Annotated in this window: 770 protein-coding genes, 17 tRNA genes, 3 rRNA genes, 2 other RNA genes, 11 pseudogenes and 3 riboswitches (1 of these 806 only partly in view); of the genes and pseudogenes, 436 read left to right on the top strand and 367 right to left on the bottom strand. The window is 72.4% G+C overall.

From position 1 onward, the window contains the following. The 8 genes from FGW37_RS12995 to FGW37_RS12960 all read left to right on the top strand — a co-directional run. Positions 1–199, top strand: partial view of an ABC transporter permease gene (locus tag FGW37_RS12995; protein ID WP_179084672.1) — the end only. The gene continues 2,330 nt to the left of window position 1, outside the view; the window shows 199 of its 2,529 coding nt (coding positions 2,331–2,529); its start codon lies off the left edge, out of view; its stop codon occupies positions 197–199. Between the two features lie 62 nt (positions 200–261). Then, on the top strand, positions 262–2,073 hold the full coding sequence (locus FGW37_RS12990; protein ID WP_179081215.1) for an ABC-F family ATP-binding cassette domain-containing protein: 1,812 nt from the start codon (positions 262–264) through the stop codon (positions 2,071–2,073). A 213-nt stretch (positions 2,074–2,286) separates the two neighbouring features. Next, positions 2,287–4,104: a PQQ-binding-like beta-propeller repeat protein gene (locus tag FGW37_RS12985; RefSeq protein WP_179081214.1), complete on the top strand. Its 1,818-nt coding sequence runs from the start codon at positions 2,287–2,289 to the stop codon at positions 4,102–4,104. 297 nt (positions 4,105–4,401) lie between these two features. Next, a complete protein-coding gene (locus FGW37_RS12980) occupies positions 4,402–5,109 on the top strand; it encodes a response regulator transcription factor (RefSeq protein ID WP_168093825.1) in 708 nt (235 codons plus the stop codon). An 83-nt stretch (positions 5,110–5,192) separates the two neighbouring features. Further along, on the top strand, positions 5,193–6,269 hold the full coding sequence (gene galT, locus FGW37_RS12975) for a galactose-1-phosphate uridylyltransferase (protein ID WP_179081213.1): 1,077 nt from the start codon (positions 5,193–5,195) through the stop codon (positions 6,267–6,269). After that, the gene (gene galE / locus FGW37_RS12970; protein ID WP_179081212.1) at positions 6,266–7,240 is read left to right on the top strand and encodes a UDP-glucose 4-epimerase GalE; all 975 of its coding nucleotides are present in this window, start codon (positions 6,266–6,268) and stop codon (positions 7,238–7,240) included. Before galT ends, galE begins: the two co-directional genes overlap by 4 nt. Further along, complete coding sequence (galK, locus tag FGW37_RS12965; RefSeq protein WP_179081211.1) at positions 7,237–8,427, top strand: galactokinase; 1,191 nt, start codon at positions 7,237–7,239, stop codon at positions 8,425–8,427. The genes galE and galK overlap by 4 nt, the downstream gene beginning before the upstream one ends. A 306-nt stretch (positions 8,428–8,733) precedes the next feature. Further along, positions 8,734–9,531, top strand: coding sequence for a response regulator transcription factor (locus FGW37_RS12960; protein WP_218650580.1), 798 nt, complete (start codon positions 8,734–8,736; stop codon positions 9,529–9,531). Here FGW37_RS12960 and FGW37_RS12955 read toward each other — a convergent pair. Next, the gene (locus FGW37_RS12955) at positions 9,490–9,987 is read right to left on the bottom strand and encodes a MarR family winged helix-turn-helix transcriptional regulator (RefSeq protein ID WP_179081209.1); all 498 of its coding nucleotides are present in this window, start codon (positions 9,985–9,987) and stop codon (positions 9,490–9,492) included. The genes FGW37_RS12960 and FGW37_RS12955 overlap by 42 nt on opposite strands. 73 nt (positions 9,988–10,060) lie before the next feature. Here FGW37_RS12955 and FGW37_RS12950 point away from each other — a divergent pair, with 73 nt between their 5' ends. Continuing rightward, complete coding sequence (locus FGW37_RS12950; RefSeq protein WP_179081208.1) at positions 10,061–10,861, top strand: trans-aconitate 2-methyltransferase; 801 nt, start codon at positions 10,061–10,063, stop codon at positions 10,859–10,861. A 445-nt stretch (positions 10,862–11,306) separates the two neighbouring features. On the opposite strand, the gene FGW37_RS12945 is transcribed toward FGW37_RS12950, so the two are convergent. Together FGW37_RS12945 and FGW37_RS12940 are read right to left on the bottom strand one after the other, a co-directional pair. After that, the gene (locus FGW37_RS12945) at positions 11,307–11,999 is read right to left on the bottom strand and encodes a TetR/AcrR family transcriptional regulator (protein ID WP_058046643.1); all 693 of its coding nucleotides are present in this window, start codon (positions 11,997–11,999) and stop codon (positions 11,307–11,309) included. Then, positions 11,996–12,976 carry an acyl-CoA desaturase gene (locus tag FGW37_RS12940; RefSeq protein WP_179081207.1) on the bottom strand — a complete coding sequence of 327 codons (981 nt, stop codon included), beginning with the start codon at positions 12,974–12,976 and terminating at the stop codon, positions 11,996–11,998. The genes FGW37_RS12945 and FGW37_RS12940 overlap by 4 nt, the downstream gene beginning before the upstream one ends. Before the next feature lie 194 nt (positions 12,977–13,170). On the opposite strand from FGW37_RS12940, the gene ppc reads away from it, so the two are divergent. Then, positions 13,171–15,906, top strand: coding sequence for a phosphoenolpyruvate carboxylase (ppc, locus tag FGW37_RS12935; protein WP_179081206.1), 2,736 nt, complete (start codon positions 13,171–13,173; stop codon positions 15,904–15,906). 113 nt (positions 15,907–16,019) lie between these two features. Here the strand turns inward: ppc and FGW37_RS12930 are convergent, their stop codons facing one another. The 9 genes from FGW37_RS12930 to FGW37_RS12890 all read right to left on the bottom strand — a co-directional run bounded on the left by FGW37_RS12930 (position 16,020) and on the right by FGW37_RS12890 (position 24,747). Continuing rightward, positions 16,020–16,730 carry a class I SAM-dependent DNA methyltransferase gene (locus tag FGW37_RS12930; RefSeq protein ID WP_246430375.1) on the bottom strand — a complete coding sequence of 237 codons (711 nt, stop codon included), beginning with the start codon at positions 16,728–16,730 and terminating at the stop codon, positions 16,020–16,022. A gap of 101 nt (positions 16,731–16,831) precedes the next feature. Continuing rightward, the gene (locus FGW37_RS12925; RefSeq protein WP_179081205.1) at positions 16,832–18,505 is read right to left on the bottom strand and encodes an MDR family MFS transporter; all 1,674 of its coding nucleotides are present in this window, start codon (positions 18,503–18,505) and stop codon (positions 16,832–16,834) included. 83 nt (positions 18,506–18,588) lie between these two features. After that, positions 18,589–19,752 carry a glycosyltransferase gene (locus tag FGW37_RS12920; protein ID WP_179081204.1) on the bottom strand — a complete coding sequence of 388 codons (1,164 nt, stop codon included), beginning with the start codon at positions 19,750–19,752 and terminating at the stop codon, positions 18,589–18,591. Positions 19,753–19,847: 95 nt separating this feature from the next. Next, positions 19,848–20,336 carry a hypothetical protein gene (locus FGW37_RS12915; RefSeq protein WP_179081203.1) on the bottom strand — a complete coding sequence of 163 codons (489 nt, stop codon included), beginning with the start codon at positions 20,334–20,336 and terminating at the stop codon, positions 19,848–19,850. Between the two features lie 257 nt (positions 20,337–20,593). Further along, complete coding sequence (gene pth / locus FGW37_RS12910; RefSeq protein WP_179081202.1) at positions 20,594–21,184, bottom strand: aminoacyl-tRNA hydrolase; 591 nt, start codon at positions 21,182–21,184, stop codon at positions 20,594–20,596. Between the two features lie 99 nt (positions 21,185–21,283). Beyond that, positions 21,284–21,859, bottom strand: coding sequence for a 50S ribosomal protein L25/general stress protein Ctc (locus tag FGW37_RS12905; protein WP_179081201.1), 576 nt, complete (start codon positions 21,857–21,859; stop codon positions 21,284–21,286). Between the two features lie 207 nt (positions 21,860–22,066). Next, complete coding sequence (locus FGW37_RS12900) at positions 22,067–23,041, bottom strand: ribose-phosphate diphosphokinase (RefSeq protein WP_030365148.1); 975 nt, start codon at positions 23,039–23,041, stop codon at positions 22,067–22,069. 73 nt (positions 23,042–23,114) lie between these two features. Then, complete coding sequence (glmU, locus tag FGW37_RS12895) at positions 23,115–24,569, bottom strand: bifunctional UDP-N-acetylglucosamine diphosphorylase/glucosamine-1-phosphate N-acetyltransferase GlmU (RefSeq protein WP_179081200.1); 1,455 nt, start codon at positions 24,567–24,569, stop codon at positions 23,115–23,117. Between the two features lie 107 nt (positions 24,570–24,676). Beyond that, a tRNA-Gln gene (locus tag FGW37_RS12890) sits at positions 24,677–24,747 on the bottom strand. A gap of 161 nt (positions 24,748–24,908) precedes the next feature. On the opposite strand from FGW37_RS12890, the gene FGW37_RS12885 reads away from it, so the two are divergent. Further along, on the top strand, positions 24,909–26,321 hold the full coding sequence (locus tag FGW37_RS12885) for a sensor histidine kinase (RefSeq protein ID WP_179081199.1): 1,413 nt from the start codon (positions 24,909–24,911) through the stop codon (positions 26,319–26,321). Positions 26,322–26,442: 121 nt separating this feature from the next. Here FGW37_RS12885 and FGW37_RS12880 read toward each other — a convergent pair whose 3' ends face one another. Then, positions 26,443–26,952: an SUKH-3 domain-containing protein gene (locus tag FGW37_RS12880; RefSeq protein ID WP_179081198.1), complete on the bottom strand. Its 510-nt coding sequence runs from the start codon at positions 26,950–26,952 to the stop codon at positions 26,443–26,445. Between the two features lie 5 nt (positions 26,953–26,957). Beyond that, positions 26,958–27,557 (bottom strand): YwqJ-related putative deaminase, encoded by a 600-nt coding sequence (locus tag FGW37_RS12875; RefSeq protein WP_179081197.1) that lies wholly within the window; start codon positions 27,555–27,557, stop codon positions 26,958–26,960. 392 nt (positions 27,558–27,949) lie between these two features. Between FGW37_RS12875 and FGW37_RS12870 the strand changes: the two genes are divergently transcribed. From FGW37_RS12870 to FGW37_RS12860, 3 genes are all read left to right on the top strand, one after another. Continuing rightward, a complete protein-coding gene (locus FGW37_RS12870; protein WP_179081196.1) occupies positions 27,950–28,927 on the top strand; it encodes an HNH endonuclease in 978 nt (325 codons plus the stop codon). A gap of 7 nt (positions 28,928–28,934) precedes the next feature. Then, positions 28,935–31,664, top strand: coding sequence for an SUKH-4 family immunity protein (locus FGW37_RS12865; protein ID WP_179081195.1), 2,730 nt, complete (start codon positions 28,935–28,937; stop codon positions 31,662–31,664). Between the two features lie 195 nt (positions 31,665–31,859). After that, on the top strand, positions 31,860–32,765 hold the full coding sequence (locus FGW37_RS12860; RefSeq protein ID WP_179081194.1) for a coiled-coil domain-containing protein: 906 nt from the start codon (positions 31,860–31,862) through the stop codon (positions 32,763–32,765). 392 nt (positions 32,766–33,157) lie between these two features. On the opposite strand, the gene FGW37_RS12855 is transcribed toward FGW37_RS12860, so the two are convergent. Both FGW37_RS12855 and FGW37_RS12850 read right to left on the bottom strand, forming a co-directional pair. Next, the gene (locus tag FGW37_RS12855; protein WP_179081193.1) at positions 33,158–34,966 is read right to left on the bottom strand and encodes a lytic transglycosylase domain-containing protein; all 1,809 of its coding nucleotides are present in this window, start codon (positions 34,964–34,966) and stop codon (positions 33,158–33,160) included. 119 nt (positions 34,967–35,085) lie between these two features. Then, on the bottom strand, positions 35,086–36,762 hold the full coding sequence (locus FGW37_RS12850) for an MFS transporter (RefSeq protein WP_179081192.1): 1,677 nt from the start codon (positions 36,760–36,762) through the stop codon (positions 35,086–35,088). A 358-nt stretch (positions 36,763–37,120) separates the two neighbouring features. Between FGW37_RS12850 and FGW37_RS12845 the strand changes: the two genes are divergently transcribed. Then, positions 37,121–37,909 carry an ABC transporter ATP-binding protein gene (locus FGW37_RS12845; RefSeq protein WP_179081191.1) on the top strand — a complete coding sequence of 263 codons (789 nt, stop codon included), beginning with the start codon at positions 37,121–37,123 and terminating at the stop codon, positions 37,907–37,909. After that, positions 37,906–40,479: an ABC transporter permease gene (locus tag FGW37_RS12840; protein ID WP_179081190.1), complete on the top strand. Its 2,574-nt coding sequence runs from the start codon at positions 37,906–37,908 to the stop codon at positions 40,477–40,479. The genes FGW37_RS12845 and FGW37_RS12840 overlap by 4 nt, the downstream gene beginning before the upstream one ends. A gap of 124 nt (positions 40,480–40,603) precedes the next feature. Here the strand turns inward: FGW37_RS12840 and FGW37_RS12835 are convergent, their stop codons facing one another. Genes FGW37_RS12835 through FGW37_RS12825 form a run of 3 tightly spaced genes read right to left on the bottom strand, consistent with a single transcriptional unit; the run spans position 40,604 to position 42,858 of the window. Then, complete coding sequence (locus FGW37_RS12835) at positions 40,604–41,311, bottom strand: enhanced serine sensitivity protein SseB C-terminal domain-containing protein (RefSeq protein ID WP_179081189.1); 708 nt, start codon at positions 41,309–41,311, stop codon at positions 40,604–40,606. Between the two features lie 60 nt (positions 41,312–41,371). Then, positions 41,372–41,692 (bottom strand): hypothetical protein, encoded by a 321-nt coding sequence (locus FGW37_RS12830; RefSeq protein ID WP_179081188.1) that lies wholly within the window; start codon positions 41,690–41,692, stop codon positions 41,372–41,374. Next, positions 41,689–42,858 carry a prolipoprotein diacylglyceryl transferase gene (locus FGW37_RS12825; protein WP_179081187.1) on the bottom strand — a complete coding sequence of 390 codons (1,170 nt, stop codon included), beginning with the start codon at positions 42,856–42,858 and terminating at the stop codon, positions 41,689–41,691. The genes FGW37_RS12830 and FGW37_RS12825 overlap by 4 nt, the downstream gene beginning before the upstream one ends. A 189-nt stretch (positions 42,859–43,047) precedes the next feature. Here FGW37_RS12825 and mfd point away from each other — a divergent pair, with 189 nt between their 5' ends. Then, entirely contained in the window at positions 43,048–46,581 is a 3,534-nt protein-coding gene (gene mfd, locus FGW37_RS12820; protein ID WP_179081186.1) for a transcription-repair coupling factor, read from the top strand. Positions 46,582–46,602: 21 nt separating this feature from the next. Here mfd and FGW37_RS12815 read toward each other — a convergent pair whose 3' ends face one another. Next, positions 46,603–48,081, bottom strand: coding sequence for a DUF2079 domain-containing protein (locus tag FGW37_RS12815; protein ID WP_179081185.1), 1,479 nt, complete (start codon positions 48,079–48,081; stop codon positions 46,603–46,605). A gap of 162 nt (positions 48,082–48,243) precedes the next feature. Beyond that, positions 48,244–48,963: an Rv1352/Rv1906c domain-containing protein gene (locus FGW37_RS12810; protein ID WP_179081184.1), complete on the bottom strand. Its 720-nt coding sequence runs from the start codon at positions 48,961–48,963 to the stop codon at positions 48,244–48,246. 210 nt (positions 48,964–49,173) lie between these two features. Here FGW37_RS12810 and FGW37_RS12805 point away from each other — a divergent pair, with 210 nt between their 5' ends. The 15 genes from FGW37_RS12805 (at position 49,174) to FGW37_RS12735 (ending at position 66,898) form a co-directional block, all read left to right on the top strand. After that, positions 49,174–51,255: an N-6 DNA methylase gene (locus tag FGW37_RS12805; RefSeq protein WP_246430374.1), complete on the top strand. Its 2,082-nt coding sequence runs from the start codon at positions 49,174–49,176 to the stop codon at positions 51,253–51,255. 124 nt (positions 51,256–51,379) lie between these two features. Beyond that, positions 51,380–52,141: a hypothetical protein gene (locus FGW37_RS12800; protein ID WP_179081182.1), complete on the top strand. Its 762-nt coding sequence runs from the start codon at positions 51,380–51,382 to the stop codon at positions 52,139–52,141. Next, the gene (locus FGW37_RS12795) at positions 52,138–53,676 is read left to right on the top strand and encodes a serine/threonine-protein kinase (RefSeq protein ID WP_179081181.1); all 1,539 of its coding nucleotides are present in this window, start codon (positions 52,138–52,140) and stop codon (positions 53,674–53,676) included. The genes FGW37_RS12800 and FGW37_RS12795 overlap by 4 nt, the downstream gene beginning before the upstream one ends. A 133-nt stretch (positions 53,677–53,809) precedes the next feature. After that, positions 53,810–54,430, top strand: a complete 621-nt coding sequence (locus tag FGW37_RS12790) for a SurA N-terminal domain-containing protein (RefSeq protein ID WP_179081180.1) — start codon at positions 53,810–53,812, stop codon at positions 54,428–54,430. A 34-nt stretch (positions 54,431–54,464) separates the two neighbouring features. Continuing rightward, the gene (locus FGW37_RS12785) at positions 54,465–55,436 is read left to right on the top strand and encodes a nucleoside triphosphate pyrophosphohydrolase (protein ID WP_179081179.1); all 972 of its coding nucleotides are present in this window, start codon (positions 54,465–54,467) and stop codon (positions 55,434–55,436) included. 155 nt (positions 55,437–55,591) lie between these two features. Next, positions 55,592–56,035, top strand: a complete 444-nt coding sequence (locus tag FGW37_RS12780) for a DUF6479 family protein (protein WP_179081178.1) — start codon at positions 55,592–55,594, stop codon at positions 56,033–56,035. 33 nt (positions 56,036–56,068) lie between these two features. Then, the gene (locus tag FGW37_RS12775) at positions 56,069–57,361 is read left to right on the top strand and encodes a cytochrome P450 family protein (RefSeq protein ID WP_179081177.1); all 1,293 of its coding nucleotides are present in this window, start codon (positions 56,069–56,071) and stop codon (positions 57,359–57,361) included. Between the two features lie 113 nt (positions 57,362–57,474). After that, positions 57,475–58,599 (top strand): LysM peptidoglycan-binding domain-containing protein, encoded by a 1,125-nt coding sequence (locus FGW37_RS12770; RefSeq protein ID WP_179081176.1) that lies wholly within the window; start codon positions 57,475–57,477, stop codon positions 58,597–58,599. Between the two features lie 260 nt (positions 58,600–58,859). Beyond that, a riboswitch (cyclic di-AMP (ydaO/yuaA leader) is annotated at positions 58,860–59,041 on the top strand. A 3-nt stretch (positions 59,042–59,044) separates the two neighbouring features. Beyond that, positions 59,045–59,794, top strand: coding sequence for a LysM peptidoglycan-binding domain-containing protein (locus tag FGW37_RS12765; RefSeq protein WP_179081175.1), 750 nt, complete (start codon positions 59,045–59,047; stop codon positions 59,792–59,794). Between the two features lie 263 nt (positions 59,795–60,057). Then, positions 60,058–61,347 carry a phosphopyruvate hydratase gene (gene eno / locus FGW37_RS12760; protein WP_179081174.1) on the top strand — a complete coding sequence of 430 codons (1,290 nt, stop codon included), beginning with the start codon at positions 60,058–60,060 and terminating at the stop codon, positions 61,345–61,347. A 167-nt stretch (positions 61,348–61,514) separates the two neighbouring features. Continuing rightward, the gene (locus tag FGW37_RS12755) at positions 61,515–61,979 is read left to right on the top strand and encodes an FtsB family cell division protein (protein WP_058046614.1); all 465 of its coding nucleotides are present in this window, start codon (positions 61,515–61,517) and stop codon (positions 61,977–61,979) included. Positions 61,980–62,069: 90 nt separating this feature from the next. Beyond that, positions 62,070–62,600, top strand: coding sequence for a DUF501 domain-containing protein (locus FGW37_RS12750; protein ID WP_179081173.1), 531 nt, complete (start codon positions 62,070–62,072; stop codon positions 62,598–62,600). Then, entirely contained in the window at positions 62,597–63,589 is a 993-nt protein-coding gene (locus tag FGW37_RS12745; protein ID WP_179081172.1) for a Ppx/GppA phosphatase family protein, read from the top strand. The genes FGW37_RS12750 and FGW37_RS12745 overlap by 4 nt, the downstream gene beginning before the upstream one ends. A 380-nt stretch (positions 63,590–63,969) precedes the next feature. Then, on the top strand, positions 63,970–65,361 hold the full coding sequence (locus tag FGW37_RS12740) for an NAD(P)/FAD-dependent oxidoreductase (protein WP_058046611.1): 1,392 nt from the start codon (positions 63,970–63,972) through the stop codon (positions 65,359–65,361). 211 nt (positions 65,362–65,572) lie between these two features. Further along, entirely contained in the window at positions 65,573–66,898 is a 1,326-nt protein-coding gene (locus FGW37_RS12735; RefSeq protein WP_179081171.1) for an SAM-dependent methyltransferase, read from the top strand. A 57-nt stretch (positions 66,899–66,955) separates the two neighbouring features. Here the strand turns inward: FGW37_RS12735 and FGW37_RS12730 are convergent, their stop codons facing one another. Together FGW37_RS12730 and FGW37_RS12725 are read right to left on the bottom strand one after the other, a co-directional pair. Then, positions 66,956–69,472, bottom strand: a complete 2,517-nt coding sequence (locus tag FGW37_RS12730; protein ID WP_179081170.1) for an ABC transporter permease — start codon at positions 69,470–69,472, stop codon at positions 66,956–66,958. Positions 69,473–69,545: 73 nt separating this feature from the next. Continuing rightward, on the bottom strand, positions 69,546–70,328 hold the full coding sequence (locus FGW37_RS12725) for an ABC transporter ATP-binding protein (RefSeq protein WP_179081169.1): 783 nt from the start codon (positions 70,326–70,328) through the stop codon (positions 69,546–69,548). 428 nt (positions 70,329–70,756) lie between these two features. Between FGW37_RS12725 and FGW37_RS12720 the strand changes: the two genes are divergently transcribed. Beyond that, a tRNA-Leu gene (locus tag FGW37_RS12720) sits at positions 70,757–70,839 on the top strand. A gap of 179 nt (positions 70,840–71,018) precedes the next feature. Next, positions 71,019–71,891, top strand: a complete 873-nt coding sequence (locus FGW37_RS12715; protein WP_179081168.1) for a Bax inhibitor-1/YccA family protein — start codon at positions 71,019–71,021, stop codon at positions 71,889–71,891. A gap of 139 nt (positions 71,892–72,030) precedes the next feature. Here the strand turns inward: FGW37_RS12715 and FGW37_RS12710 are convergent, their stop codons facing one another. Then, positions 72,031–72,261, bottom strand: a complete 231-nt coding sequence (locus FGW37_RS12710) for a DUF4287 domain-containing protein (RefSeq protein ID WP_030365184.1) — start codon at positions 72,259–72,261, stop codon at positions 72,031–72,033. A gap of 98 nt (positions 72,262–72,359) precedes the next feature. Here FGW37_RS12710 and FGW37_RS12705 point away from each other — a divergent pair, with 98 nt between their 5' ends. After that, positions 72,360–72,698: a hypothetical protein gene (locus FGW37_RS12705; RefSeq protein ID WP_425506524.1), complete on the top strand. Its 339-nt coding sequence runs from the start codon at positions 72,360–72,362 to the stop codon at positions 72,696–72,698. A 312-nt stretch (positions 72,699–73,010) separates the two neighbouring features. Here FGW37_RS12705 and FGW37_RS12700 read toward each other — a convergent pair whose 3' ends face one another. The 3 genes from FGW37_RS12700 to FGW37_RS12690 all read right to left on the bottom strand — a co-directional run bounded on the left by FGW37_RS12700 (position 73,011) and on the right by FGW37_RS12690 (position 76,634). Continuing rightward, positions 73,011–73,868, bottom strand: a complete 858-nt coding sequence (locus FGW37_RS12700) for a hypothetical protein (protein ID WP_179084669.1) — start codon at positions 73,866–73,868, stop codon at positions 73,011–73,013. 275 nt (positions 73,869–74,143) lie between these two features. After that, entirely contained in the window at positions 74,144–75,364 is a 1,221-nt protein-coding gene (locus FGW37_RS12695) for an acetyl-CoA C-acetyltransferase (RefSeq protein WP_179081167.1), read from the bottom strand. A 229-nt stretch (positions 75,365–75,593) separates the two neighbouring features. Beyond that, on the bottom strand, positions 75,594–76,634 hold the full coding sequence (locus FGW37_RS12690; protein ID WP_179081166.1) for an SGNH/GDSL hydrolase family protein: 1,041 nt from the start codon (positions 76,632–76,634) through the stop codon (positions 75,594–75,596). Positions 76,635–76,854: 220 nt separating this feature from the next. Here FGW37_RS12690 and FGW37_RS12685 point away from each other — a divergent pair, with 220 nt between their 5' ends. After that, positions 76,855–78,258: a cystathionine beta-synthase gene (locus FGW37_RS12685; RefSeq protein ID WP_179081165.1), complete on the top strand. Its 1,404-nt coding sequence runs from the start codon at positions 76,855–76,857 to the stop codon at positions 78,256–78,258. Between the two features lie 412 nt (positions 78,259–78,670). On the opposite strand, the gene FGW37_RS12680 is transcribed toward FGW37_RS12685, so the two are convergent. Then, a complete protein-coding gene (locus tag FGW37_RS12680; protein ID WP_179081164.1) occupies positions 78,671–79,096 on the bottom strand; it encodes a hypothetical protein in 426 nt (141 codons plus the stop codon). 108 nt (positions 79,097–79,204) lie between these two features. Here FGW37_RS12680 and FGW37_RS12675 point away from each other — a divergent pair, with 108 nt between their 5' ends. After that, a complete protein-coding gene (locus tag FGW37_RS12675) occupies positions 79,205–80,584 on the top strand; it encodes an acyl-CoA synthetase (protein WP_425506523.1) in 1,380 nt (459 codons plus the stop codon). A gap of 128 nt (positions 80,585–80,712) precedes the next feature. Then, positions 80,713–81,570, top strand: coding sequence for a MurR/RpiR family transcriptional regulator (locus FGW37_RS12670; protein ID WP_179081163.1), 858 nt, complete (start codon positions 80,713–80,715; stop codon positions 81,568–81,570). Positions 81,571–81,577: 7 nt separating this feature from the next. Here FGW37_RS12670 and FGW37_RS12665 read toward each other — a convergent pair whose 3' ends face one another. Then, a complete protein-coding gene (locus tag FGW37_RS12665) occupies positions 81,578–82,969 on the bottom strand; it encodes an alpha/beta hydrolase family protein (RefSeq protein WP_179081162.1) in 1,392 nt (463 codons plus the stop codon). 218 nt (positions 82,970–83,187) lie between these two features. Here FGW37_RS12665 and FGW37_RS12660 point away from each other — a divergent pair, with 218 nt between their 5' ends. Beyond that, positions 83,188–83,790 (top strand): hypothetical protein, encoded by a 603-nt coding sequence (locus FGW37_RS12660; protein ID WP_179081161.1) that lies wholly within the window; start codon positions 83,188–83,190, stop codon positions 83,788–83,790. A gap of 30 nt (positions 83,791–83,820) precedes the next feature. Here the strand turns inward: FGW37_RS12660 and FGW37_RS12655 are convergent, their stop codons facing one another. Further along, positions 83,821–85,167: a type III PLP-dependent enzyme domain-containing protein gene (locus tag FGW37_RS12655; protein WP_179081160.1), complete on the bottom strand. Its 1,347-nt coding sequence runs from the start codon at positions 85,165–85,167 to the stop codon at positions 83,821–83,823. 230 nt (positions 85,168–85,397) lie between these two features. Then, positions 85,398–85,769, bottom strand: coding sequence for a MerR family transcriptional regulator (locus tag FGW37_RS12650; protein ID WP_179081159.1), 372 nt, complete (start codon positions 85,767–85,769; stop codon positions 85,398–85,400). 59 nt (positions 85,770–85,828) lie between these two features. On the opposite strand from FGW37_RS12650, the gene FGW37_RS12645 reads away from it, so the two are divergent. After that, on the top strand, positions 85,829–86,734 hold the full coding sequence (locus tag FGW37_RS12645) for an aldo/keto reductase (RefSeq protein ID WP_179081158.1): 906 nt from the start codon (positions 85,829–85,831) through the stop codon (positions 86,732–86,734). Between the two features lie 53 nt (positions 86,735–86,787). Here FGW37_RS12645 and hutI read toward each other — a convergent pair whose 3' ends face one another. The 5 genes from hutI to FGW37_RS12620 form a co-directional block, all read right to left on the bottom strand. Further along, entirely contained in the window at positions 86,788–87,957 is a 1,170-nt protein-coding gene (gene hutI, locus FGW37_RS12640; RefSeq protein ID WP_179081157.1) for an imidazolonepropionase, read from the bottom strand. A gap of 34 nt (positions 87,958–87,991) precedes the next feature. Beyond that, complete coding sequence (locus FGW37_RS12635; protein ID WP_179084667.1) at positions 87,992–89,332, bottom strand: formimidoylglutamate deiminase; 1,341 nt, start codon at positions 89,330–89,332, stop codon at positions 87,992–87,994. Further along, on the bottom strand, positions 89,329–90,519 hold the full coding sequence (locus tag FGW37_RS12630) for an allantoate amidohydrolase (protein ID WP_179084666.1): 1,191 nt from the start codon (positions 90,517–90,519) through the stop codon (positions 89,329–89,331). The genes FGW37_RS12635 and FGW37_RS12630 overlap by 4 nt, the downstream gene beginning before the upstream one ends. An 89-nt stretch (positions 90,520–90,608) precedes the next feature. Beyond that, on the bottom strand, positions 90,609–92,288 hold the full coding sequence (gene hutU / locus FGW37_RS12625) for a urocanate hydratase (RefSeq protein ID WP_179081156.1): 1,680 nt from the start codon (positions 92,286–92,288) through the stop codon (positions 90,609–90,611). Between the two features lie 199 nt (positions 92,289–92,487). Further along, the gene (locus FGW37_RS12620; RefSeq protein ID WP_425506522.1) at positions 92,488–93,384 is read right to left on the bottom strand and encodes an RNA polymerase sigma factor SigF; all 897 of its coding nucleotides are present in this window, start codon (positions 93,382–93,384) and stop codon (positions 92,488–92,490) included. Between the two features lie 241 nt (positions 93,385–93,625). Here FGW37_RS12620 and FGW37_RS12615 point away from each other — a divergent pair, with 241 nt between their 5' ends. The 5 genes from FGW37_RS12615 to FGW37_RS12595 all read left to right on the top strand — a co-directional run bounded on the left by FGW37_RS12615 (position 93,626) and on the right by FGW37_RS12595 (position 97,650). Next, complete coding sequence (locus tag FGW37_RS12615; RefSeq protein ID WP_179081155.1) at positions 93,626–93,994, top strand: STAS domain-containing protein; 369 nt, start codon at positions 93,626–93,628, stop codon at positions 93,992–93,994. A gap of 256 nt (positions 93,995–94,250) precedes the next feature. Further along, positions 94,251–94,769: an ATP-binding protein gene (locus FGW37_RS12610; RefSeq protein WP_179081154.1), complete on the top strand. Its 519-nt coding sequence runs from the start codon at positions 94,251–94,253 to the stop codon at positions 94,767–94,769. Positions 94,770–94,956: 187 nt separating this feature from the next. Beyond that, positions 94,957–95,742, top strand: a complete 786-nt coding sequence (locus FGW37_RS12605) for an LPXTG cell wall anchor domain-containing protein (RefSeq protein ID WP_179081153.1) — start codon at positions 94,957–94,959, stop codon at positions 95,740–95,742. 1 nt (position 95,743) lies between these two features. After that, on the top strand, positions 95,744–96,601 hold the full coding sequence (locus tag FGW37_RS12600) for a COG1470 family protein (RefSeq protein ID WP_179081152.1): 858 nt from the start codon (positions 95,744–95,746) through the stop codon (positions 96,599–96,601). A 176-nt stretch (positions 96,602–96,777) separates the two neighbouring features. Further along, positions 96,778–97,650 (top strand): hypothetical protein, encoded by an 873-nt coding sequence (locus FGW37_RS12595; protein ID WP_246430373.1) that lies wholly within the window; start codon positions 96,778–96,780, stop codon positions 97,648–97,650. Positions 97,651–97,715: 65 nt separating this feature from the next. On the opposite strand, the gene FGW37_RS12590 is transcribed toward FGW37_RS12595, so the two are convergent. Continuing rightward, positions 97,716–99,251, bottom strand: a complete 1,536-nt coding sequence (locus FGW37_RS12590; protein ID WP_179081151.1) for a peptide MFS transporter — start codon at positions 99,249–99,251, stop codon at positions 97,716–97,718. A gap of 468 nt (positions 99,252–99,719) precedes the next feature. Here FGW37_RS12590 and FGW37_RS12585 point away from each other — a divergent pair, with 468 nt between their 5' ends. Both FGW37_RS12585 and FGW37_RS12580 read left to right on the top strand, forming a co-directional pair. Then, positions 99,720–100,400, top strand: a complete 681-nt coding sequence (locus FGW37_RS12585) for a response regulator transcription factor (RefSeq protein ID WP_058046585.1) — start codon at positions 99,720–99,722, stop codon at positions 100,398–100,400. A gap of 102 nt (positions 100,401–100,502) precedes the next feature. Continuing rightward, the gene (locus FGW37_RS12580; protein ID WP_179081150.1) at positions 100,503–101,756 is read left to right on the top strand and encodes a HAMP domain-containing histidine kinase; all 1,254 of its coding nucleotides are present in this window, start codon (positions 100,503–100,505) and stop codon (positions 101,754–101,756) included. Between the two features lie 62 nt (positions 101,757–101,818). Here the strand turns inward: FGW37_RS12580 and FGW37_RS12575 are convergent, their stop codons facing one another. Next, the gene (locus FGW37_RS12575) at positions 101,819–102,313 is read right to left on the bottom strand and encodes a GtrA family protein (RefSeq protein WP_179081149.1); all 495 of its coding nucleotides are present in this window, start codon (positions 102,311–102,313) and stop codon (positions 101,819–101,821) included. Positions 102,314–102,461: 148 nt separating this feature from the next. On the opposite strand from FGW37_RS12575, the gene FGW37_RS12570 reads away from it, so the two are divergent. The 3 genes from FGW37_RS12570 to FGW37_RS12560 are packed head-to-tail and all read left to right on the top strand — an operon-like array spanning position 102,462 to position 105,417. Further along, a complete protein-coding gene (locus FGW37_RS12570; RefSeq protein WP_246430372.1) occupies positions 102,462–103,655 on the top strand; it encodes a 5-(carboxyamino)imidazole ribonucleotide synthase in 1,194 nt (397 codons plus the stop codon). Continuing rightward, a complete protein-coding gene (gene purE / locus FGW37_RS12565) occupies positions 103,652–104,197 on the top strand; it encodes a 5-(carboxyamino)imidazole ribonucleotide mutase (RefSeq protein ID WP_179081148.1) in 546 nt (181 codons plus the stop codon). Before FGW37_RS12570 ends, purE begins: the two co-directional genes overlap by 4 nt. A 14-nt stretch (positions 104,198–104,211) precedes the next feature. After that, positions 104,212–105,417: a dipeptidase gene (locus FGW37_RS12560; protein WP_179081147.1), complete on the top strand. Its 1,206-nt coding sequence runs from the start codon at positions 104,212–104,214 to the stop codon at positions 105,415–105,417. A gap of 352 nt (positions 105,418–105,769) precedes the next feature. On the opposite strand, the gene FGW37_RS12555 is transcribed toward FGW37_RS12560, so the two are convergent. After that, positions 105,770–107,110, bottom strand: coding sequence for a UDP-glucose dehydrogenase family protein (locus FGW37_RS12555; protein ID WP_179081146.1), 1,341 nt, complete (start codon positions 107,108–107,110; stop codon positions 105,770–105,772). 195 nt (positions 107,111–107,305) lie between these two features. Between FGW37_RS12555 and FGW37_RS12550 the strand changes: the two genes are divergently transcribed. Next, positions 107,306–108,466 carry an acyl-CoA dehydrogenase family protein gene (locus tag FGW37_RS12550; RefSeq protein ID WP_179081145.1) on the top strand — a complete coding sequence of 387 codons (1,161 nt, stop codon included), beginning with the start codon at positions 107,306–107,308 and terminating at the stop codon, positions 108,464–108,466. 122 nt (positions 108,467–108,588) lie between these two features. Further along, positions 108,589–109,398, top strand: a complete 810-nt coding sequence (locus FGW37_RS12545; protein WP_179081144.1) for a VOC family protein — start codon at positions 108,589–108,591, stop codon at positions 109,396–109,398. Positions 109,399–109,437: 39 nt separating this feature from the next. On the opposite strand, the gene FGW37_RS12540 is transcribed toward FGW37_RS12545, so the two are convergent. Then, positions 109,438–110,754 carry an LCP family protein gene (locus FGW37_RS12540; RefSeq protein ID WP_179081143.1) on the bottom strand — a complete coding sequence of 439 codons (1,317 nt, stop codon included), beginning with the start codon at positions 110,752–110,754 and terminating at the stop codon, positions 109,438–109,440. A 118-nt stretch (positions 110,755–110,872) separates the two neighbouring features. Between FGW37_RS12540 and FGW37_RS12535 the strand changes: the two genes are divergently transcribed. Next, positions 110,873–111,418 (top strand): acyl-CoA thioesterase, encoded by a 546-nt coding sequence (locus FGW37_RS12535; protein WP_058047192.1) that lies wholly within the window; start codon positions 110,873–110,875, stop codon positions 111,416–111,418. A 19-nt stretch (positions 111,419–111,437) separates the two neighbouring features. Here FGW37_RS12535 and FGW37_RS12530 read toward each other — a convergent pair whose 3' ends face one another. Continuing rightward, on the bottom strand, positions 111,438–112,985 hold the full coding sequence (locus FGW37_RS12530; RefSeq protein WP_179081142.1) for an LCP family protein: 1,548 nt from the start codon (positions 112,983–112,985) through the stop codon (positions 111,438–111,440). 205 nt (positions 112,986–113,190) lie between these two features. Between FGW37_RS12530 and FGW37_RS12525 the strand changes: the two genes are divergently transcribed. Next, positions 113,191–114,222 carry a glycosyltransferase family 2 protein gene (locus FGW37_RS12525; RefSeq protein ID WP_179081141.1) on the top strand — a complete coding sequence of 344 codons (1,032 nt, stop codon included), beginning with the start codon at positions 113,191–113,193 and terminating at the stop codon, positions 114,220–114,222. A gap of 57 nt (positions 114,223–114,279) precedes the next feature. Here FGW37_RS12525 and FGW37_RS12520 read toward each other — a convergent pair whose 3' ends face one another. The 4 genes from FGW37_RS12520 to FGW37_RS12505 all read right to left on the bottom strand — a co-directional run bounded on the left by FGW37_RS12520 (position 114,280) and on the right by FGW37_RS12505 (position 120,491). Then, entirely contained in the window at positions 114,280–115,992 is a 1,713-nt protein-coding gene (locus FGW37_RS12520) for an LCP family protein (protein WP_179081140.1), read from the bottom strand. 152 nt (positions 115,993–116,144) lie between these two features. Further along, positions 116,145–117,947 carry an LCP family protein gene (locus tag FGW37_RS12515; RefSeq protein ID WP_179081139.1) on the bottom strand — a complete coding sequence of 601 codons (1,803 nt, stop codon included), beginning with the start codon at positions 117,945–117,947 and terminating at the stop codon, positions 116,145–116,147. A 229-nt stretch (positions 117,948–118,176) separates the two neighbouring features. Next, positions 118,177–119,658, bottom strand: coding sequence for an LCP family protein (locus tag FGW37_RS12510; protein WP_246430371.1), 1,482 nt, complete (start codon positions 119,656–119,658; stop codon positions 118,177–118,179). Positions 119,659–119,738: 80 nt separating this feature from the next. After that, a complete protein-coding gene (locus tag FGW37_RS12505) occupies positions 119,739–120,491 on the bottom strand; it encodes a TIGR03089 family protein (protein WP_179081137.1) in 753 nt (250 codons plus the stop codon). A gap of 128 nt (positions 120,492–120,619) precedes the next feature. Between FGW37_RS12505 and FGW37_RS12500 the strand changes: the two genes are divergently transcribed. From FGW37_RS12500 to FGW37_RS12490, 3 genes are all read left to right on the top strand, one after another. Beyond that, positions 120,620–122,056, top strand: coding sequence for a peptidoglycan recognition protein family protein (locus tag FGW37_RS12500; RefSeq protein ID WP_246430370.1), 1,437 nt, complete (start codon positions 120,620–120,622; stop codon positions 122,054–122,056). Positions 122,057–122,137: 81 nt separating this feature from the next. Further along, on the top strand, positions 122,138–123,220 hold the full coding sequence (manB, locus tag FGW37_RS12495; RefSeq protein WP_179081135.1) for a mannose-1-phosphate guanylyltransferase: 1,083 nt from the start codon (positions 122,138–122,140) through the stop codon (positions 123,218–123,220). Positions 123,221–123,271: 51 nt separating this feature from the next. Next, positions 123,272–124,174, top strand: coding sequence for a DNA-3-methyladenine glycosylase family protein (locus tag FGW37_RS12490; RefSeq protein ID WP_179081134.1), 903 nt, complete (start codon positions 123,272–123,274; stop codon positions 124,172–124,174). A 263-nt stretch (positions 124,175–124,437) separates the two neighbouring features. Here FGW37_RS12490 and FGW37_RS12485 read toward each other — a convergent pair whose 3' ends face one another. Genes FGW37_RS12485 through FGW37_RS12475 form a run of 3 tightly spaced genes read right to left on the bottom strand, consistent with a single transcriptional unit; the run spans position 124,438 to position 127,302 of the window. Continuing rightward, positions 124,438–125,805: a coenzyme F420-0:L-glutamate ligase gene (locus tag FGW37_RS12485; RefSeq protein ID WP_179081133.1), complete on the bottom strand. Its 1,368-nt coding sequence runs from the start codon at positions 125,803–125,805 to the stop codon at positions 124,438–124,440. Next, complete coding sequence (gene cofD, locus FGW37_RS12480) at positions 125,802–126,773, bottom strand: 2-phospho-L-lactate transferase (RefSeq protein ID WP_179081132.1); 972 nt, start codon at positions 126,771–126,773, stop codon at positions 125,802–125,804. Before cofD ends, FGW37_RS12485 begins: the two co-directional genes overlap by 4 nt. 4 nt (positions 126,774–126,777) lie before the next feature. Continuing rightward, on the bottom strand, positions 126,778–127,302 hold the full coding sequence (locus FGW37_RS12475) for a cysteine dioxygenase (protein ID WP_179081131.1): 525 nt from the start codon (positions 127,300–127,302) through the stop codon (positions 126,778–126,780). Between the two features lie 691 nt (positions 127,303–127,993). Here FGW37_RS12475 and FGW37_RS12470 point away from each other — a divergent pair. The 3 genes from FGW37_RS12470 to FGW37_RS12460 all read left to right on the top strand — a co-directional run bounded on the left by FGW37_RS12470 (position 127,994) and on the right by FGW37_RS12460 (position 134,138). Beyond that, on the top strand, positions 127,994–128,257 hold the full coding sequence (locus FGW37_RS12470; RefSeq protein WP_004952403.1) for a WhiB family transcriptional regulator: 264 nt from the start codon (positions 127,994–127,996) through the stop codon (positions 128,255–128,257). Positions 128,258–128,709: 452 nt separating this feature from the next. Continuing rightward, positions 128,710–132,561, top strand: coding sequence for a glycosyltransferase (locus FGW37_RS12465; RefSeq protein ID WP_179081130.1), 3,852 nt, complete (start codon positions 128,710–128,712; stop codon positions 132,559–132,561). Further along, positions 132,558–134,138 (top strand): DUF5719 family protein, encoded by a 1,581-nt coding sequence (locus tag FGW37_RS12460; RefSeq protein ID WP_179081129.1) that lies wholly within the window; start codon positions 132,558–132,560, stop codon positions 134,136–134,138. Before FGW37_RS12465 ends, FGW37_RS12460 begins: the two co-directional genes overlap by 4 nt. A gap of 45 nt (positions 134,139–134,183) precedes the next feature. Here FGW37_RS12460 and FGW37_RS12455 read toward each other — a convergent pair whose 3' ends face one another. Beyond that, the gene (locus FGW37_RS12455; protein WP_425506521.1) at positions 134,184–134,600 is read right to left on the bottom strand and encodes a metallopeptidase family protein; all 417 of its coding nucleotides are present in this window, start codon (positions 134,598–134,600) and stop codon (positions 134,184–134,186) included. 365 nt (positions 134,601–134,965) lie between these two features. Between FGW37_RS12455 and FGW37_RS12450 the strand changes: the two genes are divergently transcribed. The 6 genes from FGW37_RS12450 to FGW37_RS12425 all read left to right on the top strand — a co-directional run bounded on the left by FGW37_RS12450 (position 134,966) and on the right by FGW37_RS12425 (position 140,872). Beyond that, positions 134,966–135,406, top strand: a complete 441-nt coding sequence (locus FGW37_RS12450; protein WP_179081127.1) for a DUF3499 domain-containing protein — start codon at positions 134,966–134,968, stop codon at positions 135,404–135,406. Positions 135,407–135,514: 108 nt separating this feature from the next. Continuing rightward, on the top strand, positions 135,515–136,873 hold the full coding sequence (locus FGW37_RS12445) for a phosphomannomutase/phosphoglucomutase (protein WP_179081126.1): 1,359 nt from the start codon (positions 135,515–135,517) through the stop codon (positions 136,871–136,873). A 205-nt stretch (positions 136,874–137,078) separates the two neighbouring features. Beyond that, entirely contained in the window at positions 137,079–137,264 is a 186-nt protein-coding gene (locus FGW37_RS12440) for a Trm112 family protein (protein ID WP_058046560.1), read from the top strand. 102 nt (positions 137,265–137,366) lie between these two features. Then, a complete protein-coding gene (locus tag FGW37_RS12435; RefSeq protein ID WP_179081125.1) occupies positions 137,367–138,548 on the top strand; it encodes an SIS domain-containing protein in 1,182 nt (393 codons plus the stop codon). Positions 138,549–138,590: 42 nt separating this feature from the next. Continuing rightward, the gene (gene manA / locus FGW37_RS12430; protein ID WP_179081124.1) at positions 138,591–139,802 is read left to right on the top strand and encodes a mannose-6-phosphate isomerase, class I; all 1,212 of its coding nucleotides are present in this window, start codon (positions 138,591–138,593) and stop codon (positions 139,800–139,802) included. 101 nt (positions 139,803–139,903) lie between these two features. Next, positions 139,904–140,872: a cation diffusion facilitator family transporter gene (locus FGW37_RS12425; RefSeq protein ID WP_179081123.1), complete on the top strand. Its 969-nt coding sequence runs from the start codon at positions 139,904–139,906 to the stop codon at positions 140,870–140,872. An 89-nt stretch (positions 140,873–140,961) separates the two neighbouring features. On the opposite strand, the gene FGW37_RS12420 is transcribed toward FGW37_RS12425, so the two are convergent. Then, positions 140,962–142,968, bottom strand: coding sequence for a fructose-specific PTS transporter subunit EIIC (locus FGW37_RS12420; protein WP_179081122.1), 2,007 nt, complete (start codon positions 142,966–142,968; stop codon positions 140,962–140,964). A gap of 386 nt (positions 142,969–143,354) precedes the next feature. Here FGW37_RS12420 and ahcY point away from each other — a divergent pair, with 386 nt between their 5' ends. The 5 genes from ahcY to rrf all read left to right on the top strand — a co-directional run bounded on the left by ahcY (position 143,355) and on the right by rrf (position 151,294). After that, positions 143,355–144,812, top strand: coding sequence for an adenosylhomocysteinase (gene ahcY, locus FGW37_RS12415; RefSeq protein ID WP_179081121.1), 1,458 nt, complete (start codon positions 143,355–143,357; stop codon positions 144,810–144,812). Positions 144,813–144,945: 133 nt separating this feature from the next. Next, positions 144,946–145,563, top strand: a complete 618-nt coding sequence (locus FGW37_RS12410) for a hypothetical protein (RefSeq protein ID WP_179081120.1) — start codon at positions 144,946–144,948, stop codon at positions 145,561–145,563. 615 nt (positions 145,564–146,178) lie between these two features. Then, positions 146,179–147,702: ribosomal RNA gene (locus FGW37_RS12405) — 16S ribosomal RNA — on the top strand. A 277-nt stretch (positions 147,703–147,979) separates the two neighbouring features. Further along, positions 147,980–151,103: ribosomal RNA gene (locus tag FGW37_RS12400) — 23S ribosomal RNA — on the top strand. Between the two features lie 74 nt (positions 151,104–151,177). Beyond that, positions 151,178–151,294, top strand: a 5S ribosomal RNA gene (gene rrf, locus FGW37_RS12395). Together the 16S, 23S and 5S rRNA genes form the textbook arrangement of a ribosomal RNA operon. Before the next feature lie 161 nt (positions 151,295–151,455). Here rrf and FGW37_RS12390 read toward each other — a convergent pair. Further along, entirely contained in the window at positions 151,456–152,382 is a 927-nt protein-coding gene (locus FGW37_RS12390; RefSeq protein ID WP_179081119.1) for a DUF7847 domain-containing protein, read from the bottom strand. Between the two features lie 544 nt (positions 152,383–152,926). On the opposite strand from FGW37_RS12390, the gene mtnA reads away from it, so the two are divergent. The 7 genes from mtnA to FGW37_RS12355 all read left to right on the top strand — a co-directional run bounded on the left by mtnA (position 152,927) and on the right by FGW37_RS12355 (position 161,596). Beyond that, the gene (gene mtnA, locus FGW37_RS12385) at positions 152,927–154,081 is read left to right on the top strand and encodes an S-methyl-5-thioribose-1-phosphate isomerase (protein WP_179081118.1); all 1,155 of its coding nucleotides are present in this window, start codon (positions 152,927–152,929) and stop codon (positions 154,079–154,081) included. A 142-nt stretch (positions 154,082–154,223) separates the two neighbouring features. After that, positions 154,224–154,901, top strand: a complete 678-nt coding sequence (gene mtrA / locus FGW37_RS12380; protein WP_055539974.1) for a two-component system response regulator MtrA — start codon at positions 154,224–154,226, stop codon at positions 154,899–154,901. A gap of 1 nt (position 154,902) precedes the next feature. Then, positions 154,903–156,930 (top strand): MtrAB system histidine kinase MtrB, encoded by a 2,028-nt coding sequence (gene mtrB, locus FGW37_RS12375; protein WP_179081117.1) that lies wholly within the window; start codon positions 154,903–154,905, stop codon positions 156,928–156,930. After that, on the top strand, positions 156,920–158,758 hold the full coding sequence (locus tag FGW37_RS12370) for an LpqB family beta-propeller domain-containing protein (protein WP_246430369.1): 1,839 nt from the start codon (positions 156,920–156,922) through the stop codon (positions 158,756–158,758). The genes mtrB and FGW37_RS12370 overlap by 11 nt, the downstream gene beginning before the upstream one ends. Positions 158,759–158,835: 77 nt before the next feature. Beyond that, positions 158,836–159,606, top strand: a complete 771-nt coding sequence (locus FGW37_RS12365) for a ComF family protein (protein WP_179081115.1) — start codon at positions 158,836–158,838, stop codon at positions 159,604–159,606. 316 nt (positions 159,607–159,922) lie between these two features. Further along, a complete protein-coding gene (gene hpf / locus FGW37_RS12360) occupies positions 159,923–160,612 on the top strand; it encodes a ribosome hibernation-promoting factor, HPF/YfiA family (RefSeq protein ID WP_425506520.1) in 690 nt (229 codons plus the stop codon). Positions 160,613–160,855: 243 nt separating this feature from the next. Then, positions 160,856–161,596 (top strand): response regulator, encoded by a 741-nt coding sequence (locus FGW37_RS12355; protein ID WP_058044204.1) that lies wholly within the window; start codon positions 160,856–160,858, stop codon positions 161,594–161,596. On the opposite strand, the gene FGW37_RS12350 is transcribed toward FGW37_RS12355, so the two are convergent. Both FGW37_RS12350 and FGW37_RS12345 read right to left on the bottom strand, forming a co-directional pair. Then, complete coding sequence (locus FGW37_RS12350; RefSeq protein ID WP_179081113.1) at positions 161,597–162,781, bottom strand: winged helix-turn-helix domain-containing protein; 1,185 nt, start codon at positions 162,779–162,781, stop codon at positions 161,597–161,599. Between the two features lie 45 nt (positions 162,782–162,826). After that, positions 162,827–163,420, bottom strand: coding sequence for a GNAT family N-acetyltransferase (locus tag FGW37_RS12345; protein WP_179081112.1), 594 nt, complete (start codon positions 163,418–163,420; stop codon positions 162,827–162,829). 235 nt (positions 163,421–163,655) lie between these two features. Between FGW37_RS12345 and secA the strand changes: the two genes are divergently transcribed. After that, complete coding sequence (gene secA / locus FGW37_RS12340; protein ID WP_179081111.1) at positions 163,656–166,472, top strand: preprotein translocase subunit SecA; 2,817 nt, start codon at positions 163,656–163,658, stop codon at positions 166,470–166,472. Between the two features lie 80 nt (positions 166,473–166,552). Here the strand turns inward: secA and FGW37_RS12335 are convergent, their stop codons facing one another. Continuing rightward, a complete protein-coding gene (locus tag FGW37_RS12335) occupies positions 166,553–167,035 on the bottom strand; it encodes an Rv3235 family protein (protein WP_179081110.1) in 483 nt (160 codons plus the stop codon). A 302-nt stretch (positions 167,036–167,337) separates the two neighbouring features. Here FGW37_RS12335 and FGW37_RS12330 point away from each other — a divergent pair, with 302 nt between their 5' ends. The 4 genes from FGW37_RS12330 (at position 167,338) to FGW37_RS12315 (ending at position 175,264) form a co-directional block, all read left to right on the top strand. Then, a complete protein-coding gene (locus tag FGW37_RS12330; protein ID WP_179081109.1) occupies positions 167,338–167,841 on the top strand; it encodes a DUF6912 family protein in 504 nt (167 codons plus the stop codon). Between the two features lie 63 nt (positions 167,842–167,904). After that, entirely contained in the window at positions 167,905–168,573 is a 669-nt protein-coding gene (locus FGW37_RS12325) for an HAD family hydrolase (RefSeq protein WP_179081108.1), read from the top strand. Positions 168,574–168,899: 326 nt separating this feature from the next. After that, a complete protein-coding gene (locus FGW37_RS12320) occupies positions 168,900–173,891 on the top strand; it encodes an NAD-glutamate dehydrogenase (RefSeq protein ID WP_179081107.1) in 4,992 nt (1,663 codons plus the stop codon). 158 nt (positions 173,892–174,049) lie between these two features. Further along, positions 174,050–175,264 carry a hypothetical protein gene (locus tag FGW37_RS12315; RefSeq protein WP_179081106.1) on the top strand — a complete coding sequence of 405 codons (1,215 nt, stop codon included), beginning with the start codon at positions 174,050–174,052 and terminating at the stop codon, positions 175,262–175,264. Here the strand turns inward: FGW37_RS12315 and FGW37_RS12310 are convergent. Continuing rightward, on the bottom strand, positions 175,192–175,710 hold the full coding sequence (locus FGW37_RS12310; protein ID WP_246430368.1) for a GtrA family protein: 519 nt from the start codon (positions 175,708–175,710) through the stop codon (positions 175,192–175,194). The two genes, FGW37_RS12315 and FGW37_RS12310, sit on opposite strands and share 73 nt — an antisense overlap. A 129-nt stretch (positions 175,711–175,839) precedes the next feature. Between FGW37_RS12310 and manB (FGW37_RS12305) the strand changes: the two genes are divergently transcribed. The 6 genes from manB (FGW37_RS12305) (at position 175,840) to FGW37_RS12280 (ending at position 184,610) form a co-directional block, all read left to right on the top strand. Then, a complete protein-coding gene (gene manB / locus FGW37_RS12305) occupies positions 175,840–176,919 on the top strand; it encodes a mannose-1-phosphate guanylyltransferase (protein ID WP_179081105.1) in 1,080 nt (359 codons plus the stop codon). A gap of 112 nt (positions 176,920–177,031) precedes the next feature. Then, positions 177,032–177,841 carry a polyprenol monophosphomannose synthase gene (locus FGW37_RS12300; protein ID WP_179081104.1) on the top strand — a complete coding sequence of 270 codons (810 nt, stop codon included), beginning with the start codon at positions 177,032–177,034 and terminating at the stop codon, positions 177,839–177,841. Positions 177,842–177,941: 100 nt separating this feature from the next. Further along, positions 177,942–179,351: a hypothetical protein gene (locus tag FGW37_RS12295; protein WP_179084661.1), complete on the top strand. Its 1,410-nt coding sequence runs from the start codon at positions 177,942–177,944 to the stop codon at positions 179,349–179,351. After that, a complete protein-coding gene (locus tag FGW37_RS12290; protein ID WP_246430366.1) occupies positions 179,348–180,631 on the top strand; it encodes a glycosyltransferase 87 family protein in 1,284 nt (427 codons plus the stop codon). The genes FGW37_RS12295 and FGW37_RS12290 overlap by 4 nt, the downstream gene beginning before the upstream one ends. A gap of 2 nt (positions 180,632–180,633) precedes the next feature. Continuing rightward, a complete protein-coding gene (locus FGW37_RS12285; RefSeq protein ID WP_179081103.1) occupies positions 180,634–183,471 on the top strand; it encodes a bifunctional glycosyltransferase/CDP-glycerol:glycerophosphate glycerophosphotransferase in 2,838 nt (945 codons plus the stop codon). Further along, the gene (locus FGW37_RS12280; RefSeq protein ID WP_246430365.1) at positions 183,468–184,610 is read left to right on the top strand and encodes a glycosyltransferase; all 1,143 of its coding nucleotides are present in this window, start codon (positions 183,468–183,470) and stop codon (positions 184,608–184,610) included. The genes FGW37_RS12285 and FGW37_RS12280 overlap by 4 nt, the downstream gene beginning before the upstream one ends. 99 nt (positions 184,611–184,709) lie before the next feature. Here the strand turns inward: FGW37_RS12280 and FGW37_RS12275 are convergent, their stop codons facing one another. Then, positions 184,710–186,323, bottom strand: coding sequence for a glycosyltransferase family 2 protein (locus FGW37_RS12275; RefSeq protein WP_246430364.1), 1,614 nt, complete (start codon positions 186,321–186,323; stop codon positions 184,710–184,712). Between the two features lie 461 nt (positions 186,324–186,784). Between FGW37_RS12275 and FGW37_RS12270 the strand changes: the two genes are divergently transcribed. Continuing rightward, entirely contained in the window at positions 186,785–188,308 is a 1,524-nt protein-coding gene (locus tag FGW37_RS12270; protein ID WP_179081102.1) for a glycosyltransferase family 39 protein, read from the top strand. 30 nt (positions 188,309–188,338) lie between these two features. On the opposite strand, the gene FGW37_RS12265 is transcribed toward FGW37_RS12270, so the two are convergent. From FGW37_RS12265 to FGW37_RS12250, 4 genes are all read right to left on the bottom strand, one after another. Beyond that, positions 188,339–189,220, bottom strand: coding sequence for a carbohydrate ABC transporter permease (locus tag FGW37_RS12265; RefSeq protein ID WP_179081101.1), 882 nt, complete (start codon positions 189,218–189,220; stop codon positions 188,339–188,341). A 37-nt stretch (positions 189,221–189,257) separates the two neighbouring features. Continuing rightward, complete coding sequence (locus tag FGW37_RS12260) at positions 189,258–190,643, bottom strand: carbohydrate ABC transporter permease (RefSeq protein WP_179081100.1); 1,386 nt, start codon at positions 190,641–190,643, stop codon at positions 189,258–189,260. 15 nt (positions 190,644–190,658) lie between these two features. Continuing rightward, positions 190,659–192,029, bottom strand: a complete 1,371-nt coding sequence (locus tag FGW37_RS12255) for an ABC transporter substrate-binding protein (protein WP_179081099.1) — start codon at positions 192,027–192,029, stop codon at positions 190,659–190,661. A 180-nt stretch (positions 192,030–192,209) separates the two neighbouring features. Beyond that, entirely contained in the window at positions 192,210–196,571 is a 4,362-nt protein-coding gene (locus FGW37_RS12250; protein WP_246430363.1) for an FtsK/SpoIIIE domain-containing protein, read from the bottom strand. A gap of 574 nt (positions 196,572–197,145) precedes the next feature. Between FGW37_RS12250 and FGW37_RS12240 the strand changes: the two genes are divergently transcribed. The 4 genes from FGW37_RS12240 to FGW37_RS12225 all read left to right on the top strand — a co-directional run bounded on the left by FGW37_RS12240 (position 197,146) and on the right by FGW37_RS12225 (position 203,616). Continuing rightward, positions 197,146–199,011 carry a serine/threonine-protein kinase gene (locus FGW37_RS12240; protein WP_179081098.1) on the top strand — a complete coding sequence of 622 codons (1,866 nt, stop codon included), beginning with the start codon at positions 197,146–197,148 and terminating at the stop codon, positions 199,009–199,011. A gap of 142 nt (positions 199,012–199,153) precedes the next feature. Next, the gene (locus FGW37_RS12235; protein ID WP_179081097.1) at positions 199,154–200,422 is read left to right on the top strand and encodes a serine/threonine-protein kinase; all 1,269 of its coding nucleotides are present in this window, start codon (positions 199,154–199,156) and stop codon (positions 200,420–200,422) included. 750 nt (positions 200,423–201,172) lie between these two features. Beyond that, positions 201,173–202,279, top strand: a complete 1,107-nt coding sequence (gene prfB, locus FGW37_RS12230) for a peptide chain release factor 2 (protein ID WP_179081096.1) — start codon at positions 201,173–201,175, stop codon at positions 202,277–202,279. A gap of 242 nt (positions 202,280–202,521) precedes the next feature. Next, positions 202,522–203,616 (top strand): hypothetical protein, encoded by a 1,095-nt coding sequence (locus tag FGW37_RS12225; RefSeq protein ID WP_179081095.1) that lies wholly within the window; start codon positions 202,522–202,524, stop codon positions 203,614–203,616. Between the two features lie 121 nt (positions 203,617–203,737). On the opposite strand, the gene FGW37_RS12220 is transcribed toward FGW37_RS12225, so the two are convergent. Further along, positions 203,738–203,932: a hypothetical protein gene (locus tag FGW37_RS12220; RefSeq protein WP_058044226.1), complete on the bottom strand. Its 195-nt coding sequence runs from the start codon at positions 203,930–203,932 to the stop codon at positions 203,738–203,740. A 256-nt stretch (positions 203,933–204,188) separates the two neighbouring features. Between FGW37_RS12220 and ftsE the strand changes: the two genes are divergently transcribed. The 6 genes from ftsE to FGW37_RS12190 all read left to right on the top strand — a co-directional run bounded on the left by ftsE (position 204,189) and on the right by FGW37_RS12190 (position 209,448). Beyond that, positions 204,189–204,878 carry a cell division ATP-binding protein FtsE gene (gene ftsE / locus FGW37_RS12215; RefSeq protein ID WP_058044227.1) on the top strand — a complete coding sequence of 230 codons (690 nt, stop codon included), beginning with the start codon at positions 204,189–204,191 and terminating at the stop codon, positions 204,876–204,878. Positions 204,879–204,887: 9 nt separating this feature from the next. Beyond that, complete coding sequence (gene ftsX, locus FGW37_RS12210; RefSeq protein WP_058044228.1) at positions 204,888–205,802, top strand: permease-like cell division protein FtsX; 915 nt, start codon at positions 204,888–204,890, stop codon at positions 205,800–205,802. 67 nt (positions 205,803–205,869) lie between these two features. Beyond that, the gene (locus tag FGW37_RS12205; protein WP_179081094.1) at positions 205,870–207,111 is read left to right on the top strand and encodes a S41 family peptidase; all 1,242 of its coding nucleotides are present in this window, start codon (positions 205,870–205,872) and stop codon (positions 207,109–207,111) included. An 18-nt stretch (positions 207,112–207,129) separates the two neighbouring features. Next, a complete protein-coding gene (gene smpB, locus FGW37_RS12200; RefSeq protein WP_179081093.1) occupies positions 207,130–207,636 on the top strand; it encodes an SsrA-binding protein SmpB in 507 nt (168 codons plus the stop codon). Between the two features lie 112 nt (positions 207,637–207,748). Next, positions 207,749–208,118: a transfer-messenger RNA gene (gene ssrA, locus FGW37_RS12195) on the top strand. 139 nt (positions 208,119–208,257) lie between these two features. Next, positions 208,258–209,448, top strand: coding sequence for a hypothetical protein (locus FGW37_RS12190; RefSeq protein ID WP_425506644.1), 1,191 nt, complete (start codon positions 208,258–208,260; stop codon positions 209,446–209,448). On the opposite strand, the gene FGW37_RS12185 is transcribed toward FGW37_RS12190, so the two are convergent. Beyond that, positions 209,426–210,667, bottom strand: coding sequence for an MFS transporter (locus tag FGW37_RS12185; protein ID WP_179081091.1), 1,242 nt, complete (start codon positions 210,665–210,667; stop codon positions 209,426–209,428). The genes FGW37_RS12190 and FGW37_RS12185 overlap by 23 nt on opposite strands. Positions 210,668–210,752: 85 nt before the next feature. Here FGW37_RS12185 and FGW37_RS12180 point away from each other — a divergent pair, with 85 nt between their 5' ends. Together FGW37_RS12180 and FGW37_RS12175 are read left to right on the top strand one after the other, a co-directional pair. Next, entirely contained in the window at positions 210,753–211,712 is a 960-nt protein-coding gene (locus tag FGW37_RS12180; protein WP_179081090.1) for a LysR family transcriptional regulator, read from the top strand. A 541-nt stretch (positions 211,713–212,253) separates the two neighbouring features. Further along, positions 212,254–212,841 (top strand): CGNR zinc finger domain-containing protein, encoded by a 588-nt coding sequence (locus FGW37_RS12175; protein WP_425506519.1) that lies wholly within the window; start codon positions 212,254–212,256, stop codon positions 212,839–212,841. Here the strand turns inward: FGW37_RS12175 and FGW37_RS12170 are convergent. Together FGW37_RS12170 and FGW37_RS33290 are read right to left on the bottom strand one after the other, a co-directional pair. Continuing rightward, positions 212,828–213,439, bottom strand: a complete 612-nt coding sequence (locus FGW37_RS12170; protein ID WP_246430773.1) for a DUF3455 domain-containing protein — start codon at positions 213,437–213,439, stop codon at positions 212,828–212,830. The genes FGW37_RS12175 and FGW37_RS12170 overlap by 14 nt on opposite strands. Next, on the bottom strand, positions 213,403–213,645 hold the full coding sequence (locus tag FGW37_RS33290) for a hypothetical protein (RefSeq protein WP_246430894.1): 243 nt from the start codon (positions 213,643–213,645) through the stop codon (positions 213,403–213,405). Before FGW37_RS33290 ends, FGW37_RS12170 begins: the two co-directional genes overlap by 37 nt. A gap of 318 nt (positions 213,646–213,963) precedes the next feature. On the opposite strand from FGW37_RS33290, the gene FGW37_RS12165 reads away from it, so the two are divergent. From FGW37_RS12165 to FGW37_RS12145, 5 genes are all read left to right on the top strand, one after another. Further along, positions 213,964–214,452 (top strand): sigma-70 family RNA polymerase sigma factor, encoded by a 489-nt coding sequence (locus FGW37_RS12165; RefSeq protein WP_246430772.1) that lies wholly within the window; start codon positions 213,964–213,966, stop codon positions 214,450–214,452. Next, the gene (locus FGW37_RS12160) at positions 214,449–215,264 is read left to right on the top strand and encodes an anti-sigma factor family protein (protein WP_179081086.1); all 816 of its coding nucleotides are present in this window, start codon (positions 214,449–214,451) and stop codon (positions 215,262–215,264) included. The genes FGW37_RS12165 and FGW37_RS12160 overlap by 4 nt, the downstream gene beginning before the upstream one ends. A 110-nt stretch (positions 215,265–215,374) precedes the next feature. Then, positions 215,375–217,900, top strand: coding sequence for a HelD family protein (locus FGW37_RS12155; RefSeq protein ID WP_425506518.1), 2,526 nt, complete (start codon positions 215,375–215,377; stop codon positions 217,898–217,900). A 464-nt stretch (positions 217,901–218,364) separates the two neighbouring features. Further along, positions 218,365–219,798 carry an NAD-dependent malic enzyme gene (locus tag FGW37_RS12150; RefSeq protein ID WP_179081085.1) on the top strand — a complete coding sequence of 478 codons (1,434 nt, stop codon included), beginning with the start codon at positions 218,365–218,367 and terminating at the stop codon, positions 219,796–219,798. Between the two features lie 273 nt (positions 219,799–220,071). Beyond that, positions 220,072–220,353 (top strand): HU family DNA-binding protein, encoded by a 282-nt coding sequence (locus FGW37_RS12145; RefSeq protein ID WP_004951951.1) that lies wholly within the window; start codon positions 220,072–220,074, stop codon positions 220,351–220,353. A gap of 232 nt (positions 220,354–220,585) precedes the next feature. Here the strand turns inward: FGW37_RS12145 and murA are convergent, their stop codons facing one another. Continuing rightward, on the bottom strand, positions 220,586–221,929 hold the full coding sequence (murA, locus tag FGW37_RS12140) for a UDP-N-acetylglucosamine 1-carboxyvinyltransferase (RefSeq protein WP_179081084.1): 1,344 nt from the start codon (positions 221,927–221,929) through the stop codon (positions 220,586–220,588). A 229-nt stretch (positions 221,930–222,158) separates the two neighbouring features. On the opposite strand from murA, the gene FGW37_RS12135 reads away from it, so the two are divergent. Beyond that, the gene (locus FGW37_RS12135; protein WP_179081083.1) at positions 222,159–222,755 is read left to right on the top strand and encodes a YqgE/AlgH family protein; all 597 of its coding nucleotides are present in this window, start codon (positions 222,159–222,161) and stop codon (positions 222,753–222,755) included. Positions 222,756–222,786: 31 nt separating this feature from the next. On the opposite strand, the gene FGW37_RS12130 is transcribed toward FGW37_RS12135, so the two are convergent. Beyond that, on the bottom strand, positions 222,787–223,656 hold the full coding sequence (locus tag FGW37_RS12130; RefSeq protein WP_179081082.1) for a LysR family transcriptional regulator: 870 nt from the start codon (positions 223,654–223,656) through the stop codon (positions 222,787–222,789). Between the two features lie 104 nt (positions 223,657–223,760). On the opposite strand from FGW37_RS12130, the gene FGW37_RS12125 reads away from it, so the two are divergent. The 16 genes from FGW37_RS12125 (at position 223,761) to FGW37_RS12050 (ending at position 245,876) form a co-directional block, all read left to right on the top strand. Continuing rightward, on the top strand, positions 223,761–224,966 hold the full coding sequence (locus tag FGW37_RS12125) for an MFS transporter (RefSeq protein ID WP_179081081.1): 1,206 nt from the start codon (positions 223,761–223,763) through the stop codon (positions 224,964–224,966). Continuing rightward, positions 224,953–225,255, top strand: coding sequence for a DUF3039 domain-containing protein (locus FGW37_RS12120; RefSeq protein ID WP_087927915.1), 303 nt, complete (start codon positions 224,953–224,955; stop codon positions 225,253–225,255). The genes FGW37_RS12125 and FGW37_RS12120 overlap by 14 nt, the downstream gene beginning before the upstream one ends. A 241-nt stretch (positions 225,256–225,496) precedes the next feature. Then, positions 225,497–226,861, top strand: a complete 1,365-nt coding sequence (locus tag FGW37_RS12115) for an extracellular solute-binding protein (RefSeq protein ID WP_179081080.1) — start codon at positions 225,497–225,499, stop codon at positions 226,859–226,861. 3 nt (positions 226,862–226,864) lie between these two features. After that, on the top strand, positions 226,865–227,788 hold the full coding sequence (locus FGW37_RS12110) for a carbohydrate ABC transporter permease (RefSeq protein ID WP_179081079.1): 924 nt from the start codon (positions 226,865–226,867) through the stop codon (positions 227,786–227,788). Further along, complete coding sequence (locus FGW37_RS12105; protein WP_179081078.1) at positions 227,785–228,684, top strand: carbohydrate ABC transporter permease; 900 nt, start codon at positions 227,785–227,787, stop codon at positions 228,682–228,684. Before FGW37_RS12110 ends, FGW37_RS12105 begins: the two co-directional genes overlap by 4 nt. Before the next feature lie 5 nt (positions 228,685–228,689). After that, the gene (locus FGW37_RS12100) at positions 228,690–230,432 is read left to right on the top strand and encodes a beta-N-acetylhexosaminidase (protein ID WP_179081077.1); all 1,743 of its coding nucleotides are present in this window, start codon (positions 228,690–228,692) and stop codon (positions 230,430–230,432) included. 297 nt (positions 230,433–230,729) lie between these two features. Then, complete coding sequence (locus tag FGW37_RS12095; RefSeq protein WP_179081076.1) at positions 230,730–231,626, top strand: FAD binding domain-containing protein; 897 nt, start codon at positions 230,730–230,732, stop codon at positions 231,624–231,626. Beyond that, on the top strand, positions 231,623–233,926 hold the full coding sequence (locus FGW37_RS12090; protein WP_179081075.1) for a 2Fe-2S iron-sulfur cluster-binding protein: 2,304 nt from the start codon (positions 231,623–231,625) through the stop codon (positions 233,924–233,926). The genes FGW37_RS12095 and FGW37_RS12090 overlap by 4 nt, the downstream gene beginning before the upstream one ends. A gap of 41 nt (positions 233,927–233,967) precedes the next feature. Beyond that, positions 233,968–236,292 carry a xanthine dehydrogenase family protein molybdopterin-binding subunit gene (locus FGW37_RS12085; RefSeq protein WP_179081074.1) on the top strand — a complete coding sequence of 775 codons (2,325 nt, stop codon included), beginning with the start codon at positions 233,968–233,970 and terminating at the stop codon, positions 236,290–236,292. A 110-nt stretch (positions 236,293–236,402) separates the two neighbouring features. Continuing rightward, positions 236,403–236,921: a hypothetical protein gene (locus FGW37_RS12080; RefSeq protein ID WP_179081073.1), complete on the top strand. Its 519-nt coding sequence runs from the start codon at positions 236,403–236,405 to the stop codon at positions 236,919–236,921. A 1,640-nt stretch (positions 236,922–238,561) separates the two neighbouring features. Further along, entirely contained in the window at positions 238,562–239,773 is a 1,212-nt protein-coding gene (mycP, locus tag FGW37_RS12075; RefSeq protein ID WP_179081072.1) for a type VII secretion-associated serine protease mycosin, read from the top strand. 223 nt (positions 239,774–239,996) lie between these two features. After that, the gene (locus FGW37_RS12070) at positions 239,997–240,251 is read left to right on the top strand and encodes a hypothetical protein (protein WP_179081071.1); all 255 of its coding nucleotides are present in this window, start codon (positions 239,997–239,999) and stop codon (positions 240,249–240,251) included. 204 nt (positions 240,252–240,455) lie between these two features. Beyond that, complete coding sequence (locus tag FGW37_RS12065; RefSeq protein WP_179081070.1) at positions 240,456–240,818, top strand: WXG100 family type VII secretion target; 363 nt, start codon at positions 240,456–240,458, stop codon at positions 240,816–240,818. A gap of 38 nt (positions 240,819–240,856) precedes the next feature. Then, positions 240,857–245,152, top strand: a complete 4,296-nt coding sequence (locus FGW37_RS12060; RefSeq protein ID WP_179084655.1) for a DUF6531 domain-containing protein — start codon at positions 240,857–240,859, stop codon at positions 245,150–245,152. Continuing rightward, positions 245,149–245,418 carry a hypothetical protein gene (locus FGW37_RS12055; RefSeq protein ID WP_179081069.1) on the top strand — a complete coding sequence of 90 codons (270 nt, stop codon included), beginning with the start codon at positions 245,149–245,151 and terminating at the stop codon, positions 245,416–245,418. Before FGW37_RS12060 ends, FGW37_RS12055 begins: the two co-directional genes overlap by 4 nt. Further along, on the top strand, positions 245,418–245,876 hold the full coding sequence (locus tag FGW37_RS12050; protein ID WP_179081068.1) for a macro domain-containing protein: 459 nt from the start codon (positions 245,418–245,420) through the stop codon (positions 245,874–245,876). The genes FGW37_RS12055 and FGW37_RS12050 overlap by 1 nt, the downstream gene beginning before the upstream one ends. A 286-nt stretch (positions 245,877–246,162) precedes the next feature. On the opposite strand, the gene FGW37_RS12045 is transcribed toward FGW37_RS12050, so the two are convergent. Together FGW37_RS12045 and FGW37_RS12040 are read right to left on the bottom strand one after the other, a co-directional pair. Continuing rightward, complete coding sequence (locus FGW37_RS12045; RefSeq protein WP_343067091.1) at positions 246,163–246,378, bottom strand: DUF397 domain-containing protein; 216 nt, start codon at positions 246,376–246,378, stop codon at positions 246,163–246,165. After that, the gene (locus tag FGW37_RS12040; RefSeq protein ID WP_179081067.1) at positions 246,375–247,196 is read right to left on the bottom strand and encodes a helix-turn-helix domain-containing protein; all 822 of its coding nucleotides are present in this window, start codon (positions 247,194–247,196) and stop codon (positions 246,375–246,377) included. Before FGW37_RS12040 ends, FGW37_RS12045 begins: the two co-directional genes overlap by 4 nt. An 886-nt stretch (positions 247,197–248,082) precedes the next feature. Between FGW37_RS12040 and FGW37_RS12035 the strand changes: the two genes are divergently transcribed. Then, complete coding sequence (locus FGW37_RS12035; protein ID WP_179081066.1) at positions 248,083–248,838, top strand: GntR family transcriptional regulator; 756 nt, start codon at positions 248,083–248,085, stop codon at positions 248,836–248,838. 18 nt (positions 248,839–248,856) lie between these two features. Here the strand turns inward: FGW37_RS12035 and FGW37_RS12030 are convergent, their stop codons facing one another. Continuing rightward, a complete protein-coding gene (locus FGW37_RS12030) occupies positions 248,857–249,264 on the bottom strand; it encodes a hypothetical protein (RefSeq protein ID WP_179081065.1) in 408 nt (135 codons plus the stop codon). A 337-nt stretch (positions 249,265–249,601) separates the two neighbouring features. Further along, positions 249,602–250,528, bottom strand: a complete 927-nt coding sequence (locus tag FGW37_RS12025) for a LysR family transcriptional regulator (protein ID WP_179081064.1) — start codon at positions 250,526–250,528, stop codon at positions 249,602–249,604. Positions 250,529–250,599: 71 nt separating this feature from the next. Here FGW37_RS12025 and FGW37_RS12020 point away from each other — a divergent pair, with 71 nt between their 5' ends. Then, positions 250,600–251,340 carry an SDR family oxidoreductase gene (locus FGW37_RS12020; RefSeq protein WP_246430362.1) on the top strand — a complete coding sequence of 247 codons (741 nt, stop codon included), beginning with the start codon at positions 250,600–250,602 and terminating at the stop codon, positions 251,338–251,340. A gap of 21 nt (positions 251,341–251,361) precedes the next feature. Here the strand turns inward: FGW37_RS12020 and FGW37_RS12015 are convergent. From FGW37_RS12015 to FGW37_RS12005, 3 genes and pseudogenes are all read right to left on the bottom strand, one after another. After that, positions 251,362–251,932: pseudogene (locus FGW37_RS12015) on the bottom strand (NF041680 family putative transposase); the annotation flags it as partial. A gap of 89 nt (positions 251,933–252,021) precedes the next feature. After that, a tRNA-Cys gene (locus FGW37_RS12010) sits at positions 252,022–252,096 on the bottom strand. 92 nt (positions 252,097–252,188) lie between these two features. Beyond that, on the bottom strand, positions 252,189–253,085 hold the full coding sequence (locus FGW37_RS12005) for an alpha/beta fold hydrolase (RefSeq protein ID WP_179081063.1): 897 nt from the start codon (positions 253,083–253,085) through the stop codon (positions 252,189–252,191). Between the two features lie 124 nt (positions 253,086–253,209). On the opposite strand from FGW37_RS12005, the gene FGW37_RS12000 reads away from it, so the two are divergent. The 7 genes from FGW37_RS12000 to FGW37_RS11970 all read left to right on the top strand — a co-directional run bounded on the left by FGW37_RS12000 (position 253,210) and on the right by FGW37_RS11970 (position 261,291). Beyond that, positions 253,210–254,115: a LysR family transcriptional regulator gene (locus FGW37_RS12000; RefSeq protein WP_179081062.1), complete on the top strand. Its 906-nt coding sequence runs from the start codon at positions 253,210–253,212 to the stop codon at positions 254,113–254,115. A 103-nt stretch (positions 254,116–254,218) separates the two neighbouring features. Beyond that, complete coding sequence (locus tag FGW37_RS11995; RefSeq protein ID WP_179081061.1) at positions 254,219–254,773, top strand: cysteine dioxygenase family protein; 555 nt, start codon at positions 254,219–254,221, stop codon at positions 254,771–254,773. After that, entirely contained in the window at positions 254,773–255,894 is a 1,122-nt protein-coding gene (locus FGW37_RS11990; RefSeq protein ID WP_179081060.1) for a YeiH family protein, read from the top strand. Before FGW37_RS11995 ends, FGW37_RS11990 begins: the two co-directional genes overlap by 1 nt. A gap of 139 nt (positions 255,895–256,033) precedes the next feature. After that, entirely contained in the window at positions 256,034–257,512 is a 1,479-nt protein-coding gene (locus tag FGW37_RS11985) for an MFS transporter (RefSeq protein ID WP_179081059.1), read from the top strand. Between the two features lie 69 nt (positions 257,513–257,581). Continuing rightward, positions 257,582–259,369: a DEAD/DEAH box helicase gene (locus tag FGW37_RS11980; protein ID WP_179081058.1), complete on the top strand. Its 1,788-nt coding sequence runs from the start codon at positions 257,582–257,584 to the stop codon at positions 259,367–259,369. A 378-nt stretch (positions 259,370–259,747) separates the two neighbouring features. Continuing rightward, entirely contained in the window at positions 259,748–260,389 is a 642-nt protein-coding gene (locus FGW37_RS11975; RefSeq protein ID WP_179081057.1) for an IclR family transcriptional regulator, read from the top strand. A 92-nt stretch (positions 260,390–260,481) separates the two neighbouring features. Beyond that, entirely contained in the window at positions 260,482–261,291 is an 810-nt protein-coding gene (locus tag FGW37_RS11970; RefSeq protein ID WP_179081056.1) for a hypothetical protein, read from the top strand. A 31-nt stretch (positions 261,292–261,322) separates the two neighbouring features. Here FGW37_RS11970 and FGW37_RS11965 read toward each other — a convergent pair whose 3' ends face one another. Genes FGW37_RS11965 through FGW37_RS11945 form a run of 5 tightly spaced genes read right to left on the bottom strand, consistent with a single transcriptional unit; the run spans position 261,323 to position 265,639 of the window. Continuing rightward, the gene (locus tag FGW37_RS11965; protein WP_179081055.1) at positions 261,323–262,357 is read right to left on the bottom strand and encodes a glycine betaine ABC transporter substrate-binding protein; all 1,035 of its coding nucleotides are present in this window, start codon (positions 262,355–262,357) and stop codon (positions 261,323–261,325) included. Position 262,358: 1 nt separating this feature from the next. Then, on the bottom strand, positions 262,359–263,246 hold the full coding sequence (locus FGW37_RS11960; RefSeq protein WP_179081054.1) for an ABC transporter permease: 888 nt from the start codon (positions 263,244–263,246) through the stop codon (positions 262,359–262,361). Beyond that, positions 263,243–264,481 carry a betaine/proline/choline family ABC transporter ATP-binding protein gene (locus tag FGW37_RS11955; protein WP_179081053.1) on the bottom strand — a complete coding sequence of 413 codons (1,239 nt, stop codon included), beginning with the start codon at positions 264,479–264,481 and terminating at the stop codon, positions 263,243–263,245. Before FGW37_RS11955 ends, FGW37_RS11960 begins: the two co-directional genes overlap by 4 nt. Then, entirely contained in the window at positions 264,474–265,121 is a 648-nt protein-coding gene (locus FGW37_RS11950; protein WP_179081052.1) for an ABC transporter permease, read from the bottom strand. Before FGW37_RS11950 ends, FGW37_RS11955 begins: the two co-directional genes overlap by 8 nt. Positions 265,122–265,159: 38 nt before the next feature. After that, the gene (locus FGW37_RS11945) at positions 265,160–265,639 is read right to left on the bottom strand and encodes an Lrp/AsnC family transcriptional regulator (protein ID WP_179081051.1); all 480 of its coding nucleotides are present in this window, start codon (positions 265,637–265,639) and stop codon (positions 265,160–265,162) included. A 121-nt stretch (positions 265,640–265,760) separates the two neighbouring features. Here FGW37_RS11945 and hppD point away from each other — a divergent pair, with 121 nt between their 5' ends. Together hppD and FGW37_RS11935 are read left to right on the top strand one after the other, a co-directional pair. Beyond that, positions 265,761–266,903 carry a 4-hydroxyphenylpyruvate dioxygenase gene (gene hppD, locus FGW37_RS11940; RefSeq protein ID WP_179081050.1) on the top strand — a complete coding sequence of 381 codons (1,143 nt, stop codon included), beginning with the start codon at positions 265,761–265,763 and terminating at the stop codon, positions 266,901–266,903. A 58-nt stretch (positions 266,904–266,961) separates the two neighbouring features. Next, on the top strand, positions 266,962–268,335 hold the full coding sequence (locus FGW37_RS11935; RefSeq protein ID WP_179081049.1) for an FAD-binding oxidoreductase: 1,374 nt from the start codon (positions 266,962–266,964) through the stop codon (positions 268,333–268,335). A gap of 59 nt (positions 268,336–268,394) precedes the next feature. On the opposite strand, the gene FGW37_RS11930 is transcribed toward FGW37_RS11935, so the two are convergent. Then, a complete protein-coding gene (locus FGW37_RS11930) occupies positions 268,395–268,805 on the bottom strand; it encodes an SsgA family sporulation/cell division regulator (RefSeq protein WP_058044271.1) in 411 nt (136 codons plus the stop codon). Positions 268,806–269,145: 340 nt separating this feature from the next. Here FGW37_RS11930 and FGW37_RS11925 point away from each other — a divergent pair, with 340 nt between their 5' ends. Both FGW37_RS11925 and FGW37_RS11920 read left to right on the top strand, forming a co-directional pair. Next, positions 269,146–270,702 (top strand): RDD family protein, encoded by a 1,557-nt coding sequence (locus FGW37_RS11925; protein WP_179081048.1) that lies wholly within the window; start codon positions 269,146–269,148, stop codon positions 270,700–270,702. An 88-nt stretch (positions 270,703–270,790) separates the two neighbouring features. Beyond that, positions 270,791–271,471 carry an RDD family protein gene (locus FGW37_RS11920; RefSeq protein WP_179081047.1) on the top strand — a complete coding sequence of 227 codons (681 nt, stop codon included), beginning with the start codon at positions 270,791–270,793 and terminating at the stop codon, positions 271,469–271,471. On the opposite strand, the gene FGW37_RS11915 is transcribed toward FGW37_RS11920, so the two are convergent. Beyond that, positions 271,460–271,717 carry a hypothetical protein gene (locus FGW37_RS11915; protein WP_179081046.1) on the bottom strand — a complete coding sequence of 86 codons (258 nt, stop codon included), beginning with the start codon at positions 271,715–271,717 and terminating at the stop codon, positions 271,460–271,462. The two genes, FGW37_RS11920 and FGW37_RS11915, sit on opposite strands and share 12 nt — an antisense overlap. A gap of 338 nt (positions 271,718–272,055) precedes the next feature. Between FGW37_RS11915 and FGW37_RS11910 the strand changes: the two genes are divergently transcribed. Both FGW37_RS11910 and FGW37_RS11905 read left to right on the top strand, forming a co-directional pair. Beyond that, positions 272,056–274,467: an immune inhibitor A domain-containing protein gene (locus FGW37_RS11910; protein WP_179081045.1), complete on the top strand. Its 2,412-nt coding sequence runs from the start codon at positions 272,056–272,058 to the stop codon at positions 274,465–274,467. Positions 274,468–274,602: 135 nt separating this feature from the next. After that, complete coding sequence (locus FGW37_RS11905; RefSeq protein ID WP_179081044.1) at positions 274,603–274,929, top strand: hypothetical protein; 327 nt, start codon at positions 274,603–274,605, stop codon at positions 274,927–274,929. A gap of 162 nt (positions 274,930–275,091) precedes the next feature. Here the strand turns inward: FGW37_RS11905 and FGW37_RS11900 are convergent, their stop codons facing one another. Further along, positions 275,092–275,685: an isochorismatase family protein gene (locus FGW37_RS11900; protein WP_179081043.1), complete on the bottom strand. Its 594-nt coding sequence runs from the start codon at positions 275,683–275,685 to the stop codon at positions 275,092–275,094. Between the two features lie 133 nt (positions 275,686–275,818). Beyond that, on the bottom strand, positions 275,819–277,147 hold the full coding sequence (locus FGW37_RS11895) for a nicotinate phosphoribosyltransferase (protein ID WP_179081042.1): 1,329 nt from the start codon (positions 277,145–277,147) through the stop codon (positions 275,819–275,821). Positions 277,148–277,270: 123 nt separating this feature from the next. Here FGW37_RS11895 and clpS point away from each other — a divergent pair, with 123 nt between their 5' ends. The 7 genes from clpS (at position 277,271) to FGW37_RS11860 (ending at position 282,813) form a co-directional block, all read left to right on the top strand. Beyond that, the gene (clpS, locus tag FGW37_RS11890; RefSeq protein WP_058044279.1) at positions 277,271–277,582 is read left to right on the top strand and encodes an ATP-dependent Clp protease adapter ClpS; all 312 of its coding nucleotides are present in this window, start codon (positions 277,271–277,273) and stop codon (positions 277,580–277,582) included. Then, a complete protein-coding gene (locus FGW37_RS11885; RefSeq protein WP_179081041.1) occupies positions 277,582–278,178 on the top strand; it encodes a DUF2017 domain-containing protein in 597 nt (198 codons plus the stop codon). The genes clpS and FGW37_RS11885 overlap by 1 nt, the downstream gene beginning before the upstream one ends. Positions 278,179–278,496: 318 nt before the next feature. Further along, positions 278,497–279,987 (top strand): amino acid permease, encoded by a 1,491-nt coding sequence (locus FGW37_RS11880; protein ID WP_179081040.1) that lies wholly within the window; start codon positions 278,497–278,499, stop codon positions 279,985–279,987. Between the two features lie 99 nt (positions 279,988–280,086). After that, positions 280,087–280,509 (top strand): M67 family metallopeptidase, encoded by a 423-nt coding sequence (locus tag FGW37_RS11875; protein ID WP_179081039.1) that lies wholly within the window; start codon positions 280,087–280,089, stop codon positions 280,507–280,509. A gap of 119 nt (positions 280,510–280,628) precedes the next feature. Beyond that, positions 280,629–280,916 (top strand): MoaD/ThiS family protein, encoded by a 288-nt coding sequence (locus FGW37_RS11870; RefSeq protein ID WP_179081038.1) that lies wholly within the window; start codon positions 280,629–280,631, stop codon positions 280,914–280,916. A gap of 14 nt (positions 280,917–280,930) precedes the next feature. Continuing rightward, positions 280,931–281,881, top strand: a complete 951-nt coding sequence (locus FGW37_RS11865; RefSeq protein ID WP_179081037.1) for a PLP-dependent cysteine synthase family protein — start codon at positions 280,931–280,933, stop codon at positions 281,879–281,881. Positions 281,882–282,060: 179 nt separating this feature from the next. Continuing rightward, entirely contained in the window at positions 282,061–282,813 is a 753-nt protein-coding gene (locus FGW37_RS11860; protein WP_058044285.1) for an MBL fold metallo-hydrolase, read from the top strand. Between the two features lie 79 nt (positions 282,814–282,892). On the opposite strand, the gene FGW37_RS11855 is transcribed toward FGW37_RS11860, so the two are convergent. Both FGW37_RS11855 and FGW37_RS11850 read right to left on the bottom strand, forming a co-directional pair. Further along, positions 282,893–284,185 (bottom strand): PTS transporter subunit EIIC, encoded by a 1,293-nt coding sequence (locus tag FGW37_RS11855; RefSeq protein ID WP_179081036.1) that lies wholly within the window; start codon positions 284,183–284,185, stop codon positions 282,893–282,895. Positions 284,186–284,448: 263 nt separating this feature from the next. Continuing rightward, complete coding sequence (locus tag FGW37_RS11850) at positions 284,449–285,780, bottom strand: PTS transporter subunit EIIC (RefSeq protein ID WP_179081035.1); 1,332 nt, start codon at positions 285,778–285,780, stop codon at positions 284,449–284,451. Positions 285,781–285,983: 203 nt separating this feature from the next. Here FGW37_RS11850 and FGW37_RS11845 point away from each other — a divergent pair, with 203 nt between their 5' ends. The 4 genes from FGW37_RS11845 (at position 285,984) to rdgB (ending at position 288,216) form a co-directional block, all read left to right on the top strand. Next, complete coding sequence (locus tag FGW37_RS11845; protein WP_030369451.1) at positions 285,984–286,217, top strand: PTS sugar transporter subunit IIB; 234 nt, start codon at positions 285,984–285,986, stop codon at positions 286,215–286,217. 133 nt (positions 286,218–286,350) lie between these two features. Continuing rightward, positions 286,351–287,082: a ribonuclease PH gene (gene rph, locus FGW37_RS11840; RefSeq protein ID WP_179081034.1), complete on the top strand. Its 732-nt coding sequence runs from the start codon at positions 286,351–286,353 to the stop codon at positions 287,080–287,082. A gap of 109 nt (positions 287,083–287,191) precedes the next feature. Further along, entirely contained in the window at positions 287,192–287,575 is a 384-nt protein-coding gene (locus tag FGW37_RS11835; protein ID WP_179081033.1) for a hypothetical protein, read from the top strand. A gap of 38 nt (positions 287,576–287,613) precedes the next feature. Further along, positions 287,614–288,216, top strand: a complete 603-nt coding sequence (gene rdgB / locus FGW37_RS11830) for an RdgB/HAM1 family non-canonical purine NTP pyrophosphatase (protein ID WP_179081032.1) — start codon at positions 287,614–287,616, stop codon at positions 288,214–288,216. Between the two features lie 68 nt (positions 288,217–288,284). Here rdgB and FGW37_RS11825 read toward each other — a convergent pair. Continuing rightward, positions 288,285–288,368: transfer RNA gene (locus tag FGW37_RS11825), tRNA-Leu, on the bottom strand. A 116-nt stretch (positions 288,369–288,484) separates the two neighbouring features. Next, on the bottom strand, positions 288,485–289,960 hold the full coding sequence (locus FGW37_RS11820) for an MFS transporter (protein ID WP_179081031.1): 1,476 nt from the start codon (positions 289,958–289,960) through the stop codon (positions 288,485–288,487). A gap of 231 nt (positions 289,961–290,191) precedes the next feature. Between FGW37_RS11820 and FGW37_RS11815 the strand changes: the two genes are divergently transcribed. Both FGW37_RS11815 and FGW37_RS11810 read left to right on the top strand, forming a co-directional pair. Continuing rightward, the gene (locus FGW37_RS11815; RefSeq protein WP_179081030.1) at positions 290,192–290,722 is read left to right on the top strand and encodes a hypothetical protein; all 531 of its coding nucleotides are present in this window, start codon (positions 290,192–290,194) and stop codon (positions 290,720–290,722) included. Continuing rightward, positions 290,722–291,963, top strand: coding sequence for a sensor histidine kinase (locus tag FGW37_RS11810; RefSeq protein ID WP_179081029.1), 1,242 nt, complete (start codon positions 290,722–290,724; stop codon positions 291,961–291,963). The genes FGW37_RS11815 and FGW37_RS11810 overlap by 1 nt, the downstream gene beginning before the upstream one ends. A 64-nt stretch (positions 291,964–292,027) precedes the next feature. Here the strand turns inward: FGW37_RS11810 and bcp are convergent, their stop codons facing one another. After that, on the bottom strand, positions 292,028–292,495 hold the full coding sequence (gene bcp, locus FGW37_RS11805; protein ID WP_179081028.1) for a thioredoxin-dependent thiol peroxidase: 468 nt from the start codon (positions 292,493–292,495) through the stop codon (positions 292,028–292,030). 175 nt (positions 292,496–292,670) lie between these two features. Between bcp and FGW37_RS11800 the strand changes: the two genes are divergently transcribed. The 3 genes from FGW37_RS11800 to FGW37_RS11790 all read left to right on the top strand — a co-directional run bounded on the left by FGW37_RS11800 (position 292,671) and on the right by FGW37_RS11790 (position 293,820). Then, on the top strand, positions 292,671–292,991 hold the full coding sequence (locus FGW37_RS11800) for a DUF3618 domain-containing protein (RefSeq protein ID WP_179081027.1): 321 nt from the start codon (positions 292,671–292,673) through the stop codon (positions 292,989–292,991). 103 nt (positions 292,992–293,094) lie between these two features. After that, positions 293,095–293,397 (top strand): GroES family chaperonin, encoded by a 303-nt coding sequence (locus FGW37_RS11795; protein WP_052393151.1) that lies wholly within the window; start codon positions 293,095–293,097, stop codon positions 293,395–293,397. Between the two features lie 11 nt (positions 293,398–293,408). After that, a riboswitch (guanidine-III (ykkC-III) riboswitch) is annotated at positions 293,409–293,469 on the top strand. A gap of 30 nt (positions 293,470–293,499) precedes the next feature. Continuing rightward, positions 293,500–293,820 (top strand): DMT family transporter, encoded by a 321-nt coding sequence (locus FGW37_RS11790; protein ID WP_179081026.1) that lies wholly within the window; start codon positions 293,500–293,502, stop codon positions 293,818–293,820. A 63-nt stretch (positions 293,821–293,883) separates the two neighbouring features. Here FGW37_RS11790 and FGW37_RS11785 read toward each other — a convergent pair whose 3' ends face one another. Next, positions 293,884–296,247 carry a transglycosylase domain-containing protein gene (locus tag FGW37_RS11785; RefSeq protein ID WP_179081025.1) on the bottom strand — a complete coding sequence of 788 codons (2,364 nt, stop codon included), beginning with the start codon at positions 296,245–296,247 and terminating at the stop codon, positions 293,884–293,886. A gap of 344 nt (positions 296,248–296,591) precedes the next feature. On the opposite strand from FGW37_RS11785, the gene FGW37_RS11780 reads away from it, so the two are divergent. Further along, complete coding sequence (locus FGW37_RS11780; protein WP_179081024.1) at positions 296,592–297,260, top strand: DUF1707 SHOCT-like domain-containing protein; 669 nt, start codon at positions 296,592–296,594, stop codon at positions 297,258–297,260. 63 nt (positions 297,261–297,323) lie between these two features. Here the strand turns inward: FGW37_RS11780 and FGW37_RS11775 are convergent, their stop codons facing one another. Further along, entirely contained in the window at positions 297,324–298,649 is a 1,326-nt protein-coding gene (locus FGW37_RS11775) for an SGNH/GDSL hydrolase family protein (RefSeq protein WP_179081023.1), read from the bottom strand. Between the two features lie 313 nt (positions 298,650–298,962). Between FGW37_RS11775 and FGW37_RS11770 the strand changes: the two genes are divergently transcribed. The 6 genes from FGW37_RS11770 (at position 298,963) to FGW37_RS11745 (ending at position 304,850) form a co-directional block, all read left to right on the top strand. Further along, positions 298,963–300,243 carry a DUF445 domain-containing protein gene (locus FGW37_RS11770; RefSeq protein ID WP_246430770.1) on the top strand — a complete coding sequence of 427 codons (1,281 nt, stop codon included), beginning with the start codon at positions 298,963–298,965 and terminating at the stop codon, positions 300,241–300,243. A gap of 264 nt (positions 300,244–300,507) precedes the next feature. Then, positions 300,508–300,705, top strand: coding sequence for a DUF3311 domain-containing protein (locus tag FGW37_RS11765; protein ID WP_246430361.1), 198 nt, complete (start codon positions 300,508–300,510; stop codon positions 300,703–300,705). A gap of 41 nt (positions 300,706–300,746) precedes the next feature. Beyond that, positions 300,747–302,207, top strand: a complete 1,461-nt coding sequence (locus tag FGW37_RS11760) for a sodium:solute symporter family protein (RefSeq protein WP_179084651.1) — start codon at positions 300,747–300,749, stop codon at positions 302,205–302,207. Positions 302,208–302,449: 242 nt separating this feature from the next. After that, complete coding sequence (locus FGW37_RS11755; protein WP_246430360.1) at positions 302,450–303,556, top strand: amidase domain-containing protein; 1,107 nt, start codon at positions 302,450–302,452, stop codon at positions 303,554–303,556. 119 nt (positions 303,557–303,675) lie between these two features. Next, on the top strand, positions 303,676–304,533 hold the full coding sequence (locus FGW37_RS11750) for a fumarylacetoacetate hydrolase family protein (protein ID WP_179081020.1): 858 nt from the start codon (positions 303,676–303,678) through the stop codon (positions 304,531–304,533). Positions 304,534–304,586: 53 nt separating this feature from the next. Beyond that, positions 304,587–304,850, top strand: a complete 264-nt coding sequence (locus FGW37_RS11745; protein WP_179081019.1) for a hypothetical protein — start codon at positions 304,587–304,589, stop codon at positions 304,848–304,850. Here FGW37_RS11745 and FGW37_RS11740 read toward each other — a convergent pair. Further along, positions 304,835–305,059 (bottom strand): DUF397 domain-containing protein, encoded by a 225-nt coding sequence (locus tag FGW37_RS11740; protein ID WP_179081018.1) that lies wholly within the window; start codon positions 305,057–305,059, stop codon positions 304,835–304,837. The genes FGW37_RS11745 and FGW37_RS11740 overlap by 16 nt on opposite strands. Beyond that, positions 305,056–305,934, bottom strand: a complete 879-nt coding sequence (locus tag FGW37_RS11735) for a helix-turn-helix domain-containing protein (protein WP_179081017.1) — start codon at positions 305,932–305,934, stop codon at positions 305,056–305,058. The genes FGW37_RS11740 and FGW37_RS11735 overlap by 4 nt, the downstream gene beginning before the upstream one ends. A gap of 471 nt (positions 305,935–306,405) precedes the next feature. Here FGW37_RS11735 and FGW37_RS34135 point away from each other — a divergent pair, with 471 nt between their 5' ends. Then, a complete protein-coding gene (locus FGW37_RS34135) occupies positions 306,406–306,648 on the top strand; it encodes a DUF6255 family natural product biosynthesis protein (protein ID WP_425506514.1) in 243 nt (80 codons plus the stop codon). Positions 306,649–307,016: 368 nt separating this feature from the next. On the opposite strand, the gene FGW37_RS11730 is transcribed toward FGW37_RS34135, so the two are convergent. The 4 genes from FGW37_RS11730 to FGW37_RS11715 form a co-directional block, all read right to left on the bottom strand. Next, a complete protein-coding gene (locus FGW37_RS11730; protein ID WP_179081016.1) occupies positions 307,017–307,739 on the bottom strand; it encodes an SDR family NAD(P)-dependent oxidoreductase in 723 nt (240 codons plus the stop codon). Between the two features lie 443 nt (positions 307,740–308,182). Next, entirely contained in the window at positions 308,183–309,145 is a 963-nt protein-coding gene (locus FGW37_RS11725; protein ID WP_179081015.1) for an aminoglycoside phosphotransferase family protein, read from the bottom strand. After that, on the bottom strand, positions 309,132–309,278 hold the full coding sequence (locus FGW37_RS11720; RefSeq protein ID WP_179081014.1) for a hypothetical protein: 147 nt from the start codon (positions 309,276–309,278) through the stop codon (positions 309,132–309,134). The genes FGW37_RS11725 and FGW37_RS11720 overlap by 14 nt, the downstream gene beginning before the upstream one ends. Beyond that, the gene (locus FGW37_RS11715) at positions 309,275–310,393 is read right to left on the bottom strand and encodes a Gfo/Idh/MocA family protein (RefSeq protein ID WP_179084650.1); all 1,119 of its coding nucleotides are present in this window, start codon (positions 310,391–310,393) and stop codon (positions 309,275–309,277) included. The genes FGW37_RS11720 and FGW37_RS11715 overlap by 4 nt, the downstream gene beginning before the upstream one ends. 101 nt (positions 310,394–310,494) lie before the next feature. On the opposite strand from FGW37_RS11715, the gene FGW37_RS11710 reads away from it, so the two are divergent. Continuing rightward, the gene (locus FGW37_RS11710) at positions 310,495–311,658 is read left to right on the top strand and encodes an ROK family transcriptional regulator (RefSeq protein WP_179081013.1); all 1,164 of its coding nucleotides are present in this window, start codon (positions 310,495–310,497) and stop codon (positions 311,656–311,658) included. Here the strand turns inward: FGW37_RS11710 and FGW37_RS11705 are convergent. Further along, positions 311,624–312,064 carry a hypothetical protein gene (locus tag FGW37_RS11705; RefSeq protein ID WP_179081012.1) on the bottom strand — a complete coding sequence of 147 codons (441 nt, stop codon included), beginning with the start codon at positions 312,062–312,064 and terminating at the stop codon, positions 311,624–311,626. The genes FGW37_RS11710 and FGW37_RS11705 overlap by 35 nt on opposite strands. Before the next feature lie 2 nt (positions 312,065–312,066). Then, entirely contained in the window at positions 312,067–312,273 is a 207-nt protein-coding gene (locus FGW37_RS11700) for a DUF5988 family protein (protein ID WP_179081011.1), read from the bottom strand. A gap of 249 nt (positions 312,274–312,522) precedes the next feature. On the opposite strand from FGW37_RS11700, the gene FGW37_RS11695 reads away from it, so the two are divergent. The 5 genes from FGW37_RS11695 (at position 312,523) to FGW37_RS11675 (ending at position 316,964) form a co-directional block, all read left to right on the top strand. Further along, complete coding sequence (locus FGW37_RS11695; RefSeq protein ID WP_179081010.1) at positions 312,523–313,356, top strand: hypothetical protein; 834 nt, start codon at positions 312,523–312,525, stop codon at positions 313,354–313,356. A gap of 144 nt (positions 313,357–313,500) precedes the next feature. Beyond that, complete coding sequence (locus FGW37_RS11690; RefSeq protein WP_179081009.1) at positions 313,501–314,280, top strand: HAD-IIA family hydrolase; 780 nt, start codon at positions 313,501–313,503, stop codon at positions 314,278–314,280. 165 nt (positions 314,281–314,445) lie between these two features. Then, positions 314,446–315,093, top strand: coding sequence for a hypothetical protein (locus FGW37_RS11685; RefSeq protein WP_179081008.1), 648 nt, complete (start codon positions 314,446–314,448; stop codon positions 315,091–315,093). 19 nt (positions 315,094–315,112) lie between these two features. After that, the gene (locus FGW37_RS11680; protein WP_179081007.1) at positions 315,113–315,778 is read left to right on the top strand and encodes a class F sortase; all 666 of its coding nucleotides are present in this window, start codon (positions 315,113–315,115) and stop codon (positions 315,776–315,778) included. 151 nt (positions 315,779–315,929) lie between these two features. Beyond that, positions 315,930–316,964, top strand: coding sequence for a glycoside hydrolase family 6 protein (locus FGW37_RS11675; protein WP_179081006.1), 1,035 nt, complete (start codon positions 315,930–315,932; stop codon positions 316,962–316,964). Positions 316,965–316,983: 19 nt separating this feature from the next. Here FGW37_RS11675 and glxA read toward each other — a convergent pair whose 3' ends face one another. From glxA to FGW37_RS11660, 3 genes are all read right to left on the bottom strand, one after another. Then, entirely contained in the window at positions 316,984–318,939 is a 1,956-nt protein-coding gene (glxA, locus tag FGW37_RS11670) for a radical copper oxidase GlxA (protein WP_179081005.1), read from the bottom strand. Continuing rightward, a complete protein-coding gene (locus FGW37_RS11665; protein WP_179081004.1) occupies positions 318,936–320,771 on the bottom strand; it encodes a glycosyltransferase family 2 protein in 1,836 nt (611 codons plus the stop codon). Before FGW37_RS11665 ends, glxA begins: the two co-directional genes overlap by 4 nt. 305 nt (positions 320,772–321,076) lie before the next feature. Next, positions 321,077–321,150: transfer RNA gene (locus FGW37_RS11660), tRNA-Lys, on the bottom strand. A gap of 141 nt (positions 321,151–321,291) precedes the next feature. On the opposite strand from FGW37_RS11660, the gene FGW37_RS11655 reads away from it, so the two are divergent. The 3 genes from FGW37_RS11655 to FGW37_RS11645 all read left to right on the top strand — a co-directional run bounded on the left by FGW37_RS11655 (position 321,292) and on the right by FGW37_RS11645 (position 323,187). Next, positions 321,292–321,801, top strand: coding sequence for a C40 family peptidase (locus FGW37_RS11655; RefSeq protein WP_179081003.1), 510 nt, complete (start codon positions 321,292–321,294; stop codon positions 321,799–321,801). Between the two features lie 68 nt (positions 321,802–321,869). Then, a complete protein-coding gene (locus FGW37_RS11650) occupies positions 321,870–322,526 on the top strand; it encodes a nucleoside/nucleotide kinase family protein (protein WP_179081002.1) in 657 nt (218 codons plus the stop codon). Positions 322,527–322,596: 70 nt separating this feature from the next. Further along, positions 322,597–323,187 carry a lytic polysaccharide monooxygenase auxiliary activity family 9 protein gene (locus tag FGW37_RS11645; protein WP_179081001.1) on the top strand — a complete coding sequence of 197 codons (591 nt, stop codon included), beginning with the start codon at positions 322,597–322,599 and terminating at the stop codon, positions 323,185–323,187. Positions 323,188–323,308: 121 nt separating this feature from the next. Here the strand turns inward: FGW37_RS11645 and FGW37_RS11640 are convergent, their stop codons facing one another. The 5 genes from FGW37_RS11640 to FGW37_RS11620 all read right to left on the bottom strand — a co-directional run bounded on the left by FGW37_RS11640 (position 323,309) and on the right by FGW37_RS11620 (position 326,487). Next, on the bottom strand, positions 323,309–324,145 hold the full coding sequence (locus tag FGW37_RS11640) for a cytochrome c biogenesis CcdA family protein (RefSeq protein ID WP_179081000.1): 837 nt from the start codon (positions 324,143–324,145) through the stop codon (positions 323,309–323,311). Positions 324,146–324,154: 9 nt separating this feature from the next. Further along, positions 324,155–324,964, bottom strand: coding sequence for a DsbA family protein (locus tag FGW37_RS11635; protein WP_179080999.1), 810 nt, complete (start codon positions 324,962–324,964; stop codon positions 324,155–324,157). A 77-nt stretch (positions 324,965–325,041) separates the two neighbouring features. Then, complete coding sequence (locus FGW37_RS11630; RefSeq protein WP_179080998.1) at positions 325,042–325,464, bottom strand: hypothetical protein; 423 nt, start codon at positions 325,462–325,464, stop codon at positions 325,042–325,044. 126 nt (positions 325,465–325,590) lie between these two features. Beyond that, positions 325,591–325,664: transfer RNA gene (locus tag FGW37_RS11625), tRNA-Lys, on the bottom strand. A 64-nt stretch (positions 325,665–325,728) separates the two neighbouring features. Beyond that, positions 325,729–326,487, bottom strand: a complete 759-nt coding sequence (locus FGW37_RS11620) for an IclR family transcriptional regulator (RefSeq protein WP_179080997.1) — start codon at positions 326,485–326,487, stop codon at positions 325,729–325,731. 272 nt (positions 326,488–326,759) lie between these two features. On the opposite strand from FGW37_RS11620, the gene FGW37_RS11615 reads away from it, so the two are divergent. Then, positions 326,760–327,848, top strand: a complete 1,089-nt coding sequence (locus FGW37_RS11615) for an LLM class flavin-dependent oxidoreductase (RefSeq protein ID WP_179080996.1) — start codon at positions 326,760–326,762, stop codon at positions 327,846–327,848. Positions 327,849–327,878: 30 nt separating this feature from the next. Here FGW37_RS11615 and FGW37_RS11610 read toward each other — a convergent pair whose 3' ends face one another. Next, positions 327,879–329,687 (bottom strand): putative bifunctional diguanylate cyclase/phosphodiesterase, encoded by a 1,809-nt coding sequence (locus FGW37_RS11610; protein ID WP_179080995.1) that lies wholly within the window; start codon positions 329,685–329,687, stop codon positions 327,879–327,881. Positions 329,688–330,022: 335 nt separating this feature from the next. Here FGW37_RS11610 and FGW37_RS11605 point away from each other — a divergent pair, with 335 nt between their 5' ends. After that, a complete protein-coding gene (locus tag FGW37_RS11605) occupies positions 330,023–331,267 on the top strand; it encodes a M6 family metalloprotease domain-containing protein (RefSeq protein ID WP_246430358.1) in 1,245 nt (414 codons plus the stop codon). Between the two features lie 77 nt (positions 331,268–331,344). Here the strand turns inward: FGW37_RS11605 and FGW37_RS11600 are convergent. The 8 genes from FGW37_RS11600 to FGW37_RS11565 all read right to left on the bottom strand — a co-directional run bounded on the left by FGW37_RS11600 (position 331,345) and on the right by FGW37_RS11565 (position 338,544). After that, positions 331,345–331,418, bottom strand: a tRNA-Lys gene (locus tag FGW37_RS11600). A 103-nt stretch (positions 331,419–331,521) separates the two neighbouring features. Beyond that, entirely contained in the window at positions 331,522–332,142 is a 621-nt protein-coding gene (locus FGW37_RS11595; RefSeq protein ID WP_246430357.1) for a bifunctional DNA primase/polymerase, read from the bottom strand. 252 nt (positions 332,143–332,394) lie between these two features. Beyond that, positions 332,395–332,763, bottom strand: coding sequence for a hypothetical protein (locus tag FGW37_RS11590; RefSeq protein ID WP_179080994.1), 369 nt, complete (start codon positions 332,761–332,763; stop codon positions 332,395–332,397). Between the two features lie 114 nt (positions 332,764–332,877). Next, a complete protein-coding gene (locus tag FGW37_RS11585) occupies positions 332,878–334,266 on the bottom strand; it encodes a GH1 family beta-glucosidase (protein WP_179080993.1) in 1,389 nt (462 codons plus the stop codon). A gap of 54 nt (positions 334,267–334,320) precedes the next feature. Further along, positions 334,321–335,283 (bottom strand): carbohydrate ABC transporter permease, encoded by a 963-nt coding sequence (locus FGW37_RS11580; RefSeq protein ID WP_179080992.1) that lies wholly within the window; start codon positions 335,281–335,283, stop codon positions 334,321–334,323. 9 nt (positions 335,284–335,292) lie between these two features. Continuing rightward, entirely contained in the window at positions 335,293–336,282 is a 990-nt protein-coding gene (locus tag FGW37_RS11575) for a carbohydrate ABC transporter permease (protein WP_179080991.1), read from the bottom strand. Beyond that, on the bottom strand, positions 336,279–337,601 hold the full coding sequence (locus tag FGW37_RS11570) for an ABC transporter substrate-binding protein (RefSeq protein ID WP_246430356.1): 1,323 nt from the start codon (positions 337,599–337,601) through the stop codon (positions 336,279–336,281). Before FGW37_RS11570 ends, FGW37_RS11575 begins: the two co-directional genes overlap by 4 nt. A 349-nt stretch (positions 337,602–337,950) precedes the next feature. Beyond that, positions 337,951–338,544: a histidine phosphatase family protein gene (locus FGW37_RS11565; protein WP_179080990.1), complete on the bottom strand. Its 594-nt coding sequence runs from the start codon at positions 338,542–338,544 to the stop codon at positions 337,951–337,953. A 332-nt stretch (positions 338,545–338,876) separates the two neighbouring features. Between FGW37_RS11565 and FGW37_RS11560 the strand changes: the two genes are divergently transcribed. From FGW37_RS11560 to FGW37_RS11545, 4 genes are read left to right on the top strand one after another with little or no spacing between them, the layout of a single operon-like run. Beyond that, a complete protein-coding gene (locus tag FGW37_RS11560; RefSeq protein ID WP_179080989.1) occupies positions 338,877–339,881 on the top strand; it encodes a phosphatase PAP2 family protein in 1,005 nt (334 codons plus the stop codon). Next, complete coding sequence (locus FGW37_RS11555) at positions 339,805–341,103, top strand: hypothetical protein (RefSeq protein ID WP_179080988.1); 1,299 nt, start codon at positions 339,805–339,807, stop codon at positions 341,101–341,103. The genes FGW37_RS11560 and FGW37_RS11555 overlap by 77 nt, the downstream gene beginning before the upstream one ends. Further along, positions 341,094–342,635 carry a hypothetical protein gene (locus FGW37_RS11550; protein ID WP_179080987.1) on the top strand — a complete coding sequence of 514 codons (1,542 nt, stop codon included), beginning with the start codon at positions 341,094–341,096 and terminating at the stop codon, positions 342,633–342,635. Before FGW37_RS11555 ends, FGW37_RS11550 begins: the two co-directional genes overlap by 10 nt. Then, a complete protein-coding gene (locus tag FGW37_RS11545) occupies positions 342,632–344,020 on the top strand; it encodes an AAA domain-containing protein (protein WP_425506513.1) in 1,389 nt (462 codons plus the stop codon). Before FGW37_RS11550 ends, FGW37_RS11545 begins: the two co-directional genes overlap by 4 nt. 52 nt (positions 344,021–344,072) lie before the next feature. Here FGW37_RS11545 and FGW37_RS11540 read toward each other — a convergent pair whose 3' ends face one another. Further along, positions 344,073–344,942 (bottom strand): spermidine synthase, encoded by an 870-nt coding sequence (locus FGW37_RS11540; RefSeq protein WP_179080986.1) that lies wholly within the window; start codon positions 344,940–344,942, stop codon positions 344,073–344,075. A 31-nt stretch (positions 344,943–344,973) separates the two neighbouring features. Beyond that, the gene (locus FGW37_RS11535; protein ID WP_229898863.1) at positions 344,974–345,420 is read right to left on the bottom strand and encodes a hypothetical protein; all 447 of its coding nucleotides are present in this window, start codon (positions 345,418–345,420) and stop codon (positions 344,974–344,976) included. Between the two features lie 277 nt (positions 345,421–345,697). Between FGW37_RS11535 and FGW37_RS11530 the strand changes: the two genes are divergently transcribed. Further along, positions 345,698–347,107: an NsdA family TPR-like regulatory protein gene (locus FGW37_RS11530; RefSeq protein ID WP_246430355.1), complete on the top strand. Its 1,410-nt coding sequence runs from the start codon at positions 345,698–345,700 to the stop codon at positions 347,105–347,107. Between the two features lie 101 nt (positions 347,108–347,208). Here FGW37_RS11530 and FGW37_RS11525 read toward each other — a convergent pair. The 4 genes from FGW37_RS11525 to FGW37_RS11510 all read right to left on the bottom strand — a co-directional run bounded on the left by FGW37_RS11525 (position 347,209) and on the right by FGW37_RS11510 (position 350,056). Then, positions 347,209–347,281 (bottom strand) — tRNA-His (locus FGW37_RS11525). A gap of 98 nt (positions 347,282–347,379) precedes the next feature. After that, complete coding sequence (gene orn / locus FGW37_RS11520) at positions 347,380–347,988, bottom strand: oligoribonuclease (protein ID WP_179080985.1); 609 nt, start codon at positions 347,986–347,988, stop codon at positions 347,380–347,382. A 5-nt stretch (positions 347,989–347,993) separates the two neighbouring features. Beyond that, a complete protein-coding gene (locus tag FGW37_RS11515) occupies positions 347,994–349,355 on the bottom strand; it encodes a helix-turn-helix domain-containing protein (protein ID WP_179080984.1) in 1,362 nt (453 codons plus the stop codon). A gap of 368 nt (positions 349,356–349,723) precedes the next feature. Further along, the gene (locus FGW37_RS11510; protein WP_179080983.1) at positions 349,724–350,056 is read right to left on the bottom strand and encodes a hypothetical protein; all 333 of its coding nucleotides are present in this window, start codon (positions 350,054–350,056) and stop codon (positions 349,724–349,726) included. Between the two features lie 379 nt (positions 350,057–350,435). Between FGW37_RS11510 and FGW37_RS11505 the strand changes: the two genes are divergently transcribed. Next, a complete protein-coding gene (locus tag FGW37_RS11505) occupies positions 350,436–350,957 on the top strand; it encodes a universal stress protein (RefSeq protein ID WP_058044349.1) in 522 nt (173 codons plus the stop codon). 321 nt (positions 350,958–351,278) lie between these two features. On the opposite strand, the gene glmS is transcribed toward FGW37_RS11505, so the two are convergent. The 3 genes from glmS to FGW37_RS11490 form a co-directional block, all read right to left on the bottom strand. Next, on the bottom strand, positions 351,279–353,093 hold the full coding sequence (gene glmS, locus FGW37_RS11500; protein ID WP_179080982.1) for a glutamine--fructose-6-phosphate transaminase (isomerizing): 1,815 nt from the start codon (positions 353,091–353,093) through the stop codon (positions 351,279–351,281). Positions 353,094–353,170: 77 nt separating this feature from the next. Beyond that, complete coding sequence (locus FGW37_RS11495) at positions 353,171–353,446, bottom strand: hypothetical protein (RefSeq protein ID WP_179080981.1); 276 nt, start codon at positions 353,444–353,446, stop codon at positions 353,171–353,173. A gap of 86 nt (positions 353,447–353,532) precedes the next feature. Continuing rightward, positions 353,533–354,459, bottom strand: coding sequence for a DUF4429 domain-containing protein (locus tag FGW37_RS11490; protein WP_179080980.1), 927 nt, complete (start codon positions 354,457–354,459; stop codon positions 353,533–353,535). A gap of 160 nt (positions 354,460–354,619) precedes the next feature. Between FGW37_RS11490 and FGW37_RS11485 the strand changes: the two genes are divergently transcribed. After that, positions 354,620–356,284, top strand: coding sequence for a family 20 glycosylhydrolase (locus FGW37_RS11485; RefSeq protein ID WP_179084644.1), 1,665 nt, complete (start codon positions 354,620–354,622; stop codon positions 356,282–356,284). A 120-nt stretch (positions 356,285–356,404) separates the two neighbouring features. Here FGW37_RS11485 and FGW37_RS11480 read toward each other — a convergent pair whose 3' ends face one another. The 4 genes from FGW37_RS11480 to FGW37_RS11465 are packed head-to-tail and all read right to left on the bottom strand — an operon-like array spanning position 356,405 to position 362,297. Beyond that, the gene (locus FGW37_RS11480; RefSeq protein WP_179084643.1) at positions 356,405–357,565 is read right to left on the bottom strand and encodes an acyl-CoA dehydrogenase family protein; all 1,161 of its coding nucleotides are present in this window, start codon (positions 357,563–357,565) and stop codon (positions 356,405–356,407) included. 9 nt (positions 357,566–357,574) lie between these two features. Beyond that, positions 357,575–358,513 carry a hydroxymethylglutaryl-CoA lyase gene (locus FGW37_RS11475; protein ID WP_179080979.1) on the bottom strand — a complete coding sequence of 313 codons (939 nt, stop codon included), beginning with the start codon at positions 358,511–358,513 and terminating at the stop codon, positions 357,575–357,577. Then, positions 358,510–360,657 carry an acetyl/propionyl/methylcrotonyl-CoA carboxylase subunit alpha gene (locus FGW37_RS11470; RefSeq protein WP_179080978.1) on the bottom strand — a complete coding sequence of 716 codons (2,148 nt, stop codon included), beginning with the start codon at positions 360,655–360,657 and terminating at the stop codon, positions 358,510–358,512. The genes FGW37_RS11475 and FGW37_RS11470 overlap by 4 nt, the downstream gene beginning before the upstream one ends. Before the next feature lie 8 nt (positions 360,658–360,665). Continuing rightward, a complete protein-coding gene (locus FGW37_RS11465; protein WP_179080977.1) occupies positions 360,666–362,297 on the bottom strand; it encodes a carboxyl transferase domain-containing protein in 1,632 nt (543 codons plus the stop codon). Between the two features lie 104 nt (positions 362,298–362,401). Here FGW37_RS11465 and FGW37_RS11460 point away from each other — a divergent pair, with 104 nt between their 5' ends. The 4 genes from FGW37_RS11460 (at position 362,402) to FGW37_RS11445 (ending at position 365,630) form a co-directional block, all read left to right on the top strand. Further along, positions 362,402–363,106 carry an SACE_7040 family transcriptional regulator gene (locus FGW37_RS11460; protein ID WP_179080976.1) on the top strand — a complete coding sequence of 235 codons (705 nt, stop codon included), beginning with the start codon at positions 362,402–362,404 and terminating at the stop codon, positions 363,104–363,106. Positions 363,107–363,240: 134 nt separating this feature from the next. Next, positions 363,241–364,398 (top strand): acyl-CoA dehydrogenase family protein, encoded by a 1,158-nt coding sequence (locus FGW37_RS11455; protein WP_179080975.1) that lies wholly within the window; start codon positions 363,241–363,243, stop codon positions 364,396–364,398. 20 nt (positions 364,399–364,418) lie between these two features. After that, entirely contained in the window at positions 364,419–365,318 is a 900-nt protein-coding gene (gene tesB, locus FGW37_RS11450) for an acyl-CoA thioesterase II (protein WP_179080974.1), read from the top strand. Between the two features lie 66 nt (positions 365,319–365,384). Next, a complete protein-coding gene (locus FGW37_RS11445) occupies positions 365,385–365,630 on the top strand; it encodes a hypothetical protein (protein WP_179080973.1) in 246 nt (81 codons plus the stop codon). A gap of 50 nt (positions 365,631–365,680) precedes the next feature. Here FGW37_RS11445 and FGW37_RS11440 read toward each other — a convergent pair whose 3' ends face one another. Further along, a complete protein-coding gene (locus tag FGW37_RS11440) occupies positions 365,681–366,469 on the bottom strand; it encodes a phosphatase (RefSeq protein ID WP_179080972.1) in 789 nt (262 codons plus the stop codon). A 181-nt stretch (positions 366,470–366,650) separates the two neighbouring features. On the opposite strand from FGW37_RS11440, the gene speB reads away from it, so the two are divergent. From speB to FGW37_RS11410, 6 genes are all read left to right on the top strand, one after another. Beyond that, positions 366,651–367,622 carry an agmatinase gene (gene speB, locus FGW37_RS11435; protein WP_106679822.1) on the top strand — a complete coding sequence of 324 codons (972 nt, stop codon included), beginning with the start codon at positions 366,651–366,653 and terminating at the stop codon, positions 367,620–367,622. A gap of 368 nt (positions 367,623–367,990) precedes the next feature. Continuing rightward, positions 367,991–369,973 carry a potassium-transporting ATPase subunit KdpB gene (kdpB, locus tag FGW37_RS11430; RefSeq protein ID WP_246430766.1) on the top strand — a complete coding sequence of 661 codons (1,983 nt, stop codon included), beginning with the start codon at positions 367,991–367,993 and terminating at the stop codon, positions 369,971–369,973. Between the two features lie 116 nt (positions 369,974–370,089). Continuing rightward, a complete protein-coding gene (locus FGW37_RS11425) occupies positions 370,090–371,187 on the top strand; it encodes an esterase-like activity of phytase family protein (RefSeq protein ID WP_179080971.1) in 1,098 nt (365 codons plus the stop codon). 116 nt (positions 371,188–371,303) lie between these two features. Beyond that, positions 371,304–375,134, top strand: coding sequence for an ABC transporter ATP-binding protein (locus FGW37_RS11420; protein ID WP_179080970.1), 3,831 nt, complete (start codon positions 371,304–371,306; stop codon positions 375,132–375,134). 74 nt (positions 375,135–375,208) lie between these two features. Further along, positions 375,209–375,790, top strand: a complete 582-nt coding sequence (locus tag FGW37_RS11415; RefSeq protein ID WP_179080969.1) for a dihydrofolate reductase family protein — start codon at positions 375,209–375,211, stop codon at positions 375,788–375,790. A 118-nt stretch (positions 375,791–375,908) separates the two neighbouring features. Then, complete coding sequence (locus FGW37_RS11410) at positions 375,909–377,339, top strand: S28 family serine protease (RefSeq protein WP_179080968.1); 1,431 nt, start codon at positions 375,909–375,911, stop codon at positions 377,337–377,339. Positions 377,340–377,363: 24 nt separating this feature from the next. Here the strand turns inward: FGW37_RS11410 and FGW37_RS11405 are convergent, their stop codons facing one another. The 3 genes from FGW37_RS11405 to FGW37_RS11395 form a co-directional block, all read right to left on the bottom strand. Continuing rightward, complete coding sequence (locus FGW37_RS11405; RefSeq protein WP_246430354.1) at positions 377,364–377,987, bottom strand: hypothetical protein; 624 nt, start codon at positions 377,985–377,987, stop codon at positions 377,364–377,366. A 380-nt stretch (positions 377,988–378,367) separates the two neighbouring features. Next, entirely contained in the window at positions 378,368–378,988 is a 621-nt protein-coding gene (locus tag FGW37_RS11400) for a TetR/AcrR family transcriptional regulator (protein ID WP_179080967.1), read from the bottom strand. Positions 378,989–379,092: 104 nt separating this feature from the next. Beyond that, positions 379,093–379,998, bottom strand: a complete 906-nt coding sequence (locus FGW37_RS11395) for a LysR family transcriptional regulator (protein WP_179084640.1) — start codon at positions 379,996–379,998, stop codon at positions 379,093–379,095. Positions 379,999–380,090: 92 nt separating this feature from the next. On the opposite strand from FGW37_RS11395, the gene FGW37_RS11390 reads away from it, so the two are divergent. Continuing rightward, positions 380,091–381,065 carry an EamA family transporter gene (locus FGW37_RS11390; protein WP_179080966.1) on the top strand — a complete coding sequence of 325 codons (975 nt, stop codon included), beginning with the start codon at positions 380,091–380,093 and terminating at the stop codon, positions 381,063–381,065. Here FGW37_RS11390 and FGW37_RS33285 read toward each other — a convergent pair. Next, positions 381,016–381,729, bottom strand: a pseudogene (locus FGW37_RS33285) (sugar phosphate isomerase/epimerase family protein); the annotation flags it as partial. The gene FGW37_RS11390 and the pseudogene FGW37_RS33285 overlap by 50 nt on opposite strands. A 370-nt stretch (positions 381,730–382,099) precedes the next feature. Here FGW37_RS33285 and recD2 point away from each other — a divergent pair. Together recD2 and FGW37_RS11380 are read left to right on the top strand one after the other, a co-directional pair. Continuing rightward, positions 382,100–384,316, top strand: a complete 2,217-nt coding sequence (recD2, locus tag FGW37_RS11385; protein ID WP_179080965.1) for an SF1B family DNA helicase RecD2 — start codon at positions 382,100–382,102, stop codon at positions 384,314–384,316. Between the two features lie 264 nt (positions 384,317–384,580). Continuing rightward, a complete protein-coding gene (locus FGW37_RS11380) occupies positions 384,581–385,867 on the top strand; it encodes a citrate synthase (RefSeq protein ID WP_179080964.1) in 1,287 nt (428 codons plus the stop codon). 486 nt (positions 385,868–386,353) lie between these two features. Here the strand turns inward: FGW37_RS11380 and FGW37_RS11375 are convergent, their stop codons facing one another. The 5 genes from FGW37_RS11375 to FGW37_RS11355 all read right to left on the bottom strand — a co-directional run bounded on the left by FGW37_RS11375 (position 386,354) and on the right by FGW37_RS11355 (position 390,621). Beyond that, entirely contained in the window at positions 386,354–386,596 is a 243-nt protein-coding gene (locus tag FGW37_RS11375; RefSeq protein WP_179080963.1) for a heavy-metal-associated domain-containing protein, read from the bottom strand. Between the two features lie 180 nt (positions 386,597–386,776). Further along, entirely contained in the window at positions 386,777–386,983 is a 207-nt protein-coding gene (locus FGW37_RS11370; protein ID WP_179080962.1) for a helix-turn-helix transcriptional regulator, read from the bottom strand. A gap of 188 nt (positions 386,984–387,171) precedes the next feature. After that, entirely contained in the window at positions 387,172–388,194 is a 1,023-nt protein-coding gene (locus FGW37_RS11365) for a Gfo/Idh/MocA family protein (RefSeq protein WP_179080961.1), read from the bottom strand. Positions 388,195–388,617: 423 nt separating this feature from the next. Then, on the bottom strand, positions 388,618–389,646 hold the full coding sequence (locus tag FGW37_RS11360; protein ID WP_425506510.1) for a Gfo/Idh/MocA family protein: 1,029 nt from the start codon (positions 389,644–389,646) through the stop codon (positions 388,618–388,620). 48 nt (positions 389,647–389,694) lie between these two features. Continuing rightward, positions 389,695–390,621: a sugar phosphate isomerase/epimerase family protein gene (locus FGW37_RS11355; RefSeq protein ID WP_179080959.1), complete on the bottom strand. Its 927-nt coding sequence runs from the start codon at positions 390,619–390,621 to the stop codon at positions 389,695–389,697. 196 nt (positions 390,622–390,817) lie between these two features. On the opposite strand from FGW37_RS11355, the gene iolC reads away from it, so the two are divergent. The 6 genes from iolC (at position 390,818) to FGW37_RS11325 (ending at position 399,466) form a co-directional block, all read left to right on the top strand. Continuing rightward, positions 390,818–391,942 carry a 5-dehydro-2-deoxygluconokinase gene (gene iolC, locus FGW37_RS11350; protein ID WP_179080958.1) on the top strand — a complete coding sequence of 375 codons (1,125 nt, stop codon included), beginning with the start codon at positions 390,818–390,820 and terminating at the stop codon, positions 391,940–391,942. Beyond that, positions 391,939–392,817, top strand: coding sequence for a Cgl0159 family (beta/alpha)8-fold protein (locus FGW37_RS11345; protein WP_179080957.1), 879 nt, complete (start codon positions 391,939–391,941; stop codon positions 392,815–392,817). The genes iolC and FGW37_RS11345 overlap by 4 nt, the downstream gene beginning before the upstream one ends. Before the next feature lie 237 nt (positions 392,818–393,054). Beyond that, positions 393,055–393,921 carry a 5-deoxy-glucuronate isomerase gene (iolB, locus tag FGW37_RS11340; RefSeq protein WP_179080956.1) on the top strand — a complete coding sequence of 289 codons (867 nt, stop codon included), beginning with the start codon at positions 393,055–393,057 and terminating at the stop codon, positions 393,919–393,921. Continuing rightward, a complete protein-coding gene (iolD, locus tag FGW37_RS11335; protein WP_179080955.1) occupies positions 393,918–395,807 on the top strand; it encodes a 3D-(3,5/4)-trihydroxycyclohexane-1,2-dione acylhydrolase (decyclizing) in 1,890 nt (629 codons plus the stop codon). The genes iolB and iolD overlap by 4 nt, the downstream gene beginning before the upstream one ends. A gap of 19 nt (positions 395,808–395,826) precedes the next feature. After that, positions 395,827–397,320 (top strand): CoA-acylating methylmalonate-semialdehyde dehydrogenase, encoded by a 1,494-nt coding sequence (locus tag FGW37_RS11330; RefSeq protein ID WP_179080954.1) that lies wholly within the window; start codon positions 395,827–395,829, stop codon positions 397,318–397,320. Between the two features lie 49 nt (positions 397,321–397,369). Continuing rightward, a complete protein-coding gene (locus FGW37_RS11325; RefSeq protein WP_179080953.1) occupies positions 397,370–399,466 on the top strand; it encodes an FUSC family protein in 2,097 nt (698 codons plus the stop codon). Between the two features lie 326 nt (positions 399,467–399,792). Here FGW37_RS11325 and FGW37_RS11320 read toward each other — a convergent pair whose 3' ends face one another. Continuing rightward, positions 399,793–400,392 carry a TetR/AcrR family transcriptional regulator gene (locus tag FGW37_RS11320; protein ID WP_179080952.1) on the bottom strand — a complete coding sequence of 200 codons (600 nt, stop codon included), beginning with the start codon at positions 400,390–400,392 and terminating at the stop codon, positions 399,793–399,795. A gap of 85 nt (positions 400,393–400,477) precedes the next feature. Between FGW37_RS11320 and FGW37_RS11315 the strand changes: the two genes are divergently transcribed. From FGW37_RS11315 to FGW37_RS11305, 3 genes are all read left to right on the top strand, one after another. Further along, a complete protein-coding gene (locus FGW37_RS11315; RefSeq protein WP_246430353.1) occupies positions 400,478–401,023 on the top strand; it encodes a PH domain-containing protein in 546 nt (181 codons plus the stop codon). After that, the gene (locus tag FGW37_RS11310) at positions 401,020–402,540 is read left to right on the top strand and encodes a PH domain-containing protein (protein WP_179080951.1); all 1,521 of its coding nucleotides are present in this window, start codon (positions 401,020–401,022) and stop codon (positions 402,538–402,540) included. Before FGW37_RS11315 ends, FGW37_RS11310 begins: the two co-directional genes overlap by 4 nt. 130 nt (positions 402,541–402,670) lie before the next feature. Then, positions 402,671–404,374 carry a sigma-70 family RNA polymerase sigma factor gene (locus tag FGW37_RS11305; RefSeq protein ID WP_179080950.1) on the top strand — a complete coding sequence of 568 codons (1,704 nt, stop codon included), beginning with the start codon at positions 402,671–402,673 and terminating at the stop codon, positions 404,372–404,374. 59 nt (positions 404,375–404,433) lie between these two features. Here the strand turns inward: FGW37_RS11305 and FGW37_RS11300 are convergent, their stop codons facing one another. Genes FGW37_RS11300 through FGW37_RS11290 form a run of 3 tightly spaced genes read right to left on the bottom strand, consistent with a single transcriptional unit; the run spans position 404,434 to position 407,893 of the window. After that, positions 404,434–405,186 carry a succinate dehydrogenase/fumarate reductase iron-sulfur subunit gene (locus FGW37_RS11300; protein ID WP_179080949.1) on the bottom strand — a complete coding sequence of 251 codons (753 nt, stop codon included), beginning with the start codon at positions 405,184–405,186 and terminating at the stop codon, positions 404,434–404,436. After that, positions 405,186–407,186, bottom strand: coding sequence for a fumarate reductase/succinate dehydrogenase flavoprotein subunit (locus FGW37_RS11295; protein WP_179080948.1), 2,001 nt, complete (start codon positions 407,184–407,186; stop codon positions 405,186–405,188). The genes FGW37_RS11300 and FGW37_RS11295 overlap by 1 nt, the downstream gene beginning before the upstream one ends. Before the next feature lie 2 nt (positions 407,187–407,188). Further along, positions 407,189–407,893, bottom strand: coding sequence for a succinate dehydrogenase cytochrome b subunit (locus tag FGW37_RS11290; RefSeq protein ID WP_179080947.1), 705 nt, complete (start codon positions 407,891–407,893; stop codon positions 407,189–407,191). Positions 407,894–407,982: 89 nt separating this feature from the next. Here FGW37_RS11290 and FGW37_RS11285 point away from each other — a divergent pair, with 89 nt between their 5' ends. Then, the gene (locus tag FGW37_RS11285) at positions 407,983–408,876 is read left to right on the top strand and encodes a LysR family transcriptional regulator (RefSeq protein ID WP_179080946.1); all 894 of its coding nucleotides are present in this window, start codon (positions 407,983–407,985) and stop codon (positions 408,874–408,876) included. 6 nt (positions 408,877–408,882) lie between these two features. Here the strand turns inward: FGW37_RS11285 and crcB (FGW37_RS11280) are convergent, their stop codons facing one another. From crcB (FGW37_RS11280) to FGW37_RS11265, 4 genes are read right to left on the bottom strand one after another with little or no spacing between them, the layout of a single operon-like run. Then, positions 408,883–409,242: a fluoride efflux transporter CrcB gene (gene crcB / locus FGW37_RS11280; protein ID WP_179080945.1), complete on the bottom strand. Its 360-nt coding sequence runs from the start codon at positions 409,240–409,242 to the stop codon at positions 408,883–408,885. Further along, positions 409,239–409,604 (bottom strand): DUF190 domain-containing protein, encoded by a 366-nt coding sequence (locus tag FGW37_RS11275; protein WP_179080944.1) that lies wholly within the window; start codon positions 409,602–409,604, stop codon positions 409,239–409,241. Before FGW37_RS11275 ends, crcB (FGW37_RS11280) begins: the two co-directional genes overlap by 4 nt. Continuing rightward, the gene (gene crcB / locus FGW37_RS11270; RefSeq protein ID WP_179080943.1) at positions 409,601–410,080 is read right to left on the bottom strand and encodes a fluoride efflux transporter CrcB; all 480 of its coding nucleotides are present in this window, start codon (positions 410,078–410,080) and stop codon (positions 409,601–409,603) included. Before crcB (FGW37_RS11270) ends, FGW37_RS11275 begins: the two co-directional genes overlap by 4 nt. 57 nt (positions 410,081–410,137) lie before the next feature. Then, entirely contained in the window at positions 410,138–411,418 is a 1,281-nt protein-coding gene (locus FGW37_RS11265; protein WP_179080942.1) for a styrene monooxygenase/indole monooxygenase family protein, read from the bottom strand. A gap of 602 nt (positions 411,419–412,020) precedes the next feature. On the opposite strand from FGW37_RS11265, the gene FGW37_RS11260 reads away from it, so the two are divergent. The 4 genes from FGW37_RS11260 to FGW37_RS11245 all read left to right on the top strand — a co-directional run bounded on the left by FGW37_RS11260 (position 412,021) and on the right by FGW37_RS11245 (position 416,437). Next, positions 412,021–412,989: a polyprenyl synthetase family protein gene (locus tag FGW37_RS11260; RefSeq protein WP_246430352.1), complete on the top strand. Its 969-nt coding sequence runs from the start codon at positions 412,021–412,023 to the stop codon at positions 412,987–412,989. A 295-nt stretch (positions 412,990–413,284) separates the two neighbouring features. Beyond that, the gene (locus tag FGW37_RS11255; protein ID WP_179080941.1) at positions 413,285–413,572 is read left to right on the top strand and encodes a chaplin; all 288 of its coding nucleotides are present in this window, start codon (positions 413,285–413,287) and stop codon (positions 413,570–413,572) included. A 205-nt stretch (positions 413,573–413,777) separates the two neighbouring features. Then, positions 413,778–415,253, top strand: a complete 1,476-nt coding sequence (locus FGW37_RS11250) for an AlkA N-terminal domain-containing protein (RefSeq protein WP_179080940.1) — start codon at positions 413,778–413,780, stop codon at positions 415,251–415,253. A gap of 71 nt (positions 415,254–415,324) precedes the next feature. After that, on the top strand, positions 415,325–416,437 hold the full coding sequence (locus FGW37_RS11245; protein WP_179084637.1) for a DUF5937 family protein: 1,113 nt from the start codon (positions 415,325–415,327) through the stop codon (positions 416,435–416,437). An 18-nt stretch (positions 416,438–416,455) separates the two neighbouring features. On the opposite strand, the gene FGW37_RS11240 is transcribed toward FGW37_RS11245, so the two are convergent. Then, on the bottom strand, positions 416,456–423,865 hold the full coding sequence (locus FGW37_RS11240; protein ID WP_179080939.1) for a LamG-like jellyroll fold domain-containing protein: 7,410 nt from the start codon (positions 423,863–423,865) through the stop codon (positions 416,456–416,458). A 765-nt stretch (positions 423,866–424,630) separates the two neighbouring features. Here FGW37_RS11240 and FGW37_RS11235 point away from each other — a divergent pair. Then, the gene (locus FGW37_RS11235) at positions 424,631–425,494 is read left to right on the top strand and encodes a ParA family protein (protein ID WP_179080938.1); all 864 of its coding nucleotides are present in this window, start codon (positions 424,631–424,633) and stop codon (positions 425,492–425,494) included. Continuing rightward, a complete protein-coding gene (locus tag FGW37_RS11230; protein ID WP_218650577.1) occupies positions 425,491–426,045 on the top strand; it encodes a hypothetical protein in 555 nt (184 codons plus the stop codon). Before FGW37_RS11235 ends, FGW37_RS11230 begins: the two co-directional genes overlap by 4 nt. Positions 426,046–426,657: 612 nt before the next feature. On the opposite strand, the gene FGW37_RS11225 is transcribed toward FGW37_RS11230, so the two are convergent. From FGW37_RS11225 to FGW37_RS11205, 5 genes are all read right to left on the bottom strand, one after another. Then, a complete protein-coding gene (locus FGW37_RS11225) occupies positions 426,658–426,906 on the bottom strand; it encodes a hypothetical protein (RefSeq protein WP_179080937.1) in 249 nt (82 codons plus the stop codon). Between the two features lie 228 nt (positions 426,907–427,134). Continuing rightward, entirely contained in the window at positions 427,135–427,425 is a 291-nt protein-coding gene (locus FGW37_RS11220) for a hypothetical protein (protein ID WP_179080936.1), read from the bottom strand. A gap of 2 nt (positions 427,426–427,427) precedes the next feature. Further along, positions 427,428–427,688, bottom strand: a complete 261-nt coding sequence (locus tag FGW37_RS11215) for a hypothetical protein (RefSeq protein ID WP_179080935.1) — start codon at positions 427,686–427,688, stop codon at positions 427,428–427,430. Between the two features lie 5 nt (positions 427,689–427,693). Beyond that, positions 427,694–428,266, bottom strand: a complete 573-nt coding sequence (locus FGW37_RS11210) for a DUF5994 family protein (protein ID WP_179080934.1) — start codon at positions 428,264–428,266, stop codon at positions 427,694–427,696. Between the two features lie 306 nt (positions 428,267–428,572). Further along, on the bottom strand, positions 428,573–428,995 hold the full coding sequence (locus FGW37_RS11205) for a YjbQ family protein (RefSeq protein WP_179080933.1): 423 nt from the start codon (positions 428,993–428,995) through the stop codon (positions 428,573–428,575). Between the two features lie 329 nt (positions 428,996–429,324). Here FGW37_RS11205 and FGW37_RS11200 point away from each other — a divergent pair, with 329 nt between their 5' ends. Further along, on the top strand, positions 429,325–429,630 hold the full coding sequence (locus FGW37_RS11200; protein WP_179080932.1) for an STAS domain-containing protein: 306 nt from the start codon (positions 429,325–429,327) through the stop codon (positions 429,628–429,630). 82 nt (positions 429,631–429,712) lie between these two features. Here FGW37_RS11200 and FGW37_RS11195 read toward each other — a convergent pair. Next, a tRNA-Arg gene (locus FGW37_RS11195) sits at positions 429,713–429,785 on the bottom strand. Between the two features lie 305 nt (positions 429,786–430,090). Between FGW37_RS11195 and FGW37_RS33280 the strand changes: the two genes are divergently transcribed. From FGW37_RS33280 to FGW37_RS11165, 7 genes are all read left to right on the top strand, one after another. After that, complete coding sequence (locus FGW37_RS33280; protein WP_246430764.1) at positions 430,091–431,710, top strand: dynamin family protein; 1,620 nt, start codon at positions 430,091–430,093, stop codon at positions 431,708–431,710. Then, positions 431,707–433,950 (top strand): GTPase, encoded by a 2,244-nt coding sequence (locus FGW37_RS11190; RefSeq protein ID WP_246430351.1) that lies wholly within the window; start codon positions 431,707–431,709, stop codon positions 433,948–433,950. Before FGW37_RS33280 ends, FGW37_RS11190 begins: the two co-directional genes overlap by 4 nt. Before the next feature lie 187 nt (positions 433,951–434,137). Continuing rightward, on the top strand, positions 434,138–434,578 hold the full coding sequence (locus FGW37_RS11185) for a single-stranded DNA-binding protein (protein ID WP_179080930.1): 441 nt from the start codon (positions 434,138–434,140) through the stop codon (positions 434,576–434,578). Between the two features lie 288 nt (positions 434,579–434,866). After that, positions 434,867–436,387: a Cys-Gln thioester bond-forming surface protein gene (locus tag FGW37_RS11180; protein ID WP_179080929.1), complete on the top strand. Its 1,521-nt coding sequence runs from the start codon at positions 434,867–434,869 to the stop codon at positions 436,385–436,387. A gap of 169 nt (positions 436,388–436,556) precedes the next feature. Beyond that, positions 436,557–438,221, top strand: coding sequence for an energy-dependent translational throttle protein EttA (gene ettA / locus FGW37_RS11175; protein ID WP_179080928.1), 1,665 nt, complete (start codon positions 436,557–436,559; stop codon positions 438,219–438,221). A 2-nt stretch (positions 438,222–438,223) separates the two neighbouring features. After that, positions 438,224–438,685, top strand: a complete 462-nt coding sequence (locus FGW37_RS11170) for an acyl-CoA thioesterase (RefSeq protein WP_179080927.1) — start codon at positions 438,224–438,226, stop codon at positions 438,683–438,685. Further along, a complete protein-coding gene (locus FGW37_RS11165) occupies positions 438,682–439,446 on the top strand; it encodes a DUF8010 domain-containing protein (RefSeq protein WP_179080926.1) in 765 nt (254 codons plus the stop codon). The genes FGW37_RS11170 and FGW37_RS11165 overlap by 4 nt, the downstream gene beginning before the upstream one ends. 28 nt (positions 439,447–439,474) lie before the next feature. Here the strand turns inward: FGW37_RS11165 and FGW37_RS11160 are convergent, their stop codons facing one another. Then, positions 439,475–439,879 carry a globin gene (locus tag FGW37_RS11160; protein ID WP_058044403.1) on the bottom strand — a complete coding sequence of 135 codons (405 nt, stop codon included), beginning with the start codon at positions 439,877–439,879 and terminating at the stop codon, positions 439,475–439,477. Positions 439,880–439,963: 84 nt separating this feature from the next. Between FGW37_RS11160 and FGW37_RS11155 the strand changes: the two genes are divergently transcribed. After that, positions 439,964–440,947 carry a methyltransferase domain-containing protein gene (locus FGW37_RS11155; RefSeq protein WP_246430350.1) on the top strand — a complete coding sequence of 328 codons (984 nt, stop codon included), beginning with the start codon at positions 439,964–439,966 and terminating at the stop codon, positions 440,945–440,947. Positions 440,948–440,977: 30 nt separating this feature from the next. On the opposite strand, the gene FGW37_RS11150 is transcribed toward FGW37_RS11155, so the two are convergent. From FGW37_RS11150 to FGW37_RS11095, 12 genes are all read right to left on the bottom strand, one after another. Then, positions 440,978–442,027 carry an FHA domain-containing protein gene (locus tag FGW37_RS11150; RefSeq protein ID WP_179080925.1) on the bottom strand — a complete coding sequence of 350 codons (1,050 nt, stop codon included), beginning with the start codon at positions 442,025–442,027 and terminating at the stop codon, positions 440,978–440,980. A gap of 135 nt (positions 442,028–442,162) precedes the next feature. Beyond that, positions 442,163–443,542: a vWA domain-containing protein gene (locus tag FGW37_RS11145; RefSeq protein ID WP_179080924.1), complete on the bottom strand. Its 1,380-nt coding sequence runs from the start codon at positions 443,540–443,542 to the stop codon at positions 442,163–442,165. A gap of 128 nt (positions 443,543–443,670) precedes the next feature. Next, the gene (locus FGW37_RS11140; RefSeq protein ID WP_179080923.1) at positions 443,671–444,987 is read right to left on the bottom strand and encodes a PP2C family protein-serine/threonine phosphatase; all 1,317 of its coding nucleotides are present in this window, start codon (positions 444,985–444,987) and stop codon (positions 443,671–443,673) included. A gap of 3 nt (positions 444,988–444,990) precedes the next feature. Continuing rightward, positions 444,991–447,612, bottom strand: coding sequence for a serine/threonine-protein kinase (locus FGW37_RS11135; protein WP_179080922.1), 2,622 nt, complete (start codon positions 447,610–447,612; stop codon positions 444,991–444,993). Then, positions 447,609–448,967 (bottom strand): hypothetical protein, encoded by a 1,359-nt coding sequence (locus FGW37_RS11130; RefSeq protein ID WP_179080921.1) that lies wholly within the window; start codon positions 448,965–448,967, stop codon positions 447,609–447,611. The genes FGW37_RS11135 and FGW37_RS11130 overlap by 4 nt, the downstream gene beginning before the upstream one ends. Before the next feature lie 71 nt (positions 448,968–449,038). Then, positions 449,039–450,037, bottom strand: coding sequence for a glutamate ABC transporter substrate-binding protein (locus FGW37_RS11125; RefSeq protein WP_246430349.1), 999 nt, complete (start codon positions 450,035–450,037; stop codon positions 449,039–449,041). Positions 450,038–450,072: 35 nt separating this feature from the next. After that, on the bottom strand, positions 450,073–451,464 hold the full coding sequence (locus FGW37_RS11120; protein WP_425506508.1) for a hypothetical protein: 1,392 nt from the start codon (positions 451,462–451,464) through the stop codon (positions 450,073–450,075). 254 nt (positions 451,465–451,718) lie between these two features. Beyond that, positions 451,719–452,540: a tyrosinase MelC2 gene (gene melC2 / locus FGW37_RS11115; RefSeq protein WP_179080920.1), complete on the bottom strand. Its 822-nt coding sequence runs from the start codon at positions 452,538–452,540 to the stop codon at positions 451,719–451,721. Between the two features lie 61 nt (positions 452,541–452,601). Beyond that, positions 452,602–453,000, bottom strand: a complete 399-nt coding sequence (melC1, locus tag FGW37_RS11110) for an apotyrosinase chaperone MelC1 (RefSeq protein ID WP_179080919.1) — start codon at positions 452,998–453,000, stop codon at positions 452,602–452,604. A 453-nt stretch (positions 453,001–453,453) separates the two neighbouring features. Beyond that, positions 453,454–454,446 carry an N-acetylglucosamine kinase gene (locus FGW37_RS11105; protein WP_179080918.1) on the bottom strand — a complete coding sequence of 331 codons (993 nt, stop codon included), beginning with the start codon at positions 454,444–454,446 and terminating at the stop codon, positions 453,454–453,456. After that, entirely contained in the window at positions 454,437–455,690 is a 1,254-nt protein-coding gene (locus FGW37_RS11100; protein WP_484600424.1) for a 6-phospho-beta-glucosidase, read from the bottom strand. The genes FGW37_RS11105 and FGW37_RS11100 overlap by 10 nt, the downstream gene beginning before the upstream one ends. A 43-nt stretch (positions 455,691–455,733) precedes the next feature. Then, positions 455,734–456,915 carry an ROK family transcriptional regulator gene (locus FGW37_RS11095; RefSeq protein ID WP_246430348.1) on the bottom strand — a complete coding sequence of 394 codons (1,182 nt, stop codon included), beginning with the start codon at positions 456,913–456,915 and terminating at the stop codon, positions 455,734–455,736. A 132-nt stretch (positions 456,916–457,047) separates the two neighbouring features. Between FGW37_RS11095 and FGW37_RS11090 the strand changes: the two genes are divergently transcribed. After that, on the top strand, positions 457,048–457,548 hold the full coding sequence (locus FGW37_RS11090) for an FBP domain-containing protein (RefSeq protein ID WP_179080917.1): 501 nt from the start codon (positions 457,048–457,050) through the stop codon (positions 457,546–457,548). A gap of 80 nt (positions 457,549–457,628) precedes the next feature. Here the strand turns inward: FGW37_RS11090 and FGW37_RS11085 are convergent, their stop codons facing one another. Next, positions 457,629–458,714 carry a mechanosensitive ion channel family protein gene (locus FGW37_RS11085; RefSeq protein WP_179080916.1) on the bottom strand — a complete coding sequence of 362 codons (1,086 nt, stop codon included), beginning with the start codon at positions 458,712–458,714 and terminating at the stop codon, positions 457,629–457,631. 254 nt (positions 458,715–458,968) lie between these two features. Here FGW37_RS11085 and FGW37_RS11080 point away from each other — a divergent pair, with 254 nt between their 5' ends. Then, entirely contained in the window at positions 458,969–459,505 is a 537-nt protein-coding gene (locus tag FGW37_RS11080) for an HNH endonuclease (protein ID WP_030366446.1), read from the top strand. Positions 459,506–459,592: 87 nt separating this feature from the next. On the opposite strand, the gene FGW37_RS11075 is transcribed toward FGW37_RS11080, so the two are convergent. Then, the gene (locus FGW37_RS11075) at positions 459,593–462,529 is read right to left on the bottom strand and encodes a glycoside hydrolase family 84 protein (RefSeq protein WP_246430347.1); all 2,937 of its coding nucleotides are present in this window, start codon (positions 462,527–462,529) and stop codon (positions 459,593–459,595) included. 219 nt (positions 462,530–462,748) lie between these two features. On the opposite strand from FGW37_RS11075, the gene malQ reads away from it, so the two are divergent. The 5 genes and pseudogenes from malQ (at position 462,749) to FGW37_RS11050 (ending at position 467,607) form a co-directional block, all read left to right on the top strand. Beyond that, positions 462,749–464,911, top strand: coding sequence for a 4-alpha-glucanotransferase (gene malQ, locus FGW37_RS11070; RefSeq protein ID WP_179084629.1), 2,163 nt, complete (start codon positions 462,749–462,751; stop codon positions 464,909–464,911). Positions 464,912–465,020: 109 nt separating this feature from the next. Continuing rightward, positions 465,021–465,227 (top strand): hypothetical protein, encoded by a 207-nt coding sequence (locus FGW37_RS11065; RefSeq protein WP_078660181.1) that lies wholly within the window; start codon positions 465,021–465,023, stop codon positions 465,225–465,227. Positions 465,228–465,414: 187 nt separating this feature from the next. Then, complete coding sequence (locus FGW37_RS11060; protein WP_179080914.1) at positions 465,415–466,389, top strand: acyl-ACP desaturase; 975 nt, start codon at positions 465,415–465,417, stop codon at positions 466,387–466,389. Further along, positions 466,386–466,892, top strand: a pseudogene (locus tag FGW37_RS34130) (transposase domain-containing protein); the annotation flags it as partial. The gene FGW37_RS11060 and the pseudogene FGW37_RS34130, both read left to right, overlap by 4 nt. A gap of 334 nt (positions 466,893–467,226) precedes the next feature. Continuing rightward, positions 467,227–467,607, top strand: a complete 381-nt coding sequence (locus FGW37_RS11050) for a hypothetical protein (protein ID WP_179079113.1) — start codon at positions 467,227–467,229, stop codon at positions 467,605–467,607. A gap of 203 nt (positions 467,608–467,810) precedes the next feature. Here the strand turns inward: FGW37_RS11050 and pepN (FGW37_RS11045) are convergent, their stop codons facing one another. The 5 genes from pepN (FGW37_RS11045) to FGW37_RS11025 form a co-directional block, all read right to left on the bottom strand. Beyond that, positions 467,811–470,384 (bottom strand): aminopeptidase N, encoded by a 2,574-nt coding sequence (gene pepN / locus FGW37_RS11045; RefSeq protein WP_179080913.1) that lies wholly within the window; start codon positions 470,382–470,384, stop codon positions 467,811–467,813. A 156-nt stretch (positions 470,385–470,540) separates the two neighbouring features. After that, complete coding sequence (locus FGW37_RS11040) at positions 470,541–471,569, bottom strand: aspartate-semialdehyde dehydrogenase (RefSeq protein WP_179080912.1); 1,029 nt, start codon at positions 471,567–471,569, stop codon at positions 470,541–470,543. A gap of 161 nt (positions 471,570–471,730) precedes the next feature. After that, a complete protein-coding gene (locus FGW37_RS11035; protein ID WP_179080911.1) occupies positions 471,731–472,018 on the bottom strand; it encodes a carboxypeptidase-like regulatory domain-containing protein in 288 nt (95 codons plus the stop codon). Between the two features lie 51 nt (positions 472,019–472,069). Next, positions 472,070–472,987, bottom strand: coding sequence for a trypsin-like serine peptidase (locus tag FGW37_RS11030; protein ID WP_179080910.1), 918 nt, complete (start codon positions 472,985–472,987; stop codon positions 472,070–472,072). 230 nt (positions 472,988–473,217) lie between these two features. Further along, positions 473,218–476,523 (bottom strand): S8 family serine peptidase, encoded by a 3,306-nt coding sequence (locus FGW37_RS11025; RefSeq protein WP_179080909.1) that lies wholly within the window; start codon positions 476,521–476,523, stop codon positions 473,218–473,220. A 494-nt stretch (positions 476,524–477,017) separates the two neighbouring features. Between FGW37_RS11025 and FGW37_RS11020 the strand changes: the two genes are divergently transcribed. Further along, a complete protein-coding gene (locus tag FGW37_RS11020; RefSeq protein ID WP_179080908.1) occupies positions 477,018–478,766 on the top strand; it encodes a TIGR03767 family metallophosphoesterase in 1,749 nt (582 codons plus the stop codon). Between the two features lie 7 nt (positions 478,767–478,773). On the opposite strand, the gene FGW37_RS11015 is transcribed toward FGW37_RS11020, so the two are convergent. Both FGW37_RS11015 and pepN (FGW37_RS11010) read right to left on the bottom strand, forming a co-directional pair. Further along, positions 478,774–479,829: a hypothetical protein gene (locus tag FGW37_RS11015; RefSeq protein WP_179080907.1), complete on the bottom strand. Its 1,056-nt coding sequence runs from the start codon at positions 479,827–479,829 to the stop codon at positions 478,774–478,776. Between the two features lie 263 nt (positions 479,830–480,092). After that, the gene (pepN, locus tag FGW37_RS11010) at positions 480,093–482,684 is read right to left on the bottom strand and encodes an aminopeptidase N (protein ID WP_179080906.1); all 2,592 of its coding nucleotides are present in this window, start codon (positions 482,682–482,684) and stop codon (positions 480,093–480,095) included. Positions 482,685–482,791: 107 nt separating this feature from the next. On the opposite strand from pepN (FGW37_RS11010), the gene FGW37_RS11005 reads away from it, so the two are divergent. Both FGW37_RS11005 and FGW37_RS11000 read left to right on the top strand, forming a co-directional pair. After that, positions 482,792–483,436, top strand: a complete 645-nt coding sequence (locus FGW37_RS11005) for a DsbA family oxidoreductase (protein ID WP_281394817.1) — start codon at positions 482,792–482,794, stop codon at positions 483,434–483,436. A 112-nt stretch (positions 483,437–483,548) separates the two neighbouring features. Next, positions 483,549–484,142, top strand: a complete 594-nt coding sequence (locus tag FGW37_RS11000; protein ID WP_179080905.1) for a hypothetical protein — start codon at positions 483,549–483,551, stop codon at positions 484,140–484,142. Between the two features lie 99 nt (positions 484,143–484,241). Here FGW37_RS11000 and FGW37_RS10995 read toward each other — a convergent pair whose 3' ends face one another. From FGW37_RS10995 to FGW37_RS10985, 3 genes are all read right to left on the bottom strand, one after another. Continuing rightward, positions 484,242–484,880 carry a superoxide dismutase gene (locus FGW37_RS10995; protein WP_058044431.1) on the bottom strand — a complete coding sequence of 213 codons (639 nt, stop codon included), beginning with the start codon at positions 484,878–484,880 and terminating at the stop codon, positions 484,242–484,244. 189 nt (positions 484,881–485,069) lie between these two features. Then, the gene (locus tag FGW37_RS10990) at positions 485,070–486,482 is read right to left on the bottom strand and encodes an amino acid permease (RefSeq protein ID WP_179080904.1); all 1,413 of its coding nucleotides are present in this window, start codon (positions 486,480–486,482) and stop codon (positions 485,070–485,072) included. 182 nt (positions 486,483–486,664) lie between these two features. After that, complete coding sequence (locus FGW37_RS10985) at positions 486,665–488,059, bottom strand: amino acid permease (RefSeq protein ID WP_179080903.1); 1,395 nt, start codon at positions 488,057–488,059, stop codon at positions 486,665–486,667. Positions 488,060–488,341: 282 nt separating this feature from the next. Here FGW37_RS10985 and FGW37_RS10980 point away from each other — a divergent pair, with 282 nt between their 5' ends. After that, positions 488,342–488,944, top strand: coding sequence for a biotin transporter BioY (locus FGW37_RS10980; protein ID WP_179080902.1), 603 nt, complete (start codon positions 488,342–488,344; stop codon positions 488,942–488,944). Between the two features lie 67 nt (positions 488,945–489,011). On the opposite strand, the gene FGW37_RS10975 is transcribed toward FGW37_RS10980, so the two are convergent. Then, complete coding sequence (locus FGW37_RS10975) at positions 489,012–490,454, bottom strand: amino acid permease (protein ID WP_179080901.1); 1,443 nt, start codon at positions 490,452–490,454, stop codon at positions 489,012–489,014. Positions 490,455–490,621: 167 nt separating this feature from the next. On the opposite strand from FGW37_RS10975, the gene FGW37_RS10970 reads away from it, so the two are divergent. Together FGW37_RS10970 and FGW37_RS10965 are read left to right on the top strand one after the other, a co-directional pair. Further along, the gene (locus FGW37_RS10970; RefSeq protein ID WP_179080900.1) at positions 490,622–491,110 is read left to right on the top strand and encodes a ribose-5-phosphate isomerase; all 489 of its coding nucleotides are present in this window, start codon (positions 490,622–490,624) and stop codon (positions 491,108–491,110) included. Positions 491,111–491,276: 166 nt separating this feature from the next. Next, on the top strand, positions 491,277–492,110 hold the full coding sequence (locus tag FGW37_RS10965) for an Fpg/Nei family DNA glycosylase (RefSeq protein WP_179080899.1): 834 nt from the start codon (positions 491,277–491,279) through the stop codon (positions 492,108–492,110). A gap of 63 nt (positions 492,111–492,173) precedes the next feature. Here FGW37_RS10965 and FGW37_RS10960 read toward each other — a convergent pair whose 3' ends face one another. Next, a complete protein-coding gene (locus tag FGW37_RS10960) occupies positions 492,174–493,403 on the bottom strand; it encodes a GNAT family N-acetyltransferase (RefSeq protein ID WP_179080898.1) in 1,230 nt (409 codons plus the stop codon). A 147-nt stretch (positions 493,404–493,550) separates the two neighbouring features. On the opposite strand from FGW37_RS10960, the gene FGW37_RS10955 reads away from it, so the two are divergent. After that, positions 493,551–494,690: a PP2C family protein-serine/threonine phosphatase gene (locus FGW37_RS10955; protein WP_179080897.1), complete on the top strand. Its 1,140-nt coding sequence runs from the start codon at positions 493,551–493,553 to the stop codon at positions 494,688–494,690. A 24-nt stretch (positions 494,691–494,714) separates the two neighbouring features. Beyond that, positions 494,715–495,161, top strand: a complete 447-nt coding sequence (locus tag FGW37_RS10950) for an HD domain-containing protein (RefSeq protein WP_179080896.1) — start codon at positions 494,715–494,717, stop codon at positions 495,159–495,161. A gap of 17 nt (positions 495,162–495,178) precedes the next feature. On the opposite strand, the gene FGW37_RS10945 is transcribed toward FGW37_RS10950, so the two are convergent. After that, positions 495,179–496,261 carry an acyltransferase family protein gene (locus FGW37_RS10945; protein WP_179080895.1) on the bottom strand — a complete coding sequence of 361 codons (1,083 nt, stop codon included), beginning with the start codon at positions 496,259–496,261 and terminating at the stop codon, positions 495,179–495,181. A gap of 227 nt (positions 496,262–496,488) precedes the next feature. Here FGW37_RS10945 and FGW37_RS10940 point away from each other — a divergent pair, with 227 nt between their 5' ends. Next, on the top strand, positions 496,489–496,683 hold the full coding sequence (locus FGW37_RS10940; protein WP_058044441.1) for a hypothetical protein: 195 nt from the start codon (positions 496,489–496,491) through the stop codon (positions 496,681–496,683). A gap of 62 nt (positions 496,684–496,745) precedes the next feature. Here FGW37_RS10940 and FGW37_RS10935 read toward each other — a convergent pair. Further along, a tRNA-Gly gene (locus FGW37_RS10935) sits at positions 496,746–496,819 on the bottom strand. A gap of 187 nt (positions 496,820–497,006) precedes the next feature. On the opposite strand from FGW37_RS10935, the gene FGW37_RS10930 reads away from it, so the two are divergent. The 8 genes from FGW37_RS10930 to FGW37_RS10895 all read left to right on the top strand — a co-directional run bounded on the left by FGW37_RS10930 (position 497,007) and on the right by FGW37_RS10895 (position 503,867). Next, positions 497,007–497,083 (top strand) — tRNA-Pro (locus FGW37_RS10930). A 168-nt stretch (positions 497,084–497,251) separates the two neighbouring features. Then, positions 497,252–498,616 (top strand): trigger factor, encoded by a 1,365-nt coding sequence (tig, locus tag FGW37_RS10925; protein ID WP_179080894.1) that lies wholly within the window; start codon positions 497,252–497,254, stop codon positions 498,614–498,616. Between the two features lie 373 nt (positions 498,617–498,989). Then, the gene (locus FGW37_RS10920) at positions 498,990–499,595 is read left to right on the top strand and encodes an ATP-dependent Clp protease proteolytic subunit (RefSeq protein WP_179084627.1); all 606 of its coding nucleotides are present in this window, start codon (positions 498,990–498,992) and stop codon (positions 499,593–499,595) included. Between the two features lie 94 nt (positions 499,596–499,689). Continuing rightward, positions 499,690–500,343 carry an ATP-dependent Clp protease proteolytic subunit gene (locus tag FGW37_RS10915; protein ID WP_030366475.1) on the top strand — a complete coding sequence of 218 codons (654 nt, stop codon included), beginning with the start codon at positions 499,690–499,692 and terminating at the stop codon, positions 500,341–500,343. A gap of 142 nt (positions 500,344–500,485) precedes the next feature. Further along, positions 500,486–501,775: an ATP-dependent Clp protease ATP-binding subunit ClpX gene (clpX, locus tag FGW37_RS10910; RefSeq protein WP_179080893.1), complete on the top strand. Its 1,290-nt coding sequence runs from the start codon at positions 500,486–500,488 to the stop codon at positions 501,773–501,775. Between the two features lie 163 nt (positions 501,776–501,938). Next, complete coding sequence (locus FGW37_RS10905) at positions 501,939–502,835, top strand: hypothetical protein (protein ID WP_179080892.1); 897 nt, start codon at positions 501,939–501,941, stop codon at positions 502,833–502,835. 73 nt (positions 502,836–502,908) lie between these two features. Then, positions 502,909–503,328: an ACT domain-containing protein gene (locus tag FGW37_RS10900; protein ID WP_179080891.1), complete on the top strand. Its 420-nt coding sequence runs from the start codon at positions 502,909–502,911 to the stop codon at positions 503,326–503,328. A gap of 119 nt (positions 503,329–503,447) precedes the next feature. Next, entirely contained in the window at positions 503,448–503,867 is a 420-nt protein-coding gene (locus FGW37_RS10895; protein ID WP_179080890.1) for a hypothetical protein, read from the top strand. On the opposite strand, the gene FGW37_RS10890 is transcribed toward FGW37_RS10895, so the two are convergent. Both FGW37_RS10890 and FGW37_RS10885 read right to left on the bottom strand, forming a co-directional pair. Then, on the bottom strand, positions 503,864–504,187 hold the full coding sequence (locus FGW37_RS10890) for a hypothetical protein (protein ID WP_179080889.1): 324 nt from the start codon (positions 504,185–504,187) through the stop codon (positions 503,864–503,866). The two genes, FGW37_RS10895 and FGW37_RS10890, sit on opposite strands and share 4 nt — an antisense overlap. An 811-nt stretch (positions 504,188–504,998) precedes the next feature. Further along, the gene (locus FGW37_RS10885) at positions 504,999–505,232 is read right to left on the bottom strand and encodes a GntR family transcriptional regulator (protein WP_179080888.1); all 234 of its coding nucleotides are present in this window, start codon (positions 505,230–505,232) and stop codon (positions 504,999–505,001) included. Positions 505,233–505,402: 170 nt separating this feature from the next. Here FGW37_RS10885 and FGW37_RS33975 point away from each other — a divergent pair, with 170 nt between their 5' ends. Next, positions 505,403–505,831: a hypothetical protein gene (locus tag FGW37_RS33975; protein ID WP_343067084.1), complete on the top strand. Its 429-nt coding sequence runs from the start codon at positions 505,403–505,405 to the stop codon at positions 505,829–505,831. Positions 505,832–506,483: 652 nt separating this feature from the next. Here FGW37_RS33975 and FGW37_RS10875 read toward each other — a convergent pair. The 3 genes from FGW37_RS10875 to FGW37_RS10865 form a co-directional block, all read right to left on the bottom strand. After that, positions 506,484–507,410, bottom strand: coding sequence for a hypothetical protein (locus tag FGW37_RS10875; protein ID WP_179080887.1), 927 nt, complete (start codon positions 507,408–507,410; stop codon positions 506,484–506,486). 116 nt (positions 507,411–507,526) lie between these two features. Next, the gene (locus tag FGW37_RS10870; protein WP_179080886.1) at positions 507,527–508,216 is read right to left on the bottom strand and encodes a hypothetical protein; all 690 of its coding nucleotides are present in this window, start codon (positions 508,214–508,216) and stop codon (positions 507,527–507,529) included. Between the two features lie 80 nt (positions 508,217–508,296). Next, positions 508,297–509,079, bottom strand: a complete 783-nt coding sequence (locus tag FGW37_RS10865) for a hypothetical protein (protein WP_179080885.1) — start codon at positions 509,077–509,079, stop codon at positions 508,297–508,299. A 99-nt stretch (positions 509,080–509,178) separates the two neighbouring features. Here FGW37_RS10865 and FGW37_RS10860 point away from each other — a divergent pair, with 99 nt between their 5' ends. Beyond that, positions 509,179–511,812 carry a valine--tRNA ligase gene (locus FGW37_RS10860; RefSeq protein ID WP_179080884.1) on the top strand — a complete coding sequence of 878 codons (2,634 nt, stop codon included), beginning with the start codon at positions 509,179–509,181 and terminating at the stop codon, positions 511,810–511,812. A 139-nt stretch (positions 511,813–511,951) separates the two neighbouring features. Here FGW37_RS10860 and FGW37_RS10855 read toward each other — a convergent pair whose 3' ends face one another. The 5 genes from FGW37_RS10855 to FGW37_RS10835 form a co-directional block, all read right to left on the bottom strand. After that, the gene (locus tag FGW37_RS10855) at positions 511,952–513,127 is read right to left on the bottom strand and encodes a hypothetical protein (protein ID WP_179080883.1); all 1,176 of its coding nucleotides are present in this window, start codon (positions 513,125–513,127) and stop codon (positions 511,952–511,954) included. A 202-nt stretch (positions 513,128–513,329) separates the two neighbouring features. After that, complete coding sequence (locus FGW37_RS10850) at positions 513,330–514,694, bottom strand: XrtP-associated glycosyltransferase (RefSeq protein WP_179080882.1); 1,365 nt, start codon at positions 514,692–514,694, stop codon at positions 513,330–513,332. Positions 514,695–514,887: 193 nt separating this feature from the next. Continuing rightward, the gene (gene wecB / locus FGW37_RS10845; RefSeq protein ID WP_179080881.1) at positions 514,888–516,018 is read right to left on the bottom strand and encodes a non-hydrolyzing UDP-N-acetylglucosamine 2-epimerase; all 1,131 of its coding nucleotides are present in this window, start codon (positions 516,016–516,018) and stop codon (positions 514,888–514,890) included. 121 nt (positions 516,019–516,139) lie between these two features. Continuing rightward, a complete protein-coding gene (locus FGW37_RS10840) occupies positions 516,140–516,868 on the bottom strand; it encodes a response regulator transcription factor (protein WP_179080880.1) in 729 nt (242 codons plus the stop codon). Beyond that, the gene (locus FGW37_RS10835) at positions 516,865–518,040 is read right to left on the bottom strand and encodes a sensor histidine kinase (protein ID WP_179080879.1); all 1,176 of its coding nucleotides are present in this window, start codon (positions 518,038–518,040) and stop codon (positions 516,865–516,867) included. Before FGW37_RS10835 ends, FGW37_RS10840 begins: the two co-directional genes overlap by 4 nt. A gap of 168 nt (positions 518,041–518,208) precedes the next feature. Here FGW37_RS10835 and folC point away from each other — a divergent pair, with 168 nt between their 5' ends. The 15 genes from folC to obgE all read left to right on the top strand — a co-directional run bounded on the left by folC (position 518,209) and on the right by obgE (position 538,618). Then, entirely contained in the window at positions 518,209–519,735 is a 1,527-nt protein-coding gene (gene folC, locus FGW37_RS10830; protein ID WP_179080878.1) for a bifunctional tetrahydrofolate synthase/dihydrofolate synthase, read from the top strand. A gap of 2 nt (positions 519,736–519,737) precedes the next feature. After that, positions 519,738–520,079 carry a DUF4233 domain-containing protein gene (locus FGW37_RS10825; protein ID WP_179080877.1) on the top strand — a complete coding sequence of 114 codons (342 nt, stop codon included), beginning with the start codon at positions 519,738–519,740 and terminating at the stop codon, positions 520,077–520,079. 193 nt (positions 520,080–520,272) lie between these two features. Further along, the gene (gene ndk, locus FGW37_RS10820) at positions 520,273–520,686 is read left to right on the top strand and encodes a nucleoside-diphosphate kinase (protein ID WP_179080876.1); all 414 of its coding nucleotides are present in this window, start codon (positions 520,273–520,275) and stop codon (positions 520,684–520,686) included. Positions 520,687–520,986: 300 nt separating this feature from the next. Then, on the top strand, positions 520,987–522,006 hold the full coding sequence (locus FGW37_RS10815) for a rod shape-determining protein (RefSeq protein WP_058046895.1): 1,020 nt from the start codon (positions 520,987–520,989) through the stop codon (positions 522,004–522,006). A gap of 215 nt (positions 522,007–522,221) precedes the next feature. After that, positions 522,222–523,154 (top strand): rod shape-determining protein MreC, encoded by a 933-nt coding sequence (mreC, locus tag FGW37_RS10810; RefSeq protein ID WP_179080875.1) that lies wholly within the window; start codon positions 522,222–522,224, stop codon positions 523,152–523,154. 2 nt (positions 523,155–523,156) lie between these two features. Beyond that, positions 523,157–523,786 carry a rod shape-determining protein MreD gene (gene mreD, locus FGW37_RS10805; protein WP_179080874.1) on the top strand — a complete coding sequence of 210 codons (630 nt, stop codon included), beginning with the start codon at positions 523,157–523,159 and terminating at the stop codon, positions 523,784–523,786. After that, positions 523,783–525,924: a penicillin-binding protein 2 gene (gene mrdA / locus FGW37_RS10800; protein WP_179080873.1), complete on the top strand. Its 2,142-nt coding sequence runs from the start codon at positions 523,783–523,785 to the stop codon at positions 525,922–525,924. The genes mreD and mrdA overlap by 4 nt, the downstream gene beginning before the upstream one ends. Further along, positions 525,921–527,120 (top strand): rod shape-determining protein RodA, encoded by a 1,200-nt coding sequence (gene rodA / locus FGW37_RS10795; protein WP_179080872.1) that lies wholly within the window; start codon positions 525,921–525,923, stop codon positions 527,118–527,120. Before mrdA ends, rodA begins: the two co-directional genes overlap by 4 nt. Positions 527,121–527,163: 43 nt before the next feature. Further along, positions 527,164–528,738: a CYTH and CHAD domain-containing protein gene (locus FGW37_RS10790; protein WP_179080871.1), complete on the top strand. Its 1,575-nt coding sequence runs from the start codon at positions 527,164–527,166 to the stop codon at positions 528,736–528,738. A gap of 66 nt (positions 528,739–528,804) precedes the next feature. Further along, positions 528,805–530,730: a TIGR03960 family B12-binding radical SAM protein gene (locus tag FGW37_RS10785; protein ID WP_179084626.1), complete on the top strand. Its 1,926-nt coding sequence runs from the start codon at positions 528,805–528,807 to the stop codon at positions 530,728–530,730. 140 nt (positions 530,731–530,870) lie between these two features. Further along, positions 530,871–531,656, top strand: a complete 786-nt coding sequence (locus FGW37_RS10780) for a TIGR03936 family radical SAM-associated protein (RefSeq protein WP_179080870.1) — start codon at positions 530,871–530,873, stop codon at positions 531,654–531,656. Positions 531,657–531,877: 221 nt separating this feature from the next. Beyond that, on the top strand, positions 531,878–536,170 hold the full coding sequence (locus tag FGW37_RS10775; protein ID WP_179080869.1) for an Rne/Rng family ribonuclease: 4,293 nt from the start codon (positions 531,878–531,880) through the stop codon (positions 536,168–536,170). Between the two features lie 271 nt (positions 536,171–536,441). Next, positions 536,442–536,762 carry a 50S ribosomal protein L21 gene (gene rplU, locus FGW37_RS10770; RefSeq protein WP_058044468.1) on the top strand — a complete coding sequence of 107 codons (321 nt, stop codon included), beginning with the start codon at positions 536,442–536,444 and terminating at the stop codon, positions 536,760–536,762. Between the two features lie 14 nt (positions 536,763–536,776). Beyond that, entirely contained in the window at positions 536,777–537,031 is a 255-nt protein-coding gene (rpmA, locus tag FGW37_RS10765) for a 50S ribosomal protein L27 (protein WP_058044469.1), read from the top strand. Positions 537,032–537,181: 150 nt separating this feature from the next. After that, the gene (gene obgE, locus FGW37_RS10760; protein ID WP_179080868.1) at positions 537,182–538,618 is read left to right on the top strand and encodes a GTPase ObgE; all 1,437 of its coding nucleotides are present in this window, start codon (positions 537,182–537,184) and stop codon (positions 538,616–538,618) included. 265 nt (positions 538,619–538,883) lie between these two features. Here obgE and FGW37_RS10755 read toward each other — a convergent pair whose 3' ends face one another. After that, positions 538,884–540,920 carry a hypothetical protein gene (locus FGW37_RS10755; protein WP_179080867.1) on the bottom strand — a complete coding sequence of 679 codons (2,037 nt, stop codon included), beginning with the start codon at positions 540,918–540,920 and terminating at the stop codon, positions 538,884–538,886. Between the two features lie 271 nt (positions 540,921–541,191). On the opposite strand from FGW37_RS10755, the gene proB reads away from it, so the two are divergent. From proB to FGW37_RS10730, 5 genes are all read left to right on the top strand, one after another. Next, a complete protein-coding gene (gene proB, locus FGW37_RS10750; protein ID WP_179084625.1) occupies positions 541,192–542,292 on the top strand; it encodes a glutamate 5-kinase in 1,101 nt (366 codons plus the stop codon). A 271-nt stretch (positions 542,293–542,563) separates the two neighbouring features. After that, the gene (locus FGW37_RS10745) at positions 542,564–542,995 is read left to right on the top strand and encodes a hypothetical protein (protein ID WP_179080866.1); all 432 of its coding nucleotides are present in this window, start codon (positions 542,564–542,566) and stop codon (positions 542,993–542,995) included. Positions 542,996–543,100: 105 nt separating this feature from the next. After that, on the top strand, positions 543,101–544,420 hold the full coding sequence (locus tag FGW37_RS10740; RefSeq protein WP_179080865.1) for a glutamate-5-semialdehyde dehydrogenase: 1,320 nt from the start codon (positions 543,101–543,103) through the stop codon (positions 544,418–544,420). A 50-nt stretch (positions 544,421–544,470) separates the two neighbouring features. Continuing rightward, complete coding sequence (locus FGW37_RS10735; RefSeq protein ID WP_179080864.1) at positions 544,471–545,100, top strand: SCO2584 family spore wall biosynthesis protein; 630 nt, start codon at positions 544,471–544,473, stop codon at positions 545,098–545,100. A 155-nt stretch (positions 545,101–545,255) separates the two neighbouring features. Then, entirely contained in the window at positions 545,256–546,350 is a 1,095-nt protein-coding gene (locus tag FGW37_RS10730) for an SCO2583 family membrane protein (protein WP_179080863.1), read from the top strand. Here FGW37_RS10730 and FGW37_RS10725 read toward each other — a convergent pair. Beyond that, positions 546,347–547,510 carry a M48 family metallopeptidase gene (locus FGW37_RS10725; RefSeq protein ID WP_179080862.1) on the bottom strand — a complete coding sequence of 388 codons (1,164 nt, stop codon included), beginning with the start codon at positions 547,508–547,510 and terminating at the stop codon, positions 546,347–546,349. The two genes, FGW37_RS10730 and FGW37_RS10725, sit on opposite strands and share 4 nt — an antisense overlap. Before the next feature lie 76 nt (positions 547,511–547,586). On the opposite strand from FGW37_RS10725, the gene FGW37_RS10720 reads away from it, so the two are divergent. The 9 genes and pseudogenes from FGW37_RS10720 to phsA all read left to right on the top strand — a co-directional run. Beyond that, complete coding sequence (locus tag FGW37_RS10720; RefSeq protein ID WP_179080861.1) at positions 547,587–547,754, top strand: hypothetical protein; 168 nt, start codon at positions 547,587–547,589, stop codon at positions 547,752–547,754. A 128-nt stretch (positions 547,755–547,882) separates the two neighbouring features. After that, a complete protein-coding gene (locus FGW37_RS10715) occupies positions 547,883–548,047 on the top strand; it encodes a hypothetical protein (protein ID WP_179080860.1) in 165 nt (54 codons plus the stop codon). Positions 548,048–548,102: 55 nt separating this feature from the next. Beyond that, a complete protein-coding gene (gene nadD / locus FGW37_RS10710) occupies positions 548,103–548,708 on the top strand; it encodes a nicotinate-nucleotide adenylyltransferase (protein WP_179080859.1) in 606 nt (201 codons plus the stop codon). 34 nt (positions 548,709–548,742) lie between these two features. Further along, complete coding sequence (locus FGW37_RS10705; protein ID WP_179080858.1) at positions 548,743–550,371, top strand: LCP family protein; 1,629 nt, start codon at positions 548,743–548,745, stop codon at positions 550,369–550,371. Between the two features lie 98 nt (positions 550,372–550,469). Further along, a complete protein-coding gene (gene rsfS / locus FGW37_RS10700) occupies positions 550,470–550,919 on the top strand; it encodes a ribosome silencing factor (RefSeq protein WP_179080857.1) in 450 nt (149 codons plus the stop codon). Further along, on the top strand, positions 550,916–551,572 hold the full coding sequence (locus FGW37_RS10695) for a histidine phosphatase family protein (protein WP_179084624.1): 657 nt from the start codon (positions 550,916–550,918) through the stop codon (positions 551,570–551,572). The genes rsfS and FGW37_RS10695 overlap by 4 nt, the downstream gene beginning before the upstream one ends. Positions 551,573–551,684: 112 nt before the next feature. Beyond that, a tRNA-Ala gene (locus FGW37_RS10690) sits at positions 551,685–551,757 on the top strand. Between the two features lie 124 nt (positions 551,758–551,881). Next, positions 551,882–552,115, top strand: coding sequence for a hypothetical protein (locus tag FGW37_RS10685; RefSeq protein WP_058044482.1), 234 nt, complete (start codon positions 551,882–551,884; stop codon positions 552,113–552,115). A gap of 147 nt (positions 552,116–552,262) precedes the next feature. Then, positions 552,263–554,023 (top strand): annotated as a pseudogene (gene phsA, locus FGW37_RS10680) (O-aminophenol oxidase PhsA); the annotation flags it as partial. Here phsA and FGW37_RS10675 read toward each other — a convergent pair. After that, complete coding sequence (locus FGW37_RS10675; protein ID WP_246430346.1) at positions 553,989–555,413, bottom strand: glycosyltransferase 87 family protein; 1,425 nt, start codon at positions 555,411–555,413, stop codon at positions 553,989–553,991. The pseudogene phsA and the gene FGW37_RS10675 overlap by 35 nt on opposite strands. A gap of 190 nt (positions 555,414–555,603) precedes the next feature. On the opposite strand from FGW37_RS10675, the gene FGW37_RS10670 reads away from it, so the two are divergent. Next, positions 555,604–555,676 (top strand) — tRNA-Ala (locus FGW37_RS10670). A gap of 72 nt (positions 555,677–555,748) precedes the next feature. On the opposite strand, the gene FGW37_RS10665 is transcribed toward FGW37_RS10670, so the two are convergent. Next, entirely contained in the window at positions 555,749–557,284 is a 1,536-nt protein-coding gene (locus FGW37_RS10665; protein ID WP_179080855.1) for an NADH-quinone oxidoreductase subunit NuoF family protein, read from the bottom strand. Next, on the bottom strand, positions 557,281–557,409 hold the full coding sequence (locus FGW37_RS33850; RefSeq protein ID WP_281394815.1) for a hypothetical protein: 129 nt from the start codon (positions 557,407–557,409) through the stop codon (positions 557,281–557,283). Before FGW37_RS33850 ends, FGW37_RS10665 begins: the two co-directional genes overlap by 4 nt. A gap of 319 nt (positions 557,410–557,728) precedes the next feature. On the opposite strand from FGW37_RS33850, the gene FGW37_RS10660 reads away from it, so the two are divergent. The 6 genes from FGW37_RS10660 to FGW37_RS10635 all read left to right on the top strand — a co-directional run bounded on the left by FGW37_RS10660 (position 557,729) and on the right by FGW37_RS10635 (position 567,172). Next, on the top strand, positions 557,729–560,617 hold the full coding sequence (locus FGW37_RS10660; protein WP_179080854.1) for a leucine--tRNA ligase: 2,889 nt from the start codon (positions 557,729–557,731) through the stop codon (positions 560,615–560,617). A gap of 155 nt (positions 560,618–560,772) precedes the next feature. Next, positions 560,773–561,468 carry a hypothetical protein gene (locus FGW37_RS10655; RefSeq protein ID WP_179080853.1) on the top strand — a complete coding sequence of 232 codons (696 nt, stop codon included), beginning with the start codon at positions 560,773–560,775 and terminating at the stop codon, positions 561,466–561,468. Positions 561,469–561,655: 187 nt separating this feature from the next. Beyond that, complete coding sequence (locus FGW37_RS10650; protein ID WP_179080852.1) at positions 561,656–562,501, top strand: DegV family protein; 846 nt, start codon at positions 561,656–561,658, stop codon at positions 562,499–562,501. Positions 562,502–562,618: 117 nt separating this feature from the next. Beyond that, positions 562,619–563,470: a ComEA family DNA-binding protein gene (locus FGW37_RS10645; protein ID WP_179080851.1), complete on the top strand. Its 852-nt coding sequence runs from the start codon at positions 562,619–562,621 to the stop codon at positions 563,468–563,470. Continuing rightward, positions 563,467–566,370, top strand: coding sequence for a ComEC/Rec2 family competence protein (locus tag FGW37_RS10640; protein ID WP_246430345.1), 2,904 nt, complete (start codon positions 563,467–563,469; stop codon positions 566,368–566,370). Before FGW37_RS10645 ends, FGW37_RS10640 begins: the two co-directional genes overlap by 4 nt. A 7-nt stretch (positions 566,371–566,377) precedes the next feature. After that, complete coding sequence (locus FGW37_RS10635; protein ID WP_179080850.1) at positions 566,378–567,172, top strand: arylamine N-acetyltransferase family protein; 795 nt, start codon at positions 566,378–566,380, stop codon at positions 567,170–567,172. A 1-nt stretch (position 567,173) separates the two neighbouring features. Here the strand turns inward: FGW37_RS10635 and FGW37_RS10630 are convergent, their stop codons facing one another. Further along, positions 567,174–567,446, bottom strand: coding sequence for a hypothetical protein (locus FGW37_RS10630; protein ID WP_179080849.1), 273 nt, complete (start codon positions 567,444–567,446; stop codon positions 567,174–567,176). 72 nt (positions 567,447–567,518) lie between these two features. Here FGW37_RS10630 and holA point away from each other — a divergent pair, with 72 nt between their 5' ends. Then, positions 567,519–568,505 carry a DNA polymerase III subunit delta gene (gene holA / locus FGW37_RS10625; protein ID WP_179080848.1) on the top strand — a complete coding sequence of 329 codons (987 nt, stop codon included), beginning with the start codon at positions 567,519–567,521 and terminating at the stop codon, positions 568,503–568,505. A 232-nt stretch (positions 568,506–568,737) separates the two neighbouring features. Here the strand turns inward: holA and rpsT are convergent, their stop codons facing one another. After that, complete coding sequence (gene rpsT, locus FGW37_RS10620; protein ID WP_168097138.1) at positions 568,738–569,004, bottom strand: 30S ribosomal protein S20; 267 nt, start codon at positions 569,002–569,004, stop codon at positions 568,738–568,740. Positions 569,005–569,217: 213 nt separating this feature from the next. Here rpsT and lepA point away from each other — a divergent pair, with 213 nt between their 5' ends. The 3 genes from lepA to hemW all read left to right on the top strand — a co-directional run bounded on the left by lepA (position 569,218) and on the right by hemW (position 574,547). Further along, positions 569,218–571,080 (top strand): translation elongation factor 4, encoded by a 1,863-nt coding sequence (lepA, locus tag FGW37_RS10615; protein WP_179080847.1) that lies wholly within the window; start codon positions 569,218–569,220, stop codon positions 571,078–571,080. A gap of 243 nt (positions 571,081–571,323) precedes the next feature. Continuing rightward, positions 571,324–573,213: an AMP-dependent synthetase/ligase gene (locus FGW37_RS10610; RefSeq protein WP_179080846.1), complete on the top strand. Its 1,890-nt coding sequence runs from the start codon at positions 571,324–571,326 to the stop codon at positions 573,211–573,213. A 101-nt stretch (positions 573,214–573,314) separates the two neighbouring features. Continuing rightward, positions 573,315–574,547 carry a radical SAM family heme chaperone HemW gene (gene hemW, locus FGW37_RS10605; protein WP_179080845.1) on the top strand — a complete coding sequence of 411 codons (1,233 nt, stop codon included), beginning with the start codon at positions 573,315–573,317 and terminating at the stop codon, positions 574,545–574,547. A gap of 166 nt (positions 574,548–574,713) precedes the next feature. Here the strand turns inward: hemW and FGW37_RS10600 are convergent, their stop codons facing one another. Then, positions 574,714–575,547 carry a DUF3097 domain-containing protein gene (locus FGW37_RS10600; protein ID WP_179080844.1) on the bottom strand — a complete coding sequence of 278 codons (834 nt, stop codon included), beginning with the start codon at positions 575,545–575,547 and terminating at the stop codon, positions 574,714–574,716. Positions 575,548–575,552: 5 nt separating this feature from the next. Beyond that, positions 575,553–576,305: an MBL fold metallo-hydrolase gene (locus FGW37_RS10595; RefSeq protein ID WP_179080843.1), complete on the bottom strand. Its 753-nt coding sequence runs from the start codon at positions 576,303–576,305 to the stop codon at positions 575,553–575,555. A 197-nt stretch (positions 576,306–576,502) separates the two neighbouring features. Between FGW37_RS10595 and hrcA the strand changes: the two genes are divergently transcribed. The 5 genes from hrcA (at position 576,503) to FGW37_RS10570 (ending at position 581,636) form a co-directional block, all read left to right on the top strand. After that, complete coding sequence (gene hrcA / locus FGW37_RS10590; RefSeq protein WP_179080842.1) at positions 576,503–577,519, top strand: heat-inducible transcriptional repressor HrcA; 1,017 nt, start codon at positions 576,503–576,505, stop codon at positions 577,517–577,519. Beyond that, positions 577,520–578,656, top strand: coding sequence for a molecular chaperone DnaJ (dnaJ, locus tag FGW37_RS10585; RefSeq protein ID WP_058044495.1), 1,137 nt, complete (start codon positions 577,520–577,522; stop codon positions 578,654–578,656). Positions 578,657–578,893: 237 nt separating this feature from the next. Then, on the top strand, positions 578,894–580,057 hold the full coding sequence (locus FGW37_RS10580; protein ID WP_179080841.1) for a nitronate monooxygenase: 1,164 nt from the start codon (positions 578,894–578,896) through the stop codon (positions 580,055–580,057). Next, positions 580,054–580,806 carry a 16S rRNA (uracil(1498)-N(3))-methyltransferase gene (locus tag FGW37_RS10575; protein WP_179080840.1) on the top strand — a complete coding sequence of 251 codons (753 nt, stop codon included), beginning with the start codon at positions 580,054–580,056 and terminating at the stop codon, positions 580,804–580,806. The genes FGW37_RS10580 and FGW37_RS10575 overlap by 4 nt, the downstream gene beginning before the upstream one ends. An 83-nt stretch (positions 580,807–580,889) precedes the next feature. Next, on the top strand, positions 580,890–581,636 hold the full coding sequence (locus tag FGW37_RS10570; RefSeq protein ID WP_179080839.1) for a helix-turn-helix transcriptional regulator: 747 nt from the start codon (positions 580,890–580,892) through the stop codon (positions 581,634–581,636). A 312-nt stretch (positions 581,637–581,948) separates the two neighbouring features. On the opposite strand, the gene FGW37_RS10565 is transcribed toward FGW37_RS10570, so the two are convergent. Beyond that, positions 581,949–582,161, bottom strand: coding sequence for a DUF397 domain-containing protein (locus FGW37_RS10565; protein ID WP_179080838.1), 213 nt, complete (start codon positions 582,159–582,161; stop codon positions 581,949–581,951). 11 nt (positions 582,162–582,172) lie between these two features. Further along, entirely contained in the window at positions 582,173–583,024 is an 852-nt protein-coding gene (locus FGW37_RS10560) for a helix-turn-helix domain-containing protein (protein ID WP_425506505.1), read from the bottom strand. A gap of 161 nt (positions 583,025–583,185) precedes the next feature. Here FGW37_RS10560 and FGW37_RS10555 point away from each other — a divergent pair, with 161 nt between their 5' ends. The 6 genes and pseudogenes from FGW37_RS10555 to FGW37_RS10535 all read left to right on the top strand — a co-directional run bounded on the left by FGW37_RS10555 (position 583,186) and on the right by FGW37_RS10535 (position 587,761). Then, on the top strand, positions 583,186–583,629 hold the full coding sequence (locus tag FGW37_RS10555) for a hypothetical protein (RefSeq protein ID WP_179080837.1): 444 nt from the start codon (positions 583,186–583,188) through the stop codon (positions 583,627–583,629). Further along, positions 583,626–583,712: pseudogene (locus FGW37_RS34125) on the top strand (hypothetical protein); the annotation flags it as partial. The gene FGW37_RS10555 and the pseudogene FGW37_RS34125, both read left to right, overlap by 4 nt. A 1,137-nt stretch (positions 583,713–584,849) precedes the next feature. Next, positions 584,850–585,254, top strand: coding sequence for a hypothetical protein (locus FGW37_RS10550; protein WP_179080836.1), 405 nt, complete (start codon positions 584,850–584,852; stop codon positions 585,252–585,254). 19 nt (positions 585,255–585,273) lie between these two features. Beyond that, a complete protein-coding gene (locus FGW37_RS10545; RefSeq protein WP_179080835.1) occupies positions 585,274–585,816 on the top strand; it encodes a GNAT family N-acetyltransferase in 543 nt (180 codons plus the stop codon). A gap of 620 nt (positions 585,817–586,436) precedes the next feature. Then, complete coding sequence (locus FGW37_RS10540; protein WP_179080834.1) at positions 586,437–587,423, top strand: GlxA family transcriptional regulator; 987 nt, start codon at positions 586,437–586,439, stop codon at positions 587,421–587,423. Then, positions 587,423–587,761, top strand: coding sequence for a hypothetical protein (locus FGW37_RS10535; protein ID WP_179080833.1), 339 nt, complete (start codon positions 587,423–587,425; stop codon positions 587,759–587,761). Before FGW37_RS10540 ends, FGW37_RS10535 begins: the two co-directional genes overlap by 1 nt. A 23-nt stretch (positions 587,762–587,784) precedes the next feature. Here FGW37_RS10535 and FGW37_RS10530 read toward each other — a convergent pair whose 3' ends face one another. The 4 genes from FGW37_RS10530 to FGW37_RS10515 all read right to left on the bottom strand — a co-directional run bounded on the left by FGW37_RS10530 (position 587,785) and on the right by FGW37_RS10515 (position 594,561). Continuing rightward, the gene (locus tag FGW37_RS10530) at positions 587,785–590,157 is read right to left on the bottom strand and encodes a galactose oxidase early set domain-containing protein (protein ID WP_179084621.1); all 2,373 of its coding nucleotides are present in this window, start codon (positions 590,155–590,157) and stop codon (positions 587,785–587,787) included. An 83-nt stretch (positions 590,158–590,240) separates the two neighbouring features. Then, positions 590,241–591,530 (bottom strand): glycosyltransferase, encoded by a 1,290-nt coding sequence (locus tag FGW37_RS10525; protein ID WP_179080832.1) that lies wholly within the window; start codon positions 591,528–591,530, stop codon positions 590,241–590,243. After that, complete coding sequence (locus tag FGW37_RS10520; RefSeq protein WP_179080831.1) at positions 591,527–593,308, bottom strand: ArnT family glycosyltransferase; 1,782 nt, start codon at positions 593,306–593,308, stop codon at positions 591,527–591,529. Before FGW37_RS10520 ends, FGW37_RS10525 begins: the two co-directional genes overlap by 4 nt. Further along, complete coding sequence (locus FGW37_RS10515; RefSeq protein ID WP_246430343.1) at positions 593,305–594,561, bottom strand: glycosyltransferase; 1,257 nt, start codon at positions 594,559–594,561, stop codon at positions 593,305–593,307. Before FGW37_RS10515 ends, FGW37_RS10520 begins: the two co-directional genes overlap by 4 nt. A gap of 329 nt (positions 594,562–594,890) precedes the next feature. On the opposite strand from FGW37_RS10515, the gene FGW37_RS10510 reads away from it, so the two are divergent. Genes FGW37_RS10510 through FGW37_RS10490 form a run of 5 tightly spaced genes read left to right on the top strand, consistent with a single transcriptional unit; the run spans position 594,891 to position 599,317 of the window. Next, positions 594,891–595,433 carry a hypothetical protein gene (locus tag FGW37_RS10510; protein ID WP_179080830.1) on the top strand — a complete coding sequence of 181 codons (543 nt, stop codon included), beginning with the start codon at positions 594,891–594,893 and terminating at the stop codon, positions 595,431–595,433. Positions 595,434–595,488: 55 nt separating this feature from the next. Beyond that, on the top strand, positions 595,489–596,847 hold the full coding sequence (locus FGW37_RS10505; protein ID WP_179080829.1) for an ATP-binding protein: 1,359 nt from the start codon (positions 595,489–595,491) through the stop codon (positions 596,845–596,847). Next, complete coding sequence (locus FGW37_RS10500; RefSeq protein ID WP_179080828.1) at positions 596,844–597,998, top strand: tetratricopeptide repeat protein; 1,155 nt, start codon at positions 596,844–596,846, stop codon at positions 597,996–597,998. The genes FGW37_RS10505 and FGW37_RS10500 overlap by 4 nt, the downstream gene beginning before the upstream one ends. A gap of 42 nt (positions 597,999–598,040) precedes the next feature. Further along, the gene (locus FGW37_RS10495; RefSeq protein WP_179080827.1) at positions 598,041–598,397 is read left to right on the top strand and encodes a histidine triad nucleotide-binding protein; all 357 of its coding nucleotides are present in this window, start codon (positions 598,041–598,043) and stop codon (positions 598,395–598,397) included. 11 nt (positions 598,398–598,408) lie between these two features. After that, positions 598,409–599,317, top strand: a complete 909-nt coding sequence (locus FGW37_RS10490) for a ribonuclease Z (protein ID WP_179080826.1) — start codon at positions 598,409–598,411, stop codon at positions 599,315–599,317. A gap of 35 nt (positions 599,318–599,352) precedes the next feature. On the opposite strand, the gene FGW37_RS10485 is transcribed toward FGW37_RS10490, so the two are convergent. Then, entirely contained in the window at positions 599,353–600,720 is a 1,368-nt protein-coding gene (locus FGW37_RS10485; RefSeq protein ID WP_179080825.1) for a 6-phospho-beta-glucosidase, read from the bottom strand. A gap of 71 nt (positions 600,721–600,791) precedes the next feature. Between FGW37_RS10485 and FGW37_RS10480 the strand changes: the two genes are divergently transcribed. From FGW37_RS10480 to FGW37_RS10465, 4 genes are all read left to right on the top strand, one after another. Next, complete coding sequence (locus FGW37_RS10480) at positions 600,792–601,973, top strand: carbohydrate kinase family protein (protein ID WP_179080824.1); 1,182 nt, start codon at positions 600,792–600,794, stop codon at positions 601,971–601,973. 152 nt (positions 601,974–602,125) lie between these two features. Next, complete coding sequence (locus FGW37_RS10475; protein WP_179080823.1) at positions 602,126–603,127, top strand: PhoH family protein; 1,002 nt, start codon at positions 602,126–602,128, stop codon at positions 603,125–603,127. A gap of 7 nt (positions 603,128–603,134) precedes the next feature. Then, on the top strand, positions 603,135–603,632 hold the full coding sequence (gene ybeY / locus FGW37_RS10470) for an rRNA maturation RNase YbeY (protein ID WP_030368892.1): 498 nt from the start codon (positions 603,135–603,137) through the stop codon (positions 603,630–603,632). Then, complete coding sequence (locus FGW37_RS10465; protein ID WP_179080822.1) at positions 603,629–604,924, top strand: hemolysin family protein; 1,296 nt, start codon at positions 603,629–603,631, stop codon at positions 604,922–604,924. Before ybeY ends, FGW37_RS10465 begins: the two co-directional genes overlap by 4 nt. Before the next feature lie 440 nt (positions 604,925–605,364). On the opposite strand, the gene FGW37_RS10460 is transcribed toward FGW37_RS10465, so the two are convergent. Continuing rightward, a complete protein-coding gene (locus tag FGW37_RS10460) occupies positions 605,365–606,822 on the bottom strand; it encodes an MFS transporter (RefSeq protein ID WP_179080821.1) in 1,458 nt (485 codons plus the stop codon). Between the two features lie 81 nt (positions 606,823–606,903). Between FGW37_RS10460 and FGW37_RS10455 the strand changes: the two genes are divergently transcribed. From FGW37_RS10455 to era, 5 genes are all read left to right on the top strand, one after another. After that, a complete protein-coding gene (locus FGW37_RS10455) occupies positions 606,904–607,770 on the top strand; it encodes a helix-turn-helix transcriptional regulator (RefSeq protein ID WP_179080820.1) in 867 nt (288 codons plus the stop codon). 91 nt (positions 607,771–607,861) lie between these two features. Beyond that, the gene (locus FGW37_RS10450; RefSeq protein ID WP_179080819.1) at positions 607,862–608,653 is read left to right on the top strand and encodes a hypothetical protein; all 792 of its coding nucleotides are present in this window, start codon (positions 607,862–607,864) and stop codon (positions 608,651–608,653) included. Positions 608,654–608,697: 44 nt separating this feature from the next. Further along, complete coding sequence (locus FGW37_RS10445; protein WP_179080818.1) at positions 608,698–609,048, top strand: cytidine/deoxycytidylate deaminase family protein; 351 nt, start codon at positions 608,698–608,700, stop codon at positions 609,046–609,048. Positions 609,049–609,051: 3 nt separating this feature from the next. Further along, a complete protein-coding gene (locus tag FGW37_RS10440) occupies positions 609,052–609,435 on the top strand; it encodes a hypothetical protein (protein WP_179080817.1) in 384 nt (127 codons plus the stop codon). A 95-nt stretch (positions 609,436–609,530) separates the two neighbouring features. Beyond that, complete coding sequence (gene era, locus FGW37_RS10435; RefSeq protein WP_179080816.1) at positions 609,531–610,472, top strand: GTPase Era; 942 nt, start codon at positions 609,531–609,533, stop codon at positions 610,470–610,472. Between the two features lie 13 nt (positions 610,473–610,485). Here era and FGW37_RS10430 read toward each other — a convergent pair whose 3' ends face one another. Then, on the bottom strand, positions 610,486–610,758 hold the full coding sequence (locus tag FGW37_RS10430; protein WP_179080815.1) for a protealysin inhibitor emfourin: 273 nt from the start codon (positions 610,756–610,758) through the stop codon (positions 610,486–610,488). Between the two features lie 29 nt (positions 610,759–610,787). Next, on the bottom strand, positions 610,788–611,846 hold the full coding sequence (locus FGW37_RS10425; RefSeq protein ID WP_179080814.1) for a M4 family metallopeptidase: 1,059 nt from the start codon (positions 611,844–611,846) through the stop codon (positions 610,788–610,790). A gap of 338 nt (positions 611,847–612,184) precedes the next feature. Between FGW37_RS10425 and leuA the strand changes: the two genes are divergently transcribed. Then, positions 612,185–613,954, top strand: coding sequence for a 2-isopropylmalate synthase (gene leuA, locus FGW37_RS10420; RefSeq protein ID WP_179080813.1), 1,770 nt, complete (start codon positions 612,185–612,187; stop codon positions 613,952–613,954). Positions 613,955–614,212: 258 nt separating this feature from the next. Further along, positions 614,213–614,950, top strand: coding sequence for a tellurite resistance TerB family protein (locus FGW37_RS10415; protein ID WP_058046905.1), 738 nt, complete (start codon positions 614,213–614,215; stop codon positions 614,948–614,950). A gap of 12 nt (positions 614,951–614,962) precedes the next feature. Here the strand turns inward: FGW37_RS10415 and FGW37_RS10410 are convergent, their stop codons facing one another. After that, positions 614,963–616,087, bottom strand: coding sequence for a hypothetical protein (locus FGW37_RS10410; protein WP_179080812.1), 1,125 nt, complete (start codon positions 616,085–616,087; stop codon positions 614,963–614,965). Positions 616,088–616,184: 97 nt separating this feature from the next. Between FGW37_RS10410 and FGW37_RS34120 the strand changes: the two genes are divergently transcribed. The 3 genes from FGW37_RS34120 to FGW37_RS10395 are packed head-to-tail and all read left to right on the top strand — an operon-like array spanning position 616,185 to position 617,923. Then, a complete protein-coding gene (locus tag FGW37_RS34120; RefSeq protein ID WP_425506504.1) occupies positions 616,185–616,316 on the top strand; it encodes a hypothetical protein in 132 nt (43 codons plus the stop codon). After that, positions 616,313–617,059: a DNA repair protein RecO gene (gene recO, locus FGW37_RS10400; protein WP_179080811.1), complete on the top strand. Its 747-nt coding sequence runs from the start codon at positions 616,313–616,315 to the stop codon at positions 617,057–617,059. Before FGW37_RS34120 ends, recO begins: the two co-directional genes overlap by 4 nt. 30 nt (positions 617,060–617,089) lie before the next feature. After that, positions 617,090–617,923 (top strand): isoprenyl transferase, encoded by an 834-nt coding sequence (locus tag FGW37_RS10395; protein ID WP_179080810.1) that lies wholly within the window; start codon positions 617,090–617,092, stop codon positions 617,921–617,923. Positions 617,924–617,995: 72 nt separating this feature from the next. Here the strand turns inward: FGW37_RS10395 and FGW37_RS10390 are convergent, their stop codons facing one another. From FGW37_RS10390 to FGW37_RS10375, 4 genes are all read right to left on the bottom strand, one after another. Continuing rightward, positions 617,996–618,406, bottom strand: coding sequence for a Fur family transcriptional regulator (locus FGW37_RS10390; RefSeq protein ID WP_179080809.1), 411 nt, complete (start codon positions 618,404–618,406; stop codon positions 617,996–617,998). Between the two features lie 95 nt (positions 618,407–618,501). Continuing rightward, positions 618,502–619,392, bottom strand: coding sequence for a metal ABC transporter permease (locus FGW37_RS10385; RefSeq protein ID WP_179080808.1), 891 nt, complete (start codon positions 619,390–619,392; stop codon positions 618,502–618,504). Continuing rightward, complete coding sequence (locus FGW37_RS10380) at positions 619,392–620,159, bottom strand: metal ABC transporter ATP-binding protein (RefSeq protein WP_179080807.1); 768 nt, start codon at positions 620,157–620,159, stop codon at positions 619,392–619,394. Before FGW37_RS10380 ends, FGW37_RS10385 begins: the two co-directional genes overlap by 1 nt. Before the next feature lie 20 nt (positions 620,160–620,179). Then, entirely contained in the window at positions 620,180–621,253 is a 1,074-nt protein-coding gene (locus FGW37_RS10375) for a metal ABC transporter substrate-binding protein (protein ID WP_179080806.1), read from the bottom strand. Between the two features lie 164 nt (positions 621,254–621,417). Here FGW37_RS10375 and FGW37_RS10370 point away from each other — a divergent pair, with 164 nt between their 5' ends. Beyond that, positions 621,418–622,800 (top strand): glycine--tRNA ligase, encoded by a 1,383-nt coding sequence (locus FGW37_RS10370; protein WP_179080805.1) that lies wholly within the window; start codon positions 621,418–621,420, stop codon positions 622,798–622,800. 60 nt (positions 622,801–622,860) lie between these two features. Here FGW37_RS10370 and FGW37_RS10365 read toward each other — a convergent pair whose 3' ends face one another. Then, a complete protein-coding gene (locus tag FGW37_RS10365; protein WP_179080804.1) occupies positions 622,861–623,469 on the bottom strand; it encodes a Uma2 family endonuclease in 609 nt (202 codons plus the stop codon). Positions 623,470–623,636: 167 nt separating this feature from the next. On the opposite strand from FGW37_RS10365, the gene FGW37_RS10360 reads away from it, so the two are divergent. Both FGW37_RS10360 and FGW37_RS10355 read left to right on the top strand, forming a co-directional pair. Beyond that, positions 623,637–624,839: a sensor histidine kinase gene (locus FGW37_RS10360; RefSeq protein ID WP_179080803.1), complete on the top strand. Its 1,203-nt coding sequence runs from the start codon at positions 623,637–623,639 to the stop codon at positions 624,837–624,839. Next, positions 624,827–625,471: a response regulator transcription factor gene (locus tag FGW37_RS10355; RefSeq protein WP_179080802.1), complete on the top strand. Its 645-nt coding sequence runs from the start codon at positions 624,827–624,829 to the stop codon at positions 625,469–625,471. The genes FGW37_RS10360 and FGW37_RS10355 overlap by 13 nt, the downstream gene beginning before the upstream one ends. A 28-nt stretch (positions 625,472–625,499) precedes the next feature. Here the strand turns inward: FGW37_RS10355 and FGW37_RS10350 are convergent, their stop codons facing one another. The 3 genes from FGW37_RS10350 to FGW37_RS10340 all read right to left on the bottom strand — a co-directional run bounded on the left by FGW37_RS10350 (position 625,500) and on the right by FGW37_RS10340 (position 629,202). Then, positions 625,500–626,084 carry a TetR/AcrR family transcriptional regulator gene (locus FGW37_RS10350; RefSeq protein WP_179080801.1) on the bottom strand — a complete coding sequence of 195 codons (585 nt, stop codon included), beginning with the start codon at positions 626,082–626,084 and terminating at the stop codon, positions 625,500–625,502. Positions 626,085–626,609: 525 nt separating this feature from the next. Next, positions 626,610–627,614 (bottom strand): aldo/keto reductase, encoded by a 1,005-nt coding sequence (locus FGW37_RS10345; RefSeq protein WP_179080800.1) that lies wholly within the window; start codon positions 627,612–627,614, stop codon positions 626,610–626,612. Between the two features lie 115 nt (positions 627,615–627,729). Further along, positions 627,730–629,202, bottom strand: coding sequence for an MFS transporter (locus tag FGW37_RS10340; RefSeq protein WP_179080799.1), 1,473 nt, complete (start codon positions 629,200–629,202; stop codon positions 627,730–627,732). A gap of 101 nt (positions 629,203–629,303) precedes the next feature. Here FGW37_RS10340 and FGW37_RS10335 point away from each other — a divergent pair, with 101 nt between their 5' ends. Beyond that, entirely contained in the window at positions 629,304–630,224 is a 921-nt protein-coding gene (locus tag FGW37_RS10335; RefSeq protein WP_179080798.1) for a helix-turn-helix transcriptional regulator, read from the top strand. A gap of 546 nt (positions 630,225–630,770) precedes the next feature. On the opposite strand, the gene FGW37_RS10330 is transcribed toward FGW37_RS10335, so the two are convergent. Both FGW37_RS10330 and FGW37_RS10325 read right to left on the bottom strand, forming a co-directional pair. Continuing rightward, a complete protein-coding gene (locus FGW37_RS10330; RefSeq protein WP_179080797.1) occupies positions 630,771–631,220 on the bottom strand; it encodes a MarR family winged helix-turn-helix transcriptional regulator in 450 nt (149 codons plus the stop codon). Beyond that, positions 631,217–632,635, bottom strand: coding sequence for an MFS transporter (locus FGW37_RS10325; RefSeq protein ID WP_179080796.1), 1,419 nt, complete (start codon positions 632,633–632,635; stop codon positions 631,217–631,219). Before FGW37_RS10325 ends, FGW37_RS10330 begins: the two co-directional genes overlap by 4 nt. Before the next feature lie 106 nt (positions 632,636–632,741). On the opposite strand from FGW37_RS10325, the gene dusB reads away from it, so the two are divergent. The 3 genes from dusB to FGW37_RS10310 all read left to right on the top strand — a co-directional run bounded on the left by dusB (position 632,742) and on the right by FGW37_RS10310 (position 638,812). Further along, positions 632,742–633,884, top strand: coding sequence for a tRNA dihydrouridine synthase DusB (gene dusB / locus FGW37_RS10320; RefSeq protein WP_179080795.1), 1,143 nt, complete (start codon positions 632,742–632,744; stop codon positions 633,882–633,884). A gap of 401 nt (positions 633,885–634,285) precedes the next feature. Then, positions 634,286–637,030 carry a pyruvate, phosphate dikinase gene (gene ppdK, locus FGW37_RS10315; protein ID WP_179080794.1) on the top strand — a complete coding sequence of 915 codons (2,745 nt, stop codon included), beginning with the start codon at positions 634,286–634,288 and terminating at the stop codon, positions 637,028–637,030. A 747-nt stretch (positions 637,031–637,777) separates the two neighbouring features. Then, positions 637,778–638,812 carry an ArsR/SmtB family transcription factor gene (locus tag FGW37_RS10310; RefSeq protein WP_179080793.1) on the top strand — a complete coding sequence of 345 codons (1,035 nt, stop codon included), beginning with the start codon at positions 637,778–637,780 and terminating at the stop codon, positions 638,810–638,812. On the opposite strand, the gene FGW37_RS10305 is transcribed toward FGW37_RS10310, so the two are convergent. The 4 genes from FGW37_RS10305 to FGW37_RS10290 form a co-directional block, all read right to left on the bottom strand. After that, a complete protein-coding gene (locus FGW37_RS10305) occupies positions 638,770–639,615 on the bottom strand; it encodes a carbohydrate ABC transporter permease (protein WP_179080792.1) in 846 nt (281 codons plus the stop codon). The genes FGW37_RS10310 and FGW37_RS10305 overlap by 43 nt on opposite strands. Next, entirely contained in the window at positions 639,612–640,535 is a 924-nt protein-coding gene (locus FGW37_RS10300; protein WP_179080791.1) for a carbohydrate ABC transporter permease, read from the bottom strand. Before FGW37_RS10300 ends, FGW37_RS10305 begins: the two co-directional genes overlap by 4 nt. Before the next feature lies 1 nt (position 640,536). Beyond that, positions 640,537–641,784 carry an ABC transporter substrate-binding protein gene (locus tag FGW37_RS10295; RefSeq protein ID WP_179080790.1) on the bottom strand — a complete coding sequence of 416 codons (1,248 nt, stop codon included), beginning with the start codon at positions 641,782–641,784 and terminating at the stop codon, positions 640,537–640,539. Between the two features lie 93 nt (positions 641,785–641,877). Continuing rightward, a complete protein-coding gene (locus tag FGW37_RS10290; protein ID WP_179080789.1) occupies positions 641,878–643,767 on the bottom strand; it encodes an APC family permease in 1,890 nt (629 codons plus the stop codon). Between the two features lie 220 nt (positions 643,768–643,987). Here FGW37_RS10290 and FGW37_RS10285 point away from each other — a divergent pair, with 220 nt between their 5' ends. Continuing rightward, positions 643,988–644,587: a hypothetical protein gene (locus FGW37_RS10285; protein WP_343067081.1), complete on the top strand. Its 600-nt coding sequence runs from the start codon at positions 643,988–643,990 to the stop codon at positions 644,585–644,587. Between the two features lie 29 nt (positions 644,588–644,616). Here FGW37_RS10285 and FGW37_RS10280 read toward each other — a convergent pair whose 3' ends face one another. Both FGW37_RS10280 and FGW37_RS10275 read right to left on the bottom strand, forming a co-directional pair. Then, complete coding sequence (locus tag FGW37_RS10280) at positions 644,617–645,546, bottom strand: oxidoreductase (protein ID WP_179080788.1); 930 nt, start codon at positions 645,544–645,546, stop codon at positions 644,617–644,619. A gap of 137 nt (positions 645,547–645,683) precedes the next feature. Beyond that, on the bottom strand, positions 645,684–646,055 hold the full coding sequence (locus tag FGW37_RS10275) for a nitrite reductase small subunit NirD (protein ID WP_058044549.1): 372 nt from the start codon (positions 646,053–646,055) through the stop codon (positions 645,684–645,686). 203 nt (positions 646,056–646,258) lie between these two features. Here FGW37_RS10275 and FGW37_RS10270 point away from each other — a divergent pair, with 203 nt between their 5' ends. After that, positions 646,259–647,044 carry a sulfite exporter TauE/SafE family protein gene (locus FGW37_RS10270; RefSeq protein WP_179080787.1) on the top strand — a complete coding sequence of 262 codons (786 nt, stop codon included), beginning with the start codon at positions 646,259–646,261 and terminating at the stop codon, positions 647,042–647,044. A gap of 288 nt (positions 647,045–647,332) precedes the next feature. After that, positions 647,333–648,097, top strand: a complete 765-nt coding sequence (locus FGW37_RS10265) for a trypsin-like serine peptidase (protein ID WP_246430342.1) — start codon at positions 647,333–647,335, stop codon at positions 648,095–648,097. Positions 648,098–648,169: 72 nt separating this feature from the next. Here the strand turns inward: FGW37_RS10265 and FGW37_RS10260 are convergent, their stop codons facing one another. The 3 genes from FGW37_RS10260 to FGW37_RS10250 form a co-directional block, all read right to left on the bottom strand. Then, the gene (locus tag FGW37_RS10260) at positions 648,170–648,535 is read right to left on the bottom strand and encodes a hypothetical protein (RefSeq protein WP_179079112.1); all 366 of its coding nucleotides are present in this window, start codon (positions 648,533–648,535) and stop codon (positions 648,170–648,172) included. Then, positions 648,532–649,395: an isocitrate lyase/PEP mutase family protein gene (locus tag FGW37_RS10255; protein ID WP_179080786.1), complete on the bottom strand. Its 864-nt coding sequence runs from the start codon at positions 649,393–649,395 to the stop codon at positions 648,532–648,534. The genes FGW37_RS10260 and FGW37_RS10255 overlap by 4 nt, the downstream gene beginning before the upstream one ends. Positions 649,396–649,739: 344 nt before the next feature. Next, positions 649,740–650,459, bottom strand: coding sequence for a SanA/YdcF family protein (locus tag FGW37_RS10250; protein WP_246430341.1), 720 nt, complete (start codon positions 650,457–650,459; stop codon positions 649,740–649,742). Between the two features lie 103 nt (positions 650,460–650,562). On the opposite strand from FGW37_RS10250, the gene FGW37_RS10245 reads away from it, so the two are divergent. From FGW37_RS10245 to FGW37_RS10230, 4 genes are all read left to right on the top strand, one after another. Next, positions 650,563–651,888: a deoxyguanosinetriphosphate triphosphohydrolase gene (locus FGW37_RS10245; RefSeq protein WP_179080785.1), complete on the top strand. Its 1,326-nt coding sequence runs from the start codon at positions 650,563–650,565 to the stop codon at positions 651,886–651,888. 167 nt (positions 651,889–652,055) lie between these two features. Then, positions 652,056–653,351, top strand: coding sequence for an NAD(P)/FAD-dependent oxidoreductase (locus FGW37_RS10240; protein WP_179080784.1), 1,296 nt, complete (start codon positions 652,056–652,058; stop codon positions 653,349–653,351). Positions 653,352–653,390: 39 nt separating this feature from the next. Then, positions 653,391–655,292, top strand: coding sequence for a DNA primase (gene dnaG / locus FGW37_RS10235; protein WP_179080783.1), 1,902 nt, complete (start codon positions 653,391–653,393; stop codon positions 655,290–655,292). Positions 655,293–655,855: 563 nt separating this feature from the next. Continuing rightward, entirely contained in the window at positions 655,856–657,109 is a 1,254-nt protein-coding gene (locus FGW37_RS10230; RefSeq protein ID WP_179084616.1) for an RNA polymerase sigma factor, read from the top strand. A gap of 17 nt (positions 657,110–657,126) precedes the next feature. Here the strand turns inward: FGW37_RS10230 and FGW37_RS10225 are convergent, their stop codons facing one another. Together FGW37_RS10225 and FGW37_RS10220 are read right to left on the bottom strand one after the other, a co-directional pair. Further along, a complete protein-coding gene (locus FGW37_RS10225; RefSeq protein WP_179080782.1) occupies positions 657,127–658,557 on the bottom strand; it encodes an FGGY family carbohydrate kinase in 1,431 nt (476 codons plus the stop codon). A gap of 93 nt (positions 658,558–658,650) precedes the next feature. Continuing rightward, on the bottom strand, positions 658,651–658,938 hold the full coding sequence (locus FGW37_RS10220) for a YtxH domain-containing protein (protein WP_179080781.1): 288 nt from the start codon (positions 658,936–658,938) through the stop codon (positions 658,651–658,653). 174 nt (positions 658,939–659,112) lie between these two features. On the opposite strand from FGW37_RS10220, the gene FGW37_RS10215 reads away from it, so the two are divergent. From FGW37_RS10215 to FGW37_RS10190, 6 genes are all read left to right on the top strand, one after another. Further along, a tRNA-Asn gene (locus FGW37_RS10215) sits at positions 659,113–659,185 on the top strand. A 5-nt stretch (positions 659,186–659,190) separates the two neighbouring features. Further along, a tRNA-Asn gene (locus FGW37_RS10210) sits at positions 659,191–659,263 on the top strand. Between the two features lie 190 nt (positions 659,264–659,453). Further along, a tRNA-Ile gene (locus FGW37_RS10205) sits at positions 659,454–659,527 on the top strand. Between the two features lie 246 nt (positions 659,528–659,773). Then, a complete protein-coding gene (gene trxA, locus FGW37_RS10200; protein ID WP_179080780.1) occupies positions 659,774–660,187 on the top strand; it encodes a thioredoxin in 414 nt (137 codons plus the stop codon). Beyond that, positions 660,180–660,785: a histidine phosphatase family protein gene (locus FGW37_RS10195; protein WP_179080779.1), complete on the top strand. Its 606-nt coding sequence runs from the start codon at positions 660,180–660,182 to the stop codon at positions 660,783–660,785. Before trxA ends, FGW37_RS10195 begins: the two co-directional genes overlap by 8 nt. 143 nt (positions 660,786–660,928) lie before the next feature. Further along, complete coding sequence (locus tag FGW37_RS10190) at positions 660,929–661,354, top strand: OsmC family protein (RefSeq protein ID WP_179080778.1); 426 nt, start codon at positions 660,929–660,931, stop codon at positions 661,352–661,354. 60 nt (positions 661,355–661,414) lie between these two features. Here FGW37_RS10190 and FGW37_RS10185 read toward each other — a convergent pair whose 3' ends face one another. Both FGW37_RS10185 and FGW37_RS10180 read right to left on the bottom strand, forming a co-directional pair. Next, positions 661,415–662,008: a class F sortase gene (locus FGW37_RS10185; protein WP_246430340.1), complete on the bottom strand. Its 594-nt coding sequence runs from the start codon at positions 662,006–662,008 to the stop codon at positions 661,415–661,417. A 227-nt stretch (positions 662,009–662,235) separates the two neighbouring features. Next, a complete protein-coding gene (locus FGW37_RS10180) occupies positions 662,236–662,919 on the bottom strand; it encodes a hypothetical protein (RefSeq protein WP_246430339.1) in 684 nt (227 codons plus the stop codon). A gap of 114 nt (positions 662,920–663,033) precedes the next feature. Here FGW37_RS10180 and FGW37_RS10175 point away from each other — a divergent pair, with 114 nt between their 5' ends. Together FGW37_RS10175 and FGW37_RS10170 are read left to right on the top strand one after the other, a co-directional pair. After that, positions 663,034–663,753: an ABC transporter ATP-binding protein gene (locus tag FGW37_RS10175; protein WP_179080776.1), complete on the top strand. Its 720-nt coding sequence runs from the start codon at positions 663,034–663,036 to the stop codon at positions 663,751–663,753. After that, positions 663,750–665,510, top strand: a complete 1,761-nt coding sequence (locus FGW37_RS10170) for a DUF6297 family protein (RefSeq protein WP_179080775.1) — start codon at positions 663,750–663,752, stop codon at positions 665,508–665,510. The genes FGW37_RS10175 and FGW37_RS10170 overlap by 4 nt, the downstream gene beginning before the upstream one ends. 117 nt (positions 665,511–665,627) lie before the next feature. Here the strand turns inward: FGW37_RS10170 and FGW37_RS10165 are convergent, their stop codons facing one another. The 3 genes from FGW37_RS10165 to FGW37_RS10155 all read right to left on the bottom strand — a co-directional run bounded on the left by FGW37_RS10165 (position 665,628) and on the right by FGW37_RS10155 (position 667,959). Further along, positions 665,628–666,143 (bottom strand): DinB family protein, encoded by a 516-nt coding sequence (locus FGW37_RS10165; RefSeq protein ID WP_179080774.1) that lies wholly within the window; start codon positions 666,141–666,143, stop codon positions 665,628–665,630. Positions 666,144–666,234: 91 nt separating this feature from the next. After that, complete coding sequence (locus FGW37_RS10160) at positions 666,235–667,056, bottom strand: VOC family protein (RefSeq protein WP_179080773.1); 822 nt, start codon at positions 667,054–667,056, stop codon at positions 666,235–666,237. Between the two features lie 144 nt (positions 667,057–667,200). Then, positions 667,201–667,959: an MgtC/SapB family protein gene (locus tag FGW37_RS10155; protein ID WP_179080772.1), complete on the bottom strand. Its 759-nt coding sequence runs from the start codon at positions 667,957–667,959 to the stop codon at positions 667,201–667,203. 88 nt (positions 667,960–668,047) lie between these two features. Between FGW37_RS10155 and FGW37_RS10150 the strand changes: the two genes are divergently transcribed. Beyond that, the gene (locus FGW37_RS10150) at positions 668,048–669,361 is read left to right on the top strand and encodes a pyroglutamyl peptidase (RefSeq protein ID WP_179080771.1); all 1,314 of its coding nucleotides are present in this window, start codon (positions 668,048–668,050) and stop codon (positions 669,359–669,361) included. A 7-nt stretch (positions 669,362–669,368) separates the two neighbouring features. Further along, complete coding sequence (locus FGW37_RS10145) at positions 669,369–670,097, top strand: carbon-nitrogen hydrolase family protein (RefSeq protein WP_179080770.1); 729 nt, start codon at positions 669,369–669,371, stop codon at positions 670,095–670,097. Positions 670,098–670,135: 38 nt separating this feature from the next. On the opposite strand, the gene FGW37_RS10140 is transcribed toward FGW37_RS10145, so the two are convergent. Then, positions 670,136–670,942, bottom strand: a complete 807-nt coding sequence (locus FGW37_RS10140; RefSeq protein WP_179080769.1) for an EI24 domain-containing protein — start codon at positions 670,940–670,942, stop codon at positions 670,136–670,138. Between the two features lie 19 nt (positions 670,943–670,961). Beyond that, a complete protein-coding gene (locus FGW37_RS10135) occupies positions 670,962–671,975 on the bottom strand; it encodes an NADP-dependent oxidoreductase (RefSeq protein ID WP_179080768.1) in 1,014 nt (337 codons plus the stop codon). 100 nt (positions 671,976–672,075) lie between these two features. Between FGW37_RS10135 and FGW37_RS10130 the strand changes: the two genes are divergently transcribed. Next, on the top strand, positions 672,076–672,504 hold the full coding sequence (locus FGW37_RS10130) for a MarR family winged helix-turn-helix transcriptional regulator (protein ID WP_179080767.1): 429 nt from the start codon (positions 672,076–672,078) through the stop codon (positions 672,502–672,504). An 18-nt stretch (positions 672,505–672,522) separates the two neighbouring features. Here FGW37_RS10130 and FGW37_RS10125 read toward each other — a convergent pair whose 3' ends face one another. After that, positions 672,523–673,038, bottom strand: a complete 516-nt coding sequence (locus FGW37_RS10125) for an isochorismatase family protein (RefSeq protein WP_179080766.1) — start codon at positions 673,036–673,038, stop codon at positions 672,523–672,525. Positions 673,039–673,402: 364 nt separating this feature from the next. Further along, complete coding sequence (locus FGW37_RS10120) at positions 673,403–674,293, bottom strand: SGNH/GDSL hydrolase family protein (protein ID WP_179080765.1); 891 nt, start codon at positions 674,291–674,293, stop codon at positions 673,403–673,405. A gap of 322 nt (positions 674,294–674,615) precedes the next feature. Here FGW37_RS10120 and FGW37_RS10115 point away from each other — a divergent pair, with 322 nt between their 5' ends. Beyond that, positions 674,616–675,110: a DUF3145 domain-containing protein gene (locus FGW37_RS10115; RefSeq protein ID WP_179080764.1), complete on the top strand. Its 495-nt coding sequence runs from the start codon at positions 674,616–674,618 to the stop codon at positions 675,108–675,110. Positions 675,111–675,189: 79 nt separating this feature from the next. Beyond that, the gene (locus tag FGW37_RS10110; protein ID WP_179080763.1) at positions 675,190–676,068 is read left to right on the top strand and encodes a DUF4190 domain-containing protein; all 879 of its coding nucleotides are present in this window, start codon (positions 675,190–675,192) and stop codon (positions 676,066–676,068) included. Between the two features lie 11 nt (positions 676,069–676,079). On the opposite strand, the gene fabF is transcribed toward FGW37_RS10110, so the two are convergent. The 5 genes from fabF to FGW37_RS10085 form a co-directional block, all read right to left on the bottom strand. Continuing rightward, on the bottom strand, positions 676,080–677,345 hold the full coding sequence (gene fabF / locus FGW37_RS10105) for a beta-ketoacyl-ACP synthase II (protein ID WP_179080762.1): 1,266 nt from the start codon (positions 677,343–677,345) through the stop codon (positions 676,080–676,082). 70 nt (positions 677,346–677,415) lie between these two features. Continuing rightward, on the bottom strand, positions 677,416–677,664 hold the full coding sequence (locus FGW37_RS10100; protein WP_179080761.1) for an acyl carrier protein: 249 nt from the start codon (positions 677,662–677,664) through the stop codon (positions 677,416–677,418). Positions 677,665–677,766: 102 nt separating this feature from the next. Beyond that, on the bottom strand, positions 677,767–678,813 hold the full coding sequence (locus FGW37_RS10095) for a ketoacyl-ACP synthase III (protein ID WP_179080760.1): 1,047 nt from the start codon (positions 678,811–678,813) through the stop codon (positions 677,767–677,769). A gap of 13 nt (positions 678,814–678,826) precedes the next feature. Beyond that, positions 678,827–679,780 (bottom strand): ACP S-malonyltransferase, encoded by a 954-nt coding sequence (locus tag FGW37_RS10090; RefSeq protein ID WP_179080759.1) that lies wholly within the window; start codon positions 679,778–679,780, stop codon positions 678,827–678,829. Positions 679,781–679,869: 89 nt separating this feature from the next. Continuing rightward, positions 679,870–681,054: a PucR family transcriptional regulator gene (locus FGW37_RS10085; RefSeq protein WP_058044581.1), complete on the bottom strand. Its 1,185-nt coding sequence runs from the start codon at positions 681,052–681,054 to the stop codon at positions 679,870–679,872. A gap of 57 nt (positions 681,055–681,111) precedes the next feature. Between FGW37_RS10085 and FGW37_RS10080 the strand changes: the two genes are divergently transcribed. Next, a complete protein-coding gene (locus FGW37_RS10080) occupies positions 681,112–681,798 on the top strand; it encodes a pirin family protein (protein ID WP_179080758.1) in 687 nt (228 codons plus the stop codon). Between the two features lie 18 nt (positions 681,799–681,816). On the opposite strand, the gene FGW37_RS10075 is transcribed toward FGW37_RS10080, so the two are convergent. Continuing rightward, entirely contained in the window at positions 681,817–682,629 is an 813-nt protein-coding gene (locus tag FGW37_RS10075) for a serine hydrolase domain-containing protein (protein WP_179080757.1), read from the bottom strand. Between the two features lie 149 nt (positions 682,630–682,778). On the opposite strand from FGW37_RS10075, the gene FGW37_RS10070 reads away from it, so the two are divergent. Together FGW37_RS10070 and FGW37_RS10065 are read left to right on the top strand one after the other, a co-directional pair. Next, entirely contained in the window at positions 682,779–683,264 is a 486-nt protein-coding gene (locus FGW37_RS10070; RefSeq protein WP_179080756.1) for a MerR family transcriptional regulator, read from the top strand. A 7-nt stretch (positions 683,265–683,271) separates the two neighbouring features. After that, positions 683,272–684,297, top strand: a complete 1,026-nt coding sequence (locus FGW37_RS10065; protein ID WP_179080755.1) for an aldo/keto reductase — start codon at positions 683,272–683,274, stop codon at positions 684,295–684,297. Positions 684,298–684,347: 50 nt separating this feature from the next. On the opposite strand, the gene FGW37_RS10060 is transcribed toward FGW37_RS10065, so the two are convergent. The 5 genes from FGW37_RS10060 to FGW37_RS10040 all read right to left on the bottom strand — a co-directional run bounded on the left by FGW37_RS10060 (position 684,348) and on the right by FGW37_RS10040 (position 689,469). Continuing rightward, positions 684,348–685,025, bottom strand: a complete 678-nt coding sequence (locus tag FGW37_RS10060) for a response regulator (protein ID WP_179080754.1) — start codon at positions 685,023–685,025, stop codon at positions 684,348–684,350. Then, the gene (locus FGW37_RS10055; protein ID WP_179080753.1) at positions 685,022–686,392 is read right to left on the bottom strand and encodes a sensor histidine kinase; all 1,371 of its coding nucleotides are present in this window, start codon (positions 686,390–686,392) and stop codon (positions 685,022–685,024) included. Before FGW37_RS10055 ends, FGW37_RS10060 begins: the two co-directional genes overlap by 4 nt. 120 nt (positions 686,393–686,512) lie before the next feature. Further along, positions 686,513–687,373 carry a DUF4429 domain-containing protein gene (locus FGW37_RS10050; RefSeq protein ID WP_179080752.1) on the bottom strand — a complete coding sequence of 287 codons (861 nt, stop codon included), beginning with the start codon at positions 687,371–687,373 and terminating at the stop codon, positions 686,513–686,515. 114 nt (positions 687,374–687,487) lie between these two features. Then, positions 687,488–688,708: an alpha/beta hydrolase gene (locus FGW37_RS10045; protein ID WP_179080751.1), complete on the bottom strand. Its 1,221-nt coding sequence runs from the start codon at positions 688,706–688,708 to the stop codon at positions 687,488–687,490. A gap of 98 nt (positions 688,709–688,806) precedes the next feature. Further along, positions 688,807–689,469 (bottom strand): TetR/AcrR family transcriptional regulator, encoded by a 663-nt coding sequence (locus FGW37_RS10040; RefSeq protein ID WP_179080750.1) that lies wholly within the window; start codon positions 689,467–689,469, stop codon positions 688,807–688,809. Between the two features lie 114 nt (positions 689,470–689,583). Here FGW37_RS10040 and FGW37_RS10035 point away from each other — a divergent pair, with 114 nt between their 5' ends. Continuing rightward, a complete protein-coding gene (locus FGW37_RS10035) occupies positions 689,584–691,176 on the top strand; it encodes an MFS transporter (RefSeq protein WP_179080749.1) in 1,593 nt (530 codons plus the stop codon). A 115-nt stretch (positions 691,177–691,291) separates the two neighbouring features. Beyond that, entirely contained in the window at positions 691,292–691,675 is a 384-nt protein-coding gene (locus FGW37_RS10030; RefSeq protein ID WP_179080748.1) for a peptidase inhibitor family I36 protein, read from the top strand. 76 nt (positions 691,676–691,751) lie between these two features. Here the strand turns inward: FGW37_RS10030 and aceE are convergent, their stop codons facing one another. Beyond that, positions 691,752–694,484 carry a pyruvate dehydrogenase (acetyl-transferring), homodimeric type gene (gene aceE, locus FGW37_RS10025; protein WP_179080747.1) on the bottom strand — a complete coding sequence of 911 codons (2,733 nt, stop codon included), beginning with the start codon at positions 694,482–694,484 and terminating at the stop codon, positions 691,752–691,754. Positions 694,485–694,962: 478 nt separating this feature from the next. On the opposite strand from aceE, the gene FGW37_RS10020 reads away from it, so the two are divergent. The 6 genes from FGW37_RS10020 (at position 694,963) to FGW37_RS09995 (ending at position 699,534) form a co-directional block, all read left to right on the top strand. Further along, the gene (locus tag FGW37_RS10020; RefSeq protein ID WP_058044591.1) at positions 694,963–695,385 is read left to right on the top strand and encodes a DUF3052 domain-containing protein; all 423 of its coding nucleotides are present in this window, start codon (positions 694,963–694,965) and stop codon (positions 695,383–695,385) included. A gap of 183 nt (positions 695,386–695,568) precedes the next feature. Beyond that, positions 695,569–696,027 carry a peroxiredoxin gene (locus FGW37_RS10015; protein ID WP_058044592.1) on the top strand — a complete coding sequence of 153 codons (459 nt, stop codon included), beginning with the start codon at positions 695,569–695,571 and terminating at the stop codon, positions 696,025–696,027. A gap of 120 nt (positions 696,028–696,147) precedes the next feature. Next, positions 696,148–696,723: a TerD family protein gene (locus tag FGW37_RS10010; protein ID WP_058044593.1), complete on the top strand. Its 576-nt coding sequence runs from the start codon at positions 696,148–696,150 to the stop codon at positions 696,721–696,723. A 117-nt stretch (positions 696,724–696,840) separates the two neighbouring features. Then, positions 696,841–697,416: a TerD family protein gene (locus FGW37_RS10005; RefSeq protein ID WP_058044594.1), complete on the top strand. Its 576-nt coding sequence runs from the start codon at positions 696,841–696,843 to the stop codon at positions 697,414–697,416. Between the two features lie 49 nt (positions 697,417–697,465). After that, on the top strand, positions 697,466–698,626 hold the full coding sequence (locus FGW37_RS10000; RefSeq protein WP_179080746.1) for a DUF475 domain-containing protein: 1,161 nt from the start codon (positions 697,466–697,468) through the stop codon (positions 698,624–698,626). Positions 698,627–698,790: 164 nt separating this feature from the next. After that, a complete protein-coding gene (locus FGW37_RS09995) occupies positions 698,791–699,534 on the top strand; it encodes a TerD family protein (protein WP_179080745.1) in 744 nt (247 codons plus the stop codon). 188 nt (positions 699,535–699,722) lie between these two features. Here the strand turns inward: FGW37_RS09995 and FGW37_RS09990 are convergent, their stop codons facing one another. Then, positions 699,723–700,685, bottom strand: a complete 963-nt coding sequence (locus tag FGW37_RS09990; RefSeq protein ID WP_179080744.1) for a TerD family protein — start codon at positions 700,683–700,685, stop codon at positions 699,723–699,725. Positions 700,686–700,926: 241 nt separating this feature from the next. Between FGW37_RS09990 and FGW37_RS09985 the strand changes: the two genes are divergently transcribed. From FGW37_RS09985 to FGW37_RS09970, 4 genes are read left to right on the top strand one after another with little or no spacing between them, the layout of a single operon-like run. After that, entirely contained in the window at positions 700,927–702,093 is a 1,167-nt protein-coding gene (locus FGW37_RS09985; RefSeq protein ID WP_179080743.1) for an HpcH/HpaI aldolase/citrate lyase family protein, read from the top strand. Next, positions 702,090–704,726 carry a phosphoribosyltransferase gene (locus FGW37_RS09980; RefSeq protein ID WP_179080742.1) on the top strand — a complete coding sequence of 879 codons (2,637 nt, stop codon included), beginning with the start codon at positions 702,090–702,092 and terminating at the stop codon, positions 704,724–704,726. The genes FGW37_RS09985 and FGW37_RS09980 overlap by 4 nt, the downstream gene beginning before the upstream one ends. Next, the gene (locus FGW37_RS09975) at positions 704,723–705,526 is read left to right on the top strand and encodes an HAD family hydrolase (protein ID WP_179080741.1); all 804 of its coding nucleotides are present in this window, start codon (positions 704,723–704,725) and stop codon (positions 705,524–705,526) included. The genes FGW37_RS09980 and FGW37_RS09975 overlap by 4 nt, the downstream gene beginning before the upstream one ends. A gap of 50 nt (positions 705,527–705,576) precedes the next feature. Continuing rightward, on the top strand, positions 705,577–706,242 hold the full coding sequence (locus FGW37_RS09970; RefSeq protein WP_179080740.1) for an O-methyltransferase: 666 nt from the start codon (positions 705,577–705,579) through the stop codon (positions 706,240–706,242). 12 nt (positions 706,243–706,254) lie between these two features. Here FGW37_RS09970 and FGW37_RS09965 read toward each other — a convergent pair whose 3' ends face one another. From FGW37_RS09965 to FGW37_RS09955, 3 genes are all read right to left on the bottom strand, one after another. Next, a complete protein-coding gene (locus FGW37_RS09965; protein WP_179080739.1) occupies positions 706,255–706,470 on the bottom strand; it encodes an FmdB family zinc ribbon protein in 216 nt (71 codons plus the stop codon). A 15-nt stretch (positions 706,471–706,485) separates the two neighbouring features. Further along, complete coding sequence (locus tag FGW37_RS09960) at positions 706,486–707,895, bottom strand: coiled-coil domain-containing protein (RefSeq protein ID WP_179080738.1); 1,410 nt, start codon at positions 707,893–707,895, stop codon at positions 706,486–706,488. Positions 707,896–707,979: 84 nt separating this feature from the next. After that, a complete protein-coding gene (locus FGW37_RS09955; protein WP_246430338.1) occupies positions 707,980–708,798 on the bottom strand; it encodes a DUF4097 family beta strand repeat-containing protein in 819 nt (272 codons plus the stop codon). A gap of 159 nt (positions 708,799–708,957) precedes the next feature. Here FGW37_RS09955 and FGW37_RS09950 point away from each other — a divergent pair. Beyond that, positions 708,958–709,029: transfer RNA gene (locus FGW37_RS09950), tRNA-Val, on the top strand. 4 nt (positions 709,030–709,033) lie between these two features. On the opposite strand, the gene FGW37_RS09945 is transcribed toward FGW37_RS09950, so the two are convergent. From FGW37_RS09945 to FGW37_RS09935, 3 genes are all read right to left on the bottom strand, one after another. Next, entirely contained in the window at positions 709,034–709,249 is a 216-nt protein-coding gene (locus FGW37_RS09945; RefSeq protein ID WP_179080737.1) for a hypothetical protein, read from the bottom strand. Between the two features lie 42 nt (positions 709,250–709,291). Then, positions 709,292–709,684, bottom strand: coding sequence for a carboxymuconolactone decarboxylase family protein (locus tag FGW37_RS09940; RefSeq protein WP_179080736.1), 393 nt, complete (start codon positions 709,682–709,684; stop codon positions 709,292–709,294). Between the two features lie 98 nt (positions 709,685–709,782). After that, positions 709,783–710,685, bottom strand: coding sequence for a LysR family transcriptional regulator (locus FGW37_RS09935; RefSeq protein WP_246430337.1), 903 nt, complete (start codon positions 710,683–710,685; stop codon positions 709,783–709,785). Positions 710,686–710,949: 264 nt separating this feature from the next. On the opposite strand from FGW37_RS09935, the gene snpA reads away from it, so the two are divergent. Both snpA and FGW37_RS09925 read left to right on the top strand, forming a co-directional pair. After that, positions 710,950–711,627 (top strand): snapalysin, encoded by a 678-nt coding sequence (gene snpA / locus FGW37_RS09930; RefSeq protein WP_179080734.1) that lies wholly within the window; start codon positions 710,950–710,952, stop codon positions 711,625–711,627. A gap of 104 nt (positions 711,628–711,731) precedes the next feature. Further along, the gene (locus FGW37_RS09925; protein ID WP_179080733.1) at positions 711,732–712,259 is read left to right on the top strand and encodes a DUF1990 domain-containing protein; all 528 of its coding nucleotides are present in this window, start codon (positions 711,732–711,734) and stop codon (positions 712,257–712,259) included. Positions 712,260–712,376: 117 nt separating this feature from the next. On the opposite strand, the gene FGW37_RS09920 is transcribed toward FGW37_RS09925, so the two are convergent. The 3 genes from FGW37_RS09920 to FGW37_RS09910 form a co-directional block, all read right to left on the bottom strand. Further along, entirely contained in the window at positions 712,377–713,015 is a 639-nt protein-coding gene (locus FGW37_RS09920) for a DedA family protein (protein ID WP_179080732.1), read from the bottom strand. Positions 713,016–713,233: 218 nt separating this feature from the next. Further along, positions 713,234–713,728, bottom strand: a complete 495-nt coding sequence (locus FGW37_RS09915; RefSeq protein WP_425506503.1) for a DoxX family protein — start codon at positions 713,726–713,728, stop codon at positions 713,234–713,236. 214 nt (positions 713,729–713,942) lie between these two features. Beyond that, positions 713,943–714,611 (bottom strand): HNH endonuclease family protein, encoded by a 669-nt coding sequence (locus FGW37_RS09910; protein WP_179080731.1) that lies wholly within the window; start codon positions 714,609–714,611, stop codon positions 713,943–713,945. Positions 714,612–714,907: 296 nt separating this feature from the next. Here FGW37_RS09910 and FGW37_RS09905 point away from each other — a divergent pair, with 296 nt between their 5' ends. Next, positions 714,908–715,690: an ABC transporter permease gene (locus tag FGW37_RS09905; protein ID WP_179084612.1), complete on the top strand. Its 783-nt coding sequence runs from the start codon at positions 714,908–714,910 to the stop codon at positions 715,688–715,690. Positions 715,691–715,872: 182 nt separating this feature from the next. Continuing rightward, a complete protein-coding gene (locus FGW37_RS09900) occupies positions 715,873–716,454 on the top strand; it encodes a TMEM165/GDT1 family protein (protein ID WP_179080730.1) in 582 nt (193 codons plus the stop codon). Between the two features lie 18 nt (positions 716,455–716,472). On the opposite strand, the gene FGW37_RS09895 is transcribed toward FGW37_RS09900, so the two are convergent. Then, positions 716,473–717,120: a hypothetical protein gene (locus FGW37_RS09895; protein WP_179080729.1), complete on the bottom strand. Its 648-nt coding sequence runs from the start codon at positions 717,118–717,120 to the stop codon at positions 716,473–716,475. Between the two features lie 190 nt (positions 717,121–717,310). Continuing rightward, the gene (locus FGW37_RS09890) at positions 717,311–717,991 is read right to left on the bottom strand and encodes an HAD-IA family hydrolase (protein WP_179084611.1); all 681 of its coding nucleotides are present in this window, start codon (positions 717,989–717,991) and stop codon (positions 717,311–717,313) included. Between the two features lie 270 nt (positions 717,992–718,261). Here FGW37_RS09890 and FGW37_RS09885 point away from each other — a divergent pair, with 270 nt between their 5' ends. From FGW37_RS09885 to FGW37_RS09870, 4 genes are all read left to right on the top strand, one after another. Then, entirely contained in the window at positions 718,262–720,358 is a 2,097-nt protein-coding gene (locus FGW37_RS09885; protein ID WP_179080728.1) for an MDR family MFS transporter, read from the top strand. A 147-nt stretch (positions 720,359–720,505) separates the two neighbouring features. Beyond that, a complete protein-coding gene (locus FGW37_RS09880) occupies positions 720,506–720,856 on the top strand; it encodes a PH domain-containing protein (protein WP_179080727.1) in 351 nt (116 codons plus the stop codon). 35 nt (positions 720,857–720,891) lie between these two features. Beyond that, positions 720,892–721,104 (top strand): hypothetical protein, encoded by a 213-nt coding sequence (locus FGW37_RS09875; protein ID WP_246430336.1) that lies wholly within the window; start codon positions 720,892–720,894, stop codon positions 721,102–721,104. 147 nt (positions 721,105–721,251) lie between these two features. Continuing rightward, on the top strand, positions 721,252–723,282 hold the full coding sequence (locus FGW37_RS09870) for a bifunctional glycosyltransferase 87/phosphatase PAP2 family protein (protein WP_425506502.1): 2,031 nt from the start codon (positions 721,252–721,254) through the stop codon (positions 723,280–723,282). Here FGW37_RS09870 and FGW37_RS09865 read toward each other — a convergent pair. The 4 genes from FGW37_RS09865 to FGW37_RS09850 form a co-directional block, all read right to left on the bottom strand. Next, positions 723,272–723,997, bottom strand: a complete 726-nt coding sequence (locus FGW37_RS09865) for a hypothetical protein (RefSeq protein WP_179080725.1) — start codon at positions 723,995–723,997, stop codon at positions 723,272–723,274. The genes FGW37_RS09870 and FGW37_RS09865 overlap by 11 nt on opposite strands. Then, complete coding sequence (locus tag FGW37_RS33845) at positions 723,994–724,653, bottom strand: DUF6114 domain-containing protein (RefSeq protein WP_281394799.1); 660 nt, start codon at positions 724,651–724,653, stop codon at positions 723,994–723,996. The genes FGW37_RS09865 and FGW37_RS33845 overlap by 4 nt, the downstream gene beginning before the upstream one ends. A gap of 1 nt (position 724,654) precedes the next feature. Next, positions 724,655–725,275, bottom strand: coding sequence for a DUF6230 family protein (locus FGW37_RS09855; protein ID WP_179080724.1), 621 nt, complete (start codon positions 725,273–725,275; stop codon positions 724,655–724,657). A 244-nt stretch (positions 725,276–725,519) separates the two neighbouring features. Next, positions 725,520–726,752 carry a cytochrome P450 gene (locus FGW37_RS09850; protein ID WP_179080723.1) on the bottom strand — a complete coding sequence of 411 codons (1,233 nt, stop codon included), beginning with the start codon at positions 726,750–726,752 and terminating at the stop codon, positions 725,520–725,522. A 237-nt stretch (positions 726,753–726,989) separates the two neighbouring features. Between FGW37_RS09850 and FGW37_RS09845 the strand changes: the two genes are divergently transcribed. Next, positions 726,990–728,159 (top strand): steroid 3-ketoacyl-CoA thiolase, encoded by a 1,170-nt coding sequence (locus FGW37_RS09845; protein WP_179080722.1) that lies wholly within the window; start codon positions 726,990–726,992, stop codon positions 728,157–728,159. A gap of 88 nt (positions 728,160–728,247) precedes the next feature. On the opposite strand, the gene FGW37_RS09840 is transcribed toward FGW37_RS09845, so the two are convergent. The 4 genes and pseudogenes from FGW37_RS09840 to FGW37_RS09825 form a co-directional block, all read right to left on the bottom strand. Beyond that, positions 728,248–729,534: a phosphatidylserine decarboxylase family protein gene (locus FGW37_RS09840; protein WP_179080721.1), complete on the bottom strand. Its 1,287-nt coding sequence runs from the start codon at positions 729,532–729,534 to the stop codon at positions 728,248–728,250. Between the two features lie 169 nt (positions 729,535–729,703). Then, positions 729,704–730,264 (bottom strand): annotated as a pseudogene (locus FGW37_RS09835) (GntR family transcriptional regulator); the annotation flags it as partial. Further along, positions 730,246–730,560 (bottom strand): putative quinol monooxygenase, encoded by a 315-nt coding sequence (locus FGW37_RS09830; RefSeq protein WP_179080719.1) that lies wholly within the window; start codon positions 730,558–730,560, stop codon positions 730,246–730,248. The pseudogene FGW37_RS09835 and the gene FGW37_RS09830, both read right to left, overlap by 19 nt. A 34-nt stretch (positions 730,561–730,594) precedes the next feature. Then, positions 730,595–731,935, bottom strand: coding sequence for an NsdA family TPR-like regulatory protein (locus FGW37_RS09825; protein ID WP_179080718.1), 1,341 nt, complete (start codon positions 731,933–731,935; stop codon positions 730,595–730,597). 134 nt (positions 731,936–732,069) lie between these two features. Here FGW37_RS09825 and FGW37_RS09820 point away from each other — a divergent pair, with 134 nt between their 5' ends. From FGW37_RS09820 to FGW37_RS09800, 5 genes are all read left to right on the top strand, one after another. Then, the gene (locus FGW37_RS09820; RefSeq protein ID WP_179080717.1) at positions 732,070–732,297 is read left to right on the top strand and encodes a hypothetical protein; all 228 of its coding nucleotides are present in this window, start codon (positions 732,070–732,072) and stop codon (positions 732,295–732,297) included. Beyond that, complete coding sequence (locus tag FGW37_RS09815) at positions 732,290–732,433, top strand: hypothetical protein (RefSeq protein ID WP_179080716.1); 144 nt, start codon at positions 732,290–732,292, stop codon at positions 732,431–732,433. The genes FGW37_RS09820 and FGW37_RS09815 overlap by 8 nt, the downstream gene beginning before the upstream one ends. Further along, a complete protein-coding gene (locus FGW37_RS09810; RefSeq protein WP_179080715.1) occupies positions 732,433–732,618 on the top strand; it encodes a hypothetical protein in 186 nt (61 codons plus the stop codon). Before FGW37_RS09815 ends, FGW37_RS09810 begins: the two co-directional genes overlap by 1 nt. Positions 732,619–732,680: 62 nt before the next feature. After that, complete coding sequence (locus FGW37_RS09805; RefSeq protein ID WP_179080714.1) at positions 732,681–733,220, top strand: GNAT family N-acetyltransferase; 540 nt, start codon at positions 732,681–732,683, stop codon at positions 733,218–733,220. A gap of 66 nt (positions 733,221–733,286) precedes the next feature. Further along, complete coding sequence (locus FGW37_RS09800; RefSeq protein ID WP_179080713.1) at positions 733,287–734,375, top strand: amidinotransferase; 1,089 nt, start codon at positions 733,287–733,289, stop codon at positions 734,373–734,375. 83 nt (positions 734,376–734,458) lie between these two features. On the opposite strand, the gene FGW37_RS09795 is transcribed toward FGW37_RS09800, so the two are convergent. The 5 genes and pseudogenes from FGW37_RS09795 to FGW37_RS09775 form a co-directional block, all read right to left on the bottom strand. After that, positions 734,459–735,310 carry an ECF transporter S component gene (locus FGW37_RS09795; protein ID WP_246430758.1) on the bottom strand — a complete coding sequence of 284 codons (852 nt, stop codon included), beginning with the start codon at positions 735,308–735,310 and terminating at the stop codon, positions 734,459–734,461. Between the two features lie 41 nt (positions 735,311–735,351). Beyond that, entirely contained in the window at positions 735,352–737,049 is a 1,698-nt protein-coding gene (locus FGW37_RS09790) for an ABC transporter ATP-binding protein (protein WP_179080711.1), read from the bottom strand. A gap of 878 nt (positions 737,050–737,927) precedes the next feature. Beyond that, a pseudogene (locus tag FGW37_RS09785) lies at positions 737,928–739,103 on the bottom strand (energy-coupling factor transporter transmembrane component T family protein); the annotation flags it as partial. Continuing rightward, a complete protein-coding gene (locus tag FGW37_RS09780) occupies positions 739,100–739,828 on the bottom strand; it encodes an SCO2322 family protein (protein ID WP_246430335.1) in 729 nt (242 codons plus the stop codon). The gene FGW37_RS09780 and the pseudogene FGW37_RS09785, both read right to left, overlap by 4 nt. Then, positions 739,825–741,102 carry an SCO2321 family membrane protein gene (locus FGW37_RS09775; protein WP_179080710.1) on the bottom strand — a complete coding sequence of 426 codons (1,278 nt, stop codon included), beginning with the start codon at positions 741,100–741,102 and terminating at the stop codon, positions 739,825–739,827. The genes FGW37_RS09780 and FGW37_RS09775 overlap by 4 nt, the downstream gene beginning before the upstream one ends. A 212-nt stretch (positions 741,103–741,314) precedes the next feature. Further along, positions 741,315–741,442, bottom strand: a riboswitch (cobalamin riboswitch). Between the two features lie 346 nt (positions 741,443–741,788). Here FGW37_RS09775 and FGW37_RS09770 point away from each other — a divergent pair. From FGW37_RS09770 to FGW37_RS34115, 6 genes and pseudogenes are all read left to right on the top strand, one after another. Then, entirely contained in the window at positions 741,789–743,219 is a 1,431-nt protein-coding gene (locus FGW37_RS09770; RefSeq protein ID WP_246430757.1) for an aldehyde dehydrogenase, read from the top strand. 3 nt (positions 743,220–743,222) lie between these two features. Next, positions 743,223–743,495, top strand: a complete 273-nt coding sequence (locus FGW37_RS09765) for a ferredoxin (RefSeq protein WP_179080708.1) — start codon at positions 743,223–743,225, stop codon at positions 743,493–743,495. A gap of 143 nt (positions 743,496–743,638) precedes the next feature. Then, positions 743,639–746,506 carry a class III lanthionine synthetase LanKC gene (gene lanKC / locus FGW37_RS09760; protein ID WP_179080707.1) on the top strand — a complete coding sequence of 956 codons (2,868 nt, stop codon included), beginning with the start codon at positions 743,639–743,641 and terminating at the stop codon, positions 746,504–746,506. 101 nt (positions 746,507–746,607) lie between these two features. Further along, entirely contained in the window at positions 746,608–746,733 is a 126-nt protein-coding gene (locus tag FGW37_RS09755; RefSeq protein WP_058044643.1) for a SapB/AmfS family lanthipeptide, read from the top strand. Between the two features lie 114 nt (positions 746,734–746,847). Then, positions 746,848–748,563 carry an ABC transporter transmembrane domain-containing protein gene (locus FGW37_RS09750; protein ID WP_179080706.1) on the top strand — a complete coding sequence of 572 codons (1,716 nt, stop codon included), beginning with the start codon at positions 746,848–746,850 and terminating at the stop codon, positions 748,561–748,563. A 1,010-nt stretch (positions 748,564–749,573) separates the two neighbouring features. Continuing rightward, positions 749,574–750,614, top strand: a pseudogene (locus FGW37_RS34115) (ATP-binding cassette domain-containing protein); the annotation flags it as partial. A gap of 342 nt (positions 750,615–750,956) precedes the next feature. Here FGW37_RS34115 and FGW37_RS33260 read toward each other — a convergent pair. Next, positions 750,957–751,568 (bottom strand): response regulator transcription factor, encoded by a 612-nt coding sequence (locus FGW37_RS33260; protein ID WP_179080705.1) that lies wholly within the window; start codon positions 751,566–751,568, stop codon positions 750,957–750,959. Between the two features lie 193 nt (positions 751,569–751,761). Next, positions 751,762–752,418, bottom strand: coding sequence for a TetR family transcriptional regulator (locus tag FGW37_RS09735; RefSeq protein ID WP_179080704.1), 657 nt, complete (start codon positions 752,416–752,418; stop codon positions 751,762–751,764). Positions 752,419–752,639: 221 nt separating this feature from the next. On the opposite strand from FGW37_RS09735, the gene FGW37_RS09730 reads away from it, so the two are divergent. From FGW37_RS09730 to FGW37_RS09705, 6 genes are all read left to right on the top strand, one after another. Then, on the top strand, positions 752,640–754,016 hold the full coding sequence (locus FGW37_RS09730; protein ID WP_425506501.1) for a glycosyltransferase family 4 protein: 1,377 nt from the start codon (positions 752,640–752,642) through the stop codon (positions 754,014–754,016). A gap of 637 nt (positions 754,017–754,653) precedes the next feature. Continuing rightward, complete coding sequence (locus FGW37_RS09725; protein WP_179080703.1) at positions 754,654–755,385, top strand: class I SAM-dependent methyltransferase; 732 nt, start codon at positions 754,654–754,656, stop codon at positions 755,383–755,385. Further along, on the top strand, positions 755,382–756,464 hold the full coding sequence (locus FGW37_RS09720; RefSeq protein ID WP_179080702.1) for a prenyltransferase/squalene oxidase repeat-containing protein: 1,083 nt from the start codon (positions 755,382–755,384) through the stop codon (positions 756,462–756,464). The genes FGW37_RS09725 and FGW37_RS09720 overlap by 4 nt, the downstream gene beginning before the upstream one ends. Before the next feature lie 130 nt (positions 756,465–756,594). After that, positions 756,595–757,167 carry a hypothetical protein gene (locus tag FGW37_RS09715; protein WP_425506499.1) on the top strand — a complete coding sequence of 191 codons (573 nt, stop codon included), beginning with the start codon at positions 756,595–756,597 and terminating at the stop codon, positions 757,165–757,167. A 63-nt stretch (positions 757,168–757,230) separates the two neighbouring features. Next, positions 757,231–758,043, top strand: coding sequence for a maleylpyruvate isomerase family mycothiol-dependent enzyme (locus FGW37_RS09710; protein ID WP_179080701.1), 813 nt, complete (start codon positions 757,231–757,233; stop codon positions 758,041–758,043). A 67-nt stretch (positions 758,044–758,110) separates the two neighbouring features. Further along, on the top strand, positions 758,111–759,526 hold the full coding sequence (locus tag FGW37_RS09705; RefSeq protein WP_179080700.1) for a M1 family metallopeptidase: 1,416 nt from the start codon (positions 758,111–758,113) through the stop codon (positions 759,524–759,526). Positions 759,527–759,594: 68 nt separating this feature from the next. Here FGW37_RS09705 and FGW37_RS09700 read toward each other — a convergent pair whose 3' ends face one another. From FGW37_RS09700 to FGW37_RS09680, 5 genes are all read right to left on the bottom strand, one after another. Then, the gene (locus tag FGW37_RS09700; protein WP_425506643.1) at positions 759,595–760,737 is read right to left on the bottom strand and encodes a DUF6183 family protein; all 1,143 of its coding nucleotides are present in this window, start codon (positions 760,735–760,737) and stop codon (positions 759,595–759,597) included. Between the two features lie 59 nt (positions 760,738–760,796). Then, positions 760,797–761,804, bottom strand: a complete 1,008-nt coding sequence (locus tag FGW37_RS09695) for an LLM class F420-dependent oxidoreductase (RefSeq protein ID WP_179080698.1) — start codon at positions 761,802–761,804, stop codon at positions 760,797–760,799. 179 nt (positions 761,805–761,983) lie between these two features. Beyond that, positions 761,984–762,832, bottom strand: a complete 849-nt coding sequence (locus FGW37_RS09690; RefSeq protein WP_179080697.1) for a hypothetical protein — start codon at positions 762,830–762,832, stop codon at positions 761,984–761,986. A gap of 191 nt (positions 762,833–763,023) precedes the next feature. Further along, positions 763,024–764,013, bottom strand: coding sequence for an N-acetylmuramoyl-L-alanine amidase (locus tag FGW37_RS09685; protein ID WP_246430333.1), 990 nt, complete (start codon positions 764,011–764,013; stop codon positions 763,024–763,026). A 38-nt stretch (positions 764,014–764,051) separates the two neighbouring features. Next, on the bottom strand, positions 764,052–764,690 hold the full coding sequence (locus FGW37_RS09680; protein ID WP_058044654.1) for a class I SAM-dependent methyltransferase: 639 nt from the start codon (positions 764,688–764,690) through the stop codon (positions 764,052–764,054). Between the two features lie 227 nt (positions 764,691–764,917). Between FGW37_RS09680 and FGW37_RS09675 the strand changes: the two genes are divergently transcribed. Both FGW37_RS09675 and FGW37_RS33255 read left to right on the top strand, forming a co-directional pair. Continuing rightward, positions 764,918–765,424 (top strand): superoxide dismutase family protein, encoded by a 507-nt coding sequence (locus tag FGW37_RS09675; RefSeq protein WP_425506498.1) that lies wholly within the window; start codon positions 764,918–764,920, stop codon positions 765,422–765,424. A gap of 55 nt (positions 765,425–765,479) precedes the next feature. Continuing rightward, positions 765,480–765,920 (top strand): hypothetical protein, encoded by a 441-nt coding sequence (locus FGW37_RS33255; RefSeq protein ID WP_246430332.1) that lies wholly within the window; start codon positions 765,480–765,482, stop codon positions 765,918–765,920. 161 nt (positions 765,921–766,081) lie between these two features. Here the strand turns inward: FGW37_RS33255 and FGW37_RS09665 are convergent, their stop codons facing one another. From FGW37_RS09665 to FGW37_RS09650, 4 genes are all read right to left on the bottom strand, one after another. Continuing rightward, positions 766,082–767,263, bottom strand: coding sequence for a bifunctional RNase H/acid phosphatase (locus FGW37_RS09665; RefSeq protein WP_179080696.1), 1,182 nt, complete (start codon positions 767,261–767,263; stop codon positions 766,082–766,084). A 5-nt stretch (positions 767,264–767,268) separates the two neighbouring features. Further along, positions 767,269–768,012 carry a zinc ribbon domain-containing protein gene (locus tag FGW37_RS33970; protein WP_179084604.1) on the bottom strand — a complete coding sequence of 248 codons (744 nt, stop codon included), beginning with the start codon at positions 768,010–768,012 and terminating at the stop codon, positions 767,269–767,271. A 13-nt stretch (positions 768,013–768,025) separates the two neighbouring features. Then, positions 768,026–768,865: a Nif3-like dinuclear metal center hexameric protein gene (locus FGW37_RS09655; RefSeq protein ID WP_179080695.1), complete on the bottom strand. Its 840-nt coding sequence runs from the start codon at positions 768,863–768,865 to the stop codon at positions 768,026–768,028. Between the two features lie 98 nt (positions 768,866–768,963). Further along, the gene (locus FGW37_RS09650) at positions 768,964–769,998 is read right to left on the bottom strand and encodes an ABC transporter substrate-binding protein (RefSeq protein ID WP_179080694.1); all 1,035 of its coding nucleotides are present in this window, start codon (positions 769,996–769,998) and stop codon (positions 768,964–768,966) included. Positions 769,999–770,308: 310 nt separating this feature from the next. Here FGW37_RS09650 and FGW37_RS33965 point away from each other — a divergent pair, with 310 nt between their 5' ends. Both FGW37_RS33965 and FGW37_RS09640 read left to right on the top strand, forming a co-directional pair. Next, entirely contained in the window at positions 770,309–772,837 is a 2,529-nt protein-coding gene (locus FGW37_RS33965) for a hypothetical protein (protein ID WP_343067078.1), read from the top strand. 222 nt (positions 772,838–773,059) lie between these two features. After that, positions 773,060–773,215: a hypothetical protein gene (locus FGW37_RS09640; protein ID WP_168094376.1), complete on the top strand. Its 156-nt coding sequence runs from the start codon at positions 773,060–773,062 to the stop codon at positions 773,213–773,215. A gap of 94 nt (positions 773,216–773,309) precedes the next feature. On the opposite strand, the gene FGW37_RS09635 is transcribed toward FGW37_RS09640, so the two are convergent. From FGW37_RS09635 to FGW37_RS09625, 3 genes are all read right to left on the bottom strand, one after another. After that, a complete protein-coding gene (locus tag FGW37_RS09635; protein ID WP_425506497.1) occupies positions 773,310–774,251 on the bottom strand; it encodes a 3-oxoacyl-ACP reductase in 942 nt (313 codons plus the stop codon). 13 nt (positions 774,252–774,264) lie between these two features. Further along, positions 774,265–775,341 (bottom strand): alcohol dehydrogenase catalytic domain-containing protein, encoded by a 1,077-nt coding sequence (locus FGW37_RS09630; protein ID WP_179080692.1) that lies wholly within the window; start codon positions 775,339–775,341, stop codon positions 774,265–774,267. 140 nt (positions 775,342–775,481) lie between these two features. After that, positions 775,482–776,345 carry a MaoC/PaaZ C-terminal domain-containing protein gene (locus tag FGW37_RS09625; protein ID WP_179080691.1) on the bottom strand — a complete coding sequence of 288 codons (864 nt, stop codon included), beginning with the start codon at positions 776,343–776,345 and terminating at the stop codon, positions 775,482–775,484. Positions 776,346–776,480: 135 nt separating this feature from the next. Here FGW37_RS09625 and FGW37_RS09620 point away from each other — a divergent pair, with 135 nt between their 5' ends. Next, complete coding sequence (locus tag FGW37_RS09620) at positions 776,481–777,635, top strand: sensor histidine kinase (protein ID WP_179080690.1); 1,155 nt, start codon at positions 776,481–776,483, stop codon at positions 777,633–777,635. Beyond that, positions 777,632–778,237 (top strand): response regulator transcription factor, encoded by a 606-nt coding sequence (locus FGW37_RS09615; RefSeq protein ID WP_179080689.1) that lies wholly within the window; start codon positions 777,632–777,634, stop codon positions 778,235–778,237. The genes FGW37_RS09620 and FGW37_RS09615 overlap by 4 nt, the downstream gene beginning before the upstream one ends. Positions 778,238–778,306: 69 nt before the next feature. Here FGW37_RS09615 and rnpB read toward each other — a convergent pair. Both rnpB and FGW37_RS09605 read right to left on the bottom strand, forming a co-directional pair. Further along, positions 778,307–778,709: RNase P RNA component class A (gene rnpB / locus FGW37_RS09610), an RNA gene on the bottom strand. Between the two features lie 83 nt (positions 778,710–778,792). Beyond that, positions 778,793–780,256, bottom strand: a complete 1,464-nt coding sequence (locus FGW37_RS09605) for an RNB domain-containing ribonuclease (protein ID WP_179080688.1) — start codon at positions 780,254–780,256, stop codon at positions 778,793–778,795. A 125-nt stretch (positions 780,257–780,381) separates the two neighbouring features. Here FGW37_RS09605 and yaaA point away from each other — a divergent pair, with 125 nt between their 5' ends. Beyond that, the gene (gene yaaA, locus FGW37_RS09600; RefSeq protein ID WP_179084603.1) at positions 780,382–781,188 is read left to right on the top strand and encodes a peroxide stress protein YaaA; all 807 of its coding nucleotides are present in this window, start codon (positions 780,382–780,384) and stop codon (positions 781,186–781,188) included. A 66-nt stretch (positions 781,189–781,254) separates the two neighbouring features. After that, positions 781,255–781,896, top strand: a complete 642-nt coding sequence (gene eda, locus FGW37_RS09595; RefSeq protein ID WP_179080687.1) for a bifunctional 4-hydroxy-2-oxoglutarate aldolase/2-dehydro-3-deoxy-phosphogluconate aldolase — start codon at positions 781,255–781,257, stop codon at positions 781,894–781,896. Between the two features lie 174 nt (positions 781,897–782,070). On the opposite strand, the gene FGW37_RS09590 is transcribed toward eda, so the two are convergent. Continuing rightward, positions 782,071–782,256, bottom strand: coding sequence for a hypothetical protein (locus FGW37_RS09590; RefSeq protein WP_246430330.1), 186 nt, complete (start codon positions 782,254–782,256; stop codon positions 782,071–782,073). Between the two features lie 57 nt (positions 782,257–782,313). Continuing rightward, the gene (locus FGW37_RS09585) at positions 782,314–782,925 is read right to left on the bottom strand and encodes a hypothetical protein (protein WP_179080686.1); all 612 of its coding nucleotides are present in this window, start codon (positions 782,923–782,925) and stop codon (positions 782,314–782,316) included. A 156-nt stretch (positions 782,926–783,081) separates the two neighbouring features. Between FGW37_RS09585 and FGW37_RS09580 the strand changes: the two genes are divergently transcribed. The 3 genes from FGW37_RS09580 to FGW37_RS09570 all read left to right on the top strand — a co-directional run bounded on the left by FGW37_RS09580 (position 783,082) and on the right by FGW37_RS09570 (position 787,725). Continuing rightward, positions 783,082–784,560, top strand: a complete 1,479-nt coding sequence (locus tag FGW37_RS09580) for an alkaline phosphatase D family protein (RefSeq protein WP_179080685.1) — start codon at positions 783,082–783,084, stop codon at positions 784,558–784,560. 142 nt (positions 784,561–784,702) lie between these two features. Further along, on the top strand, positions 784,703–786,001 hold the full coding sequence (locus tag FGW37_RS09575; protein WP_179080684.1) for a multidrug effflux MFS transporter: 1,299 nt from the start codon (positions 784,703–784,705) through the stop codon (positions 785,999–786,001). Between the two features lie 710 nt (positions 786,002–786,711). After that, positions 786,712–787,725 carry a small ribosomal subunit Rsm22 family protein gene (locus FGW37_RS09570; protein WP_179080683.1) on the top strand — a complete coding sequence of 338 codons (1,014 nt, stop codon included), beginning with the start codon at positions 786,712–786,714 and terminating at the stop codon, positions 787,723–787,725. Between the two features lie 28 nt (positions 787,726–787,753). Here FGW37_RS09570 and ddaH read toward each other — a convergent pair whose 3' ends face one another. Next, the gene (gene ddaH, locus FGW37_RS09565) at positions 787,754–788,608 is read right to left on the bottom strand and encodes a dimethylargininase (RefSeq protein ID WP_343067077.1); all 855 of its coding nucleotides are present in this window, start codon (positions 788,606–788,608) and stop codon (positions 787,754–787,756) included. Between the two features lie 115 nt (positions 788,609–788,723). Continuing rightward, a complete protein-coding gene (locus FGW37_RS09560; protein ID WP_179080682.1) occupies positions 788,724–788,906 on the bottom strand; it encodes a DUF6243 family protein in 183 nt (60 codons plus the stop codon). 117 nt (positions 788,907–789,023) lie between these two features. On the opposite strand from FGW37_RS09560, the gene FGW37_RS09555 reads away from it, so the two are divergent. Together FGW37_RS09555 and FGW37_RS09550 are read left to right on the top strand one after the other, a co-directional pair. Beyond that, the gene (locus tag FGW37_RS09555) at positions 789,024–789,656 is read left to right on the top strand and encodes a TetR/AcrR family transcriptional regulator (protein WP_179080681.1); all 633 of its coding nucleotides are present in this window, start codon (positions 789,024–789,026) and stop codon (positions 789,654–789,656) included. Between the two features lie 163 nt (positions 789,657–789,819). After that, the gene (locus FGW37_RS09550; RefSeq protein ID WP_179080680.1) at positions 789,820–790,542 is read left to right on the top strand and encodes a bifunctional DNA primase/polymerase; all 723 of its coding nucleotides are present in this window, start codon (positions 789,820–789,822) and stop codon (positions 790,540–790,542) included. Positions 790,543–790,684: 142 nt separating this feature from the next. Here FGW37_RS09550 and FGW37_RS09545 read toward each other — a convergent pair whose 3' ends face one another. The 7 genes and pseudogenes from FGW37_RS09545 to FGW37_RS09515 form a co-directional block, all read right to left on the bottom strand. Further along, positions 790,685–791,635: an SCO2278 family lipoprotein gene (locus tag FGW37_RS09545; RefSeq protein ID WP_484600432.1), complete on the bottom strand. Its 951-nt coding sequence runs from the start codon at positions 791,633–791,635 to the stop codon at positions 790,685–790,687. Further along, a complete protein-coding gene (gene efeU, locus FGW37_RS09540; protein ID WP_179080679.1) occupies positions 791,547–792,515 on the bottom strand; it encodes an iron uptake transporter permease EfeU in 969 nt (322 codons plus the stop codon). The genes FGW37_RS09545 and efeU overlap by 89 nt, the downstream gene beginning before the upstream one ends. Before the next feature lie 46 nt (positions 792,516–792,561). After that, a complete protein-coding gene (gene efeB / locus FGW37_RS09535) occupies positions 792,562–793,920 on the bottom strand; it encodes an iron uptake transporter deferrochelatase/peroxidase subunit (protein WP_179080678.1) in 1,359 nt (452 codons plus the stop codon). Positions 793,921–793,933: 13 nt separating this feature from the next. After that, positions 793,934–795,072, bottom strand: a pseudogene (gene efeO, locus FGW37_RS09530) (iron uptake system protein EfeO). A 160-nt stretch (positions 795,073–795,232) separates the two neighbouring features. Further along, positions 795,233–796,099, bottom strand: a complete 867-nt coding sequence (locus FGW37_RS09525; RefSeq protein WP_179080677.1) for a heme ABC transporter ATP-binding protein — start codon at positions 796,097–796,099, stop codon at positions 795,233–795,235. Continuing rightward, on the bottom strand, positions 796,096–797,172 hold the full coding sequence (locus tag FGW37_RS09520; protein ID WP_246430754.1) for a FecCD family ABC transporter permease: 1,077 nt from the start codon (positions 797,170–797,172) through the stop codon (positions 796,096–796,098). Before FGW37_RS09520 ends, FGW37_RS09525 begins: the two co-directional genes overlap by 4 nt. 39 nt (positions 797,173–797,211) lie before the next feature. Further along, positions 797,212–798,300, bottom strand: coding sequence for a heme/hemin ABC transporter substrate-binding protein (locus tag FGW37_RS09515; protein ID WP_179080676.1), 1,089 nt, complete (start codon positions 798,298–798,300; stop codon positions 797,212–797,214). Between the two features lie 134 nt (positions 798,301–798,434). Between FGW37_RS09515 and FGW37_RS09510 the strand changes: the two genes are divergently transcribed. The 4 genes from FGW37_RS09510 to FGW37_RS09495 all read left to right on the top strand — a co-directional run bounded on the left by FGW37_RS09510 (position 798,435) and on the right by FGW37_RS09495 (position 806,799). Beyond that, positions 798,435–799,934, top strand: coding sequence for an HtaA domain-containing protein (locus tag FGW37_RS09510; protein ID WP_425506642.1), 1,500 nt, complete (start codon positions 798,435–798,437; stop codon positions 799,932–799,934). A 91-nt stretch (positions 799,935–800,025) separates the two neighbouring features. After that, positions 800,026–801,684, top strand: coding sequence for an HtaA domain-containing protein (locus FGW37_RS09505; protein ID WP_179080674.1), 1,659 nt, complete (start codon positions 800,026–800,028; stop codon positions 801,682–801,684). 166 nt (positions 801,685–801,850) lie between these two features. Then, positions 801,851–802,282, top strand: coding sequence for an effector-associated constant component EACC1 (locus tag FGW37_RS09500; protein ID WP_179080673.1), 432 nt, complete (start codon positions 801,851–801,853; stop codon positions 802,280–802,282). Between the two features lie 5 nt (positions 802,283–802,287). After that, the gene (locus tag FGW37_RS09495; RefSeq protein WP_179080672.1) at positions 802,288–806,799 is read left to right on the top strand and encodes a caspase, EACC1-associated type; all 4,512 of its coding nucleotides are present in this window, start codon (positions 802,288–802,290) and stop codon (positions 806,797–806,799) included. A 49-nt stretch (positions 806,800–806,848) separates the two neighbouring features. Here FGW37_RS09495 and FGW37_RS09490 read toward each other — a convergent pair whose 3' ends face one another. Together FGW37_RS09490 and map are read right to left on the bottom strand one after the other, a co-directional pair. After that, positions 806,849–807,511: a biliverdin-producing heme oxygenase gene (locus FGW37_RS09490; RefSeq protein ID WP_179080671.1), complete on the bottom strand. Its 663-nt coding sequence runs from the start codon at positions 807,509–807,511 to the stop codon at positions 806,849–806,851. 153 nt (positions 807,512–807,664) lie between these two features. Continuing rightward, the gene (gene map, locus FGW37_RS09485; RefSeq protein WP_179080670.1) at positions 807,665–808,522 is read right to left on the bottom strand and encodes a type I methionyl aminopeptidase; all 858 of its coding nucleotides are present in this window, start codon (positions 808,520–808,522) and stop codon (positions 807,665–807,667) included. Positions 808,523–808,590: 68 nt separating this feature from the next. On the opposite strand from map, the gene FGW37_RS09480 reads away from it, so the two are divergent. Then, entirely contained in the window at positions 808,591–808,842 is a 252-nt protein-coding gene (locus FGW37_RS09480; RefSeq protein ID WP_179080669.1) for a hypothetical protein, read from the top strand. 51 nt (positions 808,843–808,893) lie between these two features. On the opposite strand, the gene FGW37_RS09475 is transcribed toward FGW37_RS09480, so the two are convergent. Both FGW37_RS09475 and FGW37_RS09470 read right to left on the bottom strand, forming a co-directional pair. Beyond that, positions 808,894–810,231 (bottom strand): MFS transporter, encoded by a 1,338-nt coding sequence (locus tag FGW37_RS09475; RefSeq protein WP_179080668.1) that lies wholly within the window; start codon positions 810,229–810,231, stop codon positions 808,894–808,896. Between the two features lie 81 nt (positions 810,232–810,312). Next, positions 810,313–810,963, bottom strand: a complete 651-nt coding sequence (locus tag FGW37_RS09470) for a hypothetical protein (protein ID WP_179080667.1) — start codon at positions 810,961–810,963, stop codon at positions 810,313–810,315. 199 nt (positions 810,964–811,162) lie between these two features. Between FGW37_RS09470 and FGW37_RS09465 the strand changes: the two genes are divergently transcribed. The 3 genes from FGW37_RS09465 (at position 811,163) to FGW37_RS09455 (ending at position 813,549) form a co-directional block, all read left to right on the top strand. Next, the gene (locus FGW37_RS09465) at positions 811,163–811,975 is read left to right on the top strand and encodes a helix-turn-helix domain-containing protein (protein ID WP_343067076.1); all 813 of its coding nucleotides are present in this window, start codon (positions 811,163–811,165) and stop codon (positions 811,973–811,975) included. Next, positions 811,915–812,166 carry a DUF397 domain-containing protein gene (locus FGW37_RS09460; RefSeq protein ID WP_179080666.1) on the top strand — a complete coding sequence of 84 codons (252 nt, stop codon included), beginning with the start codon at positions 811,915–811,917 and terminating at the stop codon, positions 812,164–812,166. Before FGW37_RS09465 ends, FGW37_RS09460 begins: the two co-directional genes overlap by 61 nt. 999 nt (positions 812,167–813,165) lie before the next feature. Further along, positions 813,166–813,549, top strand: coding sequence for a helix-turn-helix domain-containing protein (locus FGW37_RS09455; RefSeq protein ID WP_246430752.1), 384 nt, complete (start codon positions 813,166–813,168; stop codon positions 813,547–813,549). Between the two features lie 77 nt (positions 813,550–813,626). Here FGW37_RS09455 and FGW37_RS09450 read toward each other — a convergent pair whose 3' ends face one another. The 6 genes from FGW37_RS09450 to FGW37_RS09425 form a co-directional block, all read right to left on the bottom strand. Next, positions 813,627–814,235: a ClpP family protease gene (locus FGW37_RS09450; RefSeq protein WP_179080665.1), complete on the bottom strand. Its 609-nt coding sequence runs from the start codon at positions 814,233–814,235 to the stop codon at positions 813,627–813,629. Between the two features lie 4 nt (positions 814,236–814,239). Beyond that, positions 814,240–814,881, bottom strand: a complete 642-nt coding sequence (locus tag FGW37_RS09445) for a ClpP family protease (protein WP_179080664.1) — start codon at positions 814,879–814,881, stop codon at positions 814,240–814,242. 177 nt (positions 814,882–815,058) lie between these two features. After that, on the bottom strand, positions 815,059–816,288 hold the full coding sequence (locus tag FGW37_RS09440) for an MFS transporter (RefSeq protein ID WP_179080663.1): 1,230 nt from the start codon (positions 816,286–816,288) through the stop codon (positions 815,059–815,061). 162 nt (positions 816,289–816,450) lie between these two features. Further along, entirely contained in the window at positions 816,451–817,386 is a 936-nt protein-coding gene (locus FGW37_RS09435; protein ID WP_425506641.1) for an endonuclease/exonuclease/phosphatase family protein, read from the bottom strand. Between the two features lie 387 nt (positions 817,387–817,773). After that, entirely contained in the window at positions 817,774–818,382 is a 609-nt protein-coding gene (locus FGW37_RS09430) for a TetR/AcrR family transcriptional regulator (RefSeq protein WP_179080661.1), read from the bottom strand. Beyond that, positions 818,379–820,010, bottom strand: a complete 1,632-nt coding sequence (locus FGW37_RS09425; RefSeq protein ID WP_179080660.1) for an MFS transporter — start codon at positions 820,008–820,010, stop codon at positions 818,379–818,381. The genes FGW37_RS09430 and FGW37_RS09425 overlap by 4 nt, the downstream gene beginning before the upstream one ends. Positions 820,011–820,193: 183 nt before the next feature. Here FGW37_RS09425 and panB point away from each other — a divergent pair, with 183 nt between their 5' ends. From panB to FGW37_RS09410, 3 genes are all read left to right on the top strand, one after another. Continuing rightward, positions 820,194–821,066 carry a 3-methyl-2-oxobutanoate hydroxymethyltransferase gene (gene panB, locus FGW37_RS09420; RefSeq protein ID WP_179080659.1) on the top strand — a complete coding sequence of 291 codons (873 nt, stop codon included), beginning with the start codon at positions 820,194–820,196 and terminating at the stop codon, positions 821,064–821,066. Between the two features lie 152 nt (positions 821,067–821,218). After that, complete coding sequence (locus FGW37_RS09415; protein WP_179080658.1) at positions 821,219–822,253, top strand: ATP-binding cassette domain-containing protein; 1,035 nt, start codon at positions 821,219–821,221, stop codon at positions 822,251–822,253. Then, complete coding sequence (locus tag FGW37_RS09410; protein WP_179080657.1) at positions 822,250–823,074, top strand: ABC transporter permease; 825 nt, start codon at positions 822,250–822,252, stop codon at positions 823,072–823,074. Before FGW37_RS09415 ends, FGW37_RS09410 begins: the two co-directional genes overlap by 4 nt. Positions 823,075–823,092: 18 nt before the next feature. Here the strand turns inward: FGW37_RS09410 and FGW37_RS09405 are convergent, their stop codons facing one another. Then, positions 823,093–826,842 (bottom strand): AfsR/SARP family transcriptional regulator, encoded by a 3,750-nt coding sequence (locus tag FGW37_RS09405; RefSeq protein WP_179080656.1) that lies wholly within the window; start codon positions 826,840–826,842, stop codon positions 823,093–823,095. 138 nt (positions 826,843–826,980) lie between these two features. Between FGW37_RS09405 and FGW37_RS09400 the strand changes: the two genes are divergently transcribed. Next, positions 826,981–827,784 (top strand): site-2 protease family protein, encoded by an 804-nt coding sequence (locus FGW37_RS09400; RefSeq protein WP_179080655.1) that lies wholly within the window; start codon positions 826,981–826,983, stop codon positions 827,782–827,784. A 73-nt stretch (positions 827,785–827,857) separates the two neighbouring features. Here the strand turns inward: FGW37_RS09400 and FGW37_RS09395 are convergent, their stop codons facing one another. Together FGW37_RS09395 and FGW37_RS09390 are read right to left on the bottom strand one after the other, a co-directional pair. Beyond that, positions 827,858–829,078 (bottom strand): cytochrome P450, encoded by a 1,221-nt coding sequence (locus FGW37_RS09395; protein ID WP_179080654.1) that lies wholly within the window; start codon positions 829,076–829,078, stop codon positions 827,858–827,860. A gap of 218 nt (positions 829,079–829,296) precedes the next feature. Continuing rightward, positions 829,297–830,040: a DUF4232 domain-containing protein gene (locus tag FGW37_RS09390; protein WP_179080653.1), complete on the bottom strand. Its 744-nt coding sequence runs from the start codon at positions 830,038–830,040 to the stop codon at positions 829,297–829,299. Between the two features lie 164 nt (positions 830,041–830,204). Between FGW37_RS09390 and FGW37_RS09385 the strand changes: the two genes are divergently transcribed. Next, positions 830,205–831,656 (top strand): transcriptional regulator, encoded by a 1,452-nt coding sequence (locus FGW37_RS09385; protein ID WP_179080652.1) that lies wholly within the window; start codon positions 830,205–830,207, stop codon positions 831,654–831,656. Positions 831,657–831,696: 40 nt separating this feature from the next. Here the strand turns inward: FGW37_RS09385 and FGW37_RS09380 are convergent, their stop codons facing one another. Beyond that, complete coding sequence (locus FGW37_RS09380) at positions 831,697–831,888, bottom strand: hypothetical protein (protein ID WP_179080651.1); 192 nt, start codon at positions 831,886–831,888, stop codon at positions 831,697–831,699. Positions 831,889–831,984: 96 nt separating this feature from the next. Then, positions 831,985–832,698: an NADPH-dependent F420 reductase gene (gene npdG, locus FGW37_RS09375; protein WP_179080650.1), complete on the bottom strand. Its 714-nt coding sequence runs from the start codon at positions 832,696–832,698 to the stop codon at positions 831,985–831,987. A gap of 36 nt (positions 832,699–832,734) precedes the next feature. Between npdG and FGW37_RS09370 the strand changes: the two genes are divergently transcribed. Further along, a complete protein-coding gene (locus FGW37_RS09370) occupies positions 832,735–832,953 on the top strand; it encodes a DUF2277 domain-containing protein (protein WP_058044700.1) in 219 nt (72 codons plus the stop codon). 128 nt (positions 832,954–833,081) lie between these two features. On the opposite strand, the gene FGW37_RS09365 is transcribed toward FGW37_RS09370, so the two are convergent. The 5 genes from FGW37_RS09365 to FGW37_RS09345 all read right to left on the bottom strand — a co-directional run bounded on the left by FGW37_RS09365 (position 833,082) and on the right by FGW37_RS09345 (position 839,390). Beyond that, entirely contained in the window at positions 833,082–834,674 is a 1,593-nt protein-coding gene (locus tag FGW37_RS09365; protein ID WP_179080649.1) for a S1 family peptidase, read from the bottom strand. Between the two features lie 44 nt (positions 834,675–834,718). Continuing rightward, positions 834,719–835,195: a hypothetical protein gene (locus FGW37_RS09360; RefSeq protein ID WP_246430327.1), complete on the bottom strand. Its 477-nt coding sequence runs from the start codon at positions 835,193–835,195 to the stop codon at positions 834,719–834,721. A gap of 177 nt (positions 835,196–835,372) precedes the next feature. Further along, positions 835,373–837,127, bottom strand: coding sequence for an NAD+ synthase (locus FGW37_RS09355; protein WP_179080648.1), 1,755 nt, complete (start codon positions 837,125–837,127; stop codon positions 835,373–835,375). A gap of 106 nt (positions 837,128–837,233) precedes the next feature. After that, positions 837,234–838,847 carry a multicopper oxidase family protein gene (locus tag FGW37_RS09350; protein ID WP_179080647.1) on the bottom strand — a complete coding sequence of 538 codons (1,614 nt, stop codon included), beginning with the start codon at positions 838,845–838,847 and terminating at the stop codon, positions 837,234–837,236. A gap of 60 nt (positions 838,848–838,907) precedes the next feature. Continuing rightward, complete coding sequence (locus tag FGW37_RS09345) at positions 838,908–839,390, bottom strand: hypothetical protein (protein WP_343067074.1); 483 nt, start codon at positions 839,388–839,390, stop codon at positions 838,908–838,910. Positions 839,391–839,523: 133 nt separating this feature from the next. Between FGW37_RS09345 and gadC the strand changes: the two genes are divergently transcribed. The 4 genes from gadC to FGW37_RS09325 all read left to right on the top strand — a co-directional run bounded on the left by gadC (position 839,524) and on the right by FGW37_RS09325 (position 846,696). Continuing rightward, positions 839,524–840,990, top strand: coding sequence for a glutamate/gamma-aminobutyrate antiporter GadC (gene gadC, locus FGW37_RS09340; RefSeq protein WP_179080646.1), 1,467 nt, complete (start codon positions 839,524–839,526; stop codon positions 840,988–840,990). Positions 840,991–841,105: 115 nt separating this feature from the next. Further along, positions 841,106–841,966, top strand: coding sequence for an alpha/beta fold hydrolase (locus tag FGW37_RS09335; RefSeq protein ID WP_179084594.1), 861 nt, complete (start codon positions 841,106–841,108; stop codon positions 841,964–841,966). Positions 841,967–842,199: 233 nt separating this feature from the next. Further along, entirely contained in the window at positions 842,200–843,561 is a 1,362-nt protein-coding gene (glnA, locus tag FGW37_RS09330; protein WP_168092976.1) for a type I glutamate--ammonia ligase, read from the top strand. 72 nt (positions 843,562–843,633) lie between these two features. Beyond that, a complete protein-coding gene (locus FGW37_RS09325) occupies positions 843,634–846,696 on the top strand; it encodes a bifunctional [glutamine synthetase] adenylyltransferase/[glutamine synthetase]-adenylyl-L-tyrosine phosphorylase (protein ID WP_179080645.1) in 3,063 nt (1,020 codons plus the stop codon). A 52-nt stretch (positions 846,697–846,748) separates the two neighbouring features. On the opposite strand, the gene FGW37_RS09320 is transcribed toward FGW37_RS09325, so the two are convergent. The 6 genes from FGW37_RS09320 to FGW37_RS09295 form a co-directional block, all read right to left on the bottom strand. Further along, positions 846,749–847,597 (bottom strand): phosphatase PAP2 family protein, encoded by an 849-nt coding sequence (locus FGW37_RS09320; RefSeq protein WP_179080644.1) that lies wholly within the window; start codon positions 847,595–847,597, stop codon positions 846,749–846,751. Positions 847,598–847,633: 36 nt separating this feature from the next. After that, on the bottom strand, positions 847,634–848,686 hold the full coding sequence (locus tag FGW37_RS09315; protein WP_179080643.1) for a LacI family DNA-binding transcriptional regulator: 1,053 nt from the start codon (positions 848,684–848,686) through the stop codon (positions 847,634–847,636). A gap of 25 nt (positions 848,687–848,711) precedes the next feature. Next, entirely contained in the window at positions 848,712–850,349 is a 1,638-nt protein-coding gene (locus tag FGW37_RS09310) for a glycoside hydrolase family 13 protein (protein WP_179080642.1), read from the bottom strand. Between the two features lie 126 nt (positions 850,350–850,475). After that, positions 850,476–851,342: a sugar ABC transporter permease gene (locus FGW37_RS09305; RefSeq protein ID WP_179080641.1), complete on the bottom strand. Its 867-nt coding sequence runs from the start codon at positions 851,340–851,342 to the stop codon at positions 850,476–850,478. Continuing rightward, positions 851,339–852,280, bottom strand: coding sequence for a carbohydrate ABC transporter permease (locus tag FGW37_RS09300; RefSeq protein WP_179080640.1), 942 nt, complete (start codon positions 852,278–852,280; stop codon positions 851,339–851,341). Before FGW37_RS09300 ends, FGW37_RS09305 begins: the two co-directional genes overlap by 4 nt. A 6-nt stretch (positions 852,281–852,286) precedes the next feature. Next, complete coding sequence (locus tag FGW37_RS09295) at positions 852,287–853,588, bottom strand: extracellular solute-binding protein (RefSeq protein WP_179080639.1); 1,302 nt, start codon at positions 853,586–853,588, stop codon at positions 852,287–852,289. Between the two features lie 258 nt (positions 853,589–853,846). On the opposite strand from FGW37_RS09295, the pseudogene FGW37_RS09290 reads away from it, so the two are divergent. Together FGW37_RS09290 and pulA are read left to right on the top strand one after the other, a co-directional pair. Beyond that, a pseudogene (locus tag FGW37_RS09290) lies at positions 853,847–855,235 on the top strand (alpha-amylase); the annotation flags it as partial. A gap of 220 nt (positions 855,236–855,455) precedes the next feature. Beyond that, on the top strand, positions 855,456–858,026 hold the full coding sequence (gene pulA / locus FGW37_RS09285; protein WP_246430326.1) for a pullulanase-type alpha-1,6-glucosidase: 2,571 nt from the start codon (positions 855,456–855,458) through the stop codon (positions 858,024–858,026). 4 nt (positions 858,027–858,030) lie between these two features. On the opposite strand, the gene FGW37_RS09280 is transcribed toward pulA, so the two are convergent. The 9 genes from FGW37_RS09280 to sph all read right to left on the bottom strand — a co-directional run bounded on the left by FGW37_RS09280 (position 858,031) and on the right by sph (position 870,378). Beyond that, entirely contained in the window at positions 858,031–858,747 is a 717-nt protein-coding gene (locus FGW37_RS09280) for a TetR/AcrR family transcriptional regulator (RefSeq protein WP_179080637.1), read from the bottom strand. A gap of 84 nt (positions 858,748–858,831) precedes the next feature. Then, the gene (locus tag FGW37_RS09275; RefSeq protein WP_179080636.1) at positions 858,832–860,775 is read right to left on the bottom strand and encodes a hypothetical protein; all 1,944 of its coding nucleotides are present in this window, start codon (positions 860,773–860,775) and stop codon (positions 858,832–858,834) included. 68 nt (positions 860,776–860,843) lie between these two features. Next, positions 860,844–861,647 carry a tyrosine-protein phosphatase gene (locus FGW37_RS09270; RefSeq protein WP_179080635.1) on the bottom strand — a complete coding sequence of 268 codons (804 nt, stop codon included), beginning with the start codon at positions 861,645–861,647 and terminating at the stop codon, positions 860,844–860,846. Positions 861,648–861,823: 176 nt separating this feature from the next. Further along, positions 861,824–864,976, bottom strand: coding sequence for an alpha-N-acetylglucosaminidase (locus FGW37_RS09265; protein WP_179080634.1), 3,153 nt, complete (start codon positions 864,974–864,976; stop codon positions 861,824–861,826). A gap of 93 nt (positions 864,977–865,069) precedes the next feature. Further along, on the bottom strand, positions 865,070–865,762 hold the full coding sequence (locus tag FGW37_RS09260; RefSeq protein ID WP_179080633.1) for a LuxR C-terminal-related transcriptional regulator: 693 nt from the start codon (positions 865,760–865,762) through the stop codon (positions 865,070–865,072). Positions 865,763–865,879: 117 nt separating this feature from the next. Next, entirely contained in the window at positions 865,880–867,175 is a 1,296-nt protein-coding gene (locus FGW37_RS09255) for a sensor histidine kinase (protein WP_179080632.1), read from the bottom strand. Positions 867,176–867,376: 201 nt separating this feature from the next. Beyond that, positions 867,377–867,937 (bottom strand): winged helix-turn-helix domain-containing protein, encoded by a 561-nt coding sequence (locus FGW37_RS09250; protein ID WP_179080631.1) that lies wholly within the window; start codon positions 867,935–867,937, stop codon positions 867,377–867,379. Between the two features lie 380 nt (positions 867,938–868,317). After that, positions 868,318–869,361, bottom strand: a complete 1,044-nt coding sequence (locus FGW37_RS09245; RefSeq protein WP_179080630.1) for a S66 family peptidase — start codon at positions 869,359–869,361, stop codon at positions 868,318–868,320. A 33-nt stretch (positions 869,362–869,394) separates the two neighbouring features. Beyond that, on the bottom strand, positions 869,395–870,378 hold the full coding sequence (gene sph, locus FGW37_RS09240) for a sphingomyelin phosphodiesterase (RefSeq protein ID WP_179080629.1): 984 nt from the start codon (positions 870,376–870,378) through the stop codon (positions 869,395–869,397). A gap of 245 nt (positions 870,379–870,623) precedes the next feature. Here sph and FGW37_RS09235 point away from each other — a divergent pair, with 245 nt between their 5' ends. Both FGW37_RS09235 and FGW37_RS09230 read left to right on the top strand, forming a co-directional pair. Then, positions 870,624–871,250 carry an HAD family hydrolase gene (locus tag FGW37_RS09235; protein ID WP_179080628.1) on the top strand — a complete coding sequence of 209 codons (627 nt, stop codon included), beginning with the start codon at positions 870,624–870,626 and terminating at the stop codon, positions 871,248–871,250. Between the two features lie 82 nt (positions 871,251–871,332). Then, the gene (locus FGW37_RS09230) at positions 871,333–872,085 is read left to right on the top strand and encodes an SDR family NAD(P)-dependent oxidoreductase (protein WP_179080627.1); all 753 of its coding nucleotides are present in this window, start codon (positions 871,333–871,335) and stop codon (positions 872,083–872,085) included. 30 nt (positions 872,086–872,115) lie between these two features. On the opposite strand, the gene FGW37_RS09225 is transcribed toward FGW37_RS09230, so the two are convergent. Beyond that, positions 872,116–873,993, bottom strand: coding sequence for a glycoside hydrolase family 15 protein (locus FGW37_RS09225; RefSeq protein ID WP_246430325.1), 1,878 nt, complete (start codon positions 873,991–873,993; stop codon positions 872,116–872,118). Positions 873,994–874,186: 193 nt separating this feature from the next. On the opposite strand from FGW37_RS09225, the gene FGW37_RS09220 reads away from it, so the two are divergent. From FGW37_RS09220 to FGW37_RS09200, 5 genes are all read left to right on the top strand, one after another. Beyond that, a complete protein-coding gene (locus tag FGW37_RS09220; RefSeq protein ID WP_179080625.1) occupies positions 874,187–874,477 on the top strand; it encodes a hypothetical protein in 291 nt (96 codons plus the stop codon). Between the two features lie 106 nt (positions 874,478–874,583). Continuing rightward, positions 874,584–875,339, top strand: coding sequence for an SDR family oxidoreductase (locus FGW37_RS09215; RefSeq protein WP_179080624.1), 756 nt, complete (start codon positions 874,584–874,586; stop codon positions 875,337–875,339). 633 nt (positions 875,340–875,972) lie between these two features. Next, positions 875,973–876,494, top strand: coding sequence for a hypothetical protein (locus FGW37_RS09210; protein ID WP_179080623.1), 522 nt, complete (start codon positions 875,973–875,975; stop codon positions 876,492–876,494). Positions 876,495–877,246: 752 nt separating this feature from the next. Further along, positions 877,247–879,415, top strand: coding sequence for a hypothetical protein (locus FGW37_RS09205; RefSeq protein ID WP_246430324.1), 2,169 nt, complete (start codon positions 877,247–877,249; stop codon positions 879,413–879,415). After that, on the top strand, positions 879,412–880,269 hold the full coding sequence (locus FGW37_RS09200; protein WP_179080621.1) for a hypothetical protein: 858 nt from the start codon (positions 879,412–879,414) through the stop codon (positions 880,267–880,269). The genes FGW37_RS09205 and FGW37_RS09200 overlap by 4 nt, the downstream gene beginning before the upstream one ends. A 281-nt stretch (positions 880,270–880,550) precedes the next feature. Here the strand turns inward: FGW37_RS09200 and FGW37_RS09195 are convergent, their stop codons facing one another. Both FGW37_RS09195 and FGW37_RS09190 read right to left on the bottom strand, forming a co-directional pair. Further along, positions 880,551–881,828 (bottom strand): tyrosine-type recombinase/integrase, encoded by a 1,278-nt coding sequence (locus FGW37_RS09195; protein ID WP_179080620.1) that lies wholly within the window; start codon positions 881,826–881,828, stop codon positions 880,551–880,553. Then, positions 881,821–882,165, bottom strand: a complete 345-nt coding sequence (locus tag FGW37_RS09190; protein WP_343067073.1) for a helix-turn-helix domain-containing protein — start codon at positions 882,163–882,165, stop codon at positions 881,821–881,823. The genes FGW37_RS09195 and FGW37_RS09190 overlap by 8 nt, the downstream gene beginning before the upstream one ends. A 381-nt stretch (positions 882,166–882,546) precedes the next feature. Between FGW37_RS09190 and FGW37_RS09185 the strand changes: the two genes are divergently transcribed. From FGW37_RS09185 to FGW37_RS09170, 4 genes and pseudogenes are all read left to right on the top strand, one after another. Then, a complete protein-coding gene (locus FGW37_RS09185) occupies positions 882,547–882,771 on the top strand; it encodes a helix-turn-helix transcriptional regulator (protein WP_179080619.1) in 225 nt (74 codons plus the stop codon). Between the two features lie 509 nt (positions 882,772–883,280). Further along, a complete protein-coding gene (locus tag FGW37_RS09180; RefSeq protein WP_246430323.1) occupies positions 883,281–884,483 on the top strand; it encodes a DUF3631 domain-containing protein in 1,203 nt (400 codons plus the stop codon). Positions 884,484–884,671: 188 nt separating this feature from the next. Beyond that, positions 884,672–885,376 (top strand): hypothetical protein, encoded by a 705-nt coding sequence (locus FGW37_RS09175; RefSeq protein WP_246430322.1) that lies wholly within the window; start codon positions 884,672–884,674, stop codon positions 885,374–885,376. Next, positions 885,366–887,058 (top strand): annotated as a pseudogene (locus FGW37_RS09170) (relaxase/mobilization nuclease domain-containing protein). The gene FGW37_RS09175 and the pseudogene FGW37_RS09170 overlap by 11 nt, the downstream one beginning before the upstream one ends. Positions 887,059–887,165: 107 nt before the next feature. Here the strand turns inward: FGW37_RS09170 and FGW37_RS33240 are convergent. Genes FGW37_RS33240 through FGW37_RS09155 form a run of 4 tightly spaced genes read right to left on the bottom strand, consistent with a single transcriptional unit; the run spans position 887,166 to position 890,399 of the window. Next, entirely contained in the window at positions 887,166–888,632 is a 1,467-nt protein-coding gene (locus FGW37_RS33240; protein ID WP_343067072.1) for a hypothetical protein, read from the bottom strand. Beyond that, positions 888,629–889,036 (bottom strand): NAD(P)-binding domain-containing protein, encoded by a 408-nt coding sequence (locus FGW37_RS33235; RefSeq protein ID WP_246430321.1) that lies wholly within the window; start codon positions 889,034–889,036, stop codon positions 888,629–888,631. Before FGW37_RS33235 ends, FGW37_RS33240 begins: the two co-directional genes overlap by 4 nt. After that, positions 889,033–890,193 (bottom strand): hypothetical protein, encoded by a 1,161-nt coding sequence (locus FGW37_RS09160; RefSeq protein WP_179080617.1) that lies wholly within the window; start codon positions 890,191–890,193, stop codon positions 889,033–889,035. Before FGW37_RS09160 ends, FGW37_RS33235 begins: the two co-directional genes overlap by 4 nt. Continuing rightward, complete coding sequence (locus tag FGW37_RS09155; protein ID WP_179080616.1) at positions 890,190–890,399, bottom strand: hypothetical protein; 210 nt, start codon at positions 890,397–890,399, stop codon at positions 890,190–890,192. The genes FGW37_RS09160 and FGW37_RS09155 overlap by 4 nt, the downstream gene beginning before the upstream one ends. Before the next feature lie 207 nt (positions 890,400–890,606). Here FGW37_RS09155 and FGW37_RS09150 point away from each other — a divergent pair, with 207 nt between their 5' ends. The 3 genes from FGW37_RS09150 (at position 890,607) to FGW37_RS09140 (ending at position 893,900) form a co-directional block, all read left to right on the top strand. After that, positions 890,607–891,929, top strand: a complete 1,323-nt coding sequence (locus FGW37_RS09150) for an NsdA family TPR-like regulatory protein (protein ID WP_246430320.1) — start codon at positions 890,607–890,609, stop codon at positions 891,927–891,929. A 333-nt stretch (positions 891,930–892,262) separates the two neighbouring features. Next, positions 892,263–893,093 carry an HNH endonuclease gene (locus tag FGW37_RS09145; protein ID WP_179080615.1) on the top strand — a complete coding sequence of 277 codons (831 nt, stop codon included), beginning with the start codon at positions 892,263–892,265 and terminating at the stop codon, positions 893,091–893,093. Between the two features lie 63 nt (positions 893,094–893,156). Further along, complete coding sequence (locus FGW37_RS09140) at positions 893,157–893,900, top strand: GNAT family N-acetyltransferase (RefSeq protein ID WP_179080614.1); 744 nt, start codon at positions 893,157–893,159, stop codon at positions 893,898–893,900. Positions 893,901–894,273: 373 nt separating this feature from the next. Here the strand turns inward: FGW37_RS09140 and glnA (FGW37_RS09135) are convergent, their stop codons facing one another. Further along, the gene (glnA, locus tag FGW37_RS09135; protein WP_179080613.1) at positions 894,274–895,683 is read right to left on the bottom strand and encodes a type I glutamate--ammonia ligase; all 1,410 of its coding nucleotides are present in this window, start codon (positions 895,681–895,683) and stop codon (positions 894,274–894,276) included. 353 nt (positions 895,684–896,036) lie between these two features. Between glnA (FGW37_RS09135) and FGW37_RS09130 the strand changes: the two genes are divergently transcribed. Further along, positions 896,037–896,504 (top strand): RDD family protein, encoded by a 468-nt coding sequence (locus FGW37_RS09130; protein ID WP_179080612.1) that lies wholly within the window; start codon positions 896,037–896,039, stop codon positions 896,502–896,504. Between the two features lie 108 nt (positions 896,505–896,612). Here FGW37_RS09130 and FGW37_RS09125 read toward each other — a convergent pair whose 3' ends face one another. The 4 genes from FGW37_RS09125 to lipB all read right to left on the bottom strand — a co-directional run bounded on the left by FGW37_RS09125 (position 896,613) and on the right by lipB (position 899,765). Next, positions 896,613–897,296 (bottom strand): DUF4191 domain-containing protein, encoded by a 684-nt coding sequence (locus FGW37_RS09125; RefSeq protein WP_179080611.1) that lies wholly within the window; start codon positions 897,294–897,296, stop codon positions 896,613–896,615. A gap of 10 nt (positions 897,297–897,306) precedes the next feature. Beyond that, complete coding sequence (locus FGW37_RS09120) at positions 897,307–897,567, bottom strand: SCO2195 family GlnR-regulated protein (RefSeq protein WP_058044740.1); 261 nt, start codon at positions 897,565–897,567, stop codon at positions 897,307–897,309. Between the two features lie 269 nt (positions 897,568–897,836). Then, entirely contained in the window at positions 897,837–898,802 is a 966-nt protein-coding gene (gene lipA, locus FGW37_RS09115; RefSeq protein ID WP_179080610.1) for a lipoyl synthase, read from the bottom strand. Positions 898,803–898,967: 165 nt separating this feature from the next. Continuing rightward, complete coding sequence (gene lipB / locus FGW37_RS09110; protein WP_179080609.1) at positions 898,968–899,765, bottom strand: lipoyl(octanoyl) transferase LipB; 798 nt, start codon at positions 899,763–899,765, stop codon at positions 898,968–898,970. Between the two features lie 342 nt (positions 899,766–900,107). Here lipB and FGW37_RS09105 point away from each other — a divergent pair, with 342 nt between their 5' ends. Next, positions 900,108–901,547, top strand: coding sequence for an NsdA family TPR-like regulatory protein (locus tag FGW37_RS09105; protein WP_179084589.1), 1,440 nt, complete (start codon positions 900,108–900,110; stop codon positions 901,545–901,547). Positions 901,548–901,976: 429 nt separating this feature from the next. Here FGW37_RS09105 and FGW37_RS09100 read toward each other — a convergent pair whose 3' ends face one another. Further along, complete coding sequence (locus FGW37_RS09100) at positions 901,977–903,302, bottom strand: NAD(P)/FAD-dependent oxidoreductase (protein WP_179080608.1); 1,326 nt, start codon at positions 903,300–903,302, stop codon at positions 901,977–901,979. A gap of 173 nt (positions 903,303–903,475) precedes the next feature. Continuing rightward, a complete protein-coding gene (locus FGW37_RS09095; RefSeq protein ID WP_179080607.1) occupies positions 903,476–904,384 on the bottom strand; it encodes a TIGR01777 family oxidoreductase in 909 nt (302 codons plus the stop codon). Positions 904,385–904,447: 63 nt separating this feature from the next. Here FGW37_RS09095 and FGW37_RS09090 point away from each other — a divergent pair, with 63 nt between their 5' ends. Then, positions 904,448–904,942 (top strand): GNAT family N-acetyltransferase, encoded by a 495-nt coding sequence (locus tag FGW37_RS09090; RefSeq protein WP_179080606.1) that lies wholly within the window; start codon positions 904,448–904,450, stop codon positions 904,940–904,942. Here the strand turns inward: FGW37_RS09090 and FGW37_RS09085 are convergent. Continuing rightward, on the bottom strand, positions 904,932–905,450 hold the full coding sequence (locus FGW37_RS09085) for a DUF4240 domain-containing protein (RefSeq protein WP_179080605.1): 519 nt from the start codon (positions 905,448–905,450) through the stop codon (positions 904,932–904,934). The genes FGW37_RS09090 and FGW37_RS09085 overlap by 11 nt on opposite strands. Before the next feature lie 170 nt (positions 905,451–905,620). Between FGW37_RS09085 and FGW37_RS09080 the strand changes: the two genes are divergently transcribed. Beyond that, positions 905,621–906,583: an SDR family oxidoreductase gene (locus tag FGW37_RS09080; RefSeq protein WP_179080604.1), complete on the top strand. Its 963-nt coding sequence runs from the start codon at positions 905,621–905,623 to the stop codon at positions 906,581–906,583. Here the strand turns inward: FGW37_RS09080 and FGW37_RS09075 are convergent. From FGW37_RS09075 to FGW37_RS09050, 6 genes are all read right to left on the bottom strand, one after another. Beyond that, positions 906,534–907,562, bottom strand: coding sequence for a helix-turn-helix transcriptional regulator (locus FGW37_RS09075; RefSeq protein ID WP_179080603.1), 1,029 nt, complete (start codon positions 907,560–907,562; stop codon positions 906,534–906,536). The genes FGW37_RS09080 and FGW37_RS09075 overlap by 50 nt on opposite strands. A gap of 250 nt (positions 907,563–907,812) precedes the next feature. Next, complete coding sequence (locus FGW37_RS09070) at positions 907,813–908,436, bottom strand: GntR family transcriptional regulator (RefSeq protein WP_058044749.1); 624 nt, start codon at positions 908,434–908,436, stop codon at positions 907,813–907,815. A 191-nt stretch (positions 908,437–908,627) separates the two neighbouring features. Continuing rightward, entirely contained in the window at positions 908,628–910,409 is a 1,782-nt protein-coding gene (gene sucB, locus FGW37_RS09065; RefSeq protein ID WP_179080602.1) for a 2-oxoglutarate dehydrogenase, E2 component, dihydrolipoamide succinyltransferase, read from the bottom strand. A gap of 49 nt (positions 910,410–910,458) precedes the next feature. Then, a complete protein-coding gene (gene lpdA, locus FGW37_RS09060; RefSeq protein ID WP_179080601.1) occupies positions 910,459–911,847 on the bottom strand; it encodes a dihydrolipoyl dehydrogenase in 1,389 nt (462 codons plus the stop codon). 312 nt (positions 911,848–912,159) lie between these two features. Then, positions 912,160–913,692, bottom strand: a complete 1,533-nt coding sequence (locus tag FGW37_RS09055; RefSeq protein ID WP_179080600.1) for a leucyl aminopeptidase — start codon at positions 913,690–913,692, stop codon at positions 912,160–912,162. Between the two features lie 472 nt (positions 913,693–914,164). Continuing rightward, positions 914,165–914,962, bottom strand: a complete 798-nt coding sequence (locus tag FGW37_RS09050) for an adenosylcobinamide-GDP ribazoletransferase (RefSeq protein ID WP_179080599.1) — start codon at positions 914,960–914,962, stop codon at positions 914,165–914,167. 75 nt (positions 914,963–915,037) lie between these two features. Here FGW37_RS09050 and FGW37_RS09045 point away from each other — a divergent pair, with 75 nt between their 5' ends. Continuing rightward, complete coding sequence (locus tag FGW37_RS09045; RefSeq protein ID WP_179080598.1) at positions 915,038–915,775, top strand: hypothetical protein; 738 nt, start codon at positions 915,038–915,040, stop codon at positions 915,773–915,775. Here FGW37_RS09045 and FGW37_RS09040 read toward each other — a convergent pair. From FGW37_RS09040 to FGW37_RS09015, 6 genes are all read right to left on the bottom strand, one after another. Continuing rightward, positions 915,742–916,464 (bottom strand): hypothetical protein, encoded by a 723-nt coding sequence (locus FGW37_RS09040; RefSeq protein WP_179080597.1) that lies wholly within the window; start codon positions 916,462–916,464, stop codon positions 915,742–915,744. The two genes, FGW37_RS09045 and FGW37_RS09040, sit on opposite strands and share 34 nt — an antisense overlap. Next, entirely contained in the window at positions 916,461–918,227 is a 1,767-nt protein-coding gene (locus tag FGW37_RS09035; protein ID WP_179080596.1) for a phosphatidylglycerol lysyltransferase domain-containing protein, read from the bottom strand. The genes FGW37_RS09040 and FGW37_RS09035 overlap by 4 nt, the downstream gene beginning before the upstream one ends. A 66-nt stretch (positions 918,228–918,293) precedes the next feature. Further along, the gene (locus FGW37_RS09030; RefSeq protein ID WP_179080595.1) at positions 918,294–919,352 is read right to left on the bottom strand and encodes a nicotinate-nucleotide--dimethylbenzimidazole phosphoribosyltransferase; all 1,059 of its coding nucleotides are present in this window, start codon (positions 919,350–919,352) and stop codon (positions 918,294–918,296) included. A gap of 754 nt (positions 919,353–920,106) precedes the next feature. After that, on the bottom strand, positions 920,107–921,327 hold the full coding sequence (locus FGW37_RS09025; RefSeq protein WP_179080594.1) for a sensor histidine kinase: 1,221 nt from the start codon (positions 921,325–921,327) through the stop codon (positions 920,107–920,109). A 101-nt stretch (positions 921,328–921,428) separates the two neighbouring features. Beyond that, positions 921,429–921,707, bottom strand: coding sequence for a PspA-associated protein PspAA (pspAA, locus tag FGW37_RS09020; protein WP_179080593.1), 279 nt, complete (start codon positions 921,705–921,707; stop codon positions 921,429–921,431). A gap of 38 nt (positions 921,708–921,745) precedes the next feature. Continuing rightward, positions 921,746–922,540 (bottom strand): PspA/IM30 family protein, encoded by a 795-nt coding sequence (locus FGW37_RS09015; protein WP_179080592.1) that lies wholly within the window; start codon positions 922,538–922,540, stop codon positions 921,746–921,748. Between the last annotated feature and the right edge of the window lie 206 nt (positions 922,541–922,746).

Here is a 922,746-nt window from a genome sequence, read left to right as displayed (position 1 = left end):
CCTGCTCCTCGGCGCGGCGGCCGCGGCGAGCACGCTGGTGCCGTTCGGCTACGCGCTGGGCAGTGCGGGGACGATCTCGGGGCCGCCGTCGATCGCCCTGACCGTGATCGGCGCGGGGCTCGCCCTGACGCTGGCCGCGACGCTCCTGCCCACGTGGTGGGCCCTGCGGTCCCGCCCGGTGGAGGCGGCCCGGGCCTGACCCCCGGGCGACGTTTCCCGGCATGGGATCCTGGAAGCCAGGAACCCCACACAAGGAGCGGCATGGCAGCCAACCTCGTCAATCTGGAAGCCGTCGACAAGGTGTACGGCACCCGTGCACTGCTCGACGGCATCTCCCTCGGCGTGAACGAGGGTGACCGGATCGGTGTGGTCGGCCGCAACGGTGACGGCAAGACCACCCTGATCCGGATCCTCGCCAAGCTGGAGGAGGCGGACAAGGGCCGCGTCACGCACGCCGGCGGCCTGCGCCTGGGCGTGCTCACGCAGCACGACTCGCTGGACCCGGCCGCCACGATCCGGCACGAGGTCATCGGTGACCTCGCCGATCACGAGTGGGCGGGCAGCGCGAAGATCCGCGACGTGCTGACGGGTCTCTTCGGCGGGCTGGACCTGCCGGGCTTCGCCGACGGCCTGGACACGGTCATCGGCCCGTTGTCGGGTGGCGAGCGCCGCCGCATCGCGCTCGCGAAGCTGCTGATCGCCGACCAGGACATGATCGTCCTGGACGAGCCCACCAACCACCTCGACGTCGAGGGCATCTCCTGGCTCGCGGGCCACCTGCGGGAGCGCCGCTCGGCGCTGGTGTGCGTCACGCACGACCGCTGGTTCCTGGACCAGGTCTGCACGCGCATGTGGGATGTGCAGCGCGGTGTCGTCCACGAGTACGAGGGCGGCTACAGCGACTACGTCTTCGCCCGTGCGGAGCGCGAGCGCATCGCCGCGACGGAGGAGGCCAAGCGGCAGAACCTGATGCGCAAGGAGCTCGCCTGGCTGCGCCGCGGCGCCCCGGCCCGCACGAGCAAGCCGCGCTTCCGGATCGAGGCCGCCAACGAGCTGATCGCGGACGTGCCGCCGCCGCGGGACAGCGCCGAGCTGATGAAGTTCGCGAGCTCGCGGCTGGGCAGGACGGTCTTCGACCTGGAGAACGTGACGATCCAGGCGGGCCCGAAGGTGCTCATCAAGCACCTGACCTGGCAGCTGGGCCCGGGCGACCGGATCGGCCTCGTCGGTGTCAACGGCGCGGGCAAGACCTCGCTGCTGCGGGCGCTGGCGGAGGCCGCGGGCAGCGAGGGCGAGAAGCAGCCGGCGGCGGGCAAGGTCGCGGTCGGCAAGACCGTCAAGCTCGCGTACCTCTCCCAGGAGGTGGCGGAACTCGACCCGTCCAAGCGGGTGCTGGAGGCCGTCCAGCAGGTGCGCGACCGCGTCGACCTCGGCAAGGGCCGGGAGATGACGGCGGGGCAGCTGTGCGAGAAGTTCGGCTTCACGAAGGAGAAGCAGTGGACGCCGGTCGGCGACCTCTCCGGCGGTGAGCGCCGGCGGCTGCAGATCCTGCGCCTGCTGATGGACGAGCCCAACGTCCTGTTCCTGGACGAGCCCACCAACGACCTGGACATCGAGACGCTGACCCAGCTGGAGGACCTCCTCGACGGCTGGCCGGGCTCGATGGTCGTCATCAGCCACGACCGGTACTTCGTGGAGCGCACCACCGACCGCGTCTTCGCGCTCCTCGGGGACCAGGCGCTGCGGATGCTGCCGCGGGGTCTGGACGAGTACCTGGAGCGGCGGCAGCGCGTCATCGAGGCTGCCGTGCCCGCCGTCGCTCCGGCCGCGGCCGCGGCGAGCGCCGCGAAGCAGAAGTCGGCCGGGGACGCGCGCGCCGCGAAGAAGGAGCTGCAGAAGATCGAGCGCCGCCTGGACCGCATCAGCGAGCAGGAGGCGAAGCTGCACGCGCGGATCGCCGAACAGGCGACCGACTTCGAGGCGGTGGCCAAGCTGGACGCGGAGCTGCGGGAGCTGGCGGGCGAGCGCGAGGAACTGGAGCTGCGCTGGCTCGAACTGGCGGAAGACGCGTAGCCCTTGCCGCGCCCCGCAGGACGCGACGGCGCGTCACCACCGCGGTGGTGACCGGCGGTGCCGAGCGAGGGGCCCCTCCACCCGTCGCCGCGGAAGGAGCGTGCGCATCCGGCACGGGCAACAGTCTCGTCACGGCCCGGTCTCAACCCGTGTCCCGTCAGCGCCGGGTGATAAAAAGAACATCCGCCAGCCCCGCCGCAACGAGGAAAGCTGATGTCAACACCGCCCCCGCCCCAGCCGCCCAACCAGCCGCCGCAGGGCTTCGGGGCACCCAGCCCCTCGTACGGCTATCCGCCGCAGCAGCCCGCGCCCCCGCAGGGTGCACCCGCGCCCCAGCCTCCCCAGGGTCCGCCGGCACCCCCGCCGGGTCCGCCCGGTCCGCCGCCGGCGGGTCCGCCCGGATACGGGTACCCGCAGACGCCGCCGCCCGCCGCGCCGCAGACCCCGCCCCCGGGCGGCTACGGCTACCCGGGCCCGGGTCAGCCGCCCGCCGGCCAGCCCGCGCAGGGGTACCCGCAGTACGGCGCGTACCCGCAGCAGCAGCCCGGCCCGTACGGTGCGCCCGGCCAGTACCCCGGCGCGCCCGGTGGCAACGGCGGTGACGCCGCCAAGAAGAAGCGCATGGCGATCATCGCCGGCGCCGTGGCCGCGGTCCTCGTCCTCGCCGGCGGTGGCATCTGGTTCGCCACCAGCGGCGGTGACGACGACAAGCCCAATGTCGCCAGCAACGGCCAGACCGGTGGCACCGGCAACAAGGGTGGCAATGGCGGCAACGGCGGCACGAAGCCGAAGACCGGCGCCGGCAAGCTGCTCTTCAACGTCGAGCAGGAGAAGGTCGACGACCTCGTCGGCATGAAGGGCATGTGGGCCACCGATCAGGCGGTGGCCAAGGCCGACATCTACAAGATCGTCGGCTATGGCCTGTCCGGCGGCAAGAAGTGGGAACTCCCGCTCGACGGCGCCGTCTGCTGGGCCGGCCCGAAGGCCACCGACGACGGCAAGGCCGTCGTCCTGGTCAGCGACGGCAAGCCCAGCAGCGAGAAGAAGTACGGCGGCCCCTGCACCCAGGTCATCGCCTTCGACGTCAACAAGGGCACCAAGCTCTGGCAGAAGTCCGCCAAGGCCGGTGACCGCGACGTGAGCTTCTCCGAGGTCACCATCGGCGCCGGCACCGTCGCCGCGGGCGGCATCAGCGGCGGAGCCGCCTGGTCGCTGGCGGAGGGCAAGGAGCTGTGGGCGCCCAAGACCGACGGCGAGGACTGCCGCGACGGCGGCTACGGCGGCGGCAACAAGCTCGTGGCCGTGCGCCGCTGCGGTGACATCGAGCGCGGCATCGTCAAGATCGAGACGCTGGATCCCAAGTCCGGCAAGGTGAACTCCTCGTACCAGCTGCCGCCCGGCCTCTCCTGGCCGCACATCGCCTCCACCGACCCGCTGGTCGTCGGCGTCAACGCGGGCGGCAGCAAGGGCAACGGCGCGTCCGACTTCTTCGTGATCGACGACAGCGCCAAGGAAGGCAAGCTGCGCAGCAAGATCTCCACGGACAACGGCAAGTACGAGCCGCGCTGCCCGGCGACCGAGGTCGAGGGCTGCACCAAGCTGGTCATTACCAAGGACACGCTCTACATGCCGACCGAGGACCACTCCTCCGGCGACCCGAACCAGTCCGGCCGGGTCAACGAGATCGTCGCCTTCGACCTGTCCAACGGCCAGACCAAGGGCAAGACGGACGGCACGCCCGGCTCCAGCCTGGTGCCCCTCGGCGTCGACCAGGACGGCTACCCGATCGCGTACCAGATCCCGACGTACAACGCGGGCGGCAAGGTCATGCGCATCGACCCCAAGACGTACAAGGGCGAGGTGCTGCTGAAGAACGCCGACGAGACGTCGCGGCCGGAGCGGGAGCTGTCGCCCGACTTCCAGCAGGGCCTGTGGGCCCAGGGCCGGCTCTTCCTCGGTACGAACTACGCGCACCGCACCACGGCCGGTCTCGGCAAGCAGTACACCATGCTGATCTTCGGTGAGAGCTGACGCGCCGAGCTGACGTTTCCGTTGACACCACATGATCACGGCGCCGCCGTGACGGCGGTTTCCGACCGCTTGGCGCCGTGATCAAGCACAATTGTCGTCGTATCCCTGCCCGTCGTGCTGCCGTGCCTGAACGATCCGTTTCAGTCTCGAAGTACACGCGATTGGCAGGGATTTCGGCATTCCGGGGGACTTCTCACCGGTAAGGGGCGCGCAACGTCGAACAAGCGTGTAGCTTCCGGGGTCGAGGGGTCGACAAGGAGACGTAGAGACGTACGCGGGGCGACAGGGGGCAAGCGCATGGGCGTGCGGCTCATGGTGGTCGATGATCACCGACTGCTGGCCGAGGCGCTCGCCTCGGCCCTGAAGCTGCGCGGGCACCGGGTCCTGGCCGCGGCCGCGCCGAGCGCGGGCGCCGCCGACCTGGTGGTGAGCCGCGCTCCGGAAGTGTGCCTGCTGGGCACCGCCACGCCGGCCGAGCCGGGGGTCTTCGATCCGATCGTCCGCATCAAGCGCGACCGGCCGCAGGTGGCCGTCGTGGTGCTCGGCCCCGTGCCGAGCCCGCTCGGCATCGCCGCGGCGTTCGCCGCCGGCGCGTCGGGCTACGTGCGGCACAACGAGCGGATCGAAGGCGTCGAGCGCGCCATGATGAAGGCGCGGGCGGGCGAGGCCGCGGTCGATCCCCAGCTCCTGCAAGGGGCGTTCACGGAGCTCCTCAACCCCGCCGCCCAGCCGGACGACGAGGGCGCGCGGCTCCTGCAGCTCCTCACGCCGCGGGAGGTGGAGGTCCTCGTACGGGTCGCGGAGGGCGAGGATACGCGGCTGATCGCGGCGGGCATGGGCATAGCGCCGAGCACGGCGCGGACACATGTGCAGCGGGTGCTGATGAAGCTGGGGGTGGGGTCGAGGCTTGAGGCGGCTGCGCTTGCCGCGCGCACGGGGCTCCTGGACCGGGCGGCGGCAGGCCCGGGCCCGCTGCCCCCGCAGAGGGGCCCTGCGGCTCCGTAGGCGCGGGGACGGGGTCGGGGGGCTGGGGGCTCGCCCCCAGTTACGGGAAGGGGCGGGGTGGGGAGAAGAAACCCGTGAGCCCCGTGAGGAAGACGGCAACCAAGCTCGCCGACGGCCGTGAGCTGATCTACTACGACGCCGGCGGCGGCGTCTTACGCGACGCCCCCGACCCCCGCCCCCTTCCCCCCGTCACCACCACCGTCACCGAAGTCCGCCACGACCACATCCTCGGCGACGACGTCGTCATCGCCTCCCACCGCCAGACCCGCACCTTCCTCCCACCCACGGAAGCGTGCCCCCTGTGCCCCTCAAGTCCCGGGCGCCCCACGGAAATCCCCGCAGCCGACTACGAAGTCGCTGTCTTCGAGAACCGCTTCCCGTCGCTCGCGGGTACCGCAGGCCGGTGCGAAGTCGTCTGCTTCACCCCCGACCACCACACCTCCTTCGCCGGCCTCACCGACGCCCGCGCGGCCCTCGTCCTCGCCGTCTGGACCGACCGCACCGCCGAGCTGGCCGCGCTCCCCGCCGTGCGGCAGGTGTTCTGCTTCGAGAACCGCGGCGAGGAGATCGGCGTCACCCTCGGCCACCCGCACGGCCAGATCTACGCGTACCCGTTCGTCACGCCGCGCACGGAGCGCATGCTCGTCTCCGCCGCCGCCCACGCGGCCCGCACGGGCGGCGGCAACCTCTTCGACGACGTCGTGGCCGCCGAGCACGAGGAGGGCCGCCGCATCGTCCTCGCCACGGACCACTGGACGGCCTTCGTCCCGTACGCCGCCCACTGGCCCTACGAGGTGCACCTGTACCCCCGCCGCCGCGTGCCCGACCTGCTCGCGCTCGGCGACGCGGCGCGCACCGAGTTCCCACAGGTCTACCTGGAACTGTTGCGCCGGTTCGACCGGATCTTCGACGGGCGGGAAGGCGGGGACGGGCACGGCACGGACGGGCCGCCCACCCCGTACGTCTCCGCCTGGCACCAGGCGCCGTTCCAGGACCCCCGCAGGAGTGAATTCGCGCTCCACCTCGAGCTCTTCACCGTCCGCCGGGCTCCCGGCAAGCTGAAGTTCCTCGCCGGTTCCGAATCCGGCATGAACGTGTTCATCAACGATGTGCCGCCCGAGACCGCGGCGGAGCGACTGCGAGAGGTAGCGAGCCAATGAGCGAGAGCAGCAGGAAGTGCCTGGTCACGGGCGGCGCGGGCTACGTCGGCAGCGTCGTGGCGGCGCATCTGCTGGCCGCCGGGCACACCGTGACCGTCCTCGACGACCTCTCGACCGGGCACCGGGCCGCCGTCCCCGACGGCGCCGCCTTCGTCGAGGGCCGCGTGCAGGACGCGGGCCGGTGGCTCGACAGCTCCTACGACGCCGTGCTGCACTTCGCGGCGTTCTCGCAGGTCGGCCAGTCCGTGGCCGACCCCGAACCGTACTGGCGCAACAACGTCGGCGGCACCGCGGACCTGCTGGCCGCCATGCGCGACGCCGGCGTGCGCACCCTGGTCTTCTCCTCCACCGCCGCCACCTACGGCGAACCGGCCGGCGTCCCCGTCACCGAGGACGCGCCCACCGCCCCCACCAACCCCTACGGCGCCACCAAGCTCGCCGTGGACCACATGATCGGCGGCGAGTGCGCCGCCCACGGCCTGGCCGCCGTCTCCCTGCGCTACTTCAACGTGGCGGGCGCCTACGGGCCCTACGGCGAGCGGCACGCCCCCGAGACGCACCTCATCCCGCTCGTCCTGCAGGTGGCCCGGGGCGAGCGCGAGGCCGTCGCGGTCTACGGCGACGACTACCCGACCCCGGACGGCACCTGCATCCGCGACTACATCCATGTCGCCGACCTCGCCGAGGCCCACCTGCTCGCCCTCGCCGCCGCCCGCGACGGCGAGCACCTCATCTGCAACCTGGGCAACGGCAACGGCTTCTCCGTCCACGAGGTGATCGAGACCGTCCGCAAGGTCACCGGGCACCCCGTCCCGCAGATCGCCGCCCCGCGCCGCGCGGGGGACCCGGCCGTCCTCGTGGCCTCCGCCGAGCGCGCCCGCGAGACCCTCGGCTGGACCCCGAGCCGCCCGGACCTGGCCGCAATCGTCGCCGACGCCTGGGAGTTCGCGCGCCGCGGGCCCGAGCAGTGAACAGCGCGGCCGAAGGCTTCGAACGTGCCTACGGGTACGCCCCCGGGGGCGTCTGGGCCGCGCCCGGCCGGGTCAACCTCATCGGCGAGTACACCGATGTCAACGAGGGCCACGTCCTGCCGATCGCCCTCCCGCAGTGCACCCGCGTCGCCGCGGCGGCCCGTACGGACGGCGTGCTGCGGCTGCGCTCGCGCGAGGCGGCGGGCACGGCCGAGCTGTCCCTCGCGGCGCTCGCCCCCGGCCGCGTGGAGGGCTGGGCCGCCTATCCGGCGGGCGTCGCCTGGGCGCTGCGCGAGGCGGGCCTGCCGGTGGGCGGCGCCGACGTGTACGTCGAGAGCGACGTGCCGGCGGGCGCGGGCCTGTCATCCTCCGCCGCCCTGGAGGTCGCCACGGCCCTGGCGCTCACCGAGCTGCACGGCGCCGCCTGCGACCGCCCCGCCCTCGCCCGGCTCGCGCAGCGCGCCGAGAACGCCTTCGTGGGCGTCCCCTGCGGCCTCATGGACCAGGCGGCGTCCGCCTGCTGCATCGCCGGCCACGCCCTGCACCTGGACACCCGCGACCTGGCGCTGCGCCAGGTGCCCTTCGACCTGGCCGCGCACGGGCTGCGGCTGCTCGTCGTCGACACCCGCGTCCGGCACGCCCTGGCCGACGGTGCGTACGCGGCGCGGCGCGCGGGCTGCGCGGCGGGGGCCCGGGCGCTGGGCGTGCGGGCGCTGCGGGACGTGCCGTACGGGGAGCTGGACGCGGCGCTGGGCGGGCTCGCCGATGCGGGCGTGCGGCGGCTCGTGCGGCACGTGGTGACCGAGGGGGAGCGCGTCCGGCGGGTCGTGGAGCTCCTCAGCGCGGGCGCGCCGCGCGCGGCCGGGCCCCTGCTGACCGCCGGGCACGCCTCCCTGCGCGACGACTTCGCGGTCTCCTGCCCGGAGCTGGATCTGGCCGTCGCGGTCGCGAACGAAGCGGGCGCGCTCGGGGCACGGATGACCGGCGCGGGGTTCGGCGGCTCGGCGCTGGTGCTCGTGGAGGAGACGGCGGCGCAGGCGGTCGGCTTAGCCGTCACGGCCGCCTTCGCAGCGGCCGGGCACCGTCCGCCGAAGGTCTTCGCAGCGGTGGCGGGCGGCGGTGCGCGGCGGGTGTACCGAGGTGGGGAGCGGGCGGGAGCGACGGGAGCGCCGCGGACCCCTCCCTGATCGTGCAGTCGGGCATGGTCAACTTCGCGTCGTTCCATGTCGTTCACTGCCTCAATACTGAACAGAAAGCTCACCATAAACAGGCGGGTCGAGCAGTTTTGCCAATCGGCTTACGTTGTGGGGCCCCCGCCGTACGCTGATGCACAGCGTCGGTGGGGGCCGACGCTGATCAGGGGGCGAGACAGGCAGGTACGACGCCCGGGGCGGGGTGTAAGTCATCAGTGCGGCGGCGGCCGTGCGGCGTGTGGCGGCCCCGGACCGGGCGCCGTACCCGCACTGGCCGCCGCCCGGAATATGGGGGTGGCAGTGGCACGTATTCGGGTACTGGTGGTCGATGACCACCGCATCTTCGCCGAGTCGCTCGCCGCCGCCCTCGCGGCCGAGCAGGACGTGGAGGTCTCCGCGGCCGGCAGCGGGCCGGCGGCGCTGCGCGCGCTGGAGCGGGCGGCAGCGGAGGGGCGCCGCTTCGACGTGCTCCTCATCGACGCCGATCTCGGCACGGTCGCGCAGGACGGCGGCGTGTCCGGGCAGCTCAGGGCCCCGGCCCACGGCTCCGTGCACGAGGGCGGCGGGCCGGGGGAGGGCGCGGTCGACGGCATCTCCCTCGTGGCCGGAGTCCGCAGTGCGCACCCCGCGGTGCGCACGGTGGTGCTCGCCGAGCGCGACGACCCCAGAAGGGCCGCGGCGGCCCTGCAGGCGGGCGCCGGCGGCTGGGTGGCCAAGGACTGCTCGCTGTCGCGGCTGCTGGCCGTCATCCGCGGCGTCCTGCGCGACGAGACGCATCTGCCGCCCGCCCTGCTGACGGGCGTGCTGCGGGAGCTCACGGCCGCCCGTAAACACCGCACGGAGAGCGAGCGGCTGGTGGAGTCCCTCACGCCGCGCGAGCGCGAAGTGCTGCGGTGCATGGTGGCCGGGCTCGGCCGCAAGGCCGTCGCCGAGCGGCTCTATCTCTCCCCGCACACCGTCCGCACTCACATGCAGAACGTCCTGGGCAAGCTCGGCGTGCACTCCACGCTCGCGGCGGTCGCGCTGGCGCGGCGGGCCGGGGTGGGGCCCGTGGACCTAACCGGGAGTGTTGTCGAACGGGGCGGTCAGCTGGCGTAGCAGATCGGCCAGCTCACGGCGCTGGGTGCGGGACAGCTCGGCGAGGATGGCGCGCTCCTGATCCAGGAGCCCGGCCAGCGCCTCGTCGGCGCGGTCCCGGCCCTCGTCGGTGAGGCGCACGAGCACGCCGCGCCGGTCGCTCGGGTCGGGCTCGCGCCGGACCAGGCCCTTCTTCGCGAGCCGGTCGATCCGGTTGGTCATCGTGCCGGAGGTGACCAGCGTCTGGGTGAGCAGCTGGCCGGGCGAGAGCTGGTACGGGGCCCCGGCGCGGCGCAGCGCCGTCAGGACGTCGAACTCCCAGGGCTCGAGCTCGTGCTCGGCGAAGGCCAGGCGGCGGGCCCGGTCGAGGTGACGGGCGAGCCTGCTCACGCGACTGAGCACCTCGAGTGGCTCCACGTCGAGGTCAGGGCGCTCGCGGCGCCATGCTGAAACCAGCCGATCGACCTCGTCCTCCATGCTGATCAGTGTAGAGGGTCTGTCGACATGAAGTCTCTTGACGTCAAGATATCGTGAGCGTGATGCTGGAGGCATGACGACGACCGCTGCCACGCCCGTCTGGGACCCGGAGCAGTACCTGCGTCACTCCGGCCCGCGGACCCGGCCCTTCCACGACCTTCTGGCCCGCGTCCCGCTCCGCGATCCCGCGCGGATCGTGGACCTCGGCTGCGGCCCGGGCAACGTCACGGCCCTGCTCGCCGAGCGGTGGCCGGGGGCGCGGATCACGGGGCTGGACAACTCGGAGGCGATGCTGCGGGCGGCACGGGCCGCGGTGCCGGGTGTGGCCTTCGCCCACGCGGACCTGAGGGAGTGGGCACCGTCGCGGGAAACGTACGACCTGATCGTCTCCAGCGCCACGTTCCAGTGGGTGCGGGGGCACGCGGAGTCCTTCCCGGCCTGGGTGGCGGGGCTCGCCCCCGGCGGGGTCTTCGCCTTCACGGTGCCGGGGAACTTCGACGCCCCGAGTCATGTGCTCCTGCGCGAGCTCTGCGAGAGCGCGGCCTGGCGGGGCCGGCTGGGCGGACTCTGCCGGCCCGGGTACGTGCTCACGCCCGCGGAGTACCTGGAACGGCTCGCCGGGCTGGGGGTGACGGTGGACGCCTGGGAGACGACGTACGTCCACGCGCTCCCCGGAGAGGACGCGGTCCTGGACTGGACGAAGGGCACGACCCTGAGGCCGGTCCTGACGGCCCTGGCGGACGACGCGGAGGCGACGGGACGCTTCCTCTCGGAATACGGCACGCTCCTCGCCGACGCGTACCCGTGCGGCCCCCACGGCACGCTCTTCCCATTCCGACGCGTATTCGCCGTGGCCCGCCGAACCCTGCGCTGAAGGGGCTCGCCCGTTCATTCCCCGCCGCGACGGCGGTCAGCCCCCGCCGGCCTGCTCGGTGAAGGGGCTCGCCCCTTCAAATCCGCCGCGACGGCGATCAGCCACCGCCGACCTGTCCGGCGGTGCCGGGCCCACCTGAGCCCGTACGGCACCGCCGGGCTCCACCGTTGTGGTTGATCGCCGCGGCGGCGGATTCAAGGATGCGTGCGCATCCTTGACCTGCGCGAACCTGCGCGGTGGGCGCGGAGGTGAAGGGGTTCGCCCCTTCAGTCCGCCGCGTCGGTGATCAGCTGCTGCGGACGTGTCCGGCGGTGCCGGGCCCACCTGGGCCCGTATCGGCACCGCCGGGCTCCACCGTTGTGGTTGATCGCCGCGGCGGCGGATTCAAGGGGGCGAGCCCCCTTGAACCTCGGGCCGACGGGGGCGCCGCCCCCGTTTCGCGGTCTCAGGCGCGCCTGTGGCCAACAAGGCGCGGCTTCGGCTCCAGGCCGTCCAACCCGTGCCAGGCCAGATTCACCAGGTGCGCCGCCACCTCCGCCTTCTTCGGCTTGCGGACGTCCAGCCACCACTGGCCCGTGAGGGCGACCATGCCGACGAGGGCCTGGGCGTACAGGGGGGCCAGTTTCGCGTCGAAGCCGCGGGCCTTGAACTCCAGGCCGAGGATGTCCTCGACCTGGGTGGCGATGTCGCTGATCAGGGAGGCGAAGGTGCCGGTGGACTGGGCCACCGGCGAATCGCGGACGAGGATGCGGAAGCCGTCCGTGTACGTCTCGATGTAGTCGAGGAGGGCGAACGCGGCCTGTTCCAGCAGCTCCCGCGGGTGGCCCGCGGTGAGGGCGCCCGTGACCATGTCCAGCAGCTGCCGCATCTCGCGGTCGACGACCACCGCGTACAGCCCCTCCTTGCCGCCGAAGTGCTCGTAGACGACGGGCTTGGAGACCCCGGCCTTGGCCGCGATCTCCTCGACGGACGTGCCCTCGAAGCCCCGCTCGGCGAAGAGTGTGCGACCGATGTCCAGCAGCTGCTCGCGGCGCTCCGCGCCGGTCATCCGCACCCGCCGGGTGCGCCGGGTCCCCGCAGCCTGGGCCCGGTCCTTGTTACTGGTGGTATTGCTGTCGATCGCCACGCTGTCAATCATGCCGCCTGAGCGGCACTCTCCTTTCGCCGGGATTCCAAGCGGTCCGCCTTCGGCCACCGCACGTCGTACGCCCAGCCTGCCTGCTCGAACCAGCGGATGAGGCGGGCGCTGGAATCCAGCTGCCCCTTCAGCACGCCGTGCCGGGCGGAGGTCGGGTCCGCGTGGTGCAGGTTGTGCCAGGACTCACCACAGGAGAGGATCGCCAGCCACCACACGTTGCCCGAGCGGTCGCGGGATTTGAACGGCCGCTTGCCCACGGCGTGGCAGATGGAGTTGATGGACCACGTCACATGGTGCAGCAGGGCCACCCGTACCAGTGAACCCCAGAAGAACGCCGTCACGGCACCCTGCCAGGACCAGGTGGCCAGGCCGCCGACGAGCGGCGGGATCAGCAGGGACACCGACGTCCACAGCACGAACTGGCGGGAGATCGCCCGGATGTCGGGATCCTTGATCAGGTCGGGGGCGTACTTGTGCTGGGGGGTCTGCTCCTCGTCGAACATCCAGCCGACGTGGGCCCACCAGAGCCCCTTCATCAGGGCCGGCACCGTCTCGCCGAAGCGCCAGGGGGAGTGCGGGTCGCCCTCGGCGTCGGAGAAGCGGTGGTGCCTGCGGTGATCGGCGACCCAGCGGACCAGGGGGCCCTCCACGGCCATCGACCCCATGATCGCCAGGGCGATCCGCAGCGGCCGCTTGGCCTTGAACGAGCCGTGCGTGAAATAGCGGTGGAAGCCGATGGTGATGCCGTGGCAGCCGATGAAGTACATCGCCACCATCAGGCCCAGGTCGAGCCAGCTCACTCCCCAGCCCCAGGCCAGCGGGACCGCCGCGACGAGGGCGAGGAACGGCACGGTGATGAACAGCAGCAGGGCCATCTGCTCGACGGAACGCTTGCTGTCGCCACCGAGTGTGGCGGAGGGGAGCTGGGCTTCCTGGGCCTTCGGCGCGTCTTCGATCACGTCGGGGCTTGCAGTCATGGGTTCCCTCATGGGGGTCGGGGCATGGCTACGGTTCCGTAACCTACGGCTTCGTAAGTATGGCAGGGCCGGGGCGCGGAGCAAGAGGGCTGTGGATAACCGCGCGTCGGAGGGCGACCTATGCTGGTGGGCGTCGGACAGCGCGGTCCGCAACCCCTCCAGACGTGCCGGAAACTCTGCAAGGAGCAGCACCTGTGAGCAGTGCCGACAACACCAACGCCGCCCTGCGCGCCGACATCCGCCGCCTCGGCGATCTCCTCGGTGAGACCCTGGTCCGCCAGGAGGGTGAAGAGCTCCTCGACCTGGTGGAGCGGGTCCGCGCCCTGACCCGTACCGACGGGGAGGCCGCCGCCGAGCTGCTCGGCGCCACCGACCTGGAGACCGCGGCCAAGCTCGTCCGGGCCTTCTCGACCTACTTCCACCTGGCGAACGTCACCGAGCAGGTGCACCGCGGGCGCGAGCTGGCCGCCAAGCGGGCCGCCGAGGGCTCGATCCTCGCCCGCACCGCGGACCAGCTGAAGGAAGCCGACCCCGAGCACGTCCGGGAGGCCGTCGATCACCTCGGCGTGCGTCCCGTCTTCACCGCCCACCCCACCGAGGCCGCCCGCCGCAGCGTCCTCAACAAGCTCCGCCGCATCGCCGAGCTCCTCGACACCCTGGACTCCCGCTCCGCGGGCGCCACCGGCGACCGTCGCCGCACCGACCTGCGCCTGGCCGAGAACATCGACCTGCTCTGGCAGACCGACGAGCTGCGCGTGGCCCGCCCCGAGCCCACGGACGAGGCCCGCAACGCGATCTACTACCTGGACGAGCTGCACGCCGACGCCGTCGGCGACGTCCTGGAGGACCTGGCCGCCGAGCTGGACCGGGTGGGCGTCGCGCTGCCCGCCACCACCCGCCCGCTGACCTTCGGCACCTGGATCGGCGGCGACCGCGACGGCAACCCCAACGTCACCCCCCAGGTCACCTGGGACGTGCTGATCCTGCAGCACGAGCACGGCATCACCGACGCCCTGGAGCTCGTCGACCTCCTGCGCGGCGCCCTGTCGAACTCCATCCGCAACAGCGGCGCCACCGAGGAGCTCCTCGCCTCCCTCCAGCGCGACCTCGAACTGCTGCCGGAGATCAGCCCCCGCTACAAGCGCCTCAACGCCGAGGAGCCCTACCGGCTCAAGGCGACGTGCATCCGCCAGAAGCTCGTCAACACCCGCGAGCGCCTGGCCCGCAACATCCCGCACGAGGAGGGCCGCGACTACCTCGGCACCACCGAGCTCCTCGCCGACCTGCAGATCATCCAGGACTCTTTGCGCGCCCACCGCGGCCGCCTGATCGCCGACGGCCGCCTGGAGCGCGCCCTGCGCACCCTGGCCGCCTTCGGCCTGCACCTGGCCACCATGGACGTCCGCGAGCACGCCGACGCCCACCACCACGCCCTCGGCCAGCTCTTCGACCGCCTCGGCGAGGAGTCCTGGCGCTACGCGGACATGCCGCGCGACTACCGCCGCAAGCTCCTCGCCAAGGAGCTGCGCTCGCGCCGCCCGCTGGCCCCCAGCCCCGCGCCCCTCGACGCGGCCGGCGCCAAGACCCTCGGCGTCTTCGGCACCATCAGCGAGGCGCTGGAGAAGTTCGGCCCCGAGGTCGTCGAGTCGTACATCATCTCCATGTGCCAGGGCGCCGACGACGTCTTCGCCGCCGCCGTCCTCGCCCGCGAGGCCGGTCTGATCGACCTGCACGCCGGCTGGGCGAAGATCGGCATCGTGCCGCTCCTGGAGACCACGGACGAGCTCAAGGAAGCCGACCGCATCCTCGACGACATGCTCGCCGACCCCTCCTACCGGCGCCTGGTCGCCCTCCGCGGGGACGTCCAGGAGGTCATGCTCGGCTACTCCGACTCCTCCAAGTTCGGCGGCATCACCACCTCCCAGTGGGAGATCCACCGCGCCCAGCGCCGCCTGCGCGACGTCGCCCACCGCTACGGCGTCCGCCTGCGCCTCTTCCACGGCCGCGGCGGCACCGTCGGCCGCGGCGGCGGCCCCACCCACGACGCGATCCTCGCCCAGCCCTGGGGCACCCTGGAGGGCGAGATCAAGGTGACCGAGCAGGGCGAGGTCATCTCCGACAAGTACCTCCTGCCGGCCCTCGCCCGGGAGAACCTGGAGCTGACGGTCGCCGCGACCCTGCAGGCCTCCGCCCTGCACACCGCGCCCCGCCAGTCCGACGAGGCCCTCGCCCGCTGGGACGCGGCCATGGACACCGTCTCCGACGCCGCCCACGCCGCCTACCGCCGCCTCGTCGAGGACCCGGACCTGCCGGCGTACTTCTTCGCCTCCACCCCCGTCGACCAGCTCGCCGAGCTCCACCTCGGCTCGCGCCCCTCGCGCCGCCCCGACTCCGGCGCGGGCCTGGACGGCCTGCGGGCCATCCCGTGGGTCTTCGGCTGGACCCAGTCCCGGCAGATCGTGCCCGGCTGGTTCGGCGTCGGCTCCGGCCTCAAGGCCGCCCGCGAGGCCGGCCTGGACACCGTCCTGGACGAGATGCACGAGCACTGGCACTTCTTCCAGAACTTCCTGTCCAACGTCGAGATGACGCTCGCCAAGACCGACCTGCGCATCGCGCAGCACTACGTCGACACCCTCGTGCCCGACGAGCTCAAGCACGTCTTCGACGCCATCAAGGCCGAGCACGAGCTCACCGTCCAGGAGGTCCTGCGCATCACCGGCGAGGCCGAGCTGCTCGACGCGAGCCCCGTCCTGCGCCAGACCTTCCACATCCGCGACGCCTACCTGGACCCGATCTCCTACCTCCAGGTCACGCTGCTGCACCGCCAGCGCCGGGCCGCCGAGCGCGGCGAGCCCGCCGATCCGCTGCTGGCGCGTGCGCTCCTGCTCACCGTCAACGGCGTGGCCGCGGGTCTGCGCAACACCGGCTGACCGCGGACGGGAGAGCTGACCGCGGACGGGAGAACAGCGGAGCGGGGCGCCCCTTCATGCCGGAAGGGGCGCCCCGCCGCCGTACGGGCCGGTTGCGCGGGACGGGCGGCGGCTCAGCCGCGCACGCCCACGAAGAAGCCCGGCCCCGTCCCCTCGGACTTCGCGTACTCCGCCTTCACTCCGGCCCGGGAGAAGGCCTCCTCGTACTGCTCGCGGGTGAACAGCGTCAGCATGTCGACTTCGCTGCGGTGCTCCACGCCGCCGGCGTCCGCCAGGACGTAGTGGAGCTCCATGCGCACCATGTCGCCCTGCCGGGTGGAGTGCGAGACGCGGGTGATGGTGCGGCCGTCGCGAGTGAGTGCGTGGCCGGCCACGTACCCCTCCAGGAACGACTCCGGGAACCACCACGGCTCCACCAGGACGACACCGCCGGGTGCCACCGCGGCCGCCAGTGTCGCGACGGCCCGGTCCAGGTCCGCGGCCGAGCGCATGTACGCGATCGAGCTGAACATGCAGACGGCGGCGTCGAAGCTGCGCTCCGGGCGGAACGACCGCATGTCCCCGACGTGCAGCGGAACGCCCGGCAGGCGCCGCGCCGCCATCGCCAGCATCGGCTCCGCCAGGTCCACGCCCTCCACGTGCGCGAACAGCTCCGAGAACGCCTGCAGATGGATGCCCGTGCCGCAGGCCACGTCCAGCAGCGCCGCGGCGTCCGGCCGGTGCGCCCGGATCAGCCGGGCCACCTGGCCGGCCTCCGACCGGTAGTCCTTCTTGTCCTCGTACAGCAGGTCGTACATCTCCGCGGCGCGGTCATTCTCGTACACGAGGTCCTCCCCCCGGCTTCACGACAACGGCGCCCGGCATACTGCCCGCAGCAGCTCGCGGCGGACTCGACTCCCGGTCGCGCCGCCCACCGCCCGCCGCCCTACCGGGCCGCCGCCGCGGCGCCCTCGCCGTCCTTCGCCTGCTTCTCCCGCTTCTCCTTCAGCAGGAAGGCCACGAAGAACGCCACCAGCATCACGCAGCCCGCCGTGATGTAGACCGTGTTCACCGCGCCGGCCAGCCCCTCCAGCACCGGGCGGGCCAGCCGCTCGTCGGCGTTCTCCAGCCAGGACGAGTCGTCCAGGTCGATGCCCCGGCCGCCGTGCTGCGCGGCCTCCAGCACCTGGGCGTTGGCGGGGTCGGCGAGCACCTGCGGATCGCTCTGCGCCGCGCGGAACCCGGCGTCCCCGGCCGCCCGGCGGAAGGCGTCGGAGACCTGGCCGCCCACCACCGAGAACATGATCGACAGGAAGATCGCCACGCCCGCCGTGCCACCGATCTCCCGGAAGAACATGTACGCGGCGCTGGCCACGCCCATCTCCTCCTTGCGGGCGCCGTTCTGCAGCGCGATCAGCGTCACCGGGAAGCAGATGCCGATCCCCAGGCCCATCACCGCCGTCATCAGCACCAGCACCCACACCGGGGTGTCCGGCCCGACGAAGCCGAACATGAACAGCGCCGCCGTCACCAGGAACAGGCCCAGCAGCAGGAACGCCTTGAACCGCCCGCTGCGGTTGATCACCGGCCCGAGGGTGCGGCTCGCGATGATCGTGCCCGCGGTCTGCGGCAGCAGCATCAGCGACGCGGCCGTCGGCGACAGCCCCTTGACCATCTGCAGGTACAGGGGCAGGAAGATCAGCGAACCGAAGACGCCCAGGCCCACGATGATGTTCACCGCATTGATCACCGAGAAGGTCCGGGTGCGGAACAGCCGGACCGGGATGATCGCCGCGTCCCCCATCCGCGACTCCACCCGTACGAACATCACCAGCCCGATCAGCCCCAGCGCGAACATCGCCAGCGACAGCGGCGAGCCCCAGCCCCACGCGCGGCCCTGCTCCGCGACCACCAGCAGCGGCACCAGGCACAGCGCCAGCGCGAACGCGCCCCAGTAGTCGACCTTCTGGACGGTGCGCACCCGCGGCATCGTGAACTTCGTCGTCACGACGATCAGCGCCAGCACGCCGATCGGCAGGTTCACCAGGAACACCCACCGCCAGCCGGCGATGCTCGCTATCTCACCCATGCCGGCGAAGAAGCCGCCCAGCAGCGGGCCCGTCACGCCCGCCAGGCCGAACACCATCGAGAAGTAGCCCTGGTAGCGGCTGCGCCGCTCGGGCGTCATCATGTCGCCCATCATCGCGAACGCCATGGTCATCACGCCGCCCGCGCCGATGCCCTGGATCGCCCGGAACGCGGCCAGCTGCCACATCGACTGCGCCATGCCGCACAGCAGCGACCCCGCCAGGAAGACGACGATCGACATCACGTAGATCCGCTTGCGCCCGTAGATGTCGGAGAACTTCCCGAGCAGCGGCGTCGTGATCGTCGACGTCACCAGATAGGCCGTGGTCGCCCACGCCTGGATCGTCTGGCCGTGCAGCTCGTCGGCGATCGTCCGCATCGCCGAGGCGATGATCATCAGGTCGAGCGCGCCCAGGAACAGCCCCAGCATCAGCCCGACCAGCACGGTCATGATGGCTTTGTGCGTGAGCCCGTCCCCCTCACCCTCCTCGCCCTGGGAGCTCGCGGCGGCCGGCTGCGCGGTATTCGTCATGGCCTCACACCTGCTGTGTAGTCGGTCGATGCTGATGAAGCGTCGGTGTCGCGCTCATCCTGGAACCCCAAGCCGACTTGAGGTCAAGGGCGGGACGGCGGCCCGCCGGGCACGGGGCGCGCCCCGGCCGCGAGCCGTTCCAGCCGCCCGACGACCTCCGGCGGCGCCGGCATCGCCAGCACCTCCTCGCGCAGCCGCCCCGCGGCCCGCCGGTACGCCGGGTCGCCGAGCACCTCGCCGATCGCGGCCGCGATGGTCTCCGCGCCGTCGTCCTCGGCACGGATCAGCTTCGCCGCGCCCAGCTCCTCCAGCCGGGCGGGGTACTCCAGGCCCTTGATGTGGGTGAGCAGGATCTGCGGCACGCCGTGGGCCAGGCCCGTGAGCGTCGTGCTGCCGCCCGCGTGATGCACCATCACGTCGCAGGACGACCCGGCCACGTCGAGGGGGATCCAGCCCGCGTGCGCCCCCGCCGGCAGCGGCCGCAGCTTGCCGGCCACCCCTTCCGGCGCCGCGATCAGCAGGTCGGCGTCCAGCGGGGCGACCTCGCGCACCAGGCCCTGGAGGATGTCGAAGTCCTGCTCGGGCGTCACCCGGCTGCCCGCGCTCACCAGGATGCGCGGCCGGCCGTCGCGCCGGTGCATCCACGGCTCGACGGTGCGCTGGGAGGTGTACGGGACGTGGCGCACCGGCAGCGCCGGCGGGGCGTGCGCGGGGCGTATGGACGGCGGGCAGGAGGAGAGCGTGAGGGCCGGGGCGGGCAGCGCGGTCAGGCCCGCCTGCTCCAGTTCGCCGCCGAGCTCGATCGTCGCGGCCAGCGTCACGAGCAGCGGCTCGCCCATCTCGGTGCGGAAGTGGACGTAAGGCACGCGCGCGTACTGCGCGACGAGCGGCGCCGCGTACGCCAGCGCCCCGCCCACCACCAGGTCCGGGCGCCAGCCGTCCACCAGCTCGCGGAGCCCGCCCAGGCAGTCCGCGGCGAAGCGGCCGAACATCCGGCCGATCGAGATCACGGAGTCCTGGCCCGTCTCGGAGACCGGCTCGGTGTTGCCCAGCGGGGGGATACGGAAGTCGGTCACGGCCTTGGGGGTGACCGCGACGGCGGGCAGCCCGGCGTCCAGGATGAGCGGGACGACGGGCTCGCAGCCGGTCATGAAGACCTCATGACCGGCGTTACGGGCCGCCTGTGCGAGCGGGACGAGGGGAAAGAGCGTCCCCGCCCCGTTGCCGCCCACAAACAGAATCTTCATGGCCCCGACTGTCGCGTGCGGGTGTCGAGCCGCGCTCGACGACGCCTCGACGGGGCCGGTGCGGACGTCATCCGTCGTCCGTCGTCCGTCGTCCGTCAGCCCAGCCGGGCGAGGGCCGCGACGAACGCCTCCGGCGTGTCCGCGCTCAGATCGGGGCGCGGCAGGGCGTACAGGCCCAGCCCCTCCAGCTGCGGCGTCAGCTCGGCGGCGGCCGCGAGGGCGACGGCCAGTGGCTCGCCCGGGCCGGCGGTGAGCTGCACGTAGGGCACCTTCGCGTGCGCTGCGACCAGCGGGCCGGCGAACGCGGAGGGCACTCCGGCCACCGCGTCGGGCCGCCGGCGGTCCGCGAGAGCGGGCAGGCCCGCCAGGCACCACGCCGCGAGCCGCCCCAGGCAGCGGCCGCGCAGCACCAGGCGCTCGTGCGGGTCCTCGGGCACGGGGAAGGGGTTGCCCCCGGTGTCCACGAGCGCCTCGGCCGTCGTCCGCGCCGTCACGGCCTCCGTGGCGATCCCGGCCCCGGCGGCCGCCTCCGCCGCCCCGCCCAGGTCCGCGGCCCCGGCGAGGACGACTTCGTGCCCTGCCACGAGGGCGGCTCGCGCCGCAGCAACGAGCGGAAGAACTGCATCCGGCGTGCCTCCGGCTACGAAAAGAATCCTCATGACGGGCATTCTCACGAGCCGTCATGGAGCGGGACTCGACGCGCCGTCGAGCCGGGGCCGGGGCCCGCGCCCGTAGTCCCGCGCCCGCGCTGCGCCCGCGCCGTGCCCGCGCCGTGCCCGCGCTGCGCCCGCGCCGTGCCCGAGGCCGTAGCCCGCGGCCGAGCCGCGCCCGCGCCTCGGGCTCAGATGTTGTACGTGTTCTGCGCCCGCTCCAGGCCGTCCACGATCAGCGACTCCACGGCGTCCGCGGCCCGGTCCACCTGGTAGTCGAGTTCCTTGCGCTCGGTGGACGAGAAGTCCTTGAGGACGAAGTCCGCCACCTGCATCCGGCCGGGCGGCCGGCCGATGCCGAACCGGACGCGGCAGTAGTCCGGGCCCAGGGCCTTGGTGATCGACTTCAGGCCGTTGTGGCCGTTGTCGCCGCCGCCGAGCTTCAGCCGCAGCGTCCCGTAGTCGATGTCCAGCTCGTCGTGGACGGCGATCACCCGGTCGGCGGGCACCTTGTAGAAGTCGCGCAGCGCGGCCGTCGGCCCGCCGGACAGATTCATGAACGACATGGGCTTCGCGACCACGACCCGGCGGCTGGAGAGCCCGGGCGCGCCGAGCCGGCCCTCGACCACCTGCGCCCGCGCCTTGTGCGCCTTGAACTTCGCGCCCATGCGCTCCGCGAGCAGGTCCGCGACCATGAACCCCACGTTGTGGCGGTTGCCCGCGTACTCCGGCCCGGGGTTGCCCAGGCCCACGATCAGCCAGGGGCTGGAGTCGTCCGTCATCTGCATGTCTCCTTCATAGCCAACCGCTCAAAGCCGACCGCCGCCCCACTCCGGTGGAGCGGGACGGCGGTCGAAAAGAAAAGCCGGGAGGGGCGAGGATCAGGCCTCGGAGCCCTCGGCCTCGGCCGGGGCCTCGGTCGAACCGGCGACGACGTGCAGGACGACGGCGTCGGCGTCGACGGCCAGGGTGACACCGGCCGGCAGGACGACGTCCTTGGCCAGGACGGAGGCGCCGGCCTCCAGGCCCGCGATGGAGACGGTGACGGCCTCGGGGATGTGGGTGGCCTCGGCCTCGACCGGCAGGGCGGTCAGGGTGTGCTCGAGCAGGTTGCCGCCGGGGGCCAGGTCGCCCTCGGTCTGCACCGGGATCTCGACGGTGACGGTCTCGCCGCGCTTGACGACCAGCAGGTCGACGTGCTCGAGGAAGCCCTTGAGGGCGTCACGCTGGACGGCCTTGGGGATGACGAGCTCGTCGCGGCCCTCGATGTCCAGGGAGAGCAGGACGTTCGGGGTCTTCAGAGCCATCATCAGGTCGTGGCCCGGCAGGGTGACGTGGACCGGCTCGCCGCCGTGGCCGTAGATGACGCCGGGAACCTGGTTGGCGCGGCGGATGCGACGGGCGGCGCCCTTGCCGAACTCGGCACGGACCTGGGCGGGAATCTTGATCTCAGCCATGGTGCACTCCTCGTGAGCTGTCGAACGATGGACCGTTACCCGGCCTCATACGGACCTGCTACGAAGAGCGCGTCGATAACGGACCGCCGCACATGAGTGCGGCCTCCCTCGCCGAGCAACTCGTGGAGTGTACCCGGCGGGGGAGGCCGCCAAGAAATCGATCAGAGAGTGATCGTTTTTGCGCCCGGAGGGGCTTACCGCTGAGGCTTACTGCTCCTCGAAGAGGCTCGTGACCGAGCCGTCCTCGAAGACCTCGCGCACGGCGCGCGCGATCGTCGGGGCGATCGACAGCACCGTGATCTTGTCGAGCTCCAGCTCACCCGGGGTCGGCAGGGTGTTGGTGAAGACGAACTCGCTCACCTTGGAGTTCTTCAGGCGGTCCGCGGCGGGACCGGAGAGCACACCGTGCGTGGCCGTCACGATGACGTCCTCGGCACCGTTGGCGAACAGGGCGTCCGCGGCGGCGCAGATCGTGCCACCGGTGTCGATCATGTCGTCGACCAGGACGCAGACGCGGCCCTTCACGTCACCGACGACCTCGTGCACCGTCACCTGGTTGGCGACATCCTTGTCACGGCGCTTGTGGACGATGGCGAGCGGGGCGCCGAGGCGGTCGCACCAGCGGTCGGCGACGCGCACGCGGCCGGCGTCCGGGGAGACGACCGTCAGCTTCTCGCGGTCGACCTTGGCGCCCACGTAGTCGGCGAGGATCGGCAGCGCGAACAGGTGGTCGACCGGGCCGTCGAAGAAGCCCTGGATCTGGTCCGTGTGCAGGTCGACCGTGAGGATCCGGTCCGCACCCGCCGTCTTGAACAGATCGGCGATCAGGCGGGCCGAGATCGGCTCACGGCCGCGGTGCTTCTTGTCCTGGCGGGCGTAGCCGTAGAACGGCACGACCACGGTGATGGAGCGGGCCGACGCGCGCTTCAGCGCGTCGAGCATGATCAGCTGCTCCATGACCCACTTGTTGATGGGGGCCGTGTGGCTCTGCATCAGGAAGCAGTCCGCGCCGCGGGCCGACTCCTGGAAGCGGACGTAGATCTCGCCGTTGGCGAAGTCGAATGCCTTGGTCGGGACCAGGCCGACGCCCAGCTGGTGCGCGACCTCCTCGGCAAGCTCGGGGTGGGCGCGGCCGGAGAAGAGCATCAGCTTCTTCTCGCCGGTCGTCTTGATCCCGGTCACAGCACAGTCTCCTTGGATGTCGCTTTGTGTGCGCTTATCACGGTACGCCCCGCACGGCGCCCCCGTGTCACGGTCACTGCTCGCCGTCGGTCTCCCGGCGAGCGGCGGAAGCGGCCTGTGCGGCAGCGCTTCCCGGGCGCTTACGTGCCACCCAGCCCTCGATATTCCGCTGCTGTCCACGTGCGACGGCCAGCGAACCCGGGGGCACATCCTTGGTGATGACCGAGCCGGCGGCGGTGTACGCGCCGTCCCCGATCGTGACCGGAGCCACAAACATGTTGTCGGATCCGGTGCGGCAGTGCGAGCCGATCGTCGTGTGGTGCTTGTTCACACCGTCGTAGTTCACGAAGACGCTCGCCGCGCCGATGTTGGAGTACTCGCCGATCGTCGCGTCACCGACGTACGACAGGTGCGGCACCTTGGTGCCCTCGCCGATCTCGGCGTTCTTCATCTCGACGTACGCGCCGGCCTTCGACTTCGCCCCGAGCTTCGTCCCCGGGCGCAGGTAGGCGAACGGGCCGACGGTCGCGCCCTCGCCGATCAGCGCCGAGTCCGCGACGGTGTTGTCGACGCGGGCGCCGGCGCCGACGGCGGTGTCCGCCAGGCGCGTGTTCGGCCCGACCTCGCTGCCGGTGGCCAGGCTGGTGGCGCCGGTCAGCTGGGTGCCGGGGTGGACGAGCACGTCGGGCTCGAAGGTGACGGTGACGTCGATCCAGGTCGACGCCGGGTCCACGACCGTCACGCCGCTCATCATCGCCGCGTGCAGCAGCCGCTCGTTGAGCAGTCTGCGGGCCTCGGCGAGCTGGACGCGGTTGTTGATCCCCAGGATCTCCCGGTGATCGCCGGCGACCGCGGCGCCGACGCGGTGCCCGGCCTCGCGCAGGATGCCCAGGACGTCGGTCAGGTACTCCTCGCCCTGGCTGTTGTCCGTGCGCACCTTGCCGAGCGCGTCCGTCAGCAGCTGGGCGTCGAACGCGAACACCCCGGAGTTGATCTCCCGGATCGCGCGCTGCGCCGCCGTGGCGTCCTTGTGCTCGACGATCGCGGTCACGGCGCCGCTGTCGTCACGGACGATCCGCCCGTAGCCCGTCGCGTCGGGGACCTCGGCGGACAGCACGGTGACGGCGTTGCCGTCGGCGGCGTGGGTGTCGCTGAGGGTCTTGAGGGTGGCGCCGGTCAGCAGCGGGGTGTCGCCGCAGACGACGACCACGGTCCCGTCGAGGGCGATCCCGCTGTTCGACAGCTCCTCGAGGCCCATGCGCACGGCGTGGCCGGTGCCGTTCTGCTCGTACTGGACGGCGGTGCGGACCTCGGGGTCGATCTGTGCGAGGTGTGCGGAGACCTGCTCGCGTGCGTGCCCGACGATCACGACGAGGTGCTCGGGGTCCAGCTCGCGGGAGGCGGCGACGACGTGGCCGACGAGGGAACGTCCGCAGATGGCGTGCAGGACCTTGGGGGTCGCCGACTTCATGCGGGTGCCCTCACCCGCTGCGAGAACGACGACGGCTGCCGGGCGGTTGGCGCTCACGGGTGTGCCCTTCGGCTTCGGGTGGTGGACATCCGAAGGATACCGGTGCGTTTTACTGCCGAAACGCGGGCGGGTCCCGACCTGGCGGTCAGGACCCTTGCCTGGAGCTCCCGGGGAAGGAATCGAACCCTCATTCAATGAACCAAAATCATTTGTCCTGCCATTAGACGACCCGGGATGGTTCGCCCGTGATGTCCGATTCACTTGATCGGACGCGCTTGCAGCCAACACTATGCCGTACGGCCGCCCGTCGACGCGACGGTGCCGGGCACGTCGGCCGGGCTGCGAGGGCGGGAACGGACAGGAAATGGGGTGGCGGGCTTCCGTAGTCTGGGTGGTATGACCACAACGGGGGCAAACGCGGAGGCGGGCGTGCGTGGCGCGCCGGACGGGCCTTGGTGGTGGGCGCGGCGGCGCAGCATGGTGCTCGACGTCGTGCTGGCGCTGGTGTCCGCCCTGGAGTGCGCGGCGGAGGGTGCGGGATTCGCGGACGAGCACGGGGGCCCGGTGGTGCTCGGCATCGTGGTGGGGGCGCTCGTCGGCGGCACGCTGCTGTTCCGGCGCCGGTGGCCGGTGGCCGTGGTGCTGCTGGGCATCGCGATCACCCCGGCCGAGCTGGGCTTCCTGCTCGGCATCGTCGGCCTGTACACGCTGGCCGCGTCGGACGCACCGCGCCGGCTGACCGTCTTCCTCGCCGGGGTGTCGGTGGCGGGGACGTTCCTCGTGACGTTCATCAAGTTCCACCGCGACATAGCCGCCGGGGAGGGGTACCAGCCGGGCCCCTGGATGATGTTGTTCTTCGCGGCGCTGGTGGCGCTGGGGCTCACGGCGCCGCCCGTGCTCCTGGGGCTCTACGTGGGGGCGCGGCGGCGGCTCGTGGAGAGCCTGCGGGAACGCGCGGACGGCCTGGAGCGCGAGCTGTCGCTGCTCGCGGAGCGGGCCGAGGAGCGCGCGGTGTGGGCGCGCAACGAGGAGCGCACGCGGATCGCGCGCGAGATGCACGACGTGGTGGCGCACCGGGTGTCGCTGATGGTCGTCCACGCGGCCGCGCTGCAGGCGGTGGCCCTGAAGGACCCCGAGAAGGCGTCGCGCAACGCGGGCCTGGTGGGCGACATGGGCCGGCAGGCGCTGACGGAGCTGCGGGAGATGCTCGGCGTGCTGCGGACCTCCTCCGAGGGCATGGTGCCGGAGGCGTCCTCGGCGGCGGACTCACGGCGGCTGGCGGAGGTCGCGGCGGCGGCTTCGGCGGCGGCCTCGGCGCGGGTGACCGCGGGCGTGGGCGCCGGTGCCGCGGGCGGGACCGCCGCCCCGGTGGGCGAGGGGTCTGCGTCCGGTGACGGTCCGTGTCTGGACGGTCTGGAGGATCTCGTCGGCCAGTCGCGGGCGGCGGGCATGGCCGTCGAGCTGTCCGTGGAGGGCGTGGAGCGTGCGTACGGCGCACGGGTGGAGAGCACGGCGTACCGCGTGGTGCAGGAAGCGCTGACCAACGTCCACAAGCACGCGCCGGGGGCGAAGGCCGTCGTGCGCGTGGCGCACCGGGAGGACGAGGTCGCGCTGCAGGTGGAGAACGGGCCGTCGGACTGCGGCGCCGCTGCGCCGGGCCTGCCGAGCGGCGGCAACGGCCTGGTGGGGATGCGCGAGCGGGTCTCGGCGCTGGGCGGGGTCTTCGTGTCGGGTGCCACGGACGCGGGCGGCTTCCGGGTGTCGGCGGTGATCCCGGCGATCGTGGAGAGCGGGGGCACGCCGGCCTGACCGGGGCCGGTTCCGAACAAGGCCGGTTCTCGCCCGGCTTTTGGCCGGTTCGCGTTGCTCCGGTCAGCTCATTCCCCCGGCTCCGGAGCCTGCGCAGTGACCGTGGAGGGGAAGGCGTACGTCAGCGGCGTCCCATGCCCGCCGACAGCCGCGAGGGCCGGGTGCCGTTGACGAGCGTGGCGATGGCGTGGTCGATGTCCGAGCCGAGGTACCAGTCGCCGGTGTGGTCGAGGCTGTAGACGCGGCCGTGGGCGTCGATGGCGAGCAGCGCCTGCCCGTCCGCCTCCTGCCCGAGCGGGCACACATCGGCCCCCAGCGCGCGCCCCAGGTCGGCGACGGTGCGCGCGAGGTGGAGCCCGTGCAGCGGGTCGATGTGGAAGGGCGTGGGGGCGATGTGCCGCCCGGGCCCGGTCCCGGCGATGTGCAGGCCCCCGAACTCCGCCCAGGCCTCGACGGCGGCCGGGAAGACGGTGTGCCGGTGCCCGGCCGGGGAGGTGTGGGCGCGCAGGGCGTCGGCCCAGTTCTCGGCGGCTTTGATGTCCCAGCGCCCGGGCTGCCACCCGGCCTCGCGCAGGGCGGCGTCCACGGCGGCGGGGAAGCGGGTGGCCGCGGTGCGGTCGAAGGCGCGCATGTCGGTCAGCCTCGGTCCTTGGTGATGGCGGCCTTCGTCATGGCGGCCTTGGAGATGGCGGCCTTGGCGGGGGAGGCCTTCGCGGGGGCGGCGAGGTCGACGCTGCGTACGCCGAAGTGGCTCAGCAGCGCCGTACAGGAGCGGCAGGGCGGGGCGTACGCGCCGTGCCGCGGGTCGCCGTCCTCGCGGATGTGCCGGGCGGTGAGCTTGGCGTGCTTGAGGGCGCGCCGGGCCTCGCCGTGGGTCAGTGGTTTGCGGGCGGCGCGTTTGCTGCGCGCGCTCTCGAAGGCGCCGAGGAAGCGGGTCAGGAGGAGCGCCTCGGGGCAGCGGCCGGTGAAGCGCTCGCGCCGCTCGCTGGTGAGGGTGTCGAGGAAGTCCTGGACCAGCGGGTGCAGCGCGGGAGGCACCTCGGCCTTGCCCGCGGTGCAGGTCAGCGTCTCGCCGCGGACGGAGAGGGCGGCGGCCACGGCGGGCAGTATGCCGTCGCGGCGGTGCAGCAGGGCGGGGGGCCGGTCGGCGTCCTCCGTGCTCCAGGTGAGCCGGGGGTCGCCGGAGGCCGCCGTGCCGTGGTCGTCGGCGGGCGGTCGGTCCTGAGTCGTGTGCATGGTGGTTCTTCCCTCCCTGCAATCCCCCTGTTGCGGAGATCAGCCTGCCAAACGGGACGGCAGGTGCGGAAGTCAGGTCGGGGTTGGCGGGGCGCCGTGTGATGTTCATGCGTCGGATGACCGGACCGGTGGGGCCGGCGGTGCGGCGGCCGGGAGGGGTTCACGGGGCGTGACGGCCGGGCCGGCGGCCGGGCGGGGGCGGTGCGGGCGGACCGGGGCGCGGTCCCCTCCTTGCGGTACCGCATAGGCTGTGCCGCACGGGGTGTTCTCGGCCATGGGGACACCGGCCGGCCGGGCCGCCCCGTGGCCCGGACGGGGGTCCGGTGACTCGCGGCGACCGCCGCGTTCGTCTGGGCCTTTCGGAGACACACAGTCAGCAGGGGGCTTCCGCCATGACGACAGGTCGGCTCGGGCAGCAGGCCGCGCCACCGAATGCGGCCTACGCCGGGCAGGTCGTGCACTTCCCGGACCCGGTCCGTGCCAGCCGCTATCCCAAGGGAGTGCGGATGGACGACGAGGGCCGTCCGGACTTCTCGCCGTACGCACGGGCGGCCGCGGAGATCGCGGAACCGCCCGAGGGCTTCGGCGTGGACGAGCTGCGGCTGACCGACTACGTGTCGGCGAACGCGGCGCTGCACGCCGCGGGCCACGAGCTGTGGGCCAGCCTGCCCTCGGTGGCGACGCCGCACGGCTGGACGTGGCACCACGTCGTGGGCACGCGCCGGCTGGAGCTGGTGCCCGCGGAGGTGAAGGCGCTGCTGCGGCACCACGGCGGGCTGGCGACGGCCGCCGTGGACCAGGACAAGCGGGGCACGCGCCCGCTGCAGGAGACCCGGCCGGTGCACTTCGTGCTGCCGCAGCGGGACCTCGCGGTGACCGAGGAGCAGGTGCAGGGCGTCGAGGAGGACCTCGGCTACCGCCTCCCGGGCGCGTACCGGGCGTTCCTGAAGGCCGCGGGCGGGTGCGCCCCGGTGGGCGCCGCGCTGGACGCGGAGCTGGGTCTGCTGATCGACCAGCCGTTCTTCACCGTGCGCGACGAGGCGGCCGTGAACGACCTCGTCTACGTCAACAAGTGTCTGCGCGACCACTTCACCAAGGACTATCTGGGCGTGGGATTCGTCCAGGGCGGCGTGCTCGCCGTCAAGGTGAAGGGCGAGGCGATCGGTTCGGTGTGGTTCTGCCCCTACGACGACGCGCGCGACCAGGACGGCTGGACGGTGCAGGAGCGGGTGGAGCGGCTGCTGCTGCCCTGTGGTGAGGACTTCGACGTGTTTTTGTCGCGCTTGGCGGGTGGTCCGCCGGAGCTGGAGACGGTCGCCGGCCTGATGGTGGACGGCGGCTTCGCCTACGCCGTCCCGGTGGAGGGGTGAGCGCGCGGTGGTGACGTTCGCGCAGGCGCAGGAGCGCGGTGAGCGCTGGGCCAACGGTGACGTGCCGGCGTATCAGCACCGGGAGGTGCTGGTCCGCGAGTTCGACCTGGGCTTCGTGGTGTGGGCCGAGGACCGCGAGGACGGTCCGACGTCGGACGCCGGCCGGGTCCGGCTGGTGATCGCCCGGGACAGCGGGGAGACGACGCTGTGGCCGGGGCTGCCGGTGGGCGAGGTCATCCGGCGCTACGAAGAGGAGTACGGGGCCGTGCCCGTGGAGGAACCGGAACCGTCCGACGAGCCGCCGAAGCGGCTGGACTTGAACGCGACGTCGTTCCTGCTGAGCCCGCCGCAGTGGCTGCAGGACGCGGCGGACGCGATGGGGATCCCGGACCGCAGGACGGACGGGGGGACTTCGGGCGGTACGTCCGGCGGTGCGTCCGGTACGTCCGACACGTCCGGGGGCTCGGCTGCGGCGGCGCGTTCGGGGGCGTCCTCGGATGCGTCGCAGGGCGGGCCGGCGCCCGTGCCGCCGCCTGCGCCTGCGCCGAGCGCACCGAGCACGCCGAGCGAGCCGGTTGCTTCTGCGGCGTCGGCTGCGTCTGACGGCCCTGCAGCCCCTGTTGCGCCGCCCGCGCCTGTACCCGCTCCCGCTCCTGCAGCGTCCGCTCCTGCTGCGGCGTCCGGGGAGCCGAAGCCCGCCACGCCGTGGGCGGCGGCCGATACGCACACGGCGGATGACGGCGACGACCGTTCGGTGGGCCTGCCCGCCACGGTGCTGGCGCCTGCCCTGTCGGGCACCGACGAGGACGACACGCCGCCGCCGGGCGTCGGCCCGGAGGCGAAGACGGCCCTGATGGCGTCCGGCAGCGCGCTGCCGAAGACGGCGATCGCGCCCGCGATCGACGACCTGCCGGCGGGCGGGGGAGCCAGCAGTGCGCCCGTTCCGCCGCCTCTTGGTCCCGGTGCACCCGGGGCTCCGGTTCCGCCGCCTCCGGGTCCGGGCGCCGGTGCGCCCTACGTGCCCGGGCAGCCCGGCGCTCCGGTGCCGCCCGCTGCGCCCGGTGCCGGTGCTCCGCAGGGGCCCGGGGCTCCCATGCCGCCGGCGCCTCCCGCTGCTCCCGGCGCCCCCGGTGCCGCCGCTGCTTCGGCCGTGCCCGGGATTCCCGGTCAGCAGCAGCCGGGCGCGGGCGTTCCGACGCCGCCCGGTGCGCCTGCCGCGCCCGCTGCTCCGACGCCTCCCGGGGCTCCGGGGCAGCCGGGTGCCGGCGCTCCCACGCCGCCCGGTGCGCCCGCCGCGCCCGGTGGCGGGGTGCACCACGCCGCGACGATGCTCGCCGGTCCCGGCACGCCGGGCATGCCCGGTGCCGCGCCCGCCGCGCCCGGCGCCCCCGTACCGCCTGCCGCGCCCGGTCAGCCCGCGCCGCCCCCCGCCGGCCCCGGCGGGGTGCACCACGCGGCGACCATGCTCGCCAGTGCGCCCGGCGGACCGGCGGCCCCTGGTGCTCCCGGTGCCCCCGGCGCGCCGGGTCAGCCCCCGGCCGCCCCCGGCCGCCCGGGGACCCCGCCGCAGGGCCCGGGCACTCCGCCCGCGGGCCCCGGTGGGGTGCACCACGCCGCCACCATGCTCGCGAGCCCCGGCGGGCCCGGCATGCCCCCGGCGCCGCAGGCACCTGCTGCTCCCCAGGGACCGGCCGCTCCGCAGGCCCCGGGCCCGGCCCCGGCGTACGGCTACCCCCAGGCGCCCAGCGGTCTGCCGACCGTCGGCCCGGGCTACATGGCGGTCCTGCGCTATCGCGCGCACGACGGTTCCGAGCAGCAGCTCATCCGGCGCAGCGCGCCGGGCACGCCGCACCCGGAGTGGCAGATCCTGCACGAGCTGATGGCGCTGAACGTGCCGCGCGAGCAGGTGCTGGAGCTGCACACGGAGTTGGAGTCCTGCGACGGCCCGGGCGGCTACTGCGCCCGCATGGTGCGGGAGAACTGGCCGCAGGCGACGGTCAGTCACACGGCCGCGTACGGCCGCGACCACGCCACGCGCCAGCAGGGCGTCCGGCACCTGATCGAGCATCAGGGCGAGCTGCACCAGGTCGCGGACGGCCCGGCCCGCCCGGCGCCGAACCGGGTCCCGCTGCCGCACCCCGGCCAGGTGCAGCAGGCGCCGCCGGTCGGCCCGGACGTGGTGGCCCGGGAACTGGCCGAGTCCTTCGGCCCGCAGGGCGTGTTCCGGTTCGAGCAGCGCGCGGTGTCGCGCCAGGGCGTACCGGACGTCGTCGCGCAGACGCTGGTGTGGGCCGGCGTGCCCGTGGACTGCGGGCCGTTCTTCTGGGGCCAGGCGCAGCCGGGCCGGCCGGTGCCGACGCTGGCGGAGCTGGCGGCGGAGCGGCGGGTGCAGGCGGCGCCGGACGCGGGCTCGTACCTGGTGATGGGCACGGACTTCGGCAAGCAGCTGTGCGTGCAGTACGGCACGGCGCACATCGTGGCGGTGCCGCTGGAGGCGGGGCCGGGCGGTTCGTCCGTTCCGCCGCAGTTCGTCAACACGAGCCTGCCTCAGTTCGTTCGCTCTTTGGCGCTGCTCGGGAAGATGTGGCGCTGGCGCTACGGGTTGACGCCGGAGCAGGCGGGCCGCTGGACGGTGGATTTCCAGGAACAGCTGATGGCGCTGGACACGGCCGCGTTGGCGTCGCCGGAGAACTGGTGGTCGGTCCTGGTGGAGCAGATGTGGGACGGCCTGTTCTAGCCGCGGCGGCGGGGCGTTGAGGGCGCGGGGCGTCCGATCCGGTATGAGGGTCGGACGCCCCGTGTCGTAGGTTGGCGCATCCTTGACACAAGGAGCGGGCGGAGTGTCGCGTCATCGGCACTTCCCGTGGTCCGGGGATGATGTGCGCCAGACTGCGTCACATACCGGACATCCGGGATATAAGGGGCTTCAAGGATGAGTGCATCGGTGTCTCCCGACGGATTCTCCGTCGTACGGGGCCGGGGTTACCGGCCCGAGCAGGTGGATCGCGCTCTCGCCGAGTTCGCGCGGCAGCGGGACGCGGCCTGGGAGCGGGTGGCGCGGCTGACCGTACTCGCGCGCGAGATGGAGGAGGAGGCCCAGCGCCTCGGACAGGTGGTGGCGCAGCTCCCACCGCAGACGTACGAGTCGCTCGGCCAGCGGGCGCAGGGCCTGCTCCTCACCGCCCAGGCCGAAGCCGCCGGGCTGCGGGAGCGGGCCGAGGCCGCGGCCGCCGAGATGATGGACGCGGCGGAAGCGCACGGGCGGGCCGTCCGGGACGCCGCGCACGAGCAGGCGACCGCCCTGCGCGCCGAGGCGGACGAATGGGCGCGGCAGGCGCTCGTCGCCGCCGAGACCGTCGCCGACGATGTCGTGGCCGTCGCCCGCCGGGACGCCAAGCAGCGGCGCGAGGACGCCGCGGCGGCGCTCGCCGAGATGCGGGAACGTACCGCCGCGGCCCTCGCCGAGCAGGAGAAGGACCACGCCGAGCGCTGGGAGACCGCGGGGCGGGAGATCGCCGAGCGGGAGGCCGCGCTCGACACGCGCATCGCGGCGATGGACGAGTACGCGCGCAACGCCCTGGCCGAAGCGCAGCGGCGCTACGCGGAGGCGGAGGAGGCGGCGCGGCACGGGCAGGAGGACGCCGACGCGCAGGGGGCCGCCCTGATCGCGCAGGCGCGGGTCCGCGAGGAGCGGGTCGTGCGCGACGTGGAACGGATCCTGCGCGAACACGAGGAACGCCGCGAGGAACTGCGCGCACACATGGCCCATGTCCGCCACAGCCTGGCAGCCCTCACGGGCAAGCCGGTGGCGGAGGACTTGGGCGCGGGAGACGCCTGACCGCCTGCGCGGCGGGCCCCGCACGGATGCGGCTGCATCCTTCACCTGGGCTGTGGGCTGTGGGCTGTGGGCCGTGGGTCAAGGGTGCATGCACCCTTGGATCCGCCGCCGCGGCGCGTAACCACGATGGCGGAGTCCGGCGGTGCCCGCCGGGCGGAGGTGGGTCCGGCACCGCCGGGCACTGCCGCTGTGACTGGGCGCCGTCGCGGCGGAATGAAGGCTGCGGCCGCATCCTTCACCTGAGCTGTGAGCCAAGGGTGCGGCGGCATCCTGCGGCTCAGCCGCAGCCGACTCCGTACTGCAGGCAGGCCAACGGTGTCCGCACCCTTGGATCCGCCGCCGCGGCGCGCAACCACGACGGCGGAGTCCGGCGGTGCCGTGCGGCGCAGGGGCTACGCGGTCGGCTTCGGCGCCGGAGCCGTCGGCGTTGCCGGAGGCGTTGACGTCCCCGGCGCCGTCACCATCAGCTGGATGATCAGCACCGCTCCGTCGGCCGTCTCCAAGCGCAGCGCGTACGCGCCCGACTTGTCGTCCGTCAGCAGCTTCGGGAGCGTCAGGACGCCGTCCTTGTCCGTCGTCCCCGCCTTCAGGATGCGTACCGGCTTGCCGTCGGTGCCCTTGAAGTAGGGGCCGCCGTCCGGGACGGTCTTGCCGTCGGGCTTGGTCACCGAGACGGTGACGCCCGCCCCGATCACGTCCTTGCCGCCCTCGCCGAGGACCTTGATCTGGATGCGGTCGGCGAACGCGCCGTTGGGCGCGGCCTTCAGCTCGGGCGTGCCGACGACATCGATCTGCTTCGCCGCCCGCACCTTGACCGTGCCCGCGAACTTGACCGCCGGGACGTCCCGGCCGACGACCGTCGCGGTCACCGTGACCTCGCCGCTCTTGAGCCCGGCCACGACGCCCGGCGCGGTGGCCGTGCCGTCCTTCGCGGTGGAGACGGTGATCGTGGTGGAGCCGTCCGCGAACGCGGCCCCGGTCCCGCCGCCGACCTCGAACCGTACGCGGGCGTCCGCCACCGGCTTGCCGGACTTGTCCTTGGCCAGGACGCGGGCCTTCTCCTTGAACGCCTCGCCGGCGTAGGCCTCCCAGGCGCGGTTGTCGCCGATGCGCTCCAGACGGCTCGCGGGGGCGGGCGGGACGGGCTTGTTGTCGCCGCCACCACCGGGGGGCTTGTGGGTGCCGCCGTCGCCGGGCTTGCCGGTGCCGCCCCCCGGCTTGTCTCCGCCGGGCTTGCCGTTCCCGCCGTTCCCGCCGTTCGACGGCGGTGTCGGCTTCGACGGCGGCGCCGGCTTTGAAGGAGGCGCAGGCTTCGAAGGCTTGGGCGTCCCCGGAGCCGAGGGCGCCGACGGAACCGCCGGAGTCCCGCTCCCCGCAGGCGTGTTGCCCGATGGCTTGCCCGGATGGTCCGGCAGGGAGGGCACGTTGCCCTCCTTGTAGGCGCGCATCCAGGACGTGACGGCGTTCACGTACTCGCGCGAGGGGTTGTAGCTGAGGATCGCCTTGTCGAGATCCTCGGCCCGGTTCATGTCCTTGCCGCCCGCGCACAAGTACTTGGCGGTGCCGAGCGCGGCGTCGTAGATGTTGTTGGGGTCCTTCTTGCCGTCGCCGTTGCCGTCGGCGCCGTAGAGCGCCCAGGTGGACGGCAGGAACTGCGTGGGGCCGACGGCCTTGTCGTAGACCGTGTCGCCGTCGAGCGCGCCCCGGTCGGTGTCCTTGATGTCGGCGAAGCCGTTGCCGTTGAGCTGCGGGCCGAGGATGGGCTTGTCCGTGGTGCCGTCGGACGTCATGCGGGTGCCCTGGTAGGTCCCGTGGTGCGTCTCCACGTTGCCGATGCCGGCTATGAGCTCCCAGGGCATGTGGCAGCCGGGCAGGTCGGCGGCCGCGCGCTGGGCGGCCTTGCGGTAGGCGTCCAGGGCGGTCGCGGGGATGCCCGTGGTGGCGTCCTTGGCGTCGTCCTTGCCGTCGCCGCGCGCGCCGGGCAGGCCGCCGGGGCCCTTGGGTCTGAGGTCGGGCAGCGTGAGGTTGGGGGTGCCGTGCGGCAGGCCCTGCGGGTTCTTGGGGTCCTTGGCGGGGTCGTCCGAGTCCGCGGTGTTGTGCGCGGGGCTGACGCCGACCGCTGCCGTGAGGCTGGCTACGAGCAGGGCCGTGCACAGACCCTGCCGGGAGACGCTGGCAGCGCGCGTAGGGAGAATCTTCACGATGCTGCTTCCTTCGGAGACCTGCGGCCCGTGCGAAGGGGGTGCACGACTTCCCCCCTCGGCCATGACCCCGAACACTAATTCCCTGTGGCCCCAATTGTCTTGCCCGATGGCCGCCTTCACGTATTATTCGCCCTTCGTTCCTCCCCAACTCCCGCCACTTTGCCCGTTTCCTCGCATTTGTCTGTGGCGGATTCTGCAGGGGCGTCCCCCGCGTGCACGGGGAAGTGCCGTGGCGCCAGCGTCAGAAGGGCGAGCAGAGCCAGCCCGGCCGCGCCGGCGGCCCCCAGATAGACATGATCGACCGCCGCGGAGACGGCCTGCCGCAGATATCCGGCCGCTTCCGTCGTGAGGGACGTGCTCGCGTGCTCCAAGGCGCGCGAGACGGAGTCGAGGTCCGCGGGCAGCCCGGGTCGTACGGAGGCCGGGGCGTCCGCGAGGTGCGCGGCGAGCGTGCCGTTGGCGACGGCCCCGAAGAGCGCTGCCCCGACGCTCTGCCCGACCTGCCGGCAGAAGAGCACGGACGCGGTGGCGGTGCCGCGCTCCGCCCAGCCCACCGACGACTGCACGCCCACGATCAGCGGGAGCTGGAACAGGCCGAGGGCCGCACCGAGCGCCAGCATCACCAGCGCCGGCTGCCAGGCGGCGCCCGGGTGCGGGAGGAGCGGGAACGACAGCAGGATCAGCGCGGCGAGGCCGATGCCGAGGGCCGCGCAGCTGCGGAACCCGATGCGGTTGTAGACGTGACTGCTCAGGGCGGCGGAGATCGGCCAGCTCAGCGTCATCACGGACAGCACGAGCCCGGCGGCGATCGGCCCCAGGCCGAGGACGGCCTGGGCGTACGTCGGCAGGAAGACGGTCGGCGCGATGATCAGGAGCCCGAGCGCCCCGAAGGAGAGGTTGACGGCGCAGATGGAGCGGCGGCGCCAGACCCAGCCGGGAATGACCGGCTCGGCGGCGCGCCGTTCGACGGCGGCGGTCACGCCCGCGCACACCGCGCTGCCCGCGAAGAGCGCGAGGGAGGGCGGGGAGAGCCAGGGCCAGGCGACGCCGCCCTGCACGAGCGCGCAGAGCAGCAGGCCGCCGCAGGCGAAGACGCCGAGCGCACCGGGCCAGTCGACACGCGCGCGCGGGCGCGCGTGGGTGCGGGAAGCGGGCTCGTGGAGGTGGCGCTTGACGAGCCAGAGGGCGACCGCGCCGACCGGCAGGTTGATGAGGAAGATCCAGCGCCAGTCGGCGTACCCCGCGAGCAGGCCGCCGAGCGCCGGCCCGGCCACCGCGGCGGTGGCCCAGACCGTCGACAGCCTGGCCTGGATCCTGGGGCGCTCCTTGAGCGGGTAGAGGTCGGCGGCGATCGTCTGCACGGTGCCCTGCAGGGCGCCGCCGCCGAGGCCCTGCAGGACGCGGAAGGCGATGAGCGCGGGCATGCTCCAGGCGGCGGCGCACAGGGCCGAGCCGAGGAGGAAGAGCACGATCCCGGCCAGGAGCACGGGCTTGCGGCCGAAGGTGTCCGAGAGCTTGCCGTAGACGGGGAGGGTGACGGTGACGGCGAGGAGGTAGCCGGAGAAGAGCCAGGAGAAGACGGTGAAGCCGCCGAGGTCCGCGACGATCTGGGGGACGGCCGTGGAGACGACGGTCCCGTCGAGGGCGGCGAGGGCCATGGCGAGCATGAGCGCGGCGACGACGGGGCCACGGCGGGCGACGGCGGGCGGCGCCGCGTCCGGTGCCTTCGTCTCCGACGGTTCCGATGTGTTCTTGTCGCCTGTGCCGCCGCCCGTGCCGCCCGTGCCACCCATGCCGCCCCCGAGGTTCGTTTCCCCTTGCACGCATTCGTCGGTCAGGGTCTCACTTGAGCCTTACGTAGCGGCAGGGTGCATGCTCGGGGTCCGTCAACCCCGAGAAGAACGAGCCCGGCAACGCCGTATCCCCTAGGGGACGTTCCCGGCTTTCTCCTGCTCGTCCGGCCGCCCGGTTCGTACCGCAGGGGGAGGAGCGGGAGTCCTCCGCTGCCTAGCCTTTTCGAGGGCGGCCGGGAGAGCGGTGGTGGGGGTAGCCCCACCACGGATACACGGACGAGCACCATCGCCGCAGGCCCCCGCCTTCCAGCAGGCTGTGGACCGTACCCCCTCAGTGAGCACGTATAGGAGAACCACCGTGACAACGGCTGTATCGATTCCCAGGACCGGGGGCAGTGGAGGACATGCGGCCGTCGCGGCGAGGGCCCGCGAGGTCATCAAGGCGTACGGGTCCGGCGAGACCCGTGTCACCGCCCTCGACCACGTGGACGTGGACATCGCCCGCGGGCAGTTCACGGCCATCATGGGCCCCTCCGGCTCCGGCAAGTCGACCCTGATGCACTGCCTGGCGGGCCTCGACACGGTCACGTCCGGCCAGATCTTCATCGACGAGACCGAGATAACCGGCCTCAAGGACAAGAAGCTCACCCGGCTCCGCCGCGACCGGATCGGCTTTATCTTCCAGGCGTTCAACCTGCTCCCGACGCTCAACGCGATCGAGAACATCACGCTCCCCATGGACATCGCCGGCCGTAAGCCGGACAAGGCGTGGCTGGACCGCGTCGTGGAGACCGTGGGCCTCGCCGGGCGCCTCAAGCACCGCCCCAACCAGCTCTCCGGCGGCCAGCAGCAGCGCGTCGCCGTGGCCCGCGCCCTCGCCGCCCGGCCCGAGATCATCTTCGGTGACGAGCCGACCGGAAACCTCGACTCGCGCGCCGGCGCCGAGGTGCTGGGCTTCCTGCGCCGCTCCGTCGACGAGCTGGGCCAGACCATCGTCATGGTCACCCACGACCCCGTCGCCGCCTCTTACGCCGACCGCGTGCTCTACCTGGCCGACGGCCGGATCGTGGACGAGATGTACAGCCCCACCGCCGACGCGGTGCTGGAGCGCATGAAGAACTTCGACGCGCGTGGACGGGTGTCGTGACCGTCCTCAAGACCTCCCTGCGCAACTTCCTCGCGCACAAGGGCCGCATGGCGCTCTCCGCCGTCGCGGTCCTGCTCTCGGTCGCGTTCGTGTGCGGCACGCTCGTCTTCACCGACACCATGAACGCCACGTTCGACAAGCTCTTCGCCAACACCGCAGCCGACGTCTCCGTCGGCCCGAAGAAGAACGACGACGCGCAGCAGACCGGCAAGCCGGCGACGGTCCCGGCCTCGCTGCGGGCGAAGCTCGCCGAGGTCGAGGGCGTCACCAAGGTCGAGCCGTCGGCCGACAGCCGGCAGCTGACCGTCGTCGACGGCAAGAAGAAGAGCCTCAGCCCCACCTCCGGCGCCCCCACCGTGGGCATCAACTGGGACGAGAGCCAGAAGAAGTCCGTCGAGATCACCAGCGGCCACGAGCCGCACGGCCCGGCCGAGACCGTCGTCGACTCCGACACCGCCGACAAGCACGGCGTGAAGACGGGCGACACCCTCCGGGTGATCGCCGCCCCGGGCGACTTCACCGTCAAGGTCGTCGGCATCGCCACGTACAAGACCACGAACCCCGGCGCGGCGCTCTTCTACTTCGACACCCCGACCGCCCAGGCGAAGCTCCTCGGCAGCACCGACGAGTTCAGCGGCTACGGGCTGACCGCCGCCCCCGGCGTCAGCGACGAGCAGCTCAAGGAGCGGGTCTCCGCCGCCCTCGGCTCCTCCGCCGGCGACTACGCCCTGCGGACCGCCGCCGAGAGCAAGGAGGAGAACAAGAAGGACGTCGGCTCCTTCCTGGACGTCATGAAGTACGCGCTGCTCGGCTTCGCCGGCATCGCCGTCCTCGTGGGCATCTTCCTCATCGTCAACACCTTCTCCATGCTGGTCGCCCAGCGCACCCGGGAGATCGGCCTCATGCGGGCCATCGGCTCCAGCCGGCGGCAGATCCTGCGCTCGGTGCTGGTGGAGGCCGTGCTGCTCGGCGTCGTCGGCTCGGTGCTGGGCATCGGCGGCGGTGTCGCCCTCGCGGTGGGGCTGATGAAGCTCATGGGCTCCATGGGCATGAAGCTCGACATGGGCGAGCTCACGATCAAGGCCGCGACGCCGGTCGTGGGCCTGGCCATCGGTGTGTTCGTCACCGTGCTCGCCGCCTGCGTGCCGGCCTTCAAGGCCACCAAGATCTCCCCGATGGCCGCCCTGCGCGACGCCGGCACCCCGGCCGACGGCAAGGCCGGCAAGGTGCGGGCCGCCATCGGCCTGGTGCTGACCGCCGTGGGCGGGCTGGCGCTGGTCGCCGCCGCCAAGTCCGACGACGCCGCGGCGGGCTCGGGGATGCTCGGCATCGGCGTCTTCCTCACCCTCGTGGGCTTCGTGGTCGTCGGCCCGCTGCTCGCCGGGTTCGTCGTCCGCGTGATCAGCGCGATCGTGCTGCGGGTCTTCGGGCCCGTCGGCCGCCTCGCCGAGCGCAACGCGCTGCGCAACCCGCGCCGCACGGGTGCCACGGCCTCGGCGCTGATGATCGGCCTCGCGCTGGTCGCCGCCCTGTCGGTGGTGGGCTCCTCCATGGTCGCCTCGGCCACGGACCAGCTCGACAAGTCCGTCGGCGCGGACTTCATCGTCCAGTCCGAGAACCAGCAGCCGCTGAACCCGTCCGTCGTCAAGGCGATCAAGTCCGCCGGCCACGTCGAGCACGTCACGGAATACACGATCGTCAACGCGAAGATCACCACCCCGGACGGCAAGAGCGTCACCCAGCGGCTGTCCGCGGTGACCCCCACCTACGCCGACGACGTGCGCGCCGAGACGGTCAAGGGCAACCTCAAGGACGCCTACGCCAAGGACGCCATGTCCGTGCCGGAAGGCTTCGCCAAGGACCACGGCATCAAGCTCGGCGACCGGCTGAAGGTCGCCATGGTCGACGGCCGGACGGCCCAGTTGATGGTCAAGGCCGTCACCTCGGACGACACCAGCATCGACCAGGGGGCGATGTACACCAACATCGCCACCGCGCGCAGCTACCTGCCCGCCGACAAGATGCCGCTGGACTTCATGCTCCTCGCCAAGGCCGCCGACGGGCAGACGAAGGAGGCCGCCGCCGCGCTCAAGGCGTCCGTCGAGGACTACCCGCAGATCAAGGTCCGCGACCAGTCCGACTACAAGAAGCTCATCAAGGACCAGGTCGGCCAGCTGCTCAACATGATCTACGGCCTGCTGGCCCTCGCGATCATCGTCGCGGTCCTGGGCGTCGTGAACACCCTGGCCCTGTCGGTGGTCGAGCGCACCCGGGAGATCGGCCTGCTGCGGGCGATCGGCCTCTCGCGCCGCCAGATGCGCCGCATGATCCGCCTGGAGTCGGTGGTCATCGCCCTCTTCGGTGCCCTGCTCGGCCTCGGCCTCGGCATGGCCTGGGGCACCACGTCCCAGAAGCTGCTGGCCCTCCAGGGCCTCGGCGTCCTGGACATCCCCTGGCCGACGATCACCGCGGTCTTCCTGGGCTCGGCGGTGGTGGGCCTGCTCGCCGCGCTGGTCCCGGCGTTCCGGGCGGGCCGGATGAACGTCCTGAACGCCATCGCGACGGACTAACAGACTGCTGCCCCCGCGAGGGGGCGGCCGGGGCGCGGGCCGAGGACCCGCGCCCCCTGAAAAGGCCCGGCCCGGACACGCCACGGGGGTGTGTGTCCGGGCCGGGCCTTTCGGCTTGCCGCCGTCAGGCGACGTAGAAGGGCTCGACGTTGTCCGTCATCCACACCGACGTCTGGTCGTTCGGATTCCCGAGGAAGACCGTGTCCACGGTGAAGGGCACCGGCTCCTCCGAGACGGCACGCGAAACGGCCGCGAGCACAGCGCCCCGCGACTCCTCGGCCTCCGCCGCATCACGGACCGTCACGCCGATGAGCAGCCCGGGGTGCTGTTCCCCCACCTGCATCAGAGCCCGCCGGGCCGAGGAAACCGTGGGAACCGCGCCGAAGGCACGGCGCAGCGACGTGAGCAACGCCAGGGGCTCTTCCGCAGGCTCCCCGAGCCGGATGCTCTCACCGGCGTGCACCGTCTTCCGGCCGCCGTCGCGTACGGCCTGCACACCGGCAGCGTGAATCGGCAGCCCGACCTCGCCACCGGGGTTGAGCGCGAGCCCGAGCTCCTGCGGCAGTGAGTTGATCAGTTCCCGGGCGCCCATCACCGCGTGCGCCACGTCGCCCGCGGTCAGCTTGAGCTGCTCCGCGGAGGTGTAGACGGCGACGTGCGGCCGGCCGTCGATCGAAACGATCGGCAGCCGCGTTCCCTGGTCACCGCCGGGGGCTTCCGGGAGCGGCATCCACAGGTCGGCTGCGGCGAGCGCCTTCAGAATGTCCTCAGCGGGAATCGAGCCGGCTTTCGCAGCAGCCAGTGTCTCTTCCAGCTTGTTGGCGGGAAACATGTCCGGGAACTCCAGTTCGTTCTTGAATGGTGTCGCGCGCGAATGGCGGCAGGGGGGCGATCAGGAATCGTGAAGCAGGGAGCGAAGATCGTTCACCAGTTTCTTCACCCTCTCATTCGCCGCCACGCGCTGCTCCCAATCGTCGATGTAGACGTAGAATTCGGAGAAGTTCCGCGCCCGGCAAAGCCCATCGAACCTCTGGGCCGCCTCTGCCAGCGCTGTCTCGGCTTCGGCCTCCGGGTCGGCAAGGGTGTCGCGGATGTCCATCAGTGTCAGGTAGGAAAAGGCGTACTTCCGGCCTTCCTCGTACACGATCTCGGCGAGTTGCGCGGCGACGGCGGTGGCCCGCTGGCGGCGAGACTCGGGCGCGCGTGCTGTCATCTCAAAGGCTCCCGTCCCACGACCGTTACCCCTTTTATATTCCAGGGTGCCGGAATATAAATCTGCTCGGCGCCGCCCACGTAAACGCCGCCCTGATTGGCGACAGGTCCCGCATAGGTCTTGGTGTCGGCCGGGATCTCGATTCGGTACACCGTGTCGATCGGTGACTCTCCAGTCATTAGCCCGCTGTTCATGTCAATCCACTGGGGGCGCACCGCGGTGTCGATGCGGACATGGGCGACCGATGAGGGTGCCTCACGGGTGAACCATTGGCCGAGCTCCTCTTGCTTTCCGCCGAGCACGCCGGCGCGGTAGAAGATCGTCGGCTCGGTCAAAGTCACTTCATTGTATCGGCCGCCCGCGAAATTGAGGGCCGGCGGGTAGTCCCCTTCGGCCAGAGGCCCGGGGTTGCGGACCATGTCGAATTCGTATGGCTCATCCGCCGGTTCGTCCTGCGCCTCAGCCTGCTCCGGTGGCACCAAGGCCTCCGCAGGGGCATCAGCCCTTTCCGCCTCTGCGACCCCGGAGTCCTCCGCAGCTGTCGGTTCCGGGGCGTCGGTTTCCTCGGGCGCGCTGTCGGTCTCCTCCGTGGCCTCCGGCTCTGGAGTGTCGTCTGCTTGCTCGGCATCCGCATCGTGCGAGTCCGTGGGGTTCGGGTCCTCGGTGTCGGGCCGCTCGGCCTTCGGCTCCGGGGCGTCGTCCGCTTGCTCGGCACCTGAATCCTGTGAGTCCTCCGGGGCCGCCGGTTCCGTGGCGTCGGTGTCGGGCTGTTGCTCGACCTCCGGCTCCGGGGCGTCGGACTTCTCCGGTGCGCTGTCGGCTTTCTCTGTAGCCGTCGGTTCCGGAGCGTCGTCTGTCTGCTCGGAGTCCGCGTCGCGTGCGCCCGTGGGTTCCGGCGCGTCTGCTGTGCCTGTGTCGGAGTCCGTACCTTTCGCGCTCGTCGGTTCCGGGGCCTCGGTGTCAGGCTGCTCGGCCTCCGGATCCGGAGCGTCGTCGGCCTGCTCGGCGCCCGTATCGCGTGCGCCCGTCGGTTCCGGCGTGTCCGTCGGGCCTGTGCTGGAGTCCGTATCCGCATCCGCCGCCTTCGCTGGTTCCGGGGCGTCGACGGGCTCGGGAGGCGGGGTCTCCTGGGGCGGCGGGGGCTGCTCGGGCCGGCGGTCGCTCATGATCGGAATTCTGGCATTGGCACGTCAAATAGTGGCCGGGGTGGTGACGGGACCGGGCAAAGTGGCCTGTGGTGCCGAAGTGGCGTGCAGGGGCCCGTGTCGGCGGGCCGTCGTAGTCTGGAGACAACCCGGCCCGTTCCTCGTGTCGGGCGGTTCGCGTTGTCCATCTCCGGGACGGGAAATCTCTCCATGAGCCTGCACGGTCTTCTCGACGCCGTCGTCTACGATCCGGCGCTCGCCGAAGCGGTGAAGGCCGCGGCCGACGGCAACCGCCCGCACGTCGACCTCGTCGGCCCGCCCGCCGCCCGGTCCTTCGCCGTCGCCGCGCTCGCCCGTGACACCGGGCGCCCGGTGCTGGCCGTGACGGCCACGGGCCGCGAGGCGGAGGATCTGGCGGCGGCGCTGCGCTCGCTGCTGCCGCCGGACGGCGTCGTGGAGTTCCCGGCCTGGGAGACGTTGCCGCACGAGCGCCTCTCGCCCCGCTCGGACACGGTCGGCCGCCGCCTGGCCGTGCTGCGCCGGCTCGCGCACCCCAGCAAGGACGACCCGGCGGCGGGACCGGTCAGCGTGGTCGTCGCGCCGGTCCGGTCCGTGCTGCAGCCGCAGGTGAAGGGCCTCGGGGAGCTGGAGCCGGTCAGCCTGCGCAGCGGGCGGAGCGCCGATCTCGAAAAGGTCGTGGACGCGCTCGCGGCCGCCGCCTACGCCCGCGTCGAACTGGTGGAGAAGCGCGGCGAGTTCGCCGTCCGCGGCGGCATCCTCGACGTCTTCCCGCCGACCGAGGAGCACCCGCTCCGCGTCGAGTTCTGGGGCGACGAGGTCGAGGAGATCCGCTACTTCAAGGTGGCCGACCAGCGTTCCCTGGAGGTCGCCGAGCACGGCCTGTGGGCGCCGCCGTGCCGCGAGCTGCTGCTGACCGCGGACGTACGGGAACGGGCGGCGGCCCTGGCGGAGGAGCACCCGGAGCTCGGCGAGCTCCTCTCCAAGATCGCCGAGGGTATCGCGGTGGAGGGCATGGAGTCCCTCGCCCCGGTCCTGGTGGACGAGATGGAGCTGCTGCTGGACGTGCTCCCGGCCGGCGCGATGACGGTCGTGTGCGACCCGGAGCGCGTGCGCACCCGCGCCGCGGACCTCGTCGCCACCAGCCAGGAGTTCCTGCAGGCGTCCTGGGCGGCCACGGCCGGCGGCGGGGAGGCCCCCATCGACGTGAACGCCGCCTCCCTGTGGGGCATCGCGGACGTCCGCGACCGCGCCCGCGAGCTCGGCCAGATGTGGTGGTCGGTGAGCCCCTTCGCGGCGGACGAGGAGCCGGACGGCGACACCCTCAAGCTCGGCATGCACGCCCCGGAGACCTACCGCGGCGACACCGCCCGCGCCCTGGCCGACACCAAGGGCTGGCTGGCCGACGGCTGGCGTACCGTCTTCGTGACGGAGGGCCACGGCCCGGCGGCCCGTACGGTCGAGGTGCTGGGCGGCGAGGGCATCCCCGCCCGCCTGGACGCCGATGTCGCCGAGCTGTCCCCGTCGGTGGTCCACGTCTCCTGCGGCAGCATCGACAACGGTTTCGTCGACCCCGGCCTGAAGATCGCCGTCCTCACCGAGACGGACCTGTCCGGGCAGAAGTCCGCGAGCAAGGACATGGGCCGCATGCCGGCCCGCCGCCGCAAGACGATCGACCCGCTGACCCTGCAGGCCGGCGACTACATCGTCCACGAGCAGCACGGCGTCGGCCGCTACATCGAGATGGTGCAGCGCACCGTCCAGGGCGCCACCCGCGAGTACCTCCTCGTGGAGTACGCGCCCGCCAAGCGCGGCCAGCCCGGCGACCGCCTTTACATCCCCACCGACCAGCTGGAGCAGGTCACCAAGTACGTGGGCGGCGAGGCCCCGACCCTGCACCGCCTCGGCGGCGCGGACTGGACGAAGACCAAGGCGCGCGCCAAGAAGGCCGTCAAGGAGATCGCCGCCGACCTGATCAAGCTCTACTCCGCGCGCATGGCCGCCCCCGGCCACTCCTTCGGCACCGACACCCCCTGGCAGCGGGAGCTGGAGGACGCCTTCCCCTACGCGGAGACGCCCGACCAGCTCACCACCATCGCCGAGGTCAAGGAGGACATGGAGAAGTCCGTCCCCATGGACCGCCTGATCTGCGGCGACGTCGGCTACGGCAAGACGGAGATCGCGGTCCGCGCCGCCTTCAAGGCGGTGCAGGACGGCAAGCAGGTGGCGGTGCTCGTGCCGACCACGCTGCTGGTGCAGCAGCACTTCGGCACGTTCTCCGAGCGCTACTCCCAGTTCCCGGTGGTCACCAGGGCCCTGTCCCGCTTCCAGACGGACAGCGAGGCCAAGGCCGTCCTGGAGGGCCTGCGCGACGGCTCGGTCGACATCGTCATCGGCACGCACCGCCTCTTCTCGTCCGAGACGAAGTTCAAGGACCTGGGCCTCGTCATCGTCGACGAGGAGCAGCGCTTCGGCGTCGAGCACAAGGAGCAGCTGAAGAAGCTGCGGGCCAACGTCGACGTCCTGACGATGTCCGCCACGCCCATTCCGCGCACGCTGGAGATGGCGGTCACCGGCATCCGCGAGATGTCGACCATCACCACCCCGCCGGAGGAGCGCCACCCGGTGCTGACCTTCGTCGGGCCGTACGACCAGAAGCAGATCGGTGCCGCGATCCGCCGCGAGCTGCTGCGCGAGGGCCAGGTCTTCTACATCCACAACCGGGTCGAGTCCATCGACCGGGCGGCTGCGCGGCTGCGCGAGATCATCCCCGAGGCGCGGATCCGCACCGCGCACGGGCAGATGGGCGAGAGCCAGCTGGAGCAGGTCGTCGTCGATTTCTGGGAGAAGAAGTTCGACGTGCTGGTCTCCACGACGATCGTGGAATCCGGCATCGACATCTCCAACGCCAACACGCTGATCGTCGAGCGCGGCGACAACTTCGGCCTGTCGCAGCTGCACCAGCTGCGCGGACGCGTCGGCCGCAGCCGCGAGCGCGGCTACGCCTACTTCCTCTACCCGCCGGAGAAGCCCCTGACGGAGACCGCCCACGAGCGGCTCGCCACCATCGCCCAGCACACCGAGATGGGCGCCGGCATGTACGTGGCGATGAAGGACCTGGAGATCCGCGGCGCGGGCAACCTGCTCGGCGGCGAGCAGTCCGGCCACATCGCGGGCGTCGGCTTCGACCTCTACATCCGTATGGTCGGCGAGGCCGTCGCCGACTACCGGGCCTCCCTGGAGGGCGGCGAGGAGCAGCCCGAGGCGCCGCCGGAGGTGAAGGTCGAGCTGCCCGTCGACGCCCACGTCCCGCACGACTACGCACCGGGCGAGCGCCTGCGCCTGCAGGCCTACCGCGCGATCGCCTCCGCGAACAGCGAGGAGGACATCCGCGCCGTCCGCGAGGAGCTCACCGACCGCTACGGCAAGCTGCCCGAGCCCGTGGAGAACCTGCTGCTGGTGGCGGGCCTGCGGATGCTCGCCCGCGCCTGCGGCGTCTCCGACATCACCCTGCAGGGCTCCAACGTGCGCTTCGGCCCCGTGGAGCTGCGCGAGTCCCAGGAGCTGCGCCTGAAGCGCCTCTACCCGCGCACGGTCATGAAGCCGGCCACGAAGCAGATCCTCGTCCCCCGGCCGGCGACGCGCCAGATCGGCGGCAAGCCGCTGGTGGGACGGGAACTGCTGGCGTGGACGGGCGAGTTCCTGACCACGATCCTGGGCTCGTAGGAGGCCGGGGGCCGGGCCGCGCTAGGACGCGGCCGCCCCCGATTTCTTGAGCACCCCGTAGCCCCCCTCGCCCCCGAGGAAGACGTACCGCACGCCGGGGTGCAGCCGCTCGCCGTCCGCCACGAGGTCTTCGGGCGTCTTGCCGTCGGCGAGCCGCAGGGCCAGGTAGTCCGGCGTGATGCCGCGGGTGTCGCCGATCCAGAAGACTCTGCACCGGCCGGCGAGGCGGCTTATCGGGACTATGTCGGCCTCGACGGTCGCGTCGTCCGGGATGCGGTCCAGGAGCCGCTCGGTGGCGCGGACGCTCTGCGGGACGCGGTAGGTGCCGGCTTCGGTCAGGGCGTAGAGGGGCATGGACGAGGTCAGGGCGAGCGAGGCGGCGAGGACCGCGCCGGGCATGTGGTGCGCGTAGGAGCGCAGCCACGGGCGGCGGCTCTCGCGGGCCCGGGCCAGGGCGTCCGTGAGCGCGATGAGGACGACGGGCATCAGCACGGCGTTGTAGTGCCAGTCGGTGCCCCAGTAGTGGTCGTCGTGGGAGGCGAACCGCCACGCCAGGGTGGGCAGGGCGACGATCAGGACGGGGGAGCGCAGGGCCAGCAGCCCGGTGGTCGGCAGCAGGATCCACAGCAGGGTGCGTATCGCGGTGTCGGCGGGGATCGTGGGCGAGGGGCCGGCGCCGCCGTCGAGCTTGTTCCAGTAGTCGTAGGCGCCGCTGGTGTTGAAGGCGGGGATGATCAGCCCGAAGGTGATCGCGGCGGCCGCCAGGCCGAAGGCCACCAGTCCGGCGGCGAGCGGGGTCGCGCTCTGCGGGACGCCCTCGCCGCGGGCCTTCGCGCCGCGCAGCCGGATCAGGAGGACCACGCCGATGGCCGCCGCGGTGATGCCCAGGTCCTCCTTGACCAGGACCAGGGGCACGGCCCACCAGACCGCGGCCCGCCAGCGCCCGCGCACCACCGCTTCGAGGGAGAAGGCGAGCAGCGGCATCGCGAAGGCGATCTCGTGGAAGTCGAAGTCGACCGCGCGCTGCACGCCCCACGACAGCCCGTAGGCGATGCCGACGGCCAGCCCGCGCTTGCGGCCGAGGAGCCCGGCGGCGAGCCGGGCGACCGGTATCGCGGACAGGGCGAAGAGCGCGGCCTGGGCGACGAGGAGGGTGGCCGGGCCGGGGAAGAGCCGGTAGAAGGGGGCGAGGAGTGCGGTGACCGGGCTGAAGTGGTCGCCGAGGATGTTGGTGCCGGGTCCCTTGAGGTCGGCTATGGGCGCCTGGAGGTGGGCGTATCCGCGGATGGCCTGCTCGAAGATGCCGAGGTCCCACGACATGGTGAGCATGCGGCGGTGCCGGCACAGGGACAGCGCGGTGTAGAGGACGAAGAGGATGCCGGCGAGCCGGTAGGGATCCCAACGCTGGGCGCCGAGGGCCGTGGCGCGGGGCCGGCCGCCGGGCGCTGCCTCGGCCGCGGGCCCGCCCGGTGCCGGAACGGTGGCGGCGGCCGAGTCCATGGGGGAGTCCTTTGTTCCGGGGGCTGGGGGGGACGACTACGGGATGACTGTCGGAAAAGATACGCGGAGCCTCACCGGCGCCCGGCCCCCTTTCTGAGAGACGAACGGTCTCCGTGGGCGGTTCGGCTGGAATGTGTCGTTCTTCTCTCGGAACCCGTCCGTTCAGCCGGTCTTCTTCCAGTCCGTGCAGCCGGCCGACTTGAAATAGGCGTCGCCGGGCGTGATGGTCACCACGGCGTTGCCGGTCACGTTCTCGTTGGCGATGATCGAGTCGGCGCTCTCGTGCAGGGCGTCCTTGGTCCGCTCCCAGTAGCAGCTGTCCTGCTTGTTTCCGGTGGACTTGTAGGTGCCGGGCGCTATGTCGGCCCCCACCTTGTACATGCCGTTTCCGGGCATCTCCGTCTTCGGGCTGCCGTCTGCCCGGCCGTCGGCGACCGGCTCCCAGCTCTTGCAGCCCTGCGTCTTGAAGACCTTGTCCTCGGCCTTGACCGTCACATACGAGGCGCCGACGACGTTGTCGTTCGCGAGGATCGCGTCGGCTTCGCCGCTGGAGTCCTTGGCGCGCTCCCAGTAGCACCCGTCCTTGTTGCCGAGGGAGCGGTAGGTGCCGGGCTTGATGTCCGAGCCCACCTCGTAGGTACCGCTCCCTCTGATCGCGCCCTTCGCGGCCTTCTCCCCGGCTCCCTTGCCGTCCTGGCCCGCGCCCTTGTCCTTCTTCTCTGCGGCGCTGCCGGAGGCGGTGGCCTTGCCGTCGCCGCCGTCCCCGTCTCCGCCGGTCAAGGCGCCGCCGATACCGACGATCACGACCAGGGCGCCCGCGGCCGTGAGGACCTTGTGACGCGCGAACCAGTTCCGCTGCTTGGGCTGGGAGTGCTGAGACATGACTGACACCTTTCGGCGGGAAATCTTCTCGAACCGATGCGTCAATGACAGCAGAGCTTGTGAACCGGGTCAACCACGTTCACACGATTCAGTGAGTTCACGACTGTGAAGGGACGTGTTCGATGCCCGTGGGTATGCTCGGCACCACAGCGAAGGACGAGGAGGGTCCGCTCCGCCCCGGCGGAGATGAGCCCCGGAGAGGGGAGTCAGGTGCCGGACAGTGCAGCGGAGGTGACCGCGGCCGGGATCGCACGGCTGGCCGGAGTGGGCCGCGCGGCGGTCAGTAACTGGCGCCGGCGCCACCCCGATTTCCCCCAGCCCATAGGGGGTAGCGAGACCAGCCCCACGTTCGCCCTCGGGGATGTCGAGCAGTGGCTGCGCCACCAGGGCAAGCTCGCCGAGGTCCCGCTGCGGGAGCGGGTCTGGCAGCAGGTCGCGGGCCACCCCGCCGGCGCCGTGACCGCCCTGCGCCACGCCGGCTCCGTCCTCCTCCTCGTCCGCGACCGGCCGGCCACCTGGCTGGAGCTGGCCGCGCTCGGCGACCTCGGGCTCGCCGAGGAGCTGCCCACCGCCCTGGAGGCCGCGCTCGCCGCCCGCCTCGGGCCGCACCACCCGGTCGGCATCCCCACCACCGCCGAGCTGGCCGTCTCCTCCGCCCTGCTGCGCGGCGCCGCCGAGCTCGCCTCCGGGCGCGGCGCCGCCCACGTCTACGGCTTCCTCCTGGGCCGCCACCTCGACGCCAACCCCCGGCAGTACACGCTCACGCCGCCGGGCCCCGCCGAGCTGATGGCCGCCCTGGGCGAGGGCGGCCCCGCCGACCGGCACCGGCCGCGCACCGTCCTCGACCCCGCCTGCGGCACCGGCGGCCTGCTCCACGCGGCCGCGGACGGCGCGGCCGCCCCCGCGCCCACGCTCCTCGCCCAGGAGGCCGATCCCGATCTCGCGGCCCTCACCGCCCTGCGCCTCGCCCTGCACAGCGACGCCCGGGTCCGGGCGCACGCGGGAGACAGCCTCCGCGCCGACGCCTTCCCGGACGCCGCGGCCGACACGGTCCTGTGCCACCCCCCGTTCAACGAGCGCAACTGGGGCCACGACGAGCTCGCCTACGACCCGCGCTGGGAGTACGGCTTCCCCGCCCGCACCGAGTCCGAGCTCGCCTGGGTCCAGCACGCCCTCGCCCGGCTGCGCGACGGCGGCACCGCCGTCCTGCTGATGCCGCCCGCCGCGGCCTCCCGCCGCTCCGGCCGCCGCATCCGCGCCGACCTCCTGCGCCGCGGCGCCCTGCGCGCCGTCATCGCCCTGCCCGCGGGGGCCGCCCCGCCCTACAACATCCCGCTGCACGTGTGGGTGCTGCGCCGGCCCGGCGCCGCCCAGTCCTCACCCACCCCGCACGTCCTGCTCGCCGAGACCGCCGACCTGGCCCCCGCCGGACGGGACAAGCTGCCCTGGCAGGCCGTCCGCACCGAGGTCCTCGACGCCTGGGAGGACTTCGAGCGGCACGGCACCGTCGAGGAGAAGCCGGGCCGCTGCCGCTCGCTCCCCGTCATCGACCTGCTCGACGACGACGTCGACCTCGCCCCCGCCCGCCACCTGCCGCCGCCCGCCGCCGGCAGCGGCGCGGCCGGGCTCGCCGAGGTCCACGACCGGCTCCGGGCCGCCCTGCGGCGGACCAACGAGCTCGCCCCCGCCCCGCCCGCGGAGCCCGGGGATCCGGCCCGCTGGCCTACCACCACCGTCGGTGAGCTCGCCCGTGCCGGAGCCCTCGTGCTGCGCGCCGGCGGCCCGGGCGCCACGCCCGATCCGGCCGCCCCCGCCCCGCCGGTGCTCACCGACTACGACGTCAAGGCCGGCAGCGGCCCCACCGGCACGCTGCCGGAGGGGCAGGCCGAGGAGCCCGTCCTGGTGCAGGCCGGCGATGTCGTCGTCCCCGTCGTCGGCGATGTCACCGTGGCCCGCGTCATCGACGAGGAGACGGCGGGGGCCGCCCTGGGCCGGGGCCTGTTCCTGCTGCGCCCCGACCCGGCCGCCCTCGACCCGTGGTTCCTCGCCGGCTTCCTGCGCGGCAGCGCCAACCAGCGCCAGGCCAGCAGCTACGCCTCCACCGCCACCCGCCTCGACGTCCGCCGGCTCCAGGTGCCCCGGCTGCCCCCGGCCGACCAGCGGCGCTACGGCGGCCGCTTCCGCGAGCTCGCCGCGTTCGAAGAGGCGCTCCGGGGTGCGGAGCGGCTGGGGGAGCGGCTGGTGCAGGGACTGTTCGACGGGCTGACGGATGGGAGCATCCGTCCGGAATAGGGGCTTCCGCGTGGTGCGCGTGGCTTGAGTGACCTGTCACACCGTCTGATGTGGGCAACCCGGGGGGAGTTGCCCTGGTCGGTATATAGGCTCAAGGCACAAACGCGCACTCCAGGAGCGAGGAATGAACGGGCCCGAACCGCACCAGCCCCCACCCGGCAGAGCAAAGATCATCGCCGTGCGGGTGGTCGTGGTGGCGATCACCCTGTGCTCGATCCTCCTGTGCTCCTGGGTGCCGGTCCTGCGTGTGGCCATCATGCGCAGGAGGGGCCGGGACTGGGCCCTGTTCTGGTTCGTCCTCGTGCTGTCCATCGTCATCCTGGTCTGCATCCAGGGCTCCTGGACCGCCACCACTGCGAACAAGCTGGGCACCATCGGGCTGGTGACCACCGGCATCGGGTCCATCTGGTACTACCTCAGGTACGACTCCCGTCACTACCGGGAACTGGAGACCCGTTACGCCGTCGAGCGGGCCCGCGCCGAGGAGCGGCAAGCCGTATTGCACCGGGAAGCCGTCGCACGCAACGAGGCCGCACTCGCCGAAGCCGTCAAGGCGTCCCCCGTCTTCGTTCCCGGGCCCGCCCCTGCGCCTCCGGCCCCCCGGGCGGAAGACCCCTTCGCCGATACCCGCTCCTATGTCCGCATGCCGCAGGCGGGCCCCGGTCGGCAGGCCGGCCCGGCACCGGCGCCGTTCCAGGCACCGCCCCCGCCGCCGCAGCGGGTCGGCCGGCACCGCCGCCCCCCGGCGCCGCCCGCACCGCCTGCGCCCCCACGTACCCCCCACCGCATCGACGAAGTCCGTGCCGAGCTCGACGAGCTCAGTGATCTGCTCCGTAAGGAGCCCAAGGACGGGGCCCGGGGCCGCCGTGAGGAGCAGGAGTGGTGAACGGTCGCATCATCGCCGGGCGCTACGAGCTCGCCACCGTCATCGGCCAGGGCGGCATGGGGCAGGTCTGGACCGCCTACGACCGGCGCCTGGACCGGCGCGTGGCCGTGAAGCTGCTGCGCCCCGACCGGATGACCGGCAACGACAGCGCCGCCGACGAGATGCGCCGCCGCTTCGTGCGCGAGTGCCGGGTGACCGCTCAGGTCGACCACCGCGGTCTGGTCACCGTCCACGACGCCGGCAGCGACGGCGACGACCTCTACCTCGTCATGCAGTACGTGGAGGGCGCCGACCTCGCCGACCACCTCGCCGAGCACGAGCCCTACCCCTGGCCGTGGGCCGTCTCGGTCGCCGCGCAGCTGTGCTCGGTGCTCGCCGCGGTGCACGCCGTGCCGATCGTGCACCGCGACCTCAAGCCGCGGAACGTGATGGTCCGCCCCGACGGCTCCGTCATCGTCCTCGACCTCGGCGTCGCCTCCGTCATGGATGCCGATACCACCCGCCTCACCCGCACCGGCTCACCCATCGGCAGCCCCGCCTATATGGCTCCCGAGCAGGCCATGGGCGGCGCGGTCGGCCCGTACACCGACCTCTACGCCCTCGGCGTGCTGCTGCACGAGCTGCTCAGCGGCAATGTGCCGTTCGCCGGATCCACGGCGCTCGGGGTGCTGCACCGGCATCTCTACGAGCCGCCCGTCCCGCTGCGGCAGCTGCGCCCGCAGGTGCCCCAGGTCCTCGAAGAGCTCGTCCTGCGCCTGCTGGCGAAGGACCCGGGCCACCGGCTCGCCGATGCCCAGGAGGCCTACGAGGCCCTCGCGCCCCTCCTGCCCGCGCCCGGCTCCGCACGCCCCCAGGGCCCCATGAACCCCACGCGCCCCTTTCTGCTGCCGCACGCGCCCTGGCCCGAGCGGTCCGCGAGCGTCCCCGGCGCCCGGCAGGCCGAGGCCTTCGTGCCCGCGCCGCCCGCGCCCAGCGGCCCCGATGTCGCCGAGGCCGTGGAAGAGGTCAAGCGCCTGCTCGACCAGGGAGGCATCACCCAGGCCGTGGACCTCCTCGGCTCGATCCTGCCGGCCGCCGCGGCCGAGCACGGCGAGCACTCCACCGTCGTGCGCACGCTGCGCAAGCAGTACGCGGCCACGCTCATGGACGACGGCCAGTACCGGCGCGCGCTGCCCGAGCTGCGCCGCCTCGCCGACGACTACGCCGCCGAGAACAGCCCGCGCGCGGCCCGCCAGATGCTGCGCTGCCAGTACGACGCCGCGCAGTGCCTGGAGCAGCTCGGCGAGGCCGTGGCAGCGCTCGGCGAGTACCGCGCGCTCCTGCCGCGCTTCGAGAGCCACCCCGACGACCCGGCCACCCCGCTCGACATCCGCCGCCGCATCGGCCACCTGCTGCTCTCCCTCGGCGACCGGCAGGCCGCCCACGACACGCTCGTCGCCCTCCTGCACGACGCCGAGCGGCTGCACGGCCCCCACCACCCGCTCCCCGCGGAGATCCGTCACACGCTGCAGTGGCTCGGACAGGTCAGGGCCTGAGCTGCGCGGCGCCACCCGCACATCCCGGCGCCGCGCGAATCGTTGGTCGAATCGGTGGCCCGGGTCACCCGGACTCCCTACCATCGATCAACGCAGGTCGATCACCGTCGCACGACCGCCGCCGGGAGGCTTCATGATCCGCCGAAGGACCGCGCTCTCCGTCACCGCCGCCGCGCTGCTCGCAGCGGCCCCGCTCCTGACCGCCTGCGGGCACACGGCCCATCCGGGCGCCGCGGCCGTCGTGGGCGACGACCGGATCACCGTCTCGCAGTTGCAGCGCCAGGTGGAGGACGTGCGCGAGGCGCAGCGCTCCTCCCCGCAGGGCGAGCAGCTGACGGCGAACAGCGCCCGGCTCGGCCAGGACACCCTGGTCCGCCTCATCCAGTACCGGATCGTGGAGAAGGCCGGCAAGGACAACGGCGTCGGGGTCACCCGGCGGGAGCTGCAGCGCCAGCGCGCCGACATCGAGGCCGCCAACGGCGGGGCCGCGACGGTGCGCACCCGCTTCCTCGCCCTCGGCATCGCCCCCGACCAGATCGACGAGGCCCTCTCCGTGGACCTCGTCCGCGCCAAGCTGGACGGCAAGTTCGGCGCCGCCCGCACCAACCAGATCCTGATGCGCACCTCCGACGCCCTCCACGTCGACGTCAACCCGCGCTACGGGGTGTGGGACGGCAAGCGCGGCACCGCCCGGTCCGTGCTGGAGCCGTGGCTGCGGTCCGCCACGGAGGCCGGGGCCGCCCGCCCGGCGTGAGCCACGCCCGGCCCGGTCCCCTAGGCTCGAGTGCGTGAACGACTCCGCCGACTCCGCACCTGGCCGCATCGTCCTGCTCACCACCAGCCACCGGGTCGCCCCGGGGCTGCTGTCCTGGCCCGCCTGGCAGGCGCTCCGCGCCGCCGACCGCGTGCTGTGCGCCGATGCAGGCCACCCGCAGCTGCCGTATCTGCGGGAGGCCGGTGTCGAGGTCGAGCACGGCTCGGCCACGGCACGCGAGCTGGTCGACTTCTGTTCGACCGGGCGGCGCAGCGCCGTCGTGCTCACCTCCGCCGAGGGCGAGTCAGCCCTCACCGACGGGCTGGCCCGGCTCGCCGGCTCCGGCCGGGAGACGATGCCCGCGCTGGAGCTGCTGCCCGGTTCGTACGACCTGCCCGGTGCGCGGCTGCTGGATCTGGTGCAGGTCATGGACCGGATCCGCGCGGCCTGCCCGTGGAGCGGGATCCGTACCCACGAGGACCTCGCGAAGTACGCGCTGGAGGAGACGTACGAGCTGCTGGAGGCCATCGAGACCGGTGACCGCGAGGCGCTGCGCGAGGAGCTCGGCGACGTGCTGCTGCAGGTCGTCTTCCACGCCCGGATCGCGCAGGACGACCCGGACGAGCCCTTCTCCGTCGACGACGTCGCCGGCGTGATCGTCGACAAGCTCATCCACCGGCACCCGCACGTCTTCGGCGAGGAGTCCGCGCAGACGCCGGAGGACGTGCGGGCGCACTGGATGCGCACGAAGGACGCGGAGAAGGGACGTGAGTCGGTCACCGAGGGCGTGCCGCTCGGCCAGCCCGCCCTCGCCCTCTCCGCGAAGCTGGCCTCCCGGGTGCGCTCGCAGGGCCTCGACGTCACCCCGCCCGCCGGCGACGGCATCGGCTACGAGCTGCTGGCGCTGGCCGTACGGGCGGAGGCGGCGGGCACGGACCCGGAGACGGCGCTGCGGGCCGCGGCCCGCACGTACCGCGACGCGATCCGCGCCGCGGAGGGTTTGTAGCGGCCGTGCGCTGAGGTTTTGTAGCAGCCATGCGCTGAGGCGGAGCGCCGGGGGTAGCCGGGGGTAGCCGGGGGGTAGGGGCCCGGGGAGAGCCTCCGGAACCCATTCAGCCTATTTACCGACTTGTCCCGGCGGTCGGCGGGTACCCGCATGGCATGCGCATTCAGTACGTACACCTCGCCGACCTCGCCGCCCCGCACTGGGCCGGCGGGATCATCCAGTTCATCGTCGGCCTCTTCGTCGTCGCCCTGCTGATCGTCGCCGTGGCCAAGGGCTTCCGGAAGCGTGACGAGGAACCGCCGCCACCGTCCCAGCCGCAGCGCAGGCAGGGCGCCTGGCAGACGCGGCAGGAGCACGACACCGGGCCCACCTCGCCCGACCACGGGCCGGGCCACAACGACGACGAGGAGAACAGGGTCGGCTACGTCACCGAGCACCGCGAGGCGGACGAGCTGCACCCCGAGGCGAACGGGGAGCGGGTGCTGCCGCACGAGGTGCGCAACCCCGGCAGCCACCCCGAGGAGCTCACCGAAGAGCGTAAGAAGTGGAACCCGGGCGGCAGCGGCGGCTTCGGCAGCGGCGGCCCCGGCCACCACTGAGCCGCTCCGCCGCGCCCCTAGTAGCGTCAAGGGGTGCACGACAAGAACGCCTCGCCCGTCCCGCCCGCCCCGCCGCTCTTCACCTGGGAATTCGCCGCAGACCCGTACCCCGCGTACGCGTGGCTGCGCGAGCACGCCCCGGTGCACCGCACCGCCCTGCCCAGCGGCGTGGAGGCGTGGCTGGTCACCCGGTACGCCGATGCCCGCCAGGCGCTCGCCGACCAGCGCCTGTCGAAGAACCCCGTGCACCACTCCGAGTCCGCCCACGGCAAGGGCAAGGTCGGCATCCCGGGCGAGCGCAGCGCCAATCTGATGACGCACCTGCTCAACATCGACCCGCCGGACCACACCCGGCTGCGCCGCCTCGTCTCGAAGGCGTTCACTCCGCGCCGGGTCGCCGAGTTCGCGCCGCGGGTGCAGGAGCTGACGGACCGGCTCATCGACGGCTTCGCCGGCAGAGGTGAAGCCGACCTCATCCACGAGTTCGCCTTCCCCCTCCCCATCTACGCCATCTGCGACATGCTCGGAGTGCCGCGCGAGGACCAGGACGACTTCCGGGACTGGGCGGGAATGATGATCCGCCACGGCGGCGGGCCGCGCGGCGGAGTGGCGCGCTCAGTGAAGAAGATGCGGGGCTATCTGACCGAACTGATCCACCGTAAGCGGGAGGATCTCGGTGAAGACCTCATTTCGGGTCTGATCAGGGCGAGTGACCACGGTGAGCACCTCACCGAGGACGAGGCCGCGGCCATGGCCTTCATCCTGCTCTTTGCGGGTTTTGAAACAACTGTGAACCTGATCGGTAACGGAACCTACGCCCTGCTGCGCAACCCGGAGCAGCGCGAGCGCCTCCAGCGCGCCCTCGCCGAGGGCGACGAGGGCCTGCTCGCGACCGGGGTCGAGGAGCTGCTGCGCTACGACGGCCCGGTGGAGCTCGCGACCTGGCGGTTCGCCACCCGGGACCTGACGATCGGCGGGCAGCGCATCGCCGAGGGCGACCCCGTCCTCGTCGTCCTCGCGGCCGCCGACCGCGACCCCGAGCGCTTCGCCGACCCCGATGCGCTGGACCTCTCCCGGCGCGACAACCAGCACTTGGGCTACGGCCACGGCATCCACTACTGCCTGGGCGCACCCCTCGCCCGCCTGGAGGGCCAGACGGCTTTGGCGACCCTGTTGCGGCGCCTCCCCGATCTGCGGCTGGGGGCCGATCCGGAGGATCTGCGGTGGCGCGGCGGACTCATCATGCGTGGTCTGCGCACCCTTCCCGTGGCCTTTACGCCGGAGGGCATTCCGGACACAACCACCCAGGAGCGGCCGCCTGCCTGAACCGGCGTCAGCCGACGTGATCTCGGCGTGACCTCCGCTACATCGGCTTGTGACTCCGGTGGGCCGTCGCTATCTTCAACCACCATTCGCCGCCGAACGAGAGGCAACCGCCCATGAGACCCGGAAACGGCCGACATCGCCGCCCCCGTCAGATACCCGCCATCGTGGTCGCCGCGGGGGTGACCGCCTCCGGAATCGCCATGCCGCTGCTGGCGGCCACCGGCGCGACGGCAGCCGACGCCGGCACCTGGGACCGTGTCGCCCAGTGCGAGAGCGGAGGCCTGTGGAGCGCCAACTCCGGCAACGGGACCTACGGGGGACTGCAGCTGACCCAGGACCTCTGGGAGCGCCATGGCGGCAGGGAGTACGCCCCCCGGCCCGACCTCGCCAGCCGGGCGCAGCAGATCACCGTCGCCGAGCAGATCCTCGAGAGCGGCGGCACCAGCCCCTGGTCGAGCTGCGCGGCGAGCGCGGGCCTCACCTCGGGCGGCACCCCGGCGGAGGTCAACCCGGGCGGCACACACGCCCCCGCGAGCGACTCGACGCCTTCACGCGCCCCGGAGCGCACCACTTCGCACTCCACGCCGTCCGAGCCGTCCGAGCCCTCCCAGCACGACAAGCCTTCTGACGCGTCCACGTCTCCTTCGCCGTCCGGAAAGCCGTCGCCGGGTTCCTCGACGAGCCCCTCGGCCGACCCCTCCACGCAGCCTTCGGGGCAGCCGTCGACCGGTCAGCCGTCGCCGGGCCAGTCCTCCGGTCAGCCGTCCGGCCGGCCCTCCGGCAGCCCGTCGTCCGACGCGCCGTCACCGGGCGCCTCGGGCACGCCGGGCGACGGGAAGTCCGGTGAGCCGCAGGAAGGCCGGCACCGCAAGCCCTCGACGCCTCCCACGGACGACCCGACCCAGATCCCGAGCGGCTCCGCCACACCCGCTCCCGGCGATTCCGGTTCGCCCGCGGGACGGGCGCCCGACGAGGGCGGCACGGGCACGGGCAAGCACCGCGGCGACCCGTCGCGTTCGGAGGACGAGAGCCGTACGTCGCGGGGCGGCGGCGACGCTCGCACCGGCAGCCCCACGCCCACCGACTACACCGTGCGTCCCGGTGACAACCTGTCAGCCATCGCCGAGCAGCATGCCGTCAAGGGAGGTTGGCAGTCTCTGTATCAGCGCAATGAGAAAGCGGTCGGAACCGATCCCGACCTGATCCTTCCTGGTCAGAGGCTCGAAGTCGGTAAATAGACCGGCAGTTCGCGGCGAATGTCCGTTCCAGTCGAAAGTGAGACATGGGTCTCTTTGCCTGATGGCGGAATGCGGTCTTCCCGAAACTGGTAAACCGTCTCTCACCTGCGGAAACGCGTTGTTCCCCTGGGTAACCAGGGGCAACTGTGGCTGGAAAGAGGGGTTTGAACCCTTGCCGCGACTGTGTTTACCGTCGTGACCGCTCGCCACCGCGGGCACCACGGTCGCCACGCCGAATCCTGCCGGCGATCGGGGGAGTCGTCGCGCAAGCGCCGTAGGCAGGAGCGGGGGAACCAAGGTAGGCGCCGGAAACGGCTCCTCGGCCGAAGGCCGCGGGTCCGGGACCGGCTAGGGGTGAAGCCGAGTGTGCTCGCACACGAAGCCGGGCGAACTCACAGCCCGAACCCGACAGCTCACCTCGTAGGCGTCGGTGAGGAAACGACTCATGTCCAAGGGCAAGCACCGTCGTCCGTCCAAGGCCGTCCGCATCTTCACGCTCGCCGGTGTCACCGGTGCAGCTGTCGCCGCCCCGCTGATGGTCGCCACCTCCGCCAACGCCGCCTCGGTTTCGACGTGGGACAAGGTCGCCCAGTGCGAGTCCGGTGGCAACTGGTCCATCAACACCGGTAACGGCTACTACGGCGGCCTGCAGTTCTCGCAGTCCTCCTGGAACGCCGCCGGCGGCCAGAAGTACGCCGACCGCGCCGACCACGCCTCCAAGAGCGCCCAGATCGCCGTGGCCGAGAAGCTGCTCGCCATGCAGGGCCCGGGCGCCTGGGGCTGCGCCGGCCCCGGCGGCCTGACGGCCGGCGGCCCGAAGGCGAACGTCGACCCCTCCGGTTCGGGCTCCGCCGGCAAGTCCACCAAGTCCTCCCGCACCGGCGGCACCGTCTCGGGCAAGTCCCACGCGGACCGCAGCGAGCGCCAGGCCACGCCGAAGAAGGCCGCGCCGAAGCACTCCGCCCCGCAGGCCACCGAGCGCGACGAGGCCCCGGCCCCGAAGCGGACCGCCCCGAGCACGCAGTCCTACAAGGTCGGCGACGGCGAGTACGAGGTCAAGGAGGGCGACACCCTCTCCAAGATCGCCGAGGCCCAGCACGTCAAGGGCGGCTGGCAGAAGCTGTACGACCGCAACAAGGACGTCGTCCAGGACGCGGACGTGATCTACGTCGGCCAGAAGCTGCACCTCAGCTGATCCGGCAGGGCGGTCCACCGCGGTGGGCCGCCCTTCTCCGCTGCGCGGGACCGCCCCGCTCCGATGCGCTGCCCCGAGCGCGCACCGGAGCGGGGCTCAGCCGTTTCCGGGCCGGCCGAATCCATCGTTCGTACAACGTTCTGGGCTTTTGTGCTGTTTTTTAGGCTTTTCCGGCCCGAGAACGCGGTCCAACGGCGAGGCGAGCCTCCGGGGCCCGTTAGGCTCGTGCTGCAGAACCACAGACACACACGAAGGAGACCCTCGTGCCGTCCATCGACGTCGTCGTAGCTCGCGAGATCCTCGACTCGCGAGGCAACCCCACGGTCGAGGTCGAGGTCGGCCTCGACGACGGCTCCACGGGCCGTGCCGCCGTGCCGTCCGGCGCCTCCACCGGTGCCTTCGAGGCCATCGAGCTCCGTGACGGTGACAAGAACCGTTACCTGGGCAAGGGTGTCGAGAAGGCCGTCCTCGCCGTCATCGAGCAGATCGGCCCGGAGCTCGTCGGCTACGACGCCACCGAGCAGCGCCTGATCGACCAGGCCATGTTCGACCTGGACGCCACCGACAACAAGGGCTCGCTCGGCGCCAACGCCATCCTGGGCGTGTCCCTCGCCGTCGCGCACGCCGCCTCCGAGGCGTCCGACCTGCCGCTCTTCCGCTACCTGGGCGGCCCGAACGCGCACCTGCTGCCCGTTCCGATGATGAACATCCTGAACGGCGGCTCGCACGCCGACTCCAACGTGGACATCCAGGAGTTCATGATCGCGCCGATCGGTGCGGAGTCCTTCTCCGAGGCCCTGCGCTGGGGCACCGAGGTCTACCACACCCTCAAGTCGGTGCTGAAGACCAAGGGCCTGTCCACCGGCCTGGGCGACGAGGGCGGCTTCGCCCCGAACCTCGGCTCCAACCGCGAGGCCCTCGACCTCATCCTCGAGGCCGTCAAGCAGGCCGGCTACACCCCCGGCCAGGACATCGCGCTCGCGCTCGACGTGGCCGCCTCCGAGTTCTACAAGGACGGCGTCTACAAGTTCGAGGGCCAGGACCGCACCGCCGCCGAGATGACCGAGTACTACGCCGAGCTCGTCGCGGCGTACCCGCTCGTCTCCATCGAGGACCCGCTGTTCGAGGACGACTGGGACGGCTGGAAGACCATCACCGAGAAGCTCGGCGACAAGGTCCAGCTCGTCGGGGACGACCTGTTCGTCACCAACCCCGAGCGCCTCGGCCGCGGCATCGAGGAGAACGCCGCCAATGCCCTGCTGGTCAAGGTCAACCAGATCGGCTCGCTGACCGAGACCCTGGACGCCGTCGAGCTGGCCCAGCGCAACGGCTTCAAGTGCATGATGTCCCACCGCTCCGGCGAGACCGAGGACGTCACCATCGCCGACCTGGCCGTCGCCACCAACTGCGGCCAGATCAAGACCGGCGCCCCGGCCCGCTCCGAGCGCGTCGCCAAGTACAACCAGCTCCTGCGCATCGAGGAGATCCTGGACGACGCCGCGGTCTACGCCGGCCGCAGCGCCTTCCCGCGGTTTCGCTCCGCGAACCAGTAAGCGCAGCAAGGGCTGACCTGACGCGAAGGCCCGGCGGGCCGCACCCGCAGGCCTGACACGGCCTCAGGGGAGCAGCCTCACCACGTCCCCGGCCACGGTCCCGTACCGTGGCCGGGGACGTACGTTCGTAGCGAGGCTGCGGGCGACCAGGACCTCGGGGAGGCGAAGTGGCGGCGGAACGCTCCACCGCGACCAGACTCAGGGCACTCGGCTCGGTGCTCGTCCAGGGCCCCACGGCCCGCGTCTACCGCGCGCGGGGCCCGCGCCGCAGCCGGCTCACCGGCCGTGCGGCGCTGCTGGCGCTCGTCGTGTGCTCGCTGGTCGTCGCCCTCGCCTATCCCATGCGCCAGTGGGTCACCCAGCGCTCCGACATCGCCGACCAGCGCCGCCAGTCCGAGCGCGCCCGCGAGCAGGTGAAGCGGCTGGAGGACGAGAAGGCGCGGCTGGAGGACCCGGCGTACGTCGAGCAGCAGGCGCGCGAGCACCTGCACTACCTGCGCCCCGGGGAGACCGGCTACAGCGTGGTCGACGGCAGCGGCACCGCCCGGCGCCCGCGCGACCAGGGCGCCGCCGACCGCCCCTGGTACAGCAATCTGTGGGACGGTGTGGACGCCGCGGACACCCCGCGCTGACCGTGCCGCCGGCCCCTTCCCCCCTTCTTCACGACCTGCCTTCTTCACGACCTGCCGACACCACCGAGCGAAGACGACACGAGCGAGCACATGGACACCCCTCCGCCCCAGACCGAGTCCACCGAGCCCACCGACGCCGACATCGAGGCGTTCAAGGAGCAGCTGGGCCGCCCGCCGCGCGGACTGCGCGCCATCGCCCACCGCTGCCCCTGCGGCCTGCCGGATGTGGTCGAGACCGCGCCCCGGCTGCCGGACGGCACGCCGTTCCCGACGACGTACTACCTGACCTGCCCGCGCGCCGCCTCCGCGATCGGCACGCTGGAGGGCTCGGGCCTGATGAAGGAGATGCAGGACCGGCTGGCGACCGACCCCGAGCTCGCCGCCGCCTACCGCGCCGCGCACGAGGACTACCTCCGCCGCCGCGACGCGATCGAGGTCCTGGAGGGCTTCCCGAGCGCGGGCGGCATGCCCGACCGCGTCAAGTGCCTGCACGTCCTGGTGGGTCACTCGCTGGTGGCCGGCCCGGGCGTGAACCCCTTCGGCGACGAGGCGCTGGCGCTGCTGCCGGAGTGGTGGGCCAAGGGCCCGTGCGTCACGCCGTGCGGGGGTGACGAGCAGTGACCCGCGTCGCCGCCGTGGACTGCGGCACCAACTCCATCCGCCTCCTCGTCGCCGATCTCGACCCGGCGACCGGTGCGTTCACCGAGCTCGACCGCCGGATGACGATCGTCCGCCTGGGGCAGGGCGTGGACCGCACGGGGCGGCTGGCGGAGGAGGCCCTGGAGCGGACCTTCGCGGCCTGCCGGGAGTTCGCCGAGGTCATCCGCGAGCTGAAGGCCGAGCGCGTGCGCTTCGTCGCCACCTCCGCCTCGCGGGACGCCGAGAACCGCGAGGACTTCGTGCGCGGCGTGGTGGACATCCTGGGCGTGGAGCCCGAGGTGATCAGCGGTGACCAGGAGGCCGAGTTCTCCTTCACCGGCGCCACCAAGGAGCTCTCCGGCCGGGACGACCTGGCCAGGCCCTTCCTCGTCGTGGACATCGGCGGCGGCTCCACGGAGTTCGTCGTCGGCGAGGAGCACGCCCGCCCGTCTCCCGCCACCACCCTTGCCGGAGACGCTTCGCGCCGCCCCTCCCTCTTCGCGCGCAGCGTCGACGTCGGCTGCGTGCGCATGACGGAGCGCCACCTCGTCGCGGACGGCGCCGTGGTGGACCCGCCGACGCCGGAGCGCATCGCGGCGATACGCGAGGACGTCGAGGCCGCGCTGGACCTGGCCGAGGAGACCGTGCCGCTCGCCGAGGCCCGTACGCTCGTGGGCCTCGCGGGCTCGGTGACCACGGTCGCGGCGATCGCGCTGGGTCTGACCGAGTACGACTGGACGCGCATCCACCACGCGCGGATCTCCCTGGAGCAGGTCCGGGAGATCACCGGGAAGCTGCTCGCCGCGACGCACGAACAGCGTGCGGCGATCCCCGTGATCCACCCGGGCCGGGTCGACGTGATCTGCGCCGGGGCGCTCGTCCTGCAGGCCGTCATGGAGCGTGTGGGAGCCCACGAGGTCGTCGTCAGCGAACACGACATTCTGGATGGAATCGCCTGGAGCGTCGCCTGACGGGGCGCCCCGAAGAGGCCCCTTCGGGGGCCTCCGGGAAAAAGTTCGTGAAATCCTTCACATGAAAAAAGGGAGCGTTGGCGGCGCGAAGGGGCCCGTTGGGCCCTTCCGGGGCCCCCGGAGCCCTGTGCGGTGGGATGCCGTCCGGTTTCGGGCGGGTTAAAGGGCCGCTTATATGAACGTCGGCGCGGCAGTGGTCTAGTCAACCTGAGGCCCGCAAGGCCAGTTCAACAGGGGTTCACAACGTGCCCGCCGGTCAACTGGTTCCCTTACGGGCGTATGGCATGGGTCACGGTGGCGGCGGAGTGTAGCAGATACCTTCCGACCCCTTGTGAAGGGGCTCACGAGCATGCCCGTGGAGAGTGCTGGATACTCGAATCATGAGCACCACGGAGCGTCCACGGATCCTCGTAGTAGGCGGTGGGTACGTCGGCCTGTACGCGGCGCGCCGCATCCTCAAGAAGATGCGGTACGGCGAGGCGACCGTCACGGTCGTCGACCCGCGTTCGTACATGACCTACCAGCCCTTCCTGCCCGAAGCAGCTGCCGGCAGCATCTCCCCCCGCCACGTCGTGGTGCCGCTGCGACGCGTGCTCCCCAAGGCGGAGGTCCTCACCGGCCGCGTCACCACCATCGACCAGGACCGCAAGGTCGCCACCGTCGCGCCGCTCGTCGGCGAGGCGTACGAGCTGCCTTTCGACTACCTGATCGTCACGCTCGGCGCCGTCTCCCGCACCTTCCCGATCCCCGGCCTCGCCGAGAACGGCATCGGCATGAAGGGCGTCGAGGAGGCCATCGGCCTGCGCAACCACGTCCTCGAGCAGCTCGACAAGGCCGACTCGACGACCGACGAGGAGATCCGCCGCAAGGCGCTGACCTTCGTCTTCATCGGCGGTGGCTTCGCGGGTGCGGAGACCATCGGCGAGGTCGAGGACATGGCGCGCGACGCCGCCAAGTACTACCCCAACGTCAAGCGCGAGGACATGCGGTTCGTCCTCGTCGACGCCGCCGACAAGATCCTCCCCGAGGTCGGCCCCAAGCTCGGCGCCTACGGCAAGGCGCACCTGGAGAGCCGCGGCATCGAGATCCACCTCTCGACGTCGATGGACTCCTGCGTCGACGGCCACGTCGTGCTGAAGAACGGCCTCGAGGTCGACTCCAACACCATCGTGTGGACCGCGGGCGTCAAGCCCAACCCGGCGCTGGCCCGCTTCGGCCTGCCGCTCGGCCCGCGCGGTCACGTCGACACCCTGCCGACCCTCCAGGTCAACGGCACCGACTACATCTGGGCCGCGGGCGACAACGCCCAGGTGCCGGACCTCGTCGGCCGCGCCGCGGGCAACGAGAACGCCTGGTGCCCGCCGAACGCCCAGCACGCGCTGCGCCAGGCCAAGGTCCTCGGCGACAACGTCATCTCGGCCATGCGGGGCTTCTCGGCCGCGCAGACCGAGTACAAGCACGCCAACAAGGGTGCGGTGGCGGGCCTCGGCCTCCACAAGGGCGTCGCGATGATCGTCATGGGCAAGATGAAGATCAAGCTCAAGGGCCGTCTCGCCTGGTACATGCACCGTGGCTACCACGGTCTGGCCATGCCGACCTGGAACCGGAAGATCCGCGTCTTTGCGGACTGGACCCTCGGCATGTTCCTCAAGCGCGAGGTCGTCTCGCTGCGCGCCATGGAGAACCCCCGCGAGGAGTTCTACGAGGCCGCGAAGCCGGCTCCGCAGCCCAAGGCCGACTCCGTTCCCTCGGAGAAGGCGAAGGCCTCCTAACGGCGGTCGCGGCTCGGCCGCGGTCAACCAGTCGGCAACGGCGTCCACCAATCCGTGGGGTGGGCGCCTTTGTCGTGTGTCCGGTTTGTCGTGTGTCCCGGCCACCCACAGTTGATCTAATCTGACTGAACGGGACTACCGTGCCGACTCTTGGTGTTTAGGTGTCAGTTGAACGTTTCTCCTGACCTTGCATCATGGAGGTGTGTGCGACATGGCCGACGCCGCTCGACGGCTCACCGCGCTCGCGGAAGACGTCCTGGGAGCCCCGCTCCCGGTCCGGATCCGCGCCTGGGACCGCAGCGAGTACGGCCCCCCGGGCACGTCCGGGGCCCCCGTCCTGGTCATCCGCCGCCGCCGCGCCCTGCGCCGGCTGCTGTGGAAGCCGGGCGAGCTGGGCCTCGCCCGGGCCTGGGTCGCGGGCGACATCGACGTCGAAGGCGATCTCTACGAGGCGCTCGACCTCCTGGCCGGCTCCCTCTGGGAGCGCGGCGAGGGCACGCCCCGCTCCGGCCTCGCCGCCCTCCTCTCGGCCGTGCGCGACCCGCGCGTGCGCGCCGCGGGCGGTGAGCTCGTCAAACTGGCCGGCCCCGGACTGCCGCCCCGGCCGCCCCTCGAGGAGGCCCGCAGGACCGGCGGCCCCCTGCACACCCTGCGCCGCGACAAGCAGTCCATCAGCCACCACTACGACGTCGGCAACGCCTTCTACGAGCGCGTCCTCGGCCCCTCCATGGTCTACTCCTGCGCCTACTGGGGGAGCGACGGGGACGGAGCCTCCACCCTTGAGGAGGCCCAGAGCGCCAAGCTCGACCTCGTCTGCCGCAAGCTCGCCCTTCAGCCCGGGCAGCGCCTCCTCGACGTCGGCTGCGGCTGGGGCTCGATGGTGCTGCACGCGGCCCGCGAGTACGGGGTGAGCGCCGTCGGCATCACCCTCTCGGAGGAGCAGGCCGCCTACGCCCGCAAGCGCGTCGCCGAGGCCGGTCTGACGGAGCGCATCGAGATCCGGGTCCAGGACTACCGTGAGATCTCCGACGGCCCCTTCGACGCCATCTCCTCCATCGGCATGGCCGAGCACGTCGGCTCGGCGCGCTACGCCGAGTACGCCGCCGACGTGTACGCGCTGCTGAAGCCGGGCGGCCGGCTGCTCAACCACCAGATCGCCCGCCGCCCCCTGCAGGACGAGGAGGCGTACGAGGTCGACGAGTTCATCGACCGCTACGTCTTCCCCGACGGCGAGCTCGCCCCCGTGGGACGGACCGTCGCCCAGCTGGAGGAGGCCGGGTTCGAGGTGCGCGACGTCGAGTCGCTGCGCGAGCACTACGCCCTGACGCTGCGCCAGTGGGTGGTCAACCTCCAGCAGCACTGGCAGGAGGCCGTACAGCTGACCTCGGCCGGCCGCGCCCGGGTCTGGCGGCTGTACATGGCCGCCTCGGCCCTGTCCTTCGAGCGCAACAGGATCGGCGTCAACCAGGTGCTGGCCGTCCGTACGCCCGGGACGGGTGCGGCGGGGATGCCGCTGCGGGCGCGTAACTGGCGCTGACGCGCGAAGCGGCCCCACGGCTGATGCCGTGGGGCCGCTCTCCTCGTACCGCTGCCGCTACTCCGCCTTGATGGCGGACAGCATGTTCAGCTTCGCCGCCCGGCGGGCCGGCCACAGCGCGGCCAGTACGCCGACCACCGCGGCCAGCAGCAGGAACAGGCCCATCCGGCCCCACGGGAGCACGAGCTCGTAGGTGCTCAGGCCCTTGCGGATGAGGTCGCCTGCGGCCCAGCCGAAGAAGACGCCCAGGCCCACGCCCATCACACCGCCGAAGAGCGAGATGACCAGCGACTCCAGGCGGACCATCCGCTTGATGCCCTTGCGGTCCAGGCCGATGGCGCGCAGCATGCCGATCTCCTGCTGGCGCTCGAAGACGGACATGGCCAGGGTGTTGATGACGCCGAGGACGGCGACGATCACGGCCATGGCCAGCAGGCCGTAGAGCATGTTCAGCAGGAGGTTGATCATCTTGGAGATGCCGTCCGAGATGTCCTGCTTGGTCTGGATCTGAATGGCGGGGTTGTCACCGAGGGCCTTGCGCAGCGAGTCCTTGACGGCCTCGCCGGCGCCGTTCTTGGTCTTGACCATGACCTGGTTGTCGTTGACCTCGCTCAGGTGCGGGGCCAGGGTCCCGTTGTCGACCATGATGCCGCGCATCAGGTCGTTGCCCTTGTAGACGCCGGCGACCGTCAGACGGCCCTTCTTGCCGTCCTCGAAGGTCACGTCGAAGGACGAACCGGTCTTCCAGTGGTTGGTGCGGGACAGGGCGTCGTCGATGACGACCTGGTCGCCGGAGACGGTGAACGAGCCGGAGGCGAAGTCCAGCTTCGTCAGTTGGCCGACGGCCTTGCCGTTGACGCCCCTGAGCAGCTGGTGGTCGCCGTCGATGCGGGCCGGGGACTGGCGCATCGGGCTGGTGGCCGTGACGTCGGGGTGCGCGGCGAGCTTCTTCTCCACGTCCGGGGAGAGGGGGGTCATGCTCGCCATGGAGACGACGTAGTCGGCCTTGAGGGACTCCGTGGCCATCTTGTCGATGGCCTTCTGGACGCTGCCCGCGATCACGGTCAGACCGGTGATCAGGGTGAGGCCGATCATCAGCGCGGAGGCGGTCGCGGCCGTGCGGCGCGGGTTGCGCACGGCGTTCTGCCGGGCGAGCTTGCCGGGCATGCCGAACAGGCGCAGCAGCGGGGCCCCGGCGGCGATCACCGGGCGGGACAGCAGCGGGGTCAGGACGAAGATGCCGATCAGGACGACGGCCGCGCCCAGGCCCAGCACGGTGGAGCTGCTCGCCGTCAGCACGACGGCCGCGCCGAGGGCGGTGAGGGCTCCGCCGATGCTGTTGCGGACGACCAGGGACTTCGTGGTGGCCACGGCGTGGACGCTGTTCATCGCGGCGACCGGCGGGATCTTGGCGGCGCGGCGGCCGGGCAGCCAGGCGGCCAGCATGGTGACGACGATGCCGACGCACAGCGAGACCAGGACCGTGCTCGGGGCGATCACCAGCGGGCCGTCGGGGATGCTGGAGCCCGTGCTGCTGATGAGCGAGCGCAGACCGGCGCCGATGCCGATGCCCGCGACCAGTCCGGCGAGGCCGGCGACCGCGCCGACGACGAACGCCTCGATCAGCACGGAGCGGGTGATCTGGCGGCGGCTCGCGCCGACCGCGCGCATCAGGGCCAGCTCCTTGGTGCGCTGGGCGACCAGCATGGTGAAGGTGTTGGCGATGATGAAGATGCCGACGAAGAGCGCGATGCCGGCGAAGACCAGGAGGCTGGTCCGCATACCGTCCATGCCCTGGGCGATGATCTTCGCCTCGTCGTCGGCCAGCTTCTTGCCCGTGACCGACTCCGCGTCCTTCGGCAGGACCTTGTCGATGGAGGACTTCAGCGCCGCCTGAGAGGTGCCGGCGGCGGCCTTCACGTCGATCTGGCTGAACTCGCCGGGCTTGCCGTAGAGCTTCTGCGCGGTCGGGGTGTCGAAGAGGGCCAGGCTGCCGCCTGCGGAGACGGCGCCGTCGTCGGTGGTGAAGATGCCGGTGATCCGCTGGCTGAGCACGGGGCCGTCGACGGAGATGCGGACGGTGTCGCCGACCTTATAGCCGGCGCGCTCGGCGGTCTTGGCGTCGAGGGCGATCTCGCCGCTGGCCTGCGGCGCGCGGCCGTCCTTCATGGGGTAGCGGGCGTCCTTGCCGCCGGGGCCCGGGTAGTAGTTGGCGCCGGAGGAGGAGAAGCCCTCGCCTATCAGCTTGCCGTGCTTGTCGGCGATCGCCGCGAAGCCGTTGACGGAGCCGGTCGCGGAGGCGGCGCCGGGTACCTCGGCGGCCCGGTCCAGGAGGCCCTGGGTGAGCCGGGGGGTCTCGCCGGGGTTGCGGTCTTCGCCCTCCTTGTGGCGGGGCTGGATGGCGACGTCGACCTTGTCGTAGCCCTTCTGGGAGCTCTTCTGGTAGGCGTCGGAGATGGTCGAGGTGAAGACCAGGGTGCCGGAGACGAAGGCCACGCCGAGCATCACGGCGAGTACGGTCATCAGCAGCCGGGCCTTGTGCGCGAGTACGTTGCGCAAGGCGGTACGGAACATGGTCTGTGTGTCCTGGGGGAGTGGGCCCGTGCCGGGCCGTCGTCGGGAGGCTGGGGAGCGGCGGAGCCGTCTCTCAGCTCGTGCGGCCCTTGGCGTCGAAGCGCTTCATGCGGTCGAGGACCGCGTCGGCGGTGGGCTCGCGCATCTCGTCGACGATGCGGCCGTCGGCGAGGAAGACCACGCGGTCGGCGTAGGACGCGGCCACGGGGTCGTGGGTGACCATGACGACGGTCTGGCCGAGCTCGCGCACCGAGTTGCGCAGGAAGCCCAGGACCTCGGCGCCGGAGCGCGAGTCGAGGTTTCCGGTGGGCTCGTCCGCGAACATGATCTCGGGCTTGCCGGCCAGGGCGCGGGCGACGGCCACGCGCTGCTGCTGGCCGCCGGAGAGCTGGTTCGGGCGGTGCTTCAGGCGCCCGGAGAGGCCGACGGTGTCGACGACCGTGTCCAGCCACTTGCGGTCGGGCTTACGGCCGGCGATGTCCATCGGCAGGGTGATGTTCTCCAGCGCGGACAGCGTCGGGAGCAGGTTGAACGCCTGGAAGATGAAGCCGATCTTGTCGCGCCGCAGCCGCGTGAGCTTCTTGTCGCCCAGTGTGGTCAGCTCGGTGTCGCCGATCGTGGCCGAGCCGCCGGAGACCGAGTCCAGGCCCGCCATGCAGTGCATCAGCGTGGACTTGCCGGAGCCCGAGGGGCCCATGATCGCGGTGAACTCGGCCCGGCGGAATTCGACGGAGACCGCGTCGAGGGCGACCACCTGGGTCTCGCCCTGTCCGTAGACCTTGGTGAGGCCCGTGGCGCGGGCTGCCACTGCCGTGGGGCGGGCGGCGGTCTGGACGCCGTAGGGGGAGGTGGTCACGGGGCGGGCTCCTGTCGGGACGACGGTTTCGGGTACCCCTCCATCGTCCGCGCCGCGCGGCCTCCCGGGATCAGACCCAGCTCCCGTTCCCGGGGCAGACCTCGGTCTGACCCGGGAGGGCGCGTCTCCTCCTTGGGTATGACGCCGGGTGCCGCCCCGGAGGCGGCCTCCGGGGCGCCACCCGAGGCGGCGAGATTGCGACAATTCCGCAGGCCGTCCGGGGTCCCCCGGTGAACGGGCGGTATCGGCCCGTGGCATGTGCCTTTGGCGTCGTTCCTGCACTGATGCACCCTCAGTTGCCAATAAAATAAGACAACCTCGGGTCATCGTTCCGCTGTTTGGGGGGCGCTCCCCGGCTAGGCTCGTCCTGCTCTCCTCTTACCAGGGAGGCTCGCGCGCCTTTCCCTGCCCGTACGCCCGAGAGCGCTGCCCGGATGGTGGAATGCAGACACGGCGAGCTTAAACCTCGCTGGCCCTTCGGGCCGTGCCGGTTCAAGTCCGGCTCCGGGCACTCACCTGCTCCGAGTCCCCCACTCTCCGTAGGGAACCGAGTGCCGCCCGTTTGCGTTCTCCCCGTAGTGGTGGGGCGCGCGTGCCGGAAAAGATCCTTCCCAAGCACGAGCGCATTCTTTTGCCTACCTATTACTCTTGGTCGCAAGGCCGCGCAGGGTGGCCATGGATGGAGTGAGGATGAGGAGCAGCAACCCGGTCTTCTCGCGGCGGTTCCGCGGCAACAACGGCTACGCGGGCTTCAACGCGGCGCCGCAGGCCGGGACCGCGGCCCAGGGCAACCCGTACGCGAACAGTCCGTACGCGCAGCAGCCCGCCAACCCGTACGCCACCAACCCTTACGCCCAGGGCGGCCCGGATCTCCAGCAGGGCTATCCGCAGGCCCCCGCCACCACGGGCCGCATGACGATGGACGACGTCGTCATGCGCACCGGCATGACGCTCGGCACGGTCATCCTGGCCGCTGCCGTCGGCTGGGGGCTGAACGTCCCGGTCGCACTCGGCTACGGCGCAGGCCTTATCGCGATGCTCCTGGGCTTCGCCCAGTCGATCTTCCTGCGCAAGCCGGTCCCCGCGGTGATCCTCGCGTACGCCGCGTTCGAGGGCCTCTTCCTCGGCGTGGTCAGCAAGGCCTTCAACCACTACGCGCAGGGCGCCCCGGTCCAGGCCGTGCTCGGCACGATGCTCGTCTCGGTCGGCGTGCTCATCGCGTACAAGACCCGCCTGATCCGCGTCAACCGGCGCTTCACCCGCTTCGTGACGGCCGCCGTGATCGGCTTCGTCCTGCTGATGATGGTGAACATGCTGTTCGCCGTGATCGGCGGCGGTGACGGCCTCGGCCTGCGCACGGGCTGGCTCGGCATCGTCGTCGGCGTCGTCGGCGTGCTGATCGGCGCGGCCGTCCTCGCGCTGGACTTCAAGCAGGTCGAGGACGGCATCCAGTACGGTGCGCCCCGCGAGGAGTCGTGGTTCTCGGCCTTCGGCCTCACGGTCTCGCTGGTGTGGATCTACATCCAGATGCTGCAGCTGATCGGCATCCTCAACGAGGACTAGCCGGTCGGCAGTGAATGCAGTCGGTGAACGAAGGGCCCGGGAGTTTTCCCGGGCCCTTCGCCGTATGCGCCTTCAGATCTGCATCAGGCGGACGAACGGGGGTGTCGTCCGGCCTGTGCGGAGTGCGGTGTGCGCCGCACTACAGAAGCTTCCGGGCGGCCCGCCGGAGGTCGTACTCGTGGACGATCGCCTTGGCGTGGCCATATGCGAGATCGTGCTCTCCGCGCAGCCAGCTGACCTTCTCCTCGAAGCGGAAGAGAGAAGGGCCTTCCTCGACCGTGCGCAGCCAGTCGGCCACTTCGCGGCCGGTGCAATGGGGGATTCGGGAGAGCAGGTTCCGGTGGGTCTCGTCGGAGAAGACGTGGGACATCGGCGCCTCCGGACGCGTCGAATGATGGTCCTTCATGTCACCGTGCCCGACTGTGCAGACGTTGGCAACACTCCGGCAACGGCGCATAGGCTCGCGCTGTGGATGATGTGACGTCTCTTCTGACCGCCGTGGACGCTTTCGCCGACCGGCTGCGTGCCCTGCCGCAGTCCCGCCTGAGCAGGGGAGCGGCCGCGGAAGCGCTGTCCCTCGCCCGGGAGCTGGCGGTGTGGGCGCAGCGGATCGAGGAACCCGGGACCGTGGTGCCGAGGGAAATGCCCGAAGCGGGGATGTTCGCGGTCGCCGACCAAGTGGCGGTGGCCGGTCACGATTTGGCCGAGGCCCTGGCCGCCGGCGGCGCTCAGCAGGCGCCGGAGGGGGTCGGCGCGGCGGAGGCGGTGGCGCTGATCGAGGCGGCGGCGAAGAGGTGTGGTCTGTAGCGGGTGCTGCGTACGGGCGCGGTGCTGCGTACGTGCGCGGTGCTGTACGTACGCGGTGTCGTACGGGACGGGGCGGCTCGGCGCCGCCGGGTGCCGCCGTCGTGGCTGATCGCCGCCGCGGCGGGAGCAAGGACGCGAGGCGTCCTTGACCGGGCGCGCACCGGCGAAGGGGCCCGCCTTCTGCGCCGGCTCACTCGTCGCTGAGGACGCGCCCCGCGCTTTCCGGCGGTGCCGGACCGGCGTCAGGCCGTCAGGCCGTCACGCACTCATGCCGTCATCCGTCATCCGTCATGCCGTCATGCCGTCACGCCGTCACAAAGACGCGATCACCCGGTCCGCGAGGACGTAGACCTTCTCCTCGCCGCAGCCGAAGGTCAGGGCGTACGCGCCGGAGACCCCGGAGCCGCCCAGCAGGACGGGGGCGTCGCCGGCGTCCAGGGCGTCCGCCAGGCGCTCGGCGGTCTCGCGGTGGCCGGGGGTCATGCAGACGGTGGTGCCGTCGGCGAAGACGTAGACGTCGAGCGTGCCGAGCGGGCCGGGGCGCACGTCGGTCAGCGGGACGCGGGCGTCCGCGAGCTCGCCGAGCCGCTCCACCGTGCTCTCGTGGTCGCCTGTGGCCGCCACGGGCGAGAAGTCGGGGTGGGAGGGGTGGCGGCGGCGGGCGGCGGCCAGCTCGGGGGAGTCCGCGGCCTCGGCCTCGGCGGCCGCGGCCTCCGAGAACTCGGCGAGCTCGGCCAGTTCGGCCAGTTCGGTGAGCTCGGCCAGCGGCTCCAGGCCGACGAGGTCGGCCTGGCGGGGCAGGTAGAGGCCGCCGTAGGGGCCCTCGGCGAGGTCGTCACCGAGGCCGGACAGGCCCGGCAGCGACGGGATGTCACCGGCTCCGCCGAGCTCGCGGGCCTCCTGGGCGGCCCAGAACGCACGGGCCTCGGCGAGCTCCCGCTCGCGCTCCTCGGCGAGGGCGTCGGCGACGGCCGCCCGTATTTCCGCGAGCTCCGCGCCGGGGGCGGGGCGGGCTGCGGGCACGGTGGGGTGCGTGCGGCGCTCGGCCGTGGCGGAGGCGAGGTCGGCGCGCAGGGCGGTGATCTGGCGGCGCAGGCCGCGAGTGGCGTGCAGGGCGGCGGCGCCCGCGGCCGTCGCGGTGGCCGCGGCCAGCAGCAGGGCAAGGGACATGGCGCTCACTGACGTACTCCCGGTTGCTATGGATCCCCCAGATTCCTACCTCAGCTTGAGGCGTGCTCCCAGGAGACCCCAGTGCAAAACGTCATGAAGCGGGCGGGACTTACGTCCCGGACGTTGTCCCTTCAACATCTCTGACCTGCGGAAACGAATCGCCCCCGGGACGTTGGTCACATCCTGGGGGCGATTCGGTCACGGTTGCGCAAGCGGCTCGTGAGGCCGTTCGTCCTCGGCTCGGCCGCTCGTATTCCGCCGCACTCCGCTGCGGCTCAGCTCAGCCGCTCGATGACCATCGCCATGCCCTGGCCGCCGCCCACGCACATGGTCTCCAGGCCGAACTGCTTGTCGTGCCACTGCAGCGAGTTGATGAGCGTGCCGGTGATCCGGGCGCCCGTCATGCCGAAGGGGTGGCCGACGGCGATGGCGCCGCCGTTGACGTTCAGGCGGTCGATGTCGATGCCCAGCTCCTGGTAGGCCGGGATGACCTGGGCCGCGAAGGCCTCGTTGATCTCGACCAGGTCGATGTCGCCGATGCTCATGCCGGCCCGCGCCAGGGCCTGCTTGCTGGCCTCGACCGGGCCGAAGCCCATGATCTCGGGGGAGAGGGCGGAGACGCCGGTGGAGACGATCCGGGCCAGCGGGGTCAGGCCCAGCTCGCGCGCCTTGGTGTCGGACATGATCACCAGGGCGGCGGCGCCGTCGTTGAGCGGGCAGCAGTTGCCCGGGGTGACCAGGCCGTCCGCGCGGAACGAGGGCTTGAGGCCGGCCACGCCCTCCATCGTCACGCCCGCGCGCGGGCCGTCGTCCTTGGCGACGACCGTGCCGTCCGGGGTGGTGACCGGGGTGATCTCGCGCTCCCAGAAGCCGTTCTTGATGGCCTCCTCGGCGAGGTTCTGCGAGCGGACGCCGAACTCGTCCATCTCCTCGCGCGAGATGCCCTTCAGGCGGGCCAGGTTCTCGGCGGTCTGGCCCATCGCGATGTACGCGTCGGGCACGAGGCCGTCCTCGCGCGGGTCGTGCCACTCCTCGCCGCCCTGCTCGGCGCGGGCGGCGGTGCGGGCCTCGGCCTCGGCGAAGAAGGGGTTGTGGCTGCCGGGCATGCCGTCCGAGGAGCCGTTGACGGTCCGGGAGACCGTCTCCACGCCCGCGGAGATGAAGACGTCGCCCTCGCCGGCCTTGATGGCGTGCAGCGCCATGCGGGACGTCTGCAGGGACGAGGAGCAGTAGCGGGTGATCGTGCAGCCGGGCAGGTGGTCCATGCCCATCTGTACGGCCACGATGCGGCCGAGGTTGTGGCCCTGCTCGCCGCCGGGCAGGCCGCAGCCGAGCATCAGGTCGTCGATGTCGCGCGGGTCGAGACCGGGGACCTTGTCGAGCGCGGCCTTGATGATCGTCGCGGTCAGGTCGTCGGCACGCATGCCCTTCAGCGAGCCCTTGAAGGCGCGACCGATGGGCGAACGGGCGGTTGAGACGATCACGGCTTCGGGCATCACGGCTCCAGGGCGTGAGAAAGCAGGACTGGGTGGAAGTTACCCGCCCGTAGGGCCCGGGTCACGGCTTGGTCACTGTGACCCCTCGCACTCTTGCCGCGGCACCCGGGGCCGGGCAGGCGGGGACGGCCTTCCCGCATAGGTCAAGGGTGCCTCGCACGCCCTTGAACCGGGGAGGAAGCGCGACGGTGGGAAGGCGCGTCTCCGGGCGGTCGGGCTGCCCCAGGCATCACGTCCCGCCCCGGGTCGCCCGGGACCAGACATGGTGCGGTGTCGGCTCCGTGTGGGCCGGGAGGCGGCGGCGTTTGCGGTGTTTGAGGAGGGCCCAGCGGCCCCGGGCGGCGGTGACCTCCGTACCGCCCTCGGCCGCCGCCTCCGCCGCCGCACGGGCGACCGGCAGGATGCCCTCGCGGCGGGCCGCGTCCGGCCGCTCTTCGTCCTCCGGCCACAGCCCCAGCGCCGCGCACAGCGTCGGCAGGACGGCCATCGCCGCGGTGGCGTAGCCCTCGGCGGAGGGGTGGAAGTTGTCGGGTCCGAACAGCTCCCGCGGGTTCGCGGCGAACTCCGGGCCCAGGAGGTCGCCCAGCGACACCGTGCGGCCGCCCGCCTCGATCACCCCTATGGTCTGCGCCGCGGCCAGCTGGCGGCTCTGCCGCCGCGCCACCCACCGCAGCGGCTGGTAGACCGGCTCGATCGTGCCGAGGTCGGGGCAGGTGCCCACGACGACCTCGCTGCCCGCCTCCCGCAGCCGCCGCACCGCGTCGGACAGCAGCCGTACGGACCGCGCGGCCGGCATCCCGTGCGTGACGTCGTTCGCCCCGATCATGATCACGCAGACGTCGGGGGCGCGCTCCACGTCGTCGAGCAGCAGGGTGACCTGCCGGTCCAGGTCGTGCGAGCGGGCTCCGGACAGGGCCACGTTGCGCAGCTCCACAGGGCGCTCGGCGACCGCGGCGAGCCCGGAGGCGAGCAGGGCCCCCGGCGTCTGCCGGGGCCGGTGCACGCCCTGCCCGGCGGCCGTGGAGTCGCCGAGCAGGCCGAGCAGCAGCGGCTCGCGCCCGAGCCGGTGGACGAAGGCGGAGCCGTAGCGGCCGTCCGCGTGGGGCGGGGCGTCGTTGGAACCGCCCACCACCCGCCTGGCCAGCCGCGCCTCGGTCAGCAGGATCCCGGCCGCGGTGGCCCCGAGCAGGCCGATGCCGCCGCCTCCGTAGGCCGCCGCGGCGGCGATGCGCCGGGCGACCCTCGCCCGCGACGTGGAGATGGGTGACATGGGCCGGACCTCCTCCGCAGCCGGGTTCCGAGCCGCGTACGCGGTTTTACAAACGCTTCATAAAGCATTCATGAATGCCCCGCACCCTTGGTAGAGCGCGCTATGAGCAGGTTGCCCCGAGCGCCCGCATCTGCAACGCGCCGTTGGAGCGGCCGGATGCGTTCTAGGCTGGCCGTATGGGTACGCGAGACCGCTAGTGCCCCCGACCGCGGAGATCACCGTGCAGTATCACGATTCGATGATTGAGCTCGTTGGCAACACCCCGCTCGTGAAGCTCAACAGCGTGACCGAAGGCATCCAGGCCACCGTTCTTGCCAAGGTCGAGTACTTCAACCCGGGCGGCTCCGTGAAGGACCGGATCGCCCTGCGCATGATCGAGGCCGCGGAGAAGTCCGGTGAGCTCAAGCCGGGCGGCACCATCGTCGAGCCGACCTCCGGCAACACGGGTGTCGGTCTGGCGATCGTGGCCCAGCAGAAGGGTTACAAGTGCATCTTCGTCTGCCCGGACAAGGTCTCCACTGACAAGATCAACGTGCTGCGGGCCTACGGCGCGGAGGTCGTCGTCTGCCCGACCGCGGTCGACCCGGAGCACCCGGACTCGTACTACAACGTCTCCGACAAGCTCGTGCGCGAGACGCCCAACGCCTGGAAGCCCGACCAGTACAGCAACCCGAACAACCCCCTCTCGCACTACTACTCCACCGGCCCCGAGCTGTGGGAGCAGACGGAGGGGAAGATCACCCACTTCGTGGCGGGCGTGGGCACCGGCGGCACCATCAGCGGCACCGGGCGTTACCTGAAGGAGGTCAGCGACGGCCGCGTCAAGGTCATCGGCTCGGACCCGGAGGGCTCGGTCTACAGCGGCGGCTCCGGCCGTCCGTATCTGATCGAGGGCGTCGGCGAGGACTTCTGGCCGAGCGCCTACGACGGCACGGTGACCGACGAGATCATCGCGGTCTCCGACAAGGACGCCTTCCAGATGACGCGCCGCCTCGCCAAGGAGGAGGGCCTGCTCGTCGGCGGCTCCTGCGGCATGGCGGTCGTCTCCGCCCTGCGCGCCGCCGAGAACCTCGGCCCGGACGACGTCGTGGTCGTCCTCCTGCCGGACAGCGGCCGCGGCTACCTGAGCAAGATCTTCAACGACGAGTGGATGGCGGACTACGGCTTCCTGGAGGAGGCCGGCGACGCCGCCCGCGTGGGCGACGTGCTGCGCCGCAAGGACGGCGGCCTGCCCTCCCTGGTGCACATGCACCCGGAGGAGACGGTCGGTGAGGCCATCGAGGTGCTCCGCGAGTACGGCGTCTCGCAGATGCCCATCGTCAAGCCGGGCGCGGGGCACCCCGATGTGATGGCCGCCGAGGTCATCGGCTCGGTCGTGGAGCGCGAGCTGCTGGACGCCCTGTTCACCCAGCGCGCCTCGCTCTCCGACCCGCTGGAGAAGCACATGTGCGCGCCGCTGCCGCAGGTCGGCTCCGGCGAGCCCGTCGCGGACCTGATGGCCGTGCTGGGCGAGGCGGACGCGGCGATCGTCCTGGTCGAGGGCAAGCCCACCGGTGTGGTGAGCCGTCAGGACCTGCTGGCGTTCCTCGCGGAGAGCGCCGGGAAGACCAACGGCGCCAAGTAGCCCCGCCCTTCCGGAGCGGCTTCCGGGCCCGGTCGCGGCCGCCTTTCCGGCCGCCGCGTGAACGGGGTGCGGACGGGGCGCGGACGGACGGCCCGTAAAAGGTACGTATGCGTCACGCGCCCGCAGCACCGGCTTAACAACCGTCCGGCATATTGGGGGTGTCGGCCCGGGCCATCCCCGGCCGGCACCCGAACGGCGGCGGGAAACTCCGGAGCGGCTCCCGGACTCCACAGCCGCCCGGACGCGGTCCACCGGCCCTGACTCCGGCCCGTGTCCCCGTGGGGGACCGCCGTCGTCCCGACTCCGGCTCCGGCCGGGGTGCGGCGGTCCCTCGCGCATCTCCCCGAGTGCGCCTTCCGGGCGCGGTGCGCCTTCACTCCAAGCCCGGAGCCTTTGCGTCAAGCCGGAGTCTTCACTCCCAGTCGGACGCGCCGTCCTGCTTGTTCCGCCGCTGCCACGGGAACAGCCCCGCCACGTTCAGGGCGTTGACGCCCACGATGCCCGCCCAGGCCACCAGGAGCCCCGGCAGCTGCGCGTTGACCACGGCTATCGCGGACAGCGGGATGGCCAGCACCAGCGAGACCGCGGCGAAGCCGAAGCGCTCGCCGAAGCCGCCGGGGCCGTGCCCGTCGAGGTGCGGCCGGGCCCCGCGGGCGACGGCCATCTGCACCTCCGCCGACTGCCGGCGCACCCGCCGGTCGATCGCGGCGTCGAGTTTCCGGTCGACCTTCTCCAGGAAGGCGTCCACCAGCTCCGCCTCGTACTCCGGGCCCAGCTCCTTGCGGGTCTCCAAAGTGGCGGCGAGGTCCTTCTTCAGCTCATGGTCGCGGGCCGTCATGCATACGACGATACGGTCGGCGGTGCCCCGCGTCGGTGGGGCTAGCACCCGTATCCGCCGTAGGGGCAGCCTCGTGACCGCCGGGGCGCCGCTGGAAGGAGCAGTTCCGTGCCCGGACCGACCGAACCCCTGCTGACCTCCCTCACCGCGCTCGCCGCAGGAACGGGCGGGGACCGCCCGGACGCCCTCAGCGTCGCGGGGCGGGCCTTCTCCCGGGAACAACTGCTGGGCGCCGCCGCCGCGGTGGCGCACCGCATCGCGGGCGCCCCGGCCGTCGCCGTGCACGCCGATGCGTCGCCGGAGACCGCGGCGGCCGTGGTGGGCGGGCTGCTCGCCGGGGTGCCGGTCGTGCCGCTGCCGCCGGACGCGGGTCCGGCCGAGCGCGGCCACATCCTGCGTGACTCCGGCGCCGCCCTGGTGCTCGGCGGCGGCGAGGGGCTGCCCGTCGATTTCGGGGAGCAGCGCGACTGGTCCGGTGCCGAGCCCGCCCCGGACAGCACCGCGCTGATCCTCTACACCTCCGGCACCACCGGTGCCCCCAAGGGTGCGCTGATCCCGCGCGGCGCGGTGGCCGCGGGCCTCGACGGGCTCGCCGAGGCGTGGCAGTGGACCGCCGAGGACACCCTCGTGCACGGGCTGCCGCTCTTCCACGTCCACGGCCTCGTCCTGGGCGTCCTGGGGGCGCTGCGGACCGGCTGCCGGCTCGTGCACACCGGTCGGCCGACGCCGGAGGCGTACGCGGCGGCGGGCGGCAGCCTGTACTTCGGGGTGCCGACGGTGTGGTCCCGGGTGGTGCGCGAGCCGTCCGCGGCGCGGGAGCTGGCCGGGGCGCGGCTGCTGGTGTCGGGCAGCGCGGCCCTGCCCGCGCCCGTCTTCCGGGACCTGGAGGCCCTCACCGGGCAGCGGCCCGTCGAGCGCTACGGCATGACCGAGACCCTGATCACCGTCTCCGCCCGGGCCGACGGCGAGCGCCGGCCGGGCGCGGTGGGCACCCCGCTGCCGGGCGTCCGCACGCGCCTCGCGGCCACCGAGGGCGGCATCGGCGAGCTGGAGGTCTGCGGGCCGACGCTCTTCAGCGGCTACCTGGGCCGCCCGGAGGCGACGGCGGCCGCGCACACGGCCGACGGCTGGTTCCGTACGGGCGACATCGCCGCCGTCGAGGAGGACGGCACGCACCGCATCGTGGGCCGCGCCTCCACCGACCTGATCAAGTCCGGCGGCTACCGGGTCGGGGCGGGCGAGGTCGAGAACGCCCTCCTCGACCACCCCGCGGTCCGCGAGGCCGCCGTGGTCGGGGTGGAGCACGAGGACCTCGGGCAGGAGATCGTCGCGTACGTGGTGGCGGACGGCGTGAGCGAGAAGGCGCTGATCGATTTCGTGGCCGGTCACCTGTCCGTGCACAAGCGGCCGCGCCGCGTGCGCTTCCTCGACGCGCTGCCGCGCAACGCCATGGGCAAGCCCCAGAAGAAGCTCCTGCCTCCGCTGTGACCCGGTGACCCGGAGGGGACCCCGTGGATATGGCCACGGAGGCCCGCCCACCCCTGCATAATTTCATGCAGGGGTGGTGGTCGGTGAATGACCGCTGCCGCAGACCGCCGACGACCATGGAGGGCCCGATGAGCGACACCGGGGGCGAACCGGAAGCCACCGCACGGCTGCAGAAGCTCTTCGAAGGGCACCGGCTGACGCCGACTCAGCGCCGCATCGCCCACTGCATGGTGCGCCGCGCGGCCGACGCGCCCTTCCTCTCCAGCGTCGAGCTCGCCGAGCTGGCCGGCGTCAGCCAGCCCTCGGTCACCCGCTTCGCCGTCGCCCTCGGCTTCGACGGCTACCCGGCGCTGCGCCGGCACCTGCGCGACGTCGTCCCCGCGGCGGCCGAGCCGGGCGACGGCGAGACCGCGTACAACGAGTACCAGCAGGCCGTCCACGTCGAGATCGACAACCTCCGCCACCTCGCCTCGGTCCTCGCCGACCCCGCCCCGGTCACCCGCGCCGGCCGGCTGCTCGCGCAGTCCCGGCCGCTGCTCGTGCTCGGCCTGCGCGCCGCCACCGCCCAGGCCGCCGGCTTCGCCTACTTCGCCCGCAAGGTCCACCCCGACGTGCGGCTCCTGGACGAGGGCGGCACGCTCCTGCCGGACCGCATAGACGCGGCCGTACGGGCCGGGGCGAGCACGCTGCTGTGCTTCGCGCTGCCCCGCCACCCGCGCGAGGTGGTCGAGGCGCTGGAGTACGCGCAGGGCCAGGGCCTGACCGTCGTCACCGTCGCCGACTCCACCTTCGCCCCCGTCGCCCGCCACAGCGACCTGCTGCTCCCCGCCGCCGTCGGCACCGGGCTCGCCTTCGACACCGCATGCGCCCCGATGCTGCTGGGGCGCATGCTGCTGGAGGCGATGTGCGACGCCCTGCCGGACGCCCAGGCGCGCCTGGAGGAGTTCGACGCCAAGGCGGTGGCGCGGGGGCTGTTCGTGGAGTAGCCCGGGCTCAGGAGGCCGGGGCGTCCCGGAAGCGCATCTCCGGGAAGCGCGGCGACGGGCCGTCCAGCAGCCGCCCGTCCCGCCCCTTGAGGAAGCGGTCGAAGAACGCCACCACGTACGCGCGCGTGGCCGCCACCGCGCGCTCCGGGCGGACGGTCCCGATGTTCTGGCGGAGCTCCTCCTCCGACAGCGCGCCCTGCCGGGCGAGCGCGGGCAGCAGCGAGACGCCGTCGGTGTACGTGCCGTGCGCCGCGCCCGCCATGGTCAGCTCGGTCTGCCGGCCGCGCGAGTGCTGCCGGAAGGACGCCCACGACGCCCGGTTGTCGGCCGCGCCCGGGCCGTCGGAGCCCAGCAGGAGGAACGGCCGGTCGACGCCCTCGCGCGCCACGGTGCTCAGGTTGCTGCCCGTGCTGTCGGGAAGGGGGAAGTCCATCTGGCCGTCCATGTTGATCCCCGCCTTGAGGCGGCGGTCGTCGTGCAGGGCCTGCGCCGCCGTGAAGCCGCCCGCGGACTGCCCGGCCATGCCCACGTGCCGCAGGTCCATCGCGTCACCCAGGCCGCGCGGCAGGCCCCGCCGCCACTGCGCCGAGCCGAGGGTGTCCAGGACGAACCGCGTGTCGTCCACCCGGGCCTTCACCGCCCTGCGGATCGTGGCGTCGACCTCGGTCACGGGTGCGCCGGCGAGCGAGGGCAGTACGGACTCCGCCAGCTCCCCGCTCGCCAGGCGTACTTCGGAGGAGTCGTAGGGGTGGTCGACGGTGACGACGACGTAGCCCCGGGAGGCCAGCTCCTCGGCCAGGCCGGTGTTCCAGGTGCGCGGGTCGCCCAGCCCGGCGGAGTACAGCACGACCGGCAGAGACCTGCTGCCGCGCGCCACGGGAGCGTCCACGCGCGCGTGCGTACGCGTCGACGCCCAGTCGGCGGCGTCCGGGCGCACGTGGTAGTTGAAGCTGCCCGCGCCCCGGGCGGAGCCGAAGTGGGCGGCGGCGGAGGGGTCCATGTGGGGCGCGGCGGAGGACTCCTCGTGGTCCGCGGGGTAGAAGAGGCTGATCGTGACCTGGCGGTCGCCGCGCTCCGGCTTCCAGGGGTCCTTGCGCGCGGTGTCCACCAGGTGGCGGGTGACCGTGCCGACGGCGTGGGGGCCGGTGGGGGCGGGCAGGGCGCCCGGGGTGCTCTTCGCGGTCGTGGCTGTGGCTGTCGCCGGGGCCGGGGCCTGCGCCGCGGCGGGAACCTGGGCACGGGCCCGGGCCTGGGCCGCATGGGCGTCCGGCGCGGGCACGAGCGCGCTCAGCAGCCCGGTCGCGGCCAGCGCCCCCGCAGCGAGGGCCGCCCTCCGCCGCAGTCCGCTGTCCCGCCGCGCCGGCTCCCGCCGCTCGCCCCCTCGTTCGTGGACAGCCATCCCCGTCTCCTCCCGCTCGTCCCACCCCTGCAGGGACGACCATAGGGACCACACGACTGCGCACACGTCATACGGCGGAGCCAAGTCCGGGGTGATACCGGGGTATGACCCCTGTGAGGTACATGCGGCGGATTCTCAGCTCGCACTCAGATTCGTTGGTTAGCCTGCCGCGTGACGACGGGATCGAGGGGATTTCAGAGGGAAAGGCGGGTTTCGACGTGGGGCGCGGTTCGTATGCGCTGGCGCGGGTGGCGGTGGTGGTCAGGGCCCCGGCCGGCTGGCTGTGGTGGCCGGGCCTGCTGAGCGCGGGCACCGGCGTCCTGGTGCCGGGGATCACCGGGCGGCGGATCGGCGTGCTCGCCGGAGCGGCGCTGTTCCTCATCGTCGCGGGCGCGGTCTTCGCCGTGCGCCGCCCGCGGTACGCGGCCCTGGCGCGCGGGGCCTCACGGGCGGGCCGGTCGGTCTTCCTCCAGGACCGCGCCGTCACCCTGCGCAACTGGCGGCGCGCCCGCCGCTGGTGGCTGCTCCTCGCCTTCCTCGCCGCCGTGGGCTCCACCTTCCTGGTCCCGGCCGCCGCGGGCATGGCCCTCGCCGGTGCGGGCGCGGGCCTGTGGGCGAAGGCCCTGTGGCTGGGCGGCCTGGAGCGCCGCGGCGGCTCCCTGCTGTGGGTGCGTACGGAGTGGGCGCAGGCGTCCCCCGCCGCCAAGCCCGTGCGCGGCTACCTGTCCACCGGGCTCGCCGCGGGCGATGCCGCGCCCGGTGGCGGCCGGCGCCGCGCCGGCCGGGTGCCGGCGGGGGCGGCGGTCGGCGAAGCGCGCTGACGCCTGCTCGGTGCGCCCGCCGAGGCCCGGTCAGCGAAGCGCGCTGAGATCGGCCGCGTAGGCGCCGCCGCTCTCGGTGACGAGCTCGCCGAGGGTCTGCGGGGCTCGTACGGTCGCGAACCGCACGCCGTCACTCTCCTCTTCTGCGGATGCATAGCCGTAAACCCCGGGACGGGGCAGAGAGTTGTACGCGAAGTGGTTCGAGAAGTAGTACGCGCCGGTGTCGAGCAGCGCCACGTGGTCGCCCGCCTCCAGCAGGGGAAGGGGTCTGCCCACCGCGATCAGGTCGCCCGCGAAGCAGCACGGCCCCGCGACGTCCTGGTCGACCGGCGGTCCCGTCTTCGGCCGCCCCTGCGCGTCGAAGACCGCGACCCGCAGCGGCCAGGACGCGGGCGCGAACACCGTGCGCGTGGCCACCTGGGCGCCCGCGTGCGTCACGGCGATCCGCCGGCCGCCCGCGGTCTTGGTGTACTCGACGCGGGCCAGCACCATGCCGCTCTTGGCCAGCAGGGAGCGGCCGAACTCCGTCACCAGCCCGTAGCGCCCGTCGAACAGGCCCGGGGCGGCGTCCGCCAGCAGACGGGCGTACGCGCGGAAGGTCGGGGTCACGTCGTCCGAAGCGAAGTTCACGGGCAGCCCGCCGCCGATGTCCAGCGTGGTGACCTGTCGGCGCCCCACCGTCCGGTTGATCTCCTCCGCCAGGTCGTACGCCGCGCGCACCCCGGCCGCCATCAGCTCCAGTGGGCAGCCCTGGGAGCCCACGTGGGCGTGCAGCCGGGACAGCCAGGGGCGCTCGGCGTAGGCGCGGATGAGCCAGGCGCGCGCCCCTTCGTCGCGCAGCGCCACCCCGAACTTCGACGTGTCCGTCGCGGTGCTCAGCGCGCCGATGCTGCCGCCGCCCACCTGGGGGTTGACGCGGACGCCGAGTGCGGAGCGGGGCGGGCCGGAGGCCTCCCGCAGCAGCCCGTCCAGCCGGGCGAGCTCCTCGCGGCTGTCGGCGTTGACCGCCACACCCAGCGCGAGGGCCTCGCGGAGCTCCGCCGTGGTCTTGGCGGGGGAGTCCAGCACGATCCGCTCCGGGGCGATCCGCGCCGTCCGGGCCAGCGCCAGCTCCCCGGGGCTCGCCACTTCGGCGCCCAGCCCTTCCTCGGCGAGCAGCCGCAGCACGGGCACGAGGGAGGCGGCCTTCACGGCGAACGCGTGCAGGGTCGTGCCGTGCGCCGCCCCGGCAATCGCGAAGGCCTCGCGCAGCTCCGCCGCGGCCGTGAGGATCCCCCGCACGTCCAGCAGGCCGGCGACGGGGGACCAGGCGGGCAGCAGCCCTTGCCGGATCGCGGCGCGCACCACGGTGCCGGGGGAGATGTCGCTGGAGGACATGAAGCCACTCCACCACACCGGGCCGTGAAAATGGCATGCGCTGCGGGCGGTTTCCGCACACGATGAGCCTCAAGTGCGACGGCACGCGCGGGCGTGTGCGGAGCCGCTGCGGGCAGGGACGGGGTGCGAGCCGGACCGGCCCGGAGCCGTGGGACGCCTTCGACCGGCTCATCGGTGCCGGTCGACGGGCGCCGCCCCGGCGGCGGCGCGTTCGGCCCGCAGCCTGCGGCTCACACCGCAACCGCAGCAGGTGCCGCGGCTTCCGTCGCAGTGAGCAGGCCGGCCAGTGCCGCCCGCGTCTCCTGCAGCTCCCCGATGCGCGCGTCGAGCCCCTGCAGCTGTTCGCGCAGGTGCAGGGCCACGCATGGATCGAACTCCGCTTCCCCGGCGCCTCGCACGCACGGCAGGACGTCCCGGATGACGCGCGTCGGCAGGCCCGCCGCCAGCAGCACGCGGATGCGGCGGACCGTCTCCGGCGCGTCCTGCTCGTAGCGCCGGTGACCGCTGGGCAGCCGGTGGGAGCCGAGCAGGCCCTGCTCCTCGTAGTAGCGCAGCAGCCGCACGCTCACTCCGGTCTCGCGCGCCAGGTCACCGATCTTCATATGAGCCGCCTCACACGGGGTTGATTCTCACACGGGTGTGAGAATTTAGCGTTCCGGTCATGACGAACACCACCACGGCTCCCGCTTCTTCCTCCGTCCACAGCATCGGCGGCGACCTGCCGGTCTCCCGCATCGGCTACGGCGCCATGCGGCTGGCCGAGACCCCCGACGGGCTCGCCGACCCCATGCAGGCGCCCATCTGGCGCGCGCCGCAGGACCGCCGCGGCGCGGTCGCGCTGCTGCGGCGCGCGGTCGAGCTCGGCGTCGACCTCATCGACACCGCGGACGCCTACTCCCTCGGCGAGAGCGAGACGCTCATCGCGGAGGCCCTGCACCCGTACGCCGGCCGCGTGACCGTCGCCACCAAGGTCGGCGTCGTACGGCCCAGCCCTGCCGAATGGGTGACGCACGGTCACCCTGCCTACCTCCGTCAGCAGGCCGAGCTCGCCCTGCGGAGGCTGCGCGTGGACCGCCTGGACCTGCTTCAGCTGCACCGCATCGACCCGGAGTACCCCCTCGCGGACCAGCTCGGCGCCCTCCGGCAGCTGCAGGACGAGGGCAAGGTGCGGCACATCGGCCTGTCCGAGGTGACCGTCGCCGAACTGCGCGCGGCGCAGGAGATCGCCCCCATCGCCTCCGTCCAGAACATGTACAACCTCTCGGCGCGCGGCCACGGCGACGTCGTCGACTACGCCGCCGAGCACGGCATCACCTTCTTCGCCTACTTCCCGGTCGCCGTGGGCGCGCACGCGGCCCCGGGCGGGCCCGTCGCAGACGTCGCGCGCGAGGTGGGCGCGACGCCCGCGCAGACGGCGCTCGCCTGGCTGCTGCGCCGTTCGCCGACGCTCGTCCCCCTCCCGGGCACGCGGTCGCTCGCGCACCTGGAGGAGAACACCGGCGCGCTGGACGTCCGGCTGACGGACGTCCAGTACGACCGGCTGAGCGCGATCGGCGGGCAGGCCTGAGGCCCTGCGGGCCCGAGGCGCCCACGACGTGCCGCGCGGCCGCCGGAGAAGGCTCAGACCTCCCGTACGCCCGCGCGCCAGACCGCCGAGACCAGCGGAACGCCCGGCCGGTAGGCGAGGTGGACGTGCGACGGGGCGTCGAGGAGGGCGAGGTCGGCGCGGGTGCCGGGGGCTATGCGGCCCACGTCCGTACGGCGCAGCGCGGCCGCGCCGCCCGCGGTCGCGGACCGGACGGCCTCGTCCGGGGTCATCCCCATGTCCCGCACGGCCAGCGCGATGCAGAACGGCATGGAGCTGGTGAAGGACGAGCCGGGGTTGCAGTCCGTGGACAGGGCGACGGTCGCCCCCGCGTCCAGCAGACGGCGCGCGTCCGGCCACTGGGCGCGCGTCGAGAACTCCGCGCCGGGCAGGAGGGTGGCCACCGTCGTGCCGCTCGCCAGGGCGTCGACGTCCGCGTCGGTCAGGTGGGTGCAGTGGTCGGCCGAGGCGGCGCCGAGCTCGACGGCCAGCTGGACGCCGGGCCCGTAGGAGAGCTGGTTGGCGTGGACGCGCGGGGTCAGCCCGCGGGCGGCGCCGGCCGTCAGGATCGTACGGGCCTGGTCGCCGTCGAACGCGCCCTGCTCGCAGAACACGTCGACCCAGCGCGCGTGCGGCGCACAGGCGTCGAGCATCGGCCCGGTCACCAGGTCCACGTATGCGGCCGGGTCGTCGGCGTAGTCGGGGGAGACGATGTGGGCGCCGAGGTAGGTGACCTCGTCGGTGTGCGCCGCGGCGATGCGCAGGGCGCGGGCCTCGTCCTCGACGGTGAGACCGTAGCCGGACTTGGTTTCCAGGACCGTGGTGCCCTGGTGCAGGGCCTCGTGCACGTAGCGCCGGACGTTGGCGTCCAGCGCCTCGTCGGTCGCGGCGCGCGTGGCGGCCACGGTGGTGCGGATGCCGCCGGCGCTGTAGCTCCGGCCGGACATACGGGCGTTGAACTCGGCGGTGCGGTCGCCCGCGAAGACCAGGTGGGAGTGGGAGTCGACGAAGCCGGGGAGGCCGGCCCGGCCCTCGGCGTCGACCCGGTTGTCAGTGGCCGGTGCTTTGCTGGACGTGCCGACCCAGGCGATGCGGTCGCCGTCGATGACGACCGCCGCGTCCCGGATCGTGCCGAGGGGGCCTTCGCCGAGGGAGGAGTCGTTCGTGACGAGACTGCTGATGTTGGTGATGACCGTCGTCGCCATGGGCGTGCGGCACTCCTTTGGTCGGTTCGGTGGTTCAGCCTCGTACGGCGGCGATGGACTCCGCCAGCGCCGCCGGCACGTGGGCGACGAGCTGGTGCGTCCCGTCGCGCACGATGTGCCGGCCGCCCACCACGGTGTCCCGGACGTCCGCGGCGCTCGCCGCGAAGACGACCGTCTCGGCGGCGAGGACGTACGGCTGGCCCGCGGTGCGCACGGAGTCGAGCGCGACGGCCGTGAAGTCCGCGAGGGCGCCCGCCTCGATGCGGCCCGCCTCGTCCCAGCCGAGGGCCGCGTGGCCGTCGGCCGTGGCCGCGCGCAGCAGCTGGACCGCGGTCCAGTGGCCGCGCGTGCGGCTGTGCAGCCGCTCGTCCAGCTCCATGGCGCGGGCCTCTTCGAGCAGGTCGATGACGGCGTGGCTGTCGCTGCCGAGGGAGAGCGGGGAGCCCGCCTCCTGCAGCGCCCGGGCCGGGCCGATCCCGTCGGCCAGGTCCCGCTCGGTGGTCGGGCACATGCACACGCCCGTGCCCGAATGGCCGAGGAGACGGATGTCGCCGGGGGTGAGGTGCGTGGCGTGGACGGCGGTCGTGCGCGGGCCCAGCACGCCGTGGTGCGAGAGGAGGGCGGCGGGGGTGAAGCCGTGGGCCTCCACGCACGCGTCGTTCTCGGCGGTCTGCTCGGAGAGGTGCAGGTGCAGCGGGGCGTCACGCTCCTGCGCCCACGCGGCCACGGTCGCCAGCTGCTCGGCGGGCACGGCCCGCACCGAGTGGATCGCCGCGCCGATGCGGGTGTTCTCGTCGCCCTTGAGCGTGGAGACGCGCTCGGCCCAGCGCTCGGCGGTGCCGTCGCTGAAGCGCCGCTGGTGCTTGTTCGGCTCGGCACCGAAGCCGGAGGAGAGGTAGCAGGTGTCGAGGAGCGTGATGCGGATGCCCGCCTCGGCGGCGGCCGCGATCAGGGCCTCGCCCATGGCGTTGGGGTTGTCGTAGCGCGCGCCCCCGGCGAGGTGGTGCACGTAGTGGAACTCACCGACGGAGGTGATGCCGGCGAGCGCCATCTCGGCGTAGGCCGCACGGGCGAGCGCGAAGTAGCTGTCGGGGGTGAGGTTGTCGGCGACGCGGTACATGACGTCGCGCCAGGTCCAGAAGGTGCCCTCGCCCGCCTGCGTCGCGCCCCGCAGGGCCCGGTGGAAGGCGTGGCTGTGCGCGTTCGCGAGACCGGGCAGGGTCAGGCCCCGCAGGGTCACCGCACCGGGGGGCGGTGCCTCGGCGCCCCGGCGGACGGTCTTGATGCGGCCGTCCGCCCCGGTCTCGATGACCACGCCCGGCTCGACGCCGGTGTCGAGAAGGGCGTGCTCCGCCCAGTAGGTCTGTGCCGTCAGCGACACGCCAGGCCCTCCAGTACGTCGGCGAGTGCGGTCACCCCGGCCAGGCAGTCGTCCTCGGAGGCCGTTTCGGCGGGTGAGTGCGAGACGCCTGTGGGGTTGCGTACGAACAGCATGGCGGTGGGGACGGCTCCGGAGAGGATTCCGGCGTCGTGTCCCGCGCCCGTACCGAGGACGGGGGCGTCCCCGCCCAGGATGCGGGCCAGCTCGTCGCGCAGGGCGTGCTCGAATTCCACGACGGGCGTGAAGGACTCCCGGGTGACCCGCACGTCGACGCCGTCGCGCTCGCCGCGCTCCACGGCCGCCTTCTCGATCTCCGCGACCACGAGGTCGAGGGTCTCCTGGTCAGCGGCCCGCGAGTCCAGCCAGCCGCGCACGAGCGAGGGGATGGCGTTGACGCCGTTCGGCTCGACGCCGACCTTCCCGAAGGTCGCGAGGGCGCCGGCCAGCCGGGCCTTCTTGCGGGCGGCCAGGACGGTGTTGGCGTAGGTGAGCATCGGGTCGCGGCGGTCCTCGATGCGGGTGGTGCCGGCGTGGTTGGCCTCGCCGTGGAAGTCGAACCGCCAGCGGCCGTGCGGCCAGATGGCGGAGGCGATGCCGACGGCGCGGTCCGACAGGTCCAGGGCGCGCCCCTGCTCGACGTGGAGCTCGACGAAGGCGCCGATCCGGGCGAGGCGCTCGGGGTCCGGGCCGATGGCCTCCGGGTCGTAGCCCGCGCGCTCCATGGCCAGGGGCAGGGAGACGCCCTCGGCGTCCCGGAGCGCGTGCGCCTTGTCCAGGGACAGCTGACCGGCGGTCAGGCGGGAGCCCACGCAGGCCAGGCCGAACCGGGCGCCCTCCTCGTCGCCGAAATTGACGACGGCGAGGGGGCGGGACGGCCGGGCCCCGCGGGCCCGGAGCTCGTCCAGCGCGGCGAAGGAGGAGACCACGCCGAGGGGGCCGTCGAAGGCGCCGCCGTTCGGCACGGAGTCCAGGTGGGAGCCGGTGACGACGGCGTCCCCGGCGGCCGGGTCGCCGAGCCAGGCCCACTGGTTGCCGTTGCGGTCGAGCTCGTAGGCGAGCCCGCGGGACTCCGCCTGGGCGCGGAACCAGGCGCGGCAGTCGGCGTCGGCGGCGCTCCAGGCGAAGCGGTGGTAGCCGCCGGTGTCCTTGTCACGGCCGATGGACGCGAGGTCGCGCCACATCTCGTGGAACGAAGCCCCCGGCTTCACCTCCGAGCCCCCGCCGGGCCACCCGTCCCGCCCTGCGGGACGACCGTCCGCAGCCGGGCTGCTCACTCGCCCTCCCGCATGGGAACACGCACCCCGCGGTCCTCCGCGACCGACTCCGCGATGTCGTACCCGGCGTCGACGTGCCGGATGACGCCCATGCCGGGGTCGTTCGTCAGGACGCGGCGGATCTTCTCGCCGGCCAGCGGCGTGCCGTCGGCGACCGTGACCTGGCCCGCGTGGATGGAGCGGCCCATGCCGACGCCGCCGCCGTGGTGGATGGAGACCCACGAGGCGCCCGAGGCGACGTTGACCATTGCGTTGAGCAGCGGCCAGTCGGCGATCGCGTCGGAGCCGTCGAGCATGGCCTCGGTCTCGCGGTACGGCGAGGCCACCGAGCCGCAGTCGAGGTGGTCGCGGCCGATGACGACGGGCGCGGACAGCTCCCCGCTCGCCACCATGTCGTTGAAGCGCTCGCCCGCGCGGTCGCGCTCGCCGTAGCCCAGCCAGCAGATGCGCGCCGGCAGGCCCTGGAAGTGCACGCGCTCGCCGGCCATCTTGATCCAGCGGGCCAGGGACTCGTTCTCGGGGAAGAGGTCGAGGATGGCGCGGTCGGTGGCCGCGATGTCCTTCGGGTCGCCGGAGAGGGCCGCCCAGCGGAAGGGGCCCTTGCCCTCGCAGAAGAGGGGGCGGATGTAGGCGGGGACGAAGCCGGGGAAGTCGAAGGCGCGGCTGTAGCCCGCGAGCCGGGCCTCGCCGCGGATGGAGTTGCCGTAGTCGAAGACCTCGGCGCCGGCGTCCTGGAAGCCGACCATGGCCTCGACGTGCCGGGCCATGGACTCGCGCGCCCGAGTGGTGAAGTCGGCGGGCTTCTCGGCCGCGTAGGAGGCCATCTCGTCGAAGGAGACGCCGACCGGCAGGTAGGCCAGCGGGTCGTGGGCGCTGGTCTGGTCGGTCACGATGTCGATCGGGGCGTTCATCGCGAGCAGCTGCGGGACGAGCTCCGCGGCGTTGCCGAGCACGCCGATGGACAGCGGGCGGCGGGCGTCGCGTGCCTCGACGGCCAGCTGCAGGGCGTGGTCGAGCGAGTCGGCCTTCACGTCCAGGTAGCGGTGCTCGATGCGGCGCTCGATCGCGCGCGGGTCGCAGTCGATGCAGATGGCGACGCCGTCGTTCATGGTGACGGCGAGCGGCTGGGCGCCGCCCATGCCGCCGAGCCCGGCCGTCAGGGTGATCGTGCCGGCCAGCGTGCCGCCGACCCCGCCCTTGCCCATCGAATGCAGCTTGGCGGCGACGGCGGCGAAGGTCTCGTACGTGCCCTGCAGGATGCCCTGGGTGCCGATGTAGATCCACGAGCCGGCGGTCATCTGGCCGTACATGGTGAGGCCGAGGTGCTCCAGGCGGCGGAACTCCTCCCAGTTGGCCCAGTCGCCGACGAGGTTGGAGTTGGCGAGGAGGACGCGCGGCGCCCACTCGTGGGTCTGCATGACGCCGACCGGGCGGCCGGACTGGACGAGCATGGTCTCGTCCTGCTTGAGGGTCTGCAGCGTGCGGACCATGGCGTCGAACGAGCGCCAGTCGCGGGCCGCCTTGCCCGTGCCGCCGTAGACGACGAGCTTGTCGGGGTGCTCGGCGACCTCGGGGTCGAGGTTGTTCTGCAGCATGCGCAGAGCGGCTTCCTGCTGCCACCCCGGCGTGCTCAGCTGGGTGCCTCGCGGCGCTCGTACGGGTCGCGGTCCGGACATGGGGCCCTGCCTCCCTGGCGGCTCTGAATAGAACACTGCACATATTGGGTGGCTGAATAGCTCTAGTCAATGGCTGGTGGCGTCAAACGCCGCGCGCCGCACGGGGGAACCCGTGCGGCGCGCGGCGGTGCGAAAAGTGGTGCGGTAGGCGGTGCGGTGGGCGGTGCGCGGTAGGTGGTGCGAAAGCCGAGGCCCGGCCTCACTCCTCGCTCAGGAGGCCCCGGCGCAGGCGGACGAGGGTGCGGCTCAGCAGACGCGAGACGTGCATCTGGGAGATGCCCAGTTCCTCGCCGATCTCCGACTGGGTCATGTTCGCCACGAAGCGCAAGGACAGGATCTTCCGGTCCCGCTGCGGGAGTTCGGCGATCATCGGCTTGAGAGCGGCGACGTACTCGACGCCCTCCAGGTCGTGGTCCTCGTAGCCGATGCGGGCCGAGAGGGAGCCCTCCGCCTCGTCGTCCTGCGGCTGGGCGTCCAGGGAGCTCGCCGAATAGGCGTTGCTCGCGGCCATGCCCTCGACGACCTCGTCCTCCGTCAGGCCGAGGTGCCCGGCGAGTTCACCGACGGTGGGGGAGCGGTCCAGGCTCTGGGCGAGCTCGTCGCGGGCCTTGGCCAGGTCGATGCGGAGCTCCTGGAGCCGGCGCGGCACGCGCACGGACCAGCTGGTGTCGCGGAAGAACCGCTTGATCTCGCCGATGATGGTCGGCATCGCGAAGGTCGGGAACTCGACGCCCCGGCTCAGCTCGAAGCGGTCGATGGCCTTGATGAGGCCGATCGTGCCGACCTGGACGATGTCCTCCATCGGCTCGCTGCGGGAGCGGAACCGGGCGGCGGCGAACCTCACGAGGGCGAGGTTCAGTTCGACCAGGGTGTTGCGTACGTATGCGTATTCGTGCGTGCCCTCTTCGAGCGCCTCCAGGCGGGCGAAGAGCGTCTTGGACAGGGCACGTGCGTCGTGCGGCGCCATCACGCCGGGGGGCGTGGGGCCGGTCCCGTCGTACTCGGGATAGCCGGAGTACTCGGGCAGGAACTGGGGCAGGGGTGCCGACGACGCCGTACGCGGTTTCGCACGCGTTTCGTCGAGCCGGGGTGACATGGTCTCCTCCATCATTCTCGGCATATGGCTGCCGATGCCGTCGCGTCGTGCTGCGGTGAGCGGCGCCTCCAAAGCCGTCCGTGGTGGATGTCGTCCTACTAGCCCTACCTGTCTTCACCCGTGCACCGCAAGTGCGTGATGTCCCTATATGTGCATAATGTCTGACCTTCAGCTACCGGACGCCGTAGGGAAGGCGTAGTGTTCTGGGAGCGCCACGCAGGCACACCGAGAAGGGATGCGCATGGATCGCGGGATGGTCGGCAGCGCAAGCAGGGGCCGGCTGAATGTAGCCGTCCGGCGGGATGGGGCGAGCGCGATCGTGACGCCGGTGGGTGAGCTCGATCACCACACGGCGGATGTGCTGCGCGAGCCCCTTGAGGCCGCCATCGCCGACGGCGGCGCACGCGTGGTCCTGGACTGCTCCGGTCTGCAGTTCTGCGACTCGACCGGCCTGAACGTGCTCCTGGGCGCCCGGCTGCAGGCCGAGGCCGCAGGCGGCGGAATCCACCTGGCTGCTATGCAGCCCGTGGTCGCCCGGGTCTTCGAGATCACCGGCGCGGAAGCCGTCTTCACCGTGCACGACACCCTCGACGCGGCCCTCGCCGGCTGACCCCTGGCGCCCCCGCCTTTCCCTGTGCGTTACTCAGTCGTCACCCGGTCGGCCGGGCTCCTTCGGCGTGGGTTCGCAGGCACCAGTTGCATGCATCACAGGATCGGCACCGAAGAAGTGGGTGTTCTCACGATTCGGTCGGGCAGGAGTCTGCTGAATCCGTTCCATGTGCCAGGTAACCGTGATCAAGGTATCCAGGTACCCGTCCGTCCCTTCGTTCCGTTCTGAATCGGTGAATCGGTGAGGTGAAGCGCTGATGAGCACCACCCGGCCGTGCCCTCCGCCGGGCGACCCCGGTCCGGGGGCGAACGGCGCCGCCTCCTCCGGTGCGCTGTCGCCGGACGGGCCTTCGCAGCGGTCCCGGCCCGGCGTGATGCGCCGGCTGCACCTCGTCGGCGTCAGCGGCGCCGTGCCCATGTCGCGTGACTTCACCCGGCAGGCGCTCCACGACTGGGGCTGGCTCCCCGCGGTCGGCGCGGACCACCGCGCGGCCGCCGAGGACGTCCTGCTCGTCGTATCCGAGCTGGTCACCAACGCCTGCCTGCACGCCGACGGCCCCGAGGAGCTCCGCGTGAGCTGCACGGGCAAGGTGCTGCGCCTGGAGGTCGTCGACCTCGGCGCGGGGACGCCCGCGCCGCGCACCCCGCACCGCGCGGGGCGGCCCGGCGGGCACGGGATGTTCATCGTGCAGCGGCTCTGCCTGGACTGGGGCGTCGTGCGGAACGAGAGCGGTGCCGGGAAGACGGTCTGGGCGGAGCTGGCGGCGCCCGGGTAGGGCGCGGCCCTCTCCTTCGGCCTTCCCTTCCTCTTCCTTCTCTTCTCTTTCTCGCGTCCCTTCCTTCCTCCCTTCTCTTCCTTCCTCAAGGTCCCCGGCGTACTGTCTGCGCCCGATCTGATGTGCCGTCAGCTCTGCTCGGCTCAGCTCTGCTCGGCTGCGGCACCGGACGAGAGGGGAACCAGAGGTGTCCCACATCCCACGCCGCGCAGCCGCCCTCGCCGCGTCCCTGGCCGGCGGGGCCGTCCTGCTGGGCGCTCCGGCCGCGCACGCGGTGACGATCGACGTCGACTACGCGTGCAAGACCCCCATCGGCGACAAGAGCGCCGTCTCGCCCATCGACATCAAGGGCGTCGCGGACGGCGGTGCGTACAAGCTGACCATGTCCTTCGAGAAGGGCGTCTCCTCCAGCCCCATCGAGCTCGGCAAGGGCGCGATGAAGCCGAGCGCCGTCATCAAGGTGGGCGGCGCGGACAGCGGGACGGTCGCCGTCTCCGGGCCCGCCAACGCCGAGCCGATACCGGCCAACACCCCGATCAAGATCAGCGACCTGTCGGGGACCTACACCCCGAAGAAGAGCGGCAGCGTGACGTTCACCGCCTCCACGCTGACCATCCAGGCGCTGGGCACGACCACCACCTGCACGCCGACGAACAACCCCAAGCCGTCGCTCACGCTCGACGTCAAGGGGCCCGGTGGGAGCTCCGGTGGGAGTTCCGGCGGGTCTTCCACGGGTGGTTCCTCTACGGGTGGTTCCGCTACGGGCGGGTCGGCATCCGGCGGTGCTTCCGGCGGGGCCGCCTCGGGTGGTTCCTCCACCGGCGGTTCTGCCACCGGCGGCGGTCAGCTCCCCCAGACCGGACCCGCCGACTCCGCGATCGCCCTCGGCACCCTCGGCGGCACCGTCCTCCTCACCGGCGTCGCGGGCACGCTCTGGCTGACCCGGCGGCGCCGGGCGGCGACCACGCGCTGACATGCGCCGTCGTCCCGTCCGCCGTGCGGTGCCGGCCCTCTTGTCGGTGCTGCTTTGTGCCTCCGCCGTCCCGGCCGCCCTCGCCGCCGACGACCGGCCGTGGTCGGCCGCGCCCGCCCCCGCCGGTACGGAGGCGCCCGGCTCGGACGACCGCGCGTCGTTCTACCTGGAGGGCGCCCCCGGCACGGTCTTCACCGACAAGCTGTCCGTGGTCAACCCCGCGGAGCGCGAGCGCTCCTTCACCCTCCGGGGGGCCGGGCCCTGGATCTCGCTCGCCCGGCAGCAGGTACGGGTGCCCGCCCGCACCCGGGCGAACGTGCCCGTGCGCGTGACCGTCCCCGGCGACGCGGAGCCCGGCGACCACTCCGGCGCGGTGGTCGTGAGCGGGGAGGGGCGGGAGGTACGGGTGCGGCTGGCCCTGCGCGTCAGCGGAGGCCCGCCGCTGCCGGCGCTCGCCGTCGAGAACGTACGGGTGAGCGGCGCGGGCACGGACGGCGCGGTCATCCGGTACGCCCTGGTCAACCGCGGCAACAGGACGCTGACCCCGCGGCTCGCCATCCGCGCCGACGGGGTCTTCGGCACGGTCCTGCGCCGCACGGTCGCCGACGCGCCGGCCGAGCTGGCGCCGGGGCGGGTGGTGCAGAGGGTGGAGCGGTGGCCGGACGCGCCGCGGCTGGACTCGGTGACGGTGCGCGTGACCGCCACGGCGGAGGGCGGGGTACGGGCCGGCGGGTCCGGCTCGTACACGCCCGTGCGGTGGGTTCTGCCGGTGGGCGGCGGGGTGGTGCTGGTGCTTGTGGGTGGGGCGGTGGTGCTGGTGCGGCGGTTCGGGCGGCGCGGCGTGGGGGTGGGCGCATGAGCCGCGTCGTGGTCCGGCGCCGGGGCCTCCGGGGCAGGGCCCTGGACCGTATATTTACGGCGCCCTCAGCCCCGCCGCATACGTACCCGGCGCCTGGCGCCGCAAATACACGTCAGCGTCCAGGGCCCTGCCCCTGCGGCCCCGGCGCCTCCGCCGTCGTTCTGCTGCTGCTGGTTATGTTCGTCCTCCTGGTGCCCGTTGCGGGAGCCGCTGCCGACGGGCCCCGTCTCTCCCTGGACCGGTCGGAGGCAGGCAAAGGCAGCACCTTGGTGGTGATGGGGGAAGGGTGGCGGTCTCAGGCCTTGCTCACGCTGTTGGTGTGCGGGCGGAACATGGTGGGTGGGACCAACGATTGTGCTAATGCGGAGGGCCGGACGGTCACTACGGAAAGTGACGGGTCCTTTCGGCGGGAGCTGGTCGTCGTCGAGCCGCCCACGCCCTGCCCTTGCGTGGTGCACGTGGCCACGGTGACGGGGGAGGCCGAGGCGGCGGACGTCCCGCTGGTCGTCGCGGGGCATCCCGTCGCCCCGCTGCCCGAGGCCTCCGGAGCGCGGATCGGCGTGCTGGACGCCCGTCTGGAGGGCTCCGGCGGGCTGCTCACCTGGTTCGGCGCGCCGCCAGTCCGCCGGCTCGTCCTCACGGTCGGCAATCCGGGCTCCGGGGCCGCCAAGGACCCCGTGTTCCGCGTCGGGACCGCGCGGGGCATGCTCGCGCCCTCGTGGGAGGAGCGGAGGTGGCGCGGCACGATCCCGGCGGGGCAGCGCGCCCGGGTCGCCTTCGACGTGGAGCTCGCCGCGGGTGCCCACGGGCCCTATGAGGTGTCGCTCAAGTACGGCGACAAGGTGCTCGTCACCGAGCCCTGGGACGTGGCCCGGCCCTGGGGGGTGACGCTCTTCTGGATCCTGCTGTGCCTCGTCGTCCCTGCCGGGCTCTTCCGGCTCGGGATGGTCGTGGTCGACCGGCTGCGGCCCCGGGCCGCTGCCGCCGCCCCGGAGCCCGGTGCCCTCCCCTGGTTCACGCCCGAGGCCATGCCCCGGTCCCCGGACTGACACCTGCCGGAAACGCACAGTGCCCCGGCGCGCCATTGCGCCGGGGCACTGTCAATCGGGGGTCCTCAGCGGACGTCGCCCATCAGGCCTTCGATCCGCTTGCGGGACATCCACACCGCGACACCGGCCAGGGTGGCGGCCGCCGCCTGCGCGAGGATCACGCCGGTGCCGTTCAGGTCGACACCCGCCTCCGTCAGCAGGGTCATGGTGCAGTCTCCCGCGGTCACCGCGAGGAACCAGACGCCCATCATCTGGCTCGCGTACTTCTGCGGCGCCATCTTCGTGGTGAGCGACAGACCGACCGGGGAGAGGCACAGCTCACCCATGGTCTGGATGCCGTAGATCATCAGCAGCCAGGCCGGGGTGACCTTCGTGCCGTCGGTGGCCATCGCCATCGGGATGGCGAAGACGAAGAACGAGGCGCCGATGATGACCATGGCCATCGAGAACTTCACCGTGGTGCTCGGCTCGCGGTCCTTGCGGGCCAGCCACAGCCACATCGACGCGAAGACCGGGGCGATGGCCATGACCCACAGCGGGTTGACCGACTGGAACCAGGTCGACGGGAAGTCGATGCCGAAGACGTTGTCCGCGGTCTTCTTCTCGGCGAAGGTCGACATCGTCGAGCCGGCCTGGTCGAAGATCATCCAGAACACGGCGGCGGCGACGAAGAACCAGATGTAGCCGCTGACCTTGGTCTGCTCGCTCGCCGTCAGCTCCTTGTCGCGCTTGATGCGCGACAGGACCGTGATCGGGATGGCGACGCCGAGCAGGGCGAGCGGGACGGTGGCCCACTTCTGCGTGAAGTGGCCGGTGCCGCCGACTATGCCGTAGAACGCGGCGGCGACGGCCAGCCAGAGGAGGACCTTCATGAGCGTCGACTTGCGCTCGGCGGCCGTCAGCGGCTTCGGGACGACGCTGCTCGTGGGGCTGAGGTGGCGGGTGCCCAGCAGGAAGATGATCAGGCCGAGGCCCATGCCGACCGCGGCGATCGAGAAGCCCAGGTGCCAGTTGACCTTCTGGCCGACGGTGCCGATGACGAGCGGCGCGGCGAAGGCACCGACGTTCACGCCGATGTAGAAGATCGTGAAGCCGCCGTCGCGGCGCGGGTCCTGCGGGCCGTCGTAGAGATGGCCGACCATCGTGGAGATGTTGGCCTTCAGCAGACCCGAACCGATCGCCACCAGCGCGAGGCCGGCGAAGAAGCTCGGCTTGCCCGGGATGGCCAGGGCCAGGTGACCGGCCATGATGATGCCGGCCGCGATCGCGACCGTCTTGCGCGGGCCCCAGACGCGGTCGCCGAACCAGCCGCCGGGCATGGCGAGCAGGTAGACCATCGCCACGTAGACGGAGTAGATGGCCACCGAGCTGGCCTCGGGCATCGCCAGACCGCCGCCCTGGCTGTCGGGCTTCGCGTCCGGACCGCCGGCGATCAGGTAGACGACGAGGAGGGCGCGCATGCCGTAGTAGCTGAAGCGCTCCCACATCTCCGTCAGGAAGAGGGGGGCCAGGCCGCGGGGGTGGCCGAAGAAGGTCTTGCCGCCGGAGTCCGGAGAGGTCTTCTCCTGCTCGGCCGCACCCTTCGTCAGGCTGGACGCCATGTCGATCCTTGTGTGCTCGGGACGCGCAGGTGCAGCTCCCGCGCGCCCGGGTGGGGGTTGGCCGGCACCGGTCACCGCACCGTCCGCCCCCACGCCCAAGGGGTTCGCCCCCTCCTCCAAGGGGGCGGCAGGACAGCCGTCACCGGGATCCACGCCCCCGCGCACCTTCGCGCGGCGGACCCGGCCGCCAGGTCATTCACTGTGTAACAAGACTGGGGTATCCAGCCCTGCGCACAACAGAGACCTTCGGCGCGCCGAAAACGATCCGAAGGTCCCCCTTGTAGCAACAGACGTGCTGGTCACCATACGTCACACCCCGCCCGCAAACGGAAGCAGTTGAGATATGGATCACAAGGCATCGGGGAACCGTTTAAGCACCTTTAAAGGTCTGTACCGCGCCGTCAAGGGTTGCCGCCGGTAGCTTCCGCCGGACCTCTGACGTGGGCCCGAGCGGACTACCATCACTCCATGACCCGAGTACTGCTCGCCGAGGATGACGCGTCCATCTCGGAGCCGCTCGCACGCGCCCTGCGCCGCGAGGGGTATGAGGTGGAGGTGCGAGAAGACGGTCCCACGGCGCTGGACGCCGGGCTCAAGGGAGGGGTGGACCTGCTCGTCCTCGACCTCGGGCTGCCCGGCATGGACGGACTGGAGGTCTGCCGCCGGCTGCGCACCGAGGGCCACGGCTTCCCGGTGCTGGTGCTCACCGCCCGGGCGGACGAGGTGGACACGGTGGTCGGCCTGGACGCCGGCGCCGACGACTACGTCACCAAGCCCTTCCGGCTCGCCGAGCTGCTGGCCCGCGTACGGGCCCTGCTGCGGCGCGGCACCGTCGAGGCCCACCAGCAGCCCCCCGCCACCCACGGCGTGCGGATCGACGTCGAGTCGCACCGCGCCTGGATGGGCGAGGAGGAACTGCAGCTGACGGCGAAGGAGTTCGACCTGCTGCGGGTGCTCGTGCGGGACGCCGGCCGGGTCGTCACCCGCGACCAGCTGATGCGCGAGGTCTGGGACACCACGTGGTGGTCGTCCACCAAGACCCTCGACATGCACATCTCCTGGCTGCGCAAGAAGCTCGGCGACGACGCCGCCAACCCCCGCTACATCGCCACCGTGCGCGGTGTCGGCTTCCGCTTCGAGAAGAGCTGATCCGAGAAGAGCCGGGCCCGGAGCGCCGGGAGAGGTCGCGCGCGAAGCGCCCCTCCCGGCCTCCGGGGCCGCTTTCGTACCACCCCGCCCGGAGGGCAACCCGTGCGTCGCCGCCTGATCAACTCCACGCTCGCCGTCGTCCTCGTCGTGATCGCCGTCTTCGGGATCTCGCTCGTCATCGTCGAGACCCGCACGATCGAGAGCAGCGCCCAGGAGAGCGTGAAGTCCGAGGCCGTACGGCTGGTGAGCATCGTCGACAGCCGGCTGGTCGGGGGCGAGCGGGTCGAGTCCGAGGTGCTCAGCGAGCAGATCACCGACGACCGGTACGCCCGCATCGAGATCCCCGGCCGGCCGCTGATCGAGATCGGCGAGCGGCCCGAGGGCGGTGTCATCGTCGCGACCGAGCCGGGCGAGCAGGGCGTGCTCGTCCGCGTCGAGGAGTCCCGCTCCACGGTCAGCCGCGAGGTCGGCCGCACCCTGCTGGTGATCCTCGCCGTCGCGCTGCTGGCCGTGATCGCCGCCGTCTTCCTGGCCGTGCGCCAGGCCAACCGGCTCACCGCCCCGCTCACCGACCTCGCCGAGACCGCCGAACGGCTCGGCTCCGGCGACCCCCGCCCCCGTCACCGCCGCTACGGGGTGCCCGAGCTGGACCGGGTGGCCGACGTCCTCGACTCCAGCGCCGAGCGGATCGCGCGGATGCTCACCGCCGAGCGGCGGCTGGCCGCGGACGCCTCGCACCAGCTGCGCACGCCGCTGACGGCGCTCTCCATGCGGCTGGAGGAGATCACGCTCACCGACGAGCCGGAGACGGTCAAGGAGGAGGCGACGATCGCCCTCGCCCAGGTCGAGCGGCTCACCGACGTCGTCCAGCGGCTGCTCACCAACTCCCGCGACCCCAAGTCCAGCTCGGCCGTCACCTTCGACCTCGACGAGGTCATCAAGCAGCAGATCGAGGAGTGGCGCCCGGCCTCGCGCAGCGAGGGCCGCGCCATCGTCCGCTCCGGCAAGCAGGGGCTCCGGGCCGTCGGCACGCCCGGTGCCGTCGCCCAGGTCCTCGCGACCCTCATCGAGAACTCCCTGATGCACGGCGACGGCACGGTCGCCCTGCGTACGCGCGTCACCGGCAACCAGGCGGTCGTGGAGGTCACGGACGAGGGGCCGGGCGTGCCGCCGGACCTGGGCGCGAGGGTCTTCGAGCGCACCGTCAGCGGGCGGAACTCCACGGGCCTGGGGCTGGCCGTCGCACGGGACCTGGCGGAGGCGGACGGCGGCCGCCTGGAGCTGCTCCAGGGGAACCCGCCGGTCTTCGCGCTGTTCCTGAGCCGGGAGGCGGAGGGGTCGGACTCCCACGGGTGAGCCCACCCCCCACCGAGGAGTCGGGCGGCGCCGTACTGGCCGCTGCCCGTATATACGGGCCGTTACTTGCGTGCTTCCGCCCGCTCCGGAGGTGCGGACAGGAACGATTCCGCGGTCTCCACCGCCTGCGCCCGGAAGACCCACGTGCGGTAGGACCAGAAGCGGAAGACCGTCCCTATCCCGAGTCCGATCACGTTCTTCGCGATGTTGTCCGCGAGCGGGGACGTCAGGCCGAAGCCGTAGTGCGAGATCGCCAGGATGCCGTTCTCGATCACCAGCCCGGCGCCGCTGAAGAGCAGGAACAGGCTCATCTCGCGGCTGCGGCGGCTCCTGTCGCAGTCGCGGTAGGTCCAGTAGCGATTGCCGACGTAGTTGGTGGCGATGGCCACGGCCGTGGCGATCACGCCCGAGCGCACCACCGCGAGACCGAAACCGTGGACACAGATGTTGAAGACGATGAAATTGACCACGAACCCGATGGCCCCGACCGCGCCGAACTTGGCGATTTCGCGGGCCACCCGCTCCAGCCGGGAACGCACTGTGCGCCGTTGACTCATGGGATCGTCAGGCTCCGTTGAATGGGCGTCTTGGGGCGTGGGGCAGCTTTCATGCTATCCAGCGGGCTCGGGCGCCGACGGACGGAGTCGGTGAACGTGAGGCGAACGCGAGTCATATCGGCCATTGGTGCACTCACTGTCTTTTCGGATGATCCTCCGAACGCGGTCCGGGGCAGTTCGCCCGTACGGATACCCTGGGGGCGTGACGTTCCCGGTAGTCGGCATGGTCGGCGGCGGCCAGCTCGCCCGTATGACCCACGAGGCGGGCATCCCCCTCGGCATCAAGTTCAAGCTGCTCAGCGATACCCCGCAGGACTCGGCGGCCCAGGTGGTCAGCGACGTCGTCATCGGCGACTACCGCGACCTGGAAACCCTTCGTGCTTTCGCACAAGGGTGTGACGTGATCACCTTCGATCACGAGCACGTTCCGACCGAGCACCTCCGGGCCCTGGAAGCGGACGGCATCCCCGTCCGCCCGGGGCCTGACGCATTGGTGCACGCCCAGGACAAGGGCGTGATGCGGGCGAAGCTCGACGCGATCGGAGCGCCGTGCCCGCGGCACCGCATCGTCGAGGACCCCGACGACGTGGCGCGCTTCGCGGCGGAGGGCGCCGGATTTCCCGTCGTCCTGAAGACGGTGCGCGGCGGATACGACGGAAAGGGGGTTTGGATCGTCCGCAGCGCAGAAGAGGCGAGTGAACCCTTCCGCGCCGGAGTCCCCGTCCTCGCCGAGGAGAAGGTCGCCTTCGTCCGCGAGCTCGCGGCCAATGTCGTCCGCTCCCCGCACGGCCAGGCCGTCTCCTACCCCGTCGTCGAGTCCATCCAGGTCGACGGCGTCTGCGACACCGTGATCGCCCCCGCGCCCGGCCTCTCGCAGGAGCTCTCCGCGCAGGCCCAGCAGCTCGCCCTGAAGGTCGCGGAGGAGCTGGGCGTCGTCGGACACCTCGCCGTGGAGCTGTTCGAGACCGCCGACGGCCGCATCCTGGTCAACGAGCTCGCGATGCGCCCGCACAACTCCGGCCACTGGACCCAGGACGGCGCGATCACCTCGCAGTTCGCCAACCACGTGCGCGCCGTGCTCGACCTGCCGCTCGGTGACCCCCGCCCGCGCGCCAAGTGGACCGTCATGGCCAACGTGCTCGGCGGCGATTATCCCGACATGTATTCCGCGTACCTCCATTGCATGGCACGCGACCCGGGCCTGAAGATCCATATGTACGGAAAGGACGTCAAGCCCGGCCGGAAGGTCGGACACGTCAACACCTACGGCGACGATCTGGCGGATGTGCGCGAGCGCGCGAGCCACGCCGCCGGATATCTGCGAGGAACGATCACGGAATGACTGCTTCCCCCGTCGGCCCCGTCGGCCCCGCCGTCGGCATCGTCATGGGCTCCGACTCCGACTGGCCCGTCATGGAAGCCGCCGCCAAGGCCCTGGACGAGTTCGAGATCCCCTACGAGGTCGACGTCGTCTCCGCGCACCGGATGCCGCGCGAGATGGTCGCGTACGGGGAGCAGGCCGCCGGCCGCGGCCTCAAGGCGATCATCGCGGGCGCGGGCGGCGCCGCCCACCTGCCCGGCATGCTGGCCTCCGTCACCCCGCTGCCGGTGATCGGCGTGCCCGTGCCGCTGAAGTACCTGGACGGCATGGACTCCCTGCTCTCCATCGTCCAGATGCCGGCCGGGGTGCCCGTCGCCACCGTCTCCGTCGCGGGTGCCCGCAACGCCGGCCTGCTCGCCGTCCGCATGCTCGCCGCGCACGACGCCGACCTGCTCGCCCGCATGCAGCACTTCCAGGACGAGCTCAACGAACAGGCCACGGACAAGGGCAGGCGGCTGCGCGCGAAGGTGCAGGGCGCCGGCGGCTTCGGATTCGGCAAGTGACCCCGGGAGCGACGATGACGGACCAGCTGCTGGACCGCGCCCGCGAGCTCCTCGCCTCCCACCCCGTCGTCGACGGGCACAACGACCTGCCCTGGGCGCTGCGCCAGCAGGTCCGCTACGACCTCGACCGGCGCGACATCGCCCGCGACCAGAGCGCCACCGGGCTCCACACCGACCTGCCGCGGCTGCGCGCGGGCGGCGTCGGCGCCCAGTTCTGGTCGGTCTACGTCCGCACGGACCTCGCCGGCGACGAGGCCGTCAGCGCCACGCTCGAACAGATCGACGTCGTCCGGCAGCTCGCCGACCGCCACCCCGATGCGCTCAAGCTCGCCTTCACCGCCGACGACATGGAGGCCGCGCGCGCCGAAGGCCGCATCGCCTCGCTGATGGGCGCCGAGGGCGGGCACAGCATCAACTGCTCCCTGGCCACGCTGCGGGCGCTGCACCGGCTCGGCGTGCGCTACATGACCCTCACGCACAACGACAACATCCCGTGGGCGGACTCCGCCACGGACGTCCCCGCGGCGGGCGGCCTGACCCGCTTCGGCGAGGAAGTCGTGCGGGAGATGAACCGCATCGGCATGCTGGTCGACCTGTCGCACGTCTCCGCGGACACGATGCGGGACGCCCTGCGGGTCACCGAGGCGCCGGTGATCTTCTCGCACTCCTCGGCGCGTGCCGTCTGTGACCACCCGCGCAACGTTCCCGACGACGTCCTCGGCGCGCTCGCCGCGAACGGGGGCGTGGCCATGGCGACGTTCGTCCCCAAGTTCATCCTGCCGGAGGCCGTCGACTGGACGCAGGCCGCCGACGAAAATCTGCGCGCGCACGGCCTGCACCACCTCGACACCTCGCCGCGGGCGATGGAGCTGCACCGCGCCTTCGAGGCGGAGCGTCCGCGGCCGCTCGCGACGGCGTCGACGGTCGCCGACCACCTCGACCACATGCGCGAGGTCGCCGGCGTCGACCACATCGGCATCGGCGGCGACTTCGACGGCACGGCGTTCACCCCCGTCGACCTGGCCGACGTCGCCGGTTACCCCAACCTCATCGCCGAACTCCTCCACCGCGGCTGGTCCGACACGGACCTGGCGAAGCTGACGTGGCGCAATGCGGTGCGGGTGTTGCGGGACGCGGAGGATGTGGCGCGGGGGCTTTCCGCGACGCGGGGTCCTTCGATCGCGACGATCGATGTCCTGGACGGGGCACCCACCGCCTGAGGCGGGGCCTGACACCGCCGGGCGAGCCCGGGGCAGCCCGCCCTCTCTTCCGCCGCGGCGGCGATCAGCCACCAGGGTGCGTTCCGGCGGTGCCTTCCCGGCCTCCGGCCCGGCCCGGCACCGCCGGTCACCGCGGCTTCGGCTGAGCATCGCCGCGGCGGAAGAGAGGCGCCGGCCCCGCCCTTTCACCGTTTCCTGGGGCGGTGCCCCAGCCCCCTGGGGGCAGGTGCTGTGAGGCCCGGCCTCGCACATCCGCCGGCGGCGGAAGGATATTGCCGGGCGGCCCGGATCCGAGGCCGGATGAAAGGTGCCCGGCGCCTTTCCCTCCGCCACAGGAACCGGCGGCAAGCCGCTACGCGCGCGGGCGGCCCATCGCGCGGAACGTCCAGCCCGCATCCCGCCACGCGGCAGCGTCCAGCGCGTTGCGGCCGTCGATGATGTGCTGGTCCGACGCGACGGCGCCGATCTCCTTGGGGTCGAGTTCCCGGAACTCGCCCCACTCGGTCAGGTGCAGCACCACCCGCGCCCCGCGGCACGCCTCGAGCGCGCTCTCCGCGTAGGCGAGGGTCGGGAAGAGGCGCCGCGCGTTCTCCATGCCCTTCGGGTCGTAGACCGTGACCTGGCCGCCCTGGAGGTGGATCTGCCCGGCGACGTTGAGCGCGGGGGAGTCGCGGACGTCGTCCGAGTCCGGCTTGAACGTCGCGCCGAGGACGGCGACCCGCTGCCCGAGGAAGCTGCCGCCGACCGCCTCGCGGGCCAGCTCGACCATGTGCGCGCGGCGGCGCATGTTGATGGAGTCGACCTCGCGGAGGAAGGTGAGCGCCTGGTCCACGCCCAGCTCACCGGCCCGCGCCATGAAGGCGCGGATGTCCTTGGGCAGGCAGCCGCCGCCGAAGCCGACGCCGGCGCGCAGGAACTTCTTGCCGATGCGGTCGTCGTGGCCGATGGCCTCGGCGAGCTTGACGACGTCGCCGTCGGCGGCCTCGCACACCTCGGCCATGGCGTTGATGAAGGAGATCTTCGTGGCGAGGAAGGAGTTGGCGGCGGTCTTGACCAGCTCGGCGGTGGGGTAGTCGGTGACGACGAAGGGCGTGCCCTCGCCGACCGGCCCGGCGTACACCTCGCGCAGCAGCTTCTCGCCGCGCTCGCCGGCGACGCCGACGACGATGCGGTCGGGGTGCAGGGTGTCCTGGACGGCGAAGCCCTCGCGCAGGAACTCGGGGTTCCAGGCCAGCTCGACCTCCTCGCCGGCGGGGGCGAGCTCGGTGAGCAGCCGCGCGAGCCGGGCGGCGCTGCCGACCGGGACGGTGGACTTGCCGACGACGAGCGCGGGCCGGTGCAGGACGGCGGCCAGGGAGGTGAAGGCGGCGTCGACGTAGGACATGTCGCAGGCGTACTCGCCGTGCTTCTGCGGAGTGTTCACGCACACGAAGTGGACGTTGCCGAATTCGCCGACCTCCTCCCAGGAGGTCGTGAAGCGCAGCCGCCCGGTCGAGCCCTCCAGCCCGGCGACGTGCTTGCGCAGCAGCTCCTCGAGCCCCGGCTCGTACATCGGGACCTTGCCGCGCCCGAGCATCTCGATCTTCTCGGGGGCCACGTCGAGGCCCAGTACCTCGAAGCCGAGCTCGGCCATGGCCGCGGCATGGGTGGCGCCGAGGTAGCCGGTGCCGATCACGGTGATCCTGGGGGCCATGCGTGCTCCATGTGCTGACGGGCTGGACTGCGGTGCCCGAGCATAGTCGGGCCCCGAGCTGGGAAGGAGCGGGGTGGACGGCAGTCGCGGGAGGTGCCTGCCGGGTGCTGTCGGCAAGCTCACGTAGTCCCTGTCCGGGAGCCGCCCCTAGAATCGGGGTTACTAAACGGTAGTTAACTCTCAGGGGAGTGCGCCTTGGCGGGAACAAAGGACTTCGACTTCTACCGGCTCTCCGAGGAGCACGACGAGCTGCGCAAGGTCGTGCGGCAGCTCGCCGAGGAGAAGATCGCCCCGCATGCCGCCGAGGTGGACGAGCAGGCCCGCTTCCCGCAGGAGGCCCTCGACGCCCTCGTCGCCACGGATCTGCACGCCGTGCACGTCCCCGAGGAGTACGGCGGCGCCGGTGCCGACGCCCTCGCGACCGTGATCGTCATCGAGGAGGTCGCCCGCGTCTGCGCCTCGTCCTCGCTGATCCCCGCGGTCAACAAGCTCGGCTCGCTCCCGGTGATCCTCTCCGGCTCCGAGGAGCTGAAGAAGACGTACATGGGCCCGCTCGCCAAGGGCGACGCGATGTTCTCGTACTGCCTCAGTGAGCCCGACGCCGGCTCGGACGCGGCCGGCATGAAGACCCGCGCCGTGCGCGACGGCGACTTCTACGTCCTCAACGGTGTCAAGCGCTGGATCACCAACGCCGGTGTCTCCGAGTACTACACGGTCATGGCCGTGACGGACCCGGAGAAGCGCTCCAAGGGCATCTCGGCGTTCGTCGTCGAGAAGGGCGACGAGGGCGTCTCCTTCGGCGCCCCGGAGAAGAAGCTCGGCATCAAGGGCTCCCCGACCCGCGAGGTCTACCTCGACAACGTCCGCATCCCCGCCGACCGCATGATCGGCGCGGAGGGCACGGGCTTCGCCACCGCGATGAAGACCCTGGACCACACCCGCATCACCATCGCCGCCCAGGCCCTCGGCATCGCCCAGGGCGCGCTGGACTACGCCAAGGGCTACGTCCAGGAGCGCAAGCAGTTCGGCAAGCCGATCGGCGACTTCCAGGGCGTGCAGTTCATGCTGGCCGACATGGCGATGAAGCTGGAGGCCGCCCGCCAGCTCACGTACGCGGCCGCCGCGAAGTCGGAGCGCGTCGACGGCGACCTGACGTTCTTCGGCGCCGCCGCCAAGTGCTACGCCTCCGATGCCGCCATGGAGATCACCACGGACGCCGTCCAGCTCCTCGGCGGCTACGGCTACACCCGTGACTACCCCGTCGAGCGCATGATGCGCGACGCGAAGATCACGCAGATATACGAGGGCACGAACCAGGTCCAGCGCATCGTCATGGCGCGCAACCTGCCGAAGTAGCCCGCGGGCGTTGTGGCCGGTGGTGTTCCCCGTACGGGGGAGTGCCACTGGCGCCCGGGTGCGCCGGGACCGATCCTGCTGGGGGGACATCCGTATCCGCCCGCCGCCTGGAGGCGCCCGTCATGCCCGACGTAACCGGCCCCTACGCTCCCGGTACCCCCTGCTGGGTCGACCTCATGGTCCCCGACCAGCAGGCGGCGCTCGACTTCTACCGCGACCTGTTCGGCTGGCAGGGGGAGGTCGGGCCGCCCGAGACCGGCGGTTACGCGGTCTGCTCGATGAACGGCAAGCCCGTCGCCGGGATCATGGCGGCGATGAACCCCGACGGCAGCAAGCCCGACCCGATGCCGCCCTCGGTGTGGACCACGTACCTGGCGACCGCCGACGTGGACGCCACCCAGTCGCGCATCGCCACGAACGGCGGCGAGGTGATGATGCCCGCCATGGACGTCATGACCCTCGGCCGGATGTCCGTGGCCACCGACCCCACGGGCACCGTCTTCGGCCTGTGGCAGGCGCGCGACTTCCCCGGCGCGGGCGTCGTCAACGAGCCGGGCTCCGTGATCTGGAACGAGCTCAACACCAGCGACACCGCCACCGCCTCGGGCTTCTACGCCAAGGCGCTCGGCATCAAGGCCACCCCGATGGAGGGCGCCACGGGCTACTTCTCGCTGGAGGTGGACGGCCGCATGGTCGGCGGGCTCCAGGGGCTGGCGAGCATCGAGGGCCTCCCCGAGGGCGCCCCCTCGCACTGGCTGACGTACTTCGCGGTCGACGACACCGACAGCACGGTCGACGCGCTGGTGCGCGCCGGGGGCAACGTCCTCAAGCCGCCGTTCGACATGATGGCGGGCCGCATGGCCGTCGTGCAGGACCCGCAGGGCGGCGTCTTCGCCGTCATCAACGCGACGCCGCCCGACCAGCCGGCCTGAGCCCGGGCCGGCCGGGCCGGGCCGGGCCCGCGGAGCGTCTCACTTGTCGGAGACGGTGACCTTCTGGTCCTTCTTCAGCTGCCCGAAGAGCTGGTTGGCCTTGGTCATGTCCCACTTCACGGCCACGCCGTCATTGGGCGTGGGCAGGTTCGCGCTGGCGATGGGCACGGTCATCTGCTGCCCGTCGCCGCCCGTGACGCCCTTCATCGCCCAGAACATGTCCATCAGGTCGAACAGCCCCATGTCCTTGTCGACGATGAGCGTGTCGAGCCCCGAGCCGATCACCGGGTAGAGGCGGAAGGGGTTGAGGACGGTCGAGGGCGAGGCCGCCTGCTTCGCGAGCGTGTTCAGGAACTTCTGCTGGTTGCGCATCCGGCCCAGGTCCTGGTCGGCCTCCTGGTGGCGCTGGCGCACGAAGGCCAGCGACTGGGCGCCGTTCAGCTCCTGGCAGCCCGCCTTGAAGTCCGCGCCCGAGTCCCGGTCCTTCAGCGGCTTGTCCAGGCACATCTCGACGCCGCCCAGCGCGTCGACCAGGTTGCGGAAGCCGCCGAAGCCGATCTCCGCGTAGTGGTCGATGCGCAGGCCGGTGTTGAACTCGATGGTCTGCGCGAGCAGCTCCGCGCCACCGTCCGAGTAGGCCTGGTTGAGCTTGTGGGTGGACTTCGGGAACCGCTTGCCGGACTTCTGGCCCGTGAAGGCGGGGATGGTGACCCAGGAGTCGCGCGGCAGGCTCAGCATCGTGGTGCCGTTGTCGCCGGTGTGCAGGATCATCATCGAGTCGGTGCGCTTGCCGTCCGCCGACCCCGTGTGCAGGTCCTTCTTGTCCTCGTCCGACAGGCCCTCGCGGCTGTCCGAACCGACGATCAGGTAGTTGGTGCCCTCGCCCGCCGGCGGCCGCTCCTTGACCTTGCTCAGGTCCACCTCGCGGCGGAGCTTGGAGTCGGCCCAGAAGTAGGTGCTGACCGAGATCGCCAGCAGCAGGACGACGAAGGTCACCAGGCCGATCTTGATGCGCTTGCGCCAGTCCGGGCGGGCGGTGCGCTGCGGGCGGGGGCCGCCCCCGCCGGCACCGCCCGGGCCCCCGGGACCACCGGGACCCGCCCCCGGGCCGTTCGGCGCGCCGCGGCCGTAGACCTGGCCGGTGTTGTATCCGTCACCGGGACCGCCCTGGCCGACGACGCGGTGGCCGCCGGCGACCGGGGCCTCGTCGTAGCCCTGGGGCGGGCTGTACTGCTGAGGGGGCGCCGCACGCCGTACGTGCGGCATGGCGCGCGCACCCTCCGGCTCGGCGCCGGCGCCGCCGCGCCCGTACGCCTGCCGCCGCTCGTCGCTCCGCCCTCCGGACCAATCGCTCATGCACCGAAGTGTGCCTGCCGGCTGCCCGGCACGGAGATCGTCTACGGGTTCCGGGGGCTGCTGTTGCAGACCTGATGCAATCCGCCGGCGTTCACCCACCCGGCATACAGTGGTGGACATGACCATTCAGGACCACCCGGAGCAGGAGACGGCCGGCAAGCCGACGTCCGCCGCCCGTACGACGCTCTCCCACATCATGACCGGCAGTGACACCAATCTGCTGGGCACCGTCCACGGCGGTGTGATCATGAAGCTGGTGGACGACGTCGCCGGCGCCGTGGCCGGCCGGCACTCCGGAGGCCCTGCGGTCACGGCCTCCATGGACGAGATGGCCTTCCTCGAGCCGGTCCGCGTCGGTGACCTCGTCCATGTGAAGGCCCAGGTCAACTGGACCGGGCGGTCCTCCATGGAGGTCGGCGTGCGGGTGCTCGCCGAGCGCTGGAACGAGTCGACGCCCGCGGTCCAGGTCGGCAGCGCGTACCTCGTCTTCGCGGCCGTCGACGAGAACGGCAAGCCGCGGCCCGTGCCGCCGGTGCTCCCGGAGACGGAGCGGGACCGGCGGCGCTACCAGGAGGCGCAGATCCGCCGCACGCACCGCCTCGCGCGGCGGCGAGCGATCAAGGAACTGCGGGACGCCCGGGCCGCGGAGGGCATCGAGGACTGACCCTCCGCGGAGGCCCGGGTCACACCAGGCTCTTCTCCGGGCACAGGACCTTGTCACCCGACACCGCCGGCCCGCCCAGCCCCTGGTCGCCCTGGCCCCGGCCCGTCCCCGGGCCGGGGGATCGCGGCGACTGCGGCTGCGCCGGGCTCACCGGTTTCACCGGGGTCACCGCCCTGAAGTCCGTGCCCACCGTCACCTTCATCAGGGGGCCCTGGCCCGGTACGGGGCGGAGCTCCGCGTCCGGCAGGGCCGACGCCAGCGTCCGGACCGCGTGGTCCCAGCGCGGGTCGTACTGGATCACCGTGCGCCGGACCGGCGCCCCGGGCGCGTCCGCGGGCAGCCCGGTCGTGGCGAAGCCCCCGGCCCGCAGCGCCCGGTCCGTCTCGCGGGCGAGCCCCCGCCGGCCGGAGCCGTTGTAGACCTGGACGCGGACCTGCCCGGGCGCCGCCTCCGCCTCCGCAGGCGACGGCGCGGGCCCCGGAACCGGCGGCTTCGCGTCGTGCGCCTGCCGTTGCGACCGGCCCGTCAGCGGACGGTCCTCGCGCAGCGCCTCGAAGAGGCGGGCGGCCGCCTCGTCGTCCCACTTCACCGTCGAGCCGACCCGCGGCACGGGATAGTCCGCGGCGCCCACCGGCACCGAGGCGAACTCCGCGGAGGCGGGCGAGAGGTTCTTCATCGCCCGGCCGAGCCCGATGAGCGTCTCGCCGTCGAAGCCCCGGTCCGCCCGCACCGAGCCCAGCAGCGTCGCGGCGACCTGCTGGAACTTCACGGGGTTCAGCAGCGCCCCGCCGTCCGTGGCGGTGTGCAGCAGCGAGGCCAGGAAGCGCTGCTGGCGCTGCATCCGGCCCAGGTCGGAGGCCCCGTCGAGGTGCCGTGAGCGCACGTACTGCAGGGCCTGCCCGCCGTTGAGGGTGCTCGTGCCCGGCGGCAGGTCGAGCCCGCTGTACGGATCCCGCAGCGGCCGGGCCGAGCACACCTGCACCCCGCCCACCACGTCCACGGTGCGCATGAAGCTGGTGAAGTCCACCTCCAGGTAGTGATCGACGTGGACCCCGGTGAGCAGCTCCACGGTCCGTACGGTGAGCCCGGGCCCGCCCTCGGCGTAGGCGGCGTTCAGCTTCTGCGCGTGGGCGGGGCGGGGGCGGCCGGCCTCGTCGATGTGCGCCGGGATCTCGGCGTAGGTGTCGCGGGGCAGGCTGACGACGGAGACGCGGTCCCGGGCCGCGGACAGGTGCAGCAGCATCACCGTGTCCGTGCAGTGACAGGCCGTTCCGCCCAGGTGGTAGCGGCGCCGCTCCTCGGGGTCGATCCGGTCGCGGGCGTCGGTGCCCACGAGCAGGATGTTCATGCCCTTGCTGACGGCGACGGGCGGCCGGTTCGACAGGCCGCGGAAGGGGTCCACCCGGCCGATGCGGCTGTCGATGTCGGTGACCACCGCGTGCCCGATGCCGCCCGCGGCCAGCACGGCCACGGCGGCGCACATGGCGAGGCGCAGCCCCCAGCGCTTCCGGCGGGGCGCGCCGTGGCGGGCCCGGCGCGGGCGGGGGCTCGGGGCCGGTGCGGTCATGGGCGGGGGCCTCCACGACGGACGGATGCGGGCGGAACGGGACGGATAACGTAGGTCAATACGATCAGCGGCCCGCGTCCCCACGCCGATCCGGCCATCGCTGCCACCCGGGCGGGAGCGTCCGTTCCGCCATTAGCGGTAACGTGACGGACGACTCCGTAGGCTCCCCCACCCCTCCGGGGGGACCCCGTATCCCCGAGGAACCATGTCCGAACAGCAGCCGCCCGCCGTTTCCGTGATCATGCCGGTGCTCAATGAGGAGCGGCATCTGCGCACGTCAGTGCGGCACATCCTGGAGCAGGAGTACGCCGGCGAGCTGGAGGTGGTGATCGCCCTCGGCCCGTCCACGGACCGTACGGACGAGATCGCCGCCGAGCTCGTACGCGAAACCGCGTCCAATGAGCGCGCGCGGGTCCACACCGTGCCGAACCCCACCGGCCGCACGCCCGCCGCCCTCAACGCCGCGATCAAGGCCTCCCGCCACCCGATCGTGGTGCGCGTGGACGGCCACGGGATGCTGTCGCCGGACTACATCGCGACGGCTGTGCGCCTGCTCGACGAGACCGGCGCGCAGAACGTCGGCGGCATCATGCACGCCGAGGGGGAGAACGCCTGGGAGCAGGCCGTCGCCGCCGCGATGACCTCCAAGATCGGCGTCGGCAACGCCGCCTTCCACACCGGAGGCGCCGCCGCCCCCGCCGAGACCGTGTACCTGGGCGTCTTCCGGCGCGAGGCGCTGGAGCAGCAGGGCGGGTACAACGAGGAGTTCATCCGCGCCCAGGACTGGGAGCTGAACTTCCGCATCCGTGAGGCGGGCGGTCTGATCTGGTTCTCGCCGGAGCTGAAGGTCTCCTACCGGCCGCGCCCGAGCGTGAAGGCGCTGGCCAAGCAGTACAAGGACTACGGCCGCTGGCGCCACGTCGTGGCCCGCTACCACCAGGGCTCGATCAACCTGCGCTACCTGGCCGCGCCGACCGCCGTCGTCGCCATCGCCGCGGGTCTCGTGGCCGGCGCCGCCGTCACCCCGTGGGGCCTGGTCGTGCCGGCCGGGTACCTGGCGGCGATCACCGCCGGTTCGGTGCCGGCGGGCAAGGGCCTGCCGCTGAAGGCGCGGGTGCAGATCCCGGTGGCGCTGGCGACGATGCACATGTCGTGGGGCTTCGGCTTCCTGACCAGCCCGCGGTCGCTGGCGAAGAAGGTCATCGCCAGCCGCCGCGAGCCCGTGCGGGCGGGCTGAGCACGCTGCTCTCCGCGAAAGGCCGGACGACGGGCTCGTCCGGCCTTTCCCCCATGCTCAGAAACGATTCAGCGAGTTCACCTTCATGCACGCGGAGGTGTCGTTGCCGTTGAGGGGGTCCGAGCTCTCGGGGGCCTTGTCCTCGGCCTCCTTCTTGGGCTTGTCGTCACCCTTCGCCTTGTCGTCGCCGGGCTTCCCGGACTTCTCGCCCTTCCCGTCCGCCTTGTCCTTCTCGCCGTTCCCGCTCTTGTCGTCCGCGGCGGCGTCGTCGCCCTTCGGGTACGTCGTCCCCGTGCGCCAGTCCCCGCCGATCACCAGGGTCAGCCCCTCGACCGCGGTGGACATCCGCACCGCCCGCTCCGGCAGCCCAAGGGCCTTGGCCAGCGCCTCGGCGTCGGCCCGCTGGGACGTCTTGGCGTACCTGAGCGTCGTGTCGGCCTGGGCCTTCGGCGTGGAGTCCGACGTGGCCTTGGTGAAGCCCTGCTTGACGAGCGCCGCGGCGATCTCGGCGCCGCGGCCGGTGGCGACGGGCTGGGTGGCGGTGCCGGTGCCGTTGAAGACCGTCACCTCGACGGAGCCCTTGGGGGAGGCCGGTGCGCTCGGCGCGGCACCCTTGCCGTCCTTCTTCTTGTCCTTGCCGTCGAGCGCGATGTCGCGGCGGACGAGCGAGAACAGCTGCTCCGCGTCGCCCGGCTTGGGGACGACGTGGGCGTCCGGGTTCCAGGGGTCCGACACCCACGGCATGGTGGTCATGGTGATCCGGCCGGACGGCACGCGCTTGAGGTCGTCGGCGAGGTCGTAGAGCTTCTTGACCGAACCGAGGTCCTTGTCGACGGTGAGCGCCTTGGTGGCGGCCTCGGCGAGGTCGGTGAGCTTGTCCGGGTCGGTGAGCTTGGTGCCGGACTTCAGCTGGCGGACCATCGCGTTCATGTACATGTGCTGGGCGTGGGTGCGGCCGATGTCGCTGCCGTCCTCGAAGCCGTGGCGCGTGCGCAGCCACTGCAGGGCCTGCTCGCCCTTGACGTTGTGCGTGCCCTTCTCCATGCGCAGACCCGAGTCCTTGTCGTAGACGTTGTTGTCCACGCAGACCGGGACGCCGCCGACGGCGTCGGCCATGCTCACCACGCCCGCGAAGTCGATCATCATGAAGTGGTCGATGGGGATGCCGGTGAGCTCTTCCCAGGCGGCGACGGTGCAGCCGGGCCCGCCGTTCATCAGGCTGGTGTTGATGATCTGCCGGTTCGTCTCCTTGTAGACCGTCCCGTCATCGGGGTCGGTGCACTTGGGGATCGTGACCCGGGTGTCGCGCGGGACGCTGATGACCGACATGTTGCTGCGGTCGGCCGAGACGTGTACGAGCATCTGGACGTCGGCGAGCGGCTTGCGCCCGGCGTCCTCGCGGGCGCCGCCGAGGGCGACGTTCTCCGCCGAGTTCCGGCTGTCGGAGCCGAGGAGGAGGATGTTCAGCGGGCGCTGGCCCGCGGCGTTGGCGGCGCTGCGGTCGAGGCGCTTGTCGCCGAGGTTGAGGGGGTCCTTCTTCAGATTGCCGTTGAGGTGCTGGTAGTAGAAGTAGCCGGCGGCCGAGACGCCGAGGACGAGGACCGCGAGGCAGAGCGCGGTCCAGCGGGCTATTCGGGCCGCGCGGGAGCGCCGGCTGACGGGAGCACCGCCCTTCCCGCCCTCGTCGGCCGGTGCGCCCTTGCCGCTGTCTTCACGTGCTCCCGGAACGCTCTTGCGCGCCCGCGGCCCCCGCACGCTGCTCTGCCGCATCAGGCCTCCCCTAAATGGTGCGTCCGGCCCGATGGGCAGGCGTGTCGTCTCTCATGGATCGGTGCGCGCCCAGCGGGTCGCGCGGCAGGGCCGGCCTGCTGCTCAGCAGACCGGCCGCCCGATAGTGAGATGCATGTGTGCGGTGTCCGGGTTCACTTGGCGCAGATGTTCTTGTCGTCCGCTTCGACCCTTTGGATGTCCGGCGCCTTCGCGGGTGCCTGAACGTGGACCGGGGTGCCCGCGCCCTTGAAGTCCGAGCCCAGGGTGAGGGTCATCTCGGCCGGTGCGGCGCCGCCCGAGGTCTCCTTGAGGGCGTCGGCGGACAGGCCCATCACGTCGGCGATGCGGCGCGCCTGGTCGGCCTGGGCGGGGGAGAACTCCAGGACCGTCTTGTCGGCCTTCTTGCCGCCGGGGGTGTTGCCGCCGTTGCTGCTGCGGAGGATGCCCTTGCTGTTCTGCATCCAGCGGACGGCCTCCTGGGCCGCGCCGATCCTGCCGCTGCCGTTGAGGACCTTGACCCGGACGGCCGCGGGCTCCGCGCGGGGGCCCTGCAGCAGGGCCGCCTGCTTGGCGTCGGCCTGCTCCTGCTCCTTCTTCTCCTTCTCCTTCACCTCGGTGAGGGAGACGTCCTGACGGACCATCGCGAACAGCGGATCGGCCTTCGTCTTGTCGAGGACGACGGTCTTGTGGTTCTTGCCCTCGGCGGGGTTGTCGATCACGGGGACGGTCGCGAAGGTGATGTTCTTGAGGTTGACCCGGCTGAGGTCCTTCGCCAGCTTGGTCAGATCGCTGACGGACCCTATGCCGGAGTCGACGGTCAGTGACTTCGTCGCCGCGTCACCCAGGTTGTAGAGCTTCTTGGGGTTGGTGAAGGTGTCGTCGGACTTCATCTCGCGGATCATCGAGCTCAGGAACTGCTGCTGGAGCTTGATGCGGTCCAGGTCGCTCTCGAAGCCGACGCTGTGCCGGGTCCGGACGAACGCGAGCGCGTCCTCACCTTCGATCTTGTGCCGGCCCTTGCTGAGCTTGAGGTGCGACTTGGGGTCGTCGATGTCCTTGGCCAGGCACACCTCGACGCCGCCGACCGCCGACGACATCCTCTTGACGGCGTTGAAGTCGGCCATCATGAAGTGACTGACCTTCAGCCCGGTGAGGGCCTCGACGGTCCGCCAGGTGCAGCCGGGGTCGCGGTCCTCCTGGCCCAGGCTCTCGTTGAAGCGGACGCCCTTCGAGGCGGGGATGGTCTTGGTCTTCCCGTCCTTCTTGGTGGTGCACTCCGGGATGTCGGTGATCATGTCGCGCGGGATGGAGAGCGCGGTGGCGTTCGACCGGTCCTCGGAGACGTGGAAGAGGAGGGTGGTGTCGGCGTGACCGACGCTGCCCTCGTCGCCGTAGCCCTTGTTGCCCTCGCCGTCACGCTTGTCGGTACCGATGACCAGGATGTTGACGGGGCCCTTGATGACGGCGCCGTTGTTGATGCCGACGTCGACCTTGTTCAGGTTGCTGTTGAAGTGCTCGTAGAGCAGATAGGCGCCCAGCGAGCCGCCGACCAGGACGAAGGCCAGCGTCCCTCCGGTCCACAGCAGGGCCTTCTTCTTGGCGGACTTCTTGGGCTTGGGCTTGCGCCTGCCCGTCGCGGGTTTGACCGACGCCTTGGCTCCCGCCTTGGCTCCGCCGCGCCGGCCGGTGACGCGCTGGCCCGGCACGTCCCGCCGCCCGCCGGACGCCGTCTTGGGGCGCGGCGCCGGGCTCGGGGCGGCCTTCGAGGAGGGCACGAAGGAGCTGGCCGAGCCGGAAGGATCGGTGATGTCCGAGCGGGGAGAGCCCGTGCCCGGGGCCGGGTCCGCCCCGTCGGCATGGTCGAGACGCAGCTCGTAGCTGCCGGTTTTGGGGTCGAAGACCCACTGGTCGGCGGGGTCGATACCGCCTGCCCGCCCACGGCCTTGCGCGTCCACGGTCGCTTGCATCCTCCGTCGGTGCCACGCGGCGCCTACCCCCCCGAGGCGCTCGGTCACGTCGTCTGTGCAGTGCGCGGTCAGCCCGGCCGTGCGCACCGGATCGCTCACACTATCCGCCCAGTTCAGCGTCAAGCGACGCCGGTGACAAATTCCACTCCCCTACAACTGGGCAATCTGCTCAATCCATTCGCCGAGCGTGAAGAATCGTTCGCGTGGTTTGAGTGATTCATCCGCAGATGCCGCGTGCGGCCGTGGTTCCTTCATAGGTGGGGGGAGCGGTGCCCGGCGCGGTGCCGGCGGGGCCCGCCGGGGCGCTCGCGGGCGCGGAGGATGCGCCGCCGGAGGGCGGGGCCGTACCGTTCCGGCCGGTGGCCCCGCGCGGCGTGTGAGGAGCGCCGGGCGCGGCCGGGCCTCCTCCGGTCCCCCCGGTGCCCGGCGTCCACGCCGACCCCCCGGTTCCCGTCGTTCCCCCTGGTCCTGACGGCCCCTCGGGACTGCCGGGCCCCTCCGGGCTCACCTGTCCTCCCGGCCCCTCCGATCCGTCCGGCCCCTCCTCGGCCCCCGGCTTGCCGGCTCCCGGCCTGCCGTCCCCGGGCTTGTTCTCCGCGGCCCGGACGTTTCCGGTCACCGACACCGGCCGGTCCTCGCGCAGTTGCCTGAAGAGCTGGTCGGCGTCCGGCTGCACCAGTTCGTCCCGGTTGGGGTTGTACGGGTACGGGCGGCGCGGCACGGTCAGGAACTGCGCGCGGTCGCTCGGGACGGTCCGCACGGTGCGCACCAGGTCGTACATCTTGCGCAGCGAGTCGAGCCCGGCGTCCGTGGTGAGCGAGGAGGTGGCGGCGTCCAGCACCGGGTAGAGCCGGGCGGGGTTGAGCAGCACCCCGTCGCTCTGCATCTCCTTGAACAGCGCGCCGAGGAACTGCTGCTGTCGCCCCATCCGCTCGGTGTCGCTGCCGCCGCCGAGGCTGTAGCGGGCCCGGACGTACCCGAGCGCCTGCTCGCCGTTGAGGGTCTGGCGGCCGGCCGGCAGCTTCAGCCGCGCCTCCTGGTCGTCGACGGCCTGCTTGAGGCATACCTCGACCCCGTCCACCGCGTCGACCAGGTGCTTGAAGCCGCTGAAGTCCACGATCAGGTGGTGGGTGATGCGGATGCCGCTGAGCTTCTCGACCGTACGGATCGTGCAGGCCGGGCCCGCCTGCTCGAACGCCCAGTTGAACTGCGCGAAGCGCTCGTTCGTCTCGGTGCCGTCGGGCCGCCGGCACCGGGGGATCATCGACATCAGGTCGCGCGGGAGGCTGACGGCGGTCGAGCTTTTCCGGTCGGCGGCCACGTGCAGCAGGATCGTGGTGTCCGAGCGCTGGGTGCCGCTGTCCTCGCCGTACTGGCCGTTGCCCGCGCCGCTGCGGGTGTCCGAGCCGATGATCAGGATGTTCTGGGCGCCCTTGACCAGGGCCGTGGGGCGCTCCTTCTCCCAGCGCCGCAGCTCGTCCGCGGTGGCCGTGTCCGTTTTGATGTTGCCGTTGAGCCGTTCGTACAGGTACCAGCCCATCGCGACCACGGCCAGCACCGCCAGCGCCGTGCCCAGAGCGAGCCAGCGCAGCCAGCGGCGCCGGCGGCGGGGCGCGGGCGGCTGCTCGTCCGGCTCCTCGAAGAAGGCGGAGCAGGACGGCGTGGCCGGGGGGCCGGGCCTTCCTGGGCTCTGGGTCACGGTTGCGCTGCGTCCCTCCTCGGGGGTGCCGTAATTGGTCCGTACGCCGATCATCGCCCGAGTGCGGCGCCGCGGCAGCGTCAGAGGGCCGTCACGGTGACGCGCTCACTCTCCCGGCGCTTGTCGAGGCCGCCGCCGGAGAGCCGGTCGAGGTGGCGGCAGAGCACCACCGAGCCGCCGGAGGCGAGCGGGGCGAACAGCCCGGCGGACAGGCCGTCCCAGGAGTCGTAGGGCAGCCCGGAGAGCATGCGCGAGCCCGCGCCGAGCCCGTGCTGGTGGGCGTCCGTGCGGGAGCGCTCCACGAGCTGGGCGCCGGTCAGCTCCAGTCCGCCCACGGCGAGCGCCGGGGCGCCGGGGTCGACCGGGGCGTACGGGGCGAAGCGGTCGCCCTGCGCGGGCACCTCTACGGCGTAGTCGGTGAAGCCCGCGGGCGGCTGGGGGAACCGGCCGCCCAGGGGGCGCAGGGCCAGTGCCACGCGCTCGCCCGAGCATGCACGCGCCTCCTCCAGCGTGTCGGGCCCGCTGACGACGAGGTCCGCGGCGGCCGGGTCGCCGCCGACGTCGGCCAGCACGCCGACGGACGAGCAGGCCAGCAGCCACACGGCCGTCTGCCAGTGGGCGGGCAGCAGCAGGGCGAGCCGGTCGCCCGGCTCGGCGGCGAGATCGCCCTGGAGGAGATTGGCGGTCTTCGCCACCCAATTGGCGAAGGTGGCCACGGACAATTCCACGCGCTCGCCGGTGGCGTCGTCGTAGAAGGTCACAAGCGGGCGGGACGGATCCGCGGCGAGCGCGGATCGCAGCAGGTCGGCGGGGGTGCGATCGGTGGCGTTCATCGGCGCCAGCGTACGTGGCGGGGTGCGTGCGGGTCAGCCGGAAGGGTGACGCCGAAGGGGTACGGGGAGAACCCGTGGGCCACTTGACGAATGGACAGATTTATATAGGTATGCCCAAGATTTTCGGTATGCGTGGAATCCTTGTCTCGACGACCGTGACCGCCTGCGCCGCCGCCCTCACCCTGCCCTTCCTCGCCGCCCCCTCCTCCGCCTCGCAGTCCACCCACGACCCGGGCCTCACCCCGCGCTCCGTGCCCGGCAGCACCCAGTCGCTGCCGCTGGTCCCGCTGCACGGCAGGAACCGCACGGCGGGCCCCGAGCCCACCTCGGAGCAGGGCCTGCCCCAGCTGGAGGTCAAGCCCTTCTCGCTGGTCGGCATCGTCTGGGACGACGCCGCGGCCGAACTCCGCGGCCACGCCCAGGTGCGCACCCGCCCCGTCGGCAGCCGGGACTGGGCCGGCTGGCAGGAGATCTCGACCCACGACGACGACCGCCCCGACAGGGACTCGGCCGAGGGCCGCGCAGGGCGGCTGCGCGGATCCACCGCGCCCCTGTGGGTCGGCGCCTCCGACGCCATCCAGGTCCGCGTCCGCCCCGAGTCCACGACGACCGGACGCACCCCGGCCGCGGCCCTGCCGGCCGGGCTGCGCCTGGAACTGGTCGACCCCGGCGCCGACCGCACCCGCTCCGCCGCGCCCCCCGTCCCCAGCGAGAACGAACTCGCCGCCTCCGCCGCCAACGTCCCGCTCGCGCCCCTCGGCGCCACCGAGATCCCCGCGCTCGGCAAGCCGGAGTCCGAGGGCGACGTCGAATACACCGGTACGGGTGAGCTGCAGGTGGACGACGAGGAGTCCGGCGATCAAGGCGAGGGCGAGCAGAGCGCCGACGACGCCGACCAGGGCGGCGGCGACGGCTACGACGCCGACGACTACGGTCGCCCCAGCGGCGTCGACGGCCGCTACGTCGGCCCGCGCCCGCGCATCGTCACCCGGGCCGGCTGGGCCGCCGACGAGTCCCTGCGCGAATCCGGCTTCTCCTACACCGGGGCCGTCCGCGCGGCCTTCATCCACCACACGGCCTCCGGCAACCGCTACTCCTGCTCGCAGTCCGCGTCCGTCATCCGCGGTATCTACCGCTACCACGTTGTGAGCAGCGGCTGGCGGGACCTGGGCTACAACTTCCTCATCGACAAGTGCGGCACCATCTACGAGGGCCGCGCGGGAGGCGTGGCCAGACCCGTCAAGGGCGCGCACACCCTCGGTTTCAACAGCAGCAGCATGGGCATCGCCGTTCTCGGAACGTACGGAACCACCAGTCCGTCCACCGCGGCGGTCGACGCGGTGGCGGACCTCACCGCTTGGAAGCTCGGGCTGTTCGGCGCCAACCCGGCCGGCACTGCGAGCCTGGTGTCCGGAGGCGGAAATCGGTTCAAGAAGGGGACCAAAGTCAAACTCAAGGCCATCTCCGGGCACCGCGACGGCTTCGCCACGGAGTGCCCCGGCAAGCGCCTCTACAGCAAGCTCGGCACCGCCCGCTCCGTCGCGGCCCGCCTCCAGGGCCGCTGACCTGGCGCGAGGGCACCCTCCGGTCTGCATACACTGGCCGCCGATCACGGCCCGGCCCCAGCAGGAAGCAGAGACGACAAGGTGACAGAAGCCATCCTCCTGGTCGGCGGCAAGGGAACCCGGCTGCGCCCGCTCACGATGAACACGCCCAAACCCATGGTCCCCGCCGCGGGCGTCCCCTTCCTGACGCACCAGCTGGCGCGGGCCCGCGCGGCGGGCGTGGAGCACATCGTGCTGGCCACGTCCTACCTGGCGGAGGTCTTCGAGCCGTACTTCGGCGACGGATCGGACCTCGGCCTGCACCTGGAGTACGTCACCGAGGAGGAGCCGCTCGGCACCGGCGGCGCCATCCGTAACGTCGCTTCCAAGCTCCACTCGGCCCCGGACGAGCCCGTCCTGATCTTCAACGGCGACATCCTCACCGGCCTGGACATCGAGGCCCTGGTGACGACCCACCGCACCACCGGCGCGGACGTCTCCCTGCACCTGACCCGGGTCGAGGACCCGAGGGCCTTCGGCCTGGTCCCGACCGACGCGACGGGCCGGGTGACGGCCTTCCTGGAGAAGCCGCAGACGCCCGAGGAGATCGTCACCGACCAGATCAACGCGGGCGCGTACGTCTTCAACCGCGCGGTCATCGACACGATCCCCGCAGGGCGGGCGGTCTCGGTGGAGCGGGAGACCTTCCCCGGCCTCCTCGCCTCCGGAGCACACCTGCAGGGCATGGTCGACTCCACGTACTGGCTGGACCTGGGCACGCCGCAGGCCTTCGTCCGGGGCTCGGCCGACCTGGTCCTGGGCCGGGCGCCGTCCCCGGCGGTCCCGGGCCGCTGCGGCGACCGGCTGGTCCTGGACACCGCAGAGGTCGCCCCGGACGCCAAGCTCACCGGCGGCACGGTCATCGGCGCCGGCGCGCGGGTGGAGCCGGGCGCCCGGGTCGACGGCAGCACGGTGCTGGACGGCGCGGTCATCGAGGCGGGCGCACAGGTCCGGGACTCGCTGGTGGGCGCAGGGGCGCGTATCGGGGCGCGCACGGTGCTGGACGGCGCGGTGATCGGGGACATGGCCCGCATCGGGGCGGACAACGAGCTGCGGGCAGGGGCCCGCATCTGGTGCGAGGCGGAGATCCCGGCGTCGACGATCAGGTTCTCGTCGGACCAGTAAGCCGGACGAACCCGGCATAAGCGGACGAAGAGCTGGACGTACCCTGGCAGGATGACCACCCGCACCTGGACCCCACCGGGCCCGTACGACCTGGGCCGCACGCTGGGCGTCCTGGCGCGGGGCCCGGGCGACCCGGCGTTCAGGAGGGGGCCGGACGGCTCGGTGTGGCGGGCGACCCGTACCCCGGAGGGCCCCGGCACGCTCCACGTGAGCGAGGAGGGCGGAAGCATCCGCGCGGAGGCGTGGGGGCCGGGAGCGGACTGGCTCCTGGAAACGCTCCCCGCCCTCCTCGGTGCCGAGGACGACCCGGCGGCGTTCACCCCCCGCCACCGCCTGGTCCACGAGGCGCACCGCCGCAACCCCGGCCTCAGGCTGGCCCGCACGGGTCTGGTCCTGGAATCGCTGATCCCGTCCGTCCTCGAACAGAAGGTCACCAGCGACGAGGCGTACCGGGCCTGGCGCCTCCTCCTGCAGCAGCACGGCGAACCGGCTCCGGGCCCGGCCCCGCGGATGCGGGTCATGCCGAGCGCGCGGGGCTGGGCGATGATCCCGTCCTGGGACTGGCACAAGGCGGGCGTGGACGGCAAGCGCTCGGCGACGATCGTCCGGGCGGCCCGGGTGGCGGCGCGCCTGGAGGAAGCGGCCGCCATGGACGACGCCCAGGCGTCGGGACGCCTGCAGGCGGTCCCGGGCATAGGCCCGTGGACGGCGGCCGAAACGCTCCAGCGCAGCAACGGCTCCCCCGACGCCGTCACGGTCGGCGACCTGCACCTCCCGAAGATCATCGGCTACGCCCTCACGGGCGCGAGGGGCACCGACGACGAGAGGATGCTGGACCTCCTGACCCCGTACGAGGGCCAGCGCCACAGGGCGTGCCGCCTGATCCTCCTGAGCGGAGTAACCCCGCCACGCAGGGCGCCCCGCTTCTCGGTAAACGACATCAGAGCCCTCTGAAGAGCCCTCTGAGGAGGAACCGAGGAGGGTCGGGCGAGGGACGCGAGGCCGGAGCTCTTCAGAAGGCTCTGAGGAGGAACCGAGGAGGGTCGGCCGAGGGACGGCGGGAGGGCGCCGGGGCCGCAGGGGCAGGGTCCCTGGACGCTGACGTGTATTTGCGGCGCCAAGCGCCGGGCAAGATCGCGCCAGGGCTGAGGGCGCCGTAAATATACGGTCCAGGGACCCTGCCCCGGAGGCCCCGGCGCCCGCCCCCCCCGAACGACCTACCGCACCGAGATGAACGTGTCCGCGACCCGCGGAGCCCGCTCCCGCGGCGCCGCCGCCGCATGCCCCACGGCCACGGCCCCCATCGGATCCCACCCCTCAGGCAGCTCCAGCACCTCGCGCACCACGTCCCGGCAGAACATCGTCGACGAGATCCACGCCGACCCCAGCCGCTCCCCGGCCAGCGCCACGAGGAAGTTCTGTACGGCCGCCCCGGCCGCCACGACGAACATCTCCCGCTCGGAGGCGTTCCGCCGCGCGTCCGGATAGGTGTGCGACCCGTCCATCACCAGACACGGAACCACCAGATACGGCGCATTCCGCAGCACGTCACCGCGCCGCACCCGCTTGGCGATGCTCTCCTCGCCGAACCCGTCCCCCCGCAGGTCCGCGATCCACGCCTCCCGCATGGCGTCGAGCAGCCGCACCCGCGCCTCCTCGGACTCCAGCAGGACGAACCGCCAGGGCGTCGTGTGATGCGGGGCAGGAGCAGTGATGGCGGCGGCAACGGCCCGCCGCACGGCAGCACCGTCGACAGGCTCACCCGTAAACTCCCGCACCGTCCGCCGCAGCGTCACGGCTTCCCGCACCGCTTCGGACGTCCCGAGCCGGAACATGTCGTCGGCGGCGGAACGCACCAGGGCCCGCGCCCCGGAGTCGCCGTCCTCACCCTCGCTCTCACCCTCGCCCTCACCCACCACGTGGGGCAGCCCGCGCACCACGGCGACCGGCAGCCCCGCGACCTTGCCCTTGACGAGGTCCCCGGCCGCGGCCAGCTCGTCGGCCGTGGCGACGACGGTCGCGCTCAGCGGATTGCCGTGCGCGTCGGCACCGCCCCGCAGGTCGTCCAGCACCCGCACCCCGGCCGCGCCGATGGCGACGTCGGTCAGACCGCTGCGCCAGGGCCGGCCGAAGGTGTCCGTCACGATCACGCCGACGTTCACGCCGAGCACCTCCCGCAGGCCGGCCCGCAGGGCACGGGCGGAGGCGTCGGGGTCCTCGGGCAGCAGCAGGACCGTCCCGGCGGCGGTGTTGGAGGCGTCGACGCCGGCGGCGGCCATGACCAGCCCCTGCCGGTTCTCGACGATCCGCAGGTTCCCGCGCCGGGCGACGACCCGTACGGTCTCGGCGTCTATGGCCGCCTCGCGGTCGTCGGCACGGACCAGCCGCCCCTCCGCCTTGCTGACGATCTTCGAGGTGACGAGCAGGACGTCGCCGTCGGCGAGCCCGGGCAGGCCCTCGCCCGTGACCGCCCCGGCGAGGAGCTTGACGAGGTCGTCGCCCGCCTGCACCTCGGGGATGCCGGGCACGGCCCAGACCCGGTACCCGGGGACCGGGCCGCCCCCGGAGGGCTCCGGCGCGCTCACGCCCGCACCTCCTCGGCCAGCGCGAGTGCCTGCGCGGCCATGGCGGCCGTGGCCTGCGTGTCCGTCATCATCAGCGGCACGGCCCGGCACGGGATGCCCGCGGCCTCGACCTCGGCCACGGCACCGGCGTCGACGGTGTCGACGAGCCAGCCGTCGAGCAGCCCGGAGCCGTAGTGCCGGGCGACGGCCGCGGCCGTGGACTCGACGCCGACGGCGGCCAGCACCTTGTCGGCCATGCCGCGCACGGGCGAGCCGCCGACGATGGGGGAGAGGCCGACGACGGGCGCGGACGCCCCGGCGACGGCCTCGCGGATGCCGGGCACGGCCAGGACGGTGCCGATGCTGACGACGGGGTTGGAGGGCGGGAAGAGGATGACGTCGGCCGCGGTGAGGGCCTCCAGCACGCCGGGCGCGGGCTTGGCCTGCTCGGCGCCGACGGGGACGATCGCGTGCGCGGGCACGCCGGCCCGCAGGCGCACCCAGTACTCCTGGAAGTGGACGGCCTTGCGGGCGCCGTCCTCGCCGTCGGGGTCGTCGATCATCACGTGCGTCTCGACCCGGTCGTCGCTCATCGGCAGCAGCCGCACCCCGGGCTGCCAGCGCGCGCACAGCGCCTCGGTCACGGCGCTCAGCGGGTAGCCGGCGCCGAGCATCTGCGTGCGGACGATGTGCGTGGCGAAGTCGCGGTCGCCGAGCCCGAACCACTCGGGCCCGACTCCGTACGCCGCCAACTCCTCCTTCACGGCGAAGGATTCACCGGCCCGGCCCCACCCCTGCTCCTCGTGGATGCCGCCGCCGAGGGTGTACATCACGGTGTCGAGGTCGGGGCAGACCTTGAGCCCGAAGAGGTGGATGTCGTCGCCGGTGTTGCCGATGACGGTGATGTCCGCGTCGGGGACTGCTGACTTGAGGCCACGGAGGAAGCGGGCGCCCCCGATCCCGCCGGCCAGAACCACAATGCGCTGCATGCGGTCAGTCTGTCAGGACGGGGGGCCGCTCCCGAGGGGTGGTGGCCGCCGACGCGGGCCGGCGCATGGGCATCTCGGTCAGCCCCGGCGAGTAGACGTGGAGGCTCACGGCCGGTGCGAGGGAGTCGTTGACGATCTCATGAGCGTATCCGGGGGCGAAGACGCGCTGCGCTCCGGCGCGCAGCACCTGCCGTGCGCCGTCGAGCGGCCCGGTGCTTCCGGTGATCTCGGTCAGCTCGCCCTCGAGGACGGTCAGCACGCCGGAGGAGGGGCCGTGGTCGTGGGCACCGCTGCCCTGGCCGGGCACCCAGCTCAGCAGCCAGACCTCGTAGCCGGGGCCGGTGCGGAGGCGGTGGTACCAGCGGCTGGTGGCGTCGTACCGGACCAGGTGGGCCCAGGAGGCGCGGTCGGCGGCGACGGCGCGGGCCAGCCCGGCGAACTCGGCGACGGTGCGCGGGTGGGCGGGGGCGGGCGGCAGCAGGTGGGGGATGGCGAGCGGGTCGCCGGCGATCTGGACGTCGCTGTTCATGTGCGGAGGTTCCTCGGCGAGGTGCGGGGGAGGGCGCGGTGACAGGCGGAGCATGGGGCGCCCGGAGCTACGGGTGGCGCGAGGGCGCGGTGCGCCGCGGACGGCCGGGGTGTCGGCCGCGCGGGCGGGTGGTGCGGGACCCCGGGAAGGAAAGGGGTCAGCCGGAGCTCGGGGGCATCAACAGCTGGAACAGCGACAGCGAGCCTGCACGGCGCAGCGGGACCCGTAGTCACGGGTCAGGCTGAGGGCGGCGTTCACTGGCATGCCCACCACGGTGACGGGACCGGACACGTTGTGTCAACTGAGTGTCCCTTTTGAGGGCAATGTTTCACCTCATCCGGTAACTGTGGGTGCTCCAAGGTTTGCGGGGGTGTGACCATGGACAGGTGGCGCTCCAGTCAGGGCCGCAAACATCGTTCGGCCGGACGGTGCAACGGGATTGCCGCGCGTGACGTCCTCTCCTTACAGAGGGGAGCGGGTCGACCGTGGTCGGCAGAGGGGCTTGTCCGGACTTGTAATCTTTTGGACACTTTCTGCTTGGCTTTGGTTCCGCAGAGTGAATAAGGGGCCCAATAGCAGATCCCGGCTTGACTGGCCCGGATCGGCACACTTGTAATTTCACCCGTGTCGTTCTGCCGTACTTTGATGAAGGCGGAGACACCGGGACGTAAATGACAGACGAGGGGCGCACATGACCGAGCTGTTTCAGCAACTGCTGGTCGAGGAGGCGGACGAGGAGCTCGGCTGGCAAGAGCGCGCGCTGTGCGCTCAGACCGATCCCGAGTCCTTCTTCCCCGAGAAGGGCGGATCCACGCGGGAGGCGAAGAAGGTCTGCCTCGCCTGCGAAGTCCGCTCGGAATGCCTTGAATATGCCCTTGCCAATGACGAACGGTTCGGCATCTGGGGCGGCCTGTCCGAGCGCGAGCGCCGCCGCCTCAAGAAGGCAGCGGTCTGAGCTTCCGATAGGCATACGGATAGGCGCACGGTCCCATGAACCGATGAGGCGGATAAGCGGTCTTATCGAGGAACCGGAGCTCGCGATTCGGTTTCGGTGATTCCGGGGCCAGTGATTCCGTGAGAAATCCCTGAATTCATGGGCCGATAGTCACGGAAAGTTAAAAGCGGAAGCCAGAGGTTAGCGCCCCGTGGCGCCGACCGCCGGGTTCGGAGCAGGACCCGGCCGGGGTTTCCGCCGGTATGGCCCTGCCGCCTGAAGACGTACGGGACGACCTACGGTCCGCCCACCGCGCCCGCGGCGCGAGGCGGACCGCTGTGTGCGCAGCCACTAGTGTGGGGCCGCGTCCGAGACGCACCGCCGCCCCGACGGGCGCACCCGCGGCCGGCGCAGTCCAGCACAGCACCCATCCGGGGCCCGCCCCGGACCCCGGCCGGAGGGCCCGTACCCCGATGTCCGTGCACAGCAATGCGGCGCACTCGAAGACGGCGGCCGCGTCCGCCGCCCCCAGCCGCCTGCCCGCGTTCGACCCGGCCGTCGCACCGGCCTTCCCGCGCCACGTCGTCACCGCCGTGATCGTCAGCCACGACGGCGCCCGCTGGCTCCCCGACGCCGTCGAAGGCCTCCTCGGCCAGGAGCGCCCCGTACAGGCCGCCGTCGGCGCCGACACCGGCAGCGCCGACGACTCCGCCCGGCTGCTCGCCGACGCCCTCGGCCCGGACCGCGTCCTGCACCTCGCCCGCCGCGCCGGCTTCGGCACCGCCGTCGACGAGGCCCTGCGCGCCGTCCCCGCACCGGACCCCGAGGAGCTGCCCTACCTCAAGCGCTCCAGCGGCTGGGACCCCGTCAGCCGCACCTGGCGCGAGGACGCCTACGACCAGCCCGGCGACGGCCGCCGCCACGGCGGCGACACCGACCTCGAACCCGTCCAGTGGATCTGGCTCCTGCACGACGACTGCGCCCCCGAACCCGGCGCCCTCCACGAGCTCCTGCGCGTCGCCGAGTCCGAGCCCGAAGCTGCCGTCCTCGGCCCCAAGCTGCGCGGCTGGTACGACCGCCGCCAGCTGCTGGAGACCGGCGTCTCCATCGCCCGCAGCGGCCGCCGCTGGACCGGCCTCGACCGCCGCGAACAGGACCAGGGCCAGCACGACCAGGTACGCACCGTGCTGTCGGTGTCCAGCGCCGGCATGCTCGTGCGCCGCGACGTCTTCGAAGAGCTCGGCGGCTTCGACCCCCGGCTGCCCCTCATGCGCGACGACGTCGACCTGTGCTGGCGCGCCCACGCCGCCGGACACCGCGTCCTCGTCGCCCCCGACGCCGTCGTCCGGCACGCCGAGGCCGCCGCCCGCGAGCGCCGCCCGGTCGACTGCGCCGGCCGCCGCGCCGTCAACCCGCACCGCGTCGACAAGGCCGGCGCCGTCCACACGCTGCTCGCCAACACCCGCGGCCCGCTCCTGGCCTACGTCGTGCTGCGGCTCGTCCTCGGCACCCTCCTGCACGCCCTCGGCTACCTCCTGGGCAAGGCCCCCGCGCAGGCCCTCGACGAACTCACCGGCCTCTTCGGCGTCCTCCTGCGCCCCGGCCGCATCCGCGCCGCCCGGGCCAAGCGCGGCGCACCCGCCGTCGCACCGGCCGACCTGAGACCCCTCTTCCCGCCACCCGGCGCGACCCTCCGGGCCGCCGCCGAACAGCTGGCGAGCAACTTCGGCGGCCGCTGGGACGATGCGCCCTCCTCCGGCGGGCGCCACGGCGCCGTCGAATCCGGGCCGACCGGGGAGGACGCCGACTTCCTGGAGATCGAGCAGTTCGCCCGCCTCAAGCGCCTCGTCCGCAAGCCCGCACCGGTCCTGTTCGGCCTCCTGCTGATCGTCTCCGTCGTCGCCTGCCGCCAGTTCTTCGGCGGCGGCAGCCTGGCCGGCGGCGCCCTGCTGCCCGCGCCCGACGGAGCCTCCGCCCTGTGGGCGCAGTACACCGACGGCTGGCACCCGGTCGGCGTCGGCAGCGCCGGCGGCGCGCCCCCCTACCTGGCGGTCCTCGCCACCCTCTCGACGCTCTTCCTCGGCTCCACCGGCTTCACCCTCACCCTGCTGCTGGTCTGCTCGGTGCCCCTGGCCGGCCTCACCGCCTACTTCGCCTCCCGGCCGCTGGTCTCCTCCCGCCCCCTGCGGGCCTGGGCCGCCGTCGCCTACGCCTTCCTGCCCGCCGCCACCGGCGCCCTTGCCGCCGGCCGGCTCGGCACCGCCGTCCTGGCGATCCTGCTGCCGCTCATGGCGCGCACCGCCGTCGCGGCCACCGGCCTGCGCGTCCCGGGCGCCCGCCCCACATGGCGCGCGTCCTGGGCGTACGCCCTCCTGCTCACCGTCACCACCGCCTTCACCCCGGTGCTGTGGCCGCTCGCCGTCGTCCTGGGCCTGGGCGCCCTGGGCCTGCACGGCGCCCAGGGCGGGCGCGCACGGCTGGTGCTCCACGCCCCACGCTTCCTGGCCGTCGTCCTCACCCCCGTCACGGTGCTGGCGCCCTGGTCCCTGGGCCTGTTCGCGCACCCCGGCCGCTTCCTGACCGAAGCCGGGCTCGACCCGGCCGTCACAGGCGGCTCCTCCCCGCTCCACCTGCTCACCGCGGACCCCGGAGGCTCGAAGGCCGTCGGCGGACTGCTGCTGGCAGGCGTCGTCCTGGCCGCGCTCGCCGCCCTGCTGCGCGCCGACCGGCAGCTCGCCGTCCGCGGCGCCTGGGTGGCCGCCCTGGCGGCCCTCGCCGTCGCCGTGCTCTCCGCCCGCTCCGCCTGGGCCGGGCCGGCCACCCTCGTCTACGGGCTCGCGCTCATCGCCGCCGCGGTCGTCGGCGCGGAAGGCGCGCGGGCGCGCGTGGCGGCCCTCAGCTTCGGCTGGCGGCAGCCCGTGGCCGCGCTCATCGCCCTCGCCGCGGGCGCCGCCCCGCTGGTCGCAGCCGTGGGCTGGGCCGTCGGCGGCGCCGACGGCCCGCTGAAGCGGCGCGATCCCGCGCAGGTGCCGGCTTTCGTGGCGGAGGAGGCGGCCACCCGCGACCGGGCCCGCACCCTGGTCCTCGACGGCCGCGACGGCCGGGTCGCCTACGCCCTCGTCCGGGGCTCCGGCGCCCGGCTCGGTGACGCAGAGGCCGCCGCGGCCGCCGGGGCGGACCCGAAGCTCGACTCCGTCGTCGCCGGTCTCGTCGCGGGCTCCGGAGCCGACCAGGCGGACCTCCTCGGCGGCTACGCCGTCGGCTACGTCCTCGTCCGCAACAGCGCCCCCGCGGCCATGGGCCGCGTCCTGGACACCACCCCGGGCCTGACCCGCCTCAGCCGCCAGGACGACGCCTCGCTGTGGCGGGTCGACCGCGAGGTCGCACGTATCACCGTCGTCGCCGGAGAGCCGCAAGGAGGCGCACAGGGAGGCGCACAGGGTGGCGGACAGAGCGGGCAGCGGCCCGCGCCCGTCCCGGTCGCCGCAGGGCCCGTGGAGGCCCGTGCCACGCTCCCCGCCGGCCCGGCGGGCCGGGTCCTGCGCATCGCCGACAAGGCGGCCCCCGGCTGGCAGGCCACCCTCGACGGACGCGCCCTCAAGAGCACCACCGTCGACGGCTGGGCCCAGGGCTTCGCCCTGCCCACGAGCGGCGGCAAGCTCGTACTGACCTACAAGGCGCCCGCCGCGCACACCGCCTGGCTGTGGGTCCAGGGCCTCCTCGCGGCCGTCCTCGTGGTGCTCGCCCTGCCCGGGCGCAGGCGCCAGGTCGACGACGACCTTCCGGAAGCGGGGAGCGCACCTGCGGCCGTGTCCGAGCCCGCCTCCGTGCCGGCCCAGGCCGCCGCCGGAGAGGGCCGCCGAGCGCGCAGGCTGCGGGCCGCGGCGGAGGCCGGCCGGACGGACGCCGCTCCGGCACCGGAAGCACCGCCCGCCGAGCCCGTCGCCGACTCCTACGCCGATCCGTACGCGGCTCCGTACGCCGACGTTTACGCCGATCCGTACGGACAACAGCAAGTGGCGGATCCGTACGCCGCAGTGCCGCAGGAACAGCCGCAGGAACAGCAGTACGGGCAGCAGTACGGGCAGGGGGTGCAGGAGACGGCCTACGACCCGTACACCGGACAGCACTACCAGGGAAGCTACGACGGCACGTACGACGCCTCCTACGGCGGCGCGCAGCAGCAGACCCCGTATCAGGACCAGGGCCAGGGCCACTACCCGGCGGAGCCCGGGCAGTACGACCCGTACACCTACGGCGGGGCACACGACACGACGTACGGCGGCGGTGACCGGCACCACCGCGACGGGAGCGAGCAGCAGTGAAGCGCACCACCCTGTCCCTGTTCGCCGCCACCGCAGCCCTTGCGGCCCTGGGCGGCGCGGCCGTCCTCACCGCGCCGTCCGGCACAGAGAGCACCGAAGGCACCGGCAGCGCGGCTCGTACGGCCGCGAAGGCGCCCGCCCGGCTGCCCGTCCAGCGCTCCATGACCCTCTGCCCGGCCCCGACTTCCTCGGACGTGGGGGAGACGGCCTACACCGCCTTCACCCCGGCCGGCGCGGCGAAGGGTGCGAAGAAGGGCGCGGCCGAACTGCTGTCGGCAGACGGTGCAAAGAAGGATGACAGCGCCAAGAAGGATGAAAAGGGCGCGAAGGATGCCAAGGGCGGCAAGGAAGGGAAGGACGGCAAGGGCCCCGCGCCCGCGGGCACTTCGGTGCTGTCCCTGAAGGAGCCCGGCAAGCCCGCCACCGCGACCACCGGCCGCTCCGACGCCCCCGCCCTCATCGGCAGCGCCGACGGGAACCTCGCCCCGGGCTGGACCGTGCAGCAGACCACCGTCGTCGCCGCGGGCAGCGGGCGCGGCCTGCACGGGCTGACCTGCACGGCGCCGGACACCTCGTTCTGGTTCCCCGGCGCGAGCACCGTCAAGGGCCGCCAGGACTACGTCCACCTGACCAACCCCGACAGCACGGCGGCCGTCGTCGACCTGGAGCTCTACGGCAAGGACGGCCGGGTCAAGGCCGGGGCGGGGGAGGGCGTCACGGTCCCTCCGCGCTCCACCGTCCCGGTGCTCCTGTCCTCCCTCGCCGAGACGCCCGAGGAGGACCTCACGGTGCATGTGGCGGCCCGCTCGGGCCGCGTCGGCGCGGGGCTGCAGTCGGCTGACGACAAGAAGGGCGGCGACTGGATCCCGGCATCCGCCGAGCCGGCCGCCGACGCCGTCCTGCCGGGCATCCCGGGCGACGCGACGTCCGTGCGGCTCGTCGTCTTCGCCCCCGGCTCGGACGACGCCGACCTCAAGCTGCGCTTCGCCGGGCCGAACGGTGCGATCACCCCCGCCGGCCACGAGACGCTGCACGTCCGCAGCGGCATGACCGCGGCCGTCGACCTCGGTGACGTCGCCAAGGGCGAGGCGGGCTCGCTGCTGCTCACGGCGGACGGCAGGAGCGCACCGGTCGTCGCCGCGCTGCGCGTCACGCGCGGCAAGGACGACAAGCAGGAGACGGCGTTCGTCCCCGCCGTGGCGCGGCTCGGCGGGCGGGCCACGGTGGCGGACAACCGTCCCAAGGGCAGCACGCTCGCCCTGGTCGCGCCCGGCAAGGAGGCGGCGCAGGTGAAGGTCACCTCGTCCGCGGGCAGCGAGGGCGGCGAGCCGGCGGTCAAGACGTACACGGTGAAGCCGGGCACCACGCTGACCGTGGAGCCGCCGCAGCCGGCGGGCGCCAAGGGGTCGTTCGCGGTGACGGTGGAGAAGGTCTCGGGCGGGCCGGTGCACGCCTCGCGGATGCTGGCGCTGCCCAAGGACGGCGTGCCCATGTTCACGATCCAGCCGCTGCCGGACGACCGTTCGTCGGTGGCCGTGCCGGAGGCGGGGCAGGACCTGTCGATGCTCAACCGCTGAACCGGCGTTCGGCCGCCGACCCGCCGGTCGGCCCGGCCGGCCCGGTCAGTCCTGGCCGTAGCGGGGGTCGACCGACTCCGGGGCGAGCCCGAGGAGTTCGGCGACCTGCTCGACGACGACCTCGTGCACCAGCAGGGCGCGCTCGTCGCGGTTCTTGGTGCGGATCTCCACCGGGCGGCGGTAGATCACGATCCGGTCGGGGGAGTCGCCGCGGGCGGCCACGTAGCGGCCGAGGGGGACGGATTCGCCGTCGAAGTCGAAGGCGTCCAGACCGTCGGGGTCACTCATGACGCCTGCCGCGTCACTCCTGGTGACCGGCACCTCGCGGACCACGAAGTCGACGGAGGCGAGCTGCGGCCAGCGGCGCTCCAGCCGCTCGGCGGAGTCGTGCACCATGTCGACGAACGCCTCGCCGCGGCTGACCGACAGCGGCACTTGGGGCGGTGCGATCGGCCCGCGCATGCCGCGGCCATGTCGGTCGCGGTGGCGCGGGCGCGGCCCGGCGTGGCTCGGGGGACCCCCGGTGGTGGCAGGGGGAGGTACGCGGTTGTCCATCACTCTTGAGGGTATCCGTCGGCCGCCCCGTCGTACGCGGCTGTCGCGTATCCCGGGAATGTCGCCTGATGAACATTCCGGCCAGGCCTGTGATCAATTATGGTCAGGTGCCGGACCGTCCGGTCTGTTCGGGAGGGTCCGGAGCGGGGTCGCCGGTGGCCGGTCCGCGGCCTGGTGAGACCCTGTTCACAGCCCTCCGCGCAGGTCAGCGCGGTGGGGAGAAGCAGGCGTCCACGGGACGAACCAGGACGACACGGAGGGGTGAGCCGGGGGTGAGTCGTCGCGGCCCGCTCAAGAGTGCGGTACCGTCCAACGTCGTGAGCCCTGTACGTCGCTGTTCGCGCACCGCGTGCGGCCGCCCGGCCGTCGCGACGCTGACGTACGTCTATGCCGATTCGACCGCCGTCCTCGGACCGCTCGCCACCTACGCCGAACCCCACTGCTACGACCTGTGCGCCGAGCACTCCGAGCGGCTGACCGCTCCGCGCGGCTGGGATGTCGTCCGCCTCGCCCTGGACAGCGGCCCCGCCCGCCCCAGCGGCGACGACCTCGAAGCACTCGCCAACGCCGTGCGCGAAGCGGCCCGTCCGCAGGAGCGCGCCGTCCAGCCGGGCCCGCCGCCCGGCACCGCCGGCCCCGGCGGGCGCGACGCCGATCCCATGGAGGTCGCCCGCCGAGGCCACCTCAGGGTCCTCCGCTCGCCCGACAACTGACGGCGTCACGGCCTGCCCTTCGACCGGGGTTCGAGCAGCCCGCGTCGGGATCGTCAGTCCGTCCCGGTAGGTTTGTCCCCCCGTACCGGACCCAGGAAGGCGTTGGCTGTGGCTGATCTGTCGCAGATCGTGAAGGCATACGACGTACGCGGTGTGGTCCCGGATCAGTGGGACGAAGCACTGGCGGAGCTCTTCGGCGCCGCCTTCGCCCAAGTGACGGGCGCGGCCGCGGTCGTCGTCGGGCACGACATGCGGCCCTCGTCGCCCGGCCTCTCGCGGGCCTTCGCCCGCGGCGCCGCCGCCCACGGCGTGGACGTGACCGAGACCGGCCTGTGCTCCACCGACCAGCTGTACTTCGCGAGCGGCCACCTCGGCCTGCCGGGCGCGATGTTCACCGCCAGCCACAACCCCGCGCAGTACAACGGCATCAAGATGTGCCGGGCCGGCGCGGCCCCCGTCGGGCAGGACACCGGCCTCGCCGAGATCCGCTCCCTGGTCGAGGGCTGGCTCGAGAACGGCGCCCCCGAGCCCGCGCAGACCTCCGGCACCCTCACCCGGCAGGACGTCCTCGCGGACTACGCCGCCCACCTGCGCTCCCTGGTCGACCTCAGCGGCATCCGCGAGCTGAAGGTCGTCGTCGACGCCGGCAACGGCATGGGCGGGCACACCGTGCCCACCGTCTTCGAGGGCCTGCCCCTGGAGCTCGACGCGATGTACTTCGAGCTCGACGGCACCTTCCCCCACCACGAGGCCAACCCCCTCGACCCGAAGAACATCGTCGACCTGCAGCAGCGCGTGCGCGAGGTCGGCGCCGACATCGGCCTGGCCTTCGACGGCGACGCCGACCGCTGCTTCGTCGTCGACGGCAACGGCGACCCCGTCTCCCCCTCCGCGATCACCGCCCTGGTCGCGGCGCGCGAGCTCGCCAAGCACCCCGGCGGCACCGTCATCCACAACCTGATCACCTCGTGGTCGGTGCCCGAGGTCGTCAAGGAGTGCGGCGGCAAGCCCGTGCGCACCCGCGTGGGGCACTCCTTCATCAAGGAGGAGATGGCCCGCACCGGCGCCATCTTCGGCGGCGAGCACTCCGCGCACTACTACTTCCGCGACTTCTGGAACGCCGACACGGGCATGCTCGCCGCCATGCACGTCCTCGCCGCCCTCGGCGGCCAGAGCGGCCCGCTCTCGGAGCTCGTCGCCGAGTACGACCGCTACGCGGGCTCCGGCGAGATCAACAGCACCGTCGCCGACCAGGCCGGGCGCACGGCGGCCGTCCGCGCCGCGTACGAGAACGTGCCGGGCGTGGAGTTCGACGAGCTCGACGGCCTCACCGTGGCGGCCTCCGACTGGTGGTTCAACCTCCGCGCCTCCAACACCGAGCCCCTCCTGCGCCTGAACGTCGAGGCCCGCGACGCGGAGACGGTGTCCCGCGTCCGGGACGAGGTCCTGGCGATCGTCCGGGCGTAGGGCGCGGCGCGGCCCCGGCCCCCGGCCCTGAATCCGCCGTGACGGCGAGTACGCGAACTCGACCGTCCCGGCGGTGCCGGCCCCGGCCGCACCGGCGAACCCCGCACGGCACAGCGCCGTAGCGAACCCGCATGCCGCGCTTCCCCCGGCGGAGCGCGAAGGTACCCTGGCCGGACAGAGACGTACATCCGAAGGGAACCCCCTCATGCCGCTCGAAGCCGGTCTCCTGGAGATCCTCGCCTGCCCGGCGTGCCACGCGCCCCTCCGCGACGAGTCCGCCTCCGAGGAGTCCCCCGAGCTGGTGTGCGAGGGCACGGGCTGCGGCCTGGCCTACCCCGTCCGGGACGACATCCCCGTCCTGCTCGTGGACGAGGCCCGGCGCCCGGCCTGACGCCGGAGCGCCCCGCCCGACCCCGCCCGGCGGCCCACCGCACCGTAGGCCCGGCCGGACACCCGTACGGCGTACACGACGGCGACCGGAGGCTGATCCACGGTGTTCGACGAGTCACTCCTCGATGATCCCGACGCCCTGTCCCGCGCCGACATCCACGGCCTTCTGCGCGGCGCCGCAGAATCCGGCGCCCGGGTCCGTACGGCCGCCCGCAACGCCGCGGAGGCTGGCGTCACGGGCCTCCGCCCCGACGGCCGCCCCCGCGCCGTCCTGATCGCAGGGCCGGGCCCCGCGGCCGGCTGCACCGCCGACCTGCTCACCGCCCTCGCCGGCGGCAGCGCCCCCGTCACCCTGATCCGTCCCACCGGCGTCGCCCCCGCGCCCGGCGCCCTGCGCTGGACCCTCCCCGGCTGGACCGGCCCGCTCGACCTGCTGCTCGTCGCCAGCCCGGACGGCACGGAGCCCGGCCTCGCCATCCTCCTCGAACAGGCCTACCGCCGCGGCTGCTCCGTGGTCTGCGTCAGCCCGGCCGGTTCGCCCCTCGCCGACGCCACCGCGCAGGCCCACGGCCTCGCGATCCCGCTGACCACCTCGCCGGACGAGGCGCGTACGGGCGGCGATGCGGGCGCTCTCCCCGGCGAGGAGGCACCGGCGGGAGAGCGCCCCGCGCTGCCCCCGGGCCCCGGTCTCCTGTGGTCCCTGCTCACCCCCCTGCTCGTGCTCGCCGACCGCATAGGGCTGCTCGCCGGCGACCCCTCCGAAGTCGAGGCGCTCGCCGACCGCCTGGACCAGGTCGCCGAGCGCTGCGGCCCGGCCATCGCCACCTACAGCAACCCCGCCAAGACCCTGGCGGCCGAGCTGGCCGACACCCTCCCCCTCATCTGGACGGAGGGCGAGCTCGCCGGCGCGGCGGGCCGGCACTTCGCGACGGTCCTCGCCGCCCTCGCCGGGCGCCCGGCCCTCGCCGCCGAACTGCCCGAGGCCCTGACCGCCCACGGCACCCTCCTCGCGGGGGCCTTCGCCGCCGGTGCGGATCCCGAGGACTTCTTCCGCGACCGCGTCGAGGAGCCCGAGGCCCTGCACGCCCGCGTCGTCCTGCTCCGCGAACGGGAGCCCGACGTCACCTCGCCCGCCCCCGCCGCCCGCGAACTCGCCCTGCAGCGCGAGACACCCGTCAGCGAGCTGGAGCCCACCGACGCCGACACTCCCCTGCAGACCGCCGCTGAACTGCTGGCCATCACGGATTTCGCCGCCGTCTACCTGGCCCTCGCCTCGACCCCGTAGACCCGTAGAAACGCCGTACGCACACAGTCAGGAATCGCCCGCATGGACCGCCTCGTCAACACCGTGCGCCCCTACGCCTGGGGCTCCACCACCGCGATCCCCGCGCTGCTGGGCACCGCCCCCACCGGCGAGCCGCAGGCCGAACTGTGGATGGGCGCCCACCCCGGCGCCCCGTCCCGCGTCGACCGGGGCGGCAGCGGAGAGGACCTGCGCCCCCTCTCCGACGTCATCGCCGCCGACCCCGAGGGTGAGCTCGGTGCGCGGGCCGTCCGCCGCTTCGGGCCCCGGCTGCCGTTCCTGTTCAAGGTCCTCGCCGCCGGGTCCCCGCTCTCCCTCCAGGTCCACCCCGACCTCGCCCGGGCCGCGGCCGGCCACGCCGCGGAGGAGGCCCGGGGTGTCCCCCTCGACGCCCCCCACCGCAACTACAAGGACACCGACCACAAGCCCGAACTCCTCTGCGCCCTCACCCCCTTCGAGGGGCTGTGCGGCTTCCGCGCACCCGGCGAGACGGCCGCCCTCCTCGCCGCGCTCGACGTCGACTCCCTCAAGCCGTACGCCGACCTCCTGCACGCCCGGCCCGAGGCGGACGCCCTGCGCGAGGTGCTCACCGCCGTCCTCACCGCGGACCCCGGAGAGATGGCCCGCACCGTCACCGAGGCGGCCGCCGCGGCCGAGCGGCTCTCCGCGCAGGAAGGGCCGTACCGGGACGCCTGCACCGCCTACGTCTCCCTCGCCCGGCACTACCCCGGCGACCCCGGCGTCATCGCCGCCATGCTCCTCAACCACGTGCGCCTCCAGCCCGGCGAAGCCCTCTACCTGGGCGCCGGCGTCCCGCACGCCTACCTCGACGGCCTCGGCGTCGAAATCATGGCCAACTCGGACAACGTGCTGCGCTGCGGGCTGACGCCCAAGCACGTCGACGTCCCCGAACTGCTGCGCGTCGTCCGCTTCGAGAGCACCGCCGCCGCCGTCCTGCGCCCCGAGGCCGACGCCGGCGGCGAGGAGGTCTACGCCACCCCCGTCGAGGAGTTCCGCCTCTCCCGCTTCGACCTCGCCCCCGGCGCCACGACCACGCTGCCCGCCGGAACGCCCCAGATCCTCCTGTGCACCTCGGGCACCGCCGTCCTGCGCACGGCGGACGACGGGCAGGAGCTGCGGCTCCGCCAGGGCGAATCCGCGTTCGTACGGGCGGCCGAGAGCGTGGTGCTCGCCGGTGACGACGCCAGGGTCTTCCGCGCCACGGTCGCCGTCTGACGCCCCTTCCGCCCGGCTGCTGCAACAATGGCCCGCCGTAAAGGAACCGCAAAGCCCGGCGGTCCAGGGGTGGATCAGGGCGGAAGGGATAACCCGCATATATGAGTGCATCAGGCGGAACCAAGGCCATCGTCGCCGCGCTCGGCGCCAACCTGGCCATCGCCGTGGCGAAGTTCGTCGCGTTCGCGTTCAGCGGCTCGTCGTCGATGCTCGCCGAAGGAGTGCACTCGGTCGCCGACTCCGGCAACCAGGCACTGCTCCTCCTCGGCGGCAAGAAGGCCAAGCGCGCGGCCAGCGAGGAACACCCCTTCGGGTACGGCCGCGAGCGCTACATCTACGGCTTCCTCGTCTCGATCGTCCTGTTCACCATCGGTGGCGTCTTCGCGCTCTACGAGGGCTACGAGAAGATCAAGGAACCGCACGAGCTGGAGCACTGGTACTGGCCCGTCGGCGTCCTCGTCTTCGCGATCATCGCGGAGAGCTTCTCCTTCCGCACGGCGATCAAGGAGTCCAACGAGCTGCGCGGCAAGCAGTCCTGGGGCCAGTTCATCCGCACCGCCAAGGCCCCCGAACTGCCCGTCGTCCTCCTCGAGGACCTCGGCGCCCTCGTCGGCCTCGTCCTCGCCCTCGGCGGCGTCTGCCTCTCCATCATCACGGGCGACGGAGTCTGGGACGGCATCGGCACCCTGTGCATCGGCGCCCTGCTCGTGCTGATCGCCCTCGTCCTCGCCTCGGAGACGAAGTCCCTGCTGCTCGGCGAGGCCGCCGGACCGGAGCAGCTCACGAAGATCCGCGCCGCGGCCGTCGACGGCGAGACCGTCACCCGCGTCATCCACATGCGCACCCTCCACCTGGGCCCCGAGGAACTCCTCGTCGCGGCCAAGATCGCGGTGCGGCACGAGGACACCGCCGTGGAGATCGCCCGTGCGATCGACGCGGCGGAGGCGAGGATCCGCGAGGCGGTCCCGATCGCCCGGGTCATCTACCTGGAGCCGGACGTCTACCGCGAGGAAGCGGCAGCGGCCGGCGCCGACCCGGCAGCGACTCCGGGGGGTCCGCCCCGCCACTGAAAAATCCCGCCGCCGCGGCGCCCAGCCGCAGCCGGCACCGCCGGGCGACGACTCCCGGCGGTGCCCTGGCACCGCCGGACCCGGCACCGCTACCGAACCTCCCGCAAGATGCCCACCAGGGCCCCCGCATCCGCCTCCGCCGAGAGCAACCGCTCCCGGAAGGCCGGTTCCATCAGTTTCCGCGACAGCATCGCCAGGATCCGCAGATGCTCGTCGCCCGCGGCGGCGCTCGGCACCGCGATCATGAAGACCAGCCGGGCCTTCGTCCCGTCCATCGACCCCCACTCGATGCCCTCCGAGCGCGCGAACCCGACTACCGGGGCCGACACCGCATCCGTCTTCGCATGCGGGATCGCAATCTCCTCCCCGAGCCCCGTCGTCCCCATCTCCTCCCGCGCGAGCGCCGCCGCGACCAGGCCGTCCACGTCGTCCACGTGCCCGCTCCCGGCCAGCAGCCCGGCCATCTCCCGGATCGCCGCCTCCTTCCCGTGGGCGGCGAGCCGCGGCCGCACGGTCCGTACGGTGAGGTAGCCGGAGAGCGCGGAACCATCGGGCTCGCCCGACGGCAGGCCGGTGGCGGCAGGCGCCTCCACGGCGGGGGCCGGGGGAGCCGGGGAAACCGTTCCCCCGGCGGGAGCCGGCCGCCCGCCCACGGCCATCAAGGTGACCGTCGTCAACGCCGTCACCACCGTGCCGACGGCGATCGCGACGAAGAACATCGGCACCCCGTCCACCGCCCCGAGCACCGCCACGACCGGCCCGCCGTGCGGCACGTTGTCCGCCACCGCCGCGAGCCCCGCGACGGCACCCGCCACCGCACCGCCGCACATGTTCGCCGGAATGACCCGCGCGGGCCGGGCCGCGGCGAAGGGGATCGCCCCTTCGGTGATGCCGAAGAACCCCATGAACAGCGCCGCCAGGCCGGTCTCCTGCTCCTGCTTGCTGAACAACCCCCGCCGCAGCAGCGTCGCGAGCCCCTGCCCGAGCGGCGGCACCGGAATGGCTGCGGCACACATGCCCATGATCTCGGGGTTCTTCGAGACCAGCCCCGCACCGAAGAGGAACGCCGTCTTGTTGACGGGCCCGCCCATGTCGAAGGCGATCATCAGGCCGAGCACGACGCCGAGCAGAGCCGCACTCGTCCCGGTGAGCCCACCGAGCCAGCTCGTGAGGTGCTCGAAGACCCACGCGATCGGCCGGCCGATGACGTAGACGAAGAACAGGCCGAGCGACGTCGTGGCCACGATCGGGATCACGATGACCGGCATGATCGGCCGGACGAACGCCGGCACCCTGACCTTCTTGATCCACACCACCAGGTAGCCGGCCAGGAACCCGGTGGCGATCGCCCCGATGAACCCCGACCCCGCCTTGCTGTCGTACAGCTCCCCGTGGCTCGCGATCCAGCCCCCGACCATGCCCGGCACGAGAGCGGGCCGGTCCCCGACGGCATAGGCGATGTAGCCGGAGAGCACCGGGATCATCAGCGCGAAGCCGATGACACCGATGTCGTTGACCGTCTGCCAGAACGAGCTGTCGAAGACGATCCCCTGAGGGGTGGTCCGCCCGCCCAGGGCGAGTGAGGCGGAGATCAGCAGACCGCCGACGACCACGAACGGGATCATGTACGAGACGCCGTTCATCAGTGCCTTGTAGACGGTGCCGCGCTCCCTCCCGCCACCGCCCGCCCCCGCGAACGCCCCGTCGCCGGCCCCGGTCCCCGCCCCCGCGCCGTCCCCCGGGTGGACCGGCGCGCTCAGCACGTCCCGGATCAGCCGCTCCGGATGACGGATGCCCTCGGCGACCCCGACGGACAGCACCCGCTTCCCCGTGAAGCGACTCAGATCGACGTCCTTGTCGGCGGCGACGATGATGCCGTCGGCCTCCCTGATCTCGGCGTCGGAGAGGACGTTCTCGGCCCCGATCGACCCCTGCGTCTCCACCTTCATCCCGTAGCCGAGCTCCTGCGCGGCCTGGGCCAGCTTCTCCGCCGCCATGTACGTGTGCGCGATCCCGGTCGGGCAGGCGGTCACGGCGAGCAGCCTGCGTCCCTCTGGCGCCGTGTCACGCTCGGGCGGATCGGCCGGACTGGTCACGTGGATCTCCTCACAACGGATCGCCCGCGGGGCGTGCCGCGCCCTCGCGCTCTCCGCATCCTGCAACACCTGACCTGCACAGGAAACGAGGCCGTTCCGGTGTCAGCGCGCGCAGGCTTTCCGGAATATGACGTTCCGGCGGATAGGGCGCCAGTGGGGGTGGGGTTCGGCGGGCCCCCCGGTGTAGATTCGTGGACGAGCCAGACGTCGCTGCTGATGGCGGTCGGGCGGCCCGCGCGACGGGCCGGCCGAGGGAGAGAGGGCCTCCGACGGACTGCGCTGCGGTCGGGGCACCGGTGCGTCCAGTGTGTCCAGCTGCTCAGGCAGCACGACCGCATGCACGGCCGTGTCCACCCTCGCTCGCCCTTCACAGAGGAGCAGCCCGTATGACCACCACTTCCCCCGGCCAGGACTTCAAGGTCGCGGATCTTTCGCTTGCGGCTTTCGGCCGTAAGGAGATCACGTTGGCCGAGCATGAGATGCCCGGTCTGATGGCGATCCGTAAGGAGTACGCCGAGGCGCAGCCGCTGGCGGGTGCGCGTATCACCGGTTCGTTGCACATGACGGTGCAGACGGCCGTTTTGATCGAGACGCTTGTGGCGCTGGGTGCGCAGGTGCGCTGGGCGTCCTGCAATATCTTCTCGACGCAGGACCATGCGGCCGCCGCCATCGCGGTCGGCCCGAACGGCACCCCGGAGAACCCGCAGGGCATTCCGGTGTTCGCCTGGAAGGGCGAGACGCTGGAGGAGTACTGGTGGTGCACGGAGCAGGCCCTGACCTGGCCGAACACCACCACCGGCGGCCCCAACATGATCCTGGACGACGGCGGTGACGCCACCCTCCTCGTTCACAAGGGCGTCGAGTTCGAGAAGGCGGGCAGCGCCCCGGACCCGTCGACGGCGGACAGCGAGGAGTTCGCCCAGATCCTCACCCTGCTGAACCGCACGCTGGGGGAGAACCCCCGGAAGTGGACCCAGCTGGCGTCGGAGATCCGTGGTGTCACGGAGGAGACGACGACGGGTGTGCACCGTCTGTATGAGATGCAGCGGGACGGCACGCTGCTGTTCCCCGCGATCAATGTGAATGACGCGGTGACGAAGTCGAAGTTCGACAACAAGTACGGGTGCCGTCATTCGCTGATCGACGGTATCAACCGGGCCACGGATGTGCTGATCGGTGGCAAGGTCGCGGTGGTGTGCGGTTACGGCGATGTGGGCAAGGGCTGTGCGGAGTCGCTGCGCGGGCAGGGCGCCCGGGTCATCGTCACGGAGATCGACCCGATCAATGCGCTGCAGGCGGCGATGGACGGCTACCAGGTGACGACCCTGGAGGAGGTCGTGGAGAGCGCGGATATTTTCGTGACCACGACGGGTAACAAGGACATCATCATGGCCTCGGACATGGCCCGGATGAAGCACCAGGCCATCGTGGGGAACATCGGCCACTTCGACAACGAGATCGACATGGCGGGTCTGGCGAAGATCCCGGGGGTCGTGAAGGACGAGGTGAAGCCGCAGGTCCACACGTGGACGTTCGAGGACGGCAAGGTCCTGATCGTGCTGTCCGAGGGCCGTCTGCTGAACCTGGGCAACGCGACCGGTCACCCCTCCTTCGTGATGTCGAACTCCTTCGCGGACCAGACGCTGGCGCAGATCGAGCTGTTCACGAAGCCGGAGTCGTACCCCACGGACGTCTACGTCCTGCCGAAGCTGCTGGACGAGAAGGTCGCGCGGCTGCACCTGGACGCGCTGGGTGTGAAGCTGACCGAGCTCCGTCCGGAGCAGGCGTCCTACATTGGTGTCCCGGTCGAGGGTCCGTACAAGCCGGACCACTACCGCTACTGACACCGACGCTGCGCCGGCAGTACCAGCAGTACTAGCCGGCAGCACCAGCAGCACCAGCAGTACCAAAAGCAATCGGTAGCAGGCCCCTGCCGGGAAGGCAGGGGCCTGTCCCTGTTCTGTCGAGGACCCCACCATGCCCCGCGGCCGCTACTCGCTCCACGACCCGCACGACCACACCCCCCTGGGTGAAGAGCACTTCCACTGCGCCACCGGCCCCTCCGGCTGGCGCTACGTCTCGCAGATCACCACCCCCGCCGGCGACCACGCCGGCTCCGTCGACCTCACCCTCGACGCCCTGGGCCGTCCGATCCGCGTGCAGCTCCACGCCGGAAGCTGGCAGGTGCGTGGCGCGGCCCTCGACGGAGTGACCTGGGTCCGCACCGACCCGACCGGGGAGCACGCCACGGAAGGCAACGTCGCAGAGGCCCGGGCGTTCACCGGCGCATCCCCTGCCTTCTATGTCGCCCTGTCCCGGGCCCTGCGGCTGGCCCCCGGCGCGGGCGCGACGCGCATCCGGCTCGTCGGTTTCACCTCTCCTGTCCTCGCCCCGCGGACGCTCGACCAGTCGTGGGCCCTGGTCGGCAGGACGGCACACGCCACTGACGACGGCCCGCTCCAAGTGGACGCGTACCAGGTCACCGACCTGGAGACGGGTGAGCAGCACACGGTGAACCTCGCCGGCGACGTCGTCCTGTCGGCACCCGGCATCGAGCTGGAGGACCTGGAGAGCCCGCCTTCGTCCTTCGCCTGATGTGCAGAGGGGCTGGTCAGCCTGGTAGTGTCCTCTTCGCCCCACAAGACCTGTTGACACAGGGCGAGTGGGGAGGTAGATTCGAACGGTTGCCGGGGGAACTGGACAGGTTCCAACGGAACGGTTAGTCTCTACAGAGCTCTGGCGGTGAACGAGGTTCACCCGGAGCACCTTGATCCCTTATCGGAAGCGAAAAGCCGATTAGCTTCGGCCGGAAAGCATCTGATAAAGTCGGGATCACCGCCGGAAAGCGAAAGCTGAAAGGCGAAACCCCGCTCCAACAGGGGGCCGGAAACGGAATTCGGACCGGAAACGGGCCGGAAAACGGATCTGGTAAGGTTGGAAACAACGAAGGGAAGCGCCCGGAGGAAAGCCCGAGAGGGTGAGTACAAAGGAAGCGTCCGTTCCTTGAGAACTCAACAGCGTGCCAAAAGTCAACGCCAGACTATAAAATACCCCGTCCTCGGTCAGTTTTGACCGGGACGCGGTTCCTTTGAAAGTCCTGCCGGTCCTTCGGGATTGCGCAGGCAACACAGCGAGGACGCTGTGAACGACCGGGATTATTCCTCCTGGTCGTTCCGCTCTCGTGTGTGTGCACCCGATTACGGGTAAACATTCACGGAGAGTTTGATCCTGGCTCAGGACGAACGCTGGCGGCGTGCTTAACACATGCAAGTCGAACGATGAAGCCCTTCGGGGTGGATTAGTGGCGAACGGGTGAGTAACACGTGGGCAATCTGCCCTGCACTCTGGGACAAGCCCTGGAAACGGGGTCTAATACCGGATACGACCGCTGACCGCATGGTTGGTGGTGGAAAGCTCCGGCGGTGCAGGATGAGCCCGCGGCCTATCAGCTTGTTGGTGGGGTAATGGCCTACCAAGGCGACGACGGGTAGCCGGCCTGAGAGGGCGACCGGCCACACTGGGACTGAGACACGGCCCAGACTCCTACGGGAGGCAGCAGTGGGGAATATTGCACAATGGGCGAAAGCCTGATGCAGCGACGCCGCGTGAGGGATGACGGCCTTCGGGTTGTAAACCTCTTTCAGCAGGGAAGAAGCGAAAGTGACGGTACCTGCAGAAGAAGCGCCGGCTAACTACGTGCCAGCAGCCGCGGTAATACGTAGGGCGCAAGCGTTGTCCGGAATTATTGGGCGTAAAGAGCTCGTAGGCGGCTTGTCACGTCGGATGTGAAAGCCCGGGGCTTAACCCCGGGTCTGCATTCGATACGGGCAGGCTAGAGTTCGGTAGGGGAGATCGGAATTCCTGGTGTAGCGGTGAAATGCGCAGATATCAGGAGGAACACCGGTGGCGAAGGCGGATCTCTGGGCCGATACTGACGCTGAGGAGCGAAAGCGTGGGGAGCGAACAGGATTAGATACCCTGGTAGTCCACGCCGTAAACGTTGGGAACTAGGTGTGGGCGACATTCCACGTCGTCCGTGCCGCAGCTAACGCATTAAGTTCCCCGCCTGGGGAGTACGGCCGCAAGGCTAAAACTCAAAGGAATTGACGGGGGCCCGCACAAGCAGCGGAGCATGTGGCTTAATTCGACGCAACGCGAAGAACCTTACCAAGGCTTGACATACACCGGAAACACCTAGAGATAGGTGCCCCCTTGTGGTCGGTGTACAGGTGGTGCATGGCTGTCGTCAGCTCGTGTCGTGAGATGTTGGGTTAAGTCCCGCAACGAGCGCAACCCTTGTCCTGTGTTGCCAGCATGCCCTTCGGGGTGATGGGGACTCACAGGAGACTGCCGGGGTCAACTCGGAGGAAGGTGGGGACGACGTCAAGTCATCATGCCCCTTATGTCTTGGGCTGCACACGTGCTACAATGGCCGGTACAATGAGCTGCGATACCGCGAGGTGGAGCGAATCTCAAAAAGCCGGTCTCAGTTCGGATTGGGGTCTGCAACTCGACCCCATGAAGTTGGAGTTGCTAGTAATCGCAGATCAGCATTGCTGCGGTGAATACGTTCCCGGGCCTTGTACACACCGCCCGTCACGTCACGAAAGTCGGTAACACCCGAAGCCGGTGGCCCAACCCTTGTGGAGGGAGCCGTCGAAGGTGGGACTGGCGATTGGGACGAAGTCGTAACAAGGTAGCCGTACCGGAAGGTGCGGCTGGATCACCTCCTTTCTAAGGAGCATATGGCCGACTGCGAGCGAATGACTCGCACGGTTGCTCATGGGTGGAACGTTGACTATTCGGCACAGTCGTGAGGGATCACTAGTACTGCTTCGGCGTGGAACGTGAATCCTGAGGGGCTGGGCCGGGCACGCTGTTGGGTATCTGAGGGTACGGACTTCGGTCCGACCTTCGCGATGCCGGCCCCAGTGCACTCTGACCGTTTTGGTTGGGGGTGATGGGTGGCTGGTCGTTGCTTGAGAACTGCACAGTGGACGCGAGCATCTGTGGCCAAGTTTTTAAGGGCGCACGGTGGATGCCTTGGCACCAGGAACCGATGAAGGACGTGGGAGGCCACGATAGGCCCCGGGGAGCTGTCAACCAAGCTTTGATCCGGGGGTGTCCGAATGGGGAAACCCGGCAGTCGTCATGGGCTGTCACCCGCTGCTGAACACATAGGCAGTGTGGAGGGAACGCGGGGAAGTGAAACATCTCAGTACCCGCAGGAAGAGAAAACAACCGTGATTCCGGGAGTAGTGGCGAGCGAAACCGGATGAGGCCAAACCGTATGCGTGTGATACCCGGCAGGGGTTGCGTATACGGGGTTGTGGGATCTCTTTTTCATAGTCTGCCGGCTGTGAGACGAGTCAGAAACCGTTGGTGTAGGCGAAGGACATGCGAAAGGTCCGGCGTAGAGGGTAAGACCCCCGTAGCTGAAACATCAACGGCTCGTTTAAGAGACACCCAAGTAGCACGGGGCCCGAGAAATCCCGTGTGAATCTGGCGGGACCACCCGTTAAGCCTAAATATTCCCTGGTGACCGATAGCGGATAGTACCGTGAGGGAATGGTGAAAAGTACCGCGGGAGCGGAGTGAAATAGTACCTGAAACCGTGTGCCTACAAGCCGTGGGAGCGTCGCGCATCGAGCTTGCTCGGTGCGTCGTGACTGCGTGCCTTTTGAAGAATGAGCCTGCGAGTTTGCGGTGTGTTGCGAGGTTAACCCGTGTGGGGAAGCCGTAGCGAAAGCGAGTCCGAATAGGGCGATTGAGTAGCGCGCCCAAGACCCGAAGCGGAGTGATCTAGCCATGGGCAGGTTGAAGCGGAGGTAAGACTTCGTGGAGGACCGAACCCACCAGGGTTGAAAACCTGGGGGATGACCTGTGGTTAGGGGTGAAAGGCCAATCAAACTCCGTGATAGCTGGTTCTCCCCGAAATGCATTTAGGTGCAGCGTCGTGTGTTTCTTGCCGGAGGTAGAGCACTGGATAGGCGATGGGCCCTACCGGGTTACTGACCTTAGCCAAACTCCGAATGCCGGTAAGTGAGAGCGCGGCAGTGAGACTGTGGGGGATAAGCTCCATGGTCGAGAGGGAAACAGCCCAGAGCATCGACTAAGGCCCCTAAGCGTACGCTAAGTGGGAAAGGATGTGGAGTCGCAGAGACAACCAGGAGGTTGGCTTAGAAGCAGCCACCCTTGAAAGAGTGCGTAATAGCTCACTGGTCAAGTGATTCCGCGCCGACAATGTAGCGGGGCTCAAGCGTACCGCCGAAGTCGTGTCATTCCAGCACATACCTCTAACGGGGGCTGGGATGGGTAGGGGAGCGTCGTGTGCCGGGTGAAGCAGCCGCGGAAGCGAGTTGTGGACGGTTCACGAGTGAGAATGCAGGCATGAGTAGCGATACACACGTGGGAAACGTGTGCGCCGATTGACTAAGGGTTCCTGGGTCAAGCTGATCTGCCCAGGGTAAGTCGGGACCTAAGGCGAGGCCGACAGGCGTAGTCGATGGACAACCGGTTGATATTCCGGTACCCGCTTTGAAACGCCCAATATCGAATCCATTAATGCTAAGGCCGTGAAGCCGCCCTGGACCCTTCGGGGAAAGGGGAGTGGTGGAGCCGCTGACCCAAGGTGGTAGTAGGTAAGCGATGGGGTGACGCAGGAAGGTAGTCCAGCCCGGGCGGTGGTTGTCCCGGGGTAAGGGTGTAGGCCGTGTGGTAGGCAAATCCGTCACACGTTAAGGCTGAGACCTGATGCCGAGCCGATTGTGGTGAAGTGGATGATCCTATGCTGTCGAGAAAAGCCTCTAGCGAGTTTCATGGCGGCCCGTACCCTAAACCGACTCAGGTGGTCAGGTAGAGAATACCGAGGCGTTCGGGTGAACTATGGTTAAGGAACTCGGCAAAATGCCCCCGTAACTTCGGGAGAAGGGGGGCCATTTCCGGTGATGGAATTTACTTCCTGAGCTGGGGGTGGCCGCAGAGACCAGCGAGAAGCGACTGTTTACTAAAAACACAGGTCCGTGCGAAGCCGTAAGGCGATGTATACGGACTGACGCCTGCCCGGTGCTGGAACGTTAAGGGGACCGGTTAGCTCCATTTCGGTGGGGCGAAGCTGAGAACTTAAGCGCCAGTAAACGGCGGTGGTAACTATAACCATCCTAAGGTAGCGAAATTCCTTGTCGGGTAAGTTCCGACCTGCACGAATGGCGTAACGACTTCTCGACTGTCTCAACCATAGGCCCGGTGAAATTGCACTACGAGTAAAGATGCTCGTTTCGCGCAGCAGGACGGAAAGACCCCGGGACCTTTACTATAGCTTGATATTGGTGTTCGGTTCGGCTTGTGTAGGATAGGTGGGAGACTGTGAAGCCGTGGCGCCAGCCATGGTGGAGTCGTCGTTGAAATACCACTCTGGTCGTGCTGGATGTCTAACCTCGGTCCGTGATCCGGATCAGGGACAGTGTCTGGTGGGTAGTTTAACTGGGGCGGTTGCCTCCTAAAGAGTAACGGAGGCGCCCAAAGGTTCCCTCAGCCTGGTTGGCAATCAGGTGTTGAGTGTAAGTGCACAAGGGAGCTTGACTGTGAGACCGACGGGTCGAGCAGGGACGAAAGTCGGGACTAGTGATCCGGCGGTGGCTTGTGGAAGCGCCGTCGCTCAACGGATAAAAGGTACCCCGGGGATAACAGGCTGATCTTCCCCAAGAGTCCATATCGACGGGATGGTTTGGCACCTCGATGTCGGCTCGTCGCATCCTGGGGCTGGAGTCGGTCCCAAGGGTTGGGCTGTTCGCCCATTAAAGCGGTACGCGAGCTGGGTTTAGAACGTCGTGAGACAGTTCGGTCCCTATCCGCTGCGCGCGTAGGAGTCTTGAGAAGGGCTGTCCCTAGTACGAGAGGACCGGGACGGACGAACCTCTGGTGTGCCAGTTGTCCTGCCAAGGGCATGGCTGGTTGGCTACGTTCGGGAGGGATAACCGCTGAAAGCATCTAAGCGGGAAGCCTGCTTCGAGATGAGGACTCCCACCCACTTGATGGGGTAAGGCTCCCAGTAGACGACTGGGTTGATAGGCCAGGTGTGGAAGACCGGTAACGGTTGGAGCTGACTGGTACTAATAGGCCGAGGGCTTGTCCTCAGTTGCTCGCGTCCACTGTGTAGGTTCTGAAGTAACGACCTGTGTCATTGCCGGGTTGGTTAACTTCATAGTGTTTCGGTGGTCATAGCGTTAGGGAAACGCCCGGTTACATTCCGAACCCGGAAGCTAAGCCTTTCAGCGCCGATGGTACTGCATGGGGGACCGTGTGGGAGAGTAGGACGCCGCCGAACAATTTTTCAGCCTCAGGCCCTGAGTGTTATCACTCGGGGCCTGAGGCATTTTTGCGTTTAGGGTCCTTTCCCGGAATCTCCTTGCCTGCTCGGCTGCGTTCCCTTCCCTCGGGTCCTTCGAGGCTTCAGGAGGGAACGCGGCCGAGCAGCAGCAATTGCTCTTATTCGCCCGCCGCCCGTGCGAGCTCGATGTCGAGGGACTCGCGGCGAATGCGCTGGTCCATGTACAGCAGCGCCGTCATGCCGGCCGTCACCGGAAGGGTGACCGTGGCGCTGATAACCGCTGCTATACCGATGGAAATCAGAGAGGCCCAGTCGGTCGCATCGGCGGCCGACTGTTCCCCGTAACCATGGATGAGGACGTCGAAGACGATAACGACGGCCTGGGCCATAAGGCCGACCAGCAGCGTGATCATCACGGACATGAGCTGGATTCCGAAGACCCGCCACCAGGCGCCCTGCACCAGCTTCGCCGACCGCCTCATTGCTCCGAGCACGCTCTGCTTCTCCAGCATCAGCGCCGGCGCGGCGAGGCTGTAGCGAATCCAGAGCCACGTCGCGACCACCATGGACGCCAGACCGCCCAGAGCCATGAGCGACATCCCTGCCTGCTCGGCTCCGGCTGCAGCCGCCAGCAAGCCCCAGACGATACCGACGGCGAGCACACCGACCAGGAGCATCGGCACCAGGACCAGCAGCCCCGCCATCCGCGCCAGCTGCGGCCTGGCGCTCCGCCATGCCTCCCGGGCGGTGACCGGGCGGCCCAGCACCGCCCGGCTGACGATCACCGTGAGCAGGGCCGCGGCGGTGATGGAGCCGATCAGGCTGAGCAGCCAGGCCACCCCGAGGCTGCCGAGGCCGTTGCCTATGACGTCGACCAGTTCCTTCGGCGTCTGCGGGGTCTCCCCACTGAGCGCGTCGAGTTCCTTCGTACCGCGTGGCCACAACCGCTCGATCACCGTCGCCACGGTCTGCGTAGCCACGGCCACCGTCAGGGAGATGCCGACGACGGAGCGCCAGTGGAGGCGCATCGTGCGGATCGAACCCTCCACGATCTCGCCGGTCTGCAGCGGGCGCAGCGGGATCACCCCGGGCTGGGGCGCCTGCGGCCGGCCTCCCGTCCACTGGTTCCAGCCCGGCTGCGGTCCCGCACCACCGCGGCTTGCCCGGCCCGGCGCACCTGACGCACCCGGCGCACTCGGCGCGTCCGAGGACGTGTTCGCCCGGGCGCGTGCGCGCTGCCGGGGCGGGCTCGGGGAAGAGGTCGACCAGTCACCCGGTGGCGGCTGTTCTTGTGCCCACTGGGCTCTTTCCTGCGCCTGTGCTTGCGTCTCTGCCTGTGTCTCTGCCTGCGCCTCCGGCTGTGCCTGCTCCGGTGTCTTCTGTTCCTGTGTCGCCTCCTGTGTCGCCGCCGGGTCGCGCTCGTCGGACGGGGAGGATCCGGGCGAGGTCCGGCCCGGAGAGTCAGTCATGTGCGTCTCGCTCCTTCTCAGTGCCCGCCCGTCCGCCGGTTCGGCGGCGAGCGACTTCCGGCAATCGTGTCACGGTGATCCGTGCGTCCCGCGAGCTCGTACGAGGGAGTAATCCCAAGGCGACCTTCAATAGTCGGGGCACGAGCGGCAGACTGGACGGATGGCTGATCAGTTCGCGGCATCCATGGCGTCCGTCGAGCCCGGCTCCGTTCCGGCGCTGAGGTGGGAGGAGCCGCCGGAGGGGCCCGTGCTCGTGGTTCTGGACCAGCGCCGGCTCCCTGCGGAGGAGGTCGGGCTGGTGTGTACGGACGTGCCAGCGCTGGTCGACGCGGTCCGTACGCTCGCCGTCCGGGGTGCGCCGCTGCTGGGGATGGCCGGGGCGTACGGGGTGGCGCTGGCCGCCGTCCGCGGATTCGACGTCGTGGAGGCCGCGGAGCTGCTCGCGCACGCACGCCCCACGGCCGTGAACCTCGCCTACGGGGTGCGGCGTGCCCTGGGGGCGTACGAGAAGGCGCTGCAGGGCGGCGGCGGGCCCCAGCAGGCGGCCGCGGCCACGCTCGCCGAGGCGCGTGCCCTGCACCGTGAGGACGCGGAGGCCAGCGCGCGGATGGCGGCGCACGGGCTGGCTCTGCTGGAGGAGCTGGTTCCGGGCGGCGGGTTCCGGGTGCTCACCCACTGCAACACCGGGGCGCTGGTCTCCGGGGGCGAGGGCACGGCGCTGGCCGTGGCGGGCGCGGCACACCGTGCGGGGCAGCTGAGACGCCTGTGGGTGGACGAGACGCGTCCGCTGCTGCAAGGGGCGCGGCTCACTGCGTACGAGGCGGCCCGGGCCGGGATGGCGTACACGCTGCTCGCCGACAATGCGGCGGGGTCGCTGTTCGCCGCGGGCGAGGTGGATGCGGTGCTGATCGGCGCTGACCGGATAGCCGCGGACGGGTCCGTGGCGAACAAGGTCGGCAGCTATCCGCTGGCGGTGCTGGCCCGCTATCACCACGTGCCGTTCCTCGTGGTGGCCCCGGTGACCACCGTGGACTTCGATACGTCGGCGGGGTCGGAGATCGAGGTGGAGCAGCGCTCCGGGCACGAGATCACGGAGTTTACGTTGGTGCCGCCGGGGGCAGGCGCGGAGCCGGGCACGGGGGTGCCGGTGGCTCCCTTGGGGACGCAGGCGTACAACCCTGCGTTCGACGTCACACCACCGGAACTGGTGACTGCGATCGTCACGGAGAACGGAGTCGTCTCGCCGGTGACCCGGGCGGGGCTGGCGGAGCTCTGCGGCAGGTCACAGCGGGGATCCGGGAGTGAGCCGGTCTGATCCGCACGTGTACTGTCCACCCCTGGCGGCGAACGCTGTCGGCGTCCCGGGTCAACGGGACACACCGAAGTGTGTCAGTCGTGCCAGGTGAGCTCCGTCACCCGGCTCTATGGACCGGATGCGAAAATGGGATGATGTCGATATGAAGGGACGCGTCCTTGTCGTCGACGACGACACCGCACTGGCCGAGATGCTCGGCATTGTGCTGCGTGGTGAGGGTTTCGAGCCGTCGTTTGTAGCGGACGGCGACAAGGCACTTGCTGCTTTTCGTGAGGTAAAGCCCGATCTTGTGCTGCTCGATCTGATGCTGCCCGGCCGGGACGGCATCGAGGTCTGCCGGCTCATCCGCGCCGAGTCCGGCGTGCCGATCGTGATGCTGACGGCGAAGAGCGACACGGTCGACGTCGTCGTCGGCCTGGAATCGGGGGCCGACGACTACATCGTCAAGCCGTTCAAGCCGAAGGAGCTGGTGGCGCGGATCCGCGCCCGTCTGCGCCGCTCCGAGGAGCCCGCGCCGGAGCAGCTGGCGATAGGGGACCTGGTCATCGACGTGGCCGGGCACTCGGTCAAGCGCGACGGGCAGTCGATCGCGCTGACGCCGCTCGAGTTCGACCTGCTGGTCGCTCTCGCCCGCAAGCCGTGGCAGGTCTTCACCCGTGAGGTGCTCCTGGAGCAGGTGTGGGGCTACCGGCACGCGGCCGACACCCGCCTCGTCAACGTGCACGTGCAGCGGCTGCGCTCCAAGGTCGAGAAGGACCCGGAGCGGCCGGAGATCGTGGTGACCGTCCGTGGTGTGGGCTACAAGGCCGGGCCGAGCTGACATGTCGGGCAACGGTGCCGCCCCGGAGCGGGGCGTGGGGCGGCCCGTCGAGACGGCGGGCGGCATATCTTTCTTCCGGCGGCTGTGGCGGGCCGGGCGGATGCTGTCCGACGGCGCCGCCGCGGGGCCGGTCCACCCGGTGCTGAGGCTGTACGTGCGCTGGGTGCGCCGTCCGCTGCTGCCCGCGATGCGCCTGTGGCGGCGCAACATCCAGCTGCGGGTCGTCGCGACGACGCTGCTGATGTCGATGGGCGTCGTGCTGCTGCTCGGCGTCGTGGTCATCGGGCAGGTCCGCAACGGCCTGCTGGAGGCCAAGCGGCATGCGTCGCTGAGCCAGGCCGAGGGCGGTTTCAAGGCGGCGCGGGACGCCGCCGACACCGCGGGGGACACCCGCGGGCAGGATGCGCAGTCGGGCAATCGCGGTGCCACGGACCCCGGGGCCTGGTTGACGGCCCAGGTGCAGCAGCTCTCCAGCGGCGGGCAGGGCGTCTACCACGTGGTGGCGCTCAGCTCCGGCGGCGGCGACCTCGTCTACGGCGACCTGGGGTACAACGACATGACGTCCGCCGGGGCGCGCGGCCCGCGGGCCTCCGGTGACATCGACCCCGAGGCCAGCATCCCCGCCGACCTGCGCAAACAGCTGGATTCCAAGACCGGTGCGCTGTGGAAGTCGGCGTCGGTCAAGCACAACTCCTCCGACGAGGGCGAGCCTGCGCTGGTCGTGGGCAAGCGGATGTACGACCCCAACGGCAAGGCGTACCAGCTGTACTACCTCTTCCCGTACACCCAGGAGGAGAAGTCGCTGAGCCTGGTCAAGGGCACGCTCGCGACGGCCGGGGTGTTCGTGGTCGTGCTGCTCGGGGCCATCGCCTGGCTCGTGGTGCGGCAGATCGTCACGCCCGTGCGGATGGCCGCGAGCATCTCCGAGCGGCTGGCGGCGGGCGTCCTGCAGGAGCGCATGAAGGTCACCGGTGAGGACGACATCGCGCGCCTCGGCGAAGCCTTCAACAAGATGGCGCAGAACCTCCAGGTCAAGATCCAGCAGCTGGAGCAGCTGTCGCGGATGCAGCGCAGGTTCGTCTCGGACGTCTCGCACGAGCTGCGGACGCCGCTGACGACCGTGCGCATGGCCGCCGAGGTCATCCACGAGGCCCGTGAGGACTTCGATCCGGTCACCGCGCGCTCGGCGGAGCTGCTGTACGGGCAGGTCGACCGCTTCGAGTCGCTGCTGGCCGACCTGCTGGAGATCAGCCGGTTCGACGCGGGGGCCGCGGCCCTGGAGGCCGAGCCCGTCGATCTGCGGGACGTCGTCCACCGCGTGATCGAAGGGGCCCTGCCGCTCGCGGAGCGCAAGGGCAGCAAGCTGCTGGTGCAGGGCGCCGAGCAGCCGGTGATCGCGGAAGCGGACTCCCGGCGCGTGGAGCGGGTGCTGCGCAACCTGGTCGTCAACGCGGTGGAGCACGGCGAGGGCCGGGACGTGATCGTGCGGCTGGCGGCGGCGGGTGGCGCGGTCGCGGTGGCCGTCCGCGACTACGGCGTGGGTCTCAAGCCCGGCGAGGCGGTCCGGGTGTTCAACCGGTTCTGGCGGGCCGACCCCGCGCGCGCCCGCACCACGGGCGGTACGGGCCTGGGCCTGTCGATCGCCGTGGAGGACGCGCGGCTGCACGGCGGCTGGCTGCAGGCGTGGGGCGAGCCGGGCGGCGGTTCGCAGTTCCGGCTGACGCTGCCGGGCACGGCCGGCGAGACCCTGCGCGGGTCGCCGATCCCGCTGGAGCCGGAGGACTCGCGGCGCAACCGCGGGCTGAGCGAGGCCGGGGTGCCGGTGGCCGTGGCCGGGCGGTCCGGCGGCGTACCGCCGCAGGGCGCCGGGCTGACGCCCGTACCGCCGCAGAACAAGAACGTGCCCGCCGTGGATCCTGCGGCGCTGCCGGGCAATGGTGCCCGTGTGGTGCGCCCGGGGGACCAGGACGGCGGCAAGCCCACGGCCGGGGCCGCGGGGGAACGTGAGGGGCGGGCGCGTGGGCGCTGAACGCAATCGCCGCAGGCGGGCGGGCAGCCCGCGGCGGCGGACCGCGGGGTTCGGCGCGCTCGCCGTCAGCGTCGCGCTGCTGGCCGGGTGCGCCTCGATGCCCGACAGCGGCGAGGTGACGGCGGTCGACTCGTCGCAGCGCGCCGACGCGGACTCGCAGGTGCGCGTCTACGGTGTGCCGCCGCACAAGGGCGAGCGGCCGCAGGAGCTGGTGACGGGCTTCCTGGAGGCCACCACCAGCGATGATCCGGACTACGGCACGGCCCGTATGTACCTGGCCAAGGGCAAGCAGCGGGAGTGGAACCCCTCGTGGGGCACGGTCGTGCTGAAGGAGCCGCCGCAGGTGCAGGTGGAGCACTCCGGCGATCGCGACCGGGACTACACGATCACCCTGATCGGCAAGCAGGTCGCCAGGATCGACGCCAAGCACGCCTACAAGCCGGAAGAGGGTGCGTACAAGGAGCGGATCCACGTCGCGCGCGAGGGCGGCGAGTGGCGCATCGACAGGCTGCCGGCCGGGCTGGTGCTCGGGCTCGCCGACTTCCAGCGGATCTACCGGTCGGTCAACAAGTACTACTTCGCGGAGCTGGGCACGTCCGGCTCCGGCAAGGGCCGGGACGTGCTCGTCGCCGACCCCGTCTATCTGCGCAAGCGCATAGACCCCGTGACGTCCACGGTCAACGCGCTGCTGGACGGGCCGACCAACTGGCTGGACCCGGTGGCCGCCACGGCGTTCCCGACGGGCACCAAGATCGTGGACCGGCGGCTCTCCGTGGACGACTCCAACGCCCTCAGGATCCGGCTCAACGAGAAGGCCGCGGGCACCAACCAGGCACAGTGCCTGCGCATGGCCGCGCAACTCCTGTACACCGTCCAGGATCAGTCGGCGAAGGTCGGCCAGGTGGTGCTGCAGCGGGACAACGGCTCGCAGTTGTGTTCGCTGGCGCGGGAGGACGCGCGCAGGTACGCGCCCGACCAGGCCGCCGGCCGTGGCGCCGACCAGCAGTACTTCGTGGACGCGCAGCACCGGATGGTGAGCCTGGCCGACGGCGACGAGGAGCCGCGGCGGGTGCCGGGACCCTTCGGGGCCGACGGGGCCGCGCAGCTGAGATCGGTGGGAGTGGACCGCAGCGAGCACCACGCCGCGGGCGTGGCCGCCAACGGGCAGGCGCTGTACGTCACCCGTCTGGAGACCGGATCGGCGCTGGGGGAGCCGCGGGTGACCGCACGCGGCGGGGCGAAGGCCGGGCTGACCGCCCCGAGCTGGGACGGGCTCGGCGACCTCTGGGTGGCCGATCAGGACCCGGAGCGGCCGCGGCTGCTGCGGCTGCCCGGCGGCACGGGCAGCCCGGAGGAGGTCCAGGTGCCCCGGCTCGACGGGCGCATCACCGGGCTGCGGATCGCGGCCGACGGTGTGCGGATCGCGCTGCTGGTGACCAAGGACGACCGTACGAGCCTGAAGCTGGGGCGGGTCGAACGGCACGCGGGCACGGGACGGCTGAGCCTGTCGGTGCAGGAACTGCGCTCGGTGGCGCCGCAGTTGGAGCAGGTCGACGCGGTGTCGTGGGCCGGCGGGAGCCGGCTGCTGGTCGCGGGGAACGAACAGGGCGGGCTGCAGCAGCTGCAGTACATCGACACGGACGGCTCGCTGTCGAACACCTCCGTGCTGCCCGGCATCACGGGAGTACGGGGCGTAGCGGCCTCGGAGAGCACGGCGAAGGCGCCGGCGCTGGTGGCCGAGCGGGACGGCGGGATCGTACGCCTGCTGCCGGACAGCAACTGGAAGCTGGTGACCAAGGAAGGCTCCGCGCCGGTCTATCCGGGGTAGCCGCCGGGCGCCGGTCGCGCAGCGCAGGGTTTTCCACAGGGGTGGCGGGGTGCCGCGGCCGGCGGGACAGTGGATCTGTGCGCGGGTGGTGGCAGGAGATCGCCGGCCTGGTGCTGCCGGGCGAGTGCGCGGGGTGCGGGCGGCCGCGGTCCGTGCTGTGCGAAGCGTGCCGGGCGGCGCTGGGCGGAGGCGCGGTGCCGGGCGCGGGTGCGGCGTGGCGCGTCAGGCCGGATCCCGTGCCGGCCGGGCTGCCGCCGGTCCATGCCGCCGCGCGGTATGAGGGCCCGGTGCGCTCGGCCCTGCTCGCACACAAGGAGCGCGGGGCGCTGGGGCTGGCGGGGCCGCTGGGGGCTGCCCTGGCGGGTGCGGTGCGCGCTGCGGCCAGTAGACCGGGGGGTGGGCGGTGGGGCGGGGGAGGGGCCCTGGAGGCCGGTGAAAGGCCCTTGCTGCTCGTTCCCGTCCCCTCCGCCCGCCGTGCCGTCGCCGCCCGGGGCCACGATGCCGGCCGGCGCCTGGCTCTTGCCGCCGCGCGTGCCCTGCGCGTGGCCGGCCTGCCCGCCCGCGCGGCGCCCGTGCTGCGCCAGTGCAGGGCCGTCGCCGACCAGGCCGGGCTGGGCGCCCGGCAGCGCAGGGCGAATGTGGCCGGTGCCCTGGGGGTACGTGTGGGAGGAGAGGGGCTCTTGATGCGCGAGGGGCCGGTGGTGCTGGTAGACGATCTGATGACCACGGGGGCTTCGCTCGCCGAGGCCGCCCGTGCCGTCTCCCTCGCGGGCGCAAGAGTGCTGGGCGCCGCCGTCGTGGCCGCGTCCGGAGTTCCCCCGCGCGAGGCCGAAAAGAACCGGAACTGAAGGGCAACGTCATTCGTTGCTGATGGTAACGGCAGGGAAACACCTGAATGGAGGTACGTCCCGGTAGGGGCTACCGACAGGCGTCCGAGCGAGATATGTTCGGTTGTGAGGAATGGCAGGGGCTATGCCTCGCATTTCCGAATGGCGCGCTTTGCTCGCTTTCACGGAAGCTTGAAGTCGATGGGGTGCAGACCTTGCCGATGGGGGAGGAGGAGGTGAAAACCGCCAAGTCGGTGGCTCCGGGCATCCCCGGAGTCTGATGCAAGAGGGATGCGCTCCGCACCTTCGGCGGGGCGATCCGGGAACGGAGTTCTGCGTGGACATCGTCGTCAAAGGCCGCAAGACCGAGGTGCCCGAGCGCTTTCGCAAGCACGTGGCCGAGAAGCTGAAGCTGGACAAGATCCAGAAGCTCGACGGCAAGGTGATCAGCCTCGACGTCGAGGTGTCCAAGGAGCCCAACCCCAGGCAGGCCGACCGCTCCGACCGGGTGGAGATCACGGTGCGTTCCCGTGGACCGGTGATCCGGGCGGAGGCCGCAGCAACCGATCCGTATGTCGCACTGGACCTGGCCACCAGCAAGCTCGAAGCACGACTGCGCAAGCAGAACGACAAGCGCCACACCCGGCGGGGCAACGGCCGTATCCCCGCGAGCGATGTCGCGGCGACCGTCATCGGCGCCGCGGAGCTCACCGACAGCGGTGAACTCGCCGCCGAGCAGGCGGCGGACGGGGTGCCGGTCACCCGCATGGGATCCCTGGAGATTCGTGGCGAAGGCCCTCTGGTGGTCCGCGAGAAGACCCACTCCGCAGCGCCCATGACCCTCGACCAGGCGCTCTACGAAATGGAGTTGGTCGGGCACGACTTCTACCTGTTCGTCGACTCCGACACCAAACAACCCAGTGTCGTCTACCGGCGGCACGCCTACGACTACGGCGTCATCCACCTCAATGCCGACCCGCTCTTCGAAGGAGAGCCCGGTGGTGCGGGCGGGGAGCTGGGCGGCTGAGCCGGGAGGCTCCGGCCTCCCGCGCCATTTGCCGTAACCGTCGGTCCGGTGCCCTCGGGGCGCGCCCCCCGCGCCCCCGGGGCGCCGTCGTGCGACGACGGAAGCAGCGCCCGGCCCCCCGGCATGAAATCATGACCCGACGGCCAACCACCGGCACCGGGGAACCGGTTGGGCGGCGCAGCACGCAGCACAGTGCAACCGCGAGGGGCTCTGGGCCTTCAGGGGTCTTCAGGGGGAGGAACAATGGCGGACAGGTTCGGGCCCGTACTCGAGCCCGGCGAGGACGACGACGAGGCCTGCACGGGCAGGGGCGCGGCGCGCGAGGAGCCCATCCGGGTCCTGGTCGTGGATGACCACGCGCTCTTCCGCCGGGGCCTGGAGATCGTCCTGGCGCAGGAGGAGGACATCCAGGTCGTCGGCGAGGCCGGGGACGGCGCGGAGGCCGTGGACAAGGCCGCGGACCTGCTGCCGGACATCGTGCTGATGGACGTCCGCATGCCCAAGCGCGGCGGCATCGAGGCGTGCACCTCCATCAAGGAGGTGGCCCCCAGCGCGAAAATCATCATGCTGACGATCAGCGATGAGGAAGCCGACCTCTACGACGCCATCAAGGCCGGGGCGACCGGCTATCTCCTCAAGGAGATCTCCACCGACGAAGTGGCGACCGCCATCCGGGCCGTGGCCGACGGGCAGTCGCAGATCAGCCCGTCGATGGCCTCCAAGCTGCTCACCGAGTTCAAGTCGATGATCCAGCGCACGGACGAGCGCCGGCTGGTGCCGGCCCCCCGGCTGACCGACCGCGAGCTGGAAGTCCTCAAGCTCGTCGCCACGGGGATGAACAACCGCGATATCGCCAAGGAGTTGTTCATCTCCGAGAACACCGTCAAGAACCACGTGCGCAACATCCTGGAGAAGCTGCAGCTGCACTCCAGGATGGAGGCGGTGGTCTACGCGATGCGCGAGAAGATCCTGGAGATCCGTTAGCTAATCCAGGGCGGTGATCAGCGCTGCGGCCAGCTTCGCGTCGTCGCAGCGCTCGATCCGGACGGCGTCGCAGCCCACCCACTCCGCCGCCTCCCGCAGCGCCGCGGCCATCGGGGCCACGGCCTTGGGCCCGTCGAGGGAGACCTGGCGGGCCACCAGCGTGGATCCGTCGCGCGCGGGGTCGACGCGCCCGAGCAGCCGGCCGCCCGACAGCAAGGGCATCGCGAAATAGCCGTGTATCCGCTTCTCCTTCGGGACGTACGCTTCCAGGCGGTGCGTAAAGCCGAAGATCCGCTCCGTGCGGGGGCGGTCCCAGACCAGCGAGTCGAACGGCGACAGCAGCGTCGTGCGGTGCCGGCCGCGCGGCTGCTCGGCCAGGAGCGCGGGGTCGGCCCACGCCGGCTTCGACCAGCCCGCCACCTCCACCGGCACCAGACCGGTCCCGTCGATGACGGCGTCCACCTGCTCGCCCTTGAGGCGGTGGTAGTCCGCGAGGTCCGCCCGGGTGGCCACGCCCATCGCGGCACCGGCCTGCGCCACCAGGCGCCGGACGCACGCGGCGTCGTCCAGGTCGTCGTGGAAGAGGGCGGTGGGCACGGCGCGCTCCGCCAGGTCGTACACGCGCTTCCAGCCGCGCCGGCGGGTGCACACCACCTCGCCGGTGTCCAGCAGCCACTCCACCGCGATCTTCGTCTCGGACCAGTCGTACCACTCCCCGCCGTTCTTGGCGCCGCCCAGCTCCGTGGCCGTCAGCGGCCCGTCGGCCTTGAGCCGGTCGCGGACCGCCGCGCACGAGCGCTCGGCGTCCTCCATGACGTGCCAGCGGTGGCCACGGGCCTGGAAGGCCCGCCGGCGGAAGGCGAACAGCGGCCACTCCTCGACGGGCAGGATGCACGCGGCGTGCGACCAGTACTCGAAGGCGTGATCCCCCGACCAGTACGCCCCCTCGACCGCGGCCCGGCCGACCGCGCCCAGCCGGGCGTACGGAACCAGCTCGTGCGAGCGGGCCAGCACCGAGATCGTGTCCAGCTGGACGGCCCCCAGCCGCCGCAGCACGCCGCGCGTGCCCGCCCGCCGGTCCGGCGCGCCCAGCAGGCCCTGGGCGCGCAGCGCCAGCCGGCGCGCGTCATCGGCGGACAGGTGGTGCTCGGGCTTACGGGCCTTGGCGGAGGCGGCAGTTGTCATGGCGGCCACCTTAGGCGGGGCCACTGACAACGGCCGGGGAGCCGGTCAGCCGCGCTCGGGAAACGGCAGGTAGGGGGCGGTGGTGGGCAGCCCCAGGTCCGAGGGGAGCAGGGAGCCGGTCCACGCGTCGCGGCGCGTGCCCGCGTACACGATCTTCGACCGCATGACGCCCTCCATCCGGAACCCGACCTTCAGGGCCACTGCACGCGAGCCCTCGTTGCCCGCCTCCGCGTACCACTCCATGCGCTCGACGCCGAGGGTCCCGAAGGCCCAGCGGACCACGGCGCCGGCCGCCTCCGCGGTGTACCCGCGGCCGCGCTGCTCTTTGGCGGTCCAGTAGCCGAGCTCGGCCTGGTGTTCGGGGGAGCGCAGCTGTGCGAGCCGCACCAGGCACATCGAACCGGCGAGCCGGCCGTCCTCCCGGGTGAAGACGGCCCAGGTGTAGAGGGTGTCGTCGCGCCAGCCGGCCGGGCAGGTCTCCTCGATGAAGGTCCGGGCGTCCTCGGGCGTGTACGGAGAGGGCACGCTCGTGTACCGGGGGATGTCCGGGTCCTGGCAGGCCGCGTGCACCGCGTCCGCGTCGGAGGGGGCGAAGGGACGCAGCAGCAGACGCTCGGTCGTGAGCTCTATGGGGTCCATGGGCGGAGTGTAAAGACCCTCAGCCCGGCACCTTCGGGATTATTCGCTCGTTCCATATCCGGGTGACACCGCGGGTGACACCCGGCCCGGGTGATGACGGACCTCCCGGCGCAGCGGGGTCCTCGCTTACGATGGCCGTTGCGGCGGGGACTGTCCCGTCGTGCCCGCGTACCCGCCCCCTGCCCACGGCGGGGGAGAACCGGTGCCAGGCCCGACCGGCAAGGAGCTAGCCTACGTGTCCGTCTTCGGCAAGATCATGCGTGCAGGAGAAGGCAAGATCCTGCGCAAGCTGCACCGCATCGCGGACCAGGTCAATTCCATCGAAGAGGACTTCCTCAACCTCTCCGACGCCGAGCTGCGCGCCCTGACCGACGAGTACAAGCAGCGCTACGCCGACGGGGAGAGCCTGGACGACCTGCTCCCCGAGGCCTTCGCGACCGTCCGCGAGGGTGCCAAGCGCGTCCTCGGTCAGCGCCACTACGACGTCCAGCTCATGGGCGGCGCCGCCCTGCACCTGGGGTATGTGGCGGAGATGAAGACCGGTGAGGGCAAGACCCTGGTCGGCACGCTGCCCGCGTACCTGAACGCCCTGTCGGGCAAGGGCGTCCACCTGATCACGGTCAACGACTACCTGGCCGAGCGCGACTCCGAGCTGATGGGCCGGGTGCACAAGTTCCTGGGCCTGTCGGTCGGCTGCATCCTGGCGAACATGACGCCGGCGCAGCGCCGCGAGCAGTACGGCTGCGACATCACGTACGGCACGAACAACGAGTTCGGCTTCGACTACCTGCGCGACAACATGGCGTGGTCGCAGGAGGAGCTGGTCCAGCGCGGCCACAACTTCGCCGTGGTCGACGAGGTCGACTCCATCCTGGTCGACGAGGCCCGTACGCCGCTGATCATCTCCGGCCCGGCCGACCAGGCCACCAAGTGGTACGGCGACTTCGCCAAGCTGGTCACGCGCCTGAAGAGGGGCGAGCCGGCCAACCCGCAGAAGGGCGTCGAGGAGACCGGCGACTACGAGGTCGACGAGAAGAAGCGCACGGTCGCCATCCACGAGGCCGGCGTCGCCAAGGTCGAGGACTGGCTGGGCATCGACAACCTCTACGAGTCGGTCAACACCCCGCTGGTGGGCTACCTCAACAACGCCATCAAGGCGAAGGAGCTCTTCAAGCGGGACAAGGACTACGTCGTCATGGACGGCGAAGTCATGATCGTCGACGAGCACACCGGCCGTATTCTCGCGGGCCGCCGCTACAACGAGGGCATGCACCAGGCCATCGAGGCGAAGGAAGGGGTGGAGATCAAGGACGAGAACCAGACCCTTGCCACGATCACCCTCCAGAACTTCTTCCGCCTTTACAGCAAGCTGTCCGGTATGACCGGTACGGCCATGACCGAGGCCGCCGAGTTCCACCAGATCTACAAGCTCGGCGTGGTGCCGATCCCGACCAACCGGCCGATGGTCCGCATGGACCAGTCCGACCTCATCTACCGCACCGAGGTCGCCAAGTTCGACGCCGTGGTGAAGGACATCGCCGAGAAGCACGAGAAGGGGCAGCCGATCCTGGTCGGCACCACTTCCGTGGAGAAGTCGGAGTATCTGTCCCAGCAGCTCGCCAAGCGCGGCATCCAGCACGAGGTGCTCAACGCCAAGCACCACGAGCGCGAGGCCTCGATCGTCGCGCAGGCCGGCCGCAAGGGCGCCGTCACCGTCGCCACGAACATGGCCGGCCGCGGCACCGACATCAAGCTCGGCGGCAACCCGGACGACCTCGCCGAGGCGGAGCTGCGCCAGATGGGCCTCGACCCGGTGGAGCACGTCGAGGAGTGGGCGGCCGCGCTGCCCGGCGCCCTGGAGCGGGCCGAGGCCGCGGTCAAGGCCGAGTTCGAAGAGGTCAAGGACCTCGGCGGCCTCTACGTGCTCGGCACGGAGCGCCACGAGTCGCGTCGTATCGACAATCAGCTGCGCGGTCGTTCCGGCCGTCAGGGCGACCCGGGCGAGTCCCGCTTCTACCTCTCCCTGGGCGACGACCTGATGCGCCTGTTCAAGGCCCAGATGGTCGAGCGCGTGATGGCCATGGCCAACGTGCCCGACGACGTGCCGATCGAGAACAAGATGGTCACCCGGGCCATCGCCTCCGCGCAGTCCCAGGTCGAGCAGCAGAACTTCGAGACGCGCAAGAACGTCCTGAAGTACGACGAGGTGCTCAACCGCCAGCGCGAGGTCATCTACGGCGAGCGCCGCCGCGTCCTGGAGGGCGAGGACCTGCAGGAGCAGATCCAGCACTTCATGGACGACACCATCGACGACTACATCCGCCAGGAGACCGTCGAAGGCTTCGCCGAGGAGTGGGACCTGGAGCGGCTGTGGGGCGCCTTCAAGCAGCTCTACCCGGTGAAGGTCACCATCGACGAGCTGGAGGAGGCGGCGGGCGACCGCGCGGGCATCACCGCCGAGTTCATCGCCGAGTCCATCAAGGACGACATCAACGAGCAGTACGCGGCGCGCGAGGAGCAGCTGGGCTCCGACATCATGCGCGAGCTGGAGCGCCGTGTGGTGCTCTCGGTGCTGGACCGCAAGTGGCGTGAGCACCTCTACGAGATGGACTACCTCCAGGAGGGCATCGGCCTGCGGGCCATGGCCCAGAAGGACCCGCTGGTGGAGTACCAGCGCGAGGGCTTCGACATGTTCCAGGCCATGATGGAGGGCATCAAGGAGGAGTCCGTCGGCTACCTGTTCAACCTGGAGGTCCAGGTCGACCAGCAGCTGGAGGAGGTGCCGGTCGAGGAGGCCGCGCCGTCCCTGGACAAGGTCCAGGACACCATCCCCGCCGCCCGTCCCGAGATCCGTGCGAAGGGTCTCGCGCAGCCGCAGCGGCCGGACCGGCTGCACTTCTCGGCCCCGACGGTCGACGGTGCGGGCGGCACGATCGAGACCGACTACGCCAGCGACGACACCGGCGAGTTCCGCTCGGCGGCGGACGGCATGACCCGCGCCGAGCGCCGCAAGGCGCAGAAGAACAGCGGCGGCCGTCGCCGCAAGAAGTGATCCCGGCGGTTCGTCGGGCGTGAGCCTTCGGGCGTGAGGCGGGGCGGGACACCCAGGTGTCCCGCCCCGCCTCACGCGTGTCAGCGCCGGGTGCCGCCGAGCTCCACGGCCGAGCACCGCCAGCGCTGGTCGGTGCAGCGCTCCAGGCGGAAGGCGAGCGCGAGCAGCCGGTCCCCGGAGGTGATGCGGGCGAAGGCCTCGATGACGCCCGGGGAGGGCCGGAACTCGTCGCAGTGCTTGACGGCGGGGCTGCGGCCCGGTGGGGCGGGCAGCAGCGGCGCGTGCGGCGCCAGGGCGGCCAGCTGGTCGTACGCGGCGCCCCGGGTGTGGCCGAGCATCCAGTGGACGGGGCGCTGGCCGCTGAGGGTGAGCAGGAGCCGCTCGGCGAACCAGTAGCGCGGCAGGCGCTCGCGTTCGCGGCGGCGCGCGGCGGGGTCCGGGGCCGGGCGGCGGGAGTCGGTGCGCCGCGCGGGTGCGGTCCGGGCGGCGGGCCTGCCGGTGCGGGCGGTCGTCCTGCCGCCGGTGGTCCTGCCGCCGGTGATCCTGTTGATGCCGGTCCTCATACTGGCCGCCCCCTCGCGGTGCCGGGCCCGGTGGGATTACCGGGCGGTAGCTTCCGTCGGGTGATCTTCTATCGGGGGTGACGGAGGGCGGCAAGGACGGACCCGGGGCCCGCGCCGCCCGCCCGTTCTTCACCTATTCGGGGGACCCGGGGGCGGTGCGGGGCGGCCGGGCGCCCCGCACCGCGACACGGGGTGCCGCGGAGCCGCCCGTAAGCGGCTCACCTGCACTTCGAAGGGGGACCCGCGCCCGTATGCTGACCTCACAACCGAAACGTCCCCAGGATCGAAGGAAAGCGGCGGTCATGCGCGTCTACGTCCCCTTGACCCTCCCCGGCCTCGCCGAGGCGCACAAGGCGGGAGTGCTGGGCCCGGCCCCGCTGGACGCCTTCGCCGTCACCCCGGCCCTGCGCGAGTGGTACCACTCCGACGATGTCGAGGAGCTGGAGTACGCGGCCCTGGGGCGCGCCGCCCAGGGGTCCCTGCGCCTGCTCGCCACCGACCCGGAGGCGCCCCGCCGCCGCGTGGTCGTCGCGGTCGACGTGCCCGAGGGCGCCGTGGCCACCGACCCCGAGCGCGGGCTGGACCAGTCCGCGTACGGCGAGGTGCGGCTCTCGGAGGCGGTGCGGCTGGCGAAGGCCGCGGCCGTGCACGTCGACTCCGGCGACGCCGAGGAGGACGTCGCGGCGGCCGCCGCGGCGCTGGGCGCCGCCGACCGCGGTGACGACGACGCGCAGTTCACGGTCGACGGGGCCGAGGACCACGAGCTGATGTGGTTCGGCGTGCAGGAGATCCCCAACCTGATCTAGGGGCCGACCCGGTCCAGGGGATCCAGGGGCGGCGTTGTCACAGCCGCCCCGTACAGTTTTCGCATGGGGAAGCACGCGGCCCACATCGTGTGGGACTGGAACGGCACGCTCTTTCACGACGTCGACGCGGTGATAACCGCGACGAACGCCGCCTTCGCGGAGATCGGCCTGGAGCCGATCACCCTGGAGCGCTACCGCGCGCTGTACTGCGTCCCCATCCCGCGCTTCTACGAGCGGCTGATGGGCCGCCTCCCCACCGAGGCCGAGTGGGAGCACATGGACGGGGCCTTCCAGCGGCACTACCACGACCACCACCTGCGCTGCGGCCTCGCGGACGGCGCCGAGAAGCTGCTGGAGCACTGGCAGGAGACCGGCGGCACCCAGTCGATCCTGTCGATGTACGGGCACGAGGACCTCCTGCCGCTCGTGCGGACGTTCGGCATCGAGCGGAGATTCGTCCGGGTGGACGGGCGGAGGGGCCCCTCCGGCGGCAGCAAGGCCGAGCACATGACCCGCCACGTCGCCGGCCTGGTGGCCGAGGGCATATCCGCGGCGCGCACGGTCGTCATCGGCGACGCCCTCGACGACGCGGTGGCGGCGGCCCACGTGGGGGCGCACGCGGTGCTGTACACGGGCGGCTCGCACGACCGGGCCGGGCTCGTCGGGGCCGGGGTGCCCGTCGTGGACACGCTGGTGGAGGCCGTTGCGGAGGCGGAGCGGCTGATCCGCTGACCGCGCTGTCCATATCGTCAAAGATGGGCCCCGGGTTTTGTACACAAACCGCTCGTGACGCCTCCCCGGGGAAGAGCGATAGCCTTACGGGGTGATCAGCGCGATATCCAGCGGGGGCGACGGCGCCCCTGTCCTGCGCCCGGAGTGCCACGGCACCCGGGAAGCCGCTGGTCGCCCGGGCGGAGCGCATTCGGCCGAATCGGCCCGGACCGCTCCGGTCATCCCTCATTCCGGCATACCGTCGAAGACGACCGGAGACCCCGCGTCGTGGCGTGATGCCTTCACCACCTATGTCACGCAACGGCGCGCGACAGGAGCCAGAGGACATGCAGACCAAGCTGGACGAAGCCAAGGCAGAGCTGCTCGAGAGGGCGGCCCGCGTCGCTGAGAACAGCCCTGCCGGGGGGCAACAAGCGACCGGGCCGAAGGGCGAGGCGGGACTCGACCAGGAGACCCTGACCGCGTACCTCCAGCGTTACTACCTGCACACGGCGCCGGAGGACCTCACGGGCCGCGACCCGGTCGACGTCTACGGCGCCGCGGTCTCGCACTACCGCCTCGCCGAGAACCGCCCGCAGGGCACGGCCAACGTCCGGGTGCACACCCCGACCGTCGAGGAGAACGGCTGGACGTGCAGCCACTCCGTCGTCGAGGTCGTCACCGACGACATGCCCTTCCTGGTCGACTCGGTCACCAACGAGCTCTCCCGCCAGGGCCGCGGCATCCACGTCGTGATCCACCCGCAGGTCATCGTGCGCCGTGACGTCACCGGCCGCCTGCTCGAGGTCCTCGGCTCCAACTGCGACGCCCACGGCAGGGGCAAGGACGCCGTCCTGCCGCACGACGCGCTCACCGAGTCCTGGATCCACGTCGAGATCGACCGCGAGACCGACCGCGGCGACCTCAAGCAGATCACCGCCGACCTGCTGCGCGTCCTCTCCGACGTCCGCGAGGCCGTCGAGGACTGGTCCAAGATGCGCGACGCCGCCCTGCGCATCGCCGACGACCTCCCCGGGGAGCCCCTCCCCGGCGACGTCGCCCCGTCGGACACCACCGAGGCCGGCGAGCTGCTGCGCTGGCTGGCCGCGGACCACTTCACCTTCCTCGGCTACCGCGAGTACGAGCTGACGAAGGTCGCCACCGAAGGCGGCGAGGAGGACGTGCTCAGCGCCGTCCCCGGCACCGGCCTCGGTATCCTGCGCTCCGACCCCCACCACGACGAGCAGCAGCGCGCGGGCGGCCCGCACTCGCACCTGCCCCGCCCGGCGTCCCCCTCGTTCAACCGGCTGCCCGCCGACGCCCGCGCCAAGGCCCGCGAGCACAAGCTGCTCGTCCTCACCAAGGCCAACAGCCGCGCCACGGTCCACCGCCCCTCCTACCTCGACTACGTCGGGGTGAAGAAGTTCGACGCCGACGGCAACGTGATCGGCGAGCGCCGCTTCCTCGGCCTGTTCTCCTCCGCCGCGTACACCGAGTCCGTGCGCCGCGTGCCCGTCGTCCGCCGCAAGGTCCAGCAGGTCCTCGCCGACGCCGGCTTCACGCCCGACAGCCACGACGGCCGCGACCTCCTCCAGATCCTGGAGACCTACCCGCGCGACGAGCTCTTCCAGATCGCCGCCGAGCAGCTGCGCTCCATCGCCACCAGCGTGCTCTACCTCCAAGAGCGCCGCCGGCTGCGGCTGTACCTGCGCCAGGAGGAGTACGGGCGCTACTACTCGGCGCTGATCTACCTCCCGCGCGACCGCTACACCACCGGAGTGCGGCTGCGCCTGATCGACATCCTCAAGGAGGAGCTCGGCGGCTCCAGCGTCGACTTCACCGCGTGGAACACCGAGTCGGTCCTCTCCCGGCTGCACTTCGTCGTCCGCGTCGAGCCGGGCGCGACCCTGCGCGAGCTCACCGACGCCGACGCCGACCGCATCGAGGCCCGCCTGGTCGAGGCCGCCCGCTCCTGGGCGGACGGCTTCGCCGAGACGCTGACCGCCGAGGTCGGCGAGGAGCGCGCCGCCGAGCTGCTGCGCCGCTACGGCCAGGCCTTCCCCGAGGGCTACAAGGCCGACCACAACCCCCGCAGCGCCGTCTCCGACCTCGGTCACCTGGAGAAGCTCACCGTCGTCGGCGGCGACCGCGACTTCGAGCTGAGCCTGTACGAGCCGGTCGGCGCGGCCCCCGGCGAGCGCCGCTTCAAGATCTACCGGACGGGCGAGCCGGTCTCGCTGTCCGCCGTGCTGCCGGTGCTCCACCGCCTCGGCGTCGAGGTTGTCGACGAGCGCCCGTACGAGCTGCGCTGCTCGGACCGCACCACCGCCTGGATCTACGACTTCGGTCTGCGGATGCCCGAGCGGATCGAGGGCGACGACGCCCGCATCCGCTTCCAGGAGGCCTTCGCGGCCGTGTGGACCGGTGCCGCGGAGAACGACAACTTCAACAACCTGGTGCTGCGCGCCGGCCTGGACTGGCGGCAGGCCATGGTGCTGCGGGCCTACGCCAAGTACCTCCGGCAGGCCGCCTGGCCGTTCAGCCAGGCGTACATGGAGGACACCCTCAGCAACAACGTCCACACCACCCGCCTGCTGGTCAACCTCTTCGAGGCCCGGATGTCGCCCGCGCTCCAGCGCGCCGGCAACGAGCTCATCGACGGCCTGCTGGAGGAGCTGGACGGCGCCCTGGACCAGGTCGCCAGCCTGGACGAGGACCGCATCCTGCGGGCCTTCCTCACGGTCATCAAGGCCACGCTGCGCACCAACCACTTCCAGCGCAACGCGGACGGCACGCCGCGCCCCTACCTCTCCCTCAAGCTCGACCCGCAGGCCATCCCCGAGCTGCCGGCGCCCCGCCCGGCCTTCGAGATCTGGGTGTACTCGCCGCGAGTGGAGGGCGTGCACCTGCGCTTCGGCAAGGTCGCGCGCGGCGGTCTGCGCTGGTCCGACCGGCGCGAGGACTTCCGCACCGAGATCCTCGGCCTGGTCAAGGCCCAGATGGTGAAGAACACCGTCATCGTGCCGGTGGGCGCCAAGGGCGGCTTCGTCGGCAAGCGCCTGCCCGACCCGTCGGTGGACCGCGACGCGTGGCTGGCCGAGGGCATCGCCTCGTACAAGACATTCATCTCCGGCCTCCTCGACATCACCGACAACATGGTCGGCGGCGAGGTCGTGCCCCCGAAGGACGTCGTCCGCCACGACGAGGACGACACCTACCTCGTCGTCGCCGCCGACAAGGGCACCGCGACGTTCTCCGACATCGCCAACGAGGTCGCCCAGTCCTACGGCTTCTGGCTCGGCGACGCCTTCGCCTCCGGCGGCTCGGCCGGCTACGACCACAAGGGCATGGGCATCACCGCCCGCGGCGCCTGGGAGTCGGTCAAGCGCCACTTCCGCGAGCTGGGCCACAACACCCAGACGCAGGACTTCACGGTCGTCGGCGTCGGCGACATGTCCGGTGACGTCTTCGGCAACGGCATGCTGCTCTCCGAGCACATCCGCCTGGTGGCCGCCTTCGACCACCGCCACATCTTCATCGACCCCACCCCGGACGCGGCCGTCTCCTACGCCGAGCGGCGCCGCCTGTTCGAGCTGCCCCGCTCGTCCTGGGCCGACTACAACACCGAGCTGCTCTCCCAGGGCGGCGGCATCCACCCGCGCACCGCCAAGTCGATCCCGGTCAACGCCCACGTGCGGCAGGCCCTCGGCATCGAGCAGGGCGTCACCAAGATGACCCCCGCCGAGCTGATGAAGGCCATCCTGCGCGCCCAGGTCGACCTGCTGTGGAACGGCGGCATCGGCACGTACGTCAAGGCCTCGGCCGAGTCCCACGCGGACGTCGGCGACAAGGCCAACGACGCCATCCGCGTCGACGGCCAGGACCTGCGCGTCAAGGTCGTCGGCGAGGGCGGCAACCTGGGCCTGACCCAGCTCGGCCGGATCGAGTTCGCCGTGGGTGGCGGCCGGATCAACACCGATGCCATCGACAACAGCGCCGGTGTGGACACCTCCGACCACGAGGTGAACATCAAGATCCTGCTCAACGCGCTCGTCATCGACGGCGACATGACCGTCAAGCAGCGCAACAAGCTCCTCGCCGAGATGACCGACGAGGTCGGCGAGCTGGTCCTGCGCAACAACTACGCGCAGAACGTGGCCCTGGCCAACGCCGTGGAACAGGCCCCCAGCCTGCTCCACGCCCACCAGCGGATCATGCGCCGCCTCGGCCGGGACGGCCATCTGGACCGGGCCCTGGAGTTCCTGCCCAGCGACCGGCAGATCCGCGAGCGGCTCTCCGGGGGCCGCGGGCTGACCCAGCCCGAGCTGGCCGTCCTGCTGGCCTACATCAAGATCACCACGGCTGAGGAGCTGCTCGCCACCGGGCTGCCGGACGACCCGTACCTGGAGCGGCTGCTGCGCGCCTACTTCCCGCAGGCGCTGCGCAGCGGCTTCGCCGAGCAGGTCGACACCCACGCCCTGCGCCGGGAGATCATCACCACCGTCCTGGTCAACGACACCGTCAACAGCGGCGGCTCGACCTTCCTGCACCGTCTGCGGGAGGAGACCGGGGCCTCGCTGGAGGAGATCGTCCGGGCGCAGGCCGCGGCCCGCGCCATCTTCGAGCTGGGCTCCGTGTGGGACGCCGTCGAGGGCCTGGACAACGTGGTCGCGGCCGACGTGCAGACCCGCATCCGGCTGCACTCGCGGCGCCTGGTCGAGCGCGGCACCCGCTGGCTGCTCAACAACCGGCCGCAGCCGCTGGAGCTGGCCGGGACGATCGAGTTCTTCCACGACGGCGTCGCCAAGGTCTGGGCCGAGCTGCCCAAGCTGCTCAAGGGCGCCGACATGGAGTGGTGGCAGTCCATCCGCGACGAGCTGGTGGACGCCGGGGTGCCGGACGAGCTGGCCGTGCGCGTGGCGGGCTTCTCCTCCGTCTTCCCGGCCCTGGACGTCGTCGCGGTCGCCGACCGCACCGGCAAGGAGCCGCTGGACGTGGCCGAGGTCTACTACGACCTCGGGGACCGGCTGCACATCACCCAGCTGATGGACCGGATCATCGAGCTGCCGCGCGCGGACCGCTGGCAGTCCATGGCCCGCGCCTCCATCCGCGAGGACCTGTACGCGGCCCACTCCGCGCTGACGGCCGACATCCTCTCGGTGGGCAACGGCTCTTCGACGCCGGAGCAGCGCTTCCGGGCCTGGGAGGAGAAGAACGCGGCGATCCTCAGCCGGGCGCGCACCACGCTCGACGAGATCCACGGGTCGGACGCGTTCGACCTGGCCAACCTGTCGGTGGCCATGCGGACGATGCGCACCCTGCTGCGGACGCACACCTGAGCCGCACACCTGAGTCGCGCGCCGGAGCGTGCGCCCGGGCAGCCCGCCCGGGCCGCGCGCCGCGGCGAATTGACGCACGGCTGACGCCGGAGTGAACAAAGGACGGCCCTGGGGACAAAACCCCTGGGGCCGTCCTTTTGCCGTGCTAAGAGGGACGGATGAAGGCCGTTTCCCGGTTGACGTCCGGGCCCTCCGATGCCCTGTCCGTCGGCGCGCGCCGCGCAGCACCGCCCCCGCCGCCCGCGCTCCCGCGTCACGGGACGGCCCGCGCGGTGGCTCTCTACCTGGCGGTGTCGGCGGTCGGCTTCGCGGTGCTCCTGCTGGTGAGCCGCCATCTCGGGCGGGGCCCGGAGGTGCTGCTGTACCGGTGGGACAGCGGTAATTACCTGCACATCGCCAAGCGCGGCTATCCGGGGGAGATCCCCTACGGTCCGGACGGGGAGCCGAAGTTCAGCAGGCTCGCGTTCTTCCCGCTGGTGCCCGGGCTGATCCGGTCGGTGCGGCTGGTGACGGGGCTGTCCCTGGCGTGGTCCGGGGTGGTGGTGTCGTGGACGGGTGCCGCGGTGGCCTCCGCGGGGGTGTTCCGGCTCGTGCGCGCCGTCGGTGGCCGGCCGGGCGCCGGGTACGCGTGCGTGGCGCTGTGGGCCTGCTCTCCGTACGCGTTCGCGCTGTGGGTGCCGTACTCGGAGGGCGTGTTCAGCGCGGCCCTGATCTGGGCGCTGGTGGCCATACTGGCGCGGCGCTGGCTGACGGCGGCCGCGCTGTGCGTCGTGGCGGGGACGGTGCGGCCGAGCGCGACGGTGCTGGTCGGCACGGTCGTGCTGGCCGCCGGGTGGGAGCTGGTGCAGCGCCGGGGCGGGTGGCGGGCCTGGGTCGCGCTGCTGACGGCGCCCCTGGGGCTGCTGGGGAGCTGGCTGTTCCTGGGGAGCAAGGTGGGCCGGGTGGACGGCTGGTTCGAGGCGGAGCGGGCGTGGGGCCAGTCCTTCGACTTCGGTGCGGGCACCGCGCACGTGCTGAAGGGGATGCTGCTCTACCGGCACGCGGGCCGGATAGGCGACCTGCGGTCGGCCGCGGTGATCGCGGTGGTGGTGCTGGGGGCGATCGGGGTGCTGGCGCTGGCGCGGGACCGGAAGGTGCCGTGGCAACTGGTCGTGGCGGTCGCGGGGGCATGGGTGCTGATGGTGGGAACGCCGGGTTCGCCGCTGTCCAAGCCACGCTTCATGCTGCCGTTCCTGCCGGTTCTGCTGCTGTTGGCGGCCAGGCCGCTCGCCCGTGCTCCGCTTGGGGTGCGGGTGTGTCTCTACGGTGGGGGTGCGGTGGTCTCGGGGTGGTACGCGGCGGGGTTGCTGGTGCTGTTCGAGGGGTCGCCGTGAGCGGCGCCGGGCGCCAGGGCCCGAAACACCCAGGCGCGGTAGGTCCAGAAGCGGAAGAGCGTGGCGGCGCCGATGCCCAGGAACTTGAAGAGGTTGTTCTGGAACGGGGTGTCCCAGCCGAAGGAGTACGTGGCGACGTAGAGCACCCCGTTCTCGATGACCAGCCCGATGGCGCTGAAGGCGGCGAAGAGGGCGACCTGGCGGCTGCGCCGGCTCCGGTCGCGGTCGCGGTAGGCGAAGTGACGCAGGCCCAGGTAGTTGAAGGCGATGGCGACCAGGGTCGCGACCACGCTGCAGCGCACGACCGGGAGGCCGGTGACCGTACGGCAGAGGTTGAAGACCGCGAGGTTGACGACGATGCCGAGGCCGCCGACAGCGCCGAACTTGGCGAATTCCCGGCCGAGGGCCGCGAGCCCCGACGTCGCCGCTGGTCGCAAGGGTCGCAAGGGCCTCTCCCATTACGGTCGTCCCGGTATGGCCGCCACGCAAAGCAGACATTTACCGCAGAGAACTGATTGTAGTGTAAATTGCCGCAAAAACTGACACAGTGCGAAGACGACGGCGAGGACAGTGGCATGACAGAGGCGGTACTGCTCGTCGGCGGCAAGGGGACCCGGCTCCGGCCGCTCACCCTCAACACGCCGAAGCCGATGGTCCCGGCCGCCGGAGTGCCCTTCATCGCCCACCAGCTGGCCCGCGCCCGGGCCGCCGGCGTCGGTCACGTCGTCCTCGCCACCTCCTACCTCGCCGAGGTCTTCGAGCCCTACTTCGGCGACGGGTCCGCCCACGGCCTGCGCCTGACGTACGTCACCGAGAAGGAGCCGCTCGGCACCGGCGGCGCCATCCGCAGCGCGGCGGAGGCCCTCACCACCGGCCCGCGCGGCCCCGTCCTCGTCTTCAACGGCGACATCCTCACCGGACTGGACATCAGGGGCCTGCTGTGCCGCCACGAGCGGGCTCAGGCCGACGTCACCCTGCACCTGACCCGGGTGGCCGACCCCAGGGCCTTCGGGCTCGTCCCCACCGACGCCGACGGGCGCGTCCTGGCCTTCACGGAGAAGCCCGGCCGCCCCGAGGAGATCGTCACCGACCAGATCAACGCCGGGGCCTATGTCTTCCGCCGCGGCGTCATCGACGCCATCCCCGTCGGCCGCCCGGTCTCCGTCGAGCGCGAGACCTTCCCCGGCCTGCTGGCCTCCGGCGCGCTGCTGCACGGCGTGGTCGACGCCTCGTACTGGCTGGACCTCGGCCGCCCCGCCTCCTTCGTGCAGGCGTCGGCCGACCTCGTCCGCGGGGTCGTCCGCTCGCCCGCCGTCCCCGGCGAACCGGGCGAACACCTGGTGCTGCCCGGCGCCCGCGTCGAGGAAGGGGCCCGCCTGTCCGGCGGGACCGTCGTCGGCGCCGGTGCGCACGTCGCGGCCGGTGCGCACGTCGAGGGGTCCGTCGTGCTGGACGGCGCGCGCATCGGGGCGGGCGCCCGGATCCGCGCCAGCATGATCGGCCGGGACGCCCGGGTCGGCCCGCGCACCGCCCTCGACGGCGTGGTCATCGGCGACCGCGCGGAGGTCGGCGCCGACAACGAACTGTGCGACGGCGCCCGCGTCTGGTGCGGCACGGTCATCCCCGACGCGGCCATCCGCTTCTCCGCCGCCTGACGCCGGTCCGGCCCCGGCGCCCTCCGGCTCCCCGATGTCTCTGATGTCTCCGACGCCCTCCGTCCCCTGCAGTCCCCGTCCCCCTGCCGACGAACCCACGAGGACCGAGCCCATGAGCGCACCACACACCCCCGCCGCGGCGCCCCCGCTGCCCGCCGAGTGGAGCGGCACCGCGACGACCGTCGTCATGCCCACGTACAACGAGGCGGCGAACCTGGCCACCATGGCGGAGGCGCTCATGGCCCTGCCGCTGGAGGGTCTGCGGCTGCTGGTCGTCGACGACAACAGCCCCGACGGCACCGGGGCCATCGCCGAACAGCTGGCCGAGAAGTACAACGAGCCCGGCCGGACCCGGGTGGGCGTCCTGCACCGCACCGCCAAGGACGGGCTCGGCCGCGCCTACGCCGCCGGCATGGCCCGGGCCGTCGCCGAAGGCGCCTCCTACGTCCTGCAGATGGACGCCGACGGCAGCCACCCCGCGGAGAAGGTCCCCGAGCTGCTCGGGGTCGCCCTCGCCACCGGCGCGGACGTCGTCGTCGGCAGCCGCTACGTGCCCGGCGGCTCCCTCTCCGACGCGTGGGGCGCCCACAGAAAGGCCCTCTCCCGCTGGGCCAACGCCTACGCCAGCACGATCCTGGGCACCCGCGTGCGGGACATCACCGGCGGTTTCAACCTCTGGTCCGCCGCCGCCCTGGACGCCATCGACCTGGAGACCGTCGACAGCGCCGGCTACAGCTTCCAGGTGGAGATGAAGTACCGCGCGCTCAAGGCCGGGTACACGGTCATGGAGGTGCCCATCCACTTCGAGGACCGCACCGCCGGCGAGTCCAAGATGAACCTGGCCGTCCAGCTCGAATCGGTGGTCATGCCGTGGCGGCTGCGCACGAGGTCGGCCCGTGCTTCCGGTCACCGTTCCCGCTGAGCGGCCGGCCCCGCCCGGGGCCGCACGCCCGGCCCGCGCACCGGCTGCCCGCCGGCCCGCTGCCGCCGCCGTCCTGCTGCTGGCCGTCCTCCTGCTGCTGATGACCGTACGGCTGCCGTGGTCCGGTGACCTCGGCATGCACGCGGCCGTCCTCGAACGGCTGCGCGCAGACCCCCTCCACCCCGGCAACCCCCTGGTCGACGCACCCACTCCGAGCCCCTACTACTCGCCGTGGACCGTCCTGCTCGCCCTCACCGGATCGGCCACCGGCTGGGGCACCTTCACCGTGCTGCGCCTGGGAGCGCTCGCCGGGCTCGTCCTCCTCGGCACCGGTGTCCACGCCTTCGTACGGACGTTCACACGCAGCAGGACGGCGGTACTGCTGGCGGTGCTGTGCCTGCTCCTGCTGTACGGAGTGAGGCTTTTCGCGTGGAGCGGCGTCCTCGGGCTCACCTCGATTTCGCTCACTCTCGCCTATCCGAGCACGTTCGCCTTCGGCATGGCCTTCCATCTGTGGGCGCTGCTGCGGCGCGGCCCGGCCGCCGCTCGGGGGACGGCGGCCTTCCTGGGGCTCGGGCTGCTGCTCGCCGTCATCCTGCTCACCCATCAGTTCACGGGCGCCGTCGCGGTGCTCGGGGCCGCCGCGGTGCTGCTCGGCGCGCGTCCGTGGCCCGGGCGGGCGGTGTGGGTGCGGGTGGCCGCCGCGTGCGCCCTGGCCGCGGCGGTGCTCGCCTGCTGGCCGTACTACGCGTTCTTCTCCCTGCTCGGGACGGGCGGCCTGGACGACATCCACCGGCCGCTCTACGGCCACCTCGCGACGAAGTTCTGCCTGACCGGCCTCGGGGCGGCCGCGCTCGTGCTGCGGGCCCGGCGCGACCGCCGCGACCCGCTGGTGATCTTCTTCCTGCTGGGGCTCGCCGTCTTCGCGGCCAGCGGCCTGAGCGGCCATCAGGCGTGGGGCAGGATCCTGCCCGCCGTCCTCGTCCCCGCACAGCTCGCCCTCGCCCTGGAGGCGGCCACCGGCGGCCGCCGCACACGGGTGGTGCTCGTCCCGCTGACGGCCGTCGCCCTGCTGGCGGGCGCGTGGACGCAAGCGGGGGTGCTCACGTACGTCCTGCGCCCCCAGGCCCTTCCGCCCGTCCTGCGCCACATCCACACCGCCCCGCTCTGGCCGCGGTTCACCTGGGCGGCGCGTGAGGTGCCCGCGCGGCAGACGGTGATGACCGACAACTACTACGCGCTGCGGATGCTGCCCGCCTACGGGCCGTACACCGTCGCCCCCGCCTATCCCGACGTCTTCCTCCCCGACGCGGCACGCCGCCGCGCCGCGACCCGCCGCTACTTCGCCCAGGACGCCTCCCGGGCCGAGCGGCTCGGCATCCTCAAGGAGTACCGCGTGCGCTGGGTCCTGCAGAAGAACGGCGGGCCGGGTCTGGACCGAGGCGATCCGGCCCTGCGCCGGACCGTCCGGGGCCCGGCCGGCTTCCTCCTCGCCGAGGTCGCGCTGTGAGCGCCGTGAGCGCCGCGACCGCTGCGAGCCGCCCCGACGCCCTCGGGAAGTGGCTGCGCGGACGGGCGCCGTGGCCCGTGCTGCTCGCCGCCCTGCTGGTGCTCGCGCTGGACGTCGTGCGCGTGGTGCAGGGGCCGCGGATGCCGGGGATAGACAACGCGGTGGTCGTACGGGCGGCACGGGCGCTGCTCGACGGCGGCTCGCCGTACGCGGACAAACGGTTTCTCTATCTGCCGGGCGCGGTGTTCGCCGCGCTCCCCGAGACCGTGTTCGGCAACGAAGCGCTGGCCAGGGCGGTGCCCGTCGTCACCGCGCTGCTCGTCCTCGCCGGGGTCGTACTGGCCCTGCGGATCTTCGGGGTGCGGGCCGACAGCCGGCTCGCGGCGGGCGTCGTCGCGGCGCTCGGCGTCTTCGAGCCCTTCCACGGCGTCGTCTACCTCGGCAACTGGACGGCCCTGTCGGCCGTCGCCTTCCCCGCCGCCCTGCTGCTCGCCCGCCACGGGCGCTGGTGCGCGGCCGGGGCGGTGGTGGGGGCGGCCATAGCGCTGAAGCCGATGCTCGTGCCGCTGCTGCTGCTGTTCGTGCTCGCCCGGCGGTGGCGGGCGCTGGCCTGGGCCGTGGGCGTTCCTGCGGCCGTGTCGCTGGCGGCGGCCCTGGCCATGCCCCGGCCCGGGCTGTTCTTCACCCGGACGCTGCCGTTCCTGCTGCGCGGGCAGGACGCGTACGCCCGCCCGTTCGACGCCGCGTGGCCGTCCGTGCTGCCCCGGCTCGGCGTGCCGCAGCCGCTGGCCCTCGCGCTCGCGGCCGCCGCGGCGGCCGCGGTCCTGCTGTGTGCCCGCCTGCGGTGGCGGGCCGGCGGCGATCCGGCCCTGCGGCTGGTGGAGTGCGCGTCGCTGCTGATGCTCGCGGCGTTCCTGGTGTCACGGCCGTCCTTCCAGCACTACATGCTGGTGGTGCTGCCCTCGCTCGCCGCGTCGCTGGTGGTGCGCGCCGCCGCGGCACGCTCGGTGTGGCTGTGGCTTCCGCTGCTGCCGGAGGTCGCCGGGGTGTCGTGGCCGCACCTGGAGACGGCCCGCAGGCACGCCTTCCGCGACGTCGTACTGATCACCGGGGTGGCCGCGGCCCTGGCCCTGCACGCTTGGCGCACCCGCTCGGACCCCTCGGGGGAGGTGACTGTCAGTGCTCGCGTCTACGCTTTGAGTAATCGCGAATCCGTCCGCGCGGATGGCGGGCCGCCCGACCGTGCCCGCGATGCGCCGGACCGCACCGAGACGAGGTGACCGTGACCGCCGCACATCCCGCCCCCGGCCCCGATGTCAGCGTCGTCGTGATCGTCCACAACGACGCCGACCGCCTGCCGCGCGCCGTGCGGTCGGTCCTCGCCCAGTCCCTGCGCAACCTCGAAGTGATCATCGTCGACGACTGCTCGACGGACGGCACCTTCGCGGCCGCCGAGCGCTTCACCACCGCCGATCCCCGCGTGCGGCTCATCCGGCTGCCCGTCAACAGCGGCGGCTGCGGCGCCCCGCGCAACGCCGGGATCGACGCCGCCCGCGCCCCCCACCTCATGTTCCTCGACAGCGACGACGAACTGCCGTACCACGCCTGCAAGTCCCTGCTTCTCACCGCCGAGGAGACCGGCGCCGACCTCGTCACCGGCGAGGTCACCCGCCTCTTCGAGGAGTCCGGCACCACCGGCCTGTGGTACCCCGAGCTCTTCGGGGACGTGCGCCTGGTCCACGGCATCCGCTCCGCCCCCGAGTTCTTCCTCGACCACCTCTCCACCAACAAGCTCTACCGCGCGGACTTCCTCGCCCGCCACGGCCTCCGCTTCCCGGAGGACATGCACTACGAGGACCAGCTCTTCACCGCCCGCGCCCTCACCCTCGCCCGCACCTTCGCCGTCGTCCCCTGGCCCGTCTACACCTGGCGGCTCGCCGCCGACCCCGCCACGCTCTCCATCTCCACCAGCCGCCACAAGCTGCGCAACGCCGTCGACCGCATCAAGGCCGCCCGGCTCATCGACGCCTTCCTCGAGGAGTCCGGCAACACCGCCCTGCGGCCCGCGAAGGACGAGAAGTTCCTCCGCCACGACTTCCGCCTCTACCTCGGCGACCTCCCCTTCCGCGACCCCGAGTGGATCGCCGGCTTCGCCGCCGCCGTCACCCCCTACCTCGCGGAGATCGCCCCCGAGGCCCTCGCCGCCATGCCCCGCGAACAGCAGATCTGCCAGTTCCTGCTGTGCGCCGGGCGGTACGAGGAGGCCGCCGAGTGCGCCCGCACCCTCGACCGGCCCCGGCTCGCCCCCCGCCACGTCGTCCGCGAAGCCGGCCGCACGTACTGGGGCCTGTCCCTGCCGCTGAACGCCGAGGAGGCCGCCGGCCTCGACATCACCGACTGGCGCCTGGACGACCAGCCCTTCACCGCCGGCCCCCTGCGTCACGAAGTCGCCGAAGTCGCCCCCGACGGGCCCCTCCTGCGGATCCGGCTGCGCACCTACGACCCCGCCCTGCTGCTCTCCGCACCGAGCCCGGTCGGCACCGAGCTGCGCATCGCCACCACCGGCGAGCCGCTGGCCGTGCCCTTCGCCTACGACCCCGCCGCGCCCGGCGAGGACGGCCGCTTCGCCTACCGCACCGCCGAGGCCGTCCTCGACCTGCGCCGCATCCCCGTCGGCCCCAAGGGCTTCCGCGGCCGCAGACACCCCGTCGTCGTCCTCGAACGCCTCGGCCTCACCCGCACCGACCCGCTGCTGGCCCCCGCGGGACTCACCCCGCTGCGGGCGAGGATCCCCCAGCACGGCCCGCTCGCCGCCCACACCGTGCGCGTGGCCTGCGAGGGGCACGGGGCCGGCCGGCTGGAGCTGTCCTGGGAGCGCGCCGGCGCCCTCGGCCGGGCCGAGGCCGCCGCCGGTCAGCTGGAGCCCGTCCGGCGCAGCGTCCAGCGGCTCACCCGCCGCGTCACGGGCCCCCGCATCAAGGCCCTCACCTACCACGAGCTGCAGAAACTGCCCGTGGAGGAGGGCCTCGTCGTCTTCGAGGCCCTGGAGGGCCGCGGCTACGCCGACAGCCCCCGCGCCATCCACGAGGAGCTGCAGCGGCGCGACCTCCCCCTGCACGCCGTCTGGTCCTACTCCGGCAACCGCTCCTCCTACCCCGAGGGGCTCCCGCTGGTCCGCCGCGGCAGCTGGGAGTACGTCCACGCCCTCGCCCGTGCCCGCTACTGGGTGGACTCCCACGGCTTCCCCACGCTCTACGGCAAGCGCCCCGCCACCCGCTATCTGCAGACCTGGCACGGACAGGCCTTCAAACACATGGGCTTCGACGTGCCCGAGCTGCGGCTGGCCAACGCCGAACGGCGACAGCGCCACCGCGAGACGATCGCCCGCTGGGACGCCCTCATCGCCCCCAGCGAGGAGTTCGAGCGCACGTTCGTCCGCGCCAACGCCTACACGGGCGAGCTCCTGCGCACCGGCCTGCCCCGCAACGACGACCTCGTCCGCTGGGACGACCCCGGCCGCCGCGAGCGCGCCGCCGCCACCCGCGAGCGCCTGCAGATCCCCGACGGCCGCCGCGTCCTGCTCTACGCCCCCACCTTCCGCGACGGCGCGCGCGGCAGCGGTGAGTCCGTCCGGGCCGACCTGGCCGAGCTCGTGCGCTACCTCGGCGAGGAGTGGACGATCGTCGTCCGGCCGCACTATTACGAGCGGTACACCGTCCCCCGCGAGCTCGGCCACGCCGTGCGCGACGGACGCGACTTCGCCGACCTCAACGACCTCCTGCTCGCCTCCGACGCCCTCCTCACGGACTACTCGTCCCTGATGTTCGACTACGCCAACCTGGGCCGCCCCATCCTCTTCTTCACCGACGACTACGAGCACTACCGCGCCACCGCCCGCGGCACCTACTACGACCTGCCCGACATCGCGCCCGGTCCGATGCTCACCACGACCGACCAGCTCATCGCCGCCCTGCGGGACCTGAAAGCGGTGCAGGAGGAGTGGGCCGGGGCCTACGCCCGCTTCCGGGAGCGGTTCAACCCCTACGAGACGGGGAAGTCGAGCGAGACCGTGGTGGACCTGTTCTTCGCAGGGGCCCTCGCAGGGGGCGAGGCCCGGTGAAGCGGCGCAACCTCTTCCTCGTCGGGATCGACGTCGACTCCATGGGCGGCTCGCAGCGCGTCCTGCACACGCTCGCCCAGGGCTTCGCCGAGCGCGGCCACCGCGTCGAGCTGATCGGCATCCGCCCCAGCCCGGAGCCCCACACCTTCCTGGCCGCCCCCGCCTACCGCCGCACCACCCTCTACCGCACCCCGCCCCCGCCCGCATGGCGCGCGGTCTCCTTCGCCGAGCGGCTGAGCCCCGCGCGGCTGCGGGCGGCACGCGCCGAGCGGCAGGAGCGGGAGCGGGCGCGGGAGCGGCTGGCCCGCCGCTTCGCCGCCGTCCGCGACGGCGTGGTCGTCATCGGCTCGCCCTGGGCGGCGGTGTGGCTGCGGGCGGTCGAGTGGTCCCACCTGAAGGGCATCGGGCAGTACCACGAGTCCTTCCAGCAGGCCTGCACCTCCGAGAACCTCCAGCTGATCCTGCGGCACTACCCGGCCCTGGAGAAGGCGGTGTTCCTCAGCGAGCCGGACGCCGCCGAGTTCCGGCGCCGCCGGCTGCCCAACGCCACCGTCCTGCCCAACCCCCTGCCCTTCGCCCCCACCGGCCGGGCCTCCCTGGACACCCGGCGCGTCGGCGCGGTCGGCCGCCTGGAGGCCGTCAAACGCCTGGACCGGCTGCTCGACGCCTTCGCCGCGGCCGCCGCCGCGCAGCCGGAGTGGGAGCTGCACCTCTTCGGCGACGGCCCGCTGGAGCAGGAGCTGCGCGCCCGGGCCGACCGCCTGGGCATCGCCGGGCGCGTCCACTTCCGCGGCAGCGTGCGGGACATGGCGGCCGCCTACCGCGAGCTCTCCGTCGTCGCCCTCACCAGCGAGCGCGAAGGCCGCCCCATGGCGCTCGCCGAGGCCTCCGCGCTCGGCGTCCCCTGCGTGAGCTTCGACCTGTCGGGCGGCGTCCGCGAGCTGGTCCGCCACGGGCGCACGGGCACGCTCGTGCCTCCCGGCGAGGTCGAGGCCTTCGCCGCCGCGCTCGGGGAGCTCATGGGGGACGGCGCCCTCCGCGAGCGCTACGGGTGCGCTGCGCGCGAGCACGTCTCGCCGTTGCAGTTGCCTGCTGTGCTCGACCGGTGGGAAGCGCTGTTCGAGGAGATCGACCGCTAGGCGGTCCTAGGGGGGAGCATGAGCATGAAGCCCGACTGCGGGTCGTCCGTGGCTGGTCGCGCAGTTCCCCGCGCCCCTTTCGGGGCGTGGTGGTGCGCCCTAGCCGCGGCGTGCCACCGCCCACGCGCCGCGCACGCCCGACGCCAGGCGCAGGGCCAGCGAGCCGTTCACCGTGGCGTAGGGCCGGGCCAGCAGGACGCCGTGACGGAGGCTCGGCAGGGCCGCGCGGTGCAGCCCGCCGCCCACGGCCCGGACGGTCGTGCGGAACGCCCCGCCCGCACACTGCACCCGCACCCGCACGTCCCACGTCTGCGGCGGGACCGCGCCGTCGCGGCGGTCGCGGCCCGCGAGCACGGACAGGGGCAGGACGACTCGCGCGGTCCACGCCGTGCCCTCGTCCGCCAGCGGCACGGCGCGCCGCAGCACCGGCCCCCCGTCCCGGCGGCGCAGCTCGACCTCCGCGGCCTCCGGCCGGATGGTGGCCAGCCGCCCGTAGAGGTCGTGGACGCGCAGCCGCAGCCGGGCGCGGGCCCGGGCCGCGAGGCGCAGTTCGGCGTCCACGGTCACCGGCAGGTGGTGCGGCGGCACGGCCTCCGGCCCGAGGACGCCGTCCAGCGCGGCCCCGGGCAGGTCCGCCGACCAGACGGGGACGGCGTCGTCCTGCGCGTACGGCGGCAGCAGCCGTGCGGGCCGGGCGGCGAGCTGGGCCAGCCGCCCCAGGTCCCGCGGGGCCTCCGCGGCCAGCACGACCCGGGCGATCCAGCGGGCCGGCGGCCGGGCGGCGCTCAGCTCGGCCTCGTCGTAGCCGGCGAGGTAGCCACGGGTCACGCGCCACCACGCGTGCCGGTATCCGGCGCTGCGCAGGGGCAGTTCGCGCACGTACATCCGCAGGTCGTGATCGAGGAACTTCACCCGGGCGGCGCGGGCGAGGGGCTTGCTGCCCGCGTCGAGGAAGACGTCGACGCTGCGCCGGTGGGCGGCCACGCGCGCCTGCCAGTTGGCGATGCGCTCGCGGTCCAGGGACATCGAGGGCGCGGCGGCGTCGCGCCGCACGTGCCAGACGTAGACGGTGTCGGTGACGGTCGCCACGCGCGGCGCGGCCGCCATGACCCGGGCCGTGAAGACGAAGTCCTCGTAGAGGAAGCGGCCTTCGGGGAAGGCAATGCCGTGCTCGGCGAGGAAGTCCCGCGCGTAGAGCTTGTTGACGCACAGGGTGTCGCGCAGGAGCGCCGGGCGGGCCTCGGGGCCGCTGTGCACGGCGGCCCGCCGGTAGAGGGCGGGCTGCCAGCCGGTGTCGCGCCGCTGGGGGAGTTCGCGGCGCACGCACAGGCCGGCCGCCACGGGGGCGCGGTGGCGCAGGGCTGCGCCGAGGAGGGCGTCGACGGCGCCCTCGGGCAGGGTGTCGTCGCTGTCGAGGAACATCACGTACGGGGCCGTCGCGGCCCGCATGCCGTCGTTGCGGGGGGTGCCGCAGCCGCCGCTGTTGGCCGCGCGGTGGATGACGCGCAGGCGCGGGTCGCCGTCGGCCAGCTCGTCGAGGATCGCGGCGGTGCCGTCGGTGGAGGCGTCGTCGACGGCGATGACCTCGGCGACGGCCGGCCCCTGGGCGAGTGCGGAGCGGACGGCGTCGCGGATGTGGCCGGCGTCGTTGAACCCGATGACGATGACGCCGACCTGCGCGGTGGGCAGGGTTCCGCTCTCGTTCACTGTCACGAAAGACAGTTTTACCGATGAATATCTATAAAGCGGGGCATTGGGAATTCCGGGTGTGGCCGGGTCTCCGGCGGGAGACCCGGCCGGGGCAGGGAGGGGCAGTGGCTGTGGGAGTGACGGGATCGGCGGGGCCGACGGGACCGGCCGGGTCGGCGGGGCGTGCGGAGCCGGGCGGGCCGACCGGGAGCGGGGCGAGGGCGCCGTCCCCCGGCGATCCGGGCAACGGCCCGCCCGGCGGCCCGTCCGGCGGTTCGCCTTCCGCGCCCGTACGGCTCTCCGCGCCCATGCCGGCTTCCGCGCCCGAGTCGCCTTCCGCGGCCGGCCCGCCTCCCGCGCCTGTGCCGGCTTCCGCGCCCGGGCCGCTCTCCCCGCCCGTTTCGCCCCCCGCGGGCGCCACGGCCCGTCGGCCCGTCGGGCTGCGCGGCCTGTGGCTGATTCCCCGTCAGGTGGAGCCCGGTGCCGTGCTCCGCGCCGCCGCCCGTCCACGCCCCGTCCGGCGCCCCACCCGCGCCGCCGTCCTCGCCGTGTCCCTCCCCGCCGCCGTCATGCTCGTCCTCGGCCTGTGGGGGCTGGACCGCGGGACGATGTGGCGGGACGAGAGCGCCACCTTCCAGGTGGCCCGCCGGTCCCTGCCGGAGCTGTGGCATGTGCTCGGCACGATCGACGCCGTGCACGGCCTGTACTACGCGCTGATGCACGCCGTCCTCGCCGTGCGCCCCGACGAGATCGCGCTGCGGCTGCCGTCCGTCGCCGCGTCCGCCGCCACCGCCGCGCTCGTCGGCGCCCTAGGCTGCCGGCTGGCCCGGCCCCGCGTCGGCCTGTGGGCCGGGCTGCTCTACGCCGTCACCCCGTTCGTCAGCCACTACGCGCAGGAGGGCCGCTCGTACGCCCTCGTCGCCACCGGCGCCGCGCTCGCCACCTGGCTGCTGGTCCGCGCGGCCGAGCACGGCTCGTACGGGCGGTGGGCCGGCTACGGCGCGGTGGTCGCCGGCACGGCGCTCCTGCACGAGTTCGCGGTCCTGCTCCTTCCGGCCCACGCCGTGACCCTGCTGCTCTCCCGGGTGCCCCGGCGGACTTGGCAGCGCTGGGGGTGCGCCGCGGCCGCCGCCTGCCTGCCGCTGATACCGCTGGTGATCGTCTCGCGGGGGCAGAGCGCCCAGGTCTCCTGGATCCGCACCCCGGGCCGTCCTGAGGCCGAAGCGCTCGTGAAGGCGTTCGCCGGCCCCGGGCAGCCCGTCCTGGGTGCCGTGCTCCTCCTGGCCGTGGTGGCACTCCTCGCCTCCGCGCGCGGGTGGCGGCAGGCGCCGCGCCGCGGGGTCCCCGGCCTGACCGCGGTCGCCCTGCCCTGGGCCCTCGTCCCGCCCGTCCTGCTCTACGCCGCCGCGCAGCACCAACCGCTCTTCCTCGACCGCTATCTGCTGTTCTGCCTGGCCGGCATACCCCTGCTCGCCGCGGCCGGCGCCGACCGGCTCCTGGGGCTCGTACCGTGGCGGCGGACCGTGACGGCCGCCGGTGCCGCGGCCGTCCTGGCCGCCTTCGTGGCGCAGCTGCCGCTGCAGGAGCGCGAGCGCCTGCCCACCAGCCGGGGCGACGAGCTGGCCCCGGTCGCCGCGGCGGCCGCGCAGCGGGCGAGGCCGGGGGACGCGGTGCTGTTCCTGCCGCTGTACGAGCGCCGCGTGGCCCTCGCCTATCCGCGTGACTTCACCGGCCTGCGCGACCTCACTCTCAAACGGTCACCGGCCGCCTCCGGCACGCTCTTCGGCGAGGAGGTCACCACCGCCGCGCTGCGCGACCGGCTGGCCCGGCTGCCGTCCGGGAGCCGGGTGTGGGTGGTGGGGGACACCAACACCGTCGGCACGCGCTGGTTCCACGCACAGCGGGCCGAGTCCGCCAAGGTGGCCGCCTTGGCGGCGTTCTGCCGGGAGGAGAGGGAGGAGGCGGTGTTCGTCCGCGGCGGCTCGGTGTCGCTGTATGTACGCCGTTAGAACGGCGGGAAGTGCGTGGTGGTACCGGCGTCACTTCACCGCCCCCGCCATCACCCCGCTCACGAACTGCCGCTGGAAGGCGAAGAAGACCGCGAGCGGTACCGCCATCGAGAGGAAGGCGCCCGAGGCGAGGATGTCGATGTTGTCGCCGAACTGGCGCACCTGCTGCTGCAGGGCGACCGTGACCGGCGGGTTCCCGCTGTCCGCGAAGATCAGCGCGATCAGCATGTCGTTCCACACCCACAGGAACTGGAAGATCCCCAGCGAGGCGATGGCCGGCCCGCCCAGCGGCAGCACCACCCGCAGGAACAGCCGCAGTTCGCCCGCCCCGTCCAGCCGGGCGGCCTCCAGCAGCTCCCGCGGGATCTCCGCGAAGAAGTTCCGCAGCAGGAAGACGGCGAAGGGCAGCCCGAACGCGGTGTGGAAGAGCACCACGCCCGGCGTGCTCTCGAAGATGCCGAGGGTGTTGAAGAGCTTGGCCACGGGGATCAGCGCCACCTGCACCGGCACCACCAGCAGCCCCACCACCGCCATGAACCACCAGTCCCGGCCCGGGAAGTCGAGCCAGGCGAAGGCGTAGCCGGCGAACGCGCCGATGAGGATCACCAGCGCCGTCGCCGGCACGGTGATCAGTGCCGTGGTGCCGAGGGACTCCATCACCGTGTCGTTGCCGAAGAGGTTGCTGTAGCTCTCAGTCGTCAGCTGCGCCGGGTGGGAGAAGACTTTCCACCAGCCCGACGCCGCGATGTCTCTCTTCTCCCGCAGCGAGGACAGGAGCAGCCCCACCGTCGGCGTCAGCCAGAACAGCCCGACCACGACGAGGAAGACCCGCATCACCCCGCCGCCCAGCCGCGCGGCGATCCGCGCGGGAAGCGACTGCCTGGCCCGTACGGCCGTGTCCGGCGTGGTCATCGCTGCCGCCCCCTCGTGGTCATCGGCGCCGCCCCCGTCATCCCCGCCGCTCCCTTCGGATCCGCCGGAGGTTGACGTACATCACCGGCAGGACGAGCACGAGCAGGAAGACCGCGATGGCGCTGCCCACGCCCTGGTTGACGTCCGTGCCGAAGGACGACTGGTACAGCTGCAGAGCCAGCACGTTCGCCTTGTCGAGGCTCGCGCCCGGCGCGATGATGTAGACGAGGTCGAAGATCTTCAGCACGTTGATCATCAGTGTGATCATCACGACCGCGAGCACCGGCGCCAGCAGCGGCACCGTCACCCTCCGGAAGACCTGCCACTCGTTCGCGCCGTCCACGCGTGCCGCCTCCAGCAGTTCCCGCGGCACGCTCGCGAGCCCCGCCGCGATCAGCACCATGGCGAAGCCCGCCCACATCCAGATGTACGCCCCGATGATGGCCGGCGTGACGAGGGAGGGGCCCAGCCAGTCGACGCCGTTGTAGGGCGCGGCGAAGTTCGAGGCGGGCAGGCGCAGCAGGGCGCCGTCGGCCGCGGCGGGCAGGGTGAAGGTGCCGTCGGCGTCCGAGGTGGCCGAGGCGACGGTCCGGCCGTCCTTGACCGCCTCCACCGTCACGCCCTCCAGGGCCTTCTCGCCCTGGTCGATCCTGCCCGGCGTGCCCCCGCCGCCGCGCGTGAAGTCGCGCCACACCGTCCCGGTGACCTTCCCGGCGACGTCCCGCGCCGGAACGGCGTCCTTCGCGCCCTTCATGTCCGCGGGCTTCGCGCCCACCAGCGGAAGCGCGGTCGCACCGCCGGCCTTCACCACCGCCTTGGTCGTGAACGCCCCGCGGCTCTCCGTCAGCAACCCGTCGTCCCTGGGGTGCGCGCCGGGGAAGGGCGCGGGCGGCGAGAAGGTGTCGTGGACGCCCACCCACACCGCGTTCGCGACGCCGCGGTCGGGGTTCTGCTCGTAGACCAGCCGGAAGATGATCCCCGAGGCCAGCATCGAGATCGCCATCGGCATGAAGACGACGAGCTTGAACGCCGTGCCCCAGCGCACCCGTTCGGTGAGCACCGCGAAGATCAGGCCCAGGGCGGTGGCCACCGACGGCGCGACGACCACCCAGATGATGTTGTTCTTCAGGGCGGTACGGATCCGGTCGTCGGTGAAGACCTCGTGGTAGTTGTCCACGCCCACGAAGCCGTCGCCGCTCGCGTCGAAGAGGCTGCGCCAGACGGAGTAGCCGATGGGGTAGACGACGAGCGCGCCGAGCAGGACCAGCGCGGGCAGCAGGAACAGGGCGGCCACCCAGAGCCGGGTGCCCGCCACGCTCCGGGGCTTCTTCGGCGAGGGGCTCGCCGGGGAGCTCGCGGAGGAGCTCGTGGAGGGGCGGGGCGGCCCGGAGGCCGCGTCGCCGCCCGCGTTCGCGGTCGACATGGTGCGGGGCTCCCGTCAGCTCTTGAACGCCTTGGCCGCGTCGGACTCCAGCCGCTGCTGGGTGCCCGCCACGTCGCCGGGGTTCTTCAGGAAATCCTGGAGGTGCTTCCACTCGCCCTGGCCCGGCTTGCCGCCGAAGGAGGCGGGGGCCAGGTCGGACATGTCGAAGCGGAAGTCGTCGCCCGCGGCGACCACGGCCCTGGCGATGGAACGGAGCACGTCGTCGGGATAGGCGTCGAGGGCGAGGTTCCTGTTGGCGGACAGGAAGCCGCCCCGCCCGGCCCACACCTGCGCCGCGTCGGCCGAGGCGAGGAAGGTCAGCAGCGCCTGCGCGGCCGGGCCGTCCTTCAGGGCCACGCCCACGTCGCCGCCGGTCACCACCGGCGCCTTCGCCCCCACCGCGGGGAAGGGGAAGACCTTGGCCTCCTTGCCGATCCGCGCCCCGGCCCCGGTGACGTTGGCCGCCGCGAAGTCGCCCTCGAAGACCATGGCCGCCTTCGGCTCCTCCCCGCCGGTGAACGTCTGGGAGACCGAGGTGGGGAACTGCGTCTGGATCGCCCCCGCGTTGCCGTCCGCCAGCAGGCCCTTCCCGCCGAAGAGCCGGCCGAGCGCCGTCAGGGCGTCCTTCACGGACGGGTCCGTCCACGGAATCCGGTGCTGCGCCAGCTGGTCGTACTTCTCCGGGCCCGCCTGGGAGAGGTAGACGTTCTCGAACCAGTCGGTGAGCGTCCAGCCGTCCGCCCCGCCCACCGAGACCGGCGGGATGCCGTAGTCCGCGATCAGCTGCGCGGTGCGCAGGAACTCCGGCCAGGTCTTCGGCTCCTTCGCCCCGGCCCCGTCGAAGACCTTCGTGTTGTACCAGACCAGGGACTTGTTGCTGACCTTGAAGTAGACGCCGTAGCGCTTGCCCTCGTACGAGCCGAGCTCCTGCCACCCCTTGGTGAAGTTCTTGTCCAGCTCGGCCGCCGCCTCGCCGCCGAGCGGCTTGAGCCAGCCCTTCTGCGCGAACTCGCGCAGTGCCCCGGGCTGTTGCAGCATGGCCACGTCGGGCGGGTCGCCGCCCGCGATCTTCGAGCCGACGAAGGCGGACATGTCGTCGCCGCTGGGCACGTAGGCCACCTGGGCGCCCGTGCGCCGGGAGAACTCCTCCAGGACCTTGGCGAAGCCCTTCTGCTCGGCGCCCGTCCAGACCGCCGTCACCTTGAGCTTCTGCCCGTTCAGCTTGGGCAGTCGCACGGTGTGCCGGATCACGTCCGACGTCGGTCTGCCGCTGTCCGGCGCGCCGCCGCCGTCACCGCAACCCGCGGCCGACAGGGCGAGGGTCCCGGCCGCGAGGAGCGCCAGAGCGCTGCGCGCCCCGCGCACCGAACGAAGCGAAGTCCGCATTGCCGCCCCTCCCGTACGAGCTCCCCGCCGACGCCCCCGCGCCGCACGTCACCGCGGCCCGCGGTCGTCTCCCGTGCGACAGGTCTACGCCCGGTCACCGGCCGCCGCAATACCGTCTTCGCCGTCAACTCGGTGATCGTGACCGGGCTGTGATGGGCCGTCACGGGCGCACGGGAGCACTCAGAGCAGCGGTGGCGCCGCCTCCGCTCCCGCCGACTGCGCGGCGCGCTGCAACGCGCTCGCGAGCAACGCCAGGTCCGTCGGGCCGTTGCCCAGCTCGCGCACGGGGCGGCGGGTGGGCGGGTCGCCCATGCGTTGCCAGTCCACCGTCACGACCGTCGGGCGGAGCGTCGCCGTCCGCGGGATGCGGCCCGTCACCCGGCCCGCCTGGAACGGCGTCGTCACGTCGTCGTCCGGCCGCATCAGCCGGCCGCGGCCCGGAGCGGGCTCGCCCGCGCCGCTCCCGTCGCCCGGCGTGCCGTCCGCCGACGGCGGCGCGATCTCCAGCGTCGCGCGCAGCCCGGCCCGCTCGACCGCAGCCGTGTCGGCCGTACGATCCGGGCGACCCGACGCCGCCACCAGGTGGACGCCCAGCCGCTCGCCGTCCCGGGCCACCGCCTCCAGCGCCCGCACGACCGAACCCGCCGCCGGGCGGCCCGTACTGCCCAGGGCGGGGGCGACCAGGGCGTCGAAGTCGTCCACCAGCACCACCAGGCGCGGCAGGGCCGTCCGGGCCGTGAGCGACGGGCCGTCCTTCTGCGTACGCAGCTTGAGCGTCCCCGTCGGCAGGGAGTCCAGGTCGCCGGAGCCCTCCGCCGGGCGGCGGGGCGCGACCGCCTGCACGGCGGACGCGGCGGCCTGCTGGGTGTGCCACGCGGTGAAGTCCAGCCGCCCCAGCAGCTCCGCGCGGCGCTTGAGCTCCGAGGTCAGCGCCTGGGCGAACTCCCGCATACGCACCGGATCCGCGGCCGCCAGATACGTCGAGACGTGCGGCAGGTCCGTGCACAGCCGCAGGCCCTCGCCCCGCTCCGCGCCCGCGCCGTCCACCAGGACGAGCGAGAGCCGGTCGGGCCGGTCGGCCGCCGCCAGCGACGCGGCGAGCGAGCGCAGCAGCTCGGTCTTGCCGCTGCCCGGACAGCCCTCCACCAGCAGGTGCGGACCGTCCGCCGCCAGGTCCACCGACAGCGGGCCGTGCGGGCCCGCGCCGAGCACGGCCACGGCGCGGCCGCCGGGGCGCATGCCGCGGTCCGTTGCCGCCGCCCAGCGGGCCGTCAGCGAGGCGGGCGTCGCGCGCGCCAGGCCCAACTCGTCCAGCAGGCGCGCGCTCCGCGGGAGCGCCGCCGCCACCCGCGCGGCCGCGCCGTGCAGCGCGCCGTCCGCCATCCGCAGCGGCGCCAGCGCCCGCGCGAACCGCTCGGCCCACGCGCGCGAAACCGCGTCGACGGCCGCGATCACGGCCGGACCGGTCGGCGCCTCGCCCCCGCCCGCGGCCCCGCCCCCGGCCGGCGCCCGGTCGATCACCTGCACCACCGTGGCGACGTCACCGCTCAGCAGCGCCACCGCACCGCAGTACGGGAACGCCGGGGACGCCGTACGGGCCGTGGCCAGCGTCGACGGCACCGGGGACGCCGGCGTCGTCGCCGGGGCGTCCGCCAGGCACACCAGGTGGATGCCCGCCGCGGGACCGCCCACCGCCAGCCGCCCGACCGTCTCCCGCAGCTCCGCCGAACCGGGGTCGCCGTCCACGATCACCACCGTGTACGGGCCCGCGTGGCGCTCGGCCGCGGCCGCCACCGCCGCCGGGGCCGCCGCCGGCCAGTGCGGGCCCAGCGGGCCCTCGTCCAGGCGGCGCACCAGCTCCGCGGTGCGGGCCGCGGCCTGCTCGCGGTCGTAGGCGACCAGCAGCCGGCAGTCCTGCCCCCGCACCGGGCGCAGCTGCGGCAGCCAGCCCAGCCAGGACCACTCCGCCAGCCGCTCCTCGACCGGGCGCGCCCGGTCCGCGCTGATCAGCACGAACTCCAGGGACGCGGGGGCGTGCAGCGCCGCCAGCTGGGCCAGCACGGAGCGGGCCAGCGCGGACAGCCGCCCGCGCGGCCCGGCGAGCCCCAGCGAACCGGCCTCGCGCAGCCCGACCGTCACCGGCACGGAGGGCAGCAGGGCGCCGCTCTCCGGCGCGTGCCGGTCGGCCGTGCCCAGCCGTACGGTCAGCAGGTCCGGGTGGTCCGGGCCACGCTCCCACAGGCGGGGGCCCGGGCCCAGCGCCGTCAGCAGCACCGACGCGGGGTCGGGCCAGCGCTCGCGCAGCGCGGCGGCCTCGGCGCGGGCCCGGTCCGCGGCGCCGGGATCGTCGCGGCCGTCACCCCACTCGTCCTCGCCCGCTCCCCGGCCCCCGCTCCGGCCGCCGGTGAGCCGCCGGGCCCATGCACCTATGCCCCGGCCCCGGGGGCGCTTGCCGGCTTCGCCGGCCTGTCCGGTTTCGGGGCCGCCGGGGTTGCCGTGGCCGGCGTGGCCGTCGTGGACACCCGGGCCGCCCGCGGAACCGCCGGGCCGTCCCGGGGCGTGGCGGCCGGCCTCGCCGGCCCGGTTCGCGTGACCGGAACCATCCGGCTGACCCGGCTGACCGTACGGGGCGTCCGGGCCGGCCTGTCCGGGCAGGCCGGAGCCGCCCGGCCGACCCGGGTACGCACGCTGCCCGGGCAGCCCAGGCTGCTCCGCGGCACCGTCTCCGCCGCCCGCGGGGTACGGCCCGGCCCAGCCCGGCTGTCCCGGCGCGCCGGCCGTGCTTCCCGCGCCGTACGCGTGCGTGCCGAGGTCCTGGCTTGTTCCGCCGGAGTGCCCCGGCTGCTCCGCGGCACCGGCTCCACCGCCCGCGGCGTACGGCCCGGCCCAGCCCGGTTGTCCTGCCGCACCGGCTCCGCTTCCCGCGCCGTACGCGTGCGTGCCGGAGCCCTGGCCCGTTCCGCCGGCCTGACCCGTCCAGTCCGCCCGGCCTGCCGCGTCTCGCGCCCCGTGCGGGCCCGTGTCGCCGTCCCGGGCCGTCCCGCCGGTCCCACCGGCCCAGCCCGGCTGTCCCGCCGCGCCGGCCCCGCTTCCCGTGCCGTACGCGTGCGTGCCGAGGTCCTGGCTTGTTCCGCCGGAGTGCCCCGGCTGCTCCGCGGCACCGGCTCCGCCGCCCGCGGGGTACGGCCCGGCCCAGCCCGGCTGTCCTGCCGCGCCGGTTCCGCTTCCCGTGCCGTACGCGTGCGTGCCGGAGCCTTGGCCCGACCCGCCGGCCCCACCGGCTTGCCCTGTCCAGCCCGCCCGGCCCGCCGCGTCTCGCGCCCCATGCGGGCCCGCCTCGCCGTCGCGGGCCGTCCCGTCGGCCCGGTTCGGCTGACCCGCCGCACCCGCCCCGCCTCTCGCGCCGTACGCGTCCGTGCCGCCGTCGTCGTAGGACGTCCTGCGGGGCTCGCCCGCCCGGCTCGGCCGGTCCGTCGTGGCCGCCGGTTCTCCGGCCGCGTACGGGGCCGCGGCGCCGTCCCGGGCCGTGCCGCCGGTCTCGCCGGGCCGTGCTGACGCGCCTCTCGCTCCGTAGGCGTCCGTCCCGGCGGCCTCTGCCGTCCCGCCCGGCCGGGCGGGACGGCCCGGTACCGGCGCTCCCGACGGCCCCGGCTGGGCCGGGACGCGGACCGACAGGCCGCCCGCGCCCGCGTCCCGCAGCGGGAAACCGCGGCCCCCGTGCGTCACCGGCTCCTCGTGGCCGGGGTTCGCGTCGGCCGCCGGGCTCGCCGGCGCGCCCAGCCAGGCGCCGCGGACCGGCGGGGCGACCGCGCCCGTCGGGGTCGCGGGGCCCGCGACCGGCAGGCCGCCGCCGACGCGCAGGTGGCCCTCGCCGTCGGGGGCGGCCGGAAGGACGCGCGGGGAAGCGTCGTCCGCGGCGTGCAGGCTCAGCACCGACTCGCCCACCCGCAGCAGCTCCCCGGCGGGGAACCGCACCGGCTCCTCGCCGACCGGTTCGCCCGCGAGGGCGGTGCCGTTGGTGGAGCCCAGGTCGCGCAAGGTGACCGTGCCGTCGTCGTGGAGGACGACGGCGCAGTGCAGCCGGGAGACGTCGGGGTCGTCGAGGGGGATGTCGGCCGTGGCGGAGCGCCCCACGTGCACCTCGCCGCCGTGCAGCAGGTGCACGCCGCCCGCGTCGGGCCCGGAGACGACGTGCAGCCGCGCCGCGGCCTCGGGCAGGCCGGACAGCAGCACGCCCGCGTGCTCCTCCGGGTCGGCCGGGGCGCACAGGGACAGCACGGCGCCGTCGATCAGGGGCGGCTCGCCGAGCGCGGTGCGCTGCGGGTCGAGCCGCTCGGCCCCGGCGTAGACCACGACGGCCCCGGTGCCGAGGTCGGAGCCGGCCGCGGCCATGGCGGCGGCCAGCCCGCTGGTCACCCCGGCCAGCGCGGTCCCCGCGGGGGCGGTCACCAGCACGTCGCAGGCGCACTTCGCGGCGGGCGCGGCGGGCGCGGTGGTGTGGTGGCCGCTGAGCGGCCCGAGGACGGTCAGCCTGATCTGCATCGCCGTCAACGGTCCCTTCTGCCCCGTGCGCGGGCGGGGGGCAGGAGGCCTCACGCGGCCTTCCCCCACCGTGCACGGGCGCGTCGGCACGTACAGGTCACCACGTCACGCGGGACGTACCGGAAGCACCGGCCCCGCCCCTCCGCATCGTGCTGCGAGCATCCTCGCACCTGCCGGTGACGACGCGCCCGGCGACAGCCAATTCGTGATCTTGAACGACCGCCGGAGGGTGCGAAGGAAGCGGAAGGTGATCGAATCGTTCCGTGGTCATCTCATGATCGGTTCGTAGGGCGTCCGTTTTCGAACGCCTCGTACAGAGTTTCTTTCGGGCAGGGGGGCCGCCAGGAGGGCCGCAGGACGCGCCGTCCCAGGCCTTCCGCACGCCCCTGAGCAGCCCGCACGCGCCGCCCGTGCGCCGCGTGGCAACCAACCGCCCGCTCCCCGCGTCTTCCCATCAGCCCCTCGGATTCGGCAAACCGGAGGTCCGTACAGCGGCACTACAGTGGGCTGAAGGCCGGGCACGACAGAGGCCATCGCAAAGCATGACGACGATGACGATCAGGGAGCGCATGACGTGCGGCCGGTAGGCAGCAAGTACCTGCTCGAGGAGGTGCTCGGTCGCGGAGCGACCGGCACCGTCTGGCGAGCGCGCCAGCGGGAGGCCGCGGGCGCCGAGGCCGCCGTGGCCGGGCAGCCCGGCGAGACCGTCGCGATCAAGGTGCTCAAGGAGGAGCTCGCCAACGACGCGGACGTCGTGATGCGCTTCCTGCGCGAGCGCTCCGTCCTCCTCCGGCTCACCCACCCCAACATCGTCCGCACCCGCGACCTCGTCGTCGAGGGCGATCTGCTCGCCCTGGTCATGGACCTCGTCGACGGCCCGGACCTGCACCGCTACCTGCGCGACAACGGGCCCTTCACCCCGGTCGCCGCGGCGCTCCTCACCGCCCAGATCGCCGACGCGCTCGCCGTGAGCCACGCCGACGGCATCGTCCACCGGGACCTCAAGCCCGCCAACGTCCTCCTGCGGAGCGACGGCGGCCAGATGCACCCGATGCTCACCGACTTCGGCATCGCGCGCCTCGCGGACTCCCCGGGCCTGACCCGCACCCACGAATTCGTCGGCACGCCCGCCTACGTGGCGCCCGAGTCCGCCGAAGGCCGCCCGCAGACCTCCGCCGTCGACATCTACGGCGCCGGCATCCTGCTCTACGAGCTGGTCACCGGCCGCCCGCCGTTCGCGGGCGCGACCGCGCTCGAAGTGCTCCACCAGCACCTCAGCTCCGAGCCGCGCCGCCCCACCACCGTTCCCGAGCCGCTGTGGACGGTCATCGAGCGCTGCCTGCGCAAGCGTCCCGAGGAGCGCCCGAGCGCGGAGAACCTGGCCCGGGCCCTGCGCGTCGTCGCCGCGGGTGTCGGCGTGCACGCCTCCCCGGCGCAGGCCGAGGCCGCCCTCGGCGTCGCCGCGCTGCTCGCGCCCGACCCGGAGCCGGCGCTCGTGCCCGGCACCGGCACCGGCGTGGGCCCCGGCCAGGGATCCGGCCCCGGCTCGGGTGACGCCGACCCCACCCAGGTGCTGCCGTCGACGGCGGGCTCCCCGGGGGCCCCGGGCTCCTACGACCCGAACGCCGCCACCAGCCTCCTGCCGAGCACCTCCGCCGGCGGCAACGGCCCCGACGCCGACGCCGACGCCACCCGCGTCATGCCCGCCGGTTCCGGCCCCGGCGGCGCCGACCCGACCCGCGCCATGCCGCCCGTCCCGCCGCTGCCCCCGGAGGGCGACGGCGCCCACCCCTGGCAGACCCAGCTGCGGGCCGCCCGCGACCGCAACGACCAGACCCAGGTGCAGTACCTCGACCCGAGCGAGGACCCGCTGCGCCGCCGCCCCCAGCGGCGGCCCGGACAGCCGCAGCCGCAGCAGCCCCCGCAGCCGCCCCGGGGCGGACAGGGCTACGGGCAGCAGGGTTACGGGCAGCAGGGCTACGGCGGGCAGTACGCCCCTCAGCCGCATCAGGGGCACCAGCCCCCGCCCCCGCAGCACTACACCCAGCCGCCGCAGTCGTACGCGCCGCAGCAGCCCCAGCAGCCGCAGCCGCAGCAGCCTGCGCCCCGCAGACGGCAGCGGCAGCAGCCCCAGCCGCGCTACCAGCAGCCCCCGGCGCCTCAGCCTCAGCCGCAGCCGTACGCCCCCGAGCCGCCGGCCCCGCGCCGGGAGCCGCGGCCGCCGCGGCAGCGCAGTGCGAACCCGATGCGGATCCCCGGGCTCGGCTGCCTCAAGGGCTGCCTGTTCCTCATCGTCATCCTGGTGATCGGTTCCTGGTGCATCTGGGAATTCACCCCCTTGAAGGACTGGGTCGCCGACGGCAAGAGCTTCTGGGACGCGACCTGGGACTGGGTCACCGACGTCAAGGACTGGATCTCGGGGCTCGCCTCCAACAAGTGACACCGGTGGCACGGATGTCACCGGTGTCACCGATGTCATCGATTTGTCGACACCCGACGGGCGTTTTACACCTCGGGGGTGAGCGTTGGCAGTAGCTTGGTCGCCAGCGCGCCTGTCGGAGACGAGGAGTCGGGGAACAGTCTTGGCACGGAAGATCGGCAGCCGGTACACCGCCCACCAGGTCCTCGGCCGGGGCAGCGCCGGCACGGTGTGGCTCGGCGAGGGGCCCGAGGGCCCGGTCGCCATCAAGCTCCTGCGGGAGGATCTCGCCTCCGACCAGGAGCTCGTCGGCCGGTTCGTCCAGGAGCGCGCCGCGCTCCTCGGACTCGACCACCCGCACGTGGTCGGCGTTCGCGACCTGGTGGTCGACGGCGCCGACCTCGCGCTCGTCATGGACCTCATCCGGGGCACGGACCTGCGCACCCGGCTCGACCGCGAGCGGCGGCTCGCGCCCGAGGCCGCGGTCGCCATCGTCGCCGACGTCGCCGAGGGCCTCGCCGCCGCCCACGCGGCCGGCATCGTCCACCGCGACGTCAAGCCCGAGAACGTCCTGCTCGACATGCAGGGCCCCCTCGGGCCCGGCGGTGCGCACCCCGCGCTGCTCACCGACTTCGGTATCGCCCGGCTCGTGGACGCACCCCGGCCCGCCCGGGAAGGCCGCGGGCCCGGCCCGCGCAGCGTCATCGGCACGCCCGACTACCTCGCCCCCGAGATCATCGAGGGGCTGCCGCCGCGCGCCTCCGTCGACGTCTACGCCCTGGCCACGGTCCTCTACGAGCTGCTGGCCGGCTTCACGCCCTTCGGCGGCGGACACCCCGGCGCCGTGCTCCGGCGGCACGTCACCGAGACCGTGGCCCCGCTGCCCGGCATCCCCGACGAGCTGTGGCAGCTCGTCGTCCAGTGCCTCGCCAAGGGGCCCGCGTCCCGGCTGCGCGCCTCCGAGCTCGCGGCGCGGCTGCGGGAGCTGCTGCCCGGGCTCGCCGGCATACCGCCCCTCGACATCGACGAACCCGACGACGACGGCGCCGCGGCGACCGCCGAGGGCGCGGACGCGCCGCAGGACGGGGCCGCTGCGCCGGTCGCCGCACGGCGGCGCGGGGTCGTGCCGCTCGTGCCGGGCGCCGTCGCGGACTCCAGCCGGGACACCCACACGAGCATGCGCGTGCCCACGCCGGCCGAGCTCGCGGGCGGCGCCCACGGGACCGCCCGCGCACCCCGCGCGGCCGGCCAGCGCCGCGCCGGCTCGGCCCGCCACCGCTCCGCCGCCGAACAGCGCCGCCGCCGCATCCGCCTCGGGGCGGCAGCGGTGGCCCTGGCAGCGGCCGCGGGCGTCGGCGGCTGGTTCGCCACGGCGGACCACGACGCCCCCGACGCGAAACCGGGCATCCACCACCCGGACTCAAAACGCTGACCCCTCGCAGCGGGGTCGCGCCCCGGAAGGCACCGATCGGCCCTCCGCCCGGGGCCGGGGACTGTTCAATACCGCCGGATTCCGGGGCGGGGCTTGATCGCCGTGGCGGCGGAAGGGGTTGTTGCGCGGGGCCGCGGTCGGCCGCGGGCGCGCGGGTCTGCCAGGGGGTACGCGCCTTGCCTTGCGGCGGCGCCGCATCAAGATCCGCCGCAACGGCGCCCGGCCATCGCGGCGCAGCCCGGCGGTGCCGGTCGGGCCTTCGCCTGTGGCCGGGGACTGTTCAATACCGCCGGATTCCGGGGCGGGGCTTGATCGCCGTGGCGGCGGAAGGGGTTGTTGCGCGGGGCCGCGGTCGGCCGCGGGCGCGCGGGTCTGCCAGGGGGTACGCGCCTTGCGCTTCGGCGATGCCGCATCAAGATCCGCCGCAACGGCGCCCGGCCATCGCGGCCCGGCGGTGCCGGTCGGGCCTTCGCCTGTGGCCGGGGACTGTTCAATACCGCCGGATTCCGGGGCGGGGCTTGATCGCCGTGGCGGCGGAAGGGGTGCTCGGGACTGCCAGGGGCGTACCCGCGGTGCCGTATCAAGATCCGCCGCAGCGGCGCCCGGCCATCGCGGCGCGGCCCGGCGGTGCCGGGCAGGGCTCTGTCCGGGCCCGGGCCGGACCGGTCTTCGGCCCGGTCGGGGCTGGTGATAAGGCCCCATCGGGGCCTTGAGGGCGGGGAAGCGCGGCGCAGCCGTTAGGCTGGGTGCGTGGCAGTCGTTGATGTATCCGAAGAGCTGAAGTCCCTCTCCTCGACCATGGGGTCGATCGAGGCCGTCCTGGACCTCGACAGGATGAGGGCTGACATCGCCGTGCTCGAGGAGCAGGCGGCCGCCCCGTCCCTGTGGGACGACCCGGAGGCGGCGCAGAAGATCACGAGTCAGCTGTCGCACCTCCAGGCGGAGCTGCGCAAGACCGAGACCCTGCGCGGCCGCATCGACGACCTCGGGGTGCTCTTCGAGCTCGCCGAGGCCGAGGACGACGCCGACACGCAGGCCGAGGCCGAGGCCGAGCTCGCCTCGGTCCGCAAGGCGCTGGACGAGATGGAGGTCCGCACCCTCCTCTCCGGCGAGTACGACGCCCGCGAGGCCCTCGTCAACATCCGCGCCGAGGCCGGCGGCGTCGACGCCTCCGACTTCGCGGAGCGCCTGCAGCGCATGTACCTGCGCTGGGCCGAGCGCCACGGCTACTCGAGCGAGATCTACGAGACCTCCTACGCGGAAGAGGCCGGCATCAAGTCGACCACCTTCGTCGTCAAGGCCCCGTACGCCTACGGCACGCTCTCCGTCGAGCAGGGCACCCACCGCCTCGTGCGCATCTCGCCCTTCGACAACCAGGGCCGCCGCCAGACCTCCTTCGCGGGTGTCGAGGTGCTGCCGGTCGTCGAGCAGTCCGACCACGTGGAGATCGACGAGTCCGAGCTGCGCGTCGACGTGTACCGCGCATCGGGCCCCGGCGGCCAGGGCGTCAACACGACCGACTCCGCGGTCCGGATCACGCACATCCCGACCGGCATCGTCGTCTCCTGCCAGAACGAGCGCTCCCAGATCCAGAACAAGGCGAGCGCCATGAACGTCCTCCAGGCCAAGCTCCTCGAGCGCCGCCGCCAGGAGGAGCAGGCCAAGATGGACGCGCTCAAGGGCGACGGCGGCAACTCCTGGGGCAACCAGATGCGTTCGTACGTCCTGCACCCGTACCAGATGGTCAAGGACCTCCGCACCGAGTTCGAGGTCGGCAACCCGACCGCCGTCCTCGACGGCGACATCGACGGGTTCCTCGAGGCCGGTATCCGCTGGCGCAAGCAGCAGGAGAAGTAACCTCAAGCACCCCCATAGCCGGACATCATGCCCGTAACCGGCTTGACGCTGCGTCAAAAACTGGCAAGGCTGGCGCGCGGCACGCGTAGCACTGGGGCGCGTGTGGCGGGGGCAAGCGGACCGGTCGACAGCGCCGCCGATTTCGAGCGGCAGGCCGGCCGGCTGTGCCAGGCCTTTCAGAGCGCCACCGCCCCGTGCAGAGCTGCTCCAATGACGAGTTAGCTACTGGGGGTAGCAGGCATATGACGAAGAAGACGCGACTGCGTGTCGCGCGCATAGCCGCCGGCGCAGTGGTCGCCGCGGGCGCTTCGCTGACTGCCGCCGGCGCGGCATCGGCCGCCGGCGTCAACGTCCAGGTCGCGGGTGTCGGCGTGAAGGCGGGCGTCCACAGCGTCGCCTCGCCCGACGACCCCGACCAGATCCCGCAGCCGCCCACCTCGGGCGGCACCACGGGCACCACCGGCACCACCGGCACGACCGGTTCCACCGGCACCACGGGCTCCACCGGTACCACCGGATCCACTGGTACCACCGGATCCACTGGTACCACCGGATCCACGGGTACCACCGGCTCTACGGGTTCTACGGGCTCCACTGGCAGCGTCGGCGGCGGCTCGGGCGAGACCACCGGCAGCTCGGGCACCACCGGTTCCACCGGCACTACCGGTTCCACCGGCACCACGGGTTCCACCGGCACGACCGGTGAGACCGGCAGCACTGGCTCGACCGGCACCACGGGCTCTACGGGTTCCACGGGCTCGACGGGCAGCACCGGCACCACGGGCAGCACCGGCTCCACCGGCACCACGGGTTCCACGGGCTCGACCGGCTCCACGGGCAGCACGGGTTCGACCGGTTCGACCGGTTCGACCGGCTCCACCGGTGAGACCGGCAGCACCGGCTCGACCGGCACCACGGGCTCTACGGGTTCCACGGGCTCTACGGGTTCCACCGGCTCGACCGGTGCCACGGGCTCTACAGGCAGCACCGGCTCCACCGGCAGCACCGGCTCCACCGGCGGTGGCGAAGGCAGCACGGGCGGCGACCAGAGCGGCACCGCCGCCACGGGCGGCTCCGGCTCCGGCGGTGGCAGTGACTCCGGCGATCAGGGCAAGGTCTGCCCGGTCGACACCAGCAGCAATTGCGGCAACAACGCCGACCCGGACAGCGCGGGCAGCAAGCCCGTGCAGCAGGCCAAGCCGAAGGAGCAGCTGGCCGAGACCGGTGCCTCGCAGACCGGCTTCCTGGTGATCGGTGCCGCGACGATGATCGCGGGCGGTGTCGGCTTCCGGCTGCTGCCCCGCCTCATGACCCGCAGCGCGGGCGCGGCGGCCTGACCTCAGGCGTAAACGCCGGGCACGTAGGTGTGCAGGTGTGCAGGGTGTGCAAAGGGCCCGGAGCGCTCAGCGCTCCGGGCCCTCGTGCATCATTCCGGCGAGTCCGCACGTGACCGTGGGACTACCCGGCGAATCCGTGTGCGAGCACGGCCACCGCCACCAGCGCCACCAGCAGGGCGATCAGCGCTGCAGGGGTCAGGCCGGCGAAGACGCCTTCCTGGTGCTGCAGCCGCTCCCTGCTGGCCCGGCACACCGGGCAGCGGCCCTCACTGACGGGGGCCGCGCAGTTGGCGCACACCAGTCGGTCGCATGTCATGCGATCTCCTCCTCCGGTACGTCCAACGCGCGGGAGAGCCGAGCGGTTCCCCCTACCACTGTGCCAGCTCCCGCGCCGAACGGCGCGTGCGGGCCGATTGTCCTCGTTTTGTCCCCGAACATGTCGGTAATAAACGCGCCGACCCCCTGTGCTGCCTGCGCGTGCACGGCTCGTTCGCGTATGGTCACGCACACCGAACGGAAGCCGCCCCCGCGGCGGTCCGTGCCCCCTATCCAGGTCGACGCGTGGTGCACTCGTGATCCGATTCGACAACGTCTCCAAGTCCTACCCGAAGCAGAACCGTCCGGCGCTCCGTGACGTCTCGCTCGAGATCGAGAAAGGCGAGTTCGTCTTCCTGGTCGGGTCCTCGGGTTCCGGCAAGTCCACCTTCCTGAGGCTGCTGCTCCGCGAGGAGCGCGCGAGCACCGGGCAGGTGCACGTGCTGGGCAAGGACCTGGCCCGGCTGTCCAACTGGAAGGTGCCCCAGATGCGCCGCCAGCTGGGCACGGTCTTCCAGGACTTCCGGCTGCTGCCCAACAAGACCGTCAGCGAGAACGTCGCCTTCGCGCTGGAGGTGATCGGCAAGCCCCGCGGGGAGATCAGGAAGGCCGTCCCGCAGGTGCTGGAGCTGGTGGGGCTGGGCGGCAAGGAGGACCGCAGGCCGGGCGAGCTCTCCGGCGGTGAGCAGCAGCGCGTGGCGATCGCCAGGGCGTTCGTCAACCGCCCGATGCTGCTGATCGCCGACGAGCCGACGGGCAACCTCGACCCGCAGACCTCGGTGGGCATCATGAAGCTGCTCGACCGGATCAACCGGACCGGGACCACGGTCATCATGGCCACCCACGACCAGCAGATCGTGGACCAGATGCGCAAGCGCGTCATCGAATTGGAAAAGGGACGCCTCGTACGCGACCAGTCGCGCGGCGTGTACGGCTACCAGCACTGAAAGGACGCCATGCGCGCCCAGTTCGTCCTCTCGGAGATCGGCGTCGGTCTCCGCCGCAATCTCACGATGACCTTCGCGGTGATCGTCTCCGTAGCCCTCTCCCTGGCCCTCTTCGGCGGGTCCCTGCTCATGCGCGAGCAGGCGAGCACGATGAAGGGCTACTGGTACGACAAGGTCAACGTCTCCATCTATCTCTGCAACAAGACCGACGCGGAGTCCTTCCCCTCCTGTGCCAAGGGAGCGGCCACGGAGGACCAGAAGAAGGAGATCCGCGCCGATCTGGAGAAGATGAGCGTCGTCCAGAAGGTCGAGTTCGAGACGGCCGACGAGGCGTACAAGCACTACAAGGAGCAGTTCGACAAGAAGTCGCCGATCGCGGGCTTCGTCACGCCGGACCAGATGCAGGAGTCCTTCCGCGTCAAGCTCAAGGACCCCACCAAGTTCGAGGTCATCTCGACCGCCTTCTCGCAGCGCCCGGGCGTGCAGATGGTGCAGGACCAGAAGGACGTCCTGTCCAATCTGTTCAACCTGGTCAACGGCATGAACTACGCGGCGCTCGGTGTGATGGCCCTGATGCTGGTCGTGGCGCTGATGCTGATCGTCAACACCGTCCGGGTGTCCGCGTTCAGCCGCCGCCGGGAGACCGGGATCATGCGGCTGGTCGGTGCGTCCAGCTTCTACATCCAGATCCCGTTCATCATGGAGGCGGCCTTCGCCGGGCTGCTGGGCGCGGGCCTCGCGTGCGTGCTGCTGGTCAGCGGCCACTACTTCCTGGTGAACAACTGGCTGGTCGACCAGATCGACCTCATCCAGTTCATCGGCTGGGACGCGGTGCTGGCCAAGCTCCCGCTGGTGCTCGCGATCGGGCTGCTGATGCCCGCACTGGCGGCGTTCGCGGCGCTGCGTAAGTACCTCAAGGTGTGACGTGCGCCAAGGGTGCCGTACGGTCAACTCCCCGTACAGCGCGCCCTGGTGTCCTAGACTCACGCGCATGCCCGGCCCGTCGATGTTCCATCCGCAGCGCCGCGCCCGCCGGGGTGCCGCGCTGACGCTGGTCTTCGCGGGCGTGCTGGCCACCGGCGCCGCGGCCGGCTCCTGGACCCCGCAGGGACAGGACGGCCGGAAGGCGCCGGAGGCCCGCGCGGCCGCGCGCACCGCGGCGAGACCCGCGGACCGCGCCGTCGCCGATCCGGGCGGCGGCTCGGGCGCCCCCGTGGACCACGCGGAGGTCGAGGCCGCCGCGGCACAGGCCGTCGAGAACGGCCGGTCCGGCACCGAAGCCGCCGCCGAGGTCGTCGGCCGCAGCGGCGACCGCTGGAGCGCCGTCTACAGCGCCAGCGAGTACGAGGGCCTCGAGCGCGCCCTGGACGGCGCCTACATCGGGGTGGGCCTCTCCGCGCGGCGCGGCGGCGACGGCCGTACCGAGATCGACAGCGTGCGCCCCGGCAGCCCCGCGGACCGCGCCGGCCTCCGCTCCGGCGACCGGCTGCGCACCGTCGACGGAGCGCCCGCCGACGACCGTCCCGTCACCGACGTCATCGCCCTGCTGCGGGGTGACGGCACGGCCCGCTCCGCCCCCGGCACGCCCGTGCGGATCGAGGTCGAGCGCGCAGGGCGCAGCTGGGCGCGCACGCTGTACCGGGAGCGGCTGGCCACCGAGAGCGTGAGCGCCGAGCACCTCGTCCGCGGCGAGGTCGCGGCCCTGAGGATCAAGGTCGGTTCGTTCACCCGGGGCACCGGCGACCAGGTGCGTGCGGCGGCCGCGGCGGCGCAGCCCGGCGAGGGCATCCTGCTGGACCTGCGGGGGAACCCGGGCGGCCTGGTCGGCGAGGCGGTGCGGGCCGCCTCCGCCTTCCTCGACGGCGGGCTCGTCGCCACCTACGACGTGCACGGCAGCCAGCGCTCCCTGGAGGCGCGGGCCGGTACGGTGACCGCCCTGCCGCTCGTCGTCCTGGTCGACGGCGGCACGATGAGCGCGGCCGAGCTGCTGGCGGGCGCCCTGCAGGACCGCGGCCGAGCCGTCGTCGTCGGCTCGCGGACCTTCGGCAAGGGCTCCGTGCAGATGCCGAGCCGGCTCGCGGACGGCTCGGTCGCCGAGCTCACCGTCGGCCACTACCGCACCCCCGCAGGCCGCGCCGTCGACGGCCGGGGCATCGCCCCGGACCTGCTGGTCCACGGCGACGCCGAGGAGCGGGCCCGCACAGTATTGAGTGGCCTCGGGGGCGGGTCCTAGTGCGAGAATGGCGGCGCTATGGCTAAGACAGAGAAGAAAGAGACGGGGCGCAAGCTCGTCGCGCAGAACAAGAAGGCGCGGCACGACTACCACATCCTGACCACCTACGAGTGCGGCATGGTGCTGACGGGTACGGAGGTCAAGTCGCTGCGGCAGGGCCGGGCCTCGCTGGTCGACGGCTTCGTGCAGATCGACGGTGGTGAGGCGTGGCTGCACAACGTCCACGTTCCCGAGTACTCCCAGGGCACGTGGACCAACCACAGCGCCCGGCGCAAGCGGAAGCTGCTGATGCACCGGGCCGAGATCGACAAGCTCGCGTCCAAGGCGCAGGAGAGCGGTCACACGATCGTGCCGCTCGCCCTGTACTTCAAGGACGGCCGGGCCAAGGTCGAGATCGCCCTCGCCAAGGGCAAGAAGGAGTACGACAAGCGGCAGACCCTGCGGGAGAAGCAGGACGTGCGCGAGTCGAACCGGGCCATCGCGGCGGCGCGCCGCCGGCAGCGGGCGTCCGCCGCGCGGGGCTAGCGGACCGTACGGAGCCGGCGGCAGTAATACGCTGGCACGGTCGTACGTCGGTCACGTACGATGGAGACAGCACACGGGGTGGTACCCGGTGCGCAGATTGAAAAATCAACATGGGGATGATCGGTTTCGACAGCGGATGTCGAAGCAGGGGAAGCGAGCCGAGGAAGCGGCAATGATCTCGTAAACCATATGTCGCAACCAATAATCGCCAACACCAAGCGCGATTCCTTCGCCCTCGCTGCCTAAGTAGCGACTTGCGAAGTGTCAGCCCGGGGCTGTTCCCGACCCGGATCCTGGCATCAGCTAGGGAACTAAACCACTAGGCCCGGTCACGGGGCCGAGTGGGAAATCAAACAGTGACTGAGCCCGTCGGAGACTTGTCCGCGTGATCTCCGGGGCCGAGAAAATCGCAGCGGACTGCGCTCGGAGAAGCCCTGATTCTGCACCGTTGGACGCGGGTTCGATTCCCGCCATCTCCACTCATCCCATGTAGGCGAAAGCCCCTGGTCTCCTGACCAGGGGCTTTCGTCGTGCTTGGTGCCGACGGGCAACCGATCGGCCTTCACCGCCCTCTTTCCTGGTGACGCTCCATGGCGAGGGGGTGGTGGCCCGGTGAACCGGATGCGCACGGCGGTGGCCGCCGTGCTGGCCGCGGGGGCCCTGTGGCTCGCCGGCGGTGCCGGCCCGGCCTCCGCCGACGAGGCTGACGGCGGTGGCGACGGTGACGGCGGGGTGCACCTGCTGCTCAACAGCGCCTACGACAACCGCCCGGGCGAGCTCGTCGACATAGAGGTGCAGGGGATCCGCACGCCGGGTGACGTCACCGTCTTCTCGCCCGTTTTCCCGCGCCCCGTCCGCCTCGCCCTCCGCGACGACGGCCACCACGCCCGCCCGGCCATCGCGATGACCACCGAGCCGGGCACGTACCCGCTGACGGTCCGGGCCGGCGGCCGGGTCGTGGCCGAGGAGCGCGTCGAGGTGAAGCCGTCGGAGCGGCCCAGCTTCTCGGTGACCTCGCCCGGCGAGGTACTGCGGCCGGGGGAGCGGCTGTGGATGTCGTACGACGGTCTGTACCCGGGCGAGACCGGACGCTCCTTCGCCGTCTCCTCGCCCGCCTTCCGCGCGCCGGTGCGGCTCGCGCACGATCCGTCGAGCACGGACTGGAACAACCCGCGGCTGTTCTCCGGTGCGGCCGAGCTGCCGCCGGGCACCCGCGACGGTACGTACAAGGTCACGCTGTACGGGCCGGGCGGCCGCGTCGTCGACGAGAAGCCGCTGGTCGTCCGCGCCGCACGGCCCGGTGACCGCGACTACGTGGGGCGCGCCCGCGGGCCGGCGTTCTTCGGCGCCTCGGGCGGGACCGGCCCGGAGGCCGCCCGCACCCGCGGTCACCGGGTCCCGGCGGGCGGCACCGTCAACGTCCTGTGGCGCGACCGCTCGCCCGACCCGGGGGAGGAGGAGCGGCTGACGGCCACCTCGCCGGCCTTCGAGCGACCGGTGCGGCTGCGGCGCGACGACAGCAAGGCGGCGGACGGGGACGACCCCCGCTACTTCGCGCCCGCGCGGATCCGGCGGGGGCTCGCCCCGGGAAGTTACGCGGTCACCGTGGCCAGCCACCACGGGCGGGTGACGAAGGTCGCGAAGCTGCAGGTCACCGCGGCGGCCGGGGGCACGGCCGGCCGGGGCGCCGAGGGTCCGGGAGGCTCCGGGGTGTCCGGGACGACGGTGGCGTACGTGGCGGGCGGTACGACGGCCGGGGTGCTGGCGGCCGCGGGGCTGGGCGTGCTGCTCAGGCGGCGGGCCGCACGGTGAGGGCGGGCCGCCCCGCGAGCGCCCGCCGGCCCGCCGTCGCCGCGAGCAGCGCGGTCGCCGCAGCCCCCGCCGGCACCGCGTAGCCCGTGGTCCCCAGGTGCTCGACGGCCCAGCCGCCTGCCGCCGATCCCGCCGCTATGCCTGTGAGCAGTCCTGTCACGGCCAGCGTCATGCCTTCGTTCAGGCTGCCCGGCGGGGTCAGGCCCTGGACCAGGTTCATGCCCGTGACCATGGTGGGCGCCGTCGCCATGCCGGCCAGGAGCAGCGCGACCGCGAGGAGCGGCAGCCCGCCGCCCGCCGCCGTCGTCAGGAGCGGCAGCAGCGCCAGGGCGGCCATCGCGGCCAGGCAGCGCGGGAAGCGGGCGGCCGCGGGGGACGACGGGCGCGTCAGTCCGTAGAGCAGGCCCGCCGCGCACGAACCCGCCGCCTGTAGTGCCAGGACGGCCCCCGCGGCCGCGCGGTGGCCCTGAGCGTCGGCGAAACCGATGGTCACCACCTCCAGCGAGCCGAACAGCGCGCCCGTGCAGACGAAGACGACCAGGATCGCGACCAGCCCGCGGTTGCCCCGCAGGGGGGAGGTCCGGCGCAGGGGCACGGCGGATATGGGGGGTTCGGTGCGCTTCTGGGCTGCGAAGAGCACCGCGCCCGTCAGGAACATCAGCGCGGCGGCGAGCGTGCCCGCCTCGGGGAAGAGGGACGTGCACAGGAACGTCGCGAGGACCGGTCCGAGCATGAAGCACGCCTCGTCCGCGGCCTGTTCGAAGGCGTTCGCGGTGTGCAGGGCGGCCGGGTCGGCGCGCAGGAGGTGCGCCCAGCGGGCGCGGGACATCCCGCCCGTGTTGGGGGTGGTCGCGGTTGCCGCGTATGCCGCGAACAGGGTCCAGGCGGGGGCGTCGAAGTGCACGCACAGGACCAGGGACAGCGAGCCCAGGGCGGCGAACGCGGCCGCCGGCACGGTGACGCGGGCCTGCCCGTGACGGTCCACGAGCCTGGCCGTCCACGGGCCGGCCAGCGCCGTCGCGGCGAGGCCCGTCGCGGTGACGGCACCGGCCAGCGCGTACGAACCGCGCTCGGCGGAGATCATCATCACGGCGCCGACGCCGAACATGCCCATGGGCAGCCGGGCGAGCAGGTTCCACGCCGTGAAGGCGCGGGTGCCGGGGAGGGCGAACAGGCGGGCGTAGGGGTTGGAGCGGGGCGAGGGGGTGGGGGTGGGCATGGGCCTCAGCCTCGCGGCGCCCGGGCCATGTGGTCCAACACCCGATCACTCGCCATTCACGCACTTCTGTTGTTGACTGCCGGGCGTGCCCTACGACATAGAACCGCGCCTGCTGCGCACCTTCGTCGCCGTGGCCGAGGAACTGCACTTCACCCGTGCCGCCACCCGGCTGTTCACCGCCCAGCAGGCGCTCAGCCGCGACGTCCGCCGGCTCGAAGCGCGCCTGGGCAGCGAGCTGTTCGCCCGCACGACGCGGCAGGTCACGCTCACCGCGGAGGGGGCGCGGTTGCTGCCGTACGCCCGGCGGGTGCTCGCCGCCCACGACGAACTCGACGCCGCCTGGGCGCGCGAGGAACGGCCGCTGATCGTGGACTGCGCGGCCACGGTCGGCACCGGGTACCGGGTCCTGACCGCCGCGCGGCAGGCCGCGCCCGAACACGAGCTCGTGGCCCGCTTCCACAGCGGGCTCACCGGCGCCGCCGGGGAGATCCTCGCGGGGCGGCTCGACGTCTCCTTCGGGCGGATCGCGGGCCTCGACCCGGCCGTACGGGCGGAGCTGTCGCACTGCCCCGTGCGGTACGAGCCGATGGCCGTGCTCCTGCCCGCCGGGCACCGGCTGGCCGCCCTGCCCGAAGTGCCCCTGGACTCCCTCGCCGGCGAAACGCTCTACGCCGCCGCCGGCAACCCGGCCACCGCCGAGTGGACGGACCTCGCCGAGCGGCTCTTCGCGGGGCGGGGGATCGGCATCGCCGCGCCGTTCCCGGAGATCGAGGGGAAGGGGGAGTTCGTGCGGGTCGTACGGCGGCGGGGGTGGTCGGTGCTGGCGAGCGTGGAGTTCATCGAGGTCCCCGACATGGTGCTCCGCCCCCTCGTGGACCCCGTGCCGCTCTCACCCATCTCCATGGTCTGGCGCCGCGGCCTCCGCCACCCGGCGATGGCCGCGCTGCGGGTGGCGGCCACGACCCTGACGTCCCACCACGGCTGGCTGACCCGCCCACGGGGTTCGTGGCTACCGCGGCTGGATGAGGCCCTGATGACGACGTAACCACCAACCTCTACCTCCGCCGCGGCGGTGATCAGCCCCCACCGGGGTGTTCGGCGGTGCCGTACTGCCGGTGGTTCCGGCACCGCCGGGTGGCGCCGCGGGGGTTGTTCGCCGTTGCGGCGGGGGTTTGGGCCGGTGGCGGTGATGGTGGCGGCCGGGTGCCAGCAACGGTCGTTGCGGCGGGCGGCGGTGGCAGCGAACATATCGGGCTGCCGGCACCTACTTCCGCCGCGGCGGTGATCAGCCCCCACCGGGGTGTTCGGCGGTGCCGTACTGCCGGTGGTTCCGGCACCGCCGGGTGGCGCCGCGGGGGTTGTTCGCCGTTGCGGCGGGGGTTTGGGCCGGTGGCAACGATGCTGACGGCCGGGTGCCGGCGACCGTCGCCGCGGCGGTGGCAGCGAGCGTGGCCGGGCTGCCGGCAGTTTCTTCCGCCGCGGCGGTGATCGGCCCCCACCGGGGTGTCCGGCGGTGCCGTGCCGGCGAACTGCCCCCGGGGTGAGGGGTTTCACGGGCGCTTGCCGCGAGGCACTCTGGTGGGGTGGTGACGGGCTTCGCTGATCTGAGATTCGATGCCGGGCGGCTCTGTCTGGATCTGGTGGCCACGGTCGGCAGCCGGTTCGGTGTCGAGCCGGTCGACCGGCTCGACAACCCCGACCGGCTGCGCGACTGGCTCCTGGCCTCCGGCGCCGTGCCGCCCGGCACCCCCCTGACCGCCGTGGACGCCGCCTGGCTCGCCCGCGTCCGCTCGGTCCGCGGCCTGCTGCACCGGATCGTGCACGCCGAGGTGGACGGCCGCGCCGCCGACCCCGACCTGGAGCGGGTGAACGCCCTCGCCGCGACGGCGCCGCCCGCGCTGCGGGCCGTGCGGGCCGAGGACGGCACCCTGGTCCGTACGGTCGCCGCCGCGCCCGACTGCGGCGCCGTCGTGGGCCGGATCGCCCGTGACGCGGTGGAGCTGCTCACGGATCCGGCGGCGCGCGGGCAGCTGCGCCGGTGCGAGGGCGAGACGTGTTCCCTGGTCTACCTGGACACGTCCCGCGGCCGCCGGCGCCGCTGGTGCTCCAGCGAGGTGTGCGGCAACCGCGAGCGCGTGGCCCGCCACCGCCGCCGCGCGGTCAACGCGCGATGAAGACGTAGTCCGCCCGGTAGGGCACGGCCGCTTTGGGCTGCCGCTGCGGATCGCAGGGCCCGGCGAGGGCCACGCCGCCCCGCGTGTTCAGCCGCAGGATCTCCGTCGTGGAGGCGAGGACGCCGGTCCTCGCGCCCGACGGGGTCGCCCGCAGGCCGAGTTCGGGGATGTTCCCGTCCCCGTTGGGCGTCTTGGTGACGACCTTGCCGGTGACGGCGGAGCGGTCGGGCGCGATCCACTGCGGGTCGCCTCCGGGCCGTACGAAGGAGTGGGCGATGTCCCCGCCGAGCGTGGCGGAGACGCCCTCCTGGGTGAAGGCGAACCCGCCGCCGTCCTGCCGGGTGCACGCGTAGATCTGGCGGCCCTCGACGACGGACGCCTGCACGCTCTTCAGGGTGGCTTTCATGTCGGCTTTCGTGCCGGGTTTCCTGTCGAGCGGCTCGCTCAGCCGGTGTACCTGCCCCCGTACCGCACCGCCCGGGAATTCACCGGTGTGCAGGTTGAAGTAGAAGCCGTCCGGACCGGATTTCAGCGCGTCGAAGAGCTTCCGGTCGGTGACCTTCACCGTGCCGGTGGCGCTGCTCCGCCCGTCGGGCAGCTTCTTCGCGAAGAACGGGATCCGTACGTCGCCGTTCTCGCCGCGCCCGAGACGGCGGTGCCCTGCCGGCCGGACCCGCGGCCCGCCCCGCCGCCGCCCTCCCCGCCGTCCCCCGGCACCACCGCGAAGGCGATGCCGACCCCGGCGGCGACGGCCGCTGCGGTGGCGGTGAAGACGACGGCCCTGCGCTTGCCGAAACGGTTCACGGTGAACCTCCCCGTACGGAGCCGCTACCCCCTGCACCGGCTTCTCGGGCTGTCGTACGGGCCCGGTCCGTTCCCCCGTTCAGCCGGGGGCCGAGACCTGCATCACGCGCCCGCCGCTGAACGCCGCCGCCGTTCCGCCCGTATCCACGGCCGGAGGACGTCACGGGAGGACGTCATCGGAGGACGTCACCGGAAGGCCCCGGCCCGAACGGAGGCCACGCGCACTGACAGTGAACACCGACGCGCGCTATCGACCAGGGGGAAGGCTTGCGCAAGGATGCCGCCGTGGCTGACAGGACGAGTCCCGACGAGGCCCTGATGCGGGCGCTCTACGACGAGCACGCGGGCCCGCTCCTCGCCTTCGTCCTCCGGCTGGTGGACGGGGACCGCCAGCGCGCCGAGGACGTCGTCCAGGAGACGCTGCTGCGCGCGTGGCGCAACGCCGACCGGCTGCGCGGGTCCCCCGGCTCCGTACGGCCCTGGCTGGTGACCGTCGCCCGGCGCATCGTCATCGACAACCACCGCAGCCGGCAGGCGCGGCCGCGCGAGGTCGACCCCGGGCCGCTGGAACTCGTCCCGGCGGCCGACGAGATCGACCGGGCGCTGCGCCTGATGACCATCAACGACGCGCTGGGCGACCTGACGGAGGCGCACCGGGAGGCGCTGATCGAGACCTATTTCAGGGGACGTACGGTGAGCGAGGCGGCCGAGGTGCTGGGCGTGCCGGCGGGGACCGTGCGGTCCCGGGTCTTCTATGCACTGCGCTCGATGAAGCTCTCGCTCGAAGAACGGGGAGTGACGGCATGAACCGGCCGGCACCGGACCATGAGCAGCACACCGAGGTGGGCGCCTACGCCCTCGGCGTCCTCGACGAGGCGGACGCCGCCCGGTTCGAGGAGCACCTCGCCGGGTGCCCGCGGTGCGCCGCCGAGCTCGACGACCTGATGGGCCTGACCCCGCTCCTCGCGGACCTCAAGGAGTCCGCGCCCGGCCCGGAGGCCCTCGCGCCACGCCCGGACCCGGCGCTCCTCGACCGCCTGCTCGCCGGTGTCACGGCCACCCGCCGGGCGCAGCGCACCCGTCGCCTGTGCCTGGTCGCGGCCGCCGCCGCGCTGATCGTCGCGGGCCCGCTGGTGGGCGCCGCGGTCTTCTCCGAGGAGGCCCCGGACCACAGCGGTGTGAGCGCGGCCAAGCAGATGTACGAGGACGGCGAGAAGATCGGCGCGGTCGACCCGGTCACGAAGGTCGATGCGACGGTCTCGCTGCAGCCGAAGGCGTGGGGGACCCACGTGGCCCTCCGGCTCTCCCACGTCAGAGGCCCGCTGACCTGCGATCTCGTCGCCGTGGGCAAGGACGGGGAGCGGCAGACGGTGACGACGTGGGCGGTCCCGCCGGGCGGCTACGGCCTGGACGGGAACGACACGGGCAGCAAGGACGACAAGGGCGGCAAGGACGACAACGGCAGTAAGGATGATCAGGACAGCAAGGGCGACAAGGGTGGCAAATGGAGCAAGGAGCCGCTGTACACCCACGGCGGCGCCGCACTGAACCGGAGCGATATCTCCCGGTTCGAGGTGCGGACACTCGACGGCAAACTGCTCGCGACCGTCAAGGTGTGACCAAAAACCCTTCAACCCCGATGAAAACAGTCATGTACCGACAGGTGCGCTCAGTACCCCTGTTCGCGTACGGTTGACGGCTGCCCTAGGCACAGCAGAAGGGGGCTTGGGTGGCCGCGCAGAACGCCACACACGCGCAAGTGGCGACCGGACCGCAGAGTGAGCCCGACGGGGTCCGCGACCGCGAGATCGGTACCGAACAACAGCATCTGGACCGGGTCTACCGGCGCCTGGAGGAGAAGATCCACGAGGCCGAGTTCCTCATGGACGACGCCGCCAAGCGCGGGCAGGTCGGCACGCCCGGCGCGCTCGCCGAGCGGGACGCCCAGGTCTTCCGCGCCGGGGTGCACCTCAACCGGCTCAACAACGAATTCGAGGACTTCCTCTTCGGCCGCATCGACCTGCTGCTCGGCAAGGACGGCAAGAAGGGCCCCGACGGCGCCTACACCTCCGTCGAGCCCGCCGACGACGCCGTCCGCAACGATCGGGCCGAGATCGCCGAGACCCTGCACATCGGCCGCATCGGCGTCCTCGACGCCGACTACTCCCCGCTGGTCATCGACTGGCGGGCGCCCGCGGCCGCGCCCTTCTACCGCGCCACGCCCGTCGCGCCCGGCCGCGTCGTCCGCCGCCGCGTCATCCGCTCCAAGGGCCGCCGCGTCCTCGGCGTCGAGGACGACCTGCTGCGCCCGGAGCTGACCGCCACCCTCGGCGGGGACACCCTGCCGGTCGTCGGCGACGGCGCGCTGATGGCCGCGCTCGGCCAGGCCCGCAGCCACACGATGCGCGACATCGTCTCCTCCATCCAGGCCGAGCAGGACATGGTCATCCGCGCGCCCGCCGCGTCGGTGACCGAGGTCGAGGGCGGCCCGGGCACCGGCAAGACCGCCGTGGCCCTGCACCGCGCCGCCTACCTGCTCTACCAGGACCGCCGCCGCTACGCGGGCGGCATCCTCGTCGTCTCCCCGACCCCGCTGCTCGTCTCCTACACCGAGGGCGTGCTGCCCTCCCTCGGCGAGGAGGGGCAGGTCGCCATCCGGGCCGTCGGCTCGCTCGTCGACGGCGCCGAGGCCGATACGTACGACGAGCCGGCCGTGGCCCGCATCAAGGGCTCCTCGCGCATGCTCAAGGTGCTGCGCAAGGCGGTCCGCGGCGCGCTGGAGGCCTCCGGCCCGGACGCGGCGGCCGGACGGGCACCCGGCGCCGCACCGGGCGGCCGCGGCGCCGCACCGGAGGGACCCGGCGCCGCGCCGGTGGAGCGGGACGGCCAGTTGTCGCTCGACGGTGGACTGTTCGACGGTGGGCTGTTCGACGACCCCGCCGGCGGTCTCGGCCGGCCCGGCCGCACCGGCGCTCGCGCCGGCCGGCCCGGCGTCCCCGACCGGCTGCGCGTCGTCGCCTTCGGCGCCCGCATCGAGCTCGGCGCCGAGGATCTCAAGCGCATCCGCAACGCCGCCCTCGGCGGCACCGCACCGGTCAACCTGCTGCGCCCGCGCGCCCGCAGGCTGATCCTCGACGCCCTGTGGTCCAGGGCCGGCGGCCCCAAGCGCTACACCGACCCCGAGCTCGCCGCCGAGGCCCGCTCCGCCTTCGACGAGGACATCACCACCGAGGACGACTTCCTCACCTTCCTCGACGCCTGGTGGCCGGAGTTGACGCCGCGTCAGGTGCTGGCGGGCATGGCCGACGAGAAGCGCCTCGCCCGCTCCGCGCGCCGGGTGCTCAACCCGCGCGAGATCCGGCTGCTGGCCCGTTCGCTGCGCCGCCTGGACGCCGCCGGGCGCGGCCCGCTGTCCGTGCACGACGTGGCCCTGCTGGACGAGCTGGAGACGCTCCTCGGCGCCCCGGCCCGCCCGAAGAGGCCGCGCGAGTACGACCCGCTCGACCAGCTCACCGGGCTGGAGGAGCTGATGCCGCAGCGCTCGGAGTCGCGCCGCGAGCGCGCCGAGCGCCTGGCCGAGGAGCGCCGCGACTACGCGCACGTCATCGTGGACGAGGCGCAGGATCTGACGCCCATGCAGTGGCGCATGGTCGGCCGCAGGGGCCGTACCGCCACCTGGACGATCGTCGGCGACCCGGCGCAGTCCTCGTGGTCCGACCCGGACGAGGCCGCCGCCGCCCGCGACGAGGCGCTCGGCGCCCGCCGGCGCACCCGCTTCCGGCTCACCGTGAACTACCGCAACCCCGCGGAGATCGCCGGGCTCGCGGCCAAGGTGCTGGCGCTGGCGATGCCGGGCATGGAGTCCCCGGTGGCCGTCCGCTCCACGGGCGTCGTGCCGCGCTTCGCCGTCGCGGGCAAGGCCCTCGCCCCGGCCGTCCGGGCCGAGGCGGAGCACCTGCTGGCGGACGTCGAGGGCACGGTCGGCGTGGTCGTGCCCATGGCGCGGCGCGCGGAGGCCCGCGGCTGGCTGGCCGGGCTCGGCGACCGGGTCGTGGTGCTGGGCAGCCTGGAGGCCAAGGGCCTGGAGTACGACGCGACGGTCGTCGTCTCGCCGGCCGACATCGCGGACGAGTCCCCGGCGGGCCTGCGGGTGCTGTACGTGGCGCTGACCCGCGCCACCCAGCGGCTGACGGTGCTCTCCGGCGAGCGCGACGACCCGGACGCGGACGGGGTGCCGGACCTGCTGCGGGACTGAGGCCGCGCGGCACAGGGTCGCGCTATGGCGGTGGAATGACGCTCCCCCAGCTGCCGCCGGGGGAGCCCCCGCGGGCGAACTTCCCCGGGTGGAATGACTTTCCAGGGCGGTTTGTTAGCCTGGGTGTGGCACCGGCTCGATCCAAGCCCCCGGGCCCAACCTTAGTCGCTTCGAGCGACCACTTGCCGCGAGGCGAGCATGGCGGGTCGGTGTCATCAGTGTCCCGGCGGGCGCCCTTTCTTCCGAGAGGGGCGCCCGTCGGCGTTTCCGGGCCGGGCGGGCGTGGCCCGGCAGCGTCACCGACGACCTCTTATATTGCGGAACTTTATTTCCGAAATTCATCCCTGGTTACCGCCTACCGGTCGGTAGGTGGGACGATCGTTACTTGCGCTCCCTCGGTCGGCGTCCCGCCGGCCCGGCGGTGCGCGCATCAGCGAAACAAGGGAAAGCAGAGGAAGTCGGCCATGGCAACGGCGCCTAGCGTCTCGTACTCGATGACGGTCCGGCTGGAGGTTCCCGCCGGCGGGACCGCGGTCAGCCAGCTCACCACGGCCGTGGAATCCTCCGGCGGCTCGGTGACCGGCCTGGACGTGACCGCTTCCGGTCACGAGAAGCTGCGGATCGACGTCACGATGGCGACGACCTCGACCGAGCACGCCGACGAGATCGTCGAGAAACTGCGCGGCATCGAGGGCGTCGTCCTGGGCAAGGTCTCCGACCGCACCTTCCTGATGCACCTCGGCGGCAAGATCGAAATGGCCTCCAAGCACCCCATCCGCAACCGCGACGACCTCTCCATGATCTACACCCCCGGCGTCGCCCGCGTATGCATGGCCATCGCCGAGAACCCCGAGGACGCCCGCCGCCTGACCATCAAACGCAACAGCGTCGCCGTGGTCACCGACGGCTCCGCCGTCCTGGGCCTGGGCAACATCGGCCCCATGGCCGCCCTGCCCGTCATGGAAGGCAAAGCGGCCCTCTTCAAGCGGTTCGCCGGTATCGACGCCTGGCCGATCTGCCTGGACACCCAGGACTCCGACGCCATCGTCGAGATCGTCAAAGCCATCGCCCCCGGCTTCGCCGGCATCAACCTCGAAGACATCTCCGCCCCCCGCTGCTTCGAAATCGAAGCCCGCCTGCGCGAAGCCCTGGACATCCCCGTCTTCCACGACGACCAGCACGGCACCGCCATCGTCGTCCTGGCCGCCCTGACCAACGCCTTGCGCGTGGTCGGCAAGCACATCGGCGACGTACGCGTCGTCATGTCCGGCGCCGGCGCCGCCGGAACGGCCATCCTCAAACTCCTGATCGCCGCCGGCGTCAAACACGCCGTCGTCGCCGACATCCACGGCGTCGTCCACGCCGCACGCCCCGACCTCATCGACGCCGGCCCCGAAACCGCCCTGCGCTGGATCGCCGACAACACCAACCCCGAAGGCATCACCGGCACCCTCAAGGAAGCCGTGCACGGCGCCGACGTCTTCATCGGCGTCTCCGCCCCCAACGTCCTCAGCGGCGACGACGTCGCCGCCATGGCCGACAACGCCATCGTCTTCGCCCTCGCCAACCCCGACCCCGAAGTCGAACCCGGCATCGCCCGCCAGACCGCCGCCGTCGTCGCCACCGGCCGCTCCGACTTCCCCAACCAGATCAACAACGTCCTGGTCTTCCCCGGCGTCTTCCGCGGCCTCCTCGACGCACAGTCCCGCACGGTCAACACCGACATGATGCTCGCCGCCGCCACCGCCCTCGCCGACGTCGTCACCGAAGACGAACTCAACGCGAACTACATCGTCCCCAGCGTCTTCAACGACAAGGTCGCCGGGGCGGTCGCGGGGGCGGTCCGCGAGGCCGCGAAGGCCGCCGGTGCGGCTGTGACGGGCACCACGACCGTCTGATGACGGCGCGTCGCGGGCCCACGGGCCCGCGACCTGCCCCTAAGGTGTCGGGCAGAAATCAGGCCGCAGAAATGCGGCTGTATCCGAGGCTGTGCCGCTTTCCGTGTGACTCTCCAGGGTGCCGGATTGGCTTTCCCGCCACTGGTGGGGGCAGGATGCGTAACCGGGCGCGAGGGTCTGGCAACGGACCCGGGTCCGGGGACTGTCCGAGGGCCCTGGCAGCATCGGCTTCGATCTCACGCCTCATTGGCAAGAAGAACACGGGAGTACAACATGAACCGCAGTGAGCTGGTGGCCGCGCTGGCCGACCGCGCCGAGGTGACCCGCAAGGACGCCGACGCCGTTCTGGCCGCGCTCGCCGAGACCGTCGGCGAGGTCGTCGCCAAGGGCGACGAGAAGGTCACCATCCCCGGCTTCCTGACCTTCGAGCGCACCCACCGTGCCGCTCGGACCGCTCGCAACCCGCAGACGGGTGAGCCGATCCAGATCGCTGCCGGTTACAGCGTGAAGGTCTCCGCGGGCTCCAAGCTCAAGGAAGCCGCCAAGGGCAAGTAAGGCCTTCAGCGCTGCGCTCAGCGCTGGAAGGGCGGTCACCCCGGGCCGGGGTGACCGCCCTTCGGGCTTTTCCCGGGCTTCTACGGGCCCTGCAAGGCCCGCGGACGGCCTACGGCCACCTGGATGCACGAAAGCGCCTGTACGGGCCTTGAATGGCTCGTACAGGCGCTTACGGCCCGTCAGAACGGCTGCGCTCAGGCGCCGGTGCGGCGACCCCCGACCGGGGGCCGCGTCAGGCGTTGGTGTCGCCGCCGGGCATTTCCACGTTGGCGCCGAGGTCCTTCAGCTTCTGCATGAAGTTCTCGTAGCCGCGGTTGATCAGGTCGATGCCGTGGACCCGCGAGGTGCCCTCCGCGGCCAGGGCCGCGATCAGGTACGAGAAGCCGCCGCGCAGGTCGGGGACGACCATGTCGGAGCCCTGCAGCTTCGTGGGGCCGGAGACGACCGCCGAGTGCAGGAAGTTGCGCTGGCCGAAGCGGCAGGCGGAACCGCCCAGGCACTCGCGGTACAGCTGGATGTGAGCACCCATCTGGTTCAGCGCCGAGGTGAAACCGAGGCGCGACTCGTACACCGTCTCGTGGACGATCGACAGGCCCGAGGCCTGCGTCAGGGCCACGACCAGCGGCTGCTGCCAGTCCGTCTGGAAGCCGGGGTGGACGTCCGTCTCCAGCGCGATGGCGTTGAGCGAGCCGCCCGGGTGCCAGAAGCGGATGCCCTCGTCGTCGATCTCGAAGGCGCCGCCGACCTTGCGGTAGGTGTTGAGGAAGGTCATCATCGAGCGCTGCTGCGCGCCGCGCACGTAGATGTTGCCCCCGGTGGCCAGCGCCGCGGACGCCCAGGAGGCGGCCTCGAGGCGGTCGGAGAGCGCGCGGTGGTTGTAGCCGCCGAGCTTGTCGACACCGGTGATCCGGATGGTCCGGTCGGTGTCCATGGCGATGATCGCGCCCATCTTCTGCAGTACGCAGATGAGGTCCTCGATCTCCGGCTCCACGGCCGCGTTGGACAGCTCGGTGACGCCCTCCGCCAGGACGGCGGTCAGCAGCACCTGCTCGGTCGCGCCGACCGAGGGGTAGGGCAGGCGGATCTTGCAGCCGCGCAGCCGCTGCGGGGCCTCCAGGTACTGGCCGCCCTCGCGCTTCTCGATGGTCGCGCCGAACTGGCGCAGCACCTCGAAGTGGAAGTCGATCGGCCGGCCGCCGATGTCGCAGCCGCCCAGGCCGGGGATGAAGGCGTGGCCGAGCCGGTGCAGCAGCGGGCCGCACAGCAGGATCGGGATGCGCGAGGAGCCGGCGTGCGCGTCGATGTCCGCGACGTTGGCGCTCTCCACGTACGTGGGGTCGAGGACCAGCTCACCGGGCTCGTCGCCGGGGCGGACGGTCACACCGTGCAGCTGCAGCAGTCCGCGCACGACGCGCACGTCGCGGATGTCGGGGACGTTGCGCAGTCGGCTGGGGCCGTGCCCGAGCAGCGCGGCGACCATGGCCTTCGGCACGAGGTTCTTCGCGCCGCGGACACGGATCTCGCCCTCGAGCGGGGTACCGCCGTGGACAAGCAGGACATCGTCAGGGCCGGTCATGGATCTCGCGTTCCTGGAGTTGGGCAGGGGGCAAGAAGAAAGGGTAATGCGACGAGGGGGCCGTCCTGCATGCCTGAGGGGGCTCCGGGCACGTCATGGCTTTGCAACAACACGCTCCGTTAATGGAATGGTCGCTACCGGTTATCGGCGGGGCGCCGGGGGCCGCCCCTTTCTTGCCTGAGTGGGCGTCCACCCCCCGCACGGGCCCGAAATGCGGGATCATGTGCCCATGTCCGAGGTGTCCTCGCTCACAGGACGACTGCTTGTCGCGACACCGGCGCTCGCTGACCCGAATTTCGACCGCGCGGTGGTGCTGCTGCTCGACCACGACGAGGAGGGTTCCCTCGGAGTGATCCTGAATCGCCCGACCCCCGTCGGGGTGGGCGACATCCTGGAGTCCTGGGCCGCGCTGGCCGGGGAGCCGGGCGTGGTCTTCCAGGGCGGGCCCGTCTCGCTCGACTCGGCGCTGGGCGTGGCCGTGGTGCCGGGGGAGGGGAACGACAAGACGGGCGCCTCCGCAGTCGTCGGCGACGGCCCGCTCGGCTGGCGCCGCGTCCACGGCGCGATCGGCCTCGTCGACCTGGAGGCCCCGCCGGAGCTGCTCGCGGCCGCCCTCGGGTCGCTGCGGATCTTCGCCGGCTATGCCGGCTGGGGCCCCGGCCAGCTGGAGGAGGAGCTGGTGGAGGGCGCGTGGTACGTGGTGGAGTCCGAGCCGGGCGACGTGTCGTCGCCCGACCCCTCGCAGCTGTGGCGTGCGGTGCTGCGGCGCCAGCGGAACGAACTGGCGATGGTCGCCACGTATCCGGACGACCCGAGCCTGAACTGACGCCCCGCTGTGCCTTCGGGGCATCGCCGGATCAGCCCGTCGCGAGCATGCGCAGCAGGCGTTCCGCCAGCGGATGCGCGCCCTTCGCCGGCACCGCGAGCCGCACCGGCACCTGTGGTGCGTTCTTCAGGCGGACGAAGCGCACGCCGGGGTGCGTGTACCGCTCGGCGGCCGAGCGCGGCGTCACGCCCACCCCGTGGCCGGCCGCCACCGACTCCACCCACTCGTCGAAGTTCCCCGCGGTGCACGCCACCGCCGGCCGATCGCCCTCCGGCCACAGCTCCGGGCGTGTCGTCCCGCTGACGGTGTTCACGACCAGCGGCAGCGCGGCCAGCTCCGGCCAGTCCAGGACCCGGCGGCGGGCCAGCGGCGAGGAGCGGGCGACGGCCGCCACCCGGTCCTCGTGGAAGAGGATCCGGCTGCGCACGCCGGCCGGTTCCGCGCCGCGCAGCACGGCCACGTCCGTCTCGCCCGTGTCGAGGCCGGCGAGGGCCGCGTCGCGGCGTACGAGCCGTACGCCCGCGCCCGTAGCCGCCTTGAAGTCCTCCACCAGCCGCGCGCACGCCTCCGGCAGCAGCCAGGTGAACCCCAGCCGCAGCACGGTCTCCCGGCAGGGTGCGCGCAGGGCGTCCTCCAGGCGGGGGAGCAGCGCGCCCAGCTCCTCGTACAGCCGCTGTCCGGCGGGTGTAGGGGCGACGCGGCGCGTGGTCCGTTCCAGCAGCCGGGAGCCGGTCGCCTCCTCCAGGGACTGCACCGCGCGGGTCAGCGCGGGCTGCCCCATGCCGAGCCGGGCCGCGGCGTAGGTGAAGCTGCGCTCCTCCACGACGGCGGTGAAGCAGCGCAGTTGGCGCAGGCCGACGTCGGGGACGCCGCCGGGGACGCCGCCGGGGTGCTCATTCATGCGGCCCCAGCATAAATGGGCCCCGCGAGGCATTTCCCCGCCCCTGTGCCGGCTGCCTAGCGTCCCCGCCGTCATATCGGATGCAAGACGACGGGAGACGCGCCGTGCGCAAGGTCCTGCTGCTGGCCCTGGGGTCCTTCACCCTGGGCCTCGACGCCTACGTCATGGCCGGGCTGCTGCCCGCCATCGCCGACGACACCGGGACGGACGTGGCCCTCGCCGGGCAGCTGGTGACCGCCTTCACCCTCGCCTACGCCGTGTCCGCGCCGCTCTTCGCGAGCCTGCTCTCCGGCCGCCGGCCCCGGGCCGCCCTGATCGCGGCCCTCGCCGTCTTCACCATCGCGAACGGCCTCACCGCGCTCGCGCCGGGCTTCGGGTCCCTGATCGCCGCCCGGGTGGCCGCCGGGGCCGGGGCGGGGCTGTACTCGGCGCTGTCCACGGCGGCCGCCTCCTCGCTGGTGCCGGCGGAGCGCCGCGGCCGGGCGCTCGCCCTGGTCATGGGCGGGATGAGCGCGGGCACGGTGCTGGGCGTGCCGCTCGGCGTCCTGCTCGCCGAGCACACCGGCTGGCGGGCCACGCTGTGGCTGGTCACCGCCCTGGGCGCGGCCGCCCTCGCGGGGCTCGCGGCGCTGCTGCCGCCGCTGCCCGCACCGCCCGTCGCCGTGGCCGCCAGGGAACGGCTCGCGGCCCTCGCGGACCGGGCCGTCGCGCCCGTCGTCGCCGTCTCCTTCCTCGCGGCCGTCGCCAGCCTGGGCCTCTACACCTACCTCGCGCCGGTCATGGAGTCGGCCGGCGGCGTGCACGGCGTCACCCCGTACCTGTGGGCGTGGGGTGTGGGCGGCGTCCTCGGCAGCCTCGCCGCGGGGCCGCTGGTCGACGGGGGCGCCCGGCCGCGGGCGCTGGTCGGGGCGGTGCTGGCGGGGATCGCCGTCGCCCAGGCCGCGCTGCCCCTCCTCGCGCCCGTCCCGCTCGCCGCCGGGCTCGCGCTGGTGCTGTGGGGCGCGGCCGGCTGGGCGCTGCAGGTGCCCCAGCAGCACCGGCTGCTCACGCTGCGGCCCGGCCGCGGCACCGTGGTCCTGGCCCTGAACAACTCCGCCCTCTACCTGGGCAGCGCGGTCGGCTCCGCGCTCGGCGGGCTCGCGCTCTCCGCGGGCCTGCGGCCGTCCGCCCTGCCGTGGGCCGCCGCGGCCGTCGCGGGGGCCGGCCTGCTGCTCCACGCCCTCGCGGCGACCCGGGCGGGAAACGGCCGGACCGGGGATCGGTCCCCGGCGGTGTCCCCCAGTACCCTTGGAGACCATGAGCACTCTTGAGCCCGAGCGCGGGGCAGGGACCGGCACCCTCGTAGAGCCGACGCCGCAGGTGTCGCACGGCGACGGCGACCACGAGCGCTACGCCCATTACGTCCAGAAGGACAAGATCATGGAGAGCGCGCTCTCCGGTTCTCCGGTCGTCGCCCTCTGCGGCAAGGTCTGGGTCCCGGGCCGCGACCCGAAGAAGTACCCGGTCTGTCCGATGTGCAAGGAGATCTTCGACGGCATGGGCGCCGGCGGGGACAAGGACAAGGGCGGCAAGGGCGGCAAGGGCGGCGACAAGAAGTAGGGCCCGGCTCCCCGCCGCCGGAACCACCGGATCTTTCCCGGCCCCCGGGATGCGCTGAGGCGCGTCCCGGGGGCCGCGTGCGTGCGGGCCGGGCGCCGCGTGCGTTGCGCAGGGTGCTTTTGCGGATCACGGAGTGGTGGAGACCTCTTGTCCGGGCCATGGCACGCCTCTACTCTCCTGCCAGTTGTGCTGAGCGAAACGCCCATTGCGTATGTTGCAACGCCACGCGGGAGGGGACCCTATGACGCTGTCCGGACGTCGCTTATCCGGCCGTCGCTTCTCCGGACGTGGCCTGTCCGGACGTGGCCTGTCCGGACGTGGCTTCTCCGCCTGGGCGGCCCTGACAGCGGCCGTCCTCGCCCTGACCGCCTGCGCCCCCTCCACCTCCGTCGGCGGCGCCCGCGGCGACGACAGCACGGGACGGCTGCGCGTCTGGCTCTTCCGAGAGGTCGACAACAAACCCAAGGCCGCCGTCGTCGACAAGGCCGTCGCCGCCTTCACCCGGGAACACCGCGGCGTCTCCGTCGACGTCACCTACATCCCCGTCGAGACGCGCGCCCAGCGGATCAAGGCCGCCTTCAACGACCCCGCGAGCGCCCCCGACGTCATCGAGTACGGCAACACCGACACCGCCGGCTACGTGCGCGACGGCGGACTGGCCGACGTGACCGCCGACTTCGCCGCCTGGCCCGAGGCGAAGGACGCCGACCCCGCCGCCCGCCGCTCGGTGACCGTGGACGGCAAGGTCTACGGCGCCCCGCTCTTCGTCGGCGTGCGCGCCCTCTACTACCGCACCGACGTCTTCCGCGAGCTCGGCCTCCGGCCGCCGCGCAGCCAGGCGGAACTGGCCGGGACCGCGCGCCGCATCCACCGGGAGCGGCCCGGGATGTACGGGCTCGTGGTCGGCGGCGCGTACACGTACGGGGCCCTGCCCTTCCTGTGGGCCAACGGCGGCGCGCTCGCGCAGCAGAAGGGCAGGAAGTACACCGCCGTGATCGACCGCGAGGACGCGAAGAAGGGCATCGCCGCGTACACCGGCCTGTTCGGCGACCACAACTGCCCGCCCGCCAAGTGCGCGCAGATGGGCGGGAACGCCACCGTCGAGGCGTTCGCATCGGGCAAGGCGGCCATGGCCATCGGCGGCGACTTCAGCCACCGGGCCGTCGAGAACGGCAAGGCCCGGGGCAAGTACGCGGTCGTCCCGCTGCCGGGCGCCGAAGAAGGCAGCATCGCCCCCGCCTTCGCGGGCGGGAACAACCTCGGTGTCCTCAAGGGCAGTTCCCACCGCACGCTCGCCGTCGCCCTGATGCGGACCCTCACCGGCAAGCGCACCCAGTCCGAGCTCTTCGACGCCATGGGCTTCCTGCCCACCTACACGGACGTGCGCCGGGAAGCGGCCCGCAGGCAGCCCTTCGCCGAACCCTTCGTGAAGACGCTCGCCGCGGGCGCCGCCTTCGTACCCGTGACCCCCGCCTGGGCCGCCATCGACGCCGGCCAGGTCCTGCCGACGATGCTCCAGGAGATCGTGAGCGGCCGCAGGAGCGTGGACGCGGCCGCCTCGGCCGCCGCGCGGAAGATGAACGCCGCCTTCAGGGCGGCGGGCTGAGCGATGGGTACCCGGAGCAGAGCAGCGGGGCGCGCCCGCAGCAGGTGGACGCCCTGGCTCTACCTCGCCCCTGCCCTCGTCCTCATCGGCGGACTGCTGGCCTACCCCGTATACGAGCTCGGCCTCATCTCCTTCCTGGAGTACACACAGGCCCAGGTCAGCGGCGGCCGGCCCACCTCCTTCCAGGGCTTCGGCAACTACGCGGCACTCTTCGGCGACACCCAGTTCCGCGAGGTGCTCGTCACGACCGTCCTCTTCGCGGCCGCCTGCGTGCTCTCCACCCTCGCCGTCGGCTGCGCGCTCGCCGTGCTCCTCACCCGCGTACGCGCCCTGCCCCGCCTCGTCCTGACGGCGGCCGCGCTCGGCGCGTGGGCCACGCCCGCCGTCACCGGCTCGACGGTCTGGCTCTTCCTCTTCGACCCCGACTTCGGGCCCGTCGACAAGGCGCTCACGTGGCTCGGCCTGTCCGGCTTCGAGGGCTACGCGTGGACGTACGACCGCTACAGCGCCTTCGCGCTCGTGCTCCTCGAAGTCGTCTGGTGCTCGTTCCCCTTCGTCATGGTGACCGTCTACGCGGGCATCCGGGCCATCCCCCGCGAGGTCCTGGAGGCGGCCGCCCTGGACGGGGCCTCGCAGTGGCGTATCTGGCGCGGGGTCATGGCGCCGATGCTCCGGCCGATCCTCGTCGTCGTCACCATCCAGTCGGTCATCTGGGACTTCAAGGTCTTCACCCAGATCTATGTGATGACCAACGGCGGCGGGGTCGCCGGACAGAACCTGACCCTGAACGTCTACGCCTACCAGAAGGCGTTCGCCTCCTCGCAGTACAGCCTCGGCTCGGCCATCGGGGTCGTCATGCTGCTGATCCTGCTCGCCGTCACGCTCGGGTACCTGCGGCTGCTCAGGCGCCAGGGGGAGGAGATATGAGCGTTACCCGTGTCCGCTCCCCTTGGGGATCCCGGTTCCCCCGCTTCCTCCGCGTCCGCCGCCCGTGGCGCCTCGCCGCCGAGGCCGCCGCCCTGCTGACCGCCGCCGTGGTGGCCTTCCCGCTCTACTGGATGGTCCTGTCGGCGGTGAAGCCGGCGGGTGAAGTGCAGTCGGAGCGGCCCCGCCCCTGGACGTCCGCGCCCTCCCTGGATGCCTTCCGCCGCGTCTTCGGCCAGCAGGACTTCGCGCGCTACTTCCTCAACAGCCTGCTCGTCGCGGGCACCGTCGTCGTGGTCTCCGCGGCCGTCGCCTTCCTCGCCGCGACGGCCGTCACCCGCTTCCGCTTCCGGTTCCGGACGACGCTGCTCGTCATGTTCCTCGTCGCCCAGATGGTGCCGGTCGAGGCCCTCACCATCCCGTTGTTCTTCCTCCTGCGTGACGCGGGGCAGACCGTTCCGGGCATCGGCCTGAACACCCTCGGGTCGCTGATCCTGCCCCACATCGCCTTCTCGCTGCCCTTCGCGATCTGGATGCTGCGCGGATTCGTCCGGGCCGTGCCGGAGGCGCTGGAGGAGGCCGCTTACCTCGACGGCGCGAGCCGCGCCCGCTTCCTGTGGCAGATCCTCTTCCCGCTGGTCTTCCCCGGGCTCGTCGCGACGAGCGTCTTCTCCTTCATCTCGACGTGGAACGACTTCCTCTTCGCGAAGTCCTTCATCGTCAGCGCCACGGAGAACTCCACCCTGCCGATGGCGCTCCTCGTCTTCTTCAAGGACGAGGGCAACGACTGGGGCGGCATCATGGCGGCGTCGACCGTCATGACCGTCCCGGTACTCGTCTTCTTCGTACTCGTACAGCGGAGGCTCGTGTCGGGCCTCGGCGGAGCGGTGAAGGACTGAATTCCATGAGGCATTCCGAGTCGTCCCTCGCGGGCCTGATTCCCGCCCCCCTGGAGTCCGCCCGGGTGGTCGGTCCCGGCCCTGGTCCCAGTCCCAGTCCCGGTCCCGATCCGGGTCCCGAATTCGGCCCCGGCCGCGAGGGTTTCTCCGTCGTCGACGAGGCGACGTGCATCGAGGCCCGGCCGGGCACCGAGGGCGTCGCACGCTGGCTCCGCGCCGCCGTCGGCGCCGCCACCGGGCTCCCGCTCCCGGACGGCGCGGGCGACGCGGACGGCGCGGGCGGCGAGGGCCGCGACAACCTCATCAGCCTGCGCATCGACGCCGATCTGGAGCCCGAGCTCGGGCCCGAGGGCTACCAGCTCTTCAACAGCGGATACGGGGTCCACATCCGCGGCAGCAGCGCGGCCGGGGTCTTCTGGGGCGCCCAGACCTTCCGTCAGCTGCTCGGCCCCGAGGCCTTCCGGCGGGCGCCGGTCACGGGGAAGCGCGAGTGGTCCGTGCCCACGTGTTTCGTCAGGGACTCGCCACGGTTCCGCTGGCGCGGCGTCCTCCTGGACGTGGCCCGCCACTTCCTCCCCAAGGACGGCGTGCTCCGCTACCTCGACCTCCTCGCCGCGCACAAGCTCAACGTCCTGCACCTGCACCTGACGGACGACCAGGGCTGGCGCATCGAGATCCTGCGCCGTCCCCGGCTGACGGAGGTGGGCGCCTGGCGCCCGCGCACCAAGGCCGGGCACCGGGCGTCGCCGCTGTGGGACGGGCGGCCGCACGGCGGGTACTACACGCAGGACGACATCCGCGAGATCGTCGCGTACGCCGCCGAGCGGCACATCACCGTCGTGCCCGAGATCGACATCCCGGGACACTCGCAGGCCGCCATCGCCGCGTACCCCGAGCTGGGCAACGCCGACGTCGTCGACACCGCCGCCCTGACGGTGTGGGACACGTGGGGCGTCAGCCCGAACGTCCTCGCCCCCTCCGACGCCACGCTCGCCTTCTACGAGGATGTCCTCACGGAGGTCCTCGGCCTCTTCCCGTCGACGTTCGTGCACATCGGCGGCGACGAGTGCCCCAAGGACCAGTGGAAGGCGTCGCCGGCCGCACAGGCCCGGATCCGGGAGCTGGGCCTGGCGGACGAGGACGAGCTGCAGAGCTGGTTCGTCCGGCACTTCGACCGCTGGCTGGCCGAGCGGGGGCGGCGGCTGGCCGGCTGGGACGAGATCCTCGAAGGGGGCCTGGCGGAGGGGGCGACGGTGTCCTCCTGGCGGGGCTACGCGGGCGGCGTCGCCGCGGCGCGGGCCGGACACGACGTCGTCATGTGCCCCGAACAGCAGGTGTACCTCGACCACCGGCAGGCGCCCGGTACCGACGAGCCCGTACCCATCGGCTACGTCCGCACCCTGGAGGACGTCTACCGCTTCGACCCCGTGCCGCCCGGTCTCACCGGCGCCGAGGCCGCCCGCATCCTGGGCGCCCAGGCCAACCTCTGGAGTGAGGTGACGGAGAACCAGCAGCGCGTCGACTACCAGGCCTTCCCGCGCCTGGCCGCCTTCGCCGAGGCCGTCTGGTCGGACCTGCCCGCGCCCGCCGAGCGCGACTACCCCGCCTTCGAACGCCGTATGACCGCCCATTACGCCCGGCTCGACGCCCTGGGCGTGGACTACCGGCCGCCCGGGGGCCCCCGACCCTGGCAGCGCCGCCCCGGCGTCCTCGGACGCCCGATCGAGGGCGCGCCCCCGATCGTGTGAGCCACGGCCAAGCTGCGCGCCGTTGCGCCGGACGGCTGGCACGGTAGTCCTTCACACACTGCCGTAAGTCGTAAAAAGGCCCCCTAAAATGGCAATCCGTACACAGCGGGGACACTCCCGGAAATCGGACCATTCGCATTGCCGGGGACGGATCGGCGGTTCGTGGACCCTCGCGACGGCGGAGTCCGAAGATGTGCCAGAGTTGCCACGTCCGGGCCGTGAGGACGTACCGTACGGCGGGATCGTACGGCGGGATCAGGCCGGACAGCCGGGACCACCGGGGAAGGGGCAGCTGGGTTGACCACGCACGCACCGCAGGCAGCGCACACGGTGACGCTGCCGGGCTCGCTCGACGAGGCCGTGGCGGCGCTGGCCGCCATGCCCGCGGCCGTGCCCGTCGCGGGTGGCACCGATCTGATGGCCGCCGTCAACTCCGGGCTGCTGCGGCCCGCAGGGCTCGTCGGCCTCGGCCGCATCAGCGAGATCCGCGGCTGGCAGTACCAGGACGGCCACGCCCTGCTCGGCGCCGGCCTCACCCACGCCCGGATGGGCCGCCCCGACTTCGCGGCCCTCATCCCGGCGCTCGCGGCCGCCGCCCGCGCCGCAGGCCCGCCCCAGATCCGCAACGCCGGCACCCTCGGCGGCAACATCGCCTCCGCCGCGCCGACCGGTGACGCCCTGCCCGTCCTCGCCGCCCTCGAAGCCACCCTCGTCATCGCGGGCCCCGGCGGCAGCCGCCGCGAGATCCCCGTAGGCCACCTCCTGACGGGCTACGAGATGCTCGGCCCCGGCGAGCTCATCGGCTACGTCCGCGTGCCCCTGCTGCACGCCCCGCAGACCTTCCTCAAGGCCACCGGACGCACCGGCCCGGGCCGCGCCACGGCGTCCGTCGCCGTCGTTCTCGACCCCGCCCGGCGGGGCGTGCGCTGCGCGGTGGGCGCCGTCGCACCCATGCCGCTGCGCCCGCTCGACGCCGAGCGCTGGGTCGCCTCCCTCATCGACTGGGACGGCGAGCGCACGCTCGCCCCCGAGGCGTGCGCGGCCTTCGGCGACTACGTCGCCGCGGCCTGCATCCCGGACCCCGCGCCCGCTCCCGACGGCGGGGAGCCGGGCACCCTGCCGCCCGCCGCGCTGCATCTGCGTCGTACGGTGGCGACTCTGGCCCGCCGAGCACTGGGGAGGGCACTCGCGTGAGTGACGAACAGCGACAGGCCCACGCCGCCGGCCCGGTCGGCTGGCAGCCGATCCCGCGCGGCGGGGAGTACGACGAGGGCACCACGTTCCTGCAACTGCCCCCGGAGCTCCTCGCGCACCCGGGCGCGGCCATGAACGGCACCGGCGCCTGGGACCCGCTGGCCGCGGCCGGCTCGGGCGGCTACACCCCGCCCTCCGCCGACTCCTGGCAGCAGACGCCGGCGGCGGCCGCCGCCGGGGCGGGTGCGGGTGCGGGTGCGCAGGGGCAGTGGGGGGTGCCCGGGGGTGCTTACGGGCACGACCACGGGCACGACCACGGCCATGGGCATGGGCATGGTCAAGGGCATGAAGGCGCGGGCGCCCATCAGGGCGGCTACCAGCCGGTGTCCGAGACTTCTGAGGCCCATGGCGGGGTGCACGGTGATGTGCACGGTGATGTGCACGGCGGAGCACATGACGCTGCCTACGGTGAGACGTACGGCGAGGGTGTGCACGTCGGTGGTGGCCTTGGTGATGGTCCTCATGACGGCGCTTTCCATGACGGGACCCTTCACGACGGTGGTGCCGACCCGCACGCCACGGCGGAGTGGCCGGCGCCCGGTGCAGGCTCGACGGGCCAGTGGTCCGTGCCGGCCGCGGGCGACGACCCCGTCGACGAGTCCGGTGAGTACCTCGTCCGCGGTGCCGCCCCGGAGGTGCCCGCAGCGCCGGTGGCGCCGTCGGCTCCCTGGTCGGCGCAGCCCGTAGACGACTCCTGGCGCCAATCGCTGGCCGCGGCCACCCCGGCCGCGGGTACGCCCGTCGTGGGCGCCGACACCGGCCAGTGGTCGGTCCCGGTTCTGCCGGAGGACGCGGCGGAGGCGGCGGAGAATTCCGCTTCCGCTCTGCCCGGCGAGCCTCCGGCCGTGGACGCGACGAGCACGTTCACCGTGCCGGCGTACGTCAGCGACGTCACCGGTACGGGCGATAATCCGGGCGCGGCCGGGCCGGAGAACGAGACGCCTGCCGCGGCTGTCTCCGCCGCCGAGGAGCCGTCGTCGGTGGCGGAGCAGGGGTTGGAGCCTGCGGGGCAGCCGGAGGGTCCCGGCGCCGAGCAGGGACAGGCGCAGGCGCAGGAGCCAGGGCACGAGCAGCAGCAGCCCGCGCCGCACCTGCACCCGCACGCGCACCCGCAGCCGACGTTGCCGACGCAGCAGGCGGTGCACGCCGAGTCGTTCGCCCACCCGGGCCCGGCCGAGCAGCACGCCCAGCCGACGCTGCCGGAGCAGTTCGTACCGCCGCAGGGATCGCCGGACGCGGCCGGTGCCGTAGCTGCCGGTGCCGTAGCCGCTGAGGCCGTAGCGGAGGAGGAAGCGACGGCGTCGTCCGCCGCGCCCGCCGACGGCCCCGAGCGCGATCACGACGCGCCCGGTACCGACGCCGATCCGGGTGCCGGTGCCGGTATTCCGGAACATGCCATCCCCGGCCCCGGCATCCCGGCGCACGACACCCTCGGCGGCGGCGATCCCCTCGGTGCTGCCAACCCCCTGGGGGCCACAAGCCACCCCGGCGGGTCCACAGGCCACCCCGGCGGTTCCACAGACCACCCCGTCGGATCCACCGGCCACCCCGTCGGATCCACCGGCCACCCCCTCGGGTCCAGCGGCCACCCCCTCGACCTCTCCGACCCCCTCGGCGTCCCGCACACCGAGCACCCCTGCACGTCGTACGTCCTGCGCGTCAACGGCACCGACCGGCCTGTGACCGACGCCTGGATCGGCGAGTCCCTGCTCTACGTCCTGCGCGAGCGCCTCGGCCTCGCCGGGGCCAAGGACGGCTGCTCGCAGGGCGAGTGCGGGGCCTGCTCGGTCCAGGTCGACGGGCGGCTCGTCGCGTCCTGCCTCGTCCCGGCGGCCACCACGGCCGGTGCGGAGGTCCGTACGGTCGAGGGCCTGGCCGTCGACGGCCGGCCGTCCGACGTGCAGCGGGCGCTCGCGGAGTGCGGCGCCGTGCAGTGCGGCTTCTGCGTGCCCGGCATGGCGATGACCATGCACGACCTCCTCGAGGGCAACCACGCCCCGACCGAGCGGGAGACCCGCCAGGCCATCTGCGGCAACCTCTGCCGCTGCTCGGGCTACCGGGGTGTGCTCGACGCGGTCCGGCAGGTCGTCGGCGAGCGCGAGCGCGAGGCGGTCGCGGCGCAGGAGCTTCAGGAAGCGGAAGCGCAGCAGCACGAGGTGCAGCCGGATGCGGATCAGGCCCGCATCCCGCACCAGGCGGGCCCACACGGCGGGGCCGGCGGAAAGGCGACGACGGCATGACGGGAAGCGGCGGAAGCGGCGGAATGGGCGGAATGACGGGAATGGCAGGCGCGGCTGAAGGTGCCGCCACGGCCACCACCGTCCCTCCGCTCGCCTCGCCCGGCGGCCCCGCCGAACCGCAGCGCGGCATCGGTGCCTCCCTCCCCCCGGCCGACGCGGAGGCCAAGACCCAGGGCATCTACCCGTACGCGGCCGACCTGTGGGCCGAAGGCCTGCTGTGGGCCGCGCTCCTGCGCTCGCCGCACCCGCACGCCCGCATCCTGTCGATCGACACCGCCGAGGCCGCCCGGATGCCGGGCGTCCGCGCCGTCGTGACGCACGCGGACGTGCCCGGCGACGCCGCCCACGGCCGTAAGATCGCCGACCGCCCGGTCTTCGCGTCCGGCATCGTGCGCCACCACGGCGAGCCGATCGCCGCCGTCGCCGCCGACCACCCCGACACCGCGCGGCTCGCCGCGGCGGCCATCGCCGTCGAGTACGAGGTGCTGGAGCCCGTCACCGACCCCGAGCAGGCATTCTCCGCCGAGCCGCTGCACCCCGACGGCAATCTGATCCGCCACATCCCGCTGCGCTTCGGCGACCCCGATGCGGTCGGCGAAGTGATCGTCGAGGGTCTTTACCGGATCGGCCGCCAGGACCCCGCGCCCATCGGCGCCGAGGCCGGCCTCGCCGTGCCCCGCCCCGACGGCGGCGTCGAGATCTACACCGCGTCGACGGACCCGCACGCCGACCGCGACCTGGCCGCCGCCTGCTTCGGCCTGGAGCCCGAGCGCGTGAAGGTCGTCGTCACCGGCGTGCCCGGGGCGATGGGCGACCGCGAGGACCCCGGCATGCAGCTGCCGCTCGGCCTGCTCGCTCTGCGCACCGGCCACCCCGTCAAGCTCGTCGCCACCCGCGAGGAGTCCTTCCTCGGCCACCCGCACCGCCACCCCACGCTGCTGCGCTACCGCCACCACGCGGACGCCGACGGCAAGCTGGTGAAGGTCGAGGCGCAGATCCTGCTGGACGCGGGCGCCTACGCCGACTCGTCCTCGGACGCGCTCGCCGCGGCGGTCGCGTTCGCCTGCGGCCCGTACGTCGTCCCGCACGCCTTCGTCGAAGGCTGGGCCGTCCGCACCAACAACCCGCCGTCCGGCCACATGCGCGGCGAGGGCGCCATGCAGGTGTGCGCCGCGTACGAGGGCCAGATGGACAAGCTCGCAGCACGCCTGGGCCTGGACCCGGCCGAGCTGCGCCTGCGCAACGTACTGGCGACGGGCGACCTGCTGCCCACCGGCCAGACGGTCACCTGCCCCGCCCCCGTCGCCGAACTCCTGCGCGCCGTCCGCGACTACCCGCTGCCCGCCCTCCCCTCGGACGACCCCGAGGAGGACTGGGTGCTGCCCGGCGGCCCCGGCGGCGCGGGCGAGGCCGGAGCGGTGCGGCGCGGCGTCGGCTACGGGCTGGGCATGGTGCACATGCTCGGCGCGGAGGGCGCGGACGAGGTCTCGACGGCCACGGTCAAGGTGACGGGCCCGGTGGCCACGGTCATCTGCGCGGCGGTGGAGACGGGCCAGGGCTTTTCGACCCTCGCCCGCCAGATCGTCCAGGAGGTCCTGGGCCTGGACGAGGTCTATGTCGCCCCCGTCGACACCGACCAGCCCCCGTCCGGCCCCGGCGCGCACAGCCGCCACACGTGGGTGTCGGGCGGCGCGGTCGAGCGGGCGGCGCGGATGGTACGGACGCAGCTGCTGCAGCCGCTCGCCGCGCAGTTCGGCATGTCGGCGGAGCTGCTGACCATCGCCGACGGCAAGATCACGTCGTACGACGGGGTCCTGAGCACGACGGTCGCCGAGGCCCTGGAGGGCAAGGAACTCTGGGCCACGGCCCAGTGCCGCCCCCACCCCACGGAGCCGCTCGACGAATCGGGCCAGGGCGACGCGTTCGTGGGCATGGCCTTCTGCGCGGTGCGCGCGGTGGTGGACGTAGACGTCGAACTGGGCTCGGTCCGCGTCGTCGAAATGGCCGTAGCCCAGGACGTGGGCCGAGTCCTCAACCCGAAGCAGGCCCGCGCCCGCATCGAGGCGGGCGTCACCCAGGGCGTCGGCGCGGCCCTGACGGAGAACCTCCGCACGGCGTCGGGCCTGATCCGCCGCCCGGACTTCACGGGTTACGCGCTGCCGACGTCGCTGGACACCCCCGACGTCCGCATCGTGAAGCTGGTCGAGGAGCGCGACGTCGTTGCTCCTTTCGGGGCCAAGGCGATCAGCGCGGTACCGGTGGTGACGTCGCCGGCGGCGGTGGCCTCGGCGGTACGCGCGGCTACGGGACGCCCGGTCAACCGTCTGCCGATCCGGCCGCAGGCGGCGGTGGCGACGTCCGGCTGAGCGGCGTCCGGCTGAGTACGTGCGTGTCACTGCCCGGCGTTACTGTGTAGCGTGAAGTTACATGTGACAGCGGGTGGTTGGCGGGTGGGGAAGCCAGTGAAGAGGCGTACGTGACGGAACAGTACGGATCTCCGGGGGGAGCGGGCGGCCAGGGCGGCCAGGGTCAGGACCAGGGCCCACAAGGCGGCCTGGCCGCCGAACTGTCCTCCCTGAAAAAATTCAAGGGCAGGGTGGACGACCTGCTGCGGACGCTCGATGAGTCCGACGGGTCGCCGGGAAAGGTCGCCGATACCGCCCTCACCCAGACTCACCTGGGCAAGGGCTTCCATGCAGCGGAGGCCCTCTTCGGCGTCTACCGCGATGTCCACAACGACTTGGTGACGCTGGCTCAACTCCTCAACGACCAGATTCAAGCGTTGAGTTCGGCCGTGCTGGACGCCCATTCGGGCTACGCCAACACGGACGCGGAGGAGCGGGAGAAACTCTGGGCGATCCATGAGCGGATGCAGCGCCAGTACGACCCGAAACTGGACCCGGACGTCGACCCGGCGAAGCCGCACACGTCGCGAATGGGAGCCCGTACGGATCTGCGCGGCAACAGCGGATCAGGCAACCCCACTCACTTCTAAAGGCGGGAAGGACGCACAGCACCCATGACGGACCGAGCCCTGACCAGAAGCGACAAGGACCCCCGCTTCCCGCCGGTATGCACGCCTGCCGAAGACTTCTACGACATGCCGCACGAGAAGCTCCAGGCGATGGTCGAGCACGCGGACCAGCACCGGGTCATCGCCATCGGCCTCCAGCTCAACGGCGCAGCCCAGGCCATCAAGAAGCTCGGAGACGACCTCAAGAAGCACATGGAGGGCGTCGTCTGGTCGGGCGAAGCCGGCGAGGCCTTCCGCAAGTGGGGCCACTCCATGGCCAACGAGACCATCCGGCTCGGCGATTACGTCAAGAAGGTCGACGAGTGGATGGGCTACGCGTCCACGGACCTGGGCAGCGCACGGCGTATGCCGAAGTACTCGCCCGAGGACAAGGCCACGGTCGATGCGTGGCTGAAAAAGCAACTCCTGCCGATAAAGGAGGTCCCCCCACCGTGGATACAGGGCCTCAAACCCGACAGCCCGTTGGACAGCCCCACACATAAGGAGGCGTACGACGCGCAGGAACGGCTCAAGGAGAACCACAAGGCGGCGGCTGCGCTGATGAAGGCACTGGCGGAGTCGTACGACCAGTCGGGGACGCAGATCTTGCGGGCGGTTAGGCCTAATTTTCGGCCTATGCCGGATAAAGTGATGCCAGTCAAGGGGGACTGGCAAGGGGCGAGTGACGAGGGCCTGCCGAGTGGGGCCGGCGATTTGCCGTCGGGCGGTGGGACTTCGGGGGCGATGTCGGCAGGCTATGCGTCAGGGGCTTCGAGCAATATGGGGGTTGAGGTCTCGAGGCCTTCGGGTTCTATCGAACGGCAAGTCAGGCATCCTGATCTGGACCTCTCTGGAGGCGTCGACACGCCACCCCGCGTGGTCCCGCACACGGACCGGCCGCCGGTCGCTCCGCCGGATGCTGGGAAGCCGCAGATCCCCGTGCCACATATCCCCGTTCCAAATTGGCCAGGTCCCGGGAGGCGCCCCGACCCGGGCCACCGTCCGGGTGACTCGGTCCCTGACCGAGGACGGCAGCCAGTACCCAGGGTCCCGGGCCCTGAGTCCAGGGGGACTGGGCCCGGACGTTACCCGGATACCCGGGTGCCTGGCACGCCGCGCGACGGGATTATCGGTGTTCGCCCGACGCCTCGCGGAACTTCCGTGCCGACACAGCTCCCTGGACGGCCCACGGTGTTCGGCACGGAACCGTCCCCACGACAGGGGCAGCCCCGGCCTCCCGTGATTCCCGGCGCAGGCTTCGGCGGCATGCCTGGACCCACAGCCGGTGGCTCCGGAGCCGGAGGAACTGGCCGTTACAGGGCGACTGAACCCGGTGGCGTCGTCGGTGGTGCCAGCTCTGGCCGGGGCCCGATCGGTGGGGGCGCGCATTTCACCCCGGGCGGTACAGGCCTAGTCCGTGGTGGGGCCGCAGGAGAAGGTGGCGCGTCGTCGGCCAGGCATGGCATGGCGGGAGGTTTCCTGCCTGGAGCAGGGGTGGGCGGCACGCCGTTGGAACGACGGTCCGGAGGCAGGCGTCCCGACTACTTGGTCGAAGACGAAGAGACCTGGCAGCAGAGTGACAGGCGCGTCGTGCCGCCGGTCATCGAGTAGAGGACAACGACATGCGAAGCGCCCGTACTGCATGCGGGGCATGGGTGGGAGCGGTCATTGCCACTCTCGCGTCGCTGGTCATGCTGTTGGCCTCCCCTGCCCAAGCCGACACCATCCGCTCCCGCCAGTGGCATCTGGACGCCATGCACGCAGAAGAAATGTGGGATACGAGCACCGGCGCCGGAGTCACTGTGGCGGTTATCGACTCTGGGGTGGATGCGAGCCTTCCCGACTTGCAAGGGCAGGTACTTGAAGGGAAGAACTTTACATCTGCTCCGGGCGACGCCCATACAGATGCCGCGGGCCACGGGAGCAGCATGGCAGCTCTCATCGCGGGGACAGGGAAGAGGGGCAGTGATACCGGGTCCTATGGACTTGCGCCGGGTGCGAAGATTCTCCCTCTCCGAGTGGGGGGAAAAAACTTCGCAGAAGATGCAAGGGCGTCAGCCGAGGCGCTTCGGTATGCGGCAGACTCGGATGCCCGGATCATCAACATTTCCCGGGGGAGCCCTGGACAAAGCGAAGAGGAGGAGAAGGCGATTGCCTATGCTCTATCCAAGGGGAAGATGATCTTCGCTGCAGTCGGCAACCTGGGGGATAAGCGCAACGCGGTTGAATATCCGGCTGCCTACCCGGGTGTCATCGGTGTAGCTGGACTTGACCAGGAAGGAGTCGCCGCGAGTTGGTCGCAGCACGGATCCGAGGTGGATCTGTCCGCGCCTGGTACGGACATGGTCTCGGCTTGCCCGGGCAGCACTGGAGTCTGCCGGGGTAATGGCACCAGCGGCGCCTCCGCCCTCGCCTCCGCCTCCGCAGCGCTTATCTGGTCCGTCCACCCCAACTGGACCGCCAACCAGGTCACCCGTGTCCTCATTAACACCGCCGGCGGCACCGGTACGGCTGAAAAGCGCAACGACTACGTCGGTTACGGCGCTGTCCGACCCCGTATCGCCCTCAAGGACCCAGGCGACCCGGGCCCGGCGGACGTGAACCCCCTCCCGGGCCCGAGCGCACCGCCGGCCTCGGAGGACACGGGCTCCAAGACGTCGGCCGAGAGTCTCCCGAAGCAGAAACCGGCTGAGGCTCCGGACAACGACAGCGGTAGCCCTGCGAAGTGGATCGCCCTCGGCGCCGGCGCGGCAGTAGTCATCGGGGCGGCCGTCGCCACCCCGATCATCCTCGCCCGCCGCCGCAACGCCGCCCGAGGCCGCGCGGCGGTCTGACCCCCGTCGTGTCTCACGGGCCGGCCACAACTGGCCCACCCCGCAACAGGTCCACCCCGAGTGGGGAAGGCCGGCGGAAAGGTCTTCGGTTTCCCGCGGGCGTGCTTGCGACCGGTCTGGACTTCTACTACACGCCCGCCCAGTCCGCCTCCGAGCGCCCCGATGCGAAAATCAGCGCTCCCAAGGATCCCGGGCGAGTGCACTGGAGATGAGGCGCGGAGAGATGAGGCAGGGAGACACGCCGGGGCGCGGCCGTCCGCCGGTCTGGCACGTACTGTTCGGGAACCACCGGACGCTCATCCTGGGGATCATCGCGACGCTCGCCGGGGTCGTGGGCTCCGTCGGAGGCGTATCCGACGGAGCCGGGGTGCTCGACATTCTGGGGTTCGCCGCCATCGGGGCGTTGGGGCTCGGGCTCGCGGTGGGCTATGTCGTGGCCCTCTCGAAGAGACCACGCCCCGCAGCCCGGCGCCGCTGAGTGCCTCATCGCCGACGGGGCGCCGGCGGAACTGGGTCCGACGGGAGTGTCGAAACCGTATCCACTGAACCTGCGTGCGATTATGTGGCTTCGGTGTGATCCAGCGTCAGGCGCCGGGCGACAGACGCAGACGCGGACGCGAAGGCGGAGGAGGACGCGCCAGGAGTGACCGGCGCAGGTACCTCGGTGGGTGGGGAGGCGGCAATGGGCGGCAGCCCGAGTGGCGGCGACGGCAAGATCCTGGACATCAAGACCACGGACCTGAAGTCCGCGGCTCCGACGTTCAGTGAGCAGAGCGGCAAGCTCCGCGAGGCCCTCTCAGAGCTGAGCACGGCGCTCGACGGCCTCGGTGCGCCGTGGGGCGCGGACGATCAGGGCAAGGCCTTCGGCGACTCGTACCGGCCCAAGCGCACCCAGATCGAGAACTCGACAAAGATCCTCATCGCGGGCCTCGCGAGCATTCACGAGGCGATGGTCGACATGTCCGACGGTCACGTCGAGAACGACAAGCTGATCGCTGCGATGTTCTCGAAGAAGGGCGCCAAGGGCGGCGGCAGCGGCAAGTGAGCGTCAAGCACAAGGTCCAGAATTTCCTCGTCGACTACATGGGCCTCTACTGGCCCGACGGCGACGCGGACAAGCTCCGCAAGGCGGCCAAGGCCTGGCGCACCTTCGCCGGCAAAGTCGACGCGATCCGCACACCCGTCAACAACCAGGCCACCTCCCTCATCCACAACAACAAGGGTGAGGCGATCGAGGCCTTCGAGGTCTTCTGGCATCGCTATGCCAAGGGCTCGGGGGACGGCTGGCTGAGCGACCTCTCGAAGTCGTCGGTGAAGATGGCCGAGGGGCTGGAGGCGCTTGCCAAGGCCGTCGACAAGGCGATGGACGACCTCTGGGACAAGATCATCGAGGATCTCGTCGTCCTGGGAGCCGCCGTCACCATCGCCGTGGCGACCGGCGGCGCCCTCGCCGGTCCGGCCGCCACCGCGGCGACCGCGATCGTGGAGGCGGGGGCGGCGCTCGGCATCGTCGTGTCCACGACGGTGGCCGAGGTGGCGGGCGTGACGCTGGCCGCGGCGGCGTTCGGCGGCCTGGAGTCGGTCACGGTCAACCTGGCGGTCGCCCAGCCCATCAAGATCGCGCAGGGTCGGCAGGACGGCATCAACCTGACCGAGGCAGGCGTCGCGGCCAACGACGGCATGCTCTACGGCGGCATGTTCGGCGGCTTCGGCAGTATCGCGAAGAACGCAGGCACCGCGGGCGGCTACCGCAACCTCTTCAACGGCATCCGCCCCATGGATGTCGCACTCGCCCAGGCCGCCCGTCTCCCCGTCAACATCGAGTGCGCCCTGGACCCCATCGACGTCGCCACCGGCGCCATGCTCCTGCCGGCCACGGACGTCACCCTGCCCGGCGCTCTGCCCCTCGTCATCGGGCGCACCCACCTCTCCTCGTACCGCGCGGGCGCCTGGTTCGGCCCGACCTGGGCCTCCACCTTCGACGAACGGGTCCAGATCGACGCCGACGGTGTCGTCTACGCGGCGGCCGACGGTACGCGGCTGGTCTATCCGGTACCTGCGCCGGGGGAGCCCGTACTTCCGGTCAAAGGCCCACGCTGGCCCCTGACCTGGGACGGCATCCCCGGCGGCCTGATGACCATCACCGACCCGCAGGCCGGGACCGCCCGCACCTTCGGGGGCGTGGCCCCCACCGAGGAACCGGCGATCCTCCAGCTGCCGCTGTTGTCCGTGCAGGACCGCAACGGCGCGCGCATCGACATCGAGCGCACGGCCACCGGCACGCCCACCGCGATCCGCCACTCGGGCGGCTACTACGTGGCCGTGGAAACGGCCGTCGTCGGGACGGCGGGCGCCCGTGTCACAGGCCTGCGCCTCCTCGACGAGCCCCCGTCCCCGTACGAGCCGGCCCACGCACCAGGCCGCGGCACCGTCCTCATCCAGTACGGCTACGACGACGCGGGCAACCTGACGGAGGTCACCAACTCCAGCGGGAAGCCATTGCGTTTCACGTACGACGCAGAAGGCCGAATAACCTCCTGGACCGACCGCAACGACACGACGTACAGCTACACGTACGACGCGCAGGGCCGCGTCATCCGCACGGACGGCACCGACGGCTTCCTCTCAGGCTCGTTGTCGTACGACGCCGCGACCCGTACGACGAAGGTCACGGACTCCCTGGGCCACGGGCGCACCTACCGCTACAACGCCGACGCCCTCGTCACGGAAGAGACGGACGCGCTCGGCCACACGACCGTCACCACCTGGGACGCCACGGCCACGAGCCGCCTCTCGATGACGGACCCGCTGGGCCGCACCACCCGCTACGCGTACGACGAGGCGGGCAACCTCGCCCGGGTCACCCTGCCGGACGGCTCGACGGCATCGGCGACCTACGACGCCCTGTGCAGGCCGACGGAGCTCACGGAACCGGGCGGCGCGACGTGGCGCCACGCGTACGACGACCGCGGCAACCTCCTCGCGACCGCGGACCCGACGGGCGCGGAGACGCGCTACGTCTACGACGAACGCGGCCACCTGTCCGCGATGACCGACGCCCTTGGCCACACCTCTCAGGTCGCCTGCGACGCGGCCGGTCTCCCGGTCACCCTCACGGACCCTCTCGGCCACCGCACGACGGTCCGCCGGGATTCCTTCGGGCGCATCGCCGAGGTCACGGACCCGCTGGGGCGCGTCACGCGCACGGCGTGGACTACGGAGGGCAGGCCGAGCCGCCGCGAGTACCCGGACGGCACCGCCGAGACCTGGACCTGGGACGGCGAAGGCAACCTCCTCACCCACACCGACCCCGCAGGCAACACCACTCGTCACACCGCGGGCCGCTTCGACCTCCCCGTGTCCCGCACGGACCCCGACGGCACGACGTACGCCTTCGCGTACGACACGGAGCTGCGCCTGACGGGGGTGACGAATCCACAGGGCCTGACGTGGTCGTACGCCTACGACGCCGCCGGCCGCGTCACGTCCGAGACGGACTTCAACGGCCGCAAGCTGATGTACGCGCACGACGCGGCGGGCGAACTCGCCGCCCGTACGAACGGCGCCGGGGAAACGCTGCACTTCACCCGCGACCTGCTGGGGCGGGCAACAAAGCAGCGTGGTGATGCCGACGATGCGGTGACGACGTTCGCCTACGACGCGGCAGGCCGTCTGATGCGCGCGGTGGGCACGGACGCGGAGGTCGTCTACGAGCGGGACGCGCTGGGTCGTGTGCTGAGGGAGTCGGTGAACGGCCGGACCCTGAGCTACGCGTACGACGCTCTGGGCCGCCGGGTACGGCGTGTCACGCCGTCGGGGCTCACCTCGGAGTGGACTTACGACGCGGCAGGCCGACCGGTGGAACTGCGAGGCGATGCGGGCGGTCTGACATTCGCCTACGACGCGGCCGGCCGCGAGACGAGCCGTCGGCTGGGTGAAGGGGCGACGCTCACCCAGGAATATGACGCGGCGGACCGTCTCACGACCCAGGTGGTGAGAAGTGGCGCGGACCGTCTCCTCCAGCACCGCGAGTACGCCTACCGCGAGGACGGCTACCTCAAGGAAATCCGCGAACTCACCTCCGGAACTCGCCGCTTCGAGCTGAACCCGGTCGGCCGCGTCACCACGGTGAGGGCTCACGGATGGACGGAGCAGTACGCCTACGACACAGCAGGCAACCTCACCCGCGCCACCGCTCCGGCCCTTTCGACGCCGGGAGCCCGCGAGTTCGAGGGCACACTCGTCCGCCGGGCGGGTGATACGCAGTACGAACATGATGCGCAGGGCCGCCTGATAAGCAAGGTGGCGCGGCTGCTCAATGGCCGGACGCGCACCTGGACGTACACGTGGGACGCCGAGGACCGCCTCCGGGAGGCGGTGAACCCGGAGGCGGAACGGTGGCGGTACGCGTACGACCCGCTGGGGCGGCGCATATCGAAGTGCCGCGTGTCAGCCGAGGGCACGGCCACTGAGGAAACGTTCTTTGCGTGGGACGGTACGAGGCTGGCCGAGCAGACGGCCGCCAACGGCAGAGCAACGACTTGGGACTACACCCCCGGAACGCACCGCCCCCTGACGCAGACGGACCATACGCGTCTGGTTCGATCAGCCGGTAAGTCCCTGATCGAGGAGTTCACGGACGAGACCGAACGGGACTTCGGGACGCGTTTCCACGCCGTCATCACGGACGCGGTCGGCACCCCCACGGAACTGATCACGTCGAAGGGAGAAGTGGCCTGGCAGCACCGCACGACACTGTGGGGCACCCGTCTCCCGTCCCCACCGTCCAGCACGGTCGACTGCCCCCTCGGATTTCCGGGTCAGTACGCGGACGCGGAAACGGGCCTGCACTACAACTACTTCCGCTACTACGACCCGGCGGCTGCCCGGTACATAACACCGGATCCGCTAGGGCTCGTGCCTGCCCCGAACCACCATTCCTACGTCTCTAATCCGCTGACGTGGTCCGACTGGTTGGGACTGGCTCCGTGTAACGTCCTCTATCACTACACCAATGAGGAAGGTCGAAAGGGCATCCTTGAGTCCAAGGAGATCTGGCATGCGACAGGCCCTGTGCATGCTCGGTATGGCGACGGCCAGTATTTCACCGATGTCACCCCTGATAGCATAAAGGGGCTCAAGAAAAGCGATTTGACCGCGCGGGATTATGAAGCTGGAGGGATATCGGCGTATCAGTTGGTTGGGCGTCTGTTTGGGCGCCCTACCAGATGGGGCCTTGGTAAAACGACGGATTATGTAGCGGTCGATGTGTCAGGTCTTGAGATCCGCCAAGGGCGGCCTTGGGTGTACCTCCATCCGAACGATGGACCCCTGGATATTACCGGCAGAGTTGTGGACCACGGAAAGACTCCCCGATGACGGCAGAATATTTCAGTCTTGAGATCGAAACGATCGACTTTCGGGATGGTGTCGCGTACTACGAATTCGTGGACACGGCCCCCACGCGTCAGGTCACGCAGGTAGGGGAGGAGTGGCTGACCTCCCGTCGGGATTTTCATCCTGCCGTTGGGCTGCTCCTCACCGACCAGAACCTTCAGCCGGGTGAATTTGATGAGGAAGATAGAATCACTGCCGAAGAGTTTGAAGAGGTGTGGGAGCGGGCTGTGACCCAGGAGGGTGGCTGATGGCGTCCATCGAATACCGGATCGGTGACCTGTTCAGTGCGAGTGATGTCGATGCCCTGGCCCATGGATGCAATTGCGCTGGAGCCATGGGGCGGGGGATCGCAGTGGAGTTCAAGCGCCGTTGGCCGATGATGTACAGAGAGTATCGAGTGCGCTGTCAGAGCGGCGAGTTCGGTATCGGGGACGTGTTCCCGTGGCGCGCCTCTGAGGGGGTTGTGATCTACAACCTCGGCACGCAAGCCCATTGGCGTGTCGGTGCCACGCTGCCCGGCGTGGTGACTGCAGTGAAGGCGATGCTGGACCATGCCGCTGAACACGGCGTCCGCAGGATTGCCATGCCTCGCATTGCCGCAGGTCTGGGCGGGCTGGATTGGCGAGCCGTCGAGGCTGCCATCACGCCAGTTATCGAGAGCGCCCAGTCGGACGTCATCGTTTATGAGCTGAGCCAAGGTACGTAGGCGATGGGGTACGGGGCTGCAAGGTGACGATCGGTCCATTGTCCGGCAGCGCCTTTCCGAGCCCGACTGTGCGCACCTGAGGAGGAGGGAGAAGACGAGGTGCTCAGGGACATGTCCCGGGCGGTGGATCGATCCTGGGAAGCGGCGCTTGGGCGGGATTTTCCGCAGAAGCGGCTGTTCGGGGATGAGTCCATGGGGAGTGGTTCAGGGTGGCCCGTGCCTGATTTCCGGCAGGGGCTGAGCTCCGGCCGGGTGGCCCGGCCGGGCTGTTCAGGGCGGCGCCGGGTCAGTGGGAGGGCGGGAAGTGTCCGGCCTTGAGGCTGGCTACGAACGCTGCCCACGTGGTGGAGGTGAGGGCGACAGCAGGACCGTGAGGGGTTTTGCTGTCGCGGACCGGGACGATCCCGGGAAAACCATCGGCAATCTCAACACAGTCATTTTCCAAGCCGCTATAACTGGACTTTCGCCATCTGGGTGAGCTCGGGCCGGGTATCTCTATCACTGATATTCCTCCATGTATCTGCGGATGAGCTCCAAGGATTCACGCTCCGGTAGGGCGAGGCCGCGCACCGTGTCGAAGCGCTGGGAAAGTTCCACTACGCGTTTGGGAGACTCCACCAACTCCCCGGACCCGAATGACTCGACATAGGCCAGGGTCGAGCCATTGGGTGCGGTGAGGAGTGTCAAGCTGCCTCCGAGCATCCAGTATTCGCCTCGCTCGAAGGGCAGCGCCTGAAGGGTGATATCCGGGTTCTCGGCAGCCTTCAGGATGTGAGCAAGCTGGCGCGCCATGGTCGTGCTTCCACCCACCGGCCGCCTGAGTGACGCTTCGTCGATCACCGCCCAATATGGCGGCCGATCCTCGCGATTGAAGACTTGCTTGCGACTCATGCGGGCGGTAACAGCCGCCTCGAAGTGGTCCTCCGGTGCTTTGGGGCGAGATGTCCGGAGGAGCGCCCGTGCGTAGTCCTCGGTCTGCAGTAGCGCGGGGATGGTGCTGCTCGTGAAGACCTGGATACGTTCGGCCCGGCCCTCCCGTTCAGCAGCCTTCCGGCCGTACTCCTGCGCTGATCCTTCGCGAGCCATCTCCAGAAACTCGACAAGGGTTCCGCCCATGTCGAAACGCTGGTCCAGAGCGGCTGCCAGGCCGTCTGACGGCAACTGACAGCCGTTCTCGGCTCTGTGGATGTAGGTATGGCCGAAGCGCGTTTCATCGGCGAGGTCCCGCAGCGACAGCCCCTCGCGCTTCCTGAGGTGTTGGAGCATCGCCCCGAGCACCTGGCGTGGGGTCAGTCGCTCGTCCCGTTCTCGCTCTGTCATCGAACAACCGTCCGTCGCTATCCGCCAGTTGTGCACACGTCTCCTCTGGCGAGGGTAGCCCCCGGTGCTCAATCGTTGTAACCGCTTGATCACAGGCCGTGGGGAGGCGTCGATGCCCCCTGCCCTCCATCAAGCACAGGACAGGACATGCCACACGAGAGACCCCCGCGACCGTGCGACCGGTCCGGGGGCGTGGCCAACGCCGGATAGGAGCGCTGACATGCATGACCTTATCGTCCGTTGTCTCGAATGGGTGAGGGCGTTGTTCTCGCCTCGGGCGTCCGACAAGGACGCTCGTACCCGTGAGGCCGCGCACGCAGCCACCTCACCTCTCGAGACGATCCCGGCCTCCGCAGCTTCGGAGCCGGTGAGCCCGAATCATCCCGCCTGCGGGGTTTATGTGTGGGCCACCGCGCATGGGATCGACCTGAGGCCTCAGGGGCCACTGCTCGCCTGTACGTGTTCCGGCGATGAAGCGCGGGCCGCCTTGGAGGACGAGCCGGGATCGCGGCCGCGGCGCCGTTCTCCTCTCGGTGGGCCGCAGTGGGAGGTGCACCCGGCTGATGTCCAGCCCGCGTCCGCGCGCGACGCGTTGCACGCGAAGGTGGCCGAGGCCAATTACCGGAGCAGGCGGGAGCACGGGATGGCGTGAGCGACCGGCTCACTGGTGATATTCCCCGCTCGTGTGCCGCTTCCATGGTGCATGGGCGGGGTGCTGAACACCCTGCGGTCCAGGTGTCGGCAGAGGAGGAGTGGTAGCGGTATCGAGACCCGCGGGACGTGTCCGGCGCCGGCAAGGCGCGCAATGCTTACGAGCTAGCTCGAAGCTGGATCGCTAGATAGGCGATAGACGGTGAACATGGAGGTAGAGGGCTAGATTCCCCGTATGCGTGAGCAGTCTTCTACCCTCCGTGTGGCCGACAAGTTCCGGAAGCTCATCGCGGACCGGGAGTGGGCGCCGGGTTACCGCATGCCCTCCCGCGGTGAGCTGGCGCAGGAGTTCGGTGTGACTGACTCCGTCATCCGCCGTGCGCAGGAGAAGCTCATCTCGGAGGGCCTCCTGGAAGGGCGCGTGGGTTCGGGCACCTACGTCGCCGAACCCCGCGAGCGCGTGCGTGTCGTCCGGTCGCCCGAGCGGGAGCGGACCAGTGGCTCTGCGTTCGAGGCGGACATGGCGGCCTTGGGCAAGCGGGCCACGTGGGAGAGCCGGTCCGACGCCATGGTGCCCGCCCCGGCGGACATCGCCGCCCGGCTCGGCATTCCCGAGGGTGACTACTGCGTGCGCACCACGTACGAATACCTGGCCAATGACAAGCCGGTGCAGTTGTCCACCAGTTGGGAGCCGTACAGCATCACCGCGGGCTCTCTCGTCGTGATGCCCGAGGCCGGTCCACTGGCCGGTGAAGGTGTGGTGCGGCGCATGGCCGAGGTCGGGATCAAGGTCACCCGCGCCGCGGAGCGGCCGGAGCCCGGGCACGCCGATGCCGAGGAGGCCAACCTCCTCGGCATTCAGAAGGGTGCGTTGGTGACCCGGATCCAGCGCACGTACTACAGCGATGACGGCCGGGCCGTCGAGACGGCGGACATCGTCGTTCCGACCGCCCTGTGCGAGATCGTCTACGACGTGTCGTTCGGTTCCTGAAGGCTGCTAACTCAAGGCTCAGGTACCGAACGTTCTGCGGTCCAGCGCCCGGCAGGCCAGCAGCGACAGCAAGACGGCGACGGACACCACGACCGCGAGCAGCCAGTCGAATCTGATGGCGCCCGCAACCACCGCGGCTTGTACGGTTCCTGCAGCCGTCAGTCTTCGGGCGGCGGATATCCGGTCCCGGACGGCGCGTGCCATGCCTCGGCAGCTCCATACGTTCGTCGCTACGGCCAAGCCTCCGAGGAGCATCGCGGCCACCGTTCGTACCGTGGCTCCGGTGGAGTTGATGTGTTCCTCCTCCGGGCCTATCCCGTGGAAGAACATGGGCGCGAACAAGAAGCAGTACAGCCCGATCATCAGCGTCTGGCCGGCGACGAGGAATGTCGTCAGACCGAGCAGTCCGCGGTGCCCGCTGGTCATCGGCGGTGCCCGGCCCTTCCCCGTTGTCCGAAGGGCGATCATAGACGGGGTTAGGTCCAGCGCACCCGCTCCCCTAGTAGACCCTCAGGGGGCTCATACGCTGGTCATAGGGGTCGAACGGTTCGATCCGAGGAGCCTTCCCGCCGGGATCAACTGCGACCGGTCGGTTCCGGTCCTGTCAGAGCGTCACCCATCTCAGTGCTGCCGGACTCTGTGGGAGGTTCATGCAGCCTGTGGGCGCCGCCACCATTCGCTGGTTTTAAGACATGCAGTCAGCTTGTCGTTTATCTGACGGGGTCGAAACGTGCCTCGAACTGGGTCGCTCACCTGGGCCGGATCAGCGGCACTCCGCGCAGACGTCCCCCGGACCGCCCTGCCGCCGTACCGTCTCCACCGCCGCCTCGGCGAAGGCCCGGATGCGGCCCGTGTCCGCCGCGGCCCGCCACACCAGGCCGTACTCCAGCGGAGGAGCGTCGTCGAAAGGGATGTACGCGATATTCGGCCGGGAGTAGTACCTGACCTCGTGCGCGGCGGCCGGATGTACCCCCCGCCCCGCCCCGACCAGGGCGAGGAGCTCCTGCCGGGTCGCCGCCCGCTCACCGCGCTCGACGGGACGGCCCGCCGGAGTCGTGCGCGGCAGGAGATGGTCGAGCCAGTAGTCCGGTACGGGCCCCGAGAGGCTGAGCACCTTGTCCCCGGCGAGGTCGTCGACCCGGACGGAGTGCCTCTTCGCGAAGGGGTGCCGGGCGGAGACGGCCAGCACGCGGGTGTCGGAGATCAGTACGGGGCCGGTGGCCAGATCGGGTTCGACGACGGGGAACTGGGCGAGCAGCAGGTCGAGCTCGCCCGAGCGCAGCAGACCGAAGGGGTCGGAGAGCGGGGTCTCGTGCAGCAGGACCTCACCGGCTGCAGGGTGCCGCTCGCGGTACGCGGAGGCGGCGAACAGCACGAGCTCACCGGCGAGCGGACTGCTGAACCCGACGCGCAGCGGCTCGGCCAGACCGCGTCCCGCGGCGACCGCCCGCTCGACGCCCTCTCTGATCAGCTCGTAGCCGGGACGTATGTCGTCCGCGAGGCGGCGCCCGATCGACGTCAACTCCACGCGCCTGCTGGTCCGTTCGAAGAGTGCCGCGCCTATTCGCCGCTCCAGTTGCTTGATGCTCTGGCTGACCCGGGCCTGCGACACGTGCAGGCGCCGCGCGGTGCGGCCGAAGTGCAGCTCCTCGGTGAGGGCCAGGAAGATCTCGACGTCTCGGCGTTCCATAACCGTCAGGTTATCGATCGTTGCGCGACTGGCCGTTGTTCGGGGTCCGCCAGACGATCAAGGTTGAGGACATGAACACCGACATGAACACCGCCGCCAAGCCCCTCGCCGTCATCACCGGAGCCAGCTCGGGCATCGGCGCCGCCACCGCCCGTACCCTTTCCGCACTCGGCCACCCCCTCCTGCTGCTGGCCCGCAGGGTGGAGCGGATCGAGGCGCTCGGCCTCCCCGACACTCTCGCCAGGTCCGTCGATGTCACCGACGCCGAGGAGGTGGCCGGGGCCGTCCGGGAGGCCGAGGCGCTGTACGGCCCCGCCGACTTGATCGTCAACAACGCGGGCGTGATGCTGCTGGGCGAGGTGGCCAGGCAGCCGGCCGACGAGTGGGAGCGGATGTTCGACGTCAATGTGCGGGGTCTGCTCCATGGGGTACGTGCGGTCCTGCCCGGCATGATTGAGCGCGGCCACGGCACGGTGATCAACATCAGCTCGGTCGCGGGACGCAGGACCTACGCCAACCACACGGTCTACAGCGGCAGCAAGTTCGCCGTGCACGGCATGTCCGAGAGCCTGCGCGAGGAGGTCGCGGGCCACGGGGTCCGCGTCGTCACCATCGCCCCGGGAGCCGTTGAGACGGAACTGCTCTCGCACACCACCGACGAGGCGGTGAAGGCCGACTACCAGGCCTTCAAGGACTCCATCGAGGTGCTCGCCCCCGAAGACGTGGCTGCGGCGATCGGCTTCGTGTACCAGCAGCCGCAGCGCGTCACCCTGCGCGAGTTGGTCCTCGCGGCCACCGCCCAAGTGGCCTGAGCTTGTCGGTTATCCGGTTCGGCGGGGCCAGGGCCGGCGCAGGTCGACGGCGAGCGGGCGGGCGAGCCGGAGCCGGGTGTGGGCGGCGATCACCAGCCAGGTCCAGCGGTCGGCTGCCTGCGGGCTCCGCAGTCGTGGCTTCGTCCAGCCAAGGGTCTGCTTGAACAGGCGAAATGTGTGCTCGACGTCGAAGCGTCGGAGGAAGGACTGCCGGCAGCGGTCGACATCGGCCATGGTGGCGCCGGTGCCCGACCACCGCAGCCAGGCCGGCTTGTTCACCCCGCCCGACGGCAGGTGCTCGACGACCAGGCGGATGACGGTGCCCTCGATGATGGGCAGTGGCCCCTCGTAGTCGGTCCAGGCCGCCCGGCGGGTCAGCCGCGGGTGCAGCCGGTGCCATGCCTGTGCGGCGGCCTTTCCGCAGAGGCGGGCGTCGGTGACCGTCACGGCCTGCTCGTCGCCCCAGGTGGCGGGGTCGCCGGAGACGAACTCGCTGCCGTGCTCGGGCGGCCGGCCGCCCTTGGGGTCGTAGACGCGCGGTGGCGTCGGCCGGCGCATCACCCGGTTCCGAGCGCAGGCGGCCGAGAATCCGCCCGACATGTCGGCTCTCGGGCACATGCGACATCTGACCCCCCTAGTGGCGTTGCGCAGGGAGGTCAGACTACGGCGGGGCGCTGACAGTGGAGGCCGTGACCGGAATCGAACCGGCGTAACTCGCTTTGCAGGCGAGTCCCTCAACCACTCGGGCACACGGCCAAGTTGTGCTCAGTGCGTTCAATCAACGTACGGGGCGGTCGCGGGGGTATCAACGGGTTCGGCGGGGCCGCAATGCGACTGCCATGCCGCGTTTACGCGGCGCCCCCGCCCTCGTGCGCCTCCGGGTCGTGGCCCCTCGTCAGGAATGATTCCACCACCGGGCGGAACAGGTCCGGCTCGTCCACCCAGGGGTAGTGGCCTACGCCGTGGAGAGTGCGGACGGACGCCGTGCGGAAGGAGGTGGCGACCAGTTCGCCGGCGCGGAGGCCCGCCAGGGCGTCGCGGTCGCCGGTGATGACGAGGACGGGGCACTTGACCTCGCGGAGGCGGTCGAGGAGGGCGGCGCGGGCCGGTTCGTCGACGCCTTGCCAGAAGCCGGCGCGGGGGGCGGGGCCGAGCTGGTCGGGTTCGGTGGCGGCGTGGGCGCGCTGGGGGGCCTCCCAGCGGCCGTAGCCCATGGGGGCGGCGCGGAGGAGGAGGCTGCGGACTTCCTTCATGTCGGCGGTCGTCGGAAGGGTGTGGACGGCCACGTACGCGTCCGGCCACCAGGACTCCTCCGCGCGGGACTCGAAGATCTCCTCGGCGTCGTCCGGCAGCCGGCCCTGGAGCCGTGATCCGGGGGTGACGAGGACGAGCCGGGTGAGGCGGTGGCCGTACAGGGCCGCGTAGGCCTGGGCCGTTGCGCACGCCGCGTCGTGGGCGAGGAGGGCGAACGCCTCCAGGCCCAGGTGCGCGCGGAGGGATTCGAGGTCCTCGGCGAGGGCCGGGAAGGCGTAGCCGGAGGGGTCGGGGGCGGGCGGCGAGGCGCCCGTGCCGCGGCTGTCGGGGATGACGAGGGTGCGATGGGTGTCCAGCCCGCCGAGGTCGCCGAGGTAGGCGGCGTCCCTGCCGGGGCCGCCCGCCAGGCACAGCAGCGGGGCCCCGGGCTCCGGTCCTTCCAGTACCCGGTAGCTCAGTTCCACCCCGTCGTACGATGCGTAGTGCGGCATAAGTCCACCTTGCCCTATCTATCCGCTCAGCCCGCTCATCCCATTCATCCCGCTCATTCCGCTGATCCAGAAGCCACCCCTCGGTTCTCTCCCCCCTATCCCAAATTCCGCTTATGATTCCGGCGTGTTCGACTCGCGGCACATCAAGACGTTCCACGCGGTGGTCACGGCCGGTTCCTACTCCGCGGCCGCCCGCGTGCTCGGCTACACCCAGCCCGCGATCACCCAGCAGATGAAGGCGCTGGAGCGCTCCGTCGGCACCCCGCTGTTCACCCGCGTCGGCCGCCGGATGCGGCTCACCGAGGCCGGCGAGGCGCTCTCCCGGCACGCCGAGACCATCCTCGACAGCCTCACGGCCGCGCAGCAGCAGATGAGTTCACTGACCCGGCTGCGCGCCGGGCGGGTCAGGGTCTGCGCCTTTCCCAGCGCGAGCGCCACCCTGATACCGGAGGCGCTGGCCCGGCTCGCCGCCGACCACCCGGGTATCCGCGTCGAGCTGCTGGAGGGCGAGCCGCCCGACTCGATCCGCCGCCTCGTGCGCGGCGAGTGCGACATCACGCTCGCCTTCACCTATCCCGGCCTGCACGAACAGGTCCCCGAGGAGCTGGTGGAGATACCGCTCATGGAGGACCAGCTGACGGTCCTGATGCCCGTGGGGCACCACCTCGCCCGCCGCCGCGCCGTCCAGCTCGCCGACCTCTCCGAGGAGCGCTGGATCGCCGGCTGCCTGCGCTGCCGCACCAATTTCCTCCACGAGTGCGCCGAAGTCGGCTTCGCCCCCGACATCGCCTTCACCACCGACGACAACCTCGTCGTGCAGTCCCTGGTCGCCGAGGGGCTCGGCATCGCGATGATGCCGGGTCTGGTGCTGTCCTTCATGCGCCACGACCGGATCACCGGGCGGGCGCTGGACCCGGCCTCGCGCCGCCAGGTCTCGGCGTACGTCCTGCGCGACCATCTACGGATCCCGGCCACCGCACTCGTCCTGGACGAGCTGAAGGCGGTGGCGGCCCGGCGCGTCGGCTGCTGACCGGATCCAGTGCGTCCGGAGCCTCAACTCATAAGCTCCCGTTGGGTTCCGGCCAACAGACTGTCGTTGGACCCGCCGGTCCGCCCGCCTCGACCCTGCACTCATGACCACTCCCACCGCAGCCCCGACGACCGCGCGCCTGGCCCAGCTCGTCGACGACGTCCGGGAAGCCGTAGGCCGTGGCCTGCCGCCCGACACGACGGCCTACATCGTCGGCGAGCGGCTCGCCGCCCACCTCGGCGCCGACGACCTGCTCACCGCCGAACAGCGCGAGGGCGACCCCGACCGCTACCGCCAGCACATCCTGCACGCCGAACACGACGGCAGCTTCTCCGTCGTCGCGCTCGTGTGGATGCCCGGCCAGCAGACCTCCGTCCACGACCACGTCTCCTGGTGCGTCACCGGCGTCCACGAGGGCACCGAGAGCGAGCGGCGCTACCGGCTCGTGCCCGACGGCACGACCGCCCGCCTGGTCGCCACCGAGGACGTCGTCAACCACCAGGGCGACGTGTGCGGCTTCGCGCCGCCCGGTGACATCCACCGCGTCCGCAACGCTTGTACGACCAAGGCGATCTCCCTCCACATCTACGGCGCCGACATCTCCCGCCTGGGCTCCAGCGTGCGGCGCGTCTACGACCTCCCGGCCGACGAAATCTGATGGCACTCACCACCGCACGGACGAACAGCAACAGCACACCCACGAGCGCGCCTCCCCGCCCCGCCCACGGCGCGCTCCCCGGGCTCGCCACGGCCGCCGCGGGCGTGGCCGTCGCCTGGGCCGTGCACCTGCTCGTCCCGGCCGTCCCCATGCTCACCGCCGCCGTCGTCCTCGGCATCGCCGCGGCCCACGCACCGGGCGTACGGGTACGGGCATGGGTGCGCGGCGCCGCCCGGCCCGGCCTCACCCTCGCCGGCAAGCGGCTCATGCGGATCGGCGTCGTCCTGCTAGGGCTCAAGCTCGGCCTCGACGACGTCCTCGGCCTCGGCTGGGCCACCGTCGCCATGGTGATCGCCGTCGTGGCGGCCACCTTCACCGGCACGCTCTGGCTCGGGCGCAGGCTGGGCCTCCGCGGCGACCAGCCCCTGCTCATCGCCACCGGCTACTCGATCTGCGGCGCCTCGGCCATCGGCGCGGTCAGCGAGGTCTCGGGCAGCGACGAGGAGGACGTCGCGACGTCCGTGGCCCTGGTGACCCTCTGCGGCACCCTCGCCATCGCCGTCCTGCCGCTCCTGCACCACCCCCTCGGCCTCGACGACGCGCAGTTCGGCCGCTGGGTCGGCGCGGGCGTCCACGACGTCGGCCAGGTCGTGGCCACGGCGCAGACCGCCGGGCCGGCGGCGCTCACCGACGCCGTGCTGGTCAAGCTGATGCGGGTGGCGCTGCTCGCGCCGCTCGTCGCGGCGGTGGCCGTGTCGGTACGCAGGCGGCGCCGGGCGGCCGCGCAGGCCGCGCAGGCCGTGCCGTCCGGACCCTCCGGATCGTCCGGACCCTCCGGATCGTCCGGGCCGTCCGGGAAGCGGCCCCCGCTCGTCCCCCTGTTCGTGCTCGGGTTCCTCGCCATGGTCGGCGTCCGTACCACCGGCTGGGTGCCGGCCGCCGGACTGGACCTCGCCGCGCACGCCCAGGAACTGCTCCTCGCCGCCGCCCTCTTCGGGCTCGGCAGCGCCGTCCACCTGCCCTCTCTGGTCCGCACCGGCGGGCGCGTCGCGGCGCTGGGGCTGTGCTCGTGGGTCGTGATCGCGGGGGCCTCGTACGGGGGCGTGCTGCTGACGACGTGACGAGGTGACCGGGCCCGGCCCGGTCACGTCGGGCCCTTCGGCCCCTCGGGGCCCGCCGCACTCCTAGGACCCAAGTCCGACCCGATCTCGTCCCCGCGACAGGCGCCGGAAGCGGACTCCGTCCGTACGCTCAATCAATATGACCGCAGCAGAATCCGCAGCCGAATCCGTGGCCCCACGGGCCACCGACGCGACCGACCGGGCCGAGGGCATACTGGGCCGCCGCCACCGTGCGCTGACCCTCGGCATCATCTCCGTCGTCTCGCTCATCGCCTTCGAATCGAGCGCGGTCAACACCGCGATGCCGGTCGCCGCCCGCGCCCTCGACGGCATCGGGCTCTACGCCTTCGCCTTCTCCGCCTTCTTCACCGCGAGCCTGTTCGCGATGACCCTGTCGGGGGAGTGGTGCGACCGCTCCGGCCCCCTCGTCCCCCTCTTCACCGGCATCGCCGCCTTCGGCACCGGCCTGGTGATCGCCGGGTCGGCGCAGCGCATGTGGATGTTCGTCGCCGGGCGCGGGGTGCAGGGCATCGGCGGCGGACTGGTGATCGTCGCCCTGTACGTGGTGGTCGGCCGGGCCTATCCGGAGCGGCTGCGCGCCTCCGTCATGGCCTCGTTCTCGGCCGCCTGGGTGGTGCCGGTGATCGTCGGCCCGCTGGTGGCCGGGACCGTCACCGAGCAGGTCGGCTGGCGCTGGGTGTTCCTGGCGATCCCCGTGCTGATCCTGCTGCCCCTGGCCGTGATGCTCCCGGCGCTGCGCGCCCTGCCGCCCGCCGTCGCGCCGGGGACGCCGGACCGCCGCCGCATCCTGCTGGCGCTCGCGGTCGCGGCCGGCGCGGGGCTGCTGCAGTACGCGGGCCAGGACCTGCGCCCCCTGGCCGCCGTACCGGCCGTGGCCGGGCTCGCCCTGCTGGTGCCCTGCATACGGCGGCTGCTGCCGCGCGGCACCTTCCGCGCGGGCCGCGGGCTGCCGTCGGTCGTGCTGCTGCGCGGCATCGCGCAGGGCTCGTTCCTGGCGGCCGAGACGTTCATCCCGCTGATGCTCGTCACCGAGCGCGGCCTGTCCGCGACCCTCGCCGGGCTCTCCCTCACCGGCGGCGGCCTGACCTGGGCGCTCGGTTCGTACACCCAGAGCCGCCGCCGGGCCGAGCCGTACCGCGAGCGGCTGATGAGCCTCGGCATGGTGCTGGTGGCGCTCGCCGTCGCGCTGATGTCGGCGGTGCTGGTGCACGGCGTGCCGGTGTGGGTGGCGGGCGCGTCCTGGGTGATCGGCGGCTACGGCATGGGGCTGACGATCTCCAGCGGCGCGGTGCTGCTGCTGAAGCTGTCCCGGCGCGGCGAGGAGGGCACCAACGCGGCCTCGCTGCAGACGGCCGACGCGCTCGGCAGCATCGTCCTGGTCGGGCTCGCCGGAGTGCTCTTCGTCTCCTTCGGCGGCGGCTCGGCGAGCGCCGCGAGCGCCGGTGCGGCCGCCCCGGCGCACGCCTTCGCGGCGGTCTTCGCGGCCGCCTCGGCGTTCGCGCTGGTGGGCGCGTACGTCGCCACCCGGCTCGCCCCGCGCGACGCCCCCGGCCGCCGTGTGACCTCGGTCCCACCCTCGGGTGACCCCGGGGCGTAACCCCGGAGCGTGAACCCCGGCACCGGTAGGCTGACGCGGTTGCCGACCGCCGACCAGCCGACGGAGACCGTGACTACCACCACCACCAACCACCATCTCTCCCCTGCTTTCCCCGGCCGGGCCCCTTGGGGTACCGCGAACAAGCTCCGCGCCTGGCAGCAGGGCGCCATGGAGAAGTACGTCCAGGAGCAGCCCCGCGACTTCCTCGCCGTCGCCACCCCCGGCGCCGGCAAGACGACCTTCGCCCTCACCCTGGCCTCCTGGCTGCTGCACCACCACGTCGTGCAGCAGGTGACCGTCGTCGCCCCGACCGAGCACCTGAAGAAGCAGTGGGCGGAAGCGGCGGCCCGGATAGGCATCAAGCTCGACCCGGAGTACAGCGCAGGCCCCCTCGGCCGCGAGTACCACGGCGTCGCCGTGACCTACGCCGGCGTGGGCGTGCGCCCCATGCTCCACCGCAACCGCAGCGAGCAGCGCAAGACCCTCGTCATCCTCGACGAGATCCACCACGCCGGCGACTCCCGCTCGTGGGGCGAGGCCTGCCTGGAGGCCTTCGAGCCGGCGACGCGCCGCCTGTGCCTGACCGGCACGCCCTTCCGCTCCGACACCAACCCCATCCCGTTCGTCACGTACGAGGAGGGCAACGACGGCATCCGCCGCTCCTCCGCCGACTACACGTACGGATACGGCAACGCCCTCGCCGACGGCGTCGTCCGCCCGGTCATCTTCCTCTCCTACAGCGGCAACATGCGCTGGCGCACCAAGGCGGGCGACGAGCTCGAGGCCCGCCTCGGCGAGCCGATGACCAAGGACGCCGTCTCCCAGGCGTGGCGCACGGCGCTCGACCCGCGCGGCGAGTGGATGCCGAACGTGCTGCGGGCCGCCGACCGCCGGCTGACCGAGGTGCGCAAGTCCATCCCGGACGCGGGCGCCCTCGTCATCGCCTCCGACCAGGAGTCCGCCCGCGCCTACGCCAAGCTGATCCGCGAGATCACCGGCGAGGGCGCCACGCTCGTGCTGTCCGACGACAGCGGCGCCTCCCAGCGCATCGACGACTTCTCGGCCTCGGACGCCCGCTGGATGGTCGCCGTCCGCATGGTGTCCGAGGGCGTGGATGTGCCCCGCCTCGCCGTCGGCGTCTACGCCACGACGATCTCCACGCCGCTGTTCTTCGCGCAGGCCGTCGGCCGCTTCGTGCGCTCGCGCCGGCGCGGCGAGACCGCCTCCGTCTTCCTGCCGACCGTCCCCAACCTGCTGACCTTCGCCAACGAGATGGAGGTCGAGCGCGACCACGTCCTCGACAAGCCCAAGAAGGAGGGCGAGGAGGACCCCTACGCCGAGGAGGACAAGCTCCTCGCCGAGGCGGAGCGCCAGCAGGACGAGGACACCGGCAGCGACGACCAACTCTCCTTCGAGGCCCTGGAGTCCGACGCGGTCTTCGACCGGGTCCTCTACAACAACGCCGAGTTCGGCATGCAGGCGCACGCGGGCAGCGAGGAGGAGCAGGACTACCTCGGCATCCCCGGCCTGCTCGAGCCCGAGCAGGTGGAGCTGCTGCTGCAGAAGCGGCAGGCGCGCCAGATCGCCCACAGCCGCAAGCGCCCGGACGCCGAGGCGGACCTCCTCGAACTGCCCGCGGAGCGCCGCCCGGTGGTCACCCACAAGGAGCTCCTCGAACTGCGCAAGCAGCTCAACACCCTCGTGGGCGCCTACGTCCACCAGAGCGGCAAGCCCCACGGCGTCATCCACACCGAACTCCGCCGCGTGTGCGGCGGCCCGCCGAGCGCGGAGGCGACGGCCGGGCAGCTCAACGAGCGCATCAAGAAGGTGCGCGAGTGGGCCACGCGCATGAAGTAGCAGGCAGAAGTAGCAGGCGTGAAGTAGCAGGCGTGAAGTAGAGCGCGCCCTACGGCGTACCGATGACGGGGCCGGTGTCCGCATGATGGGACACCGGCCCCGATATTCGTGATTCGGCCTCCGCCTGACCGGATCGCGGGCAGACTCTTCCGCTGAGCGGACCGGCGGCGCTACGGTTCCGGTCACGCACACGCCCCGTGGCAGCGCCGCCGCGGAGCGCAGCCGGTGCAAGAAGCGCAAGAAGCGCACGTAGTGCAAGAAGCGCTGAAGCGAAGCAAGAAGCGACAAGCCGCCGGCGGCCTCTCCTCGCGCGCTGCCGGACGGGACGGCGGCGCACCCCACCCGACGAGAGCCGCCATACATCGGAGGAGGGGCGTCGTGACCGCGGAGACCTCGCAGACGCTCGACAGAGGACTGCGCGTCCTCAAACTGCTCGCCGACACCGACCACGGCCTGACCGTCACCGAGCTGTCCACCCGGCTCGGGGTCAACCGCACCGTGGTCTACCGCCTGCTCGCCACACTGGAGCAGCACGCACTCGTCCGCCGCGACATCGGCGGGCGGGCCCGCGTGGGCCTCGGGGTACTGCGGCTCGGCCGCCAGGTGCACCCGCTGGTGCGCGAGGCGGCCCTGCCCGCCCTGCGCTCCCTGGCCGAGGACATCGGGGCCACCGCCCACCTCACGCTCGTCGACGGCACCGAGGCGCTCGCGGTGGCCGTCGTCGAGCCGACGTGGACGGACTATCACGTGGCCTACCGCGCGGGCTTCCGCCACCCCCTGGACCGGGGCGCGGCGGGCCGCGCCATACTCGCCGCCCGCCGCGGCGAGAGCGACGGCCCCGGCTACGCCCTCACGCACGGCGAGCTGGAGGCCGGCGCGAGCGGCGCGGCGGCGCCCCTGCTCGGCGTCCTGGGGATCGAGGGCAGCGTGGGGGTGGTGATGCTCACGGACTCGATCCCCGACCGCGTCGGGCCCCGCGTGGTGGAGGCGGCCAAGGAGGTCGCGGACGCCCTGCGCTGACGCCGCCGGCCCGGTCGCTTCCCGCCCTCGCCGCGCCTCGCCCGGCGAGGGCGCATGTCACGGTTGGGACGCACGTGAACTAGATTCGCTGCATGCCCGCTCCGACCACGCCCGCCCGGTCCCGCCGCGCCCGGACCCTCGCCGTCTGTGCCGTGCCCGTCGTCGCCCTGCTCGCCTCGGTCCCCTTCGTGTCGCTGCCGTTCTCGGTCGCACAGCCGGGTTCGACGGTGGACGTGCTCGGCACGCACGAGGGCAGACAGGTCATCGAGATCGAGGGCGCGCAGGCCCGCAGGACCACGGGCCAGCTGCGCATGACGACGATCGTGGTGACGGGCCCGCGCGTCGACGTGGACCTGGGCGACGTGATCAGCGGCTGGACCCGTACGGACCGGGCCGTGATGCCGCACGACGCCGTCTACCCCGTCGGCGACTCCGACGAGGAGGTCGACGCGCACAACAAGGCGGAGATGAAGAAGTCGCAGGACGCCGCCACGGACGCCGCCCTGCGCTACCTGCACCGCTCGCCGGACGAGCTGAAGGTCGGCCTCAGCCTGGCCGACGTGGGCGGCCCGAGCGCGGGGCTCCTCTTCACCCTCGGGATCATCGACAAGGTCGACGGCGACGGCCGCGGCGGCGACCTCACCGGCGGGCGGACCATCGCGGGCACGGGCACGATCGACGCCGACGGGTCGGTCGGCCAGGTCGGTGGCGTGCCGCTGAAGACACAGGCGGCCCGGCGCGACGGCGCGACGGTCTTCCTCGTCCCGAAGGGCGAGTGCTCGGCCGCCGAGGCGAATCTGCCCAAGGGGCTGCGGCTGATCCCCGTGCAGAAGCTGCAGGACGCGGTCACGTCGCTGCGCGCCCTGCGGTCCGGGGACGAGGACGCCGTCCCCACCTGCTGACCCCGCCCCGCCCGTTCCCGGCCGATGAAGTTCACCGGCTGATGAACCCTTCCTTCAGCAGCCACTCCTTCGCGACCTCGTGCGGGTCCTGCCCGTCCACGTCCACCTTCGCGTTGAGCTCCCGCGCCACGACGTCGTCGAGCCGTGCCGTGATGGGGTCCAGCACGTCCTTGATCGCCGGGTGCTTGCGCAGCGTGGCGCTGTTGATCTCCGGCGCGGCGTTGTAGTTGGGGAAGAAGTGCTTGTCGTCGTCCATGACGACGAGGTGCATCGCCGCGATGCGGCCGTCGGTGGTGAACACCTCCCCGAAGGTGCAGGAACCACCCCCGGAGACCTGGGTGTAGATGATGCCGCCGTCCATCTTCTGGACGCGGGAGGCGGGCACGTTCATCCCGTAGGCCTTCGCCATGCCCTGCAGCCCGTCGTCGCGCGCGGCGAACTCGCTCTCCACGCACAGCGTCACCGCCCCCGGGTTCCGCCGCGAGAGCGCCGCCACGTCCGAGAGGGTGCGGGTGCCGTACCTGCGCGCGTCGGCCCGGTTCATCGCCAGCGCGTAGGTGTTGTCCAGGGCCGCGGGGGCGAGCCAGGTGAGGCCGTTGCGCGCGTCGGCGTCGGCGACGGCCCGCCACTGCCGCGCGGGGTCGGGGATGGGCCGGTCGTGGCCGAGGTACGTGATCCAGGCGGTGCCCGTGTACTCGTACATGCCGTCCGCCTCGCCGGACCGGACCGCCTCGCGGGCCCCGACCGAGCCCTGGATGTTGGTGCGGTCCAGCACCTTCGCGCCGGCGGCCTGGAAGGCCAGGCCCATGATCTGGCCGAGCACGATGTTCTCGCTGAAGCTCTTGGACGTGACCGTCAGGTCGGCGCCCTTGAGCGGCAGGCCCCGGCCGACCGAACCGGGGCGGACGCCGTCGGCCATGGGGGAGCCGCTGGTCAGGCCGCAGCCGCCGGTGAGGGAGGCGAGGAGGACGAGGGCGAGCGCCGGCGCCGCGGCCCGGACCGCCGCCCGGACCGCTGCGCGCCGCCCGGCCCTCCGCCCTCCGGCCACCTGCCGCCGCCGGGCCATCTCAGGAGGCCTCCAGGCCGCGCGGCCGCAGCAGCAGCTCGGCCAGGGACGCCAGCCAGTCCACGAGCAGCGCGAGCGCCACGGTCAGCACGGACCCCAGTACGAGCACCGGCATCCGCTGGTTGGTGATGCCCGAGGCGATCAGGTCGCCGAGCCCGCCGCCCCCGCCGAAGTAGGCGAGCGTGGCCGTGCCCACGTTGAGGACGAGCGCGGTGCGCACGCCCGCGAGGATCAGCGGTACGGCCAGCGGCAGTTCGACCCGGCGCAGCACCCCGGTGGCGGACATGCCGATGCCGCGCGCGGCCTCCACCAGGGTCGGGTCGATGGCGCGCAGCCCTGCGACGGTGTTGGCGAGGACGGGCAGCACCGCGTAGATGACGATGCCGACGAGCGCGGCCCGCATGCCGATGCCCAGCCAGATCACCAGCAGCGCGAGCAGACCGATGGCGGGGGTGGCCTGGCCGACGTTGGCGACGGCGATGACGGCGGGCGCGGCGGGGCGCAGCCGGCGCCGGGTGAGCAGGATGCCCAGCGGGATGGCGATGATCAGGACGAAGAAGGTGGAGACCACGGTGAGGACGACGTGCTGGCGCAGGCGCAGCCAGACGTTGCCGTCGGCGATCGAGTTGCGGGCGACGGAGTCCAGGCCGGCGCCGCGGAACCACAGCCAGGTGGCCAGCAGCAGGACGAGCAGGAAGCAGGGCCGCAGGAGCAGCTTCCGCCAGGTGACGCGCCGCGCGGGGCGCGCGGCGGGCGGGCGCGGCCCGGGCGACCCGCCCTCACCGGAAGGAGCACCCGCGCCCGCGAGACCCGGCTGCCCACCGTCCGCGCCCGAGCTCTCCGTCCGCCCGCCGTCCTCGCCCGAGTCCTGCGTCCGCCCGCCGGTCACGCCAGTTCCTCCGGCGCGTCGGTCGTGCCCTCCTGTTCCTCCAGCACCTGCTGGGCGCGCTGTTCCTCCAGCAGGTGCTGGTGTTCGACGGCGTCGAGCCGGTCTTCCTCCAGCAGTTCGTGCACGGAGTTCATGAGGGTCTCCATGTCGACGACCCCCTCGTAGCGGCCGCGCCGCCCGGTGACGGGCACCCGGCCCGCGTTGTCGATGAGGACGGCTTCCAGGGCGTCGCGCAGCGTCGCGTCGCGGGTGACGGTGTCGTGCACGAGGGTGCCGGCGCGGGCGAGGGAGCCCTGGGCACGCATCAGGTCGCCGCGCCGGAGCCATTTGTACGGGCGGTGGTGCCGGTCCAGCAGCAGCACTTCGTTGGTGGTGCCGCGGCGCAGCCGCTCGAAGATCGTCTGGAGGGGGTCGTCGACGGTGGCGGTGGGGAAGTCGACGACGCCCACGTCCCGTACCCGCGTGAGGTTGAGCCGCTTGAGGGCCGCGCCCGCCCCCACGAAGCCGGAGACGAAGTCGTCGGCGGGGTTGGTGAGGATGGCCTCGGGGGTGTCGAACTGGGCGATGTGCGAGCGCTCGCGGAGCACGGCGATGCGGTCGCCGAGCTTGATGGCCTCGTCGAAGTCGTGGGTGACGAAGACGATCGTCTTGTGCAGCTCGTGCTGCAGCCGGATCAGCTCGTCCTGCAGGTGGTCGCGGGTGATCGGGTCGACCGCGCCGAACGGCTCGTCCATCAGCAGCACCGGCGGATCGGCGGCCAGGGCGCGGGCCACGCCGACGCGCTGCTGCTGCCCGCCGGAGAGCTGGCGCGGGTAGCGGCCCTGGAACTCGCCGGGGTCGAGCCCCACCAGGTCGAGCATCTCCTCCACGCGCTCGTCGATCCGCCGCTTCGGCCAGCCGGTCATGCGCGGGACGAGCGAGATGTTCTGGGCGACGGTCATGTGGGGGAACAGCCCGGAGGCCTGGATGGCGTAGCCGATCTTGCGGCGCAGGCGCACCGGGTCGATGCCGGTGACGTCCTCGCCGTCGATGCGGATGCGGCCCGACGTCGGCTCGATCAGCCGGTTGATCATCTTCATGGTGGTGGTCTTGCCGCAGCCGGACGGGCCGACGAAGACCACCAGTTCCCCGGCCTTGATGTCCATGTTCACGCAGTCCACGGCGGGCGCGGGGTTGCCGGGATAGCGCTTGGTGAGGTTCTCCAGCTGGATGGTGGCTCCGGGCGCGTCAGCCACGGATCCCCCTCGGGACGGTCAGCCGGCCGATCAGCACGTACGCCGCGTCGAAGAGCAGGGCGAGCACGATGATCCCGAGCGTCCCGGCGAGCACCTGGTTGAGGGCGTTGGCGCTGCCCAGCGAGGAGACGCCGCGGAAGATCTCGTTGCCCAGCCCCGGCCCGGAGGCGTACGCGGCCACCGCCGCGATGCCCATCAGCATCTGCGTGGCCACCCGGATCCCGGTGAGGATCGGCGGCCAGGCGAGCGGCAGCTCGACGCGCAGGAGCCGGGCCGCGCGGGACATCCCGATCCCCTTCGCGGCGTCCACGAGCGAGGGGTCCACGCCCCGCAGCCCCACCACCGCGTTGCGGACGATCGGCAGCAGCCCGTAGAGCACGAGCGCCGTGACCGTCGGCGCCACGCCCAGGCCGGTGAGCGGGATGAGCAGGCCGAGCAGGGCCAGCGAGGGGATGGTGAGCAGGGTCGCCGTCGTGGTCACCGCGAGGTTGCCCGCCCACTCGCTGCGGTAGGTGAGCACGCCGATCACGACGCCGAGGACGGTCGCGACCACCATGCACTGGAAGACGGCGCTGGCGTGCTGCCAGCCGTCCGCCAGCAGCTGTGCACGGCGGCCGGCCACGTACTCCCAGAAGCTCACCCGCTCGCCTCCCTGTCGCGGTGTCGCGCCTTCGAACCTCAGGGCTGGTACGGGGCCTGCGACGCCTGCTGCACCAGCGGGATGATCCGCAGCGGCACGGCGTTCTCCATGACGATCGCCGTGGAGGCCCGCACGATGCCATCAAAACCCACAACCCGGTCGATCACACGCTGGAGGTCGGCGTTCGAGCGTGCGACCAGGCGGCAGAGCATGTCGCCGCGCCCGGTGGTGGTGTGCAGCTCCAGCACCTCGGGGACGGTCGCGAGGTGCGCCCGGACGTCGCCGCCCTGCCCCTGCTTGATCTCCAGCGTCGCGAAGGCCGTCACCGGATAGCCCAGCGCCGCCGGGTCCACGTCCGGGCCGAAGCCGCGGATGACGCCCTGCGCCTGCAGCCGGTCCAGCCGCGCCTGGACGGTCCCGCGCGCCACGCCCAGCCGGCGCGAGGCCTCCAGCACGCCGATCCGCGGCTCCTCCGCCAGCAGCTCGATCAGCCGGCCGTCCAAACGATCGATCGCCATGCGGTCCTCCCAGTAGTCAGCATGTACAGAACGTCCGGTGTTACCGGCGGTCTGCTATGCAGTCTGCCCAGTGAATACGCAAACTATTGCGCACCTTGTGGATCGGCGGGACCCTGCGGCCATGACTCAGACCACGGATCACACCCCGCACACCGCACGGCAGGCCGACCCCTTCCCGGTCAAGGGGATGGACGCGGTGGTCTTCGCCGTCGGCAACGCCAAGCAGGCCGCCCACTACTACTCCACCGCCTTCGGCATGAAGCTCGTCGCCTACCGCGGCCCGGAGAACGGAAGCCGCGAAAGCGCGAGCTACGTGCTGGAGTCGGGCGGCGCCCGCTTCGTCCTCACCACGGTCATCAAGGCCGCGACCGACCGCGGCCGGGCGCTGGCCGCCCACGTCGCCGAGCACGGCGACGGCGTCGTCGACCTCGCCATCGAGGTGCCGGACGCGCGCGCCGCGTACGCCTACGCCGTCGAGCACGGCGCCACCGGCCTGGAGGCCCCGTACGAACTGGAGGACGAGCACGGCAAGGTCGTCCTCGCCGCCATCGCCACCTACGGCGAGACCCGCCACACGCTCGTCGAGCGCTCCGCCTACACCGGCCCGTACCTGCCGGGCTACGTGGCCGCCAAGCCGCTCGTCGAGCCCGGGGAACGCCGCTTCCAGGCGATCGACCACTGCGTGGGCAACGTCGAACTCGGCAAGATGGACGAGTGGGTGTCGTTCTACAACAACGTCATGCACTTCACGAACATGAAGGAGTTCGTGGGCGACGACATCGCCACCGAGTACTCCGCGCTCATGTCGAAGGTCGTCGCCGACGGCACCCGCAAGGTGAAGTTCCCGCTCAACGAGCCGGCCATCGCGAAGAAGAAGTCGCAGATCGACGAGTACCTCGAGTTCTACAACGGCCCCGGCGTCCAGCACATCGCCCTCGCCACCAACGACATCGTCGCCACCGTGCGCGCCATGCGGGCGGCGGGCGTGCAGTTCCTCGACACCCCGGACTCGTACTACGACACGCTGGGCGAGTGGGTCGGCGAGACCCGCGTACCGGTCGACACCCTGCGCGAACTGAAGATCCTCGCGGACCGCGACGAGGACGGCTACCTGCTGCAGATCTTCACCAAGCCCGTGCAGGACCGGCCGACCGTCTTCTTCGAGATGATCGAGCGGCACGGCTCCATGGGCTTCGGCAAGGGCAACTTCAAGGCGCTCTTCGAGGCGATCGAGCGGGAGCAGGAGAAGCGCGGCAACCTGTAGCACCCTCTGGCCGCCTCCAGCCCGATTCGCACAAGGGTGCCCGGGGAATGAGCCCCCCATGGGCGATCTGATCAAGCTGTTGCGCGAAGGGCTCCCCGCGGAGGCGATCCTCACCGACCCCGACGTCACCGCGTCCTACGCCAAGGACATGGCCGGCTTCTGCGCCGCGGGGCGACCCGCGGTCGTCACGCTGCCCCGCACCGTGGAGCACGTTCAGCACGTCATGCGCACCGCCACCGCCTTGCGGGTCCCCGTCGTCCCGCAAGGCGCCCGCACCGGCCTGTCCGGCGCGGCCAACGCGAGCGACGGCTGCATCGTCCTCTCCCTCGTCAAGATGGACCGCATCCTGGAGATCGACCCCGTCGACCGCGTCGCCGTCGTCGAACCGGGCGTCGTCAACGCCGTGCTCTCCCGCGCCGTCGCCGAACAGGGCCTCTACTACCCGCCCGACCCCTCCAGCTGGGAGCAGTGCACCATCGGCGGCAACATCGGCACCGCCTCCGGCGGGCTGTGCTGCGTGAAGTACGGCGTCACCGCCGAATACGTCCTCGGCCTCGACGTCGTCCTGGCCGACGGCCGGCTGCTCAAGACGGGCCGCCGCACGGCGAAGGGCGTCGCGGGCTACGACCTCACCCGCCTGTTCGTGGGCTCCGAGGGCAGCCTCGGCATCGTCGTACGGGCCGTCCTCTCCCTCCGCCCGGCCCCGCCCCAACAGCTCGTGCTGGCCGCCGAGTTCCCCTCCGTAGCCGCGGCCGGCGCGGCCGTCCGCGAGATCATGGCCCGCGGCCACGCCCCCTCGCTGCTGGAGCTCATGGACGGCACGACGATCCGCGCCGTCAACGCCATGGCGCGCATGGGCCTCCCCGAGACCACCGAGGCCCTCCTGCTCGCCGCCTTCGACACCCCCGACCCGGCGGCGGACCTCGCCGCCGTCGCCGAGCTGTGCACGGCCGCCGGAGCCGACCAGGTCGTCCCCGCCGAGGACGCCGCCGAGTCCGAGCTGCTCCTGCAGGCCCGCCGGCTCGCCCTCACCGCCCTGGAGGCCCTCCGCCCCGCCACCATGATCGACGACGTGTGCGTCCCGCGCTCCCGCCTCGCCGACATGCTCGAAGGCACCGCCGGGATCGCCCGCAAGTACGGGCTCACCATCGGCGTCTGCGCCCACGCGGGCGACGGCAACACCCACCCCGTCGTCTGCTTCGACCCCGCCGACGCCGACGAGTCGCGCCGCGCCCGCGAGTCCTTCGACGCGATCATGGCCCTCGGCCTGGAGCTGGGCGGCACGATCACCGGCGAGCACGGCGTGGGCGTCCTGAAAAAGGAGTGGCTGGCGAGGGAACTGGGCCCGGTGGGCCTGGAGATCCAGCGCGGCATCAAAACGGTCCTCGACCCCCAGGGCATCCTCAACCCGGGCAAGGTGCTGGACTTGTAACAAGGTGCTGGACTTGTAGGGGGACGCCCACGCCGTCGTCGTGATCCGCCGGAAGGGCGTCACGCGTCCAAAATGTCCCGCAGCGCCGCGTCCAGCCCCAGCCGCTCCGGCTCCGACCCCGGCGCCACCACCCGCAGGGTCCGCTCCAGCCACGCCGACACCGCCGGCTCCGGGGCCTCCAGCAGCGCCGCCCCGTCCGGCGAGGACAGCGCCATGCACACCACGTTGCGCCCGTCCGTCCGCGTCGGCCACACCCGTACGTCCCCGCTGCCGCACGGCCGGAACACGCCCTCCACCAGCAGCTCGCGCGCGAACGTCCAGTGCACCGGGGCCTCCGAGGTCACGTGGAAGGCGATGTGCACCGCGTACGGGTCGGCCGTGCGGTAGCTCAGCCGCGACGGCACCGGGATGCTGCGCTCGGGCGACAGCACCAGGTCGATCTCCAGCTCTCTTTCCACCACGGTGTGCATGAAGTGCGCCCTCTCTGCTCTGCTTCCGTCGGTCCGTGGCCCCTCGCGAACGGGCCCGCACCGACTGAGAGCGCATCGACCCCCACACCATTACGCGACTTCGCCGAACCGGTGCGCCGGTCGCACGTGTGAGTGGTCCCGCCCGCGGGACGGCCGCAGAGTGGAGAGCCGTCTGGTAGACCTGTGTGCTGCGCCCCCGGTTGCCTTTTGTGCATAGAGGTCATGAGGTACGGGAGCAGCGCGCCCCACGTCGCTCGTGTGCGGCAGACTGCTTGTCGTCGCCGCCCCACCGAGCACCGACACCGCAGTACGGCCGAGCAGATACGGGACATCGGAGACCATGAGCGCCCCTTCCTCAGGATCCGCCGACAGCAGCCCCGTCCAGGGCTTCTACCCGGACCCGTCCATTCCGGGCTATATCCGCTACTGGAGCGGCTCCGCCTGGGTGCCCGGCACGAGCCGGCCCGCGCCCGCCGAGGGCGAGCCGATGCCCGCCCCGCCCGCCGGTCTCGCCAAGCCCGCGGCGCCCGCGCTCGCCGCGCCCGTGCCACCGACCCCGCGCCGCCCCGAGCCCGCCCGGCAGGAGCCGCGCCCGGACGAGACCGGCCCCATGTTCCTCGACGAGGAGCCCGCCCTGCGCGACGCCCGGGCCGATCAGCCGGCCCCCGCCTGGCGCGCGGAGCCGGCCCGGCAGGAGGGCTTCGGCGGGGAGCAGGACCGGCGCGTCTCCTGGGGGGACGGGCCCGCGTCCGGCGGCGCCCTGCCCACGCCCCGCGACCCGCGCGTCGCCCCGTCCCGCACACCCGCCGAGCCCTCCCGCGCCGAGCCGGCCCGCGCCGAGCCGGCACGCACCGAGTCGGCACGCACCGAGCCGGCCCGCGCCGAGGAGAGCCCTGCCCGCGGAGAGAGCCCTGCCCGCGGGGCGAACGTCCCCGCGGTCCGGCCGGGCGGCACGATGCAGCTGCGCACCTCCGGCAAGCCCGTCCCGGCGTCGTCCTCGCCGGGCTGGCCGGATGCCCGTGCCGACGAGCCGCGGCCCCGGGCCGAGCCGCAGCAGGCGCCCTCGGGCCCGCAGTCGCAGCCGGCATCGCAGGCACCGTCGCCGTTGCCGTCATCGTCACCCGCGCCGTCGCAGTCCGCACCGGAGCGCCAGGCGCTGCCGGCCACGGCCCCGGCGCCCGCGCTGCCCGCCCCCGCGCGCTCCGCCCCCGCCCTGCCCGAGCGGCAGGAGGCGCCCCGCACCGCCGAGCCGGCCAGGCCCGCGGCCGGCGGCTGGGCCCAGCAGGTGCAGCAACTGGCCCAGCAGCAGCCCGCGCAGACGTCCGCCTCCGGCTCCTCCTCCGACGCGCCCGCGCCGTGGAAGCCCCCGAAGGACGATCCGTTCCTGCGGGCCGCCCGGGACCAGCAGGGCCGGCCCGCGCCGCTGGGCCGCCGGCTCGCCGCCCGGCTGGTCGACACGCTCGTGCTCGGGGCCGTCGTCTCCGCGGCGGCCGTGCCGCTGTGGGCCAAGGCCGTCGAGCACATCGACGCCAAGGTCGAGCACGCGAAGCAGTCCGGCGAGACGGTCACGGTCTGGCTGCTCGACGGCACGACCGGCGGCTATCTGGCCGTCGTGCTGGGCGTCCTGCTGGTGGCCGGGGTGGTGCTGGAAGCACTGCCGACCGCCAAGTGGGGCCGCACGCTGGGCAAGCGCCTGTGCGGGGTCCGCGTGCTGGACATCGAGGGGCACGACACCCCGCGCTTCGGGGCGGCGCTGCGCCGCTGGCTGGTGTACGGGGGGCTGGGAGCCCTGGGCATCGGGGTCGTGGGCGCCCTGTGGTGCCTCGTCGACCGGCCGTGGCGGCAGTGCTGGCACGACAAGGCGGCGCGCACGTTCGTGGCGGCGGGCAAGCGCTGACGCCCCGGGGCGCCGCCCCCGGGCCCGGTGCGACCCGAACGGCACCTCTTCGGATGCGACGGGCCGGAGCCTGGGTTCTACTCGGCCCATGAGCACCGAGCAGCCCCGCGACGACGACCCGTTCCGGAAGCGGCCATCGGAGCCTCCCGGGCCGCCACCGCCCCCCGGGCCGGGCCCGGAGGGCGGCGGTGCGTACGCCGGCGGCGGCCAACCGCCCGGCGCCGGCGGTCCGTACGGAGGCGGCCCCTACGGGGGCGCCCCGGGCCCGGGCGGCGGGCCCGGCAGCCCCTACGGGGACCAGTACGGCGCAGCCGACCCGCTCGCGGGCATGCCACCGCTGGCGAACCGGGGGAAGCGGCTCATCGCCCGCATCATCGACGGGCTGCTCGTCTCCATCCCGGTCACCTTGGTCTTCAAGGCGGCGGTGTGGGACTGGGATCCGGGGGACTGGAACGACGGCAGGTCCACGAGCCTGGGCATCATCGTCTCCGTCGTCTACTTCGTCTACGAGGGGCTGATGCTCACCAAGCGCGGGCAGACCGTCGGCAAGATGGCGATGGGCATCCGGGTGGCGATGCTGGAGAACGGCGCGATCCCCGAGGGAAGCCCGGGCTGGACGCGCGCCGCCGTGTACTCCCTGCCGCAGGTGGTGCCCTGCTGCGGCTTCGTCTTCTGGCTCGTCAACGTGCTCTGGTGTACCTGGGACCAGCCCTATCACCACTGCATTCACGACAAGGCGGCCAAGACCGTGGTGGTCTCAGCCGTGTAGCGAGTGCTCGCCGAGTCTCGGCTCGGCGGGCAGGGGCGTGCGCTGCCGGGGCACCCGGGGCTTGCGGCCGCCGACGCGCGGCATGGGGAAGGCGACGGCGACGAACAGGCCGAGCGCGAGCGCTGCGACGGCGATGACCGCGATCCCGAACCCCGAACTCGTCTGCGAGAGCAGCAGCATGGCGAGGGTCGAGAAGACGACGGTGGCCGATCCGTAGGTTATCTGTGCGGGAGTCGGACGCGGCATGGCGGGATCCGTCCTCGGAGCAAGGTGTGGGGTGCGGAGCCGGCTGGTGCACACCACATGCCAGGGGCAAGTGTGTATACCAAAACGACTCTACGGTCCTGTCTGCCCGAGCGGAACTGCCGGTAAGCGTGACCTAACACACGGTGCCGGAGCACGGGGGGCGCACGGATTCATCCACCGGTCCAGGGTGTGAGATGAGCGCGCCCGGGGTTGTCCGAAATCCGTAACTTAAAGGCCGGATAACGTACTTGCTCTTCCGGCTCCAGTCAAGGTCTGTCTTTTCTGGCGTCTCTCCGGTCAAATACCTCCACAGTTCTTACTGGGGAGGACATTCACAAGTGAACAGCAGCCAACGGAGGCTCGCCAGATCCGCCGCCGTGGCCACGGCCGTCGCACTCGCCGCGACGGCCCTGACCGCGGGGACCACGGCCGGGATCGCTCAGGCGGCCACCACTGCCGACACGCCGTCGGGCATCGAGCGCCACGACCCGGAGCAGGCCGGGAAGAGCGTCGAGCACGACCTCAAGGGCCCGTTCAGCAAGAAGCGCGAGGCTCAGCGCAAGGCCGCGCTCGACAAGGTCATATCCGGGGACGCCCGCGCGGAGCAGCGCGGCGCGTCCAAGGTCGTCCAGCTCGGCAAGGGGAAGTACGTCGAGCTGGGCCGGGAGAAGACCGACAAGATCTTCACGATCCTCGTGGACTTCGGCGACAAGGTCGACGACACCACGATGTACGACCCGGACGGGCCGGACGGGCCCAAGCCGCCCGTGAAGAAGTTCGGCGGCCAGCCGGGCCCGGCGCACAACCAGATCAAGCAGCCGGACCGCAAGCAGGACAACAGCACGGCCTGGGAGAAGGACTACAACCGCCAGTACTTCCAGGACCTGTACTTCTCGCACGACAAGGGCAAGGAGTCCCTGGCCAAGTACTACGAGAAGCAGTCCTCGGGCCGCTACTCCGTCGAGGGCACCGTCACCGACTGGGTCAAGGTCCAGTGGAACGAGGCCCGTTACGGCTCCAACTACTGCGGCTCCACCAACTGCCCCAGCGCCTGGGACCTGGTGCGCGACGGCGTCAACCAGTGGGTCAAGGACCAGAAGGCGGCCGGCCGCGGCGACGCCGACATCAAGGCGGAGCTGGCCAAGTACGACCAGTGGGACCGCAACGACTTCGACGGCGACGGCAACTTCAACGAGCCCGACGGCTACATCGATCACTTCCAGATCGTGCACGCCGGTGAGGACGAGTCCGCCGGCGGCGGCGCGCAGAAGACCGACGCCATCTGGGCCCACCGCTGGTACGCCTACGGCTCGGACGCCGGCAAGACCGGCCCCGCGAACAACAAGGCCGGCGGTACGCAGATCGCCGACACCGGCATCTGGGTCGGCGACTACACCATGCAGCCGGAGAACGGCGGCCTCGGCGTCTTCGCCCACGAGTACGGCCACGACCTCGGCCTGCCGGACGAGTACGACACCACCGGCACCGGTGAGTCCTCCGTCGCCTACTGGTCCCTGATGTCCTCCGGTTCGTGGCTGGGCCGCGGCAAGGACACCATCGGTGACCTGCCCGGCGACATGAGCTCCTGGGACAAGCTGCAGCTCGGCTGGCTCAACTACGACAAGGCGAAGGCGGCGACGAAGTCGACGCACAAGCTGGGCGTGGCCGAGTACAACACCAAGGACAAGCAGGCGGTCGTCGTCGAGCTGCCGAACAAGGCGGTCAAGACCGACGTCGTCAAGCCCGCCGAGGGCGGCAAGCAGTGGTGGGGCGGTCAGGCCGACGACCTGAAGAACACCCTCTCCCGCCCGGTCGACCTCACCGGCAAGTCCAAGGCGAGCCTGGACCTCTCCGCCTGGTGGGACATCGAGGCCAACTACGACTACGCCTACGCCGAGGTCTCCACGGACGGCGGCGCCAACTGGACCCCGGTCGACGGCACGGCCGACGGCAAGTCCATCCCGCGCGACGGCGGCGACAAGCCCGCCCTGACCGGTGTCTCCGGCGCGTACAAGAAGCTGTCGTACCCGCTCGACGCGTACGCCGGCAAGAAGATCGACCTGCGCTTCCGCTACACCACCGACGGCGGCACCACCGGCAAGGGCTTCACGGCCGACGCCATCAGCGTCACCGCGGACGGCGCCACCCTCTTCACCGACGGTGCCGAGGGCGACGACAACGGCTGGACGGCGAAGGGCTTCTCGCGCATCGGCGAGTCCTTCACCAAGGAGTACGCGCAGTACTACATCGCCGAGAACCGCCAGTACGTGTCGTACGACGAGACCCTCAAGTCCGGCCCGTACAACTTCGGCTGGAAGAGCACCCGTCCGGGCTGGGTCGAGCACTACCCGTACCAGAAGGGCCTGCTCATCTGGAAGTGGGACACCTCGCAGGCCGACAACAACGTCGGCGTGCACCCCGGTGTCGGCCGCATCCTGCCGATCGACGCCCACCCGCAGGTCGAGAAGTGGGCCGACGGCTCGGTCATGCGCAACCGCTTCCAGGCCTACGACTCGCCCTTCAGCTGGTTCCCGAGCGGGGGCTACACCGTCCACCAGGACGGCGTGGCGACCCGTGTGAAGGGCAAGCTCGGCACCCCGGTCTTCGACGACCGCAAGGGCACCTACTGGAGCAAGGACAACCCGACCGGCGGTGTGCAGGTTACTGACACCAACACCCGGATCAAGATCCTGTGGCAGGCCCCCAGCGGCTCCACGATGACCGTCCAGGTGGGCCCCTCGGGCAAGTAGTCCCCGGACTGTCTGCGTCTGTGCAGGTCAGAGCCGTATCGGCCGTCGCCCCCTAGCGGGCGGCGGCCGATCGCGTTTAGATGACTGCCGTGACGCTGTTATTGACACCCCGGTCCGGGGAGAGGTGACACGGGCATGGCAGGCGGTGGTTTCTGCAAGCTGCCGGGCGGCAGTGTGGTGGTGGCCCTCTACCTTCCGGGCCCGCCCGGCGGGGGCGCCTCGCCCGGGGCCCGCGTGCGGGTGCTGGTGCACGCCGCGAACCGGGCCCGGGCGCTGACGCGCCTGCGGAACCTGGGCCTGCGGGCCGTCTACCTCCGCGGCAACACGGAGCCGCCGACGCCGGACGAGATAACGGCGGTGCTCCACCACCCCGACGGCCTGGTCTGGCGCGAGGCCCCGGACGACGACACGGAGTCCTGGCACCCCATAAGGAGCCTTCTGCGCCCCCGGGCGGCGGCGTAGGAGATTCCCGGGGCTTCGCCCCGGGCCCCGCGGTCGGGGGGGCTGGGGGGCTTGCCCCCAGGAAACGGTGAAAGGGTGGGACCGGGGCGTTCCTCCCCGCCGCGACGGCGCTCAGCCACAGCGGCGCAGCCCGGCGGTGCCGAGCCGCGCTCAGCACTCACGTCACCCGGTGGCAACCACCGGCTTGCCGCTGAGCTCGACGCCCGCGTCGCGGAGCTCCCCGAGCGCCTTCTCCGTCGTGTGCGGAGCGACCCCGGCCGTCAGGTCGAGCAGGACCTGGGTCGAAAAACCCTCCCGCGCCGCATCCAGCGCAGTGGCCCGCACACAGTGGTCCGTGGCGATCCCGACGACGTCGACCTCCGTGACGTCCCGCTCCCGCAGCCAGTCCGCCAAGGACACCCCGTTCTCGTCGGTGCCCTCGAACCCGCTGTACGCGGCCGCGTACGCCCCCTTGTCGAAGACGGCGTCTATCGCCCCGGAGGCGATCACGGGGGCGAAGTTCGGGTGGAACCCGGACCCCTCCGTGCCGGCGACGCAGTGCGGCGGCCAGGTGGTCTCGTAGTCCGGCTCGGCGGAGAAGTGGGCGCCGGGGTCTATGTGGTGGTCGCGCGTGGCGACGATGTGCCGGTATCCGGGCGTGGCCTCGCCGACGAGGTCGGTGATGGCCGCGGCCACGTCGGCGCCGCCGGCCACTGCGAGGCTGCCGCCCTCGCAGAAGTCGTTCTGCACGTCGACGATGATCAGTGCACGCTGCATGATGCGGATCCTTTGTGGAAGGGCCCTCGGCCGACAGTGCGGATCGCCTCTCTGTGACCGAGGGTAGTGACTTCCGTTGCGCAATGGGAGAGGGACCCGGAGCGGGGGAGGTCCACCGGGCGCGCGGGGAGCGTCAGAGGTACTCGGTGGGGAGTACCGGCTCACCGCGCGAGAGCTGGGTGGCGGAGAGCGGGAGCCCCGCCCGGGCCGCGGCGTGCCGGTCCCGTGCGGCGTCCAGGGGCTCGCGCGCGACGACCTCGCCGCCGCGGACGAGCTCGGTGATCAGCTGGTGGTCCGCGAGCCCGGCCGGTACCGGACCGGTACCGACGACCTCGGCCTCGGCCACCCCGTCCGCGTCGGGCCGGCGCGCGGCCCACTTGCGGCCGCCGATGGAGGTCTTGCCGCCCATGGACTTCTTGGCGACCGCCCGCAGCGGGGCGTCCGGGCCGGCCTCGTCCGCGCGGGCCACGAGCTTGTAGACCATCGAGCACGTGGGGTGCCCGCTGCCGGTCACCAGCTGCGTGCCCACCCCGTAGGCGTCGACGGGCGCCGCCGCGAGCGAGGCGATGGCGTACTCGTCCAGGTCGCTGGTGACGACGATCCGCGTCTTGGTGGCGCCCAGGTCGTCCAGCTGCTGCCGCACCCGGTGCGCGAGCAGCAGCAGGTCGCCGGAGTCGATGCGGACGGCGCCGAGCTCCGGCCCGGCGATCTCCACGGCGGCCCGGACGGCCTCGGTGACGTCGTAGGTGTCCACGAGCAGGGTCGTGCCGCCGCCGAGCGAGTCGACCTGGGCGGTGAAGGCGTCGCGCTCGCTGTCGTGCAGCAGCGTGAAGGCGTGCGCACTGGTGCCGACGGTCGGAATGCTGTAGCGGAAGCCGGCCGCGAGGTCGGAGGTGGAGGTGAAGCCGCCCACGTAGGCGGCGCGGGCGGCGGCCACGGCGGCGAGCTCGTGGGTACGCCGGGCGCCCATCTCGATCAGCGGGCGGTCGCCGGCGGCCACGGCCATCCGGGAGGCCGCGGCGGCGACGGCCGAGTCGTGGTTGAGGATCGACAGGATCACGGTCTCCAGCAGCACCGCCTCGGCGAAGGTGCCTTCGACGCGCAGGATCGGCGAGCCGGGGAAGTAGACCTCCCCCTCGGGGTAGCCCCAGATGTCGCCGCGGAAGCGGTAGTCCGCGAGCCAGGCCAGGGTGGGCTCGTCGACGATCCGCTGGGCGGCGAGGAAGTCCAGCACGCCGCTGTCGAAGCGGAAGTTCTCCACGGCGTCCAGGACCCGGCCGGTGCCGCCCACGACGCCGTAGCGGCGCCCCTCGGGGAGCCGGCGGGTGAAGACCTCGAAGACCGAGCGGCGGTCGGCGGTGCCGGAGCGCAGCGCGGCCTGCAGCATCGTGAGTTCGTACCGGTCGGTGAAGAGGGCCGTCGACGGAACGTCCACCGGCAGCCTCAAGTCCGCAGCGTTCATGGAACCAGATGCTACCCCCAATACTCGTCAGTCTGACGATTTCTCGGTGTGCGACGGGGCACGTCCTCGACGCGCGGCCGGGCGGCACCCCCCTTTGTGCATCGCGCCCCCACGAGTGGCAGCATGGGAAACGTGAGTGTTGCACCGGTCGAGATCGAACGCCCCGAGTCGAGCGAGTCCCCGTACGCGGTGACCGAGCCCGACGTCCCCTGGGTCACACTGGTCCACAACGACCCCGTCAACCTCATGAGTTATGTGACGTATGTCTTCCAGGCGTACTTCGGCTACTCCAAGGACAAGGCCCACAAGCTGATGCTCGACGTCCACCACAAGGGGCGCGCCACCGTCTCCAGCGGCAGCCGCGAAGAGATGGAGCGCGACGTGCAGGCGATGCACGGCTACGGGCTGTGGGCGACGCTGTCGCAGGACCGTTGATGGCCGGCCACTTCGAGCCGCTGTCCGGCGGCGGGGCCGCCGTGGCCCTGGACGAGGTCGAGGTCTCCATCCTGCGCAGCCTGGCCGTGCAGCTCCTGGAGCTGATCGGCCCGGGCGACGAGTCCGCCGGCCCCGAGGGCGCCGATCCGCTCGCGCGGCTCTTCGCCGAGGGCCCGAGCGAGCCGCCGTCCGATCCCGCGCTGGCCCGGCTCTTCCCCGACGCCTACGGCGACCCGGGCGCCCGGCAGGACCCGCAGGAACGCGCGCACGCCGCCGAATTCCGCCGCTACACCGAGAACGACCTGCGCGACCGCAAGCGCGAGGACGCCCTCGCGGTCGTCCGCTCGCTCGACTCGCTCGCCGTCGCCGGCGACAAGGCCGCCGTCCTGCGGCTCGCGCCCGAGGACTGCCGTCGCTGGCTGGGTGCGCTCAATGATCTCCGGCTGGCCATCGGGGCGCGGCTGGAAATCGCCCATGACGACGACAGCGAGGCGCTGCTCCGGCTGCCGGACGAGGATCCGCGCAAGCCGATGGTGATGGCCTATCTCTGGCTCGGCGGCCTGCAGGAATCGCTGGTAGAAGCACTTATCGGCTGATCGATCGAATGGGTCCGGGCATCCGCTCAGGGAACAATCAAGTCCGGATAACGATCGGATCACCGTAGTGGCGGCTTTTACCTGGCCTTTTCCTTGTTGTCCGCATTTCTTTGTGGTGCGCGTCACCCGGTCATGATCGCCATTCGGACGATCTACCGGCCACTCGTGATACATCTTGCCGACCTGCCTCCGTGACGCCACCCATGTTCACGGCGGGAGCGCTGAGCCGGCCGACCGTCGGCACTCGCAGGACTCCATCCGGGGGGATCGGAACCCGATCCGGAGCAACCGGATCGGTATGGAGAAAGGCGCACCACCATGACCTCTGAGCAGGTCGCGGCCCGTACCGCGGACGCAGTCGCGGAACCGGGCCACAAGGGAAGCGGCAAGGCGGCTTCCGAGGGTTACGAGCGGGGACTCGGTAACCGGCAGATTCAGATGATCGCCATTGGTGGCGCCATCGGCACCGGCCTCTTCCTCGGCGCGGGGAAGGCCATTTCCAAGGCCGGCCCGAGCCTGATCCTGGCCTATGCGATAGCGGGCCTGGTCATCTTCTTCATCATGCGAGCGCTCGGCGAGCTGCTCATGTACCGCCCGGTGTCGGGCTCCTTCTCGGACTACGCCCGGGAGTTCCTCGGCCCCTTCTGGGGCTATGTGACCGGATGGACGTACTGGCTCTTCTGGGTCGTCACCGGAATCACCGAGGTGACCGCCGCGGCCGCCTATGTGCAGTACTGGGACAAGGACATCCCGCAATGGGTGTCCGCACTGGTCTTCACCGTCATCCTGTATTTCGCCAACCTGATCTCCGTGAAGCTCTTCGGCGAGCTGGAGTTCTGGTTCTCGATGGTCAAGGTCACGGCCATCATCGGCATGATCCTCATCGGTATCGGCGTGCTCACCATCGGCTTCTCCGACGCCGGTGACACCGCCACCGTCGCCAACCTCTGGAACGACGGCGGATTCTTCCCGCACGGCATCGGCAGCACCCTGATGACCCTGCAGATCGTGATGTTCGCCTTCCTCGCCGTCGAGCTGGTCGGCGTCACCGCGGGCGAGGCCAAGGACCCGGAGAAGACGCTCCCCAAGGCGATCAACACCGTGCCGTGGCGTATCGCGGTCTTCTACATCGGCGCGCTGATCATCATCCTGGCCGTGGTTCCGTGGGGCGAGTTCATGCCCGGCGTGAGCCCGTTCGTGGCCGCCTTCCAGAAGATCGGTCTCCCGGCCGGCGCCGGCATCGTCAACTTCGTCGTCCTCACGGCGGCGCTGTCGTCCTGCAACTCCGGCATGTACTCCACCGGCCGCATGCTGCGCGACCTCTCGCTCAACGGCCAGGGCCCGAAGTTCTTCGGCCACCTGACCAAGGGCGGCCTGCCGCTGCGCGGCACCACCTTCTCCGCCGCGCTGATGCTCGTCGGCGTGTGGATCAACTACCAGTGGCCGGGCAAGGCGTTCGACTACGTCGTCTCCTTCGCGACCATCTCCGGCATGTGGGCCTGGATCATGATCCTCCTGGCCCAGCTCCGCTACCGCCGCAAGGCCGACCGCGGAGAGATCCCGCAGTCCTCGTTCCGCGCCCCCGGCGCGCCGTGGACCAGCCTCTTCGCCCTCGGCTTCATCCTCATGGTGATCGTGATGATGGGCATCGACGAGAACGCGCGGGTCTCGCTGTACTGCGCCCCCGTCTGGGCGGCGATCATGTGGGTGTCCTACCGCGTCCTCAAGGCCCGCAACCCGCAGGCCTTCGAGCGCAAGGACTACACGCAGGCCGCAGAGGCCGAGCAGAAGGTCGAGCAGCTCGCCTGACGCCCGCTGTCCGGCATCCGGGCCCGCCCGTACCACTCCTCGGTACGGGCGGGCCCTTCGCTTTACCCCGGAGATCCCCGCGTGCCTATCCTGGGCCGCATGCTGACCATCACCCAGGACCTGTACGACCGGATCGTCGCGCACGCCCGCGCGGACCACCCCGACGAGGCCTGCGGCGTGGTCGCGGGGCCGGCCGGCAGCGACCGCCCCGAGCGGTTCGTCCCCATGCTCAACGCGGCCCGCTCACCCACGTTCTACGAGTTCGACTCCGCGGACCTGCTCAAGCTCTACCGCGAGCTGGACGACCGCGACGAGGACCCCGTGGTCATCTACCACTCGCACACGGCCACCGAGGCCTACCCCTCCCGCACGGACATCTCGTACGCCAACGAGCCCGGCGCCCACTACGTGCTGGTCTCCACCGCCGACACCGACGGCGAGGGCCCCTTCCAGTTCCGTTCGTTCCGCATAGTGGACGGTCAGGTGACGGAGGAGGACGTCACCGTGGTGCCTGCTTACTGACCACAGGGCCTCCGGCGGGCCGCCGCTGTCCGCATGCCGGTATGAACTTCCGGCGGCCGCACACGGAATCGATACGATCGCCCCAGGTGCCCCACCCGCACGCCGACAGGAGCCACATCATGGCCATCGAGGTCCGCATTCCGACCATTCTCCGCACCTACACCGACGGCAAGAAGGCCGTCGAAGGCAGCGGCGCCACCATCGACGAGCTCTTCAAGGACCTCGACACCCGCCACGCGGGCATCCGCGAGCGCCTCGTCGACGATGCCGCGGGCGGCGAGCTGCGCCGCTTCGTCAACGTCTACCTCAACGACGAGGACGTCCGCTTCCTCGCCGGCATCACCACCGCGCTCAGCGACGGCGACAGCGTCACCATCCTCCCGGCGGTCGCCGGCGGAATGGCCTGAGGACGGACCTGCCCGTGCGCTACGACAGCCACCTGGCCTCGGTCGGCAACACCCCGCTGGTGCGGCTGCCCAGGCTCTCCCCGTCCGAGTCGGTCCGCGTCTGGGCCAAGCTGGAGGACCGCAATCCCACCGGCTCGGTCAAGGACCGCCCCGCCCTGCACATGATCGAGCAGGCGGAGCGGAGCGGGCGGCTGACCCCCGGCTGCACCATCCTCGAACCCACCTCCGGCAACACCGGCATCTCGCTGGCCATGGCGGCCCGCCTCAAGGGCTACCGCATCGTGTGCGTCATGCCGGAGAACACCAGCGAGGAGCGGCGGCAGCTGCTCGCCATGTGGGGCGCGGAGATCGTCTCCTCGCCCGCCGCGGGCGGCTCCAACACCGCCGTCCGCGTCGCCAAGGAGCTCGCCGCCGAGCACGCCGACTGGGTGATGCTCTACCAGTACGGCAACCCCGACAACGCCGGTGCCCACTACGCCGGCACGGGCCCGGAGATCCTCGCCGACCTCCCCGAGATCACCCACTTCGTCGCCGGCCTCGGCACCACTGGCACGCTCATGGGCGTCGGCCGCTACCTGCGCGAGCACAAGCCCGGCGTGAGCATCGTCGCCGCCGAGCCCCGCTACGACGACCTCGTCTACGGCCTGCGCAACCTGGACGAGGGCTTCGTCCCCGAGCTCTACGACGCCTCCGTCCTCACCACGCGCTACTCGGTCGGCTCCGAGGACGCCGTGCGCCGCACGCGCGAGCTCCTCACCAAGGAGGGCATCTTCGCGGGCGTCTCCACGGGCGCCGTCCTGCACGCCGCCCTCGGCGTGGCCCGCAAGGCCGAACGCGCCGGGGAGAGCGCCGACATCGCCTTCGTCGTGGCCGACGGCGGCTGGAAGTACCTCTCGACGGGCATCTACACGGCCCCCACCACGGAAGCGGCCGTGGAGGCCTTGCACGGCCAGCTCTGGGCGTAGCCGCAGGGCCGGCCGCCCCCGGGCCCCGGCGGGCCCGGCCCGGGGGCCCGCCCAGAAGGGTCCGTACCGGTGACTTCAGCCACAACCCCACCTCGCGGAGGAGCGGCCGTCCCGTTCGCGCTTTACGCTCGACGGACCGCATGGCCCCCCGTCACGAGTCAACGGAGGTTCAGGCCCGCATGAAGCTCACCGTCGTCGGATGCTCGGGGTCGTTCCCGTCCACGGAATCGGCCTGCTCGAGCTACCTCGTAGAGGCCGACGGCTTCCGGCTGCTCCTCGACATGGGCAACGGCGCCCTCGGCGAGCTGCAGCGCCACATCGGTCTCTACGACCTCGATGCCATCCTGCTCTCGCACCTGCACCCCGACCACTGCATCGACATGTGCGGCTACTTCGTGGCCCGCTACTACCGGCACGAGGGCGGCCGCGCCGAGGCCATCCCCGTCTACGGCCCGCGGGACACCGAGCACCGGCTGGCCACGGCGTACGGGGACGTGCCCGACGACTCCTGCATGAGCGAGGTCTTCGACTTCCGCACGCTCACCCCCGGCACCTTCTCCCTGGGCCCGCTGACCGTCCGCACGGACCGGGTCCGCCACCCCGTGGAGGCCTTCGCCTTCCGCGTCGAGCACGACGGCAGCGCGCTCGTCTACTCCGGCGACACCGGCCCCTGCGAGGAGCTGCACGGCCTGGCCGACGGCGCCGACCTCCTGCTGTGCGAGGCGTCGTTCACCCACGGCAAGGAGGACATCCCCGACCTCCACCTCAACGGCCGCGAGGCGGGCGAGCACGCCGCGCGGGCCGGTGCGGGCCGGCTGGTCCTCACCCACATCCCGCCCTGGACGGATCCCCTCACCAACCTCCGCGATGCGCAGGCGGTCTACGACGGGCCGGTCGAACTCGCAAGGGCCGGAGCCGTGTACGAGCTCTGAATTCCCTGTTTTCCAGGTCCGATAAGTAAAAGCCCCCGGAATCCCATGGATTCCGGGGGCTTTTACTGGTGTTTCAGGGTTACGCCTTCAATTCGGCGGACTCTTCCTCGGACTCGCGGCCGGGGGTCTTGAGGTCGAACTTCGTGATGGCGAAGCGGAAGACCACATAGTAGATCGCGGCGAAGCACAGACCCACGAGGACCAGCATCCACGGCTTCGAGGCGATGCCGAGGTTCAGCAGGAAGTCGATGACGCCGGCCGAGAAGCCGAAGCCGTCCTTCATACCGAGCGCCCAGGTCAGGGCCATCGAGACACCGGTCAGCACCGCGTGGATCGCGTAGAGCACCGGCGCGACGAACATGAAGGTGAACTCGATCGGCTCGGTCACGCCGGTGACGAAGGCGGTGAGCGCGAGGGAGAACATCATGCCGCCGACGACCTTGCGGTTCTCGGGGCGGGCGCAGTGCACGATCGCGAGGCAGGCGGCCGGCAGCGCGAACATCATGATCGGGAAGAAGCCGGTCATGAACTGGCCGGCGTTCGGGTCGCCGGCGAGGAAGCGGGCGATGTCGCCGTTGACGGTGCCCTTGGGGCCGTCGTACGAACCCGCCTGGAACCACGGGAAGGAGTTGAGCAGGTGGTGCATGCCGACCGGGATCAGACCGCGGTTGGCGACGCCGAAGATGCCCGCGCCGACCGCGCCGGAGCCGACCAGCCACTCGCCGAAGCTGTGCAGACCCGTGCCGAGCACCGGCCAGATGTAGCCGAAGGCGACGCCGATGAGCAGACCCGCGAAGGACGACAGGATCGGCACCAGGCGGCGGCCGCCGAAGAAGCCCGCCCAGTCCGGCAGCTTGGTGCGGTAGAAGCGCTGGTATATCAGCGCGACCACGAGGCCCATCACGACACCGCCGAGGACCTTGGCGTCGACGGCCTGCTCCACCATGGCGACCTTGTGGTCGACCACGGCCTCCTTCTTCGGGAGGCTGCCGTCGGTGAAGGTGCCGAGGACCTTGCTGAAGACCAGGTAACCGGCCACGGCGGCCAGCGCCGTCGAGCCGTCCGACTTCTTGGCGTAGCCGATCGCGACACCCACGGCGAAGAGCAGCGCCATGTTGTCGAGGATCGCGCCGCCGCCGGCGGACATGAATTCGGCGATCTTGTTGAGGAACGCCGGGAGGGACTCCTTGCCCAGCATGTCGCCCTGGCCGAGGCGGACCATCAGCGCGGCGGCGGGGAGCACCGCGACCGGCAGCATCAGGCTGCGGCCGATACGCTGGGCAATCGCCATGGCGCCGGCGCCGAACTTCTTCTTCTCCGGCGCAGCGGCGTCGTCAGGCGCCGCCTTTGCCGCCTTGGCGCTCTTACTCATCGGATTCCTCCAGGTGAGGCGGGCGCTCGGGGGAAGGGGGACGGCCCGCTTTTGGTCTACACCACTCAGTGGTTTAGACCTGTTGTAGCACGTGAGTCCGGGATAAAGGAATCCGTGCTTCCCCGTGGCTTCGGACACAGATCCCGGCGCACGGAAAAGCCCCCGGACCGGGTGGTCTCCGGGGGCTCTCGCGGTGACGGGCTGCGATTAGTCCTGCACGTCGGCGCGGCTCCTCACGCGCCCGCTACTCCTTCACGTTCCCGCTACTCCTTCACGTTCCCGCGCTCGATCTCCTCCGCGAGCTCTTCCGGCTCACGCCCCGGAGTCGGCAGGTCGAACTTCGTAATCGCGAACCGGAAAATCGCGTAGTAGACGACGGCGAAGCACAGCCCGATCGGAATGATCAGCCACGGCTTGGTCGCCAGCCCCCAGTTGATCACGTAGTCGATCAGGCCCGCCGAGAAGCTGAACCCGTCGTGCACCCCCAGCCCCCAGCTCACCGCCATCGACACGCCCGTCAGCAGCGCGTGCACCGCGTACAGCAGCGGCGCGATAAAGAGGAACGAGTACTCGATGGGCTCGGTGATGCCCGTGACGAACGACGTCAGGCCCACCGAGAGCATCATGCCCGCCACCGCCTTGCGCCGGTGCGGCTTCGCGCAGTGCGCGATCGCCAGCGCAGCCGCCGGCAGCGCGAACATCATGATGGGGAAGAAGCCCGTCGTGAACTGGCCGGCGTCCGGGTCGCCCGCCAGGAAGCGGTTGATGTCGCCGTGCACCACCGTGCCGTCCGGCTTCGTGTAGTCGCCGAACTGGAACCACATGAACGTGTTGAGGAACTGGTGCAGGCCCACCACCAGCAGCGCCCGGTTCGCGACGCCGAAGACGCCGGCCCCCGCCGACCCCAGGTCCGACAGCCACTTGCTGAAGCTCGTCAGCGCGTCGCCCACCGGCGGCCAGACGAACAGGCAGACCACCGCGAACAGCAGCGCCACGAACGACATCAGGATCGGCACCAGCCGCCGCCCGTTGAAGAAGCCCAGCCAGTCCACCAGCCGCACCCGGTGGAAGCGCATCCAGAACCACGCACTGAGCAGACCGATCACGATGCCGCCGAAGACCCCCGGGTTCTGGAAGCTCGCCGGCGCCGCCGTGCCGCCCGTCGAGACGCACACCCCGCTCCACAGCCCCGCCCCGCCGAACGTCGCCTCCCGCGGGCAGTCCTCCGGGAACTGGTGCAGCACCGAGAAGTAGACGAGGAAGGCCACCACCGCGGCCAGCGCCGTCGAGCCGTCCGCCTTCTTCGCCATGCCGATCGCCACGCCCACGCAGAACAGCAGCGGCAGGCCGAGCGCCGAGTCCAGCAGGGCGCCGCCCGCGCCCGCGAAGACCTTCGCCACGTCCGTCCAGCCCAGCCCGTCCTTGCCGAAGACGTCCGGCTGGCCGAGCCGGTTCAGGATGCCGGCGGCCGGGAGCACCGCGATCGGCAGCTGGAGGCTGCGGCCCATCTTCTGCAGGTTCGAGAAGAGGGTCTGCCGGCGCGCCCGCCAGGGGCTCTGCCGCGGTGCCGGTGCCGCCGTGGCGTCCGTGCTCATCTGCGTCCTCCCGACCGCCGCCCCGGCGACGGTCCACTCGGTGTGTGCCGCATACTGGTGTAGACCACTTATGCGGGGTGGTGGGTGAGGCCATCATTTGCCGGATGGCGGACATCTGCCCGCATAGTTGGGCTGAACGTGGTTTACCGTGTGGAAGCCGGTCGGTGGTACCGCCGAAGGGCCGAAGACAACCAGGAGTGCACATGGCCAGCAAGGCTGAGAAGATCGTCGCCGGCCTCGGCGGCATCGACAACATCGAGGAGATCGAGGGCTGCATCACCCGTCTCCGCACCGAGGTCGCCGACCCGGAGCTGGTCGACGAGGCCGCCCTCAAGGCCGCCGGCGCACACGGCGTCGTCAAGATGGGCACCGCCATCCAGGTCGTCATCGGCACCGACGCCGACCCGATCGCCGGTGAGATCGAAGACATGATGTGAGCCGCTGAGGCTCCCGCCGCAGGGCCCCGCCCCGGATCGAGCGCGACGCCGCATGCGACGTCGCCCAGCGCGACGCCGCTGCGAACCGGAACGGGGCCCTTCGCGCTCCCCCGATGCCAGTAGGCTCATCACCATGTCTCGCATCGACGGCCGCACGCCCGACCAGCTCCGCCCCGTGACCATCCAGCGCGGCTGGAGCAAGCACGCCGAGGGCTCCGTCCTCATCTCCTTCGGCGACACCAAGGTCTTCTGCACCGCCAGCGTCACCGAGGGCGTCCCCCGCTGGCGCAAGGGCTCCGGCGAGGGCTGGGTCACCGCCGAATACTCGATGCTGCCCCGCTCCACCAACACCCGCGGCGACCGCGAGGCCGTCCGCGGCAAGATCGGCGGCCGCACCCACGAGATCTCCCGCCTCATCGGCCGCTCCCTGCGCGCCGTCATCGACTTCAAGGCCCTCGGCGAGAACACCATCGTCCTGGACTGCGACGTCCTCCAGGCCGACGGCGGCACCCGCACCGCCGCCATCACCGGCGCCTACGTCGCCCTCGCCGACGCCATCACCTGGGCCCAGGGCAAGAAGCTCGTCAAGCACGGCCGGCAGCCCCTCACCGGCACGGTCAGCGCGGTCAGCGTCGGCATCGTCGACGGTGTCCCCCTCCTCGACCTCTGCTACGAAGAGGACGTCCGCGCCGAGACCGACATGAACGTCGTCTGCACGGGCGACGGCCGCTTCGTCGAGGTCCAGGGCACCGCCGAGGCCGAGCCCTTCGCCCGCGAAGAGCTCAACGCCATCCTCGACCTCGCCGTCACGGGCTGCACCGCACTCGACGCCGCCCAGCGCGAGGCACTCGCGGCGACGCTGTAAGCAACCGCCGGAGGGATCGGGAGCGTTCCTACGGGCGTACGGCCGGAAAACCGGGCGTACGCCCGTAGCAGTCCTCACCGGGGACGGTTCTCACAGGGGAGGGGCCCACATGCCCGCACGCAAGGCAGCACTGGCACTGGCCGCCGCAGCACTCGTCGCCGTACCGCTGGCGGCCGGCTGCTCCACCGCCCAGAAGGCGGTGGACTGCGCCCGCCTCGGCATCGAGATATCGAACGATGTCGACGACCTCCAGCGCAGCGTCACCGACGCGGCCACCGACACCGGCAACGCGGGCAAGATCCTCGACAACCTCGAGAAGGACACGAAGAAGCTCAAGGACAAGACGAGCAACGTCGACGTCGCCAAGGCCCTCGACCACCTCCAGAAGGCCGCCGGGAACGTCCGCGACGCCCTGCGGGACGACAAGACCCCGGACCTCACACCGCTGACGGACGCGGCGGGAGAGCTGTCGAAGGTGTGCACGTCGAAGTAGCCGGGGGAGGGCGCAGGAGCAGCGCGATAATCAACCCCATGAAGCGCCTGATCCTCGCCACCCGCAACGCCAACAAGGTCACCGAGCTCCGCGCCATCCTGGAGGCGGCCGGCCTCGACGTCGAACTCGTCGGCGCCGACGCCTACCCCGAGATCCCGGACGTCAAGGAGACCGGCGTCACCTTCGCCGAGAACGCCCTCCTCAAGGCCCACGCCCTCGCCCGGGCCACCGGCTTCCCGGCCGTCGCCGACGACTCCGGCCTGTGCGTCGACGTCCTGGGCGGCGCCCCCGGCATCTTCTCCGCCCGCTGGGCCGGCCGCCACGGCAACGACAAGGCCAACCTCGACCTCCTCCTCGCCCAGCTCGGCGACATCGCCGACGAACACCGCGGCGCCCACTTCGCCTGCGCCGCGGCCCTGGCCCTGCCCGACGGCACGGAACGCGTGGTCGAAGGCCGCCTGGAAGGCACCCTCCGCCACGAACCGGCGGGCGGCGGCGGCTTCGGCTACGACCCGATCCTCCAGCCCCACGGCGAAACCCGCACCTGCGCCGAACTGACGGCGGACGAGAAGAACGCGATCAGCCACCGGGGAAAGGCGTTCCGGGGACTGGTGCCGGTGGTTCGGGAGCTGCTGGGCTGACCGTACGCCGCTGGGCTGGCGTACGCCGAAGGGCCGTCCTGCCGGAGCGGGACGGCCCTTGGTGTCTGTGCGGCCGGAGGGACTCGAACCCTCACGGGTGTTACCCCACTGGGACCTAAACCCAGCGTGACTGCCAATTCCACCACGGCCGCAAGGTGCTGACCATGCTATCGGGCCGGCCGCCGGCCCTGCAGGCGGATCGGGCCGAGCCCGCCGGACCGGCCGCCGGGCGGCGGTTCCGGCCCGGCGGCCCGGACCCTTCGAACCGTCAGAACTTCGGTTCGGGGGACTGGGAGGTGACTATTTCTTCCGCTTCCTCCTTCGTCGCCACCGCCGGCGGTGAGCCCTCCAGTGGCTGACGGGCCGTTTCCCGCATGAAGGCGACGGCGACCATGCCGATCAGGGCCGCGCCCGCCGTGTAGAACGCCGGCATCATGTCGCTGCCCGTGGCGTGGATCAGGGCCGTGATCACCAGGGGGGTGGTGCCGCCGAAGAGGGACGTGGAGATGTTGTAGCCGATGGCCAGGGAGCCGTAGCGGACGTGGGTGGGGAAGAGGGCGGGGAGGACGGCGGACATGGTGCCGAGGAGGCACACCAGGGGCAGGCCGAGCATCAGCATGCCGCCGAGGACCGCCGCGAGGCCGCCCTGCTTGAGCAGCAGGAACGCCGGTGCCGACAGGACGACGAAGCCGCCCAGGCCCGCCATCAGCAGCGGTTTGCGGCCGATCCGGTCGCTGAGCCGGCCCACGCAGGTGATGACGGCCATCAGCAGGATCATCGTCGCGATGAGGATCAGCAGGCCGTGCGTGTCGTCATAGCCGAGCTGATCGGTGAGGTACGTCGGCATGTACGACAGCAGCATGTAGTCGGTGATGCCGTACGCCCCGGCCAGGACGATGCACAGCAGCAGCCGCGCCCACTGCGCGGTGAAGATCTCCTTGAGTTCGGTGCCGCCGCTCTCCTCGTCCTCCTCCAGCTTCTGGAAGGCGGGGGTGTCCTCCAGCCTCATCCGCAGGTAGAGGCCGACGAGGCCGAGCGGGCCGGCGACGAGGAAGGGGATGCGCCAGCCCCAGTCGGTCATCGCGTCGCCGCCGAGCGTCGTGGTCATGGCGGTGACGAGGCCGGCCGCGCCGACGTAGCCGGCGAGGGTGCCGAATTCGAGGAAGCTGCCGAAGTAGCCGCGGCGCTTGTCGGGCGCGTACTCGGCGATGAAGGTCGCGGCACCCCCGTACTCGCCGCCGGTGGAGAAGCCCTGCAGCATCCGGAAGCAGATCAGCAGCACCGGTGACCAGAAACCGATGGCCGCGTACGACGGGATGAGGCCGATGGCGAAGGTGCCGGAGGCCATCAGCACCATCGTCAGGGCCAGGACGCGCTTGCGGCCGACCCGGTCGCCGAGCGGGCCGAAGAACATGCCGCCGAGGGGCCGGACGAGGAAGGCCACGGCGAAGGTCGCGAGCGAGGACAGCAGGCGCACCGTGTCGTTGCCGGAGGGGAAGAAGACATCCCCGAGGGTGACGGCGAGGTAGCTGTAGATGCCGAAGTCGAACCACTCCATGGCATTGCCGAGCGCCGCCGCCTTGACCGCCCGTCTGACCGTGCGCTCGTCCGTGACGGTGATGTCCGTGCGCCGCAGCCGCGGGTTGCGGCGGCGGGCGACGGCCCGGAACAGGGCCGGGTGTCGTCTGACGGCGGCCGGGTCGTGTCCGGCGTTCCCGGCCTCGGTGCTACTGCCGTTGGGCACGGCTCGGCCCCCTCACGCTTGCGCGGCGATGTGTACGGGCCTGCGTCTGCGCGCTGTGCCGCGGCTCAAACCGGTGCGCCTGCCGATAGGGAGATTGGTCACGCCCGGCGCCCGGCACGCCCCGGAAGCTGATATAGGCATGAAGGGAACGCGCGGCCCGATTTCACCGTCCCTCACAGCGGGGACGTTCAGCCGGACCCACGAACACCGGAAAGACCAGAGAGAGGGCCGATGGCCGACCGTGTTGCGCCCCGTCGCCCCGGCATGCGCACCGCCCTGGCGATCTTCGCGGCGGTGACGGTGCTCGCGCTCGGCGGCGTGTGGTTCAGCCAGGCCGAGGACCGGTCGGGCACGGTCGCCGACGCCCCGAAGACGGCGGCCGCGCAGAAGGCCCGTCCCGCGCGGGACACGCCGGAGGCGACGCCGGAGACGCCGGCGCCGCGGGAGATGCCGGGCGTGCGCGAGTGCGGCGTCGGCAGACCGGTCGTGGAGCCGAAGATCATCACGCTGAACTGCTCGAACGCCGGGGTGGTGGCCAGCGACATCAAGTGGGACTCGTTCTCCGCGGACGGCGCGGACGGCTCCGGCGTGGTGCTGGTCTCGGGCGCGGCCGGCGGCGGTTCCCCGGCCTCCTTCCCGGCGCGGCTGCGGCTGTACGACGTCACGAAGGTCGACGGGATGATGGCCTTCACGGGCATCGAGGTCAGCTACACGGGCGCCACCCCCCATGCGAAGGCGAAAGAGGTGTACACGATCGCGTGATGGGTATCCGTGGCCGGATCGCCCTCGCGATCTCCTTCGTCACCGCGCTCGCCGTCGTGGTGCTGGGGCTGGCCGTGCATCACATCTCCGCGGCGGAGCGCGACCGGCAGGCCCAGGCCTACCAGGACGACCTGCTGAGTTCGGCGGTGCAGATCTACCAGCGCGACAGCACGCTCGCGCTGGGCGCCCAACTGGACGACGCGGCGCTGCCGTTCCCGCTGGCGCAGGCCGTGGCGCGGGGCCGCTCGGGCACGTACATCAGCGACGGGGACGACCCGCGGGTGTGGGCGGCGACGGCGGTCGGCGGCGACAAGGTGCTGTCGGTGTCGGCGCCTTACCCGGACCGGGACCCGCTGATGACCGCGCTGGACAAGGCGCTGCTGGTGGCGGGCGCGGCGACGGTGGCGCTGATGGCGGTCGTCGCCTGGTTCGTGGCGCAGAGCCTGTCGCGGCGGCTGCGGCTGAGCGCGGCCGCGGCCCGTCGGATCGCGGCGGGCGAGCCGCCGGACGCGGAGGCGCTGGCGGCGGGCGGCCGGGACGAGGTCGCGGAGCTGGGCCGCTCCGTGCACCACATGGCGACGTCGCTGGCGGCGCGCGTGGAGGCGGAGCGGGAGTTCACGGCGGACGTGGCGCACGAGCTGCGGACGCCGGTGGCGGGGCTCGTGGCGTCGGCGGAGCTGCTGCCGCACCCGCGGGCGGTGGAGATGGTGCGCGAGCGCGCGCAGACCATGCGGGTGCTGGTGGAGGACCTGCTGGAGGTCTCCCGGCTGGACGCCGGCCGGGAGCGCGCCCAGCTGGACGCGGTCGAGCTGCCGTCGCTGGTGCGCGGGATCGTCAAGCGGGCGCGGGGCCAGCGCGGGGTCGACGACGTGGCGGTCGAGGTGGTCGGTGAGGGCCGCATCGTGGCGACCGACGCCCGCCGCGTGGAGCGCATCCTGGTGAACATCCTGGCCAACGCGGCGAAGCACGGGAAGCCGCCGATCGAGGTCACGGTGGAGGGCACGCGGATCCTGGTGCGCGACCACGGTGACGGCTATCCGCCGGACCTGGTGGACCAGGGGCCGCGCCGGTTCCGCACGGCGGCGCCGGAGCGCGGCACGGGGCACGGCCTGGGGCTGACGATCGCGGTGGGCCAGGCGGTGGTGCTGGGGGCGCGGCTGGAGTTCGGCACGGCGCCGGGCGGGGGCGCGCAGGCGATCCTGGACCTTCCGGAGGCGGAGTCTCCGGCGGAGGGCGAGTGACGACCGGTCCCGCTCGGATTCGGGTGGGCTCGGCGAGATCCGAGCAGGACCGGTTGCCTGTCAGCTACAGGCCCAGGTCCTTGATGATCTTCGCTACGTGGCCCGTGGCCTTCACGTTGTAGAGCGCACGCTCCACCTTGCCGTCCTCGTCGACGATCACCGTCGAGCGGATCACCCCGGTGACGGTCTTCCCGTACAGCTTCTTCTCGCCGAAGGCGCCGTACGCCTCCAGCACCTTCTTCTCCGGGTCGCCGACGAGCGTGACCTCAAGGCTCTCCTTCTCGCGGAACTTCGCGAGCTTCTCCGGCTTGTCGGGGGAGACGCCGATCACGTCGTAGCCGTGGCCGGCGAGGAAGCCGAGGTTGTCGGTGAAGTCGCAGGCCTGCTTGGTGCAGCCGGGGGTGAGGGCGGCGGGGTAGAAGTAGACGATCACCTTGCGGCCCTTGCGGTCCGCGAGCGAGACCGGGTTGCCGTCGGCGTCGGGAAGGGTGAAGGCGGGGGCGGTGTCGCCGGGCTGCAGTCGCTCGCTCATGGCTCTCCTCGGGGCGGTGGCCGGTCGCCGGCCACGGGTCGTCTTCCGGTCGGCTTCGGGTCCCGAGCGTAGTCACCGGCCCGATCGGGGGTGCCGCGGGGCACGGGGTCCGGCGAGCTGACAGACTGTCGTCATCACTCATCATCACTCTTATCGAGACGACGGAGGCAGCGCGGTGTCGGATGCCAGGACCCCTGCGCAGATCGAGGCGGACATCGCCCGCAGGCGGAACGAGCTCGCCGTGACGCTCGACGAGATCGGCGTGCGGATGCACCCGAGCACGATCGTGGGCGACGCGAAGGCGAAGGTCGCCGCGAAGGTGGACCACACCGCGGGCCGTGCCTGCGCGGCGGCGCACCGGCTGGTGTCGGACGCGAAGGCGCGCTTCACCACGGAGGAGGGCGCTCCGCGGCTGGAGCGGATCGTGCCGGTGGCGATGGTCGCGGTGGGCGTGCTCGGGCTGATCGCCGTGTCGTCGCGGCGCCGCGGGGCGTAGGTCACATCCGCGGATCCGTGATCTGTGGCCGCGGGGCCGGGCGGGGGCGGGTACGGTCGTCTGCGTGAGTACGAACACCACCCACGACAAGCTGCCCATCCGGATGCTGCACGATCGCGTGCTGGTCCGGACCGATATCCCGGAGGGCGAGCGCCGGTCCTCCGGCGGCATCGTCATTCCCGCGACGGCGGCGGTGGGCCGCCGGCTGGCCTGGGCCGAGGTCGTGGCGGTCGGGCAGAGCGTGCGCACGGTGGAGCCGGGCGACCGGGTGCTGTACGACCCCGAGGACCGTGCCGAGGTGGAGGTCCGGGGCGTGGCGTACGTGCTGATGCGCGAGCGCGATCTGCACGCCGTGGCCGCGGAGCGGCTGGAGGGCGCGGAGGACTCCACGGGCCTCTACCTGTAGTACGCCCCTTTTGGTACGGTTGTCCGAACCCGACGAGACGCGCCGTACCGGGTCAGGACAAGACGACGCACCCCTGGAAGCTCTCATCCCGGAGGTGCCGTCATGGCATGGATCCTGCTCGCCGTCGCCGGTCTGCTCGAGGTCGGCTGGTCGATCGGCATGAAGTTCACCGAAGGGTTCACCCGGCTGTGGCCGAGCGTGTTCACCATCGCGGGTATCGCCGCCAGCATGCTGCTGCTGTCGCAGGCGGCGAAGTCCCTCCCCATCGGTACGGCCTACGGCGTGTGGGTCGGCATCGGCGCGGCCGGTGCGGCGGTCCTGGGCATGCTGGTCCTGGGCGAGCCGGCCACGGCCGCGCGGATCTTCTTCATTGTGTTGCTGCTGGTGGCCGTGGTGGGCTTGAAGGCGACCTCGGGCCACTGACCGGCCGGCCCCGGCCGCGGCCCCGGCCGCCGCTCGTCACCGCCCGCCCCCGGCCGTCGCTCGTCAGTAGTCGCCCAGCAGGTCCCGGTCCAGGCCGCCGACCCCGTGCCCGTCCTTCGGCTCGTTCGGGATGAACGTGGGGATCCCCGGCAGCGACGGCGGCGACGGCGGCCCCGTCGGGAAGCCCGGCGGCGGCCCGGTCGGCGGCAGCGGCGGGAACGTCGGCGGTACCGGCACCGTGGGCGGCGCCGGCGGTGTGGGCGGCGCGGAGGTCTCCGGCGGCGCCGAGGTGACCGGCGGCTCCAGGGTCGGGATGCGGGCGCCGCTCTCCAGCTCCAGGTCGAAGTCCTTGACCGGGGTGCCCGCGAGGGCGGCGGCGGTGTAGGCGGCCCAGATGTCGGCGGGGAAGCCGCCGCCGTTGATGCGGGCCTGCCCGGCGGCCCCGTAGAGGGACTTGTGCTCGCCGGTGTCGGAGTCCTGGCCCATCACGGCGACGACCGTCGCGAGGTCGGGGGTGTAGCCCGCGAACCACGCGGCCTTGTCGTCCTCGGCGGTGCCGGTCTTGCCCGCCGCGGGCCGCCCCGCGGCCTGCGCCCCGCGGCCGGTGCCGTTCTCGACGACGCTCTCCAGGATCGAGGTGGTGGTGTCGGCCGCCGTGCGCGTCACGGCCTGCTTCACGTCCTTGCCCGGCAGCGGGACGATCTCGGCGCCCTTGGAGACCTTGTCGACCAGGGTGTACGCGCCGTGCCGCCCGTGGTTGGCGAGCGTCGCGTACGCCTGGGTCATGTCCAGGACGCTGGCGTTGGCGACGCCGAGTGCGATGGAGGGGGTGGGGGTCAGGTCGGGGGTGTTCTCGGGGATACCGAGGGCGACGGCGGTGTCCTTGACCTTGGCCGGGCCGACGTCCTGGGCCATCTGGGCGTAGACGGCGTTGACGGACAGGTCGGTGGCCTTGGTGACGGTGATCCGCCCGTAGGAGATGTCGTCCTCGTTGGCGGGGGCGTAGCCGACGGGCCCGCCCGGCCCCTGCACGGGGCGCTTGTTCGTGCCGTCGTAGAGCGTGTAGGGGGTGATGGTGCGCCCGTCCTGCGTGGACGCGTCGTCGGCGACCGCCGCGGTGAAGACGAACGGCTTGAAGGTGGAGCCGACCTGGAAGTCGCGGCGGGTGGCGTTGTTGACGAACTGCTTGGTGTAATCGATGCCGCCGTAGAGGGCGACGACCCGGCCCGTGCGCGGGTCGATGGAGGCGCCGCCGGCCCGTACGTACCGGTCGACCGTGCGGTTGTCGCTGAGCTCGTCCATCAGCTGCTTCTGCACGGCGTTGACGAAGGCGTTCTGCTTCTTCTTCTCGACGGTCGTGGTGATGCGGTAGCCGCCGCGGGCGAGCGTCTGCTCGTCGACGATCTTGTTGCTGGTGAGGTAGTCCTTGACCGCCTCCACCAGATAGCCGCGCTGGCCGGACATGCCCAGGCGCGCCCGCGCCTTGCCGGGCGCGGGGAACTTCATGGCGTTGCGCTCGTCCTGGCTCAGCCACTTCTTCTTGACCATGCCGTCGAGGACGTAGTTCCAGCGGGCCGTGGCGCGCCCCTGGTTCTCGGGGTGGGCGCCGACGTCGTACAGGCTCGGGGCGTTGAGGAGCGTGGCGAGGTAGGCGCCCTCGGCGGTGTTCAGCTTGTCGGAGTCCTTGCCGTAGTACGCCTGGGAGGCGGCCTGGACGCCGTAGGCGTTGCGGCCGAAGTAGCTGGTGTTCAAATAGCCTTCGAGGATGTCGTCCTTGCTCTCCTCGCGGTCCAGCTTGATGGCGATGAAGAATTCCTTCACCTTGCGGCTGATGGTCTGCTCCTGGCCCAGGTAGTAGTTCTTCACGTACTGCTGGGTGATGGTGGAGCCGGACTGCTTGCCCTTTCCGGTGACGGTGTTCCAGGCGGCGCGCAGCATGGCCTCGGGGTTCACGGCGGACTCGGAGTAGAAGTCGCGGTCCTCGGCGGCGAGCACGGCGTGCTGCACGGTGCGGGGCACCTTGCTGAGCGGCACGCTCTCGCGGTTGACCTCGCCGTCGCGCGCCAGCTGGCTGCCGTCGGCGTAGAGGAAGACGTTGCTCTCGGCGACCGCGGCCTGGTTGGCGGCGGGGATCTGCACGAGCATGTAGCCGGCGATGAGGCCGCCCGCGACGAGCAGGACGAGGAACAGGAAGGCGCCCAGCACCATCCGCCAGGTGGGCAGGAGGCGCCGCCAGCCGGTGCGGCGGGGGCGGCGGCCGTTGCCGTTGCCGCCGCCGTTGCCGCCGCCGGGGCGGTCCGGCCGTCCCGGCGTCCCGGGCCGGCCGCCGTGCCCGCCGCGCCCCGGGCCGCCGGTCTCCCTGGGCGCCCAGCCCGCCGGTGCGCCACGGCCGCCCCCGGCGGCCCGCTGTGCGTGCTCGTCGCTCATGTCTGTAGGGACTCCTCGGCCGCCGCCGTTGGTTCGGTCACGGCGGCGCGGTCTCGTGTCGGGCGGTCCGCTGTGCTTCGTACACGTCGTACATCCCGTCGAACACTGTCGCATCATGCGTTCCGCGCCATGGCACGTTCCGCACACCGGGCAGGCCCGGCTCGGCCGTCCGGGCCAGGCGCCGGCCACTCCGGGGGGTGAAATCCGGGGCCGACGCTGCCGAGGTTCAACGACCGGATGCGGTACGAGATGCGCCCCGACGGGGCCGTTGCGGTGAATGTCCCTTCTCGCGCACCTCTCACGCAACGCCCTGAATCGATTCTTCCGCTCGCTACGCTGTTCGTATGATGAGCGAACTTCCTGACATGAGGGCCTCCGACGCGGAGCGGGAGCGCGTGGCCGAGGCCCTGCGCGAAGCCGTCGCCGAGGGCCGGCTGACCATGGAGGAGTTCGAGGAACGGCTGGAAGCGGCCTACCGGGCGCGCACGCACGGCGATCTGGAGCCGCTCGTACGCGACCTGCCGGTCCCCGCCGCCGTCTCCCTCACCAAGCCCGCGGGCGCGACCGCGCCGGCGCAGGGGGACTGGGCGGACCGCATCGGCGGCCCCGCGGGCGGCACGGTGGCCATCGGCGTCATGGGCGGCTTCCAGCGCCGGGGCACCTGGACCGTGCCCCGCCGCTTCACCGCCTTCGCCTTCTGGGGCGGCGGTGAGATCGACCTGCGCGAGGCGCGCTTCGAGGACGGCGAGATCGTCATCCGCTGTATCGCGATCATGGGCGGCATGCAGATCGTCGTGCCGCCGGACCTGGACGTGCACGTCGGCGGCATCGGCATCATGGGCGGCTTCGACGACAAGGCCTCCGGCCCGGGCACCCCGGGCTCGCCGCGGGTGCGCGTCACCGGCTTCGCCTTCTGGGGCGGGGTGGGGGTGGACCGGAAGGTCACGCGGGAGGAGCGCAGGAGGCTCCGCGAGGAGCGGCGCCGGGACAAGAAGAGCCTGCCCGGCGACTGAGGACGGCGACTGAGGGCACCGCCCGGTAGCGCGGCGGGGGTCCGGGGGCCGAGCCCCCGGGTCTCACAGTGCTGCCGCCGCCTGCCCCTTGAGGCTCTCCAGGTCGATCGCCCGCGCCATCGCCTCGTACCCCGCGTCGCTCGGATGCAGGTGGTCTCCGGAGTCGTAAGCCGGGAAGAGCCGCTCAGGGTTTCCCGGGTCCCGCAGCGTCAGGTCGAAGTCCACGACCGCGTCGAAGACGCCGCCGGTACGGATGATCTCGTTGACCCCCTGGCGCGTGATCTCCTGGCGCTCCACCGCGCCCTTGTGGCCGCCGAACGGCATCAGCGTCGAGCCGACCACCCGCAGGCCGCGCGCGTGCGCCCGCTGCACCATCGCGCGCAAGCCGCTCACGATCTGCTGCGGGTCTTGCACCTGCGGCGCGCGCAGGATGTCGTTGATGCCGAGCGCCACGACGACGACGCGGGCGCCGGTCCGGCCGAGCACGTCCCGGTCGAAGCGCGAGAGGCCGCTGGGGTTGTTCGGCACCGGCGCGGCCGAGTTGCTCAGCAGTATGCGGTTGCCGCTGATGCCCTCGTTGAGGACGCCGTAGCGCGGGGCGCCGGGCTCCGTGCGCAGCCGGGCGGCCAGGTAGTCCGTCCAGCGGCGGTTGGCGCCGAGGGTGGAGGACACGCCGTCGGTGATGGAGTCGCCGAGGGCGACGACCGCGCCGTGCGTCTCCTGGGTCCACACGTCCACGGCCGTCAGGTAGCGCCAGTACGGGGTCTTCGTGGTGTACGGCGTGCCGAGCGGCTCCTCGGTGTGGTCGCCGCGCGCGATGAAGGAGTACTGCCGGGCGTGCGGGTGGTAGGTGACCGGGCCGGAGGAGGTCGGCGAGTACGTGGTGACGAGCAGGTCCGCCGCGGCCGGGACGGCCATCCGCACCGGGTCGCTGAGCAGGGAGCCGCCGGCCGGGACGGTGGCGGTCGGCTGCCCGGCGAAGGTCAGGCGCTGCATGCTGCCGGGGACGGCGGCGGGGGAGCCGGAGGCCGCGGCGAGGGCGAGCGAGGCGTGGGTGACGGCGAGCGGCCGGTTGCCGAAGAGGTTGGAGAGCTGGATGCGGGCGCCCTTGCCGCCGATGCTGGTGTGGACCACGTTGCGGACCGACATGCCGGCGACGCCCTTGGCGGGGTTCGCCTCGCCGAAGGCGGGTGCCGTGGCCCAGGAGCCGACCCATTCCCCGGAGGCCGCGGGCTCGGCGGAGGGGTGGGCTTCGTGCCGGCTGGTGACAGCCTGTCCGTCATGACCGCCGACCCCGATGAATATCGCGGTCGAGACGATGATCACCACGGCCGCCAGCGCGGCGAGGACGGCGTAGGCCGTACCGCGGGGCAGGGGTGGCCTGTTCATTGCGGGTGTCTCCTGGAAGAGGCGGAGCGGGCAGCTCCGGGTGCGGAAGCGGAACCGGGGACGGAAAACAGCGACTGATCAGCAACAGCGCCCTCGCGGTCCGATCGCCGTTCCATGATCCCACGGTGGCCTCGGGGGTCGCCCGTCGGCCGATGGGTCACGCAACGTGTCACATGCGACTTGTCAGACGCGGGGAACTCCCGGTCCGTTCCAGGAGTAGGCCGGGTAAGGACAATGCACGGGAAGTCGGCTGGAACGGGTGGTGCGGATGAAACGGTCGCCGAGTGAGGACACGGGTACCGCCGAACGGGTGATGCCCGCTCCGCTGGGCAGTCTCACCTACAGCGCGGCCGACGAGGAGAAACGCCGCGGAGTGCGCCGGATGAAGGCCCTCGCGACGGGACTCCTGCTCGCGGTCGCACTGGTGTACGGGCTTGCGAAGTGGTCCCAGTCGGCGGGCGCGGGGGCCTGGGCCGGCTACGTGGCCGCCGCGGCGGAGGCCGGCATGGTCGGCGCCCTCGCCGACTGGTTCGCCGTCACCGCGCTCTTCCGGCGCCCGATGGGCCTGCCCATCCCGCATACCGCGATCATCCCCACCAAGAAGGATCAGCTCGGTCAGAGCCTCGGCGACTTCGTCGGCGAGAACTTCCTCGCCGGCGAGGTGGTGCGGGTCCGGCTGCGGGCCGTCGGCATCGCCTCCCGCCTCGGCGCCTGGCTCTCCCTCCCCCAGCACGCCGACCGCGTCACCGCCGAGCTGGCCACCGCCGTGCGCGGCGCGCTCACCGTCCTGCGGGACTCCGACGTGCAGGCCGTCGTCGGCGAGGCCATCACCCGGCGCGCCGACGCCGCCGAAGTCGGCCCCGGCATCGGCGCCATGCTGGAGAAGGTCGTCGCGGACGGCGGCCACCGGCGCGTCGTGGACCTCGTGTGCGTCCGCGCGCACGACTGGCTCGTCGCCCACGGCGACTCCGTGATGGAGGCCGTCACCGGGGGCGCGCCCGGGTGGACGCCGCGGTTCGTCGACCGCAAGGTCGGGGAGCGGGTGTACAAGGAACTCCTGCGGTTCGCCGCCGAGATGCGCGACATGCCCGATCACCCGGCGCGCGGCGCCGTCGACCGCTTCCTCGAGGACTTCGCGCGCGACCTGCAGTCCGACACGGATACGCGGGCGCGCATCGAGCGGCTGAAGTCCGACCTGCTGGGGCGGGGCGAGGTGCAGGACATCATCGCCTCCGCGTGGGCCTCGGTGCGCGCCATGATCGTCGCGGCGGCCGAGGACGAGCGGAGCGAGCTGCGGCTGCGGGTGCGGGCCGGGATCCTCTCGCTCGGGGCGCGGATGGCGGGCGACGACCGGTTGCGGGAGAAGGTCGACGGGTGGCTGGAGGACGCGGCGGTCTACGTCGTGACGACGTATCGCGACGAGATCACGTCGCTGATCACGGAGACGGTCGCGGGCTGGGACGCGGAGCACACGTCCCGGAAGATCGAGGCGCACATCGGGCGGGACCTGCAGTTCATCCGCATCAACGGCACGGTGGTGGGGGCGCTGGCGGGGTTGTGCATCTACGGGCTGACGCGGGGGCTGGGGGGCTAGGGGTTGGCGGCTGGGCGGGGGCTGGGGCCGGTGCGTCGGGTGCGGCGCCGGGCCCTCCGGGGCGGGGGTCCGGGGCCGTATATTTACGGGCCCGTGCCCGGCGACGCAGCGGAGCCCCCTGCCGCATCGGGCCCGCAAATACACGTCAGCGCCCCGGACCCCCACCCCTGCGGGCCCGTCGCCTCCTGTTGTCTCCTGTCGCCTCCCGTTGCGCGTCGTCCCTCGCCTGCGGTCTACGGACGTCGGCCCAGTTAGGGTCACCCCGTGTTGAAACGTCCCACCTTGCTGTGGTTGCTCATTCCGTATGTCCTTTTCCTTGGCGTGCTTCCGCTCGTCGACCGGGTGCGGCCTACGGTCCTGGGGCTGCCCTTTTTGTTCTTCTGGTTGCTTGCCGCCACTCTTCTCACCCCCGTCGCCGTCTTCCTCGCCTGGCGGGGCGACCGGAAGCGGGGCCGGGTGTGAACGGCAACGCCGCGGTGGCGACCACCGTCTTCGCCGTCTTCATGGTGTTCACCGTCGCCCTCGGTCTTCTTGCCGTGCGCGGCCACGGCCGCACGAGCGGCCTCGCCGAGTGGTCCGTCGGCGGCCGCAGCCTCGGCACCGTCTTCATCTGGGTGCTGATGGCCGGCGAGGGCTACACCAGCTTCAGCTACCTCGGCGCCGCCGGCTGGGGCTACAACCACGGCGCCCCGGTCCTCTACGTCATCGCCTACATGTCCTGCGGCTACGCGATCGGTTACGTCGTCGGCCCGACCCTCTGGTCGTACGCCCGCCGCCACGGCCTGGTCACCATCACCGACATGGTCGCCCACCGCTACGGCCGCCCCTGGCTCGGCACGGCGGTCGCGGTCCTGGCGACCGTGTGCCTGCTCCCGTACATCCAGCTGCAGATCACGGGCATGGGCGTCGTCGTCTCGACGATCTCCTACGGGGCGATCAGCCTGAACCAGGCCTACTTCATCGCCTTCGCGGTGACGACGGGCTTCGTGGTGGTGAGCGGGCTGCGGGGCAGCGCCTGGGTGTCGGTGCTCAAGGACGTGCTGGTCATCGTCACGCTCGCCTTCCTCGCGATCTACGTCCCGAACCACTACTTCGACGGCTACGGCCCCTTCCTGGACCGCCTCGTAGCCGAGAAGCCCGACTGGCTGACGCTGACCGGCCACGGCGGCAGCGGCCTCGACGTCACCTGGTTCGCGACCACGAGCTTTCTCAACTCCCTGACGGTCGTCATCTTCCCGACCACCGTGGCGGGGTACCTGGGCGCCCGCAGCGCCGACGCCCTGCGCCGCAACGCGATGCTGCTGCCGTTCTACAACGTGCTGCTGTTCGTGCCGATGCTGCTGGGCATGGCGGCGCTGTTCGTCGTGCCGGGGCTGACGGGAGCGGGGTCGAACCTGGCTCTCTTCAAGCTCGTGGTCGACTCGCTGCCCGCGTGGGCGGTCGGTGTCACCGGTGTCGCCGCCGCCCTCTCCTCCATCGTTCCCATGGCCGTGTTCATGCTGGTCATCGGCACGATGTGGGGGAAGAGCGTGCTGGGGACGATTCCTGCTCTGGCCGGCCGGCCGCGGAGGCAGCGGGCAGCGGCTCAGGTCGTCGTGGTCGTGTCGGGCGCGCTGGCGCTCGCTCTGACGTATCTGACGCCCAACACGCTCGTGCGGCTCTCCCTCATCTCGTACGAGGGGATGGCGCAGCTCGTCCCGATGATCCTGCTGGGTCTGGTGTGGCGGCGGCTGACGCTGTGGGGCGCGGTGAGCGGGCTCGTGGCGGGAGGGACGCTCGTGTGCGCCCTCGTCTTCACCGAGCACGACCCCCTGTGGGGCGTGAACGCGGGAGCGCTCGCGCTGGGCGTGAACCTGGTGGTGGCGCCGGCCGTCTCCCTGCTCGGTCCGCAGCCGGCCGACGACCGCCCGGACGAGGAGGTCCTGGCGACCGATCCGCGGCCGGAGGAGTCGGTTCCGGCATAAGGGGCGAATGAGTCGGCGTACCCGAGTTGACGAAATGCGACTAGGCCGATGATTCCGACTCGTCGGCCTGGACCAATTTTGACCGTACGTGTTCGGGAGATGGCGCAGATCCATGCAATGATCACCCGTACCACCGGTAATCCGAGGTTTGTGCGAAGATTCCGTCCCCGGTCCGCTCGGACCGGGCGACAAGGGGAAACATCGTGCACATAACGAGATTCAGAGCCGCTGTTGGGGCGGCTGTGACGGTGGCCGCCACGGCCGCTCTCCTGCCCACGTCGGCCGCGTTCGCGGCCGGCAAGCCGGACTCCCGCACGGCGGACAGTGCGACGGTCGAGGCCTTCGGCCGAATAGCCGACGCCGTACTGAACGACCGCACCTCGGTCCTCCTGGACTCCCGCTCGGCCGGCCGCAAGGCGACCAAGCTCGACGGCAAGGTCCGTCTCTCCTCCGGCCTTTCGAAGGCCGAGGACACCGGACTCTCCTCGCTGAAGATGCGGAAGTCCTGGCTCGCCGCCCTGGGCGAGGCCTACACCGGCGCCGACACCAAGACTTCGGTCGACAAGACGACCGTCAAGGGCAACCGCGCCACCGTCCGTGTCACCGAGACCACGGTGCTCACGTACAAGAAGATCCGCGGCGACGAGCCCTCGACCACCGGCTTCACCGCCCACCACGAGCTCAGCTTCTCCCTCGGGAAGAACGGCAAGTGGGAGCTCACCGGCATCCGCCCGCAGGACGACGGCCCCGGCGCCATCAACGAGCCCCGCACGGCGGTGGCGGCGACCGGCAGCATCGACCTCAACGGCAGCCCGGCCGCGACCCGGTACCCCGGCAGCAGGAACGCCAAGCCGAAGACGCTGACCACCAAGGGTGGTCTCGACTACAAGGCCATGGCCGCCTACGCCGAGAAGTACTGGCGCAACTACAACCCCGCCTATCGCAGCTTCAACAGCTACGGCGGCGACTGCACCAACTTCATCAGCCAGGCCCTCAAGGCCGGCGGCTGGAAGGACGCGGCGGGCTCGGACACCACCGACTACCGCAAGTGGTGGTACAACAAGTCGAGCCAGTCCGACTCCTGGGTCGGCGCCAACGAGTGGTCGTGGCACACGCTGTCCACCAAGCGGGCGGCCAACCTGTCGAACGTGTACCAGATGGACGTCGGCGACATCCTGCAGATGGACTTCGACGGTGACGGGTCCAAGGACCACTCCATGATGACCACGTACCGCAGCAGGATGGGCGTCCCGTACCTGACGTACCACTCGACCAACACCTACCGGAAGTCGGTCGCGAGCATCATCGCGTCCTACCCCGGGGCGATCTACTACGCCTACCGCACGTGATGCGGCGTGGGCCGCGCCCCGCCCGGCCTCCGGGCAGGGCGGGGCACGGCCCACAATTCGCTGTTCGCAGTCCGAAACGTCCCTTGCGGAGAACCCCACCGCTCTTGGACGATCAAGCGATGAAACTGCTGCGTGTGGGGCCCGTGGGGGCGGAACGCCCGGCGCTGCTGGATGAGGACGGCACCCTTCGCGACCTGTCGGCGCTGGTGACCGACATCGACGGCGCGCTGCTCGCCGACGCGCCCGCGCTGTCGCGCATACGGGCCGCCGTCGGCGCCCGCATCCTCCCCGCCCTCGACCCGGCCGGCCTGCGCACCGGCCCGCCCCTGACCCGGATCGGCAAGATCGTGGGTGTCGGCCTGAACTACCGCCGCCTGGCCGCCGAGACCCGCTCCGTCGTCCCCGCCGAACCCGTCCTCTTCCTCAAGGCCGCGGACACGGTGGCCGGCCCCGACGACCCGGTCCTGATACCGCCCGGCAGCGAGAAGACCGACTGGGAAGTCGAACTCGGCGTCGTCATCGCCCACCGCGCGCGCCGCCTGGAGACGGACGAAGACGCGCTGTCCGCCGTCGGCGGCTACGTCCTCGCACACGACGTCTCCGAGCGCGAGTTCCAGTTCACCCGCGGCGGCGCGTGGGTCAAGGGCAAGAACTACGAGACGTTCACCCCGCTGGGCCCCTGGCTCGTCACCCCCGACGAGATCCGCGACCCGCAGGCCCTGCGCCTGCGGCTGTGGGTCAACGGCGACCTCAAGCAGGACGACACGACGGCCGACCAGATCTTCCCGGTGGGGGAGGTCGTGCGGTACGTGAGCCGTTTCATGACCCTCTACCCCGGCGACGTCATCCTGACGGGCACCCCGGCGGGCGTGGCCATGAGCCGCCCGGACCCCAAGCCGTATCTGAGGGCGGGGGACGTGGTGGAGCTGGAGGGCACGGGGCTGGGGCGGCAGCGGCAGGAACTCAAGGACGCGTAGCGTCCGGCGTGTAAGGCGGCATTTTGGCCCCACCATGGGGCATATTTTCCGATATGCGGAGAACGAAGGCTGCGGTGGTCGCTGCGCTCGCCGTGACGGTGGGGGTGGTGCTGGTGTGCGCGTTCACTTTCCCGGGCTCGGAGGGAGGGCCCGCGCCCCGGGAGCGCCACGTCGCGCCCGACGGCCGCGAACTGGCCGACGACGGCCGGTCGGCGGGCGCCGACAGGCTGGTCCTGGGCGCGTCGATGGTCGCCGTGGGCGCGGGCCTGGCGCTCTGCGTCCTGGTTTGCAACCGGCCGCGTCAGGAAACCGGTTGAAAAGTGCCCTGGCTGTCGCCGCGTATGGAGTGCACGAACGTTGCCCAGGCGCGGGGTGACGTCGTGAACGCGCCCCGAGGGCGGTCTTTGCTGTCACCTATGGCGACAAGGTGGTCTTCGGTTGCCTGCATCTCGATGCAGCCGGCGTTTTGAGCCTCGCTGTAGGACGACTTGCGCCATGCGTGGGACGGCAGGTTGTGGCGTATCACTTGTGCCTCGCTTCCCGTTCGAGGTCGTTTGCGATCGAAGTCATCAGCTCGATGGACTGCTGCGCTGACAGGGCTGAGACCTGCAGGTTCTGGAAGACCCTTCGGTATTTCGCCACGGCTTCATCATCCTCCAGGTACAACTCGCCGTCGAGGTGGGGTACGTGGACGACTTCAAGGTCCATCGGACCCGGATATGAGTACACGTTGAATGACCCGCCGGTGCACGTGTACGGGTGCCGAGTGAAGGGGACGACCCGGATCGTGATGTAGGGAGAGCGGCACGCAGCCACCAGGCGTCGGAGTTGAAATCCCATGATGTCTGCACTGCCCATCTGCTGATGGAGCACTCCTTCCGGCATGATGCAAATGTACTGCGGAGGGTCCTCACGCTCGAAAACCCGCTGACGCTCCATGCGGAATTTGACGTAGAAGTCCAGCTGCTCGTCGGTCGGTGGATACGGGGCTCCGGCCATGACGGTCCTGGCGTAATCCGGCGTCTGCAGCAGCCCTGGGACGACCTCTGCTTGGTACACCTCGATGCGGGCCGCGTCGGACTCAAGGAGCAGAGTCTCTTTGAAACCGCCGGGCAGCAACTCGTGATATTGGGTCCACCAATTCTTCTTCCGCTCCTCGGATGCCAGGGCCGTCAACCATTCGCGAGCCTTCTGCTGCTTCACGCCGCAGAGGTCCATTAGTGCGTTCAGCTCCAGCTGTGTAATGCGATGACGGCCGTTCTCAACCCGGCTGACCTTGGAGTTGTCGCCGCCGATCACCTTCGCCGCTTCGGCGACCGTCACTCCTGCTGCCACTCGGGCGTCCTTGAGCGCTGCGCCGAGCTTCCGGCGCCTGGCGGTGCGCTGTGCCTGCTGTCCCAACCTGGGCTCCTGACCTGCAACTTGTAGCGCTGCAATTTGTAGCTCTGCAATTTGGGGTTTGAAATGGCCCATGAAATGGGTGCATTGTTGGGTGGGCGTCCGAACGCGGGAAGGAGCGTGGGGGATGGCCTACAGGAATGGGGCGTTCGTGGTGGACACCCGGGATGGCCGGATCGTACAAGTCATCGGTGGCACGGGTGGGCGAGTTCAGGTACGTCCACCCGGTGGGGGTACGGAATGGGAAGTACCGTTCGCAGCGCTGCGATTGGCGACGAGTATGGAGCGGGCCGAGGTGCGCAGGAGCTCGGCTCCGCCTCCCGCCCGTACGACGATCGCTGACTGCCCGGAGTGCCCGGCGCTCAAGGCGGCCTGGTGGGAGGCGACGATCGAAGGGGACCCCTTCAAGGCGGGCGACGCCCTGGTCGCAGTACGGCGGCACTGGAGGTCGCACATGTCGGAAGGAACGTGCGCATGAGGATCCGCTGCAACCACGCCGAGGGCTGGACACACCCCACTCCGGGTGAATCCCGCTGCAGGTCGTGCGGAGTGACCCGCTTCGCGGACTACGGTGCCCTTCGCCCGCCGGGCCTGCCGCGTGCGCTGACCCCTAAGCCGAGGGACGCCGGCCGAGCGGACCGCGCCGCAGCGACGTGGATCGCGAACATGCCCCGCAGGACGGTGTGGTGGGGGCGGGGGCTGAGCACCGCGGCGTAGGTGCGGGTCTGCCCGGGTCGGTGTGGGGGCTGAGTTTCGTTGTTTGGGTGCGGGTCAGAGCAGGCTGGCAGCGGGGGGAGGGGTGGGGGGCGGGGGTTCGGTTGGTTGGCTGTGCGGCCGGTGGGCGGTTGGCCGCCGTACTCCTGCCGTCACGGATGCAGGCGCGTGAGGAGACCGGACGCTCCGGCCGTGGCTGAGGGGGAGCGGGCTGCTGCCGCGATGTGGCCGGGGCCGGTGGGGGCGCTTCGCTCAGCTCGCGTACGTGGTGGTTGCTCGTACGGCTGCGGGTTGGGTGGGGGTTTGGCGGTCTTACGGGGCCGGAAACCGCCAGGCCTGGCCGGTAGCCCGGCGGATAAGTGGCCTGGCGCCTAGTCGACCACGAGGCCGCCGGTGAGGTTGAGCTCCGAGGCGGTGAGCGTTCGGGCCCAGTCGGATGCGGCGAAGACCGCGGCGTTGGCGATGTCGTCGTAGTGCGGGCGCTTGGTCAGCAGCGCTCCTTCAGCGGCCCGGTTCTCCTCGCCCGGCGCGGGAGAGCCGGGCGAGAGCAGCCAGGCGACGCGTACGCCCTGCGGGCCGAGCTCTGATGCGAGCTGCCTGCAGGTACCGGCCAGGGCGGACCAGGCGATGTGTGAACCGCCCAGGTTGGGGATGGCCTCGCGGCCGCCGCCCATGACCAGAATGACGCCGCTGCCTCCTCGGACCATGTGCCGCGCCGCTGCCGTAGCCGTGTTGAGGGTGGTCGTCACCGCCTTCGTGACCGGGCGGAGCGCATCCGCGAGGGCCAGGTCGAGCAGCGGGATCCCCTGCAGGTCGTCGTTGGACGTGGCGTTGAAGCAGATGTCGATGCCGCGGCCCTGCGCAGCCACCGTGTCGGCATGGCGATCAACGGCGTCGCGGTCCGTCGCATCCAGCGCGGCGACATGCGCAGTTCCACCGTCGTCCCGGATGCGCCGCGCGACGTCGTCGAGCGGCGGCACCGTCCTTCCGGTGAGGTGGACAACGGCGCCCTCGCGCGCGAAGCCGCGGGCGACCGCCGCCCCCACCGCTCCGGAACCGCCGTGGACGATCGCCGTCCTGTCGGCCAGCAACATGACTCTCTCCTCATAACGGCGGCGCCAAGGACAGCCTCACTGCACACCGCAGGCATCTTCCTCCGGCCCGCCCGGTGATCCAAACAAAACGCCCTAAGTGGCCCAAGAGCGTCGGCCGGGCGCCTCAACGGTCCCACCAGGGAGCCCTCTCCTCACCAGCCCCCGCTCAGGGGCAGTCGGACGCCCGGCCACGACGGTGGCGCGCCGAGCGAAGCGCCCACGACGGGCTGCACCACATCGCGGCAGCTGCCAGCTCCCCCTCAGCCAAGGCCTATGCGCAAGGTCTCCTTACGCGCCCGCATCCGTGACGGCAGGAGTACGGCGGCCAACCCCCCACCGGCCGCACAGCCAAACCACCAAACCCCCGCCCCCCACCCCTCCCCCTGCTGCCAGCCTGTTCTGACCCGCACCCGACCCACGGATCCCCACCCCGCCCACCGCTACTAGGCCTTCGGCAGGCTCAGCGGTGTCCGCGCGCGCCACTGGTCGATGGCCGGTTCCAGCATCGGGGCCAGTTCCGGATTGAGGGGTGCGAAGGCCAGTGCTCCTACGATCTGCAGGAAGCGTGCGCCCTCCATGACGTCGAGCAGGGCGCGGTCCACCCGTGTGCCGCTCACCCGCTCGTACTCCTCGATCCCCGGCGGGCCGACGAGGGTGAGGTCCCACTCGACGGGGCCGCGGGTGGTGTCCTCGAAGTCGCTGAAGAGATGGCCCGTGGCGGTGCGCAGGAGGTTGTACGCGGGGGAGTCGCCGTGGAGGGTCTGCAGGCGCGCGCCGGGGAAGTGGGCGGGCAGGTCCTGGACGAGGGTCTCCAGGACCGCGTACTCGGCCCGGGCCCGGTCGAGTTCGGCCGGGGTCAGCAGCGGGTGCGGGTTCTCGGCGAGCGCGGCCAGGGTCAGGCCCACCGCGGGGACGACGGGGGAGAGGACGGGCAGGTCGTCGCCGGGGTACTCGGCGAGCAGCGCGTGCAGTTCCGCCGCCCAGCCCGTCTGCTCGACGAAGCGCTTCTGCAGGACCTCGGGGTCGGTCACGGCGGACAGGGGGTCCGTCTCGTCGACGAACTCCCAGAACGTCAGCGACCGTCCGTCGATCTCGACGGGCTCGCGGGGGGCGAGGGGGCTCGGCCCGACGACGGGCGCGCCCCGGTCCGCCAGCCAGCCCGCCACGGCGAGTTCGCGGCGCTGCTTGGCGGCCTGTTCCTCTACGGGCCCGGCGGCCAGGGAGGGGACGCGGACCACGACGGGGTGCGGGGCCAGGTGGACCAGCACGTTGAAGACGTTGTGCAGCACGCGCGGCCCGTCCGGCTGCAGCCCTAGGCCGCGGCCCGCCCTGGTGGCCAGGCCGACCGCGTGCTCGGCGCGTTCGGCGGCGGTGAGGGCGGGGGAGGGGGTGTCAGCAGTAGGCATATGGGCGATCCTGCCCGGCTGGAAAGGGCGTTGTCGACGGGGTTTCGCCGCGTGCGGGCCCGGCTACCGCGCCGATCACGCCGATCACGCCGATCACGCCCGCGATCTCCAGCCGGCCACCCGTCGTCGTCACCGGGTCTCCCCGATCCGTACCGTGCGGCCCTCGTCCGCCGACACCCGCGCCGCTTCCAGCACCCGCAGCGTCGCCGCCGCTTCCCGCGCCGTCACCGGCGGCTCGCCGCCCGTGCGCAGGGCGGTCTCGATCGCCGCGTAGTAGGCGGGGTAGTCGCCCGGCAGGGTGGGGACGGGGTCGCCGCCGCCCGTCTGCGGGGACTCGCCCGCGCCGAGGCGGCCCCAGAGGGACTCGGGTTCGACGCCCCAGTCGGTGCGCCCGGAGCCGGGGCGCAGGCCTTCCCGCAGCGCCGCCTCCTGCGGGTCGAGGCCGTACTTCACGTAGCCGGCCGCGCTGCCCAGCACCCGGAAGCGCGGGCCGAGCTGGGCTGTGGTGGCGCTGACCCACAGGTGGGAGCGGACGCCGCCGGTGTGCGTCACGGCGATGAACGTGTCGTCGTCGGCCTCGGCGCCGGGGCGGCGGACGTCCACCTCGGCGTAGACGCAGGCGGCGGGGCCGAAGAGGGTGAGGGCCTGGTCCACGACGTGGCTGCCCAGGTCGTAGAGGAGGCCGCCGATGTCCGCGGGGTCGCCGGACTCGCGCCAGCCGCCCTTCGGCTGCGGCCGCCAGCGCTCGAAGCGGGACTCGAAGCGCAGGACGCCGCCGAGGGCGCCGTCGGCCAGGAGCCGCTGCACGGTGCGGAAATCGTTGTCCCAGCGGCGGTTCTGGAAGGCGCTGAGCAGCAGGCCGCGCTCCTCCGCGAGGCCGGCGAGGGCTTCCGCCTCGGCGGCGGTCGCGGCGAGCGGCTTGTCGACCACGACCGGGAGGCCGGCTTCGAGGGCGGTGCGGGCCAGCGGCACGTGGGTGCGGTTGGGGGAGGCGATGACGACGAGGTCGAGCTCTCCGGCGCGCTCGAAGAGCGCCTCGCTGTCGGCGACCGTGCGTACTGCGGGGTGCTCGGTGGCGGCCTGGCGCTGCCGGTCGGGGTTGCCGGTGACGACCGTGTCGAGGACGAGGCCGTCCGTGGCGGCGATGAGCGGGGCGTGGAAGACGGAGCCCGCGAGGCCGTAGCCGATCAGGCCCACCCGGAAGCCCTCGTGCGAGGCCGGGGTCGGGGTCCCGCTGTCACCGCTCATGCCGTCCCTGCCGTCCTTACTGTCCACACCCTCGATGCCATCCATGCGCTCCACTTTGGCAACGCTGTTGCGAAACCGCAAGCGGCAGCGACAATGGACCCGTGAACCGCACGCTCGCCCCCGGCGCCAACCTCACCGCCCTCCGTGACCACAACGCCGCCCTCGTCCTCGGGCTGCTGCGCGACGCCGGGCCGGACGGCGCGAGCCGGGCCGAGCTGGCGGACCGTACGGGCCTCACCCCGCAGGCGGTCAGCAAGATCACCGGGCGGCTGCGGGTCGCGGGGCTGGCCGCCGAGGCGGGCCGCCGGGCGTCCACGGGCGGCAAGCCCGCCACGGCCCTGCGCCTGCTGCCGGAGGCGGCGCACGCGATCGGCGTGCACCTGGAGCGCGACGCCCTGACGGTCACCCTCGTCGACCTGTCGGGGGCCGAGGCCGCGACCCGTACGTCCCCGCTCGACCTCGGGGCGGGCGCGGAGGCGGTCCTGGACGCGGTCGCGGCGGAAGTCGCGCGCGTACGGGCCGAGGCCGGCGGCTCCCTCCTCGGCGTCCTCGGCGCCGGGGTCGCCCTCCCCGGCCCGCTCGACCACCGCACCGGCGTCCTGCAGCGCGTCACCGGTATGCCCCGGTGGGACGGGTTCCCGCTGCGGGACGCGTTCGCCGAGCGGCTCGGGATGCCCGTCGTGGTCGACAAGGACACCAACGCCGCCGCGCTCGGCCTCGTGCTCCGCGGCTGCGTCGGGGCGGCCGGCTCCTTCGCCTACCTGCACCTGGGCACCGGCCTGGGCGCCGGCCTCGTGCTGGGCGGCGAGGTGCACCGGGGCGCGCGGACCGGTGCGGGCGAGTTCGGTCACCAGGTGCTCCAGCTGGACGGGCCGCCGTGCCGCTGCGGCAACCGGGGCTGCATCGAGGTGCTGTGCCTGGACGCGGTCGCCCGGGGCGACACCGCGGAGGCGGCCCGGCTGCTCGGCACCGGCGCCGCCAACCTCGTACGGCTGCTGGACATCGACCTCGTGCTGCTCGGGGGCGGGGTGCTGCTGAACGCGTCGGGCGCCTACGCGGCCGGCGTGCGGGACGTGCTCGGCGGTGCGCCGCCGGTGGCCGTCGTCCCGGCCGGGGAGCGCACCGTCGTGGAAGGGGCCGCGGAGCTCGTCCTCGCGTCGCTGTTCGGCCGGGGAGGACGGGACCGTCACCGGGCCCTGGAGCAGGCCGGCCTCGCCGCCCCCTCCGGCCTCACGGCCCCGTCCCCAGGAACCTCTCGACCTTGAGCGAGGCGACCCCGCCGGCCGGTGCGTCCCCCAGCTCCGACGCGTCGTCGCCCTCCTCGATCCTCGTGCTCGTGCCCGTCTGGCCGGGGCCGCTGTAGAGGGTGACCACCCACCGCGGCTGCGGGCCCTTGCGCGGCCTGCCGCGCCGCTCCGGCACCAGCACGGACCGGACGGGCCCGGCGTACTCGTACGTGCCGGGGCGGAACTCCTGCCACCGGCCCCGGAAATGGGGCGCCGAGAAGAGCGCGGGCAGGTCCTTGCCGGGGTAGTGCCCCAGGAAGGGTTCCAGCAGATCGCCGACCAGGGGCAGGCCGGCCAGGCTCTTGAGGGGGTTCCTCCGGTACGTCTCGGCGTCGTTCCCGCTCCGTGGGGCCGGCGTCCCCCGGCCGCCTCGCTCCTCCGTCACCGTTACTCCGCCACCTCCGTGCGGGCCACCCACTCGTAGACCGGCAGCCGTCCCTCGGCCGTGTCCCACTGCCGTGACGTGGCTTTGAAATGTTCGTAACCGCCCCGGAAGGGGACCTTCACTTCCTCGCCCGGCTCCGCGGCCGGGACGATGTGCTCCGGGAGGCCTTCCGGCCCGCCCTGGAGGACGCATTTGTCAGCAGTGGCCATGTCCCGATCCTGACCGTGCGGCACCCGTGCGGCACGGCCCGGCGCACCGGCGCCACTCGGATGACACGAAAATAGGCTCATCGGGCGGTATGTGACGGCTGGTCGGGGGTACGTGGCCGCGCCGGGCCGGGGAGCGCCGCCGGGCGGTGGGAGGTTCGGGACAGCAACAGGACCCAACGACCCGTCACCCGGGCCCTACGACACGACCCCGTCGGCCGGCCCCACGACCCCCACCGCAAAGGTCCCGCGATGCCCAAGCCCCGTGTGCTCGTCCTCGGCGCCACCGCGCTCGCGATCTTCTCCACGGCCGCACCCGCCCCCGCCTCCCCGGCGGGCGAGACCGCCGCCCGCTCGCACTGCGCCTCGCCCGGTACGCCCGACTTCCCCATCGCTGCCCGGCTGAGCGGCGGCCCCGAGGCGTACGAGCGCGGCGCCCCGCCCCGCTCCTGGCGGCTGGAACTGCGCAACGGCTCCGGCACCGAGTGCCGGGCCGTGCACCCCGTCGCGGTCCTCGCCGACCGCGGCCGCGCGCTCGCCCCGGGCGACATCCACCTCGACTTCTACGACCCGGGGGCGGCGCGCTGGCGCCCCGTGCGGTTCGAGCGGACCGACGAGGCCGAGAACGTCGGCGTCTTCGACGGCGGCAAGGACCCCGGCCGCAACGGCAAGGATCCCGGCCGCACCGACAAGGACCCCGGCCGCGCCGACCGTGCCCACCGCGCCGCCCGGGTCCCCGCCTTCCCCGGCTTCTCCGTCCCCGCGCACGGGAGCGTGCCCGTACGCGTACGCCTGGGTTTCGCCAAGAGCGCCCCCGAAGGCCCCGTGACGGCCAACGTCACCGCCGTGCAGCGGCGCGGCGACGACGGCGACTGGGTGGGGGAGTCCAACGACTACACGTTCGGCATCGGCAAGGCCCCCGGCCGTGCCGCCCCCGGCAAGAAGCGGGGAGCCGACGACGGCGAACAGCCGATCCTCGCCGACACGGGCTCCCAGCGGCCCCTGCTCGCCATCGCCGCGGCGGCCGGCGCCCTGCTCCTCGCCGGGGCGTCCCTCGTCGTCGGGGCACGCCGCTCGGGGCGCTGAGTACGCGCGAACCCCGCCTCCTGCGTCCCGGCGGGAAAGAGGCCGCCGGGACCTGATTACGCTGGAGGGGCAGGCCGTGGCACGAAGAGGTGCGACCCGGCGTCCCCCAGGCCCGCGAGCGGGCGCGTACGGCAGGAGTACCGCATGGCAGAGCGCAAGCCGATCGAGTCCTGGCTCACCGACATGGACGGCGTCCTGGTCCACGAGGGCATCCCGATCCCCGGGGCCGACGCCTTCGTCAAGAAGCTCAGAGAGTCCGGCAAGCCCTTCCTCGTCCTGACCAACAACTCCATCTACACCCCCCGTGACCTGCACGCACGCCTCGCCCGCATCGGGCTGGACGTGCCGGTCCAGAACATCTGGACGTCCGCGCTGGCCACCGCCCAGTTCCTGGACGACCAGCGGCCGGGCGGCACCGCCTACGTCATCGGCGAGGCGGGCCTGACCACCGCCCTGCACGACATCGGCTACGTCCTCACCGACTCCGAGCCCGACTACGTCGTCCTGGGCGAGACCCGGACGTACTCCTTCGAGGCGCTCACCAAGGCCATCCGGCTGATCAACGCCGGTGCGCGCTTCATCGCCACCAACCCCGACGAGACCGGGCCCTCCGCGGAGGGCGCCCTGCCCGCCACCGGTTCCGTGGCCGCGCTGATCACCAAGGCGACCGGCCGCGAGCCGTACTTCGTCGGCAAGCCCAACCCCCTGATGATGCGGGCCGGGCTCAACGCCATCGGCGCCCACTCCGAGGGCAGCGCCATGATCGGCGACCGGATGGACACCGACATCCTGGCCGGCCTGGAGGCGGGGATGCGGACGTACCTCGTGCTGACCGGGCTGACCCGGCCGGAGGAGGTCGACCGCTACCCCTTCCGGCCCTCCCGCGTCGTCGACTCCATCGCGGACCTGGCCGACCTCGTCTGACGCTCCCCGGGTCCGCACGGCCCGGCCCGCAGCCCCTGATCCGAACGGGCCCCGCCGCCCTCATCTGAACGGGCCCCGTCCGGCACCGAACGGAGCAACTCGCCTACGGAGCGGATGCGCCCGCAGGGAAGAGCGGGTGAACCTCTGAACACCAGGAGGTTCACCATGGACTCTGTCCGTCTCGCCCTGTGCGGTGCTCTCGCGGCCGTCGCCGTCTGCGCGCCCGCGGCGCACGCCAACGACGAGCCCGCCACCATGTCCGGAACGATCGAACTCACCCCCGTCAGCAGCCACCCGGGGGGCCAGGTGCAGCTGCGCGTGGCCGGCTGCGCCGGGAACAGGGCCACCGCCGCCTCCGAGGCCTTCGTGACCGACGCCAAGCTCGCCAAGGACTCGGCCGGGCTCTTCGCCGAGGCCACGGTCCGCTCGACCGTGGACCCCGGCGTCTACCCCGTCAGGGTCCACTGCGACGGCTACGACGCGGTGGCCGAGGGCAAGCTGACGGTCGTCCCCCACGGCAAGCCCCTGCCGCCCTCGGGCGGCCACGACCAGGTGGTGCTGCCCTCCCAGGCCCCGGCGCCGCAGCCCTCCCCGCAGCGCGCGGTGCCGGAGCGGCCGTCCGTCCACCCGCAGGAGCAGCACAAGCCGCCGGAAGAGCCGGCGCCCGTGGCTCCCGTCCCCGCGGGCGGGGGCGGCACCGCGGTGGAGAGCGCCCCCGGCACCCCCGGCCTCGTCCTCGCGGGCATCACCGCGCTGATCGCCACGGGCCTGATCTGGCACCGCCGCCGCACCGAGTCCTCCCGGCAGCAGTGAGGGAAGGCGACCCCAGGCCATGTCCGAAGCGCACGCCGGCGGCCGCGGCCGGCTCCTGACGGGGGCGGTGTGGACCGTACTGCTGCTCGCCCTGTGGCTGTGGGGGCGTGAGATCACCGACGGGCCGGGGTCGTCCGCCACCCCCACGGCGGGGGACGTCGCCGCGGCGGGCCGGCCGCTCGCCGATCCGCTGCCGCCGGCCCACGCGCCCCTGCCCCCGGCCCGCCCCCGCGCCCTGGCCATCAAGGCCCTGGACGTGACCGCCCCCGTCGAGGAGAGGGGGCTGGACCGGCTGGGCGCCGTCGACCCGCCCCCGTACGCGCGGGCCGGGGCCGTCGGCTGGTACCGCGGCGGGCCGGCTCCCGGCGCGCCCGGCGCCGCCGTGCTCGTCGGCCACGTCGACACCGACGACGCGCCCGCCGTCTTCTACGACCTCGGCAGCCTCAGGCCCGGCGATACCGTCACCGTCCGCCGCGCGGACGGCACCACCGCCGAGTTCACCGTCGAGGACGTCTCCGTCTTCACCAAGGACCGCTTCGACGCAGCCAAGGCCTACGGCCCGCGCGACACCAAGCGCGCGGAGCTGCGCCTGATCACCTGCGGCGGCGACTACGACCGCGACCGCCGCTCGTACAGCGCGAACGTCGTCGTCTCCGCCTATCTGACCGGAACCGGACGGAATTGAGCGTATGGGTGCTCCAACCGGGCGAATTGACAGCCCGTCATCAGCGGATCACACACGGCCCTGCGCCGGCTTGTGCCAGCATTGCAGGGACCGGTCATGTCCCGTGGGGGCGTGGGGACACCCCTACAGGAATGCACCCGAGGGGGAATGGATGTACGGCAGTCACTCCGGCCGCGCCCGCGTGGCGCTGACCACCGCCGGGGCCGCCGTGGGGGCGCTGCTGCTGCTCTCCGGCTGCTCCTCCTCGTCTGCCGAACCCCCCGAGGAAGCGGCGCTCCCGCAGACACCGGCCCAGCAGCCCAAGGCGAAGGGCCCGTTCTGGGTCAACCCCGAGTCCACCGCGGCCAAGCGGGCGGCCGAGCTCCGCAAAGGCGGCCGGAGCGGCCCGGCCGATCTCCTCGGCAGGATCGCGGCCCAGCCCGTCGCCGAATGGATCGGGCCGGACGACCCGGAGGGGCAGGCCCGGGGCTTCACCGAAGCCGCGGCCAAGGCCGACCGGGTCGCCGTCCTCGTGCTCTACAACATCCCCCACCGCGACTGCGGCCAGTACTCCCAGGGCGGCGCCTCCGACGGCGACGCCTACCGGGGCTGGCTGGACGGCGCGGTCCGGGGCATCGGCGACCGCGGCGCGACGGTCATCCTGGAGCCCGACGCCCTGCCCCACATCTCGGACGGCTGCACCCCCCACGAGCACCACGAGGAGCGCTTCGCGCTGCTCAAGGAGGCCGTCGGCCGCCTCAAGTCGCTCCCGCACACCAAGGTCTACCTCGACGCGGGCAACCCCAGCTGGGTCACCCCGCCCGACCGGATGGAGGAGCCGCTGCGCCGCGCCGGCATCGACCGCGCCGACGGCTTCGCGCTCAACGTCTCCAACTTCCAGACCACCAAGGCCAACAAGGACTACGGCCACCGGCTGTCCCAGCTGCTGGGCGGCAAGCACTTCGTCATCGACACCAGCCGCAACGGCAACGGCCCGCTGCGCGCCGCCGACCACGAGAAGGCCTGGTGCAACCCCGGCGGCCGCGCGCTCGGCGAACCTCCCACCACGCGCACCGGCGACGCCAAGGTGGACGCGTACCTGTGGGTCAAGCGGCCCGGCGAGTCGGACGGCACGTGCAAGGGCGGCCCGGACGCGGGCCAGTGGTGGGAGACCTACGCGCTGGACCTGGCACGCAACGCCCGCTGATCCGGGCACCGTCACGGCCTCACGAATCCGCCACGGGCACCTTCACCCACACCGCCGGTGAGGGCGTCCCCCGGCCGTCGACGACATGGAGCATGTACCACCCGGGCGGGACGAGCGAGGCGTCCTTCGGCAGGGTGACCGTGATCCCGTCCGCCGTCCTGGTGAACTCCAGCGCGATCGAGCGCTGCTCCACATTGGTCACGTGCGTGAACGACCCCGGCCTGATCAGCCGCGCCTTGGCGATGTCGCGCGGGCGGTCCGTACGGTACGTGGCCGTGCCGCCCAGCTCCACCGTCCTCGGCCCGGCGTCCTTCAGCACCGGGCGGTCCTTCCGGTAGAGGTAGGGCGGGGTGTAGAGGTCGAGCTGCTGCTGGAAGACGCCCGGCTTGGTGTTGGCCTTGTCGCCGAAGAGCGAGTCGGAGCCGAAGGTCATCACGCGGCCGTCGGGCAGCAGCAGGGCGCCGGAGTGGTAGTTGCGGCCCACCAGGGGATCGGCGACGGCGCGCCTGGTGTTGGCCGCCGGGTCGTAGATCTCGGCCATGAGGACGTTGGAGTCGCTGCGGCCGCGGTAGTCGCCCGAGCCGTTGGTGGTCAGCACCGTGTCGTCCGGCAGGATGACGCTGCTGGGATAGCGGGCCTTGGCGTAGAGCTCGGGGCCGTCGCGGAAGCGGGGGCTCGGGTCGTGCAGGTCGACGATGCGGGTCCTGGCCGTGGACTTCTCGTCCTCGCCGACCCCGCCGCCGCCGAGCACCATGTACCGCTGGTCCTGGGCGGGGGGCAGCAGCACGGACATCGAGGTCTCCAGGGTGTCCGGGTCGCTCATGCCGGGGATCTCGGTGAAGTCGTTGCTCGTCAGGTCCCACAGGCCCGGCACGCGGCCCTTGTCCGCCGGGCCGTATCCGGCGTTCGAACCGGTGTAGAAGATGCGGCCCTTGTCGGTGAGGAAGAGGGCGGGGTACGTCGGGAAGAAGCGCTCCTTGGGGAGGTAGGTCCACTTCTTGGTCTTCGGGTCGTAGATCTCGTTCTTGCCGGGGACGACCTGGCCGATCTCATCCAGGCCGGAGACGGAGAGGACCCGGCCGTCCTGGAGGGTGGTCAGCGTCGGATACCAGCGGGCCTCGTTCATCGGGTCGACCGTGACGTAGCGCTCGGCCTCGGGGTCGAACTCCAGGGTGTCCTTGATGCCCTGGAAGTCCTTCTTGTCGAAGGAGAGCTTGTTGGCGATCCCGTAGACGTTCTGGGCGTCCTTGCCGGACAGGCCCTCGACCCGGTAGTTGTCGGTCAGGCCCGTCTCGTACTGGTGGCCCTTGTGCAGCGCCTCCACGTAGACGCGGGCGGTGGAGACCGTGACGGTGACCTTGCGGCTCTGCTTGTCCTGCTCCTTCTTGGCGCGGGGGACGAGGACCGTGTCCTTCGCCTCGAAGGTCTTGCCGTTCTTGCGGCCGGTGAAGCGGGTGCCCGCGGGCAGCGTCATCGGCTTGTCCGGGTCCTCGTTGTGGACGACCATCAGACCGCCGGCCTTGTCGACGTCGCCCTCCAGCTTCTCGTAGCGCTGGGTGCCGCCGGCCACCAGCAGGCGGCCGTCGGGCAATTGGGTGTGACCGGCGCAGAAGAGGTCCTTCGGGGTGGGGATGTCCTTGTAGGTGTTCTGCACCGGGTCCCACAGGACCGTGCGGAAGGACTTCGCCCGGAAATTGGCGGCGTTGTTGCCGGAGCCTGCGACGAGGAGCACCTTCCCGGTGTGCAGCAGCGCCGCGTGGATCGTATTGATCCGGTACCGCTCGGGGACGTCGACGACGGTCCAGTGGCCGTTCTGCGCCTTGTACTCCGGCTGATTGATCTTGTAGTCGTGGTACTGGTGGGAGGCGTAGCCCCAGATGGCCGGCCCGTTCATGCCCGCCAGGGCGAGCACCACCGCCGACCCGACCGCGAAGCGGCGGGTGCGGCGGCTGACACGGTAGTGCCGGAAGTTCATCGGGAGGCCTCCACGGCTCTCTTGGCGCGGTGCGTGGTCCACCACCACGCGACGATCGGGGCGACGGTGATCGCGAGGGCCAGTGACGCCCAGGTGCGCATGGCGACGTGGGTGTGGCCGAGCCAGAAGGAGGCCACCAGCGAGCCGCCGAAGACCAGCAGGAAGAACAGATGGATGCGGAACGTCCCGAAGAGGGTGTCGGGGCTCGCCGAATCCCCCTTGGGGGTGACCACGAAGCCGCTCTTGCGGCGCAGCACGGCATCCGTCAGCGAGCGGGCGTAGACCGGTGCGGAGAGCGCGGACATCACCATGCCGGCCAGCCCGCCCGAGCCCTCGGGCTCGTGCGGCGAGACATTGTGCCGGCGGTTCCAGATGTAGAGCCCGATCTGCAGCGCGGCCGCATCGCTGTAGAGCATCATCCAGACCTCGGAATTGATCTGGATTCCGGAGGCGCCGAGCCCGAGGAACAGGGCGCAGCTAAGGGCGCCGAGCATCCAGTTGAGTGCGGTCATCGGATAATAGATGACCAGCAGGGAGTAATTGAGGAATTTCCCCGGGGAGAGGCTCCAGGGCCCTTTCCAGTACTGCTTGATGATGGTCTCGTAGGTGCCCCGGGACCAGCGCAGCTGCTGGGTGAAGAAATCCGTCCAGGCATTGGGGCCCTCGCCGACCGCGAGGACGTCCGGGGTGTAGACCGAGCGCCACTTCCGGCCGGTCGCGGGATTGCGGTGGCGGTGCAGTTCGAAGCCGGTGGCCATGTCCTCGGTGATCGAGTCGTAGAGGCCGCCGATTCCCTTCAGGGCACTGATGCGGACGGCATTGTTGGTGCCGACGAACATGGGTGCGCCGTAGCGGTTTCCGGCGCGTTGGATCAGGGCGTGGAAAAGGAACTGCTGGCTTTCTGCGGCCTTGGTCACGGCCGCATCGTAGTTCCCGTAGACCTGAGGACCAACGACAAACGCGATATCGGGGTCGCGGAAGTACCCGAGCATGCGTTCCAGGAAGTTGGGCAGCGGGACGTGGTCGGTGTCGACCGAGGCGAAGAAGTCGTAGGCGTCGCCGTGGGCGTCGAGCCAGGAGTTGTAGTTCCCGTGCTTGGTTTTGGCGCGGAAGGAGCCCTTCGGCTGATTCCACTTCTCGATGCCCTTGCGGGAGAAGTGACGCACGCCGAGCCGCCGGCAGACGGCCTTGACGGCGGGGTCGTCGCCCTCGTCGAGCAGCCAGACGTCGAGCGGGCCGCGGTGGCGCAGCCGGACCGCCGCCTCCAGCGTCCGGGTGACCATCTCGAGCGGCTCCTTGCCGGGCACGAACGAGGTGAGGAAGGCGACCTTGGTGCCGGTCTCGGGCACGACCGGGACGGGGTCGCGGGCGACGAGGGTGGCGTGGGCGTTGGAGGCGACGTTCATCGTGCGGAAGAGCTCGATGAGCCCGATGGAGACCAGCATCACCGCATCCAGCGCCCGCATCAGGGGTGTGGCGTGGTCGCGCTGGGTCCAGTGCGCCGGCTGCATCAGCCACATCAGCAGGCCCAGTGATACGACGGGCGCGGCGCCGAGGAGGGCCGCCCCGAGGACGCGGTGCGTCTCCTCGGCGAGCAGGCTGCGGTAGCGCACCCGGTAGGGACGGTCCGGGTCGGGCTGGGTGAGCGGGCCGGCCAGCCGGCTGTAGTGCTCGTAGTCGAAGCGGGGCCGGGCTCTCGGCGGACGCGCGGGGAGTGCCCGGGTATGACCGGGTTGCTGGGGAATCGTTCCCTGGCTGACGGGTGTGCGGGGCCCGGCCGCCGCCGTCGGGTCGTGGAGCTGCCGCCGGGCGCCGGCAGGAGTGGACGTCATCTGTCATTGCCCCCCGCACGCATGCTGACTGCGTGTGTCAGATCGCGGGTCTCATCCGGCCCCCCACGGCCGCATGGACCCCAAGAGCACCGGCCCCCCCGGCGCAGCCCAACTCAACTCGATAGTCACTCAGTGATGTTGGGTCATCGCTGTCCGTTCAGGATCTCGGACGCTCGGGCATGATCGCAAGGGTGAAACAAGGTGTTTACCGGGCAAAGTGGTGCGACCTGCCGTGATGGGTCATGCCATTGACCGGAAAATGACTCAAGGCCCCTCACCGGTGGTGAGGAGCCTTGAGACTCGCGTGCGCCGCCAGGGACTCGAACCCCGGACCCGCTGATTAAGAGTCAGCTGCTCTAACCAACTGAGCTAGCGGCGCCTGCTGACGAAGAAAACTCTACCTGATCCCGGAGGGTGCTCCCGACCACCCGGCCGGCCGCTCCGACATGCGGTTCTCCGGGACCGCTGAGAAGCTGTGCCCGAGTACCGGCAGGGCGCAGGACGAAAGAAGGCGACGGGCGTGGTGCGAATACGCGGCGCGGTCGTGGCGGCCGTGTGGGCGGCGGTGCTGGCCGGGCCCGGCGCGGCCCCCGCGGCCGCGGCCCCCGGCCCGGTGGCGGGCCGCGGCGGCCCCCGGACCGTGTTTCCGGCGGTCCGGCCCGTCGGCGACCGTCTGGAACCGGCCATCCGCTACGCCATGGCCCACCTGGGTGACCCCTTCGCCATGGGCGGCGCGGGCCCCCGCCGCTGGGACTGCTCCGGGCTCGTCCAGCAGGCCTACCGCCGTGCGGGTGTGCGGCTGCCGCGCATCGCCTCCGACCAGTACCGGGCCACGAAACGGATCACCCGCCGCGCGCTGCACCGCGGCGACCTGGTCTTCTGGTCCCGCAACGGCCGGGCCTCCGGGGTCCACCACGTGGCGATCTACCTGGGCGGGCAGCGCTACCTCGAGGCGCCGCACCCGGGGGCCAGAGTACGGATCTCATCCTTCTCGCACTACCGGCCGACCCTCTACGGGCGAGTGCGGTGACGCCTCCGGCGGGGGTCGCACGGGCGGTGTCCTCCGGCCCCGCCGGCGTCCGGCGTTAGCGTGCGCGCATGACGATCACCACATGGGCGGCAGACGCCTGGGCCCTCGCGGCCGCGGACGGCCGGTCCCTCCTCGGCATCGCCGGGCCGCCGGGCGCGGGAAAGTCGACGCTCGCCCGGGCTCTGGTCGCGGAGGTGCGGCGGCGGCACGGCGCCGGCTCCGCCGCGTACCTGCCGATGGACGGCTTCCACCTCTCCAACGCGCAGCTGGAGCGCCTCGGCCTGACCGGCCGCAAAGGCTCCGCGCCGAGCTTTGACGTGTGGGGCTACGCCGACCTGCTGCGCCGCGTGACGGAGGAGCGCGACCGGGACGTCTACGTGCCGGACTACGACCGCACGCTGCACGAGCCGGTCGCCGCCCGGCACCTGGTCCCGCCGTCCGCCCGGCTGGTGGTGACGGAGGGCAACTACCTGGCCTGTGACGAGCCGGGCTGGCGCGACGCCCGCCGGTACCTCGCCGAGGTCTGGTACCTCGAGACACCTGACGAAGTCCGTCAAGGCCGCCTCCTTGAACGGCACATGACCGGAGGGCGGGACGAGGCCGCCGCACGGGCATGGGTGCAGGGCAACGACGGTCCCAACGGCGAACAAGTGAAGGCTTCGCGTCGGCAGTGTGACCGGATCCTTTCGACCGTTGGCCTAGACACGTCAAACGGCCGGTACTAGCCTCCGCCTTGGTCTAGACCGCATTTCACTCGGCCCACAGAACCCCCCACGTTCTCCGAGGAGCGAAAGCATGCGCAAAAAGATCAGTGCGGCGATCATCGGCTTCGGCATCGCAGGCGTGTCCCTGTTCGCCACCGGCAGCGCGAGCAGTCACGGCTACACCGACTCCCCCACCAGTCGCCAGGTGTACTGCGCCAACGGCACCGTCAAGAACTGCGGCGCGATCCAGTGGGAGCCGCAGAGCGTCGAGGGCTCCAAGGGCTTCCCGGACCGCGGGCCCGCCGACGGCACCATCTGTTCCGGCGGCAACAGCCGCTTCGCGGAGCTCGACGACCCGCGCGGCGGCCAGTGGCCGGCCACCGAGGTCACCTCGGGCCAGAGCTTCACGTTCCGGTGGCGGATCACGGCCCGCCATGCCACCACCGACTTCCGCTACTACCTCACCAAGCCCGCCTACGACCCGGGCCGGCCGCTCACCCGCGCCGACCTCGAATCCGAGCCCTTCCTGACCGTTCCCTACGGCGGCCGGGTGCCCGACGCCACCGTCTCCCACCAGGGCACCCTCCCCGCGGGCCGCACCGGCAAGCAGCTCGTCCTCGCCGTCTGGACCATCGCGGACACGGGCAACGCCTTCTACGCCTGCTCCGACGTCCAGTTCTGACGGCCCACCGGCGGTCGCACGGACGGACGGAGCCTCCCGGCGCCTCCCCGGCCCCCACCCCGGGGAGGCGCCACCCGGCTCACCGCCACCCGGTCTCCGCCACGGCTCCCCGCCGCGCCGCTCACTCGCTCTCCGCGTCGCCCTTCCCCGGCCGCAGCGCGATCCGTGCCAGCACCCCCGCGACCACCAGCGCGACCCCCGCCAGCAGCGCGTAGTCCGGCACCGCGCCGCCCACCCGGGACGCGAGCTCCTCCAGGCGGTACTCCTGGTCGGCGTCCAGGAGCCCGGGCAGGCCCGTCGTCCCGTCGTAGGCGAGGAAGAGCACCCCGATGCCGATGAAGAACAGGCCCGAGACCAGCGAGGTGGTGTGCAGCCGCAGCGGTCCGAGGCGCAGTTCCCGGCCGCGCAGCCAGCGCCGGCCGCCGAGCCGGAAGCGGTCCCAGAAGACCGCCAGCACGAACAGCGGCAGCGCCATGCCGAGGGCGTAGACGGCGAGCATGGAGCCGCCGTAGACGGGATTGCCGTTGACGGCCGTCACGGTGAGGACCGCACCGAGGATCGGCCCCGCGCAGAACCCGGCCAGCCCGTACACACAGCCCAGCAGGAACGTGGACGCGGCCGAGCGCGGCGTGATCCGCCCGGCGGCCGCCTGCGCCTTCTTCGACGCGAAGCCCAGACCCAGGATCTGGGCGACGCCCATGGCGATCACGATCCAGCCGCCGGCGGTCACCAGCACCTCGCGGTGGCCGTTGAACAGCCTGCTCGCGGCGGTGGAGGCCACGCCGAGCGGGACGAGCGTGGTCGCGAGGCCCATGTAGAAGACGCCGGTGCGGGCCAGCAGCCGGCCCGGGCTCGCGAGGGAGTAGGCGAAGAAGGCCGGCAGCAGCAGCGCGCTGCACGGGCTGACCAGGGCGAGGGCGCCGCCGAGGAAGGCGGCGAGGTAGCCGATGTCGGTCACGCCGTCCCCTTACTTCTTGCGCGCGTGCGCGGCCCGCGCCTGGGCGATGGCCTCGTCGAAGGCGGCCATCGGCTGGGCGCCGGCGATGGGGCGGCCGCCGACGAGGAAGGACGGCGTGGAGGCCACGCCGAGGTTGTACCCCTCCTTCTGGTCCTTCTTGACGGCCTCCTCGGAAGCCGACCCGTTCAGATCCGAGCGGAAGCGGTCGATGTCGGTCACGCCGGCCTTGCCGGCCATGTCGACGAGCTTGTCCTCGGCGAGCGCGTCGCCCTTGCGGAGCTTGGCGTAGACCTCGTCGTGGAACTGCCAGAACTTCCCCTGCTGACCGGCCGCCCAGGAGGCGCGGGCGGCGCGCTCGGAGTCCTTGCCGAAGATCGGGAAGTTACGGAACTCGATGCGCAGCACGCCCTCGTCCACGTACTTCTTCACCAGCTCGGGCTGGCTGTCGCGGGTGAACTTGCCGCAGTAAGAGCACTGGTAGTCGGCGTACTCCACGAGCACGACCGGCGCGTCCTTGCGGCCGAGCGCGAGGGGGTCGCCGTCCTGGCGGCGGCTGGTGGCCCGCTCGGCCTGCGCGTACATCCCCTCCATCGGGTCGGCGGAGGACGTGCCGGACGCGGAGGGCTCGCGCTTGCCGGAGCCGCTTCCGCTCTTGCCGATCGCCATGCCCACCGCGACGACGGCGACGACGAGCGCGAGGATCGCGCCGAGGGCGGCGAGACGGCGGGGGAGGGAGGCGGTACGGGCCTTGGCCTGGGAAGGCTTCGCGGCCTTGGAGGGCCGGCCGGCCTTGGAGACCTTGGGGGACTTGGTGGACATAGAGGAGAAAGCTCCCTGGAACGTATGGAATCCGGATATGCCGAAGCGCGGCCCGGCGAGGGCCGTGAGGGCGGGATCTAGATCCGTAGAACGGGGAGCAGCTCGGCGCAGCCGGCGGCGGGGGCGGGTGGCGCGCGCGGCGCGGTCGCCCGGGGCGCGGTGGCCTGGGGGAGCGGGGCGCGGGCGGTGCCCGGCGCGGTGACGGGATCGGCGTGCCCGGAGGCGACGGCGGTCTCGGCGTCCTTCAGCGGCACGTCCTGCTGCCGGCAGCTGGAGCCGGTGTCCGGGGCGTCGGCCCGTACGAGCTGCCCGGCGCCGGCGGGTGCCGGGACCGCGTGGCGTACGGACGCCGCGTGGCGTGCGGGCTCCGTGGCGCGTACGGGCGAGGAGACCGCGGTGTACGGCTGTGCGCCGCCCGGGAGCGGGCCGAAGACGACCGCGAGGAGGAGCAGGAGCGCGGCCGCGGCCGCCGACCGATGACCCTTGGACGTGCCGGTCACGGTTCTCCTCTCCTTGCGCACGGCGGGACGGACGGGCCCCATGCTACGGGCCCCGCCCGGACGCGCCCCCGCCGAAGGGCATACGCCGAAGGCCCCCACCTGACGGTGAGGGCCTTCGGTTGTCTGTGCGCCGCCAGGGACTCGAACCCCGGACCCGCTGATTAAGAGTCAGCTGCTCTAACCAACTGAGCTAGCGGCGCCTGCTGACAGAGATAAATATACCTGGTCCGCAGGGGTGCTCTCGACCGCCTTTCCTCCCGGCTCTCAGAGAGCCATCGACAGCATCAGGGGTGCGGCCCGCCGGTTCAGCGTCTCCGCGGCCTGGCGCAGCCGGTGGGCGTGGGCCAGCGGGAGCGAGAGGGCGAGGCAGCCGACGGCGCTCCCCGCGCTGACCGGGACGGCCGCGCAGACCGTGCCGACGGCGTACTCCTGGAGATCGAGGACCGGGACGGTCGCGGGCTGCCGGTCGAGGGTGCTGAGGAGCACCTTCTCGCTGGTGATCGTCCGGGAGGTGAGCCGGGCGGCCCGGTGGCGTGAGAGGTGGTCACGGCGGTCGTCGTGGTCGAGCTGGGTGAGCAGGCACTTGCCGACGGCGCTGGCGTGGGCGGCGGAGCGGAAGTCGACCCACTCGTTGACCCGCGGGGTGTGCGGCCCGTCCGCGATCTGCGTGATCCTGACCTCGCCGTCGATGTAGCGGCTCAGGTACACGGCGGCGCCGAGGGAATCGCGGAGCTCGGCCAGCGACCGCTGCAGCTTGTGGCGCAGGGCGGCGCTGCGGTCGCCGCCGGAGCCGAGCAGGACGAGGGCGTCGCCGGTGACGTATCCGCCGTCGCCGGTCCGCTGTACGTAGTCCTCGCGGCGGAGTATCGGCAGGAGGTGGGCGAGGTGGGCGGCGGGCAGCCCGGTCTCGCGTGCGATCTGGGTGGTGGTCACCCCGCCGGAGTGCCGGGCGACCGCCTCGAGCACCCGCAGGGCGTACTGCACCGAGTGGAACGGTGCGGTCGGGTCGGGCTTGAGCGCCACGGTCTCCCCCTACGGGCTTTCCGGCGAGTGTCCCGCCGACCACGATAACGGCGAAACGTGGCGCGAACAGGGGGTGTCGGCACCTCGGCATATGCCGCCGCCATGGCGGACGGAAACGCGTCCGCGGAAGGCGCGGACGGCGCGGGGGAGGGGCGGGGGAATAACCGGAGACGATCTCCGGCTGCCCCTTTCGGCCGGTCGCAGCGGACCGGCTCCCGGCGCGGTGCCGCGCAGCGCGCCGTGGACGAGCAGGAACAGGAAGGCGGAGCACCGTGCCCGACGCACAGGACGACTTCATCCGGGGGCAGGCCCTGGGCAGCGCCCCCGTTCCCCTGTCCGTACTGGACCTGGCGACCGTCGGCGCCGGACGGACCGCCCGGCAGGCCCTCACCACCACCGTCGAGCTGGCCCGCCTGGCCGAGCGCCGCGGCTACCACCGCTTCTGGGTCTCCGAGCACCACTCGATGCCCGCCATCGCGAGCTCCTCCCCGGCCGTCGTCCTCGCCCACCTCGCGGCCCGTACCGAGCGCATCCGCCTCGGGTCGGGCGGGGTGATGCTCCCCAACCACGCGCCGCTGGTGATAGCCGAGCAGTTCGGCACCCTGGAGGCCTTCGCTCCCGGGCGCGTGGACCTCGGCCTCGGGCGCGCCCCGGGCACGGACGGCGCCACCGCCGCCGCGCTGCGCCGCACCGACCGGCTGAGCGAGGGCGCGGACGAGTTCCCGCAGCAGCTGGCCGAGCTCATCCGCTTCCTCGACGACGACTTCCCCGACGGCCACCGCTACGCCGGGATCCACGCCGTGCCCGGCCCGGTCCAGGGCCGCGTGCCCGGCGGGGTGCAGCGCGCCGACCGCCCCTCGGTCTGGCTGCTCGGCTCCTCCGGCTTCAGCGCGCGGCTCGCGGGCGCGCTGGGCCTGCCCTTCTCCTTCGCGCACCACTTCTCCTCCGGCAGCACGGTGGCCGCGCTGGAGCTCTACCGCGAGTGCTTCCGCCCCTCCTCGGTCCTCGACCGCCCGTACGCCAAGATCGGCGTGCAGGCGTTCGCGGCGGAGGACGCGGGGGAGGCCCGCCGCCAGGTGCTCACCGGTGCGCTGTCGATGCTGCGGGTGCGCACGGGGCGGCCGGGGCTGGTCCCGACGCCGGAGGAGGCGGCGTCGTACGACTTCAGCCCGGCGGAGCGGGAGTTCGTCGACAGCCGGATCGCCAATGTGGTGCACGGTACGCCCGAGGCGGTCCGGGAGGGGCTGAACCACCTGGTGAAGACGACCGGCGTCGACGAACTGATGATCACTACGAATGCGCACGGCGCCGAGGCGCGCCTGCGCAGCTATGAGCTGATCGCGGACGTGTACGGCATGTGACGCGCGGGGCTCCGGCCCGGCCCGGCGGGGCTACGGCCGCACCCCCGTCGTCAGCAGGGAGGAGATCGAGTCCGCCGGCACGGGGCGGGAGTAGAACCAGCCCTGCCCCGTGTCGCAGCCGATCCGCCCCAGCCGCTCCGCCTGCTCCGCGCTCTCCACGCACTCCGCCGTCACGGTGATCCCCAGCCGGTGCGCGAGCTGGACGAGGGCCTCGACGATCGTCTCGTCCGCGGGGTTCGGCGGCTCCCCGGAGCGGAAGCCCCGGACGAAGGAGCCGTCGAGCTTGAGCGTGGAGACCGGCAGCCGGCTGAGGTAGGCGAGGTTGGAGTAGCCCGTGCCGAAGTCGTCGATGGCGATGGCCACGCCCATGTCGCTGAGCTGGCGCAGCTGCTGCAGCGGCCGGCCGGCCGAGCCCATCACCGCCGACTCGGTGAGCTCCAGCTGCAGCAGCCGGGCCGGCAGCCCCGTCTCGGCGAGGATCGCCGCCACGTCGGAGACCAGGTCGGAGTCCCACACCTGGCGCACCGCGACGTTGACGCTGACGACGATCGGCTCCGCGGGGTGGGCGAGCTGCCAGCGCCGTGCCTGGCGGCAGGCCGTCGCGAGCACCCAGCGGCCCAGGGGGACGATCGCGCCGGTCTCCTCGGCGAGGCCGATGAACCGATTCGGCGCGAGCATCCCGAACTGCGGGTGACGCCAGCGGACCAGCGCCTCCACCCCCCGGACGACCCCGTCCCCCAGGCCCACCAACGGCTGGTACTGCAGGACGAATTCGCCGCGCTCGACCGCGGGCCGCAGCGTGCTGGACAGGGCCTGGCGGGTCATCCGGTGGGCGTTGCGCTCGGGGTCGAAGAGCGTCCAGCGGGCCTTGCCGTCGGCCTTCGCCCAGTACAGCGTGGTGTCGGCGGCCTGCATCAGCTCGGTGGCGTGGGTGCCGGCCGCGGGGCGCTCCACGACGCCGATGCTCGCCGAGACCGACAGCCGCTGCCCGGCCACCTCGAACGGCCGCTGGAGCCCGTCCTGGATGCAGTCGGCGAGCTCGACGAGCTGTTCGGTGCCCTCGGACTCCTCCACCAGCAGCGCGAACTCATCGCCCCCGAGCCGGGCGACGAGGTGCCCGCCGGGGGCCGCGCACTCGCTCAGCCGCCGGGCCACCGCGCCCAGCAGCCGGTCCCCGGCCCGGTGGCCGAGGGTGTCGTTGATGGCCTTGAAGCCGTCGAGGTCCAGATAGCAGACCCCGATCCGGCCCTGTCCGCCCCGTGCGGCGGAGGCCGATGCCAGCGCGGCGGTCAGCCGCTCGAAGAACAGGCTGCGGTTGGGCAGCCGGGTGACGGGGTCGTGCATCCGCAGGTGCCGCAGCCGGGCGCGCAGGTCGCGCCGGTCGCTGATGTCGGCGACGGACAGCAGGGTGTCGCAGCTGTCGGGCAGCGGGGTGACGATCACTTCGGCCCACACCCCCTGGCCGCCGGTGTGCTTCAGCCGCCGGGTGCAGTGCAGCCGCTCGCGGCGGCCGAGCAGCACTTCGCGGTACGCGCTCCAGGTGCGCGAGTCCTCGCGCAGGCCGGTGAACTCGGCGGCCGGGGCGTCGGCGAGCCGGGCCGGGTCGGTGCCCAGCAGCGCCCCGAGCGCGTGGTTGGCGGTGCGCACCAGACCGTCGCGGCCCACCACGGCCATGGCGAGCTGCGCGGCATTGAACGCGGCACGAAAATCACTGGATTCATTACGTTGCGTGACGACTGTAGGCGTTGGGCAGGGCGCGCCGCCCTGGCCATCGAGGGTTCCGCTCACCGCTCGCTCCCGCAAGGCATTCGTTCCGCACTGGTTTCGTATGGGTCTCATGGATCTCGTACGCGTGTCCGAACGAGCGGCGGGAGGCCGTCCGCCCGGGGTATCCGTGCTGGAAATGTGGCGATCATAGAGCTCGCGGGAGGACCGTTCCAGCGGCCCTTCCGCGAGAGGCCGGGCCGCGGCCCCCGGGGTGTCCACTTCTGCACGACCGTGCGCGCTCGTGCCTGAGGCTGTTGTGCCACACCATCTCGATTGACCATCAGTGACTGAGTGTGATGTACCCAGAAGTCGGCCTAGTCACTCGACCGGAGCAGCGGAATAGGGCATACCACCATAAATCCACCGAGGGTGGATGAGGTGTCCCGAATCCGTCCCGGGAGGTCGACGTGGTGCGTCCGCAGACACCCATGGGAGTGGACCGGCCGCGGCCGCTGCGCCGCGTCGGGGCCGTCCTCACCGTCCTGTGCGCCATCGCGGCGACCACCCTCGTCGCCGTCCCCGCCCAGGCCGTGGGGCCCGGCGGGCCCTGCGCGCTCCCGCGCAGCCAGGCCCACCACTCCGAAGGGCTCGACAGCTGGAACCCCGCCTACCCACGGCCCGTCGGGCGGCTCGACGCCGTCATGATCTTCCTGTCCTTCCCGGACTCCAGGCCCGCGGTGTCCCCGGAGAAGCTCGCGGCCGACCACTTCCCCGCCACCAGCCGCTTCTTCGAGCGGGCCTCCTACGGGAGGTTCTCCCTGCGCGCCCACCCGGTGAAGCGGTGGGTCAGGATGCCCCGGTCCGCCACCTCGTACCGCATACAGCGCGACTGGGAGGGCGACCGGCGCTCCGACTACCTGCGCGACGCCGTCGCCGCCGCCGACCCCGGCGTGGACTTCAGCCGCTACGACCTCGTCTACCTCGTCGCCGACCCCGACGCCCCGGGCGTCGACTCCGACGCCACCAAGGTCGTCAACCTCGACCGGCCTCTGCAGGCCGACGGCGCACAGCTGCGCCGCATCGTCACCGTCTTCGAGCACCACCCGCCCGACCGCAACGTCCTTGCCCACGAAACCGGGCACGTCCTGGACCTGCCCGACCTCTACCACCGGCCCACCGACGGCAAGGGCGACTGGGACACCCACGTCGGCGACTGGGACCTCATGGGAAGCCAGTTCGGGCTCGCCTCCGACCCGTTCGGCTGGCACAAGTGGAAGCTCGGCTGGCTCACGCCGGCCCAGGTCGCCTGCGCCCGCGGCCCCAGCGGCGCCCTCTACACCCTCCAGCCGCTGGAGACGCCGATGCAGGTAGGCGGTGACCAGCGCACCCGCATGATCGTGATCCGTACGGGCACCACCACGGCCCTCGTCGTGGAGGCGCGCTCGGCCTCCGGCAACGACAGCGGCGCCTGCACCGAGGGCGTCCTCGTCTACCGGGTGCACAGCGACACCGCCTCGGGCAGCGGGCCGGTCCAGGTGCTCGACGGACACCCGGGCCACCAGGCCTGCTGGGGCGAGTCCGTCTACCCGCCGCTGGCCGACGCGCCGCTGGGCGTGGGAGAGTCCCTGTCCTCGGAGACCGACGGGGTGCGCGTGACCGTACGGGGGAGGACGGCCGGCGGGTCGTGGACCGTCGGGGTGACCCGGGCGTGAGGCGCACGTCGGCCGCGTACATGGGGCGTGCACACGACGAAGGCCCTCACCTGACGGTGAGGGCCTTCGACTGTCTGTGCGCCGCCAGGGACTCGAACCCCGGACCCGCTGATTAAGAGTCAGCTGCTCTAACCAACTGAGCTAGCGGCGCCTGCTGACAGAGAAGACTCTAGCACCCTGATCGGGTGGAACGAAAATCCGGATGTTTCAGCGGGCTGCGAGGGTGCTCGTGCAGGTCAGCGGGGTGGTCCCGGTCACAGGGCGGGCTCGGGGGCGGCCTGGGCGGGGAGGCCGGCCGACGACGAGCCGGCCGTCGCGCGGGCCACCCGCACACAGGCCCACAGCAGCGCCTCGGCGTCCGGCAGCCACGGGTGGCGCACCTCGGGGGCGACCACCCAGCGCGAGACGGGCGGCGCGGGCTCCTCCGGGCCGGACGGGTAGAGCGGCGGGACGGTCACGGTGTCGCCCGTGCCGTGGCACAGCAGCGGCGGCATCGCGCGGGCCCACTCCTCCCAGCCGAGCAGCGCGGGCAGGCGCTGGGCCGTGCCGGGGGCCGCGAACAGCTGCAGCCGGCCGCGCTGGGCGGCGACCGGCCCGGAGCCCGGGCCCTTCTCCCATAACCGGTCCAGCACCCGGCGGCCGAACAGGTCGGGGGCGCTGACCACGTCGAAGGCGACGCCGCAGGGCAGCACGACCGGATTGGCCGGGCAGTCGATCCACAGGGCGTGCACGCTGCGGGGGAAGCGGCTGGCCGAGGCGAGCCAGTCCGCCCCGGCGAGGGTGACGTGGGCGGAGCGGGGCAGCCCGGAGGGGGTACCGGGAGCGCCGCGGCGCAGGGAGGACGGATCGCGCGGGTCGTACTGCCGAGAGGTCATGGCGCCCATGCTGGGCGGTGCGGCGGCCGGGGCATCCGGTAGTTGCGGAAGTCGGGACAGGGCGGGGTGCGGTGCGCTATTTTTCGCGCCGCATATGCCAACGGCCCATGGTCGGTGCCATGGGCCGTTCCGGTCCCCGCCGGGTCGCCGCTGGTGGCCGGGGCACGCAGGGGGTTCGCCGGGGTGCGCCGGGGCCGTCCGGGGCGCGCGGTGCCGCGGGGCCGGGGTGCGGCGCGCGTCACGGCACGCGGCTCACTCTCCGGTCCGGCCGCCGCGCAGCAGGTCCCGGCCGAACTCGACCATCTTCTTCGCGTAGTCCTCGCTCCACTCCGCGCGCTCGGCGATCACGGCCGTGGACAGCCGGTCGAACCGACGGGGGTCGGCGAGCTGCGCCGCCGCCACCGCCTGGAACTCGGTCGCCCGGTCGGCCGCGGCGCGGAACGCCAGCGCGAGCTCCGTGGAGCGCGCGAGCAGCTCGCGGGGGTCCTCGATCGACTCCAGGTCGAAGAAGTGCTCGGGGTCGGCGACCGCCTCCGGGGGCTCGAAGAGCAGCTGCGCGGGCTTCAGGCGGCGCGGTCGCTCGGTCGGGCCCGCGTCGGGAGCCGACTGCGGCTCGGACATGTACATACCTCCAGGATCGTCTGCACCGCCATCCATTGTCCTGCGCGACGCAAGGGCGCCCCCGGCGGCCGCGGGCCGGATGCGCTACCGGTCGGTAGGGCGGCTTGGTGCCGCTCAGTACGGCGGCAGCTGGCCGGTCCGGGCCACCTGGGAGTACCAGCGGGCACTGGATTTGGGCGTGCGGACCTGGGTGGCGTAGTCGACGTGGACCGCGCCGAAGCGCTTGCTGTAGCCGTAGGCCCACTCGAAGTTGTCGAGCAGTGACCAGAGGAAGTAGCCGCGCACGTCGGCCCCGTCGGCGATCGCCCGCCGGACGGCGTCGAGGTGGGCGTGCAGGTAGGCGATGCGCTCCGGGTCGTGCACCGTGCCGTCGCCACCGGGCTTGTCGTCGTAGGCCGCGCCGTTCTCGGTGACCACCAGGGGCAGGCCGGGGACCTCCTCGGCGAAGCGGACCAGCAGGTCGTACAGGCCCGTGGGGTCGACGGACCAGTCCATGGCGGTGCGCTTGCCGGGCGGGCGGTGGAAGGCGACGCCCGTGGCCGCGGGGAACGGCGAGGGCTCCAGGGCCTCGCCGGGCAGGCTGCCCACCGTGGCGGCCGCCACCACGGTGGGCGTGTAGTAATTGATGCCCAGCGAGTCGAGCGGGTGCTTGATGACCGCCGGGTCGCCGTCGTGCACGAACGACCAGTCCGTGATCGCCGCCGTGTCGGCGAGCAGGTCCTCGGGGTAGGCGCCGTGCAGCATGGGGCCCGTGAAGATGCGGGTGGCCAGGGCGTCGATGCGCCGCTGGGCGTCGACGTCCTGCGGGGCGCCGGTGAAGGCGCGGACGACGCCGGGGTTGAGGGTGACCGACACCTGCCCGTGGGAGGGCAGGGCCGCGCGCAGGGCCTGGGCGCCCAGGCCGTGGGCCAGGTTCAGGTGGTGGGCGGCGCGCAGGGCCGCGAGGTCGTCGGTGCGGCCGGGGGCGTGCACCCCGGAGCCGTAGCCGAGGAAGGCGCTGCACCAGGGCTCGTTGAGCGTGGTCCACATCTCGACGCGGTCGCCGAGGGCCTCGGCGACGAGGTGGGCGTAGTCCGCGAAGCGGTGGGCGGTGCCGCGCTCGGGCCAGCCGCCGGCCGACTCCAGATCCTGCGGCAGGTCCCAGTGGTAGAGGGTCAGCACGGGGCGGATGCCGTGGTCGAGGAGGTCGTCGACGAGGGCGCGGTAGAAGTCCAGGCCCGGCTGGTTGGCGTGGCCGCGGCCGGTGGGCTGCACGCGCGGCCATGAGACGGAGAAGCGGTACGCGCCGATGCCGAGGTCCGCCATCAGCCGGACGTCGTCCGCGCGGCGGTGGTAGTGGTCGGTGGCCGTGTCGCCGGTGTCGCCGCCGAGGGTCTTGCCGGGGGTGTGGGAGAAGGTGTCCCAGATGGAGGGCGTGCGGCCGTCCTCGCGGGGCGCGCCCTCGATCTGGTACGCCGCGGTCGCGGTGCCCCAGAGGAAGCCGGGCGGGAAGTTCACGGTCATCGGGTCTCCCGGGAGGTGGGGGCGTGGAGGGGGAGCGGCGCGGGGCCTGCGGGGTCAGCCCTTGACGGCGCCCCGCATGATGCCGCCGACGATCTGTTTGCCGAAGAGGGTGAAGGCGAGCAGCAGCGGCAGGGTGCCCAGCAGCGCGCCGGCCATGATCACGGACTGGTCGGGGACGTAGCCGCGGCCGAGCCCGGTGAGGGCCACCTGCACCGTCGGGTTCTCCTGGGTCAGCGCGATGATCGGCCAGAAGAAGTCGTTCCAGGCCTGGACGAAGGAGAGCATCGCCAGCACGGCCATCGCGGGCCGGGCGACGGGGAAGACGACGTGCCAGATGACGCGCAGGCTGCTGGCCCCGTCGACGCGCGCCGCCTCGACCAGCTCATGGGGGAGCGCCTCCAGCAGGTACTGGCGCATGAAGAAGACCCCGAAGGCGCTGACGAGCGTGGGCAGGATCACCGACTGCAGCTGGTCGGTCCACTTGAGCTCGGCGATGACCATGAACAGGGGGACGACGCTGAGCTGCGGCGGCACCATCATCGTGCCGACCGTCAGGAGCAGCAGTGCGCCGCTGAAGCGGAACTTCAGCCTGGCGAAGGCGAAGCCGGCGACGGTGCAGAAGACCACCGTGCCCAGCGCGACGGTGCCCGCGACGAACAGGGTGTTGAGCAGGGCCAGGCCCATGTTGGCCTCGGTCCAGGCGGTGCCGGCGTTCTCGGCGAGCCGGGTGCCGAACCAGAAGGGCGGCGGCGTCCTGGCGAGGCGGGCGTTGTCCCGGGAGGCGGTGACCGCCGTCCAGACGAGCGGGAAGAGCGAGCCGGCGGTGAAGAGCGACAGCACCGCGTACGTGAGGGGGCCGCCGTGCAGGTGCCGGCCCGCGCGGGTGCGGGCGGCGCCGGCTGCGCGCCGGTGCGGCAGCCGGGGGAGGCGGGGCCTGCGCAGGCCCGCCCTGCGGGACCGGGCCCGCTGGGGCCCGGGGCCGTCGGGCCTCGGTCGTCCGGTCGTCGTGATCGTCACGGCAGTTCCTCAGTGGCTCTTCCGCAGCCGCCGCGCGATGAGCATGTTGACCGCGGCGATCAGCAACAGGATCAGGAACATCGTCCAGGCGACGGCGGAGGCGCGCCCGAGGTGGAAGTTGAACCAGCCCTGTTCGTAGAGGTAGAGGCCGAGGGTCTGGAACTGGTGCGAGGCCCCGCCCTTCTGGCCGCCCGCCCCGCCGAAGAGCAGGGGCTCGCCGAAGAGCTGGGTGGCGCCGATGGTGGAGACGACGACGGTGAACAGGATGGTCGGGCGCAGGGCGGGCACGGTGACGTAGCGGAACTGCTGCCGGCGGGAGGCCCCGTCCAGCGCCGCCGACTCGTACAGCTCGTCGGGGACGGCCTGCATGGCGGCCAGGTAGATCAGGGCGTTGTAGCCCGTCCACCGCCAGATGACGATCGAGGAGACCGCGAACTGGGAGGTCCAGGTGCCGTTCTGCCAGTCGACGGGGCCGATGCCGAGGACGCCCAGGGCCCAGTTGACCATGCCGTAGTCGCGTCCGTAGAGGAGGACGAAGACGAGGGTGGCGGCGGCGACGGAGGTGGCGTACGGGGTGAGGAGGGCGACCCGCCAGAAGGTGGCGGCGCGCAGCCGGTAGTGCAGGAGGTGGGCGAGGCCGAGCGCCATCAGCAGCTGCGGGACGGTGGAGATCACGCCGATGGTGAAGGTGTTGCGCAGGGCGTGCCAGAAGAAGGCGTCGTCCAGCAGGCGGGTGTAGTTGTGCAGGCCCACCCACTCCATGTGGTCCGGCGCGGCCAGCTCGACCCGGTGCAGCGAGGCCCACCCGGTGTAGAGGAGGGGGAAGAGGCCGAAGGCGCCGAAGAAGAGGAAGAACGGCGCGATGAAGGCGTAGGGGCTGTAGCGGACGTCCCAGCGGTAGAGGCGGCTGCGCCACGGGCCCGGGCGGGCGCCGTGCGTGCCGGGCGGGCGCGGGACGGGGGCCTCGGCCCCCTCGACGGTCCCGGCCGTGGCCGTCATGCGTCCACCGCGTTCTCGATCTCCTTCTGCGCCGCCTTCCAGCCGGCCTCCGGGGACTTGCCCTGCTGCTCGACCTGGGGGATGCCGACGTCGGTGAAGGCGGTGCCGATCTGTGCCTCCTTCGGGCCGATGACCAGCGTCGGGACGGCGCGGGCCGCGTCCGAGAAGATCCGGCCGACGGGGGCGCCGCCGAAGTAGGGGTTGCGGGCGTCCCGGACGAGCGGCATCGCGTAGGAGGCGGGGGTGGAGGGGATGCTGGCCTGCCGGCCGAAGAGCTTGGCCTGCTGCTCGGGGGCGGTGAGCCAGACGGCAAGGGCGGTGGCCGCGGCCCGGTGCCGGGCGGCCCTGGGCACGGTGATGAAGGAGCCGCCCCAGTTGGCGGGGCGGGGAGCGGGGGCGATGTCCCACTTGTTCCTGCCGGCGGCGCCCGCCTTCTCCTTGATGTAGCCGAGCATCCAGGGCGGGCAGGCGACGGAGGCGAAGCGGCCGTTGGCGTAGGCCTGGTCCCAGGGCTTCTCGAACTGCTTGAGCCGGGCGGTCAGCCCGCCCCGGGCGGCCTGCATGGCCAGGTCCCAGGACTCCTTGACGGCGGGGCTGGTGCGGTAGACCGGCCGGCCGCCGCGGTCGTAGTAGCGCTCGGCGTGGGCGTGGACGGAGGCGTTGTAGAGGCCGGCGGCCGAGTCGGTGAAGACCGTGCCGGCCGGGGCGTGCGCCTTGTACCGCTTGCCGGTCTCGATGTACTTCTGCCAGTCGCCCGCCCAGAGCCTGCCGACGCTCTCGCGGTCGGTGGGCAGCCCGGCCCGGGCGAAGAGGTCCTTGCGGTAGCAGACGGCGATGGGGCCGATGTCGGTGCCGAGGCCGATGGTGCGGCCGGTGCGGGTGGTGGCCTGCTCCCACTTCCAGGACAGCCAGTTACTCCGGCGGACGCCCTCGGCGCGGGAGAGGTCGACGAAGCGGTCGGCCTGGGTGGTGACGATCTCGTTGATGTTGCCGGTCTCGACGGCCTGGATGTCGGCGAGGCCGCCGCCGGCCGCGAGGTGGGTGAGGAGCTGCGGGTAGTAGGCGTCGTTCCGCTCGATCACGCTCTCTTTGATCGTGACGTCGGGGTGCAGCCGCTCGTACTCGGCGTAGAGGCCCGCCTGCTTGTAGCCGAAGACGCCGAAGGTGCCGACGGTGACCGTGGTGCTCCGCCCGCCGGCGGCGCTCCCGCCGTCCTCGCCGGTCCCGGCGTCCTCGGCGCAGGCGGCGAAGAGGAGCGCCGCGAGGGCGGTGGCGGCGATGCCGGCGGCCGCCTCGCGGCGCCGTGAGGCGCGCCTCACGGCTGCGGGGCGAGCGCCCGGCGACGGTGCCGGCCGGGCCGGGACGGCCCGGGGGACGCCCCGGGCACGGGGTGCCGGAGCGGGGCCGGGCCCCGTGCGCCGCGCCCGGCGGGCCCGGGGAGGTCCATGCCCTGCGCAGGGCGCCCGGGGGTGCCCGTGTCCGTCACGCTGCCGGGTGCCATCGCTCACGCCCTTCGCTGTCGGCGGCACGGCCCCGCTCCGCGAAGCTGTGCCGTGTCCCCTTCCGGCATCCGATCATTCCCTCGGATGAGGCGATCGTCGCTCCGGCCGCGCCCTCCTCACCCGTAGGAGGGAGCTCGCGCGGGGGCGCCCGGGCCGGGCGGGGGCGTCAGCCGAGGTGGCCGGTGTCGTTCCAGCGTTCGAGCGCCGGGGCGTCGTAGGCCCAGCCGAGGATGGACAGCGAGGTGGGGTCGAGGCGGATGCGGGCCGCGAAGGAGGCGTCGAGGCCGAGCCAGCGGGCGCCGATGGTGCGCAGGATGTGGCCGTGGGCGAAGATCAGCACGTCGCGGTCGGCGGAGCGGGCCCACTCGACGACCTCGTCGGCGCGGGCGCTGACCTCCGCGAGGGTCTCGCCCTCGGGGACGCCGTCGCGCCAGATCAGCCAGCCGGGACGCTGCGCCTTGATCTCGGCGGGGGTCATCCCCTCGTAGGCGCCGTAGTCCCACTCCATCAGTGCGTCCCAGGCGGTCGCCCGGTCGCCGAAGCCGGCCAGCTCGCAGGTCTCGTGGGCGCGCAGCAGGGGGCTGGTGCGGACCTCGACGTCCGGCAGGCCGTCCCAGGGAGCGCGGTGCAGCCGCTCGCCCAGCAGCTTGGCGCCGCGCCGGCCCTCATCGAGGAGCGGGATGTCCGTGCGGCCGGTGTGCTTGCCGGACAGCGACCACTCGGTCTGTCCGTGCCGGGCCAGCAGGATCCGCGGTGCCATGGAGCGCCCCTCACAGTCTTCGTCTTCGGTGATTTTGCCAACAGAACTCATCACAGATCACCGCACTGTCCCCGTATTTCAAAAGGACAACGACAGAAACGATCTGCTTGCCCTCCATCATCGCTCACCCGGCCGACGCGTTCCTCACACCGGTCACAGGCAACCCCGGTGTCAATCGAGACGTCTCCTCCCCCGCACACCTGTCGGCACGGCAGAACAGCGGGCGAACTCGGCGTTTCCTTCAAGTCGCGGGGCGGTGTGCGACTCATGCGACGTACACCGTACGGTTGCATGCGCGCTTGTTGGCCGTCTGACATATGGAGAGCGTCCGGATGTACCGCACCGCACCACTTCGGAAGCGGCCGCGCTGGTGGACCGAACTGCCGCTGATCGCCGTGGTGTACGCGCTGTACTCCGCCGGCCGGCTGCTGGTCCGCGGCAGCGTGCAGCCCGCCGTCGACCACGGACTGGCGATTCTCGATCTTGAGAAATCGTTTCGAATAAACTTCGAGCACCCGCTGAACCGGCTGTTCACCGACCACCCGGCGCTCGGCATACCCGCCGACTTCGCCTACGCCTCCCTGCACTATCTGCTCACCCCGGCGATCCTGATCTGGCTCTTCAAGCGGCGACCGGCCGAATACCGCCTCCAGCGCAGCTGGCTGATGATCTCCACCCTCATCGGCCTCATAGGTTTCACCCTGCTGCCCACCTGCCCGCCCCGCCTGCTCGACAGCGGGTACGGATTCGTCGACACCATGGCCCAGTACGCCTCCTACGGCTGGTGGGGCGGCGACGCCAGCGCCCCCCGCGGCCTCGGCGGCATGACCAACCAGTACGCCGCGATGCCGAGCCTCCACGTCGGCTGGGCCCTGTGGTGCGGCGTCGTCCTCTGGCGCCAGGGCCGCACCGCCTGGGCGAAGGCCGCGGGCGTCGTCTACCCGCTCGCCATCACCCTCGTCGTGATGGGCACCGCCAACCACTACTTCCTCGACGCCGTCGCGGGCGCCGCCGTCATGGTCGCCGGCCTGCTGCTGGCCAAGCCCGCGCTGCGTCTCGTGGACCTGCTCAAGAGCCGCCTGACCGTCAAGAGCCCCCTGACCGGCGCGGGACGCGGCGAAACCGCCGGGACGCCCGCGAATGTCAGTGGCGGGTGCGAGACTTCGGCGGGTACAGCGCTTCCCCGGGCCGCGGCCTCCGGCACCGCCGCCGGAGACGGCCGTCCGGGAGCGCCGCAGCGACCTCACGAGGCGGACGCCAGTGACCACATCCCCCGACAGCCGGCCGGCACCGCCGGCGACAGCCGCACCGGCGGCGCTGCGGCAGCGGCTCGCTGAACTGCGCGGGCCGGGCCGCCCGCCCCGCCCGCTCGACGCCCGCGCCCTCGCGGCCCTCGCCGCCAACCCCGGCTGCCGGCGCCGCGTCCTGCTCGACGGCGCTGGCATCGACAAGGGCGCCCTGGCCGCGGCGCTCGGCTCGCCGGCCGCCTTCGGGCAGTCGCAGTTCGCGATCGTGCGCGGCCACTCCTTCGAGGCCCGCGCCAAGGCCGACGGCGGTACGGAGCTCGTCCGCCTGCTCCACGAGCGCCTGCGCGACGGCACCCCGGCCCCTGCCCCCGGCTCCGTCGACGTCCCCGACCTCACCGCCGGCGGCCCCGAAGGCCGCACCGCCCGTACGGCGCTCGCCCTGCGCGAGGCCACGGCCGCCGGCCGCTGGGCGCTCCTCGACCACCCCCTGCTCGCCCTCCCGGTGTCCGGCACCCCCGCCTTCCTGGAGCCCGACGCCGTGGTCGTCCACCCCGACGGGTCGTGGACGGTCGTCGAGATCAAGTCCTTCCCGGTGATCGACGGCGCGGCCGACCCCGGCAAGGCCGGCGCCGCGGCCCGGCAGGCCGCCGTCTACGTCCTGGCCCTGGAGGAGCTCGCGGCCCGCACCGACGGCGGCGACACCGCGCGCGTGCGCCACGAGATCCTGCTCGTCTGCCCCAAGGACTTCGCCAACGTCCCCGTCGCCGAGCTCGTCGACGTCCGCAAGCCGCGCGCCACCACCCGCCGCCAGCTCGCCCGGCTCGCCCGCGTCGAGGACATCGCCGCGGCACTGCCCGCCGGCACCACCTTCGACCTCCGCCCGGCCGACGACGGCCGGACGGCCACCCGGCCCGCCGCAGAGCTCGCCGCCGCCGTGGAAGCGGTCGACGCCGCCTACGCACCGGAGTGCCTGGCCGCCTGCGAGCTGGCCTTCCACTGCCGCGCCCGGGCCCGCTCCGAAGGCGCCGTCGCCGCCCTGGGCCGCGGGCTCCGCGGCGAGCTGGGCGGCCTGACCACCGTGGAGTCCGTGCTCGCCGCGGCGCTCGACGGGACGGCGGGCGGGGCGGCCGCCGGCGGTCACGCGCTCCCCGGCGCCCCGGCGGAGGCCGCCGCCGACCCGGCCGCAGCCGACCCCACCGTCCTCGCGCTGCGCCGCGCCGCCGCCCTCCGCGCGGAGGCCCTCGCCCTCGCCCCGGCGCCCGTCCCCGCGCCCGCCCCTGCCCTCGCCGGAACGGAGGCCGCATGTCGCTGATCACCACGCTCGCCCGGATGGAGGCCGTGCGGGACGGCCGGGCCCGGCCCCTCACCACCGTGCGCCACCGGCATCTGGCGGAGCGGCCGCTGGTGTTCGTCCCGCTGACCACCGCCGGTGAGGCGGGCGCCCCGCTCGGCGCACTCGTGGGCACCGACCGGGAGCGCCCCCGCCTCCTGGCCGTGCCGCAGCCGCGCGACCGCGACCTGCGCTCCGCCTTCCTCGCCGAGCTGGCCGAGGAGATGCTGCCGTACATCGAGGGGTTCGCCGAGGACGTCACCCCGCAGGAGCGCAAGGAGACCGACCCGCAGACGGGCAAGAAGGTGACGGTCCAGGCCGAGCTGTGCGCGGGTGCGCCGCAGCTGCTGGTGCCGAGCGCCGCAGGCGTCGCCTACGTCCGGCTGCTGGGGCGCTCCATGCGCTTCCGCCGCACGGCCGAGCAGGATCCCGAGACGCCCCACCCCGCCCCGCCGCGCGTCCCGCTGCTGGGCCGCTGGCTGACGCACTTCGGCGAGCGCGCCCGCGTCCCCGGCTCGTCGCTGCTCCTGCCGGTGACGCAGCTCCTCGCCCGCCACTGGGCCACCGGCCAGAGCACCCTGGAGGACCAGCACCTGGGCGCCCTGCTCGCCTGGATCGACCCCCCGGCCGGGCTGACGGGCGCGGAGGCGGCGCTGCGCGCCGAGCTCGCGCGGGACGCCGTGGGGCAGCTGCTCCACCCGCCCGCGGGCCCGGCCACCGACCCCGCCTTCGACAACAAGCTCCTCGCCCCGGCGACCGCCCGCTTCGACGCGGGCCTGCCCGGCGCCGAACAGGAGCTCCGCGAGCTGCTGGAATCGCAGCTGCGCCCCACGTGGGAGGCGGTCTGGCGCGGCGTCGACCTGCTGCGCGCCCTGCCCGAGGGGGAGCGGGTCGGCGAGCGCTGGAAGCGCGACCGCTGGTCCTACACCGCGCACCGGGACCGCGTACGGGCCGGCGAGCCCCCGCAGCCCCGGCGGGACGACGCGGTGACGGCCGCCCGCAAGCTCGCGGCGCGGGAGAGCGCCCAGGCGCAGCTGGACGCACAGGAGGCGCTGGACGATCCGCTGGTGATGGCCGAGCGGCGGCTGGCGGGCGAGGCGTTCGCGGGGGAGGTCACCGACGTGGTGATGGAGTACTCGGAGGCGAAGGTGCCGCGGCCCAGGCCGCTGGTCACGCTGCGCACGGACGACAGCCCGTTCCTGTCCGGCGGGGTGAAGGTGCACCGCGCCCTGCCGGGCGGCAAGTCCCAGCCTGCCGAGTTCGCCGGTCACGTGCCCGGCGAGCCGGGTGCGCTGACGGTGCGTCTGACCGGCGGCATGGGGCGCGGCAAGGTGCCCGAGCCCGGCTCGGTGCCGGAGAAGGGCGACCGCCTCTGCTGGACGCTCTTCGAGCACGCCCCGCGCGGCGGCCCCGAGCTGCCCGACCCCGACCGCACGCCCTGGACGCACGGCGGCCCGCCCGGCGAGCCGGCGGCCGAGCTGCCCGACCCGGTGACCACGGAGGACCTGCTGTGAGGACGTTCACGGTGCCCACGGAGGGCGCGCTGCCGCCGCAGCGCGGCGCCGCCGCGGATCCGGGCGCGGCCGCCGAGGCGGTCACGCGCCGGATCCTGCACGACACGCTGCACAGCCCCGAGCGCGGCGTCGTCGTCGACTCCCCGCCGGGCGCGGGCAAGTCGACGCTCGTCGTCCGCGCCGCGCGGGAGCTGGCCGCGGCGGGCCGCCCGCTGATGATCGTCGCCCAGACCAACGCCCAGGTGGACGACCTGGTGCTGCGGCTGGCCGCCAAGGACCCCGAGCTGCCGGTCGGGCGGCTGCACAGCAGCGACGCGAGCCCCTACGACCGGGCGCTCGACGCCCTGCCCTCGGTGCTCACGTCCGCGAAGGCGGCCGAGCTGGCGGGGCTTCCGGTCGTGGTGTCCACGGCCGCGAAGTGGGCGCACACCAAGGTCGCCGAGCCGTGGGGCCACGCGATCGTGGACGAGGCCTACCAGATGCGGTCGGACGCCCTGCTGGCCGTGGCCGGGCTCTTCGAACGGGCGCTGTTCGTGGGCGACCCGGGCCAGCTGGACCCGTTCAGCGTGGTGGGGGCCGACGGCGTCGCGCAGTGGGCCGGCCTCTCGTACGACCCCTCGGCGAGCGCGGTGAGCACGCTGCTCGCCCACAACCCCGGCCTGCCGCAGCACCGGCTGCCGGTCTCCTGGCGGCTGCCCGCCTCCGCCGCGCCCCTGGTGTCGGCCGCCTTCTATCCGTACACGCCCTTCCGCAGCGGCACGGACCACGGCGACCGGCGGCTGACCTTCGGCGTGGCGTCGGACGGCTCCGGCCCGGACCGGGTGCTGGACGAGGCGGCCGTCTCGGGCTGGGGCCTGCTGGAGCTGCCGGCCCGTCACACGCCGCGCACCGACCCGGAGGCCGTGGGCGCGGTGGCGCACGTGGTCCGGCGGCTGCTGGAGCGCGGCGGGGTGACCGTCAGCGAGGCGGCGCCCGATCCGGTGCCGCTGACGGCCGCCCGGATAGCGGTCGGCACCGCCCACCGCGACCAGGCCGCGGCGGTCCGGACGGCGCTCGCCGGCCTGGGCGTGCAGGACGTCACGGTGGACACGGCGAACCGGCTGCAGGGCCGCGAGTTCGACGTCACGGTCATGCTGCACCCGCTGTCGGGCCGCCCCGACGCGACGGCCTTCCACCTGGAGACGGGCCGCCTGTGCGTCCTCGCCTCCCGCCACCGGCACGCGTGCATCGTGGTGTGCCGCGCCGGCGTGGACCGCCTGCTGGACGAACACCCGTCGACGGAGCCGGTGCAGCTGGGGGTCACGGTGAAGTTCCCTGACGGGTGGGAGGCCATGATGGCGACGTGGGACCACTGGTCGGAGCATCGGGTGTCTTGGCGGCCTTGATCGGCGCCCGGCGCCCGGCGTCGCGTGGACGACGTGAGTCCGGGGCCGGCGGTCAGTCGAATACGGACGGTGGCGGTTCCGGCGACGGCTTGGCGGCCGCGTCCGTGACCGGTGTCGCGCCGCCCGTGAAGTCGGCCAGCGCCCGGCCGTGTTCGACGCGTCCCTGGTGCGGGTCGGAGGCGGCCCGGCGGGTCAGTTCGGCGATCGGCAGTGCGTGGTCGGAGGCGAGCAGTACGGCGTTGCCGAAGCGGCGGCCGCGCAGGACCGCCGGGTCGGCGGTCAGGCAGAGCTCGGGGAAGACGGTGCCCACGGTCGCGATCTGGGACTTCACATAGGCGAGCGGCGGGCCGTCCGCGAGGTTCGCGGCGTAGAAGCCGCCGGGCCGCAGGGCCCGCCGCACCTCGCCGGCGAATTCGGTGCTGGTCAGATGCGCGGGGGTGCGGGCGCCGGCGAACACGTCGGCGATGATCAGATCGGCCCACCCGTCCGGCACCCTGGCCAGTCCCTCGCGGGCGTCGCCGCTGCGCACCCGGATCCGCCAGCCGCTGTCGAGGGGCAGCTCGCGCCGTACGAACTGGACGAGCGGGGCGTCGATCTCCACGATCTGCTGGGTGGAGCGCGGCCGGGTCGCGGCCACGTACCGGGCGAGGGTGAAGGCGCCGCCGCCCAGGTGGAGGGCGTGGACGGGCTTGCCGGGCGGTGCCACGAGATCGGCCAGGTGGCCGAGCCTGCGCTGGTAGGCGAAGTCCAGGTAGGAGGGGTCGTCGAGGTCGACGTGGGACTGGGGCGCGCCGTCGATCAGGAGGGTGAAGCCGCGGGGGCGGTCGCGGTCGGGCACGAGCTCGGCGAGCCCGCCCGCGACCTGCTCGGTGACCGCTTCGGCGGCGCGGCCGCGCCCTTGCTTCTTCTTGACCTTGCCCACCCGGCAAGTATCGCCCAGGGGCGGGGCCGGCCTAGCGGCAGCGGTCGACCGCGGCGATCGTCCGGGCGGCCTCGCCGAGGGCGTCGCGCAGGACCGCCGGGTCCGTGGCGGAGGAGAAGGCGGCCTCCGGGGCGACGAGCCAGCCGGCGCCGGTGAGGGGCTGCTCGTCGGGAACCACGCGCAGCCCCCGGCCGTGGGTCTGGGTGCAGGCGCTGCCCGGGACGTCCCAGGCGTCGGCGGTGCCGGGCGGCACCAGGAAGCCGAGGGTGTCGCACTCGCCGTCGTGCAGGACGGGGCCGACGCCGTCGCGCAGCCGGAGGATGTCGACCGCCTCCAGGCCCTGGCGGGCGGGGACGGTGACGAGGTCGCACGGGCCGGCATCGGGGCCGAGGCCCGGTGCCTGGGGTGCGCAGGGCGAAGGGCTGCGGTCCTGACGCGGCTGGTGCAGGGCCGTCGTCCGCGAGCTGCTGCTGTCCACTCCGGCCTCCACCAAGGGAAACCCCTCCTCCGCCGTGCCACTACGCTCCGCGTCGAGCGTGCTCGGAAGGTTCAACGCGCGAGGGGCGTCAACGGCAACGGGTACATGCCGTCACAAAGGATGGCAGTTCATGGCGGATCGCGGGTGAGATATCCGGTTTGTAGCCAAACGGGGGGCTGAATCCGGGGCCGAACGGGGGGAGCGGGGCCCCGATTGCCGGTACGGTCTTCTCCCGCCGAGCGCAGTCGGCGGAGTCACTCGCCAGAAGGGTGCGGCCATGGTGTCGTCCCACGCGTCCCCGTCCCCCCGCCCCGGGCCCGCCGAGCCGGTGGGTCCCGGCGGTCCGGACGGCAAGGGCAGCCGCCCGAACGCGGCCTTCAGACAGCTGCGGGGCGCGCTCTCGCCGGCCGAGTTCGCGGCGGCCGTACGGCGCGCCGCCCGCGAGATCGGCGAGCAGGTCTCGTGCGACGCGCGCTACATCGGCCGGGTCGAGTCGGGGGAGATCCGCTGCCCCAACTACGCCTACGAGCGGGTGTTCCGGCACATGTTCCCCGGCCGTGAACCGCAGGACATGGGCTTCGTCCCGCGCGAGGTGGTCCGCGGGCGGGGCGTGCGCGGCGTGCGCGGCGGGAATCGCACCGGGCAGCCCGAGGAGAGCAAGGAGAAGGAGAGCGACGTGTTGCGCCGCGCGTTCATGACCGGAGGCACGGCGGCCGCGGTGGCCGCGGCCTCCCTGGGCGCCGCCGTGCCCGCGGCGCCCGCCCCGCGCGGCCCGCGCCGCGCCGGCGAGGCCGAGGCGTCCGCTGTCGAGCAGGCCGTCCGCCGCATCCGGCTGCTGGACGACCGGCACGGCGGGGACGGCCTCTACCGGCGCTCCACCCGCCCGCTGCGGATCGCCTACGAGCTGCTCGACGCCGACACCCGCCGCCGGTCCGTCGCCGAGCGGCTGCAGTCGGGCGCGGGCGAACTCGCGCTCTCCGTCGGCTGGCTGGCCCACGACTCCGGCCGCTTCGCGGACGCCCGCTCCCACTACGCCGAGGCGCTCGCCACGGCCCGGGTGGCCGGGGACGCGGCGCTGGAGGCCCACGCCTTCTGCAACGCCGCCTTCCTCGCGCGGGACGCGGGCCGCCCGCGGGAGGCCGTGCGCGCGGCGCAGGCCGCGCAGGGCGCCGCGAAGGGGCTGGCCTCCCCGCGGCTGCTGTCCCTGCTGGCCCTGCGGGAGGCCGGCGGCTGGTCCGGGCTCGGCGACCGGGCCGCCTGCGAGGCCGCCCTGCTGCGGGCGCGCACGCTCTTCGGCCGCGGGCCGGGCGACGCCGACCCCGAGTGGATGAGCTTCTTCGGGGAGGCCGAGCTGGAGGGGCTGGAGGCCCAGTGCCGGTCGGCGCTCGGCGACTGGGCGCGGGCGGCGGAGCACGCGCGGCGCGCCGTCGTCCTCCAGGACCCCCACTTCGCCCGCAACATCGCCCTCTTCACCACGCAGCTCGCCGGTGATCTCGCCCGGGGCGGGGCGCCGGAGGAGGCGGCGGCCGCGGGGGAGCGCGCGCTGGACCTGCTGGCCGAGGTCCGCTCGACCCGGATCCGGACGATGCTCGCCGCCACGGCCCGGCTGCTCGGCCGCCACGGGGGCGAGCCGTCGGTGGCGGGGTTCCTGGAGCGGCACGCGGCGGAGCGGAAGGCCGCCGGCTGACACGCCGTACGAATCCCCGGACGGCCCAAGAGGCTCGCCGTACGAACCCGGAATACGACGAGGGCCCCGGTCCGCTTCCGCGGACCGGGGCCCTCTGTCAGGGTGAGTAACGGGACTTGAACCCGCGACATCCTGGACCACAACCAGGTGCTCTGCCAGCTGAGCTATACCCACCATGTCGTCCGGCGTGTTTCCCACCGGCCGAGAAGAAGTCTACAGGGTCTTCGGGGGTGCTCGCTCCCGGCTTTCGACCGAGCCGGGAGCGAGCTGTGTCACACCGCCTTGGCGGGAAGGACGTGCCTGGCCGCGATGGCCTTCGCCGTGTCGGAGTCCGGGCCGGGCTGCGGCACGAAGATCGCCTCGCGGTAGTAGCGGAGCTCGGCGATCGACTCGCGGATGTCGGCGAGGGCGCGGTGGTTGCCGCTCTTCTTCGGGCTGGAGAAGTAGGCCCGCGGATACCAGCGGCGGGCCAGCTCCTTCACCGACGACACGTCGACGATCCGGTAGTGCAGGTGGGACTCCAGGGCCGGCATGTCCCGCGCAAGGAATCCGCGGTCGGTGCCGACCGAGTTTCCGCACAGCGGGGCCTTGCCCGGCTCCGGGACGTGCTCGCGGACGTAGGCGAGGACCTGCTGCTCGGCGTCCTCGAGAGTGGTGCCCCGGTCCAGCTCCGCGAGCAGCCCGGAGGCCGTGTGCATCTGGCGCACCACCTCGGGCATGGTGACGAGGGCCTCGGCGGGCGGGCGGACGACAATGTCCACGCCGTCGCCGAGGATGTTCAGCTCCGAGTCGGTCACCAGGGCGGCCACCTCGATGAGCGCGTCGTCCGACAGCGAGAGCCCGGTCATCTCGCAGTCGATCCACACCATGCGATCGTTCATGCTCCTCACCCTACGGGGCGTTCCCGCTGGCCGGGCAGGCGTGGGGTGTAGAGGTCGGACTCCGGCTTGCCCGGGTCTGTGCCACTTATCCCATACCCACCGCTATGACCGCCCGGGTGGGCGCCGTGCGGGCCGTGGCCCTGGTGCCCTCCGTGCGAAGGCGGCGGACCGCCGAGCACGCCGCCGGCACCGGACGCGGCGTGCGCCGGGGCCATGGCCGCGCGCCGGAGCGCCATCACCGACGGCTCCCCGGTCCGCTGCTCGCCCAGCTCCGGCCGGTCGAACCGGTCCGGACGCTCCCGCTCCGGACGCCCCTCGCGCTCGGCCCGCTCGGGGCGGTCGGCCGAGTTCTGGGGACGGCGCGCGCGGTACGCGGCCCGGTAGGCGGCCGGGGAGGACCCCAGCTGCCGGCGGAAGTGGCCGCGCAGGGCCACCGGCGAGCGGAAGCCGCAGCGGCCGGCGACCTCGTCCACGGAGTAGTCGGAGGTCTCCAGCAGCCGCTGGGCCTGGAGCACCCGCTGAGTGATCAGCCACTGCAGGGGCGCGCTCCCGGTGAGCGAGCGGAACCGCCGGTCGAAGGTCCGGCGGGACATGTACGCACGGGCGGCGAGCGTCTCCACGTCGAACTGCTCGTGGAGGTGCTCCAGCGCCCAGGCGACGACCTCGGCGAGCGGGTCGGCGCCGATCTCCTCCGGTAAAGACCTGTCGAGGTAGCGCTCCTGTCCTCCGCTGCGGCGCGGCGGGACGACGAGCCGGCGGGCCAGGGCCCCCGCGGCATCGGCGCCGTGGTCGGTGCGGACGATGTGCAGGCACAGGTCGATGCCTGCCGCGGTGCCCGCGGACGTCAGTACGTCGCCGTCGTCCACGAAGAGCTCCCGCGGGTCCACATGGACCGACGGATAGCGCTTGGCGAGCGTGGGCGCGTACATCCAGTGGGTGGTCGCGGGCCTGCCGTCGAGCAGGCCCGCCGCGGCCAGTACGAAGGCCCCGGTGCACAGCCCGACGATGCGGGCGCCCTCCTCGTGGGCACGGCGCAGTGCGTCGAGTGCGGCGGTGGGCGGCGGCTGGGTGATCGACCGCCAGGCCGGTACGACGACGGTGCCGGCCCGGGAGAGCGCCTCCAGGCCGTACGGTGCGGTCAATTCAAGACCGCCGGTTGTTCGCAATGGCACATCCTCGCCCGCGCACACCAGCAAGCGGTAGCGAGGGACTCCGGCATCCTGTCGGTCGATGCCGAACACGGAGAGCGGAATGGAGCTTTCGAAGATGGGGCCGCCGCTGAATAGCAGCACTGCGACGATCTCCCGGCGGCGGCGTCCGGAGAGCTTGCGCGTGGTCTCCGGTACGGTCGTGGAGTCCTGGCTCATGGCGCTAAGCCCCCCTCGGCGGTCGAGTCCTCTCGGTCCTGCACGTTTCCCCTCGGTCCTGAACGGTTCCCCCGCCGGTCATGGCCAAGATCGAATCTACTGCGTCGAATGGAGACGCAGTGACCAGTTCACCACTCGGCTCTAAGTCGACATGGCAACTTGGCGCGAAGCGTTCGATCACGAAGCGTTGCACTTGCAGGCCTCGGTGAAAAGTACGCCTCTCGCCCATGCCCAATCCCCGTAGGGTGCAACCGCCCTCCGCGGTCCTTTCCTTGCTGGTCGACCGGCTGTTAGGGGCGTCTCAAGCCAAGGTATGGGGTTCGGACTGAAGTTGGCTGAAAAGTGGTGGGTCCGGGTGTGCGAAAGTGTCATTCTCCCGGCGCGGAGCCACCGGGGTGGCGTCCGCCGCGGTGCGCCCCCGTGCCCGTCCGGCCGTGCCGGCCGCGGTGCGGAATCGTCTGTTCCGCAAGGGCCCGGGCGGCGCTGCGCTCCGACTGGCGCAGCACGGCGCGGCAGGCGCAGGTGACGGCGACGAGCCCGGCCGCCGTGCCCGCGGCGCCGCCGAAGGACTGACCGCAGATCAGCAGGGTCACCGGGACGAGTACGCAGCTGAAGGCGGCCCAGCGGACCACGTCGCTCACCGGATCGGGGGAGTCCTGCGGCGGGGCGTCGGCGCGGGCGTGGTCACGGGTTCCGGGCACGGAGCGCTCCCTGCTGGCGGCGGGCTGGCGGTGGTACAACGCCGGGCCGGGGCCCTCGGTCACTGCGCCGAGCGCATCGGGAGTACACCCGGAGCACGGCGGGGGCATTGCGCTACGCGCCGCCCTCGTGCATGCTCCGGGGAACGCCCGCCCGCCACCCCACCCACCGGCGGCCCGGGCGGGCACCGCGTGCCACGCCCGTGCGACCCCGGGGCTCCGGGTCGGCGGTCGGCCTCTGGGCAGGCGGCGAGTGTCGCCGTACCCTGGTGGGTAAGTGATTGAAAAGATGAATCCCGGACGGATTTTGCCTCAAAGATCCGCGCCGGGGGAGCAACCGCCGATCTCCCTCCGCCCGAGGACACCCTTCGCCGAGATACCGATGGCCGGTCACGAATTCTCCGAACCTGCGGACCGCAAGCGGGTCGCCGATCACGCGGCGCACCCCGAAGCGGCGGAAGAAACACGCCATTCCTGCGATCCGGCGTTCCAGCACGGCGTCGTGGTGGGCTTCGACGGCTCCACGTCCAGCGAGCGGGCGCTTGCGTATGCAATCGGGATGGCGCGGCGCTCCGGCTCCGGCCTGATCATCGTGCATGTCGCCAACCGCCTGCCCACGACGGTCTGGGCGGGCTGCGAGCCCCCCGTCTTCGTGGACGTCCCCGACCACCGCACCGAGGTCCTCGGCCTGGAACTGGCCTGTGCGGACCATCTGTCGGAGGTGCCGTGGATCCTCGTCGAGCGCGGCGGGGACATCTGCCATGAACTGGAGGAGGTCGGCCGGGAGTACGCGGCCGATGCGATCGTCGTCGGTTCGACGCACGGCCTGGTCGGCAGGATCTTCGGTTCGGTGGCGGGCCGGCTGGCCCGGCGGGCCCAGCGGCCCGTCGTCGTAATTCCGTAGCCGACTTCCCCACCCTGCAGGGGTGATGACTCCTGCCCCTGACTTGACGGCCCGTGAATCTACCCGCGCGTAGGGGGTGGATCGCGCCGCTACCGCGGGTAGGAACCGCCCGGATGGCGTGCTGCCGTACGGGAGGTGACGGTTCCCGGAAGCGGCGGCATCCCCGCCGGCGCGAGGGCAATGGCCGGCGCAGGGGAAAGCGGCCTTCCCGCGCGCGTGGTGGCACGTGCGGGAAGGCCGTTTCTCTCGGACCTGTCGCGGACAGGTGCGGACAGGTACGAGAGGGCTTCGGGGGCCCGTCGCGGCGGGCCCGGCCGGGGACTACTCGACGGTGACCGACTTGGCCAGGTTGCGCGGCTTGTCGATGTCGCGGCCCATGGCCTTCGCCGTGTAGTAGGCGAAGAGCTGCAGCGGGATGCCCATGAGAATGGCGTCCAGCTCGTCCTCGTTCTTCGGCACCACGATCGTGTGGTCGGCCTTCTCCTGCTCCTGGTGCGCGACGGCGAGGATGCGGCCGCTGCGGGCCTTGATCTCCTCCAGCGCGGCGCGGTTCTTCTCCAGCAGCTCGTCGTCCGGGACGATGGCGACCGTCGGCATCGCGGGCTCGATCAGGGCCAGCGGGCCGTGCTTGAGCTCGGAGGCGGGGTAGGCCTCGGCGTGGATGTACGAGACCTCCTTGAGCTTCAGCGAGGCCTCGCGGGCCACCGGGTAGCCCCGGACGCGGCCGATGAACATCATCGACTTGGCGTCCGCGTACTCCGCGGCCAGCTTCTCGATCTGCTCCTCGTTCGCCAGGATCTCCTCGATCTGGCCGGGCAGCTTGCGCAGGCCCTCGATGATCCGCTTGCCGTCGGCGACGGACAGGTCGCGGGTGCGGCCCAGGTGCAGGGCGAGCAGGCCGAAGGAGACCACCATGTTGGTGAAGCACTTGGTGGAGACGACGCAGACCTCGGGGCCGGCGTGCACGTAGATGCCGCCGTCGGTCTCGCGGGCGATCGCGGAGCCGACCACGTTGACCAGGCCCAGGACGCGGGCGCCCTTGCGCTTGAGCTCCTGGACGGCCGCCAGGACGTCGTAGGTCTCACCGGACTGCGACACCGCGATGTAGAGGGTGTCGGGGTCCACGACGGGGTTGCGGTAGCGGAACTCGGAGGCGGGCTCGGCATCGGCGGGGATGCGGGCCAGCTCCTCGATCATCTGGGCGCCGATCTGGCCGGCGTGGTACGAGGTGCCGCAGCCGAGGATCTTCACCCGGCGCACGGCGCGGGCGTCGCGGGCGTCGAGGTTCAGACCGCCCAGGTGCACGGTGGAGAAGCGGTCGTCGATCCGGCCGCGCAGGGCGCGGTCGACCGCCTCGGCCTGCTCGTGGATCTCCTTGTGCATGTACGTGTCGTGGCCGCCCATGTCGTACGACTCGGCCTCCCACTCCACGGTGGTCGGCTGGGCCGAGGTGGAGGAGCCCTCGGTGGTGTACGTGCGGTAGTCGTCGGCGCGCAGGGTGGCCATCTCGCCGTCGTCGAGGGTGACGACCTGGCGGGTGTGGCTGACCAGGGCGGCGACGTCGGAGGAGACGAACATCTCCTTCTCGCCTATGCCGAGGACCACGGGGGAGCCGTTGCGGGCGACGACGATGCGGTCCGGGAAGTCGGCGTGCAGGACGGCGATGCCGTACGTGCCCTCGATGTGCCCCACCGCCTCGCGGACCTTCTCCTCCAGCGTGCCGGCCTCGGAGCGGGCGATGAGGTGGGCGAGGACCTCGGTGTCGGTGTCGGACACGAAGACGAAGCCCTCGGCCGTCAGCTTGGCGCGCAGGTCGGAGGCGTTGTCGATGATGCCGTTGTGGACGACGGCGACCTTCTCCTCCGCGTCCAGGTGCGGGTGGGCGTTGACGTCGTTCGGCGCGCCGTGGGTGGCCCAGCGGGTGTGCGCGATGCCGGTGGTGCCCGCGAAGCGCTTGGGCAGGCGGGACTCCAGCTCGCGGACGCGGCCCTTGGCCTTGGCGGACTTCAGGCCACCGGTCTTGCCGTGCAGGGCGATGCCGGCGGAGTCGTAGCCGCGGTACTCCAGCCGCTGCAGACCCTCCAGCAGCAGCGGTGCAACATCGCGCTTACCGATATATCCGACGATTCCGCACATAAGTGGTGACCCTCCCAGAGAAACGATCAGTGGTGCCCGGCAGTGGGGGCGGCGGTAGCGGCGCCGCTCCTGCCGCCTCAGCCGTAGACGATGCGGCGCAGCTGCCGCAGCGAGAGCTCCGGCGGAGCCACCGCCCGGTGCGGCAGCTCGGCCGAGATCCGCTCGAAGATCTCCGCGTTGCGCAGTCCGCCGGACTGCAGCTCGCGGTGACGGCGGCGGACGAAGACCTCGGTCGTCTCGTCGAAGTACGCCAGGACGTCCAGGATCACCCGGGCGGCCTCGCCGCGCTGAAGCGGCGTGCTGCGCACCAGGTGATCCACCAGGTCGTCATGATTCATACGGCGTTCGAGCACCCGTCGATACTGAGGGGTGGCGGCGGCATTCGCAAGAATCCTGCCCGCTTTCGGGCAAGGGTGAGTCGATCGGGTGCCGGAATCGACTAGAAACGCTTCAGTACGGCCTGTTTTGCCGCGGTGAACTCCTCCTCCGTCAAGATCCCGGCCTGGTGCAGCTCGCCCAGCTCCCGCAGGCGCCGCAGCAGGGCGTCGTGATCGGTAGCGGCGGCGGGGGCCGGTTCGGGGGCTGGTCCGGCGGGAGCGGGCGCCGGCCCGGCGAGGGCGGCCGGGGCATCGGCGAGCGAGGGCGGGGCGGTCGGCGACCCGGCACCGGCCGGGTGCGGGATCCGGGCGACGACGGCGGCCCCGGCCATCGCCATCAGCAGGTCCTTCTTGAAGCCGTACAGCTCGATCGCGTGGGGGTCGTGCTTGGGCGGGGCCTTGGTCGGCTCCCTGAGGACCACGAAACGGAGGTAGCCGTTCTCCAGGCCGGCGGAGGGCAGCCACTCCACCGAACGGACCTCCGCCAGGGCGAGCGACTGCGGACCGGCGGACTTCTTGCCCTCCTCGGTCATCCAGTTCCACGCCAGGCGGATCCACTCGCCGTCGAAGGTGACCGTGCCGTCCCCGGCGCCCACCGACAGCGGCAGCGTCGGGCCCGGCAGGAGATAGCGGTCGGACGGGCCGTCCGGGACCTGCTCCAGGAGCAGGGCGTTGCGCACCTCGTCCACGAAGTACTCCGCGACGCCCGCGCGGTCGGACTCGACCGTCAGCCGGTACGGATCGGCGGCGTCCGGCAGCCGGCCCCGCGCGACCTGCAGCAGGGGGTCGGCCCCGTCGCGCAGCCGCAGCCGCAGGCGGCCGTTCCTGCGGCCCGGCTCATACGAGATCCCCGCCACCGCCTGCAGCGGAACGGCCAGCTCACCGAGGGTCTGCCGCAGCAGGTGCACACCGCGCTCGCGGCCCGGAACGATGCGTATCGTGTCGCCGTCGAAGGTCCACGTACCGTCCTTCTGGAGGATCTCAGCCATGGGCGAATTCTCTCAGGCGCGTACGCTCGGGAAGGCGTGGATCGTGACCCGGATCCCGGCGCGGGCCTTGACGCCGGCCGGGGCCGGCGCTACCCAAGTGGTCGTTCGTACGCGTGAATTCCCGTGAGCGGTACGCCGAAGGGATTTCCTCTTGAGACGCATGAGCCCCCGGTGCAGGAACGCGAGGCGTCTGGCGACGACCGGCCTCGCCCTGCTGCTCCTCTCCGCCGCCGGCACGGCCGTCCCGGCCGGGGCCGCGGCGCCCGCCCCCGCCCCGCTCGATCGCAGCATCGTGCCCGCCCCCGCCTCCGTCCGGCCCGGCGGCGAGCCGTACGAGATCACCGCCCGCACCGTCGTGCGGGTGCCGCCCGGCAACCCGGAGGCCGCGCGGATCGGCGGCTACCTGGCGGGGCTCCTGCGCCCCTCGACGGGCTACCGGTTGCCGGTCCTGCCCGGCGGGACGGACGGGCCCGGCATCCGGCTGGTGATCGACGAGAACGCCGGGGAAAACGCCGGGGAAGGGGGAGGGGAAAGGGAAGGGGCGGGCGGAGGCGGAGGGGACGGGGGCGGCGAGGGCTACCGGCTGTCCGTCACCTCCCGCGCGGTGACGATCTCCGCGCGGGCGGGCGCCGGGCTCTTCCACGGCGTCCAGACCCTGCGCCAGCTGCTCCCCGCCCGCGCCGAGCGCACCGAGCGGCAGCCCGGGCCCTGGACCGTGGCGGGCGGCGTCGTCACCGACGCGCCGCGCTACGGCCACCGCGGCGCGATGCTCGACGTCGCCCGGCACTTCTTCACCGTGGACCAGGTGAAGCGGTACATCGACCAGCTCGCCCTCTACAAGATCAACCGGCTGCACCTGCACCTCTCCGACGACCAGGGCTGGCGCATCGCCGTCCGCTCCTGGCCGCGGCTGGCCGAGCACGGCGGCAGCACGCAGGTGGGCGGCGGCCCCGGCGGCTTCTACAGCCGCGACGACTACCGCGAGATCGTCCGCCACGCCGCGAGCCGCTACCTCACCGTGGTGCCCGAGATCGACATGCCGGGCCACACCAACGCGGCGCTTGCCTCGTACGCCCGGCTCAACTGCGACGGCGTCGCCCGCCCCCTCTATACGGGCACCGAGGTCGGCTTCAGCTCGCTGTGCGTGGCGAAGCAGGACACGTACGACTTCGTGGAGGACGTCATCGGGGAGCTGGCGGCGCTCACGCCCGGCCCCTACCTGCACATCGGCGGCGACGAGGCGCACTCCACCAGCCACGCCGACTACGCGGCCTTCATGGAGCGGGTGCAGCCCGTCGTCGCCCGGCACGGCAAGACCGTCATCGGCTGGCACCAGCTGGCCGGGGCGCGTCCGGCGCCGGACGCGCTCCTGCAGTACTGGGGTTACGGCCGGACCGGGGCCGCCGAACGGGCTCAGGTCGCCACCGCGGTGCGGGCGGGCGCGGGCCTGATCCTCTCGCCCGCGGACCGGGCCTACCTGGACATGAAGTACACCAAGGACACGCCGCTGGGCCTGCAGTGGGCGGGCCTCGTCGAAGTGCGGCAGGCCTACGACTGGGACCCGGGCGGCTACCTGGAGGGCGTGCCCGCCGCGGCCGTCGCCGGCGTCGAGGCGCCGCTGTGGACGGAGACGATCACCACGAGCGCGCAGCTGGAGTACATGGCCTTCCCGCGCCTGACGGCCGTCGCCGAACTCGGCTGGTCCCCGCCGGCCACCCACGACTGGCCGTCCTACCGGGCACGGCTCGCCGCGCAGGGCCCGCGCTGGGACGCCCTGGGCATCGCGTACTACCGCTCGCCGCAGGTGGCGTGGCCCGGGGCGTGACCGGGGCGCGGGACGCGCGTACGGGGGCGGGCGGTCCGGCACCCTTCACCCTGGCGTCACCCGGCAGGTCAGGGGCGCTCGCGCCCCTGAACCCGCCGCAGCGGCGCGCAACCGGTCCCGTCAGCCGGCGAAGCCGAGCTCACGGGCGATCAGCATGCGCTGGACCTCGCTCGTGCCCTCGCCGATCTCCAGGATCTTGGAGTCGCGCCACATGCGGGCGACCGGGTACTCGTTCATGAAGCCGTAGCCGCCGTGGATCTGCGTGGCCTCGCGGGCGTTGGCCACCGCGATCTCCGAGGAGTAGAGCTTGGCGAGCGCCGCCTCCTTCTTGAACGGCTCGCCGTGCACCAGCCGGGACGCGGCGTCCCGCCAGGCCAGGCGCGCCGTGTGCGCCCGCATCTCCATGTCGGCCAGCTTGAACTGGATGGCCTGGTTCGCGCCGATCGGCCGGCCGAAGGCCTGCCGCTCCTTGGCGTACTTCACCGACTCGTCCAGGCAGCCCTGCGCCAGGCCCGTGGCCAGCGCCGAGATCGCGATGCGGCCCTCGTCCAGTATCCGCAGGAACTGGGCGTAGCCGCGGCCCTCCTCGCCCACGAGGTTGGCTCTCGGGACGCGGACGTCGGAGAAGGACAGCTCGCGGGTGTCCGAGGCGTTCCAGCCGACCTTGGAGTACGGGGCGGCGACGGTGAAGCCGGGAGTGCCCGAGGGCACGATGATCGAGGAGATCAGCGGCTTGCCCTCCGGCGTGCGGCCGGTGACGGCGGTGACCGTGACCAGGCCCGTGATGTCCGTGCCGGAGTTGGTGATGAAGCACTTGGTGCCGTTGATCACCCACTCGTCCGTGGCCTCGTCCAGCCGGGCCGTGGTGCGCGTGCCGCCCGCGTCCGAGCCGCACTCCGGCTCCGTCAGGCCGAAGGCGCCCAGGATCTCCCCGGAGCACATCTTCGGCAGCCAGGTGCGCTTCTGCTCCTCGGTGCCGAAGCGGTAGATGGGCATGGCGCCCAGCGAGACGCCGGCCTCCAGGGTGATGGCCACCGAGGAGTCGACCCGGGCCAGCTCCTCCAGGGCCAGGCCGAGGGCCAGGTAGTCGCCGCCCATGCCGCCGTACTCCTCGGGGAAGGGCAGCCCGAAGAGGCCCATGCGGCCCATCTCCCGCACGATCTCGTACGGGAACTCGTGGCGCTCGTAGAAGTCGCCGATCTTGGGTGCGACCACGTCGTGGGCGAACTCCTCCACGGTGCGGCGGAGTTCCTCGTGCTCGGGGGTGAGGCGGTGGTCCAGCGGCATGGCTCAGGACTCCTGTTGGGAGAGGGCGCGGACGGTACGGGACGGGCTGGGCCGCCCCAGCTGCTCGGCCATCCACACGCTGGTGGCGGTGAGCTGGGCGAGATCGGCCCCGGTGTCGATACCGAGGCCGGCGAGCATCCAGAGAAGGTCTTCGGTGGCGAGGTTGCCCGTGGCGCTCTTCGCGTACGGGCAGCCGCCGAGGCCGCCGGCGGAGGCGTCGACGGTGGTGACGCCGTGCCGCAGGGCGGCCAGTGTGTTGGACAGGGCCTGGCCGTAGGTGTCGTGGAAGTGCACGGCCAGCCGGCCGGTCTCCACGCCCGCCTCGTTCAGGGCGGTCAGCAGGGCGGTGACGTGGCCGGGCGTGGCCACGCCGATCGTGTCGCCCAGGCTCAGCTCGTCGCAGCCGAGGTCCAGCAGGCGGCGGGCGACGCGGACGACCTGCTCCAGGGGGACGGCGCCCTCCCAGGGGTCGCCGAAGCACATGGACAGATAGCCGCGGACCCCCAGGCCCGCCTCGCGGGCCCCGGCCACGACCGGCGCGAACATCTCCAGCGACTCGTCGACCGTGCGGTTGAGGTTCGCCTTGGCGAAGGACTCCGTGGCGCTGCCGAAGACGGCGACCTCGCGGGCGCCGAGGTCGAGGGCGCGCTGCAGGCCGCGGGCGTTGGGCACGAGGACGGGCAGGCGGGCGTCCACGCCGTCCAGCAGGGGCATCAGCTGCTCGGCGTCCGCGAGCTGCGGCACCCACTCGGGGCGCACGAAGCTCGTGGCCTCCACGGTGCCGAGGCCCGCCGCGGCGAGGCGGCGGATGAACTCCGCCTTCACCTCGACCGGGACGACCGTCTTCTCGTTCTGCAGGCCGTCGCGCGGGCCCACCTCGTGGATCCGGACGCGGGAGGGGAGACCGGGCTCCGGCACGGCCATGGGCAGTCCGCTGATCATGATTCCTCCGCGGGGGCGGCGGGCGTGACGACCGCCAGCACCTGGTCCATGGCGACCGTGGCGCCGGCCGTCACGTCGAGCTCGGAGACGGTGCCGTCGTGCGGGGCGGAGATGACGTGCTCCATCTTCATCGCCTCCACCACGAGCAGGCTCTGCCCGGCGCTGACGAACTCGCCCACGCTCGCCTTGACGACGGTGACGGTGCCGGGCATGGGGGCGGTGAGGGTGTCCACGCCGCCGGCTCCCGCGCCGCCGCCCGCGGCCCCGACGGGGTCGTGGGCGCGCAGGTGCCAGGCGTCGCCGTCCCGGCCGAGCCAGGTGCCCTCCGGGCCGGGGGCGGCGGTGAAGTGCCGGGTGACACCGTCGTAGTGGAGGGTGATGCGGCCTCCGGCACCGGCCGCCGGGTGCGGCACCGGCTGTGCGCCGCCGACCGCGCCGGGCCCGGCGGCCGCCAGCCCGGCGGAGACCGGGGCCGCCCCGGGCGGCGCCGTGTCCGCGGCGGAGTCCGAGGCATGGAGCTGCCCGCTGCCCGCGGCGGGCGCAGGGGCGTCCACGACCACCTGCGCATCTCGCGCGGTGCCGCGCACCCGTACCGTCACCGGCTCGTGGCCCGGCACACGCACGTGGTGCGGCGTCCACGCCGGTTCGCCGCCCAGGCGCCAGCCCGACGGGGCCGAGAACGGATCCACCCAGCCGTGGGGCACGGGCTCCAGCCCCTGCTGCCGCAGCAGTGCCGCTGCCGCGTACGCCTCGGCCGGCACCTCCTGCTCCACCAGCGCGACCGCGTCGCGGTCGACGAGGCCCGTGTCGAGCGCGCCGGCCACCACGTCCGGATGCGCCAGCAGGCGGCGCAGGAAGCCCGTGTTGGTGTCGACGCCCAGGACGACCGTGCCCGCGAGGGCGGCCCGCAGACGGCGCAGGGCCGTCTCCCGGTCGGGGCCGTGGGCGATCACCTTGGCGAGCATGGGGTCGTAGGACGTGCCGACGTCCGTGCCCTCCATCAGGCCCGAGTCGACGCGGACGCCCTCGCCCGCGGGCTCGCGCAGCAGCCGCACCGTGCCCGCGGAGGGCAGGAAGTCGACCCGGGTGCCGTCGGCGCTCACGCGCGCGGTCTCGGCGCAGATGCGGGCCTCCACGGCGTGGCCGCTGAGGGTGACCTGCTCCTGGGAGACGTCCAGCCGCTCGCCGGCGGCGACCCGTACCTGCCACTCGACCAGATCCAGGCCGGTGATCATCTCGGTGACGGGGTGCTCGACCTGGAGGCGGGTGTTCATCTCCATGAAGTAGTACGAGGCGGGGTCGTCGCCCGGCACGATGAACTCGACCGTGCCCGCGCCCGCATAGCCGCAGGAGCGTGCGGCCTGGACCGCCGCCTCGCCCATCGCGGCGCGGGTGGCCTCGTCGAGGAACGGCGAGGGCGCCTCCTCGATGACCTTCTGGTGGCGGCGCTGCAGGGAGCACTCGCGCTCGCCCAGGTGGATCGCATGGCCGTGGCCGTCGGCCAGGACCTGGATCTCGATGTGGCGGGGGCGGTCGATCCAGCGCTCGACGAGGAGGGTGTCGTCGCCGAAGGAGCCGCGGGCCTCGCGCCGGGCGGCGGCGATCTCCTCGCCCAGCAGGGCGGCGTCGCGCACGAGGCGCATGCCCTTGCCGCCGCCGCCCGCGGAGGGCTTGAGCAGCACGGGCATGCCGATGGCGAGGGCGGCGGCTTCGAGCTCGGCGTCGGTCAGGCCGCTGCCGGAGGAGCCGGGCACCACGGGCACGCCCGCGGCCTGGACGGTCTCCTTGGCCCGGATCTTGTCGCCCATCAGCTCGATGGCCCCGGCCGGCGGGCCGATGAAGGCGAGCCCGGCGCCGGCGCAGGCGCGGGCGAAGGCGGCGTTCTCCGCGAGGAAGCCGTAGCCCGGGTGCACCGCCTGGGCGCCGGTGCGGGCGGCGGCCTCCAGCAGGCGCGGTATCGACAGATAGCTCTCCGCGGCCGCGGCCGGGCCGATCCGCACGGCGGTGTCGGCCTCGCGGACATGCCGCGCCCCGGCGTCGGCGTCGCTGAAGACGGCGACCGAACGGATGCCGAGCGCGCGCAGCGTGCGGATGACCCGGACGGCGATCTCGCCCCGGTTGGCGACAAGGACAGTCTCGAACATGCTCCGCCTCACATCCGGAAGACGCCGTAGCCGGGCGCGGTGGTGTCCTTCTCGGGCAGGGGGGCGTTGGCGCAGGCCGTCAGCGCCAGGCCCAGCACCTGCCGGGTCTCCAGGGGGTCGATGACGCCGTCGTCCCACAGGCGGGCGGTGGCGTAGTAGGCGCTGCCCTGGGTCTCGTACTGCTCGCGGACGGGGGCCCGGAAGGCCTCCTCGTCCTCGGCGCTCCAGCTCTCGCCGCGGGCTTCGAGCTGGTCGCGCTTGACGGTGGCGAGGACGGAGGCCGCCTGCTCGCCGCCCATGACGGAGATCTTGGCGTTGGGCCACATCCACAGGAAGCGCGGCGAATAGGCCCGGCCGCACATCGAGTAGTTGCCGGCGCCGTAGGAGCCGCCGATGACGACGGTGAGCTTGGGGACACGGGTGCAGGCCACGGCCGTCACCATCTTCGCGCCGTGCTTGGCGATGCCACCCGCCTCGTACTGCCGGCCGACCATGAAGCCGGAGATGTTCTGCAGGAAGACCAGGGGGATGCCGCGCTGGTCGCACAGCTCGATGAAGTGCGCGCCCTTCTGGGCGGATTCGGAGAACAGGATGCCGTTGTTGGCGACGATGCCGACGGGGTGGCCGTGGATGCGGGCGAAGCCGGTCACCAGCGTCTGCCCGAACTCGGCCTTGAACTCGGCGAACCGCGAGCCGTCGACGACGCGGGCGATGACCTCGCGCACGTCGTACGGGGTGCGGGAGTCGGCCGGGACGGCGCCGTAGAGCCCGGCGGGATCGACGGCCGGCGCCTCGGCCGGCTCGACGGGCCAGGGGAGGGCGCCCCGCTCGGGGAGCGTGGAGACGATCGTCCGGACGATCCGCAGGGCGTGCTCGTCGCTCTCCGCGAGGTGGTCGGTGACGCCTGACACCTTGGAGTGAATCTCGCCGCCGCCCAGCTCCTCGGCCGTGACGACCTCGCCCGTGGCGGCCTTCACCAGCGGGGGGCCGCCCAGGAAGATCGTGCCCTGGCCGCGGACGATCACCGCTTCGTCGCTCATCGCCGGGACGTAGGCGCCGCCGGCGGTGCAGGAGCCCAGGACCGCGGCAACCTGCGGGATGCCGGCGCCGGACATCCGCGCCTGGTTGTAGAAGATGCGGCCGAAGTGGTCGCGGTCGGGGAAGACCTCGTCCTGCATGGGGAGGAAGGCGCCGCCCGAGTCCACCAGATACAGGCAGGGCAGCCGGTTCTCCAGGGCGATCTCCTGCGCGCGCAGGTGCTTCTTGACCGTCATCGGGTAGTACGTACCGCCCTTGACGGTGGCGTCGTTGGCGACGATCACCACTTCGCGCCCGGAGACCCGGCCGATCCCGGAGATGACGCCCGCGGCCGGCGCGGCCCCGCCGTACATCCCCTCGGCGGCCAGCGGGGCGAGCTCCAGGAAGGGCGAGCCGGGGTCCAGCAGGGCGTCGACGCGGTCGCGCGGCAGGAGCTTGCCGCGGGCGGTGTGCCGTGCCCGGGCCCGCTCCCCGCCGCCGAGCCGCGCCGCGGCCAGCCGCTCCCGCAGCTCCGCGGACAGCTCGCGGTGCGCGGCCTCGTTCACCCGCCAGGCGTCGGACGCCGGATCGGCGGCGCTCCCCAGCGCCGGTGCCTGCTGCATGTACTCGAGCTCCCTTGCTCGGTCAATGAGCCGCTCGGTTAATGAGCGTTAACACGTTTCCTTCAGGTTAACGACCACTAACGCCGCTGTCTAGAATTACTTTCGTGAACGACGCGCCAACCCGGACGACCACCCCGGCCCCTGCCCCCACCCGCCGCGAGCAGATCCTCCGGGAGGCGGCCCGTCTCTTCGCGGAGCGCGGCTTCCACGGCGTGGGGGTCGACGAGATAGGCGCGGCCGTCGGGATCAGCGGGCCCGGCCTCTACCGGCACTTCGCCGGCAAGGATGCGATGCTCGCCGAGCTCCTGGTCGGGATCAGTGAGCGGCTCTTCGCGGGCGGGCAGCGCCGTGTCATCGAGGCCACCTCCACGGGCGACGGCCCGGCCGCCGTCCTCGGCTCCCTCATCGACGGCCACATCGACTTCGCCCTGGACGACCGGGCCCTGATCACCCTCCACGACCGCGAGCTGGGCCAGCTGCGCGACAGCGACCGCAAGCAGGTCCGCTCCCTGCAGCGGCAGTACGTGGAGCTGTGGGTCGACGTCGTCCGCCGCCTGCACCCGGACTCCGGCGAGGCGGAGGTGCGCGCCGCCGTCCACGCAGTCTTCGGCCTGCTCAACTCCACCCCGCACCTCGGCCGCCCCGGCGCGCTCCCGGGCCGCACGGCCACGGCGGCCCTGCTGCGCCGCCTGGCCCACGGGGCGTTCGCGTCGCTGTCGGACGGCGGGCCGGCGGAACCTGCCGGGATACCGGCCGAGGCGACCGCCGGGACGACCGCCGACCCGTCCGCCGAGCCGTCCGCGGGCTGACCCGCCCGGGTCACCCGTTCGGCCCAGTCCACTCTGGACAGCCCTGGTGACTCCCCGGTAGCTTTCGCCTGAGCAAGCGCTTGGCCAGGCATGAGCCCGGGGTCACCGGGCCCGTACGAGGGGAATGGCAGCCAATGCGTCGCACGGTGTACAGCGAGGACCACGAGGCCTTCCGCGAGACGATCCGCGACTTCATCGCGGCCGAGGTCGTGCCCGTCTACGACGAGTGGCGGGAGGCCGGCGCCGCGCCCCGCGACTTCTACAAGAAGCTCGGCGAGCTCGGGGTCTTCGGCATCGAGGTGCCCGAGGAGTACGGCGGCGCGGGTGAGCGCAGCTTCAAGTTCCAGGCCGTCATCACCGAGGAGTGCGCCCGCGCGGGCGTCAGCTTCGGCGGCAGCAGCGTCCACACGGCACTGTGCCTGCCCTACCTCCTCAAGTACGCCACCGAGGCGCAGAAGCGGCGCTGGCTGCCGCCCTTCGTCTCCGGCGACATGATGACCGCCATCGCCATGACCGAGCCCGGCACGGGCTCCGACCTGGCCGGCATGAAGACCACCGCCAGGCTCTCCGAGGACGGCACGCACTACGTCCTCAACGGTGCGAAGACCTTCATCACCGGCGGCGTCCAGGCCGACCGGGTGCTCGTCTGCGCCCGCACCGCACCTGCCGCCGCCGAGGACCGGCGCGCCGGCATCTCCATCCTCGTCGTCGACACCGCCTCCGAGGGCTACGCGGTCGGCCGCAAGCTGGAGAAGCTCGGCCTGAAGACCTCCGACACCGCCGAACTGTCCTTCACCGACGTCAAGGTGCCCGTCGAGGACCTCCTCGGCGAGGAGGGCAAGGCCTTCGGCTACCTGGGGCAGAACCTGCCGCAGGAGCGGCTGGGCATCGCCGTCGCCGCCTACGCCCAGGCCGCCGCGGCCGTCCGGTTCGCCCAGGAGTACGTGCGGGACCGGACGGTCTTCGGCACCTCCGTCGCGTCCTTCCAGAACACCAAGTTCGTGCTGGCCGACTGCAAGTCCGAGGTCGACGCCATGGAGGCGGTCGTGGACCGCGCCCTGGACGCACACGACGCCGGCGAGCTCACCGCCGCCGACGCGGCCTCCGCCAAGCTCTTCACCACCGAGCGGGCCGCCGTCGTCATCGACAAGTGCCTCCAGCTCCACGGCGGTTACGGCTACATGATGGAGTACCCCATCGCCCGCCTGTACGCGGACACCCGCGTCAGCCGCATCTACGGCGGCACCAGCGAGGTCATGCGGTCCATCGTCGCCAAGTCGATGGGCCTGTAGGCCGGTAAGCCCCTGTCACCATGAACGAGCCCCTTACCCGCACCCCGCTGGACGACCTGCTCGCCCTGCTCGATCTGGAGCCGATCGAGGAGGACATATTCCGCGGCACCACCGGCCGCGCCGTCCTCGTGCCGCGCGTCTTCGGCGGCCAGGTCGCCGCGCAGGCCCTCGTCGCCGCCGGGCGCACGGTCCCCGCGGACCGCGCCCCGCACTCCCTGCACTCCTACTTCCTGCGGCCCGGCGACCCCGCCGTGCCCATCGTCTACACCGTCGACCGCATCCGCGACGGCGGCTCCTTCACCACACGCCGCGTCGTGGCCGTCCAGCACGGGCAGCCGATCTTCCACCTGTCGGCGTCCTTCCAGCGCCACGAGGAAGGCCTTGAGCACCAGGAGGCCATGCCGCCCGCGCCGGACCCGCAGACCCTCCCCACGGCGGCCGAGCTGCTGCCCCGGTACACGCAGCTCCTCGGCGGCCCCGACGTCGTGGACCGCATCCTGGACGCCCGCTCGGCGGTCGACCTGCGCTACGCGGACGAGCCGCCGTTCGGCAGCGTCGGGGAGCCGCGCGAACCGAAGTCACAGGTTTGGTTCCGTACCAACGGCAAACTGGCCGACGACCCCCTGCTGCACATCTGCCTGGCCACCTACGTGTCCGACATGACGCTCCTCGACTCCGTCCTCCTGGCCCACGGCCGCGGCGGGTGGGCCGTCGGCGACGTCGTCGGCGCGAGCCTGGACCACGCCATGTGGTTCCACCGCCCGTTCCGCGCCGACGAGTGGCTGCTGTACGACCAGGAGAGCCCCACCTCGCAGGGCGGCCGCGGCCTGGCCCGGGGGCGGATCTTCACCGAGAGCGGGCAGCTGGCGGTGTCGGTGATTCAGGAGGGCGTCGTCAGGGTCCCGCGTTCGCGCGCCTGACGGCCGGGCCCCGGCCGCGCGACTAGCCGGTAACATCGGTGAGTTGACGTCACCGGGAGGGGCAGGATGGCACGCGCGACCGCGCCGATGGGGAACATACTCAGGGTGTCGCTGATGGCCGCAGGGGCCTTGGGGATCGTCCTCGGGGTCGCCCTGGTCTTCCTGTGGCACTCCTCGCTCGTCGATCTGACGGGGGCGCCCCGGCTCGTGGGCTTCATCGTGTTCCGGGGTGCCGAAGCCGCCCTCATCTGGGGCGGGGCGTGGCTGTGCGTACGTGGCTGGAACGGCGGCGCCACGCCGGCCGAAGGCTAGAGCGCCCCTCCGGACCGGCCGCGAAAGGGTGTCCTGCGCGGTGGGAAGGCTCAGCCTCCCGCAGGGAGCCCCGCCGCCGCGAGCAGGTACGCCGTCATCGGCTCGTAGAAGCGCGGGTCCACCACGTGGTCGTCCATCGGGACGGCCACCTGCAGCGTGCCCTCCGCCTCCGCGAGGAAGAGCGCCGGGTCGTTGGAGTCCGCGTAGCCCACGGCGTCGATGCCGCGCTGCGCCGCGCAGCCCGCCCAGCCGTGGTCGGCGACGACCAGGTCCGGCAGCGGCCGGCCCGCGTGCAGCAGGCCGTCCAGGATCGCGGTCATCGGGTTGGGGGAGTGGGTGTGCCAGAGCGTCGCCCCGCCCTCGTACACCGCGACGTCCGCGAACTGCACGACGCAGCCCTCGTCCGCCGTCAGCCCGCCCGGGATCCGGACGATCTCGCAGCCCGCCGCGCGCATGGCCGCGGCCGTGGTGCGGTGCGTCTCCAGCAGGGCGCCCGGGTGGCCGGTCGCGAAGAGCACCCGCAGCCGGCTCTCCGCCGCCTTGCGCAGCACGTTCGCCATGCGGTCCAGGGCGTCGGCCGTCAGCTCGGGGTCGATGTGGTCCTGGCCGGCCCGGTGGTTCAGATCGTCGCTGACGCCGCAGCGCTCCGCCATCACGGCCAGCACGTCCTGCTCGTCCGTCCAGCGGTCGCCGAGCTCCAGGCCGAACCAGTACCGGCGGTCGCCGTTCGCCAGCTTGCGGTAGTGGTCGAGGTTGTTCTCGCGCGGCGTCGCCACCGCGCCGGCGATGCGCGTACGGACGAGGTGGTCGATCAGTGCGCTGCGGGTCGGTATCGGCATGCCGCTCATTGTCTCCCCCGATCACGTCGTGCTGGACGCGGTGTCCATATGGAGGGGCCGGACCCACGGTTACGTACATGTGCGGATTCCGCCGCCCTGCCTACCCTCGGGTACGTCCACCGCAGCCGCCCCGACGTTGGTCCGACCGTAACGCGTCCGTGATTCGAGAGGCTCCCCCAGCATGAGCACCCCCGCCCCCCGTGAACCGCGCGGCCCCGTCGACTCCTCCCGCATCCCGCGCTACGCCGGGCCCGCGACCTTCGCCCGCCTGCCGCGCCTGGACGAGGTCGGCACGGCGGACGTGGCCGTCGTCGGCGTCCCCTTCGACACCGGCGTCTCCTACCGGCCGGGCGCCCGCTTCGGCGGCAACGCCATCCGCGAGGCCTCCCGCCTGCTGCGCCCGTACAACCCGGCGCAGGACGCCTCCCCCTTCGCCCTCGCGCAGGTCGCGGACGCCGGTGACATCGCCGCGAACCCGTTCAACATCGACGAGGCCGTCGAGACCATCGAGGGCGCGGCCGACGACCTGCTCGGCACCGGCGCCCGCATGATGACCCTGGGCGGCGACCACACCATCGCCCTGCCCCTGCTGCGCTCGGTCGCCAAGAAGCACGGCCCCGTCGCCCTGCTGCACTTCGACGCGCACCTGGACACCTGGGACACCTACTTCGGCGCCGAGTACACCCACGGCACGCCGTTCCGCCGGGCCGTCGAGGAGGGCATCCTCGACACCGAGGCGCTGTCCCACGTCGGCACGCGCGGCCCGCTGTACGGCAAGAAGGACCTCACCGACGACGAGAAGATGGGCTTCGGCATCGTCACCTCGGCCGACGTCATGCGCCGGGGCGTCGACGAGATCGCCGACCAGCTGCGCCAGCGCGTCGGGGACCGCCCGCTGTACATCTCCATCGACATCGACGTCCTGGACCCGGCCCACGCCCCCGGCACCGGCACCCCGGAGGCCGGCGGCCTGACCTCCCGCGAGCTGCTGGAGATCATCCGCGGCCTGTCCTCCTGCAACCTGGTCTCCGCCGACCTGGTCGAGGTCGCCCCGGCCTACGACCACGCCGAGATCACCTCCGTGGCCGCGTCCCACGCGGCCTACGAGCTGACGACGATCATGTCGCGGCAGATCGCCGCGTCGCGCGGCTGACGCCACCCCTTCGGCGAGCGCCGGGCGGGCCGGGAAACCGGGCCGCCCGGCGCTCGGCGTTTCCAGGGGAGGGGCCCTGGAGGGCGTCAAAGGTGCGTCAGTCCGGACCTGCGGTCCGACAAGGGTGCGTAAGGATCCGGTGACGGGCCGTGCCCGGGCGGTTGGCTGAGGTGATCAGCCACCTCCGTCCCCCGTCGAAGGCCACCCCGTTGACCCTGCACCTCCTCCCCGAACAGGACGTCCGCCCGCCGAGCCCCGCCCCGCCGCGGGGGCGGAAACGGCACCGGCGGGTGGACGGGGGCGCCGTCGACCTCCGCCAGCTCGCCGTCTCCCTCCCGGACGCCTTCCGCAAGCTGCACCCCCGGGTCATGGTCAAGCACCCGGTGCTGTTCGTGGTCGAGGCCGGCTCCGTCCTCACCACCCTCTCCGCGCTCCTCGACCCGTCCCCCTTCACCTGGCTCATCAGCGTCTGGCTCTGGCTGACCGTGCTCTTCGCCAACCTCGCCGAGGCCGTCGCCGAGGGCCGCGGCAAGGCACAGGCCGAGACGCTGCGCGCCACCCGCGACACCACCGTCGCCCGCCGCCTGCGTACCTGGCGGGTGGGCATGGACCGGCGCGACTGGGTGGAGGAGCGGGTGGTCGCCGCGGACCTGCGCCCGCAGGACTTCGTCGTCGTGGAGGCCGGCGGGACCGTCCCCGGCGACGGCGAGGTCGTCGACGGCGTCGCGTCCATCGACGAGTCGGCCGTCACCGGCGAGTCCGCACCGGTGATCCGGGAGGCGGGCGGCGACCGCTCGGGCGTCACCGGCGGCACGAAGGTGCTCTCCGACCGGGTCGTCGTCCGCATCACCTCGCGTCCCGGGCACACCTTCCTGGACCGCATGATCGCCCTGGTCGAGGGCGCCGGCCGGCAGAAGACCCCCAACGAGCTGGCCCTGAACATCCTGCTCGCCTGCCTGACCGTGATCTTCATCCTGGCCGTGGTGTCCCTGCAGCCCATGGCGGGCTGGGCGGGCGCCCCGCAGACCATCACCGTCCTCGTCGCCCTCCTGGTCACCCTCATCCCGACGACCATCGGCGCCCTGCTGTCCGCGATCGGCATCGCCGGCATGGACCGCCTCGTCCAGCGCAACGTCCTCGCGCTGTCAGGGCGGGCCGTGGAGGCCGCCGGGGACGTCAACACGCTCCTTTTGGACAAGACCGGGACCATCACCCTCGGCAACCGCCGGGCGGCCTCCTTCGTGCCCGTCAAGGGCGTCCCGCACGAGCTGCTGGCCGACGCCGCCCAGCTCGCCTCCCTGGCCGACGAGACGCCCGAGGGCCGCTCGATCGTCGCCCTGGCGCAGCAGTACGGGATCCACCACGGCGACGAGGAGTTCGCGCACGGCCGCTTCGTGCCGTTCTCCGCGCAGACGAGGATGAGCGGAGCGGACTTCGCCTACGACGGCGAGTTCTGCCGCATCCGCAAGGGCGCCGGCAACGCGGTCGTGCAGTGGGTGGCCCGGCGCGGCGGCGAAGTGCCCGCCGAGGCCGGCTGGATCGCGGACTCCATCGCGGCCGGCGGCGGCACCCCGCTGCTCGTCGCCCTCGAGGACCGCGACGGCTGCCGGGTCCTGGGCGCCGTCCACCTCAAGGACGTCGTCAAGCCCGGCATCGCCGAGCGCTTCGCCGAGCTGCGCGCCATGGGCATCAGGACCGTCATGGTCACCGGCGACAACCCGCTCACCGCCAAGGCCATCGCCGCCGAGGCCGGCGTGGACGACTACATCGCCGAGGCGACGCCCGAGCACAAGCTCGCCCGCATCCGCGAGGAACAGGCCGGCGGCAAGCTGGTGGCGATGACGGGGGACGGGACGAACGACGCACCCGCACTGGCCCAGGCGGACGTGGGCGTGGCCATGAACACCGGCACCTCGGCCGCCAAGGAGGCCGGGAACATGGTGGACCTGGACTCCGACCCCACCAAGCTCATCGAGATCGTGGAGACCGGCAAGCAGCTGCTCATCACGCGCGGCGCGCTCACCACCTTCTCCATCTGCAACGACGTCGCCAAGTACTTCGCGATCGTCCCGGCCATGTTCGGCGGCGTCGCTGGCTACGAGGGCCTGGAGAAGCTCAACGTCATGGGCCTGCACAGCCCGTCCTCCGCCATCGCCTCGGCGATCGTCTTCAACGCCCTGGTCATCGTCGCCCTGATCCCCCTCGCCCTGCGCGGCGTGCGCTACGCCCCCTCCAGCGCGCACGCCCTGCTGCGCCGCAACCTCGGCCTGTACGGGGTGGGCGGACTCATCGCGCCCTTCGCCGGCATCAAACTCATCGACCTGCTGCTGCAGTTCGTGCCGGGGCTGTGAGGGCCGGTGGCCGGCCACCGTGTTTCCCCGGGCGTTCACTCGAATCAACTCCCGTGTCACGCAGGGCGATCTACGGTGGACGGCATCGCCCGCAGCCCACCCAGGAGGCCCGCCCCGTGCGTACCCGATCCGTGCTCGCCGCCGCCACCGCCGCACTGGCCGCGGCCACCTGCCTCACGACGACCGGGGCGGCTCCTGCGCAGGCGCACGCGTCCACGCACGCGTCCACGCGCGCGTGCTCGCCCTCCGCGTGGCTGGACGGCTTCTCCGACGGGCTGGACAAGACGACGTTCCAGGGGTCGTTCGTCGGCAACCTCTCGGCCCTCGCGACCGACGAGGACGGCACCGTCGCCGCGCTCTCCGACCGCTCCCAGCTGTTCTCGCTCGACGTGGAGCAGCGCAGCGGCGAGGCGCCGTCCGCGACACCGGTGCGGGCCGTGAACCTCGCCGACGAGAAGGGCGGTCCGGTCGACTCCGAAGGCCTGGTCGTCGACCGCGACGGCACCCGGCTGGTCACGTCCGAGACCGAGCCGTCCGTGCGCCGCTACGACAGGGACGGCAGGCTCCTGGGCCGGCTGCCCGTCCCGGAGGTGCTGCAGGTCGCCCCGGCCGGGCGCGCCGCGGCCAACCAGACCTTCGAGGGGCTGACCCTCCAGCCCGGCGGGCGCACCCTGATCGCCTCCATGGAGCAGGCGCTCGCCGGGGACGGGACGGACGCCGCCGGCAGACCGCTGGTGCGCCTGCAGAGCTGGCAGCGGCACGGCCGGCAGGACTTCGCCGCCGGACCGCAGTACGCCTACCCGGCCGACAAGGGCCTCGGCGTCGCGGAGATCGCCGCGGCCGGTGACGGCCGCCTCCTCGTCCTGGAGCGCGGCTTCACGGCGGGCGTCGGCAACACCGTGCGGCTCTACCTCGCCGACCCGCGCCGCGCGAGCGACGTCACCGCCGTCACGAACCTGCCCGGCGGCCCGGCCGTGCGGCCCGTGGGCAAGACGCTGCTCGCCGACATCGGCGCGTGCCCGTCCCTGGGGGCGACCGCCCGGCAGCCGCAGCCCAACCCGTTGCTGGACAACATCGAGGGGCTCGCCGTCACCCGGCCCGCCACCCGGCGGAACGGAGGATTCCTCCGCCTGCTTCTGGTGAGCGACGACAACCAGAACCCTGCGCAGGTCACCCGGCTCTACTCGCTCACGGTGCGCCTGCCGCGGCCGTAGGGGGAGCGCACCGCCCGCCCTCGCGCCCGTACTTTGTTGCGCCGGGATGAAATCCGCAGCCCAGGGCGTTGGGCCCTCCGTCAGCAGGACGAGAAGCGGCAGCACGGGAGGCTCGGGTGGCAGCGGCGAGGGAAACGACAGGTCAAGGATGGGCCAGACGGCTCGCCGGCTACTGCTGGCGCTACCGCGGCACGGTGCTCCTCGCCCTCGGCTCCTCGCTCGCCGGCATGGCCGTCATGGCGCTCGTGCCCCTCATACCCAAGCTGATCATCGACGACGTGATCGGCTCGCACCAGCGCCCGCTGGCCCCCTGGGCCACGCTCCTCATAGTCGCCGCCGTAGCCGTCTACGGCCTGACGTACGTCCGCCGCTACTACGGCGGGCGCCTCGCCCTCGACGTCCAGCACGACCTGCGGACCGAGATGCACAAGGCCATCGCGCGGCTCGACGGCCGGCGCCAGGACGAGCTGTCCACCGGCCAGGTCGTCGGCCGCGCGACCAGCGACCTCCAGCTCATCCAGAGCCTCCTCTTCATGCTGCCGATGATGATCGGCAACCTCATGCTGTTCGCCATCTCGCTCGTCGTGATGGTGGTCCTCTCCCCGCTCCTGACGGTCGTCGCCCTCGCCGTCGCGCCCGCCCTGTGGTTCATCGCCAAGCGCAGCCGCACCCGGCTCTTCCCCGCCACCTGGTACGCCCAGGGGCAGGCCGCGGCCGTCGCCGGCGTCGTGGACGGCGCGGTGACCGGCGTCCGCGTCGTCAAGGGCTTCGGCCAGGAGGCGCAGGAGAGCGCCAAGCTCCGCGAGGTGAGCCGCCGGCTCTTCGCCGGACGCCTGCGCACCGTGCGCCTCAACTCCCGCTACACCCCGGCCCTGCAGGCCGTCCCCGCGCTCGGCCAGGTGGCCATGCTCGCCCTCGGCGGCTGGATGGCCACCCGCGGCCAGATCACCCTCGGCACCTTCGTCGCCTTCTCGACCTACCTGGCGCAGCTCGTCGGCCCCGTGCGGATGCTCACCATGGTCCTCACCGTCGGCCAGCAGGCCCGCGCGGGCGTCGAGCGCGTCCTCGAACTCGTCGACACCGAGCCGGTCGTCCAGGAGCGCCCGGGCGCCGTAGAGCTGCCCCGGGACGCCCCCGCCACCGTCGAGTTCGACGACGTCACCTTCGGCTACGACCCGGCGCGGCCCGTCCTCGACGGCTTCTCCCTGCGCCTGGAGCCCGGCGAGACCGTGGCGGTCGTCGGCGCCTCCGGCAGCGGCAAGTCCACCGTCTCGCTGCTGCTGCCGCGCTTCTACGACGTCACCGGCGGCGCCGTGCGCGTCGGCGGCCACGACGTCCGCGACCTCACCCTGTCCTCGCTGCGCGCCGCCATCGGGCTCGTCCCCGAGGACAGCTTCCTGTTCTCCGACAGCATCCGCGACAACATCGCCTACGGGCACCCGGACGCCACCGACGAGCAGATCCGCGCCGCCGCGCGGGCCGCGCAGGCCGACGGTTTCATCGGCGAACTGCCCGACGGCTACGACACCGCCGTCGGCGAACAGGGCCTGACCCTCTCCGGCGGCCAGCGCCAGCGCATCGCCCTGGCCCGCGCGATCCTCACCGACCCCCGCCTGCTGCTCCTGGACGACGCGACGTCCGCGGTCGACGCGCGCGTGGAGCACGAGATCCATGAGGCGCTGCGGAGCGTCATGGCGGGCCGTACGACCCTGCTCATCGCCCACCGCGCCTCCACGCTGGCGCTCGCCGACCGGATCGCGGTCCTGGACGGCGGCCGGCTCGTGGACGTCGGCACGGCGGACGAGCTGGAGGAGCGCTGCGAGCGGTACCGCCTCCTGCTGACCGATCCGGGTGAGCTGGCCGGGGTGACGAGAGACCCCGCGGGGCGCGCCGCTCCGGTCGCCCTCGCCGGAGTCTTCGGCGGAGAGATGCCCGCCGCGGGCGTCCTCGACCGTACGGATGCCCTCGACCGTACGGACGGCCACGCGCGCGTGGAGACTCTTTCCCGCCCCGAGGGCGACGCCGCCCCGGTCAAGCCCCGGAGGTTCCTGGCCGACGGCGTCACCCCCTCCCTGTGGGTGCGCAAAGACGAGCCCGCAGGCAGCTCCGACGGCGTCACGGGCATGCCCGCCACGCCCGAACTGCTCGCCAAGGTGGCCGCACTGCCGCCCGCGGACGACACCCCCGACGTGGACGAGGAGCGGGCCGCGCGCCCGGAGGAGGCCTACGGGCTGCGGCAGCTGCTGCGCGGCTTCCGCACGCCGCTGGTGCTGAGCCTGCTGCTGGTGACGGTCGACGCCGTCGCCGGGCTGCTGCTGCCGGTGCTGATCCGGCACGGCATCGACCAGGGTGTCCAGCAGCTCGCCCTGGGAGCGGTCTGGGCGGCCTCAGGGCTGGCCCTGCTCGTGGTCGCGGCCCAGTGGGGCGCCCAGGTCGCGGAGACGCGGATGACGGGCCGCACGGGCGAGCGCATCCTCTACTCCCTGCGCGTGAAGATCTTCGCCCAGCTCCAGCGGCTGGGGCTCGACCACTACGAGCGCGAGCTCACCGGCAAGATCATGACGCGGATGACGACGGACGTGGACGCCCTGTCGACGTTCCTGCAGACCGGCCTGGTCACCGCCGTCGTCTCCGTCCTCACCTTCTTCGGCATACTCGTCGCCCTCCTCGTCATCGACGTCGAACTGGCCCTCGTCGTCTTCGCGACGCTGCCCCCGCTGATCGCCGGGACCGTCGTCTTCCGCCGCAAGAGCGTCAAGGCGTACGAGCTGGCGCGCGAGCGCGTCGGGCTGGTCAACGCCGACCTGCAGGAGAGCGTCGCGGGCCTGCGCATCGTGCAGGCGTTCCGCCGCGAGGCGGCCGGGGCCCGGCGGTTCGCGGAGCGCAGCTGGTCCTACCGGCAGGCACGCGTCCGCGGCCAGTGGCTGATATCGGTCTACTTCCCCTTCGTCCAGCTGCTGTCGTCCGTCGCCGCCGCCGCGGTGCTGATCGTCGGCGCAGGCCGGGTGGGCGACGGCACGCTCACGGCGGGCGCGCTGGTGGCCTACCTGCTCTACATCGACCTGTTCTTCGCGCCCGTCCAGCAGCTGTCGCAGGTCTTCGACGGCTACCAGCAGGCCACCGTCTCCCTCGGCCGGGTGCAGGGCCTGCTGCGCGAGCCGACCAGCACGCCCGTGGCCGAACGCCCGCGCCCGGTGCGGGAGCTGACCGGCGAGATCGTCTTCGACGACGTCGCCTTCCACTACGGCGACGGCGAGAACGCCCTGTCCGGCATCAGCCTGACGATCCCGGCCGGACAGACCGTCGCCTTCGTCGGCGAGACCGGCGCGGGCAAGTCCACCCTCGTCAAGCTGGTGGCGCGGTTCTACGACCCGACGGGCGGCGCGGTCCGCGTGGACGGCCACGACCTGCGCGAGCTGGACACCACCGGCTACCGGCACCGGCTCGGCGTCGTCCCCCAGGAGCCCTACCTCTTCCCGGGCACGGTGCGGGACGCCATCGCCTACGGGCGCCCGGACGCCGCCGACGCCGAGGTGGAGGCCGCGGCCCGCGCGGTCGGCGCCCACGACATGATCGCCACGCTGGACGGCGGCTACCTGCACCCGGTCACCGAGCGGGGCCGCAACCTCTCCGCCGGCCAGCGCCAGCTGATCGCCCTGGCCCGGGCGGAGCTGGTCGACCCGGACGTCCTGCTGCTGGACGAGGCCACCGCCGCCCTGGACCTGGCCACCGAGGCGCTGGTCAACCAGGCCACGGACCGGCTGGCCGGGCGCCGCACGACGCTCGTGGTCGCCCACCGGCTGACCACGGCGGCCCGCGCGGACCGGGTGGTGGTCCTGGACCACGGCCGCGTCGTCGAGGACGGCACGCACGCCGAGTTGCTGGCCCGTGAGGGGCGCTACGCGGACCTGTGGCGGACGTTCACGGGCGAGGTGGTGCCTGCGTAGGGCCGGAGGTCCCCCGCCCGGTAGGTTGACGCCGACAAGCCCGGACCGGGCGCTTCTCACCGAGCGGGGGACTCGTGCGCAAGCTCACCTACTTCATCGCCACCACCATCGACGGCTTCATCGCCGGGCCCGGTGACGAGTTCGAGTTCATGCTGTCGATCCTGGACGACGAATACGTCGCCGCGCTGATCGAGAGCTACCCCGACACCGTCTCCGCGCGCGGCCGCGAGGCCGTCGGGCTCGGCCCGGACAACAGGGACTTCGACACGGTCCTGATGGGCCGCAACACCTACGAGCCCGGCCTGTCGATCGGCATGACCAGCCCGTACCCGCACCTGCGGCAGTACGTCGTCTCGAAGTCCCTCGCCGTCAGCCCCGACCCGGCGGTCACCGTCTTCTGCGGCGACCCGGTGGAGCTGGTCCGCGACCTCAAGCAGGAGGAGGGCAAGGGGATCTGGCTGTGCGGCGGGGCGAACCTCGCGGGCCAGCTGCGCGGTGAGATCGACGAGCTCGTGGTGAAGATCAACCCGTTCGTGGCGGGGAAGGGCGTCCCGCTGTTCTCGGCGGAGTTCTCCCCGGAGCGCTACGACCTGAAGGGGACCCGCTCGTTCGGCAACGGCGTCGTGATGGTGACGTACGCCAAGCGGACCGGCTGAGCCCGGCGGGCTGCCGGGGCCGGCAGCAAGCAGCGGGAAGGGTGAGAGAAAAGGGTCTGGTGCGCAGGTCGGCCCCCCGGTAGGTTCGCGGCGAACTTGCGAACCCAGGGGAGGGCGAATGCGCAAGGCTCTCAGATGGCTGCTGGCGCTGACGGTGCTCGTGGGCACCGTCGGTGCCGGCAGTGCCACGGCGGGGGCGGCCGAGAAGGCCACCGAGCCGGACATCAAGGACCGCGTCCTGAAGATTCCGGGCATGAAGCTGGTCGAGGAGAAGCCCTACGAGGGCTACCGCTACCTCGTTCTGACCTACGATCAGCCGGTCGACCACCGGCGCCCGGCCAAGGGCACCTTCCAGCAGCGTTTCACGCTGCTGCACAAGTCGACGGACCGGCCGACCGTCTTCTTCACCTCCGGCTACAACGTCAGCACCAACCCCGGCCGCAGCGAGCCGACCCGCATCATCGACGGCAACCAGGTGTCGATGGAGTACCGTTTCTTCACCCCGTCGCGGCCGCAGCCCGCCGACTGGTCGAAGCTCGACATCTACCAGGCGGCCAGTGACCAGCACCGCCTCTTCACGGCCCTCAAGCCGCTCTACGGCAAGAACTGGCTGGCCACCGGCGGCTCCAAGGGCGGCATGACGGCGACGTACTACCGCCGCTATTACCCGAATGACATGAACGGCACCGTGGCCTACGTCGCGCCCAACGACATCGACAACAACGAGGACTCGGCCTACGACCGGTTCTTCGCGAACGTCGGCGACCAGGCCTGCCGCACCCAGCTCAACTCGGTGCAGCGCCAGGCGCTGCTGCGCCGCGGCGAGTTCGTCGCCCGCTACCAGAAGTGGGCCGACGAGAACGGCAAGACCTTCAAGACCCTCGGCAGCATCGACAAGGCCTTCGAGAACGTCGTGGTCGACCTGGTCTGGTCGTTCTGGCAGTACCACCTGCAGAGCGACTGCGCGTCCGTGCCCGCCACGAACGCCTCCACCGACGAGCTGTACAAGTTCGTCGACACGATCTCGGGCTTCGACGGCTACACCGATCAGGGCCTGGAGCGCTTCACCCCGTACTACTACCAGGCGGGCACCGAGCTCGGCGCGCCGAGCGTGAAGAACGCGCACCTCAAGGGCCTGCTCCGGCACCCCGAGACGCTCAATCCGCGCGCGTACGTGCCGCGGGAGATCCCGATGAAGTTCAAGCGCGGCGCCATGGCCGACGTCGACCGCTGGGTGCGTGAGGACAGCAAGCGGATGCTCTTCGTCTACGGGCAGAACGACCCGTGGAGCGGCGAGCCGTTCCGCCTCGGCCGGAACGCGGCCGCGCGTGACGACTACCGCTTCTACGCGCCGGGCGGCAACCACGGCTCGAACATCGCGCAGCTGGTCGCCGACGAGCGGGCCAAGGCCACGGCCAAGGTCCTGCAGTGGGCGGGCGTCGCCCCGGCGGCCGTCCGGCAGGACGAGGCGCACGCCAAGCCGCTCGCCCCGTACGACGCGAAGCTCGACAAGCCGGTCGTCGAGCAGCGGCAGGCCCTGCGGCCGTAACCGCGACCGCTCCCTCGGGGCGGGCTAGGCCAGGCGGCGGGCGCACCCGACGGGTGCCCCGCCGCCCACTTGTACGTACAGGTCGGTCGAGGGCGGGCACTCGGGCCGGGCCCCGACCCGGGCCGTGATGCGGTACTCGGGGGCGTGGGCCGCCGAGCCGTCGCAGGCGGTCTCCTTCACCACCCCGTCCCGCTGGGTGTAGAGGCAGTCGCCGGTCACCGTCACCGGCCCGCCGCCCATGCCGGGGTCGCCCGGGTGCGGCGGCTGGAGGTTGCGCATGCAGGCGTAGCCCTCGGGAGCGCTGTGCGCCTCCGAGGTGCCCTGGTCGAGGGCGGTGATGTGCAGGACGAAGTCGGTCTCGTCGGGGCAGCGCGGGCCGCCCGGGCGGGGGCCGTTGTAGCGGGCGAGGACCCGCGCTGCGGCCTCCCCGCTCCAGCAGGAGATCTCGGAGAAGGAGCCCGCGTTCCGCCCCGCGCACTCGCCGCGGGCCAGGAACGCCGGATCGCGCCCCGGGTGGGCGTGGGCGGCGGGGGTGCCGGCGGCGCCCGCAGCGGGCTGCTGGGCCCGGCAGCCGCTCAGCGCGGCGGTCGCTCCGGACGCGAGCAGCGCGAGCGCGAGCAGCGCCGTCCGCGGCGCGCCATGGCCCATGATGACCCCCGTCCCCCCGATGCGCTCCAGCCTGGCTTCCCGGGCCCGGCGCACACCAGACGTGCCGGGCGCACGGCGGCGGTGGAAACGATGTGTGTGCGGGCGCGTGTCACCGGGCGTACGCCGGGTGCGCACGCCATGTCCGTACAACCCTGCCCGTACGCCGTACCGGTCCGACCCGCCGCTTCGCCCGGCCGGGCCCGCCGCCGGCGCTGTGGAGCGGGGGGCGCGCCGACGACGGCGTGCTGCCTTCCGCAGGCGGCGGAGAGGGAGAGTCAGCAACCGGCCGGCGGCGCGGGCCGACACCGCTCTGCGGGTACGGCGGCAGCACGGCCCTTGGACGGGCGGCGCCCCGGGGCGGTTCCCGCACCCGGCGAGCGTCAGTCGTGCGCGCGCCGCTTCCCGCCGAGCGCGGGCAGCCGCCGCGTCAGCAGCCGTGCGCGCGGCGCGAGCCGCCGGGCCATCGCGAACACCGACTCGGTACGGGAGCGGTCGCTGTCCAGGACGGTGAAGAGGTTGACCCCCAGGTAGAAGGTGATCGCGGCGTTGGCGAGGTCGCGCGGCGGGGTCAGCCGCGCCAGCGGCGTCCCGCCGATGACCCGCTCCAGGGTCTGCTCGACGAAGGCGATCCACGGCTCGGCCCGCTCCCGGATCTCCGCGCGCAGCTCCGGCTTGGCGACGGCGGCGGCGACGAGCTCGGAGAACAGCGTCAGGTGCCCGGCCTCGATGTCGCTGCGGTACACGCGCGTGCCGGCGTCCACCAGGTCCTCGAGGGTGCGGGCGTCCGCGACCGCCTCGGTGAGCAGCTCCATGCGCCCGGCGGAGGAGCGGTCGAGCGCCGCGAACAGCAGCGGGTCGACGCCCCCGAAGTGATAGAAGACCAGCGCCGAATTGACCCCCGCCTCCTTGGCGATCGTCCGTGCGCTCGACTTGGCGTACCCCTGCGTCCGCAGCACGGTGTCCGCCGCCCGGATCAGCCGTTCCTTGGTGTCCACCGTCATGTGTGCAGCCCTCTCGCCGAGGCTGCATCATACGATTCGAGCGAGTGGTGCAACCATGCGCTCAAGCCGGTTGACCAGCTGCTCAACGTGCTCCGCCCGGTGGTTCAGTACGTCCTCAGGGGCCACTGCTCGTGGAGCGTGCGGACGGCCTCGGTGATCGCGGGACGGCGGGCCGCGCCCGTGCGCCACAGGGCGAAGAGCCGCCGCACGGGCACCGGCTCCAGCGGCACGGCGCGCACACCCGCGGGCAGCGGGCCCCGCCCCAGGCGGGGCATCAGCGTGATGCCGAGGCCCGCGGCGACCAGGGCGATGTGAGTGTGGTTCTCGGCGACCTGGTAGGCGAGGTCCGGCTCGTGCCCGGTGGCGCGCAGCGTCCGTACGAGCCAGTCGTGACAGACGGCGCCGGGCGGCTGGCAGATCCAGCGGTGGTGCGGCAGGTCCGTCCGGTCGAGCACCTCGCGCCCGGCCAGCGGGTGCCCCTCCGGCACCAGCACGTCGCACCGGTCGTCACCGATCACCGCCCGCTCCAGGCCCTCCGGGGCGGCCAGCGGGGCGATGTCCCAGTCGTGCGTGACCGCGAGGTCGATGACCCCTTGGGAGACCAGGTCGGCCGACAGGTGCGGGTCCACCTCCAGCAGCCGGGCGTCCAGCGCCGGGTGATCGCTGCCGAGCCGGGCGAGTACGCCGGGCAGCAGGCCGCGCGCGGCCGACGCGAACGCCCCGATGACCAGCCGGCCCGCCGGCCGCCCCCGGCGCTCCTCCAGCTCCGTCTCCGCCTGCTCGACCAGCGCCAGCAACTGCCGGGCCGTGGCGGCCAGGTGACGCCCCTCGTCGGTCAGCGCCACACCCCGCCCGCGCCGCTCCAGCAGCGTCGTGCGCGTCTCCCGCTCCAGCTTGGTGACGGCCTGCGAGACGGCCGACGGCGTGTAGCCCAGGGCCACGGCCGCGGCGCTCACCGAGCCGTGCACCGACACCGCGTGCAGCGCCCGCAGGCGGGCCAGGTCCAGCACGGAAGTCCCCCTCATCGTTTCAGCGTTGCTGAATCCCATCATGAAGGAACCTGTGCTGGTGCTACAGAGTCCGGGCGGCGAGGCTGGCCCGTATGCGTCCCCTGCACCTTTCCCTCGCCGTTCTCGTCGCCGCCGTCTGGGGCGTCAACTTCGTCGTCATCGACGTCGGCCTCGACCACTTCCCACCGCTGCTCTTCTCCGCCCTGCGCTTCCTCGCCGCGGCCGTGCCGGCCGTCTTCCTCGTTGGGCGGCCGCAGGTCCGGTGGCGCTGGATCGTGGCCGTAGGACTGGTCCTCGGCGTGGGCAAGTTCGGGCTGCTGTTCACCGGCATGCACCTGGGCATGCCGGCCGGCCTGTCCTCGCTCGTGCTGCAGGTGCAGGCGGTCTTCACGGCCCTCTTCGCCGTCGCCGCACTGGGCGAACGGCTCGGCCGAGCACGCGTGCTCGGCATGGCCCTGGCCCTGGCGGGCATCGCGGTGGCCGCCGTCGACGAGGGCACCTCCGGAACGCTCCTCGGCTTCGCGCTCGTCGTGGCCGCCGCGGCCGTGTGGGGCGTGTCCAACGTGATCACGCGCAAGGCCGCGCCGCCCGATGCGCTGCGCTTCATGGTGTGGGTGAGCACCGTGCCGGTGCTGCCGCTCCTGCTGCTCTCGCTTCTCTTCGAGGGCCCGGAGGCGGACGCCGCGGCGCTGCGGTCGCTCGACTGGAGCGGTGCCGGGGCGATCCTCTTCGTCGCCTGGGTCTCCACCGTCCTCGGCTTCGGCGCGTGGGGCTTCCTGCTGCGCACCTACGACGCCTCGGCGGTCGCGCCCTTCACCCTGCTGGTGCCCGTCTTCGGCATGTCGTCGGCGGCGCTCGTGCTGGGCGAGGGTGTGAGTCCGCTGCGCTGGGGCGCGGCGGTGCTGCTGGTGTCCGGCGTGGGCGTCACGGCCCTGGCGGGGCGGCGGCGAGCAAGCGGCGCAAGTACTCCGCCCCCGGCGCCGCCAGCTGCCCGAAATCGGCCGCCTGCGGGTACCAGCGCTTCTCGTACTCCCAGCACAGCCAGCCGTCCCAGCCCGACCCGGTGAGCACCCGGACGCACTCGCCGAGCGGCAGCGCCCCTGCGCCCAGCGGCAGCGGATCGAGCGCCTCGGGCGAAGCGACGTCCTTCACCTGTACGTAGCCCAGGTGCGGGGCGAGCACGGGGAAGCTCTCGGCGGGTGTCTCGCCGCCGAGCCAGGTGTGCAGGACGTCCCACAGGGCGCCGATGTTCGCGTGCCCCACGGGGCCGAGCACGCGGGCGGCGTCCGCGGCCCGGCGGTGCGAGTCGTGCGTCTCCAGCAGCACGTGGACGCCCCGGTCGGCGGCCAGGGGGGCCACCGTGCCCAGCCGCCGGGCCGCCGTCGCGTCGGCCTCCTCCGCGGGCAGGTCACCGCCGCCGGGGAAGACCCGCACGTAGCGGGCGCCGAGGTCGGCCGCCAGGTGGACCAGGCCGGACAGCTCGTGCAGCACGGGGGCGTCGTCGCCGGCGGCGGCGACCCGTGCGTACCCGGCCACCGCCAGGATCTCCACGCCCGCCCCGGCGAACTCCGCGACCGCCGCCTCCCGCTCCTTCGCCCCGCACCCGGGGTGCACGGGCTCCTCCGGGTGGGCCCGCAGCTCCACGCCGTCCCAGCCGTGCGCACGGGCCAGCCGCACCACCTCCCACAGGGGCAGTCCGGGCACTCCGAGGGTGGAGAAGGCGAGCTTCATGGGGGACGGGTTCCCCGGGGCGGGCGGGGACATGCCCTCTGCGCCGCGCCGCAGCGGGGACGGCCCGGAGGTGCCGAAATGGTTACCCTCGGTACGGCCATGGCTTACCTGCGGTAGCCGAGAACCCCGAAATCGCACAAGGGGTAACGGAACGATAACTCCTTGAAAGCGCTGCAACCCTTTGCGGCCCGGGTGGGTCGTACTTGTCGTCGGGCTTCCCGGGGAGGGATCCGGGGGGATTCAGGGGAAGCCGGTTTTGGGGGGGACGCGAGGGGCCCGGTCGTCGGACCGGGCCCCTCTGCCTTTCGCGCCTCGCGGGAGTTATCCACAGGCCCGAACACCTGTCAGACCGCGGCGGTACCGTCGGTGCATGGTCCAGATGGCAGTCGTCGAAGGTGTCCTGGAGCGGATCACCTACGCCAATGAGGAGAGCGGCTATACGGTCGCCCGCGTCGACACCGGCCGGGGCGGCGGCGATCTCCTCACGGTGGTCGGCTCGCTGCTCGGGGCGCAGCCGGGGGAGTCGCTGCGCCTGGAGGGCCGCTGGGGCTCCCACCCGCAGTACGGGCGGCAGTTCACCGTCGAGAACTACACCACCGTCCTGCCCGCCACCGTCCAGGGCATCCGCCGCTATCTGGGCTCCGGCCTGATCAAGGGCATCGGCCCGCGCATCGCCGACCGCATCACCGAGCACTTCGGCACGGACACCCTCGACGTCATCGAGCAACAGCCGGAGCGCCTGATCGAGGTCCCCGGCCTCGGCCCGAAGCGCACGAAGCTGATCGGCGCCGCCTGGGAGGAACAGAAGGCCATCAAGGAGGTCATGGTCTTCCTCCAGGGAGTGGGCGTCTCCACCTCCATCGCCGTGCGCATCTACAAGAAGTACGGCGACGCCTCCATCTCCGTCACCCGCAACCAGCCCTACCGCCTCGCGGCCGACGTCTGGGGCATCGGCTTCCTCACCGCCGACCGCATCGCCCAGGCCGTCGGCATCCCGCACGACAGCCCCGAGCGGGTCAAGGCCGGCTTGCAGTACGCCCTTTCCCAGTCCACCGACCAGGGCCACTGCTATCTCCCGGAGGAGCGGCTGATCGCGGACGCCGTGAAGCTCCTCCAGGTCGACACCGGTCTCGTCATCGACTGCCTCGCCGAACTGGCCGCCCAGGAGGGCGAGGAGGGTCCGGGCGTCGTCCGCGAGAGCGTTCCCGGCCCGGAGGGCGGGCAGCCCGTCACCGCCGTCTACCTCGTCCCCTTCCACCGCGCCGAACTGTCCCTGGCCGGGCAGGTGAAGCGGCTGCTGGGCGCCGAGGACGACCGGCTCGCCGTCTTCCGGGACGTCGACTGGGACAGGGCCCTCACCTGGCTCGCGGGCCGCACGGGCGCGCAGCTGGCCCCCGAGCAGCGGGAGGCGGTGCGGCTCGCGCTCACCAGCAGGGTCGCGGTGCTCACCGGCGGGCCCGGCTGCGGCAAGTCCTTCACCGTCCGGTCCGTGGTCGAACTGGCCCGGGCCAAGGGGGCGAAGGTGGTGCTCGCGGCGCCCACCGGGCGGGCCGCGAAGCGGCTCTCCGAGCTCACGGGCGCCGAGGCGTCGACCGTCCACCGCCTCCTGGAGCTCAAGCCCGGCGGGGACGCGGCGTACGACAAGGACCGCCCCCTGGACGCCGATCTGGTCGTCGTGGACGAGGCGTCCATGCTCGACCTGCTGCTGGCCAACAAGCTCGTCAAGGCCGTGCCTCCCGGGGCCCACCTGCTCCTGGTGGGCGATGTCGACCAACTGCCCTCCGTGGGCGCCGGGGAGGTGCTGCGCGACCTCCTGGCGCCCGGCGGCCCCGTCCCCGCCGTCCGGCTCACCCGCATCTTCCGGCAGGCGCAGCAGTCCGGCGTCGTCACCAATGCACACCGCATCAACTCCGGGGCCCAGCCCATCACTCAGGGGATGACGGATTTCTTCCTCTTCGCCGAGGAGGACACCGAGGAGGCGGGCCGGCTCACGGTGGACGTGGCGGCCCGGCGCATCCCCGCCAAGTTCGGGCTCGACCCCCGCCGTGACGTGCAGGTGCTGGCGCCGATGCACCGCGGCCCGGCAGGCGCCGGCACCCTCAACGGGCTGCTCCAGCAGGCCATTACGCCCGCCCGGCCCGATCTGCCCGAGAAGCGCTTCGGCGGCCGCGTCTTCCGCGTCGGCGACAAGGTCACCCAAGTGCGCAACAACTACGAAAAGGGGCAGAACGGAGTCTTCAACGGGACGGTGGGCGTCGTCACCGGGCTCGACGTCGTCGAGCAGCGGCTGACCGTGCGCACCGACGAGGACGAGGAAGTGGGCTACGACTTCGACGAACTCGACGAGCTCGCCCACGCCTACGCCGTGACCATCCACCGCTCGCAGGGCAGCGAGTACCCGGCCGTGGTGATCCCCGTCACCACGGGTGCCTGGATGATGCTCCAGCGCAATCTGCTCTATACCGCAGTAACCCGGGCGAAAAGGCTGGTGGTGCTGGTGGGCTCGCGGAAGGCGCTCGGGCAGGCCGTACGGACCGTCTCCGCAGGCAGGAGGTGTACGGCGCTCGATCACCGGCTGGCGAGGTGAGTCCGCTCGGGGAGGTTTTGTGAAGGGTCGAACAGGCCGTTCCGGGGTGCACGGGGGCCCCGCGGGCGCGGATGCGGGGTGGGATTCGTCTCTCATCGGTTTACCAACCGGGGCGAAGGGGGCAGTATGGCCAGGCTGGACGGCACTGAGTGCCGTCTTTAGGCCCTATGGCCGACCCCGAGTGCACGTGCATCGTCCAAATGGGGGAAGGTAGGGGTAGTCAGGGCACCTCGAAGAAGAGGCACAACGTCGGTGAGGGATGACGTGAGCGACAACTCTGTAGTACTGCGGTACGGGGACGGCGAATACACCTACCCGGTGGTCGGCAGCACCGTCGGCGACAAGGGCTTCGATATCGGCAAGCTCCGCGCCCAGACCGGGCTGGTGACCCTGGACTCCGGTTACGGCAACACCGCCGCCTACAAATCCGCGATCACCTACCTCGACGGCGAGCAGGGCATCCTGCGCTACCGGGGCTACCCGATCGAGCAGCTCGCCGAGCGCAGCTCCTTCCTCGAGACCGCCTTCCTGCTGATCAACGGTGAGCTGCCGTCCGGCGACGAGCTGGACACCTTCAAGGGCGAGATCACCCAGCACACCCTGCTCCACGAGGACGTCAAGCGGTTCTTCGACGGCTTCCCGCGTGACGCGCACCCGATGGCGATGCTGTCCTCCGTGGTCAGCGCGCTGTCGACGTTCTACCAGGACAGCCACAACCCGTTCGACGAGCAGCAGCGCCACCTCTCCACGATCCGGCTGCTCGCCAAGCTGCCGACGATCGCGGCGTACGCGTACAAGAAGTCGATCGGTCACCCGATCGTCTACCCGCGCAACGACCTCGGCTACGTCGAGAACTTCCTGCGCATGACCTTCTCGGTGCCCGCCGCCGAGTACGAGCTGGACCCGGTCGTCGTCAGCGCGCTCGACAAGCTGCTGATCCTGCACGCCGACCACGAGCAGAACTGCTCGACCTCGACCGTGCGCCTGGTGGGCTCCTCGCAGGCCAACCTCTTCGCGTCGATCTCCGCCGGCATCAACGCCCTCTGGGGCCCGCTGCACGGTGGCGCCAACCAGTCGGTGCTGGAGATGCTCGAGGGCATCCAGGCCAACGGCGGCGACGTCGACGCCTTCATCCGCAAGGTGAAGAACAAGGAGGACGGCGTCCGCCTGATGGGCTTCGGGCACCGCGTCTACAAGAGCTTCGACCCCCGGGCGAAGATCATCAAGGCGGCGGCGCACGATGTCCTCTCGGCGCTCGGCAAGTCCGACGAGCTGCTCGACATCGCGCTGAAGCTCGAGGAGCACGCGCTCTCCGACGACTACTTCGTCTCGCGCAACCTCTACCCGAACGTGGACTTCTACACCGGTCTGATCTACCGGGCCATGGGCTTCCCGACCGAGATGTTCACCGTGCTCTTCGCCCTCGGCCGCCTTCCGGGCTGGATCGCCCAGTGGCACGAGATGATCAAGGAGCCGGGTTCCCGCATCGGCCGCCCGCGCCAGATCTACACCGGCGTCGTCGAGCGCGACCTGCCGGTCGAGCACGCCTGATCCGTACGGGCGCGGCTGGTCCGTACGAGGCCGCAAGCGCCCGAGGCCGAGGCCTTGAGCCGACAAAAGCCCTGAGAGCCGCCATGGCTCTCAGGGCTTTTCGCAGGGCTGTGAAAAGCGCCCCGCCTCCGATCCCCCCACGGGTCGGAGCGGGGCGCTTCCCGTTCCCCGGTACGGATTCCCCCCACGGGATCCGGCCGGGAGCCTCGGTGCGCGCGACCGACGCGATCTGCCGGGACGCGTACGTACGGGAGGGCCGCTCAAAGCTCCCCGGGTACGTGCCCCGGCCACGCGTGGCCGGTACCGTCCCCCAAGACGATCCAGCACTGCCTGGTTAGACCCTCGACCCCCCGCAATGGTTACGTTGGGATTGCTGTGATCTAGGTCTCCTGCCATAACGGGCGCAGTCGGGCAAGAGGGCAAGTGTGTGGGTGTTGTGTCGCTTATGCGGCCGGATGAAGCTCCGCAGCCGCTGCAGGTGATGTGTCAGTCGCGGCCGACGAGCTCGTAGCCCGCCTCGTCCACCGCGGCGCGGACGGTCTCGTCGTCCAGGGGGGCCGAGGAGGTCACGGTGACCCGGCCGTCGGCGGCCACGGCCTTGACGGACGTCACGCCGGGCAGGGCGGAGATCTCCTCCGTCACCGCGGACTCGCAGTGGCCGCAGGTCATGCCGGTCACGCGGTAGACGGTGGTGGAGCCGGTGGTGGAGTCGGTGGTCTGGGAGCTCATGGCGGTTCTCCTCGGAAGGGTTGGTCGTGGTGCCGTGCACCAGTGGGAACACCTTACCCCCTGGGGGTATTCCTGTGAGGGTGAACCGGACATCCGTGCCCGGGGGTTGTGCGCCGGGCGGCCGACAGACAGGGCCCCGGACCGCGAGCGGTCCGGGGCCGGAAGGGCGGGTGGTGGGGGTCAGTTCCGGGTGTCGCGCCGGGAACGGTTGCCCGGGCGGGCGGCCACCCAGGCGCGGACGGTGTCCGCGAACCAGTAGGGCTTGCCGCCCTCGGTCAGGTCGGGCTTGGGCAGCAGTCCGTGCTTCCGGTAGGTCCGCACGGTATCGGTCTGCACGCCGATGTGCGCTGCGATCTCCTTGTAGGACCAGAGTCGACGGTCAGTCATCTCGCGCCTCTCCGCTGCGCCGCAGCGACGGAGGGGGATCCGTCGGGGGAGCTGCGGCGCGGCCTTGTCGATCACCACGACTGTTGTTCCGTGAACGACGCAGAGTGACCGCCGATGAGGCGCTGTCGTACGGCTGTGACGGAAGGGCGGTGGGAATGTGACGCCTGTGACGTACGTATGACCCCGGGTCAGCCCGCGGGGCCGGGTTCCGCGGGGGCGGCCGGGCGGACCGGCCGGTTCTCCCGGCGGGAGGTCTCGCACGCCTCCGCCACCAGCAGGGCGTGCAGGCCCTCGCGGGCCGGGCAGGGGTTGGGTGCCTCGCCGCGGGCCGCCCGCACGAAGGCGGCCAGCTCGGCGCGGTACGCGGCGCCGAACCGCTCCAGGAAGCCGGTCCAGGGGCGGGCCGGAGGGGGCGGTCCGGACGGCTCGGCCGACGTCGCGGGCGTACGGGCGTCCAGGCCCACGACCCACTGGTCGAGCTCCCCGGACAGCTCCGTGCGCACGTCGTAGCCCGCGCCGTTGCAGCGGGTCGCCGTCGCCGTCACCAGGGTGCCGTCGTCCAGGGTGAGCAGGACGGCGGCCGTGTCCACGTCCCCCGCCTCGCGGAAGGCCGCCGCACCCGCGCCACCGGTCGCGCCCCGCGCGTACACCTCCGTCACCTCCCGCCCCGTCAGCCAGCGCACCGCGTCGAAGTCGTGCACCAGGCAGTCGCGGATCAGCCCGCCCGAGCGGGCCAGGAACTCGGGCGGCGGGGGTGCGGGGTCGGACGTCACGGCGCGGATGGTGTGTACGCGGCCGAGCCGCCCGGTGCGCAGCGCCTCGCGCGCGGCGCGGAAACCGGCGTCGAAGCGCCGCTGGAACCCCAGCTGCAACAGCGTCCCCGCGGTGTCGACCTCGCGCAGCGCGCGCAGCGTTCCGGGGACGTCGAGGGCGACCGGCTTCTCACAGAACGCGGGCAGGCCGGCGCGGGCCGCGCGCGCGATCAGGCCGGGGTGGGCGGAGGCGGTCGCCGCGATCACGACCGCGTCGACGCCGCCCTCGAACACGGCCTCGGGGGAGGGGGCGGTACGGGCACCGACGCGCTCGGCGACCGCGGCGGCCCGCTCGTGGTCGGCATCCGCGACGACGACCTGCCCGACCCCGTCGAGCGCCGTGACCACGGCCGCATGATGCGCCCCGATCCGCCCGGCCCCGACGACTGCGATCCGCATGACTGACTCCGTCCTGTAGTCGGGCCCGGCACCGCCGGTTCCGTGGGCGGCGGGGCGCTGCGCCGTCGCGGGTCTTCCCCGCGGCGGCGGAGGGTGCATGCCCGGGCATCCGGGGGATGCGGGCCTGGGGGCCGGGGGCGTGTGTGGCGCTGCCCGTCCGTGAGGTTGCCGGCCGGGCGATCCGGTCCCGCCGCCGCGGCGAGTAACCCCCGCCGGGGCGTCCGGCGGTGCCGAACAGCCGCTGTCGGCTCGGCACCGCCGGTCTGCGCCGTCGTGGTTGTTCGCCCTTGCGGCGGAGGGTGCATGCCCGGCGTCCGGGGTGTGCGGGGGGCGGCGCGCATCCCCGAGTCCGCCTGCAGGGGACGCGTGTGCGGCGTCCGGAACGGTGCGGGCCGCCGGCAGGGCGATCGGCGTGCGCCGCCGTCACGCGTACAAGGGCGGCCGCGGCGCCAGGTCGATCTCCGTGCGGGTGCCCGAGGACTGGGCCCGGACGCCCGCCTCGCAGACCGCTGCCGCCGCGTACCCGTCCCACACGCTCGGTCCCTCCGTCACCCCGCGCCGCGTGGTGTCGACCCAGTGCTGGACCTCGCGGTCGTACGCGTCGCGGAAGCGGTCCACGTAGTCCTGGGCGACGGCGCCGCCCCAGCGGCCGGCCGCGTTCACGTACAGCCCGTGGGCGTCGCCGAGCCGCGCGCTGCCGCGCTCGGCCACCGCCTCGCACTGCACCTGGTAGCCGAAGCCGCAGTTGACGAAGATCTCGACGTCGGCGACCGCCCCGCCGGACGTTTCCAGGATGACCAGCTGAGGGTCGCTCAGGGCGTCCGGCGCGGCGGACGACGGGGCCGGTTTCACCACGCTCACCGCCGTGATCTCCTGCCCCAGCAGCCACCGCGTGGCGTCGATCTCGTGCACCACCGAGTCGTTGATCATCATCGCCTCGGTGAAGCCGGGCGGCGTGGCCACGTTGCGGTGCCGGCAGTGCAGCATCAGCGCCCTTCCGAGCGCCCCGCCGTCGAGCAGCGCCTTGAGCTGCACGTATTCGGCGTCGTAGCGCCGCATGAAGCCCACCTGCACCCGCCGGTGCCCGAGCCGGACCTCGGCGTCCAGCACCCGCAGCGCGGACGCCGCATCGGGCGTGAGGGGCTTCTCGCACAGTACGGGCAGGTCGCGCGCGAGGGCGGCCAGCAGGGCCGCCTCGTGCGCGGGCCCGGGCGAGGCGATGAGCACGGCGTCGACGCCGGGCGCGTCCATCGCCGCGGCGGCGTCCGTGTAGGCCGCGCATCCGGGGACGCCCCGCGCCACCTTCTCCGCGCGTTCGCCGTCGACGTCTATGACCGCGGCGACCCGGGCCCCGCTGATGGCCTCGTCGATGCGCCGGACGTGGTCGGACCCCATCCGCCCCGTGCCGATGACGGCGACGCCGAGGGCGCCTTCGTGCTCCGTACGTGTCATGTGCGCCATGTGCGCCATGTGTGCCACTTCCCTGGTCTCGGACGCGTCTCAGACGCCGCAGCCGCGCAGGAATCCCCGCGTGCGCCGCGCGATCGGCAGCGGGCGGTCCGGCGGGCACGGGTACATGTCCTGTTCCACGATGGCGAACAGGTCCGCGTCCAGCCGGGAGGCCGCGTCGATGACGGGTTCCAGCGCGGGAACCCCCTGCGGCGGCTCGCACATGACGCCCTGCCGCACGGCGGGACCGAAGGCCGTCCCCTTGGCGAGGACGTCCGCGAGGACCTCCGGGTCGACCTGCTTGAGGTGGAGGTAGCCGATCCGTTCCCCGTACGTCTCGATGAGCCGGACGCTGTCCCCGCCGCAGTACGCGTAGTGCCCGGTGTCCAGGCAGAGGCTGACCAGCGACGCGTCCGTGGCGTCCAGGAAGCGCGCGACGTGCGCCTCGCTGTCGATGTGGGTGTCGGCGTGAGGGTGGACGACGATGCCGAGCCCGTAGCGCTCGCGGACCTCGCGGGCGAGCCGCTCCGTGCCGGCGGCGAGGTGGCGCCACTGCTCCGCGCTCAGCTCGGGGTCCTCGACGATCTCCGCGGTCTTGTCGTCGCGCCAGAAGGAGGGGATGACGACGAGGTGGCGGGCGCCCATCGCGGCAGTGAGCTCGGCGACGGGGGCGACGTGCGCCCAGGTCGCCTCCCAGGCGGCCGGCCCGCGGTGCAGCGCGGTGAAGACCGTGCCGGCGGAGACCGTGAGGCCGCGCCGCTGCGTCTCGTCGCGCAGGCGGGCGGCGTCGGTCGGCAGATAGCCGTACGGGCCCAGCTCGATCCACTCGTAGCCCGCCTCGGCGACCTCGTCGAGGAACTGCCGCCACGGCAGCTGCGCGGGATCGTCGGCGAACCAGACGCCCCACGAGTCGGGGGCGGAGCCGACCCGGATGCGGCGGCGGTCGGCGGCGGGGGGCGTCGCGTGGGGAGCGGGCATGGTGGCTCTCCTCGGGCGAGGGCGGGATTGCCCGTAGCTTCCTAGGGGGGCGGGGGAGTGTCAAGGCTTCGTCCGGACATACGGACGTAACGTCAAGTCGTGTTCCGTTCACGTCTATATGTAAGGACAAATCCTTGACAGGGTCCGGCGGACCCGGCTAGACCTGAGCCGAATCGTCAGGAAGGGCGCCGAGCCGATGAGCCAGCCGAGTCCGCGTACGTCCCCCACCCCGTTCGACCTGATCACCATGGGCCGGGTCGGCGTGGACCTGTATCCCCTGCAGAGCGGCGTGCCGCTGGCGAAGGCCGAGACCTTCGGGAAGTTCCTGGGCGGCTCGGCGGCGAACGTCGCCGTCGCCGCGGCGCGGCTCGGCAGGCGCACGGCGCTCATCAGCCGCACCGGCGCCGACCCCTTCGGCGACTACCTCCACGACGCGCTGCGCGACTTCGGCGTCTCCGACCGGTGGGTGACGCCCGTCGCCGCCTACCCCACGCCCCTGACCTTCTGCGAGATCTTCCCGCCGGACGACTTCCCCCTCTACTTCTACCGCCGCCCCAAGGCCCCCGACCTGGAGATCCACCCCCACGAGCTCGACCTCGGCGCGATCCGGGCCGCCCGCGTCTTCTGGGCGACCGGCACCGGCCTGTGCGAGGAGCCCAGCCGGGCCGCGACGCTGGCCGCGCTCGCGGCGCGCGGGCGGCGCGGCGTCACGGTCCTCGACCTCGACTGGCGGCCGCTGTTCTGGGGCGGCGAGGGCGGCGCCTCGGGCGCGGGCGGGCGTACGGGGCCCGCCGCCATGGCCGCCGCCCGGCCGCACTACGCCGCGGCCCTCGCCCACGCCACGGTCGCCGTCGGGAACGCCGACGAGTGCGAGGTCGCCACCGGCGAGCGCGCACCGCACGCCGCCGCGCGGGCGCTGCTCGCCGCCGGGGTCGAACTCGCCGTGGTCAAACGGGGACCCGAGGGCGTCCTCGCCGTCCACCGCGACGGGACGACGGCGGAAGTGCCGCCCGTGGAGGTGGAGGTCGTCAACGGCCTCGGCGCGGGCGACGCGTTCGGCGGGGCCCTGTGCCACGGGCTGCTGTCCGGCTGGCCACTCGAACGGACACTGAGGTACGCCAACGCGGCGGGGGCGCTGGTCGCTTCGCGGCTGTCGTGCTCGGCGGCGATGCCGACGGGGGAGGAGATCGAGGGGTTGCTGGGCGAGGCCGCGGGCGCCTCCGGCGGGTCCGGTGCTTCCGGTGCGGCTCGCTCTTCCGACACCTCCATCACGTCCGGCCCGGAAGCCCGTGCTCCCCGTACGGAGGTTCCCCGGTCGTGACCGTGCAGATCGCTGAGCTCGCTCGTATTCGCAGCCGGCATCCCGAGGCCATCGCCGAAGCCGCCGGGCGGCGTGTCCGGCGGCCGCTCGTCGGGGACAGCGGGCGCCTTATGGTCATCGCGGCGGACCACCCCGCGCGCGGCGCCCTCGGCGTCGGTGACCGCCCGCTCGCCATGGCCGCCCGGCCCGACCTGCTGGAGCGGCTCTGTCTCGCACTGTCCCGGCCCGGCGTCGACGGGGTCCTCGCCTCCGCCGACATCCTGGACGACCTGTTGCTGCTCGGCGCGCTGGAGAACAAGGTCGTCATCGGCTCCATGAACCGCGGCGGGCTGGCCGGCGCGGTCTTCGAGATGGACGACCGCTTCACCGGGCCCCGCGCGGAGGACCTCGCGGCGCTGGGCTTCGACGCGGGCAAGCTGCTGCTGCGCATCGACCCCGGTGACCCCGGCTCGCTCACGACCCTGCACGCGGCCGCCCGCGCCGTCGATGCGATGGCGGCGCGCCGGCTGCCGGTCTTCGTCGAACCGTTCCTCTCCCGGCGGGCCGGCGGCAGGGTCGTCAACGACCTGAGCGCCGAGGCCGTCACGAAGGCGATCGCCATCGCCTCCGGGCTGGGGGGCACGTCCGCCTACACCTGGCTCAAGGTGCCGGTGACGGACGACCCCGCGGACATGGCACGGGTGATGGAGACGTCGACGCTGCCGGCCGTGCTCCTCGGGGGCGACGTCGGGGACGACCGGGACGCGGCGTACGAGCGCTGGCGGTCGGCGCTGCGCCTGCCGACGGTCCAGGGGCTCGTCGTGGGCCGGGCCCTCCTCTACCCGGCGGACGGGGACGTGGCCGGGGCGGTGGACAGGGCGGTGGGGCTGCTGTGACGGGTGCGCTGCGCGCGGCGCGGCCGGGTGCTACGGGGTGCGTCCGTGGGCGGGTGACGGCCCGTCGTCCCGCCCGGCCCGTCACGGGGGGCGGGCTCGGCACCGCCGGGCTTCTACGCGGTGGTTGCGCGCCGCTGCGGCGGGGGAAGAGCCCCGGTCCCGGTCCCAGTCCCAGTCCCGGTCCCAGTCACACCCTTCACCGCGTCGTCCACCCCACCCCCGTCAGGAGGCCGCCCCATGACCCCGCTCCCGCCCCCGACCCCGCCCTACGACGTCGACGTCACCCCCGAGCAGGCCGGCTGGGCCCACTCCGCCCTTCGCGTTCTCACCCTCCCGCCCGGCGGCACCCACACCTTCCCCACCGGCGGCAGCGAGTGGATCGTCCTGCCGCTCCGCGGCGGCTGCACCGTCGTCACCGGTGACGACGAGACCCTCGAACTGCACGGCCGCGCGAGCCCCTTCGTCTCCGTCACCGATTTCGCCTACGTCCCCCGCGACGCCACCGTCACCCTCACCACCCCGTCCGGCGGCCGCTTCGCCCTCGCCGGAGCCCGCTGCGAGCGCCGTCTGCCCGCCCGCTACGGCCCCGCCGAGGCCGTCCCCGTCGAGCTGCGCGGCTCCGGCGCCTGTTCCCGTCAGGTCAACAACTTCGCCGCCGCAGGCGCCTTCGCGTGCGACAAGCTCATCGCCGTCGAAGTTCTCACCCCCGGCGGCAACTGGTCCTCCTACCCGCCCCACAAGCACGACGAGCACCACCCGGGCGAGGAGTCCGAGCTGGAGGAGATCTACTACTTCGAGATCGCGGACGGACCCACCGGCACCCCCGGCCCGGGCTACCAGCGCGTGTCGCCCTCGCGCGACAAGGGCACCGACGTCCTCGCCGAGGTCCGCACGGGCGACGTCGTGCTCATCCCCGACGGCTGGCACGGCCCCTCCATGGCCGCGCCCGGCCACGACATGTACTACCTCAACGTCATGGCCGGCCCCGGCGCGGAGCGCGAATGGCTCATCCGCGACCACCCCGACCACGCCTGGATCCGTACGACGTGGCGGGACCAGCCGGTCGACCCGCGGCTGCCGCTCTACCCGGGAGGGAACCGATGACGACCGACCGGACGGCCACCCGCCGCCTCACCGTCGCCCAGGCCCTGGTGGAGTTCCTCGCCCGCCAGTACACCGAGCGCGACGGCCGCCGGCAGCGCCTGATCGCCGCCTGCTGGGGCATCTTCGGCCACGGCAACGTCGCCGGGATCGGGCAGGCGCTGCTGGAGTCCGGCGACGCCATGCCGTTCCACCAGGGCCGCAACGAACAGGCCATGGTCCATGCGGCCGTCGGCTACGCCCGCCACCTCGACCGGCTCTCCGCACATGCCGTCACCACGTCCATCGGCCCCGGCGCCACCAACCTCGTCACCGGCGCCGCCCTCGCCACGGTCAACCGCATCCCCGTCCTCCTGCTGCCCGGCGACACGTTCGCCGGCCGCCCCGCCGACCCCGTCCTGCAGCAGCTCGAACACCCCGGCGCGGGGGACGTGTCCGTCAACGACTGCCTGCGGCCCGTGTCGAGGTACTTCGACCGCGTCACCCGCCCCGAGGCCCTGATCCCCGCCGCCCTGCAGGCCGTACGCGTCCTCGCCGACCCCGTCGAGACGGGCGCCGTCACCCTCGCCCTGCCGCAGGACGTGCAGGCCGAGGCGTACGACTGGCCGGAGGAGTTCTTCGCCGAGCGCGTCTGGCACGTGCGCCGCCCCGCCCCCGACCCGGCCGGACTGGCCGCGGCCGCGGCGGCGGTACGGGCCGCCCGCCGCCCCCTGCTGATCGCAGGCGGCGGCGTCCACCACAGCGAGGCCGAGGAGGCGCTGCGCGCCCTCGCCGACGCGACCGGCATCCCCGTCGCCTCCACCCAGGCCGGCAAGGGATCCCTGCACCACGCCCACCCGGCGGACGTCGGCGGCGTCGGCCACACCGGCACGGCCGTCGCCGACGACCTGGCCCGCACGGCCGACCTGGTCATCGGCGCCGGCACCCGCTACAGCGACTTCACCACCGCCTCGAACACCCTCTTCGCCGCCCCGGGCGTCCGCTTCGTCAACCTCAACATCGCCCCCTTCGACGCGCACAAGCTCGCAGCCCTGCCGCTCGTCGCGGACGCCCGCACCGGACTGGAGGCGCTGACGGAAGCCCTGGCCGGCCACCGCGTCCCGGACGCGTACGAGAAGGAGTACACGGCCGGCAAGCAGGCCTGGGAGCAGCTCGTCACCCGGGCGTTCACCCCGCAGGACGCCGCCGCGCGCCCGACGCAGGCCCAGGTCCTCGGCGCCCTCGACGCCGTCGTCGACGACTCCGACGTCGTCATCAACGCCGCCGGCTCCCTCCCCGGCGACCTGCACAAGCTCTGGCGCGCCCGCTCCCGCCGCCAGTACCACCTCGAATACGGCTACTCCTGCATGGGCTACGAGATCCCGGCGGCGATCGGCGTCGCCCTGGCCGAGCCCGGCCGCCCGGTGTGGGCGCTCGTCGGCGACGGCACGTACCTGATGATGCCGACGGAGCTGGTCACCGCCGTACAGGAGGGGATCCCGGTCAAGGTCGTGCTGATCCAGAACCACGGGTACGCCTCGATCGGCGGCCTGTCCGAGTCCGTGGGCGGCGAGCGCTTCGGCACCGCCTACCGCTTCCGGGCCGCGGACGGCACGTACACCGGCGACCCGCTGCCCGTGGACCTGGCCGCCAACGCCGCCTCGCTCGGGATGCACGTGCTGCGCGCCCGCACGGCCGGTGAGCTGCGGGAGGCGCTGTCCGAGGCGCGCGCCTCCACGCGCCCCGCATGTGTCTATGTCGAGACCGAAACAGCCGACACAGTGCCGGGCGCGCCCCCTGCCCAGGCGTGGTGGGATGTGCCTGTCGCCGGGACCGCGACCCGCCCGGCGGCCCGCAGGGCCCGGGAGGAGTACGAGCGCCACGCCGCCGCCCGCCGCCGCTATCTTTGACCGTAGGAGAGGCCGACCGATGAAGACCGTCAACCACTGGATCGACGGCAAGGCCGTCGAGGGCACCTCCGGCACGTACGGGCCGGTCACCGACCCGGCGACGGGCGCGCGGACGACGCGGGTCGCCTTCGCCTCGGCGGAGGAGGTGGACGCCGCCGTCGCCGCCGCCAAGGCCGCCTTCGCGACGTGGGGCACGTCCTCCCTCGCCACCCGCACCGCGATCCTCTTCCGCTACCGCGCGCTGCTGGACGCCCACCGCGCCGAGCTCGCCGAGCTGATCACGGCCGAGCACGGCAAGGTGCACTCCGACGCCCTCGGCGAGGTCGCCCGCGGCCTGGAGATCGTCGAGCTGGCGTGCGGCATCACCACGCAGCTCAAGGGCGAGCTGTCGACCCAGGTGTCCGGCGGCGTGGACGTGGCGGCGATCCGCCAGCCGCTCGGCGTCGTCGCGGGCATCACGCCGTTCAACTTCCCGGCGATGGTGCCGATGTGGATGTTCCCGCTGGCGATCGCCTGCGGCAACACCTTCGTGCTCAAGCCCAGCGAGAAGGACCCCTCGCCCGCGATCCTGCTGGCCCAGCTGGCCGCCGAGGCCGGGCTCCCCGAGGGCGTCCTCAACGTCGTCAACGGCGACAAGGAGGCCGTCGACCGGCTGCTGACCCACCCGGACGTCGCCGCCGTCTCCTTCGTGGGCTCGACCCCCATCGCCCGCCACATCCACCGGGTGGCGAGCGAGCACGGCAAGCGCGTCCAGGCCCTCGGCGGGGCCAAGAACCACATGCTGGTGCTGCCCGACGCCGACCTCGACGCGGCCGCCGACGCCGCCGTATCCGCCGCGTACGGCTCGGCCGGCGAGCGCTGCATGGCCGTCTCCGCGGTCGTCGCGGTGGGTGCGGCCGGCGACGAGCTGGTGGCGAAGATCCGCGAGCGCGCGGAGAAGATCAAGATCGGGCCGGGCGACGACCCCGCCTCCGAGATGGGCCCGCTCATCACCAAGGCCCACCGCGACAAGGTCGCCTCCTACGTGCACGGCGCGGCCGCCCAGGGCGCCGAGGTGGTCCTCGACGGCACCGGTTTCACGGTCGAGGGCTACGAGGACGGGCACTGGATCGGGCTGTCCCTGCTCGACAAGGTGCCGGCCGAGGCCGACGCCTACCGTGACGAGATCTTCGGCCCGGTGCTGTGCGTGCTGCGCGCGGAGTCCTACGAGGAGGGGCTGGCCCTCATCAACTCCTCGCCGTGGGGCAACGGCACGGCCGTCTTCACCCGGGACGGCGGCGCGGCCCGCCGCTTCCAGCTGGAGGTCGAGGCGGGGATGGTCGGCATCAACGTGCCCATCCCGGTGCCGGTCGGCTACCACTCCTTCGGCGGCTGGAAGGACTCCCTCTTCGGCGACCACCACATCTACGGAAACGACGGCGTCCACTTCTACACGCGCGGCAAGGTCGTCACCACCCGGTGGCCCGACCCGGCCGACAGCGGCGTGGACCTGGGCTTCCCGAGCCACCGCTGAGGACGTCCCGCTGCACGGAACCCGATCATCCGGAACGTAAGCTCAGGCCATGACCTGGTCCAGTGCGTTGCGGAAGGCCGCGCGCGACGGGCTGACGATCGAGCGCACCAAGCTGACGCCCGTGGTCGCCGCCCGTGGCGCGCTCGGCGTGGCGATCGTCGTCGGGGTCATCCTGTGGCTGGGGACCCCGGCGCTCGCGGTGTCGTCCGCGTTCGGCGCGTTCTCCGCCGGGCTGGTGACCTTCCAGCGGAGCTGGCGGCCCCGCCCGGTGCTGGCGCTCGCCGTGGCGGTCGGCCTCGCCGTCAGCACCTTCCTCGGCTACGTGGCCGCCTTCGACCCCGTCGTCTTCGGCACCCTGCTGACGGTCTGGACGCTGCTCGCGGGCATGGCCTGGGCGGTCGGGCCGGTCTCCGGCCTGGTCGCCACGCAGACGATCGCCGTCATGCTCGTCACCGTCACGCTCCCGACGTCCGTCACGGGGGCGGTGCACCACGCCGGGCTGATCGCCGTCGGCGGGCTCGTCCAGGCGGCCCTCATCGTGCTCCTGCCCGTCCGCCCCTGGGGCGTCCAGCGGGACGCGCTCGCCGACGCGCTCGCCGCCGAGGCGGACTACGCGCGCCGCCTCCGGCACGATCCGCAGGCTGGCTTCGACCCGCAGCCGCTCATGGACGCCCGCGAGGCCGCCGAGCTGACCCCCCGCCAGGCCCGCAGCCGGCCCCGCCAGCTGGGCGGGCCGCGCGGCGTCGCCGAACGGCTGCGGCCCGTGCTCGCCGCGCTCGCCGACCCCGTCCTCGGCGCCCCCGCCGAAGGGCCCGAACGGGACCGCGCGCGGGACCTGCTGGGCGCGGCGGCGACCGTGCTGGACGCGGTCGCGCGCGCCATCCGGTGGGGCAAGCCCGTGAAACTGCCCGAGGAGGCGACCGCCGTCCTCACCGTGCCCGCCACCGGGCCGGTCCTGCACGGCGCCGCGCGCCGCTCCGCCTTGCGCCTGATGGCCCTGCTCGGCGACGCGGTCGACGCCACCGACCAGCCCGTGCGCCGGACCGCGGCGCGCGGCGCCCCCGAACACCGGCACCTGCTGCGGCCGTCCGTGCCCCGCCTCGTGCCCGTCGGGCTGCGGGCGCTGCGGCGCGAGGCGCGCTGGTCGTCGCCGGTCGGGCGGCACGCCGTACGGTCCGCCGCGGTGGTCCTCGCCGGCTACGCCGCCGGCACCGCCCTGCCGTGGGGGCACGCCTACTGGGCGCCCATGACCTCCGTGATGGTGATGCGGCCCGACTTCGGCCAGACGTACTCGCGGGGCGTCGCCCGGTTCGCCGGGACGGTCGTCGGCGTGGCCGTCGCCGGCGTGCTGATGGCACTCACGCACCCCGGGCCGTGGGTGTGCGCCGGCCTGTCGGTCGTGTGCGCCGGGCTGATGTACCTGCTGATGCGCACCGGCTACAGCGTGACCTCCGCGTGCATCACCGCGTACGTCGTCTTCCTGCTCGGCATCGCGGGGGAGGGCTGGTCGCAGACCGTCGAGGCGCGCGTCGCCCTCACCCTGCTCGGCGGGCTGCTGGCGATGGCCGCCTACGCGCTCTTCCCCACCTGGGAGACGCCGCGGCTGCGGGACCGGCTCGCCGATTGGCTCACCGCCAACGGGCACTACGCGCTCGCCGTGCTGGGCGCGTACGCCGAACCCGGGGAGCGCAAGTCGCGCCGGGTGCGCGAGGCCCTGCTCGATGCGCGCGCCGCCCGCGCGGCCTGGGAGGAGATGGCCGGCCGCGCCCTGACCGAGCCCGTGCGGCACCGCGGGCTCTCGCGCACCTCGGAGCGGGCGGCGGAGTCGGCGCTGGCCACGATGGGCCGGGCGACGCTGCTGATGGAGGCCCACCTGCCGGAGAAGGACGTCGAACCGTCGAAGGGCGCGGCCCGGTTCGCCGCCGCCGTGGCCGACGCCCTGCCGGCCGCCGCGGCGGCCGTCCGGGACCGCAAGCCCCTCGACTGGACGGCCCCTCAGGCGGCGCTCGCCGCGTGGCGTACGGAGGAGGGCGAGGAGGGCGTCGCCGTCCGGGGCTCCGAACTCCTCCTGGACGCCCTGAACGAACTCGCCACGACCCTGTCCCCGGGCCCGGGCGGCCGCAACCGCGCCCAACGCAGGCCGTAACCATCCCCCGGCGGCGCCGACCGATCCAGCCCGCCCGGCACGGCACCGCCGCTCTCCGCCGCGGTGGCTGAGCGCCGCGGCGGCGGGGGAGTGGGTGCCGGGCGTTCGTGATCTGCCGGGTCCGGTGTCTTCTTCGGCCGCGACGGCGTGCAATCCCCGCGGCGCGTTCCGGCGGTGCCGAGGGGCCTGCCTGCCCGGCACGGCGCCGCCGTGGACGCCCGGCGTTCGTGGCCGGGCCGTGCCGGCCGTTCCTTCCGCCGCGACCGGCGTTCAACCACCGCGGCGCATCCCGGCGGTGCCGAACCGCCCCCCGCCATCCCCCGGCCTCACCGTGTGAACAGGCGTTCCAAGTGGTCCTCCAGCAACCCCTTCGCCTCCTCCGGCGTGCACACCTCCAGGAGGAGATACGTCGTCAGCCCGTCCGTCAGGGCGATCAGGAGCATCGCTTCCGCGTCCGGTGCGCGGGACGTCTCCACCTCGCCCCGGGCGATCCCCGCCCGGATCTGGTCCGCGTAGAAGGCCCGTAGCGCCGGTACGCCCTCCTTCGCGTGGCCGCGTAGCCGTTCGTCGTGGAGGGCGCGTACGAAGTAGGCGATCTGGACCAGGTTCCCGGTGCGGCTCTCCTCGTCGAGGGGGAGCATCTCCATGACCGTCTCCCGCAGGACGTCCCGCGGTGACGGCGGCGCGGCGAGGCCCATGAGGCGCGCGCGGATGCGCTCCTCCGCCAGGCCGCTCAAGTACTTGAGGGCGAAGACGAGCATCTCGTCCTTGCTGGAGAAGTAGTGCTGGAGCTGCCCCAGCGAGATCCCCGCCTCCGCCGCGACGTCGCGCAGGCTCGCGCCGTCGAGCCCCCGCGCGCACGCGATGCGCCACAGCGCTTCCGCGATCGCCCGGCGGCGGGCCTCGTGGTCCACGCGCTTGGGCACGCCCACCACCTCATCTTTCCAAGTCGTTTGTATTGCTATAGCTTATTGCCATACAACTGACTTGGAAAACAGGAGCGGCACGCCCATGACAGGACACCGACGCGGCGCCCACGCACAGATGCAGCCCCGGCTCAGGCCACCCCGCAACGGCGTGGACCCGCGGGCCCGCCGCTGGTGGACCGTGCAGGCACTGCTGACGGTCACCGGCCCCCTGCTGCTCATCGCGGCCGCCCTGCTCGTCAACTCCCTGCTGTTCTTCCCCGGCGCCCTCCCCTGGCTCGCCCCGCTCGTCCTCGCCGTCCTCGTCCTGCCCGCCGCCGGCTACGTCCTGGCCATGCCGCGCCTGCGCTGCCGCGTCCACGCCTGGGAGGTCGGGGAGGCCGCGGTCTACGCCGCCGGCGGCTGGCTCCTGCACAAGCGCCGCATAGCCCCGCTCTCGCGCGTCCAGACCGTCGACACCGTCCGCGGCCCGCTCCAGAGCCGCTACGGCCTCGCCACGGTCACCGTCACCACCGCCTCCACGGCCGGTGACGTCCGCATCACCGGAGTCTCCGACGAGGCCGCGGAGCGGCTGGCCGCCCGGATCGCCGACGCCGCCCGCCTCGTACCCGGGGACGGTGACGCCGCATGAGCGAGCAGCGTCCCGAGCAGTGGCGCACCCTCGACCCCCGCACGATCGCCGTGCACTGCACCTGGATGGGCGCGCCCCTCGGCTCGCTCGCCCTCACCGCGCTCGCCACCGGCGGCCGCTTCGACACGCGCGCGTGGATCACCCTCGCCGTGATCGGCGCCGTCTTCGCCGCCATCACCGCGAGCGGCGTCGTCACCTGGCGGCGCACCCGCTACCGCGTCACCGCCGACGCCGTCGAGCTCCGCACCGGCCTGTTCACGCGCAGCGCCCGCGCGATCCCCCTGCACCGCGTCCGCAACGTCGACATCACCGCCAACGTCGTCCAGCGCGTCCTCGGCCTCGCCGTGCTGCGCGCCGGCACCGGCGGCGGGGGGAGCGGCGGCGAGATCTCCCTGGAGGCCCTCGCCCGCCCCGAAGCCGTCCGGCTGCGCGCCGAGCTCCTCGCCCGCTCCGGCGCCGGCCGCGCCGGCGACCCCGTCCTCGCCACCGCCGACCTGCGCCGGCTGCGCTACGCCCCGCTGACGTTCTGGGTCGTCGGCGGCGTCTTCGCCGCCGCAGGCGGCGTGTGGCGGATCCTCGACGGGATCGGCGTCGAGCCCTGGCGCATCGGCATCGTCCGCCGCGCCTTCGAGGACTTCGGCCACAGCTTCCTGTGGGTCACGATCCCGCTCGCCCTCCTCGCGATCACCGCCCTCGGTGCCGTCGGCGCGGTGACGCTGTACGCCGAGCAGTGGTGGGACTACCGCCTGGAGTGGACCGACGCGGCCACCCTGCGCGTACGTCGCGGCCTGTTCACCACGCGGTCCGTCTCCATCGAGCGCGCCCGCCTGCGCGGCGTGACCCTGCGCGAGCCGCTCCTGCTGCGCGCGGGCGGCGGGGCGAGCGTCCGGGCCGTCGCTGGCGGCCTCGGCGACAAGGAGGAGAACCGCCGCCGCAGCGTCGTCCTGCCGCCCGCCTCATACGGCGAGGCACTGCGCGTGTGCGACGGGGTGCTGGGCGAGCCCCTCGGCGCGTCCCTCGGCGCGCCGGAGCTGGAGCGCCACCCGCGGGCCGCGCTCCGCCGCCGCGTCGTGCGGGCTCTCGCGTGGTGCGTGCTGCCGCCCGCCGCCGCGCTCGCCGTGCTGGGCGCGCTCCTGACGCCCGTCCTGCTGTACTGCGCGGCGGGCTGGGTGCTCCTCGCCGCCCCCGTCGCCTACGGGCTCGCGCGCGACGCCTACCGCGGGCTCGGCCACGGCCTCCGGGGCCGCTTCCTCCTCGTGCGGTCCGGCACCTTCGGCCGGGAGACGACGGCCCTGGACCGGTCGGCCGTCCTGGCGTGGACCTTCACCGACAGCCCCTTCTCCCGCCGGGCGGGCGTCGTCACCGCGACCGCCGCCGTCGCCGCGGGGGAGGGCGGATACCGCATTCGGGACATGTCCGCCGGTACTGCCGCAGGCTTCGCGGAGGCGGCGACTCCGGGGATCCTCACCGAATTCCTGGAACCTTCCTGGAGTGCGGCGAACAGCAGCCGCACATAGGAGGATTTGTCCGGTCCCCTTGAAGTTTTCCGGGCAGTTTTTGTTATCGTCGCGCCCCATCCGCATCTCCAATGTGTCGGACCGAACGGATCGACTCCCGAAACGGAATGCCGGAGAAGGGTGGCGGAGCGTGAACAGTCAGAGCGTGGCCGTGGTCGAGGCGGCGCGAGCCGGGGACACGGCGGCACAGGACGAGCTCGTCGCCGCGTACCTGCCGCTCGTCTACAACATCGTCGGCCGGGCCCTGGGCGGCCACGCCGACGTCGACGACGTGGTCCAGGAGACCATGCTCCGGGTCATCAACGGCCTCGGCGAGCTGCGCGACGCCGCCGCCTTCCGGTCCTGGCTCGTCGCCATCACCATGAACCAGATACGCAGCCACTGGCGGGAGCGCCCGGAGACTCCCGTCAGTGGCCTGCAGGAGGTCGCCGAAGTCCCCGACCCGGAGGCGGACTTCGTCGACATCACCATCGTCCGGCTCGGTCTGCAGGGGCAGCGCAAGGAGGTCGCCGAGGCCACGCGCTGGCTCGACGACGACGAGCAGACCGTGCTGTCCCTGTGGTGGCTGGAGGCCGCCGGCGAGCTGACGCGCGCCGAGGTCGCCGCCGCCCTCGACATGACCCCGCAGCACGCCGCCGTCCGCATCCAGCGCACCAAGGCCCAGCTGGACACCGCCCGCGGCGTCGTCCGGGCCCTCGCCGCTCAGCCCGCCTGCCCGCAGCTCGGCGACGTCGTCGCCTCCTGGGACGGCGCCCCCTCCGCCCTGTGGCGCAAGCGCGTCGCCCGTCACGTGCGCGGCTGCGGCCGCTGCGTCGGCGCGACGTCGGCCCTGGTCCCCGCCGAGGGGCTGCTCGTCGGCCTCGGCCTGGTGCCGCTGGGCGCCGGGCTGCTGGGCTGGTGGCGCGGCGGGTCGGTGCTGCAGACGCAGCAGGTGGCCCACGCCCACGCCTCCCCGGCGGGATCACCGGCGGGGTCACCGGCGGCATCCCCGGCCGGCGCCGGCGAAGGCACGCGCGCGGGCACGCGCGTGGCCCGCCGCCGCGCGGGCAACGGCAACGGGGGCCACCGCGCCCGCCGCCCCCGCACCGCCAAGCGGGCCGCGGCCGGCGCCGCCGCCCTCGCCCTTCTCACGGGCGGCGTCCTCGGCGGTCTCTACCTCTTCACCGACTCGCCCGGGGAGACGTCCGTCTCCGCCAAGGACGGCCAGGCGCCGCAGAACCGGGTGAAGGCCCTCGACGCCGGCGCGTCCGTGCTGCCGTCCGCCGCCTCCCCGTCCGCCTCGGCGAGCGCGTCCGCCTCAGCCTCCGCCTCGGCCAAGCCGTCGGCGTCCGCATCCTCCTCCGCCTCGCCCTCCGCGGAGCCGAGCCGGTCCGCCGCCTCCGCGAAGCCCTCGCCCGAGGCGAAGAGCGCGAGCCCGGCCAAGCGCGCCCCCAAGGCCGCGAACCCCGGCGGCGGCTCGCTCGGTCAGCAGGTCACCGCTCTGGCCAACGCCGAGCGCGCCAAGGTGGGCTGCTCGCCCCTGACCGAGAACAGCACCCTGGACGCGGCGGCCCAGGGCCACTCCGACGACATGGCCGCCCGCAGCTTCTTCAACCACACCAGCCCCGACGGCAAGGGCCCCGGCGACCGCATCACCGCCGCCGGCTACAACTGGAGCACGTACGGCGAGAACATCGCCTACGGGCAGCAGTCGGCGGCCTCCGTCATGGACTCCTGGATGAAGAGCGACGGCCACCGCAAGAACATCCTCAACTGCTCCTTCAAGGAGATCGGCGTGGGCGTCAACCACGCCCCGGGCGGCCCCCGCTGGACCCAGGTCTTCGGCGCCCGCTGACCGGGCCGCCGGCCCGGGCCGCTGACCTGCTGTGCCGGCCCGGCCGCCGGCCCGCCGGCTCAGCGCCGTCGGCCGCCCTTGAGCGTGGCCCGCAGGTATTCGCGGTTCATGGCGGCGATGGACTGCAGGGGGATGCCCTTCGGGCAGGCCACGGCGCACTCGCCGGTGTTCGTGCAGCCGCCGAAGCCCTGGTCGTCCATCGTGCCCACCATGTCCAGCACCCGGGACTCCCGCTCGGGGCCGCCCTGCGGGAGGACGTTGAGGTGGACGACCTTCGCGGAGGTGAAGAGCATCGCCGAGCCGTTGGGGCAGGCGGCCACGCACGCGCCGCAGCCGATGCACTCGGCGTGCTCGAAGGCGAGGTCGGCGACCGGCTTGGGCACGGGCGTGGCGTGGGCCTCGGGGGCGGAGCCGGTGGGAGCGGTGACGTAGCCGCCGGAGCCGATGATGCGGTCGAAGGCGGAGCGGTCGACGACCAGGTCCTTCACGACCGGGAAGGCCGCCGCCCGCCACGGCTCGACGTCGATGGTGTCGCCGTCGGCGAAGTGGCGCATGTGCAGCTGGCAGGTCGTGGTCCGCTCGGGCCCGTGCGCCTGCCCGTTGATGACCATGCCGCACGCGCCGCAGATGCCCTCGCGGCAGTCGTGGTCGAAGGCCACGGGCTCGTCCCCGGTGAGGATCAGCTCCTCGTTGAGGTGGTCGAGCATCTCCAGGAAGGACATGTCCTCGCTGATTCCCGTGACCCGGTAGGTGGTCATGGCGCCCGGCTCGCCGGCGTTGCGCTGGCGCCAGATGCGCAGGGTGAGGTCCATTACGCGTAGCTCCGCTGGGTGGGGTGGACGTATTCGAAGGTCAGCGCTTCTTTGTGGAGGACCGGCGCCCGGCCCGTCCCGGTGAATTCCCAGGCCGCCGCGTACGAGAATTCCTCGTCCTTGCGGGCCGCCTCGCCCTCGGGCGTCGCGCTCTCCTCCCGGAAGTGGCCGCCGCAGGATTCCGAGCGGTGCAGGGCGTCCAGGCACATCAGCTCGGCGAGTTCGAGGTAGTCGACGATGCGGTTGGCCTTCTCCAGGGACTGGTTGAGTTCCTCGCCGGTCCCGGGCACCTTGATGCGGCGCCAGAACTCCTCGCGCAGGGCGGGGATGCGGCCGAGCGCCTTGCGCAGGCCCGTCTCGGTGCGGGCCATGCCGCATTCGTCCCACAGCAGTTCGCCGAGCTCGCGGTGGAAGGAGTCCGGGGTGCGGTCGCCGTCGGCGGCGAGGAGGCGGTGCAGCCGGTCCGTCACTTCCGTTATGGCCTCCGCCACGGCCGGGTGGTCCTCGGGTACGGCGTCGTGCGGGTGCCGGGCCAGGAAGTCGTTGATGGTGGAGGGGAGGACGAAGTAGCCGTCGGCCAGGCCCTGCATCAGCGCCGAGGCGCCCAGGCGGTTGGCGCCGTGGTCGGAGAAGTTGGCCTCGCCGATCGCGAACAGGCCCGGCACGGTGGTCTGCAGGTCGTAGTCCACCCACAGGCCGCCCATGGTGTAGTGGATGGCCGGGTAGATCCGCATGGGGACCTCGTACGGGTTCTCCGCCGTGATCCGCTCGTACATCTCGAAGAGGTTGCCGTACTTGGCCTCGACGGCCTTGCGGCCCATGCGGGCGATGGCGTCGGCGAAGTCCAGGTAGACGCCCTGCCCGCCCGGGCCGACGCCGCGCCCCTCGTCGCAGACGTTCTTCGCGGCGCGCGAGGCGATGTCGCGGGGGACGAGGTTGCCGAAGGAGGGGTAGATCCGCTCCAGGTAGTAGTCGCGCTCGTCCTCGGGGATCGCGGCCGGCGGGCGCGTGTCGCCCTTGGCCGCGGGCACCCAGATGCGGCCGTCGTTGCGCAGCGACTCGCTCATCAGCGTCAGCTTCGACTGGTGGTCGCCGGAGCGCGGGATGCAGGTGGGGTGGATCTGGGTGAAGCAGGGGTTGGCGAAGTACGCGCCGCGGCGGTGGGCCCGCCAGACCGCGGTCGCGTTGGAGTTCTTGGCGTTGGTGGAGAGGTGGAAGACGTTGCCGTAGCCGCCGCTGGCGAGGACCACCGCGTCCGCGACGTACGTGCTGACGGCCCCTGTGATCAGGTCGCGCGCCACGATCCCGCGCGCCCGCCCGTCGATGACGATCAGGTCGAGCATCTCGGTACGGGCGTGCATCTCGACGTTGCCCGCGTCGATCTGGCGGCTGAGCGCCTGGTAGGCGCCGAGCAGCAGCTGCTGGCCCGTCTGCCCGCGCGCGTAGAACGTCCGGGAGACCTGGACGCCGCCGAAGGAGCGCGTGTCGAGCAGCCCGCCGTACTCGCGGGCGAACGGCACGCCCTGCGCCACGCACTGGTCGATGATCTCGACCGAGACCTGCGCGAGGCGGTGGACGTTGGACTCGCGGGCGCGGAAGTCGCCGCCCTTGACGGTGTCGTAGAAGAGGCGGTGCACGGAGTCGCCGTCGTTGCGGTAGTTCTTGGCGGCGTTGATGCCGCCCTGCGCGGCGATGGAGTGGGCACGGCGCGGCGAGTCCTGGTAGCAGAACTGCACGACGTGGTAGCCCTGCTCGGCGAGGGTGGCGCCCGCGGCGCCGCCCGCCAGGCCCGTGCCGACGACGATGACGGTGTGCTTGCGGCGGTTCGCGGGGTTGACGAGCTTGGCCTCGAAGCGGCGCCGGTCCCAGCGTTCGGCTATGGGGCCGCCGGGGGCGGCGGTGTCGGTGACCGGCTCGCCGGTCGTGTAGTGCGTGTAGTCGGATGAGATGGACGAGATGGACGAGATGGACGGGATGGAAGAGGCGGACGAGGTGGACATGCTCAGCTCACGACTCCTATCAGGACGCCCACGGGCACGGCGATGAAGCCGCAGGTCAGCACGAGCGCCAGCGCGTCGGCCAGGAACTTCAGCACCCGGTCGCGGCGCGGCGAGTTGGCGCCCAGTGTCTGGGCGGCGCTCCAGAAGCCGTGCCGGATGTGCAGCCCGAGGGCGAGCATCGCGGCGATGTAGAAGGCCGTGACGGCGGGGCGGTCGAGGGAGGCGACGAGGTTCTCGTAGGGGCGGCCCTCCTCGGCGTTGGGGTTGACCGTCAGCGTCGTCAGGTCGAGGACGTGCCAGACGATGAACAGCCCGAGGATCACGCCGCCCCAGCGCATGGTGCGGGTGGCGTAGCTCGCGCGCTGCCGCTTCCGTGCGTATTTCTGCGGGCGCGCGGCGAGGTCGCGGCGGCTGAGCTGGTACGCGGCCACGCCGTGCAGCACGACCGCCGTCCCGAGGGCGGCGCGGGCGATCCACAGGAACCACTCGTAGTGCAGGAAGGGTTCGCCGACGGTGCGGATCCAGTGCCCGTAGTGGTTGAACTCCCCGGCCCCGAAGAACACCTTCAGGTTGCCCACCACGTGGGCGACCAGGTACGCCAGCATGATCATGCCGGTGACCGCCATGACCGCCTTCTTGCCGACGGTCGACCGCCACACGGAGCCGATGAGGGACGGAGGACGGTCCGTCCGGGTCGCCAGTGCCATGGCACCAGACGCTAGGCAGCGGCCGGTCGATCCGTCCAAGACATGATGAAGCTGGTTTCCATAGGCTCCTCCTATCTATGCTGCTGATCGTGCAACTCCAGCAGCTCCGCTACTTCGCGACCCTGGCCGAAGTCCGTCACTTCACCCGGGCCGCCGAGTCCCTGCACGTCGCCCAGCCCTCGCTCTCCCAGCAGATCCGCGCCCTGGAGCGGGAGCTGGGCGCGGAGCTCTTCCAGCGCGCCCGCGGCAACATCACCCTCACCGACGCCGGCGAGGCGCTGCTGCCGCTGGCCCGGCAGATCCTGGCCGACACCGAGACGGCCCGGCGCGAGGTGCAGGAGGTAGCCCAGCTGCGGCGCGGCCGGGTGCGCCTCGGCGCCCCGCCCAGCCTCTGCGCGAGCCTCGTCCCCGACGTCCTGCGGGCCTACCACGCCCGCTACCCGGGCATCGAGCTCCTCGTCGACGAAGGCGGCTCCCAGGACCTCGTCCGCACCCTCGCCGCCGGCGGCCTCGACCTCGCCCTGATCATCACGCCGCTGGCCGTCGGCGCCCCCGCCCTCGCCACGACCGAGCTCCTGCGCGAGGACCTCGTCGTCGTCTCCGCCCCCGGCGAGCCCCCGCCCGTCCGGCGCCGCGCCCTGCGCGTGGCGGACCTGGAGGGCCTGCCCCTGGTGATGTTCCGCCACGGCTACGACCTGCGCGAGATCACCATCGCGGCCTGCCGCGCCGCCGGCTTCGAGCCCGTCTTCACCGTCGAGGGCGGCGAGATGGACGCGGTCCTCGGCTTCGTCCGCGCGGGCCTGGGCCTGGCGGTGGTCCCGGGCATGGTGGCGGCCCGCTCCGGCCTGCGGGTCACCCCCTTCGAGGGCACCCGCATGCGCCGCACGATCGCCCTGGCCCACCGCAAGGACGTCGCCCCGCCGCGCGCGGCGCGCGAGCTGCGGACGGTGCTGCTGGAGCACCTGGGGACGGCGCAGGCCTGAGGCGGCTCAGCCCCACAGCCCCCGCCCCAGCGCCACCCCCGCGAAGGCCGCGCCCAGCCCGCACACCACGCTGAGGACCGCGTTCGCCGCCGCGTAGCCGCGGGCACCCTCGCGGGCCAGGACCAGCGTCTCGTAGGAGAAGGTGGAGTACGTCGTGAGGGCGCCGCACAGACCCGTGCCCAGGAGCAGTTGCAGGTGCGAGGGTGCGGCGGTGGTGAGGACGCCCAGGATCAGGCTGCCCGCGGCGTTCACGGTGAGCGTGCCCCAGGGGAAGACCGAGTCGTGGCGCGACTGCACCGCACGGTCGGTGAGGTAGCGCAGGGGCGCGCCGGCCATCGCGCCGGCGACGACGAGGAGCCAGTTCACGCGCCGCCCTCCGGGCCGGCGGGCCCGAGCCGCGGGACCTCGACGGGCTCCAGCGTGACCAGACGCTCCCCGGTGACCACGCCCAGCAGCGGCAGGAACGCCCGTACGCGCTCCTCCGTGTCCACGATCACCACCGTCACCGGCAGGTCCTCGCTCAGCGAGAGCAGCCGCGTGGTGTGGACGACGGACGAGGCGCCGTAACCCTCGACCCCGCGGAAGACCGTCGCCCCGGCGAGCCCGGCGGTGTGCGCACGGTGCACGATCTCGGTGGACAGCGGGCGGTGCTCCCACCGGTCCGACTCGGTGAGGAAGACCGTCAGGCGAAGGGCCCTGCCCTGGAGCTTCGCGGCCTGCGGCGTCATCGCGTACGCCTTTGCAGCAGGAACGCCTTCGTCGCCGTGGCCGCCACGAGGACCGTCGCCAGCGCGGCGACGAGCGTGCCCGCCAGATACGCGAGCGCCGTCGCCACGCGCCCGTCCTCGATCAGCCGCTGGGCGTCCACCGTGTACGTCGAGAACGTGGTGAACCCGCCGAGCACCCCCGTCCCGAGGAACGGCCGCAGCAGCCGGTGCGGCGCGGCGAGCTCGGCGATCACCGTCAGCAGCACCCCGATCAGGGCGCAGCCCACCACGTTGATGAGCAGGGTGGTCCAGGGGAAGGCACCGGCCGGCGTGGGCCACAGCAGCCCGGCGCCGTAGCGGGCGGCGGCCCCCGCGCCGCCGCCGAGGGAGACCGCGCAGACGACCGCGCCCTGCCCGCGGGTCACGGACGGCCGTGCCGGGGGAGGCGTACGCGGGCACGGGCCGCCGGTGACCGTCCCGGGCCGGGTCGTGCTCACGGTCGTTCCGCCTCCTCCGCGCAGGGCTGCCGCCGGGCCTCGCCGGGCGCTCCCAGGCTATCCGGCGGCGGGCCCCGCCGCCCTCGCCGCCCCCACCGCCGCGAGGTAGGCGTCGGCCCGGTCCGCGTCCATGAACCAGTCCTGGAAGCCGGCCGGGTCCGCGTAGCCGTTGAGGTAGCGGTGCGCGACCTCGGGGTGGTGCGCCACCGCGGACATGACGCGCTGCACGTGCTCCGGCGGGGGCCCCAGCAGCAGGTTGTTGAAGGCCGTCACGTGCCGGGCGTGCTCCCAGTACGCGGCGAACGTGCGCAGCATCCACGTGCGGTCGAAGGGCCGTTCGCCGTGGCCGGTGATCTCCCGCAGGTACCGGGCGGCGCAGCGGGCCGCACTGTTGGCGCCCTGTCCGCCGACCGGGTCGTTGAGGACGACGGCGTCGGCCATGCCCAGGACGTACGTGTCCGGTGCGACCCGGGCGACGGGGTGGCGTACGACGGGGGTCACGGCGCCGGTGAGCGCGGCGCCGCCGTCGGTCGCCTCCATGCCCCGGCACAGCTCGTACTCGCGGGGGAGCCGGGCGCGCAGCAGCTCCAGGGAGCGCTCCACGAAGGCGCCCGGCCCCGGCCGGTCGCCCCAGACGTCGAGGGGCCCGCCCGGCACCGCCTCCCACAGCAGCATCTCGCAGGGCCCGTCGAGTGTGAGGCCGTGCAGCACGTAGAACTCCCCGGCGCCGTCCACGGGGTTGATCCGCCCGTGCGGGCCGCCGAGGCCGTCCGGCCCGTGCGTGCCGCGCACGTAGCAGGCGGCGAGCGTGCGCTGCGGGCGGTCGTACGGGCTGTGCCGTCCGTCGCGCGCGAAGATCTCCGCGAGGGGGCCGTGGCCGGTGGCGACGACCGTCAGGTCGTGGGCGGCGGCGATCCCCGGCAGCTCGTCCGGGCCGACGGTGCCGTACACGACGCGCCCGCCGCGCTCCTCGAACAGCTCCAGCCAGCCCGCCGTCTTCACCCGCTGGTCGACGGACTGCGCGGGCGCGTCGAGGGGGACGGCGATCCCGCCTGCGGGAGCGTACGGCCCCTCGGTGACGGCCAACCGGATGACCGTCATCCGGGGGGTCCGTGCCTCCCACAGGTTCAGCCCGGCGGCGCGCTCCAGGGCGAGGGCGGGGCCGAACATCACCTGCGTGGAGAGGATGCGCCCGGCCCGCACCTCTTCGGGCCTGCGGGCGGCGTACAGCGTGACCTCGTAGGACTCCGCGGGCTCCGTCGGCGCCTTCTGCGGCCGCAGCCCCAGGGCCAGCTGCAGCCCCGCCTGACCCGCTCCGACCACTGCGATTCTGCGCATCGCCGCCTCCGCGGGCCCGGAGGTCGCCTGCCGTGTGGTCCCGGTGCCGGGCCCCCACCCGTTGTAGCGGGGCGCGGCGCGCGCTGTACAGATGGCGTACGAATGCCGCACTGGCGTCCGGTGAGCGCACACCGGCCGGTCCGTGGCCGCCCTGCGGCCGCCCGTGCCGGCCCGGGGCGCGGCGCGCGGGCGCCATCATCGTCCGCGCCGCGCCGCACCCGTCCGGCACTGGCCTGATGGCGACGGTGCAGGGGACCGCTTCGGCGCAGGTCAGGCGGGTGAATCGGAGGATGATACGACCGGTGGTCAGGGCAACGGCCCAGGACGGCCGTGCGGCGACAGCCGATTATGAGCCACACGCGAGCCCCCCTCGTACGCGCGCACGGGCCGCAAGCCGCCTTCTGAGCCTGCCCCGACCGGCCGGCCGGGCGGTCGAGAGCGCCATGAAGCAGGAGGGACGGCGCATTCCGGTATGGCAGGAAACCGTCGCTTCCCGAGCGTTCCCGTGGGCAGTCTTCTGGCCGGTCAGGCTCCGCCCCCGGGCGGGGCGCCCGCCCGGCAGGGTCGGTCGCAGGACCGAAACCGATCCAGGGAGGCACACGATGACGACGCAACCCCAGCTGCCCCGCGCGGTGGCGCCCCGGGAGCCGGTTCCCCAGCTCCAGCGCGCCGGGATGCTCGACCAGGTCGAGAAACGGCTGCGCGGCCTCCTCAACGACGAGCACCGGCGCTGGCGCACCGCCGACGCGCGGGGCGCCGGCATCGTGGAGTCCCTCGCCGAGCTCGTCGCCGTGGGGGCCGACCGGATCCGCCCGGTCATCCTCCTCACCGGCTATCTGGCGGCGGGCGGCGACCCGGAGGCGCCCGAGCCCGTCGAAGCCGCCGCCGCCCTCGAACTCCTCGACACCTGCACCCTCATCCGCAGCGACGTGCGCGACAACGCCGCACTGCGCCGCGGCATCCCCACGCTGCACGTCAGCCGCGCCGCCGAGCACGAGCGCAACGGCTGGGCCGGCGAGGCCCGGCGCTTCGGCGACTCCACCGCCACCCTGGCCGGCGACCTCGCCCTCTCGCTCGGCGACCGGCTCGCCGCGCGCCTGCCCGCCGCCGCGTGGCAGATCTGGGACGACATGCGCACCGAGCGCGTGATCGGCACCTACGCGCACGAGGCGATGGCCGCCGAATACCTCGACGACCCGTGGCCCGGGCGGTGCATATCGGGCTGTGACCGGGGCTGCACGGCGGGCTGGTACGCCCTGCGGCACCCGCTCCGGCTGGGCGCGGCGCTCGCCGGCCGGACCGACCTCGACACCGCCTACGACGCCTACGCCCGCTCGCTGCACGCCGCGTGGCGGCTGCGCGGCTTCCTCGACGGCGGCCCCGAGTACGACTGGGACGCGGAGCTGCTGCGGGAGATCCTCCTGGAGCGCGAGGAGCGCGGCATCGCCGAGCGCCTCATCCGCGAGCTGGTGGACCGGGCGTCGCGGACCGCGGCCTCCTCGCGGCTGGCCGACGGGTGGTGCGAGGAGCTGACGGCCTTCGCGGTGCGGATGGCGGCGGAGCGGGGGTGAGCGGGTCGGGATAAGCGGGGCGGGACGAGCGGGTGGCGAGGACGGCAGGGAGCGCTGCGCCGTACGGGGAATTCCGCCCGGGAAATACCGCGGATTTCTGTGCGGCGTGTACGTGGCGTGTGCATGGGACGGGGGCGCGGAAAGGGCGGACCACCGGGCGAAAAGGCGGTCACCCATCCGCACCATGTACGAAACCTTTGCGAGCACCGGGCGTTGAAAAGCACACCCCGGCCCTTACCGGTCGGGCGCCCCCCAGTTCGATCGAGCAAGATCAAGCAGCAAAGGTGTCTCCCCCATGTCACGAATCGTCAAAACGGCTGCCCTGACCGCCACCGTCGGTGCGGCGCTCGCGGGTCTCACCGGCCACGCGCTCGCCGACGCGGGCGCCAAGGGCGTGGCCGCCGGTTCCCCGGGCGTCATCTCGGGCAACGTCATCCAGGTTCCGATCCACATCCCGATCAACCTCTGCGGCAACACGATCAACATCGTCGGCCTGCTGAACCCCGCGTCCGGCAACGTCTGCGTCAACTCCTCCGGCGGACACGGGCACGGCGGGCACGGACACGGCGGGTACGGACACTAAGAGACGACCGGCGGTCCCCGGGGTGCCCCCGCCCCGGGGACGCCGCCTCGGTGTGGCGCCCCGATCCCGTCGCGGGCGCCACGCCCATTCCCTCCGAGGATTCCGGGGCCTTTCCTGCCGCGGCCTCTCCCGCTGCCGTATGCGCCCGACATGGATGTCGGATTTCCGCGAGATCGAGGGCGGGTAGTCAGCCAATACTGGCGGCATGCACAACGACGTGGACCGGTGCGTCCGGGCCGTACAGTCCAAGGACGCCCGCTTCGACGGGTGGTTCTTCACCGCCGTGACGACCACGCGGATCTACTGCAGGCCGAGCTGCCCCGTGGTGCCGCCCAAGCCGCAGAACATGACCTTCTACCCGAGCGCCGCCGCCGCGCAGCAGGCCGGCTTCCGCGCCTGCAAGCGCTGCCGCCCCGACGCGAGCCCGGGGTCGCCGCGCTGGAACGAGCGGGCCGACCTGGCCGCCAGGGCCATGCGCCTGATCGCCGACGGGGTCGTGGACCGCGAAGGGGTGCCCGGACTCGGGGCGCGCCTGGGGTACAGCACCCGCCAGATCGAGCGGCAGCTCGTCGCCGAGCTGGGCGCCGGTCCGCTCGCCCTGGCCCGCGCCCAGCGGGCGCAGACGGCACGGCTGCTGATCGAGACGACGCCGCTGCCGATGGGGGAGGTGGCCTTCGCCGCCGGCTTCGCAAGCATCCGCGCCTTCAACGACACCGTGCGGGAGGTCTTCGGGCTCGCCCCGAGCGAACTGCGGGCCCGCGCCGCCGGCCGCGCCCGCACGGCGCCCGCGACGACCGGCACGGTCTCCCTGCGCCTGCCCTACCGCGCGCCGCTCTTCCCGGACAACCTGTTCGGGCACCTGGCGGCCACCGGCGTGCCGGGCACCGAGGAGTGGCGGGAGGGCGCGTACCGCTGCACGATGCGGCTGCCGAACGGGCCCGGCATCGCCACCCTCCGCCCGGCGGACGGGCACATCGGCTGCCGGCTGGCCCTCGCCGACCTGCGTGACCTGGCCGCCGCGGTCAGCCGCTGCCGCCGCCTCCTGGACCTCGACGCCGACCCCGAGGCCGTCGACGGCCTCCTCGCCGAGGACCCGCTGCTGGCCCCGCTCGTGGAGCGCGCCCCGGGCCGCAGGGTGCCGCACACCGCGGACCCCGCGGAATTCGCCCTGCGCGCGGTGCTCGGCCAGCAGGTGTCCACGGCCGCGGCCCGTACCCTCGCCGCCCGCCTGGTGACCGCCCACGGCACGCCCGTCGAGGACCCGGAGGGCGGCCTGACCCATCTGTTCCCCGCGCCCGCGGACCTGGCCGCGCTCGACCCGGAGACGCTCGCCATGCCCCGCACGCGCAGGCGGACGTTCACCGCCCTCACCGCCGCCCTGGCCTCCGCGGACCTCGACCTCGGCCCGGGCAGCGACTGGCAGCGGGCCCGCGAGCAACTCGCCGCACTGCCCGGCATCGGCCCCTGGACCGTCGGGACGATCGCCATGCGCGCCCTCGGCGACCCGGACGCCTTCGTCGCCACCGACCTGGGCGTCCGCCTGGCCGCCGGCGCCCTGGGGCTGCCCACCACCCCCGCGGCCCTCACCCGCAGGTCCCGCGCCTGGCAGCCGTGGCGCGCGTACGCCGTCCAGCACCTGTGGGCGACCGGCGACCACGCCATCAACCGCCTTCCGGCCTGACCGCCCGCATCGCAACGGCCTCTGCTCGACTTCGAACAATTCGAACAAGCAGGCATCATGACGTCGTGAGCGTGAGCATAAACATCGCAGGGCTGCCTCAGGAACGGATCGTCTTCGAGACCTCGCCGCTGGGCGAGCTGTGCCTCGCCCTGCACGCGCTGGCCGAGCCCGGCCACCACCCGGGGCTGACGGGCTGGATCACGGCGACGGCCGCCACGCTCCGGCCGGACCTCGCCGACCGCCTGCAGGAGGCCGACTTCCTGTGGCGCACCACGTTCTCCGACCTCTTCATGCCCTTCGCCGGGCTGCGCGGCGGCGCCGTCAGCCCGGGGGCGACCCTGGCCGACGAACTGGACCTGCTGGACCGGCTGGACGACGAGCAGTTCGTCACCACCGCCCTGGAGTTCTCCTGCCTCGCCCTCTACAACGAGGGCGGCACCTCGCCGCTCACCGACCGGGCCGCGCGCACCCGCGCGCTGGAACAGGCCGCCGCCCGCGGCCCCCGGCAGGTGGAGTTCGCCGAGCGCCTGCTGAAGGACCCCGCCTCCGTACGGGCCTGGGTGCGGCGGCTGTTCGAGGACTGCGACGATGCGTTCTTCGCGGACGTCTGGCAGCGGATCGAGCCCCGCCTGGCCGCCGACGCCCGGCACAAGACGGAGCTGCTGCGCCGCAAGGGGCTGCGCGAGGCCCTGGCCGGCGTCTCCAGGGCCCTGGTCCTGGAGGACGGCGGCACCCGCATCAGGGTCGACAAGCTCGCCGAAGGGAGGGCCACGGCGCTGGATCCCGCCGTGGGGCCCGGCCTGACGTTCGTGCCCTCGCACTTCGGCCGGCCGCACCTGATGGTCCTGCACCGGCCCGGGTGGCGCCCGGTCGTCCACTACCCGGTCGGTTCGCACGAACTGCCCGCCCCCACCTCGGTCGAGCTGCTCAAGCTGCGCCTCGAAGCGCTGGCCCACCCCGTGCGGATGCAGATGTGCCGCAGCACGGCCCGCACCGCGCACACGACGGGGGAGCTGGCCGGTGTCCTCGGCATCAGCGCGCCGGAGGTCTCCCGGCACCTGTCGGTGCTCAAGAAGGCCGGGCTGATCACCTCCCGCCGCCGGGGGCGCTACGTCCTCTACCAGCTGGACGTCAGGGCGGTGGCGCGCCTCAGCAGCGACTTCCTGGAGGGAATCCTGCGCTGAGACGCGCCACCCGCCGGATCAGTCCTCGACGCCGTAGTACTGCGCGAGGAAGCCGATCACCTCCTCCGCGTGCGGGCTCAGCTCCGGCAGGTGCGCCGCGAGGGCGCTGTGCATGGCCCCGGCGAGCTCGGCCCGTCCGGTGGCCGCGCCCTTGACGTAGGGGTCGAGGCGCCGGACGAGCTCGTAGTTGCTCTCCAGGTCGAGTTGACGCATCGTCCGCTCCAGCGGCGCCGCGCCGTCGGCCGGGACGGGCGGCAGCAGCCGGCTGACGAACGTGACGCGGTGCATCACGCGCCAGCACGGCGGCTTGCGGTCCGACTGGCGGGCCCGGCGCAGCGCCGCCGCGTTCGGGTCGGTGCCGTTCTCCAGCCAGGCCGGGTCGACGACCTTGTGGAAGAACGTCTCGAAGTGCTCGGTGTCCTCGCCGAGGTAGAAGCTGAGGAACCGGTACGCGTCCACCTTGCCCGGCGCGTTGACGGGCTTGCCGTCGGCGTCGAAGACCGGCTTGCGGTGGGCGTCGTACTGCTGGACGTTGCCCGACGGCGAGCAGGTGACGTTCAGCCCGAAGGAGCGCGTCGCCTCCTTGCCCCGCGCCCGGGTGACGGACAGGCCGCCGCCGACCGACGCGTCGAGCTGTGCGTTGATCCCGATGCCCATCACGTCGAAGGACGTGCCCACGGAGGTGCCCACGGAGCCGGACATCGAGTACGAGCCGGACGTCGTCTCGCTGACCGCGTCGGTCGTCTCCGTCGTCTCCGCGAAGAAGCCGCCGTCCGCCGTCCAGACGTAGGTGTTGACCAGGTCGCGGCGCGAGAAGCCCGCACCGGTGGAGCTGCCCGCGGTCTCCCGCCCCTTGCCGGGCGAGGTGTCGCCGCCGATCGCGCCGCCCAGCACCCGGCCGGCCCGCTCGGCGGTGGGGTCCGGGGCGTGGGTGTCGGTGGAGACCGACTCGTAGTAGCCGCGCAGCCGCTGCTGCTCGCGCTGGATGCGCCGCTTGATCGCGTACGCCTCGCGCGGCTTGTAGTAGCTGTACTCGCCGTGGTCGCGGCCGCCCGCGTAGTCGGGGTCGAGGACCCGGCCGCGCTCGTCGTAGCCGACCGCTCCGTCGAGCGTGCCCTGCTTGGTGTAGCGGGGGTTGAGGGGGAACGGGACGACGTTCCAGTCCTTGGGGATGTCCGGGTTGGGCTGGATGCGGTAGGCGACCAGGGTGCCGCTGTGCGCGAGCCGCAGCGCGAAGACGTCCGCGGTCTGGGACTGGACCAGGGCGAAGCCGGTGTTGACGGGGACGTAGCGGCGGCCCAGGGAGGGGTTGAGGGGCTTGAGCGGGTCCTCCCAGCTGCCCGACAGGTCGACCTTCATCGCACGGGCGGTGTTCTCGCCCTGGGAGACGGCCGTCTCGTCGGCCCAGCTGTTGGAGAACTCCAGGCTGCCGCGCACGCCCACCGACACCTTGGCCTTCGCCATGGACTTGGCCACGCCGAAGCCCAGCGGCGCGGCGATCATCCACATGTCGACGTCGACCTCGTTGGAGAGGGCGAAGCCGAACGCCGCGTCGACGCTGCGCTCCTTCGCCGACGACAGCGAGTGGACGACCTGGTCGGCCTGGGTGAACTCCACCGAGGCGATGCCGTCGTAGGTCGCGCGGTCGGGGTCGACGGTGTTGGGCGTGAGGTTCTCCGAGGGCACCGGCGGGGCGCCCTCCACGTAGCCGACCAGCTGCGGGTCGAACTGCACCTGGCTGACCCACTCGCTGACCAGATCGCCGACCTTGTAGCCGGTGACCAGGTGCCAGCGGCCGTCGCGCAGGTAGCCGTACGCCCGCTTGAGGACGCCGAACGCCTCGCCCTTGACGGTGTACTGCATGTCCGCGTACTCGGCGACGGCCGGTGCGCCCGAGACCGTCTCGTGGAACGGCGTGCGCATCGCGGCGAGCGCGGAGCGCACCTGGGCGGTGTCGCTGGAGACGGGGGCGGTGGACAGGACGGCGGCGGGCCGGGCGGGGGCGGCGCGCAGCGCCAGGTGGTTGCCGCGCAGCCCCTCGTCGCGGACGAGGTCGGCCGTCTCGTCGGTGGAGGCCCGGTCGAAGGACCAGTAGGCGATCAGGTCCTCCTTCTCGCCCCTGAGACGGGTGAAGAGGTTGTCGAGGACCTGCTCCTGGGTGCGGGCGGTCCGCCAGATCCGCACCTCTTCCAGGACACCGTGGAAGGGCTGTCCGGCCTTGCCGTCCTTGAGCCGCGCGCCGAGGGAGAGCTGGGCGTCCCCGTAGTCCGCGAAGCCCGTGGAGTCCGCGAAGTCCGCCTCTGCGGCGTCGGCGGGCTCCAGCGGGTCGCAGGCCACCGAGACGCCGTTGCGGTAGAGGCGGAAGACGCTCCCGCACGGGTCGGGGTTGGCCGTCCAGCGGGCCCCGCGCAGCCGGGCGGCGTGCGAACCGGTCGTGTCGGCCGCGGTGTTGCCCGCGTTCTCCTCGAACCGCCAGTGCGCCGTCAGCCCGCGGTCCCGCGCGGAGACGGGCGTGCCGAGCTGTGCCGCGTCGCGCGCCACGCCCCACAGCCGCGCCTCGGAGACGACGCCCGTGAAGGAGTGCGTCTCCAGGCCGTCCCGGGCGCGGCCGACGTCGAGCGTGCCGGTGTTGCCCTTGGGGCCGGGCCCCTCGTAGCGGGCGGTGCCGGCCTCACGGCCGTCGACGAAGAAGCGGACGTCCTGCCACTCCTGGAGGTCGACGGACTCCACGAGCTCCACGGTCTGCTTGACGGGCTTGCCGTCGGCGCCCGCCGCGGTGATCTCCTTGGAGCCCTTGCGCTCCTGCATCGACCGGCCGCCCTTGCGGACGACGGCGATCCGGTGGAACGTTCCCGCGGTGAGGGCCTCGGTGGAGGCGAACCGCACGAGCTTCCCGTCCGGCTCCTCGAAGCCGAACTCCAGCCGCCCGTCGGGCAGGACGAGCAGCCGGTACGGGACGCTGCCGCCCGCTCCGTCGGCGGCACGCCCCTTGGAGAGCAGGCCCTGGGGGGTGCCCAGGGCGTCGACGCGGCAGAACACCTCGAGGGTGAGGTCGCCGGTGATGTCGAGCGCGTCGTTGTCGGGTACCTCCAGATGGGCGCCGTCGGCGAGCTCGACCGCCCACGACTGCTCGTAGGCGGCGGCCAGGTGGGTCCACTCGCGCAGGGGGAAGGAGGCGCGGGTGGCGGTGAGGCGGTTGCCCACGGCGGCGACGATGCGGTAGCCGGGGGCCTCGCCGTCGGTGAGCGCCTCGGGGGCCGTGGCAGTGGTGACGGTGCCCTTGAGGGAGACGGTGCGGTGCTGCGGTGAGCGGTCGGTGACGACCGGCTTCCCGTCAGGCCCGGAAGCCGGCCCTGCACAGGGCCAGTAGCCCTGCAGGCCCGTCTCGTCGCCCTTGAGCCGCGTCTCCATTCGCTCACGGATCTCGGCCGCGGTACGGGCGGTGCCCCACAGCCGGACCTCGTCCATCTCGATGCGCGCGTAGTCCGGGATCCATCCGGCGTGGGAACTGCCGAAGCTGAAGGGCCCGGTGCCGCGGTAGTCGCCGTCCGCGGTGCGCCGGCCGACCTCCGTGCCGTCCCGGTAGAGCACCTGCTCACGGGCGGCCGCGGTGTAGACGCACGCCCAGTGGTGCCAGGCGGTGTCGGTGTACTTCTCCTTCGTGTCGAGGTCGTCCCCGTAGAAGGCGAAGGTGAAGACGCCGTCCGCCCGGAAGCCGATGTGCAGCGACGACCGCGTCTCGGCGTGGGACGTTCCGTGGCCGACCACATACTGCGGACGACCGTCAGGGGCCGCGGGCCTCCGCGCCCAGAACTCGATCGTGAAATCGGACCCGGCCAGGTCGACCCGCGCGTCCGTGACGGCGACGCCGCTCCTGCCGTCGAAGGACAGTGCGGGCGTCGCGGGCGGTGCGGGCGGAGCCAGCAGGCCGAGTGCGAAGGGGCTGTCACCGGCGTTGGCGTGGACGACGCGGGCTGCGCCGGGCACCCGCTCGGGGTTGACCCACGCCTCCAGCGTCAGGTCACCCGTCGCGGCGGCGCGGTCCAGCTGCGCGTCCATGGCCAGGACGTTCTGCCGCCCGTCGAAGGCGTAGGCCCGGCCGGGCTTGTCCGCGCGCCAGCGGGGGCCGTGACCCGTGACGAGGTCGGGCACGGCGCCGAGCGGGACCTCCTGTGCCTTGCCCGGGTCGACGACCAGGAGCCGGGAACCGGCGGACAGCGGCACACCGGGCCGGTTGCTCTCGGCCTGCTGCGCGTAGTCGTAGGCCTGCCCCGCGGCGCCGTTGACGGCGGCGGCGAAGTCGGCGGCCCGGCGCGGCAGCCGCCGCCAGATCTCGCTCTCCTTGCCGCGCTCGATCGTCAGTTCGCACAGCCCGGCGTCGCCGACGTCCATGATCCGGATGTTCAGGCCGGCGAGGTCGGTGCCCGCATCGCGGGCGGCGAAGGTCAGCGCCGTGCCGTCGGGGCCCGCGAGCTGCCGGGTGGCGCGGGACACGAGGGTGTCGTAATACGTGGCGAAGAACTGCCCGTTGGCACCCCGGAAGTACAGCACGACGCTGCCGGTGGCGCTGTCCAGCAGATACGGACGGTCGGCGCCGCGGGCGAACTCCAGCAGGGCGCCGGAGCAGCTGAGGCCGGTCCGGTCGACGGAGAGCTGCGGCATGGCCAGCGCGATGTCGTCGGCGCCCTTGAGGCCGCCGGTGAGGCGGGCGAGCTCCTCGCGCTTGGCGGTCAGCTCGGCCTGGATGACGGCGAGCTCGCGCTGGAGGTGGCCGATCTTCTCCTGACCGGCGTCGGCCTCGCGCAGCCGGGCCTCGGCGAGTGCGAGTCGGTCGCGCAGGCCCTGTACCTCGGAGTTGTACGAGCGGGCTTCGTGCCGCTCCAGGGTGACGGCGCCTTCGCCGCTGGATGCAGCCGTGCCGTAGTCGTACTGCACCACCCGGTCGCGGTTGATGCGGTCGATGGCGCTGATCGCCTTGCCGCTGTAGCGGTTGACGACGGCCGCGTAGCCGTCGCCCAGCGGCCGGAGGATGAAGTGGCTGTTCCAGCCGCTGATGTTGCGCCGGTACAGGACCAGTTCGGCGCCGTTGTCTCGGCTCTCGTGGTAGACGTGCACGTCGAGCGCGCCCGCCTTGTTCATCATGAAGTAGAGGGGGTAACCCTCGTAAGTGTCGCCGTACTCGACGAAGTGCCACACGGCGGACGCGTCGTCCTTGTCCGCGGTCCTGATCAGACGGGCGTCGCTCTGCGGCCGGCCCGACACCGCGAGGTACAGGTCCTTGCCGTCGCGCTGCTGCTTGAACCGCACGCGGTAGAACCACGCCAGCGGGTTGGCGTCCAGCTCGGTCTTGAGCGCATCGTGCTCCTCGCGGGCCTGCTCGGCGTCCGGCGTCTGCTGCGTCAGCCGCGCGATCTCCGTCTCCTTGCCCGCGGCCGCCCGGTCCAGCTCCCGCACCTGCGCGTCCAGCCGGCTGATCGCCTCCACGTCCCCGCTGGCCTCCGGCGCGGCCAGCACCGGCAGCGCCAGCTCGTCCGGCACCTGGGCGAGCCGCCCGTCGCGCCCGACGCCGAAGTCGACGGTGGCGAGGTAGGCGTCGCCTGTGGTGGCGCCGGTGGTGGCGCCGGTCTTCAGGTCCGGGCCGGACGTCGCGTACGACAGGAGGACGCGGGCCTGGCGCTTGGCCGGCTTGGGCTCCTGCCCGTAGCCGACGGCGGTCTCCTCCTGCTGGTGGTAGAGGATGGCGGACAGGCCGGAGACGGCGCTGCGGCCGGTGACGGCGAAGCTGTCGCGGCGCACGCCCGGGTGGTCGCCGATGGGCGCCTCCGACGTCACCCACTGCGGGCCGCCTTGGAGCTCGCCGTGGCGGGCGTGGTCGGTCTGGTCGTGCAGGCGGGTGCCCGAGCCCTCGTCGAAGCGGTAGTAGGCGACGAGCCCGGGGTCGTTGCCGATGAGGCGGACGCCCTTGTCGCGCTTGAGCTCGTCGGGGGTCCGGGCGCGGTCCCAGATCCGCACCTCGTCCAGCTCGGCGCGGGCGCTGTGGCGGCCCAGGGCGCGGCCCAGCAGCAGGGGGCCGGACCCGGTGTAGTCGGCGCCCGCGGTACGGCTGCCGACCTCCCTGCCGTCCTGGTAGACGGTCTGGCGGCGGGTACCGCGCTCGTACACGCAGGCCCAGTGGTGCCAGCCGGTGTCAGTGAACGTCTGCTCGGTGTTGAGGTCGTCGTCGTAGAAGGCGAAGGTGAAGGCGTTGCCGGCGCGGAAACCGCACTGCAGGGTCCTGTGCCCGGCGCCGTCCTCATCGCCGAGGGCGAGGAGGAACTCCTCCTGCCCTGTCGCCGTCCGCCGCGCCCAGAACTCGACGGTGAAGCCGGAGCCGGCGAGGCCGGGCCCCTCGGGCACGCGCACGTGCGCGTCACCCTCCCCGAACCGCAGCGCGGTCTCCGCGTGCCCCTCCGTGCTCACCACGGGTATCAGCGGCTGCCCCGTGAACGGGCAGGTGCCGGGGGCGCGTTCGTAGACGGCATCGCGGTGGGCCGGGTCCGGGCTCGTCCAGGCCCGGGTGCCCTGGAGGCCGAACAGCCCGTCGCGGCCCTGCTCGACGTTGAAGGAGTCGATGCGGCCGGTGGCGTCGTTGTGCGCGAAGACCTGCCAGCGCTGCTGCCCGTGCACGGCGGTGGGGACCAGCAGCGCGGCGAACCGCCCGCCGGTGAGGTTCCGTACGAACGACAGCTCCTGCGTCGGCTCGCGGAAGGGGCGCCCCTCCATGTCCGTTGTGCCCAGGCTGTCCTTGGCCGAATCCGGCCGGTCCTTGTGCCGGCTGCGCCGGTAGCGGGCCTCCAGTACGGGCTTCAGCTCCCCGCCGACGAGCAGGAACCGGTCGCAGAGCAGGGTGTCGCTCACCAGCGGCACCTTGGCGCCCGCACTGTCCTTGACGTAATCCGCACGGTCCGGGTCCCCGGACGACGCCCCACCGGCCAGCTTGTGGACCGCGTCGGGGTGGCCGGCGCCCACGGACTGGCGCAGCACCACGATGTGGGTGCCGTCGGACAGCGCGTGGAAGGGGGCGAGGGCCGTCAGCCTGGCCGTCGTGGACAGGAACGGGTCCGTCTCGTCCGCGCCCAGCCGCTCGCCCGGCGCGGCCTCGACCCTGCCGCCGCGCTTGACCGCGGGCAGCGCAGTGGCGCCCACGGCCGCGAAGCCCACGTCCGTGATCTCCGACGGGAAGGGCAGCGGCAGGGGATTCTCCGACCAGTACGCCGCGTCGAGCTCCCCCCTGGCCTCGTCGTGCCGCGCCAGATCGAGGACGGTGTAGACGAGCCGCCGCTCGTCGTCCATGGCCAGGGCGACCGTGGTGCCCTGGTGCCGCACGGTGGTGGTGTGCACGTAGGAACGGTCGCTGTAGACCTTTAACAGATGCTGCTCGCCGGACAAGGCGTGTCCTCCAGTTGGTACGGCCGGGGGGCCGGGGGGCCGGGCCCGGAAAGGCCGGGGGAAAGCAACGGGGAACCCCGCTGACCTGCGCCGCTCCCCGTCCGCGAGCGCAGCGATCACACGATTTACCGGCACGATTCCCGCGTCAAGGAACGCTTTCCGCCAGCGGGTCCGGAACAGGACCCACCGGGGCGCGGGGGTGGGGCGCTTGGGACCACATGCGGTCTGCGTGCTGATGTCGGCGCAACTGCTCTGCCATGGTCCGTGTGGGCTTGTTGGGCGGCGCCTCTCTCTTACCCCATCGAACGAATGACCTAGCTGGTGGCTGTGTGCCGGCGAAGGCTGAGCCTGGCAGCGGTGGGAGGCGCAGCGGTTCGAGGCAGGAAAGTGAAACCGACCAGGGGAGGGGGCACGCTCCCCGGCCCGCCGTCAGGTTCCTCGCGCTGAGAGCTGTTGCGACTCCGTACCCCGTCCAGTAGCCCAATTAGGCGCGTGAGCAGGGAAGTTGACCGGCCATGTGAACGGCATCCACACTGAGGCCCCTGCTTGGCCGGCCATGTGCAGGAGGTGGGGTTTGACAGGCATAGGAGCACTGGGCGACGAGCTGCCGGGCCTGTTCGAGGTCGCACAGACGGTGGGATGAGTGAGGCCAAGGTGGCTATCTGAGCCTCCGCAACAGAGGCCTCTTCCTATCGCCGCATTAGGCAGTGGTCCGGTCTTCTCTGCCGGTCGGTTCTGCCGCTACTTGAAGCGGAGGAGGAAGGCATGACCTACGTTATTGCAACCATCAACCTGAAGGGTGGAGTGGGGAAGACCACCACGACGGTTGCACTGGCAGAGTTTCTGTCGGCTGAGTTCGGCAAACGAGTTCTCGTTATCGACCTCGACCCGCAGACCAACCTCACGACCGTGTTGATCGGTGAGGAGAAGTGGAAGCGATTGAACGACGAGGAACGCACGCTGGCGACCTTATTCAAAGATGCGTTGCGCCCGGAAGGCGAGCCGGTCAGATTCGATCTTAAGAAGTCTCTGCAGCGATGCGTCTCGCCCATCAGTGAGGTGCGACGAGTGGACCTCCTGCCTTCATCCTTGGACCTCATCGACGTCCAGGACCGCCTCGCCTCGATGCCCTCCGGCCGATTTTTCTCCAATAATCCGACGGATCTGCTCCGGAAGGCTGTCAAGTCGGTCCTTGGCGACTACGACTACGTCCTCATCGACTGTCCTCCCAATCTCGGCATCGTGACGCTCAATGGTCTGCGCATCTCGGACGGCTACATCATTCCCACCATCCCGGACGTCCTCTCCACATACGGAATCCCTCAGATCCAGCGGCGGGTGAAAGAGTTCGCCTACAGCCTGGGAGACGACATTGCCGAAATCGGCATCGTGGTGACGAAGTACCGCAAGGCCTCTACGCTCCACGTCAACACGGTCCGTAGGCTGGAGAATGACCCGGAGTTGCCGACGGTTCTTCAGTCGTATGTCCCTGAAGCCAATCAAATCGCTGCCTCGGCGGAATATGTGGGGGCGGGTACTCTGCGCCAGAAGTACGGCTATCAAGGACAGCATCAAGTCCTTCGTTCGCTGACCGATGAATTCGTGTCATTGGTCGAGGAGCTTGTATGATTGATCGAGAATTTGATGATGCGGCTCCGCCCGGCCCTTCGGCGCCGCATCCCGAGGAGTCCGCGGAGGCCGTACTCCGCGCCGACGTGCAGCGCTGCGCCGAAGCACTGCTGAACCTCGGGTCATCGGCTCCCGACCTGGCCAGGACTCTCGCGCTCCTTGTGGAGACCATCGCCTTGGAAGCGGTACGGACGGGCCGTTTTTCGAGCGCGCTGAGCAAGGTCCTGGCTGCTGCGGCTTCCTCTGCGCACGAGACTGGAGCCGAGCGCAGCAAGGGCCGATCGAGGCGACGCGCCAAGGGCCTCATCGACCCCTTCGAGGTCTTCGCCGAACTGGGCGGCGACGGCCTGAGGGCTCGACTGGGCGCACTGGACCTCGAACAGCTCAGGGACATCGTCGCCGAACACGGAATGGACCACGATCGACTGGCGATGAAGTGGAAGGATCCACAGCGGGTCATGGAGCGAATCGTGGAGCGTGTAGAAGCCAGGACGGCCAAGGGGTCGGCATTTCGGGAACCCACCAGAGGTAGCACCCCGCCGCACGACTGACCATCCGGTGGTGCATCATGATGCACCCTCCTTCCGCCGGGCGCGGGCATGCTGTTCTCGGGGCAGGCTGGGGCAGTCGCGGGAGTCGACGATGTTCGCCTCGGTCCGGCCGTCGTCGGCCCGGTAGGGGAGTTCCGGGGTCCTCGTTCCGGCGCCGGGCGGGTGGGTGAGTGATGAGGATGGAGCCCATGGGTACCGTCGTCGTCATCTCGACCTAGGCCGCCGCGGTCAGTGCACAAGGTGGGCCGGCCGTCGGCTTCGGCAACGTTGGCGCGAAGGTGCCGCTACTCACGAGTGCATCACCCGCGTGTGCTTGCTCAGCGCGGACTGGAGGACGAACTGGCGGTCGAGATCACCGAACCTCTCGCGGTGATTCAGCTCGGCATCGACGATCCCGGGCCGGGCGCGTGATGTGCGCACCCGGCCCGCGGTGACTTACCTGGTCACGGCCTATCGTCTCTCCCCGGCGGCCCAGCTGGGCGCGGGCGATGCTCTCCCAGGTGACGACATCTGGTGACCCGTCCGGGGTAGATCTCGTGCGGCCGCGCCGCGATCCGGCCTCGTTCCAGCGGGCGAGATGTGACGTTTCCCGTTCGGGTCCTGGTCGGGCCGCTATTCCGTAGTGCCGCGGCAGAGGCCCTCGACGCGGAACCACAGGCCCGGGGCGTAGACCGCATGGATGACGGCTTCCTCTCCTCGCGTGACCCGCAGGATTCTCAGGGACCCGCCGGGAAGTACGTCGTATTGGTAAGTGATATCGGAATTACCCTCGACGGTGTCGTCGTAGGAGATATCCGCCGTATGTTCGTTCGCGTATTCCTTCGGCGGACGATTTTCCACCAGTTTGATGAAGACGCTCATGGGCCAACGGTACGGTCCTTGCGTGAGCTTCGCCTTCCGGGATGAGGGAAGGCCGCGGCGTCCACCAGATGAGCCCTGCTCCTGTTCACGGCAGCTCCTGTTCACGGCAGCCCGGCCGGGGGCGAAGCCTGCCTCACGCGGGGGATGAGCCGATCAAGTCGAGGTGGCGTTGACCGGTGCCCCTCAGGTCGCCGGCCCGGGGGCATGCACAGGGCATGCACGGGCTGTTCAGGCGTCGCCGTGCTGCAGGCGGTCGGACGCCGAAGTCCGGCTGGTCGCCAGCCAGGACCGCGCGGGCCCGGCGGGATGCGTGGTGTCCACGGTGAGGTGGAGCCGGGTGCCGCCTTCGCGGCCGGCCGGGTAGCTGCGTTGCTCGGTGGAATCGAAGCAGTGCCGGAGGACTTCCGCGACGCGGCGGGCGGTCTCGGGGGACGCGGCGACGACGCGAATGTCGGCGCGCCCCGCCGGGGGCACCGGCTCCGTTGGTGCGGGGGTGGGCGTGGTGCGTGCGGACGTCATGTTCACCGCCCCCGGCCGGAGAAGATCCGGCGGCGTACGCGGTTCCCGTGCGATTGCTCGCCGCGGTTACGGGCGACGAGGGGCCCGGCGGGGTCGTTGGCCGACCGGGGACGCTTCCGGTTTCTGCTGTCGCGCCATGGCAGGACGCCGCTGTAGTGGAAGCTCGCGATCCTTTCGTCGTGCTGGGCATTGAGCCGGTGGATCAGGAGGGCTCCCACGGCGACCAGGCCGAGGATCACGGCCAGGGTGACGGCGATCTCCACGGTCCTCACATCCCTCGGGCGGAGCGCGGAGACCCGGTCGGGTTCCCGGCCGGTGGCGGCGCGGTCCCACCCTCGGTCTCCCACTCCTCTTCGCGGCCCCGTGACTCCGTCGCGTCGTCGGCCGTTCGCTCGTCCTCCATCAGCCTGCTCGCGGTGAGGAGGCCTCCGGGGGTGGTCGCGGCGGACATCAGCCGGGCGGCCGCGGCCGGGTCGGTCTCCGGCGGAATGATCAGCAGGTCCAGGCGGTCCGCAGTGTAGGAGAACAGGAGGAGCTTGTGCGGGTCCTGCTCATTCGCGAACCACCCCACGTGCACCGTGTGTCCGGTGACGGGAACCCTGCGCGGGATCACGGGCCAGAAGGCCGGATTCACCGTGACGCGGGTGACCCGCCCCCAGGAGTGGTCCAGCCTCTCCGCCAGTGCGGGGAGCTCGCGGGAGAGGTCACGCGAGTGAGGCCACCAGGCGCCGTCCAGAAGCCCTGACGCCGTCCCTGACGCCGTCCTTGGCGTCAGGGACAGGCGGGCGGGCGGCGAAGGGGCATGCTCACCGGTGGTCGTACGGTCGATCGTGACAGCCATGATGCGAACCTGCCCTCCGGGCTCGTCGTCGGCGGCCCGGCATTGTGACTCGCCGGGAACGACACCCGCATGGAGGCCGGTGTACGAAGGGTTCCCGGTTTCTTCACCCTACTCCGGTAGGCGGGTCCACAGACCTCGCGCGGCCGGGCAACCCAGCGGGAACGCGGGCGTGCGACGTCCTGTGGGCGCCCCCGCCGCCGGCCTGCGGAGTGCGGTGGGGTTACTGCGAGCGCTTCGCCCGGTGCCGCCGGCATGGTCCGGACGGCAGCAGCCGGCAGACCTGAACGCCGGGGCGACGGCTCGGGGTCAGCCGAGGAAGGACAACCGGACCTGGCGGTCGGGGCCGCCCCGGTCGGTGGTCACCAGGACAACGGACTGCGAGGTCCCCAGCTCCAGCTCACCGCCGACCACGGGCAGCGTGGCGTGGGGCGGGACCAGAGCCGGGAGCATGTGACCAGGGCCGGGGCCCGCACCGCTGTGGCGGTCCCGCCGGCGGTCGTCCGCGGGAAGAACCTCACGGAGGGCTGCCAACAGCTCGTTGTCGCTGCCCGCACCGGTCTCGATGACAGCCAGGCCGGACGTCGCGTGCGGGGTGAAGATGTTCAGCAGCCCGTCTCGCCCATGAGTGACCTCCCGGAGGAACGCGGAGCACGCGTTGGTCAAGTCGTGCATGGTTTCGGGGGAGCCGGTTGTAACGTCGACAGTGCGGGTGGTGAAGGAGCCAGTCATGGTTCACCAGTACCCGCTGTGTAGGAGCAGCGCTGACGGCTGGACGGGTTGTTCCGCCGGGACTCCGGTCGCCGAAGCCGACCCGCCCGGCGCGCGTCAAGGGTCGCTCTGCTCAGGCCTGTCCGTGACGTGCGGGCAGGACTAGGCTGCGCGGTGAGGCCCCAGCCCTCGGCAGCATCGAGATGTGATCCGCTCCGAGGAGGCACGTGGTGCCCGTAGAGCGCACAACCGTCCCCGCCCCCGCTGAAGCCCGCCGAGGGGCAGGCGGGCGAGTGTCCGCGTCGCGCTGTCACTCCCCGCCCTCCGGCGGCCCACGAGAGCGCGTGCTCATGGTCCGTGGAAGGCTGGACCTCTCCGGGGTCCCGAGGCTGCGCGAGCGCCTCCTGCACGTATCCCACAAGCCCGGAAGCCGGCTGATCCTCGACCTGTCCGGCGTCACCTCCTGTGACGCCCTGGGCCTTGGACTGCTCGTCGCCACCGCCCGCCGGGCCCGGCACTCCGGCGGCGACCTCTGGCTTGCCGCGCCGCGTCCCGCTGTCGCCCGGGCGCTGAAAGCCAGTGGGCTGAGCAGGCTCCTCCCGGTCGGCTCCAACCGGACTGCCGCCATCCGGACAGGGCCTGCCCGACCGCCGTGACGTCACCCACCACACCCGCTCAATGGCCCCTGACCAGCAAAAACGCCCCTCCCGAGGGGAGGGGCGTGCAGTGTGGAGAGAGCGCCCCCGGCAGGACTCGAACCTGCGGCCAAGCGCTTAGAAGGCGCCTGCTCTATCCACTGAGCTACGGGGGCCGGTGTGTGCGGCGGTCGCGGACGGCTGAAGCCCCGGGCTCGGTGGTGCCGTGACCTTGCCGGGGACAAGGATAGGGCTCCGCTCACCTCGTCCCGGTTGCTTCACCTCCGTGCCACGATGTGGAGGTTTAGTGAAGCGGTCCTGATAATCGCAGGCAGGTACGAATCTTGCACCGTTTTTCACGCCCCAGGCGACGGGTGTTGTGTACTCGTTATGCCTGAGCCCCGTGCGCCACGCCTCGCGCGCCATGGCCTATACGCTTCAAAATCACACCAGAATTGGGCATTCTGCACGTGTGGCGACCTTGGAAGTACGGCCCCGACTGCTCGACGCACTGTCCGCACTGCGTGACCGTGTCGACGCCGCACGCTTCCCCCTCCCTCTTCCCGGCGCCGCCCGCGCCCGCCGAAACCGTGCCGAACTCCTGGCGCAACTCGATGACTACTTGGTGCCCCGCCTGTGCGCCCCCGAAGCGCCGCTTCTCGCGGTCGTCGGGGGATCGACCGGCGCGGGAAAGTCCACCCTCGTCAACTCCCTGGTGGGGCGGCGGGTCACCGAGGCGGGGGTCCTGCGGCCGACGACCCGCACGCCTGTGCTGGTCTGCCACCCGGACGACCACCACTGGTTCGCGGGGCAGCGCGTGCTGCCCGAGCTGCGCCGCGTCTGGGTGCCCGCCCAGGACATCAGCACCCTCTACGACACCGACCCCGAGGGCCGCCGCGGCGACGAGGACGAGGCCGCCGAACCCCCCTCCCTGCGCATCGAGACCGACCGCGCCATGCCGCCCGGCCTCGCCCTCGTCGACGCCCCCGACATCGACTCCCTCGTCGCGCGCAACCGCGAGCTCGCCGCCGAGCTGATCTGCGCCGCCGACATCTGGGTGCTCGTCACCACCGCGACCCGGTACGCCGACGCGGTGCCCTGGCACCTGATGCGCACCGCCAAGGAGTACGACGTCACGCTCGTCACGGTGCTGGACCGGGTGCCCCACCAGGTCGCCACCGAGGTCTCCCGCCACTACGGCGCCCTGCTGGCCGCCGCGGGCCTGGGCGACGTGCCGCGCTTCACCATCCCCGAGCTCCCCGAGTCCGCGGGCGGCGGCACCGGGCTGCTGCCCGACACCGCCGTCGCGGGACTGCGCGGCTGGCTCCACCAGCGCGCCCAGGACCCCGCCGCCCGCGCCGTGGCCTCCGCCCGCACCGTCGCCGGCCTGCTGGCCTCCCTGGCCTCCCGCCTGCCCGGGCTCGCCGGGGCCGCCGCCGTCCAGCACGCCGCCGCCGTCCGGCTGCTGCAGCGCGTGGAGGACGCCTACGCGAGGGCCTCGGAGCGCGTGCGGTCCGGGGTCGCCGCCGGGGAGACCCTCGCGGGCGACGCCCTTACCCACTGGCGCGGCCACCCCGACGACAGCACCTCCGACGAGCTGCTCGGCGCGCTCACCGCCTCCCTCGCCGCCCTCGTCGGCTGCGCCGTCGCCGCCGCCGACGAGGAGGTCGCGGCCGCCTGCACGGGTGACCCGGCCGCGGACGCCGTCCTCGCCCCGCGCGACCCCGACGGGGCCGTCGGCCGGATCGGCGTCGCCGTGCGCCGCTGGCGGCGCTGCCTGGAGGAGCTCGCGGAGGAGGAGGTGCGGGCCGCCGAGAAGGGCGCCGGCGTCGACGCCGACCGGGCCGCCGCGCTGCTGGCCGCAGCCCTGCTGGGCGGCGGGCCCGCCCGCGCGGCCGGGGAGAGCCTCGCCGAACTGCTCGGCGCCCAGGGTGCCCTGCGCCTGCGCGACCGCGGCGGGCAGCTCCTGGCCGAATGCCTCGGCGGCGTGCTCGACGCCGAGCGCGACCGCCGCACCGCCCCGCTCGAAGCCCTCGACGTCACCCCCGACCACCAGGTCGAGCTCATCGCCGCGCTGTCCGTACTGCAGAGGGAGAGGTGACCACCGTGCGCCCCGCCGACCAATCCGCCGATCGATCTGCCGAACGATCCGCCGACCGGCGTGCCGGAACCCGGGACGAACGGTCCGCCGGCCGCCGCCCCGCCCCCACTCCCGACGACGCCCCCGCTGCCTCCACCTCCACAGGCAGCTGGGACGACGGCCTCATCGCCCGCCGCGCCCGCCCCGACCGCCCCCCGCGCGCGGGCAGCGCGGGCAGCGCACCCGAGGCACGCAACGCACCCCCGCCACGCCCGGAGACCCTCCCGCGCCCTCCCGCCGTACCCGCGCCGCACCCCGGCGCCGCCGTCCTGCGGCCCCGCCTGGACGCCCTCCGCGAGCTCGTCGGGCTCTCCCGGGCGCGGCTGGACCGGCGCACCCTCGCCGAGGCCGGGCGGGTCCTGGACGAGGCCGTCGCCCGGCAGCGCCACCCGCTCGACCTCACCGTCGTGGCCATCGCCGGAGCCTCCGGAAGCGGCAAGTCCACCCTGTTCAACGCGCTCGCCCGGGCCCAGCTGTCGGAGGCCGGCGTGCGCCGCCCCACCACCGCCGCGCCCGTGGCCTGCGTGTGGACGGAGGAGCCCGAGCGCGCGGACGGCGTCCTCGACCGGCTCGGCATCCCCGCCCGCTCGCGGAGGCAGCCCGTCCGCCCCTACGACCCGGCCCTGAACGGGCTCGTCCTGCTCGACCTGCCCGACCACGACTCGGCCAGCCCCGGCCACCGCGAGCAGGTGGACCGGCTCCTCGGCCTCGTCGACGCGGTGATCTGGGTCGTGGACCCCGAGAAGTACGCGGACGCGGTCCTCCACGAGCGCTACCTGCGGCCCCTCGCGGGCTACGCCGAGGTGTCGTTCATCGTCCTCAACCAGGTCGACCGGCTGGGCACGGACGCCGCCGACCAGGTCCTCGACGACCTGCGCCGCCTCCTGGACGACGACGGCATCGCCCTCGGCGAGCACGGCGAGCCCGGCGCCGAGGTCCTGGCCCTGTCGGCCCTCACGGGCGACGGCGTCGGGGAACTGCGCGAGAGCCTCGGCAAGTTCACGGCGTCGCGGGGCGCGGCGCTGCGGCGCCTGACGGCCGACGTGGACGGGGTCTCGGCGCGGCTGCGCGGCGCGTACGTGGCGGACGGGCGGCCGGGGCTGACGGAGTCGGCGCGGCACGAGTTCGAGGACCGGCTGGCCGAGGCGGTCGGCGCCCAGGCGGCGGGGCTGGCCGCGGAACGCGCCTGGCTGCGGGACGCCGGACGTGCCTGCGGGACGCCGTGGACGCGGGCCCGGCAGTGGTGCGTACGCGGCCGCGCGGCGAGGAAGACCGGGGGAGCGGTTGCTGCCGGGGCTGCCGGGGCGAGTACGAGCGCCGGTACGAGTGGGAGTACGCGGAGTACGGGCGCGGATCCGAAGGCAGCGGCGGAGGCGAAGACCGGCGCGGCTGTACCTGCGCCCGCGTCCCCGTTCCCGTCTGCGCCCCTCCCCGCGGCCGCAGGGGCGGGCACGGACGCTGACGGCCCCGCCGCGCCCCCCGCCCGCGCGGTGTCCCGCCCGCTCGTGGAACAGGCCGTACGCGCCCTGGCCTACGAGGCGTCCGCCGGGCTCCCCGACCCCTGGGCCCTGGCCGTGCGCGAGGCGGCCCGGCGCGGGGCCGAGGGGCTGGCGGAGGCCCTGGACGCGGCGTCCGCCGCCGCTGCCGCCGCGATGGCCGGCGCCGGGGCGCCGGGGCGGCCGGGCATGTGGCGCACGGGCGCCCGCCGGGCGAGTGCGTGGTGCACGGGCGTGGACCGCCCGGCCGCGCCGCCGGCGACCGGCGGGGATTCCTCCGGGCGGACCGGTTGGCGCACCGGCGGGCGGCTCGTCGCCGGGCGGCGTGCGCGCGGAGGCGGTGCGGCCCGGCAGGTCCGGCCCGGGTGGTGGGCCGTGGCCGCCGCGGTGCAGTGGGTGCTGTCGGCGCTGCAGGCCGTCGCCGCGGCGTGGCTGCTCGGGGTGCTGACCAGCGGCTGGGGCGGCGACTGGTGGATTCCGGGGCTGCTGCTGGCGGGCGGTGGCGCGGGCGCGCCGGCCCTGGCCTGGTGCTCTCGCGCGATGGCGCGCGGGCCGGCGCGCCGGTACGGGCTGGAGACGGAGCGGCGGCTGCGGAATGCGGCCGCGGGCTGCGGGCGGGAGCGGGTGCTGGAGCCCGTGGCGGCGGAGCTGCTGCGGTACCAGGAGGTGCGCACCCAGTACGTGATCGCGGCGGGTGAGGCGTGAGGGAGACGGAGCTCTCCGTGTGAGCCCGTGAGGGTGACGCAGTTCTCCACAACCGGCCCCTGGTCCACAGCCCCCGGCGGGATGTTCCACGTGAAGGCAGCATGGCTTCACGAAGCACGAAGCAAGAAGCACGAAGCAAGAAGCACGAGACACGAAGCAGGTTCCGGAACGGGGGAGGGCGGTCCGTATGAACGAGACGCTGGTGACGGTCGTGGGAAACGTCGCGACGGAGCCGGACTACCGGGAGGCGGCGAACGGCTCGCCGTCCTCGCGGTTCCGCCTGGCGGTGACGGTGCGCCGCTGGGACCGGTCCAAGGAGGAATGGGCGGACGCGTACACGAGCTTCTACACCGTGTGGGCGTGGCGCGCGCTCGCGGCCAACGTGGTGGAGTCGCTGGACGTGGGGGAACCGGTCGTGGTGCAGGGCAAGTTGCGCATCCGGGAGGAGGAGCGCGAAGGGAAACGGTGGCTGTCGGCGGAGATTGACGCGGTGTCGGTCGGTCACGACCTGAGCCGCGGGACGTCGGTCTTCCGCAGGGTGTCACCGGCGAGGGCGCTGCCCGCGGAGCCGTCCCCTCCCTCACCCCCTCCGGCCGTCCCCGCCGGCGCGGAGCCTCCGCCCTTCTGAGGAGCCGCCGCCCTTCTGAAATGGTCGGTTTGTCCCGGTGATTTATCGATATTGCCAGGTCAGGCCGCGTTTCCCCGGTAACGATTCCGATTCGGATCGATTGAGCGGCCCCTCCCGTGGGGATGGTGTCGCGCTCGCTCTTTAAGATCACGTTCACAGCAACGTGCCACGGGGGGTCGCGGCGGCGGGACTACGGCCGCGCGCGACAGCGTGCAACGGGGGCTTCTGAGTCGTGAGTTCGGTGGCGAGGCGCGCCGACTTGTTCTGCGTTCGCCCGGAAGGAAGTCGATGATTTCTGTCAGGAGGCGGGGAGCCGCCCGCCTTGCCGCAGCCGCCCTGGCGACGGGACTGGCCGCGGTGGGCACGATAGCCGCGGCGGGCCCCGCCGCCGCGGACGACGCGCCGCAGAACCCGGGCGGCGTCGCCGCCACGCTCGGCGGCATCACCGCGGGCTCGGGCGCCGTGGTGCACGACCGGCGCAAGACGGGCGAGGTCCCCGCGGGCCTGTTCGAGATGAAGGTCGACGGGGGCGGCACGCTGCAGACGTACTGCATCGACATCCTCACCAACCGGGTGGACGGCGCGCGCTACCGCGAGGTCGGCTGGGGCGAGTCGTCCCTGCACGCCAACAAGGACGCGGGGAAGATCCGCTGGATCCTCCAGCACTCCTACCCCCAGGTGAACGACCTCGCCGCGCTCGCCAAGGACGCCGGTACGGGCCCCCTCGACGCGAACACCGCCGCCGCCGGCACCCAGGTGGCCATCTGGCGGTACTCGGACGGCGCCCAGGTCGATGCCAAGGACCCCGCCGCCGAGAAGCTCGCCGACTACCTCTACAAGAGCGCGAAGGACGTCGAGGAGCCCGAGGCGTCCCTGACTCTGACGCCGCCGGCGCTCTCGGGCAAGCCCGGCCGGAAGCTCGGCCCGGTCGCCGTGCGGACGACGGCGAGCAGTGTCACCATCACTCCTTCAGGTGATGCCGTGGCCCGGGGCGTGAAGATCGTCGACAAGGACGGCAAGCCCGTCGCCGCCACCGGCAACGGCGGCGAGTTCTACGTGGACGTCCCCGCGGGCGCCCCCGACGGCTCCATGGCGCTGAAGGCCACGGGCGCCGCCAAGGTCCCGGTCGGCCGGGTCCTCATCGGCGACCACACCACGACCCAGACGCAGATCCTGGCCGGCTCGAGCGAGAGCGCCGTCTCCGCGGGCGCCACCGCGCACTGGACGGGCAAGGGCGCCGCCCCGGCCCTGTCCGCCCGGAAGAACTGCGCCAAGGGCGGCGTCGACGTCACCGCCGACAACCAGGGCGACGCCCCCTTCACCTACGAGCTGGCCGGCACGAAGCACACCGTCGCGCCCGGCAAGTCGGAGACCACCCTGGTGAAGGTCGGCGAGGACCGCGCGTACCGGTTCACGATCACGGGCCCGGGCGGCCTGTCCAGGACCTTCGCCGGGATCATGGACTGTGCGACCTCCGCCGCCACCGCGGCCGCGGCCCCCGCGGGCGGCGCCGCGGGATCCGGCCCGCAGCCCGGTCCGGTGTCCGGCGCCGCGGGCGGCGGGGACGGCGGGGAGGACGGCGGCACCGCGGACGACGGCACCAAGGCCACCCTGGCCTCCCGTATGAGCCCGGCGTCGACGGGCGGGGGCGCCGGCAAGGCGGCCGCAGTCCGGGCCGACGGGGACCTGGCCGCGACCGGCGGCAGCCACACGACGCCCACGATCGCCGGCATGGCGATAGCGCTGATCGTCGCCGGCAGCGGCGCGGTCTACCTGCTGCGCCGCGAGCGGGCGGCCTCCGGGGAGTGAGTGGCGGGCGGGGCGCCGCGGGGCCTCCGGGCCCTGCGGTGTCCGCCCGGGATCGGACCGCGTCCGTATCGGGTTTCCGCCCCGGGCGTCCGGTGCGGCAAGATGGGTGTATCTGCCCTCACGCGGCGGAGCCGCACATTGGCCCTTCTCGATTGCCGGACGGTTTCTCTTGGCTGAGTACATCTACACCATGCGCAAGACGCGCAAGGCGCACGGCGACAAGGTCATCCTCGATGACGTGACGCTGAGCTTCCTGCCCGGTGCGAAGATCGGTGTGGTCGGCCCCAACGGTGCCGGTAAGTCCACCGTCCTCAAGATCATGGCGGGTCTGGAGCAGCCGTCCAACGGCGACGCGTTCCTCACGCCCGGCTACACCGTCGGCATCCTGATGCAGGAGCCGAAGCTGGACGAGTCCAAGACCGTCCTGCAGAACGTCGAGGACGGCGTCGCGGAGATCAAGGGCAAGCTCAACCGCTTCAACGAGATCGCCGAGCTCATGGCGACCGACTACTCGGACGCCCTGCTCGACGAGATGGGCAAGCTCCAGGAGGAGCTCGACCACGCCAACGCCTGGGACCTCGACGCCCAGCTCGAGCAGGCCATGGACGCCCTGGGCTGCCCCCCCGGCGACTGGCCGGTCGTCAACCTCTCCGGTGGCGAGAAGCGCCGCGTCGCGCTCTGCAAGCTGCTGCTCGAGGCCCCCGACCTGCTGCTCCTCGACGAGCCCACCAACCACCTCGACGCCGAGTCGGTGAACTGGCTGGAGCAGCACCTCTCCAAGTACGCCGGCACCGTCGTCGCGATCACCCACGACCGGTACTTCCTGGACAACGTGGCCGAGTGGATCCTGGAGCTCGACCGCGGCCGCGCGCTCGCCTACGAGGGCAACTACTCCACCTACCTGGAGAGCAAGCAGGCCCGTCTGAAGGTCGAGGGCCAGAAGGACGCGAAGCGCGCCAAGCGCCTCAAGGAAGAGCTGGAGTGGGTCCGCTCCAACGCCAAGGGCCGCCAGGCCAAGTCCAAGGCGCGCCTCGCCCGTTACGAGGAGATGGCGGCCGAGGCCGACAAGATGCGGAAGCTGGACTTCGAGGAGATCCAGATCCCGCCGGGCCCGCGCCTGGGCTCCATCGTCGTCGAGGTCAACAACCTCTCCAAGGCCTTCGGCGAGAAGGTCCTCATCGACGACCTGTCCTTCACCCTGCCGCGCAACGGCATCGTGGGCGTCATCGGCCCGAACGGCGCCGGCAAGACCACGCTGTTCAAGATGATCCAGGGCCTGGAGACCCCGGACTCCGGCGAGATCAAGGTCGGCGAGACCGTCAAGATCTCGTACGTCGACCAGAGCCGCGCCAACATCGACCCCAAGAAGACCCTGTGGGCCGTCGTCTCCGACGAGCTGGACTACATCAACGTCGGCCACGTCGAGATGCCCTCGCGCGCCTACGTCTCCGCCTTCGGCTTCAAGGGCCCGGACCAGCAGAAGCCGGCCGGCGTGCTCTCCGGCGGTGAGCGCAACCGCCTCAACCTGGCGCTGACCCTCAAGCAGGGCGGCAACCTGCTGCTCCTCGACGAGCCGACCAACGACCTCGACGTCGAGACCCTCTCCTCCCTGGAGAACGCCCTGCTCGACTTCCCGGGCGCCGCTGTGGTCGTCTCCCACGACCGCTGGTTCCTGGACCGGGTGGCCACGCACATCCTGGCCTACGAGGGCGACTCGAAGTGGTTCTGGTTCGAGGGCAACTTCGAGTCCTACGAGAAGAACAAGATCGAGCGCCTCGGCCCGGACGCGGCCCGTCCGCACCGCGCCACCTACAAGAAGCTCACCCGGGGCTGACCGTGGCGCGCCACCTCTACTCCTGCCCCCTGCGCTGGTCGGACATGGACGCCTTCGGCCATGTGAACAACGCGGTCTTCATCCGTTACCTCGAAGAGGCGCGGATCGACTTCATGTTCCGGCTGGCGCCGGGGGAGGGGAGCACGTCGTTCCAGGGCGGGTCCGTCGTGGCCCGGCACGAGATCGACTACCTGCGCCCCCTGGTGCACCGGCATGCTCCGGTGACCGTGGAGACCTGGGTGACGCGGCTCGGCGCCGCGTCCCTGACCGTCGCCTACGAGGTCAAGGACGAGGAGCACGTCTACGTCCGCGCCAGCACCGTCGTCGTCCCCTTCGACTTCGAGGCGGGCCGCCCCCGGCGGATAACCGCCGAGGAGCGGATGTTCCTGGAGGAGTTCCGGGACGAGGAGGAGGCCGGCGGCGGGCGCGGCGACGGGTCCCCCAAGGAGGCCGTCGCCGTATGACGGGGCTCCAGCCTCCGACCGGGCAGCGGCTGCGGTTCGCCGATGCCGGGGAGACGGCCGACCTGGTCGCCTTCCTGGCCCGGCTGATCCACTACGACCGGGCCGCCGTGGTCCGGCTGCAGGCCGCCGGCGGGGTGCTCGGCGTCTTCGGCCGCCCGCCCTCCTTCGAGGTGCTGGCGGTCCGCACGGCCCGGCTGGCCCACGGCGGGGCGCTGGACGTCACCGTCTCGGCCGGGCAGCTCGCCGACGCCCTGGACGCGGCACCCGCCGCGCCCTCGGGCGAGCTGGAGATCACCGTCCCCGCTGCCGTCACCGGCCCGCCCTGGGCCGGGGTGCTGCCGCCCCGCGGTGGCTGGCAGCGCGTGGAGGGCCTTCCCGGCCAGGAGATCCTGAGGAGCGCGGTCGGCGCGGCGGTCGCGGAGTTCCGCGCCCGCGACGAGGCGCTGCCCGAGCAGCGCCGCACGCGGGTCGAGCGCGACCGCATCGGCCGCGAGATCTGGTCCCGCACGCTCGGCGAGACCGGGCTGCCGCTGCGCGCGGTCCACGCCGCGCAGTCGCTGGGCTTCCTGCGGCCCGCGCGCGCGGGTGCAGGCTCCGTGAGCCGCTCGTCGGCGCAGGGCTCCCGCACGGGCACGGCCCTGGCGCCCGAGGCGCCGGTGGTGCTCTTCGCCGCGGCCGGCTGGCTGCGGCTGACCACGCCGTACGGCTCCATTGCGGTACGGACGGGCGGGGTCTCCGGGCTGACGGTCACGCCCGCCTGAGGCTCGGCCCCGGGGAGAGCCCGGGAGCTCAGCCCTCGGTGTTCACCATCGACGCCGCCGCATACGTCAGGTAGTTCCACAGCTGCTGCTCCAGCTCCGGAGCGAGCTGCAGCTCGTCCACCGCGTCCCGCATGTGCCGCAGCCACGCGTCGTGCGCGGCCCGGTCGACGGTGAAGGGTGCGTGGCGCATCCGCAGCCGCGGGTGGCCCCGGTTCTCGCTGTACGTCCGCGGCCCGCCCCAGTACTGCATGAGGAAGAGCACCAGGCGCTCCTCGGCCGGGCCGAGGTCCTCCTCGGGGTACATCGGCCGCAGCAGGGGGTCGCCCGCCACGCCCTCGTAGAAGCGGCGGACCAGGCGCCGGAAGGTCTCCTCGCCGCCGACCTGCTCGTAGAAGGTCTGCTCCTGAAGCGTGCCGCGCGGAATCTCAATCACCCCTCCATGGTCTCAGACGCACCGGCCGAGGACCGGCGATGTAGGACCTTCGCACAAACCGCAGCCGCGGCGCACAGTGGAGGCATGGGCGCCACCCACCTGAAGCGGGACATGGAGCTGTCCTCGGCGCTGCGGGCAGAGCTGGTCGAGAGGCTGCGGGCGGCCGGTGAGCTGACCGACCCCCGGTGGCGGCGCGCCTTCGCCGAGGTGCCCCGGGAGCTGTTCGTCCCCGTCTACTACACCGGTGTCATCGGCGGCTACCAGCGCATCTCCGGCGGCGACCCCGACCCCCTGGGCCATGAGGACTGGCTGGTCGGCGCCTACGCGGACGAGCCGCTCGCCACCCGCGTCCGGGACGGCGAGCCGATCTCCTCCAGCAGCCAGCCCTCCCTGATGGCCAGGATGCTCTCCGCCCTGAACGTCCAGGACGGCCACCGCGTGCTGGAGATCGGCACGGGCACCGGCTACAACGCGGCCCTGCTCGCCCACCGCCTCGGTGAGGGCCAGGTCACCACCGTCGACCTCGACCCGGAGATCACCGCCTCCGCCCGCGACCACCTCACCGAGGCCGGCTTCCACCCGGAGGTCGTCACGGGGGACGGCGCGCTCGGCTGCCCGTGGCGCGCCCCGTTCGACCGGATCCTCGCCACCTGCGGCGTCTCCCGGGTGCCGCCCGCCTGGATCGCGCAGACGCGACCGGACGGCCTGATCCTCGCCCCGCTCGCCACCGGCCTGATCGCGCTGCGGGTCGCGGACGCCACGCACGCCGAGGGAAGGTTCCTGCGCACCCCCGCCTACTTCGTTCAGCTGCGCGGCGGCGCGGCCGCTCCGGTGCCCCGGATCCGGGGCCTGCCCTGCCGGCTGCTGCAGAGCGAGCGCTTCCGCTTCCTGCTGACGCTGACCGCCGGTGCACTGGACCCGGCGGGCGCCCACGCCGTCTGGCGCGCCGAGGGCCGCCCGGGGCGCGAGCGCTTCGGCGTCTCGGTCGCGGGCGACGCCCAGTGGGCGTGGCTGGACCACCCCGAGGGCCCGTGCAGGTGGCCGCTGGGCGGTACGCGCCGGCCCTGACGTATCCGACGGACCGGCGCCCGCGGCCGGTCAGCCCCGGTGCAGGGTGATCGTCGTCCACGCCCCCACGTGCACCCGGTCGCCGTCCTGCAGCGGCACGGGTACGTAGGGCTGGATCGGCGTCTCCGAGCCGTTGATGGTGGTGCCGTTGGTGGAGTCCTGGTCGACCACGGCCCAGCTGCCGTCGGGCTGCTGCACGAACATCGCGTGCTGGTGCGAGACGCCGGGGTCCTCCGGCGGGCGCGACAGGTCGATGTCCGGCGACTCGCCGGTGCTGTGGCGCCGCCGCCCGACCGTGACCTGGGGCCCGTTCAGCGGCAGTTGCAGCTCGGGGGAGTACGCCGGGAGGTTGAGCCCGGCGGCCTCGGGGCCGCTGCGGTTCATCATCGCCATGAAGTACTCGCGGTCGGGCGCCACGACGGCCGTCCACCCGGCCGGCGCGTGCTGCTGGGGCGCTCCCTGCTGCCCCGGTACCCCGCCCGTCGCCGCGTGCTCGTACCCGTAGGGCGAGGCGGGCGGCGCCGTGGCCGTGCTCGGCGGGGGCAGCATCCAGTCGCCGTCGGCCGCGTCCGCGTAGACCGGCTCGGAGTACGGCGAGGACGTGGGCGTCTCCGGAGTGAGCGGCTCGGCGGGGCGGTTGATCCGCGACGGGCGCGAGCCGTAGTACTCGTAGGACTGCGGCGGCTGGGTGTGCTGCGGCGGGGGCGGCGGAGCCGACTGCAGCCCCTGCGGGGCCGGCGGTGGCGGCGGCCCGAACGAAGCGCCCGTCCGGGTCAGGAAGTTGTACCGGCACTCCTCGCAGAAAGGTGCCTGCGCCTCGCGGGGCGTACGGCAGTGCGGGCACAGCTCCGCCTGGACGGTCGTGTCCCCGGTGTGCCCGCCGAAGCCGTAGCCGGGCGCGCCCTGCGGGCTGCTCGGGGGCGGCAGGGGCGCGCCGGTGGGCGGTGCGGGGGGAGGCGGCGGGACGGCGCCCGTGGCACCGGCGGGGCCGGGCCGGTCGGGCGCCCCCGACATGCGGTGGCCGCACACCTCGCACCAGTCCTCGGCCGTCGACTGGTGGCCGTTCGGGCAGGTCGGCATGTCGGTTGATCCCCCTCGTGTGCCGTTCGTTGCGGTCGGTGCCGGCGGGGCGGTGGCCTGCCGGCGGTTGCTTTCCAGGGTCGGGGCGGACGGTCCGCGCCACGGCACACTCTGCGGCCGCCACGCCTCCCGGCGCTACTTCTTCACCCGTACGGTTTTCGTCGAGCGTGTTTCGAGGGTCATCTGCGCCTCCGCCGTGACCTTCGCCTTCAGCCGCACAGTACCCGTCGCGGCATCCACCACGTCCACCACCTTGGCGAGGAGTTTCGCGGTGTCCTCGTTGCCGGAGCGGTTCGCCAGCTGGACGGCGCGGCCGAGCTTGGCCGTCGCCCCGTCGATATCGCCCGACCGGCGCAGGTCCAGGCCCTGCTGGATGACCCGGGCCAGCTCGGCCTGGCCGGTGTAGTGGGCGACCTGGGGGTTGAGGGAGGTGGACGCGGCGAGATCGTCCGTCCAGACCGCCCGCACGAGGCCCTGGGCCGGCACGTGCGGAGAGGAGCCCGCCGGCGCGGGCAGCACCAGCGAGACGCGGGCGGCGAGCATCTCCTCGCCCACCGCGGCCGCGGGCACCCGCACGCACAGGTGGTAGTCGCGGGACTCGTCGCCCCAGGAGCCGGTGGGGTAGTCGCCGATGCGCGGGCCGGCGTCCACGCGCCGCTCGGTCAGCGTCTCCAGGGACGGTGCGACCTGCTTGAGGAACTGCACCTCGGCGCCCTGCGGCGTCCACAGGCGCAGGGCCACGTCCGCGACCTCTTTACCCATGGCGTTCTCCATCATCCGCGTGAAGTCGGCGGACAGCCCGGCCGGGTCGGCGACGATGTCGGCCGTGCCCAGCAGCGCCGAGGCGATGCCGGTGACCTCCTTGACCTCCCAGTCGGTGCCCACCCCGCGCGCGTCACAGGTGAACCGGCCCGCACAGACCTGCAGCGAGGCGCGCAGGGCGTCGGGCTCCTCGTGCTCGTTGCGGCCGTCGGTGAGCAGGATGCCGTGGCGTATCGGCGCCTCGGACGACTCCAGCAGCCGGTCGGCCAGGCGCAGCCAGGTGCCGATGGCGGTGCCGCCGCCCGGGGTGAGCTTGCGCAGGGCGTCCTTGGCCTGCTGCCGGGTGGTGGCGTCGGCCAGCGCGAGCCGCCCGCCGCCGGGGTAGGCCTCCTTCGCCTGGTGGGTGCCGGCCACGACGGCGAAGGCCACGCCGTCGCGCAGGGTGTCGATGGCGGCCGCCGTGGCGGCGCGGGCGCCGCGCATCTTCGTCGGCGGGTAGTCCATCGAGCCGGAGCAGTCGACCATGACGACCACGGCCGCGTCGGGGCCGGCGGCCCGTTGCCCGTAGGACGAGGGGGACTGATGGGGCACCAGGGGAGTCCGGGAGGCGAGCGGCGTCTCCGCCATGGTCCCTCCGCCCGTGGCGGTGACCGTGACGATCGCGTTGACCTCGCGCCCGCCCTCCGGCAGATGGGCGTTCTGGTACACCTCGACCGTGAACCGGTGCTCGCTCGGCTTGGAGAAATTGGCCATCTGATCCGCTCCTCGGTACTCCGTCCGTGCCATGGACACCCGGGCGGACCTGCGCGCAGCACCGGCCCGGCCACCGGCGCGCATCCCCCCTGCGGGCACCTCCGGCGGCAGCCGGGGGAGCCCTGGTCTCAGGCCGATCCTGCCCCCTCGGGCGACAGCGGGAACGGCAGTACGGCCACTGTTACGTTGTCGTGGCCCCCTCCGTCCAGGGCGTGGGCCAGCAGGTGCCGGGCGCACTCCAGCGGCCGCGTCCTGGCGTCCGGCGGGGTGACCTCGGCCATCAGCTCGGCGGACTCGGCGTAGTTCCACAGCCCGTCCGTGCAGACGATGACCACGCCCTTGCGGTCGGGGTGGAAGGACGCGGTGTGCGGCTCGACCTCGTAGGCGTCCGCGCCCAGCCAGCCGGTGATGGCGTGGGCCCGCTCGTCGGCGTACGCCTCGGCCTCCGTCAGCAGGCCCGCGGCGACCATCTGAGCGGCCCAGGAGTCGTCCTCGGTGAGCCGGGCAGGCTGGGTGGAACGGTCCTCCGGCACCCAGTAGGCCCGGCTGTCGCCGACCCAGCCGACCGTGAGCAGGTCGCCCGTGACGACGGCCGTGACGATCGTGCACGCGGGGGCGTTCTCGTGGCGGTGCGGGTCGTGCTGCAGCGGCCCGCGCGCGGGCGCGGCCAGCGACGTGACCGCCTCGGCCGCCCGCATGATCGCATCATGGGTCGCCTGCCGCGGATCCCCTCCCTCCGGCAGGGCCGCGACCAGCACCTCCCGTGCGGCCGCGCACGCCGCGGCCGACGCCTCGTCGGGGCGCGTCGCGGACGACACGCCGTCACTGACGACGGCGACGGTGGCCGGGGCCCCGTCGGCGAGGGCGATGGCGGACACGGCGTACGCGTCCTCGTTCCGGTGGTGGCGCAGTCCGCGGTCGCTGACCGCTGCGACGCCTGGCAACTGGTGCTCCATGTGATCCCGTTCGCGCGGCTGTGCATGCCCGCAGTGTTCGCAGTACCCGTCCTTGTCGATCATGCCGGATCGGCACGACCCGCAGATCCGCCCGGTGCCCTCGGGAGCCGGGTGGGCGGCACCCTCCTCGGGCGGCAACCCGGAGACCTCGTGCGCCGCCTGCGCCGGGACCCCGCCCAGTACGGCCCCGGTGCGGGGGTCGGGCGCGCCGGGGGCCGCCGAGGCGTCACTTCCCGGTGGCCGCACGGGCTGTGGCGGGCCGTCGTCCGAGGGCGCAGGAGGCACGAGGGGAGCCCGTACGGCCGTCCGGGCGCCGGGGTCGGGCAGCGCGAGCCGGTAGTCGGACGGGCCGTCGCCGTCGTCGGGGAGGACCGGAGGCACCGCCGACAGGTCGGCGCCGCAGCCGCCGCAGAAATTGTCGGCCGGGTCCAGCGGTTCCCTGCAGGCGGGGCACGCCGTCAGTTGTGAGGGGCGCGGCACTTGCGACATCGATCACACCCATGTCCTGGGGCGGAAACGGTTTGCCCGCTCCACCAGTTCGATCCGTTCCTCGCCGCGCTGGGCCAGCCGGGCGAGCACGCGGTAGCTGCGCTCCAGCCCGAAGCGCAGCTCGCGCTCGTCCAGGCCGCGGCCCAGCAGCGCGCCCGGGCGGGCGGCCCGGGGACCGCCGGCCGGGCCGGGGGAGCCCGACAGCACCCAGTCCAGCGCGCTGCCCAGCACCTCCGTGGAGAGCCGCTCGCGGCGCACGGCGTCCAGCCCGAAGTCCGCCAGCCGCTCCACCTGGCCCGCGGCGGCCACCAGGTCGTCCAGCAGCGGCTCCTGCGGCGAACGCCGCCGCAGCCGGGCCCGCACCGCCGCGACCCGCGCCGCGGTGTAGTGGATGGACGCCTCCGGCACGGACTCCAGCGCGCGCACGGCGCCCCGGCGGTCCCCGCCGGCCAGCCGCACCCGCGCCAGCCCGAACGCGGCGCTGACGAAACTCGGGTCGGTCACCCACACCAGCCGGTAGTACTCGGCGGCGTTGTCGAGCTGCCCGAGGACCTCCGCGCACACGCCGAGCGCCAGCTTCGGGGCGGGCTCGCCCGGGAAGGCGTCGTAGACCGCGTCGAACGACAGCGCTGCCGTCTCCTTGTCACCGCAGACCAGTGCGTGGAGCCCGCGGTACCAGACGATCCGCCAGTCGCCCGGGTGGGCGGCTTCGAGGCTCTCCAGAGCATGGGACGCCTGCGCCTCCTCGCCCAGTTCCAGCTGGGCCCGGATCCTGCGCAGCCGCAGCTCCGTCGACTCGGCGGGCGCGGCCTGCAGCGCGGCGTACACCTCGGCGGGCTGCGAGGCGAGCAGCCCCGCCAGGAAGCCCGCGTTGGGGTCGCCGGGGGCGACGAGCGGCACCGGCAGAGCCAGCGCCGCGGCCCGGGCGTCGAGCGCCGCGACAGGCGCTGCTTCGGACGCCGCGGCGGGCGCCCCGGCGGGCGGTGCCGGTGTGGCGGGCGCTGCGAGCGCGCTTCCCGGCGCTGCCCCCGGCGGCAGCCGGCGCGCACCGGCCCGGCCCGGCAGCATCCTGCGGCCCGGCGCCGCACGGCCGCCCAGCGCCGAGACCTCGCCGTCGGCCTCCTCGAACAGCCGGGTGTCTACCACCCGCAGCTCCGGCCCGAACAGCGTGGACAGCGCCGGCCGCGGCCGGCCGGTCTGCAGCGCGACGACCTCCCGCAACACCCCCGTCAGCTGGTCGGCCATCTCCTCGGCGGAGGCGAACCGCCGCGCCGGATCGGGATCCGTGGCCCGCACCAGCAGCCGGTAGAAGGACTCGTAGCGGGAGAAGACCTCGATGTGGTCCGGGTCGGGCAGGCTGTCCCGGAAGACGTTCGTGTAGCCCTGGAAGTCGAAGGTGAGCACGGCCAGCGTGCGGGCCACCGTGTAGAGGTCGGAGGCGACCGACGGGCCCACCTCGGCGACCTCGGGGGCCTGGTAGCCCACCGTGCCGTAGATCGCGCCGTCCTCGTCGTCCATCCGCCGGACCGCGCCCATGTCGATCAGCTTGAGCTGGTCCTGCTGCTGGATGGCGTTGTCGACCTTGAAGTCGCAGTACAGCAGGTGGCGGCTGTGCAGGTGGCCGAGCGCCTCCAGCGCCTCGATGCCGTACGCGCAGGCCTGCTCCACCGGCAGCGGATCGCGCCGCCCGTCCGGCGTCCGCCGCTCGTTGGCGATCTCCTTCAGCGACTTGCCGCCGACGTACTCCATGACGATGTAGCCGTCGAGGCTGCCGGTGCGCTGGTCGAGGTGCTCGACGAAGTTGTAGATGCGGACGATGTTGGAGTGCTCGATCTCGGCGAGGAAGCGCCGCTCGGAGACCGCCACCGCCAGGGCGTCCTCGTCGCCCGTGTCCAGCAGGCCCTTGAGCACGACCCAGCGGTCCGATACGGCCCGGTCGACGGCCAGGTAGATCCAGCCGAGCCCGCCGTGCGCCAGGCAGCCCGCCACCTCGTACTGCCCGTGCACCACGTCCCCGGCGCGCAGCTTGGGCACGAAGGAGTACGGGTGGCCGCACTTGGTGCAGAAGCCCTCCGTACGGCCCGGCCGGTCGCCGCGCGCCCGGCCCACCGGCGCACCGCAGTCGCTGCGGCTGCAGAACCGCTTGCGCTCCGGCACCTGCGGATCGGCCAGCACCGCCGCCCGGGGATCCGGACGCGGCACCTCCGGCACCTTGACCAGGCCCGCGCCCAGCCTGCCGCGCCCCGACGACGACGGCCCCGAGCCCGCGCTGCGCACCGACACCGACCGCGTGCCCGCACCCTCGGCCCCCGGAAGCGAGCGCGACAGGCGCCCCGACACCGACCGCCGCGACGACGAGGAACGCGACGACGAGCGCGAGGACCGCGAGGACGACCGCGCGGAAGAGGAGCGGGACGACGAGCCCGACGAGCCCTGCGACCCCGCTCCCGCACCGCCCTCCGGGCCGCCGCCCGGCGAGCCCCCCGCCACCCCCGTGGCGGGGGAGGAGACCATCCCGTTCGGCGACACGACCGGCGCCAGGCCGCACGTGTCGCAGTACAGCTCGCCGCCGCCGACGTCCTCGTACGAACCGGCGCACCCCGGCCGCTGACAGGCCTCGCTCACGCTTCCCCCCTCCGCCCCGTGGGCCGCTCCCCGGTGCCCGGCGCCGCCGCCGACAGCGTCTCGGCCAGCGCCTGCTGATAGCGCAGGACCGCCTGTTCGGCGGCCACCAGATCGCACGGCGCGCTCCACAGCATGCGCCGCGCCGCGTCGTACCGCTCGATGAGCAAGGAGTCCTCCGCCAGGCCGTGCCGGGCGGTCTTCGCCTTGTACGCGTCCAGGCGGCCGCGCAGCTCGGCGCGGACCGCCAGCGGGGCCGTCACCGCCGTCAGCGACTCGCGGGCGCGCAGCAGCTCCTCCTCCGAGCGCTGCTCCAGGCCCTCCAGGAGCGGCGAGAGCCGGTGCCACCGGGCGTGCCTGCGGTGCTCGGCGGCGGCCGCCAGCTGCTCGTAGAGGGCCGTCGGCGGGCCCGAGACCGCGGGCACCACGGACGCGGCGATCTTCGACAGGACCTCGACGCGCGCCTGCCGGGCCTCGTTCAGCGTGCGGTCCGCGCGCGAGAGGACGTCGCGCACGCGCATCAGCCGCCGCTCGGCGTCCTGCCGGACGTCCAGCACCGCCTCGACCTCCCGGCGGACGTCCTCCAGGGCCCGCGCGGCGCGGTCGTAGCGCGTGGTGTCCGGGCGGCCGCCGCCCGGGGCCGAGCTGGGCGAGGAGCCGGCCCAGAAGGCGACCGGATCGGATATCACCTCTTCCCGCAGCGCGGCCAGTTCCCGGGTGATCTGTTCCAGGTCGTCACCGGAGGGGTGCTCGCCGGGCCGGACGCCCACCGAGTGGGCGAGGGAGCGGGTGCGCCCGAGCTCGGCGGCGAGCAGGTCGATGCGGGCGGGCAGCGCGGACCACACGGCGTCGGCGATCACGACGACGTCGAGGGCCCGGGCGTACCAGCCGTTCATCCGGTCCAGCAGCTCCTGCAGGCTCAGCTGCTCGCTGAGGCGCGCCGTCATGCCCGTCATGCCCGCCGTGCCCACCGCGCCCGCCGGGAGGCCCGCCGTGCCGAGCGCGGCCGTGCCGTGGCCGGGCAGGGTGATGCCGGAGCCGCGCAGCAGCTCGGTGAGCTCGGACAGCTCGCCCTGGGTGGGCCAGCGGCGGCGGGCGCGCAGCTCGCGGGCGGCGGTCAGGGCCGCGGTGTAGGCGTCGAAGTACGCCCACAGCTGCCCGATGAGGGCCTCGGCGGCCGCCCACCGGCTCCTGGTCTCGCCGGTGAGCTCCGCCCCCTCCAGCAGGCGCCGCCCCGCATGGTCCTGGAGGGCGAGCAGCGAGGATTCGACGGCCTCGTGCTCCGCGCCGAGCCTGGCCAGCGCACGGTCCACCTCCTCGCGGGTCAAGGCCGGCCCGGTGGGCTCCGCGACCGCCATCGATCCCCTCTCTCCTGTCCGCGGCGGGCGCCGCGGGCGTGTCCGTTACGGCCGTGCTCCCCGGCCCGCCGTCAGTCCCGGTACTTGGGCGCCGGCGGGGCGGTGATGCCCTTCAGGTCGGCGGCGAGCCACTTGTCGTACGCCTTCATCCAGAGGCTTCCGGCGCCGCCCGCGCGGTAGTCCTCCAGCACCTTGTTGACCCGGCGTACCAGGTCCGTGTCCGCGAGGTTCATCGCCACGCCGTACGGTTCGGTGGTGAACGGCTTTCCGACGAGCTGCACGGACGGGTCCTGCGCCGCCTGGCCGGCCGCCAGGGCCCTGTCGTTGACCACGGCGTCGACCTCGCCGAGCTGGAGCCGCACCAGGCAGTCGAGCTGGTTGGGGACCGTCAGCAGGGTGGAGCCGTGCGGCTCTTCCCGCACCTTGATCTCGGCCGTGGAACCCTCCGCCGTACAGACCTTCTTCCCCTTCAGTGAGTCGTCGAACGCGGTCACCGGTGACCCCTTGGGGACCATCACCTGCTGCCCGGACTCGAAGTAGGCCGTGGAGAACGCCACTTGTTTGATCCGTTCGCACGTGATGGTCATCGTGCGGGCGACGATGTCCACCTTGCCCGTCTGCAGGGCGGATATGCGCCGGCTCGTGGGGATCGCGAGATAGGTGACCTTGCCGGGGTCGCCGAGGATGTCCTTGGCGACGGCCCGGACGAGGTCGATGTCGAAGCCGCTGAGCTCGCCGTCGGCGGGGTTGCGGTAGCCCCAGCGGTAGCTGTTCTGGTCGACGCCCGCGATCAGCCGGCCGCGGGCCTTGATGCGCTGCACGGCCGCTCCGTCGGCCCCGCCCGCGGGCCGCAGACTCGCCTCCGGGTCGGTGCACTGCGCGGGTGCCGCGGCGGCGCCCGGGGCGGGCGCCGCGGGTGCGGCCGGTGCGGCGGTCCGTGCGGGCCGGTCCTGCGCGGGTGCGCCGCCCGTGGGCAGCACGGCCGCGGCCGCCGCGGCCAGCGCGCACACGGCGGCCGCCACCGCCGCCGGTCCGGCCCGCATCCGCTTCCCCGTCCGGGCCCCTGCCATGCGCACCGCCTCCCCCTCGTCCTCCCGTACCGGTCTCACCGGTACTCCGACAGCCTGCGGCCCACGCCGAGGACGGCACCGGCGGCGCCGAGGACGGTCAGCACGGCCGCTCCGGCGGCGAGGCCCGAGAACGCGCCGCGCCCGTCGTCGGCCTCCTGCCGGAACTCGGCCTGCTCGTGGGCGATCGCGCGCTGCAGTTCGGTGTCCACCCGGTCGAAGGACGCGCCGGTGCTGTCCTTGTCGCCGATCACCTTGCGCAGGGCGTCGTCGTAGTCGCCGCGGTCGTCGGCGAGGGCGCGTGCCTGGCCGTGGCGCTGCTGCCACTCGCGGACGTCCTTGACGGCGGCCTCGACCGGATCGCGTCCCTCGGCGTCGTCGGCGAGCGCCCGGGCGCGCTCCAGCAGGGTGTCCGGGCGGGCCGGGCCCTGGCTGCCGCCGACGAGCCGGCCCATGCCGTCGCGGTAGCCGGTCTCGTAGGCGTCGTCGCCGTTCTTCCCGAGGACGGCGCCCCGGGCGACCATGGCGAGGTTCTCGTCGCCACGGGCCTGGAGTGAGCCGATCCGGGCCTCGTTGAGCGCCTGCAGGGACTTCGCGCCGTGAGTGTAGGAGGTCTCCAGGCCGGAGCGGGCCACCGCGTGGCCGGCGACCAGCCACAGCAGGACGACGCCGGCGGCCGCGGTGGCGGCGAGCAGGCCGTGGTTGAAGACCCGGTTCGTCCGGAGGTAGTTGCGGCGCTGGGCCCAGGCGAGGGTGCCGAGCGCGGCGACGCCGAGGGCCAGGGCGGCCCACGGCCAGGACTGGGCGTCGTCGTAGTCGGAGCCGAGGCGGTCCGTCTCGGCCTCGTACAGGCCTCGGGCGGCGGGCAGCAGCTCCCCGCGCATCCGGTCGCCCGCGTAGCGCAGGTAGGCGCCGCCGAGCGGCAGGCCCTGGCGGTTGTTGGCGCGCGCGGCCTCCACGAGGCCGGTGTAGCGCGGGAGTCCCTCGTTGAGGGTGGCGATGCGGGCGCGTGCCGTGGCCGAGGCGTCGGCGTTCGCGGCGGCCTTCACCAGCAGCCGGGAGGCGAGCGCGATGTCCTTCTCGTAGCGCTGGCGGACCGCGCGCGGCTCCTGGCCGCCCGCGAGGAAGCCGCTCGCCGCGGTGGTGTCGGCGTCGGCGAGCGAGCGGTAGATGTCGGCGGCGTCGGCGCTGAGCGGCTGGCTGGTGCGGACGACGGAGTCGGCCGCGGCGGCTCTGGAGGCGACCTGCCAGGCGGTGACCGCACCGAACGCGACGAGGACCACGGCCAGGACGGCCCCGATGACCCGCAGCCTGCCGGGCTCGGTGACCGCCGCGGCCCGCACGCGGTCGAGCCCCTCGCGCCAGGCCGGGCCGGAGGTGCTGCGGCCGGGCGCTCCTCGCGGCCCGCCGGCCGGCTGCGGCTGTGACACGTGACCTCCCCCTCGGTCGCTGAGGGCGGCCCGTTGCCCGGTGCCGGCCGGGAACAGGTGCCCGGCCAGCAGTATGGCCGCAAGGACTGACAAACACACCGGTGCCGGTGCGATCTTGTTCGGATCGCGATCTCCACCGGGGCCCGTGGCGGCCCTCGTTCCCCATCACGCCCGCCGGCCCGGCGCGGTTCCCCGCACCGGGCCGGAGGCGTGTGAGCCTGTCGCGCGCCGCGCCTTACGCGTAGGTGCCTGCCTTACGCGTAGGTGTAGTACGAGCTGTGGTCGAGCATCTGGGCCGGGGTGACGTTGTTCCACGGGCGCATGGTGTCGTTGAGGTCGACGACGTTCGCGGTGCCGGCGGCCGGCAGGTAGGCGGACGCCGGGTGCATGCGCTGCCAGTCGGACCACAGCTTGTCGATGTGGCAGTGGTGCAGCCAGAAGACCGGGTCGTTGGGGGAGACGCCGGTGGCCATCTGGCCGCCCATCCACACGTGGATGTTGTTGTGGACGCGGCCCGCGCCGCGCCAGCCCTCGAGGTAGTTGCGGAAGCTGCCCTCGGAGGCGCTGTTCCACGGGGCCGTGTCGTAGACCGGCATGGCGAGGACGGCGTCGACCTGGGCGCGGGTGGGCAGCGTGCCGGCGGCGCCCATCTCGCGCTGCAGGAAGTTGCGGTTGTCGACGCTGACGTTGATGGTCCACTTGCCCGTGGAGTAGGCGAACGGGCCGGTGGTGACCTGCGCGTCGCGGCTGCGGCCGTTGCCGCCCATGAAGTCGGCGCCGAAGATCGAGGAGTTGACCGAGCGGTCGACGGTCCAGTCCCAGTAGGGGAGCGTGACCGAGGAGTCGATCTTCTGCAGCTCCTGCTCGAACTGGATCAGGAAGCGGCGGTGCCAGGGGAGGAAGGAGGGGGAGCGGTGGCCGACGCGGTCGCTGTCGTCACGGTCGCTCATGATGAACTCGTTGTGCGTCCGGACGAAGCCGTCGTAGACACCGGTGCGCTTGAGCTCCAGCACGGCGTTGACGAAGTTGCGCTTCTCGGTGGCGGTCAGGTTCGCCTGGTTCTTGCGCACTGCCATGGGGTTCGTGTCCTCGTGAGTGAGAAGTGTGGGTCGGTGGGGTGCGTGCGGCAGTGGCCGGTCAGTTCATCGCGATCGGGACGAGCGTCGCGCCGCGGAGGGCGTCGACGGCGGCGCGGGTCAGCGCCAGCGGCTGGTCGAAGACCTGGTAGTGGTTCACCACGCTGATCCAGGTGCCGTCGGCGTTCTGCATGACGTGCAGCTCCTTGCCGTCGATGGTGACGGCGAAGCCACCGTGGGCCGCGTGCTCGCCGCTCGTCACCGGCTTGCCGACGATGCGGCGGCCCTTGTAGACCTCGTCGAACGCAGCGGGGCCGGTGCCGTGCCCGCCGTGCCCGGTGTGGTCGGTGGTGTGGCCGGTGTGGTCGGCCGCCCGCGCGCCGGTGGCGAGCAGCGCCACTCCGGCGGCGGCAGCGGCGGTTCCTCTGAGCACGACGCGTCGGCTGACGTTGGACGACATGGGTCGGTCCCCCCTCGATTGCGCGCCGACAAGGCGCGGAATGGACGATCAGTGGCGGAAGTTGTCACGAATGCAGCCGTAAATCCCTTTTGATGGCGGTTGCTTGTTGTATTTCGTGATCAATCCGTGCGGGCGGATGCTTGCATGACCGAGGAGGGGTCGAAAAATGGTTGACCGATTTTGGGACATTAGGTAAATGAATGGTCAACCAATGCCCTGGGAGAAATTTCTGACGAATGGCGTTGTTGACGCCATGTCAGGAAAGACGGCCGTCGTGAGGGCCCCCGACGAGAGATCTTCCGGTTCGGGGTGGGGTGTGGTGACGCCTCTCACGATGTGAACATGACGTGAAGAAGGCGACGGTTTCGCAGATTCCGGCCACGGAACGACAGATTCCGAGATATCGGTCGCCACGCGGGAAACAGGCGCCGAACGGACCCCGTGCCGCCCGGCCTACGCGTCGCCGTAGTGCGCCCGCAGCCGGGCGTGAGCCGCCGCCGGAGCCCCGGCGCGGTCCAGCGCCAGCAGCGCCGCGCCCAGCACCGGCGGCGCCGTGACCACCACCGGCACCGCCTGCGGCGCCCGCCCGGCCAGCAGCGCCACCACCTGCTCGTGCAGCAGCGGGTGCCGGGCCGCGAGCACCCCGCCGCCCAGCACTACCGGCACCCCGGCCCCCAGCAGCCCCAGCCGCTCCAGTGCGACCGCGGCCATGGTGACGACCTCCGCCGCCTGCCGGGCCACGAGGCCGCGGGCGACCGCATCGCCCGCGGCCGCCGCTGCGAACAGCACCGGTACGAGCTCGTGCCGCCGCTCCGCCGCCACCCGGCCCAGGTGCAGCGCCTCGATCAGCGCGGGCATGCCGTCCAGGCCGAAGTGCGCGGGCAGGGCGCGGGCCAGCGCGGTCGGCCCGCCGCGGCCGTCGGCGGCGCGCGCCGCCGACCAGAGCGCCTCCTCCGCCAGGCACGCGCCGCCGCCCCAGTCGCCGGAGAGCCGCCCGATCGCGGGGAAGCGGGCCGTGCGGCCGCCCGGTCCGAGCCCCGCGCAGTTGATGCCCGCCCCGCACACCACCGCGACGCCCACGGGCTCGCCCCCGTCGGGCAGGCCCGCCCGCAGCAGCGCGAAGGTGTCGTTGGCGACGGCGACCGTCCGCCCCCAGCCGCGGGCGGCGATCTCCGCGCTCAGCAGCTCCTCCTCCACCGGCAGGTCGCAGTTGGCCAGGCACGCGCTGACGTGAGCGGCGTACGGCGGTGCGGCCGTCCCCGCGGCAGCGGCGGCCCGCTCCACGAGCGCCGCCAGGCCGTCCACCGCCTGCCGCACGCCCGCCTGCACCGGCTGGAACCCCCCGCCGCGCGCGGCCCCGAGCACGGCGCCGTCCGGCCCCGCCAGCACCACGTCGGTCTTGCTGTTGCCCGCGTCGATCGCGAGCAGCGCGCCGCTCACACCCACGCGAGGTGCTCCCGGTTGTGCGCGAGGAGGGCGTCGGTGAGCCGGTCGGCGTGGTCGACCTGCCCGACCAGCGGGTGGGCGAGCAGCGCCCGGAAGACCCGGTCGCGGCCCCCCTTGAGCGCGGCCTCCAGCGCCAGGTGCTCGTACGCCGTGACGTTCGCGACCAGCCCGGCGTACAGCGGCTCCAGCGGGCGTACGGGCAAGGGGCGCGCGCCCCTCGCGTCCACCGCCGCCGGCACCTCGATCACCGCGTCGTCGGGCAGGAAGGGCAGCGTGCCGTTGTTGAGGGCGTTGACGACCTGGACGTCCCCCGTATCCCGCAGCAGCGACGCGGTCAGAGCGACCGCCGCCTCCGAGTAGAAGGCGCCGCCGCGCTTCGCCAGCAGCGCCGGCTTCTCGTCCAGAGCGGGATCGGCGTACAGGGCCAGCAGCCGCCGCTCCATCGCGGCCACCTCGGCGGCGCGCGAGGGCTTGGTGCGCAGCTCCCGGACGACCTCGTCGTGCCCGTAGAAGTAGCGCAGGTAATAGGAGGGGACGACGCCGAGGCGGTCCAGCACCGAGCGCGGCATGCGCAGATCGGCCGCGACGGCGTCGCCGTGCTCGGCGATCAGCCGCGGCAGGACGTCCTCGCCGCCCACCGTCACCGACCGCTCCCAGGTGAGGTGGTTGAGGCCCACGTGCTCCAGCGCCACCTCCTCCGGGGCGACCCCCAGCAGCCGGGCGAACTTCCGCTGGAAGCCGATGGCCACGTTGCACAGGCCCACGGCCCGGTGCCCGGCCGCCAGCAGCGCCCGCGTCACGATGCCGACCGGGTTGGTGAAGTCCACGATCCAGGCGTCCGGGCTGCGCCGCCGCACCCGCTCGGCGATGTCCAGCACCACCGGGACCGTGCGCAGCGCCTTGGCGAGCCCGCCCGCGCCGGTGGTCTCCTGGCCGACGCAGCCGCACTCCAGCGGCCAGGTCTCGTCCTGCTGCCGGGCAGCCTGGCCGCCCACGCGCAGCTGGAGCAGCACGGCGTCCGCGCCGTCCACGCCCGCGTCCGGGTCCGCGGTCCAGGTGACGCGGCCGGGGTGGCCCTGCCGGGCGAGGATCCGCCGCGCCAGCGCGCCGACGAGCTCCAGCCGCTCCGCGTCCGGGTCGATCAGGACGAGCTCGGTCACCGGCAGCGTGGCGTGCAACCGCGCGAAGCCGTCGACGAGTTCGGGGGTGTAGGTGGATCCGCCACCCACTACTGCGAGCTTCACCCTTGACTCCTTTGCTGGTTGCCAGGCCAGAGCGGCGAATGGCTCACGCCGTGTCGAACACGGTCTCCCGGGCCGCCGCGAGTGCGGTTCGCAGCGCCCCCGCCAGGACCGGGCGGTCCTCCACGGTGCTCAGCCGCAGCTGCGGCCGGGGCAGGGCCAGCCCGGTGAGCTCGGCCTCCACCATCGCGCGCAGCCGCTCGCCGCCCGCCCGGCACACGGCGCCGGAGAGCACCACCAGTTCGGGGTCGACCACGGCGACGACCGCCGCGAGCCCGACGGCCAGCCGCCTGCCCAGTTCGGCGTAGACGTCGTCGCCCGCGCCCGGTTCCGCCGCCGCGCGGGCGAGCGCCTCGGGGGCCGTACGGGCGTCGAGGCCGTGGGCGCGGGCGAGCGCGACGACGGCCGGGGAGGCGACGAGCATCTGGAAGCCGCCACCGCCGTCGGGGCCCGCGGTGGCGTCGTCCCCGCCGCGCGCGAGCGGCGCGCCCGGCAGCGGCATGTAGCCGATCTCCCCGGCGCCGCCGGTCGCGCCGCGCAGCAGGGTGCCGCCCAGGACGACGGCGGCGCCGACGCCCTCGTCGGCCCACAGCAGGACGTAGTTCGCGAAGCCCCGGGCCGCGCCGGCGTGCTGCTCGGCGACGGCGGCGAGGTTGACGTCGTTCTCGACGACGACGGGCGTGCCGGTGACCCCGGCGAGCTCCTCCAGCAGTGTGGGGGAGCGCCAGTCCGGCAGGTGCGGGGCGTAGCGCAGGAGGCCGGTGCGCGGGTCGAGGGCGCCGGGGGTGCCGATGACGGTGCGGTGCAGTGCGTCGCGGCCGAGCCCGGCGGCGGCGAGGGCGCCGTCGACGGCCCGGCCGACGAGCTTGGCCGCCCCCTCGCCCTGCTCCGCGGGCACGCGGTGCTCGCCGGCCACCGTGCCGGCGATGTCGGCGACGAGCGCGGTGACGCCCTCGGGGCCGACGGACAGCGCGGCGACGTGGGCGATGCCCGGGTCGATCTCGTACAGCCCGGCGCCGGGCCCGGGCCGCCCGGTGACGGTGCCGGTGCGGCGCACCAGGCCGGCGGCCTCCAGGCGGGTGAGCAGCTGGGCGGCGGTGGGCTTGGACAGGCCGGTCAGCTCGCCGAGGCGGGTGCGGGTGAGGGGGCCGTGCGCGACGAGCAGGTCGAGGGCGGCGCGGTCGTTCATGGCGCGCAGCACGCGCGGTGTCCCGGGGGTCCCGGCCATCTCCGTACCCTGACTGTTAGGAAACTTTCCTATTGATACGGGGAGAGGCTAGGGAACGGCCTGGCGGGGCGTCAATCGCCCGGCCCGAAAATCATGCGACGATCCGCCCGAACGGTGTTAATTTCGCTGACCATGCAATCCCTCGCCGACAACGACATACGCGCGTCCTTCATCAACTGCTCCAAGGGGGAGGCGCGCCGGATCGCCCTCCCGCGCAACCTCTCGGAACTCCCCTGGGAGGACCTCGACTTCCTGGGCTGGCGGGATCCGGGTGCGCCGGACCGCGGCTATGTCGTCGCCGAGCGCGAGGGAAAGCTCGTCGGCGTGACCCTGCGGGTGCCGCAGGGCGGGCCGCGGAGCATGGCGAAGTCCACGATGTGCTCGCTGTGCCTGACCGCGCACCCGGGCTCGGGCGTCTCCCTGCTCGCCGCCCGGCGGGTCGGCCCGGCCGGGCGCGAGGGCAACACGGTCGGCGCGTACATGTGCGCGGACCTGGCCTGCTCGCTCTACGTGCGCGGCAAGAAGGTCCCGCAGATGGCGATGCGGTACAAGGAGACGCTGAGCGTGGAGGAGCGGATCTCCCGCATGCTCGTGAACCTGGACGACTTCCTGGGCAAGGTCGAGCGCGGCTAGCCGGAGCGGCACGCCGGGCCGTGCGCCGGGCTACGCCGCGCGGGCCCGGACCGCACCGCGGCGGGGCCGCCGCGCCGCCGTCACTTGCCCAGGGCCGCGCCCGGCACGACCGGCGGTATGGGCGTCGTGGCCTGGGACTGCGGGGACGCCGGGTTCGCCAGGGCGGACGGTGCGGCCACGGCCGCCATCGGGTCGGCCCCCTGCGTCGCCCCCACCTCCAAGTTTGCCTCCGCCGGGCGGCCCACGATGCGGATGCCCTCCGCGTCCAGCGCCTGCTTGATGCGCCAGCGCAGCTCGCGCTCGACGCCGAGCGCCTTGCCCGGCATGGTCTTGGCGGACACCCGGACGACCACCGAGTCGAGGTAGGTCGCGCTCAGGCCCAGCACCTCGACGGGCTCCCACAGCCGCTCGGTCCACGGCTCGGCCTTCTGCATCTCCTCACCCGTGCGGGTGAGGATCTCGCGGACCCGGTCCAGGTCCTCGTCCGCACGGACCTGGACGTCGACGCCGGCCGTGGCCCAGCCCTGGCTCAGGTTGCCGATGCGCTTGACCTCGCCGTTGCGCACGTACCAGATCTCGCCGTCCGCGCCGCGCAGCTTGGTGACGCGCAGGCCCACCTCGATCACCTCGCCGGAGGCGACCCCGGCGTCGATCGTGTCGCCGACGCCGTACTGGTCCTCCAGGATCATGAAGACGCCCGAGAGGAAGTCGGTGACGAGGTTGCGGGCGCCGAAACCGATGGCGACGCCCGCCACACCGGCGCTCGCCAGCAGCGGGGCCAGATTGATCTTCAGCACGGACAGCACGGTCAGCGCGGCCGTGCCCATGATCAGGAACGAGGCGACGCTGCGCAGCACGGAGCCGATGGCCTCCGAGCGCTGCCGGCGCCGCTCGGCGTTGACGAGCAGGCCGCCGAGCGCCGTGCCGTCGACGGCCGAGGCCGTGCGGTTCATGCGCGCTATGAGCTTGGTGATGGCGCGCCGGATCAGGGAGCGCATCACCACCGCGATCACCACGATCAGGATGATGCGCAGGCCGTTGCTGAGCCAGACGGACCAGTTCTCCTCGACCCAGCCGGCGGCGTCGTTCGCCGTCCGTTGTGCCTCGTCGAGAGAGACAGGACGGGGCGTCGCGTCTTCTGCGGCCAGGGCAGCGGACCAGAACACTGCAGGAACCCTTCGTGTGGGACGCCGGCCCGAAATGCGGGCGGGCGGACTCACCACACTATCGGGGCAGAGGTGATCCTCCGTTGCTGTGTTCGAGATGCGACGGGTCTTGAGCGGGGGATGAACAGGATGTGTTCCAAAACACCCGTGACCCGTTACCCGGTCATGGTGGCGCTCCGACCAGGGGCCGGGGGACACTTGCAGGAGATCGTCCCGGCGCGAGCCACGCGCCGCCGGCGTACAAGGAGGCACCCGTGCCGCATGTCCTGGTCCTCAACGCGTCGTACGAGCCGCTCGGCGTCGTACCGCTCCGCCGCGCGCTCATACTCGTCCTCAATGAGAAGGCCGTCAGCCTCGAGGACACCGGCGCCTATATGCACAGCGCAACCTGCACCATCCCCGCTCCCAGCGTCGTCCGCCTCAAACGCTTCGTGCGCGTGCCCTTTCGGGGGCCCGTCCCGCTCACCCGCCGTGCTCTCTTCGCCCGTGACGGCGGGCGCTGTGCGTACTGCGGTGGCGTCGCAACCAGCGTCGATCACGTGGTCCCGCGCAGCCGCGGCGGCCAGCACGCCTGGGAGAACGTGGTGGCCGCCTGCCGCCGCTGCAATCACGTCAAGGCCGACCGGCACGTCGCCGAGCTGGGGTGGCGGCTGCGCCACCAGCCCGCGCCGCCGTCCGGGCTGGCCTGGCGCATCATCGGCACGGGCCATAGGGATCCGCGCTGGCTGCCTTATCTCGAGGCATTCGGCGCGGAGGACGCGATGGCCCGGATCGACGGCATTTCCGCCTGACAGTCCCGGGCCATTTCCGTACCCCGGGCGCCGGACAGGCTGCAGACCCAGCCCGCCCGGAGCCCGGGGACGGCGTGCCCGCCGCGCTCAGGGGCGGCCCACCGCGTAGGCCTCCACCCCCCGCAGGGCGTCTCCCGCCTTCCCGCCCTGCACCCGTACGAAGCGCGTGTCCGGCGCGTCCATGCGCACCGTCTCCGTGCCCCCCTTGCCGCCGGCCACGGCCGCGTCCCGCCAGGTGCGGCCGTCCGCCGACACCTGGACGCGGCAGCGGGCCGGGTCCTCGCCGTCCTGCCCGTCGCGCCAGTGCAGCACCAGCCGCCCCAGCCGTACGGGGCGGGCCAGCTCCAGCTGCCGGCCGCCGCCGCCCGGGGAGCTCAGGGAAGCGCCGCGCGCCAGGTCCGGGCCGCCCGCCGGCGGGTACGCCCGTACGGTCAGGGTCCGCTCCTGGCCGCCGAGGCGGACCGGGACGGTGAAGGTGCGGGCCGAGCCGCCCGCCGGGACCGCGAGCTCGATCCGGGCGGTGGCCACCCCGCCGCGCGCCACGGCCACCTCGGCGGGGGCCTTGACCGAGACACCCTCGGGCGCCTTCACGACGAGCTTCTCGCGGACCTCCTCCGGCCGCCGGTTGATCATGCGCACGTCCACGGCCGCCGGGCGCCCGCCGAGCTCCGCGTCCGCCTCCGAGGGCGTGAGCTCCACGTCGGCCGAGGGCGTGTCCGCGAACCACGGGGCGATCTCGTGGACGGGCGGCGGCGTGCCGCCCCCCTCCCACACCACCCGCAGCGCGTCCGCCCGCATCCCCTTGCCGGCCAGCTGCGTCCAGCCGCCGTCCGACACGGCGCCCAGCGGCTGCCACCCCTTGGAGACGTCGCGCGCCCAGGCCGTGCCCCGCGCGCCCGGCGCGGGCGCGGTGAGCACGGTGACGGCCGTCAGCGGCCGCGGCCCCTCCAGCCGTACGGTCAGCGGCTCACCCGCGGCAGGGGTGAGGGCGGTGGCCGGGTCGCCGTCGGTGGCCCGGCCCGCGGAGCGCACCGGCCGGTCCACGCCCGTCCAGCCGTTCGCGCGCGCCAGGGCCTGGTCGAGGAAGGGGGTGAGCACGCCCTTGCCGACCGTCACCGGGCTGTCCTTGATCCGCCCGCGCAGCCGCTGCACGTCCAGCTGGGCCCGCCAGGCCTCCGCGCCGTCGCCGCGGGCCTGGGCGAGCAGCATGTCCAGCGCGCGCGTCCCCGCCTCGCCGTGCCGCGCGAGCTGCTCCAGCCACGGCCCCACCTCGCCGCCGAAGGGCCCCGACAGGCGCTGCTGCGCCTCCCGCATGGTGGCGAAGGCGGCCCGCAGCCGGCCCGCCGCCTCGTCCCGCGCCTTGCCGTCCGTACCCGACAGGGCCGTCCAGAACGCGTCCAGCAGCGGGCGCAGATACGCCGACTCGGTGCCGCCGAGCACCGACGAGGCGTCGTTGCCCGCCAGGGCCCGCAGTGCCTCCCGGGTGCGCGGGTCCGGCCCGGCCAGGTCGTCGACCGCGGCCCGCCAGGACTCCCCGGGGCGGTAGCCGCGCGGGTTCCAGGCGTAGTCGGCCGCCGTGAACAGCGGGATGCGCGAGACGGCGGCCTGCGACGAGGCGTTGGCCAGCAGCGCGGCGGAGCCCGTCGCGACGGCCGGCTCCCGGCCCGTGTACGGCCCGAGGAAGATACGGTCCTGCGCGAAGTCGTTGACCGGGTAGTTGTCCATCGTCACCAGCGGGTGCCCGAAGGCGGCCCGGGCGTCGGACAGTTCGCCGCCGGTGATGGTCTTCGGCACCACCCCGACGCCCGTCCACGCCACCTCCACGCGCGGGTCGAGCCGCTCCGCGAGTGCCCGCCGGAACGCCGTCCGCCCGTCCTGGTAGTACTCGGTGGGCAGCAGCGACAGCGGGGCCGCCTCCGCCCCCTTCGCCGCCAGGTGCGCCGCCAGCGCGCCCGCGACCTTCGCCTGCGCCTTCGCCGCCGCCTTCGGCCCCGAGCCGAACGCGTCCGCGTCCGCCCCGCAGTGCCACTCGCTGTAGCTCACGTCCTGGAACTGCAGCTGGAAGGCGCGGAAGCCCAGCGCCCACATGCCGTCCACCTTGCGCTTGAGGGCCCGCAGGTCCTCGGCCGAGGAGAAGCACATCGACTGCCCCGGCGTCACCGCCCAGGCCAGCGTCACGTGGTTGCGGCGCGCCCGCTCGGCCAGCTCCCGGAACTCCTCGCGCTGCGCCGCGGGGTAGGCGGCGCGCCAGCGGGCCTGCCGGTACGGGTCGTCGCCCGGCGCGTACAGATACCGGTTCTGCTTGGTGCGGCCCATGAAGTCCAGCTGCGCCAGACGCTGTTCGCGCGACCACGGCTCCCCGTAGAAGCCCTCGGACAGGCCCCGCACCGCCGTGCCCGGCCAGTCGCGGACCACCGCCCCGGCGAAGCCCTTCGCGCCGCCCCGCTCCACCGTCAGCTGCCGCAGCGTCTGCGCCGCGTGGAAGAGCCCGTCGGATCCCGTGCCCGCGAGCGCGGCCGTCGGCCGGCCCGCCACCTGGCCGGTCGCCAGCCGGTACCCGCCGGCCGGCAGATCACCGGCCTCCGGCGCGCCCAGCGCCCGCAGCGCCTCCTCCGCGCCCTGCCCGCCCGCGTAGACGATCAGGCCGCGCGGGGGCGGCGTGCCGCCCGGGGCCGCGTCCACGACCGTCCGCGCGCCCGCGGCGCGCAGGACGTCGCGCAGCGCCTCGACCGCGTACGGGTCGGTGCCCGGCTCGGCCATCAGGGTGACCTCGCCGCCGACCTGGGCGTACGAACCCAGCGCGCGCGATGCCTGCGGCCGCGGCCACACCGGCGGCAGGGCGCCCTCGCCCTGCGGATCGGGCGCGGCCGCGGCGGCGTCGCCGGGCCGGGGCGCCGCGACGGTGCCGGGCGCGCCCGCCAGCAGCCCGCCGAGCAGGGCCGCCGCGAGGACGGTGACCCCGGCGCGCCGGGGGCGCACGGGCCCGTGGCCGCCGGGTGAGGAGTCGCTGCCCCGGAAGTGCACGGCCGTCTCCCTCGCCCCTAGGTGCTCCCGACGGGGGCGAGCCCATCACCAGCCGCAAGGCGTGTCAACGCACGTGACCGAAGTGCCTGTATTGCCCGGCGCGTCGACGTCGAAAGCCGAACCTCCGCGGGTGAACGGGAATTCGAGTGGTGTCCCGCGGCCCGGCGGCGGGTACGGCCTTCGGCACGGACACCTGCGGAGGTGGTGATGGCCGAGCAGATGGCCAGAGCGCGGCTCGCCGCACTGCACGGCATCGCGACGTCGTACAGCCCCGCCCCCGGCCGCAGCGTCGGCGTGCCGGAGGAGACCGTCGTCGCCGTCCTCGCCGCCCTCGGCGTCGACGCCTCCACGCCCGCCTCCGTGCGCGAGGCCCTGGCCGCTCACGAGGACGCGGCCCGCCGCAGGCTGCTGCCCGCCACGGTGGTCGTGCGCGCCGGGCGCGGTGCGCTGCCCGCGCTGCCGCCGGGCACCGAGGCGTGCGTGGAGACGGAGGACGGGGCGGTCGTCGTCCTGGACCTCGCGTCCGGGGAGCTTGGGGTGGAGGGGGGCGGTGCGTGGCCGCGCGCCCGCCGACCACGAGCCGGCGCGGAGGGGGCCGGTGCGCACGGCGCCGGCGCGTACGCCCTCGGCGCACTCCCGCTCGGCACGCACCTGCTGCGCGCCCACGCCTCCGACGGCCGGTCCGCCGCCGCGTCCCTGATCGTCGCCCCGGACCGGCTGCCCGCCCCGCCGCGGCGCGGCCACGGCTTCCTCGTCCAGCTCTACTCCCTGCTCTCCGCCCGCTCCTGGGGCATGGGCGACCTCGGCGACCTGGCCGCACTCGCCGACTGGTCCGGCCGCACCTTCGGCACGGACTTCGTCCAGGTCAACCCCCTGCACGCGGCCGTGCCCGGCGCGGGCGGCGCCCCCACCGACCCCTCGCCCTACCGGCCCTCCTCCCGCCGCTTCCCCGACCCCGTCCACCTGCGCGTCGAGGACGTGCCCGAGTTCGCCCTGCTCACCGGCGAGCGCCGCGAGCGCGCCGCGCAGCTCCTGGGCCGGGCCGCCGCCCTGCGCGACGCCGTGCTCCACAAGGGCGAGCTCATCGACCGCGACGCGGTCTGGGAGGTCAAGCGGCGCGCCCTGGAGCTCGTCCGCGCCGTGCCCCTCGGCCCCGCCCGCCTCGCCGCGTACGAGGCCTTCCGCACTGAGCAGGGCCGCGCCCTGGAGGACCACAGCACCTGGTGCGCGCTCGCAGAGGTGCACGGGCCGCACTGGCGTGCGTGGCCCGGCGGGCTCCGCGACCCCCGTTCGGCGGACACCGCCCGCGCCCGCGCGGACCTGGCCGACCGCATCGACTTCCACAGCCGGCTCGCCTGGCTCACCGACGAGCAGCTCGCGGCCGCCCAGCGCACCGCCAAGGCGGCCGGCATGCGCGTCGGCCTCGTCCACGACCTCGCCGTCGGCGTGCACCCCTCGGGCGCGGACACCTGGGCCCAGCAGGACGCCTTCGCCGACGGCATGTCCGTCGGCGCGCCCCCCGACGCCTTCAGCCCCCGCGGCCAGGACTGGGGCCTGCCGCCCTGGCGCCCCGACGCCCTGGAGGCCTGCGGCTACCGCCCCTACCGCGAGCTGCTGCGCGGCCTGCTGCGGCACGCGGGCGGCCTGCGCATCGACCACGTGATGGGCCTGTTCCGCCTGTGGTGGGTGCCGCAGGGCGCGGAGCCCACCCAGGGCGCGTACGTCCGCTACGACCCCGAGGCCATGCTCGGCGTCCTCGCCCTGGAGGCCCACCGGGCCGGGGCCGCGGTCGTGGGGGAGGACCTGGGCACGGTCGGGGCCGGGGTCCGCGAGGCGCTGGCCGAGCGCGGCGTGCTCGGCACGTCGGTGCTGTGGTTCGAGCGGGACTACGCGGCGGGGGACGCCGCTCCGCTGCCGCCCGGCCGGTGGCGCACCGGCTGCCTGGCCACCGCCACCACCCACGACCTGCCCAGCACCGCCGCCCGGCTCACCGGCGACCACGTCGCCCTGCGCCACCGGCTGGGGCTGCTCACCCGCCCGCTCGACGAGGAGCGGCAGGAGGACGCGCGGGAGGTGGGCGAATGGCTGGAGCTCTTCCGGCGGCTGGGCCTGCTGCCCGAGGGGCCCTGCGACGAGGAGACGGCCGTCCTGGCCGTCCACCGCTACCTGCTGCGCACCCCCGCCCGCCTCGTCGGCGTCTGGCTGCCGGACGCCGTCGGGGACCGCCGCCCGCAGAACCTCCCCGGCACCTGGGACCAGTACCCGAACTGGCGGCTGCCGGTCGCCGGCCCCGACGGGCGGCCGCTGTCCCTGGAGGAGCTCACGGTCTCGCCCCGGCTGCGGGCCCTGATGGCGGAGGTGGGAGCGGCGGCGGGGCCGTAGCCCCACCCCCGGGCGCGCGGGTCTCTTATGCTCCCGATATCTTGAGGCCGTGAGCACTAAGAACAAGAACGCCGTGCGAGCCGGTGCCATCTCGGCCGGCACGCTGCTGATGCTGCTGATGTCGTCCCCCGCGTTCGCGCTCACCCGCGACGACGGTGACGACCCGGGTCCGGGCCTGAGCGTGATCAATACGCTCGGCCTCTACGTCGCCGCGCCGATCGTCCTCTTCCTGGTGATCGCCGGCCTCACGATGGTCGCCGCCAGGCACTCGGACAACCCGCACACCGTCGACACCCACCACCCGCGCACGCGCTAGCCTGCTCGATCTTCTTCAGCCCGGTGCCCCGGTCCTTCTGGACCGGGGCACCGGGCTTTTTCGCGTGTGCGCCCGTGTGTGTTCCCGCCCTCAATCCGGAGCCGCTGGTTTCGCTTTACGGTCCGTTTAACCTACGGTGTCGTAACCTACGGAACCGTAAGTGTGATCATCCCCCCTGGAGCTGTCCGTGACCATCGCCCCCCTCCGCCACCACGCCCGGGCCGTATGGAGCGACAGCCGCCTGCTGTACGCCCTCGAAGAGGTCGTCGAGACCGAGCTCAACCGGCACCTGAAGATCGCCAAGGAATGGATGCCGCACGAGTACGTGCCCTGGAGCGAGGGCCGTGACTTCGACGGCGTCATGGGCGGCGAGGCCTGGGCGCCCGAGCAGTCCAAGGTCACCGACATCGGGCGCACCGCCCTCGTGGTCAACCTCCTCACCGAGGACAACCTCCCCAGCTACCACCACGAGATCGCCCAGCTCTTCGGCCGCGACGGCGCCTGGGGCACGTGGGTGCACCGCTGGACGGCGGAGGAGGGACGGCACGGCATCGTCATGCGGGACTACCTGCTGACCTCGCGGGCCGTCGACCCCGTCGCCCTGGAGCGGTTCCGGATGGCGCACATGAGCGAGGGCTTCGAGTCCGACAACCGGCACAGCATGCTGCACTCGGTGGCGTACGTCGCCTTCCAGGAGCTCGCCACCCGCATCTCCCACCGCAACACCGGACGCCACTCCGGCGACCCCGTCTGCGACCGGATGCTCGCCCGCATCGCCACGGACGAGAACCTCCACATGGTCTTCTACCGCAACCTGCTCGGGAAGGCGTTCGAGCTCGCGCCGGACCAGACGATGGAGGCGGTTCGCGACGTGGTCGTGAACTTCCGGATGCCCGGCCACGGCATCCCCGGCTTCGAGCGGGCCGCGGCCCAGATGGCGATCGGCGGGATCTACAACCTGCGCATCCACCACGACGACGTCCTCCAGCCGGTCCTGCGCTTCCTGAAGGTCCTGGAAATCACCGGCCTGGGCCCGGAGGGCCTCCGCGCCCAGGAGGAACTGGGCCTGTTCATGATCGACCTCGACGACCAGGCCACGAAGTTCGACGAGCGCCGCGCGGCCTTGCTGGCGCGCCGCGCGGCACGGGCTGAGCAGGCCTGAGCCCGCTGGTCGACGCAGCGATAGCTCAGCATGGCCGCGGCGAACAGCGGCGCCGCCTGCTGCCGGCCCGGCTGGTGGTGTACTTCGTGCTGGCGCTCTGCTTGTTCGCCCGGGAGTCGTACGAGGAGGTCGTCCGGGTACTGACTGGCGGGATTCCTGGCAGTCGCGCTGTGGCCTGGGTGAACCGGTCCTCGTTGTCCCGGGCCAGGGAGACACATTCGACGGCCCTTCTACTGTCGGCGGGCGGCCGTTCGGCTTTCCGCGAGGGCCGGACGCTGCCGAAGGAGACGCTCTACCGCGTCATCACCTTCTTCAAGGACGGCAGGGTCGTGTACCTGGGCACGACCCTGCTGGACCACAAGCGGTACCCGGCGAACGAGCTGGTGGGGCTCTACCGGGAGCGGTGGGAGATCGAGCTGGCCTTCGACGAGATCAAGAACCACCTCGGTCCCGGCGGTCCGATCCGGTCGCGCACGCCGGATGGCGTCCGGCAAGAGCTGTGGGCCTTCCTCGCGGTCCACCATGCCGTCCGCCGGTTCGCCCTCGCAGCGGCCACGGCCGGGCCCACTGTGGACGCCGACCGCGTGTCCTACCTGCGGTGCGTGCGGGTCGCCCGTCGCAGCGTTCCGGCTCAGGCCGGGGCCGCTCGGTTCAATCTCGCCCGTGCCTGGAACGAGGCAGCTCAGGAAGCACGAAGTCGGCTGCTGCCGCTGCGGCGCACAAGGGTGCCGGAAGACCGCTGGTCAACGGCCAAATCCGCTGAGCAAGGTGTGTCGGAACCTGAGCTGTCTGGGTTAGGCCCCGTTTCGGCGTACCGAGGGCATCGTTCATCAATGCGTGAGCCAACGCACCGTTCTCCGTGCCGCCAGCGCCGCTCTGACGCTCTTGGGTGCCCAGGTCGTCGTTGTTCCAGCATGGGCCGGGGGCCTCGGCGCCGGCATCCTCTCCCCGGCCATCGGCAATGGCTGCGCAAATCAGTACGGAGCAACCGTCCGGGGGACTGCCTCGCAAGGGGCGAGTGCTGCCGGAGGAAACGCCCTTGGCCTGCCCGTCACCGGACCGCTCAACCAGTGCGGCGGCGCCGATGCGCCCGCCACCAAGATTGTTTGCACAGTCATTGGTGAGAACGGGCAGACTCTGGGCACCACCTCGCTGGACAACGCGGCTGGTGTCCTCTCCGGTGTCCTGAACCCTGCAGCCACCGTCGTTTGTCAATGAGGCTGGATTCCGTGCCTCAGAGTCGACAGCTCGTGCGCTATTTATGGCAACTGCATTGGGCGCTCGCGCCCCTGAATCCGCCAGGGGCCGGCAGGCTCCGGCGTCCGTGCCGGCCCGGAGGGGCCCGGCCCCGTAAACGACCGAGGGTGCCCCCGGCTCGTCCGAGCCGGGGGCACCCTCGTGCACGCTTCGCGCGGCGCGCGTCAGCTCGCCGCGGCCGCGTCGGCGGCCTGGGCCTTGAGCGCGCGCTCGACGCCCGAGCGGGACTCCATGATCAGGCGCCGCAGCGCGGCGTTCGGCTCGGCCGAGGCCAGCCAGGCGTCCGTCGCGTCCAGGGTCTCCTGGGAGACCAGCAGCGCGGGGTACAGCCCGACCGCGATCTGCTGGGCGATCTCGTGGCTGCGGCTCTCCCACACGCCCTTGATCGCCGCGAAGAACTGCGCGCTGTAGGGCGCGAGCAGATCGCGCTGGTCGGTCTGGACGAAGCCGCCGATGACGGCCTCCTGCACGGCGTTGGGCAGGGCCGCCGACTCGACGACCGCCTTCCACGCCGCGTCCTTGGCCTCGGCCGTCGGCTGCGAGGCCCGCGCCGCCGCGGCGTACCGCTCGCCCGCCGAGGTCCGGTCCCGCTCCAGCTCGGCCGCGATCGCGGCCTCGTCCGCGCGCCCGGTGGCCGCGAGGCGGCCGAGCAGGGCCCAGCGCAGCTCGGTGTCGACGGCGAGGCCGCCGATCTCCTCCGTGCCGTCGAGGAGCCCCTGCAGCAGGGCGAGCTGCTCGTCCGTACGGGCGGTGGCGGCGAAGGCCCGGGCCCAGGCGAGCTGGTGGTCGCTGCCCGGCTCGGCGGACTTCAGGTGGGCGAGGGCCGCCTCGGTCCACCGGGCGAGGCCGGTCGCACGCCACTCGGGGGCGGCGTAGAGGTCCATGGCCAGCTTGACCTGCCGCTGCAGCGACTGCACGACGCCGATGTCCGACTCCTTGGCGATGCCGGAGAGGACGAGCGCGAGGTAGTCGCGGGCGGCGAGCTCGCCGTCGCGCGTCATGTCCCAGGCGGAGGCCCAGCACAGGGCGCGCGGCAGGGACTCGGTGAAGTCGCCGAGGTGGGCGGTGACCGTCGCGAGCGACTGCTCGTCGAGGCGGACCTTGGCGTAGGACAGGTCGTCGTCGTTGAGCAGCACGACGGCCGGCCGGGGCTTGCCGACGAGCGCGTCGACGGGCGTCAGCTCACCGTCGACGTCGAGCTCGATCCGCTCCTTGCGGACGAGCTTGCCGCCCTCCAGCTCGTACACGCCGACGGCGATCCGGTGCGGCCGCAGGGTCGGCGCGCCCTTGGCGCCGGCGGGCAGGGCGGGGGCCTCCTGGCGGACGGCGAAGGAGGTGATGACGCCGGAGGCGTCGGTCTCGATCTCCGGGCGCAGGATGTTGATGCCGGCGGTCTCCAGCCACAGCTTCGACCAGGTGGTCAGGTCGCGGCCGGAGGTCTCCTCCAGCGCGCCGAGCAGGTCGGTGAGGCGGGTGTTGCCGAAGGCGTGCGCCTTGAAGTACGCCTGGACGCCGCGGAAGAACGCGTCCTCGCCCACGTAGGCGACGAGCTGCTTGAGGACGGAGGCGCCCTTGGCGTAGGTGATGCCGTCGAAGTTGACGAGCACGTCGTCCAGGTCGCGGATCTCGGCCATGATCGGGTGGGTGGACGGCAGCTGGTCCTGCCGGTACGCCCAGGTCTTCATGGAGTTGGCGAAGGTCGTCCACGCGTGGGGCCACCGCGAGCCCGGCGCGGAGGCCTGGCAGGCGATCGAGGTGAAGGTGGCGAACGACTCGTTCAGCCACAGGTCGTTCCACCACTCCATGGTGACCAGGTCGCCGAACCACATGTGGGCCAGCTCGTGCAGGATCGTCTCGGCGCGCCCCTCGTACGCGGCGTCCGTCACCTTCGAGCGGAAGACGTACTGGTCGCGGATGGTGACCGCGCCCGCGTTCTCCATCGCGCCCGCGTTGAACTCGGGCACGAACAGCTGGTCGTACTTGGGGAAGGGGTAGGGGTAGGCGAACTTCTCCTCGAACCAGTCGAAGCCCTGGCGCGTCACCTCGAAGATGTGGTCCGCGTCCAGGAACTCGGCCAGCGAGGGGCGGCAGTAGACGGCCAGCGGGATGCTGCGGCCGTCCTTCTCGTACGTGCTGTGCACGCCGTGGTACGGGCCGGCGATCAGGGCCGTGATGTACGTGGAGATCCGCTGCGTCGGCTCGAAGCGCCAGACGTTGTCGGCGGGCCGCTCGGGGGTCGGCGAGTTGGAGATGACCGTCCAGCCCTCGGGGGCCTTCACGGTGAACGTGAAGACGGCTTTCAGGTCGGGCTGCTCGAAGGAGGCGAAGACGCGCCGCGCGTCGGGCACCTCGAACTGGGTGTACAGGTAGGCCTGCTGGTCGACGGGGTCGACGAAGCGGTGCAGGCCCTCGCCGGTGTTGGTGTACGCGCAGTCCGCGACGACCTTCAGCTCGTTGCGGCCGGCCACCAGGCCCGGCAGCGCGATCCGGCTGTCCGCGAACACCTCGGCCACGTCGAGCGCGGTCCCGTTCAGCACGACCTCGTGCACCGTGGGCGCCACCAGGTCGATGAACGTCTCCGCGCCCGCCTCGGCCGCGTCGAACCGCACCACGGTCTCGGAGCGGTAGGTGCCCCCCTCCTGCGCGCCGGAGAGATCGAGGTCGATCTCGTACGCGTCGACGGTCAGCAGACGAGCCCGCCGCTGCGCTTCTTCGCGGGTCAGATTCGTTCCAGGCACCTGGGCATCTCCTTAACTTCGCGACTTTCCGGCCATCCTTCCACGCCGGGTGCCCCGGGCGGACCGGTGTTTTTCCGGAAGCGAAACGTCCGCGCCACCCGGCCCGGAGCGGGCGGGGTGGCGCGGACGTACCGGAGAAGGGGCCGGCAGCAGGGGTCAGCCCTTGAGCTCGGCGGCGACCAGCTCCGCGATCTGCACGGCGTTGAGCGCCGCGCCCTTGCGGAGGTTGTCGTTCGAGAGGAAGAGCGCGAGGCCGTGCTCGACGGTCTCGTCCTCGCGGATGCGGCCCACGTAGGAGGCGTCCTTGCCGGCGGCCTGCAGCGGGGTGGGGATCTCCGAGAGCTCGACGCCGGGGGCGTCCTTGAGCAGCTCGTACGCGCGCTCGACGCTGACCGGACGCTCGAAGCGGGCGTTGACCTGCAGCGAGTGGCCGGAGAAGACGGGGACGCGGACGCAGGTGCCGGAGACCTTCAGGCCCGGGATCTCCAGGATCTTCCGGGACTCGTTGCGCAGCTTCTGCTCCTCGTCCGTCTCGAAGCGGCCGTCGTCCACGATCGAGCCGGCCAGCGGCAGCACGTTGTAGGCGATGGGGCGCTTGTAGACGCCGGGCTCGGGAAAGTCGACGGCCTCGCCGTCGTGGACGAGCTCCGCGGCGCGCTCGCCGACGCCGCGGATCTGGCCGTCGAGCTCGGCCACGCCGGCGAGGCCGGAGCCGGAGACGGCCTGGTAGGTGGTGGCGACGAGGGCCGTCAGGCCGGCCTCCTCGTGCAGCGGCCGCAGGACCGGCATGGCGGCCATCGTGGTGCAGTTCGGGTTGGCGATGATGCCCTTGGGGCGGTCCTTGACCGCGTGCGGGTTGACCTCGGAGACGACGAGGGGGACCTCGGGGTCCATGCGCCAGGCCGAGGAGTTGTCGATCACGACGGCGCCCTGTCCGGCGACCTTCTCGGCCAGCGCGCGGGAGGTCGCGCCGCCGGCGGAGAACAGCACGATGTCCAGGCCGGTGTAGTCGGCCGTGGCGGCGTCCTCGACCGTGATCTCCGTGCCCTGCCAGGGGAGGGTGGACCCGGCGGAGCGCGCCGAGGCGAACAGGCGCAGCTCGCTGACCGGGAACGCCCGGTCGGCGAGGATCTTGCGCATGACTCCGCCGACCTGCCCGGTGGCTCCGACGATTCCGATCCTCATGAGGGCTCCCTACTCATGTACATCTACATCACATGCAACATGCAACCTGCTGCCAGGGACGTCGCGCCTGGCACGCCGGTTCCATCATGTGGTCACACCCGCCCCAAAAGTCCAATCCTTTGACCGGTGTGCGAGACCGGGCCGGGCGAAGCGGGAAATCTTCAGCCCAGGCGCAGGTCGGCCCGGACATCCTCCGGGCGGGCGGCGGGAGCGGCGGTGACGTGCACCCGGGCGGTCGCGGTCCCGCCGTCCGCCCGGCACAGCAGGGTGTAGGTCCCCTCGGCGGGGGCGGTGAGCGCGAAGCGGCCTTCGCTGTCGGTGACGGCGGCGACGTCGGGCAGCGGCACCGGCCCGTCGGCGAAGGCCACGCGGGCACCGGCGACGGGCGCGCCCGCGGCGTCGCGGACCGTGCCGCGGATCACGCCGGCGGGCGCGGAGGGGGCGTTCATGCGGATCGGGTGTTCCCTCGGGTGGTCGGTCGGGTGGTCATGCGGATCGGGTCACGCCTTCCAGGCCACGAAGTTGTTGTAGACCGGCGTGGTGATCCGGGTGCCGGAGTTCACCCGGGCCCCGCCGTACGCGTGGACGGCGACCCCGTACCGGTCGTTGCCGATGATCCGGTAGACGGAGCTGCCGCTCTGCCCGCCGAAGGTGTCGATGTCGTAGTACACCTTGCGCGGGCCCACCGAGTCGATGCGGCGCGCGTCGTACCAGAGCGTGGCGTACGGCTTGTCGGCCGGATAGCCGGCGATGTTGCCGGTGACCTGGAGCAGGTCCGCGTCGGACCAGACGCCGAAGCCGAACCAGCCGGTCTGTGCGCCCAGGTCCGACGGCAGGATGATCGCGCCGTAGTCGAAGTTCTGGTCGCCGCTGCCGGTCCAGCCGGTCACCGACCGGAAGCTCGTGCTGACGACCGGGCCGTAGCAGACCGTGCCGCCGTTGCGCCCGGGCCAGACCTTGATGCTGCGGACCCAGCCGTCCCGCCCGGGCACGCCGCTGTTCTTGATGAAGACGACGTGCCCGGCGGTGGCGATCGTGTGCGGGCCGATGAACCAGCCGGTGCCGAGCCAGCCGCTGCCGTCGGCGGCCGTGATCTCCAGGAAGCAGTGCACGCGCCACGGGTAGACGCAGGTGTTGGTGATCTGCACCCGGTCGTCCGGCCCGTGGACGGTCTCCGGGCCGGCCGGCGGCCCGAAGGAGGCCTCGCCGATGTCGGGGACGAGGCCGCCGAAGGCGTCGTCGGCCTCGGGCGGCTCCGGCAGCCGGTAGCCCTCGACGGGCTCGGTGCCGGTGGAGCCGCCCGGGGCGGGCTCGCCGCCCGCGCCCGTGCCGGGCTGCTGGAACACGGGCGCTCCGTCGGCGGGCAGCAGGCCCGCCGCGGGGTCGCTGGAGACGGGGGTGTGGGGGTCCTGGGGCATGGCAGAAACCGTCCCTTCGACGGCAAGGTCCGCAGACCGCATCGAATAGGGCGTAAGCGCACCCTGCGCTCGAATCTCCTCCGGGAATCCGGGCCACGGTAGGAGCGCGGAGAAGCGCACGAGTGGGCGCTCGAAGCGCGAAAGGGGCGGGCACCCATACCGTGCGCCCGCCCCTCGTCAGTCCGTACGTCCGCCCGTACATCCGGACGTACACCCGGCCGCACCTCCGGCTAGCCGACGACCTTCTCGATCTTCACGCTGCCGTTCCCCGCGACCGTCCCGGCCGCGTTGACCAGCTGCACGTCCCCGAAGAAGGAGCGCCCCTCCGGAGCCGCGCCCGCCACCACGACCTCCGCCGCGACCTGAGCGGACTGCCCGGCGCCGAGCTTGACGACGGAGCCGTCGGCGACCTTGATCTCACCCAGCGAGGGGGCGAAGTACACGTCGCGGTAGTCGTACGCGGTCGAGCCCGCGGGCACGGAGTAGCCCGTGACCTCGACGGTGTACTCGCCCGCCGCCGGCTTGGTCAGGCTCACGAGCTCGTCGGAGCCGCCGCTGGTGGAGGAACCCACGGCCTTGCCGTCCTTGAAGACGGTCAGATCCAGGTCGGCCTTGGCGTCGGCGGCGGCGCCGATCACGGCGTCGAAGCGGGTGACGCCGGCCCCGAGCGTGACCTTGGTGACCTGCTTCTCCCCCTCCTTGATCTCCGGCCGGGCGGTCTTCGAGGAGCCCAGCTGACCGCCCTTGAGCCTGCCCTCCAGCGCCGCGAAGCCGTTGACGGCCTTCCAGGAGACGGCGACCGGGGTGCCGGCCTTCGCCTCGGCGACGGTCTGCGTCGCCGGGTCGAAGGTGACGCCGAGCGCGGTGGCCGTCAGCGTGTAGGGGTTCTCCAGCAGCGGGGAGGTCCGCCGCGACTCGACCTCGATCTCCCAGACGCCCGGCAGCGGGTTGGCGTAGCTGCGCAGGTCCGGGCGGCAGGTGTTGGCCGGGTTCGGGTAGTTCGGGTAGCAGTTGACCGTGGAGGTCGGGTCGGCCGGCACACCGTAGGGGTTGATCGCGATGAACCGCGTCTGGCTGTCCTTCGCCAGGCCGCCGAGCGCGACCTCCAGGGTCTTCGCGCCCTTCGGCACGCTGACGAAGTACGAGGTGGTGGCGTTGCGCACGGCCTTGGCGGCCTTCTTGACCACGTAGGACGGCGCGGCGACCGGCTCGGCGGCGACGACGGTCGTGAGGACCTGCTTGTCGATGCCCTCGGTGCGGTCGTCGTCCACGGTGAGGATCGCGCTGTGCAGGCCGGCCGTCTTCGCCTTCGCCTTGACCTGGACGGTCACGGGCTTGTTCAGCGGCAGCTTGACCTCGCCGTCACCGGCGAGCTTGAAGGTGCCGTCGTTGTTGCGCCACTTCAGCTCGTGCCAGACGGCCTTGTCCGGGCCGGAGGTACGGGTGACCGTGACGTCGTAGGTCCGGGTCTCGCCGGTCTTCAGCCCGCCCTCGCGGTCGTAGAGGCCGGTGCCGAAGCCGGGGGTCTTGAGCGCGGGGGAGAGCGCGGTGGAGACCGGCGCCTTCACCGTGTACTCGTGGGCGGTGGCGCGATCGCGCAGCGCCTCCCAGGCGTCCTCGATGTTGATCAGGCCGGCGCCCTGCTCGTAGGCCTGCGCGCCCTTGATCTGCTTGGCGGTGCTGGTGAGCGCCGTGCGCAGGTCGGCCGGGCTGAGCTTGATCTTCTTCTGCTTGGCGGCCGAGATCAGCAGCGCGGAGGCGCCGGCGGCCTGCGGGGAGGCCATCGAGGTGCCCTGCAGCATGCCGTAGCCGGGCGGCAGGTCGTAGCCGGCCTCCTTGACGGGGGCGCCGGGCTCCCAGGTCGGCGTGGTGTTGACCGAGGCGCCGGGGGCGGTGATCGTCGGGGTGAAGCCGCCGTCCTCGCGCGGGCCGCGGGAGGAGAAGGGCATCATCGCGTACTTGGTCTTCACCTCCGAGCCGTAGTTCGCCGCCCAGGTCTCCTTGGAGACCGAGGCGCCGACGCTGATGACCTTGTCGGCCAGGCCGGGGTCGCCGATGGTGTTGGCGCCGGGGCCGCTGTTGCCCGCGGAGATCACCAGCTGCACGCCGTAGGTGTCGATGAGGCGCGTGTAGAGCTCGGAGCGGGCGTTGTTGCCGTCGTTGAGCGCGGGGAGGCCGCCGATCGACATGTTGACGATGTCGACGCCGCGGTTGACCACGAGGTCGATCATGCCCTCGGTCAGGGCGACGTTGGTGCAGCCGCCGCTCCAGGTGCAGGCGCGCGAGGAGACGAGCTTGGCGCCGGGGGCGGCGCCGTTCATCTTCCCGCCGAAGAGGCCGTTGGCGGCGGTGATGCCCGCGACGTGCGTGCCGTGCTCGGACTCGATGACGCCGATGCTGACGAAGTCGGCCTTCTTGCCGACCCAGTCGCCGCCCTTCGGGTCCATCGGCACGTCCTTGCGGATCTGCACGACGAAGGGGATGCGCTCGGCGATCGCGGTGTCCGGGTCGTCCTTGCCGAAGTACCCGACCTGGAAGCCGTCCTTGTAGGGCTTCATCTCCTCGTCGTCGCCGAAGCCGGCGTCGTCGCCGAGGTCGACGCGGACGGTGCCCTTGGCCTTGTCGTAGAGGACCGCCCAGGAGTCGGTGGTGTCGCCGTCCCGGTTGAGGTCGCCCTTCATGTCGCCGCCGGCGGTCGCGTTCTCCCGGAACAGGGCCACCTGGTACGGGCCGTTGCCGGGCACCGTGTAGCTGCGGCCGTTGAAGGAGAAGGACGGGCCGGAGACGTCGGCCGTCATCGGCAGCCAGGTGCCGTCCTGGTCGGTGAGCGGGTCGGTCGCGGTCACCCAGTCGACGATCTTGCGCTCGCCGGTGGTGGTCTTCTGCAGCGCCGGGTGGCCCAGGTCGATGCCCGAGTCGAGGATGCCGATGGTCACGCCCCGGCCGTCGGCCTTGGGGTGGTCCTCGACGAAGTCCACGGCACCGGTCTCGAAGGCCGGCTGATAGGGGTTCTTCGCCGGGGTGTCCTTGCCCGGCGCGGGGAAGCTGCCGGCCTTGGCGCCGCGGGCGCCCTCGGCGGCGTCGGCGCGCGGCGTCGGGTCCGGGAGCTTGATCTCCTGCCGGAGGTCGATGCCGTGCACCGAGCCGAGCTTTTGCGCCTCGGCGATGGCAGCGTCGGCCTTGGGCGTGGGGACGGTGGCCCGGACGTAACCGAGCTTGTCGTCCGTGCGGCCGACCGACGCGCCCTTGATGGCGCCGAGTTTGCCGGCGACCTGGGCGGTCTGCCCGGGCGCGGTGGCGATCATCATCGTGACCGTCTTGTCGCCGCCGGCCTTGGCCCCGGCGAGCAGGGCGGCGTCGTGCGAACCGAGCTTGTCCGCGGGCGATTTGACCGGGCCCGGAGCGGGCAACGGGTCGTCAGCGAAGGCGGGTGCGGCGCCCGCGGCCGTGAGGGCGGCCACGAGGGAGGCCGCGACGGCTATTCGGACCGGGCGTCTTGCGCCGCCGGGGCGCGTGTTACGGGATTCGGGGGTCATGTCCATCCCTGGCTTGACGTGAAGGCGCCGCTGAACAGCGGGCGTCCGGAAATCGGAGCCGGATGACCGATCACTTTTATGGAAGTGACGGGGGTTTGGGGAGAGTTGTCGGAGAGGGAACGTAAGGATGGCGTAAACCCGCCAGGCGCCAGTCGGGAGGAAGCGTGACGGAGGCCGTGAAGCGGTCAGCGGCGTTCCCGCAGCTCAGAGGCTCTAGGGCAAACGGACTACAGCTCCGGCCCCAGAACCTGCCCAGTGTTCCACCCGAGAGTGAACGCTGAGTGAGCGTCAGTCCGCCAGGGGACGAGTGCTGTATGTCCGTTCGCATTCGCCAAGATCGATGTGCGGTGATCGGCGGCGGCCGTTGCGGCCGCGTTCACGCCCAGGTCACCCCCGCTGCCAACGATCCTCGGTAGGAAGGATCGCCGCCGGCAACGCTCCGCAGCCCGGAGCCCGCTTCAGCCCGCTTCGCGTTCGCACTCGGGGAGACCGCTATGCACCGCAGATCAGACAGATCCGCAGACGCCCGCCTCGACCGCCGTACGTTCCTCGCGGCAGCGGGGGCCGTGACCACCGCCACCGGCATCGGACTGGCCCTGGGGGCGGACTCGGTGCCGGCCGTGGCCCAGCCGCCGGATCCGAGCACTTCGGGCGCGGCGCGGGCCGCCTCGGCGAGCGCGGACGCCGCGGCCGTGGCCGGTCCGAACGGGGCCGGGACGACCCTCGTCTCCGTGGCCGCCCCGCGCGGCACCTCCGGATACCGCAAGCTCGGCGACGGCCCCGGCTGGCCGCGGCAGGTGCGCGGCGAGCTGGCCGGGGCGCAGCGCGGCCGCGAGGACCGGCGCACGACGCTGGCCTCCTTCGTGCAGTTCACCGACCTGCACCTGACGGACGTGCAGCACCCGCTGCGCTACGAGTTCTTCCGGTCCGGCGAGCCCGGCGCATGGCGTCCGCACGAGGCGCTGACCCTGCCCGGCGTGGTCTCGCTGATCGAGCGCGTCAACAAGCTCCGGCGCGGGCCCGCGACCGGTGCGCCGCTGTCCTTCGTCATCACCACCGGGGACAACGGCGACGAGAACGCGCGGATCGAGGTCGAGTGGTTCCTCACCGCCATGAGCGGCGGCCGCATGAACCCCAACACCGGTGACCCGCGCCACTACGAGGGCGTCCAGAACAGCGGGCTGAAGCTCTTCTGGCAGCCCGAGAGCGCCCTGCGCGACCAGGACAAGCAGGCCGGCTTCCCGCGCATCCCCGGCTACCTCGGCGCCGCCACCCGCCAGGTCAACAGCCCCGGCCTGAACGTCCCCTGGTACTCCACCTACGGCAACCACGACGGCCTCTCCGGCGGCTGCTACCCGGCCGCGGGCACCTTCATCGCCGAGGCCGCGACGGGCAACAAGAAGCTCCAGATCATCTCCGCCGCCGAGGCCAAGTGGCTGATGGAGGGCGAGTCCAAGGGCGTCGACCCCAAGGGCAAGCGGATCGAGGAGCTGCTGAAGGCGCACCGGAAGGAGATGCGCACCGTCACCGCCGACCCCCGCCGGGTGCCGCTGACCTCCCGGCAGTACGTGGCCGCTCACCTCGACCCCCGCTACAAGGGCCGCGGCCCGGTCGGCCACGGCTACACCCGCGACAACCTCGACTCGGGCGACCTCTACTACTCCTTCAAGATCTCCGACAAGGTCATCGGCATCAGCCTCGACACCACCGACCCCGGAGGCCACTACCAGGGCTCGCTCGGCACCGGCCAACTGCGCTGGCTGGAGCGCACCTTGAAGCGCTACGCGGACAAGTACGCGCTCGTCTTCAGCCACCACCCCAGCTGGAGCATGGACAACCTCACCCCCGACCCCACCCACCCCGGCGAGGACCGCCACGACGGCAACGAGCTGATCGCCGTCCTGCAGGATCACCGCAACGTCCTCGCCTGGATCAACGGCCACAGCCACCGCAACCGGATCCGCCCCCGCGGCACCTTCTGGGAGATCGCCACCGCCTCGCACGTCGACTACCCGCAGCTCGCGCGCGTCATCGAGGTCGCGGACAACCACGACGGCACGGTCTCGCTGTTCACCACGCTCATCGAATCCGCCGCCCCCTACCGCACCGACCTCGGCGATCTCTCCCAGACCGGACTCGCCTCCCTCTACCGGGAACTGGCCTTCAACGCCCCCGGATCGGACGTCTCCCTGGCCGGCGCGCCCGCCGACCGCAACACCGAGCTGCTGCTCTCCCGGCGCTGAGCCGGCGTCACCGGGGCAGCACCACCAGATACGCGGCAGGGTCGCGGTCGGCCGACGCCATCAGGGCGGTGCGGACCACCGCGGCCTGCTGCTCGGGGGTCTCGCGCAGCTTCTTCGGCGTGATGTGCACGACCATGACCCCGAGCCGCTCCAGGTGCTCCCGCTTGCGGAACTGCGCCGACCACACCGCGTCGTCGTCCTGGCGCGGCGTCCGCGAATCGATCTCCACGGCCACGCTGTGCTCGGGCCAGAACGCGTCCACCCGGCCCAGGCACGGGCCGCCCGGCAGCCGCAGGTCCACGTTCCACAGCGGGGCGGGCAGCCGGTGGTCGCGCACCAGGTCGTAGAGCCGGCCCTCGGCGACGGCCCGGCCCTCGGCCAGCAGTGTGTCCACCGCGTCCACCACGTGCGCCCGCGCCAGCAGCCGCGCCCGCGTCAACTCCTTGACGACGGCGGCCGCTTCGCAGTGCCCGCCGCGCACGGCCTCGGCCAGCAGCCGGCGCACCGTGGAGGCGTCGGTGAGCTGGGCGACGGTGTCCGCGACCGCCCGCGCGACCGGTGCCACGGGCACCCCCGTCAGCAGCCGGGGGTGCGGCAGGGCGTGGGCCCGCACGATCCGTACGAAACCGGACGTCCGCAGCCGGCGGGTGCGCGGCACGAGCACGTCGATGTGGTCGAGGGCGAGCAGCGGCGGCACGGAGGTGAAGCGGTGCAGAGCCAGCGCCGCCGCACCGGTGATCATCGCGGAGCCGTAGGGGCCGGCCGCGGCCTCCCGGGCCGCGGCGGTGGCGGTGCCGGGGCCCGGCTGGGCGGGCGGGCCCTGGGTGCGCGGGACCGTGTACAGCAGGGCGGCGTGCAGCCGCTCCTCGCTGGTGGCGGGCCCCGTGCGGAGCAGGAAGACCCCGGGCAGCAGCTGCTGCCAGGGGCCGCCGGGGCGGCAGCGCTCCCCGGCGGCGGGTCCGGACACACCGTGGTCGCGCAGCTGACGTGCTGTCATGACACGGTGACGGACGTCGGAGAGGTGGTGCAGGGGGCGCGGGGAGAGAGGGGTGTCGGAGTTCATGCCGGGCACGTTCCCGCGTCCGCGGCGGGCCCTAACCCGGTGTTACAGCCCCGTCGACAATTCCGGACAACGCCGTCCTAAAGTACGGGTGTTCGACGACCTTCCCGTCTCCGGGCGAGGGGCGACGAGCCTCCTTGTTTCCGCCGCAGCGGCGAGAAACCCACGTATGCGTATTCGGCGGTGCCGACCGCGGCTCAGCAGACTCCGCACGCCCCGGCTGCGGGAGCCCCCCGCAGCCGGACCGTACCCCGCCCCCCGCGGACTTACTCCGCGGCCGCGTCGCGTTCCTGCGCCCGCAGCGCGCGGGCGAGGTCGTCGCGAGCCTCCAGTACGAGCCGCCGCAGCGCCGCGGGCGCGTCCGCGTGCTCCGCGAGCCACGCGTCGGCCGCACCGAGGGTGCGGGAGTCGTCCTGCAGCATCGGGAAGAGCCCCCGCACGACGGCCATGGCGTACTCGATGGACCGCTCGCGCCAGATGCCTTCGATCACCGCGAAGTAGCGCTCGGCGTACGTCGCGAGGAGCTGCCGCTGCCCGGGCTGGTCGAAGCCCGCGATGGTGGCCTCGGCCAGCGCGTTGGAGAGCTTGTCGGAGGCGACGACCGTCTGCCAGGCCTCCTCCTTCACCTCGGCGGACGGCCGGGAGGCCAGGCAGCGGACGCGGTGCCGTTCGCCGGAGGCGGTGTTGTCGCGGGCGAGCTCCGCGCCGATCGCCGCCTCGTCGGCCGCGCCCTGCGCCGCCAGCGAGGCCAGGAACGCCCAGCGCAGCTCCTGGTCCACCTCCAGCCCGTCGATCTTCGCGGACCCCTCCAGCAGTCCGCGCAGCAGCTGCAGGTCGGAAGGGGAGGAGGCGAGCTGGGCGAAGAAGCGCGCCCACGCCAGCTGGTGACCGCTGCCCGGCTCGGCGAGCCGCAGCTCGCGCAGCGCGCCCTCGGCGAGGGCCCGGGCGCCCTCCTCGCGCCACGCGGGCGCCACGTAGTGCACCAGGGCCGACCGCGCCCACGCCTGCAGCATCTGCAGCACGCCGACCTCGCTCTCGGCGCCCGCGAACCGCTCCACGAGGGAGAGGAAGTCGCGGGCGGGCATCAGCCCGTCGCGGGTGAGGTTCCACAGCGCCGACCAGCACAGGGCGCGAGCGAGCGGGTCCGCGAGGTCGCCGAGGCGGGCGCGCAGCGTCTCCAGCGAGCCCTCGTCGAAGCGGACCTTGCAGTAGGTCAGGTCGTCGTCGTTGACCAGGATCAGCTCCGGGCGCTCGGCTCCGGCCTGCTCGGCCACGACCGTGCGCGGGCCCGCGACGTCGACCTCGGTGCGGGCGTAGCGCACCAGCGCGCCGCCGGCGTCGCGGCGGTAGAGGCCCACGGCCACGCGGTGGGGGCGCAGCTCGGGGTGTTCGGGCGAGGCCTCCTGCAGGATCGCGAGCTCGGTGATCCGGTCGGCTGCGTCGTACGTGGCGAGCGGCGTGAGCGAGTTGACGCCCGCGGTCTGCAGCCAGGAGCGCGCCCAGGCGCCCATGTCCCGGCCGGAGGTCTCCTCCAGCACCTCCAGCAGGTCGGTCAGGCGCGTGTTGCCGAAGGCGTGCCGCTTGAAGTAGCGCCGTGCGCCCTCCAGGAAGGCCTCGCGCCCCGCGTAGGCGACGAGCTGCTTGAGGACCGAGGCGCCCTTGGCGTAGGTGATGCCGTCGAAGTTGAGCTTGGCCTCCTCCAGGTCGTGGATGTCGGCCGTGATCGGATGGGTGGAGGGCAGCTGGTCGGCGCGGTACGCCCACGCCTTGCGCCGGTTGGCGAAGGTGATCCAGCCGTGGTCGAAGCGGGTCGCCTCCACCATCGAGAAGGTCCCCATGAAGTCGGCGAAGGACTCCTTCAGCCACAGGTCGTCCCACCACTCCATGGTGACCAGGTCGCCGAACCACATGTGCGCCATCTCGTGCAGGATGACGTTGGCCCGGCCCTCGTAGGACGTCTGCGTCACCTTGCCGCGGAAGACGAACTCCTCGCGGAAGGTCACCAGGCCCGGGTTCTCCATCGCGCCGAGGTTGTACTCGGGCACGAACGCCTGGTCGTACTTCCCGAACGGGTACGGGTAGTCGAAGTTGTCGTGGAAGAAGTCCAGGCCCTGCTTGGTGACGGTGAAGATGTCGTCCGCGTCGAAGTGCCGGGCCAGGCCCTTGCGGCACAGCGCGCCCAGCGGGATCTCCAGGACGGTGCCGTCGGGCAGCTTGCGGCTGTAGTGGTCGCGGACCACGTGGTACGGGCCGGCGACGACCGCCGTGATGTACGTGGAGATCGGCAGCGTCTCCACGAAGCGCCACGTGGCGGCGGACGGCGCGACGGGCTCGGGCTCGCCCGCCTGCGCGCCGTTGCCCAGCACCGTCCAGCCGGCGGGCGCGGTCACCGAGAGGGCGAAGGGTGCCTTGAGGTCGGGCTGCTCGAAGCCCGCGAAGACGCGGCGGGCGTCGGCGGGCTCGTACTGGGTGTAGAGGTAGACCTCGCCGTCCTCGGGGTCCTCGAAGCGGTGCAGGCCCTCGCCGGTCCGGCTGTACGCGCACTGCGCGTCCACGACCAGGACGTTCTCGGCGGCCAGGTCCGTGAGCGCGATCCGCGAGCCGTCGAAGACGGCGGCCGGGTCCAGGGCGCGGCCGTTCAGGGTCACGGCCGTCACGGCGGGCGCCAGCAGGTCCGCGAACGTCGCGGCCCCGGGCTCGGTGCAGCGGAAGCGCACCGTGGTGACCGACCGGAACGTCCGGTGCTCCTGTCCCGCCCCCACCGCGGACCGCAGGTCGAGGGCGACCTCGTAGGCGTCCACGGCCAGCAGCCGGGCCCGCTCGCGGGCCTCCTCGCGGGTCAGGTTCTCACCGGGCACGTCGGGACTCCTTCGGCTGGATGGTGTGTCTGTGGGCAACAGCGGAATCATGGCACGGGGTGTCTTTGTTGAAACGGCTACCGAATGGCCCTGATGAGGAGATCTACGTGACTGCCGTGGAGAAGACCCGTGCCGACTTCTGGTTCGACCCCTCCTGCCCGTGGGCGTGGATGACCTCGCGCTGGATGCTGGAGGTCGAGAAGGTGCGGCCCGTCGAGGTGCGCTGGCACGTGATGAGCCTGGCCGTCCTCAACGAGAACCGGCTCGACGAGGTGCCCGCGGAGTACCGCGAGGCGATGCGGCCCGGTGGCCGGACCTGGGCACCGGTGCGGGTGTGCATCGCCGCCGAGCAGAAGTTCGGCAACGAGGCCCTCGGCCCGCTCTACACGGCCCTCGGCACCCGCTTCCACGACCGGGGCCTGCCCCGGGACCACGCGACGATCGTCGCCGCCCTGGAGGAGGCGGGCCTGCCGGCCGAGCTGGCGGACGCCGCCCGGTCGGACGCCTTCGACGCCGAGCTGCGCGCCTCGCACGAGGAGGGCATCTCCAAGGTCGGCCAGGACGTCGGTACGCCGGTCATCGCGGTGCCGGGCGCGGACGGCGAGCAGATCGCCTTCTTCGGCCCCGTCGTCACGCCCGCCCCCAAGGGCGAGGCCGCGGCGAGACTGTGGGACGGCACGCTGCTGGTCGCCTCGACGCCGGGCTTCTACGAGATCAAGCGCACGCGGACGCAGGGTCCGGTCTTCGACTGAGGACGGCCGCGCCCCGTAAGGGGCGCGGGGAACTGCGCGACCAGCCCCCACCGGCCCGCAGTGACCGGATGTTCGGCGCGCGTGTACGCCCCGTCTCCCTTAATGTCCCGGTATGGGGCAGACCGATCTCACCCCGCCGCTGGGCTTCGACGGGGGCCGGGCGGACGGGGACACGCCGGCCGCAGGCCACTACGCGGAGCTGCCCGTACGCCCGTACGACCTGCTGCTGCGCGCGGGCTGCCGGGCCCTGATCCCGCTGCGGTCCGCACTGGGCCTGCGCCGGGCGGCGGCAGCCCTGCGCCACTACCTGCGCGGCACCGGCGCCGCCCACCGCGTGGACGCGGACGCCCTGCTCGCCCTCCCGGACGTGCGCACCGCCGCCGGGGAGCAGCTGGAGCGGTGGCGCGCCGAGGCCCTGGAGCGGTGGCGCGACGGGCCCCGTACGGCCGCCGCCTACCCCGCGGACAGCGGCTGGCGCGAGGTGGAGCTCCCGCGGACGTGGGGGAGTGTGGACTGGCGGCTGGCGCTGCGCGCCTTCGAGTACCGGCTGACGGGCACGGTACGGGTCGCCGCCGACGGCACGGCCTCGGCCGACTACCGCTTCGCGGTGCACACGCGCTGGGACGCGGGCCGGTTCGCCCGGCTGCACGACGTGGGGCTCGCGAAGGGGTTCACGGTGACGGGCGAGGCGTTCGGCCACGCATGAGAAGTGAGAAGGCCCCCGCAGTGCGGGGGCCTTCTCCGCCTGCCACGTGAAGGGTGAGAAGACGATCACGAGCAGGACGCCGGGGAATCCCTTGCGGAATTACGGAACCAGCAGCAGGTTGCCGCGCTGCTTGGCGGCCTCGAAGCGCTTGGCGACGTCCTGCCAGTTGACAACGGCCCACATGGCGTCGATGAAGTCGACCTTCTGGTTCTTGTACTGCAGGTAGAAGGCGTGCTCCCAGGCGTCGAAGACCAGGATCGGGACCGAGCCCTGGCCGACGTTGCCCTGGTGGTCGTAGACCTGCTCGACGATCAGCTTGCCGCTGATCGGCTCGTAGGCGAGGACACCCCAGCCGGAGCCCTGGGTGGTCGCGGAGGCCTTGGTCAGCTGCGCCTTGAACTTGGCGAAGGAGCCGAAGGACTCGGCGATGGCGTCGGCGAGCTCGCCCACGCCGTCCTTGTCCAGGGGCTCGCCGCCGCCGTCGCCGGACATGTTCTGCCAGTAGATGCTGTGCAGGATGTGACCGGAGAGGTGGAAGGCCAGGTTCTTCTCCAGGCCGTTGATGGCGCCCCACTGGTCCTTGTCGCGGGCCTCGGCGAGCTGCTCCAGGGTGTCGTTCGCGCCCTTGACGTACGCCGCGTGGTGCTTGTCGTGGTGCAGCTCGATGATCTTCGCGTCGATCGTCGGCTGCAGCGCAGCGTAATCGTAGGGAAGTTCAGGAAGTGTGTAGATGGCCATGCCGAGCCCTCCGACTGCTTATTGCAATTAACTTGCAGGTAGACGCTACCAGCAAGAGCATCTGACAGGCCGTAAGGGTGGGTGATCTCCGACGAAAGACTGAGGCGGGCTAGGTCCTGAAGATCAGGACCCAGCCCGCCTCGTGGGGGGTGTGGGTGATGGCCGAAAGGCGCGCTCAGCGGCCCGCGGTCAGTGCTTCGCGGCCGTCATGCGCTGCCGGACGTAGCCGATGAGGGCGAGGGCGCCCGTCAGCCCGGCGGTGAAGTACAGCTGGACGCGGGTGTCCTCCTCGCGCAGCATCAGCGAGAGGACCGCCACGATCCCGGCCAGCGCCACCCAGGTCAGACCCGGGAAGAGCCACATCTTCACCACGAGCTTCTCCGGCGACGAGCGCTCCAGCCGACGGCGCATCCGCAGCTGGGTGGCGGCGATGAAGCCCCACACCACGAGCACCGCGGCGCCCGTCATGTACAGCAGCCACTTGAAGACGGTGTCGGGCCACCAGTAGCTGAGCAGGACGGCGAAGAAGCCGAAGGCGGAGGAGGCGATCACGGTCAGCCGCGGCACGCCGCCGGTGACCTTCGCCAGGAACCGCGGGCCCTCGCCGCGCACGACCAGGGAGTGCGACATCCGGGAGGCGCCGTAGATGTTGGCGTTCATCGCGGAGAGCAGGGCGATCAGCACGATGACGTTCATGATCTGCCCGGCGGCCGGGATGTCGAGGTGCTTGAGCACCGCCACGTAGGGGCCGTCCGTCAGGAGCGCCTTGTCGTTCCAGGGGAGCACGGTGACGATGACCAGCATCGAGCCGACGTAGAAGAGCGCGATCCGCCACATCGCGGTGCGGACGGCCTGGGCGACGCCCTTGACCGGCTGCTCGGACTCGGCCGCGGCGATCGTCACCGTCTCCAGGCCGCCGTAGGCGAAGACCGAGGCGAGCAGGCCCACGACCAGGCCGTTGGCGCCGTTGGGGACGAAGCCGCCGTGACCGGTGAGGTTGTCGGCGCCCGGGGCCTCGGTGCCCGGCAGCACGCCGGAGATGGCGAGGACGCCCAGGACGAGGAAGATGCCGATCGCGGCGACCTTGAGCGTCGCGAACCAGAATTCGAACTCGCCGAAGTTGCTGACCGCCGCGAGGTTCGTCCCGCAGAAGACGGCCATGAAGATCAGCACCCATATCCACGACGCGGTGGAGGGGAACCAGGACTGCATGATGTGGGCCGCGCCGATCGCCTCGACGGCGACGCCCACACAGAGCTGCACCCAGAACATCCAGCCGGCCGTGAAGCCCGCCCAGGGACCTATCGCCTTCTCGGCGTGCACGGAGAAGGTGCCCGAGGCCGGGTTGGCCGCGGACATCTCGCCCAGCATCCGCATCACGAGCATCACGAGCAACCCGGAGGCGGCATAGGCGAGCACGATGGCCGGACCGGCCGCGGCGATGCCCGCGCCGGAGCCGACGAAGAGGCCGGCGCCGATGACCCCGCCGAGGGCGATCATCGACAGGTGGCGCTGCTTGAGGCCGTGCGACAGATCCGTGCCGCCCGGCGTCTGGTCGCTGACCGCGCGCTCGGGCGCGGAGGTCGCAGAAGTCCGAGTCATGGTCGTGTGTGTCCCGTGGGGTGAGAGCGGAAAAGTTGCCTCAGTGTGGGGGTCATGTTCGCCCAGGACAACACCTGTGACAGGGCTGTCCGATATTCAGACGGCGGTATGACTGTCCGTGCCTGACATCTCGCCAGAAGGTGAAGGAATTCAGCCGCCCGGAGCGCTCCGGGCGGCCGCGATCAGCCCGCCCGGCGCAGCCGGAGCTCGCGCACCCCGGCCACCAGGAGCACGGCACCGGTCGCCGCGGCCGACCACATCAGCTGCGGCCGGGCCCCCTCGTCGGTCAGCATCAGCACCAGCACTCCGGCCATCCCGGCCAGAGCGACCCAGGTCAGATAGGGGAAGCACCACATCCGCAGGGCGAGCCGCTCGGGCATCTCCCGCTCGATCCGGCGCCGCAGCCGCAGCTGCGAGACGGCGATCAGACCCCAGACGAAGAGCAGGACCGCACCCACGGCATTGAGCAAGTACCGGAAGATCGAATCCGGCCACTGCAGGTTGAGTATCACCGAGGCGAAACCGAACGCGACCGAGGCCAGCACGGCCCGGCGCGGCACGCCGCTGCCCGACACCTTCAGCAGCGCCTTCGGCGCCTCGCCGCGCTCGGCGAGCGAGAAGACCATCCGCGACGAGCCGTAGAGGTTGGCGTTCAGCGCCGACAGCAGCGCCACGAAGACCACGATGTTCATGATCTGCCCGGCGGCCGGGATGCCGATGTGGTCGAGCACGGCCACGTACGGGCTCTTGCCCGGCTCCATGGACGACCACGGCAGCAGGGTGACGATGACGAGCATCGAGCCCACGTAGAAGAAGAGGATGCGCCACACGGCGCTGCGCACCGCGCGGCCGACGGCGCGCGCCGGGTCGTCGGACTCGGCCGCGGCGATCGTGAGGACCTCCAGGCCGCCGAAGGCGAAGACGACCGCGAGGACGCCGGAGACGACACCGCTCACGCCGTTGGGCAGGAAGCCGCCCTGGCCGGTGAGGTTGGTGAAGCCCACCGCCTCGGTGTCCGGCAGCACGCCGAAGACCGCCAGCAGGCTCAGCCCCAGGAAGAGGACGATCGCGCCGACCTTGAGCGCGGCGAACCAGAACTCGAACTCGCCGAAGTTCTTCACGGCGGTGAGGTTGGCGGCCGTGAAGACCACCATGAAGATCAGCACCCAGGCCCACTGCGGGACGCCCGGCACCCAGCCGTTCGCGATCTGGGCCGCGCCCGTGGCCTCCACGGCCAGCACGACCACCAGCAGGAACCAGTACAGCCAGCCGACGGTGAAACCGGCCCAGCGGCCCAGCGCCCGCTCGGCGTGCACCGAGAAGGCGCCCGAGGCGGGCATGGCGGCGGACATCTCGCCGAGCATCCGCATCACCAGCATCGCGAGCGCGCCCGCGATCAGGTAGGACACGACGATGCCCGGCCCCGCCACGGCGATGCCGGCCCCGGAGCCGACGAAGAGGCCGGCGCCGATGACGCCGCCCAGCCCGAGCATCGTCAGATGCCGCTGCTTGAGCCCGGCCGACAGGGGTTCTTTCTCGCCCGCGAGACTCTCCGCGGTGGGGGGTGCGTCGTGCATGGAGTTCGTACTCTCGGATCCGCGCGAAGGGCGCTGGCGATCTTCGCGCGGAGCGCAAAGGGGTATAGGTGACTCCACATTCTCCCGGTAATGCGGTCCGAGCCAAGCCTCACCGAGCTCCAGTGACAAGCATCACGCGCTATTCCGCCCGCACCGGGAACCACCCGGGGAAGTCTCCAAGCCGGACGGCTCGCCTTTGTCATTGCCGCGCGATGCCCCTTCGAGCGCCCTCGGCTAACGTCACAAAGTCACTTGTCCCCACCACTTATCTGCGGAGTGAAGATGGCCACCGCCGCTGCCTCTGTTCCCCGGACCGGTACGGTCCTCGCCGATCTGCTCCCCGCCGTAACCGACGGGCGCGCCCGCGTGCGCGACGCGGCCCTGATCCTGGGCGGAGCCGCCCTCACCGGCCTCACCGCGCAGATCGCCGTCCCCGTCCCCGGCTCCCCGGTCCCCGTCAGCGGCCAGACCTTCGCGGCCCTGCTGGTCGGCACCGCCCTCGGCGCCCGCCGCGGCTTCCTCTCCCTCGCCCTGTACGCCGTCGCGGGCGTCGCGGGCATGCCGTGGTTCGCCGAGGCCAAGTCCGGCGCCGCCTTCCCGTCCTTCGGCTACGTCCTCGGCATGCTGCTCGCCGCGACCGTCGTCGGCGCCCTGGCCCGCCGCGGCGCCGACCGCTCGGTCCTGCGCACCGCCGGCACGATGGCGCTCGGCTCCGCGATCATCTACGCGGTCGGCGTGCCGTACCTGGCCCTGGCGGCGCACATGCCCCTCGCCGACGCCGTCGCGGCGGGCCTGACGCCGTTCCTCATCGGCGACGTACTGAAGGCCGCACTGGCCATGGGCGCGCTGCCCACTGCGTGGAAGCTCCTGGGCCGCCGGGGCTGACCTCCTCCGTACGCAGAAGCCCGCGTCCCCCCTCGGGGACGCGGGCTTCTGCGTGTGTGCGGTCCGGTCAGCGCCCGGCGTCAGCGCGGTGGCGGCGGTCCAGGACGAAGCCCAGTGCCACGACGATCACACCCACCAGGCAGGAGGCGAGCACCGTCTGCCGGTTGTCGCCGCCGGTGTAGAGCATGTAGCCCAGCACGAAGGTGATCATGCCGATGGTGGCCCACGTCAGGTACGGGAAGAGCCACATCTTCACCGTGAGCTTCTCCGGCATCTCGCGCAGGATGATCCCGCGCATCTTCAGCTGGGTGAAGCAGATCACCAGCCAGACGAAGAGGGCGACGGCGCCGGAGGCGTTCAGCAGGAACTTGAAGACGGTGTCCGGCCAGACGTAGTTGAAGATCACCGACACGAAGCCGAAGACGACCGAGGCGAGGATCGCGACCTGCGGCACGCCGCGCTTGTTGACCGTGGCGAAGGACTTCGGCGCGTCGCCGCGCTGGCCGAGGGAGAAGGCCATGCGGGAGGCGGTGTAGAGGCCGGAGTTCAGGCAGGACAGCACGGCCGTCAGGACGATGACGTTCATGATCTGGCCGGCGTGCGGAATGCCGATCGAGTCGAGCGCCGCGACGTAGCTGCCCTTGTCCGCGATCTCCTTGCTGTCCCACGGGAGCAGGCTGACCACGACGAAGATCGAGCCGAGGTAGAAGACGGCGATGCGCCAGATGACGCTGTTGGTGGCCTGGCGGACCGCGCGCTGCGGGTCCTCGGACTCACCGGCGGCGAGCGTGACGATCTCGCTGCCCATGAAGGAGAAGACGACCATCAGCACACCGGTGAGGATGGCTCCCGCTCCGTTGGGCAGGAACCCGCCGTGCGCGGTGAGGTTGTCCAGGCCCGCACCCGGGTTGTCCGAGCCGGGGAGCACACCGAAGACGGCGAGCAGGCCGATGATCACGAACGCGGCGATCGCGACGACCTTGATGCCGGCGAACCAGAACTCGAACTCGCCGTACGAGCTGACCGAGGCGAGGTTGGTCGCCGTCAGCACGATCATGACGATCAGGGCCCAGGCCCACTGCGGGACGGAGGGTATCCAGCCGTTGAGGATGGCGGCGCCGGCGGTCGCCTCGACCGCCAGCACGACGACCCAGAAGAACCAGTACAGCCAGCCGATGGAGAAACCGGCCCAGCGTCCGAGCGCCCGGTCCGCGTAGGCGGAGAACGAGCCGGAGGTCGGGTTGGCCGCGGCCATCTCGCCGAGCATCCGCATCACGAAGACGACGAGCGTGCCGACGAGGGCGTAGGAGATGAGAATGCCGGGGCCGGCGGCGGCGATGCCGGAGGCGGAACCCACGAAGAGGCCCGCACCGATGACACCACCAATGGCGATCATGGACAGGTGGCGGTTCTTGAGTCCGGCCTTGAGGCCTTCCCCGCCCGCCGCCGGGGCGTTGCCGGGATCGCCGGTCGTCGACCCCTTCGTCATGGTCGGCGGTGTCGCGCTCATATGCACGTTCCTTCGGGTTGTTCCTTTGGTTCTCGGGTTACGAGCCACCGCATTAGAACTTTTCGAAGGTGTTTTTAGGAAGACCCGAATCCATTTCGTTGTGTTCACTCAGCGTTACCATGACCTGCTGGCCGATCACGGTCCCCGTCCGTGCCACACTCGGACGCATGCGCGTGTACCTCGGCTCCGACCATGCCGGCTACGAACTCAAGAACCACCTCGTCGAGTGGCTCAAGGCCCACGGCCACGAGCCCGTCGACTGCGGTCCCCACATCTACGACGCCCAGGACGACTACCCGCCGTTCTGCCTCCGCGCCGCGGAGCGGACCGCCGCCGCCGCCGACAGCCTCGGCATCGTGATCGGCGGCTCCGGCAACGGCGAGCAGATCGCCGCGAACAAGGTCAAGGGCGTCCGGGCCGCCCTCGCCTGGAGCGAGCAGACGGCCGCCCTCGGCCGCGAGCACAACAACGCCAACGTCATCAGCATCGGCGGCCGGATGCACACCCAGGAGGAGGCGACGAAGTTCGTCGAGATCTTCCTGGCCACGCCGTACTCCGGCGAGGAGCGGCACACCCGCCGCATCGAGATGCTGGCCCGCTACGAGGAGACGGGCGAGCTCCCGGAGATCCCGGCGCACCACCCCCAGCAGGACTGACCTCTCGTCCCGGGCGCCGGGCAGGCGGAAGATTCAGCCTGTCCGGCGCTTGAGGACGCCGCGCGCAGCGCGGTCCGGGGCCCGGGGCGGAGCCCCGGTTTCGGGAAGGGGCGGGTCAGGGGAGAAGACGGGGCCCCGCAGACGGACGTGCACAGGAGACACCGCCATGCCTGAAGGGCATACGATCCACCGCCTCGCGGCGGACCACCGCGACGCGTTCGCGAACCGGCCCGCGAGGGTGACCAGCCCCCAGGGCAAGTTCTCCGACAGCGCGGCGCTGCTGGACGGCCAGGTCCTGGAGACCGCCGAGGCCCACGGCAAGCACCTCTTCCTCGGCTTCGGCAGCGGCTTCGGCGGCGGCTCCGGCGGCGCCGACTGGATCCACATCCACCTCGGCCTCTTCGGCAAATACACCTTCGGGACGGGCCACGCCCCGCCCCCCACCGACACGGTGCGCCTGCGCCTGGCGAACCCCGAGGGCTATGCGGACCTCCGCGGCCCCACCACCTGCGCCCTGATCACCGACGCCGAGAAGCAGGCGATACACGACCGCCTCGGCCCGGACCCGCTGCGCCCCGGCGACGACGGCGAGGCGGCCTGGCACCGCATCTCGCGCAGCCGCACCAGCGTCGCCGCCCTGCTCATGGACCAGAAGGTCATCGCGGGCGTCGGCAACGTCTACCGCGCAGAGGTCCTCTTCCGGCACGGAATCGACCCGTACCGTCTCGGCCGTGACCTGACCCGCTCCGAGTGGGAAGGGATCTGGTCGGATCTGATCGAGCTGATGCGCGAGGGCGTGCGCAACAACAGAATCGACACCGTACGGCCCGAGCACACCCCGGAGGCCATGGGCCGCCCGCCGCGCGTCGACGACCACGGCGGCGAGGTCTACGTCTACCGCCGCGCCCGGATGGCCTGCCACATCTGTGGCGGCGAGATCCGCACCGCCGGTCTCGCCGCCCGCAATCTCTTCTGGTGCCCGGGCTGCCAGCAGCGCTGACAGCCCGTCATGCCCGTCAGGCCCGTCATGCCTGTCAGCAGGATCCCGGTCGCGGCTCCGCGGTCAGAAGCCGTGCGGCAGCCACGGCGCCACATCGCCGCCGAAGGCAGCCGCCGCCTCCTCCAGCGCCCCCTCGCGCAGCTCCCGCACCCGGCCTGCCCCCGCCAGCGCGGCGAGCGACACCCCGCCGAGATAGGCCGACCCCAGCTCCCGCACGGACAGGGCCAGGTCGGCCGCGTCCTCGGTGCGCTCGCAGGACGCGCCCTTCACGTCGCCGGTCAGCCGCCACCGCCCCGCGTTCCAGGGGCAGAAGTCGTCGGTGACGTCCAGCACGACGTCCACCGGGCTCCGGTAGGTCCGCGCGGCGAGCGCGCTCCCCACGTCGACCAGCCGCACGTGCAGCGAGTCCTTGACCCGGGGCTCGCACCGCCGGATGTCGCTCACGAGATGCAGCAGCGGGTCGTCCACGGGGCGGTTGTGGGCGGTCACGAGCGACGTCAGGTCGATCTCCGTCAGATAGCGCCACAGGGCGGCGTACGCGGCCGGGGTCAGCGCCTCCACGTCGCGCAGCAGCACCGTCCCGCCCGGGCCCGACTCGGCCCACAGCGGCCGGACCGCGTACCGCGCGTACCCCACCGTCCGCCCGCCCTCCTCGGCGAGCACGCACTGCAGCGGCGACGCGCCCTCGCGCCCGTCCGCCGGGTCCAGCAGCGGCACGGCATCCCAGCCCGGCTGCCGTGCGAGCATGCCCGGACGGGCGGCTACCCGGCGTGCGTAGACCGCCTCGCAGGCTTCGCGCGCTTCATCGGGCTTCGACAAGCGCAGCCGCACCTCGTCCGTGCCCTCCGGTGCGGACACGCGCACGCGGGTCGTATCGATACGGACGCTCAGGGAGTGGGTCGCGATGCCGTAGCCGAACCGCCCGTAGATGTCCGGCTCGGAAGCCGTCAGAACGGCCAGGGGTTCGCCCCAGGCCCGCAAGTCGTCCAGCTGCCGCCGCATCATCTGCCGCAACACGCCGCGCCTTCGGTGCGTCGGCCGCACGCTCACCATCGTCACCCCGGCCGCAGGCACCGGGGCGCCACCGGGAACCGTGATCCGCAGGGCGAACGCCCCGGTCGTACCCACCGCCTCCGCGCCGTCCCAGACCCCGATCGAACGGTCGAGGCCGGCCAGTGCCCGCCACAGGGCGGCCTCCTCAGGGGCCTCGGGGACCCCGCCGAACCCCAGCTCGACAGCGGTGTACCAAGCATCGAACTCAGCACCGCGAAGGACTCGCAACTCCGTCGTCATACCCCATGACTAGCAGCGACCCGGCCTCCCGGGCGAAGGAATTTCGCATAAGGGGCCGACCTCGCCGCACGGGACGTACCGTGCGCGGCCGTGTCGGCGCGGCGTGAGTCGACGCACCGCCGAATGGGTGGATAAGGTCACGATGCAATGACTGGCGGTGCGGAGACCCCGACGGCCCGGATGCGCAAGGCATGGCACCGGGCCCGCACAAGCGTGCGCAAAGCAGGAGTCGACTACTTCCGCGGCGACGGATCCGACTGGATCGCCCTCGCGGCCCTGCTGCTCACGATCCCCGCCCTCGCCCTGACCACCATCGCGCTGCCCGCCTGGTGCGTGCCCACCGCCCTCGTCCTGCCGATCGTCGCCGGCGGGCTGCTGCTGCGCCCCGCCAGCCTGCTCGCGCTGTACGCCGCCTCGGCCGTGGCCCTCATCGCCGAGGCCGCCGTGCTCAACCCCGAGGCCTCCGGTGACGGCGTCCGCGTCACGCCCGGCACGATCCTCGTCGTCGCCGCCGTCGGCCTCCTCGGGCTGCTCATCGCCCAGTTCCGCAGCCGTGTCGGCGTGCCCTGGCGGCGCGGCGGCACCATGCTCTTCGACCTGCGCGAACGCATCCGCGTACAGAGCAAGCTGCCCAAGCTGCCGCGCGGCTGGCACCGGGAGATGGCGCTGCGCCCGGCCGGCGGCCAGTCCTTCTCCGGCGACTTCGTCGTCGCCGCCCGGACGAACGGCGGCCGCACCCTGGAGGTCGTCCTGACCGACGTCTCCGGCAAGGGCATGGACGCCGCCTCCCGCGCGCTCCTGCTCTCCGGCGCCTTCGGCGGGCTCCTCGGCTCCCTGCCGCCCCACGACTTCCTGCCCGCCGCCAACGGCTACCTGCTCCGCCAGGACTGGGACGAGGGCTTCGCGACCTCCGTGCACCTCGTCCTCGACCTCGACAGCGGCGACTACGAGATGTTCTCCGCGGGCCACCTGCCCGGCCTCCAGCTCAGCGCCGGCACCGGCCGCTGGGAGGAGAAGGCCGCGGAGGGGCCGCTGCTCGGCGTGTACGACGGCGCCCAGTTCGACCCGATAAAGGGCACCCTGCAGCCCGGCGACGTCCTCATGCTCTTCACCGACGGACTGGTCGAGACCTCCGAGCGGGACCTCACCGAGGGCATGGACCGCCTCACCGGCGAGGCCGACCGCTACGTCTCCGCCGGCTTCCAGGGCGCGGCCTGGCACCTGATCGAGGCCGTCGCGAAAGACGTCAACGACGACCGGGCCCTGCTGCTGATCTGCCGGCACTGAGCCCCGCAACCACGGAGGACCCGCATGACCGCTTACGACCTCGCCGCCGTAGAGGCGCTCGCACGGCGCGCCCACGCCGCCCAGACCGACAAGGCCGGCCGCCCGTACACCGAGCACCTGGCGGCCGTCGCCGAGGGCGTACGGCGGCGCGGCGGCAGCGACGAGCAGATAGCCGCGGCCTGGCTGCACGACGCCGTCGAGGACGGCGCGGTGAGCGAGGAGTGGCTGGAGGGCTCGGAGCTGCCCCGGCCGGTCAAGGACATGGTCCTGGCGGTCACGAAGCGCCCGGGGGAGGCCCCGGAGGACTACGCGGCCCGCATCCTGGCCACGCCGGGAGCCCTCCTGATCAAGGAGTCGGACCTGGCGCACAACTCCGACCCGGAGCGGGCGAAGGAACTGGACGAGGCGACGCGCAGCCGCCTGGCGGCGAAGTACGCACGCATGCGGCGGCTGCTGGGCATCGAGGCGTAGGGTCCCGACCCGTAGTTCTAGGGCTTACGGAAAGCCCACTCCATGCGCGGCTCCACCACGTACCGGAATACCCGCCGTACAGGCGAAGCGCACAGCACCGTCATGCCCGCGATCGCGATCAAGGTGACCACGACCTCGCCGACCGGCTGACGCACCCACGCGGCCGCGTCGTACCACTCCCACCAGCGCGACAGCTTGATCAGGAAGCCGTGCAGCAGGTACCCGTACAGGGTCCCCGCGCCCAGCGCCGTGAACCACACCTTCCGGCGCGGCACCCAGGCCAGGAACCCCGCCGTGAGCACGGCCGCGCAGGCGAACAGGGCGAAGGTCATCACCGGGGCCGTCCAGACCGGCTCGTGCAGGTCCTGGACGGCGCTGCTGCGGTAGAGCCAGCCGGTGTCCAGCCGCGGCGCCAGCCAGTACGCGACCGCGACCGCCGCGGCGAAGACCGGCACCGCCGCGATCCGCACCCAGCGGCGCCGCACGAGCTCGAAGTGCTCGCGCCGCAGGTGCAGGCCGATCACGAAGAACGGCAGGAACTGCAGCACCCGCTCCATGGCGAAGTCGCCGCCGACCTCGGGGGAGACCGCGGCCAGGACGGCCACGGCGAAGGCGACGGGGACGGGCCACCGGATCAGCTTCCACACCGGGGTGGTCAGCCGCCAGATGAAGAGCGCGGCCAGGAACCAGTTCAGGTACCACGGGTTGAGCAGGGAAATGGGCTCCGGCGGTGCGTCGTCCTCCGCCCAGTGCTGGAAGTACGTGTAGGCGACTTCGAAGACCAGGTACGGCACGACCACACCCGTGAGCAGGCGCTTGAGCTTGGCGGGGCTCAGATCGAAGCCGCGGGAGAAATAGCCGGATATGAGGATGAACGCCGGCATGTGGAAGGTGTACACGGTCATGTAGAGCGCCAGCGCGGCGCGGCTGGTGTGCGAGAGCGGCTCCCACGCGTGTCCCAGCGCCACGAGGACGATCGCGAGGTATTTCGCGTTGTCGAAAAAGGGATCGCGCTGTGCCGGGGCGGCGGGCGCGGACGCCGGGCCGGGCTGCCCCGAGGGGATCACCGCGCGGGCGGGAGGTGTGACGGCGGGGGACATCCGACGCACCCTAGCGGCGTCCCGGCCGCGGCCGCCACGCGGACCGTCAAGTCACCTGATTTCCCTTGCCCATGGCTTTGCAGGCAGTTTCTGGACGAAGTGCCGATGAAATGTCACAGGCCCACGGAAACAGGCAAGTTGGTGGCACGATGGTTGACGGGCGAGGGCCGCGGGGAGCATGTCTCCCGGGCAGACCAGTGAGTATCCGACCGAGGGTGTGATCAGTTGTGGCCATTTCGCTGTCAGTGGTGCTGCTCTTGGCGATCGTGCTGGTGGTGCTCTTCCGCTCCGGCAGCATCAAGGGCGGCCCGGCACTCGTCGCCATCCTCTTCGGCTTCTTCCTCGCCTCGACGGGCATGGCGCCGTCGATCCAGAGGTTCCTGAACTCGATCGCCGAGACGATAAACGGCATCAAGTTCTGAGCCGCGGCTCGCGCGCCGCGCACCGGAACGACAAACGCCTCCGGCAGGGCCGGAGGCGTCGGTGGAGCGGGCGACGGGAATCGAACCCGCGTAGCCAGTTTGGAAGACTGGGGCTCTACCATTGAGCTACGCCCGCATGCGCCGCCGAGCCCGTGAAGGGCCGTGCGGCACGTTGTGCATCGTAGCGGGTCCGGGCCGTGCACCGCACGTCACCCCTTCGGCCCCCGCCGCGCGCCGCTTCCGCGCCGCCCCGTGCTTCCCGGCGCCGACGTTAATCAGGCCACCGTTACCCCCGCGGGCATGTACCCTACGTCTCGCACTTACGGGGTGTGGCGCAGCTTGGTAGCGCGTCCGCTTTGGGAGCGGAAGGTCGTCGGTTCGAATCCGGCCACCCCGACCACAGGCCCATCACAGGGCCACGGTCAAGATCACATTGTGGGGCTCATCCTGCTTGCGGTTACTATGCAAGCTGCGTGCCCGTGTGTCTGCACTACCGAGTCTGCCTACCGGGCGCGATCCGCTGAACCTCAGCAGAATCACCAGAAGTCAGCCCCAAGGAGACCGAACCGTGAAGAGCGCCGTGGAGACCCTGAACCCGACTCGGGTTCGGCTCACTGTCGAGGTGCCCTTCGAGGAGCTCAAGGCCAGCCTCGACGCGGCGTACAAGAAGATCAACCAGCAGGTCACGGTGAAGGGCTTCCGTCAGGGCAAGATCCCGGCCCGTGTCATCGACCAGCGCTTCGGCCGCGGTGCGGTGCTGGAGGAGGCCGTCAACGACGCGCTTCCGAAGTTCTACACCGAGGCGATCAACGAGGCCGAGCTGAACCCGCTGGGTCAGCCCGAGGTCGACATCACGGAGCTGAAGGACGGCGAGCTGCTGGCCTTCACCGCCGAGGTGGACATCCGCCCGACCCTGGAGATCCCGGACTACTCCGGCATCGAGGTCACCGTCGACTCCGTCGAGGTCACCGACGAGGACGTCGAGAAGTCGCTCGAGCAGCTGCGCGACCGCTTCGCGACCACCTCCCCCGTCGAGCGCGCCGCCGCCGAGGGTGACATCGTCACCGTCGACCTGGAGGCCAAGGTCGACGGCGAGGTCCTCGAGGACGGCGTCGCCAAGGGCGTCGACTACACCATCGGCTCCGGCCAGCTGCTCGACGGCATCGACGAGGCCGTGACCGGCCTCGAGGCCGGCGGCACCGCCACCTTCACCTCCGAGCTCAAGGGCGGCTCCGCCGAGGGCAAGGAGGCCGAGGTCAAGGTCGACGTCACCGCCGTCAAGTCCCGCGAACTGCCGGAGCTCGACGACGACTTCGCCCAGCTGGCGAGCGAGTTCGACACGCTGGAGGAGCTGCGTGCCGACAGCCGCAAGCGCCTCGAGCGGATGAAGAAGTTCGACCAGGCCACGCAGGCCCAGGAGAAGGTCCTCGACGAGCTGATCAAGCTGGTCGAGGTCCCGATGCCGGAGAAGCTGCTCGAGGACGAGGTCAACACCCGCAAGCACAACCTCGAGCACCACCAGCTGGGCCAGATGGGCCTGGACCTGGAGAAGTACCTGGAGATCCAGGGCAAGTCCGCCGAGGAGTTCGACGCCGAGCTCAAGGAGCAGGCCGAGAAGGGCATCAAGACCCAGTTCATCCTCGACGAGATCGTCAACAAGGAGAAGGTCTCGGTCGGCCAGGAGGAGCTCACCGAGCACCTCATGCGCCGTGCCCAGTCCTCCGGCATGAGCCCCGACCAGTTCGCCCAGGCGGTCGTCGAGGGCGGCCAGGTCCCGATGCTCGTCGGTGAGGTCGCCCGCGGCAAGGCGCTGGCCACCGTGGTCGAGGCCGCCACCGTCAAGGACGCGTCCGGCGAGGTCATCAGCCTGGACGACGAGGACGAGGACGGCGAGGCCGCCGAGTCCGCCGCCGAGGCCACCACCGAGGCCTGAGCCCCGGCAGCCGCATAGGGCGGCCGCTCAGGCAGCCGCACAGCAGCTAAGGACGGGTCCGGACGTTTTCACGCGTCCGGGCCCGTCCGCGTCCCCAGGGGCACCCCTGGGCGCCTCGAAGGTGCCCTCCAGGGGCCTCCCGCGGGCTCTGCGGGCTGCTGTGCGACCTGCGGAACCTGCGCTCAGAGCGAACAGTTCCTGATGCGGGATGGCGCCCGCCGAACAGCGCGTTAGGGTCCGTAGATACGAGGGCAGGGGAGACATGGCAGCGCGCCGGCGAGCAGTCCGGCCGAGCCGGACCCCGGTCCCCGGAGAAGACGCGGAGACGGCCCGTTGCCGTCAGAGACGAGCAGGTGGATACGTGACGAATCTGATGCCTTCCGCCGCCGGTGAGATCGCCATCGGTGGTGGCCTCGGCGACCAGGTCTACAACCGGCTGCTCGGGGAGCGGATCATCTTCCTCGGCCAGCAGGTCGACGACGACATCGCCAACAAGATCACGGCGCAGATGCTCCTCCTGGCCGCCGACCCGGACAAGGACATCTACCTCTACATCAACAGCCCCGGCGGCTCGGTGACGGCCGGCATGGCGGTCTACGACACCATGCAGTACATCCCGAACGACGTGGTCACCATCGGCATGGGCCTCGCGGCCTCGATGGGCCAGTTCCTGCTGACCGGCGGCACCCCGGGCAAGCGCTTCGCGCTGCCCAACACCGACATCCTCATGCACCAGGGGTCCGCGGGCCTCGGCGGCACCGCCTCGGACATCAAGATCCAGGCCGAGCAGCTGCTGCGCACCAAGAAGCGCATGGCCGAGATCACCGCGCTCCACACCGGCCAGACCGTGGAGACGATCATCCGCGACGGTGACCGGGACCGCTGGTTCACTGCGCAGGAGGCCAAGGAGTACGGGATCATCGACGAGATCATCACCCACGCTTCCGGCGTTCCGGGCGGCGGCGGCACCGGGGCCTGAAGCCCCGGCGCAGTACGTACCGCCGCAGAGCCCGCTTCCGGGCCGGGAGGCTGCTTCCCGGCCCACCGACCGCCACCAGGATGGTGAAACCCGCATGAACATCTCGTCCCCGAGCGGCCTGTACACCGGCCCCCAGGTCGATTCCCGTTACGTCGTCCCGCGCTTCGTCGAGCGCACCTCCCAGGGCGTCCGCGAGTACGACCCGTACGCGAAGCTCTTCGAAGAGCGCGTGATCTTCCTCGGCGTGCAGATCGACGACGCCTCCGCCAACGACGTCATGGCGCAGCTGCTGTGCCTGGAGTCGATGGACCCGGACCGCGACATCTCGATCTACATCAACAGCCCCGGCGGCTCGTTCACGGCCCTCACGGCCATTTACGACACGATGCAGTTCGTGAAGCCGGACATCCAGACGGTCTGCATGGGCCAGGCCGCCTCCGCCGCCGCGATCCTGCTCGCGGCCGGCACCCCGGGCAAGCGCATGGCCCTGCCCAACGCCCGCGTGCTGATCCACCAGCCCTCCAGCCAGACGGGCCGCGAGCAGCTCTCCGACCTGGAGATCGCCGCGAAGGAGATCATGCGGATGCGCACCCAGCTGGAGGAGATGCTGGCCAAGCACTCCACCCAGCCGATCGAGAAGATCCGGGACGACATCGAGCGCGACAAGATCCTCACGGCCGAGGACGCGCTCGCCTACGGCCTGGTCGACCAGATCGTTTCTACCCGCAAGAGTTCCGTAAACGTTTGATCGCCGTGCCGCTGGTATCCCCCTTGAGCCGACCGAGTAAGGCCAAGGGGGGCCCGCTCGGGGGGCCCGGCAAGGTACCGTCGATAGGCAAGCACCCGGGTTCGCAGTGCAAGGCGGATCCCAGGCGAAGGGGAAGCACCTCGTGGCACGCATCGGTGACGGCGGCGATCTGCTCAAGTGCTCGTTCTGCGGCAAGAGCCAGAAGCAGGTGAAGAAGCTCATCGCGGGTCCTGGTGTGTACATCTGCGACGAGTGCATCGACCTCTGCAACGAGATCATCGAGGAAGAGCTCGCGGAAACGAGCGAGGTGCGCTGGGAGGAACTTCCCAAGCCCCGCGAAATCTACGAGTTCCTCGAAGGCTATGTCGTGGGCCAGGAAGCCGCGAAAAAGGCCCTCTCTGTCGCCGTCTACAACCACTACAAGCGCGTGCAGGCCGGCGAGACCGGCGCGCACAACCGTGACGACGGCATCGAGCTCGCCAAGTCCAACATCCTGCTGCTGGGCCCCACGGGCTCCGGCAAGACGCTGCTGGCCCAGACCCTGGCCCGCATGCTGAACGTCCCCTTCGCCATCGCCGACGCCACCGCGCTGACGGAGGCCGGCTACGTCGGCGAGGACGTCGAGAACATCCTGCTGAAGCTGATCCAGGCCGCTGACTACGACGTCAAGAAGGCCGAGACCGGCATCATCTACATCGATGAGATCGACAAGGTCGCCCGTAAGAGCGAAAATCCGTCGATCACACGGGATGTGTCGGGCGAGGGCGTCCAGCAGGCCCTGCTGAAGATCCTGGAAGGCACTACGGCCTCGGTCCCGCCCCAGGGCGGCCGCAAGCACCCGCACCAGGAATTCATCCAGATCGACACGACGAACGTGCTGTTCATCGTGGGCGGCGCCTTCTCCGGCCTGGAGAAGATCATCGAGTCCCGGGCGGGCGCCAAGGGCATCGGCTTCGGCGCCACGATCCGCTCCAAGCGCGAGATCGAGGCCAGCGACCAGTTCCAGGAGGTCATGCCGGAGGACCTGGTCAAGTTCGGCATGATCCCGGAGTTCATCGGCCGCCTGCCGGTGATTACGAGCGTGCACAACCTGGACCGCGAGGCCCTCCTCCAGATCCTGGTCGAGCCGCGCAACGCCCTGGTGAAGCAGTACCAGCGCCTCTTCGAACTCGACGGCGTCGAGCTGGAGTTCGACCGCCCGGCCCTGGAGGCCATCGCCGACCAGGCCATCCTCCGCGGCACGGGTGCGCGCGGCCTGCGCGCCATCATGGAGGAAGTCCTGATGTCGGTGATGTACGAGGTCCCGTCGCGGAAGGACGTGGCCCGCGTCGTCATCACGGCGGACGTCGTCCACTCGAACGTAAACCCCACACTGGTCCCGCGCGAGCCGCGGATCGTGGGGAAGGGCGAGCGGCACGAGAAGAGCGCGTAAGCGCTGCGCGCGGCGAGCAGGCGGAGGGCTTCCGGTGGTGCACCGGGGGCCCTTTTCTGCTGCGCAGTCGTGTTCTGGGAACGCGTGAACGCTTCCACCCTCGAACGGGTGAGCGTATGGGTAGGGCCGGACGGAGGCGCGAGGGGATCCCTACGGTCGGATCATGGTCACTACACACCACGATGTGGTGCATCCCGTCTTCCGGGAACACCCGGAGGTGCTCACGCCGGTGTTCCGGATCCTGGGCGTGCCGATACCGGAGAAGGCGCTTCTTGGGGTGTTGCCCGCGGAGACCGCGGAGATGAAGATGCTGGACCGGCGCGCGGACTGTGTGCTGTGTGTTGAGCCGATCGACGGCAGCGGCGGTTTCCTTCTCGCCATCGCGATGCAGGAGTGGCGCGATGACGCGAAGCCGGCCAAGTGGGCGTGCTACCTCTCGCACCTGACGGCGAAGTATGAATGCCCGGCCCTCCTCCTCGTCGTCTGCCAGGACAAGGAGGTCGAGGACTGGGCGGCCGGTCCGTTCCGGCTCGGCCCCGAGGGCTGGGCTGCACTGTCCTTGCGTCCGCTGGTCCTGGGGCCCGGGAACGTTCCCCTGATCACCGATCCGGACCGGGCTGCTCAGGATCTGCTGCCGGCGGTGTTCTCCGTTGTGGCACACAGCCGCGAAGAGGAAGGAGCCGAGGCCGGGCTGAAGGCGCTGGCGCAGGCTTTGGCAGCAGTCGACTCGGAGTCGGCAGCGTTCTGCTGGGAAATGCTGGAGATCGGTCTGGGGAACTTCCTGACCGGCGACATTCGGAGGCACCTGATGAGCCCGCGCCCCTACTTCCCCGGCCGAGGCACCTTGTTCGAGGAGACGTACCTGGAGGGCAAGGCGGAAGGGCGGGCCCGAGGATCCGCGCAGATGGTGCTGCGTGTGCTGGACAACCGGGGAATTCTCATGCCTCCTGCGACCCGGGAGCGCATCATGGACTGCGCCCACATGCTCACTCTGGAGCGCTGGATGGACTGCGCACTCACCGTCTCCACGATCGACGAGCTCTTCGGCGAGGAGAGCTGAGCGTTAGCGTGGAAGAGGGCGTCCGGACGAGTGCCGGGCGCCCTTTCGTGTGTCCGTGCGTAGGGTGGCGGCCATGGCAGGAGAACGCGATCTGACGAAGCTGCTGAGTGGCATGAGGCCCGAGCTGAATGCCGGGCGGTACGTGTACACGACGGTCGAGGGGGAGGCCCCCGCGGGCGTGGCCCCCGTGGTGACGGTGCGGGAGCCGGAGGGCCTCACCCTGGTCGTACGGCAGGAGGAGGCCGACGCGGCCGGCCTGTCGTACGAGTACGTGGCGGGCTGGATCACGCTGCGGGTCCACTCGGCGCTGGAGGCGGTAGGCCTCACGGCAGCGGTCGCCCAGGCCCTGGCCCAGGCCGGCCTCAGCTGCAACGTGGTGGCCGGCTTCCACCACGACCACCTCTTCGTCCCGTACGAGCGGGCGGAGGAGGCGGTGGGGGTCCTGGAGGCGCTGGCGAGGGCGGCCGAGTGGGACCAGGAGGGGTCTTCGTAGGAAGACAGGGCGCCCGGCTCCTGGTGGCTGATTCGGGCTCTGGCCGGGGTCTGCGCGATGGGTTGAGTATGCGGTGGTCCGTCCGTATCGACGGATCAACCGACCCCCGGGAGAAGGACATGGCAGGCCACTTCATTCTCAGGAGCATTACCAACAGCGATCTGACCATCGCGACGAGCAAGGGCGCCACCTGGTCCGCTCTGCAGCACGGCAGCATCGGTTGGAACACGGCTTCCCGGGCCGTGCTGTCCAAGGCCCTCGCGGGCCAGCCCATCGGCAACCGCGACGGACTGCCGCCTCACCGCTACCTGGAGTCGAAGGCCAGCGTCGGCGCCACGCTGGAGAAGTACCTGCGCAGCGCCGGCTGGGCCGGCCAGCTCATCCGGCCGGCCAGTGCCGGCCTCGGGCTGCGGGAGCTGAGCCCCAAGGCAAAGGCGGCCTGGGACCGTGGCGACCACACGGGTGCCTTGGTCGAGCAGTTCCTGCACGGCACTGCGACCGTCGAGGTCTACTACATCAGCGGCACCGAGATGAGCTAGGCATGGGCGTCGACGGACAGGGTGACGTCCCCGCTGCCGCCGTTGTTGATTTCGGCTGACACCGCGCCGGTGAATGGCCCTTCGTTCGGCGTGTTCGCCAGTAGGTTGAGCTGGACCGGGCCGTTGGCGATGTTTCTGAGGTTGATCGAGCGAGTGATGTCGAGGAGCGCCTGATCCGACCTTCCGGCCGGCCCCTGGGCCGAGGACGCCGTTACGGCGTTGGCGGTGACGAACGCCCCTCCTGCGAGGACGGCTGCGGCCGCGATGGCCGCAGCCGCCCACTTGGGCAGGGGCGGCAGCTTGGGAACGGGAACGCGCATGGGGATCACTTCCCTGTCACACCGTGATGGGCTTGAACGGCCATGAGCTACCCGGGCCGTTGCCCTCTCGACCCGGCCGGGCGCGCAGGCGCCACCCCGTCTCACCGCGCGCCGGGCAATGCGCCCCAGCCCGGTTTCGTGAGAGCGGTAGGTGGCCGGTGGGTTCGCCCCGCCGGCGGCTATCTCGTCGGCACAGTGGCTGGGGTCAGAGCAGGCTGGCAGCGGGGGGAGGGGTGGGGGGCTCGGGTTCGGTGGTTTGGCTGTGCGGCCGGTGGGTTGCTGGGCGCCGTACTCGCGCCGTCGCGGATGCGGCTGCGTGAGGAGACCGGTCTGTCCGTCTGTGGCTGAGGGGGAGCGGGCTGCTGCCGCGATGTGGCTGGGGCCGGTGGGGGCGCTTCGCTCAGCGCGGGACGGTGGTGGTTGCCCGTCCGGCTGCGGGCTGGGGGCCTTCCGACCCCGGAAAGCAACCGTTCTGGCCTGTAGGGCGGCGGATAGGTGACCTGGATTGTCGGCCGAGCGCCTCAGAAGTCACAGCAGGGGCCCGCCGCCTCAGCAACTCCTACCCAGGGACAGTCGGACGCCCGGCCACGACGGTGGCGAGCTGAGCGAAGCGCCCACGACGGGCCGCACCACATCGCGGCAGCTGCCAGCTCCCCCTCAGCCACGACCGGAGGGACCGGTCTCCTTACGCGCGTGCATCCGTGACGGCAGGAGTACGGCGGCCAACCGCCCACCGGCCGCACAGCCAACGCGCCGGACCCGAGCCCCCCACCCCTCCCCCTGCTGCCAGCCTGTTCTGACCTCGGCCGACCTACGGCTGCGGGGAGACGTACGAGCCCATGCCGGGCTCGGTGTAGATCAGGCCGTCGGCTCGCAGGCCGCGGTGCACCTTGTGGGCGGTTGCTGAGGCGATGCCGAACTCTTCGGTGAGCTGGAGGACGGACGGAACCCGCGAACGGGGCGGGTACGTGCCGTCCTTGATGCGCTGTCGGATCACTTCGGCCACCTGGCGCCAACGAGGGATGTCGGGAGCGAATTCGATCACAGGGGAACGCTACGTGTTCCAGTAGTTCGCAGCAATGAACAGAATGCTTCGATTACTTATCGTGCTAACCATGCTAGGCGTGATGCCGCTAGAGTCCCGCACGTACAGAAGACCCCGGCGACCGCTGGCACGGTCCCGGGGCGTGGCCAACGCCTCGAAGGAGCGTCGACATGCGCAACCTTATCCGCCGCTGGTTCCGCCGTGTACGGCGGATTTCCGCCCCCGAAAAACCCCCCGTACCGAACCCCCGCGCCCCTGAGCCCGAACCCCGCACCTCGCAGGAGTCCTCCTGCCGGGTCTACGTATGGGCCACCGCCCACGGCATCGACCTGCGGCCCCGTTCCCCGCTGGGTGCGTGCACCTGCGCGGCCCGGGATCATCAGCAACCCCTGCCCGGCATCGGTGCGTTCGTCGTGGATACCCGGGACGGCGCCGTCGGGCAGGTGATGCGCAACGGCGGGCCGCAGCTTCTGCTGCGTACGCTCGCCGGCGGCAAGGAGTGGGAGGCCGCACCCGACGCGGTCCGGCCCGTCACCGAGGCCGAGCTGCTCAGTGCCAAGGTGCAGGCCGCCAACACCGCCAGCAGGTGGGGGAAGTAGGCCAGGCGGCACGGTAACGGCTGTCACTGCGGCCGTTACCGTGCACGGACAGATGCCCGAGGTGTCTCAGTGGTACTCGCAAGCGAAGTTGGCGCGCTCAGCGGAAACTCCGAGAGCCGTCAACTTCATCTCGCATATCGGGCTGCTGGTCGTGTTTTCCATCCAGTCGTTGGCGGCCGACTGGCAGGCATTTCTTACGTTGGGGCCGATGTTGTATCCGTACGTCTTCAGGTAGTCCAAGCACTGGGCAGGGGTGGCTTGCGCCTGGGTGGTTGCCGTGAACTGCAGTGCTCCTGCTGCCACGACTATGCCTACAGCCGTCGCTGCCTTCCGCATGATTCCGCGCACGAATGGATCCTCATCTCTGTGTTGGGGTGCATAGCGATGAGACCCGGTGACAGTGAGCCACCATGATCAACACCAAGGTAAGCTACCAAGCGTTGGTCATGCGTTGCTAGTGGTGACCTAGGTGGATGTGGCATCCACTTACTCGGTGCGAGGTCGGGCGACTTGTCGCTGTCGGGCCAGCCGGTGGAGAGGCCCCATCGGGGCCTGCTGCCGGAGGCGCTCGGCGGTTCTGCGGCGGAGGCGATTGCCCCTCATGTTCTGCCCAGTTGGTGGGCAGGAGGTGGCAATCGCCTCAGCGCGCCGTCTACTTCTCCTTGCGGACCTCGTTGCGGACCTTGGCGGCCGCCTCGGCCATCTCCTTGGTGGACATCACATTGCCGGTGGCGGCGGTGCCCCCGTAAGGGCTGTTGCTCTTCGAGACTGCGTGCTTGACGGCGCCGATGGCGCTTGAGTCGCCCCAGATGCACTCCGTGGCCTCGTTCGAGACCGAAATGGTGCCTGCGTTGACCGTCGTCTTCTTGGTCACGCACTTCATGACCGCGCCGTCGAAGCCGCTCGGGGAGAACTCCGACCAGGGGGCGATCGTCTCGACCTTGACGCCCTGCCTGGTCCCGGCGCTCTTCTTCTCTTCCTCTTCGGACTTCGCGATCATCGCGTCGACTGTCTTCGCCGGGTCGGCGAGCTCGCCGTACACGCCGATCACCGAGAGGGCCTGCTTCTCGGCGTTGGTATAGCTCCCCGAGACGCTGGTGCCGTTGGAGATCCCCAGCTCCTTGACCTTCGCGTTGTCCGTCAGGTCCTGAGTGTTCGTCTGCTTCGAGCCCGGCGAGCTCATGCTGTTCTTCGTGTACTTGCCGTCCAGGAGCTTGTCCGGCAGGACGATCGTGTAAGGCTTCACCTCGCCGTCGCCGCCCATGAAATACACCGCACCCGCGATGAGCGCGCCCACGACCGCCACCGCGCCGATCGTGATGCCGATGGCCTTGCCCTTGCCGCCGCCGCTCTGGGGCGGGACCGGCGGCGGGTACTGGCCCGGGTAGCCGGGCTGGGGCTGCTGGGGGACGCCCCAAGGCTGCTGCGGCTGCTGGGGGGCCGCGCCGTACGGGGTGCCCGGCGGCGGGGGCGGCGGCGGGTAACCGTAACCGGGCTGGCCGGCGGGCGCGCCCTGGGCGTAGGGGCCCGGCTGCTGGGGCGGCTGCTGCCCGTACGGGCCCGGCTGGTTGTAGCTCATGCGTCTCTCTCGATCCGTGGGGGGACTCGTGTGACAGTCCCGCTATCCTTCCGGATCTCTTAGGTGCTCCTTACCGCAGAGTGGCAACGGTTTCGGAACAGTTGTGCTCCGCGCGGCTACTTCGGCTTGCGGACCTCGTTGCGGATCTTGGCCGTCAGCTCGGCCAGCTTGTCGGCGGGCAGGCCGTCCGCCTTCCGGCCGTCATCGTCGCTGCCCCCCATGCTGTGGCTCGCGACGAGCCCGACGGCGCCCTTGTCGCCCCAGATGCACTGGCTCGTGGTCATGGAGATCCTCGTCCCGTCCATGCTGAACGACATCGCGTCCTGCTTGCACTTCAGGACCGCCCCGTCGAAGCCGCCCGGGCGGTAGTCCTGGTACTTCCCGCGCTTCAGCTCATCGCCCGGCGGCTGCTCGGCGTCGTCCTCACCGGCCTTGCTCATCTCTTTGATCATCTTGTCCACGGCCTTCTCCGGGTCGGGGATCCTGCCGTACACGCCGATGACCTGGAGGCCCTGCTTCTTGTCGTTCCGGTAGACGGCGTTGTCGCCGTCGGCGTCCCCGAGGCCCAGCTTCTTCAGCTCGGCGCGGTCGTCGGCGTCGGGGCCCTGCTTCTCCTTCTTGCCGGGGAGCTGCTTGTACTCGCCGTCCGCCAGCGTCTGCGGCAGTTCGATCGTGTAGGTCCCCGCTTTGTCGTCATTGCCGCTGACCATGTACAGGCCGCCGCCCACGAGGGATCCCAGCACGGCCAGGACCCCCACGCCGATGCCGATCGCTTTGCCTCTGCCGCGCGGCTGACTGCCGTTCACCGGATGTTCCCCCACGTCTCTTTGTCGATTCTTTGTCGATAGAAGTCGGGGTACATCCTTTCTTGTCGCTTATTCGGTCCTTACCGCGGGGTCCGCGCCGCCCTCCGCAGCTCCCCTGTCGCCTCCGCCGCCTCCGTGATGCCCGCCCCTTCGCCCAGCGCCGCGCCCACGACGCCCACCGTGCTGCGGTCCGCCCACACGCAGTACGGGAGGGTCAGGCCCGGGGCCGTGTCGTTCTCGGGGGTGAAGTGGACCGACTGGCACTTCATCACCGCGCCGGCCCCCTCCAGCCCTCGCGGGCTCACCCGTTCCGGGCTGCCCTCGATCTGCTCCCGCGCGCCGCCCTGCTGCACCGGCCGCTCCCGCGCGTCCTCCGCCATCGCCGCGAACATGCCGTCGACCGCCCGCCCGGGGTCCTTCACCTCTCCCCACACCCCGCTGTACATCAGCATCGGCATCCCGCTGCCCGAGGAGTAGCCCGCCGTGACGCTCCCCACGTCGCGCACCCCCAAGCGTCGCAGCCGCTCCAGGTGGTCCGCGCGGAAGGTGCGGTCCACGGGGGCGTCCTTGCGGAAGTCCCCTACGCGCTCGGGCGCCGTCAGCCGGTAGCGCGTGCCGCCGTGCGCCGAGCTGCCGCCGCCCGTGAGGATCAGAAAACCGCCCATAAGTGTGCACATCGTGATGAGTGAACCGATCGCCACGCCGACCACCAGCTTCGCCTTGCCGCGCCGGTGCGGCGGGATCGGCGGTGGGGCCGGCGGCGGCCAGACGGCCGCCCCGTAGCCGCTCGGGCCGCCCGGCCGCGCGTAGGAGCGGGGCGCCGCCGGGAGCGGTTCGTACAGGCCGGCCTGCTGCTTGCTCATCGTTCTCTCGTCGCTTCTCTCGTTGCGTGGGCGTCATCCTCGCCGATCCCGCGGCAATCGATTCGAAACCCCCGCGTACGCCCCCGTAGAATTCACCCCGTGACCGACAACACTCAGCGCCCCGACAGCGGGCACGCCGACCGCACCCCTGACCTGCCGACCCAGTACGCGCCGGCCGACGTAGAGGGGCCGCTGTACGAGCGCTGGGTAGAGCGGGGCTACTTCGAGGCCGATGCCAAGAGCGAGAAGGAGCCCTACACGATCGTCATTCCGCCGCCCAACGTCACCGGTTCCCTCCACCTGGGCCACGCCTTCGAGCACACGCTGATCGACGCCCTCACGCGCCGCAAGCGCATGCAGGGCTTCGAGGTGCTGTGGCAGCCCGGCATGGACCACGCGGGCATCGCCACGCAGAACGTGGTCGAGCGCGAGCTGGCCAAGGAGGGCAAGTCCCGCCACGACCTCGGCCGCGAGGCGTTCGTCGAGCGCGTGTGGCAGTGGAAGGCCGAGTCCGGCGGGCAGATCTCCGGGCAGATGCGCCGTCTGGGTGACGGCGTCGCGTGGTCGCGCGAGCGCTTCACCATGGACGAGGGCCTGTCCAAGGCCGTCCAGACGATCTTCAAGAAGCTCTACGACGACGAGCTGATCTACCGCGCCGAGCGCATCATCAACTGGTGCCCGCGCTGCCTGACCGCCATCTCCGACATCGAGGTGGAGTATCAGGAGGACGACGGCGAGCTTGTTTCGATCAAGTACGGCGAGGGCGACTCCTCCATCGTCGTCGCCACCACCCGCGCCGAGACGATGCTCGGTGACACCGGTGTCGCCGTCCACCCCGAGGACGAGCGCTACAAGCACCTCGTCGGCACCGAGATCGAGCTGCCGCTGACCGGCCGCCGCATCCCGGTCGTCGCCGACGAGCACGTCGACCCGGAGTTCGGCACGGGTGCCGTCAAGGTCACCCCCGCCCACGACCCGAACGACTTCGAGATCGGGCGCCGGCACGACCTGCCGAGCCTCACCGTCCTGGACGAGCACGGGATCATCACGGCCCACGGGCCGTTCCAGGGGCTCGACCGCTTCGAGGCCCGCTCCGCGATCGTCGGCGCCCTGCGCGCCGAGGGCCGGATCGTCGCCGAGAAGCGCCCGTACACCCACTCCGTCGGCCACTGCTCGCGCTGCAAGACGACCATCGAGCCGCGCCTGTCCATGCAGTGGTGGGTCAGGACCGCGCCGCTGGCCGAGGCCGCGAGCGACGCCGTCCGCAAGGGCGACGTGAAGATCCACCCGCAGGAGATGGAGTCCCGCTACTTCGGCTGGGTCGACAACCTCCACGACTGGTGCATCTCGCGCCAGCTGTGGTGGGGCCACCGCATCCCGGTCTGGTACGGCCCGGACGGCGAGATGGTCTGCGTCGGCCCGGACGAGCAGCCGCCGGCCGGCGAGGGCTGGCACCAGGAGACCGACGTCCTCGACACGTGGTTCTCCTCGGGCCTGTGGCCGTTCTCCACCCTCGGCTGGCCCGAGAAGACCGAGAGCGTCGAGAAGTTCTACCCGAACTCCGTCCTCGTCACCGGCTACGACATCCTCTTCTTCTGGGTCGTCCGGATGATGATGTTCGGCCTGTACGCGATGGACGGCACCCCGCCGTTCCACACCATCGCCCTGCACGGCATGGTCCGCGACCAGTTCGGCAAGAAGATGTCGAAGTCCTTCGGCAACGCGGTCAACCCGCTCGACTGGATGGACAAGTACGGCTCCGACGCCGTCCGCTTCACCCTCGCCCGCGGCGCCAACCCCGGCGTCGACGTGCCGATCGGCGAGGACTGGGTCCAGGGCTCGCGCAACTTCGCGAACAAGATCTGGAACGCCACCCGGTTCGCGATGATGAACGGCGCCACGGTGGAGGGCGACCTGCCGGCCGCCGAGCAGATGTCGGCCACCGACCGCTGGATCCTCTCGCGCCTGAACGCCGTCGTCGCCGAGGTGGACGCGCTCTACGACGACTACCAGTTCGCGAAGCTCTCCGACGCGCTGTTCCACTTCGCGTGGGACGAGGTCTTCGACTGGTACGTCGAGCTGTCCAAGACCACCTTCCAGAAGGGCGGCCCCGAGGCCGAGGTCTCGCGCCGCGTCCTGGGCGAGGTCCTCGACGTCACCCTCAAGCTCCTGCACCCGGTCGTGCCCTTCGTCACCGAGACGCTGTGGACCACGCTCACCGGCAAGGAGTCCGTCGTCATCGCCGACTGGCCGAGGGACAGCGGCTTCCGTGACGCCGCCGCCGAGCAGGAGATCGCGACCGTCCAGCAGGTCGTCACCGAGGTCCGCCGCTTCCGCTCCGACCAGGGCCTGCAGCCGGGCCAGAAGGTCCCGGCCCGGCTGGACCTGACCGGCACGGCGCTCGCGGCCCACGAGGACGCGATGCGTTCGCTGCTGCGCCTGCAGCCGGCCGGCGAGGGCTTCGCCGCCACCGCCTCGCTCCCCGTCGCCGGCGCCACCGTCGCCCTCGACCTGTCCGGCACGATCGACGTCGAGGCCGAGCGCAAGCGTCTGACCAAGGCGCTGGCCGCGGCCGAGAAGGACAAGGCGCAGTCCACGGCGAAGCTCGGCAACGAGGCGTTCCTCGCCAAGGCCGCCGAGGCCGCCGTGGAGAAGATCCGCAAGCGGCTGGAGACGGCCGAGGCCGACATCGAGCGGATCAGCTTGCAGCTGGCGGGTCTGCCGAAGGGCTGAGCCGGCGCCGCCGGGTTCTGAAACGGCCCCCTGTGCCCATGGGCACAGGGGGCCGTTTGTATGTCCGGGGTAGGTGTCGTGTGCGGGCCGGTGGGGGCTTGTCGCGCAGTTCCCCGCGCCCCTTATAGGGGCGCTGCGCTTAGCGAGCCGCCCACGGTCGCGTTCGGTTCGGGTCCCACATCGGGCCCCACGGGCCCTCCACCGGGCCCTCGTCCTCCTGGGCGAGGGCCCGGCTCCGCCGCCTGCGGCGGTGCTGCGGCCAGAACAGGACGTACGCCGTCGACACCGCCACGAAGCCCAGCCGGATCAGGCCCTTGGCCGACTCGTCGGGCACGACGAAGACGCTTCCGTAGAGCACGATCAGCGCGATCCAGCTCCACCACGGCACGAGGCGCCGCTGCCCGCACACGTCCCACAGCAGGGTGCCGAGCAGCACCGAGGCCGTGTAGTACGTGTAGACGCTGGGGTCGAGGAGGATGCGGGCGTTCGCGCCCAGCAGCACCACCCCGGCCCAGCGGCCGCGCCACACGGCGACCGCGCCCAGCGTGAGGCCGAGGGCGGCCTGGGCGGGGCGGGCCCAGTCGGGGGTCACGGGGGTGTTGCCGCCCAGCCAGCGCAGTGCGGAGGCCGGGTTGTTGGGGATGGTGAACTTCGCCGCGGCGAAGGAGTCCGGGGCCGCGACGAAGAACGGCAGCCAGGCGACGGCCAGCAGGGCCGCGCACCAGAGGACGGCCCGCAGCCAGCGGTCCCGCGGGAGGGCGAGGATCAGCGGTACGAAGGCCAGCGCCGTCGGCTTCGAGTCCATCGCCAGGGCCAGGCAGACGCCCACGGCGGCCGGGTTGCAGCGGGTCAGGAACCACACGGCCAGCGCGGTGAAGAACAGCGCCAGGACGTCGTCGAGGTGCCCGAAACGGACCGACACCTCGATCCACATGGGGATGAACGCGGCGCCCGCGATGAGGACGCGCTGCCGCAGGCGCTGGTGGTTGGTGCCGGTGCCCAGGAAGTGGATGGCGGCGCTGCGCCCCGCGAGCACCACGATGACCAGCCCCAGCGCGGACATGAAGGCCGCCGCCAGGAACTGGCCGGTGTGCTCGGAGAACGGGTTGAACAGGCCCGCCACCAGGAAGCTGATGGGGCCCATCTGCAGCTCGGGGTGGTGGGCGTAGAGGTTGAGCCCGCCGGTGCCGTCGCCCGACGCGCCCTGGTAGATCAGCTCGCCGCCCGTGCGCAGGTAGTGCCAGGAGAAGCCGCCGTTGGGCTCCACCAGGGCGAACCACAGCACGGTCCACACCGTGAGCAGCAGCAAGTGCATCCGTGTGCTGATTTCCGGTACTCGTACCCGCACCGCACAACGCTCCCGTTCCGCTGCCCGGACCTGCTCCGGACATGTGTCACCGGGGGTCAGATGGCGGAACGGGGGCGGAGGTTGCCCTGCGGGGCGGAAGTGTGACCTGGTTCATGGTTTACCCGTTTCGCGCACGGGCCGCCTGGTCCCGCGGGTGAGTGACGTCTTGTCAGCTCTCGATCGCGATCGGGCCCGACGTGACCACCTCCGCGTTGCGCCGCGTCTTCGCCCAGCCGTTGCGGCCGCGCAGCATGCGGACGAAGCCGCGCGCGGACGCCGGGAAGAGGTGGTACGCGTACAGCCACAGCGCGAGCCCCCACAGCAGGGCGGACAGCAGCGAGCGGTCGGGCGCGCGGTCGCGGCGGTAGACCGGGCCCCACAGTACGAACGGCAGCACCGAGACGACGGCCAGGGCCAGCACCAGCGGCCACAGCGCGAGCATGCCGCCGAACGCCTCGCCGGCGCCGTCCTGCGCGGCGGTCAGGCCCAGCAGGGCGAACATCACGGCGCACAGCGCCAGGGTCACCAGGTGGGCGACCGGCTGCAGGAAGGTGTAGAGCGTCTCCAGGACGCCCTTGCCGCCGTAGTGGCGCGAGGAGACGATGCGCGGCGCGTAGCGGACGCACTGCAGGTTGCCCTGGGCCCAGCGGGTGCGCTGGGTGAGGAACCGGCGGGCGTGCGGGAGGCCCTCCTGGGAGACCCAGGTGTCGGCTATGTGGGATATCCGGTCACCGCCCAGGATCATGTGCAGGCCCAGCTCGTAGTCCTCCAGCAGCGCGCCGCGCTGCCAGGGGCGGCGCTCGGCGGCGGCGATGCGGTCCAGGGCGGCGAGCCGGGTGAACTGGCCGTTGCCGCCGAGGCCCACGGAGCCGGTGCGGCCGCGCAGCAGTTGCATGCCGGCGTTGGAGACGGAGAACTCCATGTCCTGCATGCGGACGAGGAGGCGGGCGAAGGCGTTGCGGACGCGGCCGCGGTCCGGCAGCGGGCGCGGGTCGCCGGCGTTGCGCATGCGGACGCTGACCTGCACGCCGCCGGTCTCCGGGTCGCCGAAGCCGGCCGGGCCGCTGACGCGCTCCAGCGCGTACGGGTCGAGCTGGCCGTCGGCGTCGATGACGCAGACGACGACGCGCTCGCGGTCGGTGTCCTTGGACAGGAACTGGTTCAGCTCGTCGTAGGCGGAGTTGAGCGCGGCGCCCTTGCCCTGGCGGGCGTCGGGGCGCACGCGGCTGACCAGGTGCACGCGGCGGTCGGTCTCGGCGAGCTCGGCGACGATGGCGCCGGTGCGGTCGTCGCTGTCGTCGTCGATGACCCACACGTGCGCGCGCGGGTGGTCGGTGCGCAGGCGTTCCACGGTGGTGCCGACGACTGCCTCTTCGTCCCGGCACGGGACGAAGAAGTGCCAGTCGAAGGCGTCGGCGTTGCCGTTCTCGGCCTCGGGGCGGCGGAGGTAGGCGTGGCGGGCGCCGGCCCAGTAGAGGAGGAAGCAGAGGAGGAGGAAGAAGGGGAAGACGAGGAGGAAGGGGCTGGAGAACACGGACGCTCCGCGGGGGTTCAGAGGGCGAGGGGCTTCGGCGGGCTCGGCACCGCCGGTCATGTGCGGGGGCCCCATTTCGCCGTTTCCGGGCAACTCAGCCCGTCCGGCGCTTGAGGACGAGCGCGTTCAGCGCGATACGGGGGTCCGGGGGCTTGCCCCCGGTTACGGGAAGGGGCGGGGCTGGGGAAGGCCCCTACGCGGCCGTGGCGAGCTCCGCCGGCGCCGCCACCGCCGCGAGCAGCGCCACGATGCGCTCCGACGCCAGGCCGTCCCCGAAGGGGCTCGGCAGGGCCGCCAGCCGGGCCAGCCCCTCCGGGCCCTCCGCGAGGCGGCGCACGGCGGCCTCGCCGATGGCGCGGCCCGGCGCGACCAGGTCCGCGAAGTCCGCCATCGCCTCCGGCCGCTCCGTGGAGCGGCGGACGACCACCAGCGGGCGGCCGAGGACCGTGCACTCCTCCTGGATGCCGCCGGAGTCGGAGACCAGCAGCGCCGCGTGGCGGGCCAGGGCGAGGAACTCGCCGTAGCCGAGCGGGCGGGTGACGGTCAGGCCGGCCAGCAGGTGCTCCAGGCCGGCGGCCTCGACGCGGGCGCGGGTGCGCGGGTGCAGCGGCAGTACGACGGGCCGGCCGTCGGTCACGAGCGCGGCGAGCTCGGTGAAGATCGCCCGCAGCGCCTCGGGGGAGTCGGTGTTCTCGGGGCGGTGGATCGTGGCCAGGACGTAGGAGTCGGCGGTCAGGCCGTGCAGCCGCAGCAGCTCCGCGCGCCCGGAAGCCGGCGGCAGCTGACCGCGTACGGCTTCGACGACCGTGTTGCCGGTCACCGCGATGCGGGCGTCGTCGACGCCTTCGGCGAGCAGGTTCGCGCGGTTGTCCTCGGTGGCCGCGCACAGCACGTCGGCGATGCGGTCGATGAGGACGCGGTTGTGCTCCTCGGGCATGTTGCGGTCGTGGCTGCGCAGGCCGGCCTCGACGTGCAGCAGCGGGATGCCGCGGGCGTTCGCGGCGAGCGCGCCGGCGAGGGCTGCGTTGGTGTCGCCCTGGACGACGACGGCGAGCGGCGGCTCGGCGGTGAAGAGGCCGTCCAGCTGGGCGAGGGCGCTGGAGATCTGGACGGCGCGCGGCTGCCCGCCGACCCCGGTCAGGAACGTCGGCTCGGGCAGGCCCAGCTCGGTCAGGAAGCGGCCGGACAGCTCCTCGTCGTAGTGCTGACCGGTGTGCACCAGGTGAGCGGCAGGGCCCAGGAGACGTACGAGGTCGGTGAGCTTGACCAGCTCGGGGCGGGTGCCGAGGACGACGGCGACGCTACGGGCGGGCAGGGACTGCACGAGGTGACTCCTGGGGCCGGCGGGCTGTGACAGCTCACGACCTTGCGGTGCCTCGGTTGCACCCCTGGGGTGCCTTCGGTTGCCGGACGGTTGCGAATCGCCCGAAGCGGGCCGGAAGCCCTCAGAAGGGACCTTCGTCCTCCCCGTCCCCGGGACCTTCGTCCCCGCCGTCGGCCCGGTAGCGGTAGCCCAGGCCCCGTACGGCCTCCAGCGGGTCCGCGGCCTCGTCGCCCGCGGCCTGCCGCAGCTTGCGCCGCAGCCGCAGCACGGCGAACTTCACCCGCTCGCGGCCGGTGCCGTCGGGGTCGTCCCACACCCGGTCGAGCAGCTGGTCGGTGGTGATTACACGGCCGCGGTTGCGGACGAGCACCTGCAGCAGCCGGTACTCGATGTCGCTGAGCCGGGCCTCGTGGCCCTGCCAGACCGCCGAGCGCCGCTCGGGCACGAGCCGCAGCCCGTCGTCGAAGGAGTCGCCGGCCCAGCGGGTGGGGGCGGTGCGGCGCAGCAGCGCCTCGACGCGCGCGAGCAGCTCGTCGTTGCCGAAGGGCTTGGGCAGGTAGTCGTCGGCCCCGGCCCGCAGGCCGCGGACCCGGTCGGTCTCGGCGCCGCGGGCGGTGAGCAGGAGGACGGGCAGGTCGCTGAGGTCGCGGGTGCGCTCCAGCACCGCCCAGCCGTCGAGTTGCGGCAGCCCGATGTCGAGGAGCATGAGGGCGGGGCGCTCGGCGAACAGCAGCCGCAGCCCGTCGCGCCCGTTCGCGGCGTGGGCGACCTCGTAGCCCGCGCGGGTGAGGAGGGTGCGCAGGGCGAGGGCGAGGTCGGGGTCGTCCTCGACGACGAGCACGCGGGTCATGGTTCTTCCTCCGTTCCGGGTGCATCGGGTGTGTCGGGTGCATCCGGTGCACCCGGCGGGCCCGCGACCGGCAGCCGGATCAGGAAGCAGGCGCCCCCGCCCGCGGCGTCGCCGACGCTGATCGTGCCGCCGTGCAACCGGACGATCGCGCGGCTGATGGTGAGTCCGAGACCGGTGCCGGGATAACCCCCCGTACGTGCGTTCGGGGCCCGGACGAAACCATTGAAGATCTCTTCGCGGAATTCCTCCGGCACGCCGATTCCGGTATCCGCGACTTCGATCTCCCAGAACTCGCCGCGCGGTGCCGCCGTGACCGAGATCCGGCCACCCGCGGGGGTGTATTTCGCGGCATTCTCCAGAAGATTGGCCAGGACGTTCTGCAACCGGTGCCGGTCACCCCTCAGGACGGGCCCCGCAGTGCACTCCAGAACGGTGAACAATCCCGCTTCCTGTGCCGCGCCCATCCGTTCGAGGACGGCGTCCAGCAGCATCCGGTCCACCTCCACGGCGCCGAATTCCAGCTCCAGGCCCGCGGTGGCCCGCATCCGGGTGGTCAGCAGCAGGTCGGAGATCACCCGCTGCATGCGGTCGGCGTTGCGCCGGACGGCCTCCAGGAAGGAGGCCTGCTCGTGGTTGAGGGCGCCGAAGGCGGGGTCGGTGAGCAGCTCGCAGAAGCTGATGATGGAGGTGAGGGGCGTGCGCAGCTCGTGGGAGGCGGCGGCGGTGAAGGCGTTGCGCTGCCGGGCGAGCTCGGTGAGCGCCACGTTGTCCCGCTCCAGGTCCCGCTCGCGCCGCTTGCGCTCGGTGATGTCGTCGTAGGTCCACAGGGCGCCCAGGTAGGCGCCTTCGTGGCGCAGCGGCTCGATCGCGCGGAGGAGGGTGCGGCCGCCGGGGAGGGGGATCTCGGCCGTCCGGTGGACGTGGCGGCCGCCCGGGACGCCGCCGGGGGCGAGGGCGGTCCGGCCGTCCAGGTCGAACATGCGGTGGAACCTCCGGTTGGCCGCGAGCACCTGCCCGTCCGGGCTCTGCACGGCGGCGCCCGAGGGCAGGGCCTCCAGGAGCGCGTCCAGCAGCGCCTGCGGCCGGACCCGGTACCGGCCCTCGCCCAGGTCCTCGTCCGGGCCCTCGTCCCGGCCCTCGCCCTCGCCCTCGCCCTCGTCCTCGGACGGCATCCCGCTCACCCAGCTCCGGCTCGTGCCCGTCAGGGATTCCCGTAAGGGACATTCCGGGAAAACCGTATGACATGACCGCAGGGTGCGCCCATGCGGCGGGAGGCGGCGCGAGGGTCGCCGCGACGCCTGCCGCCCGCTCTGTCGTACCCCCTCCGTAGACTGGTCCGCGTGAGCGAGCGCCCCCTGAACGACGACAACGGCAGCACCGGCCCCGACGGCGATGACCGATTCGCGGAAATCGTCGATGCCGAGACCGACCGCGACCCCGACCTCGCCGTCATCGAGGCCGGCAGCCGGACCCTGCGCACCCAGGCAGGGCCGCCGCAGGGCGACATCCCCGCCCGCCCCGAGGACCCCGAGACCGACCGGGCGCTGCGCGAGGTGGAGACCGAGCTGGCCGGCCGCTGGGGCGAGACCAAGCTCGACCCCTCGCTGGTCCGCATCGAGACCCTGATGGACATCCTGGGTCACCCGCAGCGCGCCTATCCCGCGATCCACATCACGGGCACCAACGGCAAGACCAGCACCGCCCGCATGATCGAGTCGCTGCTGGGCGCCTTCGACCTGCGCACCGGGCGCTACACCAGCCCCCACGTCCAGTCGATCACCGAGCGCATCAGCCTCGACGGCGCCCCGATCTCCGCCGAGCGCTTCATCGAGACGTACCGCGACATCCAGCCGTACGTCGAGATGGTCGACGACCGCGAGGAGCACCGCCTGTCGTTCTTCGAGGTCATGACGGCCATGGCCTACGCGGCCTTCGCCGACGCCCCGGTCGACGTGGCCGTCGTCGAGGTCGGCATGGGCGGCACCTGGGACGCCACCAACGTCGTCGACGCCGGCGTCGCCGTCGTCACCCCCATCTCCCTCGACCACACCGACCGCCTCGGCGCGACGCCCGGCGACATCGCCGGCGAGAAGGGCGGCATCGTCAAGCAGGACGCCACCGTCGTCCTCGCCCAGCAGCCGGTCGACGCCGCCCAGGTGCTGCTCAAGCGCTCGGTCGAGGTCGACGCCACCGTCGCCCGCGAGGGCATGGAGTTCGGCGTCGTCTCCCGCGAGGTCGCCGTCGGCGGCCAGCTGCTGACGCTGCGCGGCCTGGGCGGCGAGTACCCCGAGCTCTTCCTGCCGCTGTACGGCGCCCACCAGGCGCACAACGCCGCGGTCGCACTGGCCGCCGTCGAGGCGTTCTTCGGGATCGGCTCGCAGCACGCCCGCACGCTCGACACCGACACCGTCCGCCGCGCCTTCGCCCAGGTCACCTCCCCGGGCCGGCTGGAGGTCGTGCGCCGCAGCCCCACCGTCGTGCTGGACGCCGCGCACAACCCGGCCGGTGCGCAGGTCACGGCCGAGGCCGTCACCGAGGCGTTCGGCTTCAGCCGCCTCATCGGCGTCGTCGGCGCCAGCGCCGACAAGGACGTCCGCGGCCTGCTGGAGGCCTTCGAGCCGGTCTTCGCCGAGGTCGTCGTCACCCGCAACTCCACCCCGCGCTCCATGGACCCCGACGAGCTCGCGGCCATCGCCGTCGAGGTCTTCGGCGCCGAGCGCGTGCAGGTCGAGCCCCGCCTGGACGACGCCCTGGAGGCCGCGATCACCCTCGCGGAGGAGGAGGCCGAGTTCTCCGGCGCGGGCGTCCTCGTGACCGGCTCGGTGATCACGGTCGGCGAGGCCCGGCTGCTCCTCGGAAAGGGCTGATCATGCGAATGCTGTGCGCCAGCACTCTGATCGGTGAATTCTTCGTCATCGGATTCGCCGGCCTGGTGGCCATGCAGACCTCCGACCTCTCGGCGGGCACCGTGTGGGCCGTCAGCGGCACGGCGATGGTGCTCAGCGTGCTGCTGTGCGGCATGCTCACCCGGCCCGGCGGCGTCCAGCTGGGCTGGCTGCTGCAGATCGGCCTGGTCCTGAGCGGTTTCATCGTCCCGATGATGTTCATCCTCGGGGTGGTCTTCGGCGGCCTGTGGTGGGCGTCGGTCCACTTCGGCCGGAAGGTCGACGAGGCCAAGGCCCGCTTCGCGGCGGCGGCTGACGCCGCGTAGCCCGTTACCGGCGCCCGGCGCCGTACCGGGCCCGGGCCCGGCGCCCGGGCCTTCGTCTCCGCGCGGGCGGAGGCGGGCCGCCGGACGCCCTGCGGCATGGCCTGCCGGGCGATCGCGGTCCGGGTGCCGCTCCTGCGCCGTCCCCCTGTACCCTCTGGCCCACCAGACTCGATCGTCCGCAAGGAGCCGCAGTATGAGCCAGCGCACCCTCGTCCTTCTCAAGCCCGACTGCGTCCGGCGCAAGCTGGTCGGCGAGGTCATCGCCCGCATCGAGCGCAAGGCCGGATGGACGATCAGCGCGCTGGAGCTGCGCACCCTCGACCGGGCCACCCTCGCGCAGCACTACGCCGAGCACGAGGGCCGTGAGTTCTACGAGCCGCTGATGGGCTTCATGTCCTCCGGCCCCGTCGTCGCCATGGTCGTCGAGGGCGAGCGCGTCATCGAGGGCGTGCGTGCCCTGGCCGGCCCCACCGACCCCATTTCGGCCGCCCCGGGGTCCATCCGTGGTGACTTCGGCACCATCACGCGCGAGAACCTCATCCACGCCTCGGACTCCGAGGACTCGGCCCAGCGGGAAATCAAGATTTTCTTTCCCGGCCTCGCCTGATAGCTCTTCAGGCCCGGAGCCTTTCCGATCAGGGGCGACCGATTTTATTTCGGTCGCCCCTGGCATATGCGTGGCGAACGAGGGAACCTCTCACTCCGACACGACGTCACCATTACTGGGGGGAGCTCTACTTCCGCCGACAATGGCGGAGGAACCCTCGCACCGCGTTCGACCGGTCGAGACTACGATGAGAGCTTCCGCGCCCGCGGCGCACCGCAGCAGCCAGCAGTACACCCTGCCGACCTCAAGTAAGCACTCGCTCCAGCTGGGAAGGCCAGACGTATCCTCATGGGGAACAACATGTCGTTCATCGGCCGTGACATGGCTGTCGACCTCGGGACCGCCAACACGCTGGTGTACGTCAGAGGCCGCGGAATCGTCCTCAACGAGCCATCCGTCGTCGCCATCAACACCAACACCGGCGGCATCCTCGCGGTGGGTGCCGAGGCGAAGAAGATGATCGGCCGCACCCCGGGCAACATCGTCGCGGTCCGGCCGCTGAAGGACGGCGTGATCGCCGACTTCGAGATCACCGAGCGCATGCTCCGCTACTTCATCCTCAAGATCCACAAGCGGCGCTGGATGGCCCGGCCCCGCGTCGTGGTCTGCGTGCCCTCGGGCATTACCGGCGTCGAGCGGCGCGCCGTCATCGAGGCCTCCACCCAGGCCGGCGCCCGCCAGGTGCACATCATCGAAGAGCCCATGGCCGCTGCGATCGGCTCCGGCCTGCCCGTCCACGAGGCCACCGGCAACATGGTCGTCGACATCGGCGGCGGCACCACCGAGGTCGCGGTCATCTCCCTCGGTGGCATCGTCACGGCCCAGTCCATCCGCGTCGCGGGCGACGAGCTCGACAACGCGATCATCCAGCACATCAAGAAGGAGTACAGCCTCCTCCTCGGTGAGCGCACCGCCGAGCAGATCAAGATCACCATCGGCTCGGCCTATGACCTCGAGCAGGACGAGCACACCGAGATCCGCGGCCGGGACCTGGTCAGCGGCCTGCCCAAGACCGTCGTGATCTCCGCCGGCGAGGTCCGCAAGGCCATCGAGGAGCCCGTCAACTCCATCGTCGACGCCGTCAAGACCACCCTCGACAAGTGCCCGCCCGAGCTCTCGGGTGACGTCATGGACCGCGGCATCGTTCTCACAGGCGGAGGCGCCCTGCTCCGCGGCCTCGACGAGCGGCTGCGCCGGGAGACCGGCATGCCGATCCACATCGCCGAGGACCCGCTGGACTCCGTCGCGCTGGGCTCCGGCAAGTGCGTCGAGGAGTTCGAGGCCCTCCAGCAGGTCCTCGACGCCCAGCCGCGCCGCTGACGCGCCCGCCCTCCGGGCGGGCCTTCCGGGGTGCCGTCGCCGGGCGTCGTTCCACCTGCCGGGGGACGCCGCCCCACCCCCTCGGCAGCGGTCGGCGCCGACGCCACCGGCGTACCGCCGTTGCCGGGAAACAACCTGATATACAGGCACAACGCTCCGGATGACCGGCCCGCACCGCAGCCCGCCGGTCCTACGAGAAGGGCACGCCGCCGCACGTGAGGGACACACGAGAGAGCCGGCTGCTGCTGGTGCTGCTGGTCGCCATCGCCTTCGCACTGATCACGGTCGACATCCGTGGCGGTGAGCGGTCCCCGCTCGACGGTGTCCGGCACGCGGCAGCCTCCGTCTTCGGGCCCGTCGAGAAGGGCGTCGCCTCCGCGGTCGACCCCGTGGGCAACGCCGTGGCGGCCGTGCGTGACGCAGACGAGCGGCACAACCGCATCAGCGCCCTGGAGCGCGAGAACACCGGCCTCAAGCAGCGCCTCGGCAGCGACGACCGCAACCGCGGCCGGGCCGCCGAGCTCGACGCCATGCTCAAGACCGCCGGCCGCGGCCAGTACGGCATCAAGGGCGCCCAGGTCATCGCCATAGGCGCGGCCCAAGGCTTCTCCTGGACCGTCACCATCGACGCCGGCAGCCGCGACGGCCTCAAGCGCGACATGACCGTCCTCAACGGTGACGGCCTCGTCGGCCGCGTCACCACCGTCGCCCGCGACACCGCGACCGTCCTGCTCGCCAACGACCCCAAGTTCACCGTCGGCACCCGCATGGAGAAGAGCGGCGAACTCGGCTTCGCCAACGGCCAGGGCGCCGGCGTCCTGCGGGTCGAACTGCTCAACGGCAAGGCGGCCGTCCGCCCCGGCGACCGCCTGGTCACCTTCGGCTCCAGCAAGGACAAGCCGTTCGTCCCCGGCGTCCCCGTCGGCGAGGTCACCCGCGTCGAACCCGCCGGCGGCAGCCTGACCCGCACCCTCCAGGTCCGTCCCTTCGTCGGCTACAGCAAGCTCGACATCGTCGGCGTCGTCGTCGAACCCCCGCGCACGGACCCCCGCGACACGGTGCTCCCGCCCAGACCGGAAGCGCCCAAGCCCACGCCCACCGTGACCGTCACGGTCACGCCCTCCGCGAGCGCCAAACCCGAGGACTGACGATGCGCCTCAACCGGATCCTGCTCTCGACCGCGCTCGTGGTGGTCGCCCTCGTCGTGCAGGTGACCGTCCTGGCACGGCTCCACCTGCCGGGAGCCGTGCCCGACCCCCTGCTCCTCGTCGTCGTCGGGCTCGCCCTCGTCCACGGCCACACCAACGGCGCCGTCATCGGCTTCTGCGCCGGCCTGCTGGCCGACCTCGCCCCGCCCGCCGACCACGCCACCGGGCGCTACGCCCTCGTCCTGTGCGTCATCGGCTATCTCGTCGGCCTCGCCCGGCCCGAGACGGGCAAGCTGCGCTCGGCCACCGTGCCCATGCTCGTCGTCGTCGCCGCGGCCGTCGGCTCCACCCTGCTCTACGCGGGCGTCGGCTCCCTCGTCGGCGACACCGCCGCCCGTAACGTCGGCCTCACCAGCCTCGTGTTCACCGCGGCCCTCTACGACCTGCTGCTCGCGCCCTTCGTCGTGCCGCTCGTCATGGCCATGGCCCGGCGCGTCCAGCCCGACCCGCTGTCCGCCGACGGCCCCAGCACGATGGGCGGCTCCCGCACCAGCCGCGTCGGCGGGCAGCGCACGGGCCTGCGCACCGGCCTGCGTCGGCCGAGCCGGCTCAAGGGGGTGAAGCGCCTGTGAGCAACATGCCTGACAGTGGGCGCACCTCGCGGGTCGCCATCCGCCTCATCGTCATCCAGATCCTCGTCTTCTCCCTCCTGCTCACCCTCGCCGGCCGCCTCTGGTACCTCCAGATCCGCAACGGCGACGAATACACCGCCGAAGCCGCCGACAACCACATCCAGCAGGTCGTCGCCCCGGCCACCCGCGGCTCCATACTGGACGCCCGCGGCGTCCCCCTCGCCGACAACGAGACCCGCCTCGTCGTCTCCGCGAGCCGCACCGACCTGATGAAGATGAAGGACAAGGGCAGGACCGTCCTCACCCGCCTCGCCGGAGTGCTCGGCATGAAGCCCGACGACGTCGCCGCCAAGGTCCGGCTGTGCGACGCCAAGACGCCCAAGCCCTGCTGGGCCGGCTCGCCCTACCAGCCCATCCCCATCACCGACGAGGCCACCACCCAGCAGGCCCTGCAGATCCGCGAGCGCGCCGAGGACTTCCCCGGCGTCACCGCCGAGCCCACCGCCGTGCGCCGCTACGCCGGCCCCGGCGGCTCCAACACCGCCCAGGTCCTCGGCTACCTCTCGCCCGTCACCGACGAAGAGATCATCAAGGCCAAGGCGGGCCGCTCCCCGCTGCTCCGCTCCGACCAGGTCGGCCGCTCCGGCCTGGAGCGCCAGTACGACGCCCAGCTGCGCGGCAAGGCCGGCGTCACCCGCTACGAGGTCGACAACCTCGGCCGCGTCATCGGCAAGGCCAGGAGCGACAAGGCCGTCCCCGGCTCCAACGTCGTCACCAGCATCGACGCCCGCGTGCAGGCCATAGCGGAACGGGAGCTGGACCAGGCGATGAAGGACGCCCGCAAGGAAGTCGACCGCAACACCGGCACCAACTACAAGGCCGACGCCGGAGCCGTCGTCGTCATGGAGGCGAAGACCGGCCGCGTCGTGGCCATGGCCTCCAACCCCACCTACGACCCCAACGCCTGGGTCGGCGGCATCTCCGCCAAGGACTACCAGAACCTCACCGGCAAGGACTCCGGCTTCCCGCTGCTCAACCGGGCGATCCAGGGCCAGGCCGCCCCCGGCTCGATCTTCAAGGTCGTCTCCGCCACCGCCGCCGTCAAGGCGGGCTACGCCTTCAACGACAACTACAACTGCTCCGCCTCGTACAGCATCGGCAACCAGGTCTTCAAGAACTTCGAGTCCAAGGGCTACGGGCCCATCAACCTCGGCCGGGCCCTGGAGGTCTCCTGCGACACCGTCTTCTACGACCTGGCCTACCGCCAGTGGCAGAAGGACGGCGGCAACAACCCCAAGCACCCGGCGGACTGGTTCTACAAGACCGCCCACGACTTCGGCCTCGGCAAGGAGACCGGCATCGACCTCCCCAACGAGGTCGCCGGCCGCATCCCCGACCGCGAGTGGAAGAAGAAGTACTGGGAGGCCAACAAGGACTCCTGGTGCAAGCAGGGCAAGACCGACGACAGCTACGCCGGGCAGATCGCCAAGGAGAACTGCGAGTCCGGCATGCGCATGCGCGCCGGTGACTCCGTCAACTACTCCATCGGCCAGGGCGACACCCTCGTCACCCCCCTGCAGATGGCCACCATCTACGCCGCCATCAGCAACGGCGGCACCCTCTGGAACCCCACCGTCGGCAAGGCCGTCATCAGCCCCGACGGCGGGACGATCCAGGAGATCGCCCCGAAGTCGCACGGCAGGCTGCCGTTCGACGGCAGGACGCGCGACCAGATCGACGCCGCCCTCGCCGGCGTCGCCACCCAGGGCACCGCCGCCTGGCGCTTCGAGGGGTGGCCGCAGAAGGAGATCCCGATGCACGCCAAGACCGGCACCGCCGAGGTCTACGGCAAGCAGACGACCTCCTGGTTCGCCACCTACACCGGCGACTACGCCGTCGTCATGACGATCGCCCAGGGCGGTACCGGCTCCGGCGCCTCCGGCCCCGCCGTGCGCAACATCTACAACGCCCTCTACGGCGTCGACGACAAGGGCAAGGTCGACGCCAAGAAGGCGCTCCTGCCGCACCCCCAGGCCGGCCTGCCGAAGATCGAGAAGGACGGCACCATCGAGGCCCAGCCCATCGAGCCGCCCCCGCCCAGCCCCTCGGCCCGGAAGGAGGAGGAGAAGGACACGTGACCGCCACCGACGGCTACCGCGCCCGCCGCTACAGCCCCGAGCGCTCCGCCTGGGGCCGCCTCACCGCCCGCGACTCCGTCGTCCGCCGCCTGGACTGGGTGATGGTGTGGGCCGCCCTCGCCCTCTCCGGCATCGGCACCCTGCTCGTCTACTCGGCCACCCGCAACCGCACCGAGCTCAACCAGGGCGACCCGTACTACTTCCTGCTCCGCAACATCCTCAACACCGGCATCGGACTGGGCCTGGCCATCGGCGCCGTCTGGGTCGGCCACCGCGCCCTGCGCGGCGCCGTGCCCATCCTCTACGTCATCTCCGTCCTGCTCACCGTCGCCGTCCTCACCCCGCTCGGCGCCACCATCAACGGCGCCCGGTCCTGGATCCAGCTCGGCGGCGGCTTCTCCCTGCAGCCCTCCGAGTTCACCAAGATCACCATCGCGCTGGGCATGGCGATGCTGCTCGCCGCCAAGGTCGACGCGGGCGAGCGGCTCCACCCCGACCACCGCACCGTCGTGGAGGCCCTCGGCCTCGCCGCCCTGCCCATCGTCGTCATCCTGCTGATGCCCGACCTCGGCTCGGTGATGGTGCTCGTCGTCATCGTCCTCGCCGTGCTCCTGGCCTCCGGCGCCTCCAACCGCTGGATCGCCGGCCTGATCGGCACCGGCGTCCTCGGCTGCCTCCTCATCTGGCAGCTCGGCGTCCTCGACGAGTACCAGATCAACCGCTTCGCCGCCTTCGCCAACCCCGCACTCGACCCCTCCGGCGTCGGCTACAACACCAACCAGGCCCGCATCGCCATCGGCTCCGGCGGCCTCCTCGGCTCCGGCCTCTTCCACGGCTCCCAGACCACCGGGCAGTTCGTGCCCGAGCAGCAGACCGACTTCATCTTCACCGTCGCCGGCGAGGAGCTCGGCTTCGTCGGCGCCGGCGCGATCATCTTCCTCGTCGGCGTCGTCATCTGGCGCGCCTGCCGCATCGCCCGCGAGACCACCGAGCTCTACGGGACGATCGTGGCGGCCGGGATCATCGCCTGGTTCGCCTTCCAGTCCTTCGAGAACATCGGGATGACGCTCGGGATCATGCCGGTGACGGGTCTGCCGCTGCCGTTCGTCTCCTACGGCGGGTCGTCGATGTTCGCGGCGTGGATCGCGATCGGGCTCTTGCAGTCGATCAAGGTGCAGCGACCGGTGTCGGCGTAAACAGGGCTGCCCTCCGGGGCGGGAGCGCACTAGATTCGGGACTATGGCGGACACTCTGCGCGAGATCGAGCGGAAGTACGAAGCCGGCGGCCCCGCGGCGGCGGCTTCGCTGCCCGACCTGAGCCGGGTCGCGGGCGTCGCGACCGTCACCGACGAAGGCACGCACAAACTCGACGCCGTCTACTACGACACCGCGGACCGGCGCCTCGCCGCGGCCGGCATCACGCTGCGCCGCCGCACGGGCGGCTCCGACGAGGGCTGGCACCTCAAGCTGCCCGTCGCTCCCGGGGTGCGGGACGAGATCCGGGCCCCCCTCTCGCCGGACGTGCCGCGCGCCCTCACGGACCTGGTCCGGGCCCGCATCCGGCGCGCCGGGCTCGTCCCCCTCGTCCGCATCCGCTCACGCCGCGAGGTCAGCCGCCTGCTCGACCCGCAGGGCACGCTCCTGGCCGAGGCCAGCGCCGACAAGGTCAGGGCCGACCGCCTCGGCGACGGTGGCCGCAGCGCCCGCTGGACCGAGTTCGAGGTCGAGCTCGGCAGCGGCACCGACCCCGCCTTCCTCGACACCGTCGAGGAGTGCCTCCTGGAGGAGGGCCTGCGCCCCTCCGACGCGCCGTCGAAGCTGGCGAGGGCGCTGGTGGAGACAGGGGAGGGGAAGAAGGCAGGGAAGACGGCAGGGAAGACGGAGGCGAAGAAGCCGAAGAAGCCGAAGAAGAAGGGCGACCGAGGGCCCGTCACCGCCGGGGACCACGTCCTCGCCTACGTCCGCCGCCAGGCCGACGCCCTCCTCGCCTACGACACCGCCGTCCGCCGCGACACCGAGGACTCCGTCCACCAGATGCGCATCGCCACCCGCCGGCTGCGCAGCGCCTTCCGCACGTACCGCGACGTCCTGGACCGCAAGGTCACCGACCCGCTCGGCGCGGAGCTGAAGTGGCTCGCCGAGGAGCTCGGCGCCGACCGGGACCGCGAGGTCGTCGCCGAGCGGCTGAAGGGCGCCCTCGGCGCGCTGCCGGACACGCTCGTCCTCGGGCCCGTCCGCGCCCGGCTGCGGATCTACGCCACCGGGCGCGCCCAGGGCACGGGCGAGCGCCTCGCCGCCCTCCTCGACAGCGACCGCTACCTCACCCTCCTCGACGCGCTCGACGCCCTCCTCGCCGACCCGCCCCTGCGCAAGGGCGCCGCGCTCCCCGCGCCGGAGGTCCTGGCCGGGGCCGTGCTGCACGACTACGAGCGCCTGGCCGGCCGCGTCGGTCACGCTCTCACCACGGCCCCCGGCCCGCAGCGCGACACCGCCCTGCACGAAGCGCGCAAGGCGGCCAAGAGGGCCCGCTACGCCGCCGAGGCCGCGGTGCCCGCGCTCGGCAAGCCGGCCAAGCGCTTCAGGTCCCGGATGAAGGACGTCCAGACGCTCCTGGGCGATCACCAGGACAGCGTCATGGCCCGCACGGTCCTGCGCACCCTGGCGGCCGAGGCCCACGCGGCGGGGGAGAGCACGTTCACCCTGGGACTGCTGTACGGCCGGGAGGAGCGGCGGGCCGCGTGGAACGAACTGGAGCTGCCGATGGTGTGGCGCAAGGCGTCCCGCAAGCGGTACCGGGCGGATCTGCAGTCGTGACAGGTCGCTCCGCGGGCACGTTACTCTTGAGGGTCACCCTGTCCGCTCATGAGAGACATCCTCCGAATGCCTGTCGAGTCGGTCTTCCCGCGCCTCGAAGCGCTCCTCCCGCACGTGCAGAAGCCCATTCAGTACGTCGGTGGCGAGCTGAACTCCACCGTCAAGCCCTGGGATGAGTGCGACGTCCGCTGGGCCCTCATGTACCCGGACGCCTACGAGGTCGGCCTGCCCAACCAGGGCGTCATGATCCTGTACGAGGTCCTCAACGAGCGCGAGGGCGTCCTCGCCGAGCGCACGTACAGCGTGTGGCCGGACCTCGAGGAGCTCATGCGTGAGCACAAGGTTCCGCAGTTCACCGTGGACAGCCACCGGCCGGTCAAGGCGTTCGACGTCTTCGGTCTGAGCTTCTCCACCGAGCTCGGCTACACCAACATGCTCACCGCGCTCGACCTGGCCGGCATCCCGCTGGAGTCCAAGGACCGCACGATCGACGACCCGATCGTGCTGGCGGGCGGTCACGCCGCCTTCAACCCCGAGCCGATCGCGGACTTCATCGACTGCGCGGTCATCGGCGACGGCGAGCAGGCCGTCCTGGAGATGACCGAGATCATCCGGGCCTGGAAGGCCGAGGGCCGCCCCGGCGGCCGCGAGGAGGTGCTGTTCCGCCTCGCGAAGACGGGCGGGGTGTACGTCCCGGCGTTCTACGACGTCGAGTACCTGCCGGACGGCCGTATCGGCCGCGTCGTGCCCAACAAGTCCGGCGTGCCGTGGCGCGTGTCCAAGCACACCGTCATGGACCTGGACGAGTGGCCGTACCCGAAGCAGCCGCTCGTGCCGCTTGCGGAGACGGTCCACGAGCGCATGTCCGTCGAGATCTTCCGCGGCTGCACCCGCGGCTGCCGCTTCTGCCAGGCCGGCATGATCACGCGCCCCGTGCGGGAGCGGAGCATCACCGGCATCGGCGAGATGGTGGACAAGGGCCTGAAGGCGACCGGCTTCGAGGAGGTCGGCCTCCTGTCGCTGTCCTCCGCGGACCACACCGAGATCGGTGACATCGCGAAGGGCCTGGCGGACCGGTACGAGGAGGACAAGATCGGTCTGTCCCTCCCCTCCACCCGCGTGGACGCCTTCAACGTCGACCTCGCCAACGAGCTGACCCGCAACGGCCGCCGCTCCGGTCTGACGTTCGCCCCCGAGGGCGGCTCCGAGCGCATGCGCAAGGTCATCAACAAGATGGTCTCGGAAGAGGACCTGATCCGTACCGTCGCCACGGCGTACGGCAACGGCTGGCGCCAGGTGAAGCTGTACTTCATGTGCGGCCTGCCGACCGAGACCGACGAGGACGTGCTCCAGATCGGCGACATGGCGGTCAACGTGATCGCCAAGGGCCGCGAGGTCTCCGGCTCCAACGACATCCGCTGCACCGTCTCCATCGGCGGCTTCGTGCCCAAGCCGCACACTCCGTTCCAGTGGGCCCCGCAGCTCTCCGCGGAGGAGACGGACGCCCGCCTGGAGAAGCTGCGCGACAAGATCCGCGGCGACAAGAAGTACGGCCGTTCGATCGGTTTCCGCTACCACGACGGCAAGCCCGGCATCATCGAGGGCCTGCTCTCCCGCGGTGACCGCCGCATCGGTGCCGTCATCCGCGCGGTCTACGAGGACGGCGGCCGCTTCGACGGCTGGCGCGAGCACTTCTCCTACGACCGCTGGATGAAGTGCGCCGAGCAGACGCTGCCCGACCAGGGCGTCGACGTCGCTTGGTACACGACGCGCGAGCGCACCTACGAGGAGGTCCTGCCCTGGGACCACCTGGACTCCGGTCTCGACAAGGACTGGCTCTGGGAGGACTGGCAGGACGCGCTCGACGAGACCGAGGTCGAGGACTGCCGCTGGACGCCGTGCTTCGACTGCGGCGTGTGCCCGCAGATGGACACGTCCATCCAGATCGGCCCGACGGGCAAGAAGCTGCTTCCGCTCTCCGTCGTCAAGTAAGGACGTTTGTTCGAGCGGGGGCCCTGCCGGGTTGGCAGGGCCCCCGCTGCACGTACTCTAGGTAGCAGTACGACCGCTCTCACGAAGGAATCAGACCACTGGGCAAGCGACAGCCCGAAGGCCCCCCGCCCGCTCCCGCGGTGCAGCGCATTCGCTTGCGTTACACCAAGCGCGGCCGCCTCCGGTTCACCAGTCACCGTGACTTCCAGCGCGCCTTCGAGCGCGCCCTGCGGCGCGCCGAGGTGCCCATGGCGTACTCGGCGGGCTTCACCCCGCACCCCAAGGTGTCGTACGCCAATGCCGCACCCACCGGCACGGGCAGTGAGGCCGAGTACCTGGAGATCCAGCTCGCCGAGGTCCGCGAGGTGGAGCAGCTGCGCAAGCTGCTCGACGAGTCGCTGCCGGACGGGCTGGACATCACGGACGCCGTGGAGGCCCGCACGTCCTCCTTCGCCGACCGGCTGGAGGCCTCCGTCTGGGAGCTGCGGCTGGACGGCGTCGGGGCGGCGGACGCCGAGGGCGCCGTGGCGGCGTTCATGGCGGCCGAGCAGGTGGACGTCCAGCGCCGCACCAAAAACGGGTTGCGGACCTTCGACGCCCGTGGTGCCGTGGTCCGCCTCGAAGCGCGGGACGCCGCGGCCGATAGGCCCGGCGACGGTCCCTGTGCGATACTGCGGCTGGTTGTTCGGCATGCCACACCCGCCGTTCGACCCGACGACGTCCTGTCCGGTCTCCGCGCTACGGCCGACCTGGCGCCGCCGGTCCCCGCTGCGGTGACCAGGCTGGCGCAGGGGCTGCTCGATGAGGAGTCCGGCACGGTGACCGACCCGCTCGCGCTTGACCGCGAAGCCGCCCCGGCCTTCCCCACCACGGCCGCCGGGCCGAGCCCCGCAGGCGATGCGCAGGTGCCGGAAGGTTCCGCGTAAGGACGGCCGTCGAAGCGCCGCCGGACACCAGGGAGCCACCCGGTGCGGCAGGCGCACTGACCAGGAGACTTTCGCCGGTGCCGATGAGCATCGGACCCGGCGAGCGAGACGACAGCTCCCGTGCGGCGACCGCGCCCCGGACGGCGGTACCGCGCACATCACGCGGGCCGGCGGGCCGGAACCGGCGCGGCGCCCGGGAGCGTGACGGGAGAACCGCCCGCATGCTCGAATCCATTGAGCCCACCGAGCCCGGCTCCGCCGGGACCGAAGCCGACAACAACAGCCCCAGCGACACGCTGCCGGCACGTGGCCGCCGCCGTGCGGCCTCCCGCCCCGCGGGCCCGCCGGCCTCGGCCGCCGCCTCCGCCGAGGCCCCCGAAGCCGCCGCCGCACCCGCGGAGCAGGCCCCTGCAGCGCCGGAGGCCGAGGCCCCGGCCGCCCCTTCGACGCCCGCCCGCCCGCGCCGCCGCGCCACCCGCAAGGCCGCTGCGCCCTCCGGTGCGCCGAAGGCCGCCGAGCCCGCCGTGGCGACCGCCCCCGAGGTGGCCGAATCCCCGCAGCCGGTCGAGCTGACCGCAGAGCCCGCCGAGGAGCCCGCGGCCGAGCCCGCTCCCCGTACGCGCCGCCGCGCCACCCGTAAGGCCACCGCCCCGGCGGGTTCGCCCAAGGGTGCCGAGGCCGTCGTCGAGCCGGTCGAGCCGGCCGTCGCCGCCGCCGTCGAGGAAGAGGCCGAGGAGGTGGCCGAGGAACTGCAGGCCGCGTCGGCCGCCCCTGCCCGTCCGCGCCGCCGGGCCACGCGCAAGGCCACTGCGCCCGCCGGTGCTCCGAAGGCCGCCGAGGCTGCCGAGCCCGTGGAGGCTCCGGCCGCCGCTCCGGTCGCCGAGGCCGCCCCTGAGGCCGCCGAGGCCGCTGCCCCCGCCCGTACGCGCCGTCGCGCCGTGCGCCGCGCTTCCGCTCCGGCGGGTGCGCCGCAGGCTGCCGAGGCCGCCGAGCCGGTCGTCGCCGAGGCCGTCACCGAGCCCGTGGAGGCTCCGGCCGCCGCCCCCGAGGCCGCCGAGGCTGCTGCCCCCGCTCGTACGCGCCGTCGCGCCGTGCGCCGTGCCTCCGCTCCGGCGGGTGCGCCGGAGGCCGCCGAGGCCGTCGTGGAGCCGTCCGCGCCGGTCGCCGAGCCCGTGGCCGAAGAGCCGCAGGAGGCCCCGGCCGCCCCGGCCCGTACGCGCCGCCGTGCCGTGCGCAAGGCGACCGCTCCGGCAGGTGCCCCGCAGGCCGCCGAGCAGGTGACCGAGCCCGCCGAGGCCGAGGCCGCCGCCGCGCCCGAGGAGCAGGCCCCCGCCGCCGAGCCCCGTGGCCGCCGTACGCGCCGCCGTGCCACCGCCCCCGCCACCGCCGCCGAGGCCGAGCAGCCCGCCGAGGCCGCCGCCGAGCCGGCTCCGGCCCGTACGCGGACGCGCCGCCGTGTCGCCGCCGGTGACGCCGAGCAGGCCGCCGCCGCGCTCGAGGCCGCCAAGGAGGCGAGCCGCGCCCGCGAGGCCGAGGCCGCCCCGGCCGCGGAGCCCGCCGCCCCTGCGCGTGGCCGCCGCCGCGCCGTGCGCCCCCCGACGGCCGTCTTCCAGGCGCCCGTCTTCACCGAACCGATGTTCCAGACCCCGGAGACCGCCGCTGCTGCCGCCGCCGCGGCCGCCGAGGAGGAGCAGCCCGAGGCCGAGGTCGTGGAGGAGCGCGTCGTCGAGGCGCAGCCCGCCGGCCGCCGCCGTCGCCGCCGCCGTGGCGAGCCCGCCGAGGCCGAGCAGGTGGAGGCCGAGGCCCCCGCCGCGGTCGAGGAGGAGCCGGAGGCCGAGGAGGCCGAGGTCACCGCCGAGGACGAGGAGCAGGGCGAGCGCCCCTCGCGCCGCCGTCGCCGGGGCGGCCGCCGTCGCCGCCGGGGCGAGGCCGCGGACGCCGAGGGCGAGTTCGAGGACGAGCAGGCCGCCGAGGCCGAGGAGGCCGAGGCCCGCGAGGAGGAGGCCGAGGAGGCCGAGACCGACGAGGGCGCGGGCAGCTCCAGCAGCCGTCGCCGCCGTCGCCGGCGCCGCCGCACCGGTGAGGCCGTCGACACCGAGCCGGGTGCGGACGAGCCCGAGCGCACGGTCGTCAAGGTCCGCGAGCCGCGCAAGCGCGAGGAGCGCGAGCCGGGCACCGGCTTCGACGAGGTGCAGTCCATCAAGGGCTCGACCCGTATGGAGGCGAAGAAGCAGCGCCGCCGCGAGGGCCGCGAGCAGGGCCGCCGCCGCGTGCCGATCATCACGGAGGCCGAGTTCCTGGCCCGCCGCGAGGCCGTCGAGCGGGTGATGGTCGTCCGCCAGAGCGGTGAGCGCACCCAGATCGGCGTGCTGGAGGACAACGTCCTCGTCGAGCACTTCGTCAACAAGGAGCAGGCCACCAGCTACGTCGGCAACGTCTACCTGGGCAAGGTCCAGAACGTGCTGCCGTCGATGGAGGCCGCCTTCGTCGACATCGGCAAGGGCCGCAACGCCGTCCTCTACGCCGGCGAGGTCAACTTCGAGGCGCTCGGCATGGGCAATGGCCCGCGCCGCATCGAGACCGCGCTGAAGTCCGGCCAGTCCGTGCTCGTCCAGGTCACCAAGGACCCGATCGGGCACAAGGGCGCGCGTCTGACCAGCCAGGTCTCCCTCCCGGGCCGCTACCTCGTGTACGTGCCCGAGGGCTCGATGACCGGCATCAGCCGCAAGCTGCCCGACACCGAGCGGGCGCGTCTGAAGACCATCCTCAAGAAGATCGTCCCCGAGGACGCGGGCGTGATCGTGCGCACCGCCGCCGAGGGTGCGAGCGAGGACGAGCTGCGCCGTGACGTCGAGCGTCTGCAGGCGCAGTGGGAGGACATCCAGAAGAAGTCGAAGCAGATCTCGACGAGCTCGCCGAGCCTGCTCTACGGCGAGCCGGACATGACCGTCCGCGTCGTCCGCGACATCTTCAACGAGGACTTCTCCAAGGTCATCGTCAGCGGTGACCAGGCCTGGGAGACCATCCACGGCTACGTCTCGCACGTCGCGCCCGACCTGGCCGACCGGCTGCAGAAGTGGACGTCGGACGTCGACGTCTTCGCCACGTACCGGATCGACGAGCAGCTGATGAAGGCGCTGGACCGCAAGGTCTGGCTGCCGAGCGGCGGCTCGCTGGTGATCGACCGGACCGAGGCGATGGTCGTCGTCGACGTCAACACCGGCAAGTTCACCGGCCAGGGCGGCAACCTGGAGGAGACGGTCACCAGGAACAACCTGGAGGCGGCCGAGGAGATCGTGCGCCAGCTGCGGCTGCGCGACCTCGGCGGCATCATCGTGATCGACTTCATCGACATGGTGCTGGAGTCCAACCGGGACCTGGTGCTGCGGCGCCTGCTGGAGTGCCTGGGCCGGGACCGCACGAAGCACCAGGTCGCCGAGGTGACCTCGCTGGGCCTGGTCCAGATGACCCGCAAGCGGGTGGGCCAGGGCCTGCTGGAGTCCTTCTCCGAGGGCTGCGTGCACTGCAACGGCCGCGGTGTGATCGTCCACATGGACCAGCCGGCGTCCGTCGGCGGCGGCGGTGGCGGCAAGCGCGGCAAGAAGAAGGGCAAGGGTGCGGCTGCCGCGCCCGAGCACGAGCACGTGCACGAGGTGGCTCCGGCCACCGAGGAGGTCCCCTCGATCGTGGAGGCCCCCGCGGCCGCCGCCGTCGAGCCGGCCCCCGAGGCGCCCGAGCTGGAGCCGGTGGCCGTCACCGAGGCGCAGCTGCAGCCGTCGGTCGGCGGTGACGAGGAGTGGTTCGGCAGCGCCGCGGAAGCGGAGGCTGCAGCCGCCTCTTCCAAGCGTGGCCGTACGCGCCGCCGGGCGACCCGCAAGGCGTCCGCTCCGGCGGGTGCGCCGCGGGCCGCCGAGGCGGAGCCCGAGGTCGTGGTGGAGGCGCCTGCGCCGCAGGCCGCCGCCCCGCAGGCCGCCGCCCCGCAGGCCGCCGCCCCGCAGGCCGCCGCCGAGCCGGCCGCGGAGCCGAAGGCCGAGGCTGTGGAGCCCGTCGCCGAGCCGGTGGCGGAGCCCGTGGCGGAGGCGGCCCCGGCCGCTCCCGCCCGGCCGCGCCGCCGGGTGACCCGCCGGGCCTCCGCGCCCGCCGGCTCCCCGTCGGACACCGAGGCCGCCGTCGTGGTCGTCCCGTCCGTGGCCGCGGCCGCGGAGCCGGAGCCCGCGCCGGTGGAGACCCCGGCCGCGGAGCCGGTCGCCGAGGGCGTCGAGGGCGTCGCCGAGGCGGAGGCCGCGGCCCCCGCCGAGAAGCCCGCCCGCAAGACGGCCGCGAAGAAGGCCACCGCCAAGAAGGCGCCGGCGAAGAAGACCGCCGCCAAGAAGACGGCGGCCAAGAAGACGACGACGACCGCGAAGAAGGCCACGGCCAAGAAGGCCGCCACGAAGACGGCGGCCAAGAAGGCCCCGGCCAAGCGGGCGACGAAGAAGGCTGCCGCGGAAGCGGTGTCCTCCTCGGAGGACTGAGTGGCGTAGTGCCGGGCCCGTTCCGGGCCCGGCACCGCCGGGCAGCCACATGGTGGTTGCTCCCCGGTCCCCGTCAAGAGGGCCGGTTTGACCCGTTCGTCAAGGGCACGTAATCTTGACGGTCGGTGTCTGTTACGGCACCACGCCACTGAGCAAACACCTTCCGGCTCCGCCGGGAGAGGCCGCTCGTCCACTCGGACAGTCACGGGTTCCGGCCCGTGCGAGCGGCTGGCATCAGAGGTCCCTTTACTAGCGAGAGAGTGAGATCCGCGTGTACGCAATCGTGCGTAGCGGCGGTCGCCAGCACAAGGTTGCTGTCGGCGACATCGTCGAGGTTGACAAGATTTCCACCGGCAACGTGGGCGACGCGGTCGAGCTCTCGACGCTGCTCGTCGTCGACGGTGAGAACGTCACCAGCGACCCGTGGGTCCTGGCCGGCATCAAGGTCTCGGCCGAGATCGTCGACCACCACAAGGGTGCCAAGATCGACATCCTGAAGTACAAGAACAAGACCGGTTACCGCAAGCGCATCGGTCACCGCCAGCAGTACACCGCGGTGAAGATCACCGGCATCCCCACGGCTGCGAAGTAAGGGACTGAGGAGACATGGCACACAAGAAGGGCGCATCGTCCACCCGGAACGGTCGCGACTCCAACGCTCAGCGGCTCGGCGTGAAGCGCTTCGGCGGTCAGGTCGTCAACGCCGGTGAGATCCTGGTCCGCCAGCGTGGCACCCACTTCCACCCGGGCGCCGGTGTCGGTCGCGGTGGCGACGACACGCTGTTCGCGCTTGAGGCCGGTGCGGTGCAGTTCGGCACCCACCGTGGCCGCAAGGTCGTCAACATCGTTCCGGCTGTCTGATCCAACGGGATCCTGACGCCGTAGAGCGATAGCGAGGGCGGACCTCCCTTCCCTGTGCGGGAAGCGGGTCCGCCCTCGCTGCGTTACAACAGAGACAATTCCGTATTCCCCCAACCTTCGGCCGGGGGGACCCCCAGGAGGCACACCGCTATGACCACCTTCGTGGACCGCGTCGAGCTGCACGTCGCCGCGGGTAACGGAGGCCACGGCTGCGCCTCCGTACACCGTGAGAAGTTCAAGCCGCTCGGCGGCCCGGACGGTGGCAACGGCGGCCGTGGCGGCGACGTGATCCTGGTCGTGGACCAGTCGGTCACGACCCTGCTCGAATACCACCACAGCCCCCACCGCAAGGCCACCAACGGCAAGCCCGGCGAGGGCGGCAACCGCTCCGGCAAGGACGGTTCCGACCTGGTCCTGCCCGTCCCGGACGGCACCGTCGTCCTCGACGCCAAGGGCAACGTCCTGGCCGACCTCGTCGGCGAGGGCACCACCTATATCGCCGCCCAGGGCGGCCGCGGCGGCCTCGGCAACGCCGCGCTGGCCTCGGCCCGCCGCAAGGCGCCCGGCTTCGCGCTGCTGGGCGAGCCCGGCCAGACCGGCGATGTCGTCCTGGAGCTCAAGACCGTCGCCGACGTGGCCCTCGTCGGCTACCCGAGCGCCGGCAAGTCCTCGCTGATCTCGGTGCTCTCCGCGGCCAAGCCGAAGATCGCCGACTACCCCTTCACCACGCTCGTCCCGAACCTGGGCGTGGTCACGGCCGGTGCGACCGTCTACACCATCGCCGACGTGCCCGGTCTGATCCCCGGCGCCAGCCAGGGCAAGGGCCTCGGCCTGGAGTTCCTGCGCCACGTCGAGCGCTGCTCGGTGCTCGTGCACGTGCTGGACACCGCGACGCTGGAGTCCGAGCGCGACCCGCTGACCGACCTCGACGTCATCGAGGCGGAGCTGCGGGAGTACGGCGGCCTGGAGGACCGGCCGCGCATCGTCGTCCTCAACAAGGTCGACATCCCCGACGGTCAGGACCTCGCGGACATGATCCGCCCGGACCTGGAGGCCCGCGGCTACCGCATCTTCGAGGTCTCCGCCGTCTCCCGGCAGGGCCTGAAGGAGCTGTCCTTCGCGCTGGCCGGCATCGTCGCCGAGGCGCGCGCCGCCAAGCCGAAGCAGGAGGCGACCCGCATCGTCATCCGCCCGAAGGCCGTCGACGACGCGGGCTTCACCGTCACCCTGGAGGAGGACGGCCTCTACCGCGTGCGCGGCGAGAAGCCGGAGCGCTGGGTGCGCCAGACCGACTTCAACAACGACGAGGCCGTCGGCTACCTGGCCGACCGCCTCAACCGCCTCGGTGTCGAGGATGAGCTGATGAAGGCCGGTGCCCGTGCGGGCGACGGCGTCGCCATCGGCTCCGAGGACGACGCGGTCGTCTTCGACTGGGAGCCGTCGATGGCCGCCGGTGCGGAGATGCTGGGCCGCCGTGGCGAGGACCACCGCCTGGAGGCCCCGCGGCCGGCGGCGCAGCGGCGCCGTGACCGGGACGCGGAGCGGGACGAGGCGGACCGCGAGTACGACGAGTTCAAGCCCTTCTAGCGGGTGCCCGCGCCCCGTAAGGGGCGCGGGGAACTGCGCGACCAGCCACGCCCGGCCTGCAGGCGGCTACGCGCCACCACCCGTATGCCGGGGCGGTCGGGCGGCTGACGGCCGTCCTGGGCTGATCGCGCCCACGCGGCGGAGCCGCAGATTGACACAGCCCCGCGCCCCTGAGGGCGTGGCATCGCACCCGTCGTCCGTGGTCAGGGCATGACGAAGGCCCCGGGAGGAAACCTCCCGGGGCCTTCGTCATGCTGACGACGCGTTACACGGCCGCAGCCGCGTCCGCCTCGCGCTGGGTCGGGATCTCGGAGGCGCGGGCCTCCATCCGCGCGCGCCGGGCGTCGGCCTCGGCGGCGAGCGCCAGCGCGGCCGCGTTGAAGCGGACGAGCGACGGCGGGTCGGACGGGCCGAGCAGCTGGACCTTGAGCTCGGCGCGGGCCTCGGCGAGGCCGTCCAGGCTGGGGTCGCGGACGGCCGCGAGCAGGCCCGCGACCTCGCCGGCCTCCGGGGTGAGGATGGTCGCCGCGCTGACGGTCGGGAAGTTCGTGCGGAACTCCTCCTCGGTCATGCCGCTGGTGTTCGCGACGGCGTACGGCTTCTCGCTGATCAGGTAGTCCGAGACGACGCTCGACACGTCGCTGATCAGGACGTCCGCCTCGTTGAAGCAGCTGAAGAGCGCCGGGCGGGCGGTGGTGATGATCTGGTGCTCCCACTGCGGCAGGGAGGCCCAGTAGGCGGTCTCCCAGGCGGTGGTGGCGGCCTCGACGGTCGCGGCGCGGCCCGGCTCGGGCGTGCCCTGAAGCATCATCCGCTCGATCTCGTCCGCGCTGGAACGGAAGGCGCTGGTGGTGAGGCGGTCCAGCTCGGCCGTGCGGCGGTCCAGCTCGGCGGCGGCCTCCGGGCCCGGACGGGCGCCGTTCCGGGCGGCGTTGGCCTCGCGGATCATGGCCTGGATGCGCTCGTTGGCAAGGCCCGCGCGCGGGTCGACGGAGCCGGTCATCGGGTGCGGCTTGTAGAGCAGGCGCACCTTGGGGTCGGCGAGGAGCGCGCGGACGATGTTCTCGCCGGCGAGCATCACCGAGGTGTTGCCGGGGTTGCCGTCCCAGCCCTCCCAGGTGGGGGCGTAGAGCACGGTCGTCAGCTCGCGTGCGGGCGCGCCCGTGTACGGCCGGATCGGGGCCAGCTGCGGGCGGCCGACCTCGACCACGTCGCGGTCGTCGACGCCGATGTCGGCGAGCTGGTAGCGCTCGCGGGCGGCGGGGCCGGCGACCCAGATCTCGTCGTACGCCTTGGAGTAGGGGTTGCAGCTGGAGAGCTTGTCGCTCTCGCCGTGGTTGATGAAGGCGTGCTTGATCGACGGCATCCGCAGGACCTGCGAGGTCTTACCGGAGTTCGCCGGGTGGATCATCATCTGCAGCGAGGACTTCTCCAGGGCCATCAGGTGGACGACCTTGGGGATGCAGATGATCGGCACGTCGGTGGCCTCGATCTTCTGCACCATGAAGCGCTCGCGGAGCACGATCACGGGGTTGCCGTCGAGCGCGGCGAGGGTGGAGAGCCACATGTTGGCCTGGTAGGCCGAGGTGGTGCCGCCCGAGAAGTACATGCCGGCGGTGGGCTTGTAGTCGGCCAGCCAGCGGTCGAGCCACTCCAGGGCGCGCTGCTCGTTCGCGATGCGCTTCTTCGGCCGCAGCCAGCCCGCGAGGTGGACGGTGCCGCCGGCCGCGAGCAGGAGGGCCGCGCCGACGCCGATCTCGCCCCACAGGGGCTTCTCGGTGCCCGCGGTGACCAGCAGGCCCGCGGTGGCCGGGATCGCGAAGCGCAGCAGCCGGCGGCCGTGCTGGCGGGCCAGCAGGCGCGGCGGGGCGGCGGTCAGGCGCAGGCCGGAGGTGTCGATGTTGCGGGTCACGAAGGGCAGCGTGCGGCTGCGGCGCACCAGGATCGCGGTGGCCTGGCAGGCGAGGTGCGCGGCGTAGAAGAGGACGAGCCCGACGAAGACGGGGGCGTAGTCGCGCAGCGAGCCGTCGCCGTGGAGCCGCAGCAGCCCGATGAGGACCAGCATGTCGCGCAGCAGCTGCCGGACCATGACGTCGAAGCGGATCTTGCCGAGGACGGCGACGAGACCGGGGTCGCGGTGCTGCAGGTAGAGATCGAGGGCGAGCCCCGCCGCGGACGCGGCGATCAGCAGCGGCACGTCGGGCAGCAGCGCGCCGACGAGCTGCGTGGCGAAGAACACCAGCATCGCGAGGAGCGCCGCGGCCTGGACGGCGCGTCGGGAGGCTGTTCCGGCAGAAGGCACTGGGAGGGCTCCTGGCAGGCGGACTAGGGGGGACTGTGGGCGTGGGGGAACCGTGCCTGGGCAACGGTCGACTACCGACCGTATGACGCGGGCTGGTCCACGAGCAATCTTCCGTGACGGCAATCATCGCAAAACAGGGCCGAACGACCACAATCCCAGACGGTAGATTTGCGGGCCTGAGGCAGCCCGGAAGAGGCGGGCGACCGGCGAATCACCTGAGGTGTGTGCAGTGACTGGGGCAGGGGAGCAGCAAGGGGCCCGTGAGGCGGCGGTGGCGGGCGCCCGCAGGATCGTGGTCAAGGTGGGGTCCTCCTCGCTCACCACCGCGGGCGGGGGACTGGACGCCGACCGCGTTGACGCGCTGGTGGACACGCTCGCCAAGACCACCGGCGAGAGGGAGGTCGTGCTGGTCTCCTCCGGCGCGATCGCGGCCGGCCTGGCGCCGCTGGGCCTCGACCGCCGCCCGCGCGACCTGGCGCGCCAGCAGGCCGCCGCGAGCGTCGGCCAGGGCCTCCTCGTGGCCCGTTACACCGCGTCGTTCGCCCGTTACGGCCGGCGCGTGGGCCAGGTGCTGCTCACGACGGACGACACCAGCCGCCGTGCGCACTACCGCAACGCACGCCGGACGCTGGACCAGCTGCTGACCATGGGCGCCGTGCCGGTCGTCAACGAGAACGACACGGTGGCCACGGACGAGATCCGCTTCGGCGACAACGACCGGCTGGCCGCCCTCGTGGCCCACCTCGTCCGGGCCGACCTCCTGGTGCTCCTCTCCGACGTGGACGGCCTCTACGACGGAGACCCCAGCACGCCGGGCACCTCGCGGATCGCCGAGGTCACCGGGCCGAAGGACCTGGAGGGCATCTCGATCGGCAGCGCGGGCAAGGCCGGCGTCGGCACCGGCGGCATGGTCACCAAGGTCGACGCCGCCCGGATCGCGGCCGCCGCCGGCATCCCGGTCGTGCTGACCTCGGCCAGCCAGGCGGCGGACGCCCTCGCGGGCCGCCCCACCGGCACGTTCTTCCACCGCACCGGGCGCCGCTCCGCCGACCGCCTGCTGTGGCTCGCCCACGCCTCCACGCCGCGCGGCGCCCTGACGCTCGACGACGGGGCCGTACGGGCCGTGGTGGACGGCACCGGCTCGCTGCTGCCCGCCGGCATCGCCGGGGTCGAGGGCGAATTCAGCGCGGGCGATCCGGTCGAGCTGCGCGATTGCGCGGGGCGGGCCGTCGCGCGCGGGCTGGTGGCCTTCGACGCGGGGGAGATCCCCCAGCTGCTCGGCCGCTCCACCCGCGACCTGGCCCGGGAGCTCGGGCCCGGTTACGAGCGCGAGGTCGTGCACCGTGACGACCTCGTCGTGCTGCGCCGCTGACGGGCGTCGAACACGGCGCGACAGGGTGACGACAGAGTGTGGTAAGTCCAGCCTTTCCATGGGGCCTTTCCGTGAAAACGCCACGCGGCCGCCCGCAGACTGGTCAACTTTGATGCGAGGCACATGCGGGGAGCCGTTCCGGGCAGGCGGGTTCTCGCGTACCACCGCTCCGCCGCACGCACGCGGAGCAGCGAGCAACAGGAGGCCGCCGGTGAGACGAGGGCGCCCAGGGGCGCTGCCCCGCGCTGGAGGCACGCCCCCAGCCACGGCTGTGGGCACCTCCGCCCAGGCCCGCGGGGCCGTGGGGGAGCCGCGCACGCTGACCAGCATCGGGGGCGGGGGCGGGGGCGATGCGGTGGAAGTGTCCCGGCTGTGGCACATCACCCTGAGCGTCTCGGGTGCCGAGGCGCCGCTCGCCGAGGTCCGGCGGGCGCTGGAGCAGCTCGCCCACGACCACCCCTTCCTGCTGACCAGCCGCTACGCCCACGACCACGCCGAGATCCGCTACTGGGAGGAGGCGCGCGACCTGCACGACGCCGCGGCGGTCGCGCTCCGGCTGTGGGGCGAGCACCGCTCGACGGCCCGGCTCCCTCCGTGGGAGATCGTGGGCCTGGAGGTCATCGACCGGGAGACCTACCACCAGCGCATCGCGGAGGGCTACGGCCCCCTGCCGGCCACACCGGTGGGGGTGCACCCGTTCTGAGCGGGGGCGGGCAGGCCGCGCGGGGGAGCGTCCACGAGCCGGACCGGCCGTCCACAGTCCGGAATGCCCGCCGCCGAGGCGTCCCGCGCGGCTAGGCTTCGCGCCATGAGCAGCGTTTTCCCCTCTCCCCTCGCCGACCCGATGCCGCAGTCCCCGGTGCTGCGCGCCGCCTACCGCGCCCGCGCCGCCGCCGCGGAGCTGGCGCCACTGCCGCGCTCGGTGAAGGACGAGGCGCTGCTGGCGATCGCCGACGCCCTCGAGGTGCGGACGAAGGAGATCGTCGAGGCCAACGCCGAGGACGTGGCCAAGGCCCGTGCCGCCGGTACGAGCGAGAGCGTCGTCGACCGGCTGACCCTGACCCCGGAGCGGGTGCGGGCCATCGCCAAGGACGTCCGCGACGTCGTCGCCCTGCCCGACCCGGTGGGCGAGGTCGTGCGCGGCTCCACCCTCCCCAACGGCATCGACCTGCGGCAGGTCCGGGTGCCGCTCGGCGTCGTCGGGATCATCTACGAGGCCCGGCCCAACGTGACCGTCGACGCGGCCGCCCTGTGCCTGAAGTCGGGCAACGCCGTCCTGTTGCGGGGCTCGTCCTCCGCGTACTCCTCCAACTCCGCGCTCGTGCGCGTCATCCGCGACGCCGTGGGCGGGGCGGGCCTGCCCGCCGACGCCGTGCAGCTGGTGCCGGGTGAGAGCCGCGACTCCGTGCGGGAGCTGATGCGCGCCCGCGGCATGGTCGACGTGCTGATCCCGCGCGGCGGCGCCTCCTTGATCCGTACCGTCGTCGAGGAGTCCACGGTCCCCGTGATCGAGACGGGCACCGGTAACTGCCACGTGTACGTGGACGCCCGGGCCGACCTGGACATGGCCGTGGAGATCCTCGTCAACTCCAAGGCGCAGCGCGTGAGTGTGTGCAACGCGGCCGAGACCCTCCTCGTCCACCAGGACATCGCGCAGGAATTCCTGCCGAAGGCGCTCGCCGCCCTGGCGGAGGCCGGGGTGACCGTGCACGGCTGCGAGCGCGTCCTCGCCCTGGCCGAGGGCAGCCCGGCCACCGTGGTGCCGGCGACCGTCGAGGACTGGGAGACCGAGTACCTGTCGTACGACATCGCCGCGGCGGTCGTGGACGACCTGGACGCCGCCGTCCGCCACATCCGGCTGTGGTCCTCCGGCCACACCGAGGCCATCGTCACCACCTCGCAGGCCGCCGCCCGGCGCTTCACCCAGCTCGTGGACTCCACGACCGTCGCGGTCAACGCCTCGACGCGGTTCACGGACGGCAGCCAGTTCGGCTTCGGCGCCGAGATCGGCATCTCCACGCAGAAGCTCCACGCGCGCGGTCCGATGGGTCTGCCCGAGCTGACCTCGACGAAGTACATCGTCACGGGCGACGGCCACGTGCGCGGCGGCGGGCTTCCGGCGAGCTGAATTCCCCTACGGGCCGCACGGATTGACCCTTCCGGGGCTACGCTGGACGAGTGCCGGACGACGTGGGGGGCCAGCCGTTCCCGGACGGCGAGGAGCCCGACAGCTACCGCAGCGGGGACGATCCCTTCGCCTCCGTGGTCTTCGACGAGGAGTTCGTGCGGTCCGCCAGGATCCACGAGCCCTCCGCGGTCGAGCGGATGCTCGCCGCCGACCGGGCCCGCGCCGAGAGCGAGACCTCGCAGTCCGCTCAGCGCTCCCGGTCCGGCGCCGGCTCCGCCGACGACGATCCCTACGACGACTACGAGGACGGCTTCGGCGGCGCCGCGCCCGGGTACCACCCGGGCCGTGCGGGCACCTGGCCCACCCTCACCCACGACCTCGACCCCGACGACGCCTACGGGCCGTACGGCCGCCACGGCGGCCTCCGGCGGCCCTACCGGGGCCATGCCCGCTGGCACCGCCCGGTGGCCTGGGTGCTCGCCGTGGTGATGGGCATAGGCGTGGTGGCCCTCGCCTTCGCCGCCGTCTACCGCAGCGCCTCCTCGGGCAATCGGCCGAGCTCCGGTCCGCCGCCCGCGACCAGCGGGGTGGACGCCCCGGCGGGGGCGCGGCCGGGACCGCTGCCCTCCGTATCGGCGGATTCCGAGCCTCCGGTGGCCTCGGCGGTGCCCCGGCCCTGAGGGACGCCGGACACCACCGGTCCGGGGCCACGGGCTCACCCCCCGCAACGGCTGTGACCAGCACATATGTGCGTGGCCCCGGCAGGCAGATTTTCTTCGGAACTTGTCGTGTACCAGGGCGTTTACCGAAGCCCCGGCAGACCTACTCTTGATGTATGGACGGGCCTGGAGACCCACCTGAGGGCACGCCCGAGGGTGTCCCGGCAGGTGGGGACGACGAATACCGATCCGTCGTCTTCGACGAATCGTTCGTGCGCGCTGCCCGGCTCCAGGAGCTCTCCGCCAGCGAGCGCATGGGTGACCACGCGCTCGCGGTCCGCAACCGCCACCTGTGGTCCCGGGTCAGCACCTCCCGCCAGGTGATCGTCCTGGTGATCCTCATAGCCCTGGCCTTCGGCACGGCCGTCTACATGGGATTGCGCCATCCCTACAAGGACCCCGTCGTGCCCGTCGCCGAGCCCATGCGGGCCACACTCGTCCCGCTCGCGCCGCACGACCCGGTGCCCGGCGGCAGCGCGCAGGAGCTGTTCGACCGCAGCTCCGCCGCGCAGTTCCGGCTGGGCGCCGAAGGCGTCAATCTGCCCGCCGCGCGCAGCACCCAGCACTTCTCCGAGAGCCAGGTGATGGCGGCCCTCGCCGCCGCCAAGGAGTACACGGTGAAGTCGGCGCTCGACCCGGCCGTGCTCACCGGCGGCGCCCAGCGGACCGTCCGGCTGCTGCTGGATCCCGCCCAGCTGGATCAGTTCGACCGCAGCTTCGACCGGCCCGTGGACGACGGGCGGCACGCCGCCACCGGCTGGCTCGTGCGCTTCGACCCCGCCCAGGTGGCCCTCGTCGACACACCCGTGCGCACCCGCGGTGTCTTCTCGATCGCCGAGAGCGGCCCGGCCACGCTGGAGGTCTCGGCCGACCACACCTTCGTGTACGCCCTGCGCCCGGCGAAGGAGGCGGCCGACCGCAGTGCGAACGCGGACAAGTCGTCGCTGTTCACCGTGCGGCGGGTGATGAAGTTCCGCTTCGACCGGGAGGGGCTGCAGGAGCACCACCTGATCGTGGTGCAGAGCTACGTACAGGCCGGGCCCGAGTCCTGCTCGGCCGACGACGAGGTCTACCTGCGGCCGCTGCTGGCCGGCCAGCAGCCGGACGGATCCGTGCCGGGCGCCACGGACCCGTACGCCACGGGGTCGGCCACCGCCGCGGTGTGCGGCTCCCTGGCGGTCGGCGCCCAGCCGGCGCCGCCGGGCCGCTAAGCCTTCCCGCCGCCCTCAGAGGGGCCTTCCGGGCCCTTCTCGGGGGAACCGTTCGCCGGGCCTCCCGAGTCTCCCGGGCTTCCCGGGCCTCCCGAGGCTCCCGGGCCGCCCGCTGGGCGCCCGGTGAAGACGTCCCGGAGCCGGCCGCCCAGGTCCCCCGCTCCGCCGGCGATGTCCCGCACCAGCCCCATCAGCGGATCCTTGCTGGACCGCACCGACTCCGCGTAGTGGTTCGCGGACTCCCGGAGGGAGTCCGTCACCGACGTGTCCTTGTCCTCCGTACGCCGCGGGTAGTGCCCGTCCATGATCCGCTGGAAGTCCCGGCTCTCGGACCACTTCTTCAGCTCCGCGGCCCGCACCGTCGTGAACGGGTGGCTGCGCGGCAGCATGTTCATGATCTTCAGGACGGAGTCGCGCAGGTCCCCGCCGGCCTCGTACTCCTCGGCCTGGGCGAGGAAGGCGTCCACGTTCATCTCGTGCAGGTGATTGCCGCCGGCGATCTTCATCAGGCCGCGCATAGACGCCTGGACGTCCTGCCCGACCAGCAGGCCCGCCCGGTCCGCGGACAGCTCCGACTTGCGGAACCACTCGCGCAGGGCCGTCACGATCGCCATGATCGCGACATTGCCCAGCGGGATCCAGGCGACCTTGACCGCGAAGTTCGTCAGGAACAGCAGGATCGTGCGGTAGACGGCGTGCCCGGACAGGGCGTGCCCCGCCTCGTGGCCGACGACGGCCCGCATCTCCTCCTCGTCCAGCAGCTCGACCAGGCCCGTCGTCACGACGATGACGGGCTCGTCCAGGCCGATGCACATGGCGTTGGGCTGCGGATCCTGGGTGACGTACATCGGCGGGACCTTCGGCAGGTCCAGGATGTAGCAGGCGTCCAGGAGCATCGTGTGCAGGTGCTGGAACTGCTGCTCGCCGACGCGCACCGAGTCGGACAGGAACAGCAGGCGCAGGCTGCGCTCGGGCAGCAGCCCGCTCAGCGCCTTGAAGACCGTGTCGAAGCCGCTCAGCTTGCGCAGCGCCACCAGGGCGGAGCGGTCCGCCGGGTGCTCGTAGGCGCGTGAGGAGACGTCCGGGAAGCGCTTGCGCTGCCGCCCCGGCAGTCGCTCCCCGGGAGCGTGGCCGTTGCTGCCGTTGCTGCTGTCACTCATCGAGACCCCCTCGGCGGCGTATGCACCTTCCGGACCCCACCCTAGGCGCTGCCGCCGACAGGGCTACCGTGGAGACATGCCCCATCTGCATGCACTTGCCGCCCAGCCCGGCGTGACCGAGCTCCTCGCCGTCTCCAAGGACGACCAGGGCCCGGGGGTGGTCCTCCGCACCGTGCTCATCGTCGGTGTCGTCGGCATCGTCTTCCTGGCCTGGTTTCTGCTGCGCGGCTACAAGAAGGACTGACGCGGGCCCGGTTCCGCGCCCCCGGCGCGCGGCACGAGCGTGGAGTCGGCGTGAGCCCGGCCGCGGCACCCGCATACGATGTGGCAGAAATCTCTGCCCGCTACCGTCCCGGATAGGTCCTGCCGACGATGACTGCCTTCGCCTCAGCGCACACCGCCCTCGCCACCCTCGCCTCCGAGGGCGAGCACGTCGACACGCACGCCAGCATCAGCCCCTACATGACCGGTGGCGCCGCCCTGGTCATCCTGCTGCTCCTGCTGTGGGTCACCACCCGCTTCAACCGCGACCGCTGAGCGAGCCGGTCCCTGCGGGTCCGGCACTCCGCCACGCCCAGTAGGGTCTGCACGCATGGGAGAGCAGACAGGGCCCGTGAAGCGGCGGCTCGGCGTGATGGGCGGCACCTTCGACCCGATCCACCACGGCCACTTGGTCGCCGCCAGCGAGGTGGCCGCGCGTTTCCACCTGGACGAGGTGGTCTTCGTACCGACCGGGCAGCCGTGGCAGAAGAGCCACCGGGAGGTGTCCCCGGCCGAGGACCGCTATCTGATGACGGTGATCGCCACGGCGTCGAACCCGCAGTTCTCGGTCAGCAGGATCGACATCGACCGTGGCGGGCCGACGTACACCACGGACACGCTCCGTGAGCTCGCCGCCCTCAACGACGACTCGGACCTGTTCTTCATCACCGGCGCCGACGCGCTGTCCCAGATCCTGACCTGGCGGGACACGGAGGAGCTGTTCTCCCTGGCCCACTTCATCGGCGTGACCCGGCCCGGCCACATACTGGCCAATCCGGGGCTGCCGGAGGGCGGCGTCTCCCTCGTCGAGGTGCCGGCCCTCGCCATCTCCTCCTCCGACTGCCGCGCGCGCGTGGCGCAGGGCGACCCGGTCTGGTATCTGGTCCCCGACGGCGTGGTGCGCTACATCAACAAGCGCAAGCTCTACCGGCGCTGAGCGGCACGGAACCGAGGGGCACTGAGGGGAACCGGTGAACGACCGACAGGACCCGTACGCACATCAGCCGCAGGTGTACGGCTACGACGCCTACGGGCAGCCGGTGTACCACCCGGACGCCCCCGAGCGGGTCTACGACTCGTACGGTCAGCCGCTGCAGCAGCAGCCCCACCCTCCGCAGGAGCCGGTGCACGGGGCCCAGGGCGGCGGGTACGGCGGGTACGACGCGGCGGGCGGCTACGACCCGTACGGCATGCCCGTGCAGGAGTCCCCTCAGCAGCCTCTTCAGCAGCAGGTCCAGGAGCAGGCCCAGCAGCAGTGGATCCCACGGCAGGCGGGCCCGCCGTACGCCGAGGGGCAGGGCCCCCAGGCGCCGGGAGCGCAGGCCCCCGGCCGCGACGACGTTCCCACCGCGGCAGTGGACTACCGCACCGAGCAGTTCTCGTTCATCGAGGAGCCCGACGAGGACTCCGAGGACGTCATCGACTGGCTCAAGTTCAGCGAGAGCCGCACCGAGCGGCGCGACGAGCGCAAGCGCAAGGGCCGCAACCGGGTCGTCGCCCTCGTCGTGGTGCTCGTCCTCGCGCTGGGCGGTGCGGCCGGCTACCTGTTCCTCACGGGCTCGGACGGCGAGAAGGGCGCGGCCGCGACCGGCGGGGGGCAGCAGCGCGACGTGATCGTCGTCCATCTGCGGCAGACCCGCGGCGGCGGCTCCTCCACCGCCCTGCTGGTCGACAACGAGACCACCAAGAAGGCCACCACCGTCCTGCTGCCGAACACCCTGGCCGTCGCCAAGGAAGGCGGCGCCGGCTCCACCACGCTCGGCAAGTCCGTGCAGGACGACGGCACCGGCGCCACCCGCGACGCCCTGAACACGCTGCTGGGCTCCGACATCAAGGGCAGCTGGCGGCTGGACACCCCCTACCTGGAGAACCTGGTCGAGCTCGTCGGCGGCATCGAGACCGACACCGACACCGACGTCCCCGGCGAGAAGCCCGGTGACAGCCCGGCCGTCCGGCGCGGCAGCGCGCAGAGCCTGAGCGGCCGCACGGCCGTCGCCTACGCCACCTTCCGGGGGCCCGGCGAGGACGAGGGCAAGCAGCTCGCCCGGTTCGGACAGGTCATGCAGGCGGTGCTGAAGAAGATGCCGGACGACAGCGCCTCGGCCACGCGCACCGTGGAGTCGCTCGCGCAGATCCCCGACCCCTCGCTCTCCACCGAGCAGCTGGGTGCGTCACTGGCCCACATGGCGGCGCTGGCCCGGAAGGGCGCGTACGCCACCGCGCTGCTGCCCGTGGAGAAGGACGGCACCCTCGGCGAGAAGGCCACCGGAGGCGTCGTCAAGGAGGTCCTGGGCGGCACGGTGAAGAACACCGACCGTGACGCGACGCCCCGGGTGAGCGTGAAGAACGCCACAGGCGGCAAGGGAGCCGCCACCTCCGCCCAGATCACGCTGGTCAACAGCGGCTACAGCGTGATCGACGGCGGCACGGCGGGATCCGCGGCGACGGCCTCGGCGGTGCTCTACGCGGACGAGCGGCGGGCGGCGGAGGCCAAGGAGGTCGCCAAGACGCTGGGGCTGCCGGCGGGCGCGGTGAAGCAGGCGAAGGACGCGACGACGGCCGACGTCACCGTGGTCCTGGGCAGGGACTACAAGGGCTGAGGGCCGCCCGGAGGCCGGCCGTAATGGCCAGGAGGGTCGCCGGTGGGTCGTGAGACCCTTGATGGGTACCCGAATCCTCTTCGACGAAAGCATGGCTTGTGACCGCCACGGACCGCTCCATCGAGCTCATCAAGGCCGCCGCCCAGGCGGCCGCCGACAAGCTCGCGCACGACATCATCGCGTACGACGTCAGCGACGTACTGTCGATCACCGACGCCTTCCTGCTGGCTTCGGCTCCCAACGACCGCCAGGTCAAGTCGATCGTCGACGAGATCGAGGAGCACCTGCTCAAGGAGCTCGGCGCCAAGCCGGTGCGCCGTGAGGGCGACCGCGACGCCCGCTGGGTGCTGCTCGACTACGTCGACATCGTCGTCCACGTGCAGCACAGCGAGGAGCGTGTCTACTACGCCCTGGAGCGGCTGTGGAAGGACTGCCCGGAGATCGAGCTGCCCGCCGACGCCGTCGCGACCCGCGGCAAGGGCGAGGAGCACTCCCGCGCGCAGGCCGCGGAGGCGGACTTCGGCGGCGTGGACGGTGAGCTGAGCTGAGCGGCGGCAAGAGCGGCGGCCGGGGCCGCCGCATCGTCCTGTGGCGGCACGGCCAGACTGCCTGGAACCTGGAGCGCCGCTTCCAGGGCTCCACGGACATCGAGCTGACCGGGACCGGCGTGGCGCAGGCGCGCCGGGCCGCCCGGCTGCTGGCCGGTCTCCGGCCGGACGTGATCATCGCCTCGGACCTCAGGCGGGCCACGGCGACGGCGGCGGAGCTCTCCGCCGTCACGGGCCTTGAGGTCACCACCCACGCCGAGCTGCGCGAGACGTACGCGGGCGTGTGGCAGGGCCTCACGCACGACGAGATCATCGAGCGGCACGGCGGGGAGTACGCGGCGTGGAAGCGTGGCGAGCCCGTCCGGCGCGGCGGCGGTGAGCTGGAGACCGAGGTTGCCGACCGGGCCGCCCCGGTCGTCCTGGAGCAGGTCGCGAAGCTTCCGGAGAACGGCACGCTCGTCGTCGTCAGCCACGGCGGCACCATCCGCACCACCATCGGCCGGCTGCTCCAGCTGGAGTCCCACTCCTGGGAGGCGCTGGGCGGCCTCACCAACTGCTGCTGGTCGGTGCTGGGCGAGGGCGCGCGCGGCTGGCGCCTGCTGGAGCACAACGCGGGGACGCTCCCCGAGCCGGTGCTCGGCGACGACGACTGAGCGCCCCCGGGGAGCCCCCGGGCCCGGATTTCACATCCGGGCAGGTGGCAGGCTAAAGTTCTTCTTGTTCGCGGGGAACGCCGGGGGAAACGCCGGAAGACCTGAGAACAGCGGGGCTATAGCTCAGTTGGTAGAGCGCCTGCATGGCATGCAGGAGGTCAGGAGTTCAATTCTCCTTAGCTCCACAGTTCGAAATGATCCCGTCTCCGTCACCGGAGGCGGGATCGTTTGCTTTACCGGCACATTCCCGTGGCAGAATCCGGTCGTCGGGAGCGGAGGACGGGCCGAAGGGGAGGGAACGGCTGACCCATGGGTGCTCACAGCCGGAAGTGCGACTGGTGCGGCAGCGGCACGCCGATCGTCCGAGACATGGAACCGCTCAACTCCGCCTTCCAGTACTGGTGCGTGGAGTGCGCACGGGCGCTGATCATAAAAGGCGACCCCATCGAGACCTACCGCGAGCTGGAAGGCGAGCCGATCTACGGGCGGCTGCTGGACGAGCACTGCACGCTCAAGCGCTTCTACTCCTTCGCCACGGCCTGACGGCCGCCGGCCCCCGGTCGGAAGGGCCGGGCACCGGAACGCACACGACCACACGCCACGGTGTGGCGGAACCTGTGGTTTCCCGTTATTTCCCCGGATTTCCTTCATGTCCGGCAACCCCCGCCAGGGACGCACGCGTCCTGAGGGGTGAAGCTGCCGCCGGGAACGGCCGGCGGCACGGGGGAAGCATGCGGAGGACACCGCGTGACCGAAACTGTCATCGGCCCGGCCGGCTCCGAAGAGGCCGTGGCCGAACTCACACCCTTTCTCGACGCCCTGCGCGTCCCGCCGGTGCTGCGTCCCGGCCGGACCGAAGCGCTCCGCGGCATCGAGATCGAACAGACCACCACCTGGGTCCGGCTGCACTCGCAGCTGCCGCCCACCCGCGTATGGGCCTACGAGGGCCACGTCCCGGGGCCGACGATCGAGGTGCGCCGCGGCCGCCGGCTGCGCATCACCTGGAGCAACCGCCTCACCGGCCCCCACCCGGTGACCGCCGTGGAGGCCGCACAGGTGCCCGGCGCCCCGGCGCCCGACAGCGTGCCCGGCCGCAGCGGCGCCGTACCGCTGGCCGACGTCGCGGCGCTGCCCGCCTGGACGGTGACGCACCTGCACGGCGCCCCCACCGGCGGCGGCAACGACGGCTGGTCGGAGAACGCCGTCTCGCCGGGCGACAGCCAGCTCTCCGAATATCCCAACGACCACCGTGCGGTCGCCTGGTGGTACCACGACCACGCCATGGACATCACCCGCTGGAACGTCTTCGCGGGCCTGGCGGGGATGTACCTCGTCCGGGACGCCGAGGAGGACGCGCTGCACCTGCCCTCGGGCGAGCGCGAGATCCCGCTGATCGTCCAGGACCGCAACCTCGACCAGGACCCGGACGGCAAGCTGACCGGCCGGCTGCTCCACAAGACCGTGATCGTCGGCAAGGACGCCCAGGGCAAGAACGTCACCCGCTCCTTCAACGGCCCGTACACCCTTGTCAACGGCGTCATCTGGCCTTACCTGGACGTGACGGCCCAGTGGTACCGCTTCCGGCTGCTCAACGCCTCCAACGCGCGGACCTACGCGCTGCGGCTGGTCGACGAGGAGACCGGTGCGCCGGTGCGGGGGGCGGCCTGGCAGATCGGCACGGACGGCGGGCTGCTGCCCCGCCCGCTGCCGCTGGACGGGCCGCTGTCCGTGGCGCCCGCCGAGCGCATGGACCTGCTGATCGACTTCGGGCTGCTGCGGGGCCGCCGCGTCCGGCTGGTCAACGAGGCCCCGGGGGTGCCCTATCCGCAGGTCATGGAGTTCCGGGTGGCGGACGAGGAGGAGTGCGACCCCTTCGTGCTGCCGTCGGTGATCTCCAGCTCCTTCGAGCGGCTCACCCACGACACGGTGCCCGAGCACGAGCACCGGCTGATCGCGCTGGTCCCGCCCGGCACGGCCGGGAACGCCCACCCGGGCATGTGGGAGATGCGCAAGGCCGAGCCGGGCGACGTGCAGGTCCCGGGCGAGGGGGTGATCCAGGTCAAGGGCGCGGACGGCAAGCTGCGCACGTACCGCAGGACCGCCCGGACCTTCGACGACGCGCTCGGTTTCATGGTCACCTACGACGGCTGGGAGCAGTGGAGCTTCCTCAACCTGGGTGGCCCGATGCACCCGATGCACATCCACCTGATCGACTTTCAGGTCCTCAGCCGCGACCTCTACCCCGCGGGCCCGCAGAGCCCCTTCGACGTCGCCCTGGGCGGCACGCGCGCGCCGCTGGAGTTCGGGGGCCGGGCGCCGGTGTCCGAGGGCGACGCGGGCTGGAAGGACGTGATCCAGGTGCCGGCCGGGCAGATGGTCAACGTGATCGGCCGCTTCCGCGGGGCGCGCGGCCGGTTCATGTACCACTGTCACCTGCTGGAGCACGAGGACATGGGGATGATGCGTCCGTTCGTGGTGATGCCGGGTGAAGTGCTGAAGTTCCATCACGGGGAGCACGGCGGCCACGGGGGTCACGGTCACTGACGCCGCCCTGGGCCCGGCGGCCCGGCCCGGCGCCCGCGGTCCGGAGGGCGGCCAGGGCGAGGAAGGCCGCCCCGGCCGCCGGGTAGCCGGCCGAGAGCAGCATCTGGCCGCCGTTCTGCCGGAGTTCCGGCCGGGTCTGCGCGTCGTGGGGGACCCGCCACAGCGCGTAGGAGCAGAACAGGACGGCGGCCACCGCGGTGCCCGCCCACCAGACGCGGCTGCCGCGGGCGGCCGCCTCGCGGGCGAGCAGCAGCCCCGCCGGTACGCACCACACCCAGTGGTGCGACCAGGAGACGGGGCTGACGAGCAGTGCGGTGGCCGCGCAGGAGAGTGCGCCCCAGGCGGTGGCCCGCGGCCCGGAGCGCTGCGTCCGGACCGCGACTGTGAGGCCGAGCACCGTGACGGCCAGCGCCGTGATCGCCCACCACAGGCCGGGGTCGCCGGTGTGCAGGAGCCGGGCGAGGATGCCGCGCAGCGACTGGTTGGCGGTGTCCTCGGCGTGGCCGACCCGCTCGGTGGCGAAGACGGCGTCCGTCCAGAAGCGGCGCGAGTCGTAGGGCAGGGCCAGTGCGGCGAAGACCGCCGTCCCGGCGAAGGCGGCGGTGGCGACGGCGGCCCGGCGCAGCCATGGCCCGGCGCCCGCCGCGCCCGCGCCGGCTGTTCCGCCCGCGCCGCTTGTTCCGCCCGCTCCGCCCGCTCCGCCCCCTCCGCCCGCGCGCCGGGCGAGGCCGGTCGCCGCCAGGTGGACGACGAACAGGGCGGGGGTGAGCTTGATGCCGGTCGCGAGGCCGGTGCCCAGGCCCGCCCAGCGGTGGGCCGCGGGGCGCGTCAGGTCCCACAGCACCAGGACGGCGACGAGGAGGTTGATCTGCCCGTTGCGCAGGGTCTGCCACACGGGCTCGCACCAGACGCACAGGGCGGCCGCCGTGAGCGTCACGGCGGGGCGCGGGCGGACGTCGACGAGCCGCAGGGAGAGGTGGACGAGGGCGAGCAGCAGGCCGAGGTTGGCGAGCTCGGTGAGGATGCGCAGAGCGGTCGTGCCGGGCAGCGTCAGGGTGGTGAACAGGAGTGCTGCGAAGGGCGGGTAGGTGGCGGGCAGGCCGCGGTGCGTGGCGCGCATCGCGTAGAGGTCGCCGCCGGTGCGGACGGTCCACCCTTCGGCGCGGTAGACGAGGACGTCGACGGAGGTGACGTGGCAGGCCCGCTGGGCCAGCAGGAAGAGGCAGAAGGAGACCAGACAGCCCGCGGCGGCGGCCAGGGTGCTGCGGCGGCCGGGGCGGCCGGGCCGGGCTGGCACGAGGAGCACTCCGGTTTCACGAGTGACAAATCGGGCGAATAGGGGGCGATGTTATCTCATTCGCCCAGGTTCCCGGTGCTGCCGGGCGGCCGATTTGGCAGGTGGCGGGGGTCTCCGTGTAATGTTGTCGATGTCGCCGGGGGGAACGGCAAGGGAAACGACCCGAACCGCCCGGTGGAAAAGAGAACACGGGGCTATAGCTCAGTTGGTAGAGCGCCTGCATGGCATGCAGGAGGTCAGGAGTTCAATTCTCCTTAGCTCCACAGGAAATAAGCGGGTCGTCCGGAAACGGACGGCCCGCTTTTTCGTTTCCGTAACCCGCCGGCGCCGGGCCGCTAACGCTCCTTGTCCAGCCGCAGGGCCAGCGCGGGGCAGCGCCGCACGGCCCGCTGCGCCCGGCCCCGCAGATGGTCCGGCACCCCCGCGTCCGCGAGCGCGGGATAGCCGTCCGGGCCGGTGCGGACGAGCTGCGGCAGCAGGTCCGCGCACAGCCCGTGCCCCTTGCACAGCGTCCAGTCCACCGCCAGCCTCTCCACGCGGCGCGGGGCGCCCGTGGCGGCGTCCGGGCCGCCGGACGGGGGCAGCGGCAGCACCCCGGCCGTCGGGCGCCCGCAGCCGGCGCCGAGGACGTGCGCCGCGAGGTCGTCCGTGAAGGCCGACAGCGCGCTCAGGACGAACCGCGCGGCACCGTCCGGATGCCCGCACGCCCCGCGCCCCCGCACCGCCCCGGCGGCCTCCCGTACGGCCTCCAGCGCACCCTGGCCGCCGCCGGCCGTGACGTCCGCCAGCGCCCCGGCGAGCGTGGGCAGCCCGAGCCGGCACGGCCCGCACTGCCCGGCCGACTCGGCGGCCAGCCAGTGCGCGACCCGTACCGTCTCGCCCAGCGGGCAGGTGTCCGCGGGCAGCGGCAGCACGGCCCCCGCCCCGAGCGTCCCGCCACGGGCGGCCAGGCCCTCGTACGACACCGGGGCCGCGGCCGCCGCCGCAGCGTCCAGCCACGCGCCGTGGTAGCCGCCGGTCAGCACCGCCTGCGGGGCCGGGGCGGCGCCGCAGGCCGTCAGGACGGAGGCGAGCGGCACCCCGCTCGGCGCCTCCACGACCTGCGGCTCCGGCACCGCGCCCGAGACGGTCAGCAGCACGGTGCCGGGCTCGCCCGCGGTGCCCGCGGCCGCATAGCCCTCGGCCCCCAGGCGGGCGGCGAGGGCGAGTTGGGCGTAGGTCTCGGCGTTGGACAGCAGCGTAGGCGCCCCGCTCAGCCCCTCCTGCGAGGCTCTGCCGTGCCGCCCCGGCGGCAGCGGTGGACCGCCGTCGGCGGCCCGCAGCAGCGCCGAGGACTCGCCCGAGACCAGCCGCTCGGGCAGGCGCACCACCCGGGCGCGCACGGACAGGCCGCGGACGGGCCGCCCGTGCCGGTCGGTGAGGCCGCGCTCGGCGAGCGCCTCCCGCACCGAGGCCTCGGCCGCCGCCCGGGTCACCCCGACCACCACCGAGCCGGCGCCGAGGGCGGCCGCGGCCAGCAGGGCCCCGTCGAGCACCAGGTGCGGCGCCCGGCCGAGCAATACGGCGTCCTTGCGGCAGGACGGATCGCCCTCGCAGCCGTTGACCACCACCGCGGGGCGCGCGCTGCGCCGCTGTGCCATCCGCCCGACCGCCCGCAGCTTCTGCGCGAACGGGAAGCCCGCGCCGCCGCGGCCGCGCAGCGCGACCGCCTCCGCCAGCGCCGCCAGCTGCTCCTCGGTGTGCCGGGGCAGCGAACCGTGCACCGACAGGTGTGCGCTGCGGTCCAGCCGGGCCGCCCTGTCCAGCCCGGCCAGCAGGCGCGGCGGCCCCAGGGAGAGGACCGCCGGCTGCTCGGGGAGCGCGGCGCTCACCGGGCCCGGCCCGGAGCGCCCGGCCGTGGCCGGTACGCCCCTATGCGCCGTTGGACCACCGTCGCGGCGAGCAGGGCCGGGCCGAGGACGCCACCGGTGCGGTCGGGGAAGTCGAGGAGGTCCATGGCACGGCACCGTAGGGAGCCCACCGGCGGCGTGCGGTCCGCTTTGCGCAACCCCGGCGCGAGGGGTCTCACCACTGCTAACGTCGGTTCGTTCGGCGCAGCCGTACCAGGGCCTGAACCTCGATGCGGTCCCTTCGGCCCCTGCGGTAACCTGACCCCATGCGTGCCGTACGCCTTCTGCTTAGCGGGCCGCGCTGATCAGTACCGACCGGTGACCACGGTCGGCATCGGCGCGGCGTCCCCTCCTGTGCGAGGGGATTTTTCATTTCCGCAGGTGCCGCAGGTAGAGACGACGACGATCGATGGAGCTTTGAGGACGATGAGCGAGACCAACACCGCCGCCGAGGTGGCTGCCCCGCACCGCTACACGGCCGCGCTGGCCGCCGACATCGAGGCACGCTGGCAGGACTTCTGGGACGCCGACGGCACCTACGAGGCGCCCAACCCGGCCGGCGACCTGGCGGGCGACCCCGCCGTCGTGGCCCGCCCCAAGAAGTTCATCATGGACATGTTCCCGTACCCCTCGGGTGCGGGCCTGCACGTCGGCCACCCGCTGGGCTACATCGCCACCGACGTCTACGCGCGCCACCACCGCATGACCGGCCACAACGTCCTGCACACCCTCGGCTTCGACGCCTTCGGCCTGCCCGCCGAGCAGTACGCCGTGCAGACCGGCACGCACCCGCGGGTCTCCACCGAGGCCAACATCGTCAACATGAAGGCGCAGCTGCGCCGCCTGGGCCTGGGCCACGACAAGCGCCGCTCCTTCGCCACGATCGACCCGGCCTACTACAAGTGGACCCAGTGGATCTTCCTGCAGATCTTCAACTCCTGGTACGACGAGGAGGCGAAGAAGGCCCGCCCGATCAGCGAGCTGATCGCGCAGTTCGAGAGCGGGCGTCGTGAGGTGCCGGGCACGCGCGCGTGGGGCGAGCTGAGCGCGGCGGAGCGCGAGGACGTCCTGGGCGGCTACCGCCTGGCCTACGCCTCCGACGCGCCGGTCAACTGGTGCCCCGGACTGGGCACCGTCCTGGCCAACGAGGAGGTCACCGCCGACGGCCGCTCCGAGCGCGGCAACTTCCCCGTCTTCAAGTCCAAGCTGCGCCAGTGGAACATGCGGATCACCGCCTACGCGGACCGCCTGCTGGAGGACCTGGACGCCCTGGACTGGCCCGAGGCCATCAAGCTCCAGCAGCGCAACTGGATCGGCCGCAGCGTCGGCGCCCGCGTCGACTTCGCCGTCGACGGCCACGCGGACGCCAAGGTCACCGTCTTCACCACGCGCCAGGACACCCTCTTCGGCGCCACCTACCTGGTCGTCGCCCCCGAGCACCAGCTCGTCACCGAGGACGAGGCCCACCGCTCGGTCGTCCCGGCCGCCTGGCCCGAGGGCACGCACGAGGACTGGACCGGCGGGCACGCCACGCCGGCCGAGGCCGTCGCCGCCTACCGCAAGGAGGCCGCCGCCAAGTCCGACGTCGAGCGGCAGGCCGACGCCAAGGAGAAGACCGGCGTCTTCACCGGCGTCTACGCGATCAACCCGGCCAACGGCGAGAAGCTGCCCGTCTTCACCGCCGACTACGTCCTGATGGGCTACGGCACCGGCGCGATCATGGCCGTCCCCGCCCACGACAGCCGCGACTTCGCCTTCGCGCGCGCCTTCGACCTGCCGATGCACTGTGTCGTGCAGCCGGCCGACGACCGCGGCACCGACCCGTCCACGTGGGCGGAGTCCTTCGACTCGTACGACGCCGAGATCATCAACTCGGCCGGCGAGGGCGTCTCCCTGGACGGCCTGGTGGTCACCGAGGCGAAGACCCGCATGGCCGAGTGGCTGACGGAGCAGGGCATCGGCGAGGCCACCGTCAACTTCCGCCTGCGCGACTGGCTCTTCAGCCGCCAGCGCTACTGGGGCGAGCCCTTCCCGATCGTCTACGACGAGCAGGGCGTCGCCCACGCGCTGCCCGAGTCGATGCTGCCGCTGGAGCTGCCCGAGGTCGAGGACTACTCGCCGCGGACCTTCGAGCCCGACGACGCCGACACCGAGCCCGAGACGCCGCTCTCCCGCAACGAGGAGTGGGTCAACGTCACGCTGGACCTCGGCGACGGCCCCAAGCGCTACCGCCGCGAGACCAACACCATGCCCAACTGGGCGGGCTCCTGCTGGTACGAGCTGCGCTACCTCGACCCGCACAACGACGAGAAGCTGGTCTCCGCCGAGGCCGAGCAGTACTGGATGGGCCCGCGCGAGGGTCAGCCGCACGGCGGCGTCGACCTGTACGTCGGCGGTGCCGAGCACGCCGTGCTGCACCTGCTGTACGCACGCTTCTGGTCCAAGATCCTCTTCGACCTGGGCCACGTCTCCTCGGCCGAGCCGTTCCACAAGCTCTACAACCAGGGCATGATCCAGGCGTACGTGTACCGCGACGCCCGCGGCATCGCCGTCCCCGCCGCCGAGGTGGAGGAGCGCGGCGGCGCGTACTACTTCGAGGGCGAGAAGGTCAGCAGGCTGCTCGGCAAGATGGGCAAGTCCCTGAAGAACGCCGTCACGCCGGACGAGATCTGCTCCGAGTACGGCGCCGACACCCTGCGCCTGTACGAGATGGCGATGGGCCCGCTGGACGTCTCCCGCCCGTGGGACACCCGCGCCGTCGTCGGCCAGTACCGCCTGCTGCAGCGCCTGTGGCGCAACGTCGTCGACGAGGCGACCGGCGAGGTCACCGTCGTGGACGCCGAGGCCGACGAGGCCACGCTGCGCGCCCTGCACAAGGCGATCGACGGCGTCGGCCAGGACCTGGCGAACCTGCGCTTCAACACCGCCATCGCCAAGATCACCGAGCTCAACAACCACGTGACCAAGCTGAGCGAGGTCCCGCGGTCCGTCGCCGAGGCCATGGTGCTGCTGATCGCGCCGCTGGCCCCGCACATCGCCGAGGAGCTGTGGCGCAAGCTCGGCCACGACGCCTCGGTCGTCCACCAGGACTTCCCCGTCGCCGACCCGGCCTACCTGGTCGACGAGACCGTGACCTGCGTCGTCCAGATCAAGGGCAAGGTCAAGGCGCGCCTGGAGGTCTCCCCGTCCATCTCCGACGAGGAGCTGGAGAAGACGGCGCTGGGCGACGAGGCGGTCGTCGCGGCGCTGGGCGGCGCGGGCATCCGCAAGGTCATCGTGCGGGCGCCGAAGCTGGTGAACATCGTCCCGGCGTAAGGTTCGGTCCGGCCTACTGAGGGTTCTTCCCTACGGGCAGGTTGGGGGTTCGTTCGGAACCCCTGGCCTGCCCGTGCCGTTTACGGTGGAGACGTAAGAAAAAGACGTAAGAAAAAACCGTAGGGAAAGCTGTTGTCCCCCAGCCGAGGAGCGTCATGGAAGCCGTGGCCGTGATCGTCGTTCTGATCTTCGCGGTCCTCGTCGCACTCGGGGTGATCGCCACGGTCAGGACGGTACGGGCGGTCAAGCGCGGAGTGGACCGTACCGTCGGCCAGGCGCGCCGCACGGTCGAGGACACCCGGCTGAAGGCCCGGCAGTTCGCCCAGCCCGGAGCCGCCGGGGAGGTCGCCCAGCTGCGCCTGTCCCTGCGCACGTCGATGCGCGCCACGCAGGACGCCCTGCAGACCGCCGCGCCCGACGACGCCTCGCTGTCCGAGGCGCTCGCCCTCTTCCAGCGGCTCAGCGCCCACGGCCACGAGCTGGACGACGAGCTCAAGCGCCTGGAGAGCGAGCCGGACAAGGCCCGCGTCGCGGCCTGCCTGCCCGAGCTCCGCGAGCGCACGGCCCGCGTGAAGGACTCGGCGGACTCCCTGCGCTTCGCCGCCCAGGACCGCGCCCGGCGCTTCGCCGAGGACGACCTGGAGACGCTGAGCGGTCAGATCCGCATGGAGGCGGGGGCGCTGCGGCACTGGAGCGACGAGCCGGCCGCGGCTCCGGGCGCCGGTGCGCCGGCGGGTGAGCGGCCCGAGCCCGAGTCCGAGCCCCGTGCGATCACCGGGCGGGAGCGGGACGGATGGCGGCAGCCGGGCTACTCCTGGCAGAAGACGAGCCGCCCGGAGAGCACCACTTGATCGGTCCGGGGCGACCGTTGCTCGTGCCCCGGTGCGCCCCGCGCGACGTGCCCTGTGCGGCTGCCCCGTGCGTGTACCCCGTGCGTGTACCCCATGCGGGCTTCCGCTGTCCGGTGGTCCCGCGGGATGATCACCTGTACGGGGCCCGTACTGCCGTCGGAGCGCCCCTGCGGGTAATCTCCGGAACATGTCCCGCCATGTCGCTGTCATTACTGATTCAACGGCCTATCTGCCGCAGCGGGCGATGGAGCGGCACAGCATCACCGCCGTACCGCTGACCGTCGTACTGGGCGACCAGGCGCTCGAAGAGGGCACCGAGATCTCGGCCCGCAGTGTGGCCCAGGCCCTGCAGAAGCGCAGGTCGGTGACCACTTCCCGGCCCGGACTCGAGGTCTTCGCGGCCGCGTATCGCGCGGCGGCCGAGGCCGGTGCGCGGGGCATCGTCTCGCTGCACCTGTCGGCCGAGTTCTCCGGTACGTATGACGCGGCGGTCCTCGCGGCGCGCGAGGCGCCGGTGCCGGTTCGGGTCGTGGACACCGGCATGGTCGCCATGGCCCTCGGTTTCTGCGCGCTGGCCGCCGCCGAGACGGCGGACGCCGGCGGCACCCTCGACGAGGTCGTCGCCGCCGCGGAGAAGCGGGCCCAGGGCACTGCCGCCTTCTTCTACGTCGACACCCTCGACTACCTCCGGCGGGGCGGCCGCATCGGCGCGGCCCAGGCCCTGCTGGGCTCGGCGCTCGCCGTCAAGCCGCTGCTGCAGCTGGAGGGCGGCCGCATCGAGCTGCGCGAGAAGGTGCGCACGGCCTCCAAGGCCATCGCCCGGCTGGAGGAGATCGCAGTGGAGCGCGCGGGCGCGGCCCCCGTCGACATCGCCGTCCACCACCTGGCCGCTCCCGACCGCGCGACCTTGCTGGCCGACCGGCTGCGGGAGCGGCTGCCGGCGCTGGAGGAGCTGCACGTCAGCGAGGTGGGAGCGGTCATCGGGGCGCACACCGGGCCGGGGTTGCTGGGCGTGGTGGTGGCGCCGAAGTAGGGGCCGGGGGCCTTTTCTTCCCCCGGTGGGGTGACGAGGTTATCCACAACTGCCGGGATATCCACGGGAATCGGGCCGTCCGAGCGGGATCGGGCGTATCGCTCTACGGTCTTGCGCATGACGGATCGCCCGAGAAATGCGGCAGTTGAGCCCGGCGGCCCTTCGCTGCGCGAGCGGGCGGGGGAGCTGTTTCCGGGGCGGCCGACGGGGCCTGCCTCGGGTGTGGAAGGCGCTGTTGGACTGAATCGCCCTCGTAGGGAGGGGCGTTGGGGGCTTGCGCTGCGGGAGCGGCTGCCGCTGTGGGCGCAGTCGCGGTGCGGCATCGAGCCGAGGGCGCTCGCGGCGCTGACGGTCGTGCTGGTCGCTGCGTGCGCCTTCGCCGCGTACCACTTCCTGGCCGGGCGCCCGCAGACCGTGCGGGTGCCCGCACGGGAGGCACCGGCAGCGGTGGCCGCGCCGCCGTCCTCGCCGGCCGTTCCCGCGCCGGTCGTCCCCTCGGCGGGCCGTACGGGCGGGGCGGTGGTGGTGGACGTGGCGGGCAAGGTCCGCAGGCCCGGCGTGCTGCGCCTGCCGCCCGGTTCCCGGGTGGCCGATGCGCTGGCAGCAGCCGGGGGAGCCCGGCCGGGCGCGGACACGACGGGCATCAACCGGGCGCGCATCCTCGTGGACGGCGAGCAGATCGTGGTGGGCGCCCCGGGGGCCACGGCCGCTCCGGGGGTTCCCGGATCCTCGGCGGCCTCCGGGGCTCCGGCGGCCGCGGGAGGCCCGGCGCCCGGCACGCCGCTGAGCCTGAACGCCGCGACGGCCGAGCAGCTGGACGCCTTGCCGGGCGTCGGGCCCGTCCTGGCCCGGCACATCCTCGACTACCGCACGCAGCACGGCGGTTTCCGCTCCGTCGAAGAACTGCGCCGGGTCAACGGCATCGGCAGCCGCCGCTTCACCGACCTCCGGCCGCTGGTGCAGCCATGACGACCACCACCGGCACCGGACCGCCGCCCGAAGCTCTGTCAGGGCCCCGCTGCGAGGGCCCGCCGGACTTGCGGCTGGTTGCGCCCGCGCTGGCGGCGTGGGCGGCAGCGGCCGCGGCCCTGACGGCGACGGGGTGGACGGTCGCCCTGTCGGCGGGGGCGGGAGTGCTTGCGGCCGGTGCGCTCATGGTGGGTGCGCTTGCTGCCGGCGCGAGGGGTGCTGGCACGACAGGCCGGGGAGGCGGTGTCGCGTCCGGTACGCGGAGTCGGCGAGGCGGTGTCGCGACCGGGACCGGCACACGGAGTGCGCCAGGCGGTGGCGCGACCGGCTCGCGAGGCCTACGAGGTGGCGCCGCGGCCGGCCCACCCGGTCCGCAAGGCGGTGGCGTGCCGGCCCCGCGGGGTTCGCAGACGGGTTCCGCGCCCGGCCCGCGGGGCTGTGCCGCGCCGGGCACGCACACCCCGCCCGTCCCGCAAGGGGGCGCCGCCCCCGCACGAGGCCCGCGGCGCGGGATCGTCGTCGCCCTTGCCGCCGTCCTGCTGTGTGCCGCCGCCGGTGCCGCCGTGGCCGCCCTGCGTGGTGCCGACGTGCGCCGTGGGCCGTTGCCCGAGCTGGCTCGCAGGCAGGCCGACGTCGCCGTCGAAGCCACGGTCACCGCCGACCCCAGGGCTACGCGTCCCCACGCGCGGGGCGCGGTCCATGCGGCGCCGGTGGTCGTGATCGGGGCCGAGGTCACCAAGGTCACCGCCGGGCGCGTCAGCACCGTCGTCCGTACGCCCGTGCTGCTGATCGCGCCGCCCTCCTGGGCCGGGCTGCTGCCCTCCACCCGGGTCCGGGCCGAGGGGCGCGCGGCCCTGCCGTCCCGGGCGGCGGGCTCCGGGCCCCCGCCCGCCGCGGTCCTGCGGATCGGCGGCCGGGAGCCGCCCGCCGTCGTCGGCGGCCCCAGTGCGGCCCAGCGGGTCGCGGCCCGGTTCCGCACCGGTCTGCGGGACGCCACGGACGGGCTCGGCCCGGACGCCCGCGCGCTGCTTCCCGGGCTGGTGGTGGGGGACACCTCCCGGGTTCCGGAGGACCTCGACGACGCGTTCCGGGCGACCGGAATGACGCACCTGCTGGCCGTCTCCGGCAGCAACCTCGCGATCCTGCTCGCGGTGCTCGTCGGCCCGCCGCACCTGGCCGCGCGCGCCGAGCGCCGCGGGCTCGCGGCCCGGCTCGGGGTGCCGCTGCGGGCCACGGCGGTGCTGGGCGCGGGGCTCGTGCTGGGGTTCGTCGTGGTGTGCCGCCCCGAGCCGAGCGTGCTGCGGGCGGCCGCCTGCGGCTTGGTGCTGCTGCTCGCGCTCGCCACGGGCCGCCGTCGCAGCCTGCTGCCCGCCCTGGCAGCGGCCGCCCTGCTGCTCGTGCTCTACGACCCCTGGCTCGCCCGCAGCCCCGGCTTTCTGCTGTCGGTGCTGGCCACGGGCGCCCTGCTGACCCTCGCGCCGCACTGGAGCGCCGCCCTGCAGCGCCGGGGGGTGCCGCCGCGCCCGGCCGAGGCCCTGGCCGCGGCCGCCGCCGCGCAGGCCGTCTGCGCGCCGGTGATCGCGGTGCTCGCGGAGCGGGTGAGCCTGGTGGCGGTGCCCTGCAACCTCCTCGCCGAGGCGGCCGTCGCGCCCGCCACGGTGCTGGGCTTCGCCGCGATGGCCGTGTCCCCCGTGGCCCCGGCCGTCGCGGAGGGGTGCGCCTGGCTCGCCTCCTGGCCCGCTTCGTGGGCCGCCGCGGTGGCCCGTACGGGCGCGGACCTGCCCGGGGCGGAGCTCGGCTGGCCGGGCGGCTGGGCCGGGGGCCTGCTGCTGACCGCCGTGACGGCCGCCGCCGTGCTCGCCGCCCGCGGGCTGCTGCGCAGCCCCTGGGCCTGCGCGGGCTGTGCGCTGCTGCTGCTCGTGGCGGTCGTCCGCCCGGCGCCCCTGACCCGGGCGGTGACAGGCTGGCCGCCGCCCGGCTGGCGCCTCGCCGCGTGCGACGTGGGGCAGGGGGACGCGCTGGTCCTCGCGGCGGGCGAGGGGAGCGCGGTGGTCGTGGACGCCGGCCCGGAGCCGCGCGCGGTCGACCGGTGCCTGCGGGCCCTCGGCGTGGACAGGGTGCCGCTCGTGCTGCTCAGCCACTTCCACGCCGACCACGTCGACGGCCTGCCCGGGGTGCTGCGCGGGCGCGCGGTCGGGGCCGTCGAGACGACCTCGCTCGCCGAACCCCCGGGCCGGGCCGCCTTCGTCCGCCGCGAGGCCGGGCGAGCGCACGTGCCCGTGAGCACGGCCGGGCCGGCGGAGCGCGGCCGGGTGGAGGAGCTGGAGTGGGAGGTGCTGTGGCCGCCGCCCGCGGGCACGTCGGCCGTGGCGGAGGAGGGCCCCAACGACGCCAGCGTCACCCTGCTGGTCCGCAGCGGCGGCCTGACCGCACTGCTCCTCGGCGACCTCGAACCACCCGCTCAGCAGGCCCTCGCGGAGGCGCATCCCGGGCTGCCCGCCGTGGACGTCCTGAAGGTCGCCCACCACGGCTCCGCGTACCAGGACCCGCAGTTGATACGCAGGCTCCGCCCCCGCCTGGCCGTCGTCTCGGCCGGCGCCGGGAACCCGTACGGGCATCCGTCGCCGCGCACGCTCGCCGTGCTCCGGGAGCAGGGTGCGGCCGTCGTGCGCACGGACACCGACGGGCCGGTCGCGGTGACGGGCGCGGGGAGGGAGGTCGCGGCGGTCACGAAAGCCTCCGCGGGCCGAAGGAGAGCGGGGCCAAGAGCGCACGGAAAGCAGGGACGTGAGCGCACGGGAGGCACAGACGAGAGCCCACGGAAGACAGGGACGAGAGAGCAAGAACACAGAGATGCGGGACCACAGCCCGATGTCACCGGCCCCCGGCCTGAGGGATAACTGACCCATGGACAAGATCATCAGCGACGAGGCGGTCGACGCCTACCTGAGCCGCATCGGCGTCACCCGCCCGTCCGCGCCGGATGTGGAGGCGCTGCGCGAGCTCCACATCCGCCACCTGCACGCGGTGCCCTTCGAGAACCTCTCGGTCCACCTGGGCGAGGAGGTCGTGCTGGACCCCGCCGCCCTGGTGGCCAAGGTGACCGCCGGGCGCGGCGGATTCTGCTACGAACTCAACGGCGCCTTCGCCGCGCTGCTGAGCACCCTGGGCTACCGGGTCACGCTGCTGGCCGGGCGGGTGGTGGGGCCCGACGGCTCGTTCGGGCCGCCCTTCGACCACCTCGCGCTGCGGGTCGACGCCGAGGAGCCGTGGCTGGTGGACGTCGGCTTCGGCAGGAACAGCCACTACCCGCTGCGCTTCGACGAGCGGGGGGAACAGCCCGACCCCGCCGGGACCTTCCGGATAGCCGAGACGCAGGACGGGGACCTTGACGTCCTCAAGGACGGTGAGCTGCAGTACCGCCTCGAACGCCGGCCCCGGGAGCTGGTGGACTTCGAGGGCTGCTGCTGGTGGCACCGCACCTCGCCCAAGTCCCCCTTCACCCAGGCGGTGATCTGCTCGATGCTCGCCGGCGAGGGCCGGGTCACCATCAGCGAGCGCACCCTGGTGACCACCGGCCCGACGGGCCGTCAGGTGCTGACGCTGGCGGAGGAGGAGATCCTGCCCGCCTTCCGGGAGCACTTCGGTATCGAGCTGGAGCGCGCACCGCAGGCGCGCGGTCCCGTCTCCGCGGAAGGCTGAGTCACTCCCGTTCGAGCCAGCCGTCGTACTCCTCGGCGAGCTCGCGCAGGGCGGCGAGGTCGAGTTCCCCTTCCGGGTCCTCCAGGACGACCAGCCACTGGGCATCCTCGGCGTCGTCCTCGCCGGCCAGAGCCTCGCGCACTATCTGCGGGTCGTCGTCCAGGGGGAAGCGCTGGGCGGCCTCCTCGGCCGCCTCCTCGGCGGCGTCACGGTCGGGAAGCACCAGGAGGTGCCGTACGGAATCGGTGTCTGAAGAGAGATAACGGCTGCTCACACGCACATTGTGCGATATCGGGGGACGGCTGCGCGGGGGGAGGTGTCAGTAGCGCGTGGGATGCTGGACGCGATGGCCAGGAAGACTGCACCCGACGATCTGCTCGCCCCCCTCACGCTCGCCGTGGGCCAGGAGGATCTCCTGCTGGACCGCGCCGTCCGGGAGGTGGTCGCGGCCGCCCGCGCCGCCGACGCCGACACCGACGTCCGCGACCTCACCCCCGATGCGCTCCAGCCCGGCACCCTCGCCGAGCTGACCAGCCCCTCGCTCTTCGCCGAGCGCAAGGTCGTGATCGTCCGCAACGCCCAGGACCTCTCCGCGGACACGATCAAGGACGTGAAGGGGTATCTCTCCGCGCCCGCCGAGGAGATCACCCTGGTGCTGCTCCACGCGGGCGGCGCCAAGGGCAAGGGCCTGCTGGACGCGGCGCGCAAGGCCGGGGCGCGCGAGGTCGCCTGCCCCAAGATGACCAAGCCTGCCGACCGGCTGGCGTTCGTGCGGGGTGAGTTCCGGGCGGTCGGCCGTTCCGCGACGCCCGAGGCCTGCCAGAGCCTGGTGGATGCGATCGGCAGCGATCTGCGGGAGCTGGCCAGTGCCTGCGCGCAGCTCGTCGCCGACATCGACGGCACGATCGACGCCGCCGTCGTCAGCCGCTATTACACGGGCCGCGCCGAGGCCTCCAGCTTCACCGTCGCCGACCGCGCGGTGGAGGGGCGGGCCGCCGAGGCGCTGGAGGCGCTGCGCTGGGCGATGTCCACGGGCGTCGCGCCCGTCCTGATCACGAGCGCGCTCGCCCAGGGCGTCCGCGCCATCGGCAAGCTCGCCTCCGCCCCCCGCGGGGCGCGGCCCGGGGATCTGGCCAGGGATCTCGGGATGCCGCCGTGGAAGATCGACCGGGTGCGGCAGCAGATGCGGGGCTGGTCGGCGGACGGGGTGGCCGCGGCGTTGATCGCTGTCGCGGAGGCGGACGCCGGCGTCAAGGGCGGGGGCGATGATCCCGGGTACGCCCTGGAGAAGGCGGTCGTCGCGGTCGCCCGGGCGGCCCGTAGCCGCGGCTGAGCGTCGTCGGCATGGCCCTTGATCGAGCAAGGCCCCGGAAACCCCGAAGGCCCCGGGTCACCCTTGGGGAAAGGGTGACCCGGGGCCCGGGTTCGTTCATCGAGCCGTGAGGCTCATGCCGCGCCCGCGTGGCGAACGACCGAGCGCGGCGGGGGTGCCGTACCGGAGCGGTAGAGAGGGTCCGCTGGTTCCGGTGCCGGCGAAGGGCCGGGGCTCACGCCCCGGAGAGGCTTCAGCCCTTGAGGGCGGCAACCTGCTTGGCCAGCGCCGACTTCTTGTTGGCGGCGGCGTTCTTGTGCAGGACACCCTTGGTGGCGGCCTTGTCGAGCTTCTTGCCGGCCAGGGCGACGGCGGCGGTGGCCTTGGCGGCGTCACCGGCGACGATGGCCTCGCGGGCCGCACGGACAGCGGTCTTGACCGCGGACTTGACGGCCTTGTTACGCAGGCGCGCCTTCTCGTTGGTCTTGTTCCGCTTGATCTGGGACTTGATGTTCGCCACGAAAGAGCCTTTTCAGGTTCGTTGGATTTCGAGTACTGCGTGGTGTGACCATCGTGTAGAGGGCACGACAGGCACAGTGGACCAGGCTACCAGTAGCCCCTCCGGCCGCCCAAACCGGACCGAGCCCGCCGGTCGTGGGACGATGGGGGAGTCGTATACCCGACTCCCGCCGAGACTGGCGTTCAAGCGCCGAAGTCACCGAATGGATCCTGCGTGCCCGCGACCCCTACCAACGTGCCCGAGCCGAGCCGTACCGAGCCGGCTCTGATCCGCAACTTCTGCATCATCGCGCACATCGACCATGGCAAGTCGACGCTCGCCGACCGGATGCTTCAGCTGACCGGCGTGGTCGACCAGCGGCAGATGCGCGCGCAGTACCTCGACCGGATGGACATCGAGCGCGAGCGCGGCATCACGATCAAGTCCCAGGCGGTCCGTCTGCCGTGGGCGCCCACCGAAGATGAGGGCAACACCCACATCCTCAACATGATCGACACCCCTGGTCACGTCGACTTCACCTACGAGGTCTCGCGCTCGCTCGCCGCGTGCGAGGGCTGCATCCTCCTGGTCGACGCCGCGCAGGGCATCGAGGCCCAGACCCTCGCCAACCTCTACCTGGCGATGGAGAACGACCTCACGATCATCCCGGTCCTCAACAAGATCGATCTGCCTGCCGCCCAGCCGGAGAAGTTCGCCGCCGAGCTCGCCAACCTCGTCGGCTGCGAGCCCGAGGACGTCCTCAGGGTCTCCGCCAAGACCGGCGTCGGCGTGCCCGAGCTGCTCGACCGCGTCGTCCGTGACGTCCCGGCGCCGGTCGGCGTCAAGGACGCCCCGGCCCGCGCGATGATCTTCGACTCGGTCTACGACTCCTACCGCGGCGTGGTCACCTACGTCCGTGTCGTCGACGGCGAGCTCAAGAAGCGCGAGCGCATCAAGATGATGTCGACCGGCGCCACCCACGAGCTGCTGGAGATCGGCACCAACTCGCCCGAGATGCTCCCGGCCGACGGCCTGGGCGTCGGCGAGGTGGGCTACATCATCACCGGTGTGAAGGACGTCCGGCAGTCCAAGGTCGGTGACACGATCACCTCCCAGCAGAACGGCGCCACCCAGGCCCTGGGCGGCTACAAGGACCCGAAGCCCATGGTCTTCTCGGGCCTGTACCCGCTGGACGGCTCGGACTACCCGGAGCTGCGCGAGGCCCTCGACAAGCTTCAGCTCAACGACGCCGCGCTGGTCTACGAGCCGGAGACCTCGGCCGCCCTCGGCTTCGGCTTCCGCGTCGGCTTCCTCGGCCTGCTCCACCTCGACGTGGTCCGCGAGCGGCTCGAGCGCGAGTTCGGCCTGGACCTCATCGCCACCGCGCCCAACGTGGTCTACAACGTGCGGATGGAGGACGGCGCCGAGTACGTCGTCACCAACCCGAGCGAGTTCCCCGAGGGCAAGATCGCCGAGGTGCACGAGCCGGTCGTCAAGGCGACCGTCCTCGCGCCCACCGAGTTCGTCGGCGCGATCATGGAGCTCTGCCAGTCCCGCCGCGGCACGATGCTGGGCATGGACTACCTCTCCGAGGACCGGGTCGAGCTGCGCTACACCCTCCCCCTCGCGGAGATCGTCTTCGACTTCTTCGACCAGCTGAAGTCCAAGACCCGCGGCTACGCCTCCCTCGACTACGAGCCCACGGGCGAGCAGACCGCCGACCTGGTCAAGGTCGACATCCTGCTGCACGGCGACAAGGTCGACGCCTTCTCCGCGATCACGCACAAGGAGAAGGCCTACGCCTACGGCGTGCGGCTCGTCGCCAAGCTGCGCGAGCTCATCCCGAGGCAGAACTTCGAGGTGCCGATCCAGGCCGCGATCGGCTCCCGCGTCATCGCCCGTGAGACGGTCCGTGCCATCCGCAAGGACGTCCTCGCCAAGTGCTACGGCGGTGACATCTCCCGTAAGCGGAAGCTGCTGGAGAAGCAGAAGGAAGGCAAGAAGCGGATGAAGATGGTCGGCAGCGTGGAGGTCCCCCAGGAGGCCTTCATCGCGGTGCTGTCCAGCGACGAGTCCGGGGAGAAGGGCAAGAAGTAACCCCGGCGAAGCGACCCCGGCGGACACCCGCCGGGACCTGCCTCGCAGCGCTCCGGAAGCGCCCGTTCCCCTCGGGGGACGGGCGCTTTTGCGTCATTGCCCGCCCGGGGGGCGCGCCTGCTGGTCACAGCTTCGACAAGCCCATCCCAGGCCCTTACGCAGCGAGCCCAAGCGGCCTACGCTGATCACTGCTTGGAAGGTTACTCGTGAGTCACCAGCAACGATCGGGCCCCGGAGGACGCCGTGACCGAGACACAGGCTTTGATCGAGAACCGGCCGCCCTCCGTGGCGACGATCCTCCTCGAACGCGTCGAGGCGACACCCGACGCGGAGGCCTACCGCTATCCGGTCCCCGCCCCCTCCGGCCAGGGCGCCGACACCTGGTCCTCGCTCTCCTGGGGTGAGGCGGCCGAGCGGATCTTCGCGATCGCCGCGGGCCTCGCCGACCTCGGCGTACGGGCAGAGGAGCGCGTCGCCCTCTCCAGCGCCACCCGCGTGGAGTGGATCCTCGCCGACCTCGGAGTGCTCTGCTCCGGCGCCGCCACCACCACGGTCTACCCCAGCACCAACGCCGAGGAGACGGCGTTCATCCTCTCCGACTCCGAGAGCCGGGTGCTCATCGCGGAGAACGCGGCCCAGCTCGCCAAGGCCCGCGAGCACCGCGCCGACCTGCCCGGACTCGCCCATGTCGTCGTCATCGACGAGAAGGACGCGGTCCCCGCCGACGGCGACCCCGACGGCTGGGTGCTCTCCCTCGCCGAGCTGGAGCGGCGCGGCGCCGCCCGCCTGGAGGCCGAGCCCGGCACCGTCCGCGACCGGATCGCGGCCCTGCGCTCCGATCAGCTCGCGACGCTCATCTACACCTCCGGCACCACCGGCCGCCCCAAGGGCGTCCGCCTGCCCCACGACACCTGGTCGTACATGGCGCGCGCCATCCAGGCCACCGAGATGGTCCGCCCCGACGACGTGCAGTACCTGTGGCTGCCGCTCGCCCACGTCTTCGGCAAGGTGCTGACCTGCAGCCAGATCAGCACCGGGCACGTCACCGCCGTCGACGGGCGGCAGGACCGGATCGCCGAGAACCTCCAGGCCGTCCGGCCCACCTACATGGCGGCCGTCCCGCGTATCTTCGAGAAGGTCTACAACGGCGTCGCCGCCAAGGCCCGCGAGGGCGGCGGGGCCAAGTACAAGATCTTCCGCTGGGCCGCCGAGGTCGCCCGCGAGTACGCCAGGGTCTCGCAGGAGAACTTCCGCCGCACCGGCAGCAGGACCGTCCCCTTCGGCCTCGCCGCGCAGCACAGGATCGCGGACGCCCTCGTCTACGCCAAGATCCGCGAGGCCTTCGGCGGCCGGCTGCGCGCCTGCGTCTCCGGCGCCTCCGCGCTGCCCGTGGACATCGGCCTGTTCTTCTCCGGCGCCGGCATCCACATCCTGGAGGGCTACGGCCTCACCGAGACCAGCGCCGCCAGCTTCGTCAACCCCGGCGAGGCCTATCGCACCGGTACCGTCGGCAAGCCGCTGCCCGGCACCGAGGTCCGTATCGCCGACGACGGCGAGATCCTGCTGCGCGGCCCCGGCGTCATGGCCGGCTACCACGGCCTGCCCGAGAAGACCGCCGAGGTCCTGGAGAGCGACGGCTGGTTCCACACCGGCGACATCGGCGAGCTCTCGCCCGACGGCTACCTGCGCATCACCGACCGCAAGAAGGACCTGATCAAGACCTCGGGCGGCAAGTACGTCGCACCGACCGAGATCGAGGGCCGCTTCAAGTCCCTGTGCCCCTTCGTCTCCAACGCCGTCGTGCACGGAGCCGACCGCAACTACTGCACCGCGCTCCTCGCGCTCGACGAGCCCACCCTCATGACCTGGGCCGCCGAGCGCGGCCTGGCGGGCAAGTCCTACGCCGAGGTCGTCGCGGACCCGCGGACCACCGAGCTCATCGAGGGCTACGTCGAGCGGGTCAACGAGGGCCTCCAGCGCTGGCAGACGATCAAGAAGTTCCGGCTGCTGCCGCGCGACCTCGACGTCGAGCACGGCGAGCTCACGCCGAGCCTGAAGCTGAAGCGGCCCGTCGTGGAGCGGCGCTACAAGGACCTGATCGAGGAGATGTACGAGGGGGCTCGCGAGAAGTGATCACCGGGAGGTGACCCGGCCGGTGCCGGCAGCCGGGGCGGTTCCGGTCCGGCCGGTCCCGGTCCGGCCGGTCCGCTCCGGCGATGCCGGACAATGGACCCATGCCTTCCGTACTGCCTGACGGCGAACCCATGCCCGAGGACGGGGCTCTGCCCGGTCACGCCCTTGCCGGCGCCGGGCAGCGGCCGCTCGGGTTCTACCTGCACGTGCCCTACTGCGCGACGCGCTGCGGGTACTGCGACTTCAACACGTACACCGCGAGCGAGCTGCGCGGCTCCGGCGGCGCGCTCGCCTCGCGGGACAACTACGCCGAGACGGTCGCCGAGGAGATCCGCCTCGCACGGAAGGTCCTGGGCGACGACCCGCGCCCCATCGAGACCGTCTTCGTCGGCGGCGGCACGCCCACGCTGCTGCCCGCCGCCGACCTCGTGCGGATGCTCGCGGCGATCCGCGACGAGTTCGGCCTCGCGGACGGCGCGGAGGTCACCACCGAGGCCAACCCGGAGTCCGTCGACCCGCGCTACCTCGCGGAGCTGCGCGAGGGCGGCTTCAACCGGATCTCCTTCGGCATGCAGAGCGCCCGGCAGCACGTCCTGAAGGTCCTCGACCGCACGCACACGCCCGGCCGCCCCGAGGCGTGCGTCGGCGAGGCGCGCGCGGCCGGCTTCGAGCACGTCAACCTCGACCTGATCTACGGCACGCCCGGGGAGTCGGACGACGACTGGCGCGCCTCCCTCGACGCGGCGATCGGCGCCGGCCCCGACCACGTCTCCGCGTACGCGCTCATCGTCGAGGAGGGCACCCAGCTGGCCCGCCGCATCCGCCGCGGCGAGGTCCCGATGACGGACGACGACGTCCACGCCGACCGCTACCTCATCGCCGAGGAGGCGCTCACGGCCGCGGGCTTCTCCTGGTACGAGGTCTCCAACTGGGCCACGACCGACGCCGGCCGCTGCCGCCACAACGAGCTCTACTGGCGCGGGGCGGACTGGTGGGGCGCGGGACCCGGCGCGCACTCCCACGTGGGGGGCGTGCGGTGGTGGAACGTCAAGCACCCGGGCGCGTATGCGCAGGCGCTGGCCGAGGGACGCTCCCCGGGTGCGGGCCGTGAGGTCCTGCCGGAGGAGGACCGGCGGGTCGAGCGGATCCTGCTGGAACTGCGGCTGGTGGACGGCTGCCCTCTGTCGCTGCTGCGGCCGGCCGGCGCGGCGGCGGCCGAGCGCGCGCTCGCGGACGGCCTGCTGCAGTCCGGGCCGTACGAGGCGGGCCGGGCGGTCCTGACCCTACGGGGCCGGCTCCTGGCGGATGCGGTGGTCCGGGACCTGGTGGACTAGGGCCTGGACCTGAGGCGCCGGGTCATTCCGCCGGACCCTCGCCGTGGTGGTGCAGCGCCGCTGCGGCGGGTCTGTTTCCCGCCGCAGCGGCGGATCACCACGACGTGGCAGTCCTGCGGTGCCGATTCGTGCTCAAGTCGCCCGGCGAAAGCACCGTCGAGGGGGCCTACGCCGGTGCCGTCACAAAGTCGATCAGCTCTTCCACCCGGCCGAGGAGCTCCGGCTCCAGGTCCTTGTACGAGCGCACGCTCGAAAGGATCCGCTGCCACGCGGCGCCCGTATTCACGGGGCGCCACCCGAGCGCCTCGCACACCCCCGTCTTCCAGTCCTGCCCCCGCGGCACCCGCGGCCACTCCCGGATGCCCAAAGACGACGGCTTCACCGCCTCCCACACATCCACGTACGGGTGACCCACGACCAGCACGTGCTCGCCCGTCACCTCCGCCGCGATCCTCGACTCCTTCGAGCCGGGCACGAGGTGGTCCACCAGGACGCCCAGCCGGGCGTCCGGCCCGGGGGCGAAGGAGCGGACGATGGCCGGGAGGTCGTCGATGCCCTCCAGGTACTCGACGACCACGCCCTCGATGCGCAGGTCGTCGCCCCACACCCGCTCCACGAGCTCGGCGTCGTGGCGGCCCTCCACGTAGATGCGGCCCGCCCGGGCGACGCGCGCCCGCGCCCCGGGGACGGCGATCGAGCCGGAGGCGGTCCGCGCGGGCCCCTGAGGAGCGCGTGCCGCACCCGTAGGGCGTACGAGGGTGACGACGCGCCCCTCCAGCAGGAAGCCGCGGGGCTCCATCGGGAAGACCCGGTGCTTGCCGAAGCGGTCCTCCAGAGTGACGGTCGGCCCCTGCGCCGTCTTCTCGCACCGGATCACCGCCCCGCAGAACCCGGTGGTGACCTCCTCGACCACGAGGTCGGCCTCGGCGGCCACCTCGGGCGCGGGCTGCTGCTTCTTCCAGGGAGGAGTGAGATCGGGTCCGTACTGTCTGCTGCGCATGGCGATCATTCTTCCCGGGACACGCCGAAGCGTGCCGCCAAGGCGTCCCGCTGCGCCCGTACGAACGCCGCGTCCACCACCGCCCCGTGCCCCGGCACGTACAGCGCGTCCTCGCCGCCGAGCGCCAGCAGCCGGTCCAGGGCCGCGGGCCACCGGTGGGGCAGCGCGTCCGGCCCGGCCTGGGGTTCGCCGGACTCCTCCACCAGGTCCCCGCAGAAGACGACCTCGGGTGCCCCGCCCGAGCCCGCGACGAAGACCGCCAGGTCGTGCGCGGTGTGCCCGGGCCCGAGGTTGGCGAGGAGCACCTGCCGCCCGCCGCCCAAGTCCAGCGTCAGCTCCCCGCTGACCGGGTGCCGGGGCGTGACGAGCCGCTCGGCGGCCTCCGCGGCGGCCCCGGGCGCGAGCCCGTACCGCTCCGCGTCCAGGCGCAGCTCCTTGCGCTCGCGCCGCATCAGGTCGGCGGCGCCCACGGCCCCGTACACCTGCGTGCCCGGGAAGGCCGCCGTGCCGAAGACGTGATCGAAGTGGGGGTGCGTCAGAGCGATATGCGTCACTTCCCGGCCGAACAGCTCCCGCACCTCGCGCCCGAGCCCCGCGCCCTCCGCGACCGTCGAGCCGGTGTCCACGAGCAGCACGCCCGTACTGCCCGCGACGGCCCCGACGGTGGCGTCCCACGTCGGCATCCGGCGGCGCGCGACGCCCGGCGCGAGCCGCTCCCACCGTGCTGCATCCCCCTGGCCTTGCTGACCGCTGTCCATACCAGGACGCTAGCGGGAGCGCGGTACGGTTGCCCGTCCGGAGTCCTCCCGCGGGCGGGCGGCGGGCACGCGGCGGGGACGGCTCTTGCCCTGCCTGTGGTGCACGGCCGTACACTGGCTGGAGGGCTTTGGCACTCGCGACTGCTGAGTGCCAGGAACGGGCCCCGTAAGACGGTCTGGACTTGGAGGTGCGCGCGATGCTGAGCGAACGCAGGCTCGAGGTGTTGCGCGCCATCGTCCAGGACTATGTGGGCACAGAGGAGCCGGTCGGCTCCAAGGCCCTCACCGAGCGGCACCGGCTGGGCGTCTCCCCGGCCACGGTGCGCAATGACATGGCCGCGCTGGAGGAGGAGGGCTTCATCGCCCAGCCGCACACCAGCGCCGGCCGCATCCCGACCGACAAGGGCTACCGGCTCTTCGTCGACCGCCTGGCGGGCGTCAAGCCCCTGTCGACGCCGGAGCGGCGCGCCATCCAGAACTTCCTGGACGGCGCCGTCGACCTGGACGACGTCGTGGGCCGCACGGTCCGCCTGCTGGCGCAGCTGACCCGGCAGGTCGCGGTGGTGCAGTATCCGTCGCTGACCCGTTCGACGGTGCGCCACGTGGAGCTGCTCTCGCTGGCCCCGGCCCGCGTCATGCTCGTGCTGATCACGGACACCGGGCGGGTCGAGCAGCGCATGATCGACTGCCCGGCCCCGATCGGCGAGATCTCCCTCGCGGATCTGCGCGCGCGGCTCAACAGCCGTGTCGTGGGCCGCCGGTTCACGGACGTCCCGCAGCTGGTGGCGGATCTGGCCGAGTCCTTCGAGCAGGAGGACCGCGGAACCGTTTCTACGGTGCTGGCCACCCTGCTGGAGACGCTGGTCGAGGAGACCGAGGAGCGGCTGATGATCGGCGGCACCGCCAATCTCACCCGTTTCGGTCACGACTTCCCCCTCACCATCCGGCCCGTGCTGGAGGCGCTGGAGGAGCAGGTCGTGCTGCTGAAGCTGCTGGGCGAGGCCAAGGACTCCGGGATGACGGTGCGCATCGGTCATGAGAACGCTCACGAGGGACTGAACTCCACATCGGTCGTCGCCGTCGGCTACGGTTCGGGCGACGAGGCAGTCGCCAAACTCGGCGTGGTCGGACCGACCCGCATGGACTACCCCGGAACGATGGGAGCGGTACGCGCAGTGGCACGTTACGTCGGACAGATCCTGGCGGAGTCGTAAGTGGCCACGGATTACTACGCGGTCCTGGGCGTACGGCGCGACGCCTCGCAGGACGAGATCAAGAAGGCCTTCCGCCGCCTCGCCCGCGAGCTGCACCCGGACGTCAATCCGGACCCGAAGACGCAGGAGCGGTTCAAGGAGATCAACGCCGCCTACGAGGTGCTCTCGGACCCGCAGAAGAAGCAGGTCTACGACCTCGGCGGCGACCCGCTCTCGGCGTCCGGCGGCGGTGGCGGCGCCGGTGGCTTCGGCGCGGGCTTCGGCAATTTCTCCGACATCATGGACGCCTTCTTCGGACAGGCGTCGCAGCGCGGCCCGCGCTCGCGCACCCGGCGCGGCCAGGACGCCATGATCCGTCTCGAAGTGACCCTCGACGAGGCCGCCTTCGGGACGACCAAGGAGATCCAGGTCGACACCGCCGTCGTCTGCACCACCTGCAGCGGCGAGGGCGCGGCCCCCGGCACCTCCGCCCAGACGTGCGACATGTGCCGCGGCCGCGGCGAGGTCTCGCAGGTCACCCGCTCCTTCCTCGGCCAGGTCATGACCTCCCGGCCGTGCCCGCAGTGCCAGGGCTTCGGCACCGTCGTGCCCACCCCCTGCCCGGAGTGCGCCGGCGACGGCCGCGTCCGGTCGCGGCGCACCCTGACGGTCAAGATCCCGGCCGGTGTCGACAACGGCACCCGGATCCAGCTCGCGGGCGAGGGCGAGGTCGGCCCCGGCGGCGGCCCCGCCGGCGACCTGTACGTCGAGATCCACGAGAAGCCGCACACGGTCTTCCAGCGCCGCGGTGACGACCTGCACTGCACGGTCACCATCCCGATGACGGCCGCGGCCCTCGGCACGAAGGTGCCGCTGGAGACCCTGGACGGCGTCGAGGAGATCGACATCCGCCCCGGCACGCAGTCGGGCCAGTCGATCCCGCTGCACCAGCGCGGCGTCACGCACCTGCGCGGTGGCGGCCGCGGCGACCTCGTCGTGCACGTCGAGGTCATCACCCCCAACAAGCTCGACCCGCAGCAGGAAGAGCTGCTGCGGCAGCTGGCGAAGCTGCGGGGCGAGGAGCGGCCGATGGGCGAGTTCAAGCCGGGGCAGCAAGGGCTGTTCTCGCGGCTGAAGGATGCGTTCAACGGGCGGTAGGCGCTGGGCCGGGGGTCCGGGGGTTGGCCCCCGGGCGGGCACAGTAAGCCGGGGCAGCAGGGGCTGTTCTCGCGGCTGAAGGATGCGTTCAACGGGCGGTAGGCGCTGGGCCGGGGAGGGGCGCTGAGCGCGCCCCGTTCCCGCGTGGTCCCCTACGCAGCTGTGTGGTCTTTTTCACCGGACGGGCTCGGATCGAGCCCGTCCGGTGATTGACATGGTCTGTGACACGATGTGGTCATGGCATTCGAACCCAGGGTGGTCGGGCGTGTGACGGCCTCCGCGCTCACCGGCCTGTGCCGGCACCCGGTCGTGCAGGCGCCCATGGCCGGCGGCGCCTCGGGGCCCGCCCTCGCGGCCGCGGTGTCCGAGGCCGGCGGCCTCGGCTTCCTGGCCGCCGGTTACAAGACGCCCGCGGCGATGTACGAAGAGATCAAGCAGCTCCGCGCCCGCACCACCGCACCCTTCGGTGTGAATCTGTTCATGCCGCAGCCCCCCGCCGCCGACCCGGCGGCCGTCGAGGTCTACGCCGAGCAGCTCGCCGGCGAGTCCGCCTGGTACGAGACGCCGCTGGGCGACCGGGACCGCGGCGGCGACGACGCCTACGACGCGAAGCTCGCGATCCTCCTCGACGACCCCGTGCCGGTCGTATCGTTCACCTTCGGCTGCCCCTCGCGCGAGGCCGTCGCCGCCCTCGCCGCCGCCGGCACGCTGACCGTCGTCACCGTCACCTCGGCCGCCGAGGCGCTGGCCGCCCGCGACGCCGGTGCGGACGCCGTGTGCGCCCAGGGCATCGAGGCCGGCGGCCACCAGGGCACCCACCGCGACGACCCGCACGCCGACGGCACGGGCGCGGGCCTCGGCCTGCTGTCCCTGCTCGCCCAGGTCCGCGACGCCGTCGACCTCCCCGTGATCGCCACCGGCGGGCTGATGCGCGGCGAGCAGATAGCCGCCGTCCTCGCCGCGGGCGCGAGCGCCGCGCAGCTCGGCACCGCCTTCCTGGCCTGCCCCGAGTCCGGCGCCCACGCCCTGCACAAACAGGCCCTGACCGACCCGATGTTCGTCGGCACGGAGCTCACCCGGGCCTTCTCGGGCCGCCCCGCCCGCGGCCTGGCGAACCGTTTCATCCACGAGCACGGCCCGTACGCCCCCGCCGCCTACCCCCAGGTCCACTACCTGACGGCAGGGCTGCGCAAGGCCGCCGCCGAAGCGGGCGACCCGCAGGCGATGGCCCTGTGGGCCGGTCAGGGCCACCGCCTCGTGCGGCCCCTGCCCGCCGCCGCGCTCATCGAGACGCTCATCACCGAACTCGACGCGGCGCGGGACACATCGACGCGGGGGGAGCGGGGCACGGTACGGGGGAGCGAGACGCGGGGGAGCGAAATGCGAGGGAGCGAGTCATGACAGCGCCGGTGTTCCTGGTCGAGGAGGACGCCCTGACGGGGGTCTTCCCCGGCACCGTCTTCCCCCTCGACGGCCCCGAAGGGCGCCACGCGGTCTCCGTCCGCCGCCTCCGGGTCGGCGAGGAGATCGGCCTGACGGACGGTCAGGGCACGGGCGCCTTCGGCACCGTGGCCGCCGTCGAGGGCAAGGACCGGCTCGACGTCGCCGTGACGTCCGTACGCTCCGAGCCGCAGCCCGAGCCCCGCATCACCGTCGTCCAGGCCCTGCCCAAGGGCGACCGCGGCGAAGTCGCCGTCGAGACCATGACCGAGACCGGCGTCGACGCGATCGTCCCCTGGGCCGCCTCCCGCTGCATCACCCAGTGGAAGGGCGACCGCGGCCTGAAGTCCCTCGGCAAGTGGCGCGCCACCGCCCGCGAGGCCGGCAAGCAGTCCCGCCGCCTCCGGTTCCCCGAGATCACCGACCCGATGACGACCCGCCAGGTCGCCGGGCTGCTCGCCGACGCCGCCTTCGCCGCCGTCCTCCACGAGGAGGGCCACAGCGCCCCGCTCGCCACGGCCCCGCTGCCCGCGACGGGCGACATCGTCCTGATCGTCGGCCCCGAGGGAGGCGTCTCCCCCGAGGAACTCGCGGCGTTCGCCGAGGCGGGCGCCCGGCCGTACCGCCTGGGGGCGAGTGTCCTGCGCACGTCGACCGCGGGCACGGCGGCCACGGCGCTGCTGCTGGGGCGCACGGGCCGCTGGTCCTGAGGGCGCTGGGCCTGCGGCCCGCGTAAGACGACTTCGATAGGTATGAGGATGACGGGGGTCACGAGGGGGGAGCGAGCTCTGCCATGGCAGCACAACTCCGCACACGGGACTACGGCCAGATGCTCGACCTCGTGGTCGCCGTCCTGGAGAACGAGAACGTCGACACAGCCTGGCACGTGATCTCCCGGGAGCTCCTGGACTCCCTGGGCTGCGACTCGGCCACCTTCTCCGAAGTCCTGCTCGCCGAGGGCACCGGGACGGTCCGGGGCTGGGCGCCGGAAGAACTCAGCGGCATCGTCGAAGGCCTCGTCCAACGACGCATCCGGCAACGCCACCCCCTCCTCGACTACGGGATGACCCAACAGGACCCCGTCAACATCGCCGACATCTGCGACGGCTGGCGCAACACCGCCTGGTACGAGGAGGCGCGGCGCGACTTCGGCGTCACCCAGCAGATCGGCGTCCCCCTCGCCTGCGAGAACGGCAAGATGTGCGTCGCCCTCATCGGCCGCCGCGGCGACTTCACCTCGCACGACATGGCCTTCTTGACCCGGCTCCAGCCGGTCATCCGGACCATGGCCAGCCACGTGTACGAACTGAAACGCCTCCGCAGCGCGGTGGCCCCCGTGCCCGGGGCCGACCTGACGCCGCGTGAGGCCACGGTCCTCGGGCTCCTGGCCGAAGGCCTCACCGCGGCCGCCATCGCCCGCCGCCTGGCGATCTCCCCCCACACGGTGAACCGCCACCTGGAACGGATCTATCGAAAGCTCGGCACGAACAATCGCGTCTCGACGCTGGTGGTCGCCCGGCAGGGCGGGCTCGTCGCCTGAGCAGGCGGCTGAGTAGGAAGATCTTCCTATGTCCCGGCGGGACGCCCGTCGGCGAAGCTGTCTCGTACGGAACGGCCGCGGCCGGCCGCCGGATACGGGGGTACCGGCGGCCCGCCGGGTCAGCGGGGTCAGCTCGCGCTGGGCGTTCCGGTTTTTATGCGGGTTATGAGGGGGCGGAGCGCGGCCCGGGTTGTGGCCAGGACCACGTCCGGGGTTTCGCTCTCGCGGAGGAGGACGGCGCTGCCGGGTGCCGCGAGGCAGAGACAGTGGAGCCCGCCTCGCAGTACGAGGACTTCTGCCAGAGTAACGCGGTCACAGCATGGCCTCCCGCCCCAGCGCACGGGCTGGGGATCCGGCCTTTATCCGGGCTATGAGGGGCCGGAGTCTGGCAGGTGTTGTGGTGAGTATGGTGCTGGGAACTTCGCTTTCGCGGAGCAGTATGGTGCCGGTTTCGCCGGCGGCTAGGCAGAGGCATGAAGATCCCTCTTGGCAGTAGGAGGACTTCCTCCAGTCGAGCCTGGTCATGGCATGACCCTTCAGTCGTCTCTGGAGATGCGGCGGATGATGTCGCGGGAATCAGAGGGCGAAAGCGCCGCGCTCTCCATTCGGTCCAGTACGAGCCGGTTCTTCTGAAGCTGGGGCACGTTCTCGACCAGAGCGCCGCCGTGCACCGTGTCGATGTGCACGGTGTCGAGATGGGCGACAGGGCCACAGAAGTAGTCGATTCCCTGGCCGGAGGTAGGAAAGAGCTGCCCTCCGAAGGGGATGACCAGAATGGTGATTCCCTCGCGCTCGCTCAGGCTGAGTAGATGGTCGAGCTGGGCTCTTGCAACGGCTGTACCGCCGAAGCGCATTCGCAGGGCTGCTTCGTGGATGATCGCCGTGTAGGACGGCGGGGTCTCCCGGTAGAGGATCGCTTGCCGTTTGATCCGGAATCCGACCCGGTATTCGATCTCGTGCGGGAGCAGAGGTGGGACAGCCTCGCGGAAGAGCGCGCGGGCGTGTTCGGGGGTCTGCAGCAGCCCAGGAATGTTGATCACCTGGGATACGCGCAGGGCCCTCGCGTGGTGCTCAGCCTCGGCGAGGCTTAGCAGGCTGGCAGGAAGCGTGTCGTGGTACTCCTCCCACCAGCCTCGGTGGCGTTCTCCGGCCATAACCGCCAGGGCGTTGATGAGGGCTTGGTCCGTGCAGCAGTAGTTGTTCGCCATGGCACGCACTCGGTCCGGGCTGACACCTACGCGCCCTGCCTCGATGTTGCTGATCTGGGCCTGGCTCGTGCCGAGCAGGCGGCCCGCTTCAGTGGAGGACACTCCTGCTGCCTCGCGGAGCTTGCGTAGTTCGCTGCCGAGGCGAAGCTGACGGGTGGTTGATCTGTCCCTCACGGGCACTGCACCCCCTCCTTGCTCGAACACAGTGAGCACTCGTAGTCCGGGCGGGTGGTATGGATAAGCCCTTTCCTTGAGGCTGGAAATAACTTATCTGCGCGGCACTAGAGTGTGACGCAAGCCACGGAGCGTGGCTCAACCCCCCACCTCGCCGGGAGAGTTGCATGGTCACCGTATCCGCATCGCGGCCCTGGACGTACACGCTCGAACTGCCACGCGATCCATCCGCACAAGCAGTCGCACGGGCCGTGCTGCGGGCCGTACTCAGCGAGCGGGGCATGGCGGAACTGACCGGCGCCGCCGAGACGTTGACGGCCGAGCTCATCGCCACCGCCCCGGCCCCCGCAGGGGCGCCGCTGCGGCTGCGGCTGCGTGGGGGCGAGGGCGGCGGCCGGCTGCAGGTGAGCGTGGGTGGCCACATCACCGAGGTGGCGGAGGAGCACGGCCGCACGGCCGTCCCGCTCGCCGGTTGCCGCGAGTGCGCCGCGCTGGACGCGGCGCGGCGGGAGGCCGAAGTCCACGGCGGGGACAAGGCCGTGGACGCGGCGATCGCCGTACGGCGGCACTTCCGCATGACGCACCGGCTGCCGGAAGGGGCGACGGGGTGACCAAGGTCGTGGGTCGCCTCGTGGCGCGGTGCGCGCACGCGGCGGGGTGGACGCAAGAGGGAGACGCGGCGAGATGCGACCGCTGTGGAACCCGGCGCTTCACGGGCTATGGGGCGCTGCTGATCCCGGAGTTGCCGCAGTGGGAGGCGGGCAGCGGCAGGTAGCGGGTGGTGAGGACGGCTTGTGTGCCACTGTCCGTGAGCATCAGCATGGTCCCCTGACGGGGGCCGGGCGAGGGGAGTGATCTGCGGTGGCTGTCCAGGATGGCGACAGGATTCGTGTCGAGGCGAGCGGTTCAGGGTGGGCCGACGGGGTCGAGGGCGTTGTCGCCGGGACGTGGGAAGGCCGCCTGCGGATCAGGGTCACCAAGAACGCACCACCAGGGGTGAGCGCGATCCTCTTGGAAGAGGACGCCGTGTACGACCAGCTCGGGGTGTCGGAACTGATGCCGTTGTGCTCGTCCTGCCAGGGGAGCGGAAAGCTCGAGTGGGAGGACGAGGACGGGTGGCAGCACGAAGCACCGTGCACTCCGTGCAACGGTGAGGGCGAAGCGAATCCGTGAGACCGCCCCCTGACTGGCCTCTGCGGCTCGTGGGGGTGGGGGTCAGAACAGGCTGGCAGCGGGGGGAGGGGTGGGGGGGCTCGGGTTCGGTGGTTTGGCTGTGCGGCCGGTGGGTTGTCGGCCGCCGTACTCGTGCCGTCGCGGATGCGGCTGCGTGAGGAGACCGGTCTGTCCGTCTGTGGCTGAGGGGGAGCGGGCTGCTGCCGCGATGTGTCTGGGCCCGGTGGGGGCGCTTCGCTCAGCTCGCGTACGTGGTGGTTGCTCGTCCGGCTGCAGATTGGTGGGGGTGGCGGCTGTTTGTGGACGGAAATCCACCGGCCCGGCCTGGAGCAGCGGGTGGATAAGTGGCCTGGGACGGCGGCTGGGTGCCTCAGTGGCCAGTGTTGGTGCTCTTTGATATTTCCCGCCCGCCGCTCTCGGGTTCCCCCAGACCTGCTCCCCCTCGATTCACCACTGTGCGGGGAAGAGACCCGGGGATCCAGCGTATGCCTGGCCTGTCAGCCGACTGGCGGGGCGGGCGGCTGCTCGAGGGAGGGACGGTACGGCCGTAGGCGCCCCGTCGCTTCCGCACGCGCCTGTGGGTGCTGATGCCCGCCGCTTACAAGGGAGTTGTGGGTGTGGCTACGGTGAGTGGTAACCCCGTTCAGGAAGGGCTTCTGTGAAGCGCATGCATCGTTTCTTCTCGCCCCTTGTCGGTGCCACGGTGCTGGGGGCGGTCTTGGCACTCGCCGGGCCGGCGGCTGCGTCGGATCGCGGTGAACCGGGGCCGTCCCATGGCGCCGTCTTCGGCGGTCTGCTGTCGGGTCTCGGTTCCAAGAACGCCGACGCCCACAGCAGCACCTGTGGCGGGCCACGTACCAATGTGGGCGTCCGCGTCGAGTGCTCTGTGAACCACGGCACGCACGACAAGAAGTCCCCTGAGAGTACGGGGAACGGGGCGGTCTTCGGCGGGGCGCTGTCGAACATCGCCTCCGGCAACGCCTCCGACCACAGCAACTCCTGTGGCAACGGCCTGGTCAGCATCATGAGCCACACCACCTGCACTGTCCATGACCACAGGTGACCTGCCTGTCGGGCCACACATGGCCCGACAGGCGTCGATCCAGCCGGAGAGCCCGCAGAAGCAACCGCAGCCACAGCACGACATCGAGGCGCTTCGCCCGGCACAGTGGTCGCTTCTGCGGGAGCTGCGCCTGCATGCGCTGGGCCAGGACGGCACCGTATTCGACGCGTCGCCCGAGACCGAAGCCGCGCTCCCTGCCTCCTACTGGCAAGAGGTCCTGGCCACTTCCACCATCTGGGTGGCCACCGCCGGCGATGCTCCCGCAGGAATGGTCCGCTACACGCCCCACGACGGGTACGGGCACGGGGGAAGCCTGTGGATCGACCCCCACGGCCGGACACGCGGACTCGCCCGGCGCCTCATGCTCACGGCGGTCGACCACGCCCGCCGACGCGGCGACAGCGAACTGCGGGGTTCCGTCCTCCCCGACAACAGACCCGCCGTCCGGCTCTTCCGCAGCCTCGGCGCCGTCCCCACGGGATGGCTCAAACCCAGAAACCACCCACCCCACGCCCTGCGCATCGAAATGAGCATCCCGCTCAGCCAGTGTCCACGGACATGACCGCCGGCAGCCTTGGAGCGTGGAGCGAGCCACGCCCGTCACGACCACGTGGCCGGCCACTTCGTTGAATCCTCTGGCCGCAGGGTGGCCTTGGGGTGTAGTGGCGGCCTCATATTCCACCGGCCTGGGTTGTCGGGCGGCGGATAAGTGGCCTGGGATGGCAGCTGGCCGTCTCTGGAGTCTCACGAGCTCCCCCTCTCCTCACCAGCCCCTACCCAGGGTCAGTCGGACGCTCGGCCACGATGGTGGCGCGCTGAGCGAAGCGCCCACGACGGGCTGCACCACATCGCGGCAGCTGCCAGCTCCCCCTCAGCCACAGACGGAGGGACCGGTCTCCTTACGCGCCCGCAGGTGTGACGGCGCGAGTACGGTGGCCCACTTCCCACCGGCCGCACAGCCAAACCACCGGACCCGAGCCCCCCACCCCTCCCCCTGCTGCCAGCCTGCCCTGACCTCAGCCCCCACCCATGCTGTGGGATGAAGACGGACCTCTGCGGGGTGTGTGCCTGCTGTTACGCCTCTTCCGCGGGAGTGGCGGCCACCCGCCAGCCGGGGAATTTACAGGTCACCGGCCACGCCGCCCCCCTGGCGGGGCCGGTGTGTCCCTTAGCGTTTCCGGCGTGAAGATCTCGGTTCTGGTCGTGGACGGCGTGTTCGACTCCGGGCTCGCGTCCGTGCTCGACGTGCTGCAGACGGCCAACGAACTGCGCCACGAGGTGCCGCAGCCCCCGCCCCCGTGGGCGGTCGCCTGTGTCAGCCCGTACACGACGACCGTGCGGACCGCTGCCGGGCACCGGGTGGATGCCGTGCACCCGGAGGCGGCCCCCGTGCCCGAGGCGCTCGTCGTGCCCGGGGTCGGGCACAGGCGGGCCGGGCCGCTGGCCGAGTGGGTCGCCTCGCCGGACCGGGCGGCCGAACGGGAGCTCGTCCGGCGGGCCCGTGCCACCCGTACGGCCCTCGCCGCCGCCTGCACCGGCACGTTCCTGCTCGCGGAGAGCGGCGTGCTCGACGGGCAGCCCGCCACCACCACCTGGTGGCTCGCGCCCGGCTTCCGGCAGCGCTACCCCGAGGTCCTGCTGGACGAGACGCGCATACTCGCCCACGCCCCGGGCGTGACCACGGCCGGCGCCGCCACGGCGCACCTGGACCTCGCGCTGTCGCTCGTGCGGGACCGCAGCCCGGCCCTCGCGGAACTCACAGCCCGCTATCTGCTCATCGACACCCGCCCCGCCCAGACGGGCTACGCCGTGCCCAGCCACCTGGCCCGTACCGACCCGCTGGTCGCCGGGTACGAGCGCTGGGTGCGCGAACACCTCGAACAGCCGCTGCGCATCGCGGACGTCGCCCGCGGCCTGGGCGTGAGCGAGCGCACCCTGCAGCGTGCCGTGGACCGCGTCCTCGGCATGTCGCCGCTGCGCTTCGCCCAGCGCATCCGGCTCGAACAGGCCGCGCACCTGCTCCGTACGACCGCCCTGCCCACCGACGCCGTGGCCCGCCGCGTCGGCTACGAGAACGCCACCACCCTCACCACCCTCCTCCGCGAACGCCTCGGCACCACCCCGGGCCGGCTCCGCCGCCGGTCCGGACAGCCCGTAGGGTCAGTGTGATGATCATGGACTGGCTCTCCGAAGAAGAGGAATGCGTTCTCGTCAACGCCCGGGAAATGTCACCGCTCTGGTCCGTCGTGGCCGACTGGACCCGTGGCGGAGACGAAGCCGAGTGCGCGGCTGTCGTTCCCGTTTTCGCCGACATCGTCGGCCGGTGGGCGCGAGCCGGATACGTCGAGGTCTACCTCGGTGACGAGTGGCCCGCGCATCAGGGCGGGGAGCGGTTGACCGGCGAGGCGCTTGAGGAAGTGCTCCGCCGGCCGTCCACCTGGGAGTACCGGGAAACGCCACCAGTGATCGGGTTGCTGGCGGGGCCGGCGCCGGCGCCTTCCCCCTGACGCGTCCTACGCCTCCTACGCGCTCAGCCGCACGCCTTCCCGTTCCCGTCCGGGTCCAGCCTCAGCGGGTCGTCCTTCCCGTTCACCCTCAGGTTCTTGTAGCCGTGTTTCCCCAGCCAGTCGCAGCGCGCGGCAGTCGTGGGCGCCACCCCCTTCGGGAACACCGTCGGCACGCACACGTTCTCCGCGCCGTAGTGGCGGTCGCAGCCCGCGATCTGCGTGTCCACCTCGGCCGAGGCTCGCTCGGGCTCCGGCTTCTTCGCGTGGCTCGCCGGCATGCCGTCCGCGAAGCCGTGCACCATCGGGCTCGCCTCCGCCGCCGTCGCCTGCGGCCCGCCCAGGTGCACCCACGACGCCACCGACGGGACCCCGGCCGCGTCGACCGCGAACAGCATGTACCAGCCGGGCGGCGCCAGGTTCGGGTTGCTCGTCACGTTCAGGTCGATCGTCTTCCCGTCCGAGCCCACCGACATCGGCAGGTCGACGAAGCGCTGGTTGGGGTCGGAGGAGTGGGTGACCGCCGCCGGACGGATCAGTTCCGCCTTGACCACCGGGCGGTCCACCGTGATCCGCTGCGTGCTCGCGTAGCTCCACCGGTCCGTCGCGACCGACGTGATCTGCGGGCGCGCGCCCTTGTAGAGGTACGGCGGGGTGTAGATGGACACGTGGTCGTCGAAGGTGCCGTTGCCGGGGTTGTCGCCCACGGCCATCACCCGGCCGTCCGGCAGCAGGAACGCCGACGAGTGGTACGTCCGCGGGATCGGGTCCGTCGCCAGGCCCGGCTGGAAGGTGTTCGACGCCGGGTTGAACATCGACGCCTCGTACACCGGATCCGCCCGGTCGTGCAGGCCGCCGCCCGTCTCCAGGACCTTCCCGTCGGGCAGCAGCACCGCCGAGACGTACATCTTGCCCTGGCGGCCCGTCTGCGGTTTGCGGCCCCCGCCCTGGTCCACCGTGCCCTGCGGCAGCAGCGGCCCCGGCGCATACGCCGGGTTCGGCTTCTTCAGGTCGATGATGTCCGTGTGGCGGTTCGCCTCCGGGTTGGTGTTGACGTTGCCGCCGCCCATCGTCAGGACCCGCTGGTCCTGCGCCGGCGGCAGCAGGACGCTCGCGGACTGGTCGCGGTGGTCCTTGTCCTGCAGCCCCGGCACGTCCGTGATCTTGTTGGCGTCGTAGTCGTAGACCGACGCCCCCGTGCCCGGTGTGCCGTTGCCGAAGACGTGGCTGCCGGAGTAGAACAGGCGCCCGTCCTGCATGAGGATCATCGACGGGTACAGGCCCCAGTACGACCAGGTCTGGTTGACCTCGTTCATCGGCAGCCACTTCTGCTGCGCCTGGCTGAACTTCTCGGCGGTGACGCTGCCCGTGGAGTCCTCGCGCAGCCCGCCGAAGGAGATCACGTCGCCGTTGCCGAGGATCGTCGCGGAGGGGTACCAGTGGCCGTCGTTCATGTCGTTCGTCTTCACGTACGACTCGGTCGAGGGGTCGAAGAGGTACGAGTCCTTGAAGCCCTCGTAGCCGTGGCTGCCGTCCGCCGCCGGGTAGGCCTTGTTGCCGCTCATGATCAGGACGCGGCCGTCGGAGAGCTGCACGTGGCCCGCGCAGAACATGTCCACCGGGGTCGGGACGGTCTTCATCGCCCCGGTCTTCGGGTCGTAGACCGCCGACGTGAACGTGCCCGCCTTGAACATCTCCGGGTCGTTGCCGGAGCCCGCGACGAGCAGCACCTTGCCGTTGTGGAGCACGACCGAGTGCATGCTGCGGACCGGGTTCTTGAACGGCATCACGGCCCAGCTGCCCTTGGTGCAGGCGGCGCCCGCGGTGCATACGTCGCCGGGCGCCGGCTGGGTGGCGTCCTCCATCACGTAGTCGTCGGTGGTGACCGTGCCCGTGCCGTAGACGGAGACGCCCCAGGAGATCTGGTCCGTTCCGGGCGGGACGACGGGCGTACGGACCTCGGCGCGCGTGTAGCCCGCGCTCACCGGCAGCGTCTTGAGGTCCGTCCAGTACTGCCAGCCGTCCTTGACGTCGTGCCGGAAGACGGTGACGGACGCGTCGGGCGTCGTCGACTTGTACCAGAGGGACAGGTCGTACTGGTGGGACGGGCTCACGTTCGGCGCGCAGGAGGTGTCCTCCAGCATCAGGGCCTTGCGGTCCCCGCTCAGCCGCCGGGTGAGCGTCACCGACAGCGCCCGCCCTCCGCTGTGGGCCTCGGCGGCGCCCGTCAGTGCGTACGTGAAGTCGTTGTCGCCCCAGCCGGACTTCTGCCAGCACGTCGGCTCGCCGTTCGCGCGGACGGACTCGAAGCCGGGGTTCACCAGCAGGTTCGAGCCGGCGCTGGCCGGGCCGGGGGCCGACAGCAGCAGACCGGCGGAGGCCGTGCAGGTCACGAGCATCGCCGTCGCCAGCCGTGCGCGTTTGCCGTGTTTATTGGGTTTGCCGCGTCTGCGGCGTCCCCTCAGCGGGTTCCGCCCCGTCGTCAGTGGCATGCGTCCGTCCCTTCTCCACGGTGCCGCTCGCGGCTCTCCGGGCCCCTGCGGGCCTTGCGCGGCAGATAGACCAGGGCCTCCGTCGCCGCGAAGCGCAGCACGAAGGTCGTCAGCAGGGCGATGACCGTCGCGTGCAGCACTTCGAGGTGCAGCCGGCCGACGAACAGCGCGATGAGCGGGATCCGCAGCAGCAGATCGGCGTTGGCGAGGAGCGCGAAGCGGCTCACCCGGTCCGCCCAGTGACGGTGGCGGCGCCGGTCGCGGAAGAGCAGCACCTCGATCAGGAGGAAGTTCCACAGCACGCCGAGCTGGTTGGCGGCGATCTCCGCCGGTACGTAGTGCAGCCCGGCGCCCGTCAGCAGGTGCAGGCCCAGCAGGTTGGGCAGGAAGCCGGTGAGGCCGATGAGGCCGAACACCAGCATGCGGGCCCAGGGGGCGGAGGTGCGCAGCGTCGTGAGGTGTCCCAGGAAGCGGAATCCTTCGCGGGCCGAGGACTTGGATTCGCCGGAGAAGCGGTCCTGGAAGGCGAACGGCAGCTCGGTGACGGAGGCCGGGCGGCAGCGCACCGCCAGCTCCATGAGGATCTTGTAGCCCAGGGGCCGCAGCTCCTCCGTCGCCGCGACCGTCTCGCGCCGGACGGCGAAGAAGCCGCTCATGGGGTCGCTGATGCCGCGCAGCAGCCGCGGGAAGGCCCCCTTGGCCAGCCAGGTCGCGGCGCGCGAGACGGCGACGCGGCGGCTGCCGGCGAGCCCGGCCCGGCTGCCGCCGGGGCGGTAGCGGCTGGCGACGACGAGGTCGGCGCCCTCGTGCGTCCCCGCCTCGACCAGGTCCGGCACGAGCTCGGGCGGGTGCTGCAGATCGGCGTCCATGACGACGATCCAGCCGGGCTCCTGCGTGCCCGCCGCCCGCATGCCCTCGACGACGGCCCCGCCGAGGCCGCCCACGGGCTCCCGGCGCCGGATGACCGTGACGGGGTACGGGCAGGTGCGCGCGGCCTTGCGGATCACCTCGGCGGTGTCGTCGGTGGAGTCGTCGACGAAGACGATCTCGCAGGAGGAGAGGCGGGCGGGCAGGGCCGCGCCGAGGCGGCGCAGCAACTCGCCCACGTTCCCGGCCTCGTTGAAGGTGGGGACCAGGACGGTGACCGCCTCGGCGACGGCGCTCGCGGGGGAGCTGCGCGGCGCGGTGCCGGTGGCCGGCTCGGCGGGTGCCTGCGCCGGGTCCTGGGCCGGGGCGTCGGCCCCCCGGGGCGCGGGTGCGCCCGTCTCGAAGAGCGTCACGGGGCGGCCTCCAGCAGTGCGACCCGCGCCCCGTTCTGCAGCCCGTTCCGCGCCCCGTTCTGCGGCCCGCTCAGCTGTCCGCCGGGCGATCCGTCCGGCGCCCCGGCCGGCGACGTGCCGTCGCGGCCGTCAGCGGGCCCGGCCGGTCCGGTCCGTCCGCCTTCCCCGACCCGCCGGATCTCGATCCGGTCCTCCCCGCGCCCGAAGGACGCCACCACCCGCGAGTGCTCCAATGCCCCCTTGACCACCGGGAGGTGGGACGCGTCGCGCCGCACCGTCGGCGAGGCGACCACGTAGTCCAGGTCCTGCCACCCCCGCGGCAGCGTCCTGCTCACGGCCGGGTCCAGGTCGGCCTTGTAGAACCAGATGGCGCCCGTGCCGGGTGCGTAGCCGGCGTGCACCAGGTCGAGCCAGATCGCGTCGTCGGCGAGGATGCGCGTACGGGCCGGGTCGGGGACGTTGCCCCGGTCGGCGAGCCAGGTCTTCGCCGCGCGGTAGGGGCCGTTGACGTCGGTGGTGAGGGCGGCGCGGTCGCCGTCGTACCAGCGCGGCACCACGTACGCGGCGGCCGTCACGGCGAGCAGGACGAGCGCGGTCCGGCGCGCCGCGTACCGGCGCCGGCGGAAGCCGGGCCGGGTGCGCAGCAGCGCGCAGCCCACGGACGCGGCCGCTCCGGCGAGGGCCAGGGCCAGGAACGGCAGAGCCTGGATGATGTACATGGCGGGCAGGTAGCCCGAGGGGCGCATGGCCACGGCCGCCAGGATCAGCACGGCCAGCGCGGGCCCGGCGAGCGCCCGGCCGGTCACGGAGCGGCGGAAGGAGGCCAGGAGCACCACGGCGGAGGCGAGGCCGCCGACGGGCAGTACCCGGTCGTAGTAGAGCCAGGAGCCCAGCACGTCGTGCGCGGCGGACGAGGGGTCGAGGAGGAAGCCCGAACCGGCCCGGCTCATCTGGTAGGTGATGCCGTCGACGAGCGAGACGTGCCCGGGGCCGGGGAACAGCTCGTGGTTGAGCAGTGCGAACAGCGGATACGTCAGGCCGAGCAGCGCGCACACGGTGATCGCGCCCGTCACCGCGAACTTGCGGGTGTCGCGGTGGCTGTGCCGCCACATGGTCACCAGCAGCGCGGGCAGGACGACCAGCATGGTCTCCTTCGACAGCACGGCGACGGCGGCTGCCACGCCCGCGCCGAAGTGGTGCCACAGGTGCCGGCGGGGGGAGGCCGCGAGGCAGAAGGCCAGCAGCATCCACATCACGGCGAGGTTGTCGAGGAAGATCTCCCGCTGCAGGACGACGGCGAGCGGGGACAGCCCGAACAGGGCCGTGGCCAGGCCGGCCGCCCACAGCTGCAGGCCGAGCCGGCGTGCGAGCACGTGGAGGAGGACGCAGCTCGCCGCCGTCACCACGAGCATCGCGCAGCGCATCGGGGCGACGGTCAGCGACTCGGGCGAGATCAGCGAGGGGAGCCACGTCAGCGCGGCTATCTGGAGCCAGCCCAGCGGCGGGTGGTCGTACCAGTAGGTGTAGTGGGCGAGGCCCTCGCCCTGCTGGACGGCCCACGCCTGGGCCAGGTACGTGCCCTCGTCGTCGCTGAGGCCCGGGTAGCCGGTGATGTTCCAGCCCTGGACGAGCAGGACGGCCGCCAGCAGCAGTCCGCACAGCAGCAGGTCGGGGCGGGAGCGGCGCAGGCGCAGCACGGGGCGTACGGCCGCCGGGGCCGTGGCGTGGTGAGGGGACGCCGCCGGGCGGGCCGGGGCGGCGGGGAAGGTGGCGGTCACGTCGTGACGTCCTCTCGGGTGAGGTGCGCGCCGGCGTGGGCGGTGAGCTCCCACTCGTTGCGGCCCCGCTGTTCGCGCCAGACCGCGCGGATCGCGGCTCCGGCGAGGAGGAGCTGGTAGAAGGGCCCGCCGAGGACGAGCTTGACGTAGTGCACGAAGCGCACGCGCAGGCCGTACTGCACGCCGAAGTCGTGCAGGCCGACGATCTCGAAGACGAAGGTGACGAAGGCGGTGACGGCCGGCAGGAAGGTGAGCACCGCGACGTACACGGGGACGTGGAGCAGGAGCGTCACGGCGATGTTGAGCGGCACCACCACGCCGGTGAAGGCCTGCAGGAACGGTGTCATCAGGGTGTAGCGGGCGAGCATCCGCTGCCCGAAGCCGGGCAGCCGGTGCCAGTCGCGCTTCCGGTAGACCTGAAGGAAGCCCTGGTTCCAGCGGGTGCGCTGCTTGAGCAGGCTCATCAGCGAGCCCGGCGTCTCCTCGCGGGTGACCATCTCGGGGTCGTAGGCGACGACGACGCGCTTGCCCTTGCTGGAGAGGCGGACGCCCAGGTCGCAGTCCTCGGCGAGGCACTCGGCGTCCCAGCCGTCCGCCTCGCGCAGCACCTCGGTGCGGACGAAGACGGTGTTGCCGCCGAGCGGGATGAAGCCCTTCTGCGCGTGCAGGTGCAACCGGCTGCGGAACCAGAAGAAGTACTCCAGGCAGTTGCGCAGGCTGTACCAGCTGGAGTGGAAGTTGATGAGCTGGACGCCGCCCTGCACGACGTCGGCGCCGGTGCTGCGGAAGGCGTGGTCGACGTGCGCGAGCAGCGCCGGGTGCACTTGGTCCTCGGCGTCGAAGACGCCCACCACGTCGCCCAGGCAGTGGGGGAGCGCGGTGTTGAGCGCCTTGGGCTTGTTCTTCACGGCGTGGGTGTCGGTGATCACCCGGACGCGGTTGGGCGCGGCGGCGGCCATCCGCTCGGCGACCTCCGCGGTCTCCGGGTCGTCGTGCCCGACGATCACGAGGATCTCGTAGCGCGTGTGCGTGGACTCCAGCAGGCGCTTGACGGTGTGTTCGAGGACGGCCTGCTCGTGCCGGGCGGGCACCAGCAGGGAGAACGACAGGGCGCCGGTGTCACCGGCCGGCTCGAAGCGGGTCGCCGCGAGCGTCTCGGGCGTGCGCCAGGCGTGCATCTGCCACCACAGCGTGAAGGCGGCCATCCAGAACAGCGCCAGTGTCACGGCGCAGACCAATACGGACGTGAGCAAAGATGTCCCCCCTAGACATGAATGCCGTGGGCGCGCCCGGCAGCGCTGAGTCAGCCACGAGCCGCACGGCGGCCAAGACCCCCCGGCCACCGCAGCAGCGTTGAATGCCCCCTCACGCGACTCCCCAGTGCGCGTGTGTCCCCCTTCGCAGGAGAGAGTAAGGGGGGCGGGTGAAACTCAGGTGCGTAATTGATAAATCCTGTGTTTCCGAACTTACGGTCGATGCCGGGGAGTTGGGGCATTGCCGGACCGGCCGGGCCTTCCGCCCGGGCCCGGGGAATGGGAAACTGCCGTGTATGCGGGCATTGAGGCGCCTACGGGGACGATCGGTGCTGTGTGCAGCGGGTGCGGTGGCGCTCACGGGTGCGACCGTGGTGGGGCTCACCGGCTGCCGTCAGGAGGGTGTGGGCGGGCTGGACTCGGTGATCGTGGCCGTGACCGCCGACAAGCGGGCCACCGGCCGCCTGGAGCGCGACGGCTATCCCGTCCAGTGGCTGACCTGCACGGGCAAGACGGAGGACCCCGGTGTGACGGAGAAGGGCGGGGCGCGCCCGGTCACCGCCGTCGGCGTCGACTGCGACGGCCGCACCAGCGGCGGGCAGAAGATCATCGTCTACGGGCGGGTGACGGGCCTCTACGACGACTCGTGCGTCCAGGGGAAGCTGACGGCGAAGGTCGACGGGAAGACGGTCTTCACGGCGAGCGTCCTCGGCGACTGCTCGGGCAGCGGCGTGACGAACGGCGGCGGCGACTGCGGCGGCGGTGGTGGCGGCGGCGGTGGCGGCGGCGACAAGAGCACCGGCAACAACGGTGGCAATCACGGGAAGAAGGACGACAAAAGCCGGCAGGAAGGGCATCACCAGACCAAGTAGGGACATCGCCAAGCCGTCCGGAGGGCCGTCCCGGACGCCCGCTTACCCTTGGTCCATGCCCGAAGAGTCCCCGCTCCTCAAGAGCCTGCGTACGGCCGTCGACGCCGCGCCCGACGACGTGCCCCTGCGCCTGCACCTCGCCCAGCTCCTCCTCGACGCGGGGCACGGCCAGGACGCGATCTCCCAGGTCGCCGCGGCCCTGCAGCGGGAACCGGGCAACGCGGAGGCGCAGGCGCTGATCGCCCGCGCCGTCGCCCCGCCGGTGACGGCTCCGGCCGCGGCCCCGGCCACGGCCCCCGCTCAGGCCCCTGCTCAGGCCGCGCCCGCACCCGTACCCGCCGAGGCCCCGGACGGCGCGCCCGCCGAACCGCCCCGCTACGACTGGAAGCAGGCCGAGGACGAGCTGTCCGACGTCATCCCGCCGCGCTTCGTGGAACCCTCGGAGTCGCCGGAGCCGGAGCCGCAGTCGGCCCCGGATCAGCAGCCGCAGCCACTGTCCGCCGACGGCGAGGACGACCCGGCCGGCGTCAGCGCCTGGGACGTCGAGAACGCGGACCTCTCCCTCGCCGACGTCGGCGGCATGGACCAGGTCAAGGAGCGCCTCCAGGCCGCCTTCCTGGCCCCCATGCGCAACCCCGCACTCCGCAAGCTCTACGGCAAGAGCCTGCGCGGCGGACTGCTGATGTACGGGCCGCCCGGCTGCGGCAAGACGTACATCGCCCGCGCCGTCGCCGGCGAGCTGGGCGCCCGCTTCATGTCGGTCAGCATCACCGACGTCCTCGACATGTGGATCGGCAACTCCGAGCGCAACCTGCGCGAACTCTTCGCGACGGCCCGCCGCAACGCCCCTTGCGTCGTCTTCCTCGACGAGCTGGACGCCCTCGGCGCCAAGCGCAGCCAGGTCCGTCACTCCGGCCTGCGCACCACGGTCAACCAGCTGCTGACCGAGCTGGACGGCGTGGACGCCCGGGCCAACGAGGGCCTGTTCGTGCTCGCCGCCACCAACCACCCCTGGGACGTCGACCCCTCCCTGCGCCGCCCGGGCCGCCTGGACCGCACGGTGCTGGTGCTGCCGCCCGACGAGCCCGCCCGCGAATCGATCCTGCGCCACCACCTCAAGGACCGCCCGGTGGCCCGCATCGACCTGCGCAAGCTGGTCAAGCGCACGGACGGCTTCTCCGGCGCGGACCTGCGCCACCTGTGCGAGAGTGCGGCCGAGCGCGCCCTGATGGACTCCGTCCGCACCGGCCAGGCCCGCATGATCGACACCGACGACCTGCTCACGGTCCTCGGCCAGGTGCGCCCGTCGACCGGCCCGTGGTTCGACTCGGCGCGCAGCGTCGCCCAGTTCGCCAACGAGGGCGGGCAGTACGACGAGCTGCTGGCGTACCTGAAGAAGAAGAGGATGCTGTGAGCGACACCCCGTACGGCGGCGGGCACCCGAATGTGGCCCGGGCCGAGGCGCTGCTGAGCCTCGGCCGGGTCGAAGAGGCACGTGACCTCCTCACCTCGCACACGAAGGAGGTCTCCCACAAGGACGCCGACGTCTACGCCCTGCTCGCCTGCTGCTTCTACCGGATGCAGAAGTGGCCCGCGTCCCTGGTCATGGCGGAGTCCGCACTCAGCCTCAACCCCTCCCACACCGACGGTCACATCTACCGCAGCGAGGCGCTGTGGCGCCTCGGCCGCGCGGACGAGGCCGTCACCGCGGCCCGCGAGGCGATACGGATCTCGCCGTACCACCAGACGCCCTACCAGTCGCTGTCGGCGGCGCTGCGCGCGGCGGGCGACTTCGACGGGGCGCTGGCGGCCGCGAACGAGTCCGTGCGCGTCAGCCCGGAGTCCGTGAACGCGCACTTCGCCCGGTACTCCGCCCTGATGGACCTGGGTGACAAGGCCGGTGCGCAGCAGGTGATGCGCGACGTCCTGAGCTTCGCCCCCGAAGACGCCGATGCGCGCGCCGTCCTCGCCGGGCTCAGGGACGAGTCCCGCGAGCTCAGGCTGCCGGAGCTGGCCAAGGAGTACGCCGCCGCACTGGGGTCCGACCCCACGAGCGCGTACATCGCCGCCAAGCTGGAGGACGTCGCCCTGCGCCTGGTGCGCCGCAGCCGCTGGGTCGCGCTGCTCTGCCTCGTATACGCGGCCGTCGTCTCCCGGGCCTTCCCGACCGGCGACGATCCCACCTCCCTGCCCGCGCCGCTCGGCCCGCGGATGTGGTTCTTCTTCCTGATGTGCGTGGGCTGGGGGCTGTGCGTCTGGCGCACGTACTTCAAGCTGCCGAAGGGGGCCCAGCTCACCCTGCGGTCGGTGATCCGGCGTGCCCTCGCCGCGAAGCTGGCCGTGGCGCACTCGCTGTGGGGCACGCTCTGCGCGGTGCTGCTGGTGACCGTGCCGTGGACGGACCGCGGCTACGAGCAGGCGCTCGTGTGGATCGGCGGGGTGCCGGTGGTGCTCGCCATGTGGTGGGGGAACGCCCGGCGGCGCAATGAGCGCGAGGAGGCCGGGAAGGCGAAGGAGAAGCGGCTGAAGAGCGCCCGCGAGAGGGAATCGGAGGCCGCCCGGTAACATCCGGACGGTACGAGCCGACGACGCGTGAGGAGCCCACCGGTGGCGGGAGAACCCCAGGCCGACTGCCTGTTCTGCAAGATCGTCAAGGGGGAGGTGCCGGCGACGGTCGTCAAGGAGACGGAGACCACCGTCGCCTTCCGGGACATCAACCCCCAGGCGCCCGTGCACGTCCTGGTCATCCCCAAGGTGCACTACGCGGACGCGGCCTCCCTCGCCGCGGCCGAGCCGGCGATCGCCGCCGACGTACTGAAGACCGCGGGTGAGGTGGCTCTCCAGGAGAACGGGGACAAGGGCTTCCGCATCGTCTTCAACACCGGCGCCGGCGCCGGCCAGACCGTCTTCCACGCGCACGCCCACGTCCTCGGCGGCCGCGGCTTCAACTGGCCCCCCGGGTAGGAAGAATCCTCTTGTCCGTACGTGAACTCGTCGTCCTGGGCACCGCCAGCCAGGTGCCCACGCGGCACCGCAACCACAACGGCTACGTCCTGCGCTGGGACGGCACCGGCCTGCTCTTCGACCCGGGCGAGGGCACCCAGCGGCAGATGCTGCGCGCCGGGGTGGCGGCGCACGACCTGAACCGGCTGTGCGTCACCCACTTCCACGGCGACCACTCCCTCGGCCTCGCCGGGGTGATCCAGCGCATCAACCTGGACCAGGTGCCGCACCCCGTCACCGCGCACTACCCGCGCAGCGGCAAGCGCTTCTTCGAGCGCCTGCGGTACGCCACCGCCTACCGCGAGACGGTGCAGCTGGCCGAGGAGCCCGTCTCCGGCGCGGGCGGCGTGCTGGCGGAGGAGCCCTCGTACCGCCTGGAGGCCCGTAAGCTCTCGCACCCGGTCGAGTCCTACGGCTACCGCCTGGTCGAGCCCGACGGGCGGCGCATGCTGCCCGAGCGGCTCGCCGCGCACGGCATCGGCGGCCCGGACGTCGGCCGGCTGCAGCGCGAGGGCGCGGTCGGCGGGGTCACCCTGGACGAGGTGAGCGAGGTACGGCGCGGGCAGCGGTTCGCGTTCGTGATGGACACCCGGCTGTGCGACGGCGTGTACGAGCTCGCCGACGGCTGCGACATGCTCGTCATCGAGTCGACGTTCACCGACGAGGACGCGGTCCTCGCCACGGACCACGGCCACCTGACGGCGGGCCAGGCCGGCCGGGTCGCCGCCGAAGCGGGTGTGCGGCACCTTGTGCTGACGCACTTCTCGCAGCGGTACGACGACCCGGCGGTCTTCGAACAGCAGGCCCGGGCGGCGGGCTTCGAGGGCGAGCTCACGGTCGCCCGGGACCTGATGCGGGTGCCCGTACCCAAAAGGCGTTAGGGCAGTAAATGCATCGGGTCGCCGAAGCGCCTCGGCTACGCGGGCAGGGGCGACGTCTCCCCTCCCGGGCGCCGGACGGGCCCGCGCCCGGCCCGCGCCAGGATGCGGGCCGCGACCGCCGGCGAGTCGACCAGAGGGTGCAGGGCGAGGGCGCGCAGCGCCGCGTCGCGGTCCTCGTGCACCGCGGCCGCGATCGTGGCCCGCTCGACCGCTTTGAGCTGCAGCATCAGCCCCAACTGGTCCTCGCGCAGGGGCTTGCACGGCAGGGGGCGGGCGCCCCGGGCGTCCACCTCGCACACCGCCTCGATGATGGCCTCGGGGGCCAGCCCGGGGACGGTCGTGCCGTTGGGGACGTTGAGGATCAGGCGCGTGGGCTCGTCCCGGGCGACGGCCCGCATCAGCTGGAGCGCCACCTTGTCGTAGCCGCCGCCGTCCAGGTCGCAGGAGTCCCGCTGCCAGCCGCCGCTGGCCGCGCGGCTCTCGGCCATGTAGGTGGACTCGCGCTGCAGCCGGGTGCGCTCCCACAGCTCGTACGAGCGCTCCGGCGCGGCCGCCGCCTCGGTGAAGAAGCCGCTCTGCTGCTGGTCGAGGAACTGGCCCCGGGTCTCGGGGGATTCCAGCACCGAGCGCAGGGTCTCGCGGCGGAAGTAGTAGTAGTGCAGGTATTCGTTCGGCAGCGAGCCCAGGGCGCGCAGCCAGTCCGCGCCGAAGAGCTTTCCCTCTTCAAAGGAGGCGAGGGCCTCGTCGTCCGCGAGCAGGCGCGGCAGCAGGTCCTCGCCGTCGGCGCACAGCGATCTGAGCCAGCCGAGGTGGTTGAGCCCCACGTAGTCGAAGGTCACCCGGTCAGGGTCGGCTCCGGCCGCCCGGGCCGCCCGCCGCACCAGCCCCACGGGTGAATCGCAGATGCCGATGACCCGCCGCCCCAGGACGGCCGACATCGCCTCCGTCACCATGCCCGCGGGGTTGGTGAAGTTGATGACCCAGGCGCCGGGGGCGACCGCCGCCACCCGTTCCGCGATCTCCAGGGCCACCAGCACCGTGCGCAGCCCGTACAGGACCCCGCCCGCGCCGACGGTCTCCTGCCCCAACACCCCTTCGCTCAGGGGGATCCGCTCGTCCAGCACCCGGCCGGCCGTGCCGCCCACCCGGATGGCCGAGAACACGAAGTCGGTGCCGCGCAGTGCGTCGTCCAGGCTGTGCGCGATGCGCACGGAGGGGGCGCCGGGCACCCCTTCGGCCTGCGCCGCCAGCACCGAAGCGATCACTCTCATGCGCAGGGAATCGGTGTCGTAGAGCACGAGTTCCGTACAGCGGCCCGGGGTGTCGCGCCGCGCGTCGTCCAGGAGGGCCCGGTGCACCAGAGGCACCCGGAACCCGCCACCGCCGAGAATCGTCAGCCTCATATTCCGGAAGGTACCCCAGCATCGGGCACACTGTCCGGATCCGCACCCCGTGAGAGGAGCAGCGAGCGCGTATGACGACCTCTTCGCCCCACTCGACGCCCCGGCAGGACATCCGGAACGGGCACTGCCCGGGCGAGCGCACCGAGGGATTCGAGTTCCAGGGGGCGGCTCCCGTCCTCGACCCGCTGGCCGGGGTCCGCTCGGCGGACGACCCGCCCACCGACGTGTACCTGACCGGAACGGTCTTCCTCGACATCATCTTCACGGGCCTGGACTCGGCCCCCGTGCGTGGCACGGAGTCCTGGGCCCGGGGCATGGGGTCGAGCCCGGGCGGCATCGCCAACATGGCCACCGCCCTGGCCCGGCTGGGCCTGCGCACCTCCCTCGCCGCGGCCTTCGGGGACGACATGTACGGCGAGTACTGCTGGGAGGCGCTCGCGCAAGGGGAGGGGATCGATCTCGGCCTGTCGCGCACGGTGGCCGGGTGGCACTCGCCGGTGACCGTCTCGATGGCCTACGAGGGCGAGCGGACGATGGTCTCGCACGGACACGAGGCGCCGCCGCCCGGTGCCGGAGGGGTGCCCGCGCCCGAGTGCCCGCCGCCCTCGCGGGCCTGCGTGGCCCTGCTGGTGCCTGGCCGCGAGGAGGAGTGGATCGCCCGGGCGGCGGCCCGCGGCAGCAGGGTCTTCGCGGACGTCGGCTGGGACGAGACCGGCCGCTGGGACCCGGCCGACCTGGCGGGCCTGGAGTACTGCGAGGCCTTCCTGCCCAACGCGGAGGAGGCCATGCGCTACACCCGCACCGACTGCCCGCGGGCCGCCGCCCGCGCGCTCGCCGAGAAGGTCCCGGTCGCCGTCGTCACGATGGGGGAGAAGGGCGCCTTCGCGGTCGACAGCCGCACGGGGGAGAGCGCGGAGGTCCCGGCGATCGCCGTCGAGGCGCTCGACCCCACGGGCGCCGGCGACGTCTTCGTCGCGGGCTTCGTCACCGGCACCCTGGCCGGCTGGCCGCTCGCCGACCGGCTCGCCTTCGCCGGGCTGACGGCCGCCCTGTCCGTACAGGAGTTCGGAGGGTCGCTGTCGGCCCCCGGGTGGGTCGAGATCGCCGCCTGGTGGAAGCACGTGCGCTCCTACGACGACCAGAGCCCGGCCGTCCGCCGCCGCTACGCCTTCCTCGACGGCCTGCTGCCCGCGGCCGCCCGCCCCTGGCCGCTGCGCAGGGCCGTGCCCACCCTCGGTTTCCGCAGGCCGTAGCCGCGGGGCCCGCGCGGGCGGGCCCCGCGCAGCCGGAAAAGCCCTCGGGCCCCCGGGCCCGCCGTCGTACCCTGGTATTCCAAGGATTTCCGGACACCGGCCGGACACAGGAGCGCAGAAAAGAGGCGATGAGCAGGCCATCGGGCCGGCCCATGACGCAGACACCCACACGACCGCAGGCGACGGCGAGGTTCACGGTCCCGGCCAAGCACCCCATGGTGACGGTCCTGGGCTCGGGGGACTCCCTCCTGCGGGTCATCGAGAAAGCGTTCCCGTCGACGGACATCCACGTACGGGGCAATGAGGTAAGCGCCACCGGGGAGCCGCGGGAAGTCGCCCTCGTACAGCGCCTGTTCGACGAGATGATGCTGGTGCTCCGCACGGGTGCGCCGATGACGGAGGACGCGGTGGAACGCTCGATCGCCATGCTCAGGGACGAGGAGCAGGGGGCCGAGACCCCCGCCGAGGTCCTCACGCAGAACATCCTCTCCAGCCGCGGCCGCACCATCCGGCCCAAGACGCTCAACCAGAAGCGCTACGTCGACGCGATCGACAAGCACACGGTCGTCTTCGGCATCGGCCCCGCCGGCACCGGCAAGACCTACCTGGCCATGGCCAAGGCGGTCCAGGCCCTGCAGTCCAAGCAGGTCAACCGGATCATCCTGACCCGGCCGGCCGTCGAGGCGGGCGAGCGGCTCGGCTTCCTGCCCGGCACGCTCTACGAGAAGATCGACCCCTACCTGCGCCCGCTCTACGACGCGCTGCACGACATGCTCGACCCCGACTCCATCCCGCGCCTGATGGCCGCCGGGACGATCGAGGTCGCGCCGCTCGCGTACATGCGCGGCCGCACCCTCAACGACGCCTTCATCATCCTGGACGAGGCCCAGAACACCAGCCCCGAGCAGATGAAGATGTTCCTCACCCGGCTCGGCTTCGACTCCAAGATCGTCATCACGGGCGACATCACCCAGATCGACCTCCCCGGCGGTACGAAGAGCGGACTGCGCCAGGTGCGGGAGATCCTCGACGGGGTGGAGGACGTCCACTTCTCCATCCTCACCAGCAACGACGTCGTCCGGCACAAGCTCGTCGGCCGTATTGTCGACGCGTACGAGCAGTACGACAGCCGAAACGAAAGCACCCCCCGGTAAAAACACGATGGCTATCGACGTCAACAACGAATCCGGCACGGACATCGACGAGCAGGCGGTCCTCGACATCGCCCGCTACGCCCTGGCCCGGATGCGCATCCACCCGCTCTCCGAACTCTCGGTCATCGTTGTCGACGCCGAAGCCATGGAGCAGCTCCACATCCAGTGGATGGACCTGCCCGGGCCGACCGATGTGATGTCCTTCCCGATGGACGAGCTCCGTCCCCCGGCCAAGGACGACGACGAGCCCCCCCAGGGCCTCCTCGGCGACATCGTGCTGTGCCCGGAGGTCGCCAAGAAGCAGGGCGAGGACGCGCCGACCGGGCACTCCATGGACGAGGAGCTCCAGCTGCTCACCGTCCACGGCGTCCTCCACCTCCTCGGCTACGACCACGAGGAGCCCGACGAGAAGGCCGAGATGTTCGGCCTCCAGGCCGCCATCGTCGACGGCTGGCGGGCCGAGCGCGGGATCGAGGGGCCCTCCCCGGCGCCCACGATCACGTGACCGGCCGGCTGATCGCGGCCGCGGTCCTCCTCCTGGTCGTGGCCTGGCTCGCCGCCTGCGCCGAGGCCGGCCTCGCGCGGACCACCCGGTTCCGCGCGGAGGAGGCCGTCCGGTCCGGGCGGCGCGGCAGCGCCAGGCTGCTGGCCGTCGCCGCCGACCCCACCCGCTATCTGAACGTGGCCCTGCTCGTCCGCGTCGCCTGCGAGATGGCGGCCGGCGTGCTGGTCACCTACGCCTGCCTGCAGGAGTTCGAGCGGACCTGGCAGGCGCTGACCGTCGCCATCGCCGTCATGGTCCTCGTCTCCTACGTGGCCGTCGGCGTCTCCCCGCGCACCATCGGGCGCCAGCACCCGCTGGGCACCGCCACCGCGGCCGCCTACGTGCTGCTGCCGCTCGCCCGCATCATGGGCCCGGTGCCGCAGCTGCTGATCCTCATCGGCAACGCCCTCACCCCCGGCAAGGGCTTCCGCAAGGGCCCCTTCGCCTCCGAGGCCGAGCTGCGGGCGATGGTCGACCTCGCGGAGAAGGAGTCCCTGATCGAGGACGAGGAGCGCCGCATGGTGCACTCCGTCTTCGAGCTCGGCGACACCCTCGTGCGCGAGGTGATGGTGCCGCGCACGGACCTCGTCGTCATCGAGCGCGGCAAGACCATCCGCCAGGCCCTCACCCTCGCCCTGCGCTCCGGCTTCTCCCGGATCCCGGTCACCGGCGAGAGCGAGGACGACATCGTGGGCGTCGTCTACCTCAAGGACCTCGTCCGCAAGACGCACATCAGCCGGGACGCGGAGTCCGAGCTGGTCTCCACCGCGATGCGGCCCGCCGTCTTCGTGCCCGACACGAAGAACGCGGGGGACCTGCTGCGCGAGATGCAGCAGCAGCGCAACCACTGCGCCGTCGCCATCGACGAGTACGGCGGCACCGCCGGCATCGTCACCATCGAGGACATCCTCGAGGAGATCGTCGGCGAGATCACCGACGAGTACGACCGCGAGCTGCCGCCCGTCGAGGAGCTCGGCGACGGCCGCTACCGCGTCACCGCCCGCCTCGACCTCGGCGACCTCGGCGAGCTCTACGGCTTCGACGAGCTCGACGACGAGGACGTGGAGACGGTCGGCGGCCTGCTGGCCAAGTCCCTGGGCCGGGTCCCGATCGCGGGCGCGGTGGCCGAGGTCGACCTCGCCGACTACGGCCTCGGGGAGCCCGGCGGCATCACGGGCCTCCGCCTGACGGCAGAAGCGGCGGCGGGCCGCCGGAACCGCATCGTGACGGTCCTCGTAGAGCCGGTTCGCTAGGGCGCTGTGCCTTTGCGGGGCCTCGCTGTCGCGCACATGCCGTGTCTCGCCGTGGCGGCGGGCGTCTTTCTTCCGCCGCGACGGCGAGGTGCCACGATGTGGCTGATCGGCGGTGCCGGGCCGGGCCGGAGCCCGGTGGCCGGAGCGTCGGGTGGGGCGTTCGGCCGGGGTAGTGCCGCGGTGGTGTCTCGCCGTGGCGGCGGGCGTCTTTTTCCGCCGCGGCGGTGAGGTGCCACGACGTGGCTGACCGGCGGTGCCGTGCGGGCTGCAGCCCGGTGGGCGGGGTGTCCCTTCCGTGCGGGGCATTCCGCCGGGCTCTCGCCGTGGTGGTTGCTCGCCGTTGCGGCGGGCGTTTTTCGGCGACGTGCCACGACGTGGCCGGCCGGCGGTGCCGTGTTGAGCACGGCACCGCCGGCCGGAGCGTGCCGCGCCCGGCGTCGTCAGCGCGCGCCGCGCCCCTCGCGGCGTGTGCGTAGGCCCACCGCCACCAGGACGGCCACCGCCGCGACCACCGCGGCGTCCACGCCCAGCCCCAGCCGGATGCCCCCCAGCGTCGCCGACGCGAAGTCCGAGCCGCCCTCGGAGAGCGCGGCGGTGCGTGCCGAGGACACCGCGCTCAGCAGCGGGATCCCGATCGTGAGCCCGATCTGCTGCGAGCTGGTCACCAGACCCGTGGCCAGGCCCTGCTCGGTGTCCGGCAGGCCCGACGTCGCCGTCACCCCGTAGGCGACGATCGCCCACAGGTGCCCGACGCAGGCGATGCTCGCCGCCACCAGGGCGAGCCACGCGCCGGAGGCGTCCTGTCCCAGGGCGAGCAGCGCGGCCGAGAAGACGGCCTGGACGGCCAGGCCGGCGAGGAGTGTGGTGCGGGTGCCGAAGCGGGCGATGACCCGCGGCGCGGTCATGCCGGCGGCGACGGCGAAGATGCCCTGCACGCCGAAGACCAGGCCCGTGCGGAAGGCCGAGAGCTCCAGCACCTCCTGCAGGTAGAGGGTGAGCAGGAAGACGACGGTGGTCATCATCGCGAAGGTGACCAGGCCGGCCAGGTTCCCCCAGGCGACCGTCCGCCGCCGCAGCATGGGCAGGGAGATCAGCGGCTCGGCGGCCCGGGACTCGACGACGACGAAGGCCACGAGCAGGGCGGCGCCCAGGACGAGCGCGACGAGTACGTCCGCGCCGCCGAAGCCCTGCTGGGCCGCGGTCGACAGCCCGTAGATGAGGGCCAGCAGACCGCCGGTGACGGTCACCGCGCCCGGTATGTCGACCCGGGGGCGCTGCGGGGGCCGGGACTCGGTGAGCAGACCCGGTGCGACCACGAGGATGCCGAGGCCGGCCAGGGCCAGCAGGCCCATCGTCGAGCGCCAGCCGAGCGTGTCGGTCATGACGCCGCCGAGCACCATGCCGATGGTGAAGCCGAGGGAGAGCAGGGTGCTGCTGACGCCGAGGGCGCGTTCGCGCTGCGGCCCCTCGGCGAAGGTCGTGGTCAGCAGCGACATGCCGGTCGGCACGATGACGGCCGCGCCGAGCCCCTGCAGGGCGCGCCCGGCGAGGAAGGCGGCCGGCGCCCAGGCGAGCGTGGCGAGCACGGAGGCCGCGGTGAACAGCGCGAGCCCGGCCAGGAAGACGCGGCGCCGCCCGTACAGGTCGGCGATCCGGCCGGAGAGCAGCAGGAAGCCGCCGGAGGGCAGGGCGAAGGCGGTGACCGCCCACTGCAGGTCGGCCTGGCCCATGCCGAGGTCGTCGCCCAGGACGGGCAGGGCCACGTTCAGGATGGAGAAGTCGAGGGCCACGATGAACTGCGCGGCGCACAGCACGAGCAGGACCAGCTTGTCGCGGGCGGACATGCCCGGCGCGGCCGCGCCGGAAGGGGTCGTACGGGGAGGGGAGTCGATCGCCATGCGTTCACCTTCCGGCGCGCGGAAGAATCGTGGGGAGAGCGTGCTTATGGTGGTGGCCGCACCACCAGGCAAGGGGGAGAGATGACCGTACAGACGCGTCGTCGCCAAGAGCTGCGTGACTTCCTGATGACCCGTCGGGCCCGAGTGTCCCCGGCCGACGTGGGCCTGCCGGACGGCGGGGGCCGCCGGCGCACGCCCGGACTGCGCCGCGAGGAGGTCGCGGTCCTCGCGGGCGTGGGCGCCTCCTGGTACCAGTGGCTGGAGCAGGGGCGGGACATCACCGTCTCGCCGCAGGTGCTGGACTCCGTGGCGAACGTGCTCAAGCTGAGCGGCGACGAGCGCCGGCACCTCTACGTGCTCGCCGGGCTGAACCCGCCGCAGCCGCAGTCCCCGTACGACCCGGACTACCTGTGCGAGGGCCTGCAGCGGCTGATCGACGGCTGGATGCCGTACCCGGCGCACATCATGGACCCGTACTGGAACCTGGTCGCCTTCAACGACTCGGCCCGTATGGTCATCGGCTTCCGCCGGAAGCCGCGGCCGAACTGCCTGGTCGACTTCTTCACCGACCCGGCCTACCGCGCCCGCGCGGCGAACTGGGAGCAGAACGCCCGGCGGGTCGTCGCCCAGTACCGCGCCGCGTGCTCGGAGCGCCCGGACGACGAGGGGTTCCAGGAGATCGTGGCGGAGGTGGCCGCGGCGAGCCCGGAGTTCGTGGAGCTGTGGGCGCAGGGCGACGTGCAGGCGGGCGGCCAGCTGGTCAAGGAGTTCGACCACCCGGTGGCCGGGCAGCTGTACCTGGAGAGCACGCAACTGCGCGTGCCGGCCCGGCCGGACCTGACGATCGTCATGCACAACCCCGTGGCGGACACGGGCACGGCCGCGAAGCTGGAGTGGCTCGTCTCGCCGGAGGGACGGCGGGGCGGCATGTACTCGGTCGCCGGCTGAGGCGGGCCGCCGGTGCGGGGGCCGCCGTAGTCCCATGGGCTTTGCCCTGTGCATACTTCGGGCAGATCTTCCCTTTACCTAAGGATTCCTCGTGTCCGCTGCCCTGCGCCGTGGCGCCCTCGCCGCCTTCGCCGCCGCGTCCCTCCTGACCCTCTCCGCGTGCGGGGACGCCGACAAGGGCGGCGAGCAGCCGTCCGCCGCGCAGAGCAGCGGTCCGGCCACCGGCAGCGCCGCCCCCGCCCCGGGCAAGGGCGCGGGGGCCCGGCCCCTGACCGGCGAGCAGGCCAAGGCGGCCCTGCTCACCCCCGGCGACCTGCCCTCCGGCTGGGAGGTCAACAAGGACATCCCGGCCTACGACGTCGGCGCGACCGGCATGCAGTTCGGCAAGGCCGGCACGGCCGCGTGCCAGCCCCTGCTCGACGCCTTCGTCGGCGCGGACAACGGTCCCAAGGCGCAGGCCCACGCCATGACCGACCTCAAGCAGGCCGGCGAGACCGGGATCCAGATGACCCAGGGCATCACCTCCTACCAGGAGGCCGAGGCCGTCAAGATCATGCAGCAGAAGATCGACTTCGGTGCCTGCGGGAAGTTCGCGGCCAAGGGCGCCGACGGCACCACGGACCAGGCGGCCGGCAGCGAGCTGACCGTACCCGCGCTCGGCGACGGGGCCCGGGGCATGCGGGTGGTCTTCGCCGCGACCGAGGAGGGCGTGAGCATCCAGCACGACATCGCGGCCGTCCGCGTCGGCGGCACCGTCGTGACCGTCTCCCAGGCCAGCTTCACCACCGCCGACACGGCCGCCTTCGAGGCGTCCCTGCGCAAGGCCGTCGAGAAGGTGCAGAAGGTGCAGAAGGCGCAGCAGAAGGCCGGCGCCAAGGCCTGATCCCGGGGCGGTCGGGCGGACCGGCGCTGCTTATGCTCCCCGGTATGACGGAGACGACGCTGGACCCCGAAGACCGCAAGATCATCACGCTGGCCCGCTCCGCGCGCGCCCGCAACGGTGTGCCCGAGGGCGCCGCCGTGCGCGACGAGACGGGCCGCACGTACGTGGCCGGCACGGTCGCGCTCGACTCGCTGCGGCTCAGCGCGCTGCAGACCGCGGTCGCCATGGCCGTCGCGAGCGGAGCGAAGTCCCTGGAGGCCGCGGCCGTCGTCTCCGAGGCGGACGCCGTCCCCGCGGACGACCGCGCGGCCGTGCGCGACCTGGGCGGCCCCGCCACCCCCGTGCTCCTCGCGGGCCCCGACGGCACCCTGCGCAGCAGGGCCGACGCGGGCTGAGCCGTGGCACGGAACGGGACCCCGGCCGGCCTCGCCTGGTTCATGGCCGCGGTGTCGGCCGTCCTCACGCTCACCCTGGCCGTCGACTGGGCCCGCGGCGAGGGCTTCGACTGGATGACGTCCGCCTGGCTGCTCGTGCTGTGGCCGAACGCCCTGCGCGACCTGCTGCGCGCACGCGGCCACCGCCGGGCCGCCGGCCGCGCGGACGCCGTGGTGGGCTGCAGCCCGTTCCTGGCCACCGCCGTGCTGTGGGCCGGCCTCGTCCTCGGCTGGACGCGCGGGGAGAGCGCCGACTGGTTCGCCCTCGCGGCCGCCCTGCTGCTGCCCGCCGCCGGGGCGCTGTGGCTCGCGGCCGGGCTGACCGGCCGGCGCGCGCGGCGTGCCTGAGGCCGTACGCCCCGGGCCCGGCGCAGCGTCCGCTGCCGTCCGGCCGGACGGGCCGCTGGTCGGCGGGTGGGCCGGGATCGGGGAGAATGGCCGGTATGGATAACGCCTCGTCCCCCTCCCAGGCCCCCCACCGCGCGGGCTTCGCGTGCTTCGTCGGCCGCCCCAACGCGGGCAAGTCGACCCTGACCAACGCACTGGTGGGGACGAAGGTCGCGATCACCTCCAACCGTCCGCAGACCACGCGCCACACCGTGCGCGGCATCGTGCACCGGCCCGACGCCCAGCTGGTGCTCGTCGACACCCCCGGTCTGCACAAGCCGCGCACGCTCCTGGGCGAGCGGCTCAACGACGTGGTCCGGACCACCTGGGCCGAGGTCGACGTCATCGGCTTCTGCCTGCCCGCCGACCAGAAGCTCGGCCCCGGCGACCGCTTCATCGCGGGCGAGCTGGCCGGGATCAAGAAGACCCCGAAGATCGCCATCGTCACCAAGACGGACCTGGTCGACTCCAAGGCGCTCGCCGAGCAGCTGATCGCCATCCAGCAGCTGGGCGAGGAGCTGGGCATCCAGTGGGCGGAGATCGTCCCGGTCTCCGCGGTGGGCGACAAGCAGGTGTCGCTGCTGGCGGACCTGATCGCGCCGATGCTGCCGGAGAGCCCGCCGCTCTACCCCGAGGGCGACCTCACCGACGAGCCCGAGCAGGTCATGGTGGCCGAGCTGATCCGCGAGGCCGCGCTGGAGGGCGTCCGCGACGAGCTGCCGCACTCCATCGCCGTCGTCGTCGAGGAGATGCTGCCGCGGGAGGACCGGCCGGCGAACAAGCCGTTGCTGGACATCCATGCCAACGTCTACATCGAGCGCCCCAGCCAGAAGGGCATCATCATCGGCCCGAAGGGGGCCCGCCTCAAGGAGGTGGGCATGAAGTCCCGCAAGCACATCGAGGCGCTCCTTGGTACCCCGGTCTATCTCGACCTGCACGTGAAGGTCGCCAAGGACTGGCAGCGCGACCCGAAGCAACTGCGAAAGCTGGGCTTCTAGCCGCACCCGGCGGCTATGCCCCCTCTCTGAGCACGAGCCTGATCAGCTCCCGCTGGTCGTGGCTGATGTGAGGGTCCGCGCAGTGCACCGTGCGGCCGTCCACGTCGATCTCGTAGTGGAAGCCGTCCGGCACCCCCCGCACGGCCGCCGCCTCGGCGGGCGACGCGGCGAGCGCGCGGTGGGCCAGGGCCTGCACGTGGGTGGCGTCGGGCCGGCCGGAGGTGTCCAGCTCGGCCCGCCGCTCGATGCCGGCGAACCCGCCGGTCCGGGTGATGACGATCCGCATGGCGTCATTCTCGCCCCGGCGGGCGGTCCCTACGAGGTGGGGACGCCCACCTGCTCCCACGCCTTGAGGACGGCCTGGAGCTCGTCGCCGTCGCTGTAGAGCGTGCGGGCGGTGGCCACGGTCAGCCGGGCGAAGTCGGCGAACTGGGCGTCCTCCTTGAGCTTCCCGCTGGTCAGCGTCGCATACCAGACCTTGCCCGCGCGCTCCCAGGCGTTGCCGCCGAGCCGGGTGGCCACCAGGTAGAAGGCCCGGTTGGGGATGCCGGAATTGATGTGCACCCCGCCCTGGTCCCGGGAGGTGCGGACGAAGTCGTCCATGTGGCCGGGCTGCGGGTCCTTGCCGAGGACGTCGTCCTCGTAGGCCGTGCCCGGCTCCTTCATCGACCGCAGGGCCACCCCGCGGTCCACGCCCGGGCCCAGCAGCCCCTGGCCGATCAGCCAGTCGGCCTGGTCGGCGGACTGCCCCAGGGCGTACTGCTTGATCAGCGAGCCGAAGACGTCCGAGACGGACTCGTTCAGCGCCCCGGACTGGCCGTAGTACTCCAGGTTCGCCGTGTACTGGGTGACACCGTGGGTGAGCTCGTGGCCGATGACGTCCACCGGGATGGTGAAGTCCAGGAAGACGTCCCCGTCGCCGTCGCCGAAGACCATCTGGCTGCCGTCCCAGAAGGCGTTGTTGTAGCCCTCGCCGTAGTGGACGGTGGCGTCCAGCGGCAGGCCCGCGTCGTCGATGGAGCGCCGGCCGTACGCCTTGAGGTACAGCTCGAAGGTGGCGCCGAGCCCGGCGTAGGCGCGGTTGACCGTGGCGTCCTTCGACGCCGGGTCGCCCTCGCCGCGCACCTTCCTGCCCGGCTGGGTCGCCCGGTGCTCCGCGTCGTAGATCGTCCGGCCGGGGCTGTCGGAGGGGGTGCCCGCGGGGGCGGCGAGGCCGCGCAGGGCGGTCACCCGGCGCCGGGTGCGGTGCGCCGAGTCGTGCTCCAGGGTGCGCTGCGCGAGGTCGGCGCGCGCGGAGTCCTCGGCCCGTGCGAGCTTGTCGAGCACGTGCGGCGGGACGATGGTGCAGAAAACGCTCTTCACGTTGTCACTCATGGGCTGAATCTGGCAGCGGCCCCCGGCCTTGTCAGGCCCCGGCGCACCGATTAACACAATCGAGTGGCACGGTTCCGCGTCCCGCCCGTGTTCCCCGGTGTCCCGCATGCTGGAACGCCCGTACCGCATCCCGTCCGGCTCGGCTACCGTGCTGTGCATCATGCGTTTCGGGCTGCTTCTTCTTAGCTGCCGCGGCGAGGGTCTGTAGTCGATCGGCCGACCCCCTCCCCGCGGTGTGAGGCGTTGCGGTCACCCGTGGTGACCTGCCCGTCGGCCTCCCCCGAGCTCGCCGCCGAGCCGGGGGACCCCACCTCAGGACATACGAGGAGCCCCCGCAGATGCCCGAGACCTCCGCTTCCGTCGGCCGTCCCACCCCCCTCACCGCGGCGACCGTCACCCAGCGCCCCTCCGGGATGCCGGTGCACAAGTACCGGCCGTACGAGGCCGTGGACATCGCCGACCGCACCTGGCCGGACCGGCGCATCACCGCCGCCCCCCGCTGGCTCTCGACCGACCTGCGCGACGGCAACCAGGCGCTGATCGACCCGATGTCCCCGGCCCGCAAGCGCGAGATGTTCGACCTGCTGGTCCGCATGGGCTACAAGGAGATCGAGGTCGGCTTCCCCTCCTCCGGCGCCACCGACTTCGACTTCGTCCGCTCGATCATCGAGGAGGACGCGATCCCGGAGGACGTGACGATCTCCGTCCTCACCCAGGCGCGCGAGGAGCTGATCGAGCGCACGGTGGAGTCCCTGCGGGGGGCCCGCCGCGCCACGGTCCACCTGTACAACGCCACCGCCCCGGTCTTCCGGCGGGTCGTCTTCCGCGGCTCGCGCGAGCAGGTCAGGCAGATCGCGGTCGACGGCACCCGGCTGGTCGTGGAGTACGCGGAGAAGATCCTCGGCGACGAGACGGTCTTCGGCTTCCAGTACAGCCCGGAGATCTTCACCGACACCGAGCTGGACTTCGCGCTGGAGGTCTGCGAGGGCGTCATGGACGTCTGGCAGCCCGAGGCCGGCCGCGAGATCATCCTGAACCTGCCCGCCACCGTCGAGCGCTCCACGCCCTCCACCCACGCCGACCGCTTCGAGTGGATGTCGCGGCACCTGTCCCGCCGCGAGCACATCTGCCTGTCCGTGCACCCGCACAACGACCGGGGCACCGCCGTCGCCGCAGCCGAGCTGGCGATCATGGCCGGAGCCGACCGGATCGAGGGCTGCCTGTTCGGCCAGGGCGAGCGCACCGGCAACGTCGACCTGGTCACCCTGGGCATGAACCTGTTCTCCCAGGGCGTCGACCCGATGATCGACTTCTCGCAGATCGACGAGGTGCGGCGGACCGCCGAGTACTGCAACCAGATGGAGGTCCACCCGCGCCACCCCTACGCGGGCGACCTGGTCTACACCGCCTTCTCCGGCTCCCACCAGGACGCCATCAAGAAGGGCTTCGAGGCGATGGCCGACAGCGCCGCCGCCGAGGGCAAGGGCGTGGACGACATCGAGTGGGCCGTCCCCTACCTGCCGATCGACCCCAAGGACGTCGGCCGCTCCTACGAGGCCGTCATCCGCGTGAACTCGCAGTCCGGCAAGGGCGGCATCGCGTACGTCCTGAAGAACGACCACAAGCTGGACCTGCCGCGCCGGATGCAGATCGAGTTCTCGAGGATCATCCAGGGCAAGACCGACGCCGAGGGCGGCGAGGTCACGCCCGCCGAGATCTGGTCGGTCTTCCAGGACGAGTACCTGCCCACCGAGGGCAACCCCTGGGGCCGGATCGCGCTGCGCACCACCCAGACCTCCACCACGAGCGAGGGCAGCGACGCGCTGACCGTCGAGGCGGTCGTGGACGGCGCCGACACGGTGCTGACCGGTACCGGCAACGGCCCGATCTCGGCCTTCGTCGACGCGCTGGCCGCGATCGGCGTCGACGCCCGGGTCCTGGACTACAGCGAGCACACCATGAGCGAGGGCGCCGGCGCGCAGGCCGCGTCGTACATCGAGTGCGTGATCGACGGGAAGGTGCTGTGGGGCATCGGCATCGATCCCAACACCACGCGTGCGTCGATCAAGGCCGTGGTCTCGGCCGTGAACCGGGCGTACCGGGGCTGAGCGCTCGGCTGCGGGCCGTACGTGGCTGGTCGCGCAGTTCCCCGCGCCCCTTAGGGGGCGCGGTACCGCAGCGACCGGACCGCTCGGCGCACCGTCAAGGGGATCGAGGGGAAACCACCGTATCCGGTGGCCCGGTGGCGGGTTCCCCCGTATGACGCCCGCAGTCTGCGCACGGGGTACTGACGTCGCATCATCGATGTGGCTAACATCACGTCAACGCGGCGACGAGGCCGTGGCGTTATGGAGGTGTGCGCCGTGATGCACGCGCAGGGCCGACCCGGCCGGGACCGGTGTGTGGTGGGCGTACGCACCGTATGGCGCACGGTCGGCGACGGCGAGTTCTACTGCCCCGGCTGCGGCGGCGACCGCAATTACCGCCGCCGCACCGGGCGCCGCCGCCTCGTGGCCTTCGGCCTGCCGCTGCTGCCGCGCGGCCCCGTCGGGCCGGTCGTGGAGTGCTCCGCGTGCCGTGCCCGCTACGGCACGGACGTCCTCGACCACCCCACCACCACCCGCTTCTCCGCGATGCTGCGCGACGCCGTGCACACCGTCGCGCTCGCCGTCCTCGCCGCGGGCGGCACCGAGGCCCGTACGGTCCGCAGAGCTGCCGTCGGCGCGGTCCGGGCCGCGGGCTTCGTGGACTGCAGCGAGGAACAGCTGATCACCCTGATCGAGGCCCTCGCCGCCGACACGGGGCGCCTGCCCGGCGCCTACGGCACGGACCTGGGCACCCCCTCCCCCTACGCCGGGCGGGACGGCTTCGACCCCCGGGGCACGGCCCTCGCCATCGAGCTCCACGAGGCGCTGGAGCCCCTCGCCCCCCACCTCGCCCCCGCCGGCCGCGAATCGATCCTGCTGCAGGGCGCCCGCATCGCCCTCGCCGACGGCCCCTACCGGCCCGCCGAGCGCGAGGTGCTCGCCACGGTCGGCCGGGCGCTCATGCTCTGCCCGGAGGACACGGACCGGCTGCTGGCCGCGGCACGGACGCCCTCGTAGGGGCCCCGTCGCTCAGGAGCCGTACCCGGACAGCGGGGCGGGCTCCTGCGCGCCCGCCCCGCCCGGGGCCGGCTCCTGGAGGGCGCCGAGGACCCACGGCGCGTGCTTGCGCTGCACGCCGATGAGCACCTCCCCGTCGCCGTCGCGGCAGACCACGACCACCTGGCGGAGCGCCTTCCGCCGGCCCTCGGCCTCCGCGGTGACGCGCGCCGGGTCCGACCGGTGGGGGACGCGGACGCCCTCCAGGACCAGCGTGCGCGGCAGGGCCCTGCGCAGGGTGCGGCCCGCCGGATCGGGGGTCACCGCGAGCAGGCCGGGGCCCGCCACCAGGTACGGGCCGATGAGCTCGGCGCCGTACGGCGTATCCGCCGCGACCCCGCCCTCGAAGCACTTCTCCTTGCCGGGGACGGCCGGGGCGATCCCGGTCTCCGCCGGCCGCCGCCGCACCCGCACGCGCCACGAGGCGCCGAGGACGACCGGCACCGCCCCCGCGCCGGTCAGCGTCACGGCCGTCGGCACCGTGTCCGTGACCAGGGCCGAGACGAACGCGACGACGGCGATCAGGACCCCCGCGCACGTGGGCACGGTGGTCTGCCAGGTGTACCGCTCGGGGGCGCGGGGGGAGTGCCGGACCATCCAGTAGGCGATCCCGGCGAACGTCGCGCCCAGCACGAGCAGCCCGAGGCCGCAGGCGAACGGCAGGCGGTAGGCGTCCTTCGGCTGGTCGGCCGTCAGCTGCACGGTGCCGCGGAAGTCGACGAAGCGGATCTTGCCGCGCCAGTAGGTGGCGCGCACCTTGTCGCCGGGCTTGACCTTCGCGAAGACCGAGAGGGGCCCGTTCATGTCCGCGCGGTGGGTGGAGCCGTCACGGCCCGTGAACGTGAGCAGGTAGTGGGTCGTCTTGCCCTGCGGAGCGGTCTCGGTGTGCTTCACCGCGCCCTCGACCACCTTGCGGCACTCCAGGGCCGGCTCGTCGCCCACGCACGCGGGAGCCGTCGCGAAGGCCCGGCTGTCGGCCCGCTTGTCCGGCACGGTGACGAACAGCAGGAACAGTGAGGCGAGCACGCACACGAGGGCCGCGGCGGCGGTGGAACGTACGGGGTGGCGCCTGCGGCGCCGGCGGCGGATGGGGGTCACCGGGTACTCACTGGGGGGAGGAAGATCGACATGGGGGTCACATTGTGCCTCCGGAGGCGCGGACGTTCAGCCTTCGTCGGTACGGGACAATAACTGCATGAGCCTCTTCCGCGACGACGGCGTCGTCCTGCGCACCCAGAAGCTCGGTGAGGCCGACCGCATCATGCTGCTTCCTCCCGGGGGACAACCCCCGGACCCCCGGCCGGACACCCGTGGGGGTGTGCGGTGAGTCTTTTCCGCGACGACGGCGTCGTGCTGCGGACTCAAAAGCTCGGCGAAGCAGATCGCATCATCACCCTCCTCACCCGCGGTCACGGCCGCGTGCGCGCCGTCGCGCGCGGGGTGCGGCGGACCAAGTCGAAGTTCGGGGCGCGCCTGGAGCCGTTCTCGCACGTCGACGTGCAGTTCTTCGCGCGGGGGAGCGAGCTCGTCGGGCGGAGCCTGCCGCTGTGCACGCAGAGCGAGACCATCGCCGCGTACGGCGGCCCGATCGTCACCGACTACGCGCGCTACACCGCCGGCACCGCCATGCTGGAGACCGCCGAGCGGTTCACCGACCACGAGGGCGAACCGGCCGTGCAGCAGTACCTGCTGCTCGTCGGCGGCCTGCGCGTGCTCGCCGCGGGCGAGCACGCCCCGGGCCTCGTCCTGGACGCCTTCCTGCTGCGCTCCCTCGCCGTCAACGGCTACGCGCCCAGCTTCGAGGCCTGCGCCCGGTGCGGAATGCCGGGTCCGAACCGTTTCTTCTCGGTGGCCGCCGGCGGCGTGGTCTGCGGGGAGTGCCGGGTGCCCGGAAGCGTCGTACCCTCCTCGGAGGCGATCGGGCTGCTCGGCGCGCTGCTGACGGGCGACTGGGCGACGGCGGACGCCTGCGAGCCGCGCCACGTCAGAGAGGGCAGCGGCCTGGTCGCGGCGTATCTGCACTGGCACCTGGAGCGCGGCCTCCGCTCGCTCCGGTATGTCGAGAAATAGGGAAACAGGGACCAAGGAGTAGTGGCACGCATGGCACGACGCGGCATTCTGGGCCGTTCCCGACGCGAGTACCGCACACCCGAACCGCACCCGTCCGGGGCGCGGCCGCCGAAGATCCCCGGCGAGCTGGTTCCCGAGCACGTCGCGATCGTCATGGACGGCAACGGCCGCTGGGCCAAGGACCGCGGCCTGCCGCGCACCGAGGGCCACAAGGTCGGCGCCGAGCGCGTGCTGGACGTGCTGCAGGGCGCGATCGAGATGGGCGTCGGCAGCATCTCCCTGTACGCCTTCTCCACCGAGAACTGGAGGCGTTCGCCGGACGAGGTGCGCTTCCTGATGAACTTCAACCGCGACTTCATCCGCAAGACCCGCGACCAGCTCGACGAGCTCGGCATCCGCGTGCGCTGGGTGGGTCGCATGCCCAAGCTGTGGCGGTCGGTGGCCAAGGAGCTCCAGGTCGCCCAGGAGCAGACCAAGGACAACGACAAGCTCACGCTGTACTTCTGCATGAACTACGGCGGGCGCGCGGAGATCGCGGACGCGGCGCAGGCGCTGGCCGCCGATGTGAAGGCGGGCCGCCTCGACCCGTCCAAGGTCACCGAGAAGACCTTCGCGAAGTACCTCTACTACCCGGACATGCCGGACGTGGACCTCTTCCTGCGCCCCTCGGGCGAGCAGCGCACGTCCAACTACCTGATCTGGCAGAGCGCTTACGCCGAGATGGTCTTCCAGGACGTGCTCTGGCCGGACTTCGACCGCCGCGACCTGTGGCGCGCCTGCCTGGAGTACGCGTCGCGGGACCGCCGGTTCGGCGGGGCGATCCCCAACGAGGAGCAGCTCGCGGAGGAGCAGGGCACCGCGTGAGCTGAGCGCGCGCTGGCACGCACGCACGAGGGCCCCGGGCATCGCCCGGGGCCCTCGGTGCACGCGGCCGGGTCAGCGCTTCGCGGCGCACTCCCCGCACGTGCCGAAGATCTCGATGGTGTGCGCGACGTCCACGAAGCCGTGCTCCTCGGCGATGGAGTCCGCCCACTTCTCGACGGCGGGGCCCTCCACCTCGACGGCCTTGCCGCACACCCGGCACACCAGGTGGTGGTGGTGCCCGCTGGAGCAGCGGCGGTAGACCGCCTCGCCCTCGCTGGTGCGCAGCACGTCGACCTCGCCCGCGTCGGCGAGGGACTGCAGCGTGCGGTAGACGGTGGTCAGGCCGACCGACGCACCGCGATGCTTGAGCATGTCGTGGAGTTCTTGCGCGCTACGGAACTCGTCCACCTCATCGAGCGCGGCCGCCACCGCTGCCCGCTGCTTGGTGGACCGGCCGCGTACGGGGGGACCCGCGGTCGCCACAGTTGCCTCCTCCAGCTCGCCTGAACACCCATCCGCACATGTCGCACGGCAATTGTGCCAGTCCGCGCGGCCGGGTGGGCAAGCCCGGACGGCCGTCAGACCTTGACGTCGTCCGCCGCCGTGCGCGGGCCAGGCGCTTTCAGGGTGCACTCCTCGGCCGCCGCGGCCTTCCCCGCGCGCCGCTTCGCCAGGGGCGCGGCGAGCGCGGTGAGGACGACGAACAGGCCGATGGCGTAGAGCACGATGGTCGCGCCGGAGGGCACGTCGGCGTAGTAGGACGTGGCGGTGCCGGAGAGGGTCACCGTGACGCCGATGCCCACCGCGAGGGCGAAGGTCGCCTTGAAACTGCGGGCGATCTGCTGCGAGGCGGCGACCGGGATCACCATCAGGGCGCTGACGAGCAGCAGGCCGACGACGCGCATGGCGACGGTGACGGTGACGGCGGCGGTGACGGCGACGAGCAGGTTCAGCAGCCGCACCGGCAGCCCGGTGACGCGCGCGAACTCCTCGTCCTGGCAGATGGCGAAAAGCTGACGGCGCAGCCCGACCGTGGTGAGGATCACAAAGGCGGCCAGGATGCAGATCGCGACGATGTCCTCCTCCGAGACCGTGGCGATCGAGCCGAAGAGGTAGCTGCTGAGGTTGGCGCTGGAGCCGTTGTCGGAGAGGTTCATCAGCATCACGCCGCCGGCCATGCCGCCGTAGAAGAGCATGGCGAGGGCGATGTCGCCGCGCGTCCGCCCGTACCAGCGGATCAGCTCCATGACGACGGCGCCCGCGATGCACACGGCGGTGGCCGTCCACACGGGGCTCGCGTTCATCAGGAAGCCGAGGCCGACGCCGGTGAGGGCGACGTGTCCGAGGCCGTCGCCCATGAGGGCCTGGCGGCGCTGGACGAGGTAGGTGCCGATGGCGGGCGCGGTGACGCCCACGAGGAGCGCCGCGAGCAGGGCCCGCTGCATGAAGGCGAGGTCGAGGATGTCCATCAGGTCAGCAGCCCTGTCCGAATCGGTTCCGCAGCCGGGCCGGCGTGCGGGTGTACGTGGTCGTGGCCGGGCAGTGCGTGCTGGCCGACGGCCTCCGGGGGCGGGCCGTCGTGGACGACGCAGCCGTCGCGCAGCACGACCGCCCGGTCGATGAGCGGCTCCAGCGGGCCGAGCTCGTGCAGCACCAGCAGGACGGTGGTCCCGCGGGCGACCTGGGCGCGCAGAGCGTCGGCGAGGACCTCCTGGCTCGCGAGGTCGACGCCGGCCATCGGCTCGTCCATGATCAGCAGCTCGGGTTCGCCGGCCAGGGCGCGGGCGATAAGCACCCGCTGGTGCTGGCCGCCGGAGAGGGCGTCGACGGAGTCCCCGAGCCGGTCGTCCATGCCGACGAGCTCCAGGGCGCGTATGACCGCCTCCTTGTCGGCCTTGCGCATCATCCCGAACCGGGTGCGGGCGAGCCGCCCGGCCGAGACGACCTCGCGCACGGTCGCGGGGACCCCGCCCGCGGCGGTGGTGCGCTGCGGCACGTAGCCGACGCGGGCCCAGTCGCGAAAGCGCCGCCGGGGCGTGCCGAAGAGCTCCAGCTCGCCGCCGGTGAGCGGCACCTGGCCGACGATGCTGCGCACGGCGGTGGACTTGCCCGAGCCGTTGGCGCCGAGCAAGGCGACGACCTCGCCGGGCCGTACGGTCAGGTCCACGCCGCGCAGCACCGGGCGGCCGCCCAGGCTCGCGGTCGCGCCCCGCAGGGATATGACGGGCTGCTCCATGATGCTCTCCTCGGGCGCGCTCACTTGGTGCCGAGCGCCTTCTGCAGGGCGGCCAGGTTGGCCTCCATGACCTCGATGTAGTCGTGGCCCTTGGACTTGTCCGTGATGCCCTCGAGGGGGTCCAGGACGTCGGTCTTCAGCTTCAGGTCCTTGGCCAGCGTCTTCGCGGTCGCCGGGCTGGCGAGGGTCTCGAAGAAGATCGTCGAGACGTGGTGCTCCTCGGCGAGCTTGTGCAGGTCCTTGATGCGGGCGGCGCTGGGCTCGGACTCGGGGTCGAGGCCGCTGATGGCCTCCTCGGTCAGCCCGTAGCGCTCGGCGAGGTAGCCGAAGGCCGCGTGGGTGGTGATGAAGGTGTCCGAGGCGCGGCTCTTCAGGCCGTCCTTGAACTTGGCGTCCAGGGCACCGAGCTTCTTCACGAGGGCGTCGGTGTTCTTCTCGTAGTCGCCCTTGTGCGCGGGGTCGGCCTCGGCGAGGGTCTTGGCGACGCCCTTGGCGGCCTCGGCGTACTTCACCGGGTCGAGCCAGATGTGGGGGTCGTCGCCGCCCCCGTGGTCGTGCCCGTGGTCGTGGCCCTCGTGCCCGTGCTCGTCGTGGCCGTGCTCCTCGTGGCCGTGCTCGTCGTGCCCGGCCTCCTCCGGCTCCTCGGAGTGGGAGTGGTTGTCGCCGGTGGTGTGGTGCTTGCCGTCGACCTCGGTGCCGTGCTTTTCCAGGGTGGTGAGGGAGGCCACGTCCACGGCGTGCTTGTTCTTCGACTGCTTGATCGCCTCGTCGACGGCGGGCTGGACGCCCTTGAGGTAGACGATCGCGCCCGCGTCGGCGAGGGAGCCGATCTGCTTGGGCTTGAGCTCCAGGTCGTGCGGTTCGACGCCGGGCTTGGTCAGGTTGGTGACGCTGACGTGCTCGCCGCCGATCTGCTCGGCGAGGTACTGCATGGGGTAGAACGACGCCACCACGGAGAGCTTGCCGTCCGCCGCCTTGCCCGCCTCGTCCGGGGAGCAGGCGGAGAGGCCGAGCAGCCCCAGTGCGGCGGCCGCGGCGACGACGGCGGTGCGTATTCGGGGGGTGCTGAGCTGGTGGGGGCGGCTTACGTTCATGACAGTCATTTTCAACAAAAATGGAAACGATTGTCAACAAGGGGGTCCGGGGTGCGCTGCGGAGGGGTGTGGTCAAGCCAAGGCCAGAGCCGATTTGATTAGGAGGGTGGCAGCGCCGGTAACCTGAATCATTCGCTGTTCGTCGTCGCAATGAAGAGAGCACCGTGGCCGCCGACAAGATCGACACCATCGTCAGCCTGAGCAAGCGCCGTGGCTTCGTCTATCCGTGCAGTGAGATCTATGGCGGACAGCGTGCCGCCTGGGACTACGGTCCGCTCGGCGTGGAGCTCAAGGAGAACATCAAGCGCCAGTGGTGGCGCTCCATGGTCACCTCGCGCGACGACGTCGTCGGTCTCGACTCGTCGGTGATCCTGGCCCGTGAGGTCTGGGAGGCGTCCGGCCACGTCGCGACCTTCACCGACCCGCTGACCGAGTGCACCTCCTGTCACAAGCGCTACCGCGCCGACCACCTGGAGGAGGCGTACGAGGCCAAGCACGGCAAGCTGCCCGCCAACGGCCTCGCCGACCTCAACTGCGCGCACTGCGGCACCAAGGGCGCCTTCACCGAGCCCAAGCTGTTCTCCGGCCTGCTGTCCACCCACCTGGGCCCGACCCAGGACTCCGGTTCGGTCAGCTACCTGCGCCCCGAGACCGCGCAGGGCATCTTCACCAACTTCGCCCAGGTCCAGCAGACCTCGCGGAAGAAGCCGCCGTTCGGCATCGCCCAGACCGGCAAGTCCTTCCGTAACGAGATCACGCCGGGCAACTTCATCTTCCGCACCCGCGAGTTCGAGCAGATGGAGATGGAGTTCTTCGTCAAGCCGGGCGAGGACGAGACCTGGCACGAGTACTGGATGGAGCAGCGCTGGAGCTGGTACACCGGCCTCGGCATGCGCGAGGAGAACATGCGGTGGTACGAGCACGCCGCGGAGAAGCTCTCCCACTACTCCAAGCGCACCACTGACATCGAGTACCGCTTCAACTTCGGCGGCACCGAGTTCTCCGAGCTGGAAGGCATCGCCAACCGCACGGACTACGACCTGAAGGCGCACTCCCAGGCCTCCGGCCAGGACCTGACCTTCTTCGACCAGGAGGCCGGCGAGCGCTGGTTCCCGTACGTCATCGAGCCGGCGGCCGGCCTGAACCGCGCCATGCTCGCCTTCATGCTCGACGCGTACAACGAGGACGAGGCCCCCAACGCCAAGGGCGTCATGGAGAAGCGCGTCGTGATGCGCCTCGACCCGCGCCTGGCCCCGGTCAAGGTCGCCGTCCTCCCGCTGTCCCGCAACCCGCAGCTGTCCCCGAAGGCCAAGGGCCTCGCGACGGACCTGCGCAAGAACTGGAACATCGAGTTCGACGACGCGGGCGCGATCGGCCGCCGCTACCGCCGCCAGGACGAGATCGGCACGCCGTTCTGCGTCACGGTCGACTTCGACACGCTCGAGGACAACGCCGTGACGGTGCGCGAGCGCGACACGATGAAGCAGGAGCGGGTGTCTCTCGACCAGATCGAGGGGTACCTGGGGTCGCGTCTGCTGGGTTGCTGACGCGTCTGCCGTTGAAGGCCCCGGTTCCCGCTCGGCGGGGGCCGGGGCCTTCGGTTCGGGTCAGACTTGCCAGTCTGCGGTGTCGAGCTCGCAGTCGAAGGGGGCGGGGATGTGCACCGTTCCGCCGAATTCGATCTGTGTGGTGGTGCGGTAGCCGTGTTCCGACGGATCGGAGTGCACGATGACAACCCCCTTCAGCAGGTCGACGAGCACGTAGACGGGCACGCCGGCCTTGCCGTAGACCGCGGCCTTCTCGTTGCGGTCGGCCTCGGCCGTCGAGGGCGACGTCAGTTCGGCGACGAGGGACAAGGCGTCGCCGGGCCTGTAGATGCTGTCCGTCCGCAGCGCGGCGGACTTCGCAACATGAAAGTCGGGACCGAACGCGCCGTCGTGCTCGGCGAACTTGTAGAGGCTGGGGCACGACCGTGCCCGATGTCCCTTGGGCGCGTGTGGACCCAACTGGTCCATGAGCTCATCGAGGATGAGGTCGTAGAAAGACCTGGACCACGGTGACACGACGACCTGCCCCCCGATGATCTCCGGGTAATAGCCGTCCGGGAGATCGTCGTTGATCTTCTCGAGAATCCTGCAGAGCTCTTCGAAGTCCCCCGGTAGCCCCGGGCCTCGGACTATCAATTGCGGCGGCGGTGTCTCGACCATGACTGCCATGATGCGCCTCCTTGCCTCTGTGCGCGGTCAGACACTCAACGTAATGGCGCCGCCGCGCCCGCGGCCGATTCCCCTCGCACGTTCATCCGATGGTGGCACTGGCTGTACCAACAAGCCGGACGCCAGTACCATCGCCCGCCCCTGACCTGCGCACTTACCGTGTGACCATGCGAATCCCCACCCCTCTCACGCACCCCTTCGACGGGGTCGGGCGCGCCGCCGCCCACCTGGTCACCGGCGTGCTCGTCCAGTTCGGTGCGCTGCTCGTCATGGCGGTGCCGTGGCTGGACGGCGGGCCGACGAAGGCGTCGAGCTGTCTGCTCGCCCTGGCGGTGATGGCGGGGGTGCTCGGGGCCGCCTGCCCCGTGCTGACCCGGGCACAGAGGGCGCGGTTCCGGGCGCGGCTCGGGGTGGAGATACCGGTCACGGGGCGGCCCTGGTCGTGGCGCCAGGTGGGTTACCACCTGGCGGCGGGGCCGCTGATCGCGCTGGGCGGCGCGCTGACGCTGCTGCTGTGGGCGGCGGCCGCTGCGGCCGCCACGGTCTACGTCTGGGTGTGGGCGCTGCCGCCCGAGACGCGGTCGGCACAGGCGGGTTACGCCGTACAGGCCGCCTTCCTCACCGCCGCCGGACTCGCCGGGCTGTACGGCGCGGCATGGCTCTCCCGCGCGCTCGCCCGGCTCGACACCCGCGCCGCCACGGCCCGCCTCGGCCCCAGCCGCGCCGAGGTGCTGGAGCAGCGCGTCGAGGAGGTCGCCGCCAGCCGCGCCGGAGTCGTGGACGCCGCGGACGCCGAGCGCCGCCGCATCGAACGCGACCTGCACGACGGGGCCCAGCAGCGGCTCGTGTCGATGGCGGTGAACCTGGGACTGGCCAAGGCGACGCTCAAGGACCTGCCCGAGGAGGCCCGCCAGGTCATCGACGAGGCGCACCGCGAGGCCAAGGAGGCCATCGCCGAGCTCGGCAACCTCGTACGCGGCCTGCACCCGGCCGTGCTGGAGGACCGCGGCCTCGACGCCGCCCTGTCCGGCATCGCCGAGCGGACGCCCCTGCCCGTGGGGCTGACGGTCGGCCTCGCCGACCGGCCCGCCCCGACCGTCGAGGCCGTCGCCTACTTCGTGGTCTCCGAGGCGCTCGCCAACGTCGTCAAGCACGCGCGGGCGACCCGGGCCGACGTCCGCGTCGAACAGCGAGGGGGGATACTTCTCGTCGTCGTCACCGACGACGGCGTGGGCGGAGCCGACCCTACGGGCGGCAGCGGGCTGGCCGGACTGGCCAAGCGGGTCGCGTCGGTCGACGGCACGTTCTCGATCAGCAGCCCCGTGGGGGGCCCGACCGTTGTGACCGTGGAGCTGCCGTGCGCGCTGTGATCGCAGAGGATTCCGTCCTGCTCCGGATCGGTCTGGTGAAGGTCCTGGAGGCGGCCGGGTTCGACGTGGTCGCGGAGGCCGGCGACGCGGAGGCGCTGCTGGCGGCGATGGAGGAGCACCGGCCCGGCCTCGCCGTCCTCGACGTGCGCATGCCGCCGGGCTTCACCGACGAGGGCGTGCGCGCCGCGCTCGTCATCCGCAAGCAGTGGCCGGACACGGCCGTGCTGCTGCTCTCCCAGTACGTGGAGGAGCGCTACGCCGCCGACTTGCTGTCCGGGGACACGCGCGGTGTCGGCTACCTGCTCAAGGAGCGGGTCGCCGACGTGGAGGAGTTCATCGACGCCCTGCGGCGCGTCGCGGCCGGCGGCACCGCGCTCGACCCGCAGGTCGTCTCGCAGCTGCTGCTGCGCCGGCACAGCGATCCGCTGGACCGGCTCACGCCGCGCGAGCGGGACGTACTGGAGCTGATGGCGTCCGGGCGGTCGAACGCGGGGATTGCGGAGGGGCTCGTCGTGAGCGAGAGCGCCGTCGCCAAGCACATCAACTCGATCCTGGCGAAGCTGGACCTGCCGAAGGCGGACGCGGACCACCGGCGGGTGCTGGCGGTCCTGCGCTTCCTGGGCGTGGGCTGAGCGGTCTGCTGAGGTCTGCTGAGAGGCCTTACGCCTGCAGCCCCCGCAGCAGCAGATCACATACGGCGTCGAACGCCGCCTCGATGCCGGGGGCGGACCAGTCCGCCGCGTACGCGGGGTCGTGGAAGCGGTTCGTCGCGTCCCACAGGGCCCGGGCGGTGGCCGCGGGGTCGTGGGTCCCGGCGAACTCGCCGCTGCGGACGCCGCTCTCCACGATCCGGGCCAGCTGCCCGATCATCGTCTCGATGTGCCGGTCGACCGTGGCGCTGTTCTCGCCGACGAGGACCATGTACGTGGCGAACAGCTCGGGGTCGTCCCCCGCCTTGCGCCGCTTCGCGGCGAACAGCGCGGCGAGCCAGGAGCGCAGCCGCGGGCCGGCGGGGCCGTCCGCGTCGGCGACGGCCGACAGCTCCGCGTGCGACAGGTCCAGCCAGCGCTGCGTGACCGCCTCCCGCAGGGCCGCCTTGCTGCCGTAGTGGCGGTAGACGCTGCCGTGGCTGACGCCCAGCGCACGCGCGACGTCGACCACGGTGGCCTTGGCGGGGCCGAAGCGGCGCAGCACGTCCTCGGTGGCTTCGAGGATGCGTTCGGGGGTCAGCGGCGCGGGCGGCATGCGGCCTCGTACCTTTCGTCTGGGGGCGGGCGGTCCCGGGTGATGCGCCCAGATGGACGGTACCTGCCCGGGCGAGGGCCGGTAGTGGGCGGCCGCCCTGCGGCAGACCCGGCACCGCCGGGTTCCACGGCGGTGGTTGCTCACCGCCGCGCCGGAAGAATTCCCGCCGCGGCGGCGCTCGGCACCGCCGGGCAGGCCGGTGGGGGTTGCTCGCCGTGGCGGCGGGTTTCCCTGCCGGGGGCAGGAGGTGCCGAGAAGGCGTGCCGCTCTGTTCCGCCGCGGCGGCGATCGGCCGCGACGGTGCAGTTCGGCGGTACCGAACCGGCCTCGGGCTTGGGCCGTGTGGCGGGCCGGACCCCGGTGGTGGGGGATGCGCGCCGCTGCGGCGGGATGGCCTGCTCGCGGCAGCAGGCATTGGGAGGCCGTGCCTCTCTGTTCCGCCGCGACGGCGATCGGCCGCGGCGGTGCGGTCCGGCGGTGCCGGAAGTGCCCCCGTCCGGGGATCGGGTGAGCCGCCCGCAGGGCTTACCGTTCGCTGTCGAGGTGGGTCATCTGGGACTCCGGGTAGCGGGCGCCGGCCGCGGCGCCGGCGGGGACGGCTGTCTCGATGGCGGCGAGGTCGGCCGCGTCCAGGGTCAGGCCGAGCGCGCCGAGCGCCTCCGTGAGGCGGTCGCGGCGGCGGGCGCCGACGAGGGGGACGATGTCCTCGCCCTGGGCGAGGACCCAGGCGATGGCGGTCTGCGCGACGCTCGCGCCCTTGCTCTCGGCGACCTTGCGCAGGGCGTCGACCAGGTCGAGGTTGCGCTGCAGGTTCTCGCCCTGGAAGCGCGGGCTCATGCCGCGGAAGTCACCCGCGCCGAGCTGCCGGTCCCGGCTGAAGTGGCCGCTGATGAGGCCGCGCGAGAGCACGCCGTACGCGGTGACGCCGATGCCCAGCTCGCGGGCGGTGGGCAGGATCTCCTCCTCGATGCCGCGGGAGATCAGCGAGTACTCGATCTGCAGGTCGGAGATGGGCGCGACGGATGCGGCCCGGCGCAGGGTGTCGGCGCCCACCTCGGAGAGGCCGATGTGGCGCACGTGGCCGGCTTCGACGAGCTCGGCGATGGCGCCGACCGTCTCCTCGATCGGCACGTCGGGGTCGACGCGGGCGATGCGGTAGACGTCGATGTGGCCGGTGCCCAGGCGCTGCAGGGAGTAGGCGGCGAGGTTCTTCACCGCGGCGGGGCGGCCGTCGTAGCCGGACCAGCCGCCGTCCGGGTCGCGCAGGGCGCCGAACTTGACGCTGGTGAGCGCCTTGGCGCGGTTGGCCTCGCTCGTCGTGCGCAGGGCTTCGCCGATGAGCAGTTCGTTGTGGCCCATGCCGTAGAAGTCGCCGGTGTCGATCAGGGTGACGCCGGCGTCGAGGGCGGCGTGGATCGTGGCGATCGACTCGGCGCGGTCGGCTTCGCCGTAGAGGGCGGACATGCCCATCGCGCCGAGACCGAGGGCGGAGACCTGGGGGCCGGTGGTGCCGAGGGTGCGGTGCTGCACGGGAGCTCCTTCGGAGGGGAAGCGGTCAGAAAGGGGCAATCCGCCCAGAAGTGGGTAAGCCGGATTGCGGGCTCCCCTGAAGAGTGGCACATGGACTGACAGATTTCAATATCTGTCAGTCGTTCGTACGCGGCAGCCGCAGCGTCAGCAGCACCGTCGCCACCACCGTCACCACCTGCACCCCCAGCGTCATCGCGAGCGCATCCCGCATCCCCACCCCGTCCGACAGCGACAGGAACAGCGACCCGAGCGTGGCCACACCCAGCGCCATGAACGACTGCTGCGTGGTGACCATGACCCCGCTGCCCACGCCCGCCTGCGCCACCGGCACCTCGCTCAGCACCGTTCGCAGCGTCAGCGGCAGCAGCAGCCCCTGGCCCAGGCCCTGGACGGCCAGCGCCAGGCACGGGCCCCACAGGCTCGCCCCGTCCCAGCCCCAGTAGAAGGCCGCCGCCACCCCGAGCAGCCCCGCTCCCTGGATCAGCGCCCCGGCCGTCACGGCCCGCCGTCCGTACCGGCTGAACAGCCGGGGGCAGGCCAGCGAGGCCGCGAAGAACGTCACGCACATCGGCACCAGCGACAGCCCCGCCGCCAGCGGCCCCAGCCGCAGCCCCTCCTGCAGCACCACCGCCAGGACGAACATGAAGCCGCCCCAGCCGAGCGAGAACGGCACCAGCACCGCCAGCCCCGTACGCACCGACCGCACCCGCAGCAGCGACGGCGGCACCAGCGGCGTCCGCCCCTCCCCGCCGGACCGCTCCAGGCGCCGCTCCGTGACGGCGAACGCCACCGCCGCGAACGGGAAGACCGCCAGCAGCACCCACGACCACACCGGCCAGCCCGTCGCCCGGCCCTCCGTCAGCGGCACCAGCAGGGAGACGAGCGAGAGCGACAGCAGCGCCGTGCCCAGGCCGTCCACCCGCGTCGGGCGCGCCGAGCGGGTCTCGGGCACCGTCCGGCGCGCCAGCAGCAGCGCGACCGCCGCGACCGGCGCGTTCACCAGGAAGATCGACCGCCAGCCGCTGCCCGCGACGTCCGCCGCGACCAGCACGCCGCCCAGCACCTGGCCGACCGAGGCGGCGACCCCGGACGTACCGCTGTAGAAGCTGAGCGCCCGGGCCCGGCCCGCCCCGCTCGTCGTGGCCTGGATCGTCGCCAGCACCTGCGGCAGCATCAGCGCGGACGCCGCGCCCTGCGCGATCCGCGCGATCACCAGCTCCCAGGCGCCCGGCGCCAGCCCGCACGCCACCGACGTCACTCCGAACGCGGCCGTGCCCCACAGGAACAGCCGGCGCCGCCCCACCGTGTCGCCCAGCCGCCCGCCGAGCACCAGCAGCACGGCGTACGCGACCCCGTAGCCGCCGACCACCATCTCCAGGAGCGCCGGGCCCGCGTGCAGGTCGTGGTCGATGGCGGGCAGGGCGACGTTGACGATGAAGAAGTCGACCATGGGCAGTGCCGCACCGATCAGCACGGTGAACAGGCCCAAGGGGGTCAGGGCGGGATGCGGAGTGGGGTGCGGGGCGGGATGCGGGGCGGGGGCGGCGACGGCCGCTTCGGCAGGGGAGGTTATCCGGGTATCGCTCACCGTCCCGACGATGCCCGCCCGTTCAGCCCGGTACCAGAGCCTTCTTATCCTGGTACCCGTACTACCTGGAACGGGCCGCCGGCCTCGCGCACGCTGGAGAGATGACCACGATGCTGCAGGAATCCCGGACCGTCGCCGCGTCGGCGTCGGCGTCGGCGTCCACGCCCGCCTCCGCGCCCCTGCCCACCGCCGACGACGTGCGCCGCGGGGAGCTCGCCGCCTTCCTGCGCAGCCGCCGCGAGCGCGTCTCCCCCGAACAGGCCGGGCTGCCGCGCGGGCCCCGGCGGCGCACGCCCGGGCTGCGCCGGGAGGAGGTCGCCCACCTCGCCGCCGTCGGCGTCACCTGGTACACGTGGCTGGAACAGGCCCGCGACATCAAGGTCTCGCCGCAGGTCCTCGACGCCGTCGCCCGCGCCCTCCAGCTCGACCGCAGCGAGCGCAGCCACCTCTTCGCCCTCGCCAACGCGGTCGATCCGCTGCCGGAGACCGACTGCCCCGGGGTCTCCGTGGACCTGCGGATGATGCTCGACCGGCTGGAGCCGTTCCCCGCCTGCATCCAGAACTCGCGCTACGACATCCTCGCCTACAACCGCACCTACAGCGCCCTCATGTGCGACCTTGACAAGCTGCCGCGCGAGGAGCGCAACTGCATGTGGCTCGCGTTCACCAACGCCGAGGTCCGGGCCACGTTCATGGACCGGGAGGAGACGATCCGGGCCATGGCGGCGAAGTTCCGCGCGGCCATGGCCGAGCACCTCGCCGATCCGGCGTGGAAGCACCTGCTGGCGAAGCTGCTGCGGGCGTCACCGGAATTCCGGGTGCTGTGGGCCCGCCACGAGGTCGCCCCCGTCACGGCCTACCGGGTACGCACCCTGTGGCACGCCCGCACGGGCGAACTCCGCCTGAACCACACCAGCCTGTGGACGGGCCCCCACCCGGGCGGCCGCCTCGTGACGTTCACCCCCGCGGACGATACGACCCACGAACGCCTCGCTGCCCTGACGCACGGGGCGCCGGCCTGAGCCGGTACGACGGCCGGGTGCCGGACCGGCCTCCGGACCAGTGCGTGTGCCGGCCCGGCGTGGCTGGAAGGCGTCGTTCAGGACCTCGCCGTCGCGGCGGATTTTCTGCCGCCGCGGCGGCGAGCAACCCATCGGGGTGGTGTTCGGCGGTGCCGGACCGGGCCTCGGGCCGGGGTTGTTTGGCACCGCCGGGAAGCGTCGTCCGGGTTCTCGCCGTTGCGGCGGGATTTTCTCCGCCGCGGCGGCGGGTAAGTACCGTGGCGCCGCCCGGCGGGGGCGGATCGGCCTTCGGCGCGTTGCGTGTGCCGTCCGGCGCAGCCGGAACGCGTCGTTCAGCGGCGGATTTTCTGCCGCCGCGACGGCGAGCAAGCCATCGCGGCGGAGTCCGGCGGTGCCGGGTCGGCCTCGGGTCGGGGTTGTGTGGCACCGCCGGGAAGCGCCGTCCGGGTTCTCGCCGTTGCGGCGGGATTCCTTTCGCCGCGGTGGTGGGTAACCCCCGCGGTGGTGTCCGGCGGTGACGGGTCGCCTTCGGGGCGGCTCGCGTCCTTACCCCGTGGCGTTCCCGCCCGGGGTTTCCGTTAGGCGGGCCGTGATGCGGTTCAGGGCCGCGAGGTCTTCCGGGGGGAGGGCGAGGAGGGACGGGGGCGGGGTGCCCAGGATGGCTTCTGCTCGGGCTGCCGCCTCGCGGCCCGCCGGTGTGGCCGAGACGATCTTCGAGCGGCGGTCCGCCGGGTTCGCGGTGCGTTCCACCAGCCCCCGCCCGGCGAGGTCGTCCACGACGAGCGTGGCGTAGGGCCGGTCGGTGAGCAGTTGTTCGGCCAGCTCCCGCAGGGTGAGCGGGCCGCGGGCGATGCGCCGGAGGGCCTTGATCCGGAAGAAGCTCATGCCGAGCGCCTCGACGACCTCCTTGCGGCGCTCGTTGCCGCCGAGGACGATCTCCCGCAGCTGCCCCCAGGCACGCTGCGCGGCCTCGTCGTGTGTGTCGTGCGCGGTCATGGTGTCGTCACCGGGTTCCTGCTCCGCTCGGCGTGGGGGTCGGGGCGGGCCGCGGCGCGCTCGGCGGTCCGGGCGGCCCAGCGGCCGGTGGTGATCGTACCGACCAGGAGGACGGCCGCACCGCACCCCGAGACGATCCACCACCCCGTCTCCTGCAGCCCCGCGGCGACGGCCGCGCCGATCACCGCGACGCCCAGCGAGCTGCCGACCTGCCGGCTGGTGGAGGCGACGGCGGCGGCGACCCCGGCCCGGGCGCGCGGCAGGCCGGAGACGGCGGTGTTGGTGATGGGCGCGTTCACCAGGCCGAAGCCGATGCCGAAGAGGACGTAGGCGGTGAACAGCAGCGCGTCGGAGGAGCCCGCGTCGAAGGCGGCGAAGAGCAGGCCGCTCGCCGTCATGGCCACCCCGGCGAGCAGCAGCGGCAGCCGCGGCCCGCGGGTCCCGACCAGCCGGCCGGACAGCGGTGCGAAGACCAGGCACATGACGGCCATGGGCAGCATGTAGAGGCCGGCGTCGAGGGCGGAGAGGCCGCGCTCGTTCTGCAGGTGCAGGGTGTTGAGGAAGAGGAAGCCGCCGAGCGCGGCGAAGGCGGACACTGCGGTGACGGTGGCCCCGCTGAAGGGCGCGCTGCGGAAGAGCCGCGGCTCGATCAGGGGTTCCGCGCGGCGCCGCTCGTAGGGGACGAGCACGGCCAGGGAGGCGGCCGCGACGGCGAAGCAGCCGAGGATGAGGGGCGAGCCCCACCCCGCCGCGGCGCCCTCGATGATCCCGTACGTGAGCGAGCCGAGCAGCGCGATCACCAGCAGCTGGCCGACGGGGTCGGCCCGGCGGGCCGTCGCGGCGCGGGACTCGGGCACGTACCGCGCGGTCATGGCGAGCGCGGCCAGCCCGACCGGCAGGTTGATCCAGAAGATGGCCCGCCAGCCGGTCGTCTCGACGAGCGCGCCGCCGATGATCGGCCCGGCGGCCATGCTGATGCCGACGACGCCGCCCCACACGCCTATGGCGCGGGCCCGCTCCCGGGGGTCGGTGAACGTGTTGGTGATGATCGACATGGCGACGGGGTTGAGCATGGAGCCGCCCACGGCCTGCACCATGCGGAAGACGATCAGCCAGCCGAGCCCCGGCGCCAGGCTGCACAGCACGGAGCCGGCGGTGAAGAGCACCAGCCCGGCCTGGAAGACGCGTTTGCGGCCCAGCCGGTCGGCGGTCGAGCCGGCGAGCATCAGCAGCGAGGCGAGGACGAGGGTGTAGGCGTCGATCGTCCACTGCAGCCCGGAGACGGAGGCGCCGAGCTCCCGCTGCATGGAGGGCAGCGCCACGTTGAGGATCGTGTTGTCGAGGCTCACCATCAGCAGGCTCGTGCAGCAGATGGCGAGGATCAGCAGCCGGCGGCGCCGGGAAGGCTCGGGCACGGGACGGGACCCCCTGGGGGAGTGGGCGCACAACAGATAGTTGTACATCTCCAATGATTTTAAGAGTACAACTAAATGCCCGGCCGCGGTACGCGACAATGGGGCCATGACCCATGACGCCGCCACGCCGCTCCAGATCGGCCCGCACACCGTGTGGCCGCCGGTGGTCCTCGCCCCCATGGCGGGCATCACCAATGCGCCCTTCCGCACGCTGTGCCGCGAGTTCTCCGGCGGCAAGGGGCTGTTCGTCAGCGAGATGATCACCACCCGCGCCCTGGTCGAGCGCGACACCAAGACCATGCGGCTGATCCACTTCGACGGCACCGAGAAGCCCCGCTCGATCCAGCTCTACGGTGTCGACCCGGTCACCGTCGGCAAGGCCGTCCGCATGATCGTGGACGAGGACCTGGCCGACCACATCGACCTCAACTTCGGCTGCCCGGTCCCCAAGGTCACCCGCAAGGGCGGCGGCTCGGCCCTGCCCTACAAGCGCAACCTGCTGCGCTCGATCCTGCGCGAGGCCGTCGGCAACGCCGGCAACCTCCCGGTGACCATCAAGATGCGCAAGGGCATCGACGACGACCACATCACCTTCCTCGACGCCGGCCGGATCGCCGTCGAAGAGGGCGTCACCGCCGTCGCCCTGCACGGCCGCACGGCCGCCCAGCACTACAGCGGCACCGCCGACTGGGAGGCCATAGCCCGGCTCAAGGAGGCCGTGCCGGAGATCCCCGTGCTCGGGAACGGCGACATCTGGTCGGCGGACGACGCCGTGCGGATGATGCGCGAGACAGGCTGCGACGGCGTCGTCGTCGGCCGCGGCTGCCTGGGGCGCCCGTGGCTCTTCGGCGACCTGGTCACGGCCTTCGAGGGCGGCGACGCCTTCACCGCGCCCACCCTGCGCGAGGTGGCCCGCGTGATGCTGCGCCACGCCACGCTCCTCGGCGAGTGGCTGGAGAGCGAGGAGCGCGGCGTCATCGACTTCCGCAAGCACGTGGCCTGGTACACCAAGGGCTTCTCCATCGGCTCGGAGATGCGCAAGAAGCTGGCGATCACCTCGTCCCTGGCCGAGCTGGACGCTCACTTGAGCGAACTGGATCTGGACCAGTCCTGGCCGGCCGGCGCAGACGGCCCCCGCGGCCGTACGTCCGGCCGCGACCGCGTGGTGCTGCCGGACGGCTGGCTGGACGACCCGTACGACTGCGCGGCCGTCAGCGCGGACGCCGAACTCGACACGTCCGGCGGCTGACCCGACACATCCGGCGGCCGGGAAGGCGTGATTCTCGCCACCCCTGATCGGGACTCCGCTCAGATGAGCGTTTGACCCAGGGGTGCATCTCTTGAGGGGTGGCACTGCGTGCCACCCCTCTTGCTTTCGCAAGTCGACGGCTCACCTCGCCGTTCATCGACCCTCCGTGATCTGCCGACTTCTTTTTGTCATTCTGTCTTCAGAAGTCGAACGATCGCCTTTCAGGCCCTTTACCGGGGCGTGACTTTCGATCTGCTGGCTGACAGGCGGTTACGCCCATATGGCCGGGGGGTGGACCTCCTCATAAGCCTTCGATCTGGGTACGCTCCCCGCCGTCAGCACGTTTGAGCACGCCTTCCCCCAACTGTGTACGGGGGGACCCCAGTGAGGAGTCGAGTCCCGTGCCGGAAACCACAGATCAGCAGAAGTTCGTCTACGACTTCACCGAGGGCAACAAGGACCTGAAGGACCTGCTCGGCGGGAAGGGTGCCAACCTCGCCGAGATGACCAACCTCGGCCTGCCCGTCCCTCCCGGCTTCACCATCACCACCGAAGCCTGCAAGGTCTACCTCGAGAGCGGCACCGAGCCCGTCGCCCTGCGCGACGAGGTCTCCGCCCACCTCGACGCCCTCGAGAAGCAGATGGGCAAGAAGCTGGGGCAGGCGGACGACCCGCTGCTGGTCTCGGTCCGCTCGGGCGCCAAGTTCTCCATGCCCGGCATGATGGACACCGTCCTCAACATCGGCCTCTCCGACGCCTCCGTGGCCGGGCTCGCCGCGCAGGCCGGGGGCGAGCGGTTCGCGTGGGACTCCTACCGCCGCCTCATCCAGATGTTCGGCAAGACCGTCCTCGGCGTCGACGGCGACCTCTTCGAGGAGGCCCTCGACGAGGCCAAGCGCGCCAAGGGCGTCACCACCGACGTCGAGCTCGACGCCGCCGACCTGCAGCGCCTGGTCGAGGAGTTCAAGGGCATCGTCGCCAAGGAGACCGGCCGGGACTTCCCGCAGGAGCCGCGCGAGCAGATGGACCTCGCCATCCGGGCGGTCTTCGACTCGTGGAACGGCGACCGCGCCAAGCTCTACCGCCGCCAGGAGCGCATCCCCGGCGACCTCGGCACCGCCGTCAACATCTGCTCCATGGTCTTCGGCAACCTCGGCCCCGACTCCGGCACCGGCGTCGCCTTCACCCGCGACCCCGCCAGCGGCCACCAGGGCGTCTACGGCGACTACCTGCAGAACGCCCAGGGCGAGGACGTCGTCGCGGGCATCCGCAACACCGTGCCGCTCGCCGACCTGGAGCGCATCGACAAGGCGTCCTACGACCAGCTGATGCAGATCATGGAGACGCTCGAGACGCACTACAAGGACCTGTGCGACATCGAGTTCACCATCGAGCGCGGCAAGCTGTGGATGCTGCAGACCCGCATCGGCAAGCGCACCGCGGGCGCGGCCTTCCGTATCGCCACGCAGCTGGTGGACCAGGGCCTGATCGACGAGGCCGAGGCCCTGCAGCGCGTCACCGGCGGGCAGCTCGCGCAGCTGATGTTCCCGCGCTTCGACGAGAAGGCGAAGACCGAGCTCCTGGGCCGCGGCATCGCCGCCTCGCCGGGCGCCGCCGTCGGCAAGGCCGTCTTCGACTCGTACACCGCCGTGAAGTGGTCGCGCTCGGGCGAGAAGGTCATCCTCATCCGCCGCGAGACCAACCCCGACGACCTCGACGGCATGATCGCCTCCGAGGGCATCCTCACCTCGCGCGGCGGCAAGACCTCGCACGCGGCCGTCGTCGCCCGCGGCATGGGCAAGACCTGTGTCTGCGGCGCCGAGGAACTGGAGGTCGACACCAAGCGCCGCCGCATGACCGCCCCCGGCGGGATCGTCATCGAGGAGGGCGAGGTCGTCTCCATCGACGGCTCGACCGGCAAGGTCTACCTCGGCGAGGTACCCGTCGTCCCCTCCCCGGTCGTCGAGTACTTCGAGGGCCGCATGCAGGCCGACGCGGCCCCCGGGTCCGGCGAAGCCGCCGCCGCGGCGGGCGACGAGCTCGTCCAGGCCGTGCACCGGATGATGTCCTACGCCGACGGCAGGCGCCGGCTGCAGGTCCGGGCCAACGCCGACAACGCCGAGGACGCCGCCCGCGCCCGCCGCTTCGGCGCCCAGGGCATCGGCCTGTGCCGCACCGAGCACATGTTCCTCGGCGAGCGCCGCGAGATGGTCGAGCGCCTGATCCTCGCCGACACCGAAGCCGAGCGGGACGAGGCCCTCGGGGCCCTGCTGCCGCTGCAGAAGGCCGACTTCGTGGAGCTCTTCGAGGCCATGGACGGGCTGCCGGTCACGGTCCGCCTGCTCGACCCGCCGCTGCACGAGTTCCTCCCCGACATCACCGAGCTGTCGGTGCGGGTCGCGCTCGCCGAGGCCCGCCGCGAGCCGCACGAGAACGAGCTGCGCCTGCTGCAGGCCGTGCACAAGCTCCACGAGCAGAACCCGATGCTCGGCCTGCGCGGCGTCCGCCTCGGCCTCGTCATCCCGGGCCTGTTCGCCATGCAGGTGCGGGCCATCGCCGAGGCCGCGGCCGAGCGCGCGGGTGCCGGCGGCGACCCGCGCGCCGAGATCATGATCCCGCTGGTGGGCACCGTCCAGGAGCTGGAGATCGTCCGCGAGGAGGCCGAGCGGGTCATCGCCGAGGTCGAGCAGGCCACCGGCGCCGACCTGCGGCTCACCCTCGGCACCATGATCGAGCTGCCGCGGGCCGCGCTCACGGCCGGGCAGATCGCCGAGGCCGCCGAGTTCTTCTCCTTCGGCACCAACGACCTGACCCAGACCGTGTGGGGCTTCTCCCGCGACGATGTCGAGGCGAGCTTCTTCACCGCGTACCTGGAGAAGGGCATCTTCGGCGTCAGCCCCTTCGAGACCATCGACAAGGACGGCGTCGGCTCGCTGGTGCGCGAGGCCGCCAAGGCCGGCCGGGCCACCCGCCCCGACCTCAAGCTCGGCGTCTGCGGCGAGCACGGCGGCGACCCCGAGTCGGTGCACTTCTTCCACGAGGTGGGCCTGGACTACGTCTCCTGCTCCCCCTTCCGCATCCCCGTGGCGCGCCTGGAGGCGGGCCGTGCCGCTGCGCTGGGCGACGGGGGCTCTGACAGCCGCTGATGCGGCGGCCGCACCGGCCCGGCACGAACCGGGCCGGCGCGGCGGAGCCGTCGCCGGGGGGACCCCGACCCTCAGCCTCGGCGACGGCTCCGGATCCTGAAGGGGCGGCACCCGTGCGGGGGGCCGCCCCTTCGCCCTTGTGCGGGGGTTGCGTACGGTGGACGAGTGGCCCGGCGGTCGGCCGGACGGACGGTGTGCGGACGGCCGGGCGATCGGCCCGGCGGACCGTGGAGGCGAGCCGGGACTGACCGGTCGGTACGGACCAAGCCCCCTCGCCCGGAAGGGCCGTGGCGGAAAACCGCCCCTCGCCCGGTGCCCGTGGGGCGCGAGGTGGGGCGGCAGTGTCTCCGGCACATGACGCAGGGGTTACCGGAAGGTGATCGTTCTGTGGTGGTCCTGCGCCCGAGATGTGCCCGACCTGTGGCTGACCTGTGCTCATGCCGGGGCCGGACAGGGCGAAGGGGCGGCGCCCGTGCGGGAGCGCCGCCCCTCTTTACTCCCCCACCGGGAGTTGTTGCCGCCCGCATCGGCTCGGGCGGCAACTCGCATACTCAGCGGCCGCTTTTTCGCTCGCCACCCCCCACGGGAACGAGCGGGGGCGGCCCCGAGTGCGTGAATAGCATTTCGCTTCCCCCACGTTCGCCGCGAGTCCTTTCAACTGTGGCCAAAAGGGCGTGGTAACAGCTCGTATCGGTGTGCATACTCAGTGAGCGGGGGGTGGTTGCGGATGTCTCATGTGGGGGTTTGGTGCTGCGCGTCCATTTCACTGGACTCGATCTGGCCCGGTTGCGCCTGGCCGGAGACCCGGACGCTCTCTGGGAAACCGTATTGAGCCTCCACCGGCTCCGGGACAAACAAGGCGAGTCGATCTTCGGGGATTGGCGCTCGGAAACCCGGACCCGGTTGAATGGTGAAACTCGGCTTCTCGCCCCGCTGGTGCCTTCCCGCGGGTATTTTCCGGACTTCCTCACACCCCCCGAAGGGGTACTCGGACTCGACTCCGGCATGCAGGCCCTGCGCGAGACGCCGGGGGAGCGGGTGCACCGCGAGCTCGGGCGGCTCTCCACGGCCCGTACGCTCCCCGCTTGGATACGATCCATGGCCGAGGGCGACGATCGCGCCTTCGCCAAGCTCACCGGGGCGCTCCAGGCGTATCACGAGGCCGCGATAGCCCCCTACTGGCAGCACATCCAGGCCCAGATCGAGGCCGACCGCGCCGTGCGGGGCCGGGCCCTGCTGGACGGCGGCGCCGACGCCCTGCTCTCCTCGCTGCCGCCCATGATGCGCTGGCGCGCACCCGTCCTGGAGGCCGACTACCCCGTCGACCGCGACGTCCACCTCAACGGCCGGGGCCTGCTGCTCGTTCCCTCCTTCTTCTGCCGGCGCACGCCCGTCACCTACCGGGACCCCGACCTCACCCCCGTCCTCGTCTACCCCGCCCGGCACATGTCGGAGTCCGCGCCCGCCGTGCAGACCGCACCGCGCTCGCTCGGCAAGCTCGTCGGGCACACCCGCTCGGCGGTGCTCGGCTCCATCGGCGGCGGCTGCACCACGAGCGAACTCGCCCGCCGCGTCGGGGTGTCCGCGGCCTCGGCCAGCCAGCACGCGGGCGTACTCCGCGAGGCGGGCCTCGTCCTGACCCTGCGCAACGGCAGCGCCGTGATGCACACCCTCACACCCCTGGGCGCGGCCCTCCTGCGCGGCGGCCACAAGTCACCGCAACTCGCCCAGAGGTCACCTCAATCGTCGATGCCCGAGCGTTCGACGCCGGCGACGATGTAGCGCTGCAGCACCAGGAAGACCACCAGTAGCGGCAGCACCGATACCGCGGCTGCTACGAACAGTTCGTGCAGGTTGACCGATTGGGCTGTGGTGAACGTCGACAGGGCTACCTGGACCGTCCAGGCGTCGCGGTCCTGGCCGATCACCAGTGGCCACAGGAACGCGTTCCATGCACCAATGAAGACGATCGTGCCGACCGCCGCGAACACCGGGCGGGAGTTGGGCACGACGACGAGCCAGTACGTGCGCCAGGGGCCCAGGCCGTCCACCTGGGCCGCGTCCTCCAGTTCCCGCGGGAAGCCCAGGAAGTACTGGCGGAAGACGAAGCAGGCGAAGGCGCTGAAGAGCGTCGGCACGATCAGGCCGCGCAGGCTGGAGACCCAGCCCAGTGACGACACCAGCACGAACGACGGCACGAAGGTGACCGCCGCCGGCACCAGCAGCGTGCCCAGGACCGCGTACAGGACGGCGTCGGCGTGCCGGTAGGGGATGCGGGCCAGGCCGTAGCCGGCGAGGGAGGCGAGGAGCAGCGTGCCGAGCGTGGTGGCCACGGCGATCAGCGAGGAGTTCAGCAGCGCGTGCGCCATCGGCACGTCCGGGTCGGCGAACAGCTCCCGCACGTTCGACCAGTGCACCTCGGACGGGAAGAACGTCCACTCCGGAGAGGTGATGTCCTCCTCGGCGGCGAGCCCGTTGCGCACCAGCAGGTAGAAGGGGAGGAGGAACAGCGCGGCCAGCACGATCAGCAGCACCAGCCGCAGCGCCCGCCCGGCCCGTACGAGGGCGTCGTCCGTGCGCCTCATGCTTCCCGCCTGCCCAGGCCGAACCAGCGCACCTGCACCACCGACACCACCGCGATCACCAGCGCCAGGACGACGGCACCCGCGCTGCCCAGCCCCAGGTTCTGCCCCTGCCCGAGCGCCGTGTAGTAGAGGTAGACCAGCGGCGGCCGGGCGTAGGGCGGGTAGCCGCGCGCGTCCGACAGCAGGTTGTAGAACTCGTCGAACGCCTGGAAGGCGTTGATGACCAGCAGCAGCACCACCGCGACCGACGTGGCCCGCAGCGCCGGGAAGGTGATGTGCCGGAAGGTCTGCCACCCCGGCCGCGCCCCGTCGACGGCCGCCGCCTCGTACAGCTGCGGCGGGATGCGCTGCAGCCCGGCGAGGAAGAGCACCATGTAGAAGCCGGCCTGCAGCCACAGCCGGACGGTGACCAGGGCCAGCCAGTACCAGGGCGGGTCGGTGGTCGACAGCCATGCGACCTGCTCGGCGCCGAACCAGCCGAGGACGGTGTTGGCCAGCCCGAACCGCACCCCGTTGAAGATCGACAGCTTCCACACCAGCGCGGCCACCACATAGCTGCAGGCCGTCGGCAGGAAGAACACCGACCGGAAGAAGGCCTGCGCGGCGCGCAGCCGCCCCACCGCCAGCGCGAGCCCCAGCGACAGCACGTACGTGGCCGGCACGATGAACGCCGTGAACAGCACGAACGTGCCGAGCGCGGCGCGGAAGGCCGGATCGCCGAGCACCTCGCGGTAGTTGTCCAGGCCCGCAAAGTCGGTGGGGGAGACGGTGTTGTGCGCGTCGAAGAAGCTGAGCCGGAGGCTCCAGGCCAGGGGCACGTAGGTGAAGAGGGCGAGGCCGAGGACGAAGGGGCCGGTGAACGTCCAGAACCACAGGGCCTGCCTCCGCCTCCGCCTGCGCTGCGCACCGCAGGCCGCCACGTCAGGGCTTCTTCCCGGCGCGCCGCAGCTCGTCCGCGGTGCGGCGCACGACCGCCTTCAGCTCGCGCTCCGGATCGGCCCCTTCCTTGATGATCCGGCTGAGCGCGTCCTGGTAGGCGGTCCGCGCGGCGACCGTCCACATCAGTGGCTGGGCGTAGCCGTGATCGTTGGTGAACCGTACGACCTCCGCCGCCGCGCCCTCCTTGAGCTTCGCCGCCTTCGCGGCCAGCGAGGTGCGGGCCGGGATGTGGAAGCCGTAGGAGAGCGCGAAGTCCTCCTGGTGGTCGGTGCGGTCGACCCATAGCCACTTCACGTACGCCTCGGCCTCCTTCCGCCGCGCGCTGCGGGCGCTGACCGCCGCGGCGTACGCGCCGACGGGCACGGACGGCCTGCCCGCGGGCCCGTCGGCGGGGAAGGGCAGCACCCCGAAGTCGTCACCGAACGCCTTCTTCACCTGCGGCAGGGCCCACAGCCCGGACCATTGCATGGCGGTGAGGCCCTGGATGAGCGCCGCCGGGTCGGACCAGTCGGCGGGCGCGCCCAGCAGCAGGGACTTTCCGGCGTACAGCCGGTGCAGCTTGCCGAGGGTGCGGGCGGCGGCCGGGTCGTCGAAGCCGGGCTTGCCGTCGGGGGTGACGAGCGAGAGGCCCGCCGCGTACAGGGGCGTGCCGCCGAGGACGCCCGCGCCGCCGTCGTTGCCCAGGAAGAGGCCCTTGACCGGGCCGGAGGTGAGCCTCCCGGCGGCGTCGACGAGCTCGTCCAGGGTCCGCGGCGGGCGCACCCCGGCCTTCTCCAGCAGGCTCCGGCGGTAGTAGAGCAGCTGGGTGTCGATCGCCTGCGGGACGCCCCACACCCGCCCGTCCCAGGTCTTGGGGGCGAGCACGGCCCGGTGGAAGTCGTCCTTCACGCCGTCCAGCAGGGCGGTGAGGTCGGTGACCTGCCCGCCGCGGATCTGGTCCAGCGTCGGGCCGTCGACCTCGAAGACGTCCGGCCCGGAGTCCGTCAGCAGGGCGGCGGCGGTCTGCTGGTCGTAGTTGCCGGGCCGCCACTCGATCCGCACGTCGGCCTTGTCGTACGCGGCGGCGTACCGGCCCACGGCCTGCCGGGTGCCCGCCTCGCCGTACTGGTGGTACCAGTGGGAGAGCCGGGGTCTGCCCGCGCCCTTGTCGCCCCGCCCCGTATCGGACCCGCACGCGCTCAGTGCGAGCGCGGCACCACCGGCCAAGAGCAGTCTGCGGTTGATCGGCATGTCGGTTCTCCCCCTCGCGGTCGGGACCGTACGGACCAACGATCAACGATGGGGGAGGATTACGACAGAGCGATTACCGCCGCGTGTCGGCCCTCAGGTCTTCCGGGCGACCGGCTCCGCGCCGATGCGGAAGCGCAGGCGGCAGATCGCCGCGTCCGTGTCCCGGCGCACCGCGTGGGCGACGACCGCGCCGCGCTGGTTCTGCAGCAGCCGCTGCCACACGTGCGCGGGCTCGACCTCGGGGATGAGGACGGTGACGCGGTTGTCGGGGTGCCGGGCGGTGAGTTCGTGGACGTAGTCCACGATCGGGCGGCCCAAGGCGCGCGTGGGCGCGGGCAGTTCGACCAGGTCGACGCCCGGGTTCCACAGCTCCCAGTCGCGCCGCAGGGACTCGGCGGCCCGCGCCCCCTCCGCATCGGGCTGGACGGCGGTCACCGCGACCACCTCGTCGCCCAGCGACACGGCGGCAGTCAGGGCCTTGCTGGTCAGCCGGGAGAGGGAGGAGACGGGCACGACGACCACGCTGTGGCAGCGGCGCGGCGCCTCGGGCACCCGGCCCAGCCCCAGCCGCTCGCCGATCCGCCCGTAGGCGCGGTGGACGGTCTCGAAGACCAGCACGATCAGCGGCAGCGCCAGGACGATCAGCCAGGCGCCCTCCTCGAACTTCGTGGCCGTGACCACGACCGCGGATACGCCCGTCAGCAGTGCGCCGAAGCCGTTGAGGAGCGCCTTGCCGCGCCAGCCGGCGGAGCGTTCCTGCCGCCAGTGCCGCACCATGCCCACCTGGCAGATGGTGAAGCCCACGAACACCCCGATCGCGAACAGCGGCACGAGGGTGTTGACGTCGCCGCCGGAGAAGACCAGCAGCAGCGCGGAGACCGCGGCCAGGGCCAGCACCCCGTGCCGGTGCACCTGGCGGTCGGCCTTGAGGCCGAAGACGTGCGGCAGGTAGTTGTCCCGGGCCAGCAGCGCCATCAGGACCGGCAGCCCGCCGAAGGAGGTGTTCGCGGCCAGCGCCAGCAGGACGACGGTGGCGAACTGCACCACGTAGAAGGCCCAGTTGTGGCCGAGCGAGGCGTCGGCGAGCTGGGCGAGGACGGTGACGCCCTCGGCAGGCTGCAGGTGGAAGCGGCCGATCAGCACCGACAGGCCGATCAGCATGACGCCCAGCAGGGCGCCGAGCGCCACCTCCGTGCGCTGGGCCCGCCGCTGCGCCGGGGCGCGGAAGGACGGCACGGCATTGGCCACGGCCTCCACGCCGGTCAGGGCGGAACAGCCCGCGGCGAAGGCCTTCAGGAGCAGGAGCGCGCCGACGGACGTGGCGTTGCCGGCGAGCGCGGAGGCGTGACCGGCGGCGGCCTCGGTGCTCGCGGGCGCGTCCCGCAGCAGCCCGGCCACGATCATCGTCAGGATCGAGCCGACGAAGACGGCCGTCGGCACCATGAACCACTTCGCGGACTCCACGATGCCGCGCAGGTTCACTCCCGTCACCAGGGCCAGCACGGCCAGGCAGATCCACAGCCGGTCGCCGTAGAGGGAGGGGAAGGCGGAGGTCAGGGCCGCGACGCCGGCGGTGACCGACACCGCCACGTTCAGCACGTAGTCCAGCACCAGGGAGGCCGCGGTCACCAGGCCGGTGCGCCGGCCGAGGTGCCGCCGGGCGACCGCGTACGAGCCGCCGCCGTCCGGGAACGCCGCGATGACCTGCCGGTAGGAGGCGACGAGCACCGCCAGCAGGGCGGCGATCGCGAGCGTGACCGGGAGCGTGAACCCCAGCCCGTACGCGCCCGCCGCGGCCAGCACCAGGACGATCGACTCGGGGCCGTAGGCCACCGACGCCATCGCGTCCAGGGACAGGGCCGCGAGTCCCTGAGCGGCTGTCAGCCGGTGCCGGTCCTCGGCGGAAGGCCGCGCGGCGCCGGTATCGGGCGGGTCCTCGTCGGCCGCACCGGGCCGCCGGTTCCCGTGGGCGAGCAGGGACATTCTGTTCGTACCTCCGTGAGTGGGACGCCCAGCGTGCAGCCGGTCCCGCGCGCCCGCGCACGGTCTTGGCGGCCTCTTGGCGCGCTCCGGGGGGATCTTCACGCGTTCTTGACGTCCCGGTCCGGGTGACGTCAGCGGGGCGTAAGAGTTGGCCCGAGCGGCGTCAGCACTGCGTCAACAGCGGACGGTGCGCCCCCGGCCCGGGCCTAGCGTCACGAGCATGGGACGGCGACAGCCCTCGAGGGTGCGGGCAGGCGGGCACGACGCGCACACGAGACGGGCGCGGGCCCACCCGCCGGGCGGCCGGGTCCTCGCCCACGACCGCACCTGGCGGCGCGAGGCGCGGGCGGCCTGGTACTGCGGAACGGCCCTCGCGGGCGTCCTCGTCCTCGCCGACCTCGGCAGGGGCGGCCTCGACGTGCCGCGCGGCGCCTGCTGGGCCGGGCTCGGGGCCCTCCTCGTGGCCGTGCTGCTGCCGCACCGGGTCACCGCCGGCGACGGCTGGCTCGCCGTGCGCGGCCTGCTGGGCGAGAAGCGCGTGCGCACCGACCTGCTGACGCAGGTGCGCCGCGCGGACGGCATGACGCCGCGCCTCGTGCTGCGGGACGCCGGGGGCGGCCGCGTGGAACTGGACCCGCAGGTGCTCGTCGCCAACCCGCTGCTGTGGCACCGGCTGGACGCGGGCGCCCGGCGCTCACGCGAGAGCGGCCTGCTGCGGGAGGGCGGGGCGGCGCTGGCGGAGCTCGCGGAACGGATCGACGGCGAGGGTGCGCGGCGGCTGCTGGACGGCTGCGGCTTCCCGGGCCCGTCCGGCGAATGAAGGCGGCGGCGTCCGGGGCGGAGCCCCGGTCACAGCCAGGTGTACGTCACGCCCGTCAGCCGCTCCGACGCCGCCCAAAGCCCCGCGCTCGCCCGGTCGTTCCGCGTCCAGGGCGCCCGGACCGCCCGCCGCGTGGGCGCCCCGCCGCCGCGGTACTCCAGGCGCGGGCCGAAGTAGTCGTCCGGCCGGACGTCCGGCGCCGTGGCCGCGTACAGCGAGGGCACGGCGCCGGCCTCCGGGCTCTGCGCGAAGAGCCGGTTGCCGAGCTGCACGAGGTGCTCGGCGACCTCCCGCCCCTCCATCCGCACCCCGGCCGTCTGCAGATTGGTCGCCGCGTACCCCGGGTGCGCGGCCGCCGCGACGACCCGCGAGCCCTCCGCCACCAGGCGCCGCGCGAGCTCGTGCGTGAAGAGCAGGTTCGCGCTCTTGGAGCGGGCGTAGGCGATCCAGCGGCGGTAGCGGTGCTCCATGTTGAGGTCGCGCGGGTCGACCGTGCCGAGGACGTGCAGCCCGCTGGCGACGGTGACGACCCGCGCGCCGTGCCCGGCCTCGCGCAGTCTCGGCAACAGCAGCCCGGTCAGCGCGAAATGGCCGAGATGGTTCGTGCCGAACTGCATCTCGAAGCCGTCGACCGTGCGGCGCTGCGGCAGCGCCATCACCCCGGCGTTGTTGATCAGCAGGTCCAGCCGCTTGCCGGGGAGGCCCTCCGCGAAGGCCCGGACGGAGGAGAGGTCCGCGAGGTCCAGCGGGGCGAACTGCACGTCGGCGCCGGGCGCCGCCGCCCGCACCCGCTCCTCGGCCGCCTTGCCGCGCGTGGCGTCCCGGCAGGCCAGGACCACCGCCGCGCCGCGGCGCGCCAGCTCGCGGGCCGTGACGAAGCCGATGCCGCTGTTGGCGCCGGTGACCACGGCCGTGCGGCCGCTCTGGTCGGCGATCTCGCCCGCGTTCCATCCAGTCACGTCTGCTGCGCTCCTCTGCGGTCCGCACCCGGCTCATACGCGTCAGTAGCCCCCGTAGGACCCAGCGTAGGCGAGGGCACGGCCGCGCAGGACGGGCATTCGCCCGATACGGTGGCCCGCGCGCGAGGCGCTCCCGCTCAGCGCAGCCGGACCGTATACGCGGGGACCGACACCGCCGCGTCGTCCAGGCACCTGCCGTCCGTCAGGTCGAACCGGCGTCCGGCCGGCGGCGAGGTGACGTACGCCCGCCCGCCGGCCGAGCCCAGCGGCCCGCGCGCGAGGACGTACGCGCCGCTGAACGGGTCCCGGTTGCCTATCGCGTACGCCCGCCCGGCCCGGTCGAGGAAGACGGCGGCCTGCCGGCCGTCCGGCAGCAGGACCGCCACGCCCCGCCCGGGCCGCAGATCGCCCAGCTCGCACAGCGCGTGCCACCGGCGCCCCAGGAGCGCCTCGACGCGGACGGACACCGGGGCGGGGACGTGCGGCAGCTGCTCGGGTGCGACGGTCATCGCAGGAGGTCCCTTCGGGAGAGCGGGCAGGGACGGTGGGGGAGCGGGCTGCGGAGTGCCCAGAACTGTGGCACAGCCACCGCCGTCTGTCGTCACCGTGGCACACGTTTTCACCGGTGACGTGACGTCCGCGTGTCCGAGTCCCGCCGGGGCTGCGGCCCTGTTCCGCGGGCGAGTTGGGGGGAGCCCGTACGATCGCCGGGGTGACCACCGACATATCGCTGTCGACCCTGCTCGTGCTCTGCCTCGCCGCGGCCGCGGCGGGGTGGATCGACGCGGTGGTGGGCGGCGGCGGCCTCCTGCAGCTCCCGGCGCTCATGGTGGGCCTGCCGCACGTGCCGCCCGCGCACGTCCTCGGCACCAACAAGGCCGTGGCCATCTGCGGCACCGCGGCGGCAGCCGTCGCCTACGCCCGGCGCTCGCCGGTGAACCCGCGCACGGCCCTGCGCATCGGCCTGGCCGCGCTCGGTGGCTCGCTCGCCGGGGCGGTCTTCGCCACCGGCATCAGCAACGCCGTGCTGCGCCCCCTGATCATGGCCATCCTGCTGGCCGTGCTCGCCTTCGTGCTGCTGCGCCCCACCTTCGGCACGGCCGTGCCCTCCGCCGAGCCGGTCTCCCGGCGCCGCGCGCTCGCCGCGATCCTCGTCGCGGGCCTCGGCATCGGCTTCTACGACGGCCTCATAGGCCCGGGCACCGGCACCTTCCTCGTGCTCACCCTCGCCGCGATCCTCCACATGGACCTGGTGACGGCCTCCGGCACCGCCAAGATCGTCAACGTGTGCACCAACGTGGGCGCCCTGGTCACCTTCTCCCTGCACGACTCCGTGATCTGGCAGGTCGCCGCCCCCATGGCGCTGTTCAACCTCACCGGCGGCGCGGTGGGGGCCCGGATGGCGCTCAAGCGGGGGAGCGGCTTCGTGCGGGCGGTGCTCCTCGTGGTGGTCGTGTCGCTGGTGTGCAAGCTGGGCTACGACCAGTGGGGCGGCTGACCGACGAAAGGTAAAGCAGGAGGTAAAGCGATAGGGAAATCGGCCCGGCGTGATCCCGTACACAGCAGATGCGGTTAGCCTGTCGACTACCTTCCTGACGTGGTGGGGGTTCTCGTGCGTTTCTCCCGGTGGGGCCGGGTCCGATGGGTCCGGGCCGTGCTCGCGGGGCTCTATGTCGTCACCCTCGCGGCGGCCGTGCCCCGGGGGGCCGGAGGGCATGGCCGGGAGGGCAGCTGGTCCAGTGAGGAGGCCCGGCGGTTCTGGGGCCCGACACGGATGGAGCAGTCCGTGACCGGCGCAGGTGACGACGACGGCACCGGCGGCGACGCCGCGCCCCCCGCACAGCGCATCACCGGCAGCGCCCGCCACTTCGACGGCGTGCCGTCCGTGGGCGTGCTCTTCTCCGTCGGCGAGGACATGCGCGACCACCACTGCACGGCCAGCGTGGTGCACAGCCCCAAGGGCAACCTGATCGTCACGGCCGGGCACTGCTCCGTCGGCTCCGACGCCGCCTTCGTCCCCGACTACCGGTCCGGCGCCGACCGGCAGCCGTACGGCGTCTGGGCCGTGGATCGCGCCTTCGTCGACCCCCGCCGCTCCGACACCGGCCCGGGCTCCGACCTGGACTTCGCCTTCGCCACCCTCAGACCCGACGGCCGCGGCCGCCAGGTCGAGCGCGTCACCGGCGCCAACCGGCTGGTCCGCACCCCCGGTTACGTCAACCGGGTCACGGTCATCGGCTACCCCGACGCCGACGACGACCCCGCCGACCAGGCGATCCGCTGCACGACCATGACGACCCGCCTCGACGACCGCAGGCAGTTGCGGATGCGCTGCGACGGCTACGTCTCGGGCACCTCCGGCAGCCCCTGGCTGACCCACTTCGACGAGCGCACGAAGACGGGCGACCTCGTCGGGGTCCTCGGCGGCCTCAACGGGGGCGGGCCGGACGGGGACGAGAGCGCACAGATCTCGTACAGCCCGGTCAACGACGACGAGATCTTCAAGCTGTACCTGGACGCCATAAACGGACGGGAGCCGCAGCGGGCCTGACGCCCCCGCGGCTCCCCACGGCTCCCCGCGCCCTTGCCGGTTCTCCTCCCCGCTCCCCCCCCCCGGGTTCTCTCAGTCCTCCTCGCCCTCGCTGCCGGGCGTGTGGCCGATCCAGCCGCCTTCGGGCTGCGACTGGGCGGAGCCGCCCACGTCCCGGTTGCGCACGTCGATGGCGCCCCCGCCGCCGTCGTGGTCGCTGCCGGCCGTGCCCTTGCTGCCGACGAGCGTGTTGGCCGTCCGGTCGACCTCCAGCCAGGAGTCGGCTCGCGAGTTGTCGACGACGAGGACGCCGAAGTTGGAGGGGCCGAAGCCCTTGGGGCAGGGCTCCGGCGGCTCGACGTGCACGCGGACCCCGGCGGCGGCCTCGCCGCCCAGGAGCGTGCCCGCGAGCACGGCGCCGGCGACGCCCGCGGCGAGGAGAGCGGCGCCACGGATCACGCCGGGACCGCCTGCCGGTCCAGGCGCTGCCCGCCGATGTTCCGTTCCAGCAGGCGGGTGGAGCTCGCCACCCCGACCTCGCCGCCCGCGGCGGTGTCCGGCAGCCTCCCGTCGTCCTCCCGCAGGGCGGTCAGCGCCCCGTCGATCGCACGGTGCGCGGCGAAAAGGCACGGGGTGCTGTAAATGGCGAGATCGACGCCGAGTCCGGCAAGCTCGGTCAGTGAAAGGCGGGGCGATTTCCCGCCCGCGATCTGGTTGAACAGCAGCGGTTTGTCACCGATGACGGAACGGACCTTGCGAATCCACTCCACGCTGCGCACCCCGTCGACCAGGACGACATCCGCACCCGTTTCCGACAGGGCCGCCGCGCGGCGCAGGATCTCGTTCTCCTCGGTGGCGTCGGTGCGCGCCACGACGAGCAGATCATTCCGGGCCGCCAGCACCAGTTCGAGTTTGTTCAGGTATTCGTCCAGCGGCAGGATGATCTTTCCGTCCGCGTGGCCGCACCGGCGCGGCCGCTTCTGGTCCTCCAGGATCACCCCGGAGGCGCCGGCCCGCTCCAGCCGCCGCACCACGTGGCACGCCACCTCGGGGTCGACGTAACCGTCGTCGATGTCCACCAGGAGGTGATGGCGGGGGAAGGCCGGGCGCAGGCGTTCCACGAACCCGAGCATGTCGGGCCAGGCGATGAAGCCGATATCGGGGAGGCCGTAGTGGGACGCGGCGAATCCGAACCCGGATACGAAGAATCCGTTGTAGTGCTGCGCGGCGATGGAGGCCGAGTACATGTCGTAGATACCGATGAGGGGGGTGGTACCGGGCGCTGCGATGTCCTCCCGCAGAGCGGTGCCGTGGCGCATCTGTCCTCCTGACGTCCGGCTTCCGGCTAATTCACCGGTGTGGCGGCCATACGCTGTCAGAAGATTCCGGGAGGTGTAAACGGCGCTTCAAAGAATCGCCAAAGCCGGGACTGGTGCGACAGTCCCTTTATATGGTCGGCAGTGGATTTCTGCAGCCAGGTCAGAGACGTGCCGACGGGACGGCGTAGGGAAATGCGGCGCGTATCGTGGGCCGCGCGCGACGGCCCGGTCCTGACCCCGGAATACTCACTCCGCGCGGCGCCCGCACGAGGAAGACGTAGCCGCGCTGGCCCGGAAGCCGTACGGGCCGTCGCCCCGGTTTCCGGCCCCGCTTCCGACCGGGCTCATCGCCCGGCCGCCTCCGTCCCCGCCTCCGCCAGCGCCTGCTGTACGCCCGGCTCGTGCGGCCCCAGGAACCGCGGCCCCGGCCGCACGAGCGCATCCAGCGCCGCCTTCCCCGAGGCGAACACCTCGCGCGCGCCGCCCGCGTACCAGGTGACGTCGTGCTTGGCGGCCACCGCGACCCCGTACGCATCGATGCCCGCGGCCCCGCACAGCGCCAGCGCCCGCCGGACGTGGAAGCCCTGGGTGATCAGCACCGCCTTCTTCACCCCGAAGATGCGGGCGGCGCGCGTGCACGAGTCCCAGGTGTCGAAGCCCGCGAAGTCGCTCACGATCCGCTCGGCGGGCACACCGCGGTCCGTCAGGTACTTGCGCATGGCATCCGGCTCGTCGTACTCCACGCGGCTGTTGTCGCCGGTGACCAGCACGACGCGGACCTTGCCCGCCCGGTACAGCTCGACGGCCGCATCCAGGCGGTGCGCCAGATAGGGGGACGGCTCGCCCTCCCACAGGCCCGCGCCGAAGACCACGGCGACCGGCGCGGACGGCACGTCCGCAACGGTGCGCACGCGCGGCTCCGCCGCCGCGTACACCCACGTCACCGGCAGCAGCGCGAGCACGCAGCCGGCCACGGCCGCCCACAGCAGCCGCCGTCTCTCCCGCCGCGTCCGCGGCATCCGCACCCGCATCCGCAGCACGCGGCCCCGCACCATGTCGATCATTCCTCCCCGTCGCCCGTAAGAACGGTCCGGAAGCACCGTCGGTTCCCGCTCCGCTCCAGCTCACGCCGTCGCTGCTGTCACACCCGGCGGTTACCGTCGGGGTATGAACGCAGCGGCACGCACCCCCGGCGAGAAGCCCGTCATCGCCGGATACGACGAGCACGACCTGGAGCGCTGGGCGCCCGAGCCGGACAAGCGCCCCGGACGCACCGCCTTCCAGCGCGACCGGGCCCGCGTGCTGCACTCGGCGGCCCTGCGCCGGCTGGCCGGCAAGACCCAGGTCGTCACGCCCGGCGTGAGCGCCCAGGCCTGGGACGCCAGCCCCCGCACCCGCCTCACGCACTCCCTGGAGTGCGCCCAGGTGGGCCGCGAGCTCGGCGCGGCGCTCGGCTGCGACCCCGATCTGGTGGAGGCCGCCTGCCTCGCGCACGACATGGGCCACCCCCCGTTCGGCCACAACGGCGAGCAGGCGCTCGACGAAGTCGCCGGCCTGTGCGGCGGTTTCGAGGGCAACGCCCAGTCGCTGCGCCTGCTCACCCGCCTGGAGCCCAAGCGGTTCGTCCCCAGCGAGGGCACCGGCGAGCTCGTCAGCGTCGGCCTCAACCTCACCCGGGCCGCCCTCGACGCCGCCACCAAGTACCCCTGGCCGCGCGGCGGCCACCCCACCGACCCCTCCTCCCGCAAGTTCGGCGTCTACGACGACGACCTGCCCGTCTTCACCTGGCTCCGGCAGGGCGCCCCCGAGGGGCGGCAGAGCTTCGAGGCCCAGGTCATGGACTGGGCCGACGACGTCGCCTACTCCGTGCACGACGTCGAGGACGGCCTGCACGCCGGCCACCTCGACCCCAACGCGCTGCTCGCCGAGCCCGAGCGGCAGGACGTCTTCGCCGTGGCCGCCGGACGCTACGCCCCCGGAGCCGGTCCCGAAGAGCTCGTCGAGGCCCTCGACCGCCTCCTGGAACAGCAGTGGTGGCCGCACGGCTACGACGGATCCGCCGTCGCCCAGGCCCGCCTCAAGGACGCCACCAGCCAGCTCATCGGCCGCTTCTGCCTGGCCGCCGAGAGCGCCACCCGCGCCGCCTACGGCCCCGGCCGGCTCACCCGTTACGGGGCCGAGCTCGTCGTCCCCCGCGAAACCCGCCTCGAATGCGCCGTCTTGAAGGCCGTGGCCGACCGCTATGTGATGCAGCGCCCGGCCCAGGAGAAGCTCCGCGCCGACCAGCGCGTCGTCATCGCCGAGCTCGCCGAGGCCCTCACCGCCCGCGCCCCCGACGGCCTCGACCCGCAGTTCCGCTCCCTCTACGCGGCCGCCGCCGACGACGCGGGCCGCCAGCGCGCCGTCGTCGACCAGATCGCCGCCCTGACCGACGTCTCCGCGCGCTCCCTGCTCACCCGCCTCACCGACGGACGTGCCGGGTCAGAAAGGTGACCGAATGTCCACAGAATCCGAGGACTTCCCCCACACCATGCGGGTACTGACCCGTCCGGGGTAGTCCCTCTTCCGGCGGCGGGCCCCGTGCGGCAACCTCTGCACGGGCGATTCCGGCCGGGGGCGGTTCAACGCAGACGCACTGCGTGGCAGCGAGGAGGCAGCAAGTGGTCGACGCGAACCAGACGTTCGTCATCGTCGGAGGGGGCCTGGCCGGGGCGAAGGCCGCGGAGACCCTGCGCGCGGAGGGCTTCACCGGCCGGGTGATCCTCATCTGCGACGAACGCGAGCACCCCTACGAGCGCCCGCCGCTCTCCAAGGGCTACCTCACCGGCAAGGAGGACCGCGACAGCGTCTTCGTCCACGAGCCCGGCTGGTACGCCCAGGCCGACATCGAGCTGCACCTCGGCCAGCCCGCCGTCCACCTCGACCGCGCGGCCCGCACCGTCCGCCTCGGCGACGGCACCTGCGTCCACTACGACAAGCTGCTGCTGGCCACCGGCGCCGAGCCCCGCCGCCTCGACATCCCCGGCACCGGCCTCGCCGGCGTCCACCACCTGCGCCGCCTCGCCCACGCCGAGCGGCTGCGCGGCGTCCTCGCCTCCCTCGGCCGCGACAACGGCCACCTCGTCATCGCCGGCGCGGGCTGGATCGGCCTCGAAGTCGCTGCCGCCGCCCGCTCCTACGGTGCCGAGGTGACCGTCGTCGAACCCGAGCCCACGCCGCTGCACCCCGTCCTCGGCCCCGAGCTCGGCCAGCTCTTCACCGACCTGCACAGCGAGCACGGCGTCCGCTTCCACTTCGGCGCCCGCCTCACCGAGATCACCGGCCAGGACGGCATGGTCCTCGCCGCCCGCACCGACGACGGCGAGGAGCACCCCGCCCACGCCGTCCTCGCCGCCATCGGCGCCGCCCCCCGCACCGCCCTCGCCGAGGCCGCCGGCCTCGCCCTCGTCGACCGGGCCGACGGCGGCGGCATCGCCGTCGACGCCTCCCTGCGCACCTCCGACCCCGAGATCTTCGCCGCGGGCGACGTCGCCGCCACACCTCTTTCCCATTTCAGGGTGACCCCGTGGCTGGGTACCCGCCTGCGCGTCGAGCACTGGGCCAACGCCCTCCACACCGGCCCCGCCGCCGCCCGCGCCATGCTCGGCCGGGAGATCTCCTACGACCGGGTGCCCTACTTCTTCTCCGACCAGTACGACGTCGGCCTCGAGTACTCCGGCTACGCCCCGCCCGGCTCCTACGACCAGGTCGTCTGCCGCGGCGACGTCGGCAAGCGCGAGTTCATCGCCTTCTGGCTCGCCGAGGGCCGCCTCCTCGCCGGGATGAACGTCAATGTGTGGGATGTCACGGAGACCGTCCAAAAGCTCATCCGCTCCGGTGCCCCGCTGGACCCCGAGGCCCTCGCCGACCCCGCCGTGCCCCTCGACGCCCTGCTGCCCAGCCCCGCGCAGTCCTGACGGTCCCGGGCCGGCGGCCCCCGCCCGTAGAATTCACGCGTGGCAGGACGGATCAACGACGACGACGTGAAGGCGGTACGGGACGCGGTCCCGATCGACGCCGTCGTGTCCGAGTACCTCCAGTTGCGCAACGCGGGCGGCGGCAACCTCAAGGGCCTCTGCCCCTTCCACGACGAGAAGTCCCCGTCCTTCCAGGTCAGCCCGGCCAAGGGCCTCTTCTACTGCTTCGGCTGCCAGGAGGGCGGGGACACGGTCGACTTCGTCATGAAGATCGACCACCTCTCCTTCGCCGAGACGATCGAGCGGCTGGCCGCCCAGGCCGGCATCACCCTGCGCTACGAGGAGGGCGGCTACACCCCGGGCCGCCAGCAGGGCGAGCGCATCCGCCTCGTCGAGGCCCACAAGCACGCCGCCAAGTTCTACGCCGAGCAGCTCGGCAGCGCCGAGGCCGAGATCGGCCGGCAGTTCCTCGCGAGCCGCGGCTTCGGCCAGGAGGCCGCCGAGCACTTCGGCGTCGGCTACAGCCCCGCCGGCTGGGACCACCTCACCCGCTTCCTGCGCGGCAAGGGCTTCAGCGACAAGGAACTGATCCTCTCCGGCCTCGCCCAGGAGAGCCGCGGCGGCCGGCCCATCGACCGCTTCCGCGGCCGCCTGATGTGGCCCATCCGCGACATCACCGGCGAAGTCGTCGGCTTCGGCGCGCGCAAGCTCCGCGACGACGACAACGGCCCCAAGTACCTCAACACCCCCGAGACGCCGCTCTACCGCAAGTCGCACGTCCTCTACGGCATCGACCTCGCCAAGAAGGACATCGCCAAGACCAGCCGCGCCGTCGTCGTCGAGGGCTACACCGACGTCATGGCCTGCCACCTGGCCGGCGTCACCACCGCCATCGCCACCTGCGGCACCGCCTTCGCCGGCGACCACATCAAGATCCTCCGCCGGCTGCTGATGGACAACTCCGGCGCCGAGGTCGTCTTCACCTTCGACGGCGACGCCGCCGGCCAGAAGGCCGCCCTGCGCGCCTTCGAGGACGACCAGAAGTTCGCCGCCGAGACCTCCATCGCCATCACCCCCGGCGGCATGGACCCCTGCGAGCTGCGGCTCGCCGAAGGCGACGCGGCCGTCCAGGCACTCGTCGAATCCCGCACGCCCCTGTTCGCCTTCGCCATCCGCCAGGTCGTCGCCCGGCACAACCTCGACACCGCGGAGGGGCGCGCCGCCGCGCTCGAAGCGGCCGCGCCCATCGTCTCCAACATCAAGAACACCTCCATCCAGCACGAGTACGCGGTCCAGCTCGCCGGCATGCTCGGCATCCTCGACAGCCAGTTCGTCGTCCGCCGCGTCGGCCAGCTCGCCAAGTGGGCCCGCGAGCGCGGCCGGCAGCCGGAGTCCGCCGGGCGCGGCCGGGCCGCGGCGCCCGCCGCCCCCGCGGCGCCGCAGGAGCCCGTGCGGCGCGGCCCCGCGCTCAACCTGCGCAGCCCCGTCGCGCTCACCGAGCGCGAACTGCTCAAGCTCGCCCTGCAGCGGCCCGAGCTCGTCGCCCCCGCCTTCGACGCCTACGGCGAGGACGAGTTCACCGCCGCGCCCTACGTGGCCGTGCGCCGCGCCGTCGAAGAGGCCGGCGGCGTCACCGGCGCCCCCGCCGACTACCTCACGCGCGTCCGGGACGCCGCCCCCGACGACACCGTCCGGGCGATGATCACCGAGCTGGCGGTCGAGGCGATCCGGCACAAGAACGTGGACGAGGTCTACGCGGGAATACAGCTCGTCCAGGTCCGGCTGCGCGCCGTCGAACGCCGCATCCAGGAGGTCCAGGGCAGCCTGATCCGCCTCGGCAGCCAGGCGGCGCCGGAGCACCTGGCGGCCGTGCAGAACGAACTGTGGGTACTGGAGCAGTACAGCCGCGCCCTGAAGGACCGCGGGTCCGCCGCGCTCTAGCGGGCCGGGTTCGGGTCAGCCCGCGTCGAGGGGCCGGCCCCTCGAATCCGCTGCAGCGGCGGGTTCAAGGGAGCGGTGCTCCGGGGAGCCGAAGGAACAGCCCCGGCCTCTCGTCGCCGGGAGCCACGGGTGAAGGGGCCCTTGCTTCCGCCGCAACGGCGCGCAACCCCTATGGCGCCGTCCGGCGGTGCCGAGCCAGCAGGTAGCTTCGTCCGGCACCGCCGGTCACGCCGAGTGGGGTTGCGCGCCGCGGCGGCGGAATAGAAGGGCAGGGCCCTTCACCGCGTGACCCTGGCACCGCCGGTCTCCGACGCCGCGGCTGATCGCCGTTGCGGCGGACCTCAGGGAGCGGTGCTCCGTGAGCAGGGGCCGCCCCCTTCAACCTGCCGCGGCGGAGCCGAGGTCGTAACCCCCGGTCACGGAACGGACTCAGAAAGTGCCCGCACGCCCCTCGTGGCGGGCCCGCGTCGTGCCCCACACTGGTGGGCGGTGCCTGAGTCCTCGGACGCGGCAGGCCCGGCCGCTCGGACCCGGAACTCGGAACCTTCGCGAAGCCGCTCCTGATCCCCGGGACGGCCGGCGGCCAGGCCGCTGCCGCCCCTCCGGCGCATGCCGCCCCGAAACCGGCAGCGATCACCTTGGAGGTCGCCCCCGTGCAGACCCGGACACCGACCAGGCTCCCGTCACGGCCCGCGGCCGCCCCGGCCCAGGGCGTCCCCCGGCAGCCCGCCGCGCCCCAGGCCGAGAGCCTCTCCGACGAGCCGCCCCTGCCGGATCCGGCGGGGAGCACCGCGCCGGCCGCCGCCCCGCACGAGGCCGAGGAGACGGAGGCCGGGACCGAGGCCGGGTCCCCCCGGGCCGCGCGCGCCGAGCAGTCCGACTCCGTCCGCACCGACACCGGCGGCGGCCCGTCCTCCGACCTCTTCCGGCAGTACCTGCGCGAGATCGGCCGCATCCCGCTGCTGTCCGCCGCCGAGGAGGTGGAGCTCGCCCGCTGTGTGGAAGCCGGGCTGTTCGCGGAGGAGAAGCTCGCCGGCGCCCCGGACCTGGACTCCCGGCTCGCCCTGGACCTCGACCGCCTCGTCGTGCTGGGCCGGATGGCCAAACGGCGGCTGATCGAGGCGAACCTGCGCCTCGTCGTCTCGGTCGCCAAGCGCTACATCGGCCGCGGCCTGACCATGCTCGACCTGGTCCAGGAGGGCAACCTGGGCCTGATCAGGGCCGTCGAGAAGTTCGACTACGCCCGCGGCTACAAGTTCTCCACGTACGCGACGTGGTGGATCCGCCAGGCCATGTCGCGGGCCCTCGCCGACCAGGCCCGCACGATCCGCGTCCCGGTGCACGTCGTGGAGCTCATCAACCGCGTCGTCCGCGTCCAGCGCCGCATGCTGCAGGAGCGCGGCTACGAGCCCACGGCCGAGGAGGTGGCCGCCCACCTCGACCTGACCCAGGAGCGGGTCAGCGAGGTCCTGCGGCTGGCGCAGGAGCCCGTCTCCCTGCACGCGCCCGTCGGCGAGGAGGACGACGTCGCCCTCGGCGACCTGATCGAGGACGGCGACGCGGCGTCCCCCGTCGAGTCGGCGGCCTTCCTGCTGCTGCGCGAGCACCTGGAGGCGGTCCTGTCGACGCTGGGGGAGCGCGAGCGCAAGGTGGTGCAGCTGCGGTACGGGCTGGTCGACGGCCGTCCCCGCACGCTGGAGGAGATCGGCCGCATCTTCGGCGTGACCCGCGAGCGCATCCGCCAGATCGAGTCCAAGACCCTCAACAAGCTGCGCGACCACGCCTTCGCCGACCAGCTGCGCGGCTACCTCGACTGACCCGGGGGGACCGCCGGCTATCCCGCGGCGTCGAACGCCCCCGGATGGGTCTGCTCGCGCACGGCCGCGTACTGCTGCCGCACCGCCTGACCCACCGGCAGGTCCTCACCCGGCTCGAACACCTGGCTGGCCGCCGCCGGCCACAGGGGCGGCTCGTGGGGGGCCAGCGTGCCCTGCTGGACGCCCAGCGCCCAGGCGGCCTGCCGGGCCGCGCCCAGCGCCGCGTAGTCCGCCGGCTGGGGCACGACGACCTGCGTGCCGAACAGCGCGGGAGCGGCGGCCTGCACGGCGGGCAGCTCCGCCGCGGCCCCCAGCAGGAACACCCGGCGCACCTGCACCCCGCGCCCCCGCAGTACGTCCAGCGCGTCCGTGAGCCCGCACAGCATGCCCTCGAACGCGGCCCGCGCCAGGTGCTCCGGCTTCATGCTCTCGCGGCGCAGCCCCGCCAGCGTGCCCGCGGTGTGCGGCAGGTGCGGCGTCCGCTCGCCCTCCAGGTACGGCAGCATCACCAGCCCGTACGAGCCCGGGCTCGACTGCAGCGCCAGCTCGGACAGGCCCGCCAGGTCCGTGCCCAGCAGCTCCGCCGTGCCGCGCAGCACCCGCACGGCGTTGAGGGTGTGCACCACGGGCAGGTGCATGCCGGTCGCGTCGGCGTAGGAGGTGATCGTCCCGGAGGGGTCCACCAGCGCCTCGTGGTGCACGGCGAAGACCGAGCCCGAGGCGCCCAGGGAGATCACGGCGTCCCCCGGCCCCACGCCCAGTCCGAAGGCGGCCGCCATGGTCTCGCCCGTGCCGGCGGAGATCAGCAGGCCCTCGGGGGTGTGCCCGGCGGGCTCGGCGGGCGCGAGCACGTCCGGGAGCACGGCCGGGCGGCCCAGGGCCAGCTCCACCAGGTCCGGCCGCCAGGAGGCGGTCGCGGCGGACCACAGGCCGGTGCCGGAGGCGTCGCCGCGGTCGGTGGTGCGCCGCAGCGGGCGGCCGAGGAGCTGCCACACGAGCCAGTCGTGCGGCTGGAGCAGGGCGGCGATGCGCTGGGCGGACTCGGGTTCGTTGCGGGCGAGCCAGCGCAGCTTGGCGACCATCTGGCCGGGCTGCGGCACGGAGCCGACGGCCTGCGCCCAGGCGGCGCGGCCGCCGAGCGCGTCGGTCAGGTCGGCCGCGGAGGGCTGCATGCGCTTGTCGTTGCCGAGCATGGCGGGCCGGACGAGGACCCCGCCGGCGTCCAGCGCGAGCAGTCCGTTCTGCTGCGCGGAGACCCCGATGGCCTGCACGCCCTCCAGGAGGCCTCCGGCGGCGGCTTCGCCGAGGGAGATCAGCCATGCCTGGGGGTCGCCGTCGGTCGGCGGATGGGGGGCGTACCCCTGGCGGAGCACGGCCCCCGTGTCCGTATCGCAGACGACGATCCGTGTGCTCTCGGTGGAACTGTCCAAGCCCGCGACTATGCCCATGCCGAGATGATGCCAAACACCGGGGCATGCTCCGTGCGCCGGTCGGGTGCCGGCCCGGCCGGACGGCGGCCGGGTCAGGGGCTTACGGCCGGGTCAGGTGTTACTGGTGCCCCAGTCGTCCTCGGAGCCCTGTGCCCGCTCGCGCAGCGACCGCACCCGCTCGCTCACCGAATCCGGCAGCCGGTCGCCCACCTTCGCGAAAGCCCGGGAGCTCATGGCCCTGCCGTTCTGGGCGGCGGACTCGACCGTATTGCGGACCGCGGGGTTCTGGGCGATCTGCCGGGCGCCCTTGCGCAGCTGCTCGTACCGCTCGCGGCCGGCCCGTGCGCCCAGTACGTACCCGACGGCTGCCCCGATCATGAACGTCAGCCGGTAGCGCATCCCGCTCCACCCTTCCCTCGGACGCTGTGGTCGCCGCCTACCCGCCGGGTGCGAAGGTCACTCCCGGGGAACCGATTGGCGGAGCACCCCCCTGCTTGCGCTAATGTATGTCTCGCAGCGAGCGCACGCCGCCCGGAAGCCCGGGCAGCACCGCATTCGTGGCAAACGCAGCAGTCCCCTGTAGCTCAATTGGCAGAGCAGCCGGCTGTTAACCGGCAGGTTACTGGTTCGAGTCCAGTCGGGGGAGCGCGATCCTCTGTAGCTCAATTGGCAGAGCAGCCGGCTGTTAACCGGCAGGTTACTGGTTCGAGTCCAGTCGGAGGAGCAAGCGATCGAGGACCCCCTCAGGGGGTCCTTTTTCGTGTCCGGACCCCTCCGGAGGGAACCGCCCCGCCGTGATCGAAGTCCTCATGGTCAGGTAGGTCACGCAATACGCCCCCTCAGGGGCAGCAGATCGTATGAGCGGCTATGCTGCGGCAGACGGCGCGCACAGATGTGCGCGACGCGCCGTGAACGGGGCGGTAGCTCAGCCGGTTAGAGCAGCGGACTCATAATCCGTCGGCCGTGGGTTCGAGTCCCACCCGCCCCACACGCGTGACGTTGGTGCAGAAACGATGCGACCAGCGTTTTCGATGCCCCGCCCGGTTCCGGACAGGAATGAGTCGGCGGGGCTTCGTGCTGTCGGGGGCCGGGCGGCGTACGTCTTCGGCCGCGCCGTTCGTCTGCCCCGCCGGGGCACGGGTATGCGGCGGAATACGGTCCGGCTTCATCCTGTTGGCGCTGCTGGGCCGGTCCGACGGTCACCCGACGCCACAGCGGAAGCAGGTAGCGACGCATGAGCAGCAGCACGGTGGAGCTCACCAAGGACAACTTCGACGAGGTCGTCTCCGGCAGCGGATTCGTCCTCATCGACTTCTGGGCGTCGTGGTGCGGCCCCTGCCGGCAGTTCGCGCCGGTGTACGAGGGGGCCGCGGAGCGCCACGGCGACCTGGTCTTCGCCAAGGTCGACACCGAGGCCCAGCCCGAGCTCGCGGCCGCGTTCGAGATCCGGTCGATCCCCACGCTGATGATCGTGCGGGACAACATCGCGGTCTACGCCCAGCCGGGCGCCCTGCCGGAGGCCGCCCTGGAGGACGTCATCAGCCAGGCCCGCGCGCTCGACATGGACGAGGTGCGCGCCTCCGTCGCCGAGGAGCAGGCCAAGGCCGCGCGGGCGGCGCAGGGCGAGGGGCAGCCCGCCGGTGAGTGAGCTGCTGCTGGTCCGTCACGGCGAGACCGAGTGGAGCCGCGACGGCCGGCACACCGGCTTCACGGACGTGGCCCTGACCGGGCGCGGCGAGCGGCAGGCGACGGCCCTGCGGCCGCTGCTCGCGGGCCGCAGCGTCGCGAAGGTGCTGGTGAGCCCCCTGAAGCGGGCCCTGCGTACGGCCGAGCTCGCCGGGCTGGACGGCGCCGAGACTGACCCCGACCTCCACGAGTGGGACTACGGCGGCTACGAGGGCGTGACGACCGCGGAGATCCACTGCACCCGGCCCGGCTGGTACCTGTGGGACGACGGGGTCGTCCCCGGGCCGCCGGAGCACCCGGGGGAGACACCCGCGCAGGTCAGCGCCCGCGCCGACCGCGTCCTCGCGCGCATCGCGCCCTGGCTGGACGGCGACCGCGGGGACGAGGGCGACGTGGTGCTGGTGGCGCACGGCCACTTCCTGCGCGTGCTGACCGCCCGTAGGCTCGGCCTGCCGCCGGCCGCGGGCGCGCTCTTCCGCCTCGACACCGCCACCCTCAGCCGGATCGGTACCGAACACGGCCGCCCCGCGCTCGTGGCCTGGAACCAGCCGGCGGCGTGATCCGTTGCAGGACCGGCGGAGCGTGTCGGAACCGGGGCCGCGGCCGCCGTGGCCCGATGATCGGGGCGGACCGGAAGGGCCGGTGACGCCCCGGTCCCGTACGGCCGCCTTCGTACGACCGATTTCAGTGGAGGGATGTATTCGTGGCCACCACCCGCACCGCGCACACCGTCTGGGAAGGTGAGCTGCTCAAGGGCAGCGGCACCGTCACCTTCGACTCGTCCGGCATCGGCTCCCAGCCGGTGTCGTGGCCGTCGCGCGCCGAGCAGGCCAACGGCAAGACCAGCCCCGAGGAGCTGATCGCGGCCGCGCACTCCAGCTGCTTCTCCATGGCCCTCTCGCACGGCCTGACGGGCGCGGGCACCCCGCCCACCCGCCTGGAGACCAAGGCCGACGTCACGTTCCAGCCGGGCGAGGGCATCACCGGCATCCACCTCACCGTCCGCGGCGAGGTGCCGGGTCTGGACGAGGCGGGCTTCCAGGAGGCCGCCGAGGGCGCCAAGAAGAACTGCCCGGTCAGCCAGGCCCTCACGGGTACGACGATCACGCTGACGGCCGAGCTGGCCTGATCTCTGCGCCTGCCCCTGCGCGCTCCGCGGCCCTCGGCGTCACGGCACCGGACACCGGCGTCACGACGTCAGGGCCGCGTAGACGATCAGGTTCTGCTCCGGGTGCCCGTCCGCGTCGGGGCTCCCCGCGCAGGTGACCAGGCGCAGTGCCCGCTCCTTCGTCTCCCCGTAGACCTTCTGCGTCGGGAAGGCGGACTTGTCGACCGTCTCCTTCCCCGTGACGGAGAAGTGCAGCACCTTGCCGTCGCCCCGCCGGACGTCGACGACGGTCCCCTTGTCCACCTTCCCCAGGTCGTGGAAGACGGCCTTGCCGTCGCGGGTGTCGCTGTGGCCGACGAGGACCGCGGCGCCGGGCTCGCCGGGCGTCGCGCCGCCGGTGTACCAGCCGGCCGTCATGCCCTTCTCCGGCGGCGGCACCTGCACGGTGCCGTCGCCGTTCTTGCCGAGGCGCAGCAGGGCGCTGTCCACGCCGATGGACGGGATCGAGACGCGGGCTGGCTCCTCGGCCGAGGCCGGGGTGCCGCTGGCGGCCGTGCTGCCCTCCGTGCCCGACGAGCAGCCGGTGAGCAGGGCCGCGGCGAGCGCGGCGGGCAGCAGCAGGGCCGCGAGGGCGAGGCGGGCGGGGAGGCGCGTGCGGCGCGTACGAGGTGCCAAGGGCGTACGAGGTGCACGGGGCGTACGAGGTGCACGGGGCGTACGAGGTGCACGGGGCGTACGAGGTGCACGGCGTGTGCGGGACATCGGGCATCCATCCGGGCGTGGGGAGGGAACGCTGCCCACGCTAGGGACGGGCGCGGCGCCCCGGCTTCGGGTGAACGGCCAGTTCTGCCTCCCCCGGAAGGAGGAGGCGCACCCCCGCCCGGTGGTGGCCCCCGGGCACCTCAGACGAATCGCTGCAGCAGCCCCCACATGAACTCGGCCCTGTACTCGGCCCGCTGTCCGGAGGCGTCCGGTGCTGTGAAGGCGAGCTGCCAGAGCGCGGGGCCCGTGCCCTCCAGCGGCCGGGCGGGGGCGAAGGCGCGCGCCACCTCGTCCACGGTGCACGACCAGGGCTTCAGGTCCTCCACCGTCCGCAGCCGGGGGCCGGGTGCGCCCGGGGCGCGGACCAGCCACTCGTTCCAGACGGCCCCGCCGGGCGCCGTCAGCACCTCGAACCGCAGATCCGGCCAGAGCGGCACCCGCCACGTCGCCGCCTCGAACGTCAGATCGCCCACGTGCCGCTCGCCGGTGGCCTCGGGCGGGCCGAGCACCGAGCGGTAGTGCGGGCACTGCCCGCGCCGCCCGGGGGCCCGCAGCATGGCCTGCCAGCGGCGGTTGGTCTTCCGCATCCTGCTCCGGTCGACGCCGAGCTCGCGCAGGGCGTCCTCGACCAGGCCGGGCTGGTGGTCGGCCATCCGCCGCAGCAGGACGAGCTGGAAGCTGAGGGGGCCGAAGACGTCCCAGTCGCGGGGACCGGGACGGGCGGGACCGGTGGGGCGGCCGATACCGCCGGGTCGCCGGCCGAAGGCGCCGGGAGTGCCGGACCGCCGGCCCGGCTCGGACGGGGAGTCGGAGGCTGGGTACATGGGGGCCATCGTCGCGCACCCGGCAGCGGGCCGGGGAGGGCCGGGGCGGGGCTCCGCGGACACTGCCCGCTCACTAAGGTCGGGGTGAGTGATCACCGGCGTACGGAGGCTCTGATGTCCGGCTCGAAGGCCCCGCAGGGCGGCGGCCCCGCCCCGCTCCTGCGGCTGCGCGGAGTCAGCCGCACCTACGGGGAGCGGAAGGCCCTGCACCCGCTCGACCTCGACCTGGAGCCGGGGACCTGCACCGCCCTCTTCGGCCACAACGGATCGGGCAAGTCCACGCTGCTGCGCATAGCCGCCGGCCGGGACGAGCCCACCTCCGGCACCGCGCAGTTCGCGGGCCGCAAGGTCTCCGAGGACGACCCGGAGGTACGGGCCAGGGTCGCGGTCGTCGGCGACACCGTGGCCACCTACCCCGATCTGACCGTGCGCGAGCACCTCGAACTCGTCACCGTCGCCCACGCCGTGGAGGACGCAGGCAGCTGGATCGACCACGTGCTCGCCGACCGCCGGCTGTCCGACCACGCGCGGGCGCTGCCCGGCTCGCTCTCCTCCGGCCAGCTCCAGTCGCTGCTGCTGGCCGCGGCGCTCGTCCGCCCCCGCGACCTGCTCATCCTGGACGAGCCCGAGCAGCGGCTCGACCCGGACGCCCGGGTCCGCCTCGCAGAGCTGCTGAACGGCGAGAAGCGCGACGGCGTGGCTGTCCTGCTGGCGACCCACCAGGCCGACCTGGCGGAGTCCGTCGCGGACCGGATGATCGCCCTGGAGGACGGCCGGGTGATCGCCGAAGGCCCGCCGGCGGAGGTCCTGGCCGGGCTGGGGCTGCGCGGATGAGCGGCGAGGCGCCGGGCGGGGCCCCGGCAACCGGCGCCGGCACCGAGGCCCACGCCGACGCCGAGGCCCACGCCGACGCCGAGGCCTGCACCGACACCGGCACCGACGAGCCCACCTGGACCGAGGAGGAGGACGACCGCACCGCCGAGACGCTGGCCTGGCTGCGCGAGAAGCGCAAGGCCCACCGCCGGCAGAAGGGCCGCGACCTCGCCGTCCTCCTCTATTCGGTCGTGCTCATCGTCGCGGGCTACGGCAGCGCCTACGCCGTCCACTTCCTGCAGCGGGCCCGGCTGGGCGCGGACTACGGCGGCCTCGGCGAGCGCGTCCAGGACACGCTGCCCGCCCTGTTCACCCTCCTGACCGCCGCCCTGGCCCTGCTCGCGGCGCGCGACGCCCTGTGGCGCGGCCCCGTCGTCGTCCCCGCCCCCTCGGTCGGCTGGCTGCTCGCGCAGCCCGTGCGCCGCGCGGCCGTCCTGCGCCCGTGGTTCTGGCTGTCGGCCGGGGTCTCGGTCCTCCCGGCGCTGGTGGTGGCGGTCGCCGCGGCCGTCGTCCTGCGCGTCATGGACCTGGCCCCCCTCGGTACCGCGCTGCTCGCGCTCCTGCCCGCCGCGGTGTGCCTGCCGCTGCTGGCCGTCGCCGTCGGCATGGCGGTGGAGCACCGGGCCGGGCTCGCGCGTCTCGTACGCCGGTTCACGCCCCTGGCCGTCCTCGTGCTGATGCTGCTCGCGGGACAGGTGGCGGGCGCGGCGTACGGGCACCGGAGCGCGGTGCTGGAGCAGGTGGAGCTGTGGTCCGGGCCGTGGGGGTGGGCCGCCCAGCCCGTCCTCTCCGTGACCGGCGGCCACGCGCCCGCCTGGCCCGCCGCGGTGGCGCTGCTGGTGCTGCTGGCGGCCGCGGGCCTGGTGCAGGGGCACCGGGACGCCGCGCGCGTACCCACGACCCGGCTGCGGCGGCGGGCGGCGACCGCTCAGACGGTCTCTTCGGTGATGTACTCGGTGGAGCTGCGGGCCGCCAAGCTGGCCCTGATGGACGCCACGGGCACCGGCAGCACCCGCCGGGTGCGGCTGCCGCGTCCGCGCAGCAAGTACCTCGTGGTGGTGTGGCGGGACCTGCTGTCCCTGCTGAGGGCGCCCGCACGCCCGGCGAAGGCCCTGATGTGGATGGTGTGCGCCACGGCGGCGGCCGCCCTCGGGCAGCAGTCCGGCGGGCCGGAACGCGTGATCGGCCTCGTCGCCGCGCTGCTGCTCGGCTACGCCGGCGTGGGTGCGCTCGCCGAGCCGGCCCGGCTGGAGACCGACGACGTGCGGCGCGCGGCCTGGTCCCCGTTCCGCTTCCGCACGCTGATGCTCCAGCACGCGGTGGTGCCGGCGGTGCTGGGCGCCCTGACGGCGCTGCTCGCGGCGGTGCCCTTCGCGGTGGCGGGGGCGCCCTGGGCGCTGCTGCTGATGCCGGTGTGCGCGCTGCCGTGCGCGGCGGCGGCGGTCTTCTCGGCGTGCCGGGGCCCGGCCCGTACGCACCTGATGGCCGTCGGCGTCAGCACGCCGATGGGCGACCCCGGGGTGATCCTCTTCCTCGGCTGGTACGCGGCGGGGCCGCTGGTGACGGTGGGCGGCCTGGGGATCGCCCTGCACAAGGCGCTGGGGCGGGCGCAGCTCGACGCGGGGGCCGTGGCCGGTGTGGCCGCCGTGGCAGCGGTGCTGACGGCGGGCCTGCTCGCCTTCGCGGCGTGGTCGGCGGACCGGCTGGTCCGGCACTGACGCACGAGCCGGCCCTGACGTACGAGCAGGCCCTGACACACGAGCCGGCACTGACATACGAGCCGGCAGTGACGCACGGTCCGGCGCCGCGGCGGACGAGCCGGTCCGCCTGCCCGCTCAGCCGCCGGTGACACCGTCCACCCGCTCCCGCAGCAGGTCCGCGTGCCCGTTGTGGCGGGCGTACTCGCCGATGAGGTGGAGGTGGACGAAGCGGAGGGAGTACGGCTCGCCGTCGACGGTGAACGTGTCGTCCAGGGACGCCCCCGCGACCGCCTCGTCGGCCAGGCGCTGCTCCTCCAGCAGGCACGCGTAGTACGAGGCGGCGCGGGCCGGATCCGCCTCCTCGAAGTCGGCGTTCCGGTTCTCCTCCGTGCTGTAGAGCCGCGGCACGTCCTGGCCGGCGAACCGCTCGCGGAACCAGATGCGCTCGACCTTCGCCATGTGGCGGATCAGTCCCAGCAGCGACAGGTCCGACGGCGGCACGGTCCGCTCGGCCAGCTGCTCGCCGGTCAGCCCGGCGCACTTGTGCAGCAGGGTGCTGCGGTGCCAGGCGAGCAGGCCGGTGAGCAGGGTGCGTTCGCCGGCCGCGAGGGATCCGGCCGGCCGGGTGACGGCGGGTGCTGTCCACGTCATCCGGCGATCATGCCCGGGCCCGTACGGCCGCGCGAGCCCTTTCCTCAGCCGCCCGAGCCGTCAGCCGCCCGACCCTCGGCCGCCCGCCCCCTCAGCCGCCCGAGCCCTCGGGTTCCGGCCGGAGCACCACGAAGTCGGCTCCCGCCGGGTCCAGGCAGACGGCCAGCCGGCCGACGCCCTCCGCGTCCTCCGGGCCCATCTGCACCGAGCCGCCGCCCTCGACGACCTTCGCGACCGTCGCATCGCAGTCCCCGGCGGCGAAGACCGGGTGCCAGTAGGGGCGGCCGCCGTTCAGGGCGAGGTGTTCGGAGGGGAGCTGCATCAGGCCGCCGTGCATCAGCTCCTTGTCCCGCCCCTCCGGGGTGAGCAGGACGTACGTCCCTCCGCCGCCCGGGAGCGGCATGTCCTCCGCGGTCCAGCCGAAGACCGCGCCGTAGAACTCCTGCGCCGCCGCCGCGTCGGTGGTGTACAGCTCGGTCCAGGACAGGGTGCCGGGGGCGTCGGCCGCCTCCAGGCCGGGGTAGGTGCCGGGCTGGAAGACGGCGAACTGGCCGCCCTGGGGGTCGGTGAACTGGGCCATCCGGCCCTCGCCCTCACCCTCGCCCTCGCCGGGCCCCATCGGCGGCACCCGCACCGTGCCGCCCGCCCGCTCGACGGCCCGGGCCGTGGCGTCCGCGTCGGCGGTCCCGAAATAGATCATCCAGGCCGAGCGGGCGCCCTCCTCGGTGAGCGGGCCGATGCCGGCGACGGACTTGCCGTCCAGCCGGAAGACGCCGTAGTCACCCGCCTCCTCGCCGTGGGACTGGAACTCCCAGCCGAACACCGCGCCGTAGAAGGCGGCCGCGGCCGGGACGTCGGGGGCGCCGAGGTCGAGCCAGGAGGGGGAGCCGGGGACAAAGTCGGTGGTGATCATGGAAGTGATCTCCCTTCGCGGGTCCTTTGCGAAGCCAGCGTGACACCCGCCACTGACAACCGCCCGTCGGCACAGGTCGCCCGGGTCGCCCGGGGTAAGCCGGCCCCGCGGACGGGCGGGGGACCGGGGGACCGGGAGCCGGGGCTAGTCCCCGCCGTCCTGGTGCGCCCGCAGCCCGACCCCGATGATCCCGTCCCAGTACGTCAGCTCCTCCACGAGCGGGTACGCCGGGCCCTTGCCCTCCAGGCTCAGCACCACCCCCGCCTCCTTGGCCCTGCCCCGCTCGCGGCCGTCCGCCGGCTGCTCCGGCTCGATGTGCACGTCCGTGACCCGGAAGCCGCGCTTCGTGCACAGCTCCAGTATTCGCGCCAGCAGCCCCCTGCGAGTGCGGTACGACAGGTGCAGCTCGACCCGGTCGCCGGGGATGAGGGCCATGCGCCGGGTGATCACGGGGAAGCCGCGCACCACCAGGAAGTGCACCAGGGTCGCCGCGACGCCGAGCAGCGGCAGGCCCCCGCCGCAGGCCATGCCCAGCGCGCAGGTCAGCCATATCGTGGCCGCCGTCGTCAGGCCGCGCACCGCGTCACGGCGCACGAAGATCAGGCCGCCGCCTATGAAGCCGATGCCGGAGACGATCTGGGCGGCCACGCGCGAGGGGTCCTGGCGGGCGCCGACGAGTTCGGCCACGGCGCCGAAGCCGTGGATCGAGACCTCCATGAACAGCGCACTGCCCACCCCGACGAGGGTGTGAGTGCGCAGCCCGGCGCTCTTCTGCTGTAACTCGCGCTCCAGGCCGATGAGCGAGGAGAGCAGCAGCGCGATGCCCAACTCGGCGAACTGCCGCAGACCTTGACCACTGGCGGGATCGAACAGGGGAGGCACGACGTGCTGCACGGTGTTCATACCTCATTGTGGCTAGAAATCCACTGTCCTAAAAGGGAGTTGACAGCCCTCTACCGTACAGCCGGGCGCAGTGGATACCTTCCGGCTCATGAATCCCTTGAGACTTGGCGGAATACCCCTCGGTGCCGCCCTCGGCGCCGCCCTTCTCGCCGCCTCCGCGGCCGCCCCGCCCGCCACCGCCGCCCCTGCTCCCGCCACCGCCCCCGCCGGGCGGCAGGCCCCCACCGCCGAGGAGCAGCGCCTGTCCGGCCCCGTGCCGCAGGAGATCCTGCGCCGCGGCGGATTCGCGGACACGGCCCCGGACTTCGCCGCCGCCCTGGCCCGTACGCGCACCCTGCCGCAGGCGCAGCGCCTCGCGACGGCCGAGGGGCGGCGGCTGTGGCGGCGGGCGGTGGACCGGGCGCAGGGCCGCGGGCCGGGCCCGGAGCGTGCCGGAGACCTGAGCCGGGACGACGACCGCCCGCTGTACTGGGCGCGGCTCGGCATGACCCGCGCCCTACGGGAATGGAAGCCCGCCTTCCGGCTGTCCGGGCCGCAGCGCGCCGAGCTCACCGGCCGCGTCGAGCGCTCTTCGCGCGGCCAGGACTCCATCGAGCTCCCCGCCGGCGAGCAGGTCAGGCGCGTCCTCATCACCGGCTTCGACCCGTTCCAGCTCGACGCGGACCCCCGCCGCTCCAACCCCTCCGGCGCGGCCGCGCTCGCCCTGGACGGCACGACGATCGACACCCCGGCCGGCCCGGCGCGCATCGAGGCCGCCGTCTTCCCCGTCCGCTGGGCGGACTTCGCCGACGGCACCGTGGAACGGACGCTGCTGCCGCACTTCCGGCCGGGCCCCCGCCGGGTGGATCTCTTCACCACGATCAGCCAGGGCCGCCCCGGCCGCTTCGACGTCGAGCGCACCAACGGTGCCTGGCGCGGCGGCTACCCGGACAACGCGAACGTCTCCCGCACGGAGACCGTGCCGGTGCCGCCCGGCGTCCCGACCGTGCACCCGCAGCCGCAGTGGACGTCCACCAGCCTCCCGTACGCGGCGATCACCGCGGCCGCCACCGGGCCGTTCCCCGTGCACGACAACACCGAGGTCACGGAGATCCCGGCGGGCGCCACCGAGCCCGTCGACCGGCCGGACGGGCCGACCCCCGGCTCGACCGCCCGCGCGGGCGGCGGAGGCGACTACCTCTCCAACGAGATCGCCTACCGGGCGACTCTGCTGCGCGACGCCGTGCGCCTGAACGTACCGGGCGGGCACCTGCACACTCCGGTGCTGCAGTTCGGCCGGGGCAACGCGGATCCGGCGACCGGCACGGTCACCGACCCCGAATTCGTACGCAACCGGCTCGCGATCGTCGCGCAGGTGCGGTCGATCACAGGGGTGGCCGTCGCGGCCGGCCGGACGTCATGATGGCCGGATGATCATTGCTGCAGCTCAGTTCACCGCCCGGCCGTGCGACATCGAAGCGAACGCCGCCCGGATGGCCGCGTTCGTGACCGAGGCGGGGGAGCGCGGCGCCGCGCTCGTCGTCTTCGCCGAACTCGCCGCCACCGGCTACGAACTGGACGCGATCATCGGCGGGGGCGACCGGCTGGTCATGGAGCCGGGCGACCCGCGGCTCGCCCCCGTGCGGGACGCGTGCCGCACGGCGGGCGTCGCCGCCCTGGTCAACTGCGCGGGCCGGACCGCCGCGGGCACGACGATCACCAGCTACGTCTACGGCCCGGACGGCGCCCTCCTCACCCGCTACGACAAGGTGCACGTGACGGACACGGAGCGGGCCGCGGGCTTCGCGGCGGGGACGGGCGAGGGCCGGTTCACGCTCCACGGCGTCCGCTTCGCGCACGTCATCTGCTATGACGCCCACTTCCCCGAGTGCGCGGCCCGCGCTGCCGCCGACGGGTGCAGCGTGCTGCTCGCCAGCTCGCTGTACGGGCGGGGCGGCGGCGCACAGGAGCGGATGGGGATCTTCCCCGCGCTGGCGAAGGCCGGCGGCCTCCACGTCCTGCTCGCCAATCACTGCGGCCCGTCGGGCCCGTACGACGCCTGCGGCCTCAGCGCGGTGTGGGCGCCGGACGGCACCGTGCTCGCGGAGGGCTCGGCCACGGAGGCGGAGCTGGTGCCGGCCGGGCTGCCCCTCGGCTGAGAGCCGGCTGACCCTCGGCTGAGAGCCTGCCCCGGTCCTCAGCCGAGGGCTGCGCCCTCGTCCTCCGGTCGGGGCCCGGGGCCGCCGGAGGCGTCCTCCGCGGCGGCCTCTTCCCCCATGAGGTCCCGGACGAGCAGCGTCGCACCGGCCACCGCGCCCGGCATCACGAACACCGCCACGAACGGCACCAGGAACAGCAGCGTCAGCGGCACCCCGAAGCCCAGCGCGAGCAGCTTGCGCGAGCGCAGCAGCCGCAGCCGCTCGCGCAGCGGCACGCCACGGCGCTGCAGGGCGACGGCGGTGAGCTCCTCGGCGAGGAAGAAGCCGGAGACGCAGAAGCCGAGGGCCGGGATCACGGTCTGCCCGACGACGGGCACGAAACCGAGCGCGAAGAGCAGCACGCCCCAGACGGCGACGCGCACGAGCACCGCGAGGCTCTCGCGGGCCGCGATCCACAGCTCGCGCCAGAGCGGCAGCCCGGACTCGGGGACGTCGCCGCCCTCGGAGCGGTCGACCCGCTCGGACAGCTCCTCGTAGAAGGGCTGGCCCACCAGCAGGGTCACGGCGGTGAAGGAGATGAGGGCCAGCAGCAGGCCGCCGCCGAAGAGGAGGACGGTCAGCGCGCCCCGGAACAGGCCGGCCCAGGGGGAGGACCAGCCGTCGGCGAAGGGCGTGGCCCAGCCGACGGCGTCGCCCGCGTACAGGGCGAGGCAGACGACCGCCGCCGCGTAGCCGGCGAGGGTGATGAGCCCGGGCAGCAGCCCGAACCCCCACTGCCGCCGGTTGCGCGCCACCCAGCGCTGGCCCTTGCCCAGGTACGTCAGTCCCGCCATGAGATCTCGCATGGCGGGAAGGCTATCCGCCTTAGAACGTGACGATCATCTTGCCGGTGTTCTCGCCCCGCAGCATGCCCAGGAAGGCTTCCAGGGCGTTCTCGACGCCGTGGACGACCGTCTCGCGGTACTTGAGCTCGCCGGAGCGCACCCAGCCGCCGACCTCCTGGACGAACTGCGGCTGCAGCGCCTTGTGGTCCGCGACGATCATGCCCTGCAGGCGCAGCCGCTTGCCGATGATCGCGATCATGTTGCGCGGGCCGGGCTGGGGGACGGTGTCGTTGTAGCCCGCGATGGCGCCGCAGAGGGTGGCGCGGCCGTGCGGCTTCATCGCGCCGATCGCGGCTTCCAGGTGCTCGCCGCCGACGTTGTCGAAGTAGACGTCGACGCCGTCGGGCGCGACCTGCTTGAGCTGCTCGGCGACCGGGCCGTTCTTGTAGTTGAAGGCGGCGTCGAAGCCGTACTCCTCGACGAGGGCCTTGACCTTCTCGTCCGTGCCCGCGCTGCCGACGACGCGCGAGGCGCCCTTGAGCCGGGCGATCTGGCCGACCTGGAGGCCGACCGCGCCCGCGGCGCCGGAGACGAAGACGGCGTCGCCCTCCTTGAAGGAGGCGACCTCCAGCAGGCCCGCGTAGGCGGTCAGGCCCGGCATGCCGAGCACGCCGAGGTAGGTGGACAGCGGCGCGAGCTCCGGGTCGACCTTGACCGCGTGTGCGGCCTCGACCAGGGCGTACTCCCGCCAGCCGAGGCTGTGCAGGACGTGGTCGCCGGGCCGGAAGGCGTCGCTGCGCGAGGCGACGACCTCGCCGACCGCGCCGCCCTCCATGGGCCGGTCGAGCTGGAAGGGCGCGATGTAGGAGCGGGCGTCGTTCATCCGGCCGCGCATGTACGGGTCCACCGACATGTGGATGTTGCGCACCAGGATCTGCCCCTCGCCGGGCTCGGGCACGGCCGTCTCCCGCAGCGCGAACTCCTCGGGCTTCGGCCAGCCGTGCGGGCGGGCGACGAGGTGCCATTCACGGCTGGTGGTGGGCGTGGCGGACATGGGACGCGGCCTCCTGGTGGACGAGCAAAAGGTTCAGTAACTGAAACAACCATGCTCCTCGATATTTCATGTTGTCAAGCAACCGGGTAACCTGGAGGGCATGGTCCCCCGAATCGATGCCCTGACCCGTGAGGTCGTCGACCTCATCGCGGCCGTCGTGGCCCGCTACCACGAGGAGTACGAGGAGGCGGCGGCCAAGCACGCGCTCACCGGCGCCCAGGCCAAGGTCCTCGCCCTGCTCGCGCGCGAGCCCCTGCCGATGCGCCGCATCGCCCAGCTCCTGAAGTGCGAGCCGTCCAACGTCACCGGCATCGTCGACCGCCTGGAGGCCCGCGGCCTGGTGGAGCGGCGGCCCGACCCCGACGACCGCCGCATCAAGCTCGCAGCGGCCACTGCGGCCGGCCTCGACACCGCCGGCCGCCTGAGCGAGTCGCTGGACTTCGCCCGCGAGCCGCTCGCCGGCCTCTCGGCCGAGGAGCGCGGGGTCCTGCGGGACCTGCTCCGGCGGATGCTGGGAACCGGCGCGTAGCGCGCCTCCCGCCGCCCCCTACGCGGGGAAGCGCAGGTCCGCCGCCCGGGCCACCGTGCCCAGGCGCGGCATGTCCAGCGTCACCGACGCCCGGTGCTCCTCCGCCGTCAGCGCGCTCATCGCATCCTCCGCGAACACCAGCCCGTAGCCGTGGTCGGCGGCCGCACGGGCCGTCGACTCCACGCCCAGGTTGGTGGCGAACCCGCCCAGGACGAGCGTCCGCACGCCGCGCTCGCGCAGCCGCGCGTCCAGGTCCGTGCCGTGGAAGGCGCCGACCGAGCGCTTCACCACCTCGACGTCGCCCTCCTCGGCGAACCCCGCGAGCAGCCCGCTCCCCGGCGGCTGCTCCGGCACCCCCGGCCGCTCGGTGCGCACCACGACCACCGTTCCCCCGGACTTCCGGAACGACCGCGCCAACTCCGCCGCCCTGCGGACCACTTCGTCCCCGCTGCGCGGAGCGAGGGGGAGCGCGACCATGCGCTCCATCAGGTCGACGAGGACGAGGGCGGTGCGCTTCGGGTCGATTTCCGTCATGGCCAGACGGTACCGGCCGGGCACGGACCGCGGGCGGCCTCCGGAACGCCTCCGGGATGACGATAGGTAAAGCTTGTCCGACGTCCACGTGGCCGCAGATGCCCGGCAGGGACGGAAGTTGACCCACGCAGGGGTGAACTTGCTTATGAGTAAGGTCTGTTCATCGGATACCGTGCTGATGAGCAGGCGCGAACGCCCGCCCGGACGCGGCTTTGGCCAAAGCCGGGGGCGTGCAGTGCGCGTGCACGCGGTGCCGGATGTCCGGAGCGAGGGTACGTACGCCCGCGCCGCGCGCAGGCCGCACGACCGCGTCTGACCGGGGCGGGGCCACCTGACAGGTCCCGCCCCGAGCCACCTTCCGGCCTCAGGCCGGGTGCTTCTCCGCGGTGATGGTCCGGTAGGCCAGCGCCGCCAGCTCCCCCTGGCCCTTCCTGCTCGGGTGGAACCAGTCCCACTTGCTGAGCGCCTCGCTCGTGAAGTCGTAGCTGTGGACGGCGCCGTCGTAGCGGCACAGCGCGTCCCGGCCGCAGACGTCCTTCAGGATCGCGTTGTACTCGGCGACCCGCTTGACGACCTGGGCGCGGCGCTGCTCCGCCGCCGGGTCGGCGGACTCGGAGTCCTTGAGCATCGACGGGCAGATGCCCAGCTTCCAGACCGTCTTGGCGTAGCCGTTCACGCGGCCCTGCGACCACAGGCGCTGCAGGTCGGGCACGCCGGCCACGTAGAGCTGCGACTTCGGCAGGGAGGTGCGCAGCTTCTTCACCGAGGCCTCGAAGTCCGCGCGGAACGAGGCCGCCGGCGTCATGTCGGCCACGTTGTCGCGGCACGCGTCATTGGCGCCCAGGAGGACGGTCACCAGCTGCGGCTTGTGGGCGATCGCCGACTGCATCTGCCCCGGGAGATCGGCCATCCGGGCGCCGGTCCGCGCGTAATTCCAGCTGCTGGTCTGCGGCGACACCAGCAGTTTCCGGGCGACGCTGTCGACCTGTGTGCCCGTGGCCCAGGAGACCTCCGGGCAGTCCGCGAACACCGCGCAGGCGTCGAATCCGCGCGTAATGGAGTCGCCCAGCGAGGCGATGGACCCGGGGCGGGTATTCCATGCGGGGGCGGCGGGCGAGGCGCTCGGCTTTCCCGCGGACGTGTCCCCTTCACCGCTGTCACAGCCCGTGACGAGCAGGGCTGCCGAGAAGGCGGAGACCGCTGCGACGGCCGCCCTGGCGGCTCCGCGCACCTTCCGCACCGTGCTGCGGCGCATCGCTTTTTCCCCTCCGGCCGGGTGATATCTGTTCGGGTCCGACGGTACGTCACCGCGGGGGTCCGTTCGCACGGTAGCTTTTCCCCGGGGTGGTTGTACCGGGCCCCGGGGCGGCTTTGCACTTCCGGCACAACTGAAATACGACACGTCACATCCTGTCCCTTTCAGGAGAAATGCTCCCGATGGTGTTTACTGTTGGTAACCTCGCGAGCTGGTGCGGGAGTGGCCATTGGGGCAGAATGTCTCACGCTGTCCCAGGCGGGACCGGTACGGGTGCGAGGCCGCTGGGGAAGGTGAACCTCGAACCGCACTGGAGGTCCCGGTGACGACACGTGGAGTTCTGTATGTGCACTCCGCGCCGCGCGCGCTGTGCCCGCACGTCGAATGGGCGGTCGCGGGTGTGCTCGGTGTGCGGGTCACCCTCGACTGGATCCGGCAACCCGCCTCGCCCGGCACCTGGCGTGCCGAATTCTCCTGGCAGGGCCAGGTCGGTACCGCCTCCAAGCTCGCCTCCGCACTGCGCGGCTGGCACCTCCTGCGCTTCGAGGTGACCGCCGAGCCGTGCGCCACGGCGGAGGGCGAGCGCTACAGCTCCACCCCCGACCTCGGCATCTTCCACGCCGTCACCGGCATCCACGGCGACATCCTCGTCCCCGAGGACCGGCTGCGCGCGGCCCTCGCCCGCGCCGCCCGCGGCGAGACGGAGCTGGGAGCCGAGGTCGCCAAGCTCCTCGGCAAGCCCTGGGACGACGAACTGGAGCCCTTCCGGTACGCGGGAGAGGGCGCACCGGTCCGCTGGCTGCACCAGGTGGTCTGAGGGGGAGTGGGGTAAAGGTCCGATCGCGGGCTGGATAGGGTGATTCATCCCCCTCTCGCGACCGAAGGACGACGCACGCATGACCATGCCCGGGCAGCACTACGGCCACCCCGGGGCGTACTACCCGCCCTACCCGCCTCCGGCGCCCCGCAACGGCCTGGGGACCGCGGCGATGATCGTCGGCATCTGCGGCGCGGCCATCGGGCTCGTCCCCTTCCTCTTCTTCCTGTCGGGCCCGCTCGGGGTGACCGCCCTGATCCTCGGCCTCTGTGCGCTCCGCCTGGTCCGGCGCGGCGAGGCGATGAACCGGGGCATGGCCCTGACCGGCACGATCCTGGGCGGCGTCGCCACGGTCATGGCCGTCGGCGGGCTCCTGCTCATGCTCTTCATCATCGACAAGGCCGACGAGGAGAGCGACGAACCCTACAAGGACCGCGCGCCCGCCGCCGCGGCCCCGGACCCCTCCCCGTCGGCCTCCGCCGCGGAGAAGCCGCTGAAGTTCGGCGAGACGTACACGTACAAGGACGGCGTCACGGTCACCGTCGCCGAGCCCGAGGAGTACGAGCTTGACCGGATCGCCGTCGGCCACGGGGAGGGGAACCTGGCCCTCCGGCTGAAGGTCACGATCGTCAACAACAGCAAGGACACGCTCGACCTCCGTACTCACGTCCCGTACGTGCGCGACGCCGACGGCGCCAGGGCCTCGGAGATCTTCGACGGCCGCGGCGCGACCAAGGTCTTCACCGGCAAGCTGCTGCCGGGCAAGCGGGCGACGACCGGGTTCACGTACTCGGTGCCGCCGTCGGCCGCGAAGGAACTCCAGGTGGAGACCGGAGCGAACAACGACCGCCCGGACGTGATGTGGACCGGCCCGGGCCGTGAGAAACGGCAGCTGGAAACGGAAGCTGGAAACGGCAGCGGCCCGCCCCGGGGTGCCGGGGCGGGCCGCCGTGCCTAGCGGGGGCGCGGTCAGACCGAGCGCAGCGCCAGGACCACGTTGTGGCCGCCGAAGCCGAACGAGTTGTTGATCGCGGCGATCGGGCCCTCGGCGGGGAGGGCGCGCGGCTCGTCGCGGACGATGTCCGCGTCGATGTCCTCGTCCAGGTCGTCGACGTTGATGGTCGGCGGGGCCGTGCGGTGGTGCAGGGCGAGGACGGTCATGACCGTCTCGATGCCGCCCGCGCCGCCCAGCAGGTGGCCGGTCATCGACTTGGTCGCGGAGACCGCGACGTGGTCGAGATCGTCGCCGAGGACCTTGCGCAGCGCCTTGATCTCGGCCGCGTCACCCTGCGGGGTGGACGTGGCGTGCGCGTTGAGGTGCACGACCTCGGACGGCTTGAGGTCGGTGCTGTCGAGCAGGCTCTGCAGCGCGGCGGCGATGCCGCGGCCCGTCGGCTCGGGCTGGGCGATGTGGTGGCTGTCCGCGGACAGGCCCTGGCCCAGCACCTCGCAGTAGACCCGCGCGCCGCGGCGGGCGGCGTGCTCGGCGGACTCGAGGATCACGACGCCGGCGCCCTCGCCGAGGACGAAGCCGTCACGGGCCTTGTCGTACGGGCGGGAGGCCTTCTCGGGCTCCTCGTTGTTCTTGGACATCGCCATCATGTTGGCGAAGGCCGTGATGGGCAGCGGGTGGATCGCCGCCTCGGTGCCGCCGGCGACGACCACGTCGGCGCGGCCGGTGCGGATCATCTCGACGGCGTAGCCGATGGCCTCGGCGCCGGAGGCACAGGCGCTGACCGGGGTGTGCACGCCCGCCTGGGCGTTCACCTCCAGGCCGACGTTGGCCGAGGGGCTGTTCGGCATGAGCATGGGCACGGTGTGCGGGGAGACGCGGCGGACGCCCTTCTCCTTGAGCACGTCGTACTGGTCGAGCAGGGTGGTCACGCCGCCGATGCCGGAGGCGATGACGGTGCCGAGGCGCTCGGGGGCGATGGAGGAGTCCTCGCCGGCCTTGGCGGTGTAGCCCGCGTCGGCCCAGGCCTCACGGGCCGCGATCAGCGCGAACTGCGCCGAGCGGTCCAGCTTGCGGGCGAGCGGGCGGGGCAGGACATCACCGGGGTCCACCGCCGCGGAAGCGGCGATGCGGACCGGAAGGTCCGCGAAGCGCTCACCTTCGAGGGGCTTGACGCCGGACCGGCCGGCGAGCAGAGCCTCCCAGGTCGTCGCGCTGTCGCCACCCAGCGGTGTGGTTGCGCCGATACCGGTGACGACCACGGTGCGATTGGTCGAGCTCACAGGAATTCTGTCTCCACGTGTAGAGGTGCTGGTGAAACCGCCACCGCTGGGGTGGCGACGAACGCTTCGGTCAGTCCTGGTGCTTCAGGATGTAGCCCGCGGCGTCGCCGACGGTCTTGAGGCCCTTGACGTCCTCGTCAGGGATCTTGACGTCGAAGCGCTCCTCGGCGGCGACGACGACCTCGACCATGGACAGCGAGTCGACGTCCAGGTCGTCGGTGAAGGACTTGTCCAGCTGGACGTCCTCGACCGGGATGCCGGCGATCTCGTTGACGATCTCGGCGAGGCCCTTGAGGATCTCTTCCTGGGTGGCGGCCATGTGCGGCGCTCCTTCTATCTGTGCGGTGGAACTGCGTGGTAAGGAACTGCTGGTGCGGTGAGCTCCGCGCAGCGAGGTGGTGCCGGGCTGCGCGGATCTCGCCTAGGGGAGGGTAACGACCGTGGCGGCGTAGACGAGACCCGCCCCGAACCCGATGACGAGCGCGGTGTCCCCGCTCTTCGCCGCGCCGGTGGCCAGGAGCCGCTCCATGGCCAGCGGAATGGAGGCCGCGGACGTGTTGCCCGTGGTCTCCACGTCACGGGCGACCGTGACGCTCTCCGGCAGCTTGAGGGTCTTGACCATCGAGTCGATGATCCGCATGTTGGCCTGGTGCGGGATGAAGACGTCCAGGTCCTCCGCACTGACGCCGGCGTCGTCCAGCGCCTGCTGGGCGACCTTGGCCATCTCGAAGACGGCCCAGCGGAAGACCGCCTGGCCCTCCTGCGTGATGGCCGGGTAACGGAGCTCGTCGAGGGCCTTGCGGGCCTCGGGGCCGTCACCGCCGGGCACGGGGGTGGTGCGGTAGGCGTCCCACCCCAGGGTCTGCTTGATGGTGTGCGACTTGTCGCCCTCGGAGCCCCAGACGGTGGGGCCGATGGCCGGCTCGTCGGAGGGGCCGACGACCACGGCGCCCGCGCCGTCGCCGAAGAGGAAGGCCGTAGCGCGGTCCTCCAGGTCGGTCAGGTCCGACAGCCGCTCGACGCCGATGACGACGACGTACTCGGCCGAACCCTCGACGACCAGGCCCTTGGCCAGCGTCAGCCCGTAGCCGAAGCCCGCGCAGCCCGCCGAGATGTCGAAGGCGGCCGGCTTGCCCGCGCCGATCCTGTGCGCGATCTCGGTCGCGATGGCCGGGGTCTGGTGGAAGTGCGAAACCGTCGAGACGACCACGGCGCCGACCTGCTCCGGGGTGATGCCCGCGTCGGCGATGGCCTTGCCGGCCGCCTCGACCGACATCGCGGACACCGTCTCCTCCGGACCGGCCCAGTGCCGCGTCGCGATACCGGAGCGCGAGCGGATCCACTCGTCCGAGGAGTCGATGTACTTCAGGATCTCCTCGTTCGGCACCACCCGGGTGGGGCGGTAGCCGCCCACGCCGAGAATGCGCGCGTACGGGGCGCCCTTGCTCGGCTTGATCTTCGAGGTCATGCTCTGAGGCTCCTTATTCGGCCGGGGACCCGGCGGGTGCGGCGTGCTCGGCGATCAGCTCACGGGCTGCGTCGAGGTCGGCCGGCGACTTCAGGGCCAGGGTCTTCACGCCGGGAAGGGCACGCTTGGCCAGACCGGTCAGCGTACCGCCGGGGGCCACCTCGACCAGGGCCGTGACGCCGAGCTCCTTGAAGGTCTCCATGCACAGGTCCCAGCGGACCGGGTTGGCCACCTGGCCGACCAGCCGCTGCACGACCTCCGCGCCCGAGGCGACGACGGCGCCGTCCTTGTTCGAGACGTAGCGGGTGTGCGGCTCGGCGGGGGAGAGCTCCTGCACCGCGGCCCCCAGGGCCGACACGGCCGGGGCCATGTGGTGCGTGTGGAACGCGCCCGCCACCTTCAGGGCGACGACCTTGCGGGTGCCCTCGGGCTTGTCCTCCGCGAGCGCGGCCAGCTGCGCGGCGGTGCCGGCGGCCACGATCTGGCCCGCGCCGTTGACGTTGGCGGGGGTCAGGCCGAGCTTCTCCAGGTGCGGCAGGACGACCTCGGGGTCGCCGCCGAGCAGCGCGGACATACCGGTCTCGGTGACGGCGGCGGCCTCGGCCATGGCCAGACCGCGCTTGCGGACCAGCTCCATGGCGGAGCGCTCCGGCAGCACGCCGGTCAGCGCCGCCGCGGCGAGCTCGCCCACGCTGTGGCCCGCGGCCGCACCCACCAGGCGGGCGAAGTCCTCCGCCGTCGGGAACAGCTGCCGGGCCGAGACCAGCGCCGACGCGACCAGCAGCGGCTGGGCGACGGCGGTGTCGCGGATCTCGTCCGCGTCGGCCTTCGTGCCGTAGTGGACCAGGTCCAAGTCGATGGCGGCGGACCACTCACGGAGCCGGTCTTCGACACCGGGGAGGTCGAGCCAGGGGGTCAGGAAGCCGGGCGTCTGAGCGCCCTGGCCGGGAGCGACGAGTACGAGCACCCTCACACTCTCTCTCGTGGACGGCTCCGGCCACCCGTGGGGATGGGGACCAAGAACCGTCAGGGGAATTGTTGACGTTCGACAAAAGGCTAGAGGGCCGTCTCCGTGTCGGCCAGACGCCCCAGGATGAGCGCGATCCGCAGCGTGAACGCCGACCGGACATCGGAGGGTGACCACCCGGTGACGTCCGTCACACGTCGGAGGCGGTATCTCACGGTGTTGGGATGGACGAACAGCATCCGTGCCGCACCTTCCAAGCTACTCGCCTGCTCCAGGTAGACACTCAGCGTCTCCAGCAGAGCCGAGCCCGCTTCCTGGAGCGGTCTGTAGATCTCCTCCACCAGCTGATCGCGGGCCGTGGTGTCCCCGGCCATCGCCCGCTCCGGCAGCAGATCGTCCGCCGGAACCGGGCGCGGGGCGTCCGGCCAGGCCGCGCACGCCTTCAGACCGGCCGCCGCGGCCTGCGCCGAGCGCGTCGCCGACAGCAGGTCCGGCACCACCGGGCCGGCCACCACCGGGCCCGCCGCGAACGGCCCGATCAGCGCCTTGGCCGTCTGCAGCGGATTGTCGGAGCCGCCCGCGATCACCACCAGGCGGTCGCCGAGCACCCCCGTCAGCACCTGCACCTTGGCGTGCCGCGCCGCGCGCCGGATCGCCTCGACCGTCAGCTCGCTGTCCCCGTTCGGGGCGGTGCCGAGCACCACGCAGACGTGCGCCGGGGCGCTCCAGCCGAGGGCCGCGGCCCGGGACAGGGCGCCCTCGTCCGCCTCGCCCGACAGCACCGCGTTGACCACCAGCGACTCCAGCCGGGCGTCCCACGCGCCCCGCGCCTCGGCGGCCTGCGCGTAGACCTGGGCGGTGGCGAAGGCGATCTCGCGGGCGTAGACGAGCAGCGCCTCCCGCAGCACGCCCTCGTCGCCGGGGGCCGCCACTTCGTCGATCGCCGACTCCATGACCTCGATGGTCGTCCGCACCATCTCCACCGTCTGGCGCAAAGTGATCGCCCGCGTCAGCTCGCGCGGGGCCGTGCCGAACACGTCCGTGCTGATGGCCTGCGGGGTCTCCGGATGCCGGAACCACTCCGTGAAGGCCGCGATGCCGGCCTGGGCGACCAGGCCGATCCACGACCGGTTCTCCGGGGGCATCGCCCGGTACCACGGCAGCTGGGCATCCATGCGGGCGATGGCGGCGGCGGCCAGCGTGCCGGATGACTTCTCCAGGCGGCGGAGGGTGGCGCTGTGCGGATGCGGGGTGTTAGCGGCGGGTTCAGGCACGGGGACAAGCCTGCCTTATTCGGGTCCGGTGCGGGGTCGCCGGGCTACCGTAGCCCGATGACGCACGTACAGCGGTCCGTCCAGCGCGCCGGTGAACGCTTCCGCGGCGGCGACCCGGACGCCGGGATCGAGACCTGGCACGCCTTCTCCTTCTCCGGCTTCTACGACCCCGACAACGTGCGGTTCGGGCCGCTCGCCGCCTGCAACGAGGAGCGGCTCGCCGCCGGCGCCGGCTTCGCGGAGCACCCGCACCGTGACGTCGAGATCGTCACGTGGGTGGTCGAGGGGGAGCTCACCCACGAGGACTCCACCGGGCACATCGACATCGTGCGGCCCGGTGACGTGCAGCGGCTCAGCGCCGGAGCCGGCGTCCACCACTCGGAGCGGAACGAGGGCGAGGCGCCCCTGCGTTTCGTGCAGATGTGGCTGACCCCGTCGGAATACGGCGGCGAGCCCTCGTACGAGGTGGTGCGGGAAGTCGCCGACGGGACCCCCTACGCCCTGCCCGGGGCGGAGGCGGTGCTGCATGTGCGGCGGCTGCGGGCCGGGCAGCGGGCTTCCCTGCCGGGGGCGCCCTGGTTGTATGTGCACGTGGTGCGAGGGACCGTCCGGCTGGACGGGGAACTGCTGGACGCCGGAGACGCGGCGCGGCTGCTCGACGCGCCGGAGACCGAGGCCGAGGCCGTCGGCACCGACGCGGAGCTGCTCGCCTGGGAGATGCACGCCGAGCCGCACTTCGGCTGAGCGGGCCGGAAGACTCCCTTACGGGAGTTCGGCCAGGACCGCGTCCGTCAGGGCCGGCCAGACCTCGATCGCCCACGGCCCGAACGCGCGGTCCGTCAGAGCGACGCACGCCGCGCCCGCGGCGGGGTCCACCCACAGGAACGTTCCCGACTGCCCGAAGTGACCGTACGTGCGGGGCGAGGACGACGCGCCCGTCCAGTGCGGGGACTTGCCGTCGCGGATCTCGAAGCCGAGGCCCCAGTCGTTCGGGCGCTGGTGCCCGTAGCCGGGGAGGATCCCGGTGAGGCCGGGGAAGGCCACCGACGTCGCCCCCGCCACGGTCTCCGGCGAGAGCAGCCGCGGCGCCTGCAGCTCCGCGGCGAAGCGCACCAGGTCTGCGACGGTGGAGACGCCGTCCTTGGCGGGCGAGCCCGGGAGGTCCGTCGCCGTCATCCCCAGCGGCTCCAGCACCGCCTCCCGCAGGTAGTCCGCGAAGGGGATGTCCGTGGCCTTGGCGATGTGGTCGCCGAGCACCTCGAAGCCGGCGTTGGAGTACAGCCGCCGCGTGCCCGGTTCCGCCATGGCCCGGTGCTCGTCGAAGGCCAGGCCGGAGGTGTGGGCGAGGAGGTGGCGGACCGTCGAGCCCGCGGGACCGGCCGGCTCGTCCAGCTCGACCGCACCCTCCTCGACGGCGACGAGCGCGGCGTAGGCGGCGAGCGGTTTGGTGACGGAGGCCAGCGGGAAGCGGTGCTCCACCGGGCCGTGGGCGCCCGCCGTCGTGCCGTCGGCCCGTACGACCGCCGCCGCAGCGGTGTCCACCGGCCAGTTCTCGATCATCCGCAGGCTCTGCATGGATCCGAGCCTATCCCGGCCCCGCCGCCCGGCCGCTCCGGCCAAGATTCCCCCAAGTCTTCGCTTGCCTGGAGTGCACTCGAACTCTCTAGCGTTGTGGTCATCGCAAGGGCGACGACTGCGAACGCCCGCGAACAGGGGGAAGCTCGATGACCGTCTTGGACACCGCACCTGCCGTCGTGGACACCACACCGCCGGCCGCCGTGTGCACCGTGCTGGAACGGCAGCGCCACGGCCGCCCGCCGGGGCGCGACCGCTACACGATCAGCGAAGTGGCGGACTGCACGGGGCTGTCGGTCCACACGCTGCGCTGGTACGAGCGGATCGGGCTGATGCCGCACGTGGACCGCTCCCACACCGGCCAGCGCCGCTACACGGACCGGGACCTGGACTGGCTGGACCTGGTGGGGCGGCTCCGCCTGACCGGCATGCCGGTGGCCGACATGGTCCGCTACGCACGGCTCGTCCGCGAGGGCGAGCACACGCTGGCCGAGCGGGAACGGCTGCTGACCGCGCACCGCGAGGACGTCCGCAAGCGCATCGCGGAGCTGCGCAGCACCCTCGAGGTACTGGACTACAAGATCGACATATATGGCGAAGCCCGGCGACGGGCCGAGGCCGCCGAAGGGGCCTGAAGCACTCATGAGCAACAGCGACGACAAGATGGCGACCGCCACCCTCGGCACCGGCGGCCCCGAGGTGGGCGTGCAGGGGCTCGGCTGCATGGGCATGAGCGCGGCCTACGGCCCGACGACCGATCAGGACGAGGCCCGGGCGACCCTGGAGCGGGGCCTCGAACTGGGCGTCACGCTCTACGACACCGCCGACTTCTACGGCTCCGGCGAGAACGAGAAGTTCATCGCGCCGTTCATCCGGGCCCACCGCGACGAGGTCGTCCTGGCCACCAAGTTCGCCCTCGGGGTGGACCCTGAGAACCCGCAGGTGCGGACGATCCGCAACGACCGCCCGTACATGCGGCAGGCCGTGGAGGCCAGCCTGCAGCGGCTCGGCGTCGACGAGATCGACCTCTACTACATGCACCGGCGCGACGTGAACGTCCCCATCGAGGAGACGGTCGGCGCCATGGCCGAACTGGTCGCCGAGGGCAAGGTCAAGCACCTGGGCCTCAGCGAGGTCACCGCCGGCGAACTGCGCGCCGCGCAGGCCGTGCACCCGATCGCCGCCGTGCAGTCGGAGTGGTCGCTCTTCAGCCGCGACATCGAGACGCACGTGGTGCCGGCGGCGCGGGAGCTGGGCGTGGCCCTCGTGCCCTACTCCCCGCTCGGGCGGGGCTTCCTGACCGGCTCCTTCGTGCGGGCCGAGAGCGAGCTGTCGGGCGAGGACTTCCGCCGCACCATGCCGCGCTTCACCGGAGCGAACGCGGAGACGAACGCGGCGCTGCTGGAGCCGGTCCGGCGGATCGCGCAGCAGCGCGGCATCTCCCCGGGCCAGGTGGCCCTGGCCTGGGTCCAGCAGCAGGCGCAGGTACACGGCCTGACGGTCGTTCCGATCCCGGGCACGCGCCGCCGCTCCCGCCTGGAGGAGAACACGAGCGCGACCCGCATCACCTTGACGGCGGACGAGCTCGCGGCCCTGGAGCCGATCGCGGACAAGGTCGCGGGCGGCCGGTACGCCGACATGGCGTTCACCTCGGCCGGCCGCGAGTGACACGGCGCGGGTGAACACGGCCCGGGCGGGGCGGCGCGGGTGACGTCCCGTCACTGCCCGCCCGGAGCCACCAGCCCCGACTCGTAGGCGAAGATCACGGCCTGGGCACGGTCGCGCAGGCCCAGCTTGGCCAGGACCCGGCCGATGTGCGTCTTGACGGTCTGCTCGGCGAGCACCAGGGACGCCGCGATCTCCTGGTTGGACAATCCTCGCGCGATGAGTTCGAGGACTTCGGTCTCGCGCGGCGTGAGCCCGTTCAGCCGCAGGGAGGGGCCCTTGCGGCGGGCGGGGCGCTGCTTGGCGAAGTCGGCGATCAGACGGCGCGTCACGGACGGGGCCAGCAGGGCCTCCCCGGCGGCGACGACCCGGACGGCCGAGATCAGGTCCGCGGGCGGGGCGTCCTTCAGCAGGAAGCCGGAGGCGCCCGCGCGCAGCGCCTCGTACACGTAGTCGTCCACGTCGAACGTCGTCAGCATCAGCACCTTCGGGCGGTGGTGCACGCCGGGCGGGGGGTCGAGGAGCCGCCGTGCGGCCTCCAGCCCGTCCATCTCGGGCATCCGGACGTCCATCAGCACGACGTCCGGATGGGCGCTGCGGCCCAGCTCCACGCCCTGCCGCCCGTCCGCGGCATCGCCGACGACGTCGATGTCGGGCTGCGCGGCCAGCAGCGCGGCGAAGCCCGCCCGCACCATGGCCTGGTCGTCGACGATGATCACCTTGATGGTCATGCGGTGCGGGAGTCCTCTTCTGTTCCTGTGGTGGCCGTGAGTGCTTCCGTGGGGAATCCCGTGCCCGGCTCCGCAGCGAGCGGGAGCCGGGCGGCGACGCGGAAGCCGCCGCCGTCCAGCGGGCCGGTGTCGAGCGTGCCGCCGACCAGGCGCACCCGCTCCCGCATGCCGACCAGCCCGTGGCCCGTGCCGCCGGTCTCCACCGGCGGCGCGTCCCGGTCCGCCGCGGCGGTGTTGACGACCAGCACCATCAGACCCGTGCCGGCCTCGTCGACGGACACCGACACCCGCGTCTTCGCCCCCGGCGCGTGCCGGACGACATTGGCCAGGGCCTCCTGGACGATGCGGTACGCGGAGAGGTCCACGGTCTGCGGCAAGGTGTCCGGCAGCGGTTCCGGCATGGCCAGCTCCACCGGCAGCCCGGACCGTACGGTCGCCTCGACCAGCTGCGGGATCCGTGCGACGCCCGGCTGCGGCGCCCGCTCGGGCCCGCCGCCCCCGTCTCCGCCGGAGGCGTCCTCGCTGCGCAGCACCCCCAGCAGGCGGCGCATCTCGGTCAGCGACTCCCGCGCCGTGGCGGCGATCGCGCCGAACTCCTCGCGCGCCTGCTCCGGCAGGCCCTCGATGCGGTACGGGGCGCTGTCCGCCTGCACGGTGATCACCGACATGTGGTGGGCCACGACGTCGTGCAGTTCGCGGGCGATGCGGGTGCGCTCCTCCAGCAGGGTGCGCCGGGCCCGCTCGGCCTCGCTGATGGTCTCCTGCTCCGCCAGCGCCCGCCGCGCGTCGCCGCGCTCGCGCAGGGCCCCGGCGAGCAGCATCAGCATGCCGCCGACCACGAACGCGGTGATCCAGACGCCGGAGGAGCTGCGCTCCGGCACCAGGCCCCGCAGGACCGCGCCCGCGACGCCCGTGGCCAGCCAGACGGCGACGATCGTCGGGCGCCGCTCCCGCATGCCGACCGCGAGCATCAGCAGCAGCATGCCGATGACGGTCATCGGCGGCCACGGCCAGGGCCAGTCGCCCTTGACGGGCTCGGACAGCACGGCCACCGCCGCCGCGAGGTCCGCCGCGAAGGCGATCGCCCAGGCGAGCAGGGGCCTGCGGACGGCGACGAGCAGCGGCACGGTCTGGGCGACGCCGAGGGACAGCGCGAGGCCGAAGCCCAGGCCGTACTCCTGCGCCAGGGCGTTACCCGTCAGCGGCAGCAGCAGGGCGGTGAACAGCCAGGCGAGCACGTAGGGCAGCTTTCGCACCCAGCGCCGGCGCGACCGGCCGCACAGTGGCACGGGCGGCCCTGCGGGGGTGCAGACGTCGATCACGAAGGCGCGCGCCCGGGCGAGGGGGACAGGGAGTGACTGGGGCATGACCCCTTCAGCCTAGGCCGCGACCCCGGCAGGGACGTCACCCCAGGGTGGGGGCTTGCGGGTCATACCGGGGTAGCACCGGTAGCAGGCGCGCGCCGTGACTCAGGGTCACAGCTCGAGTCACAGCTCGGCCAGCAGCTCGGCCTTCTTCGCGCTGAACTCGTCGTCCGTGAGCAGCCCCGCGTCGTGCAGCGCACCCAGGTGGCGGATGCGGTCGGCGATGCCGCCCGGGTCGGGCCGGGCGGCCGGGACGCGCGCGCCCGGCGAGGCCGGGGAGGCGTCCCGGACGGCCTGCAGGACGGCCGCGGCGAAGGGCAGCGACTCGTGGAGGAGCCCGTAGCCCATGCCGAAGACGACGGCCGCCGGATCCTGGTCGGCCTGGCCCGGCGGCCCGCCCTCGGCGCCGCGCGGCACGAGCCGCAGATAGCCCCCGGCGATCTCGGGGGAGCGCCACTGGACGCCCGAGAGCTCCTCGACGGCGAACCGCTGGTCGCCGGCCTTCCACTTGGCGGAGGACGCGCCGGTCCAGAACCACCGGAAGGCGACGCAGGCGCCGTCGAAGGAGGCCTTGCCGTCGTAGGCCTTGAAGGACGCCGGGGGAGTGGGGGCCGCGACCAGGGGGCGCTGGGCGGGCACGGCCGCGTCCGGGCCCAGCGCGGCCCGTATCTCGTCGGCGTAGTACTCGGCGAGGGCGTCGCGCTCGGCGGGCAGCACCAGCCGGTAGGGGTCGCTGCCCTCCTTGAGCTGGCCGTCGGCGACGTCCATCAGCGGATCGGCGCCCGGTCTCGGCACCGCACGCAGCACCACCGTCCCGCGCTTCCCCGGGGCCTGCTCGACGGCCGCGAGCGCCTCGTAGGGGATGCGTCGTTCACCGAGCGCCTGGAGCAGCTTCGGTGTGCGGATCCCCCGTTCGAAGCGGATGAGCACGGAGTCGGTGTCGAACTCCCAGACGGTGTGGAAACCCGTCAGCACATCACCCATGCCGTCATCGTATGCGTCGCCCGCTCGCGCGTCCCCCCCTGCGGGGAGCGGGGAGCTACGCGCGTCGTCCGTCCGCGTCGGCCCGTCGGCGTGCGGCCCGGCCCGGCTCGTCCGCTATGCGCCCTCGGTGCAGGAGGCGTCCCCGTCCGCGCAGGCGACCGTCGCGGGGGCGCCGACGCCGATGCCGGCGAAGTTGGCGAGGCTCGTCGTACCGGGCTCGAAGTAGCCGGCGTGGCCCTCCGCGCCGCGGGCGGACAGCACCCGCGCCCCGAAGGCCTGCGAGACGGGGTCGGCGCCGTGGCCGAGGCCGCCGACCTCCAGGTGGGGGACGCCCTGGATCCAGTCGTCCGGGTCGCGCATGGCCCATATCCGGGCGCTGGTCCGCAGCTCGGAGACGTGCTCGGCGCGCATCCCGGGGCTGCCGGCCACCGCGACGTCGGTGACCCGGGGCGACAGGTCGCGGGCGGCGACGCCGCACACCACCGAGCCGTAGCTGTGGCAGAAGAGGGAGACCCGCGAGGTGCCGGGCAGCGCCCGCACGGCGGCGCGCAGCCGCAGGGCGCCCTCGGCGGCGAGCTTGCCGGTGGCGGCGTCCATGCCCACGCCGGCGGGCGAGGTGTAGTCGGCCCAGGCGATGACGGCCGTACGGATGCGGGGGTCCGTCTTGCGCTCGGCGGCGTAGAGGGAGCGGGCCATGCCCACGGGGGCGCTGTACGCACGCTGGGACTTCTCGAAGGTCAGCAGGTTGGTGTCGACGCCGGGGACGACGACGGAGACCCGCTCGGCGCGGTCGAGGTCGCCGATGACCTCCGCGACCCGGCCGGCGCCGGTGGGGTCGAAGGCGAGGATCTGCCGCCCGCCCTCGCGCAGGGACTCGAAGCGGTGCATGCGGCGCACGGCCTCCTGGCGGCCCACCGGGGTGAGGCCGCTCGCGTGGCTGCGGCGCTTCTCGACGGCGCGCGCCTTGCCGAGGGCGGCGCGGTTGGCGCGGTAGCGCAGGGCGGTCGGGGCGCCGTTGAGGTTGCCGACGACGAAGGGGTGATCGTCGGCGAGCCGGGCCTGCTGGGCGCCGGTGAGGGAGGCGAAGAAGCGGGCCACGGCGTCGGGGGCGGTCCCCGGGGCCGGCAGCGGTCTGCCGGCTATGGAGCCGTGCAGCCAGGCGCTGAGCGAGACCGTACGGGCGTCCCCGGCCGCTTTGTGGCTTCTGACGGCCGTCCAGCCGGTCGTCCCGAGCATCACGAACACCACGGCCAGGGCGAGCAGCGCGCGCCACACGGTGGCCGTGGTCGTCCACGGTACGGAGGAGGGGGAGCCGAGCTCCGGGAAGGAAGTCACCGCGAAACACAGTAGGAGAAACGCGGCGGCGACTGCGAAGTCCGTGAGCTATCTCACGTTTGAGTGGGGGGAATTGGGCACATGCGTGGGTTTCTCGATCAGGCGCGCCAGTTTCCGGCTAAAGCCGGACCCAGCTGGTCCAGATAGGCCACGGTGAGCAGCCGGAGATCTTCCAGGCCGCCCTCCCCTCGCTCGCCCCAGATCCTCGCCGTGACACGCATCACCCCGCCGAACGCCGCCACGAGCACGTGCGGCCGCGGGTCGGCGTCCAGGTCCAGGCCCTCGCGCCGGGCGATCTCCCGGGTCAGCCCCTCCTCCACCTCGGAGAGCTTGCGCAGCCGCGCCGCCAGCAGCTGGGGCGTCGACTCGATCATCCGGTACGTACGCATGTGCAGTTCGAGCGGCACGACCGACTCGATGACCTCGCTCGCGCCCTCCCAGGTGGCGAGCACGGCACCGCGCAGGGCGGGCAGCGGCGCCTCGGCCGCCGGGCGGGAGCGCAGCGTGGCCAGGAAGAGGGCGTCCACGGAGGTCTGCATGGCCAGCGCGACCTCTTCCTTGTTCGCGAAGTAGCGGAAGAAGGTGCGCTGGGAGACCTCCGCGGCCTCGGCGATCTCGTCGACGGTGGTGCGCTCGTAGCCCTTGAGGGCGAACAGCTCCAGGGCGGACCGGATGAGGGTGTCCCGCGTACGCCGCTTCTTCCGCTCGCGCAGACCGGACGGCAGCGCCGTACGGGCCGCCGAGTCCTCGATCGCCGGCATCGCTCGTCTCTCCTCCGCCACGTTTGTGCTGCTCAGGATAGCCGCGCAGAAAAGTGACAGGCATCAGCGGATGCGGTCGACGGCCAATTGGCAGGCACTGACATAATTCTCCCCATGACGTCTCAGACCGCTGTCGCCGAGGCGCAGCCGGACCTCGGGCCCCGCAAAGGGCTCCGCGGCCACCCCTGGCTGACCCTCGTCTCCGTGGCGATAGGCGTGATGATGGTCGCGCTTGACGGCACGATCGTCGCCGTCGCGAATCCCGTCATCCGGGATGACCTCCACGCCTCGCTCGCCGATGTCCAGTGGATAACCAACAGCTACCTCCTCGCCCTCGCGGTCGCTCTGATCACCGCGGGCAAGCTGGGTGACCGCTTCGGTCACCGGCTGACCTTCCTCATAGGTACCACCGGCTTCGCCGTCGCCTCCGGAGCCATCGCGCTCTCCGGCAGCGTGTCGGCCGTCGTCGCCTTCCGGGTGCTCCAGGGCCTGTGCGGGGCGCTGCTCATGCCGGCCGCGCTCGGACTGCTGCGCGCCACCTTCCCGGCCGAGAAACTCAACATGGCCGTCGGCATCTGGGGCATGGTGATCGGCGTCTCGACCGCCGGCGGCCCGATCCTCGGCGGCGTCCTCGTCGAGCACGTCAACTGGCAGTCCGTCTTCTTCATCAACGTGCCGGTCGGCGCCCTCGCGCTCGCCCTGGGCCTGGTGATCCTCAAGGACCACCGGTCCGACCACGCCCCGCGCTCCTTCGACCTCCCCGGCATCGGCCTGCTCTCGGCCGGGATGTTCTGCCTCGTCTGGGCGCTGATCAAGGCCCGGGACTGGGGCTGGGGGGACGGCAAGACCCTGCTGTTCCTGGGCGGGGCCGCTCTGGCCCTCGTCCTGTTCGTCCTGTGGGAGACCAAGGCCCGCGAGCCGCTGCTGCCGCTGCGCCTCTTCCGCTCCGTGCCGCTGAGCGCGGGCACCGCCCTGATGCTGCTGATGGCCTTCGCCTTCATCGGCGGGCTGTTCTTCGTCACCTTCTACCTGCAGAACGTGCACGGCATGAGCCCGGTCGACTCGGGTCTGCACCTCCTGCCCCTGACCGGCATGATGATCGTCGCCTCGCCGGTCGCCGGCGCGGTCATCACCCGGGTCGGGCCCCGGGTCCCGCTGGTCGTCGGCATGCTGCTGACCACCGTCGCGTGCTTCGGCATGGCCCGGCTGGAGGCCGGCTCCGGCACGGGTGTGATGTCGGTGTGGTTCGCCCTCTTCGGCCTCGGCCTGGCCCCGGTCATCGTCGGCGCGACCGAGGTCATCGTCGGCAACGCCCCGCTGGAGCACGCGGGCGTCGCGGGCGGCCTGCAGCAGGCCGCCATGCAGGTGGGCGGCTCGCTCGGGACGGCCGTGCTGGGCGCCGTCATGGCCGCCCGGGTCGACAACGCCCTGCCCGGCAAGTGGGCCGGCGCGGGGCTGCCCCCGGGCAAGCCGGAGGAGATGGCGCAGGCGGCCGACGCCGTGGCCGTCGGTGTGCCGCCGGTGCCCCCGGGGACCCCGCCGGACGTGGCCGGGAAGATCACGGGCGTCGCGCATGACACTTTCGTGTCAGGGATGAGCCTGTCCTTCACCGTCGCCGGCGTCGTCGCGGCCGTCGCCGCCGCGGTCGCCCTGTTCACCAAGCGCGGATCCCACCCCGAGGCCGCGGCCGGGGCGGGCCACATCTGAGCCCGTCCGGACTGCTTCCCCTATCAGGGCCCCGCCCCGCGGGGCCCTCTTGGCAGCCGCGATCACTCCCGTCAGGATGCGGAATGCAACACCGCCGACACAGGGAGTGATCCTCATGCGTACGATCCGCACCGCCGCCGTCGTCATGGCCGCGGCCTCCGCGCTGGCCCTGTTCTCCGCGCCCACCGCGGGCGCCGCGGGCACGGCCGGCAAGGCGCGGCTCGGCACCTGCGCCACCGGGCAGCTGTGCCTGTGGACGAAGGCCGGCTTCCGCGGGACGCGCAGCACGAGCGAGCTCGCGGACATCGGTATCGAGGACTGTGTGGTCTTACCGGCGGGCGGCAGCGCGGTCTCGCTGGCCAACCGCACGGGGCGCCCTGTTACGACGTATCAGAGCGCTACGTGCGCCGAGACGGGTGAGTTCAGCACGTACCCGTCGGGGACGTGGGTCCCGGAGAGCCCGTACGTCGTACGGGCCTACAAGGTGTGGGAGCACTAGCTCCCGCTGAAAAACGCCGGTGCCCCCGGCCAGCATCGCTGGCCGGGGGCACCGGCAGGTGAAACGGGGTGACTGCTTACGCGTCGCCGCCCGCGGCGCCCGGGTCGGCCGCCGTGACGTCCAGCAGCTGGTAGCGGTCCACCGCCTGCTTCAGCAGGGAGCGGTCGACCTTCCCCTGCTTGGCCAGCTCGGTGAGCACGGCCAGGACGATCGACTGGGCGTCGATGTGGAAGAAGCGACGGGCCGCACCACGGGTGTCGGCGAAGCCGAAGCCGTCGGCACCCAGCGACTGGTACGCACCCGGCACCCAGCGCGAGATCTGGTCCGGAACGGCCCGCATCCAGTCGGACACGGCCACGAACGGGCCCTCGGCGCCCTGGAGCTTCTGCGTGACGTACGGCACGCGGAGCTCCTCCTCCGGGTGCAGGAGGTTGTGCTCCTCCGCCTCGATGGCGTCCCTGCGCAGCTCGTTCCAGGAGGTCGCCGACCAGACGTCCGCCTTGACGTCCCACTCCTCGGCGAGGATCTTCTGGGCCTCGATCGCCCACGGCACCGCGACACCGGAGGCGAGGATCTGGGCCGGGAGCGCGCCCTTCTCGCCCTGCGAGAAGCGGTACAGACCCTTGAGGATGCCGTCGGCGTCCACGTCCGCCGGCTCGGCCGGGTGCTGGATCGGCTCGTTGTAGACGGTCAGGTAGTAGAAGACGTCCTCGGCGTTCTCGCCGTACATCCGGCGCAGACCGTCCTTGACGATGTGCGCCATCTCGAAGCCGAACGCGGGGTCGTAGGAGACGACGCCCGGGTTGGTGGACGCCAGCAGCTGCGAGTGGCCGTCGGCGTGCTGCAGGCCCTCACCGGTCAGGGTGGTGCGACCCGCCGTGGCGCCGAGCACGAAGCCGCGCGACAGCTGGTCGGCCATCTGCCAGAACTGGTCGCCCGTGCGCTGGAAGCCGAACATCGAGTAGAAGACGTAGACCGGGATCAGCGGCTCGCCGTGCGTCGCGTAGGCGGAGCCCGCCGCGATCAGCGAGGCCGTGCAGCCCGCCTCGGAGATGCCGTCGTGCAGCATCTGGCCGGTCGGCGACTCCTTGTACGCGAGCAGCAGCTCGCGGTCCACGGACTCGTACTGCTGGCCGAGCGGGTTGTAGATCTTGGCCGACGGGAAGAACGCGTCCATGCCGAAGGTGCGGTACTCGTCGGGGGCGATCAGCACGAAGCGCTTGCCGATCTCCTTGTCCCGCATGAGGTCCTTCAGGATGCGGACGAACGCCATGGTGGTGGCGATCGACTGCTGGCCGGAGCCCTTCTTGGCGCTTGCGTAGACCTTGTCCTCCGGGAGGGCCAGCGGCTTCGACCGGTCGACGCGGGTCGGCACGTAGCCGCCGAGCGAGTTGCGGCGGTCGTGCATGTACTGGATCTCCTCCGAGTCGCGACCCGGGTGGTAGTACGGCGGCAGGCCGGACTCCAGCTCCTTGTCGGCGATCGGGATGTGGAGGCGGTCGCGGAAGCGCTTGAGGTCCTCGACCGTGAGCTTCTTCATCTGGTGGGTCGCGTTGCGGCCCTCGAAGTTCGGACCGAGGGTCCAGCCCTTGACCGTCTGCGCGAGGATCACGGTCGGCTGGCCCTTGTGGGCCTTGGCCGCCGCGTACGCCGCGTAGATCTTCTTGTGGTCGTGACCGCCGCGGCCCAGGTGCAGGATCTGGTCGTCGGTCATGTTCTCGACCATCTTGCGCAGACGGTGGTCGTCGCCGAAGAAGTGGTCGCGGATGTACGCACCGGTCTCGGTGGCGTACGTCTGGAACTGGCCGTCCGGGGTGCTGTTGAGCTTGTTGACCAGGATGCCGTCGCGGTCCTGGGCCAGCAGCGGGTCCCAGGAGCGGTCCCAGACCAGCTTGATCACGTTCCAGCCGGCGCCGCGGAACTGCGACTCCAGCTCCTGCATGACCTTGCCGTTGCCGCGGACCGGGCCGTCGAGGCGCTGCAGGTTGCAGTTGACGACGAAGGTCAGGTTGTCCAGGCCCTCACGGGCGGCGATGGACAGCTGGCCGAGCGACTCCGGCTCGTCCATCTCGCCGTCGCCGAGGAACGCCCAGACGTGGGACTTGGAGGTGTCGGCGATGCCGCGCGCCTCCATGTAGCGGTTCATCCGGGCCTGGTAGATCGCACCGAGCGGGCCGAGGCCCATCGAGACGGTCGGGAACTCCCAGAAGTCCGGCATGAGGCGCGGGTGCGGGTAGCTGGAGAGGCCGTAGGGGGCCTTCGACTTCTCCTGGCGGAAGGAGTCCAGGTTCCGCTCGGAGAGCCGGTCCAGGAGGAACGCGCGGGCGTAGATGCCCGGGGAGGCGTGGCCCTGGAAGAAGATCTGGTCGCCGCCGTCGCCCTCGTCCTTGCCGCGGAAGAAGTGGTTGAAGCCCACGTCGTACAGGGAGGCGGAGGAGGCGAACGTGGCGATGTGGCCGCCGACGCCGATGCCGGGGCGCTGGGCACGGGAGACCATCACGGCCGCGTTCCAGCGGGTCGCGTTGAGGATCTTGCGCTCGATCTCCTCGTTACCGGGGAAGAACGGCTCGTCCTTGGTCGCGATCGTGTTGACGTAGTCCGTGCTGCGCATCTCGGGCACCGCGACGCGCTTCTCGCGTGCGCGCTCGATCAGGCGAAGCATGAGGTAGCGGGCACGTTCCCGGCCTCGCTCATCGACGGCTGCGTCGAGCGAGTCGAGCCACTCCTGGGTCTCTTCGGGATCGAAGTCCGGGACCTGGCTGGGAAGGCCGCCAATGATGATCGGGTTGCGATCGGATCCGGAAGCCACGCTGTTCCTTCGCTGTTCGGTCGTGGTCGTGCTCTGCACGCGATGTTGCTGCGCACGCGGTCAAATATTGCTCTGCTTATGTCGCGCCGGTCCCATCGTGGACCGCGGCGGCGGAAACGTCATCTCTACTGGGCGGTAACCACCACTGGTGAGACGAAGCAGCGTTTGTCGGTCGCCCGGGGCGGCCAAATCGCAACCTTACGCCCCCAAAGAGGGTTCCCCGTGTACGGCTGTTCGGGGTCGGCCCGGGTCATCACATGGAGTAACTTCACAAACCCGGCAAAGTTCTGTGTTGTGAATCACTCGCCCCTCCTGCCTCATGGTTGGAGTTGCCATAGGACGTCCCCGTCCGTCAACGTTTCGGCGGTCTCGATGGCCGGGTACTTGCGCGATCCGTCCGTCACGTGTGGACTACGCCCATCGTTTCGCGTACGCGCGAGGCGAATGCAACGTCTCGAAGGATGACAGGAGGAAATCCGTGAGCGCGACCGCGGACCACGCGGAGGAGCGGACCAATCCAGCCGCAAGGCTGGGTTTCGAGCCCGGGCAGGTGGTCCAGGAGATCGGTTACGACGACGACGTCGATCATGATCTCCGTGAAGGTATCGAGTCCATCATCGGCCAGGACCTCGTTGACGAGGACTATGACGACGTGGCCGACGTCGTCCTGCTGTGGTTCCGGGATGAGGACGGAGACCTCACGGACGCGCTGGTGGACGCCATCGGTCTGCTCGAGGACGGCGGCAACATCTGGCTGCTGACGCCCAAGACCGGCCGCGACGGCTACATCGAGCCGAGCGACATCCAGGACGCCGCGCAGACCGCCGGGCTCTCCCAGACCAAGAGCATCAGCGTGGCCAAGGACTGGACCGGCACCCGTCTGGCCGCCCCCAAGCGCTGAGAACGCCGCCGGCCCCCGGGCCCGCCGCCGGAAGAGCCGCCGCCGCGCCCCCCGACAGCACAGCTGCCGGGGGGCGCGGTGCATCGCGGGGGGCGCACAGTGACACACTGGCGCCCTACCCGCCGGTGGCCGGGTCCGGGCGCGGACCCCGGGCCGGCCCCTGCCGAGATGAGGGATGCGAACATGGCGATCGAGGTCGGCACCAAGGCCCCGGACTTCGCGCTGAGGAACCAGCACGGCGAGACCGTCCGGCTCTCCGACTACCGCGGTGAGAAGAACGTCGTCCTGCTCTTCTACCCCTTCGCCTTCACCGGCGTGTGCACCGGCGAGCTGTGCGCCCTGCGCGACGAGCTGCCCAAGTTCGTCAACGACGACGTCCAGCTGCTCGCCGTCTCCAACGACGCCCCGTTCTCGCTGCGCGTCTTCGCCGAGCAGGAGGGCCTCACCTACCCGCTGCTCTCGGACTTCTGGCCGCACGGCGACGTCAGCCGCGCCTACGGTGTCTTCGACGAGGAGAAGGGCTGCGCGGTGCGCGGCACCTTCATCATCGACAAGGAGGGCGTGGTGCGCTGGACCGTCGTCAACGGCCTGCCCGACGCGCGTGACCTGGACGAGTACACCAAGGCGCTCGCAGCTCTCTGAGCAAGAAGTATGTAATCGGTGGGAACCGGTCACTAGGATCCACACGTTGACCGGATGCCATCGCACACCGGGGGGCGCAGGTGGAGACCTCCCCCTCGAACCCGAACCAATGGAGGACTCGTGGGAGTCAGTCTCAGCAAGGGCGGCAACGTCTCGCTGACCAAGGCGGCCCCGAACCTGACCGCGGTCATCGTCGGTCTCGGCTGGGACGCCCGTACCACCACCGGTACGGACTTCGACCTGGACGCCAGCGCACTGCTGACGAACGACCAGGGGAAGGTCGCCAACGACCAGAACTTCGTCTTCTTCAACAACCTCAAGAGCCCCGACGGTTCCGTCGAGCACCAGGGTGACAACCTCACCGGTGAGGGCGAGGGCGACGACGAGGTCATCAAGGTCAACCTGGCCGGCGTGCCCGCCGATGTCGCCAAGATCGTGTTCCCGGTCTCGATCTACGAGGCCGAGTCGCGCCAGCAGAGCTTCGGCCAGGTCCGCAACGCCTACATCCGCGTGGTGAACCAGGCCGACAACGCCGAGCTCGCCCGCTACGACCTCAGCGAGGACGCCTCGACCGAGACCGCCATGGTCTTCGGCGAGCTCTACCGCCACGGCGCGGAGTGGAAGTTCCGCGCCATCGGCCAGGGTTACGCCTCGGGCCTGCGCGGCATCGCCCAGGACTTCGGCGTCAACGTCTGACCGACAGGCCATCCGCGTCCGGCGCCGCACCCCCGTTCCCGGGAGTGCGGCGCCGGACGTGCACGGTGCCCCCGCTGCCCGGGGGTACCGGATCTCGACCGGGGAGGAAACAAGATCATGGGCGTCACGCTCGCCAAGGGAGGCAATGTCTCCCTCTCCAAGGCCGCACCCAACCTCACCAATGTGACCGTCGGTCTCGGCTGGGACGCGCGCTCCACCACCGGAGCCCCCTTCGACCTCGACGCCAGCGCCCTGTTGTGCGCCACGGGCCGGGTGCTCGGCGACGAGTACTTCGTCTTCTACAACAACCTCAAGAGCCCCGAGGGCTCCGTCGAACACACCGGCGACAATCTCACCGGTGAGGGCGACGGCGACGACGAGACGATCCTGGTCGACCTCACCAAGGTCCCGGCCGCCTGCGACAAGATCGTCTTTCCGGTCAGCATTCATGACGCCGATGCCCGTGGCCAGAGCTTCGGTCAGGTCAGCAACGCCTACATCCGCGTGGTCAACCAGGCCGACGGCACCGAGCTCGCCCGCTACGACCTCAGCGAGGACGCCTCCAGCGAGACCGCGATGATCTTCGGTGAGGTCTACCGTTACGGCGGCGAATGGAAGTTCCGGGCGGTGGGCCAGGGGTACGCGTCGGGCCTGCGCGGTATCGCCCTAGACTTCGGGGTCAACGTTTCGTAAAGCCGCGCACGGCGCGGGGGAAACCCCATAACGAAGGATTGGGTAGCCAGTGCTCCTGAAAACCTTTGGTTGGTCGTTCGCCATCACGGCGGCCGGACTGGCCTTGGCCGGTGTCCTCTGGGGGTGGCAGGGGCTCGCGATCGTCGCGATACTGTCCGTCCTCGAGATCTCGCTCTCGTTCGACAACGCGGTCATCAATGCCGGAATCCTCCGGAAGATGAACCCGTTCTGGCAGAAGATGTTCCTGACCCTGGGCATCCTCATCGCCGTCTTCGGCATGAGGCTGGTGTTCCCGGTCGTCATCGTCGCCATCACCGCGAAGCTGGGGCCGATCGAAGCGGTCAAGGTCGCCATTCAGGATCACGACCGGTACGAGGCGCTGGTCACCAGCGCCCACCCGGCCATTGCCGCATTCGGTGGCATGTTCCTGCTGATGATCTTCCTGGACTTCATTTTCGAGGACCGGGACATCAAGTGGCTCGCCTGGCTGGAGAAGCCGCTCGCCAAGCTCGGCAAGCTGGAGACCCTCTCCATCGTCGTCTCCCTGGTCGTGCTCCTGATCGCCGCCACCACCTTCGCCACCACCGTCCCGGTGCACGGCGGTGAGGGCACGATCGACAAGGCCACCACGGTCCTGCTCGCCGGAATCGGCGGCCTGGTGACGTATCTGGTCGTCGGCGGAATCTCCGGCTTCTTCGAGGACCGCCTGGAAGAGGAAGAGGAAGAGGAGGAGGACGAGGAGAGCGAGTCCGCGAAGGACGCGGCGCCCGCAACCGCCAAGCAGGGCGGCGGCTCGGCCGTCGGCCTCGCCGGCAAGGCCGCCTTCTTCCTGTTCCTCTACCTCGAGGTCATCGACGCGTCGTTCTCCTTCGACGGTGTCATCGGCGCCTTCGCCATCACCAACGACATCTTCGTGATGGCCCTCGGCCTCGGCATCGGCGCCATGTACATCCGGTCGCTGACGGTCTTCCTCGTCCGCAAGGGGACCCTGGACGACTACGTCTATCTCGAGCACGGCGCGCACTACGCCATCGGTGCCCTCGCCGTCATCCTGCTGATCAGCATCAAGTACGAGATCCCCGAGGTCGTCACCGGTCTCATCGGTGTGGTCCTCATTGCGGCGTCGTTCCTGTCCTCCGTGATGCGCAACCGCAAGGAGGCGGAGGGCAATGGCTCCGGCCCCAAGCCGGAAGTCACTGCGGGGGTGTGACCCTTCCTTCCGGGGAGTCACCCATCCTTTCCGGGGTGTGACCCCTCCCGGGGTGTGACTCCGGCACATTTGAGGAACGCTCTCAGCGGGGCGGTCGTGAGGCTCACCTCACGGCCGCCCCGCGGCAGTTGAGCGGGAATGTGCAACAAAAGGGGTGGGTTCTCATGGCGGTCTGGGACAGGTTCTTCAGCAACTGGGGGCGCGCGGCCGCGCAGCAGCTCGACTTCGGGGGTGCCCACGGCGCCGTCCAGCTGACCAAACGTCATCCCTCGTTCTCGCTCAGCAAGCATGGAGCGGTCACCGGCAATCTCCGGGTCAACCTCTCCTGGCGGATGCGTACCTCGGACTTCGGCGACCGGCCCGGCGGCATCCAGGGTCTGCGGCACCCCATGCGGAAGTTCCGGCCCGAGATGGTGCAGGCGCAGGGCCCGGCCATGGTGAACGTCGACCTCGACCTCGCCTGCATGTACGAGCTCCAGGACGGCGCCAAAGGCGTGGTGCAGCCCCTCGGCAACATACTGGGCAGCATCAACAGCCCGCCGTACGTCCAGCTGAGCGGCGACGACAGGTTCGGCTCCGGGTCCGGCGAGACGATCTACGTCAACATGGACCACCGCGCCGAGATCAAGCGACTGCTGATCTTCGTCTACATCTACGACGGCACTCCGGCGTTCGATCGTACGCACGCCACGGTGACGCTCTACCCGGGCAACGGCCCCCGGATCGAGATCGCCCTCGAGGAGCGCGCACCGGAGGCGCGGTCGTGCGCCGTGGTGATGCTGGAGAACGTCAAGGGCGAGATCATCCTGCGGCGCGAGATGAAGTACGTGTACGGCTTCCAGGCGGAGCTGGACCGGTTGTACGGGTGGGGATTGCAGTGGGGGAGGGGGTACAAGACGAAGGTGTGAGCGCGCCTTCGCGGGGCGGGGGCCGCCGCGCCGATGCGGGTGCCCCCGCGCCCATACGAAGGCGGTCACTCCAAATCTTTAGCCGTCCGGCGCTTGAGGACCGGGGTCCGGGGCAGAGCCCCGGGACGGTGCTGCGGGCAGCGTTTCACTGCGGCCGACGGCTCCCCGCGGCCGACGGCCCCCCGCGGTCAGCGGTTCGGCAGGAACTGCGGGCCCTGCGGCGGCAGCCGGAAGGACGGGTCCGGCACCGGCCGGTACGGCGGCGGATACCCGTAGGACGGCGCGCCCGCCGAGGGCGCGGGCTGCTGCGGGTAGCCGTAGGCTGGCTGCGGGGGCGGCACCGGTGCCGGGGCCGCCGGGGCCGCCGGCGGCATTGCGGGTGGCGGCGGATATCCGTACCCCGGCTGCGGCTGCGGCTGCGGCTGTGCCTGCGGCGCCGGCTCAGGCGTGCGCTCCGGCTCGGGCGCGGGGGCGGGCGTGGGCGCGGGCGCCGGTGCGGGCGTCGGTCCGCCCGTCGGTGCGGGCGCCGGAGCCCCCTCGGGCGCCCCCGTGAGCACTCCGGCGGGCGCCTGGCCCGTGTCGCCCCCCGTCTCCTCGGATTCGTCGACCGAGATCCCGAACTCCGTGGCCAGTCCGACCAGTCCCGACGCGTAGCCCTGCCCCAGCGCCCGGAACTTCCAGCCCTCCCCGCGCCGGTAGAGCTCCCCGCAGATCATCGCGGTCTCGGAGCCCGTCTCCGGCTGGACCTCGAACAGCGCGAGCGGCTCCCCGGACTGCCCCGGGGGCACCGCCGCCGCGTCGTAGACCAGGACGCACAGGTCCCGGACCCGGCCGAAGTCGCCGCCGTCCGCCGAGGCGGCCAGCACGACCCGCTGCACCGACGGCTCCAGCGCGCTCAGGTCGGTCTCGATCGCGTCCGTCAAGCCTTCGACCAGCCGTTTCTTGGGCAGGTGGCGGACGGCGCCGGAGGGGTGGCGGGGCTGGTTGTAGAAGACGAAGTCCTCGTCCGAGCGGACGCGGCCCTCCTCGCCCACGAGCAGGGCGGAGGCATCCACGTCCGGGACGCCCGGGCCGGGGGTCCAGCGCAGTACGGCCCGCACGGTGCGGGCGTCCAGCGGGATGTTCGACCCCTTCAGCATGGCGTGCGTCATGTCCGCAATCCTGCCCTCCCACGGCTGCGGGGGACAACGCAGGGGGCGGCGGCGGTGGCGACGATCACGAAACCGGCACACGGCGCCCCCGCCGGCTCCCCGTGCCGCCACTTCGGGGACCCATACGGGGCCCCAGATTTTCATGCACTTGGGGAACTCTTGACCCGTCGCCGGACGTACGATAATCGGCCACACTTCTGCCCGGACGAGCCGGTGGGAGGTCGTGGCACACGGGAGAGTAATGAGGCATTTCGAACACCTTGCGCCCTCAGTGCGGAATGGTCTGTTCCACCGGGAGCCGGTCGCCTTCGACGCCGGCTCTCCGGCCCGTACGCTCTCCGTCGCCCTCGGCGCCACGCTCTACAGCCCCGGCACGCGCCCGGCCCTGGCGGCGGACATCGCCAAGCAGGCCGGGCGCGGCGTCGTGTCCATGGTGCTCTGCCTGGAGGACTCCATAGGCGACCACGACGTCGTCGCCGCCGAGGAGAACCTCGTCCGGCAGTTCACCGCGATGGACGCGGCCGGCGGCCCGGTGCCCCTGCTCTTCATCCGCGTGCGCGAGCCCGCCCAGATCACCGACCTCGTGCGGCGGCTCGGCCCCGCCGTCCGGCTGCTCTCCGGCTTCGTCCTGCCGAAGTTCACCGAGGAGCGGGGCGTGCCCTTCCTGGAGGCGCTCGCCGGGGCCGAAGCGGAGTGCGGGCAGCGGCTCTTCGCCATGCCCGTCCTCGAATCGCCCGAGCTGCTCCACCTGGAGACGCGGCGCGAGGCCCTCGCCGGGATCGCCCGCACCGTCGAGAAGTACCGCGACCGGGTGCTCGCCCTGCGGCTCGGCGTCACCGACTTCTGCTCCGCGTACGGGCTGCGCCGAGCGCCCGACATGACCGCGTACGACGTCCAGCTCGTCGCCTCGGTGATCGCCGACGTCGTGAACGTGCTCGGGCGGGCCGACGGCAGCGGGTTCACCGTCACCGGCCCGGTGTGGGAGTACTTCAGACAGCACGAGCGGATGTTCAAGCCGCAGCTGCGGCGCACGCCCTTCGCCGGGCCCGCGGAGGAGCTGCGCACCGCCCTCATCCAGCACGACATGGACGGGCTCCTGCGCGAGATCCAGCTCGACCGGGCGAACGGGCTCCAGGGCAAGACCTGCATCCATCCATCGCACGTCGCGCCCGTTCACGCCCTGTCCGTCGTCAGCCATGAAGAGTTCAGCGACGCGCAGGACATCCTGCGGCCGGAGCAGGACGGCGGCGGCGTCCTGCGGTCCGCCTACACGAACAAGATGAACGAAGTGAAGCCGCACCGGGCCTGGGCCGAGCGGATCATGCTGCGCGCCGAGGTGTTCGGCGTCGCGCGGGAGGACGTGAGCTTTGTGGAGCTGCTGGCGGCGAGCGTGGGGGCAGGGGCGTGAGCGCGGTGTGGTCCGGGCAGTGGGTCGCCGACCGGCTCGGAGTCTCCCTGGACGGTGACGCGCAGCTGCCGGGGCTCCTGGGGCTCGCGCTGCGGAGGAATCCCAAGCGGGCGCATCTGCTCGTGTCGAACGTCCTGGGCAAGCACGTGCCGGCGCCGCCGGCGGCGGTGTACGAGTCCGGAGCCGGGCTCGGGCGGCGGGTGCGGGCGCTGCTGGGCGACGCGGAGGCTGCGCGGGCCGTCGTCCTGGGGTACGCGGAGACCGCTACGGGGCTGGGGCACGCCGTCGCCGACGGGCTGGGGCTCGCTCCGTACCTGCACTCGACGCGGCGGGCTGTGGCAGGGGTCGCGCCGGTCGGTGGCTTCGAGGAGGAGCACAGTCACGCCACGTCGCACCTGCTGCTGCCGGAGGATGCGGGGTTCTTCGCCGGGGACGGGCCGCTCGTGCTCGTGGACGACGAGTTCTCCACGGGGCGGACGGTTCTGAACACGATCGCGGCCTTGCACGCGCGGTTCCCGCGGGCGCGGTATGTGGTGGTTGCGCTGGTCGATATGCGGTCGGTGGAGGACCGGGCCCGGCTGGAGGCCTTTGCTGAGGGGCTGGGTGCTCGGGTGGATCTGGTTGCTCTGGCGTCGGGGGCGGTGCGGTTGCCGGAGGGCGTGCTGGAGCGGGGGCAGGCGCTGGTGGCGGAGCGGGAGGCGGCTGCGTCTGCGGGTGCGTCCGGGGTCCGGTGGCGGGGGCTCCGGGGTGGGGGTCCGGGGCCGTATATTTACGGGCCCGTGCCCGGCGACGCAGCGGAGCCCTCGTCCTCGTCGGGCCCGCAAATACACGTCAGCGCCCCGGACCCCCACCCCTGCGCCCCCACCACCTCCCGCCGGACCGACGGCGCGGCGTGGCCGACCCGCGTGGACCTCCAGTGGCCGGCCGGGGTTCCGGACGGCGGACGCCACGGCTTCACCCCGCAGCACAGGGCCCTGCTGGAAGCTGCGTTGCCCGGGATGGCGGATGAGCTCGCCAAGGCTGTGGGCAATCGTCCCGCTGGGCGGGACGGGTGGGCACAGCCGGACCCGCAGGCGGCGACGGCGATTACGCCCCCACGGCGGGAGACCGCACCGACCCGCATCCTCGTCCTCGGCAACGAAGAGCTGATGTACGCACCCCTGCGCCTCGCCGGGGCGCTGGACGACGCCCTCGACGGGGCGGACGTCTTCTTTTCGACGACCACTCGGTCGCCGGTGCTGCCCGTGGACGACCCGGGCTACGCGATCCGTTCGCGGATCACCTTCCCGGCGCACGACGCCCCTGATGACGGCCCGGGCGACCGCTACGCGTACAACGTGGCGGGCGCCGGCTTCGACGCGGTCGTGGTCGTGGCCGACTCCCGCGGTGACACCGCCGGACTCCACGCCCCGGGCGGCCTGCTCGACGCGGTCGCCCCGCACACCGGTCAGGTGCTGCTGGCCGTCATTCCCTCCTACGTTCCCGAGGTCTCCATGCCCGAACCGCTCAGAGGCCCCGCCTTCTCCTCCTACGAGCCGGAGGACGTCGGCTGGCTCCTCCAGGACCTCTCCGGTGTCGAGCTGGAGGCGCCCACCGAGGAGCGTGAGGAGGCCATCCAGAGTGGCGGTGCGCATTACGCCGAGTCGCTGCCCGTCGAGTACCAGCCGAGCGAGCAGTATCAGGCGCTCTTCCACGCGGCCCTGGAGACGTCGGCGCGGCGCATGGCCCGTGCCGTGGGGGCCGTCACCGAGACCGTGCTCGCCGAGCGGTCGCCGCGGCCGGTGCTCGTTTCGCTGGCCCGGGCCGGGACGCCCGTGGGGGTGCTGATGCGCCGCTGGGCGCGGCACGCGCACGGTCTGGACCTGCCGCACTACGCCGTCTCCATCGTGCGGGGCCGCGGCATCGACCGTGTCGCCCTGCGCTGGCTGGCCGAGCACCACGACCCCCGTGACGTCGTCTTCGTGGACGGGTGGACGGGCAAGGGCGCCATCACCCGCGAACTGGCGGCGGCCCTGGAGGAGTTCGACGGGTTCGACCCGCGGATCGCCGTGCTGGCCGATCCGGGGCAGTGCGTGGACACCTACGGCACGCGGGATGATTTCCTGATTCCGTCCGCTTGCCTCAACTCCACTGTATCGGGGCTGATTTCGCGTACGGTGCTGCGTTCCGACCTGGTGGGGCCGGAGGACTTCCACGGCGCGAAGTTCTACCGTGAGCTTGCCGGGGCCGATGTGTCCCGGGCGTTCGTCGACGCCGTCACCGCCCGCTTCGGCGAGGTGGAGGAGGACGTGGCGCGGGACGCCAAGGAGCTGGCCGCCGCCGACCGGACGCCCACCTGGGCCGGCTGGGCCGCCGTGGAGCGGATCAGCGAGGAGTACGGCATCCACGACGTCAACCTCGTCAAGCCGGGGGTGGGGGAGACCACCCGCGTGCTGCTGCGCCGCGTCCCGTGGAAGATCCTCGCCCAGCGCGGGACCGGAGAGGACCTGGCTCACGTGCGGCTGCTCGCCGAGCAGCGGGGCGTGCCCGTGGAGGAGGTGGACGGGCTGCCGTACAGCTGCGTCGGCCTCATCCACCCCCGCTACACCCGCGGCGCGACCGGCGCCGACGGCAAGGCGGTGACGGGCAAGTGACCCTCGTCGTCGCCAGTGATCTCGACCGCACCCTCATCTATTCGGCCGCGGCGCTCGATCTCGCCGGGCCCGACGCCTCGGCGCCCCGGCTGCTGTGCGTCGAGGTCTACGACCGCAAGCCGCTGTCGTACATGACCGAGGCCGCGGCCGCCGTGCTGGCGGAGCTGACCGCCTCCGCCGTGTTCGTGCCCACGACCACCCGGACGCGCGAGCAGTACGGGCGGATCAGCCTGCCCGGCCGGCCCCCCGCGTACGCGATCTGCGCCAACGGCGGCGAGCTGCTCGTCGGCGGCGAGTCCGACCGCGGCTGGAGGGCGAGTGTGGAGCGGCGGATCGCCGCCGACTGCGCCACGCTGGGTGAGGTGCGCGAGCATCTGGTGCGGACCGCCGATCCGGCGTGGCTGCTCAAGGAGCGCACTGCCGAGGACCTGTTCGCCTATCTGGTGGTGGATCGTTCCCTGCTGCCCGGCGAGTGGGTCGCGGAGCTCGCCGAGTGGGCCGGCGCCCGCGGCTGGAGCGTGTCCCTGCAGGGCCGCAAGCTCTACGCCGTGCCCCGGCCGCTCACCAAGAGCGCCGCGGTCGCCGAGGTCGCGCGGCGCACGGGCGCGTCCGAGGTGCTGGCCGCGGGGGACTCCCTGCTCGACGCCGACCTGCTGCTGGCGGCCGGCCGCGGCTGGCGGCCCGGCCACGGCGAGCTCGCCGACTCCGGCTGGTCCGCCCCGCACGTCACGGCCCTTCAGACGCGCGGCGTCGCCGCGGGCGAGGAGATCCTGCGGGCTTTCACGGGCGCGGCGGCGTAGGCTCGTTCGCGGTTTTGCGGCAAGTCGTCGGCGAGTCGAGGAGAACCCCCGTGGCAGAGTTCAAAGGCACTCCCATCACGCCCGAGCTGCACGCGTACGTGCTCGCTCACAATCCCCCGCTCGACCCCGTGCAGCAGGGGCTCGTGGAGACCACGCAGCGGGCCCTGCCCCGCCACGCGATCAAGCAGATCGCGCAGGAGCAGGGGCCGCTGCTCGCCTTCCTCGTCCGGCTGACGGGCGCCCGGCACATCGTGGAGGTCGGCACCTTCACCGGGCTGTCCGCGCTCTCCATGGCCCAGGCGCTGCCCGAGGGCGGCAGGCTCGTCGCCCTGGACATCTCCGAGGAGTGGACGGCCTACGCGCGGCAGGCGTGGGAGCAGGCGGGCGTCGACGGCCGCATCGACCTGCGCATCGCGCCCGCGCTGGACTCCCTGCGGGCCATGCCCGAAGAGCCCCACGTCGACCTCGCGTTCATCGACGCCGACAAGGACAACTACATCAACTACTGGGAGGAGCTCGTCCCGCGGATGCGCCCGGGCGGGCTGATCGTGGTCGACAACGTGCTGATGATGGGGTCCGTCCTCGACCCGGGGAACCACCCCATGGGGGCCGCCGTGCGGCAGTTCAACACGCACGTGGCCGCCGACAAGCGCATGGAGTCCGTGATGATCACGGTGGCCGACGGGCTGACGCTCGCGCGGCGCGTGGGCTCCTAGCCGCCGGGCGCGCTAGGAGCAGCAGCCGCCTCCGCAGCAGCCTCCGCCGCCGCCCTGCGGGGCGGGCGCGGAGGAGGAGCCGCCGCCCGTGACGGACACGGCGGACAGCAGCTTCACCGTGTCCTCGTGCCCCACGGGGCACGTGGCGGGGGCGGCCGACTCGGCCATGGGCCGGCTGAGCTCGAAGGTGTCTCCACAGGCGCGGCAGCGGTATTCGTAACGAGGCATGCGGGCAGCATACGGTCACCCCGCCGAGGCGGCCCCCCGCTCCCCGCGGATCCCCTGGACGACCTCCGCCACGACCCCCCGTACCGCCTCCGTCTCGGTCAGGAAGTGCCACCAGTCCGGATGGCGCCCCTCCAGCCCCGCCACCGCCCGCTCCAGGCGCTCCACGGCCTCGTCCAGCGGCCGCGCGTGCCGCGGGTCGGGTGTGCTGCGCCCTTCCATCGCGAGCCGCTGGGCGTCGCGGATCGCGAAGCGGGTGCGCTCGACCTCGCCCTGGTGGTCGAAGGAGACCTCGTCCAGCCGCCGCAGCCGGTCCCCGGCGGCGGAGACGGACTCGTCCGTCGTGCTCAGCACGGCCCGCACGGTCGACAGCAGGGCCAGCGCGTCCGGCCACCGCTGCTCGTCCCGCGCCCGGCGGGCCTCGGCGAGCTTCTCCTCGGCCTGGGCGACGGCCCGCTGCGCCTCCTCGGGCACCTGCTGGAGGTCCTGCCAGCAGGCGGCGCTGTAGCGGCGGCGCAGTTCGCTGAGGACGGGCTCGACGCCCGCGGCACGGGTCGTCAGAGCTTGGGCACGCGTCCGCAGGGACACCAGCCGCTTGTCGATCTCGGCGACCTTCGCCGGCAGCGCTTCGGCCTCGCCGCGCACGGCCACGGCCTCGTGCAGGACCCTTTCCGCACGCTGGAGGGTCTCCTGTACGCCGTGCTGCCCGGCGCCCTGGTTGAGCCGGGTGAGCTCGGGGAAGAGGGCGGCGAGGCGCGCGGCGAGGCCGTCGGCCTTCAGGCCGGTCTCCCGGACGGCGTCGAGGGCCTGCGTGGCGGCGAGGAGGCCCTGGCGGGCCCGCTCCACGGCGGGTGCGAGCCGGGCGAGCTGCGTCTCGGCGGCGGCCAGCAGCGGGCCGAGGCCCTGCCCGAAGCGCTCCAGGCCGGCCTTGGCGCGCAGCAGCTCGTCCTTGGCGGCCGTGAGGTCGGCGCGGGCCCGTGCGGCGGCGCCGGAGTCGAGGTCCTCGCGGTCGATGTCGTGGGAGTCGACGGCGGAGATGTAGGCGTGGGAGACCTCGTCGATGCGCTGCCCGAGGGCGGCGAAGTCGGCTTCGGCCTTGCGGGCGGCGGGCGAGGAGTCCACCGCCGTGATCGTCTCGATGGAGATCCGCAGCTCGCGCTGGGCGGTGTCGAGCTCGTAGAAGGCGGCTGCGGCGGCGTCCTTCGCGGCCTGGGCCTCGGCCCGCTGGCCTTCGCCCCGGCCCCGGCCCCAGCGGCGCGTGCCGCCGCCGGCGAACGCCGCGGGCGCGGCGGTGACGGCGGCCGCGGCGAGCAGGGGGACGGGCAGCAGCGCGAGGGCGAGGGTCTCCCGGGCGGCGGCCGTGAGGGCTCTGACAGCCCGGAAGCGGCGGTGTGCCGGTCGTACGGACTGCGCGAAGGTCGCCGTCACTTGCCCTCTCCCGATGGATCGCCCCTGGCCCGGATGCCATTCTCCCACCCGGTAAGGACGAACACACAGGACGGATGGTTCGCGCTACTGCGCTGTACGGATCTTCAGCTCGCCGTTGCCGGTGCGGGCCGAGACGACGTGCTTGCTGTTGTCGTCGCGGGGCACGTCCACGTGCTCTTGGCCGTTGCGGCTGCGCGCGTCGACCCGGTAGGCGGCGCGGGGCAGGTCGAGGGTGAGGGCGCCGTTGCCGCTCTTGGCCTCCACCCGGTCCGGGACCCGGCCGAGGGTGAGGTGCACCGCGCCGTTGTCCGAGCCGGCCTTCACCCGGGTCGAGGTGGTGCCGGTGGTGCGCACGGTGCCGTTGGAGCTGAAGAGGTCGAGGGCTCCACTGCTGTCGGCGACCGCCACGGCGCCGTTGCCGGCGGTGATCTTGAGGTCGGTGTCGAAGCCGCGGGTCCTGACCGAGCCGTTGCCGCTCTGCACGGTCACCTTCACCCCGCGCGGCACCTCGATCTTGTGCCGGGCCTCACAGTCCACGCTCAGCCCGCTGCACTGCTGCTTCAGCTTCAGCACGGAGCCGTCCAGCGCCCAGGTGACCTTGGCGGTCCCGCCCAGGGTCCACCCCGAGAACCAGCGCGTGACCTCCACGTCCTTGACCTCGGCGGGCGCGATCTCCAGGGCCGAGTTGTCGGACTCGACGGTCAGCTCCTTGCCGGCCAGGGCGAACGCCTTGGTCTCGGGCTTCGCCTCACTCGCGTCGGCGCTCCCGCAGCCGGCCAGGGCCGCCCCGGCGGCCAGCACGCCGGCCGCGACGAGAGAGATGCGGGCGGCGGAACGGGCGCGGGAGCGCGGCTTCATCGGAACTCCGGAGTGCGGGTCGGCGGGGTGCTGCGTACCGGGCAAGCGTAGGAGCGGATCTCGCACGGGCGCGATGAAGCCTCCTACCGGAGCTGGGTGAAGCCTGCTACCGGACCGGGGGTGGGGGTAACCCCCGCACGCGCCCCGCCGCCCTCACATTTGCGGGGACCCGGGCGGTGCCATGTAGGCTGTCACCTCGTGCCGGGGCGCATAGCTCAGCGGTAGAGCGCTGCTCTTACAAAGCAGATGTCGGCGGTTCAAATCCGTCTGTGCCCACTCTTCATTCCTGCGGTTTCCGCTCCGGCGGTTCTCCGTGCAGCCGCGCCGCCTGTGCGTCGTAGCCTCTCAGGACCTCCTGCAACCGCTTCAGCGCCTCCTCGCCGATTTCCGGGGGAGCGGACTCGGTCACATAGCGGGCCGCGGCGATCAGCGCCGCGAACTCGTACACGTGCGAGGTCACCCGCAGAACGCCCGGCCGGGCCCACTCGAGCTGCATCGGTCGGTCCTTCTCCGTCTCCGTCGGTGCTTTCTCCGTCCATCAGCCCTGCGAGCTGAGGTATCCCTTGATCTGGCCGAGTTCCTGGGCGAAGTCGTCGTAGTCCTCGCGCATGCCGTTGAGGTAGGCGCTCCAGCCGAGGCTGTGCTTCGCGTAGTGCACCGCTTCCTGGATCTCCTCCTCCGAGGCGCCGAAGATCCTGGCCGCTTCGGTGTGGAAGAGCGTGCAGTACCGGCACTTGGTCTCGGAGTGCAGGGCGATTCCCATGAGCTCCTTGTACTTGTTCGGAATGAGGGTTTCGCCGAGTTCGAGCTTCTTGAAGAGTTCCCATTCGTATTCGAGCAGGTCGTCGGGGATGCCGCTGAAGAAGTGCGGGATGAGCCCCAGCGCTTCCTTGATCTCCGACTCGACTTCGCTGCGGCTGCGTGCTCCCATGGCAGCCACCCCTTTCATCGGGATGAGCAGCTGTCCTCTTTATTACGATAGATCCGTCATGCTCGGGTGTCGCGGGCGCGGGCCCGCCCCTGCGCCGCTTACGCCGCCGGCAGCGTGCCGCCGTTGCGGTGCAGCCACGACCGGTAGGCCGGGTGGGCGTAGGCCAGGGACCGGTAGGCGTCCTCCAGGTCGCCGAAGACGGCTTCGGCTTCCGGGAGGGAGAGGGCGCCGGGGCGGGTGGCCAGGGAGAGTTCGGCGGTGAGCGGGTCGCCGTAGAGGGGGCGGAGGACCGTGCCCGGCGTGGCCTCCGCGGTGGGCTGGCAGGCGCGTACGGCCTCGCCCGAGGCGACGAGGTCCGCGGCCGTGGCGGCGTCGCGCACGTGCATCAGGCGCGGGTCGGTGCCGGCCGCGGTGAAGGCCCGCTGCAGGGCCGACCACTCGTGGTCGGCGGCGGGGTCCACGATCCAGGCGTCGTCGGCGAGTTCGGCGATCCCCACCACGGGGCGGCCGGCCGCCGGATGTGCGGCGGACAGGGCGACGAACCTCGGTTCCCGTGCTATCAGGACCCGTTGCTCGACGCCCGGTGGTATGTGCAAAGGGAAACCCTCGGCCTCGTGGACGAAGGCGACGTCGAGCTGGTTGGTCGCGAGCAGCTGCAGCAACGTGCCCGCGGAGACCTCTATGTGCACGGTGACGTCCGTGTCGGGCAGCCGGGCGTGCAGCCGCCGCAGCCATCCGGCGACCACGCGGCCGCCGATGCTGCCGATCCGCAGCCGGGCCCCGCCCGCGCCCGCCGCCGCGTCGCGCGCCGCCGCCATCAGGGCGGTCATCTCGGCGATGATGGGCCGCGCCCGGGAGAGCACCGAGTGGCCGAGGGGCGTGGGGCGGCTGCCCGTCTGGCCGCGGGTGAACAGCAGGCCCCCGACGGCCCCTTCGATACGGCGGAGCTGGGTGGTGAGCGAGGGCTGCGTCATGCCCAGTTGCAGCGCGGCCTTCCGCACACTTCCCGCATCCGCAATGGCGCAAAGCGCGCGGAGGTGCCTGACCTCGAGCTCCACGGGGGGAGCATAACTGCGCCTCGCATGTCACACCAGGCACATGCCGGGGCAGGGTAGGTGATTGCACGGTGCTATGGCCAGTTGGCATCATCCGCACCGCTGATAACTCGTCACAGACTCTGCGGGACCAGCAGTTCACCCGACGGACATCCGGCCGGCGTTCCCACCACGCCCCCGGACGTCCTCGGCACGAATGGAGTCCCCCACATGAAACGCTCCACGATGGTGCTGTCGGCGGCGATCGGCCTCGGGCTCTCGGCGGCGATGACGGCGGTCCCCGCGTCCGCCTCCGCCCCGTCGGCCACGGGATCGCAGACGGTGCAGACCGTGCAGTCGTCCTACGCCGGCTCGTCGGCCGAAGAGGCCGGCAACAAGGCGTTCTTCGACGCGGTGATGAAGTCGGCGCAGGCCAAGGCCGCGAAGTCGCCGGGCCTCCGGGCCGTCACGGTCACCTACGACGCCAGCAGAGCGCCCAGCTTCGCCTCCCAGATAGCGGCCAGCGCCCAGATCTGGAACAGCTCCGTGCGCAACGTCCAGCTGCGTGCGGGCAGCAATGCCGACTTCAGCTACTACGAGGGCAACGACTCCCGCGGCTCGTACGCGAGCACCGACGGCCACGGGCGCGGCTACATCTTCCTCGACTACCGGCAGAACCAGCAGTACAACTCCACGCGCGTCACCGCGCACGAGACCGGTCACGTCCTCGGGCTGCCGGACCACTACTCCGGTCCGTGCAGCGAGCTGATGTCGGGCGGCGGCCCCGGCCCGTCCTGTCAGAACACCCGCCCGAACAGCGCCGAGAGCAACCGGGTCAACCAGCTCTGGGCCAACGGCCTGTCGGCCTTCAAGAAGGACGACAAGGGAGTGTTCACCACGGCTCGATGAGCTCCACGCTCACCCGGCAGGGTCCTGCCCGTCCGGCGGCCCGGTTCCCTCGCGGAGCCGGGCCGCCGCCCGTCTCCGGGCCCGTGCGGCCCATACTGGAACCGATGACACACGTGCCCCCCGGACTCACCTACCCGGAGGCCGGCGCCACCGCCCGCCGGCCGCTCCCCGCCGGCTACTACCACCTCCGTGAGGTCGGCTACCTGGGCCGCGGCCGCCCCGTCTTCGAGGCCGCGGCCGACGCGCTGCTCTCCTGGCGCATGCACCGCGCCGCCGGCGTCCGCATCCCCGCCGGTACCCTCCCGGCCGCCCCCGGCGTCACCGTGGACCTCTCCCTCGGCCTCGGCCCGCTGCGCGCCTCGGGGTCCTGCGCGGTCGTCTGGGCCGTGCGGGAGGAGCGCCGCGCGGGCTTCGCCTACGGCACGCTGCCGGGCCATCCCGAGTGCGGAGAGGAGTCCTTCGTCGTCACCCTCGACGGCGCGGAGGACGTACGCCTGGCCGTGACCGCGTTCAGCCGTCCGGCGCGCTGGTTCACCCGGGCCGCCGGGCCGCTGGTGCCGGCCTTCCAGCGCAGGTACGCGCGCCACTGCGCGCGGGTGCTGCGTGCGGAGACCGCCCGCGCGGCGAAGTGACGGAGACCACCCGCCGGGCGACGTAGAAGGGCGGACGGCCGGGCGTACGCACGCTCGTGCGACCGCGGAATCCCATCGTCCATCCGTCACCTACCGGACGTACGGTCGATGCCGTAGCTACGCCTGTTGCGCCTCGCGCGCCCCGGGGCGCTTCACGACGTACGCGGCGCCCGCGCCTGCGGCGAAGAGGGCGAAGAAGGAGACGGCCGTGCCGATCCAGCCGGCGCCGAGCCACTGGCCGCCGAAGTAGCCGAGGCTCACGCTGTACGCGGCCCAGGTCAGACCGGCCAGGGCGGACCACGGGAGGAACTCGGCGGCCCGGCGGTGCATCACACCGGCGCCGAGGCTGACGACCGACCGGCCGGCCGGTGCGAAGCGGGCGACGACCACCAGGGGGCCGCCGCCGCGCAGCAGCGCCGTGCCGAGCTTGGCCTGCGCGGCGGTCAGCCGGCGCGAGCGGGCGATGGCCCGGTCGAAGCGGTCGCCGCCGCGCCAGGCGAGCCGGTAGGCGACCATGTCGCCCATGACGGACGCGGTCGCGGCACACATGACCAGCGGCAGCATCTCGGAGAAGCCGGCGTGGCCGTGGGCCGCGCCGCCGACGGCGTCGGCCGCGGTGCCCGCGGCGGCGGTCGCCGCCGTGATCACCAGGACGCCGCTGGGGAGGACCGGGAGGAAGACGTCGAGCAGTACGGAGATCCCGACGATCACGTAGATCCATGGGGTGTCGGCCAACGCCCCCAGCTTCTCCAGCACGTCCTGATCTCCCGGTACGGTCCCCCGCCGCGACGTCGCAGGGGAGCGGCAGGGGCGGCCTTCACAACCGCACAGCGTACGCCTGGGGCGCGTGTGACGTGTGAGCGGGGGTGGTGATGTTGTACGCATCACGGTACGGATTACGACATCGATGACGCCGGGTCACGCACCGGGCGGGTCCGGGCGGGTCCGGGAGCGGTCCGGACCCGCTCCGCGGCTCAGTCGCGGCGGGAGAAGAGCCGGTCCAGGGACAGCGCGCCCGGGCCGGTGAAGACCAGGAGCAGGAAGGCCCAGCAGAACATCGCGGAGGCCTCGCCGCCGTTCTGGATCGGCCACAGCGCCATGCTCTGGTGCACGTCGAAGTACGCATACGCCATGGAGCCGGAGGCGATCAGGGCCCCGGTGCGGGTGCCCACGCCGAGCAGGACGAGCGCGCCGGCGACGAGCTGGATGACGGCCGCGTACCAGCCCGGCCAGGTGCCGGCCTCGATGGTGCCGCCGTTGCTGCCGGCCGCCCCGCCGAGGACGCCGAAGAGGGAGGCGGCGCCGTGGCAGGCGAAGAGCAGGCCGACCACGATCCGGAAGGCGGACAGGACGTACGGGCGGGCCGCGTCGAGCTGCTGCGCCAGGGCCGGGGCCGTGTCCGCGGAGGTTCTCGCGGGGGCGGCGGGCGCCGGGGCGGAGGGGGAGGGGGCGGTGGGCGTGGGGGGCATGACGGGGGGCTCCTCGTATCGGGGACAGGGAACGATGAGGGAACCAGGTTAGGTACCCCTAATCGATACTTGCAAGTTCAAGTTCTTGATTCATTGTGCCGGACTCCGCTCCGAAACGCGTGGGGACCGATTGCCGCCTGCATGACAGTGGGGCGGTCCGGATGGATATCCATCCGGACCGCCCCACGGTGCGAAGGCTGGGGGAAGGGCCGCCTCAGCAGCCGTTGAGGACCGCCGCCAGCTTCTCCTTCTCGGCGGAGTCGACGGTCAGCTTGTAGTGGTGCTTCACCGTGACCCACATCCGCGCGTACGTGCAGGCGTAGGAGTTCAGCGGCGGCATCCACTGCGCCGGGTCCTTGTCGCCCTTCGCCTGGTTGACGCGGTCCGTCACGGCGATCAGCTGCGGCCGGGTCAGGTCGTTGGCGAACGCCTGGCGCTGCGCCGTGGTCCAGGTGTTCGCCCCCGAGCGCCAGGCCTGGGCGAGCGGAACGATGTGGTCGATGTCGATGTCCTGGGCGTCGTGCCAGGTGGCGCCGTCGTAAGGGGAGGCCCAGGTGCCGGAGACGGCGGCGCACTTGCCGTCCTGCTGCACGTCCTCGCCGTCGCGCTTGAGGACGACCTCGCGGGTGTTGCACTGCCCGGACTGGGTGCTCCAGTGCGGGAACTTCGTCCGGCTGTAGCCGTCCATGGAGCCCTCGGCGCTCACCTTCAGCTCGCCGAGGTAGCCCCGGACGGTCGCGGCGTCCGGCGGGGTGGGCGGCGCGGCGTGGGCCGTGCCCCCGCCGAGGGTGAGCGAGCCGGTCAGCGCGGCGAGGCCGCACGCCACGGCGGCGCGACGCGCGTAGAGACCGCGCGCGGCGGAGGGGGTGCGTATTGCGGACATGGGAACTCCCTGTGATGTGGGGGGACTTGGGCCGTCGGGAGCGGCCAGGATCGCGGCGTCCGGTTTCCGGGGGGTGGTCGCCAGGTAACAGGGTGACGACGCGACCATGACAAGGCAAGAGCCCTTTCACGTGACCTTGGCCGCGCCAGGCCCCGCCGTGCGGCGCTTTTCTGACACGCCGCCATGCGACCGTCGGTAACCGGTCGTTCGGGCCGCCTAGGGTGGGCCGCGTGCTCGCCGCTGCAGCGCTGCTGCCCGTCAACGCCACGCTCGCCGTGGTGCTCGCCGTCCTGCTCATGGCCGCGGTGGCCGTCGCAGCCGTCGCCCGGCTCGCCGACGGGCGGGGCCGCGGGCACGCCCGCTCGATCGCCGTCGCCGGGGTGCGGGCGGCCGCCCAGCTGGCCGCGGTCTCCGCCGTCATCGGCTGGGTGGTCCGCGCGGTGCCGCTCCTCCTGTGCTTCGTCGGGCTGATGTTCGCCGTCGCGGTGCGGACCGCCGGGCGGCGCATCACCGACAACCGCACCTGGTGGTGGGCCGCGGTGCCGATCGGCGCGGCGGTGCTGCCGGTCGTCGCCCTGCTGCTGCTCACCGGGCTCGTGCCGCTCAAGGGCATCGCCCTGATCCCGGTCACCGGGATCCTCATCGGCGGCGGGCTCACGGCGACGGTCCTCGGCGGCCGGCGCGCCCTCGACGAGCTGCACACGCGGTACGGCGAGGTGGAGGCCGGCCTGGCGCTCGGCATGGCCGACCGTGACGCCCGCCTGGAGATCGCCCGCCCGGCCGCGTCCGACGCCCTGCTGCCGGGCCTCGACCAGACCCGCACCGTGGGTCTGGTCACACTGCCCGGCGCGTTCGTGGGCATGCTGCTCGGCGGCGAGTCACCGCTGCTCGCGGGCGCGGTGCAGCTGTTCGTCCTGGTCGCGCTGCTGGCCGTGCAGGCGGTGGCCGTGGCGCTCGTCCTGGAGCTGGTGGCGCGGGGGCTGCTCCACCGCGACGAGGCCTCGGGCCGGGAGCCGGCCACCGGCCCGAGGCGGCTCGCCCGCCGGTCGCGTACCCTGAACGGAGCAGAAGGGGAGTAGCTCTTCGCCGGACCGTCGACATACTGCCGAGCTCGCCTCGGCCGGCGCCCGGAGGCAGGCGTCCGCGCCCGCCAGCGAGACCTTCGGCCGCAGTGTCCACGACGCTGCCGTGCCGAAGCGACCCCTCGACAGGCTCAGGTCCCCTCGGTGCAGCAGCACCCACCGACTGAGGGAATGCCTTCGTGATCAGCTTCACCGTCGCCGCCCTGGCCTTCGGCGTCGTCTTCCTCGCCGAACTGCCCGACAAGACCGCCCTGGCCGGCCTCATGCTCGGCACCCGCTACCGCGCGAGCTACGTCTTCGCCGGGGTCGCCGCAGCCTTCGCCGTGCACGTCGCGCTCGCCGTGGCCGCCGGGAGCGTCCTGACGCTGCTGCCGCACCGCCTCGTCCAGTGCGTGGTCGGCCTGCTGTTCCTCGCGGGCGCGGTCATGCTGCTGTTCAAGAAGGACGAGGGCGACGAGGAGTTGCGCAAGCCCGCCGACCAGTCCTTCTGGAAGGTCTCGGGGGCCGGCTTCATGCTGATCCTCGTCGCCGAGTTCGGCGACCTCACCCAGATCATGACCGCCAACCTCGCCGCCCGCTACGACGATCCGCTGTCGGTGGGCCTGGGCGCCGTGCTGGCCCTGTGGGCCGTCGCGGGCCTGGGCATCGTCGGCGGCCGCACCCTGATGAAGTACGTGCCGCTGGCGCTGATCACCAAGGTGGCGGCCGTGGTGATGCTGGGACTCGCGGGCTTCAGCCTGTACGAGTCGGTCGCGGGCTAGCCGCCACCGCGTCGCCGGTCACCCGTCGAGCAGATTGGTGATCAGCTTCCGCAGCCGCCCCTCCCGTACGGTCTGCACGCCGTGGACGAGCTGCGCCCCGTAGACGACGGCCGTGCCGGCGGGCGGGGCGCTGGTCCAGCGGGTGCGCGGGATGGCGTCCAGCTCGGCGAGGGCCTCCGGTCCCGCGTCGTGGGAGATCTCGCGGGTGAACCGGGTGCCGGGGGCGAAGGCGCTGTCCGGGCCGGCGGTGCGGTCGGTCCACAGGGCGCCGGAGGAGCAGGTGTCGACGAAGAACTCGCCGCCGCGCTCCGCCTCCTGGAGGTGGAACGCCACCCGGGCGACCCGCTGCGGCCCGCTGCCGAGGTCGCTCACGCCGTGGACGTGCGGGTCGATGCGGTCGCCCGGCCCGAGGTCGTGGTAGTCCCACGGCGTGGCCGCGGCGACGGAGGGGAAGACCCGCCGGACGGCCGGCAGGGCCCGCTCGAAGGCGGTCGCCAGGATGTCCTGGACCGGCCCGGGCGGCACCATGCCGTCGCTCGCCCGCGCAGGGGTCCAGCCGGTCGTGGCGAGGTGCTCGTCCAGCAGCTTGCGGAGCTCGGCCGTCTCGTCGGGGGTGAGGAAGCCCTCGATGGTGTGCACGGCCAGCGTCTCGGTCATGTGGATCATGCGGCAGCTCACTCCTGTTCACGGCGGGCGTGGGGGTGTGATGCGTTGCAGCCGTAGTCCAGCCGAGGAGGGGGCGCCGTGCCTAGGGCATTTGGAGCCATGCCCGGGGGCGCTTGTCAGGGCGCCCGGGCGTCCGGGCGCCGGGCGTCCGGACCAGCACGTACGGGGCCGTGGAAGCGGCCGGTGACGCCTACGCCTGCCGGCCGACTCGCAGGAGGACCGCGCCGTCCTCCGACGCCTCGATCCGTACCTGCGTCAGGTCCGCCACCGCCACGTCCGGGTTGTGGGCCGCCGCGCGCGGGCCGACGCCCACCACGCGCATGCCCGCCGCCTTGCCGGCCGCGATGCCCGCCTCGGAGTCCTCGAAGACGATGCAGTCCGCGGGGGCGAAGCCCAGGGCCGCGGCGCCCTTGAGGAAGCCCTCCGGGTCCGGCTTGCTCGCGCCGACGGACTCCGCGGTCACGCGGACCTCCGGCATGGGCAGGCCCGCCGCGCCCATGCGGGCCTCGGCCAGAGCACGGTCGGCGGAGGTGACCAGGGCGTGCGGGAGGGAGGCGAGGGCGGCCATGAAGGCCGGGGCGCCGGCGACCGGGACGACGCCGTCGACGTCGGCGGTCTCGGCGGCCAGCATCCGGCGGTTGTCGGCGTGGTTCTGCTCCATCGGGCGGTCCGGGAGCAGCACGGCCATCGTGGCGTAGCCCTGGCGGCCGTGGACGACCTTCATCACGGCGTCACCGTCGAGCCCGTGCTCGGCGGCCCACTCGCGCCAGCAGCGCTCCACGACGGCGTCGGAGTTGACGATCGTCCCGTCCATGTCCAGGAGCAGGGCGCGGGCGGTCAGCGTGGTCGTGGTGGGGGCGTAGGCCTGCATCGACGGCTCCAGGGCGCGGGAGTAAGGCAAGGCGGTCCCGCCCGCCGGTCAGGGAATACGGGCGGGACCACTTTGTTTCCTAACGATACAAAAAGTCCCGCCCGGAAAGCCAATGGCCTACCCCGGCGGGCCGGACGGGGTGATCCGGACCACCATGGAAGAGCGTTTCGCGCGCGAGACGAGTGGCGCGCGAGACGAGTAGCGAGGGAAGCACCCCGTAGTTCCAGGAGATGTAGTTCCAGGAGATCCCAGGAGACCCCAGGAGCGCCCATGGCGGACGACACCCCGGGCCCCTCCGTGGCCGCGGAGCCCGAGCCCCTGCCCGCGCCCGGCGCGGGGCAGCCCCGGCGCACCGTCCTCGTCGCGATCGGGGCCCTGCTGCTCGGCATGCTGCTGGCCGCCCTGGACCAGACCATCGTCTCCACCGCCCTGCCCACGATCGTGAGCGACCTCGGCGGCCTCGAACACCTCTCGTGGGTCGTCACCGCCTACCTGCTCGCCTCCACCGCCGCGACCCCCCTGTGGGGCAAGCTCGGCGACCAGTACGGGCGCAAGAAGCTCTTCCAGACGGCCATCGTCATCTTCCTGATCGGCTCCGTGCTGTGCGGCATCGCCCAGAACATGGGCGAGCTCATCGCCTTCCGCGCCCTGCAGGGCCTCGGCGGCGGCGGGCTGATGGTGCTGTCGATGGCGATCGTCGGCGACCTCGTGCCGCCCCGGGACCGCGGCCGCTACCAGGGCCTGTTCGGCGCGGTCTTCGGCGGTACGAGCGTGCTCGGCCCGCTCCTCGGCGGACTGTTCGTCGACCACCTCAGCTGGCGCTGGGTCTTCTACATCAACGTCCCCATCGGCATCGTCGCCCTCTTCACCATCGCCGCCGTCCTGCACATCCCGGCCCGCCGCACCCCGCACCGCATCGACTACCTCGGCACCTTCCTCATCGCGGCCGTCGCCACGTGCCTGGTCCTGATGACCTCCCTCGGCGGCACGACCTACCCCTGGTCGTCCTGGCAGATCATCGGACTCGGCGTGCTCGGCGTGGTGCTGCTCGTCCCCTTCGTACTGGTGGAGCGGCGCGCCGCCGAGCCCGTCCTGCCGCTGAAGCTCTTCCGGATCCGCACCTTCACCCTCTGCTCGGTGATCGGCTTCGTCGTCGGCTTCGCGATGTTCGGCTCGATGACCTACCTGCCGACGTTCCTGCAGGTCGTGCAGGGCGTCTCGCCGACCATGTCCGGGGTGCACATGCTGCCGATGGTGGCCGGGCTGCTCATCGCCTCGACCGCCTCCGGCCAGATCGTCAGCCGCACCGGCCGCTACAAGGTCTTCCCGATCGCCGGCACGGCCGTGATCAGCATCGGCCTGCTCCTGCTGCACCAGCTCGCCCCCGCCAGCAGCACCGGGGAGATGAGCGCGTACTTCTTCGTCTTCGGCTTCGGTCTCGGCCTCGTCATGCAGGTCCTCGTCCTGGTCGTGCAGAACGCCGTCGCCTACCGCGACCTCGGCGTCGCCACCTCCGGCGCCACCTTCTTCCGCTCCATCGGCGCGTCCTTCGGCGTCTCCATCTTCGGCACGATCTTCGCCAACAAGCTCGGGCCGCGGATCGCCGACGCCCTCGCCGGCGCGAGCCTCCCCGCCGGCGTCAGCGCCGACCGACTCCAGGCCGACCCGCGGGCGGTCACCGCCCTCCCGCCGGGAGAGCGGGCGGGCGTCCTCGCCGCCTACTCCGCATCCATCACCGACGTCTTCCTCTACGCGGTGCCCGCCGCGCTCGTCGCCTTCGCCCTCGCCTGGCTGCTGAGGGAGGAACCGCTGCGGGGCAGCGTCACCGCGCCCGACAACAGCGAGGTCATGTCCAGCAACCCCGTCGAACGCTCCTCGCGCGACGAGGTCGCCCGCGCCCTGTCCCTGCTCGGCAGCCGCGAGGGCCGCAAGAAGGTCTACGAGGTGATCACCGCACGGGCCGGGCTCGACCTGCGCCCCGCCGCGAGCTGGATGCTCCTGCGCATGAACCGCTACGGCTCCGTGGAGCCCTCCCTGCTCGCCGAGCGCGTCGACGTCCCCCTGCGCGCCGTCACCGAGGCCGCCATCCAGCTGGAGGTCCGCGGCCTCGCCCGCCGCGAAGGCCTGCCCCTCGTCATGACGGACGAGGGCCGGCGCGTCGCGGGCCTGCTCTTCCGGGCCCGCGAGGAATCCCTCGCCGAACTCCTCGGCAACTGGTGGACCCCGGACCGCCCCACCGACCTCGACGCCCTCGTCCGGGAACTCACCACCGAACTGTGCGGCTCGGACGCGGAACAGCCCCACGACGGCGACGCGGAGCCCCTGCGGGACCACGACGCGCGGTGGGACCGACACCAGCGGCCGTGACCGGCTTGGATCTCCCGTTCGACAGCGCATCGGATCGAAGGGCGCGCCGACGGCGGGGCTCCTCGGCCCGGAATTCGCCGGTAGCGTGGGCCCGGTGACCGCTGCAGTCACCCACGCAACAGCCGCAGGCGAGGAGAGGGGCGCAGCATGAGCGCAGCCGAACAGTCCACCGGGGAGGCCATGCCGCGACCCGAGCGCACCCCCGACGCTCTGCGGCTCGCCCTCGCCCGGATCGCTCCGCACCGCCTCGCCGAGATGGAACGGCAGAAGAACGAGGCGTTCCAACTGGCGGCCCAGAACAACAGCCTCGGGCCGATCCACGGCTGGATGACCATCTGGGCGGGCGAGGTCGAGATCGAGCGGCGCCCGGACCTCCTGGCACGGCGTCGTGCCGCGGAGCTCACGGTTCAGAGCCTGGACCGCGACGATCCGGCGTGGCTCGCCGCCATGGACGAGCTCCAGGCCGTCCTCACCGAGGCCCGCGAGGCCGCCGGGTGAGCTGGGCGTGGGAGTACGTTCCGGACGAGCTCCACGTGATTGCAGGGCTGCCGCCTGTCCTCGTCAAGGACGTTGAGGAGAAGGCGTCCGAGCTGGTTCGCGCGGCCGAGGCCCTGTATTTGCACGGGGCCTCCTACGAAGGGATGTCGCCGCAGGGGGGCACTGCCGTCGTGGCGGGCGGGATGTTCGACTACCAGACAGTGCCGCGTCATGAACGCGTCTACATCCGCCAGGTGACCCCCTGGTAGAACGTCCGCCCGACTGTCGTCATTCGGACAACCGCGCGACGCGGACAGGGGACTCGGCAGTGACCTGCGTCTCTTCTTCAGGACTCAGTAAGGTCTCAAAGAGCTCTACGAGGTGACCTGACCGGGCGACTGGAGGAGCGTCGGGGCGTGGCGAATGCACAGAGGGGTGGGCTGGGAAGTCCGCCGGGAGCGGGATCGAGGACCGGTCTCGCCTTGGGCGTGCTGTGGCTCCTCGCCGGGCTGCTGGCGGTGCGTCAGGCCGCGGTGGTGCTGAGACTGCCTCCCGAGCGGCGCTTCACCGACCTCGGCCGGTGGATCGGCGACAACGGTGTCCTTCATGTGCGCGGCTCGCTCTACGACACGGACCGGTTCACCGGTACCCCTTTCGCGGGGCTCGTGCTCAAACCGTTGACGCACGCCGCCGAGCAGAGCCTCGGCATCTTCTGGACGTTCGGCACGCTCCTGCTGGTCGTGGCCCTCGCGCTCGTCGCCGCCCGCTCCCTGCCGGGGCCGGTCCCGCGCCGTACGGCGCTGCTGGCCGCGCCCGTGGCCGTGATCCTCACCGTGGCCTCGCTGCCCGTGCGCAACACCTTCACGCTCGGGCAGACGAGCATCATCCCCGTCCTGCTGGTGCTCTTCGGCTGCTGCCCGCCCCGCCTCGCGCAGGGCTCCGGTCGTACGAGCGGATTGCTCATCGGGATCGCCGCGGCGCTGCAGCCCACCGTGCTGCTCTTCGCCGGCCTGCTGTGGCTGACGGGCCGCCGCCGGGCGGCCGCCGCCACCGGTGTCACCTTCGTGGCCTGCTCGGCACTCACATGGGTGTTCATGCCGGACGACTCGTGGACGTACTGGATCCACCACATCGCCGGCGCGGGCCTCGGCCACGCTCCCGACGGGCTCGCCAACCAGTCCCTGCACGGCCTGCTGCTCCGCCTGGGCCTGCACGGCCCGGCCGAACCGGTGCTGTACGGGCTGCTGGCCGCGGCCGTCGTCGTGCTCGGCCTGCGCCGCGCCGCGCGCTACGCCCGCGACGGGCAGGTCCTGCTCGCGACCGCCGTCGCCGGCTGCACGGCCGTCGCGGTCTCGCCGACGGCCTGGCAGCACCAGCAGCTGTGGATCCTGCTCGCGGTCGTCGGCCGGGTCGGCAAGCGCCGCGCCGACCGGCTGGCGTGGCCCGCGCTCGTCGTCCTGGTGATGACGCTCACGAGCACCGCGCTGATGCCGGACAACCCGTTCCTGCGTCCCCTCGGGGACAACGCCCCGCTGCTCGCCGCGCTCCTCGCGGCCTGCGTGGTGCCCTTCCTCTCGCGCACGGCGGAGGGCTGGGAGCGGCCGCTGCCGACACCGGTGACCGAGCCGCAGCAGGGCCGCTTCGCCTGGGTTCCGCTCCTCCGCTTCTGGAAGCGCCCGCTGACCCGGCCGAACGTCCTGCTGGATCTGATGCTGATGCGGGTCGGCTACTGGGTCTACTCGATCATCCGCGCGCAGGCGACCGGGGAACGCTCCCTCGCGGAGGCCCACGGCCGGCAGATCCTCGGCATCGAGGAGTTCCTGCACATCGACGTCGAGCACGGCTTCAACCACTTCGTGGCGGGCGTCGGCTGGCTCACCGACGGCATGAACTACTACTACGGCACCTTCCACTTCCTGGTGCCGGTGTCCCTGCTGGCCTACCTCTACGTGCGCCGGCCCGGCACCTACCGCTGGGCCAGGACCGCGCTGTCCCTGGCCACGCTGATCGCGCTGGCCGGCTTCTGGGTCTACCCGCTGGCGCCGCCGCGGCTGATGCCCGGCCTCGGCTTCATCGACACGGCCAACGGCCCGCAGGACTTCGACAACCCCGACTTCGGGACGCTGACGGAGCTGTCCAACCAGTACGCCGCCATGCCGTCGCTGCACATCGGCTGGTCGCTGTGGTGCGGCATCGTGATCGCCGTCGTCACGCCGAAGCTGTGGATGAAGTGCCTGGGCATGCTCTACCCGCTGCTGACGCTCTCCGTGATCGTCGGCACCGCCAACCACTACCTGCTCGACGCGGTCGGCGGTGCGCTCGTCGTGCTGTCCGGTTTCGCCGTCCAGTACGCGCTCAGCGGCCCGGGGCGGCAGGCGTTCGGCAAGGTGCCGGCGGCGCGCAGCGAGAGCGATCCGCTGCCCGCGGGGGTCCGGCTCAGTCGCTGACGGTGATCTGGGAGCCGGGGTCGGTGGTGTCGGTGATGTCGTAGACGGCGTTGAACACCGACGACGTCGCGCTGGTCGGGCACCCGAATCCGCCCGTGACCTTCACCGGGACGTTGGCGTTGGTGACCGTGAGCTTGGACGGGGCGCCGTTGGTGTAGGTCGTCAGGATGTCCGCGGGCGCGGTCGGCGCGGCCGTGATCGTGCAGTTGGCCAGGCCCTTGGACTCCAGGACGAAGCCGCCGGCCGGGATGGTGAGGGTGGCGCTGATCGGCGACCCGTGCTGCATGGCCACGCCCCACGTGCCGGACGTGGTGACGGTCGTGGTCACCCCGGCGATGCTGGCGGTGCAGCCGGAGTACGTGGGCGGGTTGATGCTGCTGGAGACCGGCCCCGAGGGGTTCTGGTTACCGGGCGCGTCGGGTATCCGGTTGTTGTCGGAGCCGGTCGACGGCTGCGAGCTGGAGGCCGTACACGTGGCGGTCACCGAACCGGCCTTGAACGTGGCCTTCCCGTTGAGCGTGGCCGCGAAGGAGTGGCCGGCCGGGGTGACGGTGGTGGATCCCGCGGCGGTGACCGGGCCTGCGGCCGGGCCGGTGGCCGGGCCCGTCTGGGCGCCCGCGGCACCGGTGAGGGTGAGGGCGGCGGTGGCGGCCAGCCCGGCGCCGCAGGCGAGGAGGGCGCGGGGACGGAGTCTGCGAGAGGTCACGGAGGTCATCGGGTCTCCTTGTGTGGGAGGTGCGCGGGGGGATCGTGGTGCGGTCCGGGGCGCGCCCCGTCGTGCGGTGCGTGGGCCTGCTCGTTGCCGGGCCGGCCGGAGGCGTCGGACTCGCCGGCCTCGTCGCGGGCCTGGTTCTCACCGGGGGCGTGGGCCTCGCCGGAAGCGCGGGCCTCTCCGGGCCCGCCAGGCGCGTCGGTCGCCTCTCCGGCGGCGGGCGTGTCTCCGGCACGGGGCGTGCCCTCCGGTGCCGGCACCGGCGCCGACCCCACCGGCTGCCATGCGAAGACCATGCCGCCGCCGATGACGCCGAGGATGGTGCCGAAAAGGAACCCGCCGAGGTTCGACATCACCAGCGCAGCGGCCGCGATCATGACGGTCACCACCCCGGCGAGGGTCCGGTACTGCGGCGCGAACCACGCGCTCAGGCCCATCAGCACCATGACCAGGCCCATCAGGACCGAGGGGATGCCCGCGATCCCCTGATGGAGCATGATCTTCAGCGGCGCCAGCGGGATGACGGAGATCTCCGTTCCGGCGAGCACGGTGGCGAGGCCGCCCCAGAAGGGCCGCGCCTTGCGCCACCGGCGCCACGCGGCCCACGGCCGCCGACGGGGGCGGGGACGGGCGGCGGCGGTCCCGGTGCCGGCCGCCACGTCAGAAGCACTCCTGCTTGCCCTTGGAGATGTTCATCTTCAGGCCGGAGAGCCTGAACGTTCCTGCGTTGGTCGCCCAGGCGACCTGCCGGACCTTCTTCATGCTGACGCGGTCGGCCTGCTGGGCGAAGAGGTCCTGCATGCCCTGGGCACCGTCCGGGCCCTTGTCGAGGGTGGAGGCGTCGCGGCCGATCTCGATGTTCGTGAACTCGGCGTCGCCGCCGAGCTGGGTGGCGTCGATGAAGAGGTTGGTGGCCCGGACCGGGGTGCCGCTCCCGCCCGCCGTCAGGTTGAGGGAGATGTCCCCGATGACGGGCAGGTGGGTGACCACGGACTGGCAGAGCTTCTTCAGCTCGGCCTCCTTGATCGCGGTGACCGCCACGGGCAGCAGGTCGCCGCGGGCGTTGGTGTCCACGCCGCCGTACTGCGCGAATCCCTTGCCCTCCAGGCTGTCGGCCGAGACCTTGAACTCCTGGCCCGACACGGCGAACGAGGCCGCGAGGGCCCCTTCGGCGAGCGCGACGGCCAGCGCCGCCGTGGCCGCGAAGCCGGGCACGGCCAGGACGGCGAACTTGCGCCACCTGACCCGCCCCGTGACCGGTCTGCTGTGCGCGTCATTCATGCTGATCGTCCCCTCGGAGAGCCTCGGATGAGAGCTGCCGGACGGGTGGCCGCCGTGTCGCGCCGCATCGCGCGGGTCGGTGCTGTGACGGGCGTGGGGCGTGACGAACGGGCCTGCCCGGAAGGTGTACCCGAGAGTAAGTCCGGGGCCGTCGCCGTACAAGGTCCCGGTACGGACTATTCCCCTGCAGGTAAAGGAAATTGACGATCAATCAGCTATGTCAGTCAGCCATCAGGACGACCGATTACCGATAGCGGACCTTCAGCTCCTTGATCCCGTTCAGCCAGGCCGACCGCAACCGCCGCGGCTCGCCCTCCAGCCGGATGTCCGGGAGCGTGTCGGCGACCGCGTTGAAGATGAGGTCGATCTCCAGCGCGGCCAGCGACCGGCCGAGGCAGAAGTGCGGTCCGCCGCCGCCGAAGCCCAGGTGCGGATTGGGATCGCGGGTGATGTCGAAGACCTCCGGGTCCGTGAAGACCTCGGGGTCGTTGTTGGCGGAGGCGTAGAAGATGCCCACGCGCTGACCTGCGCGGATGCGGGCGCCGCCGAGTTCGGTGTCCCGGGTGGCCGTGCGCTGGAAGGAGACGACGGGCGTCGCCCAGCGGACGATCTCCTCCGCCGCGGTCGCGGGGCGCTCGCGCTTGTAGAGCTCCCACTGACCGGGGTGGGTGAGGAAAGCGTGCATGCCGTGGCTGATGGCGTTGCGCGTGGTCTCGTTGCCGGCGACGGCCAGCAGCAGTACGAAGAAGCCGAACTCGTCGGAGGTCAGGTTGCCCTCGTCCTCGGCGGCGACCAGCCGGCTGACGATGTCCTTCGCCGGGCACTCCTTGCGCGCGGCGGCGAGGTTCATCGCGTACGAGATGAGCTCCATCGCGGAGTTCGCGCCGACCTCCTCGGTGATCGCCAGCTCGGGGTCGTCGTAGGCGATCATCTTGTTGGACCAGTCGAAGATCCGGGCCCGGTCCTCCTGCGGGACGCCGATGAGCTCGGCGATCGCCTGCAGCGGCAGCTCGCAGGCGACGTCGGTGACGAAGTCGCCGCTGCCGCGCTCCCGCGCCGCGGCCACGATCGCGCCCGCGCGCCCGCGCAGGGCCGCCTCCAGGGAGCGGACCGCGCGCGGCGTGAAGCCGCGCTGCACGATCTGGCGGACGCGGGTGTGCTCGGGCGGGTCCATGTTGAGCATGATGAGCCGCTGGACGTCGATCTGGTCGCGGGATATGTGCTCGTTGAAGCGGATGATCGAGGTGTTGAGGGCGGCGGAGTAGAGGTCCGGCCGGGTGGACACCTCCTTCACGTCCGCGTGCCGGGTGACCACCCAGTAGCCGTCGTCGTCGAAGCCGGCGACGCCGTGGGGCTGGGCGTTCCACCACACCGGCGCCGTGCCGCGCAGCGCGGCGAACTCCGGGAGGGGGACGCGGTGGTGGTAGACGTCGGGGTCGGTGAAGTCGAAGCCGTCGGGGAGCGCGGGACAGGGCATGGGCCCCTCCATTATCTGACGGTCCATCAGCTATGGGTCGCGTCCCGAAGGTAGTGACGCCGCGCCGCGGGCGGCAAGGGAGGGCGCGAGGCCATCTGTCGCGGGCGCAGGACGTGCGCGACCCTTGCGTACCGGGGGTAGCGCTCATAAGACTGCGAGCGAACGAGCGGAATAAGAACGTGTTCTTGTTTGCCGGGGGCGCCGGGACGCCCAGCGGATGCCACGAGAGGACGAATCATGGCCGCGGAACCCGTCATCGTCGAAGCCGTACGCACCCCCATCGGCCGGCGCGGAGGCACGCTCGCCAATCTCCACCCCGCCTACCTGCTGGGTGAGACCTACCGGGAGGTGCTCGCCCGCACCGGGATCCAGCCCGACTGCGTCGAGCAGATCATCAGCGGCACGGTCACCCACGCCGGTGAGCAGTCCATGAACCCCGCGCGCACCGCCTGGCTGGCCATGGGCCTGCCCTACGAGACCGCGGCCACCACCGTCGACTGCCAGTGCGGCTCCTCGCAGCAAGCCAACCACCTGATCGCCAACATGATCGCGGGCGGCGTCGTCGACATCGGCATCGCATGCGGCGTCGAGGCCATGTCCCGGGTCCCGCTCGGCAGCGGCTCCAAGCACGGGCCGGGCAAGCCGTTCCCCGACGAGTGGAGCGTGGACCTGCCCAACCAGTTCGAGGCCGCCGAACGCATCGCCCGCAAGCGCGGCCTGACCCGGGAGCACGTCGACGGGCTCGGCCTCCTCTCCCAGCAGCGGGCCGCCCGCGCCTGGGCCGAGGAGCGCTTCAAGCGGGAGACGTTCGCCGTCCAGGTGCCGACGACGGAGGAGGAGCAGTACGCGGGGCAGGGCATGTGGCGGCTCGTCGACCGCGACGAGGGGCTGCGCGACACGAGCACCGAGGCGCTCGGCGGGCTCAAGCCCGTCATGCCCACCGCCGTCCACACCGCCGGCAACTCCTCGCAGATATCCGACGGCGCGTGCGCGCTGATGTGGTCGTCCAAGCGGATGGCCCGTGCGCTCAAGCTGCGCCCCAGGGCCCGCATCGTCGCCCAGGCGCTCGTCGGGGCCGACCCGCACTTCCACCTCGACGGCACGATCGACGCCACGCGCGCCGTCCTCGGCAAGGCGGGCATGTCGCTCCGCGACATCGACCTCGTGGAGATCAACGAGGCCTTCGCCTCGGTCGTGCTCTCCTGGGCCCAGGTCTTCGAACAGGACCTGCAGAAGATCAACGTCAACGGCGGCGCGATAGCCCTCGGCCACCCGGTCGGCGCGACGGGCGCCCGGCTGATCACGACCGCCCTGTACGAGCTGGAGCGCGCGGACAAGGAGTTCGCCCTGATCACGATGTGCGCGGGCGGGGCACTGGCGACGGGGACGATCATTCAGCGGCTGTGACGCGGGCTGTGGCGCCGGCTGTGATGTTCGGCGCCGCGGCCCAGGGGCTGGGTGTGGGGCCGCCACTCGGCGGCCCCACACGGCCGCGCTAGCGGGCGCGCGCGATCTGCGAGTTCACGAAGACGGTGGGGCCGTCGTCCGGGTGTTGATCGGGGTTGTTGAACGGGACGGTGAACTCGTCGACGATGCCCTGCTGGAAGACCAGGGCCATGCTGGAGCCGCCGTAGCTGAACCAGCCGAGCTCCTGGCCTCGCGTGACGGCGGCGCCCACCTCGACGCCCGGCGCCCAGCTGATCGAGGAGACCTCCTCCATGCCGATCACCACGGCGCACACCATGCGGTGCCCCAGCTCGGCACCGGTCCTGATGAACGCCAGACCGCGGGTGCTGATGTTCGCCTGGTAGCCCTGAGAGTGACTGAAGGTCGTCGGGTCGGGGCTCTCGGACTCGACGTGGCTGAACGGATAGCCCTGCACGATCTCCAGGTGCTCGATCGTCCCGTCCACCGGTACGTGCCACCGGTGGTAGCTGTTGACCGACAGGAACGCCTGGTACACGTCGCCGCCGACGAACGCGCTGATGTACTCGGACCTGCACTCCCGCCCGTAGAGCATGTTCTCGAGCGAGTACGGCTGGCCCTTGAGCCAGAAGTCGGCGCTCCTCGGCACGTCGCGCTGGACGTTGTAGACGGTGCCGTCGTTGGAGGCGACGATCACCGAGGGGTCGTCCTTGCCGGCGAGCGGCCTGAAGTCCTTCTTGACGGCCCGGTGGAAAAAGTCGTTGAAGGACTCGAAGCCCCAGTGCTCCTCGCCGCGGTGGTCCCAGCACTCGTACTCGTAGAGCCTGTTGAGCTCGACGGCCGGCTGGGAGAACCAGTCCCGCGTGTTGAGCACGTGCGCGCTCTCCCGGCTGTCCAGGTACGCACACCAGTTTCCGAGAATCGCGTCGATCCTCTCGCCGAACGCCTGGTTCCGGAACACCACGGCGCCGGACGGCGTCAGCCGCATGTACCCGAAGAGCGCCGACATCGGCAGGAAGATCTGCTTCAGCGGGTCCCGGTTGTACGACGGCGCCCAGCCGACGATGACGTTGAGGTGCTGGATCAGCTCGTCGACGCTGCGGACGTGCCGGTGCTCCTCCGGAACCTCCCGGAGCATCTGCGACACGTACATTCGCACGATGCCGTCCGAGTGCACGAGCTCCGCGAACTCCCGCACCGAGGGGTCGAGATCGTCCTTGAGGTCCGCCGCCCGCTGGGCGAGACCCTTCTGGAACTCGTCGATCGCGAGGGGGTTGCGCGGCAGGTAACCGCCTACCCGCCCGAACGTGCTCTGGTAGCGCGCGTGCAGTTCCTGCGCCGTGACGACAGCAGCCATGACCTCGCTCCTCATTGAGCCCGGCCCCGCGAACGGAACCCCCGAAAGGACGCTGGCGAACGTACAGCGAGCTTTCGGGGGCCGCATCGGCGGGAATCGGTCAGGGGGCGGGGGTAGTGCGGATCGGGCCAGGGACCTGGGCGAGGCGCGGGCCAGCGGAGTGGCACTGCTACCGGTCGAACTCGTACTCCAGCACGTACGAAGCCGAGTCGAGCGTCATCTCGTTGACCTCGACGGCTCGCCCGCCTTCGGTGAGGGCCGTGCGGCAGATCAGGATGACCGGGGTCCCCGACGCCAGACCGAGCCGGTCGGCCTCGTCACCCGAAGGCATCCGGCACCGGATCTCCTCGCGGAAGCGCACAGGCGCGGCTCCGAGTTCCGCCAAGCGCGCGTAGGAGCCTCCGGGGCCGGTGTCCTCCCGGGTGATCGGAGACCCGGCCACGAGGCCGGCGGGGAGGTAGGAAACGGAAAGCAGGACCGGCCTGCCGTCGAGGACGAAGCGCCTGCTCCTCACGCAGACGGCGCTCTCGGGAGTCAGCCCGAGGGCCGAGGCCACATGCTCCGGCGCCGGCTTTTCGGTGACCTCGATGCGGTCCACCGCGAGGTCGCGATCGCCGGCATCGGCCGACCATATGGACCGGCCCGAGGCCCAGGTGTCTTCCGTCAGCCGCTGGATGCCTCGCCGCTGGATGGGCCGGAACGACTGCCCTGTCATGCTTGCGGCTTTCCGTCGAGGCACTCCAGGAAGGTCACCTCGGTCTTGGCCACGAACTGCTCGCGCGCTTCCAGGAAGTGCCGGGTGTGCGGCTGGCGCTCGTGGGCGTCGAACGCGGCGCGGTCCGCGTACAACTCGTAGAAGAGCCGCACGTCCGGCTCGCCGGGCACGCGGTGGTTCACGTAGACGACCGTCCCGTGCTCGTGCTGCCGGATCCCTTGCAGGGTGCGGGACACCAGCGCGTCGAAGGCTTCCGCGGCGTCGGCATCCCGCAGCGTGAAGCGCACGACCAGGCCGAATCCTGCGGTCATGGCCGCCTCCTCCTGTGTGGGGTTACGGTACGGGCTACACAGCCACCGGGCGCTTTATGGTCATGGCGCGGTCGTAGAGCTCGCGGGCCTTGGCGTTCTTGAGGTGGGGGCGGATGAGCCCGCGCATCTTGTCCACGCGGTCGTCACAGGCGGCCGAGTGGACAAGCGGGTAGTCGTCCAGAACGAGGTGCCAGCTCGCGCAGGCCGCCTCCAAGTGGCCGACCTCCAGCTGACGCTCGGCCGTCAGGGACCTGAAACGGACGCGGCTGCGCCGGTGATCGCCCCGCCGTAGTTTCTGCGAGTCCTCCATCGAGACGATGGAGCCGCGGATGTCGCCGAGCCCGTACCTCACCTGACTGACGTGGTAGAGCAGCGATGACGGGCCGTAGGAGCCGAATGCCTTTTCGCGGGCCTCGGCCTTCTCCATGGCGACTTCGGCCTCATCGAGGTAGCGCAGAGCGTTGCGGTGGTCGCCCGCCAGGGCCGCTGAGTGCGCCTGCTGTCCTGCGAGGAACGCCCGCATGCGCGGGCCGGCCTGCGGGGACGCCGCTGCGGCGGCGTCCGCCAGCTGCATGGCCGGGCCCGCGTGACCCAGGTCCACGGCCTGGACGCTCATGCCACGGAGGGTCGTGCAGTAGGTCAGGTAGTCGTGCGCGGCACCGGCGAGCTCCAGCGCCCGCGTGTAGTAGCTCTGCGCGAGACCGTGGTAGCCCTCGTCGACGGCCATCCACCCCGTCAGGTACGAGAGGTCCGCTGCGGCCGAGAGCATCCCCTTCCGCACTTCCGGGGTGGCGTCCGCCCGCAGGTATGCGGCCACGGTGTTGACCATGAACGTCGCCGCCATGGGGCGGGCGTGCCGGCCCCCGAACTGGTCATCCAGCTCGGAAATCCGTTCGGTCATGGCGACCACCATGTCGACCTCGGCCTGCCCGATGCGCGCGGCCCGCCCGCTCTGCACCGCCTCCGCGCGACCGACGACGTCCTGCCAGCCCGGAATGGTCAAGGCCACGGAGAAAAGTCCGGCGCCCAGGACGCCCCGCCGGGACGGGTCCATGTCCAGCCGCCCGAGGTCGACCAGCCCTTCCACGGTGCTCGTGGGTGCGGCGGCTTTCGGCTCAGGTGCAGGGAATCCCGCTTCGGCGTGCGTTACCGGACGGCGCAGTTTGCGCGCCAGCGCTTCCAGCACCAGTGGCCGTACGGCCTTCCTCGGGAGCGTGCCGCTCAGCCAGTGGTGCACGGACGACTCGTCGTACTTCACGGGTGAGCCGGTCTCGGTCCCCAGCCGGTTGACTGCCATGGCGAACTGACGGTAGGTCCAGCGACTCTCGCCCAGCAGCCGCGCCAGGCCCTCGTTCTTCCGCTCTCCCACACCCATCAACTCCACGTGCTCTTGCGGACTTTAAAGGGATTCAAGTGCCGGTGCTCCGCCAACGGTACCGCTCTGCGAAGCCGTGCGGTTACGTAGACGTAAAGGCAGGTCAGGCGGCATCTGGCAGGAGGAACGGCGCCGTGACGTATCGAGTGGGCGCAGACGTGGTGGACACCCGGGAGGACATGGCCAACAGTGACGGCACGCACTGGTCGGGCTGCGGCAGATGCTCCGAGCTGAATGCGGCCTGGCGCGCGGCATCCGCGGCCGGAGAGCGTACGAACGAGGCCGTCGACGCCCTGAGCAGGTTCCGTAACCACTGGCGGCTGGACCACGCCGTACCGGAAGGAGCACACGACAATGGGTAAGAAGGACTTCGAGAACGCGGGAGAGCCGTGGGACCCGCAGGCCAACCAGGATCAGGTCACCGATGCCGACGCCCGTGTCTCCCAGAACGGTGACCTCCACAGCTCGGCGGCAGACGACAAGGACCGGGACGGGTGATGAAGCGAGGCGAGGACTTGATCCAGGACCTGCGGGAGCAGGGCTTCATGCGGTGCGAGACCACCTCGGACGGTAAGGCCGTAGTCATGCGCAGGCGTGACCGGTGGACCGTGGTTCCCCTCCGGTGGCTCACGGATGAAGCCGTGGACACCATCAAGGCCCAGGCCGGCGTCGGCCTCGTCTGAGCGCGGGCCGGGGCGCCCGAAATTCGGGCGCGCTCCCCGAACCCCCGTGCGACCATGCCCGCATGACCGGCACCGTCGTCTCGCCCTCCCCCCGGCCCTGGGTCGTCGCCCCGCAGCCCGTCCGTTCCGCCGAGGCGGTGGCCTTGATGCGGGATTACATGACCGAGGTCGCCGATCGCTGGTTCCTGCTCTACGAAGGCCGTACCACGACGCCGGAGGAGGTCGAGGGGTATGTCGCCGAGGAGCCGCATGACACTCTCGCCCCGCCCGAGGGGGTGCTGCTGATCGCCCGGCGGGACGGGGAGCCGATGGGGTGCCTGGGGCTGCGGTGGTTCGATCGGGAGCGGGGGACCGCCGAGTTGAAGCGGATGTTCGTGCGGTCGGCCGCGCGCGGGCTCGGGGCCGCGCCCGCACTGCTGGCCGCGGCCGAGGCCGTCGCGCGGGAGTGGGGCGCCGAGCGGATCGTGCTGGACACGCGGAAGGATCTGGTGGAGGCGATCGCGCTGTACGCCCGGCACGGGTTCGCCTCCGTTCCCCGCTACAACACCCCCGAGGACAACCCCTACGCCGAGGTGTGGATGGGCAAGGAGCTCCGGGCCTGACGCGCGCCCCGCGAGGCCCTTGCGTGCTGCCGCAGGTAATGATTCGGATGCACTAAGTTACCGTCTGTGGAGCCTCTCGTTTCGCCGGTCAGTTCGCACAACGAGTGGGACCCGCTGGAAGAGGTCATCGTCGGGCGCCTCGACGGCGCGACGATCCCTTCCTCCCATCCCGTCGTGGCCTGCAACATCCCGCCGTGGGCGGCGCGGTTGCAGAGGCTCGCCGCCGGCTTCAGGTATCCGCGCGTGCTGGTCGAGCGGGCGCAGGAGGAGCTCGACGGGTTCATCGCCCTCCTGGAGTCCTTCGGCGTCACGGTCAGGCGCCCGGACGCGGCCGACCACAGACGGCGCTTCGGCACCCCCGACTGGTCGTCACGCGGCTTCTGCAGTGCCTGTCCGCGCGACAGCATGCTCGTGATCGGCGACGAGATCATCGAGACCCCGATGGCATGGCCGTGCCGCCACTTCGACACCCACCCCTACCGCACGCTCCTCAAGGACTACTTCCGGCGCGGCGCGCGGTGGACGGCGGCGCCGAAGCCGCAGCTCACCGACGCGCTGTTCGAGGCGGATTTCCGTGCCTCCGCGCCGGGCGAGCCCGTGCGCCGCATCCTCACCGAGTTCGAGCCGGTGTTCGACGCCGCGGATTTCGTACGCGCCGGACGCGACCTGTTCGTGACGCGGAGCAACGTCACCAACCGCATGGGCATCGACTGGCTGCGCCGTCACCTCGGGCCCGGCTACCGCATCCACGAGATCGAGAGCCGCTGCCGCACGCCCATGCACATCGACACGACGTTCCTTCCGCTCGCGCCCGGCAAGGTGCTGGTCAATCCCGAATACATCGACGTCGACCGGCTGCCCGGCGTCCTGCGTTCCTGGGACGTCCTGGTCGCCCCCGAGCCCGACCCGATCGAGGAGCGCCTGCTCAGGATCACCTCGATGTGCGGCAAGTGGCTCAGCCTGAACGTTCTGGTGATCGACGGCACGAGGGTGGTGGCGGAGCGGCACCACACCGGCATGCTGCGCGCGCTGGAGCGGTGGGGGTTCGAGCCGGTCCCGTGCGACCTGCTGCACTACGCGCCGTTCGGCGGTTCGTTCCACTGCGCGACGCTCGACGTCCGGCGCCGCGGCACGCTCGAATCGTATTTCCCCTGACCCGCGGGTTTCCCCTGACCCGCGGGCGAGCCGGCGCTCCGCACCCCGGCGTACGGTCTCGGCACCCGCGCCGCGCAGCCCCGTCAGCGCCTCGCGGGCGTCTCCTTGCCGGGCGGCTGCCCGCCGAACGTCACCGGTGCGTCGAACGCCGCCCTCCGCGTCGCCCGCCGCAGCGCCTTCAGGACCGTCGGGCCGAGCGCGAGCGTCGCCGTGACCGTCACGACCGCGCGCGGCACGTCCCAGCCCAGGGACGTCGCCAGGCAGTACGCGACGAAGCGGGCGAGGTTCTCCTGGACCGGGTCGCCGGGGACGAAGGAGACGCCCGTGGCGAGCGAGCCGATGTACGGCCAGCCCTGGAGGTTCATCACCGTGCCGTAGAAGAGGGAGGCCGCCGCGCCGTAGCCCGCGAGCATCAGCACCTCGCGGGGGCCGCGCAGGCGGTCGGGGCCGGGCAGCAGGCCCGCGCCCATGGCCACCCACCCCATCGACAGCATCTGGAACGGCATCCAGGGCCCGACGCCGCCCGTCAGCAGCGCCGACGCGAACATCGACACCGCACCGAGCACGAAGCCGAAGCCGGGGCCGAGGACCCGGCCCGACAGCACCATCAGGAAGAACATCGGCTCGATGCCCGCCGTCCCCGCGCCCAGCGGCCGCAGGGCCGCGCCCGCCGCCGCCAGGACGCCGAGCATCGCGATCGCCTTCGCGTCCAGGCCCGAGTCGGCGATGGCCGCCACCACGACGGCCAGCAGCAGCGGCAGCAGCGCCGCGAACAGCCACGGCGCGTCCTGGGAGTGCGCCAGGCCCGACGCGGAGCCGGCGAGCAGGGGCCAGCCGAAGGCCGCCACCCCGGTCGCGGAGACGAGGAGCAGGGCCACGATCGAGCGCCTGCCGAGGCGGATCGCTCGCGCTTGGCGGTCGGGTGCGGAGTCCACCCCGTCGGGTGCGGGGTCCTCGCGGTTGTGTGCCGCCTCCTTCACGAGCCCGCCTCCAGTGCGTCCCGCACCTGTCCCACCGTCAGCCACGGCTGCGGCGCCAGGACCTTGGCCACCTGCGGTGCGAAGGCCGGCGAGGAGACCACCACCTCGGCCGTCGGGCCGTCCGCGACGATCTCGCCGTCGGCGATGACGAGGACCCGGTGGGCCAGTTCCGCGGCCAGTTCCACGTCGTGCGTCGCCAGGACGATCGCGTGCCCCTCGGCGGCGAGGCCGCGCAGGATCTCCACCAGGCGGTGCTTGGCCGCGTAGTCGAGGCCGCGGGTCGGCTCGTCGAGGAGGATCAGCGGCGGGCGCGCCGTCAGCACGACCGCGAGGGCCAGCGCGAGGCGCTGGCCCTCCGACAGGTCGCGCGGGTGCGTCGTGCCGGAGACGTCCGGGAGGAGCCGGGAGACGAGCGCGCGGCAGGTGCCCGGCTCCGCGCCCGCGTCACCGTCGGCAGCCGTGCACTCGGCCGCGACCGTGTCCGCGTACAGCAGGTCGCGCGGCTCCTGCGGTACGAGGCCCACGTGGCGCAGCAGTTCCGCCGGGGACGTGCTCTGCGGGGCGGCGCCGCCCACGCGTACGGAGCCCGCGGCGGGCCTGTGCATGCCGACGAGCGTGCGCAGCAGCGTGGACTTGCCCGCGCCGTTGCGGCCCATCAGCGCGACCGTCTCCCCGGCCCGTACGGACAGGTTCACGTCGCGCAGCGCCACCAGGCGGCCGTGCCGGACGGCGAGCCCGGCGGCGGCCGCGGCGGGGGCGGGGCCGGTGTCCGCCGTGCGGCGGGTCTTGCGCAGGAAGCCGGCGCGGCGGGGACGGGCCGCGGCGCCCTCTGCGCCCTCCGCGCCCTGCGGGGCGGCGGCCGTGGCCGCCGGGGCCAGGGGGGCCAGCCGCTCCCGCAGCGGCGGCGCCATGCGGCGCGCGTCCCGTACGGACAGGGGGAGCGGTGACCAGCCGGCGAGCCGGCCCAGGTCGACGACGGGCGGGTGGACCGGCGACACCGCCATGACCTCGGCCGGCTCGCCCATGACGGGGGCCCGGCCGGGGCCGGGCAGCAGGATGACGCGGTCCGCGTACTGCACGACCCGCTCCAGCCGGTGCTCGGCCATCAGGACCGTGGTGCCCAGGTCGTGAACCAGGCGCTGCAGGACGGCGAGCACCTCCTCGGCCGCGCCCGGGTCCAGGGCGGACGTCGGCTCGTCGAGGACCAGCACCTTCGGGTGCGTGGTCAGCACCGAGCCGATCGCGACGCGCTGCTGCTGCCCGCCGGAGAGTGTGGCGATGGGGCGGTCGCGGAGGGTCGCGAGGCCCAGCAGGTCGAGGGTCTCCTCTACGCGGCGCCGCATGGTGTGCGGGGGGATGCCCAGGGACTCCATGCCGTACGCGAGCTCGTCCTCGACGGTGTCGGTGACGAAGTGCGCGAGCGGGTCCTGGCCCACGGTGCCGACGACGTCGGCGAGTTCGCGCGGCTTGTGGGTACGGGTGTCGCGGCCGGCGACGGTGACGCGGCCGTGCAGGGTGCCGCCGGTGAAGTGCGGGACGAGGCCGCTGACGGTGCCGAGGAGGGTGGACTTGCCGACGCCGGAGGGGCCGACGAGCAGGCAGAGTTCGCCCTCGGGCACGGTGAGGTCCACTCCGTGCAGCGAGGGGGTGCCGGCGTCGTCGTAGGTGACCGACACCTGCTCGAAGCGGATCACTTGGACGGCTCCTCGGGGTGGCTCGGGCGGGTGGCCGGTCCGGCACCGCCGGACTCGTCGGTAGGGGTTGCACGCCGCTGCGGCGGAGACGGATGCTCCGGTCCCGTCCTTTCACCGTCTCCCGGGACGGCGCCCCGGTCTCCGGGGGGTGGGGTGGCGGAGGCTTCGCCCCGGGCGCCGGGCGGTGGGGTGGAGCTTGGGCCCCGGTCTCCGGGGTCGGCCATGGCATCGGCTTCGCCCCGGCGGCCGGGGGGCCGGGGGCGCAGCCCCGGTTTCGGGAAGGGGCGGGACCGAGGAAGCCCCTCCGCCGCCGCGGTGGTCGGCCCCCACGGGCCTGTCCGGCGGTGCCCGGCGGCCTCCGGCCCCGTAGCGCCCGGCCGGCCCGGCCCCGGCGCGGAGTCCCGCGGCGAGGGGTCTGCCTCCGGCAGGGCACTCCGCGGCGCGCGGCCGGCCCCCGGTGTGGAGCCCTGCGGCGTCTGGCCGGCCTCCGGCGTGGAGTCCCGCGGTGAGCGGTCCGCCTCCGGCAGGGCAGCGTGCGGTGAGGAGTCTGCCTCCGGCAGGGCAGCCCGCGGCACGCAGCCGGCCTCCGGCGCGGAGCCCCGCGGCGAGGGGTCTGCCTCCGGCACGGCACTCCGCGGCGCGCGGCCGGCCCCCGGTGTGGAGCCCTGCGGCGTCTGGCCGGCCTCCGGCGTGGAGTCCCGCGGTGAGCGGTCCGCCTCCGGCAGGGCAGCGTGCGGTGAGGAGTCTGCCTCCGGCAGGGCAGCCCGCGGCACGCAGCCGGCCTCCGGCGCGGAGCCCCGAGACGAGCGGTCCGCCTCCGGAAGGGCACTCCGCGGCGCGCGGCCCGCCCCCGGTGTGGAGCCCGGCGCGCGGCCCGTCGGGGCCGGGGCCGCGAACGCCGGCAGCAGGCCCAGCAGGATCGCCGCCGCCGGCCACACCGGCAGCTGCGGCGCCGTCAGCGGGACCGCCGGCGGGTGCAGCGCAGCCGGTGCGTAGGTGTTCGCCTGGATCATCAGGGCCGCGACCGCCACGCCCGAGCCCGATACCAGCCAGGCCCGTACGCCCCACCGGTCCGGCCGGTAGCGCGTGCGGACGGAGCGGCGGCCGCCCAGCCACAGGCCTGCCAGCGCGGCGGCGAGGCCGGCCAGCAGGACGGGCATGCCGTATCCCGCGCCCTGGTCGGCGAGCAGCCCGTACGTGCCGGCGCAGACGCCCATCAGGCCGCCCAGCGTGAGTGCGCTCGTGGTGCGGCGGACCGAGCGCGGCACCTGGGCCGTGCGGCCGTAGCCCCGTGCGTCCATCGACGCCGCCAGCGCCACGGAACGCTCCAGCGCGCCCTCCAGTACCGGCAGTCCCACCTGGAGGAGGGCGGCGAGGCCGCGGTCGGGGCGCCCGCGCAGGCGGCGGGCGGCGCGCAGCCGCTGGACGTCGGCGACGAGGTTCGGCGCGAACGTCATCGCGACGACGACCGCGACGCCCGCCTCATACAGCGCACCGGGCAGGGACTTCAGCAGCCGCGCCGGGTTGGCGAGCGCGTTGGCCGCGCCCACGCACACCAGCAGCGTGGCCAGCTTCATGCCGTCGTAGAACGCGAAGAGCAGCCCCTCGGCCGTCACCCGGCCGCCGAGCCGCACCCCCCGCGCCCAGTCCGGAAGCGGCACCTCCGGCAGGGTGACGAGCGTGTGCGTGCCCGGGATCGGGGAGCCCAGCACGATCGCGAAGACGAGCCGGATGCCGATGACGACGAGGCCGAGCTTGAGGAACGCCCCGTACGAGCGCGCCCAGGGCGCGTCCGTGCGCCGCGCGGCCACGACGTAGCCGGCGACGGCGATCAGCAGGCCGAGCAGCAGAACGTTCGTGGTGCGGGAGGCCGCCGCGGCCAGGCCGAGCGCCCACACCCACCAGGCGCCCGCGTGCAGGGCGGAGGCGCGCGAGGTGAGGGGCGCGCCCCCGGCACCGGCCCGGGCGCCGGCACCACCACCGGCCCCGGCCCCGGCCCTAGCCCTGGCACCCACCCCTGCCCCGCCCCGCGGCGGCTTCTTCCTGTCGCTCATCCGCGGCGTCGGCGGGCCTGCCAGAAGGCCGCGGCGCCCAGGACGACCACGGCGGCGATCCCGCCGATCAGACCGGCCGAGGGGCCGCTGCCGCCGTCGTCGCCGGAGCCCGCGCCGTCGGAGCCTTCGCTCCCGGCCGGGCCCGGCTGTGCGCTCTCCGTGCCCTGGGATTCCTTCTTCGCGCCGCCGACCTGCTCGCCGCAGCCCGTCCGCGGGTAGCCGGCGATGGCGCACAGCAGCGCGGAGGAGTCGTAGCGCAGCGGCTTGGCGACGGCGGCCAGCGCCTCGCCCGCGGTCGCGTCCTCGCCCACCTGGGCGCAGGCCGAGCGGGCGGCGGGCGGCGTCTCGCCCTTGGGGGCGTCCGCGGCCGTGCCGAAGTCGAGGACGACGGCGACGCGCTTCGTACCGTCCTTGGCGGGCGTACGGTCGCAGACCGCCCCGAAGTCGGCGGCGGTGCGCGGCTTCGCGGCCTCGGAGGAGTCCGCGCTGACGGCGAACCGGAACCCGACGGCCTCGCCGTCACCGGGCCGGGCCGTGGCCGGCCCCTGCGTGGCGTACGCCCACTGCCCGCCGGAGCCCTGCCAGAACGACCAGTACCGGTACCCGGCGGCCTGCGCGGGGGCGGTGCCGAGGAGGGTGAGGAGCACGGCGGCGAGCCCGGCGGTGAGCGCGACGAGCGCGCCGCCGCGCGTCACCGTGCCGCGTGCCGCAGCGGCTCGGGTCACAGCTGCTGCTTCTTCTTGCGGCCGCTGATCAGGAAGCCGATGCCGGCGCCGAAGGCCAGGCCGACGCCCACGATCCACCACACGTTGACGGTGACGGAGTCGTCCTCCTTCTCCTCCTCCTTCGTCCCCATGCCGCCGGTGGCCTTCTTCTCCGGGGCCGGGCCCGTGGCGTTCAGCTGCGACACCAGGTCGGTGCCCGCGAAGTCGCGCGGGTCGCCGCCCGCCGCGCGGGTGGCCAGGATCAGCTTGGCGAGGCGGCCGGGCTGGTCCTTGGCCCACTCGGCGGTGCCGCTCTCCTTGGACTGCAGCCACTTCAGGGGCTTCTCGGCGGCCGAGCGGTGGCCGCCGGCGGCGAGGGCGAGGGCGGCGTCGGCGGTGTTGCCCTGGTCGGGCTTGGCGGGGGCGCCGGGCATGGACGGCAGCAGGTAGCCGCCGTTCTTGTCCGTGGCGGCCACGAGGTAGCCGTCGACGGCCTCGGCGGCAGCGGCGGCGTCCTTGGGCTTCGCCGGGTCGTCGCCGGAGCACTCCAGCGGCTTGACCGGCTGGTCGGCGTCCTTCTTCAGGGGCTCGACGAGGTAGCCCTTGCCGCGCGTGGCGAGCGCGGCGGCGGCGCTGGCGAGGTTGTCGGCGCGCAGCCCCTTGTCGTCCTTGAGGTACGCGAACGCGCCGCGCTCGCCCTCCTCCTTCGCGTCGCAGCCGAGCTGGAAGGTCAGCAGCGTCTCGACGGGGTTCTTGCCGCCCTTGGCGGCCTCCTTGGCCGGGTCCTGGCCGGCCGCGGCGAACGCGCCGAGGGCGATGGAGGTGGAGTTGGCGTCGCTGGGGCTGCCGGCCTGGTAGCCCCAGCCGCCGTCCTCGTTCTGGTGGGCCTTGAGCCAGTCGAGGCCCTTCTTGACGGCTTCCGAGCGGCCGCCGACGGCGGCGAGGCCCTGCACGGCCGCGGCGGTGGCGTCCGTGAACTCGTCCTTCCGGGGGTCGCACGCCTTGCTCGTGTCGGCGCGGTAGCCGGGGAAGCCGCCGTCCGCGCACTGCTGGCCGGCGAGCCAGTCGACGGCCTGCTTGGCCGGGACGACGCCCGTCGCGCTCTGCGCCATGAAGGCCAGGGACTGCCGGAAGACGCCGTCGAACTTGGGGTCCGCCGTGCCGTAGAGCCCGGGGGCAGCCGGGGACGGGGAGCCGGCGGCGACGGCGGCGGGGACCACGGCCGTGCTCAGTGCGGCGGCGGTGGCCAGGACCGCGGCGCCGCGGCGCGCGTGGACGACGAGGGAGGGGGCCATGGGGTCGTGCCTCTCGGGTGGGTGTCACTGCGGTGGCCGGCGTGCCGGGGTGCGCGGTGGCGCAGCCGTGCGCGGCTGCCGCCCCGCGAGTTTCGCGCGGTGGCACCGGGCTCGGCTCCGCATACCTCGACGGTGCCGGTGGACCGGGCGGCACCGCCAGGCGGTACGACCGGCTCCGGAAGCCTGCCGCCTGGCCCGGGTGGTCCGGCTCGTACGGCCGTGCCGGGGCGGCGGGCCGTAGTCACGGTTGCGGGTCAGCGCCGGATTTGCACCGGCTTTCCCCGTTCCGAGGCGGGATGAAGTTGTCACGGACACTTTAACCGGCCGGGAACCGGCCGGGTCGGGGCCCGGCCGTCCGGTGAGCGGGGCGGCCGGCGGCTCCGCCGGGCCCCCGCAGGCCCCGCCGAGTCGGCCGTCCACCGGCCCCGCCCGGCCCCGCCGGGCCCGTCGCCCCCGTTGCCTCGGCGCCGGGGGAGCTGCTAACTGTCTGATGCAGCGTCAGATTCGACGCTCAGGGCTCCGCAGACGCGCGGGAGGCATCGGGCATGAACCAGGACATGAACCGAGACCTGAACCGGGACCCGGACCGGGACCTGAACCGGGACCCGGACCGGGACCTGAACCGGGACCCGGACCGGGACGGGAACGGACTGATCGAGCACGGGCAGCTCTTCATCGGCGGCACCATGACCGACCCCGCCGGCCGCGCCGTCATCGACGTGGTGTCGCCGCACTCCGAGGAGGTCATCGGCCGCGTCCCGCACGCCTCGCGCGAGGACGTCGACCGCGCCGTGGCCGCGGCCCGCACCTCCTTCGACTCCGGGATCTGGGCGGACCTGCCGGCGGCCGAGCGCATCGAGGTCGTCACCCGGATCAAGGACGGCATCGCCGCCCGGCACGAGGAGCTGGCCCGTACCGTCTCCGCCCAGAACGGCTCCCCCTACTCCTGGAGCGTCCTCGCCCAGGCCCTCGGCGCGATGATGGTGTGGGACTGCGCCGTCGCCGTCGCCCGCGACCTGCCCTACGAGGAGCGGCGGGCGGGCGCCCTCGGGCCGCTGCTGGTGCGGCGCGAGCCCGTCGGCGTCGTCGCGGCCGTCGTGCCGTGGAACATGCCCCAGCTGGTGGCCGCGGCCAAGCTCGCGCCCGCGCTGCTGACCGGCTGCTCGGTGGTGCTCAAGCCCTCGCCCGAGACGCCCCTGGACGCCTACCTGCTGGCGGAGATCGTCACCGAGGCGGGCCTGCCGGAGGGGGTGCTGTCCATCCTTCCCGCGGAGCGCGAGGTCAGCGAGTACCTCGTCGGCCACCCGGGCGTCGACAAGGTGGCCTTCACCGGCTCGGTCGCGGCGGGCAAGCGCGTCATGGAGGTCGCCTCACGCAACCTCACCCGCGTCACCCTGGAGCTCGGCGGGAAGTCCGCGGCGATCATCCTGCCGGACGCCGACCTGGACGCGGCCGTCACCGGCATCGTCCCCAACGCCTGGATGAACAACGGGCAGGCGTGCGTCGCCCAGACACGCATCCTCGCCCCCCGCGCCCACTACGCAGAGCTGGCCGAGCGCTTCGCCGCGGCCGCCTCCGCCCTCGTCGTCGGCGACCCCCTCGACCCCGCCACCCAGGTCGGCCCGCTCGTCGCCGAGCGGCAGCGGCGGCGCTCGCTGGAGTACATCGCGCTCGGGCAGCGCGAGGGCGCCAAGGTGCTCGCCGGCGGCGGCCGGCCGGCGGACCGCGGCACGGGCTGGTACGTCGAGCCCACCCTCTTCGGCGACGTCTCCAACGCCATGCGGATCGCCCGCGAGGAGATCTTCGGCCCCGTGATCTGCCTGCTGCCCTACGACACGGAGGAGGAGGCCGTGCACATCGCCGACGACTCCGACTACGGGCTCTCCGGCAGCGTCTGGACCGGTGACGCCGAGCGCGGCATCGAGGTCGCCCGCCGCGTGCGCACCGGCACGTACTCGGTCAACACCTTCGGCCTCGACATGTTCGGCCCTTTCGGCGGCTACAAGAACTCCGGCCTGGGGCGGGAGTTCGGGCCCGAGGGCTTCGCCGAGTACCTGGAGCACAAGACGATCCACCTGCCGGCGGGGCACGGGGAGCCCGCCGGGGGAGGGGCGTGACCGATGGCGGGGGAGCGCTGGCGCGTGCGGGTCGACCGGGGGCTGTGCGTGGGCTCGGGGATGTGTGCGGGGAACGCGCCGGAGGCGTTCGCGCTCGACGCGGGGCGGCGCTCGCGCCCGGTCGCGGAGGAGACGGACGCATCCGCTCCGGTGTTCACGGCCGCCGAGAGCTGCCCGGTGGAGGCGATCACGATCAGCGTCCTGGACACGGGTGAACCCGTCTTTCCTCCGGACCTTCCCCCGGACTTTCTCCCGGACTTCCCTCCGGAGGAGTGAAGCGGGGGCGTGTGCAGCAACGCCGTTCGCACGCACGCGCGTTGTTACTCATGCGTTCCGCACACTTCCTTGATGACACATGTGACTGGCCGGGCCCCTCACCCCGTGGAAATCTCAAGGCAACGCAGCCGAGGGGGGCGACGATGGACGCGCGGTACGAGGTCTACTGCCTGGCCGACAGGCACTTCTACGAGACCCCGGACCGCTTGTCCGTCCCAGGGGCGGGCGGCGAGGGCAAGGGCGAGGGTGAGGGCGAGGGCGAGGGAGCCCGAGAGGTCAGCCTGTACGAGACCGCCCGCCGCCCCGCCCCCGCCGGCTGGAGCACCGCCCGCCACGGCGACTGGCTCCACGTCTTCCCCGCCGGGGAGGACGGCGCCCCGCGGCCCGGGCAGCCCCTCCAGGGCTGGAAGATCCACGTCTCCGCCACCGCCGACATCGCGGACAAGACCGCCGCCGACGTCTGGGACTACTGCGTCGCCCGGGACATCCCGTTCAAGTTCGTCCCGGGCCCCCACTTGCTGCACCTGCGCAACAACAAGTACGCGGAGCGCGGCCACAGCGGGAAGTTCGTCACCGTCTACCCCTCCGGCGAGGAGCAGCTGCACACCACCCTCGCCGGGCTGCACGAGATCATCGGCGGCCGCCCCGGCCCGTACATCCTCACCGACCTGCGCTGGCACGAAGGCCCGCTCTACGTCCGCTACGGCGCCTTCACCCGCCGCTTCTGCATCGACGGCCGCGGCGCCCTCGTACCCGCGATCGAGGACGGGGACGGCAAGCTCGTCCCCGACTCCCGCAACCCCGCCTTCCAGGTCCCCGCGTGGGTGACGCTGCCCGGCTTCCTCGCCCCGCACCTCGCCGCGCGCAACGCCACCACCGTCGGCGACCTGCCCTACCGCATCGAGAAGGCCCTGCACTTCTCCAACGGCGGCGGCGTCTACGCCGGAACCGACACGCGCGACGGTCGCAAGGTCGTCCTGAAGGAAGGCCGCCCCCACGCCGGGCTCGCCGCCGACGGAGCCGACGCCGTGGCCCGCCTGGAGCGCGAGAAGGACGCCCTGGAGCGGCTCGCCGGCCTCGGCGTCGCCCCCGAGCCGCGGGACTGGCTCACCATCGGCGACCACCGCTTCCTCGTCATGGACTTCGTCGAGGGCAAGCCCCTCAACTCCTTCTTCGCCCACCGCCACCCGCTGCTCGCCGCGGACCCGGAGCCCACCGCCACCGCCGACTACACCGCGTGGGCGCTGCGCATCCACCGCGCCGTCGAGGAGGCCGTCGAGAAGGTCCACGCGCGGGGCGTCGTCTTCAACGACCTCCACATGTTCAACATCATGGTCGCGCCCGACGAACGCTCCGTCGTCCTCATCGACTTCGAGGCCGCCGCCCCCTCCTCCGAGCACGGCCGGCAGGTCGTCGCCCACCCCGGCTTCTTCGCTCCGCCGGACCGCCGCGGCGCCGACGTCGACCGCTACGCCCTGGCCTGCCTGCGGCTCGCCCTCTTCCTGCCCATCACCACGCTGTTCGTGATCGACCGGGCCAAGGCGGCACACCTGGCCGATGTGATCGCCGAACAGTTCCCGGTGCCGCGGGAGTTCCTCGACGAGGCGGTGGCGGAGATCACGCGCGGGCCGGGGACCGAGGGGACGGGCCGGGTCGAGGGGACGGGCCGGGCGGAGGGGACGGGCGGGGCGGAGGGGATCGCCGCGGGCCCTGCCGACCGCACGGGCCCCGCCGACCGCACGGGCGCCGCCGGGCGCACAGGCCCCGCCGGGCGCCGCACTCACACCCTCGCCCCCGGCGCCGGCCGCGCCCTCGCCCCGCACGCTCTCCCCGACCCCGCCGAGGACTGGCCCCGTGCCCGCGCGTCGATGGTCCGCGCCCTCCTCGCCTCCGCCACGCCGGAGCGCGACGACCGCCTCTTCCCCGGGGACATCGCCCAGTTCGCCGAGGGCGGCGGCCTCGGCCTCGCCCACGGCGCCGCAGGCGTCCTGCACGCCCTCGCCGAAGCCGGCGCCGAGCGCTACGAAGAGGGCGAGCGGTGGCTGCTGCAGCACACCGCCCCCGTGCCGTCCGGCACCCCGCTCGGCCTCTACGACGGCCTCGCCGGCGTCGCCTGCACCCTCGACCGGCTCGGCCACACCCAGCGCGCCCTGGACCTGTCCGGGCTCATGCTCGGCGAGCAGTGGCAGCGTCTCACCTCCGACCTGCGCAGCGGCCTGGCCGGCGTCGGCCTCGCGCTCGACCTCCTCGCCCGCACCACCGGCGAACGCGGGCTCCACGACCAGGCCGTCGAAGCGGCCCAGCTCCTCGCCGACCGGCTCGCCGCCGACTCCTCCGGCCAGGAGGACGACGGCGGCGCACCGGCACCTCGCCGCCGCGCCGGCCTCCTGCGCGGCGCGAGCGGGCCCGCCCTGCTCTTCCTGCGGCTGTACGAGCGCACCGGAGCCCCCGCCCTCCTCGACCTCGCCGAGCAGGCCCTGCGCACCGACCTCGCCCGCTGCACCCGCACGGACAACGGCACCCTCGAAGTCGACGAGGGCTGGCGCACCATGCCCTACCTCGGTGACGGCAGCGCCGGCATCGGCATGGTCCTGGACGACTTCCTCGCCCACGCCCCGGACCCCGACCCGTACTTCACCGAGGCCCGCGACGGCATCCTCACCGCCGCCCGCTCGCGCTTCTACGCCCAGCCCGGGCTGTTCCAGGGCCGGGCCGGGATGATCCTGCACCTCGCCCGCACCACCGCGCCCGGCGCGACCGCGGAGCACCTCGCCGCGCAGGTCCGCGGGCTCTCCTGGTACGCCATGTCCTACCGGGGCGAACTCGCCTACCCCGGCAGCCAGATGATGCGGCTGTCCATGGACCTCGCCACCGGAACGGCCGGCTGCCTGCTCGCCCTCGCCGCCGCCCTCGACGACGACGGCGCACGGCCCGCAGGGCCCGCGCAGCTGCCGTTCCTTCCGCCCCCACGGGGGCCCCGAAGCCGGCTCCATGCCGTTGTGGAGCCGTAGCAAGAAAACGCAAGAAGCAAGCAGCAACAAGAACAACAAGAACAAAAGCAAGAGAAAACCGAACCCCGTCCCCACGGGAACCCCACGAAAGGAACACGACCATGGCGCTCCTCGACCTGCAGAACATGGAGTCCGACGAGAACACCGGCGGTCACGGCGGCGGCGGTCAGAGCACGGTCAGCCTGCTCTCCTGCGTCAGCACCGCCAGCGTGCTGATCTGTCTGTGATCCGGCACCGGATCCGACGCTGATCCGGCACCGGGCGGGTCCCTCCTGCGACGAGGGGCCCGCCCGGGTCCGCTTTTCCCCTACGGATGGTACGGACGCGAGGGCCACCGATCCATGGCACACACCCGCACGGCCACGTCCACGGCCACGGCCTCCGCCGGAGACCGGCTGCTGCTCGGCACCGCCCGGCACAGCGCCGGCCGCGCCGCCACGCTCGCCCTCCTCGCAGTCGCCTCCACCGGAGCCGCCCTGCTGCTGCCCGTCACCCTCGGCCACACCCTCGACCTGCTCCTCGCCCGCCGCGGTGCCGACGCCGGCCGCTGGGTCGCCCTGTGCGCGCTCCTCGTCGCCGGCCCCGCCGCCCTCGACGCCCTCACCGAACTCCTCACCGGCACCACCGCCGCCCGCGCCACCGCCCGGCTGCGCCACCGGCTCCTCGGCCACGTCCTCGCCGCGGGCCCGCGTACCACCGGCCGCTTCCCACCCGGCGACCTCGTCACCCGCCTCGTCGGCAACGCCGCCGACACCGGCACCGCGCCCGCCACGCTCGCCCACGCCGCCGCCTCCGTGGCGGGCCCCGTAGGCGGGATCGTCGCCCTCGGCCTCATCGACCCCTGGCTCGCGCTCGCCTTCCTCGCCGGCGCCCCCCTGCTCGCCGCCCTCCTGCGCGCCTTCACCCGCGCCTCCACGGACTGCGTCGCCCGCTACCAGCAGCTCCAGGGGGACATCGCCGGGCGCCTCGTCGAAGCGCTCGACGGCGCCCGCACCATCGCCGCCGCCGGCACCGCCGCCCGCGAAGAGGCCCGCATCCTCCGACCGCTGCCCGGGCTCTCCCGCCAGGGGCACCGCATGTGGCGCGTCCAGGGCCGCTCCACGGCCCAGGCCGGCACGCTCGTGCCGCTGCTCCAGATCACCGTCCTCGCCGTCGCCGGCCTCCGGCTCTCCCAGGGCCTCCTCACCGTCGGGGACCTCCTGGCCGCCTCCCGCTACGCCGTCCTCGCCACCGGCGTCGGCATGCTCGTCGGCCACCTCAACGCCGCGGCCCGCGCCCGCGCCGCGGCCGCCCGCGCCGCGGAGGTGCTCGCCGTACCCGAAGTCCCGTACGGGGGGAGGCGGCTGCCGCCCGGGCCCGGCACGCTGGAGCTGCGGGGGGTGAGCGTCGTGCGGGGCGGGCGGACCGTGCTGCACGAGGTGAGCGTGACGGTGCCCGGAGGGAGCTCCCTGGCCGTCGTCGGACGCTCCGGCAGCGGCAAGTCCGTCCTCGCGCAGGCCGCCGGCCGGCTCACGGACCCCGACGCCGGCACGGTCCTCCTCGACGGCGTCCCCCTCCCCGCCCTCCGCCGCGACGACCTGCGCCGCGCCGTCGGCCACGCCTTCGCCCGGCCCGCGCTGCTGGGCGGCACGGTCGGCGGCACGATCGGCTTCGGGGCGGTCACGCCGGGGCGCGAGGCGCGGGAGGCCGCGGCGCGGGCGGCGTGCGCGCACGACTTCGTACGGCGCCTCCCGCGCGGCTACGACACGCCCTGCACGGACGCCCCCCTCTCGGGCGGCGAAGCCCAGCGCCTGGGCCTCGCCCGCGCCTTCGCCCACACGGGCCGCCTCCTGATCCTGGACGACGCCACGTCCAGCCTGGACACGGCGACGGAACGCCGCGTCACGGCAGCCCTGCACGCCTCGTCCGCCCCCACGCGCGTACTGATAGCCCACCGCGTGACGACGGCCGCGAGCACGGACCGCGTCCTGTGGCTCCACGAGGGCAAGGCAAGAGCGGTGGCCCCGCACACCGAGCTGTGGGCCGACCCGGAATACCGGGCGGTCTTCAATGCCTGAAACCACGCCCACCGGCCCGCCGCGGCGCCGTTTCCCCTACCACCGCGCCGACGAGCTGCCCCGCGGCGTGTCTCTGCGCTGCCGGGGGAGTGGTCCGGTGGTGCCGACCCGGCTGTTGAAGCCGGCGGGGTGGCAGTCACCCCTCGTCCGTCGCGACGGCGAGTCGTCCCGCGGTGCGTTCCGGCGGTGCCGGGTCGGCCTCGGCCACCCCGGCGGGAGCGGTCCGGTGGTGCCGACCCGGCTGTTGAAGCCGGCGGGGTGGCAGCCACCCCTCTTCCGCCGCGACGGCGAGTCGCTCTACGGCCCGTCTCGGCGGTGCCGGGCCGGCATCGGCCGCTACCGGGAGAGCGTTTCGGCAGTGCCGCTGTTGAAGCCGACCGGTTGTCAGGCCCCCCTCTTCCGCCGCGACGGCGAGTCGTCCCGCGGCGCGTCTCGGCGGTGCCGGGCCGGCCTCGGCCACCCCGGCGGGAGCAGTCCGGCGGTGCCGACCCGGCTGTTGAAGCCGACCGGGTGTCAGCCGCTCCCCTTCCGCCGCGACGGCGAGCCGCCCCGTGGAGCGTCCCCGCGGTGCCGGGTCGGCTGTGAGCGTTCCGCCGACTCAGGAGGTTCCCGTGGCACCCGTTGAGCCCGGGCTCTTCCGGCGAGGTATCCGGTACCTCGCCGGCCGGCGGCGCGTCGTCGCGGGGCTGCTCGCGTGGTCCGTTGTGGAGGCCGGGCATACCTTCGTGCTGGGGTACGCGCTGGCCGAGGCGCTCGACGGGGGGTTTCTCGCCGGGCGGCCCCGCACCGGGCTCGCGTGGCTGGGGCTGGCCGCGGTGGCCGTGGTCGTCGGGGCGTACGGGACCGGGCGCACGTACGGCGGTGTCGCCGGTCTCGTGGAGCCCTTCCGGGACGGGCTCGTGAGGACGGTCGTCTCCCGCGCCCTGCACCGCGGCGACACCGGCACCGCTGCCGTGTCCCGGCTGACGCACCAGGTGGAGATCGCCCGTGACGCCTTCGCCGGTCTGGTCATGGTCTCGCGCTCGTTCGTCTTCACCGCGGCCGGCGCGCTGACGGGCCTGTTCCTGCTCGCGCCCCCGCTGCTGGCGGTCGTGGCGCCGCCACTCCTGCTCGGCCTCGGCCTGTTCCTGGCGACGCTGCGCCCGCTGGCCCGCCGCCAAGAGGCGTACCTCGCCGCGGACGAGGCCCTCGCCGCCGCGCTCGGCGACACCTTCGCCGGTCTGCGCGACGTCACCGCGGCGGGCGCCGAGCCCCGCGTCCGCGCGGAGACGGGCGCGCTCACCGACGCCGCGCTGCACGCTTCCCGTTCGCTCGCCCGCTGGTCCGTCGTCCGGGTCGTGGCCCTGGCCCTGGCCGGGCAGCTGCCGGTGGTGCTGCTGCTGGCCGGGGCGCCGTGGCTGCTGGACCGGGGTGTCACCACGGGCGGCCTCGTGGGCGCGCTGGCCTACCTGACGCAGTCCCTGATGCCCGCCCTGCAGAACCTCGTCCACGGCCTCGGCACGAGCGGCTCGCGCCTCGCCGTGGTGGTGCGAAGGCTGACGGCGCCGGGCCCGCCGGGCCCGCCGGTCACGGGAGTTGCGGACATCCCATCGGCTGTCCCGCCGTCCCCCTCCGCCCCCGCCCCCGCCCTCGAACTGCGCCGCCTCACCTTCGCGTACGGCGACCGCGCCGACCCCGTCGTACGGGACCTGGACCTGACGCTGCCTCGGGGCGCGCACCTCGCGGTCGTCGGCCCCAGCGGCGTGGGGAAGTCGACGCTGGCCGGGCTGGTCGCGGGTCTCCTGCGCCCGGGCGGCGGCGAGGTCACGATGGGCGGCGCCCGGGCCGGCACGGCGGCCGCTGCCGCGCAGCGCGTGCTGATCCCGCAGGAGGCGTACGTGTTCTCGGGGACGCTCGCCGACAATCTGGGTTATCTGCGCGCCGCCCCCGTCCCGGAGGAGGAGCTGCGGGCGGCCGCGGAGGCGCTCGGCATGGCGGAACTCGTCCGCCGCGTGGGCGGTTTCCAGGCCTCCCTCGCCCCGGCGGAGCTCTCGGCGGGGGAGCGGCAGCAGATCGCCCTGGCCCGGGCGTACCTGTCGCCCGCTCCCCTGGCCGTGCTGGACGAGGCGACCTGCCACCTCGACCCCGTCGCGGAGGCCCGCGCGGAGCGGGCCTTCGCGCGCCGCCCGGGCGGCACCCTCGTCGTCATCGCGCACCGGGCCGCCTCCGCCCGCCGGGCCGGCCGCATCCTGGTGATGGACGGCGCGGACACGGCCTGCGGGGAGCATCACGAGCTGCTGGAGCGGTCCCCGCTCTACCGCGACCTCATGGGCGCCACGGAACCCGCGTATCCCGCGTATCCCGCGCATCCTGCGGAACCCGCGGAACCCGCGGAACCCGCGCACCCCACCCCCTCACACCCACCCCGCCACCTGCGAGATACGGATCGCGTCGACCCGGTTCCGCGCCCCGGTCTTGCGGGTGATGGCGGCCATGTAGTTGCGCACCGTCCCGTTGGACAGGTGCAGGCTGCGGGCGATCTCCCCGACGGACGCCCCCTCCGCCGCGAGTGACAGCACGCTCAGCTCGCGTCTCGTCAGGGGGATCTCCGAGGCCTCCAGGAAGCCGAAGCCGAGCGTCTCGTCGATGTACCGCTCGCCGTTCGCCACATGCCGTATCCCTTCGACGAGCCGGTCGGGAGAAGCGTTTTTGCTCAGGTATCCCAGGGCCTTCTCCTCGTACGCCCGGCGCAGCGGCCCCGGCCGTCCCGCACTGGCCAGGGCCAGCAGGGCCACCCTGTCGTCGCGCGCGTCACCGTGCCCGGACAGCTCCCGCAGGCCGCCCGGCCCGCCGGCCTCCGGGCTGTCCATGTCCACCACGCACACGTGCGGCCGCAGCGAGTCCGACATGGCCACCGCGCGTTGCCAGGACGCGGACGAGACCTCCAGGTCCGGCTCTCTGCCGATGAGAGCCGCCAGCGCCGCTCGCAGCAGATAGGTGTCATGCACCAGAAGCACCCGGATCACGGTCCCCGCCTTCCCGCTCCCCCGCGCAGCGAGTGCTGCGCCGGACACCGACGCTCATTCATACCGGCGTGTGCCACCGCTCCGGGCGCGTATACCGGACATGGAGGGGGCGCAAGGGCGCATGAATTCCGCCACGTGCGCCCCAAGTTCACTCGAAAGCGCCCCTCGTGAATCGGGTGCCGGGGGTAGCGCGTCAGGCCTGTTGTGGGGTAGTGAGCCGAATGAGCCGGCAGACGGTCTCGATATCGATCCGCACCTGCGCGATCGAGGCGCGCCCCGAGAGCCAGGTGATGAGCGCCGAGTGCCAGGTGTGCTCGATGACGCGGACGGCCGAGAGCTGCTCGGGGGAGGGCGGCCCGGCCGGCCCCATGGCGTCCAGGATGATCGCCGTGGTGAGCCGGGAGACGGTGTCGACCTCGGAGCTCACCGAGCGGTCGGCGAAGGTGAGGGCGCGCACCATCGCATCGGCGAGGTGCGGTTCGCGCTGCATGGCGCGGAAGGCCCGCATCAGGGTCTGGGCCACGCGCGCGGCCGGATCGGCGTCCGTGGGCGGGCGCTTGCGCAGCGTCCCGTGCAGCCGCTGCAGCTGGTCCTGCATGGTGGCGACCAGCAGGTGGACCTTGGAGGGGAAGTAGCGGTAGAGCGTGCCGAGCGCGACGCCCGCCGCCTCGGCGACCTCGCGCATCTGCACGGCGTCGAAGCCGCCGCGGCTCGCGAGCTCCGCGGTGGCCTGCAGGATCCGGCGGCGGCGGGCCGCCTGACGCTCGGTCAGAGGAAGGGCGGGCCCGGCGGGGCCGGCGGGCCCGGCGGGTACGGCCCGCGCGGTCGGCGACTTGGGTTCCGTCGTCATATGTCCCATTCCGTGGCGATCCATCCAGGGTGTCCGTACGGCCCGGACGGCACAGCATGGCAGGGGCCGGGCCGTGGCGCGAATCACCCGATCCGGTCCTGGCTACCGCCTTTCCGGCCGGTAGATTCGAGGCTTCTGGACGACCCAGTCTGAAACTTGTTCTAGATTAGCGCGACCGGTTACGCTCCGGCCGGAACAGCAGCCAGAAGGAGGCCGGGGGAGTGACCGCTGAGGCCACTGAGGCAGCTCTCGCACATGCGGCGCGCGAGGCGCGCGCGGGGCAGGACGTACGGAAGGACGGCCTCCGGGACGGGGACGGCGACCGCCCCCTGCGGATCGCGCTGCTCAGCTATAAGGGGAACCCGTTCTGCGGCGGCCAGGGCGTCTACGTCCGCCACCTCTCCCGTGAACTCGCCCGCCTCGGGCACAGCGTCGAGGTCATCGGCTCCCAGCCGTACCCCGTCCTCGACGAGGGCGTGACCCTCACCGAGCTCCCGAGCCTCGACCTCTACCGCCAGCCGGACCCGTTCCGCACGCCCGGCCGCGACGAGTACCGCGACTGGATCGACGCGCTGGAGGTCTCCACCATGTGGACGGGTGGCTTCCCCGAGCCGCTCACCTTCAGCCTGCGCGCGCGGCGTCATCTCGCCGCGCAGAGCGGCCGGTTCGACGTCGTCCACGACAACCAGACCCTGGGCTACGGGCTCCTCGGCGGCCCCGCCGCGATCGGCGCGCCGCTGGTGACCACCATCCACCACCCCATCACCGTCGACCGGCAGCTCGACCTCGCCGCCGCCGCGGACTGGAAGCGGCGGGCCTCCGTGCGCCGCTGGTACGGCTTCACCCGGATGCAGAAGCGGGTCGCCCGCCGGCTGCCGTCCGTGCTCACCGTCTCCGGCTCCTCGCGCCAGGAGATCGTCGACCACCTCGGCGTCCGGGCCGAGCGGGTGCACGTCGTGCCCATCGGCGCCGACACCGACCTGTTCTCGCCCGACCCGTCCGTGCCCGAGGTGCCGGGCCGCATCGTCACCACCTCCAGCGCGGACGTGCCCCTCAAGGGCCTCATCCACCTGATCGAGGCGCTGGCCGTGGTTCGCCGCCGTCACCCCGGCGCGCACCTCGTGGTCGTCGGCAAGCGCGCCGAGGACGGGCCGATCGCCACCGCGATCCGGCGCTGCGGGCTGGAGGGCGCCGTCGAGTTCGTCAAGGGCATCACCGACGCCGAGCTCGTCGACCTCGTGCGCTCGGCGCAGGTCGCCTGCGTGCCGTCGCTGTACGAGGGCTTCTCGCTGCCGGCCGCCGAGGCCATGGCCACGGGGACGCCGCTGGCCGCCACCACCGGCGGTGCCATACCGGAGGTCGCGGGCCCCGACGGGGAGACCTGCCTGGCCGTCCCGCCGGGCGACTCCGGAGCCCTCGCCTCCGCCCTGGACCGGCTCCTCGGTGACCCCGGACTCCGCCGCCGCCTCGGCGCCGCGGGCCGCGAACGCGTCCTCTCCCGCTTCACCTGGCGCGAGGCCGCGCTCGGCACGGCCCGTCACTACCGCGAGGCGATCGCCCTCGCGGGCGGCGCCCGAAGCGCCGGACGGCACACCTGATGCCGCCCGCGGCACGCTACGCGGTACGGCAGACAGGCACGAATGCCCTGCTGCCGACGCACTCCCGCCGCAGCGGCGCTCAGCCACAGCGGTGCAGTTCGGCGGCACCGGGCCGGGCTTGTTCGGCACCGCCGGAGTCCGCCGCGGGTCTTGCGCGCCGTTGCGGCGGGGGTTTCTCCGCGTGCGGCCATGCCGCGCCACCGGCAACGGACACCCGCCGCAGCGGTGCCCGGCCACAGCGGCGCAGCCCGGCGGTGCCGGGCCGGGCTTGTTCGGCAGCGCCGGAGACCGCCGTAGGCCATGCCGCGCCACCGGCAACGAACATCCGCCGCAGCGGCGCTCAGCCAGAGCGGCGCAGTCCGGCGGTGCCGGGCCCGGCTGTTGTGGCGCCACCGGGGACCGCCGCGCGGCTCGACCGCCGTTGTGGCGGGGGGCTTTTCGAGCGTGGCTGCAGTGGCGTAGGTCAGGTCCTGCCACCGGCAGAGGTCTCCCGCCGCCGTGGCGCTCAACCCCCGCGGCGCAGCCCGGCGGTGCCCGGCCGGGAATACCTGGCCGCGCCCTTCCCCGGCGACCCCGGCCGGAGGCCCCCCGTCCCCGTAACCAACCACCCCGTCCCGCCGGCCGAAGGCAAATACCCGTGCTGACCGTCGATTTCTCCCGCTTCCCGCTCGCCGCAGGCGACCGCGTCCTCGATCTGGGCTGCGGCGCGGGCCGGCACGCCTTCGAGTGCTACCGGCGCGGAGCGCGCGTCGTCGCGCTCGACCGCAACGGCGAGGAGATACGCGAGGTCGCCAGGTGGTTCGCCGCCATGAAGGAGGCCGGTGAGGCCCCGGCCGGGGCCACCGCCACCGCCATGGAGGGCGACGCCCTGGCCCTGCCCTTCCCCGACGACAGCTTCGACGTCGTCATCATCTCCGAGGTCATGGAGCACATCCCGGACGACAAGGGCGTGCTCGCCGAGATGGTCCGCGTCCTCAAGCCGGGCGGCCGGATCGCGGTCACCGTCCCGCGCTACGGCCCGGAGAAGATCTGCTGGGCGCTCTCGGACGCCTACCACGAGGTCGAGGGCGGCCACATCCGCATCTACCGCGGCGACGAGCTCCTCGACCGGATGCGCGAGGCCGGCCTGGAGCCGTACGGCACCCACCACGCCCACGGCCTGCACAGCCCCTACTGGTGGCTCAAGTGCGCCTTCGGCGTCGACAACGACAAGGCGCTGCCCGTCCGCGCCTACCACAAGCTGCTGGTCTGGGACATCATGAAGAAGCCGCTGGCCACCCGGGTCGCCGAGCAGGCCCTCAACCCGCTCATCGGCAAGAGCTTCGTGGCGTACGCGACCAAGCCGCACCTGCCCGGGGCGCAGGCGTGACCCTCTTCAGCCGCGGCTCCGGCCGCACCGAGCGCCTCGTGCTGCCCGGCGTCCTGACCGCCGACCAGGTCACCGGCACCGTCGCGGGCATCGCCGCCGTCCAGCGCGAGGACGGCGCCATCCCCTGGTTCCGCGGCCACCACCTCGACCCGTGGGACCACGTCGAGGCCGCCATGGCCCTCGACGCCGCCGGCGAGCACGGGCGCGCCGAGGCCGCCTACCGCTGGCTGGCCCGCCACCAGAACGGCGACGGCTCCTGGTTCGCCGCCTACGCCGACGGCGCCGCCGACGAGCCCACCGACCGCTCCCGCGAGTCCAACTTCGTCGCCTACGTGGCCGTGGGTGTCTGGCACCACTACCTCGCCACGGGCGACGACGCCTTCCTCGACAGCATGTGGCCGACCGTCTATGCGGCCGTCGAGTTCGTCCTGGCGCTCCAGCAGCCCGGCGGGCAGATCGGCTGGAAGCGCGAGGACGACGGCACCCCCGTCACGGACGCGCTGCTGACCGGCTCCTCGTCCATCCACCAGGCGCTGCGCTGCGCCCTGGCCATCGCCGAGCACCGCGAGGAGCCGCAGCCGGACTGGGAGCTGGCCACGGGCCTGCTCGCGCACGCGATACGCCGCCACCCGGAGCGGTTCCTCGACAAGGGCCGCTACTCGATGGACTGGTACTACCCCGTCCTCGGCGGCGCGGTCACCGGCGTAGCCGCCAAGGAGCGCATAGAGGAGGGCTGGGACCGCTTCGTGGTGCCGGGTCTGGGCGTGCGCTGCGTGCTGCCCAACCCGTGGGTGACGGGCGGCGAGAGCTGCGAGCTCGCCCTCGCGCTGTGGGTGATGGGGGAGTCCGACCACGCCGTGCAGATCCTGCAGTGGATCCAGCACCTGCGGGCCGAGGACGGCATGTACTGGACGGGCTACGTCTACGACGACGACGCCGTCTGGCCGGAGGAGCGCACCACGTGGACGGCGGGTTCGCTGCTGCTCGCGGCGGCCGCGCTCGGGGGCGACGAGGCGACGACCGCCGTGTTCGGCGGGGAGCGGCTGCCCTCCGGGCTGGAACCGGACTGCTGCGCGTAGCGCCTCCGGCGGGGCGCGGGGCGCGGGGCACAAGGCACAGAGCCCCGAACGGGCCCGTTCCCGTGGCGGGCAGGCGTTCTGCCCGCCACGCTGGCGGCATGGCACCCCCGCCCGCCCAGGAGGCCGCCCCGTGACCCGCCGCCCCGTGACCCGCCGCCCCGTGACCCGCCGTGCCGCTGCCGCCGTCGCCCTGCCCCTCGCCTGTGGACTTCTCCTGACGGGTACGGGCTGCGGTGGCGGCGGGAAGAAGGACGCCGCGGACGCCGGCGCGAGCCCCACCGGCTCGGCCGAGCGGCAGAAGTTCGCCAAGACCCGCTTCGTCGCCAACGCCGGGCTCGCAGCGGGCGCGTCGTACCAGTGGATCATCAAGCCGTACCGGAACGGCGCCTTCAAGAAGGGGGCGGAGGGCCGCACCGTCGCCCTGGTGAAGGCGGGTCTCGCAGGCACCTTCGCCTACAACCGGTTCAAGGCGGCGATGAACAACGCCAAGGGCGACCCCGCGCTCTCGAAGGCCGTCGCCCCGCTGGGCGCGGGAATCGAGTCGCTCAAGGGCCTGACGACTAAGTTCCGCAAGGGCGAGGCCACGGACGGGGACGCGGGGGCGTTCGACGGCGTCATCAACAGCGTCAAGGACGCGGGCAAGGGCGCCGGGGCGCCGGTCACCGACAAGGTCCCCTCGTACTCGGAGGTCCAGAAGGGGTGAACCGGAATCCGAACGTCCGGGCCTGCCGGGGGAGTTGTCAGTGGGCGGACCTACAGTGAGGTCATGACGACGATGCTCAGCCACGACCGCTACTGTTCCGAGATCCTCCACCAGACCGGGTTGCTGCGGGCCGCCCTGGGCGAGGGCGCCGACGTGTCGGCCACCGTGCCCACCTGCCCGGAGTGGACGCTCGGGCAGCTCCTGCTGCACGTGGGCCAGGCCCACCGGATGGCCACCGTGCTCGTGCGCGAGCAGGTCAAGGAGTTCGTGCCGCCGTCCACCGCCGGCCAGGGCGTCCCCACGCCCGCCCCGGGCGAGCCCTCCGTGGACGATCTGCCCGCTCTCGCCGCATGGCTCGGCGAAGGCGCCGATGCGCTGGTGGCCGTCCTGCGCGAGGCCGGGCCCGACAGCCCCGTGTGGACCTTCTCCGAGGACCAGCGGTCCGTCTTCTGGGCCCGCCGGATGACGCACGAGACCCTCATGCACCGCGCAGACGCCCTGGGCGCGCTGGGCGTCGCCTTCACGGCGGAGCCCGAGATAGCGGCGGACTGCATCGACGAGTGGCTGGACATCCTCACCTTCCCGGCGGCCGTCGCGTTCAAGCCGCGCCTGGCCGAGCTGCCCGGCCCCGGCCGCACGCTCCACCTGCACGCCACCGACACCCCGGCGGAGCTCGACGCGGAGTGGTTCATCGACCTCACCGGCGAGGGCGTCTCGTGGCGACGGGCCCACGAGAAGGCCGCCGTGGCCGTGCGCGGCCCGGTGACCGACCTGCTGAGCGTCCTCTTCCGGCGCCTTCCCGCCGACACCGACCGCATCGAGGTCCTGGGCGACCGCGAGCTGCTCGACTTCTGGCTGGAGCGGGCCGTCTTCTGAGGCCCCCTCGGCTCCCGCGAGGCATGGCCTGACCGGCCGTCCCGCAGTCGGATGAGAGCATGACCGTATGACCGTTGTGCCCAGATCCTTCGTGCCCCGGCGGCTGCGGCGGGCCGTGCTGCCCGCCGCCCTCGTGCTCGTCGCGGCCTGCGGCGGTTCCGGTGACGCCGCGTCCCGCAAGGCCGGCGCCCCCGGCGCGGGGGACCCGCTCTTCCCGCGCCTGGGCAACGGCGGTTACGACGTCCGGCACTACGGCCTGACCCTCGACTACGACCCCGAGGACAACCACCTGGAGGCCACGGCCGTCATCACCGCGCGGGCCACGCAGGATCTCAGCGCGTTCAACCTCGACCTCGACGGGCTGAAGGTCCGCAGTGCCCGCGTCGACGGGCAGCCCGCGCGCACCGCGAGGAAGGGCAGCGAGCTGACGGTGACGCCCCGGGCGTCCATCGGCAGGGGCCACGAATTCGAGACGGTCGTCGTCTACGACGGCACGCCGAAGGAGATCAAGGACGAGGACGGCGACGTCGCCGAGGGCTGGGTCGAGACCGACGACGGAGCGGTCGGCCTCGGCCAGCCCACCGGCTCGATGGCCTGGTTCCCCGGCAACCACCACCCCTCCGACAAGGCCTCCTACGACTTCACGGTGACCGTCCCCAAGGGCTACACCGCCGTGGCCAACGGCGAGCTGCAGCGTCAGCAGGTCAAGGGCGACCGGACCTCCTTCACCTGGCACAACGCCGAGCCGATGGCGAGCTACGTGGCCAACGTGGCCGTCTCCCCCTTCAAGGTCACCACCACCCGCGCCGGGGATCTGCCGGTCTACATCGCCACCCACCCCAAGGAGGCCGCGGCCACGCCCCGCCTGGAGAAGCTCCTGCCCGAGGCCATCGCCTGGGCGAGCGAGCTCTTCGGGCCGTACCCCTTCTCCTCCGCCGGCGCCGTCGTCGACCACAACCCCTACATCGACTACGCCCTGGAGACCCAGACCAAGCCCTACTTCGACTCCGCCCCGGACGACGTGACCGTCGTGCACGAAGTCGCCCACCAGTGGTTCGGCAACTCCGTCAGCCCCCGCACCTGGCGCGACATGTGGCTCAACGAGAGCTTCGCCACGTACGCGGAGTGGCTGTGGGAGGAGAAGCAGGGCGGGCGCTCCGCCCAGCGGATCTTCGAGGACTACTACGCCGGGAAGGACCCGCTCAGCGAGGGCATCTGGGCCTTCCCGCCCGCCGACCCCGCCCCGGCCACCGTCTCCGACTCGCCCGTCTACGGCCGCGGCGCGATGGTGCTGCACAAGCTGCGCGGGGCCGTCGGCGACAAGACCTTCTTCGCGACCGTCCGGGCCTGGGTGAGCGAGCACCGGCACGGCAACGCCGACACCGCCGGGTTCGAGCGGTTCTGGCAGGAGCGCACCGGAAAGAACCTCGGCGGCGTGTTCGGCCCGTGGCTCCACGGACAGGGGAGGCCGGACCGGCCGTGACGGCCCTGACGACACACGTGCCCCCAGTTCACTCGGTTCAGCTCCCCGACCCACGAACCACGGGCACCTCAGTCGGTATCAGTCGCGGCAAGCACGGCCAGGCGCCGACGGCCCGGGGAAAGCGCGGCCACACCGATGTCCCAGGCCACCTGCTCGAACCACTTCGTTCCGGCACCGAAGCCGTGCCAGACGCAGCCCAGCACATGTGCTTCGACCTCAGCGGCGGTGGCACCTTCCGGACTTGCCGCCAGCGCGGCCAGGGAGCGCCAGGCCGCCAGACGGCCGTAGGCGCCGTAGCAACCCGAGTTGTACGCCCCTCCCGTCGACGCCGCAGCGAAGAGCACCCGCCATACCTGGGCCGGCGGACGGACAGCAACCGACAGGGCGGTTTTCCTTCCCGCCCCGTGCAGGCACTCCAGCCCCAGCGTCAGGAGCGCGGCCGGAACCGACTCGGCGTCCAGGGGTTCGGCGAGGTCGAACACCCGCGCCTCGATGCGCCCGTTCGACTCTTCGGCCCAGTTCGCCACGGCCCTGCCCATCGCCGTGGCCGCGGCCGGTGTTGTCGTCTCCTTCGCTGAGGGGACATGCGCGTCGGAGATCATCGCCAGTTCGCGACTCTCCGACGGCCCGTACGGCATCGAGTGACTGCTGCCACGGATGCTGTAGCTCGGCAGATCCGCACCTTCCTCCATGCTGGACAGAGCCAGGGGCAGTCGGCCCAGCGGGTGATGCCTCCAATGCGGCGACGTCGCCCAACCCGCAATCCCCGGCGTCTCTTCGACGGCCACACCCCTGAGAACCAGCTCGTGGACCAGGCAGGCCCGAAGCTCCTCCGAAGCGTGGCCGGTGAACGCCGCAGCCAGGTCCGCCGCCTCATGGCTGGAAGCCAGCAACGAGGCCGTGTAGCGATCCAGCTTCCTGCCGGCGACCTCAGCCGAGGAGACCAGTCGGAGCGCCTGGGTAACATTCTCGGGACCGGCGGTGGTGGCCAACAGCCGAAGCAGGTGGTCGAAGACACTTCTGTACTGCCATATCTGCCCCCCGGTGCCGTACGTCCTGGCGAGAGCGATGCCAAGGTCCGCTGCGAAAGCAGCGTCCCCCTGCTCGACCCGGCCGTCGGCCACCGCCCACACACCGGTGACATCCGTCAGGTCCGGCAGGCCCGTCACGATCTTCTGTATCTGATCAGCCACGGGCCTGAGCCTACGCATCCGAAAGCGACGCCGACGACGTTGAGCGCCCTGACCGCGCACCGCGCTCACCCCGGCTCTCACACCAGTTCCGCCAGCACCCGCAGTGTCTCCGGGTCCGGCGCGGTCACCAGCAGGTCCGTCACCGGCCCGGCCCGCCACAGCTCCAGCCGCTCCGCGATGCGGCCGCGCGGCCCGACGAGGGAGATCTCGTCGGCGAAGGCGTCCGGCACGGCAGCTACGGCCTCCTCCCGCCGGCCCGCGAGGAACAGCTCCCGCACCCGCTGCGCCGCCTCCTCGTACCCCATGCGGGCCATGAGGTCGGCGTGGAAGTTGCGGCGCGCGTGCCCCATGCCGCCGATGTAGAAGCCGAGCATCGCCTTCACCGGGCGCAGCCCCTCGGCGACGTCCGCGCAGACCCGGGCCCGGGCCAGCGGTGCCACCAGGAAGCCCTCGGGCGCGGTGGCGAGGGCGGCCGCGTGCAGGTCCGTCCGCAGCGGGGACCAGTACAGCGGCAGCCAGCCGTCGGCGATGCGCGCGGTCTGCGCGACGTTGCGGGGCCCCTCGGCGCCGAGCAGGACGGGCAGGTCCGGGCGCAGGGGGTGGGTGACGGAGCGCAGCGGCCTGCCGAGGCCGGTCGCGCCGGGGCCGCGGTAGGGGAGCGTGTGGTGACGGCCGTCCAGCGTCACCGGGGCCCTGCGCTGCAGCACTTGGCGGACCACGTCCACGTACTCGCGCGTCGCGGTGAGCGGGCTGTCCGGGAACGGCCGCCCGTACCAGCCCTCCACGACCTGCGGGCCGGACAGCCCCAGGCCGAGCAGCAGCCGGCCGCCGGAGAGGTGGTCGAGGGTGAGGGCGTGCATCGCCGTGGCGGCCGGGCTGCGGGCGGCCATCTGCGCGACCGCGGTGCCGAGCCGGATGCGGGTGGTGTGCGCGGCGATCCAGGTGAGCGGGGTGAAGGCGTCGGATCCCCAGGACTCGGCCGTCCACACGGAGTGGTAGCCGAGGCGCTCCGCCTCCCGGGCCAGGCCGAGGTGGCGGGGATCGGGGCCGCGTCCCCAGTAGCCGAGCGCGAGGCCGAGCCGCACGGATGCCCTCCCGGCGGGTGGAGCGAACTGACGGTGCGTCAGTTCCGGGGTCTCCGACTGTAGGCCCGCACCCGCCTACGGGCAAGACGCCCGGGACCGACCGCGCGGGCGCAAGCCCTCCGGACACGGCGACGGCCCGCCGGGAAACCCCGGCGGGCCGTCGCCCGTGCACGTGCGCGTCAGCCGCGCTGGATGCCCGTCGTGTCCTGCAGGACGCCGCGGCGGCCGTCCTGCGTCTGAGCGACGAGGGCCTCGCCCCGCTGCTCCACCGCGAGGTACCAGGTGCCGGGCGCGAGCTCGGCGATCTGCGACGGCGAACCGTCCTCGGCGTACAGCGGGCGGGGCACCGGCACCGCGAACCAGAACGGGGCGAAGTCCCCGGCCGGGGCGGCCGCGGCCTGGCCGGCGGCCGGCTGCGGCGCGGCGGCACCGCCCAGGCTCGCGTCCGGCTGGACCGGCTGCGCGCCGTAGGGCTGCGGGGCCTGGGCGCCGTACGGACCGGCGGCACCGGGCTGGGCACCGCCCGGGCCCGGGTAGCCGTAGCCCGGGTTCGGGCCGGCGCCGTACGGGGACGGGGCCTGCGGGCCCGGGGCGCTCACCAGCGGGGCCTTCAGGGCCGGGGTGCGCGGGGTGAGCAGCACCGCGGCGGCCAGGGCCGCGTTGGCGAGGAGGCCCAGGATCTGGCCGACGCCCGGGGACACGCCCTGGGCGCCACCGATGATCGTCCACAGCGAGGACCACGCGGCGAACACGGCGAACGCGGTGCCCCACTGGACGAGCTCCAGGCCCAGGAGCTTGCGCCCCTCGGGCTGGAAGCGCGCGGCGACGACGAGCGCGGCGGCGATGATTCCGGCGAGGAAGATCGACGGCAGAACGGGGAAGAGGCCGGCCTTCCAGCCGTTCGGCTCCGTGGGGCAGATCGATCCCGCGCAGTCGTACGAGTAGAAGCTCAGGAACGAGGCGATGAACAGCAACACCGCTGCTCCGATCACCACGCCGTCGCCTCGAGTGAGGGAGCGGATGTTCACCTAAAGTCCTTTGTCAGTGTGATCATTAACGTCGCTGTCGCCGGCACGCGAGCATGCGGGGGCGCGGGGGTGGCCCCCCATCGTACGGGTGAACCTATCGCCTGAACCGTCGGGGCGTCCTCTTCGTATCTGCCTCGTGACAAGCGCGGGGCCCGCGGGCGCCGCTACGGCCCGTTACCGCCCGGGGAGCCCTACCCGTCCAGGAAGTCCGTGATGCCGTCGGCGATCCCTTGCGCCGCCTTCTGCCGCCATGCACCGTCCGTCAGCAGGGCGGCGTCCTCGGGGTCGCGCATGTTGCCGCACTCGACGAACACCTTGGGGACGGTGGAGAGGTTGAGCCCGCCGAGGTCACCGCGGGTGTCCAGACCGGTACCGCCGCCGATGTAGTTGGACGCGGCGCTGCGCGTGCTGCGCACGAAGTGGCCCGCGATGCGCACCCCGAGGTCCTTCGACGGCCCGGCGATGGCGGAGGTGTCCGCGCGCCCGCCCTTGACGGAAGCGGGCAGGATCACATGGAAGCCGCGGTTGCCGACGGCCGAGCCGTCGGCGTGCACCGAGACGGCGGCGTCGGCGTGCGCGCGGTTGCCGATCGCGGCCCGCTCGTCCACGCACGGCCCGTACGGGCGCTCACCGTCGTGCGTGAACACCACCTTGGCGCCCTGCGCCCGCAGGAGCGCCCGGATCCGGTGGGCGACGTCGAGGCTGAACGTGGCCTCGGCGTAACCCGCGTCCGTGGACGTCCCCGTGGTGTCGCACTCCTTGCGGCCGGTGCCGATGTCGACGGAGCGATTGATCTCGGCGGTGTGCTCGCTGTTGCGGATGTTGTGGCCGGGGTCGACCAGGACCACTTTGCCCTTGAGCGGGCCGTCCGGCAGCGGCCCCTCGTCGGCCGCGGCGGGCGAAGCGCTCGGCGGCGCGCTCTGCGGCGCGGACGAACCTGACGCCGACGGCGACCCGGCGGACGGCGACGGCTGCCGGGGCGGGGCCTGCGAGGCGGGGGAGCGGCCGGGCGAGGCCGACGACGCGGCGGCCGCCGGGGCCTTCTCCCCGCCGTCCGCACTCGCGTCCCACAGCAGCCAGCCCGCGAAGCCGGCCGGCACCAGGGCCGCCACCGCGACGACGACGGGCCTGCGGATGCCGCCCGGGCGGCGGGTCACACGGGGAAAGCTGCCTTTGGACACCCGGCGATGCTACGCCGCCGCTCCGCCGCGCAGGGGGCCTACGCCGCAACCGGTACGCGCCGCAGCACCCGCAGCGAGCGCGTCACCGACACTTCGGTGAACTCCCCGGATTCCAGTGCCCTGCGGTACACGCGGTACGGCGCCTGCCCGCCGTCCGCCGGGTCGGGGAAGACGTCGTGGACGACCAGCAGCCCGCCCGGGGCGAGGTGCGGCACCCAGCCCTCGTAGTCCGCCGTGGCGTGCTCGTCGGTGTGCCCGCCGTCGATGAACACCAGCCCCAGCGGCGCCGCCCAGAGGGAGGCCGCCAGCGGCGACCGCCCCACGATCGCCACTACGTGCTCCTCCAGCCCCGCCTGATGCAGCGTGCGCCGGAACGCGGGCAGCGTGTCCATCCGCCCCACGGCCTCGTCGACGAGCGAGGCGTCGTGGTACTCCCAGCCCGGCTGCTGCTCCTCGCTGCCCCGGTGGTGGTCCACCGTCACGGCCGTGACCCCCGCCTCGCGCGCGGCGGCGGCCAGCAGGATCGTCGACCGGCCGCAGTACGTGCCGACTTCGAGCAGCGGCAGCGCGAGCCGCGCGGCCTCCTCGGCGGCGGCGTGGAGAGCGAGCCCCTCGTCGAGCGGCATGAACCCCTTGGCCGCCTCGAAGGCGGCGAGGATCTCGGGCTTGGGGGGCATGGTGTCGTCCTCCTGGGGTACGCGGTGGTCGGCTCATTGTCCTCACGGGTCGCCGTGCGCGGTGCGCGAGGGGTCGATACCGTGGGGAAGCATGTCCGCGGGACTCAGGGGGAAGCCACTACTGAAGCTCCTGAAAGGGGCGGAAGATGTCCTTCGCCGTATCATTGCTCGCCGCTTCCATGGCCGTCGTGTCCCCCATGAGCGGGGCCCACTGCCAAGGGGCGAGTGTGAGAGCCGTCTTCGCGGAGCCCAGGGCCGACGTGCTGCGCGCCGTGACGTTCGACAACGCCGCGGTTCCGCCGGGCGCCCGCGTCTCCGTCGTCGAGCGGACCGGCCACCGCGGCACGGCCGTCCAGCTGCGCCTGCACGGCATCCAGCCGGGCCGTACGTTCGGCGCCCACGTCCATACGAAGCCGTGCGGCACCCGGCCCGACCACTCCGGCCCGCACTACCAGCACGTCAAGGACCCGAAGCAGCCTTCGACCGACCCGAAGTACGCCAACCCGCGCAACGAGGTCTGGCTCGACTTCACCACCGACCGGCGGGGTGACGGCACGTCCTCTGCGTCGGTCGCCTGGCGCTTCCGCGCCGGCGAGGCCCGCTCCGTCGTGATCCACGAACACGCCACCGAGACGGGCCCGGGCCGGGCGGGCATGGCGGGCGCGCGGCTGGCGTGCGTCAACGTGCCCTTCGAGCAGGGTTCGAACAATAGGACGAGCCACTCGCAAGGGTGATCGTGCGCGCTGCAGGCCCCGGGCACGGCCCCCGGCGCCATAGCCTGCTGCCGCCATGAACGATTTCGTTGACGAAGCACGCTCACGCGTCGCACACCTGCTCCGGATGGCCAACACCACGGACGACCGGGTCAGGGCACGGATCATCGAGTACGCGGACACCACCCCGGAGCCGCCTGTCATGAGCCGGGCCGGGATCGTCACGACCGGATGCGCGCAGTGCCTGAGGACCGCGTGGAGGCAGCAGGACGCGGAAGGCCCCGTGTGGGTCTGCGCGTCCTGCGGCCATGTCGAAGGAGTGACCGTGAACTGCCCCCACTGCAAGGTGGCCATGACCCCGCCGCCGCTCGGCGCCCCCGACCGGTGGCAGTGCCCGCGGTGCCCGCGGGTGGCGGCCACGGGTGAGAGTGCCCAGGACATCGAGGAGCGGGAGCGGCAACGGCTTGCGGCGGTTGCCGCGCTGGAGGAGGCGATGGCCCTGCGGGCCGGCGAGTGAGCGGTGCGCTCAGTGCGGCGCGCCGCGGGGGTGCTCCGCCGGGTGCGTTCTTCGGCTGCGGGCCGTCCGTGGCTGGTCGCGCAGTTCCCCGCGCCCCTTACAGGGCGCAGCTCCCCGCGCCCTGTAAGGGGCGCGGTTGTGCCGAGCCGTCGCTGCGCCGCCTACCGCAGGTGCGCCGTGTCGTTCAGCAGCCGCAGCGACGCGTTGCCGTCCGCGTAGTACGCCACCGCCGACAGCGACGCCGCCGACAGCTCCATGCGGAACAGGGATTCCGGCGGGGCCCCGAGGGCCAGCCGGACGAGGGTCTTGACCGGCGTCACGTGGGTGACCAGCAGCACCGTGCGGCCGGCGTAGCGGGCGAGGAGCTTGTCGCGCGTGACCGCCATGCGGCGGGCGACCGCCGCGAAGCTCTCGCCGCCGCCGGTCGGGGCGGCCTTGGAGGAGGCGAGCCAGGCGTCGAGGTCGGCGGGGTGGCGCTCGCGGACCTCCCCGAACGTCAGTCCCTCCCAGGCCCCGAAGTCGGCCTCGCGCAGGCCCTCCTCGACGCGCACCTCCAGGCCCAGGCGCGCGGCCGCGGCGGCCGCGGTCTCGCGGCAGCGCCGCATGGGCGAGGAGACGATCGCCTGGATCGTGCCGCGCGCGGCGAGCGCCGCGGCCGTGTGCTCGGCCTGGCGGAGGCCGACGGGCGAGAGCTCGGGGTCGCTGCCGCCACTACCGGAGAATCGCTTCTGCGGAGTGAGGGCCGTCTCGCCGTGCCGCAGCAGCACGAAGGTGGTCGGCGCCCCGAGGTCGGCGGGGGCGGCCCAGCCGACGGGAGCGGCCTTGGGCTCTTCCAGCGGCTCCGCCACGGGCTCCGCCGGACGCGGGGCCGCGCGCACGGCCGTACGCTCCGCGAGTGCGGCCGCGGAGGCGCCCGCCTCCCACTGCCGGCCCGCCTTGCCCGCGTCCATGGCCTCGTTGGCGAGCCGGTCCGCGTGCTTGTTCCGCTCGCGCGGGATCCACTCGTACGCGACCTGCCCCGCGGGGAAGAGCGCGCGCGCCCGGGCGGCGAGCGGCCGCATGTCCGGGTGCTTGATCTTCCAGCGGCCCGACATCTGCTCCACGACGAGCTTGGAGTCCATCCGGACCAGGACCCCGGCGCCGGGGTCGAGGGCCTTCGCGGCCTCCAGGCCGGCGATGAGCCCCCGGTACTCGGCGACGTTGTTCGTGGCCGTGCCGATGTACTCGGCGGCCTCGGCGAGCGCCTCGCCGGTCGCCGCGTCCAGCACGACGGCGCCGTAGCCGGCGGGCCCCGGGTTGCCCCGGGAACCGCCGTCCGCCTCGACGATGAAGCGAGGGGCCACGGGGCTTACAGGCCGGACTCGGAGGTGCGGACCAGGATGCGGCTGCAGTTCTCGCAGCGGACGACCTGGTCCGGCGCGGCGGCGCGGACCTCGTTGAGCTCGGTGATGTCCAGCTCCAGGCGGCAGCCCTCGCAGCGGCGCTGGTTCAGGCGCGCCGCACCGATGCCGCCCTGCTTCTCCCGCAGCCGGTCGTAGAGCTTGAGCAGGTCGGCCGGGACGGAGCCGGCGACGATCTCGCGCTCCTTGGTGACCGAGGCCGCCTCGGCGTCGATCTCGGCGACGGCCGCGTCGCGGCGCGCGACGGCGTCGTTGACCTTGGCCTGGACGGACGCGACGCGGCCGGTCAGCTCGGTGACCCGCTCCTGCGCGGACTCGCGGCGCTCCATGACCTCCAGGACGACGTCCTCCAGGTCGCCCTGGCGCTTGGCGAGCGAGGCCACCTCGCGCTGCAGGTTCTCCAGGTCCTTGGCGGACATGCCGATGCCGGTGTCCAGGCGCTGCTGGTCACGGGCGGCACGCTGGCGGACCTGGTCGACGTCCTGCTCGGCCTTGGTCTGCTCGCGGGCGGTGTCGCTTTCCTCGGTCTGCGCGGCGACGAGGAGGTCGCGGTGCTGGGTGAGGTCGGCCTCGAGGGAGGCGATCTCGGCGTGCTCGGGCAGGGTCGTGCGCTTGTGGGCGAGCTGACCGAGGCGGGTGTCCAGCGCCTGGAGGTCGAGGAGGCGGATCTGGTCGGCGGGCGCGGCGTTCAGTTGGGGGCTCCTGTTAGTGGTTGTAAGCGGTGGACGCCGCGTGGGCGGTCCAGGGGTCGGTGACGATCTTCGAGACGTGGGTGCGCAGGCCCCAGCCGTGCCGGTCGGAGATCTCGTCCAGCTGGGCGGCCGCCTGCTCGGCCCAGGGCCACTCGGTGGCCCAGTGCGCCGCGTCGACCAGCGCCAGCGGGCTGTGGTGCTGGGCTTCGGACGCGGGGTGGTGGCGCAGGTCGGCGGTGACGTAGGCGTCCACGCCGGCGGCCCGCACCGCGTCGAAGAGGGAGTCGCCGGAGCCGCCGCAGACCGCGACGGTGCTGATGGTGCGCGCGGGGTCGCCGGCGACGCGGATGCCCTGGGCCGTGGCGGGCAGCCGCTTGGCGGCGTGCTCGGCGAAGGCGGCCAGATCCATGGGCGGGTCGAGCTCGCAGACGCGGCCGAGGCCGCGGCGGCCCGCGGGGTCGTCCGGGTCGGGCACGAGCGGGCCGGTGACGCGCAGGCCCAGCGCGCCGGCGAGGGCGTCGGAGACGCCGGGGTCGGCGCGGTCGGCGTTGGTGTGCGCGACGTGCAGGGCGATGTCGTTCTTGATCAGGGTGTGCACGGCCCGGCCCTTGAAGGTCGAGGCCGCGACGGTGGTCGTCCCGCGCAGGTAGAGCGGGTGGTGCGTGACCAGGAGGCCGGCACCGAGCTCCACGGCCTCCTCGACGACCTCCTGGACGGGGTCGACCGCGAACAGGACCCGGGTGACCGGGGCGCCGGGGTCGCCGCAGACCGTGCCGACGGCATCCCACTGCTCGGCCCGCTCGGGGGGCCAGAGGGCGTCGAGGGCGGCGATGACTTCAGACAGTGCGGGCACGGAGGAAAGGCTACCTGTCCGCCGTGCCCGCGCGGCCATCGCTCAGCGCATGGCCATGCCGGGGGTTCCGGGCCGGGGTGCCGGCCCGGGGTGCCCGGTTACTTCACGAGGAAGCCGCGGAGGTCGTCGAGGACGCTGTTGGCGGCCGTGACGCCCAGGCCCAGGTACCAGGTCTCGTCCTTGACGTCCTTGGCCCGGTCCTCCTTGACCGCCTTCAGGCTCTTCCACAGCGGGTTGCCCTCGGCGGCGTCGCGCTTGGTCTTGTCCGGGGCGCCGTAGACGCCGGTGAAGATCCAGTCGGCGTCGGCCTGGTCGATCTGCTCCGGGGAGATCTCCACGGCGAGCTTGTCGGCCTGCTGGTTCTTCGGGCGCGGCAGGCCGGCGTCCTTGAGGATGGTGCCGATGAACGACTGCTGGGCGTACAGGCGGGTGAACTGCGGCAGGTAGCGGACCATGCTGATGGTCGGCTTCTTGTCGCCCAGGTCCTCGCCGAGCTTCTTGGCCTTGGCCTCGTAGTCCGCGATCTGCTTCTTGGCGTCGTCAGTCTTGTCCAGGGCGGCCGCGTTGAGGAGGTAGTTCTCCTTCCACGTGAAGCCGGGGCGGATGGAGAAGACGGTCGGGGCGATCTTGGCGAGGTCCTTGTAGTTCTTCTCCGCGCGCAGCTTGCTGCCCAGGATCAGGTCGGGCTTGAGCTCGTTGATCGCCTCGAGGTCGAGGTTGTTGATGGTGCCGACGCTCTTGGGCTCGCCGACGTCCTTCTTCAGGTACTCCGGTATCTCCTGGCTGCCCTCGCTGGGGGCCCAGCCGACCGGCTGGACGCCGAGCGAGACCACGTTGTCGAGCTCGCCGACGTCGAGGACGACGACGCGCTTCGGGCGCTCCTTGAGCTCGGTCTTGCCGAGCGCGTGCGTGATGGTGCGCGGGAACTGGCCCGCCTTGGCGTCCGTGCCGAGCTTGGCGGTCTCCTCGGCGGCCTTGCCGTAGTCCTTGCCGCCCTGCGCCACGGACTTCGAGCCGTTCCCGGCGTCCTTGCCGGCATCGTTCTTGTCGTCCGACGAGCCGCAGGCAGCGAGGGTGAGCGCGGCGGCTACGGACAGGGCAACGGCTGCGGGGCCGCGGCGGCGAAGGGACATCACGTACTCCAGGGGTCGCGTCCGCCCGGCCCTTACGAGCCGGCGGGGGTGGTGGTCAAGAGCGCCTGTTCAGCCACCCCCCACGGCAACTTAGGCGCGCCTTACCTTACGTGAACCGCCGGGCCGTGCAAGCACACCCTCTTCTTGTTCACCAGGCGAATCGGACAAGGGCCACCCTTACGCGTGAAGCGGGCCGACTCTCATTGTTCGGCTGGAAGTGCGATAACTACGTTCAGTGCCGGAGGTGACGTTTCTCATGACGGTCTGTGCCCCCCAGAGCACTCCACAGAGCACCCCGCGGAGTGGCTCGATGGACATGAGACGCGCGGCGTTCACGGTCACGGCGAACGGCTCGTACGCCGCCCGGCTGGCCCTCGACGGCGGCACGGGCGGCTGGTTCCCCGAGCGCTGGACGCTCGACGGGCCCGAGCCCTACGCCGTGCCGCTGCCCGGCAGCCAGCCCGAGGAGCCCGACAGCGAAGTGCAGCCGCTCGCCGACGGGCGGGTCCTCATCCGCCGCCGCGTCGCCGAGCGGCACACCCTCTCGCTGCTCTACCCCACCGGCCCCGGCACCGGGGAGCTGGCCGTCGGCGCCGTCGAGTGCGCCCGGCTGACCCTGCTGCCCCCCGCGCCGGGCGGCTCCGTCGCCTACGGGCTCGTGCACGCCGAGCGGACCACCGCGCTGTGGCGGCTGCACGGCGGCTCCTTCGGGCCCGAGCGGGTCGTCGAGGTGCCGGGCCGCTGCGCCGGCGGCGCCTGGCTCGACCGCGCGGGCCGGCTGCTGGCCCTCGACCGCGAGCTGGACGGCCGCACCAAGACCGTCGTCGTGGACCTGGAGCGCGGCGGCGAGACCAGCCCCCTGCTGCAGATCACCGAGGAGAGCAACGACCGGCTGCTGCTCGCCGACCCGTACAGCGGCCTGCTGCTCGTACGGTCCGACGCCCCCGGCCAGGACCGGCTCGGGTGGGGCGTGCTCGGCTCCGCCCGCCCCGTGCGCTTCCCGGAGTGCCTGCGGCCCGCGGGCGCCGCGCTCACCCCCTTCGCCGCCCAGCCCGGGCAGGAGCTCACGCCCGAAGGGTGCGCGGTGGCCTTCCGGGTCGAGGGCGCCACCGGCAGCTGGGTCGGCGTGTGGCGTCCCGCGGGGAAGCAGCTCCAGCAATTCCCGGCACCCGCCGGGTGGCTGGTCGGAGCCGGCCTGTGGACCAGCGGCGGCGAACTGCGGCTGCCGTTCGTCACACCGTACGTCCGCTGCGGCCTGGCACGGCTGCGGCTGCCGGAAGGGGAGCGGGGGGAGACCCGGGATACCGGCGGGCGCGGTGCGGCGCGGGACGCGGCCCCCGGCGGGCCGCGCACCGCGCCGGGTCAGGCACCGAGGCCTCCTCTGGAGCAAGTGCAGCAGCCCCTGCCACCGCACATGCCCCCGTCCGGCCCCCAGCTCCGGACCGGGTCCGCCCCGACGGGCGACCAGCAGCCACAGACGCCGCCGCCGCCTCCGCCTGCGGCGCCCGCCCCCGCGCCCGTGCAGCAGCGGACACAGCAGCCGCTGCTGCAAGTACCGCGCCCGGCGCCGGAGCAGACCCCCGCCGGGCCGCAGCGGCCACAACAGCCGTTGCTGCAGGGGGTGCCGCGCCCGGCACCGGAGCCCGCCCCCGCGACGGGGCCGGTGCCGCTGCTCCAGGAAGCGCCGCGCCCGGCACCGGAGCAGCCGCAGCCGCAGCCGCTGCTGCGGGAACCCTCCCGCCCGGCGGAGCCGCCGGCTCCCGTTGCGCCGCACCAGTCACAGCCGTTGCTGCAGGAAGTACGGGCCTCCGTGCCGCGGCCGGTCCGGCGGGTACCGGAGCCCGGGGCTGCGGGTGGGCCGCAGGTGCAGGTGCCGTTGCTGCATGAGTCGTCCCGCGCAGCGGAGCCGGTCCGGTCGGCTGCGGAGTCCGGGTTTGCGGGCGGGCCGCAGGTGCAGGCGCCGTTGCTCCAGGAAGCGCCGCGGTCGGTGCCGGAGCGGGAGCCCTCCGCAGCGTCGCAGCGGGTAGCGCAGCCGCTCCTGCACGAAGTGCCCCGCGCGGCGTCGCCGCAGACGCCGCTGCTGCAGGAAGTACGGCCTGCCGGGCCGCAACCGGTCCGGTCGGCTGCGGAGTCCGGTTTCGCGGCTGGGTCGCAGGTGCAGGCGCCGTCACTGCACGAGACGCCCCGTGCTGCGGAGCCGTCTGTCCCTGCGGCGCCGGAGCCGGTCCGGCGGGTGCCGGAGCCCGGGGCTGCGGGTGGGCCGCAGGTGCAGGTGCAGGTGCCGTTGCTGCACGAGGTGCCCCGCGCGGCGGGGCAGCCCGCCCCCGTCATGCCGTCCGCACCGCAGGGGTTGCTGCAGGAAGTACGGTCCACCGGGCCGGAGCCGTCGTCCCTGCACGAGGTGGCCCGCCCGGCGGAGCAGCCGGGCTCGGTCGCGTCGCGTCAGCCGCAGCCGTTGCTGCAAGAATTGCCGACCCCCGGCCCGCCGCCGGCCCGCGTGCAGGTGCCGCTGCTGCAGGAAGTCCCGCCCCCGCAGGCGCAGCCGGCCCCCGCGGCGCGGCCGCAGCAGTCGTTGCTGCATCAGGTGCCTTGCCCGCCGCAGGCGTCCCCGCCGGAGTCGCCACCTCTCCTGGAGCGTCCCCACGAAGGGCCCCCGCCCTGCCCGCCGCCGCAGGCGGAGCGAGGCGAGTCGCCCGCGTCCGTGTGGACCGCCGTGCCTCCCACCGGACTTCCGGGGGCCGGCATGCCGGGCGCCTGGTCCGTGGCGGCTTCCGGGGGTGCGCCGTCCAGGCCCGTGCCCCTGCAGCAGGCACCGCTGGGAAGGGAGTCCCGGCCCTGAGCGGCCGCCGACTCGCGGCCCGGCCGGGTGGCCCGGGCGATCAAGGTCCCGTTAGAATCCGGGCGGGGGTTGCGCAGCTGTGCCGGACGGTGACGGTCACCGTCGTGAGCCGGACGGCCGTGCGCGGAGGACGTGTCGGCGTCCGCCGACACCGCGCGCCACTGCCGTGGCAGCCCCCTACGCGCAAAGCACGCATCCCCATCCGACGGAGTGACTTTCCCCATGCCCGACGCCCGAACCGACACGACCGAGGCGCGCCCCCTTGAGGCGTCCCAGGCCGCAGCCGCCGGCTCCGGCAGGCACCGTGGTCCGGCTTCCCCCGACGACAACAGCTCCCCCGCCCACGGCAAGCACCGCCGTACGCCGGAAGGCCACTGACCGGCGTCGCCGACGATTCCGGTCAGCCCTCGGGCGCCGGGTGGTCCCGCTCAGCGGAGACTCCCGGCGCCCGAGGCGTTTTCTCAGCCGGTTCTCAGCCGGGCCCGAGCTGCCACACCTCCGGCGCGGCGAACGTCTCCCCGGGCGGGCGCCCGGCGAAGTGCGGGGTGAGGAGCCCGTCCAGCTCCTCGGCGGTGAAGACCTTCCCGGCCGTGCCGAACTGCGCCGTGACCTTCGGCCGCTCCATGACGGCGACCATGCCGCCGTGTACGAGGAGCACCTGCCCGGTCACCCCGGCCGCGGCGGGCGCGGCGAGGTAGCCGACGAGGGGGGCGACGTGCTCGGGGGCCAGCGGATCGGGCCCGCCGTCCGCGGGCGTGCCGACCCCGGCGAAGATCTGCTCGGTCATCCGGGTGCGGGCCCGCGGGCAGATGGCGTTCACCGTGACCCCGTACTTGCGCAGGGCCTCCGCCGTGGAGGTGGTGAGGCCGACGACGCCGCCCTTGGCCGCCGCGTAGTTGGGCTGGCCGGGTGAGCCGATGAGGAACGCCTCGGAGGAGGTGTTGACGATCCGTCCGTACACCGGCCGCCCGGAGGCCTTCGCCCGTTCCCGCCAGTGCGCGGCCGCGAAGCGCACGGTGTTGAAGTGGCCCTTGAGGTGGACGCGGATGACCGCGTCCCACTCGTCCTCGGCCATGGAGAAGACCATCCGGTCGCGCAGGATGCCCGCGTTGTTGACGAGGACGTCGAGCGAGCCGTTGCCGGCGTCGGCGGCGAGCCGGACGAGGTCGCGGGCCGTCTCGAAGTCGGCCACGTCGCCGACGTGGGCGGTGGCGCGGCCGCCGGCCGCCCGGATCTCGGCGGCGACGGCCTCGGCGGGCGCGGCCGACGCCTCGCCGGAGCCGTCCGCGCCGGGCTGCCCGTAGTCGTTGACGACGACGTGCGCGCCGAGCCGGGCCAGTTCCAGGGCCTCCGCCCGGCCGAGGCCGCGCCCCGCGCCGGTGACGATCGCGGTCCTGCCGCGCAGGGACACCATGCCCGTCACCCCCTCAGATCTCGATGCACGTGCGCAGCGCCTCGCCCGTCCGCATCTGTTCCAGGGCGTCGTTGACGCCGGACAGCGGGACCCGGTGGGTGATCAGGCCCGCGAGGTCGATGCGGCCGGCCCGCCACAGGGCGACGGCCCGTTCGTACGAGCGCAGGATGTCCCCGCCGCCGTAGAGGGACGGCAGGATCTTCTTCTCGTCGAAGAACAGCTCGAACATGTTGATCTGGAAGAGGTCGTCCATGGCCCCGGCCCCGACGATGCAGAGCGTCCCGCCGCGCCGCGTCGCGTCGTACGCGGCCCGGGCGGTGGCGGAGGTGCCGACGACCTCGAAGGCGTAGTCGAAGCCCTCGCCGCCGGTGACGCGTGCCCGGGCGTCGGCGAGCCCGTCGGGCGCCACGGCCTCGGTCGCGCCGAAGCGCAGCGCGGCCTCGCGCCGGGAGGCGACCGGGTCGACGGCGACGATCTGCGCCGCGCCCGCGGCCCGCGCGCCCTGGATCGCGCAGATCCCGACGCCTCCGCACCCGATGACGGCGACCGAGGAACCGGCGCTGACGTCGGCGGTGTTGAGGGCGGCGCCGAGGCCGGTGGTGACGCCGCAGCCGATGAGGGCGGCGATGTCGTAGGGCAGGTCGTCGGGGATGGGCACGGCGCAGCCGGCGCCGACGACGGCCTCCTCGGCGAAGGTGCCGGTGCCGGCGAAGCCGAAGAGGTCGGAGCCGCCCAGGCGGAAGTTGGGGGTGCCGGCCTCCATGAGGCTCGCCAGGCACAGCTGGCTCTGGCCGCGCTTGCAGGCGGGACAGCCGCCGCAGGGCGGCAGCCAGCAGACCAGGACGCGGTCGCCGGGCTGCAGCCCGGTCACGCCCTCGCCGACCTCGACGACTTCGCCGGCGCCCTCGTGCCCGGGGACGAAGGGCACCAGCTGGGGCAGCACCCCGCTCATGGCGGAGAGGTCGGAGTGGCACAGCCCGGTGGCCCGCATGCGCAGCCGGACCTTGCCGGGGCCGAAGCCCACCGCCTCGACGTCGTCGCGGACTTCGAGCCGGGGCCGTCCCGTCTCGTGCTGTACGGCTGCGCGCATGACGGACTCCTCTGACGTGGGAACGGCGGGGGAAGAAACGGCGGGGGAAGAACGGCGGGGGAGGGGCCTGTGCGGGTGGCGTGGAAAAGGCTTCCGCGGGCGGGCGGGCACGTCCGGGTGCGCCCCCTGCTCACCCGTGCTCACCCGTGGGTGACGACCGTGTCCGCGAGGACGGGTGCGTCGTCGCGCTCCACGGCGCTGACGGCGACCTGGATCCGGCCGGGCGCCGGGGTCTCCCGCCACATCCGCACGCGCAGCGTCTCGCCGGGGTAGACGACGCCGGCGAAGCGGGTGCGGTACGCGCGGACGCGGGTGACGTCCCCGGCGAGGGCGGTGTCGACGACGGCCTTGAGGGCGATGCCGTACGAGCACAGGCCGTGCAGGATCGGCCGGTCGTAGCCCGCGAGCTCGGCGAACTCGGGGTCGGCGTGCAGGGGGTTCCAGTCGCCGGAGAGGCGGTAGAGGAGCGCCTGGTCCTCGCGGACGGGCCGCTCCACGGTGGCGTCGGGGGCGCGGACGGGCGCCTCCAGGCGGGTGGAGGCGCCGCGTTCGCCACCGAAGCCGCCCTCGCCCTTGACGAAGATCTCGCTCTCGCCCGTCCACAGCGGCCCGTCGGCGTCCGCCGCCTCCGAGCGCAGCACGATGACGGCCGCCTTGCCCTTGTCGTGGACGGCGGCGACGCGGGAGGTGAGGGTGGCGGTGCCGCGGACCGGAAGCGGGCGGTGCACGTCGAGGGACTGGCCGCCGTGCAGCACCGCGGCGAGGTCGATGTCGATGCCGGGGGCGGAGAGGCCGCCGGCCTGCGCGACGCCTCCGCCGGCGACGGTGGCGAAGCTCGGGAGGACGTGGAGGCGGCTCTCCAGGGTGTACCGGAGCTCGTCCGGGTCCGTGGCCGGGGTGCCCGCGCCGATGCCGAGGTGGTAGAGCAGGACGTCCTTGTGATCCCAGGTCAGGGAGGTGCTGCGCGGGGCGGCGGCGACGGCCCGGCGTACGTCGATGGGCATCGGGAACCTTCCTAGAACGCGTTCTAGCCGATCCGATGGAACCCCCTGTATAGCCGGGTCCGGGACAAATGTCACGGGTGGCCGCCCACACTTGCATCTGCCCAGCTCAGCGGCGGGTTCCTTAGGGTCGGAGCCATGACCGACAGCACGGCCGGGACCGAACGGCACAAACCACCGGGGAGATTCGCCTTCCTTCCCTGGCTCTTCATGCTCACCGGGGACGTCCAGGACCTGTTTCAGGGAGAGGTGCCGCTGCCCTGGCTGGGCGGGCCGGGCGTGCTGGCCTTCGCCGCGCTGTACACCCTCACGGTCTTCACCGGCCTCGACGTGCGGTACAAGACGACCCGCGTCCCGCGCCTCTCGCTCGCCGGACTGGCCGCCGTCACCTACGCGCTGACCCTCGGCTACGGCGGCGACTGGCTGCTGTGCTTCCCGCTGCTGTCGCTGGCCTCCGGCATCGTGCTGCGGCGCGGGCTGACCGAGAGCGGGCGCCGGCTGGGCATCCTGGTCTTCACCCTGGCCGGCTCGGCCGGGGTGATCGCGAGCCTGCGCGGCGGCCCGTCGGAGTCGCTGACCGTCGCCTACGGGACGCTGCTCTCGGGCTTCGTCACCGCCGCGATCCTCAGCCTCTTCGAGACGGTCGCCCAACTGCGCGCCACCCGCGAGGAGCTGGCCCGCAGCGCCGTCGAGCGGGAACGGCTGCGGTTCTCGCGCGACCTGCACGACCTCCTCGGGCACACCATGTCCGTCATCGTCGTCAAGGCCGAGGCCGTGCGCCGGCTCGCCCCGCGCGACCTGGACGCCGCCGTCGGGCAGGCGGCCGACATCGAGGCGGTGGGCCGGCAGGCCCTCACCGAGATCCGCGAGGCCGTCACCGGCTACCGCGAGGGCACCCTCACCACCGAACTCGACCGCGCCCGCTCCCTCCTGGAGGCCTCCGGCATCACCGCCGACCTGCGCCAGTCCGGCCCCCCGCTGCCGCCGCAGACCGCGGCCCTGCTGGGCTGGGTCGTCCGCGAGGGCGTCACCAACGTCGTCCGGCACAGCGGCGCGCGCCGCTGCACGGTCGAAGTGCGCGGCGAGACCGACCAGGTACGCCTGGAGATCACCGACAACGGGCGCGGCGTAGGCTCGGAGCGGACCGTGCCGGGGACGGGCCTGAAGGGCCTGACGGAGCGCATGGCCGCCGCGGGCGGCCACCTGACCGCCGGCCCGGACGGGCGCAAGGGCTTCCGGCTCGTGGCCGAACTGCCCGTGGACCCGGAGTCCGAGGAGGACCACCGCTCATGATCAGACTGCTCCTCGCCGAGGACCAGAAAATGATGCGGGGCGCGCTCGCGCTGCTGCTCGGGCTGGAGGAGGACATAGAGATCGTCGCCCAGGTCGGCGACGGCGACGAGATCGTCCCCAAGGCCCTGGAGACCGAGCCCGACGTCGCGCTCCTCGACATCGAACTGCCCGGCCGCAGCGGCCTGGACGCCGCCGCCGACCTGCGCGCCCGGATGCCCGGCTGCCAGGTGCTGATCCTCACCACCTTCGGCCGGCCCGGCTACCTGCGCCGCGCGATGGAGGCCGGAGCGTCCGGCTTCCTCGTCAAGGACGGCCCGGTGGAGGAACTGGCCGCGGCGATCCGGCGCGTCCTGGCCGGGGAGCGCGTCATCGACCCGGCCCTGGCCGCCGCCGCCCTCAGCGCCGGCCCCAACCCCCTGACCCAGCGCGAGCGCGACGTCCTCGCGGCCGCGGTCGACGGGGCGACGGTGGCCGACATCGCGGCGAAGGTCCACCTGTCGCCCGCGACGGTCCGCAACTACCTGTCGGCGGCCATCGGCAAGACCCGCACCCGCAACCGCATGGAGGCCGTCCGCGCGGCCCGGCAGAACGGGTGGCTGTGACCGGCTGAGCACGAGAGCCCCTGCGACCCGCGCATCGGCGGGCCGCAGGGGCTCGTACAAGACAGGCGGCGGACGAGTCGGCCTGTACGCCGGGTTCTGTCTCCCGGGTCCCTTGCGGGGCCCGGGGTAGCGGCCATCCATCTAGGCCTGCCGTTGCCGGCAGGCTCGTGCGGTCTACCCGCGGACTCGGGCGGGCAGCCCTCGATCGTCCGCGCAGGGCCGCCGCGAAGGCGGCCCCTCTTGACCTTGCTCCGGGTGGGGTTTACCTAGCCGCCTGAGTCACCTCAGGCGCTGGTGGTCTCTTACACCACCGTTTCACCCTTACCGGAAGCCTTGCGGCCCCCGGCGGTCTGTTTTCTGTGGCACTGTCCCGCGGGTCACCCCGGGTGGGCGTTACCCACCACCCTGCCGTATGGAGCCCGGACGTTCCTCGGGGGATCCGAAGACCCCACGCGGCCGCCCGGCCGGCTCGTCCGCCGTGCCGACCATGCTACCTGGCGGGGGCTGTCACGATCGCCCCGGGAGAACCCGGTGCCCGCCCGCCGCCGCTCCCGGCTAGGCCGGGGCGAACCACACCTTGTCGCGGCCCGGGTCCGCCTCGATCACGCGGACCCGCATGCGGTGCCCCAGGGGCAGGGGCGGGCCGTCGCCGTCGCCTTCGATGTGGCCGATCACCGCCGGCTCGTAGAGGTGGACCGTGCCCGCGGTCGGGCGGTCCGCCCGGACGTCCACCACGTAGGCGTCGAAGACCTGGCCGATCCGGTCGCGCAGCAGCGCCGCCTCGACCAGGTCCACGCACTCCCGCTCCACCAGGCCCGCGCGCCGCGCCCCGGCCTCCATCTCGCCCGGCAGGGCGTCCAGCGCGGCGCGCACCCACTCGGGCGGGTCGGTACCCGCGGCTGCGGCGAGGCACAGTTCGCCGGTGTAACGGTCGACCAGGCGGCGCAGGGGAGCGGTGCAGTGCGCGTACGGGGCGGCGAGGGCGGCGTGGCCGGGATCCGCCGGCAGCGGGAGTTCCGTGGGGCGTTCGCGGTCGAAGACGGTGTAGCCCGCGCCGCGCAGCAGCGCCGTGCACTCCTGGAGGAAGGCCGCGTGCTGGGTGTGGGAAGGGTCGAGCGCGCGGATGACGACCGCGTACGGCATGTCGTCCGGCCAGGTGACGCCGAGGGCGCGCGCCACGCGCCGCAGCCGGTCGACCGCCCGCTCGGGCGCGGCGGGCAGGGTGCGCAGGATGCCGGTGCCCGCGCGCAGCATCAGCTCGGCCGCGGCCATGCCGGTCATCAGGGATATCTGGGCGTTCCAGCCGTCCGCCGGCAGGGGTGTGCGGTAGGCGAGCGCGTAGTGGCCGCCGCGGCGCACGATCTCCTGCTCGGGGACGTTGAGGGAGATGCCGCCCCGGGCGCGCTCCAGGGCTTCGCGCCGCATCCCGATCTCGCGCAGCAGGGCCAGCGGCTCCTCGGCCCTGCCGGAGTCCACGGCGGCCTGGACGGCCGCGTAGTCGAGCCGGGCCCGGCTGCGGACGAGCGCGCGCCGCAGGTCCGTCCCCTCGACGCGGCCGTCCGCGTCGAGGTCGAAGCGCCACAGCAGGGCGGGCCGGCTGTGGTCGGGGAGCAGGCTGGCCGCGCCCTCGCCGAGGACGGCGGGGTGGAGGGGGACGCGCCCGTCGGGGTAGTAGAGGGTCATGACGCGGCGGTGCGCCTCGGCGTCCAGGGCCTGGCCGGGGCTGACGAAGGCGGCGACGTCGGCGATCGCGTAGTGCACGCGGAAGCCTCCGCCGTCGCGCCGCTCCAGGTACATCGCCTGGTCGAGGTCCATCGAGCCGGGCGGGTCGATGGTGAAGAGCGGCAGCTCGCCGGCGTCGTACGCCGGGAGGCGGGGCCGGCGCGCGGCCTGCTCGGCCTCCGCGAGGGCGTCGGCGGGAAACTGCTCGGTCACCCCGGTGTCCTCGCGCAGCCGGCGCAGCGCCGCCCGCAGGGGGCTGCCGTCCGCGTCGGTCACGTGCATCTTGCGGCGAGGCATGGGACGAGCGTATTTCCGGTGCGGGCGCGGGGCACGGTGAGCGTGGCGTGCGGCGTTAGGCTCGTCGGGGCGCCCGTCCGGCTCCGCCGTCCGCGCCCGCATCCGAACCGATGGGAGAAGACACCGTGCTCGTGCTGTTGCCGCCGTCCGAGGGGAAGGCCGCCGCCGTCGGTTCCGGCGCCGGGGCCGCGCTGGAGGTCGGTGCGCTGTCGCTGCCGGGGCTGGCCGGGGCGCGCGAGACCGTGCTGGCGGAGCTGGTGGAGCTCTGCGCGGGCGACGAGGACAAGGCCGCGGAGGTGCTCGGCCTGTCCCCGGGGCTGCGGGGCGAGATCGCGAAGAACGCGGCGCTGCGCACGGCGGGCACCCGCCCGGCGGGCGAGGTCTACACCGGCGTCCTCTACGACGCACTCGGCCTGGCCTCCCTGGACGCGGCGGCGCGGGAGCGGGCGGAGCGCTCGCTGCTGGTCTTCTCGGGGCTGTGGGGCGCGGTCCGCGTCGGTGACGCGATCCCGTCGTACCGCTGCTCGATGGGCGTCAAGCTGCCGGGTCCGGGCGCCTTGGGTACGTACTGGCGCGGCCTCATGGACGACCATCTGCCGCAGGAGGCGGGCGACGGGATGGTGCTCGACCTCAGGTCGGCCGCGTACGCCGCCGCGTGGAAGCCCAAGGGCGCGCTCGCGGAGCGGACGGCGACCGTCCGGGTGCTGCAGTCGAAGCTCGTGGACGGGGTCGAGAAGCGGTCCGTCGTGAGCCACTTCAACAAGGCCACCAAGGGCCGGCTGGTCCGGGACCTGCTGACGGCGGGCGCGGAGCCGGACAGGCCGGCGGAGCTCGCGGAGGCGCTGCGCGGCCTCGGGTACGCGGTGGAGGGCGGGGCGCCCGCGAAGGGCGGCAAGCCGTGGGCGCTCGACGTGGTGGTGACCGAGCTCTGAGGCCCCCCTGTTGCACATAGTGCAACGCTCGTTGCATTAAGTGGCGGCGCCGCGCAGGATGGCCCCGTGACCGCCGCCGCGCCCGCCTCCGTCCTCGGCCTCGCCCCCGTCCTGCCCGTCGCCGTCCTCCCCGACGCGTCCGACGCCGTGCCCCTCGCCCGCGCGCTCGTCGCGGGCGGGCTGCCGGCGATCGAGGTGACGCTGCGGACGGACGCGGCGCTCGATGCGATACGGGCCGTCGCCGCGGAGGTCCCGGAGGCGGTCGTGGGCGCGGGGACCGTCCTCTCCCCGGCCGCGGCGGACGCGGCGGTCCGCGCCGGGGCCCGCTTCCTGGTCAGCCCGGGCTGGACGGACCCGCTGCTGGAGGCCCTGCGGGAGACGGGACTGCCGTTCCTGCCGGGCGTCTCGACCGTCTCGGAGGTCATGGCCCTGCTGGAGCGCGGGGTGAGCGACATGAAGTTCTTCCCCGCCCAGGCCGCGGGCGGCGCGCCCTACCTCCGGTCCCTGGCCTCCCCGCTCCCCGGCGCCCGCTTCTGCCCCACCGGCGGCATCGGCCCCGGCACGGCCCCGGCCTACCTGGCCCTGCCGAACGTCCCCTGCGTCGGCGGCTCCTGGATGCTCCCCCCGGCCGCCCTCGCCCGCCGCGACTGGCCCCGGGTGACACAACTGGCCCGCCGAGCGGCCCGCCTGACCCCCGGCCCTGCCTGACTTGCCTGACGGGCCGCCCGGCTGCCCGCCCCCGCCCCACCGAGTCGCTCACTTCGACGGTGTCGCGCACGAACGCGAACTCGGCCTTGTCGGCGGCGGCCAGGGTCGCCGTGATGGAGAACCTCACGGGCGCGTGGATCACCTCGTCCAGGCCGTGGCGCGGATGGCTCGCCGTCACCGCTGCGCCTCCCGCCAAGCGCCGATCAGCCCGGGCAGGGCGACGACGGCGGCGCCGGGTATCCACCACGCGAGGTCGCCCCGGAACCAGATGGTCCCCGGCGTGATCACGGCGGCGTGGAGCAGGCCCGCGCAGCCGAACATCAGCTGGTAGCGGGCGAACCACCGGGATCGGTCCCGCACCGTGGAGTCCAGGGCTTGCGCCCGGGCCGGTGCCGTTGCCGCGGCGGTCGAGTGCCGCTACGAGCCGAACGTGAAGTTGGAGTGGTTCGTGGCCAGTTGCCTGCCGTCCGGGCCGTATGCCGTGACCTGCAGCTGCCAGCGCACCGACGGTGTCGGGACGAGGAACGTCGGGTGCCAGTCCGTGCTGTCCCAGGCCAGGACCGGGGAGCCGATCACGCTGTCGCCGCTCATGCTCTGCTTGGTGACGTCGTTGTAGGTGTGCCACCTGATGGAGCCCGTCCTGCCCTTGAGGCCGGTGAAGGTCACGTTCACCTTGACCTTGGTGACCGTCGGGGTGACCGCGCCCTGGGTGAGGACGCTGACGACGCGTGCGGACACCGCGGGCGAAGACGGCGAGCGGGCGGTGTGGGAGGGCGTGGCCGGCGGGGACGGCGTTCCCGGAGGCGAGCTCGCCGGGGCCGGCGGGCTCGTCGCCGGTGGGGGAGCGGTCGTCGGGTCGCGCCCGCCCGCCTCGTCCGCCTCGAAGGGGCCCGCCTTGAACAGCACCGGGAGGATCGCCGCCAGCACCACGGCCAGGCCGGCGGTCACCCAGTACTTCCACACGTGGGACCAGAAGCGGTTCTCGGGCGGTTGCGGTTGCGGTTGTGGAGGTTCTCCGTCGTGGCTCACCGCGCCACCTCCCCCGTGGTGTCCGGCCTCGCCTCCTGGGACGGTACACCTGGAACGAGTCGTTCGGGCGGGTACGGAGCAGGCGGGGCGGAACTGCCGGGGAAGGCCGTGACGCGACTCTTCACAGCCGCCCCGGGCGCGCGCAATCTGAACGGCATGACCCCCCTCTCCGAAAACCCCTTCACCCTCGGAGTGGCCTCCGGCGACCCGCTGCCGGACTCCGTCGTGCTGTGGACCCGGCTCGCCCCCCGGCCCCACGAGCCGGGCAACGGCCTGCCCGCCGAGGGCGGCATCGCCGTCCAGTGGGAGCTCTCCGAGGACGACGCCTTCCGCCGCGTCGTGCGGAGCGGCACGGCCGACGCCCCGGCCGCCGACGGCCACACCGTGCACCTGGACCTCTGCGGCCTCGAACCCGGCCGCGCCTACTGGTACCGCTTCCGCGCCGAGCGCTGGATCAGCCCGGTGGGCCGCACCCGCACCGCGCCCCGGGCCGACGCCTCCGTCGCCGCCGCCCGCTTCGGCCTGATCTCGTGCCAGCAGTACGACGAGGGCTACTACACCGCCCTCGGCCACCTCGCGCGCGAGGACCTCGACGCGGTGTTCTTCGTAGGCGACTACATCTACGAGAACGCCATCGACGCCCGCGCGGGCGCCCGGAACTACACCGAGCCGCTGCCGGAGTTCTACAACCACTGGACGCACACTCTGGAGGACTACCGCCAGCGGTACGCCCTCTATAAGACCGACACCGAGCTCCAGGCCGCGCACGCCGCCCACCCCTGGTACGTCACCTGGGACGACCACGAGGTCGAGAACAACTACGCGGGCGACGTCTCCCAGCACAACGACCCCGTCGACCGCTTCCGCGCCCGCCGCGCCGCCGCGTACCGCGCCTACTGGGAGAACATGCCGCTGCGCAGTCCCCAGCGGCCCGCCGGGCCGGACCTGCGCCTCTACCGGCGCTTCGCGTACGGCCGCCTCGCGCAGTTCGACCTCCTCGACACCCGCCAGTACCGCTCCGACCAGGCCTACGGGGACGGCTGGCACACCCCCGGCCCCGAGTCGCAGGACCCGGCCCGCACGATCACCGGCGACGAGCAGGAGCGCTGGCTCCTCGACGGCTTCCGCGCCTCCACCGCCACCTGGAACGTCGTCGCCCAGCAGGTGTGCTTCTCCCAGCGCAAGGAGACGCCCGACGAGTCCTCCCGGGTCAGCATGGACACCTGGGACGGCTATCCGGCCTCGCGCGCCCGCGTCCTGGCCGGCGCCGAGCGGGCGGGCGTCCGGAACCTCCTGGTCCTCACCGGCGACGACCACACCCACTGCGCGTACGAGGTGAAGAAGGACTTCGACGACCCGGACTCCGCCACGCTCGGCGTGGAGTTCCTGGGCACCTCCGTCTCCAGCGGCTTCGACGGGCAGGAGCGCCCCGAGGACTGGGAGACGGCGCGCGAGGCGAACCCGCACCTGAAGTACTACGACGCGCGGCGCGGGTACGTCGTCCTCTCGCTCGACCCCGAGCGCGTGCGGGGCGACTTCCGGACGGTGTCCGGGGTCACCACGCCGGGCGCGCCGGTCTCGACCGCCGCGTCGTTCGTCTCGGAGGCGGGTACTCCGGGGCTCCGGGAGGCGTGACGGCCCGGTGACGCCTTCCGGGGTCAGTGCATCCCGTCACACCCGCCCCCCGAATAACGTGTAAGACCCAAGTAGCGGTCGCGGTCATGACACCATGGTTGAACAGACGACCACCATGAGCACGGAGCACGGAGCGCGACGCATGACGGACCCCGGCCAGGACACGGCCGAGCAGGAGCAGCAGCCCGCCCGGCCCGCCGAAGGCCACTCCGCGGGCCCCGGCATAGCCGGGGCCCGTGCCGCCCGCGCCACGGGCCTCATCGTCACCCTCGTCCTCGGCGGCCTGACCGCGCTGCCGCCGCTCTCCATGGACATGTACCTCCCGGCCCTGCCGGAGGTCACCGGCGCGCTCCACAGCCCCGCCGCGACCGTCCAGCTCACCCTCACCGCGTGCCTCCTGGGCATGGCGCTCGGCCAGCTCGTCGTCGGTCCCATGAGCGACAAGTGGGGGCGCCGCCGCCCCCTCCTCGCCGGCATGGCCGTCTACGTCGTGGCCACCGCCGCCTGCGCCCTCGCCCCGGACGCCGGGCTGCTGATCGGCTTCCGCCTCGTGCAGGGCCTCGCCGGTGCCGCCGGCATCGTCATCGCCCGGGCGGTCGTGCGCGACCTCTACGACGGCGTGGCCATGGCCCGCTTCTTCTCCACGCTCATGCTGATCTCCGGCGTGGCCCCCGTCGTCGCACCGCTCATCGGCGGCCAGATCCTGCGCCTGACCGACTGGCGGGGCGTCTTCGTCGTCCTCACCGCCGTCGGCCTGCTGCTCACCCTCGCCGTGTGGCGCTTCCTGCACGAGACCCTGCCGCCGGAGCGGCGCCAGGCCGGCGGCCTCGGCGCGGCCCTGCGGGCGATGGGCGCCCTCCTCTCCGACCGGGTCTTCACCGGCTACATGCTCGCGGGCGGCTTCGCCTTCGCCGCGCTCTTCGCCTACATCTCGGCGTCGCCCTTCGTCGTCCAGGACATCTACGGGGCCTCCCCGCAGACCTTCAGCCTGCTCTTCGGCCTCAACTCGATCGGCCTCGTGCTGGTCGGCCAGATCAACGGCAAGCTGCTGGTCGGCCGCGTGAGCCTCGACAAGGCCCTCGCCGTCGGCCTCGTGGTGATCGCCCTGGCCGCCGCGGCCCTGCTGCTGATGGCCTCCGGCGTCTTCGGGAAGACGGGCCTCGCGCCGATCGCGGGCGGGCTGTTCGTCCTGATGTCCGCGATGGGCCTGGCGATGCCCAACACCAACGCCCAGGCCCTGATGCGCTCCCGCGACGCCGCGGGCTCCGCCTCGGCTCTGCTGGGTACGTCCACGTTCCTGCTGGGCGCGCTGGCCTCGCCGCTCGTGGGCATCGCGGGGGAGGGCACGGCGGTGCCGATGGCGGTAGTGCAACTGGTGTGCGCCCTCGCATCGGCGACGTGCTTCCTGGTCCTGTGCCGCCCATGGCAACGCCGCGCCTGAGCCTCCGGCCCGGTACCGCCGATCACGTACGTCGCGGTCCTTCGCCACGGCGACGGCCTCGATGTTTCCGCCACGAGGACGGCTATCGACGACGGTGCCGTACCGGCCGTGCGCCGTGGCCTGATCGGCGCAGCCCCCGGCGTCCGCCGAGCCGGAGGAGCCTGGCGAGGCGGTGGCCGCCTCGATCTCCCCGCCGCGTCGGCGCGTAACGACGACGGTGCTGCCCGGCGGTGCCGGACCGGCCGTCCGCCGTGGCCTGATCGGCCGCAGGCCCCGGCGTCCGCCGAGCCGGAGGAGCCTGGCGAGGCGGCGCCCGCCTCGATGTTTCCGCCGCGACGGCGGGTAACGACGACGGCGCGGCCCGGCGGTGCCGTACCGGCCGTCCGCCGTGGCCTGATCGGCCGCAGGCCCCGGCGTCCGCCGAGCCGGAGGAGCCTGGCGAGGGGACGGCCGCCTCGATCTTCCCGCCGCGACGGCGGGTAACTACGACGGCGCGGTCCGGCGGTGCCGTACCGGCCGTCCGCCGTGGCCTGATCGGCCGCAGGCCCCGGCGTCTGCCCGGGCGGAGGAGCCTGGCGAGGGGACGGCCGCCTCGATCTTCCCGCCGCGACGGCGCGTGACTACGACGGCGCGGCTCGGCGGTGCCGGACCGGCCGTCCGCGTGCCTCGCCCGCCGTAGGTCCCGCGTCCGCCCGCATAGACTTCTTCAAATGCACGCCCCCCATTCCCTCCGGTCCGGCGACGAACTGCGTACCGCGCTCGCCGGGCTTCTCGACGGTCTGCCGCCGCGCCAGGCCGCGCAGGCCGTCGACCGGCTGATCGCCAACTACCGGGGGCTGACCCCCACCGACGCCCCCGTGCTGCGCGACCGCTCCGACGTGGCCGCGTACGCGGCCTACCGCATGCCGGCCACGTTCGAGGCCGTGCGGTCCGCGCTGGAGGCGTTCCGGGACCGGGTGCCGTCCTTCGTGCCCGCCTCGCACGTGGACGTGGGGGGCGGGACGGGCGCGGCGACGTGGGCCGTGGCCTCCGCCTGGGAGGGCGAGAGCCGGGAGACGACGGTCCTGGACTGGGCCGCACCCGCCCTCGCACTCGGTGCCGAGCTCGCCGGGGAGGCCTCCGAGCCCGCCCTGCGCGCGGCCCGCTGGGAGCGGGGGATCATCGGCGACGGACTGAAGGTGCCGGAGGGCACGGACCTCGTCACCGTCTCGTACGTGCTGAAGGAGCTGACCGACGCCGGCCGCGCCGCGGTCGTGGCCGAGGCCGCCCGCACGGCGCAGGCGGTCGTGATCGTCGAACCGGGCACGCCCGACGGCTACCTGCGGATCACCGAGGCGCGCGACCGGCTGACCGCGGCCGGCTTCCGCGTGGTCGCACCCTGCCCGCACAGCGCGGCGTGCCCGATCGAGCCGGGCACGGACTGGTGCCACTTCTCGGCCCGGGTGAGCCGCTCCTCGCTGCACCGGCAGGTCAAGGGCGGCTCACTGGCGTACGAGGACGAGAAGTTCTCGTACGTGGCGGCGGTACGGGGCGACGCTCCGGAGGCCGTCGCACCCGCGCGCATCGTCCGCAAGCCCCAGATCCGCAAGGGCCAGGTCCTCCTCGAACTCTGCACGGCCGAGGACGGCCTGACCCGCACCACGGTGACCAAGCGCCACGGCGACGCCTACAAGCGGGCGCGCGACGCGGGCTGGGGCGACGAGTGGCCCCCGGCCGGGTCATGACGACGTACCGGTCGCGGTGACGCCCCTTTCAGCAGGCCCGCTTCCCAGGAGGCGCACCCCGCAACTCCTGCGTGCAGCATTTCACGCTGCCGCCCCCCTTCAGCAGCTCGCCGAGATCCATCCCGATCGGCTCGTACCCCCGTGCGCGCAGCGGTTCGAAGAGCCCCACGGCCGCCTGCGGCAGCAGCACGTGCCGCCCGTCGGACACGGCGTTGAGGCCGAGGGCCGCCGCGTCCTCCTCGCTCGCGATCAGGGCGCCGGGGAACAGCCGTCTCAGCACGTCCCTGCTACCCGCCGAGAACGCGCCCGGGTAGTACATGATCTCGCCGTCGGTGGCGTCGTCGAGCACGCACAGCGCCGTGTCCAGGTGGTAGTAGCGGGGGTCGACGAGGTCGAGGCCGATCACCGGCCGGCCGAAGAACTCCTGTGCCTCGGGGTGGGAGAGCGGGCTGCTGCGGAAGCCGCGCCCGGCGAGCAGCCAGGAGGCGGTGACGGCGAAGTCGCCCTCGCCCTCGTTGATGTGCTCGGGTTCGAGCACGTCGGCGTAGCCCTGCTCCCGGAACCAGGCGGCGTGGACCGCGGCCTCGGCCGTCCGCTCGGGATGGGCGAAGCGCGCGCCGAGCACCCGGCCGTCCACGACGGTCGCGCCGTTGGCGGCGAAGACCATGTCGGGCAGTCCCGGCCGGGGCTCGAGCTCCTCGACGGTGTGCCCGAGGGCCAGATAGCGGTCCCTGAGGTCCTCCCACTGCGCGAGCGCGAGCGGGATGTCGACCGGCTTGGCCGGATCCATCCAGGGGTTGATGGAGTAGGTGACCCGGAAGTGAGCCGGGGGGCACATCAGATAGCGCCGCGGAGTGGCTGCGCGTGGAGCTGTACTACGCAAGGAGTGCTCCTCACGGTGGTGTTGGGCACGTACGGGATCGTCGTGCGTGCCCAAATCGTCCACGCTCCACGGGCTTTGGCGCATGAACCGTACGGGTGGTTTACCGCTGGCTCACTCACGCGCCGGTGGTTCCGCTTCGCCCTTCCCGCAACTTCCGCAGCAGTTCCCGCTTCTGGGTCGCCGCGTCCGCGCCGCCTCCCGCCCGCCCGCCCCTGCCGCCGCCGCGCAGGGCGTTGCGGGAGAGGTTGCTGCGGGTGCCGCCGACTCCGAGCATGCCGCCCGATCCGCTCCTGCTCATGGGGTTCTCCCTTCGCTTGAGCGAGACGATCCGTCTCGCTTCGCCTCAAGAATCCAACGAGACGTATCGTCTTGTCAAGACGATACGTCTCGCTCCATGCGTCGCTAGGATGCCGCCATGACCGACGCCCCGACCCCGTCCTCGCCGACCTCACCGTCCGCCAAGGCCCCCGACGCCTCCCGTCGCAGCGAGCGCTCCCGCCGCGCGATCCTCGACGCCGCCCTGGAGCTCGTCGGCGAGACCGGCTTCGCGAAGCTCACCATCGAGGCCATCGCCGCCCGCGCAGGCGTCGGCAAGCAGACCATCTACCGCTGGTGGCCCTCCAAGGCGGCGGTCCTCTTCGAGGCCTGCGTCCCCGAGGGCATCGACCCCGCCGCCATCGAACTCCCGGACACCGGCGACATCGCGGCCGACCTCAAGACCGTGCTGCGGGCCACCGTCGACGACCTCAACGACGCGCGCCTCGACGCCCCCACCCGCGCCCTGACCGCCGAGACCGCCAACGACCCCGAGCTCGGCCGCGCCCTCACCGAGAAGGTCCTCGAACCCCAGCTCCAGGCGTACGTCCGACGGTTGCGCGCCGCCCAGGAAGCCGGCCAGGTGGACCCGGACACCGACCTCCGCATCGCCCTCGAACTGCTGGTCGGCCCGCTCTTCCACCGCTGGCAGACCCGCACCCTGCCGCTCACCCACGCCTACGCCGACACCGTCGTCGACCTGGCCCTGCGAGGCCTCGTGCCGCGCCCGTGACCCGTCCGGCGCAGGCTCCGCACCGGCCGGGACGGCGGACCGGATAGATGGCCCCGCCCGCGCGAGCGGCCGGTCTCACACCCCCTGGATACGTCCGACGGTCACACCAGGCGCAGGATGGTGGCAGCATTGACCGCAGACCGCGGTCGAAGTGAGGGGATAGATGGAACGCAAGAGCAGGTTCTCCCAGTGGCTGCGCCGCCCCAGGAGCGGAGCGGGCGGCGGTACGGGCACGGGCGCGGCATCCGAGGCCGCCCGCGAGGAACTGCTCCTGGCCGCGGCAGCCGCGGGCTTCCCGCTGGCCCCGGCCGCGCACCCGTCCGGGTACGGCTGTTCCTGTGAGCGCATCGGCTGTCCCACCCCCGGCCGCCACCCGATCTCCTTCGCCTGGCAGACCCTCGCCACCACCGACGCCGAGAAGGTCACGGCGTGGCTGCGCAGCCAGCCGGAGGCCAATTTCGTCACCGCCACCGGCATCGCGCACGACGTGCTCGACGTCCCCCTCGAGGCCGGCCGGCAGGCCCTGGAGCGGCTGCAGAAGGCCGGGGTCGAGACCGGGCCCGTGGCCACCGTCGCCCCCGACCGCATGCTCTTCTTCACCGCCACCCGCGGCACCCCGGACGACGAGGACGAGTGGTGGCCCTGCGAGCTCGACTGCCATCCCGAGACGATGGACGAGCACCCGGGCCTGCGCTGGCACTGCCGGGGCAGCTATGTGCTGCTGCCCCCCTCACGGCTGCCGGAGGAGTCCGGCGTGGCCTGGCTGCAGGGCCCCGAGCGGCCGCTGCCGGATCCGCTGACGCTCCTGGAAACCCTCACGGACGCCTGCGCCCAGTACGCGGGCGACCGCCCCGATCACGAGGCGGCCTGGCCGATCGGTCGCTGACCCGATCTGATCCGGCATGACCGGTCCGGCGCCGGTCCGGCCCGACTGAGCGCCTGACCGACGCGCTCGACCGACGCGGCGCGACCGGCCCGGCCCGACCGACCCGGTTCGACCCACCGCCCGGTCCCGTACGCCCGGCGCGCTATTCGCCCTGCGCGGCCGTCATCGTGTCGATCCGGTTGAGGAAGTTGATCATCCCGCCGTCCGCGCCCCGCGGGGGCACCTCGACCGCCGCCTCCGAGACCCGCGTGTACGTCACCGAGCGCTTCAGCTCGCCCTTCAGCAGCGCCTTCGTCCGCGGGTCGGTGACCGCGGGCCGCAGCCCCTCGGCCATCGTGCGCTTCTCCCGGTGGTGCGCGGTGAAGAACACCAGCGCACCGCCGCCCTTGGTCCGCAGCGCCGGAGCGGGGAAGGCGGGGGCCTTCTCGGGGGTGTCGATGAACTCCGTCCAGAAGGTGGCCGTCCGGCGCACCTTGTCGCGCTCCTCCCGCAGCCCCGTGGTCCGCGGGCCCGGCACGAAGTCCCTGCCCTTGCCGGTGCGCAGGAAGTCGGTGTAGACGGCGCTCACCTTGTCGGGGCCGGTCATCAGGCCGTGGTCCCTGCCCTTGGCCGCCGGAACGGCCTCCGCGTAGCCGTCCTTGCCGGTCGTGAACTCCGGCACCTTCCCCGGGTTGACGATCGACAGGTAGGCCGCCTTCCACGGCTCCTTCACCCCGTACCGCGTGAAGACCACGAGCCAGCGGTTGGCGTCGCGGTTGCTGCGGGTGTCGGCGAGGAAGAACTTCGGCCAGCCGGCCTGCCGGGGGATCGTGAAGCGGGCGTCGTCGAGGACCAGGGAGGGGTACTTCGGGTTGCCGCCGGGCGTCTGGACGCTCTGCGCCGCCAGGTCGGCCTTGCCTATCTCGGCCAGCGCACCGGTCTCGACCCGGGCGATGACGCCCGGGTCGAGCTTGCGGTAACCCTCGTTGTAGCCGTCGGTGAAGGCTTTGAGGACCTTGGCGGCCTCAGCTTTGCCCACCGACGGGACGATCTCCCGTTCCCCGTGCACCGTCATGCACCCGGTCGCCGTCAGCAGCAGCGCCGCCGCCGTCACTGCTGTCCGCGTCGTGCGCGGTCTGCCGGCCCGCCGTCGTCTCATCGGGCTTCGACTCCTTGGTGGCTGCTCGGTTCGGCGCCACCCTACCCGGGGCGAAGAACACCAGGAGGGTGGGCACCAGATACAGCGCCCACACGGCCACCTGCAGCCAGGTCGGGTCCGGCTGGAAGTTGAAGACGCCCTTGAGCAGGGTGCCGTACCAGCTGTCGGCCGGGACCTGCTCGCTGATGTCGAAGGCCTTGTCCCCGAGGCCCGGCAGGACGTCGGCCTCCTGCAGGTCGTGGAAGCCGTAGGCGAGCACGCCCGCCGCGACGACGATCAGCATGGCGCCGGTCCAGGTGAAGAACCTCGCCAGGTTGATCTTCAGCGCGCCGCGGTAGAACAGCCAGCCCAGCACGACGGCCGTGAGCAGCCCGAGCAGCGCGCCGGCCAGCGGCCGGACCCCGTCGCCGGTGGCCTGCACGGCCGCCCAGACGAACAGCGCGGTCTCCAGGCCCTCCCGGCCCACGGCCAGGAACGCGGTGACGACCAGCGCGCCCGTGCCCATCGCGAGCGCGGCGTCCAGCTTGCCGTGCAGCTCCTGCTTCAGGTGGCGCGCGGTGCGCCGCATCCAGAAGACCATCCACGTCACCAGGCCGACGGCGACGATCGACAGCGTGCCGCCGAGCAGCTCCTGGGCCTCGAAGGTCATGGTCCGCGAGCCGTACTGGAGCAGCGCGCCGAAGCCCATGCTCAGCAGCACGGCCGCGGCGATGCCGGCCCAGACCGGGCGCAGGGCGTCCCGGCGCCGGGTCTTGACCAGGTAGGCGACGAGGATGCAGACGACCAGGGAGGCCTCCAGGCCCTCGCGCAGGCCGATCAGATAGTTGCCGAACACGCGGCATCTCCTCTCCGGGAAGAACCGGTGATCATGCGAACGGTGATCATGCGAACAGGGCCTTGCCCCACCAGTCGTCCTTGTCGCGGACGCCCGGCGGCACGGCGAAGACCGCCGAACCCACGTGCTGGATGTACTCGTTGAGGGAGTCGTTGCGCGCCAGGTTCATCTGCAGCGGCACGAACCCGTCCCGGACGTCCTTCTGGTACGCGATGAAGAACAGCCCCGCGTCCAGCCGGCCGAGCTTGTCCGTGCCGTCCGTGAAGGAGTAGCCGCGGCGCAGGATCGTCACGCCGTTGTTGCTGTCGGGATGGGCGAGGCGCACGTGCGCGTCGGGCTTCATGGCCTTCAGCAGCGGCTCGTCGTGCTCGCGCTCCTTGCCGACGGGCGCGCCCTCGGCCTTGTCGCGGCCGAAGATGTCCTCCTGCTCGGCGAGCGAGGTGCGGTCCCAGGTCTCGATGTGCATCCGGATGCGGCGGGCCACCAGGTACGAGCCGCCGGTCATCCAGTCCGGGCCGTCCTTCTCGCCGACCCACACGTGCTCGTCCAGGCGGTCGGTTTCGGTGCCGGCGATGTTCCGGGTGCCGTCCTTGAAGCCCATCATGTTGCGCGGGGTCTGCGCGTCGGGTGTCGTCGAGGAGGTCTTGCCGAAGCCGAGCTGCGACCAGCGGATGGCGACCTTGCCCATGCCGATGCGGGCCAGGTTGCGGATGGCGTGCACGGCGACCTGCGGGTCGTCCGCGCAGGCCTGGACGCACAGGTCGCCGCCGCTGCGGGCCGCGTCGAGGTTGTCGCCGGGGAAGACCGGAAGGTCGATCAGGGCCTTGGGGCGGCGGTCCTTGAGGCCGAAGCGGTCCTTGCCGTCCTTCTCGAACAGGCCGGGGCCGATGCCGAAGGTGAGGGTCAGCCGGGACGGCTTGAGGCCGAGGGCCTCGCCGGTGTCGTCCGGCGGCAGCTCGTCGTTGCCCGGGACGGCGCCCTCGCCGATCTCGTGACCGGCGGTCAGCCGCGCGGCGGCGGCCGTCCACTCCTGGAGCACCTTGACCAGCGCGGCCCGGTCGCTCGTCGTCACGTCGAAGGCGGCGAAGTGCAGCCGGTCCTGGACGGGGGTGGCGATGCCGGCCTGGTGGGCACCGTGGAAGGGGATCGCGTCCCCCGCCGCGGCGGCCGGGGAGGCGTCCTCGCCGATGCGCAGCGCGGCGGCGGTGCCGCCCGCGGCCGCGGCGCCGAGCGCGAGGCCGGCGCCGCCCCAGCCGAGGACGGAGCGGCGCGAGGGCCTGCCGCCCCCGGGCGCGCCCGCGGCCGCCGCCTCGCCGGCGGGCACCTGCGGTTCACCGGCGGGCCGTTGCGGCTCGCCGGCGGGCGTCCTCGGCTGCGGCTCGCCGGTCTTCTTCGCGTCGGTCATGGGAGCTCCCCCGTCACTTCGCGACGGCGCCGGCGAGCTTGGACAGGGGCTCCGCGAGGGCGTTCACGGCGTCGGAGAGCTTCTTGCGGTCCTCCTTGCCGACGCCGTCGTACGCCTTGAAGGTGTCGCCGTCGCGGTACTCGCCGAGCAGCTTCTTCAGGTCGCCGAACTGCTTGTCGAGCTCCTTGGCGAGCGCGGCGTCGCTCTTGGCGGCGACGGGCTTGAGCAGCGCGTAGGACTTCTCGGCGCCCTCGACGTTGGCGTGGAAGTCGACGAGGTCGGTGTGGCTGTAGCGCTCCTCCTCGCCGGTGACCTTGCCGGTCGCGACCTCGTCGAGCAGCTCCTTGGCGCCGTTGGCCATGCTGGTCGGGGTGATCTCGGCGCTGCCGACGCGCTTCTGCCAGTCCTTGAGGTCCGTCATCAGCCGGCCGGCTAGCTTCTTGTCGTCCTCGTCGATCTTCTTCTCGTCCCAGAGCGACTTCTCCAGCTTGTGCCAGCCGGTCCACTTCTGGTCCTTCTCCAGGCCGTCCTCGCGGACGTCGACCTTCGGGTCGATGTCGCCGAAGGACTCCGCGACCGGCTCGGTGCGCTCCCAGCCGATGCGGGAGACCGCGTAGAGCTTCTTGGCCTCGTCGACGTCGCCGCTCTTAACCGCGTCGGCGAACTTCTGCGCCGCCGGGATCGTCTCGTCGGCCTGCTGCTGGACGTACTTGCGGTACTCGGCGACCGCCTTGTCCAGCTCCGGGTTCGCCTTCTCCGCCTTGCCGCCGCCCGTGTGACCTTCTGACGGATTCCGTCGCCCTTCATGCCGGGCTTGCAGGCTATTTCGTAATCGCCCGGCTTCTTGATCGTCGCGGTGATCTCGGCCTTGGTCTTCGGGCCTATGTTCTCCCGCTCCGTCACGATCCGGTCGCCCGCGGCGTACACGTACACCTCGGTGACCTTGGAGCCCTTGTTCTCAATGCTGATCTTTATGTGACCCGACGGGAAAGAGGTCTTCGAGACCTCGCACTTGTCGTCGGAGGCGGTCACCTGGATCGCACCGGAGTCCTTGCCGTCCGACTTCTCGGCGCAGCCGGACACGGCGGTCAGGGCCGTGGCCGCGGCGACGGCGGCGACGGCGGCGACGGCGGAGGAGCGGAGGGCGCGCATAGGGGCTCCAGGCGTGCTCGGAGAGGACGGAAAGGACGTTCACGCCGTAAACGGCACGGCTGTAAACGGCATGGCCGAAAACCGGCTGGCCGGATTAAGGCCGCCCTAACTTATCTGAGGCTTGCCTACCCTGTTCCCGGACGGGTGCGTGATTCTGCTCTCACGAGGCAAAATCTCGTACCTCATCCCGTATCTCACGCCTCGGGATCACCAAAGGCTCACCCGTACGCGGATGATCGATAACCTCGACCGGCTGCGCATACACATGACTCAGCAATTCCGCTTCGAAGACGCGCGCCGGCGGCCCCTCCGCCGCGATCCGCCCCGCGTGCAGGACCGCCACCCGGTCCGCGTACGCGCCCGCGAGGCCGAGATCGTGCAGGACGACCACCACCGCGGCCCCGGCCGCGGCCCGCTCCCGGCAGATCCGCAGCACCAGTTCCTGGTGGCGCAGGTCCAGCGCGGCCGTCGGCTCGTCGAGCAGCAGGAGCGGGGTGCGCTGCGCGAGCACGCGCGCCAGGGCGACCCTCGCCCGTTCGCCGCCGGAGAGGGCGGCGAAGGGGCGGGCGGCGAATCCGGTCACCTCGGCGGCGGCCATGGCGGCCCCGACGGCCTCGTCGTCCTCGTCCTCGGCGGGGGTTCCGGCCCACGGCGCGCGCCCCATCCGGACGACCTCCTCGACCGGGAACGGGAACGACAGCTCCGCCGACTGCGGCAGCACGGCCCGGCGCACGGCGAGTTCGGCGGCCGTCCAGGCGGCGGCGGGCTCGCCGTCGATACGGACCTCGCCGGAGCCGGCCGGCAGGTCGTGGGCGAGCGCGGCCAGGAGCGTGGACTTGCCCGCGCCGTTGGGGCCGACGAGCGCGAGGACTTCGCCGGCGGCGACCTGGAGGTCCACGCCGTCGAGAACGGTGCGGCCGGCGAGGCGCACGCACAGGGCACGGGCCTCGGCGCGGACGGTCCCGAAGGGGGAGGGGAGGGGGAGGCGGCGCTTCCGCCCGCGACTGCGAAGAAGTTCCTTGATCATGCCCAGCCTCCCTGCTTGCGCCGGGTCCTGCGCAGCAGCCAGAAGAAGAACGGGCTGCCGAAGAGGGCCGTCAGGACGCCCAGGGGCAGCTCCGCCGGCTGGGCCGCCGTGCGGGCCGCGAGGTCCGCCGCGACCAGGACCAGCGCCCCGCCCAGCGCACTGCCCGGCACCAGGAACCGGTGACCGGGGCCCGCGGCCATCCGCAGCAGGTGCGGCACCAGCAGGCCCACGAACGTGATGACCCCCGCCACGGCCACCGCCGCGGCCGTCAGCAGCGCGACCACCAGCACCAGCACCAGGCGCAGCCGCTCGACGTCCACGCCCAGGTGGCGCGCGGGACGTTCGCCGAGCGCCAGGAGGTCCAGCTTCCGCCCGTACAGCGGTGCGACGGCCAGGCCGGCCAGGGCGCACGGCAGGACGGCGAGCACCTTCGGCCAGGTCGCCTGCGCGAGCGAGCCGAGCTGCCAGAAGGTGATCTGGCTGACCTGGGCGTTGTCGGCGATGAAGATGCCGAGGCCGACGAGCGCCCCGCCGAACGCGTTCACCGCGATGCCGGTGAGGATGAGCGTGACCACCTCCGTACGGCCGCCCGAGCGCGAGAGGGCGTAGACGAGCAGGACGGTCACGAGCCCGGCCACGAACGCGCAGGCGGTCACCGTCCAGTTGCCGAGGAAGGTCAGCCCCAGGGAGATCGCGGCGACCGCCCCGACCGCCGAGCCCATCGAGATGCCGATGACGCCGGGTTCGGCGAGCGGATTGCCGAACACGCCCTGCATCAGTGCCCCCGCGCACCCCAGCGACGCCCCGACGAGCAGGGCGAGGGCCACGCGCGGCAGCCGTACGTTCCACAGCACGCTCTCGGGGACCCGGTCCAGCTCCGCCCCGCCGAGCCCCGCCCGGTGCAGCAGGGAGCCCACGACGTCGCCGAGCGGGATGTCGTACGCGCCGATCCCGGCGGAGAGCAGGCACGCGAGGAGCAGGGCCGCGGACATGCCGGCGGCGAGGAGGGCGGTGGTGCGGCGGCGGCGCGGCTGCCGCCCGCCGCCGGGCTCACCGGCGGCGCCGGCAGCCACGGGGGAGGGGGCCGTGGTTCTGAGGAGGCTCACGTCGCGTCACTTCCCGGCGTGGATCTGCTCGATGAGGGACGCGAGGACGGTGTCGGTGCGGGGGCCGAAGTTCAGCAGCACGCCGTCGTCCACGGAGGCGACGCGGCGGTCCAGCCCGGCCGGGGTCTGCCCGACGCCCGGGATCTTCACCAGCCCGTCCACGCCGCCGACGGACGCGAGTCCCTTGCTCATCACGAGGATGACGTCGGGCGCGGCCTTGGCGAGGGCCTCGCTCGTGATGGGCGTGAAGTCCTTCTTCAGCCCGGACTCCTTGCCCGCGTCCACGCCGCCCGCGGCCTCGATGAGCGAGTCCGCGCCGGACCCGGCGCCGCCGAGGAGGTAGACGGAGGCCGAGCCGCGCAGGTAGAGGAAGGCGACGCGCGGCTTCTCGCCGTTCTCGCCGTTCTTCCCGTTCTTCCCGTTCTTCCCGCCGTCGTGCGGAATGGCCTTCTCCGCCTTCTCCAGGCGCTGCTCGGTGCGGCGGTTGAGCTCGTCCCCGGCCGCGGGGACGCCGAGGGCGGCGGCCACCTTGCCGATGCGCGGGCCGACGTCTTCGAGCTTCTTGGCCGGGTCGAGGACGACGAGGGGGACCCCGGCGGCGCGGATCTGGCCGACGGCCTCCGCGGGCCCGGTCGTGGTCTCCGCCAGGACGAGCGTGGGCTTCAGCGAGAGCACGCTCTCGGCGGAGACGTCGTGCGCGCGGGTGACCACGGGCAGCTTCGCCGCCTGCTCGAAGGTGGCGGTGATGTCGCGGGCGACGACCCGCTCACCGAGGCCGAGGCTGAAGACGATCTCGGAGAGCGCTCCGGTGAGCGGAACGATCCGGTCCGTGCTGCGGACGGTGACGTCGTGGCCGTCCGCGGACCGTACGGTGGCGGGCAGTTGGGCCTTCGGTGTTCCGGAGAGTGGCTCGATACGGTCGGCGGCGGGCGCCTTGGCCGCTGCCGTGGACGACCCTGAGCTGCTCGAACTGTCCGAGGAGCTGCAGCCGGTGAGGGCCAGGACGGCCAAAGTGAGCCAAGTGAGCAGTGCGGCGCATATGCCGGTGCGGCGTGGGGTAAATATCGCGGGGCCCGCCGACTGCCGTTGAAGCACGGTTCTGTCTGCCTTTCGCTCCGGCCGGGGGTTTCCGACCTGATGGGACGTAGCTTAGGTTAGCCTTACCTAAGTCGCTATAGCGCGATGTCTCGCGATGTCTGCTGTCCCGCCCGAAAGGGGACCTTTCGATGCTGCCGCCGCCCGGACCCGCCCGCGCCCCTGTCGTCGCCCTGCTGGCGGCGGTGCTGGCGGGGGTGGTGCCGGTGGTGGTGCCCGGGGCGGTCGCGTCCGCGGCTCCCGCGGCTCCCGCGGCCCCTGCAGTTCCCGCGGCTCCCGCGGCCGGGAACGCCGACGGTGCGCGGACGGTCTCCGGCGGGCGGCTCGACTGGGGCGTCAAGTCCTCCTTCCAGAGCTACGTCACCGGGCCGATCGCCCAAGGGCGCTGGGACCTGCAGGGCGGCGCCGCCACCATCGGCGGCAGCCGGTTCCGCTTCCACTCCGCCAAGGGCGGCTACGAAGCGGGGAACGGGGCCTTCGAGGCCGGCTTCTCGGGCGGCGTGCACTTCACGGGCCACAAGAAGCCCGACGGCTCGTACGAACTCGACCTCACCATCAGCCGCCCCACCGTCCGCATCAAGGACGGGAGCGGCACGCTCTACGCCGACATGACCAGCAAGGCCAAGGGCTCCGGCGAGGTCACGCAGGCGGCGCAAGTGCCGCTCGCCGCACTCGACCTGAAGGGCGTGAACATGCGCGGCGCGACGACGGCCGTGACGCTGGCCAACGTCCCCGCGACGCTCACTGCCGACGGAGCGAAGGCCTTCGCGGGCTACTACACGGCGGGCACGGCGCTGGACCCGGTCGCGCTGTCGGCGGACGTCCTGGCCGCGGCGAGCCCCGCGCCCGGCGGCGCGCCGTCCTCCGGCGCGCCCGAGCCGGAGAAGAAGGACGCGCCCAAGGGCGAGTTCACCGGCGCGGCCGTCGACTGGGGCGTCCGCCGCACCTTCCGCGAATACGTCACCGGGTCCATCGCCCAGGGCTCCTGGAAGCTGAGCGACGGCGCCCAGGACGGTGGAGCGCTCTTCCGCTTCCCGGGCGGCAAGGGCACGTACGACGCGGAGGCGCGCACCCTCGACGCCGCGTTCACGGGCACCCTCCGCTTCACCGGCAAGCACCTCGACCTGGCCCTGAGTGCGGTCAAGGTGACGGCGAAGGACGGTAAGGGGACGCTCGCCGCCGACGTGAGCAGCGGCGGCGGAGACCCGCAGAAAAACGTTCCTCTCGTCACCTTCGACGCCGCCGGCCTCAAGGAGAAGGACGGCCTCGCCGCCGTCACCGAGGCCCCCGCCAAGCTCACCGCCGACGGCGCGAAGGCCTTCGGCGGCATGTACCAGGAGGGCGCGGAGATGGACCCCGTCTCCCTCGCCGTCCCCCTCGACACGAGGGCGAAGCTGCCGGCGCTGCCGGACCTGGGCAAGGCGCCGGCGCCTGCGGCGAGCGCCGCCGAAGAGGCGGATTCCGGCCGCAAGGTGGCCGCAAACAGTGCAACCGAAGCCTCGTCCTCCTCGTCCTTCCCGGTGCTCCCGGTCGCCGCTGGGGGCGCGGGAGTCCTGGTCGTGGCCGCCGCCGCGCTCGCGGTGACGCGCAAGCGCCGCGCCGCGGCGGCGGGCCGGCCCACCGCCGAGGACTGACGCCCCACCGACTCCGCGCCGGCCGCGGCGCACCCCTCACGCGGCGCGGCCGGCGCGGGCCCTTTCTCATCTCTCAAGGAGACAACTGACGATGACCGTCACCTCACGCCGGGCGCTTGCCACGCTCGCCACGGCGACTGTGCTCGGGGCCACGGCGCTGACCGCGCCTGCGTTTGCGGCCGATGTCCCTGCGAAGACCGGCGAGGCGCCGAAGACGGTGCTCAAGGAAGGCACGCTGGAGTGGGGTGTGAAGGAGTCCTTCCGGAAGTACCTGAAGAAGCCGTACGTCCATGGCGAGATCAGGGTTGGCGACGGTGCCAAGCAGGCGGAGAAGAACGGTGCCTTCACCTTCACCGGAGGTGAAGGCAAGCAGGACCCCGCTGCGAAGGCCTTGTCCACTGCCTTCAAGGGAAGTGTGCACTTCCTCGGCCACCCCAAGAAGGGCAGTTCGGGCTTCGACCTCGACATCACGTTCACCGACGTGAAGCTCGCCACCGACGCGAAGAGCGGCGGCAAGAAGGGCAGCATCACTGCGGACGTCACGACGAGCGACGGCACGCAGCAGGACCTGCCGATTGCCGCGCTCGACCTGTCGGGCGTCCAGCCCGTTGAGGGCGCGGACGGTGTGAAGACCTACGCGAAGATACCGGCGAAGCTCACGGCGGAGGGCGCGAAGGTCTTTGCATACGAGGAGGACCCGTTCTACGAAGAAGGGGCGGATCTCGACCCGGCCACGCTCTCGGTGAAGGAGTCGGCCGAAGCACCCCCGAAGAAGGACGAGGGAACGCAGACAGACAACGGTTCGACCTCGGACGGCGGCACGCAGACCGACGGGGGGACGAAGACGGGCGAGGGCTCTGCGTCGGGCAAGGGTTCCAAGACGGACGAGAGCTCCAAGACGGAGGTCAAGTCCGGCACGGCCCTGTTCGACGGCAACCTCGACTGGGGCGTGAAGAAGAAGTTCCGCGACTATCTCGCCAAGCCGGCCACCGGCGGCAAGACCGAGCTCGGGGACAACGCTCAGAAGTCCGGCGACAACTTCCGCTTCGTCAGCGGTAAGGGTTCGTACGACGCCACGGCCGGCTCGCTCGACGCCACCTTCGCCGGGTCGGTGCGCTTCACCGGTCACCAGGGGCAGCTCGACCTGAAGTTCAGCAACCTCAGGGTGAAGGCGAAGGCTTCCGACAAGAGCGGCGAACTCAGCGGGGACGTCACCGCCAAGGACCTGAAGTCCGGTGAGACGAACACCACCAAGGGCATGCCCCTTGCCAAGCTGCAGCTCACCGCGGACGCGCTCAAGGCCAAGGACGGCCTCATCACCCTCTCTGGCGTCCCGGCGACGCTCACCGCGGAGGGGGCGAAGGTCTTCATGAACTACGAGACGGGTGAAGCCCTCGACCCGGTGACGGTCAGGGTCGCTGTCGACAAGAACGCGAAGCTTCCGACGGACAAGGCCCCCTCGGGCTCGGGCTCGGACTCCGGCACCGGATCCGGTACGGGCACCGGCGGCACCGGCACGAGCGCCGGAAGCGCAAGCACCACCGGCGGCGCCGGCACGACCGGCGGCGGCGCAACCACCGGCGGTGCCTCCACCGGTGGCGGTCTCAACACCGCCTCCCTCGCCAGCACCGGTGCCAACACCCCCACCGCCCCCCTCCTCGGCGCCGCAGGCGCCCTCGTGCTCGCGGGCGGCGGTGCCGTCTTCGCCGCCCGCCGGCGCGGTCGCGGCCGCGGCGCGGCGCAGGTCTGATCCCCGGCGCCCCGCATACCGGCGCCCCCTGCCTCCACAGGCCCCGGCAGGGGGCGCCGTCGCCGATGGCCAACCGTGACCGAACTGCCGTCCTGCCGCGTCCCGTTGCGGTGTAGCCTCGGGTGCCCCGGCAGTCAGGTGAGGCGCGAAGGGGCAGTGAGGCGCAGTGAAGGCAACGCTGACGGTCAGCAGCCCGGGCTCCGGCCCCGGCGGCGGCGCAGTGAACGATCTCCGCCGGTGGCTGCAACGCCATCCGGAGCTGCGGGCGCGCATCAAGCCGGAGCCTGCGCCCGACCCCGCGCCCGGCACCATGGGCGCGGCGTCCGAGCTCCTCACCCTCCTGCTCGCTCCCGGCGGGGTGACGGCCGCCGTGGGGGCCGCGGTCGTGGCCTGGCTGCAGAACCGCCGCGGCGATCAGACGGTCACGATTACGCGGCCCGACGGCACGCAGATCACCGTCACCGCCGGGCGGGTGCGCGACCTGAGTGCCACGGAGAGCGGCGAGCTGGCCCGGCGCCTGGCCGAAGCCCTTGAGCAACGCGAACCCGGCACCGGCACCACCGACATGGCGAAGCCGGATCCGTCGGGCAGGGCCTGACCCCTGTGGACGAGGGTCCCGGAAGAGACCTGACCGGCCCCGACTGCCACGCCCTCGTGGTCGGTACGGGCCGGCACCCCGCCGGCGCCCGGCTCGCGGGCCTGCCGAGCGCGACCCGCTCCGCCACCGCCCTCGCCGAGGCGCTCCGCTCGGCATGCGGCATGGCGGACGACGGCGGCGACCGCGTCACCCTGATCACCGACCCGGCCGGCCCCTCGGACGTCCTGGCCGCCATGGAGGCCGTCACGGCCCGCGCGGAGGGCGGCGTCGTCCTCTTCTGCTTCGTGGGCCACGGCCTCCTCGGCCCGGCCGAGCAGCTGTACCTCGCCACCTCGGCCGGCACGTCGGTGCACAGCACCGCGCACGCCGTCCCGTACGCCGAGATCAGAAATCTGCTCAGCACGTCCTCCGCCCGCCCCGTGGTGATCCTCGACTGCTGCTTCTCCGGGCTCGCGGAGGCCGTCCAGCAGGGGCCGCGCCGGGACCCTTACGTCTCGGCCCGCCCGGACGGCAGCTTCCTCCTCGCCTCCGCCACGCACTACGCCGCCGCGTTCGCCCCGGACGGAGAGGAGCACACGCTGTTCAGCGGCGAACTCCTGCGCCTGCTGCGGGAGGGCGACGCGGGCGGCCCGAAGTGGTTCACGCTCTCCGACCTCTACCGCCAGCTGGACCGCCGCCTTCAGGGCGCGCCCGCCCGGCCCCACTCCGGCAGCGTCGGCCGGATCGGCGACCTGGTCGTCGCGCCCAACCCCCGCTACGCGCCCGTGGCCGAGCCCGGCCCCGAGCCGCCGCAGTCCGGCGGCCCGTGCCCGTACCCCGGGATGCGCCCCTTCCTGCCCGAGCAACGGCACTTGTTCTTCGGCCGCGAGAAGCTCACCCGCGACCTGATCGACCGCGTCACCGCCGGCGGATCCGGCGGCCCGGTCGTCCTCGTGGGCCCCTCCGGCGTCGGGAAGTCCTCGCTCCTGCGGGCGGGCCTCGGCGCGGACCTGGACCGTACGGGCCCGGGCCCCGTGCTGCTCGTGCCCGCACCCGGCGCCCGGCCCTTCCGTACGCTCACGGCGGCGTGGGCAGAGGCCACGGACCGCCCGTTCGGCGAGGTCGAACGGGAGCTGGGCGCAGGGCGGTTCGGCGGACCGGTGGACGGCAGGCGGCCACCCGGCGTCCTGATCGTCGACCAGCTCGAAGAGATCTTCACGCACTGCGAGGACGCGGAGGAACGGGAGCTGTTCATCCGGGCCCTCACCGGCGCGGGGCGGACGCCCGGCCCCCGTATCGTCCTCGGCCTGCGCGCCGACTACTTCGGCCACTGCCTGCGCGAGCCCAGGCTCTCCCGCCTCGTACGGGAGGGGCAGTTCACCGTTCCCCCGCTGACCGGCGGCGAGCTGCGCGAGGCCGTCGAACGGCCCGCCGCGTACGCCGGACTGCGCTTGGAGGACGGCCTGGCCGACCACCTGCTGCGCGAGCTCAAGGACGAGCGCGCCGGCCCGGGCGAGGCCGTCGCCCTGCCGTTCCTCGCCCACGCGCTGCAGGAGACCTGGGCCCTGCGCCACGGCGACCGGCTGACCTTCGCCGGCTACCAGGCCACCGGAGGCATCCGCACGTCCGTCGGCGCCGCAGTCGAACGCATCCACGACACCCTGGACACCACCGGCCGCCGCGACCTGCGGGACCTGCTGCTGCGCATGGTGCGGCTCGTGGACGGCGACGGCCGGGCCGTACGGTGCCGCGTCCGCATCGACGAACTCGGCGGACACGCCGCCCTGCTGGGCCGGCTCGCCGACGCCCGCCTGGTCGTCGTCGACGCCGGCGAGGCCCAGCTGTGCCACGACTCCCTGCTCCACGGCTGGTCCCGGCTGCGCGACTGGATCAACGAGGTGCTCGACGGGCTGCTGGTCCGGCGCCGGCTGGCCGAGGCCGCCGACGCCTGGGCCGAGGCGGACCGCCCGGCCAGCGGCCTGTACGCCGGCCGGCACCTGGCCGCGGCCCGCTCCCTGACGGCCGACGGCGGGGACCTCCCGCCGTTACGGCCGGTGGAGCGGGACTTCCTGGCCGCGAGCGGGCGCGCCGAACGGCGCCGGAAGGCCGTCCGGCGGGCGGGCCTCGCGATCGTCGTCGTCCTCGCGGTCCTCGCGTCCACGCTCGCCGTCCTGGCCCGGGGTGCGCAGAACCGGGCCGAGGACCGGGAGTCGGTGCTGCTCGCCCGGCAACTGGCGGCCAAGGCCGACGCCCTGCGCGAGCGCGATCCCCTCACGGCCTCCCGGCTGAGCCTCGCCGCCTACCGCCTGGCGAGCACTCCGGAGAGCCGCTCCAGCCTGTACGCCGCGCAGATGTCCCGGGTGCCCGTGGACCTCAAGGGGACGGACGAGCCGGTGCTCCACGTGGCGTACAGCGGGGACGGCCGGGTGCTGGTGACGAGCGGGCGCAGCGGCCGCGTGCAGCTGTGGGACCTGAGCCGCCCGACGGCCCCGCGGAAGGCCGCCGCCCTGGACCTGGGCTCTGCAGCGGCCGTCGCCTTCCACCCCCGATCGCGCCTGCTCGCCGCCCAGACGGCGGGCGGCTTCGCGGTCTGGGACACCACCGACCCGCACCGTCCGCGCCGCCTCGCCGCGCGCGGAGCACCGGGAGGGGCGGCGTCCTCGCTCGTGTTCAGCCCCGACGGCAGGACGGTGGCGGCGGGCCTGGAGAAGGGCCGGCTCCTGCTCTGGGACCTCACCGGCCCCGCCCGCCCGGAACTGCGCACCGACCGGACGGTCGCCACAGAGCCGCTGGTCTCCGTCGTCTTCAACCACGACGGCCGGCTGCTTGCCGCGAGCAGCGGCGTCCTGGGTGCGGAGGACGGGTCCGGCGGGTCGGGGGCGATCGGGCTGTGGGACGTACGTGATCCGGCCCGGCCCGTGCTCAAGGACACGGTGACGACCGGTACGGCTACGAGGCTCGCGTTCCACCCGCGGCGCGACGTGCTCGCCGGCGCGAGCCGGAAGAGCGACCTGTCCGGGTGGACGGTCGCGGGAGGCGAACGGCTGAAGGCCTTCGCCCCGGCCAAGGGCACCTTCACGTCCTGGCGGTTCGAGGACCTGCCCGTCCTCGGCTTCAGCAGGGACGGCGCCACCCTGGTGTGGGCGGGCAAGCACACGGGCCGGTACGCGAAGAGCGACCTGACCCTGAAGCGCGTCGCGGACACGGACTCCCCGGACTTCGGCAGCGGCGTGGAAGAGAGCCTGCTGCCCGTGAGCTCGCACGCCCGTGCCGTCGCCTGGGACCCCGGAGGCGCTTACCTCGCTTCAGGAGGGGAGGACGGCACGGTACGGCTGTGGCCGCTGCGGCCGCCCGCTCCGGCGGCCGTCGGCTCCTTGCCCTACATCGACACCGGGACCAGTCCCATCAGCCACGACGGCACCCTCATGATCACCGAGGAGCGGGGGAAGGGCACGCAGACCACGCGGCGGGTGTGGGACGTCAGGCGGTGGACGGCGCCGCGGCTGAAGTTCACCGTTCCCGAGCCCTGGGAGATCCGCAATTTCCTGCCCCGTACGTCCGTCCTCCTGGCCCACCGGTACACCGCGGCCACCAAGGAGCATCTCTTCCGGCTGTGGGACATGAGCGGGCCCGGCGGCCCGGTCCCCGGCGGCGACATCCCCTTCAACGCCCCGGATGTGAACCTCGGCTTCAGCCCCGACGGCCGGCTGCTGGCCCTTGGGCGGACGTTCGACCGCCGCATCGAGCTGTGGGACGTGAGCAGGCCGCGCACGCCGGTGCGGCGGTCCGTCTTCGAGGGCAGCACGAGTGACTTCACGTCGAGCATCTGGTTCCTGACGCCCCGGGCCATCGCGACCAGGGAGGGGAAGGAGACCCTGCAGCTCTGGGACGTAGCCGACCCCGGCCGCCCCCGGAGGGCAGGGGTCGTCAGCGGTATCAGGACTGAGAGGAGCATCGGCTTCTCCCACTCCCGGAACCTGATGCTGGCGGAGGAGCCCGGCCGGAAGGTGGCGCTGTGGGACCTCTCTGACCTCGACCGGCCGCGGCGCGGCGGCATGCTCCCGGCCGGCCTGTCCGGCTATGAGGAGGTCGGCGGCGACATGCTGGCAGCCGTCGACCAGAACAACAGTCTCCAGCTCTGGAACGTGAAGGACCGCCTGCATCCGAGGAAGACGCGGACCATCCTCCTGGATCAGGAGGACAACAGCGAGATCGAACGCGGCCCGGACGAGAGCAGGGTGCTGACGGGCAAGAAGCCCTGGCGGGTCTGGGACATCGGACCCGGCGGGGACTGGCGCACGCCCCACTTCGCGGCGCTGCCGGGGGCGAGCCGCGTCCTCCTCTTCCCGGACCGGCTGCCCCTCATCGCGGTCTCGTCCGGGAAGAGCGGCATCGGCAAGGACGGGCTGACCTTCCTGCTGCACCCCGACACCGACCGGCTCTACGCGGAGCTGTGCCGGACCTCCCCGTCGAGCGTCCCCCGGGAGGACTGGAAGAACCTCTTCTCGGACGTGGCCTACCAGCGCTCCTGCGAGTGACCCGGCTCCTGCGACTGACGCGGCTCCTGCGACCGACGCGCTCCCGCGCTCACGCGCTCAGCGGGAACTCCCGGCCCAGCGCCTGGAACACCGCCGTGTTCAGCGCGAACGCGCGCTTGCACTCGTCGATGACGCGCTGCTTCTCCAGGTCGTCCACGGGCAGGGCGTCCAGCAGCTCGCGGTACTCGCGCTTGAAGCCGGCCGGGTTGGTTATGGCCTCGAAGACGTAGAAGCGGACGCCGTCTCCCTTGCGGGCGAAGCCCCAGGTCTTCTCGGCGGTGCCGCGGATGATCTGGCCGCCGGAGAGGTCGCCCAGGTAGCGCGTGTAGTGGTGGGCGACGTAGCCCGCGGGCCAGTCGCGGGCGCACTCCTCGATGCGGGCCGCGTACTGCGCGGTCGCGGGCAGGGGCTGCAGGCCGCTGCGCCAGTCCGGGCCGCCCAGGTGGGCCAGGTCGCGCTCCAGCTCGGCGGTGCGGGCCAGCTCGGGACGGATGAAGGGGCCGGCGACGGGGTCGTCCGCGAGGCCCGGGGAGGCCGCTTCCAGGGCGCGGTAGACGAACCAGAGCTGCTCGGTGTAACGGCGGTAGGCGTCGACGCCGAGGCGGCCGCCGAGCATGTCGCTCATGAACGACGAGTTCTCCGCTTCCGTGTGCTGCTCGTGCGAGGCCGTGCGGATGAGCGTGGAGAACGGCGTGGTGGCGGGCGCGTCCAAGGAGGACCTCCGGGTGACCGAGGGGACGGGCGTGGCGTCGGAAAGCCATTCTCGCTACTTAGGCTTACCTAAGTCAATGACTTCCCGACGTCCCGTCGGTAAAACGTTAGCGCCCGGACGGCCGCCCCGCAGGGTTACGGCCGCCCCGCAGGGTTACGGAAGAGTGAGGATCTCCGCACCCGTGTCCGTCACCACCAGCGTGTGCTCGAACTGCGCCGTCCGCTTCCGGTCCTTGGTGACGACCGTCCAGCCGTCCTCCCACATGTCGTACTCGTACGTCCCGAGCGTCAGCATCGGCTCGATCGTGAACGTCATGCCGGGCTGGATCAGGGTGTCGTGGTGCGGGCTGTCGTAGTGGGGGACGATCAGGCCGGAGTGGAACGAGGAATTGATGCCGTGGCCCGTGAAGTCACGGACGACGCCGTAGCCGAAGCGCTTGGCGTACGACTCGATCACCCGGCCGATGATGTTGATCCGGCGCCCGGGCTTGACCGCCTTGACCGCGCGGTTGAGCGCCTCGCGCGTCCGCTCGACGAGCAGGCGCGACTCCTCGTCCACGTCGCCGCACAGGTAGGTGGCGTTGTTGTCGCCGTGCACGCCGCCGATGAACGCCGTCACGTCGAGGTTCACGATGTCGCCGTCGCGCAGGACGGTCGAGTCGGGGATGCCGTGGCAGATGACCTCGTTGACGGAGGCGCACAGCGACTTCGGGAAGCCGCGGTAGCCGAGCGTCGAGGGGTAGGCGCCGTGGTCGCACATGTACTCGTGCGCGACGCGGTCCAGCTCGTCCGTGGTCACGCCCGGGGCGATCAGCTTGGCCGCCTCCTCCATCGCCTGCGCGGCGATGCGGCCCGCGACGCGCATCCGCTCGATCGTCCCCTCGTCCTGGATCTCGGGGCCGGAGTACGGGGTCGGGGCGTCCTTCCCGACGTACTCGGGGCGCGGGATGGAGGCGGGGACGGGGCGGGTGGGGGACAGGGTCCCCGGGGTGAGAAGCGACTGGCCAGACATGTCAGCGAGTGTAGCCAGGGCTCATCGGGGACCATGTGGGCGAGACGACGGATGTGAGGGAGGTCCCGATGCCCCTGTTCAAGAAGCGCCCGGACGGCAAGCCCGGCGAGTGGTACTACTGCCTGAAGCACGGAACGGTCGAGGAGGGCCCGGAGTGCCGTGCCGCGGACCGCCTGGGGCCGTACGGCACGCGCGAGGAGGCGTCGCACGCGATGGAGACGGCCCGCGAGCGCAACGAGGAGTGGCGGCAGGACCCGCGCTGGAACGACGATGTCGACGACGCCGCGGGTAGCGGCGGTGGCGGCGCCAAGGGGGAGTGAGCGAACCGGTCCCGGGGCGCCGCCGCAGGCCCCCGGGACCGCACCGCGGCGCTACGCCGCCTCCGCCACCGCCCCCGCCGCCTTCTGCTTGCGCATCCGCACCGCGTGCTCGTCCGTCCGCTGGTCGTAGGCCATGAGCTTCGGCAGCGACAGCGCCAGCAGGCCCACGGACGCCACGCACGCCAGACCGCCCGCCCACACGGACGTGCGGACGCCCGTCAAGGACGCCATGCCGCCCGCGCGCACCTGGCCCAGCTGCGGACCCACCGAGTACGAGAGCATCTCGATGCCGGCCAGACGGCCCCGCAGCGCGTCCGGGATCGTCTGGTCCCAGATCGCCGAACGGAACAGGCCGCTGACCATGTCGCAGCCGCCCGCCACGGCCAGGAACAGCAGCACCAGCCACACGTTCCCCAGCCAGCCCGCGACGGCCATCGCCGCGCCCCAGCCCAGGGCCGCGTAGACCACCATCCGGCCGTGCCGGTGCACCCGCGACACCCAGCCGCTGGTCAGGCTCACCGCCATGGATCCCACCGCGCCCGCCGCGTACATCAGGCCCAGCGCCCACGGGGCGTCCAGGTCGTCGGCCAGGAACGGGAAGATCGCGGTCGGGAAGGCGAACAGCATCGCCGCCATGTCGATCGCGTACGTGCCGAGCAGCTCCTTGCGGCTCCACGCGTAGCGCGCGCCCTCCAGGATCCCGCGCAGCGACGGCTTGTCCGCCTCGTGCGCGGCGGGGGAGGGGGCCAGCCCGAGCAGCAGCAGCGCGGAGACCGCGTACGAGACGACGTCCAGCGCGTACGCCCACTGCAGGCCCGCGTAGGCGGTGATCACACCGGCCAGCGACGGGCCCGCGATGGCGCCGATCTGCCAGCGGATCGAGTTCAGCGCGACCGCCGCCGGCAGCTGTTCGTGCGCGACGATGCGCGGCACGATCGCCTGCAGCGCCGGCCGCTGGAGCCCGCTCAGCGCGCTGACCAGACCCGCCACCACGTACAGCGGCCAGATCATCGGGTGCGGCAGGAGGGTGTTGAGCAGCAGCATCGCCGAGAGGACGCCGAGCCCGGCCTCCGTCCACAGGATCAGCTTCCGCCGGTCGAGCGCGTCGGCGAGCGCCCCGCCGTACAGCCCGAAGACCACCAGCGGAACCAGCTCCACCGCCCCGACCGCACCGACCGCGAGCGCGGAGCCGGTCAGCTCCTTGAGCTGCAGGGGCACCGCGATGAAGGTCAGGAACGTACCGAAGACCGTGACCAGACCCGCCACCCACATGCGGCGGAAGTCACGGGAGGCGCGCCACGGCGCCAGATCGGGCAGCAGGGCGCGGAGCCGTCCGGAGGAGGCGGAGGCGGGGACAGGGGAGGAGGGAGGGGGGTCTTGCGCAGTCACGGGAGACCATGGTCCATAAGCGGAAGATCAGGAGCAAACGCTTTTTCGAATGCGGACTTCCGTATTCAGCCCCGCCCGGGCCTACCAGCGCGGCGGAGGCGGCGCCGTCAGCTGGTCCGCCAGCCGCGCCAGCCGGTCACGGAACCGCTGCCGCCCGCCGCGCGGCGCGGGCAACCCGTTCTCCCCGGCCGCCGCGCTGACCAGATGCTGCACCGTGTCCAGATCGAGCTCCGTCGTCGTCGAGACACAGGACGCGGGCGGGGCCGGCGGCGCGGGCACGGCCAGCCGGTCGTGCGCGAGCGCCGACATCTCGGAGACCGCGTCCTCCGGGGCACCGTCCAGGGACAGCACGGTCGCCCCGCCGCGGCGGGCGTCGTGCACCCGCTCCAGCAACCCCTCGCCCGGCTCGTCCGCCGTCACCACCAGCAGCGTCTCGCCCCGGCGCGCCGCCTCCAGCCGCCCGAGCCCGACCGACAGATGGGCGGGCACGCCCGCCGGAACCCGGTGCCGCACGAGCGTCGGCGACAGCTCCGGCAACCCCGACCAGGCGGCCTCGTCATCCAGATGCGCCGCCAAGTGCCACGGCTCGTACGCCTCGGTCCCCACCAGCAGCAACCCCCCGTGCCGCCGCGCCACCGACGCGCGCAGCGCCCCGGCGAACCGGCGCGTGTCCTGCAACCACTCGGTCCCGGCGAGCACTTCCCGCAACAGCGCGACCCGTACGGCGTCCATACGTCCGCATGGTTCCGTAAGTTGCGGAGTGGGCGGGGAAGTTACGGGGGTTCTCACCCATATGGGCGGGGGCGGCGCTTCGTCCGGATCCGGCGTCGTTCACTCACACGTGCGATGTGGGTTCGAAGGTGACTTGTACGGGGCTTGTCCGCCCTAGCCTCCGTTGATACGGACGAGGTACGGGAAGGGGCGGGGAACCGTGAACGACAGTGTGCTCTCCCAGCCGCCGATGACGTGGCGGCTCTGCGGGAACCAGGTCAAGCTGTGGCGCATGGGGGCGGGCGTCACGCGCGAGGAACTGGGGCGCGAGGCGGGCTACGGGGAGGAGACGGTCAAGTCGATGGAACAGGGGCGTCGGAAGCCGACGCCGCGGCTGCTGGAAGTGGCTGACCAGATGTGCGGGGCACGGGGGAAGCTGATCGCGGCGGGGGACTATCTGCAGCCGGATCGCGTGGTCCCCTACGCCCGGGAATACGTGATGTACGAAGCGGAGGCGATTGCCCTCCATTCCTACGAACCGCTGCTCATTCCGGGCTTGCTCCAGACGGAAGAGACAATGCGCGCGCTGTTCAACGGGCACTGGCCGCCCATGGCGGATTCGGCGGTCGAGGAGCTGGTCCAGACGCGGCTGGCTCGCCAGGAACTCCTGAAGAAGACGACGACGGCCTTCACCTTTGCCATTGGTGAACCCGCTCTACGCAACACGCTCGGCTGCCCCGAGGCGCACAAACGTCAGCTCCTGCACCTGCTTGAGGCTGCCACCCAGCGGAACGTCGTCATCCAGGTTCTGTTCTTCGACCGGGTTCACCCGGGCCTTGATGGCCCGTTCGTCCTGGTGGAGACACCCCAGCACGAGCACTTCACCTACGAAGAGGGGCAGACGAGCAGCACGTTCCACTCGAACGCCGAGAAGGTCAGTGCTGTCGTCAAGCGCCATGCCATGATCGCTCAATGTGCCCTCAGCCCCGAGGAAACCGAAAGATTCATCAAGGAGTTGGCGGAGGAGTTGTGAGTTGTGAGCTCGCATGGATCAAGTCCAGTTACAGCGGTGGTGCGGGTGGCAACTGCGTTGAAGTTGCCGCCCGCCCCCGTACCGTGGCCATAAGGGACTCAAAGCACCCGGAGGGGCACGGGATAGCCGTCCCGGCGACCGCTTGGGCCCACTTCGTGGGCTTCGCGGCCGGGGCCGCGTCCGCGGGCTGAGATCCGTGGGTCGGGTGCGGGTCAGGGCAGGCTGGCAGCGGGGGGAGGGGTGGGGGGCTCGGGTTCGGTTGGTTGGCTGTGCGGCCGGTGGGGTGTTGGCCGCCGTACTCCTGCCGTCACGGATGCAGGCGCGTAAGGAGACCTTGCGCATAGGCCTTGGCTGAGGGGGAGCGGGCTGCTGCCGCGATGTGGCTGGGTCCGGTGGGGGCGCTTCGCTCAGCTTGCGTACGTGGTGGTTGCTCGTCCGGCTGCGGGTTGGTGGGGGTGGCGGCTGTTTGTGGACGGATATCCACCGGCCCGGCCTGGAGCAGCGGGTGGATAAGTGGCCTGGGATGGCAGTTGGCCGCCTCAGTGGTCCCGGCAGGGACCTGCTGTCTCAGGAGTGTTCACGCAGGGGCGGTTGGTCCGCTGCTGCGGCGGATAAGTGGCCCGGGGTGGCGGCTGAGTGCCTCAGCTGTCCCGGCAGGCCGCCTCTTTCACAAGTACCCCCACTCAGGGGTCAGCCGCCCGCTCGGCCACGATGGTGGCGAGCTGAGCGAAGCGCCCACGACGGCAGGAACCACATCGCGGCAGCTGCCAGCTCCCCCTCAGCCACAACCGGAGGGATCGGTCTCCTTACGCGCGTGCATCCGTGACGGCGCGAGTACGGCGGCCCACCCCCCACCGGCCGCACAGTTCGCCCACCGAACCCCCGCCCCCCACCCCTCCCCCTGCTGCCAGCCTGTCTTGACGTCGGCCCACCCCCCACCGGCAAGTCGCCGTCAAACCCCCACGCCTTACGTGCCCTTGGCGCAGCGCCCCATCCCACCCCCGCCCCATCCCACCCCCGCCCCGCCCCGCTCCACCCACCCTGCCGCAGTTTCGCGGGCGGCAGAACGTTTAACAGGCCCCCGACCGGCTCCGCGCTTCTACGCTGAACGCGTGACCAGCCGAGCCTTGAAGTCAGCAGCCTCCGCCTCCGGGTCTGCGCCCGCCCGCGTCATCCCCATCCCCGACCCGATCCCCAACCCCGTCCCCACCCCCACCCCCACCCCCATCCCCCTCCGCCCCGCCCGGGAGCCCCTCTGGCGGGACGTCGTGGGGGACGTTCTGCGTCGTGAGCGGCTTGCTCAGAAGCGGACGCTGAAGGACGTGGCCGAGGCCGGGCGGATTTCGATGCCGTATCTCTCCGAGGTGGAGCGCGGGCGCAAGGAGGCCTCTTCCGAAGTGCTCGCGGCCGCCGCTCAGGCGCTCGGACTCAGCCTGGCCGAGCTCCTCGCCCTGGTGCAGGCGGAGCTCATCCGTCTGGCGAGCCGTACGCACGTCCACGTCCGGCCGGTCGTCAGGCAGGCGGCGGCGCCGCAGTCGGCCCCCCGGCACAACGAAGTGCGCCTCGCGGCCTGACCGCAGCCTCGGCCCTCGGGGGACCGGCAGGCGGCCGCCCACCCCCGTAGCGCGGCCGCCTGCCCCCGGCACGGCCCTCAGGCGGCGGTCGCGAGCGCCCTGCGGCTGAGGACCGCGTCGGCGAGGCCGTACGCCACGGCCTCCTGCGCGGTGAAGACCTTGTCGCGGTCCATGTCGGCGCGGAGGGCCGCGACGTCGTGGCCGGTGTGCCGGGACAGGACCTCTTCGACCTCGCTGCGGATGCGCAGCATCTCCTTGGCCTGGAGGGTGAGGTCCGAGACGGTCCCCTGTTGGCCGCGGCTCGCCGGCTGCCCCAGCAGTATCCGCGCGTGTTCGAGGACGAAGCGCCGTCCCGGGTCGCCGCCGGCGAGGAGGACCGCCGCGGTCGAGGCGGCCTGTCCGACGCAGAACGTGGAGATCGGGGCGCGGACGAAGGTCATCGTGTCGTAGATGGCCATGAGGGAAGTGAAGGATCCGCCGGGGGAGTTGATGTAGAGGGCGATCTCCGTGTCCGGGCCGGACGATTCGAGGTGCAGCAGCTGGGCGATGACGACGTTGGCGACGCCGTCGTCGATCTCCGTGCCGAGGAAGATGATGCGTTCGGAGAGCAGCCGGCTGAAGACGTCGTAGGCCCGCTCCCCGTTCGGGGTGCGCTCGACCACGGTCGGAATGGTGTACTGGCTCATGTCGTCAGAGTCCGATCCGTCGCTTCGTGCCGGCCGGGCGGACGTCCTCCAGGGACTCCACGACGCGGTCGATCATGCCGTAGTCCTTCGCCTGCTGCGCCGTGAACCACCGGTCGCGGTCGCCGTCGCGGGAGACGGTCTCCTCGGACTGGCCGGTGTGCTCGGCGGTGATGCGCTCGACGGCCTTCTTGGTGAACTCGAGGTTCTCGGCCTGGATGGCGATGTCGGCGGCGGTGCCGCCGATTCCGGCCGACGGCTGGTGCATCATGATCCGCGCGTTCGGGAGGGCGTAGCGCTTGCCCGGCGCCCCGACGGTGAGGAGGAACTGCCCCATGCTGGCGGCGAATCCCATGGCGAGGGTGGAGACGTCGTTGGGGATCAGCCGCATCGTGTCGTAGATCGCCAGCCCGGCCGTGACGGAGCCGCCGGGGCTGTTGATGTAGAGGGTGATGTCGGTGCGGGGGTCCTCGGCGGAGAGGAGGAGCAGCTGGGCGCAGACGCGGTTGGCGGAGGCCTCGTTGACTTCGGTGCCGAGGAAGACGATGCGCTGCATGAGGAGCAGCGAGGCGAGGTGGTCGTCGAAGCGGGTCGGGGACGCTTCGCCGTCGGCGGCGCGCGGTTCGAGAACGAGTGGTGACGGGGACATGGAGCCCTCCTTGGCCGGTGGTGGCGTGTTCCACCACTCTCCGGCCGCCCGCGCCCTCACATCAGCCTTCTCTGCCCCCGGCAGATTCGCCGAGGGCAGAGTGAGGGCAGAGCAGCGGGCCCACGAACCTGGCCCGTACCGCTACGCAGCCCGGTCCGGCTACGCAGCCCGGTCCGGCTACGCCACCCGGTCCGGGGCCGGCGCCCGGTCCGCGTCGCAGGCGTCGCCTGCGTCGCCGGACGCGACCACCCGCGACGGTTCCGCCCCGTCGCGGTCCAGCGCGCCGGACACCACCGCGCACAGCAGGCCCGCCGCCGCCAGGGCCGCGCCCACCAGCGTGGGGGACGTCCAGCCCCAGCCCGCCGCGATGGCGACGCCGCCGAGCCATGCGCCGCCCGCGTTCGCGAGGTTGAACGCCGAGTGGTTGGAGGCGGCGGCGAGCGTCGGGGCGGCCTTGGCCTTGTTCATGATCAGCATCTGGAGGGGGGTGCTGGTCATGGAGCCGGCGGCGCCCAGCAGGACGACGGTCACCAGTGCCGCCCACTTCACGTGCACCGTGAAGTCGAAGACGACGAGGACCGCCGCGAGGCCGGCCAGGGCTCCGTAGAGCGTGGGGCGCAGGGCGCGGTCGGTGAGGGGGCCGGCCGCCAGGACGCCCAGGGTCATGCCGATGCCGAAGAGCGCCAGCACGAACGTGACCGAGGTTTCGGAGAAGCCGGTGACCTCCACGGCCATCGCGGAGAGGTAGCTGTAGACGGCGAAGACGCCCGCGAAGCCGAAGACCGTGGTCAGCAGGCCCAGCAGTACCTGGCGGCCGCCCAGGGCCCGCAGCTCCTTGCCCAGGCCCGCGCCCTGCTCGGGCGGCAGCTGAGGGATCAGCCGGGCGAGCGCGGCCATCGCCGCGACGCCGATCGCGGCCACGACGAGGAACGTCGCGCGCCACCCCAGGTGCTGTCCCAGGAGCGTGGCCGCGGGGACGCCGATGATGTTGGCGACCGTCAGGCCGAGGAACATCATGGCGACGGCCCGGGCCTGCCGTCCCTCGCCCGCGAGGCGGGCGGCGACCACGGAGCCCACGCCGAAGAACGCGCCGTGCGGCAGCCCGGCCAGGACCCGGCCTGCGATGAGCGTTCCGAAGGAGGGGGCGATCGCGGAGGCCAGGTTCCCGGCCGTGAAGACCGCCATGAGCAGGATGAGCATCCGCTTGCGGGGGATGCGCGAGCCGAGGGCGGTGAGCAGCGGGGCACCGGCGACGACGCCGAGGGCGTAGGCGGAGACCAGGTAGCCGGCGGTGGGGACGGAGGTCCCCAGGTCGTCGGCGACGTTGGGCAGGAGGCCCATCATCACGAACTCGGTCGTCCCTATGCCGAAGGCGGAGACGGCAAGCGCCAGCAGAGCCAGGGGCATGAGGAGGGGGCCTTTCGGACGGGCGTGCGGGGCAAGCCGTCCAGCCTACGGGATGGCCCCGAGGTGGCCCCGACGGTAGCCGCTCCCCAGTCGTACGAGTCGCACGAGTCGCACGAGTCGCGCGAGTCGCGCGAGTCGTACGAGTCGTACGGGCGCCGCAGGTCAGATCTTGACCCGTGCCGCCACCGGCAGGTGGTCGCTCTTCGTCGCCGGCAGCGTCCACGCCGAGACCGGGTCCATGCCGCGCACCATGATCTGGTCGATCCGGGCCATGGGGAGGCTCGCCGGCCAGCTGAAGCCGAAGCCGTCACCCGCGGCGCCCTGGGCGGAGCGCAGCTGGGAGGTGATGGGGGCCAGGGAGCGGTCGTTCATGGTGCCGTTGAGGTCGCCGAGGAGGATGACGCGCTTCTCGGGCTCCTGCGCGAGGGCCTGGCCGAGCGCCTCGGCGCTGCGGTCGCGCTGCCCGGCGGTGAAGCCCGCGTTGAACTTCACGCGCACCGACGGCATGTGGGCGACGTAGACGGCGACGGGGCCCTGGGGGGTGCGGACGGTGGCGCGCAGGGCGCGCACCCAGCCGAGCCGGATGTCGACGGGCTGGACCAGCTCCAGGGGGTACTTGCTCCATATGCCGACCGTGCCCTGCACGGAGTGGTGCTTGTACGTGCCGGCCAGCGCCTTCTCGTAGCGCGAGGCGTTGGTGAGCTCCTCCAGGGCCACCACGTCGGCCCCGGAGGCGGCGACGGCCCGGGCCGTGGCGGCGGGGTCGGGGTTCTCGGCGTTGACGTTGTGGGTGGCCACCGTGAAGTTGCCGCCCTTGCCGGTCTTGTCGCTGAGCAGGCCGCCGAAGAGGTTCACCCAGGTGACCACGGGGAGCAGCAGTGCGATCAGCGCGGTCGCGGAGCGGCGCACGATCGCCAGGACGAGCAGGACGGGGATGCCCAGGCCGAGCCAGGGCAGGAAGGTCTCGGTCAGGCTGCCGAGGTTGCCGACCCGGTTGGGCAGCTGGGTGTGCAGGAGCATCAGCAGGCCGAGCAGGACCGCGAGGGTGGCGAGGACGAGGCCGCGCCGCCACACGTCGCGGTCCCGCCACCGGTCCATGAGGCGCCGGGCCCCGGATCCGGTCCCCTCCGGACCGGCTCCGTCTCGGCCCGTCTCCTGCATGTACGCCTGCGCCATCCGTCGTCCTCAACTCTTCATCCGCTGCGGCCCCGCCCACCAGACGATAGGTGATCACCCGGTGAGTGCGGCATGCGCCGCTTCCGCTTCCGACGTGGCACCCCTGAAGGGGGTGTCGGTGGGAAGGACGACGTCCCGGCGGACCGGGGTTCCGGGCCGGGGGCCTGTCGGGGCGTGCTGTGACACAACGGGCATATTCGCTGCCGTCCGGGGCCGTCCGGGGCCGTCCGCGGGGCCGTCCGGGGCGTACGGGCGGCTGCCGGGTCCCGTACGGAGGCGCGCCCGGCCGTCAGCGGGGGCGCCCGGCCCTCAGCGGGGGCGTACGCCGTCCAGGACCGCGTCGACGATCTTCCCGGGGAGGTCCTCCGGCAGCTCCGCCCGCTCGTGGAACATGGCCCGCGAGAGCATGGGGCTGACGATGAGGTCGCCCATCAGCTCGACGTCCAGGTCGGAGCGGATCTCACCGGCGGCCATGCCGCGCCGCAGGACGGCGTGGACCGCCTCGCGGCGGGCCGTGACGACCTTCTCGTGGTACTCCTGCCAGAGCCCGGGGTGGGCCTTGATCTGGGTGAGGACCGTGCGCAGGACGGCGGAGGAGCGCTTGGCCAGCCCGCGCCGGCGCAGCGTCTCCAGCAGCGTCACCAGGTCGTCCCGTACGGACTCCCCGGCGAGCTCGGGAGCGGCGTGCTCCAGGGAGCGCATGACGTCGAGCATCAGCGCCTCCTTGCCGGGCCAGCGGCGGTAGACCGTGGCCTTGCCGACGCCGGCCTCGCGCGCGATGCGCTCCATCGACAGCTCGCCGAGCGTCACGCCGTCTTCGAGCAGGCGCAGGACGGTCTCGACGACGGCCGTGTCGAGGGCGGCGTTGCGGGGGCGGCCGCGGCGCTCGGGCGCGGCGGCCGCCTGGGGGTGGGTCATGCGCCTGCCTCCGCCTGTTCCTTCCGGCCGTCCGGGTGCGCGGCGCCGGGCGCCTTACGGGCGGCCCCGCGCTTGGGGAGGAAGAGCGCGACGACGGCCGCGCCGACCAGGGCCGTGGCGCTGGCGCCGATGAGCGTGACGTGCATGGCGTGGATGAAGGCGTCGTGCGCGGGGCCGACGAGTGCCCTGCCCTCCGGGCCGAGCGTCCTGGCGACGGCCAGGGTGGCCTCGACAGACTCTCCCGCCGCGTGCCGCGCCTCGTCCGTCAGGCCGGGGAGGCCGGCGATCCGGCCGGAGATGTCGTCGCGGTAGGTGGTGGACAGGACGGAGCCGAGCACGGCGATGCCCAGCGAGGCGCCGACCTGCCGGAAGGTGTTGTTCACGGCGGAGCCCGAGCCGGCCCTCTCGCGCGGCAGCGACTGCATGATCGAGACGGTGGCGGGCGGCATGATGTGCGCCATCGAGGCGCCCTGGAAGAACAGCAGCACCTCCAGCACCCAGACCGGGGTGTCCCGGTCCAGCAGCAGGAAACCGGCCATCGTCGCGGAGACCATCACCATGCCGCCGGTGCACACGATGCGCACGCCGAGCTTCTCGACGACGCGGCGGACGCGCACGGCGAAGAACATGTGGGCGGCCGCGAGCGGCAGCATCAGCAGCCCGCTCTGCAGCGGGGAGAAGCCGCGCACGCTCTGGGTGTAGAAGACGGTCATGAACGTGACGCCCATCAGCGCGAAGAAGACCAGCGCGATGGAGGAGACGGCGGCGGAGAAGGCCGGGTCGCGGAACCAGCGCACGTCGAGCGAGGGGTGGTCCGAGCGCCGCTCGTGCAGGACGAAGAGGATCAGGACGAGCAGGCCGGTGCCGGCCGTGCCGAAGACCTCGGGGTCGGTGAAGTCCGCCAGCTGGCCGCCCTTGATGATGCCGTAGACCAGCAGGACCAGGCCCACGACCGAGAGCACCACACCGACCGGGTCGAGGCGGCCGGGCCGCGGGTCCTTGGAGTCGGGGACGAGCACGGACATCGCGATCAGGGCGGTGATCACGATGGGGACGTTGACCAGGAAGACCGAGCCCCACCAGAAGTGCTCCAGGAGGATGCCGCCGGTGATCGGCCCTATGGCCACGGCGAGGCCCACGGCGCCCGCCCAGATGCCGATGGCCTTGGGCTGCTCCTCGCGCTCGAAGACGTTCATGATGATCGCGAGGGTCGCGGGCATCACGAACGCGCCGCCGAAGCCCATGACCGCGCGGAAGGCGATGAGCTCGGTGGGCGAGCCGGAGAAGGCGGAGAGCACGGAGCCGGCGCCGAAGACGACCATGCCCGCGAGCAGGACCTTCTTGCGGCCGAGCCGGTCGCCCAGCAGGCCGGCGGTGAACAGTATCCCGGCGAAGACCAGCGTGTAGGAGTTGACGGCCCACTCCAGCTGGCTCTGGGTGGCGCCGAGACCGACGGGCGCGGGGGTGGCGATCGTCTTCATCGCCACGTTCAGGATCGAGTTGTCCAGTACGACGATGAGCAGGCTGAACAGCAGGACGGCCAGGATCGCCCAGCGCCTGCGGTGCACCGCCTCCGGGACCTTCCGGGGCGGTGCGGCGCCCGGGGCGCCGGAGGGAGCGGGTGTCATGCCCGCCAGCCTAGATCCTTTCCGATACGAACCCGTCTCGTATTGGAAAAGCTTTACCCCGGTCCGACGAACGGGTGTGCGCGGGGGTCCCTTCCCCGCCCGCAGCGCGCGTGTCAGCATGGAGGGGATCCGGGGACGCCGTCAGGGCGCCTCGAGACGACATCAACACAGGAGCACACCGCCATGACGACGACGCATGCCTCGAACACCCCCGAGAGCAGCCGCGACCCCAAGGCGCTGTACGGGGGCAAGGGATCCCGGCGTATCACCGTCCGCGACATCGCCGCCGCCAAGGTGCGCGGCGAGAAGTGGCCCATGCTCACCGCGTACGACGCGATGACCGCCTCCGTCTTCGACGAGGCCGGCATCCCCGTCCTGCTCGTCGGCGACTCGATGGGCAACTGTCATCTCGGCTACGAGTCCACCGTGCCCGTCACCATGGACGAGATAGCCGTCCTCTCCGCCGCCGTCGTCCGCGGCACCAAGCGCGCCCTGATCGTCGCCGACCTGCCCTTCGGCTCCTACCAGGAGGGCCCGGTCCAGGCGCTGCGCAGCGCCACGCGGCTGATCAAGGAGACCGGCGCGAGCGCGGTCAAGCTGGAGGGCGGCGAGCGATCCGCCGAGCAGATCAAGCTGCTGGTCGACGCCGGCATCCCGGTGATGGCCCACATCGGCCTCACCCCCCAGTCCGTCAACGCCTTCGGCGGCTACCCCGTGCAGGGCCGCGGCGAGGAGGCCGCGCAGCAGCTGCTGCGCGACGCCAAGGCCGTGCAGGACGCGGGCGCCTTCTCCGTCGTCCTCGAGCTCGTCCCGGCCGAGCTGGCCGCCGAGGTCACCCGCACGCTGCACATCCCGACCGTCGGCATCGGCGCGGGCTCGCAGTGCGACGCGCAGGTGCTCGTGTGGACGGACATGGCCGGCATGACGTCCGGCCGGGTGCCGCGCTTCGTCAAGCAGTACGCGCAGCTGCGGGAGGTCCTCGGCGGGGCGGCGCGCGCCTTCGCGGAGGACGTGGTGGACGGCGCGTACCCGGCCGAGGAGCACGCCTTCCACTAGGCGCGGAGCCCGGAGCCCGGAGCCCGGAGCCCAGGCGTGGAGCCGGGCGCCTAGGGTGCCGACAAGGCACCGACACCGTGTTCGCAGGTCACCGACGCTTCTGTCGGTGACCTGTCGGTGCGTTGTCAGTGGCTGCTGGCACTGTGGTGGGCATGACGCGAAACGACACCTCACGGGGGGCGGACAGCGGCGGGAACGCCGTCGAGGTCCGCGGCCTCGTCAAGCACTTCGGAGACACCAAGGCGCTCAACGGCGTCGATCTCGACGTACGCGAGGGCACCGTCCTCGGCGTGCTCGGGCCCAACGGCGCCGGCAAGACCACCCTCGTGCGCTGCCTGTCCACGCTGCTCCGGCCGGACGCGGGCACCGCCCGCGTCGCGGGGTACGACGTGGTGGCCCAGCCCCGGCAGCTGCGCCGCGTGATCGGCCTGACCGGCCAGTACGCCTCGGTGGACGAGAAGCTGTCCGGCTTCGAGAACCTGTACATGATCGGCCGGCTGCTGGACCTCTCCCGCAAGGACGCCCGCCGCCGCGGCGAGGAGATGCTGGAGCGCTTCTCCCTCACCGAGGCCGCCAAGCGCCCCGCCGGGCAGTACTCCGGCGGCATGCGCCGCAGGCTGGACCTCGCCGCCTCCATGATCGGCCGGCCGGCCGTGCTGTACCTGGACGAACCCACCACCGGCCTCGACCCCCGCACCCGCAACGAGGTGTGGGAGGAGGTCCAGCGGATGGTCGCCGAGGGCGCCACCGTCCTGCTCACCACGCAGTACATGGAGGAGGCCGAGCAGCTCGCCCACGAGCTCACCGTCATCGACCGCGGCCAGGTCATCGCGGGCGGCCGGGTGGACGAGCTGAAGGCGAAGGTCGGCGGGCGCACCCTGCAGATCCGCCCGGCGGACCGTGCCGAGGTGCCCCGCATGGTCGGCGCGCTGGCCCAGGCCCAGCTGGACGGCATCGCCGGCGCCACCGCCGACGAGGCCGAGGGCGTCGTCAACGTCCCCATCATCAGCGACGAGCAGCTCACCGCCGTCGTCGCCCTGCTGGGCTCGCGCGGCTTCGCGATCTCCGGCATCTCCACCCACCTGCCGAGCCTCGACGAGGTCTTCCTCGCCGTCACCGGCCAGAAGGCGTCCGTCCCGCAGCAGGACGCCGCCGACACCGACGCACTCCAGGAGGTCGCCGCATGAGCGCGGCTACACTCAGCGCGCCCGCGGCGGCGCCCGCCCACGAGGGCCGCATCGGCCTGCGGGCCAACCTGCGGCACATCGGCGCCCTCGCGCGCCGCAACATGCTGCAGATCAAGGCGGACCCGGAGTCGATGTTCGACGCCGTGATCATGCCGATCATCTTCATCCTGCTCTTCACCTACGTCTTCGGCGGCTCGATGGCCGGCAAGGGCCACGAACAGGAGTACCTCAACTACCTGGTGCCCGGCCTGATGGCCATGCAGGGCATGAACATCGCCATGGCCGTCGGCACCGGCGTCAACGACGACTTCAAGAAGGGGGTGATGGACCGCTTCCGCACCATGCCGATAGCCCGGTCCTCCGTCCTCATCGCGAAGATCGTGGTCGAGATCGGCCGGATGCTCATTGCCACCGCCATCCTGCTGGGCATGGGCTTCGCCCTCGGCCTGTCCATCACGACGACCCCGCTGCACCTGCTGGCCGCAGTGGCCCTGTCCGTGGTGTTCGGCGCCTCGCTGATGTGGGTCTTCATCCTGCTGGGCCTCTCCCTGAAGACCCCGCAGGCCGTTCAGGGCATTGCGATGCTCGTCCTGATGCCGCTGCAGTTCGGCAGCTCGATCTTCGCGCCGACCGCGAAGATGCCCGGCTGGCTGGAGAGCTTCACCGAGTACAACCCGCTGTCCAACCTCGCCGACGCCGCGCGGCACCTGATGCGCGGCGGGCCCGTCGCCCACTCGGTGTGGATGACGCTGGCCTGGGCCGTCGCCATCACCCTCGTGACCGCGCCGCTGGCCGTCTCGAAGTTCCGCAAGAAGACCTGAGCCGGTCCCGTGTCCGCGTCATACGAGGGCGGTGGCCTCCTCCAGGGTGAGGCCGCCGCCCTCGGCGTACGCGCGCTCGTACGCACCGTCGCCGAGCACCTCCCGCACCCCGGCCTCCGTGTGCTCGTACACCTCGCGCTCCACCGACGCCACCGGGAAGTCGGCCGGGCGCAGGCCTTCGGCGGCGCCGAGCAGCCGGGCCGCGAGCAGCGCGTGCTCCTCGCGGGCCGCCGGCTCCGCGTGCTCCCCGCCGGCGCAGGCCCGCTCCCCGCCGGCCAGCCCGGCGTAGGCGAAGGCGGCGAACAGCAGGTGCGTCACCGGCAGCTGCGGCACCGCCAGTGTCGACAGCGGGTCCCCGGCCATCGACAGGGCCTTGCGCAGCCTCGGCAGGGCCTCCGCCGGCCGGCCCTCCAGCGTGTCCAGCCAGGCCATCTGACCGCACATCAGGCTCTCGAACATCACCACCGAGCGGATGCCGAAGTCCGACATCAGCTCCTCGAAGATCTCCCGGGCCTCGGCCGTCCGCCCGGCGCGGGCCACCCGCACCCCGAGCTGCAGCCTGCCGAAGATCGCGGCGTCCGTATTGCCCTGCTCCGCCTCCGCGATGGCGTCGCGGAGCATCTGCTCGCCCTCCTCGTCACCGACCGCCCCCGCCTCCACCAGCGCCCCGGCGAGCCGGGCGCGCAGCGCCGGCAGCTGCCCGGCCGAGCCGAGCTCACGGACCTGCTCGACGGCCTCCCGGTAGTCCTCGGCCGCCAGGCCGAACTGCCCGCGCCGCTCGTGCACCTCGCCCAGGCCCGTCAGGCCCTCCGCCACGCCCCAGGAGTCCCCGAGCCGCCGGAAGATCCGTACGCTTTCCTCCGCATCCGCGGTGGCCTGGTCCAGCCCGCCGGGCTGGTCGTTGAATATCTTCGAGCGCAGCTGCAGCGCGTGTCCGAGCTCCCATGCGTAACCCAGCTCGCGGCAGCGCGCGACCATCGTGTCCAGGGTCCTGTAGAGCGCCTCGAAATCGCCGGTCATGAGGATCGCGAAGAAGACGATGAAGCCCGGTACGCGGCAGGTCTGCGGCTGCCCGTCGGCGTAGGCCGCGGAGATGTGGCGCAGTCTGCGCTGCGTCTCCGGCGCGTGGATGACGGCCATGTCCGTGATGCTGATCAGCCGCGCCAGGTGCACCCCGCGCCGCGCCTCCGCCAGCACCTCGGGCGCCATCGGCGGCGGCTGCTCGGTGCACGACACGTACAGCGGCGCGACCGGGGGGAGCGGCTCGGCGAACGGGTCGGGGCCCATCGCGCCCACCAGCTCCGCCCAGTGGGCGGCGTCCGCGCGGTGGTCCCTGAGCTGCCAGAACCAGCCCATGGACAGGACCAGGCACAGCGCCTCCTGCTCGTCCTGCGCCGCGACGGCGCGCCGCAGGGCGGTGCGCAGGTTGTCGTGCTCCAGCTCCAGCCGCTCCAGCCAGACGCCCTGGGCCGGGCCGCGCAGCAGCGGGTCCGCGGTGCGGGCCAGTTCGCGGTAGGCCACCAGGTGGCGGCGCTCGGCGCCCGCCCGCTCGCCCGCCTCGTCCAGCCGCTCGGCGGCGTACTCCCCGACGGTCTCCAGCAGCCGGTAGCGCATCTCGCCGCCGGCCGCGGGCTCGGCGACCACCAGCGACTTGTCGACGAGCGAACCGAGGAGGGCGGCGACGTCCCGGGCTCCGACGGCGCCGGATGCGGGCGTGGTGCCGGTGCCGGTGCCAGTGCCAGTGCCGGTGCCGGTGCCGGTGCCGGTGCCGGTGCCGGTGCCGCCTGTGTCCGGTCCGTCGGAACACACTTCCTCCGCGGCCGTGAGGTCGCAGCCGCCGGAGAAGACCGACAGGCGGCGCAGCACGGCACGCTCGGGCTCATCCAGCAGGTCCCACGACCAGTCGACGACGGCGCGCAGCGTCTGCTGGCGCGGCAGGACGGTGCGGCTGCCGGAGGTCAGCAGCCGGAAGCGGTCGTCCAGGCGGTCGGCCAGGGTGCGCGGGCCGAGCAGCCGCAGCCGGGCCGCGGCGAGCTCGATGGCCAGCGGCAGCCCGTCCAGGCGCCGGCAGATCTCGGCACACGCCTCCGGATCGTCCTCGATGCGGAAGCCCGGGCGGGCCGCGGCGCCGCGGTCGGCGAGCAGCCGCAGGGCGACCGTGTCGGGCAGCGGCTCCACGGGCCGCACCGCTTCGCCGGGCACGCCGAGCGGCTCGCGGCTGGTGGCGAGCACGGTGACGCCCGGGCAGTGGGCGAGGAGCGTCTCGGCGAGGCGGGCCGCGGCGTCGACGACGTGCTCGCAGTTGTCGAGGACGAGCAGCATGCGGCGCGGCGCGCAGTGCTCGGCGAGGCGCGCCAGCGGGTCCGTCGCGGAGGCGTCACCGGCGGCCCGCAGCCCGTCGGCGGTCGTGCGCACCACGGTCTCGCGGCCGCCGAGCGCGGTCAGCACCGCCTCGGGCACGGTGGCCGGATCGTCGACGGGCGCGAGCTCGGCGAACCACACGCCGTCGCTCCACCCGCCCCCGCCCCCGTCCCCGGCAGTGGCCTCGGCGGCCTCCAGCGACAGCCGCGTCTTCCCGGCACCCCCGGGCCCGAGCAGCGTCACCAGGCGGTGCGCACGCAGATCACCCCCGATGGCCGCGATGTCGTCCTCCCGCCCGACGAACGAGGTGAGCCGGGCCCGGAGGTTGCCGGGCGGGGGCAGGGGAGTGCCGGGGGGCGGCGCGGGTGCGCCTCCGGCGGGGTCGTCGGCGAGGTTGCCGGGCTTCGGCGCGGCGGGCGGGTACGGGCGGTCGTGCGGCGCCACGGCGTTGCCCGGAGTGGCCCCGCCGTGCGGTGCCGTGGTGCCGTGCTCGGCGGTGCCGGGCAGCGGGTGGGGCGTGCCCTGCGGCGTCGCGGCGGTGCCGTGCGCGGCGGGGCGGTCCGGCGGGTAGGGCGCGTGCCGGGGGCCCGCGGCGCCGTCCGGCGCGGAGCCGCCCTGTGCCTCCTGCGCGTAGGGCGTGCCATGGAGCGGTGCGGCGGCGTGCCGGGCCCCGGGCGGCGTGGCCCGGTCCGGGTTCAGGAGTTCCGCGTGGAGGGCGCGGAGTTCCGGGCCCGGGTCCGTGCCCAGGCGCGTGGAGAGGTCGTTCGCGATGTCCGCGTACGCGGCGAGCGCCTCCGCCGGGCGCCCCGCCGCCCGCAGGGCGCGCAGCCGCACGGCGTGCAGGGGTTCGTCCAGCGGGTGCTCCTCGCACAGCGCGGCGAGCTCCGGAAGGATCTGCTCCGCCCGGCCGAGGGCGACCGCGGCGGCCAGCTGCGTGCGGCGGGCGTCCAGGCGGCGCGCCTCGTAGCGGACGGCGAGGACCGCCCGGCCCGGGAGGTCGGCGAGGACGGGCCCGCGCCACAGGGCGAGGCCGGTGCCGAGCAGGTCCGCGGCCTTGGCGGGGTCGCCGTCGGCGAGGGCACGCGCGCCTTCCTCCGCGAGCTGCTGGAAGCGGTGCAGGTCGACGTCCTCGGGCGCGGCGCAGAGCCGGTAGCCGCCGGCCGCCGAGGCGACGGCGTCGTGCCCGACGGCCCGCCGGAGCCGGCCCACGAGGGCCTGCAGGGCGCCCGCCGCGTCGGCGGGCGGCTCGTCGCCCCAGACCTCGCCGATCAGCGCCTCGGCGGTGCGGACGCGCCCCGGGTGGAGGGCGAGCGCGGCGAGCAGGGCGCGCAGCCGGGCGCCGCCGAGGGCGGCGGGCCGGCCGTTGCCGGAGTGGGCCTGGGTGGTGCCGAGGATGCCGTAGCGCACGGCCCCATTCTCTCCCGGGCCCGTACCGGCCGGGTTACGGCCCGGAGGGGCGGAGGAAGTACCGTCACCCGGTACGTCCGCCGCAGCCGCCCGCCCGGGCGGCCCGGCGGGGCCGCCGACCTCACAGGAGCAGAAGCCATGCCGACAGCGACCCGCGGCGAACGGCGCGTGAGTCCCGTCTTCCTCGCCCTCGTCGCCATCATGGGCGTCTCCATATGGGCGGTGTGGACGGACTTCTCGGCGAGCCCCGGCTTCGCCGTCTTCCTCTTCGTCGTCTCCGGCTGGGTCGTCTCGCTGTGCCTGCACGAGTACGCGCACGCGCGCACCGCCCTGCACGGCGGCGACCTCACGGTGGGCGCCAAGGGCTATCTGACGCTCGACCCGCTGAAGTACACGCACGCGATGCTGAGCATCGTCCTGCCCGTCATCTTCGTGATCATGGGCGGGATCGGCCTGCCCGGCGGCGCGGTCTTCATCGAGCGGCACCGCATCCGCGGCCGCTGGAAGCACAGCATGATCTCGGCCGCGGGCCCGCTGACGAACGCCGCGTTCGCCGTGGTGGTCACCGCCCCGTTCTGGCTCGGCACGATGGACGGCGTCCCGGACCACTTCCGCTACGCGCTCGGCTTCATGGCCCAGCTCCAGGTGACCGCCGCGATCCTCAACTTCCTGCCGGTGCCGGGCCTGGACGGGTACGGGGTGCTCGAGCCGTGGCTGTCGTACAAGGTGCGCCGCCAGGTCGAGCCGTTCGCCCCGTTCGGGATACTGGCCGTCTTCGGCTTCCTGTGGATCCCCGAGGTCAACCACGCGTTCTTCGACATGATCGACGCGGTGCTGCGGTTCCTCGACGTGACGGCGTGGGACACCTACTGGGGCCAGGAGTTGTTCCGCTTCTGGCAGGGCACCCCGGACGTCCCGCCGCTGTCGGGCATCGTCCTCTGATCCGAGGCACGCGAAAGCCCCAGGCCCCCCCGTGTGGGCCCGGGGCTGGTCTCACGCCGCGCTCACGCCCCGCTCACGCCGCGTCCCAGGTGACCGGGAGGCTGTGCACCCCGTAGATGTTCGAGTGGGAGCGCAGCGGCACCTCCTCGGCCGGGACGGCCAGGCGCAGGGTCGGGAACCGCTCGAAGAGCGCCGGCAGGGCGACCCGCATCTCGACGCGGGCCAGCTGCTGCCCCAGGCACTGGTGGATGCCGTGGCCGAAGCCCAGGTGCCCGGTGGCCTTGCGGCGCAGGTCGAGGGCGTCGGGGCGGCCGGGGAACCGGAGCGGGTCGCGGTTGGCGGCCTCGAAGGAGAGGGTGACGCTCTCACCGGCCTTGATCAGGTGGCCGTCCAGCTCTACGTCCTCCAAGGCCGTCTTGAGGCCGGTGTGAGCGATGGTCAGGTAGCGCATCAGCTCCTCGACCGCCTGGTCGGCGAGGTCCGGGTCGCTGCGCAGCGCGGCGAGCTGATCCGGGTTCTGCAGGAGGGCGAAGGTGCCGTGGGCGATCATGTTGGCGGTGGTGTCGAGGCCTGCGCCCAGCAGCAGGCTGCCGAGGCCCGCGAGTTCCTCGTCGGTGAGGTCGCTCGTGGTCAGATCGCCGAGTACGTCGTCGGTGGGCTCGGCCCGCTTGGCCAGCACCAGCGTGTGCAGGTACTCCTGCAGCCCGGTCGTGGCGGCGTACCTCTCCTCCTCCGAGGCGCTCATGTCGGTCAGCGTCAGCGAGAACCGCTGGAAGAGCTCGCGGTCGGCGTAGGGCACGCCGAGGAGCTCACAGATCATCAGCGCGGGGATCGGCTGGGCGAAGGCCTCCACCAGGTCGGCGGACGGGCCCCGGCGCTCCATGGCGTCCAGGTGCTCGGCGGTGATCTGCTCGACGCGTTCGGTGAGGGCCCGCATCCGGCGGACGGTGAACTTACCGGCGAGCAGCTTCCGGTAGCGGGTGTGCTCGGGGGCGTCCATCCCCGTCATGTCCCCCACGGGCGCCGGGGGCATGCCGCCTTGGGGCAGGCCGGGCAAGTCGACCGGGAAATGCATGAGCTCGTACCGCGAGCTGAAGCGGGAGTCGCCCAGGATCGCGCGGACCGTGGCGTGGCCGGTGGCGAGCCAGCCCAGGTGGCCGTCCGGGTAGCGCATCCGTATCAGCGGCTGCTGATCGCGCAGTCCGGCCAGCTGGGCGGGCGGGTCGAAGGGGCAGCCCGCGGGGCGGGTGGTCGGCAGTGCTGCCAGGGGCTCGGAGGTGTCGAAGGCAGGCATGGCTGTGTCCCGTTCTCGTGGCGGTGGAAAGGGGCCTGGTGGAGAAACCCTGTGCGGCGCGCCGCGCCGTGACGTCAGCATGGCACCTTTGTGGCGCCATTCACAAGAGGGGGTGGCGCAACCGAAGGTGGCGTACCGAAAAGGGAGCCCCAGGCCGGGGACGGCCTGGGGCTCGGGGGATGGAACTGTGGCGGGGTGGGACGAGGGCGGCGCCGGGGTCAGGAGAGTGCGTCCTCGCTCGTGGACACCCAGTACGTGACGCGCAGCGCGTCGTCGATGTGCACACCCTTGGCGGGGAGGGCGGCCTTGGCCATCTTGTCGCTGCCCTGGAAGCCGACTTCGAGGCTGCGCGCCGTGTAGCCCTCGCCGCCGCTGCCGTCGCCCGCGGAGAGGATCACGCTCGCGTAGCCCTCCCCGCCCGGCGGCAGGGAGGTGACCGCCTGCGGCTTGGTGTTCTCCATGACCGGCGGGACGGACTGGGCGCCCTCGAACTTCACGACGGGGTATCCCTTCAAGTCGCACATCTTGGAGCCCGTGTTGGTGACGGTGAGTAGCATGTGGTTGAGGGGGCGGGAGAGCGGTACGGCGACGACCTTGGTGTTGGCGGCGGTGCAGGGCACGCGGTTCTCCGGGGCGTACGGGTCGCGCGTCGCGCCGGTTCGCTGCGCGCCGTGCGGAGTGGCTCCGGTCGGCCCGCCCTTCTCCGCGCCCGGCTTGCCCTGGGACGCCTGTCCCGCCTGCGGGGACTTCGAGGAATCCGAGGACTTCGAGGACTCCGAGGGCAGGGCGGTCGCGCCCGGCACGGAAGGCTGCGAGGAGGCGGCACCCTCCTTGCGGACGCCCTCGCCCTCCCCGCTTCCGCTGCACGCCGCCAGCGAGAGCGTGGCGAGCGCGACGGCCGCCAGGCCCGCGGTGGCGAACGGACGGGGGTGGGGGTGGGCTCGGCGGGCGGAGGCGCGCATGGCTGGTCTCTTTCTTCGCGGGTGGGCAGCGGAGTGCCGTTCGACCGGATTGCGGGAGCGGCGTGCTTGGATGGCGAAAGCTTGTGCGGTTCCTCGTCCCGGGGGCCAGGGTTACCGGCCGATCAGGGACGCGGGAACGCTCGCACAGGCTCTGACCTGGGGGAATGACGGTTCCCTGGAACGGGTACCTGGGATGGGGGAGTGACGTGGAGGCGGGCGATCTCGCGGAGATGCTGCGGTCGCTGAAGGAGCGGTCGGGCCTGAGTTACGGGGTGCTGGCCAAGCGGCTGCATGTCAGTACGTCGACACTGCACCGGTATTGCAGTGGGTCCGCCGTGCCGGCGGAGTTCGCTCCGGTGGAGCGGCTGGCCCGGCTGTGCAAGGCCACGCCGGAAGAACTGATGGAGGTTCACCGGCGGTGGATCGTCGCGGATGCGACGCGTGGACGCAAGGCACAGGCGGCGGCCGCCGCCCCGGAGCCGGTGGCTGCGGCCGCCCCGGAACCGGCGCCCGAGCCCGAGCCGTCGCAGGCCGGTGATCCCGGCGATCCCGGCCGTTCCGTCCCGCCGGAGCCGGTGGCGCCATCGTCGGCTCCATCGGGTGAGGGTGCGGCGCCATCGTGGCGGCGGCGTCCGTCCCGGAAGGTCGTCCTCGCCGTTCTGTCGGCCGCCGCCGCGGTCACGGTGCTGGGATCCGCCGCGCTCGCCGTGGGCCTCGGCGGCAGCGGTCCGTTCGACTCCGGTGCGAAGCGGTCCGCCGGAGTGGCCTCCCCGGCGGGAGCCGGGGCACCGGGGAAGCCGGGAAGCTCCGGCGAGCCGGGTAAGGGCCCGGACGGCAGCAGCCCGTCCTCCCCGGCGTCCGAGAACGACAAGCAGAAGGGGGAGGAGAAAGAGAAGGGGAAGGGGGAGGAAGGCGCGAAGGAGGAGGGCAGCGATCCTGCAGCGTCCTCCTCGCAGGGCGGCTCCGCGCCCGCCGCCCCCGGGGGCAAGCCGCACGGCGGCACCGCGGAGAGCGGCGTCCCCCTGACCGCCCACGTCCGCCCGTACGCGTTCGAGGACCCCTGCTCCCAGCGCTATCTGATCGACCGGGCCCCGGGCGATGTCACACCGCCCCCGCCGGAGCAGGACGCGCCCGCCTGGGTGTCCGCGCTGGGCGGCGTCGCGGCCGGCGAGCAGTTCGTCGAGATCACCCTGCAGGGCACCGGCAAGGACACCGTCGTCCTCGAAGGCCTGCACGTGCGCGTGCAGGGCACGAAGGCGCCGCTGCCCTGGAACAGCTACGTCATGGGCGTCGGATGCGGCGGGGACGTGTCGACGAAGTCCTTCGGCGTCGACCTCGACGCCGCTCGGCCCGCCGCCGCCCCGAAGGCCGGACAGCGCGACTTCCCGTACAAGGTGAGCGAGAGCGACCCCGAGGTCTTCTACGTCAAGGCGACCGCCGCGCAGCACGACGTGAAGTGGTACCTGGAGCTGCAGTGGTCCAGCGGCGACCGGCGCGGCGTCCTCCGGCTCGACGACCGGGGCAGGCCCTTCCGCACCAGCGGAGCCGGGGGCCGGCCCGTCTACCAGCAGCCGCTGGGCTCGTCACAGGGGTGGGAGCCGGCGCCCGGGGCGTGACCGCCCGGGGCGTGACGCCACGGGGGCGCAGGGGCCCGTCCTACGCGTCCCCGCCCTCGGCGGCGGCCTTGTCGTTCTTCGCCTTGCGCACGTAGTACCAGGCGATGTTGGACGAGACGCCGAGCATCAGGATCCAGACGATGCCGAGCCAGCTGCCCTGTGCGAAGGAGACGACGGCCGCCGCCACCGAGAGGGCGCAGACGGCGAGGGCGTAGAGGGCGAGGCGGGGCATGGGGGACGGCTCCTGTCCGGGGGCGCATACGGTCACGATCCCGGCCATTGTCGCTCAGGCGCCGCGCAGACGTGGCGTCCCCCCGTCCCGTACCCGTCAGACGTCGGTGACGCGCAGCCCGGCGTGGGCCTTGTAGCGGCGGTTCACCGAGATCAGGTTGGCGACGAGCGACTCCACCTGGTGGGCGTTGCGCAGCCGGCCCGCGAAGACGCCGCGCATGCCGGGGATGCGGCCGGCCAGGGCCTGCACGGTGTCGGTGTCGGCCCGCGACTCGCCGAGCACCATCACGTCGGTGTCGATCGCCTCGATCTCCGGGTCCTGCAGCAGCACCGCGGAGAGGTGGTGGAAGGCGGCGGTGACGCGCGAGTCCGGCAGCAGCGCGGCGGCCTGCTCGGCGGCGCTGCCCTCCTCCGGCTTGAGGGCGTAGGCGCCCTTCTTGTCGAAGCCCAGCGGGTTGACGCAGTCGACGACGAGCTTGCCGGCGAGCTCCTCGCGCAGCCCTTCGAGGGTCTTGGCGTGGCCGTCCCACGGCACGGCGACGATCACGATGTCGCTGCGGCGGGCGCACTCGGCGTTGCCGGCGCCCTCGATGCCGAGGCCCAGCTCGCCGGCGGCCGCCTGCGCGCGCTCGGCCGCCCGGGAACCGATGATCACCTGCTGGCCGGCCTTGGCCAGCCGGTAGGCGAGGCCGCGGCCCTGGTCACCGGTGCCGCCGAGCACGCCGACCACCAGGCCGGAGACGTCGGGGAGCTCCCAAGGGTCCTTCGCCGGGGCCTTCTTCGCGTCCTGGGCAACATCAGAAGTAGTCATGACAGCGATACTGTCACGCTGCGGCACACTGGACTCATGTGCCGCAGCATTAAGACCCTGCGTCCGCCGATGACACCCTCCGTCGAGGAGGAGGACATCCGCGCCGCCGCCCTGCAGTACGTACGGAAGGTGTCGGGGTTCCACCACCCCGCCGCGCACAACCAGGCCGTCTTCGACGAGGCGGTGACCGCCGTCGCGGCGGCCACGCAGCGGCTCCTGGACGGTCTGGAGGTGCGCGGCGCCGCGAAGCCGTAGCCCGGGGCCCGGCCCGGGCGGACGCGGCTCCGGCTCAGACCGCGCAGGCCTCGCCGTCCCCTTGCGGACTCACTCCGTTAGCATTGCTTGAACGATCAAGCAATGCTAACGCGAGCGGTCAGGGGGCGTCAGCCGACGAGCTGGATCTCCTTGTGGGTGCCGGAGGCGTCCACGTCGGCGTAGTAGCTCAGGTTGCCGTCGGCCCAGCGGACGAGGAGGTCCTCCCCGCTCCCGCCGCCGAAGGAACCGGCCGTCAGGATCTGGGTGTACTTCCAGGCCGAGCCCTCGGGGCGGAGGCTGATGTCATCCCCCTCGAAGAGGCCGCTCGCCTGGAAACCGGGCAGGAGGTCCGTCATGCCGTTCTTCCAGCGGACGATCAGGTCGTCCCTGTCCTTGCCGGTGAACGGGCCGGAGGCGAGCTGCGCGCCGACCATGGCCGGCTCCGCCCCGGTTATCTGGGTCTCCTTCGAGACACCGTTGACGCCGGTGTCGGTGTACGTGGACCAGGAACCGTCCGCCCAGAGGACGGCCAGGTCGTCCCGCAGACCGTTGGAGCTGTGGCGGCCGGCCACGATCGAGCGGGCGTTCTTCCAGCTGGCGCGGTAGGCGAGGGTCTTCTCCTCGAAGAAGCCGTACTCGTCGACGTGCGTATAGGTGGAGAGCTTGCCGGTGCTCCAGCGGACAGTGAGTCCGTCTGCGCTGCTCCCGCCGGAGGCGGAGTCGGTGATGCGCGTGCCGGTGACCGCCTCGGCGTTCTTCCAGTAGCTGTCCTTGGGAGCCACCTTGTGCTCCGTCAGGAAGGGGCGCTTCTCGTCCTGGTGGTCGTTGCGCTCGAAGATGCTGGCAGAGCCGTCCGCCCAGACGACGAAGAGGTCCTTGCGGTCGGTGTCGACGAGGCTGTGGCGGCGGGTGAAGTTGCCCGCGACGACGTGGACGGCGTTCTTCCAGTTCGCCTGGGACACGACGTCCCGTGAGGCGGTGGCCCGGATCCACCCCGCGATGTCGTCCACGCGGGCCTCGGACGCGGTCCGGCGCGTCTCCGACTCGTCCTCGCCGAAGCAACCGGCCTGGCCGGAGGTGCTGTGGACGGCCTTCAGGTCGTACGCGAGGCCCAGGGCGGGTCCGCCCGTGTCGCCCTGGCAGACGGCGGCGCCGGCGGACTTGCCGCTGAGGCGCACGGTGCCGCCCGCCACCGAGTCGACCTTGAACTCGGCGATGTGCAGCTTGTCGGGGACCCACTCGTCCTTGGTCCGGCCGTAGCCGAGCGCCCGTACGGTCTCGCTCTCCAGCAGCTTGTCGCCGCTGATGCGGACCGGCCTGACGCCGTCGACGGGCCGGGCCAGCCGCGCCATGACCAGGTCGCGGTCCTCGCGCGGGACGAGCTCGACGACGTCGACGACCGTGCCGCTGTCCTCACGGGTGAGGTCCGTGCGGCCGACCGTGGCGGTCGTCTTCCGCTTCGGCGCGCCGGCGGGGATCTTGAAGCTCTTCGCCGGGTCGTCGGCGAAGCAACTGGCGGCGGTGACCAGCCACTGCCGCTCGACGAGGGTCGCGGAGCAGGAGCGGCGCCCGTCGATGTCGAGTTTGGCCACGGCGCCGTACCAGTCGGGGGCGGGCTCGCCGACGACGGCGTGTGCCGGAGCACCGGTCAGCACGCTCGCGGCGACGGCGGACGTGAGGATCCCGGCCATCCACGCGGCGCGCGGACGTACAGAAGGCATGGTGATGTTCTCCCTGGAACTGAGTGGATGGAGAAGGAGCGGCGTCAGACCTGCAGGGCCAGCAGCCGGGCGGGCTCGCCCCAGGCCGCCTCGCCCACGGCCTTCACGTCGTTCTTCGGCACGTTGACCATGCCGGTGGGGCCGCCGACGGACGCCCACGCGCCGTACTTGCCCGCCGCGATCGCCATGACGTCGGGAATATCCAGGGAGAGGTAGCCCTTCTTGCCGCTCCCGGTGACCTTGAAGCAGATCTTGCCCTGGTTGACGTCGTCGCTCTTCTTCGTGAAGACGGTGATGTCGGCGGAGACCTTGCAGTCGGCGAGCAGGATGTGCCCGTCACCGCTGTCGAGCCGGATGCCCCGCTCCTTGAGGATCTTGGCAGCCCCCGGGTACTCGAAGGTCTCCACTGCGGACGGCAGAGGGGTGTCGTCACCCGCCGCGATGCCGGGCGCAGCAGCGCCCAGGACGACGGCTGCGGCCCCGACACCGCTGATCAGAAGGTTGCGTGCACGAGAAAACACGTGGAATCCCCCCGGATTCGGAAAAAGTCAGATCCGCAACCTACCACTCGGTACGATCTTCGTCGCCCGATTTTCGCCAATGTGACGCGAGGGTAAGTGACGGCGAAAAGCCGGTGGGACCGCACCCCCTGCGGTCCCACCGGCTCTTCCGGGCGGGCGGCCGTACGGCCGCCCGTCTCACCCCGTCTCGCGCCACCGATTAGTGATCGGCAACCGCCGGTCCTTCCCGAAGCCCTTGGCCGAGATCTTCGTGCCCGGCGGGTACTGGCGGCGCTTGTACTCGGCCGTGTCGACCATCCGCAGGATGCGGGTGACCAGCTCCGTGTCGAAGCCCTCGGCGACGATCTCGGCGTGGCCGCGGTCGCGGTCGACGTAGAGCTCCAGGATGCGGTCGAGGACCTCGTAGTCCGGCAGGGAGTCCGTGTCCACCTGGCCCGGGCGGAGTTCGGCGCTCGGGGGCTTGGTGATGGAGTTCTCCGGGATCGGCGGGGTGGCGCCGCGGGCCCCGGCGTCGGCGTTGCGCCACTTGGCGAGGCGGAAGATCCAGGTCTTGTAGACGTCCTTGATCGGGCCGTACGCCCCGACCGAGTCGCCGTAGAGCGTGGAGTAGCCGCACGCCAGCTCGGACTTGTTGCCCGGGGCGAGGACGATGTGGCCCTCCTGGTTGCTGATGGCCATCAGCATCGTGCCGCGCAGCCGCGACTGCAGGTTCTCCTCGGCGAGGCCGGTCAGCCCCAGTGCGCCCATATAGGCGTCGAACATCGGTGCGATCGGGACGGTGCGGAAGTTCAGCCCGGTGCGGCGGGCGAGCTCCTCGGCATCGGAGAGCGAGTGCTCGGAGGAGTAGCGCGACGGCATGGCGACGCCGTACACGTTCCGCGCCCCGACGGCGTCGCAGGCGATGGCCGCGACGAGCGCGGAGTCGATGCCGCCGGACAGGCCGATCAGGACGCTGCGGAAGTTGTTCTTGGTGACGTACGCGCGCAGGCCGGTGACCAGGGCCTGGTAGACCTCGGCGTCGTCACCGAGGTGCGGCGCCGAGCCGCCCGGCGTCTGCGGCTCGTAGGGCGGGAGCGGGTCCGCGGAGAGGGTGACGTGGTCGATGCGCAGGCCGTCGTCGACGGTCCCGGACGGCGGCCCGCCGGCGGCGGCCGGCAGGTCGAGGTCGAGGAGCACGCAGCCCTCCTCGAACTGGGGGGCGCGCGCGACGACCTCGCCGTGGCGGTCGACGACGATCGTGTCGCCGTCGAAGACCAGCTCGTCCTGGCCGCCGGTCATGGCCAGGTACGCGGTCGTGCAGCCGGCCTCCTGGGCGCGCTTGCGCACCAGTTCCAGGCGGGTGTCGTCCTTCTCCCGCTCGTACGGGGAGGCGTTGACCGACAGCAGCAGCCCGGCGCCCGCCGAGCGCGCGGCGGGCACCCGCCCGCCCTCCTGCCACAGGTCCTCGCAGATGGCGAGGGCCACGTCCACGCCGTGCACCCGGATCACCGGCATGGTGTCGCCGGGCACGAAGTACCGGAACTCGTCGAAGACGCCGTAGTTCGGCAGGTGGTGCTTGGCGAAGGACAGGGCGACCGCGCCGCGGTGCAGCACTGCCGCGGCGTTGCGCGGGGCGCCCGCGGGGCGGCCCAGGCGCGGCCGCGCCTCCTCGCTGCGGTCCAGGTACCCGACGATCACCGGCAGTTCGCCGAGGCCCTCGTCGGCGAGGCGCGCGGCGAGCGCGTGCAGCGCGGCGCGCGAGGCCTCCACGAAGGAGCCGCGCAGGGCCAGGTCCTCGACGGGGTAGCCGGTCAGCGCCATCTCGGGGAACGCCACCAGGTGGGCGCCCTGCCCGGCGGAGTGCCGGGTCCAGTGGACGATCGACTCGGCGTTCCCGGCGAGGTCCCCGACGCAGGAGTCGATCTGGTTCAGAGCGAGGCGAAGTTGAGGCACGCCGCCCAGAGTACTCGTCTAACTGACGCGATCTCGGGGCTCCCACGCCGGAGGGCCGGTACGGACGGGGCGCGCTCCGCCCGCCCGTACCGGCTCCCACCTGCGATTACTTCCGGTAGCCGAGCAGCGTCATCATCCCCGACTCGGAGTGGTAGACGTTGTGGCAGTGGAGCATCCACAGGCCCGGGTTGTCGGCGTCGAAGTCCACGTCCAGCCGCTTGCCGGGCAGCACGATCGCCGTGTCCTTGCGCGGGCCCCCGCCCGGCAGGGAGAAGGTGTGGCCGTGCAGGTGCATGGGATGCCACATCGTGGTCGCGTTGACGAAGGAGAGCCGCACCCGCTCGCCCGCCGCCACGGGGAGCCGCCGCGAGGGCGCGTACTTCTCCCCGTTGATCGCCCAGTCGTACTTCGCCATCGAACCGGTCAGCCGGAGCGTGAGCGTGCGGTCGGGCGCGCGGTCCCGCAGCCGCACGGCCTTGTCCGCCTTGAGCCGGTCGGCGGTGAGGAGCCTGCCGTCCAGCTCGCGCGGGCGCGCCGATGCGTCGGGGGCCGAACCGCCGCCCGTCCGCAGCAGCGCCAGCGCGGCCTCCTTCTTGCCCTCGGCCAGCGCCGTCAGCGGGAAGACGCCGTCCTTCGCCTCGACCAGCACGTCGTAGCGCTCGCCCATGCCCAGCAGCAGCGCGTCCGTCTCCGCGTGCTCGACGGGGAAGCCGTCCGTGTGGGTGACCGTCATCCGGTGGCCGCCGAGGGCGACGCGGAAGGCGGTGTCCCCGCCCGCGTTGACGATGCGGATGCGGATCCGGTCGCCCGGCTTGGCCGCGAAGGTCTCGGGGTCGGCCGGCGCGCGCCCGTTGACCAGGTAGTACGGGTAGGCGACGTCGCCCGCGTCCCCGCCGAGGAGGGGGCTGGTGGCGCCCATCAGCATGCGGGACGGCGACTTCTCCGATGCCGCGGACGTCATCGACATGTGGTGCATGCCGCCTCCGCCGCCCCCGCCGTGGTTCATTCCGCCCCCGCCGTGGTCCATGCCGCCCATGTCGTGGTCCATTCCCTTGGCCAGCTCGGCCAGGACCGCGTCCGGCGTGCTGCCGTCCACCCCGTCCACCCAGTCGTCGAGGACGACGACCCACTCCTTGTCGTACTGCAACGGCTCCTTGGGGTCCTCCACGATCAGCGGCGCGTACAGCCCGCGGTCCTGCTGGACGCCCGAGTGCGGGTGGAACCAGTACGTGCCCGGGTGCGCGACCGCGAAGCGGTAGGTGAACGACGCCCCCGCCTTGACCGGCTGCTGCGTGACGCCCGGCACGCCGTCCATGTCGTTGCGGAGCGCGAGCCCGTGCCAGTGCATGGATGTGGGCTCGGGCAGGTGGTTGGCGAGGGTGAGGGCGAGCGTGTCGCCCGCGGTGACCCGGACCTCCTTGCCGGGCAGCCGGTCGCCGTAGGCCCAGGTGCCGACCGTACGGCCGCCCAGGTCGATGTGCGTACGGGTGGCGGTGAGCCGGACGTCGCGGACGGGTCCGCTCCCGCGCTTCGCCTCGGCCGCGGCGACCTCCGCGCCGTCCGGCGTGACGAAGGCGGCGGGCGCGGCGGAGGGAGAGGAGGAGCCGCCGGAGCCGTCGGAGCAGGCGGCGAGCAGGCCGCTCCCGGCGGCGGCGAGGCCGGCGCCGAGCACGGCGCGGCGCGTGTGGGTACGGCTGTGGGTACGGGTGTGCGGACGCATGGGTGAGTGCACCTCTGAGGGATCGGTGAACAAGGGGCAGGGACGCGTGGACGCGCGCTCCTACACCCGCAGCACCGACAGCCGCGCGAGGGACTTGTGCCGCGGAGGCGGCGGGATCGGCCACAGGGCCCGCAGCAGCCGCACCCGGGCCGCGGCCAGGGCTGCGGCGGGACGGCTGAGGGCGGCGGTGACCAGCAGCAGGACGAGCGCCAGGAGGGCGGCGCCGAGGACGGCCAGGCAGACGGACATGGGGTCCATGCCGGGGGCGGACAGGGGGTCGTCGGCGGTGGGCCCGGAGGCGGGGGCGGAGGCGGCGGAATGCGCCTGCGGATGCGCCCCGGCGGTCGCGCCCGCCCCGAGTGCCACATGTGCCCCGGCCGCCGCATGCGTACCGGCCTTGTGGCCCGTACCCGTACCCGCACCCGCGTGCCCCGTCGGATGCCCCAGCGTGTGCATCGTGACGATGCCCAGCAGCAGGGCGGAGAGCAACAAAAGGCGCCCGCACCACGCGGCCGCCGTCCCCTGCTGTCCGTTCCGGATCACTCTCGCACCCTACCCCTGCGGGGTATGACCGCTCCACGGCCCCGGAAATGGGATTATGGGACGGAACGTTTGACACGCTCCACCCACGCTTCACCCACGCTCCACGCACGGCCTGAAGGACGCTCCCCCTCCCATGACCATCACGGAACAGGTGAGGGACGACCGTCCCGTCGCCGCCGTCCCCGCACCGCCGACGGCTCCGCAGCCCCAGTTCATCTCGTGGGTGACCCTCGCGATGATGACCACCGCCTCCGTCGCCAACCTGCGGCCCTCGCCGTCCATGGCGCTCTACGGGCTCGCCGCCGTCTTCCTCTACCTCCTCCCGGCCGTGGTCTTCCTGCTGCCGACCGCCCTGGTCTCCGCCGAGCTGGCCTCGGGCTGGACCGGCGGCATCTACCGCTGGGTCAGCGAGGGGCTCTCCAAGCCGCTGGGCTTCCTGGCCGTGTGGTGCCAGTTCGCGATGACGATCGCCTACTACCCGAGCCTGCTGGCCTACGTGGCGAGCACCTTCGCGTACGTCGTCGACCCGCGGCTCGCCGACAACGGCGTCTACGTCGCCATCGTGATCGTCGTCGTCTACTGGGCCGGCGTGCTGATCTCCTCCCGCGGCACGAAGGCCGTGGCCGGGCTCTCCAGCATGGGCCTGGTCATCGGCACCCTGATCCCGGGCGTCGTCCTCGTCGTCCTCGGCCTGGTCTTCCTCGGCCAGGGCAACGCCTCCGCCGCGCCCATGGACAGCGACCACTTCCTGCCGCCGTGGACCGGCCTGGCCAGCCTCGTGCTGATCGTCGGCAACTTCCTGTCGTACGCGGGCATGGAGATGAACGGCGTCCACGTCTCCTCGCTGCGCGAGCCCGGCCGGCAGTTCCCGCGCTCGGTGTTCGCGGCCACCGGCCTCGTCCTGCTGATCTTCATCCTGCCCGCCCTGGCCATCAGCTGGGTGATGCCCGGCGAGGACCTGAGCCTCACCGCCGGAGTGATGCAGGCCTTCCAGGGCTTCTTCGACCACTTCGGCGTGGGCTGGCTGACCAAGGTCGTCGGCGTGCTGCTCGTCGCGGCGGCGCTCGGCGGCATGCTCGCGTGGCTGGCCGGGCCGTCCAAGGGGCTGCTGATGGTCGCCCGGCAGGAGGGCTACCTGCCGCCCGTGCTGCAGAAGCTCAACAAGAACGGCGTCCAGCGCAACATCATGGTCGCCCAGGGCGGGCTGACCACCGTCATCGCGCTCCTCTACGCGTTCGTCCCGGACGTCTCCAGCGCGTACTGGATCTTCTCCGTGATCACCACGCAGATCTACCTCGTCGTCTACCTGCTGATGTTCGCCGCCGCCGTGCGCCTGCGGGCCACCCAGCCGGACCGGCCGCGCGGCTTCCGCGTGCCCGCCCTGCACCTCGTCGCGGGCGTCGGCTTCGCGGCCTCGCTCGCCGCCATGTGCATCGGCTTCGTCCCGCCCGAGCAGTTCGGCGGCGGGCCGCTGTGGCGCTACCTGCTCACCGTCGGCGGCGGACTGCTCGTACTCGGGTTCCTCGCGCCACTGGCGTTCCTGAAGTTCCGCAAACCCCACTGGGTGGCACCGGAGCACCGGGAGAGCCTCGTCCGTTAGCTTGTCGGAGAGCGACGAGGGGGAGCCCATGAACAGCGCGAACGGCGGCAGCGGCGTGAACGGCACGGTGCGGCCGCGGACGCCCGGGCGCGATAAGGTCCGGCCGCCGGGGCGCATGCTGCGGGTCGGCGGGGTGCCGCTGCACGTGGTGCGCGAGGGGTCGGGGCCGGTGTGCGTGCTCAGCGCCGGGCTCGGCATGGGCTGGTTCGACTGGGAGCCCGTCGTGCCGCTCCTCACCCCGCACCGCACCGTCGTCCGCTTCGACCGGCCCGGCCTCGGCTTCAGCGCCCCGCCCCTCGAACCGCCCACCGCCGCGGGCGAGGCCGACCGGATAGCCGGCGTCCTCGACGCGCTGGGCCTGCGCGAGCCCGCGACGGTCGTCGGCCACTCCCTGGCCGGCTTCCACGCCGAGGCGTTCGCCCGGCTGCACCCGCAGCGCACGGCCGGCATCGTGCTGGTCGACGGCAGCGTCGAGGAGGACGCCCGCCCCGTCCCCGCCCGCGAGCTGCGCACCACCGCCGCGCACGCCCGGGGCGTGGTCGTCGCCGCGGCGGGGCTGCCGCGCGCGCTCGGCCCGTCCCTGCGCCGGCTCACCGTCCGCGTCTCCTCCGTCAACCGCCAGGACCCCGCCCCGGCCGACCTGGTGCGGCGCACGTACGGCACCGGGCGGGTGGTGCGCGCCCTGCTGATGGAGAACGCCCGCTACCGCGACGTGGCCGCCGAGCTGGACGCCCTGCGCGAGAGCCGGCCCATGCCGCCCGTGCCCGTGAGCGTCCTCGCGGCCTCCCCGGGCACCGGCTCCTGGCTGGAACGCCGCTGGCTGGAACGGCAGCGGGCGCTCGCCGAGCGCCTCGACGGCCGCTTCGAGGCGGTCGCCCCCGCGGGCCACCTGCTGATGTACGACCGCCCGCAGTCGGTGGCGACGGCCGTCCTCGCCACCCCACCGACCCGCTTCCGCCTGCCGGACCGCTCCTGACCCGCCGCGGCCGGCGGCCGAGCGGGCCGGGTCCGGCCGCCCGGCGAGCGGCCCGGCCGTGCGGCACCGGCGGGTGAGCAGGCAATATGGGGGGTGGGGGCACCCCGGGCACCCGGACTCCGCGTTCGGACTCACACATGCAACGCGCCCGACATCATGTGGTGGGATGCTCTATGCCCCCCGACGTGCCCCGCGGCTTGGGAAGGGGCGGCCACCAGCGAGGATGGGTAGCTATGGATAAGCAGCAGGAGTTCGTGCTCCGCACTCTGGAAGAGCGCGACATCCGCTTCGTGCGGCTGTGGTTCACCGACGTGCTGGGCTATCTGAAGTCCGTGGCCGTCGCCCCCGCCGAGCTGGAGCAGGCCTTCGACGAGGGCATCGGCTTCGACGGCTCAGCGATCGAGGGCTTCGCGCGCGTCTACGAGTCCGACATGATCGCCAAGCCGGATCCGGGCACCTTCCAGATCCTGCCCTGGCGCGCCGAGGCCCCCGGCACCGCCCGGATGTTCTGCGACATCCTCATGCCCGACGGCTCGCCCTCCTACGCGGACCCGCGCTACGTCCTCAAGCGCATCCTCGCCAAGACCTCCGACCTCGGCTTCACCTTCTACACCCACCCCGAGATCGAGTTCTTCCTGCTCAAGGACAAGCCGGTGGACGGCACCCGCCCGGTGCCCGCCGACTCCTCCGGCTACTTCGACCACACCCCGCAGAACGTGGGCATGGACTTCCGCCGCCAGGCGATCACCATGCTCGAATCCATGGGCATCTCGGTCGAGTTCAGCCATCACGAGGGCGCCCCCGGCCAGCAGGAGATCGACCTGCGCTACGCCGACGCGCTCTCCACCGCCGACAACATCATGACCTTCCGGCTCGTGATGAAGCAGGTCGCGCTGGAGCAGGGCGTGCAGGCCACGTTCATGCCCAAGCCGTTCTCCGAGTACCCCGGCTCGGGCATGCACACCCACCTCTCCCTCTTCGAGGGCGACCGCAACGCCTTCTACGAGTCCGGCGCCGAGTACCAGCTCTCCAAGGTCGGCCGCTCCTTCATCGCCGGCCTGCTCCGGCACGCCGCGGAGACCTCCGCCGTCACCAACCAGTGGGTCAACTCCTACAAGCGCATCTGGGGCGGCTCGAAGCGCACCGCGGGCGCCGGCGGCGAGGCCCCCTCGTACATCTGCTGGGGCCACAACAACCGCTCCGCGCTCATCCGCGTCCCCATGTACAAGCCCGGCAAGACCGGGTCGACGCGCGTGGAGGTCCGCTCCATCGACTCCGGCGCCAACCCCTACCTGACCTACGCGGTCCTGCTGGCCGCGGGCCTGAAGGGCATCGAGGAGGGCTACGAGCTCCCGGCCGGCGCCGACGACGACGTGTGGGCGCTGTCCGACTCCGAGCGCCGCGCCATGGGCATCGAGCCGCTGCCGCAGAACCTCGGCGAGGCCATCGAACTGATGGAGCGCAGCGAACTGGTGGCCGAGACCCTCGGCGAGCACGTCTTCGACTTCTTCCTGCGCAACAAGAAGCAGGAGTGGGAGGAGTACCGCTCGGAGGTCACCGCCTTCGAGCTGCGCAAGATGCTGCCCGTGCTGTAGGCGGGATCCTGGGCCGCGGGGCCGCGAGGTCCCGCGGCTATCATGGCCGCAGCGCGCGAGCGAGAGGTGCCGATGACACTGCCTGAAGGGCGTCGCAGCAGCTCGTACACCCGGCTGCTGAAGTACGGCTTCACCGATCCGGCGGCCGCCGAGCGGCGGCTGGAGGCTCCGGCGCTCGTGGCGAGACGCACCGACCCCGTCCTGCTCGACGCCCTCGGCGCCACCGCCGATCCCGACCTCGCGGTGCACGGCCTCGTGCGGCTCGCGGAGGCGCTGGACGCCAGGGACGGCGGTGACCGGCAGGCCCTGATGGACACCCTCGTCACCGCCAAGCCGCTGCGCGACCGGCTGCTCGGGGTCCTCGGCGCCTCCGAGGCCCTCGGCGACCACCTCGCCCGCCACCCCGGCGACTGGCACGCGCTCGTCACCTACGAGGCGGCCGATCTCAACCCGGGCGTCCCGGAGTTCGAGAAGGCGCTGGCCGACGGGGCGCGCGGCGGCCGGGAGGCCGGGCTGGGCGCGGCGGACGCCCTGCGCGCCGCCTACCGCCGCTGCCTGCTGACCATCGCCGCGCGGGACGTGTGCGGCACCACCGACGTGGCCCAGACCGCCGCCGAGCTCGCGGACCTGGCCACCGCCACCTTGCGCGCCGCCCTCGGCATCGCCGCCGAGGAGCAGCCCGGGGACGCCGCGGCCTGCAGGCTCGCGGTCATCGGCATGGGCAAGTGCGGTGGCGGGGAGCTCAATTACGTCTCGGACGTGGACGTCGTCTTCGTGGCGGAGGCCAAGGAGGGGACGGGCGAGGGCCCCGCCCTGCAGGCCGCCACGCGCCTGGCCTCGCGGATGATGCGCGTCTGCTCCGACGTCACGCCCGAGGGCACCATCTGGCCCGTGGACGCCAACCTGCGGCCCGAGGGCCGCAACGGCCCCCTCGTGCGCACCCTCTCCAGCCACCTCGCCTACTACCAACGCTGGGCCAAGACCTGGGAGTTCCAGGCCCTGCTCAAGGCCCGCCCGGTCGCCGGTGACCTCGCCCTGGGGCAGGCCTACGCGGATGCCGTCGCCCCCCTGGTGTGGCAGGCCGCCGAGCGCGAGAACTTCGTGCCCGACGTGCAGCAGATGCGCCGCCGCGTCATCGCCTCCATCCCCGCCGGCCAGGTCGACCGCGAGCTCAAGCTGGGGCCGGGCGGCCTGCGCGACGTCGAGTTCGCCGTGCAGCTGCTGCAGCTCGTCCACGGCCGCGGCGATGCGACGCTGCGCGCCTCCGGCACCCTCGACGCCCTGACCGCCCTGGCCGCGGGCGGCTACGTGGGCCGCTCCGACGCCGCCGCGTTCGACGCCGCCTATCGCTTCCTGCGCACGATGGAGCACCACATCCAGCTCCACCGCCTGCGCCGCACGCACCTGATGCCCGAGGCCGAGGCCGACCAGCGCCGCCTCGGCCGCTCCCTGGCCCGTGTCCTTTCGTGGCCTGCCGGCACCGAGCCGGTCGACGGGCTCGGCCGCGAGTGGAAGCGGCACGCGCGCGAGGTGCGCCGGCTGCACGAGAAGCTCTTCTACCGGCCGCTGCTGGACGCCGTCGCCCAGCTGGAGCCCGGCGAGATCCGGCTCAGCGCCAAGGAGGCGGGCAACCGCCTGCAGGCCCTCGGCTACGCCGACCCCGCCGCCGCCCTGCGGCACCTGGAGGCGCTCGCCTCGGGCGTGTCCCGCAAGGCCGCCATCCAGCGCACCCTGCTGCCCGTCCTGCTCGGCTGGTTCGCCGACTCCGCCGACCCCGACGCCGGCCTGCTGAACTTCCACAAGGTCTCCGACGCCCTCGGCCGCACCCCCTGGTACCTGCGGCTGCTGCGCGACGAGGGCGCCGCCGCCGAGAACCTCGCCCGTGTGCTCTCCGCCGGCCGCCTCGCCCCCGACCTGCTGCTGCGCGCCCCCGAGGCCGTGGCCCTGCTCGGCGACCCCGAGGGCCTGCGCCCCCGCGGCCGGGAGGCCCTCGAACAGGAGACGCTGGCCGCCGTCAACCGCTCCGGGGACGCCGAGGCCGCGATCGTCGCCGTCCGCGGGGTCCGCCGCCGCGAACTGTTCCGCACCGCCGCCGCGGACATCATCGGGGCCTACGGGCGGGGCGGCTCCCAGGGCGCGGGCACGCCCAACGGCGAGCGCGACCCCCACGTCCGGGTCGACACCGTCGGCGACGCCGTCTCCGACCTCAACGCCGCCGCCGTCGCGGGCGCCCTGCGCGCCGCCGTGCGCGCCGAGTGGGGCGAGACGCTGCCCACGCGCTTCGCCGTCATCGGCATGGGCCGCTTCGGCGGCCATGAGCAGGGCTACGGCTCGGACGCCGACGTGCTCTTCGTGCACGAGCCCCGCGAAGGCGTCTCCGACGAGGAGGCGGCCAAGGCGGCCTCCGCCGTCGCGGGGGAGATGCGGCGCCTCCTCCAACTTCCCACGACCGATCCGCCCCTGCACATCGACGCGGACCTGCGGCCCGAGGGCAAGTCGGGCCCCATCGTGCGCAGCCTCGCCTCGTACGCCGCCTACTACCGGCGCTGGTCGCTGGTGTGGGAGAGCCAGGCGCTGCTGCGCGCCAAGCCGGTCGCGGGCGACGCCGAGCTGGGGCAGCGGTTCATCGACCTGATCGACCCGCTGCGCTATCCCGCCGAGGGCCTCGGCGAGGACGCGGTGCGCGAGATCCGGCGCCTCAAGGCCCGCATGGAGCGCGAGCGCCTGCCGCGCGGCGCGGACCCCACGACCCACACCAAGCTCGGGCGCGGCGGCCTGTCGGACGTGGAGTGGACCGTCCAGCTGCTGCAGCTGCGGCACGCCTGGGCCGAGCCCGGGCTGCGCACGACCCGCACCCGCAAGGCGCTCGCCGCAGCCTGCGCCGCCGAGCTGCTGAGCACGGAGGCGGCTGCCATCCTGGATGACGCGTGGGTTCTCGCGACGAGCGTGCGCAATGCGGTCATGCTCGTGCGCGGCCGGTCCGGGGACACCTTCCCCACGGAGCCGCGCGAGCTCGCGGCCGTGGGCCGCTACCTCGGCTACGAGCCGGGCCACGTGGGGGACATGCTCGACGAATACCGGCGGACGACGCGGCGTGCCCGCGCCGTCGTGGACGAACTGTTCTACGGGGCGTGAGCCGCGGCCTGTGAGCCGCGGCCGGGGCCGCGGTCTCCGGGCCCCGGCGAAGCTACGCCACGCGCCGCGCGAGCCGGCCCGGCGTCGCCCCGAACCACGCGAAGGAGGCGGCGAAGCCGAACGAGAGGCAGAGCAGGCCCCCCACGGCGTCGAGCCAGAAGTGGTTGGCCGTCGCCACGATGACCACCAGCGTGGCGAGCGGATACAGCAGGCCCAGGACCTTCGCCCACACCGGGCGCGCCACCATCGCGATGATGACGCCGCACCAGGTGGACCAGCCGATGTGCATCGACGGCATCGCCGCGTACTGGTTGGACATGTCGGCCAGGTTGCCGGAGGCCATGGAGCCCCAGGTGTGGTGCACCACGACGGTGTCCACGAAGTGCTCGCCCAGCATCAGCCGGGGCGGGGCCAGGGGGAAGAGGTAATAGCCGAGCAACGCCACGGCCGTGGTGGCGAAGAGGGCCAGCCGGGCGGCGGAATACCGGCCGGGATGCCATCGGTAGAGCCACACCAGCACACCGATCGTCAGCACGAAGTGCAAGGTGGCGTAGTAGTAGTTCATGCCGACGATCAGCCACGTCACCGAATTCACGGCGTGGTTGATCGAATTCTCCACGGCGATCTGCAGTGTGTGCTCGGCCCGCCATATCCAGTCCGCGTTGCGGAGGGCGGCCGCCCGCTGCTCGGGGACGGCGTTGCGCACCAGGGAGTACGTCCAGTAACTCACCGCGATCAGCAGCACCTCGAACCACAGACGCGGCCTGCGCGGAGTACGAAGCCTCCGCAGGCCGGTCCGCTGCTCGGTGGAACTGTCCGCCGGCGGCCGGTCCGCTCGCTCCTCGGTGGGTGGCGGGGCGGCCGTCCGGCCTTCCAGTGTCCTTGCCGTCGCTTCACCCATAGGGAAACAGTCTGCCAGAAACCGGCCTGCGGCAGATCATCCCCAAGTCTGGTCTTCGCCCGCTTTCGGCCGGGTTTCCGGGACCGATGCGGTTGAACCCCGAACCACCAGTTCGGGGAGGAAGACGAACTCGCTGTGCGGCGCCGGGGTGCCGCCGACCTCCTCCAGCAGCGCGCGCACCGCGGCCTGCCCCATCGACTGCACCGGCTGCCGGATCGTCGTCAGCGGCGGGTCCGTGAAGGCGATGAGCGGCGAGTCGTCGAAGCCCACGACCGAGACGTCGCGCGGGACCTCCAGGCCGTGCTGACGCGCCGCCCGGATCACACCCAGCGCCATCATGTCGCTCGCGCACACCACGGCCGTGCAGCCGCGCTCGATGAGCGCCGCTGCCGCCGCCTGACCACCCTCCAGCGTGAACAGCGAGTGCTGCACCAGCTGCTCGGCCTCGGCCTCCGCCAGGCCCAGCTCCTCGCGCATGCTGCGCAGGAACCCCTCGATCTTGCGCTGCACGGGCACGTACCGGCGCGGGCCCAGCGCCAGGCCGATCCGCCGGTGCCCCAGTGCGGCCAAATGGGTGACGGCCAGCCGCACCGCGGCCCGGTCGTCCGGCGAGACGAACGGCGCCCGCACCTTCGACGAGAAGCCGTTGATCAGCACGAACGGCACGCCCTGGGCCCGCAGCCGCTCGTAGCGCTGCATGTCCGCCGAGGTGTCGGCGTGCAGCCCGGAGACGAAAATGATGCCGGAGACCCCGCGGTCGACGAGCATCTCCGTGAGCTCGTCCTCCGTGGAGCCGCCGGGCGTCTGCGTGGCCAGCACCGGGGTGTAGCCCTGGCGCGTCAGGGCCTGGCCTATCACCTGGGCGAAGGCCGGGAATATGGGGTTGTCCAGCCCGGGCGTGATCAGCCCGACCAGGCCCGCGCTGCGCTGCCGCAGCCGCACGGGGCGCTCGTAGCCCAGGACGTCGAGCGCGGCCAGCACGGACTCGCGGGTGGAGGCGGCGACCCCCGGCTTCCCATTGAGTACCCGGCTGACGGTTGCTTCGCTGACACCCGCTTGGGCTGCGATATCGGCCAGCCGTGCGGTCACAGGACTGGACCTTACCGGTCGCATTTCAGACTGCCCACCAAACACAGGAATCGACGGGGATACGGACCGTACCACCGGTGAATTCCAAGGCGGCCGTGGCCAGCACCGGGCGTCCCGGCACCGGCATCCCCACTTCCTCCCCGCGCGTGTTCAGCGTGCACACCAGGCCCGGCCGGGCGAAGGCCAGCACGCCCTCGGGCGCCTCCAGCCACGTCATCTCCCCGTCGCCCAGCCCCGGCAGCTCGTGGCGCAGGGCGAGCGCCGAGCGGTAGAGCTCCAGCGTGGAGCGCGGGTCCCCGGACTGCGCCGCCACCGACAGCTCCGCCCACTGCTCCGGCTGCGGCAGCCAGCTGCCGCCCGGCCCGAAGCCGAACGGGGCGGCCTCGCCCGACCACGGGATCGGCACCCGGCAGCCGTCGCGCGTGCCGTCCTGCCCGTCGCCGCGGAAGAACGCCGGGTCCTGGCGCACCTCGTCCGGCAGGTCCACGACCTCCGGCAGGCCCAGCTCCTCGCCCTGGTAGACGTACGCCGAGCCCGGCAGGGCCAGCATCAGCAGCGCCGCCGCCCGCGCCCGCGCCAGGCCGCGCTCCCCGCCGCCGTAGCGCGTGGTGTGCCGCACCACGTCGTGGTTGGAGAGCACCCACGTCGTGGGCGCGCCCACCGACCGGGTCGCCGCCAGCGAGTCGTCGATCACCGTGCGCATCGCGCCGGCGCCCCAGTCGCAGGTCAGGAACTGGAAGTTGAACGCCTGGTGCAGCTCGTCCGGGCGCACGTACAGCGCGAGCCGCTCCGAGGTCGGCGCCCACGCCTCCGCCACGCCGACCCGCTCACCCGGGTAGGAGTCCAGCAGCCGCCGCCAGGCGCGGTGGATCTCGTGCACCCCGTCCTGGTCGAAGAAGGGCAGCACCTGGGCCCCGATGAGTTTCGCCTGCTCGCTCAGCCCGATGTCCGGCAGCCCCGGCGCCTTGACCATGCCGTGCGCGACGTCGATGCGGAAGCCGTCCACGCCCAGGTCCAGCCAGAACCGCAGCACGGACTCGAACTCCTCGCGGACCTCCTCGTTCTCCCAGTTGAGGTCCGGCTGCTCCGGCGCGAACAGGTGCAGGTACCACTCGCCGGGCGTGCCGTCCGGGCGCGCCGTGCGCGTCCACGCCGGGCCGCCGAAGACCGACTCCCAGTCGTTCGGCGGCAGTTCCCCGGCCGCGCCGCGGCCCGGCCGGAAGTGGTAGCGCTCCCGCGCCGGACCGCCCTCTCTGTCGGCGAGGGCCGCCCGGAACCAGGCGTGCTGGTCGGAGGTGTGGTTGGGCACGATGTCGACGATCACCCGCAGACCCAGCCGGTGCGCCTCCCGCACCAGGTCGTCCGCGTCGGACAGGTCCCCGAACAGCGGGTCCACGGCCCGGTAGTCCGCGACGTCGTAGCCGCCGTCCGCCTGCGGCGAGGCGTAGAACGGCGTGAGCCACACCGCGTCCACGCCCAGCTCGGCCAGGTACGGCAGGCGGTCGCGGATCCCGCGCAGGTCGCCGATGCCGTCGCCGTCGCTGTCGGCGAACGAGCGCACGTACACCTGGTAGATGACGGCGCTGCGCCACCATCCCTCGGATACGGCCTCGGACGGGGCGGCGGCGGCCGGGCGGACGGAGGGCGCGAGGTCCTGGGTCATGTACGTCCTATCGATTCGGTTGCGGAGGCGGAAGCGGTGGATCCCGTGGGATCCCGTGGATCCCAACGGGTCAACGACGGCGGGCGGACAAGGTCAGCGGGTGCCGGTGCCCGGTGCCGGTGGCGGTCAGCCCTTGGTGCCGCCCGCGGTCAGGCCGGCCACCAGGTGCCGCTGGGCGACGAAGAACACCAGGGCCGCCGGAATGGTGATCAGTACGGCCGCGGCCGTCATCAGGCCCCACTCGGCCTTCTGCTGGCCGACGAACGTCTGCAGGCCCACGGCGAGGGTGTAGTGCTCCTCGCTGCTCATGAACTGGGTGGCGAAGGCGACCTCGCCCCAGGCGGTGATGAAGGAGTAGAAGCCGGTGACGGCCAGGCCCGGGCGGGCGAGCGGCACGATCAGCCGCCAGAACGTCCCGAAGGGGGTCAGCCCGTCCACCCGCCCCGCCTCGTCGATCTCGACGGGGACGGTGTCGAAGTACCCCTTGAGCATCCACGCGCAGAACGGCACGGAGATCGAGCAGTACGTCACGATCAGCCCGGTGTAGGAGTCCAGGAGTTCCAGCTCACCGAGAATGTTGTACAGCGGCACGATCAGCACCGCCATCGGGAACATCTGAACGACCAGGAAGGTCCACATCAGCGGCCGGTGACCGGGGAAGCGCATCCGCGAGACGGCGTAGCCCGCGGTCGCCGCGATGAGCACGCCGAGGACGGTCGCCCCCAGTGCCACGATCACCGAATTGCCGAACCACGTCAGGAACTTGGTCTCGCCGAGGATGTGGCTGTAGTTGGAGACGTCGAAGCCGACCAGCCGCGTGGGCTCCTGCCAGCCGTCGCGCCCCCGCAGCGAGACGAAGACGATGAAGGCGACCGGGAAGACCGACACCAGGCTCGCGACGGCCAGCGCCGTGTGCAGCGCGGCCGACGCCGTGCGCGAGCGCTGCTCGCGCGGGCGGTGCCGGAGGGGGCGTACGGGCTGGGCGGTGCTCATCGCACGGCCTCCTGTCGGGTGAGCATCCGGCGGTAGAAGACGGCGAAGACCAGCAGCAGCGAGAGGATGAGGATGCCGTACGTGGCCGAGCCCGCGTAGTCGCGGACGCCCTGGAAGGCGAGCCGGTAGGCGTACGTCACGAGGATCTCGCTCTCGGAGCTCGCGCCCTGCCCGATCAGCAGGTAGATCACCTGGAACATGTTGAACGTCCAGATCACCCCGAGCAGGATCACCGTCCCGCTCACGGTCTTCAGGCCCGGCAGCGTCACGTGCCGGAACCGCTGCCATGGAGTGGCGCCGTCCATCTCCGCGGCCTCGTGCAGCTCCCGCGGGATGGACTGCAGCCCGCCCAGGATCGCGACCATCATGAACGGCACGCCCAGCCAGACGTTCACCGCCACCGCCGAGACCTTCTGCAGCGTCGCGTCGCCCAGCCAGTCCACCGGGTCCATGCCCAGCTTCGTCAGGAAGGCGTTGAGCACGCCGTACTTCTCGTTGAACATCAGCCGCCAGGAGAAGGTGGCGACGAAGGCCGGCACCGCCCACGGCAGGATCAGCAGCACCCGGTACAGCGCCCGCAGCCGCATCGGCCGGTTGAGCAGGAGGGCGAGCCCGAGACCGAGCGTGTAGTGCAGGAACACGCACGACGCGGTCCACACCACCGTCCAGCCGAGGCGGGAGTAGAAGTGTCCCTCCTGCCCGGAGAGCACCTTCCAGTAGTTGTCCAGGCCCACCGTCCGGTAGGTCGCCTCGATGTGGTTGACCCCGATGGTGCGCGCGACGTTCGCCTCGTTGGCATCGGTGAAGGACAGGTAGGCGCCCTTGCCCAGCGGGTATCCGACGAGGACCGCGAGGACGATGACGACGGGCAGCACCATCGCCCACGCGTACCAGTGGGTGCTGAAGGAGCGCCGGACCGTGGTGACGACTGTGGCCATCAGGCCCTACTCCTCGATGCCGTAGTCCTTGAGGAGCGCGGACTGCCAGGCCTTCGCCGTGGCGTCCAGCCCTTCCTTCGGCTCCTCCTTGAGCGTGAGGATCTTCGTGTAGTGCTGCAGCCAGTCCGTGAACAGGTCGCCGCCCTGCGGGATCGCGGGCCGCGGGTGGGCCTTGTCCAGCGCCTTGTGGTACGCGCTGCGCACCGGGTCGGCCAGGACGTCCTTGGTGTAGGCGGACTTGCGCGTCGGCAGCACGCCCACGCCGGTCGAGGCCTGCTCCTGCTGCGCGGCGTCGGTCATGAAACGCGTGAAGAGGTAGGAGGCGTCGAAGTTCTTCGAGCCGGCGTAGACCACCAGGTTGTGGCCGCCGACCGGCGCGCCCGCGGTGCCCGTGGAACCGGCCGGGATGTTCGCGATGCCCAGGTTGTCCTTGGACTTGTACGCGTCGCCGCCGAAGATCTCCTTGGTCGCCCAGGGGCCGTCGATCAGCATCGCCAGCTTGCCGTTCTTGAAGTCCGTCTTGAGGGCGTTGTAGCCGTCGGTGCCGGCCGGCTTGGGCGCGGCGCCGGACTTCACCAGGTCGACGGCCGTCTCGACGCCCTTGCGGGACGCGGCCGAGGAGATGGTGATCTTCTTCTTGGCGACGTCGACCATGTCGCTCTTCTCGCCGTAGAGGAAGGGCAGCGAGTAGTAGCTGTCGGGGCTGAGGCCGATGCCCTCCGCGCCCGTCTTCTCCTTGATCTTCAGGGCGGCGTCCTTGACCTCCTGCCAGGTGGCCGGGGCCTTGTCGACACCCGCCTTCTGGAACAGCTCCTTGTTGTAGAGCAGTCCGAGGGTGTCGGTGACCTGCGGGACGCCGTACGTCTTGCCCTGGTACGCCGCGTTCTTCAGCGGCCCTTCGAGGAAGTCCTCGGGCTTGTCGAGCGCCGGCGTGCCGGTGAGGTCCTTGAGGTAGCCGAGCTGGGCGAAGCCGGGCGTCCAGCCGACGTCGGAGCGCAGCACGTCCGGCGCGCCCTTGCCGGTGGCGGCGGCCGTCTTGAACTTCTGCTGGGCCTGGTCGAAGGGCACGTTGACGTACTCGACCTTGATCTTCGGGTACTTCTGCTCGAACGCCGAGACCAGCTTCTTGAACGCGGGCGCCTCGTTGGTGGCGTCCGAGGTGTCCCACCAGGTCACCGTGCCGCTCACACCGCCCGGGTCGCTCGCCGCCTTGGCGCCGTCGTTCCCGCCCCCGCCGTCACCGCCGCACGCGGTCGCGGTGAGTGCCAGCACACCGACGACGGCAGCGACCGATATGCCTCTTCGCATATGGATCTCCTCATGAAGGAGGCCGACCGTCGCGGGCGGCCCCGAGCTGTGGAGGAACGTAACAGGCTGCAATCTCTTGCGAAAGGGTTTGCAAGAACGAAACGGCGAGATTTCTCGGTGGTAACCGTCTCGTGTCCCAGGGGTTGACCGGCCGTTACCCGGCTCGTACGGTCTCGTGCGCAGCAGGTTCCGGTTGGCTTGCGAACGGCTTGCGCAAGAACCTTCATTGCTGCACATCCCCCACCCCAGGAGCTCCGCATGCCTGCGACAGCCCGAAGAATCCTTTCTGTGACATGTGTCCTGGCGGCCGCCGTCACGGTCTGTGTCCCCCGGGCGGAGGCCGCCGCGCCCGGCGGCAAGGACGTCACGGCCGTCCTCTTCGAGTGGAAGTACGACGCGGTCGCGAAGGAGTGCAAGGACGCCCTCGGCCCGGCCGGTTACGGCTACGTCCAGGTCTCCCCGCCGCAGGAACACGTGCAGGGCCCGCAGTGGTGGACCTCGTACCAGCCGGTGAGCTACGCGATCGCGGGCCGGCTGGGGGACAGGTCCTCCTTCACGAATATGGTCGATTCATGCCATAGCGCGGGCGTCAAGGTCGTCGTCGACGCCGTCGTCAACCACATGGCCGCCGGCTCCGGCACCGGAACCGACACCGGAACCGGCGGCTCCGCGTATACGAAGTACGACTACCCCGGTACGTACCAGCGCCAGGACATGGACGACTGCACCGCCGTCGTCAGCGACTACCGCGACCGCCGCAACGTCCAGGACTGCGAACTCGTCGGCCTCGCCGACCTGGACACGGGCGAGGAGCACGTGCGCGGGCGCATCGCCCGGTACCTGAACGACCTGCTCTCGCTCGGCGTCGACGGCTTCCGCATCGACGCCGCCAAGCACATCCCCGCGACGGACCTCGCGGACATCAAGTCCCGGCTGAGCCGGAGCGGCGTCTACTGGAAGCACGAGACCATCCACGGCGAGGGCGAAGCCGTCCGGCCCGAGGAGTACCTCGGCACCGGCGACGCCCAGGAGTTCCGCTACGCGCGCGACCTCAAGCGGGTGTTCCAGCGCGAACGGCTGGCCTACCTCAAGAACTACGGCGAAGGCTGGGGCTACCTGCCCGGCGGGCAGGCGTCCGTCTTCGTCGACAACCACGACACCGAGCGCGGCGGCGACACCCTCAGCTACAAGGACGGCGCCGACTACACCCTGGCGAACGTCTTCATGCTCGCCTGGCCCTACGGCTCGCCCGACGTCCACTCCGGCTACGAATTCACCGATCGCGACGCGGGGCCGCCGAACGGCGGGGCGGTGGGGGCCTGCTGGCAGGACGGTTGGAAGTGCCAGCACAAGTGGCCGGAGATCCGGAGCATGGTGGGCTTCCGCAATGCGGTGCGGGGGGCGGCGGTCGGCGACTGGTGGGACAACGGCTACCAGGCCATCGCCTTCGGGCGCGGTGACAAGGGCTATGTCGTCGTCAACCACGAAGGCTTCGCCCTGACGCGCACCTTCGAGACCGGGCTTCCCGGGGGTGACTACTGCGACGTGCAGAGCGGGCGACGAGTGACCGTGGGCCCGGACGGCCGCTTCACGGCGACCGTGGCGCCGAACACGGCGCTGGCGCTGCATGCGGGCGCGCGTACGTGCGGTTGATTTTCCCCTACCCGCCCCTTCCCGAACCGGGGCTCCGCCCCGGCCCCCGCCCGGCGGTCCGAAAAACCAAGGCCGGCCACTTCTCAGCCCGTCCGGCGCTTGAGGACGAGCGCGTTCAGCGCGATACGGGGGTCCGGGGGCTTGCCCCCGGTTACGGGATGGGGCGGGTCAGGGGAGATCCCAGTCTCTGACCTCAGCCAAGGAGCAGCCTTCCGTGAAACGACTAGCCGCATTCGTGGCGGCCGCGATCGCCTTCCCCCTCGCCGGAACCGGCGTCGCCCATGCCACCACCCCACCCCCGACAGGGGCAAAGGTCCAGTGGATCGACCGCACCACGGTCGCCTGGCCCAAGGGCCTGGGCGACCCGTCCCGCCCCCACCACCTCCTCCACACCGGCGGCAGATTCACCCTCACGCCGACCCCCGGCGGCCTCACCCCCGCCCAGCGCACGAAGTACCCCCACCTCGCCGGATACGACGCCTACCGCGTCCGCGCGACCCCCGCTCAGGAGCGGGCCGCACTCAAGGGCGCCCTCACGGCCGTCACCGGCGACGTCGCCACCGGCGTCCAGATACCCGGCGTGCTCGACGACCTGTACGCGTCCGCCGCCGGCAAGGCGGCCCTCGGCCCGGCCTTCCGCGACGGCCGGCCCACGCTCTCCGTCTGGGCCCCCACGGCCCGCCGGGTGGCGCTCGAACTCGACGGCCGCACCGTGCCGATGCACCGCGACGACGCCAGCGGGGTCTGGAGCGCGGCGGGCGGCCGCGACTGGACCGGCAAGCCCTACCGCTACGCCGTCACCGTCTACGCCCCGGCCGCCGGCAAGGTGGTCACCAACCGCGTCACGGACCCGTACTCCACGGCCCTGACCGCGGACTCGGCCCGCAGTCTCGTCACCGACCTCGCGGACCCGGCCCTGGCCCCGGCGGGCTGGCGCGGCCTCCGCAAGCCGAAGGCCGTTCCGCTGCGCGACGCGCAGATCCAGGAACTGCACGTCCGGGACTTCTCCCCGAAGGGCGACTACCTCGCCTTCACCGACCGCTCCTCGCCCGGCATGAGGCACTTGGCGTCGCTCGCCGGCGCCGGCACCTCCTACGTCCACCTCCTGCCGGCCTTCGACTTCGCGACCGTCCCCGAGCGGCGCGCCGACCAGGCGACCCCGCCCTGCGACCTGGCCGCCCTGCCGGCCGACTCCGACCGCCAGCAGGACTGCACCGGCAGGACGGCCGCCCGCGACGCGTACAACTGGGGCTACGACCCGCTGCACTACACCGTTCCCGAGGGCTCCTACGCCTCCGACCCGGACGGCCCCGGCCGCACCCTCGAGTTCCGGCGGATGGTCCAGGGGCTGGCCGGTGCCGGGCTGCGGACCGTCATGGACGTCGTCTACAACCACACCGCCGCCTCCGGCCAGGACGACAAGTCCGTCCTCGACCGCATCGTGCCCGGCTACTACCAGCGCCTCCTGGACGACGGCGGCGTCGCGACCTCCACCTGCTGTGCGGGCACCGCCCCCGAGCACGCCATGATGGGCAAGCTCGTCGTGGACTCCGTGGTCACGTGGGCGAAGGAGTACAAGGTCGACGGCTTCCGGTTCGACCTCATGGGTCACCACCCCAAGGCGAACATCCTGGCCGTGCGCAAGGCCCTCGACGCCCTGACCCCGGCCCGGGACGGCGTCGACGGCAAGTCCGTGATCCTCTACGGCGAGGGCTGGAACTTCGGCGAGGCCGCGAACGACGCACGCTTCGTCCAGGCCACGCAGAAGAACATGGCCGGCACGGGCATCGCCACCTTCTCCGACCGGGCCCGCGACGCCGTCCGCGGCGGCGGCCCCTTCGACGCCGACCCCCGCGTCCAGGGCTTCGCCTCCGGGCTGTTCACCGACCCCAACGGCGCCCCGCAGGGCACCCCGGCGGAACAGCGTGCCCGGCTCCTGCACGCGCAGGACCTCATCAAGGTCGGCCTGACGGGCAACCTCGCCGGCTACCGCTTCACCGACTCCGCCGGCCGCAGCGTCCGCGGCGCCGACGTCGACTACAACGGCTCGCCGGCCGGCTACGCCGCCGCGCCCGGGGACGCCCTCGCCTACGCCGACGCCCACGACAACGAAACCCTCTACGACGCGCTCGCCTTCAAGCTCCCGCAGGCCACCTCCCCCGCCGACCGGGCCCGCATGCAGGTCCTCGCGATGGCCACGGCCGCGCTGTCCCAGGGGCCGGCGCTCTCCCAGGCCGGTACGGACCGGCTGCGCTCGAAGTCGCTGGACCGCAACTCCTACGACAGCGGTGACTGGTTCAACGCCATCCACTGGGACTGCGCCGCCGGCAACGGCTTCGGCCGCGGCCTGCCCCCGGCACGCGACAACGCCTCCAAGTGGGACCACGCCCGGCCGCTCCTCGCCGACCCGGCGCTGAAGGCCGGCTGCGGCCCCGTCGAGGCGGCCTCCGCCGCCTACCGCGACCTGCTGCGGATCCGTACGACCGAGAAGGCCTTCGGCCTGGCGACCTCGGGGGCCGTCCAGGAGGCCCTGTCCTTCCCGCTGTCCGGCCCGGACGAGACGCCCGGCGTCGTCACGATGCGCCTGGGCGGCCTGGTCGTCGTCCTCAACGCCACCCCGCAGCGGCAGGACCAGCGCATCGCGGCCCTCGCCGGCCGGCCCTGCGCCCTGCACCCGGTGCAGGCGGCCGGAGCGGACGGGACCGTCAAGGCCGCTGCCTGTGCACCCGCGACGGGCACCTTCACCGTCCCGGCCCGGACCGTCGCCGTCTTCAGGGCCGGCTAGCGGGTCAGGACGGCTGGGGCTGGGGCTGAGGCTGGGACGCCACTCCGCCGAGCCGGTTCACAAGGTCGGAGAACGGCCCGTGGACCGGCTCGTCCTCGAGGATGCGGTGCAGGACGGCCGCCATGTCGTCGTCGTAGGCGGCGCTGACGGCCGCGAGCGCCGCGAAGGCGTGGACGAGCTGCAGTTCCAGCTCGCCGCGCGGGATGCGCCGGCCGTCGAGCCAGAGCAGGGCCGTGGTCTCGGTGAGCGAGATCCAGGACCGGAGGGCGAGGTCCAGGCGCGGGCCGGGGGCGGGGATGCCCAGGTGGCCGAGCATCTGGGCGTACGCGGCCCGCCGCACCCCGTCGATCATGGCGCAGGTCCTGCCGGAGCCCGCCGCGGGGCCGCCGCGCATGAGGGCGGCAAAGCCCGTGCCGTGCTCCTCCACGTAGTCGAAGAAGCGGCGCATCACCCGCAGCAGGCGGGCGCCGAGGGGGCCCTCGCGGGGCTCTTCGAAGAGGGCCGACAGCTCCTGCGCGGCGCGGCTGAGCGCGGCCTCGTAGAGGCTCTGCTTCCCGGGGAAGTAGTGATAGACGAGCGGCCGGGATATCCCGGCCGCGGCTGCTATCTCGTCGATGGAGACGTCGTCCGGGGAACGGTGGCCGAACAGCTCGAGAGCGACCGAGATCAGCTGCTCACGGCGCTGCTCGACACCCATCCTGCGACGTATCCCGGTCTTCATGGCGGTCATCTTAGGGCAGACCGGAAACCGTCATTCGCCTCTGGTTTCCGGCCTGCTGACCCCGTTTCAGCTGCTGGAGCGCGGCTATCGCAGAGTGGAAATCCGCCGTCCGTCGGCGAGGAGCGCGCTCAGCTCGGCCTGCGCCCCGGCCTTGGCCGGAACCGCCAGCCGGTCGCCGGGGGCGCTGCCGCGGACCCCGCCCGAGGCCGTGACCGACCGGACGCCGTCGCCGCCCGCCGCCGCCAGGGCGTACCACGTGCCGGCGGCGGACTTCCACAGGACGCCCGCGAGGACGTGCGGGTCGCGGGTGCCGCAGGCGGGGGTGTCCTCGGCCCGGGCGACGACGGTGCTCGGCGCTGCGGCCCGCGCGCCCGGCACCTGGAAGAGGCCCAGTGCCCGGCTGCCCGCACCCCGCCAGGTCTCGGCCCGGGCGCACGTCCACTCGGCGCTGCCGGCCCCGCCGGGCAGCTGCTGCACCGCGTACGGCCAGGCGTTGACCGTGCGCACGCCCTGGCCTCGCATGGTCTGCAGGTGGCAGGCGGTGTGGGCCCAGCCGGCCCGGGCCCGGTCGCTGACGTCGCGCGGGGCGGCGGGCGTGCCGGCGGTCAGGCGCGCGGGCGTCAGCTCGCCCAGGTCGGTGACGAGGCGGCCGCCCATCTGCAGGGCGGGCCAGCCGTGGCAGTCGCTGGTGGGGGCGGGGCTGGGCGTCGGGTCCGTGACGCCGTCGGCGCCGCGGCGGAGCGGGATCGGCGCCTCGCCCGGCTTGAGGAGGTCGCGCACGGAGACCTCGTCGACCCAAGGGGCGGTCAGATAGCGGACGTTGTTGTCGGCGCGGCCCACGACGACGGCCGTCGCGGAGTCGGCGTCCGCGGCGTCGGTCCGGGCGAAGTCCAAGGCGGCGGCCCCGCCGTCGCCGCTCTTCGACTCGGCGTAGCGCACGACGCGCAGCCCGTCGTGGAGCAGGACGACCGCGGCCTGGCCGACCTCGCCCGCGTACAGCAGCTGGGGCGGGCCCGCGGCCGGCCCGGACGGGGTGCCCGGCGTGGCCGTCACCTGGACCGAGCGGCCGGGCCGCGCCCACACGGCGAGGGCGCGGTGCAGCAGCTCGCGGTCGCCGAGGCGGTCGCCGCGGGCGGGCCAGGCGGCGAAGCCGGGGCGGTCGGCGGTCTTCCAGGCGTCCGGCGCCGCCTTCGTCAACTTGGCGGGGTCCAGGGCCTGTTGCGCCGCGGCGTTCTGCGCGTAGGGCGGGGCGGCCGCGCCGTCGGGGCCCCAGCCGTCTCCCGGCAGCCCCAGGAGTATCCCGCACACCGCGGCCGCCGCCACGGCCGCGAGGGCCGCCCGGGTGTGCTGGCGGCGGCGCATCAGGTCCGTCGGCCGGGCCTGCAGGGAGCAGGGGTCGAACTCCATGGACTCCAGCAGCGAGGCGTCCCGGCTGCCGGCGGGGGCGCGCACCCCGTCCGCTTCGAGGACCGCGGCCCCGGGGTCCTCCACCCCCGCCGCCGCCAGCACCTGGCGGACGTCACGGTCGGCGGGCAGCTCCAGGGTACGCAGGACGTACGCCGCGCGGCCGGGGCCCGACAGGGCGGCCAGGGCCTGGTCCAGCGCGAGCTCGTCGGCACCGCCCGAGCGCGGGAACAGCCGCAGGCCCCACACCTGCGGCAGCAGCGGAGGCAGCTGGCCGGGGCGCGGCAACTGCCAGCGCCCGCGCGGCCGGCCGGCCTCCAGCGCCGCCCGCAGGACCCGCAGCCGCACGTAGGCGTAGCCGGGGTCGGCGGGGGAGCCGTCGGGGCCGCGCGGCGGCGGCACCTGCAGACCGGACTGCTCGCCCGCCGCGACGCGGTTGCGCGGCAGCGCCCGCTGGGCGAGGGCGTGCGCGGTCAGCACACGGCGGTTGCGGCCCAGCGACGGCGGCAGGACGAGATACCCGAGGCGCACCAGGCGCGGGTAGTGCTCGATGAGCGCGGCCTCGGCCTGCTCGACGTCGACGGGGGAGGGGAGGGGGCGGGGGGCTGTTGCTTGCTGCTCCACGATCCGTAGAACGAGTGAATGGTGAGATGGTCACCTCACCCTTGGGTGGGGCCACCGGTGCTGCTGCGTCAGGCGATGCAGCGCGCGCGGATGCGGTCGACGGCGTCGTCGGGGAGGCCGAGGCCGTCGCGGACGTAGGCCTCCACCCCGCCGTAGGCGCGGTCCATCTCCTCCAGCGCCGCCGTGAGGTAGGCGGAGCGCACCCCGAGGATCGCGTCGGCGATCTCCGGGTCGCCGCCCGCCGTCGTAAAGCGGTCGATGAGCGGGGCGAAGGCGGTGCGCACGGCCGGGTTCACCGCGAGGTACTCGGCGCGGACCGTCTCCTCGTCCGCGCCCAGGAGCAGCAGGATCACGGCGGTGGCCCAGCCGGTGCGGTCCTTGCCCGCCGTGCAGTGGAAGAGCAGCGGGCCGCAGTCCGGTTCGGCGAGCGCGGACAGCAGGCGGCCGTAGGCGGAGCAGGCGGACCCGGCGGAGACGAAGGTGCGGTACGAGTCGCACAGCAGCTTCTCGGCCTTGCCGTTGCCCAGGTGCTCCTCGGCGACGGCGGGGTTGCCCAGCACGGAGTCGAGCCTGGCCGGCACGTCGTCGCCGGCGGCCGCGCGGGCCGCCGCGCTGTCGGCCATGACGTCCGCGACGATCAGCCGGGCGCCGTGCGGCACCTGGTCGGGCCGCTCCTCGCGCTCGTGCTCGGTACGCAGGTCCACCACCGTGTGGATGCCGAGGGCGGCGACCGCCGGGTCGGCGGCGGGGTCGAGGCGGTCGAGCTGGCCGGAGCGCAGCAGCAGGCCGGGGCGGACGGCGGAGTCGCCGGCCAGCGCGATGCCTCCGAGGTCGCGGAGGTTGATGATCGTCGAGGCGTCGAACTGCGGCATGCGGGCGTCTCCTGTGTCTGTAGCGCACAGCGTGTCTGATATTGCTTAGATATCTACCGTTTATCTACCGTTATTGTGCCGAACGGAGAGCGAGCCCGCGCCCGCACCCCGGCCCCGGGCCGATTCCCGGGCCCGGGAGGGCCGCGAGCCGGACACGCACGGCGGCCCCGGCCGGATTACCCCTCCACGGCCCAGTCCGCGAACTGCGCATGCCCCCGCGCCCCGCTGCCGTCGTTGCCCGCCGTCAGGAACAACCCCACGTCCTGCCACGCGGCAGCGCCCCGCACCGTCGCCGTGGCGACCGGGAGCCACGCCTCGCCGTCCGTTGCGTACTCCGCGTCGAACGTGCCGGCCGCGGTGCGCGTGAGGCGCAGGGAGACCGGGGCGCGGATGCCCTTCACCTGGCGGTAGGCGTCGAACGTGCCGTCACCGTCGGCGTCGTAGGACAGGACGACGCCCTGCCCCGGCGTCACCGCCAGGTTCACGGCCCCCGCCGACCACGGCGTGCCGAGGGCGTTGCGCACGATGATGCCCGTACGCGCCCAGCTTCCCGTGTCCGTCTGGCTGAGGACGCGCACCTGGGCGGCCGCGCCGGCCGCCAGCGCGCCCGCCCGGTACACCGCACCGAATTCCTCGGTCCGTCGCCACAGGTCGTCGCCCGAGCCGTCGATCGCGAAGCGGTCCGCGCCCAACTGGCCGAAGACGGCCGCGTTGTTGGTGAACGTCCGCCACCCGGGGGCCAGGGGGCCGCCCAGGAAGAGCGTTCCGGAGCGCACGGCCCGCACCGGCTCCTCGCCCTGCGGCCCGTAGCGGGCGCTCACCTCGTACGGCAGGGGCTGCAGCGGCCGCTCCAGCGGGACGGCGGGGGCGGTGACGCGCCAGCGGGCCGAGCCGGTGGCCCCGGGGTCCAGGCGCGGCAGCGACGTGGGGCCCTGCGCGGCGGCCGCGAGGCCGGAGACGGCGAGGTCGACGGGCCCCGTGGCGCGGAAGCCGCTGACGTTGGTGAGGGAGACGGCGAGCGCCGCCGTGCCGCCCGGTACGACGGCCGCCGGCTCCAGGACCGCCGCGAGCGCCCCCTGGTAGGGCGCGGCCGCCAGCGTGTCCCGTACGCGCACCGCCGTGCGGTACGGGTCGCCCACCGGCCGCTGCGCGTGCTCGGTGCGCTCGCGCGTCCAGAACTCCTCTATGGCGTACCAGTCGACGGCCCGCGGCGCCCGCCCGGCCCGCAGGGCGTCCTCCAGCTCCTCCAGCCAGCGGCGCCACCGCGGCAGGTAGAAGTCGCCGATGAGGCCGTGCCAGTCGCGGCTCGCGTAGTCGTGCAGCTTCCCGCCGTCGGAGGTGCTCCGCCCGCCCCACACGGTGACGAGGACGCGCGCGGTGCGCTCCAGTTCGGCGGCCTCGCCGGGGTCGGTGCCCATGGCCCGGGCGGCCGCGGTCCAGGGGCCGAGCAGGAACGCCTTGTGCGTCCCCGCGATGTCGTCGGCGAGCCGCATGAGCTTCAGCCACAGCGCGGACAGGGCGCGGAAGGAGGCCAGGTCCTTGCGCGCGTACGCCTCCTTGAGCTGGGGGAGGAGCTGCCGGCTGCGGTGGGCGACGGCCTGCCGCGCCACGTCGACCAGGTCGTGGCGGTAGGTGTCGGCGCCGCGCAGCCCGGCGGCGACGCCGAGCAGCGAGGTGAGGACGGTGTCGAAGCGGGCCGGGTCGTAGGACGGGGCGCTCGGCGCGTACTCGGCGGCGCGGTCGGCGCCGAGGGCCGGCCGGGCGGCGAAGAGGCTGTCGTGCGGGTCGCTGCGTCCGGGCGCGCTCTGCCGGTAGGCGGTGTCGCCCAGCACGGTCCACGCCTCCCGCGCCGCCTCGTCCGCACGGCCGTAGCGGAAGCCGGCGTACGCGCCGAACCACCGGGCCCTGTCGGGCGCGCGCTCCAGCCAGGCCAGCTCGGAGAAGTACTCGAAGGCGGCGGGGTCGCGGTCGGCGCCCTCCGGCATGAACGCCGTGCCGGCCAGGGCGCTGCCGGGCTTGTCGCGCCACGCGAAGAACTTCTCGTCCCACACGTGCGTCTTGGCGCCGAGCGTGGTCCGCCCGCCGAAGTTCGGGATGCTGCCGAAGGCGTACGGGGTGCCGCCCCAGTCCTTCTCGCGGTCGGTGACGCCCTTGAAGCGGTCGGAGATGCCGTCGACGATCAGCATCCGCTGCCGGTCGACCGCGCCGAGCAGCTCGGGCAGCGGGTTGTCCTCCCAGCCGAGGATCACCCAGGTCGCCTCGGGGTGCGCGGTGCGCAGGGCCTGCTCGACGGCGCGGGCGGCGGCCGCGACGGGCACGTCGCCCGCGGCGCCGCCCTCGTGCAGCAGGTCCATCTTGAAGTGCTGCGCGGGGCCGAGGAGGCGTTCCTGGTGACGGTAGAAGGACGCGGCGACGGCGGCGAACGCGCCGGAGCGCGGGTCGAGCCAGTCCGGGCGCCGGAATCCGTGCCAGATGCCCTGCGGGACGACGCGCGCGTCCGCGTTGCGCGCGGCGAAGCCCTCGGGAACGGAGCCGTAGTAGCCGGGCAGGACGGGCGCCATGCCCAGCTCGCGCAGCCGGGCGGTGATCCGGGCCCCGAGGGCGGCGCGGGCGTCGATGAGCTTGCGGCTGAGCGGGCCGCCGTAGCCGCTGAGGTTCTGCAGCAGCCACCACGGCTGGTGGGAGGGGGCGGGCAGCCAGCCGCGGGCCTCGGCGTCGTCGTAGCCGAAGTCGCGCAGGACGCGCTCGTAGACCGCTTCGTGCCCGCTTATCACCAGGACCTCGTTGCAGCCGTGCAGGGCCAGGACGTCGATCATCCGCTCCCAGTAGGCCCAGTCGGCGTACGGGAAGGTGTAGCCGTCGTTGGTGTCGTTGAGGGCGAAGCGGTGCCGGAGTCCGGTGGATCGTTTCAGCGGGCGAGCCGGGGCGGGCAGGCTGCGGGGCAGGCCGACCTGGCGGGCGCTCCAGGTGATGTGCGCCCCGCACACGTACTTGAGGTACCAGTGCACCCCCGTCAGCAGCACCGCCGGGCTCGTCCCGGCCACCTCGATCCGCCCCGTGCGGCCGGTGACCTCGAACCGGTCCCCGTCCCCGTCCCGGTCCCCGGCGGCCGCGAGCGGGGTGAGGCGGAACTGCTCCGCGTGTCCGCCCAGCAGCCGTACGAGCGCCGCCTTCGCGGGGGCGGTGTCGAAGGGCGCGCGGGCGGCGGCCCGGGCGGGGGCGCGGGAGGCGAGGGCGGCTCCGGCCCCGACCGCGCCGGCGGCCCCCAGCAGCAGGCGTCTCGACGGGTTCGGCTGATCGGTCGACTGAACGGCCGGCTGATCGGTCATGGCGCTCCCCACTGTGCTGAATGCGACAACGGACGCGTGCGCGGCGCACGTTAACCGGCGTCACATGCGGGAGCAACGGGACGCGCTCGGCGTTCAGCCCCGCCCGGGGTGCCGGTGGGCCGGTCGGCCCCGGCCGGGATCGCCCCGGTCGAGGTACGCCAGCACCGCGAGGACGCGGCGGTTGTCGTCGTCGGAGGGCGGCAGGCCGAGCTTGCCGAAGATGTTCGACGTGTGCTTGGCCACCGCCCGCTCGGTCACCTGCAGCTGCGCGGCGATCGCCGCGTTGGACCGGCCCTGCGCCATCAGCTCGATCACCTCGCGCTCGCGCGGCGTCAGCCGGCCCATCGGCCGGTCCTGCTCCCGCCGGGACAGCAGCTGCGAGATGACCTGCGGATCCATGGCGGTGCCGCCCGCCGCGACCCTGCGGACCGCGTCCACGAACTGGCCGGCCTCGAAGACCCGGTCCTTGAGCAGATAGCCGACCCCGCCGCTGCCGTCGGCGAGCAGCTCCCGCGCGTACAGCTGCTCCACGTGCTGGGACAGCACCAGCACCGGCAGGCCCGGCGACTCCCGCCGCGCCGCGAGGGCGCACTGCAGGCCCTCGTCGGTGAACGACGGCGGCAGCCGTACGTCCACCACCGCCACGTCCGGCCGCAGCTCGGCGAGGGCCCGGGAGAGCTCGGGCCCGCTCTCCACGGCCGCGGCGATCTCGAAGCCGTACGCCTCCAGCAGCCGGACCAGACCGTCCCTCAGCAGGAACAGGTCTTCGGCGAGTACAACGCGCACGGGAACTCCATCATCGGCGGCGCCCCTTGACAGCCCGGCGGGCGGGGGACGGTGCGCGACCATCGTCGCCGATCCGGCGGGGGCGCAGGGAACCGGCCCCGGCCGGCGGCCGGTTGCTCAGCGCAGGGAGCAGGGGATCTCCATCGTCACCACCGTGGGGCCGCCGACCGGGCTGCTGACGGCCAGGGCCCCGTCCAGCGTGCCGAGGCGGCGCTCGACGCCGGCGAGCCCGGAGCCCGCGGCCGCGCCCGGGACGTGCGTGCCGCCCGGCGCGACGGCCCCGCCGCGGCCGTCGTCGGTGACCGCGATCCGCAGCATGCCCTCGGCGTGGTGGACGTCGACCCACACCTGCCGGGCGCCCGAGTGCTTGGCGGCATTGGTGAGCACCTCGCTCACCGCGAAGTACGCCGCCGTCTCGACGGGCTCCGCGGCCCGGCCCGCCAGCTCGACGTCCACCTCGACGGGCATCCGCATCCGCAGCGCGAGGGCCCGCAGGGCGTCGCCCAGGCCGCGCTCCGCGAGCACCGGCGGGTGGATGCCGCGCACCAGGTCGCGCAGCTCGGTAAGGGCCTCGGCCGAGTCGGCGCGGGTCGCGGCGACGAGCTGCTTGGCGCGGGCCGGATCCGTCTCGATCAGCGCCTCGACGGTGCCGAGGCTCATCCCCATCGCGACCAGGCGGGCCTGCGCCCCGTCGTGCAGGTCCCGCTCGATCCGGCGCAGCTCGGCGGCGGAGCCGTCCACGGCGTCGTGCCGGGTCTCGGTGAGCCGGTCCACGCGCTGCGCCAGCTCGCGCTCGCGGGCGGTCGCCGCGCCGGGCGCGAGCAGCGTCCGGGCCAGCAGGAAGTCCGCGCGCAGCAGCGGCCGGCTGACGAAGAGGGCCAGGACGGCGAAGCCCACCCCGAGCCCGGCCGCCAGGTTCGCGGTGAACTGGTCGGTGACCGGGAGGAACGCGTACCACTGGGCGCCGTCCGCCCGGACGATCGGCTTCCAGACACCGAGGGCCAGCACGAAGCCCCAGGGCAGGTAGAGGAAGAGGGTGGGCGGCAGGAGGGCCAGGAAGGTGCCCGCGATCGCATCCACCGGCAGCCACAGCAGGTCGCGCCAGGTGGCGGGGTCCTTGAGCAGGGCTGTACAGAACTCCACCTGACCCGCAAGACCGGGGCGCCGGGCGGGCATGGGCCGGTACGGCTCGGGGATCTCCACGCCCGCCCACGCCTGTGCCTGGCGGCGCCGCAGCGATGCATGGGCCCGTACGCCCGCCAGCGCCACGGGGGTGGTGAACAGGCCGATCCCCAGCACCATGAGGACCAGCGACACCAGGGTGAGCGCGAAGAGCAGGATCGACATCGCCATGCCGAAGATCGCCAGCCACAGGCCGCGGGCAGCGGCCAGCGGGGCGTTGATGATCTTCATTTAGTGTTCCCCCGAGTACGTTCCCGGGCCCGTCCCTCGGACCCGGGAACCATTCTGGACGGCCGCGGCATGATCGTCACTGGGGCCACCGCCCCGGGCCGGGGTGTACCTAGCCCCCCTCTGACCTCGGTTTTCGGCTGCGGGGGAAGCCTCAGGGAGGGCTCGGGGGGGGGGCTCAGAGGCTCGGGGAGGGGGAAAAGATCAGTAGCCGACCGGCGGTGCGTACTTGTAGCCGACGCGGCGGACGGTGACGATCGAGGCGCGGTGCTCGGCGCCCATCTTGCGGCGCAGGCGGGCCACGTGCACGTCCACGGTCCGGCCGTCGCCCACGTGCCCGTAACCCCACACTGTGGTCACCAACTGGTCGCGGGTGTGCACCCGGTGGGGGTGCGCGACGAGGTGGGCCAGCAGCTCGAACTCCAGGTACGTGAGGTCGAGCGGGCGCCCGGCCACGCTGGCCGTGCGCTGCTCCGGGTCGATGCTCACCAGCGCGTCCCCGTGGCCGGCGGCGGGCGCGGCCTCGGGGGCCTGCCGCTGCTCGGCCGGCACCAGCACCAGGTAGCCGATCATCGGCGGCTGGCCCGGCAGGGTGGGCAGGGTGTGCTGCGGCGCCGGCATCCAGGTGGCCGCACCGGAGTGCAGCAGCTCGGCGACCGGCGGCACCTCGTCGGGCGCGACGGCCCGGAGCCGGTGGCGGTGCGCGGTAGGGGAGGCGGCCGGGACGGACGGGGCGGGCACGGTGAGGGTACGGAGGTTCGTCATGGAGAGCTCAGCTCTTTCGCGCGAGAGACCGTCGAGGGGACGTGCGTGTGCGCGGGGCCGTTGGCCGGAACCGGAGACCGGCGGCTGACTTCGACGTGGGGGTCAGCGGGAGGAGAGGGCCTGCGCGGAAGTCGCGCGGCAACACACTCGGTCGAAGTCGTCGTGCTGACGGGAAGGCCAGAAGGGCTCGAGGTCGCTGCGACCCGTCGCGGTGTTCTGGAAGCTGGCCATGCCCCTATTGAAGCATGACCTGCGACGGGACAGCAGACGCGGAGGGGCCGCGGATACGCAATCTTGGCGTGATGCGGACCACCGTGAACGCCCCGGCGAATACGGAGTAATCGACTCCGGATGGTGGGGGCGGTGCGGCCGGACGGCCGTCAGTACGTGACCGTGATCCGCCGCGCCGGCCCGTCCACCCGCACCACGCCCCCGTACGGGATCACCAGCTGCGGATCGGTGTGCCCCAGGTCCACGTCGAACACCGCCGTCATCCCGGGCGCGTACGCGTCCAGCGCGCGCTCCACCGCCGCCCGCTGCGCCCGCCGGTAGGCGGCACCGTCCTCGCGGTTCAGCGGCCGGTCGAAGGACCACGCCTTCGCCCGGCCCATCAGCAGCGCGGAAAACTGCCGCAACAGTCCCCGCTCGCCCATATTGCGCAGAATGCGAAAAACCTCCCCGGCGGACGGCAGCTCCTCCGAGGTCTCCAGGAACAGCACGCGGCCCTCGTACGCCTCAGGGGCCCCGATCTCCCGGTCGGCCATCAGCAGCCACGACAGCACCTCGATGTTGCCGCCCCACGCGATGCCCTCCACCGCGCGGCCGGCGTTCCGCCACGACCACTCGTCGCAGGGCGCGAGCACCGGCTCGCTCGCGAAGGTCTTCGGGTCGCCCCAGGGGCGGTCGACGTCGTTCGAGGCGCCGGGCGCCGTGAGCTCGTACGGCCCGGGGGTGAAGAGCGCGGCCCGCAGCGAGGCCGCCGTCCGCGGGTGCAGCGAACCGGGCCGGCCGAGCTCCACCATCACGCTGCAGCCGTGGTAACCCACGATCCCCGTGGCGCTCAGCCAGGCCAGCAGCGCGGTGTTGTCGCTGTATCCGAAGAACGGTTTGGGATGCGCCCGGACGAGTGCGCGGTCCAGCAGCGGCAGCACCGTGATCTGGTCCTCGCCGCCGATACTGGCGAACACGGCCGTGATGCCCGGGTCGGCGAAGGCCGCGTGCAGATCGGCGGCCCGCTCGGCGGGGCCCGCCCCCATTTTCCGGGTCGTCGGATATTCCACCGGACGCAGCCCGAATTCCGACTCCAGCCGCCGCAGCCCGAGTTCGAACGGGAGGGGGAAGAGGCCCGGCAGCCCCGAGGACGGTGAGATCACCGCAACGCGGTCGCCGGGCCGGGGTTTGGGCGGGTACTCGGGTGCGTCCATGCGGTCACCCTAGGCCGCGCCGGGCCCTGCCGTTCAGGAGTTTCCGGCGATTACCGGATAGTGGTCACTGAGGTTGGTGTAGGTGTACTCCTTGCCCCAGCTGGAGACGGTCCACGGCGCCGAGGCCTCCTTGACCACCGTGTTCTTCCAGTTCCCCGGGCGGGCATGGCCATTGCGGTGCAGGACGTAGTCCAGGTCCTCGCGCCCGTCCGTGGGGTAGCGATAGGCGGCGATGGAGTTCTCCTTCGTGTCGAAGGAGTACGGGTGCCCGGTGCGCTCCGCCGCCGGGGCGAGATCGGCGTTCGCGAGCATGGCCGCGTATTCGCTCCCGTGCGCGTCCACATTCAGGTCGCCCGCCACCATGACCTGCTCGCCCGCGGGAATGTTCTTCGCGTCGAGGAAGGCGTCGATCTGCCGGAACTGCTTGGCCCGGTCCGCGGCCGCCTCGCCCGCCTTGCAGCCGCTGTCGGTCGACTGCGCGTGCGTACCGACCACGTGCACCTTCGTACCGTTCACATTCAGCACCACGTAGGCGAAGCCCTTGTTGGACCACCAGTCCGCACCGCACGCGTCCTGGTAGATCACCTGCTCCTTGCGGATGATCGGCCACTTGCTGAGCACGGTCACCCCGCCGTCCTCCGGAGTGGTGGACGAGTAGTTCCCGCCGGTGGCGTCCCAGCCTTCCTTGCTGCGCCCGACGACCGGCGTCTGGTACGGATACCGGCCCGCCGCATTCGCCTTCAGGGCGTCCGAGGCGCCGTTGTCGAAGGCTTCCTGCAGGACGACGACGTCATTGCCCTGGAAGAAACCGGCCGCGGGTATCTCCTTGGCGCGGTGGTCCTGCCCCCAGTTGGGATAGAGGTTCTTGCTCATGAGAAAGACGTTGTACGTCAGAACCTTCAATTCCGGGACGGCGGCCGCCTGGGCGGCCGTTTGCGGCAGGGCCGCGGTGAGGGCGACGGCGGCGAGTGCGGTCGCGAGCGCGGAGGCCGCGCGGGCGGGCTTGAGGATCGGCACTGCAACTCCCTGAGGGGGTGGGGGCACCGTGGTCGCAAGGTGCCCCAGTGCGAGCTGGGGAACGAGCCGCCCACATCAAATCAGCCAGGGTTACTTCCCGACAGCCTTCAGGTGATCAATTCCCTTACGCGGGCCGACGACTTCGTGCCGGGCCCACGTGTCGTGCGCGCGCATGAGTCGTTGAATCCGTTGGAAGAGATGAGTTCGGAAGAGGTGCGGTGTCCGGCCCACCGTGAGGAGTTCCCATGCCCCAGCCCCTTCGCCAGGGCCTCGTTCTCGATTTCGGCGGGGTCCTGACCACTCCGGTCGCCGAGTGCACCCGGGCTTTCTGCCTGCGCGAAGGCCTCGCCCCGGATGCCTTCCTCCAGGTCATCTCGGCGGACCCGGAAGGGAGTGAGATCTACGCCCGGCTGGAGCGCGGCGAGATCGGCCAGGCCGAGTGGAACGAGCGCACCGCCGCCCTGCTCGGAGTGGATCCCGCCGACCTGATCGGCCGCGTCCTGGCCGACCTCAAGCCGGAGCCCCTGATGCTCGCGGCGGCCCAGTCGGCCCGCCGCGCGGGCGTGAAGGTGGGCATCCTCTCCAACAGCCTGGGCTCCGGCCCCTACGACCCCTACCGGGGCTACGGCTTCGACACCCTGTACGACGCCGTGGTGCTGTCCGGGCAGCACAGGATCCGCAAGCCCGATCCCGGGATCTACCCGGTAGTCCTCAAGCAGCTGCAACTTCCCGCCGAGACCTGCGTCTTCGTCGACGACTCCGCCCGGAACCTGCCGCCCGCCCAGGACCTCGGCATGACCACCGTCCTGGACGGCGATCCGGCGGAGACGGTCAAGCGCCTGGAGGAGATCTTCGGGCTCCCGCTGAGGTGACGCGGGCACGTCGTCGTGACGCGGCCCGGGCGGACCTCCTACGTAAGCCGCCGGACTGACCTCTTGTGAAGAAGGGCCTCTTATGAAGATCGACGGCTCGACCGCTCTCGTGACCGGCGCCAACCGCGGCATCGGGCGGGCGCTCGTCACCGCCCTCCTCGCGCGCGGCGCCGCGCGCATCTACGCCGCCGCCCGGAACCCCGCGGCCCTCGCCCCGGTCGTGGCCCCGGCCCCGGACCGCGTGATCCCCCTGGAGCTGGACCTGACCGCCCCCGCCACCGTCGAGGCCGCGGCGGAAGCGGCGTCCGACGTCACCCTGCTGGTGAACAACGCCGGTACGCACGGGGTCGGCCACCTCCTCGACATGGACCTGGACGTCGTCGAGGACGTGATGCGCACCAACTTCCTGGGCACCCTGCGGGTCCTCCGGGCCTTCGTGCCCGTCCTGGAGCGCAACGGCGGCGGAGCCGTCGCCAACGTCATCAGCATCGGCGCCTTCGGAGGCACGCCGTCGCTCGGCGGATATCCGGCGTCGAAGGCCGCCCTGCTGCTGATGACGCAGGCCGTCCGGGCGGACCTCGCCCCGCGCGGGATCGCCGTGCACGGCGTCTTCCCGGGCCCCGTGGACACCGACATGCTCGACTACGTCGCCCGCCACGAGCCGGGGTTAGGGGATTTCCCGCGGGCCTCCGCCGACGAGGTGGCCGGCCGTACGCTCGACGGCCTCGGAGCGGGCGCGGAGGACATCTTCCCGGACGACTTCGCCGCCCAGGTGGAGCGGGAGTGGAGGGCCGACCCCAAGGCGCTGGAGAAGCGGCTGTCGGGGATCGCCTGAGCCGCCGGAGATCCGTCAGGGGGCCGGGGGTCAGCTCGTGTGCCAGTGCCGGGCCGCCGGGCCGTGGTGCGCCGCGAGGGCGCGGTCCAGGTTCGTGGCGGCGCTGATCAGGGCGAGGTGGGTGAACGCCTGCGGGAAGTTCCCGAGCGCCTCGCCCGCCGGCCCGATCTCCTCGGCGTAGAGACCGAGGTGGTTGGCGTGCGTGGTCATCTTCTCGAAGACGTAGCGGGCCTCGCCGACCCGGCCGGAGCGGGCCAGCGCCTCCACGTACCAGAACGAGCAGAGGTTGAACGTCCCCTCTTGGCCGTCCAGCCCGTCGCCGCCGTCACTGCCGTCGGTCCGGTAGCGGTGCACGAGGCTGTCGCTGACCAGCTCCTCCTCGATCCGCCGCACCGTGGACAGGAACCGCGGGTCCTTGGGCCCGGTGAACTTCACCAGCGGCATCACCAGCAGCGAGGCGTCGAGCGTCGCGCAGTCCGGGTACTGGCAGTAGGCGCCGTCCTCCGGCGACCAGCACCTGTCCTGGACGAACCGGTAGGCGGCCGCGGCGGTGTCGCGCCACTGCTCGACGGGGGCGGGCATGCCGCGGTGCCGCGCGATGCGCATGGCCCGCTCGAAGGCGACCCAGGTCATCAGCGCGGAGTACGTGAAGCGCCGCCGGCCGCCGCGGGTCTCCCAGATCCCGTCGTCGGGCTCCTCCCAGTTCTTCTGCAGCCAGTCGAGCTGGCGGGCCAGTGCCTCCCACAGCTCGTAGGAGATCGGCTCGGCGTGCTTGTTGTACAGGTAGACGGAGTCCATGAGCTCGCCGTGGATGTCGAGCTGCCTCTGGCGGGCCGCGGCGTTGCCGATGCGGACCGGGCGCGCGCCGCGGTAGCCGCAGAGGTGGTCCAGGACGGTCTCGGGCAGGTCGGCGCGGCCGTCGATGCCGTACAGCACCTGCAGCCCGGTGCCCGGCGGGGCCTGCACGCAGCGCTGGTGGAGCCAGTCGATGAAGGCGGCGGCCTCCTCGGTGAAGCCCAGCCGCATCAGGGCGTAGAGGGTGAAGGCGGCGTCCCGGATCCAGGTGTAGCGGTAGTCCCAGTTGCGGCCGCCGCCCGGCGACTCGGGCAGGGAGGTGGTCGGCGCGGCGACCAGGGCGCCGGTCGGCTGGTAGACGAGCAGCTTCAGGGCCAGGGCCGAACGCTCGACCGTCTCGCGGTAGCGGCCCCGGTACTGCGACTGGCGCAGCCAGCCGTCCCAGTACTGCAGCGTCTTGTCCAGCAGCCGGGCGGCCTCCGCGCCGTCGAGCGGGCGCAGGACGCCCTCCCGTACGGCCCCGTCCCCGTCCCACTGCGCGGCGAGCTCCAGCGACTGGCCGGGCTCCAGGGTCACCGTCGTGCGGGCGGCCGCGCCGTCGGGCGTCAGCGGCACGGAGGAGCGCAGCACGAGGAAGCCGGCCGGTCCGGTGAAGACCACTCCGGCGTTGCCCACCGTGCCGACCTCGTGCGGGGCCCGGCCGTAGTCGAAGGCGGGCCGGCAGTGCACGTCGATCGTGGCCCGGCCGCGCAGCACCCTCACCTGGCGGACGATCTGGCGGACGCCCGAGGAGGGGCAGGAGGGGTGGTCGGGCACCATGAAGTCGTACAGCTCGGCCACGGACTCCTGGCCGAGGAAGCGCGTCAGCAGCACGTTCGAATCCGGCATGTACATCTGCTTGGTGCGTTCCGCGCCGCGGGCGGTGACGGAGAACGATCCGCCGCGCTCGGCGTCGAGCAGAGAGCCGAAGACGGAGGGCGCGTCGAAGCGCGGCAGACAGCACCAGTCGATCGTGCCGTCGACGCCGACGAGCGCGACGGTGTGCAGGTCACCGATGATCCCGTGGTCCTCGATGGGCAGATAGCCGGGGCGGGTCTCGGGTATGTGCTTCACGGGCGCCTCCTGGATGGGGGCATGCCACACCATCCGTTATACCGCCGGCGGCGGCGCGGCGCCCGGCGGAGCCCCGGCCTTCCGGGGCCTCCCGCCGCCATCAAATCCCTTCTGAGCTGGGGCGATTGTCAGTGGGGGGCAGTAAAATCGAAGACAGACGAGAGAGGTTACGAACCCCTCAGGAGGAACGCCGATGGCCGTAGCCGCAACCACTCTTCCCGATCTTCCGGAGCTTCCGGCCCTTGCCACCCTGCCGAAGAAACCGATGCCCGCAGGCCGCCCCCGCGGCTGGTACGAGGCGCAGAACCGCCAGCTGAAGGCCATGCGCCTGGCCATCGCCCTGCTGCACACCGGGGTGTACCGCCCGGAGCAGGCGAGCAACCGCAGGATACGGGCGACCGCCGTCCGCATCGGGGTCCACTTGCCCTCCGACACGACGTGCCGGGCGGTGCGCTCCCTCATCCACGACGCCGCCAACTACTGACAGCTACTGAACGGAGGGCATGGCCTCTCCCGGCTGCCCGCATGCGAACCCTTGGACTTGCCCATAACGTGGCAAGAGGGTCGTCATGCCGTCACTGGGAGAGGCTATGCCTGCTCATACGCTCAAGGACAAGGTCGTCGTCATCGGCGGTGCGTCGAGGAACCTCGGCGGCCTCATCGCCCGGGAGATCGCCGCGGACGGCGCCAAGGTCGTCGTCCACTACAACAGCGATTCCTCCCGCGACAAGGCGGAGCAGACCGTCGCGGAGGTGAAGAAGGCCGGCGGCGACGCCTTCGCCCACCAGGGCGACCTCACGAAGGTCGCCGAGGTCGAGAAGCTCTTCGACGCCGCGGTGCAGAGGTTCGGCAAGGTCGACTGCATGGTCAACACGGCCGGCATGGTCATCAAGAAGCCCATGACCGAGACCTCGGAGGAAGAGTTCGACAAGATGTTCGCCGTCAACACCAAGGCGGCGTACTTCATGATGCGCGAGGCCGCCAAGCGCATCGAGCGCGACGGGGCCATCGTCACGATCGTGACCTCCCTGCTCGCCGCCTACACCGGCCTCTACTCCGTCTACGCCGGCAGCAAGGCCCCCGTCGAGCACTTCACCCGGGCCCTCTCCAAAGAATTGTTCGGCCGGAACATCTCGGTGAACAACATCGCCCCCGGCCCCATGGACACCTCGTTCTTCTACCCGGCCGAGAGCGACGACTCCGTCGCGTACCACAAGTCCTCGTCCATGAACGGCGACCTCACCAAGATCGAGGACATCGTCCCCTACGTGAAGTTCCTGCTCACCGACGGCTGGTGGCTCAACGGCCAGACCCTCTTCATCAACGGCGGCTACACCACCCGCTGACCCGCCGGGCGGAAAAGACCGTCGGCCGTGCCTTCCCTCAAGGGGACGGCACGGCCGACGGAAAGGCGCGCTGACTCGCGGGGTTCTTAGATGTCGAAGTACATCTGGAAGAACGCTCTGACCTGGGCAGATGCACACTGGTCGGCGGGGGCGGTGCACAACCGGTGCACATCGCGGGTGAGGGACGACGGGTGCACGCCTGTGCGGCCACCAGGCGGCCGGATGCTGATGCTAGCCGCCATGACATCGCTTACTCAGGAAGAGAATCGACCGTGCGGTACGGGGCGTCCGGGGCCTGCGCCCCCCGACGGTGCCTGCGGAGCACTCCCACGCCGCTGGCGATGTAGCCGCCTCCACCTGGTTGGTGAGCCCCATGTATCCGTGGATGGTTGGGCTGCTCGGAGAGATCACTGATCCCTACCATCTGGGCGGACCACGCGCGATTGCACAGGAGTGGCAACCGACGCGGTGATTCGGACACCCTCCCCTTCACGCAGCTTGATGCTGGCGTGATTGGCTCTTTCGCCTCGATGGTCAACCTCATACCGTGAGTCACGCTTTTTTCCTTGGCTCGGCGCTGCGTGCTGCCATGTCGCGTCAAGGCGTGATGGGGGAACGGGGAGGGGACACATCGTGGATGCGCTGTCGTTTCCGGTGCTTGCCGGAACGCTGCTGACCGAAGCGGTTAGGTTCTTGTTCGATCGTGCGGGCGCCGTACTCGACAGGCGGGCCGGGCGTGTCCCGGTCGAAGAGCCGGAGAGCGTGGCGGGACGGCCGGGCGCCCTCCAGGTGCGAGTCGGAGAACTCACAGACTCACGCGTCGAGCGCATCAGCCAGGCCCAAGGTTCCCTTCGGGTCTATCTGTCCCGTCCGGAGCTGTTGCAGGGAGATGACGAGGGGCTTCGTAACCTCCTCGGCCAGTTGCGACGAGATCTCGAAGAGGTATACGGCTGCAGTCTCCCGTTCGGAGATGAGCAGCGCCCTCGGCCAGGCGCTGAAGTCTCTCAGCACGCCGACGAGATTTCAGGCCAGCAGGTCGGCATCCGCGCACAGGGGATGACGGCTAAGGGCCGAGCCCGGGTTGTACAGACGGCCAAGACCATCACGGAGACGGGCGAGCAAGTCGGGCTGCACTTCGATGGACCGATCGGCTGAGGCGAACAACCTCCATGAACTACGGGAACGACAACACCGGGCCAGGGGCCCAAGGGCCCGGTCCGTACGGGCAATTCGGTCAGCGACCCTCACCGCCGTCTGCAGCCGGAGATTCGCCTGCTCCCTCGCCCAGCGACCCGACGGCGGATGGTGCGGAGGACCGTAAGGATTCCGTGACGAACCCTCCGGCCCCTGTAGGTCATCTCCTGCCCTCGGATGATGAGCCAGATACGCCAGCCACCGAGGAACCCCACTCGCTCTCTGATGATGCCGTTCGACCAGCCCATGACGTGGGTACCTCAACGCCAGGGTTATCGTACGAGGCCGCGCATCCGGGTAGTCCTGCATCGTTTGGCGGCTCCCTGGACGAGGCCGACACGCCCTCAGCATCGACCTCTCCAAGCCTGGAGACAGAGACAATCGAGGACTCCGGGGCACAGGCCCGAGCGTTACTCGCAGGGGACAGCGCCCACGGTGACGAAGATCGCGCTGGGGCAATGATGGGGTGGGGGCCGGGCTACGCGTCCTCGACAGAAGACGCTCGGACGCCAAGCGCAGTGCCGAGCGTCGAGTCCGCGGCCGGCGATGCTCCCCCCAAGGACTCAGTCACCGGCGATAGTGCAGCGCCCTCGGACATGCCCTCCGCCACCGTCACGACTTCGCAAGCCCCTTCGAGCGCCGTTTCGCAGCGACAGACGCCGGACCCAGCCGCAGTAGAAGCCTTCCACCAGGCGGCACTCCTTCAGCGTGCTGTGGTCAACAACGGCGAGATGATAGCCGTGAAGAACGTCTTCGAGCAGACACTCGATACCCACGCGCCGATTTCCGCCGGGTACCTTGACGTCGTCAGCGAGGTGTACGCCGAGCTGTACGTGAAGCAGGACGGCGAGTACTTCGCAAGGACCGAGCGCAGCACCTTCAACGATGCCTACTCGCTTCTCGAACCTGCTGGGTCTGTTCTGGTCATAAGCCGGCCGCCTGGAACGAGTCGTAACATCACTGCGTATGCCCTCATGGCCCGCCTCATGGAGAACGGGCTCATCAAGGAGGTCTGGCCGCTCTCGTTCGGAAGTGCTTCGATCTTTCCGGTCAAGCGTCTGCCTCGTGAACACCACCGTGGCTATGTACTTGAGCTCCCGCCGGATGAGGTCGGCTTCCAGATCCACGACTCGTTCGGTCCAAATCTTAAAGACGTCCGGGAGTGCCTCGGCCCGCGCCAGAGTCGCCTCATCGTGATCACTTCTCCCGACCAGTGGCGGCGCATCGGCCCCGGCGCTCCTGAGGGTGTAGCACCTGACTTGGGTGCGGCGCGGCCCGCCGATGTTGCGGAGCGATGGCTGAGGGCTGAGGAGCCAGATTTTCCAGTAACTGCCTGGCTCCGACGTCCGAAGATGAAAGCCCTCCTGGAGGGGCAGAGTCCGACCGAGGTCCTACGTATTGTGGAACTCATGAGGGAGGCTCGACGGACTGCCTTGCGTGCCATCGCTGAGGCATCCGTTGGCCTCGATGCATTGCAGCTCCGTCGCGTCGAAGCGGCAGCTGATACCGATGAGGCAATCGACAAGCAGGTAACCGAGGTTGCAGCCGCCCGTGACAACTGGGAGGACGACCTCCATGACTGGCATGAGAAGTCGGGGAGAACCAGTTTTCAGCGGAACTTCCTGGTCACCGCTGCCGTGCTACGCGGGGCGCCTGTCGGCCACATTTACGCCAAGGCTGCCGATCTCAGCAAATCCCTTGACGGGGACGACGTTGAAGTCACAGGGCAGAAAGCGCCAGGCGTGATCGCTATGACCCGGGCTATTCATGCGGAGCGAACAAAGGAAGGCGTACTCAGCTTCCGGCGCCCGCACTGGGACGACGCCGCTCTTGAGTACTTCTGGACCGACCGGCCGCTCGCACGCGTGCCGTTCCTCCAATGGCTGGCCCAGGCGCCCTTGAATGAACCGAAGCTGGCCATGGAGAACGTAGACCTTGACTATCGGCGGGCCCTAGCCGAGAGAATCGGAGATTTCGCCGTCCGCTGGGCAGTTCGCCACCGCCGGCAGGAACCATTGGAGGAGCTAGTCACCACATGGCACAAGCATTCCAAGAAGGGACTGTGGCCTCTGGCCACCGCCCTCTTGGACGACGCGGCCGTGCACCCCGCCAGTGCTCCGTACATCCACACGATGTTGCTGGCCTGGGCGGGCCGCAAAACAGACGCTGCCTTGCCGTTGGCGGTCGTCTCTGTCTGTGCTGGCAAGTTCGGCCGCACTCACACCGGAAAGGCGCTGCGGCGACTGCGGCACGCCGCGGAGTCGGAGCATGCCGAAGTGGCGGAAGCGCTGCAGGACGCCGTGCGTACTCTCTGGTCAGATGTTTCCGTGCGGCCGTTGCTGTTCAAGGACATCGTCGCTTGGTGCGGGAATGACAAAATCAAGGACACCGTCGGCCGTCAGACATTCGCAGCTCTGGCGACAGTCGCGGGGCCAGACAGCCTCGGCATTCCGCTCATCCTCGACAATCCTGGTCGCGGAGACGATGAGGAATTCAGCCCGTCGCCAGAGGAGCTGGTCAAGGGCTGGCGAACCCTATTGAGGGAAGGCCCCGGGCCGACTGGGACAAGGCAAGTAGACAAGGCGGTGTTCCTTTGGTTGGACGCCGCCCTGCGGCACCGTTCCCTGAAAGATCTCATCCTGCATACCCTGCGGAAGGCCGTCGACGTACGAGGAACGGAGGAAGGGCGGGTCCTGCGAGAGACGCTTCGCGCCTGCGCGCACGGCTGGGTGCAAGGCGAAGACCGTCCCTTCTCCAACGAAAGAGAGGCAGTTCGGCAAGAGCTGGGTGCCCTCCTCGACGAAGACCTGTACGCCGCAGTGCAGGAGCAGGAGGAGCCCGGTGGGGACGGCACTAGCGTCAAGGGGACCGACACCGCGTGAGCCGCTTCATTCCCTGGCCACGACGGAGCACGCCAGCAGAAGAACCGCCGGCCCCACCCGCTTGGACTTACACATTCACCGACCGGCCAGCCAGCAGTGATCCGACGCTGCGATTCACCGCGCAGGTTCATGTGACATGGCGGGCGGGGCGAAGCGGCGGCATCGGCGCCCAACACGACGCAGCCCGACTCGTTCGGGGCATCGTGGACAAGGCCGCAGGATCATGCGATGTCCTACGAAGCGATGCTGCGGAGCAGGACATCAACGCGGCCTTGCGGGCACAGCTGCCGCTGAGCGGGTACGGGGTCGAGGTTCTGGATAGCCATATCCGCCTCACGATCGATGACTCCACTCAGAAGGCCGCCCTCCTGGCAGAGCGAATGCGTCAGGGCTACGCCCTCGAAGAGACTCGTCGGCGACGAGAACAGGAGCGAGATGATGCCCGACGGCGCGAGGAGCGCACTCGTGAGGAGGACCGGCTTCACCGCGAGTACGAGCTGGATGCGTTAGCCCGCAGGCAAGCGCGAGCACGCGCCGACTTCCTCCGCACGGAGATCCTCGCCAACCCTGCTTCCGCCCGCCTGTACACGCTGCTGGAGCGCTACACGGAGCACTGGCCCCGACTGGGCGGGCCTCCTGCTGGCACGAGTCTGCCGGACCTGGTGCGCGAAGTTCAGCAGTGGCAACCGCAGGTAAGGTGGGTAGCGGTCGCCCAATTGCTCCACGACTTTGTGGCTGGGCTCACGGAGGAAGGCCGTAAGGAGCTGTTGACCATCCTGGCAAAGGCCGTTCAAGTGCACGGGGATGAGAGAACGGCCCAAGCCCTCATCAAGGCCGCCGGTGAGCGAGAGTGAGTTTGGCCCTGTGGCGATGCGTCCTGGACCCGGATGCAATTCGCTTCTGGCTCGCCGCATCCGGGCTCAGTCCCACGGTCGGTTGTCGAAAGACGCTGCCTGGTGACCCGCCCCATGTCACCCGCCACCCTGACGAGATGCTCCACCGACTCCATTGCCACAGCCGGCAAGCAGAGCCGTGAGCCGCCCCGGAAGGAGTGATGGCGTCCCGGTCTAGGACCTGGAGGGGCGGAAGCCTCGAACAGGTCCCATGACCGCGCGGCACGCAGCAGTGCAAGGATTTACGCTGCCAGCCGGTACCGCTTGCCGATTGCCTTGCGTGCCTTCTCGACAGCGCCCTTTACACGGTGCACGTACCGACGCAGCGTGAACGCCGGATCCTCGTGGCCGAGCAGATCGGCTAGCGTGTAGATGTCGACGCCCTCGTTGATCGCCTCGGAGGCGAACAGGTGTCGGAGCGAGTGCATCATCTTGTCGCGGCATGCCTCCCACTTGCGGCCCTTGCCGACCGGCTTGTCGTTCATCGCCTTGATGACGCCGATGGTCTCCAGGGCCGCCTTCCAGAGGTAGTTGAAATAGTTCCCGTTGAGTGCCTTGCGCTCACGCGTGGTGAACATCAGGCGTACGGTGACCAGCTCTCCGTCCTTCTCCAGCCACGGCAGCGTGACCTCGGCCGGTGGGAACACGAGCATGTGATCGCGTAACCGTGCCGCCAAGTCCTCGTCGAGGGGGACGTACCGGTCCTTCGGGTCGTCCTTGGTGCCGCCCTTGGGTGGAGCGAAGACGAGCGTGCCGCGGTGATGCGTGATCTGGCGACAGATGCGGACGGTCTTGTCCTCTTCCGACCAGTCCACGTCGTCCGGGCTGAAACCGAATATCTCGCCCTGCCGCATCCCGAGCCCTCGGCCGCAGTCGACCGTGGCCTGATATCGGTCGGGCAGCTGCTTGCGCAGGTCGTCCGTCTGCTCCCAGGAGAGCGGCACGTCTTTGGCCGACTTCTTCGACCGCCTGGGCTTCACGCGTTTGACCGACCCGGTCTCGCAGGGGTTCTTCGGGATCAGGTCGTCGTCTACCGCCATGGCCAGGATTGACGACAGGTGGGTGAAGATCAGGCCGACTGTGGTCTCGTCGAGGACCTGTAGTCGGCGCTTGATCCACGTCTGGACCGTGGACGCCTTGACCTCCCGCAGTTTGAGGTCCCCCAAAGGTCCGACGATGTGGTTGCGGACGCGGGATTCGTATTGGTGGTACGTCCGGGGGTTGCCGAACGTCTGGTTCGCCAACCACTGGTCAGCGATCGTTTTGAGCAGCGTGTCGCCCTTCTTCGGGGCGATATACGTGCCGTCGTCGGCGGCCCCGAGCATCCGCGTCAGATGCTGGCGCGCGTCCTCGTAGCGATCGAAGCTCTCGCTCTGCTGCTGCCCTTCGGGATCACGCCACCGAGCCAGCCACCTTTTTCCGCGCCCGTGTTCACGGGACGGTACTTTGCCGTGGGTCTTGCACTTCTCGTCACCGGGTTGCGGACGCTTCTTGTGCCAGCGGTCGTACGGCTCAGCCAAGAAGGGCCTCCTGTACGGGGCTGAAGGCATGGGCAGCGAAGTAGGAGACGGCACCATGAGCCACCCACTGGGGCAGCAGAGCGCCAGGAGATTCGCCGAGGGCGGCAGCGATGGTAACCAGGTCGTCGACGTCGCAACGGCGACGTTCAGTGCGGCTCACGGTGATGTTGGTCATCGGGCGGCCCAGAGCAGTGGAGCGCTCGGCGAGCTGCCGCTGGGTGAGGAGGCGCGCCACACGGGCCGCCTCGATGTTGCGGGCGGTGTCGATTCCGGCCGGTCCGGTTTCGATGGGGTGAGTAACCATGACGGATAGCTGTAACTCGAAATCGGCGGCCATGGCAATAGTTAGCTCTGAAACTCTACAGAACTTGCAGGCGCGGGGTATTTGCCAAGGGTGGGCATTCCGGCGTATCGGTAATCGAGCGGCACGGTCCCGCGCCGTTACGGCTGTGAGAGGTATAGGCCGTCACCGCAGAGGCGCCTGGCCTGCTGCTTCTCCGGCGACGGATCGCTGAACGACTACGGGGACTTCGAGGGAGAAGCGGACGGGCGGGCAAAGCTTTTTGGTCAACCGGTGATCCGCTCTTACGGTTATGTCCTCTTCGGTTGCCCCGCCATTCGCGGGTGCCGAGGAATGCCCAAAGATGCATATGGACAGAGCCCGGCGTGCGTGGCTTTCTTGCCCATGCCCGTCGCCTGCAACCGATATGGAGTGCCCTTGCCCAACGGATTCCCTCGCCCCGCCACGACCGTCGCGCGCGGCCCGCTCGCCACGCCTGCTGAGATCGCCGCCTACCTCGGGGTGCCGGTGAAGACCCTCTACCAGTGGAAGTACCGGGGTATCGGCCCGAAGGTCCACAAGGTCGGCCGGCACCTGCGCTATCGCTGGCGCGAGGTCGACACCTGGCTCGACCAGCAGACCCCGTACGACCTCACGGCATGACTCATGGGGAGACAGAGTGGTCCTCGGCGCGCCAACGCCGGGGGCCGGAGATTCCCCCCCACGCGTCGCCCATCCCTGAACGACTGAGCCAGTGAGGGGCGGGACCTTGCCCGTCTGCCCCTGACCGGAGAGGAATGTATATGGAGGACTCTACGTCCTCACGTATTTCGAGTGCATCCGCCAACGCGGAAAGCAGGCCCAACGTTGTCTGGCCGCCCGTGGCGGTCCCCGGGCAGGGGACAGGCGCCGGGGACCGGTCCCATCGTGCGGGGACCGGGGACCAACCGCACCACGGTCCTGCTCCGCTGCTGCCGAAGGACGCGGTCTGGCCCCACGGGCCCGAAGGGGAGGCCGGTCCCCGGACCGCGGGGGACTGTGCGGCAGGGGACCGCGGTCCCGAACAGTCCGCGGGGACCGACGGTCCCGTGGGGACCGAGCAGGTACAGAGCGGGACCGGGGTCCCGGACGGCGGTTCGGGGACCGGGGACCGTGGGGGTGCAGGCGTCGAGGTGACCGGTGACGGGGCGGAGCTGCTGGACGAGCTGCAGGCAGCGATCGGCCGGTACGTAGTGCTGCCGAGTGAGGAGGCTCTGACGGCGGTCACCCTGTGGGTGGCGGCCTCTCACATCCAGCCCGCTCTCCAGCACGCGCCGCGTCTGGCGGTGGTGGGACCGACCAAGGGGTGCGGAAAGTCCCGTGTCCTGGACGTACTCCACGAGACGGTGCACCAGCCGATGATGACGGTGAATACCTCGCCGGCGGTGGTTTTCCGCGTTATCGGCAAGAACCCGCCGACCCTGTTGGTGGACGAGGCCGACACCATCTTCGGCCCCAAGGCGGGTGAGAAGGAGGACCTGCGTGGCCTGCTGAACGCCGGGCACCAGCGCAACCGGCCCGCCTGGCGGATCTCCGGGCCGGAGCACAAGCCGACGGCGTTTCCCACCTTCGCCATGGCCGCGCTTGCAGGGATCGGCGACCTGCCTGACACGATCATGGACCGGGCGGTCGTGCTGCGCATGCAGAAGCGCAAGCCGGGTGAGCGGATCACTCCGTTCCGATCTCGGTACTCCGTGCCGGAACTGCACGCGGTGCGCGACCGGCTGGCCGCGTGGCTGACGCCGCTGCGCGAGGCTGCGGGCCGTCTGGTGCCGAAGATGCCGGTCGAGGACCGGGCGGCGGATACCTGGGAGCCGCTGGTCATCGTCGCCGACTTGGCCGGTGGCCACTGGCCCGCGAAGGCCCGTGCGGCCTGCTTGGCGATGACTCGCCACGAGGCCGTCCAGGATGAGCAGACGACCCTGAAGACGCGGCTGCTGCGTGACATCCACCGCATCTTCGAACAGGAGGGAAACAAGGAGGCTCTGCGCTCGCAGGATCTGCTGGCCGCTCTCCTGGCAGACGCTGAATCCCCATGGCCGGACTACGGCACCAAGGGGCTGACCGCCTTCCACTTGTCGGCGCTGCTGAAGGACTTCGGTATCCGCCCGGCGAATTACCGCTTCGAGCAGGGCCGTCAGGCCAAGGCGTACGCCCGCAACCAGTTCCTCGACGCCTGGGCCCGCTACTGCCCTGCCCCCGCCCAGCCGGCCCCCGCAGTCGGGCACGAGTTCGCGCCCGTACGTCCAGCCCAGGGCAATCCGCCCGTTCCTCCGACCGGGTCGCTGCCCGTCGGCCCGCCCGGCGGCACCGCAGGTCCCAAGCCCACCCGCTGACCCACCTTCCCCTGGGGCCGTCTCAGTCCGTCCCGTCCGTCCCTGCGCAGGTCAGCGCGGGGACGGACTTCCTCACCGGGACGGAGATGTCCGTACCTGCAGTCGAGTCCGTACCTGTCCTGAACAGCCATGGGACGGATGCGACGGACGTGACGAAGCCCTGCCCCATGCCACACCGGAGCATCACCATGCACGACAACAACGCGAACGACGCGCCTTCCCACCACCGAAGGGGACTGTTCAGGCTGGCCCGCCGAACAGCAGCAAGCTGGAGCGAACGAGCCTCTAACGAGGCTTCGTCCGCGCTTGCCCCCGCCCCAGGGGTGGCGGAGGAGGCCGGGCGCCAGGGGGTGCCCGAGCCTGGGGAGGTGGCGGCCGAGCCCAGAACCGCGCCCGTTGCCAACTCCGACGCCCCGCACACCGAGCCGCCTGTCAATGCCCTACTGCCCGTTGAGCAGCCCTCCTGGCGCGCGCCCGACGCTCCGATGCTGCTCGCGTTGATGAACCGCAAGCGCACCACTGAGAAGCGCGACCAGGTCAAGAACATCCGCTTCACTCCGACCGCAGTCCACATCATCTCCAAGGCGGCTGAGCGGCGTGGCCAGAAGTTCGCCGGGTTCGTCGGCGACGCCGCGCTCGCCGTTGCCCTCGGCAAGGGCCTTGTCGGCAGCCCGGAGGACGATCCCATCCGCCCCCTGGTCGAGGCCATCGAGACCCACACCGTCGCGCTGAACCGCGCCGGAAACAACCTGAACCAGATCACCGAAGCCATCCACCGAGGCACGATCGCCGAGCACGCTCATGTCGTGCTCGACCGCGTCGATCAGGCGGTCCAGCGCAACTACCGACTGATGGACCAGTTCGTGGCGGAGGGTGTCGCGCATGGTGCCTGACGTCTCCACCGGCTCGGACACCCGTGGCCTGATCGTCTACCTCTTCGGCAAAGGGCGGCGCGACGAGCACGCCGACCCCCACATCGTCGCCGCCTGGGACATGGCCGGCGCCCTCGACCCTGGACGCGACCCCGAGGCCACCTACGCTCGCCAAGCGCCTCGACCACTACGTCGACCTGCGCACCCGCGAGCTGGGCGGCAAGAAGCCCCCGCAGCACGTATGGCACTGCCCGGTCCGCACCGCGCCCGACGACCGCTATCTGACCGACGCTGAGTGGGCCGAGGTCGCCCGCCGCGTCGTGGCCGCTACGGGCATCGCGCCCGAGGGGGACGAGAAGGCATGTCGATGGATCGCGGTGCGGCATGCGGACGACCACATTCACATCCTCGCCACCACCGTCCGTGCCGACGGACGCCGCCCCCGCACACACCGCGACGGCTGGCGGGCCCAGCAAGAATGCCGCAAGATCGAGGCCGAGTTCGGGCTGCGCCGCCTCAAGTCCGGCGACCTCACCGCCCCGCCCACGCCCACCGGCGCCGAACGCGCCAAGGCCCAGCGCCAAGGCCAGACCGTCACAGCGCGGCAACGGCTGCGCGAACAGGCATACGCCGTCGCCGCCGCCGTACATACCGAAGCCGACTACTTCACCGTGCTGCAGTCCCTGGGCATCGAGGTCAAGACCCGCCTCGGCCCCAAGACCGGCGACGTGATCGGCTACAGCCTCGCCGCCCCCGGCGACACCAATGCGGTCGGCGAGCCTGTCTGGTACGGCGGATCCAAACTCGCCCCCGACCTGTCCATCAACCGCCTGCGCGAGCGCCTCACCGCCCAGGAAGTCGCCGATCGCCCGCAGCATGTGGCGGACCCCGCCGAACCATGGCGTCACGTAGCCACCGAACTGCACACAGCTCACGCTGCCCTCGACTCCAGTGACAAGGCCACCGCCCAGGGCTACTTGGCCGCCTTCGGTGACGTCCTGTACAACATGGCCAGCACCGTCTCCGGCCCCCATCGAGCGGAACTGCAGGCGGCAGCGACGGCGTTCAACCGCGCCCGCCGCTCGACGATTCGCGCCGACCACCAGACCGCCACCATCCTGCGCAAGGCCGCCAAGGAGCTCGTCTACGCCTCCAACGAGCCCAGCGGGCTCGCCATCGCCCTGCTCTTCGCTGCCTTGCACCTGGCCCGCGCCGCCGCCAAGTGGCATGAGCAACGCGGCCACGAGCAGCAGGCCATAGCCGCCGAGGAAGCCTTCCGCCACCTGCAGGCGGGCTACCAGCAAGCCGCCGAGCCGGTCTTGGCGGACCTCGCCCGCCGCGCGCCACGCGCCACAACCGCCAGCCGCTTCGAGCAGGACCTCCGCGCGTCCCTCCCCCGCCACGCCGACCGCGTCCTCGCCGACCCCGCCTGGATCGCCCTGACCACAACCCTCGCCCGCGCCGAGTCCGTCGGCCACAGCCCCCGGCACCTCCTGGCCGAGGTCGGCACCCAACGAGAACTCGACAGCGCCGAGCACCCTGCCGAGGCCCTCAACTGGCGCATCACCGCTCAGCCGAGCAGGCGCGCACAAGCGGCACGCAGGCGAAGCACCGTCAGCGGCACATTCGGCTCCCCCAGCGCTTCCCAGAGTCCTGCCATGGTGGTGAACACGAAGGCCGAGGAACACGGACGACATCGATAGCGGCGCGTCCCTGCCCAACGATGGCAGATGGGATGCCGTCAAGGCAGCCGACCTCTCGGATTACGACGATGGCGGAGATACCGAACGGCATCTCCGTCATCGTTCGTTCAAGCAGTCGGGCCTGTGACCTGCGTGAGGAAGTCGGTGTTCGCCTTCACGTCATGTCCGAGGACCGGAGCGTGCCGGGGAATCTCACCGAGGAGTTCGAGCAGAGGCTCAGCTCCAGGGAGGTCGGCAGGCAGAAGGCCGAAGATATCGGGGTAGCGGTCCTCCGTGCCCGCGGTGAAGAAGTCGCCGGCTGCCACGACACGGTCCTCGTCGAGAAGGGCGGGCTCGGCACCCGGGGTGATTCGGGGGAAGAGGACGCGGGTGGCATGTCCTTCGGTGGCCAGGGTCAGGCCGAGCCAGGTGTGGAGCTGGTCGGGGAAGAACTGGGGCTTGAGCTCCTTGCCTGAGTCCTTCCACAGGGGTGTGCGGCTGCCGGAGTGGAGGGCGTCGGTGACCTTCTGGTGCTGGGTGGGGTGGAGCTGTTCGCCGTGCTGGACCCGGTCGCGGACCTGGTCGTACCAGCCGAGGGCGTCCAGCAGGCCGAGTCCGATGGCAGCGGCCGAGGGCCAGGGCAGCACCCGCAGGCGGTCGTCTTCGCGGCGGATGAAGACGCGGTCGTTGGCCAGCAGCTGCCAGCCGGCACGGGCGAGCAGGAGTCCCACGGTGGTCTTTCCGGCGCCCTTGTCGCCCAAGGTCAGCACGGTCTGCCCGTCGCGGACGACGGCGGAAGCATGCAGGATCGACCAGCCGTCGGCCACCAACTGGCCGCGTAGGACCTCGCGGGCGAGGCGGGCGGCGGCGAGGGCGACGGGGACGTCCTCGCAGCCGTAGACGTGCAAGGGCCCGCCGGGCTCGGCCCGGTAGGCGAGCTTGTCGTCGGGCTGGGAGGCGAGGACGGTGCCGTCGTCGTCCCGGTCGAAGAGCATGCTCGTGTTCGCGTAGACGGTCTCCTCGTGCGCGTGGTCGGCCACGCGCTGGGCGATCTCGGTGACGCGGTCGGGGCTGACGTCGGCGATCACCTGCGGGCCGTCGTCGGCGGTGGTGCTGGTGGCGTTCCACCAGGGGCCGAAGTAGCGGAGGGCCCAGTCGGTGACCACCGGCGTGTTGCTGGTGACGGTCACGGCCTGGGTGGCCGTGGCGATGCGGGTAGCGGTCCTGGTCACTGCGGTCTTCTCCTTCCATGAGGGACGTGCGGGAATGTGCAGGCGGGCCAGTGGCTCGTAGGCGTCGCGGAGTTTGACGTCCGCGGCCACCAGCTGGCGGGCCTCGGCCGTATCAAGCCGGGGGAGGCACACGCTTGGGGTTCCGGCGGTGAAGCGCAACGGGATTCCCATCCACCGCCGCTCGTGGTTGACGGACAGTTCCACCACGCGGTCGTCCAGGCCCAGGCCCGCGCGGAGGGCGGCGATGACGGCGCCGGCGGGGCCACAGCGGGTGCGGCCGAGACCGGCGTTGATGCGGGCCGGGCGGTCGGCCAGCTCGCGGCGAACCTGTCCGACCGGCACCTCGGCCGGGCGGCCGTTCACGCGGGTGGCCGACGCGCACACCACCGCCTGGTCACCATGACCACGAGGCCCTGGTAGTGGGCCAGTGGGCGGGCCAGGGCGGCGATGACGGGGGCGTTCGCGTTCAGCCCGGCCATCCGCACGTTGGTTCGGTTGGTGTTGACGAACTCGGCCCTGGGGCAGACCACCACCGCCTCGCACGAGACCAGCTGGCCCGGGCCGGCGGCGTGAACCGCCCGGACGGAGGAGCCGATCACCTGGCACATGTCCTCCAAATCGGTCACCAGGGCCCGGGCCGAGGTCCCGGTGCGGGAGACGACGCGGACGGACTCGCACCAGCCGCCGGCCGCCAGCAGCATGCCCACGCTCTGGCCGACGGCCCCGGCACCGATCACCCCGATCGCACCGGCCTTCGTCGCCGTCACCGGTTCGCCGCCTTCACCACGTCGGCCAGCGCAAGCCGCCACACCGCCCGCGGGTCCGTCCCGGCGACCAGACCGGCGGTCGTCGCCTCCAGCAGGCCGCACACCGTCTCCGCCCGGGCCGTGAGCTTTCCCGCGTGCTCGGGCAGGGGCAGGTCGGACGGGCAGGTCAGGTAGGTGCTGAGGATGTTGGTGGTGTCCATCAGCCACAGCACCACCAGGTGCCGCAGCCACTCGGCCCGCTCATCCGGCCGGAGGTCGGCCGTGAGCGTGTCGGCGAACTCCTCGATCCCGGTCGCCGTCGCATCGGCCGTCACCAGGTCCGGGGAGGAGGCGACCAGGCCGAGCACGGTCCGGGAGATCAGCTTGGCCGGGTCTGCCTGCGGTCGTCCCCGGCCCAGGCCCGGGTCGAGGAAGACCGGCCGCCCATCGGTGCCGTCGGGGAAGACGACGTGGTCCGGCTTAAGGTCGCCGTAGACCACCGGCCGGTGCCCGCCCGCCGGAGCGGGCCGAAGCCGACGAAGCCGGAGGACCACTGTTCCCAACACCTCCCCGGCCTCTCCGGCCTTGCGCAGGTAGGTGGGGCCGCTGATGCCGTTGAACTTGCGGTCGAAGGTCGAGCCGATGCCCCGCTCAACGATGGCCACCTCATCGACGGCCCGGGCGACAGCGGGCTGCTGGAGCCCTGAGAGCTCGACCACCGCGCGGGTCATCAGCTCGCCGGCCTGGTGCGGGTCCTTGGCCAGCAGGTCGGTAAGCGTCGGCCCCGACACCGGCTCGGTGAACAGCACCCCGCCGTGAAGGCCCGCGACCGGGCAGGCCCGCGCTCCGGCCTCCCGAATGATGGCCAGGCCCCTGGCCTCCCGTTCCAGCAGGGCCCCCGGCGAGCTCTGGTGGGCGGCCTGGGCGGCCCGGACCTGGGCCCAGTCCCCGGCCGTGCCCCGCAGCACGGAGACCAGCGACAGGCCCAGCAGCGACAGCTTCGCGTACAGCGGGCGGCCCTCCACCGTGAGGCGGCGGACGTAGGCGGTCACGCTCGGCGTGTGCTGGCCGAGCCGCATGGTGCCACCCGGCCACAGCCCGGCGGCGGCCTGCTTGATCTTCTCGTCCGCGTAGGCGAAGACCTCGGCGGCCGCGATGGCGCTGGAACCGGCGGTCATCGCCAGCCTCCCGTTGCGGGGGTCGCCACGTCCGGCAGAGACAGGGCGGCCGGGGCCTGTCCGGGGTGGTCGAGGTCGTGGTGGACGACGGCGGCCAGGCTGCCGGCCGTGGCGATGGTGCCCAGGGCCCAGACCCAGCCGAGCATGGGCCCCAGCCAGTCACCGCGGGTCGTCCTGCCGCCGGTCGTACGGCACGTGTACGTCACCGTCGTCTCCTTCTCGTCCAGGGATTGGCAGCAGCGGGCCGTCAACGCGGCGAGGAGACAGTGATCAGGCGCCGAGGGCCCGCTGCCGTTTCATCCGCCCTCGCAGGTCGGGCGGTGAGCTTCAGTGAAGGGCCGTACGGGGAGGGCGAGGAGGGGCCAGGATGTAGGGCAGCTGTAGGCCCGTGTAGGCCAGGAGGCGACGGCATCGTGCCGACCAAACAGGAGCTCGCCGAACTCATCCGACACGCGTGCGAGAAGCGCGGCTGGGGCCCCACCAAGCTCGCTCGGGCAGTCAGCGTCGCCGCCGGGCAGCCCCCGGACACCCTTGAGCGTCAGTACGCCCGTCGGTGGCTGAAGGGCGAGCGGGCACCGACGCACTGGCTCCCGTACGTCGTCCAGGTCCTCGACTTGGACTTAGAGCCCTCAGGAGAGATCCAAAACGCCGGTTCTAATGCAGAGGCCACCGATACCGTGGCTTCAGTCATCCAGTTGGGGAGGCGAGACGTGCACCGCCGGAACTTCCTGGCCGCCACGAGCGGTTACGCCCTGAGCGCCCTCGCGCTGCCCGACCTCGACAGCATCACCCGCCGCACCAAGACCGCCTCAGCCGGAGCCGTCCGCGTCGGCGCTGGAGAGGTCACCGCCGTCAAACAGATGGTCAAGGCCCTCGGCGACGCCGCCGCCGAGCTCGGTGGCGGCCATGCCCGCCACCTGGCCGTGCGCTACCTCACCGACGACGTCGCTCCCTGGCTGAACGGCAAGTACACCGAGGCCACCGGCCGCGAGCTGTTCGCCGCCACCTCCCAGCTCGTCCACCTCGCCGGCTGGATGGCCCAGGACGAGGGCAAAGACGCCGAACACCAAGGCCGGGCCCAGCAGTACTACGCGCACGCCTATCGCCTCGCCGCCGAAGCCCGCGACCCCGAACTCTCTGCCACCGCTCTGCGTGGCCTGGCCGTCCAGGCCACCGACCTCGGGTTCCGGGCCGAAGCCGTCCAGCTCGCCGAAGCGTGCGTACGCTACGGCAAGGACCTCGACAACCCCCGGGCGGTCGCCTACTACGAAGCCACCTTCGCCAACGCCGCCGCCCAGGACAACGACCGCAAGCTGGCTACCCGCCACCTCGCCCTTTCCGAGACGGCCATCGGCCGCTCAGGCGCCACTGCAGGCGAGTCCTGGGCGGCCCATTACTCGCCGGGCCGGTGGGCCCACGAATCGGGCATGATCCTAGCCCGCCTCGGCGACCTCGATGCCGCCGAAGAACATCTCCGCCTCGCCCTGGACATCCACGGGCTCGACCGCCGCCGCACCCGCGCGATCGTCCTCGCCGACCTCGGTGGCGTCCGCCTCCGCCAAGGCGACCTCGACGGCGCTCTCACCACCTGGACCGAGTTCGTCAACTGCGCGGACGGCATCCGATCGGTGAAAGTCCACACCGCAGTCCAAGACATGCGCACTCGACTCAACCGGTTCCGGGACATGCCCGACGCGGCACAACTCCAGCAAAAGGCGGCCCGCCTTCTCCGATAGCAGGCAAGCGCCCTATCGAATCACGGCCATACCCGCCCTACCGCCCCGCGCTTTTAGAGACGCACGGACCCAAGCCGACCCCTTCCCTGACCAGCGAACAAGCATGGAGAATACATTGCGCATGAATCACCCACGCAGCACCGATCCGAAGCAGTGCATTTTCTGCGACACAGTCAAACCTGCCTCCGGCTTCTACGCGGGGCCGCGATATCCAGATGGCTTGATGGCCTGGTGCAAGATCTGCCAAATGCGCTCTATCGGCCGTAAGAATCCACCGCTCACCCTTAACGATGAAAGAAATCAGAACGTTACGCCCGGCACGATGCCTATCTGATGGAGAAGTACCCAGACTGGTGGGACGCTCAGCAAAAAGAATATAAGGAAAGGGATCTGATCCGCCGCATAGAACGAAAGCAACGGCGGCGTTCAGCTGAGCACAATGTTGAACACGACGGCACACCACCACACGTGGTGTATGCCAAGACGGACGGACTGTGCATCTACTGCCAGGAACAGAAGGCGGCCCACATTGATCACGTGCGACCGGTTTCTCGTGGAGGGCCGTGGGCCTACCACAACCTGGTCCCAGCCTGCGCAGACTGTAACACGAGCAAGAATGACCAGATCGTCCGGCACTGGTGGACCCGCAAGACCGGCAGACCATTTGACGAGATTCGAATACGCCTAGCGGATGCCGGAATCTTGGCCAGATGGACGCGAGAACCGACACGGAAAGAAGAAACGGATCGCCATCGGAAGGGCCTTGGAAACATAGACCCAGAGAATCCCAACGTTTTCCTCAAATCGCAGGGCGGCTACTGGGATGCCATGTACCGCTCCCAGGCCAAGAAGACACCGAGTTGGTTTAGATCGATCACCAAGGAAGGACCTCTGTCTGGTATCACCATCATCCTCAGTGGCACCCCCTACGGGATCCAGAACAAAGAGTGGCGACAGGCGCTCCGACAGGCAGGGGGGAGAGTAGGCCAGAGCGTTTCATCAAGAACTGATGCATTTGTAACAGACGGCCAGAATCACCACAAGACAGTTGCCGTACAGACCGCGAACGTAGCACGCGACAAGCGCGGTCTTCCGCTGATCGAGATCGTGGATGCCCGCGACCTCCTCCGCCGCCTGCACCAACACTTGCCAGCTGCCGACTAGATCCAGCTATGCACCCGCCTCGAACCGTAGGCGACAGATCCAAATTTAGGAGACCAGCGCACCATGGGACGTAAGTCGAGAGAACGAGCAGCCGCCCTGGCGACGCGAAAGAGACAAGCTGCCGAAGGCATCACGATCCGAGAAGCCCGCCCTGGCGAAGGTGAGACAGTCCGTCAGCTATTACTTCCTGTCGATCCCGAGCACCCAGATGTATTTGACCCCCTGTCAGACATGATCGACTCGGGACTGGTCATGCCACCCGACCGCGGCCTGTGCCTGAACCTAGTCGCCGAGAACAGGGACGGAAAGCTTGTGGGCGCACTGTCCGCGGTTTCCCCCTTTGACTGGATCACAGGATCCGATCAACTCGCACAGCCCTTTAAACCGGCGCTGGCACGGAACATAGCGACGATTGAGTCCCTGGCTGTCGCCCCTCAAGCGCGGGGCATGCGGCTTGGCTTCCAACTGCTGAAGCATGCAGAAGCACAGCTTCGGGAGTCTGGTTGCCGGTTACTGATAGTGGACTTTGAACCTTCACGTTCGCACCTTGCCCGCTATTACACAGAGGCAGGCTTCAGACTGCTGGCCTACGGGCAACCCCTGCACATCGGCCTATTGCCCGGGGTCATCCTCCCACGACCGTCTCACAAAGATCATCGAACCTCATGGAAGGCCCTGACAGAGGAGATCACCCTCGAGCCAGCACTCATGACGCAGGGCCCGGACATGCCGCCTGTCCCCGTACCGGGTGGAGTGCTTGTTGGCGTGCTGGCTGCCAATCACATGGCTACTTCGTCAGCCACGTGACGAGTGTCAGTCCGCACAGGGTCCGCAAGACGCTCAGTCGTGACCGTCTAGAGCCAACGCGACCCATCGACAAAAGACCAGGTCAGCGACCCACAGCACCCATCGCCACAGGTCGCCGACCCGCCCCATTACTGGGAGACGAAGAAGGCTGCTGCCGCGCACAGAGCCGGACAAGCCAGCGAGGGCCGCTGCCCCTTGTGGGTAGCGGCCCTCGCTGTTGTTGTGACGCTAAGTCAGAGTGTTGGCCGGGCGGTGCACACTCGGTGCACAAGGGGGCGGAAAGCAAGCGATGACAGTGAGAACTGCTGAGAAGAGTTTCCGCAGGTCACAGCCCGTTTGCAAGGCTTCCGCCCAGGTCGCCCGACCCTGCCTCTTAGATGTCGAAGTACATCTCGAACTCGTGCGGGTGCGGGCGGAGCTGGATCGGGGCGATTTCGTTGGTGCGCTTGTAGTCGATCCAGGTCTCGATCAGGTCGGCGGTGAAGACGCCGCCGGCCTGCAGGTACTCGTTGTCCTGCTCCAGGGCGTCGAGGACGGCCGGGAGGGAGGTCGGGACCTGGGGGACGTTCGCGTGCTCGTCGGGGGCGAGCTCGTAGAGGTCCTTGTCGATCGGCTCGGCGGGCTCGATCTTGTTCTTGACGCCGTCGAGGCCGGCCAGGAGGAGGGCCGAGAACGCGAGGTACGGGTTCGAGGACGGGTCCGGGGCGCGGAACTCGACGCGCTTGGCCTTCGGGTTGGAGCCCGTGATCGGAATGCGCATGGCGGCGGAGCGGTTGCGCTGGGAGTAGACCAGGTTGACCGGGGCCTCGAAGCCGGGGACCAGGCGGTGGTAGGAGTTCACCGTCGGGTTGGTGAAGGCCAGCAGCGACGGGGCGTGCTTGAGGATGCCGCCGATGTAGTAGCGGGCGGTGTCCGACAGGCCCGCGTAGCCCTGCTCGTCGTAGAAGAGGGGCTCGCCGCCGGTCCACAGGGACTGGTGGACGTGCATGCCGGAGCCGTTGTCGCCGAAGATCGGCTTCGGCATGAAGGTGGCGGTCTTGCCGTTGCGCCAGGCGACGTTCTTCACGATGTACTTGAAGAGCATCAGGTCGTCGGCCGCGGCGAGCAGCGTGTTGAACTTGTAGTTGATCTCCGCCTGGCCGGCCGTGCCGACCTCGTGGTGCTGGCGCTCGACCTGCAGGCCGGCCTTGTCCAGCTCCAGGGAGATCTCGGCGCGCAGGTCGGCGAAGTGGTCGACCGGCGGGGCCGGGAAGTAACCGCCCTTGTAGCGGACCTTGTAACCGCGGTTGTCCTCGACCGCACCGGTGTTCCAGGCGCCGGCCTCGGAATCGATGTGGTAGAAGGACTCGTTCGCGGCGGTGTTGAAGCGCACGCTGTCGAAGACGTAGAACTCCGCCTCCGGGCCGAAGTACGCGGTGTCCGCGATGCCCGTGGAGGCGAGGTAGGCCTCGGCCTTCTTCGCGATGTTGCGCGGGTCACGGCTGTACTGCTCGCCGGTGATCGGGTCGTGGATAAAGAAGTTGATGTTGAGCGTCTTGTCCCGGCGGAAGGGGTCGACGCGAGCCGTCGACAGGTCCGCGCGCAGCGCCATGTCGGACTCGTGGATGGCCTGGAAACCGCGGATCGAGGAGCCGTCGAAGGCCAGCTCCTCGGCCGGGTCGAACGCCGCAGCCGGGATCGTGAAGTGCTGCATCACGCCGGGCAGGTCGCAGAACCGGACGTCGACGAACTTGACGTCCTCGTCCGCGATGAACTTCTTGGCGTCGTCGCCGTTCTGGAACATCCAACTCCTCCTAGCCCGCCCGTGAACGGCCGGGGTTGTTTCGGTGGCGCGGTCCCTGTGCGGATTTATGCAGGCTCCGCAGATGCAGTTCCCATGCAGTGGTGCGCGCTGGGGCCGACCCTAGAGAGACGGGATTTCCCGGGCATGACCCATTTGTTTCGCCGAGGTTAACCGGGATGCGGCCGGTACGTGCTCTGAAACACGGTCGTGGGGCGGATACGGAAACGGATACGGACAGGGGTACGGACAGGGGTACGGAAACGGATACGGCCGGTGGTCGCGGGGCCGGTGCGCCACACGGACGTGCGACCCCGGGCCGAAGGGAACGAATGCGGGCGCAGTACCGTGGACGGGTGGACAACAGGCAAGCAATCGGCTCATGGCTCTCCGGCCCGCGCGCGGCCGCCGAGGAGATGGGCGTCGACTTCGGGCACCGGGGCGAGCGCCTCGGGCTCCCGGCGGACGGGCCCGGCTCCATCGCCCCGCTCGGACGGCGCTTCGGCGCCGTTTTCATCGACTGGGCGCTGTGCATGCTCATCGCCTACGCCCTCCTCGCGGACGGCAAGCCCCAGCAGGCGGGCAACTGGGCCCTGCTGATCTTCTTCGTACTCAGTGTCGTCACTGTCGGTACGGTCGGCTGCACCCCCGGCAAGCGCCTCCTCGGGCTGCGTGTGATCAGCGAGGGCGGCGGACGCCTCTCGCTGCCCCGCGTCCTGTTCCGCAGCGTACTCCTCGCCGTCGTCATCCCGGCCGTCATCTGGGACCGCGACACCCGCGGCCTGCACGACCGCCTCTCCCGCGCCGTACAGGTGCGGAACTGATCCGAGCAGACGGAAGACCGGCGGACGCGAAGACACAAGAAGACACAAGAGGGCGGGGCGGATCCGAAAGGATCCGCCCCGCCCTCTTCGATTTCCCGCCCCGGCGCCTCAGCGGCCCTTCGGCATCCGCATGCCCTTGGGCATCGGACCCTTCGGGATCGGCATGTTCTTCATGGGGTCGCCCATGGCCCGCAGGCGGTCGGTGGTCGCCGTGACCTTGTCGCCGGCCACCACGCGCGGCAGCTTGGCCAGCGTCGTACGCAGCTTCTTCAGCGGCAGCTGGCCCTCGCCGTTGCCGATGATGAAGTCGTGCACGGGGACGTCCGTCACGATGCGCGCCATCTTGCGCTTCTCGGCCGCCAGCAGGCCCTTGACCCGGCCGGGGTTGCCCTCGCCGATGAGGACGATGCCGGCCTTGCCGACGGCGCGGTGGACCATGTCCTCGTCACGGTTGAAGGCGACGGCGGTCGTGGTCGTCCACTGCCGGCCCATCTGCTGCTCCAGGATGGACGCGGCGGCGCCCCGCACACCCTCGAGCTTGCTGTTGTAGGCGCGCTGGGCGCGCTGGCCGAAGACGATCGCCATCGCGAGGAACGCCAGCAGGACGCCCAGAATGCCCAGGTAGACCGGGTGGCCGATCGCGAAGCCCACGGCGAGCAGGACACCGAGGGTCACGATGCCCACTGCCGCGACGATCAGGCCGACCTTGGGGTCCGCCTCACGCGTCAGCTTGTAGGACAGGACGATCTGCTGCAGTCGCCCCTGCTTCTCAGGTGTTGCCTTCCTCGCCATAAGGCGAAGTTTACGTCGCCTGCGGACCGGGGGCCGCCACGGCCTCCAGCACGTGCTGCGCCTCGCGCCTGTCCTTGGCGCGGCGGCGGTCCTCCAGCACCGCGGTCCAGGCGTTGCGGCGGGCGGTGCGCTGGCCGCCGCGCATCAGCAGCCCCTCCAGGGCCCGCAGGGCCCCGGTGACGGACGGGGGCCGGACGGAGAGCGTCGCGGGCAGGGTGGAAGCGGCGCGGGTGGCTGTCGCCATCGCTGCCTGGGCGGGCGCGGCCTGCATGTCGTTGTCCCCTCGGGAGCGGAAGTGAATCATTGGGCAGCGGGGGGCTGGCGGTGCGTACCGACGGAGAAGTGTGCTGGGAAACGCCGTGCATGGGAACTGCTGTGCGTACCCCTATCGTCACCGAACGGTGTTACCAACGCATGACCTCTTGGTCAAACACCTATGAAATGTTGACGCGGCCCGTATCGTCCCCACCGTCCTGCGGGGGGTGATACGGGCCGCGTCCATTGCCGCGCCGGGGGGGCGTCCATGCAGGTCGGAGCCGGTCAGACCGCCTGGGCGGAGGGCGCCGCCGCGCGCCGCTCCATCGCCTGCTGGTAGAGGCGGCCGGCCCGGTACGACGAACGGACCAGGGGGCCGGACATGACGCCGGCGTAGCCGATCTCCTCGGCCTCCTGCTTCAGCTCGACGAACTCCTGCGGCTTCACCCAGCGCTCCACCGGGTGGTGCCGCGGCGACGGACGCAGGTACTGGGTGATCGTGATGAGTTCGCAACCCGCCTCGTGCAGGTCGCGCAGGGCCTCGGTGACCTCGGCCCGCTCCTCGCCCATGCCCAGGATCAGGTTGGACTTGGTCACCAGGCCGGCCTCGCGGGCCTTGGTGATGACCTCCAGCGAGCGCTCGTAGCGGAAGCCGGGGCGGATGCGGCGGAAGATCCGGGGGACGGTCTCGACGTTGTGCGCGAAGACCTCGGGGCGCGCGGCGAAGACCTCCTCCAGCAGCTCGGGGACCGCGTTGAAGTCCGGCGCGAGCAGCTCGACCTTGGTGCGGCCGCCCTCGCGGCCGGCGGTCTGCAGGTGGATCTGGCGCACGGTCTCGGCGTACAGCCAGGCGCCGCCGTCCGCCAGGTCGTCGCGGGCGACGCCGGTGATCGTGGCGTAGTTCAGGTCCATCGTGACGACCGACTCGCCGACGCGGCGCGGCTCGTCACGGTCCAGGGCCTGGGGCTTGCCGGTGTCGATCTGGCAGAAGTCGCAGCGCCGGGTGCACTGGTCGCCGCCGATGAGGAACGTCGCCTCGCGGTCTTCCCAGCACTCGTAGATGTTCGGGCAGCCCGCCTCCTGGCAGACGGTGTGCAGACCCTCGCGCTTCACCAGGCCCTGCAGCTCGGTGTACTCGGGGCCCATCTTCGCCCGGGTCTTGATCCACTCGGGCTTGCGCTCGATGGGGGTCTGGGCGTTCCGGACCTCCAAGCGCAGCATCTTGCGTCCGTCGGGTGCGACTGCCGACACGTCCGGCTCCCTATGGCTTCGATTCTTCGGCGGACACCAGGGTACGCCCGATATTTCCTACGCTCTTACTCGTATGCCCAAGGCAACTCATGGAACCCGGGCCACATTCCCCCCACCGGTCGACGCCGGGCCCCCACCGGCCCCCACCGGTCGACGCCGGCCCGGCTAGCCCGCCGTGGTCTCCACCACCCGCGGCAGCGGCTCCGCCGTCTCCAGGATCTCCCGCAGGTGCTTCTCCACCACGGGCAGGACCTCGGCCACGGACACCCGCCGGCCCAGCTCGTTCGAGAGCGAGGTCACGCCGGCGTCCCGGATGCCGCAGGGCACGATCCGGTCGAACCAGGTGTTGTCAGGATCACAGTTCAGCGCGAAGCCGTGCATCGTGACGCCCTTGGCGATCCGGATGCCGATCGCGGCCAGCTTGCGGTCCTCGCGGCGCTGGCCGGCGTTCGAGGGGGCGTACTCCGGGCCGTTCAGCCGGGGGTCGAACTCCTCGTCCGTCAGCCGGGGGTCGAAGTCCAGGGACAGGCCGCCGACGGCCGGGCGCTCCTCGACGGGGTCGCCCAGCACCCAGACGCCGCTGCGGCCCTCGACGCGCGTGGTCTCAAGGCCCAGCTCGGCGCAGGCGCGGATGAGCGCCTCCTCCAGCCGGCGGACGTGGGCGATCACGTCCACCGGGCGCGGCAGCTTGAGGATGGGATAGCCGACGAGCTGCCCCGGGCCGTGCCAGGTGATCTTCCCGCCGCGGTCGACGTCGACGACGGGCGTGCCGTCCAGGGGGCGCTCGCTGTCCTCCGTGCGCCGTCCCGCGGTGTAGACCGCCGGGTGCTCCAGCAGCAGGCAGGTGTCCGGGACCTCGTCCGCGAACCGGGCGGCGTGGACCCGGCGCTGCTCCTGCCAAGCCTCCTGATACTCGACGGCGTCCGCCCCGAAGCCCAGGTGGACGAAGCGCAGCTCATTCACGGCGGCTCCTCAGCTCCTCTTCGACTCTGCTCCGACTGTGCCGTGCCCCCGCACGCGCCCCGGTGAGGGCGCGCGGGTGGCGCGTGTGGCGCGTATGGGTGCATCTCACGTGAATTCCCACGCTCTAGACGCGCCCTTGCCACTGTACGGCGGCCCGCGGACATCGCCGCAGGCGGGCGGCGCACCGCGGGCGGAGGGCGAGTGGGGTCCGGACCGCCCTCCGGGTGTATTTGATCTGTCCTCACACGATCGGATGAATGCGGGGCGAAGGGAGCGATCAGGGCGTTGAGGACCGCTAAGTTCGCGCCGTTCCAGAACGAGATCAGGGAGACCGGCAGGCTGATGACGGAACGACCCCCGCAGCGCATCCCCAACCGTCAGCTCGCCGCGTTGATCGCGGAGGCGGGCTTCTCCAACGCAGGGCTGGCTCGGCGAGTCGATCAGTTAGGGCTTGAGCACGGCCTCGACCTGCGTTACGACAAGACGTCCGTCACCCGCTGGCTGCGCGGCCAGCAGCCCCGGGGCACCACCCCGGCGCTGATCGCCGAGGTCTTCACCCGGCGGCTCGGGCGGCGGCTGTCCGCGCAGGACCTGGGGCTGGACGCCTGCGCCCCGGTGTACGCGGGGCTCGAATTCGCCGCGTCCCCGGAGGAGGCCATTGACATCGTCAGCGGCCTCTGGCGCAAGGACTCCGGCAGCCACACCGAGCTCCGGAAGATCGCCTTCACCCCGGCCGGGCTGGTGGTGCCCAGCCGGGACTGGCTGATCGGCCGGGCCGACGAGCGCGTGGCCCGCGGCGCCCCCGCCTCCGAGGGCGGCCGCGTGCCCGCCCAGGGGCGCGGCCACCCGCCCCGCCAGCGGCACGTCGAACGCGGCCCCGGCGGCCGGGTCTCGATGGGCGACATCGCCGCGCTGCGCTCGGTCGGCGAGCTCTTCCGCACGCTCGACCACGCCTACGGCGGCGGGCACGCCCGCCAGGCCCTCGTGCGCTACCTGGAGCACGAGGCCGAGCCGATGCTGCGCGGCACGTACGGGGAGGCGACGGGGCGGCGGCTCTTCGCCGCCGTCGCCGACCTCACCCGGCTCGCCGGATGGACGTCGTACGACATCGCCGCGCACGGCCTGGCGCAGCGGTACTTCGTCCAGGCGCTGCGGCTCGCCCAGGCCGCGGGTGACCGTGCCTACGGCAGCTACGTGCTGGTCACCATGAGCCGGCAGGCCGTCTACCTCGGCCACGGCCGGGAGGCGGTGCAGCTGGCCAGGGTCGCCCAGCAGGGCATCGGGTCCAGCGCCCCGTCCGTGGTGCAGTCGCTGCTGCACGCGGTGGAGGCGCGCGGGCACGGCGTCCTCGGCGAGGTACGGGCCTGCTCGGCGTCGCTGGCGCGGGCGGAGCGGGCGCTGGAGTCCTCCCGGCCGGGGGACGACGTGCCGTACTGGGCCCGGTTCTTCGACGAGGCCCAGCTGGCGGACGAGTTCGGGCACTGCCACCGCGACCTCCAGCAGTACCGGGCCGCCGCGCAGCACGCGGAGCGCTCCCTGCAGCTGCGCAGCCAGGCGTACGCCCGCAGCAGGCTCTTCTGCCGCGTGGTGCTGGCCACGGCGCGGCTCGGCCTGGGCGAGCTGGAGCAGGCGTGCCAGCTGGGCGCGGAGGCGGCGCAGGCGGCGGCCGAGATGCGGTCGGTGCGGGCGCTGGAGTACATCCGCGACTTCGAGCGGAGGCTGGAGCCGTACCGGGATGCGGCGGCGGTCCGGGCGTACCGGGAGAAGGTGGCGACGCTGTAGGCCTGCCGGCCCGGCGGTGGGGGATCGCGGTGCCCCCGCTGCCGGGTCGCCTGCGGCGGGCTGGTACGCCGCCCCGGCCGGGGGCGGCTCGGCACCGCCGGTCACCTCCGGTGGGGTTGCTCGCCGTTGCGGCGGAGGGTTTTTGCCTGCGGCAGGGGGCTTGGCTCTGCGGCCCTGAGCCTCGTCCGGTCTGCGGGTCGTCTCGGGCCTGGCCGGGGGCGGCTCGGCACCGCCGGTCACCTTCGGTGGGGTTGCTCGTCGTTGCGGCGGAGGGTTTTTGCCTGCGGCAAGAGGCTGCCTGCCGCAGGCAAGAGCCCGGAGTTCAAGAGGCCGGGCCTCTTGAAGCCGCCGCGACGGTGCTCAAGCCCCCACCGGAGGTGTCCGGCGGTGCCGTACGAGCCGTGCGACCGGGGGCCCGGCCGGAGGCCGCTACGCCGCCTGTAGTTCCTCTGTGTCCTGGGGGGCCCGGATGCCCAGGTCCCGTAGGACTGCCAGGGCGGCCCTTCGGCCCGAGAACAACGCTCCCTGGACCGTGCTGGTGTCGCGGTGGTCGCCGCACACGTACAGGCCCGACAGCAGCCGCACCGGGCGGCGCACGTCGTGGGGGGCCGGCATGGCCGGAACCGCCTCCGGGTCGTGGTGGGCCGCGAGGAGCCGCCAGCCGGCGGCCGGGGCGCCGTAGACGCGGGAGAGCTGGGCGCGCGCGGCCCGGTCGAGCTCGGCGACGGGCAGGCCCGCGGCCGCGCCCAGCACCGTCGAGGTGATCAGGGACCGCCCGGCGGGCGCCCGCGAGGGGTCCACCTCGCTGGTCACCATGGTGTGCGCGACGGGCCCGTGGCGGCCCGCGGCGATGATGAGCGAGGCCTCGCGCAGCGGCGGTTCGTCCGCGGTGTGGTGGAGCACCGTCACCGGGTGGAAGCCGGGCAGCCGCAGGCCGGGGATGAGTTCGGCGGCGGCGCGGGCGCCGGTGGCCACGACGACCGAGCGGCACCGCAGGACGCCGTGCTCGGCGGTGGTCACGGAGGTGGTGCAGGCGGCCTTGGCGTGGACGCCGGTGCGCACCGTGCCGGGCGGCAGCAGGTCCGCCAGCAGCGCCGGTACGGTGTCCGCCCCGCCGGCCGGCAGACAGAGGCGGCCGCGCGCGTAGCCCCGCAGGACGAGGTCGGCGCAGCGGCTGGACGTGGTCAGGTCCGGATCGCACAGCAGGGACGCCAGCAGGGGCCGCAGGAACACCTCGGCGGTGCGGGCGGGCAGGCCGCGGCCGGCGAGCGTCTCGGCCGTGGGCCGGTCGGGCCGGGCGAGGACGCGGTGGGCGGGCAGGGCGGCGAGGCGGCCCAGCGCGGCGCCCAGCCGGGCCTGGTCGAGGCCGCCGGCCCGGGACGCGCGCGCCGCGGTCGCGAGGGCCCGAGCCGTGGTGAACGCGCGCTTGGCCGTGCGGGGTTCGGCCGTGCGCTGGTTGCGCCCGTCGGCGTGGACGAGGACCCCCGGCGTGAACGGCTTCAGGACGAGCGCGTCGAGGCCGGGGGTGCGCAGGAGCTCCGGGAAGGAGGTGTTGAGCAGCTGGGCCGTGCGGTCCAGCCGGAAGCCGTCGGCACGGTCGGTGGCCATCCGCCCGCCGACGCGGGGGGCGGCCTCCAGGACGGCGACCGTAACCCCTGCGGCCGTGAGCCGGTGCGCCGCCGAGAGCCCGGCGAGGCCGGCTCCCACGATGACGACGTCGGCGTCGATAGCGGTGTCGCGTGCGCTGCTGAGCACGTGCCCTCCCGGGTTCGGTCCGCTCGCTCGGTGCCCTGATGCCCTCAACGGGCCGTGGCGATGCGCGATTTGACTTGACCGTAGAGAGAAATTCGGTCAATAACAGTCGCGCACGGACAGGGCACGGTCGCACGGCGGGTAGCACGGCCGCCTGCCGCGTGCGCGGTCCGTGGTCAGCGTGTGTCCGCCAGCGCCGCTCGTACGGCGCTCTCGACGTCCGGGAAGGTGAAGGAGAACCCGGAGTCCAGCAGCCTCCGGGGCACGACCCGCTGACTGCCCAGCACGTCCTTGGCCATCTCGCCGAGGACCAGCCGGAGCAGCGGGGCGGGCGCGGGGAACAGCGCCGGCCGGTGCAGTACGCGCCCCATCACCTCGGTCACCTGACGGTTGGTGACCGGATGGGGGGCGGTGAGGTTGACGGGCCCGGCCACATCGTCGGCCTCCAGGAGGTGGCGGAGCGCGGCGACGTGGTCCTGCAAGGCGATGAAGCTCCAGTACTGCCGCCCGTTGCCGAGGCGCCCCCCGAGGCCCGCCCGGAAGAGCGGGAAGAGCTTGCCCCACGCCCCGCCCTCGCGGGCCACGACCAGCCCGGTGCGTGCGAAGACGGTCCGGATGCCCGCTTCGGCCGCGGCCCCGGCCGCGTCCTCCCACTCCTGGCAGACGTCGGCGAGGAAGCCGCGCCCGGGCGGGGTGCTCTCGTCGGCGAGCCGGTCGCCGGTGTCACCGTAGATCCCGGTCGCGCTGCCACTGACCAGCACGCGCGGCGGGGTGTCGAGGGAGGCGACGGCCTCGGCGATCGCGGCGGTGCCGAGGACGCGGCTGTCCCGGATCTCCTTCTTGTAGGAGGCCGTCCAGCGGTGGTCGCCGACACCCGCGCCCGCCAGGTGCACCACGCCCGTGCAGCCCGCGAGGCCGGAGGCGTCGACGGTCTGCCGCAGGGGGTCCCAGGAGACCTCGCCCCGCGCGCGGGGTTCGCGCCGCACGAGGCGTACCACCTCGTGGCCGTCCGCCCGCAGGGAGCGCACGAGCGCCGTGCCGATGAGCCCGGTGGAACCGGTGATCGCGATCCGCATACGCCTCATCCTGCCCGCGGGTCCCGAAAAAATGGCAGAGGAGTCGTGGGGCGCGCCTGGCACAGTGGCCCCATGGTGAATCCGATCATCCGTACGGCCACCGAGGCCGACGATGCAGCCCTCGCCGAGCTGGACCGGCGCACGTGGTCCCCCCTGCACGCGGTGCAGCCGCGACCCGAGCCGCCGTACGAACCGTTCTTCACCGAGCGGAACCGGCCGGAGCACATCCTGGTGGCCGAGACCGGCGGCCGGCTCGCGGGGTACATACGGCTGGTGGCGCCCACGCCGCTCGCCTGCAACGCCCACGTGCGCCAGATCCAGGGGCTGGCGGTGGACGACGCCTTCCGCGGGCAGGGCGTCGCCCGGGCGCTGCTGCGCGCGGCGGGCGAGGAGGCCCGGCGGCAGGGGGCGGTACGGCTCACCCTGCGGGTGCTCGGGCACAACGCACCCGCCCGGAGCCTGTACGCCTCGGAGGGCTTCGTCGTGGAGGGCGTGCTGCCGGGGGAGTTCCTGCTGGAAGGTGCTTACGTCGACGACGTGATGATGGGGCGCTTCCTCACTCCCTGAACCGGTCCCACAGCGCGGGGAACCGTTCGGCGAGCGCCGCCTCGTCCTCCGGGTCCACGGGCGTGCCGAGCGGTTCCGCCGGCTGGTCGGGCAGCCCCAGGTCCGGGATCTCGGCCCCGGTGAGCTGCTCGTACGCCTCGTCGGCCGCGTAGCCGAGGTCCTCGCCGTCCCCGTCGACCTCCTCGTCGAAGTCCTCCAGGAGTTCGGCGAGCCCGTCCGGGTCGTGTATCGCCCCTTCGAAGACCTCCCTGCCCTGGCCGATCAGCCAGCACCGGAAGTAGTCGAAGACGTCGTCGCTCGCGCCGTTCAGCATGACCGCCGCCGCGCCCCACAGGTCCCACAGGTAGGCGCGGTTGTAGCGGGCCTCGAAGTGCCGGGCGAAGTCCACCACGCGCTCGGGGTCGAGCTGCATCAGCCGCTCGACCAGCAGGTCCGCCTGGTCCTCGGCGTCGCCGTCGACGGCCTCGCGCGTGGTGTCGATCAGTTCCCAGAACTCCGTCTCGTCCACGCCACCAGCATCGGGCCAAGCACCGGCCCCCGCACGCGGAGCGGGGCGGATGCGGCCGTCTCGTTATCGGGGCGTGTCACCGGGCGCGGTGTGACGCGTGAAACAGGACAGAGGGTGTCTTGTATCGGTGGCAGGGTCGCGACCGTACCGAGGAGAGGAGACCCGAGGACATGAGTACGCAGACGCGGACGCAGACCCGGACGACGCAGGACGACCGGCCGCTCGCGGGCAGGGTCGCGCTCGTGGCGGGGGCCACCCGCGGCGCGAGCCGCGCGATGGCGATCGAGCTCGGCAGGGCCGGTGCGGTCGTCTACGTGACCGGCCGGACGACGCGCGAGCACCGCAGCGAGGTCGGGCGGTCCGAGACCGTCGAGGGGACGGCCGAACTGGTGACCGAGGCCGGGGGTGCGGGGATCGCCGTTCCCACCGACCACCTGGAGCCGGCGCAGGTGGAGGCGCTCGTGCAGCGCATCGACCGTGACCACGGGCGGCTCGACGTGCTCGTCAACGGCCTGTGGGGAGGCGACCACCTCGTCGGCTTCCCCGACGCCTTCAGCAGGAAGATGTGGGAGCACGACCTGGACGCGGACCTGCGCATCCTGCGGCTCGGCATCGACTCCCACCTGATCACCAGCCGCTTCGCGCTGCCGCTGCTGACGCGGCGGCCCGGCGGGCTGGTGGTCGAGGTGACCGACGGGACGGCCGAGTACAACGCGAACTACCGCGGTCACCTCGCCTTCGACCTCGCCAAGTACGCGCCGATCCGCATGACCCTGGGGCTCGCCGAGGAGCTCCGGGACCTCGGGTGCACCGCGGTCTGCCTCACACCGGGATACCTGCGGTCGGAGGCGATGCTGGACACGTACAAGAAGGTGACCGAGGAGACCTGGCGCGACGCCCTGCGGGAGGACCCGCACTTCTGCATCTCGGAGAGCCCGGTCTACGTCGGGCGCGCCGTGGCCGCGCTCGCCGCCGACCCCGAGGTGGCGCGGTGGAACGGGCAGTCGCTGTCCAGCGGACAACTGGCCCGCGTCTACGGTTTCACCGACACCGACGGCACCCGGCCCGACGCCTGGCGCTACATCAAGGACCTGGAGGCGGGCAAGGATCCGCAGGAGGCGGACTACAGGTAGGGCCGCCGCCCGGCCGGGCGTACAGGGCGGCCGTTCGCGAGGCCGCCTCCGCGAAGCGCAGCCGCAGCTCCGGCGGGTCCAGGACCTCCGCCTCCGGGCCCAGGCCGAGCAGCTGCTCGTAGGCCACCTCCAGGGACTCCACGGCCAGGCCGACCGTGACGCGCCCGAGGCCGTCGGGGGCCGGGGCGGCCGCCAGGGCGTCGGCGGCGGCCGCGCTGTCCGTCACGTGCGGCAGGCGCCGGGCGCCGTCCGGGGTGAGCCGCAGGCCGACCCGGTCGCGCAGGATCGAGCGGGCGAACTCCGCCGCCCGCTCCTCCCAGAAGGCCGGCAGATCGAACGTCTCGTCCCGTGCGAAGCGTTCCGCCCGGGCGGCCACGGCCGTGAAGCGGTCCACCCGGTAGACGCGGAACTGCTCGCCGGCGCGGGCCGCTACGTACCAGATGCCCCCTTTGAGGACGAGGCCGTACGGTTCCAGCTCGCGCTCGACCTCGGTGTCCCGCCGCCGGTAGCGGGCCGTGACGGGGCGGTCGTCCCAGACGGCGTCCGCGACGGCCGGCAGCAGGGGCGGCGGGTCGCCCTCGCGCCACCAGCCGGGTGCGTCGAGGTGGAAGCGCTGGGCCGCGGACGCCGAGGCGTCGCGGAGCTCGGGCAGGAGGGCGGCGGAGACCTTGAGGCGGGCGGCCGAGGCCGCGTCGGCCAGGCCCATCTCGCGCAGCGCGGAGGGGACTCCGGAAAGGAAGAGCGCCTCCGCTTCGGTTCGGCCGAGGCCGGTCAGGCGCGTGCGGTAGCCGCCGACGAGGCGGTAGCCGCCCGTGCGGCCGCGGTCGGCGTAGACGGGAACGCCCGCTTCGGACAGCGCGAGGACGTCCCGCGCGACGGTGCGCTCGGAGACTTCCAGCTGCCGGGCCAGCTCGGTGCCCGTCATCGAAGGGCGGGACTGGAGCAGCAGCACCAATTTGATCAGCCGTGCGGCGCGCATGGCTCAAAGGGTAAGCGGCTCAAGGGGCGAATGACTCAAGAGGTAAGGGGAGTGGCGACAGGAGCCGGTGCGCAGCCAGGGCAGGAAGACGCACGGGCTCCTGTCGTCACTTCTGAGCCGTGCCGCGACACAGGACAGGGCGCGCGGGACGGCTCGAACGAGACTGTACGCCCCTGATCGATGATCGATCAATCCTTGAGACCCAACAGAGACAACGGGGCTCGGATCCTCGGCGCGTCGGATCCTCGACTCAGATCCTCGGCGCGCAGCTCAGCACGTGCGTCTTCAGCAGCTCCCCGATCGCCGGGTCCCGCCGCCGGAACGCGGCCACGATCTCGGCGTGGTCCTCAGCGTGGGCGCGCGGCTCCGGGCTGAGCCAGCGGATCGACAGCGTCGTCCACACCTCGATGCCCAGCGACTCCCAGGTGTGCAGCAGGACGGCGTTGCCCGCGGCCTTCACGATCTCCCGGTGGAAGGCGACCGTGTGCCGCACCTGCGCCTCGCCGTCGCCCACCCGGTCCGCCTCGTACAGCGCGGCCACCTCCGGCTCCAGCGCCGAGACGTCCTCGGCCAGCGCGGGCGCGGCCAGCTCCGCGGCCACCTGCTCCAGGCCGGCCCGGACCGGATAGCTCTCCTTGAGGTCCGTGGCGGTCAGCTCGCGGACCCGGACTCCCTTGTTGGGCGAGGACTCGATCAGCCGCAGCGACTCCAGCTCGCGCAGCGCCTCGCGCACCGGCGTCTGGCTCACCGCCAGCTCGGCGGCGATCCGGCGCTCGACGATCCGCTCGCCCGGCTGCCAGCGCCCGCCGACGATCCCTTCGAGGATGTGCTCGCGGATCTGCTCACGCAGCGAGTGCACGACGGGTGTGGCCATGGGAGAGGCTCCTCAGCGGGGTGGTGCGCGTAGTGCGGGGTGGTGCGGGGCGGTGTGGCGGCGCCCGGGCGGTGCGGCGGTGCGGGTGCGGCGGTACGTCAATTATCCCGGCGGTGCACAAGAGCGCGGCCCCGGCTCGTACGAAACGAGCCGGGGCCGCGCCCTGATGACATCCTGCCGTGCCGCGAGGACTACAGGCCGATCTCGGCCTCGAACTCGGCGGCCTCCAGGAGCTCCTTGACCGCCGTCAGGTAGCGGGCGGCGTCGGCGCCGTCCACCAGACGGTGGTCGTAGGAGAGCGTCACGTAGGTCATGTCGCGGACGGCGATGGTCTCGCCCAGCTCCGGGTGGCTGATGACCACCGGGCGCTTGACGGTCGCACCGATGCCCAGGATCGCGACCTGGTTCGGGGGCACGATGACCGTGTCGAACAGCGCACCGCGCGAGCCGGTGTTGCTGATCGTGAAGGTCGCGCCGGACATCTCGTCCGGGCTGATCTTGCCGGTGCGGACCTTGCCGGCCAGCTCCGCGGTCTTCTTGGCGATGCCCGCGATGTTGAGGTCACCCGCACCCTTGATGACCGGGGTCATCAGGCCCTTCTCCGAGTCGACGGCGATGCCGACGTTCTCGGAGTCGAAGTAGGTGATGGTGCCCTCGTCCTCGTTGATCCGGGCGTTGATGACCGGGTAGGCCTTCAGCGCCTGGACGGCGGCCTTGACGAAGAACGGCATCGGCGACAGCTTGACGCCCTCGCGCTGGGCGAAGGAGTCCTTGGCCTTGGCGCGCATCCGCATGATCTTGGTGATGTCCACCTCGATCACGGAGCTCAGCTGAGCCTGGCCGTGCAGCGCCTTCATCATGTTGTCGGCGATGACCTTGCGCATGCGCGGCATCTTGACCGTCTGACCGCGCAGCGGCGACGCCTGCAGGGCCGGGGCCTTCGGCGCGGCGGCGGCCGGGGCGGCAGCCGGAGCCGGGGCGGCCTTGGCGGCCTCCGCGGCGGCGATGACGTCCTGCTTGCGGATGCGGCCGCCGACGCCGGTGCCCTGGACCCGGGTGAGGTCCACGGCGTTCTCGGCGGCGAGCTTGCGCACCAGCGGCGTGACGTAGGCACCGTCGGTGACGGCGGCAGCGGCGGCCGGGGCCGGCGCCGCGGGGGCGGCCGGAGCGACCGGCGCGGGAGCCGGAGCCGGGGCGGCCGGGGCGGCCGGAGCGGCGGGGGCCGCAGCCGGAGCCGGGGTCGCCGGGGCGGCCGGAGCAGCAGCCGGGGCCGGGGTGGCCGGGGCGGCCGGAGCGGCGGCGGGGGCTGCCGGGGCGGCCGGAGCGGCAACGGCCGGAGCCGCACCCGCGGCACCGATCACGGCCAGCTTGGCGCCGACCTCGGCGACCTCGTCCTCACCGACGGCGATCTCGAGCAGCACACCGGAGACCGGGGCCGGGATCTCGGTGTCGACCTTGTCGGTGGAGACCTCGAGCAGCGGCTCGTCGGCCTCGACCGTCTCGCCGACCTGCTTCAGCCAGCGGGTGACGGTGCCCTCGGTGACGGACTCGCCCAGCGCGGGCAGGACCACGTCGGTGCCCTGGGCGGCGCCGGCCGGAGCCTCGGCGGCGGCCGGGGCGGCAGGGGCCTCGGCCACGGGGGCGGCCTCGGCCGGAGCCGGGGCGGCGGGGGCCTCGGCGGCCGGGGCCGGAGCCTCGGCAGCGGCCGGAGCCTCGGCGGCGGCGGGGGCGCCGCTGCCGTCGTCGATGATCGCGAGCTCGGCGCCGACCTCGACCGTCTCGTCCTCGGCCACCTTGATGGAGGCGAGGATGCCGGACGCGGGGGCCGGGATCTCGGTGTCGACCTTGTCGGTGGAGACCTCGAGCAGCGGCTCGTCGGCCTCCACGCGCTCACCCTCGGCCTTGAGCCAACGGGTGACGGTGCCCTCGGACACGCTCTCGCCGAGCGCCGGCAGGGTTACGGAAACCGCCATGGTTGCGGTTGCTCCTTACGAGTAGTGCGGATGGTGGTGCGCTCGGGACTTAGTCGTGCGAGTGCAGCGGCTTGCCGGCCAGGGCCAGGTGAGCCTCGCCCAGAGCCTCGTTCTGCGTCGGGTGCGCGTGGATGAGCTGAGCGACCTCGGCCGGCAGCGCCTCCCAGTTGTAGATCAGCTGGGCTTCGCCGACCTGCTCACCCATGCGGTCGCCGACCATGTGGACACCGACGACGGCACCATCCTTGACCTGGACGAGCTTGATCTCGCCCGCGGTCTTCAGGATCTTGCTCTTGCCGTTGCCCGCGAGGTTGTACTTCAGAGCGACGACCTTGTCGGCGCCGTACAGCTCCTTGGCCTTCGCCTCGGTGATGCCGACGGAAGCGACCTCGGGGTGGCAGTACGTGACGCGCGGCACGCCGTCGTAGTCGACCGGCACGGGGTTGAGACCGGCCAGCCGCTCCGCAACCAGGATGCCCTCTGCGAAGCCGACGTGCGCGAGCTGGAGGGTCGGGACGAGGTCACCGACGGCCGAGATGGTCGGCACGTTGGTGCGCATGTACTCGTCGACCAGGACGTAGCCGCGGTCCATCGCGACGCCCTGCTCCTCGTAGCCCAGGCCCTGGGAGACCGGGCCGCGGCCGATGGCGACCAGCAGCACCTCGGCCTCGAACTCCTTGCCGTCCGCAAGGGTGACCTTGACGCCGTCGGCGGTGTACTCCGCCTTCTGGAAGAAGGTGCCCAGGTTGAACTTGATGCCGCGCTTGCGGAACGCGCGCTCCAGCAGCTTGGAGCTGTTCTCGTCCTCGACCGGGACGAGGTGCTTCAGGCCCTCGACGATGGTGACGTCGGTGCCGAAGGACTTCCACGCGGAGGCGAACTCGACGCCGATGACGCCGCCGCCCAGGATGATCGCGGACTTCGGCACACGGTCCAGGGTGAGCGCGTGGTCCGAGGAGATGACGCGGTCGCCGTCGATCTCCAGGCCCGGCAGCGACTTCGGCACGGAGCCGGTCGCGAGGAGGACGTGGCGGCCCTGGACACGGCGGCCGTTCACGTCGACGGAGGTCGGGGAGGACAGGCGGCCCTCGCCCTCGATGTAGGTCACCTTGCGGGAGGCGACCAGGCCCTGCAGGCCCTTGTACAGGCCGGCGATCACGTCGTCCTTGTACTTGTGGACGCCCGCGATGTCGATGCCCTCGAAGGTGGCCTTGACACCGAACTGCTCGCTCTCGCGAGCCTGGTCCGCGACCTCACCGGCGTGCAGCAGCGCCTTGGTGGGGATGCAGCCGTTGTGCAGGCAGGTCCCGCCAAGCTTGTTCTTCTCGATCAGGGCGACGTCCAGACCCAGCTGCGCTCCGCGCAGGGCAGCGGCGTAACCGCCGCTACCGCCTCCGAGGATCACTAGGTCGAAAACGGTGCTGGCGTCGTTCGCCACGTCACGTCCTCCATGCATGGGTACGCCGGAGCCGGTCACCGATGACCGGGCGGCGGCTGTCGTTCGGCCGCGTTTCTTCGGCCCTGTGATTAGGGGGGCCCTGTCCTGCCGAGACAACATCTTCGCATTTGTTGACGGACGGCGGGACGCCGGGCCGGTCCCGGAGGCGACGGTTGCGTCACCTTCGGGGGTTACTCGTGCGTACGGCCGAGGTATTTCGTTACAAGCGAACGGATCCGCACGGCCCCGGGCAAAAGCCGCGGGACCGTGCGACCGTGCGGGCCGTACCGCCCGTGCGAGCGCGCCGGACGCTCAGCCGAGGTCGCCCGCGGCGGTGCGCTCCGCCAGGCGGACCAGCGTGCGGACCGCGGAGCCGGTGCCGCCCTTCGGGGTGTAGCCGTACGGGGCGCTCTCGTGGTAGGCCGGGCCCGCGATGTCCAGGTGTACCCAGGCGATGTCCTCGGCCACGAACTCCTTCAGGAAGATGCCCGCGAGCAGGCCGCTGCCCATGCGCTCGCCCATGTTGGCGAAGTCGGCGACCGGGGAGTCCATGGCCTTGCGCAGCTCGGCCGGGAGCGGCATCGGCCACGCCTGCTCGCCGACCTCCTCGGCGATCTCGAAGACCGAGGTGCGGAACGCGTCGTCGTTGCCCATGACGCCGAACGTGCGGTTGCCCAGCGCGAGCACCATGGCACCCGTCAGGGTGGCGACGTCCACGATCGCGTCCGGGGTCTCCTCCGAGGCGCGGGCCAGGGCGTCGCCCAGGACCAGGCGGCCCTCGGCGTCCGTGTTGAGGACCTCGACGGTCTTGCCGCCGTACATCTTCAGGACGTCACCCGGGCGGGTGGCGGAGCCGGAGGGCATGTTCTCCGCGAGGGCCAGCCAGCCCGTCACGTTGACCCGCAGGCCCAGGCGGGCGGCGGAGACGACCGCGGCGAACACGGCGGCCGCCCCGGCCATGTCGCACTTCATGGTCTCGTTGTGACCGGCCGGCTTCAGGGAGATGCCGCCCGAGTCGTAGGTGATGCCCTTGCCGACCAGGGCCAGGGTCTTCTCCGCCTTCGGGTGGGTGTAGCCGATCCGCACCAGGCGCGGCGGGGCGTCCGAGCCGCGGCCGACGCCCATGATGCCGCCGAAGCCGCCCTTGAGCAGGGCCTTCTCGTCCAGCACCTCGACCTTGAGGCCGAACTCCTTGCCGGCGGTCTGGGCCGCGGCGGCGAAGGCCTTCGGGTCGAGCTCGTTCGGCGGCATGTTGACGAGGTCGCGGGCGCGGTTGACCTCTTCGGCCACGGTCGCGGCGCGCTCGGCCGCGGCCTTGAACGCCTTGTCGCGCGGCTTGCCGCCCAGCAGGGCGATCTCGGCGAGCGGGGCGCCCTTGTCGGCCTTGTCGTTCTTCTTCGCGGCGGCGGCGTTGCCGGCCGGGCGGTAGGAGTACGCGCCGAGCAGGGCGCCCTCCGCGACCGCGCCGGCGGCGTCGGCGTCCTCGACGGGCAGCGCGAACGCGGCCTTCTTGGAACCGGCCAGGGCACGGGCCGCGGAGCCCGCGGCGCGGCGCAGGGCCTCGTGGGCGAAGTCCTCGTCCTTCGCCGGGGCGTCGCCCAGGCCGACCGCCAGCACGACCGGGGCCTTCAGCCCGGACGGGGCGGGGAGCTTGGTCGTCTCCCCCTCGCCGCCGGTGGCGCCGAGAGCCTCCAGGACGGCGGCCAGCTTGCCGTCGAAGGCCTTGTCAACGGCTTCGGCGCCGGCCGCGACGACGGGGCCCTTCGGGCCCTTCGCCACGCCGATGACGACGGCGTCCGCGCGCAGCGTCGCCGCACTGGAAGTGCTGAGAGTCAGAGCAGACACGGTGGTGAGGTCCCTACTTCCGTTGAGTTTCTCGGCCGAGCGGGTGGGTCGGCCGCACCCCGGGCATCGTATGCGCCATATCCCTGCGGGGGGCATCCAAGGGTCTCCAGCGGGCGCGCGGTTCGGCTGTCGCCGGGCCGGCGGGGTCTTCCGCCGGGGCGCTGATCAGCCACAGTGGCGCGTTTCGGCGGTGCCGTGACCGGCTCGGCCGGGATGGGCGCCGCCGGGTCGGTCGAGTGGGGTTCTCGCCGTTGCGGCGGTGGGAAGTGCCTGGGGGCTCGATTTCTGGGCAGTGAGCCGCTTCCCGGGCGGTCGGCCGGTATTTCCTCCGCCGCGGCGGTGATCAGCCACAGTGGCGCGTTTCGGCGGTGCCGTGACCGGCTCGGCCGGGATGGGCGCCGCCGGGTCGGTCGAGTGGGGTTCTCGCCGTTGCGGCGGTGGGAAGTGCCGCCGGCGGTGCCGTGCCGGGCTGCTAGCCCAGGGACATGGTCACCAGGGCCGTCGTCGTCGACGTTTCCGCCAGGGCGCCGAAGACGTCGCCCGTTACCCCGCCGAAGCGGGACACGCACCTGCGGAGGAGCAGTTCCGCGGTGAGGAGGCCCGTCGCGGCTGCTGCGGTCGTGTGGAGGGCGCCGTACGGGCCCAGGAAGGTGCCCCACGCCGCGCAGGCGGCCGCCACCGCCACCCCGGCCGCCAGCGCCCCGCGAGGCGGCACCGCGCCTGCCACGGCCGCACCCAGGCCCTCCGGGCGGGCCGCCGGTACGGACGGGCGGCAGGCGAGGGTCAGGGCGCAGCGGGCCGTCACGGCCGCCGTCAGCGCCGCGAGCGCCCCCCGCAGCGGGGACGCCGCGTACGCCCCGGACAGCGCCGCCACCTGCGCCAGCAGGACGAGCAGGAGCGTCACGACCCCGAACGGCCCGATGTCCGACTGCTTCATGATGCGCAGCGCGTCGTCGGCCGGCTTCCCGCTGCCCAGCCCGTCGGCGACGTCCGCCAGGCCGTCCAGGTGCAGCCCGCGGGTGAGGACCGCCGGCACGGCGACCGCGGCCACCGCCGCCAGGAGCGGCCCGGACCCCAGCGCCAGGAGCGCCGACCCCGCCGCCGCGGCCCCCGCCCCCACCGTGAGCCCCGCCAGCGGCGCCGCGAGCATGCCGCCGCGCGCGGCCGGGCGGTCCCAGCGGGTGAGGCGGACGGGCAGCACGGTGAGCGTGCCGAAGGCGAAGCGCAGGGCGTCGCCGGCGGTGGCGCGCGCGGGTGTCGTGTCGGTCATCGCGGGCACACTATCCGGCCCGCCGAGGGCAGTAGGTTGCCGGTGGAGGGCCGATCGGGAGCGGGTGCGTACGTCATGGGCCAGTGGTTGAGCCGCAACATCGTGGAGCCGGGGAAGCTGCCCCTGCTGCTCGCCCTGGCGGCCTTCGTCCTGACCTTCCTGGTGACCCGCGTCATCACCCGTCTGATCCGCGCGGGCAAGGGCCCCTTCCGCAACATCAGCCCCGGCGGGATGCACGTCCACCACGTGGTGCCCGGCGTGGTGCTGACGGTGATCGGCGGCTTCGGTGCCGTCGCCTCGGGCCGGCACGGTTTCGGGGCGATGGCCGCGGCCGTCCTCTTCGGTACGGGCGCGGGCCTCGTCCTCGACGAGTTCGCGCTGGTCCTGCACCTGGACGACGTCTACTGGACCGAGCAGGGCCGCAAGAGCGTCGAGCTCGTCGTGCTGACGGCGGCCCTCGTGGGCCTGGTGCTGGCCGGATTCCTGCCCTTCGGGGTGAACGAGCTGACACCGGAGGAGCTGCACGACCGCGGCCTCGTCGTCGTCAACGTCCTGATCAACTTCCTGATCGCGCTGTTCGCCCTGGCCAAGGGCAAGCCGCGGATCGCCCTGATCGGCGCGGTGGTGCCGTTCGTCGCCCTCTTCGGCGCGGTGCGCCTGGCCCGCCCCGGCTCACCGTGGGCGCGGCGCTTCTACCGCCACCGGCCGCGGGCCCGCCGCCGGGCCCGGGTGCGCGCCTACCGGCACGACGCGCGCTGGGAGGCGGCCCGCAACAGGATTCACGACCTGCTGGCGGGCGCCCCGGACCGCTGACCGCGCTGCACGTCCTCCTGCGTGCGGGCCCGGCGGCGTCTGCGCCGCACCTCGTCCGCCGCGCACAGCGCGAGCACCGCGACGACGGCCGCGATGTGCTCCTTCCCCGCCAGATTGGGTTTGATCACTGCCTCCACCACCATCGCGAGCACGACCGCGGCACAGGTGAACCAGGCCCGGTAGCGCCAGGAGACGAAGATCGCGAGCCCTACGACGGCCGCCGACGGGCCGGTGTCGACGACCTTGGCGGCCTCGGGCGGCAGCCCGAACACCGAGTCGGGGCCGATGTGGACGGCCAGCCGCGCGTACATCGTCCCGGCGAGCGTGGCCACGTAGGAGATGGCGAGCGTGCGCCACTTGCCCAGGCAGATCTCGGCGATGCCGAAGACCAGCAGGATCTGCGCCAGCGCGCCCCACACCGGCAGGTCCAGGGCCGGGACGAAGAGCGACAGCGGCGTCCGCAGCAGCGCGAGCCACCACGGCAGCCGCGCCTGCACCGAGCCGATCCGCTGCACCGGCTCGAAGCCCCAGGGCTGGTTCTGGACGATCTGGAAGACGGCGGTGAGGAGGACCGCCGCGAGGGTCATCGGGATCGCCCGGAACTTCTTGCGTACGAGCGCCCGCCGGACGGTCCCGAACAGCGGGCCCCACTCGGTCAGCGCGGCGCGTCGCAGCGCCGCGCGGTTCATCGTCGGCTCTCCAGGTGCTTGCGGTTGAGCCACTTGGGCAGGCCGGGGGCCTCCAGGAAGCCCTCGGCGCGTGCACTCGCGATGCCGATCCGCAGCAGATCGCTGCTCTTCTCGAACAGCATGAAACGAGGCTCCCAGATGGGGCGGTATTTCGCATTTGCTCGATAGAGGGACTCGATCTGCCACCAGCGGGAGAAGAAGCTGAGCAGGGAGCGCCACGCCCGCAGCACCGGCCCCGCGCCCAGCCGGGAGCCGCGCTCGAAGACCGACCGGAACATCGCGAAGTTCAGCGACACCTGGCCGATGCCCAGCCCCTTGGCCTGCTGCAGCAGCTCGATGACCATGAACTCCATCAGGCCGTTCTCGGAGTCGCGGTCGCGCCGCATCAGATCCAGCGACAGGCCCTTGGGGCCCCACGGCACGAAGCTCAGCACGGCGCGCAGCTCACCGCCGCCGTCGTGGCACTCCAGCATCACGCAGCGGCCGTCGAGCGCGTCGCCGAGCCGGCCCAGCGCCATCGAGAAGCCGCGCTCGGTCGCCCCGTCGCGCCAGTCGTCGGCGCGCAGCAGCAGCTCCGCCATCTCCTTCTCGGGGATGTCCTCGTGGCGCCGGATCCGCACCGTGTAGCCGGCGCGCTTGACCCGGTTGTACGCCTGCCGCACGGTGCGCATGGCGCGGCCCTCGAGGGTGAACTCCGCGGTGTCCACGATGGCCTCGTCCCCGAGCTCCAGGGCGTCCATGCCGTGGCGCGCGTAGATCGTGCCGCCCTCCTCGCTCGCGCCCATGACGGCCGGGATCCAGCCGTGCTCACGCGCCTCCGCCAGCCACGGCTCGATGGCCCCGGGCCAGGCCTCCGGGTCGCCGATGGGGTCGCCGGAGGCCAGCGAGACCCCGCCCACGACGCGGTAGGTGACCGCGGCCTTGCCGCTGGGGGACCAGATGACGCTCTTCTCGCGGCGCAGCGCGAAGTAGCCGAGGGAGTCGCGGTCGCCGTGCCGGTCGAGCAGGGCGCGCAGCTTCTCCTCGTCCTCGGCGGTGAGCGGGTCGGTGGCGCGGCGGGCCCGGAAGGCCGCGTACACCACGACCAGCAGCAGGACCGAACTCATCACGTTGATGGTGACGTCCACCCAGCCGGGGACGGACAGCCCCGGGTAGGCGCTCTCGTCGACCTGCAGCGAGATCAGCCGCATGAAGCCGTAGTGCCAGCGGTCGAGGAACGTCGCCCGGTACTCGTCCGGGGCGTCGTTCGCGGCCCGCACCAGCAGCGCCGCCGTCAGCGAGGTGACCAGCAGGCCGACGACGGCGACGATCGCCGCCAGCTTCGGGTTGGAGCGGTCGCCCTTGGCATAGAACTCCTTGCGGCCGGCCAGCAGGGCCCCCACGAAGAGGCCCGTGGCCACGAGCGAGAACCAGTTCAGCGCGTGGCGGTTGAACTCCCGGGAGAACATGAGCGTCGCCATGAACACCAGGAACAGCCCGGCCAGCACCAGGTTCAGGATCCACGACGCGCGCTTGCGCCGGCGCAGCGTGACCGCCATGACGAACGACCACAGCGCCGACGCGAAGCCCGCCGTCAGCAGGTACGGAGTGAAGAACTCGGCGTCGTTGTGACGCCGGATGTCCGTGCCGAACGACACCCACACCGCGCTCAGCAGGTTGACGAAGGTGACGAAGCGCAGGTACCACACGGCGAAAGCGGCGGCGCGCCGTGACCTGAGGCCGGCAGGTGCGCCCTCATCCGGAGTCAAGCGGACTTCTCCCATGAAAGATCATCATTCGGGGCACTGTCTGCGGCGGGCTCCGCGCTCTTCACACCGGCTGCCGGGAGGTCAGTCGCGATCCGGAAGTCGCTCGGGAAGGTCCGCCGCCAGGGCCGCGGCCGCCTGCACCAATGGCAGAGCGAGCAGCGCCCCTGTCCCCTCGCCCACAGTGACGCCGTGATCGAGCAGAGGGTTGAGCGCCATCCGGTCGAGCGCCTTCGCCTGCGCCGGATCGCCGCCGGCCTGCCCGGCCAGCCACCAGTCCGGCGCCCGGAACGCGACCCGCTGCGCGACCAGCGCGCACGCCGCGGAGACGACTCCGTCGAGGATCACCGGGGTGCGGCGCACCGCGCTCTGCAGCAGGAAGCCCGTGGCAGCGGCCAGGTCGGCGCCGCCCGTCGCCGCCAGCAGCTCCAGCTGGTCGCCCAGCACCGGGCGGGCCCGGCGCAGACCGTCCCGGATCGCCGCGCACTTGCGCATCCAGGTCAGGTCGTCGATGCCGAAGCCGCCGCGGCCGGTCACCACGGAGGCGTCCGTGCCGCACAGCGCGCCGATCAGGGTGCCGGCCGCCGTGGTGCCGCCGACGCTCAGATCGCCCAGAACCACCAGGTCGGTGCCCGAGTCCGCCTCCTCGTCGGCGATCGCCATGCCCGCACGGAACGCCGCCTCCGCCTCCTCGGGCGTCAGCGCGTCCTCGATGTCGATGCGGCCGGATCCGCGCCTGACACGGTGCCGGGTCACCTCCTCCGGCAGCTCCGCCGGATCGCAGTCGACCGCCATGTCGACCACGCGCAGCCGCGCCCCGGCCCGCCGGGCCAGCACCGCGCCCGCGCTCTCGCCGGCCAGCGCCGCCTTCACCAGGACCGCCGCGCCGCCCTCGGGGCCCGCGGAGACGCCCAGCTTCGCGACCCCGTGGTCGCCCGCGAACACCAGGGCCGTGACCTGCTCCACCGGCTTGACCGGCACCGCTCCCTGCGCGGCGGCGAGCCACTCGGCCAGTTCGTCCAGCCGCCCCAGCGCCCCGGGCCGCAGCCCGAGCCGCTCCCGCCGCTCCTCCGCATCCCGCCGTACGCCCGGATCGGGGCGCTCGATCAGCGTGGCGAAGTCATCAAGATTCAGACCGCTCATCCGCCGAACCCTACCCGCCCGGAGGGCGGCTAGACCTGGCTCGCACGGGGCACCTCCGGTGGGGTGGTCGGTGGCGGGGGCCCAGGAGCCGTCGCGCTCGGCGACATCCCTCCGCCGCGACGGCGGGTCGCTCCCACCGGGGTCTCCGGCGGTGCCGAGCCGGCCGTAAGCGGAGGCGGTCGGGCACCGCCGGTTACCTCCCTGGGGGGCTGAGCGCCGCTTCGGCGGCTGCAGGGGGCCCAGGAGCCGTCGCGCTCGGCGACATCCCTCCGCCGCGACGGCGGGTCGCTCCCACCGGGGTCTCCGGCGGTGCCGAGCCGGCCGTAAGCGGAGGCGGTCGGGCACCGCCGGTTACCTCCCTGGGGGGCTGAGCGCCGCTTCGGCGGCTGCAGGGGGCGGGCCCAGGAGCCGTCGCGCTCGGCGACATCCCTCCGCCGCGACGGCGGGTCACTCCCACCGGGCTCTCCGGCGGTGCCGAGCCGGCCGTAAGCGGAGGCGGTCGGGCACCGCCGGTTACCTCCCTGGGGGGCTGAGCGCTGCTTCGGCGGCTGCAGGGGGCGGGCCCAGGAGCCGTAGCGCTCGGCGACATCCCTCCGCCGCGACGGCGGGTCACCCCCACCGGAGGTGACCGGCGGTGCCGAGCCGGCCGTAAGGGAGGCGGTTCGGCAGCGCCGGTCAGGCCCCTGGGGGTTGCGCGTCGTTGCGGCGGAGGGATGTCGCCGGCGACGACGGGTCAAGGGGCCCGGCCCCGTACCTACGGGCGGCCCCGTAACGGCAGCGTCGCCCGGACGCAGAAGCCCGGCGCGTCCCCCGTGCGGGAGGCGGCCACACACTCCCCGCCCAGGGCCGCGACCCGTTCGCGCATGCCGATCAGCCCGTGGCCACCCGGCGTCCCGCCCGGAGGGCACCCCGTGCCGTCGTCCAGGACGGTCACGGACAGGGCGTCCGGGCCGCGGGTCAGTGTGATCTCGGCCCGCGCCCCGGGCCCCGCGTGCTTGTGGACGTTCGTCAGGGCCTCCTGGACGACGCGGTACGCCGTCAGGTCGACCGCCGCCGGCAGCGTCCCGACCGCCGCGACCGCCTCGGGCCCGCCCGTGACCGTCACCTCCAGCCCCGCCCGGGCGAACCCGTCGACGAGCTGGTCGAGCACGCCGAGCCCGGGCGCGGGCTCGGTGGGCGCCTCCGGGTCGCCGTACTGCCGCAGCAGCCCGACCGTCGCGCGCAGCTCCGACAGCGCCGAGCGGCTGGCCTCCCGTACGTGTGCGAGGGCCTGTTTGGCCTGGTCGGGGCGGCTGTCCATGATGTGCGAGGCCACGCCGGCCTGGACGTTGACGAGCGCGATGTGATGGGCGACGACGTCGTGCAGCTCGCGGGCGATCCGCAGCCGCTCCTCGGCCACCCGCCGCCGCGCCTCCTCCTCGCGGGTGCGCTCGGCCCGTACCGCCCGCTCCTCGATCGCCGCGACGTAGGCCCGGCGGCTGCGGACGGCGTCGCCCACCGCTCCGGCCAGGGCCGTCCAGGCGAAGAGCCCGAGGTTCTCGGGGGAGTACCAGGGCGGGGCGCCGAGGATCATGACGGCGGCGGTCAGGACCGCGACCGTGGTCAGGGCGAAGCGCCAGGCCGCCGGGCGCTCGGTGCGCGCGGCGACGGTGTAGAGGGCCACGACCACGGCCATCGCGATCTGGGTGCGCGGGGGAGCCGCGCCGTCGGTGGCGATCTCGGCCAGGGTCAGGGCGGACGTCACGCCGAGGACCGTGCGCGGTGCGGCCCGGCGCGCCGCCAGCGCGGCGCAGGCCAGCGCGCTCAGCACCAGGAAGCCGGTCCCCGGCGGCTCCGTGGCCCGGCCCCGCCCCGCGAACGACCCGATGAGGACGATCGCGAAGACGGCCAGGGACAGCAGCGAGTCGGCGGCGACCGGGTGCGCCCGCAGCCAGTGGTGCGGGCGGGCCATGCCGGGAACGGCGAGGGAGCTCATCGCGAGGGGTCCCGTCTCGTGGCGGCGCCCCCGTCCCGGACGGGGGACAGGGGCGCGGCGGGTGCTGGAGGGCCGGTACCGGGCGGAGCGGGCCCGGGCGGTCAGCCGGGGATGAGGCCGTCGTCGCTCAGCATCGCGCGGACCTCGTCGAGGGTCGCGTCGGGAGCGGGCAGAATCAGCTCGGAGGGCTCGAGGGCGTCGTCGGGCAGCGGGCTGCCCAGCCGGCGCACGGCTTCCAGCAGGGCGCCGAGCGTGCGGCGGAAGCCCTCCTGGTCACCGCCCTCCATCTCCTCCAGCAGCTCGTCATCGAGCTTGTTGAGTTCGACGAAGTGGGCGTCGTCGAGCCTCCACTGCCCTTCCCCCATGATCCGTACGATCATGACGGTCTCTCCCTCGGTCGGGTGCGGGTGCCTGGGGACTACTGCTTGTCGAAGCGCGGCCGCTCCTGCTCGGCCTGGGAGGCGGCCTGGCCGCCGTTGCCGCCCTCGATGGCCTGCTTGGGAGCGCTGCCGCCGGCCAGCTCGGCCTTCATCCGCTGCAGCTCCAGCTCCACGTCCGAGCCGCCCGAGAGGCGGTCCAGCTCGGCGGTGATGTCGTCCTTGGCCATGCCCGTGGGGTCGTCGAGCGCGCCGGAGGCGAGCAGCTCGTCGATGGCGCCGGCGCGGGCCTGCAGCTGTGCCGTCTTGTCCTCGGCGCGCTGGATGGCCATGCCGACGTCGCCCATCTCCTCCGAGATGCCGGAGAAGGCCTCGCCGATGCGGGTCTGGGCCTGGGCGGCGGTGTAGGTGGCCTTGATGGTCTCCTTCTTCGTACGGAAGGCGTCGACCTTGGCCTGCAGGCGCTGCGCGGCGAGGGTGAGCTTCTCCTCCTCGCCCTGCAGCGTCTGGTGCTGCGTCTCCAGGTCGCTGACCTGCTGCTGCAGCGCCGCGCGGCGGGAGAGGGCCTCACGGGCCAGGTCCTCGCGGCCCAGGGCGAGGGCCTTGCGGCCCTGGTCCTCCAGCTTGGTGGACTGGCCCTGGAGCTGGTTGAGCTGCAGCTCCAGGCGCTTGCGGGAGGTGGCGACGTCCGCGACGCCGCGGCGCACCTTCTGGAGCAGTTCGAGCTGCTTCTGGTACGAGTAGTCGAGGGTCTCGCGCGGATCCTCGGCCCGGTCCAGGGCCTTGTTGGCCTTCGCGCGGAAAATCATCCCCATACGCTTCATGACACCGCTCATGGGCCTCGCGCGCCCCCTTCTGACGGACTTCGGCTCCAGCACACCTTGCAGACCCCACAGTACGGGCCCTGCTTCCATTACCGCACTGTTCGGGCCCCCATGCGCTCCTCCTCCAGGACGATCAGGCGGCCGCCGTCCTCCGGCGCAGGGAGTAGACGTCCCCCCGAGGAGAAACCCGGGCAGGAGTCCCGGGCAGGAGCGGGGGA

The organism is Streptomyces rectiverticillatus, from assembly GCF_013394065.1.
GTDB classification, from domain to species: Bacteria; Actinomycetota; Actinomycetes; order Streptomycetales; family Streptomycetaceae; genus Streptomyces; species Streptomyces rectiverticillatus.
The sequence above is the reverse complement of the archived record's forward strand: the minus strand, read 5'-3'. Positions and strand labels throughout refer to the sequence as shown.

What these genes read in the sequence shown, in the direction of transcription:
- FGW37_RS12990 (WP_179081215.1), top strand. Translation starts at nt 262, where the DNA reads ATGGCAGCCAACCTCGTCAATCTGGAAGCCGTCGACAAGGTGTACGGC.
- FGW37_RS12985 (WP_179081214.1), top strand. Translation starts at nt 2,287, where the DNA reads ATGTCAACACCGCCCCCGCCCCAGCCGCCCAACCAGCCGCCGCAGGGC.
- FGW37_RS12980 (WP_168093825.1), top strand. Translation starts at nt 4,402, where the DNA reads ATGGGCGTGCGGCTCATGGTGGTCGATGATCACCGACTGCTGGCCGAG.
- galE (WP_179081212.1), top strand. Translation starts at nt 6,266, where the DNA reads ATGAGCGAGAGCAGCAGGAAGTGCCTGGTCACGGGCGGCGCGGGCTAC.
- FGW37_RS12955 (WP_179081209.1), bottom strand. Translation starts at nt 9,987, where the DNA reads ATGGAGGACGAGGTCGATCGGCTGGTTTCAGCATGGCGCCGCGAGCGC.
- FGW37_RS12950 (WP_179081208.1), top strand. Translation starts at nt 10,061, where the DNA reads ATGACGACGACCGCTGCCACGCCCGTCTGGGACCCGGAGCAGTACCTG.
- FGW37_RS12945 (WP_058046643.1), bottom strand. Translation starts at nt 11,999, where the DNA reads ATGATTGACAGCGTGGCGATCGACAGCAATACCACCAGTAACAAGGAC.
- FGW37_RS12940 (WP_179081207.1), bottom strand. Translation starts at nt 12,976, where the DNA reads ATGACTGCAAGCCCCGACGTGATCGAAGACGCGCCGAAGGCCCAGGAA.
- FGW37_RS12925 (WP_179081205.1), bottom strand. Translation starts at nt 18,505, where the DNA reads ATGACGAATACCGCGCAGCCGGCCGCCGCGAGCTCCCAGGGCGAGGAG.
- FGW37_RS12920 (WP_179081204.1), bottom strand. Translation starts at nt 19,752, where the DNA reads ATGAAGATTCTGTTTGTGGGCGGCAACGGGGCGGGGACGCTCTTTCCC.
- pth (WP_179081202.1), bottom strand. Translation starts at nt 21,184, where the DNA reads ATGACGGACGACTCCAGCCCCTGGCTGATCGTGGGCCTGGGCAACCCC.
- FGW37_RS12905 (WP_179081201.1), bottom strand. Translation starts at nt 21,859, where the DNA reads ATGGCTGAGATCAAGATTCCCGCCCAGGTCCGTGCCGAGTTCGGCAAG.
- FGW37_RS12885 (WP_179081199.1), top strand. Translation starts at nt 24,909, where the DNA reads ATGACCACAACGGGGGCAAACGCGGAGGCGGGCGTGCGTGGCGCGCCG.
- FGW37_RS12880 (WP_179081198.1), bottom strand. Translation starts at nt 26,952, where the DNA reads ATGCGCGCCTTCGACCGCACCGCGGCCACCCGCTTCCCCGCCGCCGTG.
- FGW37_RS12875 (WP_179081197.1), bottom strand. Translation starts at nt 27,557, where the DNA reads ATGCACACGACTCAGGACCGACCGCCCGCCGACGACCACGGCACGGCG.
- FGW37_RS12870 (WP_179081196.1), top strand. Translation starts at nt 27,950, where the DNA reads ATGACGACAGGTCGGCTCGGGCAGCAGGCCGCGCCACCGAATGCGGCC.
- FGW37_RS12860 (WP_179081194.1), top strand. Translation starts at nt 31,860, where the DNA reads ATGAGTGCATCGGTGTCTCCCGACGGATTCTCCGTCGTACGGGGCCGG.
- FGW37_RS12850 (WP_179081192.1), bottom strand. Translation starts at nt 36,762, where the DNA reads ATGGGTGGCACGGGCGGCACGGGCGGCGGCACAGGCGACAAGAACACA.
- FGW37_RS12835 (WP_179081189.1), bottom strand. Translation starts at nt 41,311, where the DNA reads ATGTTTCCCGCCAACAAGCTGGAAGAGACACTGGCTGCTGCGAAAGCC.
- FGW37_RS12830 (WP_179081188.1), bottom strand. Translation starts at nt 41,692, where the DNA reads ATGACAGCACGCGCGCCCGAGTCTCGCCGCCAGCGGGCCACCGCCGTC.
- FGW37_RS12825 (WP_179081187.1), bottom strand. Translation starts at nt 42,858, where the DNA reads ATGAGCGACCGCCGGCCCGAGCAGCCCCCGCCGCCCCAGGAGACCCCG.
- mfd (WP_179081186.1), top strand. Translation starts at nt 43,048, where the DNA reads ATGAGCCTGCACGGTCTTCTCGACGCCGTCGTCTACGATCCGGCGCTC.
- FGW37_RS12815 (WP_179081185.1), bottom strand. Translation starts at nt 48,081, where the DNA reads ATGGACTCGGCCGCCGCCACCGTTCCGGCACCGGGCGGGCCCGCGGCC.
- FGW37_RS12810 (WP_179081184.1), bottom strand. Translation starts at nt 48,963, where the DNA reads ATGTCTCAGCACTCCCAGCCCAAGCAGCGGAACTGGTTCGCGCGTCAC.
- FGW37_RS12800 (WP_179081182.1), top strand. Translation starts at nt 51,380, where the DNA reads ATGAACGGGCCCGAACCGCACCAGCCCCCACCCGGCAGAGCAAAGATC.
- FGW37_RS12790 (WP_179081180.1), top strand. Translation starts at nt 53,810, where the DNA reads ATGATCCGCCGAAGGACCGCGCTCTCCGTCACCGCCGCCGCGCTGCTC.
- FGW37_RS12780 (WP_179081178.1), top strand. Translation starts at nt 55,592, where the DNA reads ATGCGCATTCAGTACGTACACCTCGCCGACCTCGCCGCCCCGCACTGG.
- FGW37_RS12770 (WP_179081176.1), top strand. Translation starts at nt 57,475, where the DNA reads ATGAGACCCGGAAACGGCCGACATCGCCGCCCCCGTCAGATACCCGCC.
- FGW37_RS12765 (WP_179081175.1), top strand. Translation starts at nt 59,045, where the DNA reads ATGTCCAAGGGCAAGCACCGTCGTCCGTCCAAGGCCGTCCGCATCTTC.
- FGW37_RS12750 (WP_179081173.1), top strand. Translation starts at nt 62,070, where the DNA reads ATGGACACCCCTCCGCCCCAGACCGAGTCCACCGAGCCCACCGACGCC.
- FGW37_RS12740 (WP_058046611.1), top strand. Translation starts at nt 63,970, where the DNA reads ATGAGCACCACGGAGCGTCCACGGATCCTCGTAGTAGGCGGTGGGTAC.
- FGW37_RS12735 (WP_179081171.1), top strand. Translation starts at nt 65,573, where the DNA reads ATGGCCGACGCCGCTCGACGGCTCACCGCGCTCGCGGAAGACGTCCTG.
- FGW37_RS12730 (WP_179081170.1), bottom strand. Translation starts at nt 69,472, where the DNA reads ATGTTCCGTACCGCCTTGCGCAACGTACTCGCGCACAAGGCCCGGCTG.
- FGW37_RS12715 (WP_179081168.1), top strand. Translation starts at nt 71,019, where the DNA reads ATGAGGAGCAGCAACCCGGTCTTCTCGCGGCGGTTCCGCGGCAACAAC.
- FGW37_RS12710 (WP_030365184.1), bottom strand. Translation starts at nt 72,261, where the DNA reads ATGTCCCACGTCTTCTCCGACGAGACCCACCGGAACCTGCTCTCCCGA.
- FGW37_RS12700 (WP_179084669.1), bottom strand. Translation starts at nt 73,868, where the DNA reads ATGTCCCTTGCCCTGCTGCTGGCCGCGGCCACCGCGACGGCCGCGGGC.
- FGW37_RS12695 (WP_179081167.1), bottom strand. Translation starts at nt 75,364, where the DNA reads ATGCCCGAAGCCGTGATCGTCTCAACCGCCCGTTCGCCCATCGGTCGC.
- FGW37_RS12690 (WP_179081166.1), bottom strand. Translation starts at nt 76,634, where the DNA reads ATGTCACCCATCTCCACGTCGCGGGCGAGGGTCGCCCGGCGCATCGCC.
- FGW37_RS12680 (WP_179081164.1), bottom strand. Translation starts at nt 79,096, where the DNA reads ATGACGGCCCGCGACCATGAGCTGAAGAAGGACCTCGCCGCCACTTTG.
- FGW37_RS12670 (WP_179081163.1), top strand. Translation starts at nt 80,713, where the DNA reads ATGAGCGACACCGGGGGCGAACCGGAAGCCACCGCACGGCTGCAGAAG.
- FGW37_RS12665 (WP_179081162.1), bottom strand. Translation starts at nt 82,969, where the DNA reads ATGGCTGTCCACGAACGAGGGGGCGAGCGGCGGGAGCCGGCGCGGCGG.
- FGW37_RS12655 (WP_179081160.1), bottom strand. Translation starts at nt 85,167, where the DNA reads ATGTCCTCCAGCGACATCTCCCCCGGCACCGTGGTGCGCGCCGCGATC.
- FGW37_RS12650 (WP_179081159.1), bottom strand. Translation starts at nt 85,769, where the DNA reads ATGAAGATCGGTGACCTGGCGCGCGAGACCGGAGTGAGCGTGCGGCTG.
- FGW37_RS12645 (WP_179081158.1), top strand. Translation starts at nt 85,829, where the DNA reads ATGACGAACACCACCACGGCTCCCGCTTCTTCCTCCGTCCACAGCATC.
- hutI (WP_179081157.1), bottom strand. Translation starts at nt 87,957, where the DNA reads ATGGCGACGACGGTCATCACCAACATCAGCAGTCTCGTCACGAACGAC.
- FGW37_RS12630 (WP_179084666.1), bottom strand. Translation starts at nt 90,519, where the DNA reads ATGTGGCGCGACCTCGCGTCCATCGGCCGTGACAAGGACACCGGCGGC.
- hutU (WP_179081156.1), bottom strand. Translation starts at nt 92,288, where the DNA reads ATGTCCGGACCGCGACCCGTACGAGCGCCGCGAGGCACCCAGCTGAGC.
- FGW37_RS12620 (WP_425506522.1), bottom strand. Translation starts at nt 93,384, where the DNA reads ATGTCACCCCGGCTCGACGAAACGCGTGCGAAACCGCGTACGGCGTCG.
- FGW37_RS12615 (WP_179081155.1), top strand. Translation starts at nt 93,626, where the DNA reads ATGGATCGCGGGATGGTCGGCAGCGCAAGCAGGGGCCGGCTGAATGTA.
- FGW37_RS12610 (WP_179081154.1), top strand. Translation starts at nt 94,251, where the DNA reads ATGAGCACCACCCGGCCGTGCCCTCCGCCGGGCGACCCCGGTCCGGGG.
- FGW37_RS12600 (WP_179081152.1), top strand. Translation starts at nt 95,744, where the DNA reads ATGCGCCGTCGTCCCGTCCGCCGTGCGGTGCCGGCCCTCTTGTCGGTG.
- FGW37_RS12595 (WP_246430373.1), top strand. Translation starts at nt 96,778, where the DNA reads ATGTTCGTCCTCCTGGTGCCCGTTGCGGGAGCCGCTGCCGACGGGCCC.
- FGW37_RS12590 (WP_179081151.1), bottom strand. Translation starts at nt 99,251, where the DNA reads ATGGCGTCCAGCCTGACGAAGGGTGCGGCCGAGCAGGAGAAGACCTCT.
- FGW37_RS12585 (WP_058046585.1), top strand. Translation starts at nt 99,720, where the DNA reads ATGACCCGAGTACTGCTCGCCGAGGATGACGCGTCCATCTCGGAGCCG.
- FGW37_RS12575 (WP_179081149.1), bottom strand. Translation starts at nt 102,313, where the DNA reads ATGAGTCAACGGCGCACAGTGCGTTCCCGGCTGGAGCGGGTGGCCCGC.
- FGW37_RS12570 (WP_246430372.1), top strand. Translation starts at nt 102,462, where the DNA reads ATGATCCTCCGAACGCGGTCCGGGGCAGTTCGCCCGTACGGATACCCT.
- purE (WP_179081148.1), top strand. Translation starts at nt 103,652, where the DNA reads ATGACTGCTTCCCCCGTCGGCCCCGTCGGCCCCGCCGTCGGCATCGTC.
- FGW37_RS12560 (WP_179081147.1), top strand. Translation starts at nt 104,212, where the DNA reads ATGACGGACCAGCTGCTGGACCGCGCCCGCGAGCTCCTCGCCTCCCAC.
- FGW37_RS12555 (WP_179081146.1), bottom strand. Translation starts at nt 107,110, where the DNA reads ATGGCCCCCAGGATCACCGTGATCGGCACCGGCTACCTCGGCGCCACC.
- FGW37_RS12545 (WP_179081144.1), top strand. Translation starts at nt 108,589, where the DNA reads ATGCCCGACGTAACCGGCCCCTACGCTCCCGGTACCCCCTGCTGGGTC.
- FGW37_RS12540 (WP_179081143.1), bottom strand. Translation starts at nt 110,754, where the DNA reads ATGAGCGATTGGTCCGGAGGGCGGAGCGACGAGCGGCGGCAGGCGTAC.
- FGW37_RS12535 (WP_058047192.1), top strand. Translation starts at nt 110,873, where the DNA reads ATGACCATTCAGGACCACCCGGAGCAGGAGACGGCCGGCAAGCCGACG.
- FGW37_RS12530 (WP_179081142.1), bottom strand. Translation starts at nt 112,985, where the DNA reads ATGACCGCACCGGCCCCGAGCCCCCGCCCGCGCCGGGCCCGCCACGGC.
- FGW37_RS12525 (WP_179081141.1), top strand. Translation starts at nt 113,191, where the DNA reads ATGTCCGAACAGCAGCCGCCCGCCGTTTCCGTGATCATGCCGGTGCTC.
- FGW37_RS12520 (WP_179081140.1), bottom strand. Translation starts at nt 115,992, where the DNA reads ATGCGGCAGAGCAGCGTGCGGGGGCCGCGGGCGCGCAAGAGCGTTCCG.
- FGW37_RS12505 (WP_179081137.1), bottom strand. Translation starts at nt 120,491, where the DNA reads ATGAACGCCACCGATCGCACCCCCGCCGACCTGCTGCGATCCGCGCTC.
- FGW37_RS12500 (WP_246430370.1), top strand. Translation starts at nt 120,620, where the DNA reads ATGCGTGGAATCCTTGTCTCGACGACCGTGACCGCCTGCGCCGCCGCC.
- FGW37_RS12490 (WP_179081134.1), top strand. Translation starts at nt 123,272, where the DNA reads ATGACCACCCGCACCTGGACCCCACCGGGCCCGTACGACCTGGGCCGC.
- cofD (WP_179081132.1), bottom strand. Translation starts at nt 126,773, where the DNA reads ATGCAGCGCATTGTGGTTCTGGCCGGCGGGATCGGGGGCGCCCGCTTC.
- FGW37_RS12475 (WP_179081131.1), bottom strand. Translation starts at nt 127,302, where the DNA reads ATGAACAGCGACGTCCAGATCGCCGGCGACCCGCTCGCCATCCCCCAC.
- FGW37_RS12470 (WP_004952403.1), top strand. Translation starts at nt 127,994, where the DNA reads ATGACCGAGCTGTTTCAGCAACTGCTGGTCGAGGAGGCGGACGAGGAG.
- FGW37_RS12465 (WP_179081130.1), top strand. Translation starts at nt 128,710, where the DNA reads ATGTCCGTGCACAGCAATGCGGCGCACTCGAAGACGGCGGCCGCGTCC.
- FGW37_RS12455 (WP_425506521.1), bottom strand. Translation starts at nt 134,600, where the DNA reads ATGCGCGGGCCGATCGCACCGCCCCAAGTGCCGCTGTCGGTCAGCCGC.
- FGW37_RS12440 (WP_058046560.1), top strand. Translation starts at nt 137,079, where the DNA reads ATGCCGCTCGAAGCCGGTCTCCTGGAGATCCTCGCCTGCCCGGCGTGC.
- manA (WP_179081124.1), top strand. Translation starts at nt 138,591, where the DNA reads ATGGACCGCCTCGTCAACACCGTGCGCCCCTACGCCTGGGGCTCCACC.
- FGW37_RS12425 (WP_179081123.1), top strand. Translation starts at nt 139,904, where the DNA reads ATGAGTGCATCAGGCGGAACCAAGGCCATCGTCGCCGCGCTCGGCGCC.
- ahcY (WP_179081121.1), top strand. Translation starts at nt 143,355, where the DNA reads ATGACCACCACTTCCCCCGGCCAGGACTTCAAGGTCGCGGATCTTTCG.
- FGW37_RS12410 (WP_179081120.1), top strand. Translation starts at nt 144,946, where the DNA reads ATGCCCCGCGGCCGCTACTCGCTCCACGACCCGCACGACCACACCCCC.
- mtnA (WP_179081118.1), top strand. Translation starts at nt 152,927, where the DNA reads ATGGCTGATCAGTTCGCGGCATCCATGGCGTCCGTCGAGCCCGGCTCC.
- mtrA (WP_055539974.1), top strand. Translation starts at nt 154,224, where the DNA reads ATGAAGGGACGCGTCCTTGTCGTCGACGACGACACCGCACTGGCCGAG.
- mtrB (WP_179081117.1), top strand. Translation starts at nt 154,903, where the DNA reads ATGTCGGGCAACGGTGCCGCCCCGGAGCGGGGCGTGGGGCGGCCCGTC.
- FGW37_RS12355 (WP_058044204.1), top strand. Translation starts at nt 160,856, where the DNA reads ATGGCGGACAGGTTCGGGCCCGTACTCGAGCCCGGCGAGGACGACGAC.
- FGW37_RS12350 (WP_179081113.1), bottom strand. Translation starts at nt 162,781, where the DNA reads ATGACAACTGCCGCCTCCGCCAAGGCCCGTAAGCCCGAGCACCACCTG.
- FGW37_RS12345 (WP_179081112.1), bottom strand. Translation starts at nt 163,420, where the DNA reads ATGGACCCCATAGAGCTCACGACCGAGCGTCTGCTGCTGCGTCCCTTC.
- FGW37_RS12335 (WP_179081110.1), bottom strand. Translation starts at nt 167,035, where the DNA reads ATGAGGACCGGCATCAACAGGATCACCGGCGGCAGGACCACCGGCGGC.
- FGW37_RS12330 (WP_179081109.1), top strand. Translation starts at nt 167,338, where the DNA reads ATGCGCGTCTACGTCCCCTTGACCCTCCCCGGCCTCGCCGAGGCGCAC.
- FGW37_RS12325 (WP_179081108.1), top strand. Translation starts at nt 167,905, where the DNA reads ATGGGGAAGCACGCGGCCCACATCGTGTGGGACTGGAACGGCACGCTC.
- FGW37_RS12320 (WP_179081107.1), top strand. Translation starts at nt 168,900, where the DNA reads ATGCAGACCAAGCTGGACGAAGCCAAGGCAGAGCTGCTCGAGAGGGCG.
- FGW37_RS12315 (WP_179081106.1), top strand. Translation starts at nt 174,050, where the DNA reads ATGAAGGCCGTTTCCCGGTTGACGTCCGGGCCCTCCGATGCCCTGTCC.
- manB (WP_179081105.1), top strand. Translation starts at nt 175,840, where the DNA reads ATGACAGAGGCGGTACTGCTCGTCGGCGGCAAGGGGACCCGGCTCCGG.
- FGW37_RS12300 (WP_179081104.1), top strand. Translation starts at nt 177,032, where the DNA reads ATGAGCGCACCACACACCCCCGCCGCGGCGCCCCCGCTGCCCGCCGAG.
- FGW37_RS12295 (WP_179084661.1), top strand. Translation starts at nt 177,942, where the DNA reads ATGACCGTACGGCTGCCGTGGTCCGGTGACCTCGGCATGCACGCGGCC.
- FGW37_RS12265 (WP_179081101.1), bottom strand. Translation starts at nt 189,220, where the DNA reads ATGACCACGCCGGACACGGCCGTACGGGCCAGGCAGTCGCTTCCCGCG.
- FGW37_RS12260 (WP_179081100.1), bottom strand. Translation starts at nt 190,643, where the DNA reads ATGTCGACCGCGAACGCGGGCGGCGACGCGGCCTCCGGGCCGCCCCGC.
- FGW37_RS12255 (WP_179081099.1), bottom strand. Translation starts at nt 192,029, where the DNA reads ATGCGGACTTCGCTTCGTTCGGTGCGCGGGGCGCGCAGCGCTCTGGCG.
- FGW37_RS12250 (WP_246430363.1), bottom strand. Translation starts at nt 196,571, where the DNA reads ATGCAGATCAGGCTGACCGTCCTCGGGCCGCTCAGCGGCCACCACACC.
- FGW37_RS12225 (WP_179081095.1), top strand. Translation starts at nt 202,522, where the DNA reads ATGACGAAGAAGACGCGACTGCGTGTCGCGCGCATAGCCGCCGGCGCA.
- FGW37_RS12220 (WP_058044226.1), bottom strand. Translation starts at nt 203,932, where the DNA reads ATGACATGCGACCGACTGGTGTGCGCCAACTGCGCGGCCCCCGTCAGT.
- ftsX (WP_058044228.1), top strand. Translation starts at nt 204,888, where the DNA reads ATGCGCGCCCAGTTCGTCCTCTCGGAGATCGGCGTCGGTCTCCGCCGC.
- FGW37_RS12205 (WP_179081094.1), top strand. Translation starts at nt 205,870, where the DNA reads ATGCCCGGCCCGTCGATGTTCCATCCGCAGCGCCGCGCCCGCCGGGGT.
- smpB (WP_179081093.1), top strand. Translation starts at nt 207,130, where the DNA reads ATGGCTAAGACAGAGAAGAAAGAGACGGGGCGCAAGCTCGTCGCGCAG.
- FGW37_RS12190 (WP_425506644.1), top strand. Translation starts at nt 208,258, where the DNA reads ATGCGCACGGCGGTGGCCGCCGTGCTGGCCGCGGGGGCCCTGTGGCTC.
- FGW37_RS12185 (WP_179081091.1), bottom strand. Translation starts at nt 210,667, where the DNA reads ATGCCCACCCCCACCCCCTCGCCCCGCTCCAACCCCTACGCCCGCCTG.
- FGW37_RS12165 (WP_246430772.1), top strand. Translation starts at nt 213,964, where the DNA reads ATGCGGGCGCTCTACGACGAGCACGCGGGCCCGCTCCTCGCCTTCGTC.
- FGW37_RS12160 (WP_179081086.1), top strand. Translation starts at nt 214,449, where the DNA reads ATGAACCGGCCGGCACCGGACCATGAGCAGCACACCGAGGTGGGCGCC.
- FGW37_RS12150 (WP_179081085.1), top strand. Translation starts at nt 218,365, where the DNA reads ATGGCAACGGCGCCTAGCGTCTCGTACTCGATGACGGTCCGGCTGGAG.
- FGW37_RS12145 (WP_004951951.1), top strand. Translation starts at nt 220,072, where the DNA reads ATGAACCGCAGTGAGCTGGTGGCCGCGCTGGCCGACCGCGCCGAGGTG.
- murA (WP_179081084.1), bottom strand. Translation starts at nt 221,929, where the DNA reads ATGACCGGCCCTGACGATGTCCTGCTTGTCCACGGCGGTACCCCGCTC.
- FGW37_RS12135 (WP_179081083.1), top strand. Translation starts at nt 222,159, where the DNA reads ATGTCCGAGGTGTCCTCGCTCACAGGACGACTGCTTGTCGCGACACCG.
- FGW37_RS12130 (WP_179081082.1), bottom strand. Translation starts at nt 223,656, where the DNA reads ATGAATGAGCACCCCGGCGGCGTCCCCGGCGGCGTCCCCGACGTCGGC.
- FGW37_RS12120 (WP_087927915.1), top strand. Translation starts at nt 224,953, where the DNA reads ATGAGCACTCTTGAGCCCGAGCGCGGGGCAGGGACCGGCACCCTCGTA.
- FGW37_RS12115 (WP_179081080.1), top strand. Translation starts at nt 225,497, where the DNA reads ATGACGCTGTCCGGACGTCGCTTATCCGGCCGTCGCTTCTCCGGACGT.
- FGW37_RS12110 (WP_179081079.1), top strand. Translation starts at nt 226,865, where the DNA reads ATGGGTACCCGGAGCAGAGCAGCGGGGCGCGCCCGCAGCAGGTGGACG.
- FGW37_RS12105 (WP_179081078.1), top strand. Translation starts at nt 227,785, where the DNA reads ATGAGCGTTACCCGTGTCCGCTCCCCTTGGGGATCCCGGTTCCCCCGC.
- FGW37_RS12100 (WP_179081077.1), top strand. Translation starts at nt 228,690, where the DNA reads ATGAGGCATTCCGAGTCGTCCCTCGCGGGCCTGATTCCCGCCCCCCTG.
- FGW37_RS12085 (WP_179081074.1), top strand. Translation starts at nt 233,968, where the DNA reads ATGGCAGGCGCGGCTGAAGGTGCCGCCACGGCCACCACCGTCCCTCCG.
- mycP (WP_179081072.1), top strand. Translation starts at nt 238,562, where the DNA reads ATGCGAAGCGCCCGTACTGCATGCGGGGCATGGGTGGGAGCGGTCATT.
- FGW37_RS12070 (WP_179081071.1), top strand. Translation starts at nt 239,997, where the DNA reads ATGAGGCAGGGAGACACGCCGGGGCGCGGCCGTCCGCCGGTCTGGCAC.
- FGW37_RS12065 (WP_179081070.1), top strand. Translation starts at nt 240,456, where the DNA reads ATGGGCGGCAGCCCGAGTGGCGGCGACGGCAAGATCCTGGACATCAAG.
- FGW37_RS12060 (WP_179084655.1), top strand. Translation starts at nt 240,857, where the DNA reads ATGGGCCTCTACTGGCCCGACGGCGACGCGGACAAGCTCCGCAAGGCG.
- FGW37_RS12055 (WP_179081069.1), top strand. Translation starts at nt 245,149, where the DNA reads ATGACGGCAGAATATTTCAGTCTTGAGATCGAAACGATCGACTTTCGG.
- FGW37_RS12050 (WP_179081068.1), top strand. Translation starts at nt 245,418, where the DNA reads ATGGCGTCCATCGAATACCGGATCGGTGACCTGTTCAGTGCGAGTGAT.
- FGW37_RS12040 (WP_179081067.1), bottom strand. Translation starts at nt 247,196, where the DNA reads ATGACAGAGCGAGAACGGGACGAGCGACTGACCCCACGCCAGGTGCTC.
- FGW37_RS12035 (WP_179081066.1), top strand. Translation starts at nt 248,083, where the DNA reads ATGCGTGAGCAGTCTTCTACCCTCCGTGTGGCCGACAAGTTCCGGAAG.
- FGW37_RS12030 (WP_179081065.1), bottom strand. Translation starts at nt 249,264, where the DNA reads ATGACCAGCGGGCACCGCGGACTGCTCGGTCTGACGACATTCCTCGTC.
- FGW37_RS12025 (WP_179081064.1), bottom strand. Translation starts at nt 250,528, where the DNA reads ATGGAACGCCGAGACGTCGAGATCTTCCTGGCCCTCACCGAGGAGCTG.
- FGW37_RS12020 (WP_246430362.1), top strand. Translation starts at nt 250,600, where the DNA reads ATGAACACCGACATGAACACCGCCGCCAAGCCCCTCGCCGTCATCACC.
- FGW37_RS12005 (WP_179081063.1), bottom strand. Translation starts at nt 253,085, where the DNA reads ATGCCGCACTACGCATCGTACGACGGGGTGGAACTGAGCTACCGGGTA.
- FGW37_RS11995 (WP_179081061.1), top strand. Translation starts at nt 254,219, where the DNA reads ATGACCACTCCCACCGCAGCCCCGACGACCGCGCGCCTGGCCCAGCTC.
- FGW37_RS11990 (WP_179081060.1), top strand. Translation starts at nt 254,773, where the DNA reads ATGGCACTCACCACCGCACGGACGAACAGCAACAGCACACCCACGAGC.
- FGW37_RS11985 (WP_179081059.1), top strand. Translation starts at nt 256,034, where the DNA reads ATGACCGCAGCAGAATCCGCAGCCGAATCCGTGGCCCCACGGGCCACC.
- FGW37_RS11970 (WP_179081056.1), top strand. Translation starts at nt 260,482, where the DNA reads ATGCCCGCTCCGACCACGCCCGCCCGGTCCCGCCGCGCCCGGACCCTC.
- FGW37_RS11965 (WP_179081055.1), bottom strand. Translation starts at nt 262,357, where the DNA reads ATGGCCCGGCGGCGGCAGGTGGCCGGAGGGCGGAGGGCCGGGCGGCGC.
- FGW37_RS11945 (WP_179081051.1), bottom strand. Translation starts at nt 265,639, where the DNA reads ATGGCGATCGATCGTTTGGACGGCCGGCTGATCGAGCTGCTGGCGGAG.
- hppD (WP_179081050.1), top strand. Translation starts at nt 265,761, where the DNA reads ATGACTCAGACCACGGATCACACCCCGCACACCGCACGGCAGGCCGAC.
- FGW37_RS11935 (WP_179081049.1), top strand. Translation starts at nt 266,962, where the DNA reads ATGGGCGATCTGATCAAGCTGTTGCGCGAAGGGCTCCCCGCGGAGGCG.
- FGW37_RS11930 (WP_058044271.1), bottom strand. Translation starts at nt 268,805, where the DNA reads ATGCACACCGTGGTGGAAAGAGAGCTGGAGATCGACCTGGTGCTGTCG.
- FGW37_RS11925 (WP_179081048.1), top strand. Translation starts at nt 269,146, where the DNA reads ATGAGCGCCCCTTCCTCAGGATCCGCCGACAGCAGCCCCGTCCAGGGC.
- FGW37_RS11920 (WP_179081047.1), top strand. Translation starts at nt 270,791, where the DNA reads ATGAGCACCGAGCAGCCCCGCGACGACGACCCGTTCCGGAAGCGGCCA.
- FGW37_RS11915 (WP_179081046.1), bottom strand. Translation starts at nt 271,717, where the DNA reads ATGCCGCGTCCGACTCCCGCACAGATAACCTACGGATCGGCCACCGTC.
- FGW37_RS11905 (WP_179081044.1), top strand. Translation starts at nt 274,603, where the DNA reads ATGGCAGGCGGTGGTTTCTGCAAGCTGCCGGGCGGCAGTGTGGTGGTG.
- FGW37_RS11900 (WP_179081043.1), bottom strand. Translation starts at nt 275,685, where the DNA reads ATGCAGCGTGCACTGATCATCGTCGACGTGCAGAACGACTTCTGCGAG.
- FGW37_RS11895 (WP_179081042.1), bottom strand. Translation starts at nt 277,147, where the DNA reads ATGAACGCTGCGGACTTGAGGCTGCCGGTGGACGTTCCGTCGACGGCC.
- clpS (WP_058044279.1), top strand. Translation starts at nt 277,271, where the DNA reads ATGGGAAACGTGAGTGTTGCACCGGTCGAGATCGAACGCCCCGAGTCG.
- FGW37_RS11885 (WP_179081041.1), top strand. Translation starts at nt 277,582, where the DNA reads ATGGCCGGCCACTTCGAGCCGCTGTCCGGCGGCGGGGCCGCCGTGGCC.
- FGW37_RS11880 (WP_179081040.1), top strand. Translation starts at nt 278,497, where the DNA reads ATGACCTCTGAGCAGGTCGCGGCCCGTACCGCGGACGCAGTCGCGGAA.
- FGW37_RS11875 (WP_179081039.1), top strand. Translation starts at nt 280,087, where the DNA reads ATGCTGACCATCACCCAGGACCTGTACGACCGGATCGTCGCGCACGCC.
- FGW37_RS11870 (WP_179081038.1), top strand. Translation starts at nt 280,629, where the DNA reads ATGGCCATCGAGGTCCGCATTCCGACCATTCTCCGCACCTACACCGAC.
- FGW37_RS11860 (WP_058044285.1), top strand. Translation starts at nt 282,061, where the DNA reads ATGAAGCTCACCGTCGTCGGATGCTCGGGGTCGTTCCCGTCCACGGAA.
- FGW37_RS11855 (WP_179081036.1), bottom strand. Translation starts at nt 284,185, where the DNA reads ATGAGTAAGAGCGCCAAGGCGGCAAAGGCGGCGCCTGACGACGCCGCT.
- FGW37_RS11850 (WP_179081035.1), bottom strand. Translation starts at nt 285,780, where the DNA reads ATGAGCACGGACGCCACGGCGGCACCGGCACCGCGGCAGAGCCCCTGG.
- FGW37_RS11845 (WP_030369451.1), top strand. Translation starts at nt 285,984, where the DNA reads ATGGCCAGCAAGGCTGAGAAGATCGTCGCCGGCCTCGGCGGCATCGAC.
- rph (WP_179081034.1), top strand. Translation starts at nt 286,351, where the DNA reads ATGTCTCGCATCGACGGCCGCACGCCCGACCAGCTCCGCCCCGTGACC.
- FGW37_RS11835 (WP_179081033.1), top strand. Translation starts at nt 287,192, where the DNA reads ATGCCCGCACGCAAGGCAGCACTGGCACTGGCCGCCGCAGCACTCGTC.
- rdgB (WP_179081032.1), top strand. Translation starts at nt 287,614, where the DNA reads ATGAAGCGCCTGATCCTCGCCACCCGCAACGCCAACAAGGTCACCGAG.
- FGW37_RS11815 (WP_179081030.1), top strand. Translation starts at nt 290,192, where the DNA reads ATGGCCGACCGTGTTGCGCCCCGTCGCCCCGGCATGCGCACCGCCCTG.
- FGW37_RS11810 (WP_179081029.1), top strand. Translation starts at nt 290,722, where the DNA reads ATGGGTATCCGTGGCCGGATCGCCCTCGCGATCTCCTTCGTCACCGCG.
- bcp (WP_179081028.1), bottom strand. Translation starts at nt 292,495, where the DNA reads ATGAGCGAGCGACTGCAGCCCGGCGACACCGCCCCCGCCTTCACCCTT.
- FGW37_RS11795 (WP_052393151.1), top strand. Translation starts at nt 293,095, where the DNA reads ATGCTGCACGATCGCGTGCTGGTCCGGACCGATATCCCGGAGGGCGAG.
- FGW37_RS11790 (WP_179081026.1), top strand. Translation starts at nt 293,500, where the DNA reads ATGGCATGGATCCTGCTCGCCGTCGCCGGTCTGCTCGAGGTCGGCTGG.
- FGW37_RS11785 (WP_179081025.1), bottom strand. Translation starts at nt 296,247, where the DNA reads ATGAGCGACGAGCACGCACAGCGGGCCGCCGGGGGCGGCCGTGGCGCA.
- FGW37_RS11780 (WP_179081024.1), top strand. Translation starts at nt 296,592, where the DNA reads ATGATGAGCGAACTTCCTGACATGAGGGCCTCCGACGCGGAGCGGGAG.
- FGW37_RS11775 (WP_179081023.1), bottom strand. Translation starts at nt 298,649, where the DNA reads ATGAACAGGCCACCCCTGCCCCGCGGTACGGCCTACGCCGTCCTCGCC.
- FGW37_RS11770 (WP_246430770.1), top strand. Translation starts at nt 298,963, where the DNA reads ATGCCCGCTCCGCTGGGCAGTCTCACCTACAGCGCGGCCGACGAGGAG.
- FGW37_RS11760 (WP_179084651.1), top strand. Translation starts at nt 300,747, where the DNA reads ATGGTGTTCACCGTCGCCCTCGGTCTTCTTGCCGTGCGCGGCCACGGC.
- FGW37_RS11750 (WP_179081020.1), top strand. Translation starts at nt 303,676, where the DNA reads ATGAAACTGCTGCGTGTGGGGCCCGTGGGGGCGGAACGCCCGGCGCTG.
- FGW37_RS11745 (WP_179081019.1), top strand. Translation starts at nt 304,587, where the DNA reads ATGCGGAGAACGAAGGCTGCGGTGGTCGCTGCGCTCGCCGTGACGGTG.
- FGW37_RS34135 (WP_425506514.1), top strand. Translation starts at nt 306,406, where the DNA reads ATGAGGATCCGCTGCAACCACGCCGAGGGCTGGACACACCCCACTCCG.
- FGW37_RS11730 (WP_179081016.1), bottom strand. Translation starts at nt 307,739, where the DNA reads ATGTTGCTGGCCGACAGGACGGCGATCGTCCACGGCGGTTCCGGAGCG.
- FGW37_RS11725 (WP_179081015.1), bottom strand. Translation starts at nt 309,145, where the DNA reads ATGCCTACTGCTGACACCCCCTCCCCCGCCCTCACCGCCGCCGAACGC.
- FGW37_RS11715 (WP_179084650.1), bottom strand. Translation starts at nt 310,393, where the DNA reads ATGAGCGGTGACAGCGGGACCCCGACCCCGGCCTCGCACGAGGGCTTC.
- FGW37_RS11700 (WP_179081011.1), bottom strand. Translation starts at nt 312,273, where the DNA reads ATGGCCACTGCTGACAAATGCGTCCTCCAGGGCGGGCCGGAAGGCCTC.
- FGW37_RS11695 (WP_179081010.1), top strand. Translation starts at nt 312,523, where the DNA reads ATGCCCAAGCCCCGTGTGCTCGTCCTCGGCGCCACCGCGCTCGCGATC.
- FGW37_RS11690 (WP_179081009.1), top strand. Translation starts at nt 313,501, where the DNA reads ATGGCAGAGCGCAAGCCGATCGAGTCCTGGCTCACCGACATGGACGGC.
- FGW37_RS11685 (WP_179081008.1), top strand. Translation starts at nt 314,446, where the DNA reads ATGGACTCTGTCCGTCTCGCCCTGTGCGGTGCTCTCGCGGCCGTCGCC.
- FGW37_RS11680 (WP_179081007.1), top strand. Translation starts at nt 315,113, where the DNA reads ATGTCCGAAGCGCACGCCGGCGGCCGCGGCCGGCTCCTGACGGGGGCG.
- FGW37_RS11675 (WP_179081006.1), top strand. Translation starts at nt 315,930, where the DNA reads ATGTACGGCAGTCACTCCGGCCGCGCCCGCGTGGCGCTGACCACCGCC.
- glxA (WP_179081005.1), bottom strand. Translation starts at nt 318,939, where the DNA reads ATGAACTTCCGGCACTACCGTGTCAGCCGCCGCACCCGCCGCTTCGCG.
- FGW37_RS11665 (WP_179081004.1), bottom strand. Translation starts at nt 320,771, where the DNA reads ATGACGTCCACTCCTGCCGGCGCCCGGCGGCAGCTCCACGACCCGACG.
- FGW37_RS11650 (WP_179081002.1), top strand. Translation starts at nt 321,870, where the DNA reads ATGACGATCACCACATGGGCGGCAGACGCCTGGGCCCTCGCGGCCGCG.
- FGW37_RS11645 (WP_179081001.1), top strand. Translation starts at nt 322,597, where the DNA reads ATGCGCAAAAAGATCAGTGCGGCGATCATCGGCTTCGGCATCGCAGGC.
- FGW37_RS11635 (WP_179080999.1), bottom strand. Translation starts at nt 324,964, where the DNA reads ATGTCCACCAAGTCCCCCAAGGTCTCCAAGGCCGGCCGGCCCTCCAAG.
- FGW37_RS11610 (WP_179080995.1), bottom strand. Translation starts at nt 329,687, where the DNA reads ATGAGACCCATACGAAACCAGTGCGGAACGAATGCCTTGCGGGAGCGA.
- FGW37_RS11595 (WP_246430357.1), bottom strand. Translation starts at nt 332,142, where the DNA reads ATGACCTCTCGGCAGTACGACCCGCGCGATCCGTCCTCCCTGCGCCGC.
- FGW37_RS11590 (WP_179080994.1), bottom strand. Translation starts at nt 332,763, where the DNA reads ATGTCCGAGCCGCAGTCGGCTCCCGACGCGGGCCCGACCGAGCGACCG.
- FGW37_RS11585 (WP_179080993.1), bottom strand. Translation starts at nt 334,266, where the DNA reads ATGACCGTGAACTTCCCGCCCGGCTTCCTCTGGGGCACCGCGACCGCG.
- FGW37_RS11575 (WP_179080991.1), bottom strand. Translation starts at nt 336,282, where the DNA reads ATGACGGCCACGGCCGGGACCGTCGAGGGGGCCGAGGCCCCCGTCCCG.
- FGW37_RS11565 (WP_179080990.1), bottom strand. Translation starts at nt 338,544, where the DNA reads ATGGCACCGCGGATCCTGCTGGCCCGGCACGGACAGACCGAGTGGTCG.
- FGW37_RS11560 (WP_179080989.1), top strand. Translation starts at nt 338,877, where the DNA reads ATGTACCGCACCGCACCACTTCGGAAGCGGCCGCGCTGGTGGACCGAA.
- FGW37_RS11550 (WP_179080987.1), top strand. Translation starts at nt 341,094, where the DNA reads ATGTCGCTGATCACCACGCTCGCCCGGATGGAGGCCGTGCGGGACGGC.
- FGW37_RS11530 (WP_246430355.1), top strand. Translation starts at nt 345,698, where the DNA reads ATGGTGTCGTCCCACGCGTCCCCGTCCCCCCGCCCCGGGCCCGCCGAG.
- orn (WP_179080985.1), bottom strand. Translation starts at nt 347,988, where the DNA reads ATGAACGATCGCATGGTGTGGATCGACTGCGAGATGACCGGGCTCTCG.
- FGW37_RS11515 (WP_179080984.1), bottom strand. Translation starts at nt 349,355, where the DNA reads ATGAGCCAGGACTCCACGACCGTACCGGAGACCACGCGCAAGCTCTCC.
- FGW37_RS11505 (WP_058044349.1), top strand. Translation starts at nt 350,436, where the DNA reads ATGGCCGGTCACGAATTCTCCGAACCTGCGGACCGCAAGCGGGTCGCC.
- glmS (WP_179080982.1), bottom strand. Translation starts at nt 353,093, where the DNA reads ATGTGCGGAATCGTCGGATATATCGGTAAGCGCGATGTTGCACCGCTG.
- FGW37_RS11490 (WP_179080980.1), bottom strand. Translation starts at nt 354,459, where the DNA reads ATGGCTGAGATCCTCCAGAAGGACGGTACGTGGACCTTCGACGGCGAC.
- FGW37_RS11485 (WP_179084644.1), top strand. Translation starts at nt 354,620, where the DNA reads ATGAGCCCCCGGTGCAGGAACGCGAGGCGTCTGGCGACGACCGGCCTC.
- FGW37_RS11475 (WP_179080979.1), bottom strand. Translation starts at nt 358,513, where the DNA reads ATGATCAGCGGACTGCCCATGGCCGTGCCGGAGCCCGGTCTCCCCTCC.
- FGW37_RS11470 (WP_179080978.1), bottom strand. Translation starts at nt 360,657, where the DNA reads ATGTTCGAGACTGTCCTTGTCGCCAACCGGGGCGAGATCGCCGTCCGG.
- FGW37_RS11465 (WP_179080977.1), bottom strand. Translation starts at nt 362,297, where the DNA reads ATGCAGCAGGCACCGGCGCTGGGGAGCGCCGCCGATCCGGCGTCCGAC.
- FGW37_RS11455 (WP_179080975.1), top strand. Translation starts at nt 363,241, where the DNA reads ATGCGTCGCACGGTGTACAGCGAGGACCACGAGGCCTTCCGCGAGACG.
- tesB (WP_179080974.1), top strand. Translation starts at nt 364,419, where the DNA reads ATGAACGAGCCCCTTACCCGCACCCCGCTGGACGACCTGCTCGCCCTG.
- FGW37_RS11445 (WP_179080973.1), top strand. Translation starts at nt 365,385, where the DNA reads ATGGCACGCGCGACCGCGCCGATGGGGAACATACTCAGGGTGTCGCTG.
- FGW37_RS11440 (WP_179080972.1), bottom strand. Translation starts at nt 366,469, where the DNA reads ATGCCGATACCGACCCGCAGCGCACTGATCGACCACCTCGTCCGTACG.
- speB (WP_106679822.1), top strand. Translation starts at nt 366,651, where the DNA reads ATGAGCACCCCCGCCCCCCGTGAACCGCGCGGCCCCGTCGACTCCTCC.
- kdpB (WP_246430766.1), top strand. Translation starts at nt 367,991, where the DNA reads ATGGTCAAGCACCCGGTGCTGTTCGTGGTCGAGGCCGGCTCCGTCCTC.
- FGW37_RS11410 (WP_179080968.1), top strand. Translation starts at nt 375,909, where the DNA reads ATGCGCAAGGCTCTCAGATGGCTGCTGGCGCTGACGGTGCTCGTGGGC.
- FGW37_RS11405 (WP_246430354.1), bottom strand. Translation starts at nt 377,987, where the DNA reads ATGGGCCATGGCGCGCCGCGGACGGCGCTGCTCGCGCTCGCGCTGCTC.
- FGW37_RS11400 (WP_179080967.1), bottom strand. Translation starts at nt 378,988, where the DNA reads ATGACGGTGGACACCAAGGAACGGCTGATCCGGGCGGCGGACACCGTG.
- FGW37_RS11390 (WP_179080966.1), top strand. Translation starts at nt 380,091, where the DNA reads ATGCGTCCCCTGCACCTTTCCCTCGCCGTTCTCGTCGCCGCCGTCTGG.
- recD2 (WP_179080965.1), top strand. Translation starts at nt 382,100, where the DNA reads ATGGTCCAGATGGCAGTCGTCGAAGGTGTCCTGGAGCGGATCACCTAC.
- FGW37_RS11375 (WP_179080963.1), bottom strand. Translation starts at nt 386,596, where the DNA reads ATGAGCTCCCAGACCACCGACTCCACCACCGGCTCCACCACCGTCTAC.
- FGW37_RS11370 (WP_179080962.1), bottom strand. Translation starts at nt 386,983, where the DNA reads ATGACTGACCGTCGACTCTGGTCCTACAAGGAGATCGCAGCGCACATC.
- FGW37_RS11365 (WP_179080961.1), bottom strand. Translation starts at nt 388,194, where the DNA reads ATGCGGATCGCAGTCGTCGGGGCCGGGCGGATCGGGGCGCATCATGCG.
- FGW37_RS11360 (WP_425506510.1), bottom strand. Translation starts at nt 389,646, where the DNA reads ATGACACGTACGGAGCACGAAGGCGCCCTCGGCGTCGCCGTCATCGGC.
- FGW37_RS11355 (WP_179080959.1), bottom strand. Translation starts at nt 390,621, where the DNA reads ATGCCCGCTCCCCACGCGACGCCCCCCGCCGCCGACCGCCGCCGCATC.
- iolC (WP_179080958.1), top strand. Translation starts at nt 390,818, where the DNA reads ATGAGCCAGCCGAGTCCGCGTACGTCCCCCACCCCGTTCGACCTGATC.
- iolB (WP_179080956.1), top strand. Translation starts at nt 393,055, where the DNA reads ATGACCCCGCTCCCGCCCCCGACCCCGCCCTACGACGTCGACGTCACC.
- iolD (WP_179080955.1), top strand. Translation starts at nt 393,918, where the DNA reads ATGACGACCGACCGGACGGCCACCCGCCGCCTCACCGTCGCCCAGGCC.
- FGW37_RS11330 (WP_179080954.1), top strand. Translation starts at nt 395,827, where the DNA reads ATGAAGACCGTCAACCACTGGATCGACGGCAAGGCCGTCGAGGGCACC.
- FGW37_RS11325 (WP_179080953.1), top strand. Translation starts at nt 397,370, where the DNA reads ATGACCTGGTCCAGTGCGTTGCGGAAGGCCGCGCGCGACGGGCTGACG.
- FGW37_RS11315 (WP_246430353.1), top strand. Translation starts at nt 400,478, where the DNA reads ATGACAGGACACCGACGCGGCGCCCACGCACAGATGCAGCCCCGGCTC.
- FGW37_RS11310 (WP_179080951.1), top strand. Translation starts at nt 401,020, where the DNA reads ATGAGCGAGCAGCGTCCCGAGCAGTGGCGCACCCTCGACCCCCGCACG.
- FGW37_RS11300 (WP_179080949.1), bottom strand. Translation starts at nt 405,186, where the DNA reads ATGGACCTCACCCTGCGCATCTGGCGCCAGCGCAACGCCGGCGAGCCG.
- FGW37_RS11295 (WP_179080948.1), bottom strand. Translation starts at nt 407,186, where the DNA reads ATGTCCACCTCGTCCGCCTCTTCCATCCCGTCCATCTCGTCCATCTCG.
- FGW37_RS11290 (WP_179080947.1), bottom strand. Translation starts at nt 407,893, where the DNA reads ATGGCACTGGCGACCCGGACGGACCGTCCTCCGTCCCTCATCGGCTCC.
- FGW37_RS11275 (WP_179080944.1), bottom strand. Translation starts at nt 409,604, where the DNA reads ATGACGCCGCAGGCCGCGAAGCTCCAGGGCAGGGCCCTTCGCCTGACG.
- FGW37_RS11265 (WP_179080942.1), bottom strand. Translation starts at nt 411,418, where the DNA reads ATGCGCAGAATCGCAGTGGTCGGAGCGGGTCAGGCGGGGCTGCAGCTG.
- FGW37_RS11260 (WP_246430352.1), top strand. Translation starts at nt 412,021, where the DNA reads ATGACGACGCAACCCCAGCTGCCCCGCGCGGTGGCGCCCCGGGAGCCG.
- FGW37_RS11255 (WP_179080941.1), top strand. Translation starts at nt 413,285, where the DNA reads ATGTCACGAATCGTCAAAACGGCTGCCCTGACCGCCACCGTCGGTGCG.
- FGW37_RS11250 (WP_179080940.1), top strand. Translation starts at nt 413,778, where the DNA reads ATGCACAACGACGTGGACCGGTGCGTCCGGGCCGTACAGTCCAAGGAC.
- FGW37_RS11235 (WP_179080938.1), top strand. Translation starts at nt 424,631, where the DNA reads ATGACCTACGTTATTGCAACCATCAACCTGAAGGGTGGAGTGGGGAAG.
- FGW37_RS11230 (WP_218650577.1), top strand. Translation starts at nt 425,491, where the DNA reads ATGATTGATCGAGAATTTGATGATGCGGCTCCGCCCGGCCCTTCGGCG.
- FGW37_RS11225 (WP_179080937.1), bottom strand. Translation starts at nt 426,906, where the DNA reads ATGAGCGTCTTCATCAAACTGGTGGAAAATCGTCCGCCGAAGGAATAC.
- FGW37_RS11220 (WP_179080936.1), bottom strand. Translation starts at nt 427,425, where the DNA reads ATGACGTCCGCACGCACCACGCCCACCCCCGCACCAACGGAGCCGGTG.
- FGW37_RS11210 (WP_179080934.1), bottom strand. Translation starts at nt 428,266, where the DNA reads ATGGCTGTCACGATCGACCGTACGACCACCGGTGAGCATGCCCCTTCG.
- FGW37_RS11205 (WP_179080933.1), bottom strand. Translation starts at nt 428,995, where the DNA reads ATGACTGGCTCCTTCACCACCCGCACTGTCGACGTTACAACCGGCTCC.
- FGW37_RS11200 (WP_179080932.1), top strand. Translation starts at nt 429,325, where the DNA reads ATGGTCCGTGGAAGGCTGGACCTCTCCGGGGTCCCGAGGCTGCGCGAG.
- FGW37_RS11185 (WP_179080930.1), top strand. Translation starts at nt 434,138, where the DNA reads ATGAACGAGACGCTGGTGACGGTCGTGGGAAACGTCGCGACGGAGCCG.
- FGW37_RS11180 (WP_179080929.1), top strand. Translation starts at nt 434,867, where the DNA reads ATGATTTCTGTCAGGAGGCGGGGAGCCGCCCGCCTTGCCGCAGCCGCC.
- FGW37_RS11165 (WP_179080926.1), top strand. Translation starts at nt 438,682, where the DNA reads ATGACGGGGCTCCAGCCTCCGACCGGGCAGCGGCTGCGGTTCGCCGAT.
- FGW37_RS11155 (WP_246430350.1), top strand. Translation starts at nt 439,964, where the DNA reads ATGGGCGCCACCCACCTGAAGCGGGACATGGAGCTGTCCTCGGCGCTG.
- FGW37_RS11150 (WP_179080925.1), bottom strand. Translation starts at nt 442,027, where the DNA reads ATGCCGACCTGCCCGAACGGCCACCAGTCGACGGCCGAGGACTGGTGC.
- FGW37_RS11145 (WP_179080924.1), bottom strand. Translation starts at nt 443,542, where the DNA reads ATGGCCAATTTCTCCAAGCCGAGCGAGCACCGGTTCACGGTCGAGGTG.
- FGW37_RS11140 (WP_179080923.1), bottom strand. Translation starts at nt 444,987, where the DNA reads ATGTCGCAAGTGCCGCGCCCCTCACAACTGACGGCGTGCCCCGCCTGC.
- FGW37_RS11130 (WP_179080921.1), bottom strand. Translation starts at nt 448,967, where the DNA reads ATGGCGGTCGCGGAGCCCACCGGGCCGGCCTTGACCCGCGAGGAGGTG.
- FGW37_RS11125 (WP_246430349.1), bottom strand. Translation starts at nt 450,037, where the DNA reads ATGGCAGGGGCCCGGACGGGGAAGCGGATGCGGGCCGGACCGGCGGCG.
- melC2 (WP_179080920.1), bottom strand. Translation starts at nt 452,540, where the DNA reads ATGGCAGTGCGCAAGAACCAGGCGAACCTGACCGCCACCGAGAAGCGC.
- melC1 (WP_179080919.1), bottom strand. Translation starts at nt 453,000, where the DNA reads ATGTCGTCCAACGTCAGCCGACGCGTCGTGCTCAGAGGAACCGCCGCT.
- FGW37_RS11095 (WP_246430348.1), bottom strand. Translation starts at nt 456,915, where the DNA reads ATGGCCGGGACCCCCGGGACACCGCGCGTGCTGCGCGCCATGAACGAC.
- FGW37_RS11090 (WP_179080917.1), top strand. Translation starts at nt 457,048, where the DNA reads ATGCAATCCCTCGCCGACAACGACATACGCGCGTCCTTCATCAACTGC.
- malQ (WP_179084629.1), top strand. Translation starts at nt 462,749, where the DNA reads ATGGCCAGAGCGCGGCTCGCCGCACTGCACGGCATCGCGACGTCGTAC.
- FGW37_RS11065 (WP_078660181.1), top strand. Translation starts at nt 465,021, where the DNA reads ATGCTGCTGATGTCGTCCCCCGCGTTCGCGCTCACCCGCGACGACGGT.
- FGW37_RS11040 (WP_179080912.1), bottom strand. Translation starts at nt 471,569, where the DNA reads ATGAGGATCGGAATCGTCGGAGCCACCGGGCAGGTCGGCGGAGTCATG.
- FGW37_RS11035 (WP_179080911.1), bottom strand. Translation starts at nt 472,018, where the DNA reads ATGAACGCCCCCTCCGCGCCCGCCGGCGTGATCCGCGGCACGGTCCGC.
- FGW37_RS11030 (WP_179080910.1), bottom strand. Translation starts at nt 472,987, where the DNA reads ATGCCCCAGGACCCCCACACCCCCGTCTCCAGCGACCCCGCGGCGGGC.
- FGW37_RS11025 (WP_179080909.1), bottom strand. Translation starts at nt 476,523, where the DNA reads ATGACCCCCGAATCCCGTAACACGCGCCCCGGCGGCGCAAGACGCCCG.
- FGW37_RS11020 (WP_179080908.1), top strand. Translation starts at nt 477,018, where the DNA reads ATGCACCGCAGATCAGACAGATCCGCAGACGCCCGCCTCGACCGCCGT.
- FGW37_RS11015 (WP_179080907.1), bottom strand. Translation starts at nt 479,829, where the DNA reads ATGAACTCCGACACCCCTCTCTCCCCGCGCCCCCTGCACCACCTCTCC.
- FGW37_RS11000 (WP_179080905.1), top strand. Translation starts at nt 483,549, where the DNA reads ATGGGGCAGACCGATCTCACCCCGCCGCTGGGCTTCGACGGGGGCCGG.
- FGW37_RS10995 (WP_058044431.1), bottom strand. Translation starts at nt 484,880, where the DNA reads ATGGCCATCTACACACTTCCTGAACTTCCCTACGATTACGCTGCGCTG.
- FGW37_RS10990 (WP_179080904.1), bottom strand. Translation starts at nt 486,482, where the DNA reads ATGACTCGGACTTCTGCGACCTCCGCGCCCGAGCGCGCGGTCAGCGAC.
- FGW37_RS10985 (WP_179080903.1), bottom strand. Translation starts at nt 488,059, where the DNA reads ATGCACGACGCACCCCCCACCGCGGAGAGTCTCGCGGGCGAGAAAGAA.
- FGW37_RS10980 (WP_179080902.1), top strand. Translation starts at nt 488,342, where the DNA reads ATGGCCACCGCCGCTGCCTCTGTTCCCCGGACCGGTACGGTCCTCGCC.
- FGW37_RS10975 (WP_179080901.1), bottom strand. Translation starts at nt 490,454, where the DNA reads ATGAGCGCGACACCGCCGACCATGACGAAGGGGTCGACGACCGGCGAT.
- FGW37_RS10970 (WP_179080900.1), top strand. Translation starts at nt 490,622, where the DNA reads ATGCGCGTGTACCTCGGCTCCGACCATGCCGGCTACGAACTCAAGAAC.
- FGW37_RS10965 (WP_179080899.1), top strand. Translation starts at nt 491,277, where the DNA reads ATGCCTGAAGGGCATACGATCCACCGCCTCGCGGCGGACCACCGCGAC.
- FGW37_RS10960 (WP_179080898.1), bottom strand. Translation starts at nt 493,403, where the DNA reads ATGACGACGGAGTTGCGAGTCCTTCGCGGTGCTGAGTTCGATGCTTGG.
- FGW37_RS10955 (WP_179080897.1), top strand. Translation starts at nt 493,551, where the DNA reads ATGACTGGCGGTGCGGAGACCCCGACGGCCCGGATGCGCAAGGCATGG.
- FGW37_RS10950 (WP_179080896.1), top strand. Translation starts at nt 494,715, where the DNA reads ATGACCGCTTACGACCTCGCCGCCGTAGAGGCGCTCGCACGGCGCGCC.
- FGW37_RS10945 (WP_179080895.1), bottom strand. Translation starts at nt 496,261, where the DNA reads ATGTCCCCCGCCGTCACACCTCCCGCCCGCGCGGTGATCCCCTCGGGG.
- FGW37_RS10920 (WP_179084627.1), top strand. Translation starts at nt 498,990, where the DNA reads ATGCCTTCCGCCGCCGGTGAGATCGCCATCGGTGGTGGCCTCGGCGAC.
- FGW37_RS10915 (WP_030366475.1), top strand. Translation starts at nt 499,690, where the DNA reads ATGAACATCTCGTCCCCGAGCGGCCTGTACACCGGCCCCCAGGTCGAT.
- FGW37_RS10905 (WP_179080892.1), top strand. Translation starts at nt 501,939, where the DNA reads ATGGTCACTACACACCACGATGTGGTGCATCCCGTCTTCCGGGAACAC.
- FGW37_RS10900 (WP_179080891.1), top strand. Translation starts at nt 502,909, where the DNA reads ATGGCAGGAGAACGCGATCTGACGAAGCTGCTGAGTGGCATGAGGCCC.
- FGW37_RS10895 (WP_179080890.1), top strand. Translation starts at nt 503,448, where the DNA reads ATGGCAGGCCACTTCATTCTCAGGAGCATTACCAACAGCGATCTGACC.
- FGW37_RS10890 (WP_179080889.1), bottom strand. Translation starts at nt 504,187, where the DNA reads ATGCGCGTTCCCGTTCCCAAGCTGCCGCCCCTGCCCAAGTGGGCGGCT.
- FGW37_RS33975 (WP_343067084.1), top strand. Translation starts at nt 505,403, where the DNA reads ATGCGCAACCTTATCCGCCGCTGGTTCCGCCGTGTACGGCGGATTTCC.
- FGW37_RS10875 (WP_179080887.1), bottom strand. Translation starts at nt 507,410, where the DNA reads ATGAGCTACAACCAGCCGGGCCCGTACGGGCAGCAGCCGCCCCAGCAG.
- FGW37_RS10865 (WP_179080885.1), bottom strand. Translation starts at nt 509,079, where the DNA reads ATGAGCAAGCAGCAGGCCGGCCTGTACGAACCGCTCCCGGCGGCGCCC.
- FGW37_RS10855 (WP_179080883.1), bottom strand. Translation starts at nt 513,127, where the DNA reads ATGCACTTGCTGCTGCTCACGGTGTGGACCGTGCTGTGGTTCGCCCTG.
- FGW37_RS10840 (WP_179080880.1), bottom strand. Translation starts at nt 516,868, where the DNA reads ATGACCCGCGTGCTCGTCGTCGAGGACGACCCCGACCTCGCCCTCGCC.
- FGW37_RS10835 (WP_179080879.1), bottom strand. Translation starts at nt 518,040, where the DNA reads ATGCCGTCCGAGGACGAGGGCGAGGGCGAGGGCGAGGGCCGGGACGAG.
- FGW37_RS10825 (WP_179080877.1), top strand. Translation starts at nt 519,738, where the DNA reads ATGCGAATGCTGTGCGCCAGCACTCTGATCGGTGAATTCTTCGTCATC.
- ndk (WP_179080876.1), top strand. Translation starts at nt 520,273, where the DNA reads ATGAGCCAGCGCACCCTCGTCCTTCTCAAGCCCGACTGCGTCCGGCGC.
- FGW37_RS10815 (WP_058046895.1), top strand. Translation starts at nt 520,987, where the DNA reads ATGTCGTTCATCGGCCGTGACATGGCTGTCGACCTCGGGACCGCCAAC.
- mreD (WP_179080874.1), top strand. Translation starts at nt 523,157, where the DNA reads ATGCGCCTCAACCGGATCCTGCTCTCGACCGCGCTCGTGGTGGTCGCC.
- FGW37_RS10790 (WP_179080871.1), top strand. Translation starts at nt 527,164, where the DNA reads ATGGCGGACACTCTGCGCGAGATCGAGCGGAAGTACGAAGCCGGCGGC.
- FGW37_RS10785 (WP_179084626.1), top strand. Translation starts at nt 528,805, where the DNA reads ATGCCTGTCGAGTCGGTCTTCCCGCGCCTCGAAGCGCTCCTCCCGCAC.
- FGW37_RS10775 (WP_179080869.1), top strand. Translation starts at nt 531,878, where the DNA reads ATGCTCGAATCCATTGAGCCCACCGAGCCCGGCTCCGCCGGGACCGAA.
- rpmA (WP_058044469.1), top strand. Translation starts at nt 536,777, where the DNA reads ATGGCACACAAGAAGGGCGCATCGTCCACCCGGAACGGTCGCGACTCC.
- obgE (WP_179080868.1), top strand. Translation starts at nt 537,182, where the DNA reads ATGACCACCTTCGTGGACCGCGTCGAGCTGCACGTCGCCGCGGGTAAC.
- FGW37_RS10740 (WP_179080865.1), top strand. Translation starts at nt 543,101, where the DNA reads ATGAGCAGCGTTTTCCCCTCTCCCCTCGCCGACCCGATGCCGCAGTCC.
- FGW37_RS10730 (WP_179080863.1), top strand. Translation starts at nt 545,256, where the DNA reads ATGGACGGGCCTGGAGACCCACCTGAGGGCACGCCCGAGGGTGTCCCG.
- FGW37_RS10725 (WP_179080862.1), bottom strand. Translation starts at nt 547,510, where the DNA reads ATGAGTGACAGCAGCAACGGCAGCAACGGCCACGCTCCCGGGGAGCGA.
- FGW37_RS10720 (WP_179080861.1), top strand. Translation starts at nt 547,587, where the DNA reads ATGCCCCATCTGCATGCACTTGCCGCCCAGCCCGGCGTGACCGAGCTC.
- FGW37_RS10715 (WP_179080860.1), top strand. Translation starts at nt 547,883, where the DNA reads ATGACTGCCTTCGCCTCAGCGCACACCGCCCTCGCCACCCTCGCCTCC.
- nadD (WP_179080859.1), top strand. Translation starts at nt 548,103, where the DNA reads ATGGGAGAGCAGACAGGGCCCGTGAAGCGGCGGCTCGGCGTGATGGGC.
- FGW37_RS10685 (WP_058044482.1), top strand. Translation starts at nt 551,882, where the DNA reads ATGGGTGCTCACAGCCGGAAGTGCGACTGGTGCGGCAGCGGCACGCCG.
- FGW37_RS33850 (WP_281394815.1), bottom strand. Translation starts at nt 557,409, where the DNA reads ATGGACCTCCTCGACTTCCCCGACCGCACCGGTGGCGTCCTCGGCCCG.
- FGW37_RS10660 (WP_179080854.1), top strand. Translation starts at nt 557,729, where the DNA reads ATGAGCGAGACCAACACCGCCGCCGAGGTGGCTGCCCCGCACCGCTAC.
- FGW37_RS10655 (WP_179080853.1), top strand. Translation starts at nt 560,773, where the DNA reads ATGGAAGCCGTGGCCGTGATCGTCGTTCTGATCTTCGCGGTCCTCGTC.
- FGW37_RS10650 (WP_179080852.1), top strand. Translation starts at nt 561,656, where the DNA reads ATGTCCCGCCATGTCGCTGTCATTACTGATTCAACGGCCTATCTGCCG.
- FGW37_RS10645 (WP_179080851.1), top strand. Translation starts at nt 562,619, where the DNA reads ATGACGGATCGCCCGAGAAATGCGGCAGTTGAGCCCGGCGGCCCTTCG.
- FGW37_RS10640 (WP_246430345.1), top strand. Translation starts at nt 563,467, where the DNA reads ATGACGACCACCACCGGCACCGGACCGCCGCCCGAAGCTCTGTCAGGG.
- FGW37_RS10635 (WP_179080850.1), top strand. Translation starts at nt 566,378, where the DNA reads ATGGACAAGATCATCAGCGACGAGGCGGTCGACGCCTACCTGAGCCGC.
- holA (WP_179080848.1), top strand. Translation starts at nt 567,519, where the DNA reads ATGGCCAGGAAGACTGCACCCGACGATCTGCTCGCCCCCCTCACGCTC.
- hemW (WP_179080845.1), top strand. Translation starts at nt 573,315, where the DNA reads ATGCCTTCCGTACTGCCTGACGGCGAACCCATGCCCGAGGACGGGGCT.
- FGW37_RS10600 (WP_179080844.1), bottom strand. Translation starts at nt 575,547, where the DNA reads ATGCGCAGCAGACAGTACGGACCCGATCTCACTCCTCCCTGGAAGAAG.
- FGW37_RS10595 (WP_179080843.1), bottom strand. Translation starts at nt 576,305, where the DNA reads ATGGACAGCGGTCAGCAAGGCCAGGGGGATGCAGCACGGTGGGAGCGG.
- hrcA (WP_179080842.1), top strand. Translation starts at nt 576,503, where the DNA reads ATGCTGAGCGAACGCAGGCTCGAGGTGTTGCGCGCCATCGTCCAGGAC.
- FGW37_RS10580 (WP_179080841.1), top strand. Translation starts at nt 578,894, where the DNA reads ATGGCATTCGAACCCAGGGTGGTCGGGCGTGTGACGGCCTCCGCGCTC.
- FGW37_RS10575 (WP_179080840.1), top strand. Translation starts at nt 580,054, where the DNA reads ATGACAGCGCCGGTGTTCCTGGTCGAGGAGGACGCCCTGACGGGGGTC.
- FGW37_RS10570 (WP_179080839.1), top strand. Translation starts at nt 580,890, where the DNA reads ATGGCAGCACAACTCCGCACACGGGACTACGGCCAGATGCTCGACCTC.
- FGW37_RS10565 (WP_179080838.1), bottom strand. Translation starts at nt 582,161, where the DNA reads ATGACCAGGCTCGACTGGAGGAAGTCCTCCTACTGCCAAGAGGGATCT.
- FGW37_RS10555 (WP_179080837.1), top strand. Translation starts at nt 583,186, where the DNA reads ATGGTCACCGTATCCGCATCGCGGCCCTGGACGTACACGCTCGAACTG.
- FGW37_RS10545 (WP_179080835.1), top strand. Translation starts at nt 585,274, where the DNA reads ATGGCCCGACAGGCGTCGATCCAGCCGGAGAGCCCGCAGAAGCAACCG.
- FGW37_RS10535 (WP_179080833.1), top strand. Translation starts at nt 587,423, where the DNA reads ATGATCATGGACTGGCTCTCCGAAGAAGAGGAATGCGTTCTCGTCAAC.
- FGW37_RS10530 (WP_179084621.1), bottom strand. Translation starts at nt 590,157, where the DNA reads ATGCTCGTGACCTGCACGGCCTCCGCCGGTCTGCTGCTGTCGGCCCCC.
- FGW37_RS10505 (WP_179080829.1), top strand. Translation starts at nt 595,489, where the DNA reads ATGCCCGAAGAGTCCCCGCTCCTCAAGAGCCTGCGTACGGCCGTCGAC.
- FGW37_RS10485 (WP_179080825.1), bottom strand. Translation starts at nt 600,720, where the DNA reads ATGAGGCTGACGATTCTCGGCGGTGGCGGGTTCCGGGTGCCTCTGGTG.
- FGW37_RS10480 (WP_179080824.1), top strand. Translation starts at nt 600,792, where the DNA reads ATGACGACCTCTTCGCCCCACTCGACGCCCCGGCAGGACATCCGGAAC.
- FGW37_RS10475 (WP_179080823.1), top strand. Translation starts at nt 602,126, where the DNA reads ATGACGCAGACACCCACACGACCGCAGGCGACGGCGAGGTTCACGGTC.
- ybeY (WP_030368892.1), top strand. Translation starts at nt 603,135, where the DNA reads ATGGCTATCGACGTCAACAACGAATCCGGCACGGACATCGACGAGCAG.
- FGW37_RS10460 (WP_179080821.1), bottom strand. Translation starts at nt 606,822, where the DNA reads ATGGCGATCGACTCCCCTCCCCGTACGACCCCTTCCGGCGCGGCCGCG.
- FGW37_RS10455 (WP_179080820.1), top strand. Translation starts at nt 606,904, where the DNA reads ATGACCGTACAGACGCGTCGTCGCCAAGAGCTGCGTGACTTCCTGATG.
- FGW37_RS10445 (WP_179080818.1), top strand. Translation starts at nt 608,698, where the DNA reads ATGACGGAGACGACGCTGGACCCCGAAGACCGCAAGATCATCACGCTG.
- era (WP_179080816.1), top strand. Translation starts at nt 609,531, where the DNA reads ATGGATAACGCCTCGTCCCCCTCCCAGGCCCCCCACCGCGCGGGCTTC.
- FGW37_RS10430 (WP_179080815.1), bottom strand. Translation starts at nt 610,758, where the DNA reads ATGCGGATCGTCATCACCCGGACCGGCGGGTTCGCCGGCATCGAGCGG.
- FGW37_RS10425 (WP_179080814.1), bottom strand. Translation starts at nt 611,846, where the DNA reads ATGAGTGACAACGTGAAGAGCGTTTTCTGCACCATCGTCCCGCCGCAC.
- leuA (WP_179080813.1), top strand. Translation starts at nt 612,185, where the DNA reads ATGCCCGAGACCTCCGCTTCCGTCGGCCGTCCCACCCCCCTCACCGCG.
- FGW37_RS10415 (WP_058046905.1), top strand. Translation starts at nt 614,213, where the DNA reads ATGCACGCGCAGGGCCGACCCGGCCGGGACCGGTGTGTGGTGGGCGTA.
- FGW37_RS34120 (WP_425506504.1), top strand. Translation starts at nt 616,185, where the DNA reads ATGAGCCTCTTCCGCGACGACGGCGTCGTCCTGCGCACCCAGAAGCTC.
- FGW37_RS10395 (WP_179080810.1), top strand. Translation starts at nt 617,090, where the DNA reads ATGGCACGACGCGGCATTCTGGGCCGTTCCCGACGCGAGTACCGCACA.
- FGW37_RS10385 (WP_179080808.1), bottom strand. Translation starts at nt 619,392, where the DNA reads ATGGACATCCTCGACCTCGCCTTCATGCAGCGGGCCCTGCTCGCGGCG.
- FGW37_RS10380 (WP_179080807.1), bottom strand. Translation starts at nt 620,159, where the DNA reads ATGGAGCAGCCCGTCATATCCCTGCGGGGCGCGACCGCGAGCCTGGGC.
- FGW37_RS10375 (WP_179080806.1), bottom strand. Translation starts at nt 621,253, where the DNA reads ATGAACGTAAGCCGCCCCCACCAGCTCAGCACCCCCCGAATACGCACC.
- FGW37_RS10365 (WP_179080804.1), bottom strand. Translation starts at nt 623,469, where the DNA reads ATGGCAGTCATGGTCGAGACACCGCCGCCGCAATTGATAGTCCGAGGC.
- FGW37_RS10360 (WP_179080803.1), top strand. Translation starts at nt 623,637, where the DNA reads ATGCGAATCCCCACCCCTCTCACGCACCCCTTCGACGGGGTCGGGCGC.
- FGW37_RS10350 (WP_179080801.1), bottom strand. Translation starts at nt 626,084, where the DNA reads ATGCCGCCCGCGCCGCTGACCCCCGAACGCATCCTCGAAGCCACCGAG.
- FGW37_RS10335 (WP_179080798.1), top strand. Translation starts at nt 629,304, where the DNA reads ATGACCACGATGCTGCAGGAATCCCGGACCGTCGCCGCGTCGGCGTCG.
- FGW37_RS10330 (WP_179080797.1), bottom strand. Translation starts at nt 631,220, where the DNA reads ATGACCGCGCACGACACACACGACGAGGCCGCGCAGCGTGCCTGGGGG.
- dusB (WP_179080795.1), top strand. Translation starts at nt 632,742, where the DNA reads ATGACCCATGACGCCGCCACGCCGCTCCAGATCGGCCCGCACACCGTG.
- FGW37_RS10305 (WP_179080792.1), bottom strand. Translation starts at nt 639,615, where the DNA reads ATGAGGCGCACGGACGACGCCCTCGTACGGGCCGGGCGGGCGCTGCGG.
- FGW37_RS10295 (WP_179080790.1), bottom strand. Translation starts at nt 641,784, where the DNA reads ATGCCGATCAACCGCAGACTGCTCTTGGCCGGTGGTGCCGCGCTCGCA.
- FGW37_RS10290 (WP_179080789.1), bottom strand. Translation starts at nt 643,767, where the DNA reads ATGTCCCTGCTCGCCCACGGGAACCGGCGGCCCGGTGCGGCCGACGAG.
- FGW37_RS10285 (WP_343067081.1), top strand. Translation starts at nt 643,988, where the DNA reads ATGGGACGGCGACAGCCCTCGAGGGTGCGGGCAGGCGGGCACGACGCG.
- FGW37_RS10275 (WP_058044549.1), bottom strand. Translation starts at nt 646,055, where the DNA reads ATGACCGTCGCACCCGAGCAGCTGCCGCACGTCCCCGCCCCGGTGTCC.
- FGW37_RS10255 (WP_179080786.1), bottom strand. Translation starts at nt 649,395, where the DNA reads ATGCGCCACGGCACCGCTCTGCGGGAGGACATCGCAGCGCCCGGTACC.
- FGW37_RS10250 (WP_246430341.1), bottom strand. Translation starts at nt 650,459, where the DNA reads ATGATCGACATGGTGCGGGGCCGCGTGCTGCGGATGCGGGTGCGGATG.
- FGW37_RS10245 (WP_179080785.1), top strand. Translation starts at nt 650,563, where the DNA reads ATGAACGCAGCGGCACGCACCCCCGGCGAGAAGCCCGTCATCGCCGGA.
- FGW37_RS10225 (WP_179080782.1), bottom strand. Translation starts at nt 658,557, where the DNA reads ATGGGCATAGTCGCGGGCTTGGACAGTTCCACCGAGAGCACACGGATC.
- FGW37_RS10220 (WP_179080781.1), bottom strand. Translation starts at nt 658,938, where the DNA reads ATGCGCTACCGGCTGACGTTCATGATCGGGGCAGCCGTCGGGTACGTA.
- trxA (WP_179080780.1), top strand. Translation starts at nt 659,774, where the DNA reads ATGAGCAGCAGCACGGTGGAGCTCACCAAGGACAACTTCGACGAGGTC.
- FGW37_RS10180 (WP_246430339.1), bottom strand. Translation starts at nt 662,919, where the DNA reads ATGTACCCAGCCTCCGACTCCCCGTCCGAGCCGGGCCGGCGGTCCGGC.
- FGW37_RS10175 (WP_179080776.1), top strand. Translation starts at nt 663,034, where the DNA reads ATGTCCGGCTCGAAGGCCCCGCAGGGCGGCGGCCCCGCCCCGCTCCTG.
- FGW37_RS10170 (WP_179080775.1), top strand. Translation starts at nt 663,750, where the DNA reads ATGAGCGGCGAGGCGCCGGGCGGGGCCCCGGCAACCGGCGCCGGCACC.
- FGW37_RS10165 (WP_179080774.1), bottom strand. Translation starts at nt 666,143, where the DNA reads ATGACGTGGACAGCACCCGCCGTCACCCGGCCGGCCGGATCCCTCGCG.
- FGW37_RS10160 (WP_179080773.1), bottom strand. Translation starts at nt 667,056, where the DNA reads ATGATCACCACCGACTTTGTCCCCGGCTCCCCCTCCTGGCTCGACCTC.
- FGW37_RS10155 (WP_179080772.1), bottom strand. Translation starts at nt 667,959, where the DNA reads ATGAACACCGTGCAGCACGTCGTGCCTCCCCTGTTCGATCCCGCCAGT.
- FGW37_RS10150 (WP_179080771.1), top strand. Translation starts at nt 668,048, where the DNA reads ATGAATCCCTTGAGACTTGGCGGAATACCCCTCGGTGCCGCCCTCGGC.
- FGW37_RS10145 (WP_179080770.1), top strand. Translation starts at nt 669,369, where the DNA reads ATGATCATTGCTGCAGCTCAGTTCACCGCCCGGCCGTGCGACATCGAA.
- FGW37_RS10140 (WP_179080769.1), bottom strand. Translation starts at nt 670,942, where the DNA reads ATGCGAGATCTCATGGCGGGACTGACGTACCTGGGCAAGGGCCAGCGC.
- FGW37_RS10135 (WP_179080768.1), bottom strand. Translation starts at nt 671,975, where the DNA reads ATGTCCGCCACGCCCACCACCAGCCGTGAATGGCACCTCGTCGCCCGC.
- FGW37_RS10130 (WP_179080767.1), top strand. Translation starts at nt 672,076, where the DNA reads ATGGTCCCCCGAATCGATGCCCTGACCCGTGAGGTCGTCGACCTCATC.
- FGW37_RS10125 (WP_179080766.1), bottom strand. Translation starts at nt 673,038, where the DNA reads ATGACGGAAATCGACCCGAAGCGCACCGCCCTCGTCCTCGTCGACCTG.
- FGW37_RS10120 (WP_179080765.1), bottom strand. Translation starts at nt 674,293, where the DNA reads ATGCGCCGCAGCACGGTGCGGAAGGTGCGCGGAGCCGCCAGGGCGGCC.
- FGW37_RS10110 (WP_179080763.1), top strand. Translation starts at nt 675,190, where the DNA reads ATGACCATGCCCGGGCAGCACTACGGCCACCCCGGGGCGTACTACCCG.
- FGW37_RS10100 (WP_179080761.1), bottom strand. Translation starts at nt 677,664, where the DNA reads ATGGCCGCCACCCAGGAAGAGATCCTCAAGGGCCTCGCCGAGATCGTC.
- FGW37_RS10095 (WP_179080760.1), bottom strand. Translation starts at nt 678,813, where the DNA reads ATGACCTCGAAGATCAAGCCGAGCAAGGGCGCCCCGTACGCGCGCATT.
- FGW37_RS10080 (WP_179080758.1), top strand. Translation starts at nt 681,112, where the DNA reads ATGACGCACGTACAGCGGTCCGTCCAGCGCGCCGGTGAACGCTTCCGC.
- FGW37_RS10075 (WP_179080757.1), bottom strand. Translation starts at nt 682,629, where the DNA reads ATGCAGAGCCTGCGGATGATCGAGAACTGGCCGGTGGACACCGCTGCG.
- FGW37_RS10070 (WP_179080756.1), top strand. Translation starts at nt 682,779, where the DNA reads ATGACCGTCTTGGACACCGCACCTGCCGTCGTGGACACCACACCGCCG.
- FGW37_RS10065 (WP_179080755.1), top strand. Translation starts at nt 683,272, where the DNA reads ATGAGCAACAGCGACGACAAGATGGCGACCGCCACCCTCGGCACCGGC.
- FGW37_RS10060 (WP_179080754.1), bottom strand. Translation starts at nt 685,025, where the DNA reads ATGACCATCAAGGTGATCATCGTCGACGACCAGGCCATGGTGCGGGCG.
- FGW37_RS10055 (WP_179080753.1), bottom strand. Translation starts at nt 686,392, where the DNA reads ATGCCCCAGTCACTCCCTGTCCCCCTCGCCCGGGCGCGCGCCTTCGTG.
- FGW37_RS10050 (WP_179080752.1), bottom strand. Translation starts at nt 687,373, where the DNA reads ATGGGTGATGTGCTGACGGGTTTCCACACCGTCTGGGAGTTCGACACC.
- FGW37_RS10040 (WP_179080750.1), bottom strand. Translation starts at nt 689,469, where the DNA reads ATGCCGGCGATCGAGGACTCGGCGGCCCGTACGGCGCTGCCGTCCGGT.
- FGW37_RS10035 (WP_179080749.1), top strand. Translation starts at nt 689,584, where the DNA reads ATGACGTCTCAGACCGCTGTCGCCGAGGCGCAGCCGGACCTCGGGCCC.
- FGW37_RS10030 (WP_179080748.1), top strand. Translation starts at nt 691,292, where the DNA reads ATGCGTACGATCCGCACCGCCGCCGTCGTCATGGCCGCGGCCTCCGCG.
- FGW37_RS10015 (WP_058044592.1), top strand. Translation starts at nt 695,569, where the DNA reads ATGGCGATCGAGGTCGGCACCAAGGCCCCGGACTTCGCGCTGAGGAAC.
- FGW37_RS10005 (WP_058044594.1), top strand. Translation starts at nt 696,841, where the DNA reads ATGGGCGTCACGCTCGCCAAGGGAGGCAATGTCTCCCTCTCCAAGGCC.
- FGW37_RS09995 (WP_179080745.1), top strand. Translation starts at nt 698,791, where the DNA reads ATGGCGGTCTGGGACAGGTTCTTCAGCAACTGGGGGCGCGCGGCCGCG.
- FGW37_RS09990 (WP_179080744.1), bottom strand. Translation starts at nt 700,685, where the DNA reads ATGACGCACGCCATGCTGAAGGGGTCGAACATCCCGCTGGACGCCCGC.
- FGW37_RS09985 (WP_179080743.1), top strand. Translation starts at nt 700,927, where the DNA reads ATGAGGCATTTCGAACACCTTGCGCCCTCAGTGCGGAATGGTCTGTTC.
- FGW37_RS09965 (WP_179080739.1), bottom strand. Translation starts at nt 706,470, where the DNA reads ATGCCTCGTTACGAATACCGCTGCCGCGCCTGTGGAGACACCTTCGAG.
- FGW37_RS09945 (WP_179080737.1), bottom strand. Translation starts at nt 709,249, where the DNA reads ATGCAGCTCGAGTGGGCCCGGCCGGGCGTTCTGCGGGTGACCTCGCAC.
- FGW37_RS09940 (WP_179080736.1), bottom strand. Translation starts at nt 709,684, where the DNA reads ATGGGAGCACGCAGCCGCAGCGAAGTCGAGTCGGAGATCAAGGAAGCG.
- snpA (WP_179080734.1), top strand. Translation starts at nt 710,950, where the DNA reads ATGAAACGCTCCACGATGGTGCTGTCGGCGGCGATCGGCCTCGGGCTC.
- FGW37_RS09925 (WP_179080733.1), top strand. Translation starts at nt 711,732, where the DNA reads ATGACACACGTGCCCCCCGGACTCACCTACCCGGAGGCCGGCGCCACC.
- FGW37_RS09915 (WP_425506503.1), bottom strand. Translation starts at nt 713,728, where the DNA reads ATGCCCCCCACGCCCACCGCCCCCTCCCCCTCCGCCCCGGCGCCCGCC.
- FGW37_RS09910 (WP_179080731.1), bottom strand. Translation starts at nt 714,611, where the DNA reads ATGTCCGCAATACGCACCCCCTCCGCCGCGCGCGGTCTCTACGCGCGT.
- FGW37_RS09905 (WP_179084612.1), top strand. Translation starts at nt 714,908, where the DNA reads ATGGCCGCGGTGGCCGTCGCAGCCGTCGCCCGGCTCGCCGACGGGCGG.
- FGW37_RS09895 (WP_179080729.1), bottom strand. Translation starts at nt 717,120, where the DNA reads ATGATCCACATGACCGAGACGCTGGCCGTGCACACCATCGAGGGCTTC.
- FGW37_RS09890 (WP_179084611.1), bottom strand. Translation starts at nt 717,991, where the DNA reads ATGCAGGCCTACGCCCCCACCACGACCACGCTGACCGCCCGCGCCCTG.
- FGW37_RS09885 (WP_179080728.1), top strand. Translation starts at nt 718,262, where the DNA reads ATGGCGGACGACACCCCGGGCCCCTCCGTGGCCGCGGAGCCCGAGCCC.
- FGW37_RS09880 (WP_179080727.1), top strand. Translation starts at nt 720,506, where the DNA reads ATGAGCGCAGCCGAACAGTCCACCGGGGAGGCCATGCCGCGACCCGAG.
- FGW37_RS09865 (WP_179080725.1), bottom strand. Translation starts at nt 723,997, where the DNA reads ATGACCTCCGTGACCTCTCGCAGACTCCGTCCCCGCGCCCTCCTCGCC.
- FGW37_RS09855 (WP_179080724.1), bottom strand. Translation starts at nt 725,275, where the DNA reads ATGAATGACGCGCACAGCAGACCGGTCACGGGGCGGGTCAGGTGGCGC.
- FGW37_RS09850 (WP_179080723.1), bottom strand. Translation starts at nt 726,752, where the DNA reads ATGCCCTGTCCCGCGCTCCCCGACGGCTTCGACTTCACCGACCCCGAC.
- FGW37_RS09845 (WP_179080722.1), top strand. Translation starts at nt 726,990, where the DNA reads ATGGCCGCGGAACCCGTCATCGTCGAAGCCGTACGCACCCCCATCGGC.
- FGW37_RS09840 (WP_179080721.1), bottom strand. Translation starts at nt 729,534, where the DNA reads ATGGCTGCTGTCGTCACGGCGCAGGAACTGCACGCGCGCTACCAGAGC.
- FGW37_RS09830 (WP_179080719.1), bottom strand. Translation starts at nt 730,560, where the DNA reads ATGACCGCAGGATTCGGCCTGGTCGTGCGCTTCACGCTGCGGGATGCC.
- FGW37_RS09825 (WP_179080718.1), bottom strand. Translation starts at nt 731,935, where the DNA reads ATGGGTGTGGGAGAGCGGAAGAACGAGGGCCTGGCGCGGCTGCTGGGC.
- FGW37_RS09815 (WP_179080716.1), top strand. Translation starts at nt 732,290, where the DNA reads ATGGGTAAGAAGGACTTCGAGAACGCGGGAGAGCCGTGGGACCCGCAG.
- FGW37_RS09810 (WP_179080715.1), top strand. Translation starts at nt 732,433, where the DNA reads ATGAAGCGAGGCGAGGACTTGATCCAGGACCTGCGGGAGCAGGGCTTC.
- FGW37_RS09805 (WP_179080714.1), top strand. Translation starts at nt 732,681, where the DNA reads ATGACCGGCACCGTCGTCTCGCCCTCCCCCCGGCCCTGGGTCGTCGCC.
- FGW37_RS09775 (WP_179080710.1), bottom strand. Translation starts at nt 741,102, where the DNA reads ATGGCCCCCTCCCTCGTCGTCCACGCGCGCCGCGGCGCCGCGGTCCTG.
- FGW37_RS09770 (WP_246430757.1), top strand. Translation starts at nt 741,789, where the DNA reads ATGACCGACCCCGCCGGCCGCGCCGTCATCGACGTGGTGTCGCCGCAC.
- FGW37_RS09765 (WP_179080708.1), top strand. Translation starts at nt 743,223, where the DNA reads ATGGCGGGGGAGCGCTGGCGCGTGCGGGTCGACCGGGGGCTGTGCGTG.
- lanKC (WP_179080707.1), top strand. Translation starts at nt 743,639, where the DNA reads ATGGACGCGCGGTACGAGGTCTACTGCCTGGCCGACAGGCACTTCTAC.
- FGW37_RS09755 (WP_058044643.1), top strand. Translation starts at nt 746,608, where the DNA reads ATGGCGCTCCTCGACCTGCAGAACATGGAGTCCGACGAGAACACCGGC.
- FGW37_RS09750 (WP_179080706.1), top strand. Translation starts at nt 746,848, where the DNA reads ATGGCACACACCCGCACGGCCACGTCCACGGCCACGGCCTCCGCCGGA.
- FGW37_RS09735 (WP_179080704.1), bottom strand. Translation starts at nt 752,418, where the DNA reads ATGACGACGGAACCCAAGTCGCCGACCGCGCGGGCCGTACCCGCCGGG.
- FGW37_RS09710 (WP_179080701.1), top strand. Translation starts at nt 757,231, where the DNA reads ATGACGACGATGCTCAGCCACGACCGCTACTGTTCCGAGATCCTCCAC.
- FGW37_RS09705 (WP_179080700.1), top strand. Translation starts at nt 758,111, where the DNA reads ATGACCGTTGTGCCCAGATCCTTCGTGCCCCGGCGGCTGCGGCGGGCC.
- FGW37_RS09700 (WP_425506643.1), bottom strand. Translation starts at nt 760,737, where the DNA reads ATGCGTAGGCTCAGGCCCGTGGCTGATCAGATACAGAAGATCGTGACG.
- FGW37_RS09680 (WP_058044654.1), bottom strand. Translation starts at nt 764,690, where the DNA reads ATGCCCCCCAAGCCCGAGATCCTCGCCGCCTTCGAGGCGGCCAAGGGG.
- FGW37_RS33255 (WP_246430332.1), top strand. Translation starts at nt 765,480, where the DNA reads ATGAACGATTTCGTTGACGAAGCACGCTCACGCGTCGCACACCTGCTC.
- FGW37_RS09650 (WP_179080694.1), bottom strand. Translation starts at nt 769,998, where the DNA reads ATGTCCCTTCGCCGCCGCGGCCCCGCAGCCGTTGCCCTGTCCGTAGCC.
- FGW37_RS33965 (WP_343067078.1), top strand. Translation starts at nt 770,309, where the DNA reads ATGGACATGAGACGCGCGGCGTTCACGGTCACGGCGAACGGCTCGTAC.
- FGW37_RS09640 (WP_168094376.1), top strand. Translation starts at nt 773,060, where the DNA reads ATGCCCGACGCCCGAACCGACACGACCGAGGCGCGCCCCCTTGAGGCG.
- FGW37_RS09635 (WP_425506497.1), bottom strand. Translation starts at nt 774,251, where the DNA reads ATGGTGTCCCTGCGCGGCAGGACCGCGATCGTCACCGGCGCGGGGCGC.
- FGW37_RS09630 (WP_179080692.1), bottom strand. Translation starts at nt 775,341, where the DNA reads ATGCGCGCAGCCGTACAGCACGAGACGGGACGGCCCCGGCTCGAAGTC.
- FGW37_RS09625 (WP_179080691.1), bottom strand. Translation starts at nt 776,345, where the DNA reads ATGCCCATCGACGTACGCCGGGCCGTCGCCGCCGCCCCGCGCAGCACC.
- FGW37_RS09620 (WP_179080690.1), top strand. Translation starts at nt 776,481, where the DNA reads ATGACCGACAGCACGGCCGGGACCGAACGGCACAAACCACCGGGGAGA.
- FGW37_RS09615 (WP_179080689.1), top strand. Translation starts at nt 777,632, where the DNA reads ATGATCAGACTGCTCCTCGCCGAGGACCAGAAAATGATGCGGGGCGCG.
- FGW37_RS09605 (WP_179080688.1), bottom strand. Translation starts at nt 780,256, where the DNA reads ATGCCTCGCCGCAAGATGCACGTGACCGACGCGGACGGCAGCCCCCTG.
- FGW37_RS09580 (WP_179080685.1), top strand. Translation starts at nt 783,082, where the DNA reads ATGACCCCCCTCTCCGAAAACCCCTTCACCCTCGGAGTGGCCTCCGGC.
- FGW37_RS09575 (WP_179080684.1), top strand. Translation starts at nt 784,703, where the DNA reads ATGACGGACCCCGGCCAGGACACGGCCGAGCAGGAGCAGCAGCCCGCC.
- FGW37_RS09570 (WP_179080683.1), top strand. Translation starts at nt 786,712, where the DNA reads ATGCACGCCCCCCATTCCCTCCGGTCCGGCGACGAACTGCGTACCGCG.
- FGW37_RS09560 (WP_179080682.1), bottom strand. Translation starts at nt 788,906, where the DNA reads ATGAGCAGGAGCGGATCGGGCGGCATGCTCGGAGTCGGCGGCACCCGC.
- FGW37_RS09555 (WP_179080681.1), top strand. Translation starts at nt 789,024, where the DNA reads ATGACCGACGCCCCGACCCCGTCCTCGCCGACCTCACCGTCCGCCAAG.
- FGW37_RS09550 (WP_179080680.1), top strand. Translation starts at nt 789,820, where the DNA reads ATGGAACGCAAGAGCAGGTTCTCCCAGTGGCTGCGCCGCCCCAGGAGC.
- efeB (WP_179080678.1), bottom strand. Translation starts at nt 793,920, where the DNA reads ATGACCGACGCGAAGAAGACCGGCGAGCCGCAGCCGAGGACGCCCGCC.
- FGW37_RS09525 (WP_179080677.1), bottom strand. Translation starts at nt 796,099, where the DNA reads ATGATCAAGGAACTTCTTCGCAGTCGCGGGCGGAAGCGCCGCCTCCCC.
- FGW37_RS09505 (WP_179080674.1), top strand. Translation starts at nt 800,026, where the DNA reads ATGACCGTCACCTCACGCCGGGCGCTTGCCACGCTCGCCACGGCGACT.
- map (WP_179080670.1), bottom strand. Translation starts at nt 808,522, where the DNA reads ATGTCTGGCCAGTCGCTTCTCACCCCGGGGACCCTGTCCCCCACCCGC.
- FGW37_RS09480 (WP_179080669.1), top strand. Translation starts at nt 808,591, where the DNA reads ATGCCCCTGTTCAAGAAGCGCCCGGACGGCAAGCCCGGCGAGTGGTAC.
- FGW37_RS09470 (WP_179080667.1), bottom strand. Translation starts at nt 810,963, where the DNA reads ATGGACGCCGTACGGGTCGCGCTGTTGCGGGAAGTGCTCGCCGGGACC.
- FGW37_RS09460 (WP_179080666.1), top strand. Translation starts at nt 811,915, where the DNA reads ATGTGCCCTCAGCCCCGAGGAAACCGAAAGATTCATCAAGGAGTTGGC.
- FGW37_RS09450 (WP_179080665.1), bottom strand. Translation starts at nt 814,235, where the DNA reads ATGAGCCAGTACACCATTCCGACCGTGGTCGAGCGCACCCCGAACGGG.
- FGW37_RS09445 (WP_179080664.1), bottom strand. Translation starts at nt 814,881, where the DNA reads ATGTCCCCGTCACCACTCGTTCTCGAACCGCGCGCCGCCGACGGCGAA.
- FGW37_RS09440 (WP_179080663.1), bottom strand. Translation starts at nt 816,288, where the DNA reads ATGCCCCTGGCTCTGCTGGCGCTTGCCGTCTCCGCCTTCGGCATAGGG.
- FGW37_RS09435 (WP_425506641.1), bottom strand. Translation starts at nt 817,386, where the DNA reads ATGGACCGGTGGCGGGACCGCGACGTGTGGCGGCGCGGCCTCGTCCTC.
- FGW37_RS09430 (WP_179080661.1), bottom strand. Translation starts at nt 818,382, where the DNA reads ATGACCCACCCCCAGGCGGCCGCCGCGCCCGAGCGCCGCGGCCGCCCC.
- FGW37_RS09425 (WP_179080660.1), bottom strand. Translation starts at nt 820,010, where the DNA reads ATGACACCCGCTCCCTCCGGCGCCCCGGGCGCCGCACCGCCCCGGAAG.
- panB (WP_179080659.1), top strand. Translation starts at nt 820,194, where the DNA reads ATGACGACGACGCATGCCTCGAACACCCCCGAGAGCAGCCGCGACCCC.
- FGW37_RS09415 (WP_179080658.1), top strand. Translation starts at nt 821,219, where the DNA reads ATGACGCGAAACGACACCTCACGGGGGGCGGACAGCGGCGGGAACGCC.
- FGW37_RS09410 (WP_179080657.1), top strand. Translation starts at nt 822,250, where the DNA reads ATGAGCGCGGCTACACTCAGCGCGCCCGCGGCGGCGCCCGCCCACGAG.
- FGW37_RS09400 (WP_179080655.1), top strand. Translation starts at nt 826,981, where the DNA reads ATGCCGACAGCGACCCGCGGCGAACGGCGCGTGAGTCCCGTCTTCCTC.
- FGW37_RS09395 (WP_179080654.1), bottom strand. Translation starts at nt 829,078, where the DNA reads ATGCCTGCCTTCGACACCTCCGAGCCCCTGGCAGCACTGCCGACCACC.
- FGW37_RS09390 (WP_179080653.1), bottom strand. Translation starts at nt 830,040, where the DNA reads ATGCGCGCCTCCGCCCGCCGAGCCCACCCCCACCCCCGTCCGTTCGCC.
- FGW37_RS09385 (WP_179080652.1), top strand. Translation starts at nt 830,205, where the DNA reads ATGACGGTTCCCTGGAACGGGTACCTGGGATGGGGGAGTGACGTGGAG.
- FGW37_RS09380 (WP_179080651.1), bottom strand. Translation starts at nt 831,888, where the DNA reads ATGCCCCGCCTCGCCCTCTACGCCCTCGCCGTCTGCGCCCTCTCGGTG.
- npdG (WP_179080650.1), bottom strand. Translation starts at nt 832,698, where the DNA reads ATGACTACTTCTGATGTTGCCCAGGACGCGAAGAAGGCCCCGGCGAAG.
- FGW37_RS09370 (WP_058044700.1), top strand. Translation starts at nt 832,735, where the DNA reads ATGTGCCGCAGCATTAAGACCCTGCGTCCGCCGATGACACCCTCCGTC.
- FGW37_RS09365 (WP_179080649.1), bottom strand. Translation starts at nt 834,674, where the DNA reads ATGCCTTCTGTACGTCCGCGCGCCGCGTGGATGGCCGGGATCCTCACG.
- FGW37_RS09350 (WP_179080647.1), bottom strand. Translation starts at nt 838,847, where the DNA reads ATGCGTCCGCACACCCGTACCCACAGCCGTACCCACACGCGCCGCGCC.
- gadC (WP_179080646.1), top strand. Translation starts at nt 839,524, where the DNA reads ATGACCATCACGGAACAGGTGAGGGACGACCGTCCCGTCGCCGCCGTC.
- FGW37_RS09335 (WP_179084594.1), top strand. Translation starts at nt 841,106, where the DNA reads ATGCTGCGGGTCGGCGGGGTGCCGCTGCACGTGGTGCGCGAGGGGTCG.
- glnA (WP_168092976.1), top strand. Translation starts at nt 842,200, where the DNA reads ATGGATAAGCAGCAGGAGTTCGTGCTCCGCACTCTGGAAGAGCGCGAC.
- FGW37_RS09325 (WP_179080645.1), top strand. Translation starts at nt 843,634, where the DNA reads ATGACACTGCCTGAAGGGCGTCGCAGCAGCTCGTACACCCGGCTGCTG.
- FGW37_RS09320 (WP_179080644.1), bottom strand. Translation starts at nt 847,597, where the DNA reads ATGGGTGAAGCGACGGCAAGGACACTGGAAGGCCGGACGGCCGCCCCG.
- FGW37_RS09310 (WP_179080642.1), bottom strand. Translation starts at nt 850,349, where the DNA reads ATGACCCAGGACCTCGCGCCCTCCGTCCGCCCGGCCGCCGCCGCCCCG.
- FGW37_RS09305 (WP_179080641.1), bottom strand. Translation starts at nt 851,342, where the DNA reads ATGAGCACCGCCCAGCCCGTACGCCCCCTCCGGCACCGCCCGCGCGAG.
- FGW37_RS09300 (WP_179080640.1), bottom strand. Translation starts at nt 852,280, where the DNA reads ATGGCCACAGTCGTCACCACGGTCCGGCGCTCCTTCAGCACCCACTGG.
- FGW37_RS09295 (WP_179080639.1), bottom strand. Translation starts at nt 853,588, where the DNA reads ATGCGAAGAGGCATATCGGTCGCTGCCGTCGTCGGTGTGCTGGCACTC.
- FGW37_RS09280 (WP_179080637.1), bottom strand. Translation starts at nt 858,747, where the DNA reads ATGAAGACCGGGATACGTCGCAGGATGGGTGTCGAGCAGCGCCGTGAG.
- FGW37_RS09270 (WP_179080635.1), bottom strand. Translation starts at nt 861,647, where the DNA reads ATGCCGCAGTTCGACGCCTCGACGATCATCAACCTCCGCGACCTCGGA.
- FGW37_RS09265 (WP_179080634.1), bottom strand. Translation starts at nt 864,976, where the DNA reads ATGACCGATCAGCCGGCCGTTCAGTCGACCGATCAGCCGAACCCGTCG.
- FGW37_RS09255 (WP_179080632.1), bottom strand. Translation starts at nt 867,175, where the DNA reads ATGAAGATCATCAACGCCCCGCTGGCCGCTGCCCGCGGCCTGTGGCTG.
- FGW37_RS09250 (WP_179080631.1), bottom strand. Translation starts at nt 867,937, where the DNA reads ATGACGAACCTCCGTACCCTCACCGTGCCCGCCCCGTCCGTCCCGGCC.
- FGW37_RS09245 (WP_179080630.1), bottom strand. Translation starts at nt 869,361, where the DNA reads ATGGACGCACCCGAGTACCCGCCCAAACCCCGGCCCGGCGACCGCGTT.
- FGW37_RS09235 (WP_179080628.1), top strand. Translation starts at nt 870,624, where the DNA reads ATGCCCCAGCCCCTTCGCCAGGGCCTCGTTCTCGATTTCGGCGGGGTC.
- FGW37_RS09230 (WP_179080627.1), top strand. Translation starts at nt 871,333, where the DNA reads ATGAAGATCGACGGCTCGACCGCTCTCGTGACCGGCGCCAACCGCGGC.
- FGW37_RS09220 (WP_179080625.1), top strand. Translation starts at nt 874,187, where the DNA reads ATGGCCGTAGCCGCAACCACTCTTCCCGATCTTCCGGAGCTTCCGGCC.
- FGW37_RS09215 (WP_179080624.1), top strand. Translation starts at nt 874,584, where the DNA reads ATGCCTGCTCATACGCTCAAGGACAAGGTCGTCGTCATCGGCGGTGCG.
- FGW37_RS09190 (WP_343067073.1), bottom strand. Translation starts at nt 882,165, where the DNA reads ATGGCCGCCGATTTCGAGTTACAGCTATCCGTCATGGTTACTCACCCC.
- FGW37_RS09175 (WP_246430322.1), top strand. Translation starts at nt 884,672, where the DNA reads ATGCACGACAACAACGCGAACGACGCGCCTTCCCACCACCGAAGGGGA.
- FGW37_RS09160 (WP_179080617.1), bottom strand. Translation starts at nt 890,193, where the DNA reads ATGACCGCCGGTTCCAGCGCCATCGCGGCCGCCGAGGTCTTCGCCTAC.
- FGW37_RS09145 (WP_179080615.1), top strand. Translation starts at nt 892,263, where the DNA reads ATGGAGAAGTACCCAGACTGGTGGGACGCTCAGCAAAAAGAATATAAG.
- FGW37_RS09140 (WP_179080614.1), top strand. Translation starts at nt 893,157, where the DNA reads ATGGGACGTAAGTCGAGAGAACGAGCAGCCGCCCTGGCGACGCGAAAG.
- glnA (WP_179080613.1), bottom strand. Translation starts at nt 895,683, where the DNA reads ATGTTCCAGAACGGCGACGACGCCAAGAAGTTCATCGCGGACGAGGAC.
- FGW37_RS09125 (WP_179080611.1), bottom strand. Translation starts at nt 897,296, where the DNA reads ATGGCGAGGAAGGCAACACCTGAGAAGCAGGGGCGACTGCAGCAGATC.
- FGW37_RS09120 (WP_058044740.1), bottom strand. Translation starts at nt 897,567, where the DNA reads ATGCAGGCCGCGCCCGCCCAGGCAGCGATGGCGACAGCCACCCGCGCC.
- FGW37_RS09105 (WP_179084589.1), top strand. Translation starts at nt 900,108, where the DNA reads ATGACGGAACGACCCCCGCAGCGCATCCCCAACCGTCAGCTCGCCGCG.
- FGW37_RS09095 (WP_179080607.1), bottom strand. Translation starts at nt 904,384, where the DNA reads ATGAGGCGTATGCGGATCGCGATCACCGGTTCCACCGGGCTCATCGGC.
- FGW37_RS09090 (WP_179080606.1), top strand. Translation starts at nt 904,448, where the DNA reads ATGGTGAATCCGATCATCCGTACGGCCACCGAGGCCGACGATGCAGCC.
- FGW37_RS09080 (WP_179080604.1), top strand. Translation starts at nt 905,621, where the DNA reads ATGAGTACGCAGACGCGGACGCAGACCCGGACGACGCAGGACGACCGG.
- FGW37_RS09075 (WP_179080603.1), bottom strand. Translation starts at nt 907,562, where the DNA reads ATGCGCGCCGCACGGCTGATCAAATTGGTGCTGCTGCTCCAGTCCCGC.
- FGW37_RS09070 (WP_058044749.1), bottom strand. Translation starts at nt 908,436, where the DNA reads ATGGCCACACCCGTCGTGCACTCGCTGCGTGAGCAGATCCGCGAGCAC.
- sucB (WP_179080602.1), bottom strand. Translation starts at nt 910,409, where the DNA reads ATGGCGGTTTCCGTAACCCTGCCGGCGCTCGGCGAGAGCGTGTCCGAG.
- FGW37_RS09050 (WP_179080599.1), bottom strand. Translation starts at nt 914,962, where the DNA reads ATGACCGACACGACACCCGCGCGCGCCACCGCCGGCGACGCCCTGCGC.
- FGW37_RS09045 (WP_179080598.1), top strand. Translation starts at nt 915,038, where the DNA reads ATGGGCCAGTGGTTGAGCCGCAACATCGTGGAGCCGGGGAAGCTGCCC.
- FGW37_RS09040 (WP_179080597.1), bottom strand. Translation starts at nt 916,464, where the DNA reads ATGAACCGCGCGGCGCTGCGACGCGCCGCGCTGACCGAGTGGGGCCCG.
- FGW37_RS09035 (WP_179080596.1), bottom strand. Translation starts at nt 918,227, where the DNA reads ATGGGAGAAGTCCGCTTGACTCCGGATGAGGGCGCACCTGCCGGCCTC.
- FGW37_RS09030 (WP_179080595.1), bottom strand. Translation starts at nt 919,352, where the DNA reads ATGAGCGGTCTGAATCTTGATGACTTCGCCACGCTGATCGAGCGCCCC.
- FGW37_RS09025 (WP_179080594.1), bottom strand. Translation starts at nt 921,327, where the DNA reads ATGAGCTCCCTCGCCGTTCCCGGCATGGCCCGCCCGCACCACTGGCTG.
- pspAA (WP_179080593.1), bottom strand. Translation starts at nt 921,707, where the DNA reads ATGATCGTACGGATCATGGGGGAAGGGCAGTGGAGGCTCGACGACGCC.
- FGW37_RS09015 (WP_179080592.1), bottom strand. Translation starts at nt 922,540, where the DNA reads ATGAGCGGTGTCATGAAGCGTATGGGGATGATTTTCCGCGCGAAGGCC.